The sequence below is a fragment of the Kocuria sp. SL71 genome, assembly GCF_026672465.1.
Taxonomy (GTDB): domain Bacteria; phylum Actinomycetota; class Actinomycetes; order Actinomycetales; family Micrococcaceae; genus Kocuria; species Kocuria palustris.
Genome location: NZ_JAPPRE010000001.1, coordinates 2,111,294 through 2,887,229, shown reverse-complemented (window position 1 = coordinate 2,887,229; position 775,936 = coordinate 2,111,294). Strand labels below are relative to the sequence as shown.

General features: G+C 70.1%; 695 protein-coding genes, 10 tRNA genes, 3 rRNA genes, 28 pseudogenes, 9 riboswitches and 1 other annotated feature (1 of these 746 only partly in view). Of the genes and pseudogenes, 350 read left to right on the top strand and 386 right to left on the bottom strand.

Annotated features, from left to right (window positions below; all coding sequences use genetic code 11):
- Positions 1-368: 368 nt before the first annotated feature.
- From glgB to OVA15_RS13125, 3 genes and pseudogenes are all read right to left on the bottom strand, one after another.
- Positions 369-2,537, bottom strand: a pseudogene (gene glgB / locus OVA15_RS13135) (1,4-alpha-glucan branching protein GlgB); the annotation flags it as partial.
- 1,801 nt (positions 2,538-4,338) lie between these two features.
- Positions 4,339-6,114: a maltose alpha-D-glucosyltransferase gene (treS, locus tag OVA15_RS13130; protein WP_006214654.1), complete on the bottom strand. Its 1,776-nt coding sequence runs from the start codon at positions 6,112-6,114 to the stop codon at positions 4,339-4,341.
- A gap of 96 nt (positions 6,115-6,210) precedes the next feature.
- Positions 6,211-8,337, bottom strand: coding sequence for an alpha-1,4-glucan--maltose-1-phosphate maltosyltransferase (locus tag OVA15_RS13125; protein WP_268145734.1), 2,127 nt, complete (start codon positions 8,335-8,337; stop codon positions 6,211-6,213).
- A gap of 161 nt (positions 8,338-8,498) precedes the next feature.
- Between OVA15_RS13125 and glgP the strand changes: the two genes are divergently transcribed.
- Positions 8,499-11,084, top strand: a complete 2,586-nt coding sequence (gene glgP / locus OVA15_RS13120) for an alpha-glucan family phosphorylase (RefSeq protein WP_268145541.1) — start codon at positions 8,499-8,501, stop codon at positions 11,082-11,084.
- A 52-nt stretch (positions 11,085-11,136) separates the two neighbouring features.
- Here glgP and glgX read toward each other — a convergent pair whose 3' ends face one another.
- From glgX to OVA15_RS13090, 6 genes are all read right to left on the bottom strand, one after another.
- Positions 11,137-13,371, bottom strand: coding sequence for a glycogen debranching protein GlgX (gene glgX, locus OVA15_RS13115; protein WP_268145539.1), 2,235 nt, complete (start codon positions 13,369-13,371; stop codon positions 11,137-11,139).
- Positions 13,352-14,350, bottom strand: coding sequence for a 23S rRNA (guanosine(2251)-2'-O)-methyltransferase RlmB (gene rlmB, locus OVA15_RS13110; protein WP_206391158.1), 999 nt, complete (start codon positions 14,348-14,350; stop codon positions 13,352-13,354). Before rlmB ends, glgX begins: the two co-directional genes overlap by 20 nt.
- 108 nt (positions 14,351-14,458) lie before the next feature.
- Entirely contained in the window at positions 14,459-15,901 is a 1,443-nt protein-coding gene (cysS, locus tag OVA15_RS13105; protein WP_206391157.1) for a cysteine--tRNA ligase, read from the bottom strand.
- Between the two features lie 10 nt (positions 15,902-15,911).
- Complete coding sequence (gene ispF, locus OVA15_RS13100) at positions 15,912-16,424, bottom strand: 2-C-methyl-D-erythritol 2,4-cyclodiphosphate synthase (RefSeq protein WP_206391164.1); 513 nt, start codon at positions 16,422-16,424, stop codon at positions 15,912-15,914.
- Positions 16,425-16,426: 2 nt separating this feature from the next.
- On the bottom strand, positions 16,427-17,230 hold the full coding sequence (gene ispD, locus OVA15_RS13095) for a 2-C-methyl-D-erythritol 4-phosphate cytidylyltransferase (protein WP_006214661.1): 804 nt from the start codon (positions 17,228-17,230) through the stop codon (positions 16,427-16,429).
- Between the two features lie 11 nt (positions 17,231-17,241).
- Complete coding sequence (locus OVA15_RS13090) at positions 17,242-17,724, bottom strand: CarD family transcriptional regulator (protein WP_268145536.1); 483 nt, start codon at positions 17,722-17,724, stop codon at positions 17,242-17,244.
- Positions 17,725-17,876: 152 nt separating this feature from the next.
- Here OVA15_RS13090 and OVA15_RS13085 point away from each other — a divergent pair, with 152 nt between their 5' ends.
- Positions 17,877-18,428 (top strand): hypothetical protein, encoded by a 552-nt coding sequence (locus OVA15_RS13085; RefSeq protein WP_206391156.1) that lies wholly within the window; start codon positions 17,877-17,879, stop codon positions 18,426-18,428.
- 126 nt (positions 18,429-18,554) lie between these two features.
- On the opposite strand, the gene OVA15_RS13080 is transcribed toward OVA15_RS13085, so the two are convergent.
- Positions 18,555-19,235, bottom strand: a complete 681-nt coding sequence (locus OVA15_RS13080; RefSeq protein WP_268145533.1) for a response regulator transcription factor — start codon at positions 19,233-19,235, stop codon at positions 18,555-18,557.
- Complete coding sequence (locus OVA15_RS13075; protein ID WP_006214665.1) at positions 19,232-20,503, bottom strand: sensor histidine kinase; 1,272 nt, start codon at positions 20,501-20,503, stop codon at positions 19,232-19,234. The genes OVA15_RS13080 and OVA15_RS13075 overlap by 4 nt, the downstream gene beginning before the upstream one ends.
- Before the next feature lie 219 nt (positions 20,504-20,722).
- Between OVA15_RS13075 and phoU the strand changes: the two genes are divergently transcribed.
- Positions 20,723-21,373: a phosphate signaling complex protein PhoU gene (gene phoU / locus OVA15_RS13070; protein WP_268145530.1), complete on the top strand. Its 651-nt coding sequence runs from the start codon at positions 20,723-20,725 to the stop codon at positions 21,371-21,373.
- A gap of 126 nt (positions 21,374-21,499) precedes the next feature.
- On the opposite strand, the gene OVA15_RS13065 is transcribed toward phoU, so the two are convergent.
- The 3 genes from OVA15_RS13065 to OVA15_RS13055 all read right to left on the bottom strand — a co-directional run bounded on the left by OVA15_RS13065 (position 21,500) and on the right by OVA15_RS13055 (position 23,894).
- Positions 21,500-22,255 (bottom strand): phosphoglyceromutase, encoded by a 756-nt coding sequence (locus tag OVA15_RS13065; RefSeq protein WP_006214667.1) that lies wholly within the window; start codon positions 22,253-22,255, stop codon positions 21,500-21,502.
- 63 nt (positions 22,256-22,318) lie between these two features.
- Positions 22,319-22,669 carry a DUF2516 family protein gene (locus OVA15_RS13060; RefSeq protein WP_006214668.1) on the bottom strand — a complete coding sequence of 117 codons (351 nt, stop codon included), beginning with the start codon at positions 22,667-22,669 and terminating at the stop codon, positions 22,319-22,321.
- A 10-nt stretch (positions 22,670-22,679) separates the two neighbouring features.
- Positions 22,680-23,894: a trans-sulfuration enzyme family protein gene (locus OVA15_RS13055; protein WP_268145526.1), complete on the bottom strand. Its 1,215-nt coding sequence runs from the start codon at positions 23,892-23,894 to the stop codon at positions 22,680-22,682.
- Between OVA15_RS13055 and tmk the strand changes: the two genes are divergently transcribed.
- From tmk to OVA15_RS13040, 3 genes are all read left to right on the top strand, one after another.
- Positions 23,893-24,645 (top strand): dTMP kinase, encoded by a 753-nt coding sequence (gene tmk / locus OVA15_RS13050; protein WP_268145524.1) that lies wholly within the window; start codon positions 23,893-23,895, stop codon positions 24,643-24,645. The genes OVA15_RS13055 and tmk overlap by 2 nt on opposite strands.
- Entirely contained in the window at positions 24,642-25,781 is a 1,140-nt protein-coding gene (locus OVA15_RS13045; protein WP_268145522.1) for a DNA polymerase III subunit delta', read from the top strand. Before tmk ends, OVA15_RS13045 begins: the two co-directional genes overlap by 4 nt.
- A 73-nt stretch (positions 25,782-25,854) precedes the next feature.
- Positions 25,855-27,435 carry an alpha/beta hydrolase gene (locus OVA15_RS13040; protein WP_268145519.1) on the top strand — a complete coding sequence of 527 codons (1,581 nt, stop codon included), beginning with the start codon at positions 25,855-25,857 and terminating at the stop codon, positions 27,433-27,435.
- Positions 27,436-27,448: 13 nt separating this feature from the next.
- Here OVA15_RS13040 and OVA15_RS13035 read toward each other — a convergent pair whose 3' ends face one another.
- Positions 27,449-28,168 (bottom strand): HAD-IA family hydrolase, encoded by a 720-nt coding sequence (locus tag OVA15_RS13035; protein WP_006214673.1) that lies wholly within the window; start codon positions 28,166-28,168, stop codon positions 27,449-27,451.
- Between the two features lie 266 nt (positions 28,169-28,434).
- On the opposite strand from OVA15_RS13035, the gene OVA15_RS13030 reads away from it, so the two are divergent.
- Positions 28,435-28,510: transfer RNA gene (locus tag OVA15_RS13030), tRNA-Thr, on the top strand.
- A gap of 333 nt (positions 28,511-28,843) precedes the next feature.
- Complete coding sequence (locus OVA15_RS13025) at positions 28,844-29,635, top strand: hypothetical protein (protein WP_268145516.1); 792 nt, start codon at positions 28,844-28,846, stop codon at positions 29,633-29,635.
- Between the two features lie 16 nt (positions 29,636-29,651).
- Here the strand turns inward: OVA15_RS13025 and OVA15_RS13020 are convergent, their stop codons facing one another.
- Positions 29,652-30,419 carry an ABC transporter ATP-binding protein gene (locus tag OVA15_RS13020; protein WP_268145513.1) on the bottom strand — a complete coding sequence of 256 codons (768 nt, stop codon included), beginning with the start codon at positions 30,417-30,419 and terminating at the stop codon, positions 29,652-29,654.
- A gap of 43 nt (positions 30,420-30,462) precedes the next feature.
- Entirely contained in the window at positions 30,463-31,572 is a 1,110-nt protein-coding gene (locus tag OVA15_RS13015; protein ID WP_268145511.1) for an ABC transporter permease, read from the bottom strand.
- A gap of 189 nt (positions 31,573-31,761) precedes the next feature.
- Between OVA15_RS13015 and OVA15_RS13010 the strand changes: the two genes are divergently transcribed.
- The 3 genes from OVA15_RS13010 to OVA15_RS13000 are packed head-to-tail and all read left to right on the top strand — an operon-like array spanning position 31,762 to position 33,716.
- Positions 31,762-32,832 (top strand): sensor histidine kinase, encoded by a 1,071-nt coding sequence (locus tag OVA15_RS13010; protein WP_268145509.1) that lies wholly within the window; start codon positions 31,762-31,764, stop codon positions 32,830-32,832.
- Positions 32,833-32,841: 9 nt separating this feature from the next.
- The gene (locus OVA15_RS13005) at positions 32,842-33,078 is read left to right on the top strand and encodes an ATP-binding protein (protein ID WP_268145506.1); all 237 of its coding nucleotides are present in this window, start codon (positions 32,842-32,844) and stop codon (positions 33,076-33,078) included.
- Positions 33,075-33,716 carry a response regulator gene (locus OVA15_RS13000; RefSeq protein ID WP_006214678.1) on the top strand — a complete coding sequence of 214 codons (642 nt, stop codon included), beginning with the start codon at positions 33,075-33,077 and terminating at the stop codon, positions 33,714-33,716. Before OVA15_RS13005 ends, OVA15_RS13000 begins: the two co-directional genes overlap by 4 nt.
- A gap of 47 nt (positions 33,717-33,763) precedes the next feature.
- Here the strand turns inward: OVA15_RS13000 and OVA15_RS12995 are convergent, their stop codons facing one another.
- From OVA15_RS12995 to OVA15_RS12980, 4 genes are all read right to left on the bottom strand, one after another.
- Positions 33,764-34,303 carry a hypothetical protein gene (locus tag OVA15_RS12995; protein ID WP_268145502.1) on the bottom strand — a complete coding sequence of 180 codons (540 nt, stop codon included), beginning with the start codon at positions 34,301-34,303 and terminating at the stop codon, positions 33,764-33,766.
- Positions 34,304-34,441: 138 nt separating this feature from the next.
- Complete coding sequence (locus tag OVA15_RS12990; RefSeq protein WP_006214680.1) at positions 34,442-34,636, bottom strand: YbdD/YjiX family protein; 195 nt, start codon at positions 34,634-34,636, stop codon at positions 34,442-34,444.
- A 79-nt stretch (positions 34,637-34,715) separates the two neighbouring features.
- On the bottom strand, positions 34,716-37,037 hold the full coding sequence (locus OVA15_RS12985) for a carbon starvation CstA family protein (protein ID WP_006214681.1): 2,322 nt from the start codon (positions 37,035-37,037) through the stop codon (positions 34,716-34,718).
- Positions 37,038-37,183: 146 nt separating this feature from the next.
- Positions 37,184-38,179: an NAD(P)H-quinone oxidoreductase gene (locus OVA15_RS12980; protein ID WP_268145499.1), complete on the bottom strand. Its 996-nt coding sequence runs from the start codon at positions 38,177-38,179 to the stop codon at positions 37,184-37,186.
- Between the two features lie 140 nt (positions 38,180-38,319).
- Between OVA15_RS12980 and OVA15_RS12975 the strand changes: the two genes are divergently transcribed.
- A tRNA-Ser gene (locus tag OVA15_RS12975) sits at positions 38,320-38,407 on the top strand.
- Between the two features lie 72 nt (positions 38,408-38,479).
- Positions 38,480-39,496, top strand: coding sequence for an acyl-CoA thioesterase (locus OVA15_RS12970; RefSeq protein WP_268145496.1), 1,017 nt, complete (start codon positions 38,480-38,482; stop codon positions 39,494-39,496).
- 21 nt (positions 39,497-39,517) lie between these two features.
- On the opposite strand, the gene OVA15_RS12965 is transcribed toward OVA15_RS12970, so the two are convergent.
- Complete coding sequence (locus OVA15_RS12965) at positions 39,518-40,675, bottom strand: heparan-alpha-glucosaminide N-acetyltransferase domain-containing protein (protein ID WP_268145494.1); 1,158 nt, start codon at positions 40,673-40,675, stop codon at positions 39,518-39,520.
- A 101-nt stretch (positions 40,676-40,776) separates the two neighbouring features.
- Positions 40,777-40,884, top strand: a riboswitch (TPP riboswitch).
- On the opposite strand from OVA15_RS12965, the gene OVA15_RS12960 reads away from it, so the two are divergent.
- Together OVA15_RS12960 and OVA15_RS12955 are read left to right on the top strand one after the other, a co-directional pair.
- Complete coding sequence (locus OVA15_RS12960; protein WP_268145491.1) at positions 40,879-42,195, top strand: MFS transporter; 1,317 nt, start codon at positions 40,879-40,881, stop codon at positions 42,193-42,195. (Overlaps the previous riboswitch by 6 nt.)
- A gap of 79 nt (positions 42,196-42,274) precedes the next feature.
- Positions 42,275-44,239: an amino acid transporter gene (locus OVA15_RS12955; RefSeq protein WP_024289148.1), complete on the top strand. Its 1,965-nt coding sequence runs from the start codon at positions 42,275-42,277 to the stop codon at positions 44,237-44,239.
- Positions 44,240-44,364: 125 nt separating this feature from the next.
- On the opposite strand, the gene OVA15_RS12950 is transcribed toward OVA15_RS12955, so the two are convergent.
- Positions 44,365-45,786 (bottom strand): LLM class flavin-dependent oxidoreductase, encoded by a 1,422-nt coding sequence (locus OVA15_RS12950; RefSeq protein WP_268145732.1) that lies wholly within the window; start codon positions 45,784-45,786, stop codon positions 44,365-44,367.
- An 81-nt stretch (positions 45,787-45,867) separates the two neighbouring features.
- Positions 45,868-45,982, bottom strand: a riboswitch (SAM riboswitch).
- Positions 45,983-46,098: 116 nt separating this feature from the next.
- A riboswitch (SAM riboswitch) is annotated at positions 46,099-46,205 on the top strand.
- On the opposite strand from OVA15_RS12950, the gene OVA15_RS12945 reads away from it, so the two are divergent.
- The 7 genes from OVA15_RS12945 (at position 46,204) to OVA15_RS12915 (ending at position 54,144) form a co-directional block, all read left to right on the top strand.
- A complete protein-coding gene (locus OVA15_RS12945; RefSeq protein WP_029643390.1) occupies positions 46,204-47,004 on the top strand; it encodes an ABC transporter ATP-binding protein in 801 nt (266 codons plus the stop codon). (Overlaps the previous riboswitch by 2 nt.)
- Positions 47,001-48,047, top strand: coding sequence for an aliphatic sulfonate ABC transporter substrate-binding protein (locus OVA15_RS12940; protein ID WP_006214689.1), 1,047 nt, complete (start codon positions 47,001-47,003; stop codon positions 48,045-48,047). Before OVA15_RS12945 ends, OVA15_RS12940 begins: the two co-directional genes overlap by 4 nt.
- A complete protein-coding gene (locus OVA15_RS12935; RefSeq protein ID WP_268145485.1) occupies positions 48,044-48,940 on the top strand; it encodes an ABC transporter permease in 897 nt (298 codons plus the stop codon). Before OVA15_RS12940 ends, OVA15_RS12935 begins: the two co-directional genes overlap by 4 nt.
- A gap of 73 nt (positions 48,941-49,013) precedes the next feature.
- Positions 49,014-51,146 carry an AMP-binding protein gene (locus OVA15_RS12930; protein WP_268145482.1) on the top strand — a complete coding sequence of 711 codons (2,133 nt, stop codon included), beginning with the start codon at positions 49,014-49,016 and terminating at the stop codon, positions 51,144-51,146.
- Positions 51,147-51,253: 107 nt separating this feature from the next.
- Positions 51,254-52,579, top strand: coding sequence for an O-acetylhomoserine aminocarboxypropyltransferase/cysteine synthase family protein (locus OVA15_RS12925; RefSeq protein ID WP_268145479.1), 1,326 nt, complete (start codon positions 51,254-51,256; stop codon positions 52,577-52,579).
- Entirely contained in the window at positions 52,576-53,070 is a 495-nt protein-coding gene (locus OVA15_RS12920; protein ID WP_006214693.1) for a CoA-binding protein, read from the top strand. Before OVA15_RS12925 ends, OVA15_RS12920 begins: the two co-directional genes overlap by 4 nt.
- Before the next feature lie 111 nt (positions 53,071-53,181).
- Positions 53,182-54,144: an AEC family transporter gene (locus tag OVA15_RS12915; RefSeq protein WP_268145476.1), complete on the top strand. Its 963-nt coding sequence runs from the start codon at positions 53,182-53,184 to the stop codon at positions 54,142-54,144.
- Positions 54,145-54,190: 46 nt separating this feature from the next.
- Here OVA15_RS12915 and OVA15_RS12910 read toward each other — a convergent pair whose 3' ends face one another.
- Positions 54,191-54,478 (bottom strand): hypothetical protein, encoded by a 288-nt coding sequence (locus OVA15_RS12910; protein WP_268145474.1) that lies wholly within the window; start codon positions 54,476-54,478, stop codon positions 54,191-54,193.
- A gap of 90 nt (positions 54,479-54,568) precedes the next feature.
- Positions 54,569-54,931, bottom strand: coding sequence for a hypothetical protein (locus tag OVA15_RS12905; RefSeq protein ID WP_268145472.1), 363 nt, complete (start codon positions 54,929-54,931; stop codon positions 54,569-54,571).
- A gap of 116 nt (positions 54,932-55,047) precedes the next feature.
- On the opposite strand from OVA15_RS12905, the gene OVA15_RS12900 reads away from it, so the two are divergent.
- A complete protein-coding gene (locus OVA15_RS12900) occupies positions 55,048-55,575 on the top strand; it encodes a DUF3995 domain-containing protein (protein ID WP_268145470.1) in 528 nt (175 codons plus the stop codon).
- A gap of 8 nt (positions 55,576-55,583) precedes the next feature.
- Positions 55,584-55,964: a VOC family protein gene (locus OVA15_RS12895; protein ID WP_268145468.1), complete on the top strand. Its 381-nt coding sequence runs from the start codon at positions 55,584-55,586 to the stop codon at positions 55,962-55,964.
- A 129-nt stretch (positions 55,965-56,093) separates the two neighbouring features.
- Here the strand turns inward: OVA15_RS12895 and OVA15_RS12890 are convergent, their stop codons facing one another.
- Both OVA15_RS12890 and OVA15_RS12885 read right to left on the bottom strand, forming a co-directional pair.
- Positions 56,094-56,540, bottom strand: a complete 447-nt coding sequence (locus OVA15_RS12890) for a hypothetical protein (protein WP_058870734.1) — start codon at positions 56,538-56,540, stop codon at positions 56,094-56,096.
- A 127-nt stretch (positions 56,541-56,667) separates the two neighbouring features.
- Positions 56,668-57,696, bottom strand: a complete 1,029-nt coding sequence (locus OVA15_RS12885; protein ID WP_204782719.1) for an ornithine cyclodeaminase — start codon at positions 57,694-57,696, stop codon at positions 56,668-56,670.
- A gap of 168 nt (positions 57,697-57,864) precedes the next feature.
- Between OVA15_RS12885 and OVA15_RS12880 the strand changes: the two genes are divergently transcribed.
- On the top strand, positions 57,865-58,293 hold the full coding sequence (locus OVA15_RS12880) for an Lrp/AsnC family transcriptional regulator (protein WP_024289162.1): 429 nt from the start codon (positions 57,865-57,867) through the stop codon (positions 58,291-58,293).
- Between the two features lie 79 nt (positions 58,294-58,372).
- Here OVA15_RS12880 and OVA15_RS12875 read toward each other — a convergent pair whose 3' ends face one another.
- Both OVA15_RS12875 and OVA15_RS12870 read right to left on the bottom strand, forming a co-directional pair.
- Positions 58,373-59,950 carry an amino acid permease gene (locus OVA15_RS12875; protein WP_268145464.1) on the bottom strand — a complete coding sequence of 526 codons (1,578 nt, stop codon included), beginning with the start codon at positions 59,948-59,950 and terminating at the stop codon, positions 58,373-58,375.
- A 256-nt stretch (positions 59,951-60,206) separates the two neighbouring features.
- Positions 60,207-61,772, bottom strand: a complete 1,566-nt coding sequence (locus OVA15_RS12870; RefSeq protein WP_268145462.1) for an amino acid permease — start codon at positions 61,770-61,772, stop codon at positions 60,207-60,209.
- A 229-nt stretch (positions 61,773-62,001) separates the two neighbouring features.
- Between OVA15_RS12870 and OVA15_RS12865 the strand changes: the two genes are divergently transcribed.
- Positions 62,002-64,140 (top strand): bifunctional metallophosphatase/5'-nucleotidase, encoded by a 2,139-nt coding sequence (locus OVA15_RS12865; RefSeq protein ID WP_268145460.1) that lies wholly within the window; start codon positions 62,002-62,004, stop codon positions 64,138-64,140.
- A 113-nt stretch (positions 64,141-64,253) separates the two neighbouring features.
- Positions 64,254-66,992, top strand: coding sequence for an ExeM/NucH family extracellular endonuclease (locus tag OVA15_RS12860; protein ID WP_268145458.1), 2,739 nt, complete (start codon positions 64,254-64,256; stop codon positions 66,990-66,992).
- A gap of 112 nt (positions 66,993-67,104) precedes the next feature.
- On the opposite strand, the gene OVA15_RS12855 is transcribed toward OVA15_RS12860, so the two are convergent.
- Together OVA15_RS12855 and OVA15_RS12850 are read right to left on the bottom strand one after the other, a co-directional pair.
- Positions 67,105-68,883 (bottom strand): FAD/NAD(P)-binding protein, encoded by a 1,779-nt coding sequence (locus tag OVA15_RS12855; RefSeq protein WP_268145456.1) that lies wholly within the window; start codon positions 68,881-68,883, stop codon positions 67,105-67,107.
- Positions 68,880-69,188: an FAD/NAD(P)-binding protein gene (locus OVA15_RS12850; RefSeq protein ID WP_268145454.1), complete on the bottom strand. Its 309-nt coding sequence runs from the start codon at positions 69,186-69,188 to the stop codon at positions 68,880-68,882. The genes OVA15_RS12855 and OVA15_RS12850 overlap by 4 nt, the downstream gene beginning before the upstream one ends.
- A 64-nt stretch (positions 69,189-69,252) precedes the next feature.
- Between OVA15_RS12850 and OVA15_RS12845 the strand changes: the two genes are divergently transcribed.
- Entirely contained in the window at positions 69,253-71,367 is a 2,115-nt protein-coding gene (locus tag OVA15_RS12845) for a prolyl oligopeptidase family serine peptidase (RefSeq protein WP_268145452.1), read from the top strand.
- An 83-nt stretch (positions 71,368-71,450) separates the two neighbouring features.
- On the opposite strand, the gene OVA15_RS12840 is transcribed toward OVA15_RS12845, so the two are convergent.
- From OVA15_RS12840 to OVA15_RS12825, 4 genes are all read right to left on the bottom strand, one after another.
- Positions 71,451-72,473 carry a cation diffusion facilitator family transporter gene (locus OVA15_RS12840; protein WP_268145450.1) on the bottom strand — a complete coding sequence of 341 codons (1,023 nt, stop codon included), beginning with the start codon at positions 72,471-72,473 and terminating at the stop codon, positions 71,451-71,453.
- 105 nt (positions 72,474-72,578) lie between these two features.
- Positions 72,579-72,667, bottom strand: a tRNA-Ser gene (locus OVA15_RS12835).
- 163 nt (positions 72,668-72,830) lie between these two features.
- The gene (locus OVA15_RS12830) at positions 72,831-74,999 is read right to left on the bottom strand and encodes a RecQ family ATP-dependent DNA helicase (RefSeq protein ID WP_268145447.1); all 2,169 of its coding nucleotides are present in this window, start codon (positions 74,997-74,999) and stop codon (positions 72,831-72,833) included.
- Between the two features lie 439 nt (positions 75,000-75,438).
- Entirely contained in the window at positions 75,439-77,565 is a 2,127-nt protein-coding gene (locus OVA15_RS12825) for an acyltransferase family protein (RefSeq protein WP_268145445.1), read from the bottom strand.
- 92 nt (positions 77,566-77,657) lie between these two features.
- Here OVA15_RS12825 and OVA15_RS12820 point away from each other — a divergent pair, with 92 nt between their 5' ends.
- On the top strand, positions 77,658-79,139 hold the full coding sequence (locus tag OVA15_RS12820; protein ID WP_006214713.1) for a peptide MFS transporter: 1,482 nt from the start codon (positions 77,658-77,660) through the stop codon (positions 79,137-79,139).
- Between the two features lie 68 nt (positions 79,140-79,207).
- Here the strand turns inward: OVA15_RS12820 and OVA15_RS12815 are convergent, their stop codons facing one another.
- Together OVA15_RS12815 and OVA15_RS12810 are read right to left on the bottom strand one after the other, a co-directional pair.
- Positions 79,208-79,633 carry a VOC family protein gene (locus OVA15_RS12815; RefSeq protein ID WP_024289174.1) on the bottom strand — a complete coding sequence of 142 codons (426 nt, stop codon included), beginning with the start codon at positions 79,631-79,633 and terminating at the stop codon, positions 79,208-79,210.
- A gap of 102 nt (positions 79,634-79,735) precedes the next feature.
- On the bottom strand, positions 79,736-80,755 hold the full coding sequence (locus OVA15_RS12810) for an Lrp/AsnC family transcriptional regulator (protein ID WP_268145441.1): 1,020 nt from the start codon (positions 80,753-80,755) through the stop codon (positions 79,736-79,738).
- Between the two features lie 140 nt (positions 80,756-80,895).
- On the opposite strand from OVA15_RS12810, the gene OVA15_RS12805 reads away from it, so the two are divergent.
- The 3 genes from OVA15_RS12805 (at position 80,896) to OVA15_RS12795 (ending at position 83,742) form a co-directional block, all read left to right on the top strand.
- Positions 80,896-81,654: a DUF5058 family protein gene (locus OVA15_RS12805; protein ID WP_268145439.1), complete on the top strand. Its 759-nt coding sequence runs from the start codon at positions 80,896-80,898 to the stop codon at positions 81,652-81,654.
- An 89-nt stretch (positions 81,655-81,743) separates the two neighbouring features.
- The gene (locus OVA15_RS12800; protein ID WP_204782707.1) at positions 81,744-82,487 is read left to right on the top strand and encodes a hypothetical protein; all 744 of its coding nucleotides are present in this window, start codon (positions 81,744-81,746) and stop codon (positions 82,485-82,487) included.
- Between the two features lie 31 nt (positions 82,488-82,518).
- Positions 82,519-83,742, top strand: coding sequence for an amidohydrolase (locus OVA15_RS12795; RefSeq protein WP_268145437.1), 1,224 nt, complete (start codon positions 82,519-82,521; stop codon positions 83,740-83,742).
- Positions 83,743-83,800: 58 nt separating this feature from the next.
- Here the strand turns inward: OVA15_RS12795 and OVA15_RS12790 are convergent, their stop codons facing one another.
- Positions 83,801-85,054 (bottom strand): MFS transporter, encoded by a 1,254-nt coding sequence (locus tag OVA15_RS12790; RefSeq protein WP_268145435.1) that lies wholly within the window; start codon positions 85,052-85,054, stop codon positions 83,801-83,803.
- 234 nt (positions 85,055-85,288) lie between these two features.
- Entirely contained in the window at positions 85,289-86,194 is a 906-nt protein-coding gene (locus OVA15_RS12785) for a LysR family transcriptional regulator (protein ID WP_006214722.1), read from the bottom strand.
- Between the two features lie 92 nt (positions 86,195-86,286).
- Here OVA15_RS12785 and OVA15_RS12780 point away from each other — a divergent pair, with 92 nt between their 5' ends.
- The 4 genes from OVA15_RS12780 to OVA15_RS12765 all read left to right on the top strand — a co-directional run bounded on the left by OVA15_RS12780 (position 86,287) and on the right by OVA15_RS12765 (position 88,679).
- Positions 86,287-87,330: a YeiH family protein gene (locus OVA15_RS12780; RefSeq protein ID WP_268145433.1), complete on the top strand. Its 1,044-nt coding sequence runs from the start codon at positions 86,287-86,289 to the stop codon at positions 87,328-87,330.
- 121 nt (positions 87,331-87,451) lie between these two features.
- Positions 87,452-87,961: a TetR/AcrR family transcriptional regulator gene (locus OVA15_RS12775; protein ID WP_268145431.1), complete on the top strand. Its 510-nt coding sequence runs from the start codon at positions 87,452-87,454 to the stop codon at positions 87,959-87,961.
- Entirely contained in the window at positions 87,958-88,353 is a 396-nt protein-coding gene (locus OVA15_RS12770) for a DMT family transporter (protein ID WP_268145429.1), read from the top strand. Before OVA15_RS12775 ends, OVA15_RS12770 begins: the two co-directional genes overlap by 4 nt.
- Before the next feature lie 2 nt (positions 88,354-88,355).
- Positions 88,356-88,679 carry a DMT family transporter gene (locus tag OVA15_RS12765; protein ID WP_029643401.1) on the top strand — a complete coding sequence of 108 codons (324 nt, stop codon included), beginning with the start codon at positions 88,356-88,358 and terminating at the stop codon, positions 88,677-88,679.
- An 87-nt stretch (positions 88,680-88,766) separates the two neighbouring features.
- On the opposite strand, the gene OVA15_RS12760 is transcribed toward OVA15_RS12765, so the two are convergent.
- The 3 genes from OVA15_RS12760 to OVA15_RS12750 all read right to left on the bottom strand — a co-directional run bounded on the left by OVA15_RS12760 (position 88,767) and on the right by OVA15_RS12750 (position 92,519).
- On the bottom strand, positions 88,767-90,242 hold the full coding sequence (locus tag OVA15_RS12760) for a YfcC family protein (RefSeq protein ID WP_268145427.1): 1,476 nt from the start codon (positions 90,240-90,242) through the stop codon (positions 88,767-88,769).
- A 732-nt stretch (positions 90,243-90,974) separates the two neighbouring features.
- Positions 90,975-91,850, bottom strand: coding sequence for a helix-turn-helix transcriptional regulator (locus OVA15_RS12755; RefSeq protein WP_326493311.1), 876 nt, complete (start codon positions 91,848-91,850; stop codon positions 90,975-90,977).
- 195 nt (positions 91,851-92,045) lie between these two features.
- Positions 92,046-92,519 carry a MarR family winged helix-turn-helix transcriptional regulator gene (locus OVA15_RS12750; RefSeq protein ID WP_137802968.1) on the bottom strand — a complete coding sequence of 158 codons (474 nt, stop codon included), beginning with the start codon at positions 92,517-92,519 and terminating at the stop codon, positions 92,046-92,048.
- 110 nt (positions 92,520-92,629) lie between these two features.
- Here OVA15_RS12750 and OVA15_RS12745 point away from each other — a divergent pair, with 110 nt between their 5' ends.
- On the top strand, positions 92,630-93,799 hold the full coding sequence (locus OVA15_RS12745; RefSeq protein ID WP_268145423.1) for a multidrug effflux MFS transporter: 1,170 nt from the start codon (positions 92,630-92,632) through the stop codon (positions 93,797-93,799).
- A gap of 50 nt (positions 93,800-93,849) precedes the next feature.
- Complete coding sequence (locus OVA15_RS12740; protein WP_137802966.1) at positions 93,850-94,503, top strand: NAD(P)-dependent oxidoreductase; 654 nt, start codon at positions 93,850-93,852, stop codon at positions 94,501-94,503.
- A gap of 793 nt (positions 94,504-95,296) precedes the next feature.
- Here the strand turns inward: OVA15_RS12740 and OVA15_RS12735 are convergent.
- The 5 genes from OVA15_RS12735 to OVA15_RS12715 form a co-directional block, all read right to left on the bottom strand.
- Positions 95,297-95,707, bottom strand: coding sequence for a four-helix bundle copper-binding protein (locus tag OVA15_RS12735; RefSeq protein WP_006214730.1), 411 nt, complete (start codon positions 95,705-95,707; stop codon positions 95,297-95,299).
- A 150-nt stretch (positions 95,708-95,857) separates the two neighbouring features.
- On the bottom strand, positions 95,858-96,496 hold the full coding sequence (locus OVA15_RS12730) for a YdhK family protein (protein ID WP_053446845.1): 639 nt from the start codon (positions 96,494-96,496) through the stop codon (positions 95,858-95,860).
- Positions 96,497-96,605: 109 nt separating this feature from the next.
- Positions 96,606-98,744, bottom strand: a complete 2,139-nt coding sequence (locus OVA15_RS12725) for a heavy metal translocating P-type ATPase (protein ID WP_268145418.1) — start codon at positions 98,742-98,744, stop codon at positions 96,606-96,608.
- A 324-nt stretch (positions 98,745-99,068) separates the two neighbouring features.
- Positions 99,069-99,926 carry a F510_1955 family glycosylhydrolase gene (locus OVA15_RS12720; RefSeq protein WP_338125492.1) on the bottom strand — a complete coding sequence of 286 codons (858 nt, stop codon included), beginning with the start codon at positions 99,924-99,926 and terminating at the stop codon, positions 99,069-99,071.
- Between the two features lie 5 nt (positions 99,927-99,931).
- On the bottom strand, positions 99,932-101,428 hold the full coding sequence (locus OVA15_RS12715; RefSeq protein WP_268145415.1) for a multicopper oxidase family protein: 1,497 nt from the start codon (positions 101,426-101,428) through the stop codon (positions 99,932-99,934).
- Between the two features lie 159 nt (positions 101,429-101,587).
- On the opposite strand from OVA15_RS12715, the gene OVA15_RS12710 reads away from it, so the two are divergent.
- Both OVA15_RS12710 and OVA15_RS12705 read left to right on the top strand, forming a co-directional pair.
- The gene (locus OVA15_RS12710; RefSeq protein ID WP_040561645.1) at positions 101,588-102,298 is read left to right on the top strand and encodes a response regulator transcription factor; all 711 of its coding nucleotides are present in this window, start codon (positions 101,588-101,590) and stop codon (positions 102,296-102,298) included.
- Positions 102,295-103,443, top strand: coding sequence for a sensor histidine kinase (locus tag OVA15_RS12705; RefSeq protein ID WP_268145412.1), 1,149 nt, complete (start codon positions 102,295-102,297; stop codon positions 103,441-103,443). Before OVA15_RS12710 ends, OVA15_RS12705 begins: the two co-directional genes overlap by 4 nt.
- 23 nt (positions 103,444-103,466) lie before the next feature.
- On the opposite strand, the pseudogene OVA15_RS12700 reads toward OVA15_RS12705, so the two are convergent.
- The 13 genes and pseudogenes from OVA15_RS12700 to OVA15_RS12645 all read right to left on the bottom strand — a co-directional run.
- A pseudogene (locus tag OVA15_RS12700) lies at positions 103,467-104,420 on the bottom strand (IS3 family transposase); the annotation flags it as partial.
- Positions 104,313-104,420 (bottom strand) — a sequence feature (AL1L pseudoknot). Its footprint overlaps the pseudogene before it by 108 nt.
- Positions 104,421-104,445: 25 nt before the next feature.
- On the bottom strand, positions 104,446-105,603 hold the full coding sequence (locus OVA15_RS12695; RefSeq protein ID WP_268145410.1) for an IS30 family transposase: 1,158 nt from the start codon (positions 105,601-105,603) through the stop codon (positions 104,446-104,448).
- Positions 105,604-105,673: 70 nt separating this feature from the next.
- A complete protein-coding gene (locus tag OVA15_RS12690) occupies positions 105,674-106,114 on the bottom strand; it encodes an NUDIX hydrolase (protein WP_268145408.1) in 441 nt (146 codons plus the stop codon).
- Positions 106,115-106,912 (bottom strand): class I SAM-dependent methyltransferase, encoded by a 798-nt coding sequence (locus tag OVA15_RS12685; RefSeq protein ID WP_259901423.1) that lies wholly within the window; start codon positions 106,910-106,912, stop codon positions 106,115-106,117.
- Complete coding sequence (locus OVA15_RS12680; protein ID WP_239358776.1) at positions 106,867-107,874, bottom strand: thymidylate synthase; 1,008 nt, start codon at positions 107,872-107,874, stop codon at positions 106,867-106,869. The genes OVA15_RS12685 and OVA15_RS12680 overlap by 46 nt, the downstream gene beginning before the upstream one ends.
- 55 nt (positions 107,875-107,929) lie before the next feature.
- On the bottom strand, positions 107,930-108,334 hold the full coding sequence (locus tag OVA15_RS12675) for a nucleoside 2-deoxyribosyltransferase (protein WP_268145405.1): 405 nt from the start codon (positions 108,332-108,334) through the stop codon (positions 107,930-107,932).
- Between the two features lie 73 nt (positions 108,335-108,407).
- Positions 108,408-109,217 carry a bifunctional hydroxymethylpyrimidine kinase/phosphomethylpyrimidine kinase gene (thiD, locus tag OVA15_RS12670; RefSeq protein WP_239358774.1) on the bottom strand — a complete coding sequence of 270 codons (810 nt, stop codon included), beginning with the start codon at positions 109,215-109,217 and terminating at the stop codon, positions 108,408-108,410.
- Positions 109,214-109,684 (bottom strand): NUDIX hydrolase, encoded by a 471-nt coding sequence (locus OVA15_RS12665; protein ID WP_259895877.1) that lies wholly within the window; start codon positions 109,682-109,684, stop codon positions 109,214-109,216. The genes thiD and OVA15_RS12665 overlap by 4 nt, the downstream gene beginning before the upstream one ends.
- A 34-nt stretch (positions 109,685-109,718) precedes the next feature.
- Positions 109,719-109,835: riboswitch (TPP riboswitch) on the bottom strand.
- Positions 109,836-109,917: 82 nt separating this feature from the next.
- A complete protein-coding gene (locus OVA15_RS13500; protein ID WP_442786755.1) occupies positions 109,918-110,307 on the bottom strand; it encodes an SDR family NAD(P)-dependent oxidoreductase in 390 nt (129 codons plus the stop codon).
- 260 nt (positions 110,308-110,567) lie between these two features.
- Positions 110,568-111,389 (bottom strand): annotated as a pseudogene (locus OVA15_RS12660) (IS110 family transposase); the annotation flags it as partial.
- A 33-nt stretch (positions 111,390-111,422) separates the two neighbouring features.
- Positions 111,423-112,588 (bottom strand): IS3 family transposase gene (locus OVA15_RS12655; protein ID WP_442786738.1). Its coding sequence is split into 2 segments (ribosomal slippage): positions 111,423-112,316 and positions 112,319-112,588, totalling 1,164 coding nucleotides; the frame shifts between segments, so codons are not numbered across the junction.
- A 136-nt stretch (positions 112,589-112,724) separates the two neighbouring features.
- On the bottom strand, positions 112,725-113,594 hold the full coding sequence (locus OVA15_RS12650; protein ID WP_268145401.1) for a hypothetical protein: 870 nt from the start codon (positions 113,592-113,594) through the stop codon (positions 112,725-112,727).
- Positions 113,591-113,818: a helix-turn-helix domain-containing protein gene (locus tag OVA15_RS12645; protein ID WP_268145399.1), complete on the bottom strand. Its 228-nt coding sequence runs from the start codon at positions 113,816-113,818 to the stop codon at positions 113,591-113,593. The genes OVA15_RS12650 and OVA15_RS12645 overlap by 4 nt, the downstream gene beginning before the upstream one ends.
- 111 nt (positions 113,819-113,929) lie before the next feature.
- On the opposite strand from OVA15_RS12645, the gene OVA15_RS12640 reads away from it, so the two are divergent.
- Positions 113,930-114,247 carry a helix-turn-helix domain-containing protein gene (locus OVA15_RS12640; RefSeq protein ID WP_268145397.1) on the top strand — a complete coding sequence of 106 codons (318 nt, stop codon included), beginning with the start codon at positions 113,930-113,932 and terminating at the stop codon, positions 114,245-114,247.
- A gap of 656 nt (positions 114,248-114,903) precedes the next feature.
- On the opposite strand, the gene OVA15_RS12635 is transcribed toward OVA15_RS12640, so the two are convergent.
- The gene (locus OVA15_RS12635) at positions 114,904-115,830 is read right to left on the bottom strand and encodes a DMT family transporter (protein ID WP_268145395.1); all 927 of its coding nucleotides are present in this window, start codon (positions 115,828-115,830) and stop codon (positions 114,904-114,906) included.
- 147 nt (positions 115,831-115,977) lie between these two features.
- On the opposite strand from OVA15_RS12635, the gene OVA15_RS12630 reads away from it, so the two are divergent.
- Positions 115,978-116,826 carry a LysR family transcriptional regulator gene (locus tag OVA15_RS12630; RefSeq protein WP_268145393.1) on the top strand — a complete coding sequence of 283 codons (849 nt, stop codon included), beginning with the start codon at positions 115,978-115,980 and terminating at the stop codon, positions 116,824-116,826.
- Positions 116,827-118,371: 1,545 nt separating this feature from the next.
- Here the strand turns inward: OVA15_RS12630 and OVA15_RS12625 are convergent.
- Positions 118,372-118,956: a hypothetical protein gene (locus OVA15_RS12625; RefSeq protein ID WP_268145391.1), complete on the bottom strand. Its 585-nt coding sequence runs from the start codon at positions 118,954-118,956 to the stop codon at positions 118,372-118,374.
- Positions 118,957-119,046: 90 nt separating this feature from the next.
- Here OVA15_RS12625 and OVA15_RS12620 point away from each other — a divergent pair, with 90 nt between their 5' ends.
- The 9 genes from OVA15_RS12620 to OVA15_RS12580 all read left to right on the top strand — a co-directional run bounded on the left by OVA15_RS12620 (position 119,047) and on the right by OVA15_RS12580 (position 129,616).
- A complete protein-coding gene (locus tag OVA15_RS12620) occupies positions 119,047-119,883 on the top strand; it encodes a tyrosine-type recombinase/integrase (RefSeq protein ID WP_268145389.1) in 837 nt (278 codons plus the stop codon).
- 108 nt (positions 119,884-119,991) lie between these two features.
- On the top strand, positions 119,992-121,722 hold the full coding sequence (locus OVA15_RS12615) for a hypothetical protein (protein WP_268145387.1): 1,731 nt from the start codon (positions 119,992-119,994) through the stop codon (positions 121,720-121,722).
- Complete coding sequence (locus tag OVA15_RS12610) at positions 121,722-122,054, top strand: hypothetical protein (RefSeq protein WP_268145385.1); 333 nt, start codon at positions 121,722-121,724, stop codon at positions 122,052-122,054. Before OVA15_RS12615 ends, OVA15_RS12610 begins: the two co-directional genes overlap by 1 nt.
- Before the next feature lie 154 nt (positions 122,055-122,208).
- Positions 122,209-123,102: a LysM peptidoglycan-binding domain-containing protein gene (locus OVA15_RS12605; RefSeq protein WP_268145383.1), complete on the top strand. Its 894-nt coding sequence runs from the start codon at positions 122,209-122,211 to the stop codon at positions 123,100-123,102.
- Between the two features lie 382 nt (positions 123,103-123,484).
- Positions 123,485-124,042 carry a hypothetical protein gene (locus tag OVA15_RS12600; RefSeq protein ID WP_268145381.1) on the top strand — a complete coding sequence of 186 codons (558 nt, stop codon included), beginning with the start codon at positions 123,485-123,487 and terminating at the stop codon, positions 124,040-124,042.
- The gene (mobF, locus tag OVA15_RS12595) at positions 124,039-127,761 is read left to right on the top strand and encodes a MobF family relaxase (RefSeq protein ID WP_268145379.1); all 3,723 of its coding nucleotides are present in this window, start codon (positions 124,039-124,041) and stop codon (positions 127,759-127,761) included. Before OVA15_RS12600 ends, mobF begins: the two co-directional genes overlap by 4 nt.
- Complete coding sequence (locus OVA15_RS12590) at positions 127,745-128,236, top strand: hypothetical protein (RefSeq protein WP_268145376.1); 492 nt, start codon at positions 127,745-127,747, stop codon at positions 128,234-128,236. Before mobF ends, OVA15_RS12590 begins: the two co-directional genes overlap by 17 nt.
- A 112-nt stretch (positions 128,237-128,348) precedes the next feature.
- The gene (locus OVA15_RS12585) at positions 128,349-128,489 is read left to right on the top strand and encodes a hypothetical protein (RefSeq protein ID WP_268145374.1); all 141 of its coding nucleotides are present in this window, start codon (positions 128,349-128,351) and stop codon (positions 128,487-128,489) included.
- Positions 128,486-129,616, top strand: coding sequence for a hypothetical protein (locus OVA15_RS12580; protein WP_268145372.1), 1,131 nt, complete (start codon positions 128,486-128,488; stop codon positions 129,614-129,616). The genes OVA15_RS12585 and OVA15_RS12580 overlap by 4 nt, the downstream gene beginning before the upstream one ends.
- Positions 129,617-129,684: 68 nt before the next feature.
- Here OVA15_RS12580 and OVA15_RS12575 read toward each other — a convergent pair whose 3' ends face one another.
- From OVA15_RS12575 to OVA15_RS12530, 10 genes are all read right to left on the bottom strand, one after another.
- A complete protein-coding gene (locus OVA15_RS12575) occupies positions 129,685-130,164 on the bottom strand; it encodes a single-stranded DNA-binding protein (RefSeq protein WP_268145370.1) in 480 nt (159 codons plus the stop codon).
- Positions 130,165-130,249: 85 nt separating this feature from the next.
- Positions 130,250-131,146, bottom strand: coding sequence for a hypothetical protein (locus OVA15_RS12570; protein ID WP_268145368.1), 897 nt, complete (start codon positions 131,144-131,146; stop codon positions 130,250-130,252).
- A 17-nt stretch (positions 131,147-131,163) separates the two neighbouring features.
- A complete protein-coding gene (locus OVA15_RS12565; RefSeq protein ID WP_268145366.1) occupies positions 131,164-131,640 on the bottom strand; it encodes a hypothetical protein in 477 nt (158 codons plus the stop codon).
- Entirely contained in the window at positions 131,637-132,050 is a 414-nt protein-coding gene (locus OVA15_RS12560) for a hypothetical protein (protein ID WP_268145363.1), read from the bottom strand. The genes OVA15_RS12565 and OVA15_RS12560 overlap by 4 nt, the downstream gene beginning before the upstream one ends.
- Positions 132,051-132,060: 10 nt before the next feature.
- Entirely contained in the window at positions 132,061-133,842 is a 1,782-nt protein-coding gene (locus OVA15_RS12555; RefSeq protein ID WP_268145360.1) for a type IV secretory system conjugative DNA transfer family protein, read from the bottom strand.
- 12 nt (positions 133,843-133,854) lie between these two features.
- Positions 133,855-135,393 carry a hypothetical protein gene (locus OVA15_RS12550; protein WP_268145358.1) on the bottom strand — a complete coding sequence of 513 codons (1,539 nt, stop codon included), beginning with the start codon at positions 135,391-135,393 and terminating at the stop codon, positions 133,855-133,857.
- 2 nt (positions 135,394-135,395) lie between these two features.
- Complete coding sequence (locus OVA15_RS12545; RefSeq protein ID WP_268145355.1) at positions 135,396-136,955, bottom strand: SCO6880 family protein; 1,560 nt, start codon at positions 136,953-136,955, stop codon at positions 135,396-135,398.
- 5 nt (positions 136,956-136,960) lie between these two features.
- The gene (locus tag OVA15_RS12540; RefSeq protein WP_268145353.1) at positions 136,961-137,947 is read right to left on the bottom strand and encodes a hypothetical protein; all 987 of its coding nucleotides are present in this window, start codon (positions 137,945-137,947) and stop codon (positions 136,961-136,963) included.
- A 35-nt stretch (positions 137,948-137,982) separates the two neighbouring features.
- Positions 137,983-138,375 (bottom strand): hypothetical protein, encoded by a 393-nt coding sequence (locus tag OVA15_RS12535; protein ID WP_144999092.1) that lies wholly within the window; start codon positions 138,373-138,375, stop codon positions 137,983-137,985.
- Positions 138,376-138,449: 74 nt separating this feature from the next.
- Entirely contained in the window at positions 138,450-139,040 is a 591-nt protein-coding gene (locus tag OVA15_RS12530) for a hypothetical protein (RefSeq protein WP_268145351.1), read from the bottom strand.
- A 169-nt stretch (positions 139,041-139,209) separates the two neighbouring features.
- Between OVA15_RS12530 and OVA15_RS12525 the strand changes: the two genes are divergently transcribed.
- Both OVA15_RS12525 and OVA15_RS12520 read left to right on the top strand, forming a co-directional pair.
- Complete coding sequence (locus OVA15_RS12525; protein WP_268145348.1) at positions 139,210-139,380, top strand: hypothetical protein; 171 nt, start codon at positions 139,210-139,212, stop codon at positions 139,378-139,380.
- An 80-nt stretch (positions 139,381-139,460) separates the two neighbouring features.
- Positions 139,461-139,757 (top strand): glutaredoxin family protein, encoded by a 297-nt coding sequence (locus OVA15_RS12520; RefSeq protein WP_144795112.1) that lies wholly within the window; start codon positions 139,461-139,463, stop codon positions 139,755-139,757.
- Between the two features lie 85 nt (positions 139,758-139,842).
- Here OVA15_RS12520 and OVA15_RS12515 read toward each other — a convergent pair whose 3' ends face one another.
- The 5 genes from OVA15_RS12515 to OVA15_RS12495 all read right to left on the bottom strand — a co-directional run bounded on the left by OVA15_RS12515 (position 139,843) and on the right by OVA15_RS12495 (position 144,164).
- Positions 139,843-140,256, bottom strand: coding sequence for a hypothetical protein (locus OVA15_RS12515; protein WP_268145345.1), 414 nt, complete (start codon positions 140,254-140,256; stop codon positions 139,843-139,845).
- A 458-nt stretch (positions 140,257-140,714) separates the two neighbouring features.
- Positions 140,715-141,944 (bottom strand): transglycosylase SLT domain-containing protein, encoded by a 1,230-nt coding sequence (locus OVA15_RS12510; protein ID WP_268145342.1) that lies wholly within the window; start codon positions 141,942-141,944, stop codon positions 140,715-140,717.
- Complete coding sequence (locus OVA15_RS12505) at positions 141,941-142,945, bottom strand: hypothetical protein (RefSeq protein ID WP_268145340.1); 1,005 nt, start codon at positions 142,943-142,945, stop codon at positions 141,941-141,943. Before OVA15_RS12505 ends, OVA15_RS12510 begins: the two co-directional genes overlap by 4 nt.
- A gap of 119 nt (positions 142,946-143,064) precedes the next feature.
- Entirely contained in the window at positions 143,065-143,685 is a 621-nt protein-coding gene (locus OVA15_RS12500; protein ID WP_268145337.1) for a hypothetical protein, read from the bottom strand.
- A complete protein-coding gene (locus OVA15_RS12495; protein WP_268145334.1) occupies positions 143,682-144,164 on the bottom strand; it encodes a hypothetical protein in 483 nt (160 codons plus the stop codon). Before OVA15_RS12495 ends, OVA15_RS12500 begins: the two co-directional genes overlap by 4 nt.
- A gap of 693 nt (positions 144,165-144,857) precedes the next feature.
- On the opposite strand from OVA15_RS12495, the gene OVA15_RS12490 reads away from it, so the two are divergent.
- The gene (locus OVA15_RS12490) at positions 144,858-145,253 is read left to right on the top strand and encodes a hypothetical protein (protein WP_268145332.1); all 396 of its coding nucleotides are present in this window, start codon (positions 144,858-144,860) and stop codon (positions 145,251-145,253) included.
- A gap of 203 nt (positions 145,254-145,456) precedes the next feature.
- Here OVA15_RS12490 and OVA15_RS12485 read toward each other — a convergent pair whose 3' ends face one another.
- Positions 145,457-146,005 carry a GrpB family protein gene (locus OVA15_RS12485; protein WP_268145330.1) on the bottom strand — a complete coding sequence of 183 codons (549 nt, stop codon included), beginning with the start codon at positions 146,003-146,005 and terminating at the stop codon, positions 145,457-145,459.
- Between the two features lie 110 nt (positions 146,006-146,115).
- Between OVA15_RS12485 and OVA15_RS12480 the strand changes: the two genes are divergently transcribed.
- The gene (locus OVA15_RS12480) at positions 146,116-146,883 is read left to right on the top strand and encodes an SDR family oxidoreductase (protein ID WP_268145328.1); all 768 of its coding nucleotides are present in this window, start codon (positions 146,116-146,118) and stop codon (positions 146,881-146,883) included.
- 242 nt (positions 146,884-147,125) lie between these two features.
- Positions 147,126-148,291 (top strand): annotated as a pseudogene (locus OVA15_RS12475) (IS3 family transposase).
- 163 nt (positions 148,292-148,454) lie between these two features.
- On the opposite strand, the gene OVA15_RS12470 reads toward OVA15_RS12475, so the two are convergent.
- The 6 genes from OVA15_RS12470 to OVA15_RS12445 form a co-directional block, all read right to left on the bottom strand.
- Positions 148,455-149,216, bottom strand: a complete 762-nt coding sequence (locus OVA15_RS12470) for an SDR family oxidoreductase (protein WP_268145325.1) — start codon at positions 149,214-149,216, stop codon at positions 148,455-148,457.
- A gap of 187 nt (positions 149,217-149,403) precedes the next feature.
- Positions 149,404-149,970 carry a recombinase family protein gene (locus tag OVA15_RS12465; protein ID WP_268145323.1) on the bottom strand — a complete coding sequence of 189 codons (567 nt, stop codon included), beginning with the start codon at positions 149,968-149,970 and terminating at the stop codon, positions 149,404-149,406.
- Positions 149,967-150,899: a hypothetical protein gene (locus OVA15_RS12460; protein WP_268145321.1), complete on the bottom strand. Its 933-nt coding sequence runs from the start codon at positions 150,897-150,899 to the stop codon at positions 149,967-149,969. The genes OVA15_RS12465 and OVA15_RS12460 overlap by 4 nt, the downstream gene beginning before the upstream one ends.
- Positions 150,892-151,995 carry a DNA methyltransferase gene (locus OVA15_RS12455; RefSeq protein WP_268145319.1) on the bottom strand — a complete coding sequence of 368 codons (1,104 nt, stop codon included), beginning with the start codon at positions 151,993-151,995 and terminating at the stop codon, positions 150,892-150,894. Before OVA15_RS12455 ends, OVA15_RS12460 begins: the two co-directional genes overlap by 8 nt.
- Positions 151,996-152,547: 552 nt before the next feature.
- Positions 152,548-153,342 carry an alpha/beta fold hydrolase gene (locus OVA15_RS12450; RefSeq protein WP_268145316.1) on the bottom strand — a complete coding sequence of 265 codons (795 nt, stop codon included), beginning with the start codon at positions 153,340-153,342 and terminating at the stop codon, positions 152,548-152,550.
- Positions 153,343-153,398: 56 nt separating this feature from the next.
- Entirely contained in the window at positions 153,399-154,535 is a 1,137-nt protein-coding gene (locus OVA15_RS12445; RefSeq protein ID WP_268143872.1) for an IS30 family transposase, read from the bottom strand.
- 132 nt (positions 154,536-154,667) lie between these two features.
- Between OVA15_RS12445 and OVA15_RS12440 the strand changes: the two genes are divergently transcribed.
- The 5 genes and pseudogenes from OVA15_RS12440 (at position 154,668) to OVA15_RS12420 (ending at position 157,081) form a co-directional block, all read left to right on the top strand.
- Positions 154,668-155,264, top strand: coding sequence for a class I SAM-dependent methyltransferase (locus tag OVA15_RS12440; RefSeq protein WP_268145314.1), 597 nt, complete (start codon positions 154,668-154,670; stop codon positions 155,262-155,264).
- Positions 155,265-155,301: 37 nt separating this feature from the next.
- Positions 155,302-155,508, top strand: a complete 207-nt coding sequence (locus OVA15_RS12435) for a hypothetical protein (RefSeq protein ID WP_268145311.1) — start codon at positions 155,302-155,304, stop codon at positions 155,506-155,508.
- Positions 155,509-155,646: 138 nt separating this feature from the next.
- Positions 155,647-155,787 (top strand): hypothetical protein, encoded by a 141-nt coding sequence (locus OVA15_RS12430; protein WP_268145309.1) that lies wholly within the window; start codon positions 155,647-155,649, stop codon positions 155,785-155,787.
- Positions 155,788-155,915: 128 nt separating this feature from the next.
- Complete coding sequence (locus OVA15_RS12425) at positions 155,916-156,179, top strand: recombinase family protein (protein WP_268145307.1); 264 nt, start codon at positions 155,916-155,918, stop codon at positions 156,177-156,179.
- 4 nt (positions 156,180-156,183) lie between these two features.
- Positions 156,184-157,081 (top strand): annotated as a pseudogene (locus tag OVA15_RS12420) (IS5 family transposase).
- Between the two features lie 68 nt (positions 157,082-157,149).
- Here OVA15_RS12420 and OVA15_RS12415 read toward each other — a convergent pair.
- On the bottom strand, positions 157,150-157,713 hold the full coding sequence (locus OVA15_RS12415; RefSeq protein ID WP_268145305.1) for a GNAT family N-acetyltransferase: 564 nt from the start codon (positions 157,711-157,713) through the stop codon (positions 157,150-157,152).
- A 22-nt stretch (positions 157,714-157,735) separates the two neighbouring features.
- On the opposite strand from OVA15_RS12415, the gene OVA15_RS12410 reads away from it, so the two are divergent.
- Positions 157,736-158,251 carry a recombinase family protein gene (locus OVA15_RS12410; RefSeq protein ID WP_326493296.1) on the top strand — a complete coding sequence of 172 codons (516 nt, stop codon included), beginning with the start codon at positions 157,736-157,738 and terminating at the stop codon, positions 158,249-158,251.
- Here OVA15_RS12410 and OVA15_RS12405 read toward each other — a convergent pair.
- Genes OVA15_RS12405 through OVA15_RS12385 form a run of 5 tightly spaced genes read right to left on the bottom strand, consistent with a single transcriptional unit; the run spans position 158,226 to position 162,184 of the window.
- Positions 158,226-159,092 (bottom strand): RNA polymerase sigma factor, encoded by an 867-nt coding sequence (locus tag OVA15_RS12405; RefSeq protein ID WP_268145302.1) that lies wholly within the window; start codon positions 159,090-159,092, stop codon positions 158,226-158,228. The genes OVA15_RS12410 and OVA15_RS12405 overlap by 26 nt on opposite strands.
- A gap of 3 nt (positions 159,093-159,095) precedes the next feature.
- Positions 159,096-160,133 carry a helix-turn-helix domain-containing protein gene (locus OVA15_RS12400; RefSeq protein ID WP_268145300.1) on the bottom strand — a complete coding sequence of 346 codons (1,038 nt, stop codon included), beginning with the start codon at positions 160,131-160,133 and terminating at the stop codon, positions 159,096-159,098.
- Positions 160,130-161,101, bottom strand: coding sequence for a DUF2637 domain-containing protein (locus OVA15_RS12395; protein ID WP_268145298.1), 972 nt, complete (start codon positions 161,099-161,101; stop codon positions 160,130-160,132). The genes OVA15_RS12400 and OVA15_RS12395 overlap by 4 nt, the downstream gene beginning before the upstream one ends.
- Entirely contained in the window at positions 161,091-161,960 is an 870-nt protein-coding gene (locus tag OVA15_RS12390; RefSeq protein ID WP_268145296.1) for a hypothetical protein, read from the bottom strand. Before OVA15_RS12390 ends, OVA15_RS12395 begins: the two co-directional genes overlap by 11 nt.
- Positions 161,957-162,184, bottom strand: coding sequence for a helix-turn-helix domain-containing protein (locus tag OVA15_RS12385; RefSeq protein ID WP_268145294.1), 228 nt, complete (start codon positions 162,182-162,184; stop codon positions 161,957-161,959). Before OVA15_RS12385 ends, OVA15_RS12390 begins: the two co-directional genes overlap by 4 nt.
- A gap of 29 nt (positions 162,185-162,213) precedes the next feature.
- Between OVA15_RS12385 and OVA15_RS13495 the strand changes: the two genes are divergently transcribed.
- Positions 162,214-162,630 carry a helix-turn-helix domain-containing protein gene (locus OVA15_RS13495; protein ID WP_442786754.1) on the top strand — a complete coding sequence of 139 codons (417 nt, stop codon included), beginning with the start codon at positions 162,214-162,216 and terminating at the stop codon, positions 162,628-162,630.
- On the opposite strand, the gene OVA15_RS12380 is transcribed toward OVA15_RS13495, so the two are convergent.
- Positions 162,592-162,664: transfer RNA gene (locus tag OVA15_RS12380), tRNA-Lys, on the bottom strand. The genes OVA15_RS13495 and OVA15_RS12380 overlap by 39 nt on opposite strands.
- A 106-nt stretch (positions 162,665-162,770) precedes the next feature.
- Between OVA15_RS12380 and glsA the strand changes: the two genes are divergently transcribed.
- From glsA to OVA15_RS12360, 4 genes are all read left to right on the top strand, one after another.
- Positions 162,771-164,936, top strand: coding sequence for a glutaminase A (gene glsA / locus OVA15_RS12375; RefSeq protein ID WP_268145293.1), 2,166 nt, complete (start codon positions 162,771-162,773; stop codon positions 164,934-164,936).
- 91 nt (positions 164,937-165,027) lie between these two features.
- A complete protein-coding gene (locus OVA15_RS12370; protein WP_006213574.1) occupies positions 165,028-165,744 on the top strand; it encodes a hypothetical protein in 717 nt (238 codons plus the stop codon).
- Positions 165,745-166,108: 364 nt separating this feature from the next.
- On the top strand, positions 166,109-166,729 hold the full coding sequence (locus OVA15_RS12365) for a hypothetical protein (RefSeq protein WP_040560387.1): 621 nt from the start codon (positions 166,109-166,111) through the stop codon (positions 166,727-166,729).
- Between the two features lie 3 nt (positions 166,730-166,732).
- A complete protein-coding gene (locus tag OVA15_RS12360; RefSeq protein ID WP_053446834.1) occupies positions 166,733-167,764 on the top strand; it encodes an inorganic phosphate transporter in 1,032 nt (343 codons plus the stop codon).
- 176 nt (positions 167,765-167,940) lie between these two features.
- Here OVA15_RS12360 and pstB read toward each other — a convergent pair whose 3' ends face one another.
- The 4 genes from pstB to pstS all read right to left on the bottom strand — a co-directional run bounded on the left by pstB (position 167,941) and on the right by pstS (position 172,103).
- Positions 167,941-168,720, bottom strand: coding sequence for a phosphate ABC transporter ATP-binding protein PstB (pstB, locus tag OVA15_RS12355; RefSeq protein ID WP_053446833.1), 780 nt, complete (start codon positions 168,718-168,720; stop codon positions 167,941-167,943).
- Positions 168,721-168,755: 35 nt separating this feature from the next.
- Entirely contained in the window at positions 168,756-169,889 is a 1,134-nt protein-coding gene (gene pstA, locus OVA15_RS12350) for a phosphate ABC transporter permease PstA (RefSeq protein WP_058872131.1), read from the bottom strand.
- Complete coding sequence (gene pstC / locus OVA15_RS12345; RefSeq protein WP_206390980.1) at positions 169,889-170,866, bottom strand: phosphate ABC transporter permease subunit PstC; 978 nt, start codon at positions 170,864-170,866, stop codon at positions 169,889-169,891. The genes pstA and pstC overlap by 1 nt, the downstream gene beginning before the upstream one ends.
- A gap of 175 nt (positions 170,867-171,041) precedes the next feature.
- Complete coding sequence (gene pstS / locus OVA15_RS12340) at positions 171,042-172,103, bottom strand: phosphate ABC transporter substrate-binding protein PstS (RefSeq protein WP_053446831.1); 1,062 nt, start codon at positions 172,101-172,103, stop codon at positions 171,042-171,044.
- 316 nt (positions 172,104-172,419) lie between these two features.
- On the opposite strand from pstS, the gene OVA15_RS12335 reads away from it, so the two are divergent.
- Both OVA15_RS12335 and radA read left to right on the top strand, forming a co-directional pair.
- A complete protein-coding gene (locus OVA15_RS12335) occupies positions 172,420-173,580 on the top strand; it encodes an FUSC family protein (RefSeq protein ID WP_268145287.1) in 1,161 nt (386 codons plus the stop codon).
- Positions 173,581-173,636: 56 nt separating this feature from the next.
- On the top strand, positions 173,637-175,025 hold the full coding sequence (radA, locus tag OVA15_RS12330; RefSeq protein WP_024289201.1) for a DNA repair protein RadA: 1,389 nt from the start codon (positions 173,637-173,639) through the stop codon (positions 175,023-175,025).
- Between the two features lie 6 nt (positions 175,026-175,031).
- Here radA and OVA15_RS12325 read toward each other — a convergent pair whose 3' ends face one another.
- Positions 175,032-176,009, bottom strand: coding sequence for a hypothetical protein (locus tag OVA15_RS12325; protein ID WP_268145284.1), 978 nt, complete (start codon positions 176,007-176,009; stop codon positions 175,032-175,034).
- A 466-nt stretch (positions 176,010-176,475) separates the two neighbouring features.
- Between OVA15_RS12325 and OVA15_RS12320 the strand changes: the two genes are divergently transcribed.
- Positions 176,476-177,456 carry an A/G-specific adenine glycosylase gene (locus tag OVA15_RS12320; RefSeq protein ID WP_259894551.1) on the top strand — a complete coding sequence of 327 codons (981 nt, stop codon included), beginning with the start codon at positions 176,476-176,478 and terminating at the stop codon, positions 177,454-177,456.
- A 25-nt stretch (positions 177,457-177,481) separates the two neighbouring features.
- Here the strand turns inward: OVA15_RS12320 and OVA15_RS12315 are convergent, their stop codons facing one another.
- The 22 genes and pseudogenes from OVA15_RS12315 to OVA15_RS12210 form a co-directional block, all read right to left on the bottom strand.
- Entirely contained in the window at positions 177,482-178,066 is a 585-nt protein-coding gene (locus OVA15_RS12315; protein ID WP_268145282.1) for an amino-acid N-acetyltransferase, read from the bottom strand.
- Positions 178,067-178,212: 146 nt separating this feature from the next.
- Positions 178,213-180,867: an ATP-dependent Clp protease ATP-binding subunit gene (locus OVA15_RS12310; protein ID WP_204782690.1), complete on the bottom strand. Its 2,655-nt coding sequence runs from the start codon at positions 180,865-180,867 to the stop codon at positions 178,213-178,215.
- Between the two features lie 314 nt (positions 180,868-181,181).
- The gene (locus tag OVA15_RS12305) at positions 181,182-181,517 is read right to left on the bottom strand and encodes a histone-like nucleoid-structuring protein Lsr2 (RefSeq protein ID WP_006213592.1); all 336 of its coding nucleotides are present in this window, start codon (positions 181,515-181,517) and stop codon (positions 181,182-181,184) included.
- A gap of 181 nt (positions 181,518-181,698) precedes the next feature.
- Positions 181,699-181,932: a hypothetical protein gene (locus OVA15_RS12300; RefSeq protein WP_053446827.1), complete on the bottom strand. Its 234-nt coding sequence runs from the start codon at positions 181,930-181,932 to the stop codon at positions 181,699-181,701.
- Between the two features lie 6 nt (positions 181,933-181,938).
- On the bottom strand, positions 181,939-183,390 hold the full coding sequence (gene lysS, locus OVA15_RS12295; protein WP_442786753.1) for a lysine--tRNA ligase: 1,452 nt from the start codon (positions 183,388-183,390) through the stop codon (positions 181,939-181,941).
- 175 nt (positions 183,391-183,565) lie between these two features.
- Positions 183,566-184,720, bottom strand: coding sequence for a pantoate--beta-alanine ligase (gene panC, locus OVA15_RS12290; RefSeq protein WP_442786737.1), 1,155 nt, complete (start codon positions 184,718-184,720; stop codon positions 183,566-183,568).
- Complete coding sequence (locus tag OVA15_RS12285; RefSeq protein WP_442786736.1) at positions 184,623-185,453, bottom strand: Rossmann-like and DUF2520 domain-containing protein; 831 nt, start codon at positions 185,451-185,453, stop codon at positions 184,623-184,625. Before OVA15_RS12285 ends, panC begins: the two co-directional genes overlap by 98 nt.
- 153 nt (positions 185,454-185,606) lie before the next feature.
- On the bottom strand, positions 185,607-187,187 hold the full coding sequence (locus OVA15_RS12280) for a PH domain-containing protein (protein WP_268145276.1): 1,581 nt from the start codon (positions 187,185-187,187) through the stop codon (positions 185,607-185,609).
- A gap of 11 nt (positions 187,188-187,198) precedes the next feature.
- The gene (locus OVA15_RS12275; RefSeq protein ID WP_006213597.1) at positions 187,199-187,759 is read right to left on the bottom strand and encodes a PH domain-containing protein; all 561 of its coding nucleotides are present in this window, start codon (positions 187,757-187,759) and stop codon (positions 187,199-187,201) included.
- 113 nt (positions 187,760-187,872) lie between these two features.
- Positions 187,873-188,136, bottom strand: coding sequence for a DUF3180 domain-containing protein (locus OVA15_RS12270; RefSeq protein ID WP_268145274.1), 264 nt, complete (start codon positions 188,134-188,136; stop codon positions 187,873-187,875).
- 25 nt (positions 188,137-188,161) lie between these two features.
- Positions 188,162-188,398: a DUF3180 family protein gene (locus OVA15_RS12265; RefSeq protein ID WP_268145272.1), complete on the bottom strand. Its 237-nt coding sequence runs from the start codon at positions 188,396-188,398 to the stop codon at positions 188,162-188,164.
- A 37-nt stretch (positions 188,399-188,435) separates the two neighbouring features.
- Positions 188,436-188,963 carry a 2-amino-4-hydroxy-6-hydroxymethyldihydropteridine diphosphokinase gene (gene folK / locus OVA15_RS12260; RefSeq protein ID WP_006213599.1) on the bottom strand — a complete coding sequence of 176 codons (528 nt, stop codon included), beginning with the start codon at positions 188,961-188,963 and terminating at the stop codon, positions 188,436-188,438.
- Complete coding sequence (gene folB / locus OVA15_RS12255) at positions 188,963-189,331, bottom strand: dihydroneopterin aldolase (protein ID WP_006213600.1); 369 nt, start codon at positions 189,329-189,331, stop codon at positions 188,963-188,965. The genes folK and folB overlap by 1 nt, the downstream gene beginning before the upstream one ends.
- A complete protein-coding gene (gene folP, locus OVA15_RS12250; RefSeq protein WP_268145269.1) occupies positions 189,328-190,140 on the bottom strand; it encodes a dihydropteroate synthase in 813 nt (270 codons plus the stop codon). The genes folB and folP overlap by 4 nt, the downstream gene beginning before the upstream one ends.
- Before the next feature lie 110 nt (positions 190,141-190,250).
- A complete protein-coding gene (gene folE, locus OVA15_RS12245) occupies positions 190,251-190,865 on the bottom strand; it encodes a GTP cyclohydrolase I FolE (protein WP_061710971.1) in 615 nt (204 codons plus the stop codon).
- Positions 190,866-190,868: 3 nt separating this feature from the next.
- On the bottom strand, positions 190,869-193,055 hold the full coding sequence (gene ftsH / locus OVA15_RS12240) for an ATP-dependent zinc metalloprotease FtsH (protein WP_268145266.1): 2,187 nt from the start codon (positions 193,053-193,055) through the stop codon (positions 190,869-190,871).
- A 142-nt stretch (positions 193,056-193,197) separates the two neighbouring features.
- On the bottom strand, positions 193,198-193,749 hold the full coding sequence (hpt, locus tag OVA15_RS12235; protein WP_268145264.1) for a hypoxanthine phosphoribosyltransferase: 552 nt from the start codon (positions 193,747-193,749) through the stop codon (positions 193,198-193,200).
- Positions 193,750-193,869: 120 nt separating this feature from the next.
- Positions 193,870-194,592 carry an ATP-binding protein gene (locus tag OVA15_RS12230; protein WP_268145726.1) on the bottom strand — a complete coding sequence of 241 codons (723 nt, stop codon included), beginning with the start codon at positions 194,590-194,592 and terminating at the stop codon, positions 193,870-193,872.
- 116 nt (positions 194,593-194,708) lie between these two features.
- Positions 194,709-194,852, bottom strand: a pseudogene (locus tag OVA15_RS12225) (ATP-binding protein); the annotation flags it as partial.
- Between the two features lie 149 nt (positions 194,853-195,001).
- Entirely contained in the window at positions 195,002-195,469 is a 468-nt protein-coding gene (locus OVA15_RS12220; RefSeq protein WP_006213606.1) for a hypothetical protein, read from the bottom strand.
- Positions 195,470-195,526: 57 nt separating this feature from the next.
- The gene (locus OVA15_RS12215) at positions 195,527-196,564 is read right to left on the bottom strand and encodes a zinc-dependent metalloprotease (RefSeq protein ID WP_268145262.1); all 1,038 of its coding nucleotides are present in this window, start codon (positions 196,562-196,564) and stop codon (positions 195,527-195,529) included.
- A gap of 181 nt (positions 196,565-196,745) precedes the next feature.
- Complete coding sequence (locus OVA15_RS12210; RefSeq protein ID WP_268145260.1) at positions 196,746-198,149, bottom strand: D-alanyl-D-alanine carboxypeptidase; 1,404 nt, start codon at positions 198,147-198,149, stop codon at positions 196,746-196,748.
- 214 nt (positions 198,150-198,363) lie between these two features.
- On the opposite strand from OVA15_RS12210, the gene OVA15_RS12205 reads away from it, so the two are divergent.
- Entirely contained in the window at positions 198,364-198,876 is a 513-nt protein-coding gene (locus OVA15_RS12205; protein WP_006213610.1) for an inorganic diphosphatase, read from the top strand.
- Positions 198,877-199,012: 136 nt separating this feature from the next.
- Positions 199,013-199,726, top strand: a complete 714-nt coding sequence (locus OVA15_RS12200; RefSeq protein ID WP_268145258.1) for a hypothetical protein — start codon at positions 199,013-199,015, stop codon at positions 199,724-199,726.
- Positions 199,727-199,753: 27 nt separating this feature from the next.
- Here the strand turns inward: OVA15_RS12200 and OVA15_RS12195 are convergent, their stop codons facing one another.
- The 6 genes from OVA15_RS12195 to serS all read right to left on the bottom strand — a co-directional run bounded on the left by OVA15_RS12195 (position 199,754) and on the right by serS (position 206,443).
- Positions 199,754-200,800, bottom strand: a complete 1,047-nt coding sequence (locus OVA15_RS12195) for a glycine betaine ABC transporter substrate-binding protein (RefSeq protein ID WP_268145256.1) — start codon at positions 200,798-200,800, stop codon at positions 199,754-199,756.
- 61 nt (positions 200,801-200,861) lie between these two features.
- The gene (locus tag OVA15_RS12190; RefSeq protein ID WP_058872118.1) at positions 200,862-201,632 is read right to left on the bottom strand and encodes an ABC transporter permease; all 771 of its coding nucleotides are present in this window, start codon (positions 201,630-201,632) and stop codon (positions 200,862-200,864) included.
- Positions 201,629-202,948: an ATP-binding cassette domain-containing protein gene (locus tag OVA15_RS12185; RefSeq protein WP_268145253.1), complete on the bottom strand. Its 1,320-nt coding sequence runs from the start codon at positions 202,946-202,948 to the stop codon at positions 201,629-201,631. The genes OVA15_RS12190 and OVA15_RS12185 overlap by 4 nt, the downstream gene beginning before the upstream one ends.
- Positions 202,941-203,582 carry an ABC transporter permease gene (locus tag OVA15_RS12180; RefSeq protein WP_024289221.1) on the bottom strand — a complete coding sequence of 214 codons (642 nt, stop codon included), beginning with the start codon at positions 203,580-203,582 and terminating at the stop codon, positions 202,941-202,943. The genes OVA15_RS12185 and OVA15_RS12180 overlap by 8 nt, the downstream gene beginning before the upstream one ends.
- Positions 203,583-204,059: 477 nt before the next feature.
- Positions 204,060-205,043, bottom strand: a complete 984-nt coding sequence (locus OVA15_RS12175; RefSeq protein WP_006213621.1) for a Cof-type HAD-IIB family hydrolase — start codon at positions 205,041-205,043, stop codon at positions 204,060-204,062.
- A gap of 98 nt (positions 205,044-205,141) precedes the next feature.
- Positions 205,142-206,443 carry a serine--tRNA ligase gene (gene serS / locus OVA15_RS12170; protein ID WP_251715200.1) on the bottom strand — a complete coding sequence of 434 codons (1,302 nt, stop codon included), beginning with the start codon at positions 206,441-206,443 and terminating at the stop codon, positions 205,142-205,144.
- A gap of 133 nt (positions 206,444-206,576) precedes the next feature.
- Here serS and OVA15_RS12165 point away from each other — a divergent pair, with 133 nt between their 5' ends.
- A complete protein-coding gene (locus OVA15_RS12165) occupies positions 206,577-207,629 on the top strand; it encodes a diacylglycerol/lipid kinase family protein (protein ID WP_058872115.1) in 1,053 nt (350 codons plus the stop codon).
- A gap of 25 nt (positions 207,630-207,654) precedes the next feature.
- On the opposite strand, the gene OVA15_RS12160 is transcribed toward OVA15_RS12165, so the two are convergent.
- The 4 genes from OVA15_RS12160 to OVA15_RS12145 form a co-directional block, all read right to left on the bottom strand.
- On the bottom strand, positions 207,655-209,055 hold the full coding sequence (locus OVA15_RS12160) for a GntP family permease (RefSeq protein ID WP_268145247.1): 1,401 nt from the start codon (positions 209,053-209,055) through the stop codon (positions 207,655-207,657).
- A gap of 90 nt (positions 209,056-209,145) precedes the next feature.
- Positions 209,146-210,075: a prephenate dehydratase gene (pheA, locus tag OVA15_RS12155; RefSeq protein ID WP_006213625.1), complete on the bottom strand. Its 930-nt coding sequence runs from the start codon at positions 210,073-210,075 to the stop codon at positions 209,146-209,148.
- A gap of 13 nt (positions 210,076-210,088) precedes the next feature.
- The gene (locus OVA15_RS12150) at positions 210,089-210,424 is read right to left on the bottom strand and encodes a rhodanese-like domain-containing protein (protein WP_053446809.1); all 336 of its coding nucleotides are present in this window, start codon (positions 210,422-210,424) and stop codon (positions 210,089-210,091) included.
- A 171-nt stretch (positions 210,425-210,595) separates the two neighbouring features.
- The gene (locus OVA15_RS12145; RefSeq protein WP_268145243.1) at positions 210,596-211,975 is read right to left on the bottom strand and encodes an NAD-dependent succinate-semialdehyde dehydrogenase; all 1,380 of its coding nucleotides are present in this window, start codon (positions 211,973-211,975) and stop codon (positions 210,596-210,598) included.
- A gap of 116 nt (positions 211,976-212,091) precedes the next feature.
- On the opposite strand from OVA15_RS12145, the gene OVA15_RS13315 reads away from it, so the two are divergent.
- The 8 genes from OVA15_RS13315 to OVA15_RS12110 all read left to right on the top strand — a co-directional run bounded on the left by OVA15_RS13315 (position 212,092) and on the right by OVA15_RS12110 (position 219,378).
- Positions 212,092-212,532 (top strand): amino acid permease, encoded by a 441-nt coding sequence (locus OVA15_RS13315; protein ID WP_326493310.1) that lies wholly within the window; start codon positions 212,092-212,094, stop codon positions 212,530-212,532.
- On the top strand, positions 212,472-213,554 hold the full coding sequence (locus tag OVA15_RS12140) for an APC family permease (protein ID WP_326493309.1): 1,083 nt from the start codon (positions 212,472-212,474) through the stop codon (positions 213,552-213,554). Before OVA15_RS13315 ends, OVA15_RS12140 begins: the two co-directional genes overlap by 61 nt.
- A gap of 105 nt (positions 213,555-213,659) precedes the next feature.
- The gene (locus OVA15_RS12135) at positions 213,660-214,292 is read left to right on the top strand and encodes a histidine phosphatase family protein (protein WP_268145241.1); all 633 of its coding nucleotides are present in this window, start codon (positions 213,660-213,662) and stop codon (positions 214,290-214,292) included.
- 150 nt (positions 214,293-214,442) lie between these two features.
- On the top strand, positions 214,443-215,957 hold the full coding sequence (locus tag OVA15_RS12130) for an NAD-dependent succinate-semialdehyde dehydrogenase (protein ID WP_268145239.1): 1,515 nt from the start codon (positions 214,443-214,445) through the stop codon (positions 215,955-215,957).
- A complete protein-coding gene (locus OVA15_RS12125; protein ID WP_268145237.1) occupies positions 215,948-217,618 on the top strand; it encodes an amidase in 1,671 nt (556 codons plus the stop codon). Before OVA15_RS12130 ends, OVA15_RS12125 begins: the two co-directional genes overlap by 10 nt.
- Before the next feature lie 35 nt (positions 217,619-217,653).
- Positions 217,654-217,974 carry a putative quinol monooxygenase gene (locus tag OVA15_RS12120; protein ID WP_053446804.1) on the top strand — a complete coding sequence of 107 codons (321 nt, stop codon included), beginning with the start codon at positions 217,654-217,656 and terminating at the stop codon, positions 217,972-217,974.
- 71 nt (positions 217,975-218,045) lie between these two features.
- Complete coding sequence (locus OVA15_RS12115) at positions 218,046-218,228, top strand: hypothetical protein (protein WP_155930936.1); 183 nt, start codon at positions 218,046-218,048, stop codon at positions 218,226-218,228.
- A gap of 466 nt (positions 218,229-218,694) precedes the next feature.
- Positions 218,695-219,378, top strand: coding sequence for an SDR family oxidoreductase (locus OVA15_RS12110; RefSeq protein ID WP_268145234.1), 684 nt, complete (start codon positions 218,695-218,697; stop codon positions 219,376-219,378).
- 159 nt (positions 219,379-219,537) lie between these two features.
- Here the strand turns inward: OVA15_RS12110 and OVA15_RS12105 are convergent, their stop codons facing one another.
- A complete protein-coding gene (locus OVA15_RS12105; protein ID WP_268145233.1) occupies positions 219,538-219,753 on the bottom strand; it encodes a hypothetical protein in 216 nt (71 codons plus the stop codon).
- Positions 219,754-219,896: 143 nt separating this feature from the next.
- Here OVA15_RS12105 and OVA15_RS12100 point away from each other — a divergent pair, with 143 nt between their 5' ends.
- From OVA15_RS12100 to OVA15_RS12070, 7 genes are all read left to right on the top strand, one after another.
- Entirely contained in the window at positions 219,897-220,082 is a 186-nt protein-coding gene (locus tag OVA15_RS12100) for a hypothetical protein (protein WP_268145231.1), read from the top strand.
- A 340-nt stretch (positions 220,083-220,422) separates the two neighbouring features.
- Positions 220,423-221,466 carry a nucleoside hydrolase gene (locus tag OVA15_RS12095; RefSeq protein ID WP_268145229.1) on the top strand — a complete coding sequence of 348 codons (1,044 nt, stop codon included), beginning with the start codon at positions 220,423-220,425 and terminating at the stop codon, positions 221,464-221,466.
- The gene (locus OVA15_RS12090; RefSeq protein WP_268145227.1) at positions 221,463-222,404 is read left to right on the top strand and encodes a ribokinase; all 942 of its coding nucleotides are present in this window, start codon (positions 221,463-221,465) and stop codon (positions 222,402-222,404) included. Before OVA15_RS12095 ends, OVA15_RS12090 begins: the two co-directional genes overlap by 4 nt.
- Before the next feature lie 75 nt (positions 222,405-222,479).
- Positions 222,480-224,114: a phosphoglucomutase (alpha-D-glucose-1,6-bisphosphate-dependent) gene (pgm, locus tag OVA15_RS12085; RefSeq protein ID WP_268145225.1), complete on the top strand. Its 1,635-nt coding sequence runs from the start codon at positions 222,480-222,482 to the stop codon at positions 224,112-224,114.
- 225 nt (positions 224,115-224,339) lie between these two features.
- Positions 224,340-225,239 (top strand): ABC transporter substrate-binding protein, encoded by a 900-nt coding sequence (locus tag OVA15_RS12080; protein WP_268145223.1) that lies wholly within the window; start codon positions 224,340-224,342, stop codon positions 225,237-225,239.
- Positions 225,240-225,243: 4 nt separating this feature from the next.
- Positions 225,244-225,921 (top strand): LysE family translocator, encoded by a 678-nt coding sequence (locus OVA15_RS12075; protein ID WP_268145221.1) that lies wholly within the window; start codon positions 225,244-225,246, stop codon positions 225,919-225,921.
- A 293-nt stretch (positions 225,922-226,214) separates the two neighbouring features.
- A complete protein-coding gene (locus OVA15_RS12070) occupies positions 226,215-227,555 on the top strand; it encodes a uracil-xanthine permease family protein (protein ID WP_268145722.1) in 1,341 nt (446 codons plus the stop codon).
- Positions 227,556-227,643: 88 nt separating this feature from the next.
- Here OVA15_RS12070 and OVA15_RS12065 read toward each other — a convergent pair whose 3' ends face one another.
- From OVA15_RS12065 to OVA15_RS12020, 11 genes and pseudogenes are all read right to left on the bottom strand, one after another.
- Positions 227,644-228,723 (bottom strand): enoyl-CoA hydratase/isomerase family protein, encoded by a 1,080-nt coding sequence (locus tag OVA15_RS12065; RefSeq protein ID WP_058872146.1) that lies wholly within the window; start codon positions 228,721-228,723, stop codon positions 227,644-227,646.
- 81 nt (positions 228,724-228,804) lie between these two features.
- Positions 228,805-230,238: an MFS transporter gene (locus OVA15_RS12060; RefSeq protein WP_268145218.1), complete on the bottom strand. Its 1,434-nt coding sequence runs from the start codon at positions 230,236-230,238 to the stop codon at positions 228,805-228,807.
- A 61-nt stretch (positions 230,239-230,299) separates the two neighbouring features.
- Positions 230,300-231,097 (bottom strand): ABC transporter ATP-binding protein, encoded by a 798-nt coding sequence (locus tag OVA15_RS13310; protein WP_326493295.1) that lies wholly within the window; start codon positions 231,095-231,097, stop codon positions 230,300-230,302.
- Positions 231,098-231,262: 165 nt separating this feature from the next.
- Positions 231,263-232,198, bottom strand: a complete 936-nt coding sequence (locus tag OVA15_RS13305; RefSeq protein WP_326493294.1) for an ABC transporter ATP-binding protein — start codon at positions 232,196-232,198, stop codon at positions 231,263-231,265.
- Entirely contained in the window at positions 232,195-233,238 is a 1,044-nt protein-coding gene (locus OVA15_RS12050; RefSeq protein WP_268145216.1) for an ABC transporter permease, read from the bottom strand. The genes OVA15_RS13305 and OVA15_RS12050 overlap by 4 nt, the downstream gene beginning before the upstream one ends.
- Positions 233,235-234,191, bottom strand: coding sequence for an ABC transporter permease (locus tag OVA15_RS12045; protein ID WP_268145215.1), 957 nt, complete (start codon positions 234,189-234,191; stop codon positions 233,235-233,237). The genes OVA15_RS12050 and OVA15_RS12045 overlap by 4 nt, the downstream gene beginning before the upstream one ends.
- 3 nt (positions 234,192-234,194) lie before the next feature.
- Complete coding sequence (locus OVA15_RS12040) at positions 234,195-235,730, bottom strand: ABC transporter substrate-binding protein (protein WP_268145213.1); 1,536 nt, start codon at positions 235,728-235,730, stop codon at positions 234,195-234,197.
- 473 nt (positions 235,731-236,203) lie between these two features.
- Positions 236,204-237,076, bottom strand: a complete 873-nt coding sequence (locus OVA15_RS12035; protein WP_024289248.1) for a glycerophosphodiester phosphodiesterase family protein — start codon at positions 237,074-237,076, stop codon at positions 236,204-236,206.
- 77 nt (positions 237,077-237,153) lie between these two features.
- Complete coding sequence (locus OVA15_RS12030; protein ID WP_006213653.1) at positions 237,154-238,059, bottom strand: HAD family hydrolase; 906 nt, start codon at positions 238,057-238,059, stop codon at positions 237,154-237,156.
- A pseudogene (locus OVA15_RS12025) lies at positions 238,056-238,555 on the bottom strand (YbhB/YbcL family Raf kinase inhibitor-like protein). The gene OVA15_RS12030 and the pseudogene OVA15_RS12025 overlap by 4 nt, the downstream one beginning before the upstream one ends.
- An 82-nt stretch (positions 238,556-238,637) precedes the next feature.
- Entirely contained in the window at positions 238,638-239,648 is a 1,011-nt protein-coding gene (locus tag OVA15_RS12020) for a carbohydrate kinase family protein (RefSeq protein ID WP_268145211.1), read from the bottom strand.
- A 195-nt stretch (positions 239,649-239,843) separates the two neighbouring features.
- On the opposite strand from OVA15_RS12020, the gene OVA15_RS12015 reads away from it, so the two are divergent.
- Positions 239,844-241,301, top strand: a complete 1,458-nt coding sequence (locus tag OVA15_RS12015) for a glyceraldehyde-3-phosphate dehydrogenase (RefSeq protein ID WP_268145209.1) — start codon at positions 239,844-239,846, stop codon at positions 241,299-241,301.
- Between the two features lie 176 nt (positions 241,302-241,477).
- Here OVA15_RS12015 and OVA15_RS12010 read toward each other — a convergent pair whose 3' ends face one another.
- The 4 genes from OVA15_RS12010 to OVA15_RS11995 form a co-directional block, all read right to left on the bottom strand.
- On the bottom strand, positions 241,478-242,188 hold the full coding sequence (locus tag OVA15_RS12010) for a class F sortase (RefSeq protein ID WP_268145207.1): 711 nt from the start codon (positions 242,186-242,188) through the stop codon (positions 241,478-241,480).
- 90 nt (positions 242,189-242,278) lie between these two features.
- Entirely contained in the window at positions 242,279-242,527 is a 249-nt protein-coding gene (locus OVA15_RS12005; protein ID WP_006213658.1) for a hypothetical protein, read from the bottom strand.
- Positions 242,524-242,706 carry a hypothetical protein gene (locus OVA15_RS12000; protein ID WP_006213659.1) on the bottom strand — a complete coding sequence of 61 codons (183 nt, stop codon included), beginning with the start codon at positions 242,704-242,706 and terminating at the stop codon, positions 242,524-242,526. Before OVA15_RS12000 ends, OVA15_RS12005 begins: the two co-directional genes overlap by 4 nt.
- Positions 242,707-242,880: 174 nt before the next feature.
- Positions 242,881-244,242: a M18 family aminopeptidase gene (locus tag OVA15_RS11995; protein ID WP_268145203.1), complete on the bottom strand. Its 1,362-nt coding sequence runs from the start codon at positions 244,240-244,242 to the stop codon at positions 242,881-242,883.
- A gap of 246 nt (positions 244,243-244,488) precedes the next feature.
- Here OVA15_RS11995 and OVA15_RS11990 point away from each other — a divergent pair, with 246 nt between their 5' ends.
- Positions 244,489-244,812: a hypothetical protein gene (locus OVA15_RS11990; protein WP_024289253.1), complete on the top strand. Its 324-nt coding sequence runs from the start codon at positions 244,489-244,491 to the stop codon at positions 244,810-244,812.
- A gap of 108 nt (positions 244,813-244,920) precedes the next feature.
- Here OVA15_RS11990 and OVA15_RS11985 read toward each other — a convergent pair whose 3' ends face one another.
- From OVA15_RS11985 to ptsP, 3 genes are all read right to left on the bottom strand, one after another.
- Positions 244,921-245,493 (bottom strand): CPBP family intramembrane glutamic endopeptidase, encoded by a 573-nt coding sequence (locus tag OVA15_RS11985; RefSeq protein ID WP_326493308.1) that lies wholly within the window; start codon positions 245,491-245,493, stop codon positions 244,921-244,923.
- 899 nt (positions 245,494-246,392) lie between these two features.
- Positions 246,393-247,142: a glutamine amidotransferase gene (locus OVA15_RS11980; RefSeq protein ID WP_268145198.1), complete on the bottom strand. Its 750-nt coding sequence runs from the start codon at positions 247,140-247,142 to the stop codon at positions 246,393-246,395.
- A 10-nt stretch (positions 247,143-247,152) separates the two neighbouring features.
- The gene (gene ptsP, locus OVA15_RS11975; protein ID WP_268145196.1) at positions 247,153-248,871 is read right to left on the bottom strand and encodes a phosphoenolpyruvate--protein phosphotransferase; all 1,719 of its coding nucleotides are present in this window, start codon (positions 248,869-248,871) and stop codon (positions 247,153-247,155) included.
- A 137-nt stretch (positions 248,872-249,008) separates the two neighbouring features.
- On the opposite strand from ptsP, the gene OVA15_RS11970 reads away from it, so the two are divergent.
- From OVA15_RS11970 to OVA15_RS11955, 4 genes and pseudogenes are all read left to right on the top strand, one after another.
- Positions 249,009-249,860, top strand: a complete 852-nt coding sequence (locus OVA15_RS11970; protein ID WP_268145194.1) for a DeoR/GlpR family DNA-binding transcription regulator — start codon at positions 249,009-249,011, stop codon at positions 249,858-249,860.
- 165 nt (positions 249,861-250,025) lie between these two features.
- Positions 250,026-250,822, top strand: a pseudogene (locus OVA15_RS11965) (1-phosphofructokinase family hexose kinase).
- A 123-nt stretch (positions 250,823-250,945) separates the two neighbouring features.
- Positions 250,946-253,120: a PTS fructose transporter subunit IIABC gene (locus OVA15_RS11960; RefSeq protein WP_268145192.1), complete on the top strand. Its 2,175-nt coding sequence runs from the start codon at positions 250,946-250,948 to the stop codon at positions 253,118-253,120.
- A gap of 60 nt (positions 253,121-253,180) precedes the next feature.
- Entirely contained in the window at positions 253,181-253,450 is a 270-nt protein-coding gene (locus tag OVA15_RS11955) for an HPr family phosphocarrier protein (protein WP_006213670.1), read from the top strand.
- 255 nt (positions 253,451-253,705) lie between these two features.
- Here the strand turns inward: OVA15_RS11955 and OVA15_RS11950 are convergent, their stop codons facing one another.
- The 11 genes and pseudogenes from OVA15_RS11950 to OVA15_RS11900 form a co-directional block, all read right to left on the bottom strand.
- Complete coding sequence (locus OVA15_RS11950) at positions 253,706-255,067, bottom strand: glycosyltransferase 87 family protein (RefSeq protein WP_024289260.1); 1,362 nt, start codon at positions 255,065-255,067, stop codon at positions 253,706-253,708.
- 83 nt (positions 255,068-255,150) lie between these two features.
- Positions 255,151-255,318, bottom strand: a complete 168-nt coding sequence (locus OVA15_RS11945) for a hypothetical protein (RefSeq protein ID WP_268145189.1) — start codon at positions 255,316-255,318, stop codon at positions 255,151-255,153.
- 2 nt (positions 255,319-255,320) lie between these two features.
- A pseudogene (locus OVA15_RS11940) lies at positions 255,321-256,656 on the bottom strand (ThiF family adenylyltransferase).
- Positions 256,641-257,825, bottom strand: coding sequence for a molybdenum cofactor biosynthesis protein MoaE (locus tag OVA15_RS11935; protein WP_259870879.1), 1,185 nt, complete (start codon positions 257,823-257,825; stop codon positions 256,641-256,643). Before OVA15_RS11935 ends, OVA15_RS11940 begins: the two are co-directional and overlap by 16 nt.
- Entirely contained in the window at positions 257,822-258,319 is a 498-nt protein-coding gene (moaC, locus tag OVA15_RS11930) for a cyclic pyranopterin monophosphate synthase MoaC (RefSeq protein ID WP_006213675.1), read from the bottom strand. The genes OVA15_RS11935 and moaC overlap by 4 nt, the downstream gene beginning before the upstream one ends.
- Positions 258,320-258,506: 187 nt before the next feature.
- Positions 258,507-259,742 carry an MFS transporter gene (locus OVA15_RS11925; protein WP_053446781.1) on the bottom strand — a complete coding sequence of 412 codons (1,236 nt, stop codon included), beginning with the start codon at positions 259,740-259,742 and terminating at the stop codon, positions 258,507-258,509.
- 74 nt (positions 259,743-259,816) lie between these two features.
- Positions 259,817-260,617 carry a respiratory nitrate reductase subunit gamma gene (gene narI / locus OVA15_RS11920; RefSeq protein WP_006213677.1) on the bottom strand — a complete coding sequence of 267 codons (801 nt, stop codon included), beginning with the start codon at positions 260,615-260,617 and terminating at the stop codon, positions 259,817-259,819.
- A gap of 6 nt (positions 260,618-260,623) precedes the next feature.
- Positions 260,624-261,451 (bottom strand): nitrate reductase molybdenum cofactor assembly chaperone, encoded by an 828-nt coding sequence (narJ, locus tag OVA15_RS11915; RefSeq protein WP_326493293.1) that lies wholly within the window; start codon positions 261,449-261,451, stop codon positions 260,624-260,626.
- Positions 261,448-263,130: a nitrate reductase subunit beta gene (gene narH, locus OVA15_RS11910; RefSeq protein ID WP_268145184.1), complete on the bottom strand. Its 1,683-nt coding sequence runs from the start codon at positions 263,128-263,130 to the stop codon at positions 261,448-261,450. The genes narJ and narH overlap by 4 nt, the downstream gene beginning before the upstream one ends.
- Complete coding sequence (locus OVA15_RS11905) at positions 263,130-266,867, bottom strand: nitrate reductase subunit alpha (protein ID WP_268145182.1); 3,738 nt, start codon at positions 266,865-266,867, stop codon at positions 263,130-263,132. Before OVA15_RS11905 ends, narH begins: the two co-directional genes overlap by 1 nt.
- Positions 266,868-267,161: 294 nt before the next feature.
- Positions 267,162-267,593: a hypothetical protein gene (locus tag OVA15_RS11900; RefSeq protein WP_268145181.1), complete on the bottom strand. Its 432-nt coding sequence runs from the start codon at positions 267,591-267,593 to the stop codon at positions 267,162-267,164.
- 129 nt (positions 267,594-267,722) lie between these two features.
- Between OVA15_RS11900 and OVA15_RS11895 the strand changes: the two genes are divergently transcribed.
- Positions 267,723-268,088 carry a PadR family transcriptional regulator gene (locus OVA15_RS11895; RefSeq protein WP_024289269.1) on the top strand — a complete coding sequence of 122 codons (366 nt, stop codon included), beginning with the start codon at positions 267,723-267,725 and terminating at the stop codon, positions 268,086-268,088.
- 26 nt (positions 268,089-268,114) lie between these two features.
- Positions 268,115-268,873 carry an HAAS signaling domain-containing protein gene (locus OVA15_RS11890; protein ID WP_268145177.1) on the top strand — a complete coding sequence of 253 codons (759 nt, stop codon included), beginning with the start codon at positions 268,115-268,117 and terminating at the stop codon, positions 268,871-268,873.
- A 71-nt stretch (positions 268,874-268,944) separates the two neighbouring features.
- On the opposite strand, the pseudogene OVA15_RS13490 reads toward OVA15_RS11890, so the two are convergent.
- Positions 268,945-269,370: pseudogene (locus tag OVA15_RS13490) on the bottom strand (lipase family protein); the annotation flags it as partial.
- Positions 269,371-269,922: 552 nt separating this feature from the next.
- Here OVA15_RS13490 and OVA15_RS11885 point away from each other — a divergent pair.
- Positions 269,923-270,282: a universal stress protein gene (locus OVA15_RS11885; protein WP_006213687.1), complete on the top strand. Its 360-nt coding sequence runs from the start codon at positions 269,923-269,925 to the stop codon at positions 270,280-270,282.
- A 164-nt stretch (positions 270,283-270,446) separates the two neighbouring features.
- Here the strand turns inward: OVA15_RS11885 and OVA15_RS11880 are convergent, their stop codons facing one another.
- Entirely contained in the window at positions 270,447-271,751 is a 1,305-nt protein-coding gene (locus tag OVA15_RS11880) for a molybdopterin molybdotransferase MoeA (RefSeq protein ID WP_144421588.1), read from the bottom strand.
- 247 nt (positions 271,752-271,998) lie between these two features.
- Between OVA15_RS11880 and moaA the strand changes: the two genes are divergently transcribed.
- The 4 genes from moaA (at position 271,999) to OVA15_RS11860 (ending at position 275,663) form a co-directional block, all read left to right on the top strand.
- Complete coding sequence (gene moaA / locus OVA15_RS11875) at positions 271,999-273,120, top strand: GTP 3',8-cyclase MoaA (protein WP_053446774.1); 1,122 nt, start codon at positions 271,999-272,001, stop codon at positions 273,118-273,120.
- Between the two features lie 72 nt (positions 273,121-273,192).
- Entirely contained in the window at positions 273,193-273,483 is a 291-nt protein-coding gene (locus OVA15_RS11870) for a MoaD/ThiS family protein (RefSeq protein WP_029643430.1), read from the top strand.
- A 1-nt stretch (position 273,484) separates the two neighbouring features.
- Positions 273,485-274,306, top strand: a complete 822-nt coding sequence (locus OVA15_RS11865) for an NTP transferase domain-containing protein (RefSeq protein ID WP_268145173.1) — start codon at positions 273,485-273,487, stop codon at positions 274,304-274,306.
- Between the two features lie 7 nt (positions 274,307-274,313).
- Positions 274,314-275,663, top strand: a complete 1,350-nt coding sequence (locus OVA15_RS11860; RefSeq protein WP_053446772.1) for a molybdopterin molybdotransferase MoeA — start codon at positions 274,314-274,316, stop codon at positions 275,661-275,663.
- 61 nt (positions 275,664-275,724) lie between these two features.
- On the opposite strand, the gene OVA15_RS11855 is transcribed toward OVA15_RS11860, so the two are convergent.
- Positions 275,725-276,225, bottom strand: coding sequence for a DUF456 domain-containing protein (locus tag OVA15_RS11855; protein ID WP_024289278.1), 501 nt, complete (start codon positions 276,223-276,225; stop codon positions 275,725-275,727).
- Positions 276,226-276,354: 129 nt separating this feature from the next.
- On the opposite strand from OVA15_RS11855, the gene OVA15_RS11850 reads away from it, so the two are divergent.
- Both OVA15_RS11850 and OVA15_RS11845 read left to right on the top strand, forming a co-directional pair.
- Entirely contained in the window at positions 276,355-278,406 is a 2,052-nt protein-coding gene (locus OVA15_RS11850; protein WP_268145171.1) for a BCCT family transporter, read from the top strand.
- Between the two features lie 229 nt (positions 278,407-278,635).
- Positions 278,636-279,178 carry a lytic transglycosylase domain-containing protein gene (locus OVA15_RS11845; protein ID WP_268145169.1) on the top strand — a complete coding sequence of 181 codons (543 nt, stop codon included), beginning with the start codon at positions 278,636-278,638 and terminating at the stop codon, positions 279,176-279,178.
- A gap of 95 nt (positions 279,179-279,273) precedes the next feature.
- On the opposite strand, the gene OVA15_RS11840 is transcribed toward OVA15_RS11845, so the two are convergent.
- Positions 279,274-284,175 (bottom strand): NAD-glutamate dehydrogenase, encoded by a 4,902-nt coding sequence (locus OVA15_RS11840; protein WP_268145166.1) that lies wholly within the window; start codon positions 284,173-284,175, stop codon positions 279,274-279,276.
- A 434-nt stretch (positions 284,176-284,609) separates the two neighbouring features.
- Here OVA15_RS11840 and OVA15_RS11835 point away from each other — a divergent pair, with 434 nt between their 5' ends.
- Positions 284,610-285,719, top strand: coding sequence for a glycerophosphodiester phosphodiesterase family protein (locus OVA15_RS11835; RefSeq protein ID WP_268145163.1), 1,110 nt, complete (start codon positions 284,610-284,612; stop codon positions 285,717-285,719).
- 100 nt (positions 285,720-285,819) lie between these two features.
- Here the strand turns inward: OVA15_RS11835 and OVA15_RS11830 are convergent, their stop codons facing one another.
- A complete protein-coding gene (locus OVA15_RS11830; RefSeq protein WP_268145161.1) occupies positions 285,820-286,341 on the bottom strand; it encodes a histidine phosphatase family protein in 522 nt (173 codons plus the stop codon).
- Between the two features lie 91 nt (positions 286,342-286,432).
- On the opposite strand from OVA15_RS11830, the gene OVA15_RS11825 reads away from it, so the two are divergent.
- The gene (locus tag OVA15_RS11825; RefSeq protein ID WP_268145160.1) at positions 286,433-287,455 is read left to right on the top strand and encodes an aldo/keto reductase; all 1,023 of its coding nucleotides are present in this window, start codon (positions 286,433-286,435) and stop codon (positions 287,453-287,455) included.
- 191 nt (positions 287,456-287,646) lie between these two features.
- Positions 287,647-288,219 (top strand): DUF2617 family protein, encoded by a 573-nt coding sequence (locus OVA15_RS11820; protein WP_006213704.1) that lies wholly within the window; start codon positions 287,647-287,649, stop codon positions 288,217-288,219.
- 54 nt (positions 288,220-288,273) lie between these two features.
- Here OVA15_RS11820 and OVA15_RS11815 read toward each other — a convergent pair whose 3' ends face one another.
- The gene (locus OVA15_RS11815; RefSeq protein WP_268145157.1) at positions 288,274-288,774 is read right to left on the bottom strand and encodes an acyl-CoA thioesterase; all 501 of its coding nucleotides are present in this window, start codon (positions 288,772-288,774) and stop codon (positions 288,274-288,276) included.
- An 85-nt stretch (positions 288,775-288,859) separates the two neighbouring features.
- On the opposite strand from OVA15_RS11815, the gene OVA15_RS11810 reads away from it, so the two are divergent.
- From OVA15_RS11810 to OVA15_RS11795, 4 genes and pseudogenes are all read left to right on the top strand, one after another.
- Entirely contained in the window at positions 288,860-289,510 is a 651-nt protein-coding gene (locus tag OVA15_RS11810; protein WP_268145155.1) for a YdcF family protein, read from the top strand.
- Positions 289,511-289,645: 135 nt separating this feature from the next.
- A tRNA-Leu gene (locus OVA15_RS11805) sits at positions 289,646-289,729 on the top strand.
- Positions 289,730-289,923: 194 nt separating this feature from the next.
- Positions 289,924-290,520 (top strand): annotated as a pseudogene (locus OVA15_RS11800) (IS3 family transposase); the annotation flags it as partial.
- Between the two features lie 19 nt (positions 290,521-290,539).
- Positions 290,540-290,857, top strand: a pseudogene (locus OVA15_RS11795) (IS1634 family transposase); the annotation flags it as partial.
- Between the two features lie 318 nt (positions 290,858-291,175).
- On the opposite strand, the gene OVA15_RS11790 reads toward OVA15_RS11795, so the two are convergent.
- Positions 291,176-291,823, bottom strand: a complete 648-nt coding sequence (locus OVA15_RS11790) for a uridine kinase family protein (RefSeq protein WP_200860716.1) — start codon at positions 291,821-291,823, stop codon at positions 291,176-291,178.
- A 359-nt stretch (positions 291,824-292,182) separates the two neighbouring features.
- Between OVA15_RS11790 and OVA15_RS11785 the strand changes: the two genes are divergently transcribed.
- The gene (locus tag OVA15_RS11785; protein WP_006213710.1) at positions 292,183-292,332 is read left to right on the top strand and encodes a hypothetical protein; all 150 of its coding nucleotides are present in this window, start codon (positions 292,183-292,185) and stop codon (positions 292,330-292,332) included.
- A gap of 66 nt (positions 292,333-292,398) precedes the next feature.
- Here OVA15_RS11785 and OVA15_RS11780 read toward each other — a convergent pair whose 3' ends face one another.
- Entirely contained in the window at positions 292,399-293,403 is a 1,005-nt protein-coding gene (locus OVA15_RS11780; RefSeq protein WP_268145151.1) for an IS481 family transposase, read from the bottom strand.
- A 568-nt stretch (positions 293,404-293,971) separates the two neighbouring features.
- On the opposite strand from OVA15_RS11780, the gene OVA15_RS11775 reads away from it, so the two are divergent.
- Positions 293,972-294,538: an AAA family ATPase gene (locus tag OVA15_RS11775; RefSeq protein WP_268145149.1), complete on the top strand. Its 567-nt coding sequence runs from the start codon at positions 293,972-293,974 to the stop codon at positions 294,536-294,538.
- Positions 294,539-294,944: 406 nt separating this feature from the next.
- Here OVA15_RS11775 and OVA15_RS11770 read toward each other — a convergent pair whose 3' ends face one another.
- Together OVA15_RS11770 and OVA15_RS11765 are read right to left on the bottom strand one after the other, a co-directional pair.
- A complete protein-coding gene (locus OVA15_RS11770; RefSeq protein WP_268145147.1) occupies positions 294,945-296,576 on the bottom strand; it encodes an amidohydrolase in 1,632 nt (543 codons plus the stop codon).
- Between the two features lie 75 nt (positions 296,577-296,651).
- Positions 296,652-298,193, bottom strand: a complete 1,542-nt coding sequence (locus tag OVA15_RS11765) for an alanine/glycine:cation symporter family protein (RefSeq protein ID WP_268145145.1) — start codon at positions 298,191-298,193, stop codon at positions 296,652-296,654.
- Between the two features lie 124 nt (positions 298,194-298,317).
- Between OVA15_RS11765 and OVA15_RS11760 the strand changes: the two genes are divergently transcribed.
- The 4 genes and pseudogenes from OVA15_RS11760 (at position 298,318) to OVA15_RS11745 (ending at position 301,565) form a co-directional block, all read left to right on the top strand.
- Complete coding sequence (locus OVA15_RS11760; protein WP_268145143.1) at positions 298,318-299,079, top strand: GTP-binding protein; 762 nt, start codon at positions 298,318-298,320, stop codon at positions 299,077-299,079.
- Positions 299,025-299,288: pseudogene (locus OVA15_RS11755) on the top strand (EamA family transporter); the annotation flags it as partial. The gene OVA15_RS11760 and the pseudogene OVA15_RS11755, both read left to right, overlap by 55 nt.
- A 94-nt stretch (positions 299,289-299,382) precedes the next feature.
- A complete protein-coding gene (locus tag OVA15_RS11750; protein ID WP_268145142.1) occupies positions 299,383-300,300 on the top strand; it encodes a D-isomer specific 2-hydroxyacid dehydrogenase family protein in 918 nt (305 codons plus the stop codon).
- Between the two features lie 485 nt (positions 300,301-300,785).
- On the top strand, positions 300,786-301,565 hold the full coding sequence (locus tag OVA15_RS11745) for a hypothetical protein (RefSeq protein ID WP_268145140.1): 780 nt from the start codon (positions 300,786-300,788) through the stop codon (positions 301,563-301,565).
- A gap of 5 nt (positions 301,566-301,570) precedes the next feature.
- Here the strand turns inward: OVA15_RS11745 and rlmC are convergent, their stop codons facing one another.
- On the bottom strand, positions 301,571-302,722 hold the full coding sequence (gene rlmC / locus OVA15_RS11740) for a 23S rRNA (uracil(747)-C(5))-methyltransferase RlmC (protein WP_053446759.1): 1,152 nt from the start codon (positions 302,720-302,722) through the stop codon (positions 301,571-301,573).
- 45 nt (positions 302,723-302,767) lie between these two features.
- Here rlmC and OVA15_RS11735 point away from each other — a divergent pair, with 45 nt between their 5' ends.
- The 3 genes from OVA15_RS11735 (at position 302,768) to OVA15_RS11725 (ending at position 306,608) form a co-directional block, all read left to right on the top strand.
- Positions 302,768-303,559, top strand: coding sequence for a hypothetical protein (locus tag OVA15_RS11735; protein ID WP_053446758.1), 792 nt, complete (start codon positions 302,768-302,770; stop codon positions 303,557-303,559).
- A 36-nt stretch (positions 303,560-303,595) separates the two neighbouring features.
- Positions 303,596-304,798 (top strand): phosphoglycerate dehydrogenase, encoded by a 1,203-nt coding sequence (serA, locus tag OVA15_RS11730; RefSeq protein ID WP_053446757.1) that lies wholly within the window; start codon positions 303,596-303,598, stop codon positions 304,796-304,798.
- Between the two features lie 130 nt (positions 304,799-304,928).
- Entirely contained in the window at positions 304,929-306,608 is a 1,680-nt protein-coding gene (locus OVA15_RS11725) for an SLC13 family permease (RefSeq protein WP_006213722.1), read from the top strand.
- A 73-nt stretch (positions 306,609-306,681) separates the two neighbouring features.
- On the opposite strand, the gene OVA15_RS11720 is transcribed toward OVA15_RS11725, so the two are convergent.
- Positions 306,682-307,551 (bottom strand): PepSY domain-containing protein, encoded by an 870-nt coding sequence (locus OVA15_RS11720; RefSeq protein WP_053446756.1) that lies wholly within the window; start codon positions 307,549-307,551, stop codon positions 306,682-306,684.
- Positions 307,552-307,787: 236 nt separating this feature from the next.
- Here OVA15_RS11720 and OVA15_RS11715 point away from each other — a divergent pair, with 236 nt between their 5' ends.
- The 8 genes and pseudogenes from OVA15_RS11715 to OVA15_RS11680 form a co-directional block, all read left to right on the top strand.
- Positions 307,788-308,558 carry an FhaA domain-containing protein gene (locus OVA15_RS11715; protein WP_006213724.1) on the top strand — a complete coding sequence of 257 codons (771 nt, stop codon included), beginning with the start codon at positions 307,788-307,790 and terminating at the stop codon, positions 308,556-308,558.
- A complete protein-coding gene (locus OVA15_RS11710; protein WP_268145133.1) occupies positions 308,551-309,036 on the top strand; it encodes an FHA domain-containing protein FhaB/FipA in 486 nt (161 codons plus the stop codon). Before OVA15_RS11715 ends, OVA15_RS11710 begins: the two co-directional genes overlap by 8 nt.
- 3 nt (positions 309,037-309,039) lie before the next feature.
- A complete protein-coding gene (locus OVA15_RS11705; protein ID WP_024289298.1) occupies positions 309,040-310,596 on the top strand; it encodes a PP2C family protein-serine/threonine phosphatase in 1,557 nt (518 codons plus the stop codon).
- Positions 310,596-312,380, top strand: coding sequence for an FtsW/RodA/SpoVE family cell cycle protein (locus tag OVA15_RS11700; RefSeq protein ID WP_251715497.1), 1,785 nt, complete (start codon positions 310,596-310,598; stop codon positions 312,378-312,380). Before OVA15_RS11705 ends, OVA15_RS11700 begins: the two co-directional genes overlap by 1 nt.
- The gene (locus OVA15_RS11695) at positions 312,377-313,822 is read left to right on the top strand and encodes a peptidoglycan D,D-transpeptidase FtsI family protein (protein WP_006215686.1); all 1,446 of its coding nucleotides are present in this window, start codon (positions 312,377-312,379) and stop codon (positions 313,820-313,822) included. The genes OVA15_RS11700 and OVA15_RS11695 overlap by 4 nt, the downstream gene beginning before the upstream one ends.
- Positions 313,819-315,639: a protein kinase domain-containing protein gene (locus OVA15_RS11690; RefSeq protein ID WP_268145129.1), complete on the top strand. Its 1,821-nt coding sequence runs from the start codon at positions 313,819-313,821 to the stop codon at positions 315,637-315,639. Before OVA15_RS11695 ends, OVA15_RS11690 begins: the two co-directional genes overlap by 4 nt.
- A 2-nt stretch (positions 315,640-315,641) precedes the next feature.
- Positions 315,642-316,844, top strand: a complete 1,203-nt coding sequence (locus OVA15_RS11685; protein ID WP_268145127.1) for a protein kinase domain-containing protein — start codon at positions 315,642-315,644, stop codon at positions 316,842-316,844.
- Between the two features lie 5 nt (positions 316,845-316,849).
- Positions 316,850-317,500: pseudogene (locus tag OVA15_RS11680) on the top strand (PASTA domain-containing protein); the annotation flags it as partial.
- 470 nt (positions 317,501-317,970) lie between these two features.
- Here OVA15_RS11680 and OVA15_RS11675 read toward each other — a convergent pair.
- Positions 317,971-318,609, bottom strand: a complete 639-nt coding sequence (locus OVA15_RS11675; protein ID WP_006215683.1) for an aminodeoxychorismate/anthranilate synthase component II — start codon at positions 318,607-318,609, stop codon at positions 317,971-317,973.
- A 39-nt stretch (positions 318,610-318,648) separates the two neighbouring features.
- Entirely contained in the window at positions 318,649-319,314 is a 666-nt protein-coding gene (locus tag OVA15_RS13485; RefSeq protein ID WP_053446752.1) for a sortase, read from the bottom strand.
- Between the two features lie 265 nt (positions 319,315-319,579).
- Between OVA15_RS13485 and OVA15_RS11665 the strand changes: the two genes are divergently transcribed.
- Together OVA15_RS11665 and OVA15_RS11660 are read left to right on the top strand one after the other, a co-directional pair.
- Positions 319,580-320,044: a cell division protein CrgA gene (locus tag OVA15_RS11665; RefSeq protein ID WP_235444552.1), complete on the top strand. Its 465-nt coding sequence runs from the start codon at positions 319,580-319,582 to the stop codon at positions 320,042-320,044.
- Positions 320,041-320,235, top strand: a complete 195-nt coding sequence (locus OVA15_RS11660) for a hypothetical protein (RefSeq protein ID WP_024289305.1) — start codon at positions 320,041-320,043, stop codon at positions 320,233-320,235. The genes OVA15_RS11665 and OVA15_RS11660 overlap by 4 nt, the downstream gene beginning before the upstream one ends.
- Positions 320,236-320,373: 138 nt before the next feature.
- Here OVA15_RS11660 and OVA15_RS11655 read toward each other — a convergent pair whose 3' ends face one another.
- From OVA15_RS11655 to OVA15_RS11640, 4 genes are all read right to left on the bottom strand, one after another.
- Positions 320,374-320,922 carry a YceI family protein gene (locus OVA15_RS11655; protein ID WP_006215678.1) on the bottom strand — a complete coding sequence of 183 codons (549 nt, stop codon included), beginning with the start codon at positions 320,920-320,922 and terminating at the stop codon, positions 320,374-320,376.
- A gap of 176 nt (positions 320,923-321,098) precedes the next feature.
- Complete coding sequence (locus OVA15_RS11650) at positions 321,099-321,710, bottom strand: flavin reductase family protein (protein ID WP_006215677.1); 612 nt, start codon at positions 321,708-321,710, stop codon at positions 321,099-321,101.
- Positions 321,711-321,960: 250 nt separating this feature from the next.
- A complete protein-coding gene (locus OVA15_RS11645; RefSeq protein WP_006215676.1) occupies positions 321,961-322,521 on the bottom strand; it encodes a flavin reductase family protein in 561 nt (186 codons plus the stop codon).
- Positions 322,522-322,556: 35 nt separating this feature from the next.
- Complete coding sequence (locus OVA15_RS11640; protein ID WP_311200180.1) at positions 322,557-323,417, bottom strand: alpha-ketoglutarate-dependent dioxygenase AlkB; 861 nt, start codon at positions 323,415-323,417, stop codon at positions 322,557-322,559.
- Positions 323,418-323,655: 238 nt separating this feature from the next.
- Here OVA15_RS11640 and OVA15_RS11635 point away from each other — a divergent pair, with 238 nt between their 5' ends.
- A complete protein-coding gene (locus tag OVA15_RS11635) occupies positions 323,656-324,462 on the top strand; it encodes an alpha/beta fold hydrolase (protein WP_053446750.1) in 807 nt (268 codons plus the stop codon).
- Positions 324,463-324,480: 18 nt separating this feature from the next.
- Here OVA15_RS11635 and OVA15_RS13480 read toward each other — a convergent pair.
- The 5 genes and pseudogenes from OVA15_RS13480 to OVA15_RS11620 all read right to left on the bottom strand — a co-directional run.
- Positions 324,481-324,612, bottom strand: a pseudogene (locus OVA15_RS13480) (sugar O-acetyltransferase); the annotation flags it as partial.
- Positions 324,613-324,663: 51 nt separating this feature from the next.
- Entirely contained in the window at positions 324,664-324,867 is a 204-nt protein-coding gene (locus OVA15_RS13475) for a maltose acetyltransferase domain-containing protein (protein WP_375544794.1), read from the bottom strand.
- Positions 324,868-325,218: 351 nt separating this feature from the next.
- A 5S ribosomal RNA gene (gene rrf, locus OVA15_RS11630) occupies positions 325,219-325,335 on the bottom strand.
- A 182-nt stretch (positions 325,336-325,517) separates the two neighbouring features.
- A 23S ribosomal RNA gene (locus OVA15_RS11625) occupies positions 325,518-328,681 on the bottom strand.
- Between the two features lie 459 nt (positions 328,682-329,140).
- Positions 329,141-330,667, bottom strand: a 16S ribosomal RNA gene (locus OVA15_RS11620).
- The 16S, 23S and 5S rRNA genes sit together here, the layout of an rRNA operon.
- Positions 330,668-330,767: 100 nt before the next feature.
- On the opposite strand from OVA15_RS11620, the gene OVA15_RS11615 reads away from it, so the two are divergent.
- Positions 330,768-331,169 (top strand): hypothetical protein, encoded by a 402-nt coding sequence (locus tag OVA15_RS11615; protein WP_268145121.1) that lies wholly within the window; start codon positions 330,768-330,770, stop codon positions 331,167-331,169.
- A gap of 139 nt (positions 331,170-331,308) precedes the next feature.
- On the top strand, positions 331,309-331,893 hold the full coding sequence (locus OVA15_RS11610) for a GNAT family N-acetyltransferase (RefSeq protein WP_268145119.1): 585 nt from the start codon (positions 331,309-331,311) through the stop codon (positions 331,891-331,893).
- Between the two features lie 143 nt (positions 331,894-332,036).
- Here OVA15_RS11610 and OVA15_RS11605 read toward each other — a convergent pair whose 3' ends face one another.
- From OVA15_RS11605 to OVA15_RS11585, 5 genes are all read right to left on the bottom strand, one after another.
- Entirely contained in the window at positions 332,037-332,633 is a 597-nt protein-coding gene (locus tag OVA15_RS11605; protein ID WP_235044781.1) for a methylated-DNA--[protein]-cysteine S-methyltransferase, read from the bottom strand.
- A 120-nt stretch (positions 332,634-332,753) separates the two neighbouring features.
- The gene (locus tag OVA15_RS11600) at positions 332,754-333,455 is read right to left on the bottom strand and encodes a DUF4870 domain-containing protein (protein ID WP_006215762.1); all 702 of its coding nucleotides are present in this window, start codon (positions 333,453-333,455) and stop codon (positions 332,754-332,756) included.
- Between the two features lie 216 nt (positions 333,456-333,671).
- Positions 333,672-334,853 (bottom strand): cystathionine gamma-synthase, encoded by a 1,182-nt coding sequence (locus tag OVA15_RS11595; RefSeq protein WP_053446749.1) that lies wholly within the window; start codon positions 334,851-334,853, stop codon positions 333,672-333,674.
- Positions 334,850-336,325, bottom strand: a complete 1,476-nt coding sequence (locus tag OVA15_RS11590; protein WP_268145114.1) for an O-acetylhomoserine aminocarboxypropyltransferase/cysteine synthase family protein — start codon at positions 336,323-336,325, stop codon at positions 334,850-334,852. Before OVA15_RS11590 ends, OVA15_RS11595 begins: the two co-directional genes overlap by 4 nt.
- A 49-nt stretch (positions 336,326-336,374) precedes the next feature.
- Positions 336,375-336,484, bottom strand: a riboswitch (SAM riboswitch).
- Positions 336,485-336,518: 34 nt separating this feature from the next.
- Positions 336,519-337,925, bottom strand: a complete 1,407-nt coding sequence (locus OVA15_RS11585; RefSeq protein ID WP_268145112.1) for an acyltransferase family protein — start codon at positions 337,923-337,925, stop codon at positions 336,519-336,521.
- A gap of 354 nt (positions 337,926-338,279) precedes the next feature.
- Here OVA15_RS11585 and OVA15_RS11580 point away from each other — a divergent pair, with 354 nt between their 5' ends.
- The 3 genes from OVA15_RS11580 (at position 338,280) to OVA15_RS11570 (ending at position 341,408) form a co-directional block, all read left to right on the top strand.
- A complete protein-coding gene (locus OVA15_RS11580; RefSeq protein ID WP_053446746.1) occupies positions 338,280-338,726 on the top strand; it encodes a hypothetical protein in 447 nt (148 codons plus the stop codon).
- Between the two features lie 235 nt (positions 338,727-338,961).
- Entirely contained in the window at positions 338,962-340,176 is a 1,215-nt protein-coding gene (locus tag OVA15_RS11575; RefSeq protein WP_006215757.1) for an NAD-dependent epimerase/dehydratase family protein, read from the top strand.
- Positions 340,177-340,181: 5 nt separating this feature from the next.
- Positions 340,182-341,408 (top strand): glycosyltransferase family 4 protein, encoded by a 1,227-nt coding sequence (locus OVA15_RS11570; RefSeq protein WP_268145109.1) that lies wholly within the window; start codon positions 340,182-340,184, stop codon positions 341,406-341,408.
- A 9-nt stretch (positions 341,409-341,417) separates the two neighbouring features.
- Here the strand turns inward: OVA15_RS11570 and OVA15_RS11565 are convergent, their stop codons facing one another.
- A complete protein-coding gene (locus OVA15_RS11565; RefSeq protein WP_053446744.1) occupies positions 341,418-343,187 on the bottom strand; it encodes an alpha/beta-hydrolase family protein in 1,770 nt (589 codons plus the stop codon).
- A 190-nt stretch (positions 343,188-343,377) separates the two neighbouring features.
- Here OVA15_RS11565 and OVA15_RS11560 point away from each other — a divergent pair, with 190 nt between their 5' ends.
- Entirely contained in the window at positions 343,378-344,379 is a 1,002-nt protein-coding gene (locus OVA15_RS11560; RefSeq protein WP_268145107.1) for a hypothetical protein, read from the top strand.
- Positions 344,380-344,438: 59 nt separating this feature from the next.
- Here the strand turns inward: OVA15_RS11560 and OVA15_RS11555 are convergent, their stop codons facing one another.
- The 6 genes from OVA15_RS11555 to OVA15_RS11530 all read right to left on the bottom strand — a co-directional run bounded on the left by OVA15_RS11555 (position 344,439) and on the right by OVA15_RS11530 (position 351,637).
- Positions 344,439-345,497, bottom strand: a complete 1,059-nt coding sequence (locus tag OVA15_RS11555; RefSeq protein ID WP_268145105.1) for a hemolysin family protein — start codon at positions 345,495-345,497, stop codon at positions 344,439-344,441.
- Positions 345,497-346,975 (bottom strand): hemolysin family protein, encoded by a 1,479-nt coding sequence (locus OVA15_RS11550; RefSeq protein WP_268145103.1) that lies wholly within the window; start codon positions 346,973-346,975, stop codon positions 345,497-345,499. The genes OVA15_RS11555 and OVA15_RS11550 overlap by 1 nt, the downstream gene beginning before the upstream one ends.
- Before the next feature lie 369 nt (positions 346,976-347,344).
- Entirely contained in the window at positions 347,345-348,028 is a 684-nt protein-coding gene (locus OVA15_RS11545) for a C40 family peptidase (protein ID WP_268145101.1), read from the bottom strand.
- 1 nt (position 348,029) lies between these two features.
- A riboswitch (cyclic di-AMP (ydaO/yuaA leader) is annotated at positions 348,030-348,200 on the bottom strand.
- Positions 348,201-348,506: 306 nt separating this feature from the next.
- Positions 348,507-349,049 (bottom strand): hypothetical protein, encoded by a 543-nt coding sequence (locus tag OVA15_RS11540; RefSeq protein ID WP_053446740.1) that lies wholly within the window; start codon positions 349,047-349,049, stop codon positions 348,507-348,509.
- 171 nt (positions 349,050-349,220) lie between these two features.
- Positions 349,221-349,898, bottom strand: coding sequence for a FadR/GntR family transcriptional regulator (locus OVA15_RS11535; protein WP_082331060.1), 678 nt, complete (start codon positions 349,896-349,898; stop codon positions 349,221-349,223).
- A 68-nt stretch (positions 349,899-349,966) separates the two neighbouring features.
- A complete protein-coding gene (locus tag OVA15_RS11530) occupies positions 349,967-351,637 on the bottom strand; it encodes an L-lactate permease (RefSeq protein WP_268145098.1) in 1,671 nt (556 codons plus the stop codon).
- 170 nt (positions 351,638-351,807) lie between these two features.
- On the opposite strand from OVA15_RS11530, the pseudogene OVA15_RS11525 reads away from it, so the two are divergent.
- The 7 genes and pseudogenes from OVA15_RS11525 (at position 351,808) to OVA15_RS11495 (ending at position 360,622) form a co-directional block, all read left to right on the top strand.
- Positions 351,808-352,667 (top strand): annotated as a pseudogene (locus OVA15_RS11525) ((Fe-S)-binding protein).
- Complete coding sequence (locus OVA15_RS11520; protein ID WP_206390406.1) at positions 352,664-354,607, top strand: LutB/LldF family L-lactate oxidation iron-sulfur protein; 1,944 nt, start codon at positions 352,664-352,666, stop codon at positions 354,605-354,607. The pseudogene OVA15_RS11525 and the gene OVA15_RS11520 overlap by 4 nt, the downstream one beginning before the upstream one ends.
- Complete coding sequence (locus OVA15_RS11515; RefSeq protein WP_006215647.1) at positions 354,604-355,248, top strand: LutC/YkgG family protein; 645 nt, start codon at positions 354,604-354,606, stop codon at positions 355,246-355,248. Before OVA15_RS11520 ends, OVA15_RS11515 begins: the two co-directional genes overlap by 4 nt.
- Positions 355,249-355,363: 115 nt before the next feature.
- A complete protein-coding gene (locus OVA15_RS11510) occupies positions 355,364-355,861 on the top strand; it encodes a glutathione peroxidase (RefSeq protein ID WP_268145093.1) in 498 nt (165 codons plus the stop codon).
- 10 nt (positions 355,862-355,871) lie between these two features.
- Complete coding sequence (locus OVA15_RS11505; protein WP_268145091.1) at positions 355,872-357,500, top strand: AbgT family transporter; 1,629 nt, start codon at positions 355,872-355,874, stop codon at positions 357,498-357,500.
- A 918-nt stretch (positions 357,501-358,418) separates the two neighbouring features.
- Positions 358,419-359,576: an ABC transporter ATP-binding protein gene (locus OVA15_RS11500; protein ID WP_268145089.1), complete on the top strand. Its 1,158-nt coding sequence runs from the start codon at positions 358,419-358,421 to the stop codon at positions 359,574-359,576.
- The gene (locus tag OVA15_RS11495; protein WP_206390410.1) at positions 359,576-360,622 is read left to right on the top strand and encodes an NAD(P)-dependent alcohol dehydrogenase; all 1,047 of its coding nucleotides are present in this window, start codon (positions 359,576-359,578) and stop codon (positions 360,620-360,622) included. Before OVA15_RS11500 ends, OVA15_RS11495 begins: the two co-directional genes overlap by 1 nt.
- A gap of 105 nt (positions 360,623-360,727) precedes the next feature.
- Here the strand turns inward: OVA15_RS11495 and OVA15_RS13470 are convergent.
- The 4 genes and pseudogenes from OVA15_RS13470 to OVA15_RS11480 all read right to left on the bottom strand — a co-directional run.
- Positions 360,728-360,844, bottom strand: a pseudogene (locus OVA15_RS13470) (helix-turn-helix transcriptional regulator); the annotation flags it as partial.
- A 253-nt stretch (positions 360,845-361,097) separates the two neighbouring features.
- On the bottom strand, positions 361,098-362,021 hold the full coding sequence (locus OVA15_RS11490) for a carbohydrate ABC transporter permease (protein ID WP_239546541.1): 924 nt from the start codon (positions 362,019-362,021) through the stop codon (positions 361,098-361,100).
- 5 nt (positions 362,022-362,026) lie between these two features.
- A complete protein-coding gene (locus OVA15_RS11485; RefSeq protein ID WP_006215640.1) occupies positions 362,027-362,974 on the bottom strand; it encodes a carbohydrate ABC transporter permease in 948 nt (315 codons plus the stop codon).
- A gap of 1 nt (position 362,975) precedes the next feature.
- Entirely contained in the window at positions 362,976-364,358 is a 1,383-nt protein-coding gene (locus tag OVA15_RS11480) for an ABC transporter substrate-binding protein (protein ID WP_268145085.1), read from the bottom strand.
- Between the two features lie 188 nt (positions 364,359-364,546).
- On the opposite strand from OVA15_RS11480, the gene OVA15_RS11475 reads away from it, so the two are divergent.
- The 3 genes from OVA15_RS11475 (at position 364,547) to OVA15_RS11465 (ending at position 367,083) form a co-directional block, all read left to right on the top strand.
- Positions 364,547-365,107, top strand: coding sequence for a hypothetical protein (locus tag OVA15_RS11475; RefSeq protein ID WP_268145083.1), 561 nt, complete (start codon positions 364,547-364,549; stop codon positions 365,105-365,107).
- A complete protein-coding gene (locus OVA15_RS11470) occupies positions 365,097-365,513 on the top strand; it encodes a sugar-binding domain-containing protein (RefSeq protein ID WP_268145081.1) in 417 nt (138 codons plus the stop codon). Before OVA15_RS11475 ends, OVA15_RS11470 begins: the two co-directional genes overlap by 11 nt.
- Positions 365,514-365,649: 136 nt before the next feature.
- Positions 365,650-367,083, top strand: coding sequence for an FGGY family carbohydrate kinase (locus OVA15_RS11465; protein ID WP_137802877.1), 1,434 nt, complete (start codon positions 365,650-365,652; stop codon positions 367,081-367,083).
- A 175-nt stretch (positions 367,084-367,258) separates the two neighbouring features.
- Here OVA15_RS11465 and OVA15_RS11460 read toward each other — a convergent pair whose 3' ends face one another.
- The 3 genes from OVA15_RS11460 to OVA15_RS11450 all read right to left on the bottom strand — a co-directional run bounded on the left by OVA15_RS11460 (position 367,259) and on the right by OVA15_RS11450 (position 370,475).
- A complete protein-coding gene (locus OVA15_RS11460) occupies positions 367,259-368,821 on the bottom strand; it encodes a mannitol dehydrogenase family protein (protein ID WP_268145077.1) in 1,563 nt (520 codons plus the stop codon).
- Positions 368,822-368,925: 104 nt separating this feature from the next.
- Positions 368,926-369,651: a M50 family metallopeptidase gene (locus tag OVA15_RS11455; RefSeq protein ID WP_024289338.1), complete on the bottom strand. Its 726-nt coding sequence runs from the start codon at positions 369,649-369,651 to the stop codon at positions 368,926-368,928.
- On the bottom strand, positions 369,648-370,475 hold the full coding sequence (locus OVA15_RS11450; protein WP_268145075.1) for a GNAT family N-acetyltransferase: 828 nt from the start codon (positions 370,473-370,475) through the stop codon (positions 369,648-369,650). Before OVA15_RS11450 ends, OVA15_RS11455 begins: the two co-directional genes overlap by 4 nt.
- 88 nt (positions 370,476-370,563) lie before the next feature.
- On the opposite strand from OVA15_RS11450, the gene OVA15_RS11445 reads away from it, so the two are divergent.
- From OVA15_RS11445 to ald, 6 genes are all read left to right on the top strand, one after another.
- A complete protein-coding gene (locus OVA15_RS11445; protein WP_155930941.1) occupies positions 370,564-370,965 on the top strand; it encodes a hypothetical protein in 402 nt (133 codons plus the stop codon).
- Complete coding sequence (locus OVA15_RS11440; RefSeq protein WP_268145073.1) at positions 370,962-372,563, top strand: HAMP domain-containing protein; 1,602 nt, start codon at positions 370,962-370,964, stop codon at positions 372,561-372,563. The genes OVA15_RS11445 and OVA15_RS11440 overlap by 4 nt, the downstream gene beginning before the upstream one ends.
- The gene (locus tag OVA15_RS11435) at positions 372,560-374,074 is read left to right on the top strand and encodes an SLC13 family permease (protein ID WP_268145071.1); all 1,515 of its coding nucleotides are present in this window, start codon (positions 372,560-372,562) and stop codon (positions 374,072-374,074) included. Before OVA15_RS11440 ends, OVA15_RS11435 begins: the two co-directional genes overlap by 4 nt.
- A gap of 29 nt (positions 374,075-374,103) precedes the next feature.
- Positions 374,104-375,339 (top strand): glycerate kinase, encoded by a 1,236-nt coding sequence (locus OVA15_RS11430; protein ID WP_006215629.1) that lies wholly within the window; start codon positions 374,104-374,106, stop codon positions 375,337-375,339.
- A 115-nt stretch (positions 375,340-375,454) separates the two neighbouring features.
- Positions 375,455-375,937, top strand: a complete 483-nt coding sequence (locus OVA15_RS11425) for an SRPBCC family protein (RefSeq protein WP_024289344.1) — start codon at positions 375,455-375,457, stop codon at positions 375,935-375,937.
- A gap of 97 nt (positions 375,938-376,034) precedes the next feature.
- Complete coding sequence (gene ald / locus OVA15_RS11420; protein WP_268145068.1) at positions 376,035-377,126, top strand: alanine dehydrogenase; 1,092 nt, start codon at positions 376,035-376,037, stop codon at positions 377,124-377,126.
- Between the two features lie 121 nt (positions 377,127-377,247).
- Here the strand turns inward: ald and pdxT are convergent, their stop codons facing one another.
- Together pdxT and pdxS are read right to left on the bottom strand one after the other, a co-directional pair.
- A complete protein-coding gene (pdxT, locus tag OVA15_RS11415) occupies positions 377,248-377,973 on the bottom strand; it encodes a pyridoxal 5'-phosphate synthase glutaminase subunit PdxT (RefSeq protein WP_268145067.1) in 726 nt (241 codons plus the stop codon).
- Positions 377,970-378,878, bottom strand: a complete 909-nt coding sequence (gene pdxS / locus OVA15_RS11410; RefSeq protein ID WP_024289347.1) for a pyridoxal 5'-phosphate synthase lyase subunit PdxS — start codon at positions 378,876-378,878, stop codon at positions 377,970-377,972. Before pdxS ends, pdxT begins: the two co-directional genes overlap by 4 nt.
- An 85-nt stretch (positions 378,879-378,963) precedes the next feature.
- Here pdxS and pdxR point away from each other — a divergent pair, with 85 nt between their 5' ends.
- Positions 378,964-380,631, top strand: a complete 1,668-nt coding sequence (pdxR, locus tag OVA15_RS11405; RefSeq protein ID WP_268145065.1) for a MocR-like pyridoxine biosynthesis transcription factor PdxR — start codon at positions 378,964-378,966, stop codon at positions 380,629-380,631.
- A gap of 155 nt (positions 380,632-380,786) precedes the next feature.
- Complete coding sequence (locus OVA15_RS11400) at positions 380,787-381,533, top strand: CPBP family intramembrane glutamic endopeptidase (protein WP_268145063.1); 747 nt, start codon at positions 380,787-380,789, stop codon at positions 381,531-381,533.
- Between the two features lie 94 nt (positions 381,534-381,627).
- Here the strand turns inward: OVA15_RS11400 and OVA15_RS11395 are convergent, their stop codons facing one another.
- The 5 genes and pseudogenes from OVA15_RS11395 to OVA15_RS11375 all read right to left on the bottom strand — a co-directional run bounded on the left by OVA15_RS11395 (position 381,628) and on the right by OVA15_RS11375 (position 387,318).
- Positions 381,628-382,377, bottom strand: coding sequence for a GolD/DthD family dehydrogenase (locus OVA15_RS11395; protein ID WP_006215622.1), 750 nt, complete (start codon positions 382,375-382,377; stop codon positions 381,628-381,630).
- Positions 382,374-382,862 (bottom strand): ribose-5-phosphate isomerase, encoded by a 489-nt coding sequence (locus OVA15_RS11390; protein ID WP_206390421.1) that lies wholly within the window; start codon positions 382,860-382,862, stop codon positions 382,374-382,376. The genes OVA15_RS11395 and OVA15_RS11390 overlap by 4 nt, the downstream gene beginning before the upstream one ends.
- 107 nt (positions 382,863-382,969) lie before the next feature.
- Positions 382,970-384,690, bottom strand: a pseudogene (locus OVA15_RS11385) (dihydroxyacetone kinase family protein).
- Positions 384,691-384,837: 147 nt separating this feature from the next.
- Entirely contained in the window at positions 384,838-386,136 is a 1,299-nt protein-coding gene (locus OVA15_RS11380; RefSeq protein WP_053446722.1) for an RbtT/DalT/CsbX family MFS transporter, read from the bottom strand.
- Between the two features lie 78 nt (positions 386,137-386,214).
- Positions 386,215-387,318, bottom strand: coding sequence for a zinc-binding dehydrogenase (locus tag OVA15_RS11375; RefSeq protein WP_058871542.1), 1,104 nt, complete (start codon positions 387,316-387,318; stop codon positions 386,215-386,217).
- Between the two features lie 214 nt (positions 387,319-387,532).
- Between OVA15_RS11375 and OVA15_RS11370 the strand changes: the two genes are divergently transcribed.
- Positions 387,533-388,486: a sugar-binding transcriptional regulator gene (locus OVA15_RS11370; protein WP_053446720.1), complete on the top strand. Its 954-nt coding sequence runs from the start codon at positions 387,533-387,535 to the stop codon at positions 388,484-388,486.
- Positions 388,487-388,564: 78 nt separating this feature from the next.
- Here OVA15_RS11370 and OVA15_RS11365 read toward each other — a convergent pair whose 3' ends face one another.
- Positions 388,565-390,058, bottom strand: a complete 1,494-nt coding sequence (locus tag OVA15_RS11365; protein ID WP_053446719.1) for an FGGY-family carbohydrate kinase — start codon at positions 390,056-390,058, stop codon at positions 388,565-388,567.
- A 225-nt stretch (positions 390,059-390,283) separates the two neighbouring features.
- Between OVA15_RS11365 and OVA15_RS11360 the strand changes: the two genes are divergently transcribed.
- Both OVA15_RS11360 and OVA15_RS11355 read left to right on the top strand, forming a co-directional pair.
- Complete coding sequence (locus OVA15_RS11360) at positions 390,284-391,522, top strand: M24 family metallopeptidase (RefSeq protein ID WP_235586782.1); 1,239 nt, start codon at positions 390,284-390,286, stop codon at positions 391,520-391,522.
- A 7-nt stretch (positions 391,523-391,529) separates the two neighbouring features.
- Positions 391,530-392,816 carry an aminotransferase-like domain-containing protein gene (locus tag OVA15_RS11355; protein WP_235444550.1) on the top strand — a complete coding sequence of 429 codons (1,287 nt, stop codon included), beginning with the start codon at positions 391,530-391,532 and terminating at the stop codon, positions 392,814-392,816.
- Positions 392,817-393,001: 185 nt separating this feature from the next.
- On the opposite strand, the gene OVA15_RS11350 is transcribed toward OVA15_RS11355, so the two are convergent.
- Complete coding sequence (locus OVA15_RS11350; protein WP_268145056.1) at positions 393,002-394,408, bottom strand: MFS transporter; 1,407 nt, start codon at positions 394,406-394,408, stop codon at positions 393,002-393,004.
- A gap of 146 nt (positions 394,409-394,554) precedes the next feature.
- Between OVA15_RS11350 and OVA15_RS11345 the strand changes: the two genes are divergently transcribed.
- The gene (locus OVA15_RS11345; RefSeq protein WP_006214549.1) at positions 394,555-395,217 is read left to right on the top strand and encodes a GntR family transcriptional regulator; all 663 of its coding nucleotides are present in this window, start codon (positions 394,555-394,557) and stop codon (positions 395,215-395,217) included.
- Positions 395,218-395,226: 9 nt separating this feature from the next.
- Here the strand turns inward: OVA15_RS11345 and OVA15_RS11340 are convergent, their stop codons facing one another.
- The 3 genes from OVA15_RS11340 to OVA15_RS11330 form a co-directional block, all read right to left on the bottom strand.
- Complete coding sequence (locus tag OVA15_RS11340; protein ID WP_268145054.1) at positions 395,227-396,708, bottom strand: NAD-dependent succinate-semialdehyde dehydrogenase; 1,482 nt, start codon at positions 396,706-396,708, stop codon at positions 395,227-395,229.
- Positions 396,709-396,785: 77 nt separating this feature from the next.
- Complete coding sequence (locus OVA15_RS11335) at positions 396,786-399,764, bottom strand: FAD-binding and (Fe-S)-binding domain-containing protein (RefSeq protein WP_268145052.1); 2,979 nt, start codon at positions 399,762-399,764, stop codon at positions 396,786-396,788.
- A gap of 9 nt (positions 399,765-399,773) precedes the next feature.
- Positions 399,774-401,054 (bottom strand): aspartate aminotransferase family protein, encoded by a 1,281-nt coding sequence (locus OVA15_RS11330; protein ID WP_268145050.1) that lies wholly within the window; start codon positions 401,052-401,054, stop codon positions 399,774-399,776.
- Between the two features lie 63 nt (positions 401,055-401,117).
- Between OVA15_RS11330 and OVA15_RS11325 the strand changes: the two genes are divergently transcribed.
- Positions 401,118-402,116, top strand: a complete 999-nt coding sequence (locus tag OVA15_RS11325; RefSeq protein WP_268145048.1) for a D-2-hydroxyacid dehydrogenase — start codon at positions 401,118-401,120, stop codon at positions 402,114-402,116.
- Between the two features lie 83 nt (positions 402,117-402,199).
- Here OVA15_RS11325 and OVA15_RS11320 read toward each other — a convergent pair whose 3' ends face one another.
- The 4 genes from OVA15_RS11320 to gcvP form a co-directional block, all read right to left on the bottom strand.
- Positions 402,200-403,630 carry an L-serine ammonia-lyase gene (locus OVA15_RS11320; protein WP_268145046.1) on the bottom strand — a complete coding sequence of 477 codons (1,431 nt, stop codon included), beginning with the start codon at positions 403,628-403,630 and terminating at the stop codon, positions 402,200-402,202.
- Between the two features lie 7 nt (positions 403,631-403,637).
- Positions 403,638-404,018 carry a glycine cleavage system protein GcvH gene (gene gcvH, locus OVA15_RS11315; protein WP_006214555.1) on the bottom strand — a complete coding sequence of 127 codons (381 nt, stop codon included), beginning with the start codon at positions 404,016-404,018 and terminating at the stop codon, positions 403,638-403,640.
- 91 nt (positions 404,019-404,109) lie between these two features.
- The gene (gcvT, locus tag OVA15_RS11310) at positions 404,110-405,267 is read right to left on the bottom strand and encodes a glycine cleavage system aminomethyltransferase GcvT (RefSeq protein ID WP_137802861.1); all 1,158 of its coding nucleotides are present in this window, start codon (positions 405,265-405,267) and stop codon (positions 404,110-404,112) included.
- A complete protein-coding gene (gene gcvP, locus OVA15_RS11305; RefSeq protein ID WP_268145044.1) occupies positions 405,264-408,329 on the bottom strand; it encodes an aminomethyl-transferring glycine dehydrogenase in 3,066 nt (1,021 codons plus the stop codon). The genes gcvT and gcvP overlap by 4 nt, the downstream gene beginning before the upstream one ends.
- 41 nt (positions 408,330-408,370) lie before the next feature.
- A riboswitch (glycine riboswitch) is annotated at positions 408,371-408,475 on the bottom strand.
- Positions 408,476-408,574: riboswitch (glycine riboswitch) on the bottom strand. It abuts the riboswitch before it with no gap.
- Positions 408,575-408,736: 162 nt separating this feature from the next.
- Between gcvP and OVA15_RS11300 the strand changes: the two genes are divergently transcribed.
- The 5 genes from OVA15_RS11300 to OVA15_RS11285 all read left to right on the top strand — a co-directional run bounded on the left by OVA15_RS11300 (position 408,737) and on the right by OVA15_RS11285 (position 411,522).
- The gene (locus OVA15_RS11300; protein WP_268145042.1) at positions 408,737-409,765 is read left to right on the top strand and encodes a hypothetical protein; all 1,029 of its coding nucleotides are present in this window, start codon (positions 408,737-408,739) and stop codon (positions 409,763-409,765) included.
- Between the two features lie 25 nt (positions 409,766-409,790).
- A complete protein-coding gene (locus OVA15_RS11295; protein WP_204782577.1) occupies positions 409,791-410,336 on the top strand; it encodes an S-layer homology domain-containing protein in 546 nt (181 codons plus the stop codon).
- 23 nt (positions 410,337-410,359) lie between these two features.
- Positions 410,360-410,695, top strand: a complete 336-nt coding sequence (locus tag OVA15_RS13300) for a hypothetical protein (RefSeq protein WP_326493292.1) — start codon at positions 410,360-410,362, stop codon at positions 410,693-410,695.
- A 66-nt stretch (positions 410,696-410,761) separates the two neighbouring features.
- Positions 410,762-410,917, top strand: a complete 156-nt coding sequence (locus tag OVA15_RS13295) for a hypothetical protein (protein WP_326493291.1) — start codon at positions 410,762-410,764, stop codon at positions 410,915-410,917.
- Positions 410,918-410,949: 32 nt separating this feature from the next.
- Positions 410,950-411,522: a mycothiol transferase gene (locus tag OVA15_RS11285; protein ID WP_268145039.1), complete on the top strand. Its 573-nt coding sequence runs from the start codon at positions 410,950-410,952 to the stop codon at positions 411,520-411,522.
- A 3-nt stretch (positions 411,523-411,525) separates the two neighbouring features.
- Here OVA15_RS11285 and OVA15_RS11280 read toward each other — a convergent pair whose 3' ends face one another.
- Together OVA15_RS11280 and OVA15_RS11275 are read right to left on the bottom strand one after the other, a co-directional pair.
- Entirely contained in the window at positions 411,526-412,071 is a 546-nt protein-coding gene (locus OVA15_RS11280) for a hypothetical protein (RefSeq protein ID WP_268145038.1), read from the bottom strand.
- A gap of 504 nt (positions 412,072-412,575) precedes the next feature.
- Positions 412,576-413,226: a DUF6318 family protein gene (locus OVA15_RS11275; RefSeq protein WP_268145037.1), complete on the bottom strand. Its 651-nt coding sequence runs from the start codon at positions 413,224-413,226 to the stop codon at positions 412,576-412,578.
- A gap of 299 nt (positions 413,227-413,525) precedes the next feature.
- Between OVA15_RS11275 and OVA15_RS11270 the strand changes: the two genes are divergently transcribed.
- Together OVA15_RS11270 and OVA15_RS11265 are read left to right on the top strand one after the other, a co-directional pair.
- Positions 413,526-414,797: an FUSC family protein gene (locus tag OVA15_RS11270; RefSeq protein WP_268145035.1), complete on the top strand. Its 1,272-nt coding sequence runs from the start codon at positions 413,526-413,528 to the stop codon at positions 414,795-414,797.
- A gap of 58 nt (positions 414,798-414,855) precedes the next feature.
- On the top strand, positions 414,856-416,223 hold the full coding sequence (locus OVA15_RS11265) for a galactokinase (protein ID WP_268145034.1): 1,368 nt from the start codon (positions 414,856-414,858) through the stop codon (positions 416,221-416,223).
- A gap of 58 nt (positions 416,224-416,281) precedes the next feature.
- On the opposite strand, the gene OVA15_RS11260 is transcribed toward OVA15_RS11265, so the two are convergent.
- Both OVA15_RS11260 and OVA15_RS11255 read right to left on the bottom strand, forming a co-directional pair.
- Positions 416,282-417,730 (bottom strand): sugar porter family MFS transporter, encoded by a 1,449-nt coding sequence (locus tag OVA15_RS11260; RefSeq protein ID WP_206390433.1) that lies wholly within the window; start codon positions 417,728-417,730, stop codon positions 416,282-416,284.
- A gap of 182 nt (positions 417,731-417,912) precedes the next feature.
- Complete coding sequence (locus OVA15_RS11255) at positions 417,913-418,572, bottom strand: SDR family oxidoreductase (RefSeq protein WP_040560767.1); 660 nt, start codon at positions 418,570-418,572, stop codon at positions 417,913-417,915.
- Positions 418,573-418,902: 330 nt separating this feature from the next.
- Between OVA15_RS11255 and OVA15_RS11250 the strand changes: the two genes are divergently transcribed.
- The gene (locus tag OVA15_RS11250) at positions 418,903-420,483 is read left to right on the top strand and encodes a helicase HerA-like domain-containing protein (protein ID WP_268145032.1); all 1,581 of its coding nucleotides are present in this window, start codon (positions 418,903-418,905) and stop codon (positions 420,481-420,483) included.
- On the opposite strand, the gene OVA15_RS11245 is transcribed toward OVA15_RS11250, so the two are convergent.
- On the bottom strand, positions 420,484-421,230 hold the full coding sequence (locus OVA15_RS11245) for a hypothetical protein (RefSeq protein ID WP_268145031.1): 747 nt from the start codon (positions 421,228-421,230) through the stop codon (positions 420,484-420,486).
- A gap of 84 nt (positions 421,231-421,314) precedes the next feature.
- On the bottom strand, positions 421,315-422,004 hold the full coding sequence (locus OVA15_RS11240) for a hypothetical protein (RefSeq protein WP_268145029.1): 690 nt from the start codon (positions 422,002-422,004) through the stop codon (positions 421,315-421,317).
- Positions 422,005-422,693: 689 nt separating this feature from the next.
- On the opposite strand from OVA15_RS11240, the gene OVA15_RS11235 reads away from it, so the two are divergent.
- Together OVA15_RS11235 and OVA15_RS11230 are read left to right on the top strand one after the other, a co-directional pair.
- On the top strand, positions 422,694-422,900 hold the full coding sequence (locus OVA15_RS11235; RefSeq protein ID WP_006214589.1) for a cold-shock protein: 207 nt from the start codon (positions 422,694-422,696) through the stop codon (positions 422,898-422,900).
- A 202-nt stretch (positions 422,901-423,102) separates the two neighbouring features.
- A complete protein-coding gene (locus OVA15_RS11230; RefSeq protein WP_058871560.1) occupies positions 423,103-423,438 on the top strand; it encodes a hypothetical protein in 336 nt (111 codons plus the stop codon).
- A gap of 105 nt (positions 423,439-423,543) precedes the next feature.
- On the opposite strand, the gene OVA15_RS11225 is transcribed toward OVA15_RS11230, so the two are convergent.
- The gene (locus tag OVA15_RS11225) at positions 423,544-424,806 is read right to left on the bottom strand and encodes a phospholipase D-like domain-containing protein (protein WP_053446697.1); all 1,263 of its coding nucleotides are present in this window, start codon (positions 424,804-424,806) and stop codon (positions 423,544-423,546) included.
- A 103-nt stretch (positions 424,807-424,909) separates the two neighbouring features.
- Between OVA15_RS11225 and OVA15_RS11220 the strand changes: the two genes are divergently transcribed.
- A complete protein-coding gene (locus OVA15_RS11220) occupies positions 424,910-426,301 on the top strand; it encodes a YihY/virulence factor BrkB family protein (protein ID WP_268145026.1) in 1,392 nt (463 codons plus the stop codon).
- 18 nt (positions 426,302-426,319) lie between these two features.
- On the opposite strand, the gene OVA15_RS11215 is transcribed toward OVA15_RS11220, so the two are convergent.
- The 5 genes from OVA15_RS11215 to OVA15_RS11195 form a co-directional block, all read right to left on the bottom strand.
- On the bottom strand, positions 426,320-427,624 hold the full coding sequence (locus tag OVA15_RS11215; protein WP_268145025.1) for a hypothetical protein: 1,305 nt from the start codon (positions 427,622-427,624) through the stop codon (positions 426,320-426,322).
- 154 nt (positions 427,625-427,778) lie between these two features.
- Positions 427,779-428,375, bottom strand: a complete 597-nt coding sequence (locus OVA15_RS11210; RefSeq protein WP_204782565.1) for a hypothetical protein — start codon at positions 428,373-428,375, stop codon at positions 427,779-427,781.
- Between the two features lie 191 nt (positions 428,376-428,566).
- A complete protein-coding gene (locus OVA15_RS11205) occupies positions 428,567-429,145 on the bottom strand; it encodes a hypothetical protein (RefSeq protein ID WP_268145022.1) in 579 nt (192 codons plus the stop codon).
- An 81-nt stretch (positions 429,146-429,226) separates the two neighbouring features.
- The gene (locus tag OVA15_RS11200; protein ID WP_024289390.1) at positions 429,227-430,510 is read right to left on the bottom strand and encodes an ABC transporter permease; all 1,284 of its coding nucleotides are present in this window, start codon (positions 430,508-430,510) and stop codon (positions 429,227-429,229) included.
- Entirely contained in the window at positions 430,507-431,457 is a 951-nt protein-coding gene (locus tag OVA15_RS11195; protein WP_006214596.1) for an ABC transporter ATP-binding protein, read from the bottom strand. Before OVA15_RS11195 ends, OVA15_RS11200 begins: the two co-directional genes overlap by 4 nt.
- Positions 431,458-431,684: 227 nt before the next feature.
- Here OVA15_RS11195 and OVA15_RS11190 point away from each other — a divergent pair, with 227 nt between their 5' ends.
- From OVA15_RS11190 to OVA15_RS11175, 4 genes and pseudogenes are all read left to right on the top strand, one after another.
- A complete protein-coding gene (locus OVA15_RS11190; protein WP_268145019.1) occupies positions 431,685-432,626 on the top strand; it encodes a TOPRIM nucleotidyl transferase/hydrolase domain-containing protein in 942 nt (313 codons plus the stop codon).
- Between the two features lie 10 nt (positions 432,627-432,636).
- Positions 432,637-432,873 (top strand): DUF6953 family protein, encoded by a 237-nt coding sequence (locus OVA15_RS11185; protein WP_024289393.1) that lies wholly within the window; start codon positions 432,637-432,639, stop codon positions 432,871-432,873.
- A gap of 31 nt (positions 432,874-432,904) precedes the next feature.
- Positions 432,905-434,086 (top strand): benzoate/H(+) symporter BenE family transporter, encoded by a 1,182-nt coding sequence (locus tag OVA15_RS11180; protein WP_268145717.1) that lies wholly within the window; start codon positions 432,905-432,907, stop codon positions 434,084-434,086.
- Positions 434,029-434,979, top strand: a pseudogene (locus OVA15_RS11175) (PhzF family phenazine biosynthesis protein); the annotation flags it as partial. The gene OVA15_RS11180 and the pseudogene OVA15_RS11175, both read left to right, overlap by 58 nt.
- A 98-nt stretch (positions 434,980-435,077) precedes the next feature.
- On the opposite strand, the gene OVA15_RS11170 reads toward OVA15_RS11175, so the two are convergent.
- The 5 genes from OVA15_RS11170 to OVA15_RS11150 form a co-directional block, all read right to left on the bottom strand.
- Positions 435,078-436,535 carry a benzaldehyde dehydrogenase gene (locus OVA15_RS11170; RefSeq protein ID WP_268145017.1) on the bottom strand — a complete coding sequence of 486 codons (1,458 nt, stop codon included), beginning with the start codon at positions 436,533-436,535 and terminating at the stop codon, positions 435,078-435,080.
- A gap of 146 nt (positions 436,536-436,681) precedes the next feature.
- Entirely contained in the window at positions 436,682-438,451 is a 1,770-nt protein-coding gene (locus tag OVA15_RS11165; protein WP_268145015.1) for a DHA2 family efflux MFS transporter permease subunit, read from the bottom strand.
- A gap of 112 nt (positions 438,452-438,563) precedes the next feature.
- Entirely contained in the window at positions 438,564-439,184 is a 621-nt protein-coding gene (locus OVA15_RS11160) for a TetR/AcrR family transcriptional regulator (protein WP_268145013.1), read from the bottom strand.
- Between the two features lie 126 nt (positions 439,185-439,310).
- Positions 439,311-439,751: an ASCH domain-containing protein gene (locus OVA15_RS11155; protein ID WP_442786752.1), complete on the bottom strand. Its 441-nt coding sequence runs from the start codon at positions 439,749-439,751 to the stop codon at positions 439,311-439,313.
- 174 nt (positions 439,752-439,925) lie between these two features.
- Positions 439,926-440,927: a zinc-dependent alcohol dehydrogenase family protein gene (locus OVA15_RS11150; RefSeq protein ID WP_024289400.1), complete on the bottom strand. Its 1,002-nt coding sequence runs from the start codon at positions 440,925-440,927 to the stop codon at positions 439,926-439,928.
- Positions 440,928-441,094: 167 nt separating this feature from the next.
- Here OVA15_RS11150 and OVA15_RS11145 point away from each other — a divergent pair, with 167 nt between their 5' ends.
- Positions 441,095-441,940 (top strand): PhzF family phenazine biosynthesis protein, encoded by an 846-nt coding sequence (locus OVA15_RS11145; protein ID WP_268145011.1) that lies wholly within the window; start codon positions 441,095-441,097, stop codon positions 441,938-441,940.
- Positions 441,941-441,944: 4 nt separating this feature from the next.
- Here the strand turns inward: OVA15_RS11145 and OVA15_RS11140 are convergent, their stop codons facing one another.
- Positions 441,945-442,223 carry a DUF2200 family protein gene (locus OVA15_RS11140; RefSeq protein ID WP_268145008.1) on the bottom strand — a complete coding sequence of 93 codons (279 nt, stop codon included), beginning with the start codon at positions 442,221-442,223 and terminating at the stop codon, positions 441,945-441,947.
- Positions 442,224-442,365: 142 nt separating this feature from the next.
- Positions 442,366-442,917 (bottom strand): methylated-DNA--[protein]-cysteine S-methyltransferase, encoded by a 552-nt coding sequence (locus OVA15_RS11135; protein WP_157796635.1) that lies wholly within the window; start codon positions 442,915-442,917, stop codon positions 442,366-442,368.
- Positions 442,918-443,071: 154 nt separating this feature from the next.
- Here OVA15_RS11135 and OVA15_RS11130 point away from each other — a divergent pair, with 154 nt between their 5' ends.
- On the top strand, positions 443,072-443,911 hold the full coding sequence (locus tag OVA15_RS11130) for a hypothetical protein (RefSeq protein ID WP_268145006.1): 840 nt from the start codon (positions 443,072-443,074) through the stop codon (positions 443,909-443,911).
- 6 nt (positions 443,912-443,917) lie between these two features.
- Here OVA15_RS11130 and OVA15_RS11125 read toward each other — a convergent pair whose 3' ends face one another.
- Positions 443,918-444,940, bottom strand: coding sequence for a pirin family protein (locus OVA15_RS11125; RefSeq protein ID WP_268145003.1), 1,023 nt, complete (start codon positions 444,938-444,940; stop codon positions 443,918-443,920).
- Between the two features lie 66 nt (positions 444,941-445,006).
- Positions 445,007-445,321, bottom strand: coding sequence for a GNAT family N-acetyltransferase (locus OVA15_RS11120; protein WP_268145001.1), 315 nt, complete (start codon positions 445,319-445,321; stop codon positions 445,007-445,009).
- A gap of 88 nt (positions 445,322-445,409) precedes the next feature.
- Here OVA15_RS11120 and OVA15_RS11115 point away from each other — a divergent pair, with 88 nt between their 5' ends.
- Entirely contained in the window at positions 445,410-446,444 is a 1,035-nt protein-coding gene (locus OVA15_RS11115; RefSeq protein WP_024289406.1) for an arsenic resistance protein, read from the top strand.
- A 33-nt stretch (positions 446,445-446,477) separates the two neighbouring features.
- Here the strand turns inward: OVA15_RS11115 and OVA15_RS11110 are convergent, their stop codons facing one another.
- Genes OVA15_RS11110 through OVA15_RS11100 form a run of 3 tightly spaced genes read right to left on the bottom strand, consistent with a single transcriptional unit; the run spans position 446,478 to position 449,343 of the window.
- On the bottom strand, positions 446,478-447,551 hold the full coding sequence (locus OVA15_RS11110; protein WP_268144999.1) for a taurine ABC transporter substrate-binding protein: 1,074 nt from the start codon (positions 447,549-447,551) through the stop codon (positions 446,478-446,480).
- Between the two features lie 23 nt (positions 447,552-447,574).
- Positions 447,575-448,450 (bottom strand): ABC transporter ATP-binding protein, encoded by an 876-nt coding sequence (locus tag OVA15_RS11105; protein WP_268144997.1) that lies wholly within the window; start codon positions 448,448-448,450, stop codon positions 447,575-447,577.
- The gene (locus OVA15_RS11100; RefSeq protein ID WP_268144995.1) at positions 448,447-449,343 is read right to left on the bottom strand and encodes an ABC transporter permease; all 897 of its coding nucleotides are present in this window, start codon (positions 449,341-449,343) and stop codon (positions 448,447-448,449) included. The genes OVA15_RS11105 and OVA15_RS11100 overlap by 4 nt, the downstream gene beginning before the upstream one ends.
- A gap of 231 nt (positions 449,344-449,574) precedes the next feature.
- Between OVA15_RS11100 and OVA15_RS11095 the strand changes: the two genes are divergently transcribed.
- A complete protein-coding gene (locus OVA15_RS11095; RefSeq protein WP_268144993.1) occupies positions 449,575-450,687 on the top strand; it encodes an LLM class flavin-dependent oxidoreductase in 1,113 nt (370 codons plus the stop codon).
- 135 nt (positions 450,688-450,822) lie between these two features.
- Here OVA15_RS11095 and OVA15_RS11090 read toward each other — a convergent pair whose 3' ends face one another.
- Together OVA15_RS11090 and OVA15_RS11085 are read right to left on the bottom strand one after the other, a co-directional pair.
- Entirely contained in the window at positions 450,823-451,863 is a 1,041-nt protein-coding gene (locus OVA15_RS11090; RefSeq protein ID WP_268144991.1) for a phosphatidate cytidylyltransferase, read from the bottom strand.
- A 5-nt stretch (positions 451,864-451,868) separates the two neighbouring features.
- A complete protein-coding gene (locus OVA15_RS11085; protein WP_239546519.1) occupies positions 451,869-452,663 on the bottom strand; it encodes a CDP-alcohol phosphatidyltransferase family protein in 795 nt (264 codons plus the stop codon).
- Positions 452,664-452,815: 152 nt separating this feature from the next.
- On the opposite strand from OVA15_RS11085, the gene OVA15_RS11080 reads away from it, so the two are divergent.
- Together OVA15_RS11080 and OVA15_RS11075 are read left to right on the top strand one after the other, a co-directional pair.
- Positions 452,816-453,481 carry a hypothetical protein gene (locus OVA15_RS11080; protein WP_268144989.1) on the top strand — a complete coding sequence of 222 codons (666 nt, stop codon included), beginning with the start codon at positions 452,816-452,818 and terminating at the stop codon, positions 453,479-453,481.
- Entirely contained in the window at positions 453,481-453,831 is a 351-nt protein-coding gene (locus OVA15_RS11075; protein WP_268144987.1) for a hypothetical protein, read from the top strand. The genes OVA15_RS11080 and OVA15_RS11075 overlap by 1 nt, the downstream gene beginning before the upstream one ends.
- A 111-nt stretch (positions 453,832-453,942) precedes the next feature.
- On the opposite strand, the gene OVA15_RS11070 is transcribed toward OVA15_RS11075, so the two are convergent.
- Together OVA15_RS11070 and OVA15_RS11065 are read right to left on the bottom strand one after the other, a co-directional pair.
- Complete coding sequence (locus OVA15_RS11070) at positions 453,943-454,584, bottom strand: class F sortase (protein ID WP_024289415.1); 642 nt, start codon at positions 454,582-454,584, stop codon at positions 453,943-453,945.
- A gap of 135 nt (positions 454,585-454,719) precedes the next feature.
- Positions 454,720-455,385 carry an excalibur calcium-binding domain-containing protein gene (locus OVA15_RS11065; protein ID WP_268144985.1) on the bottom strand — a complete coding sequence of 222 codons (666 nt, stop codon included), beginning with the start codon at positions 455,383-455,385 and terminating at the stop codon, positions 454,720-454,722.
- Between the two features lie 413 nt (positions 455,386-455,798).
- Between OVA15_RS11065 and OVA15_RS11060 the strand changes: the two genes are divergently transcribed.
- Positions 455,799-455,933: a hypothetical protein gene (locus OVA15_RS11060; RefSeq protein ID WP_268144983.1), complete on the top strand. Its 135-nt coding sequence runs from the start codon at positions 455,799-455,801 to the stop codon at positions 455,931-455,933.
- 833 nt (positions 455,934-456,766) lie between these two features.
- On the opposite strand, the gene OVA15_RS11055 is transcribed toward OVA15_RS11060, so the two are convergent.
- From OVA15_RS11055 to OVA15_RS11035, 5 genes are all read right to left on the bottom strand, one after another.
- Positions 456,767-457,117 carry a PH domain-containing protein gene (locus OVA15_RS11055; RefSeq protein WP_006215402.1) on the bottom strand — a complete coding sequence of 117 codons (351 nt, stop codon included), beginning with the start codon at positions 457,115-457,117 and terminating at the stop codon, positions 456,767-456,769.
- A 110-nt stretch (positions 457,118-457,227) separates the two neighbouring features.
- Positions 457,228-458,433 carry an aminotransferase-like domain-containing protein gene (locus OVA15_RS11050; protein WP_053446670.1) on the bottom strand — a complete coding sequence of 402 codons (1,206 nt, stop codon included), beginning with the start codon at positions 458,431-458,433 and terminating at the stop codon, positions 457,228-457,230.
- A gap of 40 nt (positions 458,434-458,473) precedes the next feature.
- Positions 458,474-459,610: an N-acetylglucosamine-6-phosphate deacetylase gene (nagA, locus tag OVA15_RS11045; RefSeq protein WP_053446669.1), complete on the bottom strand. Its 1,137-nt coding sequence runs from the start codon at positions 459,608-459,610 to the stop codon at positions 458,474-458,476.
- Positions 459,607-460,356 (bottom strand): glucosamine-6-phosphate deaminase, encoded by a 750-nt coding sequence (gene nagB / locus OVA15_RS11040; RefSeq protein WP_442786751.1) that lies wholly within the window; start codon positions 460,354-460,356, stop codon positions 459,607-459,609. Before nagB ends, nagA begins: the two co-directional genes overlap by 4 nt.
- Positions 460,357-460,360: 4 nt before the next feature.
- Positions 460,361-461,626 (bottom strand): PTS transporter subunit EIIC, encoded by a 1,266-nt coding sequence (locus OVA15_RS11035; protein WP_058871583.1) that lies wholly within the window; start codon positions 461,624-461,626, stop codon positions 460,361-460,363.
- Between the two features lie 175 nt (positions 461,627-461,801).
- Between OVA15_RS11035 and OVA15_RS11030 the strand changes: the two genes are divergently transcribed.
- Genes OVA15_RS11030 through OVA15_RS11020 form a run of 3 tightly spaced genes read left to right on the top strand, consistent with a single transcriptional unit; the run spans position 461,802 to position 463,262 of the window.
- On the top strand, positions 461,802-462,032 hold the full coding sequence (locus OVA15_RS11030; protein ID WP_006215397.1) for a glucose PTS transporter subunit EIIB: 231 nt from the start codon (positions 461,802-461,804) through the stop codon (positions 462,030-462,032).
- The gene (locus OVA15_RS11025) at positions 462,029-462,499 is read left to right on the top strand and encodes a PTS sugar transporter subunit IIA (RefSeq protein WP_006215396.1); all 471 of its coding nucleotides are present in this window, start codon (positions 462,029-462,031) and stop codon (positions 462,497-462,499) included. Before OVA15_RS11030 ends, OVA15_RS11025 begins: the two co-directional genes overlap by 4 nt.
- Positions 462,500-462,503: 4 nt before the next feature.
- The gene (locus OVA15_RS11020; protein ID WP_268144974.1) at positions 462,504-463,262 is read left to right on the top strand and encodes a GntR family transcriptional regulator; all 759 of its coding nucleotides are present in this window, start codon (positions 462,504-462,506) and stop codon (positions 463,260-463,262) included.
- A gap of 22 nt (positions 463,263-463,284) precedes the next feature.
- On the opposite strand, the gene OVA15_RS11015 is transcribed toward OVA15_RS11020, so the two are convergent.
- Positions 463,285-464,172 (bottom strand): LysR family transcriptional regulator, encoded by an 888-nt coding sequence (locus OVA15_RS11015; RefSeq protein WP_239546515.1) that lies wholly within the window; start codon positions 464,170-464,172, stop codon positions 463,285-463,287.
- Between the two features lie 121 nt (positions 464,173-464,293).
- On the opposite strand from OVA15_RS11015, the gene mmsB reads away from it, so the two are divergent.
- The 4 genes from mmsB to OVA15_RS10995 are packed head-to-tail and all read left to right on the top strand — an operon-like array spanning position 464,294 to position 469,283.
- Positions 464,294-465,205, top strand: coding sequence for a 3-hydroxyisobutyrate dehydrogenase (mmsB, locus tag OVA15_RS11010; RefSeq protein ID WP_204782536.1), 912 nt, complete (start codon positions 464,294-464,296; stop codon positions 465,203-465,205).
- A gap of 45 nt (positions 465,206-465,250) precedes the next feature.
- Positions 465,251-466,750, top strand: coding sequence for a CoA-acylating methylmalonate-semialdehyde dehydrogenase (locus tag OVA15_RS11005; RefSeq protein ID WP_268144971.1), 1,500 nt, complete (start codon positions 465,251-465,253; stop codon positions 466,748-466,750).
- Positions 466,751-466,798: 48 nt separating this feature from the next.
- Entirely contained in the window at positions 466,799-468,313 is a 1,515-nt protein-coding gene (locus OVA15_RS11000; protein ID WP_239546513.1) for a GntP family permease, read from the top strand.
- A 37-nt stretch (positions 468,314-468,350) separates the two neighbouring features.
- On the top strand, positions 468,351-469,283 hold the full coding sequence (locus OVA15_RS10995; RefSeq protein WP_204782534.1) for a patatin-like phospholipase family protein: 933 nt from the start codon (positions 468,351-468,353) through the stop codon (positions 469,281-469,283).
- A gap of 19 nt (positions 469,284-469,302) precedes the next feature.
- Here the strand turns inward: OVA15_RS10995 and OVA15_RS10990 are convergent, their stop codons facing one another.
- Positions 469,303-470,037 (bottom strand): Crp/Fnr family transcriptional regulator, encoded by a 735-nt coding sequence (locus OVA15_RS10990; protein ID WP_024289424.1) that lies wholly within the window; start codon positions 470,035-470,037, stop codon positions 469,303-469,305.
- A gap of 235 nt (positions 470,038-470,272) precedes the next feature.
- Between OVA15_RS10990 and OVA15_RS10985 the strand changes: the two genes are divergently transcribed.
- Positions 470,273-470,761, top strand: coding sequence for a DUF1801 domain-containing protein (locus tag OVA15_RS10985; RefSeq protein ID WP_268144966.1), 489 nt, complete (start codon positions 470,273-470,275; stop codon positions 470,759-470,761).
- The gene (locus tag OVA15_RS10980) at positions 470,762-472,051 is read left to right on the top strand and encodes an MFS transporter (RefSeq protein ID WP_058871586.1); all 1,290 of its coding nucleotides are present in this window, start codon (positions 470,762-470,764) and stop codon (positions 472,049-472,051) included.
- 100 nt (positions 472,052-472,151) lie between these two features.
- On the opposite strand, the gene OVA15_RS10975 is transcribed toward OVA15_RS10980, so the two are convergent.
- Positions 472,152-474,146, bottom strand: a complete 1,995-nt coding sequence (locus tag OVA15_RS10975) for an alpha-amylase family protein (protein WP_268144964.1) — start codon at positions 474,144-474,146, stop codon at positions 472,152-472,154.
- A gap of 48 nt (positions 474,147-474,194) precedes the next feature.
- Positions 474,195-474,518 carry a hypothetical protein gene (locus OVA15_RS10970; protein ID WP_024289428.1) on the bottom strand — a complete coding sequence of 108 codons (324 nt, stop codon included), beginning with the start codon at positions 474,516-474,518 and terminating at the stop codon, positions 474,195-474,197.
- A gap of 152 nt (positions 474,519-474,670) precedes the next feature.
- Here OVA15_RS10970 and OVA15_RS10965 point away from each other — a divergent pair, with 152 nt between their 5' ends.
- Entirely contained in the window at positions 474,671-477,529 is a 2,859-nt protein-coding gene (locus OVA15_RS10965) for an FAD-binding and (Fe-S)-binding domain-containing protein (RefSeq protein WP_268144962.1), read from the top strand.
- 63 nt (positions 477,530-477,592) lie between these two features.
- Here the strand turns inward: OVA15_RS10965 and OVA15_RS10960 are convergent, their stop codons facing one another.
- The 4 genes from OVA15_RS10960 to OVA15_RS10945 form a co-directional block, all read right to left on the bottom strand.
- Complete coding sequence (locus tag OVA15_RS10960; RefSeq protein ID WP_006215385.1) at positions 477,593-479,050, bottom strand: MDR family MFS transporter; 1,458 nt, start codon at positions 479,048-479,050, stop codon at positions 477,593-477,595.
- Positions 479,051-479,325: 275 nt separating this feature from the next.
- A complete protein-coding gene (locus OVA15_RS10955) occupies positions 479,326-479,895 on the bottom strand; it encodes a Dps family protein (RefSeq protein ID WP_006215384.1) in 570 nt (189 codons plus the stop codon).
- A 208-nt stretch (positions 479,896-480,103) separates the two neighbouring features.
- A complete protein-coding gene (locus tag OVA15_RS10950) occupies positions 480,104-482,566 on the bottom strand; it encodes an MMPL family transporter (protein ID WP_268144958.1) in 2,463 nt (820 codons plus the stop codon).
- 83 nt (positions 482,567-482,649) lie between these two features.
- On the bottom strand, positions 482,650-483,324 hold the full coding sequence (locus OVA15_RS10945; RefSeq protein WP_268144956.1) for a TetR/AcrR family transcriptional regulator: 675 nt from the start codon (positions 483,322-483,324) through the stop codon (positions 482,650-482,652).
- Between the two features lie 113 nt (positions 483,325-483,437).
- On the opposite strand from OVA15_RS10945, the gene OVA15_RS10940 reads away from it, so the two are divergent.
- Complete coding sequence (locus OVA15_RS10940; RefSeq protein ID WP_326493290.1) at positions 483,438-484,856, top strand: amino acid permease; 1,419 nt, start codon at positions 483,438-483,440, stop codon at positions 484,854-484,856.
- A gap of 213 nt (positions 484,857-485,069) precedes the next feature.
- Here the strand turns inward: OVA15_RS10940 and OVA15_RS10935 are convergent, their stop codons facing one another.
- The gene (locus OVA15_RS10935) at positions 485,070-486,110 is read right to left on the bottom strand and encodes a DUF2382 domain-containing protein (RefSeq protein WP_268144953.1); all 1,041 of its coding nucleotides are present in this window, start codon (positions 486,108-486,110) and stop codon (positions 485,070-485,072) included.
- Positions 486,111-486,392: 282 nt separating this feature from the next.
- On the opposite strand from OVA15_RS10935, the gene OVA15_RS10930 reads away from it, so the two are divergent.
- Both OVA15_RS10930 and OVA15_RS10925 read left to right on the top strand, forming a co-directional pair.
- Entirely contained in the window at positions 486,393-486,962 is a 570-nt protein-coding gene (locus OVA15_RS10930) for a hypothetical protein (protein WP_268144951.1), read from the top strand.
- 34 nt (positions 486,963-486,996) lie between these two features.
- On the top strand, positions 486,997-487,311 hold the full coding sequence (locus tag OVA15_RS10925; protein ID WP_268144949.1) for a hypothetical protein: 315 nt from the start codon (positions 486,997-486,999) through the stop codon (positions 487,309-487,311).
- Positions 487,312-487,354: 43 nt separating this feature from the next.
- Here the strand turns inward: OVA15_RS10925 and OVA15_RS10920 are convergent, their stop codons facing one another.
- The 3 genes from OVA15_RS10920 to OVA15_RS10910 form a co-directional block, all read right to left on the bottom strand.
- On the bottom strand, positions 487,355-488,833 hold the full coding sequence (locus tag OVA15_RS10920) for an NYN domain-containing protein (protein ID WP_268145711.1): 1,479 nt from the start codon (positions 488,831-488,833) through the stop codon (positions 487,355-487,357).
- Positions 488,834-488,920: 87 nt separating this feature from the next.
- Positions 488,921-489,283 carry a hypothetical protein gene (locus tag OVA15_RS10915; RefSeq protein WP_053446657.1) on the bottom strand — a complete coding sequence of 121 codons (363 nt, stop codon included), beginning with the start codon at positions 489,281-489,283 and terminating at the stop codon, positions 488,921-488,923.
- Between the two features lie 70 nt (positions 489,284-489,353).
- Complete coding sequence (locus OVA15_RS10910; protein ID WP_268144946.1) at positions 489,354-491,084, bottom strand: glycoside hydrolase family 13 protein; 1,731 nt, start codon at positions 491,082-491,084, stop codon at positions 489,354-489,356.
- Positions 491,085-491,389: 305 nt separating this feature from the next.
- On the opposite strand from OVA15_RS10910, the gene OVA15_RS10905 reads away from it, so the two are divergent.
- From OVA15_RS10905 to OVA15_RS10885, 5 genes are all read left to right on the top strand, one after another.
- On the top strand, positions 491,390-492,076 hold the full coding sequence (locus OVA15_RS10905; protein ID WP_268144944.1) for a LysM peptidoglycan-binding domain-containing protein: 687 nt from the start codon (positions 491,390-491,392) through the stop codon (positions 492,074-492,076).
- Between the two features lie 122 nt (positions 492,077-492,198).
- Positions 492,199-492,813, top strand: a complete 615-nt coding sequence (locus OVA15_RS10900; RefSeq protein WP_268144942.1) for a DinB family protein — start codon at positions 492,199-492,201, stop codon at positions 492,811-492,813.
- Positions 492,810-492,938, top strand: a complete 129-nt coding sequence (locus OVA15_RS10895) for a hypothetical protein (protein ID WP_268144940.1) — start codon at positions 492,810-492,812, stop codon at positions 492,936-492,938. Before OVA15_RS10900 ends, OVA15_RS10895 begins: the two co-directional genes overlap by 4 nt.
- Before the next feature lie 69 nt (positions 492,939-493,007).
- Positions 493,008-493,958 carry a VOC family protein gene (locus OVA15_RS10890; protein WP_268144938.1) on the top strand — a complete coding sequence of 317 codons (951 nt, stop codon included), beginning with the start codon at positions 493,008-493,010 and terminating at the stop codon, positions 493,956-493,958.
- 1,141 nt (positions 493,959-495,099) lie between these two features.
- Positions 495,100-495,408, top strand: coding sequence for a 4a-hydroxytetrahydrobiopterin dehydratase (locus OVA15_RS10885; RefSeq protein WP_268144936.1), 309 nt, complete (start codon positions 495,100-495,102; stop codon positions 495,406-495,408).
- Between the two features lie 121 nt (positions 495,409-495,529).
- Here OVA15_RS10885 and OVA15_RS10880 read toward each other — a convergent pair whose 3' ends face one another.
- Positions 495,530-496,270, bottom strand: coding sequence for a response regulator (locus OVA15_RS10880; protein ID WP_268144934.1), 741 nt, complete (start codon positions 496,268-496,270; stop codon positions 495,530-495,532).
- The gene (locus OVA15_RS10875; protein WP_268144932.1) at positions 496,258-497,607 is read right to left on the bottom strand and encodes a sensor histidine kinase; all 1,350 of its coding nucleotides are present in this window, start codon (positions 497,605-497,607) and stop codon (positions 496,258-496,260) included. Before OVA15_RS10875 ends, OVA15_RS10880 begins: the two co-directional genes overlap by 13 nt.
- A gap of 196 nt (positions 497,608-497,803) precedes the next feature.
- On the opposite strand from OVA15_RS10875, the pseudogene OVA15_RS10870 reads away from it, so the two are divergent.
- Positions 497,804-498,982, top strand: a pseudogene (locus tag OVA15_RS10870) (BCCT family transporter); the annotation flags it as partial.
- A gap of 85 nt (positions 498,983-499,067) precedes the next feature.
- Positions 499,068-499,331: pseudogene (locus OVA15_RS10865) on the top strand (BCCT family transporter); the annotation flags it as partial.
- A 630-nt stretch (positions 499,332-499,961) separates the two neighbouring features.
- On the opposite strand, the gene OVA15_RS10860 reads toward OVA15_RS10865, so the two are convergent.
- From OVA15_RS10860 to OVA15_RS10850, 3 genes are all read right to left on the bottom strand, one after another.
- Positions 499,962-500,288 carry a DoxX family protein gene (locus OVA15_RS10860; RefSeq protein WP_053448148.1) on the bottom strand — a complete coding sequence of 109 codons (327 nt, stop codon included), beginning with the start codon at positions 500,286-500,288 and terminating at the stop codon, positions 499,962-499,964.
- Positions 500,289-500,707: 419 nt separating this feature from the next.
- The gene (locus OVA15_RS10855) at positions 500,708-501,688 is read right to left on the bottom strand and encodes an LLM class flavin-dependent oxidoreductase (protein ID WP_024289451.1); all 981 of its coding nucleotides are present in this window, start codon (positions 501,686-501,688) and stop codon (positions 500,708-500,710) included.
- An 86-nt stretch (positions 501,689-501,774) separates the two neighbouring features.
- On the bottom strand, positions 501,775-503,583 hold the full coding sequence (locus OVA15_RS10850) for an AMP-dependent synthetase/ligase (RefSeq protein ID WP_268144928.1): 1,809 nt from the start codon (positions 503,581-503,583) through the stop codon (positions 501,775-501,777).
- A gap of 322 nt (positions 503,584-503,905) precedes the next feature.
- On the opposite strand from OVA15_RS10850, the gene OVA15_RS10845 reads away from it, so the two are divergent.
- Both OVA15_RS10845 and OVA15_RS10840 read left to right on the top strand, forming a co-directional pair.
- Complete coding sequence (locus OVA15_RS10845) at positions 503,906-505,096, top strand: NRAMP family divalent metal transporter (RefSeq protein ID WP_053448147.1); 1,191 nt, start codon at positions 503,906-503,908, stop codon at positions 505,094-505,096.
- Positions 505,097-505,145: 49 nt separating this feature from the next.
- Positions 505,146-505,940, top strand: a complete 795-nt coding sequence (locus tag OVA15_RS10840) for a putative hydro-lyase (protein WP_006215361.1) — start codon at positions 505,146-505,148, stop codon at positions 505,938-505,940.
- A gap of 9 nt (positions 505,941-505,949) precedes the next feature.
- Here the strand turns inward: OVA15_RS10840 and OVA15_RS10835 are convergent, their stop codons facing one another.
- The 3 genes from OVA15_RS10835 to OVA15_RS10825 form a co-directional block, all read right to left on the bottom strand.
- Positions 505,950-506,369: an organic hydroperoxide resistance protein gene (locus OVA15_RS10835; RefSeq protein WP_040561313.1), complete on the bottom strand. Its 420-nt coding sequence runs from the start codon at positions 506,367-506,369 to the stop codon at positions 505,950-505,952.
- A 132-nt stretch (positions 506,370-506,501) separates the two neighbouring features.
- Entirely contained in the window at positions 506,502-507,797 is a 1,296-nt protein-coding gene (locus OVA15_RS10830; protein WP_268144925.1) for an MFS transporter, read from the bottom strand.
- A 161-nt stretch (positions 507,798-507,958) separates the two neighbouring features.
- Entirely contained in the window at positions 507,959-509,065 is a 1,107-nt protein-coding gene (locus OVA15_RS10825; protein WP_326493289.1) for a GmrSD restriction endonuclease domain-containing protein, read from the bottom strand.
- A gap of 104 nt (positions 509,066-509,169) precedes the next feature.
- Between OVA15_RS10825 and OVA15_RS10820 the strand changes: the two genes are divergently transcribed.
- Complete coding sequence (locus OVA15_RS10820; protein WP_006215357.1) at positions 509,170-509,919, top strand: hypothetical protein; 750 nt, start codon at positions 509,170-509,172, stop codon at positions 509,917-509,919.
- A gap of 48 nt (positions 509,920-509,967) precedes the next feature.
- Here OVA15_RS10820 and OVA15_RS10815 read toward each other — a convergent pair whose 3' ends face one another.
- The 8 genes from OVA15_RS10815 to OVA15_RS10780 form a co-directional block, all read right to left on the bottom strand.
- A complete protein-coding gene (locus tag OVA15_RS10815) occupies positions 509,968-510,510 on the bottom strand; it encodes a phospholipase A2 (protein ID WP_053446646.1) in 543 nt (180 codons plus the stop codon).
- A gap of 131 nt (positions 510,511-510,641) precedes the next feature.
- Positions 510,642-510,869, bottom strand: coding sequence for a Txe/YoeB family addiction module toxin (locus OVA15_RS10810; protein ID WP_268144921.1), 228 nt, complete (start codon positions 510,867-510,869; stop codon positions 510,642-510,644).
- Positions 510,784-511,038 (bottom strand): type II toxin-antitoxin system Phd/YefM family antitoxin, encoded by a 255-nt coding sequence (locus OVA15_RS10805; protein ID WP_442786735.1) that lies wholly within the window; start codon positions 511,036-511,038, stop codon positions 510,784-510,786. The genes OVA15_RS10810 and OVA15_RS10805 overlap by 86 nt, the downstream gene beginning before the upstream one ends.
- Before the next feature lie 66 nt (positions 511,039-511,104).
- Entirely contained in the window at positions 511,105-511,197 is a 93-nt protein-coding gene (locus OVA15_RS10800; protein WP_197017333.1) for a hypothetical protein, read from the bottom strand.
- Positions 511,194-511,964, bottom strand: a complete 771-nt coding sequence (locus OVA15_RS10795) for a GntR family transcriptional regulator (RefSeq protein WP_137802457.1) — start codon at positions 511,962-511,964, stop codon at positions 511,194-511,196. The genes OVA15_RS10800 and OVA15_RS10795 overlap by 4 nt, the downstream gene beginning before the upstream one ends.
- Positions 511,965-512,004: 40 nt before the next feature.
- The gene (locus tag OVA15_RS10790) at positions 512,005-513,750 is read right to left on the bottom strand and encodes an acetyl/propionyl/methylcrotonyl-CoA carboxylase subunit alpha (RefSeq protein WP_268144914.1); all 1,746 of its coding nucleotides are present in this window, start codon (positions 513,748-513,750) and stop codon (positions 512,005-512,007) included.
- A 10-nt stretch (positions 513,751-513,760) separates the two neighbouring features.
- Positions 513,761-515,560: a carboxyltransferase domain-containing protein gene (locus OVA15_RS10785; RefSeq protein ID WP_268144912.1), complete on the bottom strand. Its 1,800-nt coding sequence runs from the start codon at positions 515,558-515,560 to the stop codon at positions 513,761-513,763.
- Entirely contained in the window at positions 515,557-516,339 is a 783-nt protein-coding gene (locus OVA15_RS10780; RefSeq protein ID WP_268144910.1) for a LamB/YcsF family protein, read from the bottom strand. Before OVA15_RS10780 ends, OVA15_RS10785 begins: the two co-directional genes overlap by 4 nt.
- Before the next feature lie 165 nt (positions 516,340-516,504).
- On the opposite strand from OVA15_RS10780, the gene OVA15_RS10775 reads away from it, so the two are divergent.
- Complete coding sequence (locus OVA15_RS10775; RefSeq protein WP_268144908.1) at positions 516,505-518,568, top strand: NADPH-dependent 2,4-dienoyl-CoA reductase; 2,064 nt, start codon at positions 516,505-516,507, stop codon at positions 518,566-518,568.
- Positions 518,569-518,697: 129 nt separating this feature from the next.
- Here OVA15_RS10775 and OVA15_RS10770 read toward each other — a convergent pair whose 3' ends face one another.
- The 3 genes from OVA15_RS10770 to OVA15_RS10760 all read right to left on the bottom strand — a co-directional run bounded on the left by OVA15_RS10770 (position 518,698) and on the right by OVA15_RS10760 (position 521,037).
- Positions 518,698-519,576, bottom strand: coding sequence for a Cof-type HAD-IIB family hydrolase (locus OVA15_RS10770; protein WP_006215349.1), 879 nt, complete (start codon positions 519,574-519,576; stop codon positions 518,698-518,700).
- Between the two features lie 74 nt (positions 519,577-519,650).
- Positions 519,651-520,355: an SCO1664 family protein gene (locus OVA15_RS10765; RefSeq protein WP_061712474.1), complete on the bottom strand. Its 705-nt coding sequence runs from the start codon at positions 520,353-520,355 to the stop codon at positions 519,651-519,653.
- Positions 520,356-520,365: 10 nt separating this feature from the next.
- Entirely contained in the window at positions 520,366-521,037 is a 672-nt protein-coding gene (locus OVA15_RS10760) for an MSMEG_4193 family putative phosphomutase (protein ID WP_268144903.1), read from the bottom strand.
- A gap of 130 nt (positions 521,038-521,167) precedes the next feature.
- Here OVA15_RS10760 and OVA15_RS10755 point away from each other — a divergent pair, with 130 nt between their 5' ends.
- From OVA15_RS10755 to OVA15_RS10725, 7 genes are all read left to right on the top strand, one after another.
- A complete protein-coding gene (locus OVA15_RS10755) occupies positions 521,168-522,553 on the top strand; it encodes a sigma 54-interacting transcriptional regulator (protein ID WP_268144901.1) in 1,386 nt (461 codons plus the stop codon).
- Between the two features lie 69 nt (positions 522,554-522,622).
- The gene (locus OVA15_RS10750) at positions 522,623-524,596 is read left to right on the top strand and encodes a vWA domain-containing protein (protein WP_268144899.1); all 1,974 of its coding nucleotides are present in this window, start codon (positions 522,623-522,625) and stop codon (positions 524,594-524,596) included.
- 71 nt (positions 524,597-524,667) lie between these two features.
- Entirely contained in the window at positions 524,668-525,786 is a 1,119-nt protein-coding gene (locus OVA15_RS10745; protein WP_268144897.1) for an alkene reductase, read from the top strand.
- A gap of 96 nt (positions 525,787-525,882) precedes the next feature.
- Positions 525,883-526,791: an SDR family oxidoreductase gene (locus OVA15_RS10740; RefSeq protein ID WP_268144895.1), complete on the top strand. Its 909-nt coding sequence runs from the start codon at positions 525,883-525,885 to the stop codon at positions 526,789-526,791.
- 76 nt (positions 526,792-526,867) lie between these two features.
- Positions 526,868-527,731, top strand: a complete 864-nt coding sequence (locus OVA15_RS10735) for an SMP-30/gluconolactonase/LRE family protein (protein ID WP_268144893.1) — start codon at positions 526,868-526,870, stop codon at positions 527,729-527,731.
- Positions 527,732-527,734: 3 nt separating this feature from the next.
- The gene (locus OVA15_RS10730; protein WP_268144891.1) at positions 527,735-528,349 is read left to right on the top strand and encodes a TspO/MBR family protein; all 615 of its coding nucleotides are present in this window, start codon (positions 527,735-527,737) and stop codon (positions 528,347-528,349) included.
- A 147-nt stretch (positions 528,350-528,496) separates the two neighbouring features.
- The gene (locus OVA15_RS10725) at positions 528,497-529,549 is read left to right on the top strand and encodes an intradiol ring-cleavage dioxygenase (protein ID WP_268144889.1); all 1,053 of its coding nucleotides are present in this window, start codon (positions 528,497-528,499) and stop codon (positions 529,547-529,549) included.
- Positions 529,550-529,587: 38 nt separating this feature from the next.
- Here the strand turns inward: OVA15_RS10725 and OVA15_RS10720 are convergent, their stop codons facing one another.
- Both OVA15_RS10720 and OVA15_RS10715 read right to left on the bottom strand, forming a co-directional pair.
- Entirely contained in the window at positions 529,588-530,004 is a 417-nt protein-coding gene (locus tag OVA15_RS10720) for an MmyB family transcriptional regulator (RefSeq protein ID WP_268144887.1), read from the bottom strand.
- Between the two features lie 194 nt (positions 530,005-530,198).
- A pseudogene (locus OVA15_RS10715) lies at positions 530,199-530,255 on the bottom strand (hypothetical protein); the annotation flags it as partial.
- Between the two features lie 146 nt (positions 530,256-530,401).
- On the opposite strand from OVA15_RS10715, the gene OVA15_RS10710 reads away from it, so the two are divergent.
- Positions 530,402-531,640: a benzoate/H(+) symporter BenE family transporter gene (locus OVA15_RS10710; RefSeq protein ID WP_268144885.1), complete on the top strand. Its 1,239-nt coding sequence runs from the start codon at positions 530,402-530,404 to the stop codon at positions 531,638-531,640.
- An 80-nt stretch (positions 531,641-531,720) separates the two neighbouring features.
- Here the strand turns inward: OVA15_RS10710 and OVA15_RS10705 are convergent, their stop codons facing one another.
- The 4 genes from OVA15_RS10705 to OVA15_RS10690 all read right to left on the bottom strand — a co-directional run bounded on the left by OVA15_RS10705 (position 531,721) and on the right by OVA15_RS10690 (position 535,967).
- Positions 531,721-532,917: a globin domain-containing protein gene (locus OVA15_RS10705; RefSeq protein WP_268145706.1), complete on the bottom strand. Its 1,197-nt coding sequence runs from the start codon at positions 532,915-532,917 to the stop codon at positions 531,721-531,723.
- A gap of 796 nt (positions 532,918-533,713) precedes the next feature.
- On the bottom strand, positions 533,714-534,034 hold the full coding sequence (locus OVA15_RS10700) for an ATP-binding cassette domain-containing protein (protein ID WP_326493288.1): 321 nt from the start codon (positions 534,032-534,034) through the stop codon (positions 533,714-533,716).
- Between the two features lie 421 nt (positions 534,035-534,455).
- Positions 534,456-535,262 carry a rhomboid family intramembrane serine protease gene (locus OVA15_RS10695; RefSeq protein ID WP_268144883.1) on the bottom strand — a complete coding sequence of 269 codons (807 nt, stop codon included), beginning with the start codon at positions 535,260-535,262 and terminating at the stop codon, positions 534,456-534,458.
- Positions 535,263-535,424: 162 nt separating this feature from the next.
- Positions 535,425-535,967 (bottom strand): peptidylprolyl isomerase, encoded by a 543-nt coding sequence (locus OVA15_RS10690; RefSeq protein WP_024289487.1) that lies wholly within the window; start codon positions 535,965-535,967, stop codon positions 535,425-535,427.
- A gap of 201 nt (positions 535,968-536,168) precedes the next feature.
- Here OVA15_RS10690 and OVA15_RS10685 point away from each other — a divergent pair, with 201 nt between their 5' ends.
- Entirely contained in the window at positions 536,169-537,050 is an 882-nt protein-coding gene (locus OVA15_RS10685) for a hypothetical protein (RefSeq protein ID WP_268144880.1), read from the top strand.
- A gap of 125 nt (positions 537,051-537,175) precedes the next feature.
- Here OVA15_RS10685 and OVA15_RS10680 read toward each other — a convergent pair whose 3' ends face one another.
- From OVA15_RS10680 to dnaA, 12 genes are all read right to left on the bottom strand, one after another.
- Positions 537,176-538,456 (bottom strand): Nramp family divalent metal transporter, encoded by a 1,281-nt coding sequence (locus tag OVA15_RS10680; protein ID WP_239547301.1) that lies wholly within the window; start codon positions 538,454-538,456, stop codon positions 537,176-537,178.
- A 138-nt stretch (positions 538,457-538,594) separates the two neighbouring features.
- Entirely contained in the window at positions 538,595-539,401 is an 807-nt protein-coding gene (locus OVA15_RS10675; RefSeq protein WP_268144878.1) for a PIG-L family deacetylase, read from the bottom strand.
- An 83-nt stretch (positions 539,402-539,484) separates the two neighbouring features.
- Positions 539,485-539,557: transfer RNA gene (locus tag OVA15_RS10670), tRNA-Ala, on the bottom strand.
- A 22-nt stretch (positions 539,558-539,579) separates the two neighbouring features.
- A complete protein-coding gene (locus OVA15_RS10665) occupies positions 539,580-539,708 on the bottom strand; it encodes a DLW-39 family protein (RefSeq protein ID WP_235444544.1) in 129 nt (42 codons plus the stop codon).
- A gap of 35 nt (positions 539,709-539,743) precedes the next feature.
- A tRNA-Ile gene (locus tag OVA15_RS10660) sits at positions 539,744-539,817 on the bottom strand.
- 129 nt (positions 539,818-539,946) lie between these two features.
- A complete protein-coding gene (locus tag OVA15_RS10655) occupies positions 539,947-540,483 on the bottom strand; it encodes a DUF3566 domain-containing protein (RefSeq protein ID WP_006214391.1) in 537 nt (178 codons plus the stop codon).
- Complete coding sequence (gene gyrA, locus OVA15_RS10650) at positions 540,480-543,119, bottom strand: DNA gyrase subunit A (RefSeq protein WP_268144875.1); 2,640 nt, start codon at positions 543,117-543,119, stop codon at positions 540,480-540,482. Before gyrA ends, OVA15_RS10655 begins: the two co-directional genes overlap by 4 nt.
- A gap of 150 nt (positions 543,120-543,269) precedes the next feature.
- Positions 543,270-545,429, bottom strand: a complete 2,160-nt coding sequence (gyrB, locus tag OVA15_RS10645; RefSeq protein WP_268144873.1) for a DNA topoisomerase (ATP-hydrolyzing) subunit B — start codon at positions 545,427-545,429, stop codon at positions 543,270-543,272.
- A gap of 324 nt (positions 545,430-545,753) precedes the next feature.
- A complete protein-coding gene (locus OVA15_RS10640; protein WP_268144871.1) occupies positions 545,754-546,200 on the bottom strand; it encodes a DUF721 domain-containing protein in 447 nt (148 codons plus the stop codon).
- A gap of 154 nt (positions 546,201-546,354) precedes the next feature.
- Positions 546,355-547,542 (bottom strand): DNA replication/repair protein RecF, encoded by a 1,188-nt coding sequence (gene recF / locus OVA15_RS10635; RefSeq protein WP_268144869.1) that lies wholly within the window; start codon positions 547,540-547,542, stop codon positions 546,355-546,357.
- Between the two features lie 13 nt (positions 547,543-547,555).
- A complete protein-coding gene (gene dnaN, locus OVA15_RS10630) occupies positions 547,556-548,680 on the bottom strand; it encodes a DNA polymerase III subunit beta (RefSeq protein ID WP_006214386.1) in 1,125 nt (374 codons plus the stop codon).
- Between the two features lie 721 nt (positions 548,681-549,401).
- On the bottom strand, positions 549,402-551,105 hold the full coding sequence (gene dnaA / locus OVA15_RS10625; protein ID WP_268144866.1) for a chromosomal replication initiator protein DnaA: 1,704 nt from the start codon (positions 551,103-551,105) through the stop codon (positions 549,402-549,404).
- Between the two features lie 523 nt (positions 551,106-551,628).
- On the opposite strand from dnaA, the gene rpmH reads away from it, so the two are divergent.
- The 8 genes from rpmH (at position 551,629) to OVA15_RS10585 (ending at position 559,766) form a co-directional block, all read left to right on the top strand.
- Positions 551,629-551,766 carry a 50S ribosomal protein L34 gene (gene rpmH, locus OVA15_RS10620; protein WP_006214384.1) on the top strand — a complete coding sequence of 46 codons (138 nt, stop codon included), beginning with the start codon at positions 551,629-551,631 and terminating at the stop codon, positions 551,764-551,766.
- 87 nt (positions 551,767-551,853) lie between these two features.
- Entirely contained in the window at positions 551,854-552,207 is a 354-nt protein-coding gene (gene rnpA, locus OVA15_RS10615; RefSeq protein WP_006214383.1) for a ribonuclease P protein component, read from the top strand.
- Positions 552,204-552,716, top strand: coding sequence for a membrane protein insertion efficiency factor YidD (yidD, locus tag OVA15_RS10610; RefSeq protein WP_024289494.1), 513 nt, complete (start codon positions 552,204-552,206; stop codon positions 552,714-552,716). The genes rnpA and yidD overlap by 4 nt, the downstream gene beginning before the upstream one ends.
- Complete coding sequence (gene yidC / locus OVA15_RS10605; RefSeq protein WP_268144863.1) at positions 552,713-553,849, top strand: membrane protein insertase YidC; 1,137 nt, start codon at positions 552,713-552,715, stop codon at positions 553,847-553,849. Before yidD ends, yidC begins: the two co-directional genes overlap by 4 nt.
- A gap of 75 nt (positions 553,850-553,924) precedes the next feature.
- Entirely contained in the window at positions 553,925-554,578 is a 654-nt protein-coding gene (locus OVA15_RS10600) for a Jag family protein (protein ID WP_268144861.1), read from the top strand.
- Positions 554,579-554,581: 3 nt separating this feature from the next.
- On the top strand, positions 554,582-555,295 hold the full coding sequence (gene rsmG, locus OVA15_RS10595; protein WP_268144859.1) for a 16S rRNA (guanine(527)-N(7))-methyltransferase RsmG: 714 nt from the start codon (positions 554,582-554,584) through the stop codon (positions 555,293-555,295).
- Between the two features lie 298 nt (positions 555,296-555,593).
- A complete protein-coding gene (locus tag OVA15_RS10590; RefSeq protein WP_024289498.1) occupies positions 555,594-556,454 on the top strand; it encodes a ParA family protein in 861 nt (286 codons plus the stop codon).
- Positions 556,455-558,626: 2,172 nt separating this feature from the next.
- Positions 558,627-559,766: a ParB/RepB/Spo0J family partition protein gene (locus OVA15_RS10585; RefSeq protein WP_235044733.1), complete on the top strand. Its 1,140-nt coding sequence runs from the start codon at positions 558,627-558,629 to the stop codon at positions 559,764-559,766.
- Positions 559,767-559,927: 161 nt separating this feature from the next.
- Here the strand turns inward: OVA15_RS10585 and OVA15_RS10580 are convergent, their stop codons facing one another.
- The 6 genes from OVA15_RS10580 to OVA15_RS10555 all read right to left on the bottom strand — a co-directional run bounded on the left by OVA15_RS10580 (position 559,928) and on the right by OVA15_RS10555 (position 566,718).
- Positions 559,928-561,142 carry a peptidoglycan-binding protein gene (locus OVA15_RS10580; protein WP_206390502.1) on the bottom strand — a complete coding sequence of 405 codons (1,215 nt, stop codon included), beginning with the start codon at positions 561,140-561,142 and terminating at the stop codon, positions 559,928-559,930.
- Positions 561,143-561,296: 154 nt separating this feature from the next.
- Positions 561,297-561,623 (bottom strand): thioredoxin, encoded by a 327-nt coding sequence (trxA, locus tag OVA15_RS10575; RefSeq protein WP_006214374.1) that lies wholly within the window; start codon positions 561,621-561,623, stop codon positions 561,297-561,299.
- A 46-nt stretch (positions 561,624-561,669) separates the two neighbouring features.
- Entirely contained in the window at positions 561,670-562,695 is a 1,026-nt protein-coding gene (gene trxB, locus OVA15_RS10570; RefSeq protein ID WP_058871631.1) for a thioredoxin-disulfide reductase, read from the bottom strand.
- A 196-nt stretch (positions 562,696-562,891) separates the two neighbouring features.
- The gene (locus tag OVA15_RS10565; RefSeq protein WP_268144852.1) at positions 562,892-564,370 is read right to left on the bottom strand and encodes a hypothetical protein; all 1,479 of its coding nucleotides are present in this window, start codon (positions 564,368-564,370) and stop codon (positions 562,892-562,894) included.
- A 108-nt stretch (positions 564,371-564,478) separates the two neighbouring features.
- Positions 564,479-566,134 (bottom strand): murein biosynthesis integral membrane protein MurJ, encoded by a 1,656-nt coding sequence (murJ, locus tag OVA15_RS10560; RefSeq protein WP_268144850.1) that lies wholly within the window; start codon positions 566,132-566,134, stop codon positions 564,479-564,481.
- Positions 566,135-566,217: 83 nt separating this feature from the next.
- The gene (locus OVA15_RS10555) at positions 566,218-566,718 is read right to left on the bottom strand and encodes an NUDIX hydrolase (RefSeq protein ID WP_024289504.1); all 501 of its coding nucleotides are present in this window, start codon (positions 566,716-566,718) and stop codon (positions 566,218-566,220) included.
- A 112-nt stretch (positions 566,719-566,830) separates the two neighbouring features.
- On the opposite strand from OVA15_RS10555, the gene OVA15_RS10550 reads away from it, so the two are divergent.
- From OVA15_RS10550 to OVA15_RS10510, 9 genes and pseudogenes are all read left to right on the top strand, one after another.
- A complete protein-coding gene (locus tag OVA15_RS10550; protein WP_268144847.1) occupies positions 566,831-568,240 on the top strand; it encodes a CCA tRNA nucleotidyltransferase in 1,410 nt (469 codons plus the stop codon).
- Positions 568,237-569,661: a glycosyltransferase family 87 protein gene (locus OVA15_RS10545; protein ID WP_268144844.1), complete on the top strand. Its 1,425-nt coding sequence runs from the start codon at positions 568,237-568,239 to the stop codon at positions 569,659-569,661. Before OVA15_RS10550 ends, OVA15_RS10545 begins: the two co-directional genes overlap by 4 nt.
- Positions 569,654-570,910, top strand: coding sequence for a glycosyltransferase 87 family protein (locus OVA15_RS10540; RefSeq protein ID WP_235444542.1), 1,257 nt, complete (start codon positions 569,654-569,656; stop codon positions 570,908-570,910). The genes OVA15_RS10545 and OVA15_RS10540 overlap by 8 nt, the downstream gene beginning before the upstream one ends.
- Positions 570,907-572,103, top strand: coding sequence for a hypothetical protein (locus OVA15_RS10535; RefSeq protein ID WP_024289508.1), 1,197 nt, complete (start codon positions 570,907-570,909; stop codon positions 572,101-572,103). Before OVA15_RS10540 ends, OVA15_RS10535 begins: the two co-directional genes overlap by 4 nt.
- Positions 572,104-572,295: 192 nt before the next feature.
- Positions 572,296-572,643 (top strand): 30S ribosomal protein S6, encoded by a 348-nt coding sequence (rpsF, locus tag OVA15_RS10530; RefSeq protein WP_024289509.1) that lies wholly within the window; start codon positions 572,296-572,298, stop codon positions 572,641-572,643.
- 125 nt (positions 572,644-572,768) lie between these two features.
- Positions 572,769-573,377, top strand: a complete 609-nt coding sequence (locus tag OVA15_RS10525) for a single-stranded DNA-binding protein (RefSeq protein ID WP_006214362.1) — start codon at positions 572,769-572,771, stop codon at positions 573,375-573,377.
- Positions 573,378-573,490: 113 nt separating this feature from the next.
- A complete protein-coding gene (gene rpsR / locus OVA15_RS10520; protein ID WP_006214361.1) occupies positions 573,491-573,727 on the top strand; it encodes a 30S ribosomal protein S18 in 237 nt (78 codons plus the stop codon).
- An 18-nt stretch (positions 573,728-573,745) separates the two neighbouring features.
- Complete coding sequence (gene rplI, locus OVA15_RS10515; protein WP_006214360.1) at positions 573,746-574,195, top strand: 50S ribosomal protein L9; 450 nt, start codon at positions 573,746-573,748, stop codon at positions 574,193-574,195.
- A 382-nt stretch (positions 574,196-574,577) separates the two neighbouring features.
- Positions 574,578-575,591: pseudogene (locus OVA15_RS10510) on the top strand (MMPL family transporter); the annotation flags it as partial.
- A 25-nt stretch (positions 575,592-575,616) separates the two neighbouring features.
- Here the strand turns inward: OVA15_RS10510 and OVA15_RS10505 are convergent.
- The 4 genes from OVA15_RS10505 to OVA15_RS10490 all read right to left on the bottom strand — a co-directional run bounded on the left by OVA15_RS10505 (position 575,617) and on the right by OVA15_RS10490 (position 579,128).
- A complete protein-coding gene (locus tag OVA15_RS10505) occupies positions 575,617-576,321 on the bottom strand; it encodes a hypothetical protein (RefSeq protein ID WP_051452666.1) in 705 nt (234 codons plus the stop codon).
- Positions 576,315-576,407, bottom strand: a riboswitch (TPP riboswitch). Its footprint overlaps the gene before it by 7 nt.
- Positions 576,408-576,545: 138 nt before the next feature.
- A complete protein-coding gene (locus tag OVA15_RS10500) occupies positions 576,546-577,208 on the bottom strand; it encodes an FMN reductase (RefSeq protein WP_204782481.1) in 663 nt (220 codons plus the stop codon).
- Positions 577,205-578,347, bottom strand: coding sequence for an LLM class flavin-dependent oxidoreductase (locus tag OVA15_RS10495; RefSeq protein WP_053448130.1), 1,143 nt, complete (start codon positions 578,345-578,347; stop codon positions 577,205-577,207). The genes OVA15_RS10500 and OVA15_RS10495 overlap by 4 nt, the downstream gene beginning before the upstream one ends.
- A gap of 202 nt (positions 578,348-578,549) precedes the next feature.
- A complete protein-coding gene (locus tag OVA15_RS10490) occupies positions 578,550-579,128 on the bottom strand; it encodes a MarR family winged helix-turn-helix transcriptional regulator (RefSeq protein ID WP_206390513.1) in 579 nt (192 codons plus the stop codon).
- A 106-nt stretch (positions 579,129-579,234) separates the two neighbouring features.
- Between OVA15_RS10490 and OVA15_RS10485 the strand changes: the two genes are divergently transcribed.
- From OVA15_RS10485 to OVA15_RS10470, 4 genes and pseudogenes are all read left to right on the top strand, one after another.
- A complete protein-coding gene (locus OVA15_RS10485) occupies positions 579,235-579,636 on the top strand; it encodes a hypothetical protein (RefSeq protein ID WP_251714265.1) in 402 nt (133 codons plus the stop codon).
- 387 nt (positions 579,637-580,023) lie between these two features.
- Positions 580,024-581,838: a replicative DNA helicase gene (gene dnaB / locus OVA15_RS10480; RefSeq protein ID WP_268144837.1), complete on the top strand. Its 1,815-nt coding sequence runs from the start codon at positions 580,024-580,026 to the stop codon at positions 581,836-581,838.
- A gap of 5 nt (positions 581,839-581,843) precedes the next feature.
- Positions 581,844-582,866 (top strand): hypothetical protein, encoded by a 1,023-nt coding sequence (locus OVA15_RS10475; RefSeq protein WP_268144835.1) that lies wholly within the window; start codon positions 581,844-581,846, stop codon positions 582,864-582,866.
- A 168-nt stretch (positions 582,867-583,034) separates the two neighbouring features.
- Positions 583,035-583,556 (top strand): annotated as a pseudogene (locus tag OVA15_RS10470) (DnaB-like helicase C-terminal domain-containing protein); the annotation flags it as partial.
- A gap of 87 nt (positions 583,557-583,643) precedes the next feature.
- Here OVA15_RS10470 and OVA15_RS10465 read toward each other — a convergent pair.
- Both OVA15_RS10465 and OVA15_RS10460 read right to left on the bottom strand, forming a co-directional pair.
- The gene (locus OVA15_RS10465) at positions 583,644-583,928 is read right to left on the bottom strand and encodes a hypothetical protein (protein WP_268144833.1); all 285 of its coding nucleotides are present in this window, start codon (positions 583,926-583,928) and stop codon (positions 583,644-583,646) included.
- 197 nt (positions 583,929-584,125) lie between these two features.
- The gene (locus OVA15_RS10460) at positions 584,126-584,698 is read right to left on the bottom strand and encodes a MarR family winged helix-turn-helix transcriptional regulator (RefSeq protein ID WP_268144831.1); all 573 of its coding nucleotides are present in this window, start codon (positions 584,696-584,698) and stop codon (positions 584,126-584,128) included.
- A gap of 65 nt (positions 584,699-584,763) precedes the next feature.
- On the opposite strand from OVA15_RS10460, the gene OVA15_RS10455 reads away from it, so the two are divergent.
- The 11 genes from OVA15_RS10455 to OVA15_RS10405 all read left to right on the top strand — a co-directional run bounded on the left by OVA15_RS10455 (position 584,764) and on the right by OVA15_RS10405 (position 595,888).
- Positions 584,764-585,882 carry a polyprenyl synthetase family protein gene (locus tag OVA15_RS10455; RefSeq protein ID WP_268144829.1) on the top strand — a complete coding sequence of 373 codons (1,119 nt, stop codon included), beginning with the start codon at positions 584,764-584,766 and terminating at the stop codon, positions 585,880-585,882.
- Positions 585,879-586,730: a phytoene/squalene synthase family protein gene (locus OVA15_RS10450; RefSeq protein WP_024289517.1), complete on the top strand. Its 852-nt coding sequence runs from the start codon at positions 585,879-585,881 to the stop codon at positions 586,728-586,730. Before OVA15_RS10455 ends, OVA15_RS10450 begins: the two co-directional genes overlap by 4 nt.
- Positions 586,727-588,274: a phytoene desaturase family protein gene (gene crtI / locus OVA15_RS10445; protein ID WP_268144826.1), complete on the top strand. Its 1,548-nt coding sequence runs from the start codon at positions 586,727-586,729 to the stop codon at positions 588,272-588,274. Before OVA15_RS10450 ends, crtI begins: the two co-directional genes overlap by 4 nt.
- A complete protein-coding gene (locus OVA15_RS10440; RefSeq protein ID WP_268144824.1) occupies positions 588,271-588,612 on the top strand; it encodes a lycopene cyclase domain-containing protein in 342 nt (113 codons plus the stop codon). Before crtI ends, OVA15_RS10440 begins: the two co-directional genes overlap by 4 nt.
- The gene (locus OVA15_RS10435; RefSeq protein ID WP_268144822.1) at positions 588,609-588,941 is read left to right on the top strand and encodes a lycopene cyclase domain-containing protein; all 333 of its coding nucleotides are present in this window, start codon (positions 588,609-588,611) and stop codon (positions 588,939-588,941) included. Before OVA15_RS10440 ends, OVA15_RS10435 begins: the two co-directional genes overlap by 4 nt.
- Entirely contained in the window at positions 588,938-589,822 is an 885-nt protein-coding gene (locus tag OVA15_RS10430; RefSeq protein WP_268144820.1) for a prenyltransferase, read from the top strand. The genes OVA15_RS10435 and OVA15_RS10430 overlap by 4 nt, the downstream gene beginning before the upstream one ends.
- A gap of 94 nt (positions 589,823-589,916) precedes the next feature.
- Entirely contained in the window at positions 589,917-590,852 is a 936-nt protein-coding gene (locus OVA15_RS10425) for a MurR/RpiR family transcriptional regulator (protein WP_051990426.1), read from the top strand.
- Between the two features lie 60 nt (positions 590,853-590,912).
- Positions 590,913-592,211, top strand: coding sequence for a glutamine synthetase family protein (locus OVA15_RS10420; protein WP_053448121.1), 1,299 nt, complete (start codon positions 590,913-590,915; stop codon positions 592,209-592,211).
- Positions 592,201-593,385 (top strand): amidohydrolase family protein, encoded by a 1,185-nt coding sequence (locus OVA15_RS10415; protein WP_061712428.1) that lies wholly within the window; start codon positions 592,201-592,203, stop codon positions 593,383-593,385. Before OVA15_RS10420 ends, OVA15_RS10415 begins: the two co-directional genes overlap by 11 nt.
- A 20-nt stretch (positions 593,386-593,405) precedes the next feature.
- Complete coding sequence (locus OVA15_RS10410; protein ID WP_006214339.1) at positions 593,406-594,584, top strand: M20 metallopeptidase family protein; 1,179 nt, start codon at positions 593,406-593,408, stop codon at positions 594,582-594,584.
- A gap of 32 nt (positions 594,585-594,616) precedes the next feature.
- Positions 594,617-595,888: a class-III pyridoxal-phosphate-dependent aminotransferase gene (locus OVA15_RS10405; protein WP_268144816.1), complete on the top strand. Its 1,272-nt coding sequence runs from the start codon at positions 594,617-594,619 to the stop codon at positions 595,886-595,888.
- A 113-nt stretch (positions 595,889-596,001) separates the two neighbouring features.
- On the opposite strand, the gene OVA15_RS10400 is transcribed toward OVA15_RS10405, so the two are convergent.
- From OVA15_RS10400 to OVA15_RS10390, 3 genes are all read right to left on the bottom strand, one after another.
- Positions 596,002-597,468, bottom strand: a complete 1,467-nt coding sequence (locus OVA15_RS10400; protein ID WP_231861275.1) for an APC family permease — start codon at positions 597,466-597,468, stop codon at positions 596,002-596,004.
- A 172-nt stretch (positions 597,469-597,640) separates the two neighbouring features.
- Complete coding sequence (locus OVA15_RS10395) at positions 597,641-597,958, bottom strand: DUF2316 family protein (protein ID WP_268144814.1); 318 nt, start codon at positions 597,956-597,958, stop codon at positions 597,641-597,643.
- 196 nt (positions 597,959-598,154) lie between these two features.
- The gene (locus tag OVA15_RS10390; RefSeq protein ID WP_268144813.1) at positions 598,155-599,768 is read right to left on the bottom strand and encodes an amidohydrolase; all 1,614 of its coding nucleotides are present in this window, start codon (positions 599,766-599,768) and stop codon (positions 598,155-598,157) included.
- 190 nt (positions 599,769-599,958) lie between these two features.
- Here OVA15_RS10390 and OVA15_RS10385 point away from each other — a divergent pair, with 190 nt between their 5' ends.
- A complete protein-coding gene (locus tag OVA15_RS10385) occupies positions 599,959-600,105 on the top strand; it encodes a hypothetical protein (RefSeq protein ID WP_158443071.1) in 147 nt (48 codons plus the stop codon).
- Positions 600,106-600,176: 71 nt separating this feature from the next.
- Here OVA15_RS10385 and OVA15_RS10380 read toward each other — a convergent pair whose 3' ends face one another.
- The 6 genes from OVA15_RS10380 to OVA15_RS10355 form a co-directional block, all read right to left on the bottom strand.
- Entirely contained in the window at positions 600,177-600,617 is a 441-nt protein-coding gene (locus OVA15_RS10380; protein ID WP_053448115.1) for a carboxymuconolactone decarboxylase family protein, read from the bottom strand.
- A gap of 26 nt (positions 600,618-600,643) precedes the next feature.
- Positions 600,644-601,375 carry a hypothetical protein gene (locus OVA15_RS10375; protein ID WP_268144808.1) on the bottom strand — a complete coding sequence of 244 codons (732 nt, stop codon included), beginning with the start codon at positions 601,373-601,375 and terminating at the stop codon, positions 600,644-600,646.
- Between the two features lie 171 nt (positions 601,376-601,546).
- Positions 601,547-601,867, bottom strand: coding sequence for a metal-sensitive transcriptional regulator (locus OVA15_RS10370; protein ID WP_036307642.1), 321 nt, complete (start codon positions 601,865-601,867; stop codon positions 601,547-601,549).
- Between the two features lie 95 nt (positions 601,868-601,962).
- On the bottom strand, positions 601,963-604,290 hold the full coding sequence (locus OVA15_RS10365) for a heavy metal translocating P-type ATPase (RefSeq protein WP_268144806.1): 2,328 nt from the start codon (positions 604,288-604,290) through the stop codon (positions 601,963-601,965).
- A gap of 58 nt (positions 604,291-604,348) precedes the next feature.
- On the bottom strand, positions 604,349-604,534 hold the full coding sequence (locus tag OVA15_RS10360) for a hypothetical protein (RefSeq protein ID WP_204782460.1): 186 nt from the start codon (positions 604,532-604,534) through the stop codon (positions 604,349-604,351).
- Positions 604,531-604,743 (bottom strand): heavy-metal-associated domain-containing protein, encoded by a 213-nt coding sequence (locus tag OVA15_RS10355; RefSeq protein ID WP_006214316.1) that lies wholly within the window; start codon positions 604,741-604,743, stop codon positions 604,531-604,533. Before OVA15_RS10355 ends, OVA15_RS10360 begins: the two co-directional genes overlap by 4 nt.
- Before the next feature lie 154 nt (positions 604,744-604,897).
- On the opposite strand from OVA15_RS10355, the gene OVA15_RS10350 reads away from it, so the two are divergent.
- Complete coding sequence (locus OVA15_RS10350) at positions 604,898-605,935, top strand: restriction endonuclease (RefSeq protein WP_268144803.1); 1,038 nt, start codon at positions 604,898-604,900, stop codon at positions 605,933-605,935.
- Between the two features lie 9 nt (positions 605,936-605,944).
- On the opposite strand, the gene OVA15_RS10345 is transcribed toward OVA15_RS10350, so the two are convergent.
- On the bottom strand, positions 605,945-606,895 hold the full coding sequence (locus tag OVA15_RS10345; RefSeq protein ID WP_268144801.1) for a pyridoxal-phosphate dependent enzyme: 951 nt from the start codon (positions 606,893-606,895) through the stop codon (positions 605,945-605,947).
- A gap of 16 nt (positions 606,896-606,911) precedes the next feature.
- A complete protein-coding gene (locus OVA15_RS10340) occupies positions 606,912-608,135 on the bottom strand; it encodes an NAD(P)/FAD-dependent oxidoreductase (protein ID WP_268144798.1) in 1,224 nt (407 codons plus the stop codon).
- Between the two features lie 166 nt (positions 608,136-608,301).
- On the opposite strand from OVA15_RS10340, the gene OVA15_RS10335 reads away from it, so the two are divergent.
- From OVA15_RS10335 to OVA15_RS10315, 5 genes and pseudogenes are all read left to right on the top strand, one after another.
- Positions 608,302-608,769 (top strand): Lrp/AsnC family transcriptional regulator, encoded by a 468-nt coding sequence (locus OVA15_RS10335; protein WP_058871657.1) that lies wholly within the window; start codon positions 608,302-608,304, stop codon positions 608,767-608,769.
- A complete protein-coding gene (locus OVA15_RS10330) occupies positions 608,766-609,188 on the top strand; it encodes a hypothetical protein (RefSeq protein WP_006214311.1) in 423 nt (140 codons plus the stop codon). Before OVA15_RS10335 ends, OVA15_RS10330 begins: the two co-directional genes overlap by 4 nt.
- 49 nt (positions 609,189-609,237) lie before the next feature.
- A pseudogene (locus OVA15_RS10325) lies at positions 609,238-610,260 on the top strand (FAD-dependent monooxygenase); the annotation flags it as partial.
- Positions 610,261-610,343: 83 nt separating this feature from the next.
- Positions 610,344-610,685 (top strand): RidA family protein, encoded by a 342-nt coding sequence (locus OVA15_RS10320; protein WP_326493287.1) that lies wholly within the window; start codon positions 610,344-610,346, stop codon positions 610,683-610,685.
- A 64-nt stretch (positions 610,686-610,749) separates the two neighbouring features.
- On the top strand, positions 610,750-611,751 hold the full coding sequence (locus OVA15_RS10315; protein ID WP_268144794.1) for a bile acid:sodium symporter family protein: 1,002 nt from the start codon (positions 610,750-610,752) through the stop codon (positions 611,749-611,751).
- Between the two features lie 151 nt (positions 611,752-611,902).
- Here OVA15_RS10315 and OVA15_RS10310 read toward each other — a convergent pair whose 3' ends face one another.
- Together OVA15_RS10310 and OVA15_RS10305 are read right to left on the bottom strand one after the other, a co-directional pair.
- A complete protein-coding gene (locus OVA15_RS10310) occupies positions 611,903-612,685 on the bottom strand; it encodes a thioesterase family protein (RefSeq protein WP_268144792.1) in 783 nt (260 codons plus the stop codon).
- Between the two features lie 52 nt (positions 612,686-612,737).
- On the bottom strand, positions 612,738-613,082 hold the full coding sequence (locus OVA15_RS10305) for a VOC family protein (RefSeq protein WP_268144790.1): 345 nt from the start codon (positions 613,080-613,082) through the stop codon (positions 612,738-612,740).
- Positions 613,083-613,253: 171 nt separating this feature from the next.
- On the opposite strand from OVA15_RS10305, the gene OVA15_RS10300 reads away from it, so the two are divergent.
- From OVA15_RS10300 to OVA15_RS10290, 3 genes are read left to right on the top strand one after another with little or no spacing between them, the layout of a single operon-like run.
- Positions 613,254-614,159: an aldo/keto reductase gene (locus tag OVA15_RS10300; protein WP_268144787.1), complete on the top strand. Its 906-nt coding sequence runs from the start codon at positions 613,254-613,256 to the stop codon at positions 614,157-614,159.
- 18 nt (positions 614,160-614,177) lie between these two features.
- A complete protein-coding gene (locus tag OVA15_RS10295) occupies positions 614,178-614,867 on the top strand; it encodes an MOSC domain-containing protein (protein ID WP_268144785.1) in 690 nt (229 codons plus the stop codon).
- 36 nt (positions 614,868-614,903) lie between these two features.
- Positions 614,904-615,482, top strand: coding sequence for a DapH/DapD/GlmU-related protein (locus OVA15_RS10290; protein WP_268144783.1), 579 nt, complete (start codon positions 614,904-614,906; stop codon positions 615,480-615,482).
- 69 nt (positions 615,483-615,551) lie between these two features.
- Here OVA15_RS10290 and OVA15_RS10285 read toward each other — a convergent pair whose 3' ends face one another.
- The gene (locus tag OVA15_RS10285) at positions 615,552-616,571 is read right to left on the bottom strand and encodes a zinc-dependent alcohol dehydrogenase family protein (protein ID WP_006214302.1); all 1,020 of its coding nucleotides are present in this window, start codon (positions 616,569-616,571) and stop codon (positions 615,552-615,554) included.
- A gap of 150 nt (positions 616,572-616,721) precedes the next feature.
- Between OVA15_RS10285 and OVA15_RS10280 the strand changes: the two genes are divergently transcribed.
- The 4 genes from OVA15_RS10280 to OVA15_RS10265 are packed head-to-tail and all read left to right on the top strand — an operon-like array spanning position 616,722 to position 619,925.
- A complete protein-coding gene (locus tag OVA15_RS10280) occupies positions 616,722-617,126 on the top strand; it encodes a hypothetical protein (RefSeq protein ID WP_053448102.1) in 405 nt (134 codons plus the stop codon).
- Between the two features lie 6 nt (positions 617,127-617,132).
- Positions 617,133-617,357, top strand: a complete 225-nt coding sequence (locus tag OVA15_RS10275) for a hypothetical protein (RefSeq protein WP_206390561.1) — start codon at positions 617,133-617,135, stop codon at positions 617,355-617,357.
- Between the two features lie 2 nt (positions 617,358-617,359).
- Entirely contained in the window at positions 617,360-618,757 is a 1,398-nt protein-coding gene (locus OVA15_RS10270) for a class I adenylate-forming enzyme family protein (protein ID WP_206390529.1), read from the top strand.
- The gene (locus OVA15_RS10265) at positions 618,738-619,925 is read left to right on the top strand and encodes a thiolase family protein (protein WP_268144777.1); all 1,188 of its coding nucleotides are present in this window, start codon (positions 618,738-618,740) and stop codon (positions 619,923-619,925) included. The genes OVA15_RS10270 and OVA15_RS10265 overlap by 20 nt, the downstream gene beginning before the upstream one ends.
- A 9-nt stretch (positions 619,926-619,934) precedes the next feature.
- On the opposite strand, the gene OVA15_RS10260 is transcribed toward OVA15_RS10265, so the two are convergent.
- The 4 genes from OVA15_RS10260 to OVA15_RS10245 are packed head-to-tail and all read right to left on the bottom strand — an operon-like array spanning position 619,935 to position 622,060.
- Complete coding sequence (locus OVA15_RS10260; protein WP_058871666.1) at positions 619,935-620,312, bottom strand: MmcQ/YjbR family DNA-binding protein; 378 nt, start codon at positions 620,310-620,312, stop codon at positions 619,935-619,937.
- Between the two features lie 6 nt (positions 620,313-620,318).
- The gene (locus tag OVA15_RS10255) at positions 620,319-620,810 is read right to left on the bottom strand and encodes a GNAT family N-acetyltransferase (protein WP_206390531.1); all 492 of its coding nucleotides are present in this window, start codon (positions 620,808-620,810) and stop codon (positions 620,319-620,321) included.
- Between the two features lie 9 nt (positions 620,811-620,819).
- Positions 620,820-621,524, bottom strand: a complete 705-nt coding sequence (locus tag OVA15_RS10250; protein WP_268144773.1) for a MerR family transcriptional regulator — start codon at positions 621,522-621,524, stop codon at positions 620,820-620,822.
- A gap of 26 nt (positions 621,525-621,550) precedes the next feature.
- Entirely contained in the window at positions 621,551-622,060 is a 510-nt protein-coding gene (locus tag OVA15_RS10245; protein ID WP_268144771.1) for a VOC family protein, read from the bottom strand.
- A gap of 245 nt (positions 622,061-622,305) precedes the next feature.
- On the opposite strand from OVA15_RS10245, the gene OVA15_RS10240 reads away from it, so the two are divergent.
- The gene (locus OVA15_RS10240) at positions 622,306-624,090 is read left to right on the top strand and encodes a BCCT family transporter (RefSeq protein WP_268144769.1); all 1,785 of its coding nucleotides are present in this window, start codon (positions 622,306-622,308) and stop codon (positions 624,088-624,090) included.
- A gap of 115 nt (positions 624,091-624,205) precedes the next feature.
- Here OVA15_RS10240 and OVA15_RS10235 read toward each other — a convergent pair whose 3' ends face one another.
- The 4 genes from OVA15_RS10235 to OVA15_RS10220 all read right to left on the bottom strand — a co-directional run bounded on the left by OVA15_RS10235 (position 624,206) and on the right by OVA15_RS10220 (position 626,962).
- On the bottom strand, positions 624,206-625,339 hold the full coding sequence (locus OVA15_RS10235; protein WP_268144767.1) for a CHAD domain-containing protein: 1,134 nt from the start codon (positions 625,337-625,339) through the stop codon (positions 624,206-624,208).
- A 65-nt stretch (positions 625,340-625,404) separates the two neighbouring features.
- A complete protein-coding gene (locus tag OVA15_RS10230) occupies positions 625,405-625,572 on the bottom strand; it encodes a hypothetical protein (protein ID WP_268144765.1) in 168 nt (55 codons plus the stop codon).
- Positions 625,573-625,730: 158 nt separating this feature from the next.
- On the bottom strand, positions 625,731-626,255 hold the full coding sequence (locus tag OVA15_RS10225; protein ID WP_061712401.1) for a DUF4282 domain-containing protein: 525 nt from the start codon (positions 626,253-626,255) through the stop codon (positions 625,731-625,733).
- 74 nt (positions 626,256-626,329) lie between these two features.
- Positions 626,330-626,962 carry a hypothetical protein gene (locus OVA15_RS10220; protein WP_268144760.1) on the bottom strand — a complete coding sequence of 211 codons (633 nt, stop codon included), beginning with the start codon at positions 626,960-626,962 and terminating at the stop codon, positions 626,330-626,332.
- 45 nt (positions 626,963-627,007) lie between these two features.
- Between OVA15_RS10220 and OVA15_RS10215 the strand changes: the two genes are divergently transcribed.
- From OVA15_RS10215 to OVA15_RS10205, 3 genes are all read left to right on the top strand, one after another.
- Complete coding sequence (locus tag OVA15_RS10215) at positions 627,008-627,994, top strand: TIGR03571 family LLM class oxidoreductase (RefSeq protein WP_268144758.1); 987 nt, start codon at positions 627,008-627,010, stop codon at positions 627,992-627,994.
- Between the two features lie 82 nt (positions 627,995-628,076).
- Positions 628,077-628,361 (top strand): YrhK family protein, encoded by a 285-nt coding sequence (locus OVA15_RS10210; protein ID WP_268144756.1) that lies wholly within the window; start codon positions 628,077-628,079, stop codon positions 628,359-628,361.
- A gap of 72 nt (positions 628,362-628,433) precedes the next feature.
- On the top strand, positions 628,434-628,961 hold the full coding sequence (locus OVA15_RS10205; protein ID WP_268144754.1) for a hypothetical protein: 528 nt from the start codon (positions 628,434-628,436) through the stop codon (positions 628,959-628,961).
- A gap of 31 nt (positions 628,962-628,992) precedes the next feature.
- Here OVA15_RS10205 and OVA15_RS10200 read toward each other — a convergent pair whose 3' ends face one another.
- The 7 genes and pseudogenes from OVA15_RS10200 to OVA15_RS10175 all read right to left on the bottom strand — a co-directional run bounded on the left by OVA15_RS10200 (position 628,993) and on the right by OVA15_RS10175 (position 634,857).
- A complete protein-coding gene (locus OVA15_RS10200; protein WP_268144752.1) occupies positions 628,993-630,042 on the bottom strand; it encodes a Dyp-type peroxidase in 1,050 nt (349 codons plus the stop codon).
- A 39-nt stretch (positions 630,043-630,081) separates the two neighbouring features.
- Complete coding sequence (locus OVA15_RS10195; RefSeq protein WP_268144751.1) at positions 630,082-630,246, bottom strand: hypothetical protein; 165 nt, start codon at positions 630,244-630,246, stop codon at positions 630,082-630,084.
- 94 nt (positions 630,247-630,340) lie between these two features.
- Positions 630,341-630,535, bottom strand: coding sequence for a hypothetical protein (locus tag OVA15_RS10190; RefSeq protein WP_268144748.1), 195 nt, complete (start codon positions 630,533-630,535; stop codon positions 630,341-630,343).
- A gap of 206 nt (positions 630,536-630,741) precedes the next feature.
- Positions 630,742-631,278: a hypothetical protein gene (locus OVA15_RS10185; protein WP_268144746.1), complete on the bottom strand. Its 537-nt coding sequence runs from the start codon at positions 631,276-631,278 to the stop codon at positions 630,742-630,744.
- Positions 631,279-631,513: 235 nt separating this feature from the next.
- Positions 631,514-632,077: pseudogene (locus OVA15_RS13465) on the bottom strand (glycosyltransferase); the annotation flags it as partial.
- Between the two features lie 406 nt (positions 632,078-632,483).
- Complete coding sequence (locus tag OVA15_RS10180) at positions 632,484-633,791, bottom strand: aromatic amino acid transport family protein (RefSeq protein ID WP_024289558.1); 1,308 nt, start codon at positions 633,789-633,791, stop codon at positions 632,484-632,486.
- Positions 633,792-633,912: 121 nt separating this feature from the next.
- The gene (locus OVA15_RS10175; protein ID WP_268144743.1) at positions 633,913-634,857 is read right to left on the bottom strand and encodes a winged helix DNA-binding domain-containing protein; all 945 of its coding nucleotides are present in this window, start codon (positions 634,855-634,857) and stop codon (positions 633,913-633,915) included.
- 343 nt (positions 634,858-635,200) lie between these two features.
- Here OVA15_RS10175 and OVA15_RS10170 point away from each other — a divergent pair, with 343 nt between their 5' ends.
- A complete protein-coding gene (locus tag OVA15_RS10170; protein ID WP_206391207.1) occupies positions 635,201-636,685 on the top strand; it encodes a protein adenylyltransferase SelO in 1,485 nt (494 codons plus the stop codon).
- A gap of 91 nt (positions 636,686-636,776) precedes the next feature.
- Complete coding sequence (locus OVA15_RS10165; protein ID WP_268144740.1) at positions 636,777-637,493, top strand: hypothetical protein; 717 nt, start codon at positions 636,777-636,779, stop codon at positions 637,491-637,493.
- 63 nt (positions 637,494-637,556) lie between these two features.
- Here OVA15_RS10165 and OVA15_RS10160 read toward each other — a convergent pair whose 3' ends face one another.
- Both OVA15_RS10160 and OVA15_RS10155 read right to left on the bottom strand, forming a co-directional pair.
- The gene (locus OVA15_RS10160; RefSeq protein ID WP_268144738.1) at positions 637,557-639,323 is read right to left on the bottom strand and encodes a DNA/RNA helicase domain-containing protein; all 1,767 of its coding nucleotides are present in this window, start codon (positions 639,321-639,323) and stop codon (positions 637,557-637,559) included.
- A complete protein-coding gene (locus tag OVA15_RS10155) occupies positions 639,310-639,630 on the bottom strand; it encodes a nucleotide pyrophosphohydrolase (protein ID WP_024289562.1) in 321 nt (106 codons plus the stop codon). Before OVA15_RS10155 ends, OVA15_RS10160 begins: the two co-directional genes overlap by 14 nt.
- 148 nt (positions 639,631-639,778) lie before the next feature.
- Here OVA15_RS10155 and OVA15_RS10150 point away from each other — a divergent pair, with 148 nt between their 5' ends.
- Positions 639,779-640,363 (top strand): DUF421 domain-containing protein, encoded by a 585-nt coding sequence (locus OVA15_RS10150; RefSeq protein WP_251714322.1) that lies wholly within the window; start codon positions 639,779-639,781, stop codon positions 640,361-640,363.
- 90 nt (positions 640,364-640,453) lie between these two features.
- Here OVA15_RS10150 and OVA15_RS10145 read toward each other — a convergent pair whose 3' ends face one another.
- The 6 genes from OVA15_RS10145 to OVA15_RS10120 form a co-directional block, all read right to left on the bottom strand.
- Positions 640,454-642,055, bottom strand: a complete 1,602-nt coding sequence (locus OVA15_RS10145) for an L-lactate permease (RefSeq protein WP_058871916.1) — start codon at positions 642,053-642,055, stop codon at positions 640,454-640,456.
- 151 nt (positions 642,056-642,206) lie between these two features.
- Complete coding sequence (locus OVA15_RS10140) at positions 642,207-643,157, bottom strand: L-lactate dehydrogenase (protein ID WP_268144733.1); 951 nt, start codon at positions 643,155-643,157, stop codon at positions 642,207-642,209.
- A 164-nt stretch (positions 643,158-643,321) separates the two neighbouring features.
- A complete protein-coding gene (locus OVA15_RS10135) occupies positions 643,322-644,722 on the bottom strand; it encodes a dihydrolipoyl dehydrogenase family protein (RefSeq protein WP_268145699.1) in 1,401 nt (466 codons plus the stop codon).
- Between the two features lie 104 nt (positions 644,723-644,826).
- Positions 644,827-645,522, bottom strand: coding sequence for a hypothetical protein (locus OVA15_RS10130; RefSeq protein WP_268144731.1), 696 nt, complete (start codon positions 645,520-645,522; stop codon positions 644,827-644,829).
- The gene (locus OVA15_RS10125) at positions 645,519-646,292 is read right to left on the bottom strand and encodes a hypothetical protein (RefSeq protein ID WP_024289567.1); all 774 of its coding nucleotides are present in this window, start codon (positions 646,290-646,292) and stop codon (positions 645,519-645,521) included. Before OVA15_RS10125 ends, OVA15_RS10130 begins: the two co-directional genes overlap by 4 nt.
- Positions 646,285-646,686: an Lrp/AsnC family transcriptional regulator gene (locus OVA15_RS10120; protein WP_024289568.1), complete on the bottom strand. Its 402-nt coding sequence runs from the start codon at positions 646,684-646,686 to the stop codon at positions 646,285-646,287. The genes OVA15_RS10125 and OVA15_RS10120 overlap by 8 nt, the downstream gene beginning before the upstream one ends.
- A 292-nt stretch (positions 646,687-646,978) precedes the next feature.
- Here OVA15_RS10120 and OVA15_RS10115 point away from each other — a divergent pair, with 292 nt between their 5' ends.
- Positions 646,979-647,398: a GNAT family N-acetyltransferase gene (locus OVA15_RS10115; RefSeq protein ID WP_268144728.1), complete on the top strand. Its 420-nt coding sequence runs from the start codon at positions 646,979-646,981 to the stop codon at positions 647,396-647,398.
- A gap of 33 nt (positions 647,399-647,431) precedes the next feature.
- On the opposite strand, the gene OVA15_RS10110 is transcribed toward OVA15_RS10115, so the two are convergent.
- The 4 genes from OVA15_RS10110 to OVA15_RS10095 all read right to left on the bottom strand — a co-directional run bounded on the left by OVA15_RS10110 (position 647,432) and on the right by OVA15_RS10095 (position 649,513).
- Entirely contained in the window at positions 647,432-647,773 is a 342-nt protein-coding gene (locus OVA15_RS10110; RefSeq protein ID WP_235586816.1) for an SRPBCC family protein, read from the bottom strand.
- Between the two features lie 66 nt (positions 647,774-647,839).
- Complete coding sequence (locus tag OVA15_RS10105) at positions 647,840-648,193, bottom strand: YciI family protein (RefSeq protein ID WP_006214006.1); 354 nt, start codon at positions 648,191-648,193, stop codon at positions 647,840-647,842.
- A gap of 68 nt (positions 648,194-648,261) precedes the next feature.
- Complete coding sequence (locus tag OVA15_RS10100; RefSeq protein WP_268144725.1) at positions 648,262-648,864, bottom strand: dihydrofolate reductase family protein; 603 nt, start codon at positions 648,862-648,864, stop codon at positions 648,262-648,264.
- A gap of 43 nt (positions 648,865-648,907) precedes the next feature.
- Positions 648,908-649,513 (bottom strand): LysE/ArgO family amino acid transporter, encoded by a 606-nt coding sequence (locus OVA15_RS10095; RefSeq protein WP_204782418.1) that lies wholly within the window; start codon positions 649,511-649,513, stop codon positions 648,908-648,910.
- Positions 649,514-649,585: 72 nt separating this feature from the next.
- Here OVA15_RS10095 and OVA15_RS10090 point away from each other — a divergent pair, with 72 nt between their 5' ends.
- The 4 genes from OVA15_RS10090 (at position 649,586) to OVA15_RS10075 (ending at position 653,463) form a co-directional block, all read left to right on the top strand.
- Positions 649,586-650,458: an ArgP/LysG family DNA-binding transcriptional regulator gene (locus OVA15_RS10090; protein WP_268144722.1), complete on the top strand. Its 873-nt coding sequence runs from the start codon at positions 649,586-649,588 to the stop codon at positions 650,456-650,458.
- A 76-nt stretch (positions 650,459-650,534) separates the two neighbouring features.
- A complete protein-coding gene (locus OVA15_RS10085) occupies positions 650,535-651,392 on the top strand; it encodes a sulfurtransferase (RefSeq protein WP_268144720.1) in 858 nt (285 codons plus the stop codon).
- Entirely contained in the window at positions 651,389-652,474 is a 1,086-nt protein-coding gene (locus OVA15_RS10080) for an alpha/beta hydrolase family protein (protein ID WP_268144718.1), read from the top strand. The genes OVA15_RS10085 and OVA15_RS10080 overlap by 4 nt, the downstream gene beginning before the upstream one ends.
- The gene (locus OVA15_RS10075; RefSeq protein ID WP_268144716.1) at positions 652,471-653,463 is read left to right on the top strand and encodes an alpha/beta hydrolase family protein; all 993 of its coding nucleotides are present in this window, start codon (positions 652,471-652,473) and stop codon (positions 653,461-653,463) included. Before OVA15_RS10080 ends, OVA15_RS10075 begins: the two co-directional genes overlap by 4 nt.
- A 71-nt stretch (positions 653,464-653,534) precedes the next feature.
- On the opposite strand, the gene OVA15_RS10070 is transcribed toward OVA15_RS10075, so the two are convergent.
- On the bottom strand, positions 653,535-654,053 hold the full coding sequence (locus tag OVA15_RS10070; protein ID WP_268144714.1) for a hypothetical protein: 519 nt from the start codon (positions 654,051-654,053) through the stop codon (positions 653,535-653,537).
- Positions 654,054-654,096: 43 nt separating this feature from the next.
- Positions 654,097-655,389, bottom strand: coding sequence for a glycosyltransferase 87 family protein (locus tag OVA15_RS10065; RefSeq protein WP_268144712.1), 1,293 nt, complete (start codon positions 655,387-655,389; stop codon positions 654,097-654,099).
- A gap of 159 nt (positions 655,390-655,548) precedes the next feature.
- Between OVA15_RS10065 and OVA15_RS10060 the strand changes: the two genes are divergently transcribed.
- From OVA15_RS10060 to OVA15_RS10050, 3 genes are all read left to right on the top strand, one after another.
- The gene (locus OVA15_RS10060; RefSeq protein ID WP_268144710.1) at positions 655,549-657,072 is read left to right on the top strand and encodes a glycosyltransferase family 39 protein; all 1,524 of its coding nucleotides are present in this window, start codon (positions 655,549-655,551) and stop codon (positions 657,070-657,072) included.
- Between the two features lie 833 nt (positions 657,073-657,905).
- Positions 657,906-658,070 (top strand): hypothetical protein, encoded by a 165-nt coding sequence (locus tag OVA15_RS10055; protein WP_268144707.1) that lies wholly within the window; start codon positions 657,906-657,908, stop codon positions 658,068-658,070.
- 71 nt (positions 658,071-658,141) lie between these two features.
- Complete coding sequence (locus tag OVA15_RS10050; protein ID WP_268144704.1) at positions 658,142-659,593, top strand: MFS transporter; 1,452 nt, start codon at positions 658,142-658,144, stop codon at positions 659,591-659,593.
- Positions 659,594-659,607: 14 nt separating this feature from the next.
- Here OVA15_RS10050 and OVA15_RS10045 read toward each other — a convergent pair whose 3' ends face one another.
- A complete protein-coding gene (locus tag OVA15_RS10045; protein ID WP_268144701.1) occupies positions 659,608-659,976 on the bottom strand; it encodes an ArsR/SmtB family transcription factor in 369 nt (122 codons plus the stop codon).
- Positions 659,977-660,099: 123 nt separating this feature from the next.
- On the opposite strand from OVA15_RS10045, the gene arsB reads away from it, so the two are divergent.
- On the top strand, positions 660,100-661,158 hold the full coding sequence (gene arsB, locus OVA15_RS10040; RefSeq protein ID WP_268145697.1) for an ACR3 family arsenite efflux transporter: 1,059 nt from the start codon (positions 660,100-660,102) through the stop codon (positions 661,156-661,158).
- A 25-nt stretch (positions 661,159-661,183) separates the two neighbouring features.
- Positions 661,184-661,618, top strand: coding sequence for an arsenate-mycothiol transferase ArsC (locus OVA15_RS10035; RefSeq protein WP_268144699.1), 435 nt, complete (start codon positions 661,184-661,186; stop codon positions 661,616-661,618).
- Between the two features lie 120 nt (positions 661,619-661,738).
- Here OVA15_RS10035 and OVA15_RS10030 read toward each other — a convergent pair whose 3' ends face one another.
- A complete protein-coding gene (locus OVA15_RS10030) occupies positions 661,739-663,178 on the bottom strand; it encodes a sugar porter family MFS transporter (protein WP_153005734.1) in 1,440 nt (479 codons plus the stop codon).
- Positions 663,179-663,482: 304 nt separating this feature from the next.
- On the bottom strand, positions 663,483-663,800 hold the full coding sequence (locus OVA15_RS10025) for a glutaredoxin domain-containing protein (protein WP_006214021.1): 318 nt from the start codon (positions 663,798-663,800) through the stop codon (positions 663,483-663,485).
- Positions 663,801-663,970: 170 nt separating this feature from the next.
- Here OVA15_RS10025 and OVA15_RS10020 point away from each other — a divergent pair, with 170 nt between their 5' ends.
- The 5 genes and pseudogenes from OVA15_RS10020 to OVA15_RS10000 all read left to right on the top strand — a co-directional run bounded on the left by OVA15_RS10020 (position 663,971) and on the right by OVA15_RS10000 (position 667,553).
- Complete coding sequence (locus tag OVA15_RS10020; protein WP_006214022.1) at positions 663,971-664,849, top strand: hypothetical protein; 879 nt, start codon at positions 663,971-663,973, stop codon at positions 664,847-664,849.
- 159 nt (positions 664,850-665,008) lie between these two features.
- A complete protein-coding gene (locus OVA15_RS10015) occupies positions 665,009-665,407 on the top strand; it encodes an ArsR/SmtB family transcription factor (protein ID WP_268144695.1) in 399 nt (132 codons plus the stop codon).
- On the top strand, positions 665,404-666,282 hold the full coding sequence (locus OVA15_RS10010; protein ID WP_268144693.1) for a permease: 879 nt from the start codon (positions 665,404-665,406) through the stop codon (positions 666,280-666,282). Before OVA15_RS10015 ends, OVA15_RS10010 begins: the two co-directional genes overlap by 4 nt.
- A gap of 43 nt (positions 666,283-666,325) precedes the next feature.
- Positions 666,326-666,487 (top strand): hypothetical protein, encoded by a 162-nt coding sequence (locus OVA15_RS10005; protein WP_268144690.1) that lies wholly within the window; start codon positions 666,326-666,328, stop codon positions 666,485-666,487.
- A 78-nt stretch (positions 666,488-666,565) separates the two neighbouring features.
- Positions 666,566-667,553: pseudogene (locus tag OVA15_RS10000) on the top strand (IS481 family transposase).
- A 135-nt stretch (positions 667,554-667,688) separates the two neighbouring features.
- Here the strand turns inward: OVA15_RS10000 and OVA15_RS09995 are convergent.
- The 3 genes from OVA15_RS09995 to OVA15_RS09985 all read right to left on the bottom strand — a co-directional run bounded on the left by OVA15_RS09995 (position 667,689) and on the right by OVA15_RS09985 (position 672,656).
- Positions 667,689-669,878, bottom strand: coding sequence for an MMPL family transporter (locus OVA15_RS09995; RefSeq protein ID WP_268144688.1), 2,190 nt, complete (start codon positions 669,876-669,878; stop codon positions 667,689-667,691).
- 130 nt (positions 669,879-670,008) lie between these two features.
- Positions 670,009-671,538 (bottom strand): APC family permease, encoded by a 1,530-nt coding sequence (locus OVA15_RS09990; protein ID WP_268144686.1) that lies wholly within the window; start codon positions 671,536-671,538, stop codon positions 670,009-670,011.
- A gap of 266 nt (positions 671,539-671,804) precedes the next feature.
- Entirely contained in the window at positions 671,805-672,656 is an 852-nt protein-coding gene (locus OVA15_RS09985) for an SIR2 family NAD-dependent protein deacylase (protein ID WP_326493286.1), read from the bottom strand.
- Positions 672,657-672,738: 82 nt separating this feature from the next.
- Between OVA15_RS09985 and OVA15_RS09980 the strand changes: the two genes are divergently transcribed.
- Positions 672,739-673,227 carry a hypothetical protein gene (locus OVA15_RS09980; protein ID WP_251714340.1) on the top strand — a complete coding sequence of 163 codons (489 nt, stop codon included), beginning with the start codon at positions 672,739-672,741 and terminating at the stop codon, positions 673,225-673,227.
- Between the two features lie 60 nt (positions 673,228-673,287).
- Here the strand turns inward: OVA15_RS09980 and nhaA are convergent, their stop codons facing one another.
- On the bottom strand, positions 673,288-674,682 hold the full coding sequence (nhaA, locus tag OVA15_RS09975; RefSeq protein WP_268144682.1) for a Na+/H+ antiporter NhaA: 1,395 nt from the start codon (positions 674,680-674,682) through the stop codon (positions 673,288-673,290).
- Positions 674,683-674,846: 164 nt separating this feature from the next.
- Here nhaA and OVA15_RS09970 point away from each other — a divergent pair, with 164 nt between their 5' ends.
- Positions 674,847-675,560 carry an MOSC domain-containing protein gene (locus OVA15_RS09970; protein ID WP_006214031.1) on the top strand — a complete coding sequence of 238 codons (714 nt, stop codon included), beginning with the start codon at positions 674,847-674,849 and terminating at the stop codon, positions 675,558-675,560.
- Positions 675,561-675,582: 22 nt separating this feature from the next.
- Here OVA15_RS09970 and OVA15_RS09965 read toward each other — a convergent pair whose 3' ends face one another.
- Both OVA15_RS09965 and OVA15_RS09960 read right to left on the bottom strand, forming a co-directional pair.
- Positions 675,583-676,302: a hypothetical protein gene (locus OVA15_RS09965; RefSeq protein ID WP_006214032.1), complete on the bottom strand. Its 720-nt coding sequence runs from the start codon at positions 676,300-676,302 to the stop codon at positions 675,583-675,585.
- A gap of 35 nt (positions 676,303-676,337) precedes the next feature.
- The gene (locus OVA15_RS09960; protein WP_268144679.1) at positions 676,338-677,228 is read right to left on the bottom strand and encodes a dioxygenase family protein; all 891 of its coding nucleotides are present in this window, start codon (positions 677,226-677,228) and stop codon (positions 676,338-676,340) included.
- Positions 677,229-677,339: 111 nt separating this feature from the next.
- Between OVA15_RS09960 and OVA15_RS09955 the strand changes: the two genes are divergently transcribed.
- Together OVA15_RS09955 and OVA15_RS09950 are read left to right on the top strand one after the other, a co-directional pair.
- Positions 677,340-677,804 (top strand): MarR family winged helix-turn-helix transcriptional regulator, encoded by a 465-nt coding sequence (locus tag OVA15_RS09955; protein ID WP_006214035.1) that lies wholly within the window; start codon positions 677,340-677,342, stop codon positions 677,802-677,804.
- A gap of 83 nt (positions 677,805-677,887) precedes the next feature.
- Positions 677,888-679,756 (top strand): ABC transporter ATP-binding protein, encoded by a 1,869-nt coding sequence (locus tag OVA15_RS09950; RefSeq protein WP_024289595.1) that lies wholly within the window; start codon positions 677,888-677,890, stop codon positions 679,754-679,756.
- A 109-nt stretch (positions 679,757-679,865) separates the two neighbouring features.
- Here OVA15_RS09950 and OVA15_RS09945 read toward each other — a convergent pair whose 3' ends face one another.
- Positions 679,866-680,819 (bottom strand): DUF808 domain-containing protein, encoded by a 954-nt coding sequence (locus OVA15_RS09945; RefSeq protein ID WP_268144675.1) that lies wholly within the window; start codon positions 680,817-680,819, stop codon positions 679,866-679,868.
- 217 nt (positions 680,820-681,036) lie between these two features.
- Here OVA15_RS09945 and OVA15_RS09940 point away from each other — a divergent pair, with 217 nt between their 5' ends.
- The 12 genes from OVA15_RS09940 to OVA15_RS09885 all read left to right on the top strand — a co-directional run bounded on the left by OVA15_RS09940 (position 681,037) and on the right by OVA15_RS09885 (position 693,722).
- Positions 681,037-682,206 carry an ABC transporter ATP-binding protein gene (locus OVA15_RS09940; protein ID WP_053448058.1) on the top strand — a complete coding sequence of 390 codons (1,170 nt, stop codon included), beginning with the start codon at positions 681,037-681,039 and terminating at the stop codon, positions 682,204-682,206.
- The gene (locus OVA15_RS09935) at positions 682,203-682,880 is read left to right on the top strand and encodes an ABC transporter permease (protein WP_006214040.1); all 678 of its coding nucleotides are present in this window, start codon (positions 682,203-682,205) and stop codon (positions 682,878-682,880) included. Before OVA15_RS09940 ends, OVA15_RS09935 begins: the two co-directional genes overlap by 4 nt.
- Entirely contained in the window at positions 682,877-683,557 is a 681-nt protein-coding gene (locus tag OVA15_RS09930; protein ID WP_006214041.1) for an ABC transporter permease, read from the top strand. Before OVA15_RS09935 ends, OVA15_RS09930 begins: the two co-directional genes overlap by 4 nt.
- The gene (locus OVA15_RS09925) at positions 683,554-684,513 is read left to right on the top strand and encodes an ABC transporter substrate-binding protein (protein WP_024289597.1); all 960 of its coding nucleotides are present in this window, start codon (positions 683,554-683,556) and stop codon (positions 684,511-684,513) included. The genes OVA15_RS09930 and OVA15_RS09925 overlap by 4 nt, the downstream gene beginning before the upstream one ends.
- 637 nt (positions 684,514-685,150) lie before the next feature.
- Positions 685,151-685,819 (top strand): hypothetical protein, encoded by a 669-nt coding sequence (locus OVA15_RS09920; RefSeq protein WP_268144671.1) that lies wholly within the window; start codon positions 685,151-685,153, stop codon positions 685,817-685,819.
- The gene (locus tag OVA15_RS09915) at positions 685,765-687,321 is read left to right on the top strand and encodes an alpha-amylase family glycosyl hydrolase (RefSeq protein ID WP_268144669.1); all 1,557 of its coding nucleotides are present in this window, start codon (positions 685,765-685,767) and stop codon (positions 687,319-687,321) included. Before OVA15_RS09920 ends, OVA15_RS09915 begins: the two co-directional genes overlap by 55 nt.
- 103 nt (positions 687,322-687,424) lie before the next feature.
- Positions 687,425-688,045, top strand: coding sequence for a superoxide dismutase (locus tag OVA15_RS09910; RefSeq protein WP_006214046.1), 621 nt, complete (start codon positions 687,425-687,427; stop codon positions 688,043-688,045).
- A 399-nt stretch (positions 688,046-688,444) separates the two neighbouring features.
- Positions 688,445-689,437, top strand: a complete 993-nt coding sequence (locus OVA15_RS09905) for a 2-hydroxyacid dehydrogenase (RefSeq protein WP_024289599.1) — start codon at positions 688,445-688,447, stop codon at positions 689,435-689,437.
- A 127-nt stretch (positions 689,438-689,564) separates the two neighbouring features.
- The gene (locus OVA15_RS09900) at positions 689,565-690,095 is read left to right on the top strand and encodes a DedA family protein (RefSeq protein WP_268144667.1); all 531 of its coding nucleotides are present in this window, start codon (positions 689,565-689,567) and stop codon (positions 690,093-690,095) included.
- Positions 690,096-690,117: 22 nt separating this feature from the next.
- Positions 690,118-691,314 (top strand): MFS transporter, encoded by a 1,197-nt coding sequence (locus OVA15_RS09895; RefSeq protein ID WP_251714349.1) that lies wholly within the window; start codon positions 690,118-690,120, stop codon positions 691,312-691,314.
- A 704-nt stretch (positions 691,315-692,018) separates the two neighbouring features.
- Positions 692,019-692,597 carry a hypothetical protein gene (locus OVA15_RS09890; RefSeq protein WP_268144665.1) on the top strand — a complete coding sequence of 193 codons (579 nt, stop codon included), beginning with the start codon at positions 692,019-692,021 and terminating at the stop codon, positions 692,595-692,597.
- A 216-nt stretch (positions 692,598-692,813) separates the two neighbouring features.
- Entirely contained in the window at positions 692,814-693,722 is a 909-nt protein-coding gene (locus OVA15_RS09885; protein WP_024289603.1) for a PaaI family thioesterase, read from the top strand.
- Between the two features lie 12 nt (positions 693,723-693,734).
- On the opposite strand, the gene OVA15_RS09880 is transcribed toward OVA15_RS09885, so the two are convergent.
- Both OVA15_RS09880 and OVA15_RS09875 read right to left on the bottom strand, forming a co-directional pair.
- Entirely contained in the window at positions 693,735-694,079 is a 345-nt protein-coding gene (locus tag OVA15_RS09880) for a cupin (RefSeq protein WP_251714352.1), read from the bottom strand.
- A 169-nt stretch (positions 694,080-694,248) separates the two neighbouring features.
- Positions 694,249-695,070: a VOC family protein gene (locus OVA15_RS09875; protein WP_082677015.1), complete on the bottom strand. Its 822-nt coding sequence runs from the start codon at positions 695,068-695,070 to the stop codon at positions 694,249-694,251.
- An 88-nt stretch (positions 695,071-695,158) separates the two neighbouring features.
- On the opposite strand from OVA15_RS09875, the gene OVA15_RS09870 reads away from it, so the two are divergent.
- Both OVA15_RS09870 and OVA15_RS09865 read left to right on the top strand, forming a co-directional pair.
- Positions 695,159-695,917 (top strand): response regulator transcription factor, encoded by a 759-nt coding sequence (locus OVA15_RS09870; RefSeq protein ID WP_051452672.1) that lies wholly within the window; start codon positions 695,159-695,161, stop codon positions 695,915-695,917.
- Complete coding sequence (locus OVA15_RS09865) at positions 695,914-697,626, top strand: ATP-binding protein (RefSeq protein WP_268144662.1); 1,713 nt, start codon at positions 695,914-695,916, stop codon at positions 697,624-697,626. The genes OVA15_RS09870 and OVA15_RS09865 overlap by 4 nt, the downstream gene beginning before the upstream one ends.
- Positions 697,627-697,728: 102 nt before the next feature.
- Here OVA15_RS09865 and OVA15_RS09860 read toward each other — a convergent pair whose 3' ends face one another.
- Positions 697,729-698,448, bottom strand: a complete 720-nt coding sequence (locus OVA15_RS09860) for a response regulator transcription factor (protein ID WP_204782390.1) — start codon at positions 698,446-698,448, stop codon at positions 697,729-697,731.
- A 267-nt stretch (positions 698,449-698,715) separates the two neighbouring features.
- On the opposite strand from OVA15_RS09860, the gene OVA15_RS09855 reads away from it, so the two are divergent.
- Entirely contained in the window at positions 698,716-699,456 is a 741-nt protein-coding gene (locus OVA15_RS09855; protein ID WP_285728337.1) for a transglycosylase family protein, read from the top strand.
- A 194-nt stretch (positions 699,457-699,650) separates the two neighbouring features.
- Here OVA15_RS09855 and OVA15_RS09850 read toward each other — a convergent pair whose 3' ends face one another.
- Positions 699,651-700,565: an HpcH/HpaI aldolase/citrate lyase family protein gene (locus tag OVA15_RS09850; protein ID WP_268144659.1), complete on the bottom strand. Its 915-nt coding sequence runs from the start codon at positions 700,563-700,565 to the stop codon at positions 699,651-699,653.
- A gap of 212 nt (positions 700,566-700,777) precedes the next feature.
- On the opposite strand from OVA15_RS09850, the gene OVA15_RS09845 reads away from it, so the two are divergent.
- From OVA15_RS09845 to OVA15_RS09835, 3 genes are all read left to right on the top strand, one after another.
- Positions 700,778-701,734 carry a hypothetical protein gene (locus OVA15_RS09845; protein ID WP_268144657.1) on the top strand — a complete coding sequence of 319 codons (957 nt, stop codon included), beginning with the start codon at positions 700,778-700,780 and terminating at the stop codon, positions 701,732-701,734.
- 265 nt (positions 701,735-701,999) lie between these two features.
- On the top strand, positions 702,000-702,962 hold the full coding sequence (locus OVA15_RS09840) for a hypothetical protein (RefSeq protein ID WP_268144655.1): 963 nt from the start codon (positions 702,000-702,002) through the stop codon (positions 702,960-702,962).
- A gap of 129 nt (positions 702,963-703,091) precedes the next feature.
- A complete protein-coding gene (locus tag OVA15_RS09835) occupies positions 703,092-703,775 on the top strand; it encodes a hypothetical protein (RefSeq protein ID WP_268144653.1) in 684 nt (227 codons plus the stop codon).
- Positions 703,776-703,880: 105 nt separating this feature from the next.
- Here OVA15_RS09835 and OVA15_RS09830 read toward each other — a convergent pair whose 3' ends face one another.
- Positions 703,881-704,408 (bottom strand): mycothiol transferase, encoded by a 528-nt coding sequence (locus OVA15_RS09830; RefSeq protein ID WP_268144651.1) that lies wholly within the window; start codon positions 704,406-704,408, stop codon positions 703,881-703,883.
- Between the two features lie 209 nt (positions 704,409-704,617).
- Between OVA15_RS09830 and OVA15_RS09825 the strand changes: the two genes are divergently transcribed.
- Complete coding sequence (locus tag OVA15_RS09825; RefSeq protein WP_053448045.1) at positions 704,618-705,643, top strand: hypothetical protein; 1,026 nt, start codon at positions 704,618-704,620, stop codon at positions 705,641-705,643.
- A gap of 50 nt (positions 705,644-705,693) precedes the next feature.
- Here OVA15_RS09825 and OVA15_RS09820 read toward each other — a convergent pair whose 3' ends face one another.
- Both OVA15_RS09820 and OVA15_RS09815 read right to left on the bottom strand, forming a co-directional pair.
- On the bottom strand, positions 705,694-706,848 hold the full coding sequence (locus OVA15_RS09820; protein ID WP_268144649.1) for a hypothetical protein: 1,155 nt from the start codon (positions 706,846-706,848) through the stop codon (positions 705,694-705,696).
- A gap of 64 nt (positions 706,849-706,912) precedes the next feature.
- On the bottom strand, positions 706,913-707,839 hold the full coding sequence (locus OVA15_RS09815) for an N-acetylglucosamine kinase (RefSeq protein WP_024289615.1): 927 nt from the start codon (positions 707,837-707,839) through the stop codon (positions 706,913-706,915).
- 121 nt (positions 707,840-707,960) lie between these two features.
- Here OVA15_RS09815 and OVA15_RS09810 point away from each other — a divergent pair, with 121 nt between their 5' ends.
- Positions 707,961-708,428, top strand: coding sequence for an SRPBCC domain-containing protein (locus OVA15_RS09810; protein WP_024289616.1), 468 nt, complete (start codon positions 707,961-707,963; stop codon positions 708,426-708,428).
- A 608-nt stretch (positions 708,429-709,036) separates the two neighbouring features.
- Positions 709,037-709,420 carry an RNA-binding S4 domain-containing protein gene (locus OVA15_RS09805; protein ID WP_006214070.1) on the top strand — a complete coding sequence of 128 codons (384 nt, stop codon included), beginning with the start codon at positions 709,037-709,039 and terminating at the stop codon, positions 709,418-709,420.
- A 98-nt stretch (positions 709,421-709,518) separates the two neighbouring features.
- On the opposite strand, the gene OVA15_RS09800 is transcribed toward OVA15_RS09805, so the two are convergent.
- Positions 709,519-710,976 (bottom strand): hypothetical protein, encoded by a 1,458-nt coding sequence (locus tag OVA15_RS09800; protein WP_024289617.1) that lies wholly within the window; start codon positions 710,974-710,976, stop codon positions 709,519-709,521.
- On the opposite strand from OVA15_RS09800, the pseudogene OVA15_RS13290 reads away from it, so the two are divergent.
- The 11 genes and pseudogenes from OVA15_RS13290 to OVA15_RS09750 form a co-directional block, all read left to right on the top strand.
- Positions 710,935-711,954, top strand: a pseudogene (locus OVA15_RS13290) (MATE family efflux transporter); the annotation flags it as partial. The gene OVA15_RS09800 and the pseudogene OVA15_RS13290 overlap by 42 nt on opposite strands.
- Positions 711,955-711,997: 43 nt before the next feature.
- Positions 711,998-712,468, top strand: a complete 471-nt coding sequence (locus OVA15_RS13285) for an MATE family efflux transporter (RefSeq protein ID WP_326493285.1) — start codon at positions 711,998-712,000, stop codon at positions 712,466-712,468.
- A 320-nt stretch (positions 712,469-712,788) separates the two neighbouring features.
- Entirely contained in the window at positions 712,789-713,670 is an 882-nt protein-coding gene (locus tag OVA15_RS09790) for a universal stress protein (RefSeq protein WP_024289619.1), read from the top strand.
- 146 nt (positions 713,671-713,816) lie between these two features.
- Positions 713,817-714,416 carry a DUF308 domain-containing protein gene (locus OVA15_RS09785; protein ID WP_029643534.1) on the top strand — a complete coding sequence of 200 codons (600 nt, stop codon included), beginning with the start codon at positions 713,817-713,819 and terminating at the stop codon, positions 714,414-714,416.
- A gap of 143 nt (positions 714,417-714,559) precedes the next feature.
- Positions 714,560-714,970, top strand: coding sequence for a hypothetical protein (locus tag OVA15_RS09780; protein WP_024289621.1), 411 nt, complete (start codon positions 714,560-714,562; stop codon positions 714,968-714,970).
- 173 nt (positions 714,971-715,143) lie between these two features.
- Positions 715,144-715,785 carry a hypothetical protein gene (locus OVA15_RS09775; RefSeq protein WP_155930960.1) on the top strand — a complete coding sequence of 214 codons (642 nt, stop codon included), beginning with the start codon at positions 715,144-715,146 and terminating at the stop codon, positions 715,783-715,785.
- A gap of 329 nt (positions 715,786-716,114) precedes the next feature.
- Positions 716,115-718,211, top strand: a complete 2,097-nt coding sequence (locus OVA15_RS09770; protein ID WP_268144642.1) for a glycoside hydrolase family 15 protein — start codon at positions 716,115-716,117, stop codon at positions 718,209-718,211.
- Positions 718,212-718,275: 64 nt separating this feature from the next.
- A complete protein-coding gene (locus tag OVA15_RS09765) occupies positions 718,276-720,765 on the top strand; it encodes a polysaccharide pyruvyl transferase family protein (protein WP_268144640.1) in 2,490 nt (829 codons plus the stop codon).
- A 181-nt stretch (positions 720,766-720,946) separates the two neighbouring features.
- Positions 720,947-724,645 carry a proline dehydrogenase family protein gene (locus tag OVA15_RS09760; RefSeq protein WP_268144638.1) on the top strand — a complete coding sequence of 1,233 codons (3,699 nt, stop codon included), beginning with the start codon at positions 720,947-720,949 and terminating at the stop codon, positions 724,643-724,645.
- 223 nt (positions 724,646-724,868) lie between these two features.
- Complete coding sequence (locus OVA15_RS09755) at positions 724,869-726,155, top strand: AMP-binding protein (RefSeq protein ID WP_268144636.1); 1,287 nt, start codon at positions 724,869-724,871, stop codon at positions 726,153-726,155.
- 114 nt (positions 726,156-726,269) lie between these two features.
- On the top strand, positions 726,270-727,661 hold the full coding sequence (locus OVA15_RS09750) for an AMP-binding protein (protein ID WP_024289627.1): 1,392 nt from the start codon (positions 726,270-726,272) through the stop codon (positions 727,659-727,661).
- Between the two features lie 31 nt (positions 727,662-727,692).
- Here the strand turns inward: OVA15_RS09750 and OVA15_RS09745 are convergent, their stop codons facing one another.
- On the bottom strand, positions 727,693-728,358 hold the full coding sequence (locus OVA15_RS09745; RefSeq protein WP_268144633.1) for a YveK family protein: 666 nt from the start codon (positions 728,356-728,358) through the stop codon (positions 727,693-727,695).
- A gap of 342 nt (positions 728,359-728,700) precedes the next feature.
- On the opposite strand from OVA15_RS09745, the gene OVA15_RS09740 reads away from it, so the two are divergent.
- Genes OVA15_RS09740 through OVA15_RS09725 form a run of 4 tightly spaced genes read left to right on the top strand, consistent with a single transcriptional unit; the run spans position 728,701 to position 733,097 of the window.
- Complete coding sequence (locus OVA15_RS09740) at positions 728,701-730,167, top strand: hypothetical protein (protein WP_268144632.1); 1,467 nt, start codon at positions 728,701-728,703, stop codon at positions 730,165-730,167.
- Between the two features lie 53 nt (positions 730,168-730,220).
- Complete coding sequence (locus OVA15_RS09735) at positions 730,221-731,237, top strand: glycosyltransferase family 4 protein (protein WP_268144630.1); 1,017 nt, start codon at positions 730,221-730,223, stop codon at positions 731,235-731,237.
- On the top strand, positions 731,234-732,367 hold the full coding sequence (locus OVA15_RS09730; RefSeq protein ID WP_268144628.1) for a hypothetical protein: 1,134 nt from the start codon (positions 731,234-731,236) through the stop codon (positions 732,365-732,367). The genes OVA15_RS09735 and OVA15_RS09730 overlap by 4 nt, the downstream gene beginning before the upstream one ends.
- Complete coding sequence (locus OVA15_RS09725) at positions 732,333-733,097, top strand: WecB/TagA/CpsF family glycosyltransferase (protein ID WP_268144627.1); 765 nt, start codon at positions 732,333-732,335, stop codon at positions 733,095-733,097. The genes OVA15_RS09730 and OVA15_RS09725 overlap by 35 nt, the downstream gene beginning before the upstream one ends.
- A gap of 35 nt (positions 733,098-733,132) precedes the next feature.
- Here the strand turns inward: OVA15_RS09725 and OVA15_RS09720 are convergent, their stop codons facing one another.
- On the bottom strand, positions 733,133-733,789 hold the full coding sequence (locus OVA15_RS09720; RefSeq protein WP_268144625.1) for a tyrosine protein kinase: 657 nt from the start codon (positions 733,787-733,789) through the stop codon (positions 733,133-733,135).
- A 326-nt stretch (positions 733,790-734,115) separates the two neighbouring features.
- Between OVA15_RS09720 and OVA15_RS09715 the strand changes: the two genes are divergently transcribed.
- From OVA15_RS09715 to OVA15_RS09700, 4 genes are all read left to right on the top strand, one after another.
- Positions 734,116-735,603, top strand: a complete 1,488-nt coding sequence (locus tag OVA15_RS09715; RefSeq protein ID WP_268144623.1) for a hypothetical protein — start codon at positions 734,116-734,118, stop codon at positions 735,601-735,603.
- A 277-nt stretch (positions 735,604-735,880) separates the two neighbouring features.
- On the top strand, positions 735,881-737,137 hold the full coding sequence (locus tag OVA15_RS09710) for a lipopolysaccharide biosynthesis protein (RefSeq protein WP_268144622.1): 1,257 nt from the start codon (positions 735,881-735,883) through the stop codon (positions 737,135-737,137).
- A gap of 63 nt (positions 737,138-737,200) precedes the next feature.
- The gene (locus OVA15_RS09705; RefSeq protein WP_268144620.1) at positions 737,201-738,226 is read left to right on the top strand and encodes an LLM class flavin-dependent oxidoreductase; all 1,026 of its coding nucleotides are present in this window, start codon (positions 737,201-737,203) and stop codon (positions 738,224-738,226) included.
- Between the two features lie 61 nt (positions 738,227-738,287).
- Positions 738,288-738,791 (top strand): phosphoribosyltransferase, encoded by a 504-nt coding sequence (locus OVA15_RS09700; protein ID WP_259894196.1) that lies wholly within the window; start codon positions 738,288-738,290, stop codon positions 738,789-738,791.
- Positions 738,792-738,794: 3 nt separating this feature from the next.
- Here OVA15_RS09700 and OVA15_RS09695 read toward each other — a convergent pair whose 3' ends face one another.
- The 3 genes from OVA15_RS09695 to pta form a co-directional block, all read right to left on the bottom strand.
- Positions 738,795-739,742: an Abi family protein gene (locus tag OVA15_RS09695; RefSeq protein ID WP_268144617.1), complete on the bottom strand. Its 948-nt coding sequence runs from the start codon at positions 739,740-739,742 to the stop codon at positions 738,795-738,797.
- Between the two features lie 104 nt (positions 739,743-739,846).
- Positions 739,847-741,079 (bottom strand): acetate/propionate family kinase, encoded by a 1,233-nt coding sequence (locus OVA15_RS09690; protein ID WP_061711010.1) that lies wholly within the window; start codon positions 741,077-741,079, stop codon positions 739,847-739,849.
- A gap of 55 nt (positions 741,080-741,134) precedes the next feature.
- On the bottom strand, positions 741,135-743,228 hold the full coding sequence (gene pta / locus OVA15_RS09685; protein WP_268144613.1) for a phosphate acetyltransferase: 2,094 nt from the start codon (positions 743,226-743,228) through the stop codon (positions 741,135-741,137).
- 217 nt (positions 743,229-743,445) lie between these two features.
- On the opposite strand from pta, the gene OVA15_RS09680 reads away from it, so the two are divergent.
- From OVA15_RS09680 to OVA15_RS09670, 3 genes are all read left to right on the top strand, one after another.
- Complete coding sequence (locus OVA15_RS09680; protein ID WP_268144611.1) at positions 743,446-743,787, top strand: thiamine-binding protein; 342 nt, start codon at positions 743,446-743,448, stop codon at positions 743,785-743,787.
- A 140-nt stretch (positions 743,788-743,927) separates the two neighbouring features.
- Positions 743,928-744,332: a GNAT family N-acetyltransferase gene (locus OVA15_RS09675; RefSeq protein WP_268144609.1), complete on the top strand. Its 405-nt coding sequence runs from the start codon at positions 743,928-743,930 to the stop codon at positions 744,330-744,332.
- Between the two features lie 48 nt (positions 744,333-744,380).
- On the top strand, positions 744,381-745,262 hold the full coding sequence (locus OVA15_RS09670) for a spermidine synthase (protein WP_268144607.1): 882 nt from the start codon (positions 744,381-744,383) through the stop codon (positions 745,260-745,262).
- Between the two features lie 81 nt (positions 745,263-745,343).
- Here the strand turns inward: OVA15_RS09670 and OVA15_RS09665 are convergent, their stop codons facing one another.
- Together OVA15_RS09665 and OVA15_RS09660 are read right to left on the bottom strand one after the other, a co-directional pair.
- Entirely contained in the window at positions 745,344-746,900 is a 1,557-nt protein-coding gene (locus OVA15_RS09665; RefSeq protein ID WP_442786734.1) for an NCS2 family permease, read from the bottom strand.
- Positions 746,901-747,047: 147 nt separating this feature from the next.
- Entirely contained in the window at positions 747,048-747,482 is a 435-nt protein-coding gene (locus OVA15_RS09660) for a YchJ family protein (RefSeq protein WP_006214107.1), read from the bottom strand.
- A gap of 182 nt (positions 747,483-747,664) precedes the next feature.
- Here OVA15_RS09660 and OVA15_RS09655 point away from each other — a divergent pair, with 182 nt between their 5' ends.
- Complete coding sequence (locus tag OVA15_RS09655; RefSeq protein ID WP_006214108.1) at positions 747,665-748,828, top strand: glucose-1-phosphate adenylyltransferase family protein; 1,164 nt, start codon at positions 747,665-747,667, stop codon at positions 748,826-748,828.
- Here OVA15_RS09655 and OVA15_RS09650 read toward each other — a convergent pair.
- Genes OVA15_RS09650 through OVA15_RS09635 form a run of 4 tightly spaced genes read right to left on the bottom strand, consistent with a single transcriptional unit; the run spans position 748,749 to position 752,723 of the window.
- Positions 748,749-749,693: a glycosyltransferase family 2 protein gene (locus OVA15_RS09650; RefSeq protein WP_197017338.1), complete on the bottom strand. Its 945-nt coding sequence runs from the start codon at positions 749,691-749,693 to the stop codon at positions 748,749-748,751. The genes OVA15_RS09655 and OVA15_RS09650 overlap by 80 nt on opposite strands.
- A complete protein-coding gene (locus tag OVA15_RS09645) occupies positions 749,690-750,682 on the bottom strand; it encodes a glycosyltransferase (protein WP_024289646.1) in 993 nt (330 codons plus the stop codon). The genes OVA15_RS09650 and OVA15_RS09645 overlap by 4 nt, the downstream gene beginning before the upstream one ends.
- Positions 750,679-751,728 (bottom strand): glycosyltransferase, encoded by a 1,050-nt coding sequence (locus OVA15_RS09640; RefSeq protein ID WP_268144602.1) that lies wholly within the window; start codon positions 751,726-751,728, stop codon positions 750,679-750,681. The genes OVA15_RS09645 and OVA15_RS09640 overlap by 4 nt, the downstream gene beginning before the upstream one ends.
- Complete coding sequence (locus OVA15_RS09635; protein ID WP_268144601.1) at positions 751,725-752,723, bottom strand: glycosyltransferase; 999 nt, start codon at positions 752,721-752,723, stop codon at positions 751,725-751,727. The genes OVA15_RS09640 and OVA15_RS09635 overlap by 4 nt, the downstream gene beginning before the upstream one ends.
- A gap of 145 nt (positions 752,724-752,868) precedes the next feature.
- Here OVA15_RS09635 and OVA15_RS09630 point away from each other — a divergent pair, with 145 nt between their 5' ends.
- The 11 genes from OVA15_RS09630 (at position 752,869) to OVA15_RS09580 (ending at position 765,606) form a co-directional block, all read left to right on the top strand.
- The gene (locus tag OVA15_RS09630; protein WP_268144599.1) at positions 752,869-753,867 is read left to right on the top strand and encodes a WcbI family polysaccharide biosynthesis putative acetyltransferase; all 999 of its coding nucleotides are present in this window, start codon (positions 752,869-752,871) and stop codon (positions 753,865-753,867) included.
- A complete protein-coding gene (locus OVA15_RS09625; protein ID WP_268144597.1) occupies positions 753,864-754,889 on the top strand; it encodes a hypothetical protein in 1,026 nt (341 codons plus the stop codon). The genes OVA15_RS09630 and OVA15_RS09625 overlap by 4 nt, the downstream gene beginning before the upstream one ends.
- A complete protein-coding gene (locus OVA15_RS09620; RefSeq protein WP_058871980.1) occupies positions 754,886-756,196 on the top strand; it encodes a glycosyltransferase family 2 protein in 1,311 nt (436 codons plus the stop codon). The genes OVA15_RS09625 and OVA15_RS09620 overlap by 4 nt, the downstream gene beginning before the upstream one ends.
- An 88-nt stretch (positions 756,197-756,284) precedes the next feature.
- Positions 756,285-757,991, top strand: a complete 1,707-nt coding sequence (locus OVA15_RS09615) for a nitrite/sulfite reductase (protein ID WP_423125645.1) — start codon at positions 756,285-756,287, stop codon at positions 757,989-757,991.
- The gene (locus OVA15_RS09610) at positions 757,988-758,749 is read left to right on the top strand and encodes a phosphoadenylyl-sulfate reductase (protein ID WP_006214116.1); all 762 of its coding nucleotides are present in this window, start codon (positions 757,988-757,990) and stop codon (positions 758,747-758,749) included. Before OVA15_RS09615 ends, OVA15_RS09610 begins: the two co-directional genes overlap by 4 nt.
- A gap of 59 nt (positions 758,750-758,808) precedes the next feature.
- On the top strand, positions 758,809-759,741 hold the full coding sequence (gene cysD, locus OVA15_RS09605; RefSeq protein ID WP_053448013.1) for a sulfate adenylyltransferase subunit CysD: 933 nt from the start codon (positions 758,809-758,811) through the stop codon (positions 759,739-759,741).
- A gap of 52 nt (positions 759,742-759,793) precedes the next feature.
- A complete protein-coding gene (locus OVA15_RS09600; protein ID WP_081609460.1) occupies positions 759,794-761,221 on the top strand; it encodes a sulfate adenylyltransferase subunit 1 in 1,428 nt (475 codons plus the stop codon).
- A 119-nt stretch (positions 761,222-761,340) separates the two neighbouring features.
- The gene (locus OVA15_RS09595) at positions 761,341-762,393 is read left to right on the top strand and encodes an ABC transporter substrate-binding protein (protein WP_268145694.1); all 1,053 of its coding nucleotides are present in this window, start codon (positions 761,341-761,343) and stop codon (positions 762,391-762,393) included.
- The gene (locus OVA15_RS09590; RefSeq protein WP_029643547.1) at positions 762,390-763,157 is read left to right on the top strand and encodes an ABC transporter ATP-binding protein; all 768 of its coding nucleotides are present in this window, start codon (positions 762,390-762,392) and stop codon (positions 763,155-763,157) included. Before OVA15_RS09595 ends, OVA15_RS09590 begins: the two co-directional genes overlap by 4 nt.
- Positions 763,147-764,103: an ABC transporter permease gene (locus tag OVA15_RS09585; RefSeq protein WP_259870122.1), complete on the top strand. Its 957-nt coding sequence runs from the start codon at positions 763,147-763,149 to the stop codon at positions 764,101-764,103. The genes OVA15_RS09590 and OVA15_RS09585 overlap by 11 nt, the downstream gene beginning before the upstream one ends.
- Before the next feature lie 90 nt (positions 764,104-764,193).
- Complete coding sequence (locus tag OVA15_RS09580) at positions 764,194-765,606, top strand: FAD-dependent oxidoreductase (protein WP_268144584.1); 1,413 nt, start codon at positions 764,194-764,196, stop codon at positions 765,604-765,606.
- Positions 765,607-765,657: 51 nt separating this feature from the next.
- On the opposite strand, the gene OVA15_RS09575 is transcribed toward OVA15_RS09580, so the two are convergent.
- Positions 765,658-767,010: a D-arabinono-1,4-lactone oxidase gene (locus OVA15_RS09575; protein ID WP_204782347.1), complete on the bottom strand. Its 1,353-nt coding sequence runs from the start codon at positions 767,008-767,010 to the stop codon at positions 765,658-765,660.
- An 85-nt stretch (positions 767,011-767,095) separates the two neighbouring features.
- Positions 767,096-767,443, bottom strand: coding sequence for a metallopeptidase family protein (locus OVA15_RS09570; protein ID WP_006214124.1), 348 nt, complete (start codon positions 767,441-767,443; stop codon positions 767,096-767,098).
- A 142-nt stretch (positions 767,444-767,585) separates the two neighbouring features.
- On the opposite strand from OVA15_RS09570, the gene OVA15_RS09565 reads away from it, so the two are divergent.
- The 8 genes from OVA15_RS09565 to OVA15_RS09530 all read left to right on the top strand — a co-directional run bounded on the left by OVA15_RS09565 (position 767,586) and on the right by OVA15_RS09530 (position 772,853).
- Positions 767,586-767,661: transfer RNA gene (locus OVA15_RS09565), tRNA-Glu, on the top strand.
- Between the two features lie 192 nt (positions 767,662-767,853).
- Positions 767,854-767,927, top strand: a tRNA-Asp gene (locus tag OVA15_RS09560).
- Between the two features lie 56 nt (positions 767,928-767,983).
- Positions 767,984-768,056: transfer RNA gene (locus tag OVA15_RS09555), tRNA-Phe, on the top strand.
- Between the two features lie 230 nt (positions 768,057-768,286).
- A complete protein-coding gene (locus OVA15_RS09550; RefSeq protein ID WP_268144579.1) occupies positions 768,287-768,658 on the top strand; it encodes an ASCH domain-containing protein in 372 nt (123 codons plus the stop codon).
- Positions 768,659-768,686: 28 nt separating this feature from the next.
- The gene (locus OVA15_RS09545) at positions 768,687-769,151 is read left to right on the top strand and encodes a hypothetical protein (protein WP_268144578.1); all 465 of its coding nucleotides are present in this window, start codon (positions 768,687-768,689) and stop codon (positions 769,149-769,151) included.
- Positions 769,152-769,353: 202 nt separating this feature from the next.
- Positions 769,354-770,637, top strand: coding sequence for a YkvI family membrane protein (locus tag OVA15_RS09540; protein ID WP_268144576.1), 1,284 nt, complete (start codon positions 769,354-769,356; stop codon positions 770,635-770,637).
- A gap of 155 nt (positions 770,638-770,792) precedes the next feature.
- On the top strand, positions 770,793-772,103 hold the full coding sequence (locus OVA15_RS09535) for a YkvI family membrane protein (protein WP_268144574.1): 1,311 nt from the start codon (positions 770,793-770,795) through the stop codon (positions 772,101-772,103).
- Positions 772,104-772,223: 120 nt separating this feature from the next.
- On the top strand, positions 772,224-772,853 hold the full coding sequence (locus OVA15_RS09530) for a hypothetical protein (RefSeq protein ID WP_268144572.1): 630 nt from the start codon (positions 772,224-772,226) through the stop codon (positions 772,851-772,853).
- 312 nt (positions 772,854-773,165) lie between these two features.
- On the opposite strand, the gene OVA15_RS09525 is transcribed toward OVA15_RS09530, so the two are convergent.
- Positions 773,166-774,623, bottom strand: coding sequence for an amino acid permease (locus OVA15_RS09525; protein ID WP_268144570.1), 1,458 nt, complete (start codon positions 774,621-774,623; stop codon positions 773,166-773,168).
- A 374-nt stretch (positions 774,624-774,997) separates the two neighbouring features.
- Here OVA15_RS09525 and OVA15_RS09520 point away from each other — a divergent pair, with 374 nt between their 5' ends.
- The gene (locus OVA15_RS09520; protein ID WP_268144568.1) at positions 774,998-775,321 is read left to right on the top strand and encodes an IclR family transcriptional regulator domain-containing protein; all 324 of its coding nucleotides are present in this window, start codon (positions 774,998-775,000) and stop codon (positions 775,319-775,321) included.
- Positions 775,322-775,347: 26 nt separating this feature from the next.
- Here the strand turns inward: OVA15_RS09520 and OVA15_RS09515 are convergent, their stop codons facing one another.
- Positions 775,348-775,936: the 3' portion of a hypothetical protein gene (locus OVA15_RS09515; protein WP_006214131.1), read on the bottom strand. 275 nt of this gene lie beyond the right edge of the window; the window shows 589 of its 864 coding nt (coding positions 276-864); its start codon lies beyond the right edge, outside the window; its stop codon occupies positions 775,348-775,350.

Here is a 775,936-nt window from a genome sequence, read left to right as displayed (position 1 = left end):
TTCCTTGCTGGACCGTGCCGCTACGTCATCCGCAGCTTCAGCACCCGTCCGAAGCACTCCGCTACATTACCCGTCGCCCTCCCTCAGGTCAACTCGCCGTCTCCGGCGGATGAACTCTCAGAAATCCTGCGACGCGCTGCATGCAGTCCGTGACAGGAGGCCTTCCGGTTGCTCCGTGCCGTCCGGACTGCCGGAGCGACGAAGAAGAACACTACACACGTCCCCCGCTGCGCGCAAACGAGAAGGGGCCCGCCCCCGCGTTGCGTGCGCGAGGACGGGCCCCTTCTCTGCTCAGTCGGCTGCTGTCTCCGGCACCGAGCCTGCGACGGCCTGTCGCAACTGCGAGCTGCGCGCCCGCCGCCGGCCAGTCAGTTCGTCGGCCGGAGCCAGACCGCACCCAGCGGCGGCAGGTCCAGCACCGCGTGGGCCGGCTGCGCGTACTGGGGCTCATCCACGGCCGTGACCGATCCGTTCACCACGCCCGAGCCGCCGAAGCGGAGGTCGTCCGTGTTCAGGACCTCCTCCCACTGCCCGCCGCGAGGCAGCGGCAGATGGAAGCCGTTGTGGGGCATGCCCGCGAAGTTGACCGCGCAGACCAGCGGCTCGCCGGCGGTGTCCCATCGCACGAACGACATGGTGCAGCCCTGGCTGTCGTTGGCATCCAGCCAGGTGAAGCCCTCCGGCGCGTTGTCCTGCGCCCACAGCGCCGGAGTCTGCTTGTAGATCTCGTTCAGCTCCACGACCAGGCGCTGGATGCCCTGGTGCGGCTCCGTCTCCGCGAGCCACCAGTCCAGCGACTTGTCGTTGTCCCACTCGGCGTCCTGCGCGAACTCGGTGCCCATGAAGATCAGCTGCTTGCCGGGATGCGCCCACATGTACGCGAGGTAGGCCCGGACGTTGGCGAGCTGCTGCCAGCGGTCTCCCGGCATCTTGCGCAGCAGGGAGCCCTTGCCGTAGACGACCTCGTCGTGCGAGATCGGGAGGATGAAGTTCTCGGAGTACGCGTACACCATGGAGAACGTCAGCTTGCCGTGGTGGTAGCTGCGGTTCACGGGGTCCTCGCCCATGTACTCGAGCGAGTCATGCATCCAGCCCATGTTCCACTTGATGCCGAAGCCCAGACCGTTGCCGCTGGTGGGACGAGTGACTCCCGGGAATGCCGTGGACTCCTCGGCGATCATCACCGTGCCGGGGCTGCGGCGGTAGGCCGTGGCGGTGGCCTCCTGCAGGAACGAGATGGCCTCCAGGTTCTCCCGCCCTCCGAACTGGTTCGGCTCCCACTCTCCGTGCTCGCGCGAGTAGTCCAGGTAGAGCATCGAAGCCACGGCGTCCACGCGCAGGCCGTCGACGTGGAACTCCTCGAGCCAGTACAGGGCGTTGGCCACGAGGAAGTTGCGGACCTCGGTGCGCCCGTAGTCGAAGATCAGGGTGCCCCAGTCCTTGTGCTCGCCGCGGCGGGGATCCGGGTGCTCGTAGAGCGGTGCGCCGTCGAAGCGGGCCAGGGCGAAGTCGTCCTTGGGGAAGTGCCCGGGGACCCAGTCGACGAGCACGCCGATGCCGGCCTGGTGGAGGGCGTCGACGAGGTGCTTGAAGTCATCGGGATCGCCGAAGCGCGACGTGGGGGCGTAGTAGCCCGTGACCTGGTAGCCCCACGAGCCGCCGAACGGGTGCTCGGCCACCGGCATGAACTCCACGTGGGTGAACCCGTGGGCCTTGACGTAGTCGACGAGCTCGGTGGCCAGGTCCCGGTAGCTCAGCCCCTGGCGCCACGAGCCGATGTGGACCTCGTAGACGCTCATGGGACCGCTGTGCGGGTCCGTCTGCGCGCGGCGCTCCATCCACTCGTCGTCGCCGAACGTGTATTCGCTGTCGAGGACGCGGGAGCCGGTCAGCGGCGGCACCTCGCTCCAGCGGGCCATGGGGTCCGCCTTGTCCTTCCACTGCCCGTCCGGGCCCATGATGCGGAACTTGTAGATGGCACCGTGGCCGACGCCCGGGACGAAGAGCTCCCAGACGCCGCTGCCGCCGAGCGAGCGCATGGCGTGCTCGGTGCCGTCCCAGCCGTTGAAGTCGCCGATGACGCGCACGGCTCGGGCATTGGGGGCCCAGACGGCGAAGCTCGTGCCGCGGGTCTCGCCGAAGCTCGAGGGCCAGCTGCGCACACGGGCGCCCAGGACCTTCCAGAGCTCCTCGTGCCGGCCCTCGCCGATCAGATGCAGGTCCATCTCGCCCACGGTCGGAGTGCTGCGGTACGGATCGTCGACCTCGAGGCTGTGGCCGCCGTCCCAGGTCACGCGCAGGCGGTAGTCGGGGATGCCGCCGTCCGAGGTCGCGGGGATGCGACCGGTGAAGATGCCGCCCCACTCGTGGCTGAGCAGGTGCACGGAGCCGTCTCCGGTGATCGCCTCGACCTTCTGGGCGAAGCGCCGCAGGGTGCGGACCACGACGGTGCCGTCGTCCTGCGGATGCGCGCCGAGCACGCAGTGCGGATCGTAGTACCGGCCCTCGGCGACAGCCGCCAGGACATCCTCGGAGATGGTGTGGGACACGTGGTGCTCGCTTCCGCTGGTCTCGTCCGTCTCCGCCTGCGGTGCTGCGGCGGGGGGCTCCGGGGCGGAGCCTTCCTGCTGGTCGGGGGTCGGCTCCGCGCCGCCCCGGATGGCCTGATCGGCCTGGTACTGCGAGGGTACGCCCGCAGCAGCTGCGCTCGGGCCCGGCACGACGGCCGAGGTCTCGACCGGTGCACCAGAAGCCTCCGACGCGGTGCCCCCCGTCCCCGGACATCCGAGGGCTCGTCGGCCGTCTCCTGGTCGCCAGAGAGCGCACCGGCCGCGGCACCGGCTGCGGGGTCGACGGCGGCCGAAGACTGGGAGCCGCCGAGCGCGCTGAGCACGGCCCTGAGCGGGACGTCGACCCAGTCGGGGCGATTGCGCGACTCGTAGACGACCTCGTACATGGCCTTGTCCAGCCACAGCGCCTGGAACAGGGGATCACGGCGCTCCACGATCGTGTGGGTCACGGCGGTCCAGCCCTCGAGCAGCGCCTCGGCGGCCGCCTGACCCCACTGCTCGGTGTCGCGCCCGGACTCGCGCTGCCCGAACGCTGCGGCGTAGTCCAGCGAGCGCAGCATCCCCACGACGTCGCGCAGGGGAAGGTCTGCGGCCGAGCGCTCCGAGATCTCGCGCAGCGGCTCGCCCTCGAAATCAAGGATGCGGAAGGCGCCGTCGGGACCGCGCAGCACCTGGCCCAGGTGGTAGTCGCCGTGGATGCGCTGCAGCTCGGGCAGCTGCTCGACCTCGCGGGCGCGGGCGATGACCGAGTCCAGCTCCTGCTCCAGCCCGCCCGGACGGTCGCCCATCTGATCGCGGGCCCATTCCAGACGCCCGGACAGCGACTCCAGCAGCGCCTCGCGCCGGGGCCCGAGGGTCTCCTGCGTGCCGAAGGCGGAGGCGAGGTCGCGGTGCATGCGCGCCGTGGCACGGCCGAGCTCGCGGGCCTCCGCGGCGAAGGAGCGGCCTTCGGCGGCGGCCTCGACGGCCAGGCGCCAGGCATCCTGGGCGCCGTCGACGAACTCCGCGGCCACGACCGACTGCCCGACGGCCTGGCGCTGGCCGTCGTCGTCGCCGGTCTCCGGCCAGGTGATCTCGGCCCAGCCCCAGGTCCGTGCCACCACGGAGCAGCCGAGGTCGGTCAGCTCGCGTCCGACCTCGACGTCCGGGTTCTCCCCCTCGCCGAGGATGCGGAAGAACTTGAGGATCAGCGCGTCCTCGCCGGGCTCGACGGGGCGCAGCACCACCGAGGTGTTCGACTGCTCGCCGGCGATCACCTGCACCTGCTCGGCGGCCTTCACGCCCGAGACCGGGGTCAGCGAGTCGTTGGCCGCCCCCGTCATGGCCGCGCGGCGCCCGCCGATCTGCGAGCCCTTGCGCAGCAGGCCCAGCACGGCGTCCAGGAACTCCGGCTGATCCACGGCCTCCCGGACGTGGCGCGTCCCTGCGGAGGTCTCGAAGGAGCCGATCTGCTGGTCGAAGGCCGAGGCGGAGGTCTCCAGCGGCACCTGGACGATGCGCGTCCCGGACGGGGTGCCCGCCCGCAGGAGGTGGATCGCCAGGCCCTCGTCCTCGGGCGAGGCGCCGGCCGGGGACTCGGACAGCGGGATCACCGCGGCCGTCTTGAGGCTCAGCTGCTCGGGGTCGCCGTCGAAGGGGAACCAGCGCCGCGAGGGCAGCCAGCCGCGCAGCACCTCCTCGAGGCTGCGCGCCGGGTGCGACGACGGGTTCACGGCGGACATGTCAGGTCTCCTGTGCAGGTGGTGCGGGTGAACGGGCGAGGACGAGCTCAGCCGAGGCTGGTGATGATCGGCATGGACTGCGTGGGCGGCTGAACTCCCGAGGCGTCGGGCGCGCTGCGGACCCTCAGCCAGAAGAAGTCCTGGGAGCCCAGCGTCACCCGGTAGGTGCCGTCGTCGTCGACCTTGCCGAACGGCTCGCCGCCGAAGACCTCGCGCAGGCCGCGCCCGGCGAACTCCGGCAGATCGATCGTGCTGGCGGCCGGGGTGTGCGACAGGTTGAAGATGCACACCAGCGTCTCCGCCTGCTCCTCGTGCCGCTCGTCCTGGGGATGGAACTCCCGGACGAAGGCGAAGACCGACTCGTGCCCGGAGTCCACGGACCGGAACTCGCCCATGCCGAAGGCCGGGTGCTCGCGGCGCACCAGCAGCATGCGGCGCAGCCAGTGCAGCAGCGACGACGACGAGGCCAGCTGCGCCTCGACGTTCGTCTGCGTGTAGTGGTGCACGAGCGACTGGATCACCGGCAGGTACAGCTTGCCCGGATCCGCCTCCGAGAAGCCGGCATTGCGGTCCGGGGTCCACTGCATGGGCGTTCGGGAGGCGTCGCGGTCATCGAGCCAGATGTTGTCGCCCATGCCGATCTCGTCGCCGTAGTACAGGAACGGGCTGCCCGGCAGCGCGAGCAGCAGCGCATGGATCAGCTCGATCTCGGCCCGCGAGTTGTCCAGCAGCGGGGCGAGACGGCGACGGATGCCGACATTGGCGCGCATGCGCGGATCCGGGGCGTACCAGCCGAGCATCGCCTGGCGCTCCTCGGGGGTGACCATCTCGAGCGTGAGCTCGTCGTGGTTGCGCAGGAACGTGCCCCACTGCGTGCCCTCGGGGATCCGCGGGGTGGTCGCCATGGTGTCGATCAGCGGCTGAGCCCGCTGGTCGCGCAGGGCGTAGAAGATCCGCGGCATGATCGGGAAGTGGAAGCACATGTGGCACTCCGGGGCCTCCGCCGAGCCGAAGTACTCGACGACCTCCTCCGGGGGCTGGTTCGCCTCGGCGATGATCACGCGGCCGGGGTACTCGCGGTCGACCATCTCGCGAAGGCCCACCAGGAAGTCATGGGTGCCGGGGAGGTTCTCGCAGTTGGTGCCCTCCTCCTCCACCAGATACGGGATGGCATCGGCCCGGAAGCCGTCGATGCCCATGTCGAGCCAGAAGCGCACCACGTCGTAGACGGCCTCGACGACCTTGGGGTTCTCGAAGTTCAGATCCGGCTGATGCGAGAAGAAGCGGTGCCAGAAGAACTGCCGGCGCACCGGGTCGAAGGTCCAGTTCGACTCCTCGGTGTCCACGAAGATGATCCGCGCCTCGGAGTACAGCTCATCCGTGTCCGACCAGACGTAGAAGTCGCCGTACGGGCCCTCAGGGTCCTCGCGGGAGGCCTGGAACCACTCGTGCTGATCCGAGGTGTGGTTCAGAGGCAGATCCGTGATGACGCGCAGACCGCGGGCGTGGGCCTCGGCGACCAGGCGCTTGAAGTCGGAGACGGTGCCGAACTCGTCGAGCACCGAGTAGTAGTCCGAGATGTCGTAGCCGCCGTCGCGCAGGGGCGATTCGTAGAACGGCGGGATCCAGAGGCAGTCGATGCCGAGCCACTGGAGGTAGTCCAGCCTCTCGATCAGACCCGAGAAGTCTCCCGAGCCGTCGCCGTTGGCATCCGAGAAGGCGCGCACGAGGACCTCGTAGAACACTGCCTTGCGGAACCAGTCCGGATCGTGCGAGATCCCCGGGGCGTTGACTCCGAAGCTGGCCGGGTTGATGGCATTCACGTGCGGTGCATCTCCTGCTGCTGGTTTCGTGCTGCGGAACGGGCCGGGCGCCGCGGCGGGCGCCCGGCCCGGGTAGTGCTCGCGGATCGTCCGCGCTCAGCGCCGGCGACGCACACTGACGATGTGGACGGGCTCGTAGAACGGGTCCAGGCGGACCCACACGCGATCGCCCCAGGACCAGGACTCTCCCGTGAGCAGCTCATCGGCTGCGAAGGTCCCGTCCTCGGCGCGATCCTGCGGCGCCAGGCGCAGGGCCTCCAGGTCGAGCTCGATGTTCGCGGTGCGCACCGAATGCGGATCGGTGTTCGCCACGACGATCAGCGTGTCCTCGTGCTCCCCGTCCGGCCCCTGGACCGTCTTGGTCTTGGAGAAGCACAGGATGGCGTCGTCGTCGGTGGGGTGCAGGGTCAGGTTCTGCAGGTCCCCGAGGGCCGGGTGCTCGTGGCGCAGCTGGTTGAGGCGGCGCACGTAGGGCGCCAGCGAATCGCCGCGGACCTCCGCGTCCTTGAAGTCGCGCGGGCGGTACTCGAACTTCTCGGAGTCGATCGACTCCTCGGCGCCCGGGCGCTGGACGTTCTCGTAGAGCTCGTAGCCGGCGTACATGCCCCACAGGGGCGAGGCCGTGGCCGCGATCGCCGCTCGGATCTTGAACGCCGGGCGCCCGCCCTCCACGAAATAGGACGTGAGGATGTCCGGGGTGTTCACGAAGAAGTTCGGACGGTACTGGGCGGCGGTCTCCCGGGTGACCTCCTCCAGGTACTCCTCGAGCTCCCACTTGGCGTTGCGCCAGGTGAAGTACGAGTACGACTGCTGGAAGCCGGCCTTGGCCAGGCCCTGCATCATGGCCGGGCGAGTGAAGGCCTCGGCCAGGAAGACGACGCCGTCGTCGATCTTCCGGACCCGATCGAGCAGCCACTCCCAGAACCACAGCGGCTTGGTATGCGGATTGTCCACGCGGAAGATCCGCACGCCGTGGGAGATCCACAGCTGCACGATCCGCAGGACCTCCCGGCACAGCCCCTCGGGGTCGTTGTCGAAGTTGATCGGATAGATGTCCTGGTACTTCTTGGGCGGGTTCTCCGCATACGCGATCGTGCCGTCGGCGCGCGTGGTGAACCACTCCGGGTGCTGCTGGACCCAGGGGTGATCCGGGGAGGCCTGCAGCGCGAGGTCCAGGGCGACCTCGAGACCCAGCTCCCGGGCGCGGGCGACGAAGTCGTCGAAGTCCTCGAAGGTGCCCAGATCAGGATGGATGGCGTCGTGGCCGCCGTCGTCGCTGCCGATCGCCCAGGGCGAGCCCGGATCGTTCGGACCCGCGTGCAGGGTGTTGTTCGGCCCCTTGCGGTGCGCGTGCCCGATCGGGTGGATCGGCGGCATGTAGAGGACGTCGAAGCCCATGTCCGCGACGGCGGGCAGGCGCTCGGCCGCGGTGCGGAAGGTGCCCGAGCGGAAGCCGCCCGTGGTCTCATCGCGCACGGCACCCTCGGAGCGGGGGAAGAACTCGTACCAGGCGCCGCGACCGGCGGCATCGCGCTCGACGCGCAGCGGCAGGGGCTCGGAGCTGGTCACGAGGCTGCGGATCGGCGAGGCGGCGACGATCTCCAGGACCGAGCGGTCCGCGGCGCGGGCGAATCGCTGGCTGGCGGGGATCGAACGATCCTTCAGCTGCTCGGCGATCTCGCCCAGCAGGCGTCGTTGCGACTCGGGGCGCTCGGCCTCCGAGGCGGCGCGCTCGAAGACGACCACGCCCTCGTCCATCATCAGCTCGACGTCCTGCCCGACACCGAGCTTGATCTCGGCGGCGTGGCGCCAGGTCTCGTACAGATCGCCCCAGCCCTCGACGGTGAAGCTCCACTCGCCCTCGGCATCGGGGCGGACCCAGCCCTCGTAGCGATCTGTGCCCGGGGCGCTGAGGCTCATGGCGGTGCGCTGGTGCTCCCGGCCCTGCGGGTCACGCAGCACGGCGGTCACGCCGAGGGCGTCGTGCCCCTCGCGGTAGACGGTCGCGGCGATGCGGATGTCCTCACCGGGCAGGGCGGTGGCGGGACGGCGCCCGCACAGCACGGACGGGGACACGTTCTCGATGGGAATGCGTCCGTAGACGAGACCGGACAGATCGACGGGCTCGACGGCGGCAGCCGGGGCAGCCGGGGCCCCCGCGGCGGACGGCGCGCTCGAGCTGGGCTCGGGAGCGGAGGCGGAGTCTCGGGGCGGCTTGGGCATGCTCTTGGAGGTCACCCCCACACCGTAGTCAGTCCGGCGGTCCATGGTGAAGCAGGTCACGAGCGATTTTCCGAGCGACGGCCCGTATCGCTGCGCAGACAGGGCCGTGGAATCCGAGGGGGCCTCGTCCGGAGCCCTCTGCGGCGCTAGGCTCCGGAGGTGTGAAGGCCATCAGAAGGTTCACCGTCCGGACGTCCCTCCCCGAGTCGATCAGTGCGCTGAGCCGACTGGCCGCCAATCTGCGCTGGTCCTGGCACCGGCCCACCGAGCAGCTCTTCCGGGATCTCGGCCCGGAGGCCTGGGAGGCCTCCGGCGGGGATCCCGTCCAGGTCCTGGGCTCGCTGACCCGCGAGGAGATCCAGCAGATCGCCGAGGACGACGAGCTCGTCCGGCGCATCGACGCCCTGGGCCGCGACCTCGAGACCTACCTGAGCGAGCCGCTGTGGTACCAGCGCGAGCACGGTCGCGACGGCGCGCGGTCGATCGCCTACTTCTCCGCCGAGTACGGCATCACCTCCGTGCTGCCGCAGTACTCGGGCGGTCTCGGCATCCTGGCCGGCGATCACCTCAAGACCGCCTCCGACATGGGCGTGCCCGTGGTGGGCGTGGGCCTGCTGTACCAGAACGGCTACTTCAACCAGTCGCTGTCGCGCGACGGGTGGCAGCTCGAGGACTACCCCGTCCTGGACCCGCAGGGCCTGCCCCTCACGCTGCTGCGCGAACCTGACGGCTCCCCTGCGAGGATCTGGCTGCCCATGCCTGACGGCGGGCGGCTGGGCGCCCAGATCTGGCGTGCCGACGTGGGGCGCGTCCCGCTGCTGCTGCTCGACTCCCAGATCACCGAGAACGACGACGTCTTCCGCGGCGTCACGGACCGCCTCTACGGCGGCGGGGGCGAGCACCGCCTCCAGCAGGAGCTGCTGCTGGGCATGGGCGGCATTCGCGCGCTGCGCGAGTTCTCACGGCTCACCGGCGCCCCCGACCCGGAGGTCTTCCACTGCAACGAGGGCCACGCGGGCTTCGCCGGAATCGAGCGCATCGCCGAGCTGATGAGCCCCGGCACCGACGGCGGCGGGGGCATGTCCTGGCTCGAGGCCCTCACCGCGGTGCGCGCCTCGACTGTGTTCACCACGCACACCCCGGTCCCGGCCGGCATCGACCGCTTCGAGCGCGAGATGATCGAGCGCTTCTTCTCCACCGAGCTGGCCGGGCCCGCCCCTCTCGAGGAGATCCTGGCTCTGGGGCGCGAGGACCACGACGGCGGCGACGGCAGCCGGTTCAACATGGCCGTCATGGGCCTGCGCCTGGCCCAGCGGGCCAACGGCGTGGCCAAGCTGCACGGCGCGGTGTCGCGGCAGATGTTCTCCGGGCTGTGGAACGGCTTCGACACCGACGAGGTCCCCATCTCGTCGGTGACCAACGGCGTGCACGTGCCGACCTGGATCGATCCGCGCATGGAGGCCCTGGCCGTGGACCGGTCGCAGCCGGATCTGCGCGCGCGCTGGCGGGCTGTGGCCGAGGTCTCGGACGAGCAGCTGTGGCGCGTGCGCGCCGAGATGCGCGCGGATCTGGTGGCCGATGTCCGTCGTCGCCTGCGCGCGTCGTGGAAGCAGCGCGGCGCCGCTGATGCCGAGCTGAGCTGGACCGATTCGGTGCTCGATCCGGAGGTCCTCACGATCGGCTTCGCCCGACGGGTGCCCACCTACAAGCGCCTGACCCTGATGCTGCGCGATCCGCAGCGCCTCAAGCGCCTGCTGCTGGACCCCGTGCGCCCCGTCCAGCTCGTGATCGCCGGCAAGTCCCACCCTGCCGACGAGATGGGCAAGCGCATGATCCAGGACCTGGTGCGCTTCACCGACGACCCCGAGGTCCGCCACCGCATCGTGTTCCTGCCGAACTACGACATGTCGATGGCGCGCACCCTGTTCCCGGGCTGCGACGTCTGGCTCAACAACCCCCTGCGACCGCTCGAGGCCTGCGGCACCTCCGGGATGAAGGCCGCGATCAACGGCGGGCTCAATCTCTCGGTGCTCGACGGCTGGTGGGACGAGCTCTACGACGGCCAGAACGGCTGGGCGATCCCGACCGCCGACAACCGGGCCTCCGACGATGAGCGGGACGGCATCGAGGCCGCAGCGCTCTACGAGCTGATCGAGAACCACGTGGCGCCCCGGTTCTACAACGAGATCCACGACGCCGGGGCGGACCGCGTCCCCCATCAGTGGCTGGCCATGGTGCGCCACACGCTCACCATCCTGGGGCCCAGCGTCTCGGCCGCTCGCATGGTCGCGGACTACGTCGAGCAGCTCTACCTGCCGGCCGCCCGGGCCGGCCGCGCCGCCTCCGCGGCCGATCACGCCCAGGCCCGCTCCACGGCGGCCTGGGTCGCCCGGGTCCGCCAGGGCTGGGCGGGCGTGCGGATCGAGCATGTGCGCACCGGGGGGCTGCACTCCGAGCCGCAGATCGGCGATGCCATCGAGGTCACCGCCTACGTCCGGCTCGGCGAGCTGAGCCCCGAGGACGTCCGCGTCGAGGTCGGCTTCGGCCGGGTCTCGGGCAGCGATCACATCCACGAGCGCAAGCACCAGGATCTGAGTGAGGTCCAGCGCACCGATTCCGGGGACTGGGCCTTCACCGGATCCTTCACGATCGACCGATCGGGTCCGTTCGGCTACACGGTGCGCGTGCTTCCCGACGGGGACGGGCTGACCACCAGCGCCGAGCTGGGCCTGGTGGTCAGCGCCTGAGACGCTGAGAGCGGCTGAGCACGAGGCGTCCTCGGCTCCGGTGCCGAGGTCTTCAGTCGAGCGACAGCGCGCCCACCGTCATGGCCGGCAGCGCGAGCGCGTCTCCCCCGCGCAGGATGCGCCCGTAGGAGCTGCGCAGCTCGGCATCGGTCGAGAAGACGAACTCGACGGCGCGCTCAGCAGCCTCCGCCGCTCCGTGCGGCGCATCGGGGCCCTCCGCCTCGGGGTTCGGCGTCTCCAGATGCGCCGCGACCGCGTGGGGGTCGTCCTCGGTGAAGAGGGACTCGGACAGGTGCGGGATCCGGAACTCGATGTCGCGCAAGGTCCCGTTGAGCACCACGAGCCCGGCCACGCCCCCATGGCGGGCGCGCACCAGCATCTGCACGGCGCGGGCTCCCTCCGCCTCCCAGTCCTCGGCCCGCATGAGCCTGCCCTCAGGGGTGAACCACAGGACCCGGATGTCCTCCGGGCGCATCATGTAGTCCTCGGCCTGCAGGGACATGAACCGGCGCCGGACCTGCAGCGCCTCCTTGGTGGCCGCCAGCATGGCCCGCTCTGCGGGAGTGTGCCGCCAGCTCACGTAGCCGATCGGCCCGTCCTGGCAGTACGCGTTGTTGTTGCCGCCCTGGCTGCGCAGCATCTCGTCACCGGCGGTGATCATGGGCACCCCCTGCGAGAGCACCAGCGTGGCCATCAGGTTGCGCGCCGTGCGCGCCCGGGCGCTGCGCACGGTGCCTGAGCGGCTGGGCCCCTCTTCGCCGTGGTTCCACGAGTGGTTGTCGTTCGTGCCGTCACGATTGTCCTCGCGATTGGCCTCGTTGTGCTTGTGGTCGTACGTCGTCAGGTCGTGCAGCGTGAAGCCGTCGTGGGCCGTCACGAAGTTCACCGACGACAGCGGCGTGCGTCCGGAGGCCGCGAAGCGCCCCGGCGAGCCCACGAGCACGTCTGCCATGCGCGAGAGCCCGCCCCCGGGGGCTCCGGCGGACATGGCGCGCTGCTCAGTGAGCCAGAAGTCGCGCACGGTGTCGCGGTAGATGTCGTTCCAGTCGGCCCAGCCGGGAGGGAAGTGCCCCGTCTGCCAGCCGCCCATGCCCACGTCCCAGGGCTCCGCGATCAGCTTGGAGCCGCCGATCGCGGGATCCGCCACGGCGGCGACCAGGAACGGGTGGCGGGCGGTGAAGCTGTGCGAGGAGTCCCGACCCAGCGCAGGTGCCAGATCGAAGCGGAAGCCGTCGACGTGGCAGACCTCGACCCAGTAGCGCAGGGAGTCCAGCGCCATGCGCACGACCTCGGGGCGGGAGAAGTCCAGCGTGTTGCCGCAGCCCGTGACGTCGAGGTAGTTGCCGCTGTCGTCGTGGCGGTACCACTGCCGGTCCCCCAGCCCGCGCCAGCAGTAGGGCTGCTCGCCCATGCCCGCCTCTGCGGTGTGGTTGTAGACGACGTCCAGGATGACCTCGATGCCCGCTGCGTGCAGGTCCTTGACCATCTGCTTGAACTCGTCGATGACCCCCTGCGGTCCGCGCTCCTGCGAGGCGCGGGAGGCATAGGCCCCGTGCGGGGCGAAGAAGGACAGCGTGTTGTAGCCCCAGTGGTTGCTCAGCCCGCTGGCCGTGAGATGAGGCTCGTCCAGATGGGCGTGCACCGGCAGCAGCTCGACGGCGGAGATGCCCAGCGAGCTCAGGTGCTCGATCATCACGGGGTGGGCGAGGCCTGCGTACGTTCCGCGCAGCTCCTCCGGAATGCCCGGGTGGTGGATCGTCAGGCCCTTGACGTGGGCCTCGTAGATCACGGTGTCGCGCCAGGGGATGTCCGGGGCGAGGTCCCCGGCCCAGTCGAAGGCGTCGTCGATGATCTCGGAGACGTAGCGGCTGCCGTAGGTGTCCGGCTGGGTGACCCCGCGCTGTCCGGGTGCGCGATGGACCTGCCGCAGCCCCCGACCGTGGGGGTCCAGCAGGATCTGCTCGTCCAGCGGGGTGGAGCCGTCGTCGAGCAGCGACGAATCCGCCGCCACGAAGCCGTAGAGGGTCCCCCAGGGCATGGCGGAGCCGCCGCCGACGGCTCCCGGCACCAGGTCGAAGTGGATCCCGCCCTCGATCCGACGCAGCGTGTGGCGGCGCCAGCGGCCACCGGGCACCTGCCAGACCAGATCGAGGCGATCGACCCCGGGCGCCCAGACGGCCACGTTCGTGGCGTTCTCTCCGCCCAGTGCCTGGGAGATCCCGAGCGGACGGGGCCGTGAGCGCGCCGGCCCCGGCGCGGTCGGGCGCCTATGCAGAGTGTGCGGCACGACGGCACGAGGTCTCGTAGAGGGCGATGCCGACGGCCATGGACGCGTTCAGCGACTCCATCTCTGACTGGATCGGGATGGAGACGATCTGGTCGCAGTGCTCCGTCATCAGCCGGGAGAGGCCCTTGCCCTCCGAGCCCACGACGATGACCAGGGGCTCCGTGGCCAGGGACAGCCCCGGCAGATCGACCGAGCCGCCGCCGTCGAGCCCGACGACGAAGTACCCGCGGGACTTGGCGTACTCGACCGTGCGGTTGAGGTTGGTGGCCTGGGCCGCGGGGACACGGGCTGCGGCGCCGGCGCTGGTCTTCCAAGCGGTGGCGTTCAGCCCGGTCGAGCGGCGCTCGGGCAGCAGGACGCCGTCGCCGCCGAAGGCCGAGACGCTGCGCATGATCGCACCCAGGTTGCGGGGATCGGTGATGCCGTCCAGGGCGACGAACAGCGGAGCGCGCTCCGCCTCGCGATCGCGCTTCCAGCGCCGCATGGCCTCATCAAGCAGGTCGTCGGCGGCGCGGTACTCGTAGGGCGGCACCTGCAGGGCGATGCCCTGGTGCACGGCGTCCTCGGTCAGGCGGTCGAGCTCGGGGCGGGTGGCCTCCAGCACCGGGATGCCGCGACGGCTGCACAGCGTGAGGATCTCGCGGATGCGGTCATCCGCCTCGATCCGCACCATGATGTAGGCCGCCTTGGCGGGGATCTCTGCGCGCAGGGACTCCAGCACGGAGTTGCGCCCCGTCACGAGGTCCTCGGTCTTGCCCGGTCCGCGGCGGTTGGGACCGCGGCGCTGCCCGCGCTCGCCGGCGCCGGTGGCCGCGCGGTGCTCCGCGGCCTTCTTCTGCTTGTAGGCCTTGTGGTACGGGCGATCCTCCGCGCGCGGGGTGGGGCCCTTGCCCTCGAGCTTCTTGCGGCCGTGGCCGCCGGTGCCCGCGGTGGGCCCCTTCTTCTTGGAGCTTCCGCTGCTCCGTCGGGGTGCTGACATGCTGTGCCGCCCATTCATCTCGTGACCGGTCGTGCCGGTCGTGGTCCAGTGCGCAGGCGCTGCGGGCCCATGGGCCGCGCGCCCGCTTCGGTCTTCGGCCGGGAAGCCTCAGCCCAGCGTCCAGGTGGAGCCTCCGGCTCCGTCGGCCACGACGATCCCGGCCTCCGCCAGGGTGTCGCGCAGCCGGTCGGCCTCGGCCCAGTCCTTCTCGGCGCGAGCCGCCGCGCGGCGCTCGAGCAGGTCCTGCACCAGCTGATCGAGGGCCTCGTGCTCCTGGGCTCCGGCCCCCGCCTCGCCCAGTTCCATCAGTGCGCGCAGACCCAGGATCTCGGTCATCCCGGACACGGCGCGAGCGGCCGCGGCCAGCTCCGAGGCCTGCTCGGTACCCGCGTGCAGAGCGGTGTTGCCGGCCCGCACGCGGTCGTGCAGCACGCCCAGCGCTCGGGGGACGTTGAGGTCGTCGTCCATGACGGCGACGAAGTCCGCGGGGATGTCCGCAGACTCCCAGTCCAGGTCCGCGCCCGCCGCCGAGGCCGCGACCAGGAAGGCCTCGATGCGCTCCACGGCTGCGGCCGCCTCCTCGAGCGAGGTGGGGCGGTAGTCCAGCACCGAGCGGTAGTGGGCCTGCCCGAGCATGTAGCGCACCACCAGGGGACGGTTCTCGGCGAGCATCTGCTGCGGATCCACGGTGTTGCCCAGGGACTTGGACATCTTCTCGCCCTGGTAGGCCACCAGCCCGTTGTGCAGCCAGAAGTTCGCGAAGCCCCGCCCTGCCGCCGCCGACTGGGCCAGCTCGTTCTCGTGGTGCGGGAAGCGCAGGTCGAGACCGCCGCCGTGGAAGTCGAAGCGATCGCCCAGGTAGCGCCCGGCCATGGCCGAGCACTCCAGGTGCCAGCCGGGGCGGCCGCGGCCCCACGGCGAGTCCCAGGACGCCGTGAGCGGGTCCTGGTCCTTGTGGCCCTTCCACAGCGCGAAGTCCCGGGGATCGCGCTTGCCGCGCGGGTCCGCGTCTGCGGCGTCCTGCATCTCGTCCAGGCGCTGATGGGTCAGCTCCCCGTAGCGGGGCCAGGAGCGGACGTCGAAGTAGACGTCCCCGGAGCCGTCCTGGGCCGGGTAGGCGTGGCCGCGCTCGATCAGCTCGGCGATCAGCTCGTGCATCTGCGGGATGTGCCCGGTGGCGCGCGGCTCGTACGTGGGGCGCTCGATGCCCAGAGCGTCGTAGGCCTGGTGGAAGACGCCCTCGAAGCGATAGGCCAGGGCCCACCAGGGCTCGTTCGGATGGTCTCCGTCGAAGCCCGGCTGCTCGGAGGCACGGGCCTTCTCCAGGATCTTGTCGTCGATGTCCGTCACGTTGCGCACGGCCGTGACCTTCAGACCGCGGAAGCGCAGCCAGCGGACGAGGATGTCGAAGACCAGCCCGGAGCGCACGTGCCCGATGTGCGGCCCGCTCTGCACGGTGGCGCCGCAGTAGTACAGGCTCGCCTCCCCCGGCACGACAGGTTCGAAGTCGCGGACGGAGGCTGAGGCGGTGTCGTAGAAGCGCAGTGTCACGCCCGGAAGTCTACCGAGGCCCGGCAGACGGCACGACGAGAGCCGTGGCCATGGCAGCGAGCCCCTCGTCACGTCCGGTGAAGCCCAGCCGGTCCGACGTGGTCGCCGCGACCGAGACGGGGCAGCCTGCGGCGCGGCTGAGCGCCTCCTCAGCCTCCTGTCGTCGCGGCGAGAAGCGCGGCCGCTGCCCGATCAGCTGCACGGCCACGTTGCCCGGCTCGAAGCCGACAGCGCGCACGATCGCCGCGGCCTCCGACAGGATCCGCACGCCCGAGGCTCCGGCCATCTCCGGGCGGTCGGTGCCGAAGTTGGAGCCGAGGTCGCCGCACCCGGCGGCGCTGAAGAGGGCGTCGGCCGCGGCGTGGGCCACGACGTCGCCGTCCGAGTGCCCGGACAGGCCCCGCTCGCCCTCCCACAGCAGGCCGGCCAGGTGCAGCGGCACCAGTCCGCCCGGGTGCTCGGCGCACTCCTGATCGGAGGCGAAGGCGTGGACGTCCACCGAGATGCCGGTGCGCGGGATCATGGTCACGGGCGCTGCTCCTGCTCTGCGTGCTCTGCCTCCGGCCGGGCCTCGAGGCGCTGCCGGCGCTCGGCGAGCACGGCCTCGGCCAGCAGCAGGTCGAGCGGTCGGGTGATCTTGAACGACTCCTCGTGGCCCTGCACGGCGATGACCCGCTCCTGGGACCAGCGCTCGACCAGCGAGGCGTCATCGGTCAGGGAGAGCTCATCCGCGCCCTCGGCGACGGCCTGCTCGTTGACGCGGCGCAGCAGCCTCCAGTCGAAGCCCTGGGGCGTCTGGATGGCGCGCAGCCGAGTGCGGTCCACGGTGCCCGAGAGCCTGTCCTGGGCGTCGATCCGGCGCATGGTGTCCACGACCGGCAGCACGGGGATGACGGCGCGATGCTCGCGCAGCGCAGCGGCCACGTCCCGGAAGACCTGGGCGGGGGTCAGGCAGCGCGCGGCGTCATGGACGAGCACACTGGCCGGGGCGGGGCCCTGGGCCAGGAGATCGAGGGCGGCGCGCACGCTGGCGGCGCGGGTCTGCGCCCCCGTGACGGGCTGCGCGCCCAGCTCGCGGCACACGGCGCTGAGCTGCTCGTCCCCGGCGGGCACGGTCACGACGATCCGCCCGCCCTCGGCGCATACTCCGGAGTCGAGCACCGCTCGCAGGCTGTGCTCGAGGATGGCCCGCCCGGCGAGCTCCACCAGGGCCTTGGGGATGCCGCGGCCCAGGCGCTGTCCCGAGCCCGCTGCGACGACGACGACGGCGCACCCCGTCCCGGAGGAGGGGTGCGCCGTCGTGGGGGCCGTGCGGCCCGAGGACTCCACGGGCTGAGCCTTCAGCCGGCCAGGATGTCGTCGAGGCGCTTCTCGGCCTCTTCCTCGTCGATGTCCTTGGCCAGGGCCAGCTCGGAGGTGAGGATGTGGCGGGCCTTGGTCAGCATGCGCTTCTCACCGGCAGACAGGCCGCGGTCCTTGTCCCGGCGCCAGAGATCGCGCACGACCTCGGCGACCTTCAGGACGTCGCCCGATGCCAGCTTCTCCACGTTGGCCTTGTAGCGGCGGGACCAGTTGCTGGCCTCCTCCACGTCATCGGCCTGCAGGACGGCGAAGACCTTCTTGAGGCCCTTCTCATCCACGACGTCTCGCACGCCGACCAGGTCGACGTTCTCCGCCGGGACCTCGATCACGAGATCACCCTGGGTGACCTTGAGCTTCAGGTACATCTTCTCCTCGCCCTTGATGGTGCGGGTCTTGATCTCCTCGATCAGTGCCGCGCCATGGTGGGGATAGACGACCGTCTCGCCAACCTCGAAAACCATGTATGGTGCCCCTTTCCGCCGGTCGATTCTAGCACGAGGCGCACAGCAGCCTGATCGCCTCCTTCGAGAACCCTTGGAGCGGATGCGGACGATCCGTGCCCAAGCGGATACCATGGCCGGAGCATCACCGACCTGTCTGAGGAGTTCGCGCCGTGACCAATGCCGCCCGCAAGAGGCTTCGCACCATCGGCCTGGGTGCCGCCTTCGCTGCCGCCGCACTGACCACGTCCGGGTGCGCTGCGCTGACCAACGACCAGGAGACGGCATCGCAGTACTCCCCCGCTGACGGCATCGTGGAGCAGCTCGGCGACCTGAGCATCAACAACCTCCTCATCGTCGCCGATTCCGCCGACTCGGACGGCCGCCTGCTGGGCACCCTGGTCAACGAGTCGGACGAGGAGATGTCGGTCGAGATCGCCGTCGAGGGCGCCGATCCGATCACCGTGGACGTCGCCCCGGAGGATGAGATCCGCTTCGAGGACGACGAGAACGAGCAGCTCGTGGTCCCCGCCGGCGCCGAGCCCGGCCTGATGGTGCCCGTGACCATCACCGTCGACGGCGAGACCCTGGAGCACGAGCTGCCCGTGCTCGATCACACCTTCCCGCGCTACGCCGAGTACATCCCCGGCGGTGCGCCGTCGACCCCGGCCAACCCCTCCAACACCCCGGCTCCCGAGGACGAGGAGGAGGGCAGCCACCACTGAGGCCCCTGCACCGGGCCCTGACCGGTCCGGTGCAGCGCAGGCATCGCACACGACGGCGGGGCGGCGACCACCAGGTCGCCGCCCCGCCATCGCTCTGCCCGCCGCGGTGGAGCCGCGGCGGGGGCCTCAGACCTCGAACTTGTAGCCGAGCCCTCGCACCGTCACCAGGTGGCGCGGATCCGAGGGGTCGGGCTCGATCTTGGAGCGCAGCCGCTTGACGTGCACGTCGAGGGTCTTGGTGTCGCCCACGTAGTCGGAGCCCCACACGCGGTCGATGAGCTGTCCTCGGGTCAGCACGCGGCCCGCATTGCGCAGCAGCATCTCCAGAAGCTCGAACTCCTTGAGCGGCATGTTCACCGTCTCGCCCTCGACCGTGACGACGTGGCGCTCGATGTCCATGCGCACGGGTCCGGCCTGCACGGTCGCCGAGACCAGCTCCTCGGGCTCGGAGCGGCGGCGCAGCACGGCGCGGATGCGCGCCACGAGCTCGCGCGACGAGTACGGCTTGGTCACGTAGTCGTCGGCGCCCAGCTCGAGGCCGAGGACCTTGTCGATCTCGGCCTCCTTGGCCGTGAGCATGATGATCGGGACGTTCGAGCGCTGGCGCAGCGCCTTGCAGACCTCCGTGCCGGACAGGCCCGGCAGCATGAGATCGAGCAGGACGAGGTCCGCGCCGGCGCGATCGAACTCCTCCAGCGAGGCCTGGCCGTCGGCCACGACCTCAGGGTCGAATCCCTCCTTGCCCAGGAGATAGGCCAGGGGCTCGGACAGCGACTCCTCGTCCTCCACGATCAAGATCCGGGTCATGCGGACTCTCCTCCTTCTCGTCGGGCCGTCCCGGCGCGCACGGGGCGACGGCCCCGGCGGCCGGAAGCGGCCTGCTCTGCATCGTTCGCCGCAGCGCCCTCGGCGCCGTCGGCCTGGTCCTCCTGGCCCTGCTTCCCGCCGCCCTGCTCGCTCATCAGCGGGATGCAGAGCGTGAAGGTGGAGCCCTGGCCCTCCTCGGACCAGATGTCCACCCTGCCTCCGTGCTGCTGCATCACGTGCTTGACGATGCTCAGCCCCAGACCGGTGCCTCCGGTCTGACGGGAGCGCGCCGAGTCCACGCGGTAGAACCGCTCGAAGATCCGATCCTGCTCGCTCTGCTGGATGCCCGGGCCCTGGTCCGTCACCGCGATCAGGGCCATGCCGTCTCGCTGGCGCAGGCCCACGCCCACCCGCGTGCCCGGAGGCGAGTAGCGGATGGCGTTGTCGATCAGGTTGCGCACGGCGGTGGTCAGCATGTCGGCGTCGCCGAAGGCCGGAGCATCGACGGAGCCGCCGATCACCAGGCTGATGTCCCGGGACTCCGCCGTCATGCGGTTGCGGTCCACGGCCTCGGCCACCACGCGCCCGAGCTCCACGGGCCCGCCGGAGGTCACGACGTTCTGGCCCTGCAGGCGCGAGAGCTCGATGATGTCCTGCACCAGCAGGGTCAGCCGCTCCGACTCGCGATGCAGCCGGGACGTGAAGTGACGCACGGCGTCCTCGTCCTCGGCGGCGTCCTCGATGGCCTCGGCGAGCAGCCGGATGGCGCCCACCGGGGTCTTCAGCTCATGGGACACGTTGGCCACGAAGTCGCTGCGCACCGACTGGGCCCGGACGATCTCGGTCTGGTCCTCGGCCAGCAGCAGCACGAACTCATCGCCCAGCACGGCCACGCGCACGTCGAGCACGATCACGCCGGTGTTCTCCGCCCCGCGGCCGATCTCGACGCGGCGCTCCTCCGTCACGCCGGAGGCCCGGGCCGCCCGGATCATGCCCAGCAGCTCGTCGCGCACGATCGAATGCCCGCGCACCAGGCCGAAGGCGTAGGCGGCCGGTGAGGCGCGCACGACTCCGTCGACCCCGTCCACGACCACGTAGGCGGGGCCCATGACCGACAGGACGTCCGCGGCGCCGTGCGGCAGCTGGGGCTCGCCGATCTCCGCCGCCTCGATCCTGCGCCGGGAGGTCCCGCGCAGGGCGAAGAGACCACTGAGTCCGAGCAGCAGTCCGATCAGCCCCGACAGGAGCGCGAGAAGCAGGGGTTGCACCCTCCCAGAGTAGGGCCACCCCGGGCGCCGACGCGTGCGCCTCGACGCTGTCGGGCGGGCCGACGCCTGGGCGCCACAGGGAGATCACCGGACGTTCTCCCGCCGTTCACCGCAGGCCCGGCCGCGCTGCAGCCGGCGCGCGTAGCCTCGACTCTTCGATCATTGCAGTGAGGCGGGCGTCCTATCCGGGCGCAGGGGCCGCCCGAGGGGAGGCGCAGGATGCGCACGGTGTTCCAGGCGGAGCTCAAGCAGGTGGGCGATGAGCTCGTGGCGATCGCCAGGCTCGTGCGTCAGGCGCTGTCCGAGGCCCGCTCAGCTTTCCTGGAGACCGAGCTCGAGACCGCCCAGGGCGTCATCTCCAACGACGCCCGGATCGACCTGCTGCAGGACGAGCTCGATGAGCGCTCGATCGACATCCTGGCCCGCCAGTCCCCCGTGGCCTCCGACCTGCGCACCCTCGTGGCCGCGCTGCGGATGAGCACCTCGCTCGAGCGCATGGGCGACCTGGCTCGGCACCTGGCTCAGGATGCCCGCCGCCGCTTCCCGGAGGCCGTGATCCCCGAGCGTCTGGCCGACGACTACGCGCGGCTCTTCGAGCTCGACCTGGCCATCCTGGACGGGGTCATCGAGATGCTCGAGACGCGCGACATCTCCCTCTACGACCGGATCGCCGAGCAGAAGGCGCAGGTCAGCGCCGTGCACCGCGGGATCCTCGATGCCATGGGCCGACCGGACTGGGACGCCCCGGTGCACACGACCGTGGATGTCACGCTCTCGGCCCGCTATCTCGAGCGCATGAGCGATCACGGGATCGCCGTGGCCCGCAAGGTCTCGTACCTGGTGACCGGGCAGTGGGCGCCCCCGGCCTGAGCCGGACGGTGCGAGCAGCACCGCACCCAGCGACGACGGGGCCCGGATGCCTGATGGCATCCGGGCCCCGTGCGCTGAAGCGCTGCTGCCGGCCTGCGCCCCGGTGGTCGGGGCGCAGGCCACAGCTCACTTCTTGCCCTGGTTCGCGACCGCCTTGATGGACTCGGCCGCAGCCTCCGGGTCCAGGTACTCGCCGCCGGGGGTGATCGGCTTGAAGTTGGCGTCGAGCTCGTAGACCAACGGGATGCCGGTGGGGATGTTCAGGCCGGTGATCTCATCGTCCGAGATGCCGTCCAGGTGCTTGACGAGCGCGCGCAGCGAGTTGCCGTGCGCGGCCAGCAGGACCGTGCGCCCTGCCTTGAGGTCCGACTTGACCTGGTCCTCCCAGTACGGGAGGAAGCGCTCGAGAACGTCCTTGAGGCATTCGGTGCGCGGGAGGTTCTGGACGTCCTCATAGCGGGGATCGCCGGCCTGCGAGTACTCGTCGCCGTCCTCGATGGGGGGCGGCGGGACGTCGTAGGAGCGGCGCCAGGTCATGAACTGCTCCTCGCCGTACTTCTCGCGGATCTCCGCCTTGTCCTTGCCCTGCAGGGCGCCGTAGTGGCGCTCGTTAAGGCGCCAGGAGCGCTTGACGGGGATCCAGTGGCGATCCGCGGCATCCAGGGCCAGGTTGGCCGTCATGATCGCGCGGCGCAGCAGGGAGGTGTGCACGATGTCCGGGAGCAGACCGCGCTCCTTGAGCAGCTCGCCGCCCCGAGTCGCCTCGCCGCGACCCTTCTCGGTGAGAGGCACATCCACCCAGCCCGTGAAGAGGTTCTTCTCGTTCCAGTCGGACTGCCCGTGACGGAGCAGGATCAGGTTGTACTTCGCTTCAGTAGCCATGCCCCGAGTATCGCACCTGAGGGACCGACGGGCGAGTGCCGAGCTGACCCGCGACCGGCGGCGTCACCAGGCCGAAGGCCCCGAGGACTCGACGTTGACAGCGGGCTTGACATCCGCCAGGTACACGCCGGAGGCGGTTGCCGCGACCAGCACGAAGATCAGCTGCCCCATCTGCGGGATGCCGCCGGTGAGCAGCGCGATCACCGCGGGAACGGTCATCAGCAGGCTGAAGAGCAGGCAGGCGCCCGTCACCAGCATCCAGAAGGTCCGGGTGCGCTTGAACGCGCGCTGGAACTGGATGGGCTTGGCAGACAGGCAGTGGAGGAACGCCATGGCTGCCAGGACGGTCACCAGCACCATGACGGCGACGTCGACCACCCCGACGGCCAGGAGGATGAGGGAGGTGAGGGACATGGCCACGATCCTACCGGGCGGCGGGCTCGACCACTGCGGCCAGCGCCCGCTCGAGGTCCTCCCAGAGGTCCTCGACGTCCTCGATGCCCACGGACAGGCGCACCAGCGACTCCGGGACCGTGCGCGGCTCCTCGGGGTGGCGGCGACGGCGCTCGACGAGCGACTCGACGCCGCCCAGCGAGGTCGCCGGCACCCACAGGCGCAGGGCTTCGACGACACGATCGGCCGCTGCGGCGTCGCCGTCGACCTCCAGTCCCACGATCGCCCCGAAGCCGCCCTGCAGCTGCTGAGCGGCCCGCTCGTGGCCGGGGTCCTCCGTCAGGCCCGGGTAGCGCACGGCGCGCACGCCGGGCTGCTCGAGCAGGCGACGGGCGATCTCGGCGGCGCTGGCACCCGCGCGCTCGACGCGCAGGGACAGCGTGCGGATCCCCCGCAGGGCCAGCCAGGTCTCGAACGGGCCGGGAATGGCGCCGTGGCGGGAGCGATGGGCGTGCAGGCGCTGGCGGAGCTCGGGATCCACGGCGGTGGCCGCTCCCAGGACGACGTCCGAGTGCCCCGCCAGGTACTTGGTGGCCGAGTGCACGACGAGGTCGGCACCCCAGGCCAGCGGACGCTGCAGCAGGGGCGTGGTGAAGGTGCTGTCCACGCAGCTGAGCACACCCAGGCGACGGGTGCCCGCCAGGATCTCCGGGAGGTCGGCGACCTCGAGCATGGGATTGGTGGGCGACTCCAGCAGCACCAGATCTGCGCCCTCGGCGGCGGCCAGCACGGCGTCGGTGTCGGTCACCTCCACGGCATCGACGCGGATCCGACCCTCCTGCTCGGCCTCGCGCACGAGCGTCATGGTGCCCATGTAGACGTGCACCGGCACGACGACCCGGCCGCCCAGCGGCACGAGCGAGAGCACGGCCGAGATCGAGGCCACCCCGGAGGCGAAGGCCAGCGACGGCAGCGGCGAGCCCTCAAGCTGACCCAGCACGGATTCGAAGTTGTCCCAGGTCGGGTTGCTGGCGCGGCAGTACATGCGCTCGCCCGGCACGGGCTCCCCCGCGCCGCGGTAGGTCGAGCTCAGCACGATCGACGGGCCGACGGGAGCATCGCGCTCCGGGGCCGGGCGACCGCCGGCGACCGCGATCGTGGCCGGACGCAGCCGCCCGTGGAGGGTCTCCCCCGAGGGCTGCTGCCCGTCGATCGGGCGGGGCGCGGCGGAATCCGGAGAAGTCATGGCCTCACCCTATGACGGCCGCGCCCACACGCTTCATGGGGGCGGCGCCGATGTCTGCCGCGGCCCCTACAGTGTCCGTGTGACATTCCAGACCAGCCCAGCGAGCACGCCTGCCGCTCTCATCGCCTTCGAGGGCGGCGACGGCGCCGGCAAGTCCACGCAGCTGCGCCTGCTGGCCGAGTCCCTGCGGGAGCGCGGCGTGCCGGTGCTGCTCACCCGCGAGCCCGGCGGATCGGCCCTGGGCGAGCAGATCCGCTCCCTGGTCCTGGACCCCGAGCACGCGCCGGTGGATCCGCGCACGGAGGCGCTGCTGTTCGCCGCTTCGCGCAGCGCCCACGTCCAGCGCACCCTTCTTCCTGCGCTGCGCGAGGGCATCACGGTCCTGACCGATCGCTACCTCGACTCCTCGGTGGCCTATCAGGGAGCGGCGCGCGAGCTCGGCACGCAGACCGTGCGGGATCTGAACCTGTGGGCGGTCGACGGCCTGCTGCCGGATCTGACCGTGCTGCTCGACGTCCCCGAGGAGACGGGGCGGGCTCGCCGGGCCGAGCGCGCCCCGGATCGCATGGAGCAGGAGCCCGCCCCCTTCCACGAGGAGGTCCGCCAGGCCTTCCTGGAGCTGGCCAGGCAGGCGCCGCAGCGCTACCTCGTGCTGCAGGCCGACGCCCCCGTGGAGGAGCTGGCGGCGCAGATCCGCGAGCGCGTGCTCGACCTGCTGGCCCAGAGGGCCTCCGGAGGGCAGCGATCGTGAGCGTCTGGGACGACCTGGTGGGGCAGGACGCCGTCGTGGATCAGCTCGCCCGGGCTGCCCGTGATGAGCAGCCCTCGCACGCCTGGCTCGTGACCGGGCCGCCCGGATCGGGGCGCTCCCACGCCGCTCTCGCGCTGGCGGCCGCGCTGCTGTGCGAGCAGCCGGATCCCGCCGATCGCGGCTGCGGCGAGTGCTCCGCCTGCCGCACCGTCCGCGCCGGCTCGCACGCCGATCTCACACACTTCCGCACCGAGCACACCGAGATCCGCATCGACGAGGCCCGCGAGCTCGTGGTCAGGGCTCAGGACCGCCCGTCGGTGGGGCGCTGGCGGGTCATGGTGATCGAAGACGCCGACCGCATGGCCGAGCGGACCTCCAACGTCATGCTCAAGGCCATCGAGGAGCCGCCGTCGGGGACCATCTGGCTGCTGTGCGCGCCGAGCCCCAGCGACGTCCTGGTCACCATCCGCTCGCGCTGCCGCCCCGTCACCCTGCGGGTGCCGCCCGTGGAGGCCGTGGCCGAGCTGCTCGAGCGCCGCGACGGCGTGCCGGCGGCCCGCGCACTGGAATGCGCCCGCCTGGCCCAGTCCCACGTGGGCGTGGCGCGCCGGCTGGCCCTGTACGACGACGCCCGCGAGCGCCGTCGTCGGGTCGTCGAGATGCCTCTGCGGCTGGGCGGCGTCTCGGATGCCGTGCGCGAGGCAGGGCGGCTGACGCGCCTGGCCGAGGAGGAGGCGACCGCCGAGTCGGAGGCCCGGGACGAGGAGGAGCGCGCGCACCTGCTGACCTCCATGGGCGCCGCGGAGTCCGGGAAGATGCCGCCCAGCGTGCGCAGCGCCCTGCGGCGCCTGGAGGAGGACCAGAAGCGCCGCTCCAAGCGCGTGCGCACGGACACCCTGGACCGCTTCCTGATCGATCTGACCACGTTCTACCGCGATGCCCTCACGCTGCAGCTGCAGACCGGGTCGGAGCTGGTCAACCAGCACATCGCGGACTCGCTGCGCGATCACGCGCTGAACTCCACGCCCGAGGAGTCCCTCGAGCGCATCGACACGATCGCCCGCACGCGCACCAGGATCCGCACCAGCGCCGCCGCCGGACTGGCCTTCGAGGCCATGGCCGTCTCTCTGCTCTGAGGCCCGCCCGTCGGCGCGTCCCGTGCGCGCCGGGCCGGACCACGAACCCGCACCACAGATGGGATGCCCCCGGATGAGCCACCGCCCCCGCCGCCGGATGCGGCTGGCCGCCGCCCTGGCCGTGTGCGCCCTGGCGCTGAGCGCCTGCACCGATGACGACTCCCCCGCCGGGGGCCAGTCGGCACCCGAGGGCGCTGCGCAGGGCATGGACGAGTTCTACGCCCAGGAGCTCGACTGGGGATCGTGCGAGGACTCCGGCGGGATCTCCGGGTTCTTCGGCGGCGACGACCAGCAGTGCGCGCAGCTCACCGTCCCGGTGGACTACTCCGATCCCGAGGGCGAGACCACCACGGTGGCCATGGCGCGGCTTCCCTCGACCGGGGATGCCCCGGAGGGTGCGCTGGTCGTGAACCCCGGCGGACCGGGCGGCTCCGGGGTGGACCTGATCTCCCAGTCCGGTCCGCTGTTCGGCGACGCTCTGCGCGAGGGTTACGACATCGTCTCCTTCGACCCTCGCGGCGTCTCCCGCTCGGACGAGATCCAGTGCTTCGACGACGACGCCGCCCTCGACGCATGGCGCTCCCAGCCCTCGCTCGTGGGCCAGGACATCACGGCAGAGGATCTGCGCGAGGAGTACAGGGAGCTCGGCGAGGGCTGTGCAGAGCACTCGGGACCTGTGCTGGAGCACATGGACACGGCCTCCGTGGCCAAGGACCTGGACGTCATGCGCGCAGCCCTGGACCAGGACCGGACCGACTACCTGGGCTTCTCCTACGGCACGCGCATCGGCGCCGAGTACGCCCGGCAGTTCCCGGATCGCGTGGGGCGGTTCGTCCTCGATGGTGCCGTCGATCCGCAGGCCTCGAACTCCGAGGTGGCCATGGGCCAGGCAGTGGGATTCGAGAGCGCGCTGCGGGACTTCATGGGGGACTGCACGCAGAACTCCGCCGACTGCTTCACGGACGGCTCCGCGGACGACGGCATGGAGGAGGTCCAGCAGATCCTGGCCCGCTCCGCGGACGAGGAGATCACCGGGCCCGACGGCCGACGCGTGACCCCCGTCCAGGTGGCCGAGGGCATCATCACGCCGCTGTACAGCACCGCCACCTACCCCAGGCTCAACCAGGCGCTGCGGGACGCCTCGGACGGCGACTACGACGCCCTCCAGGAGCTCTCCGACCTCAACCACGGGCGCCAGGAGGACGGGACGTACCACGGGAACTCGACCGTCGCCTTCAGCGCGGTCAACTGCCTGGACTCGACCGACGACTCGGTCACTGACCAGGACATGGCGGCCCAGCAGCAGGAGCTCTCCGAGCGGGCGCCGACCTTCGGCCCGTACCTCGGCTACGCGGAGGCGGCCTGCCAGGGCTGGCCGTACGGACCGGTCGAGGAGGCTCCGGACGAGCCGGCGGAGTACTCGGGCGACTCCGAGATCCTGGTCGTGGGCGGGACCGAGGACCCGGCGACCCCGTATGCCTGGTCCGAGGCCCTGACCGAGCAGCTGGGACGGGCCACCCTGCTCACCCGGGAGGGCATGGGCCACGTCTCCTACTCCTCGGGCAACGGGTGCATCGTCGAGGCGGTCGACGCCCATCTCCTCGAGGGCATCCTCCCGGAGGAGGGCACGGTCTGCCGGGACGCCGGCATCTGAGCGGAGGCCGCGCTCAGGAGGCGTGCGAGCGCAGCGGCAGCTCGAGCAGGCCGGGGATGTCGCGGATGGAGTCCACGACCGCGTCGGCACCCGAGGTGCGCAGGGAGTCCTCGCGGTGGGCTCCGGTCAGCACGCCCACGTTGGCGCGGGATCCCGCCCGGCGCCCGGAGAGCATGTCCGCGGCGGTGTCGCCCACGACCATGACCTCGCGGACGTCGGCGAGGTCCAGGGCCAGCAGCGCCGTGAGGATCATGTCCGGGTAGGGGCGGCCGCGGCCCGCGTCGGAGGGGCACAGGCTCAGATCGGCCAGACCCATCCAGTCCAGGTGCTCCAGGATCTGGTTCTGGCTGTGGCGGTTGTAGCCGGTGGCCAGCACGACCTTCAGCCCGGACTCCCGCAGCCCCAGGATGACGTCCTCGGCCCCCGGGACGGCAGTGACGGCGTCGGTGCGCAGCAGCTCGTCGAACTGGCGCTCGAACTCGCGGCTGGCCTCGGCGGCGACGGCAGGCTCGTCCTCGAAGAGGTGCTGGAAGACGCGGACCTTGGACTGGCCCAGGGTGTCGCGCACGAAGCCGAGCATGCCCGTGAAGCGCGGCGAGTCCGCGGCGATGCCCAGCTTCTCGAGCGTGCGGGTGAAGGCGCGCTCCATGATCCCGTTGTCCTCGAAGGACGTCCCCGACATGTCGATGAACGCCAGGCGGAGATTGCGAACGATGTCTGGGCGGAGGGTCATCTGCGGTCCTTCAGCGATCGATGCCTGCTCAGCGCGCCGTGCAGCAGCGGTCTCGGAGCAGGAGGGGCCTCGCTCAGCACGAGGGGTTGCAGCGACCATGCTCTCTCCCGGTCCGAGCGCGGTCGCGGATTCGCACCGACGTGAGGGTGAACACACGACGAACACTCATGCATCTCGGCCCGGATTCGACGTCCGCACGGATGTGACCGGCCCGCTCGACGGTGCTAGGGTGTCATCCGCGCTGTGGCCCGTCGCGGTCCGGTCGCGCCGCCTTAGCTCAGTCGGTAGAGCGATTCACTCGTAATGAATAGGTCGCCGGTTCGATTCCGGCAGGCGGCTCCAGCAGAACCCCCAGATCCGATCCCGTGAGAACGGGACGGCCTGGGGGTTCTCTCATGACACGAGCCAGCCCGGAGCTCGCGGCAGATCCGATCTCCAAGGCAGCCCCCCTGATCACCCCGTCGATCGCAGAGACGAGGGACAGAGCTGCGATATCTGGTGGGCCCCCACCTGCAAAGACATGTCACACCGGCAATCGAATCCTGGGCATCGTCGCACTTCAGGCCTAAGTTGAACCCTGGCGCGCCCTGCCCATCGCGCGTCCCGCTCTGTCAGACGGACGGAGCTTCTCCCCCCGGAAGCCCGCCGCGTCGACAGCTGAGCCCTAGGACGGCAATGATTCTCAGCTCTCCCTCTGCCACGACATCCACGCACAAGGCCTATGACTCCGTCTGGGTCGAGTTCGATTCCATCTGGCTGAAGCCGCGGCTCGTCTTCGATGAGCGCACGCGCGACGCGTTCGATGCCTGCGCAGAGATCTGCAACACGGTGATGTGCGAGAGCATGGGAACCGCGCCGTCCGCGCAGTGCCCCCTGGTGCGCTGCGCGCTGCGCACGGACGGACCGGGGTCCTATCTCCTGAGCTTCGAGATCCCGGAAGAAGGCCCTGCGCTTTTGGAGCCGGACACCACCTCGCCCGCAAGGGGTCGCTGGAAGGCCAGAAAGCGCACCCAGGAAGCTCGGACCGCAAGCCAGCCGGACCCTGACCTGCAGCTCAGGCTCCTGTCGGCCACTCGCATCCTCGTGGAGCTGCTGCTGGCGGTCGACACCGTCTGCTCCACGCCCGCAGGCCAGCTCAGCGTGACCGAGCGGCGACGCAACCACGGGCACTTCGTGGAATTCGTCAACGGCGTCAGGGTCCTGAGGCATATACACCGGGATTCCTGGATGATGCTGTCGCAGCCGAGGATCCAGAAGCTGCTGAGCCGAGCCTTCGCTCCGTTCCAGGATGCCGAGCTCCACACCATGAGCGTGCGAGAGATCCCCCAGGTGGGGAGCCTCGGCGCCAGCTGGGTGGTCACAGCCAACCGTCGCCTGCAAGCTTTCGCGAACGGGGCACTGCTCGAGATGCCCGCCCTTCAGGGCACGATGCTCAGCGCCCAGCTGATATCGGCCGAGCGCTCCTGAGCGACCCAGCCCCGCTTCACCCCGCCGTGAGCCGCCCGTCGATCAAGGTCAGCCGGCGGTCGTCGTCCTCCAGCAGCTCGGCCTCGTGCGTGACCAGCACCGTGGCGGTGCCGAAGCGCCGCGTCGCGTCTCGCAGCATCTGCATGACGGAGATCGAGCGCTCATGATCCAGCGCGGCCGTGGGCTCGTCGACGAGCATCACCGACGGGCTCGACATCAGCGCCCGGCCGATGTTGACCCGCTGCTGCTGACCGCCCGAGAGCTGGTGGGGCCTGCGACCGGCGGCGGCCTCCAGCCCGAGCAGCTCGAGCAGCTCGTCGGCGCGCCTGGCCGCCTCCCGGCGCCGGCGCCGATCCTGTCCGCCGATGTGCGCGGTGAGCAGCAGCTGCTCCCGAGCGGTCAGCGAGGCCAGCAGATTGGGCTGCTGGAACACGACGCCCACCCGGATCCGGCGCATCTCGGCGCGCTGTTCTGGGGTCATCTGCACGACGTCGCGGCCGTCGATCAGCACCTGCCCCGAGCTCGCTCCGACCAGACCGGCCACGACGGACAGCAGGGAGGACTTGCCCGATCCCGACGGCCCCGTTACCGCGGTGAGGACCCCGGCGGGTGCCTCCATGGAAACGCCGTCGAGGGCGTGGACCAGTCGGGGGCGCCCGTCGTCGTCCTGGCCGTCGGGCCAGCTGAGGCGGACGTCGCGCAGCCGCAGCGCGGCTGAGGAATCGACGCGCTCAGCAGCCTCGGCGGACTGCCAGGGGGCGGGGGCGGTGGACAGCACAGTCATGTCGGGCTCCTTCGGAAGCAGAGGGCGGAAAGCGGGCAGGGGCTCAAGCCGCGGACAGCGCGATCTGCGGGTCCACGCGAGCGACCCGGCGCACGGCCAGCAGCGCGGCGGCCAAGCCGAGCAGCAGGATCCCCAGGGCGGGCACCAGGGTGGTGGTCGGCGTGAGGCTGAACGGCACCGCTCCTGTCACCAGGGCGCCGCCGAGGCCGCCGAGCACCAGTCCGAGCGCGGTTCCGCCCAGCAGGACGGCCGCCGACTGGGCCAGCGCATCGCGCAGCACCCAGCCGCGAGAGGCCCCCAGGGCGCGCAGGATCGCGACCTCACGGGTGCGCTGGATGCTCCACACGGTCAGGAACGCGATCACCACGAGCGCGCCGATGCCGTAGAGGAAGGCCTGCATCATCAGCAGGGAGCCGCGCTCCGAGCTGTAGGCGGGCAGTGCCGCGAAGGAGTCGCGCATGCCGGCGCTCCAGGTGCCTGCGGCCTCGGCCTGATCGGTCATCCGATCCTCGAGCTCGCTGCCGTTCAGGCCGTCGGCGGGGAAGACGGCCAGCGCGCTGCTCTGGCCGTCGCCCATGCGCAGCAGCTGCGCGGAGTCCTCGGTCGAGGTCCACACCACCGGAGAGTGCGAGTACCACTCATCGGCCACGATGCCGATGACCGTCAGCTTCAGCGCACCCGCGTCCAGCTCGTCGCCGACACCGACGCCCAGCGACTGGGCCGTCTCCTGAGACAGGACGGTCTGCCCGGCCCCCGGACGGGCCCGTCCTTCGAGGATCTCGAGGTCCGGGGCCAGCTCGGTGCCCGGCTGCAGGGCGAGCACGGCAGCCGAAGCCGAGGCGCCGTCGTGCTCGAGCTGAGCGCGCCCGACGTCGAAGCGCTCGGCGGCCTCGACGCCCTCGGCGCGGGCCCACGACCCGGCCTGCTGGGCGTCGATGCGGGAATCGCTGTAGGAGGGATCCTCGCCGTCGCTGCCCGCGGCCAGGACGATGCGCGGGGCCTCGAGCGCCTCGAGGGCGGAGGTGGACTGGCGGCCCAGACCGTCGGTCAGGCCGGTGAGCATGACGACGAGCAGCGTGATCATGGCGACCACGGAGCCGATCAGGGCGAAGCGACCGCGCGCGAAGCGCAGATCGCGCAGGGAGAGGAACATGCTGGTCACTCCTGGCGGATGGTTCGAGGGGCCGGGTGCCTTCCCGGCGCTGTGCGATGGCTCCACTGTCCGCCGCGGCAGGTCTCGGGCGCATCGGACGGCGGTGGGGTCCTGAGCGCACCGAACGGCGCACCCCGGGATCAGCCGATCGGCTGATGCCCCGTCCGGCAGGATCCGTAGGCTGGAGCGATGACCACCTCCGCCGCCGATCTGGCCCTCGGCCCGGACTCCGACGAGGCCGCAGCGACTCCCGCCGTGCTGCGGGCCATGCGCGTGATCCTGCACGTGAGCTTCGCCGGGCTGCTGGGACTGGCAGTGGGCCGGTTCCTGATCGGCGCCTCCTGGCCCGGCGCCCTGTGGCCGCTGGCCCTGTCCGTGCTGCTGGGCCTCGCCTATCTGAGCGGCACCGTCGCGGAGCATCGGGCCTTCCTCGGCGTCCGTCCCCGTGCGCGCCCGGCCAGCGCGGGCGTGTGGCTGGCTGCGGTGCTCGTGCTGTGGTGCCTGCTTGCTCTGCGCGCACCGGACTTCTCCTGGGTGGTCTTCCCGCTGTTCTTCGTCGTCCAGGCCGTGCTGCCGACGGTGCCGAGCCTGATTGCGGTCGCCGGGCTCACCGCGGTGGTGATCGCCACCCAGGCTCTGCACGCAGGCACGGGGGGCTTCGGCACCGGGCAGGTCATCGGCCCGGTCCTCGGCGCGGTGTTCGCCGTGATCGCGGCCTGGGCCTACCGGGCCCTGTGGCGAGATGCCCAGCGCCACCGCCGCACCGTCGTCGCGCTGCAGGCCGCCAGGGAGGAGCTCGCCCACCGCGAGCACCGCGCGGGGGTGCTCGCCGAGCGCGACCGGCTCTCCCGCGAGATCCACGACACCCTGGCCCAGGGCCTCGCCTCGATCGTGCTGTTCTCCCGCGCCGCCCAGGACTCCCTGGCGCAGGATCGCCCGGACGCCGCCGCCGAGCAGCTGCGAGTCCTGGAGTCGACGGCTTCGGCCGATCTCGCGGAGGCCCGTCGCTTCGTCCAGGGCCTGGCCTCGCCGCGCCTGGCCGCCGGGCTCGAATCGGCCCTGCGCGATCTGGTCGACGGCCTGCAGGGGCGTGCCGAGTCCGCAGGCACCGACCTGAGCGTCTCCCTGCGGGTCGAGGGAGAGCCCCGGGACCTGGAGCAGGCGACCGAGGCCGTGCTCCTGCGCGCGGCCCAGACCTGCCTGAGCAACGTCGAAACCCATGCCCGCGCCTCCCGCGCGGCCGTCACCCTGGCCTACTGACCGGAGACGGTGACCCTGGACGTCGTCGACGACGGCGTGGGATTCGACGCCGCAGCGCCGCACAGGCCCGGGCGCGACGGCGGCTACGGCCTGCCCCACCTGCGCCGACGTGCGCGCGAGCTCGGCGGGCGGCTGTCGATCGAGTCGCGCCCGGGAGCCGGCACGGCAGCGGCTCTGCAGCTGCCCGCGCCCGTCGCCCGGCCGAGCACACCGCAGCAGCCCTCGAAGGATCGAGACCGGACATGACCCACCCCGCCCCGACGACCGAGACCCCTCTGGGCCTGCTGCTCGTGGACGACCACCCCGTCGTGCGCGCCGGGCTGAAGGCTCTGCTCGAGGCCGACGGCACGCTCGCGGTCCTCGCGGAGGCAGGCGACGGGGCCCAAGCCCTGGCCGCCCTCGACGACCAGCACGTGGACGTCGTGATCATGGACCTGCAGATGCCGACCATGGATGGGCCCACGGCCATCCGCAGGCTCCGCGACCGCGGCGGGCCTCCCGTCCTGGTCCTGACCACCTACGAGACGCAGGCGGACATCGTCTCCGCGCTGGAGGCCGGAGCCACCGGCTATCTGCTCAAGGACTCCCCCGCCGAGCAGCTGCGAGAGGCCGTGCGCCAGACCGCGCAGGGTCGCTCCGTGCTGGCGCCGTCGGTGACCCAGCAGCTCGTGCAGCGGGCGGCTCGCCCGGCGCAGAGCCTCAGCGCACGGGAGATCGAGATCCTGCAGGGACTGGCCACGGGAGCAAGCAACCGGGAGCTGGCAGCGCAGCTCGTGATCTCCGAGGCCACCGTCAAGACGCACCTGCTGCACGTCTACGACAAGCTCGGCGTGGACAACCGGACCGCCGCCGTGCACCGGGCCAGGGAGCAGCGGCTCATCTGAGCCCGAGGGCGCGGGCTGCGGATCAGCACGCAGCCGCTGCAGCTGCATCAGAGGAATGCGACCGGGCAGCTCGCCTTCGGCGACGGCGCTGCGGCCGTTCGCCTCAGACCGCCCCGTGCTCCTGCACCAGCGCCTCGCCGCGCACGATGTGCCCGCCGACGGCCTCGGTGCGCCGCCGCACGGCACTCCAGGCGCTGGGCGCGGGCCATCTCCGGGTCGATGCCCGGCGTGCGGAAGCGGGCCAGCGCCAGCGCTTCGGCCGCCTGGGCCATGTCATTGCCCGCCCGTGACAACTCCCGATGGAGGTCATTGAGCCAGCCGCCCTCGGAGCCGGGGATGTCCTGGTCGTTCGTGGGCGCCATCGTCTGCGCGGCCGTGCACAGCGCGCGCACCCGGGGGAGCAGATCGGCCAGCTCGTTGGCCGCGGGGACGGCCGCGGCCTGCAGGTCGGCGTCCTGGATCTGCTCGAGCACCTGGTGAAAGCGATCGAGCCCGCGCCGGAACCGGTCATGGGCGCGACGCCACACGCCCAGACCCAACTGCTTCTCATCGCGGCGCTGTGCCCGATGCTCGCTGAGGAATCCCATAGACCTCCATGATGACACGTCGTCACCATCCGGGACGATGCGATTCCGGCGCCCCACGAACCAGTGGCCCCGCGGTGTGCTTCTCGAGCTCGAGACGCACACCACAGGGCCACTGGAGGCAGAACCTGGCGCCCCGCTTCAGCAGCAGCGGCCCTCCGGGTGGCGCTCCTGCCAGTCCTGCCAGCTGCGCCAGAACTCGCGCTCAGACATGGGCTTCTCCCCCTCGCACCCGTGGGCGCGGTGGTGCTCCAGATAGCGCTGGTACTTGTCGGCGCCCAGCACGCCGTCGGCGAACCGCTTCAGCGAGGACACCGCCTCGAGGATCGACGTCATCTGGTCCTCTCCTCCTCTCGTCGTGCCGTGCGATGGCCGCGCTCGTCGTCGGGGTCGTCTCCCGACGACGAGCGCCGCCTCAGTGCCCGTGCCCCGACAGTCCGCCGGGAGTGCGCTGCTCGATCGGGATCTGCTCCCAGCGCTGGGCCAGCTGCTTCTCCGACGGCGTCGTGATGAAGCCGGCCGGAGCATAGAACCGGGACTCGACGTACGGGTCCTCGTGCCCGACGGCCTGCCCGCTGAGATCCTGCACGCCGATCTTCCCGTGCGCGCGGTAGTGCTGGATCGTGCGGATGACGGCCATGACCACGACCGTGATCGTCAGCACCACGAACAGGATGGACAGGGTGCCCTGCACGGTCGTGTTGCGCACGACCGCCTCCATGGCCTCCGTCGTCTGCGCGGTGCCGTGGCTCGTCTCGCCATCGGCCAGCGCCTTGCGGAAGGCCGCGTTGTTCGCCCAGTAGCCGATCGCGGGGTTCGAGGAGAAGATCTTCTGCCACGAGCCCGTGACCGTCACGGCGAAGTCGAAGGCCAGCGGGACGATGATGATCCACAGGTAGCCGAAGCGGCCCCGGGAGGCGGCGATCGTCAGGCAGACCGCCAGCGCGATCGCGGCCAGCAGCTGATTGGCGATGCCGAACAGCGGGTAGAAGGTGTTGATGCCGCCCAGCGGGTCGGTGACGCCGAGGATCAGGATCGATCCCCAGCCGGCCACCATGAGCGCCGTGGTCAGCCACGCTCCCAGCCGCCAGTCCGGGTCGCGGAAGCGCGGGATGAAGTTGCCGAGCGAATCGCTGAGCATGAAGCGGGCCACACGGGTGCCGGCGTCGACGGCGGTGAGGATGAACAGTGCCTCGAACATGATCGCGAAGTGGTACCAGAAGCTCATCATGGAGGCTCCGCCGAACCACTGGTTCATGATCCCGGCCAGGCCCACAGCGAGGGTGGGCGCGCCGCCGGTGCGCGAGACGATCGACTCCTCGCCCACCGCGTCTGCCGTGCCCTGGATCTGCTCCGGTGTGACGTCCACACCGGCCAGTCCCAGCGAGTTCACCCAGGCCACGGCACCCTCGACCGTGCCGCCGGTGGCGGCGGGCGAGGAGTTCATGGCGAAGTAGATGCCCCGGTCGATCGAGATCGCAGCGACCAGCGCCATGATCGCCACGAAGGACTCCATGAGCATGCCGCCGTAGCCGATCAGGCGCGTCTGGCGCTCCTTCTCGATCATCTTGGGGGTGGTGCCCGAGGCGATCAGCGCGTGGAACCCGGACAGGGCGCCGCAGGCGATCGTGACGAACAGGAACGGGAACAGCGCGCCGGAGAACACGGGGCCGTCGGTGCGCCCGGCGAACTCCGAGACCGCCGGCACCGAGATCTCCGGACGGACGACGACGATGGCCACCGCCAGCAGGAGGATGGTGCCGACCTTCATGAAGGTCGAGAGGTAGTCGCGCGGGCTCAGCAGCAGCCACACGGGCAGCACGGCGGCGACGAAGCCGTAGATGATCACGAACCACGCCAGCGTCACGCGCTCCAGGGTGAACAGCTGGACGCCCCAGTCGGTGTCGGCGACCCACCCGCCGGCCACGATCGCGAGCATCAGCAGCGCGAAGCCGACGATGGAGATCTCCAGGACTTTGCCCGGACGGATGTAGCGCAGGTAGATGCCCATGAACAGCGCGATCGGGATGGTCATGCCCACCGAGAAGACGCCCCACGGGGACTCGCCCAGAGCGTTGACGACCACCAGGGCCAGGATGGCCACGATGATGATCATGATCACGAGGGTCGCGATGATCGCCGCCCAGCCGCCGACCGGTCCGAGCTCGTCCTTGGCCATCTGGCCCAGGGAGCGTCCGCCGCGGCGCATGGAGAAGAACAGCACCAGGTAGTCCTGGACCGCACCGGCGAGGATCACGCCGACGATGATCCAGATGGTCCCGGGCAGGTAGCCCATCTGGGCGGCCAGCACGGGGCCGACCAGCGGGCCGGCGCCGGCGATCGCGGCGAAGTGGTGGCCGTAGAGCACGCGGCGGTCCGTGGCCAGGTAGTCGCGGCCGTTGGCCTTGTACTCCGCCGGGGTGGCGCGGAAGTCGTCGGGCTGGGCGAGCTTGCGCTCGATGAACTTGGAGTAGAACCGGTAGGCGATGAAGTAGCTGCAGACCGCTGCCAGCACGAACCAGATCGCGTTGACGGTCTCGCCGCGCACGATCGCCAGCATGACCCAGGCCAGTCCGCCCACCAGGGCGATGGCGACCCACAGGGCGATCTTGGCCGGGGTCCACTTGGCCTGCTCGGCCTCGAGGACCTCGGGTTCGACGGCGGCCGGAGGAAGGTCGGTGCGCGGATCAGTGGTGCCGGATCCGCCGGCTCCGGGCGGTGTGACGGTGGTGCTCATGGAAGGCTCCTGGTGAGGAAGAGGGGAAGGCGCGGCCTCGACCGGAGGGCCGGGGCCGCGCACCTGTCACCGGGAGTCTAAGCCGGAGGGTGATCCGCTTCACGGGGCGGGCGCCGCGGGCGGGCCGCCGCCCCGCAGGCCATCGATCACGGGGTCAGCAGGATCTTGCCGATGTGCATCCCCGAGTCGAAGTGCTCATGCGCCTGCGCCGCCTGATCGAGCGGGAACTCCCTGTCGACCACAGCGCGGATCTGGCCGGAGGCCACGAGCGGCCAGACGTGCTCGTGGACCTGCGCCATGATCCGAGCCTTCTGATCCGCCGGCCGAGCACGCAGCGTGGTGGCCACGAGATGCTGGCGCTTCACCATGAAGGAGCCCAGATCGATCTCGGCCTTCCGACCGCCCTGCAGCCCGATGATGATCAGCGTCCCGTCCACCGCCAGCGCGTTGAGGTTCGGCTCGAGGTACTTGGCGCCGACGACGTCGAAGATGACCTCCGGGCCGCGGCCATCGGTCAGCTCCTTCACCCGGCCCACGAAGTCCTCCTGGTCGTAGCGGATGGCCTCCGCGCCGAGCTCGCGGACGAACTCGGCCTTGGCCTCGGAGCTCACGGTGGTGATCACGCGCATGCCGATCGAACAGGCGATCTGTATGGCCGCCGTGCCGATGCCGCCCGTGCCGCCGTGCAGCAGCAGCGTCTGCCCGGACCGAGCACCGGCCTCCATCACGAGATTCGACCAGACGGTGGCCAGCACCTCGGGCAGCGCGGCGGCATCCGTCATGGACAGGGCATCCGGCACCGGCAGGACGTTCGCCGCCGGGGCGACGACCTCTTCGGCGTAGCCTCCCGAGTCCACCAGGGCGCAGACTCGGGCCCCGGGCACCAGGACGTCTCCGGACAGGGCGTGCTGCGGGGCCTCGGCGCCGACTTCGAGCACGAGGCCGGAGATCTCGAGTCCGTAGATCGCGGAGCCGCCGTCGGGAACCTTGTAATGACCGGTTCTCTGGAGGACGTCGGCGCGGTTGATCCCGGCATGCTCGACGCGGATGCGGATCCCGTCGGCGGGGAGCTCGGGGACGGGCTGATCGGTCACGGTCAGGACCTCGGGCCCTCCGTGGTCGGCTTCGGCAACTGCGCGCATGATGGGCCTCCTGCGATCGTCGGGGTGTGTCGTGCCCAGGCTACGGAGGCGGGCAGACGCCCGCCGCGTCGATTCGGCTCCCAGCGCATGCCAGTGGAAGAATGAGCCGATGTGCGGGCGGTGCATGCCGACCCGTCACGGGAAGGTTGTCCGAGCGGCCGAAGGAGACGGTCTTGAAAACCGTTGTGCAGCGACCCTGCACCAAGGGTTCGAATCCCTTACCTTCCGCGCAGAGCAGCTGAGAGCCCCGACCCCCGCGGTCGGGGCTCTCGCCGCATCACCTGCGGTAGTTTCATCGCCATGGACCAGACGCCGCCCGCCCCCGCCGACAGCCGCTCCCGACGCCACGAGGTGACGCTTCGCTTCCTGGCAGCGCCCACCGATGAGGGGCATTCCGGGACCGTCGACGCCGGCCGGGTCCTGGAGTGGGTGGACAAGGCCGCCTTCGCCGCGGCCGCCGCCTGGTCGGGCTCCTACTGCGTGACCGCCTACGTGGGCAACATCCACTTCGAGTACCCCGTGCAGGTCGGCGAGATGGTCGAGGTGACCGGCACGGTGCTGACCACGGGCCGGTCCTCCATGCACATCAACACCGTGGTGCGCTCGGGCGATCCCAAGACGGGCGAGCTCGAGGAGCGGGCCCGGTGCCTGACGATCTTCGTGGCCGTCGACGGCAGCGGGAAGCCCACGCCCGTGCCGAGCTTCGAGCCGCGGGGCCTGGAGCAGGAGCTGGCCCGTGACTACGCGCTCTCGCGCATCCCGATCCGCGAGGAGATCACCGCCGAGATCGCCCGCCAGGACTTCAGCGCGGAGGGCACCGGCGAGCGCGAGGTCCTGCGCTTCCTGGCCGCCCCCACCGATGTGAACTGGGGCGGCAAGGTCCACGGCGGCATCGTCATGGAATGGATCGACGAGGCCGCATATCTCTGTGCGACCCGCTACTGCGGCCGGGACACCGTGGCCGTGTTCTCCGGCGGCATCCGCTTCATGCGCCCCCTGCACATCGGGGATCTGGTCGAGGTCGACGCCCGCCTGATCTACACCGGGACCAAGGGCATGCACATCGCCGTGGAGGTCCGCTCCGGGGATCCGAAGTCCCGCGAGCTGGAGGTCACCACCAACTGCCTGACAGTCATGGTGGCCCGCGACGAGGAGGGCACCTCCGTGTCCGTCCCCGCCTGGGAGCCGGTGACCGAGGCGGATAAGCGGCTGTGGCAGCACGCACGCACGCTGCTCGAGATCCGCAGCCGCGCCCAGGGCAATCGGCTGCCGAATCACCTGCTGGAGGAGTCCGGCGAGTCGACGACGTCCGCCTGAGGCCACGCGGCGCCGGGAGGCTCAGCGCCGCGGCACGACCAGCCGCACGGTCCCGGAGACCAAGCTCTCGAGCGGGCCGGGGCCTTCCCCGCCGGCCCGCCACAGCGCGGCGAGCCCCAGCAGCAGGAGCACCTGCAGCACGTACAGGTCTGTGAGCTCGGACAGGATCACGTGCAGCGTGTACATGCTCAGCGGCATGGAGCCGGCCGCGAGCACGGGCATCAGCAGGCGGGTGCGCTCCCCTATCGCCAGGCAGATCAGAACGCACACGGCGATGACCGCCGCCGCGATGCCCGAGGTGAAGATCAGGTCGAAGGTCGTCGACGAGTGCGGACCGACCGTGACCAGCCACCACCACGTGGTCGTGGGCGTGGTCCCATGGCTGCCGATGGTCTGCGCGGCATACGGCGAGCCCCAGGCCAGCGGCGACAGACCGGAGCCGGCGCGCTCGAGGGCCTCGTGCCCGCCTGCGGACAGCAGCAGCTGCGAGCTCACCCAGGCCGCAGCGGCCAGCAGGGCGCCGACGGCCCCTGCCCAGGCGGCCGTGGCGGCGCTGCGCCAGTCGAGCCGGGCCAGGAGCAGCCCCACGAGGAGGTAGCCCATCCACTGCAGCACCGGGTAGTAGCCGGTGAGCAGGACTCCGAGGGCCAGCTCCCCCGGCTGAGCCAGGTGGGAGAGCTCGGGCGCTTCGACGGCGCGCTGGAGGCCGAGCCCGTCGCGGATCAGGTGGGAGGCCACCGGGGAGGCGACCAGCCAGAGCACGGTCGTGGCCGCCAGCCATCGGGCCGGAAGCCGCAGGACCAGCGGGGCGAGCAGGAACAGCACCCCGTAGTTGACCAGGACCACCGCGATCGAGCTCGACAGCGATCCCAGCACGAGTCCGAGGATCGCGATCAGCAAGCCGCGCACCGCCAGTGAGGCAGCCGCCTCGCGCCAGCGCCCATAGCGCCGCGTGGACAGCTCGACGGAGAACCCAGCCAGCACCGCGAACAGGGCTGCCGCCTTGCCCGCGATCAGACCGACGGGCTGCGGATCACCAGCCGCATCCACCAGGTCCATCGTGTGGGTGGCCATCATCCCGAGCAGGGCGACGGCCCGCGCCAGATCGATGCCGAGCATGCGGGCTCCCGGGTCCGGGCGCGTCGGGGAGCTCGAGGGCTCGGAGGCGATGAGGGGCACGCCCTCACTGTGCCTCACATGCTCGGGTCTCGGCCACGCGAGCCCGTCGCACCGCTAGGATCGACGGTGCGGCGCGCAGGTCGTGGGACCTGCACCGCTGAATGACCCCACACGGGAGCCCGGGCACGGGCTGAGAGGAAGCTGACGCGGCTTCGACCGTCGAACCTGCTCCGGTTCATACCGGCGAAGGAAGTGAGAGCTCGATGCCTTCTGCACCCCTGTCCGCCCCCGCGACCGCATCCTCCGACGGGCGCCCTCCCGCACCGACTCGCCGCGCGATCCGCGGCGGGATCATGGGCAACTACGTCGACCAGTTCGACATCTTCCTGCCCGTGATCGCCCTGGCTCCGGTGTCGGCGCAGCTGTTCGGCGATCACGACATCGTGCGCAATGCCGGCCTGATCTTCGTGGCCACCCTGCTGGGCCGCCCGCTCGGGGCCATGATCTTCGGTCCGATCGCCGACCGCGCGGGCCGGGTGCTCATCACCCAGGTCGCCCTCGCCGGCATCTGCCTCACGACCCTGCTGATCGCCCTGGTCCCCGGGCACGAGGTGCTCGGCGCGGGCACGTTCCTGGCGGTGCTGGCGCTGCGCCTCCTGGGCGGGATCTTCCTGGGCGGGGAGTACACCTCGGCGATCCCGCTGGCCATGGAGTGGGCGCGCCCGCGCTCACGCGGTCGTCTCAGCGGGATGATCATGGCGATGTCGCCGCTGGCCAACGCCAGCATCGCCGCCGTCACCTTCCTCCTCCTGCTGCTGCTGGACGAGAGCGAGTACGCCGCCTGGGGCTGGCGGCTGCCGTTCCTGCTCGGCGCCGCCCTGGCCGCTGCCATGCTGATCTACTACCGCCTCATGGTCGAGGAGGCTCCGCAGCGCCGGCGCCCGGCCCGTTCGGCGCACCCGCTGGCGCAGCTCGTCAGGGGCAGCAGCCGCCGGTCGCTGCGGCAGGTCCTCGTGCTGATGACCGGGCTGTGGCTGCTCACCTACATGGCAGTGCCCACCCTGACCGCCCAGCTCTCGCGCATGCCGCAGCTCGAGCCGCAGACCGTCTCCCTCGTCATGCTGGGCGCGACGGCCGTGTCCGCGCTGGCCATGGCCGGGGCGGGTGCGCTGTCCAGTCGGATCGGGCGGCGCCGGTTCTTCGTGGGCTTCGGGCTGCTCTGCGCAGCGGTCTCCCCCGTCATCCTCCTGGCGCTGCTGTCCGGGGCCCTCGGAGCCGGCATCGGCACGGTGCTGCTGCTGGCAGCCGCGCTGCAGGTCACGACGGTGACCGGCTACGGGCCGGTGGGCGCCTATCTGACGGAGCGCTTCCCCGACGAGATCCGGGCCAGCGGATACGGGGTGGCCTACAGCATCTCGATCGTGCTGCCCGCTCTCTACCCCTATTACCTGACGCCGCTGCAGCAGCTGCTCGGGCCGCACGCGGCGATCGCCGCGGTGCTCGCGGTGGGCGGGCTCCTGGTGGCCTTCGGCGGGCTGCTCGGCCCCGAGCCAGATCGGTCGGGTCCGCTGCCCGACTGATCGGCAGATCGCGGCTCACAGGCAACTGCCAGCCGCCTGAGGCCCTCGGCGGCGGGGCCTTGAGCGGGACAGGCGCATCATGTACGCCATGATCGCACCGCCCTCCCGCGCCACCGCCTGGCTGCTGGCAGGATCCCCCTCCGCCTCCTACGGCGCCCCGCATCGCCGACCCGATCGCGACGAGAAGACCCATCCCTGGTGGAAGGTCATGTGCCTGTCCGGCGTGGACTACTTCTCCACCCTGGGCTATCAGCCCGGCATCGCGATCCTGGCCGCCGGGCTGATCTCCCCGCTGGCCACCCTGGTGCTGGTGGCCGTCACACTCTTCGGCGCGCTGCCGGTCTACCGGTGGGTGGCGGTGGCCTCCCCGCACGGCGCCGGCTCCATCCGGATGCTCGAGACGCTGCTGCCGCGCTGGAGCGGCAAGGTGCTGGTCCTGTGCCTGCTCGGCTTCGCGATCACGGACTTCGTCATCACCATGACCCTGTCCTCGGCCGATGCCGCCGTGCACATCGTCGAGAATCCGCACGTGCCAGCCGAGGCGCATCACTGGCAGTTCTGGGTGACCGTCGGGCTGCTCCTGCTGCTGGGCGCGGTGTTCATGGCCGGGTTCTCGGAGGCCATCAGCGTGGCCGTCGTCCTGGTCCCCGTGTATCTGAGCCTCAACGCCGTGGTGCTGGCGGTGGGCTGGTGGCAGATCGCCCGCTCGCAGGAGATCGGATTCGCGCAGTGGTGGCATGCGGCGCTGAGCCAGCACTCCTCGCCCTGGGCGGCGGTCGCCGTGGCTGCACTGGTGTTCCCCAAGCTGGCGCTGGGCCTGTCCGGCTTCGAGACCGGGGTCTCCGTGATGCCTCTGGTGCGCACCTCGCGGGGCTTGCGGGGCCGCGTGGAGGGCACCCGACGACTGCTCACGACCGCTGCGCTGATCATGGCCGGGTTCCTGCTGACCTCGTCGCTGGTGTGCACGATCCTGATCCCGGCCGGGGACTTCGAGCCCGGCGGCGCTGCCAACGGGCGGGCCCTGGCCTACCTGGCGCACAGCCTGCTGGGCGAGACCTTCGGGTCGGTCTACGACCTGTCGACGGTGCTGATCCTGTGGTTCGCGGGCGCCTCGGCGATGGCCGGTCTGCTCAACCTCATCCCGCGCTACCTGCCGCGCTACGGCATGGCGCCCGAGTGGACCCGCGCTCCGCGGCCGCTGGTGCTCACGATCCTGGCTGCCGCCCTGGTCGTCACGGCGGTCTTCCGCGCCGACGTGGATGCGCAGGGCGGGGCCTACGCGACCGGGGTGCTGGTACTGATGCTCTCGGCCTCCTTCGCCTCGACCCTGTCGGCCGGAAAGCGGGGGCACCGACGCACCGCCGTGGGATTCGCGGCGATCACCGTGGTGATCGCCTACACGACCGCCGACAACATGATCAGCCGCCCCGATGGCCTCCACGTGGCCCTCGTGTTCATCGCGGCCCTGCTGGCGGCGTCGTTCGCCTCGCGGGTCTGGCGGGCCTCGGAGCTGCGGATCCGCAGCATCGATTTCGACGAGACCTCCCAGGACTGGCTGCGCAGCTGCCGCGGCCGCACGGTGCGGCTGATCGCGCACCGGCCGCGCACCCAGCTGGGCGCAGCAGGGGCCCAGGCCCAGCAGCTCCTGCTCAGCGACCCCGACCTGGCCGAAAAGCTGCGCGACGAGCGCGAATGGCATCGCCTTCCCTCGGCCGACGGCGTCCTGTTCGTGGAGGTGACCCTGCGCGATCCATCGGACTTCGAGGACCGGCTGCGCGTGAGCGCCCACGAGATCGACGGCCACCGCGTCCTGCGCGCCGAGGGCTCGTCGGTGCCCACCTGCCTGGCCGGCGTGGCCCTGGCCGTCCGGGACCGGACGGGGCGGCCGTCGCACCTCTACCTCGAGTGGTCCGACGGCTCGCCCCTGGTCAACTCCCTGCGCTTCCTGCTCCTCGGCCGCGGTCAGACGGCGACGGCGGTGCATGAGGTCCTGCGCCGGGCGGTGCCGCGCAAGCAGGACCGCCCGTTCGTGCACGTGACCTGAGGCTCCGCGCAAGCAATGGGGCCGTCCGTGACGGACGCGATCTCCTCGTCCGAGTGGGGTTCGACGAGCGTGCGTGCTGGCAGAGGCCCTCGGACGGGCCTCTGCTCATCGGCCGAGCCGGCGACTCAGCCCTGCGACAGATCCCGCGACGGGGTGTCCGCGGTGGACGGCCTGCCCACGTAGGCCCCGCGGTACTTGGCCGCCGGGTGGGTGTCGAGCACCTTGGTCTGCCCGGCGCCGTAGACGTTCTCGCGCAGGGTGGGCCCGTCGTAGTCCGTGCGGTAGCGACCGCGCTTCTGCAGCTCCGGGACCACGTGCTCCACGAAGTCCTCGAACGAGCCCGGGGACACGTGGTAGGCCAGGTTGATCCCGTCCAGCCCGCCCTCGTCGATCCAGGTCTCGAGCTGATCGGCCACGGTCTGCGGCGAGCCCACGACCACGTCGCCCATGCCGCCGATCGCGCAGTGGCGGGCGATCTCCTCGCGGGTCCACTGCTTGGCCCCGTCCTGCATGGTGAACGGAGTGAGGAAGGACTGGATGGCCTCGGTCTTGACGTAGTTCAGGACCTCGTCCTCCTGGAACTTGGACAGATCCAGCCCGGACCAGCCGCCGATGATGGCCTGCGAGGCCTCCAGGTTGGCATAGCTCTGGTACTCGCGGTACTTGGCCTGGGCCTTCTCGTCGGTCTCGTCGACCACGACGGAGAGCATCGCGTAGATCTTCACGTCGTTCCGATCGCGCCCCTCGGCCTCGACCTTGTCGCGAATCCGGTCGGTCATGTACCGGGTGAGGTCCGGGCGCAGGGCGCCGATGAACACGGCCTCTGCGTGCTTGCCGGCGAAGGCCTGACCGCGCGAGGACGCCCCGGCCTGGAAGATCAGCGGCGTGCGCTGCGGGCTGGGCTCGGTGAGCGCCGCACCAGGCACCGTGAAGTGCTTGCCCTGGTGCTGGATCGGGTGGACCTTGGCCGGATCGGCGTAGATCCCGCGCTCCACGTCCCTCACGACGGCGTCGTCCTCCCAGGAGCCCTCCCACAGCTTGTAGCAGACGTCGAGGAACTCCTCGGCGATCTCGTAGCGCTCGTCGTGCTCGATCTGCGTGGGCAGACCCTGGTTCTCGGCCGCCGAAGACAGGTAGGAGGTCACCACGTTGAAGCCCACGCGCCCGCGGGTCAGATGATCCAGCGTCGCGTACTTGCGGGCCAGCGTGTACGGCTGCTCGTAGGTGACCGCACTGGTCACGCCGAAGCCGAGGTTCTTCGTCACCGCGGCCATGGCGGAGATCTGCATGAACGGATCGTTGACCGGGACCTGCGCGCCGCCGGCGATCGATGGGGCGGCCGAGTTGCGGTAGATGTCGTAGATGCCGACCACATCGGCCAGGAACAGGGCGTCGAAGCGGCCTCGCTCGAGCACCTGGGCCAGGTTCGTCCAGTACTCGATCGTGTTGTATTCCGTGGCCCGCGAGCGCGGGTGGCGCCACAGCCCGAAGCTCTGGTGATCCACGCAGGTCATGTCGAAGGCGTTCAGGGAGATCCGCTTGGCCATAGAAGGCTGCTCCTGAGAAGACAGACCCGCGCCCCGTGCGCCGCTCATGCCGCGGCCAACCTGCGGGTCCAGCGCGTGCGTGCGCCGTACTTGCCGCACGCGGTCTAGCGAGCGGCCCGATCCTCACCTGGGGCACCCCGCTACGGGAGAGGGTTGCCGTCCGGCCAGCCAGGGCTGTGGGCCGGAACTCTTGATCGTGTGAGCGTCATCCTATGCACACCTGAGGCGACGGTGCGAAGCCCGTGCCGCGCGTTGCCCCGCTCGTCCTCCGATTTGCTGTCTCCCCGGACCAGGGCATTGAATGACCCCCGGTTCCCATCCGGAGCGGCCGAGAGACCTGGCTCGTCGACGCCGCAGCAACCAGTGCCGTCCATCCGCGGCACAAGGTGCTAATGCCAGGACCGATGGAGTGATGTGATGATCTCTGCACCCCCGTCCGCCCTGAGCACGGTCGATGCCGCCTCCCTGACCTTCGATCGGGTCGGCAAGTCCTTCCCGTCTTCCGGGGGCCGCCGGCGCGACGTCCTGGCCGATGTCAGCTTCGAGGTCCGCCCCGGGGAGATCGTCTCCGTGCTGGGCCCGTCGGGCTGCGGCAAGTCCACCCTGCTGCGCGCGGTGGCCGGTCTCGGCACCGCCACGGCCGGACGGGTCCTGATCGACGACGCGCCCGTGCGCGGCCTGGACCCCCGCTGCGCGGTGGGCTTCCAGGAGCCGCGGCTGCTGCCGTGGCGCACCGTGGCCCGCAACGTGGCGCTCGGACTGCCGCGCGGCGTGCGCGGCCTCGAGGCCGAGCAGCGGGTGGCCCACCTGCTCGAGCTGGTCGGGCTGTCCAGGCATGCGGAGGATCGCCCGTCGGAGATCTCCGGAGGCATGGCGCAGCGGGCCTCGCTGGCTCGGGCGCTGGCGCGCAACCCGCAGGTGCTGCTGCTCGACGAGCCGTTCGGCGCGCTCGACGCACTGACGCGCCTGAAGATGCAGGACCTGCTGCTGGAGATCCACGCCGCCGATCCCACGACGGTCCTGCTGGTCACCCACGACGTCGAGGAGGCCCTGGTGCTCTCCGACCGCGTGGTCGTGCTCGGGACGCCGCCGGAGGGCGGGCCGGCGGGCATCCAGGAGATCCTCACGGTGGACTCGCCCCGCCCGCGCCACCGCGATGATCCCGAGCTGACGGGTGCCCGCAGGCACCTGCTCGGCCTGCTGGGCGTGGAGGCATGAGCGGGCTGACGCGTCGTCGCCTGCTGGGCCTGGCCGCCGTCGGGGCCGCCGCCGCGCCCCTGTCCGGGTGCGTCATGGAGGGCGAGGGCCCGGGCCGCGGCATGGCCGCCGGCTCGGACACCGAGATCTACCTGGACTACGCGACCTACAACCCGCTGTCGCTGATCATCCGCGAGAAGGGCTGGCTGGAGACCGTCGCCGCCGAGGGCGGCCAGGAGGTCCACTGGACGTTCTCGGCCGGGTCCAACAAGGCCAACGAGTTCCTGCGCGGCGGGGCGATCGACATCGGCTCGACCGCGGGCTCGGCCGCGCTGCTGGCGCGCACCAACCGCTCCCCCATCCGCGCGATCGACATCTGCTCCCAGCCGGAGTGGGCAGCACTCGTGCGCACCGCGGACTCGCCCCTGCGCTCGGTCGAGGATCTGCGCGGCAGGTCGGTGGCGGCCACCAAGGGCACGGATCCCTACTTCTTCCTGCTGCAGGCGCTATCAGCGGCGGATATGGGCTTCGACGAGACCACCGTGGTCAACCTCCAGCACGCCGACGGCCGCTCCGCCCTGACCAGCGGGCAGGTGGACGCCTGGTCCGGGCTCGACCCGATCATGGCCGGCGCCGAGCAGGACGGGGCGGTGCTGTTCCAGCGCGACCTGGCCTTCAACACCTACTGCTTCCTCAACGCCCGCGAGCTGTTCCTGGAGATCAACCCGCGCGGGGCCCAGATGGTCGTGGACGTCTACGCCCACGCCCGCGCCTGGGCGCTGGAGAACCCCCAGGAGGGCATCGCGATCCTGGCCGAGGCCTCCGAGATCGAGACGACGACGGCCGAGCGGGTCTGGGAGCGCACGCACCTTGACATCGACCCGGTCCCCGGCGACGACCAGCTCGAGGTCCTCGAGCGCATCGCCCCGATCCTCGTGGAGACCGGTGACGTCCCGGACCTGGAGACCGTCCAGAAGGCCATCGACACCATCCTCGACGCGCGGTTCGCGCAGGAGGCCAGCGCCCAGCGCGCGGCCGAGATCATCGAAGGGCACAGCGCATGAGCGTCACGACCACCTCCGCACCAGCCTCCGAGGCTCCGGAGCCCGCGGGCTCCGACCGTCCCGGCTCCCAGCGTCCGGACTCGCAGCACTCGGTCCGCACCCCCGCCCCGCGGGGCTCCATCCTGCGCAGCCCCTGGGCCCGGGTCGGCCTGGGCCTGCTGCTGCCGGTGGCACTGCTCGCGCTGTGGCAGCTGCTGTCCACGAACGGCACGTTCTCCCCGGTGCAGCTGCCTCGTCCCCTGGCGGTCCTGCAGTCCGGTGGCGAGCTGCTGGCCGACGGGGCGCTGTGGACCCACATCGGGATCTCGACCCAGCGCGTGGTCGTCGGATTCGTGATCGGCTCGCTGCTCGGGCTGGCCGTGGGCGCCCTGATCGGGCTCTCCCCCTGGGCCAGTGCCCTGGGCTCGCCGCTGATCGGGGCGCTGCGCGCGGTGCCGTCGCTGGCGTGGGTGCCGCTGCTGCTGCTGTGGATCGGGATCGGCGAGAACTCCAAGGTGACCCTGGTGGCCATCGGCGCGTTCTTCCCCGTGTTCACCACGGTCTCGGCCGCTCTGCGGGAGGTCGACCGCCATCTCGTGGAGGCCGCCCGATCCTTCGGCTTCTCCGGTCTGCGCCTGCTGCTGACCGTCCAGCTGCCGGCGGTCATGCCCTCTGTGATCTCCGGCCTGCGCCTGGCCCTGGCCCAGGCCTGGCTGTTCCTGGTGGCCGCCGAGCTGCTCGGCTCATCGATGGGCCTGGGCTTCCTGCTCACCGACTCCCAGAACAACGGGCGCACCGACCGCCTGCTGCTGGCCATCGTCCTGCTGGCGATCCTGGGCAAGCTCACCGACGCCCTGCTCGGGCTGTTCGAGCGCTGGGCCCAGGCCCGCTGGGGCGCAGTGCGCCGGACCTGAGACCCTGGAAGCCGTCCTCGACCCGTTCCGAGAACCCGCCCGCAGCCGCGGGCACCCCGCAAGGAGCACCCGTATGAGCGCACCGCAGTCCTACTCCGATCCCCTGGCCCCCACGCCGAATCCCGCGCGGATCTCCGATGAGGCGCGCGTGGCCTTCTGGGCCGAGCAGGCCTCCCGCCTGGACTGGGCGCAGCCGTGGCACACGACGCACCGCTTCGACAAGCCGCAGCGGATCGGCACCGACGACGACGGCAGCCCCACCTACTCGGTACCCGAGATCGCCTGGTTCGAGGGCGGCAAGCTCAACGTCGCCGTCAACTGCGTGGACCGCCATGTGGAGGCCGGGCGCGGCTCGCACGTGGCCCTGCACTTCGAGGGCGAGCCCGGCGACCGCCAGACCTGGACCTACGCCGACCTGCAGAAGGCCGTGGCCCGGGCTGCGAACGCGCTGGAGTCGCTGGGCGTGGTCCAGGGCGACCGCGTGGTGATCTACCTGCCGGTGATCCCGGAGACCGTGATCATCACGCTGGCCTGCGCCCGGATCGGGGCGGTGCACTCACTGGTCTTCGGAGGCTTCTCCGCCGAGGCGCTGCGCTTCCGCGTCGAGGACACCGGCGCCAAGGTCCTGGTCACCACCGACGGGCAGAACCGCCGCGGCAAGGTGGTGCCGGTCAAGGCCCAGGCAGATGAAGCGTGTGCCGGCACCAACGCGATCGAGCACGTGCTCGTGGTGCGCCGGACCTCCCGGCCCGGCAACGCGAAGCTGCCGGCCGGCAAGCGCGGGGCGCGCTCCAAGGACCAGATGGAGCTGCCCTGGACCCAGGGCCGGGACCTGTGGTGGCACGAGCTGCTCGAGTCGGTCTCCGACGTCCACGAGGCGCAGGCCTTCGACGCCGAGACGCCGCTGTTCATCATCTACACCTCCGGTACCACGGGCCGCCCCAAGGGCCTGGTGCACACCATGGGCGGCTACCTGGTCCAGGCCGCCTACACGCACGCCCTGCTCTTCGACCTGCTGCCGGATGCCCCGGACGACCACGGCGTGCTGCGCCCGCAGGAGCTCTCCGCCGTCAACGACCCCGCCAAGGTGGACGCGACCGTCCACTGGTGCACCGCCGATCTGGCCTGGGTCACCGCGCACACCTACGAGATCTACGGCCCGCTGGTCAACGGCGTCACCGAGGTCATCTACGAGGGCACTCCGAGCACCCCGGACTTCGGCCGGCACTTCGACATCATCGAGCGCTACGGCGTGACGACCTACTACACCGCCCCCACGCTGATCCGCTCGCTCATGGGGGCGTTCCCCAAGGGCCTGCCCAAGGTCTGGAACCTGTCCTCGATCCGCCTGCTGGGCACGGTGGGCGAGTCCATCAACCCCGAGGCCTGGCGGTGGCTGCGCGAGCAGGTGGGCCGCGGCGAGGTCCCGTTCGTGGACACCTGGTGGCAGTCCGAGACCGGCTCCTGCGTGGCCTCGCCCCGGCCCCACGATCCGCAGTTCGCCCCTTCCGGGACGTTCCCCGAGGGCACCCCGCACACCGCGGCCAAGCCGGGCTGCGCGGTGCGCCCCGTTCCCGGGGTCTCGACCCGCGTGGTGGACGCGGCCGGCGAGGAGGTCGCGGCGGGCGAGCAGGGCCTCGTCGTGGTGGATGCGATCGGGCCGTCCATGGCCCGGACCGTGTGGGGAGACCCGCAGCGCTACCTGAGCTCGTACTGGGCGGACTTCGGCGAGCGCGGCTGGTTCCTGGCCGGCGATGGCGCCCGGCTCGACGAGGAGGGCGATCTCTACATCCTCGGCAGGGTCGACGACGTCATCAACATCTCGGGGCACCGGCTGTCCACGATCGAGATCGAGTCGGCGCTGGTCACGCATCCGCTGGTCGTCGAGGCCGGGACCGCTCCGGTGGCCGATGCGCTGACCGGCCATGCCGTTCTGGCCTGCGTGGTGCTCACCTCGGAGGGCCGTGCCCTGCCCGAGGCCGAGGTCCGCGAGACCCTGCGCGCCCATGTGGCGCAGGAGATCGGCCCGATCGCCAAGCCGCGCGAGGTGATCCCCGTGCCCGATCTGCCCAAGACCCGCTCCGGGAAGATCACCCGGCGCCTGCTCGCCCAGCTCTACGAGGGGAGGCCGCTGGGCGATCGCTCGTCGCTGCAGAACGAGGGGTCGCTCGAGGCGATCGAGCAGATCTTCTCGGCGCGCGGCTGACCCGCACCCACTATCGCCGCCGCGTCGCCCTGCTTGCGGGGCCCCACCCGGCGGCACAGACTCCCCAGCAGGACCCACACCAGGGGCGCGCCCCACGAGGAGGACACATGCCCGAGCACCAGTTCGGATTCCGCACCCGTGCGCTGCACGCAGGCGGGACTCCCGATGCCGAGCACGGGGCCCGCTCCGTGCCGATCTACCAGACCAGCTCGTTCGTGTTCAAGGACGCCGATGACGCCGCCAACCTGTTCGCCCTGCAGAAGTACGGCAACATCTACTCGCGCATCGGCAACCCCACGGTCGCGGCCTTCGAGGAGCGCGTGGCCTCCCTGGAGGGCGGCATCGGCGCCGTGGCCACCGCCTCCGGCATGGCCGCCGAGTTCATCACCTTCGCCGCGCTGTGCGGGCAGGGCGATCACATCGTGGCCTCGTCCCAGCTCTACGGCGGCACGATCACCCAGCTCGACGTCACCCTGCGCCGCTTCGGCGTGGAGACCACGTTCGTGCAGGGCACCGACCCGGCCGACTTCCGGGCCGCCCTCACGCCGCAGACCAAGGCCGTGTACACCGAGCTGATCGCGAACCCGTCGGGCGAGATCGCCGATCTGGAGGGGCTGGCGGCCGTGGCCCACGAGGCCGGGATCCCGCTGGTCGTGGATGCCACGCTGAACACCCCGTACCTGAACCGGCCCTTCGAGCACGGTGCGGACATCGTGATCCACTCGGCCACCAAGTTCCTGGGCGGGCACGGCTCCACGCTGGGCGGCGTCGTCGTCGAGTCCGGGCGCTTCGACTGGGGCAATGGGAAGTTCCCGTCCATGACGGAGCCAGTGCCGTCCTACAACGGCGTGAGCTGGTGGGGGAACTTCGGCGAGTACGGCTTCCTGACCAAGCTGCGCTCCGAGCAGCTGCGCGACATCGGCCCGGCGCTGTCCCCGCAGTCGGCCTGGAACCTGCTGCAGGGCGTGGAGACGCTGCCGCAGCGCATCGACGCCCACGTGGCCAACGCCCAGGCCGTCTCCGAGTGGCTGGAATCGGACCCGCGCATCTCCTACGTGAACTACGCGGGGCTGCCCGGGCACCCGCATCACGAGCGCGCGCAGAAGTACCTGCCGCAGGGCCCCGGCTCGGTCTTCGCCTTCGGCGTGGCCGCCACCGCCGAGCTCGACGCCCGCGAGGTGGGCGGCCGGTTCATCGAGGGCCTGCAGCTGGCCTCCCATCTGGCCAACATCGGCGACGCCCGCACCCTGGTGCTGCACCCGGCCTCCACCACGCATCAGCAGCTCACCGCCGAGCAGCTCGTCTCAGGAGGCGTGGGCCCGGACCTCATCCGCATCTCCGTGGGTCTCGAGGACGCCGACGACATCCTGTGGGACCTCGATCAGGCCCTCACCACCGCCACGGGCATCACCCGCGAAGGAGCCTCCGCATGAGCAGCCAGAACCGCACCTGGGTGGGCCCCAGCGCCCCCGAGCGCCTGAACATCCTGCGCTCCACGAAGTCCATCGCGATCGTCGGGATGTCGAACAAGCCCTCGCGCGCGTCATACTTCGTGGCGACCTACCTGCTGTCATCGTCGCCGTACGACGTCTACTTCGTGAACCCCGTGCTCGACGAGGTGCTGGGGCAGAAGGTCTACCCCTCGCTGGCCGACCTGCCCGTGGTCCCGGACCTGGTGGAGGTCTTCCGCAAGGACGCCGACCTGCCCGGCGTGGCCCGGGAGGCCGTGGACATCGGCGCCAAGACGGTGTGGATGCAGCTGGGCTCCTGGAACGAGGAAGCCGCGCGGATCGCCGAGGACGCCGGGCTCAACGCCGTGATGGACCGCTGCGTGAAGATCGAGCACGCCCGCTTCCACGGCGGGCTGCACCTGGCCGGCTTCAACACGGGCGTCATCTCGTCCAAGCGACAGGTCACCGCCTAAGCTGACGCTCCTTCCCCGCCGCGCGCCAGCGTGCCTCCGCGCGCTCTTCGCCTGCGAGAGCGAGGACAAGCACACAGGCGCGCGGCGGCGCTGCTGCAGAATGGGCTCGAGATGAGCGGGATCCTCTCGGCGATCGCGCCGATCTTCCTGATCGTGGGCCTGGGCTATGCGCTGACCCGCGCGGGCGTCTTCCAGCGCGAGCACATGAGCGTGCTGGCCGCCTACGTGGTCAAGGCCGCTCTGCCCGCGCTCGTGTTCGTCAACGTCCACGAGCGCTCGCTGGGCGAGATCCTGAACCCCACGTACCTGCTGGTCTATGCGCTCGCGGGCATGGTCATGGTGGTGCTGGCGCGCGCGTGGTCGCGCTCGCGCTCCATGCCGCCCCAGCGGGCGGCGTCGATGTCCCTGTCCGCCAGCGGCACCAACAACGGGTTCGTGGGAGCGCCCCTGCTCCTGCTGCTGATCCCTGAGTCCGCGGGCCTAGCCATCGGCATGTCCATGCTCGTGGACAACGTGGTGATCATCCCCGTGGCGCTGATCCTGTTCGAGGCCGCCTCCGGCCCCGGCGCTCCCCTGGGACGACGGATCGGCGGCATCGCCCGCAGCGTGCTCACGCACCCGCTGATCATCGCGATCGCCCTGGCCCTGGTGATGACCGGCTTGGGCCTCGATCTGCCCGGCATGCTCGACGACGCCGTCCAGCTGGTCGCGCAGTCGTCGTCGGCGGTGGCCCTGCTGTCCATCGGCGGCATGCTCGTGGGCCTGCAGCTGCGCGGTCAGCTCGCGGATCTCTCGGCCACGGTGGTCGCGAAGCTGCTGGTCATGCCGGCGACCGCACTCGGCCTGATCCTGCTGCTTCCCGCGCTCGGACTGCCCGGGCTGGCCCCGGACCTGGCGGCGGCCGCGCTGCTGACCTGCGCGCTGCCGTCGATGTCGATCGCCGCAGCCCTGGCCGAGCAGCACGAGGAGGGCGAGTTCGGAGCCGCGGCGCTTCTGCTCTCCACGGTGGCCTCGTTCACGACGCTGACCGCCTGGCTCTTCGTGGTCGGCGCCCTGGGCTGGCTGCCCTTCTGACGCGGCGGCAGCCTGAGCCCTGCCGCCGGCCCCTGCCCGATCGCCGTCAGCTCGCGGGCGCGTCCTCGGTGGACTCCGGCGCGGCCTTGTCCTTGGTATCGCCCGAGATCAGGCTCATGCCCAGCGCGACGGCCATTCCGGCGGCGCCCGCGACCTGGAGCTCGATGAGATCCATGAGCACCAGGATCACTGCCGTCGCCACGCTGACGAGCAGCTGCCGCGACTTGAAGACCGCCACCTGGCGGGTCCACACCTCGCGCGACATGGTGAGCACCGATCCATAGGGCTTGCGCAGCATCGAGGTCGGCATGCACCACACGCCGGCAGCCAGCATGGGAGACATGATCACGGAGGGGATGACCCGCTCGTTCCCGAGCAGGGGAGGCAGCAGCGCCACGGCGAGCACGGCGATGCAGCCTTGCACTCAGTCCCGCGAGCGCTCCCCAGATCCGGCGGCGCCGGTGCCGATCGCCAGGGCGATGCCGACGACGACAGCAACCCCCGGGTCGAAGACGTTCAGGAGGACCAGACCGAGCGTTGCCGCGCCCGCCACGTACAGCTGCAGCGCCTTGAGCCGGGCGGTCCGAGCCGTCCACACCTCCCGACCCACGAGAAGCGCCGAGCCGGTCTGGTCCGAGCTGAAGGAGGTGGGGGCGCACCAGGCGCCCACGATCAGGGCGATCGCGGAGACCACCGCCACCAGGACGTGGGCGCCGGAGATCAGCGGCAGGAGCAGGGCGAGGGCTGCGGCCACGACGGCGGTGGCGATCAGCGGGGGTCTCAGCATGAGCCCATTCAATCCGAGCCGAGCAGGCTTGTCCTCAGTCTCCCGGGGGATGACGACGCCGCTCCAGAGGTCTCTGCCTCTTGACCGCGTCGGCGACCCCTCCGTTCTATGGAGCCATGGATTCGGTCCCATGGCAGGGCGGGCGGGGCAAGGACTCGCTGTGGTTGGCAGCAGCGGCGGTACTTGGCATCGGGCACGGACTGTTCAGCCTCTACTGGGCCGGTGGCGGTCAGTGGCTGCTGAGCACGGTGGGGGATGTCGCGTCGCAGTTCGACGGACGCCTGTGGCTGCTCGTGCCGGTGGGGCTCGTGAAAGTCACCGCTGGCCTGGCGCCGTGGCTGCTGGCGCGCAGCGGGTGGCTCCTGGCTCCGCTGAGCCGAGCGGTCTGCTGGCTCGGTGCCGCTGTGCTCATCCTCTGGGGAGGGCTCAGCACCGTGACCGCCCAGCTCGTGCTCGCCGGGGCCATCCAGCCGGACGGCGGCTTCGACCGCAGCTCGATGCTGGGCCATGCCTGGCTGTGGGATCCCTGGTTCGTCGCGTGGGGAATGGTCCTGGTCATCGGCCTGGTCCGCTCCCGTCGGGGCCCGTCCCGGCGCCGCTCGACGACGGCGCCGGGGGCGACAGATGAGCTCGCGCGCGATTGACTGGCCCCATGGAGATCCTCAAGCAGTACCCGGTGCTGGACACCGACGACGTCGACGCCGAGGCCGACTTCTGGGCCGCAGTGCTCGGCGGGACTGCCGAGCCGGACTTCCAGAGCGCGGCCGGCGAGTGGCGCACGATCGTGGTGGACGGCCGCGAGGTGCTGGGCATCCAGCTGGCCCCCGATCACGTCCGCCCGCAGTGGCCCGACGGCCCCCAGCACCAGCAGATGCACCTGGACCTCTACATCGCCGACCTCGAGGACGCCCACGCGGAGATCACGGGGCTGGGCGCCGAACTGCTGCAGCCGGCCGAGGATCCCGCCGCCGCGCGCGGATTCCAGGTCTACGCCGACCCCGCCGGCCACCCGTTCTGCCTCTGCTGGGGCTGACACAGCCGTAAGGGAGGCTTGAGCCCCCTCCCGCGCCTACGTACCTCGATGCGCCACGTGACACTCAGGGCGCATTAAGGCACGTAGGCACGGACAGAAGAGGGCACTACTCGGCGAGAGTGCCGAGTGTCAGTGAGTGTGGTGCGCGTGCCGGGCGATGTGGGACGCGCTTCCGGGTCCCGTCGAGCCCGCACCGGGAACCGCAGAATCCGAGGCGGCGGCTCCGGACGAGGCCCCGGTGAAGGCGCCGATCGCCAGGGCGACCCCGATGCCGAACATGGCCGCCATGGCCGCACTCAGCAGCTCGAGGCCCACGAGTCCCACCAGCACGCCGCCGGCCACCACGAGCTGCAGGGTCTTGAGGCGAGCGAGCCGCTGGGTCCAGACGTCCTGGCCCACCGTCAGCAGCGAGCCGATCTCGCCCTGCGTGTAGGTCGCCGGCACGCACCAGGCACCGATGACGGCGATCAGCCCGGCCACGATGCTGACCGAGACGAACTCGCTGCTCACCAGCGGCACCATGACAGCGACGACCACCACGATGGCCGGGGTCGCGATCAGCGGTGCTCGAAGCATGAATACATTCAATCGCACACAGATCGCTGCGCCATCCGGATGACCGGTCATGTCAGCTCCCACATAGGGGGACGGCCGACAGCGGGTGCTGTCGGCCGTCCTGAGGCGCTGCGGGAGTCGTTGCAGGTCAGCCCACAGGGACCGGCGCCTTGACCAGGGAGTACAGGTCCTTGGGGTCGTCGGGATCGGCGATCAGGTCGATGTGCTGCTGGAGATCCGTGTCCGCCGTGGCATCGCGGACGCAGCGCAGCGCGGAGAAGTCGGAGATCGCGAAGCCCACGGAGTCGTAGAGCGTGATCTCGTCGTCCGATCTGCGGCCCGGGGCAGCACCGGTGAGGACCTGCCAGAACTCGACGACCGGGAAGTCGGGCTCCATCTGCTGGATCTCGCCCTCGATGCGGGTCTGCGGGGTGAACTCCACGAACACGCTGGCCCGGCGCAGGATGTCCGCCTCGAGCTCCGTCTTGCCGGGGCAGTCGCCGCCCACCGCGTTCAGGTGCACGCCGGGGCGCACCTGATGATCCGAGAGCACCTTGTTCTGCGCCTTGTCGGCGGTGCAGGTGGTGATGATGTCGGCACCCTCGACGGCCTCGTCGACCGAATCGGCCAGGGTGATCCGGAAGCCGAGCGGCTCCAGGTTCCGGCGAAGCTTCTCCATGGCGGCGGGATCGACGTCGTAGACCCGCAGGTCCTCGATGCCGAGCACCGAGCGGAAGCCCAGGGCCTGGAACTCGGACTGGCTTCCGGCGCCGATCAGCGCCATCACCTTGGAGTCCTTGCGCGCCAGCTGACGGGCGAACATGACCGAGTTCGCCGCGGTGCGCAGCGCGGTCAGCAGGGTCATCTCGGCGAAGAACGTGGGGTAGCCGTTGTCGACATCCGAGAGCATCCCGTAGGCGGTCACCGTCTGGTACCCGCGGGCGGGATTCGACGGGTGCCCGTTGACGTACTTGAAGCTGTACGTCTCGAAGTCGGAGGTGGGCATGAGCTCGATGACGCCCACCGGGGTGTGCGTGGCCACGCGCGGGATCTTGTCGAAGCGCTCCCACTTGCGGAAGTCCTCCTCGATGTAGCCGACCATCCTCTCGATGATCGATCCGACGCCCTCGCGCTGGATCCACTGCGCCATGGACGGAACATCCACGAGCTGCGGCATACGGCCTCCTTCTGACGTGTTGAGGAACTGCTGCTGACGAGCTGCTGCACGGTTCGTCGGGTAACCCTTTCCACAATATGCGCAGAGAAGTGCGCGGATAAGCCGCAATCTGTGTGCAATATGCTCACTTGAGCCGCAGTCTGCACAGCGATGCGTAGCATTCTGCGCATGACGGAGATCACCGAGCTGGAGCGGCGCCTGATCGCCGAGCTGCGCGCCGACGGCCGAGCCCCCATCGCCGCGCTCGCCGAGCGGCTGGGGGTCTCGCGCACCACGATCAGCCGCAGCATCGAGCGCCTGACGGCCCGCGACGTGATCATCGGCTTCACCGTGCGCACTCGCTCGGCGTCCGACGACGAGGTCCGGGCCATCTCGTTCATCGAAGTCCAGGGCTTCACCACGGACCAGGTCATCGGCTCGCTGCGCGGGCTGCCCGAGATCATGGGCCTGCACACCACCAACGGCGGCTGGGACCTGGTCGCGGAGATCTCCTGCCGGAACCTGCGCGCCTTCGACGACCTGCTGCGCCGGATGCGCTCGATCAAGGGCGTCGTGAACTCGGAGACCTCCCTGCTGCTCAGCTCGGTCGTGCGCTGAGCCGAGCACGACGCCGCCGGGCGGAGTCGGCATGAGCCGACTCCGCCCGGCGGCGGGTGAGAGCTGGAGCAGCTGCGCGTCAGCGATCCCCGAGGGTCTCGTCGTGATCCGTCGAGGCCCCCCCGCGCGGATCCTCCGGCCGGTGCGAGCGCTGGGTGAGCAGCTCCTGGCCTGGGCTGGTGCCCACCACCGGATGAGCGCCGGTGTAGCCGTCGCGGGCGGCGGCGATCGCACGGACGCGGTCACGCACCACGAACCAGCCGATGACCAGGAACGGGATGACCGCGATCATGGCGACCAGGGTGTAGGTGCCCACCGGGTAGTCGAAGGCGATCAGGACCATGACCGCGGCGATGAACGCGATCACGAGCCAGTCTGCGAAGCGGCCGCCGGGAGCCCTGTACGCGGGGCGGCTGTACTGCCCGAGCTTCACGAGCTGCAGGAACTTCTGGTGCGACATCGCGATCGCGGCCCATGAGGCCATGGTGCCGATCGCGGCGATGTTCAGCACGATCTCGAAGGCCTGGGCGGGGACCCAGAAGTTCAGGGCCACGCCGAACAGCGCCACCACCGCGGTGAGGAGGATGCCGCCCACCGGCACACCGGCCTTGTTCATGGTCCCGGCGAACTTCGGCGCGGAGCCCGCCACCGACATGGAGTGCAGGATGCGACCGGTCGAGTAGATGCCGGCGTTCATGGAGGACATGGCCGCGGTGATCACCACGAGCTGCATGAGCGGACCTGCAGCCTCCACGCCGATCGAGGAGAAGAAGGTCACGAACGGGGACTCGTCGGCGGAGTATGCCGTGTACGGCATGAGCATGCACAGCAGGACCACGGAGCCCACGTAGAAGACCGCGATGCGCAGGATCACGGAGTTGATCGCCCGCGGGATGACCTTCTCCGGATCCTTGGTCTCGCCGGCGGTGGTGCCCACGAGCTCGATGCCGGCGTAGGCGAACACGACGCCCTGCGTGACGATGATGGCCGGGAGGAAGCCGTTCGGGAACAGGCCGCCCTCGCTCGTGATCAGGGAGAAGCCCACCTCGCTGCCCGTGGGGGTCCCGAAGATCACGAAGATGATGCCGATGACCAGGAACAGCAGCAGCGCCCCGACCTTGACCAGGGAGAACCAGAACTCCATCTCGCCGAAGACCTTGACCGAGACGAGGTTCAGAGAGACCACCGCGACGACCACGATCAGCGCCACGACCCACTGCGGGATCTCCCCCAGGAAGGCCATGGACTCGTACTGCCCGAACCAGGCGATGTAGATGGCCAGCGCAGTGGCATCGGCGACCGCCGTCATGGCCCAGTTCAGCCAGTAGAGCCAGCCGGAGACGAAGGCCGAGCGCTCGCCGTAGAACTCGCGGGTGTAGGAGACGAACGAGCCCGAGGACGGACGGTGCAGCACCAGCTCGCCCAGGGCGCGCAGGATCAGATAGCCGAAGAAGCCGCAGACCGCGTACAGGATGAACAGCGACGGGCCTGCGGTCTCGAGCCGCCCGCCGGCACCCAGGAAGAGCCCGGTGCCGATCGCCGAGCCGATCGCGATCATCTGGAGCTGACGCGCCCCGAGGCCCTTGTGGAAGCCCTCCTGCTCATAGGCGAAGGGATCGTCCGGGCGCTGCACCGGGGCATTGCTCTCGTGTGACATGACTGCCTTCTTCTGCGAGGAGCCCCACCGGAGCCGAGGCGCGTGCGGGCGCAGGAGCGTCGCAGGGCGACCGGAACGGTCGCCGAGGAGCCAGGGCGGAGGGGCTGGACGGGATGACCGGTGCAGCAGCGACCGTCGGCAGCCGAATGTACGGTACATCACATCCGAGGCGCCCGGGGGCCCATGACGAGAGCGGCCCCTCCCCTGCAGGGCCGTGCGGGCCTGCAGGGGGGGGCTGCCGTCGTCGCGGAAGCGATCAGCGGGGGTCGCTGCCCGGATCCTGCGACGTGATCGGGTCCACGCCATCGGCCTGCGCGCCGCGCGCGAGCTCGTCGTCGCGCATGGCCAGCGTGCCGATCGGAATGAGGTCGGTGTAGCTGTCACGGGTCCGGGAGATCTCCATGACGCGATCGCGCACGACGAACCAGCCGATCACCAGAGCGGGCACGACCACGACGACCACCAGGCCGAGCGTCCAGCTGCCCACGGGGTAGTCGATCGCCATGAGGAAGAGCACCACGACGACGAACCCGACCACGAGCCAGTCGCCGAAGACCCCCAGCGGGCTGCGGAACGACGGGCGCTGGTACAGACCCTGCTCGGAGAGCTTCACGAACTTCCGGTGCGACATCACGATGGTGACCCAGGCGGCCATCACGCCGACCGCGCCGATGTTCATGACGATCTCGAAGGCCTGCTCCGGCACGAAGATGTTCAGGGCCACGCCGATGAACGCCATGACGGCGGTCAGCAGGATGCCGCCGACCGGGACGCCCCGGGCGTTGATCTTGCCGGCCAGCTTGGGCGCGGAGCCCGCCACGGACATGGAGTGCAGGATGCGACCGGTCGAGTAGATGCCGGCGTTCATGGAGGACATGGCCGCGGTGATCACCACGAGCTGCATGAGCGGGCCGGCCGCGCCAACGTTGATCGAGGAGAAGAACGTCACGAACGGGGACTCGTCGGCGGAGTACGCCGTGAACGGCAGCAGCAGGCACAGCAGCAGGACCGAGCCGCAGTAGAAGACGGCGATGCGGAAGACCACCGAGTTCACCGCGCGCGGGATCTCCTTGTGCGGGTCGGCAGCCTCCCCGGCGGTGGTGCCCACGAGCTCGATGCCCGCGTAGGCGAAGACCACGCCGCCGATCATGACCGCAGCCGGCACGACGCCGCTGGGGAAGATGCCGCCGTTCTCGGCGATGAGGGAGAACCCGACGGGCGCCCCGGTCGGCGTGCCGAAGAGCACGAAGAAGATGCCCACCACGAGGAAGAGCAGGATGGCGCCGACCTTGATCAGCGAGAACCAGAACTCCATCTCGCCGAAGACCTTCACGGAGACCAGGTTCAGGGACACGACCAGGATCACGACTGCGAATGCGATGGCCCACTGCGGGATCGCAGCGATCCACTCCAGCGGCATGTAGCGGCTGAACCAGCGGAAGTAGAGGGCCAGGGCGGTGGCGTCGGCCACGGCCGTGAAGGACCAGAACATCCAGTAGAGCCAGCCGGACGCGTAGGCGGCCTTCTCGCCGTAGAACTCGCGGGCGTAGGAGACGAAGGAGCCCGAGGACGGGCGGTGCAGGACCAGCTCGCCCAGGGAGCGCAGCATGAGGTACCCGAAGAACCCGCACAGCGCGTAGAGGAGGAACAGCGACGGGCCGGCCGTGGCCAGGCGACCACCTGCACCCAGGAACAGACCCGTGCCGATGGCCGAGCCGATCGCGATCATCTGGACCTGGCGACCGCTGAGGGACTTGTGGAAGCCCTCCTGCTCGTGGGCGTAGGCGTCCTGCGGGGCAGGATCGGTGGTGGGGTGTGACATGTGCACCTTCTCAAGGTGAGGAGCAGTGATGCCTCGTCCTCGGGGCATTGTTGAACAAACCGAGACAGTACTCGCCCCGAGACCTATCAGTGACATGAGCCACGAACCTGACTTCACAATATGCACTGAGCGGTAACTCAGGGTTCACCCAGGAATGATCGTCTGGCCTGGTCAGGTGCTCCGGCCGCTCCAGCAGCGGGGCACATCCTCGGCCTCGCAAGGATCCTGCATGTCTGCCCTGAAGCCCTCCCGCGCCTCGTCGCTGTCCGCCGCCGTCGTCGCAGGCGTCGTGGTCACCTCCTCGTTCGTCGTCCCGGCCCAGGCCGTGGAGCCCGCCCCCGACGCCGCTAGCGCCACGGCCACCACCGACCTGCTGTACTTCAACGACTTCCACGGCCGTCTGGACGAGGACCCCGTGGGCTTCGCCGGAGCCATCGAGTCGCAGCGCGGGCCCGAGGACCTCCTGCTCTCGGGCGGGGACAACATCGGCGCCTCGCAGTACACGTCGGCCGCTCAGGACGACAACCCCACGCTGGACATGCTCAACGCGCTCGAGCTGGACGCCTCCGCCGTGGGCAACCACGAGTTCGATCAAGGCCGCGACGACCTCACCGAGCGCGTGGTCGACCGGGCCGAGTTCCCCTACCTGGCCGCCAACGTGCGGGTGGGCTCGGAGACCGGCCCGCTGCTCATGGAGGGCGAGGGCCACGACGGAAATGGCGCCTACGAGCTGTTCGAGCGCGACGGAGTGAGCTTCGCCGTGATCGGTGCGGTCACCCAGGCCACGCCGTCCAAGCTGGCCCCGTCGGCCACAGAGGGCCTGGTCTTCACCGACCCGGTCGCCGAGGTCAACTCGGTGGCAGAGGACCTGGCCGCCTCGGGCGAGGCCGACGTCATCATCGCCGCCTACCACGACGGCTCCGCGAGCCAGACCCAGGCCGAATCGGACCGCTTCTGGACCGAGACCTCCGAGGAGGTCGACGTGATCTTCGGCGGCGACACCCACGCCGAGTACACCGTGAGCGAGGACGTGGACGGCGACGGCACCGACGACCGCGCCTACATGCAGACCGGCTCCTACATGGCGAACCTGGGCAAGGTGGAGGTCACCTACGACGCCGATGCCGATGACGTCGACCTGGTCCCCACCCTGACCTCCTACGACGAGTTCATCGCGGGCCAGACCCCCGAGCAGCTCGTGGCCTCCTCGCCGCGCACCGCCGCGGTGGACCGCATCGTCGACGAGGCCACCGCCACAGCGGAGCAGATCGGCTCCACGCCTGCCGGGCAGATCACCGGCGACCTCACCACCGCCTTCACCGGCACCACCCGCGACGACCGCCAGAACGAGTCGGCGCTGGGCAATGCGGTGGCCGAGGGCTTCCGCTCCGAGCTGGCGGAGTCCCACGGCGTGGACATCGGCGTGATCAACCCGGGCGGGCTGCGCAACGAGCTGTACTACGTCGACGACCCGGAGGAGATCATCGACGGCGATGCCGACGGCGTGGTCACCGAGGCCGAGATCAACAACGTCCTGCCCTTCGCCAACAACCTCAACACGGTCGAGCTGACCGGCGCCCAGTTCGAGAAGGCGCTCGAGCAGCAGTGGCAGCCGGAGGGCTCCTCGCGGGCGTTCCTGCACCTGGGGCTGTCGGACAACGTCCAGTACACGATGGACGAGTCCCGCCCCGCAGGTGATCGCATCACCTCGATCACGATCGACGGCCAGCCCCTCGACCCGGCCGCCACCTACACCGCCGGCTCGGTCTCCTTCCTGCTCGAGGGCGGTGACGGCTTCACGGCCTTCACCGAGGGCGGGGCCAGCACCGACACAGGCCGCATCGACCGCGAGGCCTTCCAGGACTACCTCGGCTCCTTCGACGCTCCTCTGGAGCCCGCCTTCGACCGCCGAGCGGTCAACGTCACCGGCTCCACGACCGAGGGCGGCACCACGACCCTCGAGCTCTCCGAGCTGAACATGACCTCGCTGGGAGCGGTGGCCAACGAGACCGTCGAGATCCGGAAGGGCTCGCCGGAGGGCGAGGTCGTGGCCTCCGCCGAGGTCGCCGGCGAGCCCGCGAAGGACGCCTCCGGTCAGGTGGGCGGTGCCGCGAGCCTCGAGGTCCAGGTCGCCGATCTGGAGGGCGGGCCCGCCTACCTGGTCGTCTCCCCCGCCGGCACCACTATGCAGCTGCCCGCCGAGCTCTTCGTCGCCGGCGACCCAGAACCCACACCGGAGCCCACCGATCGCCCGACCTTCGGGCACGGCCGCGACCTGGCCGATCAGCGCAAGGCCGACCGCGGGCGCCCCTCCGGCGATCTGCGCGAGTGGGTGCTCGAGCAGCGCGAGCGCCGCTCGGGTCGCTGAGCCGCAGCCGCCTGCCCAGCTCAGCTCCCGGGGCCCGTCGGGAACCCCTCCCGACGGGCCCCTCCCCTCTCCGTCCTCACCCCCTGCCCCCATCCTCCGAAGGGAATCCAGAAATGACTGCCCAGAAGACCCCCCAGCATCGCACCGGGCGCCTGCGCTCGGCCGCTCTTCCCCTGGCCGCCCTGCTGGCCCTCCCCGCCGGTCTCAGCACGCTGGCGCCGGCGAGCGCCTCACCGGCCGGCGACGAGGTCGTCATCAACGAGGCCTATCTCAGCGGCGGCTCGGCCAACGCGGTCTACTCGCACAAGTTCGTGGAGCTCTACAACCCAACTGATGCGCCCGTGAGCCTGGACGGCTGGTCGCTGCAGTACCGCTCCGCGACCGGAACAGCGGGGACGTCGAACACCGTGCGCCTGTCCGGGACCATCCAGCCCGGCAAGCACTTCCTGGTCAGCGGAGCCTCCAACGGCACCAACGGGGCAGCGCTGCCCGCGGCCGATGTGGAGGCCGGCGGCAGCCTGAACCCGTCGGGCACCCGCGGCACCCTGGTGCTCTCCAACGGCTCCCAGCCCCTGAGCCTGCCGACCGGCTCCGTCGTGGAGGGCACGGCCGGCGCAGAGTCGGTCGTGGACCTGCTGGGCTACGGCGACTCCAACACCTTCGAGTCCACCGGGGCCACCAGCCCGTCGTCGAACTCCGACCCGCGCTCGCTGAACCGCACCGACGCGGTGGACACCGACGACAACTCCGCCGACTTCTCGCTGTCGACGCAGGTCACCCCGGCCTCAGGCGACGGCTCCGAGACGCCGGATCCGGAGCCGACTCCCGATCCCGAGCCGGGACCGGCCCAGGAGCTGTCGATCGCCGAGATCCAGGGAGAGGGCGAGACCACTCCGTACCAGGACCAGCAGGTCTCCACCCGCGGCGTGGTCACCGCCGTCTACGCGACCGGCGGGCTGAACGGCTATCAGATCCAGACCGAGGGAACAGGCGGCGATCTGGGCGAGGACCACGGCGCCTCGCACGGAATCTTCGTCTACGCCCCCGAGGCCCTCGACGCGGCCCAGCTCGGCGATCACGTGGAGGTCACCGGGACGGCGAACGAGTTCTACGGCCAGACCCAGATCTCCGTTCCGGCCGATGGCATCGAGGTGCTCACCGCCCCGGCCGAGGCCGTCAAGCCGGCAGAGACTGCTTGGCCCGCAGATGAGGCCTCCCGCGAGCAGCTCGAAGGCATGCTGCTGCAGCCCACCGGAGAATTCACGGTCTCGGACAACTACAGCCTGAACTCCTACGGCGAGATCGGGCTGGCCTCCGGCGAGGGTCCGCTGCGCACACCGACCGACGTGGCCCCGCACGGCTCCGCCGAGGCCGCCGCGGTCGAGGCCGACAACGCCGCCCGCGGCGTCCTGCTCGACGACGGCTCGACGTGGAATTACACGAATCTGGAGCGCTACGGCGATCAGCCGCTGCCCTACCTCACCCTGGAGAATCCGGTGCGCACGGGCTCGACCGTCAGCTTCGATCAGCCGGTCGTGCTGGGCTACGGCCACGATGCCTGGCGCTTCCAGCCGCTCGAGCAGGTCACGGGAGACACCCCCGAAGCCGTGCCCGCCGTGTTCGAGAACGACCGGTCGGAGCATGCCGCCCCGGCCTCCGTGGGCGGCGACTACACGCTGGGCACGTTCAACGTGCTCAACTACTTCACCTCTCTGGGCGAGGACGAGCCCGGCTGCGAGGCCTACACGGACCGCGCGGGCGATCCCACGACCGCCGATTACTGCGACGTGCGCGGGGCCTACGACCAGGACTCGTTCGCCCAGCAGCAGGACAAGATCGTCGCGGCGATCAACGGGCTGGACTCCTCGGTGGTCTCGCTCGAGGAGATCGAGAACTCCGCCGCCTTCGGCAAGGACCGCGATCAGGCCCTGTCCGCCCTGGTGGATGCCCTGAATGCGGATGCCGGCACGCAGAAGTGGGACTACGTCCCCTCCCCCGCCAAGGTCCCTGCCGCAGAGGACGTCATCCGCACCGGGTTCATCTACCAGCCGGGCGAGGTCGAGACCGTGGGCGAGTCCGTGATCCACGTCGACGAGGCGAACTTCGACAACGCCCGAGAGCCGCTGGCCCAGGAGTTCCGCCCCGTGGGCGGCACCGAGGCCGATGACTTCGTCGTCGTCGTGAACCACTTCAAGTCCAAGGGCGGCTCCGGCTCCGGCGACAACGCCGACACCGGGCAGGGCTCCTGGAACGGCGACCGCACCCGCCAGGCCGAGTCCATGCAGGGCTTCGCCGAGTCCTTCTCCGAGAAGGCCGATACCGATCGCACGTTCCTCGTGGGCGACTTCAACTCCTACACCCACGAGGACCCCATGCTCGGGCTCTACGAGGACGGGTATGTGAATCTGGCTCCGGAGGGCCAGCACAGCTACTCGTTCGATGGGCAGGCCGGCTCGCTGGACCACGTCCTGGCCTCCCCGGCTGCCGCCGAGGCCGTGACGGGGTCGGACATCTGGGAGATCAACGCGAACGAGTCCGTGGGCATGGAGTACTCGCGGGCGAACTGCAACGTGGTGGATCTCTACGCTCCGGATCAGTTCCGCGCCTCGGACCACAACCCGGCCCTGGTGGGGATCGCACTGAGCGGGTCGGAGGAGCCGTCGCCCGAGCCCACTGATCCGACGGACCCGACCGATCCTTCGCCGGAGCCCAGCCCTCAGCCCACCGATCAGCCGACCTTCGGGCACGGCCGCGATCTGGCCGAGGAGCGCAAGTCCGAGCGCGGCCGCCCGTCCGGCGATCTGCGCGAGTGGGTCCAGCAGCAGCGGGACCGCTTCACCTCGACCCGCTGATCCGCCTCGCCACTTCTCTCGCGCCTGCGTGCGCGGATGCGTCGCCACCCCGCGAACGGCGCATCCGGGCACGCAGGCGCGGGATCGTGCGCGAGTGGGCTGACGAGGAGGCTCAGTCCAGGATCTGCTGCGCGGCGCGGTCGGCGTCGGCCAGGGTGCGGGCACCCAGCTCGGCCGGGGCATCGGCCTCGGCGGCGATCGCGGTGCCCCACTGCACCGAGGTCAGCTGCAGCCCCAGCACCCACACGCCCTCCTGGACCCGGTCATCCGTGCCGATCGTGCGGTAGGGGATCTCCGAGACGTCCAGGCCCGCACCGGGCATCCGCACGGCGCCGTCGCGGGTGTCCATGGGCTTGGAGCGCACCAGCCCTGCGTCGTGCATGGACTGCAGCAGCGGCGAGATGTTGCGCCGGACCTCGTTGGGCGGGGACATCGCCTCGAGCATGATGCCCGCCCGGTACGGCTCGGCGGCCACCCACGGGGAGCTGGCCTCGAAGCAGCCGCGCTCGTCGTCCACCCGGAAGACCGGATCGGGCCCCAGGAAGCGCACCACATCGGCCCGGGCCAGCGCCGCCAGCTGACGGATCCGCAGAGCGGGCGGCCCCGAGCTCAGCCCCTCGACCAGCGGCGCGAACGTGCGCAGGAGCTCGTCGTGCCAGGAGGCATCGCTCAGCCCCACCTCGGCGATGATCTGCTTGAGCAGGGTGCGCGACCAGTTCAGCGACGAGAAGGCCATCTTGGCCGGGTCGTCCTCACCCTGGGCTGAGCCTGCGGCATCGCGGTCCAGCAGATGCACGACGGCGGCCGCATACTCCTCGTGCGAGCCGAAGTCCTCCCCGCGGAAGGGCTTGGCCGACCGCACGGGGTCGAAGCGCTCGGGAGCCGGCACCGCGCTCTGCACGAGGCGCTCGAGGCGCACCTCCCACGGCAGCCCCTCGGCGGTGTCCTCGGCCAGGCGCTCCTGCGAGTCCTCGGCCCATTCGCGCTCGGCACCCCTGCGGGCGGCCGGTGCGGTGCGCGCGAACCCGGAGGGGGCGTCGTCGTCGGGAACCCCCAGCACCCGGTCGAGCTCGACCAGGAAGTCCTCGGCGGGCATGCCCAGGCGATCGGCGTGCACGCGCGCGTACGTGCGGTAGTAGGTGCGGTGGGCATCGCGCTGCACGAGCGGCAGCAGCACGCGCTCGAAGGACAGCGGGCCCTGGCCCCTGAGCTGCTCGATCGTCTCCGGGGTCAGGAAGCGGTGCTCCAGGCTGCGGGCGTAGTAGGAGCCGATCTCCGGCTTGGCGCGGTACGGCGTCCCGCGGCGCGAGCCCGCCACCACGAAGGGCTCCTGGCCGGAGGGCCGGTAGACCAGCCGGTCGGTGCCGTCGTCGGCGGGCTCGAACACGCCGCCGCGGCCCTCGGTGACCTCGGCCAGGACGTCGTGGAAGTTCAGGCCCATGCCGCGCACGAGCACGGTCTCACCCGGCGGCAGCGTGTCCCAGTGGCCGTCGGCCGGGACGACCGGCGGGCGGTAGTCCAGCCCGTTCTGGGCAGCGCCGTCCACGAGCTCCTTCTGCCCCCGGCTCAGGTGCGCGTCCAGGTGGCCCAGGGCGAGCACCACATGATCGGCCAGCAGCTCCTGCTGACCGCCGATCTCCACGGCGTAGCGGTGCCGACCGGTCTCGACCCTGCGCGCGGCCACGGCCTCGTCGCGGTGCACCCTCAGCTCGACCGTGGTCGGCGCGTTCTGGACGACGGTGCGGAAGACCCACTCCAGGTAGGCGCCGTACAGCCGCCGCTGCGGGAAGTCCGCAGCCCCCAGCTGCTGCAGCGCCTCCCGGTTCTGCTCGTCCAGCTCCACCGGCAGGCCCCGCTCGACGATCGCCCGACGCCAGCCGTCGAAGCTCATCCGCGCAGCGGCTCCAGCGGCGGCACCTCCAGGGCGCCGTCGGCCGCGATCACGGTGGGGAACAGCGACGGGGTGTTCATCAGGAACCGCGGCGACTGCCGGGTGCGCCACACGTGGCCCGCCCCCGGAGGGAACGGGTCCACGACGTCGACCTTCACCCGCCGCCCCGTGGCCGCCGCATGCGCCACGACCCGCTCGAGCGCCGAGAGCCCTCGCGGCCCGCAGCCCACGATGACCACACGGGGCACGGGGCGGGAGCGGGGCTCGTCGTCAGGGGTCTCGTCGGGGTGCATCGGAGGGGTCATGGCCCCAGCATAGGAACTGCGGACCCTGCCTGAGGCCCCGGAGCCGGGCCCTAGGGTGGGGACCATGACCGAGACCCCTGCCGAAGACCCTGTCGACGACCTCCTGTGGCTCGAGGAGATCCACGGCGAGCCCGCTCTCGAGTGGGTGCGCGAGCAGAACGAGCGCAGCGAATCCCTGCTGCTGACCCCGCAGCTCGAGCGCCTCGAGGCCGCCGCGCTCGAGGTCATGGACTCCGATGACCGCATCCCCATGGTCTCCAAGCACGGCGAGCACTACTACGGATTCTGGCGCGATGCCGAGCACCCGCGCGGGCTGTTCCGCCGCACGACCTGGGAGTCATGGCTCAGCGACGACCCGCAGTGGGACGTGCTCCTGGACCTGGACGTGCTGGCCGAGGCCGAGGGCGTCCCCTGGGTCTGGGGCGGTGTGCGGCTGCTGCGCCCCCAGCACACCGAGGGCCAGTGGCGACGCATGCTGATCGCCCTGTCCCCGGACGGCGGCGACGCCCGCCGCTACCGCGAGTTCGATCTGCTCTCGCGCAGGTTCGTCCCCGCCGACGAGGGCGGCTTCGACCTTCCGGCGGCCAAGACCTCGGTCTCCTGGCTCGACGCGGACACGCTCTATGTGGGCACGGACACCGGTCCGGGCTCGACCACGACGTCGTCGTACCCGGCCCAGGTGCGCCGGCTGTCACGCGGGCAGGAGCTGGCCGAGGCGCCTGTCGTGTTCTCGGTGCCCGCCGATCACGTCCAGGCGTGGGTGGGCCGCGATCACACGGAGGGCTTCGAGCGCACCGTGGCCGTGGATGCGATCGACTTCTTCCGCTCGAGGACCTCTCTGCTGGATGAGGCTCGCGGCGGTGAGCCGGCGCTGATCGACGTCCCCGAGACCGTCGAGGCCGACCCGCACCGGCAGTGGCTGCTGCTGCGGCCGCAGGAGACCTGGGGCGACTACGCGCCCGGCACGCTGCTGGTGGCCGAGCTCGAGAGCTTCCTGGCCGGCGACCGCTCCCTGACGGTCGTCTTCGCCCCGGATGAGCACACGAGTCTGCAGGGCTGGTCGTGGACCGCCTCGCACCTGGTGCTGCAGCTGCTCTCGGACGTCTCCTCCGAGATCCGCGTGATCGAGCCCGGTACCTGGCGATCCGAGCCCATGCAGGGAACCGGCGAGCACCGCTCCACGGCGGTGTGGGCCGTTGACGACGAGGACCCCGTGGCCGGCGACGACGTCTGGGTCTCCACGAGCGGCTTCCTGATCCCCACGACGATCCTGCGCGGCACCCTGGAGCAGTCGCTGCCGCGTCCGCTCAAGCAGGCGCCGTCGTTCTTCGACGCCTCCGGGCTGAGCGTCGAGCAGCACTGGGCCGTCTCCGACGACGGAACCCGCATCCCGTACTACCAGGTGGGCCCCTCGGACCTGCCGCTGGACGGCCGCAATCCCACGCTGCTGTCCGGCTACGGCGGCTTCGAGGTCTCGCGCACCCCCGGCTACTCCGGGGTGATCGGGCGGTCGTGGCTCACCCGGAAGGTCGAGGCCTCAGGCGCGGGCGGGGCCGCACCCGGCCGCACGGGCGTCTACGTCATCGCGAACATCCGCGGCGGCGGCGAGTACGGACCCTCATGGCACCGGGCTGCCCTGCAGTCGCAGCGCCACCGCGCCTACGAGGACTTCGCCGCCGTGGCCCGCGACCTGCACGAGCGCGGCGTGAGCTCCCCGTCCACGCTGGCATGCGCCGGCGGCTCGAACGGCGGGCTGCTGGTGGGCAACATGCTCACCGCGTATCCGGAGCTCTTCGCGGGCATCTCGTGCGGCGTGCCGCTGCTGGACATGCGCCGCTACACGAGGCTGTCGGCGGGGACGTCGTGGATCGCGGAGTACGGCGATCCGGAGGACCCGGAGCAGTGGCAGTGGCTGCGCACGTTCTCCCCGTACCACCTGGTCGAATCGGGGCAGCAGTACCCGCCGGTGCTGTTCTGGAACGCCACGAGCGACGATCGCGTGGGACCCGTGCAGGCGCGCAAGATGGCCGAGCGGATGCTGCGGCAGGGCCACGAGCGGGTCTGGTTCCACGAGACGCTCGAGGGCGGGCACGCAGGTGCCGGCGACAACCGCCAGGCCGCACGCTCGCACGCGCTGTCCTACGACTTCATGTGGCGAGCGGTGACCGCCACCCTCTGACCCCCCCTCTCCCCACTCGGCGGGGGTGAGGGGGCACACGGGGAACCGGCCGGTCTGGGGCGAGGATCGGGTCCTCGACCGGCTCAGGACTCGTTGCGGTACCACTCAGGAAGCGGCTCGAGGCCCAGACGGGTCTGGTCTCCGGGCCGGGTGAGGGTCAGCAGCGCGCGCTGCACCACAGGCTCCTGCTCGAGCAGATCTTCGACGGCCTGGACCCGGGCGCGCAGCTCGGACTCCCGGACATCGCCGGTCACGTCCACGGAGGCCACGACGAACAGCCTGTCGGCACCGACCCACTCGGTGTGCAGCAAGCTCACGGACTCGATGTCGGGGTGCTCGAGGAGGATCGAGAGCAGGCGGTTGCGCCCGCGCGGGCTGCCGCCCTCGCCGGTGAGCAGCTGGACATTGCGCCGGATCAGCACGACCGCCACGACCCCCAGCAGCACGCCGACCAGGATGGAGCCCAGGGCATCCCACATCGCGTTGCCGGTGATTTGATGCATGACCATCCCGCCTGCTGCGATCAGCAGGCCGACGAGCGCGGCCGAGTCCTCGGCGAACACCGCACGCAGCATCGAGTCCGAGGTGGTGCGGATGTAGCGCAGTGGGCTGACGCGGCGGGCATGGGAGCCGGAACGGGCCTGGCGCAGCGCCTGCAGGAACGACGTCCCCTCGAGCACGAATGACACGACGAGCACCAGATAGGCCCAGCCGTAGCCGCCGTCCTCGCCCTCGCCGCCCAAGGACTGGATGCCGTGCCAGATCGAGACCCCGGAGCCCACGGCGAACAGGCCGATCGCAGCGAACATCGCCCAGACGTACCCGGCACGGCCGTAGCCCAGCGGGTGGGAGGCATCCGGGGCCCGACGCGAGCGCCGCTCGCCCACCAGCAGGAAGATCTCATTGCCCGTGTCGGCCCAGGAGTGGGCAGCCTCCGCGACCATCGAGGCCGATCCGCTCAGCGCGGCGACCGTGGACTTGGCCAGGGCCACCAGCAGGTTGGCCGCGAAAGCCAGGACGACGGTGAACGAGCTGCCGCCGCTGTCCTGCGATCCGGACTGCCCGTGGTGCTCGGACGAGGACGGATGATCAGTTGCTGTGCTCACGCCGAAGCTCCTTGTCGGAAGGCCAGATGAGGTCCGCGTCGACGAAAAAACGACCCCCGTGTCGCCACGGGGGTCGTCCTGCCGCCTCTGACGAGGCTGATTCAGCGGAGACGGGGGGATTTGAACCCCCGATCCAGGTTTCCCCGGATCCTTCATTAGCAGTGAAGTCCATTCGGCCGCTCTGGCACGTCTCCATGCTGTCGTGGCAGAGGGTGCACGGCGGCACTCTCCTGATCAAACAGCGAACGACACTCTAATGGCCCCTACGGGCAGGGTCAAAGCGCATGCTCTGACCCTGTCGACGTGCGGCCGCCGACCAGCGCGGAAGCCCTGCCCCCGATGAGGAACGGCGCCGGCTCAGCCGCGCGAGGCCAGCACGAACGGCAGGACGGGCCCGGAGCCGGCTCGGCGCAGCGCACGGGCGGCCACGGTCAGGGTCCATCGGCTGTCCACGAGATCGTCGATCAGCAGCACGGGTTGGCCCTGCAGCTGGTCGAGCCCCTGCTGGATCTGCGGAGTGACGATGAAGCGCTCCCACACAGCCGCCAGCCGATACGCCCCGTTGCCCCCTGAGCCCTGCCGCGGGTGCCCCTCCGCCAGCCCGAGCTGCCCGAGCAGCGGCATCCGCCCGGCCTGGGACAGACCTTGGGCGAGCGAGGAGACCAGCTGCGGCCGCGACAGCGACGGCATGGCCACGATGCCGGCCGGACGGCGCTGCCAGTCCCAGGCGGCCAGGACTTCGATCGCCGCCTTGCCCAGGGCGGGATCGACCTGCTGATCGACGGGGCAGCCTTCGGCGTCGTCGTGGAAGATCTCCCGCAGCCGGTTGCCCCAGCCCAGATCGGTCAGGCGCGCGACCGCACGGCCGTTCTCCGCCCGTTCCTCCTCCGGGATCCGGCCCTTGACCTGCACGCCGAGCCGGTCCATGCCGGTGGGCCACTGCGCCCGCGGCTCGATCAGCACCCCGGCCTTCTGCAGCGAGGACGTGGCCGCCTGCGAGGCCTCTCCGCTGACGTGATCCGAGTACCAGGGCCCCGCGCAGTTGTCGCACCGTCCGCAGGGCTCCGCGTGGGGGTCGTCGAGCTGCTCTATCAGCATCTGCATGCGGCACCTGGAGCTGTTCTGGTAGTCGAGCATGGCGTTCTGCTCGTCCACCCGGGCTCGGCGGATGCGGTCGTAGCGCTCGGAGTCGTAGTGCCAGGGCTGACCGGTGACCTGCCAGCCGCCCTGCACCTGCTCGACCGCCCCGTCCACGGCCAGGACCTTCAGCAGCAGGGTCAGCGGGGTGCGCTTGATGTCCACGCGCGCCTCCAGCGCCCCCGGCCCCAGCGGCCCGCCGTGCTGCTCGAGCGCGGTGAGCACAGCAGTGGCCTTGGCCTCGGTGGGCATGGAGGCCGTGGCGAAGTACTCCCAGATCTCCCGATCCTCGCTGCCGGGCAGCAGCAGGACATCCGCGCTGTCCGTGGCACGACCGGCACGACCGACCTGCTGGTAGTACGCGACCGGGGACGACGGCGCCCCCAGGTGGATCACGAAGCCCAGATCCGGCTTGTCGAAGCCCATGCCCAGCGCCGAGGTGGCCACGAGCGCCTTGACCCGGTTGTCCTTGAGCTCCTGCTCGAGCTGCTCGCGCTCCGAGGGGTCCGTTCGCCCGGTGTAGGAGCGGACGTCGTGCCCGGCGTCCCGCAGCGCCTGGGTGGTGTCCTCCGCCGCCCCGATGGTCAGGGCGTAGATGATCCCAGAGCCCTGCATCTGCCCCAGGTGCTCGATCAGCCAGGCCAGGCGCACGGTGTTCGACGGCATCCGCAGCACCCCCAGGCGCAGGGAATCGCGGGCCAGCGGGCCCCGCAGCGTCAGCACGGGCTCGCGCTGCGCGTCCACGATCCCCACGCCGAGCTGCTCCTCGACATCGTGCACGACGCGCTCATTGGCCGTGGCGGTGGTGGCCAGCACGGGCACGGTGCTGGGCAGCTGGGCGATCAGGTCGCGGATCCGGCGGTAGTCCGGGCGGAAGTCATGGCCCCAGTCCGAGATGCAGTGGGCCTCATCCACCACGAGCAGCCCCATGCGCCGCACGAGATCCGGCAGCTGCTCCTGCCGGAAGCGCGCGTTGTTGAGCCGCTCCGGTGACACGAGCAGGACGTCGATCTCATCCCGGCCCAGCTGCTCGAGGATCTGTCCCCACTCGGTGGCATTGGCGGAGCTGATGGAGGCGGCGCGCACGCCGGCCCGCTCGGCGGCGGCGACCTGGTCGCGCATGAGCGCCAGCAGCGGCGAGACGATCAGCGTGGGGCCTGCCCCGCGGGCGCGCAGCAGCAGGGACGCGATGAAGTAGACGGCCGACTTGCCCCAGCCCGTGCGCTGCACGACCAGAGCCCGACGGGAATCCGCCACCAGCGCGGAGATGGCCTGGAACTGGCCCGGGTGGAAGACGGCATCCGGGCGGCCGGTCAGCGCGCGCAGCAGCTCGAGGGTCTCCGACTCGAGTCCGGAGACGTCATCAGCTGGGCGGAGTTGCTGAGTCATGCCGGAAGTCTCCCGTGCGGCTCCGACAGCACAAGGAGCACAACGTCGCGCTGATGGGCAGGAGAAGGTCCGGGCATGAAAGCGGGCCGGGTCCGGCCCCCCGACCGAACCCGGCCCAGAGCCCGACCGCAGAGACCACTCGGGCTGCTGCAGCTGAGCTCAACCGGCGCGCCGCACCCCCCGATGCTGCGCGCCGACGGACCCGATGGCGGGTTCTCGCGGCGGAGCCGGAGATCCTGCACTGTCGGATCACTCCATATATGGTCCACTGCACGGGGCCATCCGTGAAATGGGCAGTGAAGCAACCTGACTTCTCATGAATCTTCAATTCATGACGACCAGCCTCTGACCTGGGGCCGGAACTCGGCGCATGATCAGCACCACTCGATTCAGGTGGGCGCAAGTGCGGACAGCTGCGGCCCAACACGTGCAAGCGCAGTCACCAGCCCAGTGCGTCCACGAGCCTCTGCTCGAGCATCGGCGCCGTGGTCCGTCCGAACATGGCCGTGACGTGGTCGAGGTCGCGATAGATCATCACGTTGCCGACCGTGGGACCGCAGTGCCCGTGGGGGCAGTAGAGATCGGTGAGGTCCACGAGCGGCACCTCGGGATTCTCGTCCGCCCACTGGTCCTCGATCGCCTGGCCGCCCAGCGCCTCGTCCACCGGGTCGCCGCACAGGTGGGAGTCCTCGCCGTAGAGATCGACGCACTCGAACATGTCGCGGCCCCAGCGCGGGTTGTCGCGCACGCTCACGACCGGGATGCCCGCTTCCTGGAAGCCGGCCACGCCCTCGCTCCACTGCGGCACCACGATCTCGCGCTGGTCCTGATCGGGCATCTGGGACCGGGTGCCCTGGGCGATCACGGCATCCGGGTCGAGCTCCAGGACAGCCGCCTCGGCTGCGCGGTTGAAGTCATTGCACTCGGGCGGCAGGGCGTCGTCGTGCCCGGTGTAGCGGCAGCCCGCGTAGACGAAGGTGACCAGGCGCCAGTCGCGGTTCTCGGCCGCGATCTTCAGGGGCTCGGAGAGCTGCTTGGCGTGCGAGTCGCCCAGCAGCACGACGGTGCGCTGCGCCTCTCGCCCATCCCCGGCAGCCGGGTCGTAGACGTAGCACTCGGCGGAGTCGTCGAAGCCCTCCGGCTTGGACTCGCAGACCTGACCGCCAGGATCGCCCCACTCGTCGTCGACCTCGGACCACAGGGGCACGGGCCTCAGGTCCGGGGCCTCGGGCGCCCCGTCTATGGCAGCGGCCGCACCCGGGTAGTTCTCCGGAGTGACCTCGTAGGAGGCCTGCAGCTCGGACTGCGAGATCGTCCACGCCTGCGCCGCGCTGACCGGCACCGTCACCGCCGCGACGATCGCAGCCAGACGCACGAGCTCCTTGCGTGTGGAGGCTCGGGCGCGGGCCCGCTGCGGGGAGCTGAGGCGGACGACGGCCCTCTCCGTGCCCAGGGTCAGCACGACCGATGCTGCGAAGATCAGGAGGCCGGCGCCCAGCGAGGCCGTCTGCGCGCCCGAGAGCAGCAGCCAGGTGATCATCAGCGGCCAGTGCCAGAGATAGATGCCGTAGGAGCGATCGCCCAGCCAGGTCAGAGCGGTCCAGGACAGGGGAACGTGGACTCCACGACGCCCGCCGCCGTCCCGCGAGATCAGCAGCGCGACAGCGCCGAGAGTGGGCATCAGCGCCGCCCAGCCGGGGAAGAGGCCGCTGCCGCCGACCACGAAGCCCGTCAGGACCACGGCCGCGAATCCGCCCCAGCCCAGCACCAGCGAGACCCGTCGCGAAAGCCGCGAGGTGAAGATCAGCGCGGCCAGCGAGCCCAGCGCGAACTCCCACAGCCGCAGCCCGGTGTGGAAGTACGCAGGGCCGGGCTCCATCGGGGTGACGATCACAGAGGCCGTCAGCGAGGCCGCCAGCACGAGGCCGAAAACCCCGATCGCGACCGGGCGGAAGCGACGACCCGTCGCCTTGGACAGCCCCAGCGCCACGGCGATCACCAGCGGCCACAGCACGAAGACCTGCCCCTGCACGGCCAGCGACCACATGTGCTGCACCGGGCTCGAGGCGACCCCGCCGCCGGCGTAGTAGTCGACGGAGGCCGCGGCCAGGACCCAGTTCAGCGAGTAGGTGGCCGCGCCGAAGAGCTGCGTCCAGAGGGAATCCCAGCGCGAGGCCGGGTAGAAGGCCAGGATCGCGACCAGCACCGCCAGCAGCGCGATCGCCACGGGGATCAGCAGCCGCACGAACGTGCGCGACCAGTAGCGCACCAGCGCCAGAGGCCTGCCCTCCTCGGCCTTGCGCGCGAAGGACATCGTCAGCAGATACGCCGAGACCACGAAGAAGACGTCGACGCCGCCGGAGACGCCGGAGCCCCACAAGTGGAAGGCCACCACGAGGACGACGGCGAGTCCGCGCAGCCCCTGGATCTCGGGGCGACGAGGCGATGAGGAGGCAGCAGGTCCGACCGAGGAGACCGGGGCGAGGACTGGCGCAGCGATGGGGATCCCCCAGGGCGTTGTCGAGTGCAGTATCGAGTTCGAGTTTACACAAGCGAATACATGCACGGAACAGCAGTTCAGTGTGGTGTTCGCGACACGGTACGCGACCGACCCCAGAGATGCTCGATCGGGAATGCCATGAGGTGCACAGTGCAGGGATGTCCCCCACCACACCTCCACCAGATTCCAGCTCCTCGACCGCTGAGGCCCAGGCGGACCGCGGATTCTTCGGCCATCCCCGACTGCTCGCGCCTCTGTTCTCGGTCGAGCTGTGGGAGCGCTTCTCCTTCTACGGCATGCAGGGCATCGTCCTGCTCTACATGTACTGGCAGGTCGCCGACGGCGGGCTGGGCATCGACTCGGCCGTGGCCACCGGAATCGTGGGCGCCTACGGCGGCACCGTCTACCTGTGCGCCATCCTGGGCGGCTGGGTGGCCGATCACCTGACCGGCTCCGAGCGGGCGATGTTCCTCAGCGGCATCCTCATCATGGCCGGGCACATCTCGCTGGCGCTGATCCCTGCCGTCTGGGGCCTCGGCATCGGCCTGGGGCTCATCGCGATCGGCTCGGGCGGGCTCAAGGCGAACATCACCAACCTGGTGGGCTCGCTCTACACGCGAGAGGACACCCGCCGCGACGGCGGGTTCTCGATCTTCTACATGTCCGTGAACATCGGCGGCCTGCTCGGGCCCCTGCTCACCGGCTGGGCCCAGCGGGAATGGGGCTTCCACCTCGCCTTCGGCCTGGCCGCCGCCGGCATGGCGCTGGGCCTGGGCATCTACGCCTGGAACCGCCGCAGCATGCCGTCGTCGGTCCACGTCGTGCCGGATCCGCTGCCGCGCTCGGCCTACCCCAAGTGGATCGCCATCGCGATCGCAGCCGTCGCGGTGGTCGTGATCGCCGTCGCCAGCGGGCTGCTCACGGCCGCCAATCTGGCCGGAACGATCGTGGCCGTGTGCGTGGTCGCGGCCGTCGCGCTGTTCGCGATCATGCTGACCAGCTCCAAGCTCACCGCGGACGAGCACTCCCGGGTGATCGCCTTCATCCCGCTGTTCATCGGCACGGCGGCGTTCTTCGCGCTGTTCCAGCAGCAGTTCACCGTCATCACGGTCTATGCCGACACGCGACTGGATCTCGACGTGTTCGGCTGGCAGGTCCCGATCCCCTGGGTCCAGTCCTTCAACCCGGCGTTCATCATCCTGCTGGCTCCGGTCTTCGCCTACCTGTGGACCACCTTGGGCAAGCGCCAGCCGGTGACCGCCACCAAGTTCGGCGTGGGGCTGATCCTCATGGGCTCGGCGTTCCTGATCTTCCTCACCCAGGTCTCGGTGGCGGCCGTGTCCGTGTGGTGGATCGCACTGATCATGCTGGTGGCCACCATGGGCGAGCTGATGGTCTCGCCGGTGGGGCTGTCGCTGTCGACCAAGCTCTCGCCGGAGGCCATGCCGGTGCTGATGATCTCCCTGTACTACCTGGCCGTCGCCCTAGGCACGGCGCTGTCCGGCTCGCTGGCCGGGTTCTACAGCGCCGATTCCGAAGCCGTGTACTTCGGCACCCTGGGCGCGATCACGATCGGCATCGGCGTGATCACCCTGGCGCTGTCCCGCACGATCACCCGGGGCATGCGCGGCATCCGCTGAGATTCCCGCAACGACGACGGCGGGGCCGGTGCATCGCGCACCGGCCCCGCCGTCGTCGTCCGAGGCGCTCAGCCCCCGATGTTGAACTGCCAGGAGATGCCGAAGCGATCGGTCACCGCGCCGTAGATCCCGCCCCAGACCTGCTTGCCCAGCGGGAAGGTCACGGTGCCGCCGTCGGCGAGGGCGTCGAAGATCGCGGTGAGGCGCTGCTCATCGGAGTCCTCGCCCATCAGCGCCAGGGTGACGTCGTTGCCCTTCACGAACTCGCCCGGGGCCATGCCCTCGACGAAGTCGGAGACGTAGAGGCGGATCAGGTCGTCGATCTCCAGGGCGCCGTGCATGATCTTGTCGGCGTGCTCGCTGTCGGCCAGGACGGCGCCGAAGTCGGCGAAGGTCGCGAGCTCGGGCGTGCCGCCCAGGACCTCGCCGTAGAACTCGAAGGCCTCGCGGGCGTTGCCGGGGAAGTTGAGGTAGGGGCGCAGGGCTGCGGTCATGGGAGTCCTCCTGGACGACGGGGCCGACGACAGCCGTCGCTCCGCTCGCCGGAAGGATGCCATGCCATCTGCCGACCCGGCGCTCGACGCGCGGCGCGCAGCTCAGCCCCAGGCAGGCCCCGGCAGCACGACCCGCCCCGTGGAGCGGCCGTCGACATCCAGGACCCGCCCGACCCGCTTGGGGATCTCGGTGATGACCACGGACTCCAGCACCTCGAGGCCCGGGATGCGGGCGGCGATCCGCTGCTCGACCGTCATGATGTCCGCCGGCGAGCGCAGCCACATCATGAAGCTGAAGTTCGCCGGCCCGGTGAGCGACGTGCACAGGCGCAGCGAGCTCATGCTCCGCAGCACGGCTGCTGCGTCCTCGTGCTCGGCGGCCGGCAGCCTGCAGAACCACTCGCACACCACGGGGAAGCCGACGGCGCGATGCGAGGTCTCGCAGCGGATCGTCAAGGCTCCGCTGTCCAGGACCTGGCGCAGCTGGCGTCGGACCGTGGGCGGATTCAGCCCCGTGGCCGCAGCGATCTGAGCGGCGCTGGCCCGGCCGTCGCGGGCGAGCTCGCGCAGGATCGCCGCGAAATGGGAGGGCGCGCGGCCCGTGTAGGGGCTGCGCCGCCCGGCGGCCTCGCGCAGCCGTCGCTGCTGGTGGGCATCGAGCACGCCCAGCCGCCACTCGGCGGCGATGTGGTGCAGCCGGGTGCAGAACGACGACTCGTAGCGCTGCAGCCCCGGCACCTGGTCGAGCTGCGGGTACACGTGCTCGGTGAGCCACATCAGCGACGGCGTGATCACGGTCAGCATCATGTCCCGACCGCGATGGCAGCGCTCGATGCTGAAGACATCGGGGATCTCCTTCAGCGCCTGGACGGCGGCCGGGCGCTGAGCCGGGTCGCACACGACGTCGTGGAAGGACAGGGTCATGCCGCCGGGGCGCCCCACCGGGTGCCCGCCGATCCAGGCGAGGCCCTCGCGCTCCAGCCGCCCCCAGCGCGAGGCCAGGGCGGCGGGGCTGCGCTCGAGCACCTCCCCCAGGGCTGCCCAGCTCAGCCGGGGTGCGATCTGCAGCGCTTCGATCAGCTGCTGATCGAACTCGTCCAGAATCTCCCCCCAGGTGATCACTCTGCCGATTCTGCACGATCCGATGATCAGTTTCGGCACATTCAGCGTCATGTAATACGAGTCACATCAAAATGATCCTGCTCCCGACGAGCACCGATCCCCGCTGTCCCCGGGGCAGCGCATCACCTCCGGAGGCCCTCATGCCCATGATCTCCCAGGACGACAGCTCCACCGACGTCCTCGCCCTCGCCAACTCCCCACTGCTGTGGCTGTGCGCCCTCGGCGTCTTCGTGGTGATCATCGTCCAGTCGGTGATCTACATGAAGGCCGCGCGCAAGGCCGCCGATGCCGCGGGCATCACCCAGGAGGAGCTGACCGTCTCCTTCCGCACCGGCGCCATCGGCGCGATCGGCCCGTCGCTGGCCGTGGCCATGGTGGCCGTCGCCCTGCTCGCCCTGTTCGGCACGCCCGCCACGCTCGTGCGCATCGGCCTGATCGGCTCAGTCTCCTTTGAGACCGGAGCGGCGAACATCGCCGCGACCTCGGCCGGAGCCCACCTGGGCGGTGCGGACTACACGCAGCAGGTCTACGCGATCGTCTTCTTCGCCATGTCCATGGGCGGTGCCATGTGGATGCTCGCCACGCTGATCTTCACCCCGCTGCTCAAGCGCGGCGAGGCCCGCCTGACCAAGGTCAATCCCGCCATCATGACCGTGATCCCGGCCGCTGCCCTGCTGGCCGCCTTCATCTCGCTCGGCATGGCCGAGGTCCCCAAGTCCTCGGTGCACATCATCGCGCTGCTGTCCTCCGCCGCCGCCATGGGCCTGATGCTCGCCCTGTCCTCGGCGCTGAAGAAGACCTGGATCCGCGAGTGGGGCCTGGGCATCGCGATCATCGTGGGCCTCGTGGCCGCCTACCTGGCGGTCTCCGCCGGCATGGGTCCGCCGCCCGCGGCCTGAGACCCCCACGCTCTCTCCACCATCTGACCTTCCGGAGCGCTCGGCGATCTGCCCGACGCCCCTCCGGACCTGCACGAGAGGAGACCACCATGTCGGTCTCAGCACAGAGCACCCTGACCCCTGAGCAGTCCGCCGCCGGCATGGCGGAGTTCGATCGCACCACGTCCCGCTGGGGCCGGATCACCATGATCTGCGGCCTGATCCTGTCCCTGGCCGGCCCGTTCTACCTGGTCTTCTTCGCCGACCTCGGCGTGACCGTCACGCAGCTGTCCACCGCCTTCCTGGCCGTGGCCGCCACGTTCTTCATCATCTGGATCATCGAGCCGCTGACCTACTTCCCGATCCTGGGCTCGGCCTCCATGTACCAGGCGTTCATGATCGGCAACATCTCCAACAAGCTTCTGCCGGCCGCGCTCATGGCGCAGTCGCGCATCGGCGCCAAGCCGGGAACCCACCGCGGCAGCCTGTCGGCCCTCATGGCGATCTGCGGCGCCGCCGCCGTGCACCTGGCCTCGCTGCTGGTGTTCGTGGGCATCCTGGGCACGTGGCTGATCAGCATCATCCCGGTCGAGGTCATCGGCGTGATCCGCCTCTACGTCTTTCCGGCCGTGATCGGGGCGGTCATCGTCCAGTCCATCTACTCCATGCGCCAGCTGCGCCCCACCCTCATCGCCTTCGCGGTCGTGCTCGTGGTGCAGTTCGTCGTCATCCCGCTCGTCCCGGCGCTGGCCCTGGCCGGCACCGCGATCTCCGTGATCGCCACGATCATCATCGGATGGTTCCTGCGCGTGCGCCCGGGCTCCGCGATCATCGTGGACGACGAGCAGTCCTGAGACCTTCCGCACAGCACCGAGAGGACATGACATGACCAGCACCTGGACCCTGAGCGACGACCAGCGCACCGAGATGCACGATCTCTACCGCCACCTGCACGCCCATCCCGAGCTGTCCATGCAGGAGCACCGCACGGCGGAGCTGATCGAGGCGGCCCTGTCCGAGCTCGAGATCGAGAGCTTCCGCTGCGGCGGGACCGGCGTGGTCGGCATCCTGCGCAATGGCGACGGCCCCGTGATCGGCTTCCGCGCCGACACCGACGGCCTGCCCATCCAGGAGGACACCGGCGCCGAGTACGCCTCCACGGACACCGGAGCCCTCGAGGACGGCACCGAGGTCCCGGTGATGCACGGCTGCGGCCACGACACCCACATCACCGCGCTGCTGACCGCGGCGCGGGCGCTCGTGCGCATGCGCGAGCAGTGGAGCGGGACCGTCGTGCTGATCTTCCAGCCCGGGGAGGAGACCGCCGACGGGTCGCGGGCCATGGTCGACGACGGCCTGTGGGACCGCGCCCCCAAGCCCGAGGTGATCTACGGCCAGCACGTGATGCCGGGGATCTCGGGCACGGTGCGCCTGACGGCCGGGCCCGTGATGAGCTACGCCGATTCCTGGCGGGTGACGCTGCACGGACGCCAGTCCCACGGCTCGCAGCCGGAGAACTCGGTGGATCCGATCGTGCTGGGCGCGCACATCGTGACCCGCCTGCAGACGGTGGTCTCGCGCGAGATCTCCGCCCTGCAGTCGGCCGTCGTCACGGTGGGCACCTTCCACGCCGGGCTGAAGGAGAACATCATCCCGGCCACGGCGGAGTTCACGCTGAACATCCGCTCCCTCGACGAAAAGGTCCGCGAGCCCGTGCTGGCCGCGGTGCGTCGGATCATCTCGGCGGAGGCCGCGGTCTCCGGGGCGCCCGAGCCGGAGATCGAGGAGCTCTACCGCTTCCCGCGCAACCTCAACGACGTCGACGAGACCGAGGCGCTGCGCGAGCACATGGTGGAGGCCCTGGGCGAGGACAAGGTGATCACCGGCAAGCCGTTCATGGGCTCCGAGGACTTCGGCACGCTCGCCGAGTCGATCGGGGTGCCGTCGGTGTTCTGGTTCTTCGGCGGCTTCACCGAGGAGCAGATGGCCGCCGTCGACGTCCCGGTCAACCACTCGCCGCAGTTCCTGCCGGTTATGGAGCCCACGCTGAGCACCGGGTACGCCGCGGCGATGACGGCGATCCTCTCGAAGCTCTCCACGAGCTCCTGACCCCAGCCCCCACCGAGTGGATTCCCAGTTGCGCTGTTCGCCCTGTCCGCGCAATTGACTATCCACTCGGCGGGGTTGTTCGGGGGCGCGGGGACATCAGCTGCATCACCACGACGACCCCCACGGGCATCAGCAGCAGGCCCGCCAAACCGCTGAAGCCGACCCCGCTGAGGATCACCCCAGCGCTCGCCCCGCCCAGGGCGCCCATCAGATTCATGACCATGTCCGAGGTGCCCTGGATCCGCGAGCGCGTCTCGGGCGTCCCGGCACGGCTGATCTGCACGGAGCCTGCCACCGTGGAGGCCGACCAGCCGAGGCCCAGCAGGATCAGGCTGGCGATCACCGCGCCTGAGGACTCCGAGCCGAGCAGCGACAGGATCATCGCACCCACCAGCAGGGCCTGGCCCAGCAGCACCGTGGCGCGTGCTCCGATTCGGTCCGCCAGGATCCCGAAGACCGGCGAGAAGGCGTACATCCCGGCGATGTGCAGGCTGAAGGTCAGGCCGATGAGGCTCAGGGCCGACCCGTGATCCCGCAGGTGGACGGGCGTCATGGACATCAGCGAGACCATGACCGCGTGGCTCAGCGCCACCGTGAAGATGGCCTTCCAGGGCCTGCCCGGGGCCGCCGCAGCTCGGCTCTCGCGCGGCGACTGAGGGCCCGATCCGGCGAGGTCCCGTGCCGCGAGCAGTGGATCGGGGCGCAGCCCCACTAGGTACACGATTGTCGCCAGCAGCTGCGCCGTCGCCGTGAACGCGAACGCTCCGGTCAGCGGCGGCATCCCCACGGCCTCGCCCACGACCTCACCGGGGCTGAGCAGGTTGGGTCCGGTGACGGCCCCGATCGTGGTCGACCAGACCACCAGAGAGAGATCCCGTCCCCGGCTGCGCGGATCGGCCAGGTCCGTGGCGGCGAAGCGCGACTGGAGGTTCACCGCCTGGGCCGCACCCAGCATCAGGATGCCCACCAGCAGGAGCAGCACCGAGCCCAGGGCGGCTGCCGTCACCGCGACGACCGCTCCCGAGGCGGCCGTGACGACTCCCCCGCTCAGGGAGATCCGGCGCCCGCGGGCCTGAGCGAGGCCTGCCAGGGGAAGTGCGAACAGGGCCGCGCCCAGGGTGCTCATGGTGGCCGCCATCCCCGACCACGCCGACGATCCGGCGAGATCGGTGATCAGCAGCGCCCCCAGGCTCAGCGTGGCGCCGGTGCCGAGCCCGGCGAGGACCTGCCCCAGCACGAGCACCAGCAGGATGCGGCGCTGAGCCCTCGACTCGGCTGTCTGCCCGGCGGCCGGATCCTGTGCTGCTGCCATCGCGAGTCCTCCTGACCGTCTTCGGCTGCGGGGTCCGCCGGCCGTCTCCATCCGCTGCATCGCCCGGTAACAGTCCGCGGTGCCGCAGGGCACCATCGTGCCCCGATCCCCCGCTCAGCAGGGCTCTGCGAGCAAATTCGACGGCCGCCGTCGAGCAGATCCTCCACCCCATCGGAACGGACGATCCCAGGTGCCGACGAAGGCCATGACGCACGGGATCGTGCCGCTCCAGCATCAGGAGGTGGACAGGGTGCGCATCGACAGGAAGGCACGGGCTGCCGCGCTCGGACGCCGCCCCGACCAGATGGCGCTCAGCGGACGGGGGATCGCGAGGCCCTCGACCAGCACCCGCACCAGCCGGCCCGCTCGCAGGTCCTCCGCCACGGCGATCGAGCTGAGGGCGCCCGGAGCCGTGCCGGCCATCGTCGCGCCGCGCACGCCCAGGGTCGTCGGCGAGACCACGGCAGGTTCGGCCGTGAGCGGATGACCCGCCCGCAGCAGCGCCTCCTCGAGCGCCCTGCGCGTTCCGCTTCCCGGTTCACGGAGCACGAGCGGTGTGCGGGCGAGCTCGTCAGCGCCCACGGCGGGCCGACGTGCCCACGGATGCGCGGCGTCGACCACGACCTCCACCGTGTCCGAGCCGATCTGCTCGCGACCCAGATCCTGCGGCAGATCGGGCGTCTCGATGAACCCGAGGTCCGCGGCTCCCTCGCGCACGGACTCGACGACGGCGCTGCTGTTGGCCGCGCGCAGCTGCACGAGAGGGCCCTCCTGGCCTCGCTGCGCGCGCCAGCGGGCCACCCACGGAGGAAGCAGATGCTCGGCGATGGTCAGGCTGGCCGCGATGCGCAGGGTGTCCGCTCGAGATTCGCGCAGGGACCGAGTGGCCGCCGCGAACTCGTCGGCTGCCGCCAGCAGAGGGGCGGCCCACCCCACCAGCAGCTCGCCCGACGGGGTGAGATGGGATCCCCTGGGCGAGCGCACCAGCAGTGCGAGGCCCAGCCGCCTCTCCAGGGCGCGGATCCGCAGGGACAGCGCCTGCTGGCTGACGTCCTGCTGCGCGGCTGCGGCCGAGATGCTTCCGTGCTGCGCGGCCAGCGTGAGGGCGCGCAGGGATTCCAGATCGGGCTCCTCCGCCATGCACCCTCCTCGGCTCGAGGCACAACGATAGCTTGTGACCCGGCCAGCAGATGCCTCTACTGCCGATCACCCGGGGTCGCGACGATGGAGGAATGACACCGCACCAGACCACCGCAGCACCGGCGTCCACCGGCGCCGTGCACTCGCTGGCACCCGGCACCCTGCTGTGCCTTGCCGCCGCCGGGCTGTCGCTCGGACTCGCAGCACTGATGCCGGGGCTTCCCGCTCTGCTGTGCGCCATCGTGCTGGGGATGAGCGCAGCCAACCTGGGTCTGCTCCCCGCTTCGGCCGCCACGGGCATCGCCTTCAGCTCTCACCACCTGCTGCGCGCGGGCATCGTGCTGCTGGGCCTGCAGCTGGTCCTGGGCGACATCCTGGCTCTGGGGGCGCCGCTGCTGGTCGTCGTGCTCGCCGTCGTCGTGGGCGGGATCGCCGGAACGCTGGCCCTGGGGCGTGTGCTCGGCGTGCCGGGGCATCTGAGCCTGCTGGTGGCCTGCGGCTTCTCGATCTGCGGCGCCGCCGCGGTGGCCGGGGCCGCTGGGGCGACCGATCCCGACGGCGAGCGCGAGCAGGACACCGTCACCGCGATCGCCCTGGTGGTGCTGTTCGGAACGCTCATGATCGGCATCGTGCCCGTGCTCAGCTCCGCCCTGGGGCTGGAGCCGGAGACGACCGGGCAGTGGGCTGGTGCCTCGATCCACGAGATCGCGCAGGTGGTGGCCGTCGGAGGGATCGTCGGCGGCGGGGCCCTGAGCGCGGCCGTCGTGGTCAAGCTCGCCCGCGTGCTCCTGCTCGCCCCGGTCATCGCGATCCTGAGCCTGCAGCGCCGCCGAGCCCTGAAGGCCGAGGATGCCGACGTATCGCCCGGGGCGCTGCCGCCCGTCGTGCCCTTGTTCGTCATCGGCTTCCTGGCCATGGTGCTTCTGCGCTCGCTGCTGTCCCTCCCGGAGTCCGTGCTGGCCGGCGCCCAGCTGCTGCAGACCCTTCTGCTGGCCGCGGCGATGTTCGGCCTGGGCTGCGGGGTCCGCTTCCGAGCGCTGGCCGCCGTGGGCGTCCGTCCGTTCGCACTGGCGGCTCTGTCCACCTTGCTGGTCGCCGGCATCGCCGCAGCGGGGATCGCCCTCGCCACCCCCTGACCCCACCCCGCCGAGTGGATACCCAGTTGCGCTCAGAGGCGGAACAGCGCAAGCAGCTATCCACTCGGCGGGGCGAGGGAGGCGGGATCGCTCCCTACCATACGTATGGTAGGTTTAAAGCATGACGACGAAGCCCCAGATCCTCGACGCCGCTCTCGACGTCCTGCGCGATGGCCGCTCCCTGACGATCGACGCCGTCGCACAGGAGGCGAAGCTGACCAAGCCCGGCGTCGTGCACCACTTCCCCACCAAGGAGGCGCTGGCCTTCGCGGTGCTGGAGCACCTGCTCGCCCGCTGGGAGGCCGAGCTGTCGGAGCGGGCCGGCGCTGGCGCGAGTCCCGAGCAGCGGCTGCGCGCCTACGCGGAGCTCACGCTGCTCGGCGAGATGGACACCGCCGATCTCGCGCTGTTCGCCGATCCCCGGCTGCGCGAGAAGCTCTGCGTGCGCTGGGGCGAGCGGATGGATGCCTGGTTCGGCTCGCTGAGCCACCCGCGCGCGGCCGCTGTGCGCTACCTCGCCGACGGCGCCTGGATCGACCGCTGCCTGGGGATCCTCCCCCAGGATCACGACCAGCGTGCGGCCGTGCTCGACGTCGCCCTGTCCCTGCTCGGGAAGGAGGCCGACTCATGAGGAAATGGCTCTTCCTGACCCTGGCGATCCTGGTGGAGGTGACCGCCACGCTGTCCCTGAAGGCGGCGCTCGAGGCGCCCGCGCTCTACGCCGTGGTGGTGATCGGTTACGCGAGCGCCTTCCTGTGCCTGTTCCAAGCCCTGCGCGAGGGCATGAGCCTCGGCGTGGGCTACGGCATCTGGGCCGCCTGCGGCGTGGCCCTGACAGCGGTCCTGTCCGCCGCGATCTTCGACGAGCCCCTCACCCTGCCCATGGGCATCGGCATCGCCGCCGTGATGGGCGGCGTGCTGCTGGTCGAGCTCGGCTCCCAGGAGGCGCACGAGACCTCGTCGACGGTCCCGCTGGACCTCCTGTCCCCTGACGATCAGCAGAAGGAGGCGACGGCCCCGTGACCATGCTCGCGCTCGCATCCCTTGTCCTGGCGATCCTCTTCGAGGTCAGCGCCACGCTCTGCCTGCGCATGGCCGCCGGCGGCTCCCGACTGTGGTGGCTGGCGATCGGCCTCGGCTACGTCCTGGCCTTCTCCATGCTCTCGCTGACCCTCGCCGAGGGCACGCCGCTGGGCGTGGCCTACGGCGTGTGGGCCGCAGCCGGCGTGGCCCTCACCGCGATCCTCAGCCGCGTCCTGTTCAAGGAGCCGCTCACCCGGGTCATGAGCCTGGGGATCGCCCTGATCATCGGCGGCGTGCTGCTCATCGAACTCGGCGCCGCGCACTGACCTCTCTCCCGCCGAGTGGATACCCAGTTGCGCTATTGCGCCCGACAGCGCAACTGGGTATCCACTCGGCGGGGAGAGGGATGGGGATCAGCTCCAGCCGGTGACCTGGGCGAAGATCAGGAAGCCGATCGAGATCAGCACCCAGACCCCCAGCAGCGGGGCATAGAAGCGCACCCACCGGTTCCACGGGATGCGCCCGACCACCAGCGCCGCCATGAAGTACCCGGAGGTCGGGTACAGCACGTTCGTCATGCCGTCGCCGGTCTGATACGCCAGCACCGCCGACTGGCGCGAGACGCCCAGGATGTCCGACAGCGGCGCCAGCACGGGCAGAGTCACGAGCGCCTGCCCGGAGCCGGACGGGACGATCAGGTTGAACACCGCCTGCATCAGGAACATCCCGACGACGAACAGCACGGGCGGCAGAAAGCCCACCGACTCCCCCAGCCCGAAGACGATCGTGTCCAGGATGTGCCCGTCCTCGAGGACGATGGCCACGCCGCGGGCCACACCGACGATGAGCGCGCCGGCGAGAACATCGCGCATGCCCTGATCGAACCCCTCGGCCATCTCGCGGGTCTTCAGCCCCGCGACCAGCCCGACGACGATCGCGGTGAGGATGAACATGCCCGCGAACTCGGGGAAGAACCAGCCCTGGGTGATGATCCCCCACACCAGCAGCCCGGCCAGCGCGAGCAGGGCGACGGCCGCCGCGCGCTGGCGCCCGGTGAAGCGCGGGGTGGACTCCAGGTCCAGGCGATCGCGGTCGCGGATGGTGGTGTCCGCATGACCGTGCAGCACCGAGCGCGTGGGGTCGGCGGCCACGCGGCGGGCGTACCACATCACGTAGGCGATGCCCGTGGCCAGATAGAAGACGTAGAGCACGATGCGCAGCCCGATGCCCGAGAAGGGCTCCAGCCCGGCGATCTGCTGGCCCAGCCCGGTGTTGATCGGGTTGAGGAAGCCTGCGGCGAAGCCCGCGCCCGTTCCCAGCAGCGCGATGCCGGCGGCCACCACTCGGTCGTAGCCCAGGCTGAGGATCAGCGGCATGATCGCCGGGATGTAGACCAGCGAGAGCTCGGGCACGCCGATGAAGCTGGCGATCAGTGAGAAGACCGTCATCAGCACCGGGATCACCACGATCCCGCGCCCGGAGAAGATCCGCGCCACGGCGGCCAGGGCGACGTCGATCAGTCCCGTGCGGCGGATGACCTCGAACATGCCGCCGATCGTGAAGACGAAGAACACGATGGCCCCGGCATCCACCAGACCCCGCGGGATGGCGGTGAGCAGCTGCAGCGCGGTGACCGGCGACTGCTCGATGAACGAGAAGCTGTCCGGGTCCACGACCTCCTGGCCGCCCGGTCCCGCCATCCGCTCGTACTGCCCTGCCGGGACGATCCAGCTGGCGACGGCGGCCAGCAGAGCGAAGACGATCAGGATGACGTAGACGTGCGGGAAGCGATCCCGCGGGGCGGTGGGATCGACCACAGGGGGCGTCGGCTCGGCGGAGGACGCGTCGCGCGAGACGGGTGGCTCTTCGGAGGATGCGGACGTGGACATGGGGGCTCCCTCGCGGGTCGGGCAGGTTCGTCGCACGCCAGCTGGCAGCGGAGGCGCGCCTGCTTTCGAACCTATGCACCCCGTCGCGGGCACCCCAAGAACGAAGACTCGGTCCGTAACCGGCCTCGCCGACGTGTCACCAACCCGCCGCCCCGGACTCCCGGCGACGAGCCTCCAGTCCCTGGGCGGCCTTCCGAACACGACGAGAAGCACCCCGAACCGAAGAGGGTTCGGGGTGCTTCAGATGCGCTGAGACATCACAGAGTGGAAGCAATGGAGCGTTGTGGGAACAGGCGACCTCGGGTCGAGAGGCTGGTTTCCGCGTGGAATCAAGGGGTTTGCGCGGATGCAGAGTCCGACGGCGAGGCCGACGACCCGTTGATCGGCGCGTCGGCGGAACCAAAGAAACGACCTCGAACACGCCTGACCGACGAGGAAGTGGACGCTATGCGAACAGCCCGCGCACAGGGCATCAGCGTGAACGCCGTGGCTCGTCAGTTCGGGGTGCACCGGGGCACGGTGTGGGCGAAGACGCGGTGATGAACCCGACGGCGACGCGGGAGTTGAACTGACCTCGACCCCCTCGCGCCTCGAATCTCGGCGGGGCGTTCTGCCGCATAAAATCAACGATCTACGGCGTCTAGATTGTGGATAACTTCACCGTAGTACCCCGACATACACGTTGCTTAGCACTTTCGTTAGCACTTTTCAGCACTGCCGGGGCTCCGTGATTCACCGTTCCGAGGCGGCCGTGGGCGGCCCGTAGCGTCGGTATCGGGCGGGAGTGACGCCGACGTGTCGTTGGAAAATTTCCGCGGCGTGGCCTCGGCTGTTCCACCCGACGCGACCTATCGCCACGGTCACGGGTACTTCGGTCTCGCGCAGCAGCCGGGCCAGCTCTGCGACGCGAAGCATCGTGAGGTATCTGTGCGGGGTGCTGCCGTAGGCGTCCTCGAAGACGCGCACCAATTGCTTATCCGATAGGTGCACGTGCTCACAGAGCAGGGCCAGGTTCCACCGCTTCGCTATGTTTCCGCGCAGCAGCGCTTCGACCGAGAGGGCTTCTCTGCGGGCGGGCCGAAACTCTCGCCATCGTGCGGGGCTCTCGACTGATCGCCGTCGCTGATGGACGGGAACGGGCAACGCATCCGGAGCCGCGCGTACGTGCGGAGCGAGCGTGCCCAACAGCATCGAGAGGCGTGCTTGCAGCCAGAAGTACGAGGCCGGGTACTCGCGTCTTTCGTAGAGGGTCGTCATCTCATCGAGCACGAGGATCAGGCGATTGGCGTCCTCACCGTTCACATGGAGCACATGAGCGGCATCCGGAAACAAGGCCCCAGCGTACTGTCTCACGACGTAGCGATCCGCGAACACGTCGGGATGCTGCCAGTAGAGCTGATCGAGCAGGTAGTCCACGTCGACCAAGAGCGTCGTCAGGGTGGCGGTGCCCTCGGGCTCGTAGGTGAAGACAGTACGCGGGGCGATCAGCACGGCGTGACCAAAAGCGATCGGGTGTTGACGCTCCCCGACGGTGAGAACCACCGAGCCATCGCGGACGACGAGGAACGCCACGCAGTCGAAGACGCGCGGGCCGACCTGCTTCCGCAGACTGCCTCGTATCCACCGCGAACGGCTGGAAGAGCGCCGACGCTTTCAGCACTGCCAGTGAAGCCTTGTGTTAGCCGCAGCGTTCCGCTGCCCGCTTCTCGGTGCGGATGAAGACTGGTCATACGACCACGGGTTCACCTCGAAATGAGAGTGCCAGAGGCTCCAACGGTAGTCGCCTGCGCCTTGCTCCATAACTCAGCTCCGTGCGGGGTCGCTCAGGGCGGTGTCGATGGCCTGGAGAGTGCGCACAGTGGTCAGGACATCTTCGGCAGGCAGGTCGAGCGAGCCGAGCAGATCGCGGTACATGCCCCGCACGATCCCCACCGACCGTGCCGCTTCCTCGGTCAGATGCAGGCGTGCCGCGCGGCGGTCCGCCGGGTCGGGGCGGCGCTCGATCTGCCCTTTGGCGATGAGTCCGCGCAGCGCCGTGCTCGCGTTGCTCGATGTCAGCGACAGGCCCGAGGCCAGTCCCGAGGGGGCCACGCCGGGGTTGGCGTCGATGTGCAGCAGCACCAGGCACTCCAACGGTGACAGCGGCGCGACCGCGGGGTCCTGCAACGGGTAGGCGCGCAGCTTCCGCTCGACATGCAGCACCGCGTCCGCGAGCCGCACCAACGGGTCCGCACCGGTTGGTGCCGGCCCGCTCACCGGCTTCTCGTCTGGTCGCATATGCTTATGCTATCATAGCGTTGTTTTCATAACTATAGTTTTAGAAGGAGCCGGGCGGGGATGACCGACACGGGAACAGGGCGGCGGGCAAGGCGATCGGTGCGGGACTGTTGTCGACGCTGGCGCTGCTGATGGGGCTCGCCTCGTTCGGGATCGACCTGTACCTGCCGGCGTTCCCGGTGATGACGACGGAGCTGTCGACCACGGCGACCGGGGTGCAGCTGTCGCTCACGGCGTTCCTGATCGGCGCTGGGGCCGAGCAGCTGGTGTTCGGGCCGTGGTCGGATCGCGCCGGCCGGGTGGTGCCGCTGGTGTTCGGGGCGGTGCTGTTCGTCGCCGCGAGCGTGACCGCCACGCTCGCAGGCAGTATCGAGCTGCTCGTGGCCGCCCGGCTGGTCCAGGGCCTGGGCGGGGCGGCGGGGATGGTGATCGGCCGGGCGATCATCCTTGACCGTGCTCGCGGCACGGAGGCGGCACGGGCGTTGAGTATCATGATGCTCATCGGCGGGATCGCCCCGATCGTCGCCCCGGTCGCCGGCGGTGCCCTGGTCGGCCCGGTCGGATGGCGGGGCCTGCTCGGGATCGTCACCGGCCTGGGCGTGATCGCCCTGGCATGCGTGCTCGTGTTCGTGCGGGAATCGCTGCCCCGCGAGATCCGCAGAGCCCGTGCGGGCACGGCGCAGCGCGGTGGCTGGCGGGGCCTGGTCTCGCGGGCCTATCTGGGGAACACGGCCGCGTATGCGTTCGGGATGGCGATCATGATGGCCTACATCTCCGCCTCACCGTTCGTCTACCAGGACATGATCGGCCTGAGCGCGGCCGCCTATGGGATCGCGTTCGCGATCAACGCCGTCGGCCTGATGATCGCCACCACTGTCGCGGCCCGTCTTGCCGGTCCCGTCTCGCTGCGCGGGTTGACCCTCACCGGCCTGACGATCAGCCTGGCCGCGGTCGTCGCGATCGTGATCCTCACCCTCACCGACGCACCCGCCGGGTGGCTGATGGTGCCCCTGTTCGTCGCGATCGCCCCGCTCGGGCTGGTGTTCGGCAACGCGACCGCCCTGGCCATGTCCGCCGTGCCCCCGGCCGCGACCGGCGCAGGGTCGGCGCTGCTCGGGGCGGTGCAGTTCGCCCTCGCCGGCCTCGTCGCCGCCCTGGTCGGCATCGCCGGCGAGCACACCGCCATCCCCCTCGGGGTGACCATGCTCGCCGCCGCGATCATCGCGCTCCTCGGCCTGCTCCTGGCCACACCCCGACCACGGCGGGAACCCGCCGCCTGACCCCCGGCGGCCCTCTATCCATCTCGTTCGATCCATAAGGAGAAGAAACCATGACTCGCATCCATGTCCTCGGCGGCACCGGGTACGCCGGCAGCCGTATCGTCCGCGAGGCCGCCAAGCGTGGCCACCAGGTCGTCTCGTACAGCCGTTCCATCCCCGACAAGCAGACCCCGGGCGTCGAGTACCGGGCCGGTGACGTGCAAGACCCCGCGTTCCTGGCCTCAGCATTCGAGCACACGGACGTCGTGATCTCGGCACTGTCCACCCACGGCGGGCTCGCCGGCAAAGGCCGCCTCCGCGCCCTGCTGTCCACGGCGGCCGGGCTCGCCGCGGAACGAGGCGTGCGCTTCGGGGTAATGGGCGGGGCCGGCTCGCTCCTGATCGCACCAGGCGGGCCCCGCCTGGTCGACACCCCCGGCTTCCCCGAGGTCGCCAAGCCCGAATCCCTCGAACTCGCCGGAGCCCTCGACGACCTCCGCGCGAACACCGACGACCGCCTCGACTGGTTCCTCATCAGCCCCGCCGAGAACTTCGGCAAGCACGCCCCCGGCACCGCCCGCGGCCACTACCGCATCGGTGATGACATCCTCCTGCGCGACGAGAACGGCGTCTCGGAAATCTCCGGCGACGACATCGCCCTCGCCATCACCGACGAGATCGAGAAGCCCGCCCACCACCGCACACGCTTCTCCGTCGCCTACTGACCACCGAAGAGCGGACGCTCTCCACCGACCCCAGGCCGCAGGCCGCGTCGGTGAACGAGGCGAACCGAGAACCGAGTTCACCGTACCTGATGCGCCGATAGAAATAAGGCGGTACTGCCTCGAAACAGGAACACTGCCTTCCCTGCGGTCTCCAATCCTCCTCCTGCTCGCCGCGCCGAGCACGTGACTCAGGACTGATATGTGCCCTCCACTTAGCCCCAAGCATCTTCAGCCACTTACTACTCCGCCTGCCTCTTCTCTTCTGAATGGACGTATCGCTACCTGGCGGTAGGTCATCCGCCCCACTCCTGGTCTTGTGCTTGCCGACCCGAGGAACTGCCGTGAGCAGCCTGCCTGCCTACCTACCGTGGTCTATAGGCCGCGTGTCGGCCCTTCGCGGTGCGGCCCGCTGCGGTGGGGGTCGTGCGCGAATGGGTCGGGAAGCCGCTGTGCCCGCTCTGCGGCTCGCTGCCGCGCTTGCTCCTGCTCGGCGCGCTTGGCTTCATGCGTTCGGCGGCTTCGTTCACGGGCAGGCTACGGAGTTCGTCGGCTTCGGCCCGAGTCATGGCGGCCCGGTTTCTGGTGTCGCGAGCCTTACGGTGGGCCCTGTGGGGATCGAACCCACGACCCATGGATTACTGGGTCCGGACGCCACTGGTAGACCGCGCAGTCATCCTCACCTGGTTGTGGCTTGGCGCCGTTGGCATCTCCCCCACGGTTGAGGTTCGCCCCCAGCTTGCTGCGGCAAGCCTCAGCCTGCTGGAAGGCGAACAAAGGTCTGAGCAGGCCGGTCTCAATCCAGAGAGGCCAGCAGATCCGCGCAGGCGATCTCGCAGCGCCGGCACGCCTCCGCGCAGACCCGGCAATGCTCATGCATATCCACGTGCTTTTCGCACTCTTCGGCGCAGGACCGGCACGCCGTCCGGCACGTTTCGAGCGCGGCGCGGTTGACGTCGATGTTGTTGCCGGTCTGGCGGGAGAGCACCCTCCCGGTGGTCTCGCAGAGGTCGGCGCAGTCCAGGTTCAGACGGATGCACTGGGTCAGCTCCGCGACCATGTCCTCGGCCAGGCAGGCGTCGGCGCAGGCGGTGCAGGTCTGCGCGCACTCGAAGCAGGCCTCGATGCATTCGGCCAGTTTCTGGGTGTCGATGCCGCCGAGATCCTTCGGGTACGTCTCCAGCATCGAGCTCACGTGATGAGTCATGGTCTCGCTCTTTCTGTCGATCCGAACGGAGCGGGCTGGCAGGCACCAACCCGCTCCGTTGACCATAGACAGCGACCGGCAGGAGGCGGAAGGGCGAAGCCATGAAGAGTTCGTGAAGACGCGCGGGCCGGGACACCGCCCCTTTCACGCTTACTCGGCGGGCTGGAGCTCGCTTTCGACGAACCACTTGTGGTTGGCCATCTCCATGCCATCGATCGTGGTGTCGACCATGTACACGGTCTCCTCGGTCGAGCTCTCGATCGTCGCCTCGGCGCCCTCCATGCCGGGCATGTGATCGGCCTCCAGCACGACCTCGGTACCCGCCGGAAGAGGCGCCTCACCCGGATCTTCCAGCTCCTCGTGCACGACCCACTTGTGGTCGACGACGGGCTCGCCACCATCTGTGGGCGTGTAGCTCACCGAGTAGGCCGTCGTATCGAAGGCACCGGTGATCGTCGCCTCTGACCCCGCCATGCCGGGCATGTGGTCAGCGGTGAGAACCGCCGTCGAGTCGATCGGATAGGTGGGATCGGCTGCGGCCTCGATGCCCTCGGGCGGGGGCCCGCCCTCGGGATTGTGCCCGGCCATACCCCCGGAACCATGATCCATGCCCATGTCCATATTCGATGACTCGGACGATGTCGACGGCGCAGCCGCCGCCTCGGACGCCGTCTGCGACGGTGCGGGTTGTGCGTCTTCCTCCTCCGCGGTGCCTCCGCAGGCGGTCAGCGCGAGCATGCTCACCGCTGCGGTAGCGGCCATGCTGGTAGTCCAGATGGACTTCTTCATCTCGTCTCCTTCGTTGATGTTCCTTCAGGCGTGGATGGCCTGAAAGTCTCTATGCCAACCCTGCGACAACAGACTGGCGAAGAATTGATGGCCACGCTGACGACCCGGGTCAGGTCTGATTCTTTGCCCATTCGACCGACCCCTCAGCGGTGAGGTCGAGGCCGCGCAGCGTCTGCGCATTGAGCGCGACCACCACCGTAGAGGCGCCCATGAGCAGCGCGCCGATGGCCATGGGCATGACGAACCCGATGGGGGCCAGCACACCGGCTGCCAGCGGCACCGAGATCAGGTTGTAGCCGGCAGCCCACCAGAGGTTCTGCACCATCTTGCGGTAGGAGGCGCGCGAGAGCCGCACGACCGAGACCACCGCGCGCGGATCCTCGGAGGCGAGGATGATCCCGGCCGAGGCGATCGCGACGTCGGTTCCGGCGCCGATCGCGAGCCCGACATCGGCCTGGGCCAGAGCCGGAGCATCGTTCACACCATCGCCGACCATCGCGACCTTCTTGCCCTGTTCCTGCAACTGGCGGACCCGGGCGCTCTTCTCCTCGGGACGGACCTGAGCCTCGATGCGGTCGATGCCCAATTCGCGGCCAACGGCCTCGGCGACGTTGTGGGCATCGCCGGTCAGCATCGCCGTCTCGATCCCCAGGCGGTGCAGGGCCTCGATCGCCTCGCGGGCGGCCGGACGGACCTCGTCGGCCAAGGCTAGGGCCCCGGCAACTCGGCCCTCGACGAGGACGTGCAGAACGATCCGCCCGTCCTGAGCCCATTCGTCGGTGGACAGCGGCTCCGCACCGGCCTGGCTGAGCAGCGCGGGGCCACCGACGCGGATGTCGGTGCCCTCGACGGTGGCCGAGACGCCGACCGCGGTCGCGCTGTCGTGGCCGGTGGCCTGCGGCACGGCAAGGTTACGGTCTTGTGCGGCGGCCACGATCGCCCGCGCCAGAGGGTGCTGGCTCTGCGCTTCGGTCGCGGCCGCGAGGGCCACGAGACGGTCCTCGTTCATGCCCGCCGGGGCGTTTGGTGCCAGCTGCACGCCCAGCAGAGCGGGCTCGCCGAGGGTGAGGGTGCCGGTCTTGTCGAAGACGACGGTGTCGATGCTGCGCACGAGCTCAAGGGCCTTGCGGTCCGAGACGAGGATGCCCTGGCGGGCGGCCCGTCCGGTCGAGATCGAGACGACCAGCGGGATCGCAAGCCCCAGAGCGTGGGGACAGGCGATGACCAGGACGGTGACAACACGGACCAGCGCCATGCTGGGTGTGCCGAGGATCGCCCACACGACGGCGGTGATCGCGGCAGCGAGGAGGGCGAACCAGAACAGCAGGTTCGCCGCCTTGTCGGCCAGGCGCTGGGCGCGGGTCGAGGAGGACTGAGCGTCCTGGACCAGGCGCTGGATACCGGCCAGGGCCGTGTTCTCGCCGATCTCGGTGACCTCGAGGGTCAGCGGTCGATCGGTGGCCACGGTGCCGGCCACGACCCGGTCACCCCGCCCGCGCGTGACGGGCACCGACTCGCCGGTGACCATGGACTCGTCCACGTCGGCCGCACCCTCGACCACCTCACCGTCGGCGGGGATGCGTCCGCCCGGACGGACCAGCACGCGGTCGCCCACGGCGAGGTCCGAGGGCGCGACCGTTCGCGTCGAGCCGTCAGGGTCGAGCACCTCAGCCTCGTCGGGCAGCAGGGCCGCGAGCTCATCGAGCGCGTTGGAGGTGCGGGCCAGAGACGCCATCTCGACCCAGTGCCCCAGCAGCATGATCACGACCAGCAGTGCCAGCTCCCACCAGAACTCCAGGTCCGGTGGCAGCAGCCCGAGGTGGCTGCCCCAGGATGCGAAGAACGCCACCGAGATGCCCAGGGTGATCAGGGTCATCATGCCGGGTTTGCGCTGCCGGAGTTCGTCGACCGCACCGGTCAGGAACGGGCGGCCGCCCCAGACGTAGAGCACGGTGCCGAGGATCACGGGGACCCAGGTGATCAGTGCGTTGTCCGGCAACTGGTAGCCCAGCAGGTGCGCGAAGCTGCCGCTGAGAAAGATCGTGGGGATCGAGATGACCAGGGAGATCCAGAACAAGCGGCGGAACATGGCGACGTGGTCATGTCCACCATGGCCTCCATGGTCACCGTTTCCCTCGTGGCCGCCGTCACCCGAGTGCTCGTCCTGGGAATCGTGGGGGTGATCGGGGGTGGGGGCCTCGCGTAAGGGCGAGGCTCCACCATGGTGGTGGGCGTGCGAATCCGTCATAGTTGCCTCCTCATTCTCGACAGTACCCCCCCGGGGGTATATTTGGCGAGGGGTTTCCGGGAAGTTGTGATGCTTCCTAAGCCCACCCCGGCCACCAGGGCGGGCAGGTAGTGGATAGCGGTCAACCCGATCAGAGCCAGCCCCCGAGCTGCGCCGATGCCGCTCAGCCGCTTCCGCGACAGAGCCGCGCCTTCGGCGCTCATCGCCGGGACCATCTCCTGGCGCTTAGAGGCCTCGCTCATGGTCGTCTCCCTGAAGTTGTCTTGTTGCGGTAAGTCCCGCCCGGTGGGCATTCTCGGCCCTGGTCAGCTCACAGCCCAGCTGTCACAGCAGCTGCTGTGTTGTCGCTCCCCCGTCGACCGTGCGCAGCACCTGGTTTTTTGCCATCAGCAGCGCTTCTACGTCACCGTCATCGGTGCGGCTGGCCCCCAGGGCGGTGATCTCCCCGAGGGGTTCTTCACTGGAGGTCCAGTTAGCACCGGCATCGGTGCTGGTCAGCAGGCGCCCGTCAATCCCTGTGGCGGCGATGGTGCGGTCGTCGGCCCAGGCCACCAGTGAGGCCAGCTGGGGGGTGTTCAGGGGGGACCAGCTGGCGCCGTCGTCAGTGGAGCGCAGCACGCCGTTTTCTGTGGCAGCCAGCACCGCTCCCGATTTCGGGGACACGGCCAAAGAAACCGGGGCCGAGGGAATGGCGCGCATCTGCCAGGTGCGCCCGTCGGGGCTGAACCGAAGTTGCCCATCGAAGGCGATGATCCCGGCGGGGCCGGCAGCCAGGGCGTGGAAATCCGATTCCCCGCCGCGAGAGAGCACACTCCAGCTCTGCCCGCCGTCGGCGGACTCGGCCAGCCCCAATGGCTCGGGTAGGTCCACGCCCAGGCCGGGGTGGCCTGAGGCCAGGTAGCGGCCGTCGGCGGCGATGGTGAAGCCCATCAGATCCACGATGGGCCCGGCTCTGGTCAGGTCCCCGTCCTCGAGACGGTAGAGGCCCTCGTGGGTGGCCAGCAGCACGGCCCCGTCGGCCGGAGCGCGCGTGATGGCATGGACATGAGTGATCGCCGTGGCCTCGCCGGCGCCCTCACCGGAGGGGGCCGATGTGGAGGTACCCGGCTGCGGGGAGCAAGCTGCGACCGCCAGCCCGGTCCCTGTGACCAGGCCCAAACCGAGGAGAGCCCGTCGGGGCATGAGCGTCATCGGCGGTATCTCATCTCGATCATCATTCCGGCCTCGCCGTGGTACAGGTTGTGGCAGTGGACCATCCAATCCCCGGGATTGTCGGCTTGCAGTTGCAGGGCCAGGGATTGCATCGGGGCGAGCATGACCGTGTCTTTGCGTAATCCGTTGGGCAGGGCGAAGGTGTGGCCGTGGACGTGCAGCGGGTGGGCCATCATGGTCTGGTTGGCCGCGTCCAGCTGGACGCGTTGGCCTTCTCGGATCATCAGCGGGTCATTCTTGCCGTATGGAGCGCCGTTGAACCCCCACTGGTAAGGGTCCATCTGTCCGGTCAGCGCCATAGGCAGGGCCACTTCGACGTCCCGGGTCTCCAACCGGGCGCTGTCGGCCGGCTCCAGTTCGGCGCCGATCAAGGCCGGGCAACGCAGTTCCTTCGGCGTCACCGTCGGGGCCGGTGCGGCGCCGGAGCCGGTGCGGATCAACGCCATGGCCTGGCCGTCCTTGCCCATGGGGGCGGCCACGAACGGGAAGACCCCGTCAGCTATGGTGACGATCGCGTCGTAACGTTCGCCCATGCCGATGGCCAGCGCGTCCGTCTCCTGCGGCTTCACGGGGAACCCATCGGTGTGGGTCACCTCCATGCGGTGCCCGCCGAGAGCGACGGTGAAGATGGTGTCGGCGGCGGCATTGATGATCCGCAACCGCACCCGATCCCCCGGTTTGGCGGCCAGCACATCCGGGTCCTCCGGCACCTTGCCGTTGACCAGGTAATGCGGGTAGGTCACGTCCCCGGCGTCCTCTCCGTAGGGCGAGTCTCCACCGCCCTTCATCGGCGCGTGATCCATACCGCCCATAGCCCCCGGGGAGCTCATGCCTATGTCCCCGTGGTCCATTCCGGTCATGCCCCCGTGGCCGGCCCCGCTCCCACTGGAGGAGGTGAGCGCCTGGAGCACGTCCTCGGGCGTGCGTCCCGTGCCGTCGAGCCAGTCATCGAGCACGAGCACCCATTCGTGGTCGTAGCACCCTGGTTCTTTCGGGTCATCGATGATCAGCGGGGCGTACAGAGCCCGGTCCAGCTGGAGCCCGACGTGGGGGTGGTAGAAATAGGTCCCCGGATCCGGTGCGGTGAAATCGTAGGTGTAGGTGCTCCCGGTGGCGATCGGGTCCTGGGTCAGCCCTGGCACCCCGTCGGCAGCGGCTTCCAGGGCGATGCCATGCCAATGCACGGTGGTCTCGGCCGGCAACTGGTTGTCGACGGTGATCCGTAACCGGTCCCCGGCCGTGGCCCGGATCAGCGGTCCAGGGACCGTGTCACCGTAGGCCCACGTATCGACCTGCAAGCCTCCCAAGTCCAGGGTCGCCGGCTGCGCGACAAGCGTCTTCTCCACCAGAGCCCGGCCGGGAAGTGACGGTGCCGCGGAGGAACCCGCGGCAGGTGCACCCCCTGCCAGGACACCAGCACCGAGCAGGCCGAAGCCACCAGTCAACATCCGTCTGCGGGAAACCTGATTCATGATTCCTTTCCGAGGCACAGCAGGGCACGAACGACGACAACCATTCTGGATCCGCGCACGGGCGAAGAGACCGGGATTATTGTGAAGATTCAGCGAAGATCACAGATGACCTGCGCTCTCGCGGTCACCCAGTCGCAGCGTGGGGACGACACTGGAGGCATGAACCCAGGCATCGATTCCCCGTCCCATCCGGGACGGGTGCTCGTGGTCGACGACGAGAAGGCCCTAGCGCAGATGATCGCGACGTATCTCTCCCGCGCCGGCTACACCGTGGACCAGGCCCACACCGGCCCCGCGGCCCTTGAAGCAGCCCGAAACCAGCACCCGGATGTGGTGGTCCTGGATCTGGGGCTGCCAGGTCTGGACGGGATCGAGGTGTGCCGTGCCCTTCGGTCTTTCTCCGAGTGCTATGTGCTCATACTCACCGCCCGTGGGGACGAGGACGACAAGCTGACCGGACTGGAGGTGGGCGCCGATGACTACATCACCAAGCCCTTCAGCGTGCGCGAACTCGTCGCACGGGTCCAGGCCGTGCTGCGACGCCCGCGCACCGTCACCGTTCGAGAGGCCCCATGGGTCTTCGGGGACCTGGTCATCGACCTCGCTGCCCACGAGGCCCGGGTGAGCGGGGCCGCGGTCGCACTGACGCGCACCGAGTTCGATCTTTTGGCCACACTCTCGGCCGGCCCCGGACGGGCCTACTCCCGCCGTCAGCTCATCGACATCGTGTGGGATCCGTCCTGGGTGGGCGACGAGCGGATCGTGGACGTGCACATCGGGCATCTGCGCCGCAAACTCATTGAGGCACACCCCGATCTTGACTGCATCAGCACGGTCCGAGGGGTCGGTTACCGCATGGCAAGCCGATGAGCAGGCACCGCCCACGAGGCTTGGCCTCCCGGTTCTTCCTGGCGCAAACCATCGTGGTGATCGCCAGCATCCTCGCCGCGGTCCTCGCCGCCTCCATAGTGGGCCCGGCGATCTTTCACGAGCACCTGCTGCGCGCTGGGGCCGGGCACGACGCCACCCAGCTGATGCATGTGGAACAGGCCTACCGCGACACCAACCTCTGGACCCTGGGGATGGCCCTGGCCACTGCCCTGGTATGCGCCCTGGGCGTCACCTTGGTGTTCACCCGCCGCCTCCAGCGCCCGATCGACGCACTCACCCACGCGGCCCAGGCCATGGCTCGCAGCCGCTACGACACCCGGGTCCCCGCCATGGGCGCCGGCGCTGAGGTGGACGCCCTCGCCGGGGCGTTCAACACCATGGCCGCCCAGCTGGAGCGCACCGAAGACACCCGCCGACGAATGCTCTCCGACCTGGCCCACGAGATGCGCACCCCCATCTCCGTGCTCACGGTCTACCTGGAGGCGCTCCAGGACGAGGTCGCCCACTGGGACGAGACCACCAGCGAGCTCATGGGTGAACAGCTCGCCCGCCTCACCCGTCTGGTGGAAGACATCAACGACGTCTCCCGCGCGGAGGAAGGCCGCATCATCCTGGACCGCACCGAACAACCTGTGGCCGAGCTGGTGCGCGCGGCCGCCGAGGCCTACCGGGAGGCCTACGCCGCCGAAGGTGTGGCCCTGAACATCTACGTCGACGAGACCGCCGGGGACATCGAGGCCGACCGGCAACGCATGGGCCAGGTGCTGGGCAACCTGCTCTCCAACGCCCTGCGCCACACCCCAGCCGGCGGACAGGTCACGCTCAGCGCCAACCGGCAGGGCCCAGGGCGGGTGGCCATCCGTGTCGCCGATACCGGCGACGGCATCAGCCTGGAGCAGATACCTCACCTTTTTGAACGTTTCTACCGCGGTGACACCGCCCGCGACCGCGACCATGGTGGCTCCGGGATCGGCCTGACCATTTCCAAGGCCCTGGCCGAAGCCCACGGCGGACGTCTCACAGCCACCTCCCCTGGTCGCGGGCAGGGCGCGGTCTTCACGGTGGAGCTACCCGCCCACCAGCGGACTGGGTCATCCCCGGCTACGGTGAGCGCACGAAACTGAAGCGTCCTGGGTTTCGTCCGTGGTCAGACGGTCGCGGGTGCGGTCGTCGTGGGGTGAGTGTAGGCGGCCTCGACGTCTGCGGGGGTGCGGTAGTCGAGGGCCTCGTGAAGGCGCTGGGTGTTCCACCAGTTGACCCAGCCCATCGTGGCGAGTTCGACCGTGCTGGCCGTCTCCCAGACGGGCCGGGAGTAGATCAGCTCGGTCTTGTAGAGCCCGTTGACGGTCTCTGCGAGAGCGTTGTCGTAGGAGTCTCCGACGGTGCCGACCGACGCGGTCACTCCCGCGGTCACGAGCGCGTCGGTGTAGGCCAACGACACGTACTGAGAACCGCGATCGGAGTGGTGGATCAGCCCGCCGTGGCTGCGGGAAGCACCGGTGACCGCGAGGGCCTGCTCGAGAGCCAGTAAGGGCAACGCGTCAGTGTGCAGACTGGTCGAGACCGCCCAGCCGGCGATTCGGCGGGTGAACACGTCGGTGATGAACGCGAGGTAGCAGAACCCGGCCAGAATCCGGACGTCGGTGATGTCTGCGACCCAGAGGCGGTTGGGGCCGTCCGCGGTGAACTGGCGCTCTACGAGATCTGGACGATGATCCGCCTGGTGTGCGGGGCGGGTGGTCACGGGCTTGCGGCCCCGCCGCGCGCCGTGCAGCCCCGCCCGTTTCATCAGGCGGGCGACCTGATCGCGGCCGATGCTCCACCTGGCGTGGCGCATCGCGTGCCACATCTTCCGCACCCCGTAGACCGAGTAGTTCTCCGCGTGGATCCGCTGGAGCTCCTCCACCAGGATCTCGTCACGCACGGCTCGAGTCGAGGCAGGCCTGGTCTTAGAGGCCCGGTAGGCGCGGGAGGTGATGAACCCACAGTCTGTCGCAGCCAGCGTGCGGCAGATGGCCTCGACCCCGAAGCGATCGCGATGCTTGTCGATGAACGCGATCATCTCGTCGTGGGGCGGTCGAGTTCCGCGGCGAAAAAAGCTGAGGCGGCTTTGAGGATCGGCGCATTCAAGCGGTGGGCGCAAGGAACTCTGCGAGCTTCTCTGATGGTGTCAGATAGCCCAGCGTCTTGCGGGGGCGTCCGTTGAGGCTGTCCTGGATCGCGTCCAACTCCTCGCGGCTGACGACGCTCAGGTCGGTGCCTTTGGGCAGGTACTGGCGCAGCAGGCCGTTGGTGTTCTCGTTGCTCCCCCGCTGCCAGGGCGAGTGGGGATCGCAGAAGTAGATCGGGATTCCTGTGGCGATGGTGAACGCGGCGTGCTTGGACATCTCCGCGCCTTGGTCCCAGGTGATCGTTCGAACCAACGAGGACGGCAGCTTGCTGATTGCGGCGCGCATCGCGGCCTCGACCTGCTCGGCGCTCTTGCCGTCGGGCAGGTGCAGCAGCAGTGTCATTCGCGTCGAGCGCTCAACGAGCGTGCCGATGGCGCTGCGGCTGCCCTCGCCGAGGATGAGATCTCCTTCCCAGTGGCCTGGCACGGCGCGGTCGTCGGCTTCTGCGGGGCGCTCGCTGAGCATGATCATGCCGGGGATGCGGCCGCGACCGTCCGTGGTTCCGCGGGGCTTGCGGGCCGCTCTTCCGGACCGCAGGCACCGCGCCAGCTCACGGCGCAGTTCGCCTCGGCCCTGCACGAACAGCGACTGGTAGATCGTCTCGTGGCTCACGCGCATCTCCGGGTCGTCGGCGTGATCCAACCGTAGGCGCGCTGCGATCTCCTCAGGTGACCACAGTTGCTCCAGCCGGCTGGCGACCTCCTCGAGCAGCCGGCCCGACGCAAGCTTGAACGGCTTCGGTCGACGCGCCTGATCGCGGGCACGTTCATGACCACGCCACGCCGAGTAGCCGCAGCGACCCCCACCGCGCTTCACCTCACGGCTGACGGTCGACACCGCACGCCCCAGCTGCTCTGCGATCGCGGTGAAGGTATCGCCGCGATTGATCCCGAGCAGGATCTGCTCGCGCTCGTCGATCGTCAGACAGCCCTGACGTGGCTCCCACCCAAACGGCCTGGCGTCAAGGTGCCTGCCGGTGCGGGCCATGATGCCGACCAGCGGCGCGCTGCAGCTGATCTCCTTCGCGATGTCGACCAGCCGCCAGCCCTTCCCGTGCAGCCTGAGCGCGAGCTGCTTCTGCTCCCGGCTGAGATGACCGTGCCTGCCCTGCATGCGGATCCTCCTGTGATCAGTGACTGCCTCATCTCACAGGACTCGTTGCACTGACCGCTTGAATCCGCCCTTACTTTGGACGCTCTTGTTGCTCGCGTTCCAGCTCGAGTGCGGTTTCGGCGATAGCGCGGACGTCGAATGTTTGCGCCACCGGTATCGCATCCATTTCATCGAGAGTGAACCACGCCGCCTCGAGCGCATCATCGCCCGAGATCGGTTCCCCCCGTTCCCATCGGCAGAGCACCGCGATCAGAACATAATGCAGATCGTGGTCGGCATCGATGACGTCGACGGCATCGAAGACATCCCCGGGTGTGGCGTGCACTCCTGTTTCCTCGGCGAGTTCGCGCACGGTCGCGACGGTCACGGTCTCGCCGGGTTCGATCTTCCCCCCGGGGAATGCCCAGCGCCCAGCATCGGGCATCTTGGCCCGACGGATGAGAAGTACTCGCCCTTCCCGGACCACTGCCGCCAGTGTCGCCGGTTTCGGATAGGAACGATCGCGTGCCATCTACCCAGCCCCGGTCGTGGGCTCGGAGACCTCTGCGAGGTGGGCTGTGATCTGCATGAACGGTGGATGGTCGATGGGCGACTGCATGCCGACGTCCTCCACCGATTGTGCTCCGCGGTCGGTGACCTGGTCCACTGTGAAACCGGCCTCGTTCAGCACCGCCTCGTAGGTGCTGATGAACCAGTGCCGGTCGACAAGCTCGAGGACCCCGGTGCCGGGGATCTGCAAGCTGACCCTGCGTTCGTCTCCGTCGCGGTAGCGTCTGCCGGGCTCGCCACTGCGGAAGGTCGGGAACGGTATTCCTGTGGCCGCCGGGTTGCTGTCGACGATGAAGAGTGTGCCGGTCGGCGTGAGCACTCGGGCGAGTTCGCGGGCGATAGCTCTCAGTTCCTCGCGTGTGGGCACGTTGATGAACACGAAGCAGCACACGATCGCATCGAATGTGGCGTCAGGGTAGGGTACGTGGCCGCTGTCGATGGTGTGGAATCGTGCCGTCGGTTGCGGGGTCTGCGACCGGGCGAGCGCGACCATGTCGGTGCTGATGTCGACACCGATGACCTGCGCTGTGGCTCCGGCGTCGAGGAGGCGTCGTGAGACTTTTCCGCTGCCGCACCCGTAATCGAGCACGACCGCCTCTCGGCCGCAAGCGGTCTGGAGGTCGTTCACGAGCGGGGTGTAGGCGAGTCGGGTTTCGACATAGTCGTCGTAGGCATCGAACCCTGCTGATACTGCCGGAGTCGTCCATGATGTCGTCACTGCTGCACCGCCCTCACGCTCGCGTTTTCGATGCTGGGCCATCGATTCACGACCAGCTCCCGGTGGAGGGGGTGGAGGTCGCCGATCATCGATGGGTCGACTGGTCGCTGACATTGGATCTGCCGGTGGATCCAGAACAGGCGGACAATGTCGACCCACGCTTCTGGAAGGTCAGACGCCGCCAGTGCGCGGCCTGGGAGCCTGTCTGCACGGATCGACTGCTCCAAGTCCAATACCTGGTGCACCTGGTCCAGGCTCGCTCCCGAGGGTAGCCGTGGAAGTAGGGTGGCTTCCTCCACGATCGTCTGCTCATCGCCGTCGAGGAGGCTGCCCACCTTGGTGAGGTCTTTTTCGTAGATGTGGATCGAGCCGACGTTGTGGATGTACACGCCCGGAGCCAGTCCCAGCATCGAGGCGAGGAATTCTTGGACGAACGTGAAGGAGAACGTGTCGTTGAGCAGTCCCATGTAAGCGTCATTGGCGCGCATGAACGCGACCATGTGCAAACGGTCGTCACGGCGCAATAGCTGGAGAGCTAGCGTGCAGGAGACGTCGATGTTGCGGCGGTAGATGTCTTCGGAGTCGTCAAAGATCTGCAGGACGGCACGTTTGCTCGCAGGGTCATCGTCGTTGAGGATGTTGACGATTCGTTCGATCGCGGTCTCGCCGCCGACGTCTCTGAGCAGTTTGGGACCATACCCCGTGCCCGGCAGGCTGAGACCGTCGGGACTGTACCGGCTCATCGAGGGCGCGTAGGTGCGGATGAAGTCGAGGTCGTTCTTCCCCGAGAGATACCACAGTGCTTCGGCGTAGTTGAAGATGATGTTCTGCCGACGCGACCGCGCCAAGCAATATCGCCGGGCGGGGTTGGTCAGGCGCGCGGTGAAGCCGATGATTTCGCGTTCGTCCTGCCCACGGGGACTGTTCTGGTATTCGAACCCGGTGTAGACCTGTCGCAGTGAATCCAGGTAGAGCGTGTGGAGGTCGGGATACTCAGGCTTCACTGACGACTCCTGCCTGCACGCGCTCGATCGTAGCGAGGATGCGTGGCGCGGTGGGCTACTCGGGATCGATAGTCATCATCTCAACGTAGGCGACCGCTGGGAGGCCCCGGACGAGGAACGCGTACTCAGCTCCCTCTTCGAGGAGCAAGACGATGGGCTTCTTCCAGGCTGAGGCCCACCCGATCTCGATATGCGTGCCCGGGGACGCGGGTGCACCCGGGAACGCGACGAAGACATCACAGGCGGCGATCTCCCTGTAGTCGATGCTTGTGCACTCGCTGGGTTCCATGAACTCACGACCCCAGCCCTCTCTGCGGTGGGCGCAGTGCACATCCCACCCCTGGGCTTCGAAGAAGTCGATGATCGAGGTGTACTTGTCGATCTCGGCATCGCCCATCACATGGGTGTCGGCATCGACGAGAGCTTTGAACGGGCCTGCGAGAAACATCTTTCGCGTCATAGTCACGGCTCCTTTCATGAGTCGAAGTGGTTGGCCCCGAACGCGAGGAACGAGGCGGGGCTGTTCTACATCCCTACCCGCGCGGCCAGAACTGGTGGAAATGGTGCAAAGGACCATGCCCCTGGCCGACGTCGAGGCGACCGCTGGCAACCAGAGCGCCTTGCAGGTAGGTTTTCGCCTGGTCCACACTTTCGGGCACCGAGTGGCCGGGCAGCAGCGCAGTGATTGCCGAGGACAAGGTGCAACCGGTGCCGTGGTCGTTGAGGGTCTCGACCCGGGGAGACGAGTAGGTGGAGACCCCGTCGGGGCCGGCGAGGTAGTCGACACTGACCGTCTCGTTCGTGAGGTGCCCGCCTTTGAGCAGCGTCCACTGACAGCCCAGTCCACGCAACTGGGTGGCTTGGTCCTCCATCTGCCGCAGATTGGTGGCATCCTCGGTATCGAGGAGCACAGCGGCTTCGGGAAGATTCGGGGTGATGACCGTGGCCAGCGGCACGAGGGTGTCCCGGATGGCCGCCGCCGCATCGTCGTCCAGCAGCCTGTCGCCGCTCTTGGCGACCATCACCGGATCCAGGACCACGGTCTCGGCTTCGTGGTGGTGCAGGCGATCGGCGATGACTTCGGTGATGGCGGCGTTGGCGACCATACCGATCTTCACCGCGTCGACACGCACATCGTCGAACACCGCATCGATCTGTTCACCGACGAACGACGGATCAAGGGGCATGAACGAGCGCACACCGCGCGTGTTCTGCGCCACGACCGCGGTGATCACGGCCATGCCGTAGGTGCCAATCGCTGAGAAGGCTTTGAGATCGGCGTGGATGCCTGCCCCACCGGTGGGGTCGGTTCCTGCGATGGATAGGACGTTGGAGATCGTCATGAACACCCTTCCTTCTGCTGCTGTGCGGCGGCGTACCGAGCGACCTCCGCGACATCCTTGCTCAGGGTCACCCGGGCTTCATCGACTTCGTCGAGGGCGAACCAGCGCGCTTCGAGGGCATCGTCGCCAGCGTGGGGTTGCCCCGAGTGCCACCGGCAGAGCACGGCGACGAGCACGAAATGACTGTCCAACGGTCCGTTTTCGTCTTGGCTGAACGCGTCAACGGAGGTCAAGACACCGGTGGCCTTACCGATGATGCTGGTTTCTTCACGGAGTTCGCGTTCGGCGGCTCGGGTGATTGTTTCTTCGAATTCTATCTTCCCACCCGGGAAACCCCAGAATCCTGCATCGGGAGGGTTCGCACGTCGCACTAAAAGAACATGGTCGTCTTTGATGAGGACAGAAATGACCGCAGCCCTTGGGTACGCGTGAAATGAGGAAGTGTCAGGAACGACAGCATTAGACACTGTGACCTCCCATTGTGGAGGCCAGCGAGGGAAAGAAGCCCTGCTAGACCAGTCCCTTCGCCGGCATGATCCGGATCAGGTTCTAGGGTCACCACGCTGACAACGTCCAGTGGTATCTCAGCCCCTTGACGGAACACCCCTCGGTACGACCCGAGTCTACCAGAACGCCGTCACAGATACACCCGGCGCGGATAGGCCGCTGCCGGGGGCTGGTGTTGGGATCGCCTGCGCACCTATCCCAGTGATGTGTCCGTCGCCCTGCTCCCGCAGGACCGGCACCGCTGCCTGCATGAACCAGGGCGCGCCGAAGACGTTGGTGTCGAAGTTCGCCTTGGCCTCGTCGAAGTCGAGCTCTTCGATCGCTCCGGTGTAGCTGTAGCCCGCGTGCCGACTGCAATGTCAATCCGGCCGAAGCGCTCGCGCACCTCTGCGACGGCGGCAAACACGTCCTTCCGGTCCCTCACGTCCAGAGCACGCACGAACACACGCTCCCCGAACCGATCGGCGAGCTCCGCCAGGGGCTCCACTCCCCGCGCCGTCACCGCGACGCTGTCTCCTCGCTCCAGGGCAGTTTCTGCCCACATCCTGCCGAGATCTCTGGACGCCCCCGTGATGAACCACACCTTCGCTACCAGGACCACTCTCCTTGACGACACTAATGACGCGACCGCGCCATCGTCCGCGACGTCGTCCAGGCCAACCTCACGATCGACATAGTTCGGGCCGCATTCATCCCCGTGCTGGTCTGGGGGGGTGCCCCTATGTTTTAAGTCAAGGGGTAGCCGCCAGATTCTTCAAGAATATTCGGTAGGAGTCGAAAGGCAGGGATGATCGGTCTGGGAACCAGCTCCCGGACTGATCTGGTACTCCGCTACGGTTCGGTTCAGGCGGCGGTCGCCACCTCGGGTGTATGGAAGTAGGAGCCGTCGCGCAGCATCGCATACAGCACGTTGCAGCGCCTGCGCGCTAACGCGATCAGGGCTTGGTTGTGCTTCTTATGTTCGGCCCGTTTCTTGTCGTAATACGCCCTCGACAGCGGGTCTTTCAACGCCGCGAACGCGGATAGGAACAACGCTCGTTTGAGGATCTTGTTCCCCCGCCGGGACGAGTGATCTGCTCGGATCGAGGTTCCCGATCGCCATGTCACCGGTGCCAGTCCGGCATACGATGCGAGGTGTCCGGCTGATTCGAAGTCCTTACCCACGATCTCAGTCAGGATCCTCGCAGCAGTCCTGACGCCGACTGCCGGCATCGACGTCAGGAGTTCGAAAAGCGGATGCGCCTCGACCAATTCCTCGATGCGCACCAGTACCTCATCCCGCGACGATCGTGTCTGCGCCAACGACGCGGCCAGCTGGGGCAGGACGAGGCCGGCGGCGTCGGTACCTGATACCACCACCGTCTGCCCGTCGAGTGCGGTGAAGATCGCGGTCGCCCACCGCTTCCACGCCCACGGTGCCTGCTTGCGCAGCAGCGTCTCGACTCGGTGCTTCCCGGCATGACGCAAGACTTTGGGCGTCGGGTACTTCGCCAATAGAGCCAGCATCGCCGGATGGTCCAGGTGCGGACCGATGACGGTCTCCAGTCCGGGGTGGATCTGAGTCAGCAGGCCCCGGATCCGATTCGACGTCGCCGTGGCCTGTTTCGTCAGGTCATCGTCATAGCCGCACAACATCGACAACTCGGCGACGTTCTCATCAGCAAGGGACTGCCGCACGAATAGGTGACAGTTGGGGTGTCAGGCCGCGAGGCTCACGGCGGGGTTCATGATGGTCTCGTATTCGATGGGGGTCAATCGACCCAGACGGGCCTGTCGACGGCGGCGGTGATACTTGCGTTCGATCCAGGTGATGATGGCGATCCGGAGCTCGTCGCGGGTCCGCCACCGCTTCCGGTCCAGGACGTTCTTCTGCAGCAGGGCGAAGAAGGACTCCATCGCGGCGTTGTCCCCAGCGGCACCGACTTTCCCCATCGACCCGATGAGGTGATGACGGTTCAACGTCTGCACGAATTTGCGTGACCGGAACTGGGATCCTCGGTCCGAATGCACGATGCAGCCAGCGACGTCACCGCGGCGGGAAGCGGCGTTGTCCAGGGCGTTCACCGCCAGTCGTGCCTTCATACGGTCGCTGATCGAGTAGCCGACGATCCGGGCTGAGAACACGTCCTTGATGGCGCAGAGGTAGAGCTTTCCCTCGTCGGTCCAGTGCTCTGTGATGTCGGTCAGCCACAGTTCGTTGACGTCATCGGCGGAGAAGTCCCGCTTCACGAGATCGTCGTGGACCGGCGGCCCGGGACGCTTTCCGTTCTTGCCGCGCTTCTTCCCGAACACCGACCACCACTGGTTGTCCCCGCAGATCTTCCACGCGGTCCGCTCGCACATCACCTCGCCGGCCTCGGCGGCCTCGTCGACCAGGAACCGATAGCCGTACTCGGGGTCGTCGCGATGGGCGTCCACCAGGGCGTTGGCGTGGTATGCCTCGATCAGCTCGGCCTGGGTGACCTGCTGGCTTCGCCAGCGGTAGTAGGGCTGGCGGGAGAGCTTCAGGACCCGCAGGGACACCGCGACGGGGATCCCGTCAGCGGCGAGCTCACTCACGAGCGGGTAGAACCGTTTCCCGGCAGGTTCGCCTAGGACAGGTAGGCCGCGGCACGGCGCAGGACCTCGTTCTTCTGCTGGAGCAGCCGGATCTGCTTGCGGGCCTCGCGCAGCTCGGTCGATTCCTCCCGGGTCCTGCCGGGGCGGTTGCCGTCGTCGATGTCGGCTTGGCGGATCCATTTGTGCTGCGTCATCTCGTGGACTCCGAAGTCCTTCGCGTTCTGCGCGATGGTGATGCCGTCTTCACGGGACCGGGCCACTCGCACGACGTCTTCGCGGAACTCCTGGGGGTAGGGAGCGGGCATGGTGCACATCCTTCCAGGCCGCCCAGTGGGCAAGCCAGATCAGATGTCACCTATCCGTGCGGCAGTCCCTTGAGGCGTCTTCAGCTGATGTGATGCGCGTCCGAATGCCGCCGGGCGCGCATCGTTTTCTGTGCGCTCAGCTGTCATCCTCGGCCTCATCCAGATCACCGATCACGCCGTCCAGCGACGTCATCACCGTCGAGAGCACCTTCCGCAGCGCTTCCTGCGACTCTCCGTCGAGGTCTTCGACCCCGAGATCGACGGTCACGCCGCCGACTGCCAGTACGGTCCGAGCTGCGGCCATCGTCAGCTGAGACGGCCCCGGATCCTGCGGATCCTCAGTCAAGCGCGGCTCCGCCTTGCGCTGCTTCAGCAGTGCCGCGCACCGGGACTCCGCCTCGAGCAGCGCCTGTCGCGGCTCCTCCCACCAGGCAGACTCCGCCGGCTCCGACTCCTCACCGGAGTCCGGCTCCGGGTCCAAGACGTCCCCGGAGAGCACCTGATCGGCATCCGCGCCAGGCAGGTTTGCGGGATCGACCATCGGGATCCCGAGCCCGTCCAGGGAGACGTCGGCGAACTCGGCAGCGTGCTCCGCCATCGGAACCGACTTCTTGGGCTTCTTGTAGGACTTGCCATCCAGACCCACGACGTTCGAGGACTCCTCAGGTGACCCATTTGGGTCACCTGCCGGCGCGACACGCTGCACCGTGCTGTACGACAGATCCGTGGCCTGCGAGATCGCCCGCATGCTCATGCCGGCTTCGCGCATGGACTGAATGACCTCGTCGCGCTGCTCACGCGGCGGACGCAGCTGGAGCCCACGGAAGTTCGCATCGATCCAGGCGTCCCACGTCTCGTAGCCCAGCGGCTCCCACACGCGGCCCTCCCAGGCCTGCACGATCAGCGCGTGGACATCAGCCAGTCCTTCTGCGATCTGGTTCGTCAGCTCGCGCGCATCCGCCTCGTTCAGTGGCTGCGGGTTCGTCGTCATCGTCGTCGTGCTCATCGATGCGCCTCCTTCTCGTCTGCCGGCAGCAGATCCCGGAGCGAGACCCCGAGCACCTCCGCCGTCTTCATCAGCTCTGTGAACGTGAAGTCCTTGTGCCCGTTCATGCGCGCCGAGAGGGCTGCATGACCGAGCCCGAGCGCCTTACCGAGCTGCTTCTGAGTCATGTCGCGCAGCGCCAGCCGGGATCGGATCTGGAGCGCGAGCTGCTTCTGCTTCGTCATGCGATCATCGTGCTCGATTTGAGAACCCTATGTCAAGATCATCTATCTTGTTTCGAGAACTTCGTGTCGCCTGGAGCGCACCTTGGCCACGCACCGCGATACAATCCCGCCATGACTACGAGGCCGCAGGACCAGCGCGACAATCCCGTCGCCCACCACGTCAGCGATGAAGTCCGCGCATGGCTCGGGCGCAGGCGCCGCACCCAAAGCGACCTCGCTCGTCACATGGGGATCGCCAAGAGCGCGGTCAGCGTCCGGCTGAACGGCAGTAGGGAGTTCTCGATCTCCGAGCTTGTCGAGATCGCCGCTTGGCTCGACATCTCATTGGCGGACCTGCTGGGACCGGAGTTGCTCCAGGCACGGAGAAGCCCCCGCGGCGACATGGTCACCGCAGGGGCTGAAGGGAAGGAGTGGGCCCTGTGGTGTTGAGTCTCAATACCTCGTCACCACATGTCTCAATACCCCGGCAACACCACCGGACCCACGATGAGACATGACCCGCCGCCGTCCACGAGGCCTTCAGGCAGCTCGTCAGGGCCTGCGGAGGCCTCACATGCAACCTGCGCGCTGCCTAGCACCGTCGATGCGCTTGGCCGCCGAGGCATCGAATCGCGCCCGGTCAGCCGGTGAAAGCAAGGCGACCCCACGCCTGGACCCACGGGAAGTGACGGCATTCGAGCGGCGTCGCGAGGCACCCACCGCCCGATGGGCAGCGGCCGGAATTACACCGAGGCCTGGCCTGGGAGGGAGCGGCCGGGAGCAAGGAAAAGCACCCCGAACCGGGGGTTCGGGGTGTTTCCGATGTACTGAGACATCACAGGAGTGGGCCCTGTGGGGATCGAACCCACGACCCATGGATTATCAGACCGGGCCCGACAGGCTCAGACCGCTACCAGCTGCCCTTCACCCGCACCGAAGGCCCCACTTCGCGCGAATGCAGCTACTTAGAGCCTGCTCGAAACCGGGTCTCGGGCAGCCTTCAGTGACGCTTCCGGCGGGTATCGGAACTCGCTCAAGACCGTGCGCCAGCAGACCCTGGGGCGCTGCAGTTGAGTCCATTCTCAAGCGCGACGGACGCGTGGATCTCAGGATGTCTGCTCCGTCTTTCCTGACCCGGTTGTGGATGCACGACTCCTGCGGCCTCGGTCGAAGACGAACAGTGCGAGGATCACCAGGCCCATCCCGATCAAGGTGATCGGGGCCAGGGGTTGGCCCCGGACAAGGAAGTCCAGCAACGCGGTTGCAGCCGGGACCAGGAACTGCACACTGGTCACCAGCACCACATCCATGCTGCGCACCAACCAGTACAGCGCCCCGGTTGCAAGCACTCCGACCACGACCCCCATCCACACCACCGGGAGCACAACCCCTACCTGGGCCTCCGGGACCGGTACGCGCAAGATCATGCAGATCACGACGAACACGGGCACGGCCATCGTGGCTTGGAGGGCCAGACCAGGGACCACGCCCACGTCCGTGACGTGGGTCTGGATAAGCACCGCGGCCGTCAGCGCCGCCAGGGCCCCAGCGGCAGCCATGACACCAAGCGTGGTGGAAGAGCCGGCGCGCAGCTCCGGACTGCACGCCAGCAACAAGCCCGTGAAACCCAGCACGATTCCCATCCAGCTCAGCCATCCGCTTTGGCGGGTGAGGATCGCGGTGACCAGCGGCTGGCACGCCACGATCAGCGCCAGCAGTCCCGGGGCGATGCCGGCATCCAAGGACAGGAAGAACAGCCCCTGATAGAGCATCTGCATGAACACTCCCGTACCCACCACCGCTGCCCAAGCTCGGGCAGTGCGCGGCAGGGCTCCTCGCAGGGCCGGCCAAAGCAGCCAGGCACAGACAGCGGTGACCGTGGTGCGCAGCAGCAAGAATGCCGAGGGAGCCATGTGCTCGAGCCCAACAGCTGTGGCGACAGCACCGCTGGACCACAGGATCAGAAAACCGCCCAGCGCGACGGCGTTGCCGGATGTCAGTTGCCGCTGCGGCCTGCAGATTCTACTTTGCATGAATATCAGAATCGAGCTTCGTCAGGATATGTAAACGCATAAGTGAACTCCCGTGTGGATATCTAGTTGCACCTGCGCCAGCAACAGTTCCACCTTGGGCTTAGCATCCGGTAGGCCTTTCCATCAGCACTCTTATACCATCAGTGCATGACCCTTCAGATTCGACACCTGCGGCTGGCCGTGCTCATGCGCAGCGTCAGCTCTCTGAGCCGAGCCGCATCGGAGCTGGGGATCACGCAGCCCACAGCCTCACGCCTGCTGGACGAGATTGAGCGCAACATCGGTGTCGCTGTCATAGAGCGCTCTGCGAGGGGGTCGAAGTTGACGCCAACCGGTGAGGCGTTCGTTGCGCACGCACTCCAGACACTGGCCTCGTTCGATGCTCTCGTGGACCCCGATCGGTGGCAACAGCGGGAACTGACGCTGGCCTACGCCTGGGGCGGACTGGAATCGACCTTGACGGACGCAGTGCGCCGATGGCATCAGAATCTCCCCCACGGGCGCTGCCGGCTTCGTCAGCACGACGATCCCCGACGGTCGCTGGAATCGGGGGCAGTCGACCTGGCCCTGATCCGAGGGGCCGTTGACTCCCCGATGCTGTCGTCATGCACGCTCTACGTGGAGAACAGAGTCGTCGTATTACCCGTCGACTCCCCGCTGATCAGCCTGTCCAGCATCGAAAGATCCCAATTGCAGGACCTGGAGGCTGTAGTCAACGTCGACAGCGGGACGACAGGAGAGCTCTGGGTGGGTGACCCGCCCCAGCCGCAGGTGACAGAAGTCCACGGCGTGGATGAATGGATTGTGGCCATCGCTTCACACCAACAACGATTCGGCGTGACGCCGGAATCTACGATGAGCTATTACGCCCACCCGCGCATCGTGGCCCGTCCATCCAATGACCTGCCCGACATCCCGGTATGCCTGGCGTGGCGGCGAGAGGATCGGCGCACCATGGTTCAAGATTTCATCGCTCTTGCAAAAGAATGTGCGTGACGAGCTAGACCACTCGTCAAGCCGTCAGTGACTGAGGAGCGGCGGGCCTGTCGCATCGCGCGACAAGACCCGGCGCGCGCCCATCAACAGGATCCATTGAATATGATGATTCCCTGCCACGCTATATCCATCGTGATTCCTTCAGTGAATATGTGGGCCCTGTGGGGATCGAACCCACGACCCATGGATTATCAGTTCAAGCCCATTGTGCGCAGCTACAACCGACAGCCGGCCGGGCGCAGGCGGTCCCTGCGCGTCCCCATCTGCACGAATCATGACGCTGAACCGCTCTCCTCCGATCCAGCAGTTCGCCCATCTGCCTCGAGGTGCCGAATTCGAAACGTCGCTCGCTCGTGAATCGAAGGAAATCTTTCGCCTTTGACCCATTTAACACATAGTAGAATATATCCGAGCTGGAGCCGGTACTCAGCACCAGTAAGGTTCCTGCCATCATGCAGAGCAGATGTCTCGGGTAGGCCGACGTAATTCCGGAGCCAAACATCGTCACCCATCGAATGCATCGCCCGATCTCTAGCGTCGAGTAATTCATCATCCACAAACATGCTAACCGTCAAATCACCAATATCGCCATCATTTAAAAATCGAGGTGCCTCCGGCGGAACAGGGAGGTTATCGGTTCGTAGCATGCAACCAAATTGCTTGACTAGGTATTTTGATAGGTTCTTAGCTTTCGCCCCCCAGTCATCCCCGTAGACATGACGCCACTTAAGGCGCCGAGCCTTCATCAACCCCTCCCAGTTGACTGAAATATAGTCGACAAATTGATCGTAGCTACGATCAAACGGTTGACTTCGCTGATTATTGCATTTCGCGCACAAGCACCTGCTCCAGAGGACTGCATGACCTTTCTTTAGCGATCGCAGCTCTCCGGTATATCCAACCTTGGCAACCCGATAAACACCATCCTCCTTAGACGAACCTCGGATGCGACGCAAATCACTATGCTTATACTTATGCTCAGAAGTTGTAGCAGGGGCGCCACAGATCCAACACTTTCCTTCATCTCGAATTCTGTATTTGTCCAACACGGATGGGACCAGTTGATCATTCATGCGTACATTGTAGGGCAGAAGTGGCTAGCTTAGGTTCCGCAACCCGCAGCCAACGCCCAGTAGAACCCGATCCGGGGCTTCAGCTCCGCGCGGTTCTCACTTGCGAACGATCGAACACATGGCGACACCGAGGACCATCGCCCCATAATTCACACAGAGTAAGCAATCGCTCGCGATCAACGAAACAAACCACGTATATTCATCAGTTTTCGATCCCGTTGAGGGTGTCAATCTGGCCCGGTACGCTACGCGGGTAAAGTTACTGTGGCGACCTTATCGCCCCGCAATCTGGAGCACGCCTGATGTACCGAGACATCAAGGAGTGGGCCCTGTGGGGATCGAACCCACGACCCATGAATTATCAGTTCCGCCCCAGGCAGTCGCAGCCTTGTACTTTCAGCGCCGCCCGAGTGTCATGGCAGGGCCGCAGCGATCCCTTGTGTTCCGAGGCCGTCCAGGGTATGAACTCCACTCACTTCCGGAGAGGCAGGATCTCCAGTTCGTCTTCCCAGCGGTTCGTAGGTGCTGGTTGCCAGAACGGACGGCGGTAGACCTTCCATCGTCCCCTGCCCCAGTGGCTCCACCTCTGGCTCCTCACCTCGGAGGCCCCCTGTCCATTCACGCGCACGGGCCACCGGCGCACCCGCGAAATGAGACCCCTGCCGTATGGAACCGGTTCAGCCCAAGTGACGCCTACCCAGACCTCATCAGGCATCGCAGATCCGCTGGTCCGGACGATGGTCACTTCTAGATTCTCGTCCCCGGGGCTCCACACCGGCACGAGCTTCCGGTCCGTGACGGACTTTACGAGGCTGCTATCGCCTTCGACGAATACGACCGGCTGAGCTTGGATGGCGGAAACGGGACCGACCATCTCTATAGTGACGTGCCATCCAGCTATATCGGTGACTATGCGATCCTCCTCCCTCCTTATCCCGGGGATCGGCCTCACCGTGAAGAACATTCCATGGGCTGTCGATGCAGTCCGTTCATGCCGCAGCGCTAGGTACGCGATCAACAAGGCGACGAGCGAAACGACAAGGGTGGCGATATTCACCCGCCCAGCGTGGCACGATGCCGCATCTCCGCTTGTCCACCACGCCAGACGATCCCCAGGAGACCTGACGACCGGGTCGACACTGAACAGATGTCGACCCCCCACCCCCCAATCTCCCCCTCCTGGCAACACGCCGTGCAGCGCTTCTCCACCTGGCTCACCGCAGCCGGACGAAGCTCCGGCACCGTCCAGCTCCGCTGCTGGTGGATCACGAAGCTCGCAATCGACTGTGCGCCAGCAGAGCCCCACACGGTCGACGCCGAGACGATCCTCTCCTGGAGCGCCAGTCACGATTGGTCCCCGAACACCCGCCGGTCATGCCGAGCGGCCCTTAAGCGCTTCTTCCACTGGGCCCGAGTCGCTGGACTCCGCGATGACGACCCCTCCGAACTGCTGCTCAGCATCCAAGTCCCACGGCCTGTCCCGCGCCCCGCACCCATCCAAGTTCTCGCCGGCGCCCTCGACTCGGCAGAGACCGACCGCGACCGCCTCATGCTCCTGCTGGCCTCCTTCGGTGGCCTGCGCCGAACAGAGATCGCCACCGTCCACGCTTCCGACATCGAGCACGGCTTCCTGTTCGTCACCGGCAAGGGCGGAGCACAGCGCATCGTGCCCATCCACCAGATGCTGGCCGAACCGCTCCATCGACTCGCAGAGCGCGGGGGCTGGGCCTTCCCCGGTCGCTTCACCGGCCACGTCCACCCTGACTTCATCGGCAAGCGCATCTCGCGACTCCTCGGCCCCGGCTGGACAGCGCACACGCTGCGGCATCGCTTCGCCACCGAGGTCTACCGCTCCTCGAAGGACCTCCTGGCCGTCCAGCAGCTGCTGGGCCATGCCTCCGTCGCCACGACTCAGGTCTATGTCGGCGTCGATCGAGATGCGCTCACCGCAGCCGTCGATGGGCTCGCTGGACTCGACATCTGACCGGCCCAGCGATCACCCCCCTCGCTGCTGCACTACGCCGCCTGGCTCATCACCGATGGCGTGGCGAGGGCGCAGACGTCCTCAGTCATTCGCTTCAGGGGGGATCCTGTGACGACCACCATCACGCTCACGCCCACGCTGACTCTCAGCGTCGGCGACCGGCGGATGCCACAGCAACGCATCGACGACGTCTGGTCCTCGATCGCGCAGCACACCCGCGCCACCGATCGGCCCGCGACCATCGCCGTCGTGGACGGCTCCGAGACGCTGCGTGTCTGGGAGTTGCGCCCGGACGGGTCCAGGACGCTGCTGGACAGCACTCCCACCGAGCCCGCCGACTTCCGGCTGATGCTCTCGCCGTGGACCATGACCGTCCCCCTCGACGACGGACCCGACGATCGCGAGGTCTCGACCCTGGCAGTCGCGCTCAGCCAGGCCGAGGCTGCCGCTCGTGCCGGCAACGTCGAGATCATCCTCCAGACCATCGGCACCGATCACGACGATGCCAAGTCGATCGACCCCACGCCGACGGAGGACATCGTCGCCCAGCAGGCCGTCGACGCGGACACCGAGAACCCCGACGACCTCATGGACGACCTCGTCGATGACGACGAGAACGCAGCCCAGGCCACGCGCAAGAAGCGTCGACGTCTGGTGCTCGCAAGCAGCGCTGCCGCCGTGCTCGTGCTCGCCGGCCTCGGTCTCGGCGCCAACGCCATGTTCTCGAACGATGACCCTCAGCCCAACAGCGCGCCCGAGTCGCAGGAGCCCGAGGACTCGGCGACACCGACCGAGGAATCGTCGTCGCCGGCTCCGATCCAGAATCAGGCGATCTCTCCAGCCGGGTTCTCTGGCACCTCGACGTGGGAAGTCGTTGGTGCGACGGATCAGAGCACAGGAATGACGTCGGACGGTGAGCACATCGGCGCTGTCTCAGGCCGGACTCTCGACATCGTCCGCACCGACAACGGTGACCCCACCGACTCCGTCACCCTTCCAGCCGCCCTCGACGGCAACCTCTACTCCCTGAACGACGGGGGACTGCTGCTGCCGGCTGAGGGACGAGTCATGACGTGGTCCAAGGGCCACGGACTCGTCGACAACGAGATCGGCAAGGAGGACCGCCTGGTCGTGCGCGGCAGCACCGCCTTCACCGTTCCCCAGCGCGACGATGTCCGCCCCGACGAGATCCAGGTCGTGACCGCCGACGGGTTCCAGACCCACAAGTCCCCGGGCTCATCCGCCTCTCCGATCGCCCCGGCCCACAATGCGGGGTTCCTGTGGGCCTCCAGCGCTGAAGGCGGCTCCCTCGTCCACGCCGACACGGACGGTGAGGAGGTGTCCTCGACCCGCCTGATCGGCCCCTCCGACGACGCCACGATCTCGCAGTGGCTCGGGGCGACTGACGACTTCGCAGCCGTCATCTGGTCCGAGGACGGCTCCGGCGGCGTGCTGGCGATCCATGACGCGGAAACCGGAAAGATCGTGGAGACCCACGACCTCCCCAGCGTGGGGAACAGCATGAGCGTGGTCCCCTCCGTCGACGGCAAGCAGCTGCTTGCCGGCACGACCCCGATCAACCTCAGCACCGCAGAAATCGGTTCCCCTGTCTCCGACCTGTCCACGAGCAACCGCGCCATCGTCGCGGTTCCAGGCGGATGGATCGCTCAGCAGACCGATGGAACCTCCGTGCTCATCTCCCCCGACGGCCAGACCCTTCCGGCACCGTCGACCGCCGAGGATCTGCTCGGCCTCACCGACTCCGGCGACATCGTCGTCGACCACCGCGGCACCCTTGCCGCCTTCGCACCTGACTCCGAAACCGAAGGAGATGACTGATGAGACTTCGCCGACGGAAACAGTGGCTGGGATATGTCGACGACGGTCCCACCTGCGACCGCATGGACACGACTGAGACTTTCGTCTGCGCGCTGCCTCCGCGACATGCAGGCCCCCACTCTGATCCCGTCCTCGAAAACACAACCCATGAACCCGACTGGCCGACGCGCATCTTCAGCAGTAGACGGGTTGACCCCGACCAAGACCTCGCGGGGAACTACTGGCTCGTCTACGACTCCCCCGACGGCACGTGGCGTACGAAGCCCATGAGGCCGGACGCGCGACACGTCCTCCATGAAGCCCTGATGTACGTCGAAGGAGAAGACCAGTGACCGTGACCCCGATCCGACTTCCACAGCCCCCAGCGCGGGCATCGCCTGCCCTGGCCTCCGAGGGCCTGACCGAGATCATTCAGCTCGACCCCAAGGGGCCCACCCTTCCGACCAACACCACAACGACCACGACCGCTACAGAAGGAGCCCGGAAATGAACACCCGCGTCCGCACCGTCCTCGCAGCCCTGACGATCACTCCCATCGTCGGGCTCACCGCCATCACGCCGGCCACCGCTGACGACTCGATCGACCTCCCCATCGACCCGGGGACCACCACGGAGCCCTCCGACCCCGTCGACTCCGGTCAGATCGACCCCGGAGTCGACGAGCCGGAGCCGGAGGATCCCGTGGAGGAGCCGGAAGCACCCGTCGAGGAGCCGGCACCCGAGCCCGAGCCCGAGGATCCCGTGGAGGAGCCGGAAGCACCCGCTGAGGAGCCGGCACCCGAGCTCGAGCCCGAGGCACCTGCCGAGCAGCCGGCACCGGCACCCCAGCCGGCACCGAAGGCTGAGGCACCTGTCGCCCAGCCGGCACCGGCGGCACCCGTCGAGCAGCCGGCACCGCAGCTTCCCCAGGCTCCTGCTCCCGTCGCCACCGCTCCGGCAGCGGCACCGGCTGCCCAGCCGGCACCGCGCCCGACTCCGGCCCCGGCAACCGCTCCGGCGGCTGCACCGGCAGCAGCGGCACCGGCAACGGCAACTCCAGTCCTGCCGCAGCGCGGTCCGGCACCGGCACCCGCTCCGAGCACCGGCACCGTTCCGTCGGCCGCACCGGTTCCGGCACCGGCAACCAAGGCGACACCGGAGATCTTCATGGCTCCGGCGCAGCCCCTGACGGATGATCCCGGTAGGGCCCCCGCGGACCCGTCCTCGTTCGACAACGGCAAGGATCAGTACATCGTCACTGATGGCGACACCCTGTCCGAGATCGCCGAGCGCTACGACATCGAGGGCGGATGGCAGGCCCTGTACGAGCTGAACCGCGACGTGATCCAGGACCCGGACCTGATCTACCCCGGGCAGGAGATCACCCTCCGCCTGCTGTGACCCACAGATAGGCCCCCTTAGACCTCAGCCCCTCCAGGCCCCCCTGCTGGAGGGGCTGAGCCATGCCCAGGCAACGAAGGCCGGACAGTCAGACCCAGCCCGCAACAGCAGGCCAAGACCCCCAGGGGAGTCAGCCTGCCTCAACAGGATTCAAGACAAATACCTGCACACACCTCTGGCACCAAGGTGCACTGCCGTTGACATACGTCAACGGCACGCCGCGCGATAAGCCTCTATGAGCCCTTCCACGCACTGCGCCGTCTGCCAGGACCGGCTGCCCGAAGACGCCCGGCCCAACCGCCGCTTCTGCTCCCTGCGTTGCCAGCAACGCGCTGCCGGACGCCGTCGGCGCGGCCAGCCAGAGTCCGACCCTCCCGCGACCGTGAGCCCTGTCGCTCCGGACTTCGAGCTGCGCAAGCGCCACCGCCAGCTCGTCGGCAAGGAGCGCACGATCGCCCGGCTGCGTGCCGGACGTGATGCTGACCGTCGTCGGATGCGTGAGCTGGAGGCCGAGGCTGCCTCCGAGAGACGTCGCGCTGATCGGGCCATTGCTTCCGTCGGAAAGGACCAGCATCGGCTGCGGGCCAAGAACGCCTCGCTTCAGGACCAGGTCATCGAGGCCCACGAGACCGTCCGGCAGCACGTCGCCGAGGTCGAACGGCTGCGGCAGACCGTCCGGCAGACCTCTCCCGAGCTGACGGCAGCGCGCGAGATCCGCCGGCAATGGGAAGCACTCGCCGTGGGCATCGCCCGGCAAGCTGCCGGTTCGAACGTGCCGCTTGCCGGTCTCGACCAAGAAGTCCTCACGACCTACCAGCGGCAACGGCAAGCCCCTGCCGCTGAGCCCCAGCCGGCAACGGCAAAGACCCCGCCCCGCAAGAACCGACCTGCCGCTCGCCCGGCAGCTCGTCCCGGCAACTCCGGAAGGACCACCCGATGACCGTCTCCATCTCCAAGATGTCCGTCAGCTACTACATCGAGCAGGTTGCCATCGGGGATGCTGCCCCTGCCGGCACCGGCAGCCGCGACCTCACCCGTTATTACACCGAGGCCGGTGCCCCTCCCGGACGCTGGATCGGTGCCGGCACCGCCGGCCTCGGCATCGACCCCGGCACCCGCGTCACCTCCCGAGCAGCACGCCGACTCCTCGAGGACTCCGCTCACCCCGAGACCGGCGAACGACTCGGCAGGGCACCGATCGCCAAGCAGCAAGCTCCTGCCGGAGCGAAGACCGCTGCCGGCAAGGACGCCAAGTCCGAGCGCGTGTCCGTTGCCGGGTTCGATCTCACCTTCTCCGTGCCGAAGTCCGTCTCCGTGCTGTGGGCCATGGCCGATGACCAGACCAAGGCAGCAGTACACGCCGCCCACCGACGCGCGATCGACGACTCGCTGTCCTGGCTCGACGACCGGGTCATCCAGACCCGAGCCGGCCATGCCGGCGTCGCCAAGGTCGCCACCCGAGGACTCATCGCCACCGCCTTCGACCACTGGGACTCCCGAGCTGGCGACCCACAGCTGCACACCCACGTCGTGATCGCTAACCGTGTCCAACGCGCCTCCGACGGCGCCTGGACCACCCTGGACTCCGTCGCACTGCACAAGAACGTGGTGGCAGCCTCCGAGCGCTTCAACGGGATCCTCTTCGACGAACTCGCCCGCACTCTCGGTACCCAAGCCGAAGTCCGTGGCGAACCGGCCCAGGACCACGACGGCCTCACCGTCGCGGATCGGAACGCACGCATCGAACTCGCCGGCGTCCCCGACGAACTCATCGACGCGTTCTCCTCCCGTTCCCGCGTGATCGAGGCCGAGACCGACCGATTGATCGCCCAGTGGGAAGCCGACCACGGGACAGCACCCTCCGGCCACGATCTCGCTCAGCTGCGGCAGCAGGCCACGCTCACGACCCGCACCGCCAAGGATCCCGACAGCCTCCGATCCCTGGATGAGAAGTCCAGCGACTGGCGGCTCCAGGCATCCGCTCTCGGCCACACCGCCCATGACGTCGTCTCCGCCGCCACGGGCCACGAGCCCACCATCACCGCAGCCTCTGACCCGCAGCCCGAGACCCTGGAGGAGATCGCCTCACGAGCAGTCACCGCCGTCGCGGCGCAGCGCACCACCTTCACCCGCGCCAACGTCCACGCCGAGATCTCCCGTTCCCTGGCCGCTGTGCGCTGCCATAGCGCCGAGGAGCGCGATCGACTCCTCGACCAGCTCACTGATCAGGCCCTCGACCAGACCGTGCGCCTGACCCCCACCCGCTTCCAGCACTCTTCCACCGCGCAGCCCGGGCTCAGCTCCGGTCGCGATCACGCCTTCAACGACTCAGCCTCCTACGCCACCCAGGACCAGCTCTCGGCTGAGGAGCGCCTGATCGCCGCAGCCACGAACACCGGGGCACCGTCCATTACCGATCGACAGCGCGCCGAACAGATCCTCGATGCCGTCACGGTCGGAAACGGCCACTCCCTGGCCCCAGACCAGCGTGAGGCTGCGCTGCGTCTGGCCACCTCCGATCAGTCCCTGTCTGCGCTCATCGGACCCGCCGGCACCGGCAAGACCACCTGTTTGTCCGCGCTGCGGCAGATCTGGGAGGACGAACACGGCCCCGGCAGCATCGTCGGCCTCGCACCCTCCGCAGTCGCGGCCTCAGTCCTCGGCAAGGAGATCGACGTCCCGACCGACAACGTCTCCAAATGGCTCTGGGAATCCGAAGGCCCCGGCGCCACCAACCGACTCAACAAGATCCACACCACCCGCCAGCAGATGACCCGCCTGCTCGACGAGCTGCCGGAGACCCCCACCGCTCAGCAGCAGCGCACGCTGCGCCGGCTCAACGCCACGCTGACCGAGCTGGAGACCACCCAGGACCGCTACCAGATGCGCCCCGGCCAGATGGTCATCGTCGACGAGGCCTCCATGGCAGGCACTCACTCCCTCGATCGGCTACGCGCACAAGCCGAGACCGCCGGTGCCCGAATCGTCGCCGTCGGAGACCCGTCCCAGCTCGGAGCCATCGAGGCCGGCGGCACCCTCGGCTGGATCGAACGCCACCAGGACCAGCCCAACGTCACCGCAGCCACCCTCGAATCCGTCTGGCGCTTCAAGAACGACTGGGAAGCCGGCAACTCCCTCGCCCTGCGCCAAGGCGAGCACGACGCCATCGACCCGCTGCTCGACCACAACCGGATCACCCAGGTCGACGAGCCCGAAGCCGTCGAAGCCACTGCTTTCGACCAGTGGGCCGAAGCCCGTGCCCAAGGCAGTGCGCTGCTGCTGTCGGCCTCCCAAGGATCCGTCGACCGCCTCAACCTCCAGGCCCAAGACCTGCTGCGCAGCACCGGGGAGATCGACCACACCACCACCGTCGCTCTCTCCGGAGACTCCGTGGCCGGGCTCGGCGACCGCATCCTCACCCGCCGCAACGAGCGTCTGGTGCTCGACGACCAGGGCGACTTCATCAAGAACGGTGACCTCCTCACCGTCACCGCCCTGAACGACGACGGCACGCTGGAAGCCACGCGAGACAACGGCGCGACCGTCCACCTCCCGCACACCGTTCTCGAGAACACTCAGCTCGGCTACGCCTCCACCGCCCACCGTGCCCAGGGCGTCACCGTCGATCGTGCGATCACCGCTGTCGATCCGAACCAGACCTCGCGAGAGACCTTCTACGTCTCCATGACGCGCGGCAAGCACTCGAACACCGCTGTGCTGCCCCCGCCGGCACCGGATGACGAGTCGCCCGACCCGTGGCAGCTGCTCCACCGCCTCACCCCGCAGACGGCCAAGGACCAGCTCTGCCGAGTCCTGGACCGCACGGACACGGAGCTGACTGCCCATGAGGTCCGCGACCACGCCCACGGATGGGACAACGACCTCACCCGACTCACCGACGAGCTGCGCTACACCGGTCAGGCCATCGCCACCCGACAGACCGTCCAATGGGTCCGCGACGCCCACGGGTCCGAGATCGCTGACGCATGGGCGAACTCCGAGCACTGGCCCGCCATCGTCAACGCCGTCGCCGCCGGTCGAGACCTTCCCACCGAAGTCCCCGACGCACCCCGCGAAGCTCTCTCCACCCTCCACGCACAACCCGCCGGCACCGATGCCCAACGAGTCCACGGGTCACTACGGCTGCCTGTCCCGGAGACTCCAGATGAGACGGCGACCGTTCAGCAGCTCGTCACCAAGATCGACGACCGGCTCGCGACGCTGCGAGCACAGACCGCCGATGAGCCCTGGCGACTGACCCTCGACCACTACCCATCCGAGACCGTCGACTCCGTCCTCCTGGCCCGGCAGATCAGCGGGTGGGAAAACCCCCACCCAGCCACTGCCAGACGCACGCCCCAAGGACCAACGAGCTGCCGAGGCCTACGACTCGGCCCACGCACGCCTCAGCTCGCCGAGCACCCCACGAACCGCCCAAGAGCCCTATGCCCCCGACACGCCCATCGGAAAAAATTCACAGCATCAGACATTCGACTCATATACCAATCGAAATTCCAGCCCCGACGGCCCAACCGCAGCTTGACCGGCCCACTCCCCTCAGCGGCTCCCGTACAGTTTGCCCCAACCAGAAGGCGACTGCGCCGCCTTGAACCTATCCGCTGCGGCGAGAAAGGAATCTCCAATGCCGCTTTCCAATGACAATCCCCGCGTCGACATTCTCGGAAATACCCCTGTCCTGAACTATCTCGACAATTGGGGCGTTTGGGCGTGGATCGGCATGATCATCCTCACCATCTTCGCTTTCGCGCTCTCCACGCTCGTCAGCAGCCTCGCTCGGCGCGACACCGACTCGGGTCTTGCCGTGATCGCCAATCTCCTCACGTTCACCTACGCGATGTGGCCGCTGCACTTGGTCCTGCGCCATCTGCCTCCGGATTGGGCCGGGTGGCTCGTTGTGATCGGCAGCATCGTCGTCGCGCTGTGGTGGTTCATCCGGGCCCGTGATGTCCATCCGCTGTCCTACGTCTCTGCCATCCTCGCCCCCTGCCTCGCGCTGGGTGCCGATCGCCTCGCCAGGCGCTTCGCCGACATCCCGATCGGATGGGAGACCGCAGGCATAATCATGGTCTTCGCCGGACTCGTCGGCCTCTTCATGTGGCTCTCTGACCGGTGATCATCACGGCCACCTGAGGTTTCCACAGCCTCACATCACGCAACACCAGATCTCTACAATCCCTGGCAGGGGCCCAAGCGGGCCCCTGCCAGACTCGTCCACAGGAGTACCCATGTCTCAGCACGAAGATTCCTCCTGGCCTGAAGAGATCTTCGAGTCCTTCGATCCCGCCCCTGTCTCGCTGGAAGCTGTCCACTTCATCCACTCACCTGAACTCGACATCACCATCGACCCGGAGGCGATTCAGGCATGAAGGCTGATGCTCTCAACGAGATCGCTGCGCTGCCTCCCTGGATCGCCGGCTACGAGATGGCCCGCGACGACGTCGCTGTGCTCACCTTCGCCGAGCGAGACGACGCGATGCAGATCTCCTCCAGCGCCATCGTCCCCATGGACCAGATCGCGCCCGCCGACTTCGAGGAGTCCGCCAGGTACACGGCCCGTCAGCTCATGGCCACCAACGGGGACACCACCCCAGTCGTGTTCGTCATCGGCCACGGTGACGCCGGCGATGTGCTCGCTGACCGACTCACCGACGGCCTCCGACCTGAGCTGCCCAACGGCGCCGAGGTCATCACCCTGCACAACGACGGAGCCGAGGTCGCCGCCCGCACGGAGAACACGCCATGGACGAAGATCGGGGCCCCAGCCGACGTTTCCACCCAGATGACCGCCATGGGAACCCAGCAGCCGTCGGCCTCCCGCCAGATGAGCGACCGCACCTGGTCACCCGACCCCGTCCCCGGCTTCCCCCCGCTGCCTGACCACGAACGAGCCAGGCTCCAGGCCGCTCCGCCGTCCAAGCGCGCCGAGGTCGCTGTCGAGATGCTGAACGATCTCGCCCACGGCAACACCGACGACGTCGAGACCACACGCAGCCGGCTCGCAGCCCTGCTCAGCACCGATGACACCGGCTGGACCCAGGAGCGCGTGATGATGGCCGCCATCACCTCCCAGACACCGGCCATGTCCGACGAGCTGCGTCGCCTCTACGTCCAGGCCCCACCGCAGGACCAACAGGCGATCGCCAGCCCCCTCGCTCTCTCCGCCTTCGCCCAGCAGAAGAACACCCAGCCCCTGCGAGCCCTGCGACCCCAGATCGACGAGAAGGGCCCCAGCAGCAAGGAGCTGATCATCATCGACGCCCTCGCTGCCGGAGTCACCGATCCCCAGCGATTCCAGACCGCGATGAGCAACCGACAGGAACGCCTCCTCACTGAAGGCGTCCCCGCCCAGCGCGACGCCCTCTGGCAGCAGGACCGCCCCGGCCCGCAGAGACCGGCCCAGACCCTGCCGTCGAAGCCCACGACGCCGTCTCCGGTCCCTCGCCCTGAGGATCTGCCGCCGACCACCGGGCCAAGCAACCCGGGCATGAGCTGAACCACCGAGGAGGAGGGGCCGCTGACGATTCGATCGTCAGCGGCCCCTTCCTCATGCCCAAGTCCGGCTCAGCGCGACATGCCGCCGCTGCCCGGCTGCGCCGTCGCCCAGCTCTCGACCGGCGCCGCGTCAGCAGCGCTCGAAGATGCCGGGGCCGCCGAAGCCGAACGCTGCGCGGACTGCCCGTCGGGCTGCGGAGACGCCGTGTGCCACCGCAGCGACGGCGAGACGTCGTCAGCGAAGATCCGGTGGTTCAGCCCCGGTTCCCCGTTGCCGCGCACGTACGGGCTCGACTGGAGGGTGCCCTCCACATTCACGCGATCGCCCTTATGCAGCGACGAGAGCACGTTCTGCCCCAGGCGCTCGTTCGAGATCCCCACGCTGTAGTAGTTCGTCTCGCCATCGGTCCAGTTGCCGCCGGCATCTCGGACTCGCGTGTTCTGCGCCAGGTCGAACACGGTCGGCTGCTCCCCCGACTGCGTCGTGATCCGCTCGGGGTCCGCCGTCAGATTCCCGGCGACGTTGAAGTTCCTGTGGTTCACGGCCATGTCCTGCTCCTCTCATCGTCGGGCCCACGAAGCAGGGCCCGTCACCCTGTCATCGCAGCCCGTCAGCCCGACGTATGGGAGCCGATCAGCCCTCGTCCTCGTCGTCATCGTCACCAGCCACGGACTCGTCCGGGCCCCGTCGAACCTCGGAACCCGGTGCCGTCTCCCAGGTGCTGCCGCCGTCCACCGAGGACTCCCACCAGGTGCTGCCGATCGCTCCACCGCCGGCCTCCACCGTCGCGCCCAGCAGAATGCTGCCCTCGCTGGAGGTGCCGCGACGTGCCGGGCCCAGGATCTTCACCGGGCTCAGCCTCGCCGCCGTGCCGATCTCCACGGCCTCCGAGCGCACGACCGTCCCGGACTCGTCCGTCGCGCACATCCGCCACATCGCGATCCCGTCCTCGGGCTCCGCATCGACCGGCTGCACATCACGAACCTCCGCCAGATGCGCAGCCCAATCCGCCTCATCCACCGGAAGCGTCCCCGGTCCCCAGCCCGGCACATAGGACCGCGCCGGCACATGCCCCTTGTTCGCCACGCACTCCTTCGCCCAGCCCTTCAGCCGATCCCGCATCATCCGCAGATGGAAGTGCCAGGCCGTCATCGGCATCATCGTCGGCGTCGTCGCCTCCCACGCCTGAGCCTCCGCGCCGGCAGCAGCCCACAGCTCCTCGACGATGTCCTGATGACGGAACCAGCACGCCGGGATCTCGTCCTGCGGAATCCGGTGCGCCACCACCAGCCAGTCCACCCAGCCGCGCAGCCACGCCCAGATCTCGCCCATGGACTCCTCAGGCAGATCCCGCCATCGCGTCGCCAACCACGGCGGCACGTCCCCCATGTCCTCCTCGGCCTCGCTCACCGCGGCGTCCTCGTACTGCTGCGCCTCGGCCTCCGGCTCCGCTGCCGAGAGCGTGTCCCACAGCGACGTCGTCGCCTTCGGCGCCTCCTCCGGCGTCGCTCCCTGCTCCTGAGCGCTCATCGTCGCCCCTCCTGGCCCTAATCGTCCTCTGTTCCCAGATAGGCATCGAGGACCACCCGGCGCACGTAGTTCAGCGCCTCCTCCCAGGTACAGCCCTCACGCTGCGCCCGCGACCGCACGGCCCAGTCATGCTCCGAACACAGCAGCACCACCTCATCGGCGATCGTCTGCTCGACCAGCGGCAGCCCGGGCTCATCACCGCGCATGCACACCGAACAGGTCCGCCCCATCGAGCTCGACGACTCCGAGGGCTCCGGCAGATTCAGCGTCCCGTCGCGCAGCGCCTCCAGCAGCACCGGAAGCAGCTCCTCACGCAGCTGATCCTTCACCGCCGCCAGGTGCTCCTCGTCCGGCTCCTGGACCCCACGCACCAGATCCAGATGCTCCTGGCATAGCCACACCACCTGCCCCTCCCACCGGACTTGCCACAGCCGTCGTGCCGGCTCGGTCGCATGCCCGCAGATCCGGCACTGCGGCCCCTCAGCACTGCTCATCGGTTCGTCCACCCTCGTCGTCCCTTCGACGCTGCTATCCGATCAGTCCCTAGCCTGGCCCGTCGCAGCCCGATCACGATGACCGCCGAGGCGCGTCGCCGGTCCCATCCCCAGAAGTCCCGACGACGACGGTCCAGCTCGCGGTGCAGATCCTCATGGCAGCCACGGCACAGCGGCATCAGGTCCTCGTCGGCCTCACCGGCCACCCATGCCCCGGACGGCTCCTGGCGCACACCGTCATAGGACGTGTGGTGCAGATCCACCGGCCCTTCCGCCCGGCAGACCAGGCACATCACGACCTGACGGCGCTGCTCCACCGACCGGAACCACTCCCGACGGCGCGCGAACCATGCCGGCGACCGCAGATATCCGCGCGTGTAGGTGGCATCCCCGCGCCGACCCAGCGACATGCCCACGTCGTCACCGGCCCACGGTCTCAGCGCCCGAGGTCAGCGCCTTCGCCAGCCGCTTGTCGAACCGCGCGATCGCGGCCTTGATCTCGGCGGCGTCCTTGCGCTGTGTCCACCGCGACATCGTCACGACCACCGGACGCACATTGGCCTTCAGCATGAACCCCGTACCCGTCGGCAGCCGGCGCAGCTCCGAGACCGTCACGACATCGTCCTGCCGAGACTGCTCAGCCACCGACACCCCGGAATCGCTCGACGTCCGTGACTGATCGGTGATCTTCCGCTGACCCGCCAGGGACACGAACCGGCCCAGATCATCCGCACCGCTGGAGCCGCCCAGCTGAACCGTCACCGTGGCCGAGCCCAGGATCTGCTCCGTCTCGTACTGGCCCCACTGAGCCCGAGCCTGTCCGGGCGACTGGAGGATGACCAGCGTGGAGATCCCCACACCGCCGCCGTCGGACATGATCGTCGGCAGCTCCCGCCATGCCGCCATGTTCGCGATCTCGTCCAGGATCAGCGACAGCGGCGGATCCAGCCGGTTCCCCGGCAGACTGATCGCCATATCTCGCGCTGCCCACGTGATCGCATCCATCAGCGCCATCAGCATCGGACCAGCCGCCCCGCCGCCGGACTTCGTGCCCACGAGGAACAGCGTGCCCTTGTCCTTCAAGAACTTCTCCGGCTCCAGGCCCTCACCCCAGGCCGGGTTCAGGACATCAGCGACCTCCGGCAGCATCAGCGACGACGTCGCCGAGGTGACGCCCATCCACTTCGAGGGCAGCATCCTCGGATCCGAGTTCAGCTCAGCATCCAGCGCCTCACCCCACCCAGCGGCAGCCGCCGGCGACTCCTTCAGGATCCGCACCGCCTGCTCAGCCAGCCCCGGGGAAGCTCCCCACCGGCCCAGCGTCGGAGCATCGACCTCACCGATCGCCGCCGCGTGCAGCAGGTACTGCATGATCTGCGTGGCCACACCGGCCCACTCCTGATTCGACGTCGACTGCCCCATCGACGAGGCCCCCACGATCGCCTGCGCCCGACGCGCAGCCGTCATCGCAGACTCGCAGCCCTGCGCCGGGTGCCACTTCAGCGTCGTCGGCAACTTCGTCAGCCCCTGCGGATCGAACAGCGCGACCGGCCCGATCCTCTTGCGCGCCTCCCACACCGCCCGCACGTTGTCACCGCGCGTCGACGTCGTGACCACAGCCCCCGGAGCATCAAGCAGCGCATTGATCGCGATGAAGAATCCCTTGCCCGAGCGCGGCGGACCCAGGATCACGACCGAGTCCTCCGACGAGACCCACACCTCCCGGCCCTGCGACGATCCCAGCTTCCAGCCCACGTCCTCGGCCTGCGGATCATCCAGCGTGGGACGCACCACCGAAGCCTTCTGCATCAGCGCCTTGCGCCCAGCCTTGCGCTGGACCTCCGGCGCCTTGGCGATCCCGCGCCGCCAGCGCAGGTCCAGCAGCAGCTTCCGATCCGACTCACGCCACCGGAGCCACATGATCACGCCCGTCACGACCAGCGCGGCCACGATGACCAGGAACACGAGCACCAGCACGCCCATCGCCGTCGTCGACGGCGCGCAGCCCGACTCCGTCGCCAGGGCCTGCTTCCCGTCTCGGAACAGCCCCAGCACCGCACCCGGCCCCAGACGCTGCGGCAGCTGTCCGCACTGCACGAGTGCGACCAGGCTCGCCAGCACGACCACGAGCAGCCACACGGCCACCACCATCGCGATCAACCCGCCGACGAGCTTGCCCCACATGTCCTCGTTGCTCTGCATGACCAGCCCTCCTCAGGACGCGCGCATGGCGTGATCGGTGTCGAACAGCTGGCCCTCCAGATCCGTGCGCACCGTGCGCACGATCCGACCCTCCAGGCTGCCGACCTTCCACAGCGCGTGCCCCTTGGGAGCCCGCGAAACCTCCTCGACCTCCGAGCCGGTGAGCTTCAGCAGCTCCATCGTGGCCCGCAGCTGATCGGACTTCTGCCGGTGAATCACTCGGATGTCCGTATCGGCCAGCAACGACTCCGCCAGCTCACGGGCGCGCGAGCCCACATCACCGGCCCGGTAGAGATCCTTCAGCTTGTGCAGGATCAGAATGTTGAACAGCCCGTAGTCGCGGGCCAGCTTCTGCTGCGCGACCATCCGCTCCAGAGCGGACTCGTCATCCATCGTTTCCCAGCCCTCCTCATACACGCAGATCCGCTGCCCCGAGTCCCGGTTCGTGAACACCGACTCGGCCCACGAGGACACGCACTGCGAGGCGATCTTCCGGGCCTCGACAGGCAGGTTCCGCAGCGGACGCGTGTTGAACACGATCATCGGCAGCGACTCGTCCATCGTCACCGTGGACCGCCCGTCGAACAGGCCTCCCAGGTCGCCATCGACCAGCTGCCGCAGCTGATTCGCGACCTTCCGCCCAGCCCCGCTCGTCACGTCCTCGACGTCGGCAGGCGGGTTGTACAGCTCACGGATCACGTCCGGAATCGTCGGCGCCGAGGCAGCCAACTCCCCCAGCGTCGTCTGCGAGGTCATCGCCTCCAGGTCTTCGCCGTTGGCTCGCGAGGCAGCACCAATCGCCTCGGTCAGTGCCAGGCGCTCATCACCATCGAGGCGGCGCTTCGCCAGAATCTGCGCGATCGTCGTCATGATCGAGGACCGACGCGACTGCACGATCCGCAGCCACTCCTCATCGCTGACCCCGCTAGAGCGCTTGCCCGGATCCAGCGGGTTGATCACGCGGCCCTGCACGCCCACCGTGATCTCCGGATCCACGCCTTCGGCCACCAGGGCGCGGGCCACGATGACCCATTCAGCCTTCGGGTCCGACATGATCACCGCCCGACGCCCGGCTTGAACCATGCGCTTCACCCAGGCCTTCGTCGTCGTGGACTTGCCCGTGCCCACCGTGCCGATCAGCACACAGGCCATGCCCGTGATCAGCCCCTCCTGGTAGGCCTCCCACGGGTCCAGACAGAACATTCCGCCGCCATCGGTCACGTTGCCGATGAACGCCCGAACCGTGCCCAGACCCGACTGCGAAACCCACGGGTAGGCACCGGCCAGCGTGAACGTCGAAGCCTCACGGATCTCCGGGCGCTCCATCATCGAGGAGCCCCGCAGATTCCGCGCCCGGGCCTCACCACCGGACCCCCAGGTGCGCTTCGCCAGCCCGGAGGCGCCCTGCCTGCGGCCACCACCGCCGTCCGCCTCCCGCCGGATGCGCGACGTTTCCTTGCGCGCTGCGATCCGGGCAGCCCGGCGCTGCTGCCGAGTCCAGTCCCCGGCCTCCCAGGAGATCGTGAATGCCTGCGACTTGTGCTTAGCCATCGTCACTTCCCCTTGATCATGCTGCGACCCAGCGGCAGAGCCGCCGCCAGGAACCCGGCCCACTGCTGTCCGTAGAGCGTGCGCAGCTCGCACCCTGCGCGTGTAGAGCCTTGGATCATCCGCTTCGTGTTCCGTTCGAGCTCGTCAGCCGATCCGCCCGAGACGACGATCAGGCCCACGAACTTCGCCATGCCGTGACCGGCCAGCAGCTCCGCGCTCGTGCGCTCCAGATCGCTTTCGACCGCGCCCTCCACGATCGAGGCCGTCTGCCCGAGCTGGCTGCGCATGATCGCCCCGGACTGCTGATCGCTCATTCGGCGCTGCACGCGCTTCATGCCCGCGTCCACGCCCTGCGGACGGATCGCCTGCGTCACCACGTGCGGGAAGTCCGCGCCGTTGAGGAAGCGCATGAACCCGGGCTGCTGCGGTCGCGTCGGCCACTGCGCGACCTCCATGACGCGGTGCCACGCCGAGTCCACACGCATCCGGTCCCACTCGACGTCCACACCCATCGGCCCCGCCGTCGCCGCCGTCACGTGGATCGACCCGTCAGCGATCGCCACGGCCTCATCCGGTACCAGCGCCCGGCGCAGCGCCTGAGCCAGCAGATCCACGCTCAGCCACTCCGAGACATCGACGCTGCACTCACGGATCAGCTCCTCCATCTGATCCTCAAACCGGGCGCAGACCGCCAGCATGCCCTTGATGCCTCCGCCTGAGGCCTTGACCTGATCCCGCAGCCCCTCCTGCGACAGCGTCACCCCGATCAGGTGATCGTGCTGAACCTGGGACCGATCCCCCGAGAGCAGGTTCAAGTAGTCGTTATGCAGCAGCGGCGACAACGAGGCCCCTGCTGGAGTGCCGGCCTCCTCGCTGTGCTCCACCTGCCGTTCGTAGGCCTGCCGGATCTCCGCTGCCGATGCCGTCGTGATCGTGTCCGAGGCCTGCACAGCCAGCACGCCCGGCTCACTGTGCAGCGCGTCGACCAGCGACGCCCAGTTCGCCAGCACATCGTTCTGATCTTCCGGCTCGGCCATCCGGAATCCGTGTGGGACTACACGGGCGACCATCGCCGCCGTCTTCGTCACCGGATCCCAGACCATCGCCGACCCGTTCGACAGCTGATACAGCCGCAGCTCCGCCGCCTCACCCGGCAGCCGCAGCCGCACCGGAGGCTCAATCCCCGCAGCGATCGCAGCCTCCTCCTCCTGAGCATCCGCCTCCAGCTCACGGGCCGAGGGATCGTGCGAAACGAAGGAATCCTGGCCCTGGCCCTGGTGCCGCAGCGCACGGACCCGCTGCTTGATCCACCACGGCAGAGGCCTGCCCCGGAACGGGATCACGGTGACCAAGATCGCCACCACGTCCAGGATCAGCAGCCCCAGCATGAACAGCGACCATCCGAACGTGGAGGCCAGCACCACGATCAGCAGGAAGATGCCGGCCAGCACCGCCGCTGTCACCGTCTGGGACACGTCCAGCCACAGCACGGCCTTCTGCCCGCCGCTGCGCGGGAACTGCACATCGGGAACCTCGGCTCCCGTATCGACTTTCTCGCTCATCTTGCTCACTTCCTCACGAATCGAGTCGCCTGCTGGACCACGCGCCCACCGGCACGGCCACCAGCAGCCCCAGCACCCATCACCGCGCGGTCAGCCCCACTGGAGGCAGCCGTGGCCGTGAATGAGAACAGCGCCATCGTCGCCAACGGCATCACCGCCGCCAGGACCACGCACACCAGCGCAGCGATGAACTGCTGAGTCGTCGCCGCGTACTGGAACATGCTGATCCCCAGCACCAGCACCGCTGCCGACAGCGGCTTCGCGATCAGCAGCCCCACCACCATCGCCAGCCAGCGGAAGAACCACGCCTTCGTCGCATCCAGCGCCAGCGCGAAAACCGCGACAGCCGCGAAAGCAACCAGCACCACAAGCAGCATCGTGCGCAGCGACAACATGAACGACAGCAGCATCGACGCCAGCCACACCAGACCCGCCGTCCCCGCCGGCACGATCAGCGAGAAATCTCCCGCGTTATCGCCCACACCACGCCAGATGTTGTATTCAGAATTGACTTCCTGAAACTCGCCCTGGTCATTCAGCTCGAACCCGAACAGCTTCATAAAGCCACTCATGTTCTGCGTTTCGCCATTCGCGTCCAGAATGAAGTTCGTGGCCCCGTCCATCGCCGAGGCAGCCGACATGATCAGCGTGACCATGATCATCATCGTCGGCAGCGCAAGCAGTGCCGCCGCTGCGCCTCGCACGATCTTGTCCGTCCGAGACTGGAACACGCCCGTGGTGACCTGCACAGCCACCAGCGACAGCAGGATCGGAGCCATGACCACGGTGATCACCCGCAGCATCCCGGGATCATCCCCGGCGCCGACAACGCCGGCCCACCAGTCATCCGAGAGATTGCTGGCCTCGAAGGCCTCCTTCATGAACGTCCACGAGTCCTCCGCGAACCGCTCGATCGTGGCCTGGAAGCCGTCCCTCGAAGCATCGGAGAGCCAGCTCCCGACCCCGTCCTGCCCGATCATCACCGCAGCCATGACTCCACCTCCTTTCGGTCTGTCTCAGGCCCGGATCAGCGCGAACCGAGCATCGAGAGCATCGACGTGCTGATCAGTCCCGGCTGCGCCCCGGTCAGGTCCATGCCCGAGCCGAACCGCACCCAGGCGCCAGCTCCTGCGATCACGGCAGCACCGATCAGGGAGAACAACAGCACCCAGAAGCCCTTCGTCTTCTGCCCAGGTGCTGTGGACAGGTAGCCGGTGGCGATCAGCACGCCGCCGACGACGACGACGATCACGATCAGCACGAGCCCGCCGGCCATCGCCCAGCCGCCCACATCGCGCAGCGCCGGCAGGAAGGGCGCATCCGACTGCACGGACACCCCCGGGTCGAACTCACCCTGCGCAGCGATGTTCGTCAGGGCGTTGTTGGTCTTGATCATTCCGAGGTTCAGCAGGTCGTTCATGGTCTTTCTCCTTCGTCATTCAGTGAGTGCGTGCAGCAGGTTCTTGTCGGGTCGGTTTCTTCACATCAGCCGGCTCAGCTGAACTCCACCTCCTCCGGTTCCCCGTCCTCGCACTCGCCCTTCGGCGGGATCCATTCATCGACCTTCTCGAGTTCGGTCATGCTCGCGGCATCACCAGTCGTTCCGGTGAGGTGCACCATCCGGCAGGGATCCACGGTGTTGTCGGAGCAGTTCTCGGAAGGATCCGGCCAGTACTCGGCTTCAGCCGAGGCAAGCGGCTGATCGAATTCAGGAATCTCGACCTTCTCGTTGAACTCGTCTTCCCACACGCCGGCGTTGATCGTGGCCGTACGCGACTCGGAGCACTCCGACTTCGATTCCACCGGCGGTGCCTTCTGCGCCTCCACCTTCGGAACCGAGTAGAGAGTCGCCCCTGCCATGACCAGCGCCCCGGCGTTGGTGATCACCGCTGCGGCAAAGGCCACGCGACCGACCTGCGCCAGCGCTCCTGCCGCCAGACCGGACTGCTGCGCCTTCTTGTGCGCGACCACGGCCACCACACCTGCGACCAGGCCGATGACCAGCAGGATCAGACACGAGACCAGGATCGTTCCGGACAGCCCGGAGAGCCCGCTGACGGCCTCACCGGAGTTCGACGTCCACATGCGCCCTCCTTCACGACCGGCCCGGCCCCGATCTCGGGTCCGTGTCCAACCGGCCATCCGAGAACTCATCGGCACAGGCAGCTCCCGCGTAGTTCACACACCGCCGCCCCGTCTTGCGATGTCTGAGCACCGGCTCACGCTGTAGCCACCACGACCTGAGGAGACCGCCATGGGCATCCCGCTTCTGCTGCTGATCACCGTCGCGTCGATCTGGATGCTGCTCTCCGGCGCCCGTCTCGTCGTTGCCGGGCTGCGCCTGACCACCTGGGCACTGACGACGAAGGCCGGTTGGCTCACCCTCGGCGCCCTTGGCGTCGGCTGGCTCACTCTCACCGCGTGAACCACAGCCCCTGCCCCAGTCGCGATGACTCTTCAGCCGGCCCCGCCCGGGGTCGGCTGACCCATCAGGAGGACAGACCCGTGATCACCGTCTTCACCAAGCCCGATTGCGTTCAGTGCGACCGCACCCGCGCACAGCTGACCAAGCACTCGCTCACGTTCACGACCCGCGACGTCACCACCGACCCCGAGGCACACGCCTACATCACTGACGGTCTCGGCTACCGTCAGGCCCCCGTCGTCGTGATCGACGAAGGCGCGCAGCACTGGTCCGGTTACCGCCCCGACAAGATCAGCCAGCTCGCCGCCCTGCGCAGCCCTTCCGAGGTCACCACCGCAGCTGCGGCCTCGACCACCCAGGCCCAGGCTGAGCGCTGAAGCAACGACCGGCCACTGCGCCGACGACGATGGGGCCGGGACACCATGTGGTGTCCCGGCCCCATCCGTATCTCGGCAGCTCCACTCAGCTCGAAGACTCCTCCGCGGAGGATCCGGCCTCCTGGCAGTCGAACGCGGTCACCGTCTGCTGCCCGCCCTTCTTCTCGACCGCCACGGTGCACGACTTCGCCCCACCCTCCGGCACGACCTCATCCACCGAGGCATGCCAAGACCAGGAGACGTCCACCGTGACCCACTCCACGCCGTCGCGTTCCGGCAGCTCGTGCATCGCCGGCACCACATCGACCTCAGCCGACGACCACGCCCCAGCAGCCGTAGCCTGCCGCCACCACAGCGGAGCCCATCGCCCCGGGCCCTCAGCCCCGGCAGCCAGCGCATCCGCCGTCACCAGATCCTCGACTCGAGAAGCAGCATCCCCAGGCGCGGTGTCCTGCGTCGTGTCCCACACCGACAGGCCCCGCATCGCCTCGATCGCCACCACACGCGCATTCGTCCGATCAACCGTGGACTGGTCCGAGAACCCAGGGAAGTCCCGCCCGTCACCCTCCACTGCCGGCGACGGAGACGGGGCCACCACCCCATTGCCGGCAACATCATCCGGGCCGGGCGAAGGCGCCGAGAATCCCTCCGGCAACGACTCCTCGTCTGTCGGCGACGGAGAGGACGACGACTCAGGTGACCCATTTGGGTCACCTGCCGACTCGGTTGCCCCCGCGCTGGCGGAGGCTTCAGGTGATCCATTTGGATCACCTGAAGCTGCCGCCCCCGCCAACGTCTCCGCTGCCGACGGTGAGGGCGACGACGACTCAGATGACACCGGATCGATCGGTTCGTAAGCCTCCCGGCGGTCCTCACCATCACCCCCGCAGCCGGCCAGCAGCAGCACGGCCACCACACCCATTCCCAGACCTGCGGCCCTCATCGTGTACGTGCGCATCACAGCGCTCCCTTCTCTTTCAGAATCGGTTCCGGATCCACGTTGTAGAGATCTCCCTTGTCGTCACGCTCCCAGGGCAGCGTGCAGGCCGGGGTCCCCGGCTTCATCGCCTCCAAGTGAAGGTGCGTGCTCATGTCGAACTGGCCTTCGTTGCCCTCGACGCCGATCGGGTCGCCGCGCTCCAGCTCGTCGCCGACCTTCACGTTGCGCTCGGCGAGATGGATGAAGTTCAGCAGCAGCTCGGAGTCGTCCCCGTTGGTGACCTTGACCTGCACCATCCCGTCGAAATCCGGGACGCACACGACCTCCGCCTTAGTCGGAGACACCACCGTGCCGCCCGGCGCCTTGCCGGCCCCCGGCGTGGCGATGTCCGCCCCGAGGTGGAAGTTCGCGTGGCAGCCGTTGCTGATGTTGTAGTCACCCGGCGCGCAGCCAGGCATGACGTTGCGCGCGCCATAGCCGGAGGTGTGCTGACCACCCGGCAGCGGCTTCGCCCACTCGCCATCGCCCAGCTCGACCTCAGAGACATCGCTGCCCGAGGCGACCTGCTTGCACTCGACGCTGTAGTCCTCCTGCGCGCCGTCGAAGATCGTCTTGACGTAGTTCTGCGTCTCCTCATAAGGCGGGATCTCGCCGTCCTCCAGCCCCGGAGCCGCCTCGCCAGCGTTGTAGGACGCCACAGCCAGGCGCAGCGCATCCGGCCCGCCCTCGTTCTTGTCCGCCTTCGGCTGCGAGACCTCGACCAGATGCTTCATGTAGCGGCCATAGGCGGCCATCGCATCCGCCGGGTCGTTGACGTCCCCGCCCTCGCCGTAGGTCTCCCAGGCGTCCGGCATGAACTGCGCCGGCCCCTGAGCGCCCACGGGGCTGCTGGCCGAGGTAGAGAAACCGGACTCCTGGTTGATCTGTGCTGCCACGATCTCCTCAGGCAGCCCCGAGACCTCGGCAGCGTCCTTCACCGGCTGCTTGAAGGCTTCTGGCACCTCGACTCGGGCTCCGCCCTCGCCATCGCCCTCGGCAGCATTGACCTGGCAGGTACTGCCGGCAGTCGTGGCCGCAGCCTGCGTGTCGTGCTGATCCTTCGCCTCAGCTGCTCCAGCACCCAGGAACAGCATCAGCGAGGCCAGGCCCAGCATCAGCACCATCGCGATCGCGCCGAACAGCATCACGGGCCAGCCAACGAGCTTCACCAGCAGCCCGAGCCCAGCCCGCTTCACCGTGCCCCTCACAGGCCCGGCTCCCAGGCCTCATCTGCGAGGTTCACGAACTCGCTCGGCTCCTCGGCCCAGCGCGTCACCACGCACCGATCCACGCCGCCTGCCGGCGGGCACACCACCACGGCCTCCATCAGCGCACCGGACGGGGTCTGCACCTCATCCCCGTCGACGGTGATGTGCCGATCCAGACGCATTCCGACTTGCACCAGATGCGTCCCCGGCTGCGCCTCCGGGCCGAACTCGAACTCCGGGGCGATGCCGCGCCCGTCCTCGATCGCGGCATCCATCTCTGCCCAGGAGACCTCCGCCGAGGACACAGCACCCTGCTCACCGGCCTCACCCCAGTCCTCCTGACGACCCGCCTGAGACTCCAGCAGGAACGAATCCCTAGCCTCGTACCAGTCGCCGACGCTGTCCGAGGTCGTGTCCGTGGACCGCAGCGACCGCAGGAACCGCGCGCCGGTCACCAGCGGATCATCCGCATCCTCGTCTCGTGCCGTGACCAGCCCATCACCAGCGTTGATCTCCTTCAGCGCAGCCTCATCAGCCTCGCGCCCCGACGGTTCCGGCTGCGATGCCTCCCCCGCCGGCTCAGCCTGCCCAGATGCCTCCTCCTGAGCACCAGACGACCCGTCAGGCAGCGCCTGCTTCGGCTCCGACGTCTCAGACTGTCCGGACTCCTCAGGAGCCGGAACCGCCGGCTCGCCGTCCGGGCGCAGCACAGCCCACGTCCCCACGCACATCACGATCACCAGCACCAGCGCAGCCACACCGACAAGGAGCTGCTTGCCCCTGGAGCGCTCCAGTGCCTGACTCAACCGCGCCGCCGTGCTGCGGGCCCGCTGCTCACCAGGTGCAGTCCACCGCGCATGAGGCGGATGAAAGAACTCCCAGGTCAGCCGTCGGAGCCTGCCCGGGCGCTTGCCATGCGTCGGCTCCTCCGCGCCGACCGTCTCGGTCACCTCGGGCTCGGGGGCCTGCGGATCGGTCGTCTCGTCGTTCTCGTCACGCATTAGCGATCACCACCTTCACGGCGTCATCGCTTCACCCCCAGCCACCGTGTGTCCTGCCCAGACATAGAACTGGAGGACACCCGAGTCACTCGAATGCCCTCCAGCCCCACGAACTACCGCTACGGCCCCTCAGGCCAGAACTTCGGCTCACCACCCAGCTCGAACGCCACGGATGGCTCGACGTCGTCCAGGGCCCAGTGGTGCCGTTCCCGCACGTGCCGGCGCAGCGACAGCTCCAGGGACCACGCCATCGACCCGAACCAGCCCTCGCGATCCACGGGCACGCCCGACAGCTCCTCCAGGCGATCCCGGCCCTGCTCCACGCGCATCGCCAGCGCACCCAGCTTTCCCGCCGTGGCTATGGCTGCCTCCCACAGCGAGCCCTGCTGCGCCTCGGTCATCAGCTGCTCCAGCGTGGCGCCCCACTGCTGGCTCCACTGCGGCATCTCCCACTGCGCCCACCCAGATTGGGCCAGCACCTGCGAGAACACCGCATCATGGGCAGCCTCCACATCCACCAGCACGCCCTGCAAGACCTTGCTGACGCCCTGCGGTGCAACCCGCCCCGTCGGCACGTCGAGATCCAGCAGCCAGACCGCATCGGCAGCGCGCCCGTGCCGCTGCGCGACATACCCCGCGACATCAGCCACCAGCCAATGCGCAAGACCGGGACGACTCAGCGTCAGCTCCCGTGCCTGTCGCCCGTCCGTTCCAATCACTTGGGCTTCGATCGTGATCACAGCGTGTTCTCGGAGACGTTGAAGTGTTCCTCGTCGTCCAGAGCCGTGGATACCAGTTCCTCCAGATCCTCAGGCTCAGCGTCCGAGTTGTCCATCCACCAACCAGCGCGAGTGATCATCCGCGCATGCGTCATGATCTGCTCCTCGAACTCGGCCTCCGTCATCGCGGCGTCATCTCCGCGCACCAGCTCCTCGAAGGCGTTCTTCACCACGAAATCTCGGAACAGCGGGGCCCACTCCAGCTGCTTGTCCGTACCCTCCAGCTCCGGCAGCCCCAGCTTCTGCGCATCCGCAGCAGCAGCCTCCCGCCTCTCCTCCAGGTACTCGCCCTTGTTCTCCTTCTTCCAGCACTCCGTGCACTGCTGCCCGGACAGCCAGTTCGCGAACCCCTTGCGCTTACCAGCGGGACGATCGCTGAGATCCCTCGTCTCCTCGTGTCCGCACGCGAACTTGATCTCGAACTCCGTCTGCACAGCCATCGTGGCCTCCTCGGGTCTCATTGATGTTGCCAACATCGACCCATCGGACATCTACAGAGCCAGCGTGTGTCGATTTGCTGTGGTCACCACCTGGGGGGCTGCCGCCGCCCCCCCCCCAGACCCCCGCGCCAGGGGCACGACCCCTTGGACCCCCACGCCCCGCGCGCGCAGCGCGCGGGGCTGGCAGGGGACTCCGCCCCTGCACCCCGCTGCGCACGCACTCTCCGCAAGCTCCGAGCGCGCACGCTTCCCCGCGAACAGTCACCAGGGCAGCCCACGACCGAGGGCAGGGGCAAGGCAGCGCAGGCAGCGTCACCGGGCCGAGGTGGGCACCTGGGATCGAGCAGGGACAAGCGAAGACGAGGTGAAAACTCCCCAATCCGTGACATGTCAATAAAGTGCCGGCGGGCGGCAGAGCCAGTACAGGCAGAGGCCAGGAGGTCAGGCACTAGCGGCCCCGCGGATTTGCGAAAGGAATGTGCTGATCTGGCTTGCATCATGTCCATAGTAGGGTAGTACAGACAGCCCAAGATGGGCAGGACCAAGGCCCCTACCGCCTGATCCGGGCAGAGAAAAAGCCCCACCGCATCACGACCAAGTGGCGATGGGGCCGGAACGGCCCAAAAGGCCGCCCGCTCACACCCAAAAGGGCACCCCCAGGATAGCCCCCCATCACCGAGAGGACCACCCACTATGAGCAGCCCCGAGACCCTGCACGAGCTGGCGCAGGCCGTCCGAGACTTGGACGAGCAGCGCCGCGAGGCGATCCAGCGCCGTGACGCCGCGATCCGTGCCGCGCGCCGCGACGGCGCGCGCCCGGTTGACCTCAACCGCGCCACACAGCTCCACCCGCAGGTGGTCCTTCGGATCATCGGAGCCGCGCAGCCGGAGCCGGAGACCGGCGACGTGGCCGAGCTGTCCGAGGCAGCCCGCACGGCGACCGCCCGCCACAAGGACGCCCTCACGCGCCGGAACGAGGCGATCCGCACCGCCGTGGACGGCGGCGCGAAGATCGCAGACGTGATCGAGAGCACCGGCCTCAGCCGGTCCGCCGTCCACGTCATCCGCACGCGCGACACAACCCACTGACGGTCTGCCATTCTGGCGCGCCAGTTGGGGCGCGAGTTGTGGCACCGTTCCGCAGCTCAAATCCGCGACCGCCGACCTGTGACTATGTCCGCTAATTGGCGGGGTTTCTCAGACGCTCAGTGGCGGCCTCCACTCCCTCGCACGCGAGGGGGTGGTAGCGATGCCCTGCGTGTTCGTAAGGCCATCCGGTTTCGGGACGGCTCTCACTCCTGGTCTGGACGCGGCTGCTCTTCGAGGACACGACGGACGAAGTCTGCCTTCCCCTCCGTGTACGCTTCACGGTCGGCGGTGTGTTGCGTGGCCAATGTCCGCTTCAGGTCCGCGTAACGATGCATGAGCGGCGGGTCAGCGCACAACGCATCGCGGAATGCCACCTGCTCTTTTAAGCGCGGGCTGCCGGCAGGCAGCAAGTGCAGGTGCGCTGCGCGATGCTCGTCGACCACTTGAACCAGGAAGCGACGCCACGGCCTGGCGTCGAGGTCGGCAGGGACGAGGTGCCAGCCGGCAGCGGACAAGACCTGTGCTACGGAGTCCGCACAGTCAAGATCAACGACGGCGGCTTGCACGTCGATGATCGGCTTGGCCACCAAGCCTGGCACAGCAGTCGATCCAACGTGCTCGGTTGGGGCAACCAACCAGCGGGCGAGCACTGCATTCAGCTCCCGGCACAGTTGCGCCCCGCGACGCTGCCACTTCTCGTCGGGCGGTTGAACATGCACCTGCTCCGTCGCCCACGCCGGCCACTGGCTCATGAGCACATTGTCCCATTCACCGATCCCCTTGCGGGGAGCAATGGTGACCTGAGCAGCCAAGGACGAAAGAGGACAGGCCCGCTGGTCGGGGCAGGTCTAGACTCGCTGGTATGCAAATAACTGTTCTCGGTGCCACTGGAACGATCGGGTCTCGGATCGCTGATCAGCTGGAGGAGCGCGGCCACCAGGTCCAGCGCGCCAGCCGCAGCAAGGGTGCCGACGCCTGGGATAGGACCGGCCTCGAAAGGGCATTCAACGGGGACGCCGTGGTGGTGGACTGTTTGAATATCGAGACTATTGGGGCAAAGAAGTCACGAGAGTTCTTCACCGGCACAGCGAAGAACATCACCCATACGGCGCAGTCAGCAGGGGTAAGTCGCATTGTGTGCGTGTCGATCGCAGGTGCAGCCGACCCCAAGGTGAACCGCTGGTTTGGTTACTACCAGGGCAAAGCGGCACAGGAGCAGACGTATCAGCAATCCGCTGTACCAACGACGATTGTCCACTCAGCCCAGTGGTTCGAACTCATGGACAACGTGGTCCGTCGCGCGACGCTGGGGCCAGTCACTGTGCTTCCCACCATGAAGATGGCGGCCTTGGCAGCCGACCGTGCTGCGGCGATCATCGCCGAGGACATTGAGCAGAGCGCCGAGGATGCCAACGATCGTACTCTTGCTATTCGTGGACCTGAGGAAGCAACTACTTTGCAGATCTGTCGAGCGATCCTCGCTGCTCGGGGCAGTATTGACGGGCGGCGGCCACGAGTGATGACACAAGCGCCCTACCTCGGGCGCGCAATCGCCGCCGGCGGGCTGATACCAGATCACGGCGTCACCGATGACCTCACCGTCGAGCAGTGGCTGGCAGGCTCGACATGATTCGCCTGTAGCTGAACTGCTCGTCTGAGCGCAGCCTGGTAACGATACCCCACCGGGCACACCCAGCGCTGACCAGCAGCGTTGAACCCACGCGGCTGTGAGTCGCATCGATAAGTAGCATGGTTCTTGCGCTGGTAAATAGCGGTCACCAGCGCACGGCTAGTTACGCTGGGGGGACTGCCGCACGGATAGGTGACATCTGATCTGGCTTGCCCGCTGGGCGGCCTGGAAGGATGTGCATCATGCCCGCTGCCTACCCCCAGGAGTTCCGTGAAGACGTCGTGCGAGTGGCCCGGTCCTGTGAGGCCGGCATCACGATCGCGCAGATCGCGAAGGACTTCGGAGTCCACGAGATGACGCTGCACAAATGGATCCGCCAAGCCGACATCGACGACGGCGACCGCCCCGGCAGGACACGGGAGGAATCGACCGAGCTGCGTGAGGCCCGCAAGCAGATCCGGCTGCTCCAGCAGGAGAAGGAGGTCCTCCGCCGTGCCGCGGCCTACCTGTCCCAGGCGAACCTGCCGGGAAACGGTTCTACCCGCTCGTGAGTGAGCTCGCCGCGGACGGCATCCCCGTCGCGGTGTCCCTGCGGGTCCTGAAGCTCTCCCGTCAGCCCTACTACCGCTGGCGCCACCAGCAGGTCACCCAGGCTGGGCTGACTGAGGCCTACCGCGCCAACGCGTGACTGGACGCCCACGTCGACGACCCCGAGTATGGCTACCGGTTCCTGGCCGGCGAAGCCGCCGAGGCCGGCGAAGTGATGTGCGAGCGGACCGCGCGGAAGATCTGCCGAGACAACCAGTGGTGGTCCGCGTTCGGGAAGAAGCGGGCCAAGAACGGGAAACGGCCCGGGCCGCCGGTCCACGATGATCTCGTGAAGCGGGACTTCTCCGCCGATGACGTCAACGAACTGTGGCTGACCGACATCACCGAGCACTGGACCGACGAGGGCAAGCTCTACCTCTGCGCCATCAAGGACGTGTTCTCAGCCCGGATCATCGGCTACTCGATCAGCGACCGTATGAAGGCACGACTGGCGGTGAACGCCCTGGACAACGCCGCTTCCCGCCGCGGTGACGTCGCTGGCTGCATCGTGCATTCGGACCGAGGATCCCAGTTCCGGTCACGCAAATTCGTGCAGACGTTGAACCGTCATCACCTCATCGGGTCGATGGGGAAAGTCGGTGCCGCTGGGGACAACGCCGCGATGGAGTCCTTCTTCGCCCTGCTGCAGAAGAACGTCCTGGACCGGAAGCGGTGGCGGACCCGCGACGAGCTCCGGATCGCGATCGTTACCTGGATCGAACGCAACTATCACCGCCGCCGTCGACAGGCCCGTCTGGGTCGATTGACCCCCATCGAATACGAGACCATCATGAACCCCGCCGTGAGCCTCGCGGCCTGACACCCCAACTGTCACCTATTCGTGCGGCAGTCCCTTCCCACACCGCATCCTGCTGCTCGAGACTCAGCACCAACCCAAGACCTCCTCGCCGATCTATCCGCATGCTCCCATCAGTGGGTGGTGCGTTGACCGGTTGAGACCGCCACCGTTTTCGCACTGCTCACTAGCCCACTCCGAAGCCACCATTGCTGTGTAGCACTTGCCCGGTAACCCAGCCACCCTGCTCAGACAGGAGGAATGCGACGAGGTTAGCCGTGTCTTCGGGGTTGCCGAGGCGTCCAGCCGGAGTCATGGCTGTGAGGTGGTCGCGAGTCTGTGAATCCATCCAGCCTGTATCGATCGGTCCTGGATTGATTGCGTTCGCGCGCACACCGAGCGATGCAAGTTCGATCGATGCTGCCGTCACGAGACGATCCAACGCGCCCTTGCTGGTTCCGTAGGGCAGGTTGAATGCGGAGTGATCGCTTGTCAGCGCGACGATACGCGCAGAATTGCTGTCCTTGACCTGGGCAGAAAGTGTCTCAGCGAACGTTTTGATCAGAAGCCATGCCGCACGAGCGTTGACCGCGTAGTGGCGATCCCAGCTCTCCACCGTGGTGTCCAAGATCGAGCTATCCACACCTTCAGAGTGAGACAACACCAGGGCTGTGAGAGTGCCGTGCTCGTTGGCGCGTTCGACGAGTTGCTGGGGCACAGCAGGGTCAGCCAGATCGGCAGGCAGCAGGGTGACTGTTGCTCCGCGCGTCCTGCACTCCGCAGCAATGTCTTCAACGTCATCGAGGCTCAAGGGGAGACCAACACGTTCTTCATAGCCTGGAAGGTGGGCGAGAGCTAAATCCCACCCGTCGCTGGCAAGGCGAGTCGCTATGGCTGCGCCTAGGCCGGATCGGCGGCCTACCCCCGTGATTAGTGCAGTTGGACGCATACGACGAAACCTCTCTTGTGGGGTGGCCCCGGCGAGGACGCAGCTACCTGAGCAACATAGGCACGTTGAGCGGTGTAGCTCAAACAAAGGGTTCTGCACCACCGAGGCGAGCCGGCGGCTCAACCCACCGTCTATGCATGAAGCGGTGTTCCGGCATTCATGGAGGGCTTATGCTACTAGGTTGTCCCTAGCGCTCCTCGACCGTTCCCAGTGCCTTGTAGATCGTGGGCCGACTGACTCCAAACGAGCGTGCAACGGCGGCCACGGGTTGCCCGCCTGCCACCGCAGCACGGACGGCTGCGGTCTTTTCCGTGTCGAGCTTGGGTTTCGGTCCGGGGACTCGACCAGCTGCCCGAGCCCGGGCCACGCCTTCGCGCGTGCGTTCCCGCAGGAGGTCCCGTTCCCACTCGGCCAGGGTTAGCAACAGGGTGAGCATCATCTTCCCCGACGCTGTGGAGGTGTCCAGCTTTACATCCAGAGCCTCCAGACCAATCTTGTGTTCGGCGAGCTGCTGCACGGTGCGCAATGCGTCCGGTAAGGACCGGCCGAGTCGGTCCAACCGGGCCACCACGAGGACATCCTCACCATCACGCAGGTAGGCCAGTGCCTCGGACAGACCGGGCCTGTCGGCTTTCGCGCCGCTCATCCGGTCGTGGAAAACCTTGATGCATCCAGCGGCCGTTAGTGCGGCCTCCTGCCCCTTCAAGGAGCCCTCTTGGTCCCGGGTGGACACACCGGCGTAACCGATCTTCATGGCAATAGGTTCTGAAGTTCATCTAGCCGCTGCAGAATCTCTTCGGCCACTTCCGGTGCTATATTTTCGTCGCGCTTTATCAACCGCTTTTGGAGCTCCCGAATTACGGCCTCGTCTGATGCAACACCTTCCTTGTGTAAGCTTAGGAAATCCACCCAGGCCTGTGTGTTTATTCCTAGAATCTGCACGCTCATTGTTTGATCGATAAAAGCATCCATGAGGGGCCTGGACCGTGGTAACCGACCGAAATTACTTCCGCTGTCGGAGGCAGGATGAACACTCACCGCATCCGCTTTCGAGGGGTACGGGTGCGCATTCGCTGGGTAGCTTAAAGAGGCGTCCGTTTTAGCTTGACGCACGTCGCTCCACCAGTAATCGCGCCACTTAGCAGCAAACTTTGCCGACTCGACCCACGGTTCTGCAACCTGTGGTCGCCCGCTGACCGCACTGTTGAGATACCAGGGGACGACACATACAAGATCGTGCGGAGCGCATGCATCCGGAGACACCACGTACCGCAGTGAGGGAACGCCTTCCTTCGAAAGCATCCACCATCCTTTGAGTTCGATCCCGAGCGCGATCGGCATCTTGCTGTTGGCGACCTGATCGACGAGACGCACATCGGGAAACGCCTGGCCCGAGCGTTCGAAGCGGTACGAAGCCCACTTTGACTCCGGGTCCCATATGGGCCGCAAAGCGTTAAGCGTTCGCACGACTTCTAGCTCAATTCCAGCGCCCAAGAACGTATTTAGACTGAACAGGTCAGTGGCGGCGACGCCGCTCACGGGATGCTCGAACTCGAACTCACCCGGTAGCGCCATGAGGGCAGCGCGTACCCCATTGACCAGTTCTGTGCGTCTATCCAGCGGGTCAAGCTCCGGCCGCTGCGGGCCGTTCTCATACTTGTCCGCATCCATTTCATTAGGCATGCCGCCGCTCCATCCGCTCAGTCAGGTCGTCCGCCCCTGGCATAGTCTGGATCAACTCTGCTGCCTCTTCATCAGGCGCGCTGGTATTGGCGGCCATGAGCAACCGCTCACCCGCGAGGCTAGCGAAATATGGATCCACCTCAGCTACGTAGGCCTTACGACCTGTAGCCACAGCTGCCACCGATCCGGTGGCCAATCCTCCGAATGGTTCCCACACGGTGTCTCCGGGGCTCGTCGTGGCATGAACCAGACGTTCCATCAGCTCTAAGGGCTTTTGGTTCAAGTGGGTCGTACTGGCCTTCGTTGGCCGGTATACCCGCGGAGCCGATCGTCGCAGAGAACCCTTCATGCGCTCACTGTCGTGAAGTGCTGGACGACTCCATACGTTTGTAAGGCCATGCACATGATTCCAGCGGTGACGGAGACGATCCCATTCGTCAGCGGTGACCGATTTCTTATCATCGATCGAAAAGTATGGACGACCGCTTTCGAACCCATTTACATTGCAGTATTCTGCCATGGCTGCAACTGCGGTCCCCGGGGGCCAGTACCACAGCCAGTCAGAGGTGAGGTATTTACGTGTCGCGGCATTCTTAACGCCCGTCGCCTTGTTGGCCAGGTACATAGGAAGTCCGGAGCGTCGCCACTCATGACGGAGCCAAGCTTGAGCATTCAGAGTGGCGCCGTCAGTCTCGACCTCGAAACGACGCTGGTAAAGCACACAGACCTCGGTAACCACCGGAAACTGCCGGATGGTTTTCCCGTTCACGTTTCCCGCAATGTGGCTGATTCCCTTGTCCCACACAATGGTCTGCACATAATCCCAGCCGCGCCGCTTCAGTTCTGGATGGACCGTTGCCCACCCAACCTCCGTTCCCCAAAACCACAATGCGGTTCCGGGTGCAGCTGCCGCAGTCCATTGGTCGATGTGTGGGCGGTACCAGTCGACCAGGCCATCCTCATCAGTGGTGTCTCCGTGGAACCCGCGTACTCCATAGGCACCGTCGCTGATGATGCACGTAGGTGCGGGCCAGTCTGCGTATGCGTCCTGCACGTCGCCTGCGTGCAGATGGTAGGTAGGGGGTGTGTTGTTCACTGGTACTCCTCGTATGCCATGGCACCCACCTGAGGGCACCATGGAAAGTGCAGCAATTGGGTCGATCTCTTGACAGTCTCCCATCACAGCGGCTGGGAGGATCGAGGCGCGCTGAGAGTGTCAAAAATCTACGTCGAGGATAATAGTGTCAAGGGACCCACCCTGATACACCATTTCTTAACATGCTGCCCCGTCCGAGGCGTGCATCCGGTCGTGTCAGCGCACCGACCGGCAGCGAACGCCGCAGGGGCCGGAGACTTATCGCAGCGAGTCACTCCCCCGAGGGCCAGGCACGGGGGAGTGGTGCAGAAACGACGGCGGTCTCAACCGATCAACGCACCACCCGCGGCAACGAGCGTAGTCACGTCGGTTTGCTGCGCGTTGGGATTTCCGACAGATGGTCGCGCAGCACACAGCTTCCCGGAGGCTTGGGTGGCCTGCGTACTCTTTCGAGTCTGGGCCGGGATAAGGCCGACTTCCAACTCGGTGACCATGCCCAGCAAGTTGGACGGCGGACGTCCTACTGGGTCGTTTGGTTCGTAGACAGACCGGTCAGCGCGCGGTGAGGAATTCACGTAGCACGGTGGACCATTGCTCGAATGCGTCCAGGTGTGCATCGTGCGTCGCGCCGGTGAGGTCGGCTCGTTGGGCATTCTTCCCACGGCGAACGAACTCAGCTTTCTGGTCTTCGGTGAACATGCCGCCGTCCGCGTAGACCAGCAGCGTCGGCGCTGTGATGCTCTCCCACTCGCTCCAGCGCGGGACTGCTACCTCGGAGATGGCGCGAACCATCACGTCGGCGTCGAAACGCGGATAAAGGCCGTCTTCGCGTTCTTCCAGGTCAGCTGCCCACGCCCGCGCCAGTGCACTCCCGCCGAGTAGTTCGCTCGCCTTCTCGCGGCTGGCGAACGGGACTTCCCAGGACCTGAAGTACTCACCGATCGCGGCGTGGTCCTCTACTGACCCGCCGCCCTCGTTTCCTTCCAAGAGCACGAGGCGGTTCACCAAGTCTGGGTACGTGGACGCGACGAGCATTGCCGTATGAGCGCCCATCGACTGGCCGACGAGGTCCACTGTCTGCGCCCCTGCCGCCTCGACTACCAGGGCCACGTCGTCGACGAACGCCGCGCGCGAGACGTCGGCGGGCGTGCGCGTGCTATCCCCGTGGCCGCGCTGATCGACCAGAATTACGCTACGCGGGGCTAGTGCGCGAGCGGTCGGGATGAACTCGCGGCTGCTGCCGGCCAGACCATGCAAGATCACGACCGCCGGGTCCGCTCCGGCAAAGAGCGAGTAAGAGATGGTAGTTCCGTCCTCGACCGTTACCGCACGCCTTAGCTCGTCCATTCAGCAACACTACAGCGGCTCAGAAGCGGCGCCGGCCAGTAGCTCGGATTGTCTGCTCAGGTCATGAGCGCGTCGAGGAGTCGTTCGTGGCTAGTCTCCCAACCGAGCACCCGCCGTGGTCGGGTGTTGATCTTCTCCGCAATCTTGTCCAGGTCGGTCTGGACGAACCGGGACAGGTCCGCGTGCTTCGGAAGATACTGACGCAGGAGTCGGTTCGTGTTCTCGTTCGATCCTCGCTGCCAGGGCGAACGAGGATCGCAGAAGTAGACGTTGATGCTGAGGTCACGGGCAAGCTGCTCGTGCTCGGACATTTCCCGGCCACGGTCCCAGGTGATCGATTTCAGCATCGAGCTCGGCAGGCCGCGAAGGTTCCGGACGAGCGCGGCATGCACGTCTGGACCCTTGATGCCATCGAGCTTGACGAGGCGAACAGTCCTGGTAGTTCGCTCAACAAGGGTTGCCACGGCGCTGGGACGTCGTCCCATGACGAGGTCACCCTCCCAATGCCCTACCTCGGTCCGGGTCTCGATCTGCTCCGGTCGATCATGGATCGAGACCATGTTCCGCAGCTGACCCCGTCCTTGCCCGGTACGACGAGCCTTCCTCGAGGCGCGCATGCCGCGCCCCGAACGCAGATGCCCTTTCAGGGACGACGGCAGTGCCAGTCGCGCACCGATATAGAGAGTCCGGTAGATCGTCTCGTGTGAAATCCGAACCCCACGAGCTGCAACGGGGTTCTCTCGGAGCCATGCCGCGATCTGCTGTGGCGACCAATCCCCCATCAGCTTTTCCCGCACGATAATTCGCAGGTCATCGTGCACCTCCAGCTTGCACGGTTTCGGACGCCTCGCGTTCTCCCAGGCTCGTCGATCGGCTGCCGCAGCCCGGTACTGCGCGGGTCCACCGTTGCGGGCAATCTCCCGCGAGACCGAGGAGGCAGACCGGCGCAGGCGAGTCGCGATAGCGCGCGCGGAATCACCGGCCGCGAGTCCGCGGGAGATCTCTTCCCTCTCAGCAAGCGACAGCCTCAGAGGTGCCCGTGAACGCGCTGCCGGGCGGATTCCGCCGGTCACTGCCAAAAGCCGACGTACCGCTTCGCGGGTGCAGCGCACAGTCCGGGCGATCACCCGGACCGGCTCGCCAGCGCGCCACCGTTCCCACACCGCGTCCTGCTGTTCGAGAGTCAACACCATGCCCTGGCCTCCTCGCCGATCTATCCGCATGCTCCCATCACCGGGTGGTGCGTTGATCGGTTGAGACCGCCACCGTTTACGGCACAGTGTCCGCGTCGGCGTTGGAGAGCCGCTCATTACGATGAGGTGGTGATGGATGACGTGCAGAGGGCCTACGACCGTCGGTCTGCCGAGTACGCGGAGTTGCTGGGGTCTATGGACGCCGTGCATCCCGCGGACCGCGCACTAGTGGACTATTGGAGCGGTTTCATCACCGGGCGGGTGCTCGATGTGGGGTGTGGACCTGGGCACTGGACGGGCTACCTTCACCAGCGCGGGCTCGCTATTGGTGGGCTCGACCTGTCCCCGCGTTTCGTGGACCACGCTCGCGCCGCGTTCCCTCACGTCAAGTTCGATGTGGGAAGCCTGGACGCGATTCCGGCGGCTTCGGGAGCCCTGGATGGGGTTCTGGCTTGGTATTCGCTCATCCACCTGACGCCAGGCAGGGTCCCTGAGGCATTGAGTGAGTTCGCGCGGGTCCTTAGGCCGGGCGGGAGGCTCCTGCTGGGGTTCTTCGAAGGACCGGAGGTTGCGGCCTTCGAGCACGCCGTGGTCACGGCCTACTCGTGGCCAGTGGCCGCCCTGAGCCAGCACCTGCGCACTGCGGGGTTCGAAGTGGAGGAAACGCATTCCAGGACCGGGCCCGGATACCGGCCGCACGGCGCTATCACCGCGTTGCGCCACAGCTGACCGATTGTGCCGCACACTCGACACACGAAGGAACCTCATGTACCGCGTGACCCTTGACCTCACCGATGACCAGATCGACCGCCTCACGACCGCACTGGAAGGGGCCCGTGATCGGCACGAGCAGGCCAGGCATGCAGCCGACCAACGAAAGGAAGGCGCAGCGGGCGAAGCCGACGAGCGCGACGACTACGACGAGTTGCTGAGCACCGTGGAGGAAGCGGTAGCCGAAGCCGACACCATCTGAGACCGTCCCCCCGATCCAGACACTCAAGCAGAAGGAGCACGACATGACCACCGATCCGCACCCGTATTTCGTCGACCGCGCGATTGGGGAGCCGGTGGCCCACATCGAGAGCCGCGACGTGACGAAGGGAGCGGCACGATGACCGGCATGACGATGCTCTTTATCGCCTCGCTGCTCCTGCTCGCTATCGCCGTGGGCCTCACGCGCAATTGTGGAGTGTGGAACACCAGCGACGACGGGCGCTGCCGCAACCCCGCCGCTGGTCCGTTCAACCGATGACACCTGCATACGTGGCGTGCGACCATTCCTGACTTCGTGGCATCCGCCCTTGGCATCATCGCGGTCGCGCTGCTGATCCGTTGGTTCGACCACGACGGATTGGCCGAGCTCGTCAACGACATTCAGCGATGGACGGCGGCGCTGTGATCCTCGGATACGCGAGGGTGTCTACGCGCGACCAGAGTGAATCCCTGACCGCGCAGGAGACCGCGCTGCGCGCGGCAGGCGCGCAGCGCGTCTACACCGACACGATCAGCGGGGCGCGCAGCGCGCGCCCCGGCCTGGACATGGCGCTGAGTCACGGTATCCGCGACGGCGACGTGCTCATGGTGACCCGCCTAGACCGGCTAGAGCGTGTCTCCCAAATCCCGATGCCGTATCGGCGAGGCTAGGGCCATGTCGCGGATGCAGTCGCTTTCGGATGCCGAGTGGGCTTTGATCGAGGGATTCATGCCGTCCTCGGAGGGGCGCCGGGGGCGTCGGTTCTCGGATCATCGCCTCGTGATTGAGGGGATCATCTATCGCTACCGGACCGGGATCGCTTGGCGTGACCTCCCGGCGGAATTCGGTCCGTGGCAGACGGTGTGGAAGCGCCATCGTCGTTTCGCTGGCGACGGGACGTGGGACAAGGTGTTGACCGCCTTGTTGACCAGGGCTGATGCGGTTAGCGAGATCGATTGGGACGTGGCGGTCGATTCAACGATCGCGCGCGCCCACCAACACGCGACGAACACCACGCGCCTCACGGGGGGCTTCATCGAACTACATGAAACAGAAATCCGAGCCGGTTGATCACGCGATTGGACGCTCCCGTGGAGGCCTCTCGACGAAGGTCCATCAGTTGTGCGACGGCAAGGGACGTCCAATGATCGTCGCCGTCGGGCCGGGTCAGGGCAGCGACTCCACGATGTTCCCGTAGCTGCTCGGCGCGGTGTGTGTCCCGCGCGAGGGGGCTGGCCGTCCGCGGACCACGCCTGACTCGGTGATGGCCGACAAGGCCTATTCCTCACGGGGTCACCGTGCGCTCCTGCGCGGTCGGGGCATCACAGCAGTGATTGCTGAGCCGCGTGACCAGCAAGGGCACCGGAAGCGTCGCGGTTCTCGTGGCGGTCGCCCGCCGCTGACTGATCCTTCCAAGTACGCCAGGCGGCACGTCATCGAGAACAGCTTCGAACGGTTCAAGCAGTGGCGCGGCCTGGCGACCAGGTACGACAAACTCGCCTCGACCTACCACGCCGCCATCATCTTGCGCGCGATCCTCCTGTGGCTCCCAGCCCTCACTGAGCGGAGATGACCACGGTCGCGGCTTCACGCACACATCTAGAGTCGGGCGATGGGTGGAGGGCGTGCGACGGGCGGATGTCAGTGCGCGAGGATGGCCATGAAATGCACGTCGATCCATTCATCGTCGAGGCGCAGCGCCTCACGGCCCGTGCCCTCGTGCATGAAGCCGACCTTCTCGTAGACGTGGCGGGCACGTGGATTGAAGTCGTACACCTCGAGGGTGATGCGGTGCATGCCCATCTTCGTTAGGCCGTGCTCGACGATGAGCCGGGTCGCCTCTGTGCCGAGCCCGCGGCCGCGGCCAGCGGCCCCGATCAAGGTACGGAAGCCGCAGGACTCGTTGCCCTCGTCCCACTCGTGGAGCACAACTTCACCGACGAGCTCATCCGTTGTGTTGTCCATGACCGCGAGCACGAGCCGGTCGTCGGCCACGGCCCAGGCACCATAGATGTCGCGAAGCCGCTCGATCGACGCCCCTGGAAACTTCTCGGTGCTGGAGTGCACCGATCCGGTCAGCAGGGCGATCTCGTCGTCAGCGCGAATGATCGCGTTGATCTCGTCGGCGTCCTCCGCGCGGATGGGGCGAAGGGTCACCAGTTCTCCGCGCAGCGTTGGTTTGTCCGTGAAAGGCGTTGACTCCATGGCATCAGACTGACCGCACGGCATGCCTGGAGCAACAAGAATATCGATGCACGCTCATGCCGCTCTGCGCGTGTGCCTGTTGGCTACGTCGCGGCCGACTCGCCGGGCGGATCCGCCGTCGTCTCCCGTCAGATCATTTGGGAGACACGCTGTAGGCCGCTCGACGGTGGACACGCTGCGCACCGTCCAGCACCTCGACACCCAAGGCGTCACGCTGCGCGCCCTGGACATGGACCTCGACACGTCCACACCGGCAGGCCGTCTCGTCGTCTCTGTGCTCGCTTCGCTCGCACAGTGGGAGCGGGAGACGATGATTGAGCGCACACATGCGGGCTTGGAGCACGCGCGTAGGCAAGGCCGTACCGGAGGCCGACCAACAACACTTACGCCAACGCAGGTTCAAGCAGCGCAAGCCGCCCTCGACAGCGGCATGACCGTTACTGACGTTGCCACCCTGCACGGCGTCAGCAAGCGCACCATCCATCGTGTCAAGGCCGGTCACTACGCGCCCCTCAGCAGACCTTCTGCTGAGGGATGATCCGACCGCCTTCGCCGAGCGTGCGCGCCACGGACAGCAGCCACAGCGTGTCCGCGATCCGCTGCCGTGCCGTCGACTCACTCCAGCCCCAGGTCTTCGCTACGACCGAGGCCCGCACACGATCGACTCCACCGGCCTTCGCAACCTCGACCGCGACGACCCGTGTCCACGAACCAACACCGTCAGGCAGGCAGGCCCACAGCTCGGTCATCCCGACCTTCCCGCCGCCATCGTGCAGCCGCAGCGCATTGCGCACGACCAGGGCCATGCGCACCGTCTCCCGACGCGCCTCACGCAGCACCGGCTCCGCCAGGCCCATCAGCTGCGACGCCTCCGCCACATCGCCATCGCAGCGCACCAGAACCACCAGCGCCCTGGCCACAGTCACGCGATTGCGCAGCAGCAGCTGCACCTGCCCCAGCACGGACTCCACCGTCGCCCAGGCCTCATCCCGGTCCAGGAACTGCTCCTCGAACGACGGTTCGGCGACGTCGATCACTTGGGTCTCGTCGTCGTCGCTTCCCTGTCCTGCGAAGACCACTGCCGAACGGCTCATGTGCTTCTGCCGGCGGATGAAATCGATGGCTCGACGCTTGCCGATCATCGTCACCCAGGCCACCAGCGGCCCGTCCGTTGCGCTCCAGCGTCCGATGCCCCGGACCGCCGAGATTACCGTTTCTTGCTCGATGTCCTCCGCCTCGGAGCCGTATCCAGCCGGCCCCAGCACTGAGCGGATCACCGGAGAGACAGCATCCATCGTCTCCAGCACGGCCTGCCACGCCTCCGGCGAGTTTGCCACCAGCCGACCAGCGGTCTGCTGCGGGTTGTCCAGTCCTGCCATCGTTCAGCCCTCCTCGGACCGTTGTGCCAGCCGGTCGGCTCGGCAACCGCCGCACTCGTGAGATTCCAGGTGATCCGTGTGGTGGACCGGGCACGACACCCGACGTCCGGACACGGCTGCTGGAGCCACAGGGACGACCGGCTGAGCCGGCTGTCCGGGGCCAGGCTGCGCCGTGGTGCCGAAGACGTCTTCAAGCTGTCCTACGGACTCGGCAGCTTCGAGCATCACGCCGTGATCGTTCTCAATCGCTCGGCTGACGAAAGCCTGCGGTCGGCTCACCGCCCCGCGAGCCCGGCTGAGCACGAGATCCACCACCGCGACCCAGACAGCTTCCGACCACGACCCGACAGTGGCCCCGTGCTCCATCCGCAGTCGAGCGACGTTCACGCCTCGGTACTGGCTCGGACGGGTGGCCGGAGTCGGCTGCTGAGGATGATCCTCGATCGTCATCATCGATCGATCGTCGTCATCCACAGGCCCGTTTTCGGGCACGGATGATGATGATGGATAAAAGACGTGCGCACGCGTAGTAGGTAAGTGTCCGCGAGGGGGCCTACCGGCAGATTCTGCCGGTAGGTTTGGCGAGATCTGCCGGTAGTCCCCTCCTACCGGCAGATTCTGCCGGTGGTTCTGACCTGCGACTCTGTCCTCGGTGTCGGCTTTGAACACGTCCGGGCCGTGGTCCTGGCCAGCGGCCAGACCGTCGCGCTGCACACGCTGCGCGAGCTGCCTGCGGACCTCGCTGACTCCCCGCCAGGCAGCCTTCTCGGACCCGCGCTCCAGGTGCAGCACGACGTTGTCGACGCCCCTGGTGCCATCACGGCGCACGGTGCGCAGACGAGACATCAGTTCAGCTGCCTCCAGCGCCCGCAGCGCGTCCCTCACGACGCGCTCGGACAGCTCCGTCTTCCAGGCCAGATAGGACTGCGATAGCTGCGCCTCACCGAAGTCATTGGCGCTGTCAGCGATGGCCATCAGCACGAACTTATGGCTGGACTTGGCCTCCTGCTGCCACGCCCACGAGATCGCCTTGATGCTCATGCCGCGTCCTCCTCGAACAGCTCTGGCCGCGCCGCGCGCAGCTCCTTGATCCGGTTCCGACCCGTGCGCTCAGAAACACCCAGGAAGGCGCCGGCAGTCGGCCCGGTGATCGCCTCGCCCTCACGACGACGCCGCTGAACCCAAGCCACGAACTCGTCTTCTGAAGGCCCCTCAGGCTCCGAGACCACTTCACTCTTGGCCTCAGAATCCGACTGCTCGGCAGGCTCCTCCGGCCCCTCAACAGGGGCCTCCGGTGCCGGATTCTCAGCGGGGGTCTCCCGCTCCGGCGTCGGCTCCTCAGCAGGCTCCTGCGGCTCCTCGGGTCCGGGTGCCGGCGAGTCGACAGGCGATTCCAGCGGCGCTGCCGATGCCGGCAGCGCAACCACAGGGGAGACCGACACCTGCCGATCCTGCGGACGCAACACGACCAGGCGAGCCATCTGCTCGGTCGCCGCGAAGACACCCAGCGGAGCAAGTGCCGCCAGGGTTGCACCGACCCAGATCTGCCACCACAGCTCCTGTGGAGCCGCCACGGCGTGCGCAGCGTTCGCAGCGACCGACATCGCCGTGAACACCGCCAACGACGTCCACGACGGCCACACAGACTCGCCACGCGAGCGATGCACGAGGACCGCCAAGGCGTAAGTCAGGATCGCGCCGTCGATGAACACCGGCACTGCCCACTGGAGACCGGGACCGATGCCAGCCCATGCCGCCACGTCATGAAGCGCCCGGAACGAGACCGCGAACGACGTCAGCCCGAGCAGACCCACCAGAACCACCACCGTCCACTGGATGCCGCGAGTGTCCGGATCAATCCGAGACGTGCCAGCAACCTCCGGCTTAGGAGTCGGTGCTACCGTGTCGCCCATCAGCGTTGATCCTCCTAAGTCCTGGACTTCCTGCTGATGTGATGCGCGTCCGGATGCCGCCGGGCGCGCATCGTTTTCTGTGCGCTCAGCTGTCATCCTCGGCCTCCTCCAGATCACCGATCACACCGTCCAGCGACGTCATCACCGTCGAGAGCACCTTCCGCAGCGCTTCCTGCGACTCGCCATCGAGGTCTTCAACACCGAGATCGACGATCACACCGCCGGCTGCCAGCACGGCCCGAGCTGCGGCCATCGTCAGCTGAGACGGCCCCGGATCCTGCGGATCCTCAGTCAAGCGCGGCTCCGCCTTGCGCTGCTTCAGCAGTGCCGCGCAACGGAACTCAGCCTCGAGAAGCGCCTGTCGCGGCTCCTCCCACCAGGCAGACTCCGCCGGCTCCGACTCCTCACCGGAGTCCGGCTCCGGGTCCAAGACGTCCCCGGAGAGCACCTGATCGGCATCCGCACCAGGCAGATCTGCGGGATCGACCATCGGGATCCCGAGCCCATCCAACGACACGTCGGCGAACTCGGCAGGAGCCTCCGCCGTCGGGGTCGGCTCCTTGGCCTTCTTGTAGGACTTTCCGTCGAGACCCACGACGTTCGAGGACTCCTCAGGTGACCCATTTGGGTCACCTGCCGGCGCGACACGCTGGACCGTGCTGTAGGACAGATCCGTGGCTCGCGAGATCGCCCGCATGCTCATACCGGCGTCACGCATGGATTGCACGACCTCGTCGCGCTGCTCGCGCGGCGGGCGCAGCTGGAGGCCTCGGAAGTTCGCATCAATCCAGGCATCCCAGGTCTCAAAGCCCAGCGGCTCCCAGACGCGGCCCTCCCAGGCCTGCACGATCAGCGAGTGGACATCAGCCAGTCCTTCTGCGATCTGGTCAGTCAGCTCACGTGCATCTGCCTCAGTCAGCGGCTGCGGGCTCGTCGTCATCGTCGTCGCGCTCATCGCTGCATCTCCTTCTCCTCATCCGGCAGCAGATCCCGGAGCGAGACCCCGAGCACCTCCGCCGTCTTCATCAGTTCCGTGTAGGTGAAGTCCTTATGCCCGTTCATGCGCGCCGAGACGGCCGCATGACCGAGCCCGAGCGCCTCACCGAGCTGCTTCTGAGTCATGTCGAGCAGCGCCAGCCGGGATCGGATCTGGAGCGCGAGCTGCTTCTGTGTCGTCATGCGACGAGTGTCGCCATTTCGGCAACATCATGTCAAGACGGATCGCCTCATTTTGGAGACATCGGTTCGTCTGCGGCGACTGCTGGCCGCTTCCGACGTATGCTCACCACATGACGGAATCACGCACGCAGGAGACGACATGGGTCAGCGATCATGTGGCCGAGGAGGTCCGGTCCTGGCTGGCGCGACGACGACGCAACCAGAGCGATCTCGCTCGGCAGCTAGGGATCGCCAGGAGTGCAGTCAGCCTCCGCATGAACGGCTCGCGAGAGTTCTCCGTCACAGAGCTAGTCGCCATCGCCGACTGGCTCGACATCTCGTTGGCAGACCTGTTGGGGCCGGAGATTCTCCAGGCACGACGAAGCCCCCGCAGCGACATGGTCACTACGGGGGCTGAGGAGAAGGAGTGGGCCCTGTGGGGATCGAACCCACGACCCATGGATTAAAAGTCCACTGCTCTGCCAGCTGAGCTAAGGGCCCCACCGCCGCCCGGACGTGCGGACGACGCCCACCATCGTAGACCAGGCACCGCATGGGCCTCGGCTGAGAAATCGGCATCCGCCGCCCGACCCGGTACCGTCGTCCCGTGACCTCCCACGACAGGCAGCAGCGCCACGAGACCGCCCAGAACACCGACGACGATCAGAGCACCTCCTACCAGCTCGACGAGAACGGCGACCCGCTGGGCTGGGCCGACACCCAGCGCCCGAGCCCCGAGTGGTCGGAGTCGGAGAAGCTCTTCGGCCCGTCGCCCATCGAGGGCGCCCTGGCGGCCGTGCTGGATGAGGTCCGCGAGCTGACCGAGGGCGAGCCGTCGTCGTCGATCCCGGCGCTGGCCAACGCCGATCCGGAGAAGCTGGCGGTCGTGGTCGCCACGGCCGGTGGCCACATCTACGAGGCCGGCGACAGCCGCGACTGCTTCTCCATCCAGTCGATCTCCAAGGCCTTCGTCTACGGGCTGGCGATCGAGGACCGCGGCTTCGGGGGCGTGGACGCCAAGATCGATGTGGAGCCCAGCGGCGAGTCCTTCAACCGCATCTCGCTGCATCCGGAGACCAACCGCCCGGCCAACGCCATGATCAATGCCGGGGCGATCACCGCCTCCTGGCTCGTGGACCCGCACCGCGGCACCGCCCGCCGCGAGCGCGTCCGGCAACTGTTCTCGGCCTTCGCCGGGCGCGAGCTGATGATGGATCCCGACGTCTACTCCCAGGAGCACAAGGAGGGCGACCGCAACCGCGCGCTGGGCTGGATGCTCAGCTCCGTCGGGATCATCGAGGAGGACCCCACCCAGGCGCTGGAGGACTACTTCGCCCAGTGCTCCGTCATGGTCGACACCCGGGACCTGGCGATCATGGGTGCCACCCTGGCCGCCGGCGGGCGCAATCCGTTCACCGACGAGCGCGTCATGGAGCCGGTCACGGTCGAGCGCGTGCTGTCGGTGATGAACTCCTGCGGCATGTACGACGACGCCGGCGAGTGGTTCGTGCGCGTGGGCCTGCCCGGCAAGTCCGGCGTGGGCGGCGGCATCATCGCGGTGGTCCCGGGCCAGCTGGCCGTGGCCACGTTCGCCCCGCCGCTGGATCAGCACGGCAACAGCGTGCGCGGCACGGCCGCCTGCGAGCGCATCTCCCAGGCCATGGACCTGCACTTCGCCCGCGGCCCGCGCCCGTCCAAGCGCACCGTGCGCTCCATCCACTCCCTGGCCGACGCCCGCTCCCTGACCCACCGCGATGAGGACTCGCGCCGGGCCCTCAGCGAGCTGGCTTCGGACGTCGCCGTGATCGAGATCCAGGGCAACCTGCTCTTCCCCGGCACCGAGGAGACCGTGCGCGCCCTGCGCCAGTCGGCGCAGACGGCGAGCTCCGTGATCCTGGACCTGTCCGACGTCGATCAGATCGCCGGCTTCGGCCGCCACCTGATCGCCGTGACCGCCACAGAGCTGTGCGAGGCCGGCCGCGACGTCGCCCTGGTCGTGGGCGACCCCTGGACCGACGACTGGCACGACGCCTGGGACACCGTCTGGGAGGACATCTGGAGGGACGAGCCCGACGACGACCCCGATGGCCCGTCCAACCCCTATACCGACTCGCTGCCTGCCATCTCGGCGGCGCGCAAGATCCGCACCACGACCAAGCCGGAGAACCTCACGGTCTTCGCCACCCGCGAAGAGGCCCTGGCGCACGTGGAGGATCAGCTGATCGAGCAGCTGCGCCGACGCGACGACGACGCCACCGCCTCCGACGCCGACGAGATGCCCGATCTGGACGCCGAGTCCACCATCGAGGCCGCGCGCTCCACCGACCTGCTGCGCGACACCGACGACGAGATCGCCGAGACGATCTGGTCGCGCGCCCAGGAGCTGCGGGTCCGCGAGGGCGAGCCCGTGCTGGACCTGGAGCCCGGCGAGTCCGCGGTGGTCCTGGTGGTCGAGGGCCTCGTGGAGATGATCCCGCACGGCTCCCACGAGGACGGCTCGGTCGTGCGCCGCATGCGCCCGGGCACCGTCTTCCGCTCCTCGGGCGTCAGCGACGAGCGGCTGAGCGTGCAGGCCGTGGCCGGCACCGACCTGGTGGTGCGCGTGCTCGACGCCCCTGCCCTGCGGGCGCTGGAGCAGGAGGAGCCCGCCGCAGCTCTGGAGCTGTGGCGCTCGATGGCCCGGGCCGCCTCGGAGGACCTGGAGACCGCCCTGCGCGCCAACATCGGCTGGGAGCCCGGCGACCACTGGAACGAGACCCCGGTCGAGGACTGAGCTCTGGTCTGCTCGCACGGGTCTTCGGCTGAGCGCTGATCGGACCCGTGCGGCCTGATGCGACCGGCAGCAGCGGTCGTACGCTGGAGGCATGTCTGCTCGTGATCATCACCGCCCGGTGAAGTTCGACCCCGCCCTCTTCGACCAGAGGATCGGCGGGGTCGATCCCGCCGTGCTCGCCGAGGCCGCCCACGTCACCGCTGCGGCCGTGCTGCACCGCGGTCGCGGGCACGAGGATCCCGAGGTCAGGCGCCGGCTCGTCGAGTTCACGGACACCGAGGGCCTCGACGGCCTGGCCGCCCTGTGGTCGGAGGCCCCTCCTGTCAGCCTTCCCGGGGCGCTGTGGCGGCTCTACGCCCTGCGCTCTGCTGTGCAGGCGGATCCGGTGCGCCTGAGCAGGTGGTTCGAGGCCGGGCGCGACACGGCGCAGGTCTCCTACGTGGTAGCCGGGGTGGCCGACCCGCCCCGGGCCGCGGAGATCCGGGAGATGGCCGACGCGATCCTCTCGGGCGCCTGGAACGGCGACTTCGACGTCGCCCTGGAGCGCTTCGCCGCCTTCTGCCGCGTCACAGCGCTCGGCCGCACCCGTTTGGGCGATCCCTGGGCCTCGGACGACGAGACCCGACGCACCACCGAGCGCCTTCCGAGCAGTCCCGCCGCAGGTGAGCTCGCCGTCGAGGCTGCGGCCGCCGAGCTGGACGGCGAGCGGATGGCGCGCCAGGAGATCGCCGGGGCCAAGCGCCTCGAGCGCACCGCTGATGATCTCGAGGCCGCCGCTCGGGCCTGGCGGGCCGGTTCGCTCGACTGAGGCGCTGCCGGACCGAGAGCCCGGCAGGCGCCCGACCGGCGATGGGCCCGCGCCGCCAGGGCAGTGATCAGGACCCTGTCGTCGGGCTCGGACCCACGACGGGATCGCGCGGAGCCGGCGCGGACCCCGGCCCCGTCGGCGGCTTTGACCCATCACCGGGGGCGGCCCCTACAATGGATGCCAGGTGTCGGGCTGCGGCAGCCCCGGGCTCCATCATTCAGCCGCTTCGAGCGGCCACACGCCGAGAGGCGCTCCCGGTCCGGCACCCCCTAAACCATCGATCGGCCGCGAGCCGGTCCCTGACCAGGTCCCGCAGCCGCCCCGCTGCGGGCTCATGCGCTCCATCGACCGAAGGCATGGCTCCATGGCACTGCGTGTCTTCCCCGAGGACAGCGGGGTGCTGCACACCCTGGCGCAGCTCAGCGATCAGGTGCAGGAAGCGGTGCGCTGCTGCTCTGAGATGCTTCCCGCCGAGGGTGATCGCGTGGCCGAGTTGCAGGCTCAGATCAGCAGCATCGGCACCCGAACCGCGGATCTGCACTTCGGGGCCATGACCTCGGCTCGCACCACCTACGCCCTGCCTCTGCCCCGTTCGGACATCTACATCCTCAGCAGCCACCTGGCGGAGGCCTCCGAGCACCTCCAGCTGTGCGTCGAGGCCCTTGCCGTCGACCCGCACCGTCTCTCCCACGGCGCCCACACCACGGAGCAGCTCTCCAGCATCAGCCGCATGGCCTCGCTCTCGCGCACTGCCGTGCTGCGGCTGCGCACGCTCGAGGGGCTCGACGAGTACTGGTTCGACATGCACCGCCTCCGCAAGCAGACCGAGCGGACCTTCCTGGTGCACCGGCAGCAGCTGTTCCGGGAGCTGGAGCCAGCAGAGGCCTTCGAGTCGCTGCAGACCGCCGATCAGCTGCACGAGGCCGCCCGCTCCATGACGGCGCTGGCCCACGAGGTCGGGCGCATCAGCATCTCCGAGGCCTGATCCGTGCTGCTCGCAGCCTCCGCCGCCGTCCTCGTCCTGGCTCTGGCCTTCGCCGTCATCAGCTCCGGGCACGACGTCTCCAACGCGATCGCCATGCCCGTGCGCCATCGGGCCCTGACTGCTCGCACGGCGCTGGTGATGGCCGCGGTGCTCAACGTCCTGGGCGTGGCGCTGGTGGCCCTGCTGGTGCCCATGCAGCAGGCCACCGAGAACCTGGAGACGCTGCTCCCGGATCCGCGCACGGGACTGCTGGTGGTCGCCAGCGCGCTCATCGTGAGCATCGCCTGGGCCCTTCTCACCTGGCAGCGCGGCCTGCCCGCCTCCATGGGCGCCACCCTGACCAGCTCCCTGCTCGCAGCCTCCCTGACCGCCGGGGCCCTGGGCCTGACCAGCTATCCCCCGAGCTCGGCCTGGCCCCTGGGCCTTCTGCTCCTGCCCGTGGTCCTGGGCCCGCTGGTCGCCTTCGCCCTGTCCTGGGTACTGCTGATCCCTGTGGTGCACCTGGCCAGTCGGTTCGAGGCCGACCAGGTCACCCTCTCGGCGCGCGTGGTCCTGGCCATCGGCGCCACCGCCATCAACCTCGGCCACGGCGTGATCCACGGACCGCGCATGATCGCCCTGGTCACCGCCGTCGCGGGGCTGTCAGGCCTCTCTGCTCTCGAAGCGCCCGAGGCCGCCGTCGCGATCGACGTCGTCGTGGCCCTGTGCCTGGCCGGCGGCAGCCTGCTGGGCGGCTGGCAGATCGCCCGTACGATCTCCTCCCGCATGGTCCGCCCCGATGCCGTGCGCGGGGCCACCGCCCAGGCCGTGGCCGGCGCCCTGCTGCTGCCCGTGGCGCTGGGCTCGGACGTGCAGATGTCCACCTCGCAGACGACCGCCGCCGCCGTGCTCGGCGCAGGCGTGAACCAGCGCTTCCGCTCCACGCACCACGTGGTCGTCGCCCAGGTCATCGGCTGCTGGATCATCACGATCCCCGCCTGCGCCGCCGCCAGCGCCGTGCTGGTCACTGCGGCCTCCCCCCTGCTGAGCCTCTGAAGGACCCCTGCCTTCCCCGGCTGTCGCCGCTGCGCTTCCTGCCCCCGACGCACGCCGCGGGACCGCTCGATCTGCGCCCGGGCACGCCGTCCGAGCACGACAGCGCCCCCGCTCGGATCCATCCGAGCGGGGGCGCTGAGTGGCGCTGAGGAGCCTGCGCGGGCAGGCCCTGCCGATCAGCCGAAGCGACCGGAGACGTAGTCCTCGGTGGCCTGCTGCTGCGGGTTCTGGAAGATGTTCGTGGTGTCGTTGTACTCCACGAGCTTGCCGGGCTTGCCGGTGGCCTCCAGGTTGAAGAAGGCGGTGCGGTCGGCCACGCGCTGGGCCTGCTGCATGTTGTGGGTCACGATCACGACCGTGAAGTCCTTCTTGAGGTCGTGGATCAGGTCCTCGATCGCGATGGTCGAGATCGGGTCCAGGGCCGAGCAGGGCTCGTCCATCAGGATGATCTCGGGCTTCACGGCGATCGCGCGGGCGATGCACAGACGCTGCTGCTGGCCGCCGGACAGGCCCGAGCCCGGGCGGTCCAGACGGTCCTTGACCTCGTTCCAGAGGTTGGAGCCGCGCAGGGACGACTCCACGAGCTCGTCGGCGTCCTTCTTGGAGATGGCCTTGTTGTTCAGCTTCACGCCGGCCAGCACGTTGTCGCGGATGGACATGGTGGGGAACGGGTTCGGGCGCTGGAAGACCATCCCGATCGTGGAGCGGACGGTCACCGGATCGACGCCGCGGCCGTACACGTCCTCGCCGTCGATCAGGACCTTGCCCGTGGTGTAGGCGCCGGGGATGACCTCGTGCATGCGGTTCAGGGAGCGCAGCACCGTGGACTTGCCGCAGCCGGACGGGCCGATGAAGGCCGTCACGGTGTTGGGATCGATATCGATGTTCACGCCCTCGACGGCGCGGAAATCTCCGTAGAAGACATCGAGGTTCTCGACGTCGATTCGCTTCGACATGTGGTTCAGAGCTTCTTTCTCAGTCGGCGGAGGGTTCAGCGACCAGCGGTCTTGGGTGCGAAGGCGTTGGCGATCAGTCGTGCCGCCAGGTTCAGCAGCATGACGAAGACGATCAGCACGAGCGCGGCGGCCCACGCGCGATCCGTGGACGGATCCGGCGTGGTCGGCGAGATCGGGCGCATCAGCTGCTGGTAGATGAAGGTCGGCAACGAGGACATCCAGTCGTGGAACGGATTCGCGTTCATGGAGTCCAGGAAGCCGATCGTCACCATCAGCGGTGCCGTCTCACCGATCACTCGGGCGATGGCCAGCGTGACGCCGGCGGCGATGCCCGAGATCGCGGTGGGGATGACCACCTTCAGAATCGTACGCCACTTGCGCACTCCCAGGGCATATGAGGCTTCTCTCAGCTCATTGGGCACGACCTTCAGCATCTCCTCCGTGGACTTCACCACGGTGGGGATCATCAGCACGGTCAGCGCGACCGCGCCGACGATGCCCATGCGCACGCCCTGCTGACCCAGGATGATCGTGAAGAGGGCCGAGGCGAACAGGCCGGCGACGATCGACGGGATGCCGGTCATGACGTCCACCAGGAAGGTGATGATCTTCGACAGCGTGTTGCCGTTGGAGTACTCGACCTGGTAGATAGCCGTCAGCAGGCCGATCGGGACCGAGATGATCGTGGCGCACAGGGTCACGATCACGCTGCCCACGATGGCGTGCAGGATGCCGCCCTGGACGCCCGTGCCGTTCTCGACGCTCTGCTGATCGTCGATGGCGGTCACGCTGGACATGGTGGTGGTCAGCAGCTCCGGCGACAGCGTGGGGATGCCGCGGAAGAGCACGGTCCAGATCACCGAGATCAGCGGGATGACCGCCACGATGAAGGCGCCGTAGACCAGATAGGTCAGGGCCGCGTTCTTGCCCTGACGGGAGCCCTCGATCGAGGTGACCGCGATCGGAGCGGCGATCAGGAAGATCACGGCCGCGAACACGGCCCACAGTGCGACGCTGAAGCTCACGAGGGCGGCCAGGGCGGCTCCGACGACGATCGAGCCGACGAAGATGGCCGGGATCAGCCACTTGGGGCGCTGACCCGACGTGAGCGAGTTCTGATTCTTGGGGCTCCGGGTCTCGGAGCGCTGCTCAGTGGTGTTGGTCGACATCAGTTTGCCCCCGAGAATTCCTTGTAGCGGGCGGTGATCGCGCGTGCTGCGAGGTTCACGATCAGCGTGATGATGAAGAGCACGAAGCCGGCGGCGATGAGCTCGGTGAACCGGTTGCCGAAGGCCTCCGGGTAGTTCAGCGCGATCTCCGCGGCGATGGTGTTGTTGCCCGTGCGGATCAGCGACCACTGCAGGCCGCCGGTGGAGAGCACCAGCGCCACGGCCATGGTCTCGCCGAGTGCACGGCCCAGGGCCAGCATGACGGAGGAGACGATGCCCGCCCGGGCGAACGGCATGACGGCCTGGCCGATCATCTCGAGTCGGGTGGCGCCGAGGGCCAGCGAGGCCTCCTCGTGCAGCTTGGGCGTCTGGACGAACAGCTCGCGGGACATGGCGGTGATGATCGGCAGGATCATGATCGCCAACACCACACCCGCGGTGAGCATGGTGCGCCCGGTGTTCGAGGCCGGCCCCTCGAGCAGCGGGATCCACCCGAAGTTCTCGGCGAGCCAGTTGTAGAACGGCACCAGCGCCGGAGCCAGCACCGTCATGCCCCAGGCGCCGTAGACGACCGAGGGGATGGCCGCGAGCAGGTCGATCACGTAGCCGACGGGCTTGGCGACCTTGGGCGGGGCGAAGTGTGAGATGTACAGAGCCACGAGGATGCCCAGCGGGGTTGCGATCAGCAGCGCGATCACGGCCGCCATCAGGGTGCCCAGGACGATCGGGTAGACGTAGGCGAAGAACCCCTCGCCGCCGGTGATGGCGGAGCCCGGGATCGTCAGGATGTCGGCGGACTTCCAGCCGAGGAAGGTGAAGACCGCAAGCAGGATCACGAAGATCAGGATGCCTGCGGCCAGGCTCAGACCGGAGAAGAGCTGGTCGCCGAAGCGGCCGCCCTTCGAGCCGGAATCGAAGGCCCGGGAGCCCTCCGGCTTCTGCTCCGGCCGCCTCTTCTCAGAGACATTGGTGGACATTCTCGACCCCTTCGGGTGTAGATGCTTTCGTCGGCGGGCCGTCGGGCCGCTCGTGGTTGCGCGGCCAGCGGCCACAGCGACGGGCCCGCCCGTGCCCGGGATCTCTCCTCAGGGAGGCCCGGGCGGGCCTGTCGCGGGGCGCGCATGCCGACTGGGCCGGCCTGCGCGCAGCGGATCAGCCGGCGGCGGTGATCTGGTCGATCGCGTCGTGCGCCTCCTGGCGCATCTCCTCGCTCAGCGGAGCGGAGTGCGCGGCGTCGGCGGAGGCCTGCTGGCCCTCCTCCGAGACCACGTACTGGCCGAAGGCCTTGGCCGCGTCGGCGGTGTCCTGATCCTGGTACTCGTTGCAGTAGATGTGGTACGAGACCAGGATGATCGGGTAGGCCCCGTCGGCCTCGGTGTCGCGGTCGAGCTCGAGCGCCATGTTGTTCTCGGCGCCGCCCTCGACGCGCTGGGAGGCGTCGACGGCCGCAGCGGCAGCGTCGGGGCTGTACTCGACGTAGTCTTCGCCCACGCCCACGGCCACGGTGCCCAGATCGCCGATGGCGGAGGCATCGGCGTAGGTGATGGCGCCGTCCGTGTCAGAGGCGGTGGAGACCACGCCGGAGGTGCCCTGGGAGTTCTCCTGGCCGGAGATCGGCCAGGACTCGGAGGCCTCGTCCGACCAGGCCTCGGGGGCGGCCGCATGCAGGTAGTCGGTGAAGTTCTCGGTGGTGCCGGACTCATCCGAGCGGTGCACCACGGTGATGTTCGTGTCCGGCAGATCGGCATCCGGGTTCTGCTGGGCGATGGCCGGATCGTTCCAGGTGGTGATCTCGCCGGAGAAGATGCCCGCGATGGTCTCGGCGTCGAGGTTCAGGGAGTCGATGCCCTCGAGGTTGAAGCCGACCGCGATCGGGGAGATGTAGGCGGGGACGTTGAACGCGCCCTTGTCGCCGCACTGCTCCTTGGAGGACTCGAACTCCTCCTCGTCCATGGCGGCATCCGAGCCGGCGAAGCTCGCACCGCCGGCCAGGAAGGCCTCGCGGCCGGCGCCGGAGCCATCCGGCGAGTAGCGGACCTCGACGGCCGGATCCAGCTCGCCGGCGCCATCCGACCAGGCGTTCATGGCCGCCTCCTGCGAGGACGCGCCCGCGCCCTGCAGCGTGGTCGTGCCGCCGCCGCCGCCGCAAGCGGTCAGTGCGATAGCGCCGATGGAGAGAATCGCGGCGCTCTGGCCGATGCGAGAAGCCTTCACGTGGTGCCCCTGTTCCTGTGGTTCTGCTGAAGCTGACGTGCCGGTGAGGTCCGGCGGCGCTGGACGAAGGCCCCGAATTCCCGGCCAAGTCCACCCAACGCTCACCGACTCTAGGATCGGCACGTAGCCGGACTCCGCTCAGGCCGTGAACGGAAGGTGAACTTCCCCGACCCTTCGGCGGTCTTTATGTATTGCTGAGCACATATTTTTTGATGGTGTGAGCGTCGTCATGCGGACCGCAAGCTCCCGAGCGGCCAGCATCGAGGCACCCTCGGTGCCACCGGCGAGGGGGCCAGGTGCACCTAGGATGGCTCGCATGAGCGAAGCCGAGCAGAGTCCCGGGCTGGTGCACCGCGCCGGCAGGGAGTTCAGCGAGCGCGCCCGCGCCGGCGGGGCTCGCCTGCGCGGCGACATCCTGCAGGCCCTGCAGCTCACGGTCGCCGCGATCGGCGCCTTCGTCTTCGCCGAGAACGTGCTCGGGCACACGGGGCCGATCTTCGCGGCCACGGCGGCCACCGTGGCCCTCGGCTTCTCCAAGGGCGGGCAGCGCTACCGGCGCGTGCTCGAGGTCGCCATCGGCTGCACGCTCGGCATCGCGCTGGCCGAGGTGCTGATCCACTTCATCGGCGTCGGGACGTGGCAGGCCGGCGTCGTCATGCTGGTGTCCATCCTGCTGGCCCGGTTCCTGGACAGCGGCGTCCTGTTCACCACGCAGATGGCCCTGCAGTCGCTGCTGGTCGTCGTGCTGCCGCCGTCGTCCGACGGCGCGTTCGCCCGCTCGACCGATGCCATGGTGGGAGGGGTCTTCGCCCTGCTCATGGCCTACCTGGTCCCCTCGGACCCCCGCCGCCAGCCGCGTGAGCACGTGCGCCGGCTGACCGATGAGCTCTCCGCCGTGCTGCGCGAGGCCGCCCAGGCCATCACCGAGGACGACTCCACGGCCGCATGGCACTGCCTGGTGCGCGCCCGGCGCACCCAGTCCGAGATCGATTCCGTGAAGACCGCGCTGCAGGCCTCCCAGGAGATCGCCGCGGCAGCGCCCGTGCATCGGCGCCACCGCTCGGAGATCGAGCAGATCGCGATCTCGGCGCCCTACCTGGACCTGGCCGCACGCGACAGCCGGGTGCTGGTGCGCCGGGTGGCCGGGGTCATCAACCACGTCACCCTGGCACCGGCTGCCATCGAGTCGATCTCCGAATGCCTGAGGGACATGGCGGATTCGACCGACACGGTGGGCAGAGCCCTGGCCGTCCCTCAGCGGGAGTCACGCGAATCGTTCCTGCGCCAGGCGCGCAACGAGCTGATCACCGTGGCCGAGCGCCTGAACCCCCAGGACATGGGCGTGCAGACCCTCGAGGGCCAGACCCTTGTGCTGCTCATGCGGCCGCTGGCGGTGGACCTCCTCGAGGCCACCAACATGGACCACGAGGACGCCATCGCCCACCTGCCGGCCCTCGACGACTGGGACCGCATGTGAGCACCCGCTGTGCTGTCGGACCCGGTTCCTAGCGTGTGAGCCATGAGGTCGACGGCATGAGCACCAGGTCCAAGCGCAGCTCCTCGGGATACCGCTGCACGGAATGCGGGTGGAGCACCGTCAAGTGGGTGGGCCGCTGCGCCGAATGCCAGGCCTGGGGGACCATGGAGGAGGTCGGCGAGCACAAGGCCCGCACCACCCCGGCCCGCTCGATCGCCGATCCCGCCAAGCCCATCGCCCAGGTGGATGCCACCCAGGCCACCAGCGTCCCCACCGGCGTCGGAGAGCTCGATCGCGTCCTGGGCGGCGGGCTCGTGCCCGGCGCGGTGATCCTGCTGGCCGGTGAGCCCGGCGTCGGCAAGTCCACCCTCCTGCTGGATGTCGCGGCTCGCGTGGCCCAGGGCACCGCACCGCGCGGTCCGCGCTCGGTCCTGTACATCACGGGAGAGGAATCCGCGGCCCAGGTGAAGCTGCGCGCCGACCGCGTGGGCGCGCTGGCCGATTCCCTCTACCTCACCTCGGAGACGGATCTGTCCACCGCACTGGGACAGGTGGAGGCCCTGTCGCCGGAGGTCCTGGTCGTGGACTCCGTCCAGACCCTGGCCAGCGCCGAGGTCGACGGCTCCGCCGGCGGCGTGACCCAGGTGCGGGAGGTCGCCGCCTCCCTGATCGCCGCGGCCAAGTCACGGGGCATGACCGTGCTGCTCGTGGGGCACGTGACCAAGGAGGGGACCATCGCCGGGCCCAGGCTGCTCGAGCACCTGGTGGACGTCGTCTGCCAGTTCGAGGGCCAGAAGCACTCGAGCATCCGGCTGCTGCGCGCCGTCAAGAACCGCTACGGCCCCACCGACGACGTCGGCTGCTTCGAGCTCGTGGACAGCGGGATCCGCTCGGTCTCGGATCCCTCCGGGCTGTTCGTCTCGCGCACCGCGCATCCGGTGTCCGGGACCTGCCTCACCGTGACCATGGAGGGGAGGCGCCCTCTGCTGGCGGAGGTGCAGGCCCTGCTGGATCAGTCCTCGACCGCCCAGCCGCGCCGTGCCACCTCCGGGCTGGACGGCTCGCGGGTGGCCATGCTGCTGGCCGTCCTGCAGCGCCGCGCGGGGGTGGGTCTGGCCTCCATGGACGCCTACGTCTCGACCGTCGGCGGGGTGCGCCTCAGCGAGCCCGCCGCCGACCTGGCCACTGCGCTGGCCCTGGCCTCGGCCGCGCAGGACAAGCCCCTGCCCCAGCGCCTGGTGTGCTTCGGGGAGGTCGGGCTGGCCGGAGAGGTCCGGCCCGTTCCGGGGATCGAGCAGCGCATCCGGGAAGTCGCCAGGCTGGGCTTCACCCACGCCGTGGTCCCGGCCAGCCCGCAGGGGCTCAGCAGCATCCCCGACGGCTTCCGCGTCCGCGAGGTCACCAGCCTGGTGGAGGCCCTGCAGATCTTCTTCCCGCCGTCCTGACCTGTCTCACTTCAGGGTGAACTCGACCGGCTCCGCGGAGTCCTCGCCCAGCGAGACCTCCAGCTCATAGCCTCCGGCCGCGGCGTCCTCGAGATCCTCGGCGCAGCCTTCCGCCGAGCGCTGGCGGTTCCACTGCATCCGGGCGCTCTCCTTGCCCCCGGCCTCGAGCTCGATCGGACGGTCCTGGCCGTCGATCTGGCAGTGCTTCGAGTCGAAGACCGTGTCTGAGCCGGAGGTGACCGTGAAGTCCATGCGCGCGGTGCCGGCATTGACCATGCAGGGGTCCTCGCCCGTGTTCTCGATGGTCATGATCAGGATCGGGTCCGCGTCCTCGGCGTAGGTCTCGTGGTCCGTGGACCCCGTGATCTTCAGGGCATCGCCGCAGGCCTGTGCCGCCGGGCCGCTGGCGCCGTCGGTGGTCTCGTCCTGCGGGCGCGCGGAGAAGCCGTCGAAGGGATCCTCCGACTGCGCCGCCTCGGTGGCCGCCGCCTCGGGGTCCTCGGCCGTCTCCGAGCCGCCGGTGAGCGCGTTCACCGACCAGATGCCCACCGCGATCAGCAGCAGCACCACAGCCGCCGGGACCAGCAGGCGGGTCAGCCGCTGCGGATCACCGATCCAGCTGCGCCACCGCGGCTGCCGAGCCTCCGGTGCCTCCGCCCAGTCCTCGTCGTCCCAGTCCTCGGCATATCCGCGCTCGTCGTCCCAGTCCTTGGGATAGCCGTGCTCGTCGCCCCAGGCGTCGCGATCGTGGTCGTCATGCAGCCTGCGGTCAGGGCGCGCACCGCCTGCGGGCTGGCCGTGACGACGTCCCGCTGAGCCGCGCCGCTCCTCACGGTCCAGGTCCCCGCCGCTCAGCTCCTCGACACGACCGCTCTGGGCTCGGCGCTGGTGCTCAAGCGCATCGCTGGGAGCGGCCTGCTCCTCGATGAAGCCGCCCCGGCGGCGCGGCCCGGGCGTCGTCGCGCAGGCTTGCCGGTGGCCCAAGCAGGCAGCAGGTCGTCCTCCGGTGCAGAGGCTGCGCGCGAGGAGTGCGGCTGAGGGGCCCCGAAGTCGTCGGGGACGTCATCGTCGTCCGGCAACTGGGGACCGCGCGGGCCCGGGCCCACCGTGGACAGCTCCTCGGCGGAGTGCGGGATCAGGTGGTGGTCGTCCTGATCGATGGGGTCGTCGTCGAGGCCCTCGAAATCCAGCGGGTCCTCGGAGGACCGTCTGCGACCGGTGCGCTGCGGCGAAAACCGCGTCGCGGGCTCGGAGCTCGAGCGCGTCCGGGGCTGCGATCGTTCCTCGGACGGGGTCTGCGGCGCCTCCTGCTGCTCGGCACGGCGGCGGCGCCGGTGATGCTCGGGAGTCGTGGAGGCTCCGAGATCCGGCAGATCGAAGTCCCAGGGGGCGTCCCTGCGCCCGTCATCCGCGTCGTCCCGTGCCATGGCCTCCAGGCTACAGTGGCGCGATGCCCAGCCCGCACATCGCCGATCCCTCACCTCAGGATGCTCAGCGACTCGCGCAGATCCGCGACCGGATCGCCGCCTGGTACGCCAGCGACGGCCGCGACCTCCCCTGGCGCTGCCCCGAGCGCACCGCCTGGGGCGTGCTGGTCTCGGAGATCATGCTCCAGCAGACTCCCGTGGTGCGCGTGCTGCCCCGCTGGCTCGACTGGATGCGGCGCTGGCCCTCCCCCGCCGACCTTGCCGAGGCGCCGACCGCCGACGTCCTGCGCGCCTGGGACCGCCTGGGCTATCCCCGACGGGCCCTGCGGCTGCAGGCCGCCGCACAGGCGATCGTCGCGGACCACGGCGGCCGCGTGCCGCGCGAGCACGACCAGCTGCTGGCGCTGCCGGGCATCGGGGCCTACACGGCCGCGGCGGTCTCGGCCTTCGCCTTCGGCGAGCGCCAGTGCGTGATCGACACCAACATCCGACGCGTGCACGCTCGCCTCTTCTCCGGCAAGGGGCTGCCGAGCCGGTCCCTGACGGCAGCCGAGACCCGTCTGGCGCGGTCGCTGCTACCCGAGCAGCGCGCGGCCTCGGTGGTGTGGAACCAGTCCGTGATGGAGCTCGGCGCCCTGATCTGCACGGCTCGGTCTCCGCGCTGCGACCAGTGCCCCGTGCAGGATCTCTGCGCCTGGATCGCAGCCGGTCGCCCGGAGCCGGAGGAGGCCCCGCGGGGACAGTCCTGGAAGGGCACCGACCGGCAGGTGCGCGGCGCGGTCATGGCGGTGCTGCGCGCCGCGGATCAGCCGGTCCCGGAGAGCTGGCTGACGCGGGACCAGCAGGTCACCCTGCCGCGCGGCGCGAGTGCGGATCTGGCCCGCCCCCTCGAGGCCCTGCTGACGCTGGAATCCCCCGTCGAGCAGCGACAGCGCGCGGTCGACGGCCTGGTCTCCGATGGCTTGGCCCACCGCCGCGGCGACAGGATCGCTCTGCCCGGCTGATCCCGACCGGTCTGCGCGGTCCCCGTCAGAGCGTGAGGATCATCCGGGTGTTGCCCAGCGTGTTGGGCTTCACCCGGGCGAGGTCCAGGAACTCGGCCATGCCCTCGTCATGGGAGCGCAGCAGCTCCGCGAAGACGTCCGGGTCGATCGGGCGCTGATCGGCCATGACCCGGAAGCCCTGGCGCTGGAAGAACTCCACCTCGAAGGTCAGGCAGAAGACCCGCTCCACCCCCAGCCTGCGCGCCCGCTCCAGCAGGGCCTCCACGAGCCGCCACCCCACGCCCTGCCCGCGCACCCGCGGGTCGGCGGCCAGGGTGCGGATCTCGGCGAGGTCCTGCCACATCACGTGCAGGGCCCCGCAGCCCACGATCCGGGCCGAGGTCCCGCTGGGCGACGGCTGCCCGTAGGCGATCCCGGACTCGTCGACCAGGGCCGCGCCGGAGGGGTCGTCGTCCACGAGCTCGGCGATGAGGAACTCCTGGATGCCCTCGTAGTACGCGACGGTCTCCTTGATCACCAGCACGCCCTCCTGCGCCAGCGGACCCACGAGGGCCTTGATCGCGTGGACGTCGCCCGTGGTGGCAGGGCGCAGGCGCAGCTCGAGAGTCATCCGGAAAGTGTACGACCGCCCGCGACCCTCGCCCTCGCCGGGGCCCCGGCCGAGCCCGGAGAGCGCAGACGACGACGCCCTCCCCGAGCTGAGCTCGGGGAGGGCGTCGTCGCAGGGATCCAGGCGGATCCGCTCGTGCTGGGCGATCAGACCGTGGTCGGGCCCGACTCCGGGCCGTGGCCGGGCTCGGGGGCCTCGGCGCCAGCCGATCCGGTGTCGCCGTCGGTGCTGTGCGGGACGTTGGTCCCGGAGGGCACCTCACCCGGCACCAGGTCGGGATCCTGAGCCGAGCCGTCCTGGTCGTCGTCGGAGAACTCCGTGTCCGGCAGCTCGGACATGGCCACCGACGAGAACGTCAGCTTGGCGTCGTCGCCGTCTCCGTCCACATCCACGGAGACGCGCTCGCCCTCCTTGATGTCGCCGAAGAGGATCTTCTCCGAGAGCGTGTCCTCGATCTCGCGCTGGATCGTGCGGCGCAGCGGACGGGCGCCCATGGTTGGGTCGTAGCCGCGCTTGGCCAGCACCTTCTTGGCGGCGTCCGAGACCACGATCGACATGTCCTGCTCGCGCAGGCGCTCCTGGAGACGGGCGACGAACAGATCGACGATCTGGACGATCTCCTTCTCCTCCAGCTGCGGGAACACGACGATCTCGTCCACGCGGTTGAGGAACTCGGGGCGGAAGTGCTCCTTGAGCTCGTCGTTGACGCGCTGCTGCATGCGCTCGTAGTTCGTGGTCGAGTCGTTGCCCGCCTGGAAGCCCATGGGGACGCTGCGCGAGATGTCCCTGGTGCCCAGGTTCGTGGTCATGATGATCACGGTGTTCTTGAAGTCCACCACGCGGCCCTGCGAGTCGGTCAGTCGACCGTCCTCGAGGATCTGCAGCAGCGAGTTGAACAGGTCCTGGTGCGCCTTCTCGACCTCGTCGAAGAGCACGACGGAGAACGGCTTGCGGCGGACCTTCTCGGTCAGCTGGCCGCCCTCCTCGAAGCCGACGTAGCCGGGAGGAGCGCCGAACAGCCGCGAGACCGTGTGCTTCTCCTGGTACTCGGACATGTCCAGCGTGATGAGGGAGTCCTCATCGCCGAACAGGAACTCCGCCAGCGACCTGGCCAGCTCCGTCTTGCCGACGCCCGTGGGGCCGGCGAAGATGAACGACCCGCCGGGGCGCTTGGGGTCCTTGAGGCCCGCACGCGTGCGTCGGATGGAGCGGGAGAGAGCCTTGATGGCCTCCTCCTGGCCCACGACGCGCTTGTGCAGCTCCTCCTCCATGCGGATGAGGCGGCCGGACTCCTCGTCGGTCAGGCGGTACAGCGGCACGCCCGTGGCCGCGGAGAGCACGTCCGAGATGACATCGGGGGTGACCTCGGCGACCTGGTCGCCACCCTCGCGCCAAGCGGTGTCCTTGTCATCGCGCTCGGACAGCAGCTTCTGCTCCTGATCGCGCAGCGAGGCGGCCTTCTCGTAGTCCTGGCCCTCGATCGCCTCCTCCTTGGCCTGCTTGACCTTGGCGATGCGCTCGTCGAGCTCCTTGATCTCCGGCGGGGCCGTCATGCGCTTGATACGCAGGCGGGCACCGGCCTCGTCGATCAGGTCGATCGCCTTGTCCGGCAGGAAGCGGTCCGAGATGTAGCGGGCCGACTGGTGCACGGCGGCCTCGAGGGCCTCATCCGAGATCGACACGCGGTGGTGCGCCTCGTACTTGTCGCGCAGGCCCTTGAGGATCTCGATCGAGTGCGCCTCGGAGGGCTCGTCGACCTGGATCGGCTGGAAGCGGCGCTCGAGCGCTGCGTCCTTCTCGATGTGCTTGCGGTACTCATCCAGCGTGGTGGCGCCGATGGTCTGCAGCTCGCCGCGGGCCAGCATGGGCTTGAGGATCGAGGCGGCGTCGATCGCGCCCTCTGCGGCACCCGCGCCGACGAGCGTGTGGATCTCGTCGATGAACAGGATGATGTCGCCGCGGGACTTGATCTCCTTGAGCACCTTCTTGAGGCGCTCCTCGAAATCGCCGCGGTAGCGCGAGCCGGCCACGAGCGAGCCGAGGTCCAGCGTGTAGAGGTGCTTGTCCTTGAGCGTCTCCGGGACGTCGCCGCGCACGATGGCCTGGGCCAGGCCCTCGACCACGGCGGTCTTGCCGACGCCCGGCTCGCCGATCAGCACCGGGTTGTTCTTGGTGCGCCGCGACAGGACCTGCATGACGCGCTCCATCTCGCGGGCGCGCCCGATCACGGGGTCGAGCTGGCTCTCGCGGGCCGCGGCCGTCAGGTTGCGCCCGAACTGGTCGAGCACAGCCGAACCCGCGGGGGTGCCCTCGCCGGAGGTGCGAGCGCCTGCGCCCGCGGTCTCCTTCTCCTCGCCGCCGGACTGGTAGCCCGAGATCAGGTCCAGGACGGTCGAGCGGACCTTCTGCGGCTCGGTGCCGAGCTTGGTGAGCACCTGGGCGGCCACGCCCTCGCCTGCGCGGATGATGCCCAGCAGGATGTGCTCGGTGCCGATGTAGTTGTGCCCGAGCTGCAGCGCCTCGCGCAGGGAGAGCTCCAGGACCTTCTTCGCCCGCGGCGTGAAGGGGATGTGCCCGGAGGGGGCCTGCTGGCCCGGGCCGATGATGTCCTGGACCTGCTCGCGGGCCCCGTTGAGGGTGATGCCCAGCGAGTCCAGGGCCTTTGCGGCGACGCCCTCGTTCTCGTGGATGAGGCCCAGCAGCAGGTGCTCGGTGCCGATGTAGTTGTGGTTGAGCATCCTGGCCTCCTCCTGGGCCAGGACCACGACCCGTCGGGCCCGATCGGTGAATCGTTCGAACATGGATACTCCTCAGTCGATGTTTGGCACCGATGCTACGCACGCCGGAGGGTCTCGCCGCCATTGTTCGCCACCGGCGAGACGACCCCGCACTGCCTCCCGCAGGATCCTTCTGACAGGCGGCCGGAGACAGCGGCGCTCAGGGCACGGCGGTCCCCGAATGAGGAATCCCCGCACGTCCGGAAGGACGAGCGGGGATCCGCACAGCGATGGAACGGCAATCTCAGATCGAATACCTGCGGGCATCCTCCACGAGTTCGTTTCCGAAGCGACCTGAGATTCTCGATTCGGTGATGAATCCCTCAGGCCGCGCGCGCTCACTTGTGAGCGGCGTAGTACGCGTCCTGGACCTCCTGGTGGATGCGGCCGCGATCGGAGACGTTGTAGTTGTTCTCCTTCGCCCAGGCACGGATCTTGGGGGTGTCCGGATTGGCGCGGGTGCCCGAGGACTTCGCAGCGGGGCGGCCGGCCTGCTTGGCCTGAGCCCGGCGGGCCTTGCCCACGTACGGGCGGATGGCCGCGCGCAGCTTGTCCGCGTTGGCGGAGGAGAGGTCGATCTCGTACTGCGCGCCGTCCAGGCCGAAGCGGACGGTCTCGTCCGCGGGGCCGCCGTCCAGGTCGTCCTCGAGAATGATCTTCACGGTCTGCGCCATGTGTGGAGCTCCTTCAGCATCGATTCGATGTGCTCGTGCGGTCAGGAGATCCGCGGAGCCGATTCCGGGCCCGATCACAACGAATTGCGCACTCAGGATCCCCTATTGCCCGCAACTATAGATATCGGATGCCGCTGAAAGCAATTCCCCGGCTCGGAGAAGCCGGGGAATCGGAGAAGAATCAACTGCGCGGTGCATCCTGATGTTCATCGGATCCGCTCCGAGCGGAACCGCGTCCGCCGGATTCCCGCGCCTTCAGATCCTGATACCACTTCTCGGCATCGGCCTGATCGCGATTCACGGCCTCCTGCGCACGGCGCTCACCGCGATCGGCCCGGAACAGGGCCCGCATGGTGAACCAGAAGATCAGCCCCACCCCGATCGAGGGCAGGAGCACAGCGATGTATTCGCCCATGGCGGATCAGTCCTTCTCGGGCTTCATCAAAGGGAACAGGATCGTGTCGCGGATGCCCAGATCCGTGAAGAGCATGATCAGACGGTCCAGGCCCAGCCCCATTCCGCCCATGGGCGGGGCGCCGTGCTCGAGGGCGCGCAGGAAGTCCTCATCGAGCTGCATGGCCTCGTCGTCGCCGGCCGCGGCCAGGCGGGACTGCTCGGTGAGCCGCTCGCGCTGCACCACCGGGTCGATCAGCTCGGAGAACGCGGTGCCGCGCTCCATGCCGCCGATGATCAGGTCCCAGGCCTCGATGACGTCCGGCTTGTCGCGGTGCGGCCGGGCCAGCGGCTGGGCCGCCGGCGGGTAGTCGCACACGAACGTGGGCTGGATCAGCGTGGGCTCCACGATCTCTCCGAAGAGCTCGATCACGAGCTTCTCGGCACCCCAGGCGGGATCCACCGAGACGTCGTGCTCGGCGGCGATCGTCCGCAGCGCCTCGGCGGGGGTCTCGGGCGTGATCTCCTGTCCCACGGCCTCCGAGAGCCCCGGGTAGACGCTCAGCCACGGCCACTCGCCGCGCAGGTCGATCTCGCCCTTGGCGGTGGGCAGCGGACCGTCGATCCCCAGGGCGTCGGCGGCGGCCACGATCATGCGCTGCATGAGCTCGGCCTGCGAGAACTGATCGCCCCAGGCCTCGTAGACCTCCAGGGTGGTGAACTCCGGGGAGTGCGTAGAGTCCACGCCCTCGTTGCGGAACACCCGCCCGATCTCGAAGACCCGCTCCACCCCGCCCACGACGGCGCGCTTGAGGTAGAGCTCCGTGGCGATGCGCAGGGTCATGTCCTGATCGAACGCGTTGAGGTGCGTGGCGAACGGACGGGCCGTGGCGCCGCCGTGCACGAGCTGCAGCACGGGGGTCTCGATCTCGATGTAGCCCTCGTCCTCGAGCGTGCGGCGCACCGCGGAGATGATCGCGGCCCGCTTGTGGACCACGTCGCGCGCCTCCTGGCGCACGAGCAGGTCCAGGTAGCGCTGCCGGACGCGGGTCTCCTCGCTGAGCTCGGACCCCTCGTAGAGATTGGGCAACGGCCGCAGGGCCTTGGAGGCCATCTGCCAGGAGGTCACCATGACGGAGAGCTCGCCGCGGCGGGAGCGGATCACGGTGCCGGTGGCGGCCACGAAGTCGCCCAGGTCCACCAGGGACTTCCACTCGGCCAGCGACTCCTCGCCCACGACCGCCTTGGAGAGCATGAGCTGCAGCTGGACGCCGTCGCCGTCCTGCAGGGCCGCGAAGCACAGCTTGCCGGTGTTGCGCACGAACACCACGCGCCCGGTCACGGAGACGATGTCCTCGGTCTCCTCGCCGGTCTCCAGATGCTCCCAGCCGTCGCGGACCTGGGGCAGCGTGTGGGTCCGGGGGACCTCGACCGGGTAGGCCTGGCGACCCGTCTCGAGCAGCGCGGCGCGCTTGTCCATGCGGAACTGCCGCTGCTCGTCGCTGCGGGCGGCCTCGACCGCGGCGGACGAGGACTCGGGTGCGGGGCTGGCTGCGTTCTCGCGCGTCTGATCAGTGGTCACAGTCCCCCAGGATAGCCATCGGCCCGGGCGCCGTCGCATCGGCACCGGGCTCCGCACAGCGGTGAGAGCCGCCTCACAGACGCGGCGCCGCCTCGATCTCCCGGTTGTCGATCAGCCGCGTGGTCCCCACCCGCGCCGCCACCAGGGCCAGGGCTCCGGGGCGCGGCGGGATCTCGCTCAGGGTCTCAGGCTCCACGACCACGAGGTAGTCGAGCTCCACCGTGCGCCCGGTGCCGATCGGCTCCTCGTCGATCCGACGGCGGGCCTCCGGCAGGTCGATCTCCCCGAGGGCGAGCTCCCCCAGCGTGCGGGAGAGCACGAGCCCGGCCCGACGCTCGTCGTCGTCCAGGTACGCGTTGCGCGACGACAGCGCGAGCCCGTCCGGGGCCCGCACGATCGGGACCGGCCGGATCTCGACGTCCAGGTTCGTGTCGCGGACCATGCGCTGCACGATCAGCAGCTGCTGGGCGTCCTTCTGCCCGAAGTACGCCCGCAGCGGCTGCTCCGTGCGTCCTGAGACCAGGCTCAGCAGCTTGTTGACGACGGTGACCACGCCGTCGAAGTGGCCGGGGCGCGAGGCTCCGTCCAGCACCGTCCCGAGCCGCCCCGAGCTCACGGTCACCAGCGGGTCCCCGCCCGGGTACATGTCCTGGAGGCCGGGAGCGAAGACCAGATCGACGCCCAGCCCCCCGAGCAGCTCCAGGTCTGCCTCCAGGTCCGACGGGTAGCGCTCGAAGTCCTCGTTCGGTCCGAACTGCAGCGGGTTCACGAAGATGGAGACGATCACCAGGTCGTTCTCCTCGCGGGCCCGGCGCACCAGGTGCGCGTGCCCCTCGTGCAGCGCACCCATGGTCGGCACGAAGCCGATGGACAGCTGCGCTCCCCGCCGGGCGACCTCCCGCCGCACGGCGGCGCGCAGCTTCTCCGGCTCGCGCACCACGACGGGGTCCGACGATTCCGCGGAACCGCGCGGCGCCGAGGCATCGGCCGCCGGGAAGCCGCCGAGAGCGGCGGCGCCCTGCCCGACGGCCGCGTGGGCGCTGCCGGATCCCTCGCTCCGGCTCCGGCCCAGCGCCTCGAGGACCTGCGCGTGCTGGGCCTCGGTGAGCATGCCGCGGTCCCGGGCTCGGTCAGCCGTCAGGGCCGCGAGCGCCCGGTAGGCCCGGTCGATGTCCTGCTGACCGGTGCCCAGGGCGTGCTCGGCCAGGGTCTGGCGGTGCTCGGCCACGATTGCCGGCGTCGCCACGGGCCACCGGGCCGGTCAGCGCCGACTCCCCTGCCGACAGCGCATTGTCCAGGGTGGCCCGCGCCAGGGGTCCGAGCACGCGCTCCGGCTGCTCGAGTCCCAGCTCGCCCAGCAGCTGCAGGGCCTGGCCGGTGATCGTGGTGAGGTGGTTGGCGCCGTGGGCCAGGGCCGCGTGGTAGATCGGCCGGTCGGCCTCGGCGATGACCACGGGCTCGCCGCCCATCTCCATGACCAGCGCCTGCGCGATCGGCAGCACCGCCGCCGGGGCGGTGACACCGAACGCGCAGCCGCTGAGCCGCGGCAGGTCCAGACTCAGCCCGGTGAACGTCATGGACGGGTGGATCGCCAGCCCGATGGCTCCGGCCTGCCGCGCCGGCTCCAGGACCTCCACGCCCCAGCGGCCGGCGGTGTGTGCCACGAGCTGCCCGGCCTGCCAGTGCCCGGTCGCGGCCAGTCCGCTCACCAGGTCGGCCAGCTGATCGTCGGGAACGGCCAGCAGCACGAGCTCCGCGCGCTCCACGATCTGCTGCGGGGTGAGGATCGGGACCTCGGGCAGCAGCAGCTCGGCACGCTCCCGGGAGGCCTCCGAGACGGCGGCGACCCCCACCACCCCGTGCCCGGCGGCACGCAGCGCGGCTCCCAGCACCGCCCCCACTCGCCCGGCGCCGATCACGCCGACTCCCAGGCGCCCGGGGCGGTTGGCGGCTTCGCTCACGGTCTTCTCCTGTGTGGTCTCGGGTCTAGCCGGTCTGCGGGTCTCTGGGCCGACGCCCGCTGCGGCGGTCCCGACGACTCCTGCGACGGTGCTGCTGCGACGTTCCGGCGCAGCGCCACCACCCTATGACGGGCGGTGCGCTCGCGCGCACGCTCAGCCCCTGGCGCCCACGAGGGTGTGCTTCTCATGCGCTCGCAGCGACTGCTCGGACACGAAGCGCTCGGCGACCTCCCGGTCCATGGCCATGATCATGGGGCTGACCGGTCCCTGGATCGAATGCAGGCTGACGTCCGAGAGATCCAGCCAGCGCGCCAGCGGCCCTCGCGAGATCTCCATCGACTGGATCTTCCCGTGCGGGACCAGGCAGGCGTTGCGGGAGAGCCTGCCGTCGATCGTGACGACCTCACGCCGCGTCACCGCGAAGCCCCGACGACGGCGCACGACCCAGGAGATGCGCGCCGCTCGGCGCGGCGAGATCGTGAACCGGGACTCGGGATCCTCCACGAGATCGGCCGTGAGGCCGTAGCGCGCCGTCTCGAAGGCCTCGCGCGACTCGTCGGCGCCCAGCGCCTCGGCGAGCATGATCGCCAGGTGCTCGTCGGTCGCCACCGGGATCAGCGTGGTGCGCCCCGAGCCGTTCATCTCCTCGGCGGGATCGCCGTAGCCAGCCACGTTGATCGCCACGCGACTCCAGCCCGGGCGCCGCCACAGCATGGGGCGGTTCACCTTCAGCGCCTGGATCCGGCCCGTGGGCACGGTCTGGGAGACCGTGCTGAGCAGCCCGTAGCGCAGCCGCAGACCGCTGTCGGTGCGGTAGGCGCTGAAGCCCCAGGTCTTCTCGAGGCGCTGGAAAAGCGAGACCACCAGTCCCACGACGACCGGGATCCAGCCCGCGAAGGCCGCGCCCATGAACTCGGGGAAGAAGATCAGCGCCGCGAGCGCCGCCGCCCCGACGACCACGAGCATCACCATGGACGGGCTCAGGGCCCAGGACAGCAAGACGCGGCTCACGGGAACGCGCAGCAGCAGCTGCTCTGCGCTGTCGTCCTGAGCCGCGGCCGGGACAGCGGCTCGCGCCCAGGGCAGCGCCGCCTCGGCATCGCCGGCCCCCGCAGGGGCCTCCGGCTGCGGACGGCTGCGGGAGAGCAGCTGGGAGCGCAGCCGTCGTGCGTGGGCATGGGTCAGGTAGCGCAGCACGACGGCCGACTCGCCGGCATCGGCGACCTCGAAGCTCAGCTCGGCCAGGCCGAAGATCCGCGCGCCCAGGGGCCGCCGGATGTCGAGGGCCTGGAGGCGATCCAGGCGGGTCTGGCGCTCCTGGCGGGCCAGGACGCCCTGGCGCAGGCGCACGTGGGTGTCGGTGATCTGATACGTGGTGAACCACCAGGCGACCAGCGAGAACAGGGCCACGACCACCAGCAGGCCCACGACGACCACCACGCCCACCAGCAGCAGCACGAGCCACAGGACGGTGCCCTCGAGCATCGAGGCCCAGCCCGGCAGGCCCTCGGCGGAGTCGGTGAGACCGGGGCCGTCGCCGCGGAAGAAGCCGTCCATGATGTTGGACAGCAGCACTCCCAGGACCGCGAGCACCACGATCCAGCCGCGGATCAGCGGCGAGAGCGGGTGGAGGCGGTGCCAGTCCTCGGCCGAGTCCGGCTGATGCGCCTCCACCGCCGGGGAGGCGCCCGTCGGCTGTGCCTCCGAATGCTGCGCAGGGCTGCGATCGGACATCTGCTCGCCCCTCACAGCTCGATCAGGCGGGCTTCCCCGCGCTCGGTGAGCCTCTCGCGCAGCCGCCTGGCCTCTTCGGCGGTGATCCCCGGCAGCTCGGCGTCGGTCTCCGCCGAGGCGGTGTGCAGGGTGATCGACGACAGCCCGAACATCCGCAGGATCGGTCCGCTGCTGACGTCCACGTACTGCATGCGGCCGTAGGGCACCACGACCAGCGTGCGGACCAGAAGGCCCTTGCGGACCATGAAGTCATCCGCGTCCTCGCGGTAGCCGTAGGAGCGCACGCGCCGCGGGGTCAGCAGGACCTGCACGAGGCACAGCACCGCGACCCCGAGGGGCCACGGCAGCACGGCCCACCACGAGGCCTCGCCCCACACGCCCACGAGCTTGAGCACGAGCGGCCAGCCCACCGCCGCCGCGAAGATCAGATAGCCGATCACCTCCGAGATCACGCGCACTCGGATGTACCTGGGGTCCAGCCCCTTCCACTGTCCGTCCTGGGGGCCGGGGGCCGGCAGGGTGGCAGGATCATCAGCGCGCAGCCTCGGAGCGCCGTCGGGCTCATGGGTCATGATCGAGATGCTCCTGATCGAGAAGATGACGGATCAGCACCCCACAGTAAGGGGCCTGCCAGCGCACGCACATCCTCCGTGCGAGGGATCCCTGCCCTCCGGAGGCGCGAGGCTCAGTCGCGCCAGCGGGCGAGCCCGCCCTCCTCGGCCGTGCGGCCCCGACCGCGCTCGGCGGCGCCGTCGGCCTCCGCGTCCGGGTCCTCCGGCGGGATGCGGCAGAAGCGCTCGACGATCCACCCGACGACGGCCAACGCGACCCCCACGCCCGCCTGGAACAGGCAGCGCCACGACGGCCCCTGATCCGTGCGCAGGGAGATCAGCGCGGCCTGGTCCACGGCGAGCATGGCGTGCCAGCCCAGGCACAGGGCGCCAAGCACGGCCTGGCCTGCGCCAGGGCGGCGATCACGGTGCCCCGGTGCGGTCCATGCGGATCTCGCGGTCGCCGTCGCGCAGCCTGCGCACGCGCAGTCCGGCGACCAGCAGGATCGCGGCGAAGACCAGCAGCGCGATCCCGGAGGCCACCGGCAGGGCCAGCAGGGGCCCGTGCAGGCTCTCGGAGACCAGCTGGGCGATCCAGCCGCCCATGAAGGCGACCGCCGCGAGCACCGCGAGCAGCCGCACCGTCAGCCCCTTCACCATGTTCCTGCCTCCGTCCTCGATCCTGTCCGCCGCCGGCTCAGTCGTCCGCGGTCTCGTCCTCGCCGGGGGCGTCCTCCAGCCGGAAGGTCTGCGCCCGTACGCCCCGGGCATCCGAGGCCTGCGCCGCCAGCTCGGCGATCCTGCTCCCGGCGAGCTCGGCCTGGGGCTCGAGCAGCGCCCAGGGGAAGAGCACGAAGGCCCTCTCGTGGGCCCGCGGGTGCGGGATGGTCAGCTCGGGATCATCCATCACCGCGCCGTCGAAGTCGATGATGTCCAGATCCAGGGTGCGCGGACCCCACCGCTCCAGGCGCACGCGGTCGTGATCCGCCTCGATGCGCTGGCACAGTGCGAGCAGTTCCCTGGGCGAGAGCTCGGTGCTCAGCCGCACCACGCCGTTGAGGAACTGCGGCTGGCCGGGCGGCCCGCCCACCGGATCGGTGATCGCGATCGGGGAGACCGCCTCCACGCTCACCCCGGGGGCGGCGCGCAGCTGCTCGACCGCCGAGCGCAGCAGCTGCCCGCGGTCCCCGAGGTTGGAGCCCATGCCGATCAGCGCCCGCGGCATCAGGACCGCCCCCTCAGCACCGTCACGGCCACGTCCCGGAAGGCCACCTCGATCGGGGCGTGCGGCTTGTGCACGGTGACCTCGACAGCCTCCAGAAGGGCCTGCTCCCGCAGCAGCCGGGCCGCGATCCGCTCGGCCAGAGCCTCGATGAGATCCACCGGCGGGCCGACGATCTCCTCGTGGACGGCCTCGGCGACCTCTCCGTAGTGCACCGTGCGGGTCAGCTCGTCCGAGCTGCCCGCAGGACGCAGGTCCAGGTGCAGCACCAGGTCGACCGAGAACTCCTGGCCGTCGCGGCGCTCGTGGTCGAACACCCCGTGATGGCCCACCGCGGTGAGTCCGCTCAGCGCGATCCGATCTGCGCTCATGCGATCCCCTCCTTGCCGACGGGGCGGTTCCAGGCCCCGGCCACGGCGAGGGCGTCGACGCTCGAGGCGACGTCGTGCACGCGCACCGCCCACGCCCCGCGATCGGCCGACAGCGCCGAGATGGCCGCCGTGGCGATATCTCGCTGATCCACTGGACGCGGCTCGGTGCCGTTGCCGAGCAGATGGCCGATGAAGCGCTTGCGCGAGGCCGCCACCAGGATCGGATAGCCGGTGGCCACGAACCGCGGCAGGGCCTCCAGCAGCTGCCAGTCCTGCCGCCCTCCCTTGGCGAAGCCGAGCCCCGGATCCAGCACGAGCTTGGAGGGATCCAGCCCGGCATCGAGGAAGCGCTGGGCGACCTCATGGATCTCGCGCAGCACATCGCCCACGAGGTCGTCGTAGACCGCCAGCGAGTCCATGGTTCCGGGGGTGCCGCGGGAGTGCATGCAGATGTAGGGTGCCTGCCGCTCGGCGACCAGCGGGACCATGCCGTCGCGCACGGCCACGCCGGAGACGTCGTTGACGCAGTGCGCCCCGGCGTCCAGGGCGGCCTCTGCGGTCGACGGGTTGAAGGTGTCCACGGACAGCACGATTCCGGCATCCGACAGCTCGCGGATCACCGGCAGGATGCGCCGGCGCTCCTCCTCCGGATCCACGCGCTGCGAACCGGGGCGGGTGGACTCGCCGCCGACGTCGATCAGATCCGCGCCCTGGGAGGCGAGCTCGTGCCCGTGGGCGATCGCGGCCCGGTGGGAGTCGTGCCGGCCGCCGTCGGAGAAGGAGTCCGGCGTGACGTTGAGGATGCCCATGACGAGCGTGCGACCGGAGGGCAGCCCGCCCAGTCCCCCAGCCCAGCTCGCCGCGGACGGCAGCGGGCTGCGGGGCGACGGCCTCCGGAGGGGTGGGCTGCATGGTCGTCTCAGCCTCCCAGGATCAGGCTCATGGCCTCGGAGCGGGTAGCGGGCTCGCGCAGCTGGCCGCGCACCGCGGAGGTCACGGTGGACGCGCCGGGCTTGCGCACCCCGCGCATGGACATGCACAGGTGCTCGCACTGCACGACCACGATCGCCCCGGCGGCGCTGAGCTCGTCCATGAGGGCGTCGGCGATCTGGGTGGTCAGCCGCTCCTGGACCTGCGGGCGGCGGGCGTAGACCTCCACGAGCCGGGCGATCTTGGACAGGCCCGTGACCCGGCCCGAGGGCCCTGGGATGTAGCCCACGTGCGCGCTGCCGTGGAAGGGCACGAGGTGGTGCTCGCAGGTCGAGTAGAACGAGATGTCCTTGACCAGCACCAGCTCGGAGTGCCCGATGTCGAACGAGGCGCTGAGCACCTCCGACGGATCCTGGGCGAGCCCGGAGAACATCTCGGCATAGGCGCGGGCCACCCGGTCCGGGGTCTCTCTCAGGCCCTCGCGATCGGGGTCCTCCCCGATCGCGGACAGGATCTCCCGGACCGCGTCCCGGATGCGCGGCTGATCGACCGGGGCGAGATCGCCGGGGCCGCCGCCGACCTCGTGGTGGTCCTGCTGCTGCATCGCTCAGCCACGCTCCCTGTCATCGGGGGCGTCCTGGTCCCAGGGGGCGTCGTCCGAGCCCGCCGCGGTGGAGCCGGAGCGCCCGGAGGGCGCCTGCCCGTCGCCGGACTCGGAGCGGTCGTCGCGCCCGTCGCGATCGGGGTGCTCGGCGTCCGGCTCGTCGTCGTGGCGGCGCCTGGCCTGACGCTGCTCGGGGTCCTCGCCCTCGCCGGGCATGGCCTCGAAGCGCTCGCGCTCCTCGGGGGATGCCTCGGCCAGCTCCTCCTTCTCGCGGGAGGTGGTCACCGGGGGCAGGTCCGACTGCGGGCGGCCCTCGGCGGAGATCCACTGCTGCCGCTCGGGCTGGCGGACCAGATCGGCGAAGATCTCGGCGATGTCCGCCTCGAGGAGGGTCTCGCGCTCGAGCAGCTCCAGGGCCAGGCGGTCCAGGATCTCGCGGTTGGCCACCAGGATCTGATGGGCCTCGTTCTGCGCGTTCTCCAGCAGCGCGCGGACCTCGGCGTCGACGATCGCCGCCGTGGCCTCCGAGTAGCCGCGCACCTCCGAGCCGCCGCGGCCCATGAACGGCTGGCTGTCGTCGCCGCCGAGCTTCATGGAGCCCACGCGCGAGCTCATGCCGTACTGCGTGACCATCTTGCGGGCCGTGTCGGTGGCCTTCTGGATGTCGTTGGCCGCGCCCGAGGACGGGTCCTTGAACACGACCTCCTCCGCGGCGCGCCCGCCCATGGCATAGGCCATCTGATCGAGCAGCTCGTGGCGGGTGGTCGAGTACTTGTCGTCCGCCGGCATGACCATGGTGTAGCCCAGGGCCCGGCCGCGCGGCAGGATCGTGATCTTGGTGACCGGATCGGTGTTGCGCAGCGCCGCCGCCACCAGGGCGTGGCCGCCCTCGTGGTAGGCGGTGACCTTGCGCTCGTGCTCCTTCATGAGCCGCGAGTGCTTCTGCGGTCCGGCGATCACGCGGTCGATCGCCTCGTCCACGGCGCGGTCGTCGATCAGCTGGGCGTGCGAGCGCGCGGTGAGCAGCGCGGCCTCGTTCATGACGTTGGCGAGCTCGGCGCCGGTGAAGCCCGGCGTCCGCTTGGCCACCGAGCGCAGGTCGACCGACTCGTGCAGCGGCTTGTCCTGCGCGTGCACGCGCAGGATCTGCTCGCGGCCCTTCATGTCCGGGGCGTCCACGCCGATCTGGCGGTCGAAGCGGCCCGGGCGCAGCAGGGCGGGGTCCAGTACGTCCGGGCGGTTGGTCGCGGCGATCAGGATGACGTTGGTCCCGGCCTCGAAGCCGTCCATCTCCACGAGCAGCTGGTTCAGGGTCTGCTCGCGCTCGTCGTTGCCGCCGCCCATGCCGGCCCCGCGCTGGCGGCCGACGGCGTCGATCTCGTCCACGAAGATGATCGCCGGCGCCGACTCCTTGGCGGTCTGGAACAGGTCGCGGACTCGCGAGGCGCCCACGCCCACGAACATCTCCACGAAGTCCGAGCCGGAGATCGAGAAGAACGGGACGCTGGCCTCCCCCGCCACGGCCTTGGCCAGCAGGGTCTTGCCGGTTCCGGGAGGGCCGTAGAGCAGCACGCCCTTGGGGACCTTGGCGCCCAGGGCGGTGTAGCGATCGCGGTCGACCAGGAACTGCTTGATCTCGTCGAGCTCCTGCACGGCCTCGTCCGCGCCGGCCACGTCCTTGAACGTGACCTGCGGGTTGTCCATATCGAACTTCTTGGCCTTGGAGCGGCCGAACTTCATGACCTGGGAGCCGCCGCCCTGCATGCGGGCGAACACGAACCAGAAGATCGCCAGGATGATCAGGAACGGCAGCAGGAACTGCAGCAGGGACAGGAACCAGTTGGTCTGCACCGGCTGATCGGTGTAGCCCTCGAGCCCGGCGTCGTCGATGGCCTGCACGACCTGCTCGCCGCGCGGCTCGACGTAGAAGAACTCGACGTTGCGCCCGTAGTCGCGTCCGTCCGCGGAGTAGTCCTCCGCCAGCGTCAGCTCGACCTTCTGATCGCCGTCGTAGATCTTGGCCTCGGTGGCCTTGTCGTCCTGCAGCAGCTCCAGGCCCACGTTGGTGTCCACCCGGCTGCCTCCGCCGGAGGTCAGTGTGGACAAGACGGGGATCAGGACGAGCAGAGCCAGCAGGACCCAGATGAAGGGTCCCCTCAGGAAGCTCTTCTTCTTCTTCTCAGTGGCCAAGGCCGTGGGTCCTCTCTTCGCATTTCCCGTCCGCGATGCGTCGCGAGGCCGCCGGACGTGCCGGAGCCTGATGTGCAAGGGTATCGCCCGGTCCGCTCGGCATCGTGCGGCGGACCGGGCGTTCACCCCTCGGCGGACACCCTCAGGAGTAGACGTCCGGGGAGAGCACCGCGATGCATTCCAGGTTGCGGTACTTCTCGTTCCAGTCCAGGCCGTAGCCGACCACGAACTCGTTCGGGATGTGCCACCCGACGTAGCGGACGTCGATCTCGACCTTGGCGGCCTCCGGCTTGCGCAGGAGGGTGCAGATCTCGACCGAGGCGGCGCCCCGGGACTTGAGGTTGGCAAGCAGCCAGGACAGGGTCAGCCCGGAGTCGATGACGTCCTCGACGATCAGGACGTGGCGGTCGGTGAGGTCGGTGTCGAGGTCCTTGAGGATCCGCACCACTCCCGAGGACTTGGTGCCGGAGCCGTAGGACGACACGGCCATCCAGTCCATGGGGTACTGCCCGGCCAGGGCGCGGGACAGATCGGCCATGATCATCACGGCGCCCTTGAGGACGCCCACGAGCAGGACGTCGCTGTCTCCGTAGTCGGCATCGATCTGCGCGGCCAGCTCGGCCACCCGCTGATCGATCTCCTCCTTGGTGTGCAGGACCTCGGTGAGGTCCCCCTGCGCATGCTCGGGCTTCACGGCTCTCCTTGTCCGCCTCCGTGCCGCTGTCGTCGAGGAACGCAGCGGCAGGCCTGTGGCCGGGCCGTCGTGCGGTCGGGGCCGGTGCGGGAGACGCGGAAGCCTGCGGCTGCATGCCGCTCAGCGCGGCAGGAGGACCAGCTCGAGCGTCCCTGCTCGGCCGCCGCCGCAGCTGGGTCGGCGCCTGTACGCGGCCACCCTACCCGCCATCTGCACGGGTCCGGCCTCCCCGTGCCCCGAGGCGAGCTCGTGCAGGGCGGTGAGCCGCTCGTGCGTGGGCCGCTCCCCTCCGGCGCGCATGCAGGCCTGCGCCAGGGCGCGGCGCACCAGCGGCTGCGGCTCGGACTGCAGGACCGCCAGGGACAGGACGACGACGGCCGCCCCGTCGCGCTGCGGCCCGACCTCTGAGCCTCTGTGCGGCGGCTCGTCCGGGACGACGACGGCGCGCTCGAGCACCTCCAGGGACAGCTGCTCGAGCAGCTCGGCATCCGGACCGAGGATGGCTGCGGTGCGGGCCAGGGCCTCGGCCACCCCGGGACCCAGCTGGCGCTCGAGCTCGGGAAGCACCGCGGCCCGGACGCGGGCGCGCAGCATCGTCTCGTCGGCGTTCGCGGGATCGTGCCAGGGCTCGAGCTGCTCGGCCGCGCAGATCGCCTCGGTCTGTCGGCGGCGCAGCTCGAGCAGCGGGCGCAGCACGGGGACGGGGCCGTCGTCGCGCACGCGCGGCATGCCGGACAGCGAGCGCGTCCCGGAGCCGCGGGCCAGCCCGAGCAGCACCGACTCGGCCTGGTCGTCGAGGGTGTGCCCCAGCAGGATCGCTCGGGCGCCGTGGGCGGCGGCGATCTCGTGCAGGGCCGTGTAGCGGGCCGCGCGCGCGGCGGCCTCGGGCCCTCGCCGCGTTCGCGGACCTCGACCGCTCGGATCTCCACGGGATCCAGCCCGAGCTCGCGGGCCTGCTCAGCGGCGCGCTCGGCGACCAGGGCGGAGCCCTCCTGCATGCCGTGATCGATCACCGCGGCCCCCACGCGCAGTCGGCCCCTGCGCGCCCAGTGGGCGGCGGCGGCGGACAGGGCCAGCGAGTCGGGTCCGCCGGACAGGCCCACGAGCAGCAGGCCCGGGGCCTCCGCGCGATCCGGGCTCTGCGCTGCGACTGGGGCCGGCGCGGGCGGGAAGGCGGTCTCGACCGTGCTGAGCACGGCTCGGCGGGCGAGGGCGACGTCCTGCGACAGTCGGCCGCGCCGTCCCCTCTGGGTCAGTTCAGCCCCGCCGCCGACTCGTGGTGGCGGGCCTCCCGCAGGGCGAGCTCGAGCACCTTGGACAGCGTGGGCGTGGTCTCGCCGAGGGCGCTCAGCGCGGATTCGAGCTCGGCGACCGGAACCACCGAGGCCAGGGCGGACACGGCGTTGGACTCGCCGTGGATCCCGGTCTGGATCTGGGTGGTGGTCAGCACCGGCTGGGACTTCTCGACCGTGCTGAGCACCTCTTCGATGTCCGAGGTGCCGGCGCGCTGCTCGAGCATCACCAGGCGCTCGTAGACCGCCGGGTTGCCGATCTTGATGCGGCGCCCGGAGTTCAGCTGCGAGAGCATGGGAGCGGACAGCCCCAGGACCTCCGCGAGGCGGCGCTGGGTGATGCCGTACGCGCCCACGACCGCCCCGAATCGCTCGGAGAGCGGCTGGCCGTACAGCTTGATCTGCTGGTCGATGTTCTCGGTGCTCACTTTTGCAATTATGTCACAGTCAGGTCACGAACGGGACTCGATCGGCCTTCTGAGACCTCAGAAGGCGACCCGATCGACCCACTCCTGCGGGTGGCGGATCTCCCGAGCCGAGGGCAGGTTCTGCGAGCCGAGCCAGACCCGGTTGAAGCCGTCGCGGCCCACGGCCTCCACGACCTCCGTCACGAAGCGTTGGCCCTGCACGTACTGCGCGGCCTTGGCTTCCAGGCCCAGCAGCCGGCGCACGGCCCGGTCCAGGGGCCCGCGCAGATCGGCGCGGCGCTCGAAGCGCCGGCGGATGGTCTTCACCGACGAGACGATCGAGGAGTCCACCCCGTCCATGACCCAGTTGGCGTGGCCCTCGAGCAGGCTCATGACGGCGGTGGTCCGCTCGAGCATCTCCCGCTCCCGCTCATCCAGCGCCGCGCTGAGGGGACCGAGCAGCGAGTCCGGATCCTGCGCCTCCTGCCCGCGGCCACGGCGCATGCGCTTCACGGCGGCCCCGGCCGAGGAGCCCACGGCGGACAGCCTGCGCCCGAAGGCGTCGGCGTCCCCGGACAGCGAGACCGTCAGCTCCCGCATGTCCCGGATCATCTGCTCGCGCAGCCACGGGGCGGCCGCGAACTGGACCCGGTGCGTCTGCTCGTGCAGGCACACCCACAGGCGGAAGTCGTCAGGATCCACGTTCAGCTCCCGCTCGATCTGCAGCACGTTCGGGGCCACGACCATGAGCCGCCCGCCCGGGAAGCGCCGAGCGGCATCCTCCGAGACCATCCCCGCATAGGGGTCGTACTGGCCCAGGACCTTGGTGGACAGGTAGGCCATCAGCCCGCCGGCCTCCGCCGCGGCCGCCCTGGCGGCGACCGACTGGGTCAGCTCGGCGTTCATGCCCCGGTCCAGGCGGTCGGCCCGCGCCCGCCGCAGCTCGCTCAGCGCCGGCTCGAGCAGCAGCTCGAAGGTCGCCGTGTTCGCCCGGGACCAGCCGGCGCGGTCCACGACGACCACCGGGGCGTCATCCAGCCCGCGCGCCGCCGCCAGACCGGAGATCGCGTGGACGTGATCGACCGAGGCCTCGGCGTGCCCGCGGATCGAGGCCACCGCGGTCCGCAGCTGCTCTGGCTCCGGGGTGGGCCCCGGCGGGCGGTGCGCGCCGCGATCCGGGCCGCGCTCGGCCAGTGGATCAGCCCGGAGCGCTGCGTGCTCGACGACGACTCGGAGGTGCTCATGGCGCTATGGGATCACAGGCGCCCGACAGCGCAGGGGGCGGGGGCGGCGCGGCTCAGGAGCCGTCGGCGGCGACGATCGCGTGGATCCGGTCGGCGGCGTCGCGGGCGGCGTCGGTGTCCTCGACGTCGTCGAAGAGGACGACCACCACGGCCGGGCTGCCGTCCGCCCGGATCGTCTGCCCGGACAGCGCCGTGACCACGTTGAGGGTCCCGGTCTTGGCGCGGGTCACACCGCGGGCCTCGGACTCGTCGGGGTCGTCGAAGCGCTCGGCGAGCGTGCCGGTGGCCCCGCCCACGGGGAAGGCCTCGATCATGGGAGCGAACCGCCCCGAATCATCGGCGGCGGCCGTCAGCAGCAGGCGGCCCAGGACGTCGGCGCTCACGCGGTCGTCCATGGTCATCCCGGAGGCGTCGACGATGCGCAGACCGTCCGCTTTGGAGGCCTCCTCCTCCGGCAGCGTCTCGAGCACGGCCTCCCGCGCGGCCTGCTGGGCCCCCTCGATGCTGCCGTCGTGACCGGCCGAGCGTGCCGCCACCCGGCCCAGCGCCTCCGCCAGGCGGTTGTCGGACTCGCCCATCATGCGCCCGGCCTGCTCCTGCACGGTGGCCGACTCCACGCGGCCCAGCTCCGTGACGCCCTCCTGCTGTTCGGACGGCAGCAGCGGGTCCGCGGACGTGTCCTGCTCCCCGGCCGACTCGACGCGGACCTCCTGGCCCACCTGCTCCTCGAGCTGCGAGCCGAGCTCGCGCTCGAAGGCCTCGGCCACCGAGGCGACCGGGTCCTCGTCGTAGACCCCTTCCTTCCCGGGCACCTGGTGGGAGCCGAAGGCCATGGGGCTGATCGGCCCGATCTCCTGGGACTCGATGTCCCCGTCCTCCCATGCGGGGTTCAGGGACGGGCCCGAGAAGATGCTCGTGTCCACCGCCACCCGCACGGGCTTCTCGGGATCCACCTCCCCTGCCATGGCCTGCGCGGTGGACTCGGCGAGATCGGCGATCCCCGCCCGACCCGTGACGGCCTCCGGATCGCCGTCCCCGGGCGCCAGCAGGGTGTCCCCGCCGGCCACGAGGACCACTTCGTTGGGGCTCTGGCCGGCTACTGCGGTCGTGGCCAGGCGCTGGTCCGGACCGGTGTGGGCCAGCAGCGAGAAGTGGGTCAGGATCTTCTGGTTGGATGCCGGCACCAGTGCCTCGGCCTCCCCGTCCGAGAACAGGACGTCGTGCGAGCCGGGATCGATGACCATGACTCCTGCAGACCCCGCGGTGGAGTCCTCGATCGCCGCCCGGATCCCGTCCTCGGTCTGCTGCGACAGATAGCCTCCCGGCTGGTCCTGCCGCGGCGCGGCCGGGTCCGGCACGGTCACATCCGCGCCGGCGTCGTCCTGGCCGCCGAAGGCCCCGGGGACGGAGACGATCAGCGAGGCCGCGATCGCCAGCACCACGAGGGCGGCGATCACCGCGGCGACGGGGGCTGCGGCGTCGGGAGGGGCCGTCCTGGGGCTCGTCGCCGGGCACAGGGCGGTCGCGGCGGATCCTGTGGGGTGCTCACGCCCCCTATTGTGCCGATCCCGCCCGCGCGCCGCCGAGGCGCGACCTGCGCGGCGGGCGCACGGGCCGCTACCCTGAGAGGCGAACGAGTCAGAGAACCCCGACGGAGCACGAGGAGCAGCCATGGAGCTGGACGTCACCATCGAGATCCCCAAGGGATCGCGCGTCAAGTACGAGATCGACCACGAGACGGGGCGCATCCGCCTGGACCGCGTGCTGTTCACGTCGATGGGATACCCGGAGCACTACGGCTACTTCGAGGACACCCTGGGCGAGGACGGCGATCCGCTGGACGCCATGGTCCTGCTCGACGTCGACATCATGCCCGGCGTGATCGTGGAGGCCCGCCCGGTCGCTGTGTTCAACATGAACGACGAGGCCGGCGGCGACGCCAAGATCCTGTGCGTGTCCACGGACAAGCGCTACGACCACATCCAGGGCCTGGACGACATCATGGATTTCAAGCAGAAGGAGATCCAGCACTTCTTCGAGCGCTACAAGGATCTCGAGCCCAACAAGTGGGTCAAGGGCGAGGGCTGGTCCGGCAAGGACGAGGCCGAGCGCCTGGTCCGCGAGGCGCAGGAGCGCTTCGAGGCCTCGCACTACGACTCCGCCGCCGAGGCCGAGCAGAACTGAGCCCATTCGCGCCCAGCGCACAGGCCCCGCCTCCCGTCGCGACGGGAGGCGGGGCCTGTCCTCTTGCTGAGGTAGCCCGACGTCGGCCGTCGTCGCCCCTTGTGCTGTCGGTGCGCTGTGGTTGCATGAACCCGTGATGAGCCGATCGGATGAGGTCCCCCAGCGGGTGCCCTACGTGCTCGAGCACCAGGGCACCACGGTCGTGCTCGGCGAGCCGCTGCACCTGGCGGAGATCGATCGCATGCTCCAGCGGATGCACGTCCAGACCGCCACGACCGTCTCGGCCACCGGCGGCATGAACCTGGAGGGCGTCCTGCTCAACAGCGTGAGGGCGGACCTGCCCCTGCACCGCTTCTGGGAGACCCTGCACCTCGCCGCGTTCGACGACGACTCCGTCGACTGGCGCGACCAGGACGCGGACGTCCTGGTGCCCGAGCCCCCGCAGTGGCTGCGAGAGGCCCGGTGCTGGGAGTACGACCCCATCGCCCCGCTCATGGGCGGCTCGGCGCAGGACCCCCAGATGCCGCACTCCGGCGGGTGGGTGGCTCGACCCTCGTTCGGGGGGCTGGACTCCGCCCGCCACGGCGGTGCGGTGGGGCTGTTCCAGCTCATGGACCGGGAGAGCTTCTGGGTGCTCGCCGGACAGGACGCCCTGATCGAGATCGTGGAGCTGGCCAGGGACCTGCAGCGCTACCGGCGCGGCTTCCCGCAGATGCGCGTGTGCTTCGACGAGACCGAGCGCATCGGCTCCCTGTGCCTGCCCCTGATCTGCCGGGAGGTGCTGGAGGACGAGCTGATCGCCCGCTCGATCGACATCGAGCCGCGGTTCTGGCCCCCCGGCGACGATTGAGCCGGTAGACCCGACCGCGCCACCGGCTCAGCCGGCCGGCTCGGAGATGAAGCCCTCGGAGACCATCCAGTCGAAGGCCACGTCGACCGGCTCGCGGCCCTCCACGTCCACCTGGGCGTTGAGCTCCTGCAGCGTCTCGTTGTCGAGCTCGGCCATGATGCTGTCCATGACCTCTGCCAGCTCCGGGGACTCCGCGAGCGTCTGCTCGTCGTAGACCGCCGAGCCGTTGTAGGCCGGGAAGTACTTCCGGTCGTCCTCGAGAACGGTGAGATCCAGCGAGAGGATTCGACCGTCGGTGGCGAACACCTCGCCCACGTTGCAGTCGCCGTGGTCCGTGGCCGTGTAGATCGCCCCGGTGTCGTAGAGGCCGATGTTGCCCTCGGGCATCTGGTCGCTGTCCCGTGCCAGGTCATAGTGCTCGAGCAGGGGATTCAGCCCGTCCGGACGGGAGTTGAACTCGGCCTCCACGCACAGCGTCCGGTCCTCGACGGGCAGGCTGCGCAGGTCGGAGATCGTCGTGAGCCCGTGCTCCTGCGCGAACTCCGAGCGCACCGCCAGGGCGTACGTGTTGTTGAACTCGGCCGGCGGGCCCCAGATCAGTTCGTTGCTCCGGTCCTCGTCGGCCACGGCCTGCCACTGCTCCTGGGGATCGGGGATCCCCTCCTCATGGCCCATGTAGGTGATCCAGGCGGTGCCGGTGTACTCGACGGTGAGATCGCCCTCGCCCTCCACCATCATGCGGCGCACCGGCTGCGAGCCCGGCACATTGGTCTGGTCGGTGACCTGGTACCCGGCGGCCTCCGCGGCCAGGACCAGGATCTTGCCCAGAATGAGCTGCTCGGTGAAGTTCTTGGAGACCACCGTGACCGGGACATCCTCGGCGCCTTCGACCGGGGTGATGGAGCCCTCCTCGAACTGCGGGACGTAGGAGGCCGACGGGGACAGACCACAGCCGGACAGAGCCAGGGCGGCCGCCGCGGCCAGCGATGCCGCGGACAGGGCCCGACGGCGACGCGGCGAGCGGAGCCCGGCTCGCGTCCTCGATCCGCTGGTGGCGGTCGTGCTGGGGGTCATGGTCATCCTGGCCTCCGTGCTCCGATTCTGGTGCTGCTTGCTGACATCGCCCACGGCGGCCTCACAGCCCCCGGGGACGGGCGATGTGCTCGACCACCCGTCCCAGCCAGTCGATGGCCAGCGCCAGCAGCGAGACGAGCACCGATCCAGTGATCAGGACTCGTGGCAGGTCCAGGTTCACACCGGTCGTGATCGCCACGCCCAGGCCGCCGGCGCTGACAAAGGTGGCGAGGGTGGCTGTGCCGACCACCAGCACGAGCGCGGTCCGGATGCCGGCGAGCATCAGCGGCACCGCCAGCGGCAGCTCGATGCGCCACAGTACGGACAGCGCAGACATGCCCATCCCGCGACCCGCCTCGACCAGCGTCTGATCGACGGAGTCGAGCCCGACCATGGTGTTGCGCAGCACCGGCAGCACCGCGTAGACCACGAGCGCCACGATCGCGGCGGTGGAGCCGAAGCCCATCCACATGGCGAACAGCACGATCAGGCCCACCGCCGGGGCGGCCTGGCCGATATTGGCGATCGCCATGATCGCTCCGGTCCAGCGCCGCATGGGCCCGCGGGTCAGCAGGATGCCCAGCGGGATCGCGATCACGAGCACGACGACGGTGGCAATCGCGGTGAGCCGCAGATGCTCCAGGGTCGCGTTCAGCAGCGGTCCCGGTGCGAGCGTGACCAGCTCGGTCTCCGTGAGATCCGCCTGGCTCAGCCACAGGATCAGCACGCCCAGGGCCGCCAGCAGCACGACCGGGTAGATGATCAGCGAGCGCAGCCGGCCCCGGTCGGCCTGGATCCCGGAGGCGCTGCCCAGATCTGCCGCGGCCGTCATCGTCGGGCCTCCTCCGGCTCGGCCGCGCTCGAGCCGCCATCCGGGTCCTCCTCGGTGGTGACCCGGATCTCGCCGGTGTCGTCGTCGCGCGAGACGCGGATGTCGGCGTCGTTCGAGCCCACGGGGGCCGCTCCCGAGCCGGTCGCGGTGCGCTGGGACTGCAGCGACTCCATGACCGCGTCCAGGTCGACGACGCCCTCGAAGCGCCCGCGGGCGCCGACCACCAGGCCCGCGCCCACCCGGGAGACGAGCATGGTGTTCAGTGCGTCCTCGAGGGTTGCGTCCTCGCCCACGATCGGCAGGTCCGGATCCAGGCGGCTGGGCAGCTGCTGAGCCCGGCTCAGCTGCTCGAGCGACGGCCAGGCCAGCGGGCGCCCGGAGCCGTCCACGATCACCACGTGCTCGTGGCCCGCGCTGCCGGCGCGCTCGAGAGCTCTCTGCACGGAGTCCTCGGGGGTCAGCGTCACGGCCTCGCGGCGCGGCATGTCCCGCACGCGCGACAGCCCCAGCGCCTTGAGACCGGCGCCGCGGCCCACGAAGTCGGCCACGAAGTCGTTGGCGGGCTCGGCCAGGATCCGCTCGGGGCGGTCGTACTGCTGGATGTGCGCACCCTCGTCGAACACGACCACCCAGTCGCCGAGCTTCACGGCCTCGTCGATGTCATGGGTGACGATCACGATCGTCTTGCGCAGCTCCCGCTGGATGGAGATCATCTCCTCCTGCAGACGAGCGCGCGTGATCGGATCGACCGCGCCGAACGGCTCGTCCATGAGCAGCACGGGCGGATCCGCGGCCAGGGCCCTGGCCACGCCCACGCGCTGCTGCTGCCCGCCGGAGAGCTGTTTGGGGTAGCGGTCCCGGTACAGCGCCGGGTCCAGGGAGACCAGATCGAGCAGCTCGTCCACGCGCTCGGCCACCCGCTGCTTGTCCCACCCCAGCATCTTGGGGACCAGTCCGATGTTCGCGGCCACAGTCATGTGCGGGAACAGGCCGCCGGCCTGGATGACGTAGCCCATGCGCCGACGCAGCTCATCGCCGTTCATGGTCGTGACGTCCTCGCCGTCGATCACGATCCGGCCCTGGCTGGGCTCGATCAGGCGGTTGATCATCTTCAGCGTCGTGGTCTTGCCGCAGCCGGACGGGCCCACGAACATCACGGTCGAGCCTGCCGGGATCTCGAGGGTCAGGTGGTCGACCGCCGGCTTGGCGCGCGAGCCGTACTGCTTGGTCACGCCGTCGAGCAGGATCGGGACGCCGGTGACCTCGGAGCGGGCTTCGGGGGCGGTGTTCTGGGCGGAGCTGCGCGGATCAGACACGGAGACCTCTCGAGGTGGTCAGGCGCCCCAGCAGGGCGAGGAGGAGATCGAGGATGAAGGCCACGACGATCACGGCGATGACGCCGGTGAGCACCGAGGCCAGAGCGTTGGCTCCGCCCAGCCGGGAGAGCCCTGAGAAGATGAAGCCGCCCAGGCCGGGGCCCAGGACCCAGGCCGCGATCGCGGCGACGCCCATGACCATCTGACCCGAGACGCGCATTCCGGTGAGGATGACCGGCCAGGCCATGGGCAGCTCGACGCGCAGCAGGGTGGACAGCCGGCTCATGCCGATGCCGCGGGCGGATTCCACGACGGTGTCCGGGACGCCGGCCAGGCCCACGACCGCGTTGCGCAGGATCGGCAGCGCGGCGTAGAAGGTGATCACGACGATGGCCGGGGCGATGCCGAAGCCCAGCGGGGCGACCAGCAGACCGATCAGGGCGAACGAGGGGATGGTCAGACCGATCGCGGTGACGCTGTTGGCCAGCTCGGACAGGCGCTGGGAGCGGTAGCACAGCAGCGCGATCGCGACGGCCAGCACGGTGGCCAGCGCCAGGCACTGGATCACCAGCCACAGGTGCTGCCAGCTGGCGAACAGGATCACCTGCCAGCGCTCAGCGAGATAGTCGGACACGGGTCGGTCCCTCCGGAGACTGGGAGCTGCCGGGGCGGAACCGGCAGATGGGCTGGGCCCCTCTGACCCGTTCACCATAGGCGGGTGAATGCTCATCTGCGCGGATTGGCTCATCAGCGCACTGACCTGTGATCCACATCTCAGAGCTTCGGGTACGATGCTGCGGCCGCCGGGCGCCCCGGCCCGCGCACCGTCTCCCGCCGCACCCGGCAGCGTGATCGCCGGACCCGGCATGCAGGCCGGCCTGGCCCCGCTGGCCTGGCGCGACGGCCGCGGCCCGGCGGTGATCAGCGCGAGATCGATGAGCGCACGGCTCGGCTCGGCGGCCCCCGGCGCCCCGAGACCGCCATGCGGGATGTCCTGGCCCGCCTGCTGCCGGAGCTGGCGCTTCCGGCGGTCGAGCCGTCGAGCTGATCCGGCCGCCGCGGGCGAGCGGCAGCGCCAGCGCAGCGGCTCGCCCGGAGCCCGGGCTGCGGCTCAGCCCTGCGGCAGCAGGGAGCGCAGGATGCGGGCGGCGCCGTCCTGGTACACGCTCGTGGTGACCTCCCGCGCCGCCTCCACGACCTCGTCCGGGGCCTGGCCCATGGCCACTCCGCGGGCCGCCCACTCGAGCATCTCGATGTCGTTGTGCCCGTCGCCGATCGCGACCGTGTGGGCGGGATCGACGTCCAGGCGGCGACGAACCTGCTCCAGCGCGCTGGCCTTGGAGACGCCGTTGGCCGCCACATCCAGCCATGAGGTCCAGCCCACGGAGTAGGCCACGCCGTGCAGGCCCGAGCGGTCGATGGCCTCGGCGAAGTCCTCCGGCTCCTCTGCAGAGCTGCTGACCACGAGCCGCACGGCGTCGAGCTCGGCGAGCCCGCGCATGTCCGTGGGGATCGCCTCGATGCCGAAGGACCCGTCCTGGAAGCGCTCGGTCGAGTAGAAGCTGCCGTCGGCGGTCTCGATCGCGTACTTGGCCGCGGGCAGGACCTCCCGCAGCGCCTGCAGCGCCTTCTCGGGGTTGAAGGTCACCGCGTCGATCACGCGGTACCAGTCCTCGTGCTCGCTCGACAGGTGCATGGTGATGCCCCCGTTGGAGGACACGGCGTAGCCGGACTCCAGCCCGAGCTTCTCGCACACGGGCAGAGTGGCTCCGCGCGAGCGCCCGGTGGCGATCACCAGATGGTGCCCCGCTGCGGCCGCGGCGCGCGCCGAGTCCAGCACCGCCTGCGACATGCGTCCGTCGTGATCCACGAGCGTGCCGTCCACGTCCAGGCACACGAGGTAGCGCACGCCCTCCTGCAGCTGCCAGTCGCTGCCGACCGGCTCGCGGTCGGGCTCGGGGAACGGCGCCGTCCCGTGATCCGGGGCGTGGGGCGGATCCTGCTGAGGGTCCTGGGGCTGGGGAAGGGTGCCATCGGCGTCGTGCGGCTTGTCGTGAGCCCGATCGTCGGTGTCGGGGCGCTGCGTCTGAGTCATCCCCCGAGCCTGCCACAGCACGACGGCGGGCCGCCGTGGCCGACACCACGACGACCCGCCGTTTCACGGGACGTTCACCCAGCAGGCGCCTGAGGGGCTCAGCGCACCTGGATGACCTCCTGGCCGCGCATGTACGGGCGCAGCGGCTCCGGGATCACGACGGAGCCGTCGGCCTGCTGGTGCGTCTCCAGGATCGCCACGAGCCAGCGCGTGGTGGCCAGCGTGCCGTTGAGGGTGGCGACCATCTGCGTCCCGCCCTTCTTGGCCTTCCCGTCGGCCGTCGTGGTGTCGGCCAGGCGCTCACGGATGTTGAGGCGACGGGCCTGGTAGGTGGTGCAGTTCGAGGTCGAGGACAGCTCGCGGTAGCGGCCCTGGGTGGGGATCCAGGCCTCGCAGTCGAACTTGCGCGCAGCGGAGGTGCCGAGATCGCCTGCGGCGGTGTCGATCACCCGGTAGGACAGCCCGCAGGCCTGCAGCATCTGCTCCTCCCACTCGAGCAGGCGGGCGTGCTCCGCCTCGGCCTGATCCTGGGTGCAGTAGACGAACATCTCCAGCTTGTTGAACTGGTGGACGCGGATGATGCCGCGGGTGTCCTTGCCCGCCGAGCCGGCCTCCCGGCGGTAGCAGGTCGACCATCCGGCATAGCGCAGCGGGCCGTCGGACAGGTCGATGATCTCATCGGCGTGGTAGCCGGCGATCGCGACCTCGGAGGTGCCGACCAGGTAGAGGTCGTCCTTCTCGAGGCGGTAGATCTCGTCGTCGTGCTCGACGTCGAAGCCGGTGCCGGCCATGATCTCCGGGCGCACCAGGGTGGGGGTGGTCAGCGCGATGAAGTCGTTGTCCATGGCCAGGTCCTGGCCCATGCGCAGCAGCGCGGTCTCCAGACGCGCGATGTCGCGCTTGAGGAAGTAGAAGCGCGAGCCGCCGACCTTGGCGCCGCGGGCCATGTCGAGCCCGTCCACGAGCTCGCCGATCTCCAGGTGATCCCGCGCCTCGAAGCCCTCGGCTGCGAAGTCCCGGGGCTGACCCACGTGCTTGAGCACCGTGAAATCGTCCTCGCCGCCGGCCGGGATGCCGTCGATGATCAGGTTCGGCAGGGCCTTGAGCAGCTCGTCGATCGTGGTCTGGGCGGCATCGGCGCGGGAGTCGGCGTCCTTGACGCGCTCGGCGAGCTCCTTGACCTCGGCCAGCAGGCGCTGCTTGTCCTCGCCCTGGGCCTGTGCCACCTGCTTGCCGAAGCTCTTCTGCTCGGCGCGCAGCGTCTCGTACTCGGTGATGGCCGAGCGGCGGGCGGAGTCCGCCTCCAGCACGCGGTCCACCACGGACTCGTCGGCGCCGCGGGCGGCCTGCGAGGCGCGGAACTTGTCGGGATTCTCGCGGAGCATGTTGATATCGATCACCCGGCCAGGGTAGCGGAGCCGGTCATCCCCGGCTCGCTGTCATGCGGGCGCGCTACGGTGGTCGTTTGCGGGCGATCCCGGGCTGCTGCGCAGCCCCGACCCGCCTCCCCGCCGAAGCCTCAGGAGCCGATCCGTGTCCGAAACCCTGGACCAGCCTCACGTCCAGCACGTGGCAGTCGTCGTCAACCCCATCAAGGCCGGGGCGCACGATGCCATCAACCACACCACGCTGGCCTGCCGCAAGGCGGGATGGCCGCAGCCGCGGTTTTTCGAGACCCGGGCCGATGACCCCGGCACGTCCATGACCCGTGAGGCCCTCGAATGGGGCGCCGATGTGGTGCTGGCCGCCGGCGGCGACGGCACTGTGCGCACCGTGGCCGAGGTCTTGGCCGGCACCGGGACGCCGCTGGGGCTGATCCCCATGGGCACCGGCAACCTTCTGGCCCGCAACCTGGGCGCCCACCTGAATGACATCCACCACTCCGTGGATATCGCGCTGTTCGGGGAGGACAAGGCCCTCGACATGGTCGCCTTCCGCACCGAATCGGACGACGGAACCATGGACGAGAAGCTGCTGTGCGTCATGGGCGGGGTCGGGTTCGACGCCGAGATCATGGAGCACACGAGCGACCGCCTCAAGAAGAGGATCGGATGGATGGCCTACGGCGAGGCAGGGATGCGCCGGGTGCTCATGTCCCCGGCGTGGGCGCGCTTCAGCCTGGACGACGGCCCCTGGCAGTCGCGGCGCGTGCGCTCGATCATGGCCGCGAACTGCGGGACCCTGACCGGCGGGCTCGTGCTCGTCCCCGGCGCCAAGCTGGACGACGGCAAGATGGATGTGGTGGTGATCGCCCCGCGCCACCTGCTCGGCTGGGCGCGGCTGGCCGGCAAGGTGATCACCCAGCACCGCCATCCGCTGCCCGAGCTCGATCACTACGAGTGCCGGAAGGTGCGCGCCGAGTTCGCCGAGCCGACCAGCGGCGAGCTCGACGGCGACTCCGTGGGCCATGTGGTGGCCTTCGAGGCCGAGACCCTTCCCGCGGCTCTGAAGCTGCGGGTTCCGCCCACCATGGTGCGCGAGTCCCTGGATCTGATCGACGACGACACCCAGGCTCGCCACCCCGAGCATGAGCCTGCGATCCAGGCGGACTTCCACCGCCGCCGCAGCGCCGACGACGAGCGCTGAGCCTTCCGCAGAACGCCGGGGCGGGCTACAGGAGACCGGCCAGGCCGTAGACGGCCGCGGCGATCAGGAAGCCGACCACCGCGATGATCGTCTCCAGCACCGTCCAGGTCCTGAAGGTCGTGCGCACGTCCATCTCCAGGAAGCGGCCCACGAGCCAGAAGCCGGAGTCGTTGACGTGGGACAGCGCCACGGAGCCGGCGGCCACCGCGACCACGAGCGCTGCGACCTGCAGCCCGCCGAGTTCGGCGGCCATCACCGCGGGCGCGATGAGGCCCGCGGCGGTCGTCAGCGCGACGGTCGCGGAGCCCTGGGCCACGCGCATGATCACGGCGATGATGAACCCGGCCAGGATGATCGGGATGCCGAGGTCGGTGAGGACGTCGGCCAGGGCGTCGCCGATGCCCGAGCTGCGCAGCACGCCGCCGAACATGCCGCCGGCCCCCGTGATGAGGATGACCGAGCAGACGGGGCCCAGAGCCGATTCGAAGGTCTTCTCGATCGCGCTGCCGCTGACGCCGCGCGCCTTGCCCACGAGCAGGGCCGCCACCAGCAGGGAGATCGTCAGCGCCACCGGGGTGGCACCCAGGGAGACCAGCAGCTGGAACCAGGCCTGCTCCCCCACGCCCTCGGGGATGGCCCCGGACTTCAGCAGGGTGGACAGCCCCGTGTTGAGGAAGATCAGCAGCATGGGCAGCAGGAGGATGAGGACCACGGTCCCCGTCTTCGGCGGGTTCTGCACCGCCTCGGCCTCACCCAGGATGCTGGGCACGGGCAGATCGATCCGCCGTCCCATGACCTTGCTGAAGAGGTACGACGACAGGTACCAGGCCGGAAGCGCAGCCACCAGGCCCACGAGCAGGACCAGGCCGACGTTCGCCTCGAAGAACGTGGAGGCGGTGACCGGCCCCGGATGCGGCGGCAGGAACACGTGCATCACGGAGAACGCGCCGACCGACGGCAGCGCGTAGAGCAGCACGGAGCCGCCGAGTCGTCGGGCCACGGCGAAGACCACGGGCAGCATGACGACCAGGCCGGCGTCGAAGAAGATCGGGAAGCCGAACAGCAGGGAGGCCACTCCCAGCGCCAGCGGGGCCCGCTTCTCGCCGAAGATCGAGATCAGCTTCTTGGCCAGCACCTGGGCACCGCCGGAGGTCTCGAGCAGCCGTCCGAGCATGGCGCCCAGGCCCACCAGCAGCGCCACGCTGGCCAGCGTGCCGCCGAAGCCGTCAAGCATCACGGGCACGACCGCGCCGAATGGGATGCCCGCGGCGACCGCCGTGAGGAAGCTGATGATGATCAGCGCCACGAAGGCGTGCATCTTCAGCTTGATGATCAGCACCAGCAGGGCGGCGATCGCCGCGGCGGCGATCAGCAGCAGCGGACCTGCGGTGAGGGTCTGCTCCCAGCCCTCGAGCTCCTCGACCATGTCTCGGCTCCTTGCGTGTGTCGGGGCGCTCGTCATCGAGCACCGAAGGGCTCAGCGTATCCGCCTGCCGGCCGATGGAAGGGAGTCGGCTCAGCGCCCTTCGCGCAGCTGCTGGACCCAGTCCCTCGCCTGGCGGAAGGCTCCGTCCGTGTGCCGGCCCTCGACCTCCGTCACGCCCTGCTCCGCCCTGGGGTACGAGCCCAGGAACCGGGTGGTCGGACAGATCCGCCGCAGGCCCACCACGGCCTCCGAGACCCGCTCGTCCAGGATGTGACCGTCCAGATCGACCGAGAAGAAGTAGTCCCCCAGCGAGGCGCCGGTGGGCCGGGACTCGATGCGCGAGAGGTTCACCCCGCGGGTGGAGAACTGCTCCAGGATCTCCAGCAGGGCGCCGGCGCGGTCGCTCCACAGAGGGATGACGAGCGTGGTGCGATCCGAGCCCGTGCGCTCCGGCAGCTGCTCGCCCGGCTCGGCCACCTGCACGAAGCGGGTGACGGCGGCCCGGTTGTCCCCGATGTCATCGGCCAGCACGGTCAGCTCGGGATGGGCCGCGAGGATCGCCGGGGAGCAGATCGCGGCGTCATAGCCCGCGGACTCCCCCGAGGCCAGCAGCCCCAGGGCGCCGGCCGCGGTGGACGATGCCGGAATGTATTCCACCTCCGGCATGTTCTCTTGCACCCAGCCTCTGACCTGGGCCCACGCATGCGAGTGCGTGGCCACGGCCCGGACCTGGGCCAGCTCCATGGGCCTCAGCGCCACGAGCGCGAAGCGGATCGGCACGAGCATCTCCGCGCAGATCCGCAGCTCGGTGCCCTCGGCGAGCGCATCCAGCGTGGCGGTCACGCCGCCCTCGACGGAGTTCTCGATCGGCACGACCGCCGAGGCGGCCCGCCCGTCGCGCACCGCCGCCAGGGCCGCGGGGACCGAGGCGACCGGGAGGTGATGAGCGGGATCCGGCTCGATCTGCCGCAGCGCCGATTCGGTGAAGGTCCCGGCGGGACCCAGGAACGCGATGCTCATGGTCTCCGGGGCGTCACTTCACCGAGGGGGTGTCGTCGGTCTCCGAGACCATGGGCTTCTCGGCATCCGCCCATGCGCCCATGCCGCCGAGCACGTTGATCGGATCGAAGCCGCTCTGTGCCAGGAAGGCCGTGGCCTTCAGGGACCGGCCGCCGGAGCGGCAGATCACATAGACGTCCTCGTCCATGGGGACCTCGCCGTAGCGGGCCGAGAGCTCGCCCAGCGGGATGTGCTGCGCACCCTCGATGTGCCCGGCCTCCCACTCGAAGTCCTCGCGGACGTCGAGGACCTTGGCGTCCTCGGGAACCTCGGTGACATCGGCGCTGGGCAGGTTGTCCACGTTGTCCATGGCGATCCTCCAGTTCATCTCGGCGCCCGGGGCCGATCCCCTGCGGCGCGGTGGCTCGCGGGGCCGCGCACGGCCCCGTCGTCGTCCCCTCACCCTAATCGGGGTCCCCGACGACACTGCGGCCCCCGCCCGGCACGAGCCGGGCGGGGGCCGCTGCGAGGGCCGAGGGGATCAGGCCTTCGGCGTGTGCACCAGCTTGATGTTGGCAAACTCGCGCATGCCCCAGGGGCCGAGCTCGCGGCCCACGCCGGAGCGCTTCACGCCGCCGAAGGGCAGGTCCGGGGCGGTCTCGGCCTGGCCGTTGACGTAGACCATGCCGGACTCGATCTGCCGGGCGACCTCGGTGGCCTGCTCGACGTCGGAGCCGAAGACGATGCCGCCCAGCCCGAACGAGGAGTCGTTGGCCAGCTCGATCGCGGCGTTGGCGTCCGGGACCTTGTAGACCACGCCGATCGGGCCGAAGAGCTCCTCGGAGTACGCGCGCATGTCCGGGGTGACGCCGGTGAGGACGGTGGCCTCGATCCAGGCGCCGTCGCGGTCCGGGACCGTGCCGCCGGCCTCGACCTTGGCGCCCTTGTCCACGGCGTCCTTCAGCTGCTCGGCGAGCTCGTCCCGGTGCGAGGTGGTGACCAGCGGGCCCAGGAAGAAGCCCTCGTCCTGCGGATCGCCGAGCTCGATCTCCGACACCCGGCGGGCGAAGGCCTCCACGAAGGCGTCGTAGGCCTCCTCCACCACGATGAAGCGCTTGGAGTTCGTGCAGGCCTGGCCGTTGTTGCTCACTCGGGCGAACACGGCCTCCTTGGCCACGCGGTCGATGTCCTTGTCGTCCAGGACGACGAAGGCATCGGAGCCGCCCAGCTCGAGCACGACCTTCTTGAGATTCGCGCCCGCGGTCGCGGCCACCGACTTGCCCGCCCGCTCGGAGCCGGTCACGGAGACGCCGTGGATGACCGGCGACGGGATGACGATCTCGGAGATCTGCTCATTCGAGGCGAAGACGTTCTGGTAGACGCCCTCCGGGAACCCGGCCTCCCGCATGAGGTCCTCCTGGACCTGGGCGGACTCGGGGACCATGGCCGCGTGCTTGAGCAGGATCGTGTTGCCCAGCATCAGGTTCGGCGCCGCCAGGCGGGCCACCTGGTAGTGCGGGTAGTTCCACGGCATGATGCCCAGGATCGTGCCCGTGGGCTGCAGCTCCACGCTGGCGGTGCCGCCGGTGCTGGCCTGGTACTCCTCGGGCTTCGTGAACGACTCCGCATTCTCGGCGTAGTAGTCGTAGATGCTCGCCACGAGCTCCATCTCCGCCATGCCCTGGCTCAGCGGCTTGCCCATCTCGCGGGCCTGGGTCGAGGCCAGGTCCCGGCTGCGGCTGCGGTAGAGCGAGGCCAGCGCGGCCATGGTCTCCGCACGCTCACGCATGGGGGTCTCTCGCCAGGCCTGCTGCGCCGCATGGGCGCGGTCGAGCATCTGGCGGATCTGATCGTCGGTGTGCGCCTCGAACTCGCGCACCTTCTGGTTGTTGGCCGGATTCACTACGGCGTAATCAGTCATGGGTTCAACGTAGGGAGCGGTCTGGGCCTCGGTCCATGGAGCCGCCCCAGGATTCGCAGTCGGCTGAACAGAGGATGTGCTCCATCTCACGATCACCCGAGTCCAGGAGGACGTCGATGACGAAGGACCGAGACGACGCCCCGGAGCAGGAGGGGGCCTTCGTCAAGGCGCTGGGCACCCTGGATGCGCTGTTCATCGGCTTCGGCGCCATGACCGGTTTCGGCTGGAGCACCCTGACGGGCGGCTGGATCGACAGCGCCTGCACGGTGGGCGCGCTGCTGGCCATGATCTGCGGCGGCATCCTGATGGCGCTCGTGGGGCTGGTCTACTCCGAGCTCGTCGCCGCCATGCCGCAGGCCGGGGGCGAGCACAACTACCTCCTGCGCGGCCTGGGCCCCCGAGCCTCGACGATCGGCTCCTGGGCCATCGCCGGGGGCTACGTCGCCGTCGTGCTCTTCGAGGCCGTCTCGACCCCCCCCCCACCACCGCGTCCTACATCTTCCCCGGGCTCGAGCAGATCCGCCTGTGGAGCATCACGGGCTTCGACGTCCACCTGACCTGGGCGCTGAACGGATCCATCGCAGCGCTCGTGATCATGTGGATCAACATCCGCGGTGTGAAGCTGGCCGGGCTGGTCCAGACCTGGGTCGTGTGCTTCCTGATCCTCATGGCGGTCCTGCCGCTGGGCGGCAGCGCGATCGGCGGCGACCTGGCCAACCTGCAGCCGCACTTCACCGGCGGGGCCGTCGGGTTCGTGGCCGTGCTGGGCGCGGTGCCGTTCCTGTTCGTGGGCTTCGACGTCATCCCCCAGTCCGCCGAGGAGATCGACATCCCGCCGCGGAAGGTCGGCCGGCTCGTGGTGGTCTCGGTCTTCATGGCGGTCGGGTTCTACGTCGCGATCATCGTCAGCACGTCCATGGCGCTGCCGGCCTCCGAGCTCATGGGGCTGAAGCTGGTCACCGCCGATGCCTTCGCCGCCCTGACCGGCAGCGCCGTGTGGGGCAAGGTCGTGATTGCCGGGAGGCTGGCCGGGATCATCACCTCCTGGATCGCGTTCCTCATGGGCGCCTCGCGGCTGCTGTGGGCCATGGCGAACTCCGGGATGCTGCCCCGCTGGTTCGGGAAGATGCACCCCAGGCACCGCACTCCTGTCAACGCGCTGCTGTTCATCGGGGTGCTCTCGGCGACCGCGCCGTTCTTCGGGGCCCCCATGCTCAACTGGGCGGTCGATGCCAGCTCGCCCCTGATCGTGCTGACCTACGGTCTCGTGGCGGTCACGTTGGTGATCCTGCGGCGCACGCAGCCGCAGATGGACCGCCCGCTGCGCATCGGCGGCAAGGGGCGCGGCGGCGTGGTGATCGGGGCCGTGGCCGCCGTGCTGTGCGCGGCCCTGCTGCTGGTCTACATCCCCGGGCTCACCCCGATCTCCGTGACGCTGGCCTGGCAGTCGTATCTCATGCTCGGCGTCTGGCTCCTCGCCGGCGTCGTGCTGATGCTGCGCCTGCCGCGCGGCATCCGCCCGGGCCCGGAGGCCGAGGAGGAGCTCAAGGCGGCCCTGCAGCGCCGCCGCGACGGCTGAGCCCGCGGCCGGGCCCGCTCCGTAGAGTGGAGACGACCACCGACGAGAGGACCCCGCCCGCCATGAGGCTCTACCTGATCCGCCACGGCCAGACCCCCGTCCAACGTGCAGCGCCTGCTGGACACGGGCGAGCCCGGCCCGGGCCTGACCGAGCTCGGCCGGCAGCAGGCGGAGGCGCTGCCGGAGGCCCTGGCCGGCGCTGGGATCGAAGCCCTCTACGCCTCGAGCCTCGTGCGCACCCAGCTCACGGCTCGGCCGCTGGCCGACGCGCTGGGCCTCGAACCCGCCATCCGCCCGGGCCTGCGCGAGATCGGAGCCGGGGACCTGGAGATGGCCGGCGACGACGCCTCCGTGCGCACCTACCTGAGCACGGTGTTCGGCTGGGGGCAGGGCCGGATGCACGAGGCAGTTCCCGGCTCCGGGGAGGACGGCCACGACGTCCTGCGCCGCTTCGACGAGGTCGTGCAGGAGGTCCTGGACTCCGGTGTGCAGACGGCCGCCCTGTTCTCGCACGGCGCCATGATCCGCGCCTGGAGCGCCTCGCGATGCCGGAGCCTCAGCCCCGCGTTCGTTGCGCGGGAGGGACTGGGCAACACCGGAGTGGTCGTGATCGAGGGCGATGGCAGCACCTGGACGGCGCTGAGCTGGCAGGACGCCTCATTGGGCCCCAAGGCCGTGGACTCCGACGACGACGGCCCCGCCGCCGAGCCCCTGGATCCTTCCGAGATCAAGGGCTGAGACCTCCTCCGGGGAGCCTTGTGCTGTCAGCGAGACCCCCTAGGCTGAGAGGCAGAACACAGCGATCAGCTGAATCCGCGCCCACCGGCTGACGGCCCAGAGATCCTGCCCGCGAACCGGCGCGCTCACTTTGTCGAAAGGCTGTACTCCATGACCGCTTCGCAGTCCTCCTTCGCCGATGCCTCGCCCGACCAGCGCCAGGAGATCATCCGCGATCTGCTCGAGCGCACCCCCAAGGGGATCCTGATCGAGGGCACCTGGCGCGATGCCTCCGGTGGCGAGACCTTCGACGTCGAGAACCCCGCCACCGGCGAGGTCCTGGCCTCCGTCGCCTCGGGCACCGAGAAGGACGCGCTGGCCGGGCTGGACGCGGCCTCGGCCGCACAGGAGGACTGGGCCCGCACCCCGGCCCGCGAGCGCGCGGAGATCCTGCGCCGCGCCTTCGACCTGGTCCAGGAGCGCCGGGAGGACCTGGCGCTGCTGATGACCCTGGAGATGGGCAAGCCCTTCGCGGAGGCCCTGGGAGAGGTCACCTACGGCGGCGAGTTCCTGCGGTGGTTCTCGGAGGAGGCCGTGCGCCACTACGGCCGCTACGCCGACACCCCGGAGGGGAATCTGCGGATGGTCGTGCGCCACAAGCCCGTGGGCCCGGCGCTGCTGATCACGCCCTGGAACTTCCCGCTGGCCATGGCCACGCGCAAGATCTCCCCCGCGGTCGCCGCCGGCTGCACCATGGTGCTCAAGCCCGCGCGCCTGACCCCGCTGACCTCGCTGTATTTCGCGCAGATCATGCTGGATGCTGGTCTGCCCGCCGGCGTGCTCAGCGTCGTGCCCTCGGCCTCGGCCTCCTCCATCTCCGAGCCGCTGATGCAGGACGAGCGCCTGCGCAAGGTCTCGTTCACCGGCTCCACCGGCGTGGGCAAGAACCTGCTCAAGGCCGCCGCGGACAACGTGCTGCGCACCTCCATGGAGCTCGGCGGCAACGGGCCCTTCCTGGTCTTCGAGGACGCCGACCTGGACAAGGCCGTGGCAGGTGCCCTGGCCGCCAAGATGCGCAACATGGGAGAGGCCTGCACCTCCGCCAACCGCATGCTGGTCCACGAGTCCGTGGCCGAGGAGTTCGGCCGCCGCCTGGCCGAGGCCATCGGCGCCAAGAAGGTCGGCGACGGCACCGAGGACGGCTCGGAGGTCGGTCCGCTGATCGAGAAGAAGGCGCTCGAGTCCATCTCCTCGTTCGTGGACGATGCCGTCGAGCGCGGCGCCACGGTGCTGACCGGCGGCGAGCGCATCGGCGAGAAGGGTTACTTCTACGCTCCCACCGTCCTGGCGAACGTCCCCCGCGACGCCCGTGCGGCCTGCGAGGAGATCTTCGGCCCCGTCGCCCCGATCCTCACCTTCACGGATGAGGACGACGCCGTGGCCCTGGCCAACTCGACCGAGTACGGCCTGGCCTCCTACGTCTTCACCGAGGACCTCAAGCGCGCCCATCGCATCGGCGATCGACTGGACTTCGGCCTGCTGGGGCTCAACGTCGGCGTGATCTCCAATGCCGCCACCCCGTTCGGCGGCATCAAGCACTCCGGCATGGGCCGCGAGGGCGGAGCCGAGGGCATCGAGGAGTACACGGAGGTCCAGTACATGGGCATGGAGAACCCGTGGAGCTGAGCCGCCCGCTCACCGACGCGACCGCCCTGCAGGATGCCCTGCAGGGCGGTCGCGCCTCTGCCCGGGACGTGGCCGCTGCCGCACTGCGTCGGGCGCGCGCCGCGGAGTCGGACCAGCACGGCCCTGCGCTGGGCGCCTTCGTGCACCTGGAGTCTGGGGAGGCGGCGGACGAGCGCGCCACCGCGCTGGACGCCCTGCCTGCCGCGCAGCGCGGACGGTGGCACGGGATGCCCATGCCGCTCAAGGACCTGCACGACGTCCAGGGCCAGCCCACGACCTCGGGCTCCCGCGCCGTGGCCGCGGAGGGGCGGGACTGCGCGCCGGTCGCGGAGGCCGACGACGAGACCGCGCAGCTGCATCGCGCCCTGGGCGCGCAGCTGCTGGGCAAGACCCAGGTGCCCGAGTTCGGGCTCAACTGCTACAGCCAGAACCTGCTGGGACCGGTGACCCGCAATCCGTGGGACCTGCAGGCCGATCCCGGGGGCTCCTCCGGCGGGCAGGCCGCCGCGGTGGCCGCCGGGATCATCCCCGCTGCCGTGGGCTCCGACGGCGGCGGCTCCATCCGCATCCCCGCGGCCGCCTGCGGGCTGATCGGGCTCAAGCCCGGCCGCGGCACGGTGCCCACCGGAGACGGTCTGCGCGATCACGGGATGCTCGCGGTCAACGGGCCGATCGCACGCACGGCCGTGGATGCCGCACTGGTCTTCGACGGCCTCACCCAGCCCGCACCCGGAGCCGTCGGGGACAATCGCAGCTTCCGACCCGTCTGTTCGCCGGGGGCTGCGGCTGCGCGGGATCCGTGGGGGCCGCCGTCGTCCGGGCTGCCGCCGGAGAGCTCAGCGGCCCCTGGAGCGGCTGCGGGGCCGCCGTCGGACCTTCCTGCCGGGCCGGGGCCGGCGGTGCAGGCCGTGCGGCTTGCGCAGCAGGGCGAGCCACCGTGGGGCAGCCGGTCGCTGTCGATCGGCGTGAGCATCTCCTCGGCCTTCGAGGCCGCGCACCCCACGCCGGTGTCCCCGCAGGCCGCCGAGGCTCTGCAGGCGGGCGTCGACGTCCTGCGCGCAGCGGGCCACGACGTCCAGGACGCCGACATCCGCCACGACCCCGCCTACCCGGAGGCCTTCTTCCAGCTGTGGACCGCCTCCGTGGGCGCTGCGCCGCTGAGTCCCGAGCAGGAGCCGCTGCTCACCGGGCTGGCGCAGGAGTACCGCCGCCGCGCGGGCCAGCGCACGGCATCTGATCTGGTGAGAGCCATCCGCACGCTGCGGGACATGGAGCGCCGTGCGCTGCAGGACTGGGACCGCTGGGATGTCGTGATGACCCCGGCGCTGGCCCAGACGCCCAGGCCCCACGGCTGGTGGTGGGAGGGCTTCGAGCCCACCGATCCCGCCTCCGCCGATCAGGACTACGAGCGCCAGTGCCGCTACACCCCCTGGACCTCGCTGATCAATGTGATCGGACTGCCCGCCGTCGTCGTCCCCACGACGATCGTGCGCTCGGAGGTCACCGGCGCTCAGGTGCCCATGGGGATCCAGCTCATCGGCCGGCCCGGTGCGGAGATCGGACTGCTCGTGCTCGCCGACCGGATCACCTCCGGGCTCGACCCAGCCCTCCGCGAGTGCCTGGCCGCCCCGCCCCAGGAGCGCTTCCGTGCGATAGCGTGATCCCCGAACCCGTCCCACCGCAGAAGGAGACCCCCATGATCTTCATCGTCGTGAAGTTCCCCGTGAAGCCCGAGCACTCGGCCCAGTGGCCGGAGATCTCCCGCGAGTTCACCGAGGCCACCCGCGCCGAGCCCGGCAACCGGTTCTTCGACTGGTCGCGCTCGGTGGCGGACACCAACGAGTTCGTCCTGGTCGAGGGCTTCGACGACGACGCCGCCGAGGCCCACGTGAACTCCGAGCACTTCCAGAAGATGCAGCAGGAGTTCCCGCAGTACCTCACCGCCACCCCGCAGATCATCTCGGAGCAGATCAGCGCCGACGGCTGGGGCGAGATGGGCGAGATCAAGGTCGACTGACTCACGACCCTTGCCGGGGGGGGTGTCGATGCAATCATGAATCGATGATGCGAGAATCCTTCATTCACTTCTTGATCACCTTCGCGGTCATGGTCATGGCGCTGCTGCTGCTGGGCTTCACCGACCCCCTCTGGCTGCGCCTCCTGCTGGCCGTCGTCGCCGGCATCGTCGCCGCGCTGATCTCCCGGGCAGTGCTGCGCCGCGGCCCCACCGACCCTTCTGATACGCGTCGCTCGAACAGCCAACGAGCCTGAGCCTGACCCCGGGCCCGATTCCACTGCCGCCACGTTCTGAATCGTGGCGCCATGCGGAGTGACGCGCATCACGGGGGCGTACTCTGAGCCTGCCGTGCTTCGGCGGCCCTGATCAGAGGAGTCGCCGTGAACACTTCGCCCCGCCCCGCGTCCGGATGGCTCGGACTGCCGCCCACCCTGCTGATCAGCCTGGGCCTGGCCATCATCGGCATGATCGGCGGAGCCTGCTGAGCTGAGCCAGCCCCGTCGCCTCCATCGACCGGCTCCGTGGTGCGCGCTGCAGTATTCCCGTCGATCGAGGGGGCGCCGGGGTGTGCATCTCGCCTCTGAGACGCACACCCCGGCGCCATGAGACGCTGGTATGAAGCCTGACGCACACGCGGGGACCACTCATCGGCGCGAGCGGCGGAATACCGGCGCTGAAGGACTCCGTTGTCCCGGACACACGCATCCTTGAGGAGGAGCCATGTCGAAGATCGTCATCCTGGGCGGCCACGGAGCCGTCGCCATGATCGCCGGGCGCAAGCTGGTCGAGGCAGGGCACCAGGTCACCTCGGTGATCCGCTCCGCCGACCAGAAGACGGAGATCGAGGCCATCGGCGCCACGCCGCTCGTCCTCGACCTGCAGGAGGCGAGCATCGAGCAGCTCGATGCCGCGATCGCCGGCCACGACGTCGTCGTGTGGGCCGCCGGAGCAGGCGGGGCTGGCCCGGAGACCACGTTCGCCGTGGACCGCGATGCCGCCCAGCGCTCGATCGACGCCGCGCAGCGCGCAGGCGTCAAGCGCTACGTGATGGTCTCCTACCAGGGCTCCACGCTCGAGCACGGCCTGAGCGAGGACCACGGGTTCTACCCCTACGTTCAGGCCAAGGCCGAAGCGGATGAGACCCTGCGCCGCTCCGACCTGGACTGGACCATCCTGGGCCCCGGCTTCCTCACCGACGACGAGCCGACCGGCACGATCGGACTCGGCCCCCTCGAGGAGTTCGGCGGCGACCGCGAGTCCGCCGGACCGAACGGGGAGCGGAACATCTCCCGCAGCGACGTCGCCCAGACGATCGTCGACGCTCTGGACATGCCGGAGACCGTCGGGAAGTTCATCGAGTACGGCCGCGGGGACACCCCCATCCGCGAGGCGCTCGCGCGCTGATCGGGCTCGCCCCGGTCGATGAAACTCGCCGAGCTTCCGTCAGGACCCGACGGCAGCCGGCGGGCCTCAGCTCACCTGCATGCCCGTGGCGATCATCGTCGCAGCGAAGAATCCGAGTACTCCCAGGACCAGCCCGACGATGCCGCCGATCAGAGCCGTCTATACAGAGGCCCTCCGGTCTCCGCGAGCCACGGCGATGACGCCCAGCACGAAGCCGATCGCCATGAGCAGCAGAGCCGGCACCCCCGCGCTGGCGACGGCGGCCGCAGGGAGGTACCGGTTGCCCTCGCCGGCGTCGAACGCCTCCGCGACGGTCCGGTAGGGCAGATCCGCCTGCGCCGCGATCAGCAGGAACGGCGAGACGACGCCCGCCACGACCCACACCAATGATCCGATGACGGTGAACCATGCGGCGGGCCGAGCGGCACGGGAGACTGCGGCGGATATGGAAGGCGACAGGCCTCTCTGAGATCGGGACGGAGCCTCACTGCCGTGCCGCGACGTGGGACAGTATCCGCATGAGAATCCTGTCGACCCTGATCACCATCGTCATCACCCTGGTGGTGGCCAACCTCCTGCTCGGCGGAGTGCAGAACTCGTTCCTGCGCATCGCCGCCGTCATCGTGATCGCGCTGATCGTGGGCGCCATCGTGAATCGCGTGATCCCCAGCGGCCCGAGCCGCAGCCCCGAGCGCCGCCTCTGATCAGCGCTGACGGCTGGGGTCAGTCGTCGCACGCCGCCTCCGGGGTGGTGTGCCCCTCGAGCAGCCCCGCATCTCTGTCTCCCCCGAGAGGCCGATTCCGCAGTCGCCATTCCTCGCGACCGGCCGATTCCGCACCTCTTCTTCATCGAGTGGGAGATTCCCCACCGATTGCGCGTCGACGCGGTGCAGAAGCGGCCAGTCACGGCGCTTGCAGTGAGGAATCGGCCACTCGTCGAGTTGACGGTGGCAGGGACGGCGGGACCGGGACGACGGGGCTGTGGCCGCCTCGAAGGCGGTGCGCCCCGGTGCGGGCGTCGGTGTGACATTGGATACTGGGGACATGACTCGACGCGTGATCATCGACTGCGATCCGGGCGTGGATGACGCCCTGGCCCTCATGCTCGCCCACGGCAGCTCGGTGCTGGACGTGACCGCGGTGACCGTGGTGGGCGGCAACCAGACCCTCGAGAAGGTCACCCGCAACGCCCTGGCGCTGACGGAGGCCATCGGCCTGGACGCGCCGGTGGCAGCCGGGGCCGCGGACCCGCTCGAGCGCCAGCCGCAGACCGCCGGCCACGTGCACGGCGACACCGGCCTGGGACAGCTCGTACTGGCCGAGCCGCAGGCGCAGCTGTCGGACGAGCACGCGGTGGACCTCATCATCCGCGAGCTCCGGGCGGCCGAGCCGGGCACGCTGACGCTGATCGCCCTGGGCCCGCTGACGAATCTGGCGCTGGCGGCGCAGAAGGCCCCGGAGGTCGTCGAGCGCGTCCGCGAGGTCGTGCTCATGGGCGGGGCGATCGCCGACGGCAACATCACGCCCGTGGCCGAGTTCAACATCGCCGTGGATCCGGAGGCCGCGCGCATCGTCTTCGCCGCAGGCTGGCCGGTGACCATGGTGGGCCTGGACGTCACGCACCAGGCCGTGGCCACGCAGGACGTCGAACGATCGTTCGCGGATCTCGGCACCGACGCAGGACAGATCGCCATGGACCTCATCTCCAGCTACCGGGCGGCCTATCAGGACAACCAGGACTTCTCGGATCCGCCCTGCCACGACCCCGTGGCCGTCGCCGCCGTGATCCGCCCCGAGCTGCTGACGCTGCGCCGCGCGCCGATCGACATCGAGTGCTCGGGCGAGCTGACCACCGGCATGACCGTCGTCGACCGGCGCGGCCCGGAGGACCCGGACCTGCTCACAGCCGCCGCCACGGGCCTGGACGTCGACGGCTTCTGGGAGCTCGTCCTGGAGGCCACGGCTCGGCTGCAGGTCCGCGAAGGCGCCCTGCCGGAAGCCCAGCGGCGCATCCCTGAGATGGTCGAGACCTCCGACGACGGAACGCAGGACACCGACGACAGCCACCAGCCAGGAGCCGCACGATGACCGACCGCTACCCCGCCACCGACGGCGACGTCGTCATCATCGGCTCGCTGAACGCCGACCTGGTGGTGCGCACCCAGCGCCATCCCGAGCCGGGCGAGACCGTCCAGGGCGGCCCGCTGAGCACGGCTCCCGGCGGCAAGTCGGCCAACCAGGCCGTCGCGGCGGCTCGGCTCGGCGCCCGTGTGCGGATGGTCGGCGCGGTGGGCGATGACCCCCACGGCCAGATGCTCCTGGAGTCGCTCGAGAACCACGGCGTGGACACCGCCCACGTCGCATCCCTGTCAGACACCGCCACCGGCACCGCCGTCATCACCGTCTCCGAGGACGGCGAGAACACGATCGTCATCTCCCCCGGCGCCAACGGAGAGGTCGCCCCGGAGCGCATCACCCCGGAGCTCTTCGACGGTGTGCGCACGCTCGCGCTGACCTTCGAGATCCCGGCCGAGACCGTGATCACCGCCGCCCGCGCAGCGCACGACGCCGGCGTGACGGTCGTGCTCAACCCCTCCCCCTTCCGCCAGCCCGAGCCCGAGCTGCTCGAGCGCACCGACCTGCTCGTGGTCAACGCCCACGAGATGGCGCAGCTCAGCGGCACCGAGATCCCCGACGACGACTCGCAGTGGCAGCGCGCCGGGCAGCGCCTGACCGAGACCACCGGAGTGGCGGATGCCGTCGTGACCCTGGGCCCGGACGGCGCGGTCCTGCTGCGCACCCGCGACGGGCGAACGCAGGCGCAGCGGGTCGCCGGTCATCGGGTGCAGGCGGTCGACACCACGGGCGCAGGCGACTCCGTGACGGGAACGCTGGCCGCGGCGCTGGCCGCCGGCACCGAGCTCCCGGCGGCCGTCGAGCTGGCCATGCGCGTGGGCGCGATCGCCACGCGCAGCGAGGGCGCGCAGCCGTCCTGCCCGTCCCGGGCGCAGCTGGACGAGCTCTGAGCTGTACCGGACGAACTGACCACAACTCGGTCAATCGCGTGACCGGCCCCACGTGGGCTGACTACTCTGAGAGGCATGACTGATCGCGCGGGCACCGTCGCCCTTCCCGAAGACCTCGTCGACCTCTCCGAGCTGCTCGAGGCCTACGCCTCGCGCACCCCGGATCTCTCGGATCCCGGCCAGCGGGTCGCCTTCGGCACCTCCGGGCACCGCGGGTCCTCCCTGAAGTCCTCGTTCAACGACGCCCACATCGCCGCCATCACGCAGGCCATCGTGGAGTACCGCGCGCAGGAGGGCACCACCGGCCCGCTGTTCATGGGCCAGGACACGCATGCGCTCTCCGCCGTGGCCCAGGACACCGCCCTGCAGGTGCTGGCCGCCAACGGCGTGACCGTCCTGCTGGACTCCCGCGACGGCTACACGCCCACCCCGGCGCTGTCGCACGCGATCCTGACCTACAACAAGGACCGCGAGCGCGATCTCGCCGACGGCATCGTGATCACCCCGTCGCACAACCCGCCGGCCGACGGCGGCTTCAAGTACAACCCCACCCACGGCGGCCCCGCCGACACCGACGCCACCGGCTGGATCGCCGATCGCGCCAATGAGCTGCTCGAGGGCGGCAACGCAGACGTCAAGCGCATTCCGCTCGAGGAGGCGCGTGCCGCGGAGACCACCCAGTCGTTCGACTACCTGGACAGCTACGTCTCTGCGCTGCCGGAGATCATCGACCTCGAGGCCATCAAGCGCGCCGGCGTGCGCATCGGCGCGGACCCCATGGGCTCGGCCTCGGTCGCGTACTGGAAGGAGATCGGCGAGCGCTTCGGACTGGACCTCACCGTGGTCAATCCGGAGGTCGACCCCCAGTGGGCGTTCATGACCCTGGACTGGGACGGCAAGATCCGCATGGACTGCTCCTCCCCCAGCGCCATGGCCTCGCTCATCCAGCAGCGCGACAAGTACGACATCGCCACCGGCAACGACGCCGACTCCGACCGTCACGGCATCGTCACCCCGGACGCCGGGCTGATGAACCCCAATCACTACCTGGCCGTGGCGATCGACTACCTCTTCGCCCACCGCGACGGTTGGCGGGAGGACGCCGGGATCGGCAAGACGCTGGTCTCGTCGTCGATCATCGACCGCGTGGCCGAGTCCCTGGGCCGCCGTCTGGTCGAGGTCCCCGTGGGCTTCAAGTGGTTCGTGCCGGGCCTGCTCGACGGCTCCCTGGGCTTCGGCGGCGAGGAGTCCGCCGGTGCGTCGTTCCTGCGCAAGGACGGCTCCGTGTGGACCACCGACAAGGACGGCATCATCCTGGCGCTGCTGGCCGCGGAGATCATCGCGGTCACCGGCAAGACCCCGTCGCAGCGCTACGCGGAGCTCACCGAGCAGTACGGCGCCCCGGTCTACCAGCGCATCGACGCCCCCGCCGACCGCGAGCAGAAGGCCGCGCTGAAGAAGCTGTCGCCCGAGCAGGTCACCGCCGAGTCCCTGGCCGGCGACCCCATCACGGCCAAGCTCACCAAGGCTCCCGGCAACGGCGCGCCCATCGGCGGGCTCAAGGTCACCACGGACCGCGCCTGGTTCGCCGCGCGCCCGTCGGGCACCGAGGACGTCTACAAGATCTACGCCGAGTCCTTCGTGGACGAGGAGCACCTCAAGCTCGTGCAGCGCGAGGCCAAGGCGCTGGTCGACGGCGTGATCGGCTGATCCTTCGGAACTGACGACGCAGCAGGGCGCCCCCTCGGTCTCGAGGGGGCGCCCTTGTGCGTCCTGGACCTCGCATGCCCGGTTGGTGACGGATCTGCACCCCATCAGCGGTGATGGGGTGCAGATCCGTCACCAACCGCGTCCCCTGGAGGGATCCGCTGTCCGGGCGGCGTGCCTGCCGGCTGGACAGCGCTGAAGCCGCACCAGCGCAGCCCATCAGGTGCGATGGGGCGCGCTGGTGCGGCCTACACGGCGTCGCAGGGCGGCAGCGCCTCGACGGATCCGTCGGCGCCCGTGCGCGTGGGATACCTGCCGATCACCAACGCCACCCCGCTGCTGATCGGGCACGCCAACGGCTACTACGAGGAGGCCGGCGTGCCGGTCCAGGCCCCGGTGCTGTTCCGCAGCTGGTCCTCGCTGGCCGGGGAGTCGATCGCGATCCCGGCCTGGTGGTCCGTGCACAACGTGGTCGTGCAGCAGATGCTGCGCGGCGCCGGGCTCACCCCGATCATGCGCCGCACCCCGTCGGCGGACGAGGGCACCGTGCAGCTGCTGCCCATGGCGCCCTCGGACATGCTCCCCGCCCTGAACACCGGGGTGATCGGCGGATACACGGTGGCCGATCCCTTCAACGCGGCCGCGGCGGCGCAGTCCGTCGGCGGGATCCAGCTCTTCCTGGGCGATGCATGGCGCGATCACGTGTGCTGCGTGGTGCTGCAGGATGCTGCGACGAGCCTGTGGCGGCTGCTGTGCGGACTGGCGATCGCGGCGGTCTGGCCAGTCGCGCTGAACACCGCCTCCGGCGTGGCCGCGCTGGATCCGCTGCATGTGCGAGTGGCCCGGACTCTGCGGGCCACCCGCCCGGAGATCCTGCGCACCGTGGTGCTGCCGAGCATCCGCCCCTTCACCATGACGGGCGTGCGCCTGGCGCTGGGCATCGCGTGGGTCGTGATCGTCCCGGCCGAGATGCTCGGCGTGTCCTCGGGACCCGGCTATGAGATCCTCAATGCTCGCGATCGCCTGGCCTACGACGAGATGCTCGTGGTCATCCTCCTCATCGGGCTGATCGGCATCGCGCTGGACACCCTGGCGCAGTGGCTGCTGCGCGAGCGCTCGAGAGGCTGATCGCATGGAGCTCGCCCAGCTGCCGGGCCTGGCACTGATCTGGATGGTCGCCGTGGCCGCACCCGGTCCGGACATGGTCCTGGTGCTCCAGCAGTCCATCACGCGCTCGCGCCGGGCCGGTCTGCTGGCGGCGCTCGGCATCACGACGGGGGCGACCGTCTGGCTGCTCGGCGCCCTGTTCGGGCTCTCCGCGCTGCTGCAGGCTCTGCCCTGGCTGATGAGCTGGCTCGAGCTGCTGGGCGGGCTCATGCTGATCCTCATCGGCGCCACCGGTCTGCGGTCCTGGCGGGCCGCGCGCCGACGCGGCGCCTCCTCGGAGGCCACGACCGCGCAGCAGCAGGCTGTCGGACGGGACCGCACGGCCGCTCCTGCCGGAGCGGATGCCTATCTGCGTGGCCTGGCCACCAACCTGTCGAACCCCAAGGCGCTCGTGTTCTTCGGGGCGATCTTCTCCCCGTTCCTCACCAGCAGGATCGTCAGCCTCCAGACGGGGATCGTGGTCGGGACCCTGATCGTGCTCACCGTCGTGTGGTTCGGGCTCGTGGCGCTGGCGGCCTCGCAGCGGCGACTCGCCCCGGTGATCGACCGCTTCCGCTCGGGCTTCGACGTGATCGCCAGCTGCTTCTTCATCGCCGTCGGCCTGGGCTTCGTCCTCACCGCGCTCGTGCACCTGCTCGGCTGAGCCGCCTTCCCCCGACAGGCCGCGACGACGTCACGACTTCCCGACGGCCGCCGCATCGTCGCGGTCGGGGCCGTCGCGGGCCCCGGCCTGCGGCTACTCTGATCCGCGATCATCGCGCGTCCGCCTCCACGGCTCGCGCCCCCGCTCACTCCTCCAGGAGATCGCCCATGAGCAGCTCCGCTCCCCGGCCGGACCAGCACCGCTCCGGCCCCGACTCGTCCCCCAGCTCCGACTCGTCCCGTGACCCGGAGGCCTCCCGCCGCACCGGGGAGGCCACCGCCGAGCGCGGCTTCCTGGCCAGGGCCGGGCTGAGCTGGTCGCTGCACGGCGACGGCCGCAACGTGGCCGCCGGCGCCGTCGTGCACCCGCAGCAGCGGCTGTCCTGGCCGCGCACCATCGGCATCGGCGCCCAGCACGTGGTGGCCATGTTCGGGGCGACCTTCCTGGTCCCGCTGATCACGGGCTTCCCGCCGTCGACCACCCTGTTCTTCTCCGGGCTGGGCACGATCCTGTTCCTGGTGGTCACGCGCGGGCTGGTCCCGTCGTACCTGGGCTCGTCGTTCGCGTTCATCGCCCCGATCTCTGCGGCCATCGGCCAGTACGGCCCCGGCGGCGCGCTGGGCGGCGTGGTCATGGCGGGCGCCGCCCTGTTCCTGATCGGCGTGATCGTGCAGGTGGCCGGCACCGGCTGGCTCTCAGCGCTGATGCCCCCGCTGGTCACGGGCACGATCGTGGCGCTGATCGGCTTCAACCTGGCCCCTGCGGCCAAGGACAACTTCATGCTCGCGCCCACCACGGCGCTGGTGACCCTGCTGGCGATCATCCTCACGTCCGTGCTCTTCCGCGGGATCCTGGGCCGGCTGTCCATCCTGGTGGGCGTGGTGATCGGGTATCTCACGGCGGTGGTGCGCGGGGAGATCGACTTCTCAGCGATCAGCGCCGCCTGGGAGGCCGAGGGCCTGCTGGGGCTGCCGCAGTTCCATGCCCCGCAGTTCCACGTCTCGCTGATCGGGCTGTTCGTGCCGGTGATCCTGGTGCTCGTGGCCGAGAACATCGGGCACGTGAAGTCGGTGGCCCTGATGACCGGTCAGGACCTGGATCCCGTGCTGGGGCGCACGATCATGTCCGATGGCCTCGCGACCATCCTGGCCGGCTCCGGCGGCGGCTCCGGCACCACCACGTACGCCGAGAACATCGGCGTCATGGCCGCGACCAAGGTCTACTCGACGGCCGCCTACTGGGTCGCGGCGATCGTGGCCCTGCTGCTGTCGTTCTTCCCGGTCTTCGGCGCCGCGATCGCCACGGTTCCGCCGGGCGTGCTGGGCGGTGCCGCCACGGTGCTCTACGGCATGATCGGCATGCTCGGCGTGCGCATCTGGGTGCAGAACCGCGTGGACTTCTCCCACCCGGTGAACCTCACGACGGCCGCCGTGGCCATGATCATCGGCATCGCCGACTACACGTGGGATGCGTTCGGGATCCAGTTCGCGGGCATCGCCCTGGGCACCGCGGCCACCCTGGTGGTCTTCCACGGCATGCGCGGGATCGCCCTGTGGCGCGGCACCGCCGGCGGCGATCCGCTCACCCCGGACCGCGCGAGCACCCCGCACGACCAGGCCTCCCCGCTCGGCTGACCCTTCCCCGCACCGCCGAGTGGATCCCCAGTTGCGCTGTTCGCCCCGATAGCGCAACTGGGGATCCACTCGGTGCAGTGAGGGGGGGTTAGGGGCGGGTGCGCAGCTGTCCGGGCTGATCGAGCACGCGGCGGATGGCCTCCACATCGACCTCGCTCACCGTGGCCGGCGACCACTGCGGCTCGTCCTGCTTGTCGATCATGGTGCAGCGCACGCCCTCGGCGAAGTCCGGGGAGACGATCGTGTCCGCGGCCAGCGCCAGCTCGCGCTCCAGGCACTCCTGCAGCGACTCGGCCTCCGCCCCGCGCTCCAGCAGCTCCCACGTGCGCACCAGCGACGACGGCGACGCCCCCGCCAGGTCCTCGGCCGGGGCCTTGACCAGGATCTCGCCCAGCGTGTCCGCACCGTAGAGCTCCTCGATCTCGTCCCAGCGCTCGGGCAGCGAGGCCTCCGGGATGCCGTCGTTCTCCCCCGGGCCGGCCGAGTGCTCGGCGACGGCGGCGGCGACGCCGTCACTGACCACGGCCTCCTTGAAGGCCTCGAGCCGCGACTCAGGCACGAAGTTGTCGGCCAGCCCGATCGCCAGCGCGTCCGGCCCGGAGATCCGAGCGCCGGTCAGGCCCATCCAGCGGCCCACGCCCAGCGACGGACCGCGGCCCAGCAGCGAGACCCGCGGCAGGAACCACGAGGCGCCGATGTCCGGGAAGAATCCGATCGCCGTCTCCGGCATGCACATCACGGTCGTGTCGGTGACGATGCGGTGCGAGCCGTGCACGGAGATGCCCATGCCGCCGCCCATCGTGTAGCCCTCCATGACCGCGACGTACGGCTTGGGGTACTGCGCGATCACCAGGTCGAGCGAGTACTCGTCGGTGAAGGCGGCCACGCCGTCCTCGAAGCGGTCGTCGAGCACGGCGTCGCGGATCTGCCGGATGTCGCCGCCGGAGCAGAAGGCGCGCGGGGCGGAGGTGGTCACGAGCACCTGGGTGACGGCGTCGTCGTCCCGCCAGGCCCACAGGGCCTTAAGCATGTCGCGGTACATGCGCGCCGTGAGCGCATTGAGGGCCTTGGGGCGGTCCAGGACGATGATCCCGGTGCCGTCCCGCACCTCGGTGCGCACGTAGGCCTCGGAATCGGGGGCGGGTTCGCTCGCTGCGTTCTGCGTCATGACCACCACAGTAGGAGCGCGCACCTGCCGGGAGGCAGAGCCCGACGGCGGTTGCCGCCGCAGTTCCCGTCGACGGCCCCCTCAGCCGATCAGGCGCCCTTTCATCTCCGGGAGCAGGAGCCCGGCGATCGCCGCGATCGCGAAGGCCGCCGAGAACACCCCGAAGACCACCGGCATGCCGCCGGCGACGAACAGCACGGGGACGATCAGGGGCGCTGCGATCGAGGCGATGCGCCCCACTCCTGCCGCCAGCCCGGTGCCGGTGCCGCGCAGGGACGTGGGGTAGAGCTCGGGGCCGATCGCGTAGAGCGTGCCCCAGGCCCCGAGGTTGAAGAACGACAGGCAGCACCCGGCCGCGATCACCGCGGCCTCCGAATCCGCCAGCCCGAAGCCGATGGCGGAGGCAGCCGAGCCCGCCAGGAAGACCACCAGCGTCACGCGCCGTCCCAGGACCTCGATCAGCCACGCGGCCATGGCATAGCCGGGCAGCTGGGCGAGCGTGATGATCAGCGTGAAGCCGAAGGAGCGCACCAGGCTGTAGCCCTGCTCGACCAGCAGCGACGGGATCCACGTGAACGCCCCGTAGTAGGCCAGGTTGAGGCAGAACCACACCGTCCACAGCGCGAGCGTGCGCCGTCGCAGCCCAGCGGCGAAGATCGACGACGGCTGCCCCTGCTCAGGCTGTCCCTGCAGCGACGGATCTGCCGGTGCCTCGACCCTCGCGGAGTCGATCGCGGCTGCGGGCCGCTCGGCGGACCGGATCTCGGCCTCATCGCGCGCCGCCTCGACGGCCGCGGCGTCGTCGTGGTCGGAGCTCTCCCGGCGCCCGCCGTCGGTCTCGAAGTCGCGCACGACGCGCTCGGCCTCGTCATACCGGCCGCGCGATTCCAGGAAGCGCACGGACTCCGGCAGCCCGAATCGGACCACCAGGGCGTAGAGGGCCGGCACCGCCCCGAGAGCCAGGGCCCAGCGCCAGCCGGAGTCCGAGGCCGCGACCACGAAGTACCCGATCGCCGCGGCGGCGATCCAGCCCAGCGCCCAGAACGCCTCGAGCCACACGACCACGCGGCCGCGGATGCGCCGCGGCGCGAACTCGGACACGAGCGTGGAGGCCACCGGCAGCTCCGAGCCCAGGCCGAGGCCCACGAGGAAGCGCAGGATGATCAGCGCCGTCACCGACATCGCCAGCGCGCTGGCCCCGGTCGCCAGGCCGTAGACCAGCAGCGTCAGGCTGAACACCGCTCGGCGTCCGATCCGATCCGCGAGCAGACCGCCCAGCGAGGCCCCCAGCGCCATGCCCAGGAAGCCCGCCGAGATGATCCAGGACCGGGTCTGCGCGTCGAGGCCCCACTGCTGCGCCAGGGCGGCGATCACGAAGGAGATCAGGCCCACGTCCATGGCATCCAGCGCCCAGCCGATGCCGGAGGCCCCGAGCAGCCGGCGATGCCGCCCGTTGAAGGGCAGCCGGTCGAGGCGCTCGGTGCGCGTGGGGCCATGGACGGTCTGCGTGTTCACGAGCCTGCTCTCTGTGGGGGCGTGCCGGGGTCGGCCGCACGGATGGGGTCCGCGCCGCCGGTCACAGCGTCAGCACGTGCTCCAGCAGATCGCGCGTGTACTCGCTGTCCGGACGGGCCAGGACGTCCTCGGTGAGCCCATGATCCACGATCCGGCCCTTCTGCAGCACCGCCAGGCGGTGAGCGATGTGCCGGGACAGCGTGATGTTGTGCGTCACGAACAGCATGGCCATGCCGGTCTCGTCCTGGATCTCGCGCAGCAGCTCGATCACCGCGGCCTGCACGGAGACGTCCAGCGCCGAGGTCACCTCATCGCACACCAGCACCGACGGGGCGCTGACCAGCGCGCGGGCAATCGCCGCGCGCTGCCGCTCGCCGCCGGAGAGGTCACCGGGTCGGCGGTCGATGTAGGAGCGGCCGAGCCGGACCTGATCCAGCGCCACGGAGACCGCCTCGCGACGCTGCGCCGAGGACATCCCGCCGCCCATCTGCAGCGGCACGGCCAGGGACTCGCCGATCGTGCGCCGGGGGTTCAGCGACGAGAACGGCGACTGGAAGATGTACTGGATGCGCCGACGCTGCTCCGCCGTGCGCTTGCGGGTGGTCTCGGCCAGCGGCTCACCGTCCAGCAGCACCTGCCCGGTCCACGACGCCGCCGACAGTCCCGCGATGGCGCGGGCCAGGGTGGTCTTGCCGGAGCCCGACTCGCCCAGCAGCATCGTGGTCTGCCCCGAGTGCAGCTCCAGCCGCAGCCCGTCCAGCACCGTCTTGGGCCCGTACGACAGGCTCAGGTCCTCGACCGCCAGCAGGGGACGCGACGACGGCGTCGTCGCCTTCCGCTCGGGCCGAGGCTCGGCCAAGGCCGCCGTCTCGGGCTCGGCCGTGGACGCCGAGGGGGCCGCGGTCCCCGCCGGGTCCTCGGTCGTGTCCGCGTCCTGCGCCCACGGGAGCGCGGCTGGGGCGCCGACCGCCGTTCCGGCTCCTGACGGTGCGTCCGAGGAGGCGCCTGCGCCACGTCGGCCGCGTCAGCCGCGCCCGCCCCCGCCGCGCTGGCCGATCGGCAGGCCGCCGCCGATGCGCTTGCGGCCCTCGAGGTCCGGCACGGCCGCCACCAGGCGGCGCGTGTAGTCGTGGGTCGGGGCGCGCAGCACCTGCTCTGCCGAGCCGGCCTCCACGATGCGGCCCTTGAGCATGACCGCGACCTCGTCGGCGATCTGGGCGACCACCGCGATGTCGTGGGTGATGTAGAGCCCTGCGGCGTCGTGGCGGCGGGTCAGGTCGATGACCGTGTCCAGGACCAGATCCTGAGTGGCCACGTCCAGGCCCGTGGTGGGCTCGTCCAGGATGATCACGGCCGGGCGGGTCGCGAACGCCATGGCGATGCCGATGCGCTGCTGCTGACCGCCCGAGAGCTGATGCGGGTAGCGGCGCTGGGAGGCGGCGTCCGAGGGCATGCCCACCTCCTCGAGCACCTCAGCCACGCGCGCCGTGCGGGAGGCGGGGCCGTCGCCGTAGTCGTGGATGCGCAGGACCTCGGCGATCTGCTCGCCCACGCGCATGGACCCGTTGAGCGACAGCGCAGGGTCCTGCGGGACGTAGGCGATCGTGGACCCGCGAAGCCGCCGCACCTGCGCCGAGCTCAGCTCCGGGAGCTGCGCGCCGTCCGGGTGGAAGCGCGAGGCGCCCGGATGCAGCGTGATCGAGCCGCCGCGCAGCTCCAGGCCCGGCCTGAGGTACGACATGCACGCCAGGGCTGCCGTCGTCTTGCCCGAGCCGGACTCCCCCACCAGCGCCAGGATCCGCCCGGGGTGCAGCTCGAAGCCGATGTCGTGCAGGATCTGGCGTCCGCCCGTCACGCCGAGATCCAGCCCGGACACGCTCAGGGCGGTCTCGACGGTGGCCGCCGACGACGGGTCCGCGGCGCGCCTGCCTTCTGCGCGCGATGCAGTGCTCGGGGTCATCGTCGTCCCTCCTCGGAGCTCGAGGCGGCATCGGATCCGGTGCCGGAGGTGGTGGCCGAGCCGGTGGAGGCCTCGGATTCGGGAACCGCCGGGCCGCCCGCTGGTGCCGCGCCCTGTGCGCCGGCTCGGATGCCCTCGAGATCCTCCTCGACCACGGAGCTGCCGCCGGCCGAGGCGGCCGCGATGCCGTCGGCGATCAGGTTGGTGCCCACCGTCAGCACGGCGATCGCCAGCACGGGAAGCAGCACGCCCCACGGCTGGACGGCCAGGGCGATGCGGTTCTCGTTGATCATCAGGCCCCAGTCGGCGGTGGGCGGCTGCATGCCCAGGCCCAGGAAGGACAGCGAGGCCAGCGCGCCGATCGAGTAGGTCATGCGCAGACCGAGCTCGACCATCAGCGGGCCCGTGACGTTCGGCAGGATGTCCTGGGCCAGGATCCGCCACTGCGGCACGGCGTACATGTGGGAGGCCAGGACATAGTCCTCGCCCACCACGCCGACGGCGGCCGAGCGCACCACGCGCGCGGTGCGCGGCGCATGGGTCAGGCCGACGACCAGGATCAGCACCCAGCCCTTGGGGCCGAGCACGGTGACGGCCAGCATGGCGAACACGAGCTGCGGCAGCGCGAGTCCGATGTCGCCGATGCGCATGATCAGGGCATCGAGCCAGCCGCCGCGCATGGCCGCGACCATGCCCAGCACCGCGCCCAGGCCCACGCCCAGCACCGTGGCCGCCGCGGACCACAGCAGAAGGCGCCAGCCGCCTGCCAGCCAGCGGGAGAGGACGTCGCGGCCCAGGTTGTCAGTGCCCAGCACCGCGCCGTCGGCCACGAAGGGCCGCCCCACGAACTCGGTGGTGGTGTGCCCCGTCAGCGCGGCGGCCAGGAACGGCCCGAGGATCGCCACGAGCAGCACGGCCCCGGTCAGGATCAGACCCACCTTGGACTCCGTGCGGGCCAGGAATCGGCGGGTCAGGCTGTCGCGGACCGGGCCGCCGCCGATCGCGCCGGTCGAGGGGGCCCTGGTGGTGGAAGCGCTCATCGTCCCGACTCCGTTCGCAGCTTGGGATTGGCAAGGATCCCGACGACGTCGGCCAGCAGGTTGACCACCACGTAGAAAGCGGCGATCAGCAGCGAGATCGTCTGCACGACCTGGACGTCGCGGTTGTTCACCGCATCGACCATGGCCTGCCCGATCCCGGGATACCGGAAGAGGACCTCGATGACCACGATGCCGCCGGCCAGCCAGGCCAGCTGCATGGCCACGACCTGGGCCACCGGACCGATCGCATGGGGCAGGGCGTGGCGCAGGATGACCTGCCGCTCCGGCACGCCCTTGAGCCGGGCCATCTCCACGTAGCCGCTGGAGAGGACCTCGGTCATGGTCTGGCGCATCATGCGCACCATGTAGGGCACCACCACGAGCACGAGCGCGGCCACCGGCAGCACGAGCTGCAGCGGGAACTCCCACACCCGCGTTCCGGGGGCGGCCATGGTCACGGAGGGCAGGATCTGGAGCACGGTCGTGGAGAACAGCGCCACGAGCACGATGCCGACCACGAACTCCGGCAGCGAGGCGAGGATCATGGACCCGGTGTTCAGCGCGGTGTCCGAGGCGCGGCCGCGGCGCAGGGCGGCCCAGGTGCCCAGGGAGAGCCCCAGGGGCACGGCGATCACGGCGGCGATGGCCATGAGCACGAGCGAGTTGACGATCCGCTCGCCCAGCAGCGCGCTGATCGAACCGCCCGTGGCGGCGGAGACGCCGAGGTCCCCGGTGAGGATGCCGCCCAGCCAGTCGAAGTAGCGCTGCCACCAGGGCTGATCCAGCCCCAGCTGAGAGCGCAGGGCCTCGAGCCGCTCGGGGGTCGCCTGCTGGCCCAGGATCGCCTGGGCGGGATCGCCCGGCAGCAGCAGGGTGAAGACGAAGACGACGAAGGACACCGCCAGCAGGACCAGCACGGAGACCGCCAGACGCTTCAGGATCATGCTCAGCATCTCTCAGGCCTCCCCGTCCGCGGCGTCGCCGGTCTCGATCCACAGGTTCCGGAAGCGGAACGACGCGATCGGCATGCCCGATCGGTCGCTGGCCCCGCCGCCGACGTAGCGCTGATAGGCATCGGCCACGTCGAAGAAGCCGAAGATGATGTTGCCGCCCTCGTCGTGATGCAGCTGCATGGCCTGGCGGATCAGCTCGTCGCGATCGGCGTCGTCCAGGGTCTCGCGGGCCTGGGCCACGAGCTGCGTGAACTCGGGCTGGTCCCAGTGGGTCTCGTTGTACGGAGAGTCCGGCAGGGAGGTGTCCGCGGCCTGCGGCAGGAAGTTGCGCGTGTAGTAGAACGACTGCGCGAACGGGAACTCCAGGTAGCCCGAGCCGAAGAACGTGGTGGCATCGACCCTGCGCAGCGAGACCTCGATCCCGGCGTCGGCGGCCTGCTCGACGAAGACCGTGGCGGCCTCGACCGCACCGGCCTGGATCGGGGCGGTCACCAGCTCGACGCTCAGCCCGTCCGGGTGCCCGGCCTCGCTCAGCAGCTGCTTGGCGCGCTCGATATCGCGCTCGCGCTGCGGCAGGTCCTGCGGGTAGGCGGAGTCGAACGGCGAGTACATGTCGTTGCCGACCCTCCCTTGCCCGGCGAAGGCGACCTCGATCATCTGCTCGCGGTCGATCACGAGCTTGAAGGCCTCCCGCACCCGGGGGTCGTCGAACGGCGCCATGTCGGTGCGCATGGTGAACGGGACCCAATTGCCGGTCTCGGAGGTGATCACCTGGAGGCGGGGGTCCTCCGAGATCACGTGGACCAGCGGCAGCGGCACCTGCGCGATCACGTCCACCTGCGAGGACAGCAGCGAGTTCATCAGCGCGTCCTCATCGTCGAAGTTCATCAGCAGGACCTCGTCCAGATGCGGACGGCCCTGCCAGTAGTCGTCGAAGGCCGTCAGCTGCGTGGTCCCGCCCGGTTCGAAGTCCGTGAGCCGGAACGGACCGGTGCCGATCGGGTCGGCGGGATCGTAGTCCTGCGGCACGATGCCCATGACGTACTGGGCCAGCGCATCCGTGAGCACCGCGTCCGGGGAGCCCAGCACGAAGCGCACGGTGCGCTCGTCGACCTCCTCGACGGACTCGAGCGTGGCCAGCTTGCTGGACCCGCTCTTGGGATCCTCCGGGTTCATGATCCGTTCGAAGGTGAAGCGCACGTCCGCCGAGGTCAGCGGCCTGCCGTCGTGGAAGCGCACCCCTTCGCGCAGCGTGACCGTCCACTGATCGCCGGTCTCGTTCGGCTCGGCCGACTCGGCCAGCGACGGCACCACCTGGTAGTCCGCGTCATAGGCGAACAGGGTGTCGTAGAGGTTGAACATGCGGGCGGCGTCGCCGGTGCCCAGGGGAACGTGGGCGTCGACGGTGTCCGAGGCGCCGCCTCCGGTGATCCCCACGCGCAGCGTCCCGCCCTCCACGGGGGTGTCGCCGGCCTCGAGCACCGAGGCCTCCGTTCCGCCGCAGCCGCTGAGCACGAGCCCGGCACCGCCGGCAGCCACGGCCAGCAGCCCTCGACGGCTCAGCCGAGGGGGTATCGGGCGAGCGGAGAGCGCAGACGAGGACAGGGGGACAGAGCGGAGCTGAGGGTCTGAAGCCATGGAGTCATCCGAGTGTCGAGCCCCGAGACGTGACGGGGCACTGCGCCCGGGCGATCGCAGCGGACCTGACCGGGTCGTGGGCAGAAGGATGCTCAGCTACGGGATGCTGCCGGAGCTGCGCTCATGGAAGCTCCAGTCGCGGCGGCGGGCCTGGAGGGTGGATCCGCTCACTGTCGTCATGATCCGCCTCCTTCAGGTGCGCGCGACCGCGGCACCGGGGTGGTGCCAGACCCATGAGGTCTCCTGCCGAGTCGCACGTCACACACTAGGCCCCGGGATGGGCCGCGGCCAGGGCGGAGGGCTTGATTGCAGGCCTTGTCATGAGCGGGTGCTGCGGAGCCGAGGGCTCGGGTCGGGCGTCGCGGGCCTGCACGTCAGGCCCGGGCGGCCTCCTCGGCCAGCACGTCCATGGCCAGATCGGCGCGGTTCGTGACGATCGCGTCCGCCCCCTCATGCAGGAGGGTCCTCATGTCCTGCGGCTCGTCGACGGTCCAGACGTGCACCTGGACTCCGACCGCGTGGGCGCGCTCGATCAGCCGCTCGGTGATCAGACGGCGATCGCGCAGGCGAGGACCGATCACCGGCAGCCCGATCAGCTCGGGGGCGAACCAGCGCCAGAACATGGGCAGCTGCACGGCCTCGAACGGCGGGACCCAGCGCCCCGCCAGCCGGAGCACCACCGGCCACAGCCGCGGCACCAGGCTCAGGCAGATGATCATCAGCGCGGAGCCGAGGGACCCGGCCGACGAGCTCGGCACGGCCAGCCCGCGCTCGCGCAGGTGCTGAAGGGTCCGGCGCCGGCGGCAGTCCGAGAAGGACGCGATCCGCACACGGTCCACGGCACCGGTGCGCTCCAGCAGCTCGGGCAGCGCCGCCACGGAGGCCTCGTCCTTCACATCGATGTTGAACCGGGCCTCCGGCATCTCCTCGAGCAGGTGCGCCAGCGTCAGCGGGGGCTCTCCCCCTGCCACGCTGAGCTCCATCATCTGGGCGTGGGTGTGATCGCCGACCTGCCCCGAGCCGTCGGTGACGCGGTCCAGCGAGCCGTCGTGGAAGACCATGACCACGCCGTCGCTGGTGGTGTTGACGTCGAGCTCGAGCCACAGGCAGCCGAGGTCCCAGGCGGCCTGGAAGGCGGTGAGGGTGTTCTCCGCTCCCGCGAGGGAGAAGCCGCGGTGGGCCATGACCGACGGCGTGGAGCCGTCCCTGTTGGTGTCGACGGCCGAAGGCGCCGTGCGGGATTCCATGCGCCGATAGTACGCACTTAGTTACCGACGAGTCACCAGAGTTCCGGGCAGTTGCCACGTGATTCCCGCGACGTGGTTCACAGGTCGGCGCGCACCGCCAGCAGCTGCTCGATGACCTGGGCGACGCCGTCGTCGTCGAAGCCGGGCGCGGTGCGCTCGACGGCCGCCACGACCGCCGGGTCCCCGGAGCTCAGGGCATAGCCGTACCCCGCCCACTGCAGCATCCGCAGATCGTTCGGCATGTCGCCGAAGGCCAGGACCTCATGGGCCTCGATGCCCCTCTGGCGGCAGTGCTCGGCCAGCGCCTCCGCTTTGGAGAGCCCGGTGCGCGCGATCTCTGCCAGGGGGGCCTGCGCCACGGAGTGCGTGACCGAGACCAGATCGGAGACCTCCTCGCTGACCGCGGCCACGAACTGCTGCGGATCGGCTCCGGGCAGGCGGGCGAGGAGCTTCACGACGCGGTCATCGGGCTCGAGCACCTGGGGCAGCGGGCCGATCCGAGCTCCCCTGATCCGAGTGCGGTCACCGACCAGCCAGTCCGGCTCGGCCGCCACGCCGCGCAGCGTCTCGGCGCTGAACACGGCCTGCGGGAAGAGTCGGCGCAGGCGCGCATGGACCTCGAGCGCCGTCTGGGCGCTGAGGGTCCTGCTGGAGACCACGGCCTCTTGGGCGAAGTCGTAGACGAGCGCCCCGTTGGAGCAGATGACGGCCCCGATGGGTGCCTGGTCCTCCCCGTCCGCACCCGGGGTGATCGACTCCCCCAGCTCATGGAGATCGCGCAGAGGATCCAGCCATCGCCACGGGCGCCCCGTGACGAAGATGATCGGGATCCCGGCCGCCTCGAGCTGTCTCAGGGCCTGCTGGGTCCGAGGCCGGAAGCGGAAGTCGTGGCCGATCAGCGTGCCGTCGAGGTCGCTGGCCACGAGACGGACCTCCCGGGCCATCCGCTGCGGATCCGGGCCCAGGAGGTCGGTCCGACTCATTTCTCCTCGTGGGTCCCGGTCAGGAAGGCCCGGCCGATGCCGTGGAAGAACAGGTTGAAGTTCAGCACGGCGGGCGAGGCGCCCTCCACGTCCAGGTGATCGGTGTCCACCGCGGTGACGCAGAAGATGTAGCGGTGAGGGCCGTGGCCGGGAGGCGGAGCCGCGCCCTCGAAGGCCTCGGAGCCGCCGTCGGCGCGGTGGCGCGTGGAGCCCTCCGGCGGGTTGGCGGCCGCACCGGTCTCCAGGAGGTCACGTCCGCGGGGATGTTGGACAGCGCCCAGTGCCAATAGCCCGAGGGCGTGGGGGCATCCGGGTCGAAGGCCGTCACCACGTAGGAGCGGGTGCCCTCCGGGGCACCGGACCAGCTCAGCTGCGGCGAGACGTCCTGCCCCGCGACCTGTGCCTGGGGCAGCGGCTGGCCGTCGGCGATGTCCTGCGAGCTCAGCTCGAAGACGGGCAGCTCGGGAAGTCCTGCATAGGGTTCGCGATCGAGCATGGGATCCTCCTAGATCCGTCGTGTCGTCCTTGCGATGGTGTCCCGGTGCCGCCGGAGCTGTGCGCGGCGGCGCCCGGGGAGCTCAGTCATCCAGCGTCCGGTCGAGCCCGGCAGGCTCGGCTCCGTCCGGCTCGGCTGGAGCGGCCGGCTCCGCGGCGACGCCCGCCAGGGCCTCGAGCTCGCTGCGGCGCGGGAGATCCGCACCGGCGCGCGAGACGGTGATGGCCGCAGCATCCGCCGCCCGGGTCAGGATCTCCCGGACCTCGTCCTCGCCGAGCGCCGCCAGGCGCTGGGCGGCTCCGGGACCGGTGATCCCGCGATCGGCGGCCTGCGAGATCAGCGCGGCCATGAAGGTGTCGCCGGCGCCGACGGTGTCCACGACATCCGTGCGGCGGGCGGGGACCTCGATGCCCACGGGGCCGGTGGCCTCGGTCACCGCCCAGGGTCCCATCTCCCCGCGGGTCACGACCACCATGCCGGCGCCCTTGCGCAGCCACGCGCGGGCCGACTCCTGGAGGGTCGAGCCGGGGTAGAGCCACAGCAGGTCCTCGTCCGAGGCTTTGATGAGATCCGAGCGCTCGGCCAGCTCCTCCACGCGGGCGCGGACGCGCTCCACGTCCGGGGTGATCGACGGGCGGCAGTTGGGGTCCAGGCTGATCAGGGCTCGGTCCCGCGCCGCCTCGATGAGCCGACGCACCGTGTCCGCGCCCGGCTCGAGCGCGGCTGCGATGGAGCCGGTGTGCACAGCCTCCGAGGTCTCGGCGATGCGCTCCAGGTCCTCGTCCGACAGCGGCGGATCCCAGGTCAGCGCGAACTCGTACTCGGCCGAGCCGTTCTCGGCCAGGATGGCCTCCGCGGTGGAGGTCGGCTGAGCCTGGCGCGGCAGCGGCAGCTCGATCCCCTCTGCCGAGAGGCTCTGCTCCAGGAGGCGGCCGTCGTCGTCCTCGCCCCAGGTGCCCAGGAAGGTCACGGGGTGCCCCAGTCGGGCCAGGCCCACCGCGACGTTGAAGGGGCTTCCGCCGGGGTGCCTCACGGCCTCTCCGCCCGGGCGTGAGACGACGTCCACGAGTGCCTCACCGATGACTGTCAGCATGGCGCCACAGTAGCAGTGGGCCACGCCGCGGCTGCGTGGTGCACCGGCTAGGATCTAGCCCGGATCCAGGCCTCTGTGCCTGCGCCACACACACTCCGGAGCACCGGCCCACCGCGGGCCAGCGGTGCGAGTCGTGCGACGACGCACGCAGCCAAGGCCCCGACAGCGTCGTCGGAGCCAGGAAGCAGGTCATCTGTGAACTCCGTCGAGCCCTGGAACGAGCGCGAGGCCCGCGCCGAGGCCATGGTGCCCGTGATCGGCCGTCTCTACCGCGAGAACAAGGTCGTCCTGAGCATCCACGGCCGGTCGCTGGTCCACAAGTCCGTCCTGGACATCCTCAAGGCGCACCGCTTCGCTCGGCGCATCGTCGGCGAGGAGCTGCCCACGGAGGTCACCGAACAGCTCATCGGCATCATCGACTCCCTCGATCTGGGCGCCAGCCGCATCGACCTGGGCCGTCTGGCCGCCGGGCTGCAGGAGTCCCAGCGCGAGGACGTGCAGCAGTACGTCCGCGAGCAGCTGTCCGCCGTCGTCCAGCGCAAGGGCCAGAACATCGCCAAGACGCAGGACGTGGTGCTCTACGGCTTCGGGCGCATCGGCCGCCTGCTGACCCGCATCCTGGTGGAGCGCAACGACGGCACCGGCATGGTGCTGCGCGCCGTCGTGGTCCGCAAGAAGCCCGGCAACGACCTGGTCAAGCGCGCGTCCCTGCTGCGCCGCGACTCGATCCACGGCAAGTTCAACGGCTCGATCGTGGTGGATGAGCAGCGCAACGTGATCACCGCCAACGGCGTGGACATCCAGGTGATCTACGCCGACAGCCCCTCCGAGGTCGACTACACCGCCTACGGGATCCACGACGCCATCCTGATCGACAACACCGGCGTCTGGCGCGATGTCGACGGCCTCTCCCGGCACCTGCAGTCCCAGGGCATCGCCAAGGTCCTGCTGACCGCGCCGGGCAAGGGCGGGATGAAGAACATCGTCTGCGGCGTCAACGACTCGGACATCTCCGCAGAGGACCGGATCGTCTCCGCCGCCTCCTGCACCACCAACGCCATCACCCCGGTGGTCAAGGTGATCGACGACGAGTACGGCATCTCCCAGGGCCATGTGGAGACCGTCCACGCCTTCACCAACGACCAGAACCTCACGGACAACTACCACAACGGCCCCCGACGCGGCCGCGCCGCCGGGCTGAACATGGTGCTCACCGAGACCGGCGCCGCCAAGGCCGTCGCCAAGGCGCTGCCCAAGATGGAGGGGCGCCTCACCGGCAACGCCATCCGCGTCCCCGTCCCCGACGTCTCCATGGCCGTGCTGACCCTGCAGCTCGATCGTGCCCCGGCCGATGCCGCCGAGCTCAACGCCTTCCTGCGCGGCATCTCCCTGGACTCCCCGCTGAGCCGCCAGATCGACTACACCGACTCCCCGGAGACGGTGTCCTCCGACCTCGTGGGCTCCCGCTACGCCTCCGTGGTGGACGGCCTGGCCACCGTCGTGAACGGCAAGACCGTGGTGGTCTACGTCTGGTACGACAACGAGTTCGGCTACTCCTCGCAGGTGGTGCGCGTGGCCGCCAAGATGGCGAACATCCAGCAGCCCACCTTCCCCTCGGACTGGACCGGCGCCAGCGCCATCCCGGCGAACTGAGGCTCAGGGGCCGCGTCGAGCGGCCTCCGGGTGTCGCCTTCCCCGTCGAGTGGCCCCGTGGTGTGCGTCTGAGGCTCTCAGCGCACACCACGGGGCCACTCGTCTGTGCCGGAGCCGAATGCTCACACCGCGGCACCGTTCGACGCAGGTGAAGGCCGACGTGCGGAATCGAGAGCTCAGACGGTGGGAGCGGTGACGACCAGGTTGTACTCGTAGCTCCAGGCGCCGCCGGTGCTGATGGAGGCGCCGGAGCAGGTCACGAGCACCAGCTCATCCGGACCGGTGCTCTGCAGCATGTCCTCGGGAAGCGCCTGCTGCTCGTAGACCTGCAGCGATTCGACGACGTACTCGTGGACCTCGCCCTCGTCGTCGGTGACCAGGACCGGGGCGCCCGTCTCGAGTCCGGCGATCAGCGACGCTCCGGGCGCACCGATCTGCGCGGACTGGTCGTACCAGACGGTGCCCGGCGCCTCGGGCAGCACGAGCGCTCCGTCCACCGCCCGCGGCGGCGAGCAGCCCACGCTGAGGCTCCGGGTCGGGGCCTCGAGGCGATCGGGCTGACCGGCCAGGGAGGCGGCTGCCGCGGAGGTGTCCACGGAGCCGTCGTACGTGTCTGCGGCCTCGGGGCCGTAGGGCCGCTCGGGCATGGGCGCCTCGACCACGCGGGCCTCGGGCTCGCGCCCGGCTGCGCGGTCGAGGAGATCGGAGCCTTCGCGCTGCGCCCCCGCCTGCATGCGATCCCACGCACTGGATCCCGGCGGGGTGCCGACGGCGGCGTCGGGCTGAGCGGCGTAGTGCACCGCCGTGCCGATCACCGCAGCCACCACCAGCAGCGCACCGAGCAGCGCCAGGACGGCGGCCACAGGCCTGCGGCGATCAACGCTCATGGGGCCCAGCATCTCAGGATCCAGGGACGACGAAGCCCCCGACCGACGGCAGCTCCCTCAGGGCTGCCGCCGACCAGGGGCTCCGAGGGCTCACCCGCCGCGCGAGCGCCGCAGGCGCGGCACGGCGAAGACGGCTGCGGCCAGAGGCAGGAGCACGCCGCCGCCCAGGGCGAGGGGCGTCCAGCCGCTCGTGCCGACCAGACCGGCGCCCTCGCCCGAGTGGACCTCCACCTGATCGGGGCCGCCGTGGTCGCCGCCGCCCGAAGCCGGGACCACCGGCTGCTCGGAAGGCTGCTCGCTCGGGGCTGCCGGGGTCTCGGGCACGGCAGAGGGCGTCACCGTGGGCTCCGGGTCGGCTCGTCCGGCACCGCGACGATGCCGGCGTCCAGCGAGCGCAGGTGACGAGCCCCGGGTCCGAAGGTCACCGTGGAGGTGGTGACGGCTGCGACGACGGCCAGAGCCGCCGTGCGACGCGGACGAGTGCTGCGGCCGAGGACGGCAGACGGATGCTGGGACATGGGTCTCCTCATGGTCGTGGGGGCGCCACCCGGTGCACCCGCTCACTTTCCCCCATGAGGCCAGGCACAGCACCTTGTGCCGTTGGCCATGTCGTAGACCTGAAACTGCAGGTCAAAACGGCTTTCCGGGGAAAATTCCCGCGCCCGTCTCCAAAGAAGCACCAGACGATCCCCTCAGCCCAGCAGCCACTCCTGCATGGCCTGGCCCAGCCCGTGCAGATCCTCGAGATGGACCATCTCCCGCGCCGAGTGCATGGACAGCAGCCCGACGCCCACGTCCAGGGTGCGCATGCCCAGTCGTCCCGCTGTGATGGGACCGATGGTGGAGCCGCACGGCACGGCGTTGTGGGAGACGAACTCCTGGACCGGCACATCGGCGCTGCGGCAGGCCAGCCGCCACTGGGCTGCGCCATCGGCGTCGGTCGTGTAGTGCTGATCCGCGTTGATCTTCAGCAGCGGACCGCCTCCCGGCATCGGCCGCACGGCGGGGTCGTGGTGGCCGGGGTAGTTGGGGTGCACCAGGTGCCCGGCATCGGAGGACAGGCACGAGGACGAGGCGATCGCCGCCCGTCGACGGTCCTCGTCCCAGCCCAGCGCCGCCCCCACGCGCACCAGCACATCCTCGAGGAACGGCCCGGCGGCCCCGGAGCGGGTGCGCGAGCCGACCTCCTCGTGGTCGAAGGCCGCAAGCATCGCGATGTGCCGACCGCCGCGCAGGTCATCGAGCCGGCCGGTCAGCGCCTCGAGACCCGCGTGCACGGAGGTGAGGTTGTCGAGCCGCCCCGAGGCCAGCAGCTCCTGGTGCGCGCCGAAAAGGCGCGGCTGCTGCGTATCGGCCAGCACGATGTCCCAGCCCAGCAGGTCCTCGGCGCGCACCCGCAGGCCGCCCCGGGAGGCCGCCTCGGCCAGCAGCGCCAGGACATCCCCGGGTTCGTCGCCGCAGCCCCAGATCGGCTGGGTGTGCTGCTGCGGATCCAGGCTCAGCGCCTTGTTGGCCCCGCGGTCCAGGTGAATCGCCAGCTGCGGGATCCGCGCCACGGGCTCCGTCGCCACGAGGCGGGACTCCGCCCCCTGCTCGGTGCGCACGGTGATCCGCCCTGCCAGGCGAAGCTCTCGATCCAGCCACGAGTTCACGAGCGGGCCGCCGTAGATCTCCACCCCGGCCTGCCACCAGCCTGAATGCCCCGTGCTGGGGCGCGGCTTGAGCTTGAACGACGGCGAGTCCGTGTGGGCCCCGACGACCCGGAATCCCGCCCGCTCCCCCAAGGCCTCCGGGGTCACCCAGGCGATCAGGGCGCCGTCGCGCACCACGTACGACGGCTGCCGGACGTCGTCGCCGGACCAGGCGTCGCACTCGTCGAGCTGATGGAAGCCGGCGGCCTCGAGCCGTCGCGCGCCCTCTGCGGCAGCGTGGAAGGAGCTCGGCGAGGCCATGACGAGCTCCGCGAGATCCTGGGCGTTCCGCGCGGCCGGCGACTGCGGCCAGTCGGGATCGGCGGGGATCTGGGGACTGGGCTGAGCGTGCGTGTCGACCATGTGCTCCAGTGTAGGGACGGCCCACGGAAGCAGCTGCGTGCGATAGCGGGACCCCGGGGCACATCCATCGACTCGAGTCCATGCCGTGCCGTCGAGCTCTGCTCCTTCGAACTTCGAGATGTAGGGCATTCCGAACCTCAGAACCTGTATGTTCGCTGTATGACACACGCGGCGTCGGACGCCCCTCCGAAGCCCGCCTCCCCCCAGATCCTCTCTGACGGCACGGGGCGGGGCCCCACCATGGGCATGACCGCCCTGGCCCTGGCCCTGACCGCCATCGTGCTCTCGACGATCTGCGCGGCCTTCGTGGGCGTGGTGCTGATCGAGGCGCAGCAGTTCGGCGACGGCACCTGGGCAGGCATGCCGCGCGACTCCCAGATCAAGGCCTCCGTGCTGCTGGCCGCACAGGCGGTCTGCGGTCTCATGGGCCTGGCCGCCATGGCCATGGGCGCGACCGCCTTCCTGCGCCGACGCGGACGCGGCGCGGGCCGCATGGCCATGATCGTGGCGGCGCTGGGCCCCGTCGTGGCCTGGGGGACCTGGAGCGCCGCCTCGAGCGTCGCAGCCTGAAGCCCCGCGCCTGATGGGGCCCCCCCGCCGGAGCTCACCCTGTTCTGCCGCACCGCGCCACTCGACCAGGCAGCACCGCGGCACCGCTCACGGTGAGGGCCGCTGGCCCTAGGGGCGCGGCGGAGCCGCCGGGGGCCCCATGGGGGCGGGCTGCTCCGGCTGCCCGGGGACGGGCGCTCCGGGCCGTCCGACGGGAACGGCCGGGCCCGCCTGCCAGGAGGTCGCCCCCGGACCGGCCTGACCACCGGCACGCCACGCGCCGAGCATGTCCGCGATCTCCGCAGCTGCGGGCAGCTCGCGCACCCCGGCGGCGTCGAGCCCCGTGAAGCGCTCCCAGTCGCGGCGGGCACGGGCCGGCCACACGGCGCTGCGTCGGGTCACGGCCAGGCCGCTTCGCTTGGCGATCCAGATCGCGAGGAGGCCGAAGGACACCTGCATGACCGCCGTGACGAGGAAGCCGAACCAGCCCACGGACTCTGCCTGCGCCTCCGGGTCGAACGGCACGAACAGCACCGTCAAGGAGGCGAAGATGTTGTTGACGACGTGCAGAGCAATGGCGGCCTCGAGCCCGCCGGTGCGCCAGACGACCCAGCCGGCCACGAGCGCCATCATGCCGACGGAGAGCTGACCCCAGATGTCGTAGAGATGCCCGAGCATGAACAGCGGGACGGGCAGCAGGATCGCGAACCAGGGGGTGACGCAGCCAGCGTCCCAGCATCTGCGCCAGGTAGCCGCGGAAGACGACCTCCTCAGCGGTGCACTGGATGGGCACGATCAGCAGCATCAGGATCAGGCTCAGCCACCACCACGGCTGCGGCTCGAACTCGAGGCCCTGCTCCTGCGGGGCCAGCGCGCTCAGCAGCAGGCTGAGCCCCACCTGGATCACCAGGTAGATCGCGGCGGCCACGCCCAGGGTGATGAAGAGGTACTTCCAGCGGATCCGTCCGGTCACCGACCAGATCAGTCCCATCGGCCGGGGCCGCATGACCCAGCGGGCGAACAGCGCGATGGGCAGCCAGATCGCGACCGATCCGAACAGCAGCACGAGCAGCCACGGATCCGCCATGTTCATCTGGTTGGGATCGCCCGTCATGAACGTGTCCGTGAGCTCGGGGCGGATGACGAGCATGCCCAGCAGGAGCGCAACGGTGAAGAAGATGCTCGCCCCGAGATATATCCCGCCGCTCAGCGCGCCCTCGATCAGCGGGGCCCACGGGCGATGCCGGTGGTCGGCGAGGCCGAGCCGGTGATAGGGCAGGTCGCGGACCTCCGCACCCAGCGGAAGACGTCGCGTCCCGGAGGGAGCCCCGGTCCCGCGCGCGGGAGGACCGCCGACGGGCCCCGGCGCTGCGGCACCGCCCCAGGGCACGGGCTCAGAAGTGGAAGCCGTGGGCGACGACTGGGCGGAGGCGGCGGTGCTCATGGTCTCCACCGTATCCGCGCGGGACGACGACGCCCTCCCTCCCGAGGGTGGTTCCGGACAGCGCCGCGGTCCCTCTCACGGACGACGACGGCCCCCGATCGCTCGCCCGCCGCACCGGATCCGACCGGAGCCCAGCCGTCCCCGCAGGCTCTGGCCCTCAGCGGGCGAAGACCTCCGCGAAGCGAGCCAGCAGGCGCCGCGGCTGATCGGCCTGGGGGCCGTCGATCACGCGACGGCGCACCTCCTCGGCGTCCTCCGGACGGAAGTACCCATGGTGCTTGTAAGCATCGATCCGGCTCAGCAGCGCGGTGTCGTCGAGCTCCGGATGGAACTGCGTGGCCCAGGCCCGCTCGCCGATGCGGAACATCTGCACCGGGCACTCCTCCCCCGTGGCCAGCAGCACGGCATCGGACGGCAGAGCGCGCACGGCCTCCTGGTGCCCCACGTACCCCCAGAAGGTCTCCGGCATCCCCTCGAGCAGGACGTCCCGGGAGCCTTCGTCGGTCACGGTGATCCGGATTGGACCCACGCCCTCGGCGTAGGTGCCGTCCACGACCCCGCCCTGATGCACGCCGAGCGTGCCCACGCCGTAGCAGGCCCCGAAGAAGGGGGTGCCGCGGTCCATGACGCGGTCGAGCAGCTCGCCGAGGTCCTTCTCCACACGGACCTGCACCTCGGTCTTCTCCGCCTGCGGCGTGGAGGTGGTGAACGGCGAGCCGCCCACGAAGATCCCGGAGATCTCGTCCAAGTCCAGATCCTGCAGCTCGCGGGCGACCTCCGGGCCCTTCTCCAGGCGCAGCTGGCGCAGCTGATCCGGCTCCAGCCCCGTGAAGCGCAGGAAGGTATCGAGCTCCTCCTCGGCGATCGAGTCCTCCGGCCGGGTGGAGATCAGCAGGAACGGCTTCACCTGCGCCGCCTCAGGCCCGAGCGTCGGACAGCGCGGCCGAGGCGGCCTCGCGGGCGGCCTCCGGCGACGGGGCCTGCACGGCGGCCTCCGCGGCGCGCTTCATCTGCTCGTCCGTGGCCTCGCCGAGCTTCACGCCGACGGCTGCCAGAGCCGGGGCGGCCGCGGACAGCGAGGTGATGCCCAGGCCGATCAGCACGCAGGCCAGCAGCGGGTCGGCTGCGGCCTCTCCGCACACTCCCACGGGCTTGCCGGCGCGCTGGCCCGCCTGCGCGGCCATCTGCACGAGCTTGAGCACGGCGGGCTGCCAGGGATCCGTGAGCTGGGCCAGACCCGAGGCCATGCGGTCGGCGGCCATGGCGTACTGGGTGAGGTCGTTCGTGCCGATCGAGAAGAAGTCGACGTGCTCGATCAGCTGATCGGCCAGCAGAGCGGCCGACGGGACCTCGATCATGACGCCGGGCTTGAGGTCGCGCTCGCGGCACAGATCGCCGAACCACTTGGCCTCATCGACCGTGGCGATCATGGGGGCCATGACCCAGGGCTCCGCCCCGGATCCCTCGGCCGCAGCGGCGATGGCGTCGAGCTGACGGGTCAGCACGCCGTCGTCCTCGAAGGCGATGCGCACGCCGCGCACGCCCAGCGACGGGTTGGGCTCATCCGGCATGGTCGCGAAGGCCAGGGGCTTGTCCGAGCCGGCGTCGAGGGTGCGCACGACCACCTTGGAGCCGTCGAAGGCGTCGAAGACCTCGCGGTAGAGGGCGGTCTGCTCGGCCACGGAGGGCTCGGCCGTGGCCTTGAGGAAGGACAGCTCGGTGCGGAAGAGGCCCACGCCCTCCGGCAGGCCGGTGGCCACGGCGGTGCGGGCGCCCGCGCCGTCCTGGACGTTGGCCAGCAGCTGGATGCGGGTGCCGTCGGCGGAGACGGCGGGGCCGGTCCAGGTGCGGATGCGCGCCAGCGTCTCGGCGGACTCGGCGGCGCGGGAGGCGGCGGAATCGGCCTCCGGCTCGAGCTCGATCACGCCGGACTGGCCGTCGACCAGGATCAGCTGGCCGTCCTCGATCCGACGCAGCGCGGAGCCTGCGCCCACCACGCAGGGGATGCCGAACTGGCGGGCGATGATGGCGGTGTGGCTGGTCTTGCCGCCGAGCTCGGTGACGATGCCCTGCACGAGCTCGGGCTTGAGCCCTGCGGTGTCCGCGGGGGCGAGGTCGTCGGCCAGCAGGATGATCGGCTCGGCCGGATCCGGGACGCCGGGCTCCGGCTCCCCGCGCAGCTCGGCGATGACGCGGTCGCGGATGTCCTTCAGATCGGTCGTGCGCTCGGCCATGAGGCCGCCGATCTTCTCGAACTTGGCCACGAAGGTGTCCGTGGCCCGCGCCGCGGCGAGCTCGGCGGAGGCGCCGGAGTCGATCTGCTTGCCGACGGCGCGGCGCCAGCCCTTGTCCGTGACGAGCGCGGCGGTGGCGCCGAGGACCTCGGCCGCATGGCCCTCCGCACGCTGCGCGCGGGCGTCCAGGCGTCCGGCGACGGTGGCGGCGGCGATGTCGAAGCGCTCCTTCTGCGACTCGCGATCCGACTCCGGGATCTCCGGCCCGTCGGTCGGCAGGGCCGGGCGGGGCCGGACCCACATGGCGGGACGAGCTGCGACGCCGGCGACGACGCCGATGCCCGTCAGGTCGGCCTGCGGGGCAGCAGCGGCGGCAGTGTTCAAACGGGCATCTTCGGACATGAAGAGCGCTCCTCATCATCGAGTCGCTCAAACCGCGCGAACATGCGCGGGCGAGCGTTGTTTGAGGGTATTCTAGTGAAGCAGGACACAGATTGACAATCAACGCATTCGGGCATGATCATGTACAAATGGGCGTAATGAACATCACAGAGCAGCCCCTCTCGAGGGACGCGGCGGGCTCGGATCCGGACACCGGGCAGGGCCTCTTCGCGCCCGAGCGGCGGCAGGCCATCTCGCAGCAGGCCGCCGTCCAGGGGCGCGTCTCCGTGGCGGAGCTGGCAGTGCAGTTCTCGGTCGCCCCGGAGACCATCCGCCGCGATCTCGACGTCCTGGAGCGGCAGGGCCGCATCCAGCGCGTGCACGGCGGTGCCATCCCGCCGCTGGGGCGCAACGGCCGCGAGGCCGCCGTCGATGACCGCAGAGCCACCCGGATCGAGGCCAAGGCCGCGATCGCCCGGGCCGCCATGGGCCATCTTCCGCCGGCGCACGGCTCGGTACTGCTCGACGGCGGCAGCACCACCGGCTGCCTCGCCGCCGCCATGTCCGCCGCAGCGCGGGAGGGGGCCCTCGAGCCCGTCACGGTCGTGACGAACTCCCCCAGCGCCGGCGTGGAGCTCTCCCACGCCCGCGATGTCGAGGTCCTCCTGCTGGGCGGACGACTCCGCCCGGTCACGGAGACGGTCGTGGGAGCCCAGACCAATGCCCTGCTGAGCTCGATCTCCGCGGACGTCGCCTTCCTGGGCTCCAACGGCCTGTCCGCCGTGCTCGGACTGACCACCCCGGACGCCGAGGAGGCCGCCGCCAAGCGCCTGATCGCCGCCCGCTCCCAGCGTGTGATCGCGCTGGTCGACTCCACCAAGTTCGGCGCCGAGCACCTGTGCACGTTCGCCGACCTCAGCGCGATCGACGTCCTCATCACGGACGCCGTCCCGCCCAGCTCCCTTGCCGAAGCCCTGAACCGAGCAGAGATCGAGGTCGTGATCGCATGATCGTCACCTTCACCGCCAGCCCCAGCATCGACCGCACCGCCGCCCTGTCCGCCCCGCTGGAGCGCGGCGGCGTCAACCGCATCGCCTCCGTGGACGACGGCCCCGGGGGCAAGGGCATCAACGTCTCCCGCGCCCTGGCCCTGGCGGGCGCACCCACCCCTGGCCGTGCTGCCCGCAGCCGGCGGCGACCCGCTGCTGTCGGCCCTCGCCCAGGCGGACGTGGCCCACCGTGCGGTGGACGTGCCTGGACGCGTGCGCACCAACATCACCCTGACCGAGCCCGACGGCACCACCACCAAGATCAACGAGCCCGGGGCGCTGCTGGATGACGACGCCCAGCAGGCCTGCCTGGCCGCGGTCCGCGACGCCGTCTCGCCCGGCGACTGGGTGGCCCTGTGCGGCTCGCTGCCCCCGGGCCCGTCGGAGGACTGGTACGCACAGCAGATCACGCAGCTGCGCGGCAGCGGTGTGCAGATCGCCGTGGACACCTCGGATGCCCCGCTCGTGGCGCTGTCCGAGCAGCTCGAGACCGCAGCTCCGGACATCCTCAAGCCGAACGGGCTCGAGCTCGGCCAGCTCGTGGGCGATGACGGCCTGGCCATCGAGGCCGCCGCCGACGACGGCGACTTCCTGCCCGCCGCGCGTGCGGCCCGGCGGCTCGTGGAGCGCGGGGTCCGGGAGGTGCTGGCCACCCTCGGCGGTGCCGGGGCCGTGCTGGTCACCGCCGAGGGCGCCTGGTCCGCGACTCCCCGCCCATCACACCGGTCTCCACCGTGGGCGCCGGCGACTCGTCGCTGTCCGGGCTGCTGATCGCCCACACGGAGGGCCTGGCCCCGGCCGAGCGGCTGCGCCGCGCGGTGGCCTACGGCTCCGGCGCCACCGCGCTGCCCGGCACCGGCGTCCCCTCCCCCGAGCAGATCGACCTCGACGGCACCACGGTGTCCGAGCTGCCGCTCGACTGAGCGGCCCCACCAGATCTCCCCCTGCATCCGCAGCGGATGCAGGCTCCCCGCGGTCGCCACCGGGACTCCCCCGGAGGCGAGCACCACCGAGCGGCCGCCGGCCGCCGCATCGAAGGACAGGACATGTCAGAGAACGCACCGCTGATCACAGCCGACCTGGTCTCGCTCGACCAGGATCTCGGCTCCGAGAAGACCAAGGTCATCACCAAGCTGGCCGGGATCGTCGCCGCCACGGGCCGGGCGGACTCCGCCAAGGGCCTGGCCGGCGACGCCCTGGCTCGCGAGCAGCAGTCCGCGACCGGCCAGCCCGGCGGCATCGGCATCCCGCACTGCCGCTCGCCGCACGTGCAGACCACGTCGCTGGCCTTCGCCCGCCTGCCCAAGCCCGTGGACTTCGGCGCCAAGGACGGCCCGGCCGATCTGATCTTCCTGATCGCCGCCGCCGACGGCGAGGGCCAGGCGCACCTGAAGCTGCTGTCCAAGCTGGCTCGGGCCATGGCCCGCAAGACCTTCCTAGCCTCCCTGCGGGAGGCCCAGTCAGCCGAGGAGGTCGTGGCGATCGTCGAGGAGGTCCTGGCCCCCAAGCCCAAGCCGGCCACGGATCAGCTCGAGGCCGCTCCGGCACCGAGCGGCAGCACCGCCACCGGGTCCTCCGATGCCCAGTACGGGGGCGCCGCAGCGGGCGCCGCAGCCGGAGCAGGTGCGGCGGGCGCGGCAGCGGCCGACGACGGGGCCCGAGCGGCCCCCGCCAAGCGCCACCTCGTGGCCGTGACGTCGTGCCCCACGGGCATCGCGCACACCTACATGGCGGCCGAGGCGCTCGAGCAGAAGGCCGCGGAGATGGGCCACGAGCTCGTCGTGGAGACCCAGGGCTCCTCCGGCGGCACGCCGCTGACGCAGGAGCAGATCGATGCGGCGGATGCCGTCGTCTTCGCCGTGGGCGTGGGCGTGCGAGACCGCGAGCGCTTCGCCGGCAAGCCGGGCGTGGAGGCCGGCGTGAACGTGGGCGTCTCGGATCCCGAGGGCCTGATCACCAAGGCGCTGGCCGCGGCCGATGACCCCAATGGGCACCGGATCGCCGGCGGCGGCGGCTCGGGCGGCGAGTCCGCTGGCGCGGGCCAGGGCGGCACGAGCTGGCCGCGGCGCATCCAGCAGGCGCTGATGACCGGCGTGTCCTACATGATCCCGTTCGTCTCCGCGGGCGGTCTGCTGATCGCGATCAGCTTCCTCATGGGCGACGCCGGCATCGCCAACGTGTCCGCCGACATCGTCGCGAACAGCAGTCTCGCCAATCTGCCTAGCGCAGCCGACTACTCGGACGTCGCCATCCGCGGCGACGGTCTGCTGCTCTATCTGGCGGCCGTGCTCAGCGTCGTCGGCGGTCTGGCCATGACGTTCCTGGTCCCGGCGCTGTCGGGCTACATCGCCTACGCCCTGGCCGGTCGCCCCGGCATCGCCCCGGGCTTCGTGGGCGGCGCGATCGCCGTGGCCCTGAACGCCGGCTTCATCGGCGGCCTGGTCACCGGCCTGATCGCCGGTCTGATCGCCATGTGGATCGCCTCGATCAAGGTGCCGCGCTGGCTGGCCGGGCTCATGCCCGTGGTCATCATCCCGCTGGTCACCACGCTGATCGTGGGCCTGCTGATGTACCTGCTGCTCGGCGCCCCGCTGGCCGCGCTCATGACGGCCCTGCAGAACGGGCTGTCGTCGATGTCCGGCTCCTCCGCGGTGCTGCTCGGCGTGATCATCGGCCTGATGATGTGCTTCGACCTCGGCGGGCCGGTCAACAAGGCCGCCTACCTCTTCGGCACCGCGGGCCTGTCCGCCGGCGGCGAGGCGAACCAGATGATCATGGCCGCTGTCATGGCCTCCGGCATGGTGCCGCCGCTGGCGCTGGCCCTGTCCACCACGGTGCGCGGCAAGCTCTACAGCGAGGCCGAGCGCGAGAACGGCCGCTCCGCGTGGCTGCTCGGCGCGGCCTTCATCTCCGAGGGCGCCATCCCGTTCGCCGCGGCCGACCCGCTGCGCGTCATTCCGTCGATGATGGCGGGCGGTGCCGTGACCGGCGGACTCATCGCGGCGCTGAACGTCACGCAGAATGCCCCGCACGGCGGCATCTTCGTCATCGGCACGATCGGCAACCCGGTAGGCTTCCTGATCGCGCTGGTCGCCGGTGTGGTGGTCTCCGCGGTGATCGTCACGGTGCTGAAGAGCCAGCGCCAGCGCGCGCTGATGGCCCGCGCACAGCGCGACGCCGAGTCCGCAGATGCGCCCACGGCGCAGACGGCCGCGGCCTGAACCGCATAGGCTGAAGACGCCACTAGCAGCGGTGCGATGAAGCACCCGTCAGGAGGAAGCATGCCCAGCAAGAAGGTCATCGTCGGCTCGGCCGTCGGACTGCACGCCCGTCCCGCAGCCATCATCTCCGAGGCCGCCGGGGAGTACGACGACGAGATCCTGATCGGTCTCGTCAACGACCCGGACGAGGAGCCGGCGGACGCGTCGTCGTCGTTGCTGATCATGGCCCTGGGTGCCGAGAAGGGCACCGAGGTCGAGGTCTCCTCGGACAACGCCGAGGCCGTCGAGAAGATCGCCGGGCTCATCGAGCAGGATCTCGACGCCAGCTGATCCGCCTCCTCCCGGAGGCCGGGAGCGCACAGCACGGGACCCCCGCAGCCGCCTGGCTGCGGGGGTCCCGTCGTCTCCGCCCTCCCCGCGGCTGGCCGATTCCCCACCCCATCTCAGTCGACGGGCCGATCCCTCACCGGTTCAGCCGCGAAACGGTGAGGGATCGGCCCGTCGACGGCGGGGAGGGCCGGAGTCGGCCTCTCGAGGCGGAGGCGTCGAGGCAGGCGGCGGGCGTCGGTGCGTCGGGGCGACGGGTCAGGCAGCGGGGGCCGGGGTGCCGGACCCCGCGCGGCGATCGCGTCGGGCAGCGACGACGACGGCCGCGGACCAGGTCAGCAGCAGGACGAAGAGCACCAGGTAGGGGATGACCCAGATCGTCTCCGCGGCATGCAGGTGCACGCCGAACAGGTCCACGATCCACAGCCCGCGCATGGGCCCGATGTAGGCGCCCACGAGCCAGATCCACGCCATGATCTGCGCTGGCAGCCGGAAGCCCCCGCGCAGAACGTGCGGGAAGGCCTCGGTGAACAGCGCTACTGCGATCACCGGGTAGTAGACCTGGTGGTGCGACCAGGAGATCGGCGACATGAACAGCATGACCAGCGCGTTCATGGAGATCGCCGACAGCGTCATCCCGCGGCGCAGCAGCAGTGGCAGCGCCACGGCAACCGCGATCAGCATGATCAGCACCAGCACGTAGCGGATCGGGTCCACCGCATCGGCCGGGACGCCGGTCTTGATCAGCACGCCGGTCAGGGCGGTGTTGTCGATGTACTTGATCGAGCCCACGCGGTCGGACGACGAGACGGCGTCGGTCCAGAACTGGATCGAGTCCTGGTACAGGACCAGGAAGCCCAGCCCGACGGTCGCGGCGAACGTGACGCCCATGGCCAGGATCGCCTTGAAGTTCTTCCCCATGAGGAAGATGAGGCCGAAGGCCAGCGGGGTCAGCTTGATGCCGGCGGCGATGCCGATCAGCACGCCGCGCGGGATGAAGGCCACGGCGTTCTCGAGCCGCGAGCCAGTGCCGTCGGTGCGGCGCACCAGATCCAGGAAGATCAGCGCGAAGAGCAGGATGTTGACCTGCCCCAGCGAGATCGTGCGGATCCAGGGGCCGCAGAACAGGATCAGCGCGGTGATCAGGGCCAGCGACGCCGACGAGCCCAGCGCCCGCGTCCACGGCAGCGGACGGCCGCGCCGCTCGGCGACGGCCAGCAGGCCGCGGCCCAGCACGACGGCACCGATGATGTCCAGAGCCAGCAGCAGGAAGCGCGTGAGGTCGAACGGGATCCAGGCCAGCAGCCCGAACAGCAGGGCGGCGAACGGCGGGTAGGTGAACGGCAGCGTGTCCGGGCCGCCCCACGGGACGGGGAACTCGAGGTCGTACAGCGGCTGCGCCCGGGTCGCGGGGTGGGCGACCCACTGCGCACCCATGTTGTAGACCATGAGGTCCAGAGACCCCTCGACCACGAGCTTGACGGCCCAGGCCAGCACGGCGACCAGGGCGATCCAGGCGAGGGCCCTGCCCCACGCGGGGCCGTCGCCCGAGCGAGGCGCGGGCGCTGCGCGATCTGCGGCCTGCGCGGCGACGGAGCTGGAGCGGGCAGAGGAAGACAACCGGACCTCCTGGACGGTGGGTGCGGCCCCGGGCGGGACCGGACCAGGGTAGCCCTCAGGCACCAAGGACTTCGACGGCAGTCTCAGCGCCGACGCAGGCCGCGCAGCACCACGGCCAGGGCCAGCGACCCCGCAGCCCCGAGCACCGTCCCCCACCGGTCCGGGCACACCAGTCCGTGGGCGTCCTGGGAGGCGGTGAGGCCGTGCTCGGCGCTCGACGGGTGATCGTCGTCTTCAGGGGTCGATTCCATGCTCAGTCTCCTGTCGTGGGCAGGCCCGCCCCGCTCCATGACGACATGCCTCCGGCCAGGTGCCGGACGCGGCGCGTCCGTCCGGCCACGATATCCGCCTCGCGCAATCGGTTGAGGGCCTGGGCTGAGCGCACTCCGGCCTGGCAGAGGAGGATGACGTCATCCGGGCCGTCCAGCTGGCCAGCCGCACCGTCGGCGATCTCCGGCGCATCGGGTTGCCCGAGGAGCTCTCCCAGCGGGATGAGCTGCGCGCCGTCGATCCGCTCGAGCCGGTGCTCCCAGGGCTCGCGCACGTCGATCAGCTCGAACGACGCGCGCCCCGCCGCCCGTTCGGCCAGCAGGTCGGACAGCTGCTCGGGGGTCACCAGCTCCGGATCCGGCGACGGATCCGAGGCCGTCGGGTCCGACGACGGAGGCCCCGGCTCGCTCGCGACGCAGCTGGCGCCGCCCCCGCTGGTCCCGGTGGCTCCGGTGAGGAGCCGCTCGGCGTCCTCGGCCCCCGGATAGCCGTCGCGGGCCGGGTCCGCGAAGGGCGACATGTGCGTGACGGCCGCGGCTCCGGCGGCTCGCCGCAGGGGGATCTGGGTCCAGCTGCCGTCGAGGGCGTCGCAGATCGACAGCCTCCCCAGCAGCGTGACGCCCGTGCCCATGATCAGCTTCATGGCCTCCATGGCCAGGGGTGGAGCCGAGCATCCCCGGCAGCGCTCCGAGCACTCCGGCCTCCGCGCAGCTGGGCACCGAGCCGGGCTGCGGCGGCACGGGGTGCAGATCGCGGTAGGTGGGCCCGTGCTGCGCCCAGAACACCGAGGCCTGGCCGTCGAACCGCAGGATCGAGGCCCACACATGGGGGATCCCGGTGATCTCGCAGGCATCGGAGACGAGGTAGCGGGTGGCGAAGTTGTCCGAGCCGTCGAGCACCAGATCGCACCCGGACACGAGCTCCAGGGCGCTTCCGGCGTCCAGGCGCCGCCGGTGCTCGACGACCTGCACGTCCGGATTCAGCTCCCGGATCCGCGCGGCGGCAGATGCCGTCTTGGCCCGCCCCACCGCCTCGGAGCCGTGGATGACCTGGCGCTGGAGGTTGGACAGCTCCACGTCGTCGTCGTCGACGATCGCCAGGGTCCCGACCCCCGCGGCGGCGAGGTAGAGCAGCGCCGGGGAGCCGAGCGCCCCGGCGCCTACGCACAGCACCGTGGCCGCGCGCAGGCGGCGCTGGCCGAGCTCGCCGATCTGCGGGACGCGCAGGTTGCGCGCGTAGCGGCGCAGCTGCTCCGGACTCAGCTGAGGGCCGGGCTCGACCAGCGGCGGCAGGCCGGCGGCGCTCAAAGGTTCACCCACTGCCTGCCTCCATCGTCCAGGTGCTGCTCCTTCCAGATGGGCACGCGGGCCTTGATGCGGTCCACGAGCTCGTCGCAGGCCTGGAAGGCGATCTTGCGGTGAGAGGCCCCCACGGCGACCTCCATGGCCGAGTCCCCCACCCTCAGATGCCCGATCCGGTGGGCCGCCGCCATCCGCAGGCCCGGGTGGGCGTCGGCGATCTCCTGGCAGGCGGCGCGCAGCGCTTCGGCGGCCTGCGGATGCGCGGTGTAGTCCAGGGAGGCGACGCCGCGGCCGCCGTCGTGATCGCGCACGATGCCGCTGAACCCGACGACGGCGCCCGCCGCGGAGGCAGAGGCCATGGCCCGCAGGCCCACCGGATCCAGCGGCTGATCCGTGATCCAGGTGTCCACGACCGTGGACGGGGCCAGGTCGGCCGGGTGATCGCCCTGCTGGCCGGAGGGCTGGTATCCGTCGGCGGGCGGAGCCGGGGGCTTGTCGGCGGCGGAGGCGCCGTGCTCGGCTGGCGGCACCGGGGCGACGGCCTCCTCGACGGGTGCGGCAGGCGCGCCGTCAGCGGAGGCCGCTGAGGGTGCCGCTTCCGTGCGGGGGGCCTCGGGGCTCGTGTGCCCGGCGTCCCGGTCGCCCTCGAGCTGGTGCAGGATGTGCTCGAGCAGCGGGATGATCACGGCCATGCCGTCCTTCACCCCGCCGCGGGAGCCCGGCAGATTGACCACGAGCGTGCGCCCGCTGATCCCGGCCAGTCCGCGCGAGAGCACGGCGGTGCGCACGTGCTGCAGGCCCTCGGCCCACAGCGCGTGGACGAGCCCGGGAAGCTGCAGGTCGAGCAGCTCGGCGGTGATCTCCGGCGTGCGGTCATCGGCCATCATCCCGGTGCCGCCGGAGGTCACGACCAGGTCCGGACGCTCGGCCTGCGGCAGCTCGCGCAGCAGCCGGTGCAGCTCCCGGCGCAGAGGCTCGCCGTCCGCCACCACCACGGGCTCCGGGCACTCGATCCCGGCCCGTCGCAGCGCCGTCACTCCTGCAGGCCCAGCGGTGTCCTGGTAGGTGCCCGCAGCGGCGCGGGTCGAGGCCACGACCAGCACAGCGCGCCGCGGGGGCAGCTGCGGATTCCGCTCGCCCCAGGCGCGGGCGCCCTCCGATTCGGTGCTCATCGGCTCGGTGCTCATGGCTGCGCGTCCTCTCTGGTCCAGTCGCCGGACTTCCCGCCCGACTTGGCCAGGACCCTGATCCCGCCGATCTCGGCGTGCTTGTCCACGGCCTTGATCATGTCGTAGAGCGTCAGCGCCGCCACGGAGACCGCCGTCAGCGCCTCCATCTCGACGCCGGTGGCCCCGCGGGTGCGCACGGTGGCCAGCAGGCGCACGGACTCCGTCCGGCGTTCGAAGTCCACCGAGGCCTTGGCGAGCGGCAGCGGGTGGCACAGCGGGATGAGGTCCGGGGTGCGCTTGGAAGCCATGATCCCGGCGATCCGCGCCGTCGGCAGGGCATCGCCCTTGGGCAGCTCGGCCGCGAAGATCCTCTCGATCACATCCGGTCGAGTGCTCAGCACCGCCTCCGCGGTGGCCTCCCGGGAGGTCTCGGCCTTGGCGGAGACGTCGACCATGTGGGCCGAGCCGTCCGCCCGGACGTGGCTCAGACCGCTGCTCGGGGTCTCGGACATGGGCTCCTCCTGAGGTGCTGCGAGCTGGGTGCTGCCGGCCGGGCGCCGCGAGACGCAGGGCGCACCCGGCGGAGTCGTCGTGCCGTCCACCGTACGGGGACCGCACGACGGGACAGCCTGTGGGCCCGACGGACGACCCGCCCCTGCGGCGGGCAGGGACGGGCCGAGCGCGAGGCGCTGTGCGGGCTCAGGCCGTCTGGCGCTGGTCCACCTTGCCGCCGTTGCGCAGCACGAGCGCCACGAGCAGGCCGAGGATGCAGAACGCGGCCAGCAGCATCAGCCCGAAGAAGTAGGAGTTGTGCTGCGGGTTGTAGGTGGCTCCCATGACCAGCGGCGGGAAGTAGCCGCCCAGGCCGCCTGCCGCGGCGATCACGCCGGAGACGGTGCCCACCGTGCGGGAGTCCGAGGCCCGCGACACCCAGGCGAACACGCCGCCGGTGCCCAGTCCCAGGAAGACGGCCATGGCCAGGAACAGCGGGCCGTAGACGAACTCGTGGGAGGGCTGGAAGGCGACGATCGCGGCGAGCGCGGCCGCGCCGACGTAGGAGGTGATCGACACGGTCTTGGGACCGATCCGATCGGCCAGGGTGCCGCCGATCGGCCGGGCGATCACCGCGGCCAGGGCGAATCCGGCGGTGCGGGTGCCCGCGGCCGTGGGGTCGTAGTCGTAGACGTTGCCCAGATATGTCGGCAGGTAGTTCGAGAAGGCGACGAACGCGCCGAAGACGATCGCGTACATGAAGCACAGCATCCAGGTCTCCTTCAGCGCGAAGGCGGCCTTGAGCTTGGGCATCATGGGCGTGGGCTCCAGTCCGCGTCGCGTGGGCGACTCGCGCAGCGCGATCCAGCTGATCGCGGCCATGGCGGCCACCAGCACCGCGACCAGCACGTGGGCGCCCATGTAGCCCAGGCCTGCGACGATGCGCGGGGTGACGAAGGCGGAGACCGCGGTGCCGACCATGCCCGCGCCGAACACGCCGGTCGCGAAGCCCTTGCGGTGGGCCTCGTACCAGGCCGAGCAGAACGGGATGCCGATCGCGAAGACCGTGCCGGCGATGCCCAGGAAGAACGAGACGAAGACGAGCAGCCCGAAGCTGTTCAGCTGCCCCACGATCGCGGTGAGCAGCACGAGCGGAGCGGTCACGCCCAGGATCGCGGTGAACATGACGCGCCCGCCGTAGCGGTCGGTCAGCGCGCCCACCGGGACGCGGGCCACGGAGCCGACCAGGATCGGCATGGCCACGAGGATCGAGGTCTGCCCCGCGGTGAGGTCCATGGCCTGCGAGTAGCGCGAGGACAGCGGGCCGATGATGGTCCAGGCCCAGAAGCCCATCACGGAGGCCAGGGTCGCGATGATCAGGTTCCGGGTCTGGCCGGCCTTCAGCTCGGCGTCGACGGACGGTCGGGTGCCCTCAGCGGACATGGGTGATCTCCTGGTGGTCGGCGCCGCGCTCGAGGCGGCGCGAGGGTGTGCAGTGGGGCCGTGGGAGGGGCGCGTCAGCGGCGCACGGAGGACGTCGGCTGGCGCTTGGGCCGGGAGGCCGACGACGGCGCGCGGTCCTGCGTCCCGATCGGGTCCCAGCCGCGGCGCACGGGGGCGTGGCCGGTGGTGCGGCCCCGGTCCCGGGAGCGGTAGATGATGTACGGCCGGAAGAGGTAGTGCACCGGCGCCGTGAACGCGTGGATCAGGCGGGTGAACGGCCAAGCGATGAACAGCGCGAACGCGAACAGCACATGCACCTTGAACGAGGGCGACGACGCGGCCATGGCGCCCACGTCCGGCTGCAGGATCCATATCGAGCGGAACCACGGGGAGACGGTCTCGCGGTAGTTCACGACGGTGTGGTCGAAGACCGAGATCAGCGTGGTCGCGATGCCCGCCAGCAGGGCCAGCACCAGCAGGACGTACATCATCTTGTCGTTGTTCGTGGTGGCCATGAACACCGGGCCTGTGGTGCGGCGGCGGTAGATCAGCAGGGCCAGGCCCACCAGCGTGCCGAAGCCCGCGAACATGCCGATCGTCAGCGCCATGATGTGGTACATGTGCTCGGACACCCCGGCGAAGTCCGTCCAGGACTTGGGGATGACCAGGCCCACGATGTGCCCGATCAGCACCGCCAGGATCCCGAAGTGGAACAGCGGCGAGGCGATCCGCAGCAGCTTCCCCTCGTACAGGGACGACGAGCGGGTGGTCCAGCCGAACTGGTCGTACTTGTAGCGCCAGATCGTGCCGCCGATGAAGATCAGCAGCACCACGTAGGGCAGCACACCCCACAGCAGGATGTCGGTGGTGTTCATGCGGTCTCAGTCCCTGGAGCTCGTGGAGGCGGCGGCCTCGCGTCGGTGGGTGGGGGTGCAGCCGGCAGCGGCGTGCGCGGCCGAGGGATGGGTCGCCGGATCCACAGGCACGGCACCTGCCGCCCCGCCGGTCATCCCCGAGGCCGAGGAGTCGGACAGCGGCAGCAGCCGCGGATCGAACGGCTGCAGGCCCACGGTCTCGGTGGGAGGGCCGTAGCCGGCCATGCGCATCACGGCGTCGCGGTCCTCCGGGGAGGCTCCGGGCAGCGTGGTGCACACGAGCTCGACGATCCCCAGGTGCGGGAGGCCGTCGTCCTTCAGCGCCAGGCGCAGCAGCTCCAGCGAGGGCCGGTAGCGCTGCAGCAGCTCTGCGCCGTCGTCGGGAGCCACGAGCGCTGCGAACTCCAGGACCACGGGGAGGTGATCGGGCAGCTCCGAGTCGTCCATGCGGAACCCGTGCTCGGCGTAGAGCTCCTTGAACGACAGCAGCGACTCGCCGCGGCGGCGGGTGTCGCCGTCGGTCCAGTACGTGAGGTGGAGGCTGTGCCGGCGCGAGAGGTCGTACTCCTGGACCCAGTCGCCCTGGATCTCGGCCAGCGGCTTGGAGAGCATCCACTGCTCGAGGCGGTCCACGGGCGCCGGGTCGACCCCGACCTCCTGCAGCGCCGCGCGGATCTGCGGGATCCGCCCGAGCAGCTCCCGGTCCGGGTAGCCGAGCAGAAGTGCTGCCGACTGGCGCACTACTGCGGAGCGCTGGGGGTCGGCATCGCGCCACGGCGCCGTCTCGACGGTGCCCTTGCCGCCCATCCCGAAGATCCTGGCCAGCAGGCTCATCGCGGCTCCCCCTTCGACCCGGGGGACGAGCTCTCCGGGAACAGCCCGTACGGGGTCCCGTTGCCGTCCCAGTTCAGGAGGTTCACCCGGCCCGACATCTCGGAGGTACCCGCGGGCGAGTCAGCGGTCTGGCGCGCCTTGAGCGTGGCGAAGTTCTCGACCGCCACCGGCATGGGGCGCCCGGAGGCCTCGCCGAGACCGCCCATCTGGCCCATGCCCGGGCCGCCGTCGCCATCCAGGGAGCAGCCCATCTCCTCGAGGTTGTGGGCGTCCTCGGTGTGCGCGGTGGGGATGACGTAGCGCTCGGAGTACTTGGCGATCGCCATGAGGCGGTACATCTCGTACATCTGCGAGCCTGTCATGCCCACAGCCTGGGCGATCGACTCATCGGCCTGGTCGCCCAGGGTGATGTCGCGCATGTAGGAGCGCATGGCCGCTAGCTTGCGCAGCACGTTCGTGATGATCTCGGTGTCTCCGGCCGTGAACAGCTCGGCCAGGTACTCCACCGGGATGCGCAGCGAGTCGATCGCCCCGAACAGGACGTCGAGGTCCTGGCCGTCGTGGCCCTGGGTGGACAGAAGGTCCACGATCGGCGACAGCGGCGGGACGTACCAGACCATCGGCATGGTGCGGTACTCGGGGTGCAGGGGCAGAGCCACCCGCAGCTCCTTGGCCAGCTTGTAGACGGGCGACTTGCGCGCGGCCTCCATCCAGTCGTCGGGGATGCCGTCGGCGCGGGCCTGACGCTGGATCTCGGGGTCGTTCGGGTCGAGCATCAGGTCGAGCTGGGCCTCGTAGAGGTCCTTCTCATCCGGGGTCGCGGCGGCCTCGGTGACGCGATCGGCGTCGTAGAGGAAGATGCCGATGTAGCGCATGCGACCCACGCAGGTCTCGGCGCAGACCGTGGGGATGCCGACCTCCACGCGGGGGTAGCAGAACGTGCACTTCTCGGCCTTGCCCGTCTTGTGGTTGTAGTAGATCTTCTTGTAGGGGCAGCCGGTGATGCACTGGCGCCAGCCGCGGCACTGATCCTGATCGACCAGCACGATGCCGTCCTCGGCGCGCTTGTAGATCGCCCCCGACGGGCAGGCCGCCATGCAGGACGGGTTCAGGCAGTGCTCGCAGATCCGCGGCAGGTGGAACATGAAGGTCTTCTCGAAGTCCAGCTTGATGCGGTCCTCCGAGTCCCGGCGCAGCTTCTGCAGCACCGGGTCCTGGGACTCCGTGGCCTCGATGCCGCCCAGGGAGTCGTCCCAGTTCGCCGACCACTCGACCTTGGTGTCCTTGCCGGTGATCAGCGACTTGGGCTTGGCCACCGGGAAGTCGTCCGAGGCCGGAGCCGAGACGAGGTTCTCGTAGTCGTAGGTCCAGGGCTCGTAGTAGTCGTCCAGATGCGGCTGCACCGGCGAGGCGAAGATGCCGAAGAGCTTCTGCAGGCGGCTGCCCGACTTGAGCTGCAGGTTGCCGCGGCGGTTGAGCGTCCATCCGCCGCGCCACTTCTCCTGGTCCTCGTAGCGGCGCGGATAGCCCTGCCCGGGGCGGGTCTCCACGTTGTTGAACCAGACGTACTCCGTGCCGGCGCGGTTGGTCCACGCCTGCTTGCACGTCACGGAGCACGTGTGGCACCCCAGGCACTTGTCGAGGGTCATGACCATCGCGGTCTGAGCCATGATGCGCATCAGTACTGGACCTCCTGCGAGCGCTTGCGGACGACCGAGGTGACATCTCGGTTGTTGCCGGTGGGGCCGTGGTAGTTGAACGCCCAGGACTGCTGGGCGTAGCCACCCACCATGTGCGTGGGCTTGAGCATGATCCGGGTGACCGAGTTGTGGATGCCGCCGCGGCGGCCGGTGGCCTCGGACTTGGGGACGTCGATCGTGCGCTCCTGCGCGTGGTGGACGAAGACCGCTCCGGGGCGCATGCGGCTGGTGACGATCGCCCGCCCCACGAACACGCCATTGGTGTTCACGCACTCGACCCAGTCGTTGTCCCTGACCTCGATCAGCGCCGCGTCCTCGTCCGACATCCACACCGACGTGCCGCCTCGCGAGAGCGAGAGCATGAACAGGTTGTCCTGGTACTCGGAGTGGATGGACCACTTGTTGTGCGGGGTCAGGTAGCGCACGGCCACCGAGAGGTCCCCGCGCTCGCCGAGCCGCGGCTCGCCGAACAGCGCCGCGCTGTTCAGCGGCGGCCGGTAGGTCGGCAGGTTCTCGCCCATGTCCGACATCCAGTCGTGGTCCAGGAAGAAGTGCATGCGCCCGGTGAGGGTGTGGAACGGCTTGAGCCGCTCGATGTTCACCGTGAAGGGGGCGTAGCGCCGTCCGCCCGTCTCCGAGCCGGACCACTCCGGGGAGGTGATGACCGGCACCGGGGCTGCCTGGGTGTCCGCGAAGGTGATCTTCTTCTCCTCCGAGCCCAGCGCCAGGTCGTGCAGCTGCTTGCCCACGCGCTTCTCGAGGGTCTTGAAGCCCTGCACAGCCAGCTCGCCGTTGGTGGTCCCGGACAGCGCCAGGATGGCCTCGGCCATGCGGGCGTCGGTCTCGATCGCGGGTCGGCCCTCAGCCGCACCGGAGTCGAAGACGCCGTGCTTGCGCCCCAGCGCCTCGACCTCGTGGTTGACGTCGAAGGTGATGTTCTTGGTGGTCAGCCCGAGCTTGTCCGCCAGCGGGCCGAGCGCCACGAACTTGTCGCCGATCGCGGTGTAGTCGCGCTCCACGATCTTGAGGTTGGGGAAGTTCTTCCCCGGCACCGCCGGAAGGTCCGTGCCGCGCCACTCGGGAACGTGCCCGCCGGGCTGGTTGATCTGCCCCGGGGTGTCATGGGTGATCGCGGTGGCCACCAGGTCGTGCCGGGTGTCCAGACGGCCCTGGGACAGGCGCGCGACCTCGTCCGAGAGCAGCCGGAACAGCTCGTGATCCGTCTTGGCCTCCCACGGCGGGGTGATCGCCGGGTTGAAGGCGTGGACGTACGGGTGCATGTCCGTGGAGGAGAGGTCGAACTTCTCGTACCAGGTGGCGGCAGGGAAGACGACGTCCGAGAGCAGCGTGGACGACGTCATGCGGAAGTCCGCCGAGACCAGCAGGTCGAGCTTGCCCTCCGGCGCCTTCTCGTGCCAGGCGACGTCGCGGGGCTTGTGGTCCACGTGGTCCTGGCCCAGCACGTTGTTCTGTGTGCCCAGCAGGTGCTTGAGGAAGTACTCCTCGCCCTTGGCGGAGGAGCCCAGCAGGTTCGAGCGCCACAGCACGAGCGTGCGCGCCCAGTTCGCCTCCGCGTCCGGGTCCTCGACCGCGAACTGCAGCTTGCCTGCCTTGGCCTGATCGGCGACCCACTGGCCCTCCGATTCGGCCTCCCCGCGTTCGACGGCAGCCGCTGCGGCGTCGGCGACGTCGAGCGGGTTCTGCGTGAACTGCGGGTAGAACGGCATCCAGCCCAGGCGCGTGGACTGGGCCACGACGTCCGCGGTGTGCATGCCGTCGAGGTGGCCCTTGGCCAGCGGGGACTGCAGGTGCGCCGAGGAGTGGCCGTCCTGGCGGAACTGGTCGGTGTGCATGTACCAGAACGCGGTGCCGATCATGAACCGCGGCGGGCGCGACCAGTCGCTGGCGGAGGCCATGGTGGCCCACCCGGTGATGGGACGGGCCTTCTCCTGCCCGACGTAGTGCGCCCAGCCGCCGCCGTTGCGGCCCTGGCAGCCGCACAGCATGAGCACGGCCAGGATCGCGCGGTAGGTGACATCGCCGTGGTACCACTGGCACAGCCCGCCGCCCAGGATGATCATGGACCGCCCGCCGGAGCGCTCGGCGTTGGCGGCGAACTCGCGGGCCACGCGGATCGCGGCCTCGGCCGGGACGGAGGAGATGGCCTCCTGCCATGCCGGGGTGTAGGCGGTCTCGGCGTCGTCGTAGCCGGCGGACCACTGGCCCGGCAGGCCGTCGCGCCCGACCGCGTACTGGGCGAGCATCAGGTCGAAGACCGTGGTGACCGTCCGGCCCGCCACCGTGCGGACGGGCACGCCGCGGCGGACCACGGAGCCCTCGCCGGTGTCGTCGACGAAGGCCGGCAGCGCGATCTCCGCGGCCGCCCCGTCCCAGTCGCCCAGGTCCATGATCGACAGCGCCGGGTCGTGGCCCTCGAGGTCCAGGTTCCAGTCGCCCTCATCCTGGGCGTTGTAGCGGAAGCCCATGGAGCCCTTGGGGATGAAGGCCTCGCCCGTGGCGCGCTCGAGCATCACGGTCTTGAACGCGGGATCCGCCTGATCCGAGCCGACGTCCTCGGCGGTGACGAACTTGCCCGGGACGGTCTGCCCGTTCTCGTCGGTGACCAGGGTGACCAGGAACGGGAGGTCCGTGAACTGCTTGACGTAGTCCTCGAAGAACGGGGTCCGCTTGTGCGCGAAGTGCTCCGTGAGGATGACCTGGCCCATGCTCATGGCCAGCGCGGCGTCCGAGCCGGGCTGGGCGGGCAGCCACTCGTCGGCGAACTTGGTGCTGTCCGCGTAGTCCGGGGAGACCGAGACGACCTTGGTGCCGCGGTAGCGCACCTCCGCGACCCAGTGGGCGTCCGGGGTGCGGGTCACGGGGATGTTGGAGCCCCACATCATGAGGTAGGTGGCATCCCACCAGTCCCCGGACTCCGGGACATCCGTCTGGTCGCCGAAGACCTGCGGCGAGGCCACGGGCAGGTCCGCGTACCAGTCGTAGAAGCTGTTCATCACGCCGCCGATGAGGTTGATGAACCGGGCGCCGGCGGCGTGGGAGACCATGGACATGGCCGGGATCGGCGAGAAGCCCACGCAGCGGTCCGGGCCGTAGGCGCCGATCGTGTGCACGTGGGCCGCGGCCGTCATCTCGAGGGCCTCCTGCCAGGACGCGCGCACGAGCCCGCCCTTGCCGCGGGCCTGCTGGAACTCCCGGCGCTTGGCCGGGTCGTCCACGATCGAGGCCCAGGCCGCCACGGCGTCGCCGCCGTGGGCCTCACGGGCCTCGCGGTACATCTCGAGCAGCACGCCGCGCACATAGGGGTAGCGCACGCGGGTGGGCGAGTAGGTGTACCAGGAGAAGGCGGCGCCGCGGGGGCACCCGCGCGGCTCGTACTCGGGGCTGTCCGGGCCGACCGACGGGTAGTCCGTCTCCTGGGCCTCCCACGTGATGATCCCGTCCTTGACGTAGACCTTCCACGAGCACGACCCCGTGCAGTTCACGCCGTGGGTGGAGCGCACGACCTTGTCGTGGCTCCAGCGGTTCCGGTAGAAGGAGTCGCCCGCGCGGCCGCCCTCCCGGAACTCGGCGCGGCCGTCCGCGGTCTGCTCGCGACGGGTGAAGAAGCGGCCGGTCTTCAGCAGCGCCTGGCTGGCGGGGCCGTCGACGCCTGCGGCGTGGGCAGTATGCGCTCCGGAAGTCGTATTCGTGCTCATGGCTCGAGGCTATCGACGAGGCCGAGTCGCTGAGGAATGATTTCCGGCAGTTGCCGGAATTGCAGAAACGGATCCGGAAGACCGCTTGATCTCCGTCAAGGAAATCCGGATCCATATCTGGCACAGGCGTGATCACGCGGATCCAGAGCCCTCGAGGCAGCAAGGCCACCCTTATGGGAATTACACTACAGCGGCGTTCCTGAATTCGCTTCCGTCAGTTCTTCTCAAATACCCCCAGAGAAGGCAAGCGATTTCCGGAAGATGCCACGAACCGACCGGAGGTCGGCGGGGGAGTCAGCGAGCGCCCGCCTCCGCATCGGCCGACGCGTCCGGATCAGCCTCGGCCTCCTCCTGCTCCTCGAGCTCGCGCTCGCGCTGGCGCGCCGAGGGGTTCGACGCCACGGCGACGACGGCCGTGATCAGCAGGGCCAGGAAGGTCCCGTAGAACATCCACACCGACGGGTAGAACCAGAACAGCGCCATCCCCCAGCCCACGAGCGTGAGCACCAGCGCGAGCACCGACAGGACCAGAAGCCCCAGCCGGACGGTCGAGAACCGCTCGGCGCGCCCGCGCAGCCCGTAGAAGACGGCCAGGCCCATGAGGAAGAGGGTGAAGAACAGCTGCCCGGTGACCGTGATCGCGTCCTGGTGGTACTGATGCATCCCCAGCGCCTGGATCACTGCGGCGATCGCGAGCAGGGCGGGGGCGATGACGGCGGACTTCATGCTGGGAGATCTCCTGGGGGCCGGTGACGGACCCGGCCAGTCTAGGGGCGGGCCATCCGGGGCACCTGAACTCACCCCTCCTCGTCGAAGTAGATAGACAGACCAACTAGTCTGTGTGACTATCTAGCCATGAGCTCGACACCAGACACCTCAGCGGCACGGCGCAGCGAATGGCTGCGCGGCGTGCTGCAGCCGTGCGTCCTCCAGTGCCTGGCCGACGGCCCCGCCTACGGCTACGCGATCATCGCCCGCCTGGCCGAAGCCGGACTGGGCGAGATCAAGGGCGGCACCCTCTACCCCCTGCTCGCCCGCCTGGAGGCCCGCGAGCTCGTGACGATCGAATGGCGCACCGGCGAGGGCGGCCCCGGTCGCAAGTACTTCCGCCTCACCGAGACCGGCCGGGCCGAGCTGGTCGACGCCCGCAGCGCCTGGGGCGACTTCGCCGCAGCCATCGACGCCCACCTGAAGCTCGACAGCGCTCCGTCGCGTCCCTGAACTCCACCCTTCTTCAGGAGATCACCATGAGCACAGCACCCGAGTCCCTGGCCGATGACCACGACGTCTGGCAGCGCCCGTTCGTGCGGCTGCACCGCCGCTGGTGCGACGACTTCGTCCTCGAGCTGCGCCTTCGCGATGTCCCCGGCGCGCGGATCGGCGACCACCTGGCCGAGGTCGAGTCGCACTGCATCGAGACGGGCACCGACCCGGAGGAGGCCTTCGGCGACGCCCGGGAGTACGCGCAGGAGGTCGGCGACGCCGACGAGCCCGCGCGAGACACTGGGGTCCTGCGCGTCACCCTGATCTCCCTGGCGGCCCTCGTCGTCTTCCTCACGGGCAATGACGCGACCAACCGGTGGGCCCGCGGCGAGGCGCTGTCCTTCAACGTGGCTGAGCTGATCTGCCTGGGACTGCTCGCCGCCGGAGTGGCGGCACTGCCCGTCCTGCGCGGGCCGCTGCTGCGCAGGACGCGGCTCGGCCTCGCCTTCTTCGCCGGGCTCTTCCTGCTGGGCGCGCTGCGCGCCCTGGCCGGACTCCTGCCGCTGGAGCCCGTGGTCGATGGCATCCCGGCAGCCCCCGTCTCCGTGGGTGCCCTCCTCGTCCTGTGCGTGCTCTCGGCCCTGGAGATGCGCGAGCTCTCCGGCGACGACGACCGTGTCACCTCTCCCCTGCGCGCTCCGGACGGCGCGCGACCGCCGGCTCGTCGAGGCGTGGTGCTGATCGCCTGGATCTTCCCGATCGCCTTAGTCGCGCTGGGGGCACTGGCCTGGATCGTCGCCTGAGCGGCGGCTCCGAGGCGCTGCCGCTCGAGGATCGACAGGAACGGCTCCGTGCGGCTCAGCTCGGTCACGGAGCGCCCGCTGGCCGTCAGACTGTTCGTCCGGACCAGGGCCGTCGGCGCGATCGCCGAGGTCGTGCACTCGCCGATCGTCTCGGTGTAGAGCTGGACACCGCGGGGGTTCAGGAACGACGCCGGCGAGATGCCCTCGGACGCGACCAGCCCGCTGAGCGTGTACATGAGGAAGCCGCTGTAGAGCCCGTTGTCGATCTTCGCCGCGACCTGGCTCAGATCGGCGGGCGGGGCGCCGGCCGCGACGGCCAGCACCCGGAGATCGGGCGCATAGGAGGCAGCCAGCTCGCCGGCTGAGGCTGCGGCCCCGCCGCCCTGGGAGTAGCCCACGATCCCCACCGGAGTCTGCGCACTGGTCCCGCCAAGGCCGGCATCGCGCACGGCGCGGGCGGCATCGAGCACGGCGTGGCCCTGGTCCAGGCGGTCCATGTACGTGTGCGGGCCCTGCGTGCCCACCGCATAGGTGATCAACGGACGATCCCCTGGGCCCCGCCACGGCGAGCCCGACTCCAGGAAGGAGCCGGTCACCGGGACGATCGCGCCGTCCGAGTCGGTCGTGGTGTACATGATCCGGGACTGCGCCTCACCCAGCCGCACCGCCCGGGCTGCAGCCGGGGCCGGGGCGCGGTCTCCGGGACGGCCTCAGCAGCGGAATCGGAGGCGCTCGACGACGACCCGGGCGCCGCCGCCGCGGGGGCCAGGCCGCCGAGGCCCAGGGAGAGGGCGGCCAGGGCCGCGGTGACGCTGAGCAGGGACGCGCGGAGCTTCATGGGGACCTCGATGCTGGTGCGGATGCAGCTGGTGGCCGGAGCGCATCCCGCACCCATACCGCCCGCGACGTGCGACGATGATCAGCCCGTCACGTTCGAGACAGAAGTGCATCCATGGTGCCGCCACCTCGGCGCGGCGCGTCGGATGTGATATGTACCATAGGCTCTGCGCTGCCACAGCGCGCCCCCAGACCCCGCCCCAGGAGGACCCATGACCATCGTGATCGCCCGCGCCGGCACCGCCGAGGGCCAGGCCGCCCTGGACTCCGGGCTGGCCGAGGCCGCCCGTCGCTCGGAGGACGCCGTGATCTTCCACCTCGGTGGGGACGACTCCGACACCGAGGCCCAGCAGCTGCAAGGCGTCAAGGTCACCCATCAGCACCCGGAGGCCCGCGGCCGCGACGCCGTGGGCGACCTCCTCGATGCCGCCGAGGCGGCAGACGCCTCCCTGATCGTCGTGGGCATCCGCCACCGCAGCCCCATGGGCAAGCTGCTGCTGGGCAGCGCCGCGCAGCAGATCCTGCTCGAGGCCGCCTGCCCGGTGCTCGCCGTCAAGCCCGAACGCCGCTGAGGCCTTCCGCTCCAGAGCCCGGCACCTCGCCCACCGCGAGTCGCCGGGCTCTTCCGCGTCACGGGGCTGCCGGCCCCGTGAGGGGCCCGCTCTGCCGCCCTTCACCGCAGGAAGGCCTGCACAGCAGACTCCGCACGGCTGCGAGCGGCCGCGTCCGAGGGCTTTCAGAGCAGACGGACCTCCACGGGCTCACCGGCGGGCACCGACCCCTCGCCGGGCTCCAGGACGATCAGCGCGTCCGCAGCGGCCGCTGAAGCCAGCAGGTGCGAGCTGTATCCGCCCAGCCGGTGCGCCCTGTGCCCGTCCCACCGGGCGCGGATGATCCTCGTCCGCCCGGGCAGCCGCTCGAGGTCCTCGGCGCACTCGGCGGTGATCGCGCGCGGAGCTTCGGGTCCGGCCCCGGCCGCCGCGAGCGCTGGGCGCAGCAGCGCCTCCGCAGACACCCAGGTGGACACCGGGTTGCCGGGCAGGCACACGACCGCGGTGCCCTCGATCATGGCCAGGCCCTGCGGCCCGCCGGGCTGCATGGCCACGTGCAGGAACTCGCTGTCGGACTCGGCGCTGAGCACCCGGCGCACGACCTCGAAGGCGCCCTCGGAGATCCCGCCGGAGCTCACCCAGACGTCGGGGGCCTCGAAGTCCGAGGAGCTCAGCAGGGTGCGCAGCTGCTCGTCGTCGTCGATCACGTGCCGCACGGCCGTGACCCGGCACCCCAGCCGCACCAGCTGAGCGCACAGCAGGGCGGCATTGGCGTTGTGCACCTGGGCTGCCGAGGGCTGCTGCCCCGGCTCGACGACCTCGTCGCCGGTGGTCAGGATCCCGACGCGGAGCCTGGGCCGCACGCGCACCCGCTGCAGCCCCAGGGCCGCGATCGCGCCGATGGCCACGGGGCTCAGGATCATCCCGGGAGGCAGCACGGATCCGCCCCGGGCGACGTCCGAGCCTGCGGGGCGCACGAAGCGCCCGCTCGGCTGCCCGGACGGCACCCGCACCGTCGCGCCCTCGGCCAGGAACTGCGACGGTGCCGCCTCCTCGACCGGCACGACGGCATCCGCACCGGACGGGATCGGCGCTCCGGTCATGACGGGGGCGGCCGTGCCGGGAGCCAGCGGCGCAGGCTCGTGCCCGGCGGCTCCGGTGGCGGCCACGAGCAGCTCGACGAGCCCCGGGTCAGCGCCTCCGCGCTGGCCGCTCTCCTTCTGGGCGCTGTCGTCTTGGCCGCCGTCGCTGTGCGTGTCCGCTGCGCGCACGGCGTAGCCGTCCATCTGGGAGTCGTCGAATCTCGGCAGCGGGATCGGGGCCGTCAGCTCCTCGGCCAGCACCCGACCGGCGGCATCCTCCAGCGCGACCCCCTCCGTCGCCCGGTCTGACCACCGGCTGCGCTCGATGACGCCCTGGATCGCGGCGATGTGCTCGTCCACGCCGCGCGATCGGTGCCCGTGCCCGTGCCTGCCGCCGTGCCTTGCCATGTCGGCCACCCCTCCCGAGTCGGCTTGAGCCGTGTCAAGGCTTCTGGATCGTGTGCTGTCTATCGTGGCTGATCCTGCCTGCGGGCGGGACCGCTGCACCGCGGAAGGCGCCCGAGCAGGCAGGTGTGTGATGCCGCATAAAGCAAGTCCGTGCCACCGCTGCCCGGCGCCGCACCCGCGCCGATAGCCTGAGACGGACGACCATCACCGGCTGGAGCACAGCCGGAAAGGGAACGAGGTGACCCCCATGACCACCGCTCTCGGGATGCCGGGTCTGCGCACGCGGCTGGCGCCGTCGCCTGCGGATCCGGCACTGGGGCTCGTGGACTCCTTCGGGCGCCGGGCCGCCGATCTGCGCATCTCCCTGACCGACAAGTGCAACCTGCGCTGCACCTACTGCATGCCCGCCGAGGGGATGGACTGGCGTCCGTCGTCCGAGCTGCTCACCGCCGCCGAGATCCAGCGCCTGGTGCGCATCGGCGTGCAGCGCCTGGGGATCGTGGAGCTGCGGCTGACCGGGGGCGAGCCCCTGATCCGCCCGGATCTCGAGGAGATCATCGCAGGAGTGCGCCGCGAGCACCCCGAGCTGCCGATCTCCCTGACCACGAACGCGATCGGGCTGGACCGCCGCGCCGCCGGGCTCCGGGCAGCCGGGCTCACGCGGCTGAACGTCTCGCTGGACACCCTGGACCGGGCGACCTTCGCCCGTCTGGCCCGCCGCGACCGGCTCCCGCAGGTGCTGGCCGGCATCCGGGCCGCTCAGGAGGCCGGGCTGGAGCCCGTGAAGATCAACTCCGTGCTGCTGCGCGGGATCAACGACGACGGCGCCGCCGACCTGCTGGCCTGGACCCTCGAGCAGGGGCTGCAGCTGCGCTTCATCGAGCAGATGCCCCTGGACGAGGACCGCACCTGGACGCGCCGCGGCATGGTGACGGCCGCGGAGATCCGGCAGCTGCTGAGCCGGCGCTTCCGCTTGGATCCGCGCCCCGTCCCTCGCGCCGGCGCCCCGGCAGAGCTGTGGGACGTCCGCGCGCTGGATGCCGAGCTGGCGGACGAGCCGCTGGGCACCGTGGGGATCATCGCCTCCGTGACCGAGCCCTTCTGCGGCGACTGCCGGCGCACCCGCCTGACGGCCGAGGGCGAGATCCGCTCGTGCCTGTTCTCCCACGAGGAGTTCGGCCTGCGCGACCTGCTGCGCGGTCAGACCGAGCAGGGCGCGCTGCCGCAGGAGCGGGCGGACGAGCTGATCGCCGAGCGCTGGCGGGCAGCCATGTGGATCAAGCCCGCGGCGCACGGCATGGATCGCACCGGGTTGGGCGACGACGGCTTCGTGCAGCCCGTCCGCTCCATGTCCGCGATCGGCGGATGAGATCCTGGTCGTGACGCCCGCGTGTGCGCGGGCCGCGTACCGTGATGCCGGAGATCGCGAGGAAGGTGCGACATGTCGCTGACGATCAACTACTACGCCGCGGCGAAGGCCTCGGTGGGCCAGGACTCGCAGGAGCTGGACTTCGAGGCCCTGCCCCGAGACAGCGACGGCCGAGTCACCCGGGGTGCAGTGGAGAACGCGCTGATCGCGGCCCATCCCACGGCCCCTGCCGGCGAGCAGCCCCTGGCCGAGGTGCTCGAGCGCTGCTCGTTCCTGCTCGACGGCCAGGCCTGCCCTGAGCCCGAGACCGAGATCTCCGACGGCTCCGCCCTGGACGTCCTGCCGCCCTTCGCCGGGGGCTGAGGTGACCCTGCTGCCGAAGCTGCCGGTCCCGGTGCCCGCGCCGACGCCCACCCGCAGCTCCCGCGCGGCGCTGAGCGCGATCGTGGTCGCCGGTGGCCGGTCCTCTCGCCTGGGCGGATCGCCCAAGGCGCTGATGCGCCCGGATCGCGACGGCGCCCCTGCCCTCGTGCGCGGCGCCGTCGACGCCCTGATCGGACTCGGCCTTCCGGCGCATCGGATCGCCGTCGTGGGCCCGGAGGGCCTTCCCCTGCCGGACGGCGTGCTGCGCACCCGAGAGGACCCGCCGTTCTCCGGTCCGGCGGCCGCCCTGGCCGCTGGCGCACTCGCCCTGGGGCCGGCCGAGCCTCCGGGGCCTGCGCCTCCGCCGAGCCCTCCGAACCTGAAGGGGCGACGATCCCGCCGCGTCCGGCACTGCGGACCGCGCCGTCGACCCCGACGAGCAGTGGACCCTCACCCTGGCCTGCGACATGCCCCTGGTCGCCGACGCCGCTCGGGCCCTGATCGCCGCGATCGAGGCACGGGGCACGAGCCGAGCGCCCTCCCCGCCTCGGAGGCCACCGACTCGGGCCGCACCGGCACAGCGCCCCTCGAGGCCCCGCGCGGGATCGTGCTGAGCGATCGCGGCATCCTCCAGCCGCTGGCCGCCGTCTACCGCAGCGCGGTGCTGGGTCGGCAGCTGGTCGACCAGCCCGTCGTCGATCGCTCGGTGCGTCGAGTCCTCGGGCCGCTGTGGGACCGGCAAACAGCCGTCAGAGGACTGACCGATGACGTCGACACATGGGACGATGTGAAGAGATTCGGGCTCGTGCCCGTTCAGGACTGAGGAGACCATGAGCGATCAGCCGCAGACCCCCCGCACCCTTCGCAGCCCCGACTGGGCGCAGGCCCGCCAGGCGGCCTTCGACGCCGCTGCGGCGCTGCCGCCGCACTGGCTCCCTCTCGGGGAGACGGTGGGCGAGACCCTGGCCGAGGACCTGCGCGCCGAGCGTCCGGTGCCCCACTACACCTCCTCGGCCATGGACGGCTGGGCAGTGAACGGACCGGGCCCCTGGCGGATCAACCGCGGCGAGTACGAGCAGATCGACCAGCGCGTGGCCTGGGCCCGCACCGAGGAGCCGCAGCTCAAGCCTCCGCGATCGCTGGCCGTCGGCGAGGCCGCACCGATCGTCACGGGCGGACTGGTCCCGTTCAGCACGAGCGCGGTGCTGCGCTCGGAATGGGGCCTCGAGGACGGCGACTCGCTGCGCCTGAGCCCCGAGGCACCGGAGGGCGCCCCCGAGGAGGGACAGAACCTGCGCCGGGCAGGCCGCGAAGCCGAGACCGGAGAGCTGCTGATCCGCGCCGGGACGCGGCTGACCCCGGGGCACGTGGCCTTCGCGGCCACCACGGGCCTGGACATGCTCCCGCTGCTGCGGCGCCCGCGCGTGACGCTGCTGCTGACCGGCGACGAAGTCGACGAGGACGGCGTCCCGGAGCCGGGACGGGTCCGGGACGCCTTCGGCCCGCAGCTGCCGCAGTTCGTCCACCTCCTGGGCGGTCAGGTGGATGCCGTGCACCGCGTGGGCGATGACCGCGAGCAGATGCTCGAGCGGCTCACCGGCTCCGCGGTGGGCGCGGAGTCCGTGCTGGACTCCCGCGCGCAGCTGATCATCACCACGGGCGGCACGGGCCGCTCGACCGCGGATCATCTGCGCCCGTCGCTGGAGGACAGCGGCGCGCATCTGCTCATCGACGAGCTGGGCCTGCGCCCGGGCCACCCAGCGCTGCTTGCCCGCATGCCGGAGGACGGCCCGTTCGTCCTGGGCCTTCCCGGCAACCCGCTGGCGGCCATGACCACCCTGATGCTGCTGGGGGCGCCGCTGCTGGCCGGGCTCGGCGGCAACGTCATCCCGCCGCTGACCACGGTGCGCCTGACCCGCGAACTGCCGGCCTCCAAGACGGATCGACTGGCACCGGGACTGGCCTTCGTGGCCGGCGCCGCCGTCTCCGGGACCACGATCACCGACCTGAGCGAAGACGCTGACGCCCAGGGCACCGAGCTGCCCAGCGCGGTGGCGCTGTCACGCGCGGGCTCCGACCAGCTGCGCGGCTTCTCGCAGGCCAACGTGCTGCTGCTGATCCCCGCCGACGGCGTGCGGCCGGGCGAGCCCGTCCAGGCGCTGCCGCTTCCCTGGCTCTGAGGCGGCGGGAGCATCGGTCGGACCGTAAGGGTCCCGTCGGCCGACCGAGCAGGCTGGTCCGTCAGGCCGTGACGAAGTACGTGATCGCGCAGATCACGAAGACCGCAGAGGCCGCCAGCGCGCACCCCAGCTCGATCACGATGCCGAGGCCCATGGCCTTGAGCGCGACCCAGCTGGACTCCAGCGCGGCGTTCAGGTCCCGCTGCCGGTAGGTCTCCGAGAGCAGCAGGCCCACCGCGAAGCCGATGAACAGTCCCACCACGGGGATCACGAACAGGCCGATGACCGCACCGATCACCCCGTAGAGCACCGAGCTGTTGGGGATCTGCCGCTTCTTGAGCCGAGCGCCGGTCAGCGCCAGGGAGGCCGACATCCCCGCGATCGCCAGCGGGACGCCCAGGGCCAGGGCCACCCATCCCTCCGGCGAGCGCACGACGACAGCCCAGATCACCAGGCCGATCACGACCGTGATCGATCCGGGCAGGACCGGCACCACGATGCCGATGCAGCCGATAGCCAGCAGGAGGACGGCGACGACGGTCGCGATGATCTCGGGGAGCATGAGGCCCATTGTGCCTGCCCGAATGCCCGTCGGCCTCCGCTCCACAAGCCGGAAGATGCACCCTTGCTAGCATGCAAGAGCACTGGCGGATTCCCACCAGGGCATCCCTTATGCAAGGAAAGGCTCATCATGAGCAGCACAACCCCCGGCTCGACGCCGCCCGGAGAGCCCTCGAGCGCCTCCGGACAGGACGTGGATCACCAGCCGTCCGAGCTGATCCCCCCGTCGCCGGCAACGGAGACCGACACCTCGTTCGATCGCCAGCATCACCTGCTCGACTCGCTGCGCGACTCCCTGACCCGCGCTCAGCCCGAGACCCGCAGGGGCCTCGACAAGGTCGTCTTCGGCTGCGCAGCCGTTCTTGCCGTGGTCTTCGTGGCGTGGGGCCTCATCAATCCCTCGGGCCTGGGGGCGGTGGCCGATCACCTCCTGGCCGGGACCATCACGGACTTCGGCTGGCTCTACGTCATCGCCGCCACCGTCTTCGTCGTCTTCGTGATCTTCCTGGCGTTCTCCAAGTTCGGGAAGATCCCCCTGGGACGCGACGGCGAGAAGCCGCAGTTCTCCACGTGGTCGTGGATCTCCATGATGTTCGCCACCGGCATGGGCATCGGCCTGGTCTTCTACGGCGTGGGCGAGCCGCTGTGGTTCTACATGGCGCCGCCGCCCGAGACGGCTGATCCCTCGACCACCGAAGCCATGCGCACCGCCATGGGCACGACCCTGTTCCACTGGACCCTCTACCCCTGGGCCATGTACGCGGTCGTCGGCCTGGGCATGGCCTACGGGACGTTCCGCCTGGGCCGCTCGCAGCTGTTCTCGGCCATGTTCACCTCGGTCTTCGGCCGCCGCTTCGTCAACGGCGTGGGCGGGCGGATCATCAACATCCTTGCGATCCTGGCCACGCTCTTCGGCTCGGCCTGCTCCCTCGGCCTGGGCGCCCTGCAGATCGGCGGCGGCATCAGCTCCGCCGGGATGATGGAGACCGTCACCACCCCGATCCTGGTCGGCATCATCACCGTCCTGACCATCTGCTTCGTGGCCTCGGCCGTGTCCGGCATCGAGCGCGGCATCCAGTTCCTGTCGAACTCCAACATGGTCCTGGCCGTGATCATCGCGCTGATCGTGTTCGTGGCCGGGCCGACCCTGTTCATCCTGGACATCATCCCCAACGCCATCGGCGCCTTCGTGCAGGAGCTGCCGGAGATGGCCTCGCGCACGAACTCCGTCGGCGGCGAGGACATGGCCTCCTGGCTGTCCTCGTGGACGATCTTCTACTGGGCCTGGTGGGTCTCATGGGCCCCCTTCGTGGGCCTGTTCATCGCCCGCATCTCGCGCGGTCGCTCCGTGCGCCAGTTCATCGCCGGCGTGCTCGTCGTCCCCTCGGGCGTCTCGACCATCTGGTTCGCGATCTTCGGCGGCGCGGGCATCGGCCTGCAGCAGCGCGCCGAGTCCGCCGGCGACACCGGCTCCATGCTGGCCCAGCAGACCACGGAGGGCCCGGACATCAACTTCGACGCCATCCTGTTCGACCTGCTCAACGCCCTCCCGCTGAACCCGATCATGACCGGCGTGCTGGTCGTGCTGACCGTCATCCTGATCGGCATCTTCTTCGTGACCGGCGCGGACTCCGCCTCGATCGTCATGGGCGGGCTGTCCGAGAACGGCGCGGAGGAGCCCTCCAAGGGCGGCATCATCTTCTGGGGCGTGGCCACCGGCGCCGTCGCCGCGGTCATGCTGCTGGCAGGCGGCTCGGATCCCTCCGAGGCGCTCAACGGCCTGAAGAACATCACGATCGTCTCGTCGCTGCCCTTCATGATCGTCATGCTGATCCTGTGCCTGGCTCTGTACCGGGACCTGGCCAGCGATCCTCTGGTCCTGCGCACCGAATACGCCCGACAGGTGCTCGTCGACACGGTCGCCCAGGTCCCGCTGGACTCCGACGAGCCGGTGGCCCTGGCCACGACCACGCCCGACACCGGCGAGATCCCGGCCGTGAACGCCGACGGCACGCCGCGCAGCGCTAGCTCCACGGACCCTGAGGACGGCATCGTGATCCGCTCGCAGTCCCTCGGCGTCCCGGGCTCGCGTCCGGGCGGGCCGTGGGACAGCGCCTGGGACAACCCCGACGGCACCCGCTCCGCGGGATCCGAGGGCAGGGACAGCCCGCCGCGGGCCTGAACATCCGCACCACCGGCGGAGGCCGTCGACATCGACCATGTCGACGGCCTCCGCTCGTGCCCTAGGCTCGAGGCGATGCCGTCTTCCGACAAGCGCACCCCCGCCAAGAGCTCACGCCGCTCCGCCTCCGCCGCCCGGCGCAAGCGCCCCGCGCCCCAAGCCGCGCGAAGGCAGCCGGGCTGCGGGCGGATCGGCCCCCGGCCGTTCGAGCGCGAGCCGTTCGGGTGCGGTGCTGCGCGCCTGGCCCGTCTGGGGCGCCCTCGGCCTGCTGATCATCGGCACCGTCGGCACGATCTCGCACAACAGCGACCCCAGCTGCTCGGATCACGGCGGAGCCATCCCCCGCGAGTGGGCCGACGACGTCGCCCATGCCGCCGAGGTCTCGGCCCTGCCGCCCGAGCTCGTGGCCGCGCAGCTGGACGTGGAGAGCCGCTGGGACCCGGAGGCCGAGAGCCCCGTGGGCGCCCAGGGCCTGGCGCAGTTCATGCCCGAGACCTGGGAGCTCTACGGCGAGGGCGAGGCCACGGATCCGGAGGCCTCGATCCGCGCGCAGGGCTACTACCTGCGCGATCTGCGCGAGATGGTCTCCGAGCTCGATCCCGCCGACGAGCAGGAGGAGACCGATCTCGTCCTGGCCGCCTACAACGCCGGGCCCACGGTGGTCCTCGAGGAGGGCGGCATCCCGGAGTACCAGGAGACGCAGAACTACATCGATCAGATCACCGAGCTCTCCGAGACCCGCTACGCCGGGGTCTGCTCCGAGGAGTCCTGAACCACGCCTCCCCAACAGGAACCCCGCGCACGACGACGGCGCCCGCTCCCTCGAGGGGAGCGGGCGCCGTCGCAAGCAGGGGGCGATCCCGGTGATCAGGCGCTGATCAGCGACCGCATGGAGCGCAGGGCCACCGACAGGGCCGCCATGTCCGTGGCGGCATCGCCTCCGGAGCTCGACTCGATCTCCTGGAGGGTGCGTCCCACGCGCTCCAGGGACTGCCGGTTCTCCTCGATCCAGGCCTCGACCTTCTGCTCGGCCGTCTCGCCGTCGGCGCGCAGCGCCATGGCGGTCATGGACGTCAGCGTCGAGTACACGTCCTCGCGCATGGACATGCGCGCCAGGACCTCCCAGCGGGTGGTCTGCGGCAGGCCCGAGATCCGGGTCAGCATCGTCTGGATGCCGAAGCGCTCGTGCAGGGCGAAGTACAGCTGCCCCACGAGCTCGAGGTCCTGATCCTCGCCCTCGGACTCCGCGAGACGCACGATGTCCAGCAGCGAGTAGGAGTCCAGCAGGCGCGACCAGGTCTGCGCGAGCTCCTCCGAGATGCCCTGCTCGAGCGCCAGCTGTTCGCGGCGCTGCGCGGCCTCGGCGTCCTCGGCTCCCAGGAAGGTGAGCCCCTCCCGACGGACCTCGGGGATCTGGGCGAAGGCCTCGACCACCTGCTCGACCGGCTGCTGGGACAGGCCGCGGCTGATGAGCCAGCGCACGGCGCGGTCCAGCAGGCGTCGGACGTCCTGGATCATCTGGATCCACTGCTCGGTCGAGACATCGGCCGGCAGCTCCGCCAGTTGCTGCAGCAGGGGGTCGAGCTCGAAGATCTCGACCGCCGCCAGGAAGGCCGCGGCCAGCTCGCCGGGCTCGCACGAGGTCTGCTCGAGCGCACGGTAGGCGAAGGTGGCCCCGCCCATGTTGATCATCTGGTTGGCCACCAGGGTGCCCACGATCTCGCGGCGCAGCGGGTGCGTCTGCAGATCCTCGCCGAAGCGCTCGCCCATAGCCTCCGGGAAGTAGCGCTGCACGATCCGCGCCGTCCAGGGGTCCTCGGCCAGGTCCGAGCGGATCAGCTCGCCGGAGAGCTGGATCTTGGCGTAGGCCGTGAGCACCGACAGCTCCGGGGCGGTCAGCGGCTCGTCGATCTCGGGGTCCTCGGCACGGGCCTCCAGCTGCTCGTCCGTGGGCAGGTACTCGATCTCGCGGTCCAGGTCCGCGTTCTCCTCGAGCCAGTCCATGAACCGCGCGTAGGTCAGCGCATAGTCATCGGCCTTCCAGCGGTCGACGCTCAGCGTGATGTTCTGCGCCACGTTGGTGCGCAGCACGAGCGAGGCCAGCTCCTCGGTCATGGACTCGATGAACCCGGCGCGCTCGCCCTGGGGGAGCTCCCCCGCCGCGACCATGCGGTCCACGAGGATCTTGATGTTGACCTCGCGGTCGGAGGACTCCACACCGCCGGAGTTGTCGATCGCGTCCGTGTTGATCAGCACGCCGTTCTGAGCGGCCTCGATGCGGCCCAGCTGGGTCGCGCCCAGGTTGCCGCCCTCGCCGATGACCCGCACGCGGACGTCGGCGCCGTTGACTCGGATCGCGTCGTTGGCCTTGTCGCCCACATCGGCATTGGTCTCGGTCGAGGCCTTGAAGTACGTGCCGATGCCGCCGTTGTAGAACAGGTCCACGGGCGCCTTGAGGATCGCGCGCATCAGTTCCGGCGGGGCCATCTCCGTGGTGCCCTCCGGCAGGCCCAGGACCTCGCGGACCCGCTCGGAGACCGGGATCGACTTGGACGACCGCGAGTGGACGCCGCCGCCGTCGGAGATCAGGGAGGCGTCGTAGTCCTTCCACGACGACGGCCCCATCTCGAAGACCCGCTTGCGCTCGGCGAAGGAGGCCGCAGGATCCGGATCCGGGTCCAGGAAGATGTCGCGGTGGTCGAACGCGGCCACGAGCTTGATGTGCTCGGAGAGCAGCATGCCGTTGCCGAAGACGTCGCCGGACATGTCGCCCACGCCCACGACCGTGAAGTCCTGGGTCTGGGTGTCGTGGCCGAGCTCGAAGAAGTGGCGCTTGACCGACTCCCACGCACCGCGGGCGGTGATGCCCATGGCCTTGTGGTCGTAGCCCACCGAGCCGCCGGAGGCGAAGGCGTCGCCGAGCCAGAAGCCGCGCTCCAGGCTGATGGCGTTGGCGGTGTCCGAGAACTTGGCAGTGCCCTTGTCCGCGGCGACCACCAGGTACGAGTCGTCTCCGTCGCGGCGCACCACTGCCTCCGGGACGACCACACGGTCCTCGCCGTCCTCCTGCGGGACCAGGTTGTCGGTCACGTCCAGCAGCGAGCCGATGAACTCCTTGTAGGCGTCCTTGCCGGCCTCGCCCCAGGCCCCGCGATCCTGCGCCGGATCCGGCAGCTGCTTGGGGAAGAAACCGCCCTTGGCGCCGTCGGGGATGATCACGGAGTTCTTGACCATCTGCGCCTTGACCAGGCCCAGGACCTCGGTGCGGAAGTCCTCGCGGCGATCGGACCAGCGCAGCCCGCCGCGCGAGACCGGGCCGAAGCGCAGGTGCGTGCCCTCCACGCGCGGCGACCACACCCAGATCTCGTGGCGCGGACGCGGCAGCGGTGCCGCGGAGATGCGCCGCGGCTCGAGCTTCAGCGCGATCGCGGGCCGGTCCTGCTGGTAGGCGTTCGTGCGCGCGGTGGCGCAGACGACCTCCACGAGGGTGCGCAGGAAGCGGTCGGCATCCAGAGAGGGGACCTCGTCCAGGGCGGCCTCGAGCTTCTCTAGCACCTCGGCGCGGGCGGCTTCGCGGGCTTCGTCGTCCGGCTGCCCGTCCTCGCCGGCGAAGCGCTGCGGGTCGAACGAGGTCTCGAACAGTTCGACGATCCCCCGGGTGACCTGCGGCTGGGCCAGCAGCGTGTCCGACATGAACTCGAAGGAGTGCGGGACGCGCAGCTGCAGCAGGTACTTCACGTAGGCGCGCAGCACGGCGATCGAGCGCCAGTGCATGCGCTCGGCGAGCACGAGCCGGTCCAGGGAGTCCGACTCCGAGCGACCGGAGATCACGGCGCAGAGGATCTCCTCGATGAGGTCCTCGGTGCGAGCGTCGTCGGGGCCCACGGCATCCACGCCGTCAGGCAGCTCGACGCCGAAGTCGTAGAGCTGGAACTCGCGGCCGTCGCCGGTGCGGATCTGGTACGGCTTCTGGTCCAGCACCGTGAGCCCGAGGTTCTGCTCCATGGGCAGCATCTCGGTCAGCGTGAGGCTGCGGGTCAGGTAGACGTTGACGCGCACGGGCTCGCCCTCGGCCGTGGACGGCGCCACGCGCACCTCGGCGGGCAGCGCCTCGTCACGGCCCCACAGCATCTCGCAGCGGCGCAGGTCCTCGATGGCCTCGTCGATCTCGTAGTGGGCTCGGTAGTCCGCGGGGAACGCCTCCGCCCAGCGCTGCACGTATTCCCGGGCGCGCTCGGAGTCGAAGAGCTCCTCGATCTCCATGGACAGCGCCTCGGGCCACGAGCGGGCGGCCTTGCGCACCTTCAGCTGCAGGTCCTCGTGATCCACCGGCGGCGGGGTGTCCTGCGGCAGGCGCAGCCGGAAGAAGAGCCGGGCCAGCGAGGAGGTCGACAGCGAGACGTCGAAGTCGACGTCCACCGCGCCGTAGGCCTCGGTGAGGATCTCCGAGATCCGCGCGCGGACCTCGGTGTTGTAGCGATCGCGCGGCAGGTAGACGACAGCCGAGACGAAGCGCCCGAAGAGGTCCGTGCGGCAGAACAGGCGGGTCACGCGTCGCTCGTCGAGCTCGACGACCCCGCGGGCGGCCCGCACGGCCTCCTCCACGGACATGTGCAGCAGCTCGTCGCGCGGGTACTCCTCGAGCACGGACTGCAGGTCGCGCTCCGAATGGGAGTCGGGGCGGAAGCCGAAGGACTCGGCCACGGCACGGACCTTGTCCCGCACCCACGGGGTGTTGCGGGCCGAAGTCGAGTACGCCTTGCGGGCGAACAGGCCCAGGATCAGGTACTCGCCGTCGACCTGGCCGTCCGCGTCGAAGCGGCGCACGCCGATGTAGTCGAGGTAGTCGTTGCGGTGCAGTCCCGAACGGGTGTTCGCCTTGGTCACGAACATCGCCTGGCGATCGCGCGCGTGCTCGGCGGCCTGGACCGTCAGGCGTCGCGGACGTCCGGACTTCTCCTCCGTCTCTGTGAGGATGCCCAGGCCGCTGCCCTCCACGGAGGACAGGTACAGGCCCTCGTCGTCCTCGCGGAGGTCGTACTCCTTGACGCCCATGAGCACGAAGCGCCCGTCGAGCAGCCAGGTCAGGAACTCCTGGGCCGGCTCGACGTCGTCGAGCTGCGAGCGCATGGGGCTCAGGGAGTCGTTGACGCTGCCGACCCAGCGGACCATGTCGTCGTGATCCGCATCGATCTGCGCGACCGTGCGCAGTGCGGGGCGCAGGCCCTCGATGAGCTCCTGCGCCTGGGACTCGTCCAGGTGCTCGGCCAGCTCGACCTGTATCCAGGACTCCGCCGCGGACGTCTCGCCGAGGGCCCCCACGATCGGGATGGTCTGCGTGTCGCCGCTGGAGATAGCACGGACGTCCTCGAGCTCGTCGACGGAGCGCAGCTCGCCGTCGTCGTCGCGGGTGGCCCGCAGGATGGGGTGCACCACCAGGCGCGCGCCGCCCCAGTCACCGGCGATCCGGGCGTTGAGCGTGGAGACCAGGTAGGGGACGTCGTCGGCGACGATCAGCACGACCGTGCGCGAGCCCTCGTCCAGGGTGGTGATCAGGACCTCGCCGCGCTCGCGGTGCTGGGCGAGCTCGCGGTGGCGCTGGGCACGGGCCGCGAGCACGTCCTCGCCGCGCCTGTCGAGATCCTGTGCCGGAGCGCCGGCGTAGTAGGTCCGCATCCAGGGCTCGGAGCCCGGCCGCGGATGCCGCCGCCCTCCGGAGTCCTGCGCGTCTGCGGTCGAGGGGTCGGGACGGTCCTGGGACTCTGCCACTGGGGAATCACACCTTTGTGAAGTCGTGAGCTGGTCATCCGCTTCTGGCGGCCGATTCGGCCACTGTAGCCGGGGGACAGCAGCCGTGACAGGGACACGACGGCGCTCGAGTCCGCGCGCCCAGACGGCCGCGGCCACCGCGCGCCGCCGACGCCCCCAGCGCGGCCTGCGGCCCACCCCGACGACGGCCCGCCGAGCCCGATCGACGGAGCATCGCCGCTGGTCACGACCCTCTTCATGCATCTGAGGCAGTTCACGCGCAGGTCATCCGACGGACCCCAGCGCCTCGCCCGAGGGTCACCTCAAGCTCAGGGGCGATTCCTAGTCTCGGCAGGGCCTGCCCAGGCGGCATCCAGCCTCTGCTCCTTCGGACCGCCCGCAGGCCCGCACTGCCCCGCATGCATCTCCCACCCTCCGCTGGAAAGGCTGCTCCCATGCCCACGAACCTCACGCTGCGCACCGCCGCGCTCGGCGCCGTCCTGGCCCTGGCCGCTTCATCCGTCCCGGCCGCCGTCGCGGCTCCCGCCACCGCTGCCCCGTCGGACGAGCGGGCCTCGCAGGCGGAGGACTTCGACCTGCAGTCCCACCGCGGCGGGCGCGCCGAGTGGACGGAGTCGTCCCTGACCGCCTTCTCCCGCTCGCTCGAGCTCGGCGTCACGACCCTCGAGCTGGACACGCACCTCACCGAGGACGACGTCGTCATGGTGTGGCACGACGACACCATCCAGCCGGAGAAGTGCCAGGACACCGGCCCGGTCACCCCCGGCGATCCGGACTACCCCTACGTGGGCGATCGCTTCCGCGAGCTGACCTACGCGCAGATCCAGACCCTGGACTGCGGCTACCAGCAGCTGCCCGGCTACCCGGTGCAGGACAACATCGAGGGCAACCGCATCGCGACCCTCGAGGAGGTCTTCGCCGTGGCCGTCCAGCACGGGGCTCAGGACGAGATCCGCTGGAACATCGAGACCAAGGTCGAGGACCCCGCGAACACCCCCGAGCGCGAGGCGCTGGTCGGCGGCGTCATGGCCACGATCCAGGAGCACGGCTGGCCCGAGCGCACCACGCTGCAGTCCTTCGACTGGGCGGCCCTGGACCAGGTCCGCGAGATCGATCCGGACATGACCCTGGTGGCCCTGGCGGAGTCGGAGAACCCGGTCGGCGCCGGCATCGACCCGCAGGATGCCGCTGATCGCGGCTACGACGTCTGGTCGCCGGCCCACTCGCTGCTCACGGAGGAGAACATCGCCGAGGCCCACGAGCTCGGCCTCGTCGTGACCCCGTGGACGGTGAACAACCGGGCCGACATGGAGCGGCTGATCGACTGGGGCGTGGACGGCATCATCACGGACTACCCCTCCACGCTGCGCGACGTCATGGCCGATAGCGGCTGGGCCCTGCCGAAGGCCTACCCGCTGGTCGAGCAGCCGCAGTTCGGCCGCGGCGCTGAGACCCGCGCCGAGCGCGAGCACACCGGCGCGGCGCGCTCGGTCGAGGATGTGCGCGAGCGCTCCGAGACCGCCCGCGAGCGCTACACCCGCTGAGCGGATCGGCTGCGGCGACGCCCGCGGTCCGGCGACGACGACGGCCGGCTCCCCCGCGCGGGGAGCCGGCCGTCGTCGTCGCGCGCGAGGACCGGGCGGATCAGCCGATCCACTCCTCCTGCAGCTGCAGGACCTGCGTGTTGATGATCCGGGGGTGGGTGTCACCGCTCCAGTGGTTCAGGGCGATGCGGATCAGGGACCCGTGGGTGACCATGAGGACGTCGCGCCCGGGATGATCGGCGGCGACCTGCTGCACGGCCTGCAGGGCCCGGGCCACGAGCTCGTCCTCCGGCTCGGCCGGGCCCATGAGCTCGGCGTACTCCTCCGGGGTGAGGTTCTCGTTGTGCTTGCCCTCGGTGGAGCCGAACGACCGTTCGATGAGGCCGTCGTAGGTCCCGCCGAACTCCGCGCCCAGCGTCTCGGCCACGATCTGCCCCGTCTCGCGCGCACGGGACAGGGGCGAGGTGACCACCGCATCCCAGCTCTCGCCCTCGTCGAGCATGCGCTGGGCGGCGTCGCGGGCCTGCTGGCGGCCCGTCTCGTTGAGCGGGACGTCCGTGCGGCCCTGGAAGCGCATGGCGCGGTTCCAGTCGGTCTCGCCGTGGCGCATGAACGCGAGCATCTGCTCTCCTGCCCGACCCCGTGCGGGGCCACGATGTCTGCTGGGGCGAGCCGGGCTCGCCTGCTCGGGCCGGTCCGGACAGACTGGGGCCATGAGCGATTCCAGCACCAGTGTCCCCCAGCCCTCGGACTCCCGCGATGACCCGGGCCTCACCCGGCTGATCTACGGCGCCATGCCCCTGGGCGGCTCGTGGAGCGCCGATGATCCGCTGACGGAGGAGCAGGAGGAGGTCGGCTTCGCGGCCCTCGATGCCGCCGAGGAGGCGGGGTACCGCGACCTGGATCTGGCCGACATCTACGCGGCGGGCAAGTCGGAGACCGTCGTCGGCCGCTGGCTGGCCCAGGACCCGCAGCGACGGCAGCGGATGCAGGTGCAGACCAAGGCGGGGATCCGGATCCCGGGCGGCACAGCCGCCGGCGATGCGCCCATGCACTACCGGCTCGACGCCGCCACGGTGCGAGGGTCGCTCGAGAAGTCGCTGACCCGGCTCGGGCTGGAGTCCGTGGAGCGGTTCTTCATCCACCGCTGGGACCCGCTGGCCGATCTCGACGAGCTCGGGGCCGCACTGGATGCGATCGTCGACGAGGGACTGGCCCGCCGCGTGGCGGTGTCGAACATGCCGTGGGATCGCCTGCAGCTGCTCCAGCAGGCCATGAACAGCCCCCTCGGTGCGGCCCAGGTCCAGCTCAGCCTGGATCACCGCGATCTGATCGAGGCCCAGATCCTGTGGAACCATGCCGAAGGCCGCACGACGGTGCAGGACGGGACGTTCCTGGAGCGCTGCGCCCGCGCCGGCATCGAGGTCCAGGCCTGGGGATCGATGGCGCGGGGGATCTTCACCGGAGCACCCTCCCCTTCTTCGACCGACGAGGTCCGCAATCTGCAGCCCACGATCGAGCTCGTGCGGCAGCTGGCCCAGGAGCTGGACTGCTCGCGCGAGGCGGTGGTGCTGGCCTGGCTGATGCGCCTGCCCCAGCGGATCCGCCCGGTGATCGGCACCACCAGCTCCGATCGCATACGCGCCTGCGTCCAGGCGGATGCTGTCGCCTCGAATATGACGCACGAGCAGTGGTACCGGCTCTGGAACGTCGCACGCGGCCACGACGTGCCATAGCCGCAGGTCACGGGCAGCTCGGCAGCTCGCTGTGGACCGACCAGGGGACAGCCGCCCCCCGAGCTGAGGTTGAATCTGCATACTGGCTTGCCAGAGCGTCCGTGGTGCCGGTAATTTGCGATCGAAATACCGACGGACGACGTCGCCAGGCCCCCACCTGGGCATCGTCCGGCGCGGGGAGGAGCACCACCATGAGCACCACTTCCGACGAGTCCGCCCATCGGACCGCCATGCCCTTCCTCGGGGTCGACCCCGAGTCGCTGAGCCTGAGGCACCGCATCCCCCGGCTCCCGGCGCTGGCCGTGCGCACGCAGGAGCTGCCACAGCTGGACGATGCCTCCGTCGAGCTGCGACTGCTCGGCACCGGACACCAGCTCGTGCTGCGCCTGGGCGATTCGGAGTGGATCGAGACCCTGGCGCAGATGCCCGGGCTCATCCCCCACCTGCCCACCGAGGCACATCTGGACGCACCCCTGCCCGGCCTCGGCGCGTACGAGATCCGCTGCACGCTCACGGAGCACTCCGAGCGCGGCCTGGCCAAGCAGCGCGAGCGCTTCCACCTCCAGAGCGAGACCGCCCAGGCCTCGCTGCTGCTGCGCGGGGCCGACGGCGCCGCCGCTGCGGCGTGCCTCTACCTGCCCGAGGGCCACGACGAGCTGCGGTGGCGCACCTGGCGCACCCAGCCCGAGACCGGACGTCTGGTGCAGACGGTCAGCACCCTGCAGCTGCCGGCTGTGGTCGGGCATCAGCTGCGCGCCAGCTGAGACGGCGTCCCGCCGCCAGGGACTGCCGCGCCGCCGTCGGACCCGTACCGGTTCTCAGCTGAACAGCGGGTCGCCCGTATACGGAGCCAGCAGCTCGCGCTGGGCCGGCTGCAGGCGCAGCACGGTCTGGGACTGCGGGTCGAAGAACGCGAGCTGCGTGTGCGCGCGGATGCACCATTCGCCCGTGCGCGGGTCGGCGATCTCGATGCCGAGGATCAGCGCTGCGCCGGCCGCCTTGACGATGCGCACGCGCGTGGGCGCGGGGATGTTGCTGTACTCGAGCGGACGCACGTAGCGCACGCGATGCTCCACCACGAGGGCCTGGGTGCCCTCCGGGAGGGCGTCGAAGAGCTGGACCCGCGCCGGCCGCGCCTGGTTCCCGGTGCCCACGGGCACGCCGAAGGCCTCGATGCGCGCCTCTTCGAGCATGCGCACGACCTCCACGTTGTTGATGTGGCCGTAGGCATCCATGTCGCCCCAGCGCATGGGGATCTGAACGACGACGCCCGGGCCGTCCTGGGCGATCTCGGGCGCAGCAGATGTGTGTTCGGACATGTTGCGGGATCCTTCCGGGTGGGGGCCCCAGAATAGAGGCTGCGGCACGACGACCCGCATCGGACCAGAGAAGATGAGCATCACCATGAGCACGACCACTCGCACCGGCACGCGGAGCACTCGCCGCCGTCGGCGCCTGAGGGCCCTCGGGCTCGGCGCCGGCGTCCTGGTGCTCGTCTGGCTGGTGGTGTGCACCGTCGTGGTGCTGCACCCGGACGTCACCGAGGACCCCCAGCCCGCCGACGCGGTCTTCGTGCTCGGGCCCGCCGACGAGGCCCGCGTGGCCCACGCCCGTGACCTGATGGACCAGGGGCTCGCCCCCACCGTCGTGTACGCGACCCCGCAGGGGGACTTCGGCGGCGGCGGCGAGGCGGCGACCGACGAGATCGGCAAGCCGCACTGCGATCAGGGCAAGGACTACGAGGTCATCTGCTTCGAGCCGGACCCCTCCACCACGCAGGGCGAGGCCATGAAGATGCGCGAGCTGGTGGCCGAGCGGGGCTGGGACAACATCATCGTGATCACCATGCGCCCCCACGTCTCCCGCGCCCAGCTGATCGTGGACCGGTGCTACAGCGGTGAGACCCAGTGGTCCCCGATCGACTACGTCGACGACTACTGGCGCTACCCCTGGATGACGTTCAAGGCCTACGTCTACCAGTCCGCCGGCTTCCTCAAGGCCTGGGCCACCCCGGGCTGCGACACCCAGCTGCCCGGCAATCCCAAGTCGATCTGAGGCCCTTCAGACGCTGATCCGAGGCCACCGCCGACGTCGACCTGGGGCCCCGACGACCCGAATTGGCGCGCGAGCGCGGACTCGGGTACGCTATCCGTCGTTGCCCGCAGGGATGAGAGTCGCTGCGAACCACGAGCGCGAGTGGCGGAATTGGCAGACGCGCACGGTTCAGGTCCGTGTGCCCGAGAGGGCGTGGGGGTTCAAGTCCCCCCTCGCGCACGACTGTGATGTCTCAGTACATCGGAAACACCCCGAACCCCCGGTTCGGGGTGTTTTTCGTTGTGGCTGGTACTTCCGCGTGGGGTCCAGGGTGAGCTCGCGGAGGATCTCTCCGGTGGCCTTGGCCACGATGGCGATCTCGCGGTCCTCAACGATCAGAACGACGTGGGTTCGGGCGTGGGCTCGGTGATCCGGACGGGAAACGTGCCGATGACCTGCTGAACCGTGACTTCACCGCGGCGGCTCCGAACCTGGTCTGGGTCACGGACTTCACCTACGTCCGCACCTGGGCGGGATTCGTCTATGTCGCGTTCGTCCTGGACGTGTTCGCCCAGCGGATCGTGGGCTGGCACGCGTCCTCGAGCAAGAAGGTCGACTTGGTCATGACGCCGCTGCGGATCGCGCTATGGCAGCGAGAACGGGAAGGAAACCCCATCTCACCAGGAGATCTGATCCACCACAGCGACGCCGGATCTCAGTACACAGCGATTCGGTTGACCGAGCATCTCGCGCTCAAGGGCATCGCCCCGTCGATCGGGACCGTCGGCGACGCCTACGATAACGCCCTGATGGAGACGGTGAACGGGCTCTACAAGGCCGAGTGCATCCGCACCACCGCCTTCCACACCGGCCCGTTCCGGATGCTCTCAGACGTCGAGTTCGCGACCGCCGGCTGGGTCGACTGGTACAACAACCGGCGACTGGTCGGCACCCTCGGGATGCTCACCCCGATAGAGTTCGAGAAGCTCCACTACGAGGCCCTCACCCGAGAGTCCGAACCCGCAAAGTAGCGGCATCAAACCTGGGCCGGTTCACTCCAGCTACCACGACCTCTGGCACGTCGAGCAGTCGTTCCGGATGAGCAAGACAGACCTCCAGGCCAGACCCATGTTCCACCGGCAACGCGACGCCATCGAAGCTCACCTGACGGTCGTGTTCACCGCTCTCGCGGTCGCGCGATCCATGCAGAACACGACCGGGCTGAGCCTGAAGAAGATCATCACGACCCTGCGTCCGATCCAATCCGCGCTGCTCCGCGCCGGCTCACACACCCAGCTGATCCCTCCGCACATCCCTGAGAACGCCGCCCTGATCATCAATCAGATCACCGGAAAACCGGGACACTAAGCCAATGCATCAAGTCAGGACAGGGATTCCCGCTGGCCCCGGCAGTAACACCTACGTACGCGCCAGCGAGTACGTAGGAAACGCCCGGCGCACAATCGGCCGTCGCGGATACGTCGACGAGTCCAGTCTCGATCTATGAGCAGGGCAGCCCCGCGGCCGTTCCGTAAACGAACATTTCCGGTATCGGGAAGCGCAACACCTGCCAGCCGGTGTCGGAAATGGCGTTTCCCCCGGAACGGGGTTATGACTCGGTGACCGTTTCTGAGACCGGTGTGCGCGTGGGGTTATTGGCGGGTCCGCAACCTCCGCACGAGCGTCTCAGGTGCTGCGTGAACCCTGCATCCTCAAGGATCGCGCACCGGGTGCGACAGCGAGTTCGCCGTCGTCGAGCGCGATGGGTGGGGTTCCTGCGACGACCACGTCGGCTCGTTCCCACGGTCGCTGTCGCCGCAGGAACTGCAACTCCTCCGCCATCCACTCGTGCCAGAAAGCGATGGTTTGCTCGGTGTCCCCGTTGACCCCCTCCGCGATGTCGCGAGCGATGCCGCGTTCCTCGGCTGCGGCGAAGTCGGACTGCACCCACACCGTGACATCAATGAGGTCTTCCAGCTCTCGTTGGCTGGCTCCTACACCTTCGACGACAACTAAATCCAGGTCGGAGGAGATATCGATCGTCCCGTCCCGTCCGTGGAGTGCCCAGGCAGGCGGGCGGAAGGAGACGTCTTCCCGGCGGTGCAAGGGTTGTAAGAGGTGGTCAGCCAGAAGATGGCCCCACGCGAAGTAGGGCTCGTACCAGGCGACGTCATCTGTGTGGATGATCGCTGAACGGGGCACCTGCTGGCAGAGCCGCTTAGCTAACGTTGACTTGCCGGACGCGCCGCGGCCGTCTACAGCCACGATTCGCGGCCGCTCAGCCGGCGTTCCCGCTGCCCGGAACAACAGGTGAACGAGGTCGGCCTGAGTCATGGCGCTCCAAGGGCCAGCAGCAGGCTCCTCAGGGGGCAACTTCATAGACATGGACTCAGCATGCACTATCACGCATCGAGTTGCCGCTACAACGCTTCCGATTCTGCCGCCAGGCGTCGGGCTACCCACGGCGGCCAAAGGATCGATTGCACTCGGCTGAACTGTGATCGTTCTGGAACCCCTGGTCCGGGGTTGCTCGTGCGAAAACGAAGGTTTCTGGGATGCTCGTCAGGCCCGAAGCTCCTGCAGGTCGTGGCGTCCTGAAAAGTGGTCCCATTACCTGTGCGGTCCAGAGTGCCCCGGCGCCGCCCGCCCCCAAGGCTCCCATGGCACCCCGACCGCGCCCACCGAGCGCGGACGTGAACGCGTGGATCGACGGCTTCTACCACCACTACGACCGCATCCCACCGCGCGACGAGATACGGCACGCCTTCCACGAGCTGACCCAGTCCGATGCAGAGCAGTACCTACGCGACGCCCAGAGCCGGCTGTGGAATCGCGAGTCGTGAAGACGCGCGACCGAGCGATCGTGACCGGGCCAGCGTTGCGTGCCGGCGGGTGAGCTCAGCCCACGTCTAGGTGTAGGAGGGCATGACGTTGTTGACACGAGCCGGCGTGCGTGAGGCCGGGGGCTGATCACCACAGGACGTATGCGGGCGATGGTAGTTGTAGTGATTCACCCACACCTTCACGGCCTGCCGACGGGCCTGCTCAGAGTCATAGGCCCTCGCGTAGAGGACCTCATCGACCATCAGCCGGTTATAGCGCTCGATCTTGCCGTTATGCCGAGGCGTGTACGGGCGGATCCGCTGATGCCGGCCCGCCAGCGACTGCACCGTACGGATGAAGTCGGCGGCGCGATAGTTGTTCCCGTTGTCCGTGACCACCCGCTCCAGGTCGGTGATCCCGTGAGCGGCGAAGAACACCCGCGCCCGGGAGAAGAACCCGATTGTGGTCGCAGCACGCTCGTCAGCTAGGGCCTCGGTGTAGGCCAGGCGCGTGTGCCCATCGATGGCCGAGTGCAGGTACGTGTAGCCGACTCGCCCCTGGCGCTTGGAGGCCAGAGCCGCTTGGCTGCCACGGCCATGGGCCCACCAGCCGCCGCCATCGGGGATGCGCCCGAGCTTCTTCACATCCAGGTGCACCATCTGCCCCGGCCGCCTCGTGCGAATGCGCTGTGGCGCCCGGCGCAGCTGTTCCCCGGCCGGGGTGAGATCCCGCAGTCGGGAGATCCCGAGTCGGTGCAGCCACCGGCCCACGGTGCGCAGATGCAGGTCATGGCCTTCGGCGCGCAGGTGGTGATGGATCCGTCGGGCTGACCACTTCCGTTCCCTGCGCAGGTCCTCGATCAGCCCGATGAGCAGCGGATCGAGCTGACCGGTGGTCGTGTGCGGTCGGCTGGTGCGGTCCTTCAGCCCCGGGGCGCCCTCAGCGCGGTAACGGGCCACCCAGGTCGTCACAGTCGGGCGGGAGACGCGGAACTCCGCGGCCACGTGGGCGATGGGGATGCCGCCATGGAGGTGGCGTTCGATCATGCGCAGGCGGCCGGTCGGGGTCAGTGGTGCATTAGCGTGGGGCATGAGCGGGCTCTGTCTTCCGTGGATGGGTTGTGTAGGAACTTCCATCCTGTGGCTAAGGGGCCCGCTCGCCTCATCTGAGCACGCCGCTGGTGACAAGAACCTCATGCCCCACAACATCTAGGGGCAGACGATGAAGGTGTGGGTTGTGTACTCGGTTTCCACAGCCAGGCCATCACGGACGATCAACGGGGGCCCACCCCCTCTCCGTGGTATTGGCCGGCGCATGAGCACTCGCAGTCCCAGCGTGTCTCAGGCGAGGCGTTCCAGCATGCCTCCACGCACGTCGTCTGGGTTGCCCCGTGGAGGGTGACTTCCACCCGGGTCCCGAGCTCGCCCGGTAGCTGCTCGATCAGGGCTCGGAAGTGTTCGCGTGCGACCTCGAAGCACTTCTCGTCCCTGTTGTACCTGGGGCGAGTCTGCTCTCCGCAGATCCGCTTGAGGAGGTCACGGTTCCCCGACCCTGGCTGGTAAGGAATCTTGACCTTCGTGCGCCCTCTGAGGGGTCGAACGATGCTCGCCATGCCCACAACGTAGCGCTTTCCTAGGAAGCCCACGGCATGATGGGCCGATGACATCAGCGCCGGCCCTTGTGATCCTCCGTGGAAACTCGGCGTCGGGGAAGTCCACCATCGCCCGGAAGGTTCAACACGACCTTCCCCGAGGGCGTATCGCAGTGATCGGCCAAGACCCCGTACGTCGAGAAGTCCTCTGGGAAGAAAACGACAACCCCGTGTCGACTATCGCGCTGACCGAGGTCATGGTGCTTCACTGCCTCTCGCGGGGGCGCACAGTGATCCTCGAAGGCATCTTCAAAGTGGCGCGCTACGGCCAGATGTTCCAGCGACTGCTCACCGGCCACGACGGGCCGGCTCTCGTGTACTACCTGGATGTGAGCCTCGCTGAGACGCTGCGCCGCCATGCACTCAAGCCCATCGCCGGGATCGTGAGTGACGACGAGGTCGCGTCCTGGTACGTCGAACGCGACACCCTCGGAGTCCCGGGTGAAGTGCTCCTCCCGGAACGCATGAGCGAGGATGCGCTCGTGACGAGGATTCTGAGTGACCTTGCGGCGCTCGGCGTCAGCGGAGGGGCTATGTCCCCTCCGGATCACGCGGCCAGCCACCTGTCGCCCTGAGCCACAGGGTCCTTATTGGGTATACCCCACGGCGCAGATGTGTCACGAAACTGCCGATTCGGACCCTGTGGCACAGGGACGCCTACGGCGCCGTAACTGTCACGCAGGGTGGTGCTCAATGCAGCAGAAGTGTCAGGTTGAGGTGTGCCAACTCGCGCAGCAGTCTCCATAGGCCCGGCCTGGCGCCGGCTCGCTCGTCTCGCAGCCCGCCCAGCGGGATTCACCCGCCCGCCGTCGAGAGGACGCAGCCGACGCCTTCCCGGTCCTGAATCGCCGCCCATGCGTCCCCTCGGCGGCGCTGATCTGCAGGAGCCTGGAGAATCGCGAGAGCTGTCGGGTGTCCGGCTTCGAGCACCGGTCCCGGACATCCGACAGCTCTCATCGGCGCCGGAGGTGCGGCGGTCTCTTACAGCCCGCCGTGCACGAACCGCCCTCCCACGACGGTGGCCACGACCTCGATCTCGGCGATCACATCAGTCGGCACCGCGCGGGGGTCGTCGCTGAGGACCACGAAATCCGCGAACTGACCCGAGACCAGCTGCCCCTTGTACCCGTCCCAGCCCGTGGCCTCGGCCGAGCCCACCGTGTAGGCGTGCAGCGCCTCCTCGACCGTGAGCCGCTCGGACTCGGGCCCGTAATCCTTTCCCGCCTCGGTGCGGCGCAGCACGAAGTCTTGGATCACATCAAGCGGCCGGCCGCCGGCCACCGGGAGGTCCGAGCTGCCGGGCAGCACGAGCCCCGCCCGTAGCAGGCGCCCGGCCGGATACGACAGCTGCACGCGACCGTCACCGATCCGCTCTCGAACTGATTCGCCGAACGCGCTGATGTAGTTGGGCTGGGTGGCCATCACGACCTCGAGCTCGGTCATCCGGACCACCTGCTCATCGCGCACCACGCCGCCGTGCTCCACGCGATGCGGCATCACGGGTGCCCCGAACTGCTCGCGGGCCTCGGCGATCACGTCGAGGGCGAAGTCCAGGGCGGCATCGCCGATCGCGTGCATGGCCAGCGCCCAGCCGCCGGCCGCTGCGGAGAGGGCGGCGCGGCGCATCTCGCCGGGGTCCTGCTGAAGGTAGCCGCGCCCGTGCCCGGCGAAGCAGTAATCCTCCGACATGGCCGCGGTCATCCCCAGCATGGCCCCGTCGGTGAAGACCTTCGCCGGGCCGATCTGCAGCCACTCGTCACCGGCTCCCGTGCGGATGCCCGCACCGAGAGTGGTGTGGGTGCCGTCGTCGGGGTGGCCGTCGATCGCCTTCAGCCCGTCCAGGGTGACCATGGTCTGGAACCGGGTGCGCAGCAGGCCGGCCTCCCGTGCCCGCTGATACGCGGCGAACTCGAGCGGGCTGTGCCCGATCCAGCCGCCGGCGATCCCGGCATCCGTCACCGACGTGATGCCCTCGGCGGCGTACTCCTGCGAGGCCCGCTCCAGGCAACGTCCGATGTGCTCGTGGGACTCCGGCTGCAGCAGCCCCGTGACCAGGGGCATGGCGGTCTCCTCGAGCAGGCCTGTGGGCCGCCCGGTCTCGTCCGTGACGATCCGCCCGCCCTCGGGCTGCCGACGCACGGTCGCGCCGATGCCCGCCATGGCCAGCGCCGCTCCGGAGACCGTGAGCGAATGGCCCGTGTTGTGCCGGATCAGCACAGGACGCCCGGCGGCGGCCGCATCCAGGCCATCGCGGTCGGGCTGGGGGCCGTCGAGGTGGCCGGGGTCGAAGCCCGCACAGGTGACCCACGCCCCGGGAGCCAGCTGCTCAGCGCGGTCGCGGATCAGCCCGTAGACCTGTTCGGCGGTCCGCGCGTGTTCCAGGTCGACGTCCAGGCGGGACTGCCCGAACCACACGCTGTGGGTGTGGACGTCGTTGAACCCGGCGACGATCGTGCGCCCGCCGGCATCCAGGCGCTCCCGGGCGGCGAGTCCGTCCAGCTGCCCGTCGACCCCCACGACGAGCCCCTGCCACACGCCCAGCCGACGGGCCGACGGACGGGCGGGGTCGCCGGTGACGACGGACGCGTTGTCGATCAGGAGGTCGAGCTGCATGTAGTGGGGCTCCTGGAGCGGTCGATGGCAGGGGCAGATCCCTGCGCCGAACGGGACGGGCAGGCCGGCCGGGGCTCAGTTGCGCGGACGCACCACCGCGACGGCGCGGGTGTCCGGGGCGGTGTCTGCGACATGATCCATGGCGGCACCGACATCGCCGGTGCGCTCGTAGGCGGCGTGGATCTGCTCCCAGATCGGGGCGTTGTCCACCCCGATCGCCCTGGGGTCCAGCACGATCTCTCCGCCGGCTCGGCGCTGCCGGTCGTAGTCCTTCATCAGGCGGATGGCCGTGGGGCTGAGCAGGACCAGCGCCAGGAGGTTCACCCACGTGTACAGGCCCAGGCCGAAGTCCGCCATGGACCACACGAACGACGAGGTCTGCACCGAGCCGAAGACCATGGACGCGGCGAGCAGCGCGCGCGCGATCCCGATGCAGATCCCCTGCGCCTTCGTGTTCGGGATGAGGTAGGCCAAGTTCGTCTCCGCGTAGAAGGAGAAGGACAGCAGCGTGGTGAAGGAGAACAGGAACACGGCGATCGCCACGAACGACGGCCCGAAAGCAGGCAGTCCGGAGTCGATCGCGAGCTGCACCCAGGCGGGGCCCTCCTCCACGCCCGGCACGTTCTCGGTGAGCAGCGACTCCTCGTCCGGGCCCAGCACGTTGAAGCTGTTGGTGGCCAGGATCATCAGACCCGTCATGGTGCACACGAACAGCGTGTCCACATAGGCGGAGAAGGCCTGGGCGAGCCCCTGCTTGGCGGGGTGGGAGACGTGGGCGGCGGCCGAGGCCTGGGCGCCGGAACCGGTGCCGATCTCAGTGGAGTACACCGCCCGACGCACGCCCCAGGCCACGGCCGCGCCGAGCAGGCCCCCGTAGACGGCGTCGGCGCCGAAGGCGCTGGAGAAGATCAGCCCGAACATGGTCGGCAGCTGAGTCCACATCATGACCATGATGATCAGCCCGACGACGATGTACGCCCCGGCCATGAACGGCACCACGAGCCCCACGGTGCGCGCCAGACGGTGCATGCCGCCGAACACGATGAGGCAGAACAGGGCGGCCATCCCCAGGCCGACCAGCAGCGGGCTCCAGCCCCAGGCCTCCGTGGTGGCCGCGGTGACGGCGTTGGCCTGGATCTGCGGACCGGTGATCACCGTGGCGAACACGGTGGCCGCGGCGTAGGCCACCGCCAGCCAGCGCCAGTTCCGGCCCAGGCCCTCCAGGATGTAGAAGGCCGGCCCGCCGCGGAACTCCCCGCGCACCTTGTGCTTGTAGAGCTGGGCCAGCGAGCTCTCCGCGACCGCCACCGGGGCTCCGAGGATGGCGGTGACCCACATCCAGAACATGGCGCCGGGCCCGCCCAGGAACAGGGCCGTCGCGACGCCGGCGATGTTGCCGACGCCCACACGGCCACCGAGCGCCATGGCGAAGGCTTGGAACGAGCTGATCCCCGCCGACGACGACCCGCCGTGGATGAGCTGGCCGACCATGTCCCGAAGCAGGCGCACCTGCGGGAAGAGCATGCGGATCGTGAAGTACAGACCGAGGGCGAGGATGCCGAAGGAGACCGGAAGGCTCCACAGGATCCCGTTCGCGGCGGTGATGAACTGTTCCATGGGAGCCCCCCCTGGGTCGTGATCAGGTCATGTGACTATAGGCACATGAGGGCTCGGCTCTGACCTCCCGCGCACCGTGGCCCCTCTGCACGGCCTCCAGAACCCGCCTCGGCCGAGGAGCCCCATGACCGCCCGCGTCCCCGTGATCGCCCTGACCGGCCACCTGGGCGCCGGGAAGACGAGCCTGCTCAACCACCTGCTGCGCGCGCCCGGCGCGCGGCTGGGTGTGATAGTCAACGACTTCGGTGAGCTCAACGTGGATGCCGCCCTGGTCTCCGGGCAGGTGATCGACGCCGTGGCCCACTTCCAGACCGTGAACACCCGCGAGACCCCACCGAACCGCTTTGCGGCGGCCACGCTGGTGGTGATCGGCAAGGCGGATCTGTTCGACGAGCAGCAGCTCGAGGCTGTCGTCGCCCGCATCTGCGAGCGCGTCCGCGCGCGCAATCCCGACGTGCCGATCGTGCGGGCCGTTCGCGGCGGCATCGACCCGGCCCTGGTCTTCGACACCGCAGCCGACGACGACCCCGTCGATCCGCTGCCCCTGGCTCGGCTGCTGCGGGAGCAGTCCGCCGCGCACCACGACCACGAGCACGCTCGGGCGGTATCGGTGCCGCTCGAGGGCCCGGTGCCCCCCCCCCGGCGCGCTGGCCGATCTGCTCGAGGAGCCGCCGCAGGGCGCCCACCGGCTCTAGGGTCGCGTGCGCGTCCATGGATCGCGCGGGCGCGGCGGGTTCCGGGTCGACGTGGTGGGGCCGATGATCCGCGTGGCGCGCCTTCCCCATCCGCCGCAGCTCGGGGAGCTCGTGGTCGTGGGGCTGGAGCTGGACGCCGCCGACCCCCACGCTCGCGGGAGGCGCCGCCTTCTCCTACCTGTCGGTGGTGAGCATGCTGCTGGGCTTCTTCGCCTGGTACCGCGGACTGGGCATCGGCCCCATGGCGCAGGTCAGCCAGGTCCAGCTCGCCCAGCCGATCCTGTCCCTGATCTGGGCGGCGCTGCTGCTGGGCGAGCAGCTCACCTGGCTGACCCTGCTGGGGGCGGCTGCCGTGATCGCCTGCGCCCTGTCGGCGGTGCGCGTGCGGTCGAAGGGCTGAGCGCACCGCAGCGAGTGCGCGGAACCGAGCGCGCAGCACCGCCATGGCGCAGGATGGGGCCCAGACCCTGACCACGACACCTCAGGAGGCCCCCGTGTCCCAGCCCCGCATCCACATGCTGCCCGTCGACGATGACGGCTTCCGACAGGCCATCGTCGACGGCGGAGGCCGCCTCGTGCAGGACCCGGCGGAGGCGGAGGCCGTCGTCGTCCCGTACGGGGCCGATCCGCAGGACCTGGTGGCCGCCGTCGAGCACGAGGGGATCCGGTGGGTCCAGCTGCCCTCGGCGGGCATCGAGGCCTTCGCGGAATCCATGCGCCGTCGCCCGGACATCGCCTGGACCTCAGCCAAGGGCGCCTACGCGAATCCTGTCGGCGAGCACGCGCTGGCACTGACCCTGGCCCTGCTGCGCGAGCTGCCGCGCAGGGTCGTGGCACGCAGCTGGGCCCCGCGCTCGGGGCGGTCGCTGCACGGCATGCGAGCCGTCGTGGTGGGCGCAGGCGGGATCGGGCGGCGGATCATGAACCTGCTGCACGTGTTCGACGTCGAGGTCACCGCCGTGCGCCGCCGACCCGAGGCCGTCGCGGAGGCCGATCGCACCGTGGGAGTGCACGACCTGCCGGAGATTCTCCCGTTCCAGGACGTCGTGATCGTGGCCACCGCCCTGACCGGGGACACGCACCATCTGATCGGGCGGGCCGAGCTGGAGTCCATGCGCACCGATGCGATCCTGGTGAACATCGCCCGCGGCGGCCTGATCGACACCGAGGCCCTGGTCGCTGCCCTGGAGCGCGAGCAGATCGCCGGGGCCGCGCTCGATGTCACCGACCCCGAGCCGCTGCCCGATGGCCATCCCCTCTGGGAGCAGCAGCGGTGCCTGATCACCCCGCACACCGCGGACACCATGGAGATGATCCGCCCGCTGATCTTCGCTCGCATCGAGCGCAACCTGCGGGCCTTCGCCGCCGACGACGAGCTCGAGGGCGTGGTCGATCCGCAGGCCGGCTACTGAGTGCGCCAGCTGTGCGCCCCGCATCAGCGAGGTCGTGCGGGGCGCACGATGCAGGCCCAAGCGTGGACATCGCTCCACACCGGCCACGGATGCATCCGACTTCACTTCATGCGATTTCGCACAGGCCCCCGACCTGCGATGTCGCGCAGGAGGCCCGCCGTGGCACCCTCAGCCACCGCCGTATAGCCCCCCACCACGACGGAATGCGTCCCCCGATCTGGGGACATCCCTCGATCAGCGGTCCACGTCCGACTCCGCCATGATGGAAGTCCACTGCCGGAAACGCCCTGTGACATGGCGCTTCGGGGCCTACCCGCCTCCGCGGCGCCCGCAGGGCCCTTCCTCGGCAGCGGGCTCGAGGCGGTTGCCCGCCGCCCTCGAGTCCGCGCAACATCCCGTCGTCGACTCCCCCATCGATCACGGACTCTCCCGCCACGTCGTCCCGCTCCCCCGAAGCTGGACGGCCTGATCACCAGGACCTGCCCATGTCCCGCACCGACGCCCATGACCTCAGAGCCCGCTCCCGGGCCTACGACTGCGTGACCGTCGAGTACCAGACCGTGCGCCGCGAGCCGCGCGCGGTCTTCGACGACCTGACCCGTACCAGCTTCGAGGCCTGCGCCGCCCTGGCTGACGCGGTCTTCGACGAATGCACCGAGCACGCCTCCCCAGCGGAGGCCGCCCGCGGAGGCCGTCTCCTGGCGCAGGAGGACTCGCACGTGCGCTGCGTCCTGGAGCCGGAGGGCCCCGGCAGATATCTGCTCGGCTTCGAGGTGCCGTGCGGCCCGGGGCCCGGGCAGGGCCTGAGCCGTCTCCTGCACGCCCTCGGGCTCAAGGGCGCCGCGGCTCGGACCGATCCGGCGCTGCAGGGCCGCCTGCTGTCCACGACCCACCTGATCGAGGACCTGGTGCTGGGGGTGGACACGATCTGCTCGACCGCCCCCGGGCGGCTCACCGTCGGCATCGCCGGAAGCGAGCAGGACGCCTCGATCGAGTTCATCGACGGCGTGCGGATCCTGCGGCGCATCCACCCGCGCACATGGCGGCTGCTGCACCGCGACGACGTCCAGGACCTGTTGCGGCGGATCCTGGCCCCGTTCCAGGACCCGGAGCTGTACACCCTGAACATCCGCTCGCAGCCGCCGTACGGCAGCCTGGGCCGCAACTGGACCGTCACCTCGAACGAGCAGCTGCGCCGCTTCGCCGGCGGAGGCCGTCTGGACCTGCCGGCGCTGGGGACCCCTCAGGACCTGCTGGCCTCCTGAGAGCCTCAGCGCCGCTGCAGCAGCACGGCGGTCTCGCTGTGACCGGTGTGCGGGAACATGTCCAGAAGCCGCGCCTGCACCGGGCGCCACGACGGCATGGCCGCCAGGTCGCGGGCCAGCGTGCGCGCATTGCAGCTCGAGTAGATCAGGCTGCGGACCTGCGAGTCCTCCAGTCGCTGCGCCAGCTCGACGCCCAGCCCGCGCCGCGGCGGATTCACGACCACCAGCGGCACCTCGCCCTCCAGCGAGCGCTCCACGGCGGTGGCGTCGCCGGCCGTGAACGTCACCGCCCCGGGCCCCGACGACGGCAGGCCCATCTCGGCCGCCGCCTGTCGCGCGGCCTCGACCGCCTCGACGGAGATCTCCACGCCGTGCACCCGCCGATCCGCAGCCGCCAGGTGCAGCGCGAAGCCGCCGACCCCGCAGTACAGGTCCACGACCTCTGCGGGCTCCAGCTCGCGCGCCCACTCCACGGCCTGGCGGTAGAGGGCGGCGGCGACCTCGGTGTTGGTCTGGAAGAACGAGCGCGGCCGCAGCCGCAGCGGGATGCCGTTGATCGGCATGGACAGGTTGTCGCCGTCGGTGAGCACGTGCTCCACCGGGCCCTCGAGCACCGCCTGGTGCTCGGGCTGCAGGTTGGCCGTGACCACGCGCAGCCCCGGAAGCGCCTGGAGCAGCAGGCCCAGGTGCTCGCGGATGCGCCCGAGCAGCTTCGCGGAGCGCAGGACGAAGCGCAGCATCAGCTCGCCGTCGGGCGAGACGGTCACCAGCACGTGCTTGAGCTCGCCGCGGCCCTTGGGGACGTCGTAGGGCAGGAGGCGAAGCTGGGTGCAGAACGCCGCCACGATCGGGAGGGCCCGTCCGATCGGCTCGGGGTACAGCGGGCATTCGCGCAGATCGATGCCGCGACCGCGCGGATCCAGGATCCCCAGCGTGGGGTGCCGGACGGTGCCCGCCACGACCATCTTGGCCTTGTTGCGGAAGCCCGACTCCGCGCTGGCCACGGGCTCCAGCCACGTGAGCCCGGACGTGTCGGCGCCTCCGCCGTCCAGCAGCGCCCGGACCCCGTCCTGCTTGGCCGTCAGCTGCTGCGCATAGGGTTGATCGATCAGGGTGCAGGAATCGCACAGCCCTCGGTCGTGATAGTCACAGCGCACGGCACAGAACCCTATCGGCAACGCAGGCCCGGCAAGGAGGCGACGATGGCGAAGAAGCCCCGCCCCACGCCCTCGCCCGCCGTGATGCGCGGCCGACGCGACCCCGCGCTGTCCGTCGAGCCCGTCGACTGGACCCCGGCCCCCGCACGCAGAGCGCAGCAGGCCGCGGAGGAGGCAGAGCAGCAGCGGCGCCTGCGGGAGGAGCAGCAGCGCCTGAACCGGCAGCGGCAGCAGGTGGCCGCCCGGATCAGCGCCGGCCCCTCCGCCCCCGCACCCCAGCCTCCTGCCGATGCCCTGTACACCGTCGCCTCCGGAGCGCCTGCTCCCACGGCCCGCGGCTCGCGGGTGCGGCTCTCGGAGGACCGGGTCCACGTGGTGGGCGCCTGGGAGGCCACGCTCGCGCAGCTGCAGGAGGCCGTGGACTCCCCTGACGACGTCTGGACCGTCGACCTGGGCCGCACGGACCACTTCCTGCGCGGCGAGCTGTGCGTTCAGGTGACCCGGGCCGAGGGCGCCGTGGTGGGGATCTTCCGCTCCGGATGGGCCACTGCCCGTCGCCCCGAGCAGCCGCTGCCGGAGGAGCCGGGCTCGGCCCCGCGCGCGTCGGGCAAGCAGGGGACCCGGTACCCCACCACCCAGCGGGATCTGCTCGAGCGGCTGCGAGCGGCCGGCTTCGAGGTCACGACCTCCGGGCCCACGCACGGGAAGATCACCCACCCCGAGCACCCGGGACGCTTCCTGCCCTTCGCCTCCACGCCGTCGACCAGCAGGCACGGCCGTCACATGGTCACCGCAGTGCGCCGCGTCTTCGGGATCGACCTGCGCGATCGGCCCTGAACAGCCCCCCGCGCGCATGTCGATAGGATCGGATGCGTGAAAGCCCTGCTCCTGGAGAACATCCACACCGAAGCCGAAGACATCCTGCGCCGCCACGGGGTCGAGGTCGAGACCCGGGCCGGCGCCCTGGACGAGGACGAGCTGATCGAGGCTCTGGAGGGAGTCGATCTGCTCGGCATCCGCTCCAAGACCCAGGTCACCCGCCGCGTGTTCGAGGCCAGACCCGACCTCATGGCGGTCGGCGCGTTCTGCATCGGCACGAACCAGATCGACCTGGAGGCCGCCTCGGACACCGCAACCCCGTGCTTCAACGCCCCGTACTCCAACACCCGCTCGGTCGTGGAGCTGGCGATCAGCGAGATCATCGCCCTGGCCCGCCACCTCACCGACAAGAACCGGGACATGCACGCCGGGCTGTGGAACAAGTCCGCCAAGGGCGCCCATGAGGTCCGCGGACGCACCCTGGGCCTGATCGGCTACGGCAACATCGGCAAGCAGCTCTCGGTGCTCGCCGAGGCGATCGGCATGCACGTCTACTTCTACGACGTCCGCGACGAGCTGCCCATGGGCAACGCCCGCAAGTGCGCCACCCTGGACGAGCTCTTCGAGAAGGCCGAGTGCATCTCCGTGCACGTCGACGGCCGCGGCTCCAACAAGGAGCTCATCGGCCGCGCCGAGTTCGAGAAGATGCGCCCGCGCACCCTGTTCCTGAACCTCTCGCGCGGCCACGTGGTCGACATCGACGCCCTGCACGACGCCCTGGCCTCCGGGCACATCGCCGGGGCCGGGATCGACGTCTACCCGGAGGAGCCCAAGGCCGCCGGCGAGGCCTTCGAGTCCCCGCTTCAGGGCCTGCCCAACGTGATCCTCACGCCGCATGTGGGCGGTTCGACCGCCGAGGCGCAGGAGAACATCGGGCAGTTCGTGGCCGGCAAGCTGCTGGACTACACCGAGAACGGCTCGACTGAGCTGTCGGTGAACTTCCCTGAGGTCACGCTCACCCGGGTCAGCACCGGGGTGCGCCTTCTGCACATCCACGAGAACGTCCCTGGCGTCCTGTCCGCGGTGAACAGCGTCTTCTCGCAGCAGCAGGTGAATGTCGACCGCCAGGCCCTGGTCACCCAGGGGGCGACCGGCTACCTGGTCACCGACTGCTCCTCCGGGGTCACCCGGGAGGTCATCGACGAGATCCTGGGGCTCGAGGCCACCAAGCGCCTGGCCACGATCCAGGCCGACTGACCGGCAGCGTCCCGCACCGAGGCTCCCAGCGCCGCTCGCACCCTGCGATCCAGCAACCCGAGTGCGCGCTGGGAGCCTCCTGCAGATAGGCTGAGGTGCCACCCGTCACACCTGCGATGCGGAGGCCTCCATGCCGAACTTGCCCTGGTCCGCTCCCGGACCGAACGACGACGCCCACCCGGATCATCCCCGCGGAGGCTCCACGCCCGTGGGGCACAAGGTCCCCGGCGATCACCTGATCGGCCAGGAGGCCGATCCGCGGCGCAACGAAGAGATCGATCAGCTCTCCCCGGGTCAGCGCGAGCCCGCCAAGCCCACACGCACGGTGCAGATCCAGTGGCTCGGCCTGGCCGTCGGCCTGGTCCTGGGCATCCTGGTCTACCTGGCCATGCCCGGCGACGTCCCCCAGGAGGCGCGCCTGACCGCCGCCACGGCTGTGCTCATGGCCGTGTGGTGGATGACCGAGGCGCTGCCCATCCCCGCAACGGCTCTGGTCCCGCTGATCGTCTTCCCCACCCTGGGCTCCACGCCCCTGGACGACGTCGGCGCCTCCTACGGCAACAACGTCATCTTCCTGTTCATGGGCGGCTTCCTGCTGGCGCTGGCCATGCAGCGCTGGAACCTGCACCGGCGCATGGCCCTGCTCACGGTCCGGCTGATCGGCACCAGGCCCCCGCAGATGATCGCGGGATTCATGATCGCCACGGGCTTCCTGTCCATGTGGGTCTCGAACACCGCCACCGCGGTCATGATGCTGCCCATCGGCATCTCGGTGCTGCTGCTGGTCAACAAGACATCGGATGCCATCGACGACCCCGTCGACGCCGATGAGGACGCGGCTGCGACCCCCGTGAAGTCCAACTTCGGCACGGCCCTGATGCTCGGCATCGCCTACGCCGCCTCGATCGGCTCCCTCGGCACGATCATCGGCACCCCGCCCAACACCCTGCTGGTGGGCTACATGGCCTCCGAGCACGACGTCCAGATCGGCTTCGGGCAGTGGATGATCGTGGGCGTCCCGCTGGCCGTCGTCCTGATGGCCGCGTGCTGGTTCCTGCTGACCAAGGTCCTGTTCAAGCCCGAGATCGACGAGATCCCCGGCGGCCGGAAGCTGATCGACGACGAGCTGGCCAAGCTCGGCACCACCTCCGCCGGGGAGAGGCGCGTGCTGGTGATCTTCGTGCTGGCGGCACTGGCCTGGGTCTTCGTCCCGCTCGTCACGGACTGGGTCGGAGCGGACACCCCGCCGATCACCGATGCGGGCATCGCCATGGCGGTGGGCGTGCTGCTCTTCCTGCTGCCGGCGGGTGCTGCGCGCGGCGTGCGGCTGCTCGACTGGGACTCCGCGCTCAAGCTCCCCTGGGGCGTCCTGCTGCTGTTCGGCGGAGGCCTGGCCCTGTCGGCGCAGTTCTCGTCGTCGGGCCTGACCGAGTGGATCGGCGAGGTCGCCTCCGGGCTCGGCGGGCTTCCTGTCGTGCTGCTCGTGGTCCTGTTCGCGGCGGGGATCCTGTTCCTGACGGAGCTGACCTCCAACACCGCGACCGCAGCGACCTTCCTGCCCGTGGCCGGCGGCATCGCCATGGGCATGGGCATGGATCCGCTGCTGCTGGCCATCCCGGTGGCCCTGGCTGCGACCTGCGCCTTCATGCTCCCGGTGGCCACCCCGCCCAATGCGATCGCCTACGGCTCGGGCTACGTCTCGATCCCGCAGATGATCAAGGGCGGCATCTGGCTGAACCTCATCGGCCTGGTGCTCAACACCGCGGTGACCATGACGCTGGCCGTCTGGGTCTTCGGGATCGCCTTCTGATCCCTGACCTGCACGAGGAAGCCCGTCCCCGCCATCACGGCGGGGGCGGGCTTCGTCGTGCGCAGGGTCCGGATCAGCGGTCGACGCCGATGACGTCGCCGCTGCTCGCGTCCACGTCCACGTCGATCTCGTCGTCGAACTCGACCTGCCAGGCGATCGTGCCGTCGTCCTCGTCCAGCGACACCTCGGTGACGGTGCCGTCCTGGTCGGCGGAGGCCGCCTCGATGGCATCGGCCATGGAGACCTCGACCGAGGCGGGATCCACGTCCTGATCGTCCTGCTCGGTCTCGGTGACCTCGGTGGACAGGTCCTCGCTGACGCGGACCTCCTGCTCGTCGGAGCCCTCGACCACGGTGACCTTCCAGCCGGCGGCGCCCTTCTCCTCGATGGTCACGGCCGTGGAGCCGTCGAGCGTGCCCTCGGCCGCGCCCAGGATCTCGTCGAGCTGCGCGGAGTCCGCGGGGACGCCCGAGCCGGCGGCGACGCCGCCGCCGGCGGCGGAGGAGCCCTCCGAGGCACCCGCCGACGCGTCATCGGAGGCGTCGTCCGAGGAGTCATCAGAAGCTTCCTCAGAGGCGTCGTCGGACGCGTCGTTCGAGGCCTCATCGGACGCGTCATCAGAAGCCTGGTCCGAGGAGTCATCGGAGGCGTCGTCGGATGCCTCCTCCGAGGCATCGTCCGAGCTCTGCTCGCTGGTGTCGTCGGAGGCGTCCGTCGAGGCGTCGTCGCTGGTCTCCTGGGACTGCGAGGAATCGGCCCCGTCATCCGAGTCGGCGTCGTCGGCGGCGCTGCAGCCGGCGAGCAGGAGGGCGCTCAGCCCGAGCACCGGCAGCGCCAGGCTCAGCGAGCGGCTGCGCCGACGGCGACCGACGCCGACCGCCGATGCCATGACATCCTCGGGCAGGGAGGCATTCACGTGCTGATCAGCATTCTTGGTATCCATGGCCCCACCTTGGCCCAGTCGACGGACGAGCTCAAGGGCCAGGGCATCGGCTTGCCGCCGCCGTCTCAGCTGGCACTCATGTGCACTCCACCGGGCACTCATCCTCATGTGACTGAATCTGCATCCCGGCAGTCCTCGGTGCGTCTCCGTCAGCACCATCTACTATCTTGAGACCATGCTCGCACCCTGCCGGGCTAGACCGCCCTGCATCACCCGAGCCCCGTGGAAGGAGGCGCATGGGATTCCTCGACAACCTCGAACGCGGCATCGAGAAGGCCGTGCGCACCGCGTTCTCCACAGGATCGCGGCGACGCATCGAAGCAGTGGAGATCGCCAGCGCGCTGCGTCGCGAGCTCGACGAGCACTCGTTCACGATCTCGGCCGGGCGCACCATGGCGCCCAACGACTTCATCGTCGAGTTCTCGGACGAGGACTTCCCCCGCGCCCAGGAATGGGGCACCCCGCTGGCGGAGGAGCTGTGCGAGGTCGTCATCAAGCACGCCCGCTCGCAGGCCTACACGCTGCAGGGCTCCGTCCGCGTCTCGTTCACCCGCAATCCGGAGATCGAGCGCGGCAGCTTCGAGATCATCTCCTCGGCCCGCCGCACGAGCACCGAGGACGCCGCCCCGAGCCCGTCAGCCGCTCGTGAGGCTCCTCGTCCCGCACGGCCCGCCGGGACTCCGCACCGCACGCCTGAGAACTGGGTGCCGGTGCTGGACATCGACGGCCAGCGCCTGAGCGTGGAGGCCGACTCGATCATCCTGGGCCGCTCCTCCGGCGCGGACATCACCGTCGAGGACACCGGGGTCTCGCGCCAGCATCTGGAGATCCGCCGCGAGGGGGAGCACTGGCTCGCCGTGGACCTCGGCTCGACCAACGGCTCCTTGGTGGACGGCCAGCGCCTGCGCGGACGCACCGAGCTCGTCAACGGCGCGGTCATCGAGATGGGCCGCACCCGCATCGTCTTCCGGCTCGTCGCCCCCAGGAGGAATCGGAAGAATGTCTGAGCTGACCGTCACGCTGCTGCGCTTCGGGTTCCTGGCACTGCTGTGGGTGATGATCCTGGCCGTGGTCCTCACGCAGGGCCGCGACCTCTCCGTGGACCGGCGCCGCCGCAGGTCCTCCGCGCGCAGCGGGCAGCAGCGGCGCGGCGCCACCCCAGCACCCGCTGCGGCCGGGCCTGCGCCCCGTCATCTCCCCAGCACCCTCGTGGTCCTCCAGGGCCCCACCGGCGGGCGGACGCACCAGCTCGGCAGCGCCCCCGTGACCATGGGCCGCTCCTCCGAGTGCGACATCCCCCTGGAGGACGACTACGCCTCCGGCCGCCACGCCCGCCTGTTCCCGCAGGGCTCGCGCTGGTTCCTGGAGGATCTGGGCTCGACCAACGGCACCTACATCGACGAGCAGCGCCTGACCCGCGCCGTCCCCGTCGACGCCGGCCGCCCCTTCCGCGTGGGCAAGTCCGTGCTGGAACTGAGGTCCTGACCCATGGCCCTCGCCTTCCGCTTCGCCGCCCGCTCGGATGTGGGCAGGATCCGCTCCAAGAACGACGACTCCGCCTACGCGGGTCGTCATCTCGCCGTCGTCGCCGACGGCATGGGCGGGCACGTCGGCGGTGACGTCGCCTCGGCATCGGCCGTGATCGACCTGACGCATCTGGACCGCGGCGGCTTCGGCGGCCACGCCGTGACCGAGCTCGCCGACGAGATCCAGAACGCCAACCAGAACCTCGCGGAGCTGGTGCGCCAGCAGCCGCGCCTGGCCGGCATGGGCACCACCGTGACCTCGCTGCTCATCGACGGCGATCAGATCGCCCTGTGCCACATCGGCGATTCCCGCGCCTACCGCCTGCGCGGCGACGCCTTCGAGCAGATCACCACCGACCACACCTTCGTGCAGCGCCTCATCGAGGAGGGCCGCCTGCGCCCGGAGGAGGCCGAGACCCACCCGCATCGCAACGTCCTGATGCGCGTCCTCGGCGATGTCGACGCCTCGCCCGAGCTCGAGGCCGAGGTCTACGACGCCGTCGTCGGCGAGCGCTGGCTGCTGTGCTCCGACGGGCTCAACGCGGTCATGAAGCCCGCGGCGATCGAGTCGCTGCTGCGCTCGGACGCCGAGCTCGACGAGATCGCCCAGACCCTGGTGCGCGCGACCCTCAAGCGCGGCGCCCCGGACAACGTCACGGTGGTCGTGCTCGAGGTCGTCGACGCCGCCGACCTCGAGTCCGCTGACACCGACCTGACCGGCGCGCTGCCGGATCCGGACGAGGCCCTGACCTCCGATCAGCTCACCGAACGGGCCCGCGCCTCCGCTCCCGCGCAGGAGCCCGAGGCCGTCACGGCGCCGGCACCGTGGGCGGCGTCCGCGCAGGAGCAGCCCCAGGAGCCGCAGGACACCAGCGCGGCCGAGCTGCGCCGCGGTCTCGACGAGCTGCCGCATGTCCTGGTGGGTGCAGCGGCCAACGCCACGCAGACCGGCCGCATCCCCACCGTGAGCGGCTCCGCGGCCGCACGTCGTGCGACCCTCGTGCGGACCTCCGCCGCGGACTCCCTCACGGACATCTCCGAGGTCGACTCTGCCCTGCAGACCCGCAGCTCGCACCGGCGCGGCCGGATCATCGGCAGCGTCGTGGCGATCCTCGTGGTCGCCGCGCTCGTCGTTGCCGGGGCGCTGGCCTATGCATGGACCCGGGGGCAGTACTTCGTCGGCTCCGACGGCGACAACGTCGCGATCTACCAGGGGGTGGACCAGAGCCTCGGGCCCATCCAGCTCTCCGAGGTCCAGCAGTCCACGGACCTGGCGGTCGACGACCTCCCCGGCTACGCCCGCTCGCGAGTCGAGGACACGATCGCCGCCGATGACCTCGGCCACGCCGAGAGCATCGTGCTCGGGCTGCGCTCGGACGCCGCGCGCTCCGACCGCGAGCGCCAGGAGGCCGAGGACGAGGCGCAGGACTCGGCCAGCCGCGAGCCCTCGCCCGGCTCCACCGGCACCGTGAACTACCCCGAGTCCTCCAGAAGCGCCGATGAGGGAGGGGAGGGCTGATGTCGACCCAGGCCGCCGTCCCCGCACTCGGCACCGCCTCGCGGGAGCCGATCCAGCGCCGCAGACGCGTGACCGAGCTCGTGCTGCTGCTGCTCGCGCTCGCCCTGGCCGTCGGGGCCAACTTCCTCGTGGACCCTGAGCGCTTCGCCGAGGACAGCGGGCATGTGCTGCGCACCGCGATCGTGCTGGGCGGCGGCTCCCTGCTCGTGCATGTCATCCTGTGGATCCGCGCCCCGTACGCGGATCCGTACATCCTGCCGATCGTCGTGACCCTCAACGGCCTCGGCCTGGCGATGATCCACCGGATCGACCTGCTGATGGACTCGGACGCCGCAGGCAGCCAGCTGCTGTGGACGGGCGTGGGCGTGGCCGCCGCTGCCGCGGTGCTCCTGCTGCTCAGGGACCACCGGGCGCTTCGCAAGGTGACCTACATCTCGCTGGTGGCCTCCGCCCTGCTGCTGATCCTGCCGCTGCTGCCCGGGCTCGGCACCGAGATCAACGGAGCACGGATCTGGATCTCCATCGGCGGGCGGACCTTCCAGCCCGGCGAGATCGCCAAGATCACCCTGGCGATCTTCTTCGCGGGCTACCTGTCCACGAACCGCGACGTCATCCTGCTGGCCGGGCCCAAGATCGGTCCCCTGCATCTGCCGCGCTTCCGGGATCTCGCGCCCCTGTTCGCCGCGTGGCTCGTGGCCATCGGGGTGCTCGTGCTGCAGCGCGACCTCGGCACCGCGATCCTGTTCTTCGGCCTGTTCGTGGCCATGCTCTACCTCGCCACCGGCCGCCTGAGCTGGATCATCCTGGGGCTGATCTTCGTGGCCGCCGGGGGCTTCGTGGCCTCTCAGACCTTCGGCCACGTCGCGGCCCGTCTCGACTCCTGGATCCACGCCTTCGATCCGGAGATCTACGACGCCCCCGTCGGCGGCTCGCGCCAGATCGTGCAGGGCCTGTTCGGCCTGGCCTCCGGCGGGCTGTTCGGCCAGGGCTGGGGCCAGGGCCGACCCGATCTGGTCTCCTATGCCAATTCGGACATGATCATCACGGCCTTCGGCGAGGAGCTCGGGCTCATCGGCGTGTCCGCGATCCTCATCCTGTTCTTCCTGCTGGCCTCGCGCGGCTACCGGGCCTCGCTGGGCACCCCGGACACGTTCGGCAAGCTGCTCGCCGCCGGCATGGCCTCGATCATGGTCATCCAGCTGTTCGTCGTCGTCGGCGGCGTGACCCGCGTGATCCCCCTGACGGGCCTGACCACTCCGTTCATGTCGGCAGGCGGCTCCTCGATGCTCTCGAACTGGATCATCGTGGCGCTGCTGCTCGCGATCTCGCATTCCGCTCGCCGCCCGATCGTGTACGGCCCGGCCAGTGACGAGGAGATCGCCGAGTTCGAGGCCCACGAGCAGGAGGAGGCCGAGCGGGCCAAGGCGGAGGAGGCCGCTCGCCTCGAGCGCGCCGAGCGCCGTCGCGCGCGTCGCGAGGAGCGCTCCGACGACGATCCTGAGGAAGAGGCCCCCGCAGGCTCGGCCGCTCGGCGAGCTTCGGGCCTGCCCGGGACGCAGAGCCGAGGCGGCTCCGGCCGAGCTCGCGAGCTGGCCCCCGAGGCCAGCTCCGAGGAGACCGAGGTCGTCCCGCTGGCCCGCGGCTCCCGCTCCGCAGCAGCTGATGCGGACGACGAGCCCACCGAGATCCGCACCCCCGACCCGGCCGCAGACCTGCGGCCCCGCCGCTCCGGCGGGTCAGCCCAGCACCAGAGCCCGCAGGACACCAGAGGAGGCAGGCCGTGAACCGCTCGATCCGTCACGTGTGGATGGCAGCCGTCGCCATGTTCGCGGTGCTGCTGCTGGCCCTGACGTCCATCATGTTCTTCCAGCAGCGCTCGCTCGCAGCCGACCCCTGGAACACCCGCACCCTGTACGAGCAGTTCGGCAGGGACCGCGGCTCGATCCTGGCAGGCGGCGAGGAGATCGCCCGCTCGGTGCCCACCGAGGGCGACTACGCCTTCGCCCGGGAATACCCGCAGGGCGATCTCTACTCCGAGGTCACCGGGTACTTCTCCCCCGTCTACGGCGCCACGGCGCTCGAGCAGGAGATGGGCGATGAGCTCTCCGGCTCCTCGGACGACCAGTTCTACAACCGGGTGATGTCCACGCTGTCCGGCGAGCAGCAGACGGGCGCCTCGGTCGAGACCACGCTGGATCCCGAGCTGCAGCAGATCGCCCACGATTCGCTCCAGGGCCGCCAGGGCGCCATCGTGGCGATCGAGCCTGACACCGGCCGGATCCTGGCCATGGCGTCCTCACCGGGGTTCGACCCCAACAAGATGTCCTCGCACGACACCGAGTCCGTGATGGCCGCATCGGAGGCCTACAGCAGCGATCCGGCCCAGCCTCTGGTCAATCGCACGATCGGCGGCGATCTCTACGCCCCGGCCTCCACGTTCAAGCTGATCGACACCGTCGCGGCCCTGGAGTCCGGCGAGTACACGACCGACACCGAGATCCCGAACCCCCAGGAGCTCGAGCTGCCCGGCACGAGCATCACCCTGCCGAACTACCGCGGCGGCCCGTGCGATGCTCGCGACGTGGCCGACCTGCAGTTCGCCCTCGAGAACTCCTGCAACGTGCCGTTCGCCCAGGTCGCCATGGACCTCGGCGAGGACCGGATCGCCCAGACCGCGGAGAACTTCGGCTACGGCCAGGACCTCGACATCCCCATGTCCGTGACGCCGTCCAGCTTCCCGGAGGGCATGACCGACGCCGAGCTCGCCATGGCCTCGATCGGGCAGTACGACGTCCGCTCAACCCCCATGCAGGTCGCCATGATCTCGGCGGCCCTCGGCAACGACGGCGTCCTGATGAAGCCCCAGCTCGTGGACCAGGTCCGCTCCTCGGACCTGTCGGTGATCCAGGACTTCGAGCCCGAAGAGCTGAACCAGGCGACCTCTGCGGATGTCGCTGACACCCTGGAGGATCTGATGGTCTCCGACGTGGACAATGGAATCGCCCGCGGCGCCGCGGTGCCCGGCCACTCGGTGGCGGGCAAGACCGGCACCGCGGAGATCGGCTCCGAGACGGGCCTCACGGACTCCTGGTTCACCGGCTTCGCGCCCGCGGATGATCCGGAGATCGCGATCGCCGTCGTGTTCGAGGACGTGGACACCACCACGGCCTCCACGCTGACGTCCCCCACTGCACAGCGCATGTTCGAGGAGGTGCTCACCCGATGAGGCCCTCCAAGAAGACTGTCCTCGGCGGCCGGTACGCCCTGACCGATCGGATCGCGATCGGCGGCATGGGCGAGGTGTGGAAGGCGAAGGACCAGGTCCTGGGCCGCATCGTCGCGGTGAAGATCCTCAAGGAGGAGTACAACGGCGATCCGAGCTTCCTCCAGCGCTTCCGCGCCGAGGCTCGGCATACCGCGCTGCTCAATCACCCGGGTGTGGCCAACGTCTACGACTACGGCGAGGACGACGGCTCCGCCTACCTCGTCATGGAGCTGGTCCCGGGTGAGCCGCTGTCGAACCTGATCGACCGCGACCGCCGCCTGCCCGTGGACGATGTCCTGAACTACATCGGGCAGACGGCCCGGGCGCTGGCCGCCGCGCACGCGCAGGGTCTCGTGCACCGCGACGTCAAGCCCGGCAACCTGATGATCACGCCGGAGAAGCGCGTGAAGGTCACCGACTTCGGGATCGCCCGCGTGGCCGATCAGGTCCCGCTGACGGCCACGGGCCAGGTCATGGGCACCGCCCAGTACCTGGCTCCCGAGCAGGCCACCGGTCAGACCGCCACCGGCTCCTCGGACATCTACTCGCTGGGCATCATCGGCTACGAGTGCCTGGCCGGAAAGCGCCCGTTCACCGGCGATTCGCAGATCGCGATCGCCCTGGCGCAGGTCAACGACCCGCCCCCGCCGCTGCCCAAGGATGTCCCGCCGGGGCCGCGCGCGCTGATCATGTCCATGCTCGCCAAGGACCCGGCGGACCGCCCGTACACGGCCGGTGCGGTGGCCAGCGCGGTGGACGCGATCCGACGAGACGACCTCGAGGCCGCCGTCGTGGCCGTTCCGGGCATGCGCCCCTTCCTGAACGGAGAGGTCTCCGGCCCCACAGGAGCCGACGCCAGGCCCGCGAGCTCCGCCGCTGCGGGCGAGCGCGCCCAGGAGGATTCCGCCGACGATTCCACCGCGGCCTTCGACACCGTCGACCCCGTGACCCCCGCGCCCTCGGGCCCCGATCGCACGGGCAACCCGGCGGCCCCGCGCAGCTCCTCGAGCGGCGGCTCCTCGAGCGGCGGCTCCGGGTCCTCGAAGGCCGAAGGCGGCGGCTCGAGGACCGCGCCCATGCTCATCGGCGCCGTCATCGTCCTGACTCTCGTGGTGATCGGGCTGGCCGTCATGCTCGTCCTGGGCAGCGGGGGCGACGACTCGAGGACCCCGGAGGGGACCGTCTCGACCGCCGGCGCCTCGAGCGGGGCCGGGGGCGGGAGCGTCGAGGTCGTCGCCCAGGACCTGATCGGGCTGGACGTCGACGACGTCGTGGCCGATCTGACGAGCCGGGGGCTGAACGTGGAGCAGGTCGGCCAGGCCAGCAGCAGCCGCCCCGAGGGCGAGGTGCTCGCCGTCTCGCCGGCCGGCACCCTGAACCCCGGGGACACCGTGACCGTGACGCACTCGAGCGGCCCGGAGATGGCCACCCTGCCCGATGACCTGACCGGTCGCCCGGCGCAGGACGCCGCCGATGACATCACTGCCCTGGGCGTGAACGTGGACATCTACTACGAGGAGTCCGACGCGCAGGACGACGGCGACGTCGTCAGCTCGGACCCCGCCGAGGGCCAGGAGGTCGAGGTCGGCTCCTCGGTCGCCCTGACCGTCGCGGGCAGCGCCGATGACCAGACCTCCGCGGCATCCGCCGGGACCTCCCAGACCCGTGCCGCGTCGGAGCAGGGCCCCAGCCCCGACGCGCTCGACACCGAACAGAACGCAGCAGTTTCGGCCGACGCCTCCCCCGGCGCCGAGCAGTCCCTGCCCGTGGAAGGCTGATCATGGAGCAGTCCCCCATTCCCGAGCTGATCAACAACCGCTACGAGGTCAAGGAGACCATCGGACGCGGCGGCATGGCGACCGTCTACAAGGCCTCCGACCGGAGGCTCGGGCGCGACGTGGCCATCAAGGTGCTCAAGCCCGAGCTCGCCCGCGACGACTCCTTCCAGGAGCGGTTCCAGCGGGAGGCGCAGGCGGTCGCCGGGCTGAACCACCACACGATCACCTCGGTGTACGACACCGGCGAGATCCCGCCGGACGTCCCCTCGGACATCGCCTGCCCGTACATCGTCATGGAGTACGTGCCGGGCCAGACGCTTCGACAGCTGATCCGCGAGGATCGGCTCAGCACCGAGGACGCCGTGAATGCCATGGAGGGCATACTCGATGCCCTGGCCTACAGCCACCGCTCGGGCATCGTCCACCGCGATATCAAGCCCGCGAACGTGATCATCACCCCGGACGACCGGGTCAAGGTCATGGACTTCGGCATCGCCCGCGCCGTCGAGGACACCCAAGCCGCGCTCACCCAGACCCAGGCCGTGCTGGGCACCGCCCAGTACCTCTCCCCGGAGCAGGCTCGCGGCGAGAACGTCGATGCCCGCTCCGATCTCTACTCCGCGGCCTGCGTGTTCTTCGAGATGCTCACCGGCCGGGCGCCGTTCGTGGGCGAGGCCTCGGTGGACATCGCGGCCCAGCACGTCCGCGACGCCCCTCCCCAGCCCTCGAGCCTGGCGCCTCAGCTGCACCCGCAGTTCGACACGTTCATGCTCCAGGCGCTGGCCAAGCCGCGCGACTCCCGCTTCCAGTCCGCCGAGGAGATGCGCCGCGCCGTCGTCGAGCTGCGCGAGCCCGCACGGATCGACGCCACGACCATGACCCGTCCGATCGCCGCGACCGGAGCCGCCGCCGACGGCGCCGGCGAGCCCGCAGACGGTCCGCACACGGCCGTCACCCCGGCCGCAGCGGCCGGTCTCGGCGCGGCGGGCGGCGCTGCAGCCGGTGCGGCAGCGGCCGGCGGCTCCTCCCAGGGTCAGGCTGGGCAGGCCGCCCCCGTCTTCACGATCACGCCGTCCGCCGATGACCCGAGCACCGCCTCCGCGGCGGGCGGCGGCGGGTCGGGCTTCGATCCGATGCCCCGCGCGGCGGTCGCACCCCGGCCTCGGACCGGGACCGCAAGCGCCGCAGCCCCCTGGTCTGGCTGATCCCCTTGCTCCTGCTGCTGGCGGCCGCGGCCGTCGCCGCGTTCCTGTGGCTCAACCGCGGTCCGGAGCAGGTCGACGTCCCGGATGTCGTGGGACTCGAGGCCGATGACGCGCAGAACCAGCTCGAGGACGCCGGATTAGTGGTCGACACCGAGGAGGAGCTCAGCTCCGACGTCGAGCGCGACCACGTGATCTCCGTCGATCCCGGCGAGGGGACGGAGGTGGACGAGGGCTCCTCGGTCACGATCACCGTGTCCCAGGGCAGCGAGGCCGTGACGGTCCCCTCGGATCTCGAGGGCCAGTCGGAGAGCTACGCCCGCGAGATGATCTCCGCCGCCGGCCTCGAGGCCGCCGAGGAGACGCAGACCCGCAACTCCCCGACCGTCCCCGCGGACATGGTCGTGGCCACCGATCCGGAGGGAGGCTCGGAGGTCCCCCGCGACTCGTCCGTGGGACTCATCCTCTCCACCGGTCGCGTCACCGTCCCGGACGTCCTGGGCATGACGCAGTCCGAGGCCGCGGATCGGCTCGGCGCCGATGACACCCAGCTCGGCACCTCGGTGGCCGAGGAGCGGACCTCGGAGTATGCGGCCGGCACCGTCATCCGGCAGTCGGTGGAGGGCGGCCAGGACGTCACGCAGGGCAGCACCATCACGATCACCGTGGCGGCCGCACCCCCGGCTCCGCAGCCCACCACCCCTGAGGACGACGGCAGCGACGAGCCCACCTCGGAGCCGACCTCCGAGGAGCCCACGGAGGAGCCGACTCAGGACCCCACGGAGGACGCCACCGAAGAGCCGACCGAGGAGCCCACGGAGGAGCCGACTCAGGAGCCCAGCTCCCCCGCTCCGACGGCGGACCGGCCCAGCAGCTCGAGCAGCTCCGGTTCGGGCGGCTCCTCCGCTTCGGGCGGTTCGTCCGGCTCCGGGGGGCTCCTCCGGCTCCGGCGGCTCCAGCCGCGGCTCCGGCTCCGCTTCCAGCGGCTCGGCGGAGGACTCCGCAGCCCGTGCCGAGGAGGCCGGCAGCGCCGCCTCGAGCCCCTCGGAAGCCTGAGCGCAGACAGCGAAGCGGCCCCGGTCAGATCTGACCGGGGCCGCTTCGCTGTCTGCGCCGTCCGAGTCCGCGCTCAGCGCGCCAGCAGCGGGGAGAGATCCGCCGCCTTCTCGGCGGCGCCGGAGAGGCCGCACATCTCGAGCCAGTTGCCGAGCATGAGATGCCCGCCCTCGGTGAGCACGGACTCCGGATGGAACTGCACTCCATGGATGGGGGCACTGCGGTGAGACAGGCCCATGATGTGCCCGTCCTCGGTCCAGGCGGTGACCCGCAGGACCTCGGGGACGTCCTGCGCGGAGACCGACAGCGAGTGGTAGCGGGTCGCGATGAAGGGCGACGGGACGCCTGCGAAGATGCCGTCGTCCTCGTGGCTGACCTCGGAGGTCTTGCCGTGCATGAGCTGCTCCGAGTGCCCGACGGTCCCGCCGAAGACCTGGCCGAGCGACTGGTGTCCCAGGCACACCCCGAACAGGGGCTGGCCGGTGCGCTCCGCGCGTCGGACCAGGGAGGCGCACACCCCGGCCTCCGCAGGGGTGCCGGGCCCGGGAGAGAGCAGGACGCCGTCGTGCTGATCCGCCAGCTGCGCGATCTCGGTCTCGCTGAGATCGTCGTTGCGCACCACGGTGGTCTGCGCCCCCAGCTGCTGGAGGTACCCCACGAGGGTGTAGACGAAGCTGTCGTAGTTGTCGACGACGAGGATTTTCACGGTCACGGCGACCTCCTGAGGGCTGCGGATGCTCTGGCGTCCAGGCTACTGCTGCGACGCGGACGAGGTGTCCATGGTGATCTCGCCCTGCAGCGGCGAGAACTCCTCCTGCACCCAGGGGAAGACGTACTGCATCAGCGCGAGCACTACCAGCGCGATCAGGAGGACGGTGAGCATCGCCTTGACCGCCAAGGGGCCGGGCAGGCGGCAGAAGATCCAGGCGTACATGAGCTCTCCTGTCTCATTGTCCGTCGGCGTCGCGCTGGACGACGTCGGCGATCTCGGGGGCGGCCCGGCGGAGTTCGGGCGCCACGACTCCAGCTGCGCGTGGACGATGATGCGCTCGGTGTCCCCGAAGCGCGGATTGCAGCTGGTCAGCGTCCTGCAGCCGCCGTCGGCCGGCTCACCGGGCTCGCCCGGAACGGGGGCGATCACGTCGGTCTGGGTGGGCAGCACGATCAGCGTCTCGGAGTACAGGTACGTGTAGTAGCCGTCAGCGGTGCGCACGTGGATGCGCTCGCCCTCCGTGAGGGCGTCGATGTGATCCAGCACCGCGCCGTTGGTCTGCCGGTGCCCAGCCACCGCGAAATTGCCCTCGTCGCCAGGCATGGCCGTGCCCGGGTAGTGGCCCAGGCCGAAGGTGTCGAGCACCTCTGAGGTCGTCCCCTCGATCACCGGCCGCGAGTAGCCCTCGCCGATCACGGAGATCACGGCTGCGATGCTGGAGGCAGGTCGTCGAGGCGCATGCGGCTGCGCGACTGTGCTCACGATGTTCCCTCGGGGGACGTCGCTCGCCGCGGCGACCGGGGGGGTGCGGAAGTGGGGAGCATCCCAGACGCTGAGGAGGCGCACAGGCGGCGCTTCAGAGCGCTGCCGATAGTATGGGCGGGTTCTCGGCCTGGTCGAAATCCATGACGGGGCCGCTTCGCGGGGCGACCCGCTGCGGCCAGGGCCACCACAGCAGGAGGTTGCATCCGTGTCCCAGTCCAAGAAGCGCCGGTTCCGCTCGGGGTCCTCCGCGGCCTCGAAGGCTGCCGGCTCGACCTCGTCCACGGCCGCCGTGGACGAGGAGCTCACCCGCCTGGCCGTCGAGGCCCTGCCGGAGGCCCAGCGGCGACGCTGGGAGCGCGACCAGCGCGCCGCGGCCGCTGCTCGGGACGCCCGCATCAGCTCGGGCGAGGAGCCCGATGACGAGCGCGATGCCGAGGAGCTCGCCGAGGAGATCAAGGTCTCCTCGCGCGCCACCGCCCCGGACGCCGATCCGACTCCCGTCTGGTACCAGGTGATCATGTTCGGTCTGATCGTCATCGGTCTGGCCTGGCTCATCCTGTGGTATCTGCTCGACTTCAGCTACCCCATCCCGGGCATCGGGTACTGGAATGTGGGCATCGGCATCGGTCTGATGATGGTCGGGCTGCTGATGACCACGAGGTGGCGTTGACCCCGCAGCAGCCGTCGCAGGGCGGCCCCGAAGACGACCGCGAGCCCGAGCCCCTCAAGGACGAGATCGCCAAGGAGGCCCGCAGCTCCTCCCGCGGCGCTGCGCTGTTCGAGGTCCGCGTGCGTCGCCTCGTCCTGCTGCTGGTCGTCGCGATCCCGCTGATCGGGTGGATCGCCTCCTCCCTGCGCTGAGCCGACCGCGCCCCTCGGGAGCTGCCGCAGACGACGAAGCGCCCGTCACCGGAGGGATCCGGTGACGGGCGCTTCGTCCTTGCGCGCTGCGCAGCCTGCGTCCGCCGGGAGGGGGGCAGACAGACGGCGCGGCGGGTCTCAGGCCTGGGGAGCGGTGAAGGCCACGTCCAGGTTGAGCACGACCTTGTCGGAGACCAGGACGCCGCCGGCCTCGATGGCCGCGTTCCAGGTCAGCCCGAAGTCCTTGCGGGAGATCGTGGTGGTGGCCTCGAAGCCGGCGCGGGTGGTCTCGAAGGCGTCCACGACCACGCCGTTGAACTCAGTGTCGAGCTCGACCGTGCGGGTCACGCCGTTGATCGTGAGCTCGCCGGTGATGGTGCCCTCCCCGCCGCCGAGCTGGATGCTCGTGGAGTGGAAGGTGATCTCCGGCTTGTTCTCGACGTCGAAGAAGTCGGCGGTGCGCAGGTGGGCGTCGCGGCTCTCGTCGCCGGTGTCGATCGAGGCGGTCTTGATGACGGCGTCGATGCTGGAGTCCTCGACCTGCTCGGCGACGACGAAATCTGCGGTGACATCGTGGAACGAGCCGCGGACCTTGGAGATGCCGGCGTGGCGGACCACGAAGCCGACCTCCGAGTGGGCGGGGTCGAAGGTCCAGGTGCCGGGGGTGAGGCGATCGAGAGTGCTCATGGGATTCCTCCTGTCAGCAACGGCTGTGCCGCTGCGCGTCGGTCCGCCGGTGCGGGCTTCCGCAACCAGCTGGTTGATATGTCACCCAACCTACGCGCACCTGGCGTGACATGTCAACCATCTGGAGCGGGTTGAGCCCTGCTACTGCGGCGAGGCTCTCTGACCTGGGCAGATGCTCAGATCTGGTACTCGGCGACCGTGGACTCCGACAGGCTGTGGAACTGACGCTGGTGATAGACCAGCGGGGCCCCGGCAGGCTCGGACCCGAGGATCTCGAGCACGCCGCAGTTGAAGACCAGGGCCGGGCCGGCCTTGATGCGGGCCAGGGGCTCCACGCGCATCACGCGGCCGACGTCCGTGAGCAGCGGCTCCCCGGTCGGAAGCTGCCGCCAGTTCATGGCGTCGCCGAAGCGCGGCGCACCGTGGGTCGCGAAGGCACGGGCGATCGCGACGTTGGAGGAGTCCAGCAGATGCACGAGCAGCGTGTCCGCCTCGGCGACGAGGGCCGCGGAGCCGCGACGGGCCTGCAGCGAGAAGCCGATGATGGGCGGATCGGCGGAGACCGAGGACAGCGACGATGCGGTGAGTCCCACCGGGCCGTCGGGCCCCTCCGCCGTGATCACCGCCACGCCTGCCGGGTGACTGCCGAAGATCGCTCCGAATTCACCCTTGAGGCTCGTGGTGTCCTCGAGCCGCGACGGGGGCACCACGAAGTCCGCGAGCTGCTCGGTGCGCTCCTCGGCCTCCCGCCCCTCCTGCACGGTGCTGACGCTGTCCTGCTGCGACATCTGACTCCTTACTCCTGCGATATGCCCCTGGCGTGGCCTCTTCGCAGACGACGGGCGCGGTCCCGCTCGCTGGGCTCCCCGCGGCAGGAGCGCTGAGGCTCCCCGGATCAGCCCTGCTGACCCAGCATTCGTCTCAGACTTGCACAAGTGCGGGGCCCGGCGGTTCGCGTGCTTCACAAAGCACAACACGGGCCTGCCGTCCGAAGATTCCTCGGTGCATGGCAAGGCGCAGCGCAGGCCGCGCGCCGCCTCAGCTGTTCAGCCCGTGGAACCCTCTGCCCCAGTGGACCAGGGGACCGGCCTGGCCCTGACTGGTGGAGGCGCCCTGCTCACCGCCCCGCCCCATGGCCACGACTCGGCCGACGACGAGCATGTGCGTGGCGGCCGGGTGGATCTGCCGCGTCTCGAGCTCGAACCATGCCAGTGCCCCATCCAGCACGGCGGCGCCGCCCACGGGCGAGCGGCGGAAGCCCACCCCGTCCAGCAGACCGTCGACGGGGTTGCCCGGCGAGGCCAGCCAGGTCGCGGTCGGCTCCTGCTCCCGGCGGAGGACGCTCAGCGTCCACGTGGGCGAGGACTCGACGGCTTCGCAGATCCGTGCCTCATCGAACAGGCTCACAGCCATGGTGGGCGGATCGTAGGAGATGTCGAGCCAGCCCGTGACGGTCACGGCGTGGTCCCGCCGCCGGTGCCGCGCAGCCACGACGGCCACGCCCGAAGCCAGCTCCTCGGCCAGCAGCCGGTAGCCGTCCGTGAACGCCTCGGTCCCGGGCTCGGCCCGGACGCTGTGCGGTGGGGTCTCGATCTCCATCTGCTGCTCCCTTGTCTGCCTCCGACGATCGCCGGTCAGCGTCTATCGCCGCCGGTGGCATCGGCGGCCATCGCTCGCTTGCGCTGCACCTGAGGCCCGCGCCCCGGCTTTCCGGGCACGTTGGATCGGATCGTGATGTTCAGCCGACCGCCGTGACGCAACCCGAGCGCCGGGTCGCCCGTTCCCGGGCGGATGGCCGGCACCCCATGGAAGGCCCACCGCGACTGCCGCCCGAAGACGAAGAGGTCTCCGCTGCGCAGCACGATGTCCTGGTAGGGCCGGCCGCGGGATTCCGTATTGCCCAGGCGGAAGATGCAGGAGTCCCCGAGGGAGAGAGACACGATCGGCTCCGGGCCCGCTTCATCAAGGTCCTGATGCTGTCCCATCCGCGCCGATGCGTCGTAGTAGTTCACGAGCGCGGTGGTCGGCTCGAACGACGAGGCCTCCGGAGCCTCTTCCCCGTACGCCGCAGCGACCCCACGACGACCGAGATGCCACAGCGCCTCGGGCAGCCGCTGTCCCACGGCGGCTTCATCGTCAGGGGTGCTGCCCTCCGCCGCGGCACGGCGGTCACCGGAGGCCGGCCGCGGGGACTTCGGCTCCCCAGCCGCCGCTCCCCTCTCGGGCGATGAGATCGTCGGGGCCCACGGCAGCTCCCAGGTGCGGCCCAGCACCGTGGACTGCACGGACATCACTCCGCCGGTGGAGGTCGTGTAGTGGCGCATGCGGTGATCGCCTCGCGACCACCCTCGGCACTGCGCCACGAGCTCGGCCTGCTCCTGCGGGCTGAGCCAGTCCGGGACATGAACGGCTCCGGGTGCGACCTCTCGAGCCTCCCGCGGCAGATCGAACAGCTCCGGACCTCCGGGGCCCCTGAGCCGACTCACCCTGCTCACCCGCTCCACCTCCCTGCCCGCGGACTCCTGGACGCGCCCCTCCGGACGCAGTCCACGGCCTGCCGCTCCGGCCCCAGACCGGTCTCGCTTCGATGTGCCCGAGGCTATCCGTGTCCACCGACAGCACAGCAGCCCCGCCCTGGTCCTGCATAGGCTGGAGACAGGACCACAAGAAGCGCCGGCCCGTCGAGGACCGCACGCTCCAGCACCGACGCGCAAAGCCGCAGGAGGCCGCATCATGAGCTCACAGGAGCGCAGCATCGAGATCGACGACACCGTCATCGCCTTCACGGATCAGGGCAGCGGACCGGTCATCGTCCTGCTGCACGGACACGCCTACGACCGTTCCATGTGGAACGCCCAGGTCCCCGCGCTCGTCGAGGCCGGCTGGCGGGTCATCGCACCGGACCTGCGCGGATTCGGCGACTCGGCGGTGACCGAGGGCATCGTCTCCACCGAGGAGTTCTCGAACGACCTGGTCCTGCTGCTGGATGAGCTGGGCGTGGAGACCGCCGTCGTGCTCGGATTCTCGATGGCCGGGCAGATCGCCATGCAGTTCGCCCACGACCACGCGGACTATCTTCGCGGGCTGGTCATCTGCGACACCGTTCCGGAGGCGGAGGACCGCGCCGGACGACGACGCCGCCATGTGGGCGCCGACGCCATCCTCGCTGACGGCATGGACGCCTATGCCGAGAAGGTCCTGAGCGTGATGGTCTCGCCTCAGACCATCGAGCAGAAGCCGGAGACCGCCGAAGCCGTGCGAGCCATGATCGCCGCAGCCCCCGCCGAGGGCTCTGCGGCCTCCATGCGCGGGCGTGCGTCGCGTCAGGACTTCAGGCAGCTGCTGCCTGCGCTGCAGCTCCAGAGCCTGGTGATCGTCGGAGAGGACGACGCCTTCGACAACGGGGCCGGCCAGCGCATGGCGGAGGCCCTCCCCCAGGGCCGCCTGGTGACCATCCCCGGTGCCGGGCATACTCCGCCCATGGAGACGCCTCAGGAGTTCACGGACGCCCTCGTGAGCTTCCTGAGCCAGCTCGACTGAGCTGAAGGATCCCCGACATCAGCTCGGCCAGCCGGTGCGGTCCCTGTCGGTGATCTCCCGGAGCACTCGCGCAGGGACGCCCGCGGCCACGCTGCGAGCCGGCACGTCCGAGGTGACCACGCTGCCCGATCCGATGACCGCCCCATCGCCATGGTGATCCCTCCGCCGTCGAGCATCACGCAGTCAAAGTTGACGTAGAAGTCATCGCCCGCAGAGATGTTGAAGCCGAACTCCACGCGCAGCGTCGGCTCGAAGTGCACATTGCGGCCTGCGTGCCCCACGCAAGAGGCACAGCAGTCGCAGGCGCTCCTCCGCGTGTCTGCCGAAGCTGTCGTTGTACGCCGCGGCAGCGACCACTGCTGTCTCCCTCGCGGCCAGCAGTTCGGGCGTCAGGTCGTCGTACATACGGCCGCTGAGCACAAGCTCACGCTGCTGAGCAAGCTCCATGCCCCGATCCCTCCCACCGCCTCCCCGCTCCGTTCGCTCCCCTGCCAGCGCGCGAGAGTGGACGCCCAGTTGCGTTGAGAGCCCCAACAGCGCAATCAACTATCCACTCGGCGCGGGGCGGAAGAGCCCCGTTGGCCGAGTGGATCCCCCATTGCGCTAAAGGCCCTCATAGCGCAATCAGGTATCCACTCAGCAGGAGGGGGCAAAAAGCATCTGGGTACGCGAAAAGAGGCCGACCGCGACTCGACCCATCCTCACCCTCACGGTGAAGACAAGGAGTCAGCGATCAGCCTCTCTCCGTACAAATAATTGCGGCGGCGACCTACTCTCCCACACCCATCAGAGTGCAGTACCATCGGCGCTGTGAGCCTTAGCTTCCGGGTTCGGGATGGGACCGGGCGTTTCCCTCACGCTATAACCACCGCAAAGCTGCCACCACCACACACCGCAGTGCGCGTGGAAACCTGTTCACGAACCTACCACCCACCACCACCAACCCCGCCAACGGGAACCAGATGGTTGTGGGACGGTGTTGTTCCAAAACCGTACAGTGGACGCGAAACACGCTGCTATTCACACCCCAAACGGGGCTGCAAGACATGTTGTGTGTGTGAAGATCATCGGCTTATTAGTACTGGTCAGCTCCACGAGTCGTCAGTCCTCGCTACCACATCCAGCCTATCAACCCAGTAGTCTCCTGGGAGCCTCACCCCCACAAAGGAGGAAGGAAATCTCATCTCGAAGCAAGCTTCCCGCTTAGATGCTTTCAGCGGTTATCTCTCCCGAACGTAGCCAATCAGCCATGCACCTGGCGGTACAACTGACATACCAGAGGTTCGTCCGTCCCGGTCCTCTCGTACTAAGGACAGACCTTCTCAAATTTCCAACGCGCGCAGCGGATAGGGACCGAACTGTCTCACGACGTTCTGAACCCAGCTCGCGTGCCGCTTTAATGGGCGAACAGCCCAACCCTTGGGACCAACTCCAGCCCCAGGATGCGACGAGCCGACATCGAGGTGCCAAACCATGCCGTCGATATGGACTCTTGGGCAAGATCAGCCTGTTATCCCCGAGGTACCTTTTATCCGTTGAGCGACGGCCATTCCACAATGTACCGCCGGATCACTAGTCCCGACTTTCGTCCCTGCTCGAGCCGTCACTCTCACAGTCAAGCTCCCTTGTGCACTTGCACTCAACACCTGATTGCCAACCAGGCTGAGGGAACCTTTGGGCGCCTCCGTTACTCTTTAGGAGGCAACCGCCCCAGTTAAACTACCCATCAGGCACTGTCCCTGACCCGGATCACGGGCCGAAGTTAGATATCCAGAGCGACCAGAGTGGTATTTCAACAACGACTCCACGAACACTGGCGTGTCCGCTTCACAGTCTCCCACCTATCCTACACAAGCCGCACCGAACACCAATACCAAACTATAGTAAAGGTCTCGGGGTCTTTCCGTCCTGCTGCGCGTAACGAGCATCTTTACTCGTACTGCAATTTCGCCGAGTTCATGGTTGAGACAGCGGGGAAGTCGTTACTCCATTCGTGCAGGTCGGAACTTACCCGACAAGGAATTTCGCTACCTTAGGATGGTTATAGTTACCACCGCCGTTTACTGGGGCTTAAATTCTCCGCTTCGACTTGCGTCTAACAGGTCCTCTTAACCTTCCAGCACCGGGCAGGAGTCAGTCCGTATACATCGTCTTACGACTTCGCACGGACCTGTGTTTTTGATAAACAGTCGCTTCCCCCTGGTCTCTGCGACCCTTACCCCCTCCACACCGCAAGGGCATATCAGGGTCCGGGCCCCCCTTCTCCCGAAGTTACGGGGGCATTTTGCCGAGTTCCTTAACCATGATTCTCTCGAACGCCTTAGTATTCTCTACCTGATCACCTGTGTCGGTTTAGGGTACGGGCGGCTAGAACCTCACGTCGATGCTTTTCTCGGCAGCATAGGATCACCGAATCCCCCACCAAAGGGGTCCCATCACGTCTCAAGCTATATGAGCCACGGATTTACCAATGACTCGCCCTACACGCTTAGACCAGGACTACCATCGCCTGGCTCGGCTACCTTCCTGCGTCACACCTGTTAACACGCTTACCTCCCTGGATCAGGTCCCACGCATCCCACCACAACCACACACCACAAAGTGGCGCATGAGAAACGGGTGGAACCGGTGGTTAGTATCCCCAGTTCAGTATGGGCGGTTCTTCGCCGGTACGGGAATATCAACCCGTTGTCCATCGACTACGCCTGTCGGCCTCGCCTTAGGTCCCGACTCACCCGGGGCAGATTAGCTTGACCCCGGAACCCTTGATCATTCGGCGGACGGGTTTCTCACCCGTCATTCGCTACTCATGCCTGCATTCTCACTCGAACAGGCTCCACCACTCGGTCACCCGGCAGCTTCACCACCCGCTCGACGCTCCCCTACCCAACACACACAAAACCATTACAGTCACCACACAGCACCCCACCAGAACCCAAAAGCCCTGACAGGATCGGTGTGCGGAAATGTGCATTGCCACGACTTCGGCGGTGTACTTGAGCCCCGCTACATTATCGGCGCGGAATCACTTGACCAGTGAGCTATTACGCACTCTTTCAAGGATGGCTGCTTCTAAGCCAACCTCCTGGTTGTCTGAGCAACTCCACATCCTTTCCCACTTAGCACACGCTTAGGGGCCTTAGTCGGTGGTCTGGGCTGTTTCCCTTTCGACTATGAAGCTTATCCCCCACAGTCTCACTGCCGTGCTCTCACTTACCAGCATTCGGAGTTTGGTTGACGTCAGTAACCCGTTGGGGCCCATCAGCCATCCAGTAGCTCTACCTCTGGCAAGAAACACACGACGCTGCACCTAAATGCATTTCGGGGAGAACCAGCTATCACGAAGTTTGATTGGCCTTTCACCCCTACCCACAGCTCATCCCCTCCATTTTCAACTGAAGTGGGTTCGGTCCTCCACGCGCTCTTACACGCGCTTCAACCTGGCCATGGGTAGATCACTTCGCTTCGGGTCTAGATCACGCCACTCAACGCCCTCTTCAGACTCGCTTTCGCTACGACTACCCCACACGGGTTAACCTCGCGACATGACACTAACTCGCAGGCTCATTCTTCAAAAGGCACGCCGTCACCCCAAAAGGCTCCGACGGCTTGTAGGCACACGGTTTCAGGTACTATTTCACTCCCCTCCCGGGGTGCTTTTCACCTTTCCCTCACGGTACTGGTCCGCTATCGGTCATCAGGTAGTATTCAGGCTTACCAGGTGGTCCTGGCAGATTCACACGAAGTTTCACGGGCTCCGTGCTACTCGGGAAACACCACGCGCGGCAGCAATGATTTCGTCTACGGGACTCACACCCTCTACGGCACACCACTCAAGATGATTCGACTATCACGCTGCACTCACACGACCCAGCCGGCAGACCGGGCACTGATGCTCCCACAACCCCGCCCATGCAACCCCTGCCGGGTATCACACACAGACGGTTTAGCCACTTCCGCTTTCGCTCGCCACTACTCACGGAATCACTGTTGTTTTCTCTTCCTGCGGGTACTGAGATGTTTCACTTCCCCGCGTTCCCCCCTGCACCCTATGTATTCAGATACAGGTCATCGCCCTCACAGACGACGGGGTTTCCCCATTCGGAAATCCTCGGATCACAGCCCGCTTATCGGCTCCCCGAGGCATATCGCAGATTGCCACGTCCTTCATCGGCTCCTGATGCCAAGGCATCCACCGTGCGCCCTTAGTAATCTTCAAACAGACACACAAAAATATTCTCACATAAAGAATAAGATGCTCGCGTCCACTATACAGTTCTCAAACAACACCAGCCGCCCCCCTCACCACACACACCGTGCGCAGCTACCTGAAGCAAGCCACAGAACACACACCCAACCACCACACCCCCACCCGAAGGCAAGGACCACGGTGACGGGGCCTGTTGTTCCAGGACCCGACAGTGCACCAAACCACCAACCGTCAACAGCACCCACGCACCAAGCAAGCACGCAGACACCAGACAGTGATCAGACACCCACCACAACCCGAAGGTCGCACCGGCTGCCTCGTCCGCTGATATTCCACCCATGAGCACGAACCCAACCACCGGGCCCTCGAAACGGGCCAGGTGCAGCGGGTCTCACCAAAACAACCCCCACACCAAGTAAGCGGTGCGCGGGCGGGCCGCCACACGGCGACCAGAGTGAAGCTCCTTAGAAAGGAGGTGATCCAGCCGCACCTTCCGGTACGGCTACCTTGTTACGACTTAGTCCCAATCGCCAGTCCCACCTTCGACGGCTCCCTCCACAAGGGTTGGGCCACCGGCTTCGGGTGTTACCGACTTTCGTGACTTGACGGGCGGTGTGTACAAGGCCCGGGAACGTATTCACCGCAGCGTTGCTGATCTGCGATTACTAGCGACTCCGACTTCATGAGGTCGAGTTGCAGACCTCAATCCGAACTGAGACCGGCTTTTTGGGATTAGCTCCACCTCACAGTATCGCAACCCTTTGTACCGGCCATTGTAGCATGCGTGAAGCCCAAGACATAAGGGGCATGATGATTTGACGTCATCCCCACCTTCCTCCGAGTTGACCCCGGCAGTCTCCCATGAGTCCCCACCATCACGTGCTGGCAACATGGAACGAGGGTTGCGCTCGTTGCGGGACTTAACCCAACATCTCACGACACGAGCTGACGACAACCATGCACCACCTGTATACCGACCCCAAAGGGGAAGAACCATCTCTGGAACGATCCGGTATATGTCAAGCCTTGGTAAGGTTCTTCGCGTTGCATCGAATTAATCCGCATGCTCCGCCGCTTGTGCGGGCCCCCGTCAATTCCTTTGAGTTTTAGCCTTGCGGCCGTACTCCCCAGGCGGGGCACTTAATGCGTTAGCTACGGCGCGGAGAACGTGGAATGTCCCCCACACCTAGTGCCCAACGTTTACGGCATGGACTACCAGGGTATCTAATCCTGTTCGCTCCCCATGCTTTCGCTCCTCAGCGTCAGTAACAGCCCAGAGACCTGCCTTCGCCATCGGTGTTCCTCCTGATATCTGCGCATTCCACCGCTACACCAGGAATTCCAGTCTCCCCTACTGCACTCTAGTCTGCCCGTACCCACTGCACACCCGGGGTTAAGCCCCGGGCTTTCACAGCAGACGCGACAAACCGCCTACGAGCTCTTTACGCCCAATAATTCCGGACAACGCTTGCGCCCTACGTATTACCGCGGCTGCTGGCACGTAGTTAGCCGGCGCTTCTTCTGCAGGTACCGTCACTTGTGGCTTCTTCCCTGCTGAAAGAGGTTTACAACCCGAAGGCCGTCATCCCTCACGCGGCGTCGCTGCATCAGGCTTTCGCCCATTGTGCAATATTCCCCACTGCTGCCTCCCGTAGGAGTCTGGGCCGTGTCTCAGTCCCAGTGTGGCCGGTCACCCTCTCAGGCCGGCTACCCGTCGTCGCCTTGGTGAGCCATTACCTCACCAACAAGCTGATAGGCCGTGAGCCCATCCAAGACCAGTAAACCCTTTCCACACACCACCATGCGGTGACATGTAGCATCCAGTATTAGACCCAGTTTCCCGGGCTTATCCCAGAGTCAAGGGCAGGTTACTCACGTATTACTCACCCGTTCGCCACTCATCCACACCAGCAAGCTGGTGCTTCAGCGTTCGACTTGCATGTGTTAAGCACGCCGCCAGCGTTCGTCCTGAGCCAGGATCAAACTCTCCGTTGAAAAACGAAAAACCATACCTGGCTGGAATCAAAATAAGATCGCCAGCACGTCACGGGAACGAGACGCACTGACGCATCAGCTGATCCAACCAAACAAAAAATTGCTTGAACTGGTATCAGCAGACAATTTGGCACACTATCGAGTTCTCAAACAACAGACGATCAACCAGCCCGTTTCACCAGGCCCGCGAAGATCAGGTCCTTCAGCCGCCGCAGCTCACGAGACCCGAACCTTCGTTCATCTCTCGTTCACCGTTGTGCGGCCAGATCATCGTACTCGCTTCACCCGCTCTTCACAACCCGGCTCCTTCGATCCGATCCCCCACGCCCATGCAGTGCAGGGCGAAGCGATCTGCTCGATCGAGCCGTTCAATGGTTGTGTCGACGCAGGATCATCCGGATCGGTGATCCTGCCGCTGCGCCGCACCGGTTCGAACCGGCGGGCCGCTCGCGGCGACAGAGAAGAACATTACACACCGCTGAGCACGCCCGCAAACCCGTGAGGCCCGCAGTGACGGGCCTCACCTGGGCCGAGTCCCGGTCTTCGTCGCGCAGCCGGCCGATTCGCCCGCACCTGCACCGGGCCACGCGGCTGCGCGCTGCCCACTCGGCTTCTCCACCGCGATGGACGCCAGCCGGCCCTTGGTCGTCTATACGATGGATCCCGTGAAGGACCTGCTGCCCCTGGAGACGGACCGCCTCTTCTTCCGCCGCTTCAGCGAGTCGGATCTGGAGGCCATGCACGCCTACCAATCACGTGAGGACTACGCGCAGCACGCCTGGCGCGGACCTCGCTCGTGGGAGCACTCGGAGCGGGTCATCGCCGAGCATCGCGGGCCGAGGGCCTTCCTCCACGACGGGGACACCATCCGCTATGCCTTCAGCGCGCACGACGACTCGGAGGCGCTCTACGGGGAGATCGTGCTGACGCTCGTGGACGCCGAGTCGCGCCAGATCGAGATGGGCTGGGTGGTCAGCCCCGATCATGCAGGCAGAGGCTATGCAGGCGAGGCTGCGATCGCCGCGATCGACGCCTGCTTCGAGCGATTGGACGCCCACCGCGTGTTCGCGCGCCTGGATGCGCTGAACCACAGCTCCATCAAGGTCTGCGAGCGCATCGGCATGCGCAGGGAGGCGGAGCTGCGCGAATCGCACCTGCAGCTGGGCGAATGGCGCACGGAGCTCATCTACGCCGCACTGCGCTCCGACCGGATCAGCGCGGACTGACCTGCCGGTTCGCGCGGCCGTCGCGGAGGAACTCCACCTGCGGCCGACCTCCTGACCCGACATAGGCCCGTCCCGTGGATCGGGCTGTTCTACGCCCTCGGGCGCAGCCGCTGTCGGACGTCGCCGCTCGGGTCCCCGGTCCGTCAACGCGCTGTGCGTCGGGATTCCATCTCCAGCAGCTCCTGCTTGCGCTCGATGCCGCCGGCATAGCCGGTCAGCACCCCTGTAGAGCTGAGCACCCGGTGGCACGGCACGATCACCGACCACGGATTCCGGCCCACCCCCTGTCCCACCGCCTGGGCCATCCCGGGATTGCCGAGCTGCTGCGCCAGCGCGCCGTAGGTGGTGGTGGTCCCGAACGGGATCTCCTGCAGCGCCTTCCACACCCGCGGGCGCAGGGGCTGCGGGCGGTCGTCGAGGGCCAGCGGCAGATCGAACCCGCGTCGCCGACCGGCGTACCAGTCTTCGAGCTGCTCCTGCGCCTCGCTCAGCAGGGCATGATCACCCTCCATGCCGAGGGTCTCGTCGTCCGGGAAGTGCTTCTGGTCCTCGAACCAGCATCCCGTGATCGCAGGCCGGCCGTCGTGCGGGCCGACAGCCACGACCATGCGCCCGAGCGGCGTCTCCACCCAGCGGTGCATGCGCGCCACGGGCTCCGGCAGCTCCATGCCGCGCGGAGGCGCCGGAGTCGGCTCGGGGATTCGTCGGGCGGCGCGCCCGGAGGTGTCGAAGTCGCTCATGCGCACCATGGTGCGGCCATGTCCCCGCACGCGCAACGGCCGGGCCCTCCGCAGCGGAGGGCCCGGCCGTCGTCGTGGAATTCCGGCCGCCGTGCACGACGGGTGCCGGAGGATCCGGTCTCAGCTGAGGATCGGGATCTGCATGGGGTACTTGTACGCCAGGCCCTTGTTCGCCTGCATGGCGCCGAGGACGGCGAACACGATCGACAGGATGCCCAGGACGGGAAGCAGGAAGAGGGCCAGGCCGAGGGTGGGAATGGCCAGGATCCAGATCACGACGTTGAGCGCGAACACGATGACGTTGAAGTTGAAGGCGCCCGCGGAGGCATTGCGCACCAGCGGGTCGCGGTCCTTGAAGATGAACCAGATGATCAGCGGTGCTGCGAATCCGATCCAGCCGGCCGAGAACAGGAACAGCACCGGAGCTGCGATGTGGGAGATCAGCGCCCAGGTCCGGGCGTCCGAGGGGCTCAGCGGCTGGCCGCCCTGCTGGAAGGTGGCCTGCCCGTAGTTGCCCTGGGCCGTGTACTGCTGTCCGCCGCCCTGCGGCTGGTCGTAGGCGCCCTGGCCTCCGTAGCCCGGATGCTGGCGCTGCTGCCCGGCTCCGGGGAAGCTGTAGCCCGGCTGCCCGTAGCCCTGCTGCGCGCCGGGGTCCCCGGAGGGCTGGCTGCCCGGCTGGCTCTGGTTCGGGCCCCACGACGGCTGCCCGGACTGCTGGCGGTCGCCGCCCTGCCCGAACGAGGGGGCCTCGTGCTGCTGTCCGCCCGGGGCGTTGCGGCCGTCCGATCCGGAGGCCGGGTTCTGGGGATCCTGCGAGCTCATGAAGGCTCCTTCATATGGCGCTTGCATGGGGACCCGCGCGACGGCCGAGCCGAACGCGACGAGGCTGCTGCCCCCAGTGTAGGCAGAGCCCTGCGAGCGCCGTCAGGTGACGGCGATCGCAGGGCTCTGCCGGAGCCGGGGAGGCCGCCGCGTCAGCCGCAGTGCCGGATGAGCGCGCCGCCTGTCAGTCGCCGAGCCGGGCGAGCGCAGCGCCCGTCAGGCTCCGAAGGCACGCTCCAGGTCCTCGAGGTGGTCGTCGAGGTCCTCGATCCCGACGGAGAGCCGGACCAGATCCACCGGCACCGCCAGCGGCGTGCCGGCCACGGATCCGTGCGTCATCTCGGAGGGCCAGCAGATCAGCGATTCGACCCCGCCGAGGGAGACCGAGAGCTTGTACATCTTCGTGGACTCCGCGAAGCGCCGGGCCGCAGCCTCTCCGCCGTGCACGCGGAAGGAGACCATGCCACCGAAGCCGTCCATCTGCCGTGCGGCCAGCTCGTGGCCGGGGTGCTCGGGCAGTCCGGGGTAGAGCACCTGCGCCACCTCTGGGCGCCCGATGAGCCACTCGGCGATCCGGCCTGCGGTCTCCTGATGGCGCTGCATGCGCAGCGACAGGGTCTTCAGCCCGCGCGCGGCCAGGAAGCAGTCCTGGGGCCCGGCGACCGCCCCGCCGGCGAACTGCTGGAAGCCCACGAGCTCGGCCAGCGTTCCTCCGGGCGAGAAGCCGCCCACGGCCTCGACCTCCCAGGCCCGGTCCGAGACGACGACCGCCCCGCCCAGCACGTCCGAGTGCCCGCCGATGTACTTGGTGGTGGAGTGCACGACGACGTCGGCGCCGAACTCCAGCGGACGCTGAAGGTACGGCGAGGCGAAGGTGCTGTCCACGATCAGCAGCGCCCCGGCATCCTGGGCGATCTGGGCGATGCCCGTCAGATCGGCGATGCCCAGCAGCGGATTCGTGGGGGTCTCGACCCAGATCACCCGGGTGCCCGCCTCCACAGCCCCGCGGACCGCATCGAGCGAGGTGACGTCCACCGGCGTGTGCCGGATCTGCCAGGGAGCCAAGACCCTGGTGATGAGCCGGTTGGTGCCCCCGTAGCCGTCGGCGCCCAGGACCACATGGTCTCCGGGGCGCAGCACCGAGCGCAGCAGCGCATCCTCCGCCGCGATCCCGGAGGCGAACGCGAAGGCCCGCTGCCCGCCCTCGAGCGCGCACAGCTGCTCCTCGAAGGCATTGCGGGTGGGATTGGAGCCGCGGGAGTACTCGTGGCCGTCGCGCAGGACGTTGATGCCGTCCTGGACGAAGGTGGAGGTCTGGTAGATCGGCGGGATGACCGCACCGGTCAGCCGGTCCGGCTCCTGGCCGGCGTGGACGGCGCGCGTGGTGAACCCGCTCATGCCTGCACCTCCTGGCGCTGGTCGCGGCGCGCGCCGCTCGGCTCGTCCTCGGAGCGCACCGGGGCGCCGTCCGTCGACGATCCCGGGGCACCTTCTGCGGCCGGGATCTCAGCGCCGCGCGCGGCCTCGACGCGCAGCAGCTCATCGAGCGAGGACTGCAGATCGGCGATCAGGTCGTCGACCGCCTCCAGCCCGATCGACAGCCGCAGGGTCTGCCAGCTGATCCCGCCGGCCAGTCGCTGCTCCTCCGAGAGACGGCAGTGGGTCATGGCCGCGGGATGGTTGATCAGCGAGCGGACGTCGCCGATGTTGGCCACCAGCTTGAAAAGCCGCAGGGAGTCGACGAATCCGGCCACTGCGGCATCCGAGCACTCCAGCTCGAAGCCGAAGACCGACCCGACGCCCTGGGGGAAGTCGCGCTCGGCGATCTCCCGATCGGCGGAGCCCTCGATCAGGGGGTGGTGCACGCAGCGCACCGCCGGATGCGTGCTCAGGAACTCGGCGATGCGAGCGGCGCTGTCCGAGTGGCGGCGCATGCGCAGGTCCAGCGTCTCGAGGCCCTGGATGATCTGGGAGGCGTTGAACGGCGAGAGCGTCAGACCCAGGTCGTGCACGAACTTGGCCCGGCACAGATGCAGGAACGGCGAGCCGCCGCGCAGCTTCTCGCACAGGCTGATCCCGCCCCAGCGCGCTCGCGGCTCGGTGAACTGCGGCCAGCGATCGGCCTCGGCCTCCCAGTCGAATCGACCGGAGTCGATCACGACGCCGGCCAGCGACGTCCCGTGCCCGCCGAAGAACTTGGTGGCCGAATGCACCACGATGTCCGCCCCGTGCTCGAAGGGCCGGTACAGGATCGGCGTGGCCAGGGTCGAGTCGACGATCACCGGGATCCCCCGCTCATGGGCGATGCGGGAGATCGCGTCCAGATCCGCCAGCGTGGCCAGCGGGTTGCCGATGGACTCGAGGAAGAAGCCCCGAGTGTCCTCCGTGATCGCCTCCGACCAGGCCGAGGGGTCAGCGGGATCGACGTAGGTGACGGTCGCGCCGAGATCGGCCAGCGTGTCACCGAGCAGGTCGACGGTGCCGCCGTAGATCTTCTCCGAGACCACCAGGTGCTTGCCGGGGCCCGTGCTGATCAGCGCGAGCAGGGCCGCGGCGACGGCGGACTGCCCCGAGCCCATGGCCACGGCCCCCACTCCGCCCTCGAGATCGGCGACCTTCTGCTCCAGGACGGCGACCGTGGGGTTGCCCGTGCGGGAGTAGGTGAAGCCCGGGGTGGTCTGGGCGAACATGGCGGCGGCAGCCGCGTGGTCCGGGAACTCGAAGGCCGAGGACTGGTAGATCGGCACCGGCAGCGTGGCCTGGACGGGGGCGGCAGGGGCGCCCGGATCGGATCCTGTCCGGCCGGCGTGGATCTGGCGTGTGGCCAGCGAGGTCGAGCTCTTGAGCTCGTCGCAGGGCGAGGACGTCATGAGAGGTGTCTTCCGTGACGGGGTGCTCTTGACCTGCACGTCCCGCCGGAGCTTGTTCGTGCGCTGCGTCAGGTGCAGGCCGCTTCGTCATCCGAACCACCCTTGAACATGGGGTTGGTGCACAGCCAAGTCGGAGCTTGGCAGCTGTGTCTCGTGAAGCCGGTCCGATACTAGCACCCCACCGATCGAGCCGTCAGGACCTCCGTGCGGGCGGGACCAGCAGCAGGACCGCCGCGACCATGGCCGCCGCGCCGCCGAGGGCCAGCGGGATGCCGAGCAGGAAGCGGACCTCCAGCACGGCTGCGGAGAAGACGAGGACGGCCGCTGCGAGGATGCGGACCCACGCCCGTCCGTCCGGCGATGAGGAGCGATCGGGACTCGAAGCTCGCAGCGGCGCGGATCCGTCGGCTCGGGGCGCGCTCGAGGGCCGCTCACCCGAGGGCGATCCTCCGGCTGCGGGCCCCTCCGGTTCGGGCTCGCGGGCGACGATCCGCCCCGCCACGGCCTCCAGGACGCCCAGCGGACGCACGACCAGCAGGACCATCGCCCAGCACAGCAGCCCGATCGGCAGGCGCCACAGCCACCACTGCGCCGAGCCGGGCACCGGATCCGGGCCGCCGAGCAGCCACCACACCGCCATCACGGCCACGATCACCGGCAGGTGCCACAGGTACAGGGTCGTGGCCCGCGAGCCGACGACCCAGGCGACGGCCTGCGCGGGACGCCATCGCATGAGCCGCTCGAGAGCCGGCGAGCACAGCTGCAGGACGCAGGCCTGAGCCGCGCCGAGGGCGATCATGCACAGCGTGGGCGGGTTCAGGGCCGACAGTCCGTCCGCACCCCACCAGGGCAGGCTCGTCAGGCAGAGCATCACCAGGACCGACAGGGCCGTGATCCCGAGCAGTCTTCCTGCCGAGGCACGAGCGAAGGATCCGTCGTGGCGGAAGAAGCCGATCTGATGGATCGCCAGCCAGACCGGGGCGAAGCCGAGCAGGCCCCACCACGGCTGCTCCGCGGCGATGCGCAGCACCTCGATCGCAGCGCTGAGCCCCACCAGCGCAGCCAGGGTGAGGACGGGCCGGCGATCGTGCAGCCCGTGCAGCAGCGGCACACCGACCAGGCACGCGGTGTAGGCGCCCACGAACCACAGGTGCATCCCGAGCCCCTGAAGCGCCATCGAGGCCCAGTCGGCGGGCATCCCCACGAGCGTCGCGAGGGCGCCGGCCAGCGCCAGGGCGACCCACACAGCGCTCGCCGGCACGACCAGGCGCAGCAGCCGGGCGCGCACCCAGGCCGGCCCGCGGACGCCCTCCGCCGACTGGCGCGACCACGAGATCGCCGAGGCGCACCCTCCCACCACGAAGAACAGCGGCATGACCTGCACGAGCCATGACACCGGGGCGTACCAGGAGGCCTCCGTGGGTGCCATGACGCTGCGCAGCGCGCCCGTGCTCGGATCCGTCGTGAGCGTGACCAGCAGGATGTGGAGCACGACCACGGCGATCAGGCAGGCGACCCGAGCAGCATCCAGCGCGAGATCGCGCTGCGCAGGGATGGTCTGCGCAGCGCGCCGGCCGCGGGAGGTGCTCAGCTTCGTCACGTCTCCGATCGTCACACGGCGGCGGCATCGCAGGGGGCGCGGCGGGTGCCCGGGAGCGCAGCAGCGCGATTGTGACGTCAGAGCGTCTTCTTCCGCAGGTCAGGGGCATCGGATCGCCCCGCGGCCTTCTGCAGGAAGGCCTCCGCTGTTACGGTTACCCAAGAGTCATTTAGATATGGCGGATCGGGCATGAATCGGCCTGGATCCGCGCTGTGGCAGGGCTGAGAGACAGCTCCGCTTCCCCCGGTGGGTCTGTACGCGGCACAGCGGATCGCCTAGTCTGGACTCGGGTCGCACCACGATGACGTCGGAGACCCTTCCCCCGCAATTCCGACGATCAGCGCAGGAGCAGCAGTGACTGTCACGAGCACCAGACTGGGCCGGCTGGGATCTCCCCAGCACCACAAGACGCCCCGCTCCCCCATGTGCCATGAGTGCACCACCGATCTCTACCTCAAGTTCCGGGTCTTCCTGCCCTCCACCCGCAAGCGCAGCCGCGTCCCGGGGCTGCGCCGGATCATGGGCCGCGTGCTGCGCTGCGCGGTCCGCTCCGGCGGACGCGTCGAGTACTTCTGCCAGAAGTGCGGCACGCAGCAGCGCCACCTCATCCCGGAGGGCTGGGAGCCCACCTCCAAGGGCCTGACCCCGTGCGACGTCCAGGACCTGGCCTCGGTGTTCATCGCCCCAGGCGAGTCCCTGCCCACGGAAGAGGTCCGCCAGCAGCTCCTGGGCCCGGAGCCCGCACCGGCCGCCCGAGCGGAGAAGACCCTGAGCCTCCGAGAGAGCCGGCTTCCGGCCTGATCCGGCCCGCGCCGGAGCCGTCGCTCTGCGCACCCGTCGGAGGCAGATGACACAATCAGGAGGTCCCCTCCCGCGGGCAGCTCGGGCGCACCAGCCCTCGCATGCCGCTCGTTCACCGTCGGTTCATTCCGGGGTTGCAGGGTGGACGACGACCTTCTACAGCACCAGCCCGCTCGGCTCGGCGTCGTGATCCTTCCGATCCCCGCGCCGAGAGGCGCACGGAAACGGAGATGACGTGAAGATTGCGATCCTCGGCGGCGACGGATTCTGCGGCTGGCCTGCCGCCCTGCACCTCTCGGAGAGAGGTCACGACGTCATCACCGTGGACAACATGTCGCGCCGTCGGATCGACGACGAGCTCGGCGCGCAGTCGCTGACCCCGATCCGCCCGCTCGTCGAGCGCCTGCGCGCCTGGACCGAGGTCTCCGGCAAGGTCATCGAGCACCGCCACCTCGATGTCGCCGAGGACTACGAGGGCCTGCTGCAGCTGATCAGCGAGGACCAGCCGGACGCCGTCGTGCACTTCGCCGAGCAGCGCGCGGCGCCGTACTCCATGAAGAGCTCGCGCACCAAGCGCTACACCGTGGACAACAACGTGTCGGCCACGCACAACCTGCTCGCGGCGATCGTCGAGTCCGAGCGCGACGTCCACGTGGTCCACCTGGGCACCATGGGCGTCTACGGCTACGGCACCGCCGGGATGAAGATCCCCGAGGGCTACCTGGATGTAGAGATCCCGCACGAGGAGCAGGAGCCGATCCAGCAGCAGATCCTGTACCCGACCAACCCGGGCTCGATCTACCACATGACCAAGTCGCTGGATCAGCTGCTCTTCGCGTTCTACGCCAAGAACGACCAGCTGCGGATCACCGACCTGCACCAGGGCATCATCTGGGGCACCACGACCGCCGAGACCCAGCGCGACGAGCGGCTGATCAACCGCTTCGACTACGACGGCGACTACGGCACGGTGCTCAACCGCTTCCTCATGCAGGCGGCGGTGGGCTACCCGCTGACGGTCCACGGCACCGGCGGGCAGACCCGCGCGTTCATCCACGTCCAGGACATGGTGCGCTGCGTCGAGCTGGCCCTCGAGAACTCCCCGGCCCCCGGCGAGCGCGTCAAGATCCTCAACCAGATGACCGAGACGCACCGCGTCCGCGACCTGGCCGAGCTGATCGCCCGCATCTCCGGGGCCGCCGTGGAGATGGTGCCGAACCCGCGCCAGGAGTCGGCGGAGAACGAGCTGCACGTCACCAACGACACCTTCCTGGAACTCGGCCTGCAGCCGACCACCCTGTCCGAGGGCCTGCTGCACGAGGTCGAGGAGACCGCCAAGCGCTACGCCCACCGTGCGGACCTCTCCAAGATCCCCGCGCGCTCGCTGTGGAACCGGCGCACCCGGGCCGGTGTCCCGGCTTCCGTGGCCCACGAGTCGCAGGGCAGCTGAGCAGCTTGCGCATCGCGCTGTTCACCGAGGTCTTCCTGCCGAAGATCGACGGCGTCGTCACCCGCATCATGCGGACCATGGAGCAGCTGGAGCAGCTCGGCCACGAGGTCGAGGTCTTCGCTCCGGGGCACCCGCCGACGCAGTACGCCGGGCACCGCGTGCACAGCGTCCGCTCGCTGTCGTTCAAGCCCTGGTACCCCGAGATCAGGGTGGGCCTGCCCACCGGGCGCATCGCGACCCGGATGGCCGAGTTCGAACCGGACATCGTCCACGCCGTGAACCCGGTGTGGCTCTCGGCCTACGGCGTGCTCTCGGCTCGCCGGCGCAACCTGCCGCTGCTGGCCTCGTTCCACACGGACGTCCCGCACTACACGGAGGCCCTGGGCCTGAACCTGCTGCGGCACCCGTCGGAGTCGTGGATCCGGTGGCTGCACAACCAGGCCGAGCTGAACCTGTGCACCTCCGGTCCCATGGTGGAACGGGCCCGGACGGTCGGCATCCAGGATGTCGACCTGTGGCCCAAGGGCGTCGACACCGTGGCCTACACGCCCGAGAACGCGGACCGCGCCATGCGCGAGCGGCTCAGCGACGGGCACCCCGAGGCCCCGCTGATCGTCTACGTGGGGCGCGTCTCCAAGGAGAAGAACCTCGACGAGCTGCTCGAGCCGATCCGCCGCCTGCCCCGGGCGCGCTTGGCGATCGTGGGCTCCGGACCGCACAAGGAGGCGCTGCAGGAGCAGTTCGCCGGGACGAACACCGTGTTCACCGGGTACATGTCCGGTCTCGAGCTCGCCCAGGCCTACGCCTCCGCGGACGTCTTCGCCTTCCCGTCGCGCTCCGAGACCCTCGGCCTGGTGGCCCTGGAGGCCTTCGCCTCCGGCGTCCCCGTGGTCGGCGCGCGTGCCGGCGGCATCCCCTTCGTGATCGACGAGGGAGTGACCGGGCACCTGGTGGAGCCCGGGAACGCCGACCAGCTCACCGAGGCGCTGCGGGGTCTGCTCGAGGACCCGCAGCGCCGTGCGCGGATGGCCCAGGCCGCCCGCGACGAGGCGCTCAAGCACTCCTGGAGGGCCTCGACGGAGGCCCTGGTGGACTTCTACACCGAGGCGATCGAGCGCCACTGGCGCGATCACGTGCCGGCCGGTCCCATGCTCAAGCTCGTGGGCGCCGCCGATCAGCGCGCTCTGCGGCTGCCCCCTGCCATCCGGAAGTACACCGACCTGCTGCCCTGAGCCGCCCGCTCAGTGCGGGCGCACGCGCGAGGCGATCCTGGCGATGACGGCCTGCTCCTGGGCCGCACTGAGCTCGATGCCCAGCACCCATGCCCACGCTCGGACCTGCTCGCCGTGGTAGCTGTGCCCGTGGCCGCCGGGGATCTCTATCGAGCGCGGCATGTCGGTGGTGATCTGCCAGAACGTCACCCAGGGCAGCCAGCGCAGCGTCGTGATGACGTCGGGGGCGGGGCGACGGCGCAGCTCCTCGATCCAGTCGAACCGCCGCCAGATCAGCGCCGGGGACCACCACACCACGGGATCTGAGGCATGCTGCAGGTAGGCGATCCGCGGACGCCGCCACGGTCCGTACGGGGCTCCCGAGGGATCCAGATCGAGGTCCTGGGGCCGATTCGCGAAGCGCACGTGCGCCCCGCTGCGGTACACGGGCAGGATCTCGGTGCTGCCCTCGTCCCGATCCGCCACGATCCGCGACCACAGCCGAGTGGCCCGCGGCGTGCCGGACCACACGGCGCCATCGACCGACGACAGCATCTCGTGGATGCTGGCGAAGGCGCCGTGCCCGCCATAGGCCCCGAGCGACTCCCCCGCCGCGAACAGCCGGGGCCGCCGCTGCTGGGCAGGGAGGCTGTCGAGCTCCCGGCGCACGCGCTCGAAGAGGACGCGGCCGGCGCGTCGGGCACCCTGCCGATCCACCACGAAGGCGAGTCCCGACGGCGCGAATGAGTACTGCAGGGTGGCGCTCGCGCAGTCGCCGCCGGTCAGGTACTCGACGCTCGCCGGGGTCCAGTCCTGGATCCAGCCCGTCCCCGTGCCGGTGAGCAGCACGAGCACGCCGCGCTCGAACGCTCCGGTGCGGTGCAGCTCGGCCACCACGGCATCGGCGGCGTCCTCGAGGCTGTCATGGGCGATCTTGCCGGCGAAGACACGGATCGGCTCCCGGTGCTGCCCGGCAGCGGTCTGCGGGCTGAGCCGCAGGCGCTCGAGATCCGCCGCCCGAGGCCCGTCGGCCACGAAGGCCTGTCCGTGCGTGCCCAGGACGTCATAGGACTCGCTCGAGCCCGGCCCGCCCGAGCGCTCGGGCTCCGCGGGACGACGGCGGCCGTCGGCCCAGCGGCGATTGGCGATCGTTGCGCGGCGAACCATGCGCCGGGCGATCTGCGCGATCAGCAGGCGGTTGGTCAGCGCCACCGCACCGAGGCCGGCGACCGAGGCCAGGCCCGGGCCCACGAGATCCCGGGAGATGAAGCGCACGCCGCCTGCGACCGTGGAGCGGATCCAGTGCATGACCCAGCCGAAGGCCACGCCCCCGAGCCACCACGACGTGCCCACGGCGTAGCCGATCACATGGGCTCGCGGGCCGCCGTCGCGGGTCTCGACGAGCTCGGAGGTCCGCCGCTGCGCCCCCGCCGAGCGAGCCAGAGCCGCCGCGGTGACCGCCGACGCCCCGCCGATCAGCGCCGCCGTCAGGGGGTGCAGCCGCCCACGGCGTCGGGCGGGATCCGTGCGGCTGCGGAAGTCGGCGGCCGCACGCCGGATGCCCGGTGTGGGGCGCTCGCCCAGCCGCAGCCCGAGGTTGTGCAGGCCGACTCCCAGGGCGTAGCCGCCCAGCTGGTTCGTGGCCACCGAGGCAGCGGTCATCCACCAGGTCCGGGGCACGAGCGACGGGGACAGGGACACCCAGGACGCCCCGAGACCCAGCACCAGGCCGGCGCGGTTGAACCATGGCTGTCGGACGTCTCCCGGGCGGTGGATCGGAGGGCGGAACGAGTAGCGCACCCGGCCATCCTATGGATCCCGGCCCCTCTTGAGGGGCGGCGTAACCTCCGGCGCGACGGTCGCGGCAGCTGCCTGGATGCGATGGAGTGGATTCAGCGGGACATCACCCCACTGCCAGGCGGCACCCGTATCCTCGGTCGCGAGCACCGGATCCCGAACGTGCACAGCACGACTCCCCGAAAGGCCCCGCATGTCCCGCAGGCACCTGACACTGGCCCTCACGGTCCCGCTGCTCGTCGGGCTCCTGGCCGGGTGCGGCTCCGATGAGGAGTCCGGCGCGGCCTCCGGCGAGGCCCCCGCGCGCTCCGGCGAGCCGACAGAGCGCTCGGAGCAGCTGCGCACCGATCTGACCAGCACCTGCCTGGCCGACGGCACCGCAGAGGGCCGGCAGACCCCTGAGCTCGCATGGCTGGACGCAGCCCCCGGTGCCTCGGACCGCGACGTCCTCCAGGCAGCCGTGGACGGCGCCGAGAAGGATCTGGACCTGACGGCGAGCATGGGCGTCCGGGTGTCCGGCGGCGAGAACACCACCGCGGGCGGGGAGCGCACGTATCCCTCGGCGAGCCTTTCGAAGGTCCCCGTGGCCCTCGCCTATCTGACGACTCTGCGTGAATCCGGCCAGGAGCCCACGGAACAGGACCTCGCCCTGATCGATACCGCCCTGGTCTACAGCGACAACGACGCCGCCTCCCAGCTCTACGGCGGGCTCGGCGCGACCCCGCTCGAGCAGCAGGCGGCGCTGCAGGAGATGGACGACCTCCTCGGCATGGACAACGGAGCCGAGACCGACTTGCCGGGGCTGAATCCCACCTCCGTCGACGACCAGCTCAGGCTGCTCGCCGCCCTGCAGGACCCGCCCGAGGGGCTGGACGGGGACGACGTCAGCACCGTCACCGAGCTCATGGCCGTGCCCGCCCCCGGGCGGCAGACGCCGGACGAGTCCAAGGACTTCGGCGTCGGCTCCCTCGCTCTGCCGCTGGAGGACCCGGCCGCCGACGACGTGCACGTGAAGAACGGCTGGATCGCCGACGACGACTCCGGGCTCTGGAGCGCGGGCACGGCCGGATACGCCACAGTGCAGGGCACCGATCTGGAGATGGTGGTCCTGCTCGAGGACGCCCCCAGCGCCGAGTGCGGCTTCAGCGCCCTGGACGCCATGGCCCACGCGGGCATGCAGACGGCCGGGAGCTGACAGCTCCCGGCCGCTCGCTGGGGACCTCCCCGGCCCCGCCCGGACTGGGCAGAGAAGGATCAGGCGGTCTCCGGCGTGGTGGCGTCGCGGACCTCGCCCACGAGCTCCTCGAGGACGTCCTCGAGCGCCACGATCGCCCGCTGGTTCTGGCCGCCGTCCCCGCTCGACTCCACGAGCGCCAGGTGCGCCTGCGTGGCCTGCATACGGCGCATGACGGCCTGCAGCTTGGCGTCCTCTGGCACCCGGCCCAGCGAGTGCACGATCGAGGCGTCGAAGACCTCATCGCGCGCCTCAGCGGGCACCGCCAGGATGTCCTTGGTGTGGATGTAGCCCTCCAGGCTGCCGTCGCTGCCCACCACGGGGAAGCGGGAGAAGCCCGTCTCCACGCACAGCTGCTCGATCTGCGCCGGAGTGGCGTCGACGGACACGGTGCGGATCTGATCGAAGGGGATCGCCACGTCCGAGGCGGTGAGCCGTTCGAACTCCAGCGCTCCGGTCAGCAGCCTGATCTCGTCGGGATCCAGCAGGCCCTCGCGGCCGGACTCCTCCACGAAGCCGGCCACCTCCACGGAGGTGAAGGTGGAGGAGACCTCGTCCTTGGGCACGGCGCGCAGCACATGGCGCACCACCAGGTTGGCGGTCTCGTTCATCAGCCAGATGAACGGACGCAGCACGATCACGAAGACCCGCAGCACGGGCCCCAGCAGCAGCGCCGAAGCCGCCGGCTGAGCAATCGAGATGTTCTTGGGGACCATCTCGCCGATCACCATGTGCAGGAAGGTCACGATGACCAGCGCGATCACCAGGGCGATCGGGTGGATCAGGAACTCGGGCACGCCGACGGCCTCGAACACCGGCTCGATCATGGCCGCGATCGCGGGCTCGCCGACGGAGCCGATGAGCAGCGAGCAGGCGGTGATGCCGAGCTGGGTCGCGGCCAGGGACGTGGAGACGTCCTCGATGCCCTTCAGCGCCATGCGGGCGCCGCGGGAGCCGTCGGCGGCGCGCGGCTCGAGCTGATCACGGCGGGCCGAGACCATGGCGAACTCGGCGCCCACGAAGTAGGCGTTGCCGAGCAGCAGCAGGATCAGGATGAGAATCGCACCGAAGCCGTCCATCAGCGCTCACCCCCGTCCTTGAGCGCGGTGTCGAGGCCGGCGTCCTGGTTCTCGGCCATGCCGTCCTCCTCGACCGTCTCGTAGCGGACGGGCTCCTCATCGGGGTCGTCGTCGTCCTCGGGCTCCTGGGCGAGCCGGACCACGACCACGCGCTCGACCCGGTACTGATCCATCTTGGCCACCTTGAGCGAGAGCCGCGCCTTGATGGGGAGGTCGTCCTCGTCCTTGTGCTCGCGATCGGTGCACTCGAGCTGGACCTGGTCCCCGACCTCGGGCATGCGATCAAGCATCTCGGCGATCAGTCCGCCGATGGTGTCGGTCTCCTCGCCCTCGGGGACGTCGAGCTTGACGATGTCGCCGAGCTCGTCCGGGCGCAGCAGGCCGGCGACGACGATCGAGCCGTCGCGGCGCCTGCGGTACTTGGCCAGGGTGGTGTCCTGCTCGTCGTCGATCTCGCCGACGATCTCCTCGATCAGGTCCTCGAGCGTCACGATCCCGGCGGTGCCGCCGTACTCGTCGACCACGATCGCCATCTGCAGGCCGGGCTGACGCAGCTCGCGCATCAGCGGATCCAGCGTCATGGATTCGGACACGGCCTCCACGGGGTGGGCGATCTCCCGAGCGGCGGTCGTGCGGCGCTGGTCAAAGGGCACCGCCAGCGCGTGCTTGAAGTGCACGACGCCCACGATGTCGTCCACGGACTCGCCCATCACCGGGAATCGGGAGTGGCCTGTGGAGGCGGCGAGCTCGAGCAGCTCGGCCACGGTCTCCTCCTCGACGAAGTTCACGCGCGGGCGCGGCGTCATCACATCCGCGGCCGTGCGGTGGCCGAACTCGATCGAGCGGGCCACGAGCTCCGCCGTGGCGGCATCGAGCGTGCCCTCCTCCCCGGAGCGGGAGACGACGGCGGCCAGCTCCTGGGAGCTGCGGGCGTTGGCGACCTCCTCGCGGGGGTCGAAGCCCAGCCAGCGCAGGATCTGGTTGGCCGAGGCGTTGAGCAGGCTCACCAGCCAGCCGAAGACGAACATGAAGACGTTCTGCGGGCGGACCACGAGGTCCGCGACCTTCGAGGGCTCGGCGATGGCCCAGTTCTTGGGGACCAGCTCGCCGAAGACCATCTGCACGAACGTGACGATGATGAACGCACCCGTGGTGCCGGCGAAGGCGACGACATGCTCGGGCAGACCGGTGATGCCGAACAGCGAGCTCAGCAGCACGCCCACCGACGGGGCCGTGAGGTAGCCGGCGATCAGGCTCGTGACCGTGATGCCGAGCTGCGCGCCGGAGAGGTTCGTGGACGTCCGGCTCAGAGCCCTGTCCAGTGCTTCGGCCTTGCGGTCGCCGGCCTGGATCCGGGCGCGGATCTCGTTGCGGTTGATCGTCAGGTAGGAGAACTCGACCGCGACGAACAGCGCGTTGCCGAGCACCAGCAGCAGGAGGACGACCAGCAGGACGAGGGCTGCGACGAGGGGGCTCACCTGCGCCTCACCGCCCAGAGGTCGTTCGAGGCTCGATCAGGACGGGACAGGCAGCGGGGCGAGTGCCCGGCGGCGGAAGCGCTACTTCGATACTCCGCATCATCCGAGCTCATGGCCCGGTGGGTATCGGGGGCGCCCCAGGTGGTGTCTGAAGGCATGGGATTCAGTGTAAGGGGTCGTGTCACGGGTACGGGAGCATCTGTGCGCAGCGCCGCACGGGCGCCGTCGTCGGACAGCTGGGCGGGTGCGGGCGCTGCGCGTGTGCGCAGACGCCCGTGGGCGGCGGACCCGGAAGGTCCGCCGCCCACGGGCGGTGCGATCACTCAGCCCTCTCTCCGAGAGGCTGCTCGATCAGAGTCGCTGTGCGGCTCAGAAGGAGGCGTAGTAATCGGTCGACATGGCCGAGACGGCGTGCACCTGGGTGCCCTGGCTCGGGTTCAGGGCCGAGATCATCTGGCCGTTGCCCAGGTAGATTCCGACGTGCGAGCCGCCGTTCTGGATGACCAGGTCGCCCGGCTGCGGGTTGGAGGTCGGGGTCCCGGCAGCGCCCTGCGCAGCCGCGGTGCGGGGCAGGTCGATGCCGTTCTGGGCGTAGACGTACTGGACGAAGCCGGAGCAGTCCCAGCCGGACGGGGTGTCGCCGCCATAGACGTAGCCGGCGCCCTGGTAGGACATGGCGGTGCCGGTGATGCCCGAGGTCGAAGCCGAGGCCGAGCTCGAGGCGGACGAGCCGACCGACTGGGTCGAGACGTCGTTCGAGTCGGCGGAGGCCGAGGAGGCGGCCGGAGCCGACGAGGCCGCCGGAGCCGACGAGGTGGCGGTCGAGCCGCTGCCGTAGGTGTAGGTGGTGTTGCCGGAGGCGTCGATGGCCCAAGAGTAGTTCCAGCCGGCGGCGGAAGCGGCGCTGGCGTCGAAACCGACCGAGGAGGCGGGCTGGACGCCGGTGATGGTCGGCGCAGCGGCGGATGCCGGAGCGATGGTGGCGGCGGCGGCGAAGCCGGCGACCGCGAGGCCGAGACCGGTGCGACGGGCGGCGATGGTGATGTTCTGCATGGCTTTTCCTCCAGTGTGCCTACGGGGTGAGCTGTCGGGTGCGGATCCGACGGATCCGGCCGAGGCTCGGAATGGGTGGACAGCCTCGGCTTCACCCCGAGGCCCGCATGTTCTCGCGAGCCGGGAAGTGGGTCCCCCGTTCCTGCCAGGTCCGTTTCGGGATCTTCACCGGGCGGCAGCAGGATGCGGCGATCCGCCCGGGAGCGCCGCCCGTCCGAGCGGCACGAGAAGAACAGTAACGAACAGGTCACGGTTTGTCACGGGAAAATAACGTGACGGCATCCACAACCACCCCTCGCAGCCCGCCTCGGGCACAACGAAGGCCCCGCATCTTCCAGCGTCACCCCAGGTCAGATGGGGTATGCCGAGATCGATGCGGGGCTTTCGCATGAGACCCGCCACAGTTGAGCAGTGTCGTGATCCAGCGGCAGATCACCGTGAGGTCACGGTCGGATCACCGCCGGTCAGCTGCCAGAGCTCACCAGGTGCCCCAGGAGGAGTCCTCGGTGGACTCGTCCCACTCGTTCTCCCAGAAGTCCACGTTCTGGCCCTCGGGGCTGTCGGCGTAGCCCTCGGTGGTCTCATCCCACGAGTAGCCGAACGAGGAGTCGAAGAGGTCCGAGGAGTACCCCTTGGCGTCCTCGGAGTAGCGCTCGGCGTGACGCTCGGTCACGCGGTCGCCGAAGTAGGTGTTGTAGTAGTTGTCGGCGTCCTGCTCCGTGATCTCGTTCCAGGACTCAGCCTTGGACTCGGACTGGACGTTCTTGGTGCGCAGCGGATCGGCGCCGGTGCGCTCGTACTGCGACTCGACCTTGCGCTCGGAGAAGCTGTCCGAGTAGACGTCCGAGAACTTGTAGTCGCCCTGGGTGGTGGTGCGCTCGGAGTAGAAGCGCTCGCTCGAGGTGGTGGTGACCGTGCGGCCGGTCTCGGTCGGGGCCGGGGCGGCCATGGCCGGAGCGGCGGAGGCGGCTCCCAGGCCGATCAGGAGGGCAGAGGCGGTCAGGACGGAAGTGCGACGCATGGTGGTGGTCTCCTCGATGTCGTCGTTGGGGGCGTTCGCTGCGGATCAGCGGCCCCGAGGCGGACATCTCCCAGCTCACACCATGGTGATGACCTGGAGGAAGACGACGGCCCACATTTCCTCCCTCGGACGTTCACCCCGCATTCACCTGGGGCGATGTCCGCGCAGCGCTCAGGAGGCGACCGCCGCCTGGAAGTCGAGGATGTGCTCGCGCAGCAGCTCGGCCGCGGCCGCATGATCGCCGCGGGTGGCGGCCTCGAGGATCTCCCAGTGCTGCGCCTGCAGCCGACGCCGCAGCTTCGGCCAGTCCTCGATCCGTGCCACACCCTCGGCCACATAGCCGACCACTGCCGTGCGCAGCGATGTCAGCATGGTCACCATCACGACGTTGCCGGACAGCTCGCCGAGGGTCACGTGGAACTCCGCGTCGAGGGCGTGGAAGAGCTCCTCGGACACGCCTTCGTCCATGCGCTGCAGGATCTGCCGCGCTCGGCCGCAGATCTCATCGCGCACCGCAGGGTCGGACCTGCCCGCACTTTGCATGGACTGGGTCTCCAGCAGGACGCGCATGTCGACGATGTCGGCCATGGGCAGCGCCTGCGTGGCCACGTGCATCCGCAGGGCCCAGGCCAGGGCGTGCGACGGCTCGGACACGACAGTGGCCCCGGACCGGGGCCCCGAGCCCACCTCGCTGGAGACCAGGCCGAGGGCATCGAGCACGCGGATGCCCTCGCGCACGGAGGCCCGCGAGATCTCGAAAAGCTCCGCCAGGGCCCTCTCGGCCGGCAGCTTGTCGCCCACCGAGAGCTCGCCCTCGCGCAGCCGGCCCTCGACCCATTCGAGGACCACCGAGTGCGCGGCGCCCCGGGGGCGATGCGCCCCCGGGGCGAGTGCTCGCAGCCGAGCCTGCGCGTCCGTCACTGGACCGGCAGCATCCAGGCCAGGACGTTGGACTGCAGGAAGACCAGCAGGCACAGCGCCAGCAGCATGCCCACGGACCAGGGAAGCACCTTCTTGAAGATCTCCGACTCCTTGCCCGGCATGCTCACCGCGGTGGCGGCGATGGCCAGGGACTGAGGCGAGATCATCTTGCCGACCACGCCGCCGGTCGTGTTCGAGGCGACCATGAGCGCGGGATCCAGCCCGGCGCCCTCGGCGGCCGTCTGCTGGAGGTTGGAGAACAGCGCATTGGCCGAGGTGTCCGACCCGGTCACTGCGGTGCCGACCCAGCCGAGCACCGGGGAGAAGAACGCGAAGGCCGCGCCCAGCCCGGCCACGAACGTGCCGATCGCCAGGGTCTGCCCGGAGAAGTTCATGACGTAGGCCAGGGCCAGCACAGAGACGATCGTCAGCGCGGAGAACCGCATCTTGTACATGCAGGCCGCGATCTCCCGCAGCCCCTTGCCGATCGTCATGGGGAAGCGGCCGCCGTGCGTGAACACGGAGTAGATCACCGTGACGAGCAGCCCGGTGATCAGCAGCAGGGTGCCCGGCGAGGACAGCCACTGGAAGGAGTAGACCGTCGCAGCGATCGGCTCTCCGGCGGCGTTGACCAGATGGCCGTCCAGCCCCGGCCAGGGGATCTTGACGTCGGTCGCGGCCAGGGCGGCGGGGATGTCGACCCCTGTGGTCCACAGCTTGGCGATGCCGAAGACCACGACCACCAGGACATAGGGCAGCACGGCCATCCACACACGGGCCGGGGTCAGCTCGGAGACGGAGTCCGTGTGCTCGATGCCCAGGCGGTCCTTGGCCTCCAGGGCACCGCGGGGGCGCCAGAAGCGCAGCAGCACGACAGCTGCGGCCAGGCCCACGAGGGCGGCGACGACGTCGGTGAGCTCATAGGAGAAGTGCACGGAGGTCCACCACTGGGCCACGGCGAACGAGCCGCCGATGACCAGGGCCGCCGGCCAGGCATCGCGCACGCCGCGCATGCCGTCGATCATCAGCAGCAGGAACATGGGGACCACGAGCGCGAAGAACGGGGCCTGGTGCCCGACGATCGCGCCGATGTGCGCGGCGTCGATGCCGGTCAGGCGCCCGGCGGTGGTGATCGGGATGGCCACGGCGCCGAAGGCGACCGGGGCGGTGTTGGCGATCAGCACGACGGTGGCGGTCTTCAGCGGCTTGAGCCCGATCGCCATGATCATGGTGGCCGTGATGGCCACGGGGGCGCCGAAGCCAGCGAGCGCCTCGAGGAGGCCGCCGAAGCAGAAGGCGATGAGGATCGCCTGGATGCGGACGTCGCCGCCGCCGATCGAGTCGAAGATCGAGCGCATGTCCTCGAACCGCCCGGCCGCGACGGTCACCTGGTAGAACCACAGTGCCATCACGACGATCCATACGATCGGGAACAGGCCGAAGGCCGCTCCCTGGGTGGCCGTCAGCAGCGCCAGGCCGGCGGGCATGCCGAAGCCGAGCACGGCGGCCAGCAGCGCCGAGGCCAGGGCGATCAGGCCCGAGAGCCAGGCGCTGCGCTTGAGCCCGACCAGGCAGATGAAGAAGACGACGAGCGGGACCAGACCGACGAGGGCAGAGAGGCCGAGACTGCCGCCGACGGCGTCCACCTGAGCTGTGTAGGTGTCCACGAGGACCTCCGGAGAGTGAGAGGAAGGAGGGGACTGACGGGATCGACAGCGGTCTCCGGTGCGACGGGAGTCACGTTTCAGGTATGGTCTGACCACACGATCCTGACGAGACTGTACATGATGCGCATCACATCGCGGTCGCGTCAGGAGAAGAGCATCCGGGAGGGCCCATGAGGATCGCACTGTTCGCCACCTGCATCGTCGATGCGATGTACCCCAAGGTCGCGCTGGCCACCGTCCGCGTGCTGGAGCGCCTCGGCCACGAGGTGATCTTCCCGCCGGGGCAGGGCTGCTGCTCCCAGATGCACGTCAACAGCGGCTACATCGACGGCGCGCTGCCCGTCGTGCGCAACCACGTCGAGGCGTTCACCGCCGCCGACTACGACGTCGCGGTCGCCCCGTCCGGCTCCTGCGTGGCCTCCCTGGGCCACCAGCAGCCGATGATCGCCCGGGAGTGCGGCGACGAGGCCCTGGCCCAGCGCGCCGAGGAGGTCGCCGGCCGGACCTACGAGCTCTCCGAGCTGCTGACCGACGTCCTCGGTGTCACGGATGCCGGCGCCCAGCTCGGATCGTGGTTCCCGCACCGGATCACCTACCACCCGTCGTGCCACGGCCTGCGCCTGCTCGGACTGGGCGATCGACCGACCCGGCTGCTCTCCTCCGTCCAGGACCTCGAGCTGGTCGAGCTGCCCGACGCCTACGAGTGCTGCGGCTTCGGCGGCACGTTCTCCTTCAAGAACCCGGATGTCTCCGGCGCCATGGCCGAGGCCAAGCTGCGCAGCATCGAGCGCACGGACACCGAGCTGTGCGCCGGCGGCGACGCCTCGTGCCTGCTGCACCTGTCGGGAGCCGCGCACCGCCGCAGGACGCCGGTGCGCACCGTCCACCTGGCCGAGATCCTGGCCTCCACCCGCCAGAACCCCTCGAGCTCGACGACATCGCCGAGCTTTCGATCCCGCAGGGCACGGCGTCGATCGGCCCGCGCGCCGAGGCCTCCGCCGTCGAGACCGCTGAAGGAGCCGCACGATGACCGCCGTCCAGCTCGGCATGCCGTCCATGCCGCCCGCCTACGGAGTGGGCAACCTCTACGAGGAGTCCCCCTTCCCCGCCCACGCGCGCGACGAGCTGCGCGATGAGCAGATGCGCGCCAACATCGGCCACGCGACCCACACCATCCGCGCCAAGCGCAACCGCGTCGTCGGGGAGCTGCCGGACTGGGAGGAGCTGCGCGACGCCGGCGCGGCCGTCAAGCAGGAGGTCGCCGCGCGCATGCCCGAGCTGCTCGAGCAGTTCGAGGCCAACGTGACCGCCCGCGGCGGCATCGTGCACTGGGCCCGCGACGCCGAGGAGGCCAATCGCATCGTCACCGACCTCGTGCGGGCCAAGGGCGTCGACGAGGTCATCAAGGTCAAGTCGATGGCCACCCAGGAGATGGGCCTCAACGAGCACCTGGACTCCGAGGGCATCCGCGCGATCGAGACCGACCTGGCGGAGCTGATCGTGCAGCTCGGCGAGGACAAGCCGTCGCACATCCTGGTCCCGGCCATCCACAAGAACCGCGACCAGATCCGCGAGATCTTCTCCCGGAAGATGCCCGGGCTGACCCGCGAGCTGACCGACGAGCCCGCCGTGCTGGCCGAGGCCTCCCGGCGCTACCTGCGCGAGAAGTTCCTGGACTCCACCGTGGCGATCTCCGGGGCGAACTTCGGCATCGCCGAGTCCGGCACCCTCACGGTGGTGGAGTCCGAGGGCAACGGGCGCATGTGCCTGACCCTGCCGGAGACCCTGATCACCGTCATGGGCGTCGAGAAGCTGCTGCCGCGGTTCTCCGACCTCGAGGTCTTCACCCAGCTGCTGCCGCGCTCCTCGACCGGCGAGCGCATGAACCCCTACACCTCCATGTGGACCGGGGTGACCGAGGGCGACGGGCCGCAGGAGTTCCACCTGATCCTGATGGACAACGGGCGCTCGGCCGTGCTGTCGGACCCGGCGGGCCGCGACGCCCTGCGCTGCATCCGCTGCTCCGCCTGCCTCAACGTCTGCCCGGTCTACGAGCACGCGGGCGGCCACGCCTACGGCTCCGTCTACCCCGGGCCCATCGGAGCGATCCTCTCCCCGCAGCTCACGGGCGTGGCCGCCGCGGAGAACGACTCGCTGCCGTACGCGTCGTCGCTGTGCGGGCGCTGCTACGAGGTGTGCCCCGTGAAGATCGACATCCCGTCGATCCTGGTCCACCTGCGCGACGAGGACGTGCGCACCAAGCACGGCGAGCGCCGCCGGGAGGAGAAGACGCAGCGGGAGACGGCCGAGCGCTACGAGGCGCTCGTGCTGGATCAGCACGCGCACAATCCCGAGGCCAGCCAGCGCCACGCCATGCCCGAGACCCCCCAGGCGGGCTCGGCCGGCTCGGCCGGGGCCTTCCTGCGCCGGGCCGTGGCCCGGACGCAGGGGGCCATGCCCTCGCAGATGGACATGCTCATGCGCGCCGCCGGCCTGGCGATGTCCTCGGGCACCCGGATGCGCCTGGCGGAGAAGGCCCTGCCCCTGGGGCGGGCCGCCGTCAGGCCCATGGGCGGGCTGAGCTGGATGCCCGGCGTGCTGGGCGGCTGGACGCAGCAGCGCGACATCCCCGTGATGCCGCGCGAGTCCTTCCGCAGCTGGTGGCAGGACAACGAGGAGGATGCGCAGCAGCGTCGGCGCGCGGATCTGGGCGACAGCGCCCCGGCCTCCGCCCCGCAGCCCCGCCCCGTCGAGGGCCCCTCCCTGGCCGGGCGCACCGAGGACGGCGCCGCCTGGGGCTCGACCGCCCAGGCCGTGCGCGCCCGCCGCTCCGGCGACGCCCGCCCGCCGCGCCCCCAGGAGGGCGATGTCGTGGGCAGCCAGCTCAGCGAGCGCACCGTGGGCGACCCCGCCGATCTGACCTTCGGCATCGACCGCCGCAGCACCGACCGGAACCAGGAGCAGGCATGAGCGCCGCATCGCAGTCCGAGGCACGCACGGAGATCCTGGCCCGCATCCGGGCCTCGATCGCCGACTCCCCCGCGGCTCCGCCGATCCCGCGGGGCTACCGCCGCCGCTCCGAGCTCACCCGGGAGCAGATCGTCGACATGCTCGAGGACCGGCTGATCGACTACAAGGCCGAGGTCCACCGGGAGGACCTGTCCTCCCTGCCGGGGCGCCTGGCCGAGCTGCTGGGCGAGAGCTCCGTGCTCGTGCCGGAGGGCCTGGAGGAGTCCTGGCTGCCGCAGTCCCTGAACCGGGTCCGCGACGAAGGCCCGGACGGCGCTCCCCTGACGGCGCGGGGACTCGCCCAGATCGATGCGCTGGTCAGCTCCTCGACCGTCTCGTGCGCCGAGACCGGCACGATCTTCCTCACCTCCGCCCCCGATGAAGGCCGCCGCGCGCTGAGCCTGGTGCCCGATCACCACGTGTGCATCGTCGGGCTGGACACGGTGGTCGAGCTGATCCCCGAGGCCTTCGAGCGGATCGGCCCGGACCGCCCGATCACCATGATCTCGGGGCCCTCCGCGACCTCGGACATCGAGCTGGAGCGCGTCGAGGGCGTGCACGGCCCGCGTCAGCTGGACGTGATCCTGCTCGATCGCAGCTGAGCCCGCAGCCCGCTCCGTCACTTCCGCAGGCGAAGGACGGGGCGGGCTCGCCCGCTGCTGTGGGGCCGGCTGAACGTCGAAGGCCTCGTCTCGGGGCAGATCCTCAGGAGAACCCTTGACCACGTTCCACGACTTCAGCGCCGACACCATCGTCGGCTCGCAGGACGTCTTCGACCGCTTCGCCGGTCAGGTCGTGCTGGTCGTCAACACCGCCAGCGAGTGCGGGCTGACGTCGCAGTACGACGTCCTGCAGAAGCTGCAGGACGAGTACAAGGACCGCGGCTTCACCGTGCTCGGCTTCCCGTGCAACCAGTTCGGCGGGCAGGAGCCCGGCGATGAGGAGCAGATCCAGCAGTTCTGCCGCACCGAGTTCTCCGTGGACTTCCCCCTGTACAAGAAGGTGGAGGTGAACGGGATCGACACGCACCCGCTGTGGGCCTGGCTCAAGTCCGAGAAGCAGGGCGAGGACGGCGCGGACATCGAGTGGAACTTCGCCAAGTTCCTGATCGACGGCGACGGCCGCGTGGTCGAGCGCTACGCGCCCCAGACCACCCCGGAGCAGCTGCGCGGCGACATCGAGCAGCTGCTGAGCTCGGACGCCGAGCAGGGCTGAGCCCCCGTCGATGTCCCAGGCCTCGAGCGCGCCCCGCGATGATGAGACCCCGGCCGGCCGCGGCCCCCTGATCCAGGGCGGGCCGCTCGGCCGGGTCCTGGGCGCGATCGAGATGATCGGCAATCGCCTGCCGCATCCGTTCTGGCTGTTCATCCTCCTCGCCTTCCTGATCGTCCCGCTCTCGGAGCTGCTCGCCCGCCTGGGCGCCAGCGCGGTGGATCCGACCACCGGCGAGACCGTGGCCGTGACGAGCCTGGCCGACGCCGAGGGGATGCGCCGGATCGTCGGCGGCATCGTGCCGAACATCGTCGAGTTCCCGCCGCTGGGCGTGGTGCTCGTCGTGATGCTGGGCGTGGCGGTGGCCGACGGCGCCGGACTGATCAACACCGCCCTGCGGGTGGTCGTGGCCAAGGTTTCCGCGCGGTGGCTGACCTTCGTCCTGGCGCTGGCCGGCGTCACCGGCTCGATCGCCTCCGATGCGATCACGGTGGTGCTCATCCCGCTGGGCGCCGCCGCGTTCAAGGCGGCGGGCCGCTCGGCGGTGCTGGGCGCCGTCGTCGCGTTCGCCTCGGCCTCGGCGGGGTTCAACGCCTCGCTCGTGGTGAACCTGACCGACCCCCTGCTGGGCGGCATCTCGACGTCGGCGGCCCAGCTCGTGGACCCCGAGTACCAGGTCTCCCCCATCGCCAACTACTACTTCTCGGCGGCCTCCGCCGTGGTGCTCGCCCTGCTCATCACCTTCGTGACCGAGCGCGTGCTGACCCGGATGACGGCCCGGATCCACGCCGCGGAGCTGGCCGCCGAGCGCGACGGCACCGCCGAGACCCCCGACGATGGCGACGACCGCCCGCAGATCTCCCAGGAGAACCTGCGCAGCTATCAGCCACAGGAGATCCGCGGGCTGAAGTGGGCGGGCATCGCGACCGTCGCGTACGTGGCGCTGTACTTCCTGGCGCTGCTGCTGCCGTTCTTGCCGCTGCGCGGGGTCGAGGAGACCGGCGCCCTGAGCTCCGTGCTGATCACCGACATCTCAGGGCCGATCGCCCTGCTGTTCCTGGTCGCGGGCACGGCCTACGGCATCCCCGCCGGGAGCATCCGCAGGCTGGCCGACATCCCCGAGCTCATGGCCCGCGGCATCCGCGACATCGCAGCGCTGCTGGTCCTGCTGGCCGCGGCGGCGCAGTTCATCGCCTTCTTCACCTGGACCGACATGGGCACCGTGATCGCGATCAGCGGCTCGAGCCTGCTCGAGGCCGCCGGTCTGCCGCTGCCGGTGCTGTTCTTCAGCGTCGTGGCGATCGTGGCCGTGCTGAACCTCTTCCTGACCTCGGGATCGGCGCTGTACACGCTCGTTGCGCCCGTGATCGTGCCCATGTTCATGTACCTGGGCGTGAATCCGGAGACCACGCAGATGCTGTACCGGATCGGCGACTCCGCGTTCAACATCATTACGCCGCTCAACGCGTTCTTCGCCCTGACCCTAGGTGTGGTCCAGCAGCGGCTCCCACGAGCCGGGATCGGCACGCTGATGTCCCTGCTGCTGCCGTTCGCGATCTCGATCCTGGTGGTGTGGTTCCTGTTCTTCCTGCTGTGGTGGAGCCTCGGGATCCCGCTGGGTCCGGGAGCGCCGGCGGCCTGAGCCCCGCCCACCCGATCGGCGGCGCGAGATGAGGAACGGGCCGGGTCTCGTGAGGATCGCGACCCGGCCCGTTCATCGCCCGGAGCCGGCCGGATCCGGAGGGTCCGGGACGCCTCGAGCGGGTCTGCCCACCCGTTGCCCGAGGCGTCCCGGAGTGTGCACCAGCCGGTCTCTGCCCACCGGGAGGTGCGATGCGCCGCGGCCCACCAGCCGCAGCACCCGATCCGCATCCGCCCCTCTGACTGCCCATCAGGAGGAGCTCGATGCGCTCGGCGGCCCCGCCCGCCAGGACGTTCGCACCGAGTGACCGGGAGGGCCATTGCGAGCTCTCACAGTGAAGACCGGCTCAGGCCCGGATCGTGACGCGGTTCTCGAGAAGTTACTCCAGCGCTGCCGAGCGGGCCGGACATGGCGAAGGCCGCCCTCGGGGGAAGGGCGGCCTTCGTGCTGGGGCCGGGACGTCCGGGGAGGCACTGCCCTGCCTCCACCCGGACGTCCCGGGATTCCAGGGTCTCGGACTCTGCCCACCCGATCCCCTGCTCGGTGCAGCGACTGCCCGTCGCCGCACCCGGTCCTCCCCTGCGCCGTGACTGCCCATCAGCGGCTGCTTCGAGGCGGACCGTGAGGCCCTCCCGCCAGGGGAGGACCGGCATCTCTCCGCACCGGTGGTGCAAGAGCTCTCACGAGCTCTCACGGTGAAGACCCCGACCGGACCGGATCGTGACGCGGTTTCGTCGGAAGATTCTCAAGATTCTTCTCCGCGGTCCCGACGACGCCTGCGATCGGCCCGAGATCACGCCCCGGACAGGGGTGACGGCTCATCTGGGCCGGTGTACTCTCACAGTTGTATGTGTGCCATCTCACATGCTTCCACGGATCGTCCGGCACGTACCTGCCGGGAAGAGAGCGAGAACCGCCATGGCGACTGTTTCGTATGACCGCGTGACCTGTCAGTACCCCGGAGCCGAGAGCCCCTCGGTCTCCGAGCTCAGCCTGGACATCGCCGACGGCGAGTTCCTGGTGCTCGTAGGCCCGTCCGGCTGCGGCAAGTCCACGACCCTGCGCATGCTGGCGGGACTCGAGGACGTCACCCGCGGCTCGATCCTGATCGGCGATCAGGACGTCACCGACGTCGACCCCCGCGACCGCGACATCGCCATGGTCTTCCAGAACTACGCCCTCTACCCCCACATGACCGTGGCTGAGAACATGGGCTTCGCGCTGAAGATCGCCAAGGTCCCCGCCGACGAGCGCCGGGCCAAAGTCGAAGAAGCCGCCAAGATCCTCGACCTCACCGAGTACCTGGACCGCAAGCCCAAGAACCTCTCGGGCGGACAGCGCCAGCGCGTGGCCATGGGCCGCGCCATCGTGCGCTCCCCCAAGGTCTTTCTCATGGACGAGCCGCTGTCCAACCTGGATGCCAAGCTGCGCGTCCAGACCCGCACCCAGATCGCCTCCCTCACCCGACGCCTGGGCGTCACCACCGTCTATGTCACCCACGATCAGACCGAGGCCATGACCATGGGCGATCGCGTGGCCGTGCTCAAGGGCGGCAAGCTCATGCAGGTCGACTCGCCGGCCAACCTCTACGACCGCCCGGCCAACGAGTTCGTGGCCGGCTTCATCGGCTCCCCGGCCATGAACCTGCTGCGCAGCGCCCCGGATGACCAGGGCGTGCTGGCACTGGGCACCACCCGTCTCCAGCTCACCGACGCCCAGCGCCAGGCCCTCACCGGCTCCGAGGTCACCGTGGGCATCCGCCCCGAGAACCTCTCACTGGCCCCGGAGGGCGAAGGCATCCCCGTGAGCGTCCAGGCGGTCGAGGAGCTCGGCGCCGACGCCTACATCTACAGCTCGCTGGCCCCGGTCACCGCGGCCAACACCGTGGTGACCACGCACTCCTCCGCCGCGGAGGAGGAGATCGCCGAGGAGGACCAGGCCACCGAGGGCATCACGATCCGCACCGGCGGGCGCTCCGCGGTCAAGGTCGGCGACACCATCTGGACCGTCCCCGCCGTCGATCGCCTCCACCTGTTCGACACCGCCACCGGCCAGCGCCTCCCTGACGCTCGCTGATGTCCGTCGACGAGATCCGCGAGATCCCCGATTCCATGCGCGCCAGCGTGCTGCACGGGATCGGGGATCTCGCCGTGGAGCAGCGCCCCGTCCCGCAGCCCGGCCCCGGTGAGGTCCTTGTCCGCGTGCTGAGCGTGGGGGTCTGCGGGTCGGACACACACTACTACGAGCACGGCCGCATCGGCCCCTTCGCGGTGGAGGGCTCCCTGGTCCTCGGCCACGAGCCGTCCGGGCGCGTGGTCGGGCTGGGGCCGGGCACCGATCCGTCGCTTCTGGGCGCCCGGGTATCGCTGGAGCCGGGCATCCCCGAGCCGTTCTCGCCGCAGACGCTGGCCGGGCGGTACAACCTGGATCCGGCGGTGCGCTTCTTCGCCACGCCTCCCGTGGACGGGGTGTTCAGCGAGTACGCCGTGCACCCGGCGGCGTTCTGCCACCGCGTGCCGGATTCGGTCTCGGATGACGCCGCCGCACTGCTCGAGCCGCTGTCCGTGGGCATCGCCGCATCGCGGGCCGCTCACGTCCGCCTGGGCTCGCGCGTGCTCGTGGCCGGAGCCGGGCCCATCGGCCTGCTGGCGGCCGCGTGCGCAGAGGCCGCCGGAGCCGTCGAGGTGGCCATGACGGACATGCGCGAGGACCGGCTCGAGGTCGCCGCCTCCTGGGGCGCCTCGCGCACCTGGGCCGCCGGCTGCGCCCCGGAGCCGGACAGCGCGGACGGCGGCGGCTTCGACGCCTTCATCGACGCGACGGGCGCTGAGCCCGCCGTGCTCGACGGACTGCACCGCCTGGCTCCGGCCGGGCGCGCCGTTCTGGTCGGCATGGGCGCGGACACCCTGGCTCTGCCCGTCCCGCTCGTGCAGAACCGCGAGCTCGTGGTCACCGGGACGTTCCGCTATGCCGGGACGTGGCCCACCGCGGTGGCCATGGCCGCCTCGGGTGCGGTGGACCTGGACTCGCTCGTCACGAGCGTCCACGGCCTCGACGACGTCGAGGCCGCCCTCACCGCGGCCCGCACCCCCGGTGCGCTCAAGGCGGTCGTGCGCCCCTGACCCGCACCGCACGGAGGTCCCCCGCAGAGCTGCTCTGCCGGGGACCTCCGTGCATCGGTGCCGGGTGCGCCGAGACACGAACGACGAACCATCGCGAGGCACGGCGACTCGGCCGGATTCCCACTTCGTCACGGCCTGGCGCGAGACGCCGAGACGGGTCGCGAGCTGGGCCTGCGACAGACCGGCGCGCAGCCGGCATTCCTTGATCCGGTCGTGCAGCATGACGAGCTCCTCGGATGGGGATGCGCCGGGATCGTTCGGCGGTGTCATCAACCTAGAGCCGTGCGATCCCCCAGCCCACCGTCCGCGCCCTCAGCAGGCGCTGCGCTCTCCTGCCCGGTGGCTGCGCGCGGTTGCCACCGATATACCCCCTGGTCACGGCCCTGCGGGGATGAGCGCGGCGGAGACGGAGACGAGCCCCCGCGGTCGCTGCGCGCAGCGGCCGCGGGGGCTCGTCGTCGTGCCGGGGGCCGGCCTACTTGATGGCACCCATGGACAGACCGCGCACCAGCTGCTTCTGGGCGACCCAGCCGGCGATGACCACCGGCAACGACGCCAGGACGCTGGCGGCGGAGAGCCGAGCCAGGAACAGGCCCTCGCTGGTCATGGTCGAGACGAGCATGACCGGCACCGTGGCCGCCTCGACGGCCGTGAGGTTCAGGGCGAAGAAGAACTCGTTCCAGGCGAAGATCACGCAGATCAGGGCGGTCGAGGCGATGCCCGGGGCCACCATGGGGATCAGGATCGTGCGCAGCGTGGTCATCAGCGAGGCGCCGTCGATCTCCGCGGCCTCAAGGACCTCCCGGGGGACCTCCTGGAAGAACGAGCGCATCATCCACACCGCGATCGGCAGGTTCATGGCCGTGTAGAGCAGGACCAGGGTCCAGACGGTGTCCAGGACCTTGAGCTGACCGGCGACGACGTAGATCGGGACGATCACGGCCACGACCGGCAGCATCTTGGTGGAGATGAAGAAGAACAGCACGTCCGAGGTCTTCTCGACCGGGCGGATGCTCACCGCGTAGGCGGCCGGGATGCCGAGCAGCAGGACCAGGAGGGTCGAGGCCACCGTGGCGATCGCGGAGTTGAGCATGTAGTCGCCCAGTCCGGCGTCGATCACCGCGCGGTACTGATCCAGCGTGGGCGCGAAGAAGAACGTCGGCGGGTTCGTGGAGGCATCGGCCTCCTGCTTGAACGACGTCAGCACCATCCACGCCACCGGCAGGAAGAACCCGAGGGCCAGCAGCCAGGTGATGAGGGTCAGTGCCGCGCCGCCGATGCCACCGGAGCGGCGCTTGCGCACGGGCGGCTCGGGCCGGTCGTCGCGAGCACGGTCCTGGGCGTCCCAGGGAGCAGAGGTCGTCTCCGCGGAGACGGAGTCATGGGGCTGTGCGGTCATGTCGGTCACTGCTCCGTGGTCATGAAGCTCTTGAACATCAGACGCAGGGCCCAGGTCGCGATGATGATCGTGCCGATCACCACGACCACGCCCATGGCGGCGGCCTGGCCGACGTCGAAGCCCAGGAAGGCTCGCTGGTAGATGTAGAACGGCAGGTTGGCGCTCTGGGTGCCCGGTCCGCCTGCGGTCATGAGGTAGATCTGGTCGAACGTGTTGACCACGTAGATCGCGCCGAGCAGGACGCACAGCTCGATGTAGCGGCGCATGTGCGGCAGCGTGATGAGCACGAAGGACTGGATCTTGGAGGCCCCGTCCACGCGCGCCGCCTCGAGGACGTCGCGGGGCTGGGACTGCAGACCGGCCAGGAGCAGCAGCATCATGAACGGCGTCCACTGCCACACCAGCGCCACGATCACGGAGATCCGCGGCATCTGGGAGGTCCAGTCCACCGGGTCGATGCCCACGAGGCCGATCATCCAGTTCACCAGGCCGTAGGACGGGTTGAACATGGACACCGACCACAGCATGGCCGAGGCCACGGGCATGATCAGGAACGGCGTGATCAGCAGAGTGCGGGCCAGGCCGCGGCCCAGGAACGCCCGATCCAGCAGCAGCGCGAAGATCATCCCCAGGATGAGGGCGAACAGCACGCAAGCCAGCGTGTAGAGGATCGAGTTGAGCGCCGCGCCGCGGAACGTGGAGTCGGTGAAGATCGCCAGGTAGTTGCGCAGGCCGACGAAACGGTCGGAGTCCTCGTTGAGGAGGTTCCAGGAGCGCAGCGAGTACCAGATGGTGATCAGGAACGGCAGCTGGGTCAGCGCGATCGTGAAGATCAGCGCGGGCAGCAGCGGAAGACGGCGGCGGAAGGCGTCGCGCTTGGCGCGCTCCTCGGCGCTGCGACGGCTGGCGGGCTCTGCGGCCCGAGTGCCCGACGGGGTGGCCACGGTGGACATCTCAGTTGCCTCCAGAGCTGTTGCGGTGCACGTCGGCGACGTCCTCGGCGTACTCCTGGGACTGCTCGAGCGCCTCGTCGACGCTCTTCTGGCCGGCCACGGCGGCCGACATCTGCTGGCCCACGCGGGTGCCGAGATCCTGGAACTCCGGGATCGCCACGAACTGCAGGCCCTCGTACGGGACGGGGTGCGTCATGGAGGTCTCCTGGGAGGCACCGGCCATGGCGTCGAGGGTGGGCTTGGCGTAGGCCTCGGAGACCTCGGCGTAGCCCTCGAGCTCATAGGTCGAGTAACGGCTCCCCGGGGGAACGCGCTCCCAGCCGATCTCCTCGCCGACCAGCTTCATGTAGTCCTTGCTGGTCATCCAGGCGATGAAGTCCCAGGCCTGCTCCTTGCGCTGCGAGGTCGCGGGGATGGCCAGCGACCACGAGTAGAGCCAGCCCGCGGCCTCGGTCTCCATGACCGGGGCGGGGGCGTACCCGCTGCGCCCGGCGACCGTGGAGGAGGCCGGGTCCTCGACCGAGGAGACCATGGCCGTGGCGTCGTACCACATGGCCGCCTGGCCCTGGCTGTAGCGGGTGATGCAGTCGCCGTAGCCGGAGGTGGCCGCACCGGGCTGCCCGTGCTCGCGGACCAGGTCCACGTAGAACCGGGTGGCCTTCCTGGTGGCGTCCGAAGTCAGCGTGGGGTTCCAGTCCATGTCGAACCAGCCGCCGCCGAACGTGTTGTACACGGTGGTCAGCGGGGCCATGATCTCGCCCCAGCCGGCCAGGCCGCGCAGGCAGATCCCGGAGATGTCCTGGTCGGGATCGGCCAGCTCGGCGGCGAACTCGCCGATCTGCTCCCAGGTGGGCTTCTCCGGCATCTCCAGGCCCTTGGCCTCGAAGAGGTCCTTGTTCCATACCAGGAACGACGACTCCCCGTAGAAGGGCACGGCGTAGAGGCTGTCCTGGTAGCTCAGGGCGGCGCGCACCGAGTCGATGAAGTCCTCGGGGTCGTAGCCCTCGGTCGCCTCCGCGTACGGCTGCAGGTTCTCGATCCAGCCGTTGGCCGCCCAGATGGGGGTCTCGTAGTTGGAGATCATGACGACGTCGAACTCGCCGCCGCCGGTGGCCACGGAGGCCGTGATCTTGGCACGGGCCTCGTTCTCCGGAAGGGAGACGAATCGGACGTTGATGTCCGGGTGCTCCCGCTCGAACTCGGCCTGCAGGGAGATCGCGTCCTGCATCTGCGGGTTGGAGACGATGGCGACGACGATCTCGTCGCCCTGGGACGAGCCGCAGCCGGTCAGGGCCAGTGCAGAGAGACCGAGGGTCCCGCCGAGCAGCTGGCGCCTGCCCACGGACCACGGCGGGCTGTGCGGCGAGGTGAGACGAGGGCTCATGGATACCTCTGTGGATTCGTACGGGCCCAGGCAGCGGTGTCCGGGCCGAGAGGCAGAAGACCTGGTGGGGGCGGGCACCCGGCCCCATCCGGCACTTCTCACGTAAGCGCTCTATCCCGCTCAGGTGAGTGTGATGCTAATCATATAGACTCACCTGAGCAACACCCGACCTCACAGATGTGGCCCCCATGACCTCGCCTCCGACCGCACCATCCGCCGACGCCGCCCCCTCCTCGAGCGCCGACGACCGCGCCCACCTCACGCTGCTCGCCGAGATCAGTCGTGCCCATTTCCTGGACCAGAAGTCCAAGGTCCAGATCGCCCAGGAGCACGACATCTCGCGCTTCCAGGTCGCCGCGCTCGTGCAGGAGGCCCGCGATCGGGGCATCGTGCGCATCACCATCGCCGTGCCGTCGGACGGCCGCGACCAGGAGACGGCGCAGTCCCTGGGCATCGCGGAGCTGATCTCGGTCGAGCCCGCCGACACCCCCCGCGGCGCCGAGGCCCTGGCCCGCGAGCTCGCCGCCTCGGTGGCCGAGCACGCCGCAGGCCAGACCGCCGTCGGGATCTCGTGGTCGCGCATCATCCAGGCCATGGCCCCGCACCTGCCCGACCTCTCGGACAGCGTGGTGGTCCAGCTGGCCGGGGCGATCGCCTCCCCGGACTCCACCGAGGCGGTCCCCCCGGCTGCTGAGCACGCTGCGCGCCAAGCAGACGCTTCCCCTGTGGGCGCCGCTGGTGGCCGGTGAGGGCGCGGCAGCCCTGCGCGAGACCCCGGAGATCGCCCGCACCCTGGCCCAGGCCGGGGATCTGGACCTGGCGGTCTTCGCGATCGGCGGCTGGGGACCGGGGCTGTCCACCGTGTGGGACCGCATCCAGGAGCAGGACCGTCAGCAGGCCCTGGCGGCCGGCGCGGTCGCCGAGATCTCCGGGCACCTGATCGACGCCCGCGGCACCGCGGTGGAGGGCCCCGTCGAGGACTCCGTGATCGCGGCATCGCTTGCGGACCTGCGTGCGGCCCGTCGCCGGATCGCGGTCGCCCACGGCGCCGGGCGCGCCCCGGCCGTGCTGGCGGCGGTGCGGGCCGGGCTGGTCGACATCCTGGTCTGCGACATCCCGCTGCGGGATGCCCTGGCCGAGCTCGAGGGCCAGTGAGCGGGCGGCCGCCGGCCCTGCGCCGGCACCGCAGGGCCGAGGCCGACCGAGCGCTCCCGGGAGCCGCCGCAGGCCCCTGCGATGTGACGCAGACCGCTAGGCTGAACCGTCAGAAAGTCTCGGCAGAGGAGCTGGAGTGAGCATCAGCGGAACCGTCATCGGGGTGGACTCCTCCACCCAGTCCTGCAAGGTCATGGTCGTCGACGCCGCCACGGGGCAGATCCTCTCTCGCGGCTCCGCCCCGCACCCGGACGGGACCTCGGTGGACCCCCGGGAATGGACCAAGGCGCTGAATCAGGCCTGGGACGCCGCCGGAGCCCGCGAGCGCTCGGACGTGCTGGGCGTGGGCGTCTCCGCGCAGCAACACGGCATGGTGGCCCTGGACTCGGCCGGCGCGCCGGTCCACGACGCCCTGCTGTGGAACGACGTCCGCAGCGCCCCACAGGCCCGGGCCATGGTCGAGGAGCTCGAGATCTCCGGCTGGGTCGAGGCCACCGGCTCCGCGCCCGTCACCTCCATCACGCTGACCAAGCTGGCCTGGCTGCGCGAGAACGCCCCGGAGGCCGCGGCTCGCGTTGAGCGCGTGGGCCTGCCGCACGACTGGCTGGTCTCAGAGCTGACCGGCGGCGCCTGGATCACGGACCGCTCCGAGGCCTCGGGCTCGGGCTGGTTCGACCCCGCCTCCGGCTCGATCCGCGAGGACCTCCTGGAGCGCTGGTTCGGGGCGACCCCGCAGGTCCCCGAGGTCCTCGCACCCCACGCCTCCGCCGGCACCATCACCTCGGACTGGCTCCCGAACAGCCCCGGCGCGGTGGTCTCGGCCGGGTGCGGAGACAACGCCGGCGGCGGGCTCGGCCTGGGCATCGGCCACGGCGATGTCGTGGTCTCGGTCGGCACCTCGGGCACGGTCTTCGCCCACAGCCCGCACCCGATCGCGGACCCCACGGGCGTCACCTCGGGATTCGCCGACGCCACCGGCGCCTACCTGCCCCTGCTGTGCACGCTCAACGCCGCCCGGGTCATGGCCAGGACCTCGGACCTGCTCGGCACCGACCTGGACGAGTTCGACGCCCTCGCGGCCGCCGGCGACCCAGACTGCTCGGGGCTGACGCTGCTGCCGTACCTGGACGGCGAGCGCACCCCCAACCTCCCCGACGCCGCCGGGCGCTGGCACGGCGTCACGGGCGCCTCGCTCACGCGCGAGAACATGGCCCGCAGCTCGGTGCTGTCCGTGGCGAACTCGCTGGCCGACTGCCTCGAGGTCCTGCGGACCCTGGACGTCCCGATCGAGCGCGCCCTGCTGATCGGCGGCGGCTCGCGCTCCGCCACTCTGCGCACGGCCCTCACCCATGTGCTCGGCGTCGACATCGACGTCCCCGCCCCGGATGAGTACGTCGCCCTGGGCGGCGCGCGCCAGGCCTACTGGGCCGCACAGGGCGAGCTGCCCGCCTGGACCGCCGGCACCGAAGGCTCCCAGCATCTGCCCGCCGCCCAGGACGACGGGGCCGACGCCTTCCGCGCCCGCTACAGCGCCATGCGCCGCCAGCTCGAGGACGAGCTGGCCGGCTGAGCCCTGCCGCGCAGGAGCCGCATCGGCTCCTGCGCATGTCCCCGTTCATGGCACAGGCCCCCGCCCCGGACGCGTTCGCTGCGTCTCGGTGCGGGGGCCTGCGTCGTGCTCGCGGCCCGTCCCGCCGTCGCCCCTCCCGCCCGCTTCCGCGGACAGGGACGACGGCTGCGGCGGATCAGGCGGCCGGGCGCCCCACGACCTCCAGGACCTCCTCGAGCGTCGCGCGGGCGCCGCGCGAGCGGAAGCCGCGCAGGGCGCGCAGGTACGGCTCCGTGAAGGCCTCCTGCTGGGCGAGGTCCCCGAAGAGCTCCTCGTTGCGCAGGAAGGACAGCTCGTCCTCGTCGTGGTGAGAGGCGGCCTCGATCACGGCGTCGCGGCGGGGATCGACGATCTCGAACGGACGGCCGTTCTCGTCGGCGCCCTCGGCGTAGCGCGCCCAGGAGGCCACGATCGTGGCGGAGAGCTCGACCGGGCGACCGGCCTCGAGGTTCTCGCGGATCACCGGCACGAGCCACTTGGGGATGCGGTCCGAGGCCTCGGCGCACAGGCGGGCCAGGGTGTCGCGGATCTCCGGGTTCGCGAAGCGCTCGATGAGCGTCCTGCGGTAGTCGTCCAGGTCCACGCCCGGGACCTCGCGCAGCGTGGGAGTGGCCTCGAGCTCCATGTAGGCCAGCAGGTAGGCCACGTACAGCGGGTCGGAGCAGACCTCGTGCGCGTACTCGAGCCCGGCCAGGCGGCCCGGGTAGCACAGCGCCTGGTGGGAGGCGTTGAGCAGGCGCAGCTTCATGAGCTCGTAGGGCTCGACGTCCTCGACGAGCTGCACACCGGCCTTCTCGAAGGCGGGGCGGCCCGGGGCGCCGTCGGGGCCCGGGACGAAGTGGTCCTCGAGCACCCACTGGCAGAAGGGCTCGCACACGACCGGCCAGGCGTCCACCCGCCCGGTGTCCGCCAGGACGTTCTCGCGATCGGCGTCGGTGGTGACCGGGGTGATGCGATCGACCATGGAGTTCGGGAACGGGACGTTCTCGTGGATCCAGGCGGCCAGCTCGGGATCGACCAGCTCGGCGAAGGCCACGAACTGCAGGGCGGCGGTGTCGCCGTTGCCCTGGATGTTGTCGCAGGACATGACGGTGAAGGGGGCGGTCCCCCGCTCGCGGCGCACCCGCACAGCGTCCACGACCAGGCCGAAGACCGAACGCAGCTCGCCCTCGCCGGAGCCGCGCAGGACCTCGAGATCATGGGCGACGGCCGGCGTGGTCTCGTCGAACAGGCCCGTGGCCTGGTTGAAGTTGTAGCCGCCCTCGGTGATGGTCAGCGAGACGATGCGGGTGGCGGGATCCGCCATGAGCTCGACCGCTCCGGCCGGGTCCTCCGGAGCCACGGCCATGGTGCGGATGGAGCCGATCACGCGGTTGTCGCGGTGGCCGTCGGGGTGCTTGACCGCCAGGGTGTAGAGCCCGTCCTGGTCGTTGAGGGCATCGCGCATGCGGGAGTCGCCGGCCAGGGCGCCGAGGCCTGTGATCGCCCAGCTGTCGTGGCCGCCCTGGGCCAGCAGGTCGTCCATGACGACGGCCTGGTGAGCGCGGTGGAAGCCGCCCACGCCGATGTGGACGATGCCGGTGCTCAGGCCGGAGCGGTCGTAGGCGGGCAGCTCCGCCTGCGTGCCGGGCAGCGAAGCGTCGGCAAGGCGCTGCGCGGGCTCGGACGAGGGAGCGGGTGAGACGGTGTCGGTGGGCATGCGGGCCTCCTGTGGGCAGTGCGGATCCGCGATGACCCGCCCGGAGAAAATATCATCTGAGACGAGACCCAGGCCACATCTGAGACAGAGTTGCCTGCAGCCGCTCAGCTCAGCAGCTGCGGGGCCCAGGCCAGCGCGATCCCCGCTGCGCTGAGCAGGATCACCGCCAGGAAGGCCAGCAGCCACAGCATGGCCGGGACGCCGGTGGCCCGGGCCAGTGCCACGGCATCCGAGGGCAGCCCCAGCGGGTGCTCGTGCTGCACCCGTCGGCTCAGGGCGCCCTGGACGTGGCGCCGGACCAGCAGCCACCACACCCGCAGCGCGCCGACCCACAGCGCGGTGCCGACCGCGAGCATCAGCCAGCGCCCGATCGCGAGGTCCGCCCACACCAGCGCCAGCAGCAGCGCCGCCGATCCGGTCGTGACCACCCAGGACAGCGCACCGCGCATCACCACCAGGGAGCCCAACAGCACCAGCGCGCTCACGACGGCGGCCACCGGCCAGTGCCCCAGCCCCACCGCGGCGGCCCACACGGCCCCGACGACGGCGGGGAAGGGATAGCCCCAGAAGGTCGACCATGCCGCGCTGGGCCCGGTGCCGAAGGAGTGCGTGACGCCCGAGTGATCGGCCTCGATGCGGATCGTCATGACCCTCCGGCCCACGACCAGCCCCGCCAGCGCGTGGCCGAGCTCATGCACGACCGTGACGACCAGCCCGAACCACCGCCAGGTCCGTCGCGGAAGGCACAGCCCTGCGGCGAGGAGCCCGCACAGCACGAGCACCCAGGCATCTGCCGGGGGCACGGGACGGGCCGCGAGCAGCTCGATCATCGGCTCAGGGTCATGGGCACGTGCGGGATGCCCACCTCCAGGACCTCATTTCCGCTGCGGACGAATCCGAGCCGCTCGTACCACTGCTCCAGGTGCGACTGGCCCAGCAGCACGACGGGGCGATTCAGCGGCGCCAGGTCCTGGAGCACCAGGCGCATCAGCCGCCCGGCCAGGCCCTTCCCGCGGTGCTCGTGAGCGGTGGCCACCCGGCCGATCGCGATGGCCTCCTCGTGGGCCAGGACGCGCAGAACTGCGGCGGGGCGGCCGTCGATCTCCAGCCAGTGGTGGACGGTGGTCTGCAGGGCATCGAGCTCGTCGATCTCCGTGACCTCGGTGGTCTTCTGCTCCACCACGAAGACGCGCTCGCGCAGCAGCGTGATCGCGTGCATCTGCAGTCCGGTCATCTCCGCCAGCGGCAGCGCCACGTGCCGCTCGGCGCTCGGCTGGTCGGCGCTCGGCTGCTCCACGGCGGCCGGCTCCGGATCCTGCCGCTCCGGGGCGGGCTGCCCGGCGGGCTCGGTGCGCCGCCAGCCGCCGGAGTCGGCCTCGATGCGCGCGGGCAGCTCCGGCGTGCAGCCGTGGCGGCGCAGCAGCTCGCGCAGCCGCGCCGGTTCGGCCTCGAGCACCACCGACTCCCCGCGGCGGGTGTCGACCAGCTCGTCCACCAGGGCGTCCTCGGCGGCAGCCCGGCGCAGCGGGTCTTCGCCCTGCGGAAGGCAGACGATCTCCGCCCCCGGCCCGACGGGCCCCAGGACCCTCCCCTCCAGCACGGCGCGCGGATCCTCTCCGAGCAGGAGCACAGCGGGGCACTGCAGATCGGTCATCGGTCTCGTCTTCCTGGGGTCGAGTGCTGAGCGTCCGCGGCCCGGATGCTCATCTGCATTTCATCTGTTCGGAGTTCACTTCACTGTCATGTTGAGACGTGTGCTGCTCCTGGTCCTGATCATGGCCGTTCCCGTGCTGACCGCGCTGGGAACGCAGCAGCTGGCGCGGACCACGATGCCGCCCACTCTGCCCTCCGATCCTGTGAGCACCCGGGTCACGGCGCCGTCGTCGCCCGATCCCGAAGCCTCCGCACCCGCCCCGACGACCGAGCCGGAGGCGACAGAGGACCCGGCACCCGCCGACGACCGGGAGCAGCAGCAGGCGCCGACATCCGGGCCGGCCGCCCCCGTCGATGAAGAAGAGCACGACGACGAGGACGATCCAGACCTCGAGCCGGAGGACGACGACGGGCCGGACGAGGTCGATCTGGACACCGATTCGGACGGCGAGCAGGACGATGCCCCCGAGGCCGGGACGGTGACGCGATGAGCGCGGACGCTCAGGAGCGCGGATCCCGGGTCTCGGCGCGCTGGCGCATCGTGGGCTGGATCGTGCTGACCACCGCCATCGCCCTGCTGGCCGTCGTGGTGACCATGCGCTCGCTGCTGCAGGGGCAGGTGGATCAGGCCGCCGATGCCGGGATCGTGCAGGAGGTCGAGGAGTTCCGCACGTTCGTCGACGAGGGCGTGGATCCTCGCACCGCGCAGCCCTTCGCCTCGGAGGCCGAGCTCATGGAGCGCTACCTCTCCCGGCAGACCCCGGCCACGCACGAGGCCTTCATCGCGGTGGCCGACGGCGACGTCTCCTACCTGGACAATGCCGCCGACGACGCCGGCGAGCTGCTGGCCGCGGATACCGCCGAGCTCGACAGTCTCCTCGCGGACCCGTCGGCCTCGGGAGTTCGGGACACCGAGCACGGCAGCGTGCGGTGGGGGCGGGTGGACACCGAGGACGGATCGGCCTTCCTGGTCCTGCAGTTCACGGACCCGGCCCACGACGACGTGGATCAGCAGGTCCTGCTGCTCGTGGGCGTGGCCGCCGGCGGGCTGGCGCTCACGGCCCTGATCGCGTGGTTCGCCGCCGGACAGATCCTTCTGCCCGTGCGCCGGATCGCAGCTGTGGCCCAGCGGGTCTCGGGCCACGACCTCTCCCCGCGCGTGCCCGTCGAGGGCCGCGACGACATCTCCAGCACGGCCCAGGCGGTCAACGGCATGCTCGATCGGCTCGAGGACTCCTTCGATCGCCAGTCGCACGTGGCCGCCGAGGTCGAGCGCCATCTCGCCCGCCCCCTGGAGGCCTGTCGTCGGGACCTGGAGACCGGCTCGCAGGGCTCCGACGGGCTGTCGAGCGCCGAGCTGAGCCGCCTCCGGCGCCGCATGCAGGAGATGCAGCGCAGCCTGGCGGATCTGAGCCTGCTCGCCGATGCGCAGCGGCCCGGAGCTCTGCGCATGCGGCCCACGGCCGCGGCCCCGCTGGTGGTGCGCCTGCGCCATGACCTGGCCCAGCGCTTCCCCCGACGCAGCTGGGAGCTCGACGACGCGCCCGATCTCACCGCACCGATGGATGCCGCCGCCGTGTCGGCTGCCATGAGCCAGCTGGCGCGCAACGCCGTCGATCACACGGAGGACGGCGAGCGCATCCAGCTCAGCGCTGCCGTCGCCGAGCCGCAGTCGCAGTCGCAGTCGCAGTCGCAGTCGCAGTCGCAGGACGACGAGAACGCCGAGGTCTCGGCGGCGGCACAGGGGCGGGTCCTGCGCCTGTCGGTGACCAACGCGGGTCGGCCGCTGAGCGCCGAGCAGGCCCGGGCCATGATCGAGCAGTACCGCTCGGCCGCGCTGTCCGAGGCCTCCGGCGGCTCGAGCAGCACCGAGGAATCCGCCGACGTGGGCGGCATGGGCCTGGGGCTGGCCGTCGCACGCGCGGTGGCCGATGCCCACGGCGGCAGCCTGTGGGTGGCCTCCGAGCCCGACGGGCGCACCTCGGTCGGACTCGATCTTCCCCTCGTCCAGCCCGATCGGCAGGAGCTCGACGAGACGGACTCCGCCGCGCAGGACCGCGTGGCCGAGGCCATGCGGGTGGAGCGATGAGCGCGCAGACGGGCTCCGTGCGCTGGACCTCGACCCCTCCGCAGAGCGGCCGCCCCGCGCCGGCGCGCTCGCGCCCCAGGCCGCGCCCGGCCGCGCTGATCCTGGCGGTCGTGATGCTCGTCGCGTGCACGGTGGTGATCCGGGCCTCGGTCCTGGGCGATGAGCTGCCGGCCCACGGCGCCCTGACCCTGTGCGTGTTCTGCGTGGCCGTGTGGCTGTGGATCTTCTCCCCGCTCGAGGACACCTACGTGGCGCTGGGCGCTGCGCTGATCCTGGTCTCCACCGGCGTGGTCGGGGACGAGGACCTCTTCTCCTCGCTCGGCGAGGACACGGTGTGGCTGCTGCTGACCGCTTTCGTGATCGCCGCCGGGGTGACCGCCTCGGGACTGGCCACCCGCGTGGCGGCATTCGTGGTGACCGGCGCTTCCGGGCTGCGCCCGCTGTTCCACCTCACCACGGCGGTGCTGGTCGTCACGGCCTTCGCGATCCCGTCGACCTCCGGACGGGCGGCCCTGGCCCTGCCCGTCTTCGCGGCCATGGCGGCGGTGCTGGCGCCGCACCGGCGGGTGGTGCTGGCGCTGTCCCTGCTGTTCCCGTCGGTCATCCTGCTCTCGGCGGTGGCCTCCTACCTGGGCGCCGGCGCGCATCTGATCACCGCCCAGATCCTGGACGCGGCCGGGCATCGCAGCTTCGGAGTGGCCACGTGGCTGATCCTGGGCCTTCCGCTGGCCGTGGTGTCCTCGCACGTGTGCACCGAGCTGATCCTGCGGCTGTTCACCCGGCGGGAGGACCGGCGCGAGCCCGTCTCGATCAGCCTGAAGGACATGCAGGCGCATTCGGCCTCGCCCATCTCCGGACCTCTGACCACCGCGCAGACCCGCTCGGCCATGCTCGTGGCCGTCGTGGTGGTGCTGTGGTGCTCGGAGCCGCTGCACGGGCTGCACCCGGCGATCGTCGGCCTGCTGGGCGCGCTGCTGGCCGCGAGCCCCCGATGGGGGTCGGTGGACCTGGGCAAGGCGCTGAAGTCCGTGCCGTGGTCGCTGCTCGTGTTCATGGCCGCCACGCTGACGCTGGGCACCGGGCTGGTCGACTCGGGAGCCGCCGACTGGCTGGCCGCCGGAGCTCTCGGCCCCGTCCAGCGGATCGGCCCCGGAGCCCCCATCGCGTTCGTGGTCCTGGTCGTGGTCCTCTCGACCGCCGCGCACCTGGTCATCCAGTCCCGCTCGGCGCGCTCGGCCGTGCTGATCCCCATCGTGGTCGCCCTGGCCCCGGGCCTGGGGGTGGATGCCTCCGCCGCGGCGTTCGCCTCGACGGCGGCGGCCGGGTTCTGCCACACGCTGACCAGCTCCGCCAAGCCCGTGACCCTGTTCTCCGACGTGGAGGACGTCGAGACCTTCCGCCCCGAGCACCTTCTTCGGCTCTCCGCCTGGCTGGCCCCGATCTCGGCAGTGCTGGTGCTCGTCTTCGCCTTCCTGGTCTGGCCCCTCATGGGCCTGCCGCTGTTCCGCTGACCCGCCCCTTCAACACCGAGGAGTCCGATATGACCGCCGCACCCTCCACCGCCTTCGTCCGCCGAGTCCTGGTGGCGCCCTCCGGCTTCAAGGAGTCGCTGGACGCCGAGCAGGTCGCCCGCGCGATCAGCGCAGGAGTCCGCCGCGCCGTGCCCGGCGTGCGCGTGCGCACCGTGCCCGTGGCCGACGGCGGCGAAGGCACGGCCCGCACACTGGCCTCAGCCACCGGCGGCGAGCTGATCCCCGCGCGGGTGACAGGGCCCGTGGGTCAGCCGGTCGAGGCGCACTGGGCCCGCCTGGGCGGCGACGCGCGCGGGACCGCCGTCGTGGAGATGGCCTCGGCCGCGGGACTGCGCCTGGTCCCGCACGATCGCCGGGATCCCACGCTCACCACCACCCACGGGGTCGGCGAGCTGATCCGCGCGGCCCTGGAGGACGGGTCGCAGACGATCGTCGTCGGCTGCGGCGACTCCGGGACCTCCGACGGCGGCCTGGGGGCGCTCACGGCCCTCGGCGCCCGGGTGCTGGACGCCGACGGGGAGCCGGTCGGCACCGGGGGCGCGGCGCTCACGGAGGCCCGGAGCCTGGACCTCTCCGGTCTGCACCCGTCGCTGAGCGCCGGCCGCGTGCGCGTGGTCCTGGCCCTGAACCCGCACAACGTGCTGACCGGCGACCATGGCGTCGCCCGGGTCTTCGGCCCGCAGAAGGGCGCCACGGCGCAGCAGGTCGAGCAGATGTCGCGCGGGTTCGAGAACTGGGCGGAGATCCTGGGCCGCGACGGCCTCGAGCGGACCCGGGACCGCGACTTCGCCCTGGGCCCCGGAACCGGGGCCTCGGGAGGCCTCGGCGCCGGCATGGCGGCCATCGGCGCCGAGCTGGTGCCGCGCTTCGAGGCGCTGCTGGACTCGGGGCTGGCCGGGATCGACCTGGACAGCTCGATCCGCGGCGCCGACCTGGTCATCACCGCCGAGGGGGCGATCGACTTCCAGACCCCGCGCGGCAAGGTCCCCGCCGAGGTCGCCCGTCGAGCCTCCGAGCAGGGCGTGCCGGTCATCGGCCTGGCAGGGACCTTGGGCCAGGGATCCGACGCCGTGCACGGGATCGGCATCGACGCCGTCGCCTCCATCCTGCCCGTGCCGATGTCCCTGGCGGAGGCGGTGCGCGACGGCGAGGAGCTGCTGATCGAGGCCACCGAGCGGTTCATGCGCACCCTCATGCTCGGCGCCTCGATCGCCGAGGACCGGCTGGTCGGAGACGACTGGTGAGCTGCGCGGGACCGTCGTCGGATCCGCCCGCGGCGGTCGTGCCGCTCGCGGTCCCCGGCGGCAACCGGCTCCCGCTCCATTGAAGACTGTCGGTGGCGAGCGCCACAATGGGACCATGAGCGAATCGACGATCCAGGATCTGCACGCCGAGGACGGCATCGCCCTCCAGGCCGCGATCGATGCCCCCATCGAGACGGTGTGGAGCTTCCTGCGCGACCCCGCCAACCACGCGCGCATCGACGGCTCGCAGATGGTGCGCGCCGCCGTCGGCCAGGAGCCGCTCGAGCACGTGGGGCAGGTCTTCGTGATGGAGATGCTCTGGACGGACGGCACCACGCAGTACCGCACGGAGAACCACGTCACCCGCTACGACCTCGAGCATCGCCTGGAGTGGCTCGTGGCCGACGAGGGCCAGGAGCCGCAGGGCTGGGCATGGGGCTGGATCCTGCGCTCGACCCCCGAGGACACGACCGAGGTGGTCAACTACTGCGACTGGTCCCAGACCTCGGAGCAGACCCGCCAGGCCAAGGGGTTCCCGGTCGTCGAGAAGGAGAAGATCGAGGCCACGCTGCATCGGCTCGCAGACGAGCTGAGCTGAGTCCAGCCGGCCCGGCACGCCCCGGGGGCGCGGACCGGTGTCCCCGAACGCGCCGTCGACGACGAGGTCGACGGCGTCCTGACCTCGAGGAGCGGACATGATCATCGGAGTCCCCACAGAGACCAAGCCGCAGGAGGGCCGTGTGGCCCTCACCCCGGCCGGCGTCCATCAGCTGGTGGGCCACGGCCACGAGGTCCGCGTCCAGGAGGGCGCCGGGATCGGCTCCAGCATCCCGGACCAGGAGTACACCGACGCCGGCGCCGTCCTCGTGCCCGTCGAGGAGACCTGGGCGGCGGAGCTCGTGCTGAAGGTCAAGGAGCCGATCCCCTCCGAGTACGGCTTCCTGCGCGATGACCTCACGCTGTTCACGTACCTGCATCTGGCCGCCAGCCGCGAGCTGACCCAGGCGCTGCTGGACTCCGGCACCACGTCGCTGGCCTACGAGTCCGTGCAGAGCGACCGCGGCGCGCTGCCGCTGCTCGCGCCCATGTCCGAGGTCGCCGGCCGCATGGCCGTCACCGTCGGCGCGAACGCGCTGCTGGCCTCCCACGGCGGCCGCGGCCTGCTGCTGGCCGGGGTCCCCGGTGTGCACCCGGCGCAGGCCACCGTCATCGGGGCGGGCCAAGCCGGTCGCAATGCGGTGCACCAGCTGGTCGGCATGGGCGCCGACGTCAGCGTGCTGGACACCTCGATCGAGGCTCTGCGCGCCATGGACGACCTCTACGGCAACCGCGTGCGCACGGTCGTCTCGACCCCCTACGAGGTCGAGAACAGCGTGCTCGAGGCCGATCTGGTGGTCGGCGCGGTGCTGATCCCGGGCCGCAAGGCCCCGAACGTCGTCACCCACGAGATGGTCCTGAAGATGAAGAAGGGCGCCGTGCTCGTGGACATCGCCGTGGACCAGGGCGGCTGCTTCGAGGACACGCACGCCACCACCCACGACGACCCCACCTTCCAGGTCGGACCCGCGATCTTCTACTGCGTCGCCAACATGCCCGGCGCCGTGCCGGCCACCTCCACCGCGGCGCTGACCAATGCGACCCTGCCCTACGTCCTGCGAGTGGCGGACAGCGGGTGGAAGAAGGCCTGCTCCGATTCCCGCGAGCTCGAGCGCAGCCTGTCCACCTCGCACGGCAAGCTGCGCAACGCGGACGTCATCGCCGAGTTCCCGGACCTGCCGGCCGCCTGACCCTCGGCCCCCGGCAGCGCCCCGCACCGGGCCGCCCGCACGACGACGCCCCCGCACGAGCTTCTGCTCGAGGCGGGGGCGTCGTCGGTCGTCGGCCTGCGGTTCGCGGCCGCGGGGGCCCTCAGGCGTCGACGCGGGCCCGGAGCATGCGCAGCAGCTCGCGGTGGAACGTGTCATCGCCGGTGAGCTCGGGGTGGAAGGACAGCCCCAGCGCCGTGTCCGTGCCGACCGCAACGATCGGGCCGTCGCCGTCGGGAGCGGTGCCGCGGCGGGCGAGGACCTGGATGCCCTCGCCGACCTCGAGCACCTCCGGTGCCCGGATGAAGGCCCCCGCCACCGGGCCGAGCGAGGTCTGCAGGGTCTCGGCGGTCGAGTCGACCTGGCGCCCGAACGCATTGCGGCGCACCCGGATCCCCAGCGAGGCCAGGCTGGTCTGCCCCGGCGCCGGATCCACGATCTCGTCGGCCAGCAGGATCAGCCCGGCGCAGGTGCCCAGGACGGGGAGCCCGTCCTGGAGCAGCTGCGCCAGGCGGTCCCTCATGCCGAAGCGGCGCAGCAGACGGTCCATGGTCGAGGACTCCCCGCCGGGCAGCACGATCCCGTCGAGAGGCTGCTCCAGGGCCGCCGAGGAGCGGATCGGCACCGCCTGGGCGCCCAGGCCCTCGAGCATGCGCACGTGCTCGGCGACCCCGCCCTGCAGGGCCAGGACGCCGATGCGCGCGGTGCGGGCGTCGCCGCCGCCGCTGCGGCCCCGGGCAGTGCCGGCCCGGGCACTGCCGCCGCGCGCGTCGTCCCCGGGGCCTCCCCGGCGGCTCGCCGCCGAGGCCGCGGGAGCCTCCGGGCTCACCAGCCGCGCTCGGCCAGGCGGTGCGGAGCGGGCAGGTCGCCGACGTTGAGCCCCACCATGGCCTCGCCCAGGCCGCGGGAGGCCACGGCGATCGCGGCGGGGTCGTCGTACTGGGCCGTGGCCTTGACGATCGCCGCCGCGCGCTCGGCCGGGTTGCCGGACTTGAAGATGCCGGAGCCCACGAACACGCCGTCGGCGCCGAGCTGCATCATCATCGCGGCATCGGCAGGGGTGGCCACGCCGCCGGCGGTGAACAGCACGACCGGCAGCTTCCCGGTCTCGGCGACCTCGCGGACGATGTCGTAGGGGGCCTGCAGCTCCTTGGCGGCCACGAACAGCTCGTCGGGGTTGGAGCGGAAGGTCGCCTGGAGGTCCGCGATCTGCTTGCGGATGGTGCGGATGTGCTTGGTGGCCTCGGAGACGTCGCCGGTGCCTGCCTCGCCCTTGGAGCGGATCATGGCCGCGCCCTCGGCCAGGCGGCGCAGCGCCTCGCCCAGGTTGGTCGCACCGCACACGAACGGGACGGTGAAGCCGTGCTTGTCGATGTGGTGGGCGTAGTCGGCGGGGCTGAGGACCTCGGACTCGTCGATGTAGTCCACGCCGAGCGACTGCAGGACCTGGGCCTCCACGAAGTGGCCGATGCGGGCCTTGGCCATGACCGGGATCGAGACGGTCTCGATGATGCCGTCGATCAGATCCGGGTCGGACATGCGGGCCACGCCGCCCTGGGCGCGGATGTCGGCCGGCACGCGCTCGAGCGCCATGACGGCCACGGCGCCGGCATCCTCGGCGATGCGGGCCTGCTCCGGGGTGACGACGTCCATGATGACGCCGCCCTTGAGCATCTCGGCCAGGCCTCGCTTGACGAGGGGCGATCCGGTGGCGGCAGTGGTGTTCTCAGTCATGCCGAGCATCGTTGCGCGAGGCACTGGTCCGCCACAAGATCCACTTCTCGCTGCTTCCAATGGACCAGTGCGGCAGACTCTGCTCATGACTGCACGTTCCTCCGTCGAGCTGACCGTGGTGCTGGAGCGCTCCGGGGCCCTCCCGCTGCCCGTCCAGCTGGCCGACGGCATCCGCTCGCAGGTCGCCTCTCGAGCCCTCGCTCCCGGCGACGCGCTGCCGTCCACGCGCCTGCTGGCATCCCGGCTCGGGGTCTCGCGCGGCACGGTCGTGTCCGCCTACGACCAGCTGATCGGCGAGGGATACCTGCGGGCCGAGCAGGGCCGGCCCACCACGGTGCATCCCGGGCTCGAGCGGATCCACCCGTCGACGCCGGCCTCCCTGCCCGGGTCGGCTCCCTCGCCATCGCCGGGGTCGCCGTCGTCGTTCAGCCCCGCCCCCAGGACTTCTGGGTTCGGCGAGGGGCCGATTCCCCACCCCGCGCCCGTCGCGGACGATGCGGTGGACGGACTGCCGGTCCGCGAGGAGCACCTCCTGGACCTGCGCCCCGGTCAGCCGGACACCAGCCGCGTGGAGGGCCCGGCATGGCGGGCGGCCTGGCGCCATGCAGCCGGTCAGCCGCTGCCCGTCCGCCCCGATCCTGCGGGGCAGGGCGTCCTGCGCCGCGCCTCGGCCGAGCACCTGCGCCTGATGCGCGCCCTGCCTGCGAGCCCCGACCGGCTCGTGATCACCGCCGGCGCCCGCGAGGGCCTGAGCCTGCTGCTGGGGACGCTGTCGGCCCGCTCCGGCCGCGCCCGTCTGCGGGTGGGGGTCGAGACGCCCGGCTACCCGACCCTGCGCGCGGCTGTGGAGGCGCTGGGGCACGAGCGCGTCGCCTGCCCGGTCGACGACGACGGGCTGCGGGTGGATCTCCTGCCCGCAGGAGACGACGCCCCCGACGTCCTGATCGTGACCCCCAGCCATCAGTACCCCCTGGGCGGATCCCTGAGCCTGCAGCGACGGCTGGAGCTGCTCGAGTGGGCGCAGCGCCATGACGTGCTGATCGTCGAGGACGACTTCGACTCCGAGCTGCGCTACGTGGGCGCCCCGCTGCCCACGCTGTCCGCGCTCGATCCCACCGGCGCATCCGTGGCCCTGCTCGGCACGTTCTCCGCTCTGCTCAGCCCCGCCTTGGCCACCGGCTACCTCGTGCTGCCCGACCCGTGGCTCGATCCGGTGCTGGAGCGGCGCCGCCAGCTCGGCGTGCCGGTCTCCGCGCTGACGCAGGCCGCGATCGCGCACCTTCTCGACTCCGGCTACCTGCGCCGGCACACGCGGCGGATGCGCTCGGTCTACGCCCGGCGCCGCGACCGGATCCGGGCGGCCTTCGCCGAGACGCGCCGAGCCCGACTGGCGCCCATGCACGGCGGTGTGGACGTCGTGATCACGACCGACGACGAGGAGGCCGCCGTCGTGGGCCGCTGCCGCGATGCCGGGCTGCTGGTGGGACGCCGCTCCGCCTACTGGAGCGCTGCTTCGCCTCTGCCGAGCGAGGCCAGCGACGTCGACTGCGCGGACCGCAGCGACTGCGGCATCCATGGCGGCAGCGACGGTGAAGTCGCCGGCGACATCAGGGGCGGTGCAGGTGGCAGGGGCGGCGGCGGCATCGTGGTGGGCTTCGCCCGCACCGACGACGAGGTCCTCACCCGGGTCCTTCCGCAGCTCGTCGCCGCCTGCGAAGGCCGCCCCTCCCCCCACCCGCCGAGTGGATGCTGAATTGCGCTGAGAGGGCCGATAGCGCAACTGGGTATCCACTCGGCGGGAGGAGGACTGTCTTGGCGGGAGGATGAGAGGGGAATCGTCCTCCAGGGTGAGGCGGATCGTGCGCGGGGAGGGCGACCCGGGGACGTCGGCATTCCTAGCGTGGAGCCATGCACACCACCACAGCACCGGACGCCTCAGCGGCCCCGCACACTCCTGCCGAACCTCACCCGGGCGCCCGCTTGCACCCGACGCCGCAGATGGCGCATCTGCTCTGGGCCATTGCGGCGTTCGTCGGGAGCCTGGCGGGAGCGGCCATCGGCGGCATCGCCCTCGGCTTCCTGCTGCGCTCGGGGACGGCCATCGCCGTCGGCGTGATGATGGGAGGCGCGCTGGCCGGGTTCGGGCTGCTGCGCCTGGGCCTTCTGGGGCGGATGGGATGGAGCGTGCGCGATCTGGGCTTCCACCGCGGACGCCACAGCCTGCTGCACCTGCTCTGGTTCACCCCGGTCGGCATCATCGCCGCGCTGATCGCCACGGCCATCGCAGGCTCCGCCCTGGGCGCCTCCCCGGCCCAGAGCACGACGAGTCTGCAGACGCTGGAGGCAGGCCCCCTGCTGGGAGTGCCGATGCTGCTCCTGGCCGCAGTGGTGCTGCCCCTGCTCGAGGAGATCGTGTTCCGCCGGGTCCTGCTGGACTGGATGGCCTCGCACATGCCCGTCGGGCTGGCCGCGGCGCTCGTGGTGGTCGTGTTCGCAGCGGCCCATGCGGTGCCGGCGGTGATGCTCTACATCTTCTTCCTCGGGATACCGCTGGTGCTGGCTCGGCTGTGGTTCGGGAACCTGTGGGCGCCGCTGATCGTGCATGCGACCAACAACGCGCTCGTCAGCCTGGTGGCCCTCACGACCCTCACCTGAGCCCGCACGACTCCGCCGAGTGGATCCCCAGTTGCGTTGAGAGCCTCAACAGCGCAACTGGGAATCCACTCGGCGGGGTGGGGTTGGGTGTGAGTCAGACGGAGGTGTACCCGCCGTCGATGACCAGGTTCTCGCCGGTGACCATGGCCGCGTCGTCGCTGGCCAGGTATCCGATCGCCGCGGCGATCTCCTCCGGCTCCGCGAAGCGCCCGGCGGGGATGGCGGCGCGCATCTCGTCGCCGACCGGCCCGGCCCAGGCCTTCTTGCCCAGCTCCGTGGCCACGACCGTGGGCGAGACCGTGTTCACGGTGACGCCACTGGCAGCCCACTCGGCGGCCAGCACCTTGGTCAGCCCCAGCAGCCCCGCCTTCGAGGCGGCGTAGGCGGCGTGGCGCTCCAGGCCCACGAGCGCACCCTGGGAGGCGATGCTCACCACGCGCCCATGGCCCTTCTCACACATGACGCGCCCGGCGGCGCGGCTGAGGCGGAACACGGCCGAGAGGTTCAGGGCGATCGTGGTGTCCCACTTCTCGTCCGAGAGCTCCAGGGCCGGATCCAGCAGGGCGACGCCGGCCGAGTTCACCAGGACGTCGAGGCCGCCGGCCGCATCCACGACGTCGGCGATCACCCGGTCGGCCACGCCGTCCTCGAGCAGATCTGCGACGACCGCGTGATGGCCCTCGCCGAGCCCCGTCATGACATCGATCAGGCGCTCATCGCGGTCGATGCCCACCACGGTCGCCCCGGCGGCGGCGAACCACTGCGCGGAGGCCAATCCGAGCCCGTTGGCGGCGCCGGTGACCGCCACGACCTCGCCGCTGAAGTCGGCGCTCAGGCGGCTCATGCGTCCTCCTGCGGACCGGTCGCTTCCTTCTCGTACTCGCTCAGGGCGGCGACCTTCTCGGCCGAGGCGCTGGACTCATCGAACGTGTAGCCCAGCCACTCCCTGGCCAGGCGACGAGCCAGCTCCAGTCCGATCACGCGCTCGCCCATGCACAGCACCTGCGCGTTGTTGGACAGCACCGAGCGCTCCACCGAGAACGAGTCGTGCGCGGTCACGGCGCGGATGCCCGGAACCTTGTTGGCGGAGATCGCCACGCCCAGTCCGGTGCCGCAGATCAGCAGCGCGCGGTCGGCCTCGCCGGCGGCCACCTTGCGCGCGGCGTCGACGGCCACGTGCGGGTAGGCGGTGTGCTCGTCGTCGCCGACGCCGACGTCGATGACCTCGGCCACACGCGGATCCGCCTCCAGATCCTTCTTCAGCGCGGTCTTGTAGCTGTAGCCGGCGTCATCCCCGCCGACGACGATGCGCAGTCCCTGATCAGCCATGTCCTCCTCCTTCTGCCGGGGCACCCGCCCCGGCGCTTCGTCTGGTTTCAGCTCCAGGCTCGGACGGATCGTGCGCGCGGCACAACCGGTCCGAGCCGGAATCCCTGTCAGTTCGCGGCGGGCGCATCCGTCTGGCCCAGGGTCTCCCCCAGCGAGACCAGGATCAGGCCCATGGAGGTGGCCCCGGCGTCCGGGGTCCCCACCGACTTCTCCGCCAGCGGGCGGGCGCGGCCCACCTTGGGCCGCAGCTCGGCTGTGGCCTCCGCCTGCTCCTGCGCCGTGACGGCCGCCTTGGTCCAGGCCTCCTGCAGGGGAAGCTCCGCGTGCTCCTCGCACAGGGCGTCGACGAACGGCAGCAGCGCATCCAGCAGGGTCTTGTCCCCGCGATGGGCCCCGCCGAGCTGCTGGATGGACTCGGCGAACGAGCGCACGGCCCGGCGGACGTCGTCCTCGGAGTACCCGTCGGCGGCATCGTCGATCTCGCGGCCCGCGGACTCCAGGGCCGCGCCCCACAGCACGCCCGACGTGCCGCCGGCGTACTCGGCCCAGGCCTGGCCGCCGCGGCGCAGCGTCCAGGAGGCTCCCCCTCGGCGGCTGCCGCGTCCACAGCCCTGCGCGCCGCGGAGATGCCCTTGACCATGCCGCGGCCGTGATCGCCGTCTCCGGCCACGGCGTCGATCTCGCCCAGGCGCTGCTCGTTGTCCCGCAGCAGCTGCTCGATCCGCACGGTGGCGTCCTGGACGACGCCGGCGGCCCGACGCCCTGCCTCCGAGGACTCCGGGGCCTGCTCCCTCTCCTCGGCGTCGGCGGCCTCCTCCGCGGAGCTCATGCCCTGCAGCGGCGCCGCCTGCTTGCGGTAGGCCGGGGTGTAGGCATCCGAGGTCCACAGGCGCTCGAGCTCCTCGTCCAGCCAGAACAGGGTCAGCGACGCGCCGCCCATGTCCAGGCTCGTGACGAGCTCACCGACCTCGGGATCGATGATCTCCAGCCCGGCTTCACGCAGCCGCGGGGCGATGCGGCTCCACAGCAGGAACAGCTCCTCGTACTTGGTGGTGCCCAGCCCGTTGACGATCACGCCCACGCGCGAGCCCCTGTCCTGCGGGACGTCCTCGAGCAGCGGGGTCACGAGCATCTCCGCCAGACCGTCGGCGGTGGGCAGCTCGACGTCGCGGATGCCGGGCTCGCCGTGGATGCCCAGGCCCAGGCCCAGGTGGCCCTCAGGCACGGAGAACAGCGGCTCATCCGCTCCGGGCATGGTGCACCCGGAGAAGGCCACGCCCAGGCTGCGGGTGCGCGCATTCGCACTGCTGCCGATGCGCTCGACCTCATCGAGATCGAGACCCTCGGCGGCAGCCGCCCCCATGGCGCGGAAGACCGTGAAGTCACCCGCGATGCCGCGGCGCTTGTCGATCTCCTCGGCGGAGGCGATGTCATCGGTCACCACCACGATGCGGGTGTCGATGCCCTCGTCGTTGAGCCGCTTGGCCGCGATCCCGAAGTTCATGTTGTCCCCGGCGTAGTTGCCGAAGGTCAGGATCACGCCGCGGCCGCGGTGGGCGGCCTTGGCCACCGAGTAGACCTGAGCGGCCGAGGGCGAGGTGAAGATGTTGCCGACCACCGCACCGGCCGCGAAGCCGGGGCCGACGAGCCCCGCGAAGGCCGGGTAGTGCCCGGAGCCGCCGCCGACGATCACTGCCACCTCGGGCTCGCCCTGCGGCAGCCGCACGACGCCGCCGGCCACCTTGCGCAGGCGGTCGGAGTACAGGTCCACGAAGCCGTCGAGCTGATCGTCGCAGAACTCGGCCGGGTCGTTGAAGATCGTGGTCATGATCGGTCCTTCTCGATCCGCGGCGGATCGGTCGACTGAATGTATGTGGTCTTCGGAATATGCGAGGGGCGCGGCCGTCCTCGTGACTGGATCCCGCGAGGTGCGCGGGCAGCGCCCGCCGAGACAGGCCCCGGCGGGCGCTTCGGCTCAGTGGGCCTCGCCGCGGACCTGCGGCACCTTGAGCACGCGGGTCAGTGCGAAGGCCACGCCGTAGAGGACCACGAAGGCCCACACCACGCCGGCGTCGCCGCCCCACGGACGCACGACCGCGACCACGAGCGAGCCCAGGAAGGCCGCGCCACCGGCGGCCGTCGTGTACATGGCCATCGCCGCGCCCTTGTGCTGGGGCGTGAGGTTCGGCATGACCGCGCCCATGGGCACGAAGCCCGCGAGCAGGATGCCGAACACGGTGCCGGCGATCACGGTCAGCCAGTAGCCGTACGTGGAGCCGGGCTCGACCATATGCGGGACGTACCACCAGGCCAGCAGGCCCAGGGCCGATCCGACGATGCCGAACCAGCGCACGGTGCGGATCCAGCCCCACTGATCGCCGATGTAGCCGAACAGGGCGTTGAAGGAGATGTTGCCGGCGAACACGATCGTGGTCATCAGCAGCCACTGGTTCTGGCTCCAGCCGAGATCGTCGACCATCACGGCCGGCAGGATCACGAACATGCCGAACTGCGGGGCGGTGTTGATCAGGCGGACGCAGAAGCCGGCGAAGATGCGCGGCTCGAGCACCATGACGCGCAGACCGCCCAGGATCACGGTTCCGGCGGACTCCCCGGCCGGAGCCAGGCGCTGCAGGCCGCGGGGCTCGCGGACGCCGAACCAGGCGATCAGGAAGCCGGCGAGCACGAGCAGCGAGGAGACGATCATGGCACCGGTCTCGCCGCCGTTGCCGCCGCCGAAGCCCGAGATGGCGAGGATGGCCACCAGGGAGCCCAGGGTCGGCATGCCTCCGGTGAACATCACGTAGAACCAACCCACGGCCGTGGCGTTGCGCGCTCGCGGAGTGACGTGGTTGATCCACACCAGGAACGAGAACGCGAACAGCGGGAAGCCGAAGCCGCGGAAGAAGTACGACAGTGCGATCAGCACCGTGCTGTCGAGCTGGATCGAGAGCAGGAAGGCCGCCTCGAACACGATCCACACCAGGAAGCCCAGCAGCATGACCCGCTTGGGGCCGAAGAGATCGGAGAGGGCACCGGAGAGGTAGGAGCCGACCAGCACGGAGATGCCGTAGATCGAGATGACCGTGGCGGCGAGGTTCTCGTCGCCCACGGCCCGGGCCAGGTGCGGGGAGATGAAGTTGGACTCCACGCCGTTGCCGGTCATGAAGATCAGGACGGCCAGGAAGCCCCACTTGATGGAGTTCGGGATGCCCATGCGGTCGAGGCGGGTCTCCGTCACCGGGGAGTCGGTCGCTGTCGCGGTCTGAGTCATGTGCTTGCTTTCATCCGGGTCGGCGGCCGCGGGCAGTCGCGGCCGCCGACAGGCAGAGGTGGTGAGGTGCTCGGCGTATCAGCCGTGGACGATCGAGACCTTGACGGAGGCTCCACCGGAGTCCCCCACCAGATCCAGGGCGTCCTGGTACTTCTCGAGCGGGAACTGATCCGTGCAGATGCGATCCAGCGGGAGCTTGCCCGACTCGATCATCTTGATCGCGGCCGGCCAGGTGTGGGGGCCCAGGTGGGCGCCGCGGACGTCGAGCTCCTTGTCATCGGAGATGATCGACCAGTCGACCGTGACGTCCGAGCCGAAGACCGAGTACTCCACGAACGTTCCGAGCTTGCGCAGCAGGTTCAGCCCCTGGCTCACGGCCGACGGGTGCCCGGTGCACTCGATGTAGACATCGGCGCCGTAGCCCTCGGTGAGCTCCTTGACCTTGGCGACCGCGTCCTCGCGGCCGATGTTGATCGTGAGGTCCGCGCCGCAGGCCTTGGCCAGATCGAGCTTCTGGTCGTCCATGTCCAGGGCGATCACGGTCAGCGGAGACTTGGCCACCGCGCCGGCGATCGCGCCCAGGCCGATGGGGCCGCAGCCGGCGATCACGACGACGTCCTCGAACGTGATGCCCGCGCGCTCCACGGCGTGCAGCGAGCAGGCCAGCGGCTCGGCGAACGCGGCGTGCTGCGGGGCGACATCCTTGGAGATCCGGTGCACGCGGGCCTGCGGCGGGACGAGCATGAACTCGGCCATGCCGCCGTCGAAGTTGCGGAAGCCGAACATGTCGTGCGGGCCGCACATCCAGTACTCGCCGCGCTGGCAGTAGCGGCACTTGCCGCACGGGACGATCTGCTCGAGGACGATGCGGTCCCCGACCTCCACGCCGTGCTTGCCCAGGCCCTCCGTGCCGCCGCCGACGACCTCGCCGACCAGCTCGTGGCCCGGGGTCACGCCGGTCTGCGCCCAGGCCGGGCGGTTGGCGTCGCCCCAGAACTTGGCGGCGCCGTGGTAGCACTTCAGGTCGCTGGCGCACACGCCGACGGCCTCCATGCGCACGAGCAGCTCATCCTCCTGCGGAGTCGGCTTGGGCCGGGTCTCCATGCGGTAGTCCTCGGGACCGTGCACGACGACCGCCTGCATGGTCTCGGCGCCCTGGGTGGTCGTGGTGTCTTCCGACATGGTGTCCCCTCACAGCTCTGTGATCCGAATTACAGGACAACACTAGATCGCGCTGAACAGATGTCAAGAACAGATGTGCGGACATCTGTCCGACGGACGGGACATGTCGTCATGAAGCGCCGGATGACACGGATCGCGGGCGTTCGCGCGGCATCGGAGCGGCCGCGGGGTAGTGTGAACAGATGTTCACCACCGCCCAGAAGCCGGGGTCCCGATGACCGCTGCCGATCCTCGCCTGCAGCTGGCCTTCGAGGCAGCGGAGGCCTACTACACCCATGGCCGCACCCAGGCGGACGTGGCCCAGCATCTGGGTGTCTCCCGCCCCACCGTCAGCCGCCTGCTCGAGGAGGCGCGCAGATCCGGCATGGTGACCATCACCGTGACGCCGCCGCCCGGCGGAGCGGGCCTGCAGGCGCTGAGCGCCGAGCTGACGCAGGCTCTGGGCGTGCGCAGCGTGCGGATCTCCTCCGGCGGCGGGCGCGAGACCTCGCTGGGCGCGGCCCTGGTCCAGCAGACGTCCCAGGCCCTGCTCGACTACCGGCTGCGGCCCGGCGACGTCCTGGTCGTGGCCTCGGGGCGCACGGTCTACGAGCTGAGCCTCGAGAAGCTGCCCCAGCTGCCCGGGCTCGTGCTGGTGCCCGGCGTGGGAGGGCAGGCCGACCCCGAGCCGTGGTTCCAGACCAACGAGCTCGTGCGCACCCTGGCGCACAAGACCGGCGGCAGCCCCCGGTTCCTGTTCGCCGAGGCCAAGCCGTCCCCCGCCCTCTACGAGGCGCTGCGCACGGACCCCAGCTTCCGCAGCATCCAACAGCTGTGGGCCGGCGCCTCCGCCGCGATCCTGGGCATCGGCGCTCCGCCGCGGACCCGCAGCTCGGTCACCTCCGGCATCCCGGTGGACGACCCCGCGGTCCTCACCGCCGCCGGCGACGTTTGCCTGCACTTCATCCACCCCGACGGCCGCCCGCTGGAGTTCCCGGACTCCGAGCGGCTGGTGCGCATCCCTCTGGACGACCTCCTGGCGATCCCGCAGCGCCTGGCCGTGGCCGCCGGCACCGAGAAGGTGCCGAGCATCATCGCCGCCGCGCGGATGGGCTGCTTCCACGATCTGGTGACGGATCAGCCGACCGCCCGCGCCCTGGCCGAGACCCTGCTTCCGCCGCCTTCCTGACCCCCCCCCGCCGAGTGGATGCCCAGTTGCGCTATCGGGGCTCTCAGCGCAACGGGACATCCACTCGTCGGGGGCGGGTCAGGCCTGGACGGGGGTGTCGCTGCGGCGCTGCAGCTCGGCCAGGCGATGCATGGTCTCCCGGTTGTCCCGGTAGAGCTGCGTGTAGAGCCCGAAGATCTCGTCGTAGAGCTCGCGGTGCTGCGGATCGGGCTCCACCGTCTCCCCGATGCACGCCCAGTCCCGGGTGTCGATCCCCGACGTGGTCTCCGCCGCCAGCATGGCCGCCCCGTAGGAGGCGCCGATCGTCTGATCCGGGATCTGCTGCGAGCGCCCGGTGACATCGCTGACGATCTGCACCCACAGCCGCGACTGCGTACCGCCGCCCACGGCTACGAGCCGCTCCGGGCGCTCGACCCCCTCCTCGAGCAGGTCCAGGATCTGGCGCAGGCCGCAGGCGATGCCCTCGTAGGTCGCCCGGAAGATCTCTGCCGGACCGTGGGAGAGCGTCAGGCCGATGACGGTGCCGCGGGCGTCGGGATCGAAGATCGGGGTGCGCTCGCCCGCGAAGTACGGCAGCACCACGAGCCCGCGCGCCCCCGGCGGAACCGAGCCGGCCTCCTCGACGAGCTGCCCGAAGTCCGGATCGCCCCACTGCCCGCGCCACCACGAGGTCAGGCTGCCCGAGGTCGCGGTGCCCGCGGCCAGGCAGCGCGAGCCCTCCGTGATGCCAGCCGTGGACCACAGCTGCGCCTCATGGGCCTGGCTGCGCAGGTTCTGCACGACGAAGAACGTGGAGCCGTACTGGAGCATGGTGTCGCCGGGGGCGCGCACGCCGGCGCTCCAGGCCTCGGTCCAGGCGTCGACGGTCCCGGCACAGACCGGGGTGCCCTCGGGCAGGCCGGTGGCCCGGGAGGCCTCCGCGGAGATCGACCCGACCGCCTCGTTCGCCCAGGCCAGGCGTGGGCGCTCCAGGTGCTCCGCGATCTCGTCGTACCAGTCCTCGGCCCAGGTCTCGGCGGTGAGGTCGTAGAGCGGATCCGACTGGCTGGCGGTGTGGTGATCGAGCACGTACTCACCAGTGAGCATGCCGAGGATGTACGAATGCGCGCTCCCCCAGCGCACGGCCCGCGTGAAGCTGTCCGGCTCGTGATCGCGGACCCAGCGCATCTTGGGGCCGATCGACTGGCTGGACAGGGAGTTGCCGCACCGTGCGACGATCCGCTCGTCGCCGAGCTGCTCGGTGAGGTCCTCGATCTCCTGGAAGGCCCGGGTGTCCACGCCGTAGAGGATCGCGGCGCGCACGGGCGTGAAGTCCTCCTCCATGAGCACCAGGCACGGTCCCATGCCGCTGACGCAGACGCCGTGGACCTGCTCGGCATCCTGCCCCTCGAGCAGCCGCTGCGAGATCTGCTGGATCTCGGGCCACCACTGCTGCTGGGCGTCGAACTCGGCCCATCCCGTGGAGGGCGAGGACATCGTGTGGGTCACCGACTCCTTCCGCAGGATGGTGCCGTCGCCATCCACCAGGACACCCTTGGTGCTGCCCGTGCCGATGTCGATGCCGATGTGCATGACCGCCCCTCCGTCGCCGATGTGCCCCGAGCCTATCCTCGGGATCCGTCACGCCCGTGAGCCGCGCCACCACCCCGCTCCCCCTCCCGCCGAGTGGATGCCCAGTTGCGCTGAGAGCCCCGATAGCGCAACTGAGCATCCACTCGCGGGAAGGGGGATGTGCGGATTGTTGACAATCCGACGCGGTGTTCTAGGGTCGGGATCGTGAGCAGCACTCAGTTCCCCATGGGAAACCGCGACTACGCCGCCCCGGAGCCGGAGCGGACGCCCGATGACGACGTCCGCCCGCCGCTCTTCAGGCGCGCCGAGTACGACCGCCGACTGAAGGCAGTGCGCGAGCAGATGGAGTACCAGGGCCTCAGCGCCCTGATCGTCACGGATCCGGCGAACATCTTCTATCTGACGGGCTACGACGCCTGGTCGTTCTACACCCCGCAGCTGCTCTTCGTGGCCGACGAGGGCGAGATGCTGCTGCATCTTCGGGAGATGGACGCCAACGGCGCCTTCCGCACCGCCTGGCTGCCGCCGGAGCAGATCGTGGGCTACCCGGAGCGCTATGTGCACCGCCCGCACCTGCACCCGTTCGACTGGATCGCCTTCAGCCTGCGCCGCCGGGGCCTCATCGCCCGCGCCACCCGCGGCGCCGTCGGCCTGGAGATGGACGCCCACTTCTTCTCCCCCAAGGGGTTCCGCAGCCTGCTCAACGCCTTGCCGGAGTGGAAGCTCGTGGACTGCTTCGAGCTCGTGAACTGGGTCCGCGCCGTGAAGTCGGAGGCCGAGATCCAGTACATGCGCACCGCGGCACGCGTCACCACGGCCGCCATGCAGGCCGCGATCGACACGATCGGCGTGGGAGTGCCGCAGAACATGGTGGCCGCCCAGATCGCCCGTGCGCAGGCCGAGGGCGACGGCGAGGCCTGGGGCGACTTCCCCGCGATCGTCCCCATGCTGCCCACCGGAACCTCCGCGGACACCCCGCACCTCACCTGGTCGGACCGCGTGCTCACCGAGGGCGACGCCGTCGTCGTCGAGCTCGCCGGCGCCCACCGCCGGTACCACGTCCCCCTGGCCCGCACGGTGATGCTGGGCGAGCCCACCGACGACCTCCTGCGCCTGGAGGACGCCGTGGCCGAGGGCCTGCAGGTCGTGCTCGACACCGCCGCCGAGGGCGTGCCCGTACGCGAGCTCGCCCGCGCCTGGAACTGGTCGCTGGCCCGTCACGGCCTGGAGAAGGACAGTCGCCTGGGCTACTCCGTGGGCATCGGCTACCCGCCGGACTGGGGCGAGCGCACGATCAGCATCCGCACCGAGGACGAGACCGTCCTGGCCGAGAACATGACCTTCCACGTCATCTGCGGCATGTGGATGACCGGCTTCGGCTACGAGGTCTCGGAGTCCGTGCGGATCACCCGCTCCGGCGCAGAGACCTTCACCTCGTTCCCGCGTTCCCTCATCAGGAAGTGAGCAGATCATGACGACCCCGCACCTGAGCACCGTCTCCGGACTCGAACCTCGTCCGACCGAGGGCATCGCCGGCGATCCGCACGAGGGCCTGCTCCCGCTGGCCTCCCGCGCCGATGGCCTCGTGGGCTCGGTCATCGACTCGTCGACGTCGCTGCTGGCCGCACAGACCCACGACATCGTGCGCTTCGCCATGGGGGCCCCGGCGGCGGAGGTCATCCCCACCGAGCAGTTCCGGCGCCTGGCCGGCGAGGTCCTGGACGACAGCTCGTTCACCTACGGCGCCACCGAGGGCGAGCCCGGACTGCTCGAGACCATCGTCGCGCTCGGCACGGAGACCGGGCACCCCACCCGCCCGGAGCGGATCGTGGTGACCTCCGGCGGCATGCAGGGCCTGGACATCGCCTTCAAGCTGTTCGTGGATCCCGGAGACCTGGTGGTCGTCGAGAGTCCCACCTACACCAACGGCTCGGGCACCGCGCTGAGCTACGGCGCGGAGATCCTCGAGATTCCCATGGACGACGACGGCATGGACATCGACGCCCTCGAAGCACAGGTCGGCGAGCTCGGACGCAAGCCCCGGCTGATCTACACGATCCCCAACTTCCAGAACCCCTCCGGGACCACGCTGAGCCCTGAGCGCCGCAAGCGCCTCCTCGAGCTGGCGCACGAGTGGGGCAGCGTGATCCTGGACGACGATCCGTACGGCGAGCTGCGCTTCAGCGGCCATGACGTGCCGAGCTTCGCCGAGCTGAGCCCCGAGGACCCCCTGGTCTTCTCCGTGCGCACCTTCTCCAAGGTCCTGGCCCCGGGACTGCGCGTGGGGTGGATCGACGCCGATCCTCGCATGCGCGATCTCGTGATCGCGGCCAAGCAGGCTATGGACACGTGCACCAACGTGCCGAACCAGCACGTGGTGGAACGCTTCATCCGCCAGGGCGGCTACCAGGAGCACCTCGAGGGGCTGCGCACCGAGTACCGTCGGCGCAAGGAGGCCATGGACGCCTCGATCGCCCGCCACCTGGGCGATCGAGTGGTCACCACCGACCCGCAGGGCGGCTTCTTCCTGTGGGTCACCCTGCAGGGCGAGGACGCGCGCATCTCCACGAGCCGCCTCTTCGAGATCGCACTGGCCGAGGGCGTCGCCTTCATCCCGGGACCTGCGCTGTCCCCGTCGGGCCGGTTCCAGGACGCCTTTCGGCTGTGCTTCGCCTCCTCGACCCCCGAGCGCACGGAAGAGGGCCTGCAGCGACTGGCCCGCGCACTGGACATCGCCCGCGCGGAGCTGGGCGGCTGAGCCGCACGACGACGCGGCTGAGCGGGTTTCCCGAGAATCCCTGCGCAGCGCCCAGCCGCTGAGCGCTCAGGAGCACGACGGAGGCGGGGCCCGGACCGATCGGTCCGGGCCCCGCCTCCGTCGCCTGGTGCTGCCGCCCCGAGCGGGCCGATCGGCCCCGCGGCGCGGGGACATGAGAGGGCAGCTCAGGCCTTCCCGGCGCGGATCCGCACGATCTCCTGCGGCCCCGTCTCCGGGATGTCGTTGCCGCGCAGAGACGCGCCCACGGTCTCCTTCATGAAGTGCACCGCGATCAGTCCGACGATGCAGGCCGCGCCCATGTAGAACGCCGGCACCAGCGGGCTGCCGGTCGCCTCGATCAGCGCCTCGTTGACCGACGGGGCGGTGCCGCCGAACAGCGAGGTGGAGACGTTGTAGGTGATCGCGAACCCGGCGAAGCGCACCTTGGTGGGGAACATGGCCGGGAAGGTCGCCGAGATCGTGGCCAGCTGGAGGACGTAGAGCAGGCCCAGGACGCTGATGCCGATCAGCGTGCCCCATACGCCCTGCGACATCAGCATGTACATGGGCACGGACATCACGATCAGCCCGATCAGGGAGATCCGCCACACGGGCTTGCGCCCCAGCCGGTCGGACAGCGACCCCGCGAAGGGGATCAGCAGCATCATGCCGAACTGCGTGACGAACGAGATCGTCAGCACCGTCTGGTACTCCATGCCGCCGGTGCCCTCGAGGTAGGTGGGCATGTAGCTGAGCAGCGTGTAGTTCACGACGTTCACGGCGATGACCAGCCCGGCCATGGTGAGGATCGGGCGCCAGTAGCCGGTGAGCAGGTCCTTGAGCCCGCCGAGGGCGCTGTCCTGGGTGGCGTCGAGCTCCTCGGCCTCCTCGAACACGGGGGTCTCCCCCAGCTTGGAGCGCAGGTACATGCCGATCAGGCCCATGGGGCCGGCGATCAGGAACGGGATGCGCCATCCCCACTCCATCATGCCGTCATGGCCCAGGAAGGTCTCGCCGAGCAGCACGATCAGGGACCCCAGGGCGAAGCCGCCCATGGTGCCGAACTCCAGGAAGCTGCCCAGGAAGCCGCGCTTGCGGTCCGGGGCGTACTCCGCCATGAAGGTCGCTGCGCCGCCGTACTCGCCGCCGGTGGAGAAGCCCTGCACGGCGCGCAGGACGATCAGCAGGATCGGGGCCAGGACGCCGATGGTCTCGAACGAGGGCAGCAGACCGATGCAGAACGTGGCGCCGGCCATCAGGATGATCGTCAGCGCCAGGATCGCCTTGCGGCCCAGGCGGTCGCCGAGCGGGCCCCAGAACAGGCCGCCGAGCGGACGGACCAGGAACGAGAAGGCGAAGGTGGCCAGCGCCAGGACGGTGCCGTACTCGCCGGGGAAGAAGTTGTGGGTGATGTAGCCGACCGAGACCGCGTAGACGCCGTAGTCGAACCACTCCGTCGCGTTGCCGATCGCGGAAGCGGCGACGGCGCGGTGGACGGTGCCCGCATCGGGCGCGGCGGGCTGGTGATCGGCGTCGTGCGCCGACGGGTCGCGCTGCGACCCCGGATCCTGTCCTGTTTGCGACGAGCTCATGGCAGTCTCCCTCGTAGGATTGTCAACAATCATTGAAGCATCTGACCCCTCCCACCTCAAGCCCATGTCGCCCATTGACCAGAGCGACGCGCTGGGAGCGCACGGTAGGATCGTCGACAATCGTCAACGCCCACCCGGAGGCCTCCTTGCCGCCCGCTGCACTGAACCCCGTCGTCCAGGAGTCCACCCCCGCGCTGATCGCCCGGCAGCTGCGCCGCGCGATCGGCGAGGGGGAGCTGGCTCCGGGACAGCAGCTCAACGAGGCCGCGCTCAGCCGCAGCCTCGGCGTCAGCCGCGGCCCCCTGCGCGAGGCCATGCAGCGCCTCACCCAGGAGGGCCTGCTCGTCAGCGTGCGGAATCGCGGCGTCTTCGTCATCGAGGTCACCGACGACGACGTCCGCGACATGTACCTGGCCCGCACGGCGCTCGAGCGCGCCGCTGCCGCACATGCTGCGGAGACGGATCCTGCCGCGGCGCAGGAGCAGCTGCTGCGGATCGTGCAGGAGATGGAGGACGCGGCCGGCCGCGGCGACCTCGTGGCCGTCACCGAGGCCGACATCGACTTCCACACCACGCTCGTGTCCCTGGCGCACAGCCCGCGGCTGACCCGGATGCACACCACGCTCATGGTCGAGACCCGCATGTGCATCACCGCCCTGGAGCAGCGCTACAGCTCGCAGTCCCCGCGGCTGCAGGAGCATCGGCACATCGCCGAGGCGATCGGCCGCGCCGATCTGGCCGGGCTGGACCGCCTGCTCGTCGGCCACATGGAGGACGCAATCGGCAGGCTGGTCGCGGCCCTGGACTGAGGCCGGGCTTCAGCCGCGCGGCATGGCCATGTACTTGGTCTCCAGGAACTCGTCGATCCCCACGCGGCCGCCCTCCCGGCCCAGGCCTGAGGCCTTGATGCCGCCGAACGGAGCCGCGGGATTGGAGACGATGCCGGTGTTCAGCCCGACCATCCCGACCTCCATGGCATCGCCCACGCGGAAGGCGCGCTCGAGGTCCCGGGTGAACAGGTAGCCGGACAGCCCCCAGGCAGTGTCGTTGGCCAGGGCGATGGCCTCCTCCTCCGTGTCGAACGGAATCACCGGGGCCACCGGCCCGAAGATCTCCTCGCTCATCAGGCGGGAGGACGGATCGACGCCGGAGAGGACGGTCGGGCTGAAGAAGTAGCCGGGGCGATCCGGGCGCGAGCCGCCGCAGACCACCTCTGCGCCGCGCTGCACGGCGTCGTCCACGAGATCCTCGACCTTGCGCAGGGCCTTGGGCTCCACGAGCGGGCCCACCTGGATCCCCTCGTCCAGGCCGTCGCCCACGGCCAGGATGTCCAGGCGCTGGGCGAGGCGGCGGGAGAACTCGTCGGCGACCGAGCGCTGCACGTAGATGCGGTTGGCGGCGGTGCAGGCCTCGCCCATGTTGCGCATCTTGGCCGCGAACGCACCCTCGACCGCGACATCCAGATCGGCGTCCTCGAAGACCAGGACCGGCGCGTTGCCGCCGAGCTCCATGGACGAGCGCATCACGTGCTGCGAGGCCTGCTCGAGCAGCTTCACGCCCACCGCCGTGGACCCGGTGAAGCTGACCTTGCGGGCGATCCCGCTGGACATCCATGGCTCGACGACCGAGCCTGCATCCGTCGTGCACACGATGTTCAGCACACCGGCAGGCACCCCCGCCTCCAGCAGGATGTCGGCCAGCGCCAGCGACGTCAGCGGGGTGAGCTCTGCGGGCTTGAACACCATGGTGCAGCCTGCGGCGATGGCCGGGGCGACCTTGCGCGCGCCCATGGCCAGCGGGAAGTTCCAGGGCGTGACCAGCACGCACGGACCCACCGGCTGCTGGGAGACCATGAAGCGGGTCTTCCCGTCTCCGGAGAGCACCTGGTCCCCGCCGATGCGGACGGCCTCCTCGGAGAACCACCGCAGGAACTCGGCGGCGTAGGCGACCTCCCCCTTGGCCTCGGCCAGCGGCTTGCCCATCTCCGAGGTCATGATCAGCGCCAGCTCGCCCTGGCGGGCCATGACCAGGTCGAAGGCCCGGCGCAGGATCTCGCTGCGCTCGCGCGGAGCGGTGCGGGCCCAGTCGGCCTGGGCGCATCCTGCCGCTTCGATCGCCCGGCGGGCGTCCTCCGGTCCGCCATCGGCCACCGTGGCGATGACCTCCTCCGTGGCGGGGTTGATCACCTCGAAGCGGGCGCCGGAGGCGGACTCGCCCCAGGCGCCGTCGATGAGCAGCCCTGTGATCAGCCCGGAGATGACCTCGGAGGCGGTGCGGGAGGCGGGGTCCTGGGCGTTCATCGTGGCTCCTCTTTCCGGAAGTCTCTGCTGGGGTCTCGCGGGTGGTCACTGGGGTGGCCCGGCGCAGCGCGTCGGGTTCACGGGGCATGCTGCGGGCCCGACGGCGGCCTGGGGTCCAGCAGCTGCGCCAGGTGCAGACCAGGGCGCTGCGGATCCAGATGCCCCACCTGCATGGCGCAGGAGAACCCGTCGGTGAGCACGGGGTCCTCGCGCTCGGTGCGCCGCAGCGCCGGGGTCAGGGCGTTGTCCGCCACCTGCATGCTGACGTCGTAGTGCTGGGCCTCGAAGCCGAAGTTCCCGGCCACGCCGCAGCACCCGGTGGCGTCGACGACCTCGCCCACACCTGCGGCAGCGAGCACCCGGCGCTGGGCGGCGGGACCGAACACGGAGTGCTCGTGGCAGTGGGTCTGCAGCACCACGCGCTCAGGTGCCGGGACTGCGGGCGAGGGCCGCCAGCCCTGCGCCGTCTGCTCGGCCAGATGTGCTGCGAAGCTGCGGACCCTGCGCGAGACCCGCCGCGCCTGGTCGGTGGGCACGAGCTCCGGCAGGTCCTTGCGCAGGGCGGCCGCGCAGCTGGGCTCGATCACGACGATGGGACGGTCGGTGCCGTCGTCGAGGACCACGGCCGCCCGGGACAGCAGCCGCCGAGCGGTCCCGAGCTGCCCCGTGGAGATCCAGGTGAGCCCGCAGCACGCCTCTGCCGAGCACTCGACCCGCTCTCCGGCCTGCTCCAGCACGCGGGCGGCCGCGCCGGCGGCCTCCGGGCGGAATCCGCGGGTGAAGGTGTCGACGAAGAGCACGGCGTCGCCCGCGCCCGGGGCGAGAGCGGTCTGCTCGACCTCTCGCCTCCACTGCCCCGCACTTGCGAAGCGCGGCATCCGGCGCTTCGGCGTCAGACCGCCCGCAGCGGCCGCGAGGCGGGCCAGCGGCGTGGCCAGCAGTGCGTTGACGACCGGTGCGATCCGTCCGGCCACGACCAGCCAGCGCGGCAGCCATCCCAGGGAGAAGTGTGCGATGGGTCGCAGGCGCCCGGCGTAGTAGTGGTCGAAGAACTCCGACTTGTACGTGGCCATGTCGACCCCGGCGGGGCAGTCGGTCGAGCACGCCTTGCAGGACAGGCACAGGTCCAGCGCCTCGCGGACCTCCTCGGAGCGCCACCCCTCCTGGACGCTGCTCGCGCCCCGGACCATCTCCTGAAGGACCCGAGCGCGTCCGCGCGTGGAGTCCTTCTCATCGCGCGTGGCCCGGAAGCTGGGGCACATCACCCCTCCGGTGTCCGCGCGGCAGCGCCCCACGCCGATGCAGCCCTGGACGGCGTGCACCCAGGGGTCGGGGGCGCTCTGGCCGGCGCCCGCTCCGCCGGCCGCACCTGAGGTGTGGGAGTGGGCGGGGCTGAGATCGAAGCTCGTGCGCCACTCGCGCTGCGGGACGCCCTCCAGGGCCAGGTGGTCGTCCATCCGGTCGGGCTCGGTCATGATGCCCGGGCTGAGCATGCCCTCCGGGTCCCACAGCCGGCGGAAACGCACGAAGGCGGCCAGGACCTGCGGCGAGTACATCAGCGGCAGCAGCTCGGAGCGGGAGCGCCCGTCGCCGTGCTCGCCCGATAAGGACCCGCCGTGGCGCACCACGAGCCGGGCCGCAGCCTGAGTGAACTCGCGGAAGACCCTGCGGCCGTCGTCGGTGCGCAGGTCGTAGGTGATCCGGATGTGCATGCAGCCGGCGCCGAAGTGCCCGTACATGACCCCGTCCAGCCCGTGCTCGTCCATCAGCACCCGCAGCCCGGCCAGGTAGTCGGCCAGGTTCTCCGGGGCCACGGCCGAGTCCTCCCAGCCCGGCCAGGACTCGCCGCCGCTGGCCAGGCGCGAGGACAGCCCCGCCCCATCCTCGCGGACGCGCCACAGGGAGGCGCGCTCCGCCGGGTCCGGGACGGCCTGGCCCTCCACGAGCCTGCCGTTGCGCGCCAGCCGCTCCAGCAGCCGCTCGGCCTGGCCCTCGACGGCGGCCTGGTCTTCACCGTCCAGGTCCACGAACAGCCAGGCGCGGCCGTCGGGCAGTCCCAGAACGGAGTCCGGACCGCGGCGCGCCCGCATGGTCTCCACGATCGCGGCGTCGGTGCCCTCCACCGCCGCTGGGGAGAACTCGAGGATCGTCCTGATGTCGCGGGCGGCATCCACGACGTCGTCGTAGCCCAGGCACACGAGCAGCGCGCTGGGCGGTCTGGGCACCAGGCGCATGCGGGCCCCGACCACCAGGGCGCAGGTGCCCTCCGAGCCCACGAGCGCGCGGGCGATGTCCAGCCTGTGCTCGGGCAGCAGGTTCTGCAGGTGATAGCCAGAGACCTGCCGCTGGATGCGTCCGAGCTCGAGCCGGAAGGGCGCCAGGTTCTCCCGGCCGAGCTGCTCCAGCTGCCCCAGCAGCTCACGGGCGCGTCGCTCGGAGTGCACGTCGTGCGGATCGGTGGCGCGCAGACCACGGTTGGTCGCGGTGAGACGGGCGCCGTCGGTCGTGACGACGTCGATCTCGACCACGTGGTCCGAGGTCCGCCCGTAGCGCACCGAGTGGTTGCCGCAGGCGTCGTTGCCGATCGCCCCGCCGACCGTGGCCCGGTTCTTGGACGACGGGTCCGGGGCGAACGTGAGCCGCCCGCCTGTGGCCGCCTCGACCTCACGGGTCAGATCCGCCAGGACCACCCCGGGATCGACGTCGACGGTCCGCGCGTCCTCATCCAGGACGCGGATGGCCGTGAGGTGGCGCGAGAAGTCCACGACGACGCCGGGGCCCACCGCGTTGCCCGCCATGGATGTCCCGCCGCCCCGTCCGATGAGGGGCGTGCCGGTCTCGCGGCACACGCGCACGATCGCCAGGACGTCGTCGGCGCTGCGCGGGAAGACGACGGCCAGCGGGACCACGCGGTAGTTCGAGGCGTCGTAGGAGTACTCGGCCAGCCTCCGGGCGGAGGCCTCCGCCTGGAGGCCGGCCTGCTGCATCCGGTCCAGGATCTCGTCGGCATCGCCCTGCGGGGCCTGGGTGTCGCTGCGGAGGGCGGCCTCGCTCATGGGCAGACCTCAGGCGCCGGTGGTGCCGGACGGGGCCGAGGAGACGACGGCTTCCACGGCCGCCTCGAAGCGCTGCAGGCCCAGGGCGATCTCCTCCTCGCTCACCACGAGCGGGGGGATCAGGCGCACGACGTTGCCCGCCGGACCGCAGGTCAGGCTGAGCAGGTCCTGCTCCGTGGTGGCCTGCTGGACCGCGGCGGCGGTGGCGGCATCAGGGGAGCCGTCCGGCGCGGTGAACTCGATGCCCTGCATGAGCCCCAGGCCGCGGACGTCGCCGATGACCGGGAAGCGCTGCTGGATCTGCTTCAGTCCGGCCTGCAGCTGCTCGCCGCGGGCCCGGGAGTTCTCCACCAGCCCCTCCTTCTCGACCACCCCGAGCGTGGCCACACCGGCGGCGGCCGAGACGGCATTGCCTCCGTACGTGCCGCCCTGCGAGCCGGGCCAGGCCTTGGACATCAGCTCGGTCGAGGCGGCGATCGCGGAGATCGGGAAGCCGGAGGCGATGCCCTTGGCGGTGATGAGGACGTCCGGGCGGGCGGAGCTGTGCTGGTGGCCCCAGAACTTCCCGGTGCGCCCGACGCCGGCCTGGACCTCGTCGAAGATGAGGAGGATCCCGTGGCGGTCGGCGCGCTCGCGCAGCCCCTCCAGGAAAGCGGGAGGCGTGGGGATGTAGCCGCCGTCGCCCAGCGCGGGCTCGATCAGGAAGGCTGCGGTGTCTGAGGGCGCGGTGCGGGTCTGCAGGAGGTAGTCGAGCTCCTTCAGCGCGAACTCCACGGCGGTCGGCTCGTCCCAGCCATAGCGGTAGGCGTAGGGGAAGGCGGACATGTGGACCCCGGCCATCAGCGGGGCGAAGCCCGCCGAGAACTTGGTGCCGGCGGTGGTCAGGGAGGCCGCGGCGACAGTGCGGCCATGGAAGCCGCCCTGGAACACGACGATGTTGGGGCGGCCGGTGGCCATGCGCGCCAGGCGGATCGAGGCCTCGACCGCCTCCGAGCCGGAGTTGGCGTAGAACACCGAGTCCAGCCCCTCCGGCAGGACCTCGCCGAGCTTCTCCGTCAGCTCCAGCAGCGGCTTGTGCATCACGGTCGTGTACTGGGCGTGGATGATCTTCCCGACCTGCTCCTGCGCCGCGGCCACGACCTCCGGGTGGCAGTGCCCGGTGCTCGTGACGCCGATCCCGGTGGTGAAGTCGAGGTACTCGCGTCCGTCGGTGCCGTAGATCCAGCTGCCGCGCGCGTGATCCACGACCACCGGGGTCGCCTGCTTGAGGACGGGACTCAGAGATGTCATGCCTCACATTCTCCGAACCGCGCCGCAGGATTGTCAACAATCCGACATCGCTACAGTGGAGGCATGAGCACCGCGAGCCCGTCCCCGCAGTCCGAGTCCCGGCCCCGCCTGGTCGTCCTCACGACCGAGACCACGCCGCCCCCGTCCGGCGCCGCCCGCTTCGAGGAGCTGGCCGAGGTGACCTGGACCGATGCCGAGGGACTGCCGCAGGCGATCGCCGGCGCGCAGATCCTGCTCGTGTGGGACTTCTTCTCCGGGGCCCTGCGCGAGGCCTGGCCGCACGCCGATGCCCTCGAGTGGGTCCATGTGGCGGCCGCGGGCGTCGATTCGCTGCTGTTCGACGAGCTGCGCGACTCCCCCGTGACCGTCACCAACGCGCACGGGGCCTTCGACACCCCGATCGCCGAGTTCGTCCTGGCCTCGATCCTGGCCCACGACAAGCAGCTGCACCGCTCCGAGCGGCTGCAGCGCGAGCGCACGTGGCAGCACCGGGAGACTGCGCTGAGCGCAGGGCGTCGGGTCCTGGTGATCGGCACGGGCGGGATAGGCCGGGCCACGGCGCGGCTGCTGAAGGCCGTCGGCATGGAGGTCATGGGTGCAGGGCGCACAGCGCGCCGGGACCCGGACTTCGGGACGATCATCGCCAGCGACGAGCTCGTGGAGCACGTGGGGTGGGCCGATCACGTCGTGCTGATCGCGCCGCTGACCGAGCAGACCCACGGGCTCGTCGACGCCGCCGTGCTGGAGCGCATGAAGCCCACCGCCCACCTGGTCAACGCGGGTCGCGGCGCCCTGGTGGATGAGCCGGCGCTGATCGCGGCGCTGCAGCGGGGGCAGATCGCGGCGGCTTCCCTGGACGTCGTCTCCCAGGAGCCCCTGCCGCAGGACTCGCCGCTGTGGGACATGGACGAGGTCCACCTCTCGGCGCACATGAGCGGCGATGTGGTGGGCTGGCGGGACACGCTCAGCGACCAGTTCGAGCGCAACCTCCGGGCATGGGTCCAGGGGCGCCCCCTGACGAACGAGGTCGACAAGCAGAAGGGCTACGTCCGAGGCTCCTGACCGCTCTCCGCCCCGCCGAGTGGACAGCTGCTTGCGCTATAGCTGCACATAGCGCAACTGGGTATCCACTCGGCGGGAGGGGGTCAGCACTCGACGACGTTGACGCCCACGTTGACCGCCAGGCCTCCGCGCGCGGTCTCCTTGTACTTCTCGGACATGTCCGCACCGGTCGAGCGCATGGTCTCGACCACCTGGTCCAGGCTCACGAAGCCCGGCTCGGACTCCTCGAACAGGGCCATGCGGGCCGCGTTGACGGCGGTGGCGGCTGCGATCGCATTGCGCTCGATGCACGGCACCTGCACCAGGCCGGCGATGGGATCGCAGGTCAGACCCAGGTGGTGCTCCATGGCGATCTCGGCGGCCTTCTCGACCTGCACCGGCGTGCCGCCCATGACCTGGGCGAGGCCGGCCGCAGCCATGGACGACGCCGAGCCGACCTCGCCCTGGCAGCCGACCTCGGCGCCGGAGATCGAGGCCTGCTCCTTGATCAGCGACCCCACGGCCGCCGCGGCCAGCAGGTAGTCCACGGTGATGTCCTCGCGCGAGCGCTTCTCCGGCCCGCGGGCGGCCGGGGTGTAGTGCGTGGCGTAGAACATCACGGCCGGCACGATGCCCGCCGCGCCGTTGGTGGGTGCGGTGACGATGCGCCCGCCCGAGGCGTTCTCCTCGTTGACGGTCAGCGCCACCAGGTTGACCCACTCGACCCAGTGCTGCGGGTCGAAATCGGTGTCGATCGCCTTGAGCCGTGCGTGCCACTCGGGCGCGCGGCGGCGCACCTTGAGCCCGCCGGGCAGCGGCCCCTCGCGCTCCAGGTTGGAGTTCTTGGAGTCCTCCATGACCTGGGCGATCTTGAGCACGCCCGCGCGGACCTCCTCCTCGGGACGGCGCGCCGCCTCGTTGGCCATCGCCAGCTCCGCCACCGAGATGCCATGGGACAGGCAGTGCCCCAGCAAGCCCTCCGCGTTGGAGTACGGGTACGGGATGGCGACGTCGCCCTCGTCCGGGATGGGGTCCTCCCCCTCCACCGGATCGACGAGCACGAACCCGCCGCCCACCGAGTAGGCCGTCCGCTCCGCCAGGACGTTGCCGTCGGCGTCGTAGGCGGCCATGGTCATGCCGTTGGGGTGGTACGGCAGCAGCGTGAGCGGGTGCTGGACGATGTCCTCGACGTGGAAGTCGAGCTCCACCGGCTCGTCGACGCCGTCCAGGGCATCGCCCACGCGCAGCGGGTGCCCGGCGGCCAGGGCCTCCTTGCGGGAGTCCATGGTGGCGGGCAGGACCTTGTCGGGCTGGTGGCCCTCCAGGCCGATGAGCACGGCGTCGAACGTGCCGTGCCCGCGGCCGGTGGATGACAGCGAGCCGTAGAGGTCGACCGCGATGCGGTCCAGACGCGGCAGCAGCCCCTCGCCCACCAGAGCGGCGATGAAATCGGCCGCCGCGCGCATGGGGCCCACGGTGTGGGACGACGACGGGCCCACGCCGATGCTGAAGAGATCGAAGATGCTGACGGTCATGTGATGATCAGTCCTCCTGCGCTGCGGCGTAGCCCTCCGGGCTGAGCAGCTCGCCCTCGGACTCCACCTCGACGGTGAAGAGCCAGGCAGCGCCGTAGGGATCCTCGTTGAGAGCGCCCGGGTTGTCCACGACGGCGTCGTTGATCTCGACGACCGTGCCGGTCACCGGCGAGTACAGCTCGGAGACCGACTTGGTCGACTCGACCTCGCCGCAGACCTCGCCTGCGGTGACGGAGGCACCGGCCTCGGGGAGGTCGACGTAGACGACCTCGCCCAGCGCGTCGACGGCGATCTGCGAGAGGCCGACCTTGGCCGGCGAGGAGGAGTCGATCCACTCGTGCTCAGCGGAGTAGCGGTAGTCCTTGTTGACCTTGTCCAGAGCGCTCATTGCCTGGTCCTTCCATGGTGGGGTCCTGCTGCGGGGTGGTGTCCAGCGCCGGGGCGGGCTGGCGTCATGCGGCGAGACAGCTGTCGTGCTGTCAGCTCTCGCGCTTGTAGAAGGGGAGCTTGACGACGCGGAACGGCGTGGGCTTGCCGCGCAGGTCCACATCGAGCTCGGTGCCGGGCTCGGTGAGCTCGGGGGACACGAAGGCCAGGGCGATCGCGTGGCCCAGGGTGGGGCTCGGGGCGCCGGAGGAGATCTCGCCGACCTTCTCGCCGTCCTTGAGCACCGCGTAGCCCGGGCGGGCCGCGCGCTTTCCGTCGTTGACCAGGCCGACCAGCTTGGAGGAGGGGCCCTCCTCCTTGATCTTCGCCAGGGCCTCGCGGCCCACGAAGGAGTCCTTGGTCTTCAGCGCGACGATCGGCAGGTTCGCCTGGTACGGGTTGATGTCCTCGGAGAGCTCGTGGCCGTGCAGCGGCATGCCGGCCTCCAGGCGCAGCGAGTCGCGTGCGGCCAGCCCGCAGGGCACCAGGCCATGGGGCTCCCCGGCCTTCTCGAGGACGCTCCACAGGCGCTCGGCCGCCGTCGGGTCGGACTCGATGTCGATGTAGATCTCGAAGCCGTCCTCGCCGGTGTACCCGGTGCGGGCCAGCTGCACGGGCAGCGGGCCCTCGGGGGTCGTGAAGACGACGTCCGTGATGGCGTAGTACTTCACGTCCTTCACGGCCTGCGCGGACTGGGTCTCCACGGCCTCGAGCAGCACGGCCTCGGAGGCCGGGCCCTGCACGGCGATCAGCGCGGTCGCCTCGGTGCGGTCCGTGATGGTGACGTCGAAGACGGTGCCGTCGGCGGCCGTGGTGCGCTCCTGGAACGCGGCCAGCGCGGCCGGGGTGTTCGACGCGTTGGGCACCACCAGGAAGGTCGTCTCGCCCAGGCGGTAGGTGATCAGGTCGTCGATCACTCCGCCGGCCTCGTTGCACAGCAGCGAGTACTTGGCCTTGCCGATCTCGATCGCGGACAGCCTGCCCACCAGCGCGTAGTCCAGGAACGCGGCGGCATCGGGGCCCTCGATGAGCAGCTCGCCCATGTGGGAGAGGTCGAACTGACCGGCGGCCTCGCGCACGGCCCTGTGCTCCGCCATGTCCGAGCCGTAGCGCAGGGGCATCCACCAGCCGCCGAAGTCGGTGAAGGAGGCGCCCAGCCGCTCGTGGACGGGGGTCAGAGCCGTGGGACGGGATGCTGCTTCGGTGCTCATCGTGCGTTCTCCTGGCTGGGCTGGACGGTGGTCTTGGTCTCGCTGTCAGCCTGGGGCTCGGCGGAGGTGTCCGACTCGGTCTCGTCGACCGTCTCGAAGGCCTCGGGCGGCGGGCAGCTGCACACGAGGTTGCGGTCGCCGTACGCGCCGTCGATGCGCCCGATCGGAGGGAAGTACTTGTCCACCCGCAGGCTCGGCACCGGGAAGGCCGCGGTCTCGCGGGAGTACGCGCGGTCCCAGTCGTCCGAAACGAGTGCTGCGGCCGTGTGCGGGGCGTGGCGCACGACGGAGTCGGCCTCCTCGACCTCGCCGTCGACGACCTGCTGGATCTCGCCGTGGATCGAGATCATGGCCTCGATGAAGCGGTCCATCTCGGCCTTGTCCTCGGACTCGGTCGGCTCGACCATGAACGTGCCGCTGACCGGGAAGGACTCGGTGGGAGCGTGGAAGCCGTAGTCGATCAGACGCTTGGCCACGTCCGCGACCTTGATGCCCGAGACATCCGTGAGCTTGCGCAGATCCAGGATGCACTCGTGGGCGACCAGGCCGTTCTCGCCCGTGTAGAGCACCGGGAAGTGCTCGTTGAGGCTGCGGGCGATGTAGTTCGCGTTCAGCAGGGCCACGGCGGAGGCGCGGGTCAGGCCGTCGCCGCCCATCAGGGCCAGGTAGGCCCACGAGATAGGCAGCACGCCGGTGGAGCCCCAGCGGGTGCTGGTCACGGGCAGGCCGCGGCCGTTCGCGGCGGCATCGGTCGGCTGGTCGACGTCGTGGCCGGCGTCCGAGGCGCCGCCCACGGTCGGGCGACCGGGATCGCCCTCGAGCGGATCTCCGGGCAGGAAGGGCACCAGGTGCTCGGCCACGGCCACCGGGCCGACGCCCGGGCCGCCGCCGCCGTGCGGGATGCAGAAGGTCTTGTGCAGGTTCAGGTGCGAGACGTCGCCGCCGAACTGGCCCGGCTGGGCGAGTCCGACCATCGCGTTGAAGTTCGCGCCGTCCAGGTAGACCTGGCCGCCAGCGTCGTGGATCTTGCCGCAGACCTCGCGGACGTCCTCCTCGAAGACGCCGTGCGTGGACGGATAGGTGATCATGATGCCGGCGATCGAGCCCTCGTTGTCCGCGATGGCCTTGTCCAGGTCCTCGTGATCGACGGTGCCGTCGGGCGCGGTCTTCACGACGCGCACGCGCAGCCCGGCCAGCACCGCGGAGGCGGCGTTGGTGCCGTGGGCCGAGGCCGGGATCAGCACGAGGTCGCGGGACTCGTCGCCGCGCGAGATGTGCCAGCGGCGGATCGCCAGCAGGCCGGCGAGCTCGCCCTGGGAGCCGGCGTTCGGCTGGATCGAGACCTTGGCGTAGCCGGTCAGCTCGGCCAGGCGGGACTCGAGGTCCTCGACCAGGTGCTGCCAGCCCTGCATGCGCCAGGCCGGGGAGTAGGGGTGGACGTCCGCGAACTCGGGCCAGGTGATCGAGGCCATCTCGACGGCGGCGTTGAGCTTCATGGTGCACGAGCCCAGCGGGATCATGGTGCGATCCAGCGCCAGGTCGCGATCCGAGAGGCGGCGCAGCCAGCGCATCATGGAGGTCTCGGAGCGGTGGGTGTTGAAGACCTCGTGGGTCAGGAACTCGGAGGTGCGCGCCAGCTGCTCGGGCAGCACGGGGGCTGCGGTGGAGTCCACCTCGGCCGCCTCCGTCACGCCGAAGGCGCCGAGCACGTCCAGGACGTCCTGCGCGGATGCGCGCTCATCCGCGGAGACGCCCACGTGGTCGTCGTCCACACGGCGCAGGTCGATGTCGTTCTCGGCGGCGGCTGCGAGGATCTCGTCGGCGCGGCCCGGGACGCGGGCCACGACGGTGTCGAAGACCTGATCGGAGACCAGCTCGATGCCGGCATTCTGCAGGGCATCGACGATCGTGCGGGCACGGCTGTGGACGCGACGGGCGATCCGGCGCAGCCCGTCCGGGCCGTGGTAGACGGCGTAGCAGGCGGCGACCTCGGCCAGCAGCGCCTGGGCGGTGCAGATGTTGGAGGTGGCCTTCTCGCGGCGGATGTGCTGCTCGCGGGTCTGCAGGGCCAGGCGGTAGCCGGGGCGGCCGGTGCCGTCGTGGGACACGCCGACCAGGCGGCCGGGCAGGCTGCGCTGCAGGTCCGAGCGCACCGCCATGAAGGCGGCGTGCGGGCCGCCGGCGAACAGCGGGACGCCGAAGCGCTGCGAGGTGCCCACGGAGATGTCCGCGCCCATCTCGCCCGGTGACTTCACGAGGGTCAGGGCCAGCAGATCGGCCACGACGGTCGCCATGGCGCCGGCGCCCTTGGCCTGGGCGATGACGTCGGTCCAGTCGTGGACCTTGCCGGAGGAGCCCGACTGCTGGAGGATCACGCCGGCGATGCCGTTCTCGCGCTCGAGCTGCTCCTGCGGGATGCCCTGCGAGAGGTCCAGGATCTCCAGGTCCATGCCCACGGCGCGGGCGCGGCCCGGGATGACGGCCAGGTGCTGCGGGAAGAGATCCGCATCCACCAGGATCGCGCCGTTCTTGGCCTTGCGGTTGGCGCGCTTCATCAGCAGCGCGGCCTCGACGACGGCGGAGGACTCGTCCAGCAGCGACGCGTTGGCGATGTCCAGGCCGGTGAGGTCCTGGACCATGGTCTGGTAGGTCAGCAGCAGCTCGAGGCGGCCCTGCGAGATCTCGGGCTGGTACGGGGTGTAGGCCGTGTACCAGGCCGGGGACTCGAGCAGGTTGCGCTGGATGACCGCGGGGGTGTCGGTGCGGTAGAAGCCCTGGCCGATCATCGGGCGGCCCGGCTCGTTCTGATCTGCGATGCTGCGCAGGGCGCTGAGGACCTCGGCCTCGCTGAGGGCGTCGGGAAGGTCCAGCTCGCGGTCCATGCGGATCGACGCCGGCACAGCCTGATCCACGAGCTCTGCCAGCGAGCCCACGCCCACGGCGCTGAGCAGCTGGTCGATCTCCTGGCCGCGCGGGCCCACGTGGCGGTCCACGAAGGCCAGTGCGTCGGAGCTGACGCCCGAGGCGCTCACGGCGCTGTCAGCAGGTGCGGAAGGGCTCATTGGGGAACTCCTTGGTCTGAGGGGGCACGCCCCGGCCGGTTCCTCCCCGCTCTGTCATGGGACCTGAGAGTTTCCGCGGGTGGGCCCGCTTGCTCCGTCGGTGCCGGTCACGACCTGGGGGTCGATCCCGGGCTTTCCAGAGGTGCCGAGCGATCCCGGTGCCGGTGCCTGAGAGTTTCCCGGGGAGGGTTGCTCCTACGGCGCCCGCACGGCGGTGTCCGCGGGGTCTCTCCCGGAACCGCTCATCGGCGTGGTCTGTCGTCTTCCGGTGTGAGGGTACCCCGCGTCACAGAGCGTCTCCAAGATGACGGAGTCTCTGTGGGCTCACCCAGATTTGTAGCCTGAAGACCCCCCCAGTGCCCACAAGCGGCCCGTTCAGATCCCCCGAACAAAGGCCTATCGCCCATATGACCCCCCACGCCGCAGGAAGGCCCCGGCGCCCTGCCGCTCTGTCCTCGACCGCCGCCGGACACGGCCCCTCACGCCGCGCAGTCCTGGCAGCCACGGCGGCGGCCCTCACCGTCAGCGCCGCCGGGGCAGCGGCGACGCAGGCTTCGGCCGCCGAGCGGCCGCTCGTGCTGTGGGGCAGCTCGTCGGCCGCCTCCTATGCCAGCGCCATCACCGACGGCTTCCGGGTGGTCCATCTGGACACCGAACTCGCCAGGCTGCTGGGAACGACCGTCACATCGGAGGCCACGCCCGCCGCTCGGTCGCCCGAGATCCTGATGGCCCGCTCCGAGAAGGCCGCCGCGCGCCTGGACTTCTGCTACATGGGAGCAGCCGGAATGCTCCCCGCCTCGGGCACCCTGGTCCTGCCCACCCTGGATCGCCGCGTGCCCGAGTCCGGTCGCTCCTACCCCGGCACCATCGACGGGGTCCCGTTCGACCTGCGCTATGTCGCCGGGACCAACCGCAAGGTGGAGATCCGCCGGGCGCGGCCAGGCTCCTCCGTGCACGTGGGGGTCTCCGCCCGCTCCCGCTGGGTCACCGATCTCGAGACGCGGCATCGCGGCAGCACCCACCTGCTGTGGATGGGCAAGAACAACATCGGCGACATCGATCGCGTCCTGGCCGACACCCGGGCCGCCTACGACGTCGAGCCGCAGTCGACTCTCGTCCTGGGCCATTGGAAGAACTTCCTGGACACACCCGGCACCGCAGCCTATTCCCAGGTGGACACCGTCAACCGGGCCTATGCCCGCGAGTACGGGGCTCAGTACCTGGACATCAATGCCGTGCTCACGGATCCGCAGCGCTGGCAGCATCCCGAGCTGCGCCGCTACAGCGTCGGCTCCACGGCAGCCGACCGTCAGCGCGCGTCATGGGGCATGGCCCCGCTCGAGCTCAAGGGCGACAGCTACCACCTCAACCGCTTCGGCTACCTGATCGTCGCGACCGCCATCGCCGAGAAGCTGCGCGCTCTCGGCTGGTACTGAGCCGACGACCCCGAAAGGACTTCTCATGGCGACATTCCGGGACATCAGCAGCCGATCCGCCTTCGCGGCGGAGATCGGGCGGGTCTCCGATCTCGGCTACCTCCGCGGCTGGGGCGACGGCACCTTCCGGCCCCTGAGCACCATCAAGCGCGACGCCATGGCCGCGGTGTTCCACCGCATGGCCGGCTCGCCGGACTTCACCGCGCCGGGGCGATCGCCGTTCACCGACGTGCGCCCCGGCCAGCAGTTCTACCGGGAGATGTGCTGGGCGCGGGAGCGCGGTCTGCTCAACGGCTGGAGCGACGGCACGTTCCACCCGCTGGACCCGATCGACCGCAATGCCACCTGCGCGCTGTTCTACCGCGCGGCCGGGTCTCCGGCGTTCGCCGCACCGGCTCGCTCGCCCTTCCGGGACCTCACGCCGCGCTCCGCGTTCTACAAGGAGATCTGCTGGGCCCGCAGCGTCGGGATCACCACCGGCTGGGCGGACGGGACCTTCCGCCCGCTGGAGTCCACAGCGCGCAATGCCATGGCGGCGTTCATCAGGCGCTTCGACCTGGCCGTGGGCTGAGGCCGCATGGGATCGTCGTCCGCATGACGACGAATCCCCTGCCCTCAGCCGCCGTCGAGCAGCTGCAGTGGCACTGGCAGAACCTGCTGCGCCCTCGACTGGAGGGACTCACGGACGAGGAGCTCCTCTGGGACCCCACCGGCGATGACCAGCAGGCGTGGACGGTGCACTCCGCCGACGAGCAGCGCACCGCGCACCAGGCCGGGGCCGGTGACCTGGTCATCGACTTCGACCTCGTCGAGGGGCAGCCGCAGCCGTTCACGACGATCTCGTGGCGGCTGGGGCACGTGATCGTGGGCGTGCTGGCCGCGCGCAGCCACAGCCACTTCGACGGCCCCAAGGCCTCCTACGGCACGTGAGAGTTCGCGGCCACCGCCGACTACGCGCTGGCGAAGCTCGATCGCGAGGTCGACGGCCTGCGCAACGTGGACCACGAGCGCATGCAGCAGCCATGCGGTCCGACCGGAGGGCCGTGGGGCGAGCGGCCCTTCGGTAACCTGGTCCTGCACATCAACCGCGAGGTCATTCACCTTCTTGCCGAGGTCGCGCTGCTGCGGGATCTCTGGGCCCATCGCGGCTGAGCCTGTTCAGCCCCAAGCAAGAGGAGGCTCGCATGCCCTTCTTCACCCGCCAGGTCACCACCGAGCACGATGCGCTGGCCGCCTTTGCCGCCCAGCAGATCCGCCAGGTCGCCACGACACTCCAGGGCCTCGACGCCGAGCAGCTGCGCAGGACGCCCGCCGCCAGCCAGATGAGCCTCGGCGGCATCGCCCGGCACTGCCTGTTCGTGGGCAATGAGGGGATCTTCGCCGCGCTCGATCCAGCCCGCGCCCGGACCCACGGCACCCGGGACTTCCAGGCCGGCGTCCCCTCCGCAGACGCGGTCCACGACGACGACACCGCCGAGTCCCTGATCACCGCCCTGCATGACATGGCCGCCTGGGTCGAGCACACGGTTCCGTCGGTGGACCTGGAGGCCCGCATCCCGGTTCCGGACAAGCCGTGGTTCCCGGATGACGTGGAGTCCTGGCTTGTGCGCTGGGTGGTGCTCCACGCGATCGAGGAGTACGCCCGCCATGCCGGTCATGCCGACATCCTGCGCGAGCAGATCGACGACAAGGGCGCCTACGAGCTCAACGCCCTGGCCGACGGCGAGCCGTGGGCCCCAGAGGACTGGGAAGCCTGAGGCTCAGCAGCCGACGCCGCCGGGGTTGTCGAAGCAGTCGTCGGCGTAGTTGCGCACGGTCGAGCGCCAGACGCTGAGTGCGACGGGGTCGCTGCTGACCGTGCTGGTGCCGTCGACCGGCAGCCAAGGGCCACCGCTGACCGAGTACTCGCCCGCGAACTCAGTGGTCAGCACCACCGACACGTCGCCGGTGTCGGCGTACTGGTGACTCGTATCGGTGGGCTCATCCCACGAGCCCGCAGGAAGCGGACCGCCGCTGAGCTCCGTGGGGCCGAAAGTCGTCCCATCGCCGTAGTCCCAGGTGAACGACACCGGGGTCACTCGCACCTGGACGGGGAAGCCCGCCAGTTCGGTGTCGAAGACCTGGTCCTCCGCTGAGGCGTACATGTTGGTGTGCAGACCCACGAGCGTGTCCGGCGTCGGCTCCACCGCGGTCACCGCCGGACTCACCTCGAGCCGACGGAGGTCCTCGACGGTGAAGACCGGCAGCGGCATGGGCTCATCGTCCTCAGGAAGCTGGTCCGAGGGTGAGCAGATGGGGTCACTCACTCTTGTCGTGCTGTCTCCTGAAACAGCGAACTCGACATAAAGATTCTGGCCAGCCGAACCATCCGCCATGGTGCACGATTCTCGCTCTGTGCAGTCATCACCACCCCCGGAACCTGCGCAGACATCGACCAGCGAGTAGTCAGCGGTCTCAACACTTGGCGCTGACCGCTCGCCGTCTTCATGTTCGCTCTGCGTCGAAAACTGCCGAAGAACCCTTTGAAATTGCTCGACATCCTCCGGGGAGATTTCATTTACCCAATCAGGAGCTGAAGACGCTGGTGAATTCTTGTTCGGCATTGAATCGTAACTGTCGTCACTAAAATTGGCCTCAAACGACAGCTCCACGCCAGCGCCAGCCGCTCTTGCATGGGCTGATCCGGCGGTTCCGCGAGAACCTGCAGCCCTAACGGGACCTTCATCGGCACTTGCGGCGGGACACGCGAAGGAAGTAAGAAGTACAGCAATGGCCACAGACCCTGATCGACCCATCCGCACGACGACAACCTAAACAGCGATTGGTGTTGGCTGAATCAACACCCAGCCGCCGCCGTCGTGGCTCAAATGGAAATATATTGGATCCTCTTCACCCGAAATTGGATCTACAGTATCCCAAACCTGACCACTTGCATCCCAAACTGTCAGGCCTTCAAAATCGACTTCAGCGCGAGGGGATGGGTAGCCATACGAATCCACGGGCATGTCGGAGTCAATGATTTTGATATTCTCTCGCCCTGATGTTGCCCACCCTCCTTCATCATATATTCTTTCAATATCTTCGAACTCCACCGCGCACTTTTCACATTCCTCCGCCGTGATCTCCCTGATCAGCGACGTATCCCCCGTCTGCCAGGCATATGCGCGCGTATCAGCGAGGTAATCGAGGAACGCCTGAGCCCCCTCGTAGCTCTCCTCATCGGCCAGCGTGGGCTTCTCCGGCTTGGGGACGTTCTGCGCAGGGCCGTCGGCGGAGGCCTCGACGTACTCTCCGTCGCTGCCTGGCGACTTGTCAGTCGCCGCCTCGGAGGAGGAAGAGGCCGCCTCGGAGGCCGTGCTGCTGGAGGCGTCGTCGGGGCCGTCGTCCGTCGGGGTGCAGGCCGTCAGCAGCACTGCTGCGACCATTGCGGCGGCAGGCAGGACGAGGGATCTCGCGGTCATCGGATGGCCTCCGGCTCGATGCCCCTGCAGTCTCAGGCGCATGACGACAAGTGCCGTGATCGTAGGCCGCAGTCACAGCGTCACGACAGGGGGTCGTCGAGACCTGTGGATGACCCGGACGAACGTGCGTCACAGCAGGTCACGGGTCGAATCTTCATGAACAGTCACGGCAGAAATCCGTCGCCTGCACCCATCGACCCGAGGCCATGCGGACCGCTAAAGTGACCGGCGCGTAGATCTCTTCTCGCGCCCCTCAAGCATCTGATCCCGGGCACTCGCCCCGCTTGAACAGGACTGCCGTGCGCCTCTCCTCCCCGCCGTCGTCGGCCTCGCGCGACGACGATGATTCGCTGCTGCGCCCCTGGCACAACAGCACGATCAACTCGTCGCGCCTGCTGCTAGCCCTCAAGGCGGCGCTGGCCTGCATGCTCGCCTACATGGTCGCCCCGTTCATGCCGGGCGTCGTGGCGCAGTACCCCTACTACGCCCCTCTGGGCGCGCTCGTGGCGATGTACCCGAGCCTCACGGGCTCGCTGCGCACTGCGGGGCAGACGCTTCTGGGACTGGGCGTGGGCATGCTCCTGGCCCTGACAGTCCAGCTCACGCCGTGGCCGGTGGTCATCACCCTGTTCCCCGCCATCGCCCTCGGCGTCATCCTGGCGGGCGTCCGCAGGTTCGGGGCCGGGGCGGACTACATCCCCATCACCGCGCTGTTCGTGCTGGTGGTGGGCGGGCCCAACGCCGACAACTACTCGCTGGGCTACATCGTCCAGATGGCCACCGGCGCCACGATCGGGCTGATCGTGAACTACGTGGTGGCTCAGCCCGTCGATTTCCGCTCCGCGTCCCTGGAGCTGGGACGGATCGAGCGGCTGATGGTGTTCTATCTGCGCGACGTCGCCATGGAGGTCCGCACGCCCGGCTCGACCTCGCGCACCGACTGGGTGGAGGTCAACTACCAGCTCGCCTCGGTCGCCGCGGAGGTCCGCGGCGTCGTCGAAGCCACCGCCTCCACCGCCAAGGGCAACCCGCGCATGATGCTGCCCAACAAGAAGGGTCAGGACCCCGGTCTGGCCCGTCTGATCCGCGTGGAGCACGTCTCCTTCTACATGCGCGACCTCACCGACGCCCTGCGCAGGCTGTTCGCCGAGGACGGCTCCCACATGGTGGTCCCCGCCGACGTCTCCCGCGAGCTCGAGCGCACGCTGCGCGCCGTCGCCGAGGTCATGCGCGTGGCATGGAAGGTGGACACCGACTCGTTCTCGACCATGACCACCTCCCTGTCGATCGTGCCGTTGAACCTGGACGACGAGGAGAAGGACGAGGTCCAGATCCTGGCCGCGCGGGCCCGTGCGCGGGTGAGCGATCTCTCGAACGTCCTGGAGAACCTCGAGATGCGCAACAGCTGGGACCACTGGTGGCTGGTCACCGTGGGCACAGACCTGGAGCGCGTTCTGCAGGTGGTCACGACCCACGGCGCGTCGAACCCGCCGCCCAAGCCGCGCCGGTCGTTCCGACCGCGGCGCACCGCGCAGGGCAGTGGCACGCAGCACGAGCGGCGCCTGCGCTGATAGCGCGTCCGGCACCGGGTCTAGAGTGGGGCGCACTTCTCAGCACCAGGAGGCCCCCGTGCACCAGCCCCACCCCGCGGAGCCGGGATCTGCCGCACCCGAATGGGTGCCGCACCCCGACAATGCGGTGATCGCGCGCAGCGGTCTCGAGAACTTCGAGAGGGTCTTCGGCCGCAGGCCGGAAGGCATCTGGCAGTCCCCGGGCCGCGCGAACCTCAACGGAGAGCACATCGACTTCCTGGGCGGGCGCTGCCTTCCGCTGGCCCTGCCCTACGGAACGCTCGTGGCTGCAGCACCGCGCACCGACGGCCTCCTGCGCATGCGCACCCTGGAGCCCACGCTGGACGAGGGGATCGTCGAGGTCCGCGTGGAGGACATCGGCCCGGGCCGTCCCGAGGGCTGGACCGGCTACGTGGCCGGCGCCCTGTGGGGCCTGCACGAGGTCGCGGAGCGCACCCCCGGGATCAGCATCCCCGAGGGCTTCGGAGCCGACATGCTGATCCGCTCCACTCTTCCCGTGGGCGGCGGCCTGTCGTCCTCGGCCGCGCTGGAGTGCGCCTCGATCCTCGCCTTCGCGGGGATGATCACCGGCTCCGACGAGCACGACGACGCCCGCCGCGCAGCCCTGGCCCACGCCTGCATGATGGCGGAGGTCCGCGTGGTGGGTGCCAACACCGGCGGGCTGGATCAGACCGCGAGCCTGCGTTCCCACGCCGGCCAGGTGGTCTCCCTGGACTGCCGCGACTTCTCGATCACCTACCGCTCGGCCGACGCGCTGCTGGATGGGCACCGGCTCATCGGCGTGGACACGCGCACGCCGCACTGGCTCGGCGGGCACGAGTTCTCCTCCCGCCGCCTGGACGCCGAGGCAGCCGCCCGATTCCTGGGCGCCGACCGCCTGCGGGACCTCCTGCCGGAGACCCCGTCCCAGGACGACGTCGAGACCGTCCTGCGCCGCTGGGAGGATGCCGCGCCCACCGCCGAGCAGCTCGAAGGCCGCGACCCCGGCGACGCCTTCCGCCGCCTGCGCCACGCCCTCACGGAGATGCTGCGCTCCGAGCAGATCGACGCCCTGCTCGCCGGCGAGACGGGGGTTTCGGTCCCCTGCGCCGTCGGGCGGATCCTCACCAGCGGACACGCCTCCATGCGCGACGACGCCGAGGCCTCGTTCGCCGCCGCCGACCTCATCGTGGACACAGCGCTGTCCGCCGGCGCCGACGGCGCACGGCTGATCGGCGGCGGCTTCGGCGGGTCGGTGCTCATGCTGGTCCCCGAGCAGAACGTGGAGGCGGTCACGGAGGCTGTGGCCGCAGCCGTCGTGAAGGCGCACCTGCCGAGCGTGCGCTTCCTGGACATCCAGCCGGCCGACTCGGGCCACCTGGTCTGCCGGGACTGCCTGGAGCTCGCCGGGATGGGCTGCAGCTGACACGCGGCGGCGCCGCCGACCATGATGGCCGACGGCGCTGCAGGGGATCGTCAGAGGATCAGCGGCGGTGGATCTGCTTCAGCTCACCGGCGGCGAAGGACTCCTCGATCTGCTCGAGGGAGCGCCCCTTGGTCTCCGGGACGAAGCGCCAGAAGAAGAGCAGGCACAGCGCGCCCAGACCCGAGAAGAGGAAGAACGTCACGGTGATGCCGGTGGCCGAGACCACCTGCGGGAACAGCAGGGTCACTGTGGCGTTGGCCAGCCACATCATCAGCACCGAGATCCCGATGCCCGCCCCGCGGAACTTCAGCGGGAAGATCTCGGCCAGGATGATCCACGCGCCGAAGCCGATCGAGGCCTGCATGCAGCCCACGAACAGCACCACGAAGATCAGGATGAAGATCGCCCGCCCCAGCCCCTCGGGCAGCAGCAGGGCGCTCAGCCCGATCAGCAGGTGCATGGACGTGATGCCCGTGAAGCCGAAGATCATCAGCCGGCGTCGTCCCACGCGGTCGATCAGGGCCATGCCGGTGAGCATGCCGATCACGGCGATCACGCCGTTGGCCACGTTGGCGATCAGGGCGGCCGAGGACGAGAAGCCCGCCTGCTCCAGCAGCAGCGTGCCGTAGTACATGACGGAGTTGATGCCGGAGAGCTGCTGGGACACGGCCACGCCGATGCCGATCAGCAGCACGCGGCGCACCCAGGGCTCGGTGCGCAGAGTCGCCAGCCCGCCCTCGTGCTCAGCCGCATCGCGAGCGGCCAGCCCCTCGACCTCCACGAGCTCTGCCTTGGCGCGCTCCGGAGTGCGGACCCGCTCCAGGACCTTCAGCGCGGCATCGCGGTCGCCCTGGGCCAGCAGCCAGCGCGGCGACTCCGGCATGCGCAGCATCCCGAAGAACAGCGCCAGCGCCGGCAGCGCGGCCACGGCCAGCATCACGCGCCAGTGCCCGGGGACCTCGTAGAACGCGCTGCCGATGATCGCGTTGATCAGGAACGCCAGCAGCTGACCGACCGCGATCATGACCTCGTTGCGCCCGGACATGGCCCCGCGGCGCTCGGTGGGGGCCATCTCCGAGAGGTAGACCGGCACGGTGACCGAGGCTCCGCCCACAGCCAGGCCCAGGACCACGCGGAAGGCCACCATGACACCGGCTGTCGGGGCGAGCACGCAGCCCAGGGCGCCGACGAAGAAGAGGACCGCCATGGCCAGGATCGTGCGCCGACGTCCCCAGCGGTCCGAGCAGCGCCCGCCGATGATCGCGCCGACTGCGGCGCCGATCAGCAGCGACGACGTCACGACGCCCTGCTCCATCGGAGAGAGATCCAGCGCCCCGGGCTCCGACATGGGGCCCAGGGCGCCGTTGATCACGCCGGTGTCGTAGCCGAAGAGAAGGCCGCCGAAGGTCGCGACGACCACCAGCTTGTCCAGGAAGCGCGAATGCTTCCCGGACGTCAGGGGAGGCAGGCCCGTCCCCTGCGCCCGACCGGTTCGCACCTGACTCATTCTCAATCCTCCGCGACCCCGCGGGACCTCCATGTCCCGCGTCTTCGGAGACTGACACTAGCCCGATCCTCGAGATGGCACGCACCGGGGCCGGTCCCTGCATGGCAGACGACGGCCGCGAACGAGCTTCCAGCTCGCTCGCGGCCGTCGTCGTGACCGTGCGCCTTCTGCAGGCGCCCTGATCAGGAAGCGGAGATAGCCTCCGCGATCGGGGTGTCGCCGTCCACGAAGTTGATCTTGCGCCCGATCGTGGTGTCGTCCGACAGGACCGCATGGGCCACAGCGGCGACGTTGGCGCGCGAGGTGTCGGCGTTGTCCGGCTGCTGGCCCTCGGGCAGCACGGTGATCTTCCCGGAGGCGTCGTCGAGGGTCAGCATGCCCGGGCCCAGGATGGTCCAGCGCAGCGAGGACTTCTTCAGGTGCTCATCCGCCTGGGTCTTGCCCTCGGCATAGGCGAAGAAGTCGTCGGATTCGTCCACGCCGTGATCCGGACCGGCGCCCAGGTAGGACACCATCACGTACCGGCCCACGCCGGCCTTCTCGGCGGCGTCCATGGTGCGGATCGCGGCGTCGCGGTCCACCGCCCAGGTGCGCTCGGGGTCGCCGCCGCCGGCGCCGGCGGACCAGATGACGACGTCCACGCCCTCGAACTCGTCCGAGAGCTGCTCGGTGGACAGCTGCTGGACATCGAGGACCTTGGCGGTGGCCCCGGTCTGCTCGATGTCCTCGACCTGGTCCTGGCTGCGGATCCACGAGGTGACCTCGTCGCCCGCCTCGACCAGCAGGGGAGCCAGCCGCAGCGCGACCTTGCCGTGGCCGCCGATGATCGCGATGTTCGTCATGATCTGCTCCGTTTCCCGGGGGCGGTTCGAGACCCGTCCCCGTCCTCGAGTGATGCCTCCATCATGCCTCCGCCCCTCGCCGCGATGAAGGGTGTTCGCCGACGGCCGCACCACCCCTTCGCGAGCGTGACGTGCTCGGTCGTCATGTCCGTGCTCGAGTGCGGCATCAGGGGTGATCGGGCGGCAGGATAGGCGCATGTCCTCCCTCACCTCCCCCGGACGTCGTCGGCCCCTCGCCGCCCTCGCCCTGGCCGTCGGACTCGCCCTGAGCGCGCGCCGGACGGTGCACAGCCCTGCCGTCGGAAAGCACTCGTGTGTAGGCTCGGCGCCGTGACTGATCAGACGCATGACGATGCCCAGCTCGACGCCGTCCGCTCCGGCTACGCCTTCTCCGGACCAGCCCTGAACCTGGGGGCCGCGGTCTCCGGCGGCACCCCGGTCCCGGACGCGCAGGTCGGCCTGCCCCTGGGTTCCATGAACCGCCACGGGCTGATCGCGGGAGCCACCGGCACGGGCAAGACCAAGACCCTGCAGGCCATGGCGGAGCAGCTCTCGGAAGCCGGGGTCCCAGTCTTCCTCTCGGACATGAAGGGCGATCTCTCCGGGCTGGCGGCGGAGGGCCAGCCCAGCGACAAGATCACGGAGCGCGCCCGCAGCATCGGCCAGGAGTGGACTCCCACGGCCTCCCCGGTCGAGTTCCTGGCCCTTGGCGGCGAGGGCAGGGGCGTTCCGATCCGCACCACGGTGACGTCGTTTGGCCCGGTCCTGCTGTCCAAGGTCCTGGGTCTCAACGACACCCAGGAGTCCGCCCTGGGGCTGATCTTCCACTACGCCGACCAGGCCGGTCTGGCGCTGCTGGACCTCAAGGACCTGCGCGAGGTCATCATGTTCCTCACCTCGGAGGAGGGGAAGGACGAGCTGGACGGCATCGGCGGCGTCTCCAAGCAGACCGCCGGTGTGATCCTGCGCCAGCTGACCACGTTCGCCAACGGCGGCGCGGAGGTCTTCTTCGGCGAGCCCGAGTTCGACACCCGCGACCTGCTGCGCAAGGCAGAGGACGGCCGCGGCGTCATCTCCTGCCTCGAGCTGCCGGGGGTGGCCAGCCGCCCCGAGCTGTTCTCCACGTTCCTGATGTGGCTGCTGGCGGACCTCTTCCAGGACCTGCCGGAGCTGGGCGATCCCGAGAAGCCGGAGCTGGTGTTCTTCCTCGACGAGGCCCACCTGCTCTTCGACAACGCCTCCAAGGCATTCCTGAGCGCGATCGAGCAGACGGTGCGCCTGATCCGCTCCAAGGGCGTGGGCATCTTCTTCGTGACCCAGACCCCCAAGGACGTGCCCGGCGACGTCCTGGGGCAGCTCGGCAACCGCGTCCAGCACGCGCTGCGCGCGTTCACCCCGGACGACGCCAAGGCCCTCAAGGCCACGGCTCGCACCTACCCCAAGTCCGAGTACGACCTCGAGGAGCTGCTGACCCAGCTGGGCACCGGCGAAGCGATCGTGACCGTGCTCTCCGAGACCGGCGCGCCCACCCCCGTGGCCTGGACTCGGATCCGCACGCCTCGCAGCCTCATGGCCACCGCCCCGGAGCAGGTCTTCGACTCGGTGATCTCGTCCTCGCAGCTGGCGCCGAAGTACTCGGAGGCCGTGGACCGCGAGTCCGCCTACGAGATCCTCACGGCCCGCCTGCAGAAGGGCCAGGACCAGGAGGCGCCTTCGTCTGAGGACGACGACCGTCCCGCCCGCGAGGCGACGCCGCAGACGGGGCGCCGCGACGATGACCGCCACGACCGCGGCGACGGCGGCGGCTTCCTGGACAACCCCGCCGTCCGCTCGATGATGCGCTCGGCCGGCACCGTCCTGGGCCGGGAGATCACACGCACGCTGTTCGGCACCGCGCGGCGGCGCCGCTGATCAGGAGGAGCCGTCGGCCTGCCCGGGCGTCGTGAGCTCTCCGTCGCTCACGCCGAACCGGCAGCTGGCGGCTCGCTGGGCGATGCCCGGGGCGTCCGCATCCTCCTCGAGCAGGATCAGCGTGTGAGTGCCATCGGCGACCTCGCCCAGGCGGGCTCTGCCGTCGTCGTCGACCCGTCCGCTGCCCTGCTGCCCCGGGCCTTCGAGCCACCACTGCGCCGGGCCCGGTGCAGCCTCCTGCTCGGCGAGCACTGCCACCGCGCTGCCCTCATCGATCTCGAGCTCCTCGAGAGACAGCCCTCTCGACTGATCGAGCGCCGGATCGCTGATCACGCCGCCGCTCTCGCCGACGACGACCCGCGAGCTCGCCAGCCCGGAGATGCGGCCGGAGGAGTCCACGGACACCAGTCCGACCGCGTACTCGCCCTCCTCGAGAGCCTCGGTGTGCGCGATCCCGCCGGTGAGCACCTCGGTGCGCACGATCTCGCCGTCGTCCAGATCGGCGATGCGCACATGCACGCCAGGCGGCAGCTCGCGGAGAGGGATGTCGCCGTCGGGCGCCTCCTGCGCCTCGTCGGAGGGCTCGGTGCGCAGCGCCGAGCCCCCGATGCCAGCGGTCGTGATCGTGAGCTGATCGCTGTCCGAATCGGCCGTGACCTGGACGTCCATGGCTGCGGGCGACGAGCACTGCGCGCCCTGCCCGCCCGACGGCGAGCTGCTGCCCGCCGAGCATCCGCTCAGCATCATCGCGGCCGCCCCCGTGAGCGCCAGCACCGCTTGCCGCCCCGACCTTGTCACCGAACTGCCCCCCGCTGCTCCTGCCATGTCCCCCTACCGTCCTGCCGCGAAGTCCCGCAGTCTCTGTGAGCTGCTCACCTGCAGCACGTGCTCGGACTCCTGGCCCTCGTAGAAGATGATGTCCATCCTCGCGACCCCCGGAGCAGCGATGGCAGCCACCAGGTCCCGCCGAGCCCTCTCGCCTTCGTCGCTGTAGATCCACTCCCAGACATCGGAGCACGTCCGCGACGGCGCGGCGCCGGGCACGGAGAGCTCGATCCGCGATCTCGGCCCTCCTGGCCCGGGGATCGGCCGCACCAGCACCTGATCTGCCGGGGCATCGAGCTGCATGACCTGCCCCCGCAGAACCGCGATCAGCTCCTTCGACGCGCTGCCGAGCAGCGTGCCGACGGTCTCGACCCACACCGAGGCATGGGTGAGCAGGCGGGAGAACCGGCTGCGCTCGTCGAGGGCATCGAACCACAGGCCGATGCTGCCGGGCCCCAGCTCCCTGTGCTCGACCTGCAGGCGCAGGCCCCTGACCGTGCGCTCGGCCTGCTGTGCATGGACCACGGCGTCGAAGGCTGCGGCGAAGATCCGGGCGATCCCGGCTCGGGAGCGCTCGATCGTGGCGGGCTCCACGTGCGCCGGCTGCCCCTGCTGATCGAGCACGCGGATGCGCACTCGCCAGGCGGTGGGACTGTTGGTGAGGTAGGGGTCATCTGCACGCTGACCGGGAGTCATGGGCCGGCGCCTCCGGGTCTGGGACGACGGGGCCGCCGTCTGCGGCAGCTCCTGAAGGGGTCCAGTCAGGGTATCCACCGGCCGCTGCAACAGGCTGCCCGGAGCCCTCGAAGGCCGTCCCCGCTAATGGCGACAGACGATCTCTGCATTCTGTGTCCGCCCAATGGAGCCCAGATGAGAAGAGAGCCGTTCGGCGCCAGGCTCTGGCGTCGAACGGCTCTCTGTCTGTCCCCCTCCCGCACCGATTCGCTCCAGATGGACGACGCACCACCACCGTCCTCCCGGTGCAGGAAGCTCCAGCGGCGCGAACCCTCCAGTCGACGCCGCTGCCCTCGTTGCCGAGGTGATGACCACTCAACACCGCGCACCTGAAGCAGTCCTGGACTCGACTTGCTCCCCGGCGGGGGAAGCACTGGGGATTGCCTGAACACCGCATTCGGCCCCGATGTGATCGGCGGCACGGCCTTATCGCCGAATCGGAGGTGAATTCTTGCCCTCGGCCCTCCGCACCGTGTCCGACTCGTGTACCGTCGATACTAGTTGTCGTACGACCCCCGCTTTTGACGGGACCACTGCCGCGCACCCAGCGGTCGACGTAGTCCACTCGGATGTAGTCATGTGGAGCACGACGGCACGCGAGCACCGAGAGTCGGTGCTTCGCCACCGTTCCGGAAGGATCGACCAGAACAATGCAGACCGGCACCGTCAAGTGGTTCAACGCCGACAAGGGCTTCGGCTTCATCAGCCCCGATGACTCCCAGCAGGACGTCTTCGCTCACTTCTCCGCCATCAACGGCAACGGCTACCGTTCGCTCGAGGAGAACCAGCGCGTGGAGTTCGAGGTCCAGGAGGGCCCCAAGGGCCTCCAGGCCGCGAACATCACCGTGATCAACTGATCACCTGATACTTCGCTGAAGGCGCCCGGTGCAATCGCACCGGGCGCCTTCAGCATTCCCGGATCGCGCAGTGCGCGCTCGACGGCCGTGTCCCGCGACCGGACCAGCCGCAAGCCGGGTGACGCGGGATACGCTGGGACCAGAAGCCGGGCGGCGACGCCCCGGCCCACACGTCAGCCCCACGAGCACAGAGGAGTCCCACGTGCCGCACAACTCCATCCCCGGACACGGCGAGTTCCACGAGACCCCCGCAGCCGGCACCCCCACGGCCATCGCCGCTCAGCACGCCGGCACCACCGCCGACGCCTTCGCGGCCGAGCACGGCCAGCCCGCGATCTCGGACCCGAATGCCGCAGCCCGCGGCCCCCTGGGCGATGACCGCTCCGACGCAGGCTCCGCCGACCGCCGCGGCGGGCGCCGCCGTGCCGGGCGCAGCCCCTGGTACGACGACGACCGCTTCGGCCTGGCCGTCTCGGGCATCGTGATCATCGGCGGGCTCGTGGCTGCCTGGTACGTCCACCGCGCCGACGAGGACTGAGGCCGCAGACGCGCTGCTCGCAGCAGCGCCCGAAGGGGGCGCCGGCAGATGCCGGCGCCCCCTTCGTCGTCCCCGCCCCCTCCAGCCCGCAGGCTCAGGCAGATCTCAGAGCAGCGGTCGCAGGGGAGCCAGCGCCAACTCCCCCATCCAGGCCAGCGGATGACGCTCGTCCCACTCCTGCTTGGTGATCCGCCAGCAGTTCTCGCTGTCGAACTCGAAGATCCGCTCCATCACGGCCGCGAGGTCGTGGTCGACGATCTCGATGTTGACCTCGTAGTTGAAGCTCAGGGACAGGCGGTCGATGTTCGCGGTGCCGATCGTGGACCAGACGCCGTCGATGGTGGCGGTCTTGGCGTGGATCATGGCGTCCTTGTAGAGCAGGACGGTGATGCCCTCGCGCAGCAGCTGCGCGTAGAACCCGCGCGAGGCCCAGTCGGCCAGGACGTGGTTCGAATCCATGGGGAACATCAGACGGACGTCCACGCCGCGGTTCCGGGCGCGGATCAGGGCATCGAGGATCTGCTGGTCTGGGATGAAGTAGGCCGTGGAGATGTAGATGGACTTGGCCGCCTGGTCGATGGCCTGCAGGTACATGTTGCGGATGGGGTAGACGCGGCGCACGGGCATGTTGGTCAGCACCCGGATCCGGGACTCCCACTCCACCGGATCCAGACGGGCGATGGGCTCGCAGCCCCCGCGCCGCACCGCGATCGAGTTCCAGGAGGACACGAACGCCTGACGCAGCAGCCACGAGTCCGCGCCGCTGATCTTGAGGTGGGTGTCCCGCCACTCGGTGGCGTACGTGGAGCCCAGGTTGTAGCCGCCGACGTACGAGTACTCGTCGTCCACGATGAGCAGCTTGCGGTGGGTGAGGCCGCTGGAGCGCAGGGGGGTCACGAGCAGCTGCGGGCGCACCACGGGGAAGCGGTAGTGCTCGACTCCCGGTCCGAACCGGTAGAACCGCGGGTCCACGACCATGTTGCCGACGCCGTCGTACATCACCTTCACGTCCACACCGCGAGCGCCTGCGCGGTTGAGGGCATCCAGGAAACGCTTGCCGTAGTCATCGCTCTTCCAGAGGTAGGTCTCCAGGTACACCGTGCGCTCGGCGGCATCGATCGCGGCGATCATGTCGTCATAGAGCTCCGCGCCGAAGGTGAAGACGTCCATGTCCGAGCCGGCGACGTCGGCGGCGTAGTGCCCCGGCTTGGGGAAGCCGGAGCGGGTCTTGCGGCCGCGCTTCTTCACGGCGTCGTAGCCGACCAGGGTCGCGATGGTGGCGAACTGGACGCCCACCACCCCGACAGCGGCTCGCGTGGCGGTCGTGGTGATGGCGCGTCGCAGCGGCTGGGGGATTCTTCCGAGCATGCCTCAGAGCCTACGCGAGCCGCGCTGGGAGGATCGTGGGAGGATGGCCCCCGTCCTCCCCGCCCCTTGTGAGTGGGCACTCGAGCCCTAGGGAACCGCCAGCGTGACCCGTTCCGTGACCCTCCAGCAGCCCCGCCTCACGGTGCTGCACGTCATCCGGCGAGCGGTCATGAAGCTCATCTACATCCAGGTGTGGGACCAGGCGGCGTCCATGACGTTCTTCCTGCTGCTGTCGATCGCCCCGCTGCTGATCTCGCTGGTCTCGATCATCAATCTGCTGGGACTCGAGGAGTCCGTGCTGCGCGGAATCGTCGACCTGGTGAGCGTGCTCTTCCCGCCCGTGGACCCCGGCGCCCTGACCGACGCGCTGCACTCCCTGAACCCCGACGGCGGCACCGTGGCCGGAGCCGTCCTGGGATTCATCGGCACGCTGATCGCGGCGTCGAACTCCGTGGCGGCCTTCCACCGCTCCATGCACCGCATCTACGACACCCGTGAAGGCCGGCAGTTCCTGCCGTTCCGCACGATCGTGTTCTTCGAGACCATCGCGCTGCTGGTGGCCGTGGCGGCCGCGGCTCTGCTGATCACGGTCGGCGGGGACATGGCGGCGGCGCTCGGCGAGGCGCTGGGCTTCGACGAGACCGTGGTGGCCGCCTGGAACCTCCTGCGCTGGCCGCTGCTGCTGTTCGTGCTCGTGGTCTACGTCAACGTCGCCTACCACATGGGCCCCAACGTGGAGCTGCCGCGGTTCGGGATCATGAGCGCCGGGTCGCTGGTGAGCGTGGGCGCCCTGTTCGCGATGGCCGTGCTGCTGGGCTGGCTGAGCTCGCTGGCCGGGACCGTGGACGCGCTGCTGGGCACCCTCAACGGCGTGACGATCCTGCTCGTGCTCGCCTGGTTCGCCAGCATCGTGCTGATCGCCGGGGCCGCCCTGGATGCCGAGCTGCTGCGCGCCCGCCAGCTGGCGATCGGGCTGCGCGCCTGGGATCGCATCGACCTGCGCCCCCGCAACCGCTGGACCCTGGACTTCCTGCGCGAGGACCGCCGGATGGCCGGCAAGCTCGGGCGGATCGTGGCCGACAGCGCCCTGGACGATCTGCCGCGGCGGCTGCCCCGCTCGCTGTGGCTCACCGAGGCCGACAGCCCCTTCGCCGTCACCGGCACCCCGGCCATGCAGGAGAGGCTCCGGGAAGCCGCCGACGAGGAGCGGGCCCGGGAGGAGTCCCCCGAGGCCGACGAGAGCTCAGCCCAGGCCTTCCGCGTGGCGCTCGTGCACAGCTGGGACGAGCTGCGCGGGGCCACATCCCGCGCCGTGCACCGCGGCGGGTCCACGGCCGTAGGGGCGCTGCAGCACCAGCTCGATCGACGCCGTCGCGCAGCTGAGGCCGGCACCGCACCGGAGCAGTCGTCCCAGGAGCCGGCTTCGGCCGAGGAGCCGGGAGACGACGACGCCCCGGTCCGTGCCGAGGGGCAGGAACCGGGGCGTCGGGGCTGATCGCTCAGCCGAGGATGATCAGCGAGCGGCCGGTTTGGCCTTGATCGCCTGGATGATCCACATGATGTTCACGGCGATGAACGCCAGACCCACAAGGATCACCAGGACGGCGACCCAACCGTAGGCGAAGGCCGAGATGAAGGCGAACAGGGCGCCGATGGAGCCCAGGATCGCCAGGATGATGCCCATGATGCGACCGGCACCCGGCTTGCGGGTCAGCAGGACCAGCACCACGGCGTAGAGGATCGCGGCGACGATCCAGCTGATGATGTTGCCGGGCTGGATAGCCCATCCGCCCTCGGTGGGCGCGGCGATGCCGAACATCTCCTCAGCATCCTGCAGCGAGCGCGCGTAGGCCATGGTGGTGCGCCCGAGCACCTGGACGATGCCCAGCAGCAGGTACAGGCCCGCCGAGGCGAAGAGCAGGGTGCGCAGTCGGCCGAGGTTGGCGAACGCCCCGCCCGTGGCGGCACCGCCGGCTGCGGCGTTCCCGCTCCACTGGTTCCCGCCGGCGGCGGGCTGGTACTGCGGCGACTGGCCGCCTCCGCCGGACGGCTGGTACTGCGGTGCCTGGCTGCCAGACTGCCCGCCGTACTGCTGGCCCCCGTACTGGGGGGCCGCGGACTGCTGCCCACCGCCGTACTGCGGAGCCGACGGCTGCTCGCCGTAGGGGCTGGCCGGCGCGCCGGAGCCGTAGGACGGCTGGCCCGACCCGTAGGACGCGTGCTCGTTCGACGACTGGCCCGAGCCGTAGGACGGCTGCTGCCCGTACGGCGACGACGGCTGCTGGTCGCCGTAGGCCGGGGACTGCGAACCGTAGGAGGGGGCCGAGGACTGGCCGTACGACGTCTGCTCAGGTGCCTGTCCGTAGGACGGCGCCTGCTGCGCGCCGGGCTGGCCGTAGCCCTGCTGGTCCTGAGCGGAGTAGGAGGGCTGATCCTGGTTCGCAGCACCGTACGATGGCTGCTCCTGCGCGGAGGCGCCCTGGCCGGTGGCGTCGTAGGTCGGCTGCGAGTACGACGGCGCTGCGCCCTCACCCGAGGCCGGAGCCGCCGTGGAGCCGGAGCGCTGTGCGCCCGCTGCGCCGGCCTGGTCCGCTGCCGGCTGCTGCGAGCCGTAGGCGGGCGCGCTGTAGCCGCCCTGCTGCGCGGCGGGATCCGCGCTCTGCGCGGACTCGTCGGCCGCATCCGAAGTGCGCACGGCCTCGGAGTCGGACGGGGTCTGCTCCGCCGGGGTGCCGTACTGCGGCGCCTGGTAGCTGGGGGCCTCGTACCGGGGCTGCTCGCCCTCGGGGCGGGCGTCGTCGTGGGGGTTCTGCGACACGTCATGCTCCTTGATCGTGTGGTGGGTGGTCCCGGCGACGGCACGTGCCGCGCCCCGGCTCTGGCGCAAGCCTACTGAGACCGGTGCTGACCCGCTTCACTTGACGCAGAAAAGGCCGCGCGGCGGCAGGGGGCGCCTCGCGCGAGCCGCGCACTCAGCTGAGCTGATCGCCGCTGAACCACCGGGCCACGCTGCGGTTGAAGGCCAGCACCAGCCAGTAGACGTCCACTGCCAGCTGGACGATGCTCAGCAGGAGCGCGACGATCCCCAGCGCACCGCCGGCTGTCAGCGGGACCCCCAGGATGATGCCGATGCCGGTGCCGCCCAGCGAGAGCACGATCGAGATGATCACGAGCACGATGCCCAGGATGCGGGCCCAGTTCTGGCTCTTGAACAGGCCGATGATCACCACGAGGTAGAGCGCGACCGTGATCAGCAGGCCGACGATCCCACCGACGATGCTGGCGACCCCGCCCGCGGAGGACTCCTCGGCCAGCTCCGCGGACAGGCCCATGCTCCTGTAGTAGTCGATCATGTCCTGCTGGAACGCCGCGGTCTGCGCGATCAGGATCCCGAGCAGCGACCCGATCACCGCGAGGATCAGCGAGAGGACGGCGACCTTGCGCAGGGTGTCGACCTTCTCGGGCTCGGGCCGGTCGAAGGACTGCTGAGGGCTGTAGGCGGCCGTGCCGTATCTGCTGCCGTCCCGACCCTGCTCATAGCCCTGGCCGTACTGAGGGGTGTTCGTCATGGCATCTCTCCTGGTGGTGCGGACATCCGGCGTCGGGAGCAGGGACCGAAGCGCCTCCGACCCGCTCGCTTCTGCGCGGTCCCCCGCTGTGCGCCCACCCTACTGAGACGAGCGATCCCCCGCTCCCGGGACGGCCCGGAGGCCGTCGAGGGAGCGGGGGATCGCTCGCGCTGCGGGTCGCGAGCCTCGGCTCAGCGCGCGCTCTTGAACCACTCGGCCACGCGGCCGTTGAAGGCCAGCACGAGCCAGTAGATCGTCAGGGCCAGCTGGACCACGGTGAGCACCAGCGAAACAGCACCCAGAGCGCCCCCGGCCATCAGCGGAACGCCCGTCACGGCCCCGATGCCGAACGACCCGATCATGCCGACGATCGACAGGATCGCGAGCACGATGCCGAGGATGCGCGCCCAGTTCTTCTCCTTGGACAGACCGGCGATCACCACGACATACAGCGCGACGGTGACCACCAGGCCCAGCAGCGGGCCCACGAATCCGCCCTGCACCGACTGCTCCGCCTGTTCCGCAGACAGGCCGACGCCCTTGAAGTACTCGATCATGTCGTTCTGGAAAGCCTGCGTCCGGCTCAGGATCATGCTGAAGACGGAGCTGATGACCGAGAGGATGAGCAGGCCGATCGCGACTTGGCGAAGGGTGCCGACCTTCGCGGGCTTGCCCTGGTCGAAGGACTGCTGGGGGCTGTAGGCAGCGGTGCCGTACTTGTTCCCCTGGCCGTAGTCGGGGCCCGGAGCGTTCTGAGGGGTGTTCGTCATGACATCTCTCCTTGTGGTGCGGACTTCTCGGATGGGAACCAGGAGCCGGCGGCCGAGCGGGGAGCCCGGCCGCCGGCGTCATCACTCGTAGCGCAGCGCCTCGATCGGGTCCTTCTTGGCGGCGCGAGCCGCCGGGAGGGTGCCTGCCAGGAAGGCGATCAGCATGATCACCAGGACGATGACCAGCAGCTGCAGCGGGGCGATCGCGTAGAGCGACAGCCCGGAGACCTCGGCCAGAGCGCCGCCCTCGCCGGTGAGCACCGCGTTGGCGATCGAGCCGACGGCCACGCCGCCGATCACGCCGGCCACGGAGCCGAAGACGCCGATCAGCACGGCCTCGGCGGAGAACAGGCCGAAGATCTTGCCGCCGGACATGCCCATGGCCTTCATCAGGCCGATCTCCCGGGTGCGCTCCTGCACGGACATCAGCAGCGTGTTCACGATGCCGAAGCTGGCGGCCAGCAGCGCGATCAGCGCGAAGCCGTTGAGCACCCAGGTCACCGCGTTGATGATGCCCTTGAGCGCGCCGATCTGGTCCTCGACCGTCATGCCGATCATGTTCTCGTCCATCAGGGCGGACTTCACGGCCCCCTGCTGCTCGGTGTCCGGGACGCTGGCCACGGCCTGGATGTAGCCCTCAGGCTGCTCCTCGACCATGCCGGAGGTCTGGTAGTCGTACAGCTTCTGGTTCAGCTGATCCGACGGGGTCGGGGATCCGCCCTGGCCGGAGGCGAGCTCCTCGGTCACGCCGGTGATCTCGGCCTCGAAGGTCTTCTCCTCGCCCACGGCGTTCGACAGCCCGATCTGGACGGTTCCGCCCACGGCGTCGTCGTCCGAGTCGTAGCCCAGGGGCTCGACCCACGACTGCGGGATCGTGATCTCGTCGGCGTCGGAGGCGGGAGCCTCACCGGCCATGTACGAGTAGGCCTCCACATCCGTGGGGAAGCCCATGGTGAGCTGGTACTGGGATCCGTCCTCGGACTCCAGGAACGACGGCTGCACGAAGACCACCGGCTCCACGGACTCCACGCCGTCGATGCCCTCGACCTTCTCGATGTCCTTCTCGGTGAGCATCTCCGAGCCGCCGAACATGCTCGAGGCCTGCGCCGCCTCGGGGTCGTACTCCTGCGGGCCCTCCTGCGAGGTGCCGGAGGCCTGATCCGCCGTCTTCATGACGTAGATCTGGTCCTCGCTGCCGAATCCCTGCAGCAGGGTGTCGATGTACTTGTTGATGCCCACGCCCAGACCGGAGGTCAGGGTGAGGGTGAAGGCGCCGATGAAGATCGCGACGACGGTCAGCAGCGTCCTGGCCTTGGAGCGCAGCGTGTTGCCCGCTGCGGTGGCGACGATGTCGGTGGACTTCATCGACGGTCTCCCTTCGAGAAGAGACGGCGCAGGCCGCCCTTGTCAGCGTGCTTGGTCTGCTCGGCCTGGGCCTTGGCCGCATCGGCCTGCGGCTGCGGCTCCCCGCGGTGGGCTCCGTCTCCGTCGGGGATCTGCGCCCACGGTCCGGCCGCCGCTGTGTCCTGAGCTGCGGCCGACGGGGCCGGGGCGGGCTGCTCGGCAGCTGCGCCCCGGCCCGGAGCGGCCGGCTGCGCCGGGGAATCCGTGCTCACGGAGTCGTCGTGGTCCTGGACGGAGGTGATCTCGCCGTCGACCAGGTTGATCCGGCGGTCGCAGCGGGCGGCGAGGTCGTCGTCGTGGGTGACGATGACCAGCGTGATGCCCTGCTCGCGCTGCAGGCCGAAGAGGATGTCCTCGACGACCTCGGAGGTGCGGCTGTCCAGGTTGCCGGTGGGCTCGTCGGCGAAGATCACCGACGGCTCCGTGACCAGCGCTCGGGCGATGCACGCGCGCTGCTTCTGCCCGCCGGAGAGGTTCGTGGCCTTGTTCGCGGCCTTGTCGGCCATGCCCAGGCGCTCGAGGGCCTCCATGCCCTTGCGGTTGCGCTCGGATTTGCCCACACCGGCGATCTTCAGCGGCAGGACGACGTTCTCGAGCACCGTCTGGTTCGCGTTGAGGAAGAACTGCTGGAAGACGAAGCCGAAGCGCTCGTTGCGCAGACGGTTGATCTCCTTGGTGCTCAGCTCGGAGACGGGGCTGCCGTCCAGCGCCACGACCCCCTGGCTGGGCCGATCGAGCAGCGCCATGAGGTGCATGAGGGTGGACTTGCCGGAGCCCGACTTGCCGACCACGGCCACGGACTCGCCGCGGTGGATCTCCAGCGTGAGTCCCTTCAGCGCGTCGAAGCGCGTCTCGCCCTTGCCGTAGACCTTGACCAGGTTCTCGGTCTCCAGGACCGGGGGTTCCATCGTGGTGCCTCCTGTGTAGGGGGTTGTGCGTCGCGGCAGCCGGACTCGAATCCGGTGGTGCCTTCCGCATCAGCTGTGCGCCATCCTCCCAAACATGCGCACCTGACGGCATCAGGCCAGAGAGTGAACTCTCGGGGCCCTGCTGGGCCCCGGCTCATCCTTTCTGGGGAGGCCCGCGCGTCCTGCGGGGCGCGCGGTGCCCGGCGCGGACGCCTACCCTGGGCCGCGTGGCATCCCGCGACCCCCGTCTGAGTCCTCCGCCGGCGCACGACCGGCCCTCGGACGCGCAGCGGCTCGAGGTGCCGGTGGCCGCCTCTCCCGCCGAGGCGGCCCCCGTCCCGCCGTCCCAGCTCGAATCCGTCGTCCGCCTGACCCGCGACGGCCCCCGCACGGTGCGCCTGCACGAGCTCGCTCGGTCGATGGGCCGGGCGCGCAATCACGTCGCCCGCGAGTTCGGGGTCGTTCCCGAGCACGACCTCGGCCGGATGCTCGCCTCCCCGCGCACCCTGCTGGTCGAGGGCACCACGGATCAGGCCGTGCTGGAGCAGGTGCTGCGGCGCAGCGGCGACCGCCTGTCCCTGGTGCAGCCGGCCGGCAGCAAGACCCGCCTGGCCGTCCTGCACCACTTCCACCTGGCCCTGGGGATCCCGCACCACGTGCTCTTCGACGGCGACGGCGGTCCCGTCTCGGGGTCCTCGACCGCTCGGCACCGGATCCTGCGCAGTCGGCGCCAGGCCACGGAGGCGCTCGTGGCGTCACTGCGGTCGTCGTCCGCCGCAGCACCGGGCTCGACGGCGGCGGCCGCGATCGACCCGACGGCCGCCGCCCGAGCCGCGGATCCCCGCTGGCGCGGCGAGGACCCCGCCGTCGGCGGGTGGGGATTCGGCGGGCCGACCGTCGTGGGGCCGTCCTGGTCCGCGCTCGAGGTGGATCTGGAGGACGAGCTGTCCCGGTGGCCGTCGTTCGTGTCCGCCCTGCAGGCCCGCGGCGGCACGCTGGCCGCCAAGCGCCCGGAGCGGTTCGCGGAGGCCGCGGCTGCGGCGCGGATGGAGGATCTGCCGCCGTCGTTCCGCCGGATCTGCGCCGCGGTCGCCGCCCTGGAGGCGGACCGCCCGCCGCGGCCCGGCATCCCGCCATCGCAGCGCGGAGCGAGCCCGCAGGACGCGTAGGGTTGCCCGCATGACGACGCCTGAGGAGATCGCAGACTGGATGCTCGAGACGATCCGCACGGAGGGACGGCTCGACCAGGACGATGCCGTCCGCCTGGTGCCGGAGAAGTTCGGGCAGGAGTGGGTGCGCACCAGCCCCCACGGACACCCCGCCCTGGATCAGTCGGTCGTGAAGGCCTTCCGCAAGGCCCACGACGGCACCGTGCAGTGGGATCGCGACCGCCGCTTCTGGTCGCCCAAGAAGTGAGCGCGCGCTGAGCGCGACCCGCGCCGAGGTGATGCAGCCGACCTCGGCGGGAGTCGTCTCGGCTCTGGTGGCCTTCACCTCCACGTTCGCGGTGGTCCTGGCCGGGCTGTCCGCGGTGGGGGCCGATCCCGCGCAGGCGGCCGGCGGCCTCATGGTCGTGACCGTGCTGATGGGCCTGGGCTCGATCCTGCTGGCCGTCTGGTCCCGGCAGCCGATCACGATCGCCTGGTCCACGCCCGGAGCCGCCCTGCTGGCCTCCACGGGGGCCGTCGAGGGCGGATGGCCGGCCGCTGTCGGAGCGTTCCTGGTGGTCGGCCTGCTCGTGGTCGCCACTGGCCTGATCCCGGCGCTCGGGGATCCCATCGCCCGCATCCCGCCGGCGGTGGCCCAGGCCATGCTCGCCGGCGTGCTGCTGCAGCTGTGCCTGGGCCCCATCGAGGCAGCGGTGGCCCAGCCCGCCGGCGTCCTGCCCGTGATCCTCGTGTGGCTCGTGGGCCTCCGACTGTTCCCGCGCTGGGCCGTGCCCTCGGCCTTCGCCGCGGCCGCGGTCGTGGTGGCCGTGCACGTGCTGCGCACCGGGCAGAGCATCGACCCGGCCGGGTTCGTGCCGCACCTTCACCTCACGGCCCCTCAGCTCAGCGCGCCTGCGGTGCTCGGGCTGGCCGTCCCGCTGTTCCTGGTCACGATGGCCTCGCAGAACGTGCCGGGTGCCGCGGTCATGCAGGGGCTCGGGTATCGCATCCCGTGGCGCCGCAGCATGACCGTGACCGGTCTCGGCTCGCTGCTGGGCGCCACCGGCGGGGCCCCGGGCGTGAACCTGGCCGCCATCAGCGCCGCCCTGGCCGCCGGGCCCAAGGCCGGAGAGGACCGCTCCCGGCGCTGGATCGCCAGAGTGGCCTCCGGCTGCCTGCTCGTGCTGATCGGATTGGGAGCAGGCGCCTTCGGGGCGCTGGTGAGCCTGGCTCCGGAGGGCGTCATCCCGGCGGTGGCCGGACTCGCCCTGCTCGGCACCTTCGCCTCCTCCCTGAGGGCCGCGCTCGAGCGCACCGAGGATCTCGTGCCCGCCGCGGTGACCTTCGCCGTCGTCGCCTCCGGGGTCAGCGTGGCCGGGATGTCCGCGGCCTTCTGGGCCCTGGTCGCCGGGCTGAGCGTGCGATGGGTGCCGCGGTGGGGTCGCACCGTGCCGACGCCCGACTCCGACCGAGCCGGCTGAGCGGTCGTCGGGGTCCTGCCGACGAGTCCGCATCGACCCGTCCGCTCTTGATTCTGCAAGGGCTCCGAAAGCCTGTTCAGCGACCGATCCAGGGGCTTTCGCGCCCTACGCTCGTGGCCATGAGCGCCCTTCCCCACGCCGTCATCGACGTCTTCGCGACCGAGCCCTTCGAGGGCAGCCCCATCGCCGTCGTGCTCGAGGCCGACGGCCTCTCCGAGGAGCGGATCCACGGCCTGGCCGAGTGGCTGCCGCACGAGGAGACCGTCTTCGTGCTCTCCCCCACCGACAGCCGAGCAGACTTCCGCACACGAGCGTTCCGCTCCAAGACCGAGGTGCGCTTCGCGGGCATGTCCACCCTCGCGGCCGCCCGGGCCTGGCTCGACCGCGAAGGCTCCTCGGCGAGCGACGGCACCCTCGTCCAGCAGAGCGAGATCGGGCTGACCCCGGTCCAGGTGCAGGATGACGAGACCCTGAGCTTCACGGCCCCGCCGCTGTTCGACCGCGGAGAACCCGATGAGCTCACCGTCGAGATCATCTGCGAGGTCCTCGGCCTGGAGCCCGATCAGGTGCAGGGGTCAGCCTGGCTGGACTCCGGGACCGGGTTCCTGGGGCTGCTCGCGGACAGCGCCGAGACCGTGCTGGCCATGGAGCCGGACATCGACCAGCTCGGCCAGCACATGGTCGGCGTCCTGGGCCCGCACGCCGATGGCAGCCCCGCCGACTTCGAGCTGCGCTCCTTCGCCCCGTCCCGCGGCATCGACGAGCAGCGCGCCACCGCGACCCTCGTGGCGGCCTTCGCTTCATGGCTCGTGCCGCGCGGACTCGCCCCGGCGTCGTTCACGGTGGCCCAGGGCCGCGCCGTCGGCCACAGCGCCCTGATGCGCGTGACCATCGGCGACGACGGCACCTGGGTCGGCGGGGCCGTCGTCGCCCGCAGCGGGGGACCCTGCTGGCCTGAGCCCGCTGCCCGACAGCGCAGCGGGCACGTGGCTCAGAACGGGTGCTGGATCTCGTCCGGGGAGACCGTCACCCACTGGATCTCGGTGAAGGCCTCGAGATTGGCCTCAGCACCTCCGAAGCGGCTGCCGTTGCCCGAATCGCCCACACCGCCGAAGGGCGCATTGGCCTCATCGGCCACGGTCATCTCATTGATGTGCACCTTGCCAGAGCGAATGCGATCGGCGACCTTCATGGCCTCGCCCACGGGGCCCATGATCGAGACCGACAGTCCGTACTCGGAGGCATTGGCCAGTTCGACGGCCTCGTCCACGGAGGCCACCCGGTGCACCGGGGCGACCGGGCCGAAGATCTCCTGCGACCAGGCCGGCATGTCCGGCGTGACGTCGGTGAGGACGGTCGGACGGTAGAACAGGCCGTCGTGATCCGCGCCGGTGCGCGCCACGGCGCCGGCCGTCAGGGAGTCCTGGACGACCGAGTCGATGTTCTTGAGCTGCTTCTCGTCGATGATCGGGCCCAGGTGGACCTGCTCGGTCGAGGGATCGCCAACCGCCAGGGCCTCGGCCCGGGCGACCAGCCGGTCGACGTACTCGTCGTGGACGTCCTGATGGACGATGTGCCGGCCGGTGCTCATGCAGATCTGGCCCTGGTGGAAGAACGAGCCGGTGGCCCCGGCAGAGGCGGCCAGGTCCACATCAGCCCCCGGCAGCACGATCGCCACGTTGTTGCCGCCGAGCTCCAGGTGCACGCGCTTGAGCTTCTCCGAGGCGACGGCGCCGATCTTCCGGCCCGCGGCGGTGGAGCCCGTGAAGGAGATGACGCGGACCTCCTCGGCCTCCACGCATGCGGCGCCGATGTCCCCGCCGCCGGGCAGCACCTGCAGTACGCCCTCGGGCAGCCCGGCCTCCTCGAAGATCCGGGCCAGGGCGAAGCCGCCGATGACCGAGGTGCGAGGATCCGGCTTGAGCAGCACGGAGTTGCCGGTGGCCAGGGCCGGGGCGACGGAGCGCATGGCCAGCAGCAGCGGGAAGTTGAACGGCGCGATGACCGTGACCACGCCGCAGGGGCGGCGGCGAGAGAAGGACCAGTGGGCGCCGTCGGAGGGCAGCCACTGGCCGTGCGGGTGGCTCGGCAGGGCGGCGGCCTCGAAGCACTCGGCGGCCGTGTTGCCGACCTCCAGCCCGGTCTTGGCGGGGATGCCGCCGGTCTCGCGGATGACCCAGCCGGCGAGCTCGTCGTGGTTCTCCTGGATGACTTGGCCGGCGCGGCGCAGCACCGAGGCGCGCTCGGAGGGCTTCAACGCGATCCACTTCTCCTGCGCCGAGACTGCGCGTGCGGCGGCCTGATGGACCTGCTCCGCCGAGGCCGAGCCGATCGTGGCCAGCTCGGCGTTGTCGGCCGGGTCGCGCACGACGATCGGCTCGCCGTCGCCGGGCCCCCAGGTGCCGGTGAAGATGCGGCCCTCGAAGGCCGAGGTGTCCAGAAGAGTCACAGCGCCGTCCTCCTTCTGCGCGCCCGCAGCGGGGGTGCGCGCGGAACAGGTGTGATCCGCGTCGCTCGATGCCTGAGAGCCTAACGAGACTGCGCCCCGTCGACCATGGTCGACGGGGCGCAGCAGGACCGTGAGGTGCCTGAAGGTCAACGGCGGGGCTGCTCCTGCGGATCGAGCACGGGCAGGGGCTCGGGCGCCGGGTCGCGGCGCTCGTCGTCGACGGTGCGCTGCGCAGCGGGCCGGTCGACGTCGGAGTCGTCGGCAGCGGGGCGCGCAGCGGAGCCGGAGCCCTCGCCGCGCGCGTCGCCGCCGTCGCCGCCCTCGGACCGGACGTCGCGCTTCATGGAGGTGGCCAGCGGCGTCTCCGGGATGAAGGCCATCAGGATCAGCGCGAGCACCACGAGCGGGATCATCACCATGAAGATCGGCGTGAGGGCGTCATTGTAGGACGAGGTGATCACGTCCTGGATCGGCGCCGGCAGCGAGTCCACCAGTTCGGGCGTCAGCCCGGAGGAGGCGTCCGAGCCGTTTCCCTGCATGGCCGCCTGGGCCTGGGCGGGCATGCGCTCGGCGATCAGGTCGGTCAGGCGACCGGCGAAGATCACGCCGACCACTCCCGAGCCGATCGTGGCCCCGACCTGGCGGAAGAAGTTGTTGCCCGACGTGGCCGTGCCGACCATCGAGCCGGGGAACACATTCTGCACCGCGAGCACCAGGATCTGGATGATCAGGCCCAGGCCCACGCCCATGACGCCCAGCGCCAGGCACACGTGCCACACGGCGGCCTCAGCGGTGAGCTGGGAGAGCAGGTACAGGGCGATGACCACGAGCACCGCACCGACCAGCGGGTAGGCCTTGTAGCGGCCGTAGCGCGAGACCAGGGCTCCCGATCCGGTCGAGGCGATCAGCACGCCCGCCATCATGGGCGTCATCAGCAGGCCCGAGCTGGTCGCGCTGGCGCCGTGGACCATCTGCAGGTAGGTCGGCATGTAGCCGATCGCGCCGAACATGGCCACGGAGATCATCATTCCGGAGGCCGTGGCCAGCAGGAACGTGCGGCTGCGGAACATGGACAGCGGCATCACCGGCTCGGCCACGCGGGACTCGATGACGATGAAGATCCCGGTGAACACCACGGCGATCGCGATCAGCCCGAAGATCTGAGCCGAGGCCCAGTCGTAGGTGCTGCCGCCCCAGGTGATCGTCAGGATCACGGCCACGGTCGCCACGCCCAGGGTCAGCATGCCCCACACGTCCACGGAGACGCGGCCGTGGTGCTTGGGCAGCTTGAGGAAGAAGACGACGCCGGCCAGGGCGATCACGCCGAGCGCGACGCTCATCCAGAAGGCGTAGCGCCAGCCCGGACCCTCGGTGATCCAGCCGCCGATCAGCGGCCCCACCACCGACGACAGCGCGAAGACGCCGCCCATGACGCCCATGTACTTGCCGCGCTCGCGCACCGGGACGATGTCGGCGATCACGGTCTGGGAGAGGATGATCAGGCCGCCGCCGCCCAGGCCCTGGACCACGCGGGCGGCGATCAGCCACCAGATGGTGGGAGCCAGCCCGCCCACGACGGAGCCGACCATGAACACCAGGATCGCGCCCACGAGCAGGGGCTTGCGCCCGATCTGGTCGCCGATCTTGCCGTAGAAGGGCATGGTCACGGTCGAGGCCAGGATGTAGCCGGTGATGACCCACTGCATCTGGTGCACGCCGTCGAGCTCGCCCACGATGGTGGGCAGCGCGGTGGAGAGCACCGTCTGGTTCAGCGAGGCCAGCAGCATCGCGAGCATCAGCGCGATGAAGATCGGGATCAGGCGGGGGCGCGGCTGGTCGGCCTCCTGCGCCCGGTCCGCGCTCTCTGCCTCATGCGCGGCGGAAGAGCCGCGGACGGCGGTGAGCTGGCCGGTCATCGGCGAGGAGCTGGGCAGGCCCAGGCTGGCCGAGTCGACGGCCGTGAGCGCGCCCGTGGGCTGGCGCTCGTCGGAGGGACGCTCCGTGGAGTCGCCCCAGGGGGTGTCGTGGTCATGCGTGGTCCGTTCTGATGAGGCTGACGAGGACGTCGACCGCGTGGTCGAGGTCCTCCGGGGAAGGTTCGGAGCCAGGAACACGGTCCGGGCGGGAGAACACGAAGCGCAGCGCGGCACCGGCGGTGAGCACGAGCATGCTGATGCGCTCGTCGAGGTCCTGGCCGGGGCCCAGCATCCGGGGCTCCAGGCCCTGCTCGGCCCAGCCGCGGAGCAGATCGCGCACGATGTGCTCGCAGCCGTGCATCGTGTCCTTGAGCAGACGCCCGAGGTCCGGGTGGGTCTGCATGAGGCGGACCCGAAAGTCCGCGGACTTCGCGGGCATGGCGGAGGCCAGCAGCTGCATGTAGAGCTCGACGACGCTGCGCAGCGTGCTCGCGCCCTCAGGGGGCCGCTCGGCGGCACCGTCCGGGATGGCGGGCTCGCGCACCCCCATGACCGCGTGGTCCTTGGTGGGGAAGTAGTTGAAGAACGTGCGCTGGGAGATCCCCACGGACGCGGCGATGTCCTCCACCGTCACGGCCTGGAGACCTCGCTCCAGAACGGCCTCGGCGGCGGCGACATGGATGTCATGCCACGTCCGGGCCTTCTTGCGCTCTCTCAGACTCTCTTCTTGCACGAGTGCATTTTTGCACTCGCGCTATTTCTGCACAACTGCACTTTGGGTGATGCTGGACACGCGGCGGTCGTCGAATCGACGCATCCGTGCATCGCTCGTGCCGAGATCACGCTTCCATGCGCAGAATCAGCGATTCCGTGCATTCTGGCGTGATCTCGACGGACCGAGAGCACGGAAGCGTGAGCTCGGCAGGCAGCCGCGCGCGAAAGCGTCAGCTGGACGGCACCGGGTGCGCCAGTGCGCCAGGGACCGGTCGCCCTCCCCTTCGGCGCGCGCATGCCCTGCGCCGACCTCGCAGAAGGGGGCCACGTGCACGTCGGTCGTGCGGATCACAGCGCGCGGCTCCCCGCGGCCGTCCAGGAGGATGCTCAGGTCCCCTGCTGTCGGCAACGGCTCGCCCTCGGCCTCGTAGTCCCACAGCGAGGATGCAGTCCCCGTCTTGGTCCCGGCGAGCACCAGACCCAGCAGTTCGTCGGCCTGCTCGCTCGTGGCCCCGAAGGCCCATGCATCCGGCACCTGCTCAGGCAGACCAGCGACCTCAGCCCGGACGCCGGCCCAAGAGGACATCACGCCCATAGCGCCCTCTCTCCTCGCCGAGATCATGCTTCCGTGCGCCGCTGATGCCGAGATCCCGCTTCCGTTCGCGGATTCCGCGATTCCGCACATTCTGGCGGGATCTCGGCGGAACGGGCGCAGGGAAACGGGATCTCGGCAGGCAGCCGCGTACTCAGGGACGCGGTCTCACCACTCCAGGGCGATCTTGCCCAGGTGGGACTGGCCCTGCATCAGTTCGCAAGCCTTCGCCAGATCGGTCATGGGCAGGGTCTGATCCAGCACCGGCCGGATGCCCAGGCCGTCCATGGCCGCCACGAACTCCTGCTGCATGGCCCGCGAGCCCACCAGCACGCCGTGCAGGCGCACCTGCTTGGTCATCAGCAGCGCAGTGGGGATCTCGCCCTTGTCGCCGGCGACCACGCCGATCAGCGAGATCACCCCGCCCGGCTTCACGGCCCGCAGCGACTGCGGCAGGGTCTGCGCGCCGGCGGACTCCAGGACGATGTCCGCCCCGCCGGTCTGCTTCTTGATCGTGCGGCCCCACTCGGGGTCGTCGTTGTAGTTCACCGTGATGTCGGCGCCGAGCTCGCGAGCGCGGGCGAGCTTCTCGTCCGACGACGACGTGATCGCCACGCGGGCGCCCATGGCCTTGGCGATCTGCAGCGCCAGGATCGAAACGCCACCGGTGCCCAGCAGGACCACGGTCTGCCCGGGCTTCAGACCGCCCTCGGTCACCAGGCAGCGCCAGGCGGTGGCGCCGGCGGTGGTGATGGTCGCAGCCTCCGGGTGGGTCCACCCCTCGGGCGCTGCAGTGAACCAGCTCGCCGGACGCACCACGGACTCGCGGGCATAGCCGTCCACGCCGTCGCCCGGGGAGCCCGCGAAGGAGGACGGGACGTCGTCGCCGGACTGCCACAACGGGAAGAACAAGGAGACCACGTGGTCGCCGACCGCGAACTCGTCGACACCCTCGCCGACCTCCGCGACCACGCCGGAGGCATCCGCCAGGGGCACGCGATCCTCGTCCGGGGGCGTGCCGCCGGAGATCACCAGGTAGTCGTGGAAGTTCAGGCTCGAGGCCTTGACCTGCACACGGATCTCGCCGGGGCCGGGAGCGCCGGGCTCTGCGACGTCGTCGACCCGGAGATTCTCCAGGCCGCCGCCGGCGGGGACGATGAACTGCTTCATGGTCGGGCTCCTCTCGAACGGACCGCACGCGGGTCCGCGGTTGACTGTGCCTCCAGCTTGCCACCGACGGCCGACGTCGCAGAAGAGCCGATCCGCCCTCAGCACGACGATCACCATGACCGCGCGGGGCCGTTGTGCCGTCCGAGCCCAGTGCCAGACTCACGACCATGGTCGATTTCCGCTTCTCCCAGGTCGATGTCTTCTCCGCGGTGCCGCACGGGGGCAATCCGCTGGCCGTCGTGCACGACGCCGCCGAGCTCACCGATGAGCAGATGGCCCAGTTCGCGAGCTGGACCAACCTCTCCGAGACTGCCTTCCTGCTGCCGCCGGAGGACGAGCGGGCCGATTACCGCGTGCGGATCTTCACCCCGCAGGAGGAGCTGCCGTTCGCCGGGCACCCCACCCTGGGCTCGGCACGCGCCTGGCTGGCGGCCGGCGGCGCACTGCGCCGGGACGGGACCGTGGTCCAGGAGTGCGGTGCGGGTCTGATCACCGTCCTGTCCGACGACGACGGCCTGTCCTTCTCAGCCCCTCCCCTGCGCCGTGGCGGAGAAGTCGAGTCGTCGGCCCTCGCGCTGGCCACCGAGGCGCTCGGCCTGAAGCCGGGCGAGGTCCAAGACGCCAACTGGGTGGACAACGGGCCCGGGTGGCTGGGGATCGTGCTGGCGGATGCCAAGGCCGTCCTGGCCCTGGAGCCGGATGCCGCCCTGATCGCGGAGCACGATCTGCGCTTGGGCGTCTTCGGCCCGCATGAGCCGGGACGGGATGCCGACGTGGAGGTCCGCGCCTTCGTACCCACGGAGCACGGCATGCGCGAGGACCCTGTGACGGGCAGCCTCCAGGCGGGCTTCGGGACGTGGCTGATCCGCGCCGGGGTGGCACCGGAGGAGTACACGGCGGCGCAGGGCACGGCGATCGGTCGCAGCGGACGGGTGCGCGTGCGCTCGGACGGTCAGGACGTGTGGGTCGGCGGGACCGCGGAGGTCACGATCACCGGCATCGTGAGCTTCTGAGACCTCAGCCGCGCAGGATCTTCTCGAGCGCCTTGCCCTTGGCGAGCTCGTCGACCAGCTTGTCCATCCAGCGGACCTGCTGCATGAGCGGCTGCTCGAACGGCGTCTCGGCGTCCAGGTGGTGCTGGATCTCAGCGTCGTCGTAGCCGGTCAGCCAGGTGATGACCGCGTGCAGCTCTTCACGGGTGCGGCCCTTCTTCTCGACCTTGGTCACGTAGTGCGGATACACCGAGGCGAACAGCATTGCGGCAACCCGCTGGAGGGTCTTCCCATCGGTCGTCATGCGCAGAACCCTATCGACCTGCATCGCCTCGCCGCCGCACGCGTTGAGGCCGCAGAAGGGCCACCCATCAGCGCGGATGGCATGCGACTGTGCGGCCTCAACGGTGGGGGCATGCGGTGCTGCGGCCTCGACGGGGCAGCGCTCACGCCCAGGGGGATGGGCCGCCGGTCAGGACCGCGCGCTCGTGGTCGATCAGCATGCGGCGCACGGCATGGCGGGGGTCGGGCTCGCCGGTGCTGCCGTCGGCGCGGGTCACGCGGTGCACCGGGAGGAACAGGGGCACCTGGACCTCCGAGCACAGCGTCCCCGCCGCACGTGCGGCTCGGGGACGGCCCGCCTCGGCGGCCAGCTGCCCGTAGGCCAGGGTCTGCCCGTACGGGATCTGCGCGATCCGCTCCCACGCCGCCCGTCTGAAGCCGTCAGCCGGAGCGAGGTCGACGGGCACGTCGAGGTCCTGCACGGAGCCGTCGAACCAGGCCTCGATCCGCTCCAGGATCTCGGCCAGCGCGGCAGGGTCGTGCGCAGGCGCAGCTCCGAGCTGAGCGCCCGCCTCGATCAGAACGGACTCCTCGCTGGGCATGCCCGTGCCGTCGGGGCGGGAGAACGCCGCCCGGATCGCACCCTGCGGCCCGATCACGATCAGGCCGTCGCCGATCGGCGTCTCGACCCAGCTCCAGACGGGCTCAGAGGGCATGTGCATGCCCCGATCCTGGCACGACGACGCTCAGCTCGACCCGCAACAGGGCATCTGCTCTTGACGGCGCACCTCAAGGTCAGGTTAGGCTCACCTCATCGAGGGTGCGACAGACCCCGCCGCACCACCGCAGCCGACACCCTCTGGAGCGATCATGACCCCCAGCGAGAACGCCGAGACAGCCGCTCCGGCACAGGGCACCCCCTGCCACCTGGACGTCGCCGCCGCAGATGCCGCGGCACGCCTGCTCAACGGCGCCGGCCGGATGACGATCTCCTGCCATGACGGCGTCCGCGGGCACCTCCTGGACACGTCCTTCCACGGGGCCGCACAGGACGGCACCCGCTACATGGTGGTGTCCCCGCAGGAGGGGCAGTGGCCGCCCATGCCGATCGAGCGCCCGCAGCACGTCTCCATGACGACCGCAGCGGAGGCCCCCGTGGCCGAGATCCGCATGACGGTCGCCGAGCTCAGCGGCCATGCCGTGGTCACCCGCTGCACGGAGGACGAGGAGACCGCACTGCTCTCCGAGGGGCCCCTGCCCAGCGAGATCGCCCGGACCTTCACCTGCTGGCCGGGCTCGCAGCTGTGGCGCGTGGAGCCCCTGCGCATGACGATCCACCACATCCCCGGGTGCCACATGCTGGATCGCGAGGCCCTGGCCCCGCGGCCGTCGTGGCCCGGACCGGCGGAGGAGCTCGAGACCGTCGAGCTGCTGCGCTCCGAATGGGGCACGCACCTGACGGGCCTTCTCACCGAGCTTCGCCCGGCGTCGACGCCGACCGCCGAGCACCCACACGCGCCGGGTGGCGTGCGCTGCGCCACGGGGCGCGCCTACCCGGTGTCACTCTCCGACCGCGAGCTCATGCTCCTGCTGGTCGACGGACCCCACCGTGACACCGTCGCGGTGCCCCTGCCGCACCCGGTGAGCTCCCCTGAGGAGTTCATCGACGCGCTGCGAGAGGCGATCGGCGCTCCCGCCGAGAGCCGCTGAGGAGCTTCAGCCCCGCGAGCGCAGCCGGGTGTTCGGCAGCGGCGGGGCGGGCAGCGGATCGGGCTCGCCGTCGGGGTAGGGCCCGAAGCGCGGAGGGTCGTCCGGGCTCAGGCCCGCGGCGCTCAGGATCTCCTCCGACGGGGCGGCCTCGAAGCCGAGCTCATGCTGGTAGATCGCGCGATAGGCGGCGACCTCGTCGTGCGTGCGGCCGATGAAGTTCCACCACATGACGATCTCCTCGCCCAGCGGCTCCCCGCCCAGCAGGATCAGGCGCACGGGCTCGGCGTCGCCGCCGACCTCCAGCCGGAGGCTCTCGCGGCCCGGGCCGATGTACGCCAGGTGCTCGGTCTCCACGGCGACGCCGTCCACGCTCAGGGAGCCGGAGTCCAAGTAGACGCCGTGCTCGAAGCCGGCCTGGACGTCGAGCTCCAGCACGGCACCGGGCTCGAGCAGGATCTCCGCGCCCAGCAGCGGAGGCGTGGAGGTCTCCACCCGGGCGTCGTCGCCGGACAGCTCCCCGATGAAGACGCGGATCTGCGAACCCTCGCCGTGCACCGGCTGCGGGACGTGATGGATGAAGCGGTGCTCCATGTGGCGCGTGGCCTCGGGCAGCGCGTACCAGAGCTGCACGCCGTGCAGGACGGTCGTGTCCGCAGTGGAGATCTCCTGGTGGGCGATGCCGCGCCCGGCCACCATGAGGTTCATCTCGCCGGGGCGCACGACGGCGCGGTTGCCGGCCGAGTCCAGGTGGTCGATCTGACCGGTGAACAGCCACGAGACCGTCGCCAGACCCGTGTGCGGGTGGCGTGGGACGTCCATGCCGCCGGTCTGCGCCACATCGTCCGGGCCGTAGCTGTCCAGGAAGCACCAGGCGCCGATCAGCGAGCGCTTGCGCTGCGGCAGCACCCGTCGAACGTCCATGGCGCGCGGCCCGCCCAACGGGACGATGCGCGGCGGCAGGATCTGGATCTCGTGCCCCGGCTCGGCGGTGCAGATGGTCTCCAGCGGGACGGGCTCCACGTTGCTCATGGGGTCATTCCAGCACAGGCCCCGTGACGTGTCACGAACTACCGGGTCGACGACGGCGGCGCCGACTCAGCCGGCCAGTGCCTCCGGGTGCTCGCGCAGCCAGCCCTGCACGTACCAGCAGGTGGCCTGCGGCTCGATGCCCTCGGCCAAGGTCTCGGCGATCGCCCAGGAGACCAGCCGATCGGCCACGCCGCGGCCGCGATGGCTGGGCTGGGTGAGGGTGTGGTCGAAGATCCGCTGGGAGCGACCGTCGGTCTCGTACGGGGTGTAGTGGGCCTCGCCGACGACGCGACCGCCGTCGAGCGCCTGGAAGGCGTGCGCGGCGGTGTCGTGGCGCAGCTCGAGATCTGCGGTGGACGAGGTCTGCTGTGCGTCGGTCATGTCCGTGCAACTCGCGGCGACCCGGGTTTGTGCCGCCGAGGCGGCCACCGGAGACTGGAGGTTCGGAAAGCTCGGGAGCGGAGGGGTCATGGTCGCGTGGCTGGAGCGGCATCAGGTGCCTCTGTACCTGGCGACCATGGTCCTCGGCGCGGCGCTGGGTCTGGCGTTCCCCGCCGTGACGTCCACGTGGGAGCCGGCCGTGCCGCCGCTGATCGCGGTGCTGCTGTGGAGCACGTTCCTGGGGATCCCGCTGACGCAGCTGGGCGACGGACTGCGCGACCGCCGCTTCCTGCTGGTGCTGCTGGGTCTGAACTTCCTGGTGGTCCCGGTGGTCGCGTGGCTGCTGACCCGCCCGCTGACCGGTCATCCCGAGCTCGTGCTGGGGGTCCTGGTGGTGCTGCTGGTGCCGTGCATCGACTGGGTCATCGTGTTCGCCGGGCTGGCCGGAGGTGACCGCGCCCGCCTCACCGCCGCGGCCCCGCTGCTGATGCTGGCGCAGATGCTCCTGCTGGGCCCGCTGCTGTGGCTGCTGGCCGGGCCCGACGTCCCCCTGCGGATCGAGCCCGGGCCGTTCCTCAGCGCCCTGGTGTGGATGCTGCTGGTGCCGCTCGGCGCGGCCGTCGTCGTGCAGCTCGCGGTAGGCCGCGGCGGCAAACCGGACGACGACGCGGCGGCAGTCTCCGCAGAACCCCGAGGCTCACGGGTCTCCCTGACCGCCCGACGCATCGAGGCCCTCGGCCAGGCCCTCATGGTCCCCGCGCTGATGCTGGTGCTGCTCACCGTGATCGCCTCGCAGATCGCTGCGGTGCGCGGCCAGCTGGCCGAGATCGCGCTGTCCGTTCCGGTGTACGTGGCCTTCCTGGTGCTCATGACGGCCCTGACCGTGCTGGTCGTCCGCGCCGCTCGACTGCCGGTGGCCTCGGCGCGCGCCGCAGTCTTCAGCGCGACCGCGCGCAACTCCCTGGTGGTGCTGCCCCTGGCGGTGGCCGTCGCGGACCAGGCCCCGCTGATCCCGCTGGCCGTGGTCATGCAGACCATGGTCGAACTCGTGGGCATGGTGGTGCTCGTGCGGCTGGTTCCCCGCCTGCTGCCCCTGCCGAGAGCAGTCGAACTCGGCCGCTGAGCCAGGCTCCGCCGCCAGGAGCGCGGGACAGACTCAGCCCCCGGCGACCTCCTCGATCGCCGACGACGCCGCCGCGTCCCGGTAGTGCTGCGGATCGGCGGGGGCGTCGATCTCTCCCTGCTGGTCCAGGAAGTCCCCGGTGTCGATCAGGGCATCGGCCAGGGGCCCGGAGAAGAACTGCTCCTGCTGCTCGCCGGCGCGCAGGTAGCCGGTGCCGTCGATCTGGCGGCGGACGGTCTCGGTATCCGAGCCCATCTGCAGCGCCAGGATCTCGGCGGCGCGATCGGGATCGTCCTGCAGCATCTGCACCGCCCAGTCCTGAGCGCGGGTCCACTGCTCCATAGCCTCGGGATTCTCCTCGGCGAACCCGGAATCGGCTGCCGACAGGTCGAAGGTCGGCGCCCCGATCTCTGCGGCCTGGGTGCTGGAGACGAGCCGGGTGCCGCCGTCGGCCTCGAGCTCCCCGAGCGTGGGGTCCCAGATGTACGCGGCGTCGATCTCCCCCGACTGCCAGGCCCCGAGCAGGGCATCCGGGGACAGGTTGATCACGGTGACCTCGTCGGACAGGCCCTCCTGCTCCAGCAGCGCCAGGAGGCTGAAGTGCGCGGTGGAGCCGAAGGGCACGCCCACGCTGCCGCCGCGCAGATCCTCGAGGTCGGTGATGCCCTCCGCGCCGATCAGCGCCTCGGACTCGCCGATCACGTCCTGGATCCACACGACCTCCACGGGCAGATCCAGCGGCACGGACAGTGCCTTCACCGCCGGGGACGAGCCCACCGTCGCGATGTCCAGCGAGTCGCCGCCGAAGCCCTGCACGACTTCGGCACCCGAGGCGTACTGGGTCCAGCGGATGTCGGCGTTGGGCATGCAGGTCTCCAGCACCTGCTGATCGCGCACGATCAGGTCGCCGCTGGGCAGCAGCTGATAGCCCAGGTCGATCGTGCCGGTGACGGACTCATCGGCCCCCCAGGGGCACTCGGCGACCGCGCCGCCGTGCTCGGCATTGAGACGACGCTCGGTCTGGGCTGCGGTGCAGCCGCTGAGCAGCAGGGCCGCGACGGCGGCCAGGGACACGACGACGGGGCCCCTGCGGATGCTGGTGGTCATGGGGCGCTCCTCGTGGCTGATCATCATTCGCCGACCGTCGTGCTTCGGGACGTGCCTGCGGCGTCCCCGTAGATCGCCCCGGCGATCCGCTCCCGCAGGGCGGTGAACTCGGGGCTGGTGCGCACGGAGACGTCGTCGTGGTCCCGGCCGATCTCGACCGGCAGGTCCAGGGCGATCCGGCCCGGGCGCGGGCTCATCACGAGCACGCGGGTGCCGAGGTAGACGGCCTCGTCGATCGAGTGCGTGATGAACACGATCGTCTTGCGGTCCTGGCGCCAGATCCCGCGCAGCTCGACCTGCAGCCGCTCGCGGCTCAGGGCATCGAGTGCGCCGAACGGCTCGTCCATGAGGATGACGTCCGGGTCGTTGGCGAGCACACGGGCGATCTGGGCGCGCTGCTGCATGCCTCCCGAGAGCTCGTAGGGCTTGCGGTCCGCGAAGGACTCCAGGCCCACGAGCCGCAGCTGACGCTCGCCGATCTCCCGGCGCTCCTGGGCCGGCGCGCCGCGCAGCAGCGGGCCGAGCTCCACGTTGGCCCGCACCGATTTCCAGGGCAGGAGATTGGCCTGCTGGAAGACCACGCCGCGCGCCGCCGACGGGCCCGTGACCGGGTCGCCGTCGACCGCCACGACTCCGCTCGAGGGCGAGTGGAACCCGGCGATCATGTCCATCAGCGTCGACTTGCCGCATCCGGACGGGCCCACGATGCACACGAACTCGCCCTCGCGGATCTCCAGGTCCGTGGGGGCCAGGGCGTGCACGGTGTCCCCCGAGTCGGTCGTGTAGTCCTTGGCGGCGGCCGCAAGGCGGATCTTGGCGGAGATGCTCCGGTCGTCCATCGGGAAGGGCTCCTGGGGGTCGTCGTGCCCGTTGCGGCTGGGCTGTCCGGGGGCGCTCATGCGCGGCCCTGCCACGGCGTCGCCACGCGACCCACGGCCGCGATCAGAGCATCCAGCCCCACCGCCGCCAGGCCGATCACGATGATGCAGGCGATGGTCAGCGGCGTCTGCAGCTGCGTTCCGGAGACATAGGCCAGGCCGCCGATGCCGGGGATGCCGTTGTTCAGCTCGGCGGCGACCACAGTGGTCCAGGTGAAGCCGGTGGCGATGCGGATGCCGCCGATGACCTCGGGCAGCGCCGATGGGATGGTCACATGGCGCATCACCTGCCAGCGGGTGGCCCCCAGCGAGCGCGCCGCGTTCACGCGCGCGACCTGCACGCCCTGGACCCCCTGCATGGTGGCCACGGCGATCGGCGGGAACGCAGCCAGGAACAGCAGCCAGATCTTGGAGGTGTCCCCGATGCCGAACCACACGATCAGCAGGCCGATGTAGCCCAGCGGGGGCAGGGCGCGCAGGAAGTGCAGGAACGGCTCCACGATCTCGCGCACCGGGCGGAACGCCCCGAGCACCACGCCCAGAGCCACGCCGACGACCGCGCCGACGCCCACGCCGATCGCGATCCGGCGCAGGCTGTGCGCCAGGTGCTCCCACAGGAAGTAGCCCTGCTCACCGCAGGCCCACCGGGTGGCGTCGTCATCGACCGGACGGCACGAGCTGGCCTGCACGAAGGCCGACCACACAGCCCCCGGCGAAGGCAGGAACAGCGGTTGGACCAGGCCGACGGCCGTGACGAGCCACCACAGCAGGACGAGCACGATCAGGCTCAGTGCCGTGGTGCGGATCCGCTGGAGACGCCCGCGCCGTCGTCGTCGCTGCGGACGACGGGGACTGTCCGTCTCGTCGGGCGTCTCCGACGACGGCGGGGTCGTCTCGGTGGCCTGGAGGGACATGGGGCATCCGATCTGGGGAGGGGCGAAGCTGTCGGAGTCCGAAACCTACCGAACATGTAGGAATTCTCCGCAGTCCGGCGTCATCTCGTCACATGCGCTCGACCGGGATCCGTGCCCTTCGGTCAACTATTCCTACGGATCGAATCGCATATCCCCGGACGCGCGCCTGCGGGGACGTAGATTCGAGCGGACGGCAAGCATCCCACGGCTCGAGAGAAGGCTTCCTGCGCGATGAGCGTGACCCTGAACTGGTTCCTCCCCACCAACGGCGACGGCCGCTCCGTGGTCGACCGACCGCACTCGAACGACCGCGCAGTGACGACGCCTCGCGAGCCGAGCCTCGACTACCTGGCACAGGTGGCTCGCGCGGCGGAGGCCAACGGCTTCCATGCGGTACTCACCCCCACCGGCTCGTGGTGCGAGGACGCCTGGATCGCCACGGCCGCGCTGATCGGGGCCACCTCCAAGCTGAAGTTCCTGGTGGCCTTCCGCCCCGGCACGATCACCCCCACGCTGGCCGCCCAGATGGCCGTGACCTACCAGAAGATCTCGGGTGGGCGGCTGATGTTCAACATCGTCACCGGCGGGGAGTCGGCCGAGCAGCAGCGCTTCGGCGACTGGCTCGATCACGATCAGCGCTACGAGCGCACCGAGGAGTTCATGGAGATCGTCTCGTCGATCTGGGCCCAGGGCGGTGTCGACTTCGACGGCGCCCACTACAAGACGCGCGACGCCCGGGCCTTCGAGCAGCCTGCTGTTGTGCCGCCGCTGTACTTCGGCGGAAACTCGGAGGCCGCGCTGCCCGTGGCCGCGCGCCGGGCGGATGTGCATCTGACCTGGGGCGAGGTCCCGGAGAAGGTCGGTGCACGGATCGAGCGGCTGCGCGGGCTGGCGGCCGCAGAGGGCCGGACCCTGGAGTTCGGCGTGCGCGCCCACGTGATCACCCGGGATCGCTCCGAGGACGCATGGGCCGTGGCGCAGCGCTTCCTGGAGCAGATGGATCCGGAGGAGGTGAAGGCCTCGCAGAAGCATCTGGCCGCGTCCGAGTCCACGGCGCAGAAGGGGATGACCGAGCTGCACGGCGACACCGTCCCGGACAGCGCCCGCGACTTGGAGGTCCACCCCGGGCTCTGGGCGGGCGTCGGCCTGCTGCGCGGCGGTGCGGGCACCGCGTTCGTGGGCAGCCACGAGGAGGTCGCCGATCTGATCGAGCAGTACCACGCGGTGGGCGTGGAGCACTTCATCCTCTCGGGCTACCCGCATCTGGAGGAGGCGTACTGGGTGGGCGAGGGCCTGCGCCCGGAGCTGGCCCGTCGGGGCATCCTGGCCCCGGACCCCGCCTGAGCACACCAGCCCTGGAGCTCCCCCTGCACTGATCCGCCTACCCGGCCTCCCCGCAGCCTCCACCCCTCGCCGAGTGGATGCTCAGTTGCGCAATTCGAGCGAACAGCGCAACTGAGCATCCACTCGGCGGGGAGGTCAGGGGGAGAAGAAGAAGCGCACCAGGTGGAAGAAGACCGGGGCGGCGAAGACCAGCGAGTCGAAGCGATCCATGATCCCGCCGTGGCCCGGGATCACCGCGCCGAAGTCCTTCACGCCGCGATCCCGCTTGATCGACGACATCACCAGACCTCCCGCGAAGCCCATCACGCAGCTAACCAGCGCCAGCAGCGCCGCCTGCCACGGCGCGAACGGGGTCGCCCACCACAGCGCAGCTCCCAGCGCCGTGGCCGAGAGGACTCCACCGATCAGCCCCTCCCACGTCTTGTTCGGGCTCACCGACGGCGCCACCGGGTGCTTGCCCAGCGTCTTGCCCCAGACGTACTGCAGGACGTCGGAGCCCTGGACCACGATCACCAGGAACAGCATCAGCGCCGCCCCCTGCCAGCCGCCCGAGCCCGGTACCGAGCCTTCGGCAACCGTCTTCCCCTCCGCGAGCGCCACCGGCAGCTGCAGCAGCGCCGGGACGTAGGAGACCGCGTACACGCAGACCATCAGGGCCCACTGCAGCGAGGCGGCGCGGGACAGGAAGTGCTCCGTGCGCCCCTGCAGCGCCGCGACCGCGGGCAGGAACAGGAACGCGTAGACCGGGATGAAGATCGCCGCCATCCCATACCAGTGCTCCCACAGGAACCAGTAGTGCAGCGGGGTGATGATGCCCAGCCAGATCAGCGCCGTGCGGTCATGGCGTCGATCCGGCAGCAGGGCGGCGAACTCGCGCAGCGCCAGCAGGGACAGCACCGCGAACAGCAGCAGCGTCACGGTCTCCCCGAGCAGCAGCGCAGCCCCCAGGACGCCGATCATGTACCACCAGGCCCAGGTCCGCTGCCGCAGCTCCGTGCTGAAGCCCTCCTTGGACGCCGGCAGCCGGGCGGAGATCGCCAGCAAGGCGATCGAGGCCAGGACCAGGACGACGACGGCGCCCAGCAGCAGCCACGCAGCCGCCCCGCCGATCATGCCGACCCGCTCGGGCAGCCAGCCCGCACCGAGCATCCCCGAAGGCATCATGGCGATCCCCATGCCGCTCAGCACTCCTGTCCACCGGGCGCGGCGCCGGGCACGCCCTCGGCCCCGGCGGCCCTGGTCCGCAGATCACTGCCGATCAGCTGCAGCCGGATCACGACGGTGGCCAGCGAGCCGAGTGCGATCACACCCAGCACGACGCCCAGCACCGAGCCCCGCGGAAGGCCCATTGGGACGAGCAGCGCCGGCTCCAGCAGCGAGAGCAGGCAGCCGAGCATCAGCAGCCACATGCGCCGCGGCTTGGCCATGGGCCCGTCGAAGTGATTCGACAGCCCCTGCGCGGCTCCGAGCGAGCGGACGTAGGCGGTCAGCACCGCCAGCGAGGCGGCGACCCAGCCGATCGTGATCCCTCCGTGGATCGAAGCGGCCGCATAGCCGGCCCCCGCCAGGAAGAGCAGATCGGCGAGCCGATCAGGGACCTCGTTGTAGAGATCGCCGACCGGGGACTGCTTGCCGCCCTCGACGGCGACCATGCCGTCGAGCATGTTGAGCAGCAGACGCAGCGGGGCCATGAGCGCGGCGATGATCAGCAGCGCCGCCCGCACCCCGTCGTCGTGGAGGTAGACCGCCCACCCCGAGCCCACGAGGGCCGCGCACCCGATCGCGGCCACGACGACGGAGGACGAGGAGATCATGTTCGGCGTGATCCCCGTGCGCCCGACGGCCGCTGCCGCCGCCCGCGCCCAGGACGTGCTGCGCTGCGGGATCTCGCGGCGCATGGTCCGCTCCCCGGTGGCGGCTGCCCCGTCGGACTCGGTATGGGCACTCGGGTCATCGCGCGGTTCCTGCGAGGACATGCTCACTGCGCCTCCTGGGCCAGGATTCCGCGGGCCCGCCGCGGAGTGTTTGCCATCATGAATATATGGCGGATCATGCAATCTGACCACCCATGACGCTGGAAGTCCAGCCTTTCCTCCCCGACGCGTGCTGCAGCTGGCAGGATGCGGACATGAGCGAGCAGCGCCGCGGGATCGGATGGGCCCTGTTCCAGCACGGGGCCGCGTTCACCTGGGGCTTCGCGGAGGCCACCGTGTTCTTCGTGGTCCCCGACGCCTGGACCTCCGCCGTGGGGCTGCGCCGCCCGGCACGAGCTCAGGCGCTGACCCTCACCGCAACGATGGGAGCCGCCCTCGGCGGGGCAGTGGTCCACCGCTGGGCCGCAGGAACCGACCCCGGGCGATCGGCCGCCCTGGCGGCACGCATCCCGGCGATCAGCCCCGCGATGGTCGCCAAGGTGGACGCGCAGATGCGCGATCGCGGATTCCGCGCCATGATGATCGGCCCGTTCACCGGCACCCCGTACAAGCTCTACGCCCGCTCAGCCGGGGCGCAGACGATGCCGCTGAGCGGCCTCGCGGCCTGGACCGCCCCCGCTCGGCTGGCTCGCTTCATGCCGGTCACCGGAGCGATCTCGGGCATCGCCGCACTCGCGCGGCGCAGCGGGCTCAGCGCTCCCGGTCGCGGTCTGCCGCGCCTGCTGGGCGTCTCCCCGCGCTCGGTCGAGCTGGCGATCTTCCTCCTGGGCTGGACCACCTTCTACACGTGGTTCTTCCGCTCGGTGGGCCGCGAATCCTCTGCTTCCTCCCCCCAGCGGCTCGACGGCGGGGCCGCCTGATGCTGCCTCGGTCACGCCTCACCGGCCTGACGGTCCGCCCGCTCAAAGCCGACGAGGCCCCGGCCATCCTGCGGGAGGCCACCCTCGGCAATCTCAACTGGCAGGGCCCGCGCTTCGAGCCCGCAGAGATCGACCGTCGCCCCGAGTTCGCGCACTACACGCGTCTGAAGCTCGAGCGCGGGGACTTCGGTGTGGTCGCCATGCCGATCGCGACCCTGCCGACCTACGAATGGGCCGGTGCCGCATGGGCGCTGCACCTGCCGGAACAGGACCCGGGGTACGGCTTCGTGGCGGAGGGCATCCCGGAGGTCTCGACGGCCGCCGAGGGCACCATGCTGCTCGAGCTCTGAGCCCCGGGTGCGTGGTTAAGCCGGTCCGCCCCACCTCCCCCCCCCGCCGAGTGGATACCCAGTTGCGCTATCGGGGCGAACAGCGCAATTGAGCATCCACTCGGCGCGGGGTCAGGGGGTCAGCGTGGCGTAGACGACGTAGTTGTCGTCCCACAGCCCGGTCTCGGGGTCGTAGCCGTCGCAGGTGATCAGGCGCAGCTGGGAGTCGTCGGTGTTGCCGTAGACCTTGTCCGTGGCGAAGTCGTCCTTGGGGTAGGCCTCGCCGTAGTCGACCGCGAAGGTGGCCGTGGAGCCGTCCTCGCGCTCGATCTGGATCTCATCGCCGGGCTGCAGATCGCGCAGGCCCGCGAACACGCCGTCGCTGCCGTCTTCCTCGTTGACGTGGCCCAGCAGGATCGACGGCCCGAGCTCACCGGGAGTCGGCGACTTGTCGTACCAGGAGGCCGGGGAGTCAGGACCCGTGGGCGGGACCTCGAGCGAGCCGTTGTCCCGCAGTCCCAGGTGCAGCAGCTCGGAGTCGGCGCCGATCGCCGGGATCCGCACGGCCGTGGGGGCGGATTCGGGCATGACGGCGGGGTCCTGGCCCGACGACGACGCTGATGTTGCCGCGGAGGGCGTCGTCGAGGCGGCGGAGGCCGTCGAGGCAGAAGGCCCCGGAGACCGATCGTCCTGAACCTCGCCGCCCGAACAGCCGCTCAGGACCACGACGAGACCGAGTGCCGCGGCCAGGCGAGCGGGCGGGACGATCCTCATGGTCGTGATCCTCTCTGCGATCAAAATCCCTTCCGACAGGCTCGGCGGGGGCGGCCCGGTGGCCGCGATGCCTCACGGCATCGCGGCCACCGGAAGCGGACCGAGGCGTTGACCCCGGTCCGAGATCAGCGCCAGTCAGGCCTTGACGGCGCGGCGCACCAGCAGGCCGGAGCCTGCCAGGGCGCCCAGCGCCAGCACCGACAGGCCGACGGTGCCAGCAGGGTTCGAGTCAGCCTTGACCGGCACACCGGTCTCGGCGGCGCCCGTCGGGACCTCGGTGACCTGCGAGGCCTCTGCAGTCGTGCTGGCGGCCTGATCGGCGGCGCTGCCGTCGACCGGAGTCGGGAAGGCGGCGGCGTCGCTGCCGTCGAGCTCGCAGCCGATGCCGTCCAGATCGCTGTCCAGGTGGGTTCCGTAGCCGGGGGTGCCGGCCGGGATGTTGGAGACGCCGTTGGCGAAGGCCTCCGAGCAGTTGTCCCAGGTCCACGGCTCCACCGCGGCCGGATCGGCTGCGGCGGGGGCCTGCGGGCTGGTCACGCTCGGGTTCTGGGGCGTGCTGGTCGCCGGAGTCTGCTGCGCAGGGCGGTATTCCGGGTTGTCACACCCGAAGCCATCACCGTCTCCGTCGAGGCCCGGGGTGAACCTGGGGTCCGCGCTGGAGATGCGCCACTCCCCGGCCGCGTAGACCTCAGCGCAGTTGTCGAAAGTGCCAGGGGCAGCGACGGCCGGGGCGATGCTCAGACCCGACAGGCCGGCGAGGGCGACGACGGTGGCGCCGGCGCCGGCTGCGAACTTCTTCATGGGGGGCTCCTCTGGAGTGAGATGAATGATCATGCCGTCGCGAACGCGAACAACATGCCGAGTCATCTGACCACTGACCAGCAGCGCATTTCCAATGCCCCGTCATGGTTTCTTTCTGTGACGCAGCCCACCCGCAGGAAGGAGGAGCTCGGTGCTGAGCGGCGATCCCCGGACACCGAGCCCCCCCGACCTGCCAGCGGGTCAGTGCCGGCGCGCGCGGCGCAGCAGGAGCCCGCCGCCAACCAGCGCGGCGATCGCTCCGCCGGCGAGCAGACCCGTGCGGTTCGGCGACTCGGAGACGCCGGTGTCGGCACCGCCCACCGGAACCTCCTCGACCTGGGGAGCCCTCCGCGGCCGAAGCGGCAGCGGCAGGGGCCTGGGCGGCGGGGGCCTCGGCGGTCGGAGCCTCACCCGTGGGCATCTCAGGCGCCGGAGCCGGAGCGACCGGCTCGGTCACCAGCGGGGCCTCGTGGATCACGCCGGTGAAGGCCGCGTCGTCGTCGCCATTAGTCTCGCAGGCCATGCCGTCACCGTCGATGTCCAGGTGAGGGCCCGTGAACTGCATGAACATCGGGAACGGGTAGGGCCGGCCGCTGACGGCGAAGGCGGTGTCGCAGTTCGGGTACACGTACCCGACCGGGAGGGGCGGGCCAGCGCCCTCCCACGGATCGAGCGAAGGCGCCCGTGCGGCGTCGTCGTCGCCATTGGACTCGCACATGATGCCGTCGCCGTCGGCATCGAGGATCGACGGCCAGCCCGGCTTGAGGACGTTGTCCTGGTTCGGGGTGCCCACGGCATCGGCGCAGGAGACGTTGTTCTCCAGGTCGCGGGCCCAGTCGGGGATGACGATCTCCTCCGCGGCGGGTGCCGTGGCACCCGACTCGTCGACGATGCCGTCTTCGAGGGGCGCCTGGACATCCTCGGGGGCAGCCTCAGCAGGCTCGGCCACAGGGGCAGGATCGGCAGGCGCAGGTGCGGGCGCGACGGCGAATGCAGCGGTCATGGTCCAAGCGGAGAGGCCGATGGTGGCGGCCAGAGCAGTGGTGGCGGTGGTCTTCTTCATGGCAGAGCTCCCGGTGTCTGGGTGGTGAACGGAAGTTCTGAGGCCCTGTCGCGGGTGCGGCGACCCCAGTAGCTGAAGCAAACCACTGTGCGGCCGCACATTCGATCACGTTTGCAAAACGATCGCTATGTGACGCTCACGATTCGATAACAGACGCAAACACATGGAACCACCCCGCGTCGCGGACGAAGAACGGGCGGCCCTGTGCGATGCGCAGCGCACGGGACCGCCCGTCCTCACCCCCGTCGAGTGGTGAGTCAGTTGCGCTGTTCGCATGGTCAGCGCAACTGAGTATCCACTCGGCAATGGGGAAGAGGGTCAGACCAGCACGACCTGCGCGATCAGGTTGTCGAGGGCGCGGACGTCGATCCCGCCGCGCAGGTTGAGCTTGAAGATCCCGGCGCGCGTGTTCAGCGTCAGCTCCGAATCGGCGTCGAACGTGCCGGCGTTCTCCGAGGCCCACGAGACGATCTGCGAGTACGGCAGGGACATGACCTGGACCTTGTTGCCCGTCATCCCCTGGACATCGCGCAGGATGAGCCGCTTATTGGTGAACACCGAACCGTCCCGGAAGGTCGCGAACGCGCACACGGGCTGCTCTCCCTGGATCAGCAGCGGGAAGATGTCCTGGGGGATCTGGATCTCCCGCATGAACGTGAACTCGGGCACCGAACATCTCCTCGCGCATCTGGGCCGGCCCCGGTAGTGGGACTCTAGGCGCCGTCATCGTCTCATGCAGGGGTGCCCTGTGCTCCAGATGTTGCGGACCGACCCTCGCCTCAGCCGCGCCAGCGCCGCAGTGCCCGCCCGAGCCGCTCGACGCCCTCGTCGATGACCTCCGGCGGGTTCGTCACGTAGGACAGCCGCATGGTCGTGCGGTCCGGATCGTGGGCGAAGAACGAGGCCCCGGGCACGAACGCGACACCCTCCTGGACGGCCATCGGCAGCAGTGCGGTGGTGTCGATCCCGTTGCCGAGGGTGGCCCACAGGAACATGCCGCCCTCCGGACGGGTGAGGGTGGCGCCCTCCGGGAGGATCGACGGCAGCGCTGCGGCCATCGCGTCGCGGCGCCCCCGGTACAGCGCAGCGACCTCGGCCACGTGGGCGTCGACGTCGTAGTGCTCGAGGTAGCGGGCCACCGCCAGCTGGTCCACGACCGAGGAGTGCAGCCCCATGGCCTCCTTGGCGATCGACAGCGTGTTCATGATGGGGCCCTCGCCGCGGATCCAGCCCACGCGGATGCCCGGGGACATGATCTTGGACATCGAGTTCAGCAGCAGCGTCTGCCGCGCCATCCCCGGCAGGGCGGCGATCTGCGGGGCGGTCTCGCCCTCGAAGCGCAGCTCGCCGTACGGGTCGTCCTCGACCAGCGGGGCCCCGGTGCGCAGCAGGACCTCGGCGATCTCACGACGGCGCTGAGCTGGCATGGACACGCCCGACGGGTTCTGGAACGTGGGGATCAGGTAGACGAAGCGCGGGTCGTGCTCGCGGATCAGCTCCTCGAGCGCCTCTGGCTGGGCGCCGTCGTCGTCGGAGGGGATCCCGATCAGCCGCGCGCCGGAGGATGCGAAGGCCTGGACCGCGGCCAGGTATGTGGGCCGCTCGACGAGCACGACGTCCCCGGGGCGCAGCATCGCGTGGCCCACCAGGTAGATGGCCTCCTGCGAGCCCGTGGTGATCTGGATCTGATCCGCGGTCGTGGGCAGCGTGCGCGAGACCCGGCAAGCCGCCTGCTCGCGCAGCTCGGGCTCCCCCGGGGTCGACGAGTACTGCAGGGCCTTGGCACCGCGGTTCGCGAAGACCCAGTCGAAGCACTCCCGGACGTCGTCGATCTCGAAGGACTCGGCGGCCGGAGCACCCCCGGCGAACGAGATGACGCCGGAGACGGAGAGCACGTCGAGCAGATCGCGCACGGCGGTCGAGGTCATGCCGTCATAGACGGGCGAGACGGGGAATCCGGTGAAGGGGGAGGACTGATCGGTCATGACTCCGATCATCCCACTGCCGCCCCCCGTGCCCGTGACCTCAGAGATCGACGCCTCCGCGGATCACCCGCTCGACCGTCCTGTCGTCGCCCAGTACGACCAGATCGGCCCGGGCGCCGGCCTGGATACGGCCCAGGTCGGGCCGTCCCAGCAGGTCCGCGGGCGTCTGAGAGGCCGCCCGGACGGCGTCGGCCGGGTCGATCCCCACCTCCTGGATCGCGAAGCGGACGGCGCGATCCAGGGTCAGGGTCGAGCCGGCGATCGCTCCCGTGGAGCGAATGCGAGCCACGGAGTCCACCACGTCGACGTCGAGCGGCCCCAGGCGGTAGGCACCGTCCGGAGCGGCGGCAGCGGCCATGGCATCGGTGATCAGCAGCCAGGGACCGGCACTGGCCTCGATCGCCAGACGCAGCACGGACGGCTGGACGTGGACGCCGTCGGCGATCAGCTCGACGGTCGTACGCGAGTCGGTGAGCAGACGCGGAATGGGCCCTGGCGTGCGGTGATGGATCGAGGGCATGGCATTGAACAGGTGGGTCGCCACGCTCGCTCCGGCCTCGAGAGCCCGCCCGACGACCTCCTCATCGGCGTCGGTGTGCCCGATCGCGGCGATCACGCCCCGATCGGCGAGCAGCCGGACCGCGTCCAGGGCGCCCTTGCGCTCGGGGGCGAGGGTCACCATGCGGATCGTGCCCTCCCCCGCGGCCAGCAGGCGCTCGAGGTCCTCTCGGCGCGGGTCCCGCAGCAGCTCCGGGGTGTGGGCCCCGCAGCGGGACTCGGCCAGCCACGGCCCTTCCAGGTGGATCCCCGCGAGCTCCCCCGCCCGCGCCAACGGCACGAGCGCGCGAATCTGCTGCTCGAGGCTGTCGATCGTGTCGGTGACCAGGGATGCCATCGACGTCGTGGTGCCCGCCCTGCGGTGCGCGCTCAATGCGGCTGCCGCCCCCTCGGGACCATCGGAGAAGGCACCGCCCCCACCGCCGTGGACGTGCTGGTCCACGAAGCCGGGCGCCAGCATGCGGTCGCCGAGCTCCTCGACGGGCGCGCCCCCGAGATCGGCAGTCGATGCCCCCTCGAGAACGGAGGAGATCCGCTCCCCGTCGAGCCCGACCCAGGCCTCGCGGGCAGGACCACTGGGCAGGACGACGGTCGTGGAGTGGAAGATGCGCTCGGTCATGCCGAAGAGTCTGCCCGTTCCAGGAGGGAGGCCGCGGCCCGATCCACGACCACGGTCGCGTGCGGATGGCGCAGCAGCGCGGTGACCGGCCAGCGCTCGGTAACCGGGCCCTCGACCGCCTGGCGGATCGCCTCCGCCTTCGAGTCCCCGAAGGCCAGCAGGAGCAGCTCGCCCGCTTCCAGGATCGTGGCGATGCCCTGGGTCAGGCAGTGCGCGGGAACCTGCTCCGCATCGTCGCCGAAGAAGCGGGCGTTGTCCTGCCGCGTGCGCGGGGCCAGCTCCAAGGGGCGGGTGCGCGAATCCAGCGCAGAGCCCGGCTCGTTGAAGCCGATGTGCCCGTCGGTGCCGACCCCCAGCAGCTGCAGATCGATCCCGCCGGCGCCGCGGATGGTCCGCTCATAGGCGCTGCACTCGGCCTCGACGTCCTCGGCGGCACCGTCCAGGCCGCGCACTGCCGCACTCGGCAGGTCGGTTCGCTCGACCACCTCCCGCTCGATCTCCGCCCGGTAGGACCGAGGATCCTCGCTCGACAGGCCGAGGTACTCGTCGAGCAGGAAGGCCCGGGTGCGCGCCAGGCTGAGGCTGCCGTCGTGGACCCTGCGGGCCAGGTCGCGGTAGACGGGCCGCGGGCTGGAGCCTGTGGCCAGCCCCAGCACCGGACGCTCGGCCGCAGCGACGACGGCGGCCACGGCCTCTCCCGCCAGCTCGCCGGCGCGCTGCGGCGACTCGACCACGACGACCCGCAGCACGTCAGACCTTTCCCTGCATCTCGGCGTCCACGGACTCGTCCTCGCGCCCCGGGGTGCGCAGGTTCCACCTGCGGATCACGAAGCGGAAGAGGACGTAGTAGACCACCGCGTAGCCGATGCCGATCAGCGCCAGCAGCAGCGGCTTCTGCGCCCGGCCGAAGTTGATCAGGTAGTCGATCCCGCCGGCGGAGAAGCTGAACCCCATGTGGATGTCCAGGGCGTTGACCAGGGCCATCGACGTGCCGGTGAGCACGGCGTGGATCAGGTAGAGCGGCCAGGCCACGAACATGAATGAGAACTCGAGCGGCTCGGTGATGCCGGTGACGAACGCGGTCAGGGCCATCGAGAGCATGATGCCGCCGGTGACCTTCTTCTTCTTCGGCTTGGCCTCGTGGTAGATCGCCAGGGCCGCTGCGGGCAGGGCGAACATCATGATCGGGAAGAAGCCGGTGGTGAAGATGCCCGCCGAGGGATCACCGGCGAAGAAGCGGTAGATATCGCCGTGGGCGCCGTCGTACTCGCCGATCTGGAACCACAGGGGGAAGTTCAGAATGTGATGCAGGCCCAGAGGGATCAGCAGCCGGTTGATGACGCCGTAGATGCCGCCGCCGACGACCGCGTTCTGCGCCACGGCATCGCTGAGCCAGGTGAGGCCGGCGTCGAAGAACGGGTAGACCAGCGCCATGACCACGCCCAGGGGCACGCAGATGGCGGCCACGACGATCGGCACGAAGCGGCGCCCGCCGAAGAACCCGAGCCAGTCCGGCAGCTTGATGCGGTGATAGCGCTCCCACAGCTTGGCGGCGATCACGCCGACCAGGATGCCGCCGAGCACGCCGTAGTTGATGACAGGGTCTTCCGCCCCTTCCTCCGGCGCGCCGAGCACGATCGGGGCCATGGCATCGAACACGCCGAGCAGCACCAGGTAGCCGACCAGACCGGCCATCGCGGCGGAGCCGTCTCCCTTCTTGGCGAAGCCGAAGGCCAGCCCCACCGCGAAGAGGTAGCCGAGGTTCGCGAACAGCGCGTCGCCCGCCCCGGCCAGCACCGCAGCCACGCCCATCAGCAGCTCGCTGTTCTCGAACCGACCGATCATGTCGTCCTGGCCCAGGCGCAGCAGGATGCCCGCCGCCGGCAGCGCGGCAATGGGGAGCATGAGGCTGCGTCCGAAGCGCTGCAGCTGCTGCATGGCCCGCGAGGGCTTCTTCTCGGGCTGGCTCGCGCCTGCCCCGTCGCCGGCCGCGGCCGCCGGATTCGCCGTGGACATGGGGTTCCTCGCTCCGTATCGTTCTGCCCTACTGGTTATGACCAGTGATGGGTGACACTTTGCGCGAGCCCATGCGAACCTGTCAATGACCTGGGAGCATCCGCTCCCCCGCGATCCCGATGCCCGACAGCCGGGCCCCGACGCCCGCCGGACGGGCAGAGACCAGGAGGACACCATGTCGAAGGCCGAGGACATCCTGCGAGCGCTCGGCGGCGCCCAGAACGTCGAGGACATCGAGGGCTGCATCACGCGCCTGCGCACCGAGGTCGCGGACTCCTCCGTGATCGACGAGCCCGCGCTGAAGGCGGCCGGCGCCCACGGCGTCATGGTCTCCGGCGGCATCGTCCAGGTCGTGGTGGGCCCCGAGGCCGAGAACCTGGCCGAGGACATCCAGGACCTGCTGTGAGCCTCCAGATCCGCGTCCCGTTCGCGGGGCGGATCATGGGGCTCGACGAAGTCCCGGATCCGGTCTTCGCCCAGGGCATGGTGGGCGCCGGCCTGGCGCTCATGCCCGCCGACGACGCCGCGACCGTCGAGGTGGTGGCCCCCGTGGCCGGCACGGTGCTCAAGGCCATGCCGCACGCGATCGCACTGATCGCCGAGGATGGCACCGGGATCCTGGTCCACGTCGGTCTGGACACCGTGGGCCTGAAGGGCCGGGGGTTCGAGGTGCTGGTCGAGAAGAAGCAGGCGGTCCAGCCCGGCGATCCGATGCTGCGCGTGGACGCCGCCGTGGTGCGCGAGGCCGGACTGAGCCTGTGCACTCCGGTCGTGGCCATGGACACTGCGCCCGAGCGCCTCGAGCTGGAAGCGGCTGCCGGCGCGCACGTCGAGGCTCTGGGTCCTCTGTTCGCACTGCAGCCCGCGCCGTGATGCCGTGACCGCTCCGGACACGCAGTCGCTGCCGCAACGGCAGGCATCGCCGCCTTCGTCGCAGGACCAGGCCCCGACGGCCAAGCACGAGCGCCTGCGTGCGGAGCTGGCGCGCCTGATCACACAGGAGCTCTCCCCCGGCGATCAGCTGCCCGGGGAGCGGCGACTCGAGCAGGAGCACGGAGTCTCGCGCATCACCGTGCGGCACGCGATCGCCGAGCTCGTGCGCGACGGGCTGCTGGTGCGCGAGCACGGACGCGGCACCTTCGTGGCCCCGTCCCCTGCCCGCTCTCGGCTGCATCTGGCCTCCTTCCACGAGGACATGCGCACCGCAGGGCTCGCGCCCTCGACCGTGCCGGTCCTGCTCAGCCAAGAGGACGCTCCGCCGACCGCCGCCGCGCACCTCGGTGCCGCGCGGGCCCTGAGGATCCGGCGTCTGCGCCTGGGCAACGGCACCCCCGTCAGCGTCGACGACTGCTGGGTGCCCGAGGGTGTGCTGCCGATGGAGACGGACTGGTCCGCCTCGCTCTACGGCATGCTCGCCGAGACCGGAGTCGGGATCACCCGTGCAGAGCAGACGGTGCAGGCCGCCGGCGCGTCCCCGGAGGACGCCCAGCTGCTGGACATCGCCCCCGGGGCGCCCGTTCTGGTGTTCCACCGCCGCTCCTTCAGCCTGGGCGCGGACGGCGAGATCCCCATCGAGTACTCGATCTCCGTCTACCGCGGCGACCGCTACCAGCTGTCCATGGAGGTCACGGGTTGAGCATGCGCGTGCGGCCCCGACCTCATCCCGTCGTCGGCCGGTCGCCGCGCAGCGCGACGTAGGCCTGTTGGACGAGCGGATTGCGCACCGCCTCCTGGCGGCCGACCGCCCAGTAGGAAAGCCGCCACGAGAACTCGTCAGGCAGCACCCGCATGAGCCGCGGCTCATCGGCCACGGCGAAGTCCGGCAGCAGGCCGATGCCGGAGCCTGTCAGCGTGGCCGCCAAGTGCGAGTGGACGCTCGTGGAGGCGATTCCGCGAGGCATGGGCGGCAACCGTTCCGTGGCCCTGTCCAGGTCGTCGATCGCGAGCATGGACTCGACGTAGTAGTTCAGACGGTGCTCACCCAGATCCACCAGTGACCGTGGGGTGCCCGAGCGCTGGAGGTAGGAGCGCGTGGCGTAGAGGTTCAGCGAGTAGTCCCGCAGCCACGAGGCTTCGGCGCGGTGCACGTGAGGCCGGCCCACCACCACTTCCAGGTCCAGGCCCGTGCGGTACTGCCGAGCCCGCTGCGTCGCGCTCACCAGCTCCACGCTGACGTCGGGATGGTCATTCTGCAGCTGCGCCAGTGCGGGGGTGGCCAGCCACGAGGCAAAGGCCTCCGGAGCACTCACGCGAACCATTCCTGTGAGGCGACCAGACGACGAATCCGCGGCCAGCTCCGCGAGCGCTTCCTCGATCCGCTCCGCGGCCCCCAGTGCCTGCCGCCCCTGCTCCGTGACTTCCCAGCCCCCTTGAGTGCGCACCAGCAAGCGCCCGCCCAGAGAGGTCTCAAGGGCCGCGATCCGACGGGAGATGGTCGAATGGTTCACCCCGATCGACTCGGCTGCGGCGGTCAACCGCCCCAGTCGCGCCACAGCCAGGAAGGCCACGATCCCGTCCAGATGCTGAGCCGCGCCATCCCACTTCATGACGACAGTGTGCATATACGCACACACCAAGTGCAATTCTGCCTGGCAGAACCTCATTGTCCGCACAGAAGTGGATCTTTAACGTGATCTGGGACACATCACGGCGAAGGAGTGGATCACGATGAGCATCTACGCATGGATCGGCCTCGGGAACATGGGCGGTCCCATGTCCAGCAATCTCGTCAAGGCAGGGCACACCGTGCGCGGCTTCGACCTGGACCAGAAGGTCCTGGCACGCGCCGAGGCCGAAGGGGTGCAGCCCGTCGGCAGCATCGCCGAGGCCGTCGATGGCGTCGACGCTGTCTTCACGATGCTCCCCAAAGGCGCGCACGTCCGCGAGGCCTATGACGGCGACGACGGAATCTGGGCTCACGCCAGCACCGACACCCTCCTGATCGACAGCTCGACCGTCGACATCGAGACCTCGCGCTTCACCCACGACGAGTCCGAGAAGCGCGGCTTCGCATTCGTGGACGCCCCGGTCTCAGGCGGCATCTCGGGCGCGGCCGCCGGCACCCTCGGCTTCATGCTCGGCGGCTCCCCCGAGAACGTCGAGCGGGCCACCGGGCACATCGAGCCCATGAGTGGCAAGACCATTGCCGCGGGTGGGCCCACCAATGGCACTGCGGCCAAGATCTGCAACAACATGATGCTGTTCATCAACGTCATCGCCGCAGCCGAGGGCTCCCAGTTGGCCGAACGCATGGGATTGGATCCGAAGGTCTTCTGGGACATCGTCTCGGCTTCCTCCGGATGCTCATGGGCACAGCAGACCTGGTATCCGGTGCCCGGTGTGGTGGACTCCGCAGCCGCGAACAACGACTACGCCGCGACCTTCCGCGCCGACCTGGCCCTGAAGGACATCACCCTGGCCCTGGACGCCGGCGAGCTCACGGAACTGAATCTGCCAGGCGCGAAGCTGGCCCAGAGCCAGTTCCAGCAGCTCATGGACGAGGGCCTGGGCGATATGGACTGCACCCTGATCACCAAGTTCGTCTCCCCAGACGGCTCTGCCCCGGGCTACTCCGGCTGACCCTGAACGACAACCACATCCGAGTCACCGCAGAGAGGCAGACACATGACTGAGACACAGACGCTCCCCGTGATCGGGCACTTCCTCGACGGCCGCGTGCTGGAGGACTCCGCTCGCCGCAGTCCCGTCTTCGATCCGGCCACAGGAGTGCATCAGAAGGACGTCGCGCTCGCCGATCCTGCCCTGGTGGATCAGGCCGTGCGCAGCGCAGCAGAAGCCCAGCGCGCATGGCGCCGGGTGGGCCTGGGCAAGCGCAGCCAGGTCATCTTCAAGGCCCGTCAGATCCTGCTGGCGCGCCAGGGGGAGTTGGCCGCAGCCATCACCTCCGAGCACGGCAAAGTGCTCTCGGACGCCGCCGGTGAGATCTCCCGCGGTCTCGAGAACGTCGACTTCTGCACCGGACTGATGCATCACCTGAAGGGCGAATACGCGGAGCAGGTGTCCACCGGGATCGATGTCCACCAGGTCCGCCAGCCTGTAGGGGTCGTCGCCTGCATCACCCCTTTCAACTTTCCCGCGATGATCCCGCTGTGGATGGCCACTACAGCCCTGGCCGCCGGCAACGCGGTGGTCCTCAAGCCCTCGGAGCGTGACCCCTCGGTCTCGCTGCTGATCGCCCAGGCCTTCAAGGACGCCGGTCTGCCCGACGGCCTGCTCAACGTCGTGCAGGGGGACCGCGTGGCCGTCGATGAGCTGATCACCCATCCGCAGATCGAAGCGATCTCATTCGTCGGCTCGACCCCGATCGCCCAGTCGATCTATGTGAAGGCCGCCGAGCAGGGCAAGCGCGTCCAGGCCCTGGGCGGGGCCAAGAACCACATGGTCGTCATGCCCGACGCCCACCTCGATTCCGCCGCTGATGCCGCGGTCTCGGCCGCCTACGGATCCGCTGGCGAGCGCTGCATGGCTGTGTCTGTGGTGGTCGCAGTCGGCAGCATCGCCGATGACCTGGTGCAGAAGATCCGCGAACGCGCCGAGAAGCTCACGATCGGCCCAGGCACAGACTCCTCTTCGGAGATGGGCCCGCTGGTCTCCGCCGAGTCCCTTGAGCGAGTGACGGGCTATGTGGCACGTGCCGCCGACGAGGGCGCGGAAGTCGTCCTCGACGGCCGCGACCAGCAGTTCGAAGGCGGCGGATACTTCACCGGCGTCTCGCTGCTGGACCACGTGCGCCCGGGCATGAAGGTCTATGACGACGAGATCTTCGGCCCGGTGCTGTGCGTCGTGCGGGTCGAGAACTACGACGAGGCCGTCGAATTGATCAATTCCAGCCGCTTCGCTAACGGCACTGCCTTGTTCACCCGCGACGGCAAGACCGCCCGCGAGTTCGAATTCGACATCGAGGTCGGAATGGTCGGGGTCAACGTCCCGATCCCGGTGCCGGTGGGCGCGTTCAGCTTCGGCGGGTGGAAGGACTCGCTGTTCGGCGACACCCACATGTACGGCCCGGAGGGCTTCAACTTCTACACGCGACGCAAGGTCGTCTCGACCAGGTGGCCGGAGCCCAGCGAGTCGCAGATCGACCTGGGATTCCCCACGAACTGACCGCGCGCGTCGGCGCGAGCCGCTGCCAGCGCCCCGAGCATGCACCTCATGCCCGGGGGCCCGGCGGCGGCTCGTCGTCCCGCCGCCGTAGCGAGCCTGAAGAAGCAGGAGAACACCATGGTCCTCGGGATTATCGGGATCCTCGTATCCCTAGCGCTGCTCATCACGCTGGCCTACCGGGGCGTGACGGTCGTGATCGCCGCGCCCACCGCCGCGATCGTGGCCATGCTGTTCTCGCAGGCCCCGCTGCTGGCCTCATACACCGAGATCTTCATGCCAGCGCTCGGCGGCTTCATCACCAGCTACTTCCCCATGTTCCTCACGGGGGCCATCTTCGGCAAGCTGATGACGATGTCGGGCTACGCCACCGACATCGCGCAGACCATGACCCGCCGTCTGGGCTCACGTCAGGCCATGCTGACGACCGTGCTCACCACGGGTCTGCTGACCTACGGCGGCATCAGCGTGTTCGTCGTGGTGTTCGTGATGTTCCCACTGGCCCGCGAGCTGTTCCGCGAGGCCGACATCCCCCGACGACTGCTGCCCGCCACGATCGCCCACGGCATGCTCACCTTCACCATGACGGCGCTGCCCGGCTCGCCCCAGGTGCAGAACATCATCCCTGCGCAGGCTTTCCAGACCACGTCGTTCGCTGCACCACTGATCGGCGTCATCGGCGGTACCGCGATCTTCGCGCTCGGCATGGTCTGGCTCGAGTACCGCAAGCGCCGCCTCATGGGCGCAGGGGAGAGCTTCGCGGATCTCACCGCTCTGGAGCGGCGCAGCGGGGCCGACGCAGACGTCAGCACACAGGCCCAGTCGGTCGTGATGTCCGGCAGCCCGTCGCGCGGCTCAGAGTCCCTGACGCCGCCGAACCACGTCGTCCCCTTCATCCCCGTGCTGCTGGTCTTCGCCGTGAACTTCGGCTGCACGATCCTGCTGTTCCCCGCCCTGGACTGGGGCTACCTGCAGGAGGAGCGCTTCGGCGGCGTCACCGTCGACGAGCGCGCCGGGGTCTGGGCCGTGCTCATCGCTCTGTTCCTGGCGGCTGTGAGCATCCTGGTGCTCAGTCTCAAGGACGCCAAGTGGCTGGTGGGTGGGGTCGCCGACGGCGCCCGCAACGCCCTGCTGCCCATCTTCAACACAGCCTCCGAAGTGGGCTACGGCGCCGTGATCGCTTCCCTGGGTGCGTTCGCGCTGGTGCGGGACGGCATCTTCGGGATCTCAGACAGCGCCCTGGTCTCCTCCGCAGTCTCCACCTCGGTGATCGCCGGCGTGACTGGGTCGGCATCTGGCGGCATGACGATCGCGCTGAACGCGTTCGGCGAAGACCTGGCGCAGCAGGCGGCCGAGCAGGGCATCAGCCTTGAGATCATGCACCGCATCACCGCCATGGCCTCTGGCGGGCTCGACTCCATGCCGCACAATGGCGCAGTGATCACCCTGCTGATGGTCTGCGGGATGACGCACCGCGAGTCCTACAAGGATGTCGGTGTGATCACCCTGGTCATTCCGGTGCTGGTCACCGCCGCCCTGATCGCCGCGTACCTCACGTTCGCCTGAATCCGGACTGCCGGCGGAGCTGACTAGGCTCTTGGCCATGGAAACGGAAGGCCAGGACACCGATCCGCAGGCCCAGACGAGGCCTGCGCCCCTGACCAGCAACGTCAAGGACGTCGCTCTCGTCTTCGAGGGCGGAGGCATGCGCGGCAGCTACACGGCCGGAGTGGTCACCACGCTGCTCAGCGCGGGCATCCACATCGACTACGTCTGCGGGATCTCCGCCGGGGCCAGCCACACCGCGCATTACCTGTCCCGGGACATGTGGCGGGCGCGCCGGTCCTTCGTGGAGTTCTCGCAGGAGCCGGACTTCGGGAACCTCTCCACCTTCGCCCGCGGCCACGGGCTGCTGAACTCCCAGTTCATCTACGAGGATGCGGCCGGACCGGGCGGTCCTCTGCCCTTCGACTACCAGACCTATCTGGCCAACCCCGCGTCCTTCCGGATCGGGACGTTCAACGCCTCGAAGGGCACCATGCACTACGTCGGACGGGAGGCGATCCGCAGCGAGCTGGATCTGATGCGCCTGGCCCGGGCGTCGTCGTCCATGCCGCTGGTGATGCCGCCGGTCGAGCGCGACGGCGACCTCTACTACGACGGCGCGATCGGCCCCTCCGGCGGCATCCCGCTGGATGCCGCGCAGGTCGACGGCTACACCAAGTTCCTGATCGTGCTGAGCCAGGAGCGCGGCTTCACCAAGGCGGCCGAGCGCTTCAGCGCCGTGATTCGCCGTCGGTTCCGTGACCTGCCGGCCGTCGTGGAGGCGCTCGAGGCCCGCGCGGAGAACTACAACCGCATGCGCGAGCAGGTCTTCGACCTCGAGGCCTCGGGCGATGCCATGGTCTTCGTCCCGGACCACATGCCGGTCTCCAACGGCGAGCGCCGCCTGCCCAGGCTGCAGGCCGCCTACGCCGCCGGCTACCTGCAGGCGCAGCGCGAGCTGCCGTCCTGGCGGGATTTCCTGGGCGTGTGAGACCCGGGGCCCCGGAGGATTAGGCGCGCAGCATGCCCGCGATGTCCATGACGACCATCCGCCGACCGGGCCCCACACGCAGCAGGCCCTCGTCCGACAGCGCCCGCAGCCTCCGGGAGATGGTTTCGGGAGTGGTGCCCAGCAGCTGGGCGAGGTCCCGCTTGCTGATCGGGAGGTCGAACGGCACGCCCTCGACCCCGTCGGCGGCACCGGCCAGGTACTCGCCCAGACGGTGACCCACCGTGGTGCCCACGAGCTCGCTGAGCCGCGCCTCGGTGTCCTCGAGCCGGGCGGTCACGGCATCGAGCAGGCTCAGCGCGAGCTGCGGGGTCTCCTCGAGCCACTGCTGGACGTCCAGGCGCGAGAGCGTGCAGACCTGGGAGACCGTCATGGCCGTGGCCTCCCGCGGGGCGGGCCGTCCGGTGAGCACCGAGTGCTCGCCCATGAACTCCCCCGGCCCCAGGATCCGCAGCAGCCGCTGGGTCCCGTCCTCGGCCAGCAGGCACTGCTTGACCTGCCCGGAGTGGACGATCTGCAGCGCGGGCATGCCGCCCTGTTGCTGGACCACCTCGCCCTTGGGTACCAGGCGGGTCGTGGCGCGGGCGGCGATCCGACGCCGATCCTCCTCAGGCAGCCCCCGGAAGATGGGCACCCGGCTGACGCAGGCCAGACGATGATCGGGATCCATCCGCACGCGCCCGGAGGCATCGACCCGGGCCTGATCACCCTGGCAGCAGCGGCAGCTCGCGGACATCTCATCCTCTTTCGGCTCAGGACGGCGGGACTCCCATTCTCCCGTACGCTCGGGCCATGACCACTCCCCTGGACAGGATCGGCGGCCTCGTCGCGCCCGCTCGCCGCGCCCTGGAATCCGCGGGGCACACGAGCCCCGAGTCCCTGGACGGTGCGGATCACGACGACCTGCTGGCGCTGCACGGCGTGGGCGCCCGCGCTCTGGAGAGGCTGCAGGCCGCCCTCGAGGAGCGGGGATGTCGCTGGGCGGGGACGTTCCCGAACCGCAGCCCCGCGACGCCGTGGTCACCGCAGGACACACCGGGGAGGGTGCTGCCGACCTCAAGACGCACCCCACCGACGTCAGCCCGGCGGAGTTCATCGACGGGCTGTCTCCGCAGCGCCGCGTCGACGACGGCCGCGCCCTGCTCGAGCTCTTCGACCGAGTCACAGAGCAGCCGGCGGTCATGTGGGGACCGTCGATGATCGGCTACGGGGAGATCCACTACCGCTATGCGACCGGACGCGAGGGCGACACCTTCCGGGTGGGCTTCAGCCCGCGGAAGTCGGCCGTGAGCCTGTACGGGCTGCAAGGCCATCCCCGCTCCGAGGAGCTGCTGGGGCGGCTCGGCAAGCACCGCACCGCGGTGTCCTGCGTGTACGTGAACAAGCTCGCCGACATCGATCTGGACGTCCTGGAGCAGCTGGCGCGCCATGCCTGGACGTCTGCACCCAGGAGCTGCTGAATGCCGTCGTCGCCCCCTTCGATCCCGGAGCCCGAGCGCCACGACGAGACGCCGTTCGAGGACGCTGCGACGGTCCAGCCGGCGGCGGGGCCGTCGCCGGCTGCGCTGTCCCTGACGCTGCTGGTGCTGGCCGCGGCCGCCGTCTCCCTGAACCTGCGCCCCATCGCGACCTCGATCGGTCCCGTGCTGGAGGAGATCCAGAGCGGCTTGGGCGCCTCCTCCGCCGTCGCCGGCATCCTGACGGCGCTTCCCGGGCTGATCTTCGGCCTCGCCGGTCTCACAGCGGTGGGCGTGGCGCGGCGCTTCGGGCTCGTGGGGACCATCTGCGGCGGGCTGGTGCTGGTGGGCGCGGCGGGCCTGGTGCGCTCCGTGACCGACTCCGCGGCGGTCTTCCTGGTGGTCACCGCCCTGGCTCTGGCGGGCATGGGCCTGGGCAACGTGCTCGTGCCGGCCGTCATCAAGCGCTACTCAGGAGACCGCACCGCAGCTGTGACGTCCGTGTACACCGTCGTACTCGGCCTCGGCTCGGCGTTGCCGATGTTCGCGACCGCTCCCCTGCTGACCCTGGGGGCCGAGGGAGCCGGGTGGCGCTATGCGCTGGGCACCTGGGCCGTGGTGGCCCTGATCGCCGCGGTGATCTGGGCCGTCATGCTGCTGCGTGTGCGCGGCCGGGATCAGGGGGTCGGCGAGCGCGCCACCGGTCTGCCGATCCACCGCTCCCGAACCGCCGTGGCGCTGTGCGCCTTCTTCGGCCTGCAGTCCATGAACGCCTACGTCCAGTTCGGCTGGCTCGCGCAGATCTACCGCGACGCCGGGATCTCCGCGGGCACGGCGGCCCTGCTGGTGGGCACCATGTCGCTGTTCGGCATCCCCGGCGGGCTACTCATGCCGCAGATCGCCGCCCGCTCGCAGCGGATCACCGTGTGGACCACCGCTCTGGGCCTGTGCATGCTCAGCGGCTGGCTCGGGCTCCTGCTCGCCCCGGCCGCGGGGATGATCGCCTGGGTCCTGCTGCTGGGGGTCGGCCAGTTCACGTTCCCCCTGGCGCTGTCGCTGATCGTCACGCGCTCGGGCACCCCGGAGACCACGGCTCGGCTCTCGGGATTCGCCCAGCCGGTGGGCTACCTGTTCGCGGCGGCCGGTCCGTTCGTGGTGGGGCTGCTGCGCGAAGTCACCGGCGGCTGGACCGCTCCCCTGGCGCTACTCATCACCAGCGCCGTGCTGCTGATGGGCGCGGGGCTCATGCTGGGCGGCAACCACACGGTCGATCAGGACCTCGCCGACGCCTGAGGCCGGCTGCCCCGCTGGCCCGCCGTCGAGGCCGCACGCGCGCAGTCGATCAGCGCTGATCAGCTGCCCTGGTGCGGCCTCGACCGGGGCGGGCGGTGCCTCAGCGGGCGCGCACCCTCAGCCACAGGGTCTCCAGCGGGCCGGCCTCCAGGCCCTGCGAGAGATCGAGCGCCGTGTCCTGCTCGGCCAGCAGCGAGGTCGCCTCCGGCTCGAAGCCCGACAGCGTCAGGGCCTCGACCCGCACCGACTCCTCGGAGACGTTGGCCAGGCAGAGGATCACCGACGGGCGCCCCTCCGGATCCAGACCCGGGCGCTGATACGCGACCAGGTGCTCGCTGCCGGCGTCGAAGCCGATCAGATCCGCGCCGTCGAGCTCCGGGGTCGCCGCACGCACGGCCAGCATGTGCCGCAGCCCCGCATAGACCTGCCCGGGGACGCTCGAGCGGTCCAGCCGCTGCTCGAACGCCGCCTCCGGGAAGCGCGGGCGGTGGGCCCACCGGGCGTCGCCGGCCTGATCGGGGTCCTGCGCCCAGTCCTCGTCGTTGGTCTGCGCCAGTTCGTCGCCCAGGTAGATCAGCGGCAGCCCGCCGGTCGAGAACGCGATGCCGTGGGCCAGCAGCACGCGGCGCACGCCGAGCTCGGGCTCGGTCGTCGTGCCGGCCAGCGAGGCCGTGGTGCCGCAGACGCGGGCGTCGCCGGTGCGGGGGTTGTACTGGAACGCGACGCCGTCGGCGAAGGAGCCCTCGAAGCGGCCCGTGTAGAAGTCGTTGAGGAAACGACGGTGCCCGTAGCCGTCGATCCCGTGGCGAGCGGCGTCCTCGTCGGAGAAGGTCCAGCCGATGTCGTCGTGGCTGCGGACGTAGTTGACCCACGCGGTCCCGGCGGGCAGCTCGTGGCGCTCGGCCAGGGCGTCGTCGAGCAGCGTGGCCTTCCGCGTGGCCAGCGCCTCCCAGGTCAGCGCCATCTGCAGGGGGTTGTAGGAGATCTGGCACTCGTCGGGGTGGACGTACTGCACGACCTCGTCCGGGTGCACGATGGCCTCGGACTTGAAGATCGTGGCCGGGGCGGCGATGCGGCAGACGCGGTTGAGGACCTGCACGATCCAGTGCGCCTGCGGCAGCGACTCGCAGGTGGTGCCGAGCTGCTTCCACAGGAACGCGACCGCATCCAGGCGCAGCACCTCCGCCCCCTGGTTGGCCAGGAAGAGCATCTCCTGGGCCATGAGCGCCAGCACGCGCGGATTGGTCCAGTTCAGATCCCACTGGAAGTCGTGGAACGTGGTCCACACCCAGCGGGGGTCATCGGCGGCCACGGGTGTGAAGGAGCCGGGATGGTCGTCCGGGAAGATCTCGCGCGTGGTCCGCTCGAAGGCATCCGGCATCTCGCGATCCGGGTAGATCCAGTACAGCTCCTCGAACTCCGGGTCCCCGGCCTTCGCCCGCTGCGCCCACTTGTGGTCGCTGGCGGTGTGGTTGAGCACGAAGTCGACCACCAGGCTGATGCCGGCCTCGCGAAGCTCCCCGGCGGTGTCCGCGAGCTCCGCCATGGTCCCCAGATCGGGACGCAGCTCGCGGTACGACGACACCGCATAGCCGCCGTCGCTGTTGCCCGCAGGCACCTTGAAGGGCGGCATGACGTGCAGGTACGTCAGACCGAGCTCGCGCAGGTACGGGATCCGCGAGCGCAGCCCCGCCAGATCGCCGGCCCAGCGGTCGATGTAGCAGACCCCGCCCACCTCCGTGGGACGCAGGTACCACTCGGGATCCTCGCCGCGGGTGTCGTCCACCGCGCGCAGCTCCGCGGGGCGCTGCGCCCACGCGCTGGCCAGCTGCGCTCCCATCTCCACCACGACGACGGCGGCCTTCTCACCCGATCCGTAGGTGCGCCGGAAGAGCTCGAGCAGCGCCGGGAAGTGCTCATCGAAGCGCTCGAGGAACCCGGCGGCCTGCCACGGGGCGACCTTCCGCTCGGCCACGAGCTCGCGCAGCTGCGCGACGGCCCGATTGCGGGCGGCCTCGACGGCCTCGGTCGTGCTCGAGAGATCGCTCAGCTCAGGACGGTCGGACACGACGGATGCGCGGGAATCAGAGGCCATGGCTCCATGCTTCCCTGCCGCGGCCCCCGGAGCAAAGCGGTGACCCGCTCAGTCGCTTCCCCCGCCGCCGTCGCCCCCGCCGGAATCGCCGCCGGAGTCGCCGCCGCCGAACCAGCCGGAGCCGCCGCCCGCATCCGCGCCCGAGTCGCCGAACCAGCCCGAGCCGCTGTCATGGTGCCTGTCGTCGGAGTCCCAGCCCTGGGAGTCCGCGTACGTGGCCCCGACCAGGGCCGCGCCATCGGCGCCGGAGCCGGGACGTCGGCGCGAGCGGTCGCTGGAGGCGCGCACGATCACCACCACGATGATGAGCACCAGAGCGACGATGACGAGAAGCGCGATGCCCAGGACGACGAGGGGCCCGATCGAGATCATGGCAGGAGCATAGATCCCAGAGGGCTCGGTCGTTCCCGCCGGAATCTCCGCCGACGGAGTCGGCGCCGAGAGTCTCCCCGCCGACGGCCACGGGTCGTCGAACAGCGACGCAGATCACGCGATCCTCGTGCGAGCGTGGGAGAATCAGTCTCATGAAGTCAACGTTGCCGCTGCCCGCCAGACTCGCCTCCCGCGCCCCGCAGGAGCCGCAGGATCCCCTGCTGCGGGATCTCGGCGCTTGGCCGGGCCAGCTCGTGGACTCGCAGCTCGAGCGCCGAGCAGCCGCGCACGACGCCTCCCACTACCTCCTGCAGCCCCGCGCCCTGGTACGCCCCCACTCGGCCGACGAGCTCGGGTCCCTGCTGCGGATCCTGGAGCGCCACGATGCCGGGCTGACCCTGCGCTCGGGCGGGACGTCGCTGTCGGGGCAGGCCGTGACCGATCAGGTGCTGGTCGATGTCAGGCGGCACTTCCGCGGCGTCGAGGTCCTGGACGACGGCGCGCGGGTGCGGGTGCGCCCGGGCAGCACAGTGCGGGAGGTCAACGCGGTGCTGGCCCCGTACGGGCGCAAGCTCGGCCCCGACCCCGCCAGCGAGTCCGCCTGCACCCTGGGCGGGGTCATCGCGGACAACTCCTCGGGCATGCACTGCGGCACGGAGCAGAACACCTACCGCACGCTCGAGTCCATGGTGATGGTGCTGCCCTCGGGCACGGTCCTGGACACCGCGGACCACGACGCCGACCGGCAGCTGCGCGAGGCCGAGCCCGAGCTGCACGAGGGTCTGCTGCGCCTGCGCCGCCGTGTCACGGGTGATGCCGCCTCCACAGCGACCATCGAGCGGCTCTTCGCCATGAAGAACACCATGGGCTACGGCCTCAACGCGTTCCTGGACGAGACCGAGCCGGTGCGGATCCTGCAGCGGCTGATGATCGGCTCGGAGGGCACGCTGGGCTTCGTGGCCGAGGCTGTGCTTCGCACCGTCGAGATCGCCCCTGAGGTCGCCACCGGCCTGCTCGTGTTCCCCACGCTGCTGGAGGCCACCTCCTCGGTGCCCGGGCTCGTGGAGATCGGCTCGGCGACCGTGGAACTCATGGACGCGACCTCGCTGCGGGTCGCCCAGGCCTCCGGCACCGCACCGCGCCAGATCATGGACATCGACGTGGCCGATCACGCCGCGCTGCTGGTCGAGTACAACGGGTCGAGCCCGGAGGACCTCGCCGAGCGCAGCGGTGCGGCGCGGGAGCACTTCGTCGGCCTGGACCTGTCGGCCGACCCCGGGCTCACCAGCGATGCCGCAGCCCGCGCCGGGCTGTGGACCGTGCGCAAGGGCCTGTACGCCGCCGTCGCCGGGAACCGGCCCTCCGGGGCGAACGCGCTGCTGGAGGACGTCGTGGTCCCGGTGGATCGCCTGGGCGAGACCTGCAACGAGCTCAACCGCCTGTTCGACGCCCACGACTACGAGCAGTCGGTGATCTTCGGCCATGCCAAGGACGGCAACGTCCACTTCATGCTCAACGAGCAGTTCGCAGACACGAACGGGCTGGCGCGCTACGAGCGCTTCACCGACGAGATGGTCGAGCTCATCCTGGACGCCGGAGGCTCGCTGAAGGCCGAGCACGGCACCGGGCGGATCATGGCGCCGTTCGTGCGCCGCCAGTACGGCGACGAGCTCTACGAGGTCATGCGCGAGCTCAAGGCCCTCGTGGACCCGCGCGGGGCGTTCAACCCGGGTGTGATCCTCAACGACGATCCCCGCTGCTACCTCCAGGACCTCAAGATCGCTCCCACGGTCGAGGAGGAGGTCGATCGCTGCGTGGAGTGCGGCTACTGCGAGCCGGTGTGCCCGTCGCAGGATCTGACGCTCACGCCGCGCCAGCGCATCGTGGGGCGGCGCGAGATCCGCGACGCCGAGCAGCGCGGGGACAGGGAGCAGGCCGAGGCCCTGCTGCGGGAGTACGCCTACCTGGGGGAGCAGACATGTGCCGTGGACGGCATGTGCTCGACGGCCTGCCCCGTGGACATCGACACCGGCGATCTGGTCCGACGGCTGCGGGCGGAGAGCGCCTCCCGCATCGAGGACCTCGGCTGGGACACGGCGGCGCGTCGATGGGACGTGGGCGTGCGGGCGGCCTCGGGCGCGCTGAGCGCGGCCGACGCCGTTCCCGCCGCTCTGCCCCGCGCGGCCACCGCGGCGGCGCGAGCCGTGCTCGGCTCGGATCGCGTGCCGCTGTACTCGCAGCATCTGCCCGCAGGAGGAGGACCCCGGCCCGAGCCGCAGTCGCCTCCGGAGGCGCAGGCCGTGCTCTTCGCCGCCTGCGTGTCCTCCATGTTCGGCGGCTCCGAGGCCGGCGAGCCGTCGGCGGCCCAGGCGCTGCTGCGGCTGTGCGAGAGGGCAGGGGTGCCGATCGCCGTGCCCGAGGGACTGGCCTCGACCTGCTGCGGGACGCCGTGGAAGTCCAAGGGCATGACCTCGGGCTTCGAGCGGATGACGCGGACCACGCTGCCGATGCTCTGGGAGGCCACGGACCACGGTCGCCTGCCGGTGGTCTGCGATGCGTCGTCGTGCACCGAGGGCCCCGAGGCCATGCAGGCGGCGGCCGGGCCGGACTCCCCCTGGGCCGGTCTGCGCTTCGTGGACTCGGTGGAGTTCGTCGCCCGGGAGGTGCTGCCCGGCCTGCAGGTGCACGAGCGCCTCGGGTCGATGGCGCTGCACCCCACGTGCTCCTCCACCCAGCTCGGGCTCAACGAATCCCTGCGAAAGATCGCCGAGGCCATGGCCGAGGAGGTCGTCGTGCCCCTCGAGTGGCGCTGCTGCGCCTACGCAGGGGACCGGGGGATGCTGCACCCCGAGCTGACCGCCTCGGCCACGCGCCGGGAGGCCGCCGAGGTGGGCGAGCACGGCTTCGACGCCTACGCCTCCCTGAACCGCACCTGCGAGCTCGGGATGACGGAGGCCACCGGCAGGCCGTACCGCCACGTCCTGCAGCACCTCGAGGCCGCCACCCGCTGACGGTGACAGAGACGGAAGGCGCCCGGTCCTCCCGGACCGGGCGCCTTCACGGCAGTGCGCCGATCAGTCCAGGGTCTGGCGCCCCGCGGGGCTCGCCGGCTTGCGCGGGACGACGAACGAGAGCGCCAGCGCCACCAGGGCGATCCCGAAGCCCACCAGGAAGGCCACATGGACGCCGTGCGCCGTGGCCTCCAGCTCCGACTCCCCTCCCCGGACGGCGGCCAGGGTGCCCACGGACATCAGCGTGATGAACAGGGCGCCGCCGGCCGCGCCCGCCACCTGCTGCAGGGTGTTCAGCAGCGCCGAGCCGTGCGAGTAGAGCGGCTGCGGCAGGCTTCCCAGCGCCGAGGTCATCAGCGGCGTGATCAGCAGGGCCAGGCCGCAGGAGATGATCACGTGGGCCATCACGACGGTCCACAGCGGGGTCTCCAGCGCGAGCCGGCTCAGCGTGAACATGCCGAGGCTGAGCAGGATCGTCCCCGGGATGACCAGGACCCGCGCGCCGTGGCGGTCGTAGAGCCGTCCGACGAACGGGGAGAGCAGGCCCATGATCAGACCGCCCGGCAGCATGACCAGCCCAGTGGTCAGCGTGGAGTGGCCCTGCACCGACTGCAGGTAGATGGGCAGGAGGATGATCATCCCGAACAGGCCGCCGAAGGACACGATCATCAGCCCGAGCGAGATCGTGTAGACGCGGTAGGTGAACGGGCGCAGATCCAGCAGGGCGCGATCCTCGCGCTGCAGCGAGCGCTGGCGCAGCACGAACAGCACCAGCGCGATCACGCCGACGACGAAGGCCGGCACCGCCGGGATGGCCGCGTCCGAGGCTCCGATGCCGTTGAGGCCCATGACCAGCCCGCCGAAGCCCAGCACGGACAGCGGCACGGAGATCAGGTCCAGCCCCACCCGTCGCTGCTCCCCCATGGCGGGCATGAGCCACGCGCCCAGGGCCAGGGCGGCCAGTGCGATCGGGAGCATGATCGCGAACAGCCAGCGCCAGCTCAGCGAGTCCAGGATCAGCCCGGAGATCGTGGGGCCCACGGCCGGTGCCACCGAGATCACCACGGAGATCAGCCCCATCACGGAGCCGCGGCGCTCGACCGGGATCACGTTGAGCACGGTGGTCATCAGCAGCGGCAGCATCAGCGCGGTGCCGCAGGCCTGGATCACGCGTCCGACCATGAGCACGGGGAAGCCGGGGGCCAGCATGGCCAGCAGGGTGCCCAGGGTGAACAGGACCATGGCCGCCATGAACACCCGGCGGTGGGCGAAGCGCTGGAGCACGAAACCGGTCGTGGGGATGACCACGGCCATCGTGAGCATGAAGCCTGTGGTCAGCCACTGCGCGGTGGGTGCCGGGATGTCCAGCTCGTCCATGAGATCGGGCAGCGCGACGGAGAGCACCGTCTCGTTGAGGATCACCACGAACGCGGCGGTGATGAGGATGACCAGCAGGGTGCGCACGCGCGCCGGCTCGAGGTCGGGCTGCGCGGGCCGGGGCTCTTCGACAGGGTGCGGCACAGGGATCCTCCAGGGCGGTTGGGCGGGGTTCTCGACGTCCCGGGCCGGTGAGAGCGCACGGGGATGCCGGAGCAGGCTACTTGCCCCGGGATGCTGTACGCACGCAGTGTGAGTGGCGTCCCACTGCGGGCCGCCCGTCCCGGCCGCCCGAGGACCGATGCGCGCAACCCACCCATGCGCAGGGCCCCGACGACCGGGGTCGTCGGGGCCCTGCGCTGGACCTGCTCCTCAGCACCGCGGGGAGCGGCTCGAGCGGGCGGGTCGGATCAGCTCGCTCAGCCGTTGCCGACGGCGCGCTGGGCGGCGTCGTTCTCGGAGGTCGCGCCGCGGGTGGCGAGATCGCCCTCGTCGTTCTCCAGGTGGGCGCGCACGAACCACTGGAAGGCCTCGAGGTTGCCGGTCTGGCTGATCAGCATGTCCTCGGTGACCGGGTCGAGCTCGCCGACCTCGTCGATGGCCTTGCGGTGGGACTCGATGACTCCGCTGTAGACCAGATCGAGGGCGCCGAGGTGCTCCAGCGCACCGGCCCGGCCCACGGAGTAGTCGTCCCAGGTGCGGCCCTGCACCAGCGAGCTGGCGCGGCCGTCCGGGGAGTAGCCCAGCGCGGCGATGCGCTCGGCGATGTCGTCGACGGCCGCGCGGACCTCGTCGACCTGGGGATCCAGCATCTCGTGGACTCCGATGAAGTTGCGGCCCACAACGTTCCAGTGCGCGTGCTTGAGAACGAGCTGAAGGTCGTTGAGGGCCCACAGGCGGTCCTGCAGGATCGTCGCGATGCGGTTGCCCTGCTCAGCGGTCAATCCGGGCAGGGTGTACTTGGCGTTGTTCGGGAATGCCTCAGCCATGGTTCTGCTCCTTCCGTCGCCATCAGCCTGCGCTCCGCGTCTGGCGGAGCCCGATCGATCTGATCAGTCGGCGGATGTCTCCATGCCTCCATGATGGCACCCTTCGGGTGCGTTATCCAGAGCTGTTCACGATAAACAAGAGGCAGAACGAGCGGCGCCCCGGGTCCCCTCGCGGGGGCCCGGGGCGCCGCTCAGCCGAGGGCCCGGCTCACTCGGCTGCGTGCCTGCCCCGCGAGGACCGGGAGGATCCGGCCAGGGCCTGCTCCTCCTCGGCCGCCACGACCTCCCTGGCCAGGCGCTCATCGCGCGAGCCAGGGGCCTCGGCCTGCGGCTTGCCCTGCTGCAGGGACTCGCCCTCCACATCCACGTTCGGCAGGATGCGATCGAGCCAGCGCGGGAACCACCAGGCCTTCTCCCCCAGCAGCGTCATCAGCGCCGGGATGATGGTCATGCGCACCAGGAAGGCGTCCAGCAGCACGCCGATCGCCAGACCGAAGCCCATGGGCCGGATCATCGCCATGTGGGAGAAGATGAAGCCCGCAAACACCGAGGTCATGATGATCGCCGCCGCGGTCACCACGGCCCGGCCGCCCACCATGCCGCGGACCACCGCGGTCCTCGCCGGATAGCCGTGGACATGGGCCTCTCGCATGCCGGTGACCAGGAACAGCTGGTAGTCCATCGCCAGGCCGAACAGGATGCCGACCATCAGCGTGGGCAGGAAGCTGAGCACCGGGCCGGGCTCAGTGACGTTGAACAGCCAGCTCAGCCAGCCCCACTGGTACACGGCCACGACCGCTCCGAAGGCCGCCAGCAGGGACAGCAGGAAGCCCAGCGAGGCGATCACGGGCACCAGGATCGAGCGGAAGACCAGGATCAGCAGGACCATCGAGATCACCACGACGACCGCCAGGTAGACCGGCAGCGCATCGGAGAGGACCTGGGAGACGTCGATGTTCGCCGCCGTGGTGCCGGCCACGCCGATCGTCGGATCGCCGGCCGACTCCAGGTTCCCGGACAGCCCGCGGATGTCATCCACGAGGGTCTCGGTCGCCTCATCCGACGGACCGCTCTCCGGCACGACCTGCAGCAGCGCCATGCCCGAATCGATATCGATCGGCGAGGGGACCACGGAGGCGACGTCCTCGAGCTCGGAGACCTCCTGGCCGACGGCCAGCTGCAGCTCCTGAGCCGACTGCTCGTCGGCATCCTCGGGCAGATCGGCCACGACCGTCATGGGGCCGTTCTTGCCGGCACCGAAGTCCTCGGCGACGGTCTCGTAGGCCCGGTACTGGGTCGAGTCCTGCGGCTCGGTGGAGCCGTCCGGCAGGCCCAGGCGCATGGAGCCCATGGGGATCGCCAGGATCGCCAGCGCGGCCACTGCCGCCAGGAGCACGGGCAGCGGGCGCCGCACGGCCAGGGGCGTCTTGACGTGCTCGGCCTCATCCACCGTGACATCGCGCTGCGACTTGGGCAGCAGGCGCTTGCCCACCAGCCCGAGCAGGGCAGGAGTCAGGGTCAGCGTGATCAGCACGGCCACCAGCACGGCGAGCGCGGCCACGGCGCCCATGAGCGCCAAGAAGGGGATGCCCGTGACGGACAGGCCGATCAGCGCGATCATCACGGTCATGCCTGCGAAGGCCACGGCCGAGCCGGCAGTGCCCGTGGCCAGGCCGATGGCCTCCGTGACCTCCGTGCCGCGGCGCAGCTCGGTGCGGTAGCGGTTGAGCAGGAACAGGGAGTAGTCGATGCCCACGGCCAGGCCCAGCATCACGCCGAGCATCGGGGTCACCGAGGCCATCTGCACCTGTCCCGACAGCGACAGCGCCAGCATGGTGGAGAAGCCCACGCCCACGAAGGCGGTGAGCACCGGCAGGGCCGCGCCGACCGCGGTGCGCAGCATGATCAGCAGGACCACGACCGCCACGACCACGCCCACGATCTCGCCGGCGCCCATCGCCGACATCTCCTGGGCGATCTCGGTGGAGTAGTCGACCTCCACGCCGTCGACCGGGTGATCCTCGACGGCAGCCATCAGATCGTCCTTGGTGGACTGCTCGATGGACATCTGGTCCTCGTCGAAGTTCACCGTGGCGACCGCGGTGGACCCCTCGGGCGACACGAAGCCGTAGTCGCCCATCATGTCCATGGTGTCCTGGCCGACCTGCAGCTGCTGCTCCTGCTGCGTGACCGACTCGGCTGTGGTGCCCTCGGGCAGCATGCCGGCCTGCACGGCAGCATCGAGACGGCCGCTGTCGCGCAGCTCGATCAGCTGGGGCAGCTGCTCGGCGCCCTGCTCGACCTGGTCGCGCTGATCGTCGAGATCCGCCTGGGCGTCGAACGGGTTCATGGCCGAGGCCATGCCGTCCACGTCCGCCGCGGCATCCAGAGCCTCGCCGATCTCGGTCTTCTGCTCATCCGTGAACTCCGAGCCGTCCTCGGTGCTGAAGACGACCGTTCCCATGCCCTGATTGGCCTCGGGCAGCTCGTCGGCCAGACGGTCGGCCAGCTGCTGGGTCTCGGTGCCCGGGATCTCGAAGGAGTTGGACAGGGTCCCGCTGAACGCCGCGAAGGCGCCCCCGGCGAGGCCCAGCAGGACGAGCCAGGTGATGATCGCCACCCAGGCGCGGGTGGCTGCGCCCCGGCCCAGGCGGTAGAGGAACTTGGCCACTGGCGTGGCTCCCTTCAGGAGACGGTTCCGAGCAGCGACGCCGCCCGGCGGTTGTTTCGGGGAATGCAGGAGTCTCGGTGCGCTCAGGGCTCGGGCCGGGCGAACCCGGTCTCGAGCCGCGTCAGCGACCGATCTAACAGGGTGGTCCAGGTGCGGCGGTTGCGCTCGGAGAGCGTCTGGTCCGTGGTCTCGGCCCACTGCTTGACGCTCGAGGACATCGCGGTGATGGCCATCTCCACGAGCAGGCGGATCTCCCAGAGCTCGGCCTCGCCCATGCGCTCATGGAGGGAGTCGACGCAGTCGCGCACCATGCCCTCCATGAGCCCGATCATCCAGATCTCCTCGCTGCGCAGCCTTTCGGCATTCGGACGCTGCCGCTCCTGGTCCATGGCCGAGAGCAGGACGATGGACGGATGCACGGGCGTGAGGATGTCGACCGAGCGCAGGGCGGCGGTGAAGGCGAGGCACGCCTCCGACAGCGTCGCGAACGGCTCGCCCCCCAAGGCCTTCTCGACCTCCTCGTAGAGCTGATCGACCTTGGATGCGAACGACGCGAAGATCGCCTCGTCCACCGAGGAGAAGTGGTTGAAGATCGTGCGCCGGGAGACGCCCGCCCGCTCGGCGAGGCTCTCGACGCTGAATCCGTCGATCCCGTGCTCCGCCGTGAGCTGCGCGGCGGCCCCGACGATCGCCCGGCGATTACGCCACTTGGTGGCCTCGCGCTTGTCCGTCGGCGGAGTGCGGCATGACAGTTTCACGCAGTGGACCCTAGCGGGCACCTTGCACTGAGTGCAATGTTGCACCGGGTGCAATGCCTCACCCCGTGACACTCGCGCAGGACGGCACCGCCTCCGGTGTTAGATTCACCGGCATGAGCTCTCCCTCCTCCCGCGCGGACGCGCCGGACAGCGCCGCCGCACCCATCGGATCCTCCAGCCTCGGCGCCGGGATGAAGGGCCGTCATCTCGTGATGATGAGCCTCGGCTCCGCGATCGGCGCAGGTCTGTTCGTGGGCTCGGGCGCCGGCATCCACACCGCTGGTCCCGCGGTCCTGCTCTCCTACGTCATCGCCGGGCTCGTGGTGATCATCATGATGCGCAGCCTGGGAGAGCTCTCCGCCGCCCACCCCTCCTCCGGGGCCTTCTCCGTCTACACATCCCGAGCCCTCGGCCCGGCCGCCGGCTTCACGGTCGGATGGCTGTGGTGGCTGCAGCTATGCCTGGTGATCGCCGCCGAATCGACGGCAGCCGCGCAGCTGCTCAACGGCCTGTGGCCCGTCTTCCCCCAGTGGGTGCTGGCCCTCGTGTTCATGGTCGCCTTCACCGCGGTCAACATGCTCGGCGTGGGGAAGTTCGGCGAGTTCGAGTTCTGGTTCTCCATGATCAAGGTCGGCGCCGTGGTGGCCTTCCTCATCGTGGGCATCGTGTTCCTGCTCGGCGGCACGCCGACCGAGTCCCCGGGGCTGAGCAACCTGAGCGATCACGGCGGCTTCTTCCCCCTGGGCCTGGGCGGCGTGGCCGCGGGCCTGCTCGTGGTGGCCTTCGCCTTCGGCGGCATCGAGATCGTGGCGGTGGCGGCCGCCGAGACCGAGAACCCCGCGCAGAACATCCGCCGCGCGGTGCGCACCATCGTGTGGCGCATCCTGATCTTCTACATGGGCTCGGTCGCGCTCATGGTGATCGCCCTGCCCTGGGACTCCGACGAGCTGCTGGCCTCGCCGTTCGTGGCCACCCTGGACGCCGCCGGCCTGCCCGGGCTGGGCGCGGTGCTCGGAGTGATCATCGTGGTCGCCCTGCTGTCGTCGCTGAACGCGAACCTCTACGGGGCCTCCCGCATGGTCTACTCGCTGTCCGAGCGCGGCCTGGCGCCGGCGGCCCTGCACCGGATCGACGGCCGCCGCGTCCCCCTGCTGGCCGTACTCGCCTCGGTCGCCCTGGGGTTCGTGGGCGTGCTGCTGAACTACCTGTGGGCAGAGGCCGTGCTGGGCATCCTGCTCAACATCGTGGGCTCCACCCTGATCGTCACGTGGGTGGCCACGATCGTCTCCCACCTGATCCTGCGCCGACGCGCCGAGCGCGACGGGACCCCCATGCCCGTGAAGGGCCGCGGCTTCCCCTACGTCAACTACCTGGCGCTGGCCATCATCGCGGCCATCATCGTGCTGGGCATGGGTGTGCCGGATGTGCGCTTCCAGCTGCTGGCCACCGGCGCCCTGGTGGTCGTCCTGTGGGTCATCGGCGCCGCCCTCGCCCGCCGCCGCCCCGAGCTGGCCACCGCAGACCGGGTCTGAGGGCACCCGCAGCAGCGAGGCCCCGCCGGAAGCCCTCCACGGCTCCCGGCGGGGCCTCGTCAGCACTTCCGGTGCGCAGCGGTGCACCGAGCCGGCCCGGACATGTGAAAGGGACGCTTCGCCCACCCATGGTGCGAAGCGCCCCTTCGGCTCGGCCGCGTGACCGGAGGAGCACGCGGCCGGCGGAGATCGGGTCAGCGGACCCGGACCGGATCAGATGCGGTCGTTGCGACCATCCAGATCAGTGCGGCCGTCGACGTCACGACCGTCGACTCCGCGAGCGTCGGCGTCGCGCTCGATGTCGACCTCCTCGCGGGCGACATCGGTCTGGACCTGCTCCTGATCCTGGACCACGTTCTTGTCCAGGCCCACGCGCTCCTTGGCCACGACATCCTTGTCGACCACGGGGCGCTCCTCGGAGAGGCTGACCTCGACGTCCTCGTCCGACAGGCGGCCGCCGTGCTCGCCATCGGCGATCGGCTCGCGGACGATCTCGACCTCCTCGCGCTCGACCGGGACAGTGACGGTCTCGGTGTCGTGCACGATGTGCTTGCGCAGGCGAGCACGGCCGGTCTGCACGCGCTCGGTGCCGACGTTGACCTCCTCCTCGTGGCGGACCACGGAGTTGGCGTCATCGCCGCGGGCGGTGCCTGCAGCAGCGACATCGTCGCGGTGACGGGCATCGCCGTCGCGCAGGTCGCCCTCACGGCGATCGCCGGCGAGGGGGCCGTCGGCCGCGTTGTCGCGGTGCCGGGCGTCGCCGTCGCGCAGGTCGTTGTCGCGGCGGTCGCCGACGCGGCGGTCGTTGTCGCGGCGGTCGCCGGTGTGCGCCGCACCGGCCACACCTGCGGCCGTGCCAGCGGTGCCCGCGGCAGCGGTCTCGCGGCCGTCGGCCGCACCATCGCGGGAGTCGCGGCCATCGCGCACCCGCTCGGTGCCGCCGGCCTGGAGGCCGTAGTAGCGGTAGAGCTCGTCCTCCTGGGACTCATCCACGTGGGAGTCCGCGTCCAGGTTCGGGGCGTCCTTGATGAAGGCCTTGGTGTAGGGCACGCGCAGGTCGTCGCCGTCCTGGGTGGCCTCATCGAGCGGGACGAAGGTCTCGTTGCCGCCGAACAGGCCGGTGTTGACCGTGACCCAGTTGGGCTGACCGGTGGCGTCGTCCAGGTAGACCTGACCGACCTTGCCGACCTTGTCCCCGTCCTGATCGATGACGGTGCTGCGCTGCAGGTCCTCGATGCTGATGTTGTTCGCCATGTCGTGCTCCTTAAGTCAAGTGTCGTGCACGTCCCCGCATCGATCTTGTGGACTGATGCGGGGCCCGGTTCGATGGATCGTCCCTTGTCGGACAGAGTCCCTTCGGTCCGGGGGCTGCTTGCCTGAGTAAACCATAAGCAGGTTTGGCATCCATCTGCATCAACTTTTCTGACGAATTCGCTCCGCACAGTCACCCAGTTCCCTGATGGTTCACTGAGAGCGGGGCCACATCTCTGGACGCCCGCGCCTGACGCGAGTACAGGCTCTGGCTACTCTGGGGTCATGAGTCAGACGGAGGCCCCGCAGGGCAGCGCGCCGGAGAAGGCAGGTGCCATCGAGCGGGCCACGGGGACCTCGTGGCCGGACTGGCGGCGGATCATGGCGGACGGCGGCGCCGCGGACGCAGATCACGCCAGCCTGGCCAGGATCGCGCTGGCCGCCATGGACGAGCGCGTGGAGAATCCGGGCTGGTGGGCGCAGTCGGTGGCCGTGGCCTACGAGCAGGACACCGGCCGCCGCGTGAAGGGACAGGTCGCGGACGGGACCTTCCAGGTCTCCGCGACCCGCACGCTGCCCGGGACCATGGATGAGGTCTTCGAGGCCTGGCTGGCCCGAGCCCAGGAGCTCACCGAGATCGATGGCACGGAGATCGTCGACGGCCCCCGGGAGACCGGCACGGCCAAGCGGCGCCACTGGCGGATCGGCCTTGCCGACGGCACGCGCGCCGTCGTGTCCGCGGAGGCCAAGGGCCAGGGCCGGGCGTTCCTGACAGCCACGCACACCAAGCTGCCCTCGATCGAGCAGCTCGAGCGCTGGCGGGCGGCATGGAAGGACCAGCTCGCCGGCCTGTGAGTCCACGGCAGCCGGCAGTCGGGAAGGAGAGCACATGCACGAACCAGCATCCGAGAACCGCAGCAACCGCTCCCGTGCGTCGGGATCCCGCCCAGGGCCCGCGGCGATCGCCGCCCTCCTGGCGGTGGCCCTGGGCATCGCGACGATCCTCAGCCCCGCCGCGAACCTGCTCCTGCTCATCGGCTGCGCAGCGGCCTTCGGCGCGGGCGTTGGACTGCTCCTGGACCCGCCCCTGCGCGGCTCGCTGCCCAAGGACAGGGCGGCCCTGCGGATCCTGCTGGGTGTCACGGCCGCCGGGGCGCTGCTGGTGGTCCTGCTGCCGGTCCTGAGTCGCACCGGCCTCTGGTGAGACCCCGCTCCGATGCCTCACAGGGCATCGGAGCGGGAAGGGATCAGTCCAGCCCGATCCAGTCGGCCAGCGCCCGGGTGTCCTTGGCACTGGCGTTGAAGCCCACGCGGCGGGCCTGCTCCACGATCGAGGCGTGCACGGCGCTGCGCATCACATCCTTGCTCGGCTGATCATCGCCGGCCAGGTCGATGCCGGCATCGGTGCAGCCGCGGATCGCGTAGAGCAGGTCCTCGCGGGAGATCTGGTGATGCCCCAGCTGCTTGGCCCGCTGCTGGCACCACGTGGTGGCCTCCGAGAGGCTGAAGCTCTCCGCCGTGCGCGAGTACTCCTCCAGCACAGTGAACACGGCGTTCCACTGCTTGCGCGACAGCCGCGGCGCCTTGGCCACCGTGCAGAAGCGCCCCACGGGCTCCGGGACGCGCACCTGGTGCTGCGCCTTGGACTCCACGGACGAGTTCACCGTCTGGTCATCGCGGCGCCCGCCCGAGGAGCCGGAGCCCGTCTTGGCCGGGGCCTTGTGACGGGTGTCGTCCCAGACGCAGCGGTCGTCGAAGCGGGCGTGCGGCAGCCCGACCCGCTCCAGCGCCTTCTTGAAGGACCCGGCTCCGAACCACTTGCTGGCCTTGAGGCCGTCGCCGAGCTCCTCCAGCGCCAGCCGGGACAGATGCGTGTAGGTCAGCGGCGCGGTCGAGCGGCGGTAGGCCCGCGTCACGAAGGACCGGAAGTCCTCCCAGTCCGCGTCCTGCGACCGATCCTCGCCGGAATCCCTCGCCCCGCGCTCCGGGAGCAGGCGGGGCTCGTCGTCGTCCTCGTCGTCGTCGTCCTCGTCGTCGTAGTCGTCCTCGAGGTCGTCGTCCTCGTCGAGCACTGCGGGGTCGTCGTCATCCCAGTCCTCGGAGTCATCGTCCGCCGGGGACTCCGCGTCCGCCTCCTCCTCGGCCTGCTCGGCGCCCTCCGTGGCGGCGAGCAGATCGAAGATGTCCTGCTCGTCGAGGTACTCGTCCGCCAGGGCCTCATAGGCGATCGCGGTCGAGCCGGTGGCGATCACGCAGGTGCGCAGATCGGCGGCGCGCAGGACCTGCAGCAGGGGCGTGAAGTCCGAGTCCGACGACGCCAGGACGAACTCCTCGAACAGGGCCCCCTGGTTCAGCGCGGCCATGACATCCACGACGATGCGGATGTCCGCGCCGTTCTTCGCCTGCTTGGTCAGCGCGGGGCAGTCCACGACCTCGATGCCGGCCTGGGTGAAGTACGGGCGGAAGGCATCGAAGCGGATGCGCTGCCCGGGCTCGGTGGGATGCGGGACGCTGCCGCCCGGGTTCAGGTAGCAGCGCAGCTGCAGCCAGCGCCGCGAGGGGGCGCCGTCCGGATGCGTCAGCCCCTCGATCCACACCTGCGGGCGCTCGGCGATGCGCACGGCGGCTTGCGGGTCGGAGCGCAGGAGCCCGCCGAAGAAGTTGTCGAAGTCGATGTACAGGGCAGAGCGGCGCTGGTCCACAGGTGCCTCCGGGGGGTTGGTCATCACTCAAGCACCCTACGCGTCAGGGGCGACGACGCAGGCCCTCATGACGGGCTCCCGGGCGGAAGGCGCAGCGACAGCGAGCGCGGCTCAGCCCAGCTTCCGCTTGACGTAGCTCTCGCGCACCATCTCCACGACCTCGACGGAGACGCTGCCTGCCGGCCCTTCCGGAACTGCCCCGGCGACCGCCTCGAGGATCGCCTCCGCGGTGCGCGTCCTCAGCTCCTGGCTGCGCCCGGGCAGGACCCGCAGCTGCACTGCCACGTAGCCCGTGCCGTCATGCGGGTGATCCACGGCGAAGTCCTCGAGCACGCGCGCCCGGGCCTTGGCGGAGGACATGTCGTACTCGCCGATCCCCTGCAGGGCGCCCAGCCCCGCCCGGATCAGCTCCTGGGCGTCATAGCCAGGTGCGGCGGCGATGTCTGCGGTGGTCTCGATGATCAGATGCGGCATGAGGTGAGCCTGCCACCGGGGCCCGGCGCCGCACCAGAGCTGCCGCGCCGGTGCGGCGCCCAGCAGGTGCTCAGCCGCGGCGGATCCAGGCGGTGGAGCGTCCGCTCAGGCGGCCGTCCTCCAGCGGGGCGCTGACCAGCAGGACCTCGCCCTGGGGCAGGTCCACCTGCTCGGAGCCGAAGTTCGTCACGGACTCCCAGCCGCCGGGGCGCACGAGATGCAGGACCTCGTCCGCGTCCAGGCCGCCCCACTCGAGCACCTCATCGCCCTGCAGCTGCCGGCGCAGGCTCAGCGCCTGCCGGTACAGCGACAGGAAGGACTCCGGCTGCTGCGCCTCCTGGGCGGCCGCATAGCGGGCGAACCACTCCGGCTGCGGCAGATGGGGCGGCCCGCCGAAGCCGTTGTGCGGCTGATCCGCATCCCACGGCAGCGGGACGCGGCAGCCGTCGCGGCCCTGGTCCACCCCGGGATTGCGGAAGAACGACGGGTCCTGGCGCTCGTGGTCCGCGATCTCCACGACCTCCTGCAGGCCGAGCTCCTCGCCTTGATAGAGGTAGGCGGAGCCGGGCAGCGCGAGCAGGAGCATGACGGCCGCGCGCGCCCGACGCTCGCCGAGCTCCCGGTCGAGCAGCGGCATGCCGTCCTCGAGCAGCAGCCACTGCTGGGAGGCGACCTTGAGGTTCTCGCCGCCGGCGGAGTTGCGCGGGAACTCCCCCAGGGCCTGACGCAGCCCGCCGAGGTCCAGCCCGTAGCGGGTGGCGTGGCGGACGACGTCGTGGTTGGACAGCACCCAGGTGCTCGAGGCTCCCGAGCGAGCTGCCTCCGCGAGGTTCTTCCGGATGGCGCGGCGGAACTCGGAGGCGTCGAACGGGACCTCCAGCAGATCGAAGCTGAAGGCCTGGCCGAGCCCCTCCGAGCTGGCGTAGCGGGCCAGGCGGTCGGGATGGACCCAGGCTTCGGCCACGGCGGTGCGGGGAGGGTCGTACTCGTCGAAGACCTGGCGCCACTCGCGGTAGATCTCGTGGACCTCGTCGCGATCCCAGAAGGGATGTGCGCCCAGGGACTCGAACTCGTCCGGCAGCTCGGCGCTGGCCGGCAGCTGCTCGGGCAGGTCCTTGGCCAGCCCGTGGGCGACGTCGATCCGGAAGCCGTCCACCCCGCGGTCCGACCAGAAGCGCAGCGTGGTCAGGAACTCCTGGTGGACCTCCGGGTTGGACCAGTCGAAGTCCGGCTGCTCGCTGGCGAACAGGTGCAGGTACCACTGCCCCGGAGTGCCGTCCGGCTCGGTGACGCGCGTCCAGGCCGGGCCGCCGAAAATGGAGGTCCAGTCCGCCGGCGGCAGCTCGCCGTGCTCGCCTCGGCCCTCCCGGAAGATGTAGCGGGCGCGCTCGGGGCTGCCCGGCCCGGCGGCCAGCGCCTCCTGGAACCACACGTGCTGATCCGAGCTGTGGTTGGGCACGATGTCGACCACGACCTTGATCTGCCGCTCGTGCAGGGCCGCGACGAGCTCGTCGAAGTCCTCGAGGGTGCCCAGACGGGAGTCGACGTCGCGGTAGTCGGCGACGTCGTAGCCGCCGTCGGCCAGCTCCGAGGGATAGAACGGGCTCAGCCACACGGCATCCACTCCCAGGTCCCGCAGGTAGTCCGCGCGACGGGTCACGCCGCGCAGGTCCCCCAGGCCGTCGCCGTCGGCGTCCTGGAAGCTGCGCGGATAGACCTGGTAGACGACCGCCTGCCGCCACCAGTCCGGCGAGCTCCAGAGGGGGTTCGGCTGCGGTGCCTCGGAGGCGGGGATGCTCACAGGATCTCTCCTTCATGCAGGGGATGAACGCGGATGCGCTGAGGTCGGACGACGACGGAGCCCGACAGACGGACCCGACGCGCAATCTCACCAGGCTATCGACGCTCCACGACAGCCCGGGAACGGCGACGCGCACGGGCAGAGGAACATGCCCGGGAAACCATGGTGTGGCCCCCATCACCAGACGGGCCTACTCTGGGCCTCGGACCGACAGTCCGACGCCTCGAGGGTCCTGTGCCGCCATCAGCGCAGGTCACGGCGCTCTCGCGGGTGACGACAGGCACGATCTCATCGAAAGGCACCCCATGGCTCTCCAGTTCCCCGAGAAGAAGCATCTGCGTCTCGCGCCCCTGGGCCTCGTCCTGGCCGCCGGGCTCACGCTGTCCGCCTGCGGAGGTGGCGACGACGCCTCCTCCGACTCGTCCTCCTCCGACTCCAGCGCCTCGGAGTCCAGCTCGTCCGCCTCGGGCAGGGCGTCCGAGGGAGCGTCGGGCGGTGCCTCCGACGGCGCTTCGGGTGGTGCCTCCGCTGGCGCTTCCGCTGGTGCCGAGGGCGATGCCGCCGCCGGCGGGGCGGCAGGTGCTGAGGGCGGCGATGCCGCAGCCGGCGGTGAGGGTGCCGCTGGCGGCGATGCCGCAGCAGGTGCCGAGGGCGGCGACGCGGCTGCCGGTGCTGAGGGCGACGCCGCCGCCGGCGGTGCTGCTGGCGCCGAGGGCGGCGCAGGCGCTGAGGATGCCGCAGGCGCTGAGGGCGGTGCCGCCTCGGGAGCGGTCGATCCGTACAACGGCGGCGTGCCGGAGTCCGTCGGCGTCGACCCGGGCGCGGCTCCGTCGATCCAGCCCGGCCCGTACACGGTCACCCAGGGCGACACCCTGGGCTACATCTCGACGCTGTCGGGCATCACGGTCGACGACATCGCGGCGGCCAACGGCCTCTCGAACGTCGACCAGCTCGAGGTCGGCCAGACGATCACCATCCCCGAGGCCGGCTGATCCCCAGCCGACTCGATCGACGGGCCTCCCTCTGACCAGAGGGAGGCCCGTCGTGCTGCGGGGGCGCAGAACCCGCGGCATCTCCTGGTCATCGCGGGTTCGGCCTGCCTACGGTTCAGGACATGAGCACTCACAGCACCACCCCGACCCCTACCGACACCGTCGACTGGGCCTTCGTGACCGAGGGCCCCTGCGCCGAGTGCGGCTTCGCCCCGGGACTGCGCGAGCTCTCCGCCGCCGAGACCCTTCGCGCCTCCGCCGCCTCGTGGCAGGAGACGATCGAGCGCGACGACGTCCGCGAGCGCCCGTCGGCTGAGGTCTGGTCCCCGCTGGAGTACGCCGCGCACAACCGCGATGTGGTGGGGCTGTTCCACGAGCGGATCTCGCTGCTGCTCGAGAAGGACGACCCGCGGTTCGGCTCCTGGGACGGGGAGCAGGTCGCCGTGGACTCCGACTACGGAGCCCAGGACCCGGCGGTCGTCGCCGCCGAGTACGCGCAGGCCGCCGATGAGACGGCCGCCCTGCTGGACGGCCTGGACGAGCAGCAGCTCAGGCGCACGGGCTCACGGGCCGACGGCCGCGCCTTCACCGTGGCCGGGCTGATCGACTACCTCCTGCACGAGGTGCGCCATCACCTGCACGACGTCGGCATCCAGGCGCCTCGCGAGGGCGTCCAGGAGGCTGCGGCGGAGGTCGCTGAGCAGGCCCACGATGAGGACGCAGGAGCGTCGCAGTGACCGCGCCCCTGCGCGAGCTCGTGCGCGTCCTGCTGGACGCCGGTACGCTCGGGCGCGCAGGCGCCTCCGTGCCCGAGCAGCCGCCCGTGGGCGGCTTCCGCACCGTCCCGGTCACCCTGGACTGAGGACGTTCCGTCGCCCGCGCCCTCACCGGTGCCGCCGGTGCGCGCCCGTCGTCGTGGAACGAGGACCCCATGCCCTCCGTGCAGACCGATCTCTGGTTCGACACCCAGGCCCTCGAGGCCGCCGAGTACTGGACCTCCCTGGTCCCCGGCTCGCGGATCCTGGAGGTGTTCCACGACCACGGAGGCAACCCATTCACCGACGGCGAGGGCTCCGTGCTCTACGTCCAGTTCGAGCTCGGCGGCCAGCGCTACGGCGCCGTCAACGGAGGACCGCACTTCCAGCTCGACGAGTCCGTCTCCATCTCCCTGATGTGCGATGACCAGGCCGAGGTCGACCGGTACTGGGAGGAGCTGACCCGAGAGGGCAGCGAGTCCATGTGCGGGTGGTGCAAGGACCGTTACGGCATGAGCTGGCAGATCGTCCCGCAGGAGATGATGCGGCTGCAGGCCGACTGCGACCCGGTCGCCGCGCGGCGCTCCACGCAGGCCATGCTCGCCATGCACCGACTGGATGTGCAGACGCTGCGCCGCATCGCGCTGCGCACCGAGGACCAGGACCGGATGCCCGCACCGGTCCCGGAGCAGGGCCGGGTGCCGAACCACATCGAGGGCGCGGTGCGCATCTCTGCCCCGGCGCACGAGGCCTGGGAGCTGATCTCGCGCCCGGGATGGTGGGTCAACGACGGCCGGATCCGCGAGCACGAGATCACCTCGGACGGCGACCGCCACACGGTGACCGACCCCGTGCACGGCACCTTCGCGCTCACGGTCGAGGACAGGCTCGACGGTGAGTTCATCGCCTACCGCTGGGAGGGCTTCGAGGGCTCCGACGATCCTCGCACCCTCACGCAGTTCTTGGTCGATCCCCTGGACGACGTCTCGTGCATGGTCCGGATGCTGGAGTCCGGCATCCGCGACGGCGGGGCCTCCGATGCCGCGCTGCGGCCGACCTACGACGACCAGGCAGGCGGCTGGTGCCTGGAGCTGCGAGCGCTGCGCTCGGCCCTCGACGGCTCCTGATCCGCGGCCGGCGCTGACGCGGCGTCGGCGCCCGGCAGCGCAGAGGGCGGTCGGCCTCCGTCGCCGCCTCGTCGCCGGAGGACGGCCTCCGGTCGTCGGCGGACGTCGCAGGTGACGACGGCCGGACCTGCCAGTCCTGGCGAGTGCGCCGGGTCCGCCGAGCTGTGCGCAGCGCTCCCACGGCCACCGCGATGCCGATCAGCAGCGGCACCCACACCTTGGAGTACTCCAGCAGGAAGCCAGCCCACTCGGGCAGCTCGATGCTGGGCCAGGGGATCGACGGGAGGTCGATCTCCGGCCAGGGGAGGCGGGGCAGGCTGATCTGCTGCCACGGGATGCCGAGATCGGGCAGCAGCCGGCCCAGGAAGCTCCACACCGGATCGAGCAGACGGAGGATCAGCGGCAGCAGCACGATGCCCGCGATCGCCGCCCCCGCTCGCCCCAGCCCCTCCATGAGCGGGTAGACCGCGCGCTTCCAGGGCGAGGCCTCCATGGCCGCCTGGCGACGTGCGGCCCACGATCCTTCCGGCGGTGCGAACTCGGCCACCTGGCTGCCGTCCTTGAAGCGGACGTGGGCGACCCGGGTCCCGCCGCCGACCGCCTTGACCACGATGCGGGGATCGGCGAACGAGAGCAGCAGGGACTTGGCCTCCGTGGCCGGCGCCTGGTCGGGCTGCTCGTCGGAGGATCCGGTGCGGGCGTCGTCGTCCTCCGGGTGCACGGCCACGCGATGCGAGCCGAGCTGCGAGGCCCGTGCGAGCACGCGGGTCCCGCGGAAGAACACGCAGCCCTTCTGCGGGCCCTCCATGTCGTCGCTGCGGAACTGCGGATCGACCTCGGTGAGCTGGGCGCGATTGCCCACCGCCACGCTGAACGGCCCGAGCTGCGGGTGCTGCAGGCGCCAGATCTCCGGCTGAGGCCGCCCCGGCGCAGGCTGCACGACGTCCTGCGGGGCCTGAGCCCCCTCTTGGTTCTGCTGCTCGCTCGTCATGCTCCAGAAGCTACTGAGGACGACCATCTCCGGTCATCGGCCCCCGGGACGACTTCGGGCGCTCATCCTTCTGGAGGGGTCCTGGGCCTCTCTTCGCCGCGGATCATCAGCCCCCTGCCCGAATGCTCCTCGCCGTCCTACGCTGGGAGCATGGATCACAGCACCGGACAGCTCACCGACCAGGAGATCGCCGAGGCTCAGCTCGCCGACTGGAGCGTGGAGGACGGCGTGCTGCGCGCGTCGTTCGACACCGGCGACTTCCTCAGCGGCCTCAAGTTCGTCACCGCGCTGGCGGAGATCGCGGAGGAGGCCGGACATCACCCCGACGTCCTGCTGACCTACCCCTCCGTGCAGCTCTCGCTGATCAGCCACGACGTCGAGGCCATCACCCAGAAGGACGTCACCATGGCGCGGCGGCTCTCGGAGCTCGCCGAGCAGATCGGCGTCTCCGCCGCCTGAGCGCGCGCGACCGCAGCACCACGCGGACCAGGGACCCCGCCGGATCGCACCGGCGGGGTCCCTGCGTCGTCTCAGCGCCCTGCGCTGTCCCAGAGTCCTGCGCGCCCAGGCCCCGGCCGCCTCAGGCGCCCAGCACGCGAATGGCCACCTGCACGCGGTTGGTGACCTCGAGCTTGGCGAAGATGCTGGCCACGTGCGTCTTGACCGTGGTGATCGACAGGAACATCTCCTCGGCGATCTCCGAGTTCGTCAGTCCCCGGGCCACGGCCTCGGCGATCTCGCGCTCCCGGGCGCTCAGGACGTCCAGCCCCGGCCCGGACCCGACCTGGGGCCGGGGAGCAGAGCCCTGTGACGAGGACTGCTCCCCGTCCGAGACGGACACGGAGCCCGGCCTCGCCTCAGGGGTGCCGAGCCGCCTGCCCTGCGCCGTGGCCACGGCGATCAGCCGCGAGAGCACCTGCGGGGAGACCGTGGAGCGGCCGGCGGACGTCTCCTGGACGGCTTCCACGAGCTGGCGCGGCGGGGTGTCCTTGAGCATGAAGCCCAGAGCCCCGGCCTCGAGGGCGTCCAGGATGAACGAGTCGGTGTCGAAGGCCGTGAGCATCAGGACCTCGGGCGGCTGCGGCAGCGCGCGCACGAGCCGACATCCCTCGATCCCGTCGACACGGGGCATGCGGATGTCCATGAGGACCACGTCCGGGCTCAGCTGACCGGCGAGCTCGGCGGCCCCCGCGCCGTCGGCGGCCTCGCCCACGACCTGGAGGTTCTCGGCGCCGTCGAGCAGCAGCTTCAGTCCGGCACGCATGAGGGACTCGTCGTCGACCAGCAGGATGCGGACGGGATCGCAGTCTAGCTGCGGCATGGGATGCACGCCTCCAATCGGAACATGGTCTCGGTGCGCTCAGTGCTGATCGTGCCACCCAGACCGCGAGCGCGCTCGTCGAGTCCCACCAGGCCGAAGCCGCTGGGCTCCGGATGCGCGTCGGCGACCAGCGGATTGCTCACCGTCAGGGACACCGCCCCGGCGCGACGAGACCAGCGGACGGTCACCGGCGCACCGGGCGCGTGCTTGACCGCGTTGGTCAGCGCCTCCTGCAGGATCCGGTAGAGCGTGCGCGCCGCAGTGTCGGGCACGGCCTCGGCGTCGACGACCTCCCGGCCGACCATCTCGACCCGGGCGCCTGCCGCGCGGAACTCCGCCAGCAGCTCGGGCAGCTGCCGCAGATCGGGCTCGGGCCGGGTGTCCCCGGGGTCGTCGCGCAGGATGTCGAGCACGGTGCGCAGCTCGGCCGACGCCGTCGCGGCCGTCTGCTGCACCAGTCGAGCGGTCGAGCGGACGGTGTCGCGGTCAAGGTCCTCGCGGTAGTCCAGCGCACCGGCGTACGTGCTGATCAGGGCCAGGCGGTGGGAGAGGGTGTCGTGCATCTCCCGAGCGATCCGGGTGCGCTCCTGCGCCCGGGACTGCTCCGCGCGGGCGTGCTCCTCGCGCACCAGGGCGGCCGCCTCCCGTCGGGCCGTCAGCGCCTCGGCCTGCAGGGCCCGGATCCGGCGGCGGCGGGACCACCGGTACATGCCGATCAGCACAGGCACCAGGAGCATCACGGCCGAGACCCCGCACACCAGCAGGCCTTCGAACCACCCCTCGGCGGAGTCTTGGATGAAGTACCCGACGATGGTCGCGGCCACCGTGACGACGTAGACCAGCCCCGCCCACGACCGACGTCCCCGTGAGGAGATCGAGATCATGGTGAACAGCGAGGCAAGCCACGCCGAGACCGAGAGGGACACGCACACGCCGATGATCAGGGCGGCGATCAGCGCCGAGCGGGGCTCGGGCCGGTCCACCAGCTCCGCCGGATCCACGGAGCCGTCCTCGAGCGCCTGCGCATCGGTGAACCCGTGCCGCAGCGCCACGGGGACCAGTGCCACCGCGATCAGTCCCAGGACCACATCCAGGACCGAGAGCAGGACCACGGGCCGGCCCGGGCCGTACACGTCCAAGGGGTCCAGCGGATCGCCCTGGGTCAGCACCACGACCAGGATCAGCCCCCAGACCACCGGCCCGAGCAGGAAGGCGAGCAGCGTGAGGATCGCGGTGAACCACGGGCGCTGCAGCCTGCGCGGACTCCGGGGCTGACGGGGCGGCTCCGGCGCCGACGCAGCCCACGGGGCGGCGGTCTGGGACGTGGTGGCGGACATGGCTCTCAGCGTAGGAGCGCGCCGCGGCCGCGTCGCCGTCCGGAAGCATGAACGGGCCCTCATCCCATCCGACGAGATCCCGCCGCCCACGGCCCCAGCGAGCGGCATCACACCGGGAGCCTGAGCCCGTCGGTATACCGTGGAGCGCTCACCGGCCCTCTCGGGCCCCTCCCTCCACCGAAACTCGAGCTTCCCTATGCCCTCCTCCAGCCCGGCTTCCGAGCAGGCTCCCGATTCCGGCGACGCCGAGTACCCCCACGGCACTCACCCGGGGCTCGTCCCCGGCGTGGCCGTCGACGAGCAGCGGGTGCGCTACCGCACCGACAAGATCACCTTCGGGGTGGCCGGCGGCCTCATCGTCGCCTTCATCCTCTGGGGCGCGCTGTCCACCGAGAGCCTCACCTCCGCCTCGACCAGCGCCCTGAGCTTCACCGTCACCTACGGCGGCTGGATCTTCACGACCCTGGCGGCCGTCGTCCTGCTGTTCCTGCTGTTCGTGGGCTTCTCCCGCTTCGGGCGCATCCCGCTCGGCAAGGACGGCGAGCAGCCGGCCTACTCCATGCGCTCCTGGATCGCGATGCTCTTCGCGGCGGGCATGGGCGTGGGCCTGATCTTCTTCGGCGCCTACGAGCCTGTGACGTACTACATGACCCCGCCGCCGGGGCGTGCTGAGCCCGAGTCGCTGCAGGCCATGCACTCGGCGATGGCGCAGACGATCTTTCACTGGGGTCTGCAGGCCTGGGCGATCTACGCCATGGTCGGCGCGGCCATGGGCTACGCCGCCTACCGCCGCGGCCGTCCCCTGCTGATCTCGGCGATCTTCGGCCAGCGGGCGCCGGGCAGCGTCTGGGGGCGGCTGATCGACGCCTTCGCCGTGATCGGCATCCTGTTCGCCACGGCCGCCTCGCTCGGGCTGGGCACCCTGCAGATCGGCCGCGGCGTGGAGGTCGTGGTGGGCATCGGCCCGGTGTCCAACGCCGTGCTGATCGGGATCATCGCCGTGCTCACCGCGTGCTTCCTGATCTCGGCCGTCTCCGGCATCGCCAAGGGCATCCGGCTGCTGTCGAACGTCAACATGGTCCTGGCCGCCGCCGTGGCGTTCTTCCTGTTCGTGGTCGGCCCCACGGTCTTCCTGCTGAACTTCATCCCCTCCGTGGTGGCCACGTACTTCGGCGAGATGTTCGACATGCTCTCGATGTCCGCCTCCAAGGGCCCCGACGCCGAGGAGTTCATGCGCTACTGGACCCTGTTCTACTGGGCCTGGTGGGTCTCGTGGGCGCCGTTCGTGGGCGCGTTCGTCGCACAGATCTCGCGCGGGCGCACCCTGCGCCAGTACGTGACCGTGGTGCTGCTGGCCCCCACCGCCATCTGCGTGCTCGCCTTCTCGATCTTCGGCGGCACCGCCATCTGGCTGCAGCGCTCGGGCAGCGACATCGCCGGAGCGGCCTCCCCCGGAGGACATGCTCTTCCAGATGCTCGACGCCCTGCCGATGTCCCAGATCAGCTCGGTGGCCGTGATGATCCTGCTGGCGGTCTTCTTCATCACCTCGGCCGACTCGGCCTCTGTGGTCATGGCCTCGATGTCCCAGCGCGGCAACCCCGAGCCGACCAAGCCGGTCGTCGCCTTCTGGGCGCTGGCCCTGGCCGGCGTGGCCGCCGTGATGCTGGTCGTGGGCGGGGCCGATGCCCTGCAGGGGCTGCAGGACCTCGTCACGGTGGCGGCCCTGCCCTTCGCCGTGATCCTGCTGTGCATCATGCCGGCGTTCTTCCGGCTGCTGTCGACCGACCCCATGATGCTGCGCGTCCAGTACGCGCGGGTGGCGATCGACGACGCCATGCGCACGGGCATGTCCGAGCACGGCGACGACTTCGCCCTGGCCGTCAAGCACGAGACCGAGGGGTCCTCCGCCGGACGCGACTTCGACTCGACCTCCCCCGAGTACACCGAGTGGTACCGCCGCACCGACGAGAACGGCGAGCCGGCGGAGTACGACTATGAGAAGGACCGCTGGGCCGACGAGGCGACAGGCGAGATGTCGTCCGTGGAGGCTGCCGGTGAGTCCGGCTCCGAGGCCCCGTCCGGCACCGAGGCGGAGCCCCGGGCCGACGAGCCCGCCCGCGGCAAGGCCCCCTGGAGGCGCTGAGCGAGCGCATCCCGCACGACGACGCCGTCTGGTCGCCCTGCGCCGCGGCATTCATCGTCGAGGGGACCCATCGGACGCTTTCGTCGCCGAGGGGACGCAACTGACACCCTTCCAGGTGCAGGAAGGCGTCGGACGGGTCCCCTCAGCGCGTACGGGGTCAGCTACGTCCCCTCGGCGTTCCAGTTGACGCTCGACGACGCCCGCACCGCTTCAGCCGCGGGCGATGGCGACCGCCGAGCGGATGAGCGGGATCTGCAGCGGGACGCGCCCGATCGCGACGGCCTGAGCCGGCCACGGCTTGTCCCGCCAGTCCACGGCCATCTTGATGTTGCCCGGCCACACGCCCACGAGGAGCGCGGCCGACGCCGCACCGCCCAGCCGACGGGTCCGAGGTATAGCCAGCAACCCGGCCACACCGAGCTCGGCGACGCCCGACCACACAGCCCACTGGCGAGGCGTCCCGGGCAGCGCCTCCGGGATGATGCTCTGGTAGACGCCGGGGACCGCCAGATGCAGCATGCCGGTCACGGCATACATGCGCGCCTGGCGGCGACCCAGCGCGTCGGGCGACCTCCCCGCCGCCCTGGGGAAGGTCGTCACCGCAGTGGTCGACGCAGTGAGAGCCGAGGTCGCGGAGCTCCCGGCTCCCGACCTGCGAAGCCTGCGCATGGTGCGTCGATGCCGGGCGAGCTGGCGCCGGCGCTCGGCACGGATCTGACGGGGCCGCAGAGAACTCATCATGCTTGCCATTCTGGCCCCGCACGGCGGCCGCCGTCGATCCGGCCGCTCAGCGGCTCCGCTGACAGGCATCCCCTGCCGTGCGAGACCGGCGCCTCGGCATAGGCCTCAGCGCCCTCGGCTCCGAAGGGGCCGCGTCGGAGGAGAAGGTGACGTAGACGAGACGGGGCATGGCTGCTGCCCTTCCGGTCGATTCCTGGATCGGGGTGAAGGCTGCCTCAACGGCCCCAGGCCTCGCGCAGCACGCGCAGGGAGTCGATGGCACCCTCGGAGGTGGAGCCCACCGGAGCGACCATGATCTCGTCGGCGCTGGCGCGGGCCGCGAAGTCCTCCACGTACTGCTTGACCTGGGCGCCGTCGCCCACGGCCGTGTAGCGGATCATGTTGAGGATCTGCTGCCCGGCCGGGGAGTGCATGACCAGGTCGAGCTCCTCCTCGGAGAGCTCCCGGCCGCGTCCGGCCATCTGGCGCACGCGGGAGCGGCGGTACCACTCGAGCTCCTGCGCCGCGTCGTCCGGGTCGTCGCGACCCACGACGTTGACCGCGGCGATCACGTACGGCTCATCGAGCACCTCGGAGGGCTGGAACTGCGCGCGGTAGGCCTGCGTGGCCTGCTCGAGGGCCTCCGGGGCGAAGTGCGAGGCGAACGAGTACGGCAGGCCGTAGGCGGCGGCCAGGGTGGCGCCGAACATCGACGAGCCCAGGATGTAGAGCGGCACGTTCGTGCCGGCGCCGGGGACGGCGCGCAGGCCGGGGACCACGGACTCGTCGCGCAGGAAGGCCTGCAGCTCCTTGACGTCCTGCGGGAACTCCTCGGCGGCACGGGGGTCGCGGCGCATGGCGCGCACGGCGGCCTGATCGGTGCCGGGCGCGCGGCCCAGGCCCAGATCGATGCGCCCGGGGTGCAGCTCGGCGAGGGTGCCGAACTGCTCCGCGATGATCAGCGGAGCGTGGTTGGGCAGCATGACGCCGCCCGAGCCGAGCCGGATCGACTCGGTCTGAGCGGCGATGTGCGCGATCAGCACGGCCGGGGCAGCCGAGGCGATCGAGCTCATGTTGTGGTGCTCGGTGTACCAGACGCGCTCGTAGCCCAGCCGCTCGGCGGCCTGTGCGAGCTCGACGGACTCCTGGAAGGCCTCCCCCACGGTCTTTCCGCTGCGGACGGAGGCGAAGTCGAGGACGGACAGAGGAAGGGGCATGGCGCGGGCCTTTCGGGATCGCAGGTGCTTAGGTCTCTGACCCGTACAGCGGATCCCGGGCCCGCTTGATTCCCCGCCCCGTCCGCTCAGTCCTTGCGCGGGCCGCCGTAGATCTCGTTCACGACGTCCTCGTAGGTCCGCAGCACCTGGGCACGCTTGAGCTTCAGCGACGGGGTGAGGGTGCCGTCGTTCTCCGAGAAGTCCGAGGACAGGATCCGGTGCTCCTTGATCTGCTCGGCGCGCGAGACCGCCTGGTTGGCCTTGTCGATGGACTCGGCGATCGCCGCGCGCACCTGGTCGTTCTGGCGGGCGTCGTCAAGGGTCATCTCCGGATCCAGCCCGTGGGCCTCCAGCCAGCCGGGCAGCGCCTCCTCGTCCAGGGTGATCAGCGCGGCGATGAACGGGCGGTTGTCGCCCACGGCGATGCACTGCGAGACCAGCGTGTGCGCACGGATCTGGTCCTCCAGGACCACCGGGCTCACGTTCTTGCCGCCGGCGGTCACGATCAGCTCCTTGATGCGCCCGGTGATGCGCAGGTAGCCGTCGTCGTCGAGCTCGCCCAGGTCGCCGGTGCGGAACCAGCCGTCCTCGAAGGCCTCCTCGGTCTTCTCCGGGCTGTTCCAGTAGCCGCGCATCACGGCGATGCCCTTGGCCTGGACCTCGCCCATGTCCGTGATCCGCACCGCGTTGCCCGGCAGGGGACGCCCGACGCTGCCGATGCGCAGCGCGGTCGGGGTGTTCACGGTCTGCGGCGCGGTGGTCTCGGTGAGGCCGTAGCCCTCGAGCACCATCAGGCCGACGCCGTGGAAGAAGTGCGCCAGGCGCTCGCCCAGCGGGCCGCCGCCGGAGACCGCGTGCGTGACCTTCCCTCCCATGGCCTCGCGCAGCTTGGCGTAGACCAGGCGGTCGAAGATCGCGTGCTGGATCTTCAGCCCGAGCGGCACCTTCCCGGCCTGCTCGGCGCGCGACCAGGCGATCGAGACGGCCGCGGCGCGGTCGAAGATCTTCCCGCGGCCGCCGGCCTCCGCCTTCTGCTGGGCGGAGTTGTACACCTTCTCGAACACGCGCGGGACGACGAGCAGGAAGTCCGGGTGGAAGCTCTGCAGGTCCGGCAGCAGGTTCTTCATGTCCGCGGTGTAGGCCATGGTGCAGCCGCCGGCCACCGTGAGGATCGAGACGTAGCGGGCGAACACGTGGGCCAGCGGGAGGAACATGACCGTGCGACGCCCCTCCTGCACCACCTCGGGGATCGACAGCCTGGCAGCGTCCGCGAGTTCCACGAAGTTCCCGTGGGTGATCTCGCAGCCCTTGGGCTTCCCGGTGGTGCCGGAGGTGTAGATGATCGTGGCGAGATCGTCGAGGCCGGCGAGATCGCGGCGGCGCTCGATCTCCTCGTCCGGGACGTCCTTGCCTCCCTCGCGCAGGTGATCGAGCGCGCCCTCGTCGAAGCACCACACGCTGTGCACGGCAGAGAGGTCCTTGTCCTGGGCTGCCCGCTCGAACACGGCCTTGTGCTCCGGGGTCTCGACGACGAGCGCCGTGGCGCCCGAGTCCGCCAGGTTCCAGTGCAGCTGCGACGGCGCCGACGACTCGTACACCGGCACGGAGACCGCACCGGCGAACCAGATCGCGAAGTCGATGAGGCTCCACTCCAGGCGGTTGCGCGACATGAGCCCCACACGGTCCCCCGGCTCAATGCCGGCGGCCACCAGTCCCTTGGCCAGGGCGGTGACCTGCTCCACCACCTCGCTGGCCCGCAGGTCGATCCACTGCTCACCCACGCGGTGGGAGTAGATCGCCGGATCGGAGGGCTTGCGCACATTGCGCAGGAGCAGCTCCGTCACGTTCGTGTCTCGGGGGGTCTCTACAGCAGGCGGAATGCTGATCTCGCGCACGGGGGCTCCTGGTGATAGGGGTCAGTGACTCTACGGTAGGCGACCGTGAGACAGGTCACAAAAAGGAGATCAACCCGGATGTGGTGCAGATCTCGTCAATTTGTTGAACAATCTGTACTGTGTCCTCCACTGACCCGGACTCCCCTCTGCGAAGGGCTCCACGCCGACGGTGAACCGCACCCCCGGCGCGCACAACCTGGGGCCGCACCACGCCGCCCCGCTGATCGTCTCGAGGCAGACCATGACCCAGCACCACCCCGAGCAGGCTCCCGTGCAGGACGCCGGCTCCACCGACGCGCAGACCCCCAAGGCCGCCCCCGGCATGGTCTCGAGTTCGTCCCGTCAGGCCATCCTGGGCGCCCTCTTCCTGATGGCCACCAGCGCCATCGGACCGGGCTTCATCACCCAGACCGCCAACTTCACCGTCCAGATGGGCGCGGCCTTCGCCTTCGCGATCCTGGTCTCGATCCTGGTGGACATCGCCGTGCAGCTGAACGTGTGGCGCGTCATCGGCGTCTCCGGGCTCAAGGCCCAGCAGCTCGGCAATGCGGTCCTGCCCGGCGTCGGCTGGCTCGTCGCCGCGCTCGTGGCGCTGGGCGGCCTGGTGTTCAACATCGGCAACACCGCAGGCGGCGGCCTGGGCATCAACGCGATGACCGGCCTGGACGCCAAGTGGGGCGGGCTCATCACCGCCGTGCTGGCGATCGCCGTGTTCCTGTCCAAGAAGGCCGGCATGGCCCTGGACAAGATCGTGATCGGCCTGGGCGTCGTGATGATCCTGGTGACCGGCTACGTGGCCGTCGTCTCGGACCCGCCCGTGGGCGAGGCCATGAAGAACATGGTCCTTCCCGAGCAGATCAGCTACGTCGTGATCGTCACCCTGATCGGCGGCACCATCGGCGGCTATATCACCTACGCCGGCGCGCACCGCATGGTCGACTCCGGGATCACCGGACCGGAGAACGCCACGCGGATCTCCAGCTCCTCCGTGATCGGCATCATCATCACGGGCATCATGCGCTTCCTGCTGTTCCTGGCGATCCTGGGCGTCGTGGCGGGCGGCGCGGAGCTGATCGGCGACAACCTCGCGGCCCAGGCCTTCGAGCAGGCCGCCGGTGCCGTGGGCCTGCGCCTGTTCGGCCTCATCCTCTGGGCGGCCGCCGTGTCCTCGGTGATCGGCGCGGCCTACACCTCGGTCTCGTTCCTCACCTCGGACAAGACCAAGGCCGGCACCCGCAACATCCTCACGGTCGCGTTCATCGTATTCTCGGCCATCATCTTCCTGCTGCTCGGCCAGGCGCCGTCGACCCTGCTGATCGTGGCCGGTGCCGTGAACGGGCTGATCCTGCCGATCGGCTTCACGGTGATCATGATCGTGGCCTGGTTCCGCCGGGACCTGCTGCACGGCTACAGCTACCCCAAGTGGCTGGCCATCATCGGCGCCCTGGTGCTGATCCTGACCTACATCCTCGGCTGGAAGTCCCTGTCCGGCATCGCGGCCCTCTGGGCGTGACGCCTCTGGCATCCTGAAGACCATGACCCGCGCGACGGCAGGAGCTCCGATGAACGACGACACCCCCGTCTCCCAGCTGAGCCCTGCCGCCGCTCGGGAGCTGTTCCGCGCCGGGCGGGCCGTCCCCACCTCCGGGTGGTCGGACGGCTTCGCCCAGGCCAATCTCATCGCGGTGCCGCAGGACTGGGCGTACGACGTCCTGCTCTTCGCCCACCGCAACCCCAAGTCCTGCCCGCTGCTGGGCGTGCTCGAGGCCGGTCAGCTCAGCAGCGACCTGCTGCCCGGCGGTGACATCCGCACCGACATCCCGCGCTACACCGTCCACCGCGACGGCGAGCTCGTGGGCTCCCCCGCCGACGTCACCGAGCTGTGGCGCGATGACCTGGTGGCCTTCCTGATCGGGTGCAGCTTCACGTTCGAGGCCGCGCTGCTGGAGGCCGGGCTGCCGCTGGCGCATCAGGACCAGGGCGTGAACGTGCCGATGTACCGGACGTCGATCCCGGCCGGCTCCGCGGGCCGGCTGCACGGGCCCACCGTGGTCTCCATGCGGCCGCTGCCCGGATCCATGGTCGCCGACGCCGTGCGCATCACCTCGCGCTACCCGGCCGTGCACGGTGCGCCCCTGCACGTGGACGATCCGGCCGCGATCGGCATCGAGGACCTCTCCCGTCCGGACTACGGCGACGCCGTGGAGATCCCCGACGGATGGCTGCCGGTCTTCTGGGCCTGCGGCGTCACGCCCCAGGCGGCGATCGCGGCCAGCGGCGTCCCCTTCGCGATCGGCCACGCGCCGGGGCACATGCTCATCACAGATGCCCCGAACGCGTCGTACCAGGTGCCGTGAGGCCGCGGATCAGTCGTCCGAGACCGTGACCTCCACCGGAATGTTGCCGCGCGTGGCATTGGAGTACGGGCAGACCTGATGCGCCGCATCGGCCAGCTCCTGCGCCTCGTCGTGCGGCATGCCCGGGATGACGACCTCGAGCTCGACCGCCAGGCCGAACCCCTCGCCCTCCTTGCCGATGGAGACCTTGGCGCCCACGGAGGAGTCGCCCAGGTCCTTGCCGCGCTGCCTGGCGGTGAGCTGCAGTGCGGAGTGGAAGCAGGCCGCGTAGCCCGCGGCGAAGAGCTGCTCCGGGTTGTTCCCGTCGCCGCTGCCCCCCATGGCCCGGGGCGAAGCCAGATCGAATTCCAGGCCTCCGTCGGGGACGGTCACGCTGCCGTCGCGTCCTGCTCCGGTGGCGAGTGCCTCGGTGGTGTACAGGGGATCCATGTCATCCTCCTCGCGATCCGCGACCGGCGTCTCCGGCACGCGGTGATCTCATCGTAGGACGCCCGTCAAGACGGGGGTGCATCGGCTGCGCGAGCACCTGCGAGCCGCGCGGCCAGGACGGGCCGGGCGAGCTCAGCGGGCCGAGGCGGCCTCGGGGGACTGCACCGGGACCTGCGCGGTGTCGAGCTCGCGGCGGAAGCGCCGCGAGCGCAGGCGCAGCAGGGCGAAGCTGCCCAGCAACATCGTGAAGCCCAGGCTCGCCACGACCAGCCCGACCACTGTGGGGGCCGCCAGGCCGAGGCCCGCGGAGATCACCATGCCGCCCAGCAGCGCGCCCAGCGCGTTCGCCACGTTGAACGCCGCGTGGTGCAGCGAGGCGCCCAGCATCTCGGAGGGGCCGGCGATGCGCATGAGCCAGGTCTGCATGGACGGGCCCAGCGTCGCGTGGCCCATGTTGGTGAGGAAGAACGCGATGCTCAGCCCGACCGGGTCCGTCACCACGGAGACCATCAGCACCATGGCCGCGATGTAGAGCGGGAAGGCCACCAGAAGCGTCCTGTCCAGGGAGCGGTCCGTCGTGAAGCCGCCGATCGCGTTGCCGATGGTCATGCCCAATCCGGCCACCGTCAGCAGCACGGGGATGAATCCGGCGCTCATGCCGGCGACCTGCTGGCCGATGTCCGCGATGTAGCTGAACACGGCGAACGACCCGGCGAACCCCACCGCGGCGATCAGCATGACCACCCACAGCTGGACCCGGGAGAAGGCGCGCAGCTCGTCCTGGATCCGTCGGCCCTGCGGGGCGGGCTGGGACGGGATCGTGGTGGCCACCAGGACGGCGGTCAGCGCGAAGACCGCGGCGATCGTCAGGAAGGCCGCGCGCCATCCGGCCGCCTGCCCCAGAGCCGTGAGCATGGGCACGCCCACCAGATTGGCCACGGTCAGCCCGGACAGGGCGACGGCTGCGCCCTTGCCCTGCGAACCGGGGCCCATGAGGGAGGCCGCCAGCAGCGAGGCCACCCCCAGGTAGGCGCCGTGCGGCAGCCCTGCGATGAAGCGGGCCAGCAGCGTCAGCTCGAAGCTCGGCATCAGCCCGGAGGCCAGGGTGGACACGCACAGCAGTCCCGCGAACACTACGATCAGGCGGGTGCGGCTCAGGCGCACGGCCAGCAGGGACAGCAGCGGGGCGCCGACCACCACGCCCAGCGCGTAGGCGGTGATGGCCCATCCGGCGCGGGCCACGCCCTGCTCCGGGTCCGCGGCCATCATCTCGGGCAGCAGCCCCTGGGCGATCTGCGGGAGCAGCCCCATGGAGACGAACTCGGCGGAGCCGATGCCGAAGCCTCCGAGGGCCAGGGCCATCAGCGCGATGCGGCGGCGCGTCGGCGACAGCACGGCGCCGCCCTGGGTCTCATGCACAGCGGTCACAGGACACCTCCCGGGATGATGGATCGATGAAGAACTGCATCACCGCGGCGGAGGCCTCACGCTCGCGGCAGAACCCTCAACGCTAGACCTCGGCTCGCTCTGCCTGCCAGGCCTCCGGGGCCATCCGACCCGCGAGAAGCGTCACACGGCCGCGACCCCGGTCACTCGCAGGCGACCCCGTCGCCGTCGCCATCCATGCGCGGCGCATAGCCGGGCATGCCGCGGTACAGGGGCGCGGCACCGGCGGCCCGGGCCTCGGAGCAGTTCGCGAAGGCTGCGCCCGGTGCAGCGGGTGCCGGGGCAGGTTCCTGGGCGGGCTGCGGGGCGCTCTCGGCGGGCGCCCGCGTCGAGCTCTGGTCCGAGCCCGAACCGGAGTCGGACGACGACTCCCCCTCGCAGTCCCGCAGCACCTCCGCCATCCGGTCGTGCTCGGGCTGGGTGACCCACAGGTCGTACTTGGCCTTCACATCGACCTGCCGCGCCACGTAGGGGCACCAGTAGGAGCGGTTCGGCGGCAGCCAGGTCGCGGCGTCGCCGTCGCCCTTGGACTGGTTGGTCGGACCGTCGACGGCCAGGAGGTTCAGCGGGTCGTTGGCGAAGACCAGCCGCTGCTGCTCGCTCAGCTGCTGGGCGCCCTTCTGCCAGGCATCGGACAGCGCCACCACGTGATCGATCTGCACCTCGGTGGAGGTGTCCATTCCCGCGGTGAAGTCGATCGCGGTGTCCGTGTAGGGGTCCTGCAGCAGACCGGAGGACACGGAGCAGCCGTCCTCGCGCTCGATGCCCGTAAGGTCGCGGGCCAGGATGTCATTGCGGGTGCTGCACCCGTTGCCGTCGACGTCGTGCCAGGTGGGACCGAAGAGATCGCGGCCATAGCCGGTCTTCGGCGCGCGGCCCTTGATGTCGAGGGTCTCCAGCACGGTCAGGGCCTCAGCGGAGTCGGAGGCGGCGCTGTCGTCGACGGGCGCGGGCGAGCTCTCGGGCTCCGAGGCTTGCGCCGACGTCTCGACCGCCTCGGGTGCCTCTGCTGCCTCGGACGACTCGGCCCCGCCAGGCTCCTGCGCCTCCGATGACGGGGCCTCCGGCGCCTGCGGTGCAGACGACGCCGAGGAGCCCGGCCGCGGATCTTCGGCCTCCTCGGAGGACGGGCCGACGATCAGCGCGATGACCACCAGAGCCACGAAGGCGAGGACCAGCAGGCCCAGGCAGCCGCCGCAGCCGATGCCGATCTTGGCGGGGGTCGTCATCCGGGAGCGCGCAGGGGTCACATCAGCCTCGTCGTCGGGGGTCGCGGGGAAGCCCCACAGCCTACTGATCGGCACCCTGCCGACGACGGCGCCGCGCGGGCCGCTGCGTGCCCTACCCTCTCCTGGTGTCCTACCTCGATGAGCTGGCCGAGCGGCCCGACGACCACGACGACAGCCCTCCCGACGGCAGCCGGTACCAGAGCCTCAAGCACGAGGCGGTGCGCGATTCCACGCGCGCGCTCCAGCAGCGCATCCGCTCCCGCTTCCCGGATCGCGGGCTGTGGGAGGTATGCGGCGAGCTCGCGGCGCTCGTGGACGAGGTCGGCTCCGAGGGCGGCATCAGCCGCCGTCGCATCCGGTTCGCCCGCTTCATGTCGCGGCTGCTGGTCGCGCTCATCGTCGTGTTCGTGACACTGACGATCGCGCTGGCCGCGGCCGACATCTGGGCCGATCCGGAAGCCATCAGCCCGATCGACTTCCTGCCGCTGCTGGAGACCGTCATCAACAACGCGGTGTTCGCGGGCCTGGCGGTGTTCTTCCTGATCGCCGTGCCGGAGCGGATGGAGCGGGCGCGCGTGATGCGGCTGCTGCACCGCCTGCGCTCCCTGGCCCACGTGATCGACATGCATCAGCTGACCAAGGTCCCCGAGCGCCTGGAGCGGGGCTCGCGCGCCGACGGCGGCCTGGATCTCAGCCGCGAGCAGCTGCGCCACTACCTGGACTACTGCACGGAGATGCTCTCGCTCGTGGGCAAGACCGCTGCCCTGTTCGCCGAGGACACGACGGACGGGGAGATCATCGACGGCGTGGAGGGCCTGGAGACCCTGACCTCCGACATGGCCCGCAAGGTCTGGCAGAAGATCGCGGTGCTGTGACCTGCGTGAACGGCTGGCACGCCGCGGACTTCACCCTGACTCGGCCGACTAGTTGTTCAGCCCCTGCCCCTCGTAGAAGGCTCCGCCCGCATTTCGCACCGCGTAGTAGTAGACATCGGCCACCCCGAGGCACGCGTTGCGGCGGATCGTCTCGGTGGGGTAGGCCCGGGTGCAGGACGCCGTGAGCCCGGACAGGAACACCGTGTCGCAGTCCAATCGATCGACGAAGCTCGTGGACGAATAGCACCGATCGTGATCGTCGCAGGTGGGCTTGAAATCAGCGCGCCCCCACTGATCCGGTGAATAGCTGCAGCCGTTGGTCTCGTCGGTCGCCGCTGCCAGAGGAGCAGCGGAGGCCTGAGGTATAGCGGAAGTCTGAGCCAGGCGGAGGGATGATGACCCTCCGGTGAGCCGCACGATCTCCTGGATCTCCGCCTGACTCGAGATCGCGTCGAGCTCGACGATCTCCTGGGGCGTGAAGTTGCGCAGCAGGACGTCGTACTGCTTCTTGGTGATGTCCCCGCCCGTCGGCGACGCAGTGGATGCCGCCGTGGCCGCGGATGCTCCCGCCGCGGTCGATGCCAGCAGCATCACGGACGCAAGAAGAGTGATCGGTCGGCGCGCAACGGTCTTCATGGCATGCCCCCTCGGGGGAGATTATGAGCTCCCACTAGGGGATACAGTCTCAGACTGTAGCGCAGCTCACCACGCGCGGGCCCATCTCAGCGGCCGCTGTGGTAGCGGCACTGGGCTATCAGCACACGATCCTCGAGGACCTTGCAGACCAGTCGGTGCTCATCGGTGATCCGCCGCGACCAGAAGCCGCCGAAGTCGTGCTTGAGCGCTTCGGGCTTGCCGATGCCTTCATTGCTGTTGCGCTGGATGTCCTCGAGAAGCCTGTTGATGCGCTTGAGGACCTTCCGGTATGGCATCCAGGAGACGCCGGGCATTGGCGGGCAAGCGCATGAGGTACGCCGTCTCCCGCAAGGACTCGTAGTCCTCCAGCGAGAGGATGACGGCGGACTCGCGACCCGAGCGGGTGATCACGACACCCTCACGGTCATCCACGACAGAGTCCAGCACCTCGGCGTAGCCCTGGCACGATTCGGAATAGGTCATCGTCTTCATTCGACCTCCCTGTACAAGAATTTGTACAGCCCGAGGGGCTCGCCGACGAGGGGTGCCTCAACCCTGTCCGACGGCGGCGAGCTGGCGGCGGGCGCCGGGGCGCCCCAGGAAGAGCCAGCCCAACGAGCCCAGCAGCGGCAGGGCGATCACGAGCAGGACCCAGACGGCCTTCCGCTCGCCGGTGATGGCCGGCTGCAGGAAGAGCGGCCCCACAGCTCCAGGATCATGCCCCGGGAGTCCCGCAGGTATGCCCCGATCCGGTCGGTCGCCTCGGCATCGCGCTCCTGGGCCACGAGGTCCACGAGCGCCGCATTGCGCTCGACCCACGGCTGGTGGAACGCCGGAGTGTCATCGAGCGTGTGGAAGAGCAGGCGCAGCTCGGACTGCACCCGCTTCATGAGCTCGAGCTGGCGGAGCGAGCCGGACAGCGAGACGACGGCCCGGTGGAAGGCGTCGTTGGCCTCGGCCATGGCGGCCACCTGCCCGGCGTTGCGGGCCCAGCGGCCGGTCTCCACGGCGGCGCTCATCTGCTCGACCGCACGATGACGAGTCCCCGCCTCCGGCCAGCGCAGAGCCGCCCCCTCGAGGGCCAGCCGGGCGCGGTAGAGCTGATGGACCGTGGCCTCATCCGGAAGGCATACGCGGATGCCGCGATGGCGCTCGCGCTCGACCAGGTGCTCCTGCTCGATCTCGTCGAAGGCTGCGCGCAGGGAGTTGCGGGAGATGCCCAGGACCGCCGCCAGCCGTTCCTCGGGCAGGCGGGCGCCCGGTCGCAGGAGGCCCGTGACCACGCCGCGGCGCAGCACCTCGGCTCCGCGCGCGACCGCGCCCCGACCCTCGTGCTCCGCGTCCACCGCATCGCGCACCGGCGCGAGCACGGTCATGTCGGGCAGCGGCGCCTTGCTCTCGATGGTCATGAGCTCATCGTGCCAGTCGGCGCCAGGATGACCTCCCGTGTCATGACGTGATGCGTCCGAGCACCTGACCGGCCGTCACGGCATCGCCCTCGGCCGCGCCCCGCTCGGACAGGGTGCCAGCGCACGGCGCAGCGACCTTCGACTCGGTCTTCATGACCTCGAGCACGAGCAGGTCGTCGCCGGCCTGGACCTGCGCACCCTCCTCCACGAGCCACTTCAGGACCGTGCCGCCCACACCGGCCTTGATCGCGCCGTCGTCGTCGGTCTCCGCAGAGCCCGCCGACGACGCCTGCCCACCGGACTCGAGCGCTGCGGCCAGCGCCTTGGGCACGCCCAGCATCACCCGGCGGCCGTCGATGTCCACACTGAACCGCGAGCGCCCCAGCTCGGCGGCGCGCAGGTAGTCGGCCGCGTAGCCGTCGTCGGCGCTGAGCCGCTCGACGAACTCGTTCTCGATCCAGGCCGTGTGGACCGTGAAGTCCTCAGCGGTCTCGGCGGCGAACTCGTGGGCCTCGACCGCCGCGCGGTGGAACGGGACTGTGGTGGCCACGCCGTGGATGCGGATCTCGGCCAGGGCACGACGGGCCCGCCGCAGCGCGGCCTGCCGATCCGCGCCGTGCACGATCAGCTTGAGCAGCATCGAGTCGAAGGTCGTGGCGACCTCTTGACCGGCGCGCACGCCGGAGTCCAGGCGGATGCCGGGGCCGGTGGGGGCGTCGATCGCCTCGATGCGCCCGCCGCCGGGCAGGAAGCCGCGGCCCGGGTCCTCCGCGTTGATGCGGAACTCGAAGGCGTGGCCCTGCGGCTGGGCGCCCAAACCCTCGGGCAGGTGCCCGCCGTCGGCCACGAGCAGCTGCAACTGGACCAGGTCGGCGCCGTAGACCTCCTCGGTGATCGGATGCTCGACCTGCAGGCGCGTGTTGACCTCCAGGAAGGAGATCAGCCCGTCGCGGCCCACCAGGAACTCGGCGGTGCCCACCCCCACGTAACCGGCCTCGCGGCATATCTCGGCGGCGGCGGTGTGGATCCGCTCGCGCTGCTCGTCGCTCAGGAACGGCGCCGGGGCCTCCTCCACGAGCTTCTGGTGGCGGCGCTGCAGCGAGCAGTCGCGCGTGCCGAGCACGGCCACGCCGCCGTGGGAGTCGCAGACCACCTGAGCCTCGACGTGGCGCGGCTCGTCCAGGAAGCGCTCCACGAAGCACTCGGGGCGCCCAAACGCGCTCTGGGCCTCGCGGGCGGCCGAAGCGAAGGCGTCCTCGACCTCGGAGAGCTCGCGGACCACGCGCATGCCGCGCCCGCCGCCGCCGTGAGCGGCCTTGATGATCACGGGCAGCCCGTGCTCCTCGGCGAAGGCGGTGGCCTCAGCACCCGAGGCCACCGGGCCGTCGGTGCCCGGCACCAGCGGGGCCCCCACGGTGCGGGCGATGTCGCGAGCCTGGACCTTGTCGCCGAGCTTCTCGATGGTCTCGGGCTTCGGTCCGATCCAGGTCAGGCCGGCGTCGATGACTCCGCGGGCGAACGAGGCGTTCTCGGACAGGAACCCGTAGCCGGGGTGGACGGCGTCTGCACCGGCGCGCTGGGCGATCGCCAGGATCGCCTCCTGATCCAGGTAGGTCTCGGTCGGGCTGGTGCCCTCGAGCGCGTAGGCCTCGTCGGCCAGGTGGACGTGCGGAGCGTCGGCGTCGGGGTCGGCGTAGACGGCCACCGAGCTCAGGCCGGCCTCGGCGCAGGCGTGGATGATGCGCACGGCGATCTCGCCGCGGTTGGCGATCAGGACCTTCTGCACGATGGTCTCCTCAGTGGTTCTCGGCAGCAGGCGCTGCGACGGAGTCAGTGGTTGCGGTGGATCCGGGCTCGACGGCGACGAAGCGCACCGTCCTCCCGGGGGCCGCCTGGGCCATGAGGTCTAGGTCGGCCTCGAGCACGCAGGCGATGACCGGATAGCCGCCGGTCACGGGGTGGTCCCTCAGGAACACGACGGGCAGCCCGGAGGCCGGGACCTGGATGCTGCCGGGCACGGTGCCCTCGCTGGGCAGCTCGCGCTCGATGCTGCGCGCCAGCTCCTGCCCCTCCAGCCGGGCGCCCACGCGGTCGGAGGCCGCCGAGACGGTCCACTCCTGCTGCTGGAAGGAGCTCAGCGCCTCGGTGGTGAACCAGTCGGCGCGCGGTCCCAGGACCACGCGGATCTCGAGCGGCCCGCTCGGCGAGGTCTTCTCGGCGACGGGCGCGCCGGCGACCTCGAGCGGCCAGTCCACGGCGGTGCCGGGATCGCGGCCCACGGCCAGGCGGTCGCCGTCGGACAGCGCCGCGGGGCCGAGCCCTGCGAGAGTGTCGGTCGCACGGCTGTCGATGACCGCGGGGACGTCGATGCCGCCGCGCACAGCCACATACACGCGCAGCCCGTCCGAGGGAGCTCCCACGCGCAGCGTCTGGCCGTCTTTCAGCGCGAAGGGCAGGCCGGCGCGAGGACGCCAGCCCGAGTCGACCCTCGGAGCCTTCGTCGACTGCTCGGCACGCTCGTCCGGCTCAGTCTGCTCGGTCTCAGGCACATCGGCCGAGTCCGTCGCGACGGGCGCCTGCTCCTCCGATGGCGCCGCGTCCGTCGGCTCCGTGTCCGGCGTCGGCGCAGGGACGACCTCCAGCTCCACAGCAGCGCCGGTCACGGCGAGGACCTGATCGCCCGCGGCCCGCAGGCTCAGACCACCGAGCACGCTCTCCAGGCATGCCGTGCCCGGCATATTGCCGACCAGCCGGGCGGCTCGGTCGGCGGCGGAGCGATCGAGCGCGCCGGAGGAGGAGATCCCCACGTCGGCCCGACCCGGCCGGCCGCGGTCCTGGATCAGCGCCTGCAGTCCGGCGGTCTCGACCACCAGGTGATGCCCGGGATCGGCCTCCGCCTGCTCGGGCTGCGCGGGGGCCTGGACCTCCACGGCCTCGCGCACCGCCCGGTACGTCAGGCGGTCGCCCGGGGCCAGCAGCGCCGGCGGATCCTGGTTCAGATCGACCATGGGTGTCGTCGTGCGCCCCAGCAGCTGCCAGCCGCCCGGGGAGCTGCGCGGGTAGACCGCCGAGAACTGCCCGGCCAGCGCCACCGAGCCGGCGGGCACGGCGGTGCGAGGCGAGCTGCGGCGCGGGATCTCGGGCGTGCCGCGCAAGGCATCGGGCAGCTGGAGGCCATCCACGGACTCCAGCTCTCGAGCGCAGTAGAGGAAGCCCGGAGCGAAGCCGGCGAACGCCGCGATCCAGGGCTCGGCAGTGTGCCACTCGATCAGCCCGTCGGCAGAGACGCCCAGGGATTCGGCCAGCTCGTGAAGGTCCTCGCCGTCGTAGACGACGTCCAGCGCGATCTCCCGGCCCGGCTGATCCGCCAGTGAGCCCCGGGGGATGCGTGCGAGCGCGGCCTCCAGCGCAGGACGGTCGCTCGTGCGGATCAGCACGGTCGAGGCGCCGCCCACCCCGCGGAAACCCTGCTCGGACAGCGCGGCATGCACAGCCACGGCGTCGGCCAGGTCGGCGCACTCGATGAGCAGCGAGTGATCGGCGACCGGCAGGAGCCGCCGCTGCGGCACCTCGGACGACGCGCGGGACTCGCTCACGAGAGGAACGACCGCTGCTCGACGCCGGCCTCGGACAGCGCCGCCGAGACCTGCCGGGCGATCTCGAGAGCTCCGGGGGTGTCGCCGTGGACGCAGATCGATTCGGCATCCACGGAGATGGTGGAGCCGTCGATCGCGGTGACCGTGCGCTGGGTGGCCATCTGGACCACGCGGGCGGAGATCTCGGCCGGATCGTGCAGCACCGAGCCCTCCTCGCGGCGTGAGACCAGACGGCCCTCCGGCGTGTAGGCGCGGTCGGCGAAGGCCTCGCGCACCGTGGGGATGCCGGCGGCTGCGGCCTGGCGCTCGATCTCGGAGTCGGGCAGGACCAGGATCGGCAGCTCGTCGCCGAGCTCCGCGAGCGCCCGCACGACGGCTCCGGCATGGGCCTCGTGGTGGCCGATCGTGTTGTAGAGCGCGCCGTGGGGCTTCACGTAGCCGACCTGCGCGCCCACCGAGCGGGCGCAGGCCTGCAGGGCGCCGATCTGGTAGATCACCTGATCCGTGAGCTCCGAGGGCACCACATCGATGAAGCGGCGCCCGAAGCCTTTGAGGTCGTCGTAGCTGACGTGGGCGCCGATGGCCGCCCCGCGCTGCGAGGCGATGCGGCAGGTCTCGCGGGCGACCGACGGATCGCCTGCGTGGAAGCCGCAGGCCACGTTGGCGCTGGAGACGACCTCGAGGATCTCGGCTCCGTCCGGCATGGACCAGGAGGTCAGCGACTCCCCGCAGTCGGCGTTGAGATCGATCCGGGGCTGCCCGGAAGTGATGGCGCTCATGGAAGTCGGCCTCCTTGCTGTGGTTGGAACAGGATGGACCATTGAGGGCGATTGTTCAACAATCGAATGTGATGTTCGCTACTGCTGACGCTTCGTCACTATGATGGCGCAGATCACATACCCCACTGCATCGACCTGCTGAGAGTCGTCGCACCCAGGAGCAGCATGACCGAGCACCCCCGCCTCTCCGCCCCCCTGAGCATCGGGGGGCTGGAGCTTCCCCACCGCATCCTCATGGGCTCCATGCACACAGGTATGGAGGACGATCCCGAGCAGTTCCCCGAGCTCGCCGCGTACTTCGCCGAGCGCGCCCGCGGCGGAGCCGGCCTGATGATCACCGGCGGCTTCAGCCCCAACGGCGAAGGCCGCCTCACCCCGGGGGGCGGCCAGCTCTCGGATCCCGCCCAGGCGGCCCATCACCGGATCCTCACCGACGCCGTCCACGAGGCCGGCGGCCTGCTGGCCCTGCAGATCCTGCACGCGGGGCGCTACGCCTATCACCCGAAGGCGGTCTCCGCCTCGGCCACGCAGTCCCCCATCAGCCCGTTCCCCGCCCGAGAGCTGACCGACGAGCAGGTCCGGGCCGCGATCCAGGACTTCGCCCGCTGCGCCGTGCTCGCCCAGGAGGCCGGCTACGACGCCGTCGAGATCATGGGCTCGGAGGGCTACCTGCTCAACCAGTTCCTGGCCCAGCGCACGAATCAGCGCGAGGACGACTGGGGCGGCGACGCCCAGCGCCGTCGTCGCTTCCCGGTGGAGGTCGTGCGCGCGGTGCGCGCCGCGGCCCCAGGGCTGCCGATCATCTACCGGATCTCCCTGATGGACCTGGTCGACGGCGCCCAGGCCTGGGAGGACGTCGTCGCCCTGGCCCATGAGCTCGAGGACGCAGGCGTCGACGTCTTCAACACCGGCATCGGCTGGCACGAGGCCCGCGTGCCCACGATCGTCACGAGCGTCCCGCGCGCTGCCTTCACGGAGGCGACCGCCGCGCTGAAGGCCCAGGTCTCGGTGCCGGTCGCGGCGTCGAACCGCATCTCCATGCCGCAGGACGCGGAAGCGATCCTGGCCGAGGGCCAGGCCGATCTGGTGTCCATGGCGCGGCCCTTCCTGGCCGATCCCGCCTGGGTCCGCAAGGCTCTCGAGGGCCGCGAGGACCGGATCAACACGTGCATCGCCTGCAACCAGGCCTGCCTGGACCACACGTTCTCCCAGAAGCGGGCCTCCTGCCTGGTGAATCCGCGGGCGGGCCGGGAGACGACCCTGGTGCTCGAGCCCACGCGCACCGCGCAGCGGGTGGCCGTGATCGGCGCCGGCCCGGCAGGCCTGTCCACCGCGGTGGCCGCCGCCGAGCGCGGTCATCGGGTGGAGCTCTTCGAGGCCCAGGACCACCTGGGCGGGCAGTTCGCCCTGGCCCAGCGCATCCCCGGCAAGGAGGAGTTCGCCCAGACGCTGCGCTACTTCACCCAGCGGCTCGAGGACCTGGGGGTGGAGGTCCGCACGGGGCACCGGGTGAGCGCCCAGGAGCTGATCGACGCCGGTTGGGACCACGTCATCCTGGCCACGGGTGTGGAGCCGCGGGTCCCCGAGATCGAGGGGCTCGAGCATCCGTCGGTCATCACCTATCCGGACCTGGTCAGCGGACGCCGCCAGGCCGGCGAGCGCGTGGCCGTGATCGGCGCCGGCGGCATCGGGGTGGACGTGTGCGAGTTCCTGACCCACACCGGCCCTCAGCCCACGCCCGTGGAGGACTGGCAGAAGGAGTGGGGCGTGGCCCCGCTGACCGGCCCCGACGCCCAGATCGGCGCGCTGCGCAAGCCCGAACCGGAGCCCTCGCCGCGTCAGGTGCACCTCATCCAGCGCCGCACGTCCTCGATCGGCAAGGACCTGGGCGTCACCACAGGCTGGGTCCACCGCGCGGCCCTGCGGGCACGCGGCGTCCACCAGATCACCGGCGCGCAGTACGTGCGCATCGACGATGACGGCCTGCATCTCACCGTGCCCGCCGGGGAGTCCTCCGACACCGAGGCCGCCGACGCCCCGCGCGAGCCCCTGGTGCTGCCGGTCGACTCGGTGATCCTGTGCGCCGGTCAGGTCTCCCAGCGCGAGCTCGTGGAGCCCCTGGAGCACTCCGGCATCAGCCTGCACATCATCGGCGGAGCGGATGTGGCCGCCGAGCTCGACGCCAAGCGCGCGATCAAGCAGGGCGTGGAGGTCGCTGCGGCGCTGTGAGCGCCCGGCGTTCGGCAGGCACGAGCCGCGCCCTCTCGCCCGGCCGTGCTGCCAGCACACCATCGGAAAACCCCTGGAACTGCCTGGATGCTGGCAGCTCCATGGGCCCGAGGCGGTGCTGAATGAGGTTCAGCCGCGCCCGGTCGGCTCCGGAGTCTCGGTGCGGTCCTCGCGCCGCTCGTCCTGCGCATCGACCTCGGACAGCGAGAACGGGAAGTACTGCTCCAGGATGCGGGCGATGCCCTCGTCGTCGTTCGTGGCGGTGACGACATCGGCGGCCTCCTTGGCCTCCGGGATGCCGTTGCCCATGGCCACGCCCAGACCCGCCGCGGAGAGCATGGTGATGTCGTTGCCGTTGTCGCCGAAGGCCATGACGGCCTCCAGCGGGATGCCCTTGGCCGCGCAGTAGTCGGTGATCGCCGAGGACTTGTCCACGCCGCGGGCGGTGGCCTCGAAGTAGATCGGCGAGGAGAACGTGCACTCGGCACGATCGGCGAAATCCCGGTCCAGCTCCTTCTGCAGCTCGAGCAGCTCGGGGCGCTCCCCGGTGAACAGCAGCTTGGTGGCCGGCTCCGGCAGATCGGCGACCTGCGGCAGCGGACGGATGCTCAGCGCGTTGCCCTCGGCCTCATGGCGGACCTGCGGGTGCTCGGGCTCCGAGGCGAAGAGCTCCTCCCCTAGCGGGATCATCACGATCAGGCCGCGCGAGAGCACGTGGTCGATGATCTCCTGCGCGGTCTGGGCGTCGATCTCCCGGCGGGCGATGACCTCCCCGGAGGCCTGGTCCACGATGATCGACCCATTCATGCCGGCCAGGATCAGATCCTCGCCGATCTCCAGCTTCTCGGCCAGCTGCTTCAGACCGGGGATCGGGCGGCCGGAGGCCAGCATGATCTGAGCGCCCGCCTCCCGGATGGCCTCCAGCCCCAAGCGGGTGCCGGGCTGGAGCTGGCGGTCGCTGCCCAGCAGGGTGCCGTCGATGTCGAAGGCGACGAGGCGGAAGGTCATTGGGGTCTCCTGTGCTGGGGCGGGCAAGCATTCCTGCCCCCAGCATGCCAGCTCAGCGCCCGGGACGACGGGCCTTACAGCGGCGGCCAGGGGATCCGATATCCACCGGTCTCATCGTGCGGCAGCACCGGGTCTGCCAGCAGCATCTGCACCCGCAGCTGCAGGGCCATCTGCTCGACCGGGAAGAGCAGCTCCTCGAGCTCGTCGGGCAGCTGCTCGGCCAGTGGAGCCAGGTCCTCGAGCAGCCCCTCCGGCACGGGCTCGCCGGCGAACTCCCAGATCACGGTGCGCAGCTTGTCCGGGGCCGAGAAGCACAGCCCCTGATCGATCCCCCAGATGCGGCCGTCGGTGCCGTGCAGGACGTGGCCGCCCTTGCGATCGGTGTTGTTGGCGATGACGTCGAAGACCGCCATCCGCCGCAGATCGTCGTGCGTCTCGGGGTGGGAGTCGTAGAGCGTGAAGTAGTGCTCCTGCGGATCGTGGTCCACGAAGCGCTGGATCGACCCGGGGCCGAACGGCCCCTCCTCGCGCAGCACCGTGGTGGGGATCAGCCCCCAACCCAGGGCCTCGGACAGCACGTAGGCTGCCCGCTCCCGGCGGTAGATGCGCGGCGGGAAGTCGCGCAGGGGCTTCTCCCCCTCCTCCGCCTTGTAGACGCCGCGGACGGTGCGGCCGTCGTCGTCGGTCACGTCCACGAGCAGCGCGGAGTTGGAGGACTCGCGGAACAGGCCCACGAGCTCGATCTCCCCGTGCTGCAGGACGTGCTCGTCAGCGGTCATGGGAGCGGGATCAGTCCGAGAGCAGGTCGGACAGGAAGCCGTCGGTCGTGTTCATGCGCAGAACCGAAGGTGCCCGTCCCGGCATATACGAGATCGCCGAGACGGAGCAGGGATCCACGGAGATGCGCTGGAAGTGATCCAGGTGCGAGCCGAGCGCGTGGTTGAGCAGCACCTTGATGGGGTCCGCGTGAGAGAAGCACACGACGGTCTGGCCGGGATGCCGATCGCGGAGGCGCTGGATGCCCTCGACAATGCGGTACTGCATCTCCGTGAAGCTCTCCCCGTCCGGGAAGCGGAAGCTCGAGGGGCTCTGCTGCACGGCGGTCCACTCCGGCAGCTTGGCCAGATGCTTGAGCTTCTCGCCGGTCCACTCGCCGAAATCGCACTCGAGCAGGTCCGACTGCGCCTCGGCGGTGAGCCCGGTGGCCTTCTCGACCGGCTCGGCGGTCTCCCGCGTGCGCTCCAGCGGCGAGGTGTACAGGGCGTCCACGGCCAGGCCCTGGAAGCGCTCGGCCAGCCGCTCGGCCTGCGCCAAGCCCTTCTCGGACAGGTGCAGCCCCGGTGCACGACCCGGCAGGACCTTTCCCGTGGTGGGGGTGAGTCCGTGGCGGACCAGCAGGATCAGCGTGGGGCGCTCGGCGGAGGTCTGGGAACTGTCGGTCTCGGTCTGTCTGTCGCTCACGCGCTCACCGTACCGCCCACGGCCGACTGCGGAAGAGGGGCGGAGGCACCGAATGCGCTCAGCGCGAAAGCACCCAGCCGGGTACTGCCAGGCCGCTTGTGCTGTCGCGGTGCAGGGCTAGCGTGAAGGTGTGACCGATCACCCTGACATCAGCACCCTGGGCGAGCTGCGCGCCGCCGATCTCCCCGTCCGCTCCCTGCGTGAGGAGCTGCGGGCCAACCTGCTCGACGCCCTGGCGGAGGACCGCGACCCCTGGCCCGGTCTGCACGGCCTGAGCCGCACGGTCCTGCCGCAGGTCGAGCGCGCCCTGATCGCCGGACACGACATCGTCCTGCTCGGCGAGCGCGGACAGGGCAAGACCCGTCTGCTGCGCACCATGGTCGGCCTGCTGGACGAGTGGTCCCCGGAGATCGAGGGCTCGGAGCTGCACGAGCACCCCCTGGATCCGATCACCGACGCCTCCCGGACCCGCATCGCCACAGAAGGCGACTCGCTGCCCATCGTCTGGCGGCACCGGGACGAGCGCTATGTGGAGAAGCTGGCCACCCCGGACACGTCGGTCGCGGATCTTATCGGCGACGTCGACCCCGTTCGCGTGGCCGAGGGCCGCCGCCTGGGCGACCCGGAGACCATCCACTACGGCCTCATCCCGCGCGCGCACCGCGGGATCGTGGCCATCAACGAGCTTCCCGATCTGGCCGAGCGCATCCAGGTGGCCATGCTCAATGTCATGGAGGAGCGCGACGTCCAGATCCGCGGCTACGTCCTGCGCCTGCCCCTGGACGTGCTGGTCGTGGCCTCGGCCAACCCGGAGGACTACACCAACCGCGGGCGGATCATCACGCCGCTGCAGGACCGCTTCGGCGCGGAGATCCGCACCCACTACCCGATCGAGCTCGCGGACGAGATGGCCGTGATCTCGCAGGAGGCCGACCTGGTCGCCGAGGTCCCCGAGGCCCTGCTGGAGATCCTGGCGCGCTACACCCGGCTGCTGCGCGAGTCGCCGGCCGTGGATCAGCGCTCCGGAGTCTCGGCCCGCTTCTCGATCGCCGGTGCGGAGACCACGGCCGCGGCCGCCCTGCGCCGAGCCACGGTGTACCGGGAGGACGCCGCCGTTGCACGGCTCGTGGACATCGACGCCGCCGTGGACGTGCTGGCCGGCAAGATCGAGTTCGAGGCCGGGGAGGAGGGCCGCGAGCAGGCCGTCCTGGACCACCTGCTGCGCCGGGCCACCGCCGAGACCCTGGCGGCACGGCTGCGCGGAGTGGACCTGGATCCCCTGATCGAGGCCCTGGACGGGACCGTCACCGTGACCACCGGTGCGGACATCCCCGCCCACGAGCTGCTGGAGGAGCTGCCGGAGGAGAGTCAGGACCTCTACGACCGGATCGCCCAGGCCTTCGGCGCCGAGTCCGCCGGCGAGCGCGCCGCGGCCGTCGAGCTGGCCCTCGAGTGGCTGTTCCTGGCCCAGAAGATCTCCAAGGACGCCGACGACGACGGCACCATCTACGGCTGAGCAAGGGCTCCCGGCGCCGCTGACCGGGTCCGCGCTCATCGTCCCTGCACCACGGAAAGAAGGTGCGCAGTGCCTGCGTATCGCAACAGCCGCTACGGCCGCTATCGCGGGGGACCCGATCCCCTGGCGCCGCCGCCGGACCTCACGGAGGCCCTGGACGCGATCGGCCGCGATGTCATGGAGGGGTACTCGCCGCAGGATGCCCTGCGCGAGTTCCTGCGCCGAGGCGGTCGCGGCCAGCGCGGCCTGGACGACCTCTCCCGGCGGGTGAACCAGCGCCGCCGCGAACTGCTCGGCAAGCACAGCCTGGGCGGCACGCTCGATGAGGTGAAGAGCCTGCTCGAGCAGGCCGTGCGGCTGGAGCGCGAGCAGCTGCTGCGTGACGCCCGCATGGATCCCACGGACCGGCAGCTGCGGGAGATGCAGCTCGGTGCACTGCCGTCGTCCACGGCCGCGGCCGTGTCCGAGCTGACGGACTACGACTGGGCCTCTCAGCAGGCCCGGCAGACCTATGAGCAGATCAAGGACAAGCTCGGCCGCGAGGTGCTGGATCAGCGCTTCGCCGGCATGAAGCAGGCCCTGGAGGGCGCCACGGAGGAGGACCGCCAGGCGATCTCGCAGATGCTCGCCGATCTCAACGAGCTGCTGGCCAAGCACGCCCGCGGGGAGGACACCCCTGAGGACTTCGAGCAGTTCATGGAGGAGCACGGGGAGCACTTCCCGGAGGATCCGCAGGACATCGACGAGCTGATCGACGCCCTGGCCCAGCGCTCGGCGGCGGCCGCGCGCATGATGAACTCCATGACGCCGGAACAGCGCCAGGAACTCATGGAGCTGTCGGCCCAGGCCTTCGGCTCCCCGCAGCTCATGGAGCAGCTCTCTCAGCTCGACGCCAACCTCCAGGCCCTGCGCCCCGGCGAGGACTGGAGCGGCTCCGAGCGCTTCGAGGGCCAGGAGGGCCTGGGACTCGGCGACGGCACCGGGGTGCTGCAGGACATCGCGGACCTGGATGCCCTGGCCGATCAGCTCTCCCAGAGCCATCAGGGCGCGGCCCTTGATGACATCGACCTCGACGCCCTGGGCCGCCAGCTCGGGCAGGACGCGGCAGTGGACGCCCGTACGCTCAGCGAGCTGGAGAAGGCCCTGCGCGACTCCGGGCTGCTGCACCGCGGATCGGACGGCGCGCTGCGGCTCTCCCCGCGCGCGGTGCGCCAGCTCGGGCGGGCGCTGCTGCGCGACACCGCCGAGCAGCTCTCCGGCCGCCCCGGCTCACGAGACACCCGCCGCACCGGCGCCTCGGGAGAGCTCACCGGCTCCACCCGGGCCTGGCAGTTCGGGGACCTGGAGTCCTGGGACGTGACCCGCACGATCACCAACGCGATCCAGCGCACCGTCGGGGAGGGCGGCGATCCGTCCCGCGGCATGCGCCTGCGTGTGGAGGATGTCGAGGTCCAGGAGACCGAGGACCGCACTCAGGCGGCGGTGGCGCTGCTCGTGGACACGTCGTTCTCCATGGCAGCCGAGGGCCGGTGGCTGCCCATGAAGCAGACCGCCCTGGCCCTGCATCACCTGATCAGCACCCGGTTCCGGGGCGATTCCCTCGAGCTGATCTCCTTCGGGCGCTGGGCGCGCAGCCTGGACGAGAACGAGCTGACCGCCATGCCGCCGGTGCACGAGCAGGGCACCAATCTGCATCACGGCCTGCTGCTGGCGGGCAGGTTCTTCCGCCGGCACCCGTCGATGCAGCCGATCCTGCTGATCGTCACCGACGGTGAGCCCACCGCGCACCTGCTGCCCAGCGGCGACGCTCACTTCGACTGGCCCACCTCCACCCCCACGCTTCAGGCGACCGTCTCCGAGCTGGACCGCGTCACCCGCACCGGGGCGCACACCACGTTCTTCCAGCTCGGCGACGACCCCGGCCTGAGCCGCTTCCTCAACGCCATGGCCCGCCGGGCCGACGGCCGCGTGGTGGCCGTGGATCCCGAGGAGCTCGGCTCGGCGGTGCTGGACGAGTACCTCTCGTCCAAGGGCGGGGAATGAAGCGACGGAATATGTCGGGCTCGTCCTGTCTTGAACCGAACAGTTCCGTCCCGCCGCCGAGGAGGCCGCTCATGCCCGATCTGTTCGACCAGCTGACCCTGGGAGCTCTCGAGATCCCCAACCGCGTGGTCATGGCACCGCTGACCCGCCTGCGCGCTCAGGCCGACGGCACGCCGTCGGACCTGAACGTCGAGTACTACGCCCAGCGCGCCTCGGCGGGCCTGATCACCACGGAGGGCACCTTCCCCGCAGCCGTCGGGCGGTCCTACCCGGGCCAGGCCGGCATCGCCAACGACGCCCACGCCGCCGGGTGGAAGCGCGTGGCCGAGGCGGTGCATGCCGAGGGCGGGCGGCTGTCCATGCAGGTCATGCACGGTGGCCGCATCTCGCATCCGGAGATCAACGGCGGCGAGCAGCCCGTGGCCCCGAGCGCGATCGCCCCCGGCACCTCCCTGCACCTGCAGGACGGGCGCAAGGACGAGATCCCCGTGCCCCGCGAGCTGAGCACCGAGGAGCTGGCCGGTGTCCGCGACGAGTTCGCGGCCGCCGCACGCCGGGCCGTCGACGCCGGGGTGGATCTGATCGAGCTGCACAGCGCCAACGGCTATCTCCTGCACCAGTTCCTGGCTCCGGCGTCGAATCAGCGCACGGACCAGTACGGCGGGACGCCTGCGGCGCGGGCGTCGTTCGTGGCGGAGGTCGTGAAAGCTGTGGCCCAGGAGGTCGGAGCCGATCGCACCGCGATCCGGCTGTCCCCGGGCAACGGAGCGCAGGGCACGGCGGAGACCGACCCGCAGGAGACCGAGGCCACCTACCGCACGCTGCTGCAGGAGATCGGCGGGCTGGGCCTGTCCTATGTCTCGCTGCTCGTGGCGGATCCGCAGGACCCCTCGGTCGCCCTGGCCCGCGAGCTGTTCGACGGCCCGCTCCTGCTGAACACCGGGTGGGCGGAGATCACCGATCTGGAGGCTTCGCATGCGATCGTGGACAGCGGCGCCGGCGATGCAGCCGTGGTGGGCCGCAGCATGATCGCCAACCCCGATCTGGTGCAGCGCTGGCGCGAGGGCCTGCCGGTCAACGAACCCGACCCTTCCACCTTCTACACGCACGACGCCGCCGGCTACACCGACTACCCGCTGGCTGTGAGCGGATCCGCCGCACCGGAAGGCCCCGCCATGACACGGCCCTGAGCCAATCACAACGGGGGTTCGCGCCGTCAGCGAACAGCCAGGTCAGGAACAGGCTCGACACAGACAGTCAGGGTGCTGATGTTCTAGGCTCGAAGCATGACGAACAACGAGAAGCACGACCAGCTCACCTTCCAGAACCCCACGACCCGCTACGTGCAGATCGACCCGCCGGTGCAGTCCCAGGAGGCCCCCGGCCTGGACCGCGACCTGGATCCCCGCGCCGATCTGGGCGAGGAGACCTACCGCGGCACCGGGCGCCTGGAGGGCCGCACGGCCCTGATCACCGGCGGCGACTCCGGCATCGGCGCCGCCGTGGCGATCGCCTTCGCCCGCGAGGGAGCGAACGTGGCCATCAGCTACCTCCCGGAGGAGGAGCAGGACGCCCAGCACGTCAAGGAGGTCATCGAGGGCGCTGGCCGCAAGGCCCTGCTGCTGCCCGGCGACCTGCGCGACAAGGACTTCGCCCGCAAGCTGCCCGGCAAGGTCGCCGATGAGCTCGGCGCCCTGGACATCCTGGTCAACAACGCCGGGCGCCAGTACCACTGGGAGAGCCTCGAGGCGATCACGGACGAGCAGTTCGAGAACACCTTCGACATCAAGCTGTTCTCGATGTTCCGCGTCACGCAGGCGGCGCTGAACGTGATGCCGGCGGGCTCGTCGATCATCAACACCACCTCCGTGCAGGCCTACAAGCCCTCGGAGACCCTGGTGGACTACGCGTCCTCGAACGGCGCCATCAACGCCTTCACCCAGGCCCTGGCCCAGCAGCTCGTCGAGCGCGGCATCCGCGTCAACGCCGTGGCTCCGGGCCCCATCTGGACGCCGCTGCAGGTCACGGACAACAAGAACGAGGAGCAGCTGACCTCGTTCGGCCGCCAGGCCCCGATCGGGCGCGCCGGTCAGCCCACCGAGCTCGCCCCGGCCTACGTCTACCTGGCCTCCCCCGAGTCCAGCTACGTCACCGGCGACGTCCTCAACGTCAACGGCGGCTCGCCCGTCGCCTGATCGCCACACGCCACCGCACGACCACGCCGGGCCGGAGCCTCCCCAGGCTCCGGCCCGGCGTCCTACGCTGAGGAGCATGACCATCAAGGCACAGCGCATCACCGATTCGATCGCCCATCACGCCGAGGGCCCTGTCTGGTGGGCGGCCACCGGGCGCCTGAGGTTCGTGGACATGCTCCACGGGGCGATCATCGAGATCGACGACGGCGGCCACCAGCGCCTGGAGGTCCCCTCCCGCATAGCCTCGATGCTGCGCCCGCGGGTGGGCGGCGGCGCCGTCGTCGGGCTGGAGAACGGCATCGGCCTGGCCCGCCAAGAGGATCTCTCGGATCTCGAGCAGATCGTGACCCTGTTCGAGGACTCCGGGCTGCGCACGAACGAGGGCGGCTGCGATCCCCAGGGCCGGCTCTGGCTGGGCGACATGGCCTATGAGAAGACCGAGGGCGCCTCGAGCGTCTACCGCTGGGACGGGCCCGGCACCGAGCCGCAGACGGCCTGGGATGGCGCGACCATCGCCAACGGCATCGGCTGGAGCCCGGACGGGGACCTCGCCTACTGGAACGACACCCCCACGGGACAGATCACGGTCTTCGACCACGACCCGGAGCGCGGACCCGTCGACCCCCGCGCCTTCGTGCGGATCCCGGAGGACGCGGGGCACCCCGACGGCCTCACCGTGGATGCCGACGGCGGCATATGGACAGCGCTCAACGGCGGCAGCGCCGTGCACCGCTACTCCCCCGGGGGCGAGCTCACCGAGGTGATCGAGCTGCCCGTCCGCCAGATCACCGCCTGCACCTTCGGCGGCCCGGACCTGGACCGGCTGTTCATCACGACGTCGCGGGAGAACCTCCCCGATGACGAGGAGCTGGCGGCCGGATCGATCTACGCCGTCGAGCCGGGCGTGCGCGGCATGCAGCCGCTGGCCTTCGGAGGCTGAGCCGTGCAGATCCTGCGCAGAAGCCGCTCCAGGCGCGCACCGCGCCTGGCACCCCGGCTGCTGGCCACCGGCGCCGCCGTGACCGCCACGGCAGCGATCGGCTCGCTCGCCACGGGTCCGGTGGTGCGCTCCCCCGAGTACACCCACCTGGACAAGCCCTCATGGCAGCCGCCGGGAGTCGCGTTCCCGATCGTATGGACGGGCCTCTACACGGTCATCGCGTGCACGTCGGCGCTGGCGCTGACGAACCTCGCCCGGCACCGCGAGCGAGCGCAGGCCGATGAGCACGAGCTCGTGCCGCCGCAGCGGCCGCGGGTCCCCGCGCGGCGCTCCCGCCCGCTGTCCCGGCAGCTGAGTCGTCGCAGCGCCGGGCTGCGTCGATCCCTGGCCGTGAATCTCGCGCTGAACGCCGGCTGGTGCTGGACCTTCTTCCGGGCCCGCGAGTTCGAACTGGCCTCGGTGCACGCCGCCGTGCTGACCCTCAGCTGCGCAGACCTGAGCCGACGTGCGGGCTCCGCCCATCGAGGAGCGGGGGCAGCCCTGGTCCCCTACGTCCTGTGGTGCGGCTTCGCAACGGCGCTGAGCACTTCGATCGCCCGGCGCAATCCCCGCCGGTGAGCCGCTCGATCGAAGAATTCTCTGCCGTCGGCACCTCACAGCCCCAGCACAGGTCCAGGCGAACCTCGGCACAAGGGCCGCTCGTAGCTTCGTGATCAGTCAGCCCGGCAGCAGCGCCGGGCGGACCCCGATCACGAAGGAGCAGCCGTGCTCTTCCTGCGCCGCAGCCGCGACACCGCTTCCCAGGGCTCCGCCTCTCAGGAGCCCACTGCCGAGCCGCCCGCCGACAATGAGAACGACCCTCGGGTCGAGATGATCGACGGGATGCCGCACTACCAGGGGCGCCCGCTCGAGCGGCCCGAGGACGAAGTCCAGGACCAGGGGCTGTCCTTCGACCTGCAGACGCTCGTCTCCCGTCGCAGCGCGCTCTCGGCGCTGGGCCTGGGTGCCACCGCCTTCGGGCTGGCGGCCTGCGCGCCCACCTCGAGCTCCTCCTCGGCGTCCTCGTCGGCCTCTGCCACGAGCTCGGCGACCCCCACCGATGACGCCTCGATCGACGTGGCCTCCGAGATCCCCGATGAGACCGCCGGCCCCTACCCCGGCGACGGCTCGAACGGGCCCGACGTCCTGGAGGAGTCCGGCGTGGTGCGCAGCGACATCCGCTCGAGCTTCGGCACCGGCTCCGCCACGGCCGAGGGCATCCCCATGACCCTGGAGATGACCATCGTGAACATGGCCGACAGCTACAAGCCCTGGGCCGGAGCTGCCGTCTACGTCTGGCACTGCGACCGCGATGGCCGGTATTCCATGTACTCCGAGGGCATCGAGGATGAGAACTACCTGCGCGGCGTGCAGATCGCCGACTCGAGCGGCAAGGTCACCTTCACCAGCATCTTCCCCGCCTGCTACACGGGTCGGTGGCCGCACATCCACTTCGAGGTCTTCCCGGACGAGGCATCGATCACCGATCAGTCCAACGCTGTGTCGATCTCGCAGATCGCGATCCCGCAGGCCACCTGCGATGAGGCCTACGCGACCGCGGGCTACGAGTCCTCGGTGACCAACATGGCCTCGCTGTCCCTGGACACGGACAACGTGTTCAGCGACGACGGCGGCCAGGCCCAGCTGGCGACCGTGACCGGTGATGCCAAGAGCGGGTACACCCTGTCGATCACCGTGGGCGTGGACACCAACACGGAGCCGTCGATGGGTGGGATGGGCGGCGGGGCAGGCGCCCCCGGCGCCGCACCTGCGGCCTGAGCTGCTGGCGAGGTACCGCCCGACCTGCTCTCGCGGCCTCAGCTCATGGATTCCGAGATCGGCATACTGCCTGGTCCCGGCTGGTTCTCGGCCAGCCAGGATGCCTGGGTCCGCAGCCGGGCCTCGGAGTCCGAGCCATTCGCTGTGGAGTAGAGGAACAGCGTCTGATCCTCAGCGCCGGTGACCTCCAGGGCCTCGTAGTGCACGTCGATGCGGCCCACGAGCTGGTGGTTCAGGCACTTGAGGCCGTCGCGGCGCTCGGTCACCCGGTGATCCGCCCACCAGGTGCGGAACTCCTCGCTGCGCAGAGACAGCTCCCCCACGAGCTGAGCCAGCTGGGGATCGTCGGGGTGGCGCCCGGCATCCAGGCGCAGGGTGCCGACCATGGAGGAGGCGACCTTCTCACAGTCCACGTACTTCTCGCGAGCCTCGGGGTCCAGGAAGGCCCAGTGCATGAGGCTGCGCTGCCCGGGGCGCGGGCGGGGGTGTCCGCCAGCAGGGAGGCGATCAGCGAGTGCTTGAGGCGCTGCTGCTCCGCCGTGGGGGGCCTGGCCCGCTTGGGCAGTGCCAGCGCCCGGGCCAGATCCTGCAGGTGGCGGGCGGCGGTGGGGTCCAGCTCGAGCGCCTCGGCCAGGGCGAGCTGCACCGATTCCGACGGCCGCTTGTGCCGGCCCTGCTCCAGGCGCGTGCAGTAGTCCGTGCTCACCCCTGCCCGCGCTGCGACCTCCCCGCGACGCAGACCGGGGACTCGCCGACGGGGCCCGTCGTCGTCGGGGGCCAGCGCAGCGCGCCGGGGGCCGGCTCCGGTGGACTGAGCGGAATCCGTCCGCCGTCCAGCCACCGGGCAGTCCCATGTCGACGCGGCAGCGTGCTCCGGTCCTCGAGCGGCCCGACCTCTCCCCCGCCGGGCCTCGGCAGCTGCTGCGCGACCTCAGTCCCGAGTACGCGGTCAACGGCCTGACCGGCCTGATCTTCTCAGCCTCCGGGCCGATCGCCGTGACGCTGGCCGTGGGCGCCTCCGGCGGGCTGTCGGATGAGCAGATCGCCTCCTGGGTCTTCGGTATCTTCCTCTCGGCGGGGCTGGCGACCATCTTCATGTCCCTGCTGTTTCGCCGTCCCTTCGGCTTCGCCTGGTCGATCCCGGGAACCGTGCTGCTGGGGCCGTCGCTGCAGCACCTGTCCTTCCCGGAGGTCGCGGGTGCGTTCTTCACCACGGGTGTCCTGGTCATAGGACTGGGCATGACCGGTGTGGTGCGCAGGGCCATGGCCGCGATCCCCATGCCGATCGTGATGGGCATGGTCGCGGCGATCTTCCTGCGCTTCGGCACGGACGTCGTGGACGCCTCCACCTCTGCCCCGGCGATCGCCCTGCCGATGGTCATCGTGTTCGTTCTGCTCACCGCGGTGCCCGCCCTCGGCAAGCGCATGCCCCCGGTGCTGGGGACCCAGCTGATCGGGCTGGTCATGGTGGTCGCCACGGGCCAGTTCCGCTTCGAGGCCGACGGCCGCGTGCCGGCCCAGCCCGTCTTCACCGCCCCCGAGTTCACCCTGGGCGCCCAGCTCGAGCTGCTGGTGCCGCTGGCGATGACGGTGCTCGTGGTGCAGAACGGCCAGGGCATCGCCGTGCTGCGCCAGGCCGAGCACGACCCGCCCATCAACTCGTTCGCCGTGGCCTCCGGCGCCTTCTCGATCGTCAATGCGTCGGTCGGCGCGGTCTCCGCCTGCGTCACCGGCCCCACGAACGTGCTCCTGACGGCATCGGGGCAGAGGCAGCGGCAGTACACGGCGGCTGTCACGTACGGCGTGATCTCCCTGGTCTTCGCCCTGTTCGCCCCGGTGTTCACGCGGTTCATGCTCGCCACCCCGGAGGCCTTCGTGCTGGCCCTGGGCGGCATCGCCATGATCAAGGCGCTGCAGGGGGCGTTCGTCACCGCGTTCTCCACGCGCTTCACGTTCGGCGCCCTGGTCACGTTCGTGGTGACGGTCTCCGGGCTGGACCTGTTCAACATCCACGCCGCGTTCTGGGGCATCCTCTTCGGCTACGTCGTCTCCCGCGTCCTGGAGCCCCAGGACCACCTGGGCCTCGACTGACCCGCCGCACCTGGGTTCCAGGCGCGGCGGGCCTCGTGTGAGATCACCGCGCGCCGGCTCGACTCACTCGCCGACCGAGGTCACTCGGCGTCGGCGTGGTACTCCACGGCGTCGTCGTGGAGCATCCACAGGTCCGGGCCGAAGATCTCGTAGCGGATCTGCTTGCCCGGGATGCCGGCGCCGATCAGGGCAGAGCGGGTCTCCTTCATAAAGTCCAGGCTGCCGCAGAGGTAGACCTCCGCACCCGCGTCAACGCCCTGGGCACCGAAGTCGGCACGACCGATGTGGTCGGCCTCGCCCTCCTCGACCGTCCAGCGCTCGAAACGCGCCTCCGGCAGCTTCTCGATGAGGGCCTTCTGCTCCTCGAGCAGCGGCGCCGCCGCGTCCGAGGAGTCCACGCGGAACGCAGTGACCTGGCGCTGCGATCCCTCGGCGACCAGACGGTCCAGGAACGCGACCATGGGCGTGACGCCGATGCCCGAGGAGATCAGAACGAGCGGGGCGGTGGAGCCGGTGAGGACCACGTCGCCGTACGGGTTTGACAGCTTGACCGTGGAGCCGACCTCCATGGCGGTCACGACCGGCGAGACCTCCCCGTCCATGTCCTGCTTGACGGCCAGGCGGCGCTGACGGGGGTTGTCGACCGGGATCAGCGTGAACTGCCGGGACTGCTCGATGCCCTCGGGCAGCCGCACCTTGATCGAGACGTACTGCCCGGCCACCGCATCGGTCATGGGGGTGTCGTCGGCGGGCTCGTAGGTGAGGACATAGGTGCCCTCCGAGGTCTCGCGCTTGTCCACGAGGGTGAACTCGTTGAACACGCTGTCGTTGGCCTGCTCGGAGTACAGGCCCTTCTCGAGCTTGATGAGGGCATCGGCCATGAGCCAGTAGACCTCGGTCCAGGCCGCGGCGATCTCGGGGGTCAGGGCATCGCCCAAGTCATCGGCGATCGCGCCCAGAAGGTGCTTCTCCACGATCGGGTACTGCCCCTCCACGATGCCCAGCGACGTGTGCTTATGGGCCACGCGCGAGAGCAGCTCGTCGGGGTAGGACTCCGGGTGGTTGAGGATGTGGGTGGCGAAGGCGACCACGGAGCCGGCCAGGGCGAGGGGCTGCTCACCGGTGCGCTGGTTCGCGCGGCTGAAGATGCCCTCCTCGATCAGCTGCGGCTCCGCCTCGAACATCGACTGGTAGAACTTCGGCGCGATGTCCGGAAGGCGCCCCGCGATCACGGGCGCGGTGGCTTCGATGAGCGGGCGGGCTGACTCGGAGAGCATGGGCTCCTCTTCCTGTGCACGGCTTCGCCCCATCGCCGCCGACGGAGTCCCCCGCGGCAGGCGCTGAGCCGACGGCCGGTTCCGGCCGCACCTTGGATCGTTGCACCGCCGCCGCGGCCGGGGCTTGATCTTGGTCAAGCCCCGGCAACCGGTTGCCGCCGTCCCGGGGACGGCTCTCATTCCCGCAGGCCCTCCTTCGGCACGGCGGCGCAGTGCCGGCCTCGTGGCCCGCAGGGCGATCGGGATCATGGCCGCACCGGCTCCGAGCACGACGACGACGGCCGCCAGAGTCATCGGCGAGATCAGCGCCCCTTCCCCGATCATGGGCGACAGGACGATCACGGTCGCTCCCACGGCGATGACCAGCAGGACCCGCAGCGGCCGCATCACCGCCAGGCGACGGGCCCGATCGATCTGCGCCACGGGCATGCCCAGCCGGTGCAGGCCGAACCACACCTGCCAGCGATCATCGGCCGCGGCGAGACCGGCCGTGCCCAGCAGCGCGGCGATGCGCAGAGCGATCGCCCACCAGGGCAGCACCAGGGCGGCGGCCCCGATCCGCACACCGTCCACATGCAGCCCGCCCAGGGCCGGGATCAGCGCCGCGTAGATGCCCAGGCCGGCCAGCAGCCCGATCGCAGCCTGGAGAAGCGCCTCGAGGAGCACGAGGGCATGCAGCATGGCTCTCCCTGCCCCAGCAGGCGCAGCCAGGACAGCCGCGCATCGCGCCGCCGCGCGGACAGCTTGGCCGCAGCGCCAGCGAGCTGCACGAGCGGCAGACCGAGAATGCACAGCGCTACAGCGCTGAGGGCCCTGTACAGCATCCGCATCCCGGGCTCGGCGTAGTCGTGGCTCCAACCGGAGCACGGCCGGCGGGGGCACGGCAGAGCCGGAGCGGGACAGGGTCGCGACGCTCATCGAGCAGCAGCCCCTGCTGGAACACGAAGCCGAAGTGCTCCCGTCGCAGCCGCGCCCGCTCCTCCGCCGACAGCTCCTGGACGGCGACCGAGCCGTCCGCGGCGTGGAAGCGGACCTGCCCGGAATCAGGGACCGAGATCCCGGCCAGGGCGTGGAGCAGCGTGGTCTTTCCCGAACCCGAAGGCCCGGTGATCGCCACGGACTCCCACGGGGGCGATCGTGAGGCTCACCCCGTCCAGGGCGGCCGTCGATCCGTAGTGCTGTGCGAGGTCATGGGCGTGGAGAACAGCTCTTGTCATGGCTCCACGATGCGCCGCGGGGCATCGTCGGCACATCGGACCCGGGTCTGGTCTTCGTGCCCGTCGCCGCGCCCCGTCGTGGTAGCGCGGTCTGATCGGCATCCCGCCCCGCGGATGACTCCGAGACCGTCCCCACCCGGTTCACAAAGTTATCCACAGGTGTGGAGAAAGGTGTGCAGAAGTCGAACATGTCTGCGAACAGTGCGGGCTCGATCCGCCCTGATCGGTATCCACAGGCTTGTTCACACTTGTGGAATTACACGAATGGCGTTCGTCCACCGCTGTGGACACAGTCTGTGGACAGCCGATGTGCACAGCGTCTCAGCCACGGGGGCGACGGCCGCGCCCGCGCAGTCCCAGCAGCGCGCCCATGACCACCATGCCCGTCACGATCCCGCCCAGGTGGCCCTGCCAGGAGATGCCGGGGAAGAACAGGCCGAAGGCCGTGTTGAACCCGATCAGCACGAGGATCCCGGACAGGTTCTCGCGATAGCGCCGCCCGCCCCACAGCGCCAGGGCGAGCACGGCGCCGAACAGCCCGAAGACCGCGCCGGAGGCCCCCACGGTGAACGTGTAGGCGGGCGAGAGCAGCAGCACCGCCGCCGCTCCGCCCAGCAGCGAGAGCAGATAGACCGTGAGGAAGCGCCCGCGCCCGATCTCCGGCTCGAGCATCCGGCCGAAGATCCACAGCGTGTACATGTTCAGCAGCAGGTGCGCGGGGTTGGACATCGAGTGCGAGAAACCGCTGGTGATCACCGTCCACGGCGCCTGCGAAACGAAGCCGGGGGCCAGGCCCAGCAGCACCAGGGGGTTGATCCCCATCAGGCTCAGCAGCCACTGCACCGCGTAGACCGCCACGTTGATCCCGATCAGCACCCAGGTCACGGTCAGGGCGCCCCCGCGCCGGCGAGCCTGGCGAACAGAGGGAACCGAGGGGGCGGGCCGAGCCTGACGCGCCTCAGGATGCCCCGCCTGCCACGACGCCCCCTGCAGCGGATCGCTCGGCTGCCCAGCAGGCTGCGACGGGTCCGCCATCCGCCCGTACTGCGGCCGCTGCGGGCCGCTGTCGCTGCGGGGATCGCGGGGAGATCCAGGCTCGCCGATCGGCTCGTGGGGTCCCTGGGTCATCGGTGTGCTCCTGTGCGATGGATGGTCCTGGCTGGGCGGCGGGGCGCCGTCGTCGCGGGCCCTGCGCCATCGGATATGGCGCAGGGGCCCGGCCGATCGGCCGGGCCCCTGCGGGTCGACGATCGCCGCGAGCGCGGGATCATCGGGTGCTGCGAGTGCTGCTCAGAGCTGCTCGATGTCGATCGAGGTGATGACGGCGTCCTCGACCGGGCGGTCCATGCCGCCGGTGCGCACGCTGTTCAGCTCGTCGACGACCTTCTTGGAGGCGTCGTCGACGACCTCGCCGAAGATCGTGTGCTTGCCGTTGAGCCACGGGGTGGTCGAGGTGGTGATGAAGAACTGCGAGCCGTTGGTGCCCTGGCCGCCGCGCTTGCCGGCGTTGGCCATGGCCAGCAGGTACGGCTTGTCGAAGCTGAGCTCGGGGTGGATCTCATCGTCGAACATGTAGCCCGGGCCGCCGACACCCTGACCCAGCGGATCGCCGCCCTGGATCATGAAGTCCTTGATGATGCGGTGGAAGATGATGTCCTTGTAGAGGGGGCCCTCGCCCTTGGAGCCGGTGTTCGGGTCCACCCACTCCTGGGAGCCGTCGGACAGGCCGATGAAGTTCTTGACGGTCTTCGGAGCGTGGTTGCCGAAGAGCTCCACGACGATGTCGCCGTGGTTCGTGTGGATGGTCGCCTTAGCGGTGGCAAGAGAAGTCATGGCCCCAGTATCCCATGACCAGCTCGCTTGTCGCGGAGAAGAAGACGACGACGGTTCCCGTTCCGCCGCGAGTGAAAAAGCACAGCCGTCTGCTGAAAACTCCCTGAGTGATGGGTGACCCGACGGCCTCCACCATGGGTCATGCCAGGCACAGCCCGTATGCTGGACCGAGAATCCTAGACCCCTGAGGAGGGAGCTTCCATGAGCAAGAGGGCAGAGAAGAAGGCCGCCAAGGCAGCCGCCGCGCGTCAGGCCGCTGTGGAGAACCGCGTCGTCGACGCCGGCGACTGGCTCGCCAAGGAGATCGGCGCCCTGGCGCCGCGCTTGCAGGACGGCGTGCGCTCCGGCGCGATCTCGCTGGCCGGCGGCATCCACACCGCCACCCCGTACGTCCAGCAGGGTGCCGCCAGCGCCAAGGGCGCCACCTCCGAGCTGCGCAGTCGCGCCGCCGTGCAGGCCGCCAAGTCGGCCCCGCAGGTCGCCAAGGTCGCCGCCAAGGTCGCTCCGGTCGGTGCCGCCGTGAAGGCCTCCCCGCAGGCCGCCAAGGCTCTGAAGGCCGCCAACGACGGCAAGCTGGCCGTGTCCGAGCGCTACAACGCCACGGCCGCTCAGCTGGCCCAGCGCTTCGCCGACGCCGACACCCCCGAGCAGTTCGAGGCCGCCGTCGCGCGCCTGACCGGCAACAAGAAGGCCGTCAAGAACGCCAAGAAGGCCGCCGCGCGCATGTCCAAGGACTACGCCAAGCAGCAGAAGAAGGCGCAGAAGGGCGGCGGCCGCGGCCTGCTCGTCCTCGGCCTGGTCGTGACCGGCCTGGTCGCCGGCGCCGCCGCCTTCAAGGCCTCGCGTCCGGTCCAGGATCCCTGGAAGACCCCGGCCTCGACCTCCCCGCGCGTGACGGCCTCCCCGGTCGACAAGTCCACCACCGTGGCCGCCGGCCACGGTGTGAAGGTCGATGACGCCAAGGCCGACTCGAGCGTCAAGGACACGGCCAAGTCCGTGACCGAGGATGCCAAGCAGACGGTCAACGAGATCAAGGACCAGATCAACGGCACCCAGAACGAGAAGAAGGACGGCCAGGCCTGAGCCTGATCGCCTTCAGCGGCTGAGGCCGCACACCGCACGGCCCCCTCACCGAAAAGGTGAGGGGGCCGTCGTCGTCCTGCATGCCGGGGCCGGGGCATGAGTGCCGCCGGACCCCGGGGCGGGGATCAGCCGAAGGAGCCGATCACGTCCTGGAGCGTGTCCCAGACCTGGTAGATGCCCAGGATCGTGAACAGCACGGCGCAGATGATCAGCACGCCGTTGGTGACCCAGCCGTTGCGCCAGCGGTCGGGGGTGCGCTTGGTGTTCAGCAGCCCCAGCAGCGTGATCGCCAGGAACGGCATGAACAGCGCGCCCAGCACGCCGTAGAGCAGGATCAGGAAGATCGGACGGCCCAGCAGCAGTAGAAGCATGGGCGGGAACGTGATCCACAGCAGGTAGAACTTCACGTACTTGCCGCCCGGACGGGTGGCCGGGTGACCCGAGGGCAGATCGCGGTGGTGGCCCCAGAAGTCCGCGAACATCAGCGAGACGCCCGACCACACGCCCACGACCGAGGAGAACGACGCGGCGAAGAAGCCGATCAGGAACGCTGTGCCGATGGCCTGGCCGTAGCGATCGTTGAGGACGTCGGCCAGATCGAGCAGCCCGGCGTCGGTCGCGGAGATGGACACGCCCGCCGCATAGAGCACCTCGGCGCCCACGATCAGCATGGAGAGCACGAAGATGCCGGTGACCACGTAGGCGACCGTGTTGTCGAGCTGCATGACGCGCATCCACTTGGGGCTGGCCCATCCCTTCTCGCGCAGCCAGTAGCCGTAGGCCGCCAGGGTGATGGTGCCGCCGATGCCGCCGGACAGCGCCAGCGTGTAGACCAGTCCGCCCTCGGGGATCATGGGCACCAGGCCGGCGATCATGCTCGGGATGTTGGGTGCGGCGATGATCGCCAGACCCACGACCACCACGAACATGATGCCGACCATCACGGCCGTGAGCTTCTCCACCAGCGCGTACTTGCCGAACCAGACCATGAAGAAGCCGGCCAGGCCCATCAGGATGGCCCAGGCCGGCAGCGGCATGGTGTTCGGGAACAGCGCCACGATCGGAAGGGCTGCCGAGGACATGGCCGTGGCCCCGTACACGAAGCCCCAGATCATGATGTACGGCGCGAAGTAGACCGTGGTCCACTTGCCCAGCGAGCGCCAGCCCTCGAAGATCGTGCGGCCCGTGGCCAGCGAGTAGCGCCCGGCGCCCTCCACCAGCACGATCTTCACGACGGTGCCCACGATGACCGCCCACAGCAGGGCGTAGCCGTAGCGGGAGCCGGCCGTCAGGGTCGCGACCAGGTCGGCTGCGCCCACGCCCGTTCCGGCCACGACCAGGCCCGGGCCGATGATCTTCCAGCGACGGATCGCGGTGAGCTGCTCATCCGGATCGATGTGGGGCATGGGCCCCAGGTACTCCTTCGGTGCGGACATGACTCACCCTTCTGATGACGTGATCTGCGCCATGAGTATCTCAGGTGATGCCCAGATCCTGAACATCAGCTGGCACCGCAGCTCATGCAGGTCTCAGCGACGCCCTCCTCAGGCGAACGGCCACTGCGAGGTCAGCTCCTGCTCCAGGCCCGGCTCCCGGTAGGACTCGACCCCGAAGAACGCCCGGAAGTGCTCGGCCGGCATGGCCAGCATCCCCTGCACGTCCGCCTGGGACGAGTGGCACTGCATGGTGCGCCGCTTCAGCTCCAGCAGCTCGTCGTCCAGCTCGAGCTGCCAGTCCAGCTGGGAGGCCGGGATCCCGAAGCCGTTGCCGTCATCGGCGGGGCCGTCGGGATCCATGACCTCGTCCGGGGAGGCCCCTGCCGCCAGGGCCTGATCGCGCAGCTGCCGGAGCCGGTCCCGGTTCATGGACTGCTCCAGCAGCCGGGGCCGCGAAGCGGCGAGCTCGGCCGCGCGGTGGGCCACGTGATGGACCTTCACGTGATCGGGATGCCCGTAGCCGCCGTGCCAGTCGTAGCCCACCAGCACATCGGCGCCCTCGTCGTCCAGGATCGCGGCGACGGCCCGTGCGGCCTCGTCGATGTCGGCGCGGTGGAAGCAGGCCTCGCCGTCGTTCTGCTCCCAGCCGGTCATCCCGGAGTCGTGGTAGCCGAGCCACTCCACTCGGGAGATGCCCAGCACCCGTGCTGCTGCGGCTGCCTCCGTGCGCCGGTGATCCGCGACGGAGAGCACCTCCTGGGCGTCGTCGGCCGCCTCCAGCGGTGTGCCGAAGTCCCCGTTGGTCGCGAAGATCTCGACCACGCGGTGCCCCTCCGCCGCGGCACGGGCCATGGTGCCGGCGGTCTGCGAGGACTCGTCGTCCGGGTGGGCATGGAGGAAGACGATCACGGCCATGACGGGGCAGCTCCTGAGATCAGTGGCGGGCGCACGACGACGGCCCCGCCATCAAGCGGGGCCGTCGTCGATATGGGATCCGGTGGAGGCAAGGGGACTCGAACCCCTAACCCTCTGCTTGCAAAGCAGATGCGCTACCAATTGCGCCATGCCCCCGGAGCATCCTGTCGAGCTGAACTCAGTCGACGGGATCTGCGGCTTCGCGCCAAGCGGCGCGATCGGCATCTGCGGAGCGCAGCCGCCAGGCGGCGACTCCTGCTCCGGCGGCACCGACCACCAGCACGATCGCCGTGAAAGCGTTCTTCATGCCGGTCTCCGATGCACTGGGATGCCGTTGAACCGTGGGCGTACCAGGAATTGAACCTGGGACCTCTTCGTTATCAGCGAAGCGCTCTAACCGTCTGAGCTATACGCCCGTGACCGGCGGACCGATCACGTCCACTCGAACCGACCAAGCGGTCTGTCCGTCGCGGAACGAATAAGGACTCTACACGATCACCGCGACCGGGACCAATCGAGGATCCCCGTCATCGGCGCCGCGCAGGTCAGTCGTCGGTCAGCGTGACTCCGATGCCGCCGATCAGGCCGGCGGCCAGGTTGTAGAGCATGGCGGCGATGACCGACAGCAGCGTCAGCAGGATGACGTTGATGACCGAGAGGATGGTCGCGAAGATCGCTACCTGCCCCAGGGAGACGATCTCCTGGACCTCTGTGCTGCCGCCCGGGCCCGCCAGCATGGCGGCGAGCTCGTTGATGCCGTTGAACAGACCCGTGATGTCCATCAGGATCCAGATCAGCACGGCCGCGACGACCACCACGATGCCCAGCGAAACCGAGAGCAGGAACGCGAGCTTGAGCACCGACCAGGTGTCCACGCGCGACACGACCAGGCGCGCGCGGCGCACCTTGGCGCGCGGCGCGGGCCGCACCAGTCCCTTGGTCGAAGACCGCTGGGGCGTGCGGCTGCTGGACGACGACGCCTTGGCGCTGTCCGCCTTCTTGGCCTGGCTGGGGGAGGATCCCCGACCAGCGCCGCCGGACTTCGAACGTCCAGCCGCACCAGAGCGTGCCTCGGGGCTCATTCGTTACCTCCGTTGTTGACTTCGTCCAACGTTACGACATCCTCATCCGCAGCATCGGCTGTCGGATCCGCAATCGTAGCCGTGCCGTTCTCGACGGCTTCCTCGACCGCGTCCTCGATGTGGCGCTCGGCATTCCAGGCCACACCCACGATCGAGTCCTTGGGGGCAGGCTTGGCGAAGATGACGCCCATGGTGTCGCGGCCCTTGGCGGGGACCTCCGAGACCGCAGAGCGCACGACCTTGCCGGAGGCCATGACGACCATGACCTCGTCGGATTCTCCCACGATCAAGGCGCCGGCGAGCTTGCCGCGCTCATCCCCGACCTTGGCGACCTTGATGCCGAGCCCGCCTCGGCCCTGGCGCCGGTACTGCTCGATGGCCGTGCGCTTGGCGTAGCCGCCCTCGGTCACCACGAAAACGTAGCTCTCGGTGCCCTTCGCCACGACGTCGGCGGCCAGCAGCTCGTCGTCATCGCGGAACTTCATGCCGGTCACGCCGGAGGTCGCGCGGCCCATGGGTCGCAGCGCCTCGTCATCGGCCTGGAAGTGCAGGGACTGGCCGTTGCGCGAGACCAGGAAGATGTCGTCGTCGGAGTCCACGAGCTTGGCCGAGACCAGCTCGTCGCCCTCGCGCAGATTGATCGCGATCACGCCGGCGGTGCGGTTGGTGTCGTAGTCCTCGAGCCGGGACTTCTTCACCAGGCCGCTGCGCGTGGCCAGCACCAGGTACGGGGCGTCCTGGTAGGTCGACAGCTCCATGACCTGGGCGATCTGCTCGCCGGGCTGGAAGGCCATGACATTGGCGACGTGCTGGCCCTTGGCGTCGCGACCGGCCTCGAGCAGCTCGTAGGCCTTGGTGCGGTATACGCGGCCGTGGGTCGTGAAGAACAGGATCCAGTGGTGCGTGGTGGTGGTGAAGAAATGCTCGACGACGTCGTCGCCGCGCAGATTCGCTCCGCGGATGCCCTTGCCGCCGCGGCGCTGGGCCCGGTACTGATCGATGCGCGTGCGCTTGACGTAGCCGCCGCGGGTGATCGTGACGACCACGTCCTCCTGGGGGATCAGGTCCTCCATGGACATGTCGCCGTCGTAGCCCCACAGGATCTCGGTGCGGCGGTCGTCGCCGTACTTCTCGACGGTCTCCTCGAGCTCCTCGGAGACGATCTGGCGCTGCAGGTCCTCGGAGGCGATGATCGCCTCGAAGCGAGCGATCATCTGCTCGAGCTCGGCGAAGCGGTCCTGGATCCTCTGCCGCTCCAGCGCCGCCAGGCGCCGCAGCTGCATGTTGAGGATGGCCTGGGCCTGCTCCTCGTCGATCCCGAGCAGCTCCATCAGCCCGGTGCGGGCCTCGTCCGGGGTGGGCGAGCGGCGGATCAGGGCGATGACCTCGTCCAGGGCATCCAGGGCCTTCAGCAGGCCCACCAGGATGTGCGCCTCCTCCTGCGCCTGACGCAGACGGAACGTGGTGCGCCGGACGATGACCTCGATCTGGTGGCGCACCCAGTGGTAGATGAAGGCGTCCAAGGACAGCGTGCGCGGCACACCGTCCACCAGGGCCAGCATGTTCGCGGAGAAGTTCTCCTGCAGCGGGGTGTGCTTGTAGAGGTTGTTCAGCACCACCTTGGCCACGGCGTCGCGCTTGAGCACGATCACCAGGCGCTGACCGGTGCGCCCGGAGGTCTCGTCGCGCATGTCGGCGATGCCGCCGATCTTGCCCTCCTTGACCAGGTCCGCGATCTTGATGGCCAGGTTGTCCGGGTTGACCATGTACGGCAGCTCGGTGACCACCAGGCAGGTGCGGCCGTGGATCTCCTCGACGGAGACGACCGCGCGCATCTTGATGGAGCCGCGACCGGTCCGGTACGTGTCCTCGATGCCCTTGTGGCCGAGTATCTGCGCCCCGCCCGGGAAGTCCGGGCCCTTGACGCGCTTGAGCAGCGCCTCGAGCAGCTCCTCGCGGCTGGCCTCCGGGTTCTTCAGGTACCACTGCACGCCGTCGGCGAGCTCGCGCAGGTTGTGCGGCGGGATGTTGGTGGCCATGCCCACGGCGATGCCGGCGGAGCCGTTGGCCAGCAGGTTCGGGAACCGCGCCGGCAGCACGGTGGGCTCGCGCGACTTGCCGTCGTAGTTGTCCTGGAAGTCGACGGTCTCCTCGTGGATGTCCCGGACCATCTCCATGGCCAGCGGAGCCATCTTGGTCTCGGTGTATCGAGGGGCGGCGGCGCCGTCGTTGCCGGCGGAGCCGAAGTTCCCCTGGCCCAGGGCCAGCGGGTAGCGCTGGACCCAGTCCTGGATCAGGCGGACGAGGGCGTCGTAGATCGCCGAGTCGCCGTGCGGGTGGTAGTGGCCCATGACGTCGCCGACCACGCGGGCCGACTTGTTGAAGGACCGGTCCGGGCGGTAGCCGCCGTCGTACATCGTGTAGATGACGCGGCGGTGCACCGGCTTGAGGCCGTCGCGGACGTCCGGCAGGGCTCGTCCGACGATCACCGCCATGGCGTAGTCCAGGTAGGAGCGCTGCATCTCCGTCTGGAGGTCGACCTGCTCCACGCGATCGCCGGTGATCGTGGCGGCCTCGACCTCGGTGCCCGGCTGGTTCTCCGGCTCCTCCGGGGTGACCTGGCTGTCGTCGCTCATTCGTGCGCTTCCCGTCCTTCTCCCGACGCCCGCGGGCGTCTGTGCGTCTGCTCGGCCGCTGGGCCGTGGTGCTCGAGACTGATCCGCCGGTCACCGCCATGGAGGCGGCGACGGGCACATATGCCGCAGTCGGCACATGCTCCGTTGCGACTAGATGTCGAGGAAGCGGACGTCGTTGGCGTTCTGCTGGATGAACTCCTTGCGGGACTCGACGTCCTCGCCCATGAGCATGGTGAAGACCTGCTCGGCGGCGGCGGCGTCCTCCATGGTCACCTGCAGCAGCGTGCGGTGCTCAGGATCCATGGTGGTGTCCCACAGCTCGGTGTAGGACATCTCGCCCAGGCCCTTGTAGCGCTGGATGCCGTTGTCCTTGGGGATCCGCTTGCCCGAGGCCTGGCCCTCCGCCAGGGCGCGATCGCGCTCGGCATCCGAGTAGACGTAGTCGTGCGGCGCGTTCGACCACTTGATGCGGTACAGCGGCGGCTGCGCCAGGTACACGAAGCCGTGGTCGATCAGCGGGCGCATGAACCGGAACAGCAGCGTCAGCAGCAGCGTGGTGATGTGCTGGCCGTCCACGTCGGCATCGGCCATGAGCACGATCTTGTGATAGCGCGCCTTCTCGATGTCGAAGTCGTCGCCGATGCCCGAGCCGAAGGCCGTGATCATGGACTGGACCTCGGCGTTGGACAGCGCACGATCCAGGCGGGCCCGCTCGACGTTCAGGATCTTGCCGCGCAGCGGCAGGATCGCCTGGTGCGCCGGATCGCGGCCCTGCACGGCCGAGCCGCCTGCCGAGTCGCCCTCCACGATGTAGATCTCGGACTTCGACGGGTCCTTGGACGAGCAGTCCTTGAGCTTGCCCGGCATGCCGCCGGACTCCAGCAGCCCCTTGCGCCGGGTGGTCTCGCGGGCCTTGCGCGCCGCCAGACGAGCCTGCGAGGCGCCGATGGCCTTGCGGATGATGTCCTTGGCGTAGTTCGGGTTGCGCTCGATCCAGTCCCCGAACTCGTCGGCGACCACGCGCTGCACGAACGGCTTGGCCTCGGAGTTGCCCAGCTTGGTCTTGGTCTGGCCCTCGAACTGAGGGTCGCCGAGCTTGATCGAGATGACCGCGGTGAGGCCCTCGCGGACGTCCTCGCCGGTGAGGTTGTCGTCCTTGTCCCGCAGGAGCTTGAACTCGCGGGCCTTGCGGTTGATCACCGTGGTCAGCGCGGTGCGGAAGCCCTCCTCGTGGGTGCCGCCCTCGTGCGTGTTGATCGTGTTCGCGTAGGTGTGCACCGACTCGCTGTAGGCGGTGGTCCACTGCATGGAGATCTCCACGGAGATGGAGCGCTCGACGTCCTCGGTCTCGAAGTCGATGATCTCGTCGTGGACCAGCTCGGCCTTCTTGCCGCTGTTGATGAAGCGGACGTAGTCCAGCAGACCGTGCTCGTAGCAGTAGATGACCCGGCGGTGGCCGTCGGCGGTCACGCCCACGGTGTTCAGCGCCGGAGCCTTGGCCGTTTCCGCCTGCTCGGCGCCGCTCTCGGCCTCCGGGGACTGCGCGGTGGGGACCTCGGAGGCGTCCTGGCCCTCGACCTCGGTGATGATCTCGGCGCGCGCGGACTCGCCGGCGACCTCGTCGCCGGACTCGTCCAGGCGCCGCTGGTCGGTCAGGGTGATGCGCAGCCCCTTGTTGAGGAACGCCATCTGCTGGAACCGGGCGCGCAGGGTCTCGAAGTCGTACTCGACGGACTCGAAGATCTCCGGATCAGCCCAGAACGTCTGCGTGGTGCCGGTCTCCTCGGTCTGCTCGCCGCGCTCGAGCTCGCCCTGGGGGCGGCCGCCGTCGGCGAACTCCATGCGCCAGACGTGGCCCTGGCGGCGGATCTCGGTCTCCACGCGCGATGACAGCGCGTTGACGACGGAGATGCCCACGCCGTGCAGACCGCCGGAGACCGCGTAGCCGCCCCCGCCGAACTTGCCGCCGGCGTGCAGGATCGTCATGACGACCTCGACCGTGGGACGGCCCTGCGTGGGGTGCATGTCCACCGGGATGCCGCGGCCGTTGTCGGTGACGCTCACGCCGCCGTCGGCCCTCAGCACGACCTCGATGTGATCCGCATGGCCGGCCAGGGCCTCATCCACGGAGTTGTCGATGACCTCGTAGACCAGGTGGTGCAGGCCCCGCGGTCCGGTGGATCCGATGTACATGCCTGGGCGCTTGCGGACCGCTTCGAGGCCCTCCAGGACGGTGATGTCGCTGGCGCCGTAGCCGCCTTCGGTGCTCTTGTCCTCTGACACGGGCTGCTGGTTCCTCCTGATGGTCATGATGGAGACCGCAAGGGTCCTGGAGCACGGGGTCCGGGGCGCAGGCAGCACTCCCGACGACAGCGAGCAAGCGGGACGCACCGGAGCATTCGGGGGCCGCGGGGTCTGCGCGCTCGAGCGCTGCGTCGATAATCCGGTCCCATCATACCGGATCAGCGCGATCGCCGGGTGCGAGACGGCCTGAACACGCTGTCAGCGGCACGAGAACGCCCCTAGGAGTGCCTCCGGGGGTGCTCGCTGACCCGGAAGTCGTCTCCGGAGGTGCCGAGCACTCTGCAGGCCGTCCACGGTCTCGAGGCAGATGCCGATCGACGGCGGTCCGGATCAGCCGTAGGTGTCGCGGGGGCCTCGGCCGCGGATCGAGCGCCGGCCCTTGCGCCAGCTGGGCGCCGCCGGGCCCACGATGTCCAGGCGCGTGACGATGCCCGGGCCCAGGCGCTTCTCGATGGTCGACAGCACCTGGGACTGCAGCATCCGCATGTTGGCGGCCTGGGCGGTCGAGGAGCAGCGCACGCGCAGCACGGTGTCCTCGAAGGACTCCGGCACGCAGTGCTCGGCCACGTACGCCCCCACCAGCTCCGGCCACAGGGTCATGACCGACCCGACGGCCACCGGGGTGCGCCAGCCGCGTCCGGAGACCAGGCGATCCACGACCCCGCCGATGCCCTGCGGATCCCGCGGCGAGGCTCCGGCGCCCGAATAGCCGCCCAGCTGCCGCGGATCGCGCTCGGCGTCCCGGCGGCGCACGGGACTGGCGGTGAGCGCCTCCATGGCAGCGCCGAAGCTGCGCAGGTTGGCCTTGGCCGCAGCGCCGTGCAGCCGTCCTCGCCGCGGGCCTCGGCGCCCCGGCGCACGCGCATCAGGGCGGCGGCGGCCGGATCGACGATGTCGCGGTCGCGCTCGGCGCGCGGCTGCTGGGCGGGGATCACGTGCGGGATCCGGGATCGACGACGGCCTTGCCCGGGCTCACGCGCACCAGGGTGAGCCCCGAATCGGCATCCAGCAGCTCCTGCGGGACGTCCTCCTCCACCGCGGCGGTCACCAGCACCTGCTCGGCCTCCGAGACCATGTCGGCCAGGCGGCTGCGGCGCTGGGCGTCGAGCTCGGCGAAGACGTCGTCGAGGATCAGCACGGGGGAGGAGCCCTCGGAGCGGTCGTCGTCCAGGTGCACGTACCAGGAGCCCAGCCGCAGGGACAGGGCGCAGGACCACATCTCGCCGTGGGAGGCGTAGCCGCGGGCCGGCAGATCGCCGAGCTGGATCTCGAGCTCGTCGCGATGCGGTCCCACCAGGGACACCGCCCGCTCGATCTCCTGGTCCTGGGCCTCGGCGCAGGCCTGGAGCATCAGCTCGCGCAGATCCGCGGCGCTGAAACAGGCAAGCTGATCGACCCGACCGTCTGCGCTCTCCGGGAGGATCGAGGAGCGGTACCGCAGCCGGGGCATCCGGGGACCGTCGGAGAGGCTGCTGTAGGCGCGGCGGACCTCGGGCTCGAGAGCGAGGACGAGCTGCAGACGAGACTGCAGGACCGCGGCCCCATAGGTCGCCAGCTGGTCGTTCCACGCGCTGAGAGTGGCCTCGTGCGCCTGGGTGAAGCGCCCGGCCTTCCTCGCCGATTTCAGCAGGGCGTTGCGCTGGCGCACGGTCTTCTCGTAGTCGGAGATGACCCCGGCCAGGGCCGGACGCATGGAGGATCCCAGCACGTCCAGGAACGCCCGGCGCCCGGAGGGCTCGCCCTTGATCAGCGCGAGGTCCTCCGGGGAGAACAGCACGGTGCGCAGGATGCCCAGGGCCTCTCGGGCGCGGACCGAGCCGCCTCGGTTGATCCGCACCGTGGGAGCACGGCCCTCGCTCAGGGTGAACTCGAGGTTCGTGCGGTGCCCGGCCCTGCGGATCCCCGTGCGGATCATGGCGCGCTCGGTGCCTGCCCGGTGCAGCGGGGCATTGCCGCTGACCCGATGCGAGGCCAGCGTGGCGGCGTAGTCGATCGCCTCGACCACGTTGGTCTTGCCCACCCCGTTGGGCCCCAGCAGGACCGTGATCCCGGGGGTCAGCTCGAGCTGGAGCTGCTCATAGCTGCGGAAGTCCGCGAGGGAGAGGGAGTCGACGTGCACGCAGGTCCGGGGTTCAGGAGCTGGGGAGGCGGACCGGCATCAGCAGGTACCGGTAGGCGACGTCGTCGTCCCCATCCTGCTCCTTCTGCGCCGAGAGCACTGCCGGCTTGGGCGGAGCGGTGAAGGAGAAGCGCACGTACTCGGAGTGGAAGGCGTGCAGGCCCTCCGAGAGGTACGTGGGATTGAAGGCGACGGTGATGTCCTCGCCCTGGAGGTTGGCCTCGATGACCTCGGAGGCCTGGGCGTCCTCGCCGGTGCCGGCATCCAAGGCCACCTGGCCGTCCGTGAAGGCCAGCCGGACCGGGGTGTTGCGCTCAGCCACCAGGGACACGCGGCGCACGGCCTCCACCAGCTCGGAGGTGCGCACCGAGGCGGTGATGGGCGTGGACTCGGGGAACAGCGAGCGGATCTTGGGGTACTCGCCGTCGATCAGCAGCGAGGTGGTGCGGCGGCCGCCGGACTCGAAGCCCACCAGCTCCGTGCTGTCCGACAGGGCGAGGTTCAGCTCACCGGCCGGACCGAGGGTCTTGGCGACGTCGTTGAGCGTCTTGGCCTTGATCAGCGCAGCCGTCTGCAGCGAGCTGCTGTTGGGGCGCCAGGTGAGCTCGCGCATGGCCAGGCGGTAGCGGTCGGTGGCCAGCAGGGTCATCCGCTCGCCGTCGATCTCGATCCGGACGCCGGTGAGGATCGGCAGGGTGTCGTCCTTGGAGGCGGCGATGTTGACCTGCGCGACGGCCTGGGCGAACTCAGCGCCGTCGATGACGCCTGAGACCTCGGGCAGGCCGGGCAGCTCGGGGTAGTCCTGCACGGGCATGGCCGCCAGGTTGAACCGAGACGAGCGGCAGATCAGCGTCAGCTTGCCGTCATCCGTGATGACGTCCACGGGAGCCGAGGGCAGCGAGCGGCAGATGTCTGCCAGCAGGCGGCCGGAGACCAGAGCGGTGCCCTCCTCCTCGATCTGGGCGTCGATTGAGACCCGAGAGGAGATCTCGTAGTCGAATCCGGCCAGGGAGACCTGCCCGTTATCCGCCTTGAGCAGCAGACCGGAGAGCACCGGGACGGGCGGGCGAGGGGACAGTGACCGGGCGGTCCAGGTCACGGCCTCGGCCAGAACGTCGCGTTCGACGGAGAACTTCACGGTGGGGGCGCCTTTCGTTCGCAGATGTCGTCCGCGCGGCGTCCGGTGCGGAGGTCCGGACAGACGACGACAGCATGCTATCGGCGCGCTGTGCCCTGTGCCATCTGCCGGAGCAGACCGGGGAGTCGCAGAGGCGCTTCGGTGGATCCGGCCTTCTGTAATTCCAAGAATCCTGGAGGTGTGGAGCCCCGTGACTTGCTCGAGGCAGGCAGCGAACAGCTCTCGGTGCGGCTGAACGTGTAATTACACGAGCTCGCCGGGTCCGGATCGGGCGTCAGGGCATTCGTTGTCCGGCGGGAGGTATTAATGGACAGTAGTGTTCATAACCGCTGTGGATCTTGTGGAAAAAACCCTGATCGGCTGATCTGGCGCGGATCATGGCTGTGGGTCGGCTGTGCACCGCCATCCACGGACCGCCCCGTGCCTGTGTAATCACATTCTTGTCATTCCGGGCCCGTGCACAGGCCGATCCCCGGATCTGCCTCGACTGTCCACCGCGATCGCGGCTCTCTCCACAGCGCTGTCCACAACCGGTGGAATCGTGTCGTGCACAGCCTGTCCACAGGGCTTCCCACAGCTGTGGAGAACGGGTTTCGCAGCCCGCATCCGCGCCGCGCCGTCCTGTGGATGACCGGAGATCGACGCAGGCCCCGGGTCCGCTCGTGCGGGCCCGGGGCCTGAAGGGATGAGGCAGAGCGCAGCGCATGGGCTGCGCTGCGGATCAGCTGTGGCGCTGCTGCTTGATCCGGTTGGTGAGCTCGGTGACCTGGTTGAAGATCTGCCGGCGCTCGGCCATCAGCGTCCGGATCTTGCGATCGGCGTGCATGACCGTGGTGTGGTCGCGGCCGCCGAGCTCCTGTCCGATCTTGGGCAGGGACATGTCCGTGAGCTCGCGCAGCAGGTACATGGCGATCTGCCGGGCCGTGACCAGCGTGCGCGTGCGGGACTTGGACTTCAGCTCGTCCAGCGAGATGTCGAAGTAGGCGGCCGTCTGCCCCAGGATCGTGGCGGCGGTGATCTCGCCGTCGTCGTCGGTGATCAGGTCCTTGAGCACGAGCTCGGCAAGGGGCAGGTCCACGTCCTGCTTGTTCAGGGAGGCGAAGGCCGTGACGCGGATGAGGGCGCCCTCGAGCTCGCGGATGTTCGTGGAGATGTGCGAGGCGATGTACTCCAGGACCTCGGGCGGGGCCTGGGTGCCGTCGGCATCGGCCTTCTTGCGCAGGATGGCGATGCGGGTCTCGAGCTCGGGCGGCTGGACGTCGGTGATCAGTCCCCACTCGAAGCGCGAGCGCATGCGATCGGCGAATCCCGTGAGCTGCTTCGGCGGCAGATCGGAGGTGATCACGATCTGCTTCTCGTGGTTGTGCAGCGCGTTGAAGGTGTGGAAGAACTCCTCCTGCGTGTGCTCCTTGCCCGCCAGGAACTGGATGTCGTCGATCAGCAGCATGTCGACGTTGCGGTAGATCTCCTTGAAGGAGGAGCCCTCGTCGTCGCGGATCGAGTTGATGAAGTCGTTGGTGAACTCCTCCGAGTTCACGTAGCGCACCGCGATGCCGGGGTAGAGCCGCTTGGCGTAGTGCCCGATCGCATGCAGCAGGTGGGTCTTGCCGAGCCCTGAATCCCCGTATATGAACAGCGGGTTATATGCCTTGGCCGGCGTCTCGGAGACCGCGAAGGCCGCCGCGTGGGCGAAGCGGTTGGACTGGCCGATGACGAACGACTCGAAGACGTACTTGGGGTTCAGCCGAGCGCTCGAATCCCATTCGGCCGAGGCCGCACCGGCCGTGCCGTGGTCCTCCGCAGCCGAGCGGCCCGGGGCAGCGGTGGGGACGAAGGTGTCCTGAGGTCCGGTCTCCTCGACTGCGGCCTCGCCGGTGCTCTGCGCGGAGGCGGTGTCCTGCGGCGCGGGCTGCCCGGGCAGGGGGCGTCGGGCCGGCTCCGGTGCGGAGGGCCGCGGCGCCGGCGGTCGCGGCGACGGCGAGCTGAAGGTGTTCACGGCCCCCGAGTACTCGGAGCTCGTGGTGGACAGGGAGTCCTGCTCGGTCTCCTCCTGGGCAACCGGCAGCGCGGTGTGGCCGCGCTCGGCCTCGAGCTCGCTCAGCGGCGGCAGCGAGGCCCGGGACGCGGACTCGATCTCCTGCTCGGAGACCTCCTCCAGGTCGGTGTCCACCACCAGAGCGACCAGGGTGTCCTTGCCGAAGGAGTTCGTGACCGCCTGGTTGAAGGCCGGCGCGATCTTGGACTGCAGGACCTCGCGGGTCAGCTCGTTCGGCACGGCGATCAGCAGCGTGGTGCCCATGAGGCCCCGGGGCTTGGCCAGGCGCAGGAAGCCGCGGTGACGCGGGGAGATCTGCGGGTCCTCGGTCATGGCGCGGACGCATTCGGCCCAACGGGCGTCGAGCTCCGGATTCTGCTGAGGACTCACGGTGGCGGGGACTCCGGGATTCGGGGGCGATGTCGGCTCCGGGCGGATGCCCGGGTGCGCTCGCGACCGGTCATCCACAGAGTTGTTCACAGCGGTGGACAGCGGCTCGGGGCTCGAGCGCGAGGGTTCAGCGTAGAGCACGTTCAAAGCCCCGACCTAGCCCCGATCGGGGCCGAAAAGAACTACAATCGTGTAGTTACACGAGCGAGAGCGCACCGTTGCTGGCAAGGACGGGGATCCGGTTATCCACAGGAATTTCCGGAAGACGTGCACAGCATGTGGGCGAGAGGCGGTCACCGTCGGTTCGGTTGACCGTCCCACTCGCCGCGCCTACAATCGATCAGTCCTGTGTCTGACCTGCGCCCGGCGCCATGCGCCTCGCGGCGGCACAGCCATCGACCACCACAGCGGTGGACCCCTTCCTCAGGCGGACGGCCTGCTGCGCGCTCGTGCTCTGCACGGGCAGCGTGCGCCGGATCCGCACAGGGCAGGGGCACGCCCGTCCTGCATCCGGAGAAGATCAATGAGCAAGCGCACGTTCCAGCCGAACAACCGTCGTCGCGCCAAGAAGCACGGCTTCCGCGCCCGCATGCGCACCCGCGCCGGCCGCGGCATCCTCTCGGCGCGCCGCGCCAAGGGCCGCGCCTCCCTCTCTGCCTGAGCCCTCTCGTCGCCCTCGCGGATCCGACGGCCTCTGCTCAGCAGAGCCCCGGTCCGCAGACGCCGCCGAGACCGAAGGGGTGAGCGCGTGCTTCCCGCACAGCACAGGATGCGCACCTCCACGCACTTCGCAGCGACCACACGTTCCGGTGCCCGACAGGGGCGCCGGAACGTCGTCGTCTATGTGCGCGCCACGTCCGGGGACCAGCCGTCCCGGGCGGGCTTCGTGGTATCCAAGCGGGTCGGCAATGCGGTCTGCCGCAATCTCGTGAAGCGGCGGCTGCGCGAGCTCGTCGGGATGACGATCCAGGGCAGCCCAGCCGGCTTCGACGTCGTGGTGCGGGCCCTGCCCGCCTCGGCAGAGGCCGACTTCGCCGAGCTGCGGCGGGACTGGGAATCCGCCTGGCGCAAGGCCGCGAGCAAGGCCGAGGTGCCGGCATGAGCACCGCGCAGGGCCTCGGCCATCAGCATCCTGTCCTGGATGAGGAGCAGCTCTGGGAGCAGGCACCGTCGGACTTCGTGCGCCCCCGGGGGGCGGTCCAGGCGGTGTGGCTGCTGCCGCAGAACCTGATCATCGCGGGTCTGAAGCTCTACCGCATGCTGATCTCCCCGCTCTACGGGGACGTCTGCAGGCACTTCCCCACCTGCTCGGCCTACGGCCTCGAGTCCGTGGTTCGCCACGGGGCGGTCCGGGGCCTAGGTTTGACCGTGCGACGACTGCTCAGGTGCCATCCCTGGGCGGCGGGCGGAATCGACAGGGTGCCGCAGGGCGGCCGCCGGTTCTCCTCGGAGACCGAGCTGCCGCGGATCATCCTGCTCAACCACCCCACACCCGCCGATCGCGCAGCGGTGCTGACACCCCGCGATCCGGCACACGAGACCACGTCCGCGCGCCAGCACGGCGCAGACCCGGCTGCCGCGCAGACGGCTCAAGGAGCTTCCTCACGATGAACATCTTCGACATCATCCTCTGGCCCTTCAAATGGGTCGTCTCGGCGGTCCTGTGGCTCTTCCACGAGCTGTTCACCCTCATCGGGCTGGATGCGGCGAGCGGATGGACCTGGGTCCTGGCCATCGTGGGCCTGACCCTGGTCATGCGAACCCTGACCATCCCCCTGTTCCTGCGCCAGATCCGCTCCATGCGCGGCATGCAGGAGATCCAGCCGCAGATGGCCAAGCTGCAGGCCAAGTACAAGGGCAAGAAGGACCAGGTCTCGCGCCAGGCCATGGCCCAGGAGCAGATGGCCCTGTACAAGGAGCACGGGGTCAACCCCCTGGCCTCCTGCCTGCCGATCATCGCCCAGATGCCGATCTTCTTCGGCCTGTTCCAGGTGCTCAACGGCGTGACCGGCGCTGCCGAGCGGGACGAGGGGATCCTGGTCCTGTCCTCGGACAAGATCCACCAGTTCTACGACGGCACCCTGTTCGGCGCCCCGCTGTTCTCCACGCTGCGCTCGCCCGGCGACGGCAACCACACCGCCACGATCATCATCGCGGCCCTGCTGGTGGTGGCCATGACGGTCACCATGTTCATCTCGCAGAAGCAGCTGGCGTCCAAGAACGTCTCGGAGGCCACCAAGAACTCTCCGATGTACCGCCAGCAGCAGATGATCATCTACATCTTCCCGATCATCTTCCTCATCACGGGCATCAACTTCCCGATCGGCGTGCTGATCTACTGGACCGTCTCCAACCTGTGGTCCATGGGCCAGCAGTACTGGGTCATCCGCAACAACCCCACTCCCGGCTCGCAGGCCGAGCGCGAGCTCAACGAGCGCCGCGAGGCCAAGGGCCTTCCCCCGGTCGGCAAGACCAAGGAGGAGCACCAGGCCGAGATCGAGGAGGCTCGCGCCAAGGCTGCCGCCGGTCAGCGTCAGCAGCCCATGAGCAAGAAGCGCCAGAAGGCCAAGGGCATCAAGGGCCAGGGCCCGCTCGAGACCGGCCAGGACGATGTCCAGCATCCGGAGAAGGCTCAGGGGCCGGTGATCAACGGGGAGCCGACCACCGGTTCGTCGTCGCCGATCTCCAAGGGCTCGTCGGGCGGCAAGAAGTCCGGCAAGGGCAAGGGGAAGTCCGGGTCCTGAGACCGGTCCTCTCAGGGCGCCGCTCGGGTCATACTGTCGAGACGGCTGCTGCACCACTTCCGTCAGGAGAGACGAATGAGCGAGAACCAGCACAGCGAGCAGGCTCAGGACTCCGCGCCCGAGGGCGTGCAGATCCAGGACCTGGAGCCCGGTCAGAAGGTCGACGCCTCGGCGGTCGTCGCCGGTGTGGACGTCCCGCAGGGCGACGAGGCCGCTGCGGCCTCTGCCGAGCAGAGCGACCAGGATGACGACGAGCTCGACCCCCTCGTGGAGGAGGGCGAAGTCGCTGCGGACTACCTCGAGGAGCTGCTGGATCTCGCCGATCTGGACGGCGACATCGACATCGAGGTCCGCAACGGCCGCACCTACCTCTCCGTGGTGACGGAGGAGGAGGGCGACGACGGACTCGACATGCTCGTCGGCAAGGACGGAGAGGTGCTCGAGGCTCTCCAGGAGCTCGTGCGGCTGGCCGTGCTGGCCGGCACGGAGCAGCGCAGCCGGCTGGTGCTCGATATCGCCGGGCACCGGCTGGCCCGTGCCGAGCAGCTGCGCGAGCTGGCCCGTCGTGCCGTGCAGAGCGTGCGGGACTCCGGCGAGCCGGTGCACCTGGACCCGCTGAGCCCCTACGAGCGCAAGATCGTGCACGACGTCGTGGCGGAGGAGGGCATGCACTCCGAGTCGGAGGGCGAGGGCCCCGGACGCCACATCGTGGTCTCGGCGAACGGCTGAGGCATGACGGAGCAGCACCCAGGCGAACGCTCTGATCGCAGCGGCCAGGCGAAGTCCGACGGCGCCGTCGCCCAGCCGGCTCCCGAGCTGCAGGGGCGTGAGGCCGAGGCCGCGCAGAGCCTGTTCGGCGACCGGCTCGAGCTAGCCCAGCGCTATGTGGAGCACCTTGCCTCATCGGGCATCGTGCGCGGACTGATCGGTCCGCGTGAGGCTCCGCGGCTGTGGGGACGTCACGTCCTGAACTGCGCCGTGGTGGAGGAACTGATCCCGCAGGACGCCCGTGTGGCCGATGTGGGCTCCGGGGCGGGACTTCCCGGGCTGTGCCTGGCGATCGCACGCCCCGATCTGGAGCTCACGCTGATCGAGCCGCTCGAGCGCCGCGTGACCTGGCTGAACGAGATCGTCCAGGATCTGCAGCTCGAGAACGTGCAGGTCCTTCGTGCGCGCGGCGAGCAGGTCGAGGAGCTGCCGGGCGGTTCCGCGCCGGACGTGGTCACATCCCGCGCTGTCTCCGCGCTCGGCGGTCTGCTGGACTTCACGCTTCCGCTGCTGCAGGGCTCCGGTGAGCTGCTCGCGCTCAAGGGCCGGTCGGCGCAGCAGGAGATCGATAAGGCACGCAAGCAGCTCAAGCGGCACCGCGTCGCGCAGACCGAGGTGCTCACCCTGGGCTCTGAGCTGCTCGAGGAGCCGACCACCGTGGTACGAGTCGTCCTCTGAATCGGTCTCGAGGCGCTGACCTCGGTCGACGGTCCGGGGAAGCGTCTTGGGTAGTGTGGGGAAGGCCCCTCAGCGGCCGCGACATGTAATGTGATGCAGATCACAAAGGACCGAGGAAGGCGACGTGATGACCCAGAACGACAGGCCTCACGGCTATGACTTCGGTCTTCCCCCTGATCCGGTCTCGCAGGATTCGGCAGTGCAGCCGGACCGCGGATCGCGATTGACTGCAGGACAGGACGCCGACGCGACAGCCGCCGCACAAGGCGCGGGAGACACCCCCCTCGGAAGGAAGCTCGTGGAAGAGAATCAGCGACGTCGCCGACTCGAGCACGTGCAGCTTCAGCGGCCTGAGCGCACTCGCGTGATCACGGTCAGCAACCAGAAGGGCGGCGTGGGCAAGACGAGCACCGCCGTCAACCTGGCAGTGGGCCTGGCCAAGCAGGGTCTCAACGTCCTGGTGGTCGACAACGATCCGCAGGGCAATGCCTCCACCGCCCTGGGCGTCCCGCACAGCTCGGAGGTCGATGGCGTCTACGACGTCCTCGTCGATGAGATGGAGCTGGCTCAGGTGGTCGCGCCCTCCCCCGAGTCCGATCGGATCGTGGTGGCGCCGGCGACCATCGACCTGGCCGGTGCAGAGATCGAGCTCGTGTCCATGGTGGCGCGCGAGCAGAGGCTGTCCCGTGCTCTGGACCAGTATGCCAAGGGTCGTGAGGAGCAGGGCCTGGAGCGTCTCGACTACGTCTTCATCGACTGCCCACCCAGCCTCGGCCTGCTGACCATCAATGCCTTCGTGGCCGCCAGCGAAGTCCTGATCCCCATCCAGTGCGAGTACTACGCGCTCGAGGGCCTGAGCCAGCTGCTGCGCAACATCGAGATGATCCAGAAGCACCTGAACCCGGATCTGGTCGTGTCCACCATCCTCATGACCATGTACGACGGCCGTACCAATCTGTCCTCCCAGGTGGCGGATGAGGTGCGGGCGCACTTCCCGGAGCAGGTGCTGGAGACCATGATCCCCCGGTCCGTGCGGATCTCCGAGGCGCCGAGCTATCAGCAGTCGGTGCTGAACTACGATCCGCAGTCCACGGGCGCTCTGTCCTATCTCGAGGCAGCCGCTGAGATCGCCGCGCGAGGCGTGCCGAAGAGCAAGTGATCCATTGATCGGGCAGGCTCTGCAGGTCCAAGCGGGCCCCGTTCCACGTGGAACGGGGCCCGTAGTCATTCCAGCTCTTGCAAGAGGGAGACGGTGCTGTCATCGTCGGCCGGCGGATGTCGACTGCTCCCGCTCGTCTTCTGTCGGCGTGTTTCACGTGGAACGTGCGGTTCGACCTTCTCCATACGGTCTTTGACTCAAGGTGGCGAGGGGCGCCGGCGGTCGTCCATGCGCGACGGCTGTCCGAGGAAGCGCAGGAGGAATCGGACCCCGATGACTCCGACGAACTCCGGGTCTTGCCCGCTGTCCGTCGTCCCAGGGCACACAGCGATCATGTGAGAGGCGGAAAAGCTCTTCCCTTGGGGGACGCCTCGGCATGCCCTGGTCTGCAGCGCGCGATGGGCGACGCATTAAGGAACGTGAGAAACGCTACGGAAAGAGGTCCAGCTGACGACTGGATCCGACGTCAGGACCCTCGACGGCTCGTCGGTGGCATGGTGGCCGTCTTCGGTCAGTGCGCGAGTCCATGTTTCACGTGGAACGCATTGTCTCTGGTGTCCGTCTGCTCTCCGTGCCTCGATTGGCGGGTGCTGCGGAGCGCATCGCGACGGCGAGAGTCTCCGCGGTGCGCGGCGGGACCGCGAAGGCGAGTCACCGTACATGCTGGCGATGCCGCCAGGCGAGTGCACCATTGATCATGGGACAAGTACTGCCTTTGTGTGGCGACAACGCCATGCGAACTGAGAGGTCCTACTGTGCGAGCGTGGTCAGGACTGAGGCCGGGTCTCATCAACCCGTAGCAGCTCACGAGATGCGAGGATCTGTGTCCAGAGCGGAGGCCAAGGGCCGAAGGCCACGGCTCTGAAAGCCAGGTTCTGCGCGCGGTAGTCAGCTCACCGGTACACGAGGTCCAAAGGGCATACGCCGGCCTGTGTACGGTACGAGGCGACATGCGGGTGATCCACGCGATCCACGCCCCGGAGACGGAGACCGGCTGCAGCACGCAGAGGTGATTCAGGGGTGAGGCGCACACGCCATGGACTTGGACGGAATGCAGGATGCGTGACGTCCTCCTCGTACCGACTGCGCAATGGGCGTACGCATGCCGTGATGTTTCACGTGGAACGCTGTGGGAATGGCCCCCTAGGGCACTGTCTGGACGACTAGTCGGCTGATGGGCGCGTGTCTTCAACGTCGTAACAGTCGCGGCGAAATTCCTGGATTCTATTCGGGACGTGCGCGTGGACGGCCTTGTGACTGAGCGATGTTCCACGTGAAACGAACACCAGACCGTCAGATGCAGTCCGCTTCGGGAGTGGATAGCGTCCAGGGGCGCTCGATGTTTCACGTGGAACGGCCGCGAAGACCATGCCTTCGCGACTGGAGTGCGTCCAGCAAGGCCAGATCAGTCACAATTCGGCCCGGAACTCCGGGTGGTTCCACGTGAAACGCGCGAATCTCTGTCGATGCTCCGTAGACTGTCCGGGTCGTCCAGTAGAGGAGTGTTGTCCATGGCGGAGCGCAAGAGGGGGCTCGGTAGAGGCCTCGGAGCCCTGATTCCCAGTGCACCTGTCGAGAAGCCGTCTTCGGAGTCGAGTGTCCAGAGAAACGACGCTGGGGGTGCAGAGGCGCCGCCGGCCGGTAGCGCGGCAGCGCAGTCGGAGTCGACCGTCGCAGCTGATACCGCAGCGGTGAATGCGTCCGATGCGACGGAGAGCAACGACTCCCGTACGGATCGACCTGGGCGAGTCAAGTCGGAGGCTGCACGTTCCGGGACGGGAGCACCCCAGCCTGAGGAGTCCAAGTCGTCGTCTCCCAAGGGGGCTCGCTCCAAGACCGGAGCGGCGACACGAGCGTCCTCGAAGTCTGGAACTGCCGCCTCGCGGAGTGGAAAGGCCTCCACCGCCCCCAAGTCCTCAAAGAAGAAGGGGAACGGAGCGACGACTGCGGCCGGGGCCGCCGTCTCCGAGGCGGATGCGAAGGCGATTGCGGTGGACCCCAAGCACGCCGAGTCGAGCGGTTCTGCGGAGGAGACGACATCGTCCGTTTCACGTGGAACGGGCGGCCGTCGCCGCCCGGTCTCGGCCAGTGCTCGACAGAGCGCCATGAAGTCCCGGATGGATATGGGGGGCAGCCCTGCAGAACCGCGGAGGAAGCGGCCGCCCGTCCGACATGTTCTTCACCCCTACTCCCTCGTCCGCGGAATCAGCGGAATCTGCCGATTCTCCGGACGAGGCCTCGGATCAGCAGGAGTCCGTGCAGTCGGCTGCTCCCGCCGCCTCGGACGCCACCACGGAGGTGCACACTTCCGTCACCGAGCCCTCAGAGGGCGCGACGGACGCTGATCGGACGGCTGATGTTTCACGTGGAACGTCGGGGGCTAACGCGGAAGGCGTCGAGCCAGATGCCGTAGCCGCGGAAACCCCTGCGACCGCTGCGGAACTGCCTGCGGATCCCGACACGTCGGACCTCGCCTCAGTCCCCGGCGCGGTGTTCGCGGAAGTCCCCGTGGGCAGCATCCACCCCAACCGGAAGCAGCCGCGTCAGGTCTTCGACGAGGACGAGCTCGCGGAGCTCGCCTACTCCATCGGCGAGCTCGGAGTCCTTCAGCCGATCGTCGTCCGGCCGTCCCGAGAGCCGGACGGTCAGCCCTACGAGCTGGTGATGGGTGAGCGCCGTTGGCGGGCCACTCAGCGCGCGGGCCTCGACACCGTGCCCGCCATCGTCCGCGACACCGCAGATGATGACCTCCTGCGCGATGCACTGCTGGAGAACCTGCATCGCAGCCAGCTGAACCCTCTGGAAGAGGCTGCGGCGTATCAGCAGCTGCTCGAGGAGTTCGGGGCCACTCAGGAGGAGCTGTCTCGACGCATCGGGCGCTCCCGTCCGCAGATCTCCAACACGCTGCGTCTGATGCGCCTGCCACCGCTGGTTCAGCGCCGGGTGGCGGCAGGTGTGCTCTCGGCCGGCCATGCTCGTGCGTTGCTGGCGCTGGAGGATCCTGCCGAGATGGAGCGGCTGGCCCAGCGCATTGTTGCTGAAGGCATGTCGGTGCGCGCTGCTGAGGAGGCAGCATCGCTGTCCAAGCGCGGCAAGCCGGGGCGTCGACCCGCGGCCAGGGCCCAGGAGCGCCACAGGGAGCGTCTGGACTATATCGCCGACGCCTTCTCCGACAAGCTGGACACCAGCGTGAAGATCAACCTGGGTGCCCGCAAGGGGCGGATGACGATCGAGTTCGCCTCCGTCGAGGATCTCAATCGCATCATCTCGGTGCTGGATCCGCAGACGCAGGATGCGGCTCAGGAGGACTGAGCGCCTGCTGGCACCTCGCCCAGATCGGTCGTGACGACAGCTCCGGGCGGGGTGCGGCACCGCCTCGCTCCCTGACCGTCTGGTACAGCGCTGAACACGCAGAAGAGCCCCTTTATGTGATGTACGTTACATAAAGGGGCTCTTCGTCGCTCTGGAGGAGGTCAGGCCTTGGGTCGTCGTGCCAGCTCTCGAGCGATATCCGAGGTGCTGAGCGTCCCTGTGGGGTGATCCTGGGAGGACTGCGCGAACATGCGCTGCAGGCCCACGGCGATCGCCTGAGCGATATGCGCTCGGTACTCCCCCCGCTCCAGATCCTCGGACTCCCCGGGGTTGGAGAGGTAGCCCATGTCCAGGTAGATCGTGGGCGCAGGCGTGGTGCGCAGGACGATCCACTGACGGCCATGGCAGCCCAGATCCAGTGCACCCGTGCGTGCGACCATCTCGCGCTGGATCAGCGAGGCGCCGCGCTGGCCGATCGGGGAGAGGGCGTCCTGCTCGGAGCCGGAATTTCCCCAGAAGTACGAGGCCATGCCGTTGGCCTTCTCCGAGCGGTTCCAATCGCATCCGAGCACGACGACCACGGGCTGGCGCACGCCCTCGAGGGCCTCATCCAGGGTGCCGGGAGTCTCGATCACCGTGCCGTCGGCGGCCTGGAGCGGCTGATCGGAGACGACGACGGGATGGGCGCCGATGTCGGCGAGCAGCTCGTGGGCACGAGCTGCGACATCCAAGGAGAGGTCCCGACTGCGCTGCCGCTCCGCAGGGGGAGCCTCCGCAGGGCTGGGGTGCTCCCCGATCATGGCGCTGGGCACCAGGATGATGCGGTGCGAGCGCACTGCGCCGTTGGCGGACTCCAGATTGTGGAAGTCGCGCAGAGAGAACGCCTTGGAGTTCGTGATGTTCTTGTTGATCCGGGCCAGGGCCTCGATGGTGCGGTGATCCACTCGGCCGCTGCGCTCCAGTCCCAGGCTCTGCTGCAGCTCCAGCACGGCGAGGTGGGTCTTCTCCTCGAACGCGCCGTTGAGATGGCCGTAGTACAGACCGAGGAGGGACAGATTGTGCTGGAGGCGCTCCACGTCGTCGCCCCGCATGGGCTCCTGGCGGTCCCACTGCAGCGGACGGTCCCCCAGGGTGTACTGGGCCTCGCTGAGGCGCCGTTCGGTCTCCGGGCCCACCACGCCGTCGACGATCAGTCCCCGGCTCTGCTGGAAGGCCCTGACCGCCGTCTCCAGGGCGGCGTCGAACTCAGTGGCCTGAGGGCCGTCCAGGTCGGTGTCCTGGGGCAGCTGGCCGGCGCGCACGAGTCGCTCGCGCAGGACCCGTACGCGGCGGTCGCTGTGGCCGCGGCCCAGGGAGGCGGCAGAGGAGTCGGACATGGAGACCTTACGGAGTCGGGAACGAGGGAAATTCCTTGAATACTAGAGGCACTCGGTGCGTGTGTGCATCTCACCAGCGGGAAGAGGCACCCGAACGGCCCCCGGAAGCCCCCGCGATGGCGGGCTTCCGGGGGCCGTTCGGCAAGTGAGCGGATCAGGCGCCGAGGAACTCGGCGAACTCCTTCTCGAGAGCTGACTTGGGCTTGGCGCCGATGGACTGCTTGGCCACCTCGCCGTTGTTGAAGACGTACACGGCCGGGATGGACGTGATGCCGTACTTGGCGGCGATGGCCTGGTTGTCGTCGACGTTGACCTTCACGACCTTCACGGAGTCGTGCTCCTCGGCGATCGAGTCCAGGACCGGACCGACCATGCGGCAGGGGCCGCACCATTCGGCCCAGAAATCGACGATGACGGGCTTGTCGGACTGGAGGACCTCGGCCTCGAAGTCGGACTCGTTGACGGCTGCTGCGTTGCTCATGGTGTGCTCCTTCTGGGGTGGTGAGGGTCTGTGGGAGGGCCTGGGATCAGCCGGCGCGGGCGTCCAGGTAGTGCCCGGCGTCGATCGCCGCGGCGCAGCCGGAGCCGGCGGCCGTGATGGCCTGCTTGTAGGTGGGATCCAGGACGTCGCCGGCGGCGAAGACGCCCGGCAGCGAGGTCCGGGACGAGCGGCCGTCGACCTGGACGGTGCCGTCGGGATCGATCGCGAGCTGGTCTGCGAACAGGCCGGTGCGGGGATCGGCGCCGATCGCCACGAACAGGCCGGTCACCGGAAGCGCGGAGGCCTCCTGCGTGACGGTGTCTCGCAGGGTCAGCTCCTCGACCTTGGACTCGCCCGAGATGCCGATGACCTCCTTGTTCCAGAGGATCTCGATCTTGGGGTCCTCGAAGGCGCGCTGCTGCATGATCTCGGAAGCGCGGAACTCGTCGCGGCGGTGGATGATCGTGACCTTGGAGGCGAACTTGGTCAGGAACGTGGCCTCTTCGATCGCGGAGTCTCCGCCGCCCACCACGGCGATGTTCTGCTCGCGGAAGAAGAAGCCGTCGCAGGTCGCGCACCAGGAGACGCCGTGGCCGGACAGCCGCTTCTCGTCCTCCAGGCCGAGCTCGCGGTAGGCGGAGCCGGTGGCCAGGATGACGGCCTTGGCCCGCAGGACCTCGCCGCCCTCGACCGTGATCTCCTTGATGTCGCCCTCGAGCTTCAGCGACAGAGCGTCCTCGTAGCGGACGTCGGCGCCGAAGCGCTCGGCCTGGGCCTGCATGGTGCCCATGAGCTCGGGGCCCATGATGCCGTCCTGGAATCCCGGGAAGTTCTCGACCTCGGTGGTGTTCATGAGCTCGCCGCCGGCGGTGACCGAGCCGGCGAGCACGATGGGCTTGAGGTTCGCGCGCGCTGCGTAGATGGCGGCGGTGTAGCCCGCCGGCCCCGAGCCCACGATGACGACGTCGTGCACCGTGGCGCTCGGATCGGCAGCCACGGACTGCGCCGCGGACGTCTCCGGGGTGCTCGAGGAGAGGTCGAGGCTGATCGCGGGGCTGAAGTCTGGGCTCACGTTCGCGGTCCTTCTTCCTTCGTGTGCGGTGCTTGCGGTCCGACGGCTGCCGGGCGGACCGGGTGCGGATCGTGCGCGTGTGACAGGCGCTGCGATCCGTCGTCTGCCCGCATAACCAGGGGACAGCAGGAACTATTCCGGCAACCGCGGCAACTTGACTTGACGCTGTGTCAGCAAGCTGGGCTGAGCTGCGAGCTTAGGAGACCTCGATCTCGGCGATGCGCAGACCGTAGGGGTAGTCGGCGATCGGCTCCTCGAGCGACGGCAGCTCGGTCCACTGGACGATCAGGTAGGGGTGATCGTCCTGCGCGGCCTCGTCGGAGAGCTCCACGGTGGTCTCCGGGTCGTCGAAGGAGCCCTGGCCGATCTCCACTGCGCCGTCGAGCGACGGGCTGTCCGCGGCGTAGACCGTGAAGGAGCCGCCCGTGCCGCTGGTCTGCTGGATCGTGAGCTCGTGCATGGGGGTGGACTCCTCGAAGCGCACCGCCAGGGCCACGGAGGACACGAGCTGGCCGTAGTCCGCGGCGGAGAAGCCGTAGCTGACCCAGGAGGTCTCGGGATCGCCGTCGATGGCCTGGTTCAGGGTGGCGTCCTGATCGGCCATCAGAGTGGGGTCGTCCGGGACCAGGCGCGTGACGGTGGTGGGAGCGGGGACCGCCTGCTCCGTGGGCGAGGCCGACGCGGAGGGCTCCTCCTCCGGGCCGAAGACCTGCCCGGAGTTGAAGACCTTGCCGAGCCCGCCGAACACGATGCCCGCGCCCACGAGGATGAGCAGCAAGAGCAGCGCGAAGATCAGCGCGAGCCGTCCCTTGCCCCCGGAGCGGCCGGAGCGCGAGGAGCTCGAGCCGCGCGCGGCGGACGAGCCGCCGCTGGACGACGAAGCTGCGGCTGCCGCACCCGTCCCGGCAGCCGCAGCGCCCGAGCGCGAGGAGGCCCCGGAGCGCCGCGAGGACCTGGGCTCCTCGGACTTGGGCCGCGACGCGCCGGCGGGGGCGCTCTGGTAGTCGTACTCGTAGGAGTCGAAGCGGTTGTCGCCGTCGTAGCTGGGGTCGATCGACCCGCTGGCCGACTGCATGCGCTGCTGCGGCTCCGTTCCGCGGCCCGCGGCGGCGCGGTCGAACAGCGTGGCGCGGGTCGAGGCCTCGGAGGCGCGTCGGGGGCGGCCCAGGCGCTTCTCGACCTTGGGCGCGGGCGGGGCCGTCTCGATGTCGTCCTGATCGTCCCAGCGCCCGAAGTCCTGCTCGGCGGTGTCCTCGTACTCGGGGGCATCCGGCTCGCCGTCGTCGAGGACGTAGGCGCCGGCCGAGCTCGAGGAGCGGGGGCGGCCGAAGATGTCGTCGGAGAGGGTGTCGTCGTCCACGGTGCCCGGCTCGGCCAGCAGCTCCTCGAGCAGCACCGCGGGAGCGGCGAACGAGGTCACCAGGTAGGGCGTGGCTCCGGACTGGCCGAGGTCCAGGATGTGCAGATCGGCATCCACGGCGCCGATGGCCATGGTGCGCGCGTTCTCGACCACGCGGGCCGTGTGCGCCTCCGACGGCACGAGGATGGTGACCTCGCGGCCGAGGATCTGGTCCTTGCCGCCGAGCACGTGATCGCCGTCGGAAGTGGTCTGCACCTCGTCGAGGACGATGTAGCGACCACCCAGGACGGTGCCGAGGCTGATGGGCTGGGCCACGAGGTCTCCTGTGGATCTGCGGGTCCGCCGCAGTCAGCGGCAGAACGGGGTAGGGAGCAGCGGGTCAGTCGCAGTGTACTCGGGGGTCCATGCGAGCCGATGAGGACCTCAGCGGCGCAGGCGCGCCGTGAGGGGGGCTATCAGCTCGGGCAGCTCCTTGAGCTTGAACACCTTGAGCATGAACAGGTAGATCACGGCGCTGACGAGACCGCCGATGGCGAGGGTGCCGATGGCGCTGAGCTGCGAGGACCACGGCCAGCCCTCGGGGTCCCAGCCGCCCATGGCGTACAGGACGACGGTCGCCGCGACGGCGGTGACGAGAGCAGCGGCGATCGCGCGGATGTGGGTGTCGATGACCTCGGCGGTGCGGTAGTCGCCGATCGTGCGCACCGCGATCACGTGGTACAGCAGCGTCATCAGCATGTTCTGCCCGGCGTAGCAGGCGGCCACGGCGAAGACGACCAGGTGCGGAGGCATGGTCTGGCTGATGATCACCGCGGCCGCGACCGTGAGGATCGAGACAGCCAGCTGGACCATGAACGGGGTGCGCGCGTCCTCGCGGGAGTAGAAGAGGCGGCCGAGCATGAACGCCGTGGTCATGAACGGGGCTCCGATCGCGATCACCGCGAAGACCTGCCCGATCACCGCACCGGACTCGGGGACGCCGCCGGAGAAGAGCATGCCCAGCGGGCCGGCGAACACGATCATGGCCATCGTGCAGAAGATCGTGGCGATGCCCGAGTAGCGCAGGGCCTGGGACAGCGAGGCCTTGAGGGTCTCGTCGTCGCCCTGGGCGGAGGCCGCTGCCATGGAGTTGAACAGGACCGTGGCGATCGACAGGCCGATGACGCCGTGGGGCAGCGAGTAGAGCATGGCCGCCTGGTCCAGCGACGCGCTGCCGGCGATGTGCTGCGGCGGGTCCATCTCCAGGTACTGCTCGCGGAAGCCCGTGGGGATCGAGGCGGTGCGGGTCAGCGCCAGGAAGGCGAGGTTGGCGACGACGCCCGTGGCAAGCGTCCACACGGAGAGCTTGGCCGCCTGGGAGAGCCCGATGCCGCGCCAGCCGAACTTGGGGCGCAGCCCGAGGCCCAGTCGCTGCAGGGGCCAGAACAGCACGACAGCCTGCAGTGCCACGCCCAGGGTCGTGACCCCGGCCAGCAGCAGGGTCTGGGCGCTGGTCCAGGACTCGAGGGAGTGCTCTGCCTCCGCGAAGCTGCCGAACTGCCGGATGAAGATCAGCAGGCCGGCGATCGCCACGATGTTGTTCACGACGGGCGCCCACATGTACCAACCGAACGCGCCCTTGGCGTTGAGCACCTGGCCCACGACCGTGTAGACGCCGTAGAAGAAGATCTGCGGGAACGTGAACAGGGCGAACGTGACGCCCAGGGCCAGCTGCTGATCCGACCAGTCCTGGGTCATGACCCGGATGATCGGCACGGTGCAGGCCACCACGACCAGCGTGATCCCGGCCAGGGCGATCACGGCCAGGGTCAGCAGCCGGGAGATGTAGTCGGCGCCGTCGTCGGCGGAGGCCTTGGAGGCCTTGATCACCTGGGGCACCAGCACCGCGTTGAACACGCCGCCGGCCACGAGCACGTAGATGTAGTTCGGCAGGTTGTTCGCGATCTGGAAGATGTCCGCCACCGAGGTCAGCGAGCCGATCGCGACCGTGATGAGGATGGTCTTGACGAAGCCCAGGATCCGGGAGACGAGCGTGCCGGAGGCCATGATGGCGCTGGACATGGCACCGGATCGAGCCACGTGGTCTCCTTCGAGGACGTCGGGCGCCGGGGGCGGCCCGTGCTGGGCCGGGCAGCCCGTGGTGAGGCGCCCGAAGCGGGGGTTCAGAGCTGGTGGATGATGAACTCGCGGGCGATGTCTGCGATGCGCCGCTCGTTCGGGAAGGACAGGCGGCGGCCGAGGTCGTCGATCTTGACCCACGCGACATCCACGGCCTCGTGATCGGGATCGTTCTCGGTGGTCAGCTCGCCGCCCACCGCCTCCAGGAGGAAGTGGTGCACGGTCTTGTGCACGCGGTGCCCCGAGACGGAGAACCAGTAGTCGATGCTGCCCAGCGGAGAGATCACCCTCCCGGCGATCCCGGTCTCCTCCTCGATCTCTCGGACAGCGGCGACGCCGTCCGTCTCCTCGTTCTCCGGGTGGCCCTTGGGGAGGCACCACTCCAGGCGCCCTCCGCGGTTGATCCGGGCGATGATCGCCACCGGCAGATCAGGTGAGTCGAAGTCGACGACGATGCCGCCGGCCGAGACCTCTTCCACCGTGGGCAGCGCAGCGACGGGCCCGGAGGGCCGTCTCTTGGGTGCGCTGGGTACGGGGAAAGCCATGCGCTCAACACTAACGGCTGAGTCTGGGAACGGGCGGAGCCGCCGACGTCCCCCGGCGGTCCGCGACGCGTCCCCGCAGGGCAGAGGCCGGGGGTCTGGAATGATGGGCGCGATGACCCAGCAGCTCGACACCTCCGCCGTCCCCTCCGTCGTCCTGGAGGCGGGCCGCCGCTTCGCCGATGCCGGCCACGACCTCTCCCTCGTGGGCGGCCCCGTGCGCGATCTCTTCCTGGGCCGGGTCGCCACGGACCTGGACTTCACCACGGATGCCACCCCCGATCAGACCCTGGCGGCGGTGCGCGGGTGGGCGGATGCCACGTGGGAGATCGGCCGCGACTTCGGCACGATCGGGATGCGTCAAGGGGATCAGCAGCTCGAGATCACCACGTACCGGGCGGAGGCCTACGACCCTTCCTCCCGCAAACCGATCGTCGCCTTCGGGGACTCCCTCGAGGACGACCTGGTCCGGCGCGACTTCACGATCAACGCGATGGCGCTGCGGCTGCCGTCGATGGAGCTGGTGGATCCCCACGGAGGCGTGCGAGATCTGGCCGCCGGCGTGCTGCGCACCCCGGGCTCCCCGCACTCGTCGTTCGACGACGACCCCCTGCGCATGATGCGCGCAGCCCGCTTCGCCTCCCAGCTCGACCTGCAGGTCGCCCCGGAGGTCCTGGCGGCCATGACGGAGATGTCGCAGCGTCTGGAGATCGTCTCGGCGGAGCGCGTGAGGGAGGAGCTGATCAAGCTCCTGTGCGGCAGGGCCCCGCGCCGCGGGGTGGAGATCATGGTCGACACCGGCCTGGCCGACGTCGTGCTGCCGGAGGTGCCCGCGCTGAAGCTCGAGACCGACGAGGCCCACCATCACAAGGACGTCTACCAGCACTCGCTGACCGTGATGGAGCAGGCCGCGGAGCTGGAGACCGGCCCCGACGGCCCCGTGCCGAGCCCGGACCTGGTCCTGCGGCTGGCGGCGCTGCTGCACGACGTCGGCAAGCCAGCGACCCGGCGCTTCGGCCCGGACGGCGCGGTCACCTTCCGCCACCACGAGACGGTGGGGGCCAAGATCGTGAAGAAGCGCATGAAGGCGCTGCGCTTCGACAACGACACGATCGCCGCCGTCACCCGCCTGGTCGAGCTGCACATGCGCTTCTACGGCTACGGCGACGCCGAGTGGACCGATTCCGCGGTGCGCCGCTACGTGCGCGACGCCGGCCCCCAGCTCGAGCGCCTGCACCGCCTCACCCGTTCTGACGTCACGACCCGCAACCGCCGCAAGGCCGCGCGCCTGGCGCGGACGTACGACGAGCTCGAGCAGCGGATCGCGCAGCTGGCCGATCAGGAGGAGCTGGAGTCCATGCGCCCCGACCTCGACGGCGAGCAGATCATGGCGATCCTGGGCATCCCCCCGGGGCCGCAGGTGGGGAAGGCCTATAAGCACCTGCTCGAGCTGCGCCTGGACGAGGGCTCTCTGGGCGAGGAGGAGGCCGAGAAGCGGCTGAGGGCTTGGTGGGAGAGCCAGTGAGCGCACCCGCGCAGTCCGAGACGGGCCGGAGGGGCTGGCGGTCGCCGCGCGGCATGCGCTCCGGGCAGTGGCTGTGGCTGCTGCTCGGGCTCGGCACCTGGACCATGATCGTGGCCTGGCTGCTGCGCTTCTCGTGCCATCAGCTGGGGTGGAACGGGGCGCACACCCAGCAGCTCGTCTGCTACTCCGACATCGGCTACCTGTTCACGACCCGGGGGATGTCCGACGGGAGCTTCGCCTACCTGTCGCAGGATCCCTCCGCGCTGCTGGAGTACCCGCTTCTGCAGAGCCTGATCGCCACGGCGACGGGTCGTGCCGCCTACGGCCTGGGCGAGGGGCTGCCCGTGCCGACGGTGCAGAACATCTACTTCGATCTCAATGCCGCGCTGCTGCTGCTCGTGTGGCTCGCCGTCGTGGTGATGGTCGCGGCCATGGGCACTTCCACGGTCCACACCGCGGCGCTGGCCGTCTCCCCGGCGGTGGCCGCCACGGCCCTGATCAACTGGGATCTGTGGCCGGTGCTGACCTCGGTAGCCGCGCTTCTGGCCTTCCAGCGCAGCCGCTGGGCCGTCGGCGGCGTGCTGCTGGGACTGGGCACGGCTCTGAAGCTGTGGCCGTTCGTGATGCTCGGGGCGGTGATCGTGCTGGCGCTGCGCCGGCGCGAGCTGCGCCCGGCGGTCATGGCGGTCGTCTCGGCCGTCGTCGCATGGGTGGTCGTCAACGTGCCCTTCGCCCTGTGGGACCGCCAGCAGTGGAGCTGGTTCTGGAGCTTCTCGGGTGAGCGCGGTGCCGGGTTCTCGTCGATCTACCACGTGTGGAACGTCGTGTGGGCGCCGGAGCTGGGCGCGCAGCCGCTGGCGGCGGAGTCGCTCAACGTGATCGCCTACGGGGTGTTCGCCCTGTGCTGCGCGGGAGTCCTGGTGCTCGGGCTGAAAGCCAGGCGCGAGCCCACCCTCGCGGAGCTGTCCCTGCTGATCGTGGCCGCCTTCGTGCTGACCAACAAGGTCTACTCCCCGCAGTTCGTGCTCTGGCTCGTCCCGCTGGTGATCCTGGCCGCCCCCCGGCTGCGGGAGTACGCGGTGTGGCAGGTCATCGAGGTCGTGCACTGGATCGCGGTCTTCACCTGGCTGTACTCGATGGTCGCGGATCAGCCGAATGCGGAGGCGATGGGCCGCTTCTATGCCGCGGCCGTCGTGCTGCACATCCTGGCCGTGGTGTGGCTGTGCGCCCGGGTGGTCGTGCGCCTCCTGCGCGGCCTGCCGGTCTACGACCCGGACCGGATCGGCGGGAGCGCCGCCGAGACCGGGTCCTCCCCGGCTATCCTGAGCGCGGATCGCAGTGCCGGATCCTTCCCTGCGCGGCCGCTGATCATCGCCGGGGAACCAGACACCCGAGCAGGAGGGGCAGGACGCCATGGCTGACGGACGCCCCGGCAGGCGCGGGACCAACGGTCTCGTGCTCTTCGTGCTCGGCATCCTGGCCGTGCTGCTCTCCTTCCTGCTGCGGGTCCCGTGCCGCGTGCCGGAGTGGAGCGTCGACTCCCGCTTCCCGGGCCTGTGCGCCGCCGAGCTGCAGCCCGGCGACCTCTCCGTGACGCCCGGGGGCATGCTCTCCGGCTTCTTCACGGGAGGCCCCACGGGCGATCAGCCGATCGTCGTGGGCATGTTCACGTCGATCCTGGGCTGGATGACCACTGGTCTGGCCGAGGCCTTCAGCTTCGAGATCACCCCGAACACGGTCCTGGACCTCACCGTCTTCCTCACGGCCCTCGTGTGGGTCGTGACCATCACCGCGGTCGCCTCGCTGTCCGGCAAGCAGCCCTCGGACCCCGTGGTCCTGGCCTTCGCGCCCACCGTCCTGCTGGTCGGATTCACCTCCTGGGACCTGTGGGCCGTGATGTTCATGATGCTCGCGGTCGCCTCCTACATCCGGGGCTCGCCGGGAGTCGCCGGCGTGTGGATCGGGCTCGGCGCCACGGTCAGCTTCCTGCCGCTGCTCGTGCTGATCGCCATCCTGTTCCTGGCCGCGCGCTACCGCTACCTGGGCGACTTCATCAGCGCGCTCGTGGTCTCGCTGATCGTCTTCGCCATGGTCAACGGGCCGTTCATGGTCCAGGAGTTCGACCGCTGGCGCGAGCGCATGGGCGAGACCATGCGCTCGCCGGTCTCGAGCGACTCCGGCTGGAGCGTGTGGAACGCCCTGGGCGCACCGGCCACCGGACTGTCGATCGACTCCGCGAACCTGGACCAGATCTCCATGATCGCGATCCTGCTCGGGGTCGTGGCGGTGCTGCTGGTGAGCGTGCTGGCCGGCAAGGAGCCGAGCATCGTCCAGGTGCTGCTCATGCTGCTGGCCGTCTTCCTGCTCTTCAGCCGGGACTGGTCGCTGCTGCAGTCCGTGTGGCTCGTCCCGCTGGTGATCCTGGCCAGGCGCAGCTGGCTCGAGTTCTTCCTGTGGCAGGCCGTGGAGATCGGCTACTGGGCCACCATGAACGCCCCGGCCGGGGCCTGGGAGACCCAGCCGCTGTTCGGCGACTGGGGCTGGTCGCCGCAGGCCCTGCTGGCCGCGGCGCGCTACCTGTTCCTGATCTGGTTCATCGTCATCGTCGCCGTGGACATGCAGCGAGGCCGCCGTGCGACCCAGATCGGTGTGGCCGCGAGGAACGCATGAGCCAAGAGGTCCGCGCCTCCGCAGAGGCAGAGCCCGAGCTCGATCAGGACGTCCAGGAGCTCGGTCCCGCCGAGCAGCGGCGCCGCCGACGCCTGCGCCGGTCGCTGTGGACCTGGCTGATCGTCGTGGTCCTGCTCATCAGCGCCGGCGGCACCGCCCTGAACTGGTTCATGGTGGATCGCGACCCGGAGGAGCCGGTCGAGGACTGGCTCGACGCCATGGTCGACGGACGCTCGCGCCAGGCCCTCGCCCTGTTCGGCGACTCACGGGGCAGAACCGGCGCCGAGAGCATGCCGAATGCGGCATACAGGCAGGCCGAGGGACGGATCAGCTCCTGGGAGATCGTGGACGTCCATCGCGACGGCGATCGGGCCCAGGTCACCGCCTCGGTGCGCTGGCCGGACGGGCAGGTCCCGGAGGGCGCCGAGCAAGGCGAGGAGCACACCTGGTCGGTGCACCAGGTCCGGCGCACCGGGCCCCTCAACGACAGCTGGGAGATGGACGGCGTGGATGCCAGCACGCTGACGGTGGCCGCTCCCGGGAACCGGGACCTCTCGATCAACGGCGAGCGGATCGGATTGGACCCCGAGGATCGCACCGTGGCCGACGGCGCCGGGGGCAAGTGGCAGTGGGAGGCCCTGCCGGGGAGATTCGCCGTGGATCTGCCCGAGGGAGACGACTACGTCTTGGCCGAGCCGATCGATCCGGCCGAGGTCCTGCTCGGCGATCCGCAGCCGCAGGAGGTCGTCGTGGAGCTGGAGCCCTCCCCGCAGCTGTGGGCCGAGGTGGACCAGGAGATCGTCCGCAGCGTCGAGAGCTGCATGGACTCGACCTCCGTGAGCCCCGACGCATGCCCGGCCTCGCGCCGCTGGGCGGAGGGAGGCGTGCCCCGCGCCGATGCCGCGGACAACGCGGAGATCGAGGTCCCCGAATCCGGCCTGAAGGCTCCCAAGGCAGGGGCCGAGATCTCCGAGGTCGAGTGGGAGCTGGTCTCGCGGCCGCCGCTGTGGCTGGTCGCCGAGGAGGACTCCGACTCGCAGCTCGACTGGGTCGCCGACGAGACGGCGCAGGCGGAGGCTCGGCTGTCCTACCTGGAGGACGGCAAGAGGGTCGAGGAGATCGTCAGCTTCCCCGTGCATGTGGACGTCACCTCCGACGGCAGGGACGCCGAGATCGACGTCGCGCTGCGCTGAGGGCCGCCTCCTGCGGGCGATGATCGCCGGTCTCATGCCGCAGCGGCCATGGACCGCGGATGTCCGGTGGTGTACAGTCGATCAGTCTGTGCGGACAGGGCCCCGTCGGGGCCGACTGCCACGGACTCGCATTGAACCTCCTGCTGCGGAGAGACCGCAGCCGTTCCAGCCCGAAGGAGGTGGGTTCTTTCCATGCGCGAATACGAGCTGATGGTCATCATCAACCCGGAGGTCGACGACCGCGCGGTCGAGCCGACCCTGAAGAAGTTCCTCGAGGTCGTCACCCGTGAGAACGGCACCGTCGACAACATCGACATCTGGGGTCGCCGCCGTCTCGCCTACGAGATCCAGAAGAAGTCCGAGGGCATCTACGCCGTCGTGCGCTTCCACGCCGAGCCCGCTACCTCGCAGGAGCTCGACCGTGTGCTGAACCTCAACGAGGCGATCATGCGCACCAAGATCATCCGTCCCGAGGAGCAGCGGATCCACCCGCACCACGACGTCAACGGCGAGCCCGTCGCCGAGACCGCCGAGGCCTGAGCAGATCGGCGCCGGTGACGGCGCGAGCTGCATCGGGTGCGATCCCACCGACTCCGTCCTGAGCGGCGGAGGAGGATGGGGGAGCACCAGCCCCATCACCGCGAGTTCTCCGGAAGGAGAGTCCCATGGCCGGCGACACCATCATCACCATCATCGGCAATCTGACCGCTGAGCCCGAGCTGCGCTTCACGCCGTCGGGTGCGGCCGTCGCGAACTTCACGATCGCGTCGACCCCGCGCCAGTTCGACCGTCAGTCCAACGAGTGGAAGGACGGCGAGACGCTGTTCATGCGCTGCTCGGTGTGGCGCGAGGCGGCGGAGAACGTCGCCGAGACGCTGCAGAAGGGCATGCGCGTCATCGCCCAGGGGCGGCTCAAGTCCCGATCCTTCGACACGAAGGAAGGCGACCGCCGCACCGTGATGGAGCTCGACGTCGATGAGATCGGCCCGTCGCTGCGCTTCGCCTCGGCGAAGGTCAACCGCCAGTCCCGCGGAGGCGGGTCCGGCGGCGGCTTCAGCGGCGGCGGACAGCAGTCCGGCGGCTCCGGCGGCTGGGACAATGGCGGCGGGGGCGGCTTCGGCGGCAACCGCGGCGGCCAGTCCTCCGGCGGCTACAACCAGGGCGGTCAGGGCGGTGGGCGCCAGCAGGCGGCCCCGCAGAACGATCCCTGGGGCCAGTCCGCCGGCGGCAGCTACGACTGGGGCACCGGACAGGACGACGAGCCGCCGTTCTGATCGGCGGCCCGAGCGCCTGAGCCCTCGCACCCACCCGGCGCAGAACCGGGAGACACAACACATTTCCATCCCGCAGAGCACTGCGGGCTCCACGCTTCAGAAGGAGCACCACGATGGCGAAGCATGAGATTCGCAAGCCCAAGCCGAAGGCGAACCCGCTCAAGGCCGCAGGCGTCACCGAGATCGACTACAAGGACGTTGCGCTGCTGCGCAAGTTCATCTCCGACCGCGGCAAGATCCGCGCGCGTCGCGTGACCGGCGTCTCCGTCCAGGAGCAGCGCAAGATCGCCCAGGCCGTCAAGAACGCCCGTGAGGTCGCCCTGCTCCCCTACGCCGGCTCCGGCCGCTGATCGGAAAGGAACACACTCATGGCAAAGATCATCCTGACGCACGAGGTCTCCAACCTCGGTTCCGCCGGTGACGTGGTCGAGGTCAAGGACGGGTACGCCCGCAACTACCTCTTCCCCCGCGGCTTCGCGACCCAGTGGTCCAAGGGCGCCGAGCGCCAGATCGAGTCCATCAAGGCCGCTCGTGCGGCCCGTGAGCTCGCCTCGCTCGAGGACGCGCAGGCCCTGGCGGCCTCGCTGACCTCGGCCACCGTCACGGTCCCGGCCAAGGCCGGCGCCGAGGGCCGTCTGTTCGGCTCGATCAAGGCCGAGCAGGTCGCCGACGCCGTCAAGGCCGCCGGCCTGGGCGAGATCGACAAGCGCAAGGTCGAGATCCGCGAGCAGGTCCGCACCGTCGGCACCTACCAGGCCACCGTGCGCCTGCACGAGGACGTCAACGCGAACATCGAGTTCGAGGTCGTCCCCGCCTGATCCTTCGGGTGAGCCATCCTGCACGGCACGCCTGACCGACGAGCCGTCGCCCCTTTCCGGGGCGGCGGCTCGTCGTCGTTGCCGGGCCTGTCGGGCGCCGGCGGGGGCGGCTCTGCCCCTGACAGGTCACCGTTCGGCGGATGACGACGACGGCCCTGCGCAGCGACACAGGGCAGGCCCTGATGTGGTCCCTTGCGCGGTGATCTCGCATCTGTTCCCGGCCCTCGGGGCACGGGCGCGGCGCGGATCTGCTGCGGGCGCATGACCCGTCCCCAGGACGGCCGACTTCTGCGCCGACCAGCACCGACGCCGGCGTCGTCTCCCGTGCTACGTTCCCGGCGGCGGCTACGCCGACCCGACCTCGGAATCCCCGAGGGCACAGCAGATCGTGCACGAAGAGGTCGGCGGGGAGGCGAGCCTCGTCGTCCTGGTCCGAGCCCCCGAAGGCTCCCAGGCAGCCGACTCCGCTGACGTGGGGGAGGAGATCGCCGCGGATCTGCGCGAGCACGACGGCATCGAGTCCGTCCATGCCTTCAGCGATCCCGGCATGAGCGACCCGCTGAGCTCTGACGACGGCCGCACGGGCATGGTCGTCGCGCGCATCGAGGGCACCTTGGCCGAGCAGACTGAGATCTCCACGGAGCTCGTGGACCAGCTGAGCCAGGAGCGCGGCGACGGCACCGAGGTGCTGGTGGGCGGCTCCGCTCCCATGATCGCCTCGAACAGCCAGCAGGTGATCAAGGACCTGGGGCTGGCCGAGCACATCGCCGTGCCCATCACGCTGGTGCTCCTGTCGGCGGTGCTGGGCGTGGTGACGCTCGTGTTCCAGCACGGCTGGCTCTCCGGGTTCCTGGGCTTCACGCGGGGCCCGCTGGACATGTCCATGCCCGTGCTGCTGTTCTGCATCGCCTTCGGGCTGTCGGTGGACTTCGAGCTGTTCCTGATCGGGCGCATGAAGGAGTTGTGGGAGCAGACGGGCAGCAACCGCATGGCGGTCGTGGAGGGGCTCGCGCACACCGGGCGCATCACCACACTCGCGGCGCTGGTGCTCTCGGTGTCGTTCGCGGCCTTCGGGACGAGCCAGGTGAGCTTCATGCAGCTGTTCGGCCTGGGTACGGCGTTCGCGATCCTGCTCGATGCGACCCTGGTGCGCGGCGTCCTGGTGCCCGCGTTCATGCGGATCGCCGGGCGGGCCAACTGGTGGGCACCGGCCCCGCGGCGGTGGGTGCACGATCGGATCGGGCTGGCGGAGGCCCCCGAGGATCCGCATACGGGCCCCTTGGCGCGGCGCGAGCCGGAGGAGTTCGGGGATCACATCACGCCGCCGTCGGCCCGACGACGCCGCGGTCGCCATGTGGCCGACACGGCGCCGCGGCACCGGAAGGGACCGTGGTGAGGCTCCCGTCAGTCGGTCCGCGCTCTCAGCGCGGGATGGTCTCCGACTGATCCTGAGTCAGGGCCTGATCGAAGAACGCCAGCTCGTGGCGGCAGCCTGCCAGATAGGCCCGCTGTGCTGCCGCACGGCCTGATTCCGAGCTCTGTGCGAGCTCCCGCTCGACGCGCTCCAGGGCTGCAGCGGTTGCAGCCACGAAGTCGGGATCGCGGTAGGTCTCCAGCCATGCGGCATACGGGTGATCCGGCTCCACGGTCGGCAGACAGGCTCCGACCTGGGCGTAGAGCCAGAAGCAGGGGAGCACTGCAGCAGCGCCGACAGCTCGGTCCTGTCCCAGGGCGGCGGCCAGCAGGAAGTCCGTGTAGGCCGCGGTGACGGTGCTGGCGGGCTCGTCGGCGGCCTCCGGACGGGCGGCCATCCAGGTGCGGTGCAGCTGGGCCTCCTCCGTGAGGCAGCCGACCGAGGCCTGTGCCCACGCGAGCTGGTCCGGGGCGTGATCGCAGCGTGCGGACAGAGCCGCCAGGGCCCGGGCGTAGCCGGCCAGATACAGGGCGTCCTGGGCGAGGTAGAACGTGAACCGCGCGTCGTCAAGGGTTCCGTCCAGCAGGGCGCGCACGAATCTCGAGTCCTGGATCTCAGCTGCCGTCTGCGCGCCGTCATCCCACAGCGACTGAGTCCATGGACCGGCCGCTTCGACGGCGGGCTGGGGGGCGATGTTCGAGGTGGAGTTCATCAAGGGGACATCCCTTCGCCAGTGCGAGCTGGAGCAGGTTCCACGGGTCTGATCTCAGCGCCGGCGGCGCACCCCGTGTCCGCAGCCCACTATAGGCGGCAGGATCGGATGCCGACAGGGCGGCAGCCGGGTCCGCTGGGAGAGACGAGACCTTCTCATATGTCACATCCGACATATGAGCAGGTCAGACGGCCTATGGGTCCTCCGAGAGCTCGGCGAGCCCGTCAGGAGCCGTCGTGGCCCTTGAGAAGGCTCGCGAAGTCCGTGACCGGACCCAGGTCCACGCCGCTGCGACGCGGCGCCCTCGCGGGCTCGGTGGGCAGGAAGCCCTCCACCCCGGCGGACTCGGCCACCAGTGCCGTCGCCATCTCGGAGGCGGCTCGAGCGATCCGCGACTCCAGGCCTCCGGTGTCCCCGGAGCCGAAGTCATCGGTCGCGGCGAACACGCCCGTGGGCAGCACGACCGCCCGCGAGTAGGAGAACAGCGGGCGCAGCGCGTGGTCCAGGACCAGGCTGTGGCGCGGGGTGCCGGCCGTCGCGGCGATGAGCACCGGGAGGTCGATCAGCGCTTCGTCGTCGAGGACGTCGAAGAACATCTTGAACAGCCCCGAGTAGGAGGCCCGGAAGATCGGCGTGACCGCCACCAGCCCGTCGGCCTGGGCGACCAGGCGCTTGACCTCGTCGAGCTGCGGATCGGGCAGCCCGCCCGTGGTCATGGCCTGCGCCAGCGGCAGGGCCAGGTCTCGCAGCTCCACGTGGTGGACCTCCAGGGCCTCGCCCCGGGCGCCGACCCGGGACTCGACGGCCTGGGCGATCCGGTCCGCCAGCAGGCGGGTGGACGACGGCGAGGACAGCCCCGCCGAGACGACGACGAGCTGACGGGTCATCGCTGCTCATCCTCCTTCTGCTCGTCCTGCGGCTGCGCGTTGATGACCTGGCGGTGCTTGGAGTCCGGGCCCTGGGCGCGCAGGGTCTCGTGGGTGGGCGGGTCTGAGGGCACGTGCGCCGGGCGACGTGCCTCGAAGCCCTCGCGCAGGCGCGGGACGATCTCCCGGCCGAGGATCTCGATCTGCTCCAGGACCATCTCCTCGGGCAGGCCGGCGTGATCCAGCAGGAACATCTGGCGCTGGTAGTCGCCCACCTGATTCGCGTAGCCCAGGTAGCGCTCCACGATCTGATCCGGGGTGCCGACCGTCAGCGGGGTCATCCGCGAGAAGTCCTCGAGCGACGGGCCGTGGCCGTAGACCGGCGCGTTGTCGAAGTACGGGCGGAAGACCCGCTTGGCCTCGGCCTCTGTCGCAGCGGCGAAGATCTGGCCGCCCAGGCCCACGATCGCCTGGTCGGCGGCGCCGTGGCCGTAGTGCTCGAAGCGCTGGCGGTAGAGGTTCACCATCGAGGCGGTGTGCTCGATGTTCCAGAAGATGTGGTTGTGGAAGAAGCCGTCGCCGTAATAGGCGGCCTGCTCCGCGATCTCCGGGGAGCGGATCGAGCCGTGCCACACGAAGGGCGGGGTGTCATCCAGCGGCCACGGGGTGGAGGTGTAGCTGTTGAGCGGGGTGCGGAACTTGCCCTGCCAGTTCACGACCCCCTCGCGCCACAGCTTGCGCAGCAGGTGGTAGTTCTCGATGGCCAGCGGGATGCCCTGGCGGATGTCCTTGCCGAACCAGGGGTAGACCGGACCGGTGTTGCCACGGCCCATGGTGAGATCCACACGACCGCCGGAGAGGTGCTGGAGGAAGGCGTAGTCCTCAGCGATCTTCACGGGGTCGTTCGTGGTGATCAGCGTGGTGGCCGTGGAGAAGCGCAGCCGCTCGGTCTGGGCGGCGATGTAGGCCAGGTGCGTGGTGGGCGAGGACGGCACGAACGGCGGGTTGTGGTGCTCGCCGGTCGCGAAGACGTCCAGACCGACCTCCTCCGCCTTCAGGGCGTACTTGGTCATCGACTGGATGCGCTGAGCTTCGGAGGGCGCCTTGCCGGTGGTGGGGTCCGGGGTGACGTCGCCGATGGTGAAGATGCCGAACTGCATGGTGCTCGCTCCTTGGGTGCGCATCGCGATGACCGGAGATGTCCGGTCATCGCGTGACGTTTCACGGAACAGTATGCGTCGATGTATGTGACATGTCAACCATTAGGTCCGCCGTGCTCGAGGGACGGCGGGAACGACGAACGCGCTGTCGTCGTGATGCCCCAGGCCGTGTCCGCGCAGGGCGGCAGCCGGCCTGCGCGGGTCAGTCGATCGGTGCGCAGTCCGGGCGGCGGATGTCGAGCTTGCGGGCGATCCGGGAGGTGATGCGGTCCAGGTCCTCGATGTCCTGTGCATCAAGGGCGTCGAAGAACGACCTGCGCACGGCGCCCAGGTGGCCCGGGGCGGCTGCGGCCAGGGCCTGGCGACCGGCTTCGGTGAGCTGTGCGAGCTGCGCCCGACCGTCGTCCGGGGCGGCTGAGCGGGCGATCAGGCCGCGCTTCTCCATCCGGGTGAGGTGGTGGGACATGCGCGAGCGCTCCCAGTCCAGCAGCCCGGCGAGCTCGGTGATCCGGCAGGAGGAGCTCTCGCTGTCGTTGAGCATGACCAGGACGTCGTAGTCCTGAAGCGACAGGCCGGAATCGGACTGCAGCTGCGAGGACAGGGCGGCGGGGATGCGGCTGCTCACGGCAAGCCAGCGGCGCCAGACGGTCTCCTCATGTGCGGACAGCCAGTCGACGCCGTCGCCGGCGCCGCCCGTGCCAGCTGTCGTCGAGGGGGAGTCCCCGGGCTCGTCGGCGTCTGAGGGGAGGCTGCGGGGTTCGGTGTCGGGTGCCGTCGTCATGCCCCCAGGATAGCGACAAACGTGACGCGTCATCAGTGAGTGGCTGCGGGTTGCCGCTCACTTTCACGTGAGCCGGCATCCAGCAGGTGATGGCACCATGTCCGCCATGTTCCCCAGTTCCCGCAGCGCCCGACGTCAGCCCGCCGCCGCCCGGTCAGGAGCGGGTCGCTTCTCCGCCGCGCCTGCCTCTGCGCAGCGGAAGCGCCGCAAGGGCAAGGCCGAGCCGCGGCTGCTGCCGATCGCCGTCATCCTGTGGATCGTGGGGCTCGCGGCCTTCGTGGCGGGCTTCGGGCTGGGCAACACCGGTTCCGGCGTGGCCATGACCCTCACGTTCTTCGGGGGGCTGATCGTGGCCACGCTGGCGGAGGTGGGGGCGTTCCTCACTGCGCTGGCCAGCACGATCTCCTATCGGCGGCACAGGCCCTGGAATGTGATCGTGATGATCCTCTCGGTGCTGATCAGCCCGGCCACTCTCATGCTGCTGCTGCAGCTGGCCATGGGGTCCTGAGCTCGGTTGCCGAGCCGGGCGACGCACGACGACACAGCCCTGTGGGAATGCCTACGTCTCGTGTGGACACGGCCTGTGGAGAGTTGTGCACACGCCGTGGAGAAACCCTGGAATCACACTCTGACCTGGTGATTCATCCTTCGTTCACGAAGTCTGAGCCTGTGGATATCCACAGCTGGCAGGGAGATCTGCACCGGTTGCGCACAGTCCTGCACGGCGCGCCCCACAGGGCATCCACAAGTTATCCACAATCAGTGGATAAAGCCCGCGCATGTCATTGCAAGCGTTCCGGCCGAGCGGCTTATGACGTCGGCTCGGTGGGCCAGAATGGGCGGGCCGGGCGGCCGTCGTCGTCCTGGCTGCAGTCAGCGCTGGAAAGGCCCCGTCGTGTCCGAAGAGATCCGCACTCCCCCCTACGACAACGTCGCCGAGCAGTCCGTGCTCGGCGGCATGATGCTGTCCAAGGACGCCATCGCGGACGTCGTGGAGGTGCTGCGCGGCAACGACTTCTACAAGCCGGCGCACGAGTCCATCTACGAGGCCATCATGAGCCTCTACGGCAAGGGCGAACCCGCCGACGCCATCACCGTGGCCGACGAGCTGACCAAGCGCGGCGAGCTCGAGAGGACGGGCGGGCCGGCCTACCTGCACTCGCTGATCTCGTCGGTTCCCACCGCGGCCAATGCCGGGTTCTACGCCGAGATCGTCCAGGAGCGCGCCGTGCTGCGCCGCCTGGTCACCGCCGGCACCAAGATCGTCCAGCTCGGCTACTCGCAGGACGGCGAGGTCGAGGTCCTGGTCAACGAGGCCCAGTCCGAGATCATGACGGTGGCCGAGCGGCGCAATTCCGAGGACTACGTGGTCCTCAAGGACGTTGTGGAGTCCACCGTCCAGGAGATCGAGGACGCTGGCGGCCGCTCCGGCATGCAGGGCGTGCCCACCGGATTCGTCGAGTTCGACGAGCTGACCCACGGTCTGCAGGGCGGGCAGATGATCGTGATCGCGGCCAGGCCGGCCATGGGCAAGGCGCTCGCGCTGGACACCCCCATCCCCACGCCCACCGGGTGGACGACCATGGGGGAGATCTCCGTCGGCGACCTCGTCCTGGCCGTCGACGGCACTCCCACGCGGGTGAGCGCCGCGACCGACGTGATGCTCGACCGGCCCTGCTACCGGGTCAGCTTCGACGACGGCAGCGAGATCATCGCCGATGAGGAGCACCAGTGGCTGACGCATACGCGGACTGCCGTGCTTGTCGGAGCCGGTGCGGCTGATGCGGGCTCGGCCAGCGTGGTGACCACGGGGCAGATCGCGGCCTCTTCGCAGCGCCACCTCGTGCGCATTCCGGATGACGCCCGAATCCCGCTGTGCCATGACGGCGGCATTGAGCCGGGAACCGAGCGGGCGATCGTCGCCGTGGAGTCGGTGGCCTCGGTCCCGGTCCGGTGCCTGCAGGTCGATCATCCGGAGCACTTGTTCCTGGCGGGACGGACGTTCATCCCCACGCACAACTCCACGTTCGCCATCGATATCGCTCGCTCGGCGGCGATCAAGCACAACATGACCACCGCGATCTTCTCGCTGGAGATGGCGCGCAACGAGATCGCCCTGAAGATCCTCTCGGCCGAAGCCACCCTCAACCTGCAGGACCTGCGCAAGGGCACGTTGCAGGACGAGCAGTGGGGCAAGATCGCCTCCACCATGGGCAAGCTGGACTCGGCGCCGCTGTTCATCGACGACTCCCCGAACATGTCGCTGATGGAGATCCGCGCCAAGTGCCGCCGCCTGAAGCAGAAGCACGATCTGAAGCTCGTGGTGCTCGACTACTTGCAGCTGATGAGCTCGGGCAAGAAGGTCGAGTCGCGCCAGCAGGAGGTCTCGGAGTTCTCGCGAGCGCTGAAGCTGCTGGCCAAGGAGCTCGACGTCCCCGTGATCGCGCTGTCGCAGCTGAACCGTGGTTCCGAGCAGCGCACGGACAAGCGGCCGATGGTCTCGGACCTTCGCGAATCGGGCTCGATCGAGCAGGATGCCGACATGGTGATCCTTCTGCACCGAGATGACGTCTACGACAAGGAGTCGCCGCGCGCAGGCGAGGCGGACGTGATCGTGGCCAAGCACCGTAACGGCCCCACCAAGACCATCGTGGTGGCGTTCCAGGGCCATTACTCCCGCTTCGCGAACATGGCGAACGAAGGGTTCTAGAAACTATGGATACTGGACGATTTGCCGATGGTATCAAAAATCGAATAAATGCGGTCCGGTCCTCGATTGCAAAGGGTTTTCAGCCCCCAATCCGGGACGTAGTAAGATATAATCAAATCGGCGCGCATTTGCGTGAACGTTTAACCGAACGGATTGCGGCTTTATTTGTAACGATATCTGCAACGATATTTATCTTGAAGATACTCTTGGTTTCGCGGGGAGACGTCGCCACGGCACTTGGAGTTGTTTCCAATTCCAGCACTGGTTCCCTGATTTCTGGAGTGGTAATTCAGTCATTTCCACTTCTGATCTCGATGCTTTGCTACCCTGTCGCCTTATGGTTGATAAGACTGCCGATACAAGGGTTGTATAGGACTACTCTGGCGTTGTGGGCCATCGTCCTATTATTGCTACTTTCCAGTATGTTGACAATCTTCGCTCTGCTGGGTGTTGTATTCTCAGTTTGCGGAGCATGCCTTCAGGCGCGAATTAGCCGGTCGAAAGAGACTCGCTTGGAGGCGGCGAGTAAGAGCGTTCTATCCAACCCTTATCGTGATTTAGTCATTGACGAATTGTCTAAGCAGTTTGATTCTATTCAAACGAGCGGGCCGAAAAATGGGGTCGTGCACATTGATCCCTTAAGACTGCCTGAAGCGAATAAGATTCTGAGAAAATGGTCTGAAAGATCTGAGTGCATCGAAGACTCCAGGAAGGAATCCGTCGAGGGGGCTTTGCTCGGAACTTTGGCACTATTCTTAATTGCGATCTCATTTATGTCATTAAATGATTCCATGTGGCTTAATACTGAACGGATCCAGACAAAGGACGGGTCATTTGTTGCATATGTGCTAAATGAAGATGAATTTTGGATGACAATCTTAGAGGAAGACACTAGAACTCTCAGAGTTATCAAATCAGATCTAGTCGAAAGTAGAGATTATTGTTTGGTGTATAACCATGGTTGGGCTGAAGTGACGGCATGGGAGTTATTTGGAATGGAAGAATCTGCAAGCTATCAAAAATGCTAGCATAGATTAGCAGAGATTTTGATAATGCATCCACGGAAGGGTCGCGATTGATTGGATTGATTGGTTTGACTTCTGGTCAATGATGTCGGATTCTAGCTCCTGAACGCTGAGCCTCGGAGGAGTGTGGCAAAAGATTCAGTTGCGGTCGTAATGGTCAGTCGATTAATGGAGTGGGGCAAGATCGCTTCCACCATAGGCAAGCTGGACTCGGCTCCGCTGTTCATCGACGACTCCCCGAACATGTCGCTGATGGAGATCCGCGCCAAGTGCCGTCGTCTGAAGCAGAAGCACGACCTCAAGCTCGTGGTGCTCGACTACCTGCAGCTGATGAGCTCGGGCAAGAAGGTCGAGTCGCGTCAGCAGGAGGTCTCGGAGTTCTCGCGTGCGCTGAAGCTGCTGGCCAAGGAGCTCGACGTCCCCGTGATCGCGCTGTCGCAGCTGAACCGTGGTTCCGAGCAGCGCACGGACAAGCGGCCGATGGTCTCGGACCTTCGCGAATCGGGCTCGATCGAGCAGGATGCCGACATGGTGATCCTTCTGCACCGCGATGACGTCTACGACAAGGAGTCACCGCGCGCCGGCGAGGCGGACGTGATTGTGGCCAAGCACCGTAACGGTCCCACCAAGACCATCGTTGTGGCGTTCCAGGGGCACTACTCCGGCTTCGCAAATATGGCGAACGAAGGGTAACGAAGGGTTCTGAGTCGGGCGTGCGCATGAGATCGGGTGGGGCCTCCCGGAGGAGGCCCACCCGGTCAGCTGTTCAGCACGCGATGATCACACCGTGTAGACCCAGGGGGTGTTCCCCTCGGCCGGCTGCGTGATGATGTTCGTCAGCTGCTCCTCGGTGGCCTGGCAGAGCTTGCCGCTGGTCTGCAGCGGGTCGTTGATCGTGAACGTGCCCTCGACCCCGTGATCGCTGAGGATCGACTGGATGTCATCGGTGAACAGGAACTGATCCGCGCCGCGCCCGGACTCCGCGCGGATCTCCTCCATGGCCGAGGACTGGTTCGACTCGGAGTAGCTCTCGGGCAGATCGCCGTCGTTCTGCAGGAGGGCCATCATGATGCTGGCGGGGCCGCAGTCGTTGTACTGCGATGCCCTCCTGTGTTGTGTTCCGAAACGGACACCAATGAATCTGGATGTTCGTCGGCTCACGGTCAACCTGAGAGGGGTGTCGTTTCCGAAACGTTATGTTCGGGAGGCTTCAGGTGAACGGCAAATTGACCTGAAGCGACTCGAAAATAAATACACAGGAATCAGAGAGCAAGGTGAATTTCCGCGTTCAAGCGATTCCCTGTGCGGTCTCGGTTCCCGCGGTCCGTGGCCTGCTGCGGCTCTCCGGTCCCTTCGAAGGCCTGAGTCATGTCCGCCAGGAAATCGAGCACCGCCTGCCTGGACTCCTCGGGGACCCGTCGGGCCGCCTCGAGCATCCGGTCATGGGGCTGCGTCATCACAACCCGGACGCGTTCGTGGGCCAGCGGCTGGGCGATCACGGTCACAGATCGCCCGTCGCGGGGGTGGCGCACGCGTCGGAGGTGACCCGTGCTGGTCAGGCGGTTGAGCAGCTTGGCGGTGGAGGCGGTGGAGATCCCCAGCTCGGCGGCCAGGGCGGAGGCGGTGAGGGGGTCGTCGGCGCGCTCGCCGGCGATGATCAGCTGCAGAGCCTTCAGATCGGTGGGGTTCAGCTCCATCTCGGCGGTGGCCCGGTGATGCATGAGGCGACGGGCGCGCTGGAGGCGTCGCATGGCGCGCAGAAGCTCGCGCTCGGGGGCGGAGTCGTCGTACCAGTAGGAGTCGCTCGACGACCCCTGCTCTGGGGGCCGGGTCATGGGCGAAGGGTATCTGAATAGTTATCTAGGCAGGCTAGCTTTTCTATGCGAGGCTGGCCCACGTGATGAGTCAGCAGAAGCCGGCAACCGTGCAGCGCGAGCTGCAGCAAGTGTGGAGGCGCGGTGGGGAGCGCTCCGCACGTCTCGGGCCTGAGCACGGACAGCTGTGGGGCACGCTCGATGAAGCCGCCCGAGGTGGGAAGGGGTTGCGCCCCGACCTCGTCATCGCCGTCCATGCGGCCCTTGGAGGCACTCGGTACGAGTGTGTCGCCAGTGCTGCTGCGGCGGTCGAGATGCTGCACACCGCGTTCGTGGTCCATGACGATGTGATCGACGGCGACGACACTCGCCGCGGGCGGCCGAACGTCTCCGGAGCCTTCGAGGTGCAGGCCCGGAGGACGGGTGCGAGCGCGGCAGCGGCACAGCGGCAGGGTTCCGCCGCAGGGATCCTGGCTGGTGATCTGGCGCTGGTCTCGGCCCTGCGCCTGATGGCCCGCAGCGGCGCCTCGGCCGCCCAGACCGAGCAGCTGCTCGAGCTGCTGGAGGAGGCGGTCCACGCCACGGCATCCGGCGAGCTGGCAGACGTGCGCCTGAGCCGGGTCGGCGAGGGGCAGGCGCTGCAGCTCCAGGACGCTCTCCGGGTGGCTGAGCTCAAGACCAGCGCCTACTCCTTCCAGCTGCCCATGCAGGTCGGGGCCGTCCTGGCCGATGCTCCGTGGGAGCTGCTCGAGAAGCTGGCTGTGATCGGGCGATTGGTCGGCATCGGGTTCCAGCTGCTGGACGACCTCCTGGGGGTCTTCGGCCGCCAGGAGCTGACCGGCAAGACCGTGATCTCCGACCTGCGCGAGGCAAAGCCCACTGCGCTGCTGGCCCTGGCTCGAGGCACGTCGTGCTGGACGGAGCTCAGCGCGCTGATCGGGGACCCGGAGCTGGGCGAGGAGCAGGCCGATCGAGCCCGCGATCTGCTCACCGGGTGCGGTGCCCGGCGCGCCGTCCAGGATCTGGCCGACCAGCAGCTCGACGAGGCTCTGCGCCTGGCAGCTCGACCTGCCGTCCCGGCAGAGCTGGAAGCCGTGGTGGCCCAGCTGATCGAGCGAGTGAGGGGGACAGCGATCTCAGCCATGACGATGTACAGCGCTGAAGGTCAGTTCGGTGCGGCTCCGCTTCGGGAGCAGGCGTCATGACGGCGGTGAGGCCGGTGTCGCGCTACGACCGGGTGGCCGCGGCGAGTGCCGCCGAGGTGATCGGCCGCTATTCGACGTCCTTCGGGTGGGCCGTGCGCCTGCTCGCCGAGCCGACTCGCTCGGAGATCCGCAGCCTCTACGCACTGGTGCGCGTGGCCGATGAGATCGTCGATGACCCGGATCCGGGCCTGAGCCCGCAGCTGCGGTCCGAGCTGCTGGAGGAGCTCGAGGCCGACACGCTCCGAGCCCTGCAGCACGGGCGCAGCGCCAATCTGGTGGTCCAGGCCTTCGCCTCCGTCGCGCGACGGCGGGGCGTCGGTCCGGAGCTGATCCGCCCGTTCTTCGCCTCCATGCGCGCCGATCTGGGACTGCGCACCCATGACGACGAGAGCCTGGACGACTACGTATACGGCTCCGCCGAGGTGATCGGGCTGATGTGCCTGCACTGCTTCCTGGGGGCGGACGGCGGTGCCTACGAGCGGCTGGCTCCCGGGGCGCAGCGGCTGGGCGCTGCCTTCCAGAAGATCAACTTCCTGCGGGATCTGGCCGATGATCACGACCTGCTGGGGCGGACGTACTTCCCCGGCCTGGATCCGGAGGCGTTCACCGACAGCCGCCGCGACGAGCTGCTGGATGACATCGATGCCGACCTGGCGGTGGCCGCCGAGGCGATCGCCCAGCTGCCTCCCGACAGCCGCCGGGCGGTCAGTGCTGCGCACGGGCTGTTCGCCGAGCTCTCGCGGCGCCTGCGCCGCACCCCTGCCGCGCAGATCCGGCGCACCAGGATCCGGGTGCCCGATGCGCGCAAGGCGGTCATCATCGTGCGTGCGCTGGGAGGCCGCCCATGAGCCGGGAACGTCGGGCTGTGGTCGTCGGCGGGGGCATCTCGGGGCTGGCCACGGCCGCGCTGCTGGCCCGGCGCGGCTGGTCCGTGGAGCTGCTGGAGGCAGGGGAGAGCCTCGGCGGCCGAGCCGGAACGTGGGAGGCTGACGGCTTCCGCTTCGACACCGGGCCCTCGTGGTACCTGATGCCGGAGGTCTTCGAGCGGTTCTTCGAGCTGATGGGCACGAGCGTCGACGAGCAGCTGGATCTGCAGCAGCTCGATCCGGGGTACCGGGTGTTCTTCGAGGGCCACGACGAGCCGCTGGACATCGCGGCCGATGTCCGGACCAACATCGAGCGGTTCGAGGAGATCGAGCCCGGTGCCGGCCAGGTCCTGGAGCGCTATCTGGACTCCGCCCGCTCCACCTACGAGCTGGCGCTGGCCCGCTTCCTCTACACATCCTTCGATTCGCTGCGGCCCTTCATGGATCGCCGCGTCCTGGGATCGGCGCATCGGCTCGGCCCGCTGCTGCTGCAGTCACTCGAGCGCTTCACGGCGCGACGATTCCGGGACCCGCGGTTGCGTCAGGTCCTGGGCTATCCCGCCGTCTTCCTGGGGTCCTCGCCGGACAGGACGCCTGCGCTGTACCACCTGATGAGCGCCATGGACCTCACGGGCGGGGTGCTCTACCCGCAGGGCGGTTTCGGCGAGCTCATGGCCGTCCTGGAGCGACTGGCCCGGGCTGCTGGAGCCCGGCTGCACACCGGGGCGGAGGTCACGGAGATCCGCACGGGTGCAGGAGGCCGTCGCGGGACAAGCACGCAGGCGACGGGGGTGCGTTTCCGCGATGCCGAGGGCCTCGAGCGAGTTCTGGAGGCGGACGTCGTTGTGTCCACGGCGGATCTGCACCGCACGGAGACCACGATGCTGCCCCGGCACCTGCAGACCTACCCCGAATCCTGGTGGGCCCGGCGCACCAGCGGTCCGGGCGCGGTGCTCGTGATGCTGGGTGTGGACGGTCCGCTGGAGCGCATGCCGCATCACAGCCTGTTCTTCACGCGGGACTGGCGGCGCAACTTCGCCGCCATCGCGGACGGTCGAGTGCCGGAGCCCGCGTCGGTCTACGTGTGCCGGCCCTCGGCCACCGACCCGTCGGCTGCGCCGTCGGGTCAGGAGAACCTGTTCGTGCTCGTGCCCATGCCCGCCGACCCTCAGCTGGGCCGCGGCGGGGTCGATGGCGGCGGTGATCCGCGGATCGAGGCCATCGCCGATGCCGCGATCGACCAGGTGGCCCGCTGGTCCGGCCACGGGGACTTGGCCCAGCGCATCGTGGTGCGGCGCACCGTGGGCCCTGCAGACTTCTCCGAGGACCTGGGGGCCTGGCGAGGCAGCATGCTCGGTCCGGCGCACACCCTCGGCCAGAGCGCCATGTTCCGCGCCGGCAACCGCTCTCGGAAGGTGGACGGGCTCTACTACGCCGGGTCGAGCACGATCCCGGGGATCGGGCTGCCCATGTGCCTGATCAGCGCCGAGATCGTCGCAGACCGGATCGCGCGGGAGCTGTCATGACGGGGCTGATCTACCTGGGCGCCCTGCTGATCTCGACCGGCTGTATGGCACTGCTCGACCGCCGCTTCCGTCTGGTCTTGTGGCGGGCGCCGCGAGCCGGCGCGCTGACCGTATTCGCAGGGATCGCGGTCTTCCTGCTGTGGGATCTCGCGGCCATCGCCTCGGGGCACTACGGCAAGGGGCAGGGGCCGATGACCGGGCTCATGCTGGCGCCCGAGCTGCCACTGGAGGAGATCGTCTTCATCACTTTCCTCTGCTACCTCACGCTCGTGCTGCGGGGACTGATCGCGCTGGCCGTCGATCGCTCCCGGGCCTTGCCGAAGGAGGGTGCGCGATGACCTATGCCGCCCTCGCCGCGCTGTTCGTGGCCGCGACGGCCGTCATCGCCGTCCTGGTCTCCTGGCGACGCAGGCTCGGGTCTGCCTGGTGGGCGACGACGGCCCTGACGATCCTCGGCCTGCTGCTGCTGACCGTCGTGTTCGACAGCCTCATGATCGCGGTGGACCTCTTCCGCTACGACGAGGCGCAGCTGCACGGCTGGTTCGTGGGCCTGGCCCCGATCGAGGACCTGGCCTGGCCGATTGCGGCCGGTCTGCTGCTGCCGTCCCTGTGGGAGCTCTTCGCTCGGCCGGCGGATGCCGGCGAACGGGAGAGGAGCGGCCGATGACGCGCACCGAGGGGACGGCGGCAGCCGCCCGGCAGCTCGTGGGCGCCTCCCGCCCGCTGAGCTGGGTCAACACCGCGTATCCGTTCGCGGCCGCCTACTTGATGGCCGGTGGAGGACTCACCGCCGAGCTGGTGGTGGGGACCGTCTTCTTCCTGGTGCCCTACAACCTGCTGATGTACGGCATCAATGACGTCTTCGACTACGAATCGGATCTGCGCAATCCCCGCAAGGGCGGGGTCGAGGGCATCGTGCTGGCCTCCCGCTGGCACCGGCTGACGCTGTGGTGGGCATGCCTGCTGCCGGTTCCGTTCGTGCTCGCGCTGCTCTGGTGGGGGTCCTGGGCATCAGCGGCGGTCCTGGTGGTCACCCTGGTGGCCGTCGTGGCATATTCCGCCCCTGGCATGCGGTTCAAGGAGCGTCCGGTGCTGGACTCCATGACGTCGTCCGCCCATTTCGTGGGCCCGGCGGCGTTCGGTCTGGCACTGGCCGGCGCGCCCCTGACGACGACGGCCGCCGTCTGCCTGCTCGCGTTCTTCCTGTGGGGCATGGCGTCCCAGGCCTTCGGGGCGGTGCAGGATGTGATCGCCGACCGGGAGGCGGGGATCGGCTCGATCGCCACCGCTCTCGGCGCTCGCAGAACCGTCCGGCTGGCGATCGGGCTCTACGCCGCAGCCGGGCTCGTGATGGCCGCGGCGGAATGGCCCGCGGCGCTGGCCGGACTGCTGGTCATGCCGTACCTGATGAGCATCCTCCCGTTCCATGACGTGCCCGATGAGCGCTGCGAGGTGGCGCGCCGCGGTTGGCGGCGCTTCCTGTGGCTGAACATGGTCACGGGGTTCCTGCTGACGCTCCTGCTGCTGTGGATCGCGTGGGGCCGGTGATCTGCCGGGAGGGGCTGCCTGCGGTTCGGGAACATGGCGGAGAGGGACTGTGCACCGCAGATCGCAGGGGCCCGAGGGCGGATAGTCTCGCCTCATGCCCGTTGCCACGCCATCGATCCGCCTCCGCATCCAGGACTCCATGGACAGCCTCAGCAATGCCGAGCGGAAGGTCGCCCGTGCGCTGCTGGCGCGGTATCCGAGCGCTGGGCTGACCACTGTCGCGCAGCTGGCGGGGGAGGCGCAGGTCAGCGCCCCCACCGTGCTGCGCTTCGCCGGCAGGTTGGGCTACTCGGGCTTCGCAGACTTACAGCGGGCGCTGATCGCCGAGCTCAATGACGATGGCTCCCCCTTGCGCCAGTACGAGCAGAAGCGCGCGGCGGAGGGCGGTGATGGAGTCCTGGCCCGAACAGCGCGGACCGTGCTGGAGGCCGTCCAGAGGACGTATGACGAGCTGCCGGAATCAGAGTTCACGGCGGTGGCCCAGCTGCTCGCCGACCCCGGCAAGCGGATCGTGGTGGCGGGTGGGCGCTTCTCGGGGCTGCAGGCCGACTACCTGGTCCGCCACCTCCAGCTGCTGCGCCCGGGGGTCCAGCTGCTGCCGCAGGAGGTCATCGCCTGCCGAGACGCGGTGCTCTCGGCATCGTCGTCGACCCTGCTCGTCATCTACGACTACCGCCGGTACTCGCAGGACAGTCACGAGCTGGCCGCGGAGATGCGCCGTCGTGGTGCGACCGTGGCGCTGATGACGGACAGCTGGCTCTCGCCGATCGCGGATGCGGCGCGGCACGTGCTGCCGGCGCGCGTGGAGAGTGCTTCCCCGTTCGACTCTGCGGTGGCGGCCACAGCGCTCACCGAGAGCCTGGTGGCGGCCGTGACGGAGATCCTGGGCGATGCCGGGATGCAGCGGGTCGCGCAGTTCGAGGCCCAGGCCGAGCTGGAGGCGGGTGCGGCCGATGAGGCCTGGGGCTGTACGCGGACCGGCAATGGATGTAACGTGCGAAACAGAATGAACCAGATCACGTCGTTCTGAAACGCAGGATGACCCATGGGTCCGGATGCTGTTCCGGACCCCCGGCCCGTCTGAGGAACCATGGCTGCTCCGACCCTGACCTTCATCGCCACCAACGACCTGGTGGGGCACACCCGAGGTCGTGCGGTGCCCTCCGCCGACACCACTCGGGCCCTTCGTCGCGGAGTCGGGTGGGTCCCCGCGAATCTCGCGATCGATTGCTTCGGCCACATCGCCGACGGCAATGTCTTCGGCTCGACCGGCGACCTGCGCCTCGTACCAGATGCGACAACGGGGATCGACATCCCCGCAGGCCAGGACAAGCCCGAAGTCCGTCTCCTGCTCGCCGAGCAGCGCCACCCCGACGGCAGGGAATGGCACTGCTGTCCCCGGACTTTCGCCCGCAGGGCGCTCGAGGATTTCACCGAGCGGACGGGGCTGGAGATCATCGCCTCCTTCGAGCACGAGTTCACGATCCGCGATGCCGCGGACAGCGCCCCGTTCTCCCTGCGCCGCTTCCGCGATGCGGAGCCGTTCGGCACCGAGCTCGTGGAGCTGCTCGACGCCGTGGGGCTCGATCCCGAGAACTGGCTGCCCGAGTACGGGACCCAGCAGTACGAGATCACCCTCAAGCCGGCCCCGGGGCTCGTCGCCGCGGATCGGGCGATCCTGCTCAGGGACCTGATCCACGACCTCGCGCAGCGCCACGGCCGCAGCGTGACCTTCGCGCCGCTGTCTGCGCCGGATTCCGGCGGCAACGGCGTCCACGTCCACCTCTCCCTGCATGACGCCAAGACGGGCGCGCCGGTCCTGTACGACGACGAGGGCCCGGCGAACCTCTCGCAGATCGGTCAGAAGTTCGCAGCTGGCATCCTGCGCCACGCTAAGGCGCTCACGGCGCTGAGCGCCTGCGGGCCGAACTCCTACCTGCGCCTGGCTCCGGACACTTGGAGCGTGGGCGGGATCTTCCTGGGCGAGCGCAACCGCGAGTCGCTTCTGCGCATATGCCCTACCTCGACCATCGGGGGCGGCGATCCCACCCAGCAGCTCAACCTGGAGTTCCGTGCCGCCGACGCCACATCGAACCCGTGGCTCGTGCTGGGCTCCCTGGTGCGGGCGGGTCTCGAGGGCATCACCCGCGACTACGAGCCGGAACGGGTGTGGCCGGAGGAGACCGCCAGCGAGGAGCTGGCCGACGTCCCGCGGCTGCCTGCCTCGGTCTCGGAGGCGCTCGAGTGCCTCGCGAGCGACGAGATCGCGTCCGGGTGGTTCCACCCCGATCTGCTGCAGACCTACCTGCACATCAAGCATGCCGAGCTGCGGGCGGTCGAGGGTCTGACCGACGAGCAGCTGTGCGCCAAGGTCGCCGATGCGTACTGAGACTTCGGCCGCGAGCCCGCGGGGCACCTGGGAGTCCGCACAGCGCATCCGGCTCGTGGATCACCACGTGCATGGCCCCCTGTCCGGCGACGTCACGCGCGAGCAGCTCGAGATGCTGCTCACCGAGTCGGATCGCCCGATCCCGGAGGGGACCACGGTCTTCGACTCCCAGGTGGGCTTCGCGATCCGCCAGCACTGTGCGCCGCTGCTGGGCCTTGAGCCAGGGGCCTCGCCCGAAGCCTACGTGGCTCGTCGCAGCCAGAGCACGGCCGATGAGCTGGCCGAGCTCTTCCTGGAGGGCGCCGGCGTCTCCGACTGGGTGGTCGACACGGGCTTCGGCACCGATTCCATCTGGAGCGCGGAACAGATGCGCGGGCACCTTAGCGGCTCCGTCCACGAGATCGTGCGTCTGGAGGCGCTGCTGGAGCAGGTTGCTGTGGACTGCGCGCCGGAGCAGCTGCAGGAGAGCTTCGAGGCGGCTGTGGCCCGAGCTGCCGAGAAGGCCGCAGGCTGGAAGTCGATCATCGCCTACCGCTTCGGCTTCGACTTCGAGCCCCGTCGTCCCAGCCCCGACGAGGTCCTGGCTGCCGCGCGCCGGTGGCTGGGCGAGCTCGTCGAGGGCGAGGGGCTGCGCGTGGAGGATCCGGTGCTGCTGCGATGGCTGCTCTATGTCGCCTGCGACACCGGGCTGCCGATCCAGCTGCACTGCGGCTACGGCGATCCCGATCTTGACCTGCACCGCTGCGATCCTCTGTTGCTGACCAGCTGGCTGCGCGACATCGAGGGCTCAGGCAGCCGCATCATGCTGCTGCACTGCTACCCCTTCCATCGCAATGCCGGCTACCTGGCCCAGGTCTTCCCGCACGTCTACTGCGACGTGGGGCTGAGCATCAACTACTCGGGGGCGGCCAGCCGCCAGATCGTCGCCGAGTCCATGGAGCTGACCCCGTTCTCCAAGCTGCTGTACTCCTCCGATGCCTGGGGCCCCCCGGAGCTGCACTACCTGGGCTCCCTGCTGTGGCGTCGGGCCACCGCCGCCGTCATGGATCGCTGGGTGGATCAGGGAGACTGGCCCGAGGAGGAGCCCGAGCGCATCCTGCAGATGATCGGCCGGGACAACGCATGCCGTGTCTACGGACTGGACGAGACGCGCGAGGCCCAGTCCCGCGCATGAGAGAGGAGCGCACTGCTTCGATGGACGCCGCACCCCTGTGGGACGCGCTGGAGCGGCACCTGCCCGCCGCCGTGGAACTGCGGCATGAGCTGCATCGGCGTCCCAGCCTCTCCGGGGAGGAGGCCCCGACGCGCGATGCCGTCGTCGCCGCCCTGCCCGAGGGGATGACCAGAACGGATGTTGCAAGGACCGGGTCGGTGCTGCGGCTCGGAAGGCCGGGCCCGGCGATCGGCGTGCGCGGTGAGATGGACGCGCTGCCGATCCATGAGACCACCGGCGTGGAATGGGAGTCGCGGAACGGCGGTGTCATGCATGCGTGCGCGCACGACGTCCACATGGCCGCTCTGGTCGCCCTCGCCGGGGCCGTCGACGAGATCGGAGTGCCGCACTCGCTGCTGGCGGTGCTCCAGCCTCGGGAGGAGACCTATCCCTCCGGCGCGGAGGACATCATGGCCGCCGGCGTGCTGCGCGATCAGGAGTGCGCAGCCATGATCGGCGCGCACATCCAGCCGACGCTGGGGCACCAGCAGGTGGCGTGCGTGCCCGGGGGCGTCAATGCGGCCTCGGACGAGTTCGTCGTGGAGATCACCGGCTCCCCCGGTCACGCCGCCTATCCGCACCTGGCCGTGGATCCGGTGCTGACAACGGCCCAGGTGGTCGTGGCGCTGCAGGCGGTCGTCAGCCGGATGGTCGATCCCATGCGCTCGGCGGTGCTGGGGGTCTCCTCGATCATCGCGGGGGAGGCCGCCAACGTCATCCCCGGCACCGCCCGCGCCCGAGGGACCCTGCGGGCTCTGGATCCGCAGACCCGCGGACTGTTGCGCGAGCAGCTGCAGTCCGTGGCCACCGGGGTCGCCGCAGCCCATGGCTGCCGGGCCGAGGTGACGATCACCCCGGGGGAGCCGGTGCTGGACAACCACCCGGGGCTCACCGAGCTCTCGCGCGTGCACCTGGAGAGTCGGGACTATTCGATCTCGGACTCCCTGCGCTCGCTGGGCTCGGACGACTTCTCGTTCTACGGGGAGCAGCTCCCGGCGCTGATGATGTTCGTGGGGACGGGGGCCGGTGGCGGTCTGCACACGAGCGACTTCCTTCCCGGCGACGACGACGTCCGCCACGTCGCCCAGGCCATGTGCGCCGGCTACCTCGCCGCCGCGCAGATGATCGAGATGGATCTGGGAGCTGAATCGCACAGCTGATCGCGGGCCCCCCGGCCCTGGAAGGAGCGACGATGGCGCGCAGCAGCATGGATTCGACGGAGGTCGGCCTGACCGACGGATCCCTCTACGCGCGCGACGCTGCGGTCATCGCTGTCTCCGAGCACCTGCGGTTCTTCCCGCTCGAGGTCCAAGACGCTCGCGGAAGCGTGCTGTGCTCCCCGACAGGTCGGGAGCTGATCGACCTGTCGGCGGGCTGGGGCGCAGCCGCGGTGGGCTACGCGCACCCCCGGGTCGTCGAGGCGATCGCGACCGAAGCGGCGCGGATGCCCAGTGTGGGCGTGCTCTCGGCCGCCAACCCCGCGAGCACGCGGCTGGCCGAGAACCTGCTCGAGGTCGTGCCCCTGTCCGCAGGGCGCGGTCAGGCTGCCGTGCACTTGGGGCTGAGCGGATCCGACGCCAACTCCGCTGCCCTGCGGGCGATCCGGGCCTGGTCGGACCGGCCCGGGATCCTGGTCTTCGAGAACTCGTACCACGGCGGACTGGGACCGGCGCAGCATGCTTCCGGCTTCTATGCCGCTGACAGCATAGCCATGGATCCCGGGGTCGAGCAGGTGCCCTACGGCGATGTCGAGGCCGCCGTGGCTGCGCTGGAGACCGAGCGCTTCGCGGCCGCTGCGGTCGAGCCGATCATGGCCGACGGCGGGCTGATCGTCCCCTCACCTGCGTTCCTGCCTGCGCTGCGAGAGGCGTGCGATCGCACGGGGACGCTGCTCATGGTCGATGAGGTCAAGGTCGGCATGGGCCGCACCGGGTCCCTGCTGGCCAGCGGCTGCGACGGGGTCGTCGCCGACGTCGTGACCCTGGGGAAGGGCCTCGGTGGCGGCATGCCGCTCTCCGCGGCGATCGCCCCGCGGCAGGTGTGGGAGGCCGCGCCGGGCGCCTCGCTGCTGACGCTGGCCGGCAACCCGGTGTGTGCGGCAGCGGGGCTGGCAGTGCTCGAGACGCTTGAGGCCGAGGGCCTGATCGGGCGTGCGGGCGAGCTGGGGCGGGAGCTGTCTGCGGCGCTCGCAGGGCTGGCCGGGCGTCACGAGCTGATCCACGATGTGCAGCCGCGGCATCATGGCCGGGATCGAGCTGCGCCGGGCGGACGGGTCGGCCGCCGATGCCGAGACCGCGGCCGTCGTCCATCGGGCCTTCGAGCTGGGCGCGGTGGCCTATCCGGTGGGTCCGGAGTCGAACATCATCGAGCTCACCCCGGCGCTGACGATCACCTCCGAGCAGCTGCTGCACGGGATCGAGCTGCTGGGGCAGGCCGTCGCGGATGTCGAAGGCGGACGCATTGACCTTCAGGCCGCGGCCGGCTTCGGCGGCTGGTGAGCCGACGTCACCGGGCTGCTGCTGAAGAGATCTCAGACGAGGCGGTCCGCTCTACGGCTGAGATCCTCAGCCGGAGACCTCAGCCCAGGTCCTCGGCCGTCATGCGCTTGCCGATGCGCTCGGCCAGCGCCGGGCGGGCGATCACGATGATCAGACCGATCAGGCACCATGCCCCGGCCATCCAGGGGAACCAGGTGTACGGCGCCTCCTGGCCGATGATCTGCACCGCGTAGACGAAGACCAGGTAGGCCAGTCCGAGCACCGGGAGGATCAGTTCCCAGCGCGGGACTGCGCTGCCCGGACGCAGGATGAAGCGGATGATGCCCACGCTGGTCATGCCGTAGGCCACCACCATGCACAGCGTGGCGATGGTGGCGAACCAGTAGTAGACATCCACGGAGCCGGCACCCAGGACGCCCGAGAGGCAGGCGACGATGACCGTGAACGCCGTGACCAGCACGACGGCCGGGCCGGGGACGCCGGTGCTTGGGCTGGTCCGGGCGAAGACGGCCGGGCCGAAGCCGTCGCGGGCCAGGGCGAAGAGCAGGCGCGCCGCGGCGGCCGTCGAGGACAGCAGAGAGGCGAAGGCCACCAGGAACGCGATCACGGAGATCAGGACTGCGAACCACGCTCCGATGTAGGTCGACGACAGCGTGGTCAGGGTCGAAGAGGCACCCGCGAAGGCGGCGACTCCGGCCTCGTCGGTGCCGAAGCCGATGGTCTGGGCGAACATCATGAACGTGTAGATCAGGCCGGCCAGCACCACGGCTGCGCCCAGTGCGCGGGGGATCGTCTTCCTGGGGTCCTCGGCCTCCTCGGACAGCGACGTCCCCGACTCGAAGCCGGCCCATGACAGGAAGCCGAACACGGAGGCCGTCATGATGGCCGACAGCGGAGCTCCGCCAGGAGCGAGCGTGGACAGGTCCAGCCCCGTGGACACCGGGGCGCTCCCCGAGGCCACGCGCACGACGATGACGACGCCCAGGATCAGCATCACCAGGATGCCGATCATGCCGATGGCCAGCAGAGTGCGGGCCGTGACGGCCGATTCGCGCAGGTTGAGCACCAGCACGAGCGCGCCGACCACCACCGGGATCAGGATCCACAACCCGTCTGCGAAGGCCAGGCCGAGCTCCGCCATCATGGCCTGGAAGAACACGGCGCAGGCCCCGGCGATGCACACCGCGAAGAACAGGTAGGTGCCCAGCAGCGCGAAGCCGCCGAAGAAGCCGGCTCGGGCGCCCAGGGTCACCCCGGACAGCGCGTAGACCGACCCAGCGTGGGTCACGTAGCCCGTGAGTCGGATGAAGGCGTAGGCCACCAGCATGGTGCCCAGGAACGAGACGGCGAATGTGAAGGGGACGCTTGCGCCCACGAGGCCTGCGACACCGATCCCATTGAGGCTCATGGCCATGACGGGGCCCATGAAGCCCACGGATATCGCAGCGACCTCGGGGGTGCGCAGGCGGCCTGCGAGCTCCCGGGTTGCAGAGGGTGCCTGGCCGACCGCGGCAACGCTGCTAGGTGGTTGGTGGTCCTGTGCCATGGGGATCAGGCTTTCCGCCGCCGTCGGGCACCGCGCCCGGAGGATCAGGCCGTGAGCCGAGGGTCAGCTGGGTGGAGAAGAGTCTTCTTGTGCTGCACGTTACAGACGGACCCCAGCTGCCGCAATCCTTTTCCTGCTGATACATGTCCTTGGGGCTTTCGGCCCCCTCCGCTCATGTCTGGCCGGTCATGGGCCGTGGCGGCACGTCCTGCAGGCGGAACCACAGGCGGGCCTCACGGCGCCGGGCTGCCGTGAGCACCGACCAGCCGCCGGCGTCGGCACCCGCCTCGGCGACCGCCTGGTCGAGCGCATCGCGGACCAGCCAGGTCGTCACGGGGTGGGCGTGGCCGTCCATCTGCAGGACGTGCTCGAGCTCGGACGGTGACAGGTCGAGCCACTCGCACAGCTGCTGACGCGTCAGGTCCGAGACCTCGAGATGGCGGCGCAGCTCCTGACTTGTGCGCGCGGTCTGGGCGTCGGTGAGGGACATGAGGGCTCCTGGGCTCGGGGGCGGGTGCGGCTCCCGGTGGGGGCCAGGGGCGGGCGTCGTCTATGTGATCTGTATCATAGTCGCGGCCGGCCTGCTGCGGGATGCAGACCATCCCGGGCGACCACCACTACCCCGAGGACTCGCAGTCCGAGGTGTGGATGCCGTCCGAGCCCGAGCAGCAGGGCTGACAACCGGATCAGCCGGTGACCGTGCGCAGCACCTGCATCTCCAGCAGCTCGTCGGGGTCATCGGTCAGTGGGTTCAGATCCAGCACGCAGAAGTCGGCGGCCAGCCCCGCAGCGATCCGCCCGGTGCCGTCGCGCCCGGAGGCCCGGGCCCCGGCCGACGTCAGCGCCTCCAGGGCATCGGCCGGATCGAAGACCCTCTCCGGCTGATACGGATCCCGGCCGGCGTCGAACGCGGAGCGGGCCGTGAGCGCGATGAACAGATTGCGCGCGGCTTGGTGCGGAGCGGTGGGGGCGTCGGTGCCCAGCGCAATCGGCACGCCGGCCTCGCGGAAGCGGTGCCAAGGGAAGCCCTGCACGGCGCGGTCGTCGCCGAGCATGGCCTTCCAGTTGTCCAGGACGGCGGGGTCGCAGTGCACCGGCTGCATCGAGGCAGTCACGCCCAGCTGCGCCATCCGCTCGATCGTGTCCTGAGCCACCGACTCCAGGTGCTCCACGCGGGGGCGTCGTCCCTCCCGGGGCCCGTTGACGCGCACGCACTCTTCGACCAGGTCAAGCGCCAGGGTGCTGGCCTGGTCGCCGATCGCGTGCAGCGCCAGCTGCAGGCCGCGGGCGTCGGCGGCGGTGGTCACCCGAAGGGCCGCTTCCCGCTCCCAGAGGGGATCGGGGAGCTCGCCGCCCACGTACGGGGCGCGCATGGCGGCGGTGCAGGCGTCGATCACTCCATCCAGGATCAGCTTGACGCCCACGATCCGCAGCCACTGGGTGCCGAACTCGGCGGCCACCTCGTCGCGGATCGCGGCCACCCGCTCGACCTCCGCGAGATCCGCCTCCGGGTCGCCGGTGGGGCGCAGCAGCCAGTGGGCGTCGACGGGGAAGGGCAGGCGGCCGTCGCGCTCCAGCCGACGACGGAAGACTGCCAGGTCCGAGTCGCTGAAGCCCATGTCCGTGGCACCCGTGGTGCCGCTGGCCAGGTAGGAGCGGAAGGCGTTGTCCAGGAAGCGGTCCTGATCCGCCTCCGTGGAGTGCGCCGCCTGGTACCCCCAGGCGTACTCGATCGCGGCGTTCTCGAGCAGCAGCCCAGTGGGCTCCCCCTCGGCGTCGCGCACGATCTGACCGCCCAGTGGATCCGGGGTGTCTCGGGTGATCCCCAGAACCGCCAGCCCGGCGGTGTTCACCCACGCGGCGTGGAGGCTGTTGGCGTCCAGGATCACGGGGATGTCGGCGACGACCGCGTCCAGCATGGCGGCCGTGGGCTGTTGACCCGGCGCAAAGGCATGCGGGTACCAGCTGGCTCCGAGGATCTGGGTGGCCTGCGGATCGGCGGTCCGCGCCTCGGCGATACGCTGCTGGATCTCGTCCAGGGTGGCGCACTCGCGCAGCGAGACCTTGTCCAGCGCCTCGCCCAGCATGGTCATGTGCACGTGGGACTCCCAGAACCCCGGCAGCACGAAGGCCCCGTGCAGGTCCTCGTCCACGGCGTCCGGCCCGACGGCCGCGCGCACCTCCTCCTGCGTCCCGACCGCCAGGAAGCGGCCGTCCTGCACCGCGAACGAGCGGGCGGTGGGGGAGGCGGCCTCTCCGGTGAAGACCGTGGCGCCGTGGAAGAGGGTGGTGCGGGACAAGGCGGGGTCGCTTTCGTCGTGCGGTTGATCCGGCGCAGACACAGGAGGCCGAATGCGCTGAGGCTATCCCAGGCCAGCACTTGAAGAAGGCGGAGAAGGTCGGTGCCGATCTGCCGGGTCACTGGCGGATCGCGCGTTTGCGCGGAGGCCTGATAATGGAGGGGTGATCGTCGAACGGAAGGAGCAGGTCATGAGCGAGACCAGCGCATCGCAGAACCCGCAGGAACCCGTCGAGCAGGAGCATCCCGCCCAGACAAAGTCCGAGCGCGAGGAGCAGCTGGTGGAAGAGGAGGAGCGGGAGTCCTTCCCGGCTTCCGACCCGCCCGCCAACTACTGAGCGCGAGAGCACCGACGACGGCCCCGGCAGATGCCGGGGCCGTCGTAGTGTCTGCGCGGATCAGTCGGGTCTCACTCGGAGTTCTGGCCCACGGGGTAGTGGCTGCGGATCGCGATCCGGTTCCACGAGTTCATGACGATGGCCAGCCAGCTGATCGCGGCGACCTGCTCGTCGTTCAGGGAGCCGTCGTCCCAGTCGGCGCGCTCGGGGACCGAGAGGCGGGTGATCTCCTCGGCCAGCCCCAGCGCGGCCTGCTCCTGCCCGGTGAAGTACTGCGACTCCCACCAGGCGGCCACCACGGACAGCCGATCCGTGGTCTCGCCCATCTGCAGGGCATCGCGCGTGTGCATGCGCAGGCAGAAGGCGCACCCGTTGAGCTGGGAGACGCGGATCTTCACCAGCTCGGCCAGCAGCGGGTCGAGGCCCGCCGCGGCGACGGCCTTGGCGGCCTCGCCGTCCATGCGCAGCATGGCCTTGTAGGCGGGGTGCTCGGAGAGATCGATGTGCGACATGCGGCGGAGCCTACTCGAGTGCCCGGTCACTGCTCCGAGGGCAGGGGGATGCCCTGCTCCTGCATGAGCTCCTCGACCTCGGCGCCCTCCATGTACTCGAGCTGGAGCTCACCGCTGGTCTTGCAGCGGCCCAGATCGGCATCGAAGCACTCGGAGCCCACCTGGTACTCGAAGCCGGGCTCCACATAGCCGTTGTAGCCGTAGTACTCCTCCGAGGGGCCCACGTAGCCGTCCGCGTCTGCTTCCGGGCGCTGGTAGCCGCTGCCGTCGTCGGTGGCGTAGTCCGTCTGATCCGTGGTGTCGGGGTACATCGGGTAGTTGTCGATGGAGCCCGGGCCGGCGTAGCCCGGCTGATCCCCGGCCTGGGCCGCGCAGATGGTCTGGAGCTCGGCCATGAGCTCGGGGCTCGGGGCGCCCGTGGGGAAGGTATCCGAGTTGCAGGCGCCTCCGGCGTCGAAGAACGCCTGCGCCTCAGCGGACATGCCTGAGCTCGAGGCTGCGTCCGCCTCTGCGGGGGCATCCACGGGCGCCTCTGCGGCAGTCGGAGCGGCGGGGGCGGGCTCAGCCGGGGCGGTGGCTTCCTCGGAGGCCTCTGCGGAGGGAGTCGTCGAGCTGGTGGCTGAGGGGTTCGACGTGGTCTCGGGGGCCGAGGACGTCGAGGAATCCGAAGCGGATTCGGCGTCGTCACCGCCCGAGCAGCCGGTCAGGGCCAGGCTCAGGAGGGCAGCTGTGCAGAGCAGGACAGGGCGCTTGCGCATGGAGGGGGCCTCTTCTCGATAGTGAACGATCGAGAATCTAGCGGGTCGGACGACCTTGCGACCTCGGCACGCGCCGAGGGGTCGCTGATGCCGTCTTCCAGTGGCTGAAAGACGGCATCAGCGACCCCTCGCGGGCAGGGTGCGATCTCTCGCGGGCTCCTGAGCCCGGTCTCAGCCCTTCATCAGCCGGGCGATGGCCTGGGAGGCCTCCTGCATCTTGGCGTCGGCCTCCTCGCCGCCTGCCTGCGCGGCATCGACCACGCAGTGGCGCATGTGGTCGTCGAGCAGGCCCAGGCCCACATTGCGCAGGGCCGAGTTCAGCGCGGAGATCTGCGTGAGGATGTCGATGCAGTACTTCTCCTCGTCGATCATGCGGTGGATGCCCCGGGCCTGACCCTCGATGCGCTTGAGGCGGGCCAGGTAGCGCTGCTTGTCCGACATGTACCCGTGGTGGGCGTGGCCGTCCTGATCGAGCTCGCTGTCCGGGGCCATGTCCGCGGTGGCTTCCGCCGTCTGCTCCACGAGGGCCTCGTCGGCGGCGTCCTGATCGGTGCTCATGGTGCTGGTCTCCTGGTCGTTCGGGATGCTCATGCGGCGGCGGGCTCGCGCTCGTCGGCCGTCGCGGCGGCAGGTGCGGCGCCGGAGCAGCTGCGGAACCCGCGCAGCCGCAGGCTGTTGGCCACCACGGACACGGAAGAGAATGCCATGGCCGCGCCGGCGAGCATGGGGTTCAGCAGTCCGAAGGCGGCCAGCGGGATCGCGGCCATGTTGTAGGCGAAGGCCCAGAACAGGTTGGACTTGATCACGCCCAGGGTCTTGCGCGACAGGCGCACCGCATCCGAGGCCGCGCGCAGATCCCCGCGCACCAGTGTGATGTCGGCGGCCTGGATGGCGGCATCCGTGCCGGTGCCCATGGCCATGCCCAGATCGGCCTGGGCGAGGGCGGCGGAGTCGTTGACGCCGTCGCCGACCATGGCGACCACGCGGCCCTCGTCCTGCAGCTGCTGGATGGTCGTGACCTTGTCCTGCGGCAGGACGCCGGCGATGACCTTCTCGATCCCGACCTCCGCGGCCACCGTCTCGGCCACGGCCTGGTTGTCGCCGGTCAGCAGCACGGGCGTCAGACCCAGGTCGCGGAACTGGCGGATGGCCTCGGCGCTGGTCTCCTTGACCGCATCGGCGACCGTCAGGACGCCGCCCACGGCACCGTCCCAGGCCACGACGACGGCGGTCTCACCATCGGACTCCGCCTGCTCCTTGGCGCGGGCGAGGGCCTCGGGCATCTGCAGGGACCACTCCTCGAGCATGGTCTCACGGCCGATGACCGCCAGACGTCCGTCGACGACGCCCTGCACGCCGCGGCCCTCCAGGTTCTGGAAGCTCTCCACAGTCGGCAGGGCGCCCACGCGCTCGCGGGCGCCGCGGGTGATGGCACGCGCGATGGGGTGCTCCGAGGAGTCCTCCAGGGCCCCGGCGATGCGCAGCAGCTCCTGCTCATCCATTCCATCGACGGCATACGCACTCTTCAGCGTCATGCGGCCGGTGGTCACGGTGCCCGTCTTGTCCAGCACCACGGTGTCGACCTTGCGGGTGGACTCCAGGACCTCGGGGCCCTTGATGAGGATGCCCAGCTGCGCGCCGCGGCCGGTGCCGACCAGCAGCGCGGTAGGAGTCGCCAGCCCCAGGGCGCAGGGGCAGGCGATGATCAGCACGGCCACCGAGGCGGTGAAGGCGGCGGTGATCGGGAAGCCCGCGCCCAGCCACACGCCCAGGGTCGCCACGGCGATCGCGATGACGATCGGGACGAAGACGCCGGAGATCCGATCGGCCAGGCGCTGGACCTCGGCCTTGCCGGACTGCGCGTCCTCGACCATCTGGGCCATCTGCGCCAGCTGCGTGTCGGAGCCGACGCGAGTGGCGCGCACGACCAGGCGCCCGCCGGTGTTGACGGTCGCGCCGGTGACGTTGTCGCCCTCGGAGACCTCGACCGGGACGGACTCGCCGGTCAGCATGGAGGCGTCCACGGCGGAGGAGCCGGAGACCACGGTGCCGTCGGTGGCGATCTTCTCTCCGGGGCGCACGACGAACTCGTCGCCCTCGGCGAGATCATCGATCGAGATGAGGGTCTCGGCGCCGTCGCGCAGGACGGCGACCTCCTTGGAGCCCAGCTCCATGAGCGAGCGCAGCGCAGCGCCGGCCTGGCGCTTGGAGTGCTTCTCGAAGTAGCGCCCGCCCAGGATGAAGAAGATGACGCCTGCGGCGACCTCCAGGTAGATCGCGCTGGCGCCGTCCGTGGGCTCTACCGACAGCTCGAAGGCGTGCGTCATTCCCGGCATCCCGGCGGTGCCGAAGAACAGGGCGTAGAGCGACCACAGGAACGCGGCGATCGTGCCCATGGAGATCAGCGTGTCCATGGTGGCCGAGCCGTGGCGCAGGTTGGTCCAGGCGGCCTTGTGGAAGGGCCAGCCGGCCCACACGATCACGGGGGCGACCAGGGTGAGCGAGAGCCACTGCCAGTAGGTGAACTGCAGTGCGGGGATCATCGCCAGGATGATGACCGGAACGCCCAGCACACCCGCCCCGATGAGGCGATGGCGCAGCGAGGTGAGCTCGGGGTCCTCGCCCTCGTCGTCGTTCTTCTGCGGCTCCGCGCCCTTGGACATGGGCAGCTCGGCGGTGTAGCCCGCCTGCTCGACCGTGCTGATCAGCTGCTGGCTGTCATATCCCTCCGGCACGGAGACGCGCGCCTTCTCGGTCGCGTAGTTGACCGAGGCGCTCACGCCGTCGAGCTTGTTCAGCTTGCGCTCGATGCGGTTGGCGCACGACGCGCAGGTCATGCCGCCGAGCAGCAGCTCGACGTCGGGACCCGGCGACTGCGGCTGGGCGCTGGAGTCCGTGGGCGCGGAGGTGGTCATGGGTGCTTCTTCCTGGAAGTCGGTGCTCTCCCCGGCCCGGTGCGGCGGATCGGGGGGGTCAGTGATCGGAATCGGCGGGGTTCTCAGGCTCGTCCGGGGTCTGCGAGTGCGAGGACTCCTCGGCCTGCTGGGTCCAGGAGTCCACGGTGCTCTGAGGCACGACGGCGCGGCCGATGAAGAAGGCGGCGACGAAGACCGCCGCCAGCGCCGCGAGGTAGGCCCCGAGGCGGGCGGCGGCGCTCACGCTGCGCGCTCGGCCGAGTAGCCGGCCTCCTCGACGGCGGCCTTCACTGCGGCGTCGTCGACGGGCTGGTCGCTCTCGACGACGAGGCGGCCGGTCTCGTGGCTGACCTGGCTCACGGAGGCTCCGGGGATCTCCTCGACCTCTTCGCGCACGGACATCTCGCAGTGGCCGCAGGTCATGCCGGTGACGTTGAACTCGGTGGTGGCCATGGTGCGCTCCTTCGCTGATGGTGATACCCCTAGGGGGTAGATACTGACTCCAGGTATACCCCCTTGGGGTATGTGGGTCAAGGGGGCATCCGTCGGGTCGGGCGTTGTCTAGGGTGGAGCAGCGGCACGGCGATTCGGCAGGAGGCAGGCACTGATGGTGGCGATGTGGGGAATCCATAACGACGCCCTGGGGGCGGAGCTCGTAGAGGAGGGGTTCGTCTCCATCGGGTGGGAGGAGATCGGCGATCTGCGAGCCATCGGCATGGACCGGGAGAGCATCAGAGAGGCGATGGTGCGGGCCCACCCGGAGGCAAAGGCAGGGGCGATTCCGGTCTGGGCGGGAGTCCTCTACCGCTTTGCGGCGCAGATGAGACGAGGAGACATCGTGGTCGCGCCGTACAAGCCCGATTCCACACTGAACTTCGGTGTGGTGGAGGGTGACTACGAGTTCCATCCGGAGGTCGAGCGCCATCCGCACCGGCGCAAGGTGCGCTGGCTGAAGACCGGAGTCGCGCGTGGACTCTTCCCTCAGAGCGCTCTCTATGAAATCGGGTCCTCGATCACGCTGTTCCAGATCAGCAGGCATGTCGAGGTATTCCAGAAGTTCCTCGACTCGGGGTCAGAGGAGACCTTCGAGGCCCAGGCCAGCAGGCCGATCGGCGGCGACTCCGCTGAGGAGGCAGTGCGCATTGCGGAGAACGAGCCGAACGCCGACCGCATCGACCAGCACACGCGGGACTTCATCATCCGGACTCTGAGGGATGAGCTCAGCCATGAGGAGTTCGAGCACTTCGTGGCTGATCTGCTGCGCACTATGGGCTACCAGGCGCGAGTCACCTCATTCAGCACGGATGGCGGTGTCGACGTCCTCGCGCACAAGGATCCGCTGGGGCTGGAGCCTCCGCTCATCAAGGTCCAGTGCAAGCATTCCGTGGGCAGGAAGGGAAGGCCGGACGTCCAGCAGCTGATCGGCACTCTGTCCACGGGTGAAGTGGGCTTGTTCGTGACGCTGGGGTCTTACAGCCGTGATGCGATCGACCTGGAACGAGAGCGGCAGAATCTGAGGCTCTTCGGCGGCGCGGACATCACGCGTCTGACGCTGGAGCACTACATGGAGCTGCCGCCCCGCTGGCGGTCGCGGATGCCGCTGCGCTCCCTGCTTGTGGTGGATGCGGCGCCCGAGTCGCAGTGAGCGACACGCTCACCCCACCAGCGCCGCGAACCTCCGCAGATCCACGTTCCCGCCGCTGAGGATCACGCCCGCCCGCAGCCCGCCGACGTCGTGCTCCTGAGCCCAGGCGCGCAGTCCTGCCAGCCCCAGGCAGCCGGTGGGCTCCACGACCGTCTTCATGCGCTCGGCCAGGAAGCGCATCTCGGCCACCAGGGCGTCGTCGGCCACGGTGATGACCGACTCCACGCGCTCGCGGATGATCGCGAACGTCGTGTCGCCCACCCGGGTGGTCTGGGCCCCGTCGGCCAGCGTCTCGGGGACGTCGATCGTGACGGGGCGTCCCAGAGCCAGGGAGCGCTGGACGTCGTCGCCGGCGGCAGGCTCCACGCCGATCACGCGGCAGCCCGGAGCCAGCAGGCCGGCGGCCAGCAGTGACCCAGAGAGCAGGCCCCCGCCGCCCAGCGGCACGAAGAGCAGATCGAGCGGCCCGGTCTCCTGGAGCAGCTCGAGGGCGGCCGTGCCCTGCCCGGCGATGATGTCCGGGTGGTCGAACGGCGGGATCACATGCGCCCCGCGCTCCTCGGCCAGACGGGCCGCCAGCGCCGCGCGATCCTCGGTGCGGCGGTCGTAGGCCACCACCTCGGCGCCGTAGCCGCGCGTGGCCGCCGACTTCATCGCCGGGGCATCGGACGGCATCACGATCGTGGCCGCACGCCCCTGCAGCGCAGCGGCCAGGGCCACCACCTGGGCATGGTTGCCCGAGGAGAAGGCGACGACGGCGTCGTCGTGCGGCAGCCGAGACAGCGCGGTGAACGCCCCGCGGAACTTGAACGCTCCGGCCCGCTGCAGGTTCTCGGCCTTGAGATGCGCGGAGCACCCGAGCTGTGCGTCAAGCGTGCTCGAGCTCAGCACCGGGGTGCGGTGCGCGACGCCCTCGAGGATGCGGGCGGCGGCCGGGACGTCGTCGGAGGTGGGGCTCATGGCCCCAGTATCCGTCTCAGCGCAGCGGATCGAACGGCGTGATCGCCGGGTGGATCGCGCCGGTGGTGATCTGATCGGCCAGAAGGCGCCCGGTGATGGGTCCCAGGACCATGCCCCACATGCCGTGCCCGCCGGCCACGTAGACATTGGGGACCTGCGTGGCGCCGATCAGCGGGAGGCCGTCCGGGGTGACGGGGCGCGAGCCGACCCACTCGTCCTGGCGCGCGTCGAGGTCCACCCCGGTCATCAGCTTCCGCGCCTCGTTGACGATCGCGGTGATGCGCCCCGGGTCGAAGGGCTCGTCGGCGTGCTTGAACTCCATGGTGCCGGCGATGCGGAACCGCCCCTGATAGGGGGTGCAGGCCATGCGCGCGTGCGGCAGGTACACGGGGTGCTCGGCGGGCTGGTCGGTGGCCACGGAGAACGAGTACCCGCGCCCGGCCTGGACCTTCACCTTCACGCCCAGCGGCGCTGCCAGCCGGGGCAGCCAGGCGCCGGTGGCGATCACGACGGTGTCTGCGGTGAGGTGCTCGCCCGTGGACAGCGTCACCGACGGTGTCCGCGTGGAGTTCACGTCGGTGACCTCGACACCCGTGCGCAGGGTGCCGCCGCGCTGGACGAAGGCCTGCCCCAGCGCCTCCATGAACGGGCCGGGCTCGAAGAAGCGCTGGCCCTCCAGCCGATAGGCCACCTTCACGTTCTCGGAGAGCATCGGCGCGAGCTCGCGGGGGTTCTCGAGCGGCTCGAACGGCACGTCCTGGCCGTGGCGGACCGCTCCGGCCACCTCGCCCAGGAACCCCTGGGACTGCTTCTCGTTCTCGAACCCGACGACGAACGGGCTCTTGCGCGTCCAGGACTCGATGCCGCCGTCGGTCAGCTCGTCGAAGCCCTCCAGCGCGAGCTTGTCGATCGGCGTCAGTGCGGCCATGGTGCGATCCCACGACTTGGTGGTCGCGTGCGCCATGAACCGGGCGAAGAAGCTCCACAGCGTGGGGTCCACGCGGGCGGGGACGTGCAGGGCGGCGTCGGGGTCCAGCAGCGCCTTGGGCCCGTAGCCCCACAGGCTCGGGTGCGACAGCGGGATCGTCTTGCCGGGGGAGAGCCAGCCGGCATTGCCCCACGACGACCCCGCGGCCACGCCCTCCTTGTCGATCACGGTGACCTCGAGACCGCGCTCCTGGAGGTGCCAGGCGGTGGCCAGACCGACCATTCCTGCTCCGATGACGATGGCGTGGCTCATGCCTCTCCTCCTGGGGGACCGTGCGGTGCGGGTGGCCGCGGGCGCTGCTGATGATGTGATCCGGAACACTAGAAGGACTCTGCCGATTCCTCCATGGTCCATGGAGGAATCCGTGCGCATTCAGCGATAATCGGCGGAATCCGCTGACCGACCCTCAGGAGAGCCCATGGTCGCCGCAGAATCCGCCTCGCCTCGTGCCCTGGATGAGCTGGATCAGGCCCTGCTGCGCGAGCTGCGCGGCAACGGGCGCATGGCGATCAGCGAGCTGGCCCGTCGAGTGGGGGCGGCGGAGTCGACCTGTCACAAGCGGGTGGGTGCGCTGGTCGAGTCCGGGGTGATCACCGGCTTCCGCGCCGAGGTGGATCCTGCTGCGCTCGGGCTGTCGATCGAGGTGCTCATCAGCATCCGCGTCCACCCGCACGCCCGTCGCTCCCTGACGCGATTCCAGGCCTACCTGACGGATCTGCCCGAGTCGCGGCAGGTTTACTTCCTCGCCGGGGACCGCGACTTCCTGGTCCACGCGGCGGTGCGCGACACCGAGGCCCTGCGCGCCCTGGTCTCCGACCGGATCAGCATGCGCGAGGAGGTCGCGTCCACCAACACGAGCCTGATCTTCGACCACTCGCCGCGATGAGATCTGCGCACTGGCTGCTGCCCATCGACCCCGCCGCCCACGCCGAGCACCTGCCCGGCGACTGGCGCACCCGCGCAGATGCCACGGCCGTCTGGGACGCGATCGGGCGCTCGCAGCCGATCCGCCGCTGGTGCCTGCGCACGGGCTTCCGGATCATGCGGCCCGGGGATCTGGTCTGGGCCTACCTCTCCCGGCGGCAGGAGCTGTGCGCCGTGGGGACGGTGGCCGAGATCGTCCAAGAGGACGGTGCGTGGTTCGTGCACATCGACTGGGATGGGCCGCGCACCGCGCAGCTGTGCCGGGATCCTCTGCCGCGCGGCGCCTTCGGCCAGGTCCCCATGTCCACCTGCCGGGCGGGGGAGCCGGCGACGGAAGTGCTCGCGGCGTGCCACGGGGCGCTGGCGGCCCGGGGGATGTGATGCGCAGCACGAGGCCGTAGGCTCGCCGCAGGCCTGCGAAGGAGACCTCATGAGCAAGCGGATCGCCATCATCGGCGCTGGGATCGGTGGCCTGACCCTGGGCATCGAGCTGCAGCACCGGGGGTTGGACGTCCAGCTCTACGAGCAGACCTCGGTGCTGCGGGAGGTCGGGGCGGCGGTGTCGCTGTCGGCCAACGCCACGCGCTTCTACGACCAGCGCTTCGGCCTGGCCGAGCCCCTGGGGGCCGTCTCCGCGGAGGTGGACGGGCTGATCTTCCGGGACGGCCGCACCGGCGAGCGGATCGCACGGCTGTCGTCGCACGATGAGTACCGCAGCCGCTTCGGCGCCTCGTTCCTGGGCATCCACCGCGCGGACCTGCAGGCCATCCTGTTCGGCGCCCTGGACCCGGAGTCCCTGCACCTGTCCAAGCGCGTGACGCAGATCGACGACTCGGGCGACGCAGCCGTCCTGCACTTCGCCGACGGGGACGCAGCCGAGGCCGACCTGGTCATCGGCGCGGACGGCGCTCGCTCGCTGACCCGGCGCACGCTGCTGGGCTACGACGACGCCCGCTGGTCCGCCTGCTCCGCCTCCCGCGGGATCGTGGCGCCCGAGCTGATGCCGTCGCTGCCAGATCCGGAGGCGATCCAGTTCTGGATGGGCCCCGGCGGGCACCTGCTGCACTATCCGATCGGCAGCGGGGACCAGAACTTCTTCCTGGTCCGCCGCGAGCGGCTCCCGTGGTCCGAGAAGGGCTGGGTCGTGCCGGTGGAGGAGGGCCATCAGCTCGAGGGCTTCGAGGACTGGGCCGCACCCGTCGTCGAGATGGTCACCGCGGTGCCCGTGACCGAGCGGTGGGCGCTGTTCTTCCGACCGCCGCTCACGCACTGGTCCGACGGCCGGATCACGCTGCTCGGCGACGCCGCCCACGCGACCGTCCCGCACCACGGGCAGGGCGCGAACCAGTCCATCGAGGACGCGATCGTGCTCTCGGACCTGCTGGCCGGCTCCGACGACTGGGATGCCGCTCGCCTCGAATACGAACGACGACGGCGCTTCCGGACCCGTCGCGTCGTGGACGCCTCGGTCGCGGTGGGCGAGATGCTCCACCTGCCCGACGGCCCGCCCTGCCGGCCGAGCCCGCCGCTCGCACCGTGTACTCCTACGGCGTGCGCGCCGGCGACGATCTGCACATCTCCGGACTGGTGTCCTTCGCCTCGGACGGCACGATCGTGGGCGAGGGCGACATCGACGTCCAGGTGGAGCAGGTCTTCACGAACATGCGCGCGGTGGTGGAGGAGGCCGGCGGGTCCATGGACGGCATCGTCTCCACGACCACCTACCTCACCGATATCACCCAGGCGCCGTCGATCAGCGCCGCCCGCGCTCGGCACTTCACCGGCGACGTCCTGCCCACGCACACGGTGATCGGCGTGGCTGCCCTGGCGCGCCCGCAGTTCCTGGTGGAGATCTCGGCGATCGCACACCTGGGCTGAGCCCACGTTCCTCCGTGCTCCGCCGATAGGCTCGACGGATCGCACACGGAAGGGGAGGGCGAGCATGGCCCAGCACTCGCAGACCGAACCCAGCGGAGGATCGACCGGCGGATCGAGCCAGGAGCAGCGCAGCAGCCGACGCGCCGTGACGGTGTTCCCGCTGCTGATCCTGGCCGGAGCCGCCGTCGCCCTGCTGTTCCCGCAGGCCTTTGCGGGCTGGGGCGCGGGCGTGACGCCGGCGCTGATGATCATCATGTTCGGCATGGGGCTGACGCTGTCCCTGCCGGACTTCGCGCTCGTGCTGAAGCGGCCGCTGCCCGTGATCGCCGGAGTCATCCTGCAGTTCACGATCATGCCGCTGCTGGCCCTGGGCATTGCGACTGTGCTCGATCTGCCGCCGCAGCTGGCGGCAGGCATGATCCTGGTGGGCTCGGTGCCGGGCGGCACGTCGTCGAACGTCGTGACCTACCTGGCCAAGGGCGATGTGGCGCTGTCGGTGACCATGACGTCGCTGTCCACACTGCTCTCGCCGCTGCTGACCCCGCTGATCACCCTGGCGCTGGCCGGTCAGTTCCTGGAGGTGCCCACCGGCAGCCTGGCTCTGTCCCTGGTGCAGATCGTGCTGGTCCCGATCATCCTGGGGCTGGTCATCCACTCCCTGCTGCCCGGATTCGTGCGTCGGGTCGAGCCGATCCTGCCGTGGGTCTCGGTGCTGGGCATCACCTACGTGGTGATCGCTGTGGTCTCGGGCTCCGGAGAGGTCCTGGCCGCGGCCGGGCTGGGGCTGCTCGTCGGCGTCATCCTGCACAACCTGCTGGGCTACGGCCTGGGGTATGCGGTCGCAGCGCTTGTGCGCTTCCCGGTGGCCTCCCGCCGCGCCGTCTCCGTGGAGGTCGGCATGCAGAACTCGGGGCTGGCCTCAGGACTGGCCGCGCAGTACTTCACGACGGAGGCGGCGCTGCCCGGGGCGATCTTCTCGGTGTGGCACAACATCTCCGGAGGGATCCTGGCCTCGATCTGGGGCCGTCGTCGTCCGGACGATCACGCGGAGCCCACGCACCGCTGAGGCAGTCGCGTCACCCGTCGTCGTCACGACTGGCCAAATCCTCACCGCACTTCCCTCGACTGGCCGAATCGTCACCGTTTCAGCGACGAAACGGTGACGATTCGGCCAGTCGATGAGCATGAGGTGGCGTTTCGGCCAGTCGCAGAGACCCTCAGATCCGACGCAGTGTCAGGATCTGCTCGGCCGTGCCGACGGGTGCGCGGGCGTCGTGCAGCGTGGAGCTGGTGAGGCCCACGCCGTCCGGGCCCCAGATGACCTCGGTGTCCAGCCCGGTCCAGGTGCCCTCCGGGACCCGGTGCAGATGGACGGTGAGATCGACGTTGGGGAAGGTCCACCGGTCCGTCTGCTGGCGGACGGCGATCCCGTTGGCGGCGTCGATGCTGGAGAAGAATCGGGCGAGGTCGCCGGCGGTCTCCCCCTCCACGATCTCCGAGGGGCTGTGCAGCCACACGGTCGCCCGCCCCGGGCGCTGCTGCACGACCCTGGCCTGGATCTGGGCGATGTAGCCGCCCGGCCACCCGTTGCTCATCTCCCAGGGCTCGACCTCCTCCGGCGAGGGCATCGGCTCGGCCTGGCCGCCGACGACATCGGCGGTGTCGGCGCGCGAGAGGTACCAGGCCCGGGCGATGACGACGGCGCGACCGCCGATGGTCACGGTGGCCTGCAGCAGCTCGATCGTGCGCCCCGGCCGAAGGACCTCGATGTCGACGGTCAGCTCGGACATGGGCAGGCGGCCCAGGATGTCGTAGCTGATCCGGCCGAGCTGCAGCTGCGAGTCGCCCTGGTTGGAGCGGAAGCGCTCGAGCTCGTGCACCACGAGGCCGGCGATGGAGGCGAAGTGGTGATCCTCCTCCGACCAGGCGCCCGAGGCGTGTTCGGTGGGCTCGAACGTGGTGGGGCTGGTGCGGCGGAAGAAGGCCTGCTGGGTGGTCATGGGTCTCCTGGGTCGGCGAGGGAGCGGGGGAGTCGTCAGGGGGCATGAGGGATCAGGGTACGAACACGCACAGCGGGTGACCGGCCGGGTCTGCCACGATCAGCAGCCGCTCCTCCGGATCATCCAGGGAGTCCTGCAGCATGACGGCACCGAGCTCGAGCAGGCGAGGCTTCAGGGCCCGCAGCTCGTCGACGGTCTCGAGAGTCAGATCGAGGTGGATCTGCTGCGGCACGTCGGGACTCGGCCAGGTCGAGGGCGGGAGCGCCTCCACCCGCTGGAAGGAGAGCCTGACGCCGCCGGGTCCGAGCAGCGTGCGCCACTCGCCGGAGTCCTTCTCGGTCCCGGGCGCGTAGTCCCAGCCCAGCAGCGAACGGTAGAAGTCAGTCAGCGAGGCCACGTTCTGGGTGTCCAGGACCGTGGTGTGGCAGGGCGGGGTGGGGTGCGGTGTCCATGAGGCCAGTCTGCGGCGATGTCGCGCACGTCACAACATGGACGCGTGTGGCGAGCGGGTGTTCGCGTCGAGGAGAAGGCCTCCCGCAGATGCCCTGCCGCAGAGCATGATGGACAGATGACCGATCTGCAGAATCCCACGAGCACGTTCATCCTGAACAACGGCGTCGAGATGCCCGTGATCGGGCTCGGCGTCTACCAGTCCGAGCCGGAGGAGACGGCCCAGGCCGTCGAGGCCGCGCTGCGCGCCGGATACCGCCTGATCGACACCGCCGCGGCCTACGGCAACGAGCGCGAGGTCGGGCAGGGCCTGCGCGATTCCGGCGTCCCGCGCGACGAGGTCTTCCTGGAGACCAAGGTCTGGATCAACGACTACGGCTACCAGGAGACGTTGCACGCCTTCGACAAGGCCGCCGGCAAGCTCGGTGTGGAGCAGCTCGATCTGCTGATCCTGCATCAGGCCCTCGAAGGCGAGTTCGAGCGCACGATCCAGGCGTACATGGCCCTCGAGCAGCTGCTCGCAGACGGCAAGGTCCGTGCGATCGGTGTCAGCAACTTCGAGGTCCGCCACCTGGAGGAGCTCATGCAGCGCACCACCGTGGTGCCTGCCGTGAACCAGATCGAGTACCACCCGTACTTCGCTCAGACCGAGGTCGAGGAGTTCGGGCGCGAGCACGGCATCCTGACCCAGTCCTGGTCCCCGATCGGCGGCATCACCAGCTACCGCGGTCTCGACGGCCAGGAGCACACGACCTTCGACGACCCGACGATCACGCAGATCGCCCAGGCGCACCAGGCCACCCCGGCGCAGGTCATGCTGCGCTGGCAGCTGCAGCGCGGCCGTCAGGTGATCCCCAAGTCGGTGAATCCCGAGCGAATCCGCGAGAACCTGGACGTCTTCGGCTTCGAGCTCAGCGACGACGAGCTGGGCCGGCTCGATGCCCTCGACACCGGCAAGCGCGGCGGCCCTGAGCCGCACGAGGTCACGCTCGAGTCCTTCGGCAAGGAGATCCCGGAGGCCTGAGGCCCCTGCCGGATCACCATGGCGCGCCTCGAGCGGATCGGCTCCACCCTGGTCAAGGGGCTGGGGTGGAGTCAGCATGAGCGGATCGGGGTGGCGGTCGGCGGGCTGGACCGGGACCGTCGCTGGACGCCGGTCTGGGCCGATGACCTGACCTGCCTGCGGGCCCCGCAGTTCCCGGCCATGGTCCGACTGGTGGTCGAGCCGGGGGATCTGCCCGGGGATGACCAGCACGTGGTCCATCAGGAGGCACGGATCCGCTACTACGACCGCCGGATCCCTGCGCGCGTGCACGACGGACCTCTCGCGCGGCGCCTCTCGGCAGAGGCCGGGCGGCAGGTCCTGTTGGCCCGCACCCTGTTCTCGGACGCCATCGTGTGGGGCGCGCCCGTGAGCGTGCTGCTGCGCTCCGAGCTGGCGGGGCTGCCGTCGGACACGGACCGCTACCGTCCCAATCTGGTGATCGACGACCGCGACGCCCCGCTGGCGCTCGCGGCCGGATCGCGCCTTGAGGTCGGTGCGGTGACGCTGGGGGTCGTGGGGGAGTTGGAGCGCTGCGTGATCATCGACCACGACCCGATCACGGGCCAGAAGGACCATTCCCTGCTCCGGCGCATCCGTCCCGGGGCGCTGCTGGCCTACGGCTGCACGATCGTGAGGGAGGGTCAGCTGGCAGTGGGCGACCCGGTCAGGGCAGTGTCTGATTCCTGAGACGGGCCAGAGGCAAAGACAACGGAGGAGCGCATCTTGGACCGCGACGAGCTGCTGGAGCGCATGCACCGCGGGGAGACCATCCAGGGCGGGTCCGCGCTGCACGCGGCCATGCACGAGATCAGCCAGGAGGCGCTGCGCATCACCGCCGCGCTCAACACCGGCTACCAGGACCCGGGCAAGGTGCGACGACTGCTCGGTGCCCTGACCGGCCAGGAGATCGACGCCTCCGTGACCGTCTTCCCGCCGCTGCGCTCGGACTTCGGCAAAGCCCTGCGCATCGGCTGCGACGTCTTCATCAACTCCGGCTGCGCGTTCCAGGATCAGGGCGGGATCACGATCGGCGACCGCTGCCTGATCGGGCACAACGCAGTGATCACCACGTTGAATCACGACATGGACCCGGCCGAGCGCGGCGACATGCACCCCGCTCCGGTGGTCCTGGGCGGCGACGTCTGGCTCGGCGCCAACGTCACGATCCTGCCCGGCGTCACCATCGGCGACGGGGCAGTGGTGGGCGCCTCCTCGACCGTGACCAAGGATGTGCCCGCGGGCGCCGTGGTGGTCGGCACGCCCGCGAAGCAGATCAGCTCAGTGCCCGGGTACGAGCGCTGAATCCACTGCGCCCAGTCTTCTCCAAGTCCCAATTTGGATTTGGAGAAGACTGGGAGGTGGAGAAGCGGCTCAGACCTCCAGCAGCACCTTGATGGCCTCGCGCTGGTCCATGAGGCGGTAGGCCTCCGCGGCCTCCTCAAGCGGCAGGCGCTTGTCGAAGACCTTGCCGGGCTCGATCTTCCGATCCAGGATCAGCTGGATCAGCTCCGGGAGGTAGCGGCGCACCGGGGCGGGGCCGCCGTGCAGGTGGACCGTGCTGCCGAAGAGGAGGTCGCCGGGCAGCTCCACGCCGTGGGAGACGCCGACGAAGCCCACGTGACCGCCGGGGCGGGTGGACTTGATGGCCTGGAGCATGGCCTCCTGGGTGCCCACGGCCTCGATGACGCTGTGCGCGCCGAGGCCGCCGGTGAGCTCCTTGATCTTGGCCACGCCGTCGTCTCCGCGCTCGGTGACGATATCCGTGGCGCCGAACTCGCGGGCAAGCTTCTGCCGGGACTCGTGGCGGGACATGGCGATGATGCGCTCTGCGCCCATCTGCTGGGCGGCCAGGATGCCCATGAGGCCCACGGCGCCGTCGCCGACCACGGCCACGGTCTTGCCCGGGCCGGCGGCTGCGGCGTCGGCGGCGAACCAGCCGGTGCCCAGCACGTCCGAGGCTGCGAGCAGCGACGGGATGAGGTCCTCGTCCGGGTGCTCCGGGGTGGCCACGAGCGTGCCGTCTGCCTGGGGGATGCGAGCGAGCTGCGCCTGCGTGCCGATCCCGCCCATGGGCGTGGTGTCCACGCAGCGCGACTGGTAGCCGGCCTGGCAGATCTCGCAGGTGCCGTCCGAGGTCATGAACGACCCCACCACGAAGTCCCCGGGCTTCACCGTGGTGACGCTGTCGCCGACCTGCTCCACGACGCCCACGTACTCGTGGCCCATGGGCTGATCTTCCACGTCCTGGGCCCCGCGGTAGGGCCACAGGTCCGAGCCGCAGACGCAGGCGGCCGTGACCTTGATGATCGCGTCCGTGGGCTCGACGATCTGGGGGTCGTCGCGATCCTGGACCCGGACCTCGCCGGGGCTGTGCATGATGACGCCGCGCATGGGTGCCTCCTGATGAGTCGTGTCGTGCCTTCTGCTGGAAAGCGTAGAACGGGGCTCCGACGACACAGAGGCCCTGTCGGGACACCTCTGGCAGACTGCTCACGAACCGATCCGCGGCCGGTCGGCCGCCATGAGACTGAGGAGACAGCCATGAAGGCGCGCCGACGCCTCCTTCCGTGGCGAAGCCGCTCGCGGCGCTGGATGGCCGGCGTCCTGGAGATCATGCCGGGCTCGGCCGTGGACGATCCGATCTCCGTCGTCGTGGGTGCGATCGCCATGATCCTGCTGCTCCCGCTGCTGGTGCTGTGGCTGCTCGAGTCCCTGGCGCAGTGGATCGCGCTGCCGTTCGTCCTGCTCGCCCGTGCATCAGGGATGGCCGCCGTGCCGCTGGTCGTGACGGAGCGCGGGCACGTGGCCCACCGTGAGAGCGTTCTCGGATGGGCCGAGGCGGATCACCGCCTGGTCGAGATGCGCCGCGAGATCGACCACGGCAGCCCGCATCCGTGGCGCGACCGCAGCGACCCGTGGACCAGCAGCAACCAGCCGGGATGGTGAGGACGAATGGACAGGATCGAGCTTCCGGGACCTGACGTCGTGTTGGAGGAGGCGACGGCCGAGGACCTGCCGGCGCTGATCGAGCTGATGTCCGACGACATGCTGGGCGCCTCCCGCGATGGGATCTGCTCGGAGGAGGACAGGCAGCGCAAGGACGCCCACCGCTTCTACGAGCGGCTGGGCTTCGAGCGCAGCCACGAGGGCTTCAAGCTCATGCTGGGAACGGCCTAGCCGTGCCCTTCCTGGACCGTCTCTCCCGCTGGGCCGAGCAGCGTCCGCAGGACACGGCCGTCGTCTGCGCCGAGGACCGGCTGAGCTGGAGCGGGCTGCGCTCGCGGGCTGCCGAGCTGGCGGCTTCAGGGGAGGCCGTCGGGCTCCTGCAGCAGGGCACCGGCACGGAGTTCGTCGTGCGATGGGCCGCGGGGGTGGCCGAGCGGCGCGTGTGCGCGGTCCTGGATCCGGCTCTGCCCGAGAGCATCGGCGGCGCGGTGAGCCAGCGCTGCCGCGACGTGCTCCCGGAAAGCGCAGCACCGGCACACCTGCGCGACGGGCCCGACGACTCCGCCTTCCTGGTGGGCCTGACCTCCGGCACCACCTCGGTGCCCAAGGGGTTCCTGCGCAGCCGCGGCTCCTGGCGACGCTCCTTCGAGGCCTCGACCCGGCATTTCGACCTGCGCAGCGAGGACCGGGTGCTGGTGCCCGGCCCGCTGTCGTCGAGCATGAATCTCTACGCTCTCTCCGAGTGCCTGCACGCCGGCGCCGCCGCCGTCGTCCTGCCGCGCTTCGACAGCGCGGCGGCCCGTGCGGCGATCACCGCCGAGGGCGTCACCCGGGTGGTGGCCGTGCCGACGATGCTGCGCCTGATCGCCGAGCGCGCCCTGGCTGCCGGAGAGTCTGCGCATGGACTGCGTGCAATCGTCTGCGCGGGGCAGAAGCTGGATCCGCAGACGCTGGCCGCGGCCCGCCGATGGGCGCCGAATGCCGTGATCTGGGAGTACTTCGGCGCCGCGGAGCTCGGCTTCGTGGCCGCTCAGGAGCATCCGCCGGGGGAGATCCGGACGCTTGACCCGACGGCGGTGGGGCTGCCGTTCCCCGGCGTGGAGGCGGTCATCGTGGACCACGACGGCCGTGTCCTTCCGGAGGGCAGCACCGGCAGCATCGCCGTGCGCTCCGATCTGGTGTGCGACGGCTACCTGTGGGGCGATGACGGCCGGGCATTTGCGCGGATCGCAGACCTGGCGACGGTGCGGGATCAGGGCTTCCTGCGCGATGGGCGGCTGCACGTGCTGGGCAGGGCCTCCGAGATGATCAACACGGGCGGGCTGAACATCTACCCCCAGGAGGTGGAGGCCGCGATCGGCTCTGTGCCGGGGGTGGCCGAGGCCGTCGTGGTGGGCCTGCCGGATCCTTCTCGCGGACAGCGCCTGGTCGCCGGCGTCCTTCTCGAGGACGAAGGGGCGGATCGGCAGAGTCTGCGGGCCGCGCTGGAGACCATGCTGGCCTCGACCAAGCGGCCCCAGCAGTACTGGCGTCTGGGTGAACTGCCCGTCACCGGCGGAGGGAAGATCAGTCGAGCCGTGCTGCGGTCCTGGATCGAGGAGGGAGATCCCCGTGCCCGACCGCTCGGCTGATCCCTCAGCGCCTCTGCTCCTGCTCGGGCGCCGGACCCCGCTGACACGAGCAGGGACCGCGCTGGCCGACGTGCCCGTGCACCGTCTGCTGGCGCCGATCCTGCAGCGGCTCGTGACGGAGACGGGCCTGGCGCCGGAGTCCGTCGCGGACGTCGTGATGGGCAACGCGGTGGGCGCCGGCGGCAACCTGGCCCGGCTGTCGATCCTGGAGGCCGGGCTGCCGCTGTCGGTCCCGGGGGTCACGGTCGATCGGCAGTGCGGCTCGGGGCTCGACGCCGTCGTGCTGGCCTGCCGACTGGCGCAGGCCGGAGCGGGAAGCGCCTTCCTGGCCGGCGGCGCCGAGAGCATCAGCACGGCTCCGCTGCGAGGCCGTCGCGGCGCGGACGGGGAGGTCGAGTTCTACCGGCGCGCCCGCTTCAGCCCCGAGCACCTGGGGGACCCGGGCATGGGTGAAGCCGCCGAGACCGTGGCCCGGGAGCACGGGATCGACCGTCAGCGCCAGGACGCGTTCGCGCTGCGCAGCCATCGCAGGGCGCTCGAGGCGGCAGCCGCCGGCCGGTTCCGTGACGAGCTCGTGCCGGTGACCGGTGCCCGCGGCGAGGTCACGGCCGACAACGGCCCGCGTCCGCGCTTGAACGCCGAGCTGCTGGCCCGCTTCCCGGCGGCATTCGTCGACGGAGGCACCGTGACCGCAGGGAGTTCGTGCGCCGATGCGGATGGGGCCGCTGCAGTCCTGATCGCGACCCCGGCGGCGGCGCACGGCCTGCGAGCGACGACGGCCCTGGCCTTCCGCGGCGCGTCGACCCAGGGGGTGGATCCCACGCGGCTGGGCCTGGGGGCGGCAACCGCGGCGGCCCGGCTGCTGGAGGAGCAGGGGATAGCCGCACGGCAGCTCGCGGCGGTCGAGTTCAACGAGGCCTTCGCCGGGCAGGTGCTCGCCTGCACCGACTTGCTGGGCATCGACGAGCGCGTGCTCAACGCCGACGGCGGCGCCCTGGCCCTCGGCCACGCCTACGGCGCCTCCGGGGCGGTCTCCGTGGTCCGGCTGCTGGCCCGAGCGCGCGATCTGCCGGAGGGCAGCCTGCTGCTGGCCATGATCAGCTCGGCCGGCGGCATCGGCACGGCGGCGCTCTTCGAGAAGACCGCCGTCCCCGGGCCCACGCGCTGAGCCGGGAGCTCAGCCGCCGTACGTCTCCGGATCCACGGGGCGGACGCTGCGCGGCAGCTTCTCGAGCACCAGGCGGTAGGAGTCCACGACGAGCTCGCGGACGAACCTCCTGCTCAGGGCCTCGCCGGCGCGCACCGAGACCCAGTGCCTCTTGTTCATGTGGTAGCCGGGGGTGATCTCGGCGTACTCATCGCGCAGGGCCTGTCCGTCCTGCGGCTCGACCTTGAGGTTCACCATCCACTGGCCGCGCAGCTCCAGGCGCATGAGGAACATCCGCCCGCGGACCTTGAACACGTCCGTCTCCGGGCCGAAGGGGTGCTCCAGCTCAGCGCCGGGGCACTGCAGGGCGACCTCCTCCGCCCAGGACAGCAGCTCCTGCTCGTCCACGGGGATTCAGCTGCCGAAGCAGACGAGGGCGTCACCGGTCAGCCGGTAGACGTCCCAGCCGTCCATGGGGACCGCGCCGAGGGAGCGGTAGAACTCGATCGACGGCTGATTCCACTGCAGCACGGACCACTCCACGCGCTGATAGCCGCGCTCGCGGGCGGTGCGGGCCAGGGTGCGCAGCAGCGCCTTGCCGTGCCCCGCACCGCGGGCCTCCGGACGCACGTAGAGATCCTCCAGGTAGATGCCGTGCGTGCCCTCCCAGGTGGAGTAGCTCAGGTACCACAGCGCGAAGCCCTCGATCCGCCGCCCGGATCCCTCCGAAGCGGGCGCGACGTGGGCGAAGATCGCCGGGCGCTCGCCGAAGAGCTGCTCCCGCAATACGTCGGGGGTCAGCTTCACGGTGTCGGGCTCCTTCTCGTACACGGCCAGGTCGTGCACGAGCTCGACGATCTCGTGGACGTCGTCGGGGACTGCGGCGCGGATGGTGGTCTCGGTCATGGCCCGAAGCTAGCACCGCCGCCCGACGACGTTGGGCCCGGTCACCGTCACTCCCAGGCCGCGGTCTCCGGGTCGATGCCCAGTGATCGGGCTCTGGCCTCGATCACCAGCGGCAGCCAGTCGACCAGACCCTCGGCCAGGCGGTCGCAGCGGGCCCGGAACGACGGATCCGTCGGGTACATCCGGCCCAGCAGGACATGGCGCTGCGGCGAGACGAGCCCACTGCTCAGGGCCGCGCCGTGCGCCGCGCTCCGCCTGCTCCGTCCAGGCGTCGGTGCCGCCCCAGCGGTCACGGGCCTCTCGGGTCCACTGCGGATCCCAGTCGGGACCGAAGGCCTCCGCCTGGTCGGCCTCGGAGAGCAGGATGCCCTGCTCGAGGGCATCGGCCAGGCGGTCGAGGTCGTCCTGCGCGGCCTGCAGCCGGCGGGCCTCCGCCTCCGCGGCGCTGCGGCGCTCGCGCAGTCGTCGAACCGTCTGCTGTGCGGGCTCGTGGAGCAGGGCCGTCACCTCGTCCAGGGAGAAGCCCAGCTCCCGATATGCCAGGATCCGTCGGCCGCGAACCACATCATCTGCCGAGTAGAGCCGGTATCCGCTCGCTGCCCGCCCGGCGGGACGCAGGAGGCCGAGGTCATCCCAGTGGCGCAGCGTGCGCACGGAGACGCCCAATGCCGCTGCGGCGGGGCCGATGGTCAGGTCCTGCTCGGTGGTGCTCATGCCGTCCTCGGAACAGATCGACGTGCTCATGCGGACTCGGAGATGCCCATGGCCCGCAGCGCGTGGTCCTCCGGCGAATCGTGCACGAAGGGCTTCGCTGCTGTCATGACCACGCGAGCCCCCTCGGGTGTGATGACGGCGAGCTCGCGGGCGTTCCACGGACGATCATGCGGGCCGTCGACCGCCCCGCCGGCTGAGCGGCAGGCCTCGGCGATGACGTCGAGCTGGTCCAGGACGCACGCGAAGCTCACCGTCGGAGGCTGGGAGGAAGCCTCGAGCGGCTGCGCCTCGGCGGGGATCAGCAGGACATCCTGGAACGCCCAGCGCCGCAGGTGGATCAGCTGGCCCGGGATCGCGAAGAGCGCGAAGAACCCGAGCCCCTCAGTCCAGAGCGCGGACGAGGCGGTCAGATCCCGGCAGGGGATCGAGACGAACATCGGCATCCCGTAGATCTCGCGGCACAGCTCCGGTGGCTGGGCACTGCTGTCGGGGGTGGGAACGGGGCTCATCGGTGCGGAAGTGCGGTTGTCATCCATGGAGATCAGCGTGGGACCTCACGCGATGAGAGGGTCAAGCGCCGACGGCGAATGCTGGAGGAACATCGCCTCGCGCAGACAGGCTCTTCTGGGGTTCTGCCCAGCATCCCGCTAGCCTCGGACGTCGCCGAGAAGTCAGGGAGCTTCAGATGAGACACCGAGCGTCGGACAGCGAGTCCGATTCGGAGATCTAGATCGAGAACAGGATCCATAACCAGAAGGCGCCCGAGAGCGTCCAGACCACCATGCGCCTGGCAGCCAGCGGGCACCGCACGATCCATCCGGCGCTGATCCCCGGGCTGGACGTCGAGGACGCCAGGGACCACTTCCCCACCGACAAGGTCGTCTTCGCCGCCGCCGTGCTGGTCATCGGCGTGCTGGGCTGGGCGATCATCGCCCCGGAGAATCTGGGCGCGATCGGTCCGCAGATGCAGACCTGGGTGGTCACGCACTTCGGCTGGCTGCTGGGCTCTCTCGTCGCACTCGTCGTGCTGTTCATGCTGGTGATCGGATTCGGCCCCACCGGCAAGATCAAGCTCGGTGCGGATGACAGCGAGCCGGAGTTCTCCACGGGCTCCTGGATCTCCATGCTCTTCGCGGCGGGCTTGGGCATCGGCCTGGTCTTCTACGGACCGCTCGAGCCGCTGAGCCACTTCATGACCCCGCCGCCGGCATTCGACGTCGAGGCCGGCTCCATGGACGCCATCCCCGCCGCCATGGCCCAGACGAGCCTGCACTACACGATCATCCCGTGGGGCGTGTACTCGTTCATCGGCGGCGCCCTGGCATATGCGGCCTACCGCCGCGGCCGGCTGCCGCTGATCTCCGCGCTCTTCGAGCCGATCTTCCCGAATGCCACGAACCGGATCCCGGGCAAGATCATCGATGTCTTCGCGCTCATGGTCACGCTGTTCGGCACCGCGACCTCGCTGGGCATCGGCGCGCTGCAGATCCGCACCGGCACCTCGATCATCACGGGGCAGCCGCTGGAGGGCGATGGCATCCTGATCGTCATCATCAGCGTGCTCACCGTCGTCTTCATCATCTCCGCGGTCTCCGGCGTGAAGCGCGGCATCCGCCTCCTGTCCAACACGAACATGGTCCTGGTGATCGGCCTGACGATCTTCGTGGCGGTGACCGGACCCCTGCTGTTCCTGCTCGATCTGATCCCCACCACGTTCTACGCGACCATCCAGAACGCCTTCGCCATGCTGTCCGTGGCGCCGAGCCAGGGCGAGGTCGAGTCCGAGTTCTCCGCAAGCTGGACGATGATGTACTGGGCCTGGTGGACCTCGTGGTCGCCGTTCGTGGGCATGTTCATCGCCAAGATCTCCAAGGGCCGCACGCTGCGGGAATTCGTCACGGTCGTGATGTTCGCCCCGTCGGCGATCTCCGTGCTGTGGTTCGTGGTCTTCGGCGGCACCACCATGTGGATGGAGCTCAACGGCCATCCGATCGGCGTGGAGGGCAGCGGCGAGAACGTCATGTTCGACATGCTGGGCAACCTGCCGCTGACCGGGCTGACGTCGTTCCTGGTCCTGGTCGCGATCCTGATCTTCTTCACCACGGCAGCCGACTCGGCGACCAACGTGATGGGCTCGATGTCGCAGTCCGGGCGGTCGAACCCGTCGACCCCGGTCACGATCATGTGGGGCCTGGCCCTGGGCCTGGTCTCGATGTTCCTGCTGCTGGCCGGCGGCCAGTTCGCCCTGTCGGGCCTGCAGTCGGTCATGGTCACCTGCGCCCTGCCCTTCGGGCTGATCATCCTGGGGATCATGGTCTCCTGGGCCAAGGACCTCCGGAACGACCCGTACATGATCCGGCGCCGCTACGCGCGCGAGGCGATCTACAAGGGCGTCCACCGAGGCATCGACGAGCACGGCGACGACTTCGTCTTCGGCGCCACGCACGTGGACGACGACGGCGCCGGAGCCGACTTCGAGAGCGCCGACCCCGCGCTCACGGAGTGGTACAACCCGGTGGCCGAGGAGCACGAGACGGATATCGACGGCGAGCCGAAGAAGGACTGAAACCCTTCGATACGGCCTGTGAGGGGGCGCTGATGCCGTTCATCCCGCTGGGAAGGACGGCATCAGCGCCCCTTCGCAGAGCACCACTGACGACGAACGCCGGAGCTCCGTCGGCTCAGCTGCTGTGGTCCTCGAACCGCCGGGCCAGCCGCGCCATGACCTCGTAGCCGTCGTCGATTCCGTGCGCCAGGCGCTGGAGCTCGGCGCCGGTCAGCAGACCCAGCTCGAACGGGTCGGCTCCGGCGCGGCGCAGCGCGGCGGTGGAGTCCTGGAGCCAGGTGAGCGCCACGGAGGCGTCCATGGTCTCGCCGAGCCCGTCCTGCGCCTTCTTGGCGGCCTTGCCGAGCTTCCGCATGGGTTTGGCCGGGCGGAAGCCTGCGGCTTTGAGGACCTTGGTGACGTAGCGGACCCGCTTGGTGGCCTTGCGGACGGTGTGCAGGTGCTCGAGGCGCTGCTCGGCATTCAGCTGCTCGTCGCGGTCGGCCGCCAGGGCGCGGTCGGTCTCCTGGGCTGCCTTGCGCAGTGCGCGGCGCACCAGCCGACCGCTCATCTGCCGCGGGCTCAGCTCCTCGGCCTTCTTCCGGCCCTTGTCCGTGAAGGGCGGGTTCTGTGCCGCGCAGCGGGCGAGCTCCAGGGTGGCAGCCCGCTCCGGCTGCGCGCCGCCGCGCACCTTGGCGGCCGAGGCCTCGGCGTCCTTGAGCGCCGTCTGCGCCAGCGCCTGCACCGTCTTCTCGCCGACGCGCCCCTGGAGAGCCTCGGCACGTGCCGGAAGCTGTTCGGCCAGGACCTCGGCATCGCGGGCCGCGGACAGGGACCGGCCCAGCTGCTGGAGACGATCGCCGAGCTCATCGGCGGCTTCGCGGTCCAGGAACGGTCGCGCGGACTTGAGCAGCCCGCGCAGGGACCGCGCGGTGACCCTCAGCTGATGCAGGGCGTCCGGCAGGTCCAGCCGCGCCTTCAGGTCCCACAGCTCCAGGGCCGCGGCCTGCTGAGTCAGCACCGCCTGCAGGACGTCGATGCCCGAGGGCTCACCGCCCGTCGCCACGGCCTTGCGGTTCTTCGCCTTGCCCTTCTTGCTCGGGGCCTTCTTGGCAGGCTTCGCCGATTCCTTGGCGCCGGTCTCGGACTCCGCGGTCTGGCCGTCGTCGTCGATCTCGATCAGCTCGTCCTGCCCGACGATCCCGCTGAGCAGCTGCGCCACTGCGGCAGGCAGGCGCTCCGGTGCGCTGCGCAGCCGCGGGACCTCCACGGCCCAGTGGTCGTCGCCCTCGGGGACGCTCAGCAGCCAGCCGCGCTCGGGATCCGCGCTGCGGCTCAGGGTGATGCCGCGGGGCGCAGTGCGCGGTCGTCGGTGTCGTGGAAGACGGCACCGGCTATCTCCTCTCCGGATGCCGGCGACGGCAGCGGAAGGCGCTGGATCTGCGCGCTCGCCCGCCCCGACAGGCGGACCGTGCGCGGTTCGGAGGTCTCTGCGGCGGGCATGTCGGTCCTCTCGGACGGGAGCCGGTGACGAATCGCTCCCTCATCGGTGAGTGGTTCCGATCCTATCGGCGCGGAGGCCCGGATTCCTGGGGAAGGCGACGCCCGCCCGGTCGCAGGAGGCGACCGGGCGGGCGGTGGAGGCGTCGGGTGGACCCGCGTCAGAGGCGGTTGCCGCGATCCACCAGGATCGACGTGTTCTGGGCCGTGCGGACCATGGCCACGTAGAACTCGAGCATCAGGCGGAACAGCACGATGTAGATGAACAGGACGATCAGACCGAAGATCAGCGTCGCCATGCCGGCCAGCATGCTGTCCGTGGCGAAAGCGGCGACCGTCATGATGAACCAGCCCAGCGTCAGCAGCACGATGCCCGCGATGTAGAGGATCGAGGCGAACTTGATGGTGATGTAGTTCTTGAAGGAGAAGTCGAACAGGGCGGCGAAGAACCCCTTCTCCTGCCCCGGCTGACGGCCGGGACGACCCTGGGGCTGGCCGCCGGGCTGGGTGTAGCCGCCCTGGGGTGCGGAGTACGAGGGCTGCTGGTGCTGACCCGGCTGCTGCATCGGCTGGTTCGCCCCGCCGTACGTCGGCCCGCCGTAGCTGGGCTGCTGGTTCTGCGGGTTCGGCTGGCCGCCCTGCGGGTTGTGCTGCGGATCGTGGGGGTTCTGCGAGGAGAAGGACATGGGGGTCTCCTGAGGGTGGTGGTGCGAGGACGGGATGTTGTGGCGTTCCCCTCGCCATCGTAGGCGGGCAGGCCTCACGCCTCGGAGTCGACCCGGACCGTGCTGGTCACCGCGGTGAGCGACGGCGGCCGAGGGGTGGAGCTGAATCCGAAGCGCGGCGGGGGCAGCATCTCGCGCATGCCGCCCAGGTTCTGCCCCTCCCAGATCGCGGTGCTGCCCCTCAGCCGGTGGAGATCGTCGGCGGCGTACCACTCGGTGCGGCCCGGGGCGGCCTGACCCAGAGTGCGGACCCCCGGCATCGTGGCCCGGGCGATCGGATCGCTGAGCTGCGCGAAGGCGAGGCTGCGGCTGATCGGTCGGGGGATCAGGCGCAGCAGATGTCCCAGCGGCGCCCGCGCCCCGATCCGGAAGCGCCACTCCAGCGGTCCTGCCTGGACCGCCCACTGCCCCGTCCGGCCCAGGCCCGTGCGGGACACCGAGACGGGGACGAGGCGCACCTCGTCGAAGGTGTAGGTCGCGGAGACGAAATCGGCCACCCAGCGATCGGGTGCCAGCAGGATCCGATGGCCGTCACGGTCCTCGACCATGACGTCGGCGAACGGCCCGTGCGGCGTGCGGGTCCAGCACCCCAGGACCAGGCGAGTCCCCTCGGCGGTGCCAGCTCCTGCGATGTGCCCGGTGAAGCGGTGCAGCTGTGGGGAGGACATGGGAGGCACCGTACTCGCGATACAGGAGCGGGACGTCTGGATAGTGTGGAGTCTCGCGATGCCGCTCAGGGACAGGAGGCCTCACCTGTGCACCAGGACCTCTCGCCGGCCATGGCGGCCGTCCGCTCTCCCGACGGCCGCCTGACGCTCGGGCTGATGACCCCGCCGCCGCAGCCCCAGGGCTCCATGGCCGATCCCGCTGAGGCTCGGAAGCTGGCGCAGCTCGCCGAGGCGCAGGGGATCGCCGCGCTGTGGACGCGCGACGTCCCCTTGGCCATTCCCCAGGGACAGGACCGGCTGGCGTCGTCGCTGGACGATCCCTTCCAGTGGCTGTCGATGCTCGCCGGCGCCACGTCGACGATCGCGCTGGGAACGGCGGCCGCCGTGCTGCCGCTGCGCCACCCGCTGCACCTGGCCAAGACCGCGCTGTCCCTGGACCGGATCAGCGGCGGCAGGCTCCTGCTGGGCGTGGCCACGGGAGATCGCCCGGAGGAGTTCGGGATCTTCGGCGCCTCCCTGGACGATCGCCGCGACGCGTTCCGCGATCGCTGGGCCCTTCTGCGCTCCGCGCTGAGCCCCGACGAGCAGGAGCGCGAGCACCTTCTGCAGGCCACCGACGGGTACGAGCTCATGGTCCCGCCCGCTCACCGCATCCCGCAGGTCATCGTGGGCTCGGCCAAGCAGACCCTGCAGTGGAACGCCGCCCACGCCGATGCCTGGGCCACCTACTACCGGCCGTTCGAGGAGCAGAGGGGCCGTTTCGGGCTGTGGCGCCAGGCCGTGCAGCGGCGCGGGCAGGGCAACGACCCGGCGCTGATCCAGTCCATGAGCCTGGACCTGCTCGAGGACCCCGACGCCCCCGCCCAGGAGATCAGCCTGGGGCTGCGCACCGGGTCGAAGGCCCTCGTGGAGACCCTGCACCGCTACCGGGAGATCGGCCTGGAGCACTGCATCTTCGCCAAGGCGAGCGATGACCGCCCCACCGCCGAGGTCATCGAGCAGCTCGGCCAGGAGGTCGTCCCGCACCTGTGAGCGCCTCCGGTGTGGTCCACTGGTCCGCGACGACGAGTGGACCTGCCGCCGCAGGTCCCGTGGAGCACAGGAGGGTCAGCGCATGACGAAGCAGGATCGGGATCTGGACATCCGCATGGGGCACCACGAGCTGGTGATCCGGCAGCGCTACGAGGTGCTGTCGATCGCCAACGACTTCGTGTTGGGACTGGTCTTCCTGGTGGGCAGCATCCTGTTCTTCGGGGAGGACACCGTCTACTTCGGCACCTGGCTGTTCGTACTCGGCTCGGTGCAGATGATGCTGCGCCCCATGATCCGCTTCGTGCGCCGCACGCATCTGCAGCGCATCCGCCCCGTCCAGCCGCACGAGACGTCCATGGACTTCTGATCCCTGGCGGTACCTGACCGGCGGCCGCAGGGGCCCTGGCCGTGCTCGCTGCGTGGTCCTACCGTGGAGGACATGGCACTTCCACCGCTGAGCAGGCTGTACGCACCCCGGACCCTGGCCTTCGCCGTGGCCTCGGGGGCCGAGGAGATGATCCCGTACCACCGGGCCCGCGGCCGGACGCGGGCAGCGATCATTGCCGTGCCGGGCCTCGGCTACGCCGGCGTCGTCGCATGGGCGATGACGCGGCGCGGCGAGGCGGATCAGGCGCAGGGGATGCCGCAGCTGTCCGTACCGGGGAGCTCGGGGAAGCAGGGCACCCGCCCGAAGGCGACGCCTCAGCTGGTCGGCGTGACGGCGGCGATCGCGGCCGTGCTCAGCGGCTCCACCGCCCTCAGCATGGCCCTCGACGGTGCGTTCGAGCGCTTCCTGGTGCGTCGCGGCGTGCGACGGCCGCTGCTGGTCATGGGCGCGACCGGCCTGGTCGTCGGCTGGGCGCTGGAGTACTTCGGTGCCGACAGCGACGACGAGCAGCCGTCGCAGGCCGGCGCCGGGAAGCACCGCGACGACGACCGCCCCCTCGACGCCCCGCCGCGCCTCTGAGTGCACGCGCCGACTGTGGTCGGCAGGAGTCTCACTCGAAGAGCCGCTGGCCCACCATGGTGTCGCCTTCGCGCATGCCCGGCAGCACGGCGAACAGCGCCGAGCCCACGTGCTGCAGGTACTCCGTGAGGTCGTCCTTCTGGGTCATCCGCTCCAGGACCGGATAGAAGCCGGTGCGCGGATCGCGGGTGAAGGCGAGGAAGAACAGTCCCGCGTCCAGGCGGCCCAGGGAGTCGTTGCCGTCGGTGCAGTTGTAGCCGCGGCGCAGCATCCGGCGGCCGTCGTTGTTCTCGGGCGCCACGATCGCCACGTGCGAGTCCGCGGGGATCGCCGGGCCGTCCTCGCCCTGGGCGGTCAGGTCCAGGGGCTCGAACTCGGCTTCCGCACTGGGCTCCGTCACCGACAGCGGCGCCCCGAAGCGCTTGTCCCGGCCCATGATCTGCCCCTGCTCCGAGAGCCGGACCCGGTCCCACACCTCCAGGGTCATGCGGATCTTGCGCGCCATGAGGTAGCTGCCGCCGGACATCCACGCGGCTGCATCGTCGTCGCCGTCCTGGACCCACACGTGCTCGGCCAGGGTGCTCTCGCCGTCCTCGGCCTTGAGGTTCGCGGTGCCGTCCTTGAACCCGAACAGGTTGCGCGGGGTCTCCTGCTCGGTCGAGGTGGACGACGTGCGCCCGTAGCCGATCTGGCCCCACTTCAGCACGGCGGTGCCGAAGCCGATGCGCGTGAGATTGCGGATCGCGTGGACGCAGACCTGCGGGTCGTTGGAGCAGGCCTGGATCATCAGGTCCCCGCCGGTGCCTCCGGGGACCAGCTTCTCGTTGGCGAACTTCGGCACGCCGTCGGAGAGGACCTCCGGCATGCGCTCGCGCAGCCCGAAGCGGTCCTGGCCGTCCTCGTCCTCGAAGAACGAGGCCCCGAAGCCGAACGTGATGGTGAGCCCGGCCGGGGGGTAGCCCCAGGCCTCGCCCGTGTCCTTGGGCGGGCGGTTCGGATTGGCATCCGGCTCCCCGCCCACGAGCTCGCCGGCGCACATCTGCTCGGCGGCCACGGTCCACTCGCCGAGCAGCTCCTTCACGTCCTCGACGTCGTCGGTGTCCAGGTCGAAGGCGGCGAACTACATGTTGTCCTGCGCCAGCGTGAGGATCCCGGCCTGGCGATCGCCGCGGAACGGATAGGTCAGCTCGGTGTGCGAACCGCCGTCATCGGCCGTCGCCCGGCCGATCGCGGCACCGCCGAAGCCCGCGATGCCCAGCATCCCGGTCAGCGCGGTGCCCGCCACCAGGCGGCGCCGCGAGAAGCCCGCGTGCGTCCGTCGGTGGCCTCCTGCTCGTCGGCTCGCTGCGGGTCCGGGCCGGTCGGCTGCTGGTCGCTCATCAGTGCAGGACCGTCCCGGCGACCTCGGACAGCCCGTTGACGGCATCCGAGAAGTCGCGCTGGGTCTCGGTGTAGTCCTCCTCGGTGGGAGCCTCCCCGGTCGCATCCTCCTGCACGGCGGCGATGTCCGCGTACGGCGGGTAGATCGGGTTGCCGTCGGCGTCCTCGCCCGTGGCCTGGGCATCGATCAGCACGTTGACGTCGCCGAAGCCGCCCTCGATCTCATCGGCCAGGTCCGGGTCCTGAGCGCGGACCAGGTCCTGGACGTTGCCGTAGGCGACCAGGATGCCGATGATGAGCGAGGTTTCGAAGCCCTCGCGCAGCGCGATCAGCAGGTTGGCGATGAGGATGGGGATCCTTCGGGGGATCGATGCGTCATCGGGAACTCGGGCGATGCTCTTTACAGCGGGCGGCGGCGCAGCCCCACCATGGCCGCGCCGATCATCCCGGCGCCGATGTCCAGCACGGTGTCCAGGGGCGGGTTGTGGATCTCGGGGGTGACCAGCACGGATCCCGCGGCCTCCATGAGCTCCCAGATCACCGCCAGGACCAGGCCCACCGCGGCGCAGACCCGGACCCTGCTCGCCGCCGCCCCTCCCTCCCTGCCTCGCGGCCGGTCGGTCGGCTCGCCATGACCGCGCAAGCTGCGCCACAGCGCTGTCAGCACACCCGTGGCCAGCAGATGGATCACGAGGTCCCACAGGAGGATGCGCTCGTAGAGCAGCTCGGCGGCGCTCACCCCGGCGACGAGCAGGATCAGGCTGCCCGTGGCCCTGGCTCCTGCGGTGCGGAAGGCCAGTAAGCACAGGACCTGCCCCAGCCCCACGAGCAGCAGCACCGCGACGTCCACCCAGCGTGCCTGGAGCGCGTAGACCGCGGCGACGGCGATGCCCGTGAAGCACAGCGCGGAGGCCGTGAGGCGGGCGAGGGTGCTCACAGGGGCGACCTGCGTCCCGCCCATCGGCGTCGATGCCGCTCCCAAGGCGGCTCCTCCTCCCAGCGCCGCAGCAGCAGCCGACGGGCCATGCGCTGCTGGGCCAGCAGCCGACGGGGGAGACGGCCGCCCGCCACGACACCGGCATGACGCTCCCGCGGTCCAGCGCGATGGCCTCGTGGGGCTGCAGCTCGAAGCTCAGCTCGAAGTCGTCATGGATGCCCGGGCGCGGAGCGAGTCGTGGGCTGACCCGGTTCCACCATGAGGTGCGCATGGCCATGTTGGAGCCCCACAGCGGCGGGTGGGCCAGGGCCAGTCCGGAGGCGAGGCCGTAGAGCCCCAGGTAGAGGCCGCACAGCGAGCGGCCCAGCGCGCGCGGCCCGGGGGCGAAGCGCCCGCCCCCGGTGATGGCGACCAGCTTGTCGTCCTCCGCCGCCAGCTGCCGCTCGATGCGTGCCAGCCACGACGACGGCGGGATGCTGTCGGCATCGCAGCGGGCGATGATCTCGTGGGAGGCCGCGTCGTAGCCGGCGTGGGCGGCGAATGAGACCCCTGGACGCGGCTCCTGCAGGAGGCGCAGTGGCAGGTCCTGGTCCCGTTCGGCGGTGGCAATGACGGCGAGGAGGTCGTCGCTCGACCCGTTGTCGACGACCACGATCTCGTCGGCGGGGCGGTCCTGGCGGGCCAGGGCCGCCAGGCAGCGGCGCAGGGCGGGGGCGTCGTCGCGCACAGGCAGGACCACGCTGATGCCGGGTCTCGGAGCGGCGGGGCCGGTCACGGTGGGGGTTCCTCCTGGTGGCATCGCGAAGGACAGGCTGCGATGCGGGCATCCAGCGTATCCGCGGGGCAGGTGCCCGCAGCGGCGCAGGAGGCGGGTCTCGATGTGAGACCCGCCTCCTGCGGAGGGGCGTTCAGCGCTGCCGTCGGCTCAGAAGATGCCCTTGTTGGCCCTGCCGCCGTCGGTGACGGTGTGCTGGCGCGAGTCCACGTTCTGGTCATTGCCCGTGGAGGTGTCGCCCGGCAGACGACCTGATTCTCGATATCTTCGCAGGTGAGAGGTGGAATTCTCGCTGGGGCGCGCAGGGGTTGGTGACAGATCGGCACCCCATCAGCGCTGATGGGGTGCCGATCTGTCACTAACCGGAGGGCGGAGGCGCAGGGGGTGCGTCGTCGTGACGCTCAGCGGGCCGAGCCGGCTGCGGTCAGGGTCAGGAGACCAGTCCGTAGATGATGCCGCTGACGGCCACCAGGCCGGCGATCGTGACGAACACGTTGGAGAGACGGCCGCGGTACGGCTCCAGCGCGGGCATCTTCCGGATCGCGTACATGGGCATGAGGTAGAGGATCATCGCGATGACCGGGCCGGCGATCGACTCGATCATGGACAGGATCGAGGGGTTGATGATCGCGGCGGCCCAGGTGGTCAGGAAGATGAACGCGGCGATGCCGATGTGCAGGGCGCGATCGCTGATCCGGGAGCCGTCGGAGTCGACCATCGAGCGGACGATGCCGGCCGCGCCCTCCGCCGCGCCCAGGTAGTGGCCGAAGAACGAGGAGGCGATCGCCGCCAGCGCCACGACCGGGCCCAGGTAGGCGATGAACGGGCTGCCGTGCACGTTGGCCAGGTGCGACAGCACCGGGAGGTTGGCGTCCTTGGCGTCCTGGAGTCCGTCGATCCCCAGGGACAGCACGCAGGACCACACGAAGCCCATGGTGAAGATGACCAGCAGCGCGGCGGTGCGGCGCAGCACGACGGAGGCGCGCTCGCTGGCGCGGGGGCCGTACTGGCGCTGCATGGCCAGGGAGAACTGCGAGATCGCCGGGGAGTGGTTGAACGCGAAGACCAGCACGGGGATCACGAGCCAGATCGACATCAGCAGATCGCCGGCGCTCGGGGCGGCGGTGAGGCCGTCGAGCTTCCAGCTGGGGATGAGGTAGAGGGTGACGAAGAGCAGGATCGCGATCAGCGGGTAGACCAGCCACTGGGTCACGATCAGCATGATCCGCTGGCTCGAGACCATCACGAGCATCATCAGCGCGATCAGCACGCCGGAGAGCAGCCAGCGCGGCAGTGAGCCCATGCCCAGCTGGTTGACCATCAGCGAGTCCACCGTGTTGGTGATGCCGATGCCGTAGATCAGCACGATCGGGAAGATCGCCAGGAAGTACAGGACGGTGATGACGCGCCCGACGCCCTCGCCGAAGGCCTTGCGCGCCACGACCGTGATGTCCGCACCCGGATCCGGGGAGGCGCACACGAAGCGCGAGAGTGCCCGGTGCGACAGGTAGGTCATGGGGCCGATGAGGATCGTGACGATCAGCAGCGGCCAGATGCCGCCGAGGCCCGCGTTGATCGGCAGGAACAGGACGCCGGCGCCGACGGCGGTGCCGAACAGCGAGATGGTCCAGCTCAGCTCGAAGCGGGGGCTCGATCCCTGCGTCTGGGGGCTCTGGGGGTCCTCGGGGTTCGCGGTGCGGGTGTCCGCGCTGTCGGCCGCGGTGGATGCGTGGGTCACCGTGGTCTCCGTCCTGTGGGGGTGCGGGCGCTGTGGCGCGCGTCTTCAGTGATACAGCTCACGGTATACCAGGCATGACCGTGATTGTTCAACAATCCAGGCGCCATGCGGTGCCTTCGGGTCACTCCGCGGCGGCGATGATCCCCTGGCGCACGCGGAACGGCCGGCACATGCCGTTCTTGGTCGGCCCGACCACCTGCACGAGCTCGGCGGGCAGGAACTCGGAGCGGTCCTTGTAGCCGAGGAGGTACTCGTCGAAGGCCGGCAGCTCGAGCTCCGTCTGCAGGGCCGAAGCGAGCTGCTCGTCGCTGATCTGCTCGGCCTCCGGGGGCGCGTACAGGGTCTCGGTCCGGCCCTCGATCGTCACCTTCTCGGCGTGGTCCCCCGCCAGCTCGACGGCTCGTTTGGCGTCGCGCACCGTCAGCCCCGACCACCAGGAGAGGTCCTGGACCGTCGCGGGCCCGTGCGAGGCGAGAAAGCGAACGGCCAGCTCGCGCAGGGCGTCGTCGCCCTCGATTTCCCGCTGAGGCGTGGGCAGGTGCTCGACGAGCAGGAAGGTGTCGTCGCTGCCCTCCCGCGGGCCCTGGGCGATGTCGCCCCGGCCTCCGAAGCTGCGCAGCAGGTGCTGACCGGGGCCGTTCTCCGGGGAGATCCCGACCGCGCGGAAGAGGTCGTAGGCCTGCGGGCGGGTCAGGGGGCCGTCGGCCAGGCGCTCGCGGAAGGCGGCGTGGGCGCGGTCGCAGTCCTGCGGGGTCAGGCCCAGGCCGGGGCGCCGCTTGGCGGCGGCGGCCTCCACGCGCGGTGAGCACAACCGCGTCAGCCAGCCGACATCCTGCGCGGCGACCAGGTGCACTGTGCCTCGCTGCGTCCAGGCGCGCACGATGCGGTGCTCGCGGATCTCTCGCAGGACGTCCGAGCCGGAGCGGATCTGCAGTGCGGTGACGCCTGCGGCGTAGATCTGATCCTGCGTGGCGAGCATGTGCGCGGCGGCATCCGCGCGCGGGGTCTCGAGGGCCTGGGCGATCAGGCGGCGGGCCAGGACATCGCGGAAGCTGCGCAGGTGCATGGGGCCAAAGCTACTCGCGCGTGCATCGGCTGAGTCCTGCCCGCTGCCCCCAGCTGCCCGCCACCTCCCGCCTGCTCCCAGCCCCAGTCACCGGCCCTTCGCCGCGAGGCCGCACTAGCGCAGCTGATCGGGGCTGATGGCCTGCGCAGGTGCGGCCTCACGGCAGGGGCGATGGTGACGCCGCACCAGCGCAGCCTAAGGGCGGTGATGGGGCTCAGATATGCGGCCTCAGCGGCAGGGGCGATGGTGACGCCGCACCAGCGCAGCCCAAGGGTGCTGATGGGCCTCAGATATGCGGCCTCAACGGCAGGGGGCGGTTGTCGTCGTCGATAGCCTGGGTGACATGGTCGCTTCCCCATCCTTCGAGCACACCTACGCCGCAGCCCTGCCCGATCTCTCCCGGGAGTGGTCGGCGGCTCCGGTGCGAGAGCCGCGCGCTGTCGTCGTGAACGACGAGCTGGCCCGCGAGCTCGGACTGGACCCGGACTGGCTGCGCTCGCCGGAGGGTCTTGCGCTGCTGAGCGGCGACATCGCCGAGACCACGTACGCGCAGGCCTACTCGGGGCATCAGTTCGGGCAGTTCAATCCGGTGCTCGGCGATGGCCGCGCGCTGCTGCTCGGCGAGCTGGTGGACTCCGACGGCTGCCGTCGCGACCTGCACCTGAAGGGCTCCGGGCGCACCCCGTTCTCCCGCGGCGGCGACGGCAAGGCGCCGCTGGGGCCCATGCTGCGCGAGCACCTGATGGGCGAGGCCATGCACGCCCTCGGCATCCCCACCACACGCGGGCTGGCCGTCGTGAGCACCGGCGACGAGGTGCTGCGGCAACAGGGGCCGGAACCCGGGGCCATCCTGACCCGCGTGGCCGCCAGCCACCTGCGGGTGGGGACCTTCGAGTTCGCCGCCACGCAGCGCTCGGTCGAGACCCGGCGGGGGCTGGCGGACTATGCGATCCAGCGGCACTGGCCCGAGGCGTCGTCGTCGGAGAATCCGACGCTCGAGCTGCTGCGCAGCGTGGTGCACGCGCAGGCGCAGCTGATCGCGCAGTGGATGCTCGTGGGGTTCGTGCACGGGGTCATGAACACGGACAACATGACGATCTCCGGGGAGACCATCGACTACGGGCCGTGCGCGTTCGTGGATGAGTTCTCCCTGGGGGCGGTGTTCAGCTCGATCGATCGCGGGGCGCGCTACACCTACGGGCGCCAGGCGGAGATCGGGCTGTGGAACCTGTCGCGGTTCGCGGAGTCGCTCGTGGATCTTGTGGCGCCGGATGATTCCGACGCCGGCGTGGAGGCTGTGACCGAGGTGCTCCACGAGTACGCGCCGGCCTTCCGGGAGGCGCTCTCGCGGGGGATGGGGTGCAAGATCGGGCTCGACGTCGACGGGCTGCCGGATGAGGAGCGCGATGCCGCGCTCTCGGCGCTGGACGCGTTCGTGGAGCGGACCTTCGGGCTGCTGCAGGAGAACCGGCAGGACTTCACGGCGTTCTTCCGCGCGCTCGCCTTCGGGGCCGCGGAGTCGCTGTTCGACGACGCCGCGGCCTTCCGGGCCTGGGACTCCGAGCGCCGCGACCTGCTGACCCGGTTCGGCGATCCGTCGGCGGAGCAGCAGCGCGATCTCATGGCCTCGGTGAACCCGGTCTACATCCCGCGCAACCACCACCTGCAGCACGCGCTGGATCGCGCGGAGGCGGGGGATCTCGCTGCGTACGAGCGGCTGCTGGCGGCCGTGCGCTCGCCGTTCCAGGAGCACGTGGACTTCGCGGGCCTGGAGTCCTCGGGCACGGCCCCTGGTGCGCGCCCGTTCACGACCTACTGCGGAACCTAACCCTCCCCCTCTCCCGCCGAGTGGATACCCAGTTGCGCAATTCGCCCCGATAGCGCAACTGAGCATCCACTCGGCGGGGACACTGGGGCGCATGGGGTGGACTGAGATCGCAACCGTCGTCGCGGCGACGCCGATGCTGCTGGGGCTGGGCCTCGTCGTGGGGTTCAGCCCCACGCTCTACGGCGTCAGCCTGCGGGTGCTGACGCGCGCCTCGCGCCCCGAACCGCCGATCGCCGCCCTGGCCGCGGGTCTGGCCGTCGGCTCCACGGTCATGCTGCTGGTCTTCCGCACTGTCGACCCGAACACCTGGATCGATGCCGCCCGCAGCGACATCGAGGCCGTGCTCATCCGCCGCGCCGTGGATCTCGTGGCCGCCGTCGTGGTCCTGATCGCCGGCGCGGTGGTGCTGCGACGGGCCCGACGGCCGCGTCCCGCCGTCGTCCAAGCCCCGACGGTTCCTCATGAGGACCGGATGCGCATGGCCGGCGTCGGGTTCGTGAACACGTTCCTGGGCTTCAGCGGCTTCGCGACCATGTATGTGGTGGGGCGCATCCTCACCGGGCTCAGCTGTGACATCGCGTGGCAGGCCGTGGCGTACCTGCCGTTCCTGCTGACCCTGGTGGGCCCGTATCTGCTCGCGGCCTGGGCATGGCCGCGCGTGCCGACCGCCGCCCGGAGGGTCACTGCGGTCTATGACTGGGTGACCTCCCGCGACCTCCGCCCGGTGATGGGGTGGGCCCTGGTGCTCGCGGGCGTGGCCTTCTCCCTGGTGGCCCTCTTCCCCCTCCTACTGCCGAGTGGACACTGAGTTGCGCTGTTCGCTGCTTTAGCGCAACTGGATATCCACTCGGCGGGGTGGGGTGGGAGGGTCTCAGGGAAGCGGGGCGGCCTTGGGGATGAAGCGCTCCAGGTGGCGGCGCAGCTGCGGATCGCAGACGTAGACGAACGTTCCTCGCATGCCGCGGGTCAGCAGCACGGCATAGGCGTTGGTCACGTAGTGCAGGAGATCGTCGTCGGTCGTCGTCTGGCCGCGCAGCCTGTTGTCGATCTTGCCGTTGCGGTCCGCGTAGTGCGCCCGATCGACCCACAGCCGCTGCTCGTCGGGATCGAAGCGCAGCTCCGGGCCGATGATCACCCCGGCGTAGTTGAGGTCGTAGCCCTGCAGGGTGTGGATCGAGCCGACCTCCGACGGGGCCTTGGGGGAGTTGACCCAGTCCGTGGTCACGGAGTTCCAGCGGAACGCTGTGCCGTCCAGTTCGAAGTCGTGATCTGCCCGGATCTTGCCGCGAGGATTCGAGCGCCACGGCCAGGCGAATCCCGCAGTCATCCGGCACAGCCCGTATTCGGGCTCCAGCGCTTCGATGCGATTCTTGAGGGCCCCGGCGTCGTCGAACATGGTGAACTCGTACTCGCCGAAGCTGAGCCGACGCTCAGGGGACCGCCCGGCCATCAGATCCCGCACGTAGGCGATGTAGTCGTTGCCGCCTGCGGCCCGCATCTGGGTGTGCAGGGGGTGGACCCGGCCGCGCTCGCGCGCCTGCCCGACGACGGCCTCCAGCTCGGCGCGGGGGATGTCCGCAGGCCGGACGCTCTGGTGCAGGTCCAGCATCAGCACCACGTGCCTGGACTTGGCGCGGATCCAGTCGAGCTGGTTCTTGTCCTCATCGAGATGCCCGAAGAGCTTCGTGGTGATATCCCGGAATCGCTTCAGCTGCGTGCCGTGGGCCTGCATGGCGTACTGGTTCAGCCGGTGCGCCTCGTCCACGATCACGAGATCGAAGTCCTCCTCGCTCTCGCCGACCTCGAAGGCCGTCAGGACCTTCACCTCGGACATCGACGGAAGCCGGGAGAACACGCCCTGAATGGCGTGACGCAGCGATTCCTGCGGGACGACGAACGCCATCCTCCGATCAGCCATGAGATCCCGGGTGCTCTCGTCGAAATGCTCGGAGAACATCTCCTCAGGGTCGGCCTCATCGCCGTCCTGATATGCGGCGATATCCGACAGGAGCTTGAGCAGATAGACCGCGACGATGGTCTTCCCGGTCCCGGGATCGCCCTGGATGATTCTGATGCCGCCGTCGTCGGACTCGAAGTCCTGCAGCAGGGATTCCACGATCTCCCCGACGGCGACCGCCTGATCCGCGGTGAGCGTCTTGAACGGCGAGAACTTGTAGAGCTCGCTGTTCTCGATCTGCGGGATCGTCCGCTGGAACATGCCGCCGGCGCGCAGCTCCTCGAAGATCTCGCGGAAGGCCTCTCGGTAGCGCTCGCGCTGGTAATAACCGGCGTCGACGATCCCGATATTGCGATTGACGACGTGGAAGCTGCCGTCGCCCTGGAAGAGGCGGATCAGCGTGGACTCGAGATCCAGGCACACGGACTTGTTGAACATCTCGCTGAGCACCAGTCGCAGGGTGCGCATGCCCTGCTTGGCCTCGGAGGCCTGGTGCTGGCGCATCCTGGAGACGCCGTGCAGGGATTCGCCGACGTAGACCCGGCGGGCGTCGTCCAGCAGATAGACGATCGGCCAGTCCCGGAACATCTCCATCTCCAGGCCGCCGCGATCGATGGCCTGGGCGGTGAACGGCATCCGCTCGATCGTGAACGGAACGACGGAGCCCTCAGAGCCGGTCATGCTTGGTGCTCCTGCCGCGGGCCTTCTCGACCGGGTACTTCTGCTCGGTCACGGCCAGCTTCTGCCGCATGATCTCGTGCGGATCGACCCCCAGGCGATCGGCCAGCAGATACGCGTACGTCAGGACGTCGGCGAGCTCGGACTCCACCTCGGCCTGGTCCGCCTGGCCGGACCACTGGAAGCACTCGAGCAGCTCGGCGGCCTCGATGCTGATGGACTTGGCCAGGTTCTCGTGGGAGTGGAACTGCGCCCAGTCGCGCTCGCGGACGAATTCCCGCAGCTGCGGCATCACGTCATCGGCAGGCATGCGGTCAACGTAGCAAACCCCCGCCGAGCGGATCCCCAGTTGCGCTGTCCGCCCGAACAGCGCAACTGGGGATCCACTCGGCGGGGTGAGGAGGGGATGGCGACGGAGGAGCGACGACGGTCGCACGCCATCGGCCAAGATGGAGGGCATGACACCACCGGGCGGATGGACGCAGGCCTTCATCGAGCATCTGGGGATCGAGCTGTGGCGCGTCCCCGTGGTCGTGGCCTCGGCGATCGGGATCTACCTGACGTTCCTGCTTCTGGTCCGAGTGTTCGGCGTGCGGGTGCTCTCGGGCTGGACGGGGTTCGACGCCGTCGTACTGATCATGCTCGGATCGGTGGCCGGCCGCGTGATCATCGGGCACCCGCCCACGCTGGCGGCAGGGGCGATCGGGCTGCTCACTCTCCTGCTGCTGGAGGCGGCCTTCGGCGCGGTTCAGCAGGCCGCCGGCGTCCCCGGGCTGCGCACGCGGCCCCGGGTGATCATGGCCCACGGCCGGTTCGTGGACTCCGCCCTGCGGCGCACCCACCTCACCCCGCGCGAGGTCTACGGCGTGCTGCGCCATCGCGGGATCTCGCACCAGGACCAGGTCCAGTGCGTGATCCTGGAGTCCACCGGCGGCCTCAGCGTGATCCGCACGGGCGACCCGATCGGGCCGGGGATGCTCGACGGCGTGATCGGGTCCGAGCTGGTGCTCTCCGAGACGCCTCCCGGACCAGGAGCCCCCTGATCCGCGCTCCCACCTCGCCGAGTGGATCCCCAGTTGCGCTGTTCGCCCCGATAGCGCAACTGGGGATCCACTCGGCGGGAGGGGAAGGGGTCAGAGCAGGGCTGCCAGCGCGAAGCTCCACAGGCACATGAACCCCAGCATGCCCAAGCTGTAGCCGATGGAGCCGCGCAGGATCTCGGCCTCGCGCCCGGAGAGCCCCACGGCGCCGGCGGCGATGGCGATCGACTGCGGCGAGACGACCTTGGCCGTGGTGCCGCTGGCGGTGTTGGCGCCGACCAGGGTAGCTGGAGCCGCTCCGATGCCCTCCGCCGTGGCGAACTGCAGCGGCCCGAACAGGGTGTTGTTGTTGGTCACCGAGCCGGTGAGGAACACGCCGATCCAGCCGATGATCGGGGCGATCAGCGGGAAGATCGGGCCGACGGCGGCCAGCGCCTGCCCCATGGCCGTGGAGCCGCCGGAGTAGTTGGCCAGGTTGGCCAGCACCAGGATGACGGCGATCAGCGCGATCGCCGGGCCGAGCGAGGTCAGCGTGGTGCGCAGCTCCTCGAAAAGCGCCTTGGCGTCGACCTGCGGGGTGCTCAGGAAGCTCAGGATCACGGCGATCAGGATCGCGGTGCCGGTGGCGCCCAGGATCGAGAACGACCAGGTGGCCTCCACGACCGCACCGGAGGCGGCGATGACCTGGCCGGTGAGCCCCGGCATGGGCACCTGGAAGGTGGTGGCGCTGAGCGCGCCGGTCGAGAACAGCGCCTTCACCGCCGGGACCGACCAGATCAGCATGAGGATCGACAGGATGTAGAAGGGGCTCCAGGCGACCAGGACGTCGCGGGCCGTCGTCCGGGTGCCGTCGGGCTCCGGGGCGCCCTCCGGACGGGAGATCCGCGACGGCTTCCAGATCCGCGACAGCCCCATGAGGGCCACCATGCCGACCAGTCCGGCCGCCAGGTCGGCGAGCTCGGGACCCACGAACCACAACAGCCCGCCCTGAACCAGATTGAAGGCCAGCGACACCACGAGCGCTGCGGGCCAGGTCTCGCGCAGGCTGCGCAGCCCGCCGAGCATGAGGACCATGAGGAAGGGGACCAGGAAGGTCAGGGGCTGCAGCAGCAGCACCAGGGCTCGGGACAGCTCGTGGACCTCCAGCCCGGTGACCTGCGCACCCACGAGCACGGGGAGGCCGATGGCCCCGTAGGCGCCGGCGGCCACGTTGCCCACCAGGGACAGGACGGCGGCGCGCACCGGCTTGAAGCCCAGCTGCACGAGCAGCGCTGCGCAGATCGCGATCGGCACGCCGAAGCCGGCCACGCCCTCGAGAAAGCAGCCGAAGGCGAAGGAGATCAGCAGGACCTGGACGCGCTGGTCATCGGAGACGCCGGCGATCGAGGAGCGGATGACGTCGAACCGTCCTGAGCGCACGGTGATCCGGTAGAGCCACACGGCCATGACCACGATGTACGCGATCGGCCACAGGGCCGTGAGCAGCCCCAGCAGTCCCGCGCCGCCAGCGGCGGAGACGGGCATTCCGAACACGGCCACGGAGACGATGACCTGCAGGACGAGCGCGATGATCCCGGATGTCAGCCCGGAGAGCTTCAGCGCCATCATGCACAGCAGGAAGACGAGGATGGGCAGGGCGGCCACGATCGCAGACAGGGCGAGGCTGCCCAGTGGGTCGATGTTCTGGGTCCACATGGGAGAGGTCTTCCGGGTTGGAGGGAGGGCGCGATCGAGTGCGGGGGCGGTGGGCGTCGAACCCCCACCCCCACCCCGCCGAGTGGATACTCAGTTGCGCTGTTCGCTCGGATAGCGCAACTGGGTATCCACTCGGCGACGGGGGTGCGGCTCAGCCGGCGCTGAGGCCGTCGACGACCTCGCGCAGCGTCTCGGCGGAGTCGCGCAGCTTGGTCAGCTCGTCGTCGGAGAACGGGGTCTCGCGGATGGGGAAGGCGCCGTCCTCGCCGACGATGCACGGCACCGACAAGGCGACGCCGTCGATCCCCTGGAAGTCGGAGAGCACCGGGGCCACGTTGAGCACGGCGTTCTGCGCCCCGAGCACGGCCTCGACGATGCGCGCGCTCGACAGCCCGATCGCGTAGTTGGTGGCGCCCTTGCCCTGGATGACCTTGTAGGCCGCGCCCCGGACCTCGTCGGTCAGGGCATCGAGGGATTCGCGGGTGAAGACTTTCTGCCCGTCGCGGGTCCACTCCAGGATCGGCACGGTGCCGATCGAGGCAGTGGACCACAGGGCGAACTCGGAGTCGCCGTGCTCGCCGACGATGTGCGCGTGCACGCTCGTGCGCGACACATCGGCCCGGTCCGCCAGCAGCCACCGCAGTCGGGAGGTGTCCAGCGTGGTGCCGGAGGAGAAGACCTGGTTGGCCGGCAGACCGGAGAACTCCTGGGCGACCATGGCCATGGGATCGCACGGGTTGGTGACGATGACGTAGATGGCCTCCGGGGCCACCGACAGCAGCTGCTCCATCAGGGTGCGGGTGATCCGGGCGTTGGTGTCGGCGAGCTCGCGGCGGGACTGCCCCGGCTTCTGCTTGGCGCCGGCGGTGATGACGACGATGTCCGAGTCGCGAGCGACCTCGATATCGCTGCTGCCGACGATGTCGGTTCCGCCGGTGAACTGGCTGCCGTGGGCGAGGTCGAGCACCTCGGCCTCGGTCTTCTCGGCGGCGATGTCGTAGAGGGCGATGTGGCGGGCGGATCCGCGGATCATGGCGGCGTAGGCCACGCTCGATCCGACGGCTCCGGCTCCGACGACGGTGAGTTTCGAGTTCCTGTTCATGCCTTCACGCTACGAGGAGGGCATGTCGTTTCGTGTGGGGTTGTCGTGGTTTTCTGTCAGCTGTGCGGAGGGATCATGTCCCGTTCACGTCTCAATCGCGCATGAACCCACACTGCGCCCCGCTCCCACTCGGCGAGGAGGGGGCGGGGTGGGCGGGGCTGGGGTCAGCGGAGGTCGCGGGGGAGCTGCTCCAGCAGACGCAGCCACAGCTCCGAGACCGTGGGGTAGGCCGGGACGGCATGGCGCAGCAGGGACACCGGAACCTGTCCCACGATCGCGATCGTGGCCGCGTGCAGCAGCTCGGCCGCCTCCGGTCCCACGAACGACGCGCCCACGACGACTCCCGCGCCGCGGTCGACCACGAGCTGGGCAGTGCCGTCGACGTCGTCGCGCAGCAGCGCCGATCCGGCCGCCGATCCGTACGGCACCTGCGCGACCACGACATCGAGACCGCTCTCGCGGGCCTGCGCCTCGGTGCATCCCACGGCGGCGACCTGCGGGTCGGTGAAGACCACCTGCGGCACGGGGACGTCCTGGGGCTCGGGCGTCTCGGCGGGCGCCATCCCGGCCTCAGCGACCAGGCGGGAGCCGAGCACGCGGGCGTCGTGCTTGCCGGTGTGGGTGAGCATGGCGGCGCCGGAGGCATCGCCCACGCTGTGGAGCCACGACGGCAGGCGGTCGGCCAGAACGTCGTCGGGTTCCAGACCCACCGACTCCAGCCCCACGGCATCCAGCGCCGGTCGGCGCCCGGTGGCCACGAGCAGCTCGTCAACCTCGAGCTCGTCGTCGCCCAGCGACAGCGAGACCGGGCCGCCGTGGATCCTGCCCAGGCCGGTGTCGCGGACGTCGGGACGGGAAGCCGCAGACACCGAGGCCCCGAAGCGGATCTCGACCCCCGCCCGGCGCAGCCCCTCGGCCACGTGCTCGCCGGCGAACGGCTCCATGCCGCCCAGCAGCGTCTCCCCGCGGACCAGCATGGTGACTTGCGAGCCGAGCCCCGCCATCCAGGCGGCGGCCTCGCAGGCGACCACGCCACCGCCCACGATCGCCAGGCGCTGCGGGATCTCGCGGACGCCGGTCGCATCGCGCGAGGTCCAAGCACCGATCCCGTCGTAGATCGACGGGATCGACGCGGTGCTGCCGGTGGCGATCACCACGGCGCGCTCGGCGTGCAGGGTCTGCTCGCTGCCGTCGTCGGCCCGCACGCGCACCGTACGCTCGCCGCTCAGCTCGCCGTGACCGCGCACGACGGCCGCCCCGGCGCCTTCGGCCCAGGAGACCTGGCCGGCGTCGTCGTAGTGGGAGACGAAGCTGTCGCGGCGAGCCAGCATCGCGTCCGCGTCCGTGTGCGCGCCGGTCACCCCGGGCAGGTGCGAGGCGGTCGCGACGACGTCCAGCGGGCGCAGCAGCGCCTTCGAGGGCATGCAGGCGTAGTAGGAGCACTCGCCGCCCATCAGCTCGTGCTCCACGATCGCCGCGGACAGCCCGCCCTCGATCGCGTACTGGGCCACGTTCTCGCCCACGGATCCGCCGCCGACCACGACGACGTCGACACTTCGCTGCATCTCAGACATGCCTCCCACGCTACGCCCGCCACACCCCGCCGAGTGGATGCTCAGTTGCGCTATCGGGGCGAACAGCGCAACTGGGTGTCCACTCGGCGGAGGTGTCAGGCGGTGGTGAGCTGCTGCTCCCCGTGGAAGCTCAGGTGCACCCAATGGTGGTCGTCCACGGAGCCGTCGTCCTTCATCCTGCGGCCGACGACGCCAGCGTCCATCAGTGACTCCAGGCGCGGGCCGAGCTCTTCGGGTGGGATCGAGAGGTCCACCGAGAGGGCGTCGACGCGCATCATCTGGGTACGGGACAGCAGATCGCACAGAACGTCGTCGGGGGTCCCTCGGGGATCCGCACGGAGTGAGGATGCAGGCCCAGGGGACTGGGCGATGTGCTGAGATCGCGCGGCAAGCCATCGGCGGCCGGTGATCAGAAGTCCGAAGGCAACCGCGAAGGCCAGCGCGCCCCGGCTCCACGCCGGCCACTCCTGCGGGTCGAAGACCACCCCCAAGACGAAAATGGCGACAGCGGCTGTCAGCCAGATCGCGGCGATCCCCCAGCCCAGCCGGCCATTCATGCCGAAGCGCTGGTGCGCCACCGCGCCGTCGCGGCGATGACGGAGGAACTGGCCCAGGCCTCCTGCGATCAGGGCGACGGTGGATGCTGCCACCATGAGCCATGGGGAACCCGCCCAGTTCGCCAGGAGATACCAGAACCCCGCCAGGGTGAAGACCAGGAAGTCGAACCGCCCCGGCATGAGCCGCTGTCCGAGCCGTTGCGCGGGAGACGGGTTGGGCTGAGCGGTGGTCATTCTGCTCCTCTCTGGATGGCTGCCAGGTGCGCCTCCAGCACTGTCTGGCCGCGGCCCATGGAACTCGCCCAGAGACGGTCGGGGCCGTCGACGATCTTCCTCCGGAGCGTGACCAGCCCCTGACCAGCCAGGTCCTCGACAACGGCCTCTGCGCGGTCACGGTCCAGCTCCAGGTCGGCGGCCAGCTGCGTCACTCGCATCTTCCGTGTGGGGTGAAGGATCACCATGGCCCGCAGGACAACCGGGTCACGAAGTGCCGGATGCAGTTCGGGTCGTCTGGCCAGGGAGGCCCACCGCCGACCGGCACTGGGCATCGAGGTGGCCAGCATCCGCTGGGTGAGCAGCTCGAGAATTCCGACGACAGTCACGGTGAGGAGTGCCAGCGCGAAGGATATGCCCAGCGGGCGGCCTTCCGGCACGCTCCAGATGGCCCAGATGATCCAGATCAGCGCGAGGGACTTCGACACAAGGAGCGAGACGGAGGCCGGGCCATACGCGGGGTAGCGGTGTTCGGCCCCCACCAGAGCAGGGCGCATGCGTCCGCAGATGATCAGGATGCTGATGCAGACCAAGATCAGCCATCCCCAGGCAACGGAGCTGAGTATGGCGGTGAGTGCGACCAGGAGCAGAGCGGCCTCGGGCAAGCCGGCCCACCAGCGAGGATGCAACCGCCGTCGCGCCTGCTCCAGGGCGACGTCGACGTCAGCCCACGAGCTATGGCGCGGTGCTGTCAACGCATCTCCCGCGGCGGATGGCGTGTGCTCACGCATGGGAGTCCTGCCTCATGGCCGCCAGCTGGCCGGCCAGCGCGGATTCGCCCACAGGGGTGCTCCGATACCAGCGGCTCTCCTCCCAGCGGCTCTCGAGGAACCGCCGGTAGCCCTTGATCAGACCGAAGTCCTCGAGCTCCCGGAGCCGTTCGAGGGCCTCGTCCGCGCTGATCCCGAGGTCATCACACAAGGCCGAGCCCCGGGCCTCCTGGGAGGCGCCCTGGGCCGCCCTGAGCTGCAGGGTGCGCGGATCGTCCAGCGGAGGTGCGGCCTCGGCGTGGCCGGGAGCGGCGCCCAGGTCGGCCCACATGCGCGACATGTTGCGGTGATAGCTGCGGTCGGCGACCTTCAGCGTGAGGACGAGCATGACGGCCAGCCCCGCGATCACGAGCATGGTGGTCAGTGTCGAGTCCTTCGGGCAGACGGTGCCACCAGACCGGACGGAATCGCCGCTGCACGGCGCGCAGCGCATTCGTCACCCGGTCCGCCGTCGGAGTCGCAGGAAGTGTCTCCATAGCCCCACCGTGCCCAGATGAGCAGTGCACTTTCGAGTCCCGCGATGTGATCGTGATCAAACCGAAACACTCCTGCATCCACCCCCACCACCGAGTGGATACCCAGTTGCGCTATCCGCCCGAATAGCGCAACTGAGTATCCACTCGGCGTGGGAGGGGGAGGATGGGGCGATGGAGATTCCGGACGGGTATGAGATGCACTTGGCCGCGCCGTCGGCGGGGGACTTCGCGATGCTGCGTCGGGAGGCGGGGCTCTCGCCGGTCACTCCCGAGCAGGCGTCGATCGCGGTCGCAGGCGGCTGGGCCGCCGCTCATGTCACGCAGGAGGGAGCGGCCGTGGGCATGGGCCGCCTGATCGGCGACGGCGGCTGGATGTTCCAGGTGACGGACATGGCGGTGCACCCGCAGCATCAGCGGCAGGGCCTGGGCGATGCGATCCTGACCCGGCTGCTCCAGGAGATCGCCGATCGCGCACCAGCCGGCGCATACGTCTCCCTCATGGCCGATCCTCCGGGCCGGAGGCTGTACGCGCGTCACGGGTTCCAGGACCGGCACGACGTCTCCGCCGGAATGTTCTGTCGGATGCCCTGAGGGCCACGCGGGGTCGAGCCCTCAGGCAGAATCTCAGCCCTCCAGCAGCTCCCGCAGCCGCTCGAGATCCGCGCGCACCATGGCGACGTCCCGCGCGTGGTCGTCCGCCGAGGCGCCGGCAGCGGGCTCCACCAGGAACACGAGCTCGGTTCCGCCGGCGCAGGACGAAGCCCGGAACCGGTTCAGCGTGGTCGATCCGTCCGGCAGAGTGACCTCGTGATCGAGCACGCCGGGGTCGTCTCCGCCGGTGAAGCGCACCAGGGCGCGGCCCATGGGGGACTCGGTGACCCACACCCCGGGCTGCTCGCTCGGTGTGACCTCTGCCCCGGTCAGGCCGGCGGCCCATTCGGGCAGTCGGCGCGGGTCTGCGGCCACGGCGGCGACCGCCGCGAGCGGTCGATCGACGACGACGCAGACCCGCGGCGGCTCAGCGGACAGGGCTCAGCCCTCGCCCTGCATCTTGCGCACCTCGACGGCGCCCTGACAGGCGGCGGAGGCCTGCGCCCCCAGATTCAGCGCCTCGTCCAGGTCGGCCGCCTCGAGGATCCAGAAGCCGCCCAGCTGGATCTCCGCACCGGAGGCCGTCTCCTGCGCCACGAGGGCTTCGCCGCTGGTGGCATCCACCAGGCGGGCGTCGGAGGCGGGCTGCTCGAGGGCGCCCACGAAGACGATGCGCTGCTCTGCGGCCATCTTCTCGTTGAAGGCCATGACGTCCGTGTGCAGCTGCTCGATGGAGACGCCCTCGGGCATCTGGAAGTCATCGGAGTGGTTCACGGAGATGAAGAACTGGGGCACGGCGGGTCCTCTCGACAGGGATGCGGAGCACCGCTGCGGTGATCCGGGGCCACGATACGGCGAGCAGCTCAGCCCGACGAGACCTCCCGCACGACGTCGTACCGTGTGCTCACCATCCCGCCGTCCAGCACCCTGCTGCCGCGCAGCCGCAGCGGGAGATCGTGCTCGAGCGCCCCGAACAGGGCGATGCCGCCGCCGATCAGCCGGGGCACCGTGGTCACCACGAGCTCATCCACCAGGTCGGCGCGCAGAGCCGCCTGGATCGTGGCGCCGCCGTCCCAGTAGACGCCGCGGGCGCCGCGGGACTCCAGCAGTGCGACGGCGGCGGACAGGTCCGGTGCGCCGAGCGCGCCGTGGGGCTGCGGGCCGGTCAGTGTGGAGCTGAGCACGATGACCTGGACGGGGTCGTAGGGCCAGAAGCCGATCTCCAGGACCTTCTGGAACGTGGCACGGCCCATCACCAGGTGGTCCACGCGCGCCAGCAGGGCCTCGAAGTCCGGGACGGCCCCGTCGCCCGAGCCGGAGGGCGCTGCCTGCCCGGCAGGAACCGGCGCCTCCAGCCAGCCGATGTCCCCGTCGGTCCGCGCGATGAAGCCGTCCAGGCTCACCCCGCAGAAGACGGTGCCGCTCCAGCCGCGGCCGGGTCCGGGAGCCGGTGCGTGCGTGTCCATGTCAGCAGGATGCGCCGAGGATCCGACAGCACAAGCCCGCTTCTCACCCCGCCACGACCAGCCGCAGCGCGACCAGCAGCATGACCACGCCCACCCCGATGTCCACGGCGCGCCAGGTCCCGGGGCGGTTCAGCGGCTTGGCCAGCGCCCGAGCCCCCAGCCCGAGCGCGGGGAACCACAGCACCGACCCGGTGATCGCGCCCAGGGTGTAGGTCCAGCGCTGGTCCCCGTGCTGATTGGCCAGGTTGCCGAGCATCACCATGGTGTCCAGGTAGACGTGCGGGTTGAGGAAGGTCAGCGCCAGGGTGGTCAGGGCGACCCTGCGCAGCGACCCGCCGGGGCCCACCGCGTCGTCGGCTGTGAGGGAATGAGAAGACAGGGCCGAGCGGAACGACCCGATCGCGAACCAGACCAGGTATGCCACCCCGCCCCAGCGCAGCGCGGTGAGCAGCCACGGAGCCCGCTCCACGACCGAGCCGATGCCCAGCGTGCCCACCGTGATCAGCAAGGCGTCGGCCGCCGTGCAGATGGCCACGACCACCAGCACGTGCTCCCGGCGGATGCCCTGCCGCAGCACGAATGCGTTCTGGGCCCCGATGGCCACGATCAGGGCCAGGCCGGTGAGCATGCCGGTGAAGTAGATGTCCATGGCCAGGAAACCTACGGTGCAGCTACCCTTCAGGCCAGCGAAAGATCCTGAACACAGATAAGAGATTCAAAAGTGGACATCGAGCAGCTGCGCACCCTGGTGGCGGCCGTGGACGAGGGCGCCTTCGATCGCGCCGCCGCGCGCCTGAGCATCTCCCCGCCGGCGGTCAGCCAGCGGATCAAGGCCCTGGAGTCCCAGACGGGCCGGGTGCTGCTGCGCCGCACCGCCCCGGTGCGGCCCACGGAGCCCGGGGAGGCCGTGTTGCGGATGGCCCGGCAGGTGCTGTCCCTGCACGACTCCGCCCGGGTCGAGCTCGGCATGGACCAGGCCGAGCTCACGCCGCTGGACGTCGCGGTCAACGCGGACTCGCTGGCCACCTGGTTCCGCCCCGTCCTGGCGGAGCTGGCTGCCCCCGGCACGGGCATCAGCGTGCGGCTGCGCTCCGAGGACCAGGACCATTCCCGCCGGCTGCTCTTTGCCGGGGAGGTGGCGGCGGCGATCACCACGTCCTCTGCTCCGGTCACCGGCTGCCGCACGATCCCCCTGGGCGCCATGGTCTACGAACCCCGCGCCGCGGCCTCGCTGCTGGAGCACGCGGGACCGCAGCCTGACCTCGCCCGTCTCCCCGTGGTGGTCTACGACGACAAGGACGACCTCCAGTCCGCTGCGCTGCACCGGGCCGGCATCACGGGCCGCCCGCCCGAGCACCGGGTGCCCTCGGCGGAGGCCTTCGTGCGAGCGATCGCCGACGGCATCGGATGGGGCATGGTGCCGCGGCTCCAGCTGCCGGGCACGCCCTTCGCCGCCGCCGACACCCCGCTGCTGCCCGTTCCCGGCCTCCACCCGGAGGCGGTGAGCCTGCACCTGCAGCGCTGGTCCACGGCGCTGCCCGCCCTGGCTCAGCTGGAGGACGCCGTGCGCCGCGGCGCGCGGGCGCTGCTGTAGTCCCTTTCGGGTCGATCCGCCTCCAGTGCGGCCTGCGCCGCTGTGCCGGACGGGCGGGAGTGCGAAGATGCCGGATATGGACACCGCGCGCTCCGAGCATCTCCCGCAGGGCCCCGTCGTCGACGCCGACTGGCTGGCCGATCACCTGGACGACGTCGTGGTCGTCGACGCCTCGATCATGGGCGAGCGTGGTGCCGCCACCGGTATCCCGGGTGCGCGTCGCTTCGATCTGGACGGCCCGCTGTCCGATCAGGAGGCCGACATCCCGCACACCATGCTCGACGCCGACGACTTCGCGCAGCGCCTGGGCGAGCTGGGGATCGGCGACGACGCCGTGGTGGTCGCCTACGACCGTCAGGGCCTGTTCTCCTCGGCGCGCGCGTGGTGGATGCTGCGCGCCGCCGGGGTCGGCACGCCCTACGTGCTCGACGGCGGCCTGCCCGCCTGGGTGGCCTCGGGCCGCCCGGAGGGCCCGCTCGACGACAGCCCCGAGCCCGTCGCCGCTCCGCGCGTGCAGCTGGATCCGCGCGCCTTCACGGATGCCGACGACGTCGCCCGTCGCCTGGCCGAGCACGACGGCGCCGTGGCCGACGCCCGCTCCGCCGAGCGCTTCGCCGGCACCGCGCTCGAGCCGCGTCCCGGGCTGCGCGCCGGTCACATGCCAGGCGCCGTGAGCCTGCCGTTCAGCGACCTGGCCCCCGGCGGGCACCTGCTGCCGCCCGCCGAGCTGGACGACCTGCTGCAGCAGCGCCTGGGCGGGAGAGGCCCCGTGGCCTTCAGCTGCGGCTCGGGCGTCTCCGCCTGCGTCGGGGCGCTCGCGGCCGTGGCCGCCGGGTGGGAGGACCGCGACCTCACGATCTACGACGGCTCCTGGTCCGAGTGGGGGCGCGAGACCGAGGACCCCGCCCTGCGTCCCGTGGTCCGCGGGTCGTGAACGGCGCGCAGCAGCCGCGCCCCGAACCGGGATCCAGGCGAGAGGCGCGCGAGCTGGCAGCAGAGCAGGAGCGCCGTCGGCTCCAGGAGCGCGCCGAGAGGGCCGCAGCGCCGGGGGCGATCCGACGTCGCCGCCTGCTGCAGGCGCTCGGCGGTCTGGCCGTCGCCGTCGGGGTGGGAGCGACCGTCACCACGCCCGTGGGCCAGCAGCGCGCGCAGCAGTGGCGCGACCCCGCGGATCGCGAGCCCGCGGGCAGGCCGGTGGACCGCGGCCGCCACACCTGGGGCGCGGATGACGAGCGCCAGACCGGCTGGCTGCTCGTGCCCGATCCGGAGGCCTGGGGTGACGGCTCCTCGCGCCCCACGCATCCCGTGGTCGTGATGCTGCACGGCGGCTCCTGGCACGACGCTTCGGATCCCTCGTATATGGCGGATCTGGCATGGGACCTGGCCGCCTGGGGCGTGGCCGTGTGGGTGCCCACCTACCGCGGGATCGACGGCAGCGACGGCCCCGGCGGCTGGCCGGAGACCTTCGACGACGTCTCGGATGCCGTGGACTACGTGGCCGAGCTCGGCGAGCCGGGGGAGTTCACCCCGGATCTGGAGCAGGTCCACCTGCTGGGCCACAGCGCCGGCGGGCATCTGGCGGCGTGGGCGCTGGGGCGCGACCTGCTCCCGGAGGGCGCCCCCGGAAGCGACTGCCGTGTCATCGCCCACTCGGCGACGGCGATGGCCGGGGTCTACGACCTGGAGCTCGCGGAGCGCTCGCAGCGAGGCTGGCTGGTGCGCTCCCTGCTCAGCGGCGCCGACCCGGACGAGGATCCCGAGCGCTACGAGATGGCCTCCCCGATCGACCAGCTGCCCCTGGACCGGGCCGTCAACGTCCTGCACGGGCGCAACGACGCCACCGTCCCGGAGTCCACGACCCGCAGCTACGTGCAGCGCCACGAGGAGACGGGCAACTCCGGGCGGATCGTGATCCTGGACGACGCCGATCACGACTCGTGGGCTGATGTCCACGGCGAGCCCTGGTTCCGGGCGCGCCAGGCTCTGCTCGAGCAGATCCCCTCCGGCTCCGCGTGAGCGCCCGGATCCCGCGGCGGCTGCTGCTGCGCGGTGCCGGCCTCTCGGCCGCGGCCGTCGCCGGCCTGGCAGCGAGCACCCCGGTGCGCCCGAGGAAGGCGCAGTCGCTCGTGGTCGCCGGGCGCGCCCGGGCCAGAGGCTGGGACGACGTCGGCGTGATCGTCTGGGGCTCCCCGGATCGGGGTCAGTACGGGCATCTCGTCCTGCCGCAGCGCCGGGCATGGGGGCGGGAGCGGCTGCCCGTGAGCGTCTTCTTCCACGGCGGGGGCTGGCGGGAGGCGTCGAGCTGGGACTACGTCCTGGGCGCGGCCCGCGACCTGGCGCGCTACGGCGTGGCCGTGTGGCTGCCGGCCTATCGCGGGACGCCGTCCCCGGGCGGGTGGCCGGGGACGTTCGCGGATGCGCTGACCGGTGTGCAGGCGGTGGCCCGCCTCAGCGAGCACGCTCCCTTCACCCCGGATCCGCAGCGGATCCACCTGGTCGGGCACAGCGCCGGCGGGCACCTGGCGGTCTGGGCGGCAGGGGCACTGTCCGGGGCCCTGGGGGCGGCTGCGGCGACCGGCGACGACGGCCCCGCCGAGCTGCTCGCCTCCCTGGCCGCGCAGAGCGAGGTCTCCGTGGCCAGCGCGACCTCTCTGGCCGGCGTGCTGGATCCGGTGCGCGCCGTGGAGGAGGACCAGGATCAGTTCGTGGTGGACCTGCTGGGCGGGACGCCCCAGGAGCAGCCCGAGCGCTACGCGCTGGCCTCGCCGCTGGAGCAGCTGCCCACGGGCTTCCCCGTGCATGTGGTGCACGGGATCGATGATCGGACGGTTCCTGTGCAGACCGTCGAGCCGTACCTGGAGCGGCTGCGCTCGCAGGGGCAGGCCGGGCGGATCGAGCTGGTGCCGGGCGCGCAGCACAACGACCTGATCCAGGTCAACGATCCCGCCTGGCTGGTGACGCGGGAGGTCTGCCTGGCGGCGGTGGGGGCGTCCGACGGCCGCTGAGACTCAGCCGCGCTGCGCCATCTCCTCAAGGTGCGACAGGTGATGCAGGATCGCCTGCTCGCCCTGGAAGCTCAAATGCACCCGCTGCCCGGAACCAGGACGCTCGGAACCGGGCCGCTTGTCCTCCCGGACGACGACCAGCCGGCTGTCCAGCAGGGCCGGCGAGGTCTCGAAGCGCGCCGGGTCCAGGCGCGCATCCCGAGCCACAGGGCCAGGTCGAACACCACCGCCAGCCCGATCTGGGGCAGCAAGCCTGCGCCGGAGTCGGCCAGGATGCCGGAGAGAGTCTGAGCGACGAACAGCCCGCCGAAGAGACCCAGGAACCCCAGGCAGCCGGTCTGGCCGGACCACTGCTGGCGATTGAGCTCGAAATCCGCGGACTTGCCGCGGTGACGCCGTGCGGCCAGGAGAGCGACAGCCGCACCGAGGGCGAGGAGACCGGCGCCGAGCGCCCAGCGGCCTGCGATCCCGAGTCTGCTGCCCAGCCACATCAGCGTCAGGGTGAGGCCTTCGACGGCGCCGCTCCCACCGGACGGCCGCAAGCGCCGGGCCAGGGAATCCAGGTCGGCCTGGATCAGGGCGAGTGCCATGAGCATCTGCCGGTCGTCGGGGTGAGGACGACTGCCAGCCTGATCAAGCCGCGTCGTGGAGCAGGGCCTCGTCCTGCGGACGCAGGCTGATCCAGGCGGCGGCGGTGATCGCGGCCAGCACAGGCATGGTGGCCACAACAGCCTGCAGCCGGCTGTCCGCGTAGAAGTAGTAGTCGGCGTTCAGATCTCCGAGAACGTGGGCTGCGATCAGGGCGGGGTTGTTGGCGAAGAGGAACCACAGTGCCGCGAAGAGCGCCAGGGAGACGGCCCAGCCCACGGGCGTGCGCTGGGCGGGGGCATGCGGAAGGACTGCCGCTGCCAGAGGCAGTACCCAGACCCAGTGGTGCTCCCAGGAGATCGGCGAGATGAGCAGCATCACCATGGCTCCGATGCACACGGCCGAGAACAGGTCGTCATGGCGGGCGAGACGACGGATCGCCAGGCCCCCGGCCATGATCAGCAGCAGAGACAGCACCAGCCACAGGGGGCGGACGGATGCCTCTGGGAAACCCCACTGATACAGCGTCCCCGTCAGCGACTGGTTGGACAGCCGGGTGGCATCGCCCACTCTGTCCGTGGACCACAGCTGCTCGGTGAAGTACGAGAACACCTGTCGGGGCAGGAAGAGGGCGGCAATCACCACCGTGGTCATGAACCCGACGGCCATGCCGGCGATCGTCCGCCACTGCTGCAGAGCCAGCGGAACGAGGCCCATGGCGGCCGGCGTGATCTTCAGCCCGGCGGCAAGCCCCGTCAAGAAGCCCGCGGCACGGCGACGGGTGCTCTGGCGTGTGAGATCGGCGAGGATCAGCACCGCCAGGAGGGTGTTGATCTGCCCGTAGAAGAACGTGAAGCGCACGGGGTAGAGGTGGCTGGCGGCCAGGCAGCCCAAGGAGAACGCCACGAGAGTGGGAACCACCCGGAGACCGAACCACGAGCGTGAGAACGGCGCGAGACGCAGGACCTGCCACACCAGAACGACCATCGCCAGCGAGCCGCCGAGGCACATCACATGCCATGCCTGTTCGAGGCTCATCCCGCCCAGGGGATAGAACAGCAGCGCGGCCGATGGAGGGTAGGTGAAAGGCAGCTCGAACTTCCGCGTCTCCACCAGCGACGGGGCATAGAGCTCGTCAGTCGCGGGGTTCAGGCCGTGGAGGACCTGCGCCGCCCGCCAGTAGACCTCCATGTCCAGTCCCGGTGCATTCCAGTAGATCGCAGACATATAGGCCGCGAAGAGCACCGCGATCACTGCCATCCCGGCTCGCATCACCCACCGCGAACCCGGATGGGTCGACGAGGCCGTGCTGGGGGCTCGCCAGAGGGTGCTCGACATCGGTCTCCTTCGGAGTTCGGGCACAAGGCCTCGAACGGGTCCTCGCCGCCTGCGGCAGCAACGGGGATATCCTAGAAGGCGCTTGGATGACCATGGTCTCGCGGAGAGTTCTGCGCGGGGGTCGCCCCCGCCCCGCCGTTCCCGAGGACTTGGAGGATCATGCTCTCGAGCACTGCCGCCCCCGACAACGGCGATCGGCGAGAGACCTCTGAGTCGAAAAATGGAGCCGCGGACCGACTGCCGAGATGGCCCATTGCTCTTGCGCTGGCCCTGAGCTTCGGGACAGCCTTCTGGGGCATCGCCCAGCCGGAGTTCTGGCACGACGAAGTCGCCACGATCTCGGCGGTGACTCGTCCTTTCCCTGAGCTTCTGCAGATGCTCCGCAACGTCGATGCCGTGCACGCCCTGTATTACGTGCTCATGCACCCGTGGGCGGCCGTCTTCGGGACGTCCGAACTGGCCATGCGGACTCCTTCCGCCATCGCGCTCATTCTCATGAGCGGGTTCCTCACCAGGACCACCATGAGATGGGCCGTCTCCGTGACAGGGGAGGGCGTCTCTCGATCTGTGATCTCCGGAGTTCTGACCGCAGTTCTCGCTGCGGCACTCCCGGGCCTGACGTGGGCCGGGCAGGAGGCCCGGGGCTATGCGATGGGCATGCTCGCCTGCGTCGTGGCGCTGTGGTGCTTCGAGAACTACCTGCGGGGGTATCGCAGAGCTGATCTGCTGGGATACGGAGTCGCCCAGATCCTCGCGGTCGGCTTCACCATGTACTCGTTGCTCGTGGTGCCGCTGTTCGTGCTGAGAGCTGTCCTGGCCGGCAGGAAGCCTGGCCTGCACACGCTGATGGCGGCTGCTGGTGTCGGCGTCGCAGCCGCCCCGCTGGCCGTCCTCGCCTATTCGCAGAGCGAGCAGGTCGCCTGGATCAATCGCGGGATTCCCGAGATGCTGCAGAGAATGGCGGCGCAGTACTTCTTCAGCCCGGCGAACGCCGATGGGCATTGGGGTGGCATCGGCCACGCCCTGGCCCCGTGGCTGGCGCTGCTGAGCGCAGTCATCGTGGTCGTCGGGCTTATCCGATCTCGAGACCGAGGGCTGACGAGGTGGCTCCTGGCCTATGCCCTCTTGCCTGCGGTCGCTCTTCTGCTCGCTCGAATCGTGGGCATGCAGCTCTACACCGAGAGGTATCTGGCCTTCGCGGCACCAGTCGTCGTCGCACTGCTTGCGCTGAGCCTGACGACGCTTCCGTCTCGAGCACTTCGCATGGTCTTGATCGGGGTGCTGGTGGTGGGATTCATCCCCTCTCTGGTCGGGCAGAAAGAAGCGGAGGCCAAGATCGGCCATGGGTACCGCACGGCCGCAGAGTTCTTGGGCGACCCCGAATCGGTGATCTTCATGGAAGCCGTGGACCGGAGCCTCATCTACGCGTATCCGTTGGACCATCCCATCGAAGACCCCATGCTCGCGGAGGATCGACTGTCCTCGGACACTCTCTGGGGCATCAACCGGGAGGGATGGATGGCGTGGGAAGTGCCTGTCCACGGAAGGACGGCTGTCGTCTCCTATCACTCGAACGAATATCACCAGACGGTGGTCGAGTCTCTCGAGGCTCGGGGCTGCTCGGTGACGGGCCATGATGCGAGCACGCGGTTCGGCATCACCGCTCTGGACTGCTCGGGTTGACGTTTGACGCCAGATATCTGTGTCGTTCCCAAGGGTGCAGGGAATTTCTGGGGGTTGTGAAGGGCGCTCAGTGAGACCTGTCTCCCACCTTCGTGGTCAAACCTCTTCCACGGGCGTTGACTGTCCACTGGGTCAGATCCCGTGAGCCCTCGCCTTGGGGGCATCGTGACGCACCCTCCTTCTCTGATGGGCGGTTCTGATGCCTGTACTGTTGGTTCCGCATCGATATTCGACGCCTAGCTCTCGAGTGCAGCGGGCGCATTCCGTCGAGACGGCAAATCTTTGAGGCGCGCAACCATCACAAATGCCATATATATGGCGCTTGGCGGGCTGGGATTTATTGCATACGCCATCTATTCTCAACTTTGGCTTGGGGTCTTAGCAGGGTTTGGGGTCCTGGTGTTCACGGCCATATTCGATTTTGTCGAGAAGCGTTCACAGACAGGACAGACAGGGCGGGGTCGAAGGTGACGCAGCTGCCACTGCAGCAATTCTGATCAAGACTATCGTGGGTTGTGCTGGCTGATGGATTGTCTTGGGTGGGATCGCCGCGAGGGTCCCATGGGCGCAAGGGGGGGGTGTTTGAAAGTGCGCAATCATCCGGGCAGGAGAAGATATTCGGGATCGACTGCGGTGTGGATGCTGCAGTCTGTGTTCCTGGTGGTAGCGGGTGTTGTGGTCGGTGACTGGCGAATAATCGCCCTGGGTGCTGTGGGTGTCGCCGGAACTGTTGGCTTCTTTTTATGAGCAATGAGCGCAATTCAAAATAGTTTCGGCAAATCCTGGTCGCACGTGATTGAGGAAAAATGATCGACCCGTTCGGAGTCCCTCTCTTGGCTATCGGCTGCCTGTCGGTGGTCATGGCCTACCTGTTCCAGAAGCACGTCATCAACAAGGGGATCGCGCGTGGCGGCCCGCGGATCATGCTCCCCATGGGCGTGATGGGCGCCCTGCTCGCTGTGGTGGGGCTTGTCCTCGTGATCCGCGGGCTGCTGTAGCGCCGAGCCGGCCCAGGCTGCCCAAGCGCAGCCCGGTCGGCCCCTGACCGCCAGCATCTAGACTTCCCGCGATGACCCCGAACGACCAGTCGCCGCATCCCACGCCTGAGCCCGAACCGAGCCAGGGCGGGCGTCGTCGGCTGGCGGGAGCCTCCCGGGCCGCGCGGCGGGCCGTGGCCCCCTTCAGCCATGCGGGCTACCCGCGGCTGGCCGCGGCCATGCTCGCCGTGGTGCTTGCGCAGGGCACCTGGGCGCTGACCATCGTCTTCCAGGTCATGGCCCAGGGCGGCTCCCCGGTCGAGCTCTCCGTGGTCTCGGCCACCGGCGCGGTGGGCGTGGTGATGTTCGCGCTGATCGGCGGGGTCGTGGCCGACCGCTTCCCGCCGCACCTGGTCCTGCGCGGCGTGCTGATCTCCTCCACGCTCGTCACCGCCGTCACCGCGATCCTCAGCGCCACGGGGATGCTGAGCGTGGGGCTGCTGGCGGCGGCGTCGTTCCTGGTCTTCGCGGGGGTGGGGATCTTCTACCCGTCGTACTCGGCCTCGCTGCCGCGGCTGCTGCCGGCGGAGGCGCTGCTGGCGGCCAACGGGCTGGAGGGCTCCGCGCGGCCCCTGCTGCAGACGGCCGCAGGGCCCGCGCTGGCCGGGCTGCTGGCCGCGGCGCTCTCGCCGACCGCAGGCTTCGCCATGGTCGCCCTCTGCTACGCGGTCGCCGTGGCGATCATCCTGGGCCTGCGCGTGCCCGAGCTGGTCCCGGACCCGGCCACAGGCCAGCTCCCGCAGCTGCCGTCAGCGGCCCCGCTGGTCACCGGGGCCCAGGCTCATCGGCAGGACGGCGACGACGAGCCCGTCACCCTCTTCCCGCCCGACCCCGCCTCGGCCCCGTCGGGCGGGCTGCGCTCCATGCTCGCCGACATGATGGACGGCGTCTCCTACGTCCGGCGCACCGCGTGGCTGATGGGCACCCTGATCTTCGCGGTGATCACCGTGTTCTGCTTCATCGGCCCGCTCGAAGTGCTGCTGCCGTTCGTGGTGCGCGACTCCTTCGGCGGCGGGGCTGCGGAAGTCGGTCTGCTGCTGGGCGTCACGGGCGCGGCCTCGGCAGTGGGTGCGCTGGTGATCTCCGGGATGCCCCTGCCGCGGCGGTACTTGACCTGGATCATGGTGGCCTGGGGCTTCGGCACGCTGCCGCTGATCTTCGTGGGCTTCACCGAGTCCTGGGCAGTGCTGGTCGCGATCATGATCGTGGTGGGCGCCACCGACGGCATCGGCCAGGTGCTGTGGGGGACCCTGCTGCAGCGCCGCGTGCCGGCACGGATGCTCGGACGCGTCTCCAGCCTGGACTTCTTCGTCTCGCTGCTGCTCATGCCGGTGTCCATGGCCGTCGTGGGGCCGCTGTCCACGGTGGTTCCCGTGGAGGCCATCTTCGCCGCCGCAGCGATCGTGCCGGCGGTGATGGCCGTCGTCGTGTGGCTGGCCTTCCGCATGGCGCGCGACGAGGCCGCGCACCCGCTGAAGGATTGAGCCGCGCGGGTCGCTCAGCGCAGGTCGAGCACCTGGCGAAGCCGCGCGAAGGCCTCCGGCACCACGCTGTAGTGCGCCCAGCGGCCCCGCTGTTCCCGGATGATCAGGCCGGCTTCCACGAGGCGCTTCATGTGATGGCTCACCGTAGGCTGGCTGATCCCCAGTGGCTCCGTGAGATCGCAGGCGCATACGGACTCGCAGCCCTGCGCGGCCACGTGGGAGAGCAGTCGAAGGCGCATGGGATCGCCCAGTGCCTTGAACATGGAAGCGGAGCGCCCGGCGTCCGCGGAGCTCAGCGGCCCGGCGGACAGCGAGCAGCACTCCTGGCCGGATGCCATGGCCTGTGTGCCCTCTGTGCTCTGCTCGCGTGCGATGGCGCTCATGCCCTCACAATACATTGACGAACGTCGATATGAGGACGTAACCTCCCATCGACATCCATCGATCTGAGAGGCCCGCGCTCCTTGGCTGCTGACGCTGCGACGACCGCCCCCGACCAGCCCGTCATGCAGGCCATGTCCTTCACCGATCGCTGGCTGCCGGTGTGGATCCTGCTGGCCATGGCGCTGGGCCTGGCCCTGGGGCGGCTGATCCCGGGTCTGGACACCGCGCTCGAGTCCGTCTCGATTGCAGGCGTCTCCCTGCCGATCGCGGTGGGGCTGCTCGTGATGATGTACCCGGTGCTGGCCAAGGTCCGCTACGACGAGACCCGCCGCATCGCCGCCGACCCCCGGCTGATGGGGACGTCGCTGGTGCTGAACTGGGTCGTGGGCCCGGCGCTGATGTTCGCCCTGGCGTGGCTGCTGCTGCCCGACCTTCCCGAGTACCGCACGGGGCTGATCATTGTGGGCCTGGCGCGGTGCATCGCCATGGTGCTGATCTGGAACGACCTGGCCTGCGGCGACCGCGAGGCTGCGGCGGTCCTCGTGGCGATCAACTCCGTCTTCCAGGTCATCGCCTTCGGCGCGCTGGGCTGGTTCTACCTGCAGGTCCTGCCCTCCTGGCTGGGCCTGGCGACAACCTCCGTGGAGTTCTCGGTCGGGGCGATCGTGCTCAGCGTGCTCGTCTTCCTGGGTATCCCGCTGCTCGCCGGCTTCCTCACGCGCGTGCTGGGGGAGCGGGCCAAGGGACGGCAGTGGTACGAGGAGTCGTTCCTGCCGCGCCTGAGCCCCTGGGCGCTGCGCGGGCTGCTGTTCACCATCGTGCTGCTGTTCGCGCTGCAGGGTCAGGCGATCACTTCCAGCCCGTGGGACGTCGCGCGGATCGCGCTGCCGCTGCTGGCCTACTTCGTGGTCATGTTCGCCCTGGCGCTGCTGGCCTCCCGGGCCGCGGGCTTGGACTACGCCCACTCGACGACGGTGGCCTTCACCGCCGCCGGCAACAACTTCGAGCTGGCCATCGCCGTGTCGATCGGCACGTTCGGCGTGACCTCGGGCCAGGCGCTGGCGGGCGTGGTCGGCCCGCTGATCGAGGTGCCCGTGCTGGTGGGTCTCGTGTACGTCAGCCTCTGGGCGGGGCGCAGGCTCTTCCCCGGGGACCCCACCGTGCCGGCCTTCCGCGCCTGAACCGACCCACCTCCAGGAGATTCCGATGAACGACGACACCCGTCCCGAGATCCTCTTCGTCTGCGTCCGCAACGGCGGCAAGTCCCAGATGGCCGCAGCGCTGATGGACCACCGAGCCCAGGGCGCCGTCGGCGTCAGCTCGGCAGGCACCGAGCCCGGCAGCAAGCTCAATGCGCAGTCCGTGGAGGCCGTCGCCGAGCTCGGCGCGGACATGTCCCAGGGGCGGCCCAGCCCGATCGATCCCGAGCTCCTGCGCCGCGCCGACCGCGTGGTGGTGCTGGGCACCGAGGCCAGGCTCGACACCGAGATCCCGCTCGACGGTCGGCTGGAGACCTGGGAGACCGACGAGCCGTCCGCGCGCGGGATCGAGGGCATGGAGCGCATGCGCCTGATCCGCGACGACATCGACGCCCGCGTCCAGCGCCTGCTCCAGCAGCTCACCGCAACCCCCGAGAGCTGATCTGCAATGACGGGGCGCGCGGCCGTCGTCGTCCTGCGAGTCCCCGCATGACGAGGGCCCGACGCCTGCGCACCCTGTCAGGAGCGCGGGCGTCGGGCCCTCGAGCGGTTCAGCCGCAGATCAGTCCAGCATGTCCTCGAGCTCCACGCCCTTGGTCTCCCGGACGATCTTGGCGGTGAAGATCAGCGACACCACCGCGAAGAACGCGTACAGGCCGTAGGCCAGCACCAGGGAGGCCTCGGAGAGCACCGGGAAGGACGCGGTGACGGCCCAGTTGGCCAGCCACTGCACCAGACCGGCGACGGCCAGCGCGGCGCCGCGGATCTTGTTGGGGAACATCTCGCCCAGCAGGACCCACATGACCGGGCCCCACGAGACGCCGAAGAACACGACGTACAGGTTGGCGGCGACCAGCGCGATCGGGCCGGCGGTGTCGCCCAGGACGGGGCCGGCGTCGGTGATCGTGGCGGTCGAGAACACGACGGCCATGGTGCCCAGGGTCAGCACCATGCCGGCCGAGCCGATCAGCAGCAGCTTCTTGCGCCCGATCTTGTCCACCAGGGCGATGGCCACGAGAGTCACCACCACGTTGGTCACCGAGGTGATCGTGGAGATCGTGAAGGCGTCCGACTCCTGGAAGCCCACGGACTGCCAGAGCTGGTTGGAGTAGTAGAAGATCACGTTGATGCCAACCAGCTGCTGCAGCACGGCCAGGCCCAGGCCCACCCACACGACGGGCTTCAGGCCGGCCACGGCGCCGCGCAGATCGGAGAAGCGCGGCTTGCGCTCCGAGTCGAGGGTCTTGTCGATGATTCCCAGGCGGTGCACCGCGGGGCCCTCGCCCTGCAGGTGGGTCATGATGCGCAGGGCTTCGTCGCGGCGGCCCTGGCCCACGAGCCAGCGCGGGGACTCGGGGATCATGAACGCCCCGATCAGGTACAGCGCGGCAGGCAGGGCGCAGACCAGGAACATGAGGCGCCAGGCATCCATGCCGCCCAGGACATGACCGTCGGCGGAGCCGGCGATCCCCACGATGATGCGGTTGACGATCTGGGAGGCGAAGATGCCGGTCACGATGCCCAGCTGCTGCAGCGAGCCCAGGCGGCCGCGGACATCCGCCGGTGCCACCTCGGCGATGTAGGCCGGGGCGATGATCGAGGCCACGCCCACGCCCACGCCGCCGACCACGCGCCAGAAGATCAGCCACGCGAACCCGGCGGTGTCATCCGTGAAGAACGGGTCCCAGGCGCAGAAGATCGCTGAGACCAGGAACAGGATCGCCGCGATCCGCATGACCTTCACACGGCCGATGCTGTCCGCCAGCCGCCCGCCGAAGAACGCGCCGGCGGCCGCACCCAGCAGAGCGGAGGCCACGGCCGAGCCCAGGGCGCCGGGGGAGACGTCGAAGTACTCCTGCATGGCGCCGGTGGCGCCGTTGATCACCGCGGAGTCGTAGCCGAACAGGAAGCCGCCCATGGCGGCCACCAGGCTGATCCGCAGGACAGCACCCATGTTGGCCGTATGCCCTCCCAGGGACATCGGCGAGGTGTAGGTGGACATCGCAGCTCCTTTGCTGTGCCGAGCCCCTGGTGCAGCGGGCTCGCCCTGGCGCTCTGGCCGGGGCCTGTTGTTCGGTCCGCCGAGGCTGGGTGAGGAGGGTCGCCCATGATGAACCGCCGGTGAACAGTGGCCATAGAGTAGGCCTGGCCACAGGTGATGTCCATCGGATGGGTCACCGAGATGGCAACGACCGAGCGCGCCGCTGATGGGCGACGCGCTCGGGCGGTCCAGGGGACCGGGCGCCATGATCGCGGGGTCATCGACGGAGGTGCCTCCGGGGTTGCGCCCTCGCCTCGGGGGCTGCTCAGGCCGCGGGCGTCGCCTGCTCCAGCGCCGTCGCGACCAGGGCGCGCTCCTCCGGCGTGGCCACCACGAACCCCGCCTGCGTGGTCACGAAGGTGGGCACGGTCGCGTTCCCGTCGTTGATGTCCTCGACGTAGCCCTTGGCGGCGTCGTCCTCCCAGATGTTCACCCACAGGGCGCGGTCGCCGGTCTCGCCGAGCGAGCGGTCCAGCGCGGCGCAGAAGCCACAGCCCGGGCGCCAGTAGACGACGGCGCCGCCGTCGGCGATGTGCTGCAGGGCGGTGGCCTGGTCGGCGCTGGGACGGGATTCGAGGGCCATGAGAGTCTCCTTCAAGGGTGATGCGGGTCCGGGTACCCCAGCCGCCGAGGCCGATCCGTTGTTCCCCCACCATGACAGCGGCTGTGGGATCGGCGAAAAATTCCTGCGGATTCTTGTCATTCCACGCTGTGTCTCCAGGTCCAGGGGCCGATGGATGCCAGAATCGAAGAATGTCTACCCCGGCGCAGTCTTCTTCCCCCTCGCCGGACCGGGCTACCTGGCACCTGCCCCAGCTTGAGCACTGGATCATCGTCCCGCTCATCGTCGTCCTGGCGATCGGCGCGATCGGACGGATCGTGAGTCTCACACCTGAGGTCGGCGCCGCGGAGTCCCAGGTCCTCGCGGCCCTCGACCCTGTTCGCTCCGGCCTTCTCCTGGCCGTCGCGGGCTTCGTCCACGGCATCTTCTCCGCACCCTGGGTCTACGGCATCATCGCCGCACTCACCGCGTGGCTGGCGCTCGTCAAGCGCAGCGGCCGCGATGCCGCGGGCTTCGCCGTGACCGCAGTGACCATGGTCGTGGTCGCGAGCACCGCCCAGCAGATCATCGGCCGCCCGGCTCCCGGCCTGGGCGACGGCGTCCTGACCGCCGAGGTCGGCTCCTCGCTGCCCTCCGCTGCCGTGTGCGCCGCCATCGGCATCTCCCTGTCCTTCCTAGTGGCCTCGCGGCGCCACATCTCCGGCATGGCGGTCCTGCTCGCCGGTGCCGGTGTGAGCCTGGCCGTGGCGCTGTCGGCGCTGCTGACGTCATCCGCCTACGTGCTGGACGTCGTGCTGTCCCTGCCGGTCGCCTGGGCGGGCGTGGTGCTGGGCTGCGGCCTGGCCAACAGGGTCGTCCCGGCCATGGCAGAGCGCTTCGGCTGGGGTCTCCCGCGCGCGGACCGCAAGCTGGCTCACCGCCAGGCTCCGCGCTACAGCGACGCCGAGACCGCCTACGCCCGCTCCGAGTCCCGCAGCACTGCGGCGGCCTCCGCGCACCGCGACCTCGACGACGGCCCCATCACCGAGGAGCTGCCCGTCATCCGCGAGGACGACGCCGCCGCCGCCTGACCCGGCCCCTGCTGCTCCGCGAAGGGCGCCTCTCCCGCCAGGGGGAGGCGCCCTTCGTCGTCGCCGCCTCTCCCGCCCTGCGATGTACTGACCGGACACGTTGATTGATAGACAAGTCGCCATTTGTGACATAAAGCCAGGCTTGTCTATAGTGTGGGTATGACAGTTTCACTGGATGTTGCCCTGCCGCGCACGGACCTGTCGGCGCGGGACCACGCGCGGATGCTTGCTCCGTTGCTGAAGCCTTTGTCAGACGAGAACAGACTGATGATCGTGCTGACGCTTGCGGCGGGGGCGTGCTCGAACAAGCAGTTGCAGGAGGCCACCGGGTTGAGCCAGGCGCTGGTGAGTCACCATGTGGCAGCCTTGCGGGAAGCGCAGCTGATCAGTGTGCGGGCCGAGGGCCGGTCCAACATCTACGAGCTGTGTTGTGAGCAGTTGGCGGCGCCGGTGCAGTGGCTCGCTCACTTGGCGACTCTCACTCCAGAGGGACAGAAGGCGTGCTGCACTGCCCCAGCAGCGGAGGGTCAGGCATCGACTGAGGGTGCTGCGCGGTGATTCATGCGGTACAGACCTTCGGGTTGATCCTGGTCGAGTTGCTCGTCCTGTTCTCGCTGATCTCGGTTCTCGTTGCGCTGGTGAACCGGCGGTTCGGGCCGGATCGGATCCAGAGCTGGATGGCCGATGGGCGCCTTCCCGGCCCGCTCAAGGGGCTACTGCTGGGGGCGATCACGCCGTTCTGTTCCTGTTCGACGCTGCCGGTGCTGGCTGGGATGTTGAAGTCGGGGGTGGCGTTCCGGACGTCGATGACCTTCCTGATCTCGTCACCGCTGCTGGATCCCATCATCGTGGCCGGGGTGGTGCTGCTGTTCGGCTGGCGTATCGCGTTGGTCTACACGGTGGTCACCGCCGCATGGTCCCTGCTCGCCCCCCTCGTATGGGAACGACTCGGCATGGCCAGCCAGCTCAAGCGAGTCAAGGTCGTCGGCGACGACAGCACCCCCCACCCCTGGGCAGGCCTGCGCAACGAGATCCGACCGGCACTCGGTGAAGCCTGGGCCGATCTGAGACCGCTGCTCGTCCCGATGGTGCTGGGCGTCTCGGTCGGTGCCTGTATCTACGGTTTCGTCCCTCAGAACCAACTCGTCGCGGTCGCTGGCGACGACAAACCGTGGGCCGTGCCGTTGGCCGCCGTCCTTGGCGTTCCGCTTTACGTGCGGATCGAGACGATGCTGCCCATCGGCTTGGCCCTCAGCTCGACCGGCATGGGGCTAGGTGCAGTGTTCGCGCTGATGATCGGCGGCGCCGGAGCCTCGATCCCCGAGATCTCGATGCTCACCGCCTTGTTCAAGCCCCGACTGGTCGTCACTTTCGTGGTCACTGTCATAGGCACGGCCATTGCCGCCGGCTATCTCATCCCACTGATCGCCTGACCCAACCACCACATTCCCAACCACACGAGGAGAACAAACAACCATGGGACTCAAGGACCTCTTCACCGCACGCAAGCAGGACAGCAGTTGCTGCGGAGCCCAGATCGTGCCCGACGATGACAACCAGCCCCAGAGCGAGCAGGGAACGCCCACCGAGACGGCTGCCTCTTCAGTGCCGAACAGCGAGGACACGGACGGCAACTGACAAACCGAATCGACGGGGCTGCACCACAGGGTGCAGCCCCGTCACTGTCTCCACCCGCTCGTCACCAGGAAGGCCACCATGCCCCACGCCAATGCCGCCCTCACCCCGCGTCACCGCCTCAAGGTTGCCCAGCTGGTTGTTGACCACGGATGGCCGATCAGTGAAGTTGCCGCCCGATTCCAGGTCTCCTGGCCCACCGTGAAGCGCTGGGCTGACCGCTACCGCGCCGGTCAGTCCATGCAGGACCGGTCCTCCCGACCGCACCGCTCGCCCAACAGGACCAACCCGCAGATCATCCGGCGCTGCATCCAACTGCGCCTTCGCCTGCGGGAAGGTCCGGTTCAGTTGGCATACCGAATTGGCGTTGCTCCGTCGACAGTCCACCGGATCTTGGTCGACGTCCACTTGAGCCGCCTGTCTCACGTCGACCGTGCCACCGGAGAGCCTGTTCGTCGCTACGAACACGACCCACCCCGGGGCGATGCTCCACGTCGACGTCAAGAAGCTCGGCAACATCCCAGACGGGGGAGGCTGGCGCTACGTTGGCCGACAACAAGGCGAGAAGAACCGCGCTGCCACACCCGGCAAGCCCAAGAACAAGCATTACGACCCGTTGATGGGCAAGGCCTACGTCCACACCGTCATCGATGATCACTCCCGCGTGGCCTACGCCGAGATCCACGACGACGAAACAGCCCACACCGCCATAGCGGTCCTCGTCCGGGCCGTCGAGTGGTTCAACGCCCGCGGGGTGACCGTCGAGCGGGTTCTGTCGGACAACGGTGGCGCCTATCGCTCACACCTGTGGCGCGACACCTGCGCCGAGCTGGGAATCAGGCACAAACGGACCAGGCCGTATCGCCCGCAGACCAACGGCAAGATCGAGCGCTTCCACCGCACCCTGGCCGACGGCTGGGCATACACCCGTTGCTACACGTCCGAAGACGAACGCCGCGGCGAGCTCGACGGTTGGTTGCACTACTACAACCATCACCGGCCCCACACGGCCTGCGGCAACCAGCCGCCTTTCTCACGATTGACCAACGTGTCCGGTCAGTACACCTAGGTGCCTCCCTGCGCTTTCCCGCGCCCAGAGCGCACATGCGCACGCCGGGCCCCCGCGCTTACGTGCTTCCGGGTGCAGCCGGCGCAGCGCGCGCAGAGACGCGATGCAGCACGTAGGCGGGGGAAAGAGTGCGGCTCAGGGGGCCAGGCGGCGGTGGCGGGGCCACCAGATGATGCGGCCCATGTCGTAGGTCAGCGCCGGGACCAGCAGGGAGCGCACCAGCAGGGCGTCGAGCAGGACGCCGAAGGCCACCATGAAGGCCAGCTGCACCATGAACACGATGGGGATCACGGCCAGCGCGGCGAAGGTCGCAGCCAGCACGATGCCGGCGGACGTGATGACACCGCCGGTCAGCACCGTTCCCCGCAGCACGCCGGCGCGCGTCCCGTGCTCCAGGGACTCCTCCCGCACCCGCGACATCAGGAAGATGTTGTAGTCGATGCCCAGCGCCACCAGGAACACGAACGCGTACAGCGGCACCGAGGGATCCGAGCCCGGGAACTCGAGCACGTGGTTGAACACCAGCGCGCTGACGCCCAGCGCCGAGGCGTACGAGATCACCGTGAGCACCACCAGCAGGACCGGCGCGAGCACCGAGCGCAGCAGCAGCATGAGGATCACCAGCACGACCGCCAGGATCATGGGGATGATCACCGCACGGTCGCGCTCGGCGGCGTGATTGGTGTCCAGCGTGCTGGCGGTCTCGCCGCCGACCAGGATGGTGTCGTCGATCCCGTGCAGCTCGGAGCGCAGGGTCTCGACGGCCTGGAAGGTCTCATCGGCATCCGGGTCGGTGGTGGTGGTGATCTGGATCTGGACGTCGCCGTCGACGACGGTCGGGGAGACCCCCTCGAACGGATTCGCGCCCGGGGGAGCGGACTCGAGCTGAGCGGCCGCCGAGCCCAGCGGGATGGAGCCCTGCGGGGCATCCAGCGCCGTGACCGTCACGGAGTCCACGGGATCCAGGGCCTCCGCCTCCTCCGCGACCTGATCCATGCGCGACTCCGGGGCGATGACCGTGATCGGGGATCCGGAGCCGCCGGGGAAGTGCTCGGAGAGGATGTGCTGGCCGTCGGCGGCCGGGGACTCGCCGATCAGCGTCTCGGACTGCTTGAGGCCCGAGGCCTGCAGCTGCGGGGCGAAGGCCGCGGCGATCAGCAGGACCAGGGTGGAGAGGATCCACACCGGGCGGTGGCGTCTGGCGATGAATCGCCCGATCCGCGCCCAGAGGCCGCCGCCCTCCACGGCATGTCCGCGGTCAGCGGGAACCACCTCCAGGGCCTGCGGACCCTGGTCCTGGAAGCGGGGGCGGGCCGGCCAGAAGGCCGCGCGCCCGATGAGCATCAGCGCCGCCGGCAGCAGAGTCAGCGCGGCCAGCATGGAGAAGACGATGCCGGTGGCGGCGGCCGGGCCCAGCGCTGCGGTGGAGCCCAGGTCCGAGACCAGCAGGCACAGCAGCCCGGCGATCACCGTGCCGCCCGAGGCCAGCACCGGCTCGATGGTGCCGCGCAGAGCCTCCCGGGTGGCCTGGCGCGTGCTGCGATGAGCATGGAGGGCGTCCCGGTAGCGGGCGGTGTAGAGCAGGCAGTAGTCGGTGGCGGCACCCACGACCAGGATGAACAGGATGCCCTGCACCTGGCCGTTGATCTGGATCAGCCCCGACGACGCCAGCAGGTAGACCACCACGATCGCCGCGCACAGCGCCGCCATGGCGGTGATCAGCACCAGCACCGGCAGCAGCGGGGAGCGGTAGACGACCACCAGGATCACGAACACGACCGCCAGGGCCACCAGCAGCAGGATGCCGTCGATCCCGGAGAATCCCTCGGCCAGCTCGCTGGCGAAGCCCGCAGGGCCTGTGACCGCCGTTGTCAGCCCCTGGGGCGCCTGGTCATCCATGGCGCTGCGCAGCTCGGAGACCTGGTCCCCGAACTCGTCCTCGTCCATGGGCACGAAGAGCTGCAGCGCCTCGCCGTCCTCCGAGACCACGGGAGGGGAGGGCTGCTGCTCGGCGATGCCGCGGTCCACGAGCGAGTCGGAGAGCTCCTGCGCCCACTGCCTGTCCTGGTCGGTGAGGCCGTCGTCGCGCTGGGCCACGGCCACGGCGGGCAGGAAGGGGTCCTCCGTGAAGTCGTCTGCCCGGTCAGAGACCTGGGTGGATTCGGCGGACTGGGGGAGGAACGAGCTCTGCTGATTGGTGGAGACGTCCGAGATCCGCCCGAAGAACGGCCCGCCGAGCATCAGCACGGCCAGCCAGATGAGGATCAGGGCAGGGGCGATCAGGGTGCGCGCCCACGGGCGGCGGTGCGCTGCTGGAGTGTTCACTGGTCCTGCTCGATTCGATGGGGAGATCTCACTGTCTCATGGGCCTGTGACGCGACAGCGGCCAGGGGCCCGTCGGTTCGATCCGACGGGCCCCTGGCCGGCAGCTGCACCCCGCGCGGCGGGGCGCAGATCACTTCTTGTGGTGCTCGTGCGTGGAGTAGTCGCCGAGCGGATCGTGCCCGTCCGGCTCCTCGCCCAGGGTCGCGATCGCCTGCGTGTCCTCGAAGCCCATGGGCTCGTGCTTCACGAAGCGCTTGTACGCCCAGTTGACCGCCGAGAGCAGCAGGCCGATGCCCAGCAGGACGGCGGCGATCTGGTACTCGATGACGTCCTGCGCCCACGGGCCGATCAGGAACAGCGTGGTGGCCGCGCCGATGAAGGGGATGAACGCGGGAGCCCGGAAGTAGCCGGTGCCCTCGCGCGACTTGTCCTTGCGCAGCACGATCACGGCCACGTTGACCACCGCGAACACGCCGAGCAGCAGCAGCGCGGTCGTGCCGCCGAGCGCGGCAGCGGTCTCCTTGGCCATGATCTGCCCGACCACCAGGATCAGGGCGGCGGCCAGGACGGTCGTGAAGACCACAGAGGCCCACGGGACGGAGTGCTTGGAGCTGACCTTGGCCAGGAAGCCCGGGAGCACGCCCTGGGAGGCCATGCCGTAGAGCAGGCGCGAGGCCATCAGCATGTTGATCAGCGCCGTGTTGGCCACCGCGAAGATGGTCAGGAACGGGTAGATCGCGCCGACCGGGATGCCGGGGGCGCCGGCGTTGACGACTTCGAGCAGCGGGGTCGTGGACTCGCCCAGCACGCCGATCGGGACGATCGCGACGGCCAGGATGGAGACCAGGACGTAGACGGCGCCGGTGATGCACAGGCCGATGAGCATGATCCGCGGGAAGTTCTTCTGCGGGTCCTTGGTCTCCTCGACCATGTTGACGGAGTCCTCGAATCCCACGAAGGAGAAGAAGGCCAGGGAGGTCACGGCGGTCAGCGCCAGGAAGATCGACTTGTCGCCCTGGGTCTCGAAGATCATGGTCCGGGAGAAGTCGGCGTTGCCCTGGGTCGCGGCCCAGAGGCCGATGAGGATCACGATGGCCAGGCCGGAGAGCTCGATGCAGGTCAGCACCACGTTGAGCATCAGGGATTCCTTGACGCTGCGCAGGTTGATGATCATGAGCAGGACCATGAAGCCGACGGCCATGAGGGTCACCGCCGTCATGGGCGGGTCCTCCCAGCCGAAGCCCGCCACGAGGTTGGAGGCCACGGTGCGGGCGGCGGTGGAGGCGGAGGTCAGGCCGGAGGCAAGCACGGCGAAGGTGACCATGAAGGTCAGCAGGCCGATCCCGAAGGCCTTGTGGGTGTAGAGCGCGGCGCCCGAGGCGCCGGGGTACTTGGTGACCATCTCCAGGTAGGAGAAGGCGGTCACGGCGGCCACGAAGAAGGCCAGCAGGATCGGGGCCCAGGCGGCGCCGCCGATCTCGCCGGCGATCGTGCCGGTCAGGGCGTAGACGCCCGTTCCCAGGATGTCGCCGACGATGAACAGCAGCAGCAGGCCGGGGCCCATGACCTTGGCCAGGTCGCTGCTCTCGACAGGTGCGGTGCCGTCGGTGGAGGTGCCGCGGGGATCTGAGGGCGCGCTCTCGCGCGAGTTGGTGCTCACTGGGTGCTCCCGAGGACGGATGCGGACGGGGCCCGGGGTGACAGGTGGTGCGCTGTCGCCGCTATCACAGGTGGCTGTGATTGGCCCCACGGGGTGCGCCTACTGTACGGCGGTTCCGACCCGGTTGCGCCACATCCGCCGTGTCCCGCGGCGCTGATTCCCTCGGCATGGGCATGGGGTGTCCGCCCGCCTACGACGGGCCGCGGCGTCCCGGAGCGCGCCACCCCGACGACGGCCGCGCTCGGTCCCGGCGCGGGGAGGGGCTGTCAGGCCCTGCCGGGGCTGCGGCGCGCCGCTGAGAGCATCAGCGGGAGCGCGGTGCCGGAGGCCAGCTGCACCGAGTGATCGGCCTGGGCCGAGAAGCCGGTGGGCTCCGGGTTGATCTCGACCACGGGGACCCCCAGGCCCAGGGCGGTCAGCGGCAGCGAGGCCGCCGGCTGCACGAGCCCGGAGGTCCCGATCACGAGCACGAGCTCGGCCGAGGCCATGGCGGACTCGGCGTCGTCGAAGGCCCCCTCGGGCAGCGCCTCCCCGAACCACACGACGTCCGGGCGGATGGGGCCGTCGCACTCCAGGCACTCCGGCGGGGTCTCGGGGCGCGGCTCGTCCAGGGGCGGCTCGTCCAGGCGCAGGTCGGCGACCTGCCACTGATCCGCCGGGCGGCCGCAGTGCGAGCAGCGGAACGAGTACAGGGAGCCGTGCAGGTGCGAGACATCGGAGGAGCCGGCGCGCTCGTGGAGGTCGTCGATGTTCTGCGTCGCGATCGTGACGTCCGCGTACTCGCTCCACGACACCAGCGCCCGGTGCCCGGCGTTGGGCGCGCACTGCCGGACATATCGCGCTCGCTGCATATACCAGGCCCAGACCAGCTCCGGATCGGCCTCCCAGGCCTCCGGGGTGGCCAGCTCCTGCGGCGAGTAGCGGGCCCACAGCCCGGTCTCCGGGGCGCGGAAGGTGGGAACGCCGGACTCGGCCGAGATGCCGGCGCCAGAGAGCACCGCGACCCTCGAGGCCGAGCGGCACAGATCCAGCACCTCGGGACCGATCGCCTGCAGCTGGGCGTTGAACCGGCCGGCGCGCTGGGACAGGGACTCGTCGGGATCCTGATCGGTGCTCATGGCCCCCACGGTAGGCGACTCGCCCCGGCCGTGAGCCCATGCGGGCCCGGCGCCGCCGCGGTGCCTGTGATGGAATGGACGCATGAAGTACGACTTCCGACGCCTCACCCCCGCCGTCCTGACCTCGCTCGGGCTGATCTTCCTCGCGCTGCTCTTCGTGAGCTTCGGCTGGGCCGTCCTGGGCTGGATCCTGGGGCTGGCCGGTCTGGCCCTGAACGTGGTGGCCGTGGCGGTCATCGCGGTCCCGGGTTCCGCAGGCGACGGCGCCCGCCGCGTTCCGGCGCGTCCGGGGGCGGCTCAGCGCTCCGAGCGCGAGCGCCTGGCGCTGCGCGATTCGGCGGCGCCTTCCCGCGGCGTCGAGCACGACGACGAGCGCGAGGCCGAGGCCGAGGTCATCCGTGACGCGGACGGCCAGCCGGTCCAGGCGCAGCCCTCCCGCACGGTCTCCGCCCAGCGCGACGGCAAGGCGGGCAAGGGCGACAAGCGCGCCTACTCCCGCGCCGGCTCGACCGCCGTGCCGGGCTCTGCGCGGGCGTCGTCCTCCGGTGGGAGCTCGAACAAGCGCCGCTGAGGCGGAGTCGACATGACTGAGGGGCCGGGACAGATGTCCCGGCCCCTCAGTCATGTCCGCTCAGCTGCCCTGCGAGGCTTCGTCCTGCGTGGCCTCGTCCGAAGAGCCCGTGCCGAGCTTCTTGTAGTGGCGGTTGCGGATGCCCAGCAGGGCGCCGCCCACGACGGCGGCGAGCACGGAGCCCGTCAGGATGCCGACCTTGGAGGTGGCGCCCAGATCCGACGAGGGCTCGAAGGACAGCTCGCTGATCAGCAGCGAGACCGTGAAGCCGATGCCGGCCAGCGCGGCTAGGCCGACGACGTCGATCCACTGGATGTCCGGATCGAGATTGAACCTGCGCAGACGGGTGAGCAGCCAGGTGGTGGCGGTGATGCCGACCGTCTTGCCGACGAGCAGGCCCACGATCACGCCCAGCGCCGCGACCGAGGTCCAGGACTCGACCAGGCCGCTCCAGCCCTTCACGAACACCCCGGCCGAGAAGAAGGCGAAGATCGGGACGCACAGCGCGGCGGAGAACGGGCGCACCAGGTGCTCGAGGTGGGAGGCGAGGCCCACGGCCTCGGGGTTGCGCTCGACGGTGCGGCGGTTCGGGCGGACGGGGACCATGAAGGCCAGGACGACGCCCGCGATGGTGGCGTGGATGCCCGAGTTGTAGAACAGCGCCCAGGTGATCACGCCCAGCGGGAACAGGCTCAGCCAGGTCAGCCAGGTCTTCTCGGCGAACGTGGCCTGCCCCTTGTAGGCGATCAGCGCGAAGACGGCGATCGGGATGATCGCAGCCCCCAGGTGGGCGAGGCTCAGATCCGACGTGTAGAACAGCGCGATGATCGTGATGGCGATCAGATCGTCGACGACGGCCAGCGTCAGCAGGAACGTGCGCATGGCCACCGGAAGGTGCGAGCCGACGATCGCCAGCACTGCGGTCGCGAAGGCGATGTCCGTGGCGGTGGGGATCGCCCAGCCGCCCATGAGCTCGCCGCCGCCGCTGCTGGCGGCGAAGGCCACGAAGATCAGGGCGGGGACCGCGACGCCGCCGAAGGCGGCTGCGATCGGCACGGCGGCCTTGCCCGGGTTGCGCAGCTCGCCGTCCACGAACTCCTGCTTCAGCTCCAGGCCGACCAGGAAGAAGAACACTGCCAGCAGGGCGTCGGCCGCCCAGTGGCTCACGCTCAGGTCCAGGGTGAGCAGAGGGCTGTCGGGGTCGCCCAGGACGGGGCCGAAGTGGAAGTCGCTGACCGATTCGTAGAGCTCGCGCAGCCCGGGTGCATTGGCCGCGCTCAGGGCGAGGACCGTGGCGACCAGCAGCAGGACGCCGGCGACCGTCTCCGAGCGAAGGAGCCGACCGATCCCGCTCGAGGAGGGAGTGTCGGAAGCGCCGTAGACGGGGTCGTGGTGCGGCTCGACGTGATGATCGGGCTCGGCGGCGCTCTCCGCAGAGCTGTGGGGCGTGGTCATCGGTCTCCTGTGGGATTCGGCCTGCATGAGGGCAGGTGCATGCGCATTCCGCTCTCGCGGGCCGACCAGACTTCCCGGCTCACCGCTTGCCACGTTAGCAAAGCGATGCGCCTGGCCCCAGCGCTCGGTCTGTGCGGCACAGGGTGCGGATCTAGGATTCCGGCATGAGCGCGCACGAGCACAGAGGGAACGCGACGGGCCGGGTCCGCAGCCTCAACGTGGGCACCGAGCGGGAGAATCCGGCGCCCCGTCGGGTCTCGACCGGCATCTTCAAGCAGCCCATCGACGGACCCGTGGCGATCGCCGACCCCGGCCCCAGGGCCCCCGACGCCCCGCTCGCTTCGGGGGTCTCAGGCGACTTCGTGGGCGATCGGGCCCACCACGGCGGCAGGTTCCAGGCCGTCTACGCGTTCGACCGCGCCGAGCTGGACTGGTGGGAGGAGCAGCTGGGCCGTCCGCTGCACGACGGCATGTTCGGCGAGAACCTCACGCTCGAGTCCGTGGCGGTGGACGACGCCGTGATCGGCGAGCTCTGGCAGATCGGGACCGCGCGGCTGCGCGTCACCGAGCCCCGCATCCCGTGCGGCACGTTCGCCGGCGTGATGGAGGAGCAGGGCTGGATCAAGCGCTTCACGCAGCGAGCCCGCTCCGGGGCTTACCTGGCCGTCGACGCCCCAGGGGAGGTCCGGCGCGGCGACGAGGTCCGGGTGATCTCCCGTCCCGAGCACGGGATCACGGTGGCCGAGGCCTTCCGGGCGCGGACCCTGGAGCGCGACCTGGCGCCCCGAGTGCTCCAGGCGGGCGAGGACCTGAGCCCCAAGCTGCTGGATCGGCTGCAGGCGCTCATCGGCGGCGCCGACCCGAACCTGCCCAGCTGATCTGCCCGCCCGGGCCTGCGGATCAGCCGTTCAGGGCGGCGGCGCGGTAGAGGCGCTGGACGGCGTCGGGGCTGAGGCTGGCGTCGACGGCCGCCGTGGTCTCGGGGGAGCGCAGCAGGTAGCGCACCGGACCGTGCTGGCCGCGCTCCAGGCGCAGGGCATCGACGGTGGCGTAGCGCTGGGAGAGCTGGGCCGTGAAGGGCTTGCCCCGCCCCGGAGTCACGGACAGGGTCAGCTGGACCTCGACCGAGGAGAGGTCGTCGTCCTCGTCCTCCGACACCTCGAACTCGTCGGCCCCGGAGGCGTTCGGGGCCTCTTCAGCGGCGTGGTCCGCGGGGTCGTCGTCGACGCCGGCCGCGTCCCCGCCGATGCGCAGCTCGCGGATGATGCCGATCCCGTAGCCCACCGAGCCGGTGGCTGCCTGGCCCAGCACCTGGCGGGCCTGGCCCATGACCGCGCGCAGGCGCCCGATCCACACGACGCCTGCCACGATCAGCACGACCGCCAGGATCGCGGGCCAGACCCAGGAGCCGTCGCGCATCCACTGCAGCAGCAGCACCACAGCGACGATCGCAGCCAGCAGCGGCACCAGGACGATCAGCACATTGCCCTTCACGCCGCCGATCTCCTGCAGCGCCTGCGGGTCGGAGCGGATCTCGTCCATCATCTGGCGGTCGAAGGCGCGTGCGTCGGTGCCGTCCTGAGCGGACAGGGGCACGGGCCAGGTTCCCTGATCATCCATGCCCACCATCCTCGCAGAGCAGCGGGGGGCCGGTGTCAGCTCATCTCGATCGAGCGCTTCGACAGCCCGATCTTGAACCCCTCGATCCTGGTGCGGACCTCGACATCGGGGGACGAGGCCGCCCCCAGGGTGATGAACAGCGGCGTGAAGTGCTCCACGGTGGGGTGGGCGTGCGGCATGCCCGGGGCCTGGCGGCGGAAGTCGGCCAGGGCGTCCACGCGGCCGGCGTCGAGCATCTCGGCGGCCCACAGGTCGAAGTCGGAGGACCAGTTCTCGGCGGTGCCGTCGTCGGCGCGCAGCAGCTGGACCGAGGGGCGCCCGTGGGTCATGAATCCCGACCCGACGACCAGGTACCCCTCCGCGCGCAGCTCGCGCAGGCGCCGTCCCAGGTCCATCAGTCGCTCGGGATCGTGCGTGGGCATGGAGACCTGCAGGGCGGGGACGTCGGCCAGCGGGTACATGGCGCGCAGCGGCACCCAGGCGCCGTGGTCGAGTCCGCGCATGCGGTGCTGGTAGAGGGGCTCGTCGTCCGGCATGGTCGCGGCGATCCGGCGGCCCAGCTCGGTGGCATCCGGGGTCGCGTACTGCAGCTGGTAGAAGCGCTCCTCGAAGCCGCCGAAGTCGTAGACCAGAGGGGTCCCCGCCGCCGGGGCGGTGATCATGGTGGGTGCCTGCTCCCAGTGGGCGGAGACGATCACGATGCCCTTGGGCTTGGGCAGCGAGACCGCCCACTCGAACAGCTCCGACATCCACAGGCCGTCGTCAAGCAGTCCGGGGAAGCCATGGCCGATGTAGAAGGTCGGCAGCGGGGCGTCGCCGTCCTGCCAGCGCGGCTGCATGGCGCTGCGCGGCACGGCCGTGAGGTCGTGGCGGTCCAGCGCGATCATGCCGGGTGCGGTTCCTGCCGAGGTGGGCTGGGTGGTCATCGGGGGCTCCTGTTCGAAGAGGCAAGCCTTCTGCCGGTTGCGTCGGAAAGTATTTCTACGCCTCAGTACGTGATGCGTCAAGTACCCAGAATGGGCAGTAAGGTTACAACCATGGTGGAACCGCAATGGCTCAACGACGACGAGCGGGAGGCATGGCTTGCCCTCGTCGCGCTGATGTTCAAGATGCCCGGCACGATCGAGCGCCAGCTGGTCGACGACGAGGACCTCAGCCTCGCCGAGTATCTGGTCCTGGCGATGCTCTCCGAGGCCCCGGATCGCAGCCATCGCATGTCGGATCTGGCCGCAGCCACCTTCACGGGGCAGTCCCGGCTCTCGCGCATCGTCGCGCGGCTGGAGCGCCATGACTACGTCCGACGCAGCGCCAACGCCCAGGACCGCCGAGTGGTCGTCGCCCAGCTGACTCAGGACGGCTTCGAGAAGGTCCGCAGCGCGGCGCCGGGGCACGTCGCCCACGTCCGCGAGGAGATCTTCGATCGCCTCAGCGCCCAGCAGGTCGAGCAGATCGCCCGGATCGCCCGCGACCTCACCGACGGCGTCGAGCCCCCGCGCGTCTGAGCGTCCTGGTCCGGCTGTTCGCTGTCTGATGACCTCGCTCTGATCCGGCCCGCGAGCAGCGGACCGGGTCTAGCGTGGGCGGGATGAGCATGAACGCCTCCCCCTGGGCCCTGATGCGCTCGGCCACGCAGAGCGAGAGCCTCAAGGGATCGCGCATCTCCCGCGAGACCGTCGGCCGCGTGGTGCGCTTCGCCCGACCGCACTCCCGGATGCTGCTGGGCTTCCTGCTGACGTCGGTGGTCGTGGCGGTGCTCGGCGTGATCACCCCGGTGCTCGCGGGCCGCGTGGTCAATGCGATCACCGGCAGCGGCTCGGTGGATCTCGTCGTGCGCCTGGCGCTGCTGATCGCGCTGATCGCCGTGCTGGATGCCGGTTTCGGCATACTCAACCGCTGGCTGTCGTCGACGATCGGGGAGGGGCTCATCCTCGACCTGCGCACCGCCGTCTACGACCACGTGCAGACCCTGCCGGTCGCCTTCTTCACCCGCACCCGCACGGGAGCGCTGATCTCGCGGCTGAACAACGACGTCCTGGGCGCCCAGCGCGCGTTCTCCAACACGCTGTCCGGGGTGGTCTCGAACCTGGTCTCGCTGATCCTCACCGTCGGGGTGATGGTCTCGATCTCATGGCAGGTCACCCTCCTGTCGGTCCTGCTGCTGCCCATCTTCCTGATCCCCGCGCGGCTGATGGGCGGGCGGCTGGCCAGGCTGCAGCGCGAGGCGGCCCAGCACAACGCCTCGATGTCCACGCAGATGACCGAGCGGTTCTCCGCCGGCGGGGCCACACTCATCAAGCTGTTCGGCAAGCCGCAGTCCGAGTCCGACGAGTTCGCCCGCCGCGCAGGTCGCGTGCGCACCATCGGGGTGCGGGTGGCCATGCTCCAGGCCACGTTCCTCACCGCCCTGACCCTGGTCTCGGCGCTGGCGCTCGCGCTGGTCTACGGCGTGGGCGGCGTGCAGGCGATCGTCGGGAATCTCGACGCCGGCCAGGTGGTCACCCTCGCCCTGCTCCTGACCAGGCTGTACACCCCGCTGACCATGCTCGCCAATGCCCGCCTGGACATCATGAGCGCGCTGGTGAGCTTCGAGCGGGTCTTCGAGATCCTCGACCTCGAGCCCCTGATCCGCGAGCCCGAGAACCCCCGGGCGATCCCCGACGGTCCCGTGTCCGTCGAGTTCGACCAGGTGCGCTTCACGTATCCCTCCGCCGAGCAGACCTCGCTGGCCTCGCTCGAGGACGTCAGCGCCCTCGACTCCCGGGTGGGCGAGGAGGTGCTGCACGGTGTGGACTTCACGGTGGAGCACGGTCAGACCGTGGCGCTCGTGGGGTCCTCGGGCGCCGGCAAGTCCACGATCGCCTCACTGGTCCCGCGCCTCTACGACGCCACCTCAGGGGCCGTGCGCATCGGCGGGGTGGACGTGCGCGAGACCTCGTTCACGGATCTGCAGGGCGCCGTCGGGATGGTCACGCAGGACGGGCACCTGTTCCACGAGACGATCCGGCAGAACCTCGCGCTGGCCGCGCCCGACGCCGACGACGAGCAGATGTGGTCCGCGCTGTCCCGCGCGCGCATGGACCATGTGGTGCGCGAGCTCGGCGACGGGCTCGACACCATGATCGGGGAGCGCGGCTACCGGCTCTCGGGCGGCGAGCGGCAGCGGCTGACCATCGCGCGGCTGCTGCTGGCCTCCCCGCGCGTGGTGATCCTGGACGAGGCCACCTCCGCGCTCGACTCCACGAGCGAGGCCTTCGTGCAGGCCGCGCTCGACGAGGCCATGGCCGAGCGCACCGCCCTGGTGATCGCCCACCGGCTCTCGACCATCCGCCGCGCCGACCGGATCCTGGTGATCGAGGGCGGCCGCGTGGTCGAGCAGGGCCCCCACGACGAGCTGCTGGCCGCCGGAGGCCGGTACGCCGAGCTCTACGAGACGCAGTTCGCCGACCAGGAGTGATCGGTCGCGTCGTCGGGCCCGCGGGGCCACTCAACGGGGCACAGCACACTGCGGTGCCACTCGATGCGGGTGGGTTGAGGAAACGGCCGTCGGCTGACGGCAGCGGGCGTCAGTGGGCCGACTTGCCGCGGGCCTTCTGGATCAGCGTCACGACGAGCACGATGATCGCGCCCCAGATCAGTCCGAGCACCGCCGAGAAGAAGGTGTTCACGATCCAGGACACGGCGGCCTGGAGGACGGGCACCACGTGAGCGGCGGCTTCGCCCATGTGGTGCACGAAGCCGTAGAGGGCGTGCCAGCCGAACTCGTCCAGGCCCACGAGGATGATGTGCCCGCCCACCCAGAGCATGGCGACGGTGCCGACGACCGAGATGACCTGCAGGATCTTCGGCATGGCCTTGACCATGCCGCGCCCGATCGTCTGCAGCGCCCCGGAGCCGGTGGAGGCGAGCTTGAGCCCGGCGTCGTCCATGCGGATCAGCAGCGCCACGACCCCGTACACCACGCCCGTGATGACCACGGCCACGATCGCCAGGATGATCAGGCGGGAGAGGAAGCCCTCGGAGGCGACCTCGTTGAGGGAGATGACCATGATCTCCGCCGAGAGGATCAGGTCGGTGCGCACGGCGCCTGCGACCATCTTGTCCTCGGCGGACTTGCCGTCGGAGGCCGCGTCCTGGTCGACGGCCGGCTCCTCGTGGGAGTGCCCGGACAGCGCTCCCCAGATCTTCTCGGCGCCCTCGAAGCACAGGTAGGACCCGCCCAGCATGAGGATCGGCGTGAGCGCCCAGGGCGCGAACTGGCTCAGCAGCAGCGCGATCGGCAGGATGATCAGCAGCTTGTTGCGCAGCGATCCCTTGGTGATCCGCCAGATGATCGGCAGCTCGCGCGAGGCCTCCACGTCCTTGACGTACTGGGGGGTCACGGCGGTGTCGTCGACCACCACACCGGCGGCCTTGATCGAGGCGCGTCCGGTGGCGGCGCCGATGTCGTCGACGGAGGCCGCGGTCACCTTGGCGATCGCCGCGACGTCGTCCAGCAGCGCGATCAGACCGCCGCTCATCGCGCGCCTCGGCTCGGCAGGACGGCGACGGCCGCGAGGGGGCACAGGGGGCGCGGGAGCGCGGGGGTCCGGGTCATGCCAGCAGGGTAAGCGCCGCGGCCGCGAATCGTCCGATCCCACGAGGGCATCGCCCGGAACATCCGATGAACTGCCAGCTTGCTGAGGGAACTCGGGCCGGACTGGCTTACAGTGGAGCTCCCCGACGTCAGGACCTCCTGTGAACGCAAGCGATGAGATCGCCATCGCCTTCCGCGGTGTGCGCAAGACCTACCCGGACGGCACCACTGCGGTGGACGACCTTGATCTCGAGGTCCCCCGCGGCTCCCTGACGGTCTTCGTGGGCCCGTCCGGCTGCGGCAAGACCACGTCGCTGCGGATGATCAACCGCATGGTCGAGCCGAGCTCCGGGGTCGTGGAGGTCGACGGCCGCGACGTCTCCAGCGTCCCCGCCCACCGGCTGCGCCGCTCGATGGGCTATGTCATGCAGGCCTCGGGCCTGATGCCGCACCGCACCGTCAGCGAGAACATCATGACCGTGCCTCGGCTGCAGGGCGGCTCGCGGGCCTCCGGGCGCAAGCGCGCCGAGGAGCTCATGGAGATCATCGGGCTGGATCCCGCGCTGGGCTCGCGCTATCCCTCGCAGCTGTCGGGAGGACAGCAGCAGCGCGTGGGCGTGGCCCGCGCACTGGCCGCCGACCCGCCGATCCTGCTCATGGACGAGCCCTTTTCCGCGGTGGATCCGCTCGTGCGCGCCGATCTGCAGCGCGAGGTGATCGAGCTGAAGCACCGCCTCGACAAGACGATCGTGTTCGTCACCCACGACATGGACGAGGCGGTCATGCTGGGCGACCGCGTGGCCGTGATGGCCCAGGGCGGCCGCCTGGCGCAGTACGACACCCCCGAGCAGGTCCTGCGGGCGCCGGTCGACGGCTTCGTCGCCGAGTTCGTGGGCCGCGACCGCGGCTTCCGGGCGCTCGAGTTCGATCAGGCGGACGTCGTGCTCAGCGGCGTGCGGGTCCGCGATCCGCAGGGCAGCACGACCACGCTCGGCGGCCACGCCGCGGCCGGGGAGTGGACGCTCGAGGTCGACGACGACGGCCGCCCCATCGGCTGGCTCGCCCCGCTTCCGGGCGCAGGCAGGACCGCTCCGTGGGGCGGCGGCGAGTCCGAGCCGGCGCTCGCCGACCGCTCCGACGCGCAGCGCGTGGGCGGTTCCCTCCATCGCCGGGGCGCCCCGCTGCGCTCGGCGCTGGACGCGGCGCTGTCGTCGCCGTCGGGTCTGGCCGTGGCGGTGGACGACGACGGACGGGTGCGCGGCGTCCTGCGGCCCGAGGACGTGCTCGCGGCCATCGAGGACGTGCGCCGCGAGCGGGAGGCCGGCCGGTGAGCTGGCTGCAGGACAACCTCGAGTGGGTGGGCCAGCTGCTGCTCACCCACCTGGTGCAGTCGATCGTGCCGGTGGTCGTGGGGCTGCTGGTGTCGATCCCGGTGGCACGCGCGGCCGTGGGCTCGCGGTGGCTGCGCCCGCTGCTGATCAACGGGTCGGCGCTGCTCTACACGATCCCGTCGCTGACCCTGTTCGTGCTCCTGCCGCTGATCCTGGGCACGCTGATCACCTCCGTGTGGAACGTGATCGTGGCCCTGAGCCTCTACGTGATCGCGCTGCTGGTCCGCTCGTGCGCCGACGCCTTCGACTCGGTGGATCCCCACGTGCGCCAGGCCGCCTCGGCGCTGGGGTACACCCGGTGGCAGCGCTTCTGGGCTGTTGAGCTGCCTCTGGCCGTGCCCGTGATGCTCGCGGGCGTCCGCACCGCGCTGGTGGCCAACATCTCCATGGTCTCGGTCGGCGCGGTCATCGGCATCCAGTCGCTGGGCACGCTGTTCACGGACGGGCTGCGCCGCGGGATCGTCGAGGAGATCGCGGTCGGCGTGGTGCTCACGGTCGTGCTCGCCCTGGTGCTGGATCAGCTGCTGCGCCTGCTCGGACTGGGCCTGACGCGCTGGCAGCGACCCGGTCGCCGGGTCCACGCGCGCGTGGCCGCGACGGGAGGTGCGGCATGAACCTGATCGAGCTGACCTGGTCCTGGCTGTCGGATCCCGAGCAGTGGAGCGGCAGCGCCGGGATCCCCATGCGGATCCTGGAGCACCTCGAGTACTCCGGGCTGACCATGCTGATCGCCGTCGTGCTGGCGGTGCCGCTGGGAGCGGCGATCGGGCACACCGGGCGCGGGGCCGCAGCGGTCATCGGCGCTGCCGGCGCCCTGCGCGCCCTGCCGACCCTGGGCCTGCTGACCCTGTTCTCGCTGCTCATGGGCCTAGGGCTCGTCCCTCCGCTGCTGGCGCTCGTGATCCTGGCCGTCCCGCCGATCCTCAGCGCGGCCTGCGTGGGCGTGGCCGAGGTCTCCCCGCGGGTCCGCGACGCCGTGATCGCCCAGGGCATGACGCCGTGGCAGGTCCTCACCCGCGTGGAGCTGCCCCTGGCGGTGCCGGTGATCATGGGCGGGGTGCGCAACGCCGCCCTGCAGGTCATCTCCACGACCACCGTGGCCGCCTACATCAACCTGGGCGGACTGGGCCGCTACCTGATCGACGGGCTCGCCGTGCGCGACTACGGCCGGATGCTCGGCTCGGTGCTGCTCGTGGCCGTGCTCGCGCTGCTGGTCGATGCCCTGCTCTCGCTGCTGCAGCGCGGGCTCACCTCGCCCGGCATCCGTCGTCCCGAAGGAGGCACACCGTGACCGGACCCGCATTCCGACCCTCCCCGGCCGAGCGCAGCCGTCGTCCGGTCCTGGCCCTCGGCGCGGCGCTCATGCTCGGGCTGACCGGCTGCGGGCTGAACTCGGACCCGCTGGCCACCGGTGGGGGAGCCAGCACGCCGGACGGCTCCGTCACCGTGGGCTCGGCCGACTTCCCGGAGTCGCAGATCATCGCCGAGATCTATGCCGGGGCCCTGCGCTCCGAGGGCATCGAGGCGGACACGGAGCCGGGGATCGGCGCCCGCGAGGCGTACATCGGGGCCCTGCAGGACGGCTCGATCGACGCCGTCCCGGACTACACGGGCAACCTGCTGACCTACTTCGATCCGGAGGCCACGGCCACCGGGGAGGAGGAGATCCTGCAGGAGCTTCCCGAGGCCATGCCTCCGGGGCTGTCGGTGCTCGAGCCGTCGCCGGCCCAGAACAAGGACTCGATCGTGGTCACGCGCCAGACCGCTGACGAGCACGGGCTGCGCAGCCTCGAGGATCTCGCCCCGCTGTGCGCGGACATGACCTTCGCGGGCGCCCCGGAGTTCCAGGAGCGTTCCTACGGCCTCGACGGCTTGGCCTCCGTCTACGGCTGCGAGCCCGCGTCCTTCCAGCCGATCAACGACGCCGGCGGCCCGCTCACCGTCGACGCCCTGACCAGCGGCGACGCCGATGCCGCCGACATCTTCACGACCACGCCGGCCATCGTGGAGGAGGACCTGGTGGTGCTCGAGGACCCGCGCAGCAACTTCGCCGCGCAGCAGGTCATCCCGCTCGTGTCCCCGCAGCGCCTTCCCGACGGGGCCGAGGAGGTGCTCGACGGCGTCTCGGAGAAGCTGAGCACCGAGGACCTGCTCGAGCTCAATCAGGAGATCAGCGGCGATCAGGCGATCTCCGCACAGCAGGCGGCTGAGGGCTGGTTGGCGGACAACGGCTATCGAGTCGGCTGACGGGCCGCTCCACAGGCTGGGGACGCCGGGATCAGCATGCTGGCGGCCTTCACAGCCGCTCTGGCTGCGTGCTGTCCCCAGGGCAAGCCCTGTTCTCCACACTCTCAGACGGGCTTTCCACAGAGTGAACGGTGGATTCCACAGCTTCGCGAGTGCGGCCCGACTGTGCTACGTGACCTTTCATGGAAGGGGATCGTTGCAGAGAAACGGCCCCTGACCTGGGGATTCAGTGCGCATTGGGCCGAATGCGGCTGCTGCTGACCCCTGAACGCCCTTCCCGAACGCGCTTCGCCTGTGGATAACCCGGTGGACAACCTGTGCGCGACACGGAGGACTATCCACCAGCTGTGGAGACCTCTGTGGATCACCGTGTGGACCGGCTGTGGGCGGTGGTGGATGGGTGCGCAGGGGCGGGTGATCTCCGCGTCATCTGCCGAAATGCCCCCCCCCAGACCGCCCACAGTGTCACAGCGCTTCCTGGAAGTGGCTTCCTGCTATGTGCTGACTATGCTGGCGGCGTCCCGACTCGAAGCGACCTGCGCACCTCGTGCCCGCGCCGCTCGTCGGGGCAGACGCACCTACTCGGAGTCGATGGAGATCCTGAGCCGTTCCCGCTGCTGCCCACGCGGGTTGACCTTTGGGAGAAGACATCACTGAGCTCGCGATCTCCGCACCCGACCACCCCGACGACGACCGTCCCGGCGCCTCCGTCCATGGGGCAGGATCCGGGACCGTCGGCCGACGTCGGCGCTCGGTCGCACGGCCGCATGCGGACCTGAGCGGCGGCGATGCCGCCGCGGCCCTCGCAGCCGCCGAGAGCTCCGAGGGCCTCACCGCGCATCGACCGGCCGAGCGGTCCGTCGAGGCCTTCGCACCGAGCCCCCGCGAGCGGGAGCTCCCCGAGCGGGCCGAGGCTCCGCATGCCGACCTGCTGCGCGTGGCGCGGACGCGCCTCGATGACGATGCCCTGCGGCACCTTCCCGACGCCTCGGCCTTCCGCCGCCGCGCCGAGGAGCATCTGGGGCGGCTCGTCGAGCTGATCGTGGAGATCTACGGAGACCGGGCCGAGCACCAGGAGCTGGCGGTCGTCGTCGGGGATCTCGCCGTCATGCTGGCAGGGTCCTGGGCCGCCCGCTCCAGTGCGCTGCGCCAGGCCGATGCGGCGGCCGAGGGGCTCAGCCCTGGTGGCTCTCGCGCGGCTCGTTCGCAGCGGCCGCCTACGCCGATCGGTGGGCCGGCGGGTTCTCCGGCGTGCAGGAGCGCATCCCCTATCTGCAGCAGCTGGGGGTCACGCATCTGCGGCTGATGCCTCCCTTCCGCGCGCATCCCGAGCGTCCGGACGGTGGATTCGCGGTCTCCAGCCACCGCGAGACCGATCCCCGCCTGGGCGGTGCCGACGACCTGCGGCGGCTCGCCGATGCCCTGCGCCGGGCGGGGATCTCGCTGATGCTCGACGTCGTGACGTCGAGGACGTCGTCGGACCACGACTGGGCGCGGGCCGCCGCCGATGGCAGCGAGTACTTCGAGCGCCTCTACCAGGTGCGGCGGGGGACGCGTCGGGGGTCGTCGCGGCCGCTGACGCTCGACGAAGCCCAGGCCCGCTCGGCCGCAGGCCGGGAGTGGGCGCCGCTGAATCCGGGCAGCCGGTTCGATCCCCGGCTCGTGCGCTCCACCGCCGCACCGGAGCAGTGGGATCTCGACTGGACCTCGCCGCACGTCCTGCTGTGCGTGGCGGGCGAGCTGCTGCACGTGGCCGGGCTGGGGGCGCAGGTCCTGCGCGTCGATCCCGCCAGCCGCCTGTGGAGCGGCGACGACGCCCGCGAATCCCACCGCCGCGGCCTGCTGGTCCTGGAGGCGCTGGCCGAGGTGCTGCGCATCGCCGCGCCCTCGAGCGTGCTCGAGACCCAGGATGCCGATGATGTCCGGTCCGAGGGCGCCCCGGTGGGGCAGGGGCTCGGGCGGACGTCGCTGATCTGGAGCGCACTGGCCACCCGCAGCGTCGAGATGCTCGAGCGCGCGGTTCCGCAGCCCGGGGCGAGCGCGGGCACCGGGCGGCTGCTGCCGGTGCGCCAGCACGACGCCCTGAGCTGGGGCTTCGGCCCCCAGGACGTCCCCGAGGGCATCGATCCGCAGGCGCATCGCGAGTTCCTGGACCGGTTCTACACCGGCGGCTTCCCCGGTGCCTTCGCGGCCGAGTCCGGATGCGTGCGCACCGAGCACGGGGTCTGCGGCACCTCGGCCTCGCTCAGCGGCGTCCGCGAGGAGCCCGGAGCCGGCGCCGCGCGCCTGCTGCTGGCCCACGCGGTGGCCTTCAGCATGAGCGGGGTGCCCGAGCTGTGGCTCGGCGATGAGCTCGCCGTGCTCAACGACGTCGACTGGCAGCGAGAGCCCGGCCATGCCGACGATCCGCGCTGGCTGCACCGACCGCGGCTCGAGGCCTCGGCGCTCGAGAGCCGCCATGACTTCTTCGCGACAGCCGGGCAGGTCTACGGCACCATCCGCCGTCTGGCCCAGATGCGCGCGGCTGCCTTCGAGTTCGAGGGACAGGAGGTCGTGGACTTCGACACTCGGAACCCCGCCGTGCTCGGGCTCCAGCGGGTGGGGCTGCGCCCCGACGGCGAGCTGCCGCAGACCGTCGTCCTGTGCCTGGCCAACTTCTCGGACTGGGCCCAGTTCGTGACCGGCGAGACGCTGTCTGGCTTCCTCCCGCGAGGCACGCGACTGCGCGACGACGTCGAGATCGACCTGCGCGAAGGCATCCTGCTCGAGGCCCACGGCTGGTCCTGGGTCCGCGTCATCCCCCGGTGATCAGCACACTGAGATTTTCCTCAGCCCTTGGCTGAACCACCTTGACCTGAGTGACTCAGAACTATTGGATGGAAGAGTCACTTCGACGAAGGAAGGAAGTCTCATGGCTGAGAAGTTCGTTCTGCCCGACCTGCCCTATGATTTCGCCGCACTGGAGCCGCATATCTCCGGTCGCATCATGGAGCTGCACCACGACAAGCACCACAACACCTACGTGACCGCGGCCAACAAGGCCCTCGAGTCCATGGAGGAGGCCCGCGCCAACGGCGACGCCGCCGGTGCTGCCAAGCTCTCCAAGGACCTCCAGTTCAACCTGGGCGGTCACATCAACCACTCGATCTTCTGGAAGAACATGTCCCCGGACGGCGGCGACAAGCCCACCGGCGAGCTGGCTTCCGCGATCGATGACGCCTTCGGCTCCTTCGACAACTTCCAGGCGCAGTTCACCGCTGTGGCCACCACGATCCAGGGCTCCGGCTGGGCGATCCTCGCCTACGAGCCGATCGCCGGCAACCTGGTGATCGAGCAGATGTACGACCAGCAGAACGGCGTCCCCGTCGCCACGTTCCCGCTGCTGCAGCTGGACATGTGGGAGCACGCCTTCTACCTGGACTACCAGAACGTGAAGCCGGACTACGTCAAGGCCTGGTGGAACGTCGTGAACTGGGAGGACGTCGCCCAGCGCCTGGAGAAGGCCCGCGCCGGCGCCTCCTCGCTCGTCTGAGACCGACCGTCTCCGAACAGCAGCTGACTCCGACCGCCTGAGCGCGGCCGAGTCCGCCCGCAACGCCCCCGTCGCCCCTTCGGGCACGGGGGCGCTGCCATGCCCGGGCCCGCTCCCTCCCGCCTTGTAGGCGCAGCGAGGTGGTGCGCCGAGATCATGCTCAAATGCGCCAGATCGCCGATTCGGTGCACGGAAGCATGATCTCGGCACTCTGGGCGCACGGAAGCGGGATCTCGGCGCGGGGTGCAGGTGGCTGGCGCCGACGACGGGTGCGCGGTGGACTCGAGCGCGGTTCCGGGCGACGATGGGAAGGATGCGTGTGACACGGGCCGCACGCGACCGCTGGCCCCAGCGGACAGCCCTGGCCCGTGCGTCGAGAGCCCGTCGAGAGGAAGCCCCATGCCGAAGTTCCTGTGCACGTTCACCGTCCCCGGCCCCGCCGAGGACATGCTGCGCGAGGTCGGTGAGCTCGAGGTCATCGAGGGGATCTCCCCCGAGGACTTCGACGCAGCGGTCAGCGGCGGCGAGTACGACGCCGTGATCCAGCAGCTGTCCCAGAAGGTCGACGCCGACCTCATGTCACGAGCCAAGGTCAAGGGCTTCGCGAACTTCGGCGTGGGCTTCAACAACTTCGACGTCGACGCCGCCACCGAGCACGGCCTGCTGATCGGCAACACCCCGGATGCAGTCACGGATCCCACGGCGAACATCGCCATGCTCCTGCTGCTGGGCGCCGCCCGTCGCGCCTATGAGATGCAGCAGATCGTGCGCGAGAGCGGCGGGCAGTTCCAGCCGTTGGCACCCAACGAGATGCTCTCCGAGGACGTCTCGGGCACGCGTCTGGGCATCGTGGGCCTGGGACGGATCGGCAAGGCGATGGCCCGTCGTGCCCTGGGCTTCGGCATGGAGGTCGTGTTCGTCCAGCGCGCCCCGGAAGACCGCGAGGTCTCCGACGACGAGCTCGGCGATCTGGCCGGCAAGGTGAAGCAGGTCCCGTTCCAGGAGCTGCTCGAGACCTCCGATCACATCTCCCTGCACGTCCCGCTCAGCGACGGCACCCGGCACCTGATCGGCCAGAAGGAGCTCGCGGCCATGAAGCCCACCGCGGTGCTGGTCAACACCGCCCGCGGACCGGTGGTGGACGAGAAGGCGCTCGTGGCCGCGCTGCAGGACGGCGAGATCTCGGCCGCCGGGCTGGACGTCTTCGAGAACGAGCCGGTGCTCGAGCCGGGGCTGATCGATCTGCCCAACGCGTACCTGCTGCCGCACATCGGCTCGGCGGAGAAGTCCGCCCGCGCCCGCATGGGCGAGATGTGCGCCCAGAACGCGATCGCGATCGCCGCCGGCGAGGTCCCGCCCTACGCCGTGAACCCGGAGGCCAAGAAGAGCTGAGGCCCGATAGGACCGATCGACGACGGCGCCGCTCTCCTCGCGCGAGGGGGCGGCGCCGTCGTCGTGCGTGCTGGCGGGCGACACCTCGTCGCCAACCAGCGGCTCCGCGCACTTGTAGCCTGGCGGGATGGACGACCAGGCCCCCTCCTCCCTCGAGGCGATAGGGCAGTGGATCGAATCGCTGCCCGTCGTGGGCGCCATCCTCTTCTTCTGGGCCGTGGGCATCCTGCGGACGTCGATCATGTACGGGATCGCGCGCGCGGCCGGCAGCGGGGGCCGTCGTTCGCGGCTCGTGCAGCGCGTCGTCGCCTCCCCGGCGTACCTGCGCGCCGAGGCCTTCGTGAACCGGTGGGGCGTGCTGGCCGTCCCGGCATGCTTCCTCACCGTGGGATTCCAGACGGCGGTCATCGTCACGACCGGGCTGACCCGCATGCCCCTGGTGCGATGGATCCCGGCCATGCTCGCGGGCACCTTCTTCTGGGGCTGCATCTACGGAACGGTCGGGATGGCCGTGCTGCAGGCCTGGCTGCGCCAGCCGGTGGTGACGGCCTCGGTGGTCGTCGTCGTGATCGCGCTGGTGCTGGGGCTGCGCGCCTACTGGAGGCGCCGCGACGCCCGCCGGCGGCTCGACCCGGAGGTCGCCGCGCCCCTGGACTGACACGGGCGTATCCTCGTCGACGATGACCCGTTCCCCGCGCTCCCTCATGTGGCTGTGGCTGCTGTGCCTGGCTGGGGCGCTGACCCAGACCGGGCTGAACCTGCTGCGCCCCATCACGAGCTATAAGCTGATCGCCCTGGACGCCGGCCCGCTCACGATCGGCATCACGACGGCCGCCTACGCGATCCTGCCGCTGTTCACCGCGCTGTGGCTCGGACGGGTCTCCGACCGCATGTCCTCGCTGCGCCTGATGCTCTGCGCCGGCGTGGCCATGCTGGGCATCGGCGGCGCCGGGCTGGCCCTGCTGCCATCGGTGCTGGGCATCGCCGCCGCCAGCGCGGTGCTCGGGCTGGGGCACCTGGCCTTCACGATCGCGGGGCAGACCTCGATCGCGCGCATCGCTCCCGACGACCGCCTGGATGCCGGCTTCGGCTGGTTCACCGCCTCGTACTCGGTGGGGCAGATGCTCGGGCCGCTGCTGGGCGGGGCGCTCGTGGGCTCGCAGTCGGTCACCGGCTCCGCCGACGGCCTGGCGCGGATCGAGCTCGCCCTGTGGGTCGGGGCGGGACTGGCGCTGGCCGCGCTGCTTCCGGTCGTCCTGCGCACCAGCTCCGGGACGCTTCGGCCCGCTGCCTCCTCCGACGACGACGCGCCGCGCGCCTCCATCGCCCGCGTCATGCGCACCCCCGGTGTCACGCCGCAGATGACCGCCTCGCTCGGGCTGCTGGCCATGCTCGACATCCTCACCGCGTTCCTGCCGCTGGTCGGCGAGCAGGCGGGGGTGGCCCCGGTGGTCGTGGGTGCACTGCTGGCCATCCGCGGCGGGGCCTCGATCCTCTCGCGCGTGGTGCTGCCCAAGCTGGTGGTCCGCTTCTCCCGGCCGGGACTGCTCAAGGCCAGCCTGCTGGGATCGGCGATCGCGCTCGCGGTGCCGCCGTTCGTGATGGGCCACGTGTGGCTGGCGGGACTGCTGCTGGCGATCGGCGGCTTCTTCCTGGGGCTCGGCCAGCCGCTGACCATGTCCATGATCACCACGGCCGTTCCCTCCAGCTGGCGCGGCTCGGCGCTGGCCGTCCGTCTGATGGCCAACCGGCTGGGACAGGTGGGGATGCCGCTGATCGCCGGCGCGGTCGCCGCCCCGCTGGGGCCTGCGAGTGCGATCTGGCTGTCCTGCGCCGTGCTGGCCGCCTCCGGCGCGGAGCGCGCGCTGCGCAGCTGATCCGCCGCTGTCGTCGTCCTGCACCTGCCGCCCCGCCCCCTCGGTTGAGGCCGCACGTATTCCTCTGATCCCGCCCCATGGCCTGCGATGCTGCGGCATGAGCGAAGACGCCGCGCCGAGGCCGCACCTTTGCTGCTGATCGGACGTGATGACATGCGGTGGTGCGGCCTCGATGAGGGCGCATGACTGCAGGCCGCCCATCCTTCGCGGCTCCACAGCGACACATTTCCAGGGTGCGCCCGTCGCAGCATCCTCTTCGGAGGGGCAGAGAGCTGGAGCCGGTCGTCGGTCGGAGTGCGATGGGGCCCATGCCCACACCACCGCATCATCCGCCGGCGTCTCTGCAGGCGCGCACATTCACCCTCGACGACGCACGCGCCGCTGGCCTGACGCGAGCACAGCTCTCCGGCAGGGCGTATGGCAGCGAAGGGCGCAGCCTCTGGTCCTGTACGGAGCATCGGGCACCGGAGACTCCGCCGGGGCACGCCCCGTCGCTGGCGCTGCCGGCTCAGGTGGTGACTCCAGGAGCTGTGATCAGTCATGTCACCGCGGCGCAGGTGCTCGGTCTGCGACTCTCGAAGCGCCTTCGCGGCTCCACAGCGGTCCACCTCACCCAGACGGCTGGCCGGAAAGCCCCCAGACGGATCGGCGTCGTCGGGCACCGAGCACTCCTGGTCCCTGAGGATGTCGTGATGCGCGCGGAAATGCTGGTCACCGGGCCCACGCGGACCGCCGTCGATCTGGCCGGGATGACCCGCGGCCGGGGCCGACCGCTGCTCACCGACGACGACCTGCTCGTTCTGCTGGAGGGCATCATCGATGAGCACTCGACGGGCCCTCGAGCCGGCCTGGGGTGCCTTCGTCCGCTGGAGACGATGGCGACCGATCTGCGGCGGATGTCGCGTGTGCGCGGCGTCGCGCGGGTGCGGCAGGGACTCGAGCGTGCGCTCCCCGCCGTGGACTCGGCGCTGGAGACGCGAATGCGCCTGCTGCTGGAGGCCTTCGGTCTCCGGGGGTGGGTCACCGACATCGAGCTGACGGCGCCCGGGCATCGATCAGTCTGGCCCGATCTGGCGGACGTGGGGAATCGTCTTGCCTTGCAGATCGAGGGCCCCCACCACGACGGCATCGATCAGCGAGTCCGAGATATCGAACGCGAGCGAGCGACCGTCGCCGCCGGCTGGCGCGAGATCCGCCTGAGCTGGAAGGACATGCGCCAGGAAGTGCCTGGGACAGCTCCGGAAGCGGTCCGACTGGTACGGGCTGCGAGAGCGGGTCGCTGAGCTTCGAAGCCGCATTTGCGCACCTGATCAGAGTCGATCGGAGTCATTGGTGCGGCTTGAACTGACGCGTGGGACGAGGCCGCACCACCGCAGGTCATCAGCGCTGAGCGGTGGTGCATGTGCGGCTTCAACGGGAGTCGTCTGAGCAGAGCCGCTCTGACCTGGGCGACGGTGAACGACCTAAGGTGAGAGCGGCCCCGACCTCAGGAGTTCTCCATGCCCTTCCGGCAGATGCTTCCCTCGCCCGCGCTCCAGGCGATCGGCCGCGACTTCCTCGCCGATGACGCCACCGTCGTCCGCAGCCCCCGTCAGCCCGGCGATCTCACGGGCGGGACGCGCGTGACGACAATCCACGGCGAGCACCTCGCCGTGCTGGCGCGCATGCCCCAGGATCCCGTGGCGAGCCATCTGGGAGTCGCCGCGGACATCTCCGTGGCCCAGGGCATCCGGGAGGGGCTGGGGAAGGGCGAGTCCATGCTCACGCTGTCGCTGCGGGTCGAGCAGCTCAGCGCGCCGCGCTCGGGGGAGACGCTGCGCGGTGCGGGCCAGCTGCTCAGTGCGGGGCCGACCGGCATCGTGGCCCGCGGCGTGTTGGTGGGCGAGGACGGGCGCGCGGTCGCCGAGGCGCTGGGACGCTTCATGGCGGTCGACGGCCAGGGCGGCTACGCGGGCTCCAGCCCGGAGTCCACACAGCAGTGGGGAGAGGTCGCCGAGCCCCAGGACTGGGCGCGGCTGCTGCCGCTGGAGCCTGTCGGGGACGACGACGGCCGCTTCAGCGTGATCCCCTCCGCCGACACGGCCAACAGCGCCGGGATCATGCACGGCGGGATCCAGATGCGCCTGCACGAGCTGGCGGCAGGACGGATGCTCGCGGCCAAGGCCGCGCACGAGGGCCGTGGCGAGGCGGCCCAGGCGCTGAGCCGGCCCGGATCAGCGGACGGCGCACGCAGGGCCGTCTCGATCGGGACGACCTATCACCGCCCGGTGCCGGTTGACGGCCCACCCCTGAGCGTGGGGGTCGAGGTGCTCAAGGACGGCCGCCGGATCGCGATCACGCAGTCGCAGGTCCGCGATCCGCAGGGTCGGCTGCTGGGCTCGAGCGAGATCGTCTGGGCCCGCGGCTGAGCAAGAACGACCTCATTGGTCGCAGTGGCTGTCCATTCCGGCAACGCCGGTGACCGTGGTGAGCAGGAATACCGAGTCCTCCTGGGCCAGGACCCCGTGGCGGTGGTGCGTCAGGGCTGCGATCTCGCCCTCGGAGAGCTCGTCGTGCTCCTGGGCCGTGACGTGGACCCGGCCGCGCAGCACCTGCATGGAGGCCGCGGGCGGCGAGTTGTGCTCGGCGAGCTCCGCGCCGGCTCGCAGGGCCACGAGGGTCTGCCGCAGCGGGCCGTCGTGGACCAGCAGGCGAGCGGCTCGTCCGTTCTCCTCGCCCCGCGCGGTCTCCAGCAGGTCGTTGGCGATGCGGTGCAGCGGCTCCATGGCGGTCCTCCGTCTCGACAGGATGCGGCTCCGGTGAGCCGATGCCTTCAGGGTGCCCGCTGGACGCGCCAGGCGCCTTGATCCCGGTCAACGAGCGGAAGTGCAGCGCGCCCCGGAACCACGGCGTCCTCGTCGCGCTCCAGCGGCCGCGACGAGGACCGCGGGGACCTCAGACCGCCTGGATGATCTGGAAGCTCGCACCCTGCGGATCCGCCACGGTGGCCAGGCGGCCGAAGGGCGAGTCCATGGGTCCGTCCAGGACGGTGCCGCCCAGACGGGTCGCGGTCAACAGCGCGGCGTCCACGTCCTCCGCGCCGAAGTACACGCGCCAGAACGACGGGGTGCCCTCCGGCAGGAAGCTCGCGGCCTCGCACAGACCGGCGGCAGCGGCCTCGCCTGCGCCGTGGGTCGCGTAGCGCACGCCGGAGGGTGCGTCCTCGGACTGCTCCGCCTCGTCTTCGCCCATGCGCGCGATATCCCAGTCCAGGACGTCGCGGTAGAAGGCCTCGGAGGCGTCGTAGTCGGTGGACATGCACTCGAACCAGCAGGGCAGCCCTGGCGCGGCGGCGGCCTGGATGCCGTCGAACGTTCCCGGCTGCCACAGGCCCACGGCGGCCCCGGCCGGATCGGAGAGCACGGTCATGGAGCCCAGATCGGACACGTCCATGGGCGGGAAGAGCACCTGCGCCCCGGCGGACTCCGCGCGGGAGACCGTGGCGGCGATGTCCGACGTGCGCAGGTAGACGGTCCACGTGGTGGGGCCGTTCGGCTCCTCGGTGGGTCCGTCGGGGCCCATCAGCGAGGACATGGCGCCGCCGATCGCCCGTCCCTCGTGAGTGATCGTGTGGTAGTGCCCGAACTCCTCGCCGCCGTCCTGGAAGGACCAGCCGAGCAGCTCGGAGTAGAACCTCTGGGCGCCGTCGAGATCGTGGGTGGACAGGTCGATCCAGATCGGTCCGCCCTGGACGGGATTCAGCTTCTGCTCAGGCACGTGCGCTCCTCTGGCAGGGCCCGGGCCGTTCCCGGGCGTCCGCACGGAGTGTAGGTCCGGGCCTGTGACGGCGGAAGGGTCTGCCAGGATGGACGCGGACGTCGGAAGGAGAACCGTGAGCCTGTCGTCCCTGAACCTCCCGCCGCTGAGCCATCCGAACGGCTCGCCGGTGCGCGTGCTGGTCGTCGACGACGAGCCGGCGCTGGCCGATCTGGTCGCCATGGGCTGCCGCATGCTCGGCTGGGACACCCGCCTGGCCCATCGCGGCCGCGAGGCGGTCGAGATCGCCCGCGAATGGACCCCGGACGTCCTGGTCCTTGACTGGATGCTCCCGGAGTACGACGGCCCCGAGGTCCTCGAGCGCATCCGTCGCACGCAGCCGGCCGTCCCGGCGCTGTTCCTCACGGCCAAGGACGCGGTCGAGGACCGCATCGCGGGGCTGGCCGCCGGCGGCGACGACTATGTGACCAAGCCCTTCTCCATCGAGGAGGTGCTGCTGCGCCTGCACCGGCTGCTGGAGCGCACGGGCATCGCCTCGAGCTCCTCCGACGAGCTCGTGCTGGGCGATCTGTCCCTCAACGTCGTGACGCGGGAGTGCTCGCGCGGCGGGGACCCGATCGAGCTGACCGACACCCAGTTCCAGCTGCTGCGCTACCTCATGGAGAACCCGCGCGCGGTGCTGTCCAAGGCCCAGATCCTGGACGCGGTGTGGGACTACGACTTCCAGGGCCGGGCGAACATCGTGGAGCTGTACATCTCCTACCTGCGCAAGAAGATCGACGCCGGCCGCGAGCCCATGATCCACACCGTGCGCGGAGCCGGGTACGTCATCCGCCCGGCCGCATGAGCCCGCGCCTGCGCTGGCGGCGCAGTCTGGCGCTGCGCACCGTCATCGGGGTGGTCGTGCTCGTCGCCCTGGTGCTGGCGGCCATGGGGACGACGACCGCGCTGATCGCCCAGCGCACGCTCAGCGCACAGCTCGACGACTCCGTGCGCCAGGCCATGAGCCGGTCGTGGAACTTCCTGGGCGATCAGGGCGGCGGTCCGGGCGCCGCGCAGCCGTCGAGCCCGGCTGAGCCGTCCGAGGCGCCCGAGCCCTCCGGAGCCGCCGAGCCCTCCGATGTCGCTGACCCGACGAGCGCCGCCGATCCCGCCGACGACGGCCAGCGCGACCCCCTGGCTGCCCCCGGACAGCCCGTCGGGGTGCTCGCGCTCGTGCAGGAGGACGGGCGGACGACGAGCGCGCGCTACCTGGGCGAGGACGGCGAGATCCGGGAGCTGACGGCCGAGGACGTCGCGGCGATCGAGGACTCCGGCGTCCTGAACGAGGCCGCCGAGCCCCAGCAGGACTCCGACGCCCCGGTCCGAGCCCTCGAGCTGTCCATCGGCGCCTATCGCATGGGCGCCTCGCAGGCCCCATCCTCCCCGCAGGACGGGGCGGAGAAGGCCCCGGACGGCCAGGCGCAGGCATCGCAGGCCCCGGCCCCGTCGGCATCGCCGCAGGACGCACAGGTGAAGACGCAGGACCGCGTCGTGGTCACGGGTCTTCCCGCGGCGCAGATCGAGCGCACCACCGCCACGATCGTGACCACGGTGGTGCTGGTCTCGCTGGCGGCGCTGGCCGTCATCGCCGCGGCCGGGCTGTGGTGGGTGCGCCGGTCGCTGGAGCCGCTGCGGCGCATCTCGCGCAGCGCCTCCGACGTCGCCCAGCTGCCGCTGGCCCAAGCCCGGGTACCGGTCGCGGATCACCTCGTGCGCGGCGATCTGGCGCAGGAGGGATCCGAGGTCGGGGAGGTCGGCCGGGCGCTGAACACCCTGCTGCTCAGCGTGGACCATGCCATGACCCGCCGTGACGCCTCCGAGGCCCAGCTGCGCCGCTTCGTGGCCGATGCCTCCCACGAGCTGCGCACCCCGCTGGCCTCGGTGCGCGGGTACGCGGACATGCTGCGGCTGCGCGAGGGACTCACCCCGGACGGTCAGCGGATCCTGGACCGGCTGCTCGCGCAGGCGCAGCGCATGAACGGGCTCGTGGAGGACCTCCTGCTGCTGGCCCGCCTGGATGCCGACTCCGGAGCCCAGCAGCAGCCGTCCGGAGACCCCGTGGATCTGGGCGAGATCACCGCCGAGGCCGTCATGGACGCCCAGGCCGCCGGCCCCGAGCACGCCTGGGAGCTCGACGTCCCGGACGAGCCCGTCCCCGTGCGAGTCCCGGCCGCTCAGCTGCAGCAGACCGTCGCCAACCTGCTCTCCAACGCCCGCAAGCACACGCCCGCCGGGACCCGCGTCACCACGAGCCTGAGGATCCGCGACGGCCGTGCAGTGCTTGCCGTGGCCGACGACGGCCCCGGCATCCCGGAGCACCTGCAGCCCACGGCCTTCGACCGCTTCGCCCGCGGCGACGATGCCCGCACCGCCGGCGCCGAGGGGTCCTCGGGGCTCGGGCTGGCGATCGTGCGGACCATCGCGGAGTCCGCCGGCGGCAGCGCCCGGCTGAAGTCCCCGGCGCCCGGGTATGCGCACGGCACCGTCGTGGAGATCGAGCTGCCGCTGGCCTGAGCGGACCCGCTGCCTGCCGCGCTGCGAGTGCTGCCGGGCCCCAGTGCCGACAGCTTGGCCCGGTCTGCCTGGGCAGCAGCTGTCGGAGCATCGGCAGCGCTGTCAGGCAGCGCGGGTGCCTGCTGCGGCGCCGTCCCGTCGGTCGCCGTGGTCCAGGCGATCCAGCCGGTAGCCGATGCCGCGCACCGTGCGCAGCGCCGACCCGGAGCGCGGCAGGCGCGCGCGCAGCCCGGAGATTGACTGCTCGACCACATTGGAGCTGACCTCCTGGGCCGGGTCCCAGGCGGCGGCCAGCAGCTGATCGCGCGACATCACCCGGCCCGGATTGCGCATCAGGACGGTGAGCAGGCGGAACTGCTGGGCGGTGAGCTCGAGCTCCTGGCCGTCATCCGCAGCGCGGTGGCCCAGCACGTCGACCTGGAGCGGGCCGTTGGTGAGCAGGTCCGGCATCCAGGTGCGGGGGCGTCGGGCCAGGGCGCGCAGCCGGGCGCGGATCTCGATCGGGGTCGAGGGGGAGGGCACCACATCGTCGGCTCCTGCCTCCAGGGAGGCGGCCAGCGATTCGCCGTCGGCCTCGGCGGCGATCACCAGCACGGGCACGCCCACCTCCTCCTCCCGCAGGGAGCGCACCAGGAAGGCGTCGGCGCGGCCCGCGGAGTCGGTCGTGACCACCACGGCCTCGGGCTGGAGGTCCGCGCAGGCCCACGCGAGCTCGGAGGGGCGCACGGCCTCGATCAGGAGGTCATCGGCGGCCCATCCGGGCGGCACGGGCTCGTCGGTGCGGCGGGATCGGGCGGTCAGGTCCACTGTCAGGATTCTCATAGCCGCGAATATCCGGGCCGAGCCTGTGCTGGGACTGTGCCGGATGCCTGCTCGCGCTGAGACCTGCTTCGGCCCCTGTCCCCGGCGCACGCGGCGGATCCAGGGACGGGCCCGGGGCCCCGCTGTGCGTTCCGAGCCCCACATGCCGCTGTGAGCGCGACAGCCTCCGCACAGACTCGGATCACGGAGGAGGCGCAGGGTTCTGGTCATCGGCAGCCGAGACCGGCCGCCGGAAAGTTCCTGTCAGCGACGAAAGCAGAGAAGACCTTGACCACCACGACGACCTCCACCCGACGCCGCGGCCTGTCCCGCTTCGCCCTGGGCGCCGGCGGTGCGGCCCTGGCACTGACCGCTGGGCTCTCCGCTGTGCCGGCCAACGCCGCCGACACCGGCAACGCCACCCTCGAGGCCATCAAGCAGTGCGAGTCCGGCGGCGACTACACCGCCGTCAACGCCTCCTCCGGAGCCTCGGGCGCCTACCAGTTCCTGGACTCCACGTGGCAGTCCCTGTCGGCCTCGGCCGGCTACTCCACGGCATCCTCGGCCCCCGAGTCCGTCCAGGATGCTGCGGCGCTCGAGCTCTACGCGGCACAGGGCAGCAGCCCGTGGGCCGCCTCCGAGTCCTGCTGGTCCGGGGCCGTGGGCACGACGGACGCCTCGGACTCCTCGGACGAGGACACCACCGCCGAGGACACCACGACCGGCACCGAGACCACGACGGAGACGGCTGCGACCGAGACCGCCACGGTCTCGACCGGCACGGAGACGACCGGCACGGTCGCCGCTCAGTCCGGCACCGCGCTCGCAGTCCAGGCGGCTCCGGCCGATGCTCCGGAGGCTCCCTCGGACATCCCTGCAGATCTCCTCGGCGGCGCACCCGCGGCTCCGAACGGCGCCGAGCAGGTTTCCGCCCCCAGCGGTCAGGCTCCCGCCGGCCAGGTCCAGGGCAGCCAGGGCAGCCAGGGCCTTGCCGCTCCCGCGATGGCGGGCGCTCCGGCAGGCTGCTGAGCTCGCCCGAGCACTTCCTGAAGGACAGGGCTGCGGCCCCGCACCGTGCGGTGCGGGGCCGCAGCCCTGATCCGCGCCCAGAGCGGATCCTCTCGGCCTCGGTCCTCCTGCCGGGGGGAGTGCCGGCTCGGCCTCTGCCCTCCTGCCGGGCAGCGCCGGCTCAGACCCGGACGATCCGCAGGGAGAGCGTGGGATCAGCCCTCGCCCAGGAGGCGTCGCGCTCGGGCGATCACGGGGGCGTCGACCATGGCTCCGTCCACGGCGCTGGCTCCGTCGACGGCCTCGACCACCGAGCGGGCCCAGGCGATCTCCTCCTCGGTGGGCGCGAAGGCCTCAGCCGCCGCCTCGACCTGCGCGGGGTGGATGCACAGCTTCCCGGTGAAGCCGTCCTCCCGGGCGCGCAGAGCCGCCCGACGCACCGGCTCCAGATCGCGGAACTCGGGGGTGGGGGAGTCCAGCGGGCCGGCCAGGTCGCGGGCTCGCGAGACGGTGACCACGCGCGCCATCGCCGCAGCCATGGTGCGCGAGTCCGCGCCGCAGCCCAGGTCGAAGGCCAGATCCAGCGCTCCGACCGCCAGGCGCACCACGCCGGGCTCGGCCACGATCTCCTCGAGGGCCAGCAGTCCGGCGGCCGACTCCACGGTGCCCACGATCCCGACCTCGAGACCCAGGCCGTCGCGCACGTCGCGGACCTGATCGGGCGACTCCAGCTTGGGGATCAGCACGGCGTCGAGCAGCTCGGGGGCCTCGGTGCAGCCCGGAGCGGAACCGCCCACGGCGGACGCGGCGGCACGGGCCGACGCGCTGTGCTCGTGGGCCCGAGCGGCACGGCGCAGAGCATCCAGATCGGCGCGCCCCGCCTCGGTCTGCGGTCCGTTGATCCGCACGGCCACGGGCCCTGTGAGGGCGCCCGCCTCATGGGTCCCGGTGAGCAGAGCGATCAGGTGCTCGCGGGCGGCGTCCTTGTCCGCGGCGGCCACGGCGTCCTCGAGGTCCACCACCACGCAGTCGGCTCCCGAGCCCTGGGCCTTCAGCACGCGATCAGGGCGCAGCGCGGGGGCGAACAGGGCAGTGCGGGCGGTCGCCAGCTGGGCGGAGGACGTCATCATGGCTCCAGGGTAGAGCGGTGGCGCGTCTGAGCCCGTCCCAGGTCGGACGGGCCGATTCCCTCTCCGGATTTTCATCCAGCGTCATGTACCGACATGTTGACTTCTCATTCCATCCGGTGTGTGCATTCGTGATTCCCTTGAGAAGTCTTGAGTCCGCGAGGTCACCTCATGGCCCGCACACCATCTGGTCGCCGTTTCCCAAGGAGCACAGCATGAGCCTGGATCGTCATCTCCGCACCCCCCTGACCGTCGGGCTCCTGGCCCTGACGGGCGTCATCGGCCTGTCGGGCTGCGTGCCCACCGTCGAGGACGACTCCAGCGACTCGGGCCAGAGCGAGGAGACCGAGGCCGCGTCCTCGGAGGAGACGCAGGCCGAGGAGACCCAGGCCGAGGAGACGCCGTCGGAGGAGCCCTCGGACGACGCCTCGGAGGAGGCCTCCGAAGAGGCCTCTGAGAAGCCTTCCGAGGACGCGTCCGAGGACGCCTCGGAGAAGCCCTCCGGCGACGCTTCCTCGAAGTCCCAGGATGCTGCTCCGGCCGGCGATCTGGTCGATGCCTCGAAGCTCTCCGGCGAGCCCATCGAGGTCGTCGAGGGCGAGGGCGACGGCACCGTCGAGATCCCCGAGCACGACGAGCCCCTGGTGGTCGTCTTCGAGAACACCTCCAAGGACGAGTTCAGCTACCTCTACGGCACGGCCGATCCGGGGCAGAGCCTCGACGGCGCCGAGACCGGCGAGACCGTGATCTTCCTTCTGGATCCGTACGGCTACAACGGCGGCCTCGACTCCAACACCAAGAAGTGGAAGATGGAGGGCGATGCGAGCGACACCTTCAAGATGAGCTTCTACCCGCTGGATTCCATCCCGGAGGTCAAGGACGGCCAGGGCTCCGAGGCCGAGGGCACCGGCATCTTCCGCTGGAACCTCGAGGATGACGGCTACTACGCGGTCAAGCACGACGGCGAGTCGAACTTCATCGTCCACGGCGAGTCCCCGGAGGACAACGGAGAGACCTCGCAGCTGGCCTTCAACGAGATCGGTGCGATCGACGGCGGCCTCGAGGTCGAGGACGGCGAGTACATCATCACCGTCGACGCCGACGGCAAGTGGAGCTTCTCGCCCATCACCGAGGAGGACTACGAGAAGAACTACGAGCCGGTCGAGGAGTGATTGCTCACCAGCGGGCCGCCTGAAGCCGGCTGGCCCCGCTGACCGCTGCGAGAGCCCCCTTCGCGTGCATGCGAAGGGGGCTCTCGCGCGTCGTGGACCACCGGTCACGTGTTTGCGGATGTAAAGATTCGTCACAATGAGCTGTTCGGGCGACAATTGTTTGCACCTGCACATTTGCAATGGTTAACTCTGAGGTGTCGGAACGAAGAGGACCGGCAGGCACCCCAGCCGAGCACCACCAATGACACGATCTCAGGAGGTCGTCATGAGCACGAATCGCACTCTCCGCACCCCGCTGACCGTCGGCATGCTGGCGGTGACCGCAGCCTTCGGGCTCTCTGCCTGCGTCCCCACCGAGGAGCCGGCAGTCGAGGAGACCGAGGCCACGCAGCCCGCCGAGACCGAGACCGAGCAGTCCGCCGAGACGGAGCGCCCGAGCGAGGAGTCGAGCGACTCCGGCCAGGACTCGAGCGAGGCTCCCTCGGAGGACACCGATGACAGCGCCGCGAGCACCGACGCCAAGGGCGCCCCCACGGACGGCGACGACGCCGAGGCCAGCGGCAAGGCCACCGAGGGCTCGGACTCCTCGGACAGCAAGGCCTCGGGCGACACGGTCGATGCCGGCGCCATGAACGGCGAGCCGATCGAGGTCATCGAGGGCGAGGGCGGGGGCACCGTCGAGATCCCCGAGCACGACGAGCCCCTGGTGGTCGTCTTCGAGAACACCTCGGAGGACGAGTACAGCTACGTCTACGGCTCGGCCGACAAGGGCCAGACCCTCTCCGGCGTGGAGACCGGCGAGTCCGCGACCTTCCTGCTGGACCCGTACGGCAGCAGCGGCGGCCTGGCCTCGAACACCTCCTCGTGGGACATGGAGGCCGAGGAGGGCGACACCTACACCCTGAGCTTCTACGAGATGGACGCGCTGCCCGAGGCGGGCGACGGGGACACCATCGAGGCAGAGGGCTCCGGCGTCTTCCGCTGGAACTCCGAGGAGGATGCCTACATGGGGGTGGAGCACGACGGCGAGTCGAACTTCATCGTCCACGGCGAGTCCCCCATGGACGACGGCACCGGCACCCAGTACGTCTTCAACGAGATCGGCGCCGTGACCGGCGGCCTGGAGATCGAGGAGGGCGAGTACATCATCGCGGTCGACGCCGACGGCAAGTGGATCTTCACGCCCATGACCGAGGAGGAGTACGAATCGGCCAGCTCCGATTCCTGAGCCGCAGGCAGCGTCGGGTCGCCTGATCGACGCGCACACGACGACGCCGCGCCGCGGTCCCCGCCATGGGGGAGCCGCGGCGCGGCGTCGTCGCGCGTCCTGCGGGTGAGGGTCAGTAGCCTGGCGGGCATGTTCAGTCACCCCGCCGCACCGGTGCCGCCCCAGCAGCCGCAGGACTCGAAGGTCGCCGGCTCCCCCGCCCTCGACGCCGATTGGGCTGCGGCCGCCACGCGCTGGGAGCCGGAGATCCGCCCGGCGTCGCCGGCGCACTGGTCCTGGCTGCGCTGGGCGTGGGAGCAGCTCGACGGAGACCTGCCGTCGTCGGCGGCACCTGCTTCTGGCGCGGCGGAGGGGTCCGAGGCGGCTGTGCAGGGCGACGCTGCGCTGCTGGATGCGTCCCTGGCCCTGCTGACGGCCTTCCTGCGGGCCGCCGACGGCGACGCCGAGGTGCTCTCGGGCGCGGGGGCCGAAGCCCCCGACGGCAGCGCCCTGCGCGGTGCGCCGAGCGCGGCCGCGGTGGCGGAGGATCTCGCCGCGCGCTGCGGCACGACCCTGTGCTTCGCCCAGCTGTGGAGCCTGGCCCGTCCGGAGGAGCTCCAGGAGGATCCCTGGGCGGAGCTGGGCGGGGATCCTGCGGAGGCGGATCAGGAGACGGAGGTCGTCGATGTGCCCGGCGAGGAGGCCCGGCGCCGCCCCCTGTTCCCGCTGGACAGCGATGACATCGCCTGGATCGTCTCCGGGTCCATGACCGCGGCCAAGGACAGCACCTGGCAGTGGTTCTCCGGCCTTGCCGCCGGAGCCGCGCAGAGCTGACCCGCGCTGAGCTGCTCCGCGCTCAGGGGCGCTCCCGGCCTGTCCGGGCGCCGCGCCCCAGCACGACTGGCACTGCGGTCGGCAGGCCCGGCGGCCGGGAGGGTCTCAGAAGCCGATCGTCCAGCCGCTGTCCACGAGGCTGCGGGCGTAGGCGGCCTGTCCCAGGTGGGTCGAGGCGTCCTCGAAGGTCGAGACCAGGCGCACGCCGCGGGTCACGGGCGGGTCGTAGGAGTCGTCGATGACCTCGGCGATCTCGTCGTCCGACAGCGAGGCCGCGTACCGGGCCGATGCCTCCGTCACCTCGGTGAGGTAGGCGGCCAGCTCCTCGAGAGAGCTGGTGGTGACCGCGCCGACGTCCTGGGCCGAGTCGCCGAAGCCGAAGTCCTCGGCCCCGCGCTCGATCCCCAGGCGCTGCGCCCAGCCGCCTGCGCTCCAGACCTGCTCCCGGCCGCTGAGCGGGGCGACCTGGACGTCCTCCTGGCGGGCGGCGTGCCAGATCAGCCACACGATCGAGTTGTGGATCCCATCCGGCTGGGTGTGCGCCTCCTGGAGGCCCAGGCCGTCCAGCACCAGTCCTGCGGTGTCGGCGGGGCGGCGGGCGAGGTCCTCGAGCAGCTGCTGAGCGGCGGTCATGATTCCTCCTGCGGTTGGCTGGCCCCTGCCTCCGGGGCCGTTCTCACGACCCTATGACCGCGCCCCGACACGACGAGAGGCCCGAGCTGCCGGCGTCACGCAGTGTCATCACGACGCAGGTGTGTGCTTTAGGGAACGCATGAGGCAGGATGGAGGCGGAGCCGGATCCACCGGCATCCGTCACACCACCGCGGAGAAGGAGCACCCCCATGGGCTTCCGGAAGTCACAGACCACCCAGTCGTCGTCCGCCGAACACGAGGAGCTGGACACCCAGCCCGCCGAGCAGCTGCGCTCGGGCGCGCCGAAGCGCCGCCGCTCGCCGCTGATCCTCGGCGCCCTGTCGCTCAGCGCCGGGCTCGCCCTCAGCGGCTGCGTCGCCACCGGCGGCGACGACTCCTCCGACGACTCGTCGTCCTCCTCGTCCGAGGAGACGTCGAGTGAGGAGAGCACGGAGGACTCCGGGGCCGCCAGCGAGTCGCCCTCGGAGGAGTCCACGGAAGGGGCCTCCGAGGACTCCTCGGACGACGCCTCGTCGGAGTCTTCGGATGATGCTTCCAAGGGCGCTTCGGACGATGCGTCGGGGGGCCCTTCGGAGGACGACTCCGAGGGCTCGGGCGGCGGATCGGCCTCCGCCTCGGGCGATGTGGTCGAGCTGTCGGGCCTGCCCGATGTGGAGCCGGTGCAGTCCGAGTCCGGCTCCGGCAGCGGCGAGTTCGCCCTGGAGCACCCGGACGGCGAGGATGCCCCGGTCTACACCAGCCGCTCCGCCAGCGGGGACAGCTCCATCTACGCCTACTTCACCGGGCAGCGCACCGACGGCTCGTCCACCTCCATGGGCGGCGTGGTCCCCGGCACCACCGGCGTGGGCTTCGAGGACCCGTACTGGATGGACGATCGCATCACGGACGTGTCGGTCGAGGCTCCGGATGACGTCGAGTGGCAGTTCGACGTCTACTCGATCGACGAGATCCCCGACGTCAGCCCCGGCCAGTCGGTCAAGGCCGACGGCTCCAAGGTCTTCCACTGGACGGGCGAGGAGTCCGGGACCTTCGACGTGAAGGTCGAGGGCGACGGCAACTTCATCGTCAAGGCCGAGACCGCCGATCCCGACGGCCCCACCTCCCAGACGATCTTCAACGAGATGGGCCCCGGCGAGGGCACCATGGAGCTGCCGGCCGAGGAGTACTTCATCACGGTGGAGTCCAGCGGCCCGTGGGAGTTCACTGCCCAGTGACGCCCCTGATGATCATCGTGGCACTCAGAGGATGATGGCCACGATGATCATCACCAGGACCAGCGCCAGCGCGAAGATCCCCCAGTTGCGCAGCGTGGTGCGGAACTCGGCCTTCTCGGCCTCCGTGGTGGGCTTGGGGGTCTCATCGCCCAGGTAGCGGAAGTCGTAGGAGCGCGGCGGCTGGCCCTCGGTCGTGCCGCTGCCGGGGCCGTAGCCCGGTCCGCTGCCCTGCCGAGCCCGCGGGACGTCCTCCTCCGAGCCGGAGGGCTGCCCGAAGGCAGCAGCATTCCCGCCGTCGAAGCCCACGGGCCGGCCGAAGTCCGGGCCTGCGGGGGCCGGCTGCTTCCCTCGCCCGACGGACGCGGCTCCTCCGTGGCCGGCTCGTCGGCCGGATCGCGGCCCAGCATGGAGGCAAGGGCGGAATCGTCGTCCGAGGTCCACGACGGTGCGGGGTCGTCCTGATGATCTCGATCCTGCGGCCCGGAATCGCCCCGGCGCTGGGCGGCCTGCGGGGCGGAGCCGTCCCTGCGGTCGAGATCCTGTGCTCCGGGGTCCTCCTGGTGAGCAGGGGCCTGCGGCGTCGAGTCGCCGGCCCCCGCGGTGTCCTCGCCCGCGGAGGCCTGCTCGGCGCGCTGGCGTCGGGCCTGCTGATCGGCAAGGCCCAGGGCATCGGTGAGTCGGCGCAGCCGATCCTTGAGGGCGCGGCTGAGGCCCTTCTGCTCGGAGATCTGCACGGCTCGCTGCGACACGCGGCCGTAGATGCGTCCGTCGTCGTCCACGCCCAGGTGCGCGGCCGCCTCGGCCGCCTCCACGGGAGGCGCCCCGGGGCTGGGCTGGGCGGCCCAGCTCAGCAGCTGCACGGTCGCCGGCGTGCCGAGGGCCTGTGCGGCGGCGGGGCGCAGCGCCGGCGCGAACCGCAGCTCGAGCGCCTGGGTGCTGGCAGCGGCCTCGTCGTCCAGGGCGTCGATCGCGCCGCTGTCCGAGAGGACGGCCTCGAGCAGCACCGCGGCAGCCACACGATCCCGGGGCTCGGCCCCGGCGTCCGACAGGACGGCCCTCAGCGTCTCGCGGGAGGCCTCCGCATCCCGGGTCAGCGCGGACAGGCGCTCCGGATCCGCCTGCGTGAGCTGCGAGGGATGCGACAGCGCGCCGCCCGGCTGCTCGTCGGAGCCTGCGGAGGAGCCGCTGGAGCGATTCGGGGACACGATCAGCACCTCTTTCATGGGACGGGGTGTGTGCCCGAGCCTACGCGGGCGAGCGTGCCTGCGCTCAGGCCTCCGCCAGGCGCAGGGTCCCGTGCACCGGCGGAACGCGCAGCGGCTCCGGCGCGCTCAGCCCGGCTGCCGCCGCCCGCTCGGCCAGGGCCTCCACCAGGATCGACGACGACCCCAGCCCTCCGCCCAGCACGATCGGGCCCGTGAGGCTCAGCTGCTCGGCGACCCCGGCCGCCATCTCGATCAGGTGCCCTGCGGCGGCCTCGAGCAGCTCGCGAGCTCCCAGGTGGCCGGCGCTGGCGCAGCGGTCCACGTGCGTGGCCAGACCCGCCCAGGCGGTGCGCTCGAAGCGGTCGTGGAAGTCCGCGATCAGCTCCGAGCGCTGGGCCAGGCCGCGGGCCTCGAGCACGGCGCGGTCGAGCTCATCGGCCGGCTCGTCGGCGTCTGCCCGGCGCAGAGCCCGGCGCACGGCCGCGCGTCCGACCCAGAAGGAGCTGCCCTCATCGCCCAGCAGGTAGCCCCAGCCGCCTCGGCGGGCCTCGGAGCCTTCGACGGTGCGGCCCCAGGCCACGGAGCCGGTGCCGGCGATCAGCGCGATGCCCTCGTCCGCCCCGGCGGCGGCCAGCAGCAGACGGGTGTCGTGCACGATGCGGAACCGCGCTGCGGCCAGAGTCCCCGCGGCCTCGATCACGAGCTGCCGGAGCCGGCGGGCGTCGTCGTCGGTGTCCACACCGCCCGCCCCGATCACCACGTCCACGTGCTGCGCGGCCGGATCCAGCCCGGGGGCGCCCAGCTCCTCGAGCACGGCGGCCAGCCTCTGCCGGGCCTGGTCGCGGCTCACGTTCTGCACGTTGGAGCTGCCGCCGGAGGCCTCGGCGCCGATGACGAGCTCGGGCCCCGGTGCGGCGGCGGGGCCGTCCGCGCGCAGGCCGCGGGTGGAGGTTCCGCCGATGTCCAGGCCGATCACGGTGCGCTGCTGCATGCCTCCAGGCTAGCCAGCGGCTCTCGGCACTTCCTCTGGGGGAGAACGGCGTTGTGATCCGGGCCGCAATCTTCCTACTGTGGTCATACGAAAGTCCCCTGATGAAAAGGAGCACTTCAGCATGACGACCACTGACACCTCCGTCACCGTCACCCGCGAGATCGATGCCCCGGCGGCCGAGATCTTCCGGATCCTGTCCCTGCCTGCCCGCCACGTCGACTTCGACGGCTCCGGCAACATCAAGAACGGCTCGGACCAGCGCATCGAGAAGGCCGGTGACGTCTTCACCATGGACATGCACCGCGAGGACCAGGGCGGCGACTACAAGACCGACAACACGGTCACAGGCTTCGACCCCAACAAGCTGATCGCCTGGAAGCCCGCCAGGCAGGGCACCACGGTCGAGGACAACGGCTGGGAGTGGGTCTGGGAGCTCGAGTCCCTGGGCGAGGACCAGACGCGCGTCACCCAGACCTACACGTGGAAGGACGCCAACCCCGAGATCCTCAAGAAGGTCCACTTCCCCATGATCTCGGAGGCGGAGCTGGAGGAGTCCATGAACCGCCTGGCCTCCGTCGTCGCCTCCTGATCGACTGACGCATGATCCCGCACTCGGGATCGGCGGACCACGGCGCCCCGGCTCTTGCGAGCCGGGGCGTCGTGCCGTCCGGGTGCCCGTCTTGCGACCCGGGGTGACTGAGGGGCTCGCGAGGAGTCGCTCACGCAGGGCTTGGGCGAGCGATGGTCTGCGCAGGCGACTCCTCGCGGGTGCGAGGTGCCCGTGCGGCTGCGTCGGTCCTTGAGATCGGAGGAGCCCGGGCATGCGAGGACCCCGGGGCGTCGCGATCGCCTCCGGGGTCCTCGTCTGGTCTTCGCGGTCCTACTGCGGGGTCGGCTTGCCACCGTGCTCTTCTCGATGGTTATCGCCTGCGCCGCATGCGAGCCGCCGGTGTGTTGATGACCCGTCTCCCGTTGTGCTGGGCTCGATCGTCAACCGGTTCGGCTGCTGCGGTCTGCTCCGGCCTTCACTGCGCGGCTTCGGCAGCCCTGCCCGTGTCGGTCCCGCTGATGGATGCCTTCTCCATTCGCACTCCCGTCTGTCGACCTGTGGTGCGCCAGACGCTACTCCTGTCTGCTGCTGTGAGCAAGGCCACATCGCGAGGAATCTCGACGGCTCCCGAATGGGAGGATGGCGCCATGAGCACCGCCCCTGACAACGGTCCAGCCTCCGTCCGCCTGGACGTGTGGTTATGGTCCGTCCGGATCTTCAAGACCCGCTCGGAGGCCACGACGGCCTGCCGGGCCGGGCACGTGCGGCTCAACGGTGCTCCCGCAAAGGCGGCGCAGGCGCTGCGCGTGGGGGACACGGTCACGGTCAGGCGCCCGGGCTGGCAGCAGGAGATCGTGGTCCGCAGGCTGCTGCTCAAGCGCGTGGGCGCCCCGGTGGCCCGGGAGTGCTACGAGGACCGCTCGACCCCGCCGCCGCCCCAGCTGCGCTCCGCGGTGCCGCAGCGCGACCGGGGTGCAGGGCGGCCCACCAAGAAGGACCGTCGCAAGATCGAGCAGCTGCGCGGGTACTGAGCACAGAGGCGGCCGCCGGCGAGAGCCTCCCTGCGCCCCCGGAGCAGCCGGCGGCGGGCGCTTCTCACGCGCGCGGCGGGCAGCTGCGCGCGAGGCCCTCAGCCGGCGTGGTCGTCGCGGCGGCGGGAGAGGTAGGACAGCAGCGAGGGCGCGTGGTCGTCGTGGCCGTAGATCTCGTCCATCGCATCGGCCGCCGTGGGCGCGCCGCCGCGGCGTGAGGGACGGTCCTGGTCGAAGGGCTCGTCCGAGCGCGTCGGCCGCGACGTCGGACGGGGGCGCGGGGCCGGGACCCGGTCCTCGCGGCGGATGCGCTGGCCCGCGGATTCGTGCAGGGCCCGCGTCCCGGAATCCTCCTGTCCCTGGTGGCTGCGCTGGCCCAGGTAGGCGCGCAGGCCCTGGGGCTGCTCGTCCGCGGCCGCCGGGCCCGGGCGCTGAGACCCCCGGCCGCTTCCTCGACCGCGCCCGGAGCGGCCGCGCGCGGGCTCCTGCTGCTCCACGGGTGCGCCGCGACGGGCCTGCTTGGCGCGGATCGCGCGCTGCACGGAGCGATCGACCAGCACCTCCGGCGGGCCGTCGTCCGCAGAGCCGTGCTCTGAGTCCCCGCGTGCCCCGCGCCTGCCGCGACGTCCGCGGCGCAGGGGCTCGTCCCGTGCGGGCACGGTCTGCAGCGGGGCGGTCTGCGGACCGTCCTCGGAGGCCCTGCGGTGCTCGTCGTCGTCCACGTAGAGCGGCAGAGCGGCAGTGGGGTCGTCCTCCTCGGCGCGATCGACCCGCCGGGTCGCGGCGATGCTCGCGGCGGTCGGCCGATCCTCCCGGTAGCGGGGCATCCCGGCGATGGAGTCGAGGTCCTCGGCGCGGCTGCGTGCGGGCTCGGGCTCGTCCTGCCAGTCGTCGTCCCGTTCCTCGTCCTCCCAGACCTCGTCCGGGGTGGGGTCCGGCTCCTGGGAAGAGCGCGGGCGGGCTCGGTGGTCGCGGACGTCGCTCCAGGCCTGCCAGCCGCGCAGCAGCCGCCAGCCCAGCCATAGGATCGCCGCGATCAGCGCGATCACTCCGGCGCCGTAGCCGCGGGCCATCCAGGCCAGCATCACGAGCAGCGTGAGGATCCCGCCGCCCAGTGGTGCCAGGGCGTACGGGGAGAGCTCGGGGAGCCAGCCCAGCGTGGGGGCGGAGAGGCGACGACCGCCGAGCAGCCCCAGCCGCCAGCGGCGCACGCGGACGCCGCGCAGGACGTCGTCCTGGGCCCCGGGCTCCCACTCGGCGGAGCCGTGGGCGAGCAGGACGCGGTCGGAGCTGAACATCGCGGCCACCAGCAGGTGCAGCCCGATGGCCAGCCAGGCGATCGGCAGCCCGACCGCGAACCACAGCGCGATGACCCGCACGGGAGCCGGGACCCCGGAGGCGTCGTAGACCGTGAAGTCCAGGGCTCCCCAGGTCAGCCACAGCAGCCCGATGCCCGCCGCGGCTGCGACCAGTCCGTTGAGCACAGCGCGCACGCGCAGCGGGGGCCACGACGGGTGGGAGGAGCGCACGGGGCGTCCGCCGGACGAGCGGGCCATCGCGAGACCTCCTGGGGGGTGCGGGTCAGGCCGAGAGGCCCTGGATGGATACTGTGGAAGGCTAGCAACGGGGCGCGACGAGCAGGCGCTCGAAGACGGCGGAAGACGACGGAGGCAGGACAGGTGCAGCGCAGCGATGTGCCGGGCGGCAAGGGGCTGAATCGGCGCATCCTCGGACTCGCCGTGCCTGCCTTCGGCGCCCTCATCGCGGAGCCGCTGTTCCTGCTGGCGGACACCGTCATCGTGGGGCGGCTGGGCACCGAGCCGCTGGCCGGCGTGGCCCTGGCCGGGGCGGTCGTCCAGACGGCCGTGGGGCTCATGGTGTTCCTGGCCTACTCAACGACTCCCGCAGTGGCCAAGCACCTGGGTGCCGGGCGCATGCGCGAGGCGCTGGCGGTGGGCCGCGACGGACTCTGGCTCGGCGCAGGCCTGGGCGTGGTCCTGGCGGTGCTCGGCGCCGTGCTGGGGCAGACGCTGCTGCAGGCCATGGGCGGTCAGGGCGCGGTGCTGGAGCAGGCCTCGTCATACCTGTGGTGGTCGCTGCCCGGGCTGCCCGCGATCCTGCTGGTCACCGCCGCCACCGGCGTGCTGCGCGGGCTGCAGGACACCCGCACCCCGCTGGTCATCGCCATGGCGGGTGCTGCGCTGAACGTGGGCGCCAACGTGACGCTGGTGCACGGGGTCGGCATGGGCGTGGCCGGTGCGGCGCTGGGCACGAGCCTCACGCAGTGGGCCATGGCCGCCGTGTACCTGGTCATGCTCGGGCGGCGCTGCCGGGCGGAGGGCGTGGGCATGGCCACCTCCCCGCGCCGGGTCGCAGCGCTGATGGGGGTGGGCTCGTGGCTCATGCTGCGCACCGTCTCCCTGCGTGCCGCGCTGATGCTCACGGTCGTGGTCGCGACCCGGCAGGGGGCCGAGAACCTCGCGGCCTATCAGCTGATCATGACCATCTTCAACGTCATGGCCTACGCGCTCGACGCCCTGGCCATCGCGGCGCAGGCGCTCGTGGGCAAGGAGACCGGTGCTCGGGACACCCGCGCCGAGGGCCCCCGACGGCGACGAGGCCCGGGAGGCCGTGCGCGTCCTGGTGCGGCGCATCGTGAGCTTCGGGATGGTCTTCGGCGTGGTCACCGGGCTCGTGGTGGGGCTGGTCCTGCCGCTGGCCGCGCCCCTGCTCACGCCCTCGCCCGACGTCCAGCGGCTCTTCGCCCTCGGGATGATCGTGGTGGCCCTGGGCCAGCCGCTGGCGGCCTGGGTGTTCGTGCTCGACGGCGTGCTGATCGGAGCCGGCGACGCCCGCTACCTGGCCCTGGCGGGTGTGGTGAACCTGGTGGTCTACCTGCCGATGCTCGCAGCACTGGTGCTGGCGGATCTCGGCGGCTCGCTCGGGCTGGTGCTGCTGTGGATCGCCTACGCGTTCGGCTACATGGGAGCTCGCGGGGTCACGCTCGGAGTGCGCTCCCGAGGGGATCGCTGGCTGCTTCAGGCCTGAGCCGCTGCGGGCGGCGGCGCCGCTCGACTGACTCCGCGGGGCGCATCACCTGCTTCGATGATCCGTCGATGCGTGAGCGGTGGAGAAGCGTCCGGCCGGGGCCCGCCGACGCGACGACCGGGCGCACCTGGAGCCCATCTCGAGAGGTGATCGGCGGATGCCGTCGGTTGCCATCACAACGGGCCCGGATGTGCGCGCTGTCATAGAATGAAGGTGGAGAGGCAGTCAGGAGCGGCGCCGCAAGGCGCACGGTCTCCGGGCCCGATCCGCCAGGTCGCACAGGGCCTCTCCACCGGCTTTCAGCGTGGAAAGGCAGAGCGATGACCCAGAAGATCCTCGTCGGCTATGACGGCTCCGAGTTCGCGGAGAAGGCCCTGGATTGGGCCATCGGAGAGGCCAAGGCCCTGGACGGCGAGCTGACCGTGGTGGTCTCCACCGGTCGCCCCGTCGTGGCGGATGCCGCCATCACCGGTCCGTTCCTGGAGAAGATCGAGGACGAGGCCGAGCAGACCGCCCGCCGCGGCGTGCAGAAGGCCAAGGATGCGGGCGTGCGCGCCCAGGGCGTCCTGGAGCGCGGCGACGTCGCCGGGGTCCTCGTCAACGAATCACGGGACAGCTCCCTGGTGGTCCTGGGAAAGCGCGGCCTGCACGGTCTGCGCGGCCGCCTGGGCTCCGTCTCCGCCGCCACCGCCGCCCACGCCGAGTGCCCGGTCATCGTCCTGCCGGAGACCATCGAGCCCACCCAGGGCGACTTCACCGGCCGCGTGGTCGTGGCCGTCGACAAGCTCGGCCTGGAGTCCCCGTCGGTCCGGAAGGCGGCCGAGTACGCCCAGGCCCACGGCAAGGGCCTCTCGCTCGTGACAGTGATCCCGTCCGTGACCTCCCTGCCCTCGGGCTCCGCGGAGCTCGATCAGGCGGTCTCGGAGCAGCTCACGGAGCCGGCACGGAACATGCTGCAGGAGGTCGAGGACGACGTCGTCAAGCAGTTCTCCGGCCTGGACACCAGCATCCACATCCTCTCGGGCCGCCCCGCCGACGCCCTCGTGCAGGCCTCCGCCTCCGCGGACCTCGTGGTGATGGGCACGCGCGGCCGCGGCGGCTTCCGCGGACTGCTCCTGGGCTCGGTCTCCCAGGCCGTGCTGGTCGACGCCGTGTGCCCCGTGATGGTCGTGCCGAACCGGGCGCAGGCTGACAAGAGCTGAGTCCTCAGCCTCTCGGGCGAATCCCCGCGGCGCGCGCTTCGACGCCTGAGCCGACTCAGCGGCTGCGCCGTCAGGACCTCGCACTACAGTGGCGGGGCATCCCGTTGCGGATGCCCCGCCGCTGTCGTCCCCGGAAGCTGATGCCCGTGTCCTACGAACCAGCAGCCCTGCGCGGTCTGGTCGCGCCCACCCTGGTGCGCGCCCTGCTGACGCTGGCCTTCGCCGCCTGCACGATCTTCGTGACGGACCCGAGCCTGGGCTTCAGCATCTGGCTGCTCGGGCTCTGGATGGCCGCCGTGGGCGCCTGCGTGCTGTGGGGCGATCTGCGCTCCCGTGACCACGAGAGCCTGGATCTGGGCGGACTGGCCACCGTGCCGCGCTCGACCGGGATCATGTGGGTCCTGGGAGGCATCGCCGTGGTGATGATCCCGTCCACCGCCGAGATGCTGGCGCTGGTGGCCTCCGTCGTGCTGTTCCTGGTCGGCCTGCCGGAGGGCTGGCTGGGCACGTCGCGCCGCGGCCTGCATCCCCTGGCCAAGGACTGGCAGATCGTGGGTCTCGTCACCGCCGCGGCCGCGATCGGCGTGCTGCTCGTGGCCGGGCTGGGGCCGCACGCGATCCTGGGTGTCGTGGGAGGCGCTGCGATCATCTCGGGGGTCCTGCTGCTGCTCGCCGGTCTCACCCTGCGCCATGAGTCCCGCTCCGGCGGGGTCCCCGCCGATCCGGACCCGCGCGGCGCGGAGTAGACTGGAACGGTGTGCCTCCTGCATGCCCGAGCGTCCGATCGACGCTCGCGCGGGAGCCCCACCCGCTCGACGGCTCGCCTTTCGCGCGAGGCCCAGCAGCCGGCGTCGAGCCCGCATGACGACGACTTCAGGAGGACAGCCCCGTGGCTGGAGACAACCGACGGTCCAAGCGCCGCACCCCGGACGTGAAGGCACCCCTGGCGGTGTCCGCGGTCCTGGGGCTCGTGGCGTTCGGCATCGCCTCGGTCGTGGGCGCGGGCGGGACCGAGGGGGGCCTGCGGCTGGACCTCGGGCTGATCATCGGCGGGATCGCATTCATCGCCTCCGTGGTGGTGTGCGCGACCCTCATGATGATCGAGAAGCCCAACGACCCCTCCCTGGGCGAGGGAACCGGCGTCAACCGCTCCTCCGCCAAGCTCTACGCCCAGCGCCGGGCCACCCGCGAGCAGAAGGCGGCCAGGGAGGCCCAGAAGGATTCCGAGGACTCCCGCAAGAAGCCGGGGGATGAGGACGGCGGCCCGCAGTTCGGCCAGCGCGTCCACCCCGAGCAGTGAGCTGACCCGCAGCAGCCCCGAAGTCGAGGCCGCACCTGCGCTCCCCATCAGGACTGATGGGAGGCGCGAGTGCGGCCTCGACGCATTCTGGCGTGACGAACCCTCCGCAAGTGTTTGCATTCGTGATGTGCATATGCAACGATTGCATTAGCACACGAACCGAGGAGGACATGATGTCCGTTCGACGCTCCGCCCAGATCATCACCGCCGCCGTCCCGCTGCTGCTGGTCGGCGCTGCGGCTCCCGCCCTGGCCCTCGATCAGGCGCCTCCGGCCGCCGTCGAGACGGCCGCGGCGCAGGAGGGCCTGTCCGTCCCGCTGGAGATCTCCGGGATCGTCGACGGACTCAGCGATCGTGAGACGGCGCAGGTCGAGGCCTTCGCCCTGGGCATCGACGGCCAGCGCGAGTCGCTCGGGTCGGTGCAGGTCGACTCCGAGGGGCGCTACCTGCTGCAGGGAGCCGTCCAGCCCGGAGCGCCCGTGCTGCTCGAGGCCACCGTCTGGGAGTCGGGCCATGAGGACGAGGCCCTGAGCACCTGGTACGGCGACAGCCCGGATCTCGCCGGCGCCGAGGCGCTGGGCGCAGTCGGGTCGATGGACGGCATCGACATCTCCGTGGCCCGGCAGCAGGTGCCGGAGTCGGAGACGGCCGCTGCGGTGCCGGCCTCCGAGAGCGGGCTGGCCGCCTCCGGCTCGCAGCCGCAGGTGTCCTCCGATCGCGATGCCCAGCGGCTCGTGCTGGCGCTGCTGGCCACCGGGTCCTTCGTGGGGGGACTGGCGCTGCTGCGCAGGTCCTCCGCGCAGCGACTGGACTGATCCGCGCACAGACTTCCGCTGCCGCGGCGCCCTGCGCGTTGCAGGCGCGGTGCACGACTCGTCGTCGGTTCCTGAAGGGCAGGCGACGGACAGGCCTCCGCCCGCATCCGCCGGGCGGAGAGCGGCCGCCCCGGGCAGGGCGGCCGGGCCGCGGGCCGAGGCCGGGAGACCGAGCCCCGCGGGCGGGGAGAGTGCCCGCGCGTCCTGACGGGCGGGCGGGGCCGCGGGGCGGCTGCTCGATGACCGGGAGATCGTCGAGCCCGCCGCCCCGCGCGCCTTCCACCCGGGCCGAGTGCTCGAAGCGGGCTCGGATATGTCAGATTGGTGCCATGGCTTCCCCCCTCGAGGACTACGCGCTGCTCTCCGACATGCAGACCGGGCCGCTGATCTCGCGGCGCGGCTCGATCGACTGGATGTGCGTGCCCCGCTACGACTCCCCGTCGGTCTTCGGAGCGATCCTGGGCGATGCCGACCACGGCCGCTGGCTGCTGGCGCCGTCCGCCACCGTGGACGACGACGGCCGCGATCTGCCCGAGGAGCAGTGGCGCGATCAGTGCCGTGTGGGCGATCGCTTCTACGCCGAGCACACCTTCGTGCTGCACACCGTGTGGATCACGGACACCGGCTCGGTGCGCGTCACCGACTTCATGCCGCTGGACACCCAGCTGAACGTCGTCCGGCGGATCGAGGGCCTGACCGGGGACGTGGAGATGGTCCAGGACCTGCGCCTGCGCTTCGACTACGGGCGCATCACCCCCTGGATCTCGCACTTCGCCGGCCTGGAGGACCCCGAGACCGGGGAGATCGGCGACGAGGAGCTGATCGCCCTGGCCGGTGCCGATGCCATGGTCCTGCGCAGCGAGGTCCCCGCCGAGCGCATCGATGACGACAACGGCCCGCACCACGTCTCGCGCTTCACCGTCTCGGCCGGTCAGACCCGGGACCTGGTGCTGACGCACTTCGAGTCGCACCGCACCCCGCCGCCGCCCGTCGATGCCGGCGACGAGCTGCGCACCGCCCTGGACACCTGGCGCGAATGGGACGAGCAGTGGGAGAACACGCAGCGGACAGAGGGGAAGGTCGAGCTGAGCGACGGCGGCGACGGCGCGCCCACCTACGGCGGAGCCGCCGCCGAGGAGGACGGCCCCGATCCCCTGCTGAGCCTCGAGGACCGGGAGGAGGCCGTGCGCCGGTCCCTGCTGGTCGTGCGCTCGCTCATGCACCAGCGCAGCGGCGGTCTGGTGGCGGCGCCGTCCATGTCGCTGCCGGAGCAGATCGGCGGCGAGCGCAACTGGGATGCCCGCTACTCGTGGCTGCGCGATGCCGCCCAGGCGCTGCAGGTCATGCTCGAGCACGGCCACGACCGCGAGGCCCTGCAGCTGCGCAACTGGATGCTGCGCTCCGTGGCCGGGCCGGCCGAGGACATCCAGAGCGTGTACGGCGTGGGCAGCGAGAGGGAGACCTCCGAGCACACGGTGGACCTGCCGGGCTACGAGCGCTCGCGCCCGGTGCGCGTGGGCAACTCGACCTCCGGGAAGCTGCAGTCGGACACCGCGGGCTACCTGCTCGTGGCCTTCGAGCGGCTGCGCCGCCGCGGGCTGGAGGAGGATCAGCTGTCCTGGCCGATCCAGAAGGCGCTGCTGGGCCACGTCGTGGCGTCGTACGAGGAGCCGGACCAGGGCATCTGGGAGATGCGCGGGGACCGGGAGTTCCACACGCACTCGCGGGTCATGATGTGGGCGGCGCTGCAGGCCGGTGTGGAGGCCGTGCGCACGCACGGGCTCGACGGCGACCTGCAGCTCTGGGAGACCCACCGCGATCAGCTCGCGCTCGAGATCTGGACCTCGGGCTACGACCCCGCCGTGGGGACGTTCGTGCAGCGCTACGGCGCCCAGAGCGTCGACGCCTCGCTGCTGCAGCTGCCCTCCCTGGGCTTCGTGGACTGGGAGGACGAGCGGATGGTGCGCACCGCCCAGCGCATCGTCGAGGAGCTCGGCACCGAGTCCGGGCTGCTGCGCCGCTACCAGAACGTGTCCGTGCCGCCCGGCTCCGATCCCGCCGACTTCGAGTCGCAGATCGGCCAGGACGGCTTCGAGGGCCCGGACAGCCCGCATTTCGGCGTGACGCTGTGGCTGGCGGCCTACCAGGCGCGCAGCTCCCAGCTCGACGAGGCCCGACGCACGCTCGCCGGCGTCCTGCGCCGGGCGACCGATCTGGGGCTGCTCTCGACCGCCTACGACGGCGATCCCGACCACGGGGGCCGGATGCTCGGCAACATGCCGCACGTGGGCTCCCACCTCAGCCTCATCGAGGCGCTGGCCGCACTCGACGAGGCGGAGGGCCGACGCCCCGCGCCCGTGCTGCACGACGACCCCGAGGAGGATCCCGAGACCGCCGACGGCCAGGACCTCACGCGGGGAGGCTGAGCCCTCCGGGCGCTCGCCGCTGCCGCCCGGCAGCTACCGAGGCGGCTGTGGGAGGATCATCGCCATGCAGGCAGCCCTCCTCGTCGACGTCGGACAGATCGACTACCACGTGGGCGACGAGGCCATGGGCCACGCCGCCGTCGCCGCCCTGCGCGCTCGCGGGATCCAGGAGCCCGTGATGCTCACCCGGGATCCGCAGCACACCGCGGCTCGGTTCGAGTCGGTCGTGCCGGTGCCCACCCTGCGCTTCCCCTGGCCCCCGGAGGATCGCGCGCGCTACCTCGGGGAGATCCGCGAGGTGCTCGACGGCCGCACCGACGCCCTTCCGCCGGAGGATCAGGTCTTCGCGCTGATCGAGGCGCTGCGCGGCGTGGACGCGCTGCTGATCGGCGGCGGCGGCAACATGAACTCCCGCTACGGCTGGCTGCTCAGCGAGCGCGCCGCCGTGGTCGAGATCGCTCGCAGCCTGGGGCTTCCCGTGGTCATCAGCGGGCAGACCCTGGGCCCCGAGCTCAGCGAGCAGGACCGCCCCGTGCTGGCCAAGATGCTCGAGACCGCGGTGCTCGTGGGCCTGCGCGACCCGGACTCCCTGGCGCTGGCGCAGCAGCTGTGCCCCGGGCATCCGGGGTTGCGCGCGTGCCCCGACGACTCGGTGGGCTGGGCGCTCGAGGTGCTCTCCGCGCCCTGGAACACCCCGCAGAGCGAGGCTGCGGCGCCCGGCGGCTCCACGGCCGCGGCGCAGCCACTCGCGGAGGCGCCATCAGCTGAGGCCTCCCCTTCGGGCAGCCCGGCCGCGGGCGCTGCTGCGGAGGACGTCGAGGCCCAGGCGCTGTCCGATCCCACCGCCCCGCGGATCGTGGCGACCTTCGCCCCCGGCGCCGGCCCGTTCGAGGAGCATGAGGCCGCTGAGGTCTACGCGGTCGTGCTGGACGCGCTGGTCGAGCGCACCGGCGGGGCCGTGGAGCTCGTGCCGCACCTGGCCCGTCCGGGCGAGCACGACGGCGACGAGGCCTTCCACCGGCTCGTGGCCGCCCGGATGCGCCATGCGGCCGCCCACCGTCAGATCGAGGACGCCGAGGACAGCCTGCGGCGCACCCTGAGCGCCGACTACGTGGTGAGCTCGCGCTATCACCCGCTGGTCTTCGGCCTGGCCGGAGGTGCGACCGTCCTGCCGATCGCCGTGGACCGCTACTCCCAGGTGCGCATGGAGGGCGCCCTGCGCACCTGGGGCATCTCCGGGCAGGTCGTCCCGCTGGCTGCGCTGATCACCCCGCGCGAGGCCGCATGGGACACGCATCAGGCCGCGCAGCGCTGGACGCAGGAGGCCGTGGAGGGCCACCGGGAGTTCTGGAGCGATCTGCTGGCGCGTCGGGCCGCTGTGCGCGAGACGGCCGCGGCCTGGTGGGACGGGGTCCTGGTGGGGCTGTCCGGGGCGCTGCCCGGCCCGGCGGAGGTGCCGGAGGTCCCGGCGGCAGGGGCCGGCACCGAGTTCTCCCGCGCACTGCGCCGCGACTGGACGGATCCGCAGGCGCCGGTCGCGGAGGGCTCGGCGGCCTCCGTGGCGATCATCATGCGCACCAAGGACCGCCCGCTGCTGCTCGAGCGCGCCCTGGACGACGTCCTGGCCCAGACCCTGGCCGACTGGCGGCTGGTCATCGTCAACGACGGCGGCGATCCCGAGTCCGTGCAGCGCCTCGTCGACGCCCGGGAGGAGCGCTTCCGCGGACGCTGCCGGATCCTCTCGCACCGCCGCAGCGTCGGCATGGAGGCCGCCTCCAACCGCGGGGTGGCCGCCTCGGACAGTGAGTTCGTGGTGATCCACGACGACGACGACACCTGGGACCCCCAGTTCCTCCAGCGCACCGTCGCGTTCCTGGAGCGGCCGTCGTGCACAGATGCCGGGGTCATGGCCCGCACGGAGATCGTCTACGAGCAGATCGACGACCACGACGGCCAGAAGAGCGTGCGCGAGACCGGGCGCGCCCTGTTCTGGGCCGAGCAGAGCGCGATCACCCTCAGCGAGCTGCTGAGCATCAACCGGGGCGTGCCGATCTGCTTCCTCTACCGTCGCAGCCTGCACGGGCTCGTGGGGGGCTTCGACGAGTCCCTGCCGGCCGCCGGGGACTGGGAGTTCAATCTGCGCGTCGCCTCGAGCGCGACGATCGGCTTCCTGCCGGGCCGGCCCCTGGCGTTCTGGCATCAGCGCCCCAGCGCGCTCGGCGCGGACGGCAACTCGATGTTTGCGGGCAAGGCCCTGCACGAGAAGCACGATCTTGCGGTGCGCGAGCGGCACCTGCGCGAATGGACCGATCAGAACGGGATCGGTCTGCCGCTGTGGATGGCGCGGGAGATCCAGGATCTGCGCGAGCGGCTCGAGCAGATGCAGGAGGGCCAGCAGCAGATGCTCGAGCAGAACCGTCAGCTCCTGGAGGCCGTGCAGGCGCAGCGGGAGCTGACCCAGGAGGCCGAGCAGCGGATCAAGGAGCACTCCCTGAGCAGCCGGGTCGGTCGCGTGCTGCGCCGGATCGCACCCTGGGCCTTCCGGGGCCGCTGAGGCGTCTGGCGGGGCAGATTCATCAGCAGACGCATGGTGTGCGCAGTGTGGGGTGCGTCTCCTAGGATGGCCGAATCGGCCCAGCAGCGAAGATCCCCACGTGCGAACCCTGACTCGAGGCCGATGATCGTGGGAGTGCCACGGTCATCACCGCAGTACGTGCCTGAAAGCGAATCGCCTCATGGTCACCCCCCTCACCGACAACACCCCGGTCGGCCCCGCTGAGCTGGCCGATCTTCCCGCTCTGGTCGATCCTGCCGTCGAGCAGGCCACCACCTGGATCCGCAGGGCCCAGCAGCTCTCCGAAGAGGGAGTCGCGGACTCGGACGCCGCCGACCGCCTCTCCGCCATCCTGCAGGACCCACGCGGCCTGGACTTCACCGTCGGCTTCGTCGATCGCGTCATCCGCACCGAGGACAGCGTCGCCGCCGCACGGGCGCTGCAGCGCATCGCGAGCATCGCCCCCAAGTCCCTGTCCGCGCTGGATCGCTCGCAGATCGTCTCCGGCAGCTACATGAGCCACCTGGCTCCGGCCGTCGTCATCCCGATCGCCCGCGGCCGCCTTCGCCAGATGGTCGGTCACCTGGTGGTCGACTCCCGACCGGGCCCGTTCGGCAAGGCCGTCGAGCACATCACGCAGCGCGGCGACTCGCTGAACATCAACCCGCTCGGCGAGGAGGTCCTGGGCCTCGCCGAGGCCGATAAGCACCTGGACGAGGTCGACCGCATCCTGGCCCGCGACGACGTCGACTACGCGTCGATCAAGGTCTCCTCCGTGGTCCCGCAGCTCTCGCACTGGGGCTTCGACGAGACCGTCGAGCGCGTGGTCGAGCGCCTGCTGCCGCTGTACCGCAAGGCCGCCGATGCCCCCGCCGGGACCAAGTTCATCAACCTGGACATGGAGGTCTACTCGGACCTGCACCTGACCACCCAGGTCTTCACCACGCTGCTCTCGCGCCCCGAGCTGAAGAGCCTGGAGGCGGGCATCGTCGTGCAGGCCTACCTGCCCGATGCCCTGGGCGCGGTGCAGCACCTGTCCGAGTGGGGCGAGCGGCGCGTGGCCGAGGGCGGCGCGCAGATCAAGGTCCGCCTGGTCAAGGGCGCCAACCTGCCCATGGAGCGCGTGGACGCCGAGATGCACGACTGGCCGCTGGCCGTCATGCCGACCAAGCAGGCCACGGACGCCAACTACAAGCGGGTCCTGGCCTGGGCCATGGACCCCGAGCACCTGCGCGGGATGCGCATGGGCGTGGCGGGGCACAACATCTTCGACATCGCCTTCGCCAAGCTGCTCGCCGAGCAGCGCGGGGTCTCCGAGCGCATCGAGTTCGAGATGCTGCAGGGCATGGCCGCCGAGCAGTCGATCGCCGTGTCCGAGGACGTCGGGGGAGTGCTCTACTACGTCCCCGCCGTGGCCCCGGAGGAGTTCGACGTCGCCGTGGCCTACCTGGTGCGCCGCCTCGAGGAGAATGCCGAGTCCGAGAACTTCATGTCGGGGATCTTCGAGATCGAGCCCGGCAACGAGATCTTCCGCCGCGAGGAGGGCCGCTTCCGCGCCGCCGTCGAGCAGCTGCTCGAGGAGGGCATGGTCCTGGACGGCGAGCGGGCCCCGGGCCCGCACCGCGTGCAGGACCGTACGCAGGAGGCCGCCGGGCGCCAGAGCGGCTACCAGGGCCATCAGCCGCTCGACGAGCCCTTCCGCAACGAGCCGGACACCGACATCTCGATCCCGGCGAACCAGAAGTGGGCGCTCGAGCTGCGGGATCTGATCACGGACCGGTCCTGGTACCAGGGTCTGGCCACCCCGGACTCGCTCGAGCTCGACGATGTCGCCGAGATCGTGGAGACCGGTCGCAATGCTGCCAAGGGCTGGCGCGAGCGCGGGGCCCGGGAGCGCGCGGAGATCCTCAACCTCGCTGCCGACAAGCTGGCCGAGCGCCGCGGACACCTCATGGCAGTGGCCGCTGCCGAGACCGGCAAGGCCTTCACCCAGTCGGACGCCGAGGTCTCCGAGGCCATCGACTTCTGCCGCTGGTACGCCCGCCATGCCGAGGAGCTGGAGCAGGTCGACGGCGCCGAGTTCGAGCCCGATGTCCTGGACCTGGTCACCCCGCCGTGGAACTTCCCGCTGGCCATCCCCACTGGCTCGACCGTCGCCCCCCTGGCCGCCGGCGCCGCCGTCATCCACAAGCCGTCGCCGCAGACCGTGCGCTGCTCCGCGGCGCTGATGGAGGCGCTGTGGGAGGCGGGCGTCCCGCGCGACGTCCTGCAGCTCGTGGACGCCGTCGAGGGCGACACCGGCAAGGCGCTGGTGAGCCACCCGGGCGTGGACCGCATCGTGCTGACGGGCGCCTACGAGACCGCCGAGCTGTTCGGCGGCTGGCGCAGCGGCCGTCCGGTGATCGGCGAGACGTCGGGCAAGAACGCCCTGATCATCACTCCGGCAGCGGACCGCGATCAGGCCGTGTGGGATCTGGTCACCAGCGCGTTCGGCCACGCCGGGCAGAAGTGCTCGGCGGCCTCGCTGGGCATCATGGTCGGCTCGGTGGCCACCTCGCAGCGCTACGAGAAGCAGCTGCTGGACGCGGCGTCGTCCATGGTCGTGGACTGGCCGGAGAACCTGCAGGCCATCGTCGGCCCCACGGTCGAGAAGCCGGGCGACAAGCTCAAGCGCGCTCTCACCCAGCTGGACGAGGGCGAGAAGTGGCTGCTCCAGCCCAAGCAGCTCGACGACTCGGGACGCCTGTGGCGCCCGGGGATCAAGACGGGTGTGAAGCCCGGCTCCTTCTTCCACGAGACCGAGGTCTTCGGCCCCGTGCTCGGGCTGATGCACGCCAAGGACCTGGACCAGGCGATCGAGTGGCAGAACGCCGTGGAGTACGGTCTGACCGCCGGCATCCACTCCCTGGACGTGCAGGAGGTCGGCTCCTGGCTGGAGCGCGTGGAGGCCGGCAACCTCTACGTCAACCGCGGCATCACCGGCGCGATCGTGCAGCGCCAGCCCTTCGGCGGCTGGAAGAAGTCGTCGGTGGGCCTGGGTGCCAAGGCCGGCGGTCCGAACTACCTCACGCAGATAGGCCACTGGACCAAGGGCGCCTTCCGCGCAGGCAACTCCGTGGAGGTCCAGCCGGGGCTGCTGCCCGCGGTGCGCGACGTCCTGGGCGACGCCGACGTGATCGAGGCGCTGCCCGCGGAGGATCTGGCCTGGCTGCGAGCCTGCGCCGCTGCCGACCAGCGGGCCTGGGAGTCCGAGTTCGGCGTGGCCAAGGACCCCACGGGCCTGGTCAGCGAGGCCAACATCTTCCGCTACCGCGCCCGCGACATCGTGGTGCGCGCTGCGGAGGATGCCCCGGTCACCGACGTGATCCGCGTGGGTCTGGCCGCCGCTCGCTCCGGCTCGGAGGTCACGCTCTCGGCCGCGCCTGCCGTCATGGAGGCCCTGCCGCGGGCGGCCCGCGCCCTGTTCACCCAGGTGCTGCCCGCCGTCGACGACGAGCGGTTCCGCGTCCAGGCCAAGGCCCGACGCCTGCTCGGCGCCCGCACCGCCTACCGCGGGATGTCCGAGCCGGAGGAGCAGCGCTCCGCGGTGCAGAAGCTGCGCGATCGCCTGCCCTTCGGCGGCCGGGCCTCGGAGGACGCCGATCCCGAGGTGCTCGAGCTCGGCGTGGGCGCGCGCATCAAGGTCGTCGGCACCGATGCGGACCTGGTGGTCGATCTGGGGGCAACCCCGGACGTGGCGGTCATGATGCACCCGATCGTCGGCGCCTCCCGCGTGGAGATCCAGGAGATGCTGCACGAGCAGGCCGTGTCGATCACGCTGCACCGCTTCGGCAACCGGTTCGCCGACATGCACCGACTGCGGGACGAGCTGATGGGCTGAGGAGCGCGATCGGCGGATGCCTGCTCGAGGCATGGATAATCGAATGCCGACGATGAGATGACGGGCCGATCGGGGCGCCGCTGCCCAGCGGCGCCCCGATCGGTCATTGCAGAGGGGAGCAGCTATGTCATTGCGCGAGACCATCGCCCACCTCCCGCCCGAGCAGCGGGAGCGGATCGCCGGATTCGCCCGGCATGTGCCTGCAGGGATCAGGTTCGGGCCTGTGTTCCGACAGACCCAGCGGGAGATCCGGAAGGCGTGGACGGTCCCGTCATGGGGGCGTGAAGAGCGAGATCGACGGCTGCAGTCGCTGCTGGATGCCGCGGCTGGAACGGACTACTACGGCTCAGCTGCGGGGTACGAGGCGCTGCACGAGACGACGGTGCCGCCGATGGAGCGGCTGAGCCGCCTGCCCATCCTCCCGCGGGAGGCGGTGACGGAGCACAGCAGCGGGATGCTCACGGTGCCCGAGGCCCAGCTCGAGCGGGTCGCGACCTCCGGGACCTCGGGGGAGCCCATCGTGTTCTGGCTCGACCGAAGCCGGGGCGCCAGCGAATGGGCCTACGTCCTGAGCGCCTGGGAGCGGAGGACCGGCTATCGGGCCGACAACTGGCGTCTGCGGCTGCGCGGAGCGGAGCTTCCGGGCGGCGCGGACTGGTTCGTCCAGGGGTCCACGGGAGAGGTCGTGCTGCGGGTCCAGGCGCTGCGTCCGGAGCTCATCCGGGAGCACTGGCAGCTGGCCTCGCAGCGCGGGATCCAGTATCTGCACGGCTTGCCATCGGCCATCGCATACCTGGGTCGCCTGGTGGAGACCGAGCTGCCGGACGATGACTGGCGGCACAGGATCCGGGGGATCCTCGCCGTCTCGGAGGAGCTCACAGAGGCCCAGCTGGAGATCCTGCAGCGCGTGTTCCCGCAGGCGCGAGTGGCCAACTTCTACGGGCTGAGCGAGCGCACGGCCTTCGCCGTCATGGACGACGCCGGCGATTTCCACCCCGAGCCCCTTTACGGGGTCGTCGAGCTGGTCGATGAGCAGGGCCGAGCCGTCGAGGTCGGCGCTCGAGGCAGGATCATCACCACCGGTCTGCGGCTCACCGGACAGCCCTTCCTGCGCTATGACACGGGTGACTCGGCGCTGCGTACGGGAACGGATCCCTGGGGCCAGCCGATCTTCCGCGAGATCCGCTCTCGACGCAGGCGGGAGGGGCTGATCTGCAATGACGGCAGCGCCCTGATCCTTGCTGGGGTTGCACTGCACGGCAATGAAGCGTTGGCCGCGCGGAAGTTCCGTTTCCGCCAGATCGTTCGAGGAAAGGCTGTACTCGTCGTGGAGCCAGCCACGGGTGCCACCGATGCGCAGATCCAGGAGCTCCACAGAGCGATGGCGGCGGTCATCGGGGATCGCATCGACCTCGAGCTGGAGGTGGTGGACCGTCTGGAGGTCCCTGCCAACGGCAAGGAGCGTCTGGTGGATCAGCAGATTCCGGGGGCGGCAACCACCTGGTCATGATCCTGCAATCGCATGGAGAATTGGCGGACGAACACGTAACCTCGCCTCAGAGGTGCGCGCCTCTGGGCAGCTGATCCGATGACCCCCGGCGCGACCTCATTCGAAGGGGAGAGCTTGAGATCGTTACGTGAGAAGGTGGCCCACCTGCCGACCGAGCAGCGGGAGAAGCTGGCGACGTTCGTGCGTGCAGTTCCGCCGTCGCTGCGCTACGGCCCCGTCTTCCAGCAGTCGCTGCGGGAGCTGCGCAAGGCGCGCACCGTGCCGTCCTGGGCGGCGGCCGAGCGCGAGCATCGCCTCGGGCAGCTCCTGAGCAGCGCCGCCGGCACCGACTACTACGGGTCCGAGCCGGGCTATGAGGCACTCCGTGAGGCCGGAGATGACCCCCTCGAGCGGCTGTCGCGACTGCCTGTGCTGACGCGGGGGGCGCTGTCGAAGAACTCGCTGCGCATGCTCACGGTGCCGGAGGACCGGGTGCAGCTGACAGCCACGTCCGGCACCTCCGGCGACCCGATCCTCTTCCACCTCGACCGGGAGCGCGGGGCCGCTGAATGGGCCTATGTCTACGATGCCTGGCACCGCGCCACCGGCTATGAGCTCAACGACTGGCGCCTGTTCCTGCGCGGTGCCGCTGATCTGCCCGGAGGCGCCAACCACTACCTCCAGCGCGCCACCGGCGAGCTGGTGCTGCGCGTCCAGGCCCTGGGCCCGGAGTGCATCCGGGAACAGTGGGGCTGGGTGCGCGATCGCGGGATCCGCTACCTGCACGGCTATCCGTCGGCGCTGAGCTACATGGCTCGTCTGGTCGAGGAGCAGCTGCCCGACGATGATTGGCGCCACCAGATCCGCGGTGTCCTGGCGGTCTCGGAGGAGTTCACGCCCGGCGAGCAGGAGACGTTCGAGCGGGTGTTCCCGAACGCGGGGATCTCCAACTTCTACGGCCTCAGCGAGCGGACCTGCTTCGCCTCCATGGACCGCGACGGAACCTTCCGCTCCGAGCCCCTGTACGGGATCACGGAGCTGCTGGGGGAGGACGGTCAGCCCGTGGAGGTGGGGCAGCGCGGCCGCATCGTGACCACCGGACTGATGATCCAGGGCCAGCCGTTCCTGCGCTATGACACCGGCGATTCGGCCGAGCGCGTGGGCACGGATGCCTGGGGGCAGCCGACCTTCCGGGACATCCGCTCACGACGCGGTCGTGAGGCACTGATCCGCGCCGACGGCTCGCTGTTCGCCACCACGTCCCTGAACGTCCACGGCCATCAGTTCCTGTGCATCCGCCGCTTCCGATTCCGGCAGGACGTCCCCGGGAAGGCGACGCTGCGGGTCGAGCCCACGGCCGATGCCGCAGCCGAGGAGCTCGAGGACTTCTACCAGGTCATGCGCTGGCGCACGGAGGGCCAGGTGGAGCTGGACTTCGAGCTGGTCGAGAACCTCGAGATCCCGCCCAACGGCAAGGACCGGCTCGTGGACCAGCACATCGAGGGGGCCACCGCCACCTGGGCCTGAGCCCAGGTGGCGACCCGACCGGCGGGGTCCGTCAGCGCAGCTCCGTACGCGGGCGAGTCGTGGCGACCGCCGCGATGATGCCCAGCAGCAGACCGACAGCGGCGCCCATGGCTCCGATCATGGTCATGCTCAGGCCAGAGGGATCCTCGGGAGTCGTGGGGCTGCCCGCCGGTTCGATGCTGACCTGCGCGTCCTCGGCGCTGGTCGCCACCACCGAGGTGAGGGCGTCGCGCCAGGCCTCCGCCAGGGCGCTCGCCTCCTCCGGCGACTCGCCCACGGCCGTGATCTCCAGGCCCGTGGTGGCCGGTGTGGCCGTCACAGTGATGCCGCCGAGCAGCTCCGAGGCCGACTTGTCGGTGTTGAGATCGCTCTTGGCCTCCTCGGCGACCACCAGGGACTCGCCAAGAGCCTCGTAGGTCGTGGTGCGGGAGATCGCCAGCTCCTCGGCGGCCAGACGCTCGGCGGCGGTGTCATCGTCCGCCCCGGCGTGGACCATCATGGTCGTGACCGACTCGTACTGCGGAGGCTCCGAGGCCGCGAGCCCGAGCGCGATGCCGAGACCCAGGATCAGGCCCACGAGCGGGGCCCACCAGCGCCGCCGCAGCGCCGTCCCGAGATGCTCGGCGGACACGTCTCTGACCATGGGATCGCCGCCCTGATTGCGGGACCGGGTCTCGGTGCGCCTGCTGGTCTGCATGATTCTGCTGCTCCCCCTGAATTCGAATCGTTCGCTCTCCCCAGAGCGAGGTGGACGGTGCTGCAGTGCTGCGAAGGCTCCCGTCCGGTCTCCCAGAGTAGTGTCACCGATCTGACGCACATGCTGTATACGGCCATGAACCGTGCAGTTGAGTGGACAAACAGCCTTCATGAACGAACATCTGCCCGGAGGCACGTGACGTCGTGCCATCATGTCGTGATGCGTGCCGCCGCTGGGGAGCGGTCGGGCGCAGCGGCAGGTGCTCGGCACCGGATCGGGGGATCCGGAGCGTCGACGCTCTGCATTCGACGGCACGGGGACCGTCCCGGGGGAGGAGCACACATGCAGACTGCAGTCTCAGCCCTGTCGTGGGGTGCCCTCGGCGTGGTCCTGCTGGTCGGCGCCGCCTGGGCGGTCAAGCTCTGCCTGGAGCATCCCAAGGCCACCATCGGGGCTGCCGTCGTCTACTCGATGATCTCCCAGACCGTGGGCACGGTGGGCGGCATCTCGATCCTCAACTACGGCGATGAGCTCGCCGTCGTGCTGGCCGTGGGCGTGGCCTGCGCTCGGCGTCTGATCGATCATCATGCGCTGCGCTTCTTCGCCGCGGTGTGGTTCCTGCTCGCCTTCATCCTCTTCGGCCTGATCAGCAGCGTGGTGCATGCCGTGCCCTCGTCCATCACGCTCATGGGGACCCTGCTGTACCTCAAGGGGCCGGCGCTGGGCTTCGCGGTGGCTCAGCTGGACTGGCGTCGTGCAGATCTGCCTCGCATCGCCAGAGCCGGCGCTGCGGTGATCGTGGTGATCCTGTTCACCTGCGCGCTCAACGCCGCGGCTCCGGGCCCGTGGAACGACTTGGTGAGCAGGACGGAGGTGGCCAGCGAGCGCGGAGGCTTCACGAGCCTGACCGGGCCCTTCGACCACCCGGTCGGGCTGGGCACCACCATGGCCCTGGCCTTCCTGGCCATCTACCTCTACCGCCTGCTGGTGCGCAGGACTCCTCTCACCTTCGTCCTGCTGATCGCCACCGGTCTGGCCTGCCTGGCGGCCTTCCGCCGCAAGTCGATCGTGGCGGGGATCGCCGTGGCCCTGGGCGTTCGCGCTGTCCTGCCCCTTCCACGGGCTCTGTTCGTCACGAGTGCGGTGATCCTCCTTCCCGTGGGCCTCGTTCTCCTGCGGGAGCCCCTGACGGCCGTCATCGACGGGACCCTCACCGAGTACCTGACCGACTGGGATCGGGTCGCTCGCATCCGGATGACGATCGACGGCTTCCTGCTGGCTGTCGGTGCGTTCCCCCTCGGGGTGGGTCTGGGCCGCTTCGGCTCCTTCACGGCCTCCGAGAACTACAGCCCGATCTACACCGATCTGGGCTACGAGCGGATCTGGGGTCTGGGGCAGGGCGATATGGGTGGCTTCCTCTCGGACACCTTCTGGCCGGCCCCGCTGGCCGAGACCGGGATCCTGGGCGTCCTGTGCTATCTGGGGGCGCTGATCATGTTCATCGTCCCCGGCTGGCGGATGATGCGCTCGGCAACGGATGGGCACAGCAAGTGGATCGGGGCGGTGACTGTGGCCTGGTTCGCCCAGCTGCTGATCGAGTCGGTCGTCGCACCGGTCTTCCTGTCGCCGCCGATGTACGGGCTGCCGTTCGCCGTTGCAGGTCTGTGCCTGGCACTGACCGCGGAGCCGCGTAGCGGACGTCGGGCGGCGCGAACCGGTGATTCGCAGTCAACCAGAGACCCTCAGGAAATGAACCGGCGCGTAGCTCCTTGGGCAGTCAAGGAAGCGACGCATAAGGGAGCCTCATGATCAGCGCATCCGTCATTGGCCCTGGGCCAGGGTCCGCAGGTGGAGTCGGAGTGATGACCGGCTATCTGGCGGCGACGTCGTCTGAACGCACTCGTCTCGAATTCTGGGAATCAGGAGGCGCTCCTGGTCCTTGGCAGTGCCGGCTGCAGTCCTTCTTCAGCGCAGCAAGTAGGTGTCTGCAGCCGCATGCCAGCCGGGTGCAGGTCTTCTCGGTGGCCTCGCGCGGCAGCACCTGGCGCAAGCTCATCCTGACCAGCCTGGTGCGTCTCCGTAACAGCCCATATGTCCTGCACCTTCATGGTGGGGGCTACACGGATTTCCTTCGCTCGCAGCCACGACCGCTCAGGTGGCTTATCCGAAGCATGTTCTGCGGGGCGGCACGTGTGATTGTTCTGGGCGAGACATGGGCGGAGTTCGTCGTTCGAGATCTCGACGTGCAGCAGGAGCGGATCGTGGTCCTGCCGAATGCTGTCCCTGGGCCATCCCGGTTGCCGATGCGCGCAGCGCCGGTGCGATTGGTCTTCGCCGGGAGGGTCGGACGCGGCAAGGGTGCCCCCGAGCTGCTGGAGGCCTGGTCCCGGATCAGTGCCGGGCGCGATGCCGTCCTGGTCCTGGCCGGCGATCTCGATGACCCCGATGGCTCCATCCGGGCCGCCGTGGACCGTGCGGAGCGGGTCGAGCTCACGGGCTGGCTGGACGCGGAGGCCCTGCAGGATCAGTTGCGCCGCGCCCAGATCCTGGTGCTGCCCAGCCGGGCGGAGAACCTCCCGCTGTCGCTGCTCGAGGGCATGGCGTGGGGGCTGGCACCCGTCGTCACGCCCGTCGGGGCGGTCCCGGAGGTCGTCGACGACGGCGAGAACGGGATGCTCGTCCCGGTGGGGGATCCGGAAGCGCTGTCGCAGGCGCTGGCGACGCTGCTGGACGACAACGCGCGGCGTACCCGCATGGGTGACGCCGCCCGCGTCACCTGGGAGAACGGGTACAGCATGGACGGCTACCGGGAGCGCTTCGACGACATCCTGGAGGCTGTCGTCGGGGGCGATGCCGAGGTGGAAGGGGATGAGCGATGACGCCGCAGGGACTCGATCCGCAGCTGCGGACGGAGGTCGAGGAGGCTCTGGAGCGGGCCATGGCCTTCGCCCGCGAGCGCGACTACGCCGGGACGGACCCGTACGACGGGCTGCTCTCGCCGTACGCGCGCGTGCTGCGCGGACGCGTTCCTCGCCAAGTCTGGGTGCAGGGGCACAAGCGCCTGGGCCGTGGCCTGCGCGCCGCCACGCGTGTTCCCCCGGTGCGCATGACCAAGGGGATGGCGCTGTTCTCGACGGCTGCATCGCTGTCCGGCGACGAGCAGACGGCCAGGCAGCTCGCGCAGCGGATCCTCCAGGAGCGCGGGACGGGTCCGTGGGGCTACGAGTTCGACGTCCAGACGCGCTGGGCCTTCTATCCGGCAGGCAGCCCCAACGTCATCGCGGTGACCTTCGCACTGCGCGCCCTGTCCGCGGCGGGGATGCTGGACCGGGTCAGCGCTGACGTCCGTGATTGGCTGGAGGGGCAGTTCCACACATCGGGCTACTTCCGGTACACGACCACCTCGGACCGACTGGTGCACAATGGGTCCTTGCTTGCGGCGGAGTCGCTGGCGATGCTGGACGGAGACAGGGAACTGATCCGCACTGCGGTGGACCGGGCGGTCCGCGCGCAGGCGGAGGACGGCTCCTGGCCGTACGGTGAGGGTCCGGGACTCGAGTGGATCGACAGCTTCCACACGATCTACAACCTGGACTCGCTGTGGGCGCTGCAGCAGATGGGCTTCGAATCGGGGGATTCGGCAGCTCGCGGCGCGCAGTTCTGGAAGGACCGCTGTCTCAGCCCTGAAGGTCTTCCGCTCTACATGGCGGATGACCGGCAGGTCTCGACGGATGTGCACAACGTGGCCACCACGGTCGGGTATCTGGCCCGCGCAGCGCAGCGCGGCTGGCCGGTCCCGGACCCGCAGGCCGCGATTCGGCATCTGCTGGGACTGCAGGGCGGCGACGGCGGATTCCGCAGCGGAGGCAGGGGGCTTCCGCACATGCGGTGGAATCAGGGCCACGCGGCTGTCGCGCTGGCCTCATCGGCATCGTCAGGACGGCGGGCCGATTGGGACTCTGGGGGGAGAACCGATGACGGATCAGATGCGGCGAGAGGTCGCGCCTGAGCGCACGGACGTGATGGGTGTGGGCGTCGATGCGCTCACGATGGATCAGACCATCGACCGGCTGCGGGAGATGATCGCGACGGGGAAGGGGCAGAACCACCTGTCCGTCAACGCCGCCAAGCTCGTGGCGGCCATTGAGGACCCGACCAAGCTCGAGGAGTTCAACCAGGGGACGCTCGTCAGCGCCGACGGCCAGGCCGTCGTGTGGGCCGCCCGCCTCCTGGGCCGCCCGCTTCCGCAGCGTGTGGCGGGGATCGACGTCATGAACCGCCTGGTCGATCTCTCCGCCCGGGAGGGGCAGCGGATCTTCCTGCTCGGTGCTCGTGAGGACGTCGTCGGGCGAGTGCGCCGGGAGTTCACCGCCCGCGGGGCGAATGTGGTGGGACACCGCGACGGTTACTGGCGCCGGTACATGACGGATGCCGAGATGGCGCAGACGATCCGCTTGCTCGACGTCGACATCCTCTTCGTGGCTTTGCCCTCGCCCATGAAGGAGGATTTCATCTACGGCTTCCGCGAGGCCATGAACGTCGGCCTCAGCGTGGGGGTGGGCGGCTCGTTCGACGTCGTGGCCGGCCGCACCCGGCGGGCTCCCGCGATCATCCAGCGCCTCGGTCTCGAATGGCTCTTCCGCCTGGTGCTGGAGCCGCGGCGGATGTTCAAGCGCTACGCGGTCGGCAACTCGAAGTTCCTCTGGTACCTGGTCAGGGAGCTGCTGCGCCGCGGCTGACGGCGGCCCCCGCGTCCGACGGCGGACGCGCGGTCTCAGGCCCTGCGCGCCGGCCGGGCGGTGCCCACCGCCACCAGGATGCCGACGAGCAGCCCCACCGCCCCGCCGACCACCAGGACGGCCGGATCGGACAGGCCCGACGTCGTCGCGGGCACGGTCGGCTCCCCGGCCGGCTCGATGCTCACGCGGTCCCCGGCCCCGCCGGATCCGTCGGCGTCGGCGGCATCGCTGAGCGCATCGCGCCAGGCCCCGGCCAGCTCGGCGGCGCCGTCGGCCGAATCCGCCGTGGCGGTGATCTCCAGGCCGGTGGTCTCGGGCGTGGACACCACGGTGACCTGCTCCAGCAGGTCCTCCGGAGAGGTCTTCAGCCCCAGGTCGCGGCGCACCTCGTCGGCCACCACCACGGAGTTGCCCAGCGACTCGTAGGTGGCCGCGCGAGCCTGCGCCAGGTCCTCGGCGGCCAGGCTCTCGACCGAGGTCGCGTCGTCGGTGGCGGGGCGCACGAGCGCCATGGTCACGGAGGTGTAGGTGGGGGCCTGCGTGACGACGAAGGCCGCGGCCAGCCCGAGCCCCAGGATCAGCCCCAGCAGCGCCTTCCACCATCCGCGGCGCAGCGCCGAGCCCAGCTCCGCGCCGCTGATGTCGCGCACTGCCGGAGCCACGGTCTGCTCTCCTGCCGAGCTCTGGTGCATGGCCTGCCCTTCGTCGGTCCCCCGCGCGCCCTGGGCGCGCCATGTCATCCCAGCGGCGCCTCGGGCGCGACGGTCCCCCCGGAAGCCGTCGGCCATGCCGCTGCTCGGGGCTCAGCCCCGGCGCGTTCATGATAGGCAGGAGCGGCGGCGGCGCGTCGAGAGCGCGGCGCATGAACTGCTGCGCGACGTCAGATGTGGGGACAACCTGACGCCCCTTGTCAGAGGAGCTTCCGAACGTGCGAGCATGGGCCCGGAGACCGCGCGCCGCCCGTCGGATGCGCGCGGGCGGACGACGCTCGGGGGAGCGTCGCAGGGGGAGGGGAGAGGTGACGGGTCCTGCCGAGGCGCTGGTGCTCGCGGCGGTCTGCGCCCTCGGTGGCGCTGCCGTGCTGTGGCTGCTGCGCGCGGCCTTCCGCGCGCCCAAGGCGTTCGCCGGCGTCGTCGCCGTGTCGACCGTGATCTCCCAGACGGCGCAGACGGTCACCGGCAGCAGCGCTGTGGGGTACATGGACGAGCTGTGCGTGCTGCTGGCCGTCGTGCTGTTCACCCTGCGCAGGCTGCGCGATCACGGATCGGTCCGCTGCTTCGCCGCGCTGTGGTTCTTCCTGGCCTTCGGCCTGCTCGGGGTCCTGAGCGGTCTCGTGCACTCGGTGCCGCTGGGCATCACCGTCACCGGAGCCTTCCTGTTCCTCAAGGGCCCCATGCTCGCCTTCGCCCTGGCGCAGCTGGACTGGCGCCGCGAGGAGATCCCCGGGCTGATCCGCGGCGGCGCCGTCGCCGTCGTCGTGATCCTGCTGTTCACCGCGGCCAACGCGGCCGCACCCGCGGCGTGGAACGACTTCATCAGCGCGGGCACGGTCGAGCTCAGCGAGCGCGCCGGGATCGCCAGCCTCTCCGGGCCGTTCAACCACCCGGTGGGACTGGGGACCACGATGTCCCTGGCGTTCATCGCGATCCTGGCCTACCGCTCCACGATCCGCCGCTCCCGGATCAGCCTGGCGCTGCTCATCGGCTCCGGGCTCGCCTGCCTGCTGGCCTTCCGCCGCAAGTCGATCGCCTCGGCCCTCGTGGTCTCCCTGGGGATCCGAGCGTCGCTGCCGGGCAAGAAGGCCATGTACCTCACGATCCTGGCGATCCTCACGCCGGTGGCGCTGATCCTGGGCTGGGACACGCTCACGCGCGTCGTGGATGCCACGCTGACCGAGTACCTCTCCGACGTCAGCCAGACCGCTCGCATCCGCCTGACCCTGGACAGCGTCCCGCTGGCGCTGGGGGCCTTCCCGCTCGGCGTGGGCTTCGGGCGGTTCGCCTCGTTCACGGCCGCGGAGAACTACAGCCCCTACTACCAGGAGCTCGGCTACACGCGCATCTGGGGGATGACGGGCCACGACGAGGTCGACTTCCTCTCGGACACCTTCTGGCCCGCGCCCCTGGCGGAGACCGGCGTCCTGGGCCTGCTGTGCTACATCGGCGGTCTGGTCATGCTCGGGCTGCCCGCCTGGCGGATGATGCGCCGCAGCCAGGATCCGCACCTGCGCTGGATCGGCTCCGTGGGCGTCGGGTGGCTCGCGGCCATGGCCATCGAATCGGTCGCAGCACCGGTGTTCGTGGCCCCGCCGATGTACGGGCTGCCCTTCCTGCTCTCCGGCGTGGTGCTCGCCCTGACCGCGGAGCCGACGACCGCCGCGGCATCCGTCGGTGCGCCCGAGCCTGTGACCGCGACCGGCCCCGCATCCGCGTCCGGACCCGGTTCCGCCTGCGAGCCCGTCTCCGCGTCGGGAGCGGCCATCGCTCCTGGGCGAGCGCCGCAGTGACGGTCCCCTGGGCACAGGGCGGGCCCGAGCCCGTCGGCCCGCAGTCGGGGCGGCCGGACGGCTCGGACCCGCCCGAGAGCGACCCGGGTCGACGTGCCTGAGCCGCACAAGTGGGGGTGCCCGACCCGGGTGCTGCGCCGGAGGCGGGACGTAGACTGTGGCGCCGCAAGACAGGCCCGCCGGCAGGCGCCTGCGCGCCGCGGGGGCGGTGCGGGGACCGGGAGGTCCGACGCCGCGGTACGGGGATCGCACGGCATGAGCGGAGGACGGGTGGGACATGGCTGCTGAGAGACAGCGCGCTGCCGCCCTGCAGTCCGCACTGGTCATGTCCATCCGCATCGGCGGAGCCGCCCTGCAGATGCTGCTGGTGGCCGTCGTGGCCCTGCGCTTCCCCGTCGAGATGGTGGGGCTCAACGGCGTCATGTGGGCCGTGGCCCTGGTGGCGCGCGCCGCCGGCACCTTCGGGCTCGACACCTCCGGCATGCGCTCGCAGTCGCCGCTGTGGGCCGAGGGCAGGCACGACGAGGCCCGCGCCATCGCCCGCCGCGACGCCCGGGCCCTGCTGCGCATCTGGGCGGTGCTCACCGTCCTCGCCCTGGCGGCGTCCCTGATCGTCCAGCTCACCGCGGGGACCGGCGGGCTCGTGCTCGTCCTCTACGGCGTAGCCGTCTCCTCGGCCCTGGGGCGCCTGTTCATGGTCCAGCGGGTGGCGCGGCAGGCGCCGCTGGCGGGGCAGTTCCTGGAGTCCGTGGCCCTGCCGGGGCTCGCGCTGCTGATCGCGATCGCCTCCGCGCTGCTCGCCCCGCAGCTGCTGATCCCGGGACAGGTGGCCGCCTTCGTGATTATCAGCATCGCGTTCTGGCGGCTGTCGCCCTCGGCAGGGCCGCCGCCGCCGAGCGTGACGGTCCCGCCGGTGCCGTGGGGTCAGTCGCTGATCCTGGCGGCGGGGTCCGCGCTGACCGCGCTGAGCGTGCGCGGGCTGATGTTCCTGCTGGGCGCGCGCTCCCTGGCGGCCACCGGCACCTACGAGGTGGCCCAGCGCATCCAGTCCGCAGGGGCCATGGGCACCACCGCCGTGGCCACCGTCTTCATGCCGCGGATCGCGATGTCCGTGACCCGGCGCGGCAGACTGGTCGCCCTCGTGCTGGAGGCGGCCGCGGTCTCGGCAGTGCTTCCCACGCTGCTGCTCGGCTTCCTGCTGGTGCTGGGCGAGCAGCGGATCGTCGATCTGCTCGGCCCGGAGTACCAGGGCACGTGGGGCGCTTCCGTCATCCTGGTGGTGGCCACGCTGATCAACGCCCTGACCTCGGCCACGAGCAACGTGCTCATGTTCGGCGGGCGCGAGCGGCTCTTCATGGTCATCAGCGGGGCTCAGCTGGTCCTGGTGGTGGGCGGGGCCTGGTTGCTGGGGACCGACACTGCGGTGGGCATGGCCTGGTGGATGCTGATCGGCGAGCTGCTGCGCTCGAGCGCCATGGTCACCGGGTTCCTGGTGCATCTGCGGGGACTCCGACCCAGGCATCGAGCCGACTGACCCTCGCATCTACGTGATGTATCAACTATGATTCGGGGTCGACCCGCGATCAGAGGATATGCCATGCATCTCGGACTCAACACCTTCGGCGACGTCCACCCCGGCCCGGACGGTCAGCCCCTCTCGGATGCCCAGGTCATCCGCGACGTCCTGGCCGAGGGCATCCAGGCCGACCGTGTGGGCCTGGACTTCTTCGGGGTCGGCGAGCATCACCGCAGCGATTTCGCGATCTCGGCGCCGGATACGGTCCTGGCGGGACTGGCCACCGCCACCGAGACCATCCGTCTGGGCACCGCCGTCTCCGTGCTCTCCTCGGACGACCCGGTGCGCCTGTACCAGCGCTTCGCGACCGTCGACGCCCTGTCCTCCGGCCGGGCCGAGGTCGTGCTGGGCCGCGGCTCCTTCACGGAGTCCTTCCCCCTGTTCGGCTTCGACCTGCAGGACTACGAGCGGCTGTTCGAGGAGAAGCTCGAGCTGTTCTCCCGTCTGCAGTCGGAGGGGCCCATCACCTGGGAGGGAGGTCTGCGCCCGGCGATCGACGGACTCGAGGTGCATCCCAAGACGGAGTCCGGGCGCCTGCCGGCCTGGATCGCGGTGGGCGGCTCCCCGCAGTCGGTCGTGCGTGCCGCGCACTACGAGATGCCCGTGATCTTCGCGATCATCGGCGGCAGCCCCACCGCCTTCGCGGCCTTCGCGCAGCACTATCGCCGGGCTCTGGAGCACTTCGGCAAGCCGGAGCTGCCCATCGCCTGGCACTCGCCGGGCCACGTGGCCGAGACGGACGAGCAGGCGCGCGAGGAGTTCTTCCCCGCCCAGGCCCACAATCACGCGGTGATCGGGCGCGAGCGCGGCTGGCCGCCGCTGTCCCGCGAGGCGTTCGAGCAGATGGCCGGGCCCGACGGCGCCTATTACGTCGGCTCCCCGGAGACCGTGGCGCGCAAGATCGTGCGCCATCAGAAGGCTCTCGGCGCTGCCCGCTTCGACCTCAAGTACGCGGTCGGAACCCTGTCGCACAGCGCCATGATGCGCTCGATCGAGCTCTACGGCACCGAGGTCCGCCTCTTGGTCCAGGACATGCTCGCCGACTGATCCTGCGCGGTCGTCGTCCTCGTCCCTGCCCTCGCGCGCGGGCGGGGACTAGGGTGTGTGCATGGCTTATCACGCAGACGCGGCAGACGTTGACGGCAAGGAGATCCTCACGTGGGAGGGCTTCGGCGCCGCCACCCGGGAGCTCGCGCAGGAGATCGCTGACAGCGGCTTCGTACCGGACATCATCATCGGCGTGGCCCGCGGCGGGCTGGTCCCGGCAGGCGCGCTGTCCTACGCGCTGGGCGTCAAGCTGCTGGACGCGGTGAACGTCGAGTTCTACACCGACGTCCACGAGACCCTGCCGGACCCCGTTCTGCTGGCCCCCATGCTCGATGTCGAGTCGATCAGCTCCAAGAAGGTCCTGGTCGTCGACGACGTCGCCGACTCCGGGCGCACCCTGGCCCTGGTCCTGGAGTTGCTCAAGGGCTACCAGTCGGACACCCGCTCGGCCGTCATCTACTCCAAGCCGCGCTCGCTGGTGGACCCGGACTTCGTGTGGAAGGCGACCGACGAGTGGATCGTCTTCCCCTGGTCCGACGAGCCCCCGGTCACCCCGGCCGGCTGAGGCTCACAGACTCCCGCCCCAACCGGGAGGCAACCCCAGCGCGTCATCAGTGGTCAAGGGGTTGGGCAAGAACTCGTCGTTGACCAGGGACGCCGTCTTGTTCGGCCAGGTAGTTCCCGGTGACGTGACGCGCAGAATATGGGACATGACGATGAGGGATCCGAAGACCCGCTCGCTTTCACCGTGCGGCAGCTGTTTCAGACTCTCCTGAGCGCGCATGGCAGTCGTCGACGCTGGCACGAAGGACGTGTTCCACAGCCGCCCGTGATGAGCACAGGTGTTACGCACCACCGTTAGCTGCTCGAGCCAGCGCGCGAGCGGTGACACGGCCTTGGCCTTGCCTTGCTGGTTCTTGGATAGCTCGGAAAGGTCCAGGACGATCTGGAGTCCCTCGGCGATAGTGCGCTGATCGCGGACCGGGAGCCCGTCGCAGAGTCTCGAAATGTCAGCGAAGTCGAGCACCTCTGCCAGCACCCAGAAGGGGTAGTTCGCGTCGTAATTGTCCCGATAGTGCTGGATCGCCGCATCGCGCCGCTGGGCTCGTTTTATGCGACTCTGAGCTGTAGCGACCCACCTTGAATGATCGAATCCAGGGCGAAACCTGCTGGGATCCCTGTACAGGAGGGGATCGCTTTGGCAGAGGAGCTCACCGATGCGTGTCCGCATGGTGATCTCGACGCGTTCCATGCCGTCCAGAACCAGGCTGCGTAGTTTTCGGTCGGCCTCATAGAGGGCAGCGACATCGGCAAACGACGTTCCGTCGACGAACGAATCTTCTCGACGCCCATCAGCGGTCAGCCGTCTGGCGGGGTACCAGTAGGCAGCCAGTCGGTGGTAGCTCACGTTGGACAGCCATTGAGTCGCCTGTGCCTCGTCGACTTCCATGCCGCGTTGACGGAGAAGAGCGATGTGGTCCCGGGTCGACATCGGCGGTTTGAGCGGTCTGGACATCTCGAGGCTCCCCTTTGCCCCAGAAAGAGATCCAGCCCGCTCCCGACCGAGGTCGGGGCGGGCTGAACGATTGCATCAAGCATACCACTCGATGGCGGGGCGGCTCAGCTCGCCCGACGGCTCACCAGCGCAGCGGTGGCCTCGGCGATCGCGCGCTCCTCGTCGGTGGGGACCACCAGGATCTCCAGGCGCGACTCCGGCGTGGAGATGCGGCGGACCTCGTCGCCGCGCACGGCATTGGCCTCGGGGTCGAGCTCTGCGCCCAGCGCCCCGAGCTTGTCGACCACGCGCTGGCGGAAGCCCGCGGAGTTCTCCCCGATCCCCGCGGTGAAGATCAGGGCCTGAGCCCCTCCGACGGCCACGTGGTAGCCGCCGATGTACTTGGCCAGGCGGTAGGCGGTCATCTCCAGGGCGAGCTCGGCGCGCTGGTCACCGGCCTGTGCGCGCTCGTCGACCGTGCGCATGTCCGAGTGGCCGGCCAGGGCCTTGAGCCCGGACTCCTTGTTCATGATCTGGTCCAGGCGCTGAGCATCGAGATCCGGGTAGCGCTCGAGCAGGGCCGTGACGATCGACGGGTCCAGATCGCCGGTGCGGGTGCCCATGATCAGCCCGGCCAGCGGCGTGTAGCCCATGGACGTGTCGTAGGACGCTCCGTCCCTGATCGCGGTGGCCGAGGCCCCGTTGCCGAGGTGGGCGACGACCGCGTCGAAGCTGTCGCGCTCCACACCCAGGAAGCGTGCGGCCTCGCCGGTGACGTAGTCGTGCGAGGTGCCGTGGAATCCGTAGCGGCGCACGCCGTACTCGGAGTACATCTCCTCGGGCAGCGCGTAGCGCCACACGTGCTCCGGCATGGAGCGGTGGAACGCCGTGTCGAACACGCAGACCTGGGGCATGTGCGGCCACTTCTTCTGGATGGCTCGCAGGCCCAGGGCGCTGGCCGGGTTGTGCAGCGGGGCCAGCGGGGCCAGGCGCTCGATCGCGCGGATGATCTCGTTGCTGACCAGCACCGGGGCGGAGAAACGCTCGCCGCCGTGGACCACGCGGTGCCCGGCGGCGTCGATCGTGCGGTCGCCGAGCTCTTCCTCGAGGCGCTGGGCCAGCAGCTCCAGGGCCTGCGTGTGATCCTCGATCTCCGAGGTGCCGATGTTCTGGATCAGGCCCTCGGTGATGACCTCGCCGCCCTCGGCCCCCTGGGTGGCCTCGTCCATGTTCACGAGCTCGTCCACGCGCGGCATGGAGGAGGTGTAGGCGGAGGGCTCCCCGCCCTCCTGGGTGGTGACCTCCCGGACCTGGTACTTCAGCGACGACGAGCCGGAGTTGACGACGAGGACGAGCATGGCGCTCCTTCGGATGGTGGGATTCGGTGTGCTGAGGTGCCGCTGCGGCGGACGCTCAGCCGTTCTGGGCCTGGATCGCGGTGATCGCCACGGTGTTGACGATGTCCTCGACCGTGGTGCCGCGGGAGAGGTCGTTGACCGGCTTGCGCAGGCCCTGCAGGACCGGGCCCACGGCGACGGCACCGGCGGACTGCTGGACGGCCTTGTACGTGTTGTTGCCGGTGTTCAGGTCCGGGAACACGAACACGGTCGCGTGCCCGGCCACCTCGGAGCCGGGCAGCTTCTTCTGGGCGATCGAGGCGTCCACGGCGGCGTCGTACTGGATGGGGCCCTCGACGGGGAAGCCCGGCTCCTCGGCCTGGACCAGTCGGGTGGCCTCGGTGACCCGCTCGACGTCCTCGCCGGAGCCGGAGGAGCCGGTCGAGTAGGACAGCATGGCCACGCGCGGGTCCACGCCGAAGGCCCGGGCGGTCTGGGCGGAGGCCTTGGCGATGTCCGCGAGCTGCTCGGCGTTCGGGTTGGGGTTCACGGCGCAGTCGCCGTAGACCAGCACGCGGTCCTCCAGGAGCATGAAGAACACCGAGGAGACGACGCCGACGCCCTCCTTGGTCTTCACGAACTCGAGCGCGGGGCGGATCGTGTTGGCGGTGGTGTGGGCCGCGCCCGAGACCATGCCGTCCACATCGCCGAGCTGGACCATCATGGTGCCGAAGTACGAGCCGTCGAGCATGCGCTCCAGGGCGGTGTCCTTGTCCACGCCCTTGTGCTTGCGGTACTCCACGTAGGCCTCGGCGTAGCGCTCGCGGCGCTCGGCGTCGTGGCGGAAGTCGATCCGCTCGAGCCCGTCGGCCTCGAAGTCCAGGTCGATGCCCTCGGCATCGCACAGGCGGGCCACCTCGTCCGGCTCGCCCAGGATGACCAGGTCGCAGAAGCCGCGGCGATGGATCATCTCGGCGGCGCGCAGGATGCGGGCGTCGTCGCCCTCGGGCAGCACGACGGTCTTGCGGTCTCGTCGGGCCTGCTCCACGAGCTCGTGCAGGAAGCGCAGGGGAGTGCGCCGCTCGGGGCGCTCCAGGCGCAGGCGGGAGGCCAGCTCCTCGCCGTCGACCTGATTCGCCCAGGCACCCAGCGCGGCCGCCGCCTTGCGGGCCCCGCCCTTGACGATCCGTCCCCGGGTGGAGCCGACCCTCCTCGCTGCCGTGTAGGTGTCCTCCTCGGTGCTCAGCACGGGGAACGGAGCCCCTGCCACGAACGAGCGCACCAGGCCCTCGGGCACGAAGCCGCCCGTGAGCAGCACACCTGCGGGGGTGGCCTGATCGGGGGTGAGCGCTGCGGCCAGGGTGGCCATGAGCACGTCCGAGCGGTCCCCGGGGGTGATCACCAGATCGCCGTCGACGAGCAGCTCCAGGAAGTGCTCGACGTTCATGGCCGCGATCTTCACGCCCTTGATGTCGCGGTCCAGGGTGACGTCGGTGAGATCCGAGCGCAGGCCCGCCGACTCCACGAGCTCCTCCACGGTGGGGCTGATGACCTCGGGGACCTCGGGCAGGACGTACACAGGGAGGTTGTGCAGCCCGCGCTTGGCCTTCTGGGCGACCTCCTGGACCCACTCGGCGGGGCAGCGGTTGACCATGATCGCGAAGATGTCGCACTTGGAGTCGCGAAGCTCCGTGCGGGTGACCTCCACGGCGTTGAGCAGGTCCTCCGGGTGCTCCGCCTGCTGACCGCCGATGACGGCCAGCACCGAGCAGCCCATGTTGTTGGCCAGGCGCGCGTTGAGGTCGAACTCCGCGGTGGCGGCGTTGTGCGCCAGCAGGTCGGTGCCGTCGACCACGATGACGTCGCAGTGCTCGGCCATCTGCGCGTAGACGTCCACGGCCGCCGAGTCCAGGGCGTCGTGATCGCCCGAGGCCAGGAGCTCCCGGCACCGGTCCAGGGTGACAGCGCCGCGGCAGCGCTCCGGCGGCAGCTCGAAGGTCTGGGCCATGAGCGCGAGCATGGGGTCCTGCTCCGGGGTCTCGCCCAGGTGCACCGGACGGAGGAAGCCCACACGGTCGGAGTTCTTGAACAGGGTGTCCGTCAGCCCCAGCGCGATCAGGGACTTGCCGGCGGCCGGCGTCATGGCGCTGAGGTAGATGCCTTGGGTCATGGGGATGCTCCTCGTCGAGGTCGTCTCCGTGCCCCGCCCCTGCGTGGTCCCCGGGGCTTCCCCGAGCACGCCGACGGGCACAGACCAGTCTGCTGTCCAGCCTAGGCGGTGGGCCTGCCGCCGGACCCGGGGTTGCCCGGGCTTCCCCGGGGTTTCACATGGCGGTCGTCGACGGGGGCCCTGTCCGAGTGCCGGTGAGCAGGCTTACGCTGGGGGCATGATCGTCGCATTCTCCGTATCGCCCATGGGCGGGGACAACCCCGCCGGCTCCGTCCACGACGCCGTGGCAGCCGCTGTCCAGGTCGTCCGCGACTCCGGGCTTCCGTACCGCACCGACTCGATGTTCACGAGCATCGAGGGGGAGTGGGACGAGGTGATGGCCGTCGTGAAGGAGGCCACCGAGGCCGTCGGGCGCTATGGCCCGCGCGTCTCGCTCGTGCTCAAGGCGGACATCCGCCCCGGCCACTCCGGAGAGCTCGACGGCAAGGTCGAGCGTCTCGAGGCCGCGATCCAGCGCCAGCAGCTCGAGAGCGGGCACGCAGCCCAGGGCGAGTCCTGAGCTCCGTCGCCTGGTCCACGCGCGTCGCCGGTCCCGACGACGCCGACGTCCTGACCCGGCTGCACGTCGCCTGCCTGCGCGAGACCTACCAGCCGCTGTACGGCCAGGACTTCGCCGAGGCCCTGCTCTCGGAGGAGTCGGTGGCGGCCATCGCCGCCGAGGACCGCGAGTTCCTCTCCGATCCCGCCGGCCGCGTGGTGCTGGGGCTCGACGGCACGGGCGAGCCTGCGGGATTCGCCACGGTGTGCGACGGCCCCCAGCGCTGGGAGCTGCAGTTCGAGCCCGGCCTGCAGCCCGAGCGCGAGCTCGTGAAGCTCTACGTCCTGGAGCGCCTGCACGGCTCCGGACTGGGTAGGCAGCTGCTGGACGAGGCCGTCGACGGGCACGATCCGGTCTACCTCTGGATCATGGCGGGCAATGCGCGGGCGGAGGCCTTCTACGCCAAGAACGGGTTCGAGCGCATCGGCCCGTCCTATCAGGCCGACGGCCCCTGGTCCGGGCAGGAGACCTTCCGGATGCGCCGGGTCCAGGGGCTCGCCGACTGATCCGGCAGCGCGGCCGCTGCTGGACGCCGCGCTCCTAGACTGGCGCGCATGGGCCGACAGCGCAGGAACCGCAGGGACGATGCACAGGCCTCCGAGGATCCGGATGCGCTGCAGCCCGGGACGTGGCCGATCTCCACGGGAGAGGTCGAGCTGCGTCCGGATGACCTGAGCCCCGGCGCCTGGACGGTGCTCGTCAACGGCGTCCCGTCCTCGCACGTGGACCCTTCCCGGCCCGAGCTGCTCGACTTCGAGTACATGCGCTGGATGGCCGCGCTCCTGCGCACGCACGTGGCCGCGCACCTGGACCCGACGAGCCTGCGCGTGCTTCATCTGGGCGGCGGCGCCTGCTCCATGGCCCGCTGGGTCCACTGGCAGTGGCCGCAGGCCCGGCAGGTGGTCGTGGAGCTGGACGCGCGGCTCGTCGAGCTCGTGCGCGGCTGGTTCGACCTGCCGCGGGCCCCGTTGCTGCGCGTGCGCGCCGGGGAGGCTCGGGAGGTCACCGAGTCGCTGACCGAGTCCACGCGCGAGGTCGTGATCCGCGACGTCTTCGCCGGCTCTGTGACGCCCGAGCCGCTGACCACCGTGGAGTTCGCCCGTCAGGTCGATCGTGTGCTGGCCCCGGGCGGGCTGTACCTGCTCAACGTCGGCGACACCCGCGATCTGCAGGGAGCCCGCGCGGAGGCGGCGGCGCTGCGGGAGGTGTTCGAGCACGTGGCCGCCGTCGCCGATCCTGCGATGCTCAAGGGGCGCCGCTACGGCAACGTCGTGCTGGCCGCCTCCCATGCGCCCCTGCCCGCAGCCGCCTCGCCGGAGGCCGCGGCCATGGAGCGCGACCTGCTGATCGACCCGGTGCCCGCTCAGCACAAGGACGCGAGCTGGGTGCGCGCATTCGTCGGCACCGTGCAGCCCCGCCGCGACCCCACCCCCTGAAACGCCGAGTGGATCCCCAGTTGCGCTGAAAGGCGGAATAGCGCAACTGAGGATCCACTCGGCGGGGTGGGGATCAGACGGTCAGAGGATCCAGCCCTCGATCACCCCGATGCCGAAGTACGCCACGAAGGCCGCGGCCACGACCCACATCAGCGGGTGGATCTCGCGGATCCGGCCCTGCACCACGCGGATGAACACGTAGGAGATGAAGCCGGCGCCGATGCCGTCGGCGATCGAGTACGTGAACGGCATCAGCACGAACGTCAGGAACGACGGCACCGCGATGCCCCAGTCGTCCCAGTCGATGCGCACGACGTTCTTGGCCATCAGGAAGCCCACGACCACCATGGCCGGGGCCACGGCCTCGAACGGCACGACCTCGACCAGCGGGGTGATGAACATGGCGGCCAGGAACAGCAGGCCCGTGACCACGTTGGCCAGGCCGGTGCGCGCGCCCTCGGCGATGCCGGTCGAGGACTCCACGAAGATCTGGTTCGAGGACACCGAGCCCGCGCCGCCGGCCACCGCGCCCGCGGCGTCGATGAGCAGGATGCGGTCGACGTTGTCGATCTTCCCGTCCTTGACCAGACCGGCCTGCTCGGAGAGCCCGACCATGGTGCCCATGGCGTCGAAGAAGATGGACAGCAGGATCGTGAAGATCAGCAGCAGCACGGTCGTGACGCCCAGCTGGGTCCACAGCCCGACCGGGTCGGCCTCGCCCACCAGGGACAGATCGGGCAGCGAGAACAGGCCCGTGGGGGTCGACGGCACCACGAGCGACCAGCCGGCCGGATTCTCGCCGGAGGAGCCGGACGGCGCGACGGCCTCCAGGACGTGCGCCAGGACAGTGCCGCTGAGCACCGCGATCAGGATGGCCCCGCGGATGTTGCGGACCATGAGGGTGATCGTCAGCAGCAGCGTGATCACGAAGGTCAGCAGCGGCCAGCCGATGAGCTCGCCGCCCACGCCCAGGTCCACGGGCACGGTGGTCCCGGCGGCATCCGGCATGCGGCGCACGAAGCCCGCGTTGACGAGGCCGACCAGCGCGATGAACAGGCCGATGCCCACGACGATCGCCGACTTCAGCGAGGCCGGCACGGCGTTGAACACCGCGGTGCGGAAGCCGGTGAGCACGAGCACGAACATGATCACGCCGGCCCAGATGATCAGCCCCATGGCCTGCGCCCAGGTCAGCCCGGGCGTGGTGGCGATCGTGACGGCCAGGAACGCGTTGACTCCCAGGCCGGTGGCCACGGCGAACGGGGTCTTGGCCACGACGCCCATGAGGATCGTCATGACGCCGCCGATCAGGGCGGTCATGGCGGCCACGCGGTCCACGCCCAGCGTGGCGCCGGTCGAGTCCGCGCCCAGCCCCAGGATCAGGGGGTTGAGCACCACGATGTAGCTCATGGCGATGAACGTGGCGACGCCGCCGCGGACCTCGCGGCCCATGGTGGAGCCGCGCTCGGTCACCTTGAACCAGCGGTCGAGGCCGCCCTTGGGCGCCGACGGGGGTGCGGCGACGTCGGTGCCGGTGGCGGTCGCTTGCTCCGCGGAGGCGGGCGCGGTGTGCTCGGACGGGGCGTCGGAGGCCTGCCAGGGTGGCTGCGACGAGTCGCGCGAGAAGGGTGAGGACATGGTGCGGCTCTCTCGAGAAGGGCGCCGTCGGTCATGCGGCACGCCGACGGATCAGCCGATTCTACGGCGGGTCGCCGGGCCCGCCGCGGCCGATATGGGCCGGCGGGGTGTGGAGCCGGCCACACCTCCGCATCGCCGGCTCCTCCGTCAGGCGGAGTGGACGGCGCCGTCGAGGTAGAGCCACTGCCCGTCCACGCGGCGGAAGCGGGAGTTCTCGTGCTGGCTGCCGCGCGGGGCGTCGGTCCCGGGCATGGGCCGGTAGTGGGCGGTGAAGTCGACCGTGCCCCACTCCTCGAACGGGCCGCCGCCGGTGGTGGCGTGGATGTCGAGGCGGTACCAGCGCAGGTCCGGGTCCAGCTCGAGGGTCTCGGGCCGGGTGTCGGGGTGCCAGGTGCGCAGCAGGTGCTGCTCGTCGCCCACCGCGAAGGCGCTGAAGCGCGAGCGCATGAGGGCTTCTGCCGTGGGTGCGGGCCTGCCCTGGTGCAGCGGCAGGCAGCAGCCGCCGTAGACGTCGCCGGAGCCGCAGGGGCAGCGCGACTGCGGGTCGAGGGCGGCCGGGGTGGTGTCAGCGGGGAGCGTCATGGATCCGTTCGGGACGAGGGAGGGCCGGTCTGCGGTGCGATGCGGCCTCCCGGGCAGGGGAGGAGCGCACGGGCGGCCCGTGGGTCGGGACACTATGGCACGGGCCTGCCTCTGTCACCCTCATCCCGGGATCGCGCGACTACGATCGTCGGCAGGACGCTCACGACGAGGAGAGGGCCCGCATGCGCATTCCGCGGACGATGGCGATGGTCCTGGCCGGGGGAAAGGGCTCCCGGCTGGAGGCCCTGACGGAGCACAGGGTCAAGCCCGCGCTGCCGGTGGCCGGGACCTACCGGCTGATCGACATCTCGATGTCGAACCTGATGCACTCGCACCTGTCGGACGTGTGGGTGATCGAGCAGTACTTGCCGCACACCCTGAATCGGCACCTGAGCAACGGGCGGCCCTGGGACTTCGACCGCACGCACGGCGGTCTGCATGTGCTGCCTCCGTTCCAGGGGGCCGAGGGCGAGGGCTTCCCTCAGGGCAACTCGGACTCGCTGCTGCGGCAGAAGCAGACCATCCGGGAGTTCGACCCGGACCTGGTGCTCGTGCTCTCGGCAGATCACCTCTACACGCTGAACTTCCTGGACGTGATCGACACCCACCAGCGCCAGCGCGCCGACCTGACCCTGGTCACCACCCGAGTGGACGAGGATCCCTCCCGCTACTCCGTGGTGAGCACCGACGGACAGGGGCGCGTGAGGCAGTTCGCGTACAAGCCCGAGGACCCCCAGGGGCAGATCGTGGCCGCGGAGATGTTCCTCTTCGACGGGCCCCAGCTGATCGAGGCGCTCGAGGACCTTCAGGAGGCCGAGGGCGGGCTGGAGGACTACGGCCACGACCTCATCCCGTGGTTCGTGCAGCGCCGCAGGGTCGTGGAGCACCGGATGGACGGGTACTGGATGGATCTGGGCACCCTGCAGTCCTACTGGACGGCGCAGCTGCAGATCCTCGACGGCGACGGCGCCGTGCTGGATGACCCTCAGTGGCCCATCGTCTCCGGGCAGCCGCAGCTGCTCCCGGCCCGCATCGCGGCCTCGGCGGAGGTCTCGGAGTCCCTGATCTCGGCGGGATCCCGGATCCGGGGCACGGTCGAGCACTCGGTGCTCAGTCCGGGGGTCGTGGTCGAGGAGGGCGCGGTCGTGCGCCACAGCGTGCTGCTCGACGGCGTGCGCGTGGGCGCGGGGGTGCAGCTCGAGAACGTGATCGTCGATGCCGGGGCCGAGATCGCCGGTGGCTCCAAGCGGGGCACGGCCGAGGCCGTCACGCTGATCGGGGCCGACGGCCGCGTGGCCGTGACCGAGCGCTTCGACCGCTCGGCGACGCTGCCCTCAGGCTTCTGACCCGCTGAACGGGCTCGGTGCCGGGTGCGCCGTCGGGAGCTCCCGCGCGGCGCCATCCGGGTCCGTCGGCCACCACCAGACCGCGCTGCTCGAAGGCTCGGAACCAGCCCTCCATGGGCCACCAGCCCCAGCGCCGGGCGAAGACCTCCGCGTTGCGCAGGATGTCGTCCAGGTGCTCGACCGGCGGCGAGGACACCGGGTGCCACTGGTGATACGCGTCGGCACCGCCCACCCACTGCAGCGCGACGCCGTGGGCGGACAGGTTCATGGCGAAGTCCGTGTCCTCGCCGCCGTAGCCGGTGAACTCCTCGCAGAAGCCGCCGAAGCGCTCGCGCAGTCCCCGCCACGTCCCGGCGCTGAGCGCGAAGCTCAGGGACCAGAACAGGACGTGCTCCCCGGGGCGAGCGCAGCGGGCCTGTCCGCGCGGGAGATCGGGGCGAGCGGGATGGGGGCTGCGCAGCGAGCTCAGCAGGTCGAGGTCGTAGGGGCGGTCCTGCGCGCGCAGGTAGGTCACGGGTCCGCACAGCACCCCGGGGCGCACGGCAGCTGCAGCGGTGTAGGCCGCGCCGAGATCGGGACCGGGCAGGCAGTCGGCGTCGAGGAAGATGATCACGTCCGCACCGGCGTCGCAGGCGGTGTCGCCAGCGGCGTTGCGCGCGGCCGCCAGGTTCACGGGCCCGGGCCCGGTGCGATCCAGCCGACGGGTCCCGGGGGCCTCGAAGGGCTCGGGGCCGATCTGCACCGTGTGGTGGACGGCCGCGGGCAGCCAGCGCCGCACGGCCTCGAGCTGGCGCAGGACGTGGTCCCGCCGCCCGATCGAGCACACCGTCACGACGTGCACGGAAGGCGCCGCCGGCGCGCTCATGACCCGCCCCGCCCGTGTCCAGCCGCCCCGAGGACGGTCTCGGCGGCGCGGCTGGCGGCGCCGTCGACCTGCCATGCCCGGCGCCGGTCCTGCGGGGGCCCCAGCAGCAGCGCGCGGTCGATGAGCTGCGGCCACTCGCCCGCCGCCGGCAGACCGGGTGCCTCGGGCACCACGGCCAGGCCGGCGTCGGCCAGGATGCGCGCGGTGGTCTCCTGCTCGGCGAAGGGGCGCTGCTGGGCCAGCACGATCATCGGGGCCCCGGCGGCGGCTGCATCGGCCACGGAGTTCTGCCCCGCCGCCGTGATCACGACCCCCGCCTCGGAGAGGACCTCGAACGGGTCCTCGACCCACTCGTCGAGCCCGAGCAGCCGGCAGCGCCCGCCCAGGTGAGCGGAGGCGATCCGCGCGACCTCGTGCCAGTAGGCAGGCGAGCCGTCCTGGCCGCCGCGGCCCAGCAGGATCGCCGCATCGCGACCGCGCACCGCGGACAGGGCGCGGCCCTCGAAGCGGCTGATCCCGCCCACCCGATGCACCCGCTCGGCTGACGGCGCCAGGTGAGCCGGCAGCGCAACCCAGTCAGGCCACGCCGCCACGATCCGATCGGCCAGCCGGAAGGAGAGCTCGTGCGGGGCGTCGTCGCGGATGCCCGGCAGGGCCTGGACGGTCGTGGGCACCCCGAGCAGGCGCACCAGCGCCGTCACCTCGACGGAGAGGTCCACGTGGACGACCGAGGGACGGTGATCGCGCACCCACGCGGCGATCATCGCCATGCGCTCGGTGTATCCGTCGTGGCCCTGCGGCGCCCAGTGCAGCGCCCCGTGGGCGGTGACGCCGCGCTCGTCGGCGGGGGCGTCCATCGGCAGGACCACGTCGGCCTCGGGGTGGGAGGAGAGGATCACCGCCTCCTCGTGCGGGGCCAGGGCGCGGGCGAGCGCGCGGCAGCGGGTGAGATGCCCGGCCCCCTGATGATGGGCGTACAGGCCGATCACGACGCGATCACCTCCTCGAACAAGGACAGGTACCGATCGATCATCACCTTCAGGTCGAAGCGCTCGACCGCGATGGCCCGGGCCTCGGCGCGCGGCTGGTGCAGGGCTGCGCGGGCCGCGCGCACGAGGTCGTCGACGTCGTCGGGCCGGGCCAGGTGCTCGGGCACGGTGCGCAGGATCTCGGGGATGCCCCCGCGGCTGAACGCGGCCACGGGAGTGCCGCAGGACAGCGCCTCGATCAGCACGAGCCCGAACGGCTCATCCCACTGCGGCGTGGCCAGGGCCAGCGAGGCCCGCCCGACCTCGTCCATGATCTGCTCCGGAGCCATGGCCCCGAGCCAGCGCACCTGATCCCCCAAGTGTGCAGCGATCCGCTGGGAGAAGTAGGTCGGATCCGCGCAGCGCCCGATCAGGGTCAGCGGCATCCCGAGCCGGCGGCAGGCCTCGATGGCAAGGTGGGGGGCCTTCTCCCGGGTCAGGCGCCCGAACCAGACCGCCCCTCCGCCGCCGGGGCCCGGGCGCCACTGGTCCGTCTGCACGCCGTTGTGGATCACCTCCGCGGCGCGCGGCAGCGACCACTGGCGGGCCGTGAACCGGCTGACCGCGCAGAACCTCTCGGAGGCGCCCGCAACCCGACCGAGCACGCCCTGCATGTCGTCCTGGGGCGGGGTGTGCAGGGTCGTGACCATCGGCGGGCGACGGGCGGGGCCCAGCTCCAGGATGGAGGGGTGCACGCTGTTGTTGTGCACCAGGTCGTAGTCGGAGCGCTCCAGATGCCGGCAGACGCGGGCGAAGGCGGCGGTCTCGGACTCCCGGGCACCGGGCGGATAGCGGTCGTCGCGGGCGCCGTGCTCGTGCCCGCTCCAGTCGACGCCGGGGAACTCCAGATCGCGGCGATGCCCCTGGGAGCCTGCGGCTGCGAACAGGTCGACGTCGAGCCCGCGACAGCGCAGCCCCTCGACCATGCGCTGGACGAAGACCTCGAGCCCTCCGCCGAAGGGTGGGGCGATCGGCATGCGCGACGGGCCGATCACGGCGATCTTCATGATCCTGCCTCGGCAAGCAGCTCGCGGTGCCGCAGCGCGATGCGCTCGGCCTGGGCGGCGCGGTCGCCGGCCCATGGCAGGGGTGCGACACCCAGAGCCTGTGCGGCCGCACGGGCGGCATCGCGGCCGTCGCCCGTGCGGCAGGAGAGCACCGCGCCCGGCTGGTCGGCCTGATCCGCGAAGTGCCCGCAGTCCGGGGCCACGACCACGACGCCCAGGTCCCGGCACATCTCCAGCCACCCGGAGTGGGTCCCGCGAAGGTAGGGGAGGACGACGACGGCGCACTCGGCCACCTGCGTGAACAGGCGCTCGTCGTCCATCCGCCGATGCACCACGAGCTCCAGGCCCTGGATGCCGCTCAGGCCGCGGCCGAGCTCGGTGTCGGCCGCGCGCTCGTCCAGGAAGACGGTGAGCCGGGCGCCGACCTCTCGGAGCCCCTCGGCCAGATCCCGGTGCCAGGACAGCTCCCGCACGGTGCTGGCCCGCAGGTCCTTGAGGAACACGGCGACCCCGAGCGAGGGCCCGCCGCGCTCGCGGACCTGCTCCTGCAGTCGTCGCGCTCGCTGCGGCGCGACGACGCAGGGGTGGGCGATGACCTCCGCCCGGCGGCCGAATCGCCGGCGGATCTCCTCGGCCGCTGAGCCGGTGAGGGTGATGACGGTCTCGGCTGCCTCGATCAGCACGGCCAGGCGCTCGAGGTGCTCCCGCTGCTCCTGAGCGGTGCGCAGATGCGGATGGGACAGATCGTGCACGGTGAGCACCAGACGGATCCCGGAGGCGCGGCACTGCTCGACGAGCTCGCGCATCTGCTGCGGGGTGCGGTGCTCGAAGCCGAAGTGCACGTGCAGGACATCCACGCGATCGGCGTCCTCGGCCAGGCGCTGCGCCTCGAGCAGCGGGTGCGGGATCCAGGTCCCCGGTCCTGCTGCGTCGAGCTCGGGGGGTGCGACGAGCTCGAATCCGTCCCAGCCGGCCAGCGGCTCCACGGCGTCCACATAGGGGTGATGGGCGGGGATCGGCGCTGCTCGCAGCCTCTGACTCCCCTGCACAGCACGATGCACCGCTGTCAGCCCTCCACCGCCTTCCGCGCAGAAGGGACCCCACGGGGCCCCTTGTCATAAGTATCGTTATCATCATACGGTGAGCAACCCCGGGCGCGCGAAGCACTATGCGGACTTCTACGGACAGGCCTCGGAGCGCGCCGGACAGGACGACGCCGCCCCGGGTGATCTGCCCCTCGTGGTCGTGATCGGCAACTGCCAGGCGGAGTCTCTGCGCGTGCTGCTGGATGCCGATCCCGGCCTGCGCTCCGTGCGCGTCCCGCCGGTCTTCGAGTGGGGCACCCGCGATGCCGAGGCGGCCGCCCGGCTCCTGGCCCGGACCGACGCGCTCGTGATGCAGCCGGTGCGCGACGACTACCGCGGCCTGCCCTCCGGCACGCGCCAGCTCGAGGCGCTGCTGCCGTCGTCGTCCCTCCGGCTGCGCATCCCGGTGCTGCGCTATGCCGGGCTCCACCCGTTCCAGGTCATCGTCCGGGACCCGGAGGACAGCTCGCTGGATCCGCCCGGGGTGCCGTACTCGGATCTGCGCACGCTCGCGCAAGCCTCGCGGGCGGGCGCGGGCCTCAGGCCCGACGCCCTGCCGCCGAACGCCCCGCAGCTGGAGGCCGAGGCGCTGGAGGCCCTGCATGCCGAATCCGTGGGGCAGCTGCGAGCACGCGAGCAGGCCCATGGCACGGTCGTCATGTCGGATGCGCTCGAGGCCCGTCCGCACTGGCACACCATCAACCACCCCGACAACGCGACGCTGCGCATCCTGGCCCAGCGGGTGCTGGAGGAGCTGGGCCGGGGGCTGGGCTTCGCCCCGGACCCGGATGGCGTCGCCGATCCCGGGCGCGAGCTGCTGCGCTCGGTGGAGGCCCCCGTGGATCCGACGCACGCGAGGGCGCTCGGGGCTGCCCTGCGGCCCGACGCGCGCACGAGCGGATGGCGGCTGGGCACAAGCCGGGACGCCCGGGAGCTCGATGAGGCCGGGATCGCCCGGGAGCAGCTCGCCTTCTGCCGGGCCAGGCCGCGGCTGATCGAGCGCGCCCTGGCCCGACACGGGCAGCGCATGACCATGCTGGGGCTGCTGCCGTGAGCCGCCGGGCATCGGTGATCAGCCATCTGGTCGTGGGCCCCGAGAGCCACGGGGTGGTCCGGCACGGGCTGGGCCTGTTCCACGCCGCGCGGGAGGCCGGGGTCGGCGGGTTCGACCACCGTCTCGTGCGACGGACCGTCGAGCTGCCCGTCGCGGAGCCGTCCGCTCAGGCGCTGCTGCACGTCAGCTTCACCGACGCCCTGTTCGGCGCCGATGCGGACGGCGCGGTCGAGGCCGTGCTGCGGCTGCGCGGCCGCGGCCTGCTGAGCGTGGGTCCCCACGACGTGCCGCAGCCGGAGGAGGGGGCGCAGAGGTTCGCTCGCCGCCGCAAGGCCTTCGCCCGCCTGGTGCGCGGCGCCGATCTGGAGATCGCCCACTCCGAGCACGAGGCTGCGGCCCTGCGCGCGCTGGCCGGCGAGGGGCCCGACGGCGGGGCGAGCACCGTCGTGCGCGCAGTGCCGCTGCCCCTCGAGGAGGCTCTGCCCGTCGGGCGCCCCGCGGCCGCCGGCGATGGCGCGGTCGTGGGGGTTCTGGGCTTCGTGCATCCCGGCAAGGGCATCGAGGATGTGATCGACTCCGTGCCGCGGGGGACCCTGGTGCGCGCGATCGGGGCGAGTGCGGCGGGCCACGACGCCGACGTCCAGGTGCTGCGGGAGCGCGCCGCGGCGCGCGGGGTGCGCTTCGAGCTCACGGGCTACGTCCCCGAGCCCGAGCTGGCGGGGCAGCTGGAGGCGGTCGACGTCCCCGTGTGCCCGCACCTGCACGTCTCCGCCTCGGGCTCGCTCAACACGTGGATCGCCCACGGGCGCCGGCCGCTCGTAGTGGACGGCCCGTACATGCGCGAGATCGACGAGCGCTGGCCCGGCGCCGTGCTGCGTCGTCGTCGCGAGGAGCTGGGGACGGCGGTGGGCGAGCTGCTGGCCGAGCCGCGGCGGACCCGGGCCGATCGCCCGCTGCCGCGGTGGGGCTGGGCGCAGGTCGCCGAGGCCTATGCGGATGCGTGGAAGGAGCTGCTGCGATGACGCTCGCGTCCGCTGGGGCCGACAGCGGCGGGATCTCCGTGGTGATCCCGTACTTCGAGGACCAGGAGGGCCTGGACGCTGTGCTCGCGGGGCTGCGCGCGCAGGAGCCGGTGCAGGCGCTGGAGATCGTCGTGGCCGATGACGGTTCCGCGCGCCCGCCCCGGGTCCCCGCCGGGGTGCGCGTGGTGCGCCAGGATGACCGCGGGTTTCGAGCGGCGGCGGCGCGGAACCTGGGGGCCGGGCACTGCCGCGGCGGGATCCTGGTCTTCCTCGATGGCGACACCGTGCCCGAGCCGGGCTACCTCGCCGCCGTCGAGGAGGCCCTGCGCGAGCATCCCCACGCCCTCGTCGTGGGGACCAGGGTCCATGTGGACGACACCGCGCAGCCGCCGCGTGATCTGGGCGAGCCGCAGTGGCTGGCCCGGGCGTGGGCGCAGACCGATCATCTGCGCCGCCACGACGACTCCCACTTCCGGTACGTGATCTCCGCGGTGCTCTCCTGCCGCCGCTCGACCTTCGAGCGCCTCGGCGGGTTCGACGCCGCGATGGTCGGCTACGGCGGGGAGGACTGGGAGCTGGGCTGGCAGGCCGTGCTGGGCGGCTGCGAGCTGCTGCATGCTCCGGCGGCGCGCGCGGTGCACCGCGGGGCCGACTGGGGCGGGCGCTCGGAAGCCGATCCGTCGGCGGCCGTGCTGCAGAAGAACCGCGAGAGCCTGCGCCTGGCCTCGCGGATCACCCACCCGATCGCCCGGCCCTCGGGGATGGTGCATGCCGTGGCGGACATCGTGGTCACCTGGGGCGATGCCGCGCAGAGGGAGGAGCACCTGCGCACGGGCACGGCCGCACTCGCGGTGCGGGATCTGCTGGGATCCGGCGATGTCCACGTGCGGCTCCCGGGCGGGTCCGGGGACATGGCAGAGGAGCTGGAGGAGATGCTGGCGGCCGATCCGCGGGTGCAGCTGGGGAGACCCGCTCCCTCCGTCGGCGGGCCGGGGGGCGCCGCCCGTGTCCGTCCGCGCTTCGAGGTCGAGCTGGTGCGCGCCTGCCGCATCCCGCCGGGCGGTCTGCAGGAGGCCTGCGAGCAGGCGGCGGCCCACGATGCGCCCGCGCTGGTGGTCACGGGCGGCGGCCAGGTGCTCGCGCGTATCCACCCCGTCCGGGTCGCGGCTCGCACCGCCCTCGGGCTGCGCGGCCGGGATCCCGGGGAGGCCGTCGGCGCGGAGGAGCAGATGCTGCGCCTGATCCGCTGCTGGCCGCTGCTCCAGGCGGGCACGCGGCTCGAGGACGTCTTCCGGGATGACGCATGAGCCGGGCCGTTAACTTAGTCAAGCCTGAGAAGTCAATGATGACGCCGGGTGACCTCCCATGTGACGTGGCGGCCCCCGTCGTCGTTCCATGGTCGGCATGACGAGCGAGACCACTTCGCGCCCTGCACGCGCACGCAAGCCCAAGCCCGAGGGGCAGTGGGCGGTCGACGGCCGCGAGCCCCTGAACCACAACGAGGAGTTCAAGGCCGCCGACGACGGCTTCGCCGTGCGCGCCCGGATCGAGCAGAAGTACTCGAAGGAGGGCTTCGCCTCGATCGATCCCGATGATCTGCACGGGCGCTTCCGCTGGTGGGGGCTGTACACCCAGCGCCGCCCCGGGATCGACGGCGGCCGCACCGGCGCGCTGTCGGACGCGGAGATCGAGGACGAGTACTTCATGATGCGCGTGCGCCTGGACGGCGGCGCCATGTCCCGCGCCCAGCTGCGCTGCCTGGCCGGGATCTCGCAGGAGTTCGCCCGCGGCACCTCGGACATCACGGACCGGCAGAACATCCAGTACCACTGGATCCGCGTGGAGGACGTCCCGGAGATCTGGCGGCGCCTGGACGAGGTCGGTCTGGACACCGTCTCGGCCTGCGGCGACGTCCCCCGCGTGATCCTGGGCTCCCCGGTGGCCGGTGCGGCCGCCGACGAGATCCTGGACCCCACGCCCGCGATCGAGACGCTGAAGGCCGAGGTGCGCACCCTCGAGTTCTCCAATCTGCCGCGCAAGTACAAGACCGCGGTCACCGGGCACCCGTCGCTGGACGTGGCCCACGAGATCAACGACTGCTCGTTCGTGGGCGTCGTGCACCCCGAGCTCGGCCCCGGCTACGACCTGTGGGTCGCCGGCGCGCTGTCGGTGCAGCCGTACCTCGGCCAGCGCCTGGGCGTGTTCGTGCAGGAGGACCAGGTTCGCGACGTCTGGCGCGGGATCACCTCGATCTTCCGCGACTACGGCTACCGCCGCCTGCGCAACCGGGCCCGCATGAAGTTCCTCATGAAGGACTGGGGGCCGCAGAGGATGCGCGAGGTGCTCGAGACCGAGTACCTGGGCTATGCCCTGGCCGACGGCCCCGCCCCGGCCGCGCCCACCGGCCCCTCGGACCACATCGGCGTGCACCGGCAGAAGGACGGCCGGAACTACCTGGGCGCGGCCCCGCGCGTGGGCCGCATGCCGGGGGAGAAGCTCGCCGCGCTGGCCGAGATCATGGAGCGCTTCGGCTCGGACCGGGTGCGCCTGACCCCGCAGCAGAAGATCGTCCTGCTGGACATCGCCGATGACGACGTCGACGCCGCGATCGAGGCCCTCGACGAGATCGACCTCAAGGTCAAGCCGTCGCCGTTCCGCCGCTCGACCATGGCCTGCACGGGCATCGAGTTCTGCAAGCTGGCGATCGTGGAGACCAAGCAGGTCGCCTCGGACACCATCGACGAGCTCGAGCGCCGTCTCGAGGACCTCGAGCTGGACGTGCCGATCTCCCTGCACATCAACGGCTGCCCCAACTCGTGCGCGCGCATCCAGGTCGCCGACATCGGGCTCAAGGGCCAGCTGCTGCCGACCGAGGACGGCGGCTCCAAGCCCGGCTACCAGGTGCACCTGGGCGGCGGGCTGACCAGCTCGGAGCACGGCGGCGACGCCAACCTGGGCCGCACCGTGCGCGGGCTCAAGGTGTTCCAGGACGAGCTGCCCGAGTACGTGGAGCGCCTGACCCGCCGCTTCGCGGAACAACGCGAGCCCGGAGAGGGTTTCGCCGCGTGGAGCACCCGCGCCGAGGAGGAAGATCTGCAATGACCGCTGGAACCGCTGAGAAGACGCTGCGCAGCGAGGACGAGCTGCGCGAGCTCGCCGCCGCGGGCGCTCGCGAGCTGGGCGCCGAGCTCGACGCCGACGGCCACGTCCCGGCCCAGGGCGAGGCCGACCACACGGCCGCGATCCGCTGGGTCGCCGAGAACTTCCCGAACGCACGGGTGGCCGTGGCCTGCTCGATGGCGGACCTGGTCCTGCCGGCGCTGGTGGCCGAGCAGATCCCGAACGTGGACGTGCTCTTCCTGGAGACCGGCTACCACTTCCCGGAGACCGAGGGCACCAAGGAGGCCGCCAAGGCCATGCTGGACATCAACGTGATCGACGTGATGCCCAAGCTGACGGTCGCCCAGCAGGACGAGCAGCACGGCAAGGACCTGTTCCGCACGAACCCCACGGCCTGCTGCGCCATGCGCAAGGTGGAGCCGCTGGCCGAGTCCCTGCAGGACTACGAGGTCTGGTTCACCGGCGTGCGCCGCGACGAGTCGCCCACGCGCACCGACGCCCCGCTCGTGTCCTTCGACGAGACCCACAAGCTGGTCAAGGTCAACCCCATGGTCCGCTGGTCGCTGGACGACCTGGTGGAGCACTCGAACAGCGAGGGGCTGCCCGTGAACCCGCTGCTGTCCGAGGGCTACCTCTCGATCGGCTGCGCGCCCTGCACCCGCAAGGTCGCCCCGGGCGAGGACCCCCGCGCCGGGCGCTGGTCCGGCAGCGACAAGATCGAGTGCGGCATCCACCTCTGATGCCCGCGCGGGTCCGCCCGCACCACGAGACCACCGCACCTTCAGGAGAGCGAGACCCCATGACAGAGACCGCCGCGTCTGCCGCCGTGTCCGCCACGGGCGAGCAGTCCGCCCTGGACGCCCTCGAGTCCGAGGCCATCCACATCATCCGCGAGGTCGTCGCCGAGTTCGACCGCCCCGCCATGCTGTTCTCCGGCGGCAAGGACTCCGTGGTCATGCTCCACCTGGCGGCCAAGGCGTTCTGGCCGGCGGCGATACCGTTCCCGGTGCTGCACGTGGACACCGGGCACAACTTCCCGGAGGTCCTCTCCTTCCGCGACCGCACGGTCGAGCGGCTGGGGCTTCGCCTGGTCGTGGCCTCCGTCCAGGACTACATCGACGACGGCCGCCTCACCGAGCGCGCCGACGGCACCCGCAACCCGCTGCAGACCACCCCGCTGCTGGACGCGATCGCCGACAACCGCTTCGACGCCGTGTTCGGCGGCGGGCGCCGCGACGAGGACAAGGCCCGGGCCAAGGAGCGCATCCTGTCCCTGCGCGACGAGTTCGGGCAGTGGGATCCGCGCAACCAGCGCCCCGAGCTGTGGAACCTGTACAACGGGCGCCACACGGCGGGCCAGCACGTGCGCGCCTTCCCGATCTCCAACTGGACCGAGCTGGACATCTGGCGCTACATCGAGCGCGAGCACATCGACCTGCCCCCGATCTACTTCGCCCACGAGCGCGAGGTCTTCCAGCGCGACGGCATGTGGATGTCGGTGACCCCCGTGTCCCAGCCGCGCAAGGGCGAGCAGATCGAGGCGAAGCAGGTCCGCTACCGGACGGTGGGCGACATGTCCTGCACCGGAGCGGTGGTCTCCCAGGCCGCCACCGTGGCCGACGTCGTCGCGGAGGTGGGCGTCTCCACGCTGACCGAGCGAGGCGCCACCCGCGCCGATGACCGCATCTCCGAGGCCGCCATGGAGGATCGCAAGAAGGACGGCTACTTCTGATCCTCCGGGCCGTGAGCCCCGCTGCCTCCGCCCCGTCCACGCCCCAGCGCCGATGCGCGCCGAAGAACCACAGAAGGTGCCCGTGACCGAGACCTCCGCTCCCGCCGTGACCTCCACGATCGATCCCGGCTCGCTGTTCCGCTTCGCGACCGCCGGCTCCGTCGACGACGGCAAGTCCACCCTGGTGGGCCGGCTGCTGCACGACGCCAAGGCGATCCTGGCCGATCAGCTCGAGGCCGTGGCCCGCACCTCCGCCGAGCGCGGCTTCGGCGGCGGCGAGGGCAAGCTGGATCTCGCCCTGCTGACCGACGGGCTGCGCGCCGAGCGCGAGCAGGGCATCACGATCGATGTGGCCTACCGCTACTTCGCTACCGACCGCCGCTCGTTCGTGCTGGCCGACTGCCCCGGGCACGTGCAGTACACGAAGAACACGGTCACCGGCGCCTCGACCGCCGACGCCGTCGTCCTGCTGGTCGACGCCCGCCACGGCGTGCTCGAGCAGACCCGCCGCCACCTGGCCGTGACGGCGCTGCTGCGCGTCCCGCACGTGATCGTGGCCGTCAACAAGATCGACCTGGTGGACTGGTCGCAGGCCCGCTTCGACGAGATCCGCGACGAGATCACCGAGGTCGCTCGCAGCATCGGCTCCGAGGAGCTCCTCCAGGGTCTGAAGGTCGTGCCGGTCTCCGCACTGGAGGGAGACAACGTCGTGGAGCCCTCCGAGCGGCTGTCCTGGTACTCCCGGGGCGGCTACGACGGCCGCCCGCTGCTGCGGATCCTCGAGGAGCTGCCCACGGTCGACGAGTCCGGCCGCGGCGAGGCCCGACCCTTCCGCTTCCCCGTGCAGTACGTCATCCGCCCGCAGGGAGGCGTGGCCCAGGGCGTGGATCCCGAGGCCACCCGCGACTACCGCGGCTACGCCGGGCAGATCGCTTCCGGGACCGTCTCCGTGGGCGATGAGGTCGTCGTGCAGCCGTCGGGGCGCCGGAGCACGGTCGTGGGCATCGACGTGGCCGGCACGGCCTCCGAGCAGGCCGGTCCCTTCCCGGGCGAGCAGCTCACGGAGGCCGCCGCCCCGCGCTCGGTGACGCTTCGCCTGGCCGATGACCTCGACGTGGCCCGCGGCGAGCTCATCGCCGCAGCCGATCCGACCCCGCCGGAGCCGGTCAAGGAGATCGCGGCCCGCCTGGCCTGGCTCGGCGAGACCCCTCTGCGCCCGCGCTCCCGCGTGCTGCTCAAGCACGGCACCGCCACGGTCAAGGCCATGGTGGGCGAGATCGTCGGCGCCCTGGACCTGGAGACCATGCAGCTGGGCCAGGCGCAGTCCCTCGAGCTCAACGACATCGGCTCGGTCGTGCTGCGCACCCCGTCGGCGCTGCCGCTGGACGACTACGCCCAGCTGCGCCGCACCGGTGCCTTCCTGCTGATCGACGAGCAGTCCGGGAACACCCTGGCCGCCGGCCTGGTCGGGGAGGGCTAAGTGGCCGAACGCAGCCGCGGCCGCGACGGCGCCCCAGAACCGCTGGAGACCGTCACGCGCACCCCGGCGGGTCCGAGGGGCGGCAGCGGCCCAAGCGCCGCTTCACCGGCTGGCCCTTGGTGCTCACAGGCCTGGCCGTGCTGCTCGTGCTGTCCGTGACGGCCACGGCGCTGCGCGCCAACGGGACGCTGGACGCGCTCGAGGACCAGCGGATCCAGACCTCGGATGCCGACGAGCTCACGCTGGGCTACTTCGCCAACCTGACGCACGGCCCGGCGCTGGCCGGTGTCCACGACGGGATCTTCGACGAGGCGCTGGGCAGCACCGAGCTGAGCACCCAGGTCTTCTCGACCGGCCCCACGACCATCGAGGCCATGAACTCCGGCGAGGTCGATGCCGCGTTCATGGGCCCGAACCCCGCGATCAACTCGTACGTGCAGTCCGGCGGCGAGTCGATCACGATCATCGGCGGGGCGACCTCCGGCGGCGCGCAGTTCATCGTCTCCGACGACGTCGCCGGCGAGGACGACCTGGCCGGGCGCACGTTCGCGACCCCGGCGCTGGGTGGCACGCAGGACGTGGCGCTGCGCGTGTGGCTCGAGGAGCGCGGCTACGAGGTGGACACCGGCTCCCCGGACTCCGTCTCGATCACGCCCATGCCCTCCGGTCAGGCGCTGCAGACCTTCCGGCAGGGCCAGATCGACGGCTTCTGGGGCCCCCAGCCGTGGGTCACCCTCATGACCGAGGAGGGTGGTCGCGTGCTCGTGGACGAGGGCGATCTGTGGCCCGACGGCGAGTACCCCACGACGGTGCTGGCCGTGCGCACCGACTACCTCAAGGAGCACCCGCAGACCGTGGAGAAGCTGCTCGACGGCCTCGAGGACTCGGTCGAGCACCTCGAGCAGATGCCGCAGGAGGACGAGGCCGTCATGCTCAACGAGGCGATGGTCGACGCCCAGGGCCAGGCGCTGCCCGAGCAGACGCTGATCAGCGCCCTGGAGCAGATGCAGTGGACCGCCGATCCCATGGCCTCGACGTATTCGACCCTGCTCGACAACGGCGTCTCCGCCGGGGTCACGCAGGATGCCTCACTGGACGGCATGGTCGACGTGGAGCCGCTGAACCGCGTGCGCGAGCAGCGAGGCCTGGAGCCCGTGGAGGCCCAGCAGTGAGCGGGCAGTCCGTGATCCGCCTGGACGGGCTGGCCAAGTCCTTCGGAGGGCCTCCCGTGCTCGCGGACCTGGACCTGGAGGTGCGCCGCGGCGAGTTCGTGACCCTGCTCGGGGCCTCGGGCTCCGGCAAGACGACGCTGCTGAACATCATCGCCGGACTCGAGGAGCCCACCGCGGGCAGCGTCACGGCCCCTGCCGAGGGCTGCGCGTTCATGTTCCAGGATGCCTCCCTGTTCCCGTGGCTCACCGCCGGGCAGAACGTGGAGCTGGCCCTCGAGCTGGCAGGCGTGCCCCGTGCTCAGCGCCGCGAGCGGGCCGAGGAGCTGCTCGAGCTCGTGCGCCTGCCGCAGGTCGCGGACAAGCGCCCGCACGAGCTCTCCGGAGGCATGCGCCAGCGCGTTGGCCTGGCCCGCGGCCTCGCCCAGGAGCGCGAGGTCCTGCTGATGGACGAGCCCTTCTCGGCGCTGGACGCCATCACCCGGGACCTGCTCCAGGAGGAGCTGCTGCGGATCTGGGAGGTCACCGGGCGCACCATCGTGTTCATCACCCACAACGTCTCCGAGGCCGTCCACCTGGGCCAGCGCGTGCTGCTGCTGTCGTCGCGGCCCGGGCGGATCGTTGAGCAGTGGGACACGGGGCCCTGGAAGGATCCGGACTCCTACGGCTTCGAGGCCAGCGGCCAGACCTCCGAGGAGACGCTGGCGGAGCTGACCCGCACCATCACCCGCCGCCTCAGGGAGGAGATCGGCCGCCATGCCCGCTGATCGCACCACCGCCGACGCCCAGACGCCCTGGGCGCAGGGTCGCGGCACGCCGTCGTCGGGCCCGTCGTCCTCGGAAACGTCAGCGTCCAGCCCCGACTCCCCGGACAGCGCCCTGGCGGGGCTGGACGCGCTGCAGTCCGACGGCCGCCGTCGACGCTCCCCGGGGGAGGTCTTCCGGCAGCGCGCCGCCCCCACGCTGGCCGCGCTCGTGGCCGCCGTGCTGATCTGGCAGCTGCTCGTGGCCCTGATCGATCCGCGCCCGGACATCATGCCGGGACCGATCGACGTCGCCCGGCAGGTCGGGGCGGCCACCGCCGACGGCACGCTTCCCGGGGCGCTGGGCACGTCGCTGTGGCGAGGCATCAGCGGCTTCCTGATCGCGGTTCTGGTGGCCACGCCTCTCGCCCTGCTGATCGCCTCGTGGCAGGGGCTGCGCAACGCGGTGGGCCCGCTGATCTCCGGCATGCAGGTGCTGCCCTCGGTGGCCTGGGTGCCGGCGGCGATCGTGTGGTTCGGGCTGTCGGATGCCACGGTCTACTTCGTGGTGCTGATGGGCGCGATCCCGTCGATCGTCAACGGCATGCTGGCCGGCGTGGACCAGATCCCGCCGCAGCTGCTCAAGGCCGGGCGGATCATGGGGGCCACGGGCTCCACGCTGGCGCTGAAGGTCGTGCTGCCCGCGGCGATGCCGGGCTATGTGGCTGGGCTCAAGCAGGGCTGGGCGTTCTCGTGGCGCTCCCTGATGGGTGCCGAGCTCATCGCGATCGGCGGCTCGATCGGCTTCGGGCTGGGCTCCCTGCTGGCGCAGGGCCGCACCGTCTCGGACATGGCGGTCGTGCTGACCGCCGTGCTGACCATCCTGGCGGTCGGCATCGTGATCGAGCTGCTGCTGTTCAACCCGCTCGAGAAGCGGCTGCTGCGAGGTCGCGGCCTGCTGCGGTCCTGAGCGGACCAACTCATTGCTTAGGCTGGCCTCAGTGGATCAGCCGCAGAAACGTACGCACGGCCCCCGGCTGGGGCCGAGGAGGAGAGATACATGACGGAGCAGACGCAGACGCAGGGCGCCGGACGGCCGCTGCGCGTGGCGATCATCGGCGCCGGCCCCGCGGGCATCTACACCGCGGACATGCTGGCCAAGTCGGAGGCCGTGAAGTCCGGCGAGGTGGAGGTCTCGATCGACCTCTTCGACCGCTACCCCACCCCCTTCGGCCTGATCCGCTACGGCGTGGCCCCCGATCACCCCCGCATCAAGGGCATCATCACGGCCCTGCGCCAGATCCTGGGCAGCGGCGCGGTGCGCTTCTTCGGCAACGTCGAGTACGGCCGGGACCTCACCCTGGGTGACCTGCAGGACCTCTACGACGCCGTCGTGTTCTCCACCGGCGCCGTCAAGGACGCCCCGCTCGAGGTCGAGGGCGTCGAGCTCGACGGCGTGCACGGAGCGGCGGACTTCGTCGCCTGGTACGACGGCCACCCCGACTACCCGCGCGAGTGGCCCCTGGAGGCGGAGCAGGTCGCGGTCATCGGCAACGGCAACGTGGCCCTGGACGTGGCCCGCGTGCTGGCCAAGCACGCGGATGACATGCTCACCACCGAGATCCCGGGCAACGTGTACCAGGGGCTGAAGGCCAGCCCGGTCACGGACGTCCACGTCTTCGGCCGCCGCGGCCCGGCCCAGATGAAGTTCACCCCGCTCGAGCTGCGCGAGCTCGGCAAGGTCCCGGACGTCGACGTCATCGTCCACGACGAGGACTACTCCCCGGAGGATGTGGCCGACGAGGCAGCCGGTGACTCCAACCAGGCCAAGGTCATGCTCAAGACCCTGCGCAAGTGGGTCGAGGACGAGACCCCCAAGACGGCCTCGCGCCGTCTGCACCTGCACTTCTTCCAGCGCCCGGAGCAGATCCTGGGCGAGGACGGCAAGGTCGTGGCGCTGCGCACCGAGCGCACCCGCCTCAACGAGGACGGCTCCGTGTCCCCGATCGGCGAGTACGTCGACCACCCCATGGGCGCCGTCTACTACGCGATCGGCTACCTGGGCTCGCCGCTGCCGGAGATCCCGTTCGACCTCCACCGCGGCGTGATCCTGAACCAGGAGGGGCGCGTGGTCGATCCCGAGGGCTCGGTGCTCAACGGCGTCTACGCCTCCGGCTGGATCAAGCGCGGACCCGTGGGTCTGATCGGCGCCACCAAGTCGGATGCCCTCGAGACCATCACGCACCTGCTCGAGGACCGCGGCCAGCTCTCGGCCGTGCGCCCCGAGCCCGAGGCGGTCGTGGAGACCCTCGAGTCCAAGGGCGTCGAGTACACCACCTGGGACGGCTGGCTGCAGCTCGACGAGCACGAGCAGGCGCTCGGCGCCTCCTCCCACGACGCCGAGGGCAACCCCCGCGAGCGCGTGAAGGTCGTGGACCGCGAGGAGATGGTCCGGGTCTCCCGACAGGGCTGAGCCCCGTCTGCCGGTCCTGCCCCGCTCGCGGGGCGGGGCCGGCAGCTGCTCTCAGAGGCCCAGCAGGCCGCGGGCGGTGTCGTTGAGCAGGAGGCCCCGGGGGTCCGCCTGCTCGCGCACGGCCAGGAAGTCGTCCCAGTGCGCGTACATGGGACGCAGCTGCTCGGCCTGCAGTCCATGCCGACCGCCCCAGTGGGGGCGTCCGTCGTGGGCCAGGAAGACCTCCTCGAGGGCCTCGAAGGTCTCCGGGCGCCAGCGCCGCCAGAACTGCCGCACCGTGATCCACCCGGTGTAGCGCGCGTGCGCCGGAGACAGCCAGGTCTCCTCCGGCGCCGAGCATCGCACGCTCAGCGGGAGGCCCAGATCGGCCTGCTCGCGCTCGAGCACCTTCTGCACCTCGCGGAAGGTCTCCGGGAGATGCTCGAGGGGCACGGCCCACTCGGTCTGCAGGAACTTCACGGGCCTCGAGGAGGCGAAGACCTTGTAGGACAGATCCGTGTAGCGCCGCGAGCTCAGCGACAGCGAGTCCAGCCGGCGCAGCCCGGGGATCGCTCGCGGGGCGGCCCCGGCCAGGCGGTTCAGGGCCGCCGGCAGGGCGCGGCGCAGGACGGCGTCGTCGCTGCGGCGCACGCCCTGGGCCATCCGGGAGCCGGGGGCGGACCATTCGGAGGGCAGCCGGTGCAGGCGGCTCATGATGTGGGTGTGGGCGGAGTCGCTGCCCGGGTTCCAGTACAGCTCGAAGTGATCGGCCGAGGCCATGCGTTCGCCCAGGCCCGCGATCAGCGGCTCGAGCGACTCGTTGAACTCGGCGGAGTGCAGGCGGAAGGAGTCCTCGCACTGCACCGTGACGGCGGCGATCACACCGACGACGCCCAGCCCGGCCCGGGTCGCCTGGAAGAGCTCCGGGCGCTGGGTGAGGGAGCACTCGACGATCTCGCCGGAGGCCAGCACCAGGGTCAGCGCCACGACCTGCCCCGACAGCGACTGGAAGCCGGCGCCGGTGCCGTGCGTGGCGGTGGAGATCGCCCCGGCAATGGACTGGTGCAGGGTGTCGGGCAGGTTGGAGAAGGCCAGTCCGCAGGCATCGAGCTCCCGCGCGGCCTGGATCAGCGGGGTGCCGCCCAGCAGCGTGGCTCGACGCCCCTGCCGGTCGACCTCCTGCAGCCCCACAAGCTCGGAGGTGTCCAGGCGCAGCTCCTGCGGCTGAGCCAGCAGGTTGAAGCTGTGGCCCGCGCCCGTGACCCGGGTGCTCAGCCCCGCCGCCGCGGCCGCCGCCATGGCCTCGGAGAGCTGCTCGACGGTCTGGGGGCGCAGCGTGCGGACGCCCTCCGCCGTCCCGGAGCGGTCCCAGGTGCTCCAGGTCGCGGGCCCCGTCTCCGAGGGCAGTCCATCCTCTGCGGTCATCGCTGTCTCCTGCTGACGAGTGGTGTGCGGTGGTCTCCTGCGGACATTCTGCCCCGCGCTCCTGCAAGCACGCGGTACGGCTGCCTCATCCCCAGCCGAGTCGGTGCAGCCGCTGCTCCTCGATCCCGAAGTGGTGGGCGATCTCGTGCACGACGGTCACGGTGATCTCGTGGACCAGCTCATCCCGATCGCGGCACATGCGCAGCAGCGGTTCGCGGAAGATGCGGATGTGATCGGGCAGCGAGCCCATCCACGACGAGTCCCTCTCGGTGAGCGGCACGCCCTCGTAGAGCCCCAGCAGCTCCGGCATCCCCTCCGGAGGCCGTGCTTCGATCAGCACGACGACGTTGTCGAGCATCGCGAAGATGTCCTCGGGGATGCCGTCGAGGGCATCATCGACCAGGGATTCGAACTCGGCCTCGCTGACGTCCATCACCGCTGCATTCTCGCGCAAGGGCCTGACAACGGCTGTTGATCGCCGTCGTCGGGGCGCCGTCGAGGCATCGTCGGGGCCCTCGGGGGAGGGGGCGGACCTGATAGGCTCCGGTTCCATCCGCGCGCCTTGCGCGCGGTGCGCCCTCATCGTCTAGAGGCCTAGGACACCGCCCTTTCACGGCGGCGACACGGGTTCGAATCCCGTTGGGGGTACCAGCGCAGGCGAGCGCCCGGTCGGCATCAGCCGGCCGGGCGCTTCGTCGTCTCCGGGGGCATTCAGCGCCCGACGGATGAGCTCCGGGGGCTGCGGATCCCGATTTGCGCGCAGGGGCTGTCATGGTGCTAATATCTTGCCTCGTTGGAAAACGGCAGGGAGGTCCCGCGGGACCGCCTGTAAGCACTCCACAAGGCCCTGTAGCGCAGTTGGTTAGCGCGCCGCCCTGTCACGGCGGAGGTCGCGGGTTCAAGTCCCGTCAGGGTCGCACGGACGGCGTCAGCTCAGCTGAGGCCGTCTTGGCATCTGAGACACCGGATGCCTGGCTCTGTAGCTCAGTTGGTAGAGCGTACGACTGAAAATCGTAAGGTCACCGGATCGACGCCGGTCGGAGCCACAGCCCAGAAGGCCCCCGCACACCAGCGCGGGGGCCTTCTGCATGCCCACCCGCTTGTCGAGCGTCAGCCCCTCCGCTGTCCGAGGGGCCGATTCCCCACCCCACCAGCGTCCAGTGGCCGATCCGGCACCGCTGCGGGCTTCGCAGCGGTGCCGGATCGGCCAGTCGACGGCTGGACAGCCCGCAATCGGCCGGTCGAGGGCGACGGAGCGGCGGCTACCGTGGGCGCCATGGCCGCAGAGCCGAACCAGCACCAGAGCCCCGACGCCGGCGGACAGCCGCTGCAGCGCATCCTCATGTGGGAGGGCTACGAGACCCTGATCCGGGATGGCAGCAAGCGCCAGACCGTGCGGTACCAGGACCCCTTCGTCCCGGGTCCGGCCGAGATCGTGTTCGAGAAGGATTCCGGCGAGGACGTCGTGATCGGCGCGGAGGTGACTGGCGTGCGCACCGTGCGCCGCGACGAGCTCAGCGAGCAGGACGCCGTGCGCGACGGCTTCGAGTCCCTCGCCCAGCTGCAGGCCGCTCTCGACCGGCACTACCCGGACATGCCCGGTGGCAGCGCCGTTGACATCGTGGCTTTCGAGCTCGCCCGCCCGTGACGGCTCGCGCGGCCGCTACTGTGTGGGCGTGAGCCGAGCACCCGCCCCGCGTCGTCTGATGGCCGCGTCCGCCCTGCTGGCGGCCGTCGCGGTGCTGCCGGGCTGCGCCGCCGGCGGCGAAGCGCCCCTGGAGAGCCCGGAAGCCGTGCCGGGGCCCCAGGCCAGCGCGGAAGCCGGCACCGTATCGCGCGAGCAGGCTGAGCCGCATCCGGCCGCACCCGAGCAGTGTGCCGTCGTCTCCGAGCTGTACCTCTCCCTCACCCTGCTGCCGCTGGCCGAGGAGGACGGCGCCCCGTCGCTGGATCCCGCGGCCACAGCCGCCGACGTGCGCGAGGCCGCAGATGACGCACCGGCCGCCGTGCGCGACGACTTCGACGAGGCCGCCGGACTGCTCGAGGACTACGGCATGGGCCTGGAGCCGCAGGAGCTCGACGAGCTGCGAACGGACCTGGACCCCGTCGATCTCTGGATCAGGCGGCACTGCTCGAGCTGAGCGGCGGACGTCGTGACCGGTCTGTGACCCCGCGCTGGGGATCATCAGCGGGCTCCCCTACAGTGGAACGTCGGCGCATGAGCGCCCATCCGGAAGATCCGCGGCCCCCAGGACGACAAGAGGCTGGGGGCCGTTTCGCGCCCTGCCGCAGCCGCGACGGCGTCTCCGGGACGGACAACAGACGATGAGGAGCCTGTACAGAGTGTCTCTGAAGAGATCCTGCAAGATCGCCCTGTCCTTCGTGGGCCTGCTCGTGGGAGCGGGATTCGCCACGGGCCAGGAGGTCATCCAGTACTTCCTCTCCTTCGGGGCCATCGGCCTCGTCGGCGCCGTGGTCGCAGGCGTGGTGTTCGCGCTGGCCGGCGCCGTGATCATCCAGCTGGGCAGCTTCTACCTGGCTGAGGAGCACAACCGCGTCTTCCGCAGCGTGGCCAACCCCGGGATCTCTCGGTTCCTGGACATCGCCGTGACCCTGACCCTCTTCGCGGTCGGGTTCGTCATGCTGGCCGGAGCCGGCTCCACGCTCGAGCAGCAGTGGGGCTTTCCCGCCTGGGCAGGCGCTGCGGTGATGACGGTGATCGTCATGCTGGTGGGCCTGCTGGACGTCGAGAAGGTCTCCGACGTCATCTCGATGCTCACCCCGCTGATCATCCTGGCCGTGATCGTCGCGTTCATCTACACGATGGCGAACCTGCCGCAGGACTTCTCGCAGCTCAGCTCGGTCGCTCAGGAGCAGGCCTCCCCTGTCCAGCCGTGGCTGCTCTCGGCCCTGAACTACAACGGCCTGGCACTGCTGCTGGGCGTGTCCATGTGCCTGGTGATCGGCGGCAACAATGCGGAGCCGCGCGAGGCCGGTCTCGGCGGCCTGATAGGGGGCATCCTCTACACGGTGCTGCTGCTGATGGCAGCGGTCGCCCTGTACTTCAACATGGCGGAGGTCGGCGACTCCGCGGTGCCCATGCTGCAGCTGTTCGAGGCCATGCACCCGGCGCTGGCCACGATCATGGTGTTCATCATCTTCGCGATGATCTTCAACACCGCGATCGGCATGTTCTACGCACTGGGGCGCCGGCTGACGGCCTCGCACCGGGACAAGTACCGCCCGGTCTTCCTGCTCGCCTGCCTGCTCGGCTACGGCGTGAGCTTCGCCGGCTTCGACACCCTCATGGAGTACGTCTACCCGGTGATCGGCTACACGGGCATGGTCATGATCGTGGTCATGGTCTTCGGCTGGGCGCGCTACCGCACGCAGATCGCAGAGGAGACCACGCGCCGCGGCCGTCTGCGCGCCCTGCTGCGCCTGCGCCGCGACCCGGGCAAGGACTACGCCCCCGGTCACGAGAAGCGCTACGAGGAGGCCGTGCGGCAGTCGCCGGCCGATGACGACCGCCTGACCCAGGTGCTCGAATCGCGCACGGAGCAGGACCTCGAGCTCTCGGACGACGAGGGCTCCGCGGAGCACGACGGCGGCCGCGCGCCGGCCTGAGCCTCTGTGCAGCCGCCTCGCTGCGCGTCCGTCGGGCGTCGTGCGATGTGAGGCGCACCACGCAGGGCGCATAGGATCGGAAGCTCACCGAGCCGATCCGGAGCGGGGCGGGACTCGGCCCGCCCTGCTCCATCTCCGAGGAGGGACTGCCCCGCATGAGGAAGATGACGGCCGTGAAGGTCGCCCTGGCATTCGTGGGGCTGATCGTGGGGGCGGGGTTCGCGACCGGCCAGGAGATGATCCAGTACTTCACGTCCTTCGGCGCCGTCGGGATCTGGGGCGCGGTGATCTCCGGGCTGCTGGTGACGGCGGCGGGGTCGGTGACCCTGCTTCTGGGCAGCTACTTCATGGCCGAGAGCCACTCCAAGGTCTTCGGCAACGTCGCGCACCCGTGGCTGTCGCAGTGCCTGGACTGGTCGGTGACCTTCACGCTGTTCTCGGTCGGCTTCGTGATGATCGCCGGCGCGGGCTCCACGCTGGAGCAGCAGTTCGGCCTGCCCACCTGGATCGGGGCCGGGCTGATGACCCTGCTCGTGCTGGCGGCGGGTCAGCTCGACGTCGACCGCGTCTCCAGCATCATCTCCGGGATCACCCCGCTGGTGGTCATCGCGATCCTGGCGGCCTTCGTCTGGACCATGTTCGATCTGCCGCAGGACCTCTCCCAGCTCAGCGCCGTGGCCCAGCAGGCCGAGTCGCCGGTGCGCCCCTGGTGGGTCTCGGCCATGAACTACACGGGCATGAACCTCATGGTCGCGGTCTCCATGTGCCTGGTGATCGGCGGCAGCACCCCCAACACGCGCGAGGCGGTCTGGGGCGGCTTCAGCGGCGGCCTGCTCTACATGATCCTCGTGCTGATGGTCGTGGTGCTGCTGTACCTGAACATCCAGGACGTGGGGCAGGCCGAGGTCCCCATGCTCAGCCTCTTCGAGTCCATCCACCCGGCGGCCGCAGCGGTCATGGTGGTCATCGTCTACCTGATGATCTTCAACACCGTGATCGGGCTGTTCTACGCCCTCGGGCGGCGCCTGACGGTGCGGGCCCCGCACCGCTACCGCCCCGTGTTCCTGCTGGTGTGCCTGGTGGGCTACGCCCTGAGCTTCCTGGGCTTCTCCACGCTGATGTCCTACATCTACCCGCTGGTCGGCTACATCGGGATGCTGATGATCGTCGTCTTCATCGTCTGGTGGGTGCGCCGCCGCGTCCAGGTGGGCCAGGAGACCGGGCGCCGCGATCGCATCCGCGCGCTGCTGCGCCTGCGCGATGATCCCAAACGGCGCTTCACGGCGCGCCACGAGCGCAAGCTGGCCGGGTACCTGCAGGACTCCTCGGCGCAGGGCGAGACCCTCACCGAGGCGCTGGACCTGGAGCTCATGGAGGAGGCGCGAGGCCGTGCGGCGCGTGCCGACGGCGGCGGCGCGCGCGACGACGGCCGCGGCCGGGGCGGCTCCTCGCAGCAGCGGGGCTGACGCCCCGGCGGGCCCCGAGCATGTGAGGGGGCCTGCACTGGAGGGCGTGCCCAGCGGCGCCCGCCCTGGGGGATCCGCTGGGGACCCGGGTGCCCGATCCGCGCTTACCCGGGATCCTCCATGCGCATGCGCACCGTCCTGATGACAGCTCAGGCCTTCGTGGGGCTGGTGGTCGGAGCCGGCTTCGCCACGGGCCAGGAGGTGATCCAGTACTTCATCTCCTTCGGCGCGATCGGCATCCCCACCTGGATGGGCGCCGGTCTGATGACCCTGCGCGTGCTGGCGGTGGGCCAGCTCGACGTCGACCGGGTCTCGAACATCATCTCCCTGGTGACGCAGCTGATCGTGATCGCGGTCCTGGCGGCCTTCGTCTCCACGATGCTCCAGCTGCCCGTGGACACCTCCGCGTTCAACGAGGTCGCCCAGCAGAACGAGACCCCCGTGCGGCCCTGGTGGCTCTCCGGCATCAACTACGCCTGCATGAACATGATGCTGGCCGTCTCCATGAGCCTGGTGATCGGCGGAAGCCTCCCGAACACCCGCGAAGCCCGCTGGGGCGGCTTCTTCGGCGTACTGACGCGCGCTGTTCGTGGTGTGGTCGCTGCGCCGCCGCGTGCAGCTCGTGCGCGAGACCGGTCGCCGCGATCGCATCCGCGCCCTGCTGACGCTGCGCGAGGACCCGCGCCGCACCTACACCCAGAACCACGAGAAGCACCTCGAGCGCTGCGCCGAGGAGTCGGTGGCCGATGACGAGGCCCTCACCGGTGCCATCGACGTCGAGGTCCTCAAGCGGCACCAGCGCGAGCGCGACGAGCAGCGCGGCGAGGACGCGTCGTCGTCGAGCACCCCCTCCTCCTGACCCGCCCCGCGTGAGCTGTGCTGGGACGCTCGGCGACCGCACGGGCTTGTGACGTCCCCCTGCGGAGCACTAGGGGAATCCAGTGGCTCCGTGGTGTGCGCCTTGAGATCGAGCGGCGCCGCTCGGTCCGCGCACGGGCCGCAAGGCACGCGCGAGGACCGCCCGGCCGTCGAGGTCCCGCGCTGCGGGGCCCCGACACCGGCTCAGTCCCGACGGACGCGGGGGTTCGTCGCGGTGCGGTCGTCGAGCTCGGGGCGGGCGTGGCCGCGTCCGCGGATGAACAGGTAGCCGATGCCGAGCAGGAGCAGCCAGCCGACTCCGATCACCAGGGCCATCCGGGTGTCCGGGATGATGCCCAGCACCACGATCACGAGCAGCACGAAGGCCACCGCGGCCCAGGAGGCCACCGGCCACAGCGGCACCTTGAACTCGGACTCGGGGCCGCCGCGGAGGCCGAGCTCTCGGCGCATGGCCAGGTGGGAGAGCAGGATCATCAGCCACACCCACACGGTCGCGAAGGTCGCGATCGAGGCGATGAAGACGAAGACGTCGGTCATCACGGTGTTGAGCACCGCGCCCAGTGCGAGCACGAGCAGCATGCCGAGAACGGTCAGCCACGGGACACCGGTGCGGGAGACGTGGGCGAAGACCTTGGGCGCGTGCCCCTGCTGGGCCAGGCCGTAGAGGACGCGGCCCGCGCCGTAGGTGTCGGCGTTGATCGCGGAGATCGCGGCGGTGATCACCACGAGGTTCAGGATCGAGGGGGCCCACGGGACGCCGAGGGCGTCGAAGATCTGCACGAACGGGCTGGTCTCGCCGTCGATGCTGTCCCAGGGCACCAGCGACATGATCACGCCGAGGGCCATGATGTAGAAGAGCAGGATGCGGAACGGCACCGCGTTGATGGCCCGCGGGATGGCATGGCCGGGGTCGTCGGACTCGCCGGCGGTGATGCCGATGGTCTCGATGCCGCCGAAGGCGAAGACCACGACCGACAGCGACGCGAGCAGCCCCCATCCCCCCTCGGGCATGAAGCCGCCGTGGTCGAGGAGGTTGTGCGGGCCGGGGGAGGCATCCGGGGCGTAGGAGACGCCCATGACCATCAGGGCGATGCCGCCGACGATCATGGCGATGATCGCCAGGACCTTGATGCTCGAGAGCCAGAACTCGAGCTCGCCGAAGGTCTTCACGTTGCGGGTGTTGATGGCCCCGATGAACAGGATGACGGCGGTGATCCAGATCCACGCCGGCGTGCCGGGGAACCAGAAGCTCATGTAGACGGCGAACGCGGTGACATCGGCGATGGCCACGACGGCCATCTCGAACACGAAGGTCCAGCCCGTGACGTAGCCGGCGAACGGCCCGAGGTAGCGCGCCGCGTACTGGCCGAAGGAGCCCGGCAGCGGGTGGCGCACAGCGAGCTCGCCGAGGGCGCGCATGACCATGAACACCGCGAGCCCGGCGATCAGGTAGACCAGCAGCACCGAGGGCCCGGCCATGGAGATGGCCGAGGCGGAGCCGTAGAACAGGCCGGTGCCGATCGCCGAGCCCAGCGCGATGAACTGGATATGCCGATTGCTCAGCCCGCGCTTGAGCTCGGTGCCCTCCCTGCCGGGAGCGAGGTCGGCGGCAGGCTGCCGGGCAGGGTCGTAGTGGGTCATGGGCTCTCCTGAAGATCCAGCTCTGGGGTGCGCTCGGGCAGGCAGTGGGCTGAGGATCTGTCCGCGATGGCATATCCTCCCGAGCCGCAGCACATATCTTGGCAGGTGCGGTTCGTCTCTGCCGATTCGAGTGGCACAGTGATAGATGCACCTTCACTGAGCCGGGATCGACGACGACCCGATCGCCCTGTGCGCACGAGGCCCTCAGGGCATTCACGACGACGTGGAGGATGAAGTCCATGGCCTGATCCAAGGTCCCGGCGGCGAGCAGCACCCTGCGCAACCTGGTGGGCCGGGGCGGTCCGGTGGCTGCTGCGTCGATCGCCTCGGCGTTCGAGCTGCCCCGTTCTTCGGTCTAACACCTCCTGCGGGTCATGGAGGAGGAGGGCTTCGTCGTCTGGCTGCCGGAGGAGCACCTCTACGGCCTGGGGGTCGCGGCCTTCGAACTGTCCGCCGAGCTGGTGCGCATCCGCTCGCGCGGCTGGGGGCAGGAGACGGGTGAGGTCACCGAGGGGCTGGAGACGGTCTCGGTCGCGGCCCGGGATCACCGCGGCCTGCCCATGGCCAGTGTGGCGCTGACCTGCCGCAGCGAGGGCGGCCAGGTCGACGACGAGCAGCGAGAGCGCTGCGTGCCGCGCCAGGCCGCCGCCAAGCTCTCCGCACGTCTCTACGGCATCCGGGAGCGGGAGGGGGCCTGATCAGGGCGGAGCCGAACCCGTGCGGTTCAGCTCGCGTGCTCCAGCTGCGCGATCGGCAGCCAGCGGCGCACCAGCCGCCGCAGGGCGAGCGCCGTGGACTCCAGGTCTCCGTCGCGGGCGAAGGCCATGGCATCGGCCATGTCGCGGGGGCTCTCGTCCGGCTGCAGGCGATCGGCGACCGCGCCGTAGTCCAGGGTGATGAGCGCCCCGTGCCCGAAGGAGCCGACCCATCGCGACAGCCGCTGCAGATCCTCGGCGAGCTCGGCCACGTCCTCGCGCTGCAGCGACGCGATGGCCCCGGAGGCCTCCCCGGCGCGCTGGGCGGCCACGGAGGCAGGGGCGATCAGCCGGTGGACGATCCGCCCGCGGAACGGGGTGCGCACCAGGTCCTCTTCGAGGAACAGGGCGAACCAGGACAGCGGCACCGTCCAGTCCGACTGGCGGGCGTACTGCGGCAGGAAATGCTCGGGGGCAGCACTCCGGGCACGGCCGGCGACCTCGTCATGCGGCAGCAGCAGGGACAGCAGCGCGGCGTCCTGATCGCCCTCCTCGGCCGCGGCGAACAGCTGCAGGCTGCGGCGCAGGCGCTGCGACGGGTGGAACAGCGGCCTGGGC

Excerpts from the sequence above, each read along its gene's own strand:
- OVA15_RS13125 (WP_268145734.1), bottom strand. The coding sequence starts at position 8,337 with ATGCCCAAGCCGCCCCGAGACTCCGCCTCCGCTCCCGAGCCCAGCTCG.
- rlmB (WP_206391158.1), bottom strand. The coding sequence starts at position 14,350 with ATGTCAGCACCCCGACGGAGCAGCGGAAGCTCCAAGAAGAAGGGGCCC.
- ispF (WP_206391164.1), bottom strand. The coding sequence starts at position 16,424 with ATGATCCCGCGCACCGGCATCTCGGTGGACGTCCACGCCTTCGCCTCC.
- OVA15_RS13090 (WP_268145536.1), bottom strand. The coding sequence starts at position 17,724 with ATGGTTTTCGAGGTTGGCGAGACGGTCGTCTATCCCCACCATGGCGCG.
- OVA15_RS13080 (WP_268145533.1), bottom strand. The coding sequence starts at position 19,235 with ATGACCCGGATCTTGATCGTGGAGGACGAGGAGTCGCTGTCCGAGCCC.
- phoU (WP_268145530.1), top strand. The coding sequence starts at position 20,723 with ATGCGCACGGTGTTCCAGGCGGAGCTCAAGCAGGTGGGCGATGAGCTC.
- OVA15_RS13065 (WP_006214667.1), bottom strand. The coding sequence starts at position 22,255 with ATGGCTACTGAAGCGAAGTACAACCTGATCCTGCTCCGTCACGGGCAG.
- OVA15_RS13060 (WP_006214668.1), bottom strand. The coding sequence starts at position 22,669 with ATGTCCCTCACCTCCCTCATCCTCCTGGCCGTCGGGGTGGTCGACGTC.
- tmk (WP_268145524.1), top strand. The coding sequence starts at position 23,893 with ATGGCCTCACCCTATGACGGCCGCGCCCACACGCTTCATGGGGGCGGC.
- OVA15_RS13055 (WP_268145526.1), bottom strand. The coding sequence starts at position 23,894 with ATGACTTCTCCGGATTCCGCCGCGCCCCGCCCGATCGACGGGCAGCAG.
- OVA15_RS13040 (WP_268145519.1), top strand. The coding sequence starts at position 25,855 with ATGAGCCACCGCCCCCGCCGCCGGATGCGGCTGGCCGCCGCCCTGGCC.
- OVA15_RS13035 (WP_006214673.1), bottom strand. The coding sequence starts at position 28,168 with ATGACCCTCCGCCCAGACATCGTTCGCAATCTCCGCCTGGCGTTCATC.
- OVA15_RS13025 (WP_268145516.1), top strand. The coding sequence starts at position 28,844 with ATGATTCTCAGCTCTCCCTCTGCCACGACATCCACGCACAAGGCCTAT.
- OVA15_RS13020 (WP_268145513.1), bottom strand. The coding sequence starts at position 30,419 with ATGACTGTGCTGTCCACCGCCCCCGCCCCCTGGCAGTCCGCCGAGGCT.
- OVA15_RS13015 (WP_268145511.1), bottom strand. The coding sequence starts at position 31,572 with ATGTTCCTCTCCCTGCGCGATCTGCGCTTCGCGCGCGGTCGCTTCGCC.
- OVA15_RS13010 (WP_268145509.1), top strand. The coding sequence starts at position 31,762 with ATGACCACCTCCGCCGCCGATCTGGCCCTCGGCCCGGACTCCGACGAG.
- OVA15_RS13000 (WP_006214678.1), top strand. The coding sequence starts at position 33,075 with ATGACCCACCCCGCCCCGACGACCGAGACCCCTCTGGGCCTGCTGCTC.
- OVA15_RS12995 (WP_268145502.1), bottom strand. The coding sequence starts at position 34,303 with ATGGGATTCCTCAGCGAGCATCGGGCACAGCGCCGCGATGAGAAGCAG.
- OVA15_RS12990 (WP_006214680.1), bottom strand. The coding sequence starts at position 34,636 with ATGACGTCGATCCTCGAGGCGGTGTCCTCGCTGAAGCGGTTCGCCGAC.
- OVA15_RS12985 (WP_006214681.1), bottom strand. The coding sequence starts at position 37,037 with ATGAGCACCACCGTCACACCGCCCGGAGCCGGCGGATCCGGCACCACT.
- OVA15_RS12980 (WP_268145499.1), bottom strand. The coding sequence starts at position 38,179 with ATGCGCGCAGTTGCCGAAGCCGACCACGGAGGGCCCGAGGTCCTGACC.
- OVA15_RS12970 (WP_268145496.1), top strand. The coding sequence starts at position 38,480 with ATGGACCAGACGCCGCCCGCCCCCGCCGACAGCCGCTCCCGACGCCAC.
- OVA15_RS12960 (WP_268145491.1), top strand. The coding sequence starts at position 40,879 with ATGCCTTCTGCACCCCTGTCCGCCCCCGCGACCGCATCCTCCGACGGG.
- OVA15_RS12955 (WP_024289148.1), top strand. The coding sequence starts at position 42,275 with ATGTACGCCATGATCGCACCGCCCTCCCGCGCCACCGCCTGGCTGCTG.
- OVA15_RS12950 (WP_268145732.1), bottom strand. The coding sequence starts at position 45,786 with ATGGCCAAGCGGATCTCCCTGAACGCCTTCGACATGACCTGCGTGGAT.
- OVA15_RS12945 (WP_029643390.1), top strand. The coding sequence starts at position 46,204 with ATGATCTCTGCACCCCCGTCCGCCCTGAGCACGGTCGATGCCGCCTCC.
- OVA15_RS12940 (WP_006214689.1), top strand. The coding sequence starts at position 47,001 with ATGAGCGGGCTGACGCGTCGTCGCCTGCTGGGCCTGGCCGCCGTCGGG.
- OVA15_RS12935 (WP_268145485.1), top strand. The coding sequence starts at position 48,044 with ATGAGCGTCACGACCACCTCCGCACCAGCCTCCGAGGCTCCGGAGCCC.
- OVA15_RS12930 (WP_268145482.1), top strand. The coding sequence starts at position 49,014 with ATGAGCGCACCGCAGTCCTACTCCGATCCCCTGGCCCCCACGCCGAAT.
- OVA15_RS12925 (WP_268145479.1), top strand. The coding sequence starts at position 51,254 with ATGCCCGAGCACCAGTTCGGATTCCGCACCCGTGCGCTGCACGCAGGC.
- OVA15_RS12920 (WP_006214693.1), top strand. The coding sequence starts at position 52,576 with ATGAGCAGCCAGAACCGCACCTGGGTGGGCCCCAGCGCCCCCGAGCGC.
- OVA15_RS12915 (WP_268145476.1), top strand. The coding sequence starts at position 53,182 with ATGAGCGGGATCCTCTCGGCGATCGCGCCGATCTTCCTGATCGTGGGC.
- OVA15_RS12910 (WP_268145474.1), bottom strand. The coding sequence starts at position 54,478 with ATGCTGGCTGCCGGCGTGTGGTGCATGCCGACCTCGATGCTGCGCAAG.
- OVA15_RS12905 (WP_268145472.1), bottom strand. The coding sequence starts at position 54,931 with ATGCTGAGACCCCCGCTGATCGCCACCGCCGTCGTGGCCGCAGCCCTC.
- OVA15_RS12900 (WP_268145470.1), top strand. The coding sequence starts at position 55,048 with ATGGATTCGGTCCCATGGCAGGGCGGGCGGGGCAAGGACTCGCTGTGG.
- OVA15_RS12895 (WP_268145468.1), top strand. The coding sequence starts at position 55,584 with ATGGAGATCCTCAAGCAGTACCCGGTGCTGGACACCGACGACGTCGAC.
- OVA15_RS12890 (WP_058870734.1), bottom strand. The coding sequence starts at position 56,540 with ATGCTTCGAGCACCGCTGATCGCGACCCCGGCCATCGTGGTGGTCGTC.
- OVA15_RS12885 (WP_204782719.1), bottom strand. The coding sequence starts at position 57,696 with ATGCCGCAGCTCGTGGATGTTCCGTCCATGGCGCAGTGGATCCAGCGC.
- OVA15_RS12880 (WP_024289162.1), top strand. The coding sequence starts at position 57,865 with ATGACGGAGATCACCGAGCTGGAGCGGCGCCTGATCGCCGAGCTGCGC.
- OVA15_RS12875 (WP_268145464.1), bottom strand. The coding sequence starts at position 59,950 with ATGTCACACGAGAGCAATGCCCCGGTGCAGCGCCCGGACGATCCCTTC.
- OVA15_RS12870 (WP_268145462.1), bottom strand. The coding sequence starts at position 61,772 with ATGTCACACCCCACCACCGATCCTGCCCCGCAGGACGCCTACGCCCAC.
- OVA15_RS12865 (WP_268145460.1), top strand. The coding sequence starts at position 62,002 with ATGTCTGCCCTGAAGCCCTCCCGCGCCTCGTCGCTGTCCGCCGCCGTC.
- OVA15_RS12860 (WP_268145458.1), top strand. The coding sequence starts at position 64,254 with ATGACTGCCCAGAAGACCCCCCAGCATCGCACCGGGCGCCTGCGCTCG.
- OVA15_RS12855 (WP_268145456.1), bottom strand. The coding sequence starts at position 68,883 with ATGAGCTTCGACGGCTGGCGTCGGGCGATCGTCGAGCGGGGCCTGCCG.
- OVA15_RS12850 (WP_268145454.1), bottom strand. The coding sequence starts at position 69,188 with ATGACCCCTCCGATGCACCCCGACGAGACCCCTGACGACGAGCCCCGC.
- OVA15_RS12845 (WP_268145452.1), top strand. The coding sequence starts at position 69,253 with ATGACCGAGACCCCTGCCGAAGACCCTGTCGACGACCTCCTGTGGCTC.
- OVA15_RS12830 (WP_268145447.1), bottom strand. The coding sequence starts at position 74,999 with ATGACTCAGCAACTCCGCCCAGCTGATGACGTCTCCGGACTCGAGTCG.
- OVA15_RS12820 (WP_006214713.1), top strand. The coding sequence starts at position 77,658 with ATGTCCCCCACCACACCTCCACCAGATTCCAGCTCCTCGACCGCTGAG.
- OVA15_RS12815 (WP_024289174.1), bottom strand. The coding sequence starts at position 79,633 with ATGACCGCAGCCCTGCGCCCCTACCTCAACTTCCCCGGCAACGCCCGC.
- OVA15_RS12805 (WP_268145439.1), top strand. The coding sequence starts at position 80,896 with ATGCCCATGATCTCCCAGGACGACAGCTCCACCGACGTCCTCGCCCTC.
- OVA15_RS12800 (WP_204782707.1), top strand. The coding sequence starts at position 81,744 with ATGTCGGTCTCAGCACAGAGCACCCTGACCCCTGAGCAGTCCGCCGCC.
- OVA15_RS12795 (WP_268145437.1), top strand. The coding sequence starts at position 82,519 with ATGACCAGCACCTGGACCCTGAGCGACGACCAGCGCACCGAGATGCAC.
- OVA15_RS12790 (WP_268145435.1), bottom strand. The coding sequence starts at position 85,054 with ATGGCAGCAGCACAGGATCCGGCCGCCGGGCAGACAGCCGAGTCGAGG.
- OVA15_RS12785 (WP_006214722.1), bottom strand. The coding sequence starts at position 86,194 with ATGGCGGAGGAGCCCGATCTGGAATCCCTGCGCGCCCTCACGCTGGCC.
- OVA15_RS12780 (WP_268145433.1), top strand. The coding sequence starts at position 86,287 with ATGACACCGCACCAGACCACCGCAGCACCGGCGTCCACCGGCGCCGTG.
- OVA15_RS12775 (WP_268145431.1), top strand. The coding sequence starts at position 87,452 with ATGACGACGAAGCCCCAGATCCTCGACGCCGCTCTCGACGTCCTGCGC.
- OVA15_RS12770 (WP_268145429.1), top strand. The coding sequence starts at position 87,958 with ATGAGGAAATGGCTCTTCCTGACCCTGGCGATCCTGGTGGAGGTGACC.
- OVA15_RS12765 (WP_029643401.1), top strand. The coding sequence starts at position 88,356 with ATGCTCGCGCTCGCATCCCTTGTCCTGGCGATCCTCTTCGAGGTCAGC.
- OVA15_RS12760 (WP_268145427.1), bottom strand. The coding sequence starts at position 90,242 with ATGTCCACGTCCGCATCCTCCGAAGAGCCACCCGTCTCGCGCGACGCG.
- OVA15_RS12750 (WP_137802968.1), bottom strand. The coding sequence starts at position 92,519 with ATGCGACCAGACGAGAAGCCGGTGAGCGGGCCGGCACCAACCGGTGCG.
- OVA15_RS12740 (WP_137802966.1), top strand. The coding sequence starts at position 93,850 with ATGACTCGCATCCATGTCCTCGGCGGCACCGGGTACGCCGGCAGCCGT.
- OVA15_RS12735 (WP_006214730.1), bottom strand. The coding sequence starts at position 95,707 with ATGACTCATCACGTGAGCTCGATGCTGGAGACGTACCCGAAGGATCTC.
- OVA15_RS12730 (WP_053446845.1), bottom strand. The coding sequence starts at position 96,496 with ATGAAGAAGTCCATCTGGACTACCAGCATGGCCGCTACCGCAGCGGTG.
- OVA15_RS12725 (WP_268145418.1), bottom strand. The coding sequence starts at position 98,744 with ATGACGGATTCGCACGCCCACCACCATGGTGGAGCCTCGCCCTTACGC.
- OVA15_RS12720 (WP_338125492.1), bottom strand. The coding sequence starts at position 99,926 with ATGCCCCGACGGGCTCTCCTCGGTTTGGGCCTGGTCACAGGGACCGGG.
- OVA15_RS12715 (WP_268145415.1), bottom strand. The coding sequence starts at position 101,428 with ATGAATCAGGTTTCCCGCAGACGGATGTTGACTGGTGGCTTCGGCCTG.
- OVA15_RS12710 (WP_040561645.1), top strand. The coding sequence starts at position 101,588 with ATGAACCCAGGCATCGATTCCCCGTCCCATCCGGGACGGGTGCTCGTG.
- OVA15_RS12705 (WP_268145412.1), top strand. The coding sequence starts at position 102,295 with ATGAGCAGGCACCGCCCACGAGGCTTGGCCTCCCGGTTCTTCCTGGCG.
- OVA15_RS12695 (WP_268145410.1), bottom strand. The coding sequence starts at position 105,603 with ATGCAGGGCAGGCACGGTCATCTCAGCCGGGAGCAGAAGCAGCTCGCG.
- OVA15_RS12690 (WP_268145408.1), bottom strand. The coding sequence starts at position 106,114 with ATGGCACGCGATCGTTCCTATCCGAAACCGGCGACACTGGCGGCAGTG.
- OVA15_RS12685 (WP_259901423.1), bottom strand. The coding sequence starts at position 106,912 with ATGGCCCAGCATCGAAAACGCGAGCGTGAGGGCGGTGCAGCAGTGACG.
- OVA15_RS12675 (WP_268145405.1), bottom strand. The coding sequence starts at position 108,334 with ATGACGCGAAAGATGTTTCTCGCAGGCCCGTTCAAAGCTCTCGTCGAT.
- thiD (WP_239358774.1), bottom strand. The coding sequence starts at position 109,217 with ATGACGATCTCCAACGTCCTATCCATCGCAGGAACCGACCCCACCGGT.
- OVA15_RS12650 (WP_268145401.1), bottom strand. The coding sequence starts at position 113,594 with ATGAGCACGACGACGATGACGACGAACCCGCAGCCACTGAACGAGGCG.
- OVA15_RS12645 (WP_268145399.1), bottom strand. The coding sequence starts at position 113,818 with ATGACGAAGCAGAAGCAGCTCGCGCTCCAGATCCGATCCCGGCTGGCG.
- OVA15_RS12640 (WP_268145397.1), top strand. The coding sequence starts at position 113,930 with ATGACTACGAGGCCGCAGGACCAGCGCGACAATCCCGTCGCCCACCAC.
- OVA15_RS12635 (WP_268145395.1), bottom strand. The coding sequence starts at position 115,830 with ATGCAAAGTAGAATCTGCAGGCCGCAGCGGCAACTGACATCCGGCAAC.
- OVA15_RS12630 (WP_268145393.1), top strand. The coding sequence starts at position 115,978 with ATGACCCTTCAGATTCGACACCTGCGGCTGGCCGTGCTCATGCGCAGC.
- OVA15_RS12620 (WP_268145389.1), top strand. The coding sequence starts at position 119,047 with ATGTCGACCCCCCACCCCCCAATCTCCCCCTCCTGGCAACACGCCGTG.
- OVA15_RS12610 (WP_268145385.1), top strand. The coding sequence starts at position 121,722 with ATGAGACTTCGCCGACGGAAACAGTGGCTGGGATATGTCGACGACGGT.
- OVA15_RS12605 (WP_268145383.1), top strand. The coding sequence starts at position 122,209 with ATGAACACCCGCGTCCGCACCGTCCTCGCAGCCCTGACGATCACTCCC.
- mobF (WP_268145379.1), top strand. The coding sequence starts at position 124,039 with ATGACCGTCTCCATCTCCAAGATGTCCGTCAGCTACTACATCGAGCAG.
- OVA15_RS12590 (WP_268145376.1), top strand. The coding sequence starts at position 127,745 with ATGCCGCTTTCCAATGACAATCCCCGCGTCGACATTCTCGGAAATACC.
- OVA15_RS12585 (WP_268145374.1), top strand. The coding sequence starts at position 128,349 with ATGTCTCAGCACGAAGATTCCTCCTGGCCTGAAGAGATCTTCGAGTCC.
- OVA15_RS12580 (WP_268145372.1), top strand. The coding sequence starts at position 128,486 with ATGAAGGCTGATGCTCTCAACGAGATCGCTGCGCTGCCTCCCTGGATC.
- OVA15_RS12575 (WP_268145370.1), bottom strand. The coding sequence starts at position 130,164 with ATGGCCGTGAACCACAGGAACTTCAACGTCGCCGGGAATCTGACGGCG.
- OVA15_RS12570 (WP_268145368.1), bottom strand. The coding sequence starts at position 131,146 with ATGAGCGCTCAGGAGCAGGGAGCGACGCCGGAGGAGGCGCCGAAGGCG.
- OVA15_RS12565 (WP_268145366.1), bottom strand. The coding sequence starts at position 131,640 with ATGAGCAGTGCTGAGGGGCCGCAGTGCCGGATCTGCGGGCATGCGACC.
- OVA15_RS12560 (WP_268145363.1), bottom strand. The coding sequence starts at position 132,050 with ATGTCGCTGGGTCGGCGCGGGGATGCCACCTACACGCGCGGATATCTG.
- OVA15_RS12555 (WP_268145360.1), bottom strand. The coding sequence starts at position 133,842 with ATGCAGAGCAACGAGGACATGTGGGGCAAGCTCGTCGGCGGGTTGATC.
- OVA15_RS12550 (WP_268145358.1), bottom strand. The coding sequence starts at position 135,393 with ATGGCTAAGCACAAGTCGCAGGCATTCACGATCTCCTGGGAGGCCGGG.
- OVA15_RS12545 (WP_268145355.1), bottom strand. The coding sequence starts at position 136,955 with ATGAGCGAGAAAGTCGATACGGGAGCCGAGGTTCCCGATGTGCAGTTC.
- OVA15_RS12540 (WP_268145353.1), bottom strand. The coding sequence starts at position 137,947 with ATGGCTGCGGTGATGATCGGGCAGGACGGGGTCGGGAGCTGGCTCTCC.
- OVA15_RS12535 (WP_144999092.1), bottom strand. The coding sequence starts at position 138,375 with ATGAACGACCTGCTGAACCTCGGAATGATCAAGACCAACAACGCCCTG.
- OVA15_RS12530 (WP_268145351.1), bottom strand. The coding sequence starts at position 139,040 with ATGTGGACGTCGAACTCCGGTGAGGCCGTCAGCGGGCTCTCCGGGCTG.
- OVA15_RS12525 (WP_268145348.1), top strand. The coding sequence starts at position 139,210 with ATGGGCATCCCGCTTCTGCTGCTGATCACCGTCGCGTCGATCTGGATG.
- OVA15_RS12505 (WP_268145340.1), bottom strand. The coding sequence starts at position 142,945 with ATGCGTGACGAGAACGACGAGACGACCGATCCGCAGGCCCCCGAGCCC.
- OVA15_RS12495 (WP_268145334.1), bottom strand. The coding sequence starts at position 144,164 with ATGGCTGTGCAGACGGAGTTCGAGATCAAGTTCGCGTGCGGACACGAG.
- OVA15_RS12490 (WP_268145332.1), top strand. The coding sequence starts at position 144,858 with ATGAGCAGCCCCGAGACCCTGCACGAGCTGGCGCAGGCCGTCCGAGAC.
- OVA15_RS12485 (WP_268145330.1), bottom strand. The coding sequence starts at position 146,005 with ATGAGCCAGTGGCCGGCGTGGGCGACGGAGCAGGTGCATGTTCAACCG.
- OVA15_RS12480 (WP_268145328.1), top strand. The coding sequence starts at position 146,116 with ATGCAAATAACTGTTCTCGGTGCCACTGGAACGATCGGGTCTCGGATC.
- OVA15_RS12470 (WP_268145325.1), bottom strand. The coding sequence starts at position 149,216 with ATGCGTCCAACTGCACTAATCACGGGGGTAGGCCGCCGATCCGGCCTA.
- OVA15_RS12465 (WP_268145323.1), bottom strand. The coding sequence starts at position 149,970 with ATGAAGATCGGTTACGCCGGTGTGTCCACCCGGGACCAAGAGGGCTCC.
- OVA15_RS12460 (WP_268145321.1), bottom strand. The coding sequence starts at position 150,899 with ATGCCTAATGAAATGGATGCGGACAAGTATGAGAACGGCCCGCAGCGG.
- OVA15_RS12450 (WP_268145316.1), bottom strand. The coding sequence starts at position 153,342 with ATGGACGAGCTAAGGCGTGCGGTAACGGTCGAGGACGGAACTACCATC.
- OVA15_RS12445 (WP_268143872.1), bottom strand. The coding sequence starts at position 154,535 with ATGGTGTTGACTCTCGAACAGCAGGACGCGGTGTGGGAACGGTGGCGC.
- OVA15_RS12440 (WP_268145314.1), top strand. The coding sequence starts at position 154,668 with ATGGATGACGTGCAGAGGGCCTACGACCGTCGGTCTGCCGAGTACGCG.
- OVA15_RS12435 (WP_268145311.1), top strand. The coding sequence starts at position 155,302 with ATGTACCGCGTGACCCTTGACCTCACCGATGACCAGATCGACCGCCTC.
- OVA15_RS12430 (WP_268145309.1), top strand. The coding sequence starts at position 155,647 with ATGACCGGCATGACGATGCTCTTTATCGCCTCGCTGCTCCTGCTCGCT.
- OVA15_RS12425 (WP_268145307.1), top strand. The coding sequence starts at position 155,916 with ATGGACGGCGGCGCTGTGATCCTCGGATACGCGAGGGTGTCTACGCGC.
- OVA15_RS12415 (WP_268145305.1), bottom strand. The coding sequence starts at position 157,713 with ATGGAGTCAACGCCTTTCACGGACAAACCAACGCTGCGCGGAGAACTG.
- OVA15_RS12410 (WP_326493296.1), top strand. The coding sequence starts at position 157,736 with ATGCCTGGAGCAACAAGAATATCGATGCACGCTCATGCCGCTCTGCGC.
- OVA15_RS12405 (WP_268145302.1), bottom strand. The coding sequence starts at position 159,092 with ATGGCAGGACTGGACAACCCGCAGCAGACCGCTGGTCGGCTGGTGGCA.
- OVA15_RS12400 (WP_268145300.1), bottom strand. The coding sequence starts at position 160,133 with ATGAGCATCAAGGCGATCTCGTGGGCGTGGCAGCAGGAGGCCAAGTCC.
- OVA15_RS12395 (WP_268145298.1), bottom strand. The coding sequence starts at position 161,101 with ATGACAGCTGAGCGCACAGAAAACGATGCGCGCCCGGCGGCATCCGGA.
- OVA15_RS12390 (WP_268145296.1), bottom strand. The coding sequence starts at position 161,960 with ATGAGCGCGACGACGATGACGACGAGCCCGCAGCCGCTGACTGAGGCA.
- OVA15_RS12385 (WP_268145294.1), bottom strand. The coding sequence starts at position 162,184 with ATGACGACACAGAAGCAGCTCGCGCTCCAGATCCGATCCCGGCTGGCG.
- OVA15_RS13495 (WP_442786754.1), top strand. The coding sequence starts at position 162,214 with ATGTCAAGACGGATCGCCTCATTTTGGAGACATCGGTTCGTCTGCGGC.
- OVA15_RS12370 (WP_006213574.1), top strand. The coding sequence starts at position 165,028 with ATGTCTGCTCGTGATCATCACCGCCCGGTGAAGTTCGACCCCGCCCTC.
- OVA15_RS12365 (WP_040560387.1), top strand. The coding sequence starts at position 166,109 with ATGGCACTGCGTGTCTTCCCCGAGGACAGCGGGGTGCTGCACACCCTG.
- pstB (WP_053446833.1), bottom strand. The coding sequence starts at position 168,720 with ATGTCGAAGCGAATCGACGTCGAGAACCTCGATGTCTTCTACGGAGAT.
- pstA (WP_058872131.1), bottom strand. The coding sequence starts at position 169,889 with ATGTCGACCAACACCACTGAGCAGCGCTCCGAGACCCGGAGCCCCAAG.
- pstC (WP_206390980.1), bottom strand. The coding sequence starts at position 170,866 with ATGTCCACCAATGTCTCTGAGAAGAGGCGGCCGGAGCAGAAGCCGGAG.
- OVA15_RS12335 (WP_268145287.1), top strand. The coding sequence starts at position 172,420 with ATGAGCGAAGCCGAGCAGAGTCCCGGGCTGGTGCACCGCGCCGGCAGG.
- radA (WP_024289201.1), top strand. The coding sequence starts at position 173,637 with ATGAGCACCAGGTCCAAGCGCAGCTCCTCGGGATACCGCTGCACGGAA.
- OVA15_RS12320 (WP_259894551.1), top strand. The coding sequence starts at position 176,476 with ATGCCCAGCCCGCACATCGCCGATCCCTCACCTCAGGATGCTCAGCGA.
- OVA15_RS12315 (WP_268145282.1), bottom strand. The coding sequence starts at position 178,066 with ATGACTCTCGAGCTGCGCCTGCGCCCTGCCACCACGGGCGACGTCCAC.
- OVA15_RS12310 (WP_204782690.1), bottom strand. The coding sequence starts at position 180,867 with ATGTTCGAACGATTCACCGATCGGGCCCGACGGGTCGTGGTCCTGGCC.
- OVA15_RS12305 (WP_006213592.1), bottom strand. The coding sequence starts at position 181,517 with ATGGCGCAGACCGTGAAGATCATTCTCGAGGACGACCTGGACGGCGGC.
- OVA15_RS12300 (WP_053446827.1), bottom strand. The coding sequence starts at position 181,932 with ATGGGCGAATACATCGCTGTGCTCCTGCCCTCGATCGGGGTGGGGCTG.
- lysS (WP_442786753.1), bottom strand. The coding sequence starts at position 183,390 with ATGGACAAGCGCGCCGCGCTGCTCGAGACGGGTCGCCAGGCCTACCCG.
- OVA15_RS12280 (WP_268145276.1), bottom strand. The coding sequence starts at position 187,187 with ATGTCCGATCGCAGCCCTGCGCAGCATTCGGAGGCACAGCCGACGGGC.
- OVA15_RS12275 (WP_006213597.1), bottom strand. The coding sequence starts at position 187,759 with ATGACCCATGAGCCCGACGGCGCTCCGAGGCTGCGCGCTGATGATCCT.
- OVA15_RS12265 (WP_268145272.1), bottom strand. The coding sequence starts at position 188,398 with ATGGTGAAGGGGCTGACGGTGCGGCTGCTCGCGGTGCTCGCGGCGGTC.
- folK (WP_006213599.1), bottom strand. The coding sequence starts at position 188,963 with ATGCCGCGGGCGCTGATCGGCATGGGCTCCAACCTCGGGGACCGCGGG.
- folB (WP_006213600.1), bottom strand. The coding sequence starts at position 189,331 with ATGAGCGCAGATCGGATCGCGCTGAGCGGACTCACCGCGGTGGGCCAT.
- folP (WP_268145269.1), bottom strand. The coding sequence starts at position 190,140 with ATGGGCATCCTCAACGTCACGCCGGACTCCTTCTCCGACGGCGGCCGG.
- folE (WP_061710971.1), bottom strand. The coding sequence starts at position 190,865 with ATGCAGCAGCAGGACCACCACGAGGTCGGCGGCGGCCCCGGCGATCTC.
- OVA15_RS12205 (WP_006213610.1), top strand. The coding sequence starts at position 198,364 with ATGGAGCTGGACGTCACCATCGAGATCCCCAAGGGATCGCGCGTCAAG.
- OVA15_RS12200 (WP_268145258.1), top strand. The coding sequence starts at position 199,013 with ATGAGCCGATCGGATGAGGTCCCCCAGCGGGTGCCCTACGTGCTCGAG.
- OVA15_RS12195 (WP_268145256.1), bottom strand. The coding sequence starts at position 200,800 with ATGACCCCCAGCACGACCGCCACCAGCGGATCGAGGACGCGAGCCGGG.
- OVA15_RS12190 (WP_058872118.1), bottom strand. The coding sequence starts at position 201,632 with ATGACGGCCGCGGCAGATCTGGGCAGCGCCTCCGGGATCCAGGCCGAC.
- OVA15_RS12175 (WP_006213621.1), bottom strand. The coding sequence starts at position 205,043 with ATGACTCAGACGCAGCGCCCCGACACCGACGATCGGGCTCACGACAAG.
- OVA15_RS12160 (WP_268145247.1), bottom strand. The coding sequence starts at position 209,055 with ATGGTCGAGGAGCTCGAGGGCTGGGAGCAGACCCTCACCGCAGGTCCG.
- pheA (WP_006213625.1), bottom strand. The coding sequence starts at position 210,075 with ATGAGCATCGCGTTCCTGGGTCCCGCCGGGACCTTCACCGAATCGGCG.
- OVA15_RS12150 (WP_053446809.1), bottom strand. The coding sequence starts at position 210,424 with ATGGACAACGTGGACAACCTGCCCAGCGCCGATGTCACCGAGGTTCCC.
- OVA15_RS12145 (WP_268145243.1), bottom strand. The coding sequence starts at position 211,975 with ATGACTGATTACGCCGTAGTGAATCCGGCCAACAACCAGAAGGTGCGC.
- OVA15_RS13315 (WP_326493310.1), top strand. The coding sequence starts at position 212,092 with ATGACGAAGGACCGAGACGACGCCCCGGAGCAGGAGGGGGCCTTCGTC.
- OVA15_RS12130 (WP_268145239.1), top strand. The coding sequence starts at position 214,443 with ATGACCGCTTCGCAGTCCTCCTTCGCCGATGCCTCGCCCGACCAGCGC.
- OVA15_RS12120 (WP_053446804.1), top strand. The coding sequence starts at position 217,654 with ATGATCTTCATCGTCGTGAAGTTCCCCGTGAAGCCCGAGCACTCGGCC.
- OVA15_RS12110 (WP_268145234.1), top strand. The coding sequence starts at position 218,695 with ATGTCGAAGATCGTCATCCTGGGCGGCCACGGAGCCGTCGCCATGATC.
- OVA15_RS12100 (WP_268145231.1), top strand. The coding sequence starts at position 219,897 with ATGAGAATCCTGTCGACCCTGATCACCATCGTCATCACCCTGGTGGTG.
- OVA15_RS12095 (WP_268145229.1), top strand. The coding sequence starts at position 220,423 with ATGACTCGACGCGTGATCATCGACTGCGATCCGGGCGTGGATGACGCC.
- OVA15_RS12090 (WP_268145227.1), top strand. The coding sequence starts at position 221,463 with ATGACCGACCGCTACCCCGCCACCGACGGCGACGTCGTCATCATCGGC.
- pgm (WP_268145225.1), top strand. The coding sequence starts at position 222,480 with ATGACTGATCGCGCGGGCACCGTCGCCCTTCCCGAAGACCTCGTCGAC.
- OVA15_RS12080 (WP_268145223.1), top strand. The coding sequence starts at position 224,340 with ATGGGGCGCGCTGGTGCGGCCTACACGGCGTCGCAGGGCGGCAGCGCC.
- OVA15_RS12075 (WP_268145221.1), top strand. The coding sequence starts at position 225,244 with ATGGAGCTCGCCCAGCTGCCGGGCCTGGCACTGATCTGGATGGTCGCC.
- OVA15_RS12065 (WP_058872146.1), bottom strand. The coding sequence starts at position 228,723 with ATGACGCAGAACGCAGCGAGCGAACCCGCCCCCGATTCCGAGGCCTAC.
- OVA15_RS13305 (WP_326493294.1), bottom strand. The coding sequence starts at position 232,198 with ATGACCCCGAGCACTGCATCGCGCGCAGAAGGCAGGCGCGCCGCGGAC.
- OVA15_RS12050 (WP_268145216.1), bottom strand. The coding sequence starts at position 233,238 with ATGAGCGCTTCCACCACCAGGGCCCCCTCGACCGGCGCGATCGGCGGC.
- OVA15_RS12045 (WP_268145215.1), bottom strand. The coding sequence starts at position 234,191 with ATGCTGAGCATGATCCTGAAGCGTCTGGCGGTCTCCGTGCTGGTCCTG.
- OVA15_RS12035 (WP_024289248.1), bottom strand. The coding sequence starts at position 237,076 with ATGGAATCCCGCACGGCGCCTTCGGCCGTCGACACCAACAGGGACGGC.
- OVA15_RS12030 (WP_006213653.1), bottom strand. The coding sequence starts at position 238,059 with ATGAGTCGGACCGACCTCCTGGGCCCGGATCCGCAGCGGATGGCCCGG.
- OVA15_RS12020 (WP_268145211.1), bottom strand. The coding sequence starts at position 239,648 with ATGCTGACAGTCATCGGTGAGGCACTCGTGGACGTCGTCTCACGCCCG.
- OVA15_RS12010 (WP_268145207.1), bottom strand. The coding sequence starts at position 242,188 with ATGAGCGTTGATCGCCGCAGGCCTGTGGCCGCCGTCCTGGCGCTGCTC.
- OVA15_RS12000 (WP_006213659.1), bottom strand. The coding sequence starts at position 242,706 with ATGTCCCAGCATCCGTCTGCCGTCCTCGGCCGCAGCACTCGTCCGCGT.
- OVA15_RS11995 (WP_268145203.1), bottom strand. The coding sequence starts at position 244,242 with ATGGTCGACACGCACGCTCAGCCCAGTCCCCAGATCCCCGCCGATCCC.
- OVA15_RS11990 (WP_024289253.1), top strand. The coding sequence starts at position 244,489 with ATGACCGCCCTGGCCCTGGCCCTGACCGCCATCGTGCTCTCGACGATC.
- ptsP (WP_268145196.1), bottom strand. The coding sequence starts at position 248,871 with ATGTCCGAAGATGCCCGTTTGAACACTGCCGCCGCTGCTGCCCCGCAG.
- OVA15_RS11970 (WP_268145194.1), top strand. The coding sequence starts at position 249,009 with ATGAACATCACAGAGCAGCCCCTCTCGAGGGACGCGGCGGGCTCGGAT.
- OVA15_RS11960 (WP_268145192.1), top strand. The coding sequence starts at position 250,946 with ATGTCAGAGAACGCACCGCTGATCACAGCCGACCTGGTCTCGCTCGAC.
- OVA15_RS11955 (WP_006213670.1), top strand. The coding sequence starts at position 253,181 with ATGCCCAGCAAGAAGGTCATCGTCGGCTCGGCCGTCGGACTGCACGCC.
- OVA15_RS11945 (WP_268145189.1), bottom strand. The coding sequence starts at position 255,318 with ATGGAATCGACCCCTGAAGACGACGATCACCCGTCGAGCGCCGAGCAC.
- OVA15_RS11935 (WP_259870879.1), bottom strand. The coding sequence starts at position 257,825 with ATGAGCACCGAGCCGATGAGCACCGAATCGGAGGGCGCCCGCGCCTGG.
- moaC (WP_006213675.1), bottom strand. The coding sequence starts at position 258,319 with ATGTCCGAGACCCCGAGCAGCGGTCTGAGCCACGTCCGGGCGGACGGC.
- OVA15_RS11925 (WP_053446781.1), bottom strand. The coding sequence starts at position 259,742 with ATGTCCGCTGAGGGCACCCGACCGTCCGTCGACGCCGAGCTGAAGGCC.
- narI (WP_006213677.1), bottom strand. The coding sequence starts at position 260,617 with ATGAACACCACCGACATCCTGCTGTGGGGTGTGCTGCCCTACGTGGTG.
- narJ (WP_326493293.1), bottom strand. The coding sequence starts at position 261,451 with ATGAGCCTGCTGGCCAGGATCTTCGGGATGGGCGGCAAGGGCACCGTC.
- narH (WP_268145184.1), bottom strand. The coding sequence starts at position 263,130 with ATGCGCATCATGGCTCAGACCGCGATGGTCATGACCCTCGACAAGTGC.
- OVA15_RS11905 (WP_268145182.1), bottom strand. The coding sequence starts at position 266,867 with ATGAGCACGAATACGACTTCCGGAGCGCATACTGCCCACGCCGCAGGC.
- OVA15_RS11900 (WP_268145181.1), bottom strand. The coding sequence starts at position 267,593 with ATGAAGTCCGCCGTCATCGCCCCCGCCCTGCTCGCGATCGCCGCAGTG.
- OVA15_RS11895 (WP_024289269.1), top strand. The coding sequence starts at position 267,723 with ATGAGCTCGACACCAGACACCTCAGCGGCACGGCGCAGCGAATGGCTG.
- OVA15_RS11890 (WP_268145177.1), top strand. The coding sequence starts at position 268,115 with ATGAGCACAGCACCCGAGTCCCTGGCCGATGACCACGACGTCTGGCAG.
- OVA15_RS11885 (WP_006213687.1), top strand. The coding sequence starts at position 269,923 with ATGACCATCGTGATCGCCCGCGCCGGCACCGCCGAGGGCCAGGCCGCC.
- OVA15_RS11880 (WP_144421588.1), bottom strand. The coding sequence starts at position 271,751 with ATGGCAAGGCACGGCGGCAGGCACGGGCACGGGCACCGATCGCGCGGC.
- moaA (WP_053446774.1), top strand. The coding sequence starts at position 271,999 with ATGACCACCGCTCTCGGGATGCCGGGTCTGCGCACGCGGCTGGCGCCG.
- OVA15_RS11870 (WP_029643430.1), top strand. The coding sequence starts at position 273,193 with ATGTCGCTGACGATCAACTACTACGCCGCGGCGAAGGCCTCGGTGGGC.
- OVA15_RS11860 (WP_053446772.1), top strand. The coding sequence starts at position 274,314 with ATGAGCGATCAGCCGCAGACCCCCCGCACCCTTCGCAGCCCCGACTGG.
- OVA15_RS11855 (WP_024289278.1), bottom strand. The coding sequence starts at position 276,225 with ATGCTCCCCGAGATCATCGCGACCGTCGTCGCCGTCCTCCTGCTGGCT.
- OVA15_RS11850 (WP_268145171.1), top strand. The coding sequence starts at position 276,355 with ATGAGCAGCACAACCCCCGGCTCGACGCCGCCCGGAGAGCCCTCGAGC.
- OVA15_RS11835 (WP_268145163.1), top strand. The coding sequence starts at position 284,610 with ATGCCCACGAACCTCACGCTGCGCACCGCCGCGCTCGGCGCCGTCCTG.
- OVA15_RS11830 (WP_268145161.1), bottom strand. The coding sequence starts at position 286,341 with ATGCTCGCGTTCATGCGCCACGGCGAGACCGACTGGAACCGCGCCATG.
- OVA15_RS11825 (WP_268145160.1), top strand. The coding sequence starts at position 286,433 with ATGAGCGATTCCAGCACCAGTGTCCCCCAGCCCTCGGACTCCCGCGAT.
- OVA15_RS11820 (WP_006213704.1), top strand. The coding sequence starts at position 287,647 with ATGAGCACCACTTCCGACGAGTCCGCCCATCGGACCGCCATGCCCTTC.
- OVA15_RS11815 (WP_268145157.1), bottom strand. The coding sequence starts at position 288,774 with ATGTCCGAACACACATCTGCTGCGCCCGAGATCGCCCAGGACGGCCCG.
- OVA15_RS11810 (WP_268145155.1), top strand. The coding sequence starts at position 288,860 with ATGAGCACGACCACTCGCACCGGCACGCGGAGCACTCGCCGCCGTCGG.
- OVA15_RS11790 (WP_200860716.1), bottom strand. The coding sequence starts at position 291,823 with ATGACTCAGGCCGACCTCGTTCACCTGTTGTTCCGGGCAGCGGGAACG.
- OVA15_RS11780 (WP_268145151.1), bottom strand. The coding sequence starts at position 293,403 with ATGCCCCACGCTAATGCACCACTGACCCCGACCGGCCGCCTGCGCATG.
- OVA15_RS11775 (WP_268145149.1), top strand. The coding sequence starts at position 293,972 with ATGACATCAGCGCCGGCCCTTGTGATCCTCCGTGGAAACTCGGCGTCG.
- OVA15_RS11770 (WP_268145147.1), bottom strand. The coding sequence starts at position 296,576 with ATGCAGCTCGACCTCCTGATCGACAACGCGTCCGTCGTCACCGGCGAC.
- OVA15_RS11765 (WP_268145145.1), bottom strand. The coding sequence starts at position 298,193 with ATGGAACAGTTCATCACCGCCGCGAACGGGATCCTGTGGAGCCTTCCG.
- OVA15_RS11760 (WP_268145143.1), top strand. The coding sequence starts at position 298,318 with ATGACCGCCCGCGTCCCCGTGATCGCCCTGACCGGCCACCTGGGCGCC.
- OVA15_RS11745 (WP_268145140.1), top strand. The coding sequence starts at position 300,786 with ATGTCCCGCACCGACGCCCATGACCTCAGAGCCCGCTCCCGGGCCTAC.
- OVA15_RS11735 (WP_053446758.1), top strand. The coding sequence starts at position 302,768 with ATGGCGAAGAAGCCCCGCCCCACGCCCTCGCCCGCCGTGATGCGCGGC.
- OVA15_RS11725 (WP_006213722.1), top strand. The coding sequence starts at position 304,929 with ATGCCGAACTTGCCCTGGTCCGCTCCCGGACCGAACGACGACGCCCAC.
- OVA15_RS11720 (WP_053446756.1), bottom strand. The coding sequence starts at position 307,551 with ATGGATACCAAGAATGCTGATCAGCACGTGAATGCCTCCCTGCCCGAG.
- OVA15_RS11715 (WP_006213724.1), top strand. The coding sequence starts at position 307,788 with ATGGGATTCCTCGACAACCTCGAACGCGGCATCGAGAAGGCCGTGCGC.
- OVA15_RS11710 (WP_268145133.1), top strand. The coding sequence starts at position 308,551 with ATGTCTGAGCTGACCGTCACGCTGCTGCGCTTCGGGTTCCTGGCACTG.
- OVA15_RS11705 (WP_024289298.1), top strand. The coding sequence starts at position 309,040 with ATGGCCCTCGCCTTCCGCTTCGCCGCCCGCTCGGATGTGGGCAGGATC.
- OVA15_RS11700 (WP_251715497.1), top strand. The coding sequence starts at position 310,596 with ATGTCGACCCAGGCCGCCGTCCCCGCACTCGGCACCGCCTCGCGGGAG.
- OVA15_RS11690 (WP_268145129.1), top strand. The coding sequence starts at position 313,819 with ATGAGGCCCTCCAAGAAGACTGTCCTCGGCGGCCGGTACGCCCTGACC.
- OVA15_RS11685 (WP_268145127.1), top strand. The coding sequence starts at position 315,642 with ATGGAGCAGTCCCCCATTCCCGAGCTGATCAACAACCGCTACGAGGTC.
- OVA15_RS11655 (WP_006215678.1), bottom strand. The coding sequence starts at position 320,922 with ATGAGCACTCTCGATCGCCTCACCCCCGGCACCTGGACCTTCGACCCC.
- OVA15_RS11650 (WP_006215677.1), bottom strand. The coding sequence starts at position 321,710 with ATGTCGCAGCAGGACAGCGTCAGCACCGTGCAGGAGGGGCGGGAGGCC.
- OVA15_RS11645 (WP_006215676.1), bottom strand. The coding sequence starts at position 322,521 with ATGGAGATCGAGACCCCACCGCACAGCGTCCGGGCCGAGCCCGGGACC.
- OVA15_RS11635 (WP_053446750.1), top strand. The coding sequence starts at position 323,656 with ATGAGCTCACAGGAGCGCAGCATCGAGATCGACGACACCGTCATCGCC.
- OVA15_RS13475 (WP_375544794.1), bottom strand. The coding sequence starts at position 324,867 with ATGTACGACGACCTGACGCCCGAACTGCTGGCCGCGAGGGAGACAGCA.
- OVA15_RS11605 (WP_235044781.1), bottom strand. The coding sequence starts at position 332,633 with ATGAGCGACTTCGACACCTCCGGGCGCGCCGCCCGACGAATCCCCGAG.
- OVA15_RS11600 (WP_006215762.1), bottom strand. The coding sequence starts at position 333,455 with ATGAGCTCGCAGGATCCCCAGAACCCGGCCTCCGGATCGGACGGCCGC.
- OVA15_RS11595 (WP_053446749.1), bottom strand. The coding sequence starts at position 334,853 with ATGAGCGGGTTCACCACGCGCGCCGTCCACGCCGGCCAGGAGCCGGAC.
- OVA15_RS11590 (WP_268145114.1), bottom strand. The coding sequence starts at position 336,325 with ATGACGTCCTCGCCCTGCGACGAGCTCAAGAGCTCGACCTCGCTGGCC.
- OVA15_RS11560 (WP_268145107.1), top strand. The coding sequence starts at position 343,378 with ATGTCCCGCAGGCACCTGACACTGGCCCTCACGGTCCCGCTGCTCGTC.
- OVA15_RS11555 (WP_268145105.1), bottom strand. The coding sequence starts at position 345,497 with ATGGACGGCTTCGGTGCGATTCTCATCCTGATCCTGCTGCTGCTCGGC.
- OVA15_RS11545 (WP_268145101.1), bottom strand. The coding sequence starts at position 348,028 with ATGCAGAACATCACCATCGCCGCCCGTCGCACCGGTCTCGGCCTCGCG.
- OVA15_RS11540 (WP_053446740.1), bottom strand. The coding sequence starts at position 349,049 with ATGCGTCGCACTTCCGTCCTGACCGCCTCTGCCCTCCTGATCGGCCTG.
- OVA15_RS11520 (WP_206390406.1), top strand. The coding sequence starts at position 352,664 with ATGACCGCCGTCCAGCTCGGCATGCCGTCCATGCCGCCCGCCTACGGA.
- OVA15_RS11515 (WP_006215647.1), top strand. The coding sequence starts at position 354,604 with ATGAGCGCCGCATCGCAGTCCGAGGCACGCACGGAGATCCTGGCCCGC.
- OVA15_RS11505 (WP_268145091.1), top strand. The coding sequence starts at position 355,872 with ATGTCCCAGGCCTCGAGCGCGCCCCGCGATGATGAGACCCCGGCCGGC.
- OVA15_RS11500 (WP_268145089.1), top strand. The coding sequence starts at position 358,419 with ATGGCGACTGTTTCGTATGACCGCGTGACCTGTCAGTACCCCGGAGCC.
- OVA15_RS11495 (WP_206390410.1), top strand. The coding sequence starts at position 359,576 with ATGTCCGTCGACGAGATCCGCGAGATCCCCGATTCCATGCGCGCCAGC.
- OVA15_RS11490 (WP_239546541.1), bottom strand. The coding sequence starts at position 362,021 with ATGACCGCACAGCCCCATGACTCCGTCTCCGCGGAGACGACCTCTGCT.
- OVA15_RS11485 (WP_006215640.1), bottom strand. The coding sequence starts at position 362,974 with ATGTCCACCGTGGCCACCCCGTCGGGCACTCGGGCCGCAGAGCCCGCC.
- OVA15_RS11480 (WP_268145085.1), bottom strand. The coding sequence starts at position 364,358 with ATGAGCCCTCGTCTCACCTCGCCGCACAGCCCGCCGTGGTCCGTGGGC.
- OVA15_RS11475 (WP_268145083.1), top strand. The coding sequence starts at position 364,547 with ATGACCTCGCCTCCGACCGCACCATCCGCCGACGCCGCCCCCTCCTCG.
- OVA15_RS11460 (WP_268145077.1), bottom strand. The coding sequence starts at position 368,821 with ATGCCCACCGACACCGTCTCACCCGCTCCCTCGTCCGAGCCCGCGCAG.
- OVA15_RS11455 (WP_024289338.1), bottom strand. The coding sequence starts at position 369,651 with ATGATCGAGCTGCTCGCGGCCCGTCCCGTGCCCCCGGCAGATGCCTGG.
- OVA15_RS11450 (WP_268145075.1), bottom strand. The coding sequence starts at position 370,475 with ATGACCGATCTGCAGTGCCCCGCTGTGCTCCTGCTCGGAGAGGATCCG.
- OVA15_RS11445 (WP_155930941.1), top strand. The coding sequence starts at position 370,564 with ATGTTGAGACGTGTGCTGCTCCTGGTCCTGATCATGGCCGTTCCCGTG.
- OVA15_RS11440 (WP_268145073.1), top strand. The coding sequence starts at position 370,962 with ATGAGCGCGGACGCTCAGGAGCGCGGATCCCGGGTCTCGGCGCGCTGG.
- OVA15_RS11435 (WP_268145071.1), top strand. The coding sequence starts at position 372,560 with ATGAGCGCGCAGACGGGCTCCGTGCGCTGGACCTCGACCCCTCCGCAG.
- OVA15_RS11430 (WP_006215629.1), top strand. The coding sequence starts at position 374,104 with ATGACCGCCGCACCCTCCACCGCCTTCGTCCGCCGAGTCCTGGTGGCG.
- OVA15_RS11425 (WP_024289344.1), top strand. The coding sequence starts at position 375,455 with ATGAGCGAATCGACGATCCAGGATCTGCACGCCGAGGACGGCATCGCC.
- ald (WP_268145068.1), top strand. The coding sequence starts at position 376,035 with ATGATCATCGGAGTCCCCACAGAGACCAAGCCGCAGGAGGGCCGTGTG.
- pdxS (WP_024289347.1), bottom strand. The coding sequence starts at position 378,878 with ATGACTGAGAACACCACTGCCGCCACCGGATCGCCCCTCGTCAAGCGA.
- pdxR (WP_268145065.1), top strand. The coding sequence starts at position 378,964 with ATGACTGCACGTTCCTCCGTCGAGCTGACCGTGGTGCTGGAGCGCTCC.
- OVA15_RS11400 (WP_268145063.1), top strand. The coding sequence starts at position 380,787 with ATGCACACCACCACAGCACCGGACGCCTCAGCGGCCCCGCACACTCCT.
- OVA15_RS11395 (WP_006215622.1), bottom strand. The coding sequence starts at position 382,377 with ATGAGCCGCCTGAGCGCCGACTTCAGCGGCGAGGTCGTGGCGGTCACC.
- OVA15_RS11390 (WP_206390421.1), bottom strand. The coding sequence starts at position 382,862 with ATGGCTGATCAGGGACTGCGCATCGTCGTCGGCGGGGATGACGCCGGC.
- OVA15_RS11380 (WP_053446722.1), bottom strand. The coding sequence starts at position 386,136 with ATGACTCAGACCGCGACAGCGACCGACTCCCCGGTGACGGAGACCCGC.
- OVA15_RS11375 (WP_058871542.1), bottom strand. The coding sequence starts at position 387,318 with ATGTCGGAAGACACCACGACCACCCAGGGCGCCGAGACCATGCAGGCG.
- OVA15_RS11370 (WP_053446720.1), top strand. The coding sequence starts at position 387,533 with ATGACCGCTGCCGATCCTCGCCTGCAGCTGGCCTTCGAGGCAGCGGAG.
- OVA15_RS11365 (WP_053446719.1), bottom strand. The coding sequence starts at position 390,058 with ATGCACATCGGCATCGACATCGGCACGGGCAGCACCAAGGGTGTCCTG.
- OVA15_RS11360 (WP_235586782.1), top strand. The coding sequence starts at position 390,284 with ATGGGAAACCGCGACTACGCCGCCCCGGAGCCGGAGCGGACGCCCGAT.
- OVA15_RS11355 (WP_235444550.1), top strand. The coding sequence starts at position 391,530 with ATGACGACCCCGCACCTGAGCACCGTCTCCGGACTCGAACCTCGTCCG.
- OVA15_RS11350 (WP_268145056.1), bottom strand. The coding sequence starts at position 394,408 with ATGAGCTCGTCGCAAACAGGACAGGATCCGGGGTCGCAGCGCGACCCG.
- OVA15_RS11340 (WP_268145054.1), bottom strand. The coding sequence starts at position 396,708 with ATGAACGCCCAGGACCCCGCCTCCCGCACCGCCTCCGAGGTCATCTCC.
- OVA15_RS11335 (WP_268145052.1), bottom strand. The coding sequence starts at position 399,764 with ATGAGCGAGGCCGCCCTCCGCAGCGACACCCAGGCCCCGCAGGGCGAT.
- OVA15_RS11330 (WP_268145050.1), bottom strand. The coding sequence starts at position 401,054 with ATGACATCTCTGAGTCCCGTCCTCAAGCAGGCGACCCCGGTGGTCGTG.
- OVA15_RS11325 (WP_268145048.1), top strand. The coding sequence starts at position 401,118 with ATGAGCACCGCGAGCCCGTCCCCGCAGTCCGAGTCCCGGCCCCGCCTG.
- OVA15_RS11320 (WP_268145046.1), bottom strand. The coding sequence starts at position 403,630 with ATGACCGTCAGCATCTTCGATCTCTTCAGCATCGGCGTGGGCCCGTCG.
- gcvH (WP_006214555.1), bottom strand. The coding sequence starts at position 404,018 with ATGAGCGCTCTGGACAAGGTCAACAAGGACTACCGCTACTCCGCTGAG.
- gcvT (WP_137802861.1), bottom strand. The coding sequence starts at position 405,267 with ATGAGCACCGAAGCAGCATCCCGTCCCACGGCTCTGACCCCCGTCCAC.
- gcvP (WP_268145044.1), bottom strand. The coding sequence starts at position 408,329 with ATGAGCCCTTCCGCACCTGCTGACAGCGCCGTGAGCGCCTCGGGCGTC.
- OVA15_RS11300 (WP_268145042.1), top strand. The coding sequence starts at position 408,737 with ATGACCCCCCACGCCGCAGGAAGGCCCCGGCGCCCTGCCGCTCTGTCC.
- OVA15_RS11295 (WP_204782577.1), top strand. The coding sequence starts at position 409,791 with ATGGCGACATTCCGGGACATCAGCAGCCGATCCGCCTTCGCGGCGGAG.
- OVA15_RS13300 (WP_326493292.1), top strand. The coding sequence starts at position 410,360 with ATGACGACGAATCCCCTGCCCTCAGCCGCCGTCGAGCAGCTGCAGTGG.
- OVA15_RS11285 (WP_268145039.1), top strand. The coding sequence starts at position 410,950 with ATGCCCTTCTTCACCCGCCAGGTCACCACCGAGCACGATGCGCTGGCC.
- OVA15_RS11275 (WP_268145037.1), bottom strand. The coding sequence starts at position 413,226 with ATGACCGCGAGATCCCTCGTCCTGCCTGCCGCCGCAATGGTCGCAGCA.
- OVA15_RS11260 (WP_206390433.1), bottom strand. The coding sequence starts at position 417,730 with ATGAGTCAGGTGCGAACCGGTCGGGCGCAGGGGACGGGCCTGCCTCCC.
- OVA15_RS11255 (WP_040560767.1), bottom strand. The coding sequence starts at position 418,572 with ATGACGAACATCGCGATCATCGGCGGCCACGGCAAGGTCGCGCTGCGG.
- OVA15_RS11245 (WP_268145031.1), bottom strand. The coding sequence starts at position 421,230 with ATGATGCTGAGCGGATGCTCGGCGGGCAGCAGCTCGCCGTCGGGCGGG.
- OVA15_RS11240 (WP_268145029.1), bottom strand. The coding sequence starts at position 422,004 with ATGACTCCCGGTCAGCGTGCAGATGACCCCTACCTCACCAACAGTCCC.
- OVA15_RS11235 (WP_006214589.1), top strand. The coding sequence starts at position 422,694 with ATGCAGACCGGCACCGTCAAGTGGTTCAACGCCGACAAGGGCTTCGGC.
- OVA15_RS11225 (WP_053446697.1), bottom strand. The coding sequence starts at position 424,806 with ATGCTCGGAAGAATCCCCCAGCCGCTGCGACGCGCCATCACCACGACC.
- OVA15_RS11210 (WP_204782565.1), bottom strand. The coding sequence starts at position 428,375 with ATGACGAACACCCCTCAGTACGGCCAGGGCTATGAGCAGGGTCGGGAC.
- OVA15_RS11205 (WP_268145022.1), bottom strand. The coding sequence starts at position 429,145 with ATGACGAACACCCCTCAGAACGCTCCGGGCCCCGACTACGGCCAGGGG.
- OVA15_RS11200 (WP_024289390.1), bottom strand. The coding sequence starts at position 430,510 with ATGAAGTCCACCGACATCGTCGCCACCGCAGCGGGCAACACGCTGCGC.
- OVA15_RS11195 (WP_006214596.1), bottom strand. The coding sequence starts at position 431,457 with ATGGAACCCCCGGTCCTGGAGACCGAGAACCTGGTCAAGGTCTACGGC.
- OVA15_RS11185 (WP_024289393.1), top strand. The coding sequence starts at position 432,637 with ATGACGACGCCTGAGGAGATCGCAGACTGGATGCTCGAGACGATCCGC.
- OVA15_RS11180 (WP_268145717.1), top strand. The coding sequence starts at position 432,905 with ATGCAGCCGACCTCGGCGGGAGTCGTCTCGGCTCTGGTGGCCTTCACC.
- OVA15_RS11165 (WP_268145015.1), bottom strand. The coding sequence starts at position 438,451 with ATGACCGGCCAGCTCACCGCCGTCCGCGGCTCTTCCGCCGCGCATGAG.
- OVA15_RS11155 (WP_442786752.1), bottom strand. The coding sequence starts at position 439,751 with ATGTCCTCTTGGGCCGGCGTCCGGGCTGAGGTCGCTGGTCTGCCTGAG.
- OVA15_RS11150 (WP_024289400.1), bottom strand. The coding sequence starts at position 440,927 with ATGAAGCAGTTCATCGTCCCCGCCGGCGGCGGCCTGGAGAATCTCCGG.
- OVA15_RS11145 (WP_268145011.1), top strand. The coding sequence starts at position 441,095 with ATGGTCGATTTCCGCTTCTCCCAGGTCGATGTCTTCTCCGCGGTGCCG.
- OVA15_RS11140 (WP_268145008.1), bottom strand. The coding sequence starts at position 442,223 with ATGACGACCGATGGGAAGACCCTCCAGCGGGTTGCCGCAATGCTGTTC.
- OVA15_RS11135 (WP_157796635.1), bottom strand. The coding sequence starts at position 442,917 with ATGCCCTCTGAGCCCGTCTGGAGCTGGGTCGAGACGCCGATCGGCGAC.
- OVA15_RS11130 (WP_268145006.1), top strand. The coding sequence starts at position 443,072 with ATGACCCCCAGCGAGAACGCCGAGACAGCCGCTCCGGCACAGGGCACC.
- OVA15_RS11125 (WP_268145003.1), bottom strand. The coding sequence starts at position 444,940 with ATGAGCAACGTGGAGCCCGTCCCGCTGGAGACCATCTGCACCGCCGAG.
- OVA15_RS11120 (WP_268145001.1), bottom strand. The coding sequence starts at position 445,321 with ATGACCGACGCACAGCAGACCTCGTCCACCGCAGATCTCGAGCTGCGC.
- OVA15_RS11115 (WP_024289406.1), top strand. The coding sequence starts at position 445,410 with ATGGTCGCGTGGCTGGAGCGGCATCAGGTGCCTCTGTACCTGGCGACC.
- OVA15_RS11110 (WP_268144999.1), bottom strand. The coding sequence starts at position 447,551 with ATGACCACCAGCATCCGCAGGGGCCCCGTCGTCGTGTCCCTGGCCGCC.
- OVA15_RS11105 (WP_268144997.1), bottom strand. The coding sequence starts at position 448,450 with ATGAGCGCCCCCGGACAGCCCAGCCGCAACGGGCACGACGACCCCCAG.
- OVA15_RS11100 (WP_268144995.1), bottom strand. The coding sequence starts at position 449,343 with ATGTCCCTCCAGGCCACCGAGACGACCCCGCCGTCGTCGGAGACGCCC.
- OVA15_RS11095 (WP_268144993.1), top strand. The coding sequence starts at position 449,575 with ATGAGCGTGACCCTGAACTGGTTCCTCCCCACCAACGGCGACGGCCGC.
- OVA15_RS11090 (WP_268144991.1), bottom strand. The coding sequence starts at position 451,863 with ATGGGGATCGCCATGATGCCTTCGGGGATGCTCGGTGCGGGCTGGCTG.
- OVA15_RS11085 (WP_239546519.1), bottom strand. The coding sequence starts at position 452,663 with ATGTCCTCGCAGGAACCGCGCGATGACCCGAGTGCCCATACCGAGTCC.
- OVA15_RS11080 (WP_268144989.1), top strand. The coding sequence starts at position 452,816 with ATGAGCGAGCAGCGCCGCGGGATCGGATGGGCCCTGTTCCAGCACGGG.
- OVA15_RS11075 (WP_268144987.1), top strand. The coding sequence starts at position 453,481 with ATGCTGCCTCGGTCACGCCTCACCGGCCTGACGGTCCGCCCGCTCAAA.
- OVA15_RS11070 (WP_024289415.1), bottom strand. The coding sequence starts at position 454,584 with ATGAGGATCGTCCCGCCCGCTCGCCTGGCCGCGGCACTCGGTCTCGTC.
- OVA15_RS11065 (WP_268144985.1), bottom strand. The coding sequence starts at position 455,385 with ATGAAGAAGTTCGCAGCCGGCGCCGGCGCCACCGTCGTCGCCCTCGCC.
- OVA15_RS11050 (WP_053446670.1), bottom strand. The coding sequence starts at position 458,433 with ATGACCGATCAGTCCTCCCCCTTCACCGGATTCCCCGTCTCGCCCGTC.
- nagA (WP_053446669.1), bottom strand. The coding sequence starts at position 459,610 with ATGACCGAGCGCATCTTCCACTCCACGACCGTCGTCCTGCCCAGTGGT.
- OVA15_RS11035 (WP_058871583.1), bottom strand. The coding sequence starts at position 461,626 with ATGTCCACGGCGAATCCGGCGGCCGCGGCCGGCGACGGGGCAGGCGCG.
- OVA15_RS11030 (WP_006215397.1), top strand. The coding sequence starts at position 461,802 with ATGTCGAAGGCCGAGGACATCCTGCGAGCGCTCGGCGGCGCCCAGAAC.
- OVA15_RS11015 (WP_239546515.1), bottom strand. The coding sequence starts at position 464,172 with ATGAAGTGGGATGGCGCGGCTCAGCATCTGGACGGGATCGTGGCCTTC.
- mmsB (WP_204782536.1), top strand. The coding sequence starts at position 464,294 with ATGAGCATCTACGCATGGATCGGCCTCGGGAACATGGGCGGTCCCATG.
- OVA15_RS11005 (WP_268144971.1), top strand. The coding sequence starts at position 465,251 with ATGACTGAGACACAGACGCTCCCCGTGATCGGGCACTTCCTCGACGGC.
- OVA15_RS11000 (WP_239546513.1), top strand. The coding sequence starts at position 466,799 with ATGCCCGGGGGCCCGGCGGCGGCTCGTCGTCCCGCCGCCGTAGCGAGC.
- OVA15_RS10995 (WP_204782534.1), top strand. The coding sequence starts at position 468,351 with ATGGAAACGGAAGGCCAGGACACCGATCCGCAGGCCCAGACGAGGCCT.
- OVA15_RS10990 (WP_024289424.1), bottom strand. The coding sequence starts at position 470,037 with ATGTCCGCGAGCTGCCGCTGCTGCCAGGGTGATCAGGCCCGGGTCGAT.
- OVA15_RS10985 (WP_268144966.1), top strand. The coding sequence starts at position 470,273 with ATGTCGCTGGGCGGGGACGTTCCCGAACCGCAGCCCCGCGACGCCGTG.
- OVA15_RS10980 (WP_058871586.1), top strand. The coding sequence starts at position 470,762 with ATGCCGTCGTCGCCCCCTTCGATCCCGGAGCCCGAGCGCCACGACGAG.
- OVA15_RS10975 (WP_268144964.1), bottom strand. The coding sequence starts at position 474,146 with ATGGCCTCTGATTCCCGCGCATCCGTCGTGTCCGACCGTCCTGAGCTG.
- OVA15_RS10970 (WP_024289428.1), bottom strand. The coding sequence starts at position 474,518 with ATGATCTCGATCGGGCCCCTCGTCGTCCTGGGCATCGCGCTTCTCGTC.
- OVA15_RS10965 (WP_268144962.1), top strand. The coding sequence starts at position 474,671 with ATGAAGTCAACGTTGCCGCTGCCCGCCAGACTCGCCTCCCGCGCCCCG.
- OVA15_RS10955 (WP_006215384.1), bottom strand. The coding sequence starts at position 479,895 with ATGGCTGAGGCATTCCCGAACAACGCCAAGTACACCCTGCCCGGATTG.
- OVA15_RS10940 (WP_326493290.1), top strand. The coding sequence starts at position 483,438 with ATGAGCTCTCCCTCCTCCCGCGCGGACGCGCCGGACAGCGCCGCCGCA.
- OVA15_RS10935 (WP_268144953.1), bottom strand. The coding sequence starts at position 486,110 with ATGGCGAACAACATCAGCATCGAGGACCTGCAGCGCAGCACCGTCATC.
- OVA15_RS10930 (WP_268144951.1), top strand. The coding sequence starts at position 486,393 with ATGAGTCAGACGGAGGCCCCGCAGGGCAGCGCGCCGGAGAAGGCAGGT.
- OVA15_RS10925 (WP_268144949.1), top strand. The coding sequence starts at position 486,997 with ATGCACGAACCAGCATCCGAGAACCGCAGCAACCGCTCCCGTGCGTCG.
- OVA15_RS10920 (WP_268145711.1), bottom strand. The coding sequence starts at position 488,833 with ATGACCAACCCCCCGGAGGCACCTGTGGACCAGCGCCGCTCTGCCCTG.
- OVA15_RS10915 (WP_053446657.1), bottom strand. The coding sequence starts at position 489,283 with ATGCCGCATCTGATCATCGAGACCACCGCAGACATCGCCGCCGCACCT.
- OVA15_RS10905 (WP_268144944.1), top strand. The coding sequence starts at position 491,390 with ATGGCTCTCCAGTTCCCCGAGAAGAAGCATCTGCGTCTCGCGCCCCTG.
- OVA15_RS10900 (WP_268144942.1), top strand. The coding sequence starts at position 492,199 with ATGAGCACTCACAGCACCACCCCGACCCCTACCGACACCGTCGACTGG.
- OVA15_RS10890 (WP_268144938.1), top strand. The coding sequence starts at position 493,008 with ATGCCCTCCGTGCAGACCGATCTCTGGTTCGACACCCAGGCCCTCGAG.
- OVA15_RS10885 (WP_268144936.1), top strand. The coding sequence starts at position 495,100 with ATGGATCACAGCACCGGACAGCTCACCGACCAGGAGATCGCCGAGGCT.
- OVA15_RS10880 (WP_268144934.1), bottom strand. The coding sequence starts at position 496,270 with ATGCCGCAGCTAGACTGCGATCCCGTCCGCATCCTGCTGGTCGACGAC.
- OVA15_RS10875 (WP_268144932.1), bottom strand. The coding sequence starts at position 497,607 with ATGTCCGCCACCACGTCCCAGACCGCCGCCCCGTGGGCTGCGTCGGCG.
- OVA15_RS10860 (WP_053448148.1), bottom strand. The coding sequence starts at position 500,288 with ATGTATGCCGTGACCGGCATGCTGCATCTGGCGGTCCCCGGCGTCTAC.
- OVA15_RS10855 (WP_024289451.1), bottom strand. The coding sequence starts at position 501,688 with ATGCCCCTTCCTCTGTCCGTCCTCGACTTCGCCTCCGTCCGCAGCGGA.
- OVA15_RS10845 (WP_053448147.1), top strand. The coding sequence starts at position 503,906 with ATGGTCTCGAGTTCGTCCCGTCAGGCCATCCTGGGCGCCCTCTTCCTG.
- OVA15_RS10840 (WP_006215361.1), top strand. The coding sequence starts at position 505,146 with ATGAACGACGACACCCCCGTCTCCCAGCTGAGCCCTGCCGCCGCTCGG.
- OVA15_RS10835 (WP_040561313.1), bottom strand. The coding sequence starts at position 506,369 with ATGGATCCCCTGTACACCACCGAGGCACTCGCCACCGGAGCAGGACGC.
- OVA15_RS10815 (WP_053446646.1), bottom strand. The coding sequence starts at position 510,510 with ATGCTGCTGGCATCGACCGCGGCGGGAGCATCCGCGGCCACGGCGGCA.
- OVA15_RS10810 (WP_268144921.1), bottom strand. The coding sequence starts at position 510,869 with ATGCCCGGCGTCTCCTGGATGCCATACCGGAAGGTCCTCAAGCGCATC.
- OVA15_RS10805 (WP_442786735.1), bottom strand. The coding sequence starts at position 511,038 with ATGACCTATTCCGAATCGTGCCAGGGCTACGCCGAGGTGCTGGACTCT.
- OVA15_RS10795 (WP_137802457.1), bottom strand. The coding sequence starts at position 511,964 with ATGACCATCGAGAGCAAGGCGCCGCTGCCCGACATGACCGTGCTCGCG.
- OVA15_RS10780 (WP_268144910.1), bottom strand. The coding sequence starts at position 516,339 with ATGAGCGCCATCACTTCCGGGCAGCCCCGGATCGATCTCAACGCCGAC.
- OVA15_RS10775 (WP_268144908.1), top strand. The coding sequence starts at position 516,505 with ATGACCGAGCACCCCCGCCTCTCCGCCCCCCTGAGCATCGGGGGGCTG.
- OVA15_RS10770 (WP_006215349.1), bottom strand. The coding sequence starts at position 519,576 with ATGACCTTCCGCCTCGTCGCCTTCGACATCGACGGCACCCTGCTGGGC.
- OVA15_RS10765 (WP_061712474.1), bottom strand. The coding sequence starts at position 520,355 with ATGACCGCTGACGAGCACGTCCTGCAGCACGGGGAGATCGAGCTCGTG.
- OVA15_RS10745 (WP_268144897.1), top strand. The coding sequence starts at position 524,668 with ATGCCCGATCTGTTCGACCAGCTGACCCTGGGAGCTCTCGAGATCCCC.
- OVA15_RS10740 (WP_268144895.1), top strand. The coding sequence starts at position 525,883 with ATGACGAACAACGAGAAGCACGACCAGCTCACCTTCCAGAACCCCACG.
- OVA15_RS10735 (WP_268144893.1), top strand. The coding sequence starts at position 526,868 with ATGACCATCAAGGCACAGCGCATCACCGATTCGATCGCCCATCACGCC.
- OVA15_RS10720 (WP_268144887.1), bottom strand. The coding sequence starts at position 530,004 with ATGCACTGGGCCTTCCTGGACCCCGAGGCTCGCGAGAAGTACGTGGAC.
- OVA15_RS10710 (WP_268144885.1), top strand. The coding sequence starts at position 530,402 with ATGTCGACGCGGCAGCGTGCTCCGGTCCTCGAGCGGCCCGACCTCTCC.
- OVA15_RS10705 (WP_268145706.1), bottom strand. The coding sequence starts at position 532,917 with ATGCTCTCCGAGTCAGCCCGCCCGCTCATCGAAGCCACCGCGCCCGTG.
- OVA15_RS10695 (WP_268144883.1), bottom strand. The coding sequence starts at position 535,262 with ATGACCCAGGGACCCCACGAGCCGATCGGCGAGCCTGGATCTCCCCGC.
- OVA15_RS10690 (WP_024289487.1), bottom strand. The coding sequence starts at position 535,967 with ATGACTTCTCTTGCCACCGCTAAGGCGACCATCCACACGAACCACGGC.
- OVA15_RS10685 (WP_268144880.1), top strand. The coding sequence starts at position 536,169 with ATGAGCAAGAGGGCAGAGAAGAAGGCCGCCAAGGCAGCCGCCGCGCGT.
- OVA15_RS10680 (WP_239547301.1), bottom strand. The coding sequence starts at position 538,456 with ATGCCCCACATCGATCCGGATGAGCAGCTCACCGCGATCCGTCGCTGG.
- OVA15_RS10675 (WP_268144878.1), bottom strand. The coding sequence starts at position 539,401 with ATGGCCGTGATCGTCTTCCTCCATGCCCACCCGGACGACGAGTCCTCG.
- OVA15_RS10665 (WP_235444544.1), bottom strand. The coding sequence starts at position 539,708 with ATGAAGAACGCTTTCACGGCGATCGTGCTGGTGGTCGGTGCCGCCGGA.
- OVA15_RS10655 (WP_006214391.1), bottom strand. The coding sequence starts at position 540,483 with ATGAGCCCCGAGGCACGCTCTGGTGCGGCTGGACGTTCGAAGTCCGGC.
- gyrA (WP_268144875.1), bottom strand. The coding sequence starts at position 543,119 with ATGAGCGACGACAGCCAGGTCACCCCGGAGGAGCCGGAGAACCAGCCG.
- gyrB (WP_268144873.1), bottom strand. The coding sequence starts at position 545,429 with ATGACCATCAGGAGGAACCAGCAGCCCGTGTCAGAGGACAAGAGCACC.
- OVA15_RS10640 (WP_268144871.1), bottom strand. The coding sequence starts at position 546,200 with ATGGAGGCGCTCACCGCCAGTCCCGTGCGCCGCCGGGACGCCGAGCGC.
- rpmH (WP_006214384.1), top strand. The coding sequence starts at position 551,629 with ATGAGCAAGCGCACGTTCCAGCCGAACAACCGTCGTCGCGCCAAGAAG.
- yidD (WP_024289494.1), top strand. The coding sequence starts at position 552,204 with ATGAGCACCGCGCAGGGCCTCGGCCATCAGCATCCTGTCCTGGATGAG.
- yidC (WP_268144863.1), top strand. The coding sequence starts at position 552,713 with ATGAACATCTTCGACATCATCCTCTGGCCCTTCAAATGGGTCGTCTCG.
- OVA15_RS10600 (WP_268144861.1), top strand. The coding sequence starts at position 553,925 with ATGAGCGAGAACCAGCACAGCGAGCAGGCTCAGGACTCCGCGCCCGAG.
- rsmG (WP_268144859.1), top strand. The coding sequence starts at position 554,582 with ATGACGGAGCAGCACCCAGGCGAACGCTCTGATCGCAGCGGCCAGGCG.
- OVA15_RS10585 (WP_235044733.1), top strand. The coding sequence starts at position 558,627 with ATGTTCTTCACCCCTACTCCCTCGTCCGCGGAATCAGCGGAATCTGCC.
- OVA15_RS10580 (WP_206390502.1), bottom strand. The coding sequence starts at position 561,142 with ATGTCCGACTCCTCTGCCGCCTCCCTGGGCCGCGGCCACAGCGACCGC.
- trxA (WP_006214374.1), bottom strand. The coding sequence starts at position 561,623 with ATGAGCAACGCAGCAGCCGTCAACGAGTCCGACTTCGAGGCCGAGGTC.
- OVA15_RS10555 (WP_024289504.1), bottom strand. The coding sequence starts at position 566,718 with ATGGCTTTCCCCGTACCCAGCGCACCCAAGAGACGGCCCTCCGGGCCC.
- OVA15_RS10550 (WP_268144847.1), top strand. The coding sequence starts at position 566,831 with ATGACCCAGCAGCTCGACACCTCCGCCGTCCCCTCCGTCGTCCTGGAG.
- OVA15_RS10540 (WP_235444542.1), top strand. The coding sequence starts at position 569,654 with ATGGCTGACGGACGCCCCGGCAGGCGCGGGACCAACGGTCTCGTGCTC.
- OVA15_RS10535 (WP_024289508.1), top strand. The coding sequence starts at position 570,907 with ATGAGCCAAGAGGTCCGCGCCTCCGCAGAGGCAGAGCCCGAGCTCGAT.
- rpsF (WP_024289509.1), top strand. The coding sequence starts at position 572,296 with ATGCGCGAATACGAGCTGATGGTCATCATCAACCCGGAGGTCGACGAC.
- OVA15_RS10525 (WP_006214362.1), top strand. The coding sequence starts at position 572,769 with ATGGCCGGCGACACCATCATCACCATCATCGGCAATCTGACCGCTGAG.
- rpsR (WP_006214361.1), top strand. The coding sequence starts at position 573,491 with ATGGCGAAGCATGAGATTCGCAAGCCCAAGCCGAAGGCGAACCCGCTC.
- rplI (WP_006214360.1), top strand. The coding sequence starts at position 573,746 with ATGGCAAAGATCATCCTGACGCACGAGGTCTCCAACCTCGGTTCCGCC.
- OVA15_RS10505 (WP_051452666.1), bottom strand. The coding sequence starts at position 576,321 with ATGAACTCCACCTCGAACATCGCCCCCCAGCCCGCCGTCGAAGCGGCC.
- OVA15_RS10500 (WP_204782481.1), bottom strand. The coding sequence starts at position 577,208 with ATGACCCGTCAGCTCGTCGTCGTCTCGGCGGGGCTGTCCTCGCCGTCG.
- OVA15_RS10495 (WP_053448130.1), bottom strand. The coding sequence starts at position 578,347 with ATGCAGTTCGGCATCTTCACCATCGGCGACGTCACCCCGGACCCCACC.
- OVA15_RS10490 (WP_206390513.1), bottom strand. The coding sequence starts at position 579,128 with ATGACGACGGCACCCGACACCGAACCCCGCAGCCTCCCCTCAGACGCC.
- OVA15_RS10485 (WP_251714265.1), top strand. The coding sequence starts at position 579,235 with ATGTTCCCCAGTTCCCGCAGCGCCCGACGTCAGCCCGCCGCCGCCCGG.
- OVA15_RS10475 (WP_268144835.1), top strand. The coding sequence starts at position 581,844 with ATGGATACTGGACGATTTGCCGATGGTATCAAAAATCGAATAAATGCG.
- OVA15_RS10465 (WP_268144833.1), bottom strand. The coding sequence starts at position 583,928 with ATGGCCCTCCTGCAGAACGACGGCGATCTGCCCGAGAGCTACTCCGAG.
- OVA15_RS10460 (WP_268144831.1), bottom strand. The coding sequence starts at position 584,698 with ATGACCCGGCCCCCAGAGCAGGGGTCGTCGAGCGACTCCTACTGGTAC.
- OVA15_RS10455 (WP_268144829.1), top strand. The coding sequence starts at position 584,764 with ATGAGTCAGCAGAAGCCGGCAACCGTGCAGCGCGAGCTGCAGCAAGTG.
- OVA15_RS10450 (WP_024289517.1), top strand. The coding sequence starts at position 585,879 with ATGACGGCGGTGAGGCCGGTGTCGCGCTACGACCGGGTGGCCGCGGCG.
- crtI (WP_268144826.1), top strand. The coding sequence starts at position 586,727 with ATGAGCCGGGAACGTCGGGCTGTGGTCGTCGGCGGGGGCATCTCGGGG.
- OVA15_RS10440 (WP_268144824.1), top strand. The coding sequence starts at position 588,271 with ATGACGGGGCTGATCTACCTGGGCGCCCTGCTGATCTCGACCGGCTGT.
- OVA15_RS10435 (WP_268144822.1), top strand. The coding sequence starts at position 588,609 with ATGACCTATGCCGCCCTCGCCGCGCTGTTCGTGGCCGCGACGGCCGTC.
- OVA15_RS10430 (WP_268144820.1), top strand. The coding sequence starts at position 588,938 with ATGACGCGCACCGAGGGGACGGCGGCAGCCGCCCGGCAGCTCGTGGGC.
- OVA15_RS10425 (WP_051990426.1), top strand. The coding sequence starts at position 589,917 with ATGCCCGTTGCCACGCCATCGATCCGCCTCCGCATCCAGGACTCCATG.
- OVA15_RS10420 (WP_053448121.1), top strand. The coding sequence starts at position 590,913 with ATGGCTGCTCCGACCCTGACCTTCATCGCCACCAACGACCTGGTGGGG.
- OVA15_RS10415 (WP_061712428.1), top strand. The coding sequence starts at position 592,201 with ATGCGTACTGAGACTTCGGCCGCGAGCCCGCGGGGCACCTGGGAGTCC.
- OVA15_RS10410 (WP_006214339.1), top strand. The coding sequence starts at position 593,406 with ATGGACGCCGCACCCCTGTGGGACGCGCTGGAGCGGCACCTGCCCGCC.
- OVA15_RS10405 (WP_268144816.1), top strand. The coding sequence starts at position 594,617 with ATGGCGCGCAGCAGCATGGATTCGACGGAGGTCGGCCTGACCGACGGA.
- OVA15_RS10400 (WP_231861275.1), bottom strand. The coding sequence starts at position 597,468 with ATGGCACAGGACCACCAACCACCTAGCAGCGTTGCCGCGGTCGGCCAG.
- OVA15_RS10395 (WP_268144814.1), bottom strand. The coding sequence starts at position 597,958 with ATGTCCCTCACCGACGCCCAGACCGCGCGCACAAGTCAGGAGCTGCGC.
- OVA15_RS10385 (WP_158443071.1), top strand. The coding sequence starts at position 599,959 with ATGAGCGAGACCAGCGCATCGCAGAACCCGCAGGAACCCGTCGAGCAG.
- OVA15_RS10380 (WP_053448115.1), bottom strand. The coding sequence starts at position 600,617 with ATGTCGCACATCGATCTCTCCGAGCACCCCGCCTACAAGGCCATGCTG.
- OVA15_RS10375 (WP_268144808.1), bottom strand. The coding sequence starts at position 601,375 with ATGCGCAAGCGCCCTGTCCTGCTCTGCACAGCTGCCCTCCTGAGCCTG.
- OVA15_RS10370 (WP_036307642.1), bottom strand. The coding sequence starts at position 601,867 with ATGGCCCCGGACAGCGAGCTCGATCAGGACGGCCACGCCCACCACGGG.
- OVA15_RS10365 (WP_268144806.1), bottom strand. The coding sequence starts at position 604,290 with ATGACCACCTCCGCGCCCACGGACTCCAGCGCCCAGCCGCAGTCGCCG.
- OVA15_RS10355 (WP_006214316.1), bottom strand. The coding sequence starts at position 604,743 with ATGGCCACCACCGAGTTCAACGTCACCGGCATGACCTGCGGCCACTGC.
- OVA15_RS10350 (WP_268144803.1), top strand. The coding sequence starts at position 604,898 with ATGGTGGCGATGTGGGGAATCCATAACGACGCCCTGGGGGCGGAGCTC.
- OVA15_RS10345 (WP_268144801.1), bottom strand. The coding sequence starts at position 606,895 with ATGAGCCCCACCTCCGACGACGTCCCGGCCGCCGCCCGCATCCTCGAG.
- OVA15_RS10340 (WP_268144798.1), bottom strand. The coding sequence starts at position 608,135 with ATGAGCCACGCCATCGTCATCGGAGCAGGAATGGTCGGTCTGGCCACC.
- OVA15_RS10335 (WP_058871657.1), top strand. The coding sequence starts at position 608,302 with ATGGTCGCCGCAGAATCCGCCTCGCCTCGTGCCCTGGATGAGCTGGAT.
- OVA15_RS10330 (WP_006214311.1), top strand. The coding sequence starts at position 608,766 with ATGAGATCTGCGCACTGGCTGCTGCCCATCGACCCCGCCGCCCACGCC.
- OVA15_RS10315 (WP_268144794.1), top strand. The coding sequence starts at position 610,750 with ATGGCCCAGCACTCGCAGACCGAACCCAGCGGAGGATCGACCGGCGGA.
- OVA15_RS10310 (WP_268144792.1), bottom strand. The coding sequence starts at position 612,685 with ATGACCACCCAGCAGGCCTTCTTCCGCCGCACCAGCCCCACCACGTTC.
- OVA15_RS10300 (WP_268144787.1), top strand. The coding sequence starts at position 613,254 with ATGACCGATCTGCAGAATCCCACGAGCACGTTCATCCTGAACAACGGC.
- OVA15_RS10295 (WP_268144785.1), top strand. The coding sequence starts at position 614,178 with ATGGCGCGCCTCGAGCGGATCGGCTCCACCCTGGTCAAGGGGCTGGGG.
- OVA15_RS10285 (WP_006214302.1), bottom strand. The coding sequence starts at position 616,571 with ATGCGCGGCGTCATCATGCACAGCCCCGGCGAGGTCCGGGTCCAGGAT.
- OVA15_RS10280 (WP_053448102.1), top strand. The coding sequence starts at position 616,722 with ATGAAGGCGCGCCGACGCCTCCTTCCGTGGCGAAGCCGCTCGCGGCGC.
- OVA15_RS10275 (WP_206390561.1), top strand. The coding sequence starts at position 617,133 with ATGGACAGGATCGAGCTTCCGGGACCTGACGTCGTGTTGGAGGAGGCG.
- OVA15_RS10255 (WP_206390531.1), bottom strand. The coding sequence starts at position 620,810 with ATGACCGAGACCACCATCCGCGCCGCAGTCCCCGACGACGTCCACGAG.
- OVA15_RS10250 (WP_268144773.1), bottom strand. The coding sequence starts at position 621,524 with ATGAGCACCACCGAGCAGGACCTGACCATCGGCCCCGCCGCAGCGGCA.
- OVA15_RS10245 (WP_268144771.1), bottom strand. The coding sequence starts at position 622,060 with ATGGATGACAACCGCACTTCCGCACCGATGAGCCCCGTTCCCACCCCC.
- OVA15_RS10240 (WP_268144769.1), top strand. The coding sequence starts at position 622,306 with ATGCGCCTGGCAGCCAGCGGGCACCGCACGATCCATCCGGCGCTGATC.
- OVA15_RS10230 (WP_268144765.1), bottom strand. The coding sequence starts at position 625,572 with ATGCCCGCCGCAGAGACCTCCGAACCGCGCACGGTCCGCCTGTCGGGG.
- OVA15_RS10225 (WP_061712401.1), bottom strand. The coding sequence starts at position 626,255 with ATGTCCTTCTCCTCGCAGAACCCCCACGATCCGCAGCACAACCCGCAG.
- OVA15_RS10220 (WP_268144760.1), bottom strand. The coding sequence starts at position 626,962 with ATGTCCTCCCCACAGCTGCACCGCTTCACCGGGCACATCGCAGGAGCT.
- OVA15_RS10210 (WP_268144756.1), top strand. The coding sequence starts at position 628,077 with ATGACGAAGCAGGATCGGGATCTGGACATCCGCATGGGGCACCACGAG.
- OVA15_RS10205 (WP_268144754.1), top strand. The coding sequence starts at position 628,434 with ATGGCACTTCCACCGCTGAGCAGGCTGTACGCACCCCGGACCCTGGCC.
- OVA15_RS10175 (WP_268144743.1), bottom strand. The coding sequence starts at position 634,857 with ATGCACCTGCGCAGCTTCCGCGATGTCCTGGCCCGCCGCCTGATCGCC.
- OVA15_RS10170 (WP_206391207.1), top strand. The coding sequence starts at position 635,201 with ATGGTCGCTTCCCCATCCTTCGAGCACACCTACGCCGCAGCCCTGCCC.
- OVA15_RS10165 (WP_268144740.1), top strand. The coding sequence starts at position 636,777 with ATGGGGTGGACTGAGATCGCAACCGTCGTCGCGGCGACGCCGATGCTG.
- OVA15_RS10160 (WP_268144738.1), bottom strand. The coding sequence starts at position 639,323 with ATGACCGGCTCTGAGGGCTCCGTCGTTCCGTTCACGATCGAGCGGATG.
- OVA15_RS10155 (WP_024289562.1), bottom strand. The coding sequence starts at position 639,630 with ATGCCTGCCGATGACGTGATGCCGCAGCTGCGGGAATTCGTCCGCGAG.
- OVA15_RS10150 (WP_251714322.1), top strand. The coding sequence starts at position 639,779 with ATGACACCACCGGGCGGATGGACGCAGGCCTTCATCGAGCATCTGGGG.
- OVA15_RS10145 (WP_058871916.1), bottom strand. The coding sequence starts at position 642,055 with ATGTGGACCCAGAACATCGACCCACTGGGCAGCCTCGCCCTGTCTGCG.
- OVA15_RS10140 (WP_268144733.1), bottom strand. The coding sequence starts at position 643,157 with ATGAACAGGAACTCGAAACTCACCGTCGTCGGAGCCGGAGCCGTCGGA.
- OVA15_RS10135 (WP_268145699.1), bottom strand. The coding sequence starts at position 644,722 with ATGCAGCGAAGTGTCGACGTCGTCGTGGTCGGCGGCGGATCCGTGGGC.
- OVA15_RS10130 (WP_268144731.1), bottom strand. The coding sequence starts at position 645,522 with ATGACCACCGCTCAGCCCAACCCGTCTCCCGCGCAACGGCTCGGACAG.
- OVA15_RS10125 (WP_024289567.1), bottom strand. The coding sequence starts at position 646,292 with ATGCGTGAGCACACGCCATCCGCCGCGGGAGATGCGTTGACAGCACCG.
- OVA15_RS10120 (WP_024289568.1), bottom strand. The coding sequence starts at position 646,686 with ATGCTCGTGATCGCGGGGCTGGCCGTCATGCTCGTCCTCACGCTGAAG.
- OVA15_RS10115 (WP_268144728.1), top strand. The coding sequence starts at position 646,979 with ATGGAGATTCCGGACGGGTATGAGATGCACTTGGCCGCGCCGTCGGCG.
- OVA15_RS10100 (WP_268144725.1), bottom strand. The coding sequence starts at position 648,864 with ATGGACACGCACGCACCGGCTCCCGGACCCGGCCGCGGCTGGAGCGGC.
- OVA15_RS10095 (WP_204782418.1), bottom strand. The coding sequence starts at position 649,513 with ATGGACATCTACTTCACCGGCATGCTCACCGGCCTGGCCCTGATCGTG.
- OVA15_RS10085 (WP_268144720.1), top strand. The coding sequence starts at position 650,535 with ATGGACACCGCGCGCTCCGAGCATCTCCCGCAGGGCCCCGTCGTCGAC.
- OVA15_RS10070 (WP_268144714.1), bottom strand. The coding sequence starts at position 654,053 with ATGGCACTCGCCCTGATCCAGGCCGACCTGGATTCCCTGGCCCGGCGC.
- OVA15_RS10065 (WP_268144712.1), bottom strand. The coding sequence starts at position 655,389 with ATGTCGAGCACCCTCTGGCGAGCCCCCAGCACGGCCTCGTCGACCCAT.
- OVA15_RS10060 (WP_268144710.1), top strand. The coding sequence starts at position 655,549 with ATGCTCTCGAGCACTGCCGCCCCCGACAACGGCGATCGGCGAGAGACC.
- OVA15_RS10050 (WP_268144704.1), top strand. The coding sequence starts at position 658,142 with ATGACCCCGAACGACCAGTCGCCGCATCCCACGCCTGAGCCCGAACCG.
- OVA15_RS10045 (WP_268144701.1), bottom strand. The coding sequence starts at position 659,976 with ATGAGCGCCATCGCACGCGAGCAGAGCACAGAGGGCACACAGGCCATG.
- arsB (WP_268145697.1), top strand. The coding sequence starts at position 660,100 with ATGCAGGCCATGTCCTTCACCGATCGCTGGCTGCCGGTGTGGATCCTG.
- OVA15_RS10035 (WP_268144699.1), top strand. The coding sequence starts at position 661,184 with ATGAACGACGACACCCGTCCCGAGATCCTCTTCGTCTGCGTCCGCAAC.
- OVA15_RS10030 (WP_153005734.1), bottom strand. The coding sequence starts at position 663,178 with ATGTCCACCTACACCTCGCCGATGTCCCTGGGAGGGCATACGGCCAAC.
- OVA15_RS10025 (WP_006214021.1), bottom strand. The coding sequence starts at position 663,800 with ATGGCCCTCGAATCCCGTCCCAGCGCCGACCAGGCCACCGCCCTGCAG.
- OVA15_RS10020 (WP_006214022.1), top strand. The coding sequence starts at position 663,971 with ATGTCTACCCCGGCGCAGTCTTCTTCCCCCTCGCCGGACCGGGCTACC.
- OVA15_RS10015 (WP_268144695.1), top strand. The coding sequence starts at position 665,009 with ATGACAGTTTCACTGGATGTTGCCCTGCCGCGCACGGACCTGTCGGCG.
- OVA15_RS10005 (WP_268144690.1), top strand. The coding sequence starts at position 666,326 with ATGGGACTCAAGGACCTCTTCACCGCACGCAAGCAGGACAGCAGTTGC.
- OVA15_RS09985 (WP_326493286.1), bottom strand. The coding sequence starts at position 672,656 with ATGAGCACCGATCAGGATCCCGACGAGTCCCTGTCCCAGCGCGCCGGC.
- OVA15_RS09980 (WP_251714340.1), top strand. The coding sequence starts at position 672,739 with ATGAAGTACGACTTCCGACGCCTCACCCCCGCCGTCCTGACCTCGCTC.
- nhaA (WP_268144682.1), bottom strand. The coding sequence starts at position 674,682 with ATGACCACGCCCCACAGCTCTGCGGAGAGCGCCGCCGAGCCCGATCAT.
- OVA15_RS09970 (WP_006214031.1), top strand. The coding sequence starts at position 674,847 with ATGAGCGCGCACGAGCACAGAGGGAACGCGACGGGCCGGGTCCGCAGC.
- OVA15_RS09965 (WP_006214032.1), bottom strand. The coding sequence starts at position 676,302 with ATGGATGATCAGGGAACCTGGCCCGTGCCCCTGTCCGCTCAGGACGGC.
- OVA15_RS09960 (WP_268144679.1), bottom strand. The coding sequence starts at position 677,228 with ATGACCACCCAGCCCACCTCGGCAGGAACCGCACCCGGCATGATCGCG.
- OVA15_RS09955 (WP_006214035.1), top strand. The coding sequence starts at position 677,340 with ATGGTGGAACCGCAATGGCTCAACGACGACGAGCGGGAGGCATGGCTT.
- OVA15_RS09950 (WP_024289595.1), top strand. The coding sequence starts at position 677,888 with ATGAGCATGAACGCCTCCCCCTGGGCCCTGATGCGCTCGGCCACGCAG.
- OVA15_RS09945 (WP_268144675.1), bottom strand. The coding sequence starts at position 680,819 with ATGAGCGGCGGTCTGATCGCGCTGCTGGACGACGTCGCGGCGATCGCC.
- OVA15_RS09930 (WP_006214041.1), top strand. The coding sequence starts at position 682,877 with ATGAACCTGATCGAGCTGACCTGGTCCTGGCTGTCGGATCCCGAGCAG.
- OVA15_RS09910 (WP_006214046.1), top strand. The coding sequence starts at position 687,425 with ATGGCTGAGAAGTTCGTTCTGCCCGACCTGCCCTATGATTTCGCCGCA.
- OVA15_RS09905 (WP_024289599.1), top strand. The coding sequence starts at position 688,445 with ATGCCGAAGTTCCTGTGCACGTTCACCGTCCCCGGCCCCGCCGAGGAC.
- OVA15_RS09900 (WP_268144667.1), top strand. The coding sequence starts at position 689,565 with ATGGACGACCAGGCCCCCTCCTCCCTCGAGGCGATAGGGCAGTGGATC.
- OVA15_RS09895 (WP_251714349.1), top strand. The coding sequence starts at position 690,118 with ATGACCCGTTCCCCGCGCTCCCTCATGTGGCTGTGGCTGCTGTGCCTG.
- OVA15_RS09890 (WP_268144665.1), top strand. The coding sequence starts at position 692,019 with ATGCTGGTCACCGGGCCCACGCGGACCGCCGTCGATCTGGCCGGGATG.
- OVA15_RS09885 (WP_024289603.1), top strand. The coding sequence starts at position 692,814 with ATGCCCTTCCGGCAGATGCTTCCCTCGCCCGCGCTCCAGGCGATCGGC.
- OVA15_RS09880 (WP_251714352.1), bottom strand. The coding sequence starts at position 694,079 with ATGGAGCCGCTGCACCGCATCGCCAACGACCTGCTGGAGACCGCGCGG.
- OVA15_RS09870 (WP_051452672.1), top strand. The coding sequence starts at position 695,159 with ATGGACGCGGACGTCGGAAGGAGAACCGTGAGCCTGTCGTCCCTGAAC.
- OVA15_RS09865 (WP_268144662.1), top strand. The coding sequence starts at position 695,914 with ATGAGCCCGCGCCTGCGCTGGCGGCGCAGTCTGGCGCTGCGCACCGTC.
- OVA15_RS09860 (WP_204782390.1), bottom strand. The coding sequence starts at position 698,448 with ATGAGAATCCTGACAGTGGACCTGACCGCCCGATCCCGCCGCACCGAC.
- OVA15_RS09850 (WP_268144659.1), bottom strand. The coding sequence starts at position 700,565 with ATGATGACGTCCTCCGCCCAGCTGGCGACCGCCCGCACTGCCCTGTTC.
- OVA15_RS09845 (WP_268144657.1), top strand. The coding sequence starts at position 700,778 with ATGAGCCTGGATCGTCATCTCCGCACCCCCCTGACCGTCGGGCTCCTG.
- OVA15_RS09840 (WP_268144655.1), top strand. The coding sequence starts at position 702,000 with ATGAGCACGAATCGCACTCTCCGCACCCCGCTGACCGTCGGCATGCTG.
- OVA15_RS09835 (WP_268144653.1), top strand. The coding sequence starts at position 703,092 with ATGTTCAGTCACCCCGCCGCACCGGTGCCGCCCCAGCAGCCGCAGGAC.
- OVA15_RS09830 (WP_268144651.1), bottom strand. The coding sequence starts at position 704,408 with ATGACCGCCGCTCAGCAGCTGCTCGAGGACCTCGCCCGCCGCCCCGCC.
- OVA15_RS09825 (WP_053448045.1), top strand. The coding sequence starts at position 704,618 with ATGGGCTTCCGGAAGTCACAGACCACCCAGTCGTCGTCCGCCGAACAC.
- OVA15_RS09815 (WP_024289615.1), bottom strand. The coding sequence starts at position 707,839 with ATGCAGCAGCGCACCGTGATCGGCCTGGACATCGGCGGAACCTCCACC.
- OVA15_RS09810 (WP_024289616.1), top strand. The coding sequence starts at position 707,961 with ATGACGACCACTGACACCTCCGTCACCGTCACCCGCGAGATCGATGCC.
- OVA15_RS09805 (WP_006214070.1), top strand. The coding sequence starts at position 709,037 with ATGAGCACCGCCCCTGACAACGGTCCAGCCTCCGTCCGCCTGGACGTG.
- OVA15_RS09800 (WP_024289617.1), bottom strand. The coding sequence starts at position 710,976 with ATGGCCCGCTCGTCCGGCGGACGCCCCGTGCGCTCCTCCCACCCGTCG.
- OVA15_RS09790 (WP_024289619.1), top strand. The coding sequence starts at position 712,789 with ATGACCCAGAAGATCCTCGTCGGCTATGACGGCTCCGAGTTCGCGGAG.
- OVA15_RS09775 (WP_155930960.1), top strand. The coding sequence starts at position 715,144 with ATGTCCGTTCGACGCTCCGCCCAGATCATCACCGCCGCCGTCCCGCTG.
- OVA15_RS09770 (WP_268144642.1), top strand. The coding sequence starts at position 716,115 with ATGGCTTCCCCCCTCGAGGACTACGCGCTGCTCTCCGACATGCAGACC.
- OVA15_RS09765 (WP_268144640.1), top strand. The coding sequence starts at position 718,276 with ATGCAGGCAGCCCTCCTCGTCGACGTCGGACAGATCGACTACCACGTG.
- OVA15_RS09760 (WP_268144638.1), top strand. The coding sequence starts at position 720,947 with ATGGTCACCCCCCTCACCGACAACACCCCGGTCGGCCCCGCTGAGCTG.
- OVA15_RS09745 (WP_268144633.1), bottom strand. The coding sequence starts at position 728,358 with ATGCAGACCAGCAGGCGCACCGAGACCCGGTCCCGCAATCAGGGCGGC.
- OVA15_RS09740 (WP_268144632.1), top strand. The coding sequence starts at position 728,701 with ATGCAGACTGCAGTCTCAGCCCTGTCGTGGGGTGCCCTCGGCGTGGTC.
- OVA15_RS09735 (WP_268144630.1), top strand. The coding sequence starts at position 730,221 with ATGACCGGCTATCTGGCGGCGACGTCGTCTGAACGCACTCGTCTCGAA.
- OVA15_RS09730 (WP_268144628.1), top strand. The coding sequence starts at position 731,234 with ATGACGCCGCAGGGACTCGATCCGCAGCTGCGGACGGAGGTCGAGGAG.
- OVA15_RS09725 (WP_268144627.1), top strand. The coding sequence starts at position 732,333 with ATGACGGATCAGATGCGGCGAGAGGTCGCGCCTGAGCGCACGGACGTG.
- OVA15_RS09720 (WP_268144625.1), bottom strand. The coding sequence starts at position 733,789 with ATGCACCAGAGCTCGGCAGGAGAGCAGACCGTGGCTCCGGCAGTGCGC.
- OVA15_RS09710 (WP_268144622.1), top strand. The coding sequence starts at position 735,881 with ATGGCTGCTGAGAGACAGCGCGCTGCCGCCCTGCAGTCCGCACTGGTC.
- OVA15_RS09705 (WP_268144620.1), top strand. The coding sequence starts at position 737,201 with ATGCATCTCGGACTCAACACCTTCGGCGACGTCCACCCCGGCCCGGAC.
- OVA15_RS09700 (WP_259894196.1), top strand. The coding sequence starts at position 738,288 with ATGGCTTATCACGCAGACGCGGCAGACGTTGACGGCAAGGAGATCCTC.
- OVA15_RS09695 (WP_268144617.1), bottom strand. The coding sequence starts at position 739,742 with ATGTCCAGACCGCTCAAACCGCCGATGTCGACCCGGGACCACATCGCT.
- OVA15_RS09690 (WP_061711010.1), bottom strand. The coding sequence starts at position 741,079 with ATGCTCGTCCTCGTCGTCAACTCCGGCTCGTCGTCGCTGAAGTACCAG.
- pta (WP_268144613.1), bottom strand. The coding sequence starts at position 743,228 with ATGACCCAAGGCATCTACCTCAGCGCCATGACGCCGGCCGCCGGCAAG.
- OVA15_RS09680 (WP_268144611.1), top strand. The coding sequence starts at position 743,446 with ATGATCGTCGCATTCTCCGTATCGCCCATGGGCGGGGACAACCCCGCC.
- OVA15_RS09670 (WP_268144607.1), top strand. The coding sequence starts at position 744,381 with ATGGGCCGACAGCGCAGGAACCGCAGGGACGATGCACAGGCCTCCGAG.
- OVA15_RS09665 (WP_442786734.1), bottom strand. The coding sequence starts at position 746,900 with ATGTCCTCACCCTTCTCGCGCGACTCGTCGCAGCCACCCTGGCAGGCC.
- OVA15_RS09660 (WP_006214107.1), bottom strand. The coding sequence starts at position 747,482 with ATGACGCTCCCCGCTGACACCACCCCGGCCGCCCTCGACCCGCAGTCG.
- OVA15_RS09655 (WP_006214108.1), top strand. The coding sequence starts at position 747,665 with ATGCGCATTCCGCGGACGATGGCGATGGTCCTGGCCGGGGGAAAGGGC.
- OVA15_RS09650 (WP_197017338.1), bottom strand. The coding sequence starts at position 749,693 with ATGAGCGCGCCGGCGGCGCCTTCCGTGCACGTCGTGACGGTGTGCTCG.
- OVA15_RS09640 (WP_268144602.1), bottom strand. The coding sequence starts at position 751,728 with ATGAAGATCGCCGTGATCGGCCCGTCGCGCATGCCGATCGCCCCACCC.
- OVA15_RS09620 (WP_058871980.1), top strand. The coding sequence starts at position 754,886 with ATGACGCTCGCGTCCGCTGGGGCCGACAGCGGCGGGATCTCCGTGGTG.
- OVA15_RS09615 (WP_423125645.1), top strand. The coding sequence starts at position 756,285 with ATGGTCGGCATGACGAGCGAGACCACTTCGCGCCCTGCACGCGCACGC.
- OVA15_RS09610 (WP_006214116.1), top strand. The coding sequence starts at position 757,988 with ATGACCGCTGGAACCGCTGAGAAGACGCTGCGCAGCGAGGACGAGCTG.
- cysD (WP_053448013.1), top strand. The coding sequence starts at position 758,809 with ATGACAGAGACCGCCGCGTCTGCCGCCGTGTCCGCCACGGGCGAGCAG.
- OVA15_RS09600 (WP_081609460.1), top strand. The coding sequence starts at position 759,794 with ATGCGCGCCGAAGAACCACAGAAGGTGCCCGTGACCGAGACCTCCGCT.
- OVA15_RS09585 (WP_259870122.1), top strand. The coding sequence starts at position 763,147 with ATGCCCGCTGATCGCACCACCGCCGACGCCCAGACGCCCTGGGCGCAG.
- OVA15_RS09580 (WP_268144584.1), top strand. The coding sequence starts at position 764,194 with ATGACGGAGCAGACGCAGACGCAGGGCGCCGGACGGCCGCTGCGCGTG.
- OVA15_RS09575 (WP_204782347.1), bottom strand. The coding sequence starts at position 767,010 with ATGACCGCAGAGGATGGACTGCCCTCGGAGACGGGGCCCGCGACCTGG.
- OVA15_RS09570 (WP_006214124.1), bottom strand. The coding sequence starts at position 767,443 with ATGGACGTCAGCGAGGCCGAGTTCGAATCCCTGGTCGATGATGCCCTC.
- OVA15_RS09550 (WP_268144579.1), top strand. The coding sequence starts at position 768,287 with ATGGCCGCAGAGCCGAACCAGCACCAGAGCCCCGACGCCGGCGGACAG.
- OVA15_RS09535 (WP_268144574.1), top strand. The coding sequence starts at position 770,793 with ATGAGGAAGATGACGGCCGTGAAGGTCGCCCTGGCATTCGTGGGGCTG.
- OVA15_RS09530 (WP_268144572.1), top strand. The coding sequence starts at position 772,224 with ATGCGCATGCGCACCGTCCTGATGACAGCTCAGGCCTTCGTGGGGCTG.
- OVA15_RS09525 (WP_268144570.1), bottom strand. The coding sequence starts at position 774,623 with ATGACCCACTACGACCCTGCCCGGCAGCCTGCCGCCGACCTCGCTCCC.
- OVA15_RS09520 (WP_268144568.1), top strand. The coding sequence starts at position 774,998 with ATGGAGGAGGAGGGCTTCGTCGTCTGGCTGCCGGAGGAGCACCTCTAC.